A 906,915-nucleotide genomic window follows, 5' to 3' on the forward strand; every position below is an offset into this window, starting at 1 on the left:
TGGGCCCATCCCTTCATCGGGTCGCGCGGATCCTGCCTGTTCCTGAAGGGTGCGGCGCTGGACGACGAATTGACCGCCACCACGCGATATTGGACAATGCGGACCGAGCGAACCGACAGCCGCACCGATCCGACCGGAACCGTCCTGCGCGTGACTGACCTTGAGCGTGTGTGAAGCCCGTGCCTGACACCGTCCTCCCACCCTCGTCCCGCCAACCGGACTCCCGAGAGGCTGCCATGTCTGCCGTTACCCGACCCCTTGCCCGTGTGGTTGCGATTGCCAACCAGAAGGGCGGCGTGGGTAAGACCACGACGACGATCAACCTTGCCACCGCGCTCGCCGTCATCGGCAAGCGGGTGCTGGTGATCGACCTCGACCCGCAGGGCAATGCGTCCACCGGCCTCGGCATTCCGCGTTCCGACCGCCGCGTCGGCATCTATGACGTGCTGTTCGACGACGTGTCGCTGGAGGATGCGGCGACTCCCTCCTCCGTGCCGAACCTGTCGATCATCACCTCGTCGGTCGATCTGTCCGGTGCCGAGATCGAGTTGGTCGGCGCCGAGCGGCGCGAGTTCCGCCTGCGCGAAGCGGTTGCCAACAGTTCGCTCGAATATGACTATGTCCTGATCGACTGTCCGCCGGCGCTGGGTCTGCTGACGCTGAACGCGCTGGTGGCGTCGCATGCGGTCATGGTCCCCTTGCAGTGCGAGTTCTATGCGCTGGAAGGATTGAGCCATCTGGTCCGCACCATCGAACGGGTGAAGCGGGCCTTCAACCCGAACCTGGATATCCATGGCGTCGTGCTGACCATGTTCGACAAGCGCAACAACCTGTCGGACATGGTGGCGGCGGACGTCCGCGGCTTCTTCGGGGAGAAGGTGTACGACACCGTGATCCCGCGCAATGTCAAGGTGTCGGAGGCGCCGTCGCACGGCAAGCCGGTGCTGATCTATGACATGCGCTGCCCCGGATCCCAGGCCTACATCCATCTGGCGGGCGAGGTGCTGCGCCGTGAGAAGAGACTGACTGCATGATCGACGACACCAAGCAAGGCGGCGCCCGGCGCGCCAGCCTGGGCCGCGGCCTTTCCGCCCTGTTCGGCGAGGCGACCGAGGATTATTCGGCGCTCGACAAGGTGCGGCAATCCAAGCAGGTGCCGATCGAGTTCGTCCATCCCGGCCGGTATCAGCCGCGGCGGAAGTTCGACGAGGAGGCAATCAAGGGCCTTGTCGAATCGATCCGCGACAAGGGCATCCTGCAGCCGCTGCTGGTCCGCCGCGATGCCGAGGACGCCAATTCCTACGAGCTGATCGCCGGCGAACGCCGCTGGCGCGCGGCGCAGATCGCCGGCCTGCACGAGGTTCCGGTCATCATCCGCGACCTCAGCGACCGCGAAGCGCTGGAAATCGCGCTGATCGAAAACATCCAGCGCCAGGATCTGACCCCGCTGGAAGAGGCGGAGGGCTATCGCCGCCTGATGGAGGAGTTCGAGCACACGCAGGAGGATCTGGCACGCGCCGTCGGCAAGAGCCGCAGCCATGTCGCCAACATGATGCGCCTGCTGTCCCTGCCGGATCCGGTCAAGACCATGGTGCAGGACGGCGCGCTGACCGCCGGCCATGCCCGCGCCCTGCTGACCGCCCCGGATCCGGCCGCCGCTGCGCGTGAAGTGGTGACGCGCGGCCTGAATGTCCGCCAGACCGAAGACCTGATGCGCGGCGACCAGCCCAAGGCGAAGAAGGGCGGATCCGGCAGCGGTTCCGCGGCTGCACCAGCGGTGAAGGATGTCGACCTGATCAATCTGGAGGAGGAGATCTCCGCCCGCATCGGGCTGAAGGTCGCGATCAATCCCCAGGGCCAGCGGGGCACCATCACCATCCACTACCAGACGCTCGACCAGCTGGACGACGTGCTGCACCGCCTGGGCGGCGAGGAGTGAACCAGGTCCGAAGGACGCCGGTGGTCATTCAGACCCGGGCTTTCTCCAGATCGATGTAGCGGTAGAACAGCCCGTTCTCCTCCATGGGCGCGCTCGACCAGACCTCCACCCATTCGGTGCCGATGGCTGGCATCAGCGTGTCGCCCTCGACCACGCTTTCGATACGGGTCAGGTGCAGACTGTCCGCGATGGGCAGGGTTTCGCGGAACAGCGCTGCCCCGCCGATCACGCACAGTTCGGCCGCGCCACCCTCCTGCGCCCAGGCGATGGCGCCGCCAAGCGTGGCGAACCAGCGGGCACCGTCATGCGCGCCGGGCGGGGACTGGCGGCTGACGACGAGATTGTCGCGGCCCGGCAATGGACGGCGCGGCAGGGACTCCCAGGTCTTGCGGCCCATCAGGATCGGCTTGCCCAGCGTCAGTTCCTTGAAGCGCTTGAGATCGCCGGGAAGATGCCAGGGCAGCCGGCCGTCGCGGCCGATCACGCCGTTCGTCGCGGCTGCCACCAACAGGCTGATGCGCATCCCCTGCCCTCTCCCAAGTCGCAGCAAGCGCAGCTTACGCCAAAAGTGCGGCGAGGACTGCGTTCAGTCGCTGTAGTCCATCCGATGTCGCAGACAGGCGATCGGCGTCGCGGGTCAGGAACCCGCCGTCGATCAGGCGCGACAGCGCCGCCGGATCGACCAGATCGTCGAGCGGACGGCCGGCCTCCTCGACCAGACGGGCGAGCCGTACGCCTTCCGTCAGCCGCAGCCCCATCATCAGCAGCTCGGTGGCGCGGGCGTCGCGGTTGATTGCATTGGGTGCCGCAGCGCCATGGCCGTCGCGCTCGACCCGCTCCAGCCAGATTTCCGGGGCGCGGTGGGCGCGGGTGGCGAACTTGTCGCCATCCAGCGTCAGCCGGCCATGGGCGCCGGGTCCGATCCCGACATAATCGCCATAGCGCCAATAGGTCAGGTTGTGGCGGCTTTCCTCGCCCGGCCGGGCATGGTTGGAAATCTCGTAGGCCGGCAGGCCAGCCGTGCCCAGCTGGCTCTGCGTCGCCTCATAGAGGTCGCCGGCGAGATCCTCGTCGGGCAGCACCAGGTCGCCGCGGGCGTGCAGCGGGTAGAAGGCCGTCCCCTCCTCGATCGTCAGCTGATAGACCGACAGATGGCCGACGGCGTAATCGAGTGCGCGCGCCAGCTCAGCCTGCCAAGCGGCTACCGTCTGGCCGGGCCGGGCATAGATCAGGTCGAAGGAGAAGCGGTCGAAGGTCCGGGCCGCCAGCTCGATGGCGCCGGTCGCCTCCGCCGCATTGTGCTGGCGGCCGAGGAAGCGCAGGCTGGAATCGTCCAGCGCCTGGATGCCGAGCGAGACGCGGTTGATCCCGGCGGTGCGGAAGGCGCGGAACTTGTCGGCCTCGACGGAGGTCGGGTTGGCCTCCAGCGTCACTTCCAGCCGGTCGGCGACCGGCCAGCGTTCGGCGACGCGGTCGATCAGCGCGCCGACGGTGGCCGGCTCCATCAGCGACGGGGTGCCGCCGCCGAAGAAGAGGGAGGTGACGGTGCGGCCGGCGGTCAGATCGGCGTAATGGTCCAGCTCGCGCAGCAGCCCTGCCCGCCAGCGGTCATGATCGACCCGCTCACGGACATGGCTGTTGAAATCGCAGTAGGGGCACTTCGATTTGCAGAAGGGCCAGTGGACGTAGATGGCGAAACCGGGATTGGATGCGCTCACCGGAAGCAGCGCTCCACCAACTGGCGGAAGGCGTCGGCGCGGTGGCTCATCTCGTGCTTCTTCATCGGATCCATCTCGCCGAAGGTCAAGGCCTGGCCGTCCGGCAGGAACATCGGGTCGTAGCCGAAGCCATGGGGCCCTTGCGGCGGCCACACCAACGTGCCGTAGCAGCGGCCCTCCACCGTCTCGACATGGCCGTCGGGCCAGGCGAGCGACAGGGCGCAGACGAAATAGGCGCTGCGGTCCGTCTTGCCGGCAGCCGCCTGGCCGGCAAGGCCGTCCTCGACCTTGCGCATCGCCATGGCGAAATCCTTCTCCGGCCCGGCCCAGCGGGCCGAATAGATGCCGGGATCGCCGTTCAGCGCCGGCACCACCAGCCCGCTGTCGTCGGCGAGCGCGACATGGCCGGCGGCTGCCGCGGCCTTGGCCTTCAGCTCGGCATTGGCGACGAAGGTCGTGCCGGTTTCCTCCGGCTCGGGCAGGCCCAGCTCCCCGGCCGCGGTGAAATTGGCCACAAAGGGGCCGAGCAGGTCGGCGATCTCGCGCACCTTGCCTTTGTTGTGGCTGGCGATGACGAGGGTGTCGCCGGTGAAGCGGCGGGGAGCGGACATGGTCATGACCCCTTACTTGATGCCGAGAACCTGCTTCTGCAACGCCACCAACTCGGTCACGCCCTTGCGGGCGAGGGCCAGCAGCTCCATGAACTGCGGCTCGGAGAAGGGGGTTTCCTCGGCGGTGCCCTGGATTTCGACGATGCCGGCCCTGCCGGTCAGGACGAAGTTCGCGTCGGCCTGCGCCTTGGAATCCTCGTCGTAATCGAGGTCCAGCACCGCGTTGCCCTGATAGAGGCCGCAGGAGACGGCGGCGACCTGATCGCTCAACGGCATGGTCTTCAAGGCACCGATCTGCATCAGGTGCTGGAAGGCCAGATGCAGGGCGACATAGCTGCCGGTGATGGCGGCGGTGCGGGTGCCGCCGTCGGCCTGGATGACGTCGCAGTCGATCTTGATCTGCTTCTCGCCCATCGCCGAACGGTCGGTGACGGCGCGCAGCGCGCGGCCGATCAGGCGCTGGATTTCCTGGGTGCGGCCCGACTGCTTGCCCTTGGCCGCCTCGCGGTCGGTGCGGCTGTGGGTGGAGCGCGGCAGCATGCCGTATTCGGCGGTGACCCAGCCGAGACCGGTGTTCTTCAGGAAGCGCGGCACCGTCTCGTCGACGCTGGCCGTGCACAGCACATGCGTGTTGCCGAAGCGCACCAGGCAGGACCCCTCGGCATAGCGGCTGAAGCCGGGTTCGAGGGAGACGGTGCGCAGTTGGTCGAAGGCGCGGCCGGAGGGGCGCATGGGCATCATTCCGAAGGTCGTTTGCAATCGGGCGGCAAGCTAACGGCTCTGCCCCTCCCCGTCCAGCACGGCGTCCGCAACGGCTGCGACGGCGACATGCAGCGGAAGCGGGGCAGATAGGACGGGCGATGAACGGGATATGTCGTCGATCGTCAAGAAAATGCATGATTCGTTCAAAAACCGGGCGAAGGAGGCTTGGCGAGTTGCGCGCAGGGCGTATACCATCGCGACCCCACCGTCGGCAGCGCACCGCATATAAGGCACCAACGACGACCGACGGGCTTCAGAACTCCGTTGAGGAACACGACATCCATGTCCGACACCAAGCGCGTCACCGACGAAGAGGCCCTGCTGCTGCATTCCAGCGGCCGGCCCGGCAAGCTGGAAATCACCCCGACCAAGCCGCTGACGACCCAGCGCGATCTGGCGCTCGCCTATTCGCCCGGAGTGGCGGTGCCCTGCCTGCGCATCGCCGACGACCCGTCGCTCGCCTACGACTATACGGCCAAGGGCAACATCGTCGCCATCATCTCCAACGGCACCGCGGTGCTCGGGCTGGGCGACCTGGGGGCGCTGGCCAGCAAGCCGGTGATGGAAGGCAAGGCGGTGCTGTTCAAGCGCTTCGCCGACGTCGACGGCATCGACCTGGAGGTCGACACCCGCGACGTGGACGAGTTCGTCAATTGCGTGCGCTTCCTCGGCCCCAGCTTCGGCGGCATCAACCTGGAAGACATCAAGGCGCCCGACTGCTTCATCATCGAGGAGCGGCTGCGCGAACTGCTGGACATCCCGGTCTTCCATGACGACCAGCACGGCACCGCGATCATCGCCGCCGCCGGCCTGGTCAACGCCTGCGACATCACCGGCCGCCGGATCGAAGACGTGAAGATGGTGGTGAACGGTGCCGGCGCGGCGGGCATCGCCTGCGCCGAGCTGTTCTGCACCATGGGTGTTTCACGTGAAAACATCATCCTGTGCGACACCAAGGGCGTGGTCTATCGTGGCCGCACCAGCGGCATGAACCAATGGAAGTCGTCCTTCGCCGTCGACACCGACAAGCGCACGCTGGAAGAGGCGGTGGCCGGATCCGACGTCTTTGTCGGGCTGTCGGCCAAGGGGGCGATGACGCCGGAGATGGTGGCCTCGATGGCGGCCAAGCCGATCATCTTCGCGCTGGCCAACCCCGATCCGGAGATCACGCCGGAGGAGGTTAAGGCGGTGCGCAGCGACGCCATCGTCGCCACCGGCCGGTCCGACTACCCGAACCAGGTCAACAACGTCCTGGGCTTCCCCTACCTGTTCCGCGGCGCGCTGGACGTCCGCGCCACCACCATCAACGAGGCGATGAAGGTCGCCGCCGCCAAGGCGCTGGCGGCGCTGGCGCGCGAGGATGTGCCGGACGAGGTCGATGCCGCCTATTCCGGGCGCCGGCTGCGCTACGGCCCCGACTACATCATCCCGGTGCCGTTCGATCCCAGGCTGATCGTCACCGTTCCGGCCGCCGTCGCCCAGGCCGCGATGGAAAGCGGCGTGGCGCGCAAACCGATCGTCGACCTGTCCGGCTACAAGCACAGCCTGCGCACCCGCCTCGACCCGACCGCCGACAGCCTGGAACTGATCCTGGAGAAGGTGCGGACCAACCCGCGCCGCGTCGTCTTCGCCGAGGGCGAGGAGGAGCGGACGATCCGTGCCGCCATGTCCTTCCGCGCCCATGGCTACGGCACGCCGGTGCTGATCGGGCGCGAGGAGGTGATCAAGGAACAGCTGGCGGCGATGGGCCAGCCCAACATCCAGTTCGAGATCCACAACGCCCGCCTGTCCGACGCCAACCGCCGCTATGCCGACCATCTGTACCGCCGCCTGCAGCGCAAGGGCGCCCTGCTGCGCGACTGCCAGCGGATGGTCAACCAGGACCGCAACGTCTTCGCCGCCTGCATGGTGGCCCAGGGCGACGCCCACGCGATGGTGACCGGCCTCACCCGCAGCTTCGGCGTGGCCTATGAGGAAATCCGCCGGGTCGTCGATCCCAAGGCGGGCGAACCGGTGTTCGGCCTGCACCTGTTCATCACCCGCAACCGCACCGTCTTCATCGCCGACACCACCGTCCATGTCCGTCCCGACGGCAAGACGCTGGCCGACATCGCGATGGGGGCGGCGGCCAAGGCCCGGCAGATGGGGCACGAGCCGCGGGTGGCGATGCTGTCCTTTTCCAACTTCGGCCAGACGCCGCACCCGAACACCGATCCGCTGCGCGAGGCCCTGGCGATCCTCGACAGCCGCCGGGTCGATTTCGAGTATGACGGCGAGATGTCGGCCGACGTCGCGCTGGACTATCAGCTGATGAAGCGGGTCTATCCGTTCTCGCGGCTGTCCGGTCCGGCCAACGTCCTGATCATGCCGGGGCTTCATTCGGCCAACATCTCGGCCAAGCTGCTGAACAAGATGGCGGGCGGCCAGATGATCGGCCCGCTGCTGATCGGCATGGACAAGCCGGCCCAGATCGTCACCATGGGCGCCTCGGTCAACGACATCGTCACCGCCGCGGCGCTGGCGGCGCATGACTCGCTGCCCTGGTGAGATGAGGTTTTCCGGTTGGGGATTTCCCGCTCCCGCGGGAGCCGGGAAATCCCTAGTCGAGGGCCTTGTAGAAATACGTCGTGTCGCAGAAGCCGCCCTCTGGCCACAGGGCGTAGTTCGGGATGACGCCGGCCTTCACCCAGCCGGCGCGGGCATAGAGGCGCTCCGCGTCGGGCGAGGCGGTGTCGAGCACCAGCAGGGTCTTGCCCGCCGCCCGCGCCGCCTCCTCGGCAGCCCGCATCAGGGCGGCACCGACACCAAGACGGCGGGCGCGGCGGTGGACCAGCATCTTGGACAGGTCGGCGCGGTGGGGCTGGTTCGGCGGCTGGCGGACGATCAGCTGGACCGTGCCCAGTGCGCCGGCCCCATCCTCCGCGATCAGCAGGATGCGGTCGCCGCACTCCACCCCGTCCGCCACCTCCCGCCAGAAGCCCTCGGCGGTGGCGCGGTCGAGCGGCGCCATGAAGCTGACGGAGGCGCCGCCCTCCACGCAATCCATCAGCACGTCGGTCAGTCCCGGCACGGCGGCACGCGCCTCGGCCCCCGTCAGTGGACGGAGCGTCACGGTGCCGGACCCATGTGGTCGAGGCTCCAGGCTGGCACTGTCCATCGCATGCTCCTTCAGCGTTTAACGGCGTTTAAGGCGGGGCGCCCGTCGGTGGTCAACGCGACGATGTAGCGGGCCGGCCTGTCTGTCGGGTTGTGGAATCCGGTCGGTCGGTCGAGCCGCATCGCCAGACAATCGCCGCCGGACAGCCGGTGCGTCACCTCGCCCACCGTCAACTCGATGATGCCGTCCAGCAGATAGATCTGCTGCTCGACCACGGCGGCGCGAGCGCCGCTGTCGTAGGACACCCGGGCGCCGGGCGGCAGCTCGACCTCCACCAGCTCGATGGGCGACGGGTAGCCGGAGGGCGAGAGGTTGCGGCGGCGGTAGCCGGTCGCCGGATCCTGCCAGGCGACCTGATCGTCCCGGCGGGCGACCGGGCTGGCATCGGCGCGTTCGGCATCGGCGAACAGGGTTGCCAGCGTCACTCCCAGCCCGGCGGCCACCCGTTCCAGCACATTGGCGGTCGGGCTGCTCTCCCCCCGTTCGATCAGGGAGATCATGGATCGGCTGACACCCGACCGTTCGGCCAGGGCATCGAGCGTCAGGCCACGGTCGGCCCGCAGGGCGCGCAGCCTTGCGGCGAGGCGGCTGTCGATGTCGGTTCCATTCTTTTCCATGAAGGTAGAATAATTATCTACTATCCTGGAGTCAACGGATGTCCGCACAGTCCTTCCCATGAATCTTTTATGACCGACGCGCAGCATCGGCGACGATGGTGTAGAACGGCCCATCATTGCATATGCCGCCCCCCACCCCCCTCCCTCCTCCGACCCGGTGCCGATCCCATGCGCCTGAAGGCGTTGCCGCCCGCCCCGCTGCTGACCGCCATCCTGCTGATGCTGGTGCCGTTGCTGGCCGTGCTGGCGCTGGCGGTCCAGGCCGGTGCGCTGCATGGCGGGCTGGCGGCGGTCGCGGCGGCATCGGCGCTGGCGGGCGCGGTGACGGTCCTGCGCGTCTACCGCCGGGATGCCGATGCCGTGACCGATTACGCCGCCCGGCTGGCCGAGGCCGACGAGCCGCTGGCGCCCGGCGGAACGCCGCCGGCATTGCGGGCGCTGGCCGCCACCATCGGCCGGCTGCACCGGGTCGGGCTGCGGCGGGCGGAGAGCGTGCGGCTGCAACTCGACGCCGACGAGGCGGTGATCGACGCCCTGCCCGCCCCGCTGCTGCTGATGGACGCCGAGCGTCAGGTGGTGCGCGCCAACGCCACCGCGCGGGAGCTGTTCGGCGACAAGGTGGTGGACCGCGACCTCGCCTCCTCCCTGCGCACCCCGGCGGTGCTGGAGGCGGTGGATTCCGTGCTGCGCGGCGGCGCCTCCCGCATCATCGAATTCACGCTGCCGGTTCCGGTCGAGCGCAGCTTCGAAGCGCAGGTGAAACCCTTCCAGCGGCTGGTTCCGGAGCCGGATCCCTCGCTGCTGGACGGCGAGAGCGATGAGGATGAACCGGCGCCCCGCCCGCCCGCGGTTGCCCGCATGGCGATCCTGACCTTGCACGACGTCACCACGGCCCGGCGATCCGAGCAGATGCGTGCCGATTTCATCGCCAATGCCAGCCATGAGCTGCGCACGCCGCTGTCGTCGCTGCTGGGCTTCATCGAGACGCTGCGCGGCCCGGCGCGCGACGATCCCGAGGCGCAGGACCGCTTCCTGTCGATCATGCACGACCAGGCGAGCCGGATGACCCGGCTGGTCAACGACCTGCTGTCGCTGTCCCGCATCGAGCTGGATGAGCATATGCCGCCCGGCGGCCGTGTCGACGTGGTGGAGGAGCTGGAAAACGTCATCGCCGCGCTGGAGCTGAAGGCGGCCCAGCGCCGGATCCGGCTGCGGCTGGAAGCGCCGGAGGATCTGCCGCGCGTCATCGGCGACGAGGACCAGCTGACCCAGGTGTTCCAGAATCTGGTCAGCAACGCGATCAAGTACACGCGCGAGGATACGGACGTGACCGTCACGGTGGCGCTGGCCGACGGCACCGCGGTCGGCTTCGCCGGGCTGCCGGCACCCGGCGGACCGGTCGCTAAGGAGCGGCGCATGGTCCGCGGCGGCACCGCCATGGTGTCGGTGTCGGTGCGCGACCGCGGCGACGGCATCGCCCGCACCCATCTGCCCCGGCTGACCGAACGCTTCTACCGCGTCGACGCCGCGCGGTCGCGCGCCATGGGCGGCACCGGGCTCGGGCTCGCCATCGTCAAGCATATCCTGAACCGCCACCGCGGCCGCCTGACCATCGAGAGCGAGGTCGGGGTGGGAAGCGCCTTCACCGTCTATCTGCCGGCCGTTGGAGAGGTCATGTCCCCCTCGTCCTCCCGGGGAGAGGGGGAGGCACGGCGGGATCCTCGGAACGGCCTTGCGGTGTTTCCCCCTCACCCCAACCCTCTCCCCGGGGGTGAGAGGGGGGCCGGCGGGGTGTGAGGGAAGCGATGCCGCTTCGTGACACCGTCATGAAAGCGTCATAAAAACGTAATCAATCGGTCGCCCTCCGGGTCTATGGTCCGCGCCATTCCGATGGACCATTCAGCCGTTTCGCGAGAGGGGCACCCGTGACCGACCGGACGCATGTCTTCACCATGGCCGTTCTGGCGCTGGCGCTCGCCGTTGCGGCGACCCCGGCGCGGGCGCAGTCGCGCGACCAGATCCGCGCCGTCGGTTCTTCCACCGTCTTCCCCTTCACCACCGCGGTGGCGGAGGCCTTCGGCAAGACCGGCAGGTTCAAGACGCCGGTGGTGGAATCGACCGGCACCGGCGGCGGGCTGAAGCTGTTCTGCGCCGGTGTCGGCCCGGCCCATCCCGACATCGCCAACGCCTCGCGCCGCATCAAGAAGTCGGAAATCGACCAATGCGCCGCCAACGGCGTCACCACGATCACCGAACTGAAGATCGGCTATGACGGCATCGCCCTGGCCTCGTCGAAGAAGGGCGCGCCGGTCTCCTTGACCACGATGGTGCTGTGGAAGGCGCTGGCGAAGGAGGTGCCGGTGAACGGCGCCCTGGTCGCGAACCCCTACCGGCTGTGGTCGGACATCGACCCGTCTCTGCCGAAGGCCGCCATCGAGGTGCTGGGCCCGCCGCCGACCTCCGGAACGCGCGATACCTTCAACGAGCTGGGCATGCTGGAAGGTTGCCGGAAGGTCGCGGAGGTTGCCGCGGTCGTGCCGGACGAGAAGGCGCGCGAGCGCGTCTGCATGACCATCCGCGAGGACGGCGCCTATGTCGAGGCCGGCGAGAACGACAACCTGATCGTCCAGAAGCTGAGCGCCAACCCCGGCGCCTTCGGCGTCTTCGGCTACAGCTATCTCGACCAGAACCGCGACACGCTGCGTGCCGCGAAGATGGACGGGGTGGAGCTGACGGCGGAGACGGTGGCCGCCGGCGGGTACGAGCTGTCGCGTCCGCTCTACATCTACGTCAAGAACGCCCATGCCGGCGTCATCCCGGGCATCCGCGAGTTCGTCGGCGAATACACCTCCGAACGCGCGCTGGGCGAGGAGGGCTATCTGATCGACAAGGGCCTGATCGCGGAGCCGAAGCCGCTGCGCGAGGCGGCCCGCGTCCAGGCGGTCAACCTGACGCCGCTCAAGTTCTGACCGTTTCCCTCCGCGCCGAGCGACCCGCATGCAGCTGACCCTCCTTGCCCTGATCCTGGCCCTGCTCACCGTCATCGGCTTCCTCGCCGGCCGGTCGCGCGCGGCGGCGTCCGTCGGCGGCCGGGTTGCGGAGCTGCATTCGGTCCCCTCCTATCACGGCGTCTATGTCGCGCTGTGGGCCGGGCTGCCGGCGCTGTTGCTGTTCGTGGCCTGGACGGCATCGGAAGGCTGGCTCGTCCTGCAGCTGGTGCTGTCCGGCCTGCCGGAGCGGCTGACTGCCGACGGCGGCCAGTCCGCCGCCCTCCTGAAGGCCGACATCCTCAACCTTGCCCGCGGCATCGCCACCGGGCGCGAGCCCGACCCGGCGGTGGCCGAGGCGGCGCGGCGCTATGCCTCCTTCCGCGATCTCGCCGACTGGAGCCTGCTCGCCATCGGCGCCAGCCTCGCCGTCGCCGGGCTTGCCTGGGGCCGCCATCGCATCGGCCCGGACCTGCGCGCCCGCCCGGCGGTCGAGCGGGTGGTGCGGGTGGCGCTGGTCGTCTGCTCGCTGGTCGCCATCCTGACCACGGTCGGCATCGTCCTGTCGCTGCTGTTCGAGGCGCTGCGCTTCTTCGCCGTGGTTTCGCCGCTCGATTTCCTGTTCGGCACCCATTGGAGCCCGCAGATGGCGATGCGGGCCGATCAGGTCGGGTCCAGCGGCTCCTTCGGTGCGATCCCGCTGTTCGCCGGCACGTTGCTGATCACCGTGGTCGCCATGCTGGTGGCGGTTCCGGTCGGGCTGATGGCGGCGATCTACATGTCCGAATATGCCGGGCGTGGCATGCGCACCTGGCTGAAGCCGGCGCTGGAGATCCTGGCCGGCATCCCGACCGTGGTCTACGGCTTCTTCGCGGCGCTGACCATGGCGCCCTTCGTGCGGTCGGTCGGCGAGGCGCTCGGGCTGGACGTCAGCTCGGAATCGGCGCTGGCCGCCGGGATCGTCATGGGGGTGATGATCATCCCCTTCGTCAGCTCGCTGTCGGACGACGTCATCAATGCAGTGCCGCAGAGCCTGCGCGACGGCTCCTATGGCCTGGGCGCCACCAAGTCGGAGACGATCAAGCAGGTGGTGCTGCCGGCGGCGCTGCCCGGCATCGTCGCCGCGGTGATGCTGGCGATCAGCCGCGCCATCGGCGAGACGATGATCGTCACCATGGCGTCCGGCCTGACCGCCAACCTGACCGCCAACCCGCTGCAGGCGGTGACCACCGTCACCACGCAGATCGCCACGCTGCTGGTCGGCGACCAGGAGTTCGACAGCCCGAAGACGCTGTCGGCCTTCGGCCTCGGCCTCGTGCTGTTCCTCGTCACGCTCTGCCTCAACATGGTCGCCCTGCGGGTGGTCCGGACCTATCGGGAAAAATATGACTGACCTTCTCGAACAGGACATCTCGGCCGCTCCGCCCTCCCCCGCCCCGGCCGCCGCCTCGAAGTCCCGCCACAGGAGCGAGGCCTTCGCCCGCCGGCTGCGCGCCCGCCATGCCGCAGAGCGCCGGTTCCGGCTGGCCGGGGCCGCCGCGGTGGCGCTGGCGGCGCTGGTGCTGGTGCTGCTGCTGGGATCGATCGTCGCCCGCGGCGGCAGTGCCTTCTGGGAGACGCGGATCCGGCTGGAGGTGACGCTGGACCCGGCGGAGGTCGCCGACCGCAACTACACTGTCCTGCTGCGCCGGGCTCTCCATGCCCAGTTCCCTCAGGTTACCGACCGCGCCGGCCGCCGCGTGCTGAACGAGCTGCTGTCGTCCGGTGCGCCCTACGAGCTGGAGGCGATGGTCGCCGGGGACGCGTCGATCGTCGGCACGACGCGGACCGTCTGGGTGCGCGCCGACGATGAGATCGACCAGCTGGTGAAGGGCCGCTATCGCCGAGACCTGCCGGAGAGCGAACGTGGCCTGAGCGACGCCAAGATCGCGGCGGCCGACGCCCTGATGGCCGACGGCGCGCTGGCGCAGGGCTTCAACACCACCCTGTTCACCGCCGGCGACAGCCGCGAAGCCGAACAGGCCGGCATCGGCGGCGCCGTCGTCGGCTCGCTGCTGACCCTGCTGGTGACCATGGCGCTGTCGGTGCCGGTCGGCGTCTCCGCCGCGGTCTATCTGGAGGAGTTCGCGCCGAAGAACCGCTGGACCGACCTGATCGAGGTGAACATCAACAACCTCGCCGCGGTGCCGTCGATCATCTTCGGCCTGCTCGGGCTGGCGGTGTTCCTCGGCTTCTTCGGCATGCCGCGCTCGGCCCCGCTGGTCGGCGGCCTGGTGATGGCGCTGATGACGCTGCCGGTGATCATCATCGCGTCGCGCGTCGCGCTGAAGTCGGTGCCGCCCTCGGTCCGCGAGGCGGCGCTGGGGATCGGCGCCTCGCCGCTGCAGACGGTGCTGCACCATGTGCTGCCGCTGGCGATGCCCGGCATCCTGACCGGCACCATCATCGGCATGGCCCGCGCGCTGGGCGAGACGGCGCCCCTGCTGATGATCGGCATGGTCGCCTTCATCGTCGACGTGCCGCACGGCCTGACCGACAGCGCCACGGTGCTGCCGGTACAGATTTACATGTGGGCCGACAGCCCCGAACGTGCCTTCACCGAGCGCACCTCGGCGGCAATCCTGATCCTGCTCGGCGTCCTGATCCTGCTGAACGGGGCGGCCGTCGTCCTGCGCAAGCTTTTCGAGAGGCGGTGGTGAGCGTCATGAGCATCCAGACCCAACTGAAGCTGCGGCCCCGCGCCGACCGGCGCAGCGGCGGTGCCACCGCCAGCAAGATGACGGCAAGCGGGGTGAAGGTGTTCTACGGCGCCAAGCAGGCGCTGAAGGGCATCGACCTCGACATCCAGGAGAACCGGGTGCTGTCGCTGATCGGCCCGTCCGGCTGCGGCAAGTCGACCTTCCTGCGCTGCCTGAACCGGATGAACGACACCGTCGAGGGCTGCCGGGTCGAGGGGCGGATCGCGCTGGACGGCGAGGACGTCTATGGCAAGGCCGTCGATGCGGTGCAGCTGCGCGCCCGCGTCGGCATGGTGTTCCAGAAGCCCAACCCCTTCCCGAAATCGATCTACGACAACATCGCCTACGGTCCGCGCATCCACGGCCTGGCGTCCGGCCGCGACGAGCTGGACGAGGTGGTGCAGACCTCGCTGAAGCGCGCCGGCCTGTGGGGCGAGGTGAAGGACCGCCTGCGCGAACCCGGCACCAGCCTGTCGGGCGGCCAGCAGCAACGGCTGTGCATCGCCCGCGCCATCGCCGTCAGCCCCGAGGTGATCCTGATGGACGAGCCCTGTTCGGCGCTCGATCCCATCGCGACCGCCCATATCGAGGAGCTGATCGACGAGCTGCGGGCCAACTACACCATCGTCATCGTCACCCACAACATGCAGCAGGCCGCCCGCGTGTCGCAGCGCACCGCCTTCTTCCATCTCGGCGAGATGGTGGAGTGCGACGACACCGAGGAAATCTTCACCAACCCGCGCGACGAGCGCACCCAGGGCTACATCACCGGCCGCTATGGCTGACCCTGCCGACGCCTCCGCCCCATCCCTCCCTGTTGAAAAGGCTGTGCCATGCCGGTTAACGTCGAGACGCGCGCTGTGAACGGAGCCTCCATGAATGCGGCCCTCAAGCCGCTCGTCCTGATCGTCGAGGACGAGGCCGATATCCTGACGCTGCTGAAGTACAACCTGGAAAAGGAAGGCTTCCGCGTCGCCACCGCCAGCGACGGCGAGGAGGCCCTGCTGGCCGCCGGCGAACAGACGCCGCACATCGTGCTGCTGGACTGGATGCTGCCGCTGATGAGCGGGCTGGAGGTCTGCCGCCAGCTGCGCCGCAACGCCAAGACCCGCGACATCCCGATCATCATGCTGACCGCCCGCGGCGAGGAGGGCGACCGGGTGCGCGGCCTGAACTCCGGCGCCGACGACTACATCACCAAGCCCTTCTCGCCGACCGAGCTGGTGGCCCGCATGCGTGCGGTGCTGCGCCGCGCCTCCCCCGGCATGACCGACGAGGTACTGACCTTCGCTGACGTGACCATGGATCTGGCCGCCCACCGCGTCCGCCGGAACAGCCGTGACGTACATCTCGGCCCGACCGAATTCCGCCTGCTGCGCCATTTCATGCAGCATCCCGGCCGCGTCTTCTCACGCGAGCAGCTGCTCGATCTGGTGTGGGGCCACGACGTGTACGTCGAGCCGCGTACGGTCGACGTACACATCCGCCGCCTGCGCAAGGCGATGAACGAAGAGGACGAGCTGGACCTGATCCGCACCGTACGTTCGGCGGGGTACGCGCTGGATACGAAGTCGATGTGAGGAGAGGTTAGACTCCCACCTATCCTCCCCCACTGAGTGGGGGAGGGATTGCCGCCACACACTGACAAAGGTCCAATCCCCTCCCCCGCCCAGCGGGGGAGGTCAGGGTGGGGGCCGATGTCCCCTGACATCTCCCACCGGGCAGCGCTACACTGCCGCTCATGATCCTGCTCTTCACCGACTTCGGCCTCAGCGGCCCCTACACCGGCCAGATGAAAGCGGTGGTGGCGCAGCAGGCACCCGGTGTCCCCGTGATCGACCTGTTCGCCGACGCACCAGCCTTCGACCCGCAGCTGTCCGCCTATCTGCTTGCCGCCTACGCTCCGGCCTTCCCTGCCGGAAGCGTCTTCCTCTGCGTCGTCGATCCCGGCGTCGGGACCGACCGGCGGCCGGTGATGGTGGAGGCCGACGGGCGCTGGTTCGTCGGGCCGGATAACGGACTGTTCGCCCTGCTGGCCCGCCGCGCAACGTCGCTGAACGCCTGGACCATCGACTGGATTCCGGATCGGCTCTCCGCCAGCTTCCACGGCCGCGACCTGTTCGCCCCGGTTTCCGCTGCGCTGGCGACCGGCCGGACGGTGGAGCGCAGCCCGCTGCCGGGCGCGGCCATCGACCGGCCCGGCTGGCCGGACGAGCTGGCGCGCATCGTCTATGTCGATGTCTACGGCAATGGCATGACCGGGATGCGGGCCGGCGCCCTGGCCGCCGATGCGGTGCTGACCGTCGCCGGAACCCGCATCGCCCGTGCCGGCACCTTCGGGGCGGTCGGGCCGGGAGAGGCGCTGTGGTACGAAAACTCGAACGGGCTGGTCGAGATCGCGGTCAATTGCGGGCGTGCCGACCGGGTGCTCGGACTCCAGGTCGGCGATGAAGTGACGGTCGACTCGTGAAGCCGGCGCCCTGAAAACGAAACCGCCCGGAAGCGGTGGCTTCCGGGCGGCGGCTTGTCAGATAGGCTGATGTCCGATGCAGTGACGGTCCGAAGGCAACCCCGGACCCCGAGCGACGGTCCTCGGGGTTAGTCGTTGTTGCGCTGGCCCAGGAACTGCAGCAGGAACTGGAACAGGTTGATGAAGTCCAGGTACAGCGTCAGGGCGCCCATCAGGGCGAGCTTGCCGGTGCTTTCGTGATCGTAGCCCTCGGCGTAGCTTTCCTTGATCGACTGGGTGTCGTAGGCGGTCAGGCCGGTGAAGATCAGCACGCCGATGGCCGAGATCGCGAAATGCAGGGCCGGCGACTGGAAGAAGATGTTCGCCAGGCCGGCGATGACCAGACCGATGACGCCCATCATCAGGAACGAGCCCATCTTCGACAGGTCGGCCTTCGTGGTGTAGCCGTAGAGGCTCATCGCCAGGAAGGTCGCGGCGGTGACGAAGAAGGTCAGCGCGATCGACGCCCCGGTGAAGACCAGGAAGATCGCCGACATCGACAGGCCCATCGCGCCGCAATAGGCCCAGAAGATCATCTGTGCCGATGCGAAGGACAGGCGCTGGATGCCGAAGGACAGCACCATGACGAACGCCAGCGGGGCCAGCATCACCACCCACTTCAGCGGGGTGCCGAAGATCGCCGCCATCATGGCCGGGCTGGACGACACCAGCGCGGCGACCAGGCCCGTCAGGATCAGGCCGGCGCCCATGTAGTTGTACACGCGCAGCATGTGCTGGCGCAGGCCTTCGTCGAAGTATCCCCGATCTGTCGCGCGGCCTGCGGTCGCGAAGCGGTTATAGGTCGGGTCTGCCATGTTGGTTTCCTCGGTGGAATAGGGTGATCCCGTCGCCATGACATATTGGCGAGTCCGCAATGCGGTTCAATAGGAATCGTTCGCGCTTTTCCAAGATGAAAAAGCTTTCACGATTCTTTTTTCCTGCGGCTTTCTGACACGGCAATCACTCGTTCCGAAGCAACGGCGCCGACGGCTGGCCCAGTGCCCGCCAAGTACCATAGAACCCGAAAGCGAGCGTGATCGCGGTGCTCAGCAGCGCTGTGGTCACGACCGCCGACGGCAGGAAGCTCCATTCCCAATGCATCAGGAAGCGCAGCACCGCCCAGGCGGTGAGCGTTCCGATGCCACCGGCGATGATCGCGGTCAGCAGGCCGAGCAGGCCGTATTCCAGCAGGAAGGCGCGCAGCACGTCGCCGCGCGTCGCTCCCAGCACCTTCAGCACCACCGCGTCGTAGACCCGGCGGCGGTGCCCGGCGGCGACCGCGCCGGCCAGCACCAGCATGCCGGCGGCCAGCGTGATGCCGGCGACGATGCGTACCGCGGTGCCGATGTGGCCCAGCATCTCCGCCACCGTGTCCAGCGCGTCCTTCACCCGCACCATCGTGATGTTGGGAAAGCGCTGCAGCACGCCGCGCTGCACCTGCGCCTCGGCCTCCGGCGTGGCGCGCACGGTGGCGATCCAGGTCTGCGGCGCTCCTTCCAGGGTGCCAGGAGCGAAGACCATGGTGAAGTTGATCGCCATGCTGGTGAAATCGGCGGCGCGGACGTTGGCGACCTTCGCCTCGATGCTGCGGCCCAGGATGTTGACGACCAGACTGGCGCCGGGGCCGATGCCGAAGGCGTCGGCGACGCTCTGGTGGATGGAGATCAGCGGCGGCCCGGCATAGTCGGCCGGCCACCAGCTGCCGGCGGTGACGGTCGAATGCTCGGGCAGGGTCGCGGAATAGGTGATGCCGCGATCGCCGGCCAGGATCCAGGCCTGCTCCGGGTTGACCAGCGCCTTTTCGGCCTCCTGCCCGTTCACCGTTTCGATCCGGCCGCGCAGGCTCGGCACCGCCTCGAAGCCGCTGGCCCCGGGGATGCCGGTGACGAGATCGCGCAAGGGATCGAACTGGTCGCGCTGGATGTCGACGAAGAAGAAGCTGGGGGCGTCCTGCGGGATGGTCTCCGACACCCGGCGGGAGAAGTTGCCCTGGATCAGCGCGATGGCGACCAGCACCGTCAGGCCGAGGCCGAGCGACAGCACCACCGCACCGGTCGGGTTGCCCGGCCGGTGCAGGTTGGCGAGCGCCAGCCGCAGCTCAGGACGCCGCACCCGGCCCAATCCTCCCTGGCCGACGCGGGCGGCGCCCCAGGTGACCAGCGTCGCGGCGGCGCGGAAGGCGATGAAGGTGGCGATGGAGCCGCCGACGAACCACAGGGCGAACAGCTTGTTGTGCGCGGTCAGCACCGCCAGCCCGGCGAGCGCCAGGGCTGACAAGACCATCGCCGCCGTGTAGGGCGTGCGCGGCCGTCCGGCCGCCGGGGCGATGACGTCGCGGAACAGGGCGCCCGCCGGCACCTCCCGCGCCCGGCCGAGCGGCCAGAGCGAGAAGGTCAGCGCGGTCAGCACGCCATAGAGCGCCGCGAGCGCCAGGGCGCCGGGATAGACGCCGATCTGCGCCGACACCGGCAGCACGCCGTCGAGCAGCCGGCCCAGCGCCAGCGGCGCCACCGCCCCCAGCGCCAGTCCGATGACGATGCCGAGCAATGCCAAAGCCAGGATCTGCGCCAGATAGAGCTGGAAGACCAGGGCGCCCGGCGCGCCGATGCATTTCATCATGGCGATGGTGCGGGCACGCGAGTCCAGATGGCTGCGCACCGCGTTGCCCACCCCGACCCCGCCGACCAGCAGCGCGGTCAGCCCGACCAGCGTCAGGAACAGCGTCATCCGGTCGATGAAGCGCTCGATCTGCGGCGAGGCGTTGGTGAAATCGCGCATCCGCCACGGCGCGTCGGGGAAGCGGGCGCGCAGGTTGTCCTGCCACGCCTTCAGGTCGGTTGCGGCCGGCAGCGCCACCCTGGCGCTCCACCAGGTGAGACTGCCGGGTTGCAGCAACCCGGTGCCCTCCAGCGACGGCAGCGCCACCAGCAGCCGCGGCCCCAGCGAGAAGGCGTTGGACGAGGCGCGGTCCGGCTCGCGGTCCAGCACCGCGGCGACCCGGTAGACGCCCTCCCCGACATGGATGGTGTCGCCCGGCTTCACGCCCAGCCGGTCGGACAGGCCCGCCTCGATCACCGCGCCCCAGCGGCCGTCCTTCTTCGCCAGCGCATCCCTGAGGTCGCCGCCGCCCTGCAGCGTGACCTTGCCGTAGAGCGGATAGACATCGTCGACCGCCTTCAGCTCGACCAGCGAGGCGCGGACCTCGTCGGTCCCGCGCGCCATCGCCCGCATTTCGGCGGAGGTCGACACCCGGCCGGCGGCGGTGAGCGCCGCCATCTGCTCGTCCGTCGGCGGGCTGTAGAGTTGCCGCAACGCGACGTCGCCGCCCAGGATGGAGCGCCCGTCGTTGGCCAGCCCGTCGAGCAGCCCGCTCGACACCGACTGCACCGCGGCGATTGCGGCGACGCCGAGCGCCAGGCAGGCGAGGAAGACCTGGAAGCCCTTGAGGCCGGTGCGCAGCTCGCGCCGGGCGAGGCGGAGGGCGAGGCGGAGATCGGTCATCCCCCTCATTCCCCCGCCGCCTGGAGGCGCGCACGCCTTGCCGCCTGCCCGTCGTCGGCGATGCGGCCGTCGGCAAGCCGCACCGTGCGGTCGCAGCGGGCGGCGAGGTTCGGATCGTGGGTGATGAGGACCAGCGTGGTGCCGCGGCGCTCGGCCAGATCGAACAGCAGCTTGACGATGGTGGCGCCGGTATCGATATCGAGGTTGCCGGTCGGCTCGTCGGCCAGCAGCAGAGAGGGTTCGGTGACGAAGGCGCGGGCAAGCGCGGTGCGCTGCTGCTCGCCGCCGGAAAGCTGGCCGGGATAATGGTGGACACGGTGGCCCAGCCCGACCGACTCCAGCCCGATGCGGGCGCGGTCGAAGGCGTCGGCCACCCCGGCGAACTCCAGGGGGATGGCGACATTCTCCAGCGCCGTCATCGTCGGCACCAGATGGAAGGCCTGGAAGACGATGCCGACATGCTGGCGGCGGAAACGGGCCAGCCCGTCCTCGTCCAGGTTCCCGAGATCCTGGCCGGCGACGCGGACGATGCCGCCGCTGGGCCGCTCCAGCCCGGCCATCACCATCATCATGGTCGACTTGCCGGACCCGCTGGGACCGACGACGCCGACCCGCTCCCCGGCCTCCACCTGAAGATTAACGCCCCGCAGGATGTTGACGGGTCCGGCACCGCTGTCCAATCTCAAGTGGACGTCGCCGAGATCCACGATGTTCTGGCCGGTGGATCGGGCGATGGATTTGGGCGACGTTGCAGAGGATTGGACTTTGGACATGCGAATCTCGCATAAGCGGAATGGACCATCGCCATATGGCACGACCCGACGCGCTTTCAACACGGCGTCCCTCGGGGCGTCCCTCAAGGCGGCCCTCAGGTCCGCCGCGGTGCTGGCCTTCACCCTTGCCGCAGGGGCATCGATGACCGTTCCGACGAGCGCCGCCGCCGCTCCGGTCAAGCTGCTGGCGCTGGGGGACAGCCTGACCGCGGGCTACGGCTTGGCCGAACCGCAGGGCTTCACCCGCCAGCTGGAAAAGGCGCTCGCCGGCAAGGGCTACAGCGTCACCGTCATCAATGCCGGCGTGTCGGGCGATACCACGGCGGGCGGCCGGGCGCGGCTGGACTGGGCGCTGGCCGACAAGCCCGACGCCGCCATCGTCGAACTCGGCGCCAACGACATGCTGCGCGGGCTCGACCCCGACCAGGCCAAGTCCAACCTCGACGCCATCCTGAAGACCCTGAAGGAGCGGAAGATCCCGACGCTGCTGGCCGGCATGTTCGCTTCGCCCAGCCTGGGCAAACCCTATACCGACAGGTTCAACGCCATCTATCCCGACCTGGCGAAGAGCTACGACCTGCCGCTCTATCCCTTCTTCCTCGACGGGGTGGCGCTGGACCGGACGCTGATCCAGCAGGACGGGCTGCACCCGAACGCCCAGGGCGTGGCGGTGATCGTGGAGCGCATCCTGCCCTCCGTCACCGCCCTGCTCGACGGCCTGCCCCAGATCCAGAAGAACACGGCAAAGACCGGAGGCTGAGACCGATCATGACCGTTACCCTCGACAGCGACATCCGCTTTCACGCCGCCTGCGCCGCCGGGGCGGAGTGGGGACCGACGGTCAAGGCCTGCCTCGACCGGCTGGGGCCGGTCGCCGGCTGCAACCTCGGCTTCCTCTACCTGACCGACGGGCTGGCGGAGCATGCGACCAGCATCGTCACCCTGCTGCGCGGCGTCACCGGCATCCGCAACTGGGTCGGCACCGCCGGTATCGGCGTGATGGCCAATGGGGCCGCCCTGTTTGACGAGCCGGGGCTGGCGATCATGGCCGCCCGCCTGCCGGAGGACGGCTTCCGCCTGTTCCCCACCGTCACCGACGGGCTGGAGCCGCTGCGCCGCAGTGCCGGCGGCTGGCTGGACAAGCATGGCGCGGCGCTGGCGCTGGTCCATGTCGACCCCCACCATCCAGACATGGCCGGGCTGGTGAACCGCCTGTCGGAGGAGGCGGGGGTCTTCCTGGTCGGCGGCCTGACCGCGTCGCGCGGGGAGTTCCCGCAGATCGTCGCCGGGGTCGAGGATGCCGATCCGGTCACCGATGGCGGCGTATCGGGGGTGTTGTTCGCGCCCAATCTTCCGGTTGCCACCGCCCACACCCAGGGCTGCCGCCCGATCGGGCCGACCCACACCGTCACCGCCAGCGACGACAACGTCATCCTGGAGATCGACGGCCGGCCGGCGCTCGACATCTTCAAGGAGGATATCGGGCCGGATCTCGCCGCCGATCTGCGGCAGGTCGCCGGACTGATCTGCGCCGGGTTGCCGATCGCCGGATCCGACACCCAGGATTATCTGGTCCGCGACCTGATCGCCATCGACCCGCGCGCCGGCTGGATTTCCATTGCCGAACGGGTGACGACCGGCCGGCCGGTGATGTTCACCCGCCGCGATCCCGACACCGCCGCCGCCGACATGCGCCGGATGCTGGACAGCCTCAAGAAACGGGTGAAGGCGACGCCGAAGGGGGCGGTGTATGTCAGTTGCATCGCCCGCGGCCCCGGCCTGTTCGGCGCCGCAAACGCCGAGCTGTCGATGATCCGCGAGACCTTCGGCGACATGCCGCTGGCGGGATTCTTCGCTTCGGGTGAGGTGTCCCACAACCGGCTCTATGGCTACACCGGCGTGCTGACGCTCTTCCTCTAAAAGATCATTTCGAATAAGGAACGTTCCGGATGCAGTATCGTCCGCTTGGCCGCACCGGCCTGTCGGTCAGCGCCATCGGCCTCGGCACCATGACCTGGGGCCGCCAGAACACCGAGGCCGAAGGCCATGCCCAGATGGACGCGGCGCTCGACCGCGGCATCACTTTCTGGGACACGGCGGAGATGTACGCCATCCCGCCCACCGCCGACACCTATGGCAAGACGGAGGAGGTGATCGGCAGCTGGTTCCAGGCGCGCGGCAAGCGCGACCAGGTGATCCTGGCCAGCAAGATCATCGGCGCGCCGGCCGGCGGCTTCGGCTGGGTGCGCGACGGCAAGTCGCGGCTGGACCGAGCCAACATCTTCGCCGCGGTCGAGGCCAGCCTGTCGCGGCTGAAGACCGACTATATCGATCTCTACCAGATCCATTGGCCCGACCGCGTGACCAACCGCTTTGGCGTGCGCACCTACCGGCACAAGCCGGAGCTGGACGATGTGCCGATCGAGGAGACGCTGGCGGCGCTGGCCGAGCTGGTCCAGGCCGGCAAGATCCGCCATGTCGGCCTCTCCAACGAATCGCCCTGGGGCGTCATGCGCTACCTGCGGGCCGCCGAGGTCGCCGGCCTGCCGCGCGTCGCCTCGATCCAGAACGCCTATAATCTGCTGAACCGGACCTTCGAGACCGGGCTGTCGGAGGTGGCGTTGCGCGAGGATGTTGGGCTGCTGGCCTATTCGCCGCTGGCCGCGGGCACGCTGACCGGCAAGTACCTGAACGGCGCCACCCCGCCGGGCAGCCGCCGCGCGCTCGACCACCGGCCGTCGCGCTATGCCACCGTCAATGCCGACGCCGCGACGGAGGCCTATCTGGACATCGCCCGCCGCCATGGTCTGGCCCCCAACCAGATGGCTATCGCCTTCACGGTGCAGCAACCCTTCGTCACCTCGTCCCTGATCGGGGCGACGACGATGGAGACGCTGATCTCCAACATCGACTCCATCGACCTGACCCTGTCGCCCGAGGTGCTGGCCGAGATCGATGCCGTGCACAACCGCATGCCGGATCCCTGTCCGTAAAGCGCTGGCAACGGCTTGCCCCGGAGGTGCCCCATGCTCCGCCTGTTCGTCGCCCTCGACCTGACGGAAGAGATCCGCCAGCGGCTCGCCGGACTGGCGGGCGGGGTTCCCGGGGCGCGCTGGACCGAGCCTGAAAACCTGCACCTGACCCTGCGCTTCATCGGCGAGGTGCCGGAGGATCAGGCAATGGACATCGACGCGGCGCTGACGGAGGTCCGGGCGCCGGCCTTCGCGCTGACCCTTGACGGGGTCGGCGTGTTCGGCAGCGGGCGCAGGGCGCGGATATTGTGGGCAGGGGTGGAGCGCGGCGCAGCGCTTGCCCATCTGCAGGCCAAGGTGGAATCGGCGCTGGTGCGCTGCGGCCTGCCGGCGGAGGAACGGAAATTCTCCCCCCACATCACGCTTGCCCGGCTGAAGGACGCGCCGGCCGACCGCATCGGCCGCTTCCTGTCCGACCGCGCCCTATTCCGCGCCGGTCCGATGCCGGTCGGGCATGTCACGCTCTACCGCAGCCATCCCGGCAATGGCGGTGCCGTGTACGAGCCCTTGCGGGAGTATCCGCTGGGCGGCGGCCCGGAGGAGGAGACAGCCGGTTGACGCCGGTCAGGCGACCAGGCCGTCCCGCGCTTCCCCGGAACCGGTTCCGGAACCCGGCTTGGATGCGATCCCCGCCCCGGCCCCGACCACGCGGTTCTTGCCCTCCTGCTTGGCCCGATACATGCGGTGGTCGGCCAGCTCGACCAGGGCCTCCCAGTCGGCGGGGCGGTCGGCGGTCTGCTCGGCGATGCCGATGCTGGCGGTCTGGAAGCTGCCGTCCGGCCGTTTGCCGAAGCCGGCCCGGCGCATCCGCTCCACCGCCATCATCGCGCCGTCCAGCGAGGTGTCGGGCATGATGACCAGGAATTCCTCGCCGCCCCAGCGGATCAGCGCGTCGGACTGGCGCAGCAGGCTGCGGATGGTGTTGGCGGCATGGCGCAGAACGCGGTCGCCCTCCTCATGGCCGAACCGGTCGTTGACCGCCTTGAAATCATCCAGGTCGACGAAGATCGCCGTGAGCGGCTGGGACGCCCGTTCGGCATGGGCGACCTGGAGTTTCAGCAACTCCTCGCCGATGCGGCGGGAGAAGGCGCCGGTCAGCGCGTCGTGCGCCGCCTGCTCCAGCAGCGCGATCATGAAATGCAGCTGGCTGATCGCCGCCAGCGTCGCCACCACCGCGATCAGCGCCAACAGCCACAGCGCGCTGATGTAGGACGGGAACGGCATCACCAGCGAGCCGTAGAAGCCGGCGGCGAGATGCGCGCCCAGCATCGGGGTGGCGAACAGCGCGCCTTCCAGCGCGGTCAGCGGAAAGACGCTGAGCCCCGCCACCATCACGAAGGGCAGGTAGCCGTAACCGGCGCTGACCGCGATGCGCAGGTCATCGACCCCCTGGTTGTACAGCAGCGGGTGCGAGATGGCGAAGAACAGCGTCGGGATCGCCAGCAATGCCGCCAGCCGCCACCAGGCGCAGGCCATGTCGTCGCAGGACCGGCGCTCGAAGGCCAGTGCCAGGAAGGCGGCGCTGGCGGTCAGGCGCAGCAGGATCAGCCAGACGGCGAGCGACCATTCGAAGACGGAAACGTCGATGACGATCCACAAGGGCGTCAGCACGCCGAACACCAGCGCAACCATGCGGACGCGCGACTGGATCATGGCGGCGCGGCGGCGCTGGAGGATCGGCGTGTGGCCGGCCGGCTGGATCAGGGTGGGCAGCTCATCGCCGCGCAGGAAGGCGGCGAGCAGGGCACCGAAAAGGGAGGCGAGAAGCCTGTCAGCCCGCATGCGGTCGCCCGTCCCCGGCACCGGCCGGGCATGTCGCCAAGGAATTAGCCATGATGGGTGATTACACGCGCATGACAGCCCCTTCAACGGCTTTCGCATGAAAAAGGGGGGGCATCCATCGAAAATCGCCCGAAGGCCGGCAGATGCGACAAAAAGTGACGGACGGCGCAACATCGCTACGCCGCCCGCTCCATTTCCGTCGGTGAAGGATCGTCAGTCCTTCAGGTCTTCCCACAGCTCCTTCACCTTGGCGAAGAAGCCTTCCGACTGCGGGTTCGATCCTTCCTTGGCGGCGCCCTCGAACTCGCGCAGCAGTTCCTGCTGGCGCTTGGTCAGGTTCACCGGGGTCTCGACCACCGCCTGGATGTACATGTCGCCGCGCTGGGCGCTGCGCAGCACCGACATGCCCTTGCTCTTGATGCGGAACTGGTGGCCGGACTGGGTGCCCGGCGGCACCGTCACCTTGGTGCGGGTGCCGTCGATGGTCGGCACCTCCACCGCTCCGCCCAGCGCCGCGGTGGTCATCGGGATCGGCACCCGGCAATGGATGTTGGTGCCGTCGCGCTGGAAGATCGGGTGCGGCGCGATGGCCAGGAAGATGTAGAGGTCGCCGGCCGGCGCCCCGCGCAAGCCCGCCTCACCCTCGCCCGCCAGACGGATGCGGGTTCCGTCCTCGACACCGGCGGGGATGTTGACCTGCAGGGTCTTCTCCTTGCGCAGCCGCCCGGAACCGCCGCAATTCTTGCAGGCGTCCTTGATGACCTTGCCGGCGCCATGGCAGCCGGGGCAGGTCCGCTCGATGGTGAAGAAGCCCTGCTGCGCCCGCACCTTGCCGTGCCCCTGGCAGGTCGGGCAGGTGATCGGCTGGGTTCCCGCCGCTGCGCCCGAGCCGTTGCAGCTGTCGCACTGCACGGTGGTGGGAACGCGGATGGTGGTCTGGGTGCCCTTGAAGGCCTCCTCCAGCCCGATCTCCAGATTGTAGCGCAGGTCCTGGCCGCGGCCGGACGCACCGCCGCCGCCGCGCCGGCCGCCCATGAACTCGCCGAACATCTCGTCGAAGATGTCGGCGAAGCCGCCGCCGCCGCCGAAGTCGAAGTTGAAGCCGCCGGCGCCTGCGCCCGCACCGGGACCGCGTCCGTTCTCGAACGCGGCATGGCCGAACCGGTCGTAGGCCGCGCGCTTCTGATCGTCCTTCAGGACCTCGTAGGCTTCGCTGATTTCCTTGAACTTCTGCTCGGCGTCCTTGTCACCCTGGTTGCGGTCCGGGTGGTACTGCATCGCCATCTTGCGATAAGCCTTTTTCAGCTCATCCGCGCTGGCGCTCTTCGCCACACCGAGCAGCTCGTAATAATCCTGTTTCGCCATGGGGGCCGACCGCCTTTGAGTCGTTCTGGTCCAAACTGTCCGCGTCGTGCCGGAACCTGAGCCCAGCATACCGAAGGCCCGCCGCCGGGGAAAGGCGGCGGGCCATCGATGCTCGCGTCAGATCCGTATCAAAAAGAAGCGCTGGCCTCAGGCCGACTTCTTCTTGTCGTCTTGGACCTCTTCGAAGTCGGCGTCGACGACGCCCGGCTCGTTCGGCTGGGCGCCCGGCGCCTCGCCGCCCGCAGCCGGGGCCTCGCCCTGGCCGGCCTTGTACATCGCCTCGCCCAGCTTCATCGACACCTGGGCCAGCGCCTCGGTCTTCGCCTTGATGCCTTCCAGATCCTCGCCGTCCAGCACCGACTTCAGTTCGGTCACGGCGGCTTCCGCGGCGGTCTTGTCGGAGGCCGGGATCTTCTCGCCGTTCTCCTTGATGGTCCGTTCGGTGGTGTGGATCAGGGCATCGGCGTGGTTGCGGGCGTCGACCAGCTCGCGGCGCTTCTTGTCCTCGGCCGAATGGGCCTCGGCGTCCTTGACCATCTTCTGGATGTCGGCGTCCGACAGGCCGCCCGACGCCTGGATGCGGATCTGCTGCTCCTTGCCGGTCGCCTTGTCCTTTGCCGTGACGCTGACGATGCCGTTGGCGTCGATGTCGAAGGTCACCTCGATCTGCGGCACGCCGCGCGGGGCCGGCGGGATGCCGACCAGATCGAACTGGCCCAGCGCCTTGTTGTCCTGCGCCATCTCGCGCTCGCCCTGGAAGACGCGGATGGTGACGGCGTTCTGGTTGTCCTCGGCGGTCGAGAAGGTCTGGCTCTTCTTCGTCGGCACCGTGGTGTTGCGGTCGATCAGGCGGGTGAAGACGCCGCCCAGCGTCTCGATGCCCAGCGACAGCGGGGTGACGTCGAGCAGCAGGACGTCCTTGACCTCGCCCTTCAGCACGCCGCCCTGGATGGCGGCGCCGATGGCGACCACCTCGTCCGGGTTGACGCCGCGGTGCGGCTCACGGCCGAAGAACTGCTTCACCGCGTCGATGACCTTGGGCATGCGGGTCATGCCGCCGACCAGGATCACCTCGTCGATCTCGCTGGCCTTCAGGCCGGCATCCTTCAAGGCCGCCTTGCAGGGCTCGATCGTGCGCTGCACCAGCTCATCCACCAGGGCTTCCAGCTTGGCGCGGGTCAGCTTGATGTTCAGGTGCTTCGGACCGGTCTGGTCGGCGGTGATGAAGGGCAGGTTGACTTCGGTCTGCGTGGTGGACGACAGCTCGATCTTCGCCTTTTCCGCGGCCTCCTTGAGGCGCTGGAGCGCGAGCTTGTCCCGGCGCAGGTCGATGCCCTGCTCCTTGTGGAACTCGTCGGCAAGATACTCGATGATCCGGCTGTCGAAGTCCTCGCCGCCCAGGAAGGTGTCGCCGTTGGTCGACTTCACCTCGAACACGCCGTCGCCGATCTCCAGCACGGAGATGTCGAAGGTGCCGCCGCCCAGATCATAGACCGCGACGGTGCCGGAGCCCTTCTTTTCCATGCCGTAGGCGAGCGCGGCGGCCGTCGGCTCGTTGATGATGCGCAGGACTTCCAGCCCGGCGATCCTGCCGGCGTCCTTGGTGGCCTGGCGCTGGCTGTCGTTGAAATAGGCCGGGACGGTGATGACAGCCTGGGTGACCTTCTCGCCCAGGTAATTCTCGGCCGTCTCCTTCATCTTGGTGAGGATGAAGGCGCTGATCTGGCTCGGGCTGTACTTCTTGGAGTGCGCCTCGACCCAGGCGTCGCCGTTGTCGCCGGAGATGATGCGGTAGGGAACCAGACCCTGGTCCTTCTTGGTCAGCGGATCGTCGAAGCGGCGGCCGATCAGACGCTTGATCGCGAAGAGGGTGTTTTCCGGATTGGTGACCGCCTGACGCTTGGCCGGCTGGCCGATCAGCCGCTCGCCGCCCTGGCTGAAGGCGACCATCGACGGCGTGGTGCGCGCACCTTCCGCATTCTCGATGACCTTGGCGCTGCCGCCTTCCATAACGGCGACGCACGAGTTCGTGGTGCCGAGGTCGATACCGATCACTTTGCTCATGTTCAGCCTCTTTCGTTCGGCAGATGCGTGGCGGCCCGTCTGGTCCGGCACCGCCGCGATCCCCATTGGGTCGGTGAAACGTCGGTGGAGCGCTTGAGGGTCTTGGCCCTAGGGGTCTAATCCATGGGGTCCGGCCCGTGCTGGCGGAGATATAGGCGGAGCCGTTTCGGGCTGCAACAGGGTGGCTGCCCTTTCGACCCGCAAAAGCGGGGAAAAGCTGTGCCGTCCGGTCCGGCGCATCATGCCCGCCCGATGGCAGGTCCGATGCCGGGCCCCTGCACCGGAATGGATGTGGCGAATGTGCTGCCGGTACAAACGAATACCGCCGTATTCAAAAACAGGATGATGAATATCCGGATATTCACCGCTTCTGATTCAACTCGTCACGTGTATTACAAGTCAATAATGGTTCGTGTATGAACTAACCGAGCGCATTAACTTTTCATTAACAAGCAACCGCGTGCAAGGCACTCTCCGGTCAATTCGGAGTTGTTGTAATTGTTCATGATCTGGCGAATCTAATAGTGAAAACCCAAAAGGAATATGCTATCTCCTTTTCGCAATGAGGAGTGACCGCAATGGGTCGGGCCAGCGACGTTTCATGCCGTCGTCGCCTCAGCTTGCGGTTCCGTGCAAAGCCGGCAGCACAGATGTGAAAGGGAAGCGCGATGATGGACGAACGACGCGACGTGGCCATGGCCATCAAGTCTTGCCTGGACAGCCTGTTGAGCGACGCGGCGCGTTGCGATCTGGATGACCTGGCGCGTTTCATCGGCCTCGCCGCGCTTGCCGCGGAAGAGGCGGCGGTCGCCCACGATCCCAAGACGATCCATCTGAAGGCGCTGATGGCCAGCGGCGCCGGTCACTGCTGACCGGCGTTTCCGCTATTTCGAGCGTTACAGTATTTCCGCGTTGCGGATGGCGTCGTCGATCCGGCCCAGCATCTCGGCGCAGGATTCGTCGCCATCCATCAACCCGGGCAACGCGAAGCTGAACATCGCGACCGCGGCTCCATCGGAACGGTTCGCTCCGACCAGCCACAGGTAATGTGTTTCGGCCCGGCCATCCTCCTGCGTGCGCATCATCGCCTGGGCGATCACCGCACCATCGGCCCGGCTTTCCACGGACCGGTCGCCTGCCCGCGGGTCCTGCGGCCGGACGAAACGCACTGCCATTTCCCGCAAGGTGCCGGCCACGCCGCCGGACTCAGGCCGCGGCACCACGCGGTCTGTCACGAGGCGCAGAACCCCGGCGGCCGGCGGGGGCGGACGGAAGGTACCGACGGGCTGGCCCTCATGTTCCTCCACATCCACAGCCCAGCCGGGCGGCAGGCGGAACCGCACCGTGTCGGCCCAGCCGATGTCGGAGCCTGTCCCGTCCGCTCCCCCAGCCGCTCCCCCACCAGCTCCAGGCGTGTCGTGCACCATCGCTCGCTCCCGCGGTTGCCGCGCGCCTCGCAGGGGCGCGCCAGGGCCGGCACCATAGGCGCCGGTACCGGTCCCGCCAATGCCATAGGCAGCATCCGGCGCCGCGATTTCACGCGATCCGCCAGAAACCGCCGCGGGAAACCAGCCGGAAGCCGCGCTTCAGGCCGTCATTCGGGGATCAGGAACTGCACGCCCAACCAGCGCCAGCGCCCGTCCGCGGTCGGCAGGGTGCAGTTGACACGGGCGCGGCCCGGTGGGAAGGCGTCCTTGATGCGGACTTCCACCCGGTCCTCGGCGATGCGCTCCAGTGCGGTGCGGCCCTGACCGGCGGCAAAGCAGGCCAGCTTGGAGCTGTCGCCCACCCCGTCGGCGATGGTGAAGCCCAGCGGCGGCGGGTTGACGGTGACCAGCGGATCGTCGGGCGTCAGGTCCGAAACCGGCAGCGGCAGGGCATTGGCCGCCAACTCGAACCGGTCGGCGCTGCCATAGGTTTCGTTCATGACGAAGCGCGGCAGTCCCCAGGGATCGGCTTGCGGATGCAGCACGCCCGATTGCTGGCCGAAGGCGGCGGCGAAGCCCTGGTCCATCACCAGCTGGCGCACGGCAAGCGAATATTCACCCTGCGGATAGGCGAAGACCGTGGGCCGCCGCCCCAGCTCCGTCTGGAACCGGTCGGACATCCGGCGCAGGTCGGCGGCCGCCTGATCGGGGCTGCGGGCGAGCATCGACTGGGTCGAGGTGCCGAGCGCGCCGATGGTGACGCCGGCCGCCGCCAGCTGCCGGATCTCCGTCCAGGTCATGTGGGCGGGGGAGCCGCGATCCACCGCGTCGGTGGCGACAAAGAGGGTGAAGGGCAGGCCGGCGGCCTTCAGCCGGGGCCATGCCTCGGTGTAGGCGGACCGGCTGGCCTCGTTGATGGTGATCGCGACCGTGCGGTCGGGCAGCGGCTTGCCGGTGCGCAACGCCTCCAGGATCGTCGGCAGCGGCAGGACGCGGTACTCGCCGTCGGTCAGCTCGTCCAGATGTGCCTCGAACTGGTCGATGCGGATGCTGATGGATGGATTCTGGTCCTCGCCGAAGCGATCATAGGCGAAGACGACCGCGCTGGCGCCTGTCGGAGAGGCGGCGGCGGCCCGAGACGCCGGCGCGAGCACGGTCCAGACGGACAGCGCGGCGGCGGCAAGAACCCTGACGGCACGACGGAACGGCATGGCGGCCTGTGGAAACGGCTGGCCGGGGCGACCTCCGTCCCGACGCAAAGGATGTGCCATACTCCCCGCCGCTCGAACAAGCGCGGACCGCCGCTTTCCGGCTAAGGGCTGCGATGCGATGCGCGCGTGCAACAATGGAATGCCGCCACGACAGGAAACGGCCTGCTGTCCGCTGCCCGACGGCCCCTTTCCGGCGAGATCGGGGAGCGGTCCTACATCAGCCGCCCGCCCGCGGCGGCATCGGTCAGCAACGGGTAGCGTTCGGCATCCGGCAGCTGGTAGTGCCACCATTCCGATGGGTAATGCTCCCAGCCGGCGGCGGTCATCACGCCCAGAAGCAGGGCGCGGTTGCGCTGCTGGTCCGCCGTCAGGTCGCTGCGGCCATGGTGGGACCGCTCGGTCATCGCATCGAACCCGGTCCCCATGTCCAGCGGCGTGCCGGCGGCGTCGACCAGCGTCAGGTCGATCGCCACGCCACGGGTGTGGTTGGAGCCCAGCCGCGGGTCGGCGATGTAGGTCGGGTCGGGAAAGGCGTGCCAAAGCCGCCATTGCGCCTCGGCCGGGCGGAAGGCATCGTACACCCGCAGCCGGCAGCCGATGCCGCGCGCCAGCCGGATGGCGTCGGCCAGCCGGCGGGCGGCGTCGGGATGCAGCAGGCACACGGGCGCGCGGTAGATCGGGGCGCCCGACAGGTTGTCGGCGGTGGCGTAAAGCAGCTCCAGATCGATGTCGAATGCCGGAGGCACGATTTCGGTCAGCATGGAATGGGCAGCCGTCGGCGTATTTATCAGGATGGCCGTCGTCTAGCATGGCTGCGGAGCCTTCTGCCACGGTCGCGGGGCTGCCATGCCCGCCGCGGGCTGCGCTGTGGGATTGTGCCCGGTCCGGGATCTGTGATGAAGGGATGCCGCGGTTTGAGCGTTCGGGAAGATGGGGCGATGAAGGTATTGGGTCTGGATACGGCGACGTCCGGCTGTTCGGCCGCTCTGTGGGAGGGGGCTGCCGAGGACGCCGGGCAGGGACGATCCGCGCGGGTGACTGTGCGGCGCAGCGCCCCGATGGCGCGCGGACAGGCGGAGGTGCTGGTGCCGCTGGCGCAGGAGGTGCTGGCGGAGGCCGGCGCCGGCTTCGCCGATCTCGACCGCATCGCCGTCACCGTCGGACCCGGCGCCTTCACCGGGCTGCGCATCGCGCTGGCCGCGGCGCGCGGTATCGCCGTCGCCCGGGACATCCCGGTGGTCGGCATCACCAGCTTCGACGCCATCGCCCATGGCGTGCCGGAAACGGAGCGCGCCGGCCGTCCTCTGCTGGTCGCCGTCGACAGCCGGCGGGCCGAACCCTTCCTGCAGCTCTACGACGGGGCGCTGGCGCCGCTGGGCGACCCGGCGATGCCCGACCCGGCGGCGATCCCCGGCTGGCTCGCCGCGCTCTGCCCGCCCGGACCGCTGCTGCTGGCCGGCGATGCCGCCGCGGCGCTGGCGCCGCTGTTGGCCGGCCGCGCGGAACTGGCGCTGGCCGCCGGCGACGGACTGCCGGATGCCGCCGTGGTGGCCGCGCTGGGAGCCCGCCGCCCGGCAGGGCTTCCGGTCGACCCCTTCTACCTGCGTCCGCCCGACGTCACGCTGCCGAAAGCGGGTGCGCAAGGCGGGAGAGCCGGGGCATGAGCGCCCATTCCGTCCCTGCCCCTGCCCCGCTCCCCTGCCCCGCCGTCGTCCGTCTTCATTGCGCCGGTCCACTGGAGGCCGCGGTGGTGGCGGCCCTGCAGCGGGCCTGCTTTCCGGAAGACCCATGGGACGACGCCTCGGTCGCCACCCTGACCGCCCCACCCACCGGCTTCGCCGTCATCGCGCTTGATGGGCAGGAGCAGCCGGTCGGTTTCGCGATGGCCCGTGTCACGGCGGAGGATGCGGAAATCCTTGCCATCGGCGTGCTGCCGCAGGCCCGGCGGGGCGGCATCGGCCGGCGGCTGGTCGAGGCGGTTGCTGACGGTTCGCGTGGACGGGGAGCGACTGCACTGTTTCTTGAAGTCGCCGAAGACAACCAAGAGGCTTGGACTCTATACAAGGTCTGCGGCTTCTTTTCGGTCGGCCGACGTCCCGGATACTACAGACGGCGCGATGGCCGGGTTGCGGCGCTTGTCCTGCGCCGCAATCTCGACGGGGCATAGGGGTTAATTTTTCCGCACGATCAGGCGGTGGATGCCCTCCGGTTCATCCTTTCGTTCGGGTTGGACAGACAGAATGCTGTGCCCCAATTCCAACAAGGATCGTGGAACATTTTCCAAGGGTTCACCCGCATTCAGCCGGACTTCGAGGGTCTGCCCCGCGTCCATCCGTTCCACCATCAACTTGGTCTTGACGAAGGTTAACGGACAAACCTGCGAGGTGATGTCGAGAAACAAGTCTGTGGAGCTTTTTTCAGCCACCGATTCCTCTTTGTTTCAAAGGATGGATATTGCACGCGGCAGAAAACCTCTTTATATGGAGAGGTACGAATGCCGCGGAGCAAGCTTACATGAGCAACGGGTCCCCTTCCAACGCGCTGTTGTCTCTGACCACGGAGATCGTGGCGGCGCATGTCTCCAACAATACAGTCGCTCTGACCGATCTTCCGACACTGATCGAACAGGTCTACAAGTCGCTGGCCAACGTCGGCACCGAACCGGTGGTGGCGGAAGAGCGGCCGCAGCCGGCCGTGCCGATCAAGAAGTCGGTCACGCCCGACTATATTGTGTGTCTGGAAGACGGCAAGAAGCTGAAGATGCTGAAGCGCCATCTGAAGACGGCGTACAATATGACCCCAGAAGAATATCGCGATCGCTGGGGCCTGCCGGCCGACTACCCGATGGTGGCGCCGAACTATGCCCGCCAGCGCAGCTCGCTGGCCAAGCAGATCGGCCTCGGCACCCGCGCCCGCCGCGGCGCCTGAGCTTCGAAGCCGGCCGCCAGGGGCGGCTGCATGGCGGCCGGGCTCCGGAACGGGTTCCTTGCTCCATGCCCGCTTCCCGCCCGCCGCGACTTCCGGCGGGCTTCCGGCTGTTGAGGCATCCCGTGCGGCAGCATGCCTTGCGTGGCGGCAGGCATGACCGGATCGAGACGCTGCATGATGCCGGTTGACCGGCAACCGGCGGATCGTGTTATGCCTTGCGTTGCGTGCGACGAAGATCGTTCCGACGCGGCCGCCCCGGCCCGGCGGCGGCCGGCGTGGCGCATCGTCCCGAACCATCGCAGCGGACCGTCGACATGGCTGATGCAAGCTTGGACCAGCCGGACCTGACCCGGACGAGCCCTGAGCGTGGCGAGGAGTCCGTACCGGAGGCTCTTGGCGCCAAGGTGACGGACGGCATCCGGCTGGGCACCCTGGAGGTGCGGCTGGCGCAATCCGCTGCTGAGATCGACTGGGCGCAGGCTTTGCGCTATCGCGTCTTCTACGAAGAGATGGCAGCGGTCCCCTCTCCGGCGATGCAGGCTGAGCGCCGGGATTTCGACGATTACGACGGCGTTGCCGACCATCTGCTGGTCATCGACCACGCCCGCGGCAACGGTCCCGACATGGTGGTCGGCACCTACCGCCTGATCCGGCGGCCGGCCGCCGAAAAGGTCGGGCGCTTCTATTCCAGCGACGAGTACGACATCGGCCCGCTGCTCGCCTACCCAGGCGAGATCCTGGAGCTGGGGCGGTCCTGCGTCGATGCCGGCTACCGCTCGCGCGGCAGCATGCAGCTGCTGTGGCAGGGCATCGCCGCCTACGTCTTCCAGCATGACATCGCCCTGATGTTCGGCTGTGCCAGCCTGCCGGGTACCGATCCCGATGCCCTGGCCGAGCCGCTGGCCTACCTGCACCATCATCATCTGGCCCCGCCGGATCTCCGGGCGAGGGCGCTGCCGGAGCGCTATGTGTCGCTCGACCGGATGGAGAAGGACCGCATCGACCCGAAGCGGGCATTGAACGTGTTGCCGCCGTTGATCAAGGGCTATCTGCGCCTGGGCGGCTTCATCGGCGACGGCTCGGTCATCGACCACCAGTTCAACACCACCGATGTCTGCATCGTCGTGAAGACCGATCTGATCACCGACAAGTATTTCAAGCATTACGAACGTCGCAGCCGCGACAGCCAAACCGGCTGAGGGCGTCATGAACCGAACCGCGCGCGCCCTCGGCTCGTCCGGACGCGGGGCCTTGCGCCTGACGCTGTACCTGTTGTGGACGCTGCTGCTGATCCCGCTCCAGGCGTTGGCGGTTGCGCGGGGCTGGCGGCTCTGCCGCACCCTGCCGCCCTTCTATCACCGGATCTGCACCCGGTTGATGGGGCTGGACGTGGTGGTGCGCGGCGAGCGGGCGGCCGGGGGGCCGGTTCTGTTCGTGTCCAACCATTCCTCCTACCTGGACATCACGGTGCTCGGCTCGCTGATCCCGGGGTCCTTCGTCGCGAAGACGGAGGTCGGGAGCTGGCCCTTCTTCGGCCTGCTTGCCAAGTTGCAGCGCACGGTCTTCGTGGAGCGCAAGGCGCGCTCGACGGTCGACAAGCAGCGCGACGACATGGGTGGGCGGCTCGATGCCGGCGACAGCCTGATCCTGTTTCCGGAGGGCACTTCGAGCGACGGCAACCGCACCCTGCCCTTCAAGACCGCCCTGTTCGCCGTCGCCGCCCGGCGCATCGACGGCCGTCCTCTGACGGTGCAGCCGGTCAGCATCGCCCCCACCCGGCTGGACGGCATCCCGATGGGCATTGCCTTCCGCCCCTTCTATGCCTGGTACGGCGACATGGATCTGGTGCCGCACCTGTGGCAGGCCTTCCGCCTGGGCGGCATGACGGTGGAGGTGGAGTTCCATCCGCCGGTGACCATCGACGGCTTTTCCAGCCGCAAGGCGCTGGCCGACCATTGCCAGCGCGTGATCAGCCTGGGTGTGGCCCGCGCCATATCCGGCCGTACCGACGTTCAGCCCCCTGCCAACGGAGCCGCGCCGCCCGCTCCCGCTCCCACTTCCGCTGAGCCCGCCAGGGATCCGGCGCACGGGAGTGCTTGATTCGGCTCTTGTATCCGCCGCGCCGGTCGCCTATAAACAGCGGGCGCGCGGGTGTAGCTCAATGGTAGAGCAGAAGCTTCCCAAGCTTACGACGAGGGTTCGATTCCCTTCACCCGCTCCAAATGCCGCGCTGGCCTGTGGCTTTTCCCTTCTCTTGAAATTTGATGATGAAAAGAGCGGTTTGCGTCGATGGGCGTGAATGGGCGCTCTCTTTTGCGTTGGCGTATCTCCGATGGGGCGGTTGCCGGGGTGGGCAGGATCCCTGAGGCTGAGTGGGGTCGTCCGCCATCCGGAAGGCCGCCATCCGGAAGGGAAACACCCATGCCGCCCATCGAACGAGCCCGACGCCTGAGCCGGTCCCTGCAGGCGCGCTTCCGCATCGACCTGTTCTCGGCCCTGGTGGAACGGGATTTCGAACGGCGGCTGGCGGAAGTCATCCTGGAGGCCGAGCGCGAGGCGTATCGGCGGGGATGCGAGGCGGCCTTGGCCGGAATGGCCGGCTCCGCCGCTGCTGATCCCGGGGAGGATGCGGCGGTCAATCCATCTCCGGCAATGGACAAGGGTGCGCGGGCGGCTGGGACGCCCATGACCATGTGAGGCCGGCCCGTTCGGCGCAGCCGTAATGCCAGGGGCGCTGGTCGCCGTGCCCGGCCCAATGTGGGTCGCCGGCACGGATCGGCCGCCCGCAGCCACAGCAGGGCGGGCCACTCCGCCCGGTCCGTCCGCCTGATGCGCGCACCGCCCCGGTCTTCGCACGCTTTGCTTCCCATCCCAGGGACGCGGGATGCCGTCCATACAGCGCCATTCTTGAATTCCCCGTTTTCGATGATCCCCCGATCTCGACCCGAGCGCATCGATGACAATGCGTTCGTGGCGGAGCGAGAATGCCTACGCTAGGCCATATTGCCAACGGCAAGGATGGGCAGGATCCAACCCGAAATCGCCTATCCGGTTCGGTATCGGGCGGTGTCTTCCTGTGCCCGGATCCGGAACGGGCCGACAGTAAAAGCAATAATCATGGCGTCGTTTGTGCGACCTCCTGCGATCGATCGGTCCGGCTGTCGAAGATCCGGCTTCGGTCGTCTTTCGGTCCTTTTCCGGTCATACAGTTGTCGCCACCCGGTCGACAGCTCCGGTCTTGCGCCCGTCCGGCCCCCTGTCCCGGCCGCTCCCGCCGCGTGGCGAAGGCCGGGCCTGTCCCGATTGCCCCCGGCGGCCGGCGGGAACATTCGGGCCGGCGTCCGGGTTGTGGCAACGACGGGGATGCATGGGAGGACCTGCCGCTATGGAAAAAGACGCGATCGTCGATACGCTCAACGATCTGATCCGCATCGTCGAGGACAGCCACGAAGGCTACCGGCAGGCGGCGGAGTCCGCCGAGGACGATGACCTGAAGGCCTTGTTCAACGATCTTGCCGCACAGCGCGGCTCCATCGTGCGCGAGATCCAACGGCTGGTGGCCGAACAGGGCGGGGCACCCGACATGGGCGGCACCATGATGGGCGGAGCCCACCGCTTCTTCCTCGGGTTGAAGTCGGCTGTTCTCGGCCATGACCGCGCCGCCATCATCGCCGAGGTCGAGCGCGGCGAGACGGAGTGCCTGCGCCGCTATGACGAGGCGATGGCGAGGGAGCTTCCCCTGCCCATTACCGCGGTGATCGCCCAGCATCTCGACCGCATCCGGGTCGACCGTGATCGCATGGCGGCCCTGCGCGGGGTGGTGGCGTGATGGTGCGTCGCAGCATTGCGGGGGGTTCGGAGCGGGCGTAGGCTTTCCCGGTGTGGTCCTGCCACAGCACCACCGCCCATCCGGCTTTGGTGGCCGGATGCCGGTTCCACCTGGACATGGATTGATGAACAGCGACAAACCGAACACAGACCCGGTCGCCAACGAACTGGTCACGAAGGGCGCTTTCGCCCTCTACCACGCCGAAAACGCCCACCGCGTGGCCGAGTTCAAGAAGTCCAAGAATGCCGAAGCGGCGATCGCTGCCGATTTCGACGCCTACCGCTCCCGCTATCTGCGGAAGTTCAGGGATGTCTTCGACAGCCTGTCCGAACAGGGCCTGACCGTCACCCGCGCGGTGTGACCCCGGGGCCGGGCTCGCCGGTCCGGCCTCATTCGTCCCGACCTCAGTCGCCCTGACGTCCCGGCTCCCCGATCCCCGCCGCCGCTCGGCGCCGGTCCGCCGCGGCCAGCACCGCGAGGCGTCCGGCGGGGTCGAGCCCCCTCCAGGCGATGATGTCGTCGAGCTTGCGGTAACAGCCGACGCAGACGTCCGACAGGTCCAGCGTGCAAAGCCGGATGCAGGGGGATGGCACAGGGTCTCCGGGCGGCGTTTCAGGCGGTGCTTGCATCATGGCGCAACTGTGCCAAAGAGCGAGCCGCCGCGGCAAGCCCTCCGCACCCGGTTCGAAATCGAATGGGAAAGCGGCTGGCTGGCCGCTATACTGTGCGGCATGGCCCGCATGCTGTTCCTTCGCGACATCGACGCCGACGTGCAACTGCGCTGTTGCGCCTGCGGGCATGGCGGCGTGCTGCCCCGTGCAATGCTGGAACGGCGTTTCGGCCCCAACTATCCGGTGCTGTCGATCGCGCCGCATTACCGCTGCTCGCGATGCGACTCCCGCGACACCGAAAGCCGGCCGATCGTGGCCGAATCACCGGCCGCGGCGAACGGGGAGCCGTCCTTCGACGCTCCACTGGCGGCGCTGAACGGGCTGCTCGCATCGCTGCGCGGCGGGCCTGGGAATGCCGAACCGGAGGCGCCGCGCGGCAAGCCGGGCCACCCGCTGTCGAACCTTCCACTGTCCGATCTGGTCGCCGACGGTCCGGCCGGGGATGGGGCCGATCCGCTGTGGGAACCCGTCTCGCTGGCCGACATGGCGGCCCGCCTGGGGGATGCCCGGCCCTCCGACGAGGATGCGGCGGGTTGGGACGATCTCCCGGCCGAGGCGCCCGTCCGGCGCATCTCGAAGGCCGCCGCTGCCGCTGCCGCCGACGAGGACGAGGCACTGACGGCGATGCGCCGGTTGCTGGATCAGGCCGATTGGGCGGACGAAGCCCCGGAAGAGAGGGACGCCGGACGCAACGGCCCGCGGATGCCGGACGCCGCTGATGGCCCCTTCGACGATGGGGTATCCGATGGCGAGGATGCCGGTGAGGAACCGCCAGCGGCATTTTCGCACAAGATGCTGGTGCGCAACGATTTCGAGGATGAAGCAGCGGACGAGGACTTCGCTTCCTGGCGGAGCATCGTCGCTGGCGGGGTCCCGGACGAACCGGAAATGGACGATCCGGAGGACGATCCGGAGGACGAACACGGCGACGACGGATACGGCGAGGATGAGCCGTCCGACGACGACATCCTGTCCTTCGCCATCCGCGACCCGGAAAGGCCCGCGCCGCGCCCGGACGGGCCGGTGGGAAGGCCGCCTGCGCAGCGACCCCACGCCAGTGAACCGCTCGACTTCGACCAGCACCGCGCCGAACGTCGCGCGCAGCGCCCGCCCCCGCCACCCGAGGACGAGGGCGGCTTCGACCGGACACTGGCGGCACTGAGGTCGATGATCGAGGATGCGGCGAACGATCCCGACGACGAGGCGCCTCCCATGCCGCGCAAGACGCGTGGTGCCGGGAAGGCGGCCGATAAGACAGCCGGAAAGGCGGCTGGCCGGGGAGAGGCTGATCGGGAGGACGGGGAAAGCCTGCGGCCCGGCCGGGATGCCGCCGAAGATGGCCGGCCGGTGGCGAAGGCCGATCCGGAACCGGAGGAGCCCTCCCCGGAGCCGGCACCGTCCGGCCGCCGTTCCGCCCAGGAACGCGAAATCGAAGAGGCGATGAGGGCTCTGCGCGGGCTGATCGAGGAAGAGATGCCGCTGGAACTGCCGGCACCATCGCCGCCGCCGCCGCCGGCACCGTCGAAAGCCCGGACCGGCAAGCAGCGTCCACCGGCCCTCCCCGAGCCGACGATGACGGAGGACGATGTTCCGCCGCATGACGGCAAGCCGGCCGCCGAACCGACTCCCCTCAGCAAGACCATCGCCGCCCTGCGCGGCATGCTGGAACTGGACGGCCGCCGCAAGCGGTGACGCCGGCCGGCGCCGGCTGCGGTTCCCTGCAAGGTCTGCCGGGCCTGCGGCAGAAGACGGCCGCTTACCTCCGCAGGCGCTTTTCCTGCATGATTTCCAGCTGGAGCTGTTGGATTTCGGTCAGGCGCTGCCATTGGCGCTGGATCAGGTAATCCATCTTCTCGTGCAGGTGCCGGATTTCCAGCTCGGCCTTCAGATTGACGCGGTAGTCGTTTTCGGAGCGCAGGCGGTCCTTCGATTCCTGCCGCTTCTGGCTCATCATGATGACCGGAGCCTGGATGGCGGCCAGGCAGGACAGCACCAGATTCAGCAGGATGAAGGGATAGGGATCGAAGGCCCGTGCCTCGCCTTCGATCATGTTGACGATCATCCATAGGCAGAGGAAGAAGCCGAAGGAGGTCAGGAAGGCCCAACTGCCGCCAAAGCTGGCGAGGCCGTCGGCGAGCCTTTCGCCCAGCGTGCGGTGGTCGTCATATTCCTCTTCCGGGTTCTCGGCCAGGGTGTCATGGCGGGCGAGGCTTTCGGCGACCTCGCGGTCCAGCTCGCTCAGCTCGCCATGCTCGGCCTGCAGCAGTTCGGCGACATAGAGCGAGCGGTAACGCGCCAGCTCCTGCCGGCTGATCTGGGCGTCGGGCTCGAGATGCGGGTGGTCGAGGCGGATGCGGTCGGCCAGGTTGGGGCGCAGGGCGTCCAGCGCGATCAGGTCGCGCTTGGGCCGCCGCTTGCCGCTGACTGCGCAGGACTGTCGCTTGGACAGGGTGTCGGCAGCATCCTCGTGGTCTTCGGCGGCGAGGTTCGGCACGACGGATTCATCGCCGTCCTGCGGTGGATCCTGATGATCGGTCATGATGTCGCCTCCCTGGCATGTGCGATCCGGCGCGGGCGACTTTATGCCCGATCATTTTGACAAGCCGGTTAAATCGCTGAAAGACAGCGGAACCGGGCGAAGGGAAAAACAGATTGGGAAGACTGGGAACTGGCCTCGCCGCTGAAATGGCCGGCCGGCCGGCTGTCGGAAAAAAATGACGGCGCGTTCATCGTCGCCCGCCAAAAGGAAAAAGGGGCCGCCTTGCGGCGGCCCCCTATCCTTACCTGTGTGGCGTTTTCCGGCCGGTCAGCCCGGACCGGTGTCAGCCGATGCGCCAGACATCCGGGCTGTTTTCCAGACGCTTGAGGACGGCCACACGCTGCTGCTCGATCTCCTCGGGCAGGCGGTCGCCGAAGCGGTTGAACAGCTCCTCCTGGTCCTTCGCCTCGGCTTCGGCCTCCTTGCGGTCGATGTCCATGATCTTGGCGAACTTGTCGGCCGGGAAGTTCAGGCCCGACCAGTTCAGATCCTGGTAGCGCGGCGAGTAGCCGAAGGGCGATTCGGCGACGTCGCCGGCCCGGCCGCGGACGCGGTCGACGATCCATTTCAGGACGCGCATGTTGTCGCCGAAGCCCGGCCAGACGAATTTGCCGTTCTCGTCCTTGCGGAACCAGTTGACGCGGTAGATGCGCGGCAGATTCTCCACCTTGTCTTCCATCGACAACCAGTGGTTCCAGTAATCCGCCATGTTGTAGCCGCAGAAGGGCAGCATGGCGAACGGGTCGCGCCGGATGGCGGCTTGGCCGACGGCAGCGGCCGTGGCCTCCGAGCCCATGGTCGCGGCCCAATAGACGCCCTCGCGCCAGTTGTAGGCCTCGAACACAAGCGGGAAGGTCTTCGACAGGCGACCGCCGAAGATGAAGGCGCTGATCGGAACGCCGGCCGGATCCTCCCAGGCCGGGTCGATAGACGGGCACTGCGCCGCCGGAGCGGTGAACCGGGAGTTCGGATGGGCGGCGGGACGGCCGGAACCCGGGGTCCAGTCCTTGCCCTGCCAGTCGATCAGGTGTTCCGGCGCCTCGTCCGTCAGGCCTTCCCACCACACGTCGCCATCGTCGGTCAGCGCGACGTTGGTGAAGATGACGTTGTGGTCGAGCGTCTTCAGCGCGTTCGGGTTCGACTTCACGCTGGTGCCGGGGGCGACGCCGAAGAAGCCGGCCTCCGGATTGATGGCGCGCAGCGTGCCGTCGGGCTGCGGCTTGATCCAGGCGATGTCGTCGCCGATGGTGCGGACCTTCCAGCCCTCGAACTCTTTCGGCGGCACCAGCATCGCGAAGTTGGTCTTGCCGCAGGCCGACGGGAAGGCGGCGCCGACATAGGTCTTCTCGCCGGTCGGGCTTTCCACCCCCAGGATCAGCATGTGCTCGGCCAGCCAGCCCTGCTCGCGGCCCATGGCCGACGCGATGCGCAGCGCGAAGCACTTCTTGCCCAGCAGTGCGTTGCCGCCGTAGCCCGAGCCGTAGGAGACGATGCGGTGCTCTTCGGGGAAATGGACGATGTACTTGTTGTCGGCGTTGCAGGGCCACGGCACGTCGGCCTGGCCGGGCTCCAGCGGGGCGCCGATCGAATGGAGGCAGGGCACGAAGTCGCCGTCGCCCAGGATGTCCAGCACCTTCTGGCCCATGCGGGTCATCAGGCGCATGTTGACCGCGACATAGGGGCTGTCGGAGATCTGCACGCCGATGTGCGCGATGTCCGAGCCGAGCGGACCCATGCTGAACGGCACCACATACAGGGTGCGGCCGCGCATGCAGCCCTCGAACATGGCGTCCAGCTTGGCCTTCATCTCGGCCGGGTCCATCCAGTTGTTGGTCGGACCGGCCTCCTCCCGCGTGCGCGAGCAGATGTAGGTGCTGTCCTCGACACGGGCGACGTCGCCCGGATCGGAGCGGCAGAGGAAGGAGTTTTGGCGCTTGGCCTCGTTCAGGCGGATGAAGGTGCCCGCTTCCACCATCTCGTTGCAGAGACGGTCATATTCCTCCTGCGACCCGTCGCACCAGTGAACGCGCTCCGGTTGGCATTTCAGCGCGATCTCCTCGACCCAGGCCAGGAGCTTCTTGTTCCGCGTCCGCGTATGTCCAGTCATGTCGTCCCTCTCGAAGGCTGGGCCGGTATCGCCGCGCCGGGCGCGCCCTCTGCGGGCTCCCGCAGCCGATCCGGCCGTTCTTTCGTCCGTAGTCGTGTCAGATGGAAAGCAGTCGCCGCGTCAGCGCGGCGCCGGTCCGAACGGGCGGCCGGGCCGGCAGCCCGCCGCGGCCCGCGGCACCGGAAGGGCGCGGTGACGATACGGTGCGAAAGGCGGTCCTGAAGCGACAGGTCTGGGGGCCGATGGCCCGGACGGGAAACGGGTCGATCCGTTATGGTCCACTGAAGTGTTCTCCTGGTTGCGCTGGTCGCACGCCGCTTTCTTGTTTTTGGTGCGGCGTCCGTGAGATGTCGAAGCGACCTCTCGGCTGGTCGTTCGGGCTGACGGTTGGCTGCTCGTCTCTCTCGGTCTTCGGTTCTTTTTTTCGTTGGCCGTTTCTTGTCGGTCACCGGCCCTGGTGGCGGGGGCCGTCAGGTCCCTCCGTCTCCCCGGCTGTTGCGATCCCGGATGTTGCGTCTCCGGTTGGTCCCGATCCGTCCTGCGGCCCGGCCAGCAAGTGCAGCGCCAGTTTAGCCGATTCGGGGTCCTGGATTCTCTGTTCAAAATCGACGCGGGCGACGTACCCCCCGCGTCGCAGGTCGCATCCCTCCGGATCCACGCCGGTCACGCTCCAGCCGTCCGCCGCTCCGTTCGCGGATGGGGCCAGCCGGGAGCCGTACCCCTCGGCATTCAGGCGGCCGATCAGATCGGCCTCCGCCACCGCCAGGGCGGGAGCGGCGCCGGGGAAATCCAGGTCGGCGGCGGACAGCCAGTGGATGCGGCCGAAGCCGGCGACCAGATGGGCGCGTTCCACCGCGACGCGGTAGATCGCGAAGTCTGCGAAGCCGGCATAGAGGGCGGCATCGGGATGGCGTCGCAGATAGCGGGCGCGGTGTGCCGGGTCGTCCGACCGGGTGGCCCGGCCCAGCACCGACAGGCGGGCGCCGGTCAGCGGCCGCTCCAGCCCGGCGGTGCCGTCGAACAGCAGGCCGACCCGGTCGTCGGCCAACAGGTTGCGCGTATGGTCGGCAAGCGTCGACAGCAGAAGCAGCGGGCTGCCGTCCTGGTCGAGAGCCACCAGGACCAGCGAGGGGTAGGGCCAGCCGGCGGCATCGGCCGGGCTGTCCGGATCGGCCGGGCCGTCCGCCGTCCGCTGAGCGGTCGCCAGCGCGGCGCGGTCGCAGGCGCGCATCAGGCGCCGGGCGCGCTCGGCCGGTGACGGGCCGGCAGGCAACGGCGTCGCGCCCTCTCTCCCGTCCGAAGCAGTGCCGGACGGAGATGAGGCAGGAAGGGCGTTCGAAAAACTCATGCCGAAACGAGTGCGTTCTCCCGAGCAGCGCCGTTGTCCGGCGCCGCATTGACGCCATATTGGACCATGCAAATGCTGCGGGAAAAGAGAAAACTGCCGCTGCAGGCCGGACTCTGGCATAAGTATTGGAAAGACCACTCGTCCTATGCCTGATGTTTCCGCTAACATTACTGGCTCCTCCCGCAACCCTCCCTTCCCGCCCGATCAGGAACCCACTACGACCATGGCCCACACCGTCGCCCTGGTGGATGACGACCGCAACATCCTGGCCTCGGTCTCCATCGCCCTGGAGGCCGAGGGATTCGACGTGCGCACCTACACCGACGGCGCCGAGGCGCTGCGCGGCCTGACGCAACGCCCCCCCGACCTCGCCGTGCTCGACATCAAGATGCCGCGCATGGACGGGATGGAGTTGCTGCAACGTCTGCGTCAGACCAGCCAGATGCCCGTCATCTTCCTGACCAGCAAGGACGACGAGCTGGACGAACTGATGGGCCTGCGCATGGGCGCGGACGACTACATCAAGAAGCCCTTCTCGCAGCGCCTGCTGATCGAGCGCATCCGGGCGCTGCTGCGGCGCGAGGCGCTGCGCGGCGAGACCGCAGACGCCGATCCCGGCCAGATCGTCACCCGCGGTCCCCTGCTGCTGGACGGCGCCCGCCATGCCTGCAGCTGGAACGGCCAGCCGATCGACCTGACGGTGACCGAGTTCCTGCTGGTCCGGGCGCTGGCCCAGCGGCCGGGGCATGTGAAGAACCGCGACCAGTTGATGGACGCGGCCTATGGCGAGCATGTCTATGTCGACGACCGCACCATCGACAGCCACATCAAGCGGCTGCGCAAGAAGTTCAAGGCCGTCGACCCCGACTTCGCCCAGATCGAAACGCTCTATGGCGTCGGCTACCGGTACAAGGAATAGCGCGGTGCCCGCGGCCGGCGGCGGCCGGTGGCGGCGCGGCGTGTCGCCGCTGACGCTGCGCATCCTGGCGGTCAACGTCCTGGCTCTGCTGGTGCTGCTGGCCGGCCTTCTCTATCTCGGCCGCTACCAGGACCGGCTGATCCAGGCCGAGACCGAGGCGCTGGCGACCGAGGCGCGCATCTTCGCCTCCGCGCTCGGCGAGGGGGCGGTGAACCGCATCCTGACGGCCCCGTCCCCCACCGGCGACGAGAGCGGCGAACGGTTCGAGCTGGCGCCCGAACTGGCCCGGCCGATGATCCGCCGGCTGGCCGAGGCGACGGCGACCCGGACCCGGCTGTACGACATCGAGGGCCACATGCTGTCCGACAGCCGCGTGCTGGTCGGATCGCAGGGGCGCATCGAGATCCGCGAGCTGCCGGCTCCTCCCGCTGGCGACCCGGTGTCGCGCGCGATCAACGACCTCTACACCCGCCTGATCGACGTGGTGCCGAGCCGCGAGGGGCTGCCCGCCTACCGCGAGGCGCCCGGCCAGCCCAACCCGGACGTCGAGCGGGCGCTGGGCGGCGAGGCCGCAGCCACCGTCTGGCAGGTGGAGCGCGAAGGGGCCGGCGACGGCGTCGGGCCGGAACTGCTGTTGACGGTGGCGGTGCCGGTGCAGCGCTACCGCGAGGTGCTGGGCGCGGTGCTGCTGGCCCGCGGCGGCGGCGAGATCGACCGCGCCATCCGGTCCGTCCGCTTCGACATCCTGCGGGTGTTCGGGGTGGCGCTGCTGGTGACGATCGCGCTGTCCTTCTACCTGGCCGGCACCATCGCCCGGCCGATCCGCAGGCTGGCCCAGGCCGCCGACCGGCTGCGCACCAGCCACGGCCGCCATGCCGGCATCCCCGACCTGACCCGCCGCGGCGACGAGATCGGCGAGCTGTCCGGCGTGCTGCGCGAGATGACCGACGCGCTGTGGACGCGGATGGACGCCATCGAACGCTTCGCCGCCGACGTCGCCCATGAGATCAAGAACCCGCTGACGTCGCTGCGCAGCGCGGTCGAGACAGCCGGCCGGGTCAGCGACCCGCGCCACCGCGACCGGCTGATGGCGATCATCGCCGACGACGTGCAGAGGCTGGACCGGCTGATCAGCGACATTTCCAATGCGTCGCGTCTCGATGCCGAGCTGTCGCGCGCCGAGCCGGAACCGGTGGACATCGGCTTGCTGCTGACCATGCTGGCCGAGATGCGCCAGACGGTGGCGGAAACCGTCGACGATGCGGCGGACGGCGCGGCCTGCCCGTCGCAGGCGCCGCGCGTGGTGGTGGAGGTTCCGGCCGGCGAACGGCTGGTGGTGCCAGGGCTGGAAGGACGGCTGACCCAGGTGTTCCAGAACCTGATCGACAACGCCCTGTCCTTCTCGCCGCCCGAAGGCACCGTGCGGCTGAGCGCAAGGCGCCATGGCCGGACCGTCACGGTCGTGGTGTCGGACCAGGGACCCGGCATCCCGGCGGGGAAGGAAGAAGCGATCTTCGACCGCTTCTATACCGAGCGTCCGGCAGGCGAAAAGTTCGGAACCCACTCCGGTCTCGGGCTCTCGATAGCGAAACAAATAATCAGCGCTCACAATGGTTCGATCTATGTGCGAAATCGTCATGCGAAGGAGGGGCGGATCGATGGCGCCGACTTCGTGGTGAGCCTGCCATTGCTGTAATCCGCATCGCGGAAAGACGGACAACATTGCAACTGGGCAGTGGACAAGCCGGCTATATCCATCGATCATGCCCAAGGTCGTTCTCGCTTGCCGGCTGATGCGGCGACCGGGCCGTGGCGGTCCGGTTGTTCAATCCTCGCTCCATACGGTGACCGACGGGTGTCCATCCCCAGGACTCAAAAGATGTGGGGTTGCCATGCCTGATCCAGTTCCGCCCGAGTCGCCTGAGGCCGTTTTTCCCACATCCGTTCCGTCCATATCCGGTTTTCTCCCCGCCGGCCGCGATCCCTTGCTTTCCTTCCCGGACAAGGCGTCCGGAAACAAGGTGTCCGGAAACGGCGAGGTCGTCGACCTGCGCCGCTACCGGCTGGCCCGGCTGATCCGCGATGCCGGGCGGCAACAGGGGGAACTGGCGCGCCTGATGCGGGAATCCGCACAGGAGCGGACCCAGCTGGCGGAAGCGCTCCAGGGCGCGCAGCGCCATCTCGCCAGCATCGCGGACAACTACAAGATCCTGCTGGTTCGGCTGAAGCGGGAAAAGGACTTCCGCGATGCCTGCCAGGAGGCGACGGAATTGGACGATCTGGACGAGATGATCCGTCGTCGCGACGCGCTGGCCGAGGAGTTGGAGGCCATCCGCCGCACGGCCCGCGGGACGGCCAGCGCCTGAGTATCGGTCTTGGCCGGGTAAGCTGGCGATCCGCGTGCCCGACCGGCGCGTTCGGCGCATGCGTTCCATGGACGTGTCGGCGCAGCCTCCGCCGATGCCGAAAGAACGGTCGGAAGCGGATGGGGGATCCCGGTCAGGTTTCCCCACCTGACCCGCCGGATGACCGTTCCGTTTCCATTGACAGAACCGGCGGCACGTCTCACCTTCGCCAGACTATGGTGACGATTCACGGCACCTGCGTCTTGCTCTCCGATATCGGCGTGCTGCTGCGCGGGGAGTCCGGACGAGGAAAATCCGATTTGGCCTTGCGACTGATCGACGGTGGCGCCCGGCTGGTCGCGGATGACCGGGTCATGCTGTCCGGCGATTCCGGCCGCCTGACCGCTTCCGCCCCGCCGGCCCTCGCCGGACTGCTGGAGGTGCGCGGCGTCGGCATCCTGCCGGTTCCGTCCGCCGCATCGGCCGAGGTCGGGCTGGTCGTCGACCTCGTGCCCCGCGATGCGGTCGACCGCCTGCCGGAGGCGGAGATCGAGACGCTGCTGGGCAGCGCCATACCGCGCCTGGCCCTGCACGCCTTCGACGCTTCCACCCCCGCGAAGATCCGTCTGGCGGTTGCCTGTCTGCGAGACGGGCGGCTCGACCGGGTTCCCGCCAGCCTGCCGGCCCTGTCATGACCCCTGACGCGGCGTCCGATTCCGCTGCCGATGCCGCCAATGCTGGCGATGCCGCGGCCACCGCCCGCGGGCGCGTCGTGCTGGTCACCGGCCTGTCGGGCGCCGGCATGTCGGTGGCGCTGAAGGCGCTGGAGGATCTCGGCTATGAGGCGGTGGACAATCTGCGCCTGTCGCTGGTCCGGGCCCTCATCCGGCAGGCCGACCCCAGGCGCCGGCCGCTGGCCCTGGTGATCGACAGCCGCACCCGCGACTTTTCCGCCCAGAATTTCCTGGATGAACTGGAGGAGCTGCGCCGCCGGGACGACCTGGAGGTCAGTCTGGTCTTCCTGGATTGCGGCGACGAGGTGCTGCAGCGCCGCTTCACCGAGACGCGCCGCCGCCATCCGCTGGCGGAGGACCGCACCGTCCCCGACGGCATCCAGCGCGAGCGTGCCCTGCTGTTCCCGCTGCGGGAAGAATCCGACGTCACCATCGACACGACGCAACTGTCCATTCATGATTTGCGGCGCATCCTGTCCGGGCATTTCAAGCGTGACGCCCAGGCCGCATTGCAGGTGTTCGTGACCTCCTTCTCCTTCCGCCAGGGTCTCCCACGCGAGGCCGACCTGGTCTTCGACGTGCGGTTCCTGGTCAATCCCCACTATGACCCGGATCTGCGGCCGCTGACCGGCCTCAACCCGGCCGTCGCCGCACGGGTTGAGAGCGATCCCGATTTTCCCGCCTTCTTCCGCAACCTGACGGAGCTGCTGCGTCCGCTGCTGCCGCGCTACAACCAGGAAGGCAAGAGCTACCTGACCATTGCCATCGGCTGTACCGGCGGCAAGCACCGCTCGGTCTTCGTCGCCGAACGGCTGGCCGGCTGGCTGAAGGAGCAGGGGCTGCGGGTCAACCTGAGCCACCGCGAGCTCGACAGGCAGGGCCTGCGGACCGGTGCGGGGCCGGCAGGCACGGCGGGCGGCAACCTTGGATGATGCAAATTGCGCCTTGACGACCATACGTCCAACCAACGATCCAGAAGCGATGCGGGTAGCAGCCGCACGGCGCAGGTCTCCGGGGAGGACCCAACCTTGAAGGATGTCCCATGATCGGTATGGTTCTTGTCACCCACGGACGGCTGGCAGAGGAATTCATCGCCGCATTGTTCCATGTGGTGGGCGAACAGCAGCAGGTGCGCGCCGTATGCATCGGTCCGGACGACGACATGGAACAGCGCCGCCAGGACATCCTGAACTCGGTGGCGGAGGTCGACGACGGCTCGGGCGTGGTGGTGCTGACAGACATGTTCGGCGGCACGCCGTCCAACCTCGCCATCTCCATCATGGACAAGGCGAAGGTCGAGGTGATCGCCGGCGTCAACCTGCCGATGCTGATCAAGCTGGCCAGCGTGCGGAAGACCGAACCGCTCGACAAGTCGGTGATCGCCGCCCGCGATGCCGGACAGAAATACATCAACGTCGCCTCCACCCTCCTGTCGGACTGAAGCCGCCCGCAATGAGCCACCCGGACGACACGGCCCCCGCCGATGGCGAACTCCGCCGCACCGCCACCATCACCAACCAGCGCGGCCTGCACGCGCGCGCCTCGGCCAAGTTCGTCAAGCTGGTCGCCACCTTCGACGCCGAGATCTCGGTCCGCCGCGGCGAGTCGGTCGTGTCGGGCGAGTCGATCATGGGGCTGATGATGCTGGCCGCCGGCCCTGGCACGACGGTGGAACTGCGCGCCATGGGCGCACAGGCCGATGCGGCGATGGCCGCCCTCCTTGACCTGATCAACCGCAAGTTCGATGAAGAGTGACCTGCCCCCGGCCGGCCCGGCCAACGGCCCCGTCGCCGGTCCCGACCGCGGCGGCCCCAGCGGTGGACCCATTGGCGGCGCACCCAGCGGCGGACACGCGCCCTCCCCGTCCGGCGAAGGCTTCGGCGGCGGCTCCGCCGCGCGCGCGCTGCGCGGGCTGGGCGTGTCGCCCGGCATCGCCATCGGCCCCGCCCATGTGGTGGAAAGCGGCGCGGTCGCCATCCCGGAATACAGCGTCGAACCCGATGCGGTCGAGGCCGAGGTTGCCCGCTTCAACGAGGCGGCCACCAAGGCGCGGCGCCAGATCAAGAAGCTGAAGAGCAAGGCGCTGGTCCTGCCCGACTCGGCGTCGGAGGAAATCGGATTCCTGCTGGACGCCCACCTGTCGATGGTCACCAACTCGCGCCTGACCCGCGGGGTGGAACAGCGCATCAAGAAGGACCGCATCAACGCCGAGGCGGCAATCCAGGCGGAGATCGCCGCCATCGCCGCGACCTTCGCCGCGATGGATGACGCCTATCTGGCCGGCCGCATCGACGACATCCGCGAGGTCGGGCGGCGGCTGACCCGCAACCTGATGAAGCAGGAATACCGGGCCTTCAGCACCCTGCCCCCCGGCAGCATCATCCTGGCGGAGGAGCTGACCCCCGCCGACACGGCCCTGCTCGACCCCACCGTCGTCAGCGGCTTCGCCGCCGTGCTGGGCGGGGCGGAGGGCCACACGGCCATCCTCGCCCGCTCGCTCGGGCTTCCGGCGGTGCTGGGTGCGCCCGGCCTGCTGGCCGGCGTGCGCAACGGCGTGACGGTGATCGTCGATGGGCTGCAGGGCCGTGTGCTGATCGATCCGCCGGCCGATGTCCTGGCCGATTACAGCGAGCGTCGCGCCGCACGGGAGCGCGAGCGCCAGGGATTGAAGAGTTTGCGCAAGCTTCCCGCCGTCACCCGCGACGGCACCGCCGTGACGCTGATGGCGAACCTGGAGCTGCCCCGCGACCTGGACCAGGCGCTGGAGCACGGCGCCCAGGGCATCGGCCTGCTGCGGACCGAGTTCCTGTTCATGAACCGCGACCATCTTCCCGACGAGGATGAGCAGTACAACGTGCTGCGCACCATGGTCGAAGGGATGGGGGGCCGCACCGTCACCGCCCGGACGATGGATCTGGGCGGCGAGAAGCTGGCCGGCTGGATGGCCGGTCGTTATGGCGAGCCGGCCAATCCGGCGCTTGGCTTGCGGGCCATCCGGCTGGGGCTGCGCGAACCGAAGCTGCTGGAAACCCAGCTCGCCGCCATGCTGCGCGCCGGTGCCCACGGACCGCTGCGCATCCTGCTGCCGATGATCGCGTCGGTCTCCGAGGTGCAGAAGGTGCGCGAGATGATGGGGCAGGCCGCCCGCCGGCTGCGCCGCCGCGGCATCGCCATCGCCGACCCGCTGCCGCCGGTCGGGGTGATGGTGGAGGTGCCGGGGGCGGCCCTGTCGGCCGACGCGCTGGCCTATGCCGCCGACTTCTTCGCCATCGGCACCAACGACCTGACCCAATACACGCTGGCGATCGACCGGGCCGACGAACAGGTCGCTACCCTTTACGATCCGCTCCACCCGGCGGTGTTGCGCCTGATCCAGTTCACCATCGAGGCGGCGCTGCGCGCCCGGATCACCGTGTCGGTCTGCGGCGAGATCGCCGGCGATCCGCGCTATACCGCACTGCTGCTGGGTCTGGGCGTGCGCGAGCTGTCCATGGCCCCGCTGGCGGTTCCAGCGGTGAAGAAGCGCATCCGATCCATGGACCTGATGGAAGCCAGCCGCCGCGCCCATGTCATCATGGACCAGAGCGACAGCGGGCGCATCGCCACCTTGCTGGACGATTTCAACGCCATGGCGTGACGCTCGTCATGCGAGGGGGCGAATGCCCCTTCACATGCTCTTCCGTCCGGCCATATGCCCCAGATAGGCGATGATGCGGTCCAGGTCGGCGTCGCTCAGCATCGTCGGATCGAAGGCTGGCATCTGCTGGCCCGGCCATGTCCGGACGGAGCGCGGGTCGCGGATCAGCCGCTTCAGTCCGGCGGGCGTGAGGTATTCGGTCGGGTTCATCGGCCGGTTCAGGTCCGGGCCCATGGTGGCGCTGCCGGCGCCGTTCAGGGTATGGCAGGCCATGCACTGGGTGAGGAACACCGCCTGCCCGGCCCTTGCGGGCGAGTCGGCGGCCAGTCCCGGCTCGACCGCCAGCTGCGGCCAGCGCCGGAGGGGATCGTCCGAGCCGACGATGCGGGCCAGCTGGTAGGGCCATTGCTCGCTGCGCACCCCCGAGGCCTCCGGCCGCACCCACACCAGATAGAAGGGACCGGCGGATACCTCCTTGCCCGGAAGGTTGGGCCAGGGCTGCCCGGCCGGCTCCACCGCCAGGAAGGCGACGGCGCCGTCGGGACCGGTGCGCAGGCACAGCTCCGGCGGCAACTGCGCAGTGAAACCATCCGACGCCACCCCCTCAAGCACGGCACCCGCCGGAAAATCGGCAGTGCCCAACAGGCTGGCAAGCGGGACGGCACGGTAATGCATCGGCCGGCCGTAGGACACGTCTGCGGGTATGTCGATGCTCACCGAGTCGGGTCGGGCCAGCAGGGTATCGCGGTCGAAGACCCGTTCCGTTCCGGCGACGGCGATCGTCAGCACCGGCCCGCCGGCCAGTGCCGGACATATCCACAAGGCGGCGAGCAGAAGGGACAGGGTGGCGGGCAGGCATCCGGCCACGCGCCCGGCCATGCAACCGATCGACAGCTTCATCATTCAGACTCTTCCTCCGGTTCGTCATCCGCTTCGTCCTCGTCCCACAGCCCGTCGCCGTTGGGCCTTGGCGGGATGGTGGACGGTTGCCCGCGCTCCAGCCTTTCGATCTGCTCGGGATGGGTGATCTCGATCATCGGACCGTTGCGCAGCGTGATCCAGCCCCGGACGCGCACCCGCCGTCCCTCGAAGGAGAGCGGGTCGATGCCGGCGCGGGTGACCTCGCGCATGGCAGCGCGGCCGATATGGACGGTGACGTCGCTGCGCCAGTCGGCGCCGAAGTCCAGATAGGTCTCGCCGCCGCTTTTGGAGACGGCCAGAACGATCCCCTCCACCAGCTGGAAGCCGTCGCGGTCGCGGACCAGGGTTTCCGGATCGGCGGCGTCGCGCACGGCGTAGACCCGGCTGCGCCACATCCCGCGCCCGGCATCGCGCGCCGCCTCCTCCCCCGCCAGCAGTTCGGCGGCGTAGGCGCGGGAGTCCGGGCGGGTGTGGACACGGGCAAGACCGCGTACCAGCAGCGCCGATTGCAGCCACAGCCCGTCGTCCCGCACCAGATGGGCGAGCAGCCGGCCATGCCGGTCGACCGGCGCCGGCCCATGCAGCACGACGCGGCGGCCGAGCGCCAGTTCGGCCAGCGCCGTCGTCGCCGCCTCCGCCAGCGGCCAGCCGCGGGCGTCGCCCGGATCGGTGGCGGACTTGGCGCTGCGTGGCGGCTTGGCCGCCTCGATCCCGGCCAGCCGGACGCGGCGGCCGTCCTCCAGTTCCAGCGTGTCGCCGTCCAGCACCGCGCTGACGCGCAACGGCTCCGCCGTGGCGCCGCCGACCGGCGGAAGCCCGCACATCAGCAGGGCCGTTAGCAGCAGGCGCGGAAGCGGAAGCAGGGCAATTCGCATGGAGAGGCACGGCCCTCGCGGAACATCCGCCGTCGGGCGGGGTTTTGTCCGGTATGCCGACCTATGCCCGCTTCCGCAAGCCGTTCCCGTCCGACCTGGCCCGAACCGCCCTGGCCGTCCTGTGGCTGGCCGTGGCTGCCCCCGCCCTGACCGCTCCCGCCCCGGCTTCGGCCGGGCTGCTGGATACCGTGTTGTCCGGTGGCGACGAGGCGACGCTGGGCGCACAGGAGCATCCCAAGATCCTGGCGCAGTTCGGCGGCGCCGTGAAGGACGCCCGGCTGCAGGGCTATGTCGCGGAGCTCGGCCGCAAGCTGGCATCCACCACCGCACGGGCGCGCGATCCCTGGACCTTCACCGTGCTGGACAGCGACGTGGTCAACGCCTTCGCCCTGCCCGGCGGCTACGTCTATGTCACCCGCGGGCTGCTGGCGCTGGCGAAGGACGAGGCGGAGGTGGCCGGCGTGCTGGCGCACGAGATCGGCCACGTCACCGCCCGCCACTCCGCCCAGCGCCAGACGAGGCAGACCCTCGCCGGGCTGCTTGCCGCCGGGGTGGGAGTGGTTTTCGGCAGCGACACGCTGGCGCAGATCGCCGGGCTGGGCGGCACCGCGGTGGTCGCCGGCTACTCGCGGGAGCAGGAGCTGGAGGCCGACCAGCTTGGCGTCGATACCCTGCGCCGTACTGGCTACGATCCCTTCGCCATGGCGACCTTCCTGGAGACCCTGCGGCGCGACGGCCAGTATCAGGGCCTGCGCGCGGGCGGCAAGGGAGAGGGCGGCTTCGATTTCTTCGCCAGCCATCCGCAGACCGAGGACCGGGTCCGCCGTGCCGCCGATCTGGCCCGCGCCATGCCGCAGGGGGGCGGCCGCCCGCGGGAGCCCTATCTGGCGGCGGTCGACGGCATGATCTATGGCGACAGCCCGGAGAACGGCTATGTCCGCGACCGGACCTTCGCCCACCCGCAATTGGGCATCGCCTTCACCGTGCCGAAGGGCTATGCGCTGCTGAACGGGGCGGAGCAGGTGATCGCCAAGGGGGCGAACGGCACCGCCATGGCCTTTGACGGCGGTTCGGCGGCCGGCGTGTCCGACCCTGCCGCCTTCCTGAGCGATGTCTGGGGCAAGGGCGCCACGCTGGGCAATCTCCAGCGCATCACCATCGGCGGCATGCCCGCCGCGACCGCCACGACCCGCGGCGAAGCCGAGGGCGAAAGCGCCGACATCCGGCTGGTGGCGATCCGCGCGCCGGATGGGCGGATGTACCGCTTCACCTTCCTGGCGCCGGCTGGATCACTGGCTCGTTTCGATGCCGATTTCCAGGCGGCGGCCAACAGCTTCCACCGGCTCACCGCCGAGGAGGCCGCGCGCTACCGCCCTCGCCGGATCCAGGTGGCGACGGTGCGTCCCGGTGACGGCGTGGCGGGCTTCGTCCGCCGCATGCCGCAGGAACCCTATGCCGAGGAATTGTTCCGGATCATCAACGACCTGCCGCCCGGAACGCCATTGGAGCCCGGCCGCCAGGTGAAGGTTATCGTCGGGGAATAGCGGCGGCGGAAGCCCGGGCCGATCGCCATGAAATCCACGTAAGGATACCGCCCGGCGGGTTGCCGCCGGACGGGCGGGCGGGTAGGCTGCCGCGCATGCCCGACGCCCCTTCCGCGCACACACTGACGCTCCCGTCCGCTCATGCGACGGCTGCGAAGCCGGCTGGCGACGCGGGGGCGGGCCCGCCGCCGAAACCGGCGGGTCGTCGCCGGCTGCGGCTGCCGATCGCCGCGGTGCTGGTCGCCGGATTCGGGTCGCTGATGCTGGCGGCGGTCGCCAGCGTGCTGGTCCTGGGACTGGTCAGCGCCGGCACCAACACCTTCGCCCTGCTGAACGACAAGGCCGATCTGGCGCTGGCGGGGGTGGAGGTCCGGGTGCGCCACCAGCTCGACCCGGCGCGGGAGATGGCTCGTTTCGTTGCCGGCCTGATCGAACGCGGTGAACTGCGGGCCGGCGACGCTGCCGCGATGGGCGACACGCTGCGCGGAGCGCTGGCCGGCGCCCCCGACGTCACCGGCCTCGCCTTCATCCGTCCTGATCTGACCGGGGTGCAGGTTGGCCGGCTGAATGGCGGGCTGTCCGTCGTGTCCCTCGATCTTCAGGGCGAGAGCGACGTTCCGCCCGAGGTGCTGGACGGCCCCAACCGCAGCGCGGCCAGCTGGGCCGATCCGCGCTGGCTGAAGGAGGCGCAGAACAGCTTCGTTACCCTCTATCAGCCGGTGCGGCGCGACGGCCGCTATCTCGGGCAGGTGGCGGTCGGCGTCTCGCTGGGAGACCTGTCGCGTTTCCTGTCGGTGCTGTATGTCGAGCAGGGGCTGAACGCCTTCGTGCTGTACGACCAGACCCATGTGCTGGCGCACCCGGCGCTGGTCGGGCGCAGCTTCGATTTCTCCAACAAGCTCGACGGGCCGCCGCTGCCGCGCATCGACCAGGTGGACGACCCGCCGCTGGCGGCATTGTGGACCAGCGGCGTGCCGGTGCAGTCGCTGAAGAAGCGGGTGGAGGCGCGCGGAGTCAGCGTGCTTGGCAGCGATTACATGTTCCTGACCCGCAGCATGTCCGGTTACGGGCAGCAGGATTGGATCATCGGCATTGGCTATCGCGATGGCGAGATGGGCGTCGAGATCCGCCGGCTCTACATCACCGGCGCGGTCGGCTTCGCCATCCTGCTGGTGTCGGTCGGGGTCGCGCTGCTGGTCGGGCGGCGGATCAGCCGGCAGGTGGCGTTGCTGGCCGAGGCCGCCGACCGCGTCCGCGCCTTCGAATTCCGCGCCATCGCCGAATTGCCGGATTCCCGCCTGCGCGAGATGGCGCGCGCCGCCACCGCCTTCAACGCCATGGTCGCCGGCCTGCGCTGGTTCGAAACCTATGTGCCGAAGGCGCTGGTGCTGCGCCTGATGCGCCAACGGGAAACCGAAGGCGGCATCGCGTCGGTGCAGCGCGAAGTGACGGTGATGTTCACCGACATCCGCGGCTTTTCCCGCATGGCCGAGCATATGGCCGCCGCCGACATCGCCACCCTGCTGAACGAGCATTTCACCCTGCTCGCCGCCTGCATCGAGGCGGAAGGCGGAACGGTGGACAAGTTCATCGGCGATTCCCTGATGGCCTTCTGGGGAGCGCCCGAGGCGCAGGAGGACCATGCCGCGCGCGCACTGCGCGCCGCCCATGCCATCCACCACGCCATCCGCGCTGACAACCGCCGCAGGGTGACTGCAGGACAGGCGCCGATCCATGTCGGCGTCGGCCTGCACAGCGGGCCGGTGGTTGTGGGCAACATCGGCTCCGACAGCCGGATCAACTACACCATCGTCGGCGACACCGTGAATGTCGCCGCCCGCATCGAGGAGTTGTCGGCCGCCCTGCAAGGCGATGCGGAGGTGATCGTGCTGACCAGCGGCGTCACCGTCGCCAAGGGCAAGGATGCCGCGCCCCTGGTCCGCCAGGGCGGCCGTTCGCTGCGGGGCCGCACCGGTATGACCGAACTCTGGCGGCTGGTGCCGGAGGACGAACGCAAGGAGGTGGTGAAGGCGGCACCGCCGGTCCTCAAGCCACCGCTTCCGGCGCCCGCCCCATCGGCTGACGCAGACTCCACGGTGTAAAGTCCATAGGTAAGGATAAAGCCGGATTTTGGGGCGGGTTTACCGATAAGTCATTGATAAATATAGGGAGTAATCCGCCCGTATCCTTACCTCAACGCCGGCCGCGCCGGCCACCGCGGCGGTCATCCTCGTCGAACAGCTCGGCCAGCTTGTTCATCATGGTGCCGCCAAGCTGCTCGGCATCGACGATGGTGACGGCGCGGCGGTAATAGCGGGTGACGTCGTGGCCGATGCCGATCGCCACCAGCTCGACCGGCGAGCGGGTCTCGATCTGCTCGATGGTCTGGCGCAGGTGACGTTCCAGATAGTTGCCGGCATTCACCGACAGGGTCGAATCATCGACCGGCGCACCGTCGGAGATCACCATCAGGATGCGGCGCTGTTCCGGCCGGCCGAGAAGGCGGTTGTGCGCCCATTGCAGCGCCTCGCCGTCGATGTTCTCCTTCAGGATTCCTTCGCGCAGCATCAGGCCCAGATTCTTGCGGGCCCGGCGCCAGGGCATGTCGGCCGCCTTGTAGACGATATGGCGCAGGTCGTTCAGGCGGCCGGGATGCGGCGGCTTGCCGGCGGCGACCCAGGCCTCGCGCGCCTGGCCGCCCTTCCAGGCGCGGGTGGTGAAGCCCAGCACCTCCACCTTCACCGCGCAGCGTTCCAGCGTGCGGGCGAGGATGTCGGCGCTCATCGCCGCAATGGAGATCGGCCGGCCGCGCATGGAGCCGGAATTGTCGATCAGCAGGGACACCACCGTATCGCGGAAGTCGGTTTCCTTCTCCGCCTTGAAGGAGAGCGGCAGGACCGGGTTGGCGACGACGCGGGCCAGCCGGGCGGCGTCGAGGATGCCTTCCTCCAGGTCGAAGCTCCAGGAACGCTGCTGCTTGGCCATCAGCCGGCGCTGCAGCCGGTTGGCCAGCTTGGAGATCACGCCCTGCACATGCTGCAGTTGCTGGTCCAGCAGGTGGCGCAGCCGTTCCAGCTCCGCCGGGTCGCAGAGCTCGGCGGCGTCCACCACCTCGTCATACTGGGTGGTATAGGCCTTGTAGGCGTTGGGGTCGGGCTCGTTGCGGCGGTTGAGGTCGTTGCGCCAGGGCTGGCCGGGACCGGCGGGCTCCTCCGCCCCCTCGCCCTCGCCCATCTCCATGTCGCCTTCCTCGCCGGCGCCCTCCTCGGCGCTCTCGCCGGCCTCGGACGAGTCCTGCATCTCCGACGAGGCCATGGATTCCGAGTCGGACCGGTCCTCGTCCTGGCCGCGGGTCTGGCCGTTCTCGGGCGAATTCTCGTCCTCGGAGGACTGGGTCTGCTGGTCCTCCTCCTCTTCCTGGTCGGCCTCTTGGCCGACTTCCATGTCGAGGTCGGCCAGCAGCCGGCGGGTGGCCTTGGCGTAGGCGTCCTGGTCGCCGGCGAAGGCAGCCAGCCCCTTCATGTCCTTGCCCAGCCGTTCCTCGATCCAGGGACGCCACAGCTCGACCGCATGGGCTGCGGCGGGCGGTGGCGTGGCACCGGTCATCGCCTCGCGCGCCATCAGCCGCAACGCTTCGGCCAGCGGCACCTGCCCGCGGTCCTCGAACCGGTCGAAACCCTGCCGGGTGTAGCGGTCCTCCAGCGAGGCTTCCAGATTGTGGGCGATGCCGGTCATGTCGCGGCTACCCAGCGCCTCGCACCGGGCCTGTTCCAGCGCATCGAAGGCCTGGCGCGCGGCATCGCCCAGCGGCATGCGGTGGGCATGGACGGTCGCGTCATGGTGGCGCAACCGCAGCGCCACGGCGTCGGCCGCCCCGCGCAGCTTCGCGACATCGACGGGATTGAGGTCGCGCGCCGGCAGCGGCACCCGAACCCGCTGGCCCGACAGCCCCGGCGGATCGGACGAGAATCCCACCTGCACCTCCGCCCGCCGGGACAGGGCGCGAACCGTGGCGGTGGTGGACCGCTTGAAGGCCTCGACGGGGGTGTCGTTCTGGGTGGTCATCGCGGGGCGTCTTTGTTCTTGGGAAGGTTACGGCGCGGTGGGCGGGATGGGCACGGCGCAAGGCATGGCTCTCATGGGCATGCCGGGACTTGCACCGCGCCTGTAAGCCCTGCCCGCAAAAGCCGCCCCGATCCGTGTGACTCCTTGTGTTCCGCGCCCCGACCCCAGGAGAAGAGCGGGGCGCGGGACAGGTCACACGAGGTTCGCCTGGACCCCCGTCTCCGGCAGTTCCACGCCGAAGCAACGCTGGTAGTATTCGGCGACCGTCGGCCGCTCCACCTCGTCGCACTTGTTGAGGAAGGTGATGCGGAAGGCGAAGGCGACGTCGTTGAAGATGCGCGCGTTCTCTGCCCAGGTGATGACCGTGCGCGGACTCATCACGGTGGAGATGTCGCCGTTGATGAAGCCGGCGCGGGTCAGGTCGGCCAGACGCACCATCGAGGCGACGGTGTCGCGGCCCTTGGCGTCGTCATAGGACGGAACCTTGGCCTGGACGATCTGCACCTCGGCGTCGACCGGTAGGTAATTCAGCGTCGCCACGATGTTCCAGCGGTCCATCTGGCCCTGGTTGATCTGCTGGGTCCCGTGATACAGGCCGGTGGTGTCGCCCAGGCCGACGGTGTTCGCGGTGGCGAACAGGCGGAAGGCCGGGTGCGGGCGGATGACGCGGTTCTGGTCGAGCAGGGTCAGCTTGCCTTCCACCTCCAGCACGCGCTGGATCACGAACATCACGTCGGGACGGCCGGCATCATATTCGTCGAACACCAGGGCGCAGGCATGCTGCAGGGCCCAGGGCAGGATGCCCTCGCGGTATTCGGTGACCTGCACGCCGTCGCGCAGGACGATGGCGTCCTTGCCCATCAGGTCGATGCGGCTGATGTGGCTGTCCAGGTTGACGCGGATGCAGGGCCAGTTCAGGCGCGCCGCCACCTGCTCGATGTGGGTCGACTTGCCGGTGCCGTGATAGCCCTGGACCATGACGCGGCGGTTGTAGGCGAAGCCGGCTAGGATGGCCAGCGTCGTGTCCCGGTCGAACCGGTAGGCGCTGTCGAGGTCGGGCACATGCTCCGAGCGCTGGCTGAAGGCCGGCACCTGCATGTCGCTGTCGATGCCGAAGACCTTGCGCACCGAGACCGTCGTGTCGGGCTTGTGGTCGAACAGGGCCGAGCTGGCCTGGGTCGCTCCTTGGGAAGCCATGGGTGGTTTCTTACGTTCCAGCGAGTGTCGGTTGTCCGGCGGCCGCGGGTATGACCCGGCCCGCCAACGGGGGTTCAGGCAGCATAACAGGCTTTCAGCGTATTGTAGGCCTGATTGATTTCTTTCAGGCGTTCTTCCGCAGCCTTGTCGCCGCCGTTGGCATCGGGATGGTGCATTTTCGCCAGTTCCCGATAGCGTGCCTTGATGCGCGTGAAGTCCACGGGCGGCGTCAATTCCAGAACCGCCAGCGCCTTTTCCTCCTCGGTGCGGGCGTGGTTGCGCCGGTGCGCCTTTTCCTCGTTCTTCGTCTTGCCGTTGTCGTGGCCGAATTCGAAGCTGAAGCCGTTGACCACGCGCTCGCGGATGAAGCGTTCCTGCGTGGCCCATTTGCCGAGCGGCCAGCTCGGCCGCTGCCAGGTGGTGTCACGCCGCACCTCCTGCTCGATCTGGTCGGTGGACATGCCGGCGTAATAGTCCCAGGCACGGTTGTATTCCCGCACATGGTCCAGGCAGAACCACCAGTATTCATTGAGGCTGCTGCGGCTTTTCGGCGCACGGTACTCACCCGCGGCGACACACTCCGGGTGGTCGCAGACACGGGTCGCCGCGCGCGGGCCGGCATAGCTGTCGTAACTGGAGCGGGTGCGGTTCCTGGTCATCGCGCAAGTATGGGAAGAGCCGAAGCCTCTGGCAAGCGTGCCGAACCGGGCTTCCGTCATCCGCAATCCGCGGGTCGCGGCGCTTGACAGACGGGGGTCTGCCATCCTCTCCTTTCCGGGGCGGACCGTTCGGGGGAAAGGCGGCGTCCCAGCCGCCTCGCCGTCCCCGAATGCCCCCAATCGCCCTTACAGACATCGGACATCGCCATGGAATACGCCACCCGCATCCGCGAAAAGCTGACCGCCGGATTGGCTCCGGTGCGGCTGGAGATCGCCGACGAGTCGGCCCGCCATGCCGGCCATGCCGGGGCGGACGCCGCGGGGGAAACCCATTTCCATGTCACCGTCGTGTCAGCCGCCTTCGCCGGCAAGTCCCGGGTGGAGCGCCAGCGCCTGGTCTATACCCTGTTGGCCGACGAACTGCGCGAACGGGTACACGCCCTGGGCCTTACCACCCATGCCCCTGGCGAAGCAGGCGCCTGACGATCTTCAGCCGTCGGACGATATCCGGCAATCAAGCGTTCGAAATTACATACATACGAATGCAATCAATGGTAGTTTTTCCTCTTTCCTACAACATTGAAGAACGCGAGCGTGGTTGCATTTCTCGGCACGTTTAGTAAAGTGCCGTATATGCAACCATTTATCGCGCCGGGGCGGACACAAACTTCGCATGTCTGCCGGCGGCTTCGTGGAAGGGGCTGCGGATGGCGAAGCGTGGGCCGAAGAAAAAGCGGGTGAACACTCCCCAGGCGGGGGTGGAACCGTTGAAGAGCCAGAACATCATGATCGGCGGGCACCGCACGAGCATGCGGCTGGAACCGTCGATGTGGGACGCTCTGGAGGACATCGGCCGTCGGGAATGCCTGACCGTCAACCGCCTCTGCACCCAGATCAAGGAACGGATCGAGGAACAGGCACGCCGCCGCGGCATCATGCCGGAGGAGACGGACGTCACGCTGACCTCTGCCGTCCGTGTCTTTATCGCCGCCTATTACCGCCGGGCCTGCACCGAAGACGGTCACATGCGCGCCGGACATGGCGGCAGCGACCCGTTCGTCGGCACACCCTTCGAATTGCCGGCGAGATCGGACGATGCCGATACGGTGCAGTCGACCCTTCAGTCCCCGGGCGTCGCCGGCAGCGCCTTCCCTTCCGCCGGGCTGTCCGGCTCGCCGGACCCCCGTCCGGAGGTTTGATCCCCGCCTCCTGATCCCACCGATGGCAGCCGGTCCCGTCCGGTTGCCGCAGTCTCACTCGGCCGCTTCTTCGCGGGCAGTTCCCTCATGGAGCGCGTCGCGCTCACCGGTGTAGTGGGCGGGCCAGGTTTTCCGCACCACATCGCCGCTGCTGTCGAAGATGTGGCACATGTTCAGCAGCACCGGTCGCTTGCCGTCGCCGGCGGCCGGTCTGCCGGCAGCCTTGGCCCGCTCGGCCGCCTCGCGGGCCAGGATCGGGTAGATCGTCTGGAAGGCGGTGGTCGCCAACGGCCCCAGCAGCTCGACCAGATGGGTGCAGCCCTTCGGTCCGCCCAGCCGGTCCTTCACCGCGCGGGTCCAGCCCGGACCGATGCGAAGCCCGACCAACTGCTGGTAGCGCGGCGTGATGGTGCCGCAGGCACGGTAGGGACTGTGCTGGGTCACCGCCTCGACCGCCTTGACGGTCAACTGGTCGTCGACGGTCAGGCGCATCCACATCTGATGGATCGGCGTTCCGGGTTCAAGCTGCCCGCGCTCCTCGGTGTGGAAGCCGTAGCTTTTCACGTCGGTCAGGTGGCCTTCGATGTCCCACAGTCCGTCGGCACGCCGGAAGCCCTGGCAGGTGACGCGACGGGTATGGATCGGCTCGCGCGCGGCGGGGGCGGACAGCGAGGTCGCGGACATTGGGCTTTCCAGTTCAGCAGGTCAGGATGGCTCACCCTGAACTATCGGTGGGGCCGGGCGCCCGGTCAACCCGACCCCGCCGCAACGCAGCGTTACCTATGGGTCAACCATCGGCGGCCGGCCGCCACCCGGCGGCTCATCCCGCTGTCGCTTCCGCGGAATAGCCGCTGCCGAACATGTAGGCCTCGCGGCTGCGGATCTCGTCCTCCAGATGGGTGCGGACCACGGCGAACAGATCGCGGATCGACACCATGCCGACCGCTTCGCCATCCACGGCAACCGGCAGATGGCGGTAATGGTGGCGCTCCATCAGGTCGAGTGCGGCGAGTGCCGAGGCCGAGGGTTCCAGCGTGTCGGGGGCGGCCGTCATCACGGCCGACAGCGGCGTCACGTCGGGGTCGAGCCCGGCGGCCACCACGCGGACGGTCATGTCGCGTTCGGTGACGATCCCCCTCAGCGTCCGCCCTTCGGTGACCAGCACGGCGGCAATGCGCCGTTCGGCCATCAGAAGGGCGGCGTTCCGAACGGTGGCGTCCGGTGGCAGGCAGGACAGGTCCTGGTTCTTGATGACGTCCGGTATCAGTCGGCGTGTCGGCATGTGTCCCATCTCCCTCGTGATTGCAGGTTTTGTGGACGAACGATGCACTCGCCCGCGATGTGGCACCGCGGCATACCGATCCTGTCAGCTTGCTACGCCAATCGTCAATATAACTGATCGTCAGTGATTTCTTCCGTATGCAGCTCCTCCCGATTCTTCCTGCAATTCTACCGAGCGGTATCCAGCCGCTTGCGCAGCCCGTCGAATCCACTGGTATAGATGCCGGCGATGGCCTTGCGCGCCTCGGTGTCCGACGCGCCGCTGGCCTCGAAGCGCGAAGACCAGGTGATGCGGGTGGTATGGGCATCCACGGCGCTCAGCCGGATGGTGGAATCGTAGTTCTTTACCGGCAGCGGCCCACTCAGCAGCGTGTAGCGCAGGCGATGTTTGGCGGCGGAGACGGACATCAGCCGTTCCTGGATGTCGCCGCCGCCTTTCAGGGCGATGTCGCGCTCCTGCATGCCTGCGGAGTTGCGCAGGGTGCAGCCCTCGACCGCCGGGTGCCAGTCGGCGATGGCGCAGAATGGAGCGATCTGTTTCCACACCTGTTCGACCGGCGCCTTGATCGTCGCCTGCTCGCGGACCTCCAGCGCCAGGGCCGGCGCTGCCGCCAGCAGGACCGCGCCCATCGCCGCCACTCCCGATATCGCCTTCATCGTCACCTCCCCGTTGCGCCGCGGCGGAAGGGCCGCGGTTCTGGGGAGCGAGTATGGGCCGGCAGGCGCCACGGCGGCTATCGTGCGATAGGCTGATTGTCAGTGGTGTTCGGAGTCAGGCAGGAGTTACCGCTTCCTCCAGCACCGCACGGACGGCGGCGGCGTCGACGTCGCGGCGGGTGAAGGCGTTGCCGATGCGGTCGGCCAGGATGAAGGTGATGCGACCGTCCTGGACCTTCTTGTCCTTGGCCATCGACCGCACCAGCCCGTCGACGTCCCATGCAACGCCGGGGATGTCGGCCGGGCGCACTGGCAGGCCGACGCCGGCCAGATGGGCGCGGGCACGGGCGGCATCCGCCGCCGGGCACAGTCCGAGCCGGACCGACAGATCGAAGGCCAGCACCATGCCGATCGCCACCCCTTCGCCATGCAGCAGGGTCTGGCCGAAGCCGGTCGCCGCCTCCAGCGCATGGCCGAAGGTGTGGCCCAGGTTCAGCAGGGCGCGGTCGCCGCTCTCGCGCTCGTCGACGCCGACGATGTCGGCCTTGGCGCGGCAACTGACGGTCACGGCATGGCGTCGCGCGTCGCCGTCGCCGTCGACCACGCGCCGTCCGTTCCGTTCCAGCCACGCGAAGAAGTCGGGCTGGCGGATCAGGCCGTACTTCACCACCTCGGCATAGCCGGCCAGCACCTCGCGCCGGGGAAGGGTGTCGAGCGTCGCGGTGTCGGCGATGACCAGCCGCGGCTGGTGGAAGGCGCCGACCAGGTTCTTGCCGTGCCGGCTGTTGATGCCGGTCTTGCCGCCGACCGAGCTGTCGACTTGGCTCAGCAGTGTGGTCGGCACCTGGATGAAGTCGATGCCGCGCAACGCCGACGCCGCGGCGAAGCCGGTGATGTCGCCGATCACCCCGCCGCCCAGCGCCAGCAGAACGGTGGACCGCTCGATGCCGCGGCCCAGGATGTCGTCCATCAGCTGCTGGAAATAGGCGAAGTCCTTGGTCTTCTCGCCGGCCGGCAGGACGATGGCGGGCTGGGGAGCGATCCCCGCCTCCAGCATCGCGGCATTGAGCGTGTCCAGGTGCAGCGGTGCCACGTTGGCGTCGGTCACCACGATCGGCGCCCGGCCGCGGGTGACGGCGGCGATGCGCTCGCCGGCATCCGCCAGCACGCCGTCGCCGACCAGGATGTCGTAGCTGCGGGCGCCGAGCTCCAGGCGGACGGTGTCGATGGGGGCCGGAATGGCGTCGGAGACGGAGGTCATCGGAGGATTCCGCGAAGCTGGCGTTGCAGGGCTAGGGGATGGACAGGCGGATCAGGGCGTTTCGGCCTTGGCCTGCCGTCCTCCGCGATGGGGAAGCTGGATACCGAAATGCGCCTCGAGCGCGTCGATCACCAGTTCGACCGTCCCGTCGGGCGGCCGCTCGTCGCTGACCACCTCCAGATCGGCCTCGGCATAGACGGGATAGCGCTGCTCTATCAGCCGGCCCAGGATGGTGCGCGGGTCGCCCTGGTTCAGGATCGGGCGGTGGGTGCGCCGGGCGGTGCGGGCGACCAGCACGTCGAGCTCGGCGCGCAGCCATACCGACAGGCCATGTTCGCGGATCGCGGCGCGGGTTTCCGGATCCATGAAGGCGCCGCCGCCGGTCGCCAGGATATGCACCGGCTCGTCCTTGACCAGCCGGGTGATGATGCGGCGCTCGACCGAGCGGAAGACCGGCTCGCCGTCGCGGGCGAAGATCTCGGCGATGGTGCAGCCGGCCGCGGCCTCGATTTCGGTGTCGGCATCGCGGAAGGGCAGATGCAGGCGCGCCGCCAGCCGGCGCCCAATGGCGCTCTTGCCGGCGCCCATCAGCCCGACCAGCACCACGGTGCACGGCAGCAGCGGCTGTGCAGTCTCCGCCGTCCGTGCGCCCGGACCCTGGGTCGTCATCGTTTTGCGCAATCCCATCGCATCCATCCGATCCGCCACCCGACCCTTCGTCCCTGTCCACCCGCGCCCCGCCGTCCGCGGGGAGCGGCCGTCATGCCGCTGCAACAGACAACACTCATACCCGGCGGAGCCAAGCCGGCACAAGCGCGCCGGGCGTTGCCGGCACCCGATCGCCTTGCCGGGCGGTTCCAGGAAAGCCCGGAGGGCGGGTTGCGTGGCGGTCCAACCTGTGGCTACACTGCGCCACCGCCCGGCGGTGTCCCAAATCGGGCGATGTCCCAGATTGCCGGTCGCCGCCTGCGCGGCCGGGGTGCGGATGCTTTAGCAGAAAAGCCTTTGCTTGTCCCAAGCCCTGCGGTCGCCGGGCGTGGTAGCTCCGCCCCGATCCGCTGCTTTTCCGACACAACGCGTCCTTGGTGCCATGAGCCGGTTTCTTTCCATCATCGTCGTCCTGCTGTTGCTGGTGATCGCCGGCGGCATGGTCTTCCTTGCATCGTGGGACCTGCCGGCTCCATCGAAGACGGTGGAGAAGGTTCTGCCCGATGAGCGCTTCCCGCGCTGAACCGGGGGCACCGCCCGCCGCCGGGCTGCCGGCCGGGTCGCCGGCGGTGGGCCGACCGGCGGCCGCTTGGCTGGCGGCAGGCTGGATTGCCGGCGGTTCGGCCATGCTCTGCTGGTCTGTCGCCGCCGGAGCCCAGGCCCTGGGTCCGCCTGTCCGGCTGACCCCCGATCCCGTCAGGCCGGAGATGACGGCGCCTGTGCCGCCGATTCCCGCACCGGCACGCGTGGCAGTTCCCCCAGCCGCGTCATCCGTCCCACCAGTTGCTCCGTCATCGGTCGTTTCTCCGGTGGTGGCACGGCCGGTGCCGGTCGCGCGTGAGCCGCTGGGGGCGCCCGATCCGGACGGGGCCGGTCTGCTGAGCGGCATGCAGGGGCTGGGGGCGGAGCCGTGGCGCGGCCTCGGCCGGGCTGAACTTCTGCCGCTGATCGCCGCCCTGCCGGTCGATACTCCATCGCCGGCCGCCAAGGCGCTGGAACGCCGCCTGCTGCTGAGTGCCGGCTCGCCCGCCATCGCGACCGGCGAAGCGCCGCCGCTCCGCGGTTTCGGCGCCCTGCGCATCGAGAAGCTCTCACGGATCGGCGACCCGGCCGGGGCGGCTGGTCTGGCGGCCCTGTTGCCGGCGGCGCTGGCGGCGGACGAGCCGGCGGCGCGGGCGTTGACCGATGCGGAACTGGCGCGCGGCGGCCTCGATTGCGCGCGCGCTCTCGCCCGCGGCAAGGAATTCGCCTCCGACTACTGGACCAGGCTTGCCCTGTTCTGCCACGCCCGCGTCGGCAACCGTGCCGGCACCGACGAGGCGCTGGCGGCCCTGCGCAGCAGTGGTGTCCGCCGCTCCGACCCGTTCCTGATGGTGGCCGACGCGCTGGCCGGGGCCGCCCCGCCGCCCGCGCGGGCCCTGGCCCTGCAAGGCGGCGGCGACGGTCTGGCGCTGACGCTCGCCGCCATGCGGACGGCGCGGATCGCCGTGCCCCCCGACCGCCTGCCGCTGGACAATCCGCAGGCGCTGGCCGCAGTTGCAACCAACCCCTCCACCGATCCCACCACCCGCGCCGCCGCCGGGGAGCGGTCGGCGGCGGCCCTGTTCCTCGACGGCCGGCAGCTCATCGACCTCTATGTCCAGGTGCAGCCGCGCGGCGACGAGCTGTTGCGGGTGAAGGACATCGCGCAACGCGACCGCACCGCCCGCAGCCGTGCGCTGGTCCATCAGGCGATGGCGGCGGCGATGGACGGGCAGCGTCGCGTCGGGCTGGCATCCCTGGCGGTGGAACTGGTCGACCCGCGCCTGCGCGCCGGGCCGGTGGGCGCCGCCGCGGCCGGGCTGCTCGACACCGTGTCGCCCACAGGCGATGCTGCGGCGCTGGCTCCGGCAGCGGCATGGCTCTATTACGCGCTCGGCCGGCTCGACCAGGGGCGGCGCTGGCACGATCTGGCTCTGCGCAGCGGACGGAGCGCCGACACCGCTTGGCTGTGGCCTCTGGCCGTGGTGGCGACCGGGCGCGGCGGCGACGATCCCCGCGGGCTGGCCGCGTGGCTGGACGAGGCGTTGCGCGGTGCCGACACTCCCGCCCGTGCCCGCATCGCCGGCCAGTTGGCGCTGCTCCAGGCGCTGGCCGTCGCCGTGCCGGACGAGGCGTGGCTGACGGTGACGGACGGCGCCGGGCCACCCACCGGCAGCGATGCGGGGGTCGATCCGGCGCTATGGCAGCGCCTGGGCGACGCCGCCGCCGGCGGACGCATCGGCGAGACGGTGGTCGCCGCCCTGCTGCTGCTGGGGGAGGCCGGCCCTGCCGGGGTGCCGCCCGTGGTGACGGCGCGGGTGGCCGCCAACCTGAAGGCGGTCGGGCTAGAGGCGGACGGCCGCGCGCTCGCCCGCGAGGCGATGGCGGCGCTGGCTGGCCCTGCCGTCGCCTCCGCTCCGGCGGCAAGCCCGCCATGAAGCCCGCCAACAAGCTTGGCATGAACTCAGCTCCAGGGAGCCTGTCGACATCATGAGCGGATCGGGCATGGCCGTAAAACGCGCCGCCAAGCGCCGGGGCCGGCCGTGCAAGCCACGACCGGTCGCCATCTCGCCGCATCTCGATGCCTTCCTCGACATGCTGACGGCGGAGCGCGGGGCGGCGGTCAACACGCGGCTGGCCTATGAGCGCGACCTCGCCGATCTCGGCCGCTGGCTGGCGCAGCGCGGCGTGCCGCTGGAGGCGGCGGGGACCGAGGATCTGCGGGCCTATCTGGCGGTGCAGAGCACAGACGGCGCCCCCCGCACCGTGGCGCGGCGGCTGTCGGCGATGCGGCAGTTCTACCGCTTCCTGCTGTCGGAGGGCCGGCGGGCCGACGATCCGGCCTCCCCCCTCGACAGCCCCAAGCAGGGCCGGCCGCTGCCCAAGATCCTGACGGAGGGGGAGGTTGGCGCCATGCTGGCCACCGCCGAGGAGCGCGGCGGGCCGGAGGGGCTGCGGCTGGTCGCGCTGCTGGAGGTGCTGTACGCCACCGGTCTGCGCGTGTCGGAACTGGTCGGCCTGCCGATGACCGCCATCATGCGCGACGGCCGCGGCCTGCTGGTGCGCGGCAAGGGCGGCAAGGATCGGATGGTGCCGCTGTCCGACCCGGCGCTGGCGGCGCTTGCCGCCTATATTCCGTTTCGCAGCCACTTCATCCCGCCTGTTGCGGGGGCGGATGCCGGGCACAGCCCTTTCCTGTTCCCGTCACGCATCTCCGCCGAAGGGCACCTGACGCGCCAGCGCTTCGCGCAATTGCTGAAGCAGCTCGCCATCGACGCCGGCATCGACCCGGAGAAAGTCAGCCCCCACGTCCTGCGTCATGCCTTCGCCACCCATCTGCTGGATCATGGCGCCGATCTGCGCTCCGTCCAGATGATGCTGGGGCATGCCGACATCGCGACGACGCAGATCTACACGCATGTGGTCACGGAACGGCTGAAGCGGGTCATGCACGACCACCACCCGCTCGCCCGCCGCAAGCTGGAGGAGCCATCGTCGGACGATTGAGGACGCTGAGGTAAGGACGATAGGGAGAACGGGGTCGAATGGACCTGTCAGACCTCTCCCATCCGGTGAAGAGTATGATAAATTATATTTATATATCAATGTATTAGAAAAATACTTGTGCGATCATGGATGGGGTGAGGGATGGGGTGACGCCATCTATCCTTACCTCTTCTCCAGCATCAGCGTGCCCTGGCGGGTCACCTTGTTCCTGATCTTTTCGGCCAGCAGGGCCAGCGCCCAGGGAAGCTGGACCTCCATCTCGACGCTGTTGTCCAGCACGTCGATATGGCCGGCGATGGTCTGGGCCAGCGCCACGACGCGGAAATCCAGACGGTCGCCGGCCCAACTGTCGTCGATGCTGGTTGCGACGGCACCGAGGCGGGCCCGGACCTCGCCCATGCCGTCGACCAGCCGGCGCCTTGCCTCCGCCCGGCCGAGCGAGTGGGGGATCGACAGGGTCAGGGGCTTCGTCATCGTCGGCGGCTCCGCGGGGCAAGGGGGCGGGTGGGACAGGGATAACGCGGGCGGTGGGAATTGGGTTCCGCCGGCGCCCGCCCCTAAACGATCATCCCTGAATGCTGGCCCCGCCCTGCCCGCTCAGGCCCGCACCCCGTTGACCGGCGCGCGCACAGGCATGACGCAGCGGACATGGGCGCCGCGATAGATGCCGGGTCCGCCGGTCTCGTCCAGCTCCAGCCGGCCGCCATGCAACTCCATCACGTTGCGGGCCAGCGAGATGCCCAGGGCTGCCGCGCCATGCGGGTCGGCATCCGGGGCGGCGGCACCGCTGACAGACAGGGTGACGCTGCCGTTCAGCCTTTCGCCGGCCAGGCGGATGCGTCGGTCCGGCGGCGGATTGCGGATGGCGCCGACCACCAGCGTGAACAGCGCCTGTTTCAGCCGCTTGCCGTCGCCCTCGATCTCGCCCAGCGCCGCGGGAGCCACGACCTCCATGCGCAACCCTTCGCGCCGCGCCCATTCGCGGGTCAGCCCGGCAACCGAGTCGAGCAGGTCGGGCAGGCTGACCGGCCCGCGGTCCAGCGTGGTCACGCCGGCGCCCAGGCTGGTCAGGTCGACCACGTCGTCGATCAGCTCCAGCAGGCGCTGTCCGGCCGCCAGCATGCTGCGGACATACTCCATCTGCCGCGGGTTCAATTCGCCGAAATACTGGTTCGCCAGCACCTCGGCGAAGCCGATGATGCCGTTCAGCGGCGTGCGCAGATGGTGGGAGACATTGGCGATGAACTCGCTCTTCAACTGGTCGGCGGCCTCCAGCGCGGCGTTGGAGGCGCGCAGTGCCGTCTCCAGCCGGGCGCCGTCGGTGACGTCCAGATAGCTGTTCAGCACCGCCCCGTCCGGGAGCGGCAGGGTGGAGAATTCCACCACCGACCCGTCGCTGCGCTCCACCCGGCCGGAACGGACGCTGCGTTCCAGCGTGGCGCCGATCAGTTCCTCCTTCAGCGCATCCCAGATGGAGGCGGAGTTCGCGGCACCGGCTGCCGGGGCGCCGGCCGTTTCGCCCGACCGCTCGGGCGGCGGGTTCTCCAGCAGCGGGCGCATGCGTTCGATCACGTCGGCGATGTGCGGCTCGCCGTACAGGTCGCCGTCGGCCAGATCCCAGATGCGGGCGAAGGCCGGGTTGGACAGCTTTAGCCGGCCGTCGCCGCCGAACACCGCGATGCCCTCCGCCAGATTGTCCAGCGTCTCCTGCTGCACCGCCATCAGTGTGTTGTAGGAGGATTCCAGCGCAAGCGTGTTGGTGACGTCCTCCAGGATGGTGATCAGTCCGCCCTGCGGATGGGGGGCGGCCAGATGGCGCAGGGTGGTGCCGTCGGGCAGATGCAGCATCTCCTCCACCGGTTCCACCAGATGGGTGTAGCGGGTCAGCCGCTCACGCTTGAAGGTCTGGTAGTCGGCATATTCCGGCAGGCGGCGGCGGGCGCGCAGTTCCTCCAGCAGCTCGGCGTTGGTCGGTTCGCCGCGCAGCCATGCCTCGTCCAGATCCCACAGGCGGGCGTAGGCCTGGTTGAAAAAGGTCAGCCGGGTATCGGGGCCGAAGATGGCGATGGCGGTGCCCAGCCGTTCCAGCACCTCGGCATGGGCGGTCAGATGGCGGTCCAGCTCGCCGCGCAACTCCTCCAGCGGGGTGAGGTCCATGGCATAGCCGACCACCAGCGTGCCGCCGCCGTCGGTCAGCGGCAGCGGCGCCTCGGTCACCTCCAGCATGCGACGTTCGGTGCCGATCACCACCGGGGTGCGGTCGGACTGGGCGAAGCCGCCGCTGCGCGCCCGTTCGGCCAGCGACGGGCCGGCGGCGGTCAGCTCCCGTCCCTCCGCCACCACGCCGTCGGGATCGCCGTCGACGGCGCGGGCATAGGCGCGGTTGCACCAGGACAGGCGTAAGGACCGGTCACGCATCCATACCGGGATCGGCAGGGCGTCGGCCGCTGCCTGCAACTCTGCGAGGCGGGAGCGGGCGACGCCCGTCTCCGTCTCCTGCCGGCGGGTGGCGCTGCGGGCGGCGTCGTGCGCGGCGGTGACGTCCTCGATCCAGACGACGTCGCAGCGCTCGGCCCCGGCGGAGCCGCGCCGGCCGGTCAGGACGAGTCGCCGCCCGTCGCACGCCGATGCCTCGCACCGGAAGGGCTCGCCATCGCGGCGCAGGCGGGCAAGGGCGGAGGCGAATTCGGGTGTCGGCAGGGCGGTCGCCAGTTCGTCGGCCGTGGCGATGCCGAGCAGGGATGCCGCCTGGTCCGACAGCAGGGCCTCGCCCGAGCCGTTCCAGGCGCACCAGGGATGGGGTGCGGCGGCCAGAAGCGCCCGCCAGCGGTCGCGGTCTGCGGCTGCATGATCGGCCTCGCGCCGGGTTTCCTTGTTCCAAAAGAAGCCAGCGAAACCGACCACGCTTTCCACCCCCCGGGGCCGGGACCAGCGCTATGCGGATGGCCCGGCCGAAGCTATCGAAATGAGTCAAGAGGCGCAGAGTAGTTCACCCGTCCTCCACCGACAAGCAACACCCGCCTGCCGTGCGCCTTTTCGGGAAAGCCTTCCCGCCCAGGTAGATTTCGCTCCGACATGGCCGGTTACGCCATGGTCTCTTCCGGACGGTGCATCGTCTCTTTCGTGTGGCGCAACGTGCTTATCGCCTTTTCGACTTCCGGAAAGGCTGCGGCCATTGCGCCGGCATGGCGTTCCAGCTCCGTCTCGCATCCGTCGACGATGGCGCGTTCCAGGCCTGTGCAGGCGGCGGCCAGTGCCTGCGCCCCGGCGGTCCGCGCCGCCCCGGCCGCCGAATGGGCGGCGGCCCGCGCCTCCTCCATGTCTCCGGCCGCCAGCGCCTCCAGCGCCCGGTCGAGCGTGGGCCGCGTCGTCTCGATGAAGAAATCCATCATGTCGAGCGTAGCGCCGTCGAGGCCGCCATCCTCCATGCCGCCGAAGATCTCCCGCACATGGTCGAGGTCCAGCACGGGCAGCGCCTTTTCCGGTGGGGGCGGGGCGACGGCTTGCGGCGGGGCGGCGTCGAGCCAGTGGGCCAGGACCCGGGCGAGCTGTTCCAGCGTCACCGGCTTGGCGAGATAATCGTCCATGCCGGCGGCCAGGCAGCGCTCCATCTCGCCGGACAGGGCATTGGCGGTCATGGCGACGATGGGCGTGCGCTCCCTTGCGGTTCCTTCCTCGGCGCGGATGCGGCGCGCCAGCTCGTAGCCGTCCATAACCGGCATATGGCAGTCGGTGACGACCAGCCGGTGACGGCCGCTGCGCCAGGCCGCCAGCGCCTGTGCTCCGTCGACCGCCAGTTCCGCCGCATAGCCGAGCCGGTGCAGTTGGCGCAGGATCACCTGCTGGTTGGTCGGATGGTCCTCCGCCACCAGGATGGGGCCTAGGGCGGCAGCGGGCGGATCGGGGAAGTGACCTTCCTCCATCGCCGGGGTGGGAGCTGAGTCCTGCGCGGCGCGGCCGGTCAGGACGGCAGCGGCACGAACCAGAGCGGCGCGGTGGACCGGCTGCGCCAGCCACGCCAGCGGATGGGTGCCGGCGGCGTTCGTGAAGGCATGGGGCGAAGCGGCCTGATGGCTGTTTTCCCGTCCATCGCCCACCAACAGCCGCGGCAATCCGGGGCTGCAGGCGTCGGACAGCGGTTGCAGCCGGTGGGCCAGCGCCGCGGTGGTCACCAGCAGGCCCAGTCCGCCGCGCCCCAATCGCGTCGCCGCGTCGGGTACCGTGGCGGCAACCGTCACCGTGGCACCGCCCTGTTCCAGGTAACGGGCCAGCACGGCGCGTTGCACCTCGTCCTCGTCGGCCAGCAGAATGCACAGGCCGGCGAGCGGCGCCGGATCGGGCGGCAAGGGTTCGTCGGTGCACGGCAGATCGACCGTGAACCAGAAGGTGGAGCCGATGCCCGGTACGGACTCGACACCGATGCGCCCGTCCATGCGTTCGATCAGCCGGGTACAGATCGCCAGCCCCAGGCCGGTGCCGCCGAAGCGTCGGGTGGTGGAGCTGTCGGCCTGGCTGAAGGGCTGGAACAGACGGGCCTGTCCTTCCGGACCGATGCCGATTCCTGTGTCCTCCACCGCCACATGCAGGCGGACATGGCCGGGCCGGGCCGGGCCGGTGGCATGGACGCGCAGCACCACCCGGCCATGGTCGGTGAACTTGATGGCATTGCCGGTAAGGTTGAACAGGATCTGGCGCAGCCGGCCCGAGTCGCCGCGCAGCCGCGCCGGCACCGACGGGTCTATGTCGCAGATCAGGGCCAGGTCCTTCTGGTGGGCTTGGGGTGCCAGCAGGTCGGCCACGCCCTCCACCAGTTCGACCGGGCGAAGGTCGAGCTCCTCCAGTTCCAGCTTGCCGGCCTCGATCTTCGAGAGGTCCAGGATGTCGTCGATGATCCGCAGCAGCGCCGCGCCGCTCTCGCGCATGGTGGCGACCAGCGTGCGCTGTTCCTCGTCCAGCGGGGTCAGGGCCATCAGCTCCAGCATGCCCAGCACGCCATTCATCGGGGTGCGGATCTCGTGGCTCATGGTGGCGAGGAACTCCGCCTTGGAGCGGGCGGCTATCTCCGCCTGTTCCTTCGCGGTGCGCAGCGCCTCCTCCGCCCGCTTGCGGGCGGTGATGTCGTAGCTCCAGGCCAGCACAGCCGGCTCGCCTTCGAAACTGGTGCGCTGGAGCGTTTGCAGGGCCCAGACCCGGCTGCCGTCGGGGCGGTCGACCGCCACCTCCGCGTCGCGGATCACCACGCCGCCGGTCTCAGGCCCCCCTTCCAGTCCGGTCCCTTGGCCCTGCCCGGCACCGCGCCCGCGGATGGTGGCGCCGGCCAGAGCCAGGGCATGGCTGCTGCCGACGAAGGCGTCCAGGGGCCGGCCTGCCAATTCGGCGGCGCGGGCGTTGGCGAAGGCGACGGTGCCATCGGCACGGCCGATCGACACGCCGACCGGGCTCTGCTCCAGGATGGTGCGCAGCCGGCGCTCGCCGTCGGCCAGGGCGGTTTCGCGGGCGCGGATGGTGGTGACGAAATAGGCCAGCGCGCGCGCCATCTCGCCGATCTCGTCCCGGCTGCCGGCGGCGCCGGAGCCGGGCGGGTCCAGTTCCGGTATCTCGGCCGGGCCGCCGGTTTCCACCGCCTGCATGGCGCTGCGCAGCCGGCGCAGCCGTGCCACCACGTTGCGGTGGATGTAGGCGAAGATCGCGGCGGCCCCCAGGATCGACAGCAGCGCCATGGCGATCACCGCACGCTCGCCGTCGCGGATCACCCGCTCGAACTCGGTGGAGCGGCGGGCGACATCCTGCTCGACCGCCAGGAAATAGTCCGACACGATGGCGACGAGCCGGTCCGAAACCGCCTGGTTGCGGACGGCCGAGCGCTTGATCGCCCGCTGCAGCGAAAGCTCGGCCTCGCGCAGGGCGAACAGGGGCGAACGCCCGAAGGCAGCCTCCTCCAGTTCGCGCTGCAGCGGCTCCAGCCGGGCGGCGCGGTCCGACGGCAGGGCGGCCAGCGCCATGGCCGCGGCGTCGAGCGAGGCGCGGGCATCGGCCCGGAGCCGGTCAAGCCGGTCGTCACCGTCGGCCCGCAGCGCCGCCAGCAGCGTCGTGGCGGCTCCGGTCAGGTCATTGTGCCAGCGCGTCAGCGTCGCACGGTCGCGGTCGGCCGATCCGGCGCCGGGGAGGCCGGAACCCGTCTCCGCTGGCCGGACCGGATCCATCTCCTGTCCGTCCTCCTCCCGCCCCTGCGCGGTGCCGAGGCGGACGGTCAGGGCTGCCAGGGCCTGGGCGCGGGCATTGGTGTCGGCGATCAGGGAAAGCTGCTGCTGCACCTGGGCGTTCAGCGTCAGCAGGGTGCCGACCAGCTCGTTCTTGCGGCGGTCCAGTTCGCCCAGGTCGCCGCCGCTGTCGGTGCGGCCGCCGCCGCGGGCGCTCCCGTTGACGCTCCGGATGCCGCCATGGGCGATCAGCCGGGCCATCAATTGTTCCAGAAGGACGATCTGGTCCCCCATCCGCGCCATCACGGCCTCGCGCGCGGCCTGGTCCTGGGCGGCGATCAGGGCGGGGGCGATGGCGGCGACGGCGCCGCTCTGCTGCACCAGCTGCGCGGCGGCGACCAGTCCCGGCACCTTGGCGGTGGCGATCTGCTCGTAGCTCCGGTGGAAGCGGGAGAACAGCGAGACGGCGACCACGCTGGTCGCCGCGGCCAGCCCGCCGATGACCGTCAACCCCGCCAGGATGCGGAACGCCACGCTCCGCCGGGGACACCGCATGACCACCCCCTGTCCACCATTCCCGTCGGAACGGGTATCCCCGCGATCATGCCACGGATCGGCGGGCGCGGGGGCGCCGTTGCGCGCGGCGGAGTCGGGTGCGGCGGAGTCGGGCGCCACCGGCCCTCAGGCGATACCGGTCATCAGGCGATGCCGGTGGACCCGAAGCCGCCTGCCCCGCGCGCCGTGTCGTCCAGCGAGTCGACCTCGACCAGCGCCGCCCGGGGGGCCGGGGCGATCACCGCCTGGGCGATGCGGTCGCCGCGGGCGATGGCGAAGGGCTCGTCCCCCAGATTGACAAGACAGACGCCGACCGGTCCGCGATAGTCGCAATCGACCGTGCCCGGCGTGTTCAGCACCGTCACCCCATGCTTCACCGCCAGCCCGGAGCGCGGCCGGACCTGCATTTCCCACCCTGCCGGCAATCCGACGGCGAAGCCGGTCTGCACCAGCATCCGCCTGCCCGGTGCCAGCATTGCCGGCTCGCCGGGCGGCACGGCGGCGCGCAGATCGAAGCCGGCCGCTCCTTCGGTGGCGTAGGACGGCAGCGGCAGGTCGTCGTTGCCGGGCAGGCGGAGAAAGGCGACGGTGGGGGTGGTCGGCATGGATGTTTCTTTCCTGTGTCCGGGTGCCTGTTGGCGGCCGCAATCGGTCAAATGCGCTCGAAATAACCCGCGACCGCCTCCGCCAGCCGGGTGGCGACGGCCTCCTTGGTCATGGTCGGCCAGGATTCGACGGTGTCGGCGCGGATCAGATGGACGGTGTTGTCGCGGCCGCCGAAGGTGCCGGTCCCGGGCGAGACGTCGTTGGCGACGATCCAGTCGCAGCCCTTGCGGGCGCGCTTGGCGGTGGCGTAGGTCAGCACGTCGCCGGTCTCCGCAGCGAAGCCGACCACCAGCGCCGGCCGCCGGCTGCCAGAGGCGGACAGGGTGGCGAGGATGTCCGGATTCTCGGCGAGCTCCAGCGCGGGCGGACCGCCACCGTCCTTCTTCAGCTTGCGGTCGGAGGGGCCGGCGACGTGCCAGTCGGCGACCGCGGCGGCGCAGACGGCGATGTCGGCGGGCAGGGCCGCCTCGCAGGCGGCCAGCATCTCGCGGGCGGTCTCGATATGGCGGACGGTGCAGCCGGGCGGATCGGGCAGCCGGGTCGGGCCGCTGACCAGCGTCACCTCGGCGCCGAACTGCGCCAGGGCCGCGGCGATGGCGTGGCCCTGCCTGCCGGACGACCGGTTGGCGATGTAGCGCACCGGGTCGATCGGCTCGTGGGTCGGGCCGCTGGTGACGATGGCGCGTCTGCCGGCCAGCGGCTTGCGCAACTCTCCGGCCAGGATCTCGGCGATGGCGTCGACGATCTCCATCGGCTCGGCCATGCGGCCGGGACCGTACTCGTTGCAGGCCATCGCGCCCTCGTTGGGGCCGACGCGCCGCACGCCGCGGCTTTCCAGCAGGGCCAAATTGGCCTGGGTCGCGGCGTGCTGCCACATGCGGACATTCATGGCGGGGGCGACCAGCACCGGCTTGTCGGTGGCCAGCAGCACGGTCGCGGGCAGGTCGTCGGCCATGCCGGCCGCCATGCGGGCCAGCAGATCGGCGGTGGCCGGCGCCACGACCAGCAGGTCGGCCTCGCGCGACAGGCGGATATGGCCCATCTCCGACTCGTCGGTCAGCGACCACATGTCCTGATAGACGGTATCCTCGGTCAACGCCTGCACCGACAGTGGCGTGACGAAGCGGGCGGCTGCGGCGGTCATCACCGCGCGCACCGACGCCCCGCGCTCGCGCAGGCGGCGGATCAGTTCCAGGCACTTGTAGGCGGCGATGCCGCCGGCAATGACCAGCAGCACGCGCTTGCCGGCCAGAATGGCATGATCGGCCATGCGGCCTCCCTCTTCCGCGCTCCCGTTCCTGCTGCTGATAGTTCATCGCGGTGCCTCCGGCAAGCGGCGGCGCGGCAAATCGGGGCCTCCGAGCGGCGACCTTCCCTGCGACATATCCGGTCCGGCCGGGATTTCGATGCGTTCGTGTCGCCGACATATGCGCAGGGGGTGGGATTCCCGGAATTATCTGTTAGACAATAGGACGAACCCTGCCCCTACCTCTCATGTGTCGCACACAGCATGCCGCCCGGTTCCATTCCCGTCCTGCTGATCGAAGACACCCCGTCCCTGGCCCGTGTCTACGCGGAATACCTGAAAAAGGAATCCCACACCGTCATCGCCGTCGAAACGGGGGCGGAGGCGTTGGTGCAGTTGAACGACGGCGCGCCGAAGGTGGTGCTGCTCGATCTCCAGCTGCCGGATATGAACGGGATGGAGGTGCTGAAACGCATCGACGCCCAGGCCCTGCCCTGCGCCGTCATCGTCATCACCGCGCATGGGTCGGTGAAGGCGGCTGTGGAGGCGATGCGCTACGGCGCCTATGATTTCCTGGTCAAGCCCTTCTCCGCCGACCGGCTGGTGGTGACCGTCCGCAACGCCATGGAGCGGCTGCGGCTGGCCCAACTGGTCGACACCTTCGAGAAGGACCTGAACCGCGCCCGCTACCACGGCTTCATCGGCTCGTCGCTGGCGATGCAGGCGGTCTACCGAATCGTCGACAGCGCCGCCTCGTCGCGTGCCACCGTCTTCATCACCGGCGAGTCCGGCACCGGCAAGGAGGTCTGCGCCGAGGCGATCCACCGCCAGAGCCAGCGGGCGGCCCGCCCCTTCATCGCCATCAACTGCGGCGCCATCCCGAAGGATCTCATGGAAAGCGAGATCTTCGGCCATGTGAAGGGCAGCTTCACCGGGGCGGTGTCCGATCGCGAAGGGGCCGCGGCGCGGGCCGACGGCGGCACCCTGTTCCTGGACGAGATCTGCGAACTGGCGCCGGACCTGCAGACTAAGTTGCTGCGCTTCATCCAGACCGGCACCTTCACCCCCGTCGGCGGATCCAAGCTGGAGAAGGTCGACCTGCGCATCGTTTGCGCCACCAACCGCGATCCCCTGCGCGAGGTGGAGGAGGGGCGGTTCCGCGAGGATCTCTATTACCGTCTGCATGTCATCCCCATCCATCTGCCCCCGCTGCGCGAGCGCGAGGACGACCTGCTGGAGATCGCCCGTCACTATCTGGCCGAATTCGCGCAGGAGGAGAAGAAGGGATTCAAACGCTTCTCCCCGGAGGCGGAGCAGGCGCTGCGCCACTATCATTGGCCGGGCAATGTCCGGCAGTTGCAGAACGTGGTGCGCATCGTCGCGGTGCTGCAGGATGGCGACACGGTGACGGCTGAGATGCTGCCGTCACCGCTCGGCACGCCGCCGCACGCCGCATCGGCATCCCCGCCGGCGTCTCCGCCGGCCGCTGCGGCACCCGTTCCGCGTCCGCATGCGCCGCCCTCGCCGGACTCTATCAAGCCGCTGTGGGAGGTCGAGAAGGACGCCATAGAGGATGCCATCGCCGCCTGCGACGGCAACATCCCCCGCGCCGCGGCGTTGCTGCAGATCAGCGCCTCGACGATCTACCGCAAGCGCCTCGCCTGGCAGGCGGAAGGCAAGCTCTAAGCCTTTATTGCGACGTGGTTTCTCGGTCTTCCGAGAGAATTTCTCAAGAAAAGGGCTAATACCCTTCGACGAAGGGCCGTCGCCTTCGTCGTACTTCCTCTCCAGTCTTCGGCATCGTTGGTCCTATGCCGTGAGACGGAATTGCCCGCAACCACAGCATGCGGCTAGCCTCCCCGCACAATGTCTTGGTTCCGCTTGCCCGGCAGACCTCATGGCGCGGCCGATGCCGGCGTTTCCGGACCCATCCGTTTCGCAATATCCAGGGGGAGGCCCATGACCAACGGTACCGTCAAATGGTTCAACACGACCAAGGGATACGGCTTCATCGCGCCGGAAGCCGGTTCGAAGGACGTGTTCGTGCATATCACCGCGGTGCAGCGATCCGGCCTGCATGCCCTGTCGGAAGGCCAACGGGTCCAGTTCGAGGTCGCCCGCGGCACCAACGGCAAGGATTCGGCGGTGAACATCAGCGTCGTCGAGTGACGCGCGTCCGCCAGCGGTCCCGGCCGGTCGGGATGGGGCGGTCAGGTCAGGTCAGGCCAGGTATCCCGCGGCGCGGTAGGCCGTGATGGCGTCTCCGGCCAGACGGGGAATGTCTCTGCGCAGCCGTTCCACCGGGTCCGCCCCATCCTCTCCCGCCCCGCTCTCCGCCGCCGGCGAAGCGCGGCAGGCCATCTCCAGGGCCCGAGCGGCGTTGCACAGGGAACGGGCGCCGAAAGTGCCGGCAGTGCTCTTCAGCGTGTGCGCTTCGCGTGTCAGGATGGCACGGTCGGTTTCGGCCACGATGCGGTCGACCCGCTCCCGCGTCTCGTCCACGAACTGCCGCAGCACGTCGGCCAGCAGATCCGCATCCAGATCCTGGGCCAACTGGTCCAGCACCTCGCGGTCCAGCACCTCGTCCGCCGTGCCACAGGTGGACGAGGTGCTGGAGTGGAAGCCGGCCGACAGGCCGGATGCATCGGACGCGCGCAGCCATTTTTCCACCGTTCCCAGCAGCTGGGCACGGTCTACCGGCTTGGCGACATGGTCGTTCATTCCGGCGTCCCGGCAGCGGACGCGGTCGGCTTCGTCGGTGTCGGCGGTCATGGCGATCACCGGAATCCGGCCGGCCGCTCCCGGCAGATCGCGCAACAGGCGGGTGGCGGTCAGCCCGTCCATCTCCGGCATCGACAAATCCATCAGGATCAGGTCGTAGCCGCCGGCCTGGGCCGCCATCAGCGCTTCCAGCCCGTTGTCGGCGGTGTCGGCCCGGTGGCCGGCCTGGGCCAGGATGGCGGTGACCAGCATCCGGTTCAGCGGACTGTCCTCTACCACCAGCACGCGGCGGGGTGCGGGCTGAACATCCGTGGGGAGAGGCGACGGCGGCATCCGCGGCGGCATCGGAAAGGCTCCGGAAAGGGGTAGCGGCAGTGTAGGGGCGTTGCCTTGCCGCTGCAAAGCTTCGCTCCATCTTTCGGGGGCGGGCGGAATTCACGGAATTCCATGGCCGGCGCTTCAAATCGGCGCGTCGCACCGGTATGGTGGCGCGCTTGGCCGGCATCCGGATCGGAATGCCGCCCGCAAGACCGAGCCCCCTCGACCCCGGGCCCCCCTCGACTCTAGGCAGTGTCGCAGACGATGACCAAACTGAACACCTATCGCTCCGGTCCCGACGAGCGCGGGCATTTCGGCATTTTCGGCGGGCGCTTCGTCGCCGAGACGTTGATGCCCCTGATCCTGGAGGTCGAGAAGGCCTATCGCGAGGCGCGCGCCGATCCCGCCTTCGAGGGCGAGATGCGCCAGCAGCTCAAGCAGTATGTCGGCCGCCCCAACCCGCTCTACTACGCCCAGCGCCTGACCGAGCAGCTGGGCGGGGCCAAGATCTACTTCAAGCGCGAAGAGCTGAACCACACCGGCGCGCACAAGATCAACAACTGCATCGGCCAGATCCTGCTGGCCCGGCGCATGGGCAAGACCCGCATCATCGCCGAGACGGGCGCCGGCCAGCACGGCGTGGCGACCGCGACGGTCTGCGCGCTCTACGACATGCCCTGCGTCATCTACATGGGCGAAACCGACATCGCCCGCCAGCAGCCCAACGTCTTCCGCATGAAGCTGCTGGGGGCGGAGGTGCGCGCCGTCACCTCGGGCGGGCGGACGCTGAAGGACGCAATGAACGAGGCGCTGCGCGACTGGGTCACCAACGTCGCAGATACCTTCTACATCATCGGCACCGCCGCCGGCCCGCACCCCTACCCCGCCATGGTCCGCGACTTCCAGTCGGTGATCGGCGACGAGGTGCGCACCCAGATGCAGGAACTTGAGGGCCGCCTGCCCGACAGCCTGGTCGCCTGCGTCGGAGGCGGGTCGAACGCCATCGGCATGTTCCACCCCTTCCTCGACGATCCGTCGGTGCAGATGATCGGCGTCGAGGCCGCCGGCCGCGGCATCGAGAAGGGGCCGCTCGACCATGCCGCCTCGATCAACGGCGGCCGTCCCGGCGTGCTGCACGGCAACCGCACCTATCTGCTGCAGGACGAGGACGGCCAGATCCTGGAGGGCCACTCGATCTCCGCCGGCCTCGACTATCCCGGTATCGGGCCGGAACACAGCTGGCTGCACGATGTCGGCCGCGTCGAATATGCCTATGCCACGGACCAGGAGGCGCTGGACGCCTTCCAGCTCTGCGCCCGCACCGAGGGAATCATCCCGGCGCTTGAATCCGCCCACGGCTTGGCCGAGGTGATCAAGCGCGCACCGAAACTGCCCAAGGACCACCTGATGGTGCTGTGCCTGTCGGGCCGCGGCGACAAGGACATCTTCTCCGTCGCGAAGCATCTGGGAGTCGAGCTGTGAGTGCCGATCTGAAGCCCGCCGCCGCGAAGGCCGCGGATGTCCTGGCCGATGGCCGCATCGCCCGCCGCTTCGCCATCCTGAAGGCGGAGGGGCGTGCCGGCCTGGTCACCTTCGTCACTGCCGGCGACCCCGATCCCGCCACGTCGCAAGAACTGTTGAACGGCCTGCCGGCGGCGGGCGCCGACCTGATCGAACTCGGCATGCCCTTCACCGACCCGATGGCGGACGGACCGGCGATCCAGGCCTCCTCGCTGCGTGCGTTGAAGGCCGGCATGACGGTGAGCAGGACGCTGGAGATGGTGCGCGGCTTCCGCAAGCTGGATGCCGACACGCCGATCATCCTGATGGGCTATTTCAACCCGATCCATGCCTATGGGGTGGAGCCGTTCCTGGCCGCTGCGCGCGAAGCCGGGGTCGACGGGCTGATCGTCGTCGACCTGCCGCCGGAAGAGGACGAGGAGCTTTGCCTGCCGGCGCTGGAGGCCGGCGTCAGCTTCGTCCGCCTGACCACGCCGACCACCGACGAGGCGCGCATGCCGACCGTGATGCGCAACACCTCGGGCTTCGTCTATTACGTGTCGATCGCCGGCATCACCGGAACCGCCAGCGCGTCGAACACCGCCATCGACGCGGCGGTCGCCCGGCTGAAGCGCCACACCGGCCTGCCGGTCGCCGTCGGCTTCGGCATCAAGACGCCGGCCCAGGCCGCCGAGGTCGCCCGCGTCGCCGACGCCGCCGTTGTCGGCTCCGCCATCGTCACCCGTCTTGCCGACGGTCTGGACGATGCCGGTGCCGCGAAGACGGGAGCGGTCGAGGACGTGCTGGGCTTCGTCGCCGAACTCGCCGCCGGGGTGCGCGCGGCACGGGGGTGAGGGACGGACGGTTTACAACGGCGGCAAACCGCTTTACGACACCCGCAACACGATCGCTCATGGCGACAGACGGCTGAACCGACCCGGCGCCGGGTCGGTTCAGCGCATCGCCGTGTCGTTGAAAGGCGTTCCATGAACTGGCTCACCAACTACGTCCGTCCCAAGATCCGCGCGCTCTATGCCCGCAAGGAAGTGCCCGACAACCTCTGGCACAAATGCCCGAGCTGCGAGTCGATGCTGTTCCACCGCGAGCTGGAAGAGAACCTGCACGTGTGCCAACATTGCGGCTTCCATATGCGGCTCGACCCGATCAAGCGGCTGGGGTCGATGTTCGACGACGGCGCCTATGAGGGCGTCGAGTTGCCGAAGTCGGTCGCAGATCCGCTGAAGTTCCGCGATCAGAAGCGCTACACCGACCGCCTCAAGGAGGCCCAGACCAAGACCGGCCGCACCGACGCCGTCGTGGTGGGCGAGGGGCGGATCGGCGGCCATGCCGCCGTGGTCGCCGCCTTCGACTTCGGCTTCATGGGCGGGTCGATGGGGATTGCCGTCGGCGAAGGGCTGTTGACCGCCGCCCGTTTGGCGGTGGCGAAGAACGCGCCGCTGATCGTCGTCCCGGCCTCGGGCGGCGCGCGCATGCAGGAAGGCATCCTGTCGCTGATGCAGATGCCGCGCACCACCATCGCGGTGGAGATGGTCAAGGAAGCCGGTCTGCCCTACATCGTCGTGCTGACCGACCCCACCACCGGGGGCGTCACCGCCAGCTTTGCGATGCTGGGCGACATCCACATCGCCGAGAAGGGCGCGCAGATCGGCTTTGCCGGTGCCCGGGTGATCGAGAGCACGATCCGCGAAACCCTGCCGGAGGGCTTCCAGCGTTCCGAGTATCTGCTGGAGCACGGCATGGTCGACATGGTCGTCCACCGCCGCGACTTGCGCCCGACGCTGGTCCGCACCATCGGCCTGCTGATGACGCCGCGCATCGATGCGGTGGAACCGGAGGATGTCGACCTCACGGCCGCTCCGTCGGTCGAGGGCGAGACGGTGCAGCCGGCTGTCCAGCAGCCGGCCGCCCAACCCCCCGCGCCGGCGGCATCGTTCCAGGCCGGCGCCGACTGACCGGCGCTCCTTCCGAACGGCCACATCCGACCCGAGACGACCATGACCGACGCCCTCCGTTTGCCGGTACGCCCGGCCGCCAGCCGTTCCGACCCGGTGCTGGATCGGTTGAAGGGGCTTCATCCCAAAGTCATCGATCTGTCGCTGGAGCGGATGCACCGGCTGCTGGCGGCTCTGGGCCATCCGGAGGCCAAACTGCCGCCGGTGGTCCATGTCGCCGGCACCAACGGCAAGGGATCGACGGTCGCCTTCCTGCGGGCGATGCTGGAGGCGGCGGGCTATCGCGTTCATGTCTATACCTCGCCGCATCTCGTGCGTTTCCACGAGCGTATTCGGCTGGCCGGCAGGCTGATCGACGACGACCACCTGGCTGCGCTGCTCGAGGAATGCGAGGTCGCCAACGCCGGTAACCCGATCACCTTCTTCGAGGTGACGACGGTCGCCGCCTTCCTGGCCTTCTCCCGCGTGCCGGCCGACGTGGTGCTGCTGGAAACCGGGCTGGGTGGACGGCTCGACGCCACCAACGTGGTGGACAGGCCGGCGGTGACGGCGGTCACCCGCATCTCCTACGACCACCGCCAGTTCCTGGGCGACTCGCTGCTGGAGATCGCCTGCGAAAAGGCCGGGATCTTCAAGCCGGGCGTGCCGGTGGTGCTGGCCCCGCAGCCGGAAGCCGCTGCGCTGAAGGCGTTGAAGCTGCGCGCCAACGCCATTGCTGCGCCGATCCAGCCCTGGTCGGTGGAGGAGCGCCCCGGCGGTTTCCGTTTCGAGAGTGCGAAGCGGCAGGTCGATCTGCCGCAGCCGGGGTTGGCCGGTGCCCACCAGATCACCAATGCCGGCGTCGCCATCGCCTGTCTGGACCATCTGCCGCTGGTGGTGGATGACGAGGCGGTGCGCCGAGGTCTGGCTGCCGTCGAATGGCCAGCCCGGCTGCAGCGCTTGACCCGCGGTCCGCTGGCTGAAAGCCTGCCGCTGGGTTGGGAGCTGTGGTTGGACGGCGGCCACAATGATTCGGCGGGCGAGGTGCTGGCCCGGCAGGCGGTCGATTGGTCGCGCGGCCAGCCCGACGGTGGCCTCGCCCTGCCCCTGCTGCTGATCTACGGCATGCTGTCCAGCAAGGATCCCTTCGAGTTCCTGGGCCCGCTCGCCCCCTTCACCCATGCCCTGCGCGCGGTGGCGATCCCCGGCGAAGAGGCCAGCTTCACCGCCGAGGAATCCTGCGAGACAGCCAAGCTCTGCGGCATTCGCGACCATGGCGCAGCCGATGGGGTTGACACTGCCCTTGCCGACCTGACGGGTAGCCGTCAGGGGCCGGCACGCGTGCTGATCTGCGGTTCGCTCTATCTCGCCGGCTCGGTGCTGGCGGAGAACGGCTGAGGCTTCGGGGCTGGGGCTGCTGGTCCGGGCCTGCAGATCTTGCCCCGGTTCGGTGGTTCTGAAGTTCTTTCAGAGCGTGCCGCCTTGCCTGGTCGGAATATCAAGCCGTACGTGAAGCCGGGCGAGACCGACGCGGCCGATGCCGAGGCGATCTGCGAAGCGGTCACGCGGCCGACCATGCGCTTTGTGGTGGTCGAGAGTGTGAACCAGCAGGCCGCGCTGATGCTGCACAAGACCCGCGACTTGCTGGTGCGGCAGCCGAATGAACCGCGCCGGGATTGTCGGCGGCCATTGTTCGTGAGTCACGCTGCTATGGGCATGGCCTCCCGGTCAGCATAATAACGTCGCTCGGCCTCGGCTGGCGGAATATTTCCGATGGGTTCGAGCAGGCGCCTGTTGTTGAACCAATCGACCCATTCGAGGGTGGCGTATTCGACGGCCTCGAAGGATTTCCAAGGTCCGCGCCTGTGGATGAGCTCGGCCTTGTAGAGACCGTTGACGGTTTCGGCCAAGGCGTTGTCATAGGAATCGCCGACACTGCCAACGGAGGGTTCGATGCCAGCCTGGAGCAGGCGCTCGGTGTACTTGATGGACACATATTGACTGCGCCTGTCCGAGTGGTGAACCAGCCCGGATTTGCCGACCGGCCGGCGCTGATGCAGGGCCTGTTCCAGGGCATCCAGGACGAAAACCGGCATCGGGCGTCCGGGAAACCCGCCAGCCAACGATCCGGCGCGCGAAGGCGGCGATGATGAAGGCCACATAGACAAAGCCGTTCCAGGTGGGGACGTAAGTGAAATCCGAAAGCCACAGCATGTCCGGCCGTTGGGCTCGGAATTGCCGGTTCACATGATCCAGAGGACAGGGCAAGCCCTTGTCCTGGATGCTCGTTTTCACCGGCTTGCCACGAATGACACCCCGCAGGTTCATCCCGCGCATCAGCCGTCCGACCGTGCAACGGGCCACCTTCCGACCCTCCCGTTGCAATTGCCGCCACACTTTACGGACCCCATAAACCTGGAAATTCTCGTCAAACACCCGCCGGATATCGGCTCTCAACCCGGCATCCCGACGGACCCGTTCCGGTGCCTTGGCCGGATCGGCCTGACGGGCGATATGCCGGCGCACCGTGGACGGGGCGATCGGCAAAACCTTGCAGATCGGCTCGACCCCATAGTCCTGGCGGTGGGTCTCGATGAAACCCAGCATCATTTCGGGCGGCGGTCGAGCTCCGCCATCGCGAAATAGGCCGACGCCTTGCGCAGAATCTCGTTCGCCTGACGCAGTTCCCGGATCTCCCGATCCTGCGCCTTCAGCTTCTCCTGAACATCCGTCGGGATGCCCGCCCGACTGCCGGTGTCCACCTCGGCCTTCTTCACCCACTCGTTCAGCGTCTGCGCCGAGCAGCCGATCTTCGTCGCAACCGACGAGACCGCCGCCCAGCGGGACGGGTGATCCTTCTCATCGTCCAGAACCAGGCGAACCGCCCGTGACCGGACTTCCGCGGAAAATTTGTTCGTTGTCTTGCTCATCGTCGCTCCACCTTCTCAGGAGTTGGAGCCGCCGACAATCCCGGCGCGGTTCAATCCGCCCCGATCCGCAACAGAATGTGGGGAGAAGTGTGGGGCGCACGCGCTCCGGAAACGAAAAAGCCCAAGCAAATTAATTGCTTGGGCTGAATTCGTGGCGGAGGGAGAGGGATTCGAACCCTCGATACGCTTTTGACGTATACACACTTTCCAGGCGTGCGCCTTCAACCACTCGGCCACCCCTCCGCAGAGGCCCGGGTTATAGCCAGAGGCTCGCGGCGACGCAAGCCCCCGATTTAACCCGATGATATTTTTTTGCGTCCCCGGATACCGTGCCGATCTCGTCCGCCAGGGTGCCGACGGTGCGGCACAGAAGATCCAGATCCTGGGGTCGGGACAGCCGGTGGTCTCCGTCCTTGATCAGGGTGACGCGGACATCGTTGCCGGTCAGCCTTTCGGCGATGCGCAGGCTGAGTTGCCAGGGCACGTCGGGATCGCGCTGGCCGTGCAGCAGGCGGACGGGACCGTCGAAGGCGATGGGGCTGCCCCCGCGCAGCAGCAGGTGGTGGCGGCCCTCCTCGATCAGGGCGCGGGTAATTGGCTGCTGTTCGGGCCCATATTCCGACGGGCGGTTCCACACGCCGATCTCCATGATCCGGCGGCGGATGTCGGGCTCGAAGATGTCCCACATCAGCTCTTCGGTGAAATCCGGGGCCGGCGCGATGCCGACCAGCCCGGCCACCCGTTCCGGACGACGAAGCGCGGTCAGCAGCATAATCCAGCCGCCCATTGATGAACCGACGAGGATCTGCGGCCCTGCCGTCACCCGGTCCAGCACCGCCAGCGCATCGTCGGCCCACAGGCCGATGGTGCCGTCGGAAAAGCGACCGCTGGAGGCGCCGTGTCCCTGATAGTCGAAGCGGGTGAAGGAAAGCCCCCGGCCGACCGCCCAGCGTTCCAGCGTGGTCGCCTTGCCGCCGGTCATATCGGACATGAAGCCACCGAGGAACATGATGCCCGGCCTGCCCTGTCCGGCGGGACCGGCAGGGGTGTGGTGATAGGCTATGGTCGCCGCACCGCGCGTTAGGCTATGGTGCGCGCCGCCCGGATGGGCTGCGGTTTCGGTCATACGGTCACCTTCGGCAACGGATACCGGCACACGGTCGGACACCGGTTTCGATGGCGGCCGGTGGGCAGGAGCCCGCGACCGCCCCGGGCCGCCCCTTCCGAGCAGCCGGCATCATGGATTTCGACCCCCACCTTACCACCGACCCGTTCCCGCGCAACGATGACGGCTCCGCCACCCAAAGCACCCATTGGCCCGGTATCCGCTGGCAAGGCGGAAAGGCGCCGACCGTGCTGCAGGTGGTGCCGACGCTGGTCACCGGCGGGGCGGAGCGCGGCTGCATCGACATGGCGCTCGCCCTGCAGGCGGCCGGCGGCACGCCCTTGGTGGCATCGGAGGGCGGGCCGATGGTGCGCGAACTCGACCGTGCACGCATCCCGCATCTGACCCTGCCGCTGGCATCGAAGAACCCGCTGACCATCCGGCGCAATGCCCGCCGGCTCGCCGCCATCATCCGAGAGCACAAGGTGGACATTGTCCACGCCCGCTCCCGTGCCCCGGCTTGGAGCGCGTGGCTCGCCTGCAGGGCCACCGGCACGCGCTACATGACCACGTTCCATGCCCCCTATAATTTCGGCTCCGGTCCGGTCGGCGGCAGGCTGAAGCGCTGGTACAATTCGGTGATGGCACGCGGCGAGCGGGTGATCGCGATCTCCGGTTTCATCCGCGACCATGTGCTGGGCAATTATCCGGTCGATCCGGAGCGGGTGCGCCTCATCCACCGCGGCATCGACCGCGGCGTCTTCGCCCCCGACCGGGTCAGCCCGGCGCGGCTGGTCACGCTCGCCAAACAATGGAACCTGCCCGACGACCGGCCGGTCATCCTGCTGCCCGGCCGGCTGACCCGCTGGAAAGGCCAGACCGTGCTGATCGATGCGTTGGCCAAGCTGGGACGCAAGGACGTGCTGGCCCTGCTGGTGGGGTCCGACCAGGGCCGGACCGGCTACCGGGAGGAACTGGAGAACCGCATCGCAGCGGCCGGCCTGCGCGGCGCGGTGCGGATGACCGACCATTGCAGCGACATGGCTGCGGCCTACCTGTTGTCGACGGTCGTCGTCTCCGCCTCCCGCGAGCCGGAGGCCTTCGGGCGGGTGATCGTCGAGGCACAGGCGATGGGCAAGCCGGTGATCGTGTCGGCCATCGGCGCCTTCCAGGAAACCGTCATCCCCGGAGAGACCGCCTGGGTGGTGCCGCCGGACGATCCGGACGCGCTGGCCCATGCGCTGGACGAAGCCTTGTCGCTGACCGCCGACCAGCGCGAGGCCATCGGGGCCCGCGCCATGGCTTTCGTCGCCGACCGCTACACCAAGGACCGCATGTGCGCCGAAACACTGGCGGTCTATGCCGAGTTGCTGCAACCACGCTGAGCCTGGACCGTTGACGCAACACGATCTTCCTCCTCAATCGAAACGACCGGACACCATGGCCGACATCCGACAGATTTCCGGCATCGCCGAGGTCATCGACCGCTATGACGGGTTCATCCTCGACCTGTGGGGCGTGCTGCACGACGGCGAAAGGCCCTACCCCGGCGTTCCCGACTGCCTCGACCGCATGCGCGCCGCCGGCAAGACCCTGTGCCTGCTATCCAATGCGCCGCGCCGTACCCCCGGCGTGATCGAGAAGCTGGATGGCATGGGGCTGGGGCGCGAGCGCTACCACCATGTTATGACGTCCGGCGAAGCGACCTACGAGGCGCTGCGCGACCGTGACGATCCCTGGCATGCGGCGTTGGGCCGGCGCCTCTACCATATCGGACCGGAGCGTGACACCGACGTCTATGCCGGGCTCGGCTACGAGGTTGCAGCGACGCCGGACGAGGCCGACTTCATCGTCAACACCGGTATCGTCACCTTCGGCGAAACGGTGGCCGACTATCAGCCGCAACTGGATGCCTGCCTCGCCGCGGGCCTTCCGATGATCTGCGCCAATCCCGATCTGGTGGTGATGGTCGGGCCGATGATGGTGATCTGTGCCGGCACGCTGGCCGCCCGCTATGAGGAGATGGGCGGCGACGTGCGCCAGCACGGCAAGCCCTATGCCCCCGTCTACGAGCGCTGCTTCAAGCTGCTGGGACTCGAGGACAGGAGCCGTATCCTGGCCGTGGGTGACAGCCTGCGCACCGACGTCGCTGGCGCCAACGCCGCCGGCATCGACGTGGCGCTGGTCACCGCCGGCATCCACCAGGAGGAGCTGGGCGGCGCGGCGTGGGGTGAAGCGGTCAGCCCGGTCAACCTGCGCGTTCTGGCCGATGCGACAGGCCACATGCCGACCTATGCGGTGCCCAGCCTGCGGTGGTGAGTCCCCAGGGGCGGTTTCGCCCCTTTTTCCTCACTCCAGCGGAACGGCGTCGTCCAGCGCCCTGCGCAGCAGGGGCGATGGACCGTCTTCGGAAAATCCGCGACTGCCGATCGCCGTGCGGTAGTAGCTGACGATGAAGACGCGGATGGAGGCGGTCAGGTTCGCCTCCCCCCGGCGTTCGTCGATCTGGGAACAGATCTCATTCAGGGTGAGCCGCTCGCGCTCGCAGATTTCCTTCAGCGAGTCCCAGATATACGGTTCCATCCTCAGGCTGGTCCGACGGCCGCTCACCTTCACGTTGCGGCAGAGCAGTCCCGGCCCGTCCTTACCTCCGCCCGTGCCCTCCATCGGAAACCCCGTTCCCCATCCGTTGCGTGTTCCACCCACCCGCGGGCAATACATCCATTTGTGTGACGATATTGCAAGCGGCGTGTGCCATCCAAGTCAATTTCGACCCACGGTCGCGATGGAGAGCGACAATCGGGCGCAGGCGGGTATTGCACAGGCGCTCTGATCGGCAGGTTGCCGGTAAAAGCTGCTTCCCTTGGCTTCCCCTTCGCTATACCAGTGCCGAATCACCTCTCGGGACGGGAGCCGGTATCGGCGGAGCGGCTTGGCGGCGAAACCTGACGGGTAGGGGGCCGGACGGTGGAAGAGAGGAAGGATCGGCGATGATGCAACCGGGGAACGGGCGATTCGCGGCTCGCGTCGCATCCCGCATCACGGCAGGTGTTCTGGCCGGTTGGATCGCGGCCGCCCTGCCGTCCGGACCGGCAGAGGCCGCCGAGCCGGCCGCGGCCTCTGCCGAATCGATTCCCGAAACCGTCCTGCGCGCCCGGATCGAATCGCTGCTGCCCACCCCCTGGCGTATCGAGGCGCTGACGGTCGAACCGTTGCCGGCCGCCACGCCACCGTCGGCCGACCCGCGTGCGGCGGCGCGGGTGACGGCACGGGTGGTGCTGGGAGCGCCGACCTATCTGGTCGACAGCCGCGAGGGGCCGGTGACCTTCCTGCGCCCGGCGGCGGAGGCCGGGCTGGCCAAAAGCTGGGTCGCGACGGCGCTCGCCACCCGCGACGCCTCCGGCTGGACCATCGCGCTGACCCCGCAGTCTCCCGGCCTGCTCGACGGGGTCGGCAAGCCGGCCGCCGAACTGCCCGGCCGGACCGTGGTGCTGGGCACGCCGGAAGCGAGGACCCTGCGCGAGCAGCTGGACCGCGATGCTGCCCGCCGGCTGGCCGAAGAAACCGAACGCCGCAGGCGCGAGGACGAGAGGCTTGCCCAGCAGACCGCCGCCGCCCGGGCCGAGGCGGCCCGCACCGAAAGCGAGCGCCAGGCCGTCGAGGCGCGCATCGCCCAGCTCGCCGACCTGCACGGCAAGCTGACCGGGCAGGATCGCGCGGCGCGGCTGGCCGCCTTCGAAGCGGCGTTGGGCGGCAACGACCCGGCGCTGCGCCAGACGGCGATGGAGGCGGCTCTGCAAAGCCGCGATCCGGTCGTGGCCAATCTGGCGCTGAAGGACTGGATCGCGCGGCGCCGTGCCGTGCCGGTCCAGCTCTATGCCACCCGGGAAGATCCCAGTTCCGAGACGGTGGTGCAGAATCTGGGGCCGATGACGCTGGAGATCGACGGCTTCAACCCGGTCAACGGGGCGCTGGCCGGCAAGCTGGGCGCTCCGGGCTACAGCATCGCGCGGCCGTCCAGCATCGTCGGCGCGCTGGCGCAGACCGAACTGGCCGTGAACGCATTCGGCTGCGCCCTGACGCTGCGGCTGACCGAGCACCGGACCATGGACGGGCTGCTGCACTGCCAGACCTTGCCGACGCTGATCGCCCGCATCACGCTCGACTGACGGGGCGGACAGGCGATGGACAGGATGCGGCGGGGAACATTTATGCGGATCGCCGGGATCGCCGGGCTGGCGCTGCTGCCGGCAGCGGCGGCGGCCGAGCACTTCACCCCATCCGCGGCCCCCATCGTCGCGCTGCCCCGCCTGACCCCGGCACAAACCGTCTCTCCCCCGTTGACTCCCGGCGTGGTGTGGGAGCATCCGCCAGTGGCCCCGGCCCCGCTGTCGCCCATCGGCCTCCCCGCATCCACGCCATCCCGCATCGCGGCAACCCCGGCCAAGGCCCCCGTGCCGGCCTCCTCGCCGCCTCCCGTGCCGCCGGCAAAGCCCCAGCCCGCAGGCACTGAGATCGCCAGGGAGAGCGCCAGGGAGACCGCCAAGGAGGCGGCCAAGGCCGCCGTTCCCGCGCGGCGGACCCTGGTCGCCACGGCCGGCATCTATCTGCGCGCCGCGCCGGATGCCAAGGGCCGGGAGCTGGACACGCTGGAGAAAGGCGACCGGGTCATGGCCTTCGGTGCGCCGGTGAACGGCTGGCAGCGGGTCGGCCGCGCCGGCAAGCCGCTGGGCTATGCCTCCAGCGCCTATCTGGCGGAGGTGGCGCCGGAACGGGTCGCCTCTGCCCCTGCCCCTGCCCCTGCCTCTGCCTCTGCCTCTGCCCCTGCCCCCGCCTCCTCCGCAACCGCTCCGAAGCCCGGCCGCTACGCCAAGGCCGCACCCGAAGACCGCGGCTGCGCCCTGCCCGACGACCTGCCGGAGCGGGCAGGGCGCCCGCGCCTGGGCGCCGGGACCGTCGCCCGGCTGCGTGCCGCCGGCAACCTGCGCGTCGCCCCGGTCTGCGACGCCAAGGTGCTGGACGTGCTGGATACGGGCGAGCGCGTCACCGTGCTGGAGGCGGCCGGCGGCTGGTATCGCGTCGGGCGGAAGGGCAAGGCGCTGGGCTATGTCGGCGCCGCCCTGCTCGCCCCGGTCAAACGCTGAGCCAAACGCCGAGCGCGGCCCCGAGCCGGACGCCGGAGGCTCCATCCCGCAGCGGTACGGAGCAACCCGGAAGCTCGTCCGGCGGCCCCCCGCGAAGGGGCTTGTTAGGCTGCGAAAAAGGATTCTACAACAAGGGGGAGGCCGAACCGCCGCGACCGAACGGAGCCCCCGACGCGCCCGTTCCGTCCGCCGGTTCGTCCACCCCCGCCGGCCATGCGGCGCCGGTCCGGCCGGGCGGGGGCGCGAAGCCACGACCGGAACAAGGATCCACCACGATGTCGACACAACACAAGCAAGCCATGGACGCGGTCCTGCAGGCCGCCGCGCACGACATCGTCGCCACCCTTCAGGAGCGGGAGATCAACGACCGCCACGGCGAGGAAGCGGATCTCGCCGTTCTCGACGTCGCCATCCTGCACGCCTACCGCGTCTTCATGCGCATCTGCGAGGAAAACGGCCTGGAAGTCGACGCCGGCTATTTCGCCGACCTCGCCGCCGATCTGGCGGAAGAGGTGGCGCAGGACCAGGATTACGAGGACTGAGGGCAGGCCCTCCCGGTTCGCGTTCCCGTCCCCGTTCTTGCCCCGCCCCCACCTCGACCATGCCCGCCATGGACGGGGTGGGGGCATTTTCATCGTGAAAGCCAGCCCCCTTGCCCCATCGCACCCCTGACGTGGCCATCGTCGGCGCCGGCCCCGCCGGGCTGATGGCGGCGGAGATCGCTGCCGGCGCCGGCCTGCGGGTCGCCCTGTTCGACTACACGCCGACCCCGGCGCGCAAGCTGCTGCTGGCCGGGCGGGGCGGGCTGAACCTGACCCATTCGGAGCCGCTCGACCGCTTCCTGCCCCGCTACGGCGCAGCGGAGCCGCTGTTCCGCCGCCTGCTGGCGGAGTTCCCGCCCGACGCCCTGCGCGCCTGGGCGGCCGGGCTTGGGATCGAGACCTTCGTCGGCAGCAGCGGCCGGGTCTTCCCGGTGCAGATGAAGGCGTCGACCCTGGTGCGGGCCTGGCTGCGGCGGCTGGACGGGCTGGGCGTCACGCTGCACAGTCGCCATCGCTGGACCGGCTGGGGCAAGGACGGCGCCCTGACCTTCCGTTATGGCGAGGAAACGGTCACCGCCGCCCCGCGCGCCACGCTGCTGGCGCTGGGCGGAGCGAGCTGGCCGCGCACCGGGTCGGACGGCGGCTGGCTGCCGCTGCTGGAGGCCCAGGGGGTGGAGATCGCCCCGCTGGTGCCGTCCAACATGGGCTTCGAGGTGCCCTGGTCCGACCATCTGCGCAGCCGCTTCGCCGGCCAGCCGGTCAAGAGCGTCGGCCTGTCCGCCGTCGACCGCTCCGGCACCGTCCGCCGCCTGAAGGGCGAGTTCGTCATCACCGAGACCGGCATCGAAGGCGGTGCCGTCTATGCGCTGAGCGCCCCCCTGCGCGACGCCGTCGCGGCCGACGGCTGGGCGACCCTGACGCTGGACCTGCTGCCCGACATGGACGGGGCCGAACTGGTCAGGCGCCTGCGCCGTCGCGGTGCGGAATCGCTGTCCACCTTCCTGAAGAAGTCGCTGTCGCTGACCGGCCCGCGCGCCGCCCTGCTGCGCGAATTCGCCCCCGCCGCCGACCTGTCCGATCCGGTGGCGCTGGCCCGCCAGATCAAGGGGCTGGCGGTGGTGCTGACCGGCATCCGCCCGATCGACCGCGCCATCTCCTCTGCCGGCGGCGTCCGTTTGTCCGAGCTGGACGACCGGCTGATGCTGGCCCGCCGCCCCGGCCTGTTCCTGGCCGGCGAGATGCTGGACTGGGAAGCCCCCACCGGCGGCTATCTGCTGCAGGGCTGTTTCGCCATGGGCGTCGCGGCCGGCAAGGGGATGGCGGAGTGGCTGGGGCGGCTGGTTCCCTCTCCCGCCCCGGGAGAGGGAAGGGACCCAAGCGAAGCTTGGGAAGGGTGAGGGGTGATCCAAGGATTGATGATCCATGTCCGGAATGCCCCTCACCCTCCCCACTTCGTGGGTCCCCTCCCTCTCCCGGGGCGGGAGAGGGAAATATACGTGCCGCAAAGAAGAAGGGCCGCCCCACCGGGACGGCCCTTCTTTTCCAACCCTACGCCCGCTCAGTAGCGGTAGTGGTCCGGCTTGTAGGGGCCGGCGGCCGGCACGCTGATGTAGGCGGCCTGCTTTTCGGTCAGGGTGGTCAGCTTGGCGCCGATCTTGTCGAGATGCAGGCGGGCGACCTTCTCGTCCAGGTGCTTGGGCAGGACGTAGACCTTGTTCTCGTAGTTGGCGGCGTTGGTCCACAGCTCGATCTGGGCCAGCACCTGGTTGGTGAAGCTGGCGCTCATCACGAAGCTGGGGTGGCCGGTGGCGCAGCCCAGGTTGACCAGACGGCCCTGGGCCAGCACGATCAGGCGCTTGCCGTCGGGGAACACCACCTCGTCGACCTGCGGCTTGACCTCTTCCCAGACCAGGTTGCGCAGGGCGTCGATCTGGATCTCGCTGTCGAAGTGGCCGATGTTGCAGACGATGGCGCGGTCCTTCATGGCGCGCATGTGGTCGATCGTGATGACGTCGACGTTGCCGGTCGCCGTGACGAAGATGTCGCCCAGCGGCGCCGCCTCGTCCATGGTGATGACCTGATAGCCTTCCATCGCGGCCTGGAGCGCGTTGATCGGGTCGATCTCCGTCACCATGACGCGGGCGCCCTGCGAGCGCAGGCTGGCGGCCGAGCCCTTGCCGACGTCGCCATAGCCGGCGACCACGGCGACCTTGCCGGCGACCATGACGTCGGTGGCGCGCTTGATGCCGTCGACCAGCGATTCACGGCAGCCATAGAGGTTGTCGAACTTCGACTTGGTGACGCTGTCGTTCACGTTGATGGCCGGAACCTTCAGCGTGCCCTTCTTCATCATCTCATAGAGGCGGTGGACGCCGGTGGTGGTCTCCTCCGACAGGCCGCGGACGTCGTCCAGCATCTCCGGATACTTGTCGTGCATGATCTGGGTGACGTCGCCGCCATCGTCCAGGATCATGTTCGGGGTCCAGCCATCGGGGCCGCGCAGCGTCTGCTCGATGCACCACCAGAACTCCTCCTCCGTCTCGCCCTTCCAGGCGAAGACCGGGATGCCGGCGGCGGCGATGGCGGCGGCGGCCTGGTCCTGGGTGGAGAAGATGTTGCAGGACGACCAGCGCACGGTCGCGCCGAGCGCGGTCAGCGTCTCGATCAGGACGGCGGTCTGGATGGTCATGTGCAGGCAGCCGACGATGCGGGCGCCGGCCAGCGGCTTGGAGGCGCCGAATTCCGACCGCAGGGCCATCAGGCCCGGCATCTCGGTCTCGGCGATGGTGATCTCCTTACGGCCCCAGTTCGCGAGGCTGATGTCCTTGACCTTGTAGTCCGTGAATTCGGCGGCCATGAGGGGATGACTCCTGGAGGGCGGTGGTGGTTCGGGAAGCGGCGGTTCGGGAGCCGGTGATCCGGGTTTGCCGGATCCCCGGCCTTGCCGCTGCGATTGGCCAAGGGTGTATCAGCGGTCCACCTCCCATGCAAGCATAAAGATATCTTTATGTATGTTCGGTATGTTGCGGCCGGGTTCTTTCCCCGTCCCGCCGGCCGCAGGGCGTTTGTTCGCTTTACGTTCTTTTCCGGCGCGGTTAATCTGCGGTCATGGACGACATGTGGGACGAGATACCGGGCGACATACCGGACGAGATCCGCCGGCCGCCGGTCAAGGGGCGCGGCGCGGTCAGCAACGCCACCGGCCGCTATGAGCGCGAAACCCGCGTCCTGACCGACGACGGCTGGACCGGCTACGAGGAGGGCGGCAACGGGGCGCTGTCCGATCCGGTGCGCACCATCGTCTCCCCGGCCTCGGCCCGCTCGATCATCGCCCGCAACGAGTCGCCCGACGTCGCCTTCGACCAGTCGGTCAACCCCTACCAGGGCTGCGAGCACGCCTGTATCTACTGCTTCGCCCGGCCGACCCATGCCTATCTCGGCCTGTCGCCGGGGCTGGATTTCGAGACGAGGCTGTTCGCCAAGCGCAACGCGGCGGAGCTGCTGGCCCGGGAGCTGCGGGCGAAATCCTATGCCTGCCGGCCGCTGGCGCTGGGCGCCAACACCGATCCCTACCAGCCGGTCGAGCGGACGGAGGGCATCACCCGGCGCGTGCTGGAGGTCTGCCGCGACTTCAACCAGCCGGTCAGCATCATCACCAAGTCGGCGCTGGTGCTGCGCGACCTCGACATCCTGGCGCCGATGGCCGCAGGCGGGCTGGCGTCGGTCTCGCTGTCGGTGACGACGCTCGACCGCGACCTTGCCCGGGTGATGGAGCCGCGGGCCAGCACCCCGCCGCGCCGGCTGGAGGCCATCCGCGCCCTGGCCGGGGCCGGCGTCCCGGTGTCGGTCCTGGCCAGCCCGATGATCCCGGCGCTCAACGACCATGAGCTGGACGCCATCCTGGAGGCGGCGGCCGGCGCCGGGGCGACCGCGGCCAGCTATATCCTGCTGCGGCTGCCGCTGGAGATCGCCGGGCTGTTCGAGGAATGGCTGCGCGTCCACGTCCCCGACCGCGCCGAGCGGGTGCTGAGCCTGATGCGGCAGAGCCGGGACGGCGCGCTCTACCGCTCCGGCTTCGGCACGCGGATGACCGGCAGCGGCCCGCATGCCGAGCTGCTGCGCCAGCGTTTCCGGCTGGCCTGCAGGAAGCTCGGGCTGGGCGAGCGGAACTGGCGGCTCGACTGCACGCGCTTCCGGCCGCCGCCGGCACCGGGGGACCAGCTGTCGCTGCTGTGAGGGTGGGGCGGGGGCGGTGGCGGTGGCGGGGCGGTGGAACATGGTGGAACGGTCTTCCGGCCGCTGTTCCATCTGGGCCGCCTCGCCTTACCGGATGCGGGCGAAGGCGCCGGCGCCGCGGCGGCGGACCGGGCCGGGGGCGAGGTTGGGGAACGGGTCTTCCGGGGTGAGCGTCCAGGGATAGACGCCCTTCGGGCCGTCCGCTTCCGGCCGGGCAAGGATGGCGGCGACGAGGGCGGGGTCGGGCGGGGTGCGCTCGCGCAGCAGGCCGGGGCCGTCATCGTCGAGTTCGGGCACGATTATCGAGGGGGGCGGGACGGGTTCGGGCTGGCGGGCCTGATGCTGGCTGAGGCCGGCGGCGTCGTCGAGGCCGGCGAACAGGCCGAGCCGCTCGGCCAGCCAGCGCACCGTCGCCGGATCGCCGGAGGACACCAGCCGCTCGATCTGCTCGGCGACCAGGGCGCGCAGCGAGGACAGGCGCAGCTCGGCCTCGCGGTTCAGCGCCTCGCGCTCCCACCACACGCGGACGCGGAAATCCTTCGAGCCGTAATAGGCCCGCCACAGGGTGGTGCGGCTGCATCCCATGGCGCGGGCGACCTGGAGGAAGGAATTCCCGCGCGCCAGCATGCCGGCGGCCATGATCCACTGCTCCTCATGGAACTGCGAGCTGGGGACCAGCGAGCCGCCGGCCGGAACCGGCGGCTCCTCCGCCCAGCTGGGGAGACGGTCGTGGGTGAGGGTGCTGGCGTCGATCGGCATGGCGGGACTCCGCAGGTGAGAAAACTTGCGGGGGAGTTTATAGGATTATTTTCCGAATTTGGGGATTTTGTTCAAGGGCGGCACGGCGCCTTGCCGAGGGTCCATCCCCGCATGTGCGAGGGAACCATGGTGTTCCCAGTATGGGAAGATAGCGTTTGTTCCCAAAATGGGAATAGCCTATGATGTGGGTATGAACATCATCAAGCGTTCAACCTTGATCGACTATTGGGAGCGGCATCCGGAAACGGAGCAGCCATTGAAGGAGTGGTTCCGCATGGCCCGCACTGCCGGGTGGTCATGCATGAATGATGTGATGAAAAGCTACCCAAAAGCAAAAGTACTGAATTCCGAAAGGGTACGCTTCGAGATTTGCGGCGGTAACTATAGGTTGATCGCAGCATTTAAGTTCACATCCAAAATCGCATTCGTAAAATTCATCGGAACGCACGCGGAGTACGACAGGATTAGCGCCTTGATCGTTGATCTGTACTAGATAACTATAAATCCCCTCACTAGAGGTGTTGAATGTACGAGATGAAGCCGATTCGCACGGATGCGGATCACGAAGCGGCGGTCGACGAAATCGAGCGGCTTTGGGATGCCGAGCCCGGTACGCCGGATCATGACCGCCTGGAGATTTTGGGGACGCTGGTCAGCGCCTATGAGGATGCGCGCTGGCCCATCGATGCGCCCGATCCCGTCGCAGCGATCAAGGCTCGGATGGATGCGGCCGGCTATACGCAGTCCGACCTCGGCCGGTTGCTCGGCTCCCGCCCACGCGCTTCGGAGATCCTGAACCGGCGCCGTCCGCTGACGATGGATCAGGCCTGGACGCTGCACCGGGAGTGGCGCATCCCGGCCGACATCCTGCTTCGCCCCTACGATCTCCGGCAGGGCGCCTGACGGCTGCCTTACGGCCTCCTCCAAACGCCGCCGCGCTAAGTCCGGGCGATGGTTCCGGGCGTGCGCCAGCCCCCCGCCGATGGAATCTATCCCCGCCTGTGCGGGGGAACCACATCCGTCCTCTCCAAGCTCTGTCGCATGTGGGGTCTATCCCCGCATGTGCGGGGGAACTTTCCTTGATCCGCGCCCCCTCCCGGCCGCGCAGCCCGTCGATGTCGCGGGTGCGGACGATCTCGCCGAAGCGGATCGCGTACATCGCACGCGCCACCTCCATCCGGGTGGCGGGGTCGGCCCACAGCGTCACCTGCGCCCGCGCCGCGGCGGAACTGTCCGGCATCAGGGGCGGCGCGGTATAGAAGCGCATCGCCCCCTCGTCGATCGCCGCAAGGCCGCAGCCATGGCGGGCGAGCAGCCGCAGCGCGTCGTGGGTGACGCTGGAGCCGGGGCCGAGCAGGATCATCGACACGCCCTGGTGCGGGATCTGGTAGTCGCCCGCCGCCAGGTCGCCGCCCCCGGCGGTCACGAAGCGCAGGCAGCCGCTCTCCACCTCCAGCCGCCCGCGGTCGAGCCAGACGAGACCATGCCGGTCGGAATGGGGGATCCGGGCCTTGTCCAGCCCAAGCCGCCCGGTCAGCATCCCCCACGCTCTCCAGCCCGGTCCGCCGGCCGCTCCGCCGCCCGGTCCGGCGAAACCGGGCGCAGCAGCAGCATGCCGAAGCCGTAGGCCCGGTGCCGGCCCACCCCCTTTTCCAGCGCCAGCCGGAAGGCGTCGGGATCGCCGACCTCCAACTCGCCCTGGAGCAGCGCGTCCGGCCCGTCCAGCGTCACCGCCCCCCGCCGGTTCCCCTTGCGGCTGGCGGCATGGCGCCGGAAGGAGGCGAGCCGCACCGCCGTCAGCGTCGCCGCACCCGCCAGCCGCTCGGCCAGCCAGCCGGCATAGACCGACTCCCGGCTGAGGGCGGTTCCGCCGTCGGCGTCCGGGAGCCGGCGCAGGGCGGCGACCAGGAAGGCGTCGACCTCGTCGCCCTTGGCGAAGGGGCGACCGCCGGTCCCAGCCGCCGGCCCATTCCCCGGCCCATTCCCCGGCCCGGCGGCCAGCGGCGCCAGCAGGCGCCGCACCGGGCGGGCGCGGATCTCGAAGCCGAGCCGGCGGCCGGCCCGCCAGTCGCCGGGCATCGGCTTGTCCGCCAGCGCCGGCAGATCGACCACATTCAGATGCTCGGGCGGGGCGACGGCGAGGGCCTCCTCGCGCAGGGCTGCGGCGTCGGTCCGGCAATAGGCGTACAGGCTGCCCCGGCCGCCCCGTCCGGGAGGGACCAGCAGCCGGAAGGGCTGGAGCCGGCCCTTGCCGAACGTCTCCGACAGCAGATGGTGCAGCGCCCGGCCGTCGTCGAAGCCGCCGCCGTCGGTCAGGCCGAGACGGCGCTCGCCGGCCCAGCGCGACAGCGCCCCGACATCGACGGGCAGGCGGATCAGGTGCAGGGCCGCCGTCATGGCGTCCCTCCTGCGGCGGCGGGCGATATCTGGGCGGGCGATATCTGGGCGGGCGATGCCGGGGCGGGGCCGATCCGCCCCTCCACCACCAGACGGGTGCCGCCATGCAGGCCGGTGCGCCAGTTGCGCAAATCGGCCAGCGCGGTGACGCGGTCGACCCCGGCGCCGGTCTCCGGCCCCTCGCCCACCGGCCACAGGGCGGACCAGGGCGGGGCGGCGGTCCCGGCATCCTCCAACGGATCCAGCGGGGGCAGCGGGAGCAGCAGGGCCAGCGCCGCATGGACCGTCGGCGCCGTCACCTCCGCCCCCGGCGTCCAGATCGGATGGCTGGGCAGGCAGGGCTTGCGGCCGATGAACAGCGGCCGGGCCGGACGCTCCAGCGCCGCCGCCAGCCCGTCGAGGTCGGGCGTCTCGAGGCCGGGCGCCTGCCCCGCGGGGGCGAGCCGGACCACCAGCCGGACGCAGGCGTCGGGGTGATAGTCGCGGCGGCGCCGGTGGATGCCCTGTCCGCCGCCGCCGCGCTCCTCCGGCCGGCCGCGGGTGGTCCAGCCGCGTTCCCGCGGTTCGAGCTGCGCGTTCTGGCTGTCGGTCAGGATGCCGCCCGGGTCGGCCCGCTCGCGGCGCGCGCCGAAGACCAGACGGTCCTGGAGCGCCTGATGCGCCGCCGCCTGGGTGCGCGACCAGCCGAGCGCATTGGCGAACAGGCCGGTCAGCATCGAGGCGGCGGGAAAGTCGCGCGTCACCCCGACCGCGTCGATGGTCACGCCGCCGAAGGCGACCAGCGGCGCCTCCAGCCGCAGGACCAGCCAGCGATGATCCGGGAGATGGTCCGGGCGACGGTCCGTGCCTGCCGCATCGACGCTCATCGCGCCGCCCCGGCGGCCCGGTCCTGCGCCCAGAGGGCGAGGTCGGCCAGCGACCCGCGCTCCGACGCCGGCGGGGCGGTGTCGGCCAGCGACAGGTGGCGCCTCGCCTCGCCGGTGGCATAGGTGTCGTCCATCCGTCCGAGATGGCCGGAGAGGCTGGCCGCCGCCGCCTCCAGGTCATGGGGGACCGCCTTGCGGAAGGCGGCGGCGAGGCTGCGCGGCTGGCGGTCGCCGGCCTCCAGCAGCATCAGCTCGGCCCGGCCATAGGGGGCGGTGGAGCCGAGCTTGGCCCCCGGCGACACCTCGGCGATCAGGTACACGAGGTTGTGGACGACCCGCCCGGCCAGCCCGGCATCGCCGCCGCAATTGGCGATCAGGCCCGGCAGGTCGATCACCGCATAGCCGTAATAGAGGCCGGAGGTCAGTTCGGTTTCCTGGATGGTGTCGGCGCCGGCCTCGTCCTCGTCGCGCTTGAGGTCGTCGACCGCGGTGAAATAGTCGATCTCGCTTTCCTCGGCATGGACGGTGAAGGAATGGGCGACATGGATGGGGGCGTCGATGTTGGCCGCCGGGTCGGACGTCACCATCCGGCCGAACAGCGCCGCGGCCAGACCGCCGGGCAGCGCCGTCGCCTCGCGCAATGCCTTGATGTTGTCCTTGAAGCCCTTCAGCCAGTCGGCGGCGGAGGCCTTCGCCGCCTTGGCGTCGCCGCCGGCCGCGGCGGCCAGCCCTTCGGCCTCGCGCGCCAGCCATGCCAGCTCGGGGGCGCCGAGCAGCAGGGTCTGGCGGCTCTGCTTGCCCTTGTCGGCCTTGTCGCCATAGACCGCCTTCTGGAATTCCGGTTCCAGCGCGTCGGCGATGGCGTCGGAGAAGGGCGCGCGCAGCGGGTCGATCACCAGCTTGGTCACCAACTCGCGCGAGCGGAAGGACTCCTCCGCCCCGTCGATGTTGGACAGGGCGTGGACGTCCTCGGCCATCCGCCAGTGCCGCTTCAGGCATTGCGAGGAAATCCGCGTGCGCAGCGTGCCGCCATAGGGAAGCTGCTTGGCCTGCCCGGTGTCGTCGCGGTTCAGCAGGGCGGCGGTGTAGCTGTGCAGCGTGTGGATTTGCAGGAAGCGGGGGTTGGGCATCAGGCGGCTCCTTCCTCGTTCTTGTCGTTGTCGTTTCTGTCGGGTTCGCCGTCGGTTCCGCCGTCGGTTCCGCCGTCGTCCGCGGCGCGGCGCCGGACGCCGTCGAGACGGTTGTAATAGGCGCGGGCGAGCTTGCGGATCGGCCCCGGATCGTCGGGGTCCAGCAGCAGGGCGGCGATGTCGCGGCAGTCCAGCCCGTGGCCGGAGCGGCGGTTGGCGGCCAGCGCGCGGGCGATCCGTTCCAGCGCCTCCGCCCGCCGGCCGGCCGGCAGGGCGAGGAAGCGGGTCAGGCGCGCTTCCGACAGCACCGGATAGGGCTCATCGCCGGGCGGCGGCTTCCACTCGCGGTCGCCGCCGTCGGCCAGCGCGGCGCCGAGCGGACGCCGCCGGTCGTGCAGGGTCTTGCGCGTTCCCGGCGCCCCCTTGTCCGACAGGATCGCCATGATGCGGACGATCCGCATCCAGGTGCCGGCCCTCTCCTGCGGCAGGTCGAGGTCGGCGGCGAGGCGCCAGAACTCGGGCGTGCCGGCGCCGCCGTCGGGATCCATCCGCCGCAGCGCGGCCAGCGGGCCGGGCTTCAGCGCCAGCAGGCGGGCGGCGATCGTCGCCACGGACTCGTCAAGCGTCGGCATGGTCGAGATCGGCGTCGGCGTGGTTCGCATCGGCATGGTTTGCATCGGGGGGCCTCGTTTCGGCCGGCGTCGCGAACAGGGTGGGGAAATGGGCGCGCAGGTCGCCGTCGCCCCACAGCCGGCGGCGTGCCCGCGCCTCGGCCCGCGGCCGGAAGCGCGCATGGCAGGGAATGGCGGGCAGCGCCGCCTCGAACTGCGTCCGCACCGCCGCCCACAATGCGCGGGCGAAGGCGGCGCGGCAGGCGGCCTCGCGGTCGGTCCCCTGCGCCTCGAACCAGTCCCACAGATGGCGGAAGAACAGCCCGTCGGCGGCGCGGTCGAACCGAAGGGCGGCGGGCTTGGCGTGGGCGTAATGCTCCTTCCCGACGCGGTCCCGGTCGCCGCCGGCCGCGGCCAGCGCCAGCGCGGCGCGCAGCGCCTTGTCGAACATCCGGATCTCCTCGATCTGCCGCCGGGCGAGATCGGCCAGCCTGAGCCGCCCCTGCGCATCGGCCATCGCCTGGGCGATGCGGCCGTTCAGCGGCAGGTCGCGGCGCTTGAACCCCTCCGTCTTGCTGTTGCCGCGCGCCAGCGCCGCCGCGACCAGCAGGAGGGGCGTGCCGGCCGGCTCCTGCGGGGTGGGGCGGGCGAGCAGCGGCAGGGTCCACTCGCCGGAAAACAGCAGATCGCTCAGCAGGCCATAGCTGAAATCGCGCTCCGACAGGGTCAGGCTCTTGTTCTGGGTCTTGTGGACCGGCGCCCAGGGATCGCCGACCACGCCGTTGCGGTCCTTGGCGGCGACCCGCGCCGCCTTGGAGGTGCCCTTGCGGGCGACGATGCGGCCCCCGGCCTCCTCCAGCCGGATGCGGCGGCAGATTTCGACATACCAGGGGTCGAGCTGCGACAGGCGGAGCTGCTCGCCCTCCGGCCAGGGCGGCAGCCACAGCAGCGCAAGCCCGTCCTCCTCGGCGAACAGCGGCGGATCGACGCCGTCCAGCCCGTCGGCGCGCGCCGCCAGCAGCGCCAGGACGTCGCGCCGGAACCAGGGGCCGGGGCGCGGGGTCGTCAGCCGGCCCGGACCGGCCGGGGCCAGCCCCAGCAACGGCCGCGACGACGAGCCGCCGTTCATCCGCGAGATGCCGTAATTGCCGGAACCGTTGTAGCCGTCGCCGGTCTGGCCGGAGACCAGCGCGAACACCCAATCCTCCGCCCCGGCGTCCTGTGCCACCGCCTGTTTCAGGTCGTGGTTCCTGGCGGTGATCAGCAGGTCGATGGCGTCGGGCGTCTCCACCAGATTGCCCAGCGTCACGCCCGGCGGCAGCGGCGGCTGGAGGAAGGCCGGCTGGCCGGGATCCGCCACCACCAGCCGCCAGGGCTCGTCATCGGGGAAATCCGGGGTCAGGCCGCGCAGGAGATCCCGCCAGGACTCCTCGTCCGCCGGCAGGGCGCCTTGCGGCAGGTCGGGCTGCTCCGCCCGGTGCAGCGCGATGGCGGCGATCTGCACCAGGGCCATATGCCAGGCCGGCTCCTGGAAGGGGCGCAGCGCCGGAAAGCCGTCCACCGCGTCGGCGCTCAGCGCGGCCAGCACGCCCGGCAGGGTGGCTTGGCCGGCTGGGGGCAGGGTGAAGATCGGCTGGGTCAGGAGGTTGGGCATCGCTCATGTTCCTGCGAAAACAGTCGGCGAGGAATGCCCTCTCCCGCCCCGGGAGAGGGAGGGGACCCGCCGAAGGCGGGGAGGGTGAGGGGTGGCCCAAGGACCATGCGCTTCTGGTTCCTTGGCTCACCCCTCACCCTTCCCATGCTCCGCATGGGCCCCTTCCCTCTCCCCGGGGGGGAGAGGGGGCGACAGGCTTCGTCACGCCCCGGCGGTCGTAGACGAAGCGGCGCCCGTCGACGCTCACCCGCAGGGCGTCGCCGTCGCGCTCCACCGTCGCCGGGGCGGTGGGGTCGAGGCCGCGCGACCAGTGGGCGGGCAGGGTCAGCGCGGAAACCGCGGGACCGAACGGGCCGGCGACCGGCGCTGCGAAGACCAGACGGGCCCCCTCCGCCCCCAGCCGGGTGCGGATCGCCGCCTCGTCGCCGGGAAAGCGCTCCTCGCCGAACGGCAGCCGCACCGGCAGAACCACCCCGTGCGCCGCCTGGGCCTCGGCGTCGGTCTTGCCGAGAAGCCGGTCGCGGTAGCCGCTCCAGCCGCCGCCGGGTTCGGCGTGCAGTTCCTCGATGCGGTCCTCGTGCAGGGCGCTTTCGACCAGCAGGCGGTTCTCGTCGGGAATGGTCCAGCCGGGCCGGCCGGCCACCAGCCGCCGGGTCAGCTCCAGCACCGACAGATCCATGTAGACCCCCGACAGCGACCGGTCCGCCGCGAAGGCGCCGAGGCCGTTGTCGAAGCGCGGCGCCAGCAGCGGCTCCAGCCCGTCGCGCGGCGCCAGCACGGTGCAGGACGGCGCGGCGAAGCCCGGCGCGCGATCCACCCCGGCATGGCGGTGCAGCCGGCCCAGCCGTTGCAGCAACACGTCGACCGGGCAAAGGTCGGTGATCAGATGGTCGGCGTCGATGTCCAGCGACTGTTCGAGCGTCTGCGTCCCGATGACGATCAGGCCGCCGCCAGGGCGGCAAGCGGGCCGGTCGGGGCCGGGGGACAGCGCCGCCTCGACCGCGCGGTCCAGCGCCGCCCGGTCCTCGGCGGCGAAGCGGCCATGGTGCAGCGCCGGGCCGCCGGACAGCTGCAGCAACAGCCCGTCGCCGCCGGCCGCGCGCACCGCCTCCCAGGTCGCAATGGCGGTGGTGACGGTGTTGCGGATGACCAGCACCTTCGCCCCCGACCGGGCGGCGGCCAACGCCCGCTCCGCCGCCTCCGCCGCCGACCAGCCGGGCGCAAGCGTCATCGCCACCGTCTTGCGGCGCGCCCGCGGGCCGTCGCCGGGGATGGCGGCGGCGGCGGCGGCACCGGACCTTCCCCCGGCCATATCGCGGGCCGACCACACCGCCGGATAGGGGGCGGCGACCGCGGCGGCGAAGTCCGGCGCCCGCCGGCCGCCGAGCCAGCGCGTCCGCGCCCGGGATCCCACCGTCGCCGACATCAGCAGCGCGTGCCCGCCGGCACCGAGATGGAGGTCCAGCAGCTTGGCCAGGATCTCGCCCATGTAGCGGTCGCTGGCATGCACCTCGTCGACCACCAGCAGGCAGCGCGACAGGCAGGCGCCGCGCAGATGGGCATGCTTGACCTGGAGGGCGGCCAGCATCGCCTGATCGACCGTTCCCACCGCGACGGGGGCGGCGAGGAAGCGCCGGGCGCTCTCGGCGGCCCAGCGGGCGGCAAGCTCGTCCTCGGCGCGTTCGCCCTCGTCGTCCCAGCGCACCCGCCAGTGGGGCAGCGCCTCGCCCACCGCGTCGCCGACCTTGAGATATCCCGGAACCGCCAGCACCGCCTTCAGCCCGTCCGGCCCGGTCAGCCGGTCCAGCAGGCGGTTGACCCGGCCATGGATCTGGAGGGCGGCCGAGCGGGTCGGCAGGGCGAAATAGAGGCCGTCGACCGCGCCCGCCGCGAACAGCCGGGCGAAGCGCCAGACTGCGGCCTCGGTCTTGCCCGCCCCGGTCTCCGCCTCCAGGATGACGAGGCGCCGGTCGGCCGGCACCTCGGCCGCCGCCCGCTGGTGCGGGGCCGGGGCGGCGAAGCCGGTGAGCGCGGTGAAGCCGGCCGGCACCCGGGCGGCGGAGGCGGCCGGACCGCGCGCCGCCTCGACGTCGAGCCGGATCGCCGCCACCGCCGCCGCGGCCCGGGCACGGGCGGCGCGGATGTAGTCGGCGCGGAACGCCGGCTCGAACGGGAAGAAGCGCCGGTCCGATCCCAGCCAGTCCGACAGCGCCACGAGGCCGGCGAACAGGTGCTGGAGCCGGGGGGCGGGGGGCGGGCTGCCGCCGCTCGCGGCATCGGTGCCGTCCGCGGCGCTTTCGGCGAAGGCGTCGGGAAACCAGGAGCGCATCGCGCCGCCCATGTCGCGGGCGCCGTCGGCAGGGTCGTAGGCGAGGCCGCCGGGCGCCGTGACGGCCTCCCAGCCGGCGGCCATCGCCGGGGCGCCCAGCGGCCGGCCGTGATGGGCGAGGGCGGCCAGGATGAAGGGGTGGAGGTCGTCCCACCAGTCCAGCTCCGACAGGCCGAGCGGCCGCCACACCCGGCTCGCGTCGCCGTCGCGTCCCGGCGACGCCCGCAGCAGCAGCGCCAGCCCTTCGGCGAGATGGCCGCGCAACGGCACCGGCCGCCGGTCGGGCGGCCAGCCCTTGGCCTGGAAGCCGGGATGCAGCTTGCCGGCATCGTGGAGGAAGGCGACGACGGTCAGCCGCGCGAGGCCGGACGGCGACAGCGCGGCTCCCGCCGCCGCCTCCATCCGCGCCCGGACGGTGGGAAGCGCCGCGATGGCCTCGAAACAGGCGGCGACGTCGGCGCAGTGATGCGCCAGATGATGGGTTTCCTCCGGCCGCTCGCCGAGCTTTCCCCAGGGGTCGAGCCGCTTCCCGTCCATTGAAGCCCGTGCCATCGCCAGCCAACCGCAAGACGATCCAGGGATAGCATGTCTCAACCGGCAGGCAAGGGGGATTCTCCTGCGGGGTGGGGAACGGAGCGCAGCTTGCGTGCGATGTCGAACGAGGCGGGCCTATCCCCGCATGTGCGGGGGAACCGAACCACTCGCGGCCATCCTTGCTCGCAACCTGGGTCTATCCCCGCATGTGCGGGGGAACCGGCAACACCGACCCGAGCCAGAGGCTGCAGAAGGGTCTATCCCCGCATGTGCGGGGGAACCTCAAACACCCCACCAAGAAAGGCCGCGTCACCGGGTCTATCCCCGCATGTGCGGGGGAACCGTGACCACCGAAGAAAGCGCTGTCCATGCCGCGGGTCTATCCCCGCATGTGCGGGGGAACCGCTGTCCAGCATCGACGTGGGCGATATCCCGAGGGTCTATCCCCGCATGTGCGGGGGAACCCACGGGCGGAAACGGGCATCGGGTAAGCCATGGGGTCTATCCCCGCATGTGCGGGGGAACCTTGTGAATTGCGTATCGGCAGGGTCGGCACTGGGGTCTATCCCCGCATGTGCGGGGGAACCTATTCAACCGGAGCCTTCAGCTGCTCCAGGTACGGTCTATCCCCGCATGTGCGGGGGAACCATGGCGGCGACCGCCCGGCGCCCCTGCACGTCGGGTCTATCCCCGCATGTGCGGGGGAACCTCGTACACACGCTTACCTTCGCCCATGACCTTGGGTCTATCCCCGCATGTGCGGGGGAACCCGAAGTAGTCCCGCCCTATCGCCGTCCGGACGGGGTCTATCCCCGCATGTGCGGGGGAACCAGATAAAGCTGATTTACAAGGCGAGCCAATTAGGGTCTATCCCCGCATGTGCGGGGGAACCCGCACCGGCCGGAGGTCGACCACGCCGTCGGCGGGTCTATCCCCGCATGTGCGGGGGAACCCGGGATCGGGCGCACCACCGTACAGCGCATTCGGGTCTATCCCCGCATGTGCGGGGGAACCACCGTCATCGGCTCCCGCGTTGCTCGGGTGTGGGGTCTATCCCCGCATGTGCGGGGGAACCGATGCATCCGGGCAATCCCACGGATCCCTCTGGGGTCTATCCCCGCATGTGCGGGGGAACCCGGCACATCAACAATCCCGACTTCGCGTCGGTGGGTCTATCCCCGCATGTGCGGGGGAACCATGCCGGAGAGGCCGAGCAGCCGGGCATCGTCGGGTCTATCCCCGCATGTGCGGGGGAACCTCGAAGGACGCGCCGCATCCGCCGGCCTACGAGGGTCTATCCCCGCATGTGCGGGGGAACCGCCAGATGCGGACTCCTGTGACGGGACTCGGGGGGTCTATCCCCGCATGTGCGGGGGAACCGTCGAGCTGGTCCTCGGCCGAGGCGCCGAGCTGGGTCTATCCCCGCATGTGCGGGGGAACCTCTGCCTCGTAAGATACTGGCTTTGTTCACTTTGTCAAAGAACCAGCCGTCGCTGCCCGAAGGGGCGGTCGGCACGGGGGCTCCGGTGACGGGGGAAGGGAGCGCCGACGGCCTTGCAGTCGGCCAGGATCATGCCCCGGAATGGCGATCGGCGCCAGACACACGCCCGCTTTCGCCGAACCTGTCGGCGGAAAAACCACCTCACGGTGAAGGTCCCGCCGGAGAATCCCGCCAAGGCAGCGAAGGGGGCTTTACGCAAGCCCGGCGGCATGGCAGCAGCCTGTCAGCATGATGGCAGCAGGCTGGCCCGGCGGCGCTCAGGGCCGGCGGAACAGCCGGCTCCAGGGGGCCGGCATCTCCGGCCTGGCCGGGGCGGCGCTGTCCGGGGCGGCGGTCTTCGACAGGGCCGATAGCGGCAGGCGGCCGGTCGCCAGCATCGCCAGCACCAGCGCCGGATGCGCCGGGCCGCCGCCGCCGGCAGCCTCGTCAGGGCCGGCAGAGTCCGTCCCGCCGGCCTCGGTCCCGTTTTCGTTCAAGGCTTCGTTGATGCGGGCGAACGCCTCGATGTCCTTGATGTGCAGCATGGTCCGTGCCCCTCGGCTTCGACATTTGTGCGTCGCAGCAAAAACGAAGGTAACAGGTCTGCCCTCGAATGGTGTCATGTGCGGCGCTTTGACGCGGCCCTTCTTCTAGCGGGCCGGTTCGCGGACCGCCAGCATAAGCCCGAAGCCGATGACGAAGAAAGCCAGAACCGTCGCCATGCCGGCGCGCTGGCTGGCGAAGGCCTGGGTCGCCAGACCGAACAGCAGCGGCCCGAAGAAGCCGACGAAGCGCCCGGTCAGGCCGTAGAGCCCGAACATCTCCCCCGCCATGCCCGGCGGGGCCAGCCGCGCCATCATCGACCGCCCGGCCGCCTGCGCCGGCCCGAAGAACAGCCCGAGCCCGAGCGCGAAGACCCAGAACCACAGCCGCTCGGTCGCCAGCAGCAGCGGCACGCCGCAGGCGGTCATGCCGGCCAGCGCGATAAGGATCACCGGCTTGGCGCCCGCCCGGTCGTCCATCCAGGCGAAGCCGATGGCGCCGGCCCCCGCCACCACGTTCAGCGCGATGGCGAAGACCAGGATCTCCTCGAAGCTCATGCCGAAGCTGCCGGCGGCGAACAGGCCGCCGAAGGCGGTGATGGTGTTGATGCCGTCGCGGTAGAAGGCGCTGGCGACCAGGAAACGCACCACCTGCCGGTAGCGCCGAACCCCGCGCAGCGTGGCGGCCAGCGTCGCCACCCCCTCGCGCGCCGCCCGCAGCAGGCCGTGGCCGGTCGGCGGCTCGTCCGGCACCCACAGGAAATAGGGCAGGGCGAACAGACCGTACCAGGCGGCGGCCAACAGCGCGGTGGCGCGGACGTTGGCCTGCGGCCCCCAGTCCGCCCACTCCATCCCGAACAGGCCGAACAGCGGCGCCGGGGCCTGGACGAAGCCGACCAGCGCCAGCACCAGGCAGGCCAGCCCGCCGAAATAGCCGATGCCCCAGCCCCAGCCCGACACCCGGCCGAGCAGCCGGGCCGGCACCAGCCCCGGCAGGCTGGCATTGTAGAAGACGTTGGCCAGCTCGAACGACACGGTGGCGATCACCACGCAGGCCAGCGCGAAGGCGGCGTCGGCCGGGTCGGGCCTGACCCACCACAGCGCGGCGGTGAACAGCACCGTGACCAGGGTGAACAGCGCCATCCACGGCTTGCGCCGCCCGGCCCGGTCGGCGATGGCGCCGAGGATCGGGCCGAGCACCGCGATGGCGACCCCGGCAACGGTCATCGCCGCACTCCACCGCGCGGTGCCCTCGACCGGATCGCCGATCACGCCGCGGGCGAAATAGACCGCGAAGACGAAGGTGGTGACGATGGTGTTGTAGGCCGAGTTCGCCCAGTCGTAGAGGCACCAGGAGACGATGGCCCGGCGGGAGGGGGCGTCGCGGGAGGGAACGGGTGCGCTCACCCGCCAATCCCGCTGGCGTCGATCCCGGCGGCGCCGATCCCGCTGGCGGCGCCCTCGAAGCCGTCGATGCCGAAGGAGATCTGGTTGTTGTCGTAGCGGGCGACGATGCGCAGCCGGTCGCCGGCCAGAAGGCCGATCGGCTTTTCCAGGAAGGTCATCGCCTGCTTCCAATGGTTGGTGCGCGACCGGCTTTCCGACTTGTAGACAACCTCCTCGTCCATGAAGAGGTCGAACCAGAAGGCGACGCCGTGGCAGGTGCCGGCGGTGACGACGGTCACGTCGATCACCCGCTCGCCCTCCTCCGGCATGTTGCGGGTGAAGTCGAAGTCGAGCGCGGTGAAGGGCCGCGACAGCGGCGTGTGGGCGTCGGCGCCGAGGTCGATCTGCTGGTAGCCCGGCGAGCGGAAGACGTCGAAGCTGCCCATGTCGAAGCCGTCGACCGTCTCCACCGGGTTGATGCGGGCCAGCTCCGGCGTCTCGACCAGCATGGCGTAGACGGTGGAGGCGCGCGGGATGATGGCGCCGCCCGGCTTCACCAGATGGGTGCGGGCATGCTGCAGCACCGACAGCATGCGCGGGGCCAGCATGCCGATGTTGATGAGTTCGGACACGAAGACGTCGGCCTTCTCCGGCAGGTCGCCGCCCTCGCCGACCGTCAATTGGGTCGACAGGCGCGGCACCACGTCGATGCGGCCGGCATAGCCGTTGCGCGCCACCGTCTCCTTGGCGACGCGGGCCAGGATCGGGTTGACCTCGCAGGTCACGACCTTCTTCGCACCCGCCCGTGCCGCCATCATGGCGACGATGCCGGAGCCGGTGCCGATCTCCAGCACCAGCGACTCCGGCGTCACCGCCCGTTCCAGCGAGTGGCGGTAGGCGTCGTTGCGCTCGAAATCGTTGATCATCGGCAGGTGCCAGCCGGGCACCGCGTTGGAATAGATCAGCCGCCGGGTGAACTTCACCATCGGGTGGTCGGGCGCCTGCTCGCGCGCCGACTCGATCACCTCGATCGCCTCGCCGGCACGGTCCAGGCTCTGCAGCACATGGGCGAGCCCGACCTGGGCCGGGACGAAGCGCGGCGCGGCGGCGAGAACGATGCGGAACTCCGCCTCCGCCTCCTCCAGCCGGCCGCCGGTGGAGAGCAGCTCGGCCAGGCTGTAATGGACGTCGAGATAGTCGGGCGCCTGGTCCAGCGCGATGCGGAAATGGCGCTCCGCCGCCTCCAGCTCGCCCAGCTCGCGCAGGGTGGCGGCGAGGAAATGATGCATCTCCGGCGCCTCGGGCCGCAGGTCGAGCGCGGTGCGGAAACTCTCCGCCGCCTCCTCCGGCCGGCCCAGCGCCTTCAGCGCGTTGCCGAGATTGCCGTGCAGCTCCGGCAGGCGCGGGTTGATGGCGAGGCCGGCGCGGAACGCCTCCTCCGCCTCCGCCGGGCGGGCCTGCTGGAAGAGCAGGCTGCCGCGGCTGTTGTGGAAGGACGGGTCGTTCCGGTTCTCGGCGATGGCCTGGGCGAACAGCTCCAGCGCGGTGTCGGGATGGCCGCTGTGGGCGGCGACCAGCCCCAGCAGGTGCAGCGCGCCCGCATTGTGCGGATCGGCCGCCAGCACTCCGCGGCAGATCTCCTCCGCCCCGGCCAGATCGTTGCCGCGGAAACGCCGGGCCGCGTCGATCAGGGTGGGGGGCGGGGTGTCGGTCATCGCTGCGGCTCCAGGTCGGCGGGAAAGGATCGGCGGGAAAGGATCGGCGGGAACACGAAAGGTTGCCGCACCATACCGGGATTTTCCGGGGCGCTACAGCCTTTCGATCCGCTGCGCGGCCATTGCGCGCACGCGATTATCACGGCATCCATACCCGCAAAAGGAGAAGAAGGAGTCGGGTGCATGACGGGTGGACGAATCACGGGCGGGGCCGCGCGCCTGCTGGCGGCGACGCTGCTGCTGGCCGGCTGCGCCACGGCGGAGATGGGGAGCGGCAGCGCGGGGCAGGCGGCCGGTGGCGCCGACTCGGCAGCGAACTCGGCGGCGGCCCGCCGGTTCGAGGCGGTGCGGCACAGCCCGCCGGAGCTGCGCGCGTTCCTCTACCGCATGCCGAAGGGGGCCGACCTGCACAGCCACCTGACCGGCGCGGTCTATGCCGAGACCTACCTGCGGCTGGCGGCCGGCGCCGGGCTGTGCTTCGACGTCAAGGCCAAGGCGCTGGCGGCGCCGACCGCGCAGGCGCCCTGCGGCGATGCCGGGTCGGCGCGGCCCGCCGCCGCGGCGGTGGTCGCCGACGGCACGCTCTACCCGATGGCGCTGGACGCGCTGTCGACGCGCGACGCGCTGCCGGTTTCGGGCTACAGCCTGCACGACCAGTTCTTCGCCACCTTCGGCCGCTTCCGCGCCGCGACGGCGGCCACCCCGGCCACCGGCGGCGACCTGCTGGCCGAGGTGGTCGACCGCGCCGGCCGGCAGGGCGTGCGGCATGTCGAGCTGATGGTGTCCTTCGGCACCGGCCCGGTTGCCGGCATCGGCAAGGCGCTGCCCTGGACCCCGCAGGCCGCCGCCGACCTGTCCGGCACCGCCGACCGGCTGGTCGCCGCCGGCCTGCCCGCCCTGGTCCCGGCCGCCCGGCAGGAGATCGACGCCGCCGAGGCGCGGATGCGCAGCGTGCTGGGCTGCGGCACCCCGGCGGCGCGGCCGGGCTGCGCGGTGTCGGTGCGCTACCTCCAGCAGGTTTCGCGCACGCAAGGACCGGGGCCGGTCTTCGCCACCACCCTGTTCAACGCCCTGCTGCAGGCGCAGGAGCCGCGGGTGGTCGGGCTGAACTTCGTGGCGCCGGAGGACAACCCGGTGGCGCTCGACGATTACGACCTGCACATGCGCATGGTGGCGGAGGCGAAGCGGCGGCTGCCCGGCACCAACGTCGCGCTGCATGCCGGCGAGCTGACGCTCGGCCTCGTCCCGCCGGAGCGGCTGCGCGACCACATCCGCAAGGCGGTGGAGATCGCCGGCGCCCAGCGCATCGGCCACGGCGTCGACCTGATGTACGAGGACGACCCCGAGGGGCTGCTGCGGTCGATGGCGGGGCGGAAGGTGGCAGTCGAGATCAACCTGACCAGCAACGACAAGATCCTGGGCGTCGCCGGCCGCAACCACCCGTTCCCGCTCTACCGCGCCGCCGGGGTGCCGACGGTGCTGTCGACCGACGACGAGGGGGTCAGCCGCATCGACCTGACCAACGAGCTGCAACGCGCGGTGCAGGAGTTCGGGCTGGGCTACGCCGACCTCGCCGGGCTGGCCCGCGCCAGCCTGGAGCACAGCTTCCTGCCCGGCGCCAGCCTGTGGTCGGCCCCCGGCTGCATCCCGGCCGGCCTTGGGGGGAGCCGGGAGGAGCCCTGCCGCGCAATCGTCGGGCGCAGCGAGAAGGCACGGGTCCAATGGGCGCTGGAGGAGGCGCTGGCCCGTTTCGACCGCGAGATGGCGGCGGGGATGCAGTCGAACACCGATGGAAACCAGTAAGCTGTCCCCGCCGCGTGAACGGGCCGGCAGTGGCGGCCGATCGGCCGCCACTGCCTTGACGCTTCCCGTTGTCAGGCCGGAATCCCGATGCTTCGGAGAAGGAGAGCTTCCCTTTGACCGGCGGGCCTGCGCATACAACCGGCAGGCCGCCTGCCTCCGCGGAATGCTCCCCTTGGGGGGTAGCCCCGCTTCGCCGACTTCTCCCTGGTCATTGATTTCCAGATACGGCATTCTTTGAAAGAATAGATTGCGGCAGATTCTCCATCAGTTTAATGAATTTATATTCTCATACCATTCTATAGGTGAACGATGCCTCAAATGGACATCTCCCATAATGGTCCTATTAAAATCCAACTCGCATTGCAAGGAGGTGGCGCAAAGCTCTGTGACCTCCTGGCTGCTGCAGAAGCTGTCCAGACGTTGATAAACGAGGAAAAGATCACCGTCACACGCGTATCAGGCACATCCGCCGGCGCCATTGTTGCCTGTCTGCTTGCAACGGGAGAACCAATCGGCCGGATCCGCGAACGTCTGTTAGACACCGGTCAAAAGCATCTCGCCAAAATCAAGCCAAGGCGCAGCAAATTAAAACTCTTTTTCCGGGCATTGACCGGAAATCCCCTGTACGAACCGGAGCCTCTGAGGCAATTCCTGGCAGATATTTTCAAAATCAATGGGAAGAGATACGAAAAATTTGATGATTTGAAAGCAATCAAAGAAATCATAATTACAGCATCTGATTTGCTCAATGGCTCTAGAGTAACTTACCGTCGTTACGACAAGGACGGCGGGAACGATACGAACATCGTGAGCGCTCTGTTCGATTCATGCGCTCTGCCGTTCGTCTTCAAGTCCGCGAAGTTCGGGGGCACCATCGTGGATGGCGGCATCTGCGAAAATCTGCCTGCGAAGGAATTGCTGGAGAGTAAGGAAACCTATGGAGAGGTCTTTGCTTTTTCCTTCATGAGGGATCCTGCGCCCAAACACCCTACCAATTTCTTTTCATATGGGACCGCAATCCTAAATACGGCTATATCGAATTCCGTTGACCGAGCCGTCTCGGAGATCGGTCACGGCCAGGTCTTCAAGATCGATACCGACATTTCCACATTCGATTTTGAAGGGGCGCTCTCCCGCGGTCTCCAGGAGGACCATTATGGGAGAGTTCGGATGCAGTCCTATGAGTGGCTGAAAGACGTGACGAACCTGATGAGGATCAACCCCGAACCCACGGCGGTCGACGATCCCGAGGATTCAGCGTCCACCCACAAGCTCATGGAGAGCATTCACAAGATATATTTGTCGCATCACCATACGGCTCCGGTTCGCTACGAGCGTTCTCAGATAGAGGTGACCGCTTGGCCGTTGCTTACGGATCATCGGTATAACCGGACATACCATATTCTTCACAGGGTGACGTTCCGTCCGCAATTCGAGAGAGTCCATTGTGTTAGGCTTGGGCTCTTTTCGGATGGCGTCAATATGGTCAAGGGGCTCGTCACTGGAAATGTGAAGGATGCTCATGGTAATAAAATAAATACAACGATTGTACCTGTGAACGTTCCAGAGGAATTGCAAAAAGATCCGTTGCAACTCAGAAGGTATTTGCTTTTTTTCTTTGATGGGCCAATTCTTCCTCAGGATTCAGACAGATTTCCATACACTCTTGAGCTTCATGATTATGTTGAAGGGTGCCTGGATGGAATAAAAAGAGGAGAAAACGAGTGGGTGTCGATGATATCCGACAGAACCTGTATCGAAGAGGTCGATATCGTTGTCTATCTCCCGGAATCGTATAAAAATGTAAGTACATATTCTTACATGCCTCAAAACGAAGCTGAACACTGCATCTCTGGGCGGCGTATTTCCGAACAGGAAATGGTGCAATCCCATTACGATCCCGCGCCCGGTTTCGTCGCCCTCGGATGGAGGGGAAATAACCTTCAATTGGGTCAAACTTTCGGATTGATGCTTGTACCCGGACGATAATGAGGTAAGGAGGAACCGGTCTTGTAGAAGACGCGTTGTGCGCGTATGTTCATCATTTGAAATAAGGAAAGTCCAGCTCATGATGCCGATCAAACGCGTTACCATGTCCTCAATGCCCATCGAACGCGTCACCATATCCGCAATGCCCATCGAACGCGTGACCTGACAGCCCGTTGCGCTGGCCGGCCTCCCTACTCTGGCGGAGGCACTGGCAACACCCCCTCCTTATCCCCCTCGTTCGTCTCCATCCTGCCAGCCCCAGCGGTCCCAGGCGCCGTCTAGGAAGGCGGCGAGGCGGGGGCCGGCGGGCAGGCCCGGGCAGGACAGCAGCGAGGGCGCGACCCGGCCGCCGCCACGGGTCCACCACAGGCTGAAATGCGGCGGCAGCGGCCCGGACAGCCGGCCGATCAGGGCGCGGGTCGCGGCGGACACCCGCTCCGGCTCGGGACGGCCGAGGATCGCCAGCCGGGCCGGCAGCCCCTCGACGTCGGCACCGGCGCGGCAGGCGTCGGCAGCGAGCGCCTCGGCACGGGCGAGCCAGCCGGCGCAGGCGGCGGGAGCGTCGGCAAGCTCGAAGCCGGCCGGCAGCCCGGCGGCGATGGTGAAGGGATAGAGCCGGCCGACCCGGTCGGCGCTCGGCATCAAGACGCCGATCAGGGGGGTGCTGCCGCACAGGCCGGCGGACAGGGCGAAGCGCCAGACCGGCGCCTGCCCGAACAGGCTCTCCCACTCGCCGCCCAGCCGCCGCCCGGCCTCGCCGAGCGCAGCCGACAGCCAACGATCCCAGGGCGACAGCACCGACGCCGGCAGGCCGTGCCCGACGAAATCGCCGCGCGCCGGCAGCTTGCCATGGAATCCGACCACCGGATCGGCGCCCGGCGCCGTGCCGCCGCGTCCCCCCTGCGCCCGCAGCGCGGCGGCGGCCAATCCGCGATAGCTGGCCAAGGCTCCGATCATGGCAGGGAGGCCCGGTCGGATTGGGAGGCGGAGGGCTGGGGGAACTGTTCCAGCACCTCGGTCACGCGGGCGACCAGCGCCTCGTCGGGCGGGACCGGGGCGAAGCCGGCGGCGAAGAGGGCAGCCAGATGGTCGCCCAGCGCCCGCCGCCGCGCCTCGTTGGCCGGGCCGGGCAGCGTGCGCTGCCAGTCGAGCGCCAGCCATTCCGCCAGCGCGCCGGGGTCCATCGGCAGGGTGCCGCCGGCCATGCGGTAGATGCGCAGGGTCTGGCGCAGCTGGTCGGGCAAGGCCCAGTCGGCGCGCAGCCGCTCCTCCAGCCGCAGGGCGATGCGGGCGAGGAACTGGGTGCGCAGGGCGCGGCGGTAGGTCTCCTGCGCCGGGCCGGCGATGCGCCCGCCCTGGTACAGCCCGCCGGCCAGCAGCGGGTCGGCCAAGGCCGGCGCCTCGTCGCCATAGCCGGAGGGCGGGCCGGGAGGCAGGCCGCGCAGCGCGTCGAGCGCCGGCAGGATCAGGGCCGGGTCGGCGTCGTCCACCCGCGCCAGCGACCGCGGCGGCGTGTCGAGCGGGCGCAGCGCCGCCTCCACCGCCGCGGCGCCGGCATCGGCGCGCTCCAGCAGGGCGGCGTTGCCGCGGGCGCTGACCAGCCACCAGCTCCCCACCAGCAGCCCGACCGCCAGGGCGGCGGCGGCCGACAGCGCGGTGCGGCGGCGCCGCGCGCGCTCGACCTTGCGGTCGACCTGGGCGAGATGGGCCTCGGGGAACACCAGATCGGGCAGCAGCCGGTCGAGGAACTGGGTCGGCGGCGGCGCGTCCGCGTCGGGCTCGGCCAGGCCGAGCGGGCCGTCGGTCCGGGTGGCACTGGTCAGGTAGAGGCCGCGCAGCCGCGGCGTCTCCTCGCCCCGCTCGGGGCAGAAGACGGTGTCGACGATGTCGGCCAGCGCCGGCTCCAGCCCGGCGACCTGCAGGGGCAGGGCGAAGGCGGCGGCGCGGCGGCGGATGTCGGGCTCCTGGTGCAGCCGGTCGAGCAACCGCTCGTCCAGCCGGCGCACCAGCCCGGCGTAACGCTCGCGAAAAGCCGGCAGCGGTCCGCCATCCGCCTCCTCCGCCGGCAGGGTCAGGCCCCAGACCTGGGAGCGCGCCTCGCGGTCGAGCGGGTCGAAGAAGGTGTCGAAGCCCTCCAGCAGGTCGGCCTTGGTCAGCAGGACATAGACCGGCAGGCGCAGGCCGAGATGGACGCGCAGCTCGTTCAGGCGCTGGCGGATCAGGATGGCATGGTTGCGCCGCTCGGCATCGCTCCACAGGGCGAGGTCGGGCAGGCTCAGCGTCAGCAGCACGCCGTTGGCCGGCTGGCGCGGCCGGTGCTCCTTCAGCAAATCGAGCAGGCCGGACCACACCCGGCCGTCGACCGCGCGGCGGCTGTCCTGGGTGGTGTAGCGCCCGGCGGTGTCGATCAGCACCGCCCGGTCGGTGAACCACCAGTCGCAGTTGCGGGTGCCGCCCAACCCGGTCATCGGTCCGGTCACCGGGCGGCCAACCGGCTCCGCCGTCCCGCCGCCGGGAGCCGAGGGGGTCAGCCGGGCGTTGGCCAGCGCCGTGGTCTTGCCCGATCCCGGCGCGCCGATCACCAGATACCACGGCAATTGGTAGAGATGGCGCCCGCCCCATCGCCGGCGCAGCCGCGCCAGCACGCTGTCGAGCCGCGCCCGCACCGCGCCGATCTCCTCCAGCGAGGCCTTCAGGTCGGGATCGTGCCGGGCGGCCAGCGCCTCGACCAGCCGGGCATCGGCGGCACGCTCGCGGGCGTCGATGCGGCGGTTGAGGACCAGCCAGCCGGCCAGCGCCAGCAGCAGCGGCAGCAGCCGGACGCTCCAGTCGGCCTGGAGGGTGGGGACGAGATGGGGGACGAGATGGGAAGCGAGCGCCCCGGCCAGACGCGGCAGCAGCAGCCAGCCGGCCAGACCGAGCGCCAGCGCGCCGCCCAGCGACAGCGCCCAGCGGGCGCGGGCCGACCGGGGCGGCGACGGGGCGGGCGCGGCCTTGCGGCGGCGCCCCGCCGCCTTGGCGGTCTTGATGGAGGGCGCCTTGGCGGCGGTCCTGTTCGGGCGGGGGTCGGCCATCGCGGGCGCCCTATTGCGGGTAGAGGCGGATGTCGACCCGCCGGTTGGAGTCGCGGCCGGCGGGCGCGTCGTTCAGCGCCACCGGCTCCTGGTCGCCGCGGCCCTCGGCCGTCAGCCGGGCGGGCGCGACGCTGCGCTCCAGCAGCCGGCGAACCGCCTCGGCCCGCGCCTCGGTCAGGGCCTGCGCGGTGGGGAGCCGGCCGGACGGCGGGGTCTGGTCGTCGGTGTGGGCGACGACGACGACGCTGCCGGGCTCCGCCGCCAGGGTCTGGCCGACCCGCTCGACGATGGCGCGATGGCGGGCCTTCACCGCGTCGGCGCCGGTGGCGAACATCGCGGCGGCGGGGATGCGGATCACCAGGGCGCCGTCCTCCCCGGCCAGCACCTCGACCGCGCCGGTGCGGATCTCGGGCGCCAGCCGGCCGGTGACGCGGGCGATCAGAGCCGGGCCGGCGGTGGGCGGCGGCGGCGGAACGAGGCGGGCGATCTCGATGGGACGGTCGGGCAGCAGGGCTGCGATGCGGGCGGCCACCGGCTCCGCCTGCCGGTCGAGCGTGCCGGCCAGATGGACGTACAGGCCCGACAGGCCGAGCGCCACCGCCGCCCAGACGATCCAGGCCGGCAGCGTGCCGCCCAGCGGCCGGAACCGCCCGCCCGCCCCGGCCCAGGCCGGCGACAGCTCCGCCGCCACCTCGCCGCGGGCGCGGCGCAGGATGCGGTACAGCTCGTCGCGCAGATGGGCGAGGTCGTGGGCGCCGCCGGGCCGGTCGCGGAACCGCCCCTCGAAGCCGAGCGACAGGCAGGCGTAATACAGCTCCAGCGCATGGCGGTGGCGGCGCGGGTCGCCCAGCATGCCGTCCAGCAGGTCGAAGAAGCGGACATCGGCCCCCGGCTCGCCCACCGACGCCCCGCCATGGCCGGCGGCGCGGGCGACGTCGTCCAGCGTGGCGGCGAGCGCGATGCGGGCGGCGCGGAGGTCGGCGGGGTCGATTGGGGCGAGGGTGGCGGGGGCGGGGGCGGTTTCTTCCAGCCCGGCGGCCTCGGCGTCGAACCGCTCCAGCGCCTCGGCGGCGGCGGCGCGGGCGGACCCGGCGGAGGTGGCACCGTCGCGCAGGCCGGCGGCCAGCGCCAGCACCGGGGCGGCGATGCTCAGCAGCGGGTTGAGGGCGTCGCGGTGGCGCGGCTCCAGGGTGGGCCGGGGCTGGTCGGCGGCCGGCAGGGTGTCGGGGGCCAGCGCGGCGGCGAGGCTGGCGGCGAGCGGACGCCGGTCCGATGCCGCCATGTCCGATGCCGCCATCTCCGCTCCGTCCAGTCGCTCGTCGGCCTGCATGTGCTGTCCGCTGTGGGGGAAATCCGGGAGAGGTATAGCAGTGTCGGTGCGGTGGGGGGAACGGGGTGGGCGTGGTCGCTGCGGGTGCCCCCTCCCTAACCCTCCCCCTCTTCGAGGGAGAGGGAACTCCGCCGCTCCGCTGTCCAGCTCCCTCTCCCGCTGATAAGCGGGGGAGGGTTGGGGAGGGGGCCATCGCCAGCCGACGCGCGTCCCCCCCTACCGCCCCCCGGTGTGGTTGTAATCGTACTGCACGCGCGGCGCGCTGCCGATGCCGCCGGAGATCTTCTCGATCAGCGAGCCGATCCCGCCGGCCGGGCGGGCGGCGTCGGCCGAGGCCATCGGAACGCCGGCCGGCATCGCGCCTCCCGGCACCGTAGCTCCCGGCGGCGGGGTCCAGGCCGGGGCGCCGTCCAGGCCGGGCAGCGGACGGGCGGGACGGCCGGCATGGGCGTCGGTCATGAACTCGCGCCACAGCTTCGCCGGCAGGGTGCCGCCGGTGACCTTCCTCATCGCGTCGTTGTTGTCGTTGCCGAGCCAGACCCCGGCGACGAGGTCGGCGGTGAAGCCGACGAACCAGGCGTCGTGATAGTCCTGGGTGGTGCCCGACTTGGCCGCCGCCGGGCGGTTCAGCTTCGCGCCGCGGCCGGTGCCGTAGTCGAGCACCCCGGTCATCATCCGGGAAAGCTGCACCGCATGGGCCGGGTCGACCACCGCGCCGCCGCCGCCGCCCTGGCGCCGGTAGAGCAGGGTGCCGTCGCGGCTCCTGATCTCGGTGATGGCATAGGCCCAGACGGGGGCGCCGCGGTTGGCGATGCCGGCATAGGCGCGCACCAGCTCCAGCGGCGTCACCTCGCTGGTGCCGAGCGCCAGCGACAGATCGCGGGTCATGGGCGAGGAGATGCCGAGGTTCGACGCGATGCGCCGCACCCGGTCGGTGCCGACCCGGTCGATCAGCCGCGCCGTCGCGGTGTTGGAGGAATGGGCCAGCGCCGCGGCCAGCGTGATGCTGCCGCGGTACTTGCCGTCGTAATTGCCGGGGCTCCAGGTGCCGAGCTGGACCGGCGCATCCTCGATCAGGCTGTCGGGGCTCCAGCCGGCCTCCAGCGCCGCCAGATAGACGAAGGGCTTGAAGGCGGAGCCCGGCTGGCGCAGCGCCTGGGTGGCGCGGTTGAACTCGCTGCCGTCATAGTCGCGGCCGCCGACCAGCGCCCGGACCGCGCCGTCCGGGCTCATGGCGACCAGCGCGCCCTGATGGACGTTGGCGGCGGCGCCGGGACCGGCCAGCAGCGCCTCCAGCCTTTGTTCGGCGGCGCGCTGCATCTTCAGGTCCAGCGTGGTGCGGACGATGACGTCGCCATGGTCGGGACCGGCGAAGCCCGGCACCAGGTCGGTGACCCAATCGGCGAAATAGCGGCCGTCGCCGCCCGGCTTGCGCTTGGGCGACGGCTTGGCGTTGCGCGCGGCGTCATGCTGCGCCTGGGTGAGGTAGCCGGCATCCAGCATCGCCGCCATCACCACCCGCGCCCGCTCCGCCGATTCGTCGGGGTTGGAGCTGGGGGCGTAGCGCGACGGCGCCTTCAGCAGGCCGGCCAGCACCGCCGATTCGCGGATGTCGACCTCGGTCGCCGGCTTGCCGAAATAGGTGCGGGCGGCGGCGTCCACCCCGAAGGTGCCGGCGCCGAGATAGACGCGGTTCAGGTAGGCGGTGAGGATCTGGTCCTTGGTGAAGCGGCTCTCCAGCCACAGCGACAGCATCGCCTCCTGGATCTTGCGCTTGAGCGACTTCTCGGACGTCAGGAACAGGTTCTTGGCGAGCTGCTGGGTGATGGTCGAGCCGCCCTGCACCGCGCGGCCCGACCGCCAGTTGACATAGACGGCGCGGGCAAGACCCAGCGGGTCGATGCCGAAATGGCTATAGAAGCGGCGGTCCTCGATCGCCAGCACGGCGTCGACCAGATGCGGCGGCAGGTCGCGCACGCTGAGCGTCGTGCCGTGCAGGTCGCCGAAGCGGGCGAACTCGCTGCCGTCGGCGGCCAGCACGGTGATGGAGGCCCGCCGCTCGAACTGCGCCACCTTGGAGATGTCCGGCAGGTCGAGCGCGAACCAGGCCAGCACCGTCCCCAGCCCGATCCCGCACCAGATCGCCGCGACCAGCCCCCACTGCACCAGGCGGTTGAGCCGGCCGGCGCCCTTGCGGGGCGGCGGGGCGGATTTGGAGGGCTGTGCCGGGGTGGATCTGGTTGGGGCGGATTTGGAGACGGCGGCTTTGGACGCGCTAGCTTTGGGCAAGGAGATCCTTGGAAGGGTGAAGGAGGGCAGCGGGAAGGACGGCAGCCAGCGGCGGCGCGGGCGGCGGGGCGGCTTGTAGGGAGTCGGCGGCGGGGCGGCGGAGGGAGGCTGCTGCCGGCGGGGCGGCGTGCCGCGGCCGAGCACCCTGGCGGCAAGCGCCCTGACGATCGGGGCGACCGACAGGGCGTCGAGCGGCGACGGGTCGTCGCGGGTGCGGATCGGGCGCGGGCCGGCATGGAGCTGGCCCGTCCTGGGATCCGTCTGGTGATCCGGTCGGTGTGCGGTCACGGCGCGCTCGCGAAGCCCTGTCAGGTTCGATGTCACGGGACGGAGGACCATCCCCGCAACGGACCTAATACGCTGGCGCCGCCCTCTCCGAAAGACCGGCGGCGGCCCGGCGAAGATTTGTCCCGCGACCGTGGCGAAAGAATGACTCTCTCCACACTTGCGGGGGAGGCGGTTTCCCCCCTCTCCCCCCGGGGAGAGGGGATCTGTCCTCGAGGGGGCGCGCGTTACAGCGGCAGCGTCGCGGTGGCGCGCAGGCCGCCGCCGCTGCGGTTGGACAGGGTCACGTCGCCGCCATGGCCGCGGACGACGCTGCGCGCGGTGGACAGCCCGAGCCCGACCCCGCCGGTGTCGCGCGAGCGCGAGCGCTCCAGCCGGTAGAAGGGGGCGAAGACCTTCTCGAACTCCGCCTCCGGGATGCCGGGGCCGTCGTCGTCGATGTGGATCAGGGCTTGGCGGGCCTGGCCGGCAGCGGAACCGGCCCCCTCGGTCCCGCCCTCCAGCCGGACGGTGAAGCCGCCGCCATACTTGATGGCATTGTCCATCAGGTTGGCCAGCGCCCGGCGCAGCGCCACCGGGCGGCCCTCCGCAACCATGTGGGCGGGGCCGTCATAGACGGCGCGGTGGCCGGCATCCACGCGGTCGTCGCACAGGCTCTGCAGCAGGTCGGCGAGGTCGAAGCGGCCGCGCGGCTCGCGCTGGGCGTCGTCGCGGGCGAAGGCCAGCGTGGCCGAGATCATCGCCTCCATCTCGTCCAGGTCGGCCAGCATCCGCCGCTGCATCTCCGGATCGTCGACCAGCTCGGCGCGCAGCCGCAGCCGGGTGATCGGCGTGCGCAGGTCGTGGCCGATCGCCGCCAGCATCTGGGTGCGGTCGGCGACGAAACGGGTCAGCCGCGCCTGCATCCGGTTGAAGGCGCGGGTGGCGGCGCGCAGCTCCGACGGGCCCTCCTCCGGCAGCGGGTCGGCCTCGCCGGCGACGCTGAGCCGCTCGGCGGCGGCGGCGAAGCCGGCGAGCGGCGCCGTCACCCGGCGGGCGGCGAGCAGCGACACCAGCAGGATCACCGCCAGGATCGCCCCCATCCACAGGATGAAGCGGACGATGCCGAAGGGACCGGCCAGCGGGTCGCCGCCGGTGAAGCTGAGCCACGACCCGTCGTCGAGCCGCACCGACAGCCGGACATGCGGCCCCCAGCGCCGGTTGTCGTCGCCGGCGAAGGGCGGGTGCGGCGGCCGGTCGTCGTCGTCGCGGGGCGGGCGCTGGATCTCCACCAGGATGTCGCGGCCGGGGCTGTCCAGCTGGTCGCGCAGCCGGCGCTTCAGCCCGTCGAACCGGCCGCCGGCAAGGCTCTGCCGCGCCAGCGGCGGCGGCTGGTCTGGGCGCCATTCGACGCGCAGCACCGGATCGTCGATGGCGCGCACCACCCGGCCGCGGCCGGCGGGCGGCGTGCTCTCCACCAGCTGGACGATGGCGGTGATGCGCTGGATAAGCACGTTCGGACCGTGGATCGGCGGCCCTTCGCTGCGGTCGGTCAGATAGACCAGCGCGCTGATCGCCTGGGTCAGCAGCAGCGCCAGCACGACCGTCAGCGCGATCCGCGTGGCGAGGCTGTCGGGAAAGCGGAAGCGCAGGCGGCGGAAGGCGCGGTGGAAGGCGCGGCGCCGGGCCGTCCTGGATGTGGCGGCGGCCGGGGCGGCGCTCTCCTGCGGCACGGTCCCCTGTGGCGCTGTCATGGCGCCGGCCCGCCGCCGGACACCGACGGGGTGAAGAGGTAGCCGCCGCCGCGCACCGTCTTGATCAGGGTCGGTTCCGCCGGGTCGGGCTCGATCTTGCGGCGCAGCCGGCTGACCTGCACGTCGATGGAGCGGTCGAACGGCACCGCCGAGCGGCCGCGCGCCAGGTCGAGCAGCTGGTCGCGGGTCAGCACCCGCTGCGGATGCTCGACGAAGGCGACCAGCAGGTCGTATTCGCCGGCCGACAGCTGGACCAGCACCCCGTCGGACGAGCGCAGCTCGCGCCGGGTGACGTCGAGCGACCAGCCCTCGAAGCGCAGCACCGTGCCGGCGGCGGCAGGCGCGCCGGCGACCGGCGGGGCGGAAACCCGGCGCAGCACCGCCTTGATCCGGGCCAGCAGCTCGCGCGGGCTGAAGGGCTTCGCCAGATAATCGTCGGCGCCCATCTCCAGCCCGACGATGCGGTCGGTCTCCTCCCCCATGGCGGTCAGCATGATGACCGGGGTCTGGGCGGTCTGCGGCGCGGCGCGCAGGCGGCGGCACAGCGACAGCCCGTCCTCCCCCGGCAGCATGAGGTCGAGCACGATCAGGTCGACGCGGGCGCCGTCGAGCGTGCGCATCATCTCCGCCCCGTCCCTGACCCCGGTGACACGGAAGCCGTGCCGGGTCAGGAACTGGGCGACGAGGGAGCGGATTTCGCGGTCGTCGTCGACGACGAGGAGGTGGGGCGTGCGGTCCATGGCACCCATGATCGGGCGGAGCGGCCCGGGGGTGAAGGGGAAATGTGTAACGCCCGGTTACGGAGGGCCGGGCGGTTACACTCTGTTACCAAATCACCGGTTTGCGGACATTCGACCGCAACGTCCGGCGCCCATTGTCTGGTCATCGAACAACGGCGGGACAACGACGGGGCAACGCCCTCCGGGAAGTCCCAACGGAATAAGCCCCCTCCATCCGGGGTTTAGAGATCATCAACACACCGAGGAGTCGATACCATGAAACGCGCCCTTCTGACGTCCGCCCTGCTGGTCGCCGGCCTCGGCGTGGCCGTTCCGGTCTTCGCCCAGGGTGGCCCGGCCGGTGGTCCGGCCGGTGGTCCGCCTCCGGGCGGCCCCGGCGGTCCCGATCGCCACTTCGCCCGCATGTGCGAGGACCAGGAGGCCCGTCTGGCCGGCAAGCTGGCCTATGCGGAGAAGAAGCTGAACATCACCGAGCAGCAGCGCGCCGCCTGGACCAAGTTCGCCGACGCCTCCCGCTCCAGCCTGAAGCCGACGCAGGATCTGTGCGTGAAGTTCAAGGATCTGCCGCGTCCGGCGGCCCTGCCCCAGCGGCTTGAGCGCGCCGAGCAGATGATGCAGGCCCACCTGCAGCAGCTCCAGACCGTCCGCCCGGCCCTGACCGACCTCTACGCCCAGCTGACGCCCGACCAGCAGAAGCAGGCCGACCGCATGCTGAACCAGGGGCCGGGCGGCCATATGGGTAAGCATATGGGCGGCCACCATGGCGGCCCCGGCGGCTGGGACAACGACGGCCCGGGCAGGGGGCCGGGGATGGGTCCGGGGATGGGGCCGAAGGGTCCGGCGCCGGCACCGCAGGAGCAGCCCAAGGGCTGACGTAGAAGACAGGCTCACCGGCGGCCGTTCCAAGCCCCCCAACGCTAGGCCGCTGTGAGACCAGGGCCGCCGAACCCCCATTCGGCGGCCCTGGCCGTTTTCGGGATGCGGCACCGACAAGCCACCGCTTGCATTGCGGCCCGGCGCACCCCAAAGCTTAGCCCCATGATTTCGTCTGCGGCTTCGGCCTCTCACGCTTCGGCGGGCGGCGGTCTCGGGCGCGGGGGCCGTGTGGTCGCCGTGCTGGGTCCGACCAACACCGGCAAGACCTATCTGGCGATCGAGCGCATGCTCGGCCACCGGTCCGGCATGATCGGCTTTCCCCTGCGCCTGCTGGCGCGGGAGAATTACGACCGCATCGTCAGGATCAAGGGACGGAACGCGGTCGCGCTGGTGACGGGGGAGGAGAAGATCCTGCCCCCCAACCCCTCATATTGGGTCTGCACCGTCGAATCGATGCCGCTGGACCGCGCAGTCGATTTCCTGGCGGTCGACGAGATCCAGCTCTGCGCCGATCCCGAGCGCGGCCACATCTTCACCGACCGGCTGCTGAACGCCCGCGGCATGGTCGAGACCATGGTGCTGGGATCCGATTCGATGCAGCCGATGATCCGCCGGCTGGTGCCGAAGGCGGAGTTCGTCAGCCGGCCGCGCTTCTCCCAGCTGACCTATGCCGGCTACAAGAAATTGACGCGGCTGCCGCCGCGCTCGGCGGTGATCGCCTTCTCCGCCACCGACGTCTATGCCATCGCCGAGATGCTGCGCCGCCAGTGCGGCGGCACCGCGGTGGTGCTGGGCGCGCTCAGCCCGCGCACGCGCAACGCCCAGGTCGGGCTCTACCAGGCGGGCGAGGTCGATTACCTGGTGGCGACCGACGCCATCGGCATGGGGCTGAACATGGACGTCGACCATGTCGCCTTCGCCCGCATCGTCAAGTTCGACGGCTTCGCCCCGCGCCGGCTTCGCCCCGCCGAGGTGGCGCAGATCGCCGGCCGCGCCGGCCGCCACATGCGCGACGGCACCTTCGGCACCACCGACGAGGTGGGGGAGCTGGATGCCGAGCTGGTCAGCCGCGTCGAGAACCACGAGTTCGAGACGGTCAAGGCGCTGTCCTGGCGCAACAGCAACCTGCGTTTCGACACGCCGGGCTTCCTGCTGAAGTCGCTGGAGGAGCGGGCGCCGATCCAGGAGCTGAGCCGGGTGCGCGAGGCCGACGACCATCTGGCGCTGCAGGCGCTGGTGCGCGACGCCGAGATCCTCGATCTGGCCAAGGGCCGCGACGCCGTGCGGCTGCTGTGGGAGGTCTGCCAGGTCCCCGACTTCCGCAAGGTGCTGTCCGACGCCCACACCCGGCTGCTCGGGCAGATCTTCCGCAGCCTGCGCGGCCCCACGCGCCGGCTGGACGACGATTGGGTCGCCAGGCAGATCGCCCGGCTCGACCGGACCGAGGGCGACATCGACGCGCTGGTTGCCCGCATCGCCCATATCCGCACCTGGACCTACATCTCCAACCGGCCGAGCTGGCTGAAGGACCCGCTGCACTGGCAGGAGCGCACCCGCGCCATCGAGGACCGGCTGTCCGACGCCCTGCACGAGCGGCTGACCCAGCGCTTCATCGACCGCCGCTCGGCGACGCTGGCCCGCACGCTGAAGGACGGGCGCTCGCTGCTGGGCGGCGTGCGCGCCGACGGCGAGGTGGTGGTGGAGGGCCATGTCGTCGGCCGGCTGGAGGGCTTCCGCTTCGTCCCCGACGCCCCCGACCGCTCCGACGAGGCGAAGTCGCTGCTGACCGCCGCCCGCCGGGCGCTGCGCGACGAGCTGGCCAAGCGGCTGCGCGCCTTCGAGGCGGAACCGGACGACGCGTTCACGCTGGGGCCGGACGGGGTGCTGAGCGTGGCCGGCGAGGCGGGCGGCTTGCCAATGGCGCGGCTGGCCGCCGGCCCGTCGGTGCTGGCGCCGCTGGTGGTGCCCTTCGACGACGGCATGCTGGATCAGGCCCAGCGCGAGCGGGTGCGGGCGCGGCTCGACCGCTGGCTGAAGGGCCACATCGCCGGGCGGCTGAAACCGCTGTTCGCGCTGTCCGGCGTGGAGGGGTTGTCGGGGGCCGGGCGCGGGCTGGCCTTCCAGCTGGTCGAGGGGCTGGGGGTGCTGCCGCGCGGGCCCGTCGCCGCGATGGTCGAGCGGCTGGAGCGCGAGGACCGCAAGGCGCTGACCGGGCTGGGCGTCCGGCTCGGCGTGTCGCATCTGTATCTGACGGCGCTGGCCAAGCCGGCGGCGGTGAGCCTGCGCGCCCTGCTGTGGGCGGTGGCCAAGGGCCATCCGCTGCCGGTCCCGGTGCCGCCGCCCGGCCGGGTGTCGGTCGAGGCGGCCCCGGTGAAGGAGGGCGGCGCGCCGCCGGCCTTCTGGGAGGCGATCGGCTATCCGCTGGCGGGCGGGCGGGCGCTGCGCGTCGACATGCTCGACCGGCTGGAAACCGAGCTGCTGACCGCGGCCAAGGCGAATGCGCCGGTCCGCGAGGTGGCCCTCGGCCAGCGCGTCGGCCTGTCGGCGGAGGAGCTGGGGGCGGTGCTGGGCGGGCTCGGCTATGTCCGGATGGTGGCGGAGGACGGCGCGGTGAGCTGGAAGCGCAAACGGCCGCCGGGACCGCGGACCAGGCGCGAGACGCCGACCAACGAGGACCACCCCTTCGCCAAGCTGCGGCAGCTGTCAGGGATGTGAGGGGGCTGGGGCCGGTTGCCCCCTCCCCAACCCTCCCCCGCAATCGGACGGACCTCCGGTCCGCCGAGAGCGGGAGAGGGAGCAAGTGCCGGAGTGGCGGCAGTTCCCTCTCCCACCGCAGGTGGGGGAGGGGTAGGGAGGGGGCATGACGACCTCGCACATCATGAACGCAACCAACGGACGGAAACGCCCATGAGCAACACCGGCAGCAACACCGACGACAGCGACGACAGCACCCCCGGCCGGCTGCGGATCGACAAGTGGCTGTGGTACGCGCGGTTCTTCAAGACGCGCAGCCTCGCGGCCAAGCTGTGCAACGGCGGCGGCCTGCGGCTGTCGGGCACGCCGGTGACCAAGGCCCATGCGGCGGTGAAGCCCGGCGACGTGCTGACCTTCGCCCAGGGGCGGCACATCCGGATCATAAAAGTCGTGGCGCTGGGCAGCCGGCGCGGGCCGGCGCCGGAAGCCCAGGCGTTGTACAAGGATCTCGCCCCGCCGGTGGCGGAGGAGCGCTTGCAGGATCCCTACCGCGCGCCGTTCCAGCAGCCGGGCGCCGGCCGTCCGACCAAGCGCGACCGCCGGGCGATCGACGCGCTGCAGGGCGACGGGATGATGCAAAGTGAGACCGATTAGGCCGTGATGCGGATAATCGCTCGAAAAAAGTGAGACCGCCTCTTAAACGGAGGCCGGACCACCCCCACTTGGAAAGGCTGGAAAAACCGACCAGATGCGACGAGCGAGCACGATCATGAGCGAGAAGACCCGACCTTCGAGCCTTTCCGCCACCTCCAAGACGAAACGAGGCGCCCGGGCGGCGACCGCCGTGGCGGTAGCGCTGGTGATGGCGCTGGCCGCCGGCACCGCCGACGCCCGCGCCGGCAAGAGCAGCTCTTCCGGCAGCCGCGGCAGCCGCACCACCGAGGCTCCGGCCGCCACCAGCACCGCCCCCAACGCGGTGTCGCCGATGGAGCGCTCCGCCGCCCCGGCGGCTGCGCCCGGCGTGCAGCGTCCCGGCGCCGCGGCCAATGCCCCGGCGGCGGCCCCGTCGCGCGGCTTCTTCGGCGGCGGCTTCATGGGCGGCGTGATGGGCGGCCTGATCGGCGCCGGCATCGGTGCGATGCTGTTCGGCGGCGGCTTCTTCGAGGGGCTGGGCAGCTTCGCCGGCATCCTGGGCTTCATCCTCCAGATCCTGCTGGTCGTCTTCCTGGTCCGGCTGGCCATGCGCTTCTTCCGCAACCGCTCGCAGACCGCGAACACCGCGCCGGCCGGCGGCCCGCTGGGCGGCAACCCGCTCGGCGGCAACCAGCCGGCCTATGCCGGCGGCCCGCTGAACCGCGATGCGGCCGACGTCCGTCACAACCCGATGGGCAATGGCCCGCTTGGCGGTGGCATGGGCGGCGGCATGGGCGGCGGTTCGGCCGGTCCGGCCCAGCGCCGTCAGGCGTCGGACGAGATCGGCATCCAGCCGGCCGACTTCGAGGCGTTCGAGCGGCTGCTCGTCACCGTCCAGACCGCCTACGGGCGTGAGGATGTCGATGCGCTGCGCGCCGCCACGACGCCGGAGATGCTGTCCTACTTCACCGACGACCTGACCGAGAACCGCAACCGCGGCGTGGTCAACAAGATCGGCGACGTCCGCCTGCTCCAGGGCGACCTCGCCGAGGGCTGGCGCGAGGGGGTGCAGGAATACGCCACCGTCGCCATCCGCTTCTCGCTGATCGACAGCACGGTCGAGCGCGCCAGCGGCCGGGTGGTCGACGGCAACCCGACCCAGCCGGTCGAGGCGACCGAGCTGTGGACCTTCGTCCGCCCGCGCGGCGGCCAGTGGCAGCTGTCGGCGATCCAGCAGGCGAACTGACCGTCTCCTCCGCCCTGAAACGCGAAACGCCCCGGCCGGTCGGCCGGGGCGTTTTCGTTTGCGCGGAAGGCGGGGAGGGAAGGGGGGAGAGGGGTCAGCCGGCCGGCAGGGCGACCGCGTCGGCGGCGCGGAAGCCGAGGGTGACGGTCTCGCCGGGGACGAAGGCCGGCTCCTGGCCCAGATGCGGCATCTGCACCGTCAACCCGCCATCGAGGAAGGCGTTGACGAAGGCGCCCTCGAAGTCGCTGTGGCTGACACGGGCGATCAGGCTGTTGTCGTTGCCGCCCGCCCCCGGACGTTCCGGGGCCAGCCGTTCCGGCCGGACGAACAGGGTGGCGCGGTCGCCCGCCGCCAGCCCGCGCGGGTTGCGCCCGCGCAGGCGGCCGAATTCGGTGTCGACCACCGCCCAGCCCTCCGCCGCCTCCGCCACCGGGCCGGCGAAGCGGTTCGATTCGCCGACGAAGGACGCGACGAAGGCGGTTTCCGGATGGTCGTAGATGGTCTTGCCGTCGCCGACCTGTTCCAGCACGCCGCGCGACATCACGCCGATCCGGTCGGACATGGTCAGCGCCTCGCCCTGGTCGTGGGTGATGTAGATGAAGGTGACGCCGGTGCGCTTCTGCAGCTCGCGCAGCTCGGCCCGCATGTGCTGGCGCAGCTTGAGGTCGAGCGCCGACAGCGGCTCGTCCAGCAGCAGCACCGCCGGCTCCACCGCCAGCGCGCGGGCGATGGCGATGCGCTGGCGCTGGCCGCCGGACAGGTCGGTCACCCGCTTGTTCGCCGCATCGGGCAGCGCCACCAGCTCCAGCAGTTCGGCGACGCGGCGCTTTCGGTCGGCAGACGGCACGCCGCGCACCTCCAGCCCGAAGCCGATGTTGTCCGCCACCGTCATCAGCGGGAACAGGGCGAGGTTCTGGAAGATCAGCGCGGTCGGGCGTTTGTTCGGCCCGATCCCGCGCATGTCGGCGCCGCCGATGCGGACGGCGCCCGAGGTCGGCTCCATGAAGCCGGAAACCATGCGCAGGATGGTGGTCTTGCCGCAGCCCGACGGCCCGAGGAAGCTGAAGAACTCCCCGGCCCGGATGGTCAGCGACACGTCGCGCACGGCCACCGTGTCGCCGAAGCGCATGGTGACATGGTCGAGTTGGACGTCTTGGCTCATGGGGCCTGCCGGAATGGGGATTATCCCCCTCTCCCGCCCCGGGAGAGGGAGGGGCCCGCCGCAGGCGGGAGGGTGAGGGGTGATCCAGGAAACCCGAACCGCATGGCTCCGTGCCTCACCCCTCACCCTTCCCATGCTCCGCATGGGCCCCTTCCCTCTCCCGGGGCGGGAGAGGGAGCCTCAGGTTACGCCGCCAGGAAGCGGTCCTGGTACTCGTTGCGGATGGAGACGTACCATGCCTCCTGGATCGGCCACCACCACAGCTTCTGCAGCGCGTCGCCCGGATAGGCCTCGGCGAAGAACTGCTTGTTCAGGTCGGTCAGGTGCGCCTCGGCGCCGACCGCGGTGCTGGAGATGCCGGAATGGTTGGTGTACAGCGCGCCGGCCTGCGGCGTGTAGAACCAGTTGATCCAGGCGTAGGCGTTCTCCAGATTCTCGGCCTTCTTCGGGATGGCGAAGCCTTCCATCCAGGCGAGCGCGCCTTCCTTGGGCGCGACGAAGCGGACCGGCAGCCCTTCCTTGCGCAGCGCCACGGCGGTCGAGTCCCAGGTCTGGCCGATGACGCAGCCGTTGGCGCGGAAGGCGCCCTGGGCCTCGTTCTCGTTGGTCCAGAACTGGGCGACCGACTTCTTGTTGGCCGCCGCCACCTTCAGGATGGCGTCGAAGTTGGCCCGCGCCTTGGCCTCGTCCTTGAACTGGTCGCGCACCGGGTGCGGCAGCTTGCCCTGGCTTTCCAGCCACAGCGCGATGCCGATCAGCGAGGAATGGCCGCGCACCGTCACCTTGCCGGCATTGGCCGGCGCCCACAGATCGCCGTAGCCGGCGGTGCCGTAGGCGAGCGGCGCCTTCTTCATGTCGTAGGCCAGCGCCTCGGTCCCCCAGTCGGCCGGGGCGAAATAGCGCTTGGCCCCGACGACGCCGCCCATCCCGGCCGAGCCCTCGACCGAGGATTTCAGGCAGCCGTCCCACTTGACCTTCGATTCGTCGATCGGCTGCACCAGCTCGAACTCGACATAGTTCGGCACGCGGTCGACGGTGGGGTGGATGATGTCGAAGCCGGCGCCGCCGGTCGCCTTCAGCTGGTTCAGCAGCTCGTCGTTGGTGCCGTATTCGGTCAGGGTCGCCTTGACCCCGGTCTTCTTCTCGAAATCGGCCAGCATGTCCGGGCTGATGTAGCCGGCCCAGGAGAAGATCTTGACCGAGCCCGACGCGGCGCGGCCCTCGCGCAGGATGAAGGGACCGACCGAGGCGACGCCGGCCGCGGCAGCGGCGCTCTGCAGCAGCAGGCGGCGGCTGAAGCTCTTGGCGGCGCGCTGGGTCTCGGCGCTGGAGCGCTGCGACTCGGTCCTGACGTGATCGGTCTTGGACATGATGTCCGGTCTCCCTGGCTCTTGGATGGCGTTCAGGCTGATGGCGTTCAGGCGGGCAGGCGCGGCGGCGGCCGGCATGCGGCCCCGCTCGCAGTCCCGCTCAAGGCGCGAAGTGTGCCTGAGGCGAAAGCGGTCCGTCCACGGCCGAAGCGGCGCACAGGCCAAACTTCATAGAGCCGTCACATCGGCCGGGGAAAAGGCGGAGGGAGAGGGAACCGGGGCGGCGGATCAGCTTTCCAGCATCCGCCGCAGCAGCTCGACATCCTCGGCGAAGGAGGGGTCGGTGGCGCGCAGCTCGTCGACCTTCTTGACGGCGTGCATGACCGTGGTGTGGTCGCGGCCGCCGAACTTGCGGCCGATCTCCGGCAGCGAGCGGGCGGTCAGCTGCTTGGCCAGATACATGGCGATCTGGCGCGGGCGGGCCACCGCGCGGGCGCGGCGGGCCGAATGCATGTCGGCGACGCGGATGTTGTAATGCTCGGCGACGCGCTTCTGGATCTCGTCGATGGTGACGCGGCGGTCGTTGGCGCGCAGCAGGTCGTGCAGCACCTCCTGCGTCGTCTCCAGCGAGATGGAACGGCCGACCAGCTCGGCATGGGCGACGATGCGGTTCAGCGCCCCTTCCAGCTCGCGCACGTTCGACGTGATCTTGTGGGCGAGGAACTCCAGCACCTTCAGCGGGATGGTCGCCTGGAGCGCGTCGGCCTTGGCCTGGAGGATGCCGAGCCGCAGCTCGTAGGTGGTCGGGTGGATGTCGGCGACCAGCCCCCAGCCGAGCCGCGAGCGCAGCCGCTCCTCCATCCCTTCCAGGTCGGATGGGCTCTTGTCGGCGGAGATGATGACCTGCCGGTTCTGGTCGACCAGCGCGTTGAAGGTGTGGAAGAACTCCTCCTGCGTCGAGTCCTTGCCGCTGATGAACTGCACGTCGTCGATCATCAGCACGTCGACCGAGCGGAACTGCTGCTTGAAGGCCATCGTGTCCTTGAAGCGCAGCGCCCGGATGAACTGGTACATGAACTTCTCGGCCGACAGGTAGAGCACCTTGCGGTTCGGGTCGTTCTTGCGGATCTGCCAGGCGAGCGCATGCATCAGGTGGGTCTTGCCCAGCCCGACGCCGCCATAGAGGAACAGCGGGTTGAAGGTCACGGCGGTCGCGTCGGCGACGCGCCTTGCCGCTGCATGGGCCAGCTCGTTCGGCTTGCCGACGACGAAATTCTCGAAGGTGAAGCGCGGGTCGAGCGCGGCCGACAGGTCGGAGCGGTCCTCAAGGATCGCCGGCAGCGCGTTCGGCGACTCGTCCGACGCCCCGCCATAGGAGGACGAGGTGTAGACGGTGGAGGGCGCCGACGAGTGCGCCTGGGCCCCGTTGCCGTAGAAGCCGCCGCCGGAGTCCGAGGGCTGGCGCGACGGCGCCTGCCGGGAGTCGGAGGAGCGCTGATCGGAAGAGCGGGGGTCGGGGAAGCGCGAGTCCGACGAGCGGGACTCGAAGGACCGGGAGTCGGGGGACCGGGACTCGAAGGACCGGGGTTGCGGCGGATCGCGGTCGTCGTCGCGGTCGTCATTGTCGGCGACCAGCGCCGGCGGCGGGTTGGTCGACGCGACGATGACGTCGATCGACTGGACTTCCGGATTCTCGCCGGACCACAGCGCGCGGATTCGGTCGGCATAATGGGTCAGCACCCAGTCGCGCATGAAGCGCGTGGGCACGACGATGCACACCTCGCCGCCGACAAGGCTGGCGACGGACAGCGGCTGAAGCCAGCTCCGGAAGGCGATCTCGCCCACCTCTTCCTTCAGGCGTCCGCGAATGCGCGCCCACTGCTGATCCAACGACACGCCGACCGACATGCTCCCTTACTCCCGCTCCTACCCCCCGGCCGGATCCCCTGCCGGGACGGCGCGGGATCCTCCCGCGACCGGAACCGCCGCGCACCGCAGAGCGGCCGCAAGGGGGCCTTGTCCGCCCGGCACAGGATGTCCTGGCCGCCCGTCCGATCCTATCCGGATCAGCCCGGACAGGAACGCCCCCAACGGAACATCATATCTGAAAAGCACGCGCATCAGGCGGCGGGACCATAAATCCCTGCCCGGACGCGACAGCTTGTAAGTAAAAGAAGATCGTGCGATCGACCGGGACTCAACAAGCCCTGATCCGGCGTAAGACCTTCAGTAATTCACTGCTGTGTTCAGCCGGACACAGAGTGTTGCATCACCCCTAATCGTACGGCCGAATGGAGCAAAAGTCTAACGATACGTCCGAAATCTGGCAATGGGACAGATGGCGAACGGGCCAAAAAGATAAAAACACTCGTACCGACCATAAGACCGATCCCGAATCTCATAAGAAAGCCTGAGAACAATCTAAGACAATTGTTGAGCATCCACATATTTACTTTAAACGCAAAAAGCCGCGCCCCGAGTCACGGGCGCGGCTTTTTGAAACCGGCAGATGAAGACTCTATCAGAGAGCCTTGATGGCAGCCGACAGACGCGACAGCTTGCGCGACACGGTGTTCTTGTGCAGCACACCCTTGGACACGCCGCGCATCAGTTCCGGCTGGGCGGACTTGAAGGCCTCGGCGGCGGCGGACTTGTCGCCGCTCGAGATCGCGCCCTCGACCTTCTTGATGAAGGACCGGATGCGGCTGACGCGGGCACGGTTGACTTCCGTGCGACGCTCGGTCTGACGAATGCGCTTTTCAGCGGACTTATGATTGGCCATGAGAAACCCTACTCCGAACGACACGGCTGTCGTGATGCGAGCGCGCCTTATACGCGGCAGCGAAGGCCGAGTCAAGGCGTGGACGCCCGATGATTTCGACTAATCGTACGGTGACGATATCTTGATGGGATCTGGTCCGCCCCCCGCAAGATGCGGGGGACGGCAGGGACGGCGGGGTCGGACGACTCAGCGATTCTTCCAGGCGGCCTGACGCTTCTCGGCGAAGGCGGCCATGCCTTCCTTCTGGTCTTCGGTGGCGAAGGTCGAATGGAACAGGCGGCGCTCGAAGCGGACGCCCTCGGCCAGCGTGGTCTCGTAGGCGGCGTTGACCGCCTCCTTGGCCATGGCGATCACCGGCTGCGACAGCGAGGCGATCTTGGTGGCGACCTTCACCGCCTCCTCGACCAGCTCGGCGGCCGGGACGACGCGGCTGACGAGGCCCGAGCGCTCGGCCTCGGCGGCGTCGATCATGCGGCCGGTCAGCACCATCTCCATCGCCTTGGACTTGCCGACGAAGCGGGTCAGGCGCTGGGTGCCGCCGGCGCCGGGGATCGTGCCGATGGTGACCTCGGGCTGGCCGAACTTGGCGGTGTCGGCGGCCAGGATGAAGTCGGCCATCATCGCCAGCTCGCAGCCGCCGCCCAGCGCGAAGCCGGCCACCGCGGCGATGGTCGGCTTGCGGCACTTGGCCAGCCGCTCCCACTTCGCGGTGATGAAGTTGCCGTTGTAGACGTCCATGTAGGAGAAGCCGGCCATCTCCTTGATGTCGGCACCGGCGGCAAAGGCGCGCTCGGAGCCGGTGACGACGATGGCGCCGATGGCGGCGTCGGCCTCGAAGGCGTCGAGCGCCGCGCCCAGCTCGGTCACCAGCTGGTCGCACAGCGCGTTCAGCGCCTTCGGACGGTTGAGAGTGATCAGGCCGACCGGGCCGCGGGTTTCGACGAGGATGGTTTCATACGACATGGTTGCAGCACTCTCCCGATGGGGCGAGCCCGGTTGCGTCCGGGGCTCGTGGTTGTCCGATGGATGGGGGTCCGGCGAAGGAGCCTCGCGAGTATGGCGGGTGCTCCCGCCGTCAGCGCGGCGTCAAAGTGAAGCGGACGGCCGTGCCGGACGCCGGCCTGGCGGTGGTTTGGGCGGTTTGGGCGGGGGTGGCCTGGACGGTTTGGGCCGCCCGCGGGAATTCCAGCCGCAGCTCCTCGCCGTCGCGGACGAAGACGCGGTCGGCGGTGCGGCGCCAGCCCAGCTGCGGCAGGGTCTGGTCGTAGAAGGCCAGCACCGCCTGACGCGGCACCGCCCCCGACAGCACCGCCTGGACGATCCGCCCGCCCGGCTTGTCGAAGACCAGAGGTTCCGATTCGGCCGCAGCCAGCCCCGGCATCACCGGCACGTCGGCGAATCCGGGGACGAAAGGCCCGGACCCGGCGGGTGCGGCCTCGGCGGCTTCGGCCAGGGAAATGGGAACGAGGAAGCTCCCCAGGCCCGCGACCGCGGGGCCGGCAAGGAGGAAAGCGGCGGATGCCGCCCGGAGCATGGCCGGTAGAGCCGTCATGCCTCCAGCTATATCACCGTTGGCGCGCCGCACAAAAGAAAGTCGAGCGGCCCGACTGTACAATCCGCTGAACGCCCCCGGTCCGGGCGCGGTCGCAGTCGCAGCCGGGGCAGCCCTCGCCCTCGCGGTCGTAGACGGCGAACTGGTGCTGGAAATAACCCAGCTCCCCCGATGCCTGCCGGTAGTCGCGCAGCGAGGAGCCGCCGGCGGCGATGGCGCGCTCCAGCACCTCGCGCACCGCGACGGCGAGACGGTCGGCCTCGGCGGCGGTCAGGCTGGCGGCGCTGCGGGTCGGCAGGATGCCGGCCCGGTACAGCGCCTCCGCCACGTAGATGTTGCCCAGCCCGGCGACGACGCCCTGGTCGAGCAGCGCCGCCTTGACCGGCGTCGCCTTGCCGGCCAGCCGGCGGGCGAGCTCGGGGCCGGAGAATTCGTTGCCCAGCGGCTCCGGCCCCAGGCTGCGCAGCATCGGGTGGTCGTCGAGCGCATCGGCGACCGTCAGGTCCATCAGGCCGAAGCGCCGCGCGTCGTTGAAGGTGACGATGGTGCCGGCGTCGGTCTCGAACACCACGTGATCGTGCTTGCCGAAGCTTTCCGGCCGTTCCGGCGCGATGATCATCCGGCCCGACATGCCGAGATGGGCGATCAGCACGGTGCCGTCGTCCATCTCCATCAGGATGTATTTGGCCCGGCGCCGCACCGAGCGCACGAGGCGCCCGGTCAGCCGCTCGCAGAAGCGCGGCGGGAAGGGGGTGCGCAGGTTCGGCCGGCGCTGCTCCACATGGACCAGCCGCCGGCCTTCGAGATGCGGGGCGAGGCCCCGGCACACCGTCTCGACCTCGGGGAGTTCAGGCATCGGCAGAGTGTGGGGTGGGTGGGGGACGGGTACAAGGGCGAGTGTCACAGCCCTCTCCCGCCCCGGGAGAGGGAGGGGACCCGCGCCGCAAGGCGTGGGGAGGGTGAGGGGGAGTCCAAGAAACCATGCGCTTCTGGATTCTTGCACTGCCCCTCACCCTTCCCATGCTTCGCATGGGCCCCTTCCCTCTCCCGGGACGGGAGAGGGAGGATCTCACCGGTATTCCTTGAAGCGCTCGGTCGCCTGGATCAGCGCGGCGCGGATGCCGGGCTCCATGGCGGAATGGCCGGCGTCGGGGATGATGCGGTAGTCGGCCTCCGGCCAGGCGCGGTGCAGCTCGTCGGCGGAGATCACCGGGCAGACGACGTCGTAGCGGCCCTGGACGATCACCGCCGGCAGGTGGCGGATGCGCTGCACGTCCCGCAGCAGCTTGTCTTCTGGCGTGAAGCGGTTGGAGCGGAAGTAATGCGCCTCGATCCGCGCCAGCCCCAGGGCGTGGCGGTCCTCGCCGCTGGCGGCGATCAGGTCCGGCGACGGCAGCAGGGCCGAGCAGCTGCCCTCATAGACGCTCCACACCCGCGCCGCAGCCATGCGTACCGCCGGATCGGACGAATCGAGCCGCTTCCAGTAGGCCTCCAGCAGGTCGCCGCGCTCGGCCTCCGGGATGTGGGCGGCGAAGGCCGCCCAGGCTTCCGGGAACAGCACGCGCATCGAATAGAGGAACCAGTCGATCTCGCTCTTCCGCATCAGGAAGATGCCGCGCAGGATCAGGCCCAGGCAGCGCTCCGGATGGGTCTGGGCATAGGCCAGCGCCAGGGTCGAGCCCCAGGAGCCGCCGAACAGGTGCCAGCGCTCGATCCCCAGATGGGTGCGCAGCGCCTCGATGTCCTCCACCAGCGCCTCGGTGGTGTTGGCGCGCGTCTCGCCGAGCGGCGTGGAGCGGCCGGCGCCGCGCTGGTCCATCACGACGATGCGGTAATGGGACGGATCGAAGAAGCGCCGGTGGGTGGGCGAGGCGCCGGCGCCCGGCCCGCCATGCAGGAACATCACCGGCACGCCGCGCGGGTTGCCCGCCTGCTCCCAATAGACCGTATGAATCCCGTCGACGGCGAGCGTGCCGGTCTGGAACGGGTCGATGGGCGGATAGAAGTCGCTGCGGGGCATGGGCGTCGGTCCGATGATGGGACCGTGAGTGTAGAGGAGCCGCCGGGGCTTGCGCCAGCCTGGAAACGGGCAGCCCCCCTGCGGCGGCGCGATCCGGCGGGATGGCAGGGCCGCAAAGAAGAAGGGCGCCCCCGTCGGGAGCGCCCTTCTTCTTTGCGAATGCAGCGGATCGGCGTGGCCGCGATCAGCGGCGCACGACCATCAGCTTCTTGATCTCGGCGATGGCCTTGGCCGGGTTCAGGCCCTTCGGGCACGCCTTGGTGCAGTTCATGATGGTGTGGCAGCGGTAGAGACGGAACGGATCCTCGAGGTTGTCGAGGCGCTCGCCCGTCATCTCGTCGCGGCTGTCGACGATCCAGCGATAGGCCTGGAGCAGGATCGACGGGCCGAGATAGCGGTCGCCGTTCCACCAGTAGCTCGGGCAGGAGGTCGAGCAGCAGAAGCACAGGATGCACTCGTAGAGGCCGTCCAGCTTGGCGCGGTCCTCCGGCGACTGCAGCCGCTCGCGGCTCGGGGCCGGCGACTGCGACTGCAGCCACGGCTTGATCGAGGCGAGCTGGGCGTAGACGTGGTTCAGGTCGGGGACGAGATCCTTCACCACCGGCATGTGCGGCAGCGGGTAGATCTTGACGTCGCCCGGCACGTCCTCGATCGCCTTCAGGCAGGCCAGCGTGTTCGTGCCGTCGATGTTCATCGCGCACGAGCCGCAGATGCCCTCGCGGCAGGAACGCCGGAAGGTCAGCGTGCTGTCGACCTGGTTCTTGATGTAGATGATCGCGTCCAGGATCATCGGCCCGAACTTGTCCAGGTCGACGACATAGGTGTCGACATGCGGGTTCTGGCCGTCGTCCGGGTTCCAGCGGTAGATCTTGAAGGTCTTGGACCGCTTGGCGCCGCTGGCGACGTTGACGGTCTTGCCGACGCCGACCTTGGAGTTGGCTGGCAGGTTGAATTCAACCATGGCTGTTATCCTTTATCCGGCGGGCCTTAGTAGACGCGGGCCTTCGGCGGGAAGACGTCGACCTCGTCGGTCAGGGTGTACATGTGGACCGGGCGGTAATCGATCTTGGTCGCCCCGTCGTCGCCGACCCAGATGACGGTGTGCTTCATCCAGCTCTCGTCGTCGCGGTTCGGATAATCCTCGCGGGCGTGGGCGCCGCGGCTCTCCGGACGGTTCTGGGCCGAATGCAGGGTGGCGACCGCCTGGCCCAGCAGGTTGTCCAGCTCCAGCGCCTCGACCAGGTCGGAGTTCCAGACCAGCGAGCGGTCGGAGATCGCCATCTCGCCCTTCTTGGCATAGACGGCGTCGATCTTCTTCACGCCCTCGTCAAGGACCTCGCCGGTGCGGAAGACGGCGCAGTTGTTCTGCATCGTCCGCTGCATCTCCAGCCTGAGGTCGGCCGACTTGATCGAGCCCTTGGCGTTGCGGATGCGGTCGAACCGCTCCAGCGCCTTGTCGGTGCTGCTGTCCTTGACCGACGGGGCCTTGCCCGGCTCGACGATCTCGGCGGCGCGGATGGCGGCCGAGCGGCCGAACACCACGAGGTCGAGCAGCGAGTTGGAGCCCAGGCGGTTGGCGCCGTGGACCGACACGCAGGCCGCCTCGCCGATCGCCATCAGGCCGGGAACGACCTGGTCGGGGTTCTCGGCGGTCGGCGACACCACTTCGCAGCGGAAGTTGGTCGGGATGCCGCCCATGTTGTAGTGGACGGTCGGCAGGACCGGGATCGGCTCCTTGGTGACGTCCACGTTGGCGAAGATCTTGGCCGTCTCGGCGATGCCGGGCAGGCGCTGGTGGATGATCTCCGGCGGCAGATGCTCCAGGTGCAGGTGGATGTGGTCCTTGTGCTCACCCACGCCGCGGCCCTCGCGGATCTCGATGGTCATCGAGCGGGACACGACGTCGCGGCTCGCCAGATCCTTGGCCGACGGGGCGTAGCGCTCCATGAAGCGCTCGCCGTTGGAGTTGGTCAGGTAGCCGCCCTCGCCGCGCACGCCCTCGGTGATGAGGCAGCCGGAGCCGTAGATGCCGGTCGGGTGGAACTGCACGAACTCCATGTCCTGCAGCGGCAGGCCGGCGCGCAGCACCATCCCGCCGCCGTCGCCGGTGCAGGTGTGGGCCGAGGTCGCCGAGAAGTAGGCGCGGCCGTAGCCGCCGGTCGCCAGCACGACCAGCTGGCCGCGGAAGCGGTGCAGCGTGCCGTCGTCCAGGTTCCAGGCCAGCACGCCCTTGCAGACGCCGTCCTCCATGATGAGGTCGAGCGCGAAGTATTCGACGAAGAACTCCGCCTCGTGCTTCAGCGACTGCTGGTAGAGGGTGTGCAGGATGGCGTGGCCGGTGCGGTCGGCGGCGGCGCAGGTGCGGTAGGCCTGGGTCTTGCCGTACTGCGCGGTCATGCCGCCGAAGGCGCGCTGGTAGATCTTGCCTTCCGGCGTGCGCGAGAAGGGCACGCCGTAATGCTCCAGCTCGATGATCGCCGGGATGGCCTCGCGGCACATGTACTCGATGGCGTCCTGGTCGCCCAGCCAGTCCGACCCCTTGACGGTGTCGTACATGTGGTAGCGCCAGTCGTCCTCGCCCATGTTGCCGAGCGCGGCCGAGATGCCGCCCTGCGCCGCCACGGTGTGGGAGCGGGTCGGGAACACCTTGGTGATGCAGGCGGTCTTCAGGCCCTTTTCGGCCATGCCGAAGGTGGCGCGCAGCCCGGCGCCGCCGGCGCCGACGACGACGACGTCATAGGTGTGGTCGATGATGGTGTAGGCGGTCGCCATGGTCGTCAGGCTCCGATGAAGATCTTCACGACGGCGAGCACGCAGGCCGCCGCCAGGGCGAAGGACAGGAACTTGACGGCGACGATCAGCGCCAGTTTCTGCCATTCGGCATGCACGTAGTCCTCGATGACCACCTGGAGCCCGGACTGGGCGTGGTGGAAGATGACCACGGCGGTCAGGATCATCATCACGGCCGAGAAGGGCGACTTCATCCAGGCGATGAACGCGGCGTGGTCGGCACCCAGGTGACGGATGACACCGAAGACGAACCAGACGGTCAGCGGGACCAGCGCGATCGCGGTCAGGCGCTGGTGCCACCAATGTTCGGTGCCGTGCTTGGCGGAACCCAGGCCGCGCGCGATCTGCAGCGGCGAGCGGAGGGTCTTGCTATTGGACGCCATGTCTATCTCCTCACCACGCGGCCAGGCCGACGATCCAGGTCAGCACGGTCAGCGCGGCCGTCGCGATCAGCACGATCCGGTTGGCGCGTTCGGCATCGGGCAGCTCGAACGACTTGCCGGCGTCCCACACCAGATGGCGCATGCCGTTGCACAGGTGGTAGTACAGCGCCGCGGACCAGCCGAACATCAGCAGCAGGCCGAAGAAGGACCCGATGAAGCCCTGCGCGCGTGCGAAGGCGTCGGGACCGACGGCGGCGGCGACCAGCCACCAGGTCAGCAGGAGGGTGCCCACAGCCAGCCCGACGCCCGTGATGCGGTGCGTGATGGACATGACTGCGGTCAACGGGAGTTTGTAGACTTGGAGATGCGGGGAGAGCGGCCGACCGCTGCCGTTTGCCATTGCGTCGTCCTCTGTTCGCGGCCGGTCGCGGCGCAACATGACGATTGCCGCGGCGGCTGGGTGGTGCGTGCCCTTTTGGGACGGTTCTCCGTCCTATTGGTTGGCGCAATGAATTACGCTCACGCAGCAGCCGAGTCAACGGCGGGGGGCCGTCGGAAGGTCGGGTGTGACGATTTTGGCGCAATGCGGGAAGTGGCTGAAAAGAAACGGCCTTCCGGTCCTGTGGTATTACCAGCGAAAGCCGCCAGTTGGAGACGCCCCCGCTTGCGGTTCCGCTACTTGTCGAAGCGGCGCACGTTCTCGACCATCATCGAGTACATCTGCGTAATCAGTTCCGCCGGACGCAGGCGGCCGAACGGAATGTTGTCCTTCGCCCACTCGACCAGTCCCGGCGGCGGCTTGACCGGCGCCACCTCGTAGCCGGCCTTCTTCAGCGCCGAGGTCACCGATTTCGCCTGCTTGACGTAATCCTCGTTGAAGAAGGACTTGTCGGCGTCCTTGATCGCCTTGGCGATGATGTCCTCGATGGGGGCGGGCATGCCGGTGCTCAAGGCCATGTCTGGTTGGCGGAAGTGGCGACACCCTGTCACAGACAGCCGGGAGGGTGCAATCCGGTCGCGCCGCCGGCCGGCGGTCCGCCGATCCGCCGGTCAGGCAGGCACGTCGCCCGCCTGGATCCGGGCGAGAATGTCCTGATGGTCGCGCAGGGCGTGGCGGAAGGGAGAGCGCATATGGTCCGACATCCGCTCCATCGCCTTGGCGTGCAGCCGGCCGGGATCGCCCAGCAATGCGGCCAGCGCATGGATTTCCGCCATTCCGTAGGCGCAGCGCCGCGGTTTGGCCCGCAGCAGGAAATGCATCGATCCGGCGGTTATCAGGCCGCGCCCGTGCCGGCGCGCGATCAGTTCCAATCCCTTGCGGCTGTAGAAGAAGACATGCTGGCCGTTGCCCTCGCCGAAATAATACCAGCTCCGGTCCTGCCCGCTGTAAAGCTCGGTCGTGACGATCAGGATGTCCGGATCGAAGGCGAACAACGCCTCGGTATCGCGTGCCGGATCGGGCAGATGCTCCAGCACCTCGAACGCGGTGACCACGTCCGCCCGCTCCACGCCGGCCTGTTCGGCGGAATGGAAGGGCACATAGAAGTTCGGCGTGTAGGGCTCGTGCAGGAAGACGTTCCAGCCGCGGTCCCGCATCATCCTTGCGAACAGGCCGTTGCCGCCGGCCCAGTCGAGACAGACGGCGCCCGCGCCGACGCCGAGCATCGACAGGATCAGGTCAACCCGCATCGACAGGTCGAGGCTGCGGGCGACGATGCCGACATCGGTCAGCGGACGCGGGTCGGCATAGGCGTCGGCCAGCCAATACGGCTTTTCCGTCTGCATCGATCCGCAGCCCGTGCATTCGAAGAAGCCGGCCGGGTGACGCCCCATCAACAGCATTTCGAACACAGGCGTGCTGTCGGCTCCGCACAGGCGGCAGGGCACCGGCGCCGGGACTCCTTGTCCGCTTCCCATCGCCCTGCCTTCCGCGACCATGGCCCGGCGCCCCCTCACAATGCCCTGCAGACCGCCGGCCCCCTCGTCACGAGGCCAGCGCCGCGTCCTTCTCCGCGATGACGGCGGCGATGGCGGCGCGCTCGGCGGCGGTCATGCGCAGGCTGGCGCTCTTCAGCTGGCCGCAGGCCGCCATGATGTCCTCGCCGCGCGGGGTGCGGACCGGGCTGGCATAGCCGGCGTTGTTCACGATGTCGCCGAAGACCTGGATCGCCCGCGCGGTCGAGCGCTCGTAGGGGGCGCCCGGCCATTCGTTGAAGGGGATCAGGTTGATCTTGGCCGGGACGCCTTCCAGCAGCTTCACCAGCGCGCGGGCATCGGCCGGGCTGTCGTTCACCCCCTTCAGCATCACATATTCGAAGGTGATGCGCCGGGCGTTGGACAGGCCGGGATAATTGCGGCAGGCGTCCATCAGCTGCCGCAGCGGGTATTTGCGGTTGATCGGCATGATGAGGTTGCGCAGCTCGTCGGTCACGGCATGCAGGCTGACCGCGAGGTTGACGTTCAGCTCCTGCCCGCAGCGCTCCATCATCGGCACGACGCCGGAGGTCGACAGCGTGATCCGCCGCTTGGAGATCGAGATGCCGTCGCCGTCCATCACGATCTTCAGCGCCTTGGCGACGTTGTCGTAATTGAACAGCGGCTCGCCCATGCCCATCATGACGACGTTGGACAGCATGCGCCCGTCGGGCGGCGCCGGCCATTCGCCCAGCATGTCGCGCGCCAGCATCACCTGGGCGACGATCTCCGCCGCGCTCAGGTTGCGGACCAGCAGCTGGGTGCCGGTGTGGCAGAAGCGGCAGGTCAGGGTGCAGCCGACCTGCGAGGAGACGCAGAGCGTGCCGCGGTCCTCCTCGGGGATGTGGACGCTCTCCACATCCTGGCCGTCCGGCATGCGCAGCAGCCATTTGCGGGTGCCGTCCGCCGATTTCAGGTCCGTCACCACCGTCGGCCGCGCCACGACGTGCGTTTCCGCCAGCTTCTCCCGCACCGGCTTGGCCAGCGTGGTCATCTCGGCGAAATCGGTGGATCCGCGATGGTAGATCCAGTGCCAGAGCTGGCGGGCCCGGAATTTCTCCAGGCCGATCGACAGCATCTCGGCTTCCAGCTCTTCGCGGGACAGGCCGACAAGGTTCTTGCGTCCGTCGGCAGCGGTCGCCGGCAGAACGAAGGCGGAGGCATGATTGGAGGCGCTCATGGCCCCACTACATAGGGCCATGCGCGCATGGAGTCAAAAGACCAAGTGAAAAAAGACCCAGCGGGCAGCTATGCCGATCGGGGGGCCGATATGGGGCCGACCGGCCCCATAAACCGGTGGGCGCCGCTCAGCGCTTCACGCCGCAGGCCTCGTTGATCGCGTCATAGGCCTGGGACACGCCGTCCAGGCTGTAGGTGTCGGTGGTCCTGGTGCCGCGGCCGGACACCCCCTTGACCACCATCTGCCTGCCGCCGCGCAGCGCGGTGGTCACCGCGCGGTCGGACTCGGCGTCGCGGGCCCAGGCGGTCTCGCCGTCGGTGAACAGCGTGAAGCTCTTGCCGTCGATGGCGACGTCGCCGTCGCTGCCCTTCTTGAACGGATAGCCGACGATGATGCTGACGACGTCGAAGGTCTTCTCCGCCGGGCGATGGGTGACCAGCGCATAGATGTCGCCGCGCTTGGCCTTCGCCGGCTCCGTCTTCTTGGGCTGGCTGGAGATGTAGCAGACCTTGCGGCCGTTCTCCTCGAACGCGAAGGCGTTCCAGTCCTTGAAGGTGCCGAGATGGCGCGGGTCGGCCGCGGCGGCGGACCCGGCGCCCAGGCCGGCAAGGAGAAGGGCGGCGGAGAAGACAGAACCGGCAAGGGCGGCCCCGGCAATTCGGCGGACGGCGTTGGGAAGCAACATCGGTCTTGCGTCTGCTCGTTGTTGATCCGTGGGGTGCGCGCGGACACTACCCCAAACGAACGGCCCATTCCAAGGCCGGCGGGCCGCGGCCGGCCTGTTTCTCACAGGCCCCCGCATGGGTCCCGGCCGGTGTCCGGCCCGCGCGCCGCGTGGCATTTCGACGCGCAATTGTGGCAATTTCGCAGTACAAGCTGGATCCTGGCGACACAGACTGGCGAAACAGAAGGGACCGGCCGCAGCCTCGGCCGGTACGAAGGCGGCGGGGCGCGGCATGGCCAAGTTGCTGGTGGTGGACGACGATCCGGTCACGCGCACCCTGGTCCGCGCGATCCTCGGCCGCGAGGGGCACGAGCTGACGCTGTGCGCCAGCGCCCCGGAGGCCATCGGCATCCTGTATGTGGAGCGCTTCGACCTCGTCCTGACCGACATCATCATGCCCGGCCATGACGGGTTCGAGGTGATCAAGGCCGCCCGGTCCCTGCGCCCGGAGATGCCCGTCCTCATCCTGTCGGCCATCGACGACAAGGTCCCGCCGGAACTGACCGCCGCCGCCTTCGCCCGGCTGGGCGTCGCCCGCGTCATCGCCAAGCCGGTCAACCCGTCCCTGCTCGCGATGGAGGTGGCGGACGCGCTGGCGGCACGCTGACCGGCGGGCCCGGCTCCGGCCGCCCGGTTCTCATGGTTGAATGAATATGAGGATCGGATTACTTTGGCGGACGCGCATCGCGCAGGCGCAACCGCTGGGAATGACATGCTCCACGACGATGCACGGCCGGAGACGGCCGGCCCGGCCGCAAAGCCGCCCTTCAGGGTTCTGGTCGTCGATTCCGACCCGTCGCTCCCGGCGACGGTGCAGGCCGCGCTCGACGGGCTGTCCATCGACGGCGCCGGTGTGGCGCTGCAGGGCGCCACCTCCGCCGCCGCCGCGCGCGAGGCGTTGCGGCAGCATCCCGACACCGCCCTGATCCTGCTGGACATCGCGCTGGAAAGCGAACGGGCGGGGCTGGAGCTGGTGGCCTATCTGCGGCGCGAGCTGGGCAACCAGCGCACCCGCATCGTCGTCTGCACCGGCGACGCCGGCCCTGCCTCCGCCCCTGCCTCCGCCCCTGCCTCCGATGGCGAGGACGAGGCGATCGCCGCCTACGACATCGGCGACTGGCGCACCAAGGCGGAGCTGACGCCGCGGGCGCTGCGCGCCGCCGTCGCCGGCCAGCTGCGCACCTTCGCCAGCCTCCAGGCGCTGGCCGCGGGGCGCAAGGGGCTGGCCCGCATGCTGGTCGCCACCACCGGCCTCCTGGAGATGCGCACCCCCGACGTGCTGTTCCCCAACATCCTGCCGCGGGTGGTCGGGCTGCTCGGCATCGGCCACCATGCGCTGCTGTGCATCCAGGGCGACACGCTGCCGCGCGACCGCAAGATCCGCGTGCGCGCCTCCACCGGCCGCTTCGCCGGATGGAAGGACGTGGAGGTCGCTGAGCTCGGCGAACCGCGGGTGGAGGCGGCGCTGGAGCGGCTGTCGCCCGGCAGCGAGACGATCATCGAGCCGGATTTCTGCGCGCTGCGCCTGCGCGCCAACGGCGGCATCACCGGCATGATCTATGTCGAGGGCCGCAACGACGGCACCGCGCGGGAATGGCAGCTGCTGGAGCTGTTCCGCAACAAATGCTCGATCGCCTTCGAGAACGCCCTGCTGATCGAGGAGCTGAACACCTCGCAGAAGGCCACCGTGCTGGCGATGGGCGCGCTCGCCGAATACAAGGACAATGCCGCGACCGGCCATCTCCAGCGCATCGAGAAGCTGGTCGGCGCGCTCGCCCGCGAACTGCACGGGCGCGGGAAGTTCCGCGGCGAGCTGGACGCCGACTTCGTCGAGAAGGTCGGGCTGGCGGCCCTGCTGCACGATGTCGGCATGCTGAGCGTGTCGGACGAGACGCTCGGCATGCCGGGGGAGCTGACCGGCATCGACATGCAGATGATCCAGCGCCACACCGAGATCGGCCACCGCATCCTGTCCGAGGCGGCGGTGCCGCTGCGCGGCCGCTCGCTGCTGTCCATCGCGGCCGAGATTGCGCGCTACCACCATGAGCGCTTCGACGGCTCGGGCTATCTGGAGGGGCTGAAGGGCGACGCCATCCCGGTCAGCGCCCGCATCATGGCGGTGGCCGACGTGTTCGACGCGCTGATCACCAGCCGCCAGTACCGCGGCGCCTGGCCGGTGGAGGACGCGATCTCCTGGATCGTCGAACGGGCGGGCCGCGATTTCGACCCCGACGTGGTCGACGCCTTCGTCCATGTCGTCCGCCGCTTCCAGACCGACGATCCCGGCTGGTTCCCCAAGGCCGGCGGCGGCCACGGCATGCTGGGCGGCGTCATCGGCCGCAAGCTGCGCGCCCTGTTCGGCCGCCGCGCCGAGGCGATGTAGGCGGCCCGCCGGTCCGGAGGGCGGGAGCGGGACGGGAGAGGGGCGGGGGGGATGCGGTTTGGCAGGATCTTCACGCCCATCGGCAGTCGCGCCACTCTCCGCCCGCCGCGTTCTCCGCTATCCTCGGCGCCTTCCACAACCCCTTGGCCGAGTGACCGTCATGCTGGACCTGCGCCCCAACTGCGAATGCTGCGACCGCGACCTGCCGCCGGAGTCGATGGACGCCTACATCTGTTCCTTCGAATGCACCTTCTGCGCCGACTGCCGCGCCCGGCTGCCGGGGGAGCGCTGCCCGAACTGCGGCGGGGAGCTGGTGCGGCGGCCGATCCGCCCGGCGGGGAAGCTGGCGGCCAACCCGCCGTCGGCGCTGCGGGTGGTGAAGCCGCAGGGCTGCGCGGCGGAGTGAGCTCCCCCGGAATTGCGCGCGCTGCCGCTGGCGTTCGCCGGGCAAATCGGCCAGAGTGGTGGCGCCGCTCCCGAAAACCGTCCCCGAAAACGGCTTGGAGCGCAGGGACAGTCGCCGCATGCTCACGCTCTACAGTTTTCCCACGCCCAATGGGCACAAGGCCTCGATCCTGCTGGAGGAGCTGGGGCTGACCTATGCCGTCCACCGGGTCGACCTGGCCGCCGGCGAGAACAAGCGCCCCGATTTCCTGGCGATCAGCCCGATCACCAAGATCCCGGCGCTGGTCGAGCAGCTGCCGGGCGGCCGCGTGCGGCGGCTGTTCGGCTCCGGCGCCATCCTGCTGCAGTTTGCCGAGCGCACCGGCCGCCTGCTGCCGGAGGACGAGGACGAGCGCGCCGAGGCGATGAGCTGGTTCATGCTCGGCGTCAGCGACCTCGGCCCCACCGCCATCGACATGCAGCGCTTCGCCGCCCGCGCCCCCGACCGGCTGCCCCACGCCATCGACCTGTACAAGGGCGACCTGATGCGCTGCTATTCGGCGCTGGACGAGCGTCTGGGCGCGGCGGAATATCTGGCCGGCGCCTCCTATTCCATCGCCGACATCGCCTGCTTCCCCTTCATCGCCGTGGCGGCGGCGGGCGGCGGCGGGCTGCTCGACCGGTTCGCCAACCTCAAGCGCTGGCACGATGCCGTCGCCGACCGGCCGGCGGTGCGGCGCGGCATGGCCGTCCCGGAGATGGCCATTCCCGAGACGGCCATTCCCGAGACGGCCGCTCCCGATTAGGCTTCCTCCTTTCCCGGCAGAGCATTCCCAACCCTCCCCGAACCGTGCCCGCCGTTCCGACCAGCGGCCGTTCCAACCAAGCGTCAGAGACATGCCGATCAACACCCGCATCGCCGCCTTCCAGGACGACATGACCGCGTGGCGGCGCGACATCCACGCCCATCCGGAGCTGGGGTTCGAGGAGGACCGCACCGCCGGCATCGTCGCGGCGAAGCTCGCCGAGTTCGGCATCCCGGTGCATCGCGGGCTGGGCAAGACCGGCGTGGTCGGCACGCTGAAGGGGCTGGACAGCGGCAGCGGGCGGGCCATCGGCCTGCGCGCCGACATGGACGCGCTGCCGATGCCGGAGGCCAACGATTTCGAGCATGCCTCGCGCCATGCCGGCAAGATGCACGCCTGCGGCCATGACGGGCACACGGCGATGCTGCTGGGCGCCGCCCGCTATCTGGCGGAAACCCGCAATTTCGACGGCACCGTCCATCTGATCTTCCAGCCGGCCGAGGAAGGGCTGGGCGGCGCGAAGCGGATGATCGAGGACGGGCTGCTGCAGAAGTTCGATTGCGAGCAGATCTATGGCCTGCACAATTGGCCGGAGCTGCCGGCCGGGCAGATCGCCGTCCATCCCGGCCCGGTGATGGCCGCGGCCAACCAGTTCGAGATCCATGTGACCGGCCATGGCGCCCATGCCGCCATGCCGCACCGCGGCATCGACCCGGTGCTGGTGGCGGCCCACATCATCACCGCGGCGCAGAGCCTGGTCAGCCGCGGCACCAACCCGGCGGAGAGCGCCGTGGTGTCGATCACGGTGGTGGAGGCCGGCACCGCCGCCAACGTCATCCCCGACAGCGCCCGGCTGCTGGGCACCATGCGCACCTTCTCGGAAGAGAACCACCGCCGCATCCAGGAACAGTTCGCCCGGCTGGTCTCCAGCATCGCCGAGGGGCTGGGCGCCAAGGCCGAGCTGCGCTTCCGCCCCGGCTATCCCGCCACGGTGAACAGCGAGCCCGAGGCGCGCATCGCAGCAAGCGCGGCGGCCAGGGTGGTGGGCGAGGACAATGTGGTCTGGGCGCCCGACCCGACCATGGCGGCGGAGGATTTCGGCTATATGCTGAAGGAGCGGCCGGGCGCCTACATCTGGCTCGGCCATGGCGGCCACCGCGGCCCGTCCTGCCGCCTGCACAACCCGCATTACGACTTCAACGACGACATCCTCGCGGTCGGCGCCAGCTATTGGGCGTCGCTGGTCGAGACCATCCTGCCGCGGAGCGCCTGACCTCGCCATGACGGTTCCGCCGATGCGCCGCCCGATCCCGCTGCTGCTCGCCTCCCTGCTGCTGCTGGCCGCCTGCCAGGGCGGCGACCGTGCCGACGGCAACCTGCTGCCGTCCCAGGCGGAGGCCGGCACCGTCTGGCAGGGCGACCGCAGCGCCGCCGCGGAACGCGCCTATGTCGTCGCCCGCGACGCCGCCGAATGGACGGCCCTTTGGGCGCGGGTGGGCGAGCCGGCGCCGGCCGCGCTGCCCGGCGGCCGGATGGCGGTGGCGGTGTTCCTCGGGCCGCGCGACACGGCGGGATATGGCGTCGCCATCGACCGCGTCCAGCAGGCGGGCGCCGAACTGGTCGTCGGCTATCGCGAGACGGTCCCCGGCCCGGCCCAGGCGGTGGCGCAGAGCCGCACCAGCCCCTATGCCGTCCGCCTGCTGCCCAGCGTGGCGGGAACGCCGAAGTTCGTCCGGGGGAAGTGAGGGCGGGGGAAGTGGGGCGGTCGCGTGATGCCCCCTCCCCATCCCTCCCTCTCTTCGAGGGAGAGGGGGCAGGATGCTTGGCGGCCTTATGTGGATGGTGGATGCCGGAGCGGCGGCAGTCCCCTCTCCCGCGGTAGCGGGGGAGGGTTAGGGAGGGGGCAATACGCAACCGCCCTGACGACCGCCCCTACCGCCGACCGCCCCTACCGCGGCATCTGCCAGGGCAGGTCGCCGCCCACCAGCCTGGCGGCATCGTCCGGCGACAGCGGGCGGGCGAAATGGTAGCCCTGGCCGTAGTCGCAGGCCAGCGCGCGCAGCAGGTTGGCGTCGGCGCTGGTTTCGATGCCCTCGGCGATGACGTCGAAGCCGAGCAGGCGCGCCAGATCCATGATGATGCGGACGATGGCACGGTTCTCCTCCGACTGGTGCATCGCCGAGACGAAGGAGCGGTCGACCTTCAGGCTGTCGATCGGCAGCTTGTGCAGGTAGGACAGCGACGAATAGCCGGTGCCGAAATCGTCGATCGACAGCTTGATGCCCAGCGCCCGCAGCTCGCGCAGCAGGCGGATCGACTGTTCCGCCTTGTCCATCACCGCGCTTTCCGTCAGCTCCAGCTTGATCCAGGACGGCTCCACCCCGGTTTCGCGCAGGACGTCGCGCACGACCTGGACGAAATTGGGATCGGACAGCTGGTGCGAGGAGAGATTGACGCTCATGAACAGCGGGGCGGAGCCCGGCTCGCGCTGTTCCTGCCATTCGGCGATCTGCAGGCAGGCCCGGCGCAGGACCCAGGTGCCGAGCGACACCACGAGGCCGGTGCTCTCGGCGATGGGGATGAAGACGCCGGGCGGGATGTTGCCGCGTTCGGGATGGGTCCAGCGCATCAGCGCCTCGAACCCGGCCAGCCCGCCGGTCACCATCTCGACGATCGGCTGGTAGGCGACCCATAAATCGCGGTCGCCGGCCAGCGCGCCGCGCAGGTCATGCTCCATCCGCACCTGCTCGACCACCTGGGAATGCATCGCCGGGTCGAACCAGGCCTGCCGCCCGCCGCCCTGCTCGCGGGCACGGGCGGTGGCGATCTCGGCGTCGCGCAGCACGTCGTCGGGCCGCTCGTGGCTGGGCATCGCCACCGCCACGCCGATGCTGGCCGACAGGAACACGGTGCCGCCCGAGCTGGAGCGGGCCGAGCGCACCACCCCCGCCAGCGCGTCGACGGCGGCCTCCAGGGCGGGACGGTCGCAGGCGCCGCCGGCCAGCAGGGCGAAGGCATGGTCGCTGACCCGCGCGATCAGGTCGAAGGCCGCGGCCTGCGCCCCCATCCGCTGCGCCAGATCGTCCAGCAGCTCGTTGGCGAAGCCCTGGCCCATGCTGCTGCGGATTTCGGCGAAGCGGTCGATGTCGAGGATGACCAGGGTGAACGGCTCGCCCATGTTGCGGTAGTCCGCCATGTGCTTCAGCAGCATCAGGCGGTTGGCCAGCCCGGTCACCGGATCGTAGTAGGCGAGGCGGAAAAGGTCGTCCTGCACCTGCCGGCGCTCGGTCATGTCCTGCAGGATGACGAAATAGCCGGTGACGGCGCCGTCGGCCGTCCTGTGCGGGGAATGCATCCGCATCAGGTAGCGCTGCTGGCCGTCGGCCTGGGTGATCCAGCCTTCGGTCTGCACCGTCTCGCCGGACAGCGCGCGTTCGGCCATCGCCGTCGTGCTGCGCAGCAGCTCGGGCCCGAGATGCTCGCCGATGGTGGTGCCGACCGCCTTGTCCAGCGTCGTCCCCATCATCTCCAGATAGGCGCGGTTGGCGTAGATGTGCCGCCGCTCCGGGTCGAGCAGCGCCACCTTCACCGTCATGGCGTCAAGAATCTGACGCAGGGCGTCGAGCCCCGGAGCGCCGGAAGCGGCACCCGACAACACGTCGGCCAGCGCGGAGATGCGGGGATCAATACTCATGGCGAGGAAAGACGGGATTACCCAACAGGAAATCGATATCCAACACTTACGCGAAATGTCGGGCATGCGTCAAAACCAAAGCCGCGTCCGGGCAACAGAGCTTGGTCGTTTCTACAGGCGGCGTGTCGAGGACGCATTGACATAATATAGTATTCACGCAAGTCCGGGTTGCATTTTCGTGCGGGCGCCGATCAAAAATTTCGTCTCGTCGTCCATGCAGGAGCGGATTGTTCACGTTTCCCGTCACCGCATTGCATGCAGATGCAGCGTCCTGGGATTGTATGCTTTGGCAATTGTCCGCCACCGGGGCGGTGGTGTGCAGTGCAGGACCGCGATGGCGGCATGGCTGTACCCTGTATTCAAAGGGAATGCGCAACCGCAAGAGGATTTATACTGCCAAGGAAAGTGGGGATGTCGCTCCGTCAGGCGCCGTCCCGCCCATCGTCGCCCGCTGCCGTCCTGGTGCAGCCATCGCGCGCGGCAATGGAAGCAATCACAACCCTGGGCAGGATGCACGCCATGGCACTCAAGGACTTTCTGGTGGTCGTCGACGATATGCCGGCTTCTGCGGCCCGTCTCGACCTCGCGGCCCGGCTCGCGGTACGGACGGATGCCCACCTGACCGCGCTCTATGCCTTCACCGACATCGCCTTTCCCGGATATATCGAGGCGGAATTCCCGCAGGAGTTGCGTGAGAGCCGCCGGCAGGCCCGCAAGGACCAGACCGCCCTCATGGCGGCCGCCTTCGACGACGCCATGCGCCGCCACGGCCTGACCGACCGGTCGGAATGGCTGGAGGTGGAGGGGGATCCGACCATCGCCGCCGCCGTGCGCGGCCGCTATGCCGACCTGATCGTGGTCGGCCAGCCCGATCCCGACCGCGACCGCGACCAGCCCGTCGCCCAGCCGGCCGACCTGCTGTTCGAGAGCGGCCGCCCGCTGCTGGTGGTTCCCTATGCCGGCCGCTTCGCCACCATCGGCGAACGGGTCCTGGTGGGCTGGAACGGCAGCCGCGAGGCGGCGCGGGCCATCGGCGACGCCATGCCGCTGCTGGCCGCGGCCAAGCGCGTCGTGGTGATGGCGGCCAATCCGAAGCCCGGCCCCAACGGCCTGGGCGACGAGCCCTGCGCCGACATCGCCCGCCACCTGTCCCGCCACGGCTGCCGCGTCGAGGCGACCCACGTCGCCACCGACGTCGTGGAGCCCGGCGACACCCTGCTGAACATGGCCGCGGACGAAAGCTGCGACCTGCTGGTGATGGGCGCCTATGGCCGCTCCCGCTTCCGCGAGCTGGTGCTGGGCGGGATGACCCGCTTCATGATGCAGCACATGACGGTTCCGGTGCTGATGAGCCATTGAGGCGCCCGGCGGGACCCGGTCCGGGGGGAGCGTGGGGTTAGGCGACCGCATGCCCCCCCGCTTCCGCGGAAATGCCGCCGAGTCGCCCCGTCCGGGCCCTTGGGGAAAAGCGACCGCGGCCCGTCATCCACCGCCGCCCCCTTGGGGACAAGCGGCGGATCCGTGGGGACAAGCGGCGCGACTCGGGCTTTCCCCATGGGGACAAGCGGCGACTCTACTAATAAGCCTGACAACTAAGCGTCGACTAGCCCGGTCGCCTAACCCCACATTGACTCCGCCGCCCGCCGGTCACCAGGATGCCCCAACATCCGGGTGGGAGGCGGCGATGGGCGACATCCACAGGCTGGTGATCGAACATGGGCGGGACAAGGCGCGCGCCCTGGTCCGTCCCGAGGAGCGGACGCTGGTCGACATCGCCGCCGACATCCTGGCGGACGAGAAGCAGCATCTCGGCATCACCTACAGCGGCTTCTGCCTGACCAGCCTGCCGCATAAGAAGCTGGCCGACGACGCCCCCTGGGAAAAGCGCGGCCATCAGGTGACGCTGCTGGTCGAACCCGGCCGGCTGAAGGTGAACGGCAAGGTCAAGCTGTTCGGCGTGCCCTATGGCGCGCGGGCGCGGATGATCCTGATCTATCTGCAGACCCAGGCGGTGCGCACCGGCCGGCGCGAGGTCGAGCTCGGCCGCTCGATGCGCGACTGGCTGACCCGCATGGGCATCAGCGTCGGCGGCGAAACCTTCCGCGGCTTTCGCGAACAGTCGCTGCGCATCTCCGCCTGCACGCTGAAATTCTTCTGGGACGGCGAGAACGCCGACGTGTTCGAGAAGGGCGGCATCGTCAAGCGCGGCCTGATCTTCCACGACGATCTCGGCGACGACCGCCAGGGCACGCTGTGGAACGACGTGGTCCAGCTCGACGAAACCTTCTTCCAGGCCCTGCGCGACCATCCGGTCCCGCTGCTGGAGGAGGCGGTGCGGCAGTTGAAGGACCGCTCGCTCAGCCTCGACCTCTATGTCTGGCTGGCCTACCGGCTGCATTCGCTGAGCCGGCCGCAGCCGATCTCCTGGCCGTCGCTCTACGCCCAGTTCGGCGCCGGCTACGACCAGATGAAGCATTTCAAGCCGCGCTTCGTCCAGGCCCTGCAATATGCGCTGGCGGCCTATCCCGACGCCAAGGTCGAGCCGGCCGACGACGGCGTCGTCCTCCACCCCAGCCGCCCGCCGATCGCCCGCCTGCTGGCGTGAGGGGCGTGGGGTTAAGCGACCACGGTGGGGAAGCAAAGGCTTCGATTGCCCCCTCCCTAACCCTCCCCCGCTCACGCGGGAGAGGGAACTCCGCCGCTTCGTCGCATAGCCTCACACCGACAAGCATCCTACCCCCTCCACCGCAAAGCGGGGGAGGGTTGGGGAGGGGGCATCCGTCAGCCGGCACGTTTCCGCCACGGTCGCTTTTCCCCACACCGCAGCCCGCGTGCCCCCGCCATTGACGCACGTCATGGGACGCCACCGCGATCCGCCGCTAGGATCGGCCAGCCACCGAATCGGAGAGGCCCGCCTTGGACGCCCTGTCGCTGCTGGATGCCGGACTGAACCAGTGTGCCGTGGTCATCGACCGCGACGGCGGGCTGCTGCTGGCGCTGCTGACCGCCGGGCTGGTCGGCGGCACCACCCATTGCGCCGGCATGTGCGGCCCCTTCGTGCTGGCCCAGGTGTCGGCGCGGCTGGAGCGGGTGCCGCTGTCGGCGATGTCGGAATTCCGCCGGCTGACCGGCGCCGCCGTGCTGCCCTACCATGCCGGCCGGGCGACGAGCTATGCGCTGATCGGCGCGCTGTCGGCCTCGGTCGCCGGCCATGTCGGGGCGCTGCCGGGGCTGCGCTGGCTGTCGGTGGCGCTGCTGGCGCTGGCGGCGCTGTTCTTCCTCGGCTATGCCGCGCGCAGCCTGACCTCCTGGTTGCCGAAACTGCCCGTCTTCGGCCGGGACCGGCCGCGGTCGGCGGGCTGGTGGGGGGAGCGGGTGTCGCGGCTCGCCCGGCCGCTGTTCGGCAATCCGACCGGCTGGCGCGGCTATGGGCTGGGGATGGCGCTGGGCTTCATTCCCTGCGGGATGCTCTATGGCGCCGTCGCGGTGGCGGCGGCGAGCGGCAGCGCGCTGACCGGGGCGCTCGGCATGGCGGCCTTCGCGCTGGGCACGGTGCCGAGCCTGCTGGCGGTGGGGCTCGCCGGCCATGTCGCCGGGCGTACCTGGCGGACCACGGTCGCCCGCGCCGCCCCGGCGGTCATGCTGGTGAACGCCGGGGTGCTGGGCTGGATGGCCTGGAAGCTGGTTGCGTAAACCAGGCACTCATACCCACTCAGTGGATACCGCCGCCCTTCAGCGCGTCGCCGAGCGGAACCTGCCCGCTGCCGGGCTTCAGCGGCTGCTGCTGGCTTTCGTGCGGCGACCAGCCGGCCAGATACAGCACCTCGAAGGTCACCGGGATCCGGCCGTCCGGCTCGGCATAGAGCTCGGCATAGCGCCGGGCGGCGTCGAACAGCAGCCCGCGGGTGGCCGGCACCTTGCGCCGCGCCAGCACGGCATTCGTCTCGCCCATGCCGCGCAGCTCGCGCATCAGGGCGAAGGCGTCGGAATAGGTGACGGTGATGGTGTCGCTGTCGACCACCGGCAGGGCGAAGCCGGCCCGTTGCAGCAACCCGCCGGCATCCTTGATCTCGGCGAAGGGCGACACCCGCGGGGAGATGCCGCCGGCGACCTCCATCTCCGCCTCGTAGAGGCAGCGGCGCAGCTCGATCAGCGTCTGGCCGCCCAGCATCGCCGCGCAGAAGAAGCCGTCCGGCTTCAGCGCCTGCCGGATCTGCACCAGCGCGCCCGGCAGGTCGTTGACCCAGTGCAGGCTGAGATTGCTGACCGCCAGATCGAAGCTGCCGGGGGCGAAGGGCAGGAACTCCTCGTCCGCCGCGACGGCCGGGCCGCCCGGACCATGGGCGGCGCGGGCGAAGGCCGGCGACAGGTCGCAGGCGACCAGCCGCTCGATGCCCTTGCGGCCCGTGAGCGCCCGGCCCATCGCCCCGTCGTGGCAGCCGACGTCCAGCGCCAGCGGGAAGGGACGGAGCACGTCCTCCAGCCGGTCGGCCAGCCGGTCGGCGATCTCCTCGAACAGGAAGGAATGGTCGGTGAATTCGGCGACGGCGCGGTCGCGGCGGCGGCGGACCAGCGCGCGGTCGAAGACGGTCATGCTGTCGGAGCTTGTCATGGCCGCACTATACCCCAGCCCGGCCGGGCGGCAACCGTGCTACAGTAAGCAGGTTTCTCCAGATCGGGACCGCGACCGCATGGGCATCGACGAGGCCGTCGCCGTCAGCCATGAAGCGCTGATGGTCATCCTGAAGATATCGCTGCCGCCGCTTGGCATCACCGCCCTGCTGTCGGCGGTGCTGATGCTGTTCCAGAGCGCCACCAACATCAACGAATCCTCGCTGCAGCAGGACACCAAGTTCTTCGCCACGCTGCTGATCCTGTTCGTCACCGGCCCGGCGATCTATCTGGCCCTGCGCGACTACACCGGCATCATCTTCGAACGCATCGCCATGCTGCAGTGACGCCAGCCGGACGCGAGCCGCCGCCATGCCGATCCCGACCGCCTTCGCCGCCCCGCTGGCCGGGCTGGGCCGCTCCGCCGCCGGTGCGGCCAGCCTGCTGCTGAACGCGCTGCTGCCGCCGCGCTGTCTCAGTTGCGGCGAGGGGGTGGACCGGCAGGGCGGCCTGTGCGCGCGCTGCTGGACCGGCCTGACCTTCATCGCCGCGCCGCTGTGCGCCTGCTGCGGCCTGCCCTTCGAGTATGAGGCGGAGCAGGGCAGCCTGTGCGCCTCCTGCCTCGCCGATCCGCCACCCTTCGCCCGCGCCCGCGCCGTGCTGGCCTATGACGACGGCAGCCGGCCGCTGATGCTGGGCTTCAAGCATGGCGACCGCATCCATGCCGCCAAATCCTACGGCGTCTGGCTCGCCCGCACCGGGCGGGAGCTGCTGGAGGACGCCGACCGGCTGGCGCCGGTGCCGCTGCACCGCGGCCGGCTGTTCCGCCGCCGCTACAACCAGGCGGCGCTGCTGGCCCAGGCCCTGTCGCGGCACTGCGGCGTTCCCGCCCTGCCGGACCTGCTGCAACGCCACCGTGCCACCCCGACCCAGGGCGGGCTGGACCGGCAGGACCGCCACCGCAACGTCAGGGGCGCCTTCCGCCTGCGTCCCGGCCTGTCGGTGGCCGGGCAGCGGCTGGTCCTGGTCGACGACGTGCTGACCACCGGGGCCACCCTGGCGGAGTGCGCGCGGGTGCTGCTGCGCGCCGGGGCGGCACGGGTCGACGTGCTGACGCTGGCCCGCGTGGTGCGCCGCTGACGGCTGGAAAGGCCGGCCTGGGGAAAGGCTGACCGGTGCCGGGTGCAGGGTGCAACGTCTGGCGCGTCCGGTGGGTTGACCCTATAGTTCTTCCATCTCCAACGGGAGCCCACAGGCATGGCCGACGTCGTCATCTACACCACGCCCTTCTGCCCCTACTGCATGCGGGCCAAGAGCCTGCTCGACGGCAAGGGCGTGACATACGAGGAAATCGACCTCTACGCCCAGCCGGGCCGCCGCAGCGAGATGATCGAGCGGTCGGAGGGCCGGACCACCGTCCCGCAGATCTTCATCGACGGCCGGCCCTATGGCGGCAGCGACGACATCCACGCGCTGGACCGCGCCGGCAAGCTCGACCCGCTGCTCGGCATCGCGGCATGAGGGGCGCCGCATGACGGGAACCGGCATCGTGAAGGCCGCCTGCGTCCAGGTGAACGCGGGCACCGAGCTGGAGCCGAACCTGCGGGCGGCGGGCGACCTCGTCCGCCGCGCCCGCGATGCCGGGGCGGAGTTCATCGCCCTGCCGGAGAATGTCGGCTGGATCGTCCAGGGCCGCGACAGGACCATGGAACGCATCCGGACCGAGGCCGAGCATCCCGGCGTGCCCTTCTTCGCCGATCTGGCGCGGGAAACCGGGGCCTGGATCCTGGGCGGCACCCTGCATGTGCTGCTGGAGGACGGGCGGGCGGCCAACCGCAGCTACCTGTTCGGCGCCGACGGCCGGATCGCCGCGTCCTACGACAAGATCCACATGTTCGACGTCACGCTGAAGGACGGCGAATCCTACCGCGAATCGGCGACCTTCCGGCCGGGCGAGCGGGCGGTGGTGGCGGCCAGCCCGTGGGGCGGCATCGGCATGACCGTCTGCTACGACGTGCGCTTCGCCTATCTGTACCGGGCGCTGGCCCAGGCCGGGGCGTCGATCCTGACGGTGCCGGCCGCCTTCACCGTGCCGACCGGCCGCGCCCACTGGCACACGCTGCTGCGCGCCCGCGCCATCGAGACCGGCTGTTTCGTCGTCGCCCCGGCCCAGACCGGAAGCCACGACAAGGGCCGACAGACCTACGGCCACTCGCTGCTGATCGCGCCGTGGGGCGAGGTGCTGGCCGATGCCGGCACCGAGGTCGGATTCATCGCCGCCGAGCTCGACCTCGCCCGCGTGGCCGAGGCGCGCGCCATGGTGCCGTCCCTCACCCACGACCGCGCCGTCGGGGTGGAGCGGCTGGGCTTCTGAGGTTTTACTTCCCCTCCTGCGTCAGCCGCAGCCATGCCATCGCCGCGGCCAGCGCGATGCCGAAGGCGCCGTCGGGCTGGACCGGCAGGTCGAGGTCGCGGACCATGCTGTCCAGCCGCAAATCGACCGCCTGTTTCGACAGGCTGCGGATCTTGCGGTCGTAATAGAGGCCGGACACCTCGACCCGCTCGTCGGGCAGCGGGCGGCCGGTCAGCCGTTCCGCCATGGCGATGGAGAAATCCAGGTAATAGCCGATCAGCGGCCGGTCGCCGATGAAGGCGTGCAGGCGGTCGCCGGCCTCCGCCATGCCGGTGTCGCTGCCGGGATAGAGCCGCAGCGCGCTGCCGGCCAGGATGCGCGGGCCGCGGATGCGGATGGCGGCGAAGGTCAGCGGCCGGGCCGTCTCCGGGTCGAAGCCGGTGGCCTCGCAATGGATCGCCACCCGCTCGCGGCGGTCGGTGTAGGGGGAGTCTGACTGAGCCATGTCCGCCTCAATGGTTCAGGCGGAAATGGTGGGCGATCAGTTCCTTGAAGCTCTTCACCAGGGCCAGGCAGTCGTTGAACTGGTCGCGGTCGAGCTTGCCCAGCCGGTCCGGGTGGACGAGGTTGTCGATCGCAAGCTCGGTCCCCTCGGCATCGGGCGCCTCCCTGTCCGGCAGGTCGACACGCGCCTTGAGGCGGATGGTCGACAGGATGGCGAAGGCCTCGATCAGGTCGGCGGCCATCTTGCGGTCGAGCGCCCCCAGCTCGGCCAGCACCTGGATGCGCTCCACCGTGTTGGTCTCCGCCCGGTGCTTCTCCAGCGCCAGCGCGCGGACGCCGTGGACGATGGGGAAGATGCCGGCCTTCTTGATGTCCACCGGCTCCGCCCGGCGCCGGTCGAACAAGGCGGCGAACAGGCCGCTCGGCGTGTCGAAGGACAGGGTCGGCCGGGCGAACTGGGTGAAGAACATCTGGTTGTCTTGCAGCCGGCCCAGCAGATAGGCCTTGGCGTCGGCCAGCAGCGCGGGATCGCCGGCCACCGGGGCGGCGTCGTAGAAGATGGCGAGGTTCATCTGCGCCGCCTCGTCCGGGCGGTGGATCCAGCCGAAGATCGCATCCTTGTAGCCGGCGAGCGGCCGGGTCCAGTCCGGGTTCGACAGCATGATGTTGCCGGGGCAGGGCGGATAGCCGAACCCGACCAGATGGCTGGTGAAGGCGGCGGCGATGGCGGGCAGGCCGGGACAGTCGAAGCCGTCGCGCAGGATCAGGCCGTTGTCCTGGTCGGTCTTCAGCAGCTGTTCGCCGCGCCCCTCGCTGCCCATCACGATCAGGCAGGAATTGGCCAGCAGCTCGGGCGGGGCCAGCAGCTCGAACAGCTTGCGGAAGATGCGGCGGTTCAGCTCGGTCACGAGGTCGGCGATGAAGGCGACCTTGACCCCGGTGGCGTGCAGCGTGCGGATCAGCTCGACGATGGAGCGGCTGGCCCGGCCGAGGTCGGCCGGGTCGGTCGCATGCTCCACCTGCACGCCGATGACCTGGGAATGGTTGGACAGCACCGCCAGCAGGTCGCTCTGCCCCAGCAGCCCGGCGATGGCCCCGTTCTCCGTCACCACGACGCGGCGCACCCCATGGCGGGTCATCAGCACCAGCGCGTTGAACAGCAGGTCGTCGCGGTCCAGCGTCAGCAGCCCGTAGCGGGCGAGCGGCCCGACCGGATCGCTCACCGGCCGGCCGTCCAGCACCACCAGGTCGCGCAGGTCGGTGCCGGTCAGGATGCCGGTGCGCCCGTCGCCGCCGCGCACCAGCACGCTGCTGGCGCGGTTGCGCTTCATCGCCTCGGCCGCCTCGCGCAGGCTGGCCGAGGCATCGACGAACAGCGGCGGGTGCAGGTGGGCCTGCCGGATGCGGGCCATGGTCAGCGCCGCCATCTCGCGGTTGGAGCGCTCCACCGCCAGATCGCGCATGCGCTGCGCGAACCCGCCCAGGATCGCGGCGCCGAACTCCGGATTGTCGGCGGCCAGCGCCTCCAGCGCCGCGCGCGGGATCAGGTGGCAGACGCACTCCTCCGCCGCGACGAAGCGGCGGGCGGCGGTGCCCTCGGCATCGGCATCGCCTCCCGCCCTGCCGCCGGCGCCGCCGTAGAGCGCCTGCAGGCCGAAGCGGTCGCCCGGCCCATGCACCGCCGCCACCTCGCCGCCGCGGCGCTCCTGCACCGATCCGCGAAGCACGACGAACAGCGAGTCGACCGGCTCCTCCCGGCACAGGACGACGGCATCGCGCGGGTAGAGCGCGATGTCGAGCGCGCCGGCCAGCATCGCCCGCTGGTCCGCCGTCAGGCGGTCGAAGGGAGGCCGGCCGAAATCGAAGGTGCCCGGTCCTGAAGAGCCTGGCCCTGAAGAGTCCGGCCCTGAAGACCCCTGGCCGGAAGGGGCGGTCGGCATCGCATGCTGCACGGGGCGGGCTCCGTCGTCCAAAAGGCGGGGCATGAAAAAAAGCGCCCCGGGACTGCTCCCGAGGCGCTTTCCAGGATACACCCGCCGGGCAGGCTGCCGGAAGCGGGTGCGACAATCGGCGATGCGGACCATTCGCCGCATGGCCTGCGGCAGGGCTGCGAAGGGGGGAGGGGCGCGGTGCGAGACGCAAACCCCTCCCTTCCTCCTCGCGTTCCCCGCCACCCGCCTTCGATCAGTGGGCGGACGCCCCCTCGGCACCCAGGCCGGTCTGCGACCGGATGTACTGGGCCTCGAAGTCGCGGCGCTCCTTCTGTGCCTGCTCGCTGTTGTCGGTGATCGAGAAGAACCAGATGCCGGCGAAGGAGAGCAGGATCGAGAACAGGCCCGGGTTGTCGTACGGGAAGATCGCGGTCGGGTTGCCCAGCACGGCCTTCCACACGGTCGGACCCAGCACCAGCAGGACGATCGCCGAAACCAGCCCCAGGCCGCCGCCCAGCACCGCGCCGCGGGTGGTCATCTTGCCCCAGAACATCGACATCAGCAGGATCGGGAAGTTGGCCGAGGCGGCGATGACGAAGGCCAGGCCGACCATGAAGGCGACGTTCTGGTTCTCGAAGGCGACGCCCAGCACGATCGAGACGATGCCGATGACGACGGTGGTGATCTTCGACACGCGGATTTCGTCGGCCTCGTTGGCGCGGCCCTTGGCGAAGACCGAGGCGTAGAGGTCATGGGAAACCGCCGAGGCGCCGGCCAGCGTCAGGCCGGCGACCACCGCCAGGATGGTGGCGAAGGCGACAGCCGAGATGAAGCCGTAGAACAGGTCGCCGCCGACCGCATGGGCGGTGTGGATGGCCGCCATGTTGGTGCCGCCGATGACGTTGGCGATCACCGCCTTGGCACCGGCCAGCGGGGCCGCGGTCAGGAACGGATAGGCGCCGGTGGCGTCCGGGGCCAGGATCATCAGGATGGCGCCGAAGCCGATGATGAAGGTCAGGATGTAGAAGTAGCCGATGAAGCCGGTGGCGTAGAAGACCGACTTGCGGGCTTCCTTGGCGTCCGACACCGTGAAGAAGCGCATCAGGATGTGCGGCAGGCCGGCGGTGCCGAACATGAGCGCCATGCCGAGCGAGATCGCCGAGATCGGGTCGGTGACCAGCGTGCCGGGCGACATGATCGCCAGGCCCTTCGGGTGCAGCTCGACCGCGGCCTTGAACATCGCCTCGGGGCTGAAGCCGAACTTGGCGAGGATCATGAAGGCCATGAAGGAGGCGCCGGACAGCAGCATCACCGCCTTGATGATCTGCACCCAGGTCGTCGCCAGCATGCCGCCGAAGGTGACGTAGCCGATCATCAGCACGCCGACGAGGATGACGGCGACCAGATAGTCGAGGCCGAACAGCAGCTGGATCAGCTTGCCGGCGCCGACCATCTGGGCGATCAGGTAGAAGGTGACGGTCGCCAGCGAGCCGCAGGCCGACAGGGTGCGGATCGGGGTCTGCTGGAAGCGGTAGGAGGCGACGTCGGCGAAGGTGTATTTGCCGAGGTTGCGCAGCCGCTCCGCGATCAGGAACAGCACGATCGGCCAGCCGACCAGCCAGCCCACCGAATAGATCAGCCCGTCGAAGCCCGACGCGTAGACGAGGCCGGCGATGCCGAGGAAGGAGGCCGCCGACATGTAGTCGCCGGCGATGGCCAGGCCGTTCTGGAAGCCGGTGATGCCGCCGCCGGCGGCGTAGAAGTCCTTGGCCGACTTGGTGCGGCGGGCGGCCCAGAAGGTGATGCCCAGCGTGAGCAGCACGAAGATCAGGAACATGACGATGGCGGACCAGTTCGTCGCCTGCTTCTGCACGGCGCCGCCGATGGCGTCGGCATAGCCGCAGGCGGGAACCAGCACGCCGGCCGCGGCTGCTGCTGCGGTGAGACGGATGGTGGCGCGCATCACTTCGATTCCTCCAGGATCTGGCGGTTCAGCTCGTCGAATTCGCCGTTCGCCCGGTTGACGTAGATGCCGGTCAGGATGAAGGCGGAGACGATGGTGAAGACGCCCACGGGAATGCCCCAGGTCGTGACGCCGGAGCCGATCGGCGTGCCAAGGAAGCCCTTCCCGAACGCCACCAGCAGAATGAAACCGAAATAGATGACGAGCATGGCGATCGACAAAGTCCAGGCGAAGGCGGACCGTTTCGCCACCAGCTCCTGGAATTTTGGATTGTTCACAATCCGTTGTGCATTTTGACTCATGTGCGTCCCCCTCATCGAGTGCCGGCGATTGTGCGACGGTCTTTGAGACACTCGGGAATTTGCCGTCCGGGCGATCGCGTCCGGGTTTTCACCTGGATATTCGTACGCCCTTGACCTGCCCAATTGTTTGATACAGATCATTGTTTGGCGCACCCCCTACCTTGGTCGGTGGGGCGGGGCGGCGGCAGGGCCGGGGAGCGTGAAAAGCCAAGCGCCGGCAAGGCCGTAGCCGGAGACGCGAAAGGCGCCCCCGTTTCCGGGCGCGCCTTGCAAACCGTCAGCTTTTCAAATGGTTTCTTTGGGAATCGTTGCCGCCGCCATCCGGATCCGTCCGGTGCGGGACGGCCACCGCCCCCTAGGAATCGCTGCGCGGAATCCAGGGGATGCGGTGAAATGTCACACCCTCTTCGTGGAGTTCGGCGACGTCCTCGTCCGACGCCTCGCCATAGATGCCGCGCGGATCGGTCTCGCCGTAATGGATGCGCCGCGCCTCCTCGGCGAAGCGGTCGCCGACATAGTCGCAGTTCTTCTCGACGCTGCGCCGCACCTCGGTCAGCTGCCGCATCACCTCGGCCACCGCCTCGCGCTGGGCGTCGTTCAGGCTGGGCGGCAGCGCCGCCACCATGTCCGCCGCGCTGGGCAGCGGGATGGGCGCCGGAATCGGCACCGGCAGGGTGGCGGGGACGGCGGATGGCGCGGCTGCGGGACCGGCTGGCGCCGGGGCGTCGGCCGAGGCCGCTTCGGCCTGCTCGCGGGCGCGGTCGGCCGCCCGGGCGACGCCCTTGGCGATGCGGGGGGCCATCGGCGCCTTGCCGACGACGGTGTCGCCGCAGATCGGGCAGGCGATCTGGTGGGCCGCCGCCTGCTCGTCATAGGCGGCGCCGTTGCGGAACCACGCCTCGAACCGGTGGTCGGCCGAGCATCTCAACGCGAAGAGGATCATATCCCCACAAGCCCCAACTTATCCGCAGCAGGAAAACCAGCCCCGGCACGCCGATCCGGGTTGCGGCACGACTCGGGGGAACCACCTAATTCAGCACGGCGGGGCCGCGCCGTCAAACGCCGCAAGATCGCCGGTCGCGGCGACGCCTGTGATATCGTCCCCCGGCCGCCACCGGAAAGCCCCGAACGGGAAGCCCGACCATGCCGACTCCGCATCCCCTGTCGCCGCCCTCGCCCTGGGTGGAGCGATTCGCCCCGCTGGTCCGCGCCGGCGGCGGCGTGCTCGACCTCGCCTGCGGCGGCGGCCGGCATCTGCGGCTGTTCCGGTCGCGCGGCCATCCCGTCACCGGCATCGACCGCGACCTCGGCGGCGTCGCCGACCTGGAAGGGAGCGCGGGCGTCGCCCTGCTCGAGGCCGACCTGGAGGAGGGCGGGCCGCTGGACAGCCTGCCGGGCGGCGGCGGCTTCGCCGGGATCGTCGTCACCAACTACCTGCACCGGCCGCTCTTCCCCGCCATCCTGGCGGCGCTGGAGCCGGGCGGGCTGCTGATCTACGAAACCTTCGCCGACGGCAACGCCCGCTTCGGCCGGCCGTCCTCCCCCGATTTCCTGCTGCGGCCGGGCGAGCTGCTGGAGGCGGTGCGCGGCACCCTCCAGGTGGTGGCCTTCGAGCAGGGGGAGGTGGCGGTGCCCAAGCCGGCCGTGGTGCAGCGCCTCTGCGCCGTCGCCGGACAGGAGCCCCTGCGGATCTGAACCGCTTACTCGTCGCTGTCGTCTCCGGCCGGCTTCTGTTCGCCGCGGATGCGGCGGCGGCGCTCGGCCTTGCGCATGATCTGCTTGCCGTGCTTGTGCAGGGCCGGCGGCTCCAGCGGGCCGCCGGGACGGACCGGCCGCTCGGCGAAGCGGCCCATCGAGATCATCCGGTCATACATCACCAGCGCCCCGGCGACGCCGACATTGATGCAGAAGGACATCGGGATCTTCACCACATGGTCGCAGCGCGCCAGCAGGGCGGGCGACAGGCTGTCGCGCTCCGGACCCAGCACATAGGCGGCGCGCGACGGGTGGCGGAAGCTGGGAAGCTCGACCGCGTCGTCGGTCAGCTCGACCCCGACCAGCGCGCAGTCCTTGGGCAGGGTGAAGTCGGCGACCCGGTCATGGATGTAGAGCGGCAGGTGCAGCGTCGCGCCGGAGGTGTCGACCAGCTTCGTCTCGCGCAGGTCCGGTTCCGGATCGATGGCGAAGAAGAAGGAGGCGCCGAAGGCATGGGCGGTGCGCATCAGGTTGCCGACATTGCCGGGCTTGCTGATCCGCTCCACCCCGATTCCGAAATAACCGCGCATGAAGAACCCGCAACTTTGAAGGTGAGGATGAAGATCGTCGAATGACCGGGCGGGAGCTTGCCGCCGCCGCCCGTCCGAGGCAAGCTCGCCGCCATGAGCACAGACCATACCCATGACCATTCGTCCTGCGGCGGCGGTGGGGACCACCACCGTCACGGCGATGCCCACGGCCACTCCCACGGCCATTCCCATGCCCATGGGGCGGAAGGGCGCGCCGACCTGTCCGGCCCGGCGGAAAGCCCGATCACGGTGGAGGTGACGCGCGGCAGCCTGGTGGAATCGCTCCACCGCGCCCGCGCCTGCATCGTCGATGCCGGCGGCCATGTGCTGGCCAGCTGGGGCGACATCGACGCGCCGGTCTACCCGCGCTCCGCCATCAAGTCGCTGCAGGCGATCCCGCTGGTCGAAAGCGGCGCGCTCGACGCCTTCGGGCTGGGCGACGAGGAGCTGGCGCTGGCCTGCGCCTCCCACAACGGCGAGGCGCGGCATACGGAGCTGGTGCGCGCCTGGGCCGAGCGGGTCGGGCTGACGGCGGACGATTACGAATGCGGGGCGCAGATCCCCTACGATGCCGCCACCGCCGCGGATCTGGTCCGCCGCGGCGAGGCGCCGACCGTCTTCCACAACAATTGCTCCGGCAAGCACAGCGGCTTCCTGACCACGGCGAAGCACCGGCGCGAGCGGCTGAAGGGCTATGTCCGCTACGAGCATCCGGTGCAGCAGCGCATCCTCGGCGTGATGGAGCAGATGACCGGCCAGGACCTGTTCGGCGCGCCCTGGGGCGTCGACGGCTGTTCGATCCCGACCGTCGGCATCCCGCTGGGCGCCATCGCCTATGCCATGGCCCGCATCGCCGACCCGGTCGACCTGCCGGACGCGCGGGCGCAGGCCGTCACCCGCATCGCCGCTGCCTGGGGCCGGCATCCCTTCCTGATCGGCGGCAGCGGAACCTTCGACACCGCGCTGATGGAGGCGGCCGGCGGCGCCGTGCTGGTCAAGGCCGGGGCCGAGGGGGTCGGCTGCGCCGTGATCCCGGAACAGGGCATCGGCATCGCGCTGAAGATCGAGGACGGTGCCGCCCGTGCCCGCGAGGTGGCGCTGGCCGCCCTGATCCGCTCGACCGGGGCGCTGAGCGAGGCGCAGTGGGCGCGGGTGCCGGAGCTGCTGGCCGCGCCGCTGCTGAACCGCGCCGGCGCCAGGGTGGGCGAGGTGCGGCCGGCGGCGGGCTGGCCGGGCTGAGGCGCCGGCAGGACCGCCATCGGGCAAGTCCGCCATCGCATGGGTGCAGGCGGGACGGGCGCGGTGCTATGGTCGCCGCGCCCGTTCCTTATGAGCAGCCGACCGTGAGCAGCCGACCATGAGCATCGACGCCCTGCGCGCCCAGTACGAAGCCTATCCCTACCCGGCGCGCAACCCGGCCGACGAGGGCAAGCGCCTGATCAGCGGCTCGCCCAGCCATCTGGACGAGCTGGTCCAGCATGTCTTCGGCGGCCGGATCGACCATTCAAGGCCGCTGCGCGTGCTGGTGGCCGGCGGCGGCACGGGGGACGGCACCGTCATGCTGGCCCAGCAGATGGCCGATGCCGGCAATCCGGGGCGCATCGCCTATATCGACCTGTCCGACGCCAGCCGCGCCGTCGCCGAGGCGCGGGCCGGGGCGCGCGGGCTGACCAACATCGACTTCCACCGCGGGTCGCTGCTGGAGCTGGACGGGCTGGCGGCCGCGGCCGGGCCGTTCGACTACATCGACTGCTGCGGCGTGCTGCACCATCTGGACGACCCGGCGGCCGGCCTGCGCTCGCTGGCCGGCGCGCTGGCGCCCGGCGGCGGCATCGGCATCATGGTCTACGCCCCCTATGGCCGCACCGGCGTCTATCCGATGCAGGAGGCGCTGCGCGGCATGACCGAAGGCTTGCCGCCGGCCGAGAAGGTGGCGCTGGCCCGCCGGCTGATCCAGGCGCTGCCGCCGACCAACTGGCTGCTGAACAACCCGCACATCGGCGACCACCGGCTGGCCGACGCCAACCTCTACGACCTGCTGCTGCACAGCTGCGACCGGCCCTACAGCGTGCCGCAGCTGGCGGAGCTGGCGGAGAGCGCCGGCCTCGCCATCGCGACGCTGATCGACCCGCTGCGCTACGAGCCGTCGCTGTGGATCAAGGACGCCCGCGTCCTGAAGCGGCTGGAGGGGATGGGCCCGCTGGAGCGCGCCGCCTGGACCGAGCGCATCACCGGCGCCTTCACCAAGCACATCGCCTATCTGCTGCGCCCGGCCGATCTGGCGGGCGCCCGCATCGTGCCGGACGGGCCGGAGGTCGTGCCGGTGCTGCGCGACCTCGACGGGGCGGCGGTGGCGAAGAGCGTGCCGCCGGGCGGCAGCCTGGAATTCGACCTGATGGGCAGCGTGGTCGCCTTGCCGCTGCCCCGGCTGGCCGGCCCGATCCTGGCGCGGATCGACGGGAAGACCAGCCTCGGCACCCTGCACGCCGCCATCGAGCCGACGGCGAAGATCGGCTGGGACCAGTTCCTCGCCCAGTTCCGCCAGCTGTTCGACGCGCTGGGCGGGCTGGGCAAGATGCATCTGCGGCGGGGGTGAATCCCTTCCCCCCGCCCATCCCCCTCTCCCGTCCCGGGAGAGGGGATCTCAAGGGGGGAGAGGGGATACTAGCCGCGCAGCACCGGAACCGCGGCGTCGAGCGCCTTGGTCAGGCGGTCGAAGGTCTCGTGGACTTCCGCCTCGGTGATGACCAGCGGCGGGCACAGCGCGATGGAATCGCCCATGGCGCGGACGATCAGGCCGTTGTCCTGGGTCAGGCCATTGACCACCGCACCGGCGCGGCCGACCGGGTCGAACGGGGTCCTAGTCGCCTTGTCGGCCACCAGCTCCACCGCGCCGATCAGGCCGATGCCGCGGGCCTCGCCGACCAGCGGATGGTCGGCCAGCGCCTTCAGCCGGCCCTGGAAGGCCGGGGCGATCGAGCGGACATGGCCGACGATGTCGCGCTCCTCGTAGATCTTCAGCGTCTCCAGCGCCACCGCCGCCGCCACCGGATGGGCGGAGTAGGTGTAGCCGTGGCCGAAGGTGCCGATCTTCTTGCTCTCCTCGACGCAGGCGCGATAGACGGCGTCCGACACCATGACGGCGGAGATCGGCAGATAGCCGGACGACAGCTGCTTGGCGCAGGTCAGGATGTCCGGCTGCATGCCCATGGTCTGGCTGCCCCAGAAATTCCCGGTGCGGCCGAAACCGCAGATCACCTCGTCGGCGACCAGCAGGATGTCGTATTTCTTCAACACCGGCTGGATCTTGGCGAAGTAGGTCGCGGGCGGGACCACGACGCCGCCGGCGCCCATCACCGGCTCGGCGAACATGGCGGCGATGGTGTCCGGCCCCTCGGCCAGGATCAGCGCCTCCAGCTGCTCGGCAAGGCGGGTGGCGAAGGCCTCCTCGCTCTCGCCCTCATGGGCGTTGCGGTAATGGTGCGGGCAGTCGCCATGGATGATCCGGGCGATCGGCAGGTCGAAGTCGCGGTGGTTGTTGGGCAGGCCGGTCAGGCTGGCGGTCGCCACCGTCACGCCATGGTAGGCGCGCTGGCGCGAGAGGATCTTCTTCTTCTCGGGCCGGCCGAGCGCATTGCTGTAGTACCAGATCAGCTTGATCGCGGTGTCGTTGGCTTCCGACCCGGAATTGGCGAAGAACACCTTGGACATCGGCACCGGCGCCAGCCCGATCAGCTTCTCCGCCAGGTCGATGCCCGGCTCGTGCGACTTGTGGCCGAAGATGTGATAGCTGGACAGCTGCCGCATCTGCTTGGCCGCCGCCTGCACCAGCCGCTCCTCGCCCCAGCCGAGCGAGACGCACCACAGGCTGGCCATGCCCTCGATGTAGTCCTTGCCGCCATCGTCGAAGACATGCACGCCCTCGCCGCGCTCGATGATCAGCGGACCCTGCGTCTCATGGGCGTGCAGGTTGGTGTAGGGATGGAGGACGAAGGCCTTGTCGCGGCTGGCGGCGGAGTTGCCGACGGTGCTGCCCGGAGCGGTCATGGAGAGGGTCTTCCTGTTCGGTCTTGTCGGGTTCGCACCCCCCGGCCGCCCCTCGGGGTCCGCCGGGAGGTGTTCGATTTGTTAAACACCGAGGCCGATCATACGCACAGTTCGGCGGCCCGACAAACCCGTATCTAACTCATCAGAGCCATGCGCCGGTGGGCACCGTCCGCCCTCTTCCGCCGGAACGCAAAAGGCCCTCCCCCGCGGCGGGGGAGGGCCTTCCGGCGTCAAAGCCGTCCCGTCGGAGTCTTCTCAGCCCTTGCGGACCAGCCCGCCCACCGGCTGGCCGTCGATGGTCAGCGATCCGCCTTCCGCCCCGACCGTCACCGTCTGGCCGTCCTTGATCCGGCCCTCCAGGATCAGGGTCGCCATCGGGTTCTGCAGCTCGCGCTGGATCACCCGCTTCAGCGGGCGGGCGCCGTAGACCGGGTCGTAGCCGGCCTCCGCCAGCCATTGGGTCGCCGCCTCGTCCACCGTCAGCGCGATCTCGCGGTCGGCCAGCATCTTCGTCAGGCGGGCGAGCTGGATCCTGACGATGCCGCCCATGTGCCGGCGGTCGAGCCGGTGGAACAGCAGGATCTCGTCCAGCCGGTTGAGGAATTCCGGCCGGAAATGGGCGCGGACGGCCTCCATCACCTCCTCGCGGACGGCGCCGCTGTCCTCGCCTTCCGGCTGTTCGGCCAGCGCCTGCGAGCCGAGGTTGGAGGTCATGATGATGACGACGTTGCGGAAGTCGACCGTGCGGCCCTGGCCGTCGGTCAGCCGGCCGTCGTCCAGCACCTGGAGCAGCACGTTGAAGACGTCGGGATGCGCCTTCTCCACCTCGTCGAACAGGACGACCTGATAGGGCCGGCGGCGCACCGCCTCGGTCAGCGCCCCGCCCTCCTCATAGCCGACATAGCCTGGAGGCGCGCCGATCATGCGGGCGACCGAGTGCTTCTCCATATATTCCGACATGTCGAGCCGGACCATCGCCGTCTCGTCGTCGAACAGGAACTCGGCCAGCGCCTTGGTCAGCTCGGTCTTGCCGACGCCGGTCGGCCCCAGGAACAGGAAGGAGCCGATCGGGCGGTTCGGATCCTGCAAGCCGGCGCGCGCCCGGCGCACGGCGTTCGACACCGCGACGATGGCCTCGTCCTGGCCGATGACCCGGCCGCGCAGCTTGTCCTCCATCGCCAGCAGCTTCTCGCGCTCGCCGGCCAGCATCTTGTCGACCGGCACGCCGGTCCAGCGGCTGACCACCGCGGCGATGTCGCTGTCGCGCACCTCCTCGTTCAGCATGCGGCTGCTGGCATGCTCCTCGGCATCTTTCAGCGCCTTCTCCAGGCCGGGGATGACGCCGTAGGCCAGCTCGCCCGCCCGGCCCCAGTTGCCGTCGCGCTGCGCCGTCTCCAGCTCGGTGCGGGCCTTCTCCAGATCCTCCTTGATCTTCTGCGCGCCCTGGAGCTGGTCCTTCTCGGCCTGCCACTTGGCGGTCAGCTCGGCCGACTCCTGCTCCAGGTCGGACAGCTCGCGTTCCAGGGCGACCAGGCGGTCGCGCGACGCCTGGTCGGACTCGCGCTTCAGCGCCTCGCGCTCGATCTTCAGCTGGATGATGCGGCGGTCGAGCTCGTCGATGGCCTCCGGCTTGCTGTCCACCGCCATGCGCAGGCGGCTCGCCGCCTCGTCGATCAGGTCGATGGCCTTGTCGGGCAGGAAGCGGTCGGTGATGTAGCGGTTGGACAGGGTCGCGGCCGAGACGATGGCGCTGTCGGTGATGCGCACGCCGTGGTGGACCTCGTAGCGCTCCTTCAGGCCGCGCAGGATCGAGATGGTGTCCTCCACCGTCGGCTCCGACACGAAGACCGGCTGGAAGCGCCGGGCCAGCGCCGCGTCCTTCTCGATGTATTTGCGGAACTCGTCCAGCGTGGTGGCGCCGACGCAATGCAGCTCGCCGCGCGCCAGGGCGGGCTTGAGCATGTTGGAGGCGTCCATCGCGCCGTCGGACTTGCCGGCGCCGACCAGCGTGTGCAGCTCGTCGATGAAGACGACGATCTCGCCGGCCGCGGCCTGGATTTCCGACAGGACGGCCTTCAGCCGCTCCTCGAACTCGCCGCGGTACTTGGCGCCCGCGACCATGGCCGAGAGGTCGAGCGACAGCAGCCGCTTGTTCTTCAGCCCTTCCGGCACGTCGCCCTTGACGATGCGCTGGGCCAGCCCCTCGACGATGGCGGTCTTGCCGACGCCGGGCTCGCCGATCAGCACGGGGTTGTTCTTGGTGCGCCGCGCCAGCACCTGGATGGTGCGGCGGATCTCCTCGTCGCGGCCGATCACGGGGTCGAGCTTGCCGTCGCGCGCCGCGGCGGTCAGGTCGCGGGCGTATTTCTTCAGCGCGTCATAGCCCTGCTCGGCGCTGGCGCTGTCGGCGGTGCGGCCCTTGCGGATGTCGTTGATCGCGGTGTTGAGAGCCTGCGGCGTCAGGCCGGCGGACTTGAGCGCGCGTGCCGACGGGCTGCCGTCGGCCATGGCGAGCGCCAGCAGGATGCGCTCGGCGGTGACGAAGCTGTCGCCGGCCTTTTCGGACACCTTCTCCGCCTGTTCGAACACGCGCGAGAGTTCGGGCGTCAGGTAGAGCTGGCCGGCGCCGCTGCCCTCGACCTTCGGCAGCTTGTCCAGCTCGGCGTCGACCGCCGACAGCGCCGCCTGCGGGTCGCCGCCCGCCGCCCGGATCAGGTTGGCGGCGAGGCCCTCCTTGTCGTCCAGCAGGGTCTTCAGCAGATGTTCCGGCGTCAGGCGCTGGTGCCCCCGGCGCACGGCCAGGGTCTGCGCCGCCTGCACGAATCCGCGGCTGCGCTCGGTGTATTTCTCGAAATCCATGATGCTTCCCCCATCTCCGCCGACCGTCCGCGAGGCAGCCCGGTCAACCAGATCCACATGACAGTGCGATCCTCAAGGATGCTGCCGGAGATGTAGGCAGGGCGTGAGGCCATGCAAGACCATCGGGCAAGAGCGATGGACAAGACCATCGGCGCGGAAAGGCTATCGGAGCGGAAAGGCCGGACTCACGCGACCAGCGGGACCGCCTCCTGCGTCGCTGCGAACGCCGCCTCGGACAGCAGGGGGGCCAGTTCCTCCGCGTGCGCGCCCAGCGTGTCGGCAAGCGGACGGGCGGAATCCCTCATCCAGTCCGTCAGGCGGTGCCAGACGAACAGGGCCATCGGATCGGATTTGAGATCGTTCTCGCCATGGTCGGCGAGCCAGTCGGCGACCGCGTGGATGTCCTGCGCATCGCCGGTGCCGGATTGCCAGCGGGCCAGCCGCGTCACCGCCGCCCGCCGGGGGAAATCGTCCAACAGGGCGGCCATCGCCTCGCGGTCCGCCAACCGGCGGGCAAGATCGAGGCGGAAGCCGTAGTCATGGGGAAAGGCGGCGCCCAGCGGCGCCCAGCGCGCCGCCCGGTCCTCGGCCGCCGCCCGGTCCTGCCGCAGCGACAGCAGCGCGGCTCCGGCATGATCGGGGCGCCGCTCCAGCATGGCGGACAGGTCGGCCGCCGCCGCCGCCCGCAGCCGGATACGCTCGGCCTCGGCCAGAGGCGCCAGGGCCGGGCCGAGACGGAAGCCGATCCGCATCACCCGCCCGTCATCGCCGGCCTGCTCGGCCGCGTCGTCGGCCGCCACCGCCCCGCGAAGGGGGGCCGCGGTTTCGTGCTCGGGAAACGGATCCTCGCCCCGACGGGCACGGGCCAGGGCGGCGGCCAAGGCGTTGGCACTCTTGCGATCCAGCCGCGCAACGTCGGGGATCGCCCGCTCCGCGTCGTCGGGCCGGCCCCGCCGGATCAACAGACGGACGAGAGCATCGCGGCTCACCACGTTGTCGGGGAAGCGCGCCATCGTCGCGCGATACAGCGCCTCCGCTTCCGCCTCCCGTCCCGTCCGCCCCAGCAAGTCCGCCAGCGCGGCGCGGCTCACCACGTTGTCGGGGAAGCGCGCCATCGTCGCGCGGTACAGCGCTTCCGCCTCGCCCTCCCGGCCCGTCCGTCCCAGCAAGTCCGCCAGCGCATCGCGGCTCACCACGTCGTCGGGGAAGCGCGCCATCGTCGCGCGGTACAGCGCCTCCGCCTCGCCCTCCCGTCCCGTCCGTCCCAGCAATTCCGCCAGCGCGGCGCGGCTCACATCGTTGTCGGGGAAACGGCGGATGCAGTCCCACAGCAGAAGTTCGGCCAGATCATCCTGGCCGAGCGCCAGCAGCGCCTTGCTCCACAGGGTCCAGCCAAAGGGGTTTTCCGGTTCCCAGCGGACCGCGATGTGCGCCAGACGGAGCGTCAGGTCGGGCGCCTCCGCCAACACGCGGTCGCCGATGTTGCAGGCGGTGCGCACCACGAAATGGGATATGCCGGTCGCTTCGGCGTACTGCAACCGATGCGCGATCAGCCGTTCGATGTCGGGCCGCAGCTTTTCGACCGGCTCCACGCCGATCCGATTCAGAACATCGTGCACCTCGTTCAGAGGCGGCGTTTGCAGCGCTCGTCCTCCCCCGCCCGTCTTCGGCAGCGTCAGCCCCTCGCGCCACCAGTCGGCGAAGGGTTCCTGGTGGCCTTTCAGCAATGGCGGGACATGCTCCGCCCAGAAGGCAGGACCGCGCGGGTACAGGGCACGGAAGGCCAGCCACTGGCGGCGGAAGCGTCCGGCGTCCTGGGCGCCCAGCAGCGCCCCCCAGCGGGCCAGACCGGCCAGCGCGGCGTCGAGCGCCGCCGGCTCCTCCCCGTCGTCCGGCAGGCGGCGCAGACCGAGCAGAGCGGTGGCGATGTCGCTCTTGCCGAACCCGCGGCGGGAGCGGTCCCGCCCGGCCTCGTCGCACAGCCGATACCAGCGCGACAGGAAACGGCGGTCGGTCTGGTTGCGGGCCAGCACGGTCCAGAACTCGCCCAGCGGGTCGCGCGCGCCATTCAGCCGCAAGGGGCGCAGCCAGACCAGATAGTCGAAATAATGCGCGGCCAGCCGCCGTGCCGTTCCACCCAGTTCGAGCCGGTAGACGAGATGCAGCGCGTCCGACAGCTCCTGCACGTAGCGGTCGATGCCGTACGCCACCCGGAAGGCCGGCTTGTCCAGGCGCCGGGCATCGATCCAGGCGCCGACGCTGCGGTCGAGCAGGCCGCGCAGCGGATCGCGCTCCGCCAGCCCGCCGAACAGCAGGGCCAGCGCCTCGCGCGGTTCGCCGCGGCTGTAGGGAAAGGGCACCGCGACGCCGCGAATCACCGCGTCGAAGCTCTCGGCCGGGGCCGCTTCGAAGTCCGCCAGCCAGGGATGGTCCGGGCGGGGCGCCGTGGTGTCAATCGACGACATGCGCGGGGATGTCCTGTCCGAAATCGTGACGGCCGCTGTGATAGCGTAGGCAAAAAAGATGTTCGTTGCGCCGGGCTTTCAAGGAGTAGCCCGCTATCGTCGCTCCGCTTGGCCGGGCCTGCCGGATCGCCCCCAGCCGGTCGATGTGGCTGACACGATAATCTATACGCTGATGCAGGATCTCGGCAACGTGCCGTGCGCATCCGCTGTCCGATTGCAGGTCGAGCGTCCGGCCGAACGGCAATTCCCCCGGCGCCGGAAAGAAGCAGTCGTTGAGCGGCCCGTCCAGCACGGTCGGGCGGGCGAACGGCGCGGCCGACGGATCGACGGCGTGACGGCGGACGAAGGACACCGGATAGCGCATCAGCAGCACCGTGATCGGCCTGCCGCCCGCCGGATCATGGTGCCCCAGCCCCCAGCGGTCGCGCAAGCGGTCGGCCCAGTCCGTGGCCGCCAGTTCGCCGCCCACCTCGTCGGCGAAGCCGGCGAAGATCGGGCGGTTGTCGCGCGCGCCGTTCCAATCCTCGACGAAATCCTCCAACGCCTCACGCGCCTCTTCGACCTCGTAAGGCGGTGCGGCGGCGATGCCCTTGGCGACTTCCCACCAGCGCTGGAAGTCGGCGCGAGCGATCCCCTTCCTCGCCAGCCTCCAATCGATCTCTTCCAGACGGATGATCGTCTGGTTGTCCTCGACCGCGTCCAGATGCGCCGGGGCGTTGACCGGCGCAAAGGTTTCCGGCAACGCCATGCCGGACCGGTTGATCCATGCGCCGACATAGGCCCGGTGGTGTTCGCCCCATTCCGGCGTCAAGGCCGGATGCGCGCCGTAGGCCGAAAGGCGGGCGGGGGAGATCCGCTCCTCGAAGGCCAGATTGTCGGCCATAGCATGAAAGTCCGTCTTGCCGCTGGCGCGGAATTTCTCGATAGCGGAGTCGATGTCGAACATGGGAAGCGGCGGCCACATCGCGAAAGGGGCAACCCAACCGTCATGACACAGGAAACCTCAGCCCTACAACCGGAAAGATTGAAAAGCTCGGGCGGCTCGCTCAGCCCCGGCGGCCCGTTCGTCGGTCGCCTGCTGCGGCTCGCCTGGCATCTGCGCGGGGCCTGGCACCGGCTGGCGCGGCCGCTGACCATGGGGGTGCGGGCGATTGTCGTCGACCGGTCCGACCCGGCCGGACCGCGCGTCCTGCTGATCCGGCACAGCTATGTCGATGGCTGGCACCTGCCGGGCGGCGGCGTCGGGCGGGGGGAGACGCTGGCCGACGCGGCGATGCGCGAACTGCGGGAGGAGGCCGGGCTGGTCGCCGACCGTCCCGCCCAGCCGCTGGGCATCTATGCCCGCTTCCGCAACGGCGCCAGCGACCATGTGGCGGTCTTCGTCATGCCCGGCTGGCACGGGACCGTGAAGCCCGACGGGGTGGAGATCCTGGAGGCGCGCTTCTTCCCGCTCGACCGGCTGCCGGCAGGGCTGTCGCCGGCCACCGGGCGGCGGCTGGAGGAATTTCTCGGGCGGCGCCCCATCGCCGAACGCTGGTAGCGGCACCAGATCGATCGGCGGAGCGGAGCCTGCCTTTCCGAAGCCGCAGCGTGAAAAACAGGCACCGCATCGGTTGACAGGGATGCTCCGCCCCTCTCATTGTGCAGTGCAATGGAAACCACACTCGCCGCCATCCGCCGCTATCCCGTCAAGGGCATGAGCGGCCAGGACCTTCCCGCCACCGATCTGACCGCGGGGCAGGCCATCCCGCTCGACCGCCGCTACGGGCTGCTGCACGGCCCGGCCGCGCTGGATGCCGAGACGGAGGGCTGGCGCCTGCCGTCGGACTTCTTCACGCTCGACCGCAGCGAGAGGCTGGCGGCCCTGCAGACCGAGTTCGACGAGGAGACGCGGGCGCTGGTGGTGCGGCGCGGCGGCCGGCAGGTGTCGCGCGGACGGCTCGACCAGCCGATGGGGCGCACACTGCTGGAGCAGTTCTTCGCCGCCTATCTGGCCGGGATCGTCCCCGGCATGCCCCGGCTGGTCGAGGCGAGGCATGGCGCCTTCGGCGATTGCGAGGAGCCGTCGGTGACCCTGCTGAATCTCGCCAGCCTGCGCGACGTGGAGGAGCGGATCGCCAAGCAGCCGGTCGACCCGCGCCGCCTGCGCGCCAACCTGCTGCTGGACGGCGTCGACCCGTGGGCGGAACGCGGCTGGATCGGCCGCAAGCTGAGTGTGGGCGGTGCGGTGCTGGAGGTGGTTGAGGCGCTGGACTGCACGCCCGGCAACGATGTCAACCCGGACAGCGGCGTCGCCGACCTCAGCCTGCCGACGATCATGGACCGCGGCTATGGCCACAGCCAGATCCTGCTGCGCGCCCGTGTCACCGGCGGCGGCCGGATCGCGGTGGGCGACCCGGTCACGCCGTTGGACTGACCCCGTTGGACTGACCGGCGGAGCGGCGGGGGTCCGAACTCAGGCGTTGACGGCCGCCCGTTCCTCGCCGTCGGTCTCGTCCTCGGACTCGTCGTCGTCGCCGGACAGCGACGAGCCTTGCGGCTGGTGGCCGTGGCCGTTGACCGGCAGGCCGCCGCGCTGGCGGTTTTCCGATTCCTGGATCTGGTTGATGATGCGGAGGTAATGTTCCGCATGCTGCAGGTAGTTTTCCGCCTGCACCCGGTCGCCGGACGACATCGCATCGCGGGCCAGCGCCTGATACTTTTCCTGCACCTGCCACGCGTTGCCGCGGATGCGGACGTCGGGGCCGTTGCTGTCGAAGGTCTGGTGACGCAGCGGAACGTTCTGGCGCCGGCCGGCACCGCCGCCCCCACCGCCACCGCCGCCGCCACTGCTCCCGCCGCCGCTGCTGCTGCCACGACCACGCGAACGCCTGGAGTTCGGTCCCTGTCTCATTCGGCTCTTAAGGCCCCATGCAAGAGAAGCGCAACCCCCGGAACGCTCCGGCGGCCATCCGGCCAACCGGCCCGGCCACCGAGCCTGCCATGGACGGTTTCCATGGGTCGCTCACGGGGTTCAAACGACGCGTCCGCAACGCGTGCGGCGGGCCATGGCGGTCAGCGCTCGGCAGAAAACCATCCGAGAATCATGCTCCGCAGGCCGTAGGTTCGCGGTCGTGTACCGCACACTACCCGGCAAAGCCCGCCGATCCAACCGTTTTTTTGGCCGGCCGCCGGCTTAGAGGCCGTTTCGTGCCCGGACACAGCGTTTTATCCCCCCCAGGTCACACAGGATCGCGGTTTCCGCCAGACCCTGCGCCTCGACCAGCGCCGCCACCTGCTCCGCCTGTCCCTGCCCGACCTCGAAGGCGGCCAGCCCGCCGGGGACCAGCAGGCGCGGCAGTTCGGCGGCGATGATGCGGTAGGGCTCCAGCCCGTCCGGCCCGCCGTCCAGCGCGCGGAGCGGGTCGTGGTCCCGCACCTCCGGCTCCAGCGCGGCGATGTCGGCGCTGGGGATGTAGGGGGGATTCGAGACGACGATGTCGAACCGGTCGGCGATGCCGTTGGCCCAGTCGCCGGTCTGGAAGCGGGCGCGCCCGGCCAGCCCATTGCGGGCGGCGTTGCCGGCCGCCGCCTCGACCGCCAGCGGGCTGAGATCGACGCCGATACCGTGGGCGTTCGGCAGTTCCGACAGCAGCGCCAGCAGGATGCAGCCCGTTCCGGTGCCGAGGTCGAGCAGGCGCAGCGCCGCCTTCCGGTCGGGAATGGCGGCCAGCACCGCCTCGACCACCGTCTCGGTGTCGGGCCGCGGCTCCAGCGTGTCGGGGTTGAGGGCGAGGTCGATGGTCCAGAACTCGCGATGGCCGAGGATGCGCCCCACCGGTTCCCGCGCGGCGCGGCGCTCGACCAGCGCCAGCGCGCGGGCGGCGTCGTCGTCCGGGATCGGTTGTTCCGCCTTCGTAATGAAGTCGGTGCGGGTGAGGGTCAGCGCATGTTCCAGCAGATAGCGGGCGTCGAGCTCCGGCGTGTCGATGCCGGCCTCGCGCAGCCGCGCCTCGGCCTGTGCGCGCAGGGTGCGGAGAGTCATGGATGCGACCATTCTTCATCTTCCTCAACCACACATATGTGGTCAAACTTGCGCTAGATCCCCTCTCCCGCGAAGCTCTCGCACAAAGCTGTGCTTTGTGCTGACGCGACAGGCGGACCGTAGGTCCGCTGAGAGCGGGGGAGGGTTAGGGAGGGGGCGAACGTCGACAAACCAATGCCACGTGCCAAGAAAACCGCGCTCACCCAAGCCCGCGGCATGCGCCGCATTCCCACCGATGCCGAACGCAAACTCTGGAGCCTGTTGCGCCGCCGCCAGATCGGCGGGTGGTACTTCCGGCGCCAGCATCCCATTCCGCCCTATATCGCCGATTTCGCATGCATCGAAGCGAAGCTGGTCGTCGAAGCGGATGGCGGACAGCACGCGGAGTCCCTGTACGATGCCGCACGCGATCGGCGGATGATGGGTGCCGGCTGGCGAGTGCTGCGATTTTGGAACACCGATGTGCTGAACAATCCCGACGGAGTGGCGCGCATGATCTGGGAAGTGCTCGGCCCCCTCCCCGACCCTCCCCCGCCTTTGGCGGGAGAGGGAGATTGAAGCGTCCAAATATGGAGGCTCACGCCAGTTCGGCCAGCCTTGCCGCCTCGTCCTCGGACACCAGCGCGTCGATCAGTTCGTCCAGCGCCTCGCCCGCCATCACCTTGTCGATCTTGTAGAGCGTCAAGTTGATGCGGTGGTCGGTGACGCGGCCCTGCGGGAAATTGTAGGTGCGGATGCGTTCCGAGCGGTCGCCGCTGCCGACCTGGTTCTTGCGGTCGGCGGCGCGGACCGCGTCCTTCTCGGCACGCTCGCGGTCGTACAGCCGGGCGCGCAGCACCTTCAGCGCCTTGGCCTTGTTCTTGTGCTGCGACTTCTCGTCCTGCTGGCTCACCACCAGCCCCGTCGGCAGGTGGGTGATGCGCACCGCGCTGTCGGTGGTGTTGACCGACTGGCCGCCCGGCCCGGACGAGCGGAAGACGTCGATGCGCAGATCCTTCTCGTCGATGTGGATGTCGACCTCCTCCGCCTCGGGCAGAACGGCGACGGTGGCGGCCGAGGTGTGGATGCGCCCCTGCGCCTCGGTCGCCGGCACGCGCTGGACACGGTGGACGCCGGATTCGAACTTCAGCCGGGCGAAGACGCCGCGGCCGGTGATGTTGGCGGTCGCCTCCTTGTAGCCGCCGATGCCGGTCTCGCTGACGTCCATCGCCTCGAACCGCCAGCCATGCAGCCCGGCATAGCGCCGGTACATCTCGAACAGCTCGGCGGCGAACAGCGCCGCCTCGTCGCCGCCGGTGCCGGCGCGTACCTCCAGGATGGCGTTCTTCTCGTCCGCCTCGTCCTTGGGCAGCAGCGAGATCTGCACCTTGCGCTCCAGTTCCGGGATGCGCTTGGTCAGGTCGCGGAACTCCTCCTCGGCCATCGCCTTCATCTCGGCGTCGGCGGCGGGATCCCCCATCATGTCCGCGATCATCCCGGCGAGGTCGGCCGCCTCGGCCCGGCCCTTCTTCAGCTCGGCGATGGCCCCGGCGATCGGGGTGAGGTCGGCATATTCCTTGGACAGCCGGGCGAAGGCGCCCGAGTCGGCAAGGCCGGCCGCAAGCGTGTCGCGCAGCTCGTCATACCGGGCCATCACCTTATCGAACTTCTCGTCCAGGCTCACGTCGCTCGTCCTTATCCCGTTCACTCAGTTCCAGGCCGGTGCCGCCGGTGGGCCTGTCCAGGCCGAACAGGCGGAACATCAGCCGTTCGGCCGCGGCCCGCTCGGCCAGCCCCTCGCCGCTGCGGTCGGCGGCAAGCGCCCGCAGCGCCTCCGACGGGGCGTGCAGCAGCCGGTTGACCAGCAGCCGCGTCGCCGACGCCGCGTCGAGATCGCCATGCCCGGCCAGCAACCGCCGCCGCTCCGTCTCGAAATGGCTGCGCAGCGCCGCCACCGCCGGCACCGCCGCCCGTTCGGCGCGGTCGCGGGCGAAGGCGCCGACCGCCTCGTCCACGATCATCCAGGCCGCCTGGGTCGCCGCCTCGCGCCCGACGCGGCCCTGCAGCGCCACCCGCTCCAGATCGGCCAGATCGTAGACGAAGGCGCCGTCCATGCCGGCCACATCCGGATCGACGTCGGACGGGATGGCGGCATCGACCACGAAGACCGGCCGGCGGCGGCGGCGCTTCAGCACCGCCTCCATCATCGGAGCCGTCAGGATATAGCGCCCCAGCCCGGCCGCGGTCACCAGGATATCGGCGCCGGTCATCGCCGCTTCCAGGTCGGCCCAGGGGGCAAAATGCCCGTTCAGCCGCCGCGCCGCCGCCTCCGCCCGCCGGTCGACCGGCGCCGCGACCGTCAGCCGCGGCAGCCCGGCCTCGCGCAGGCCCTCCAGCACCAGGGCGCCCATGTCGCCCATGCCGACCAGCAGGGCGCCGCAGCGCCCGAGGTCGCCGTGCAGGTCGCGCGCCACCTGGATGGCGGCGGCGGCCAGCGAGGTCGCCCCTTCGGCGATCGGCGTCTCGCTGCGCACCCGCTTGGCGGCGGCATAGGCGGCCTGCAGCACCGCCTCCAGTTCCGGCCCGGTCAGCCCGGCGGCGGCGGCGCTGCGGTGGGCGGCCTTGACCTGGCCCAGGATGTGCGGCTCGCCGACGATCTGGCTGTCGAGCGAGCAGGCGACCGCGAACAGGTGGCGCACCGCGTCGATCCCGGTGCGGGTGTAGAGCTGCGGCGCCAGGTCGGCGGTCGCCAGCCCGGCCCGCTCGGCCATCGCCTCGGCAACCGCCAGCGCCGCTTCGTTCGGGCGCTCATGGACCGCCTGCACCTCGACCCGGTCGCAGGTGCTGAGCCACATCGCCTGACCCACGCCGGCGGCGCGCAGCCGGTCCAGCATGCCCGCGACCTCCGCCTCGTCGGTGGACAGGCGGTCGCGGACGACTCCGGAACAGGTCCGGTGGCTGGCGCCGATGACGAGGTAGGAGGTGGTGGTCACGCCGCTGGTCGCTGTTCCTGCCCAATTCCGGTGCAGCTTACTCCGCGGCCGGCGCCACGTCTCGCTCGCTCTCCCGCGCGCTCTCCGCCGCCGCCTCGGCTTCGGCAGCCGCCTTCGCCGCCTCGATCTCGGCGGCCTTCTTCTCGACCAGCCCGACCAGATGCTGGACGATGTCCTGGTCCTTCAGCCGGTGGTCGGTGACGCCCGACAGATAGACCTGATGGGTGTTGTTGCCGCCGCCGGTCAGGCCGATGTCGGTCTCCCGCGCCTCGCCGGGGCCGTTCACCACGCAGCCGATCACCGACAGGGTCAGCGGCGTGGTGATGTGGGACAGCTTCTGCTCCAGCAGCTCGACCGTCTTGATGACGTTGAAGTTCTGGCGGGCGCAGCTGGGGCAGGAGATCACGGTGACGCCGCGGCGGCGCAGCCCCAGCGACTTCAGGATGTCGTAGCCGACCAGGACCTCTTCCGCCGGGTCGGCCGACAGCGAGACGCGCAGCGTGTCGCCGATGCCCGACCACAGCAGCATGCCAAGCCCGATGGAGGATTTCACCGTGCCGGCGCGCAGGCCGCCCGCCTCGGTGATGCCGATGTGCAGCGGGTAGTCGCAGGCGTCGGCCAGCCCCTGGTAGGCGGCAACGGCCAGGAAGGCGTCTGACGCCTTCACCGAGATCTTGAACTCGCGGAAATCGTTGTCTTCCAGGATCTTGGCGTGGGTCAGCGCGCTCTCGACCATGGCCTCCGGGCAGGGCTCGCCGTATTTCTCCAGCAGATCCTGCTCCAGCGAGCCGGCATTGACGCCGATGCGCATCGAGCAGCCATGGTCCTTGGCCGCCTTCACCACCTCGCGCACCCGCTCGGCCGAGCCGATGTTGCCGGGATTGATGCGCAGGCAGGCCGCGCCGCTCTCCGCCGCCTCGATGGCGCGCTTGTAGTGGAAATGGATGTCGGCGACGACCGGCACCTTGACCTGACGCACGATGTCCTTCAGCGCCAGCGCCGACTCGCGGTCGGGGCAGGAGACGCGGACGATGTCCACCCCGACCCGCTCGGCCGCCTGGATCTGCTCGACCGTCGCCTTCACGTCGGTGGTCGGCGTGTTGGTCATGGTCTGGACCGAGATCGGCGCATCGCCGCCGACGAGCACGTTGCCGACGCGGATTTGGCGCGATTTGCGGCGAAGGATCTGGCGATAGGCGCGCACGGACATGTCGGGAAGCCTCAAGACAGCGGAACGGTGCCGGACTCGGCGCATCCTAGCGCAGCCGGCCCCAGGCCAGAAGTGCGGACGGCCGGCCGGGATTCAAGTCGTCCGGGGGATGCGGATCGGAGGGGCGCCGCCATTGCATGGCTGGCGCCTTTCCCGGATCGCGCCCCGCCTAGCGGCGGACCACGCCGTGGGAATCGATGCCGACGTCGCGCAGCACCTGCCCGACGGACCCCAGCGGCGGGCTTTCCCCGCCCTCGGCCATCACCACGATGCCGCCGGCATTGCCGGTGCGGATCTTCACGTTCGGCTTGTCGGGCACACGGAAGGTGTCGCCCGGCTTCAGCACCCGGGTGAAGACGATCTCGTTGCCGTCGCGGACCTGCAGCCAGCTTTCCTGCGTCGCCTTCAGGATCAGCTTCGCGTTGGTGTTGAGCGTGCCGTAGACCTTGCCGTTGGCCGGCCCCGCCGCCGCCGCCGTGGCCGCCGGAGCGGCCGGAGCCGCCGGCGGGGCGGTCGCGGCGCTCAGCGGGGTCGGATCCTGCGGGGACGCGTCCTCGTCGTCCTCGGCCGGCGGGGGCGGGACGTTGATAATCCCCGCGACGGTCCCCGGCGCGGCGGCCGGCGGCACGGCAGCCGAAGGGGCGTTGGCGGGCGGCACGGCCGCGGGGGGGATGGGGGACGGAGTGGCGGCGACCTGCGGCGGCTTGCCGGTCGCGGCGTTGGGCGCCGCCGCCGGCTGGGGCGGCTTGGCCAGGGTGGTCGAGGTTGCCGGAGCGGTCGAAGCCGGGGCGGGGCTCGCCGGGGCAGGGGAGGCGGCCGGCGGACCGGAAGCCGGCGAACCGGAAAGCGGCGGAGTGGGCGCGGTGGAGGCGATCACGGGCGCCGGTTCGGCTCCCGGCTGGACCGCACCGGTTTGGTCTGCCGTCTGGCCCGCCGGCTTGGCCGGCACGCCGTCGAGCAGCGAGACCAGCCGGTCCGGCAGCGTCGGCACCAGATCGGCGACCGAGCGGTCGGTGGCCGACAGATAGTACCAGCCGCCATAGACCATACCGGCCAGCACCAGCGTGCCCAGCAGCAGCGTTCCGCCCGAAGCGCGCCCTTCGGCGGCCGGGGTCGGCAGGTAGAGCTCCTGGCGGCGGACTGTGCCGGCGGCCTCCTCCTTGTAGCGGGCGGCGATGGCGTCCGGATCGAGCCCGAGGCATTCCGCGTAGGAGCGCAGGAAGCCGATGGCATAGGTGCTGCCCGGCAGCTCGTCGAACCGCCCTTCCTCGATGGCCAGCAGATACGGGTAGCGGATGCGCAGCATCGCCGCGACGTCGCGCAGGTCGTACCCGTGCGCCATGCGCGTCGTGCGCAGGGTATCGGAGACGGAGGGGCCGGGCGGGGCCGGATCGAAATCGTCGAAAAGCTTGCGCTTGGCCATGGGCTCGCCATCTGCTCGCAACTTGCGCATACGCCGAAAGGTCGTGCGCGCCTGGGGCATCCGCACGGATGCGGCAAGCGGAATGGGTACGACATGCCGCCCCTGCGGTGCAACCGCAATGACCGCGGGGCAGGGGATGCGGGGCGTGACAAGTGGGCGGAGGGCGCGGGGGAGGGGGATGCCCTCCTCAGATGATGACGCCGTGGTCCTTGGCGAAGCTTCTCAGCTTGTCGCGCAGGCTGTGGTCGGCGCCGGTGTAGAGCCCGCTCATGTATTGCCGCAGCGCCCCGACATCCATCGAGCGCAGCATGGTCTTCACCGGCCCGACCGACGGCGGCGACATCGACAGGGTGCGGAAGCCGACGCCGATCAGCGCCATCGCGTCGAGCGGCCGCCCGGCCATCTCGCCGCAGATGCTGAGCGATACCTTGTGCCTGGCGCACTCGTCCACCAGCCGGCGCAGCACGCACAGCATCGACGGCGACAGCGGGTCGTAGCGGGTCGAGGTGCGCGGGTTGCCGCGGTCGGCGGCGAACAGATACTGGGTCAGGTCGTTGGAGCCGACCGACAGGAAGTCCAGCCGCGGCAGCAGCGCCGGCAGTTGCCACAACAGCGACGGCACCTCCAGCATGGTGCCGACGCGCAGGCCGCTGGGCGGGGCGATGCCCTGGACGGCCAGCCGCTTCAGCTCCAGATCCAGCAGGCGGCGGGCGGCGACGAACTCGGCCACCTCGGCGATCATCGGGAACATCACCGACAGCGGCCGGCCGGCGGCGGCCAGCAGCAGCGCCCGCAGCTGCTGGCGCAGCAGCGACGGGTGGTCCAGCCCGATGCGGACGGCCCGCCAGCCCAGCGCCGGGTTCTCCTCCTCGCCGCCGGTCATGTAGGGCAGCATCTTGTCGCCGCCGACATCCAGCGTGCGGAAGATGACCGGCCGGTCGCCGACCTCGTCCATGATGCGGGAATAGAGGTCGGTCTGCGCCTTCACGTCGGGGTAGGAGGCGCGGACCATGAAGGGGATCTCGGTGCGGTAGAGCCCGACCCCCTCGGCGCCGCTGGCGGTCAGGTGCGGCAGGTCGATCAGCAGGCCGCAGTTCAGCTGGATGGAGATCGGCACCCCGTCGCGCGTCACCGACGGGAACTTGCGGATCTCCGCGTACATCTGCTCCTTGCGGTGCTGCAGCGCCACCGCTTCGGCGAAGGTCATCTGGATGTCTTCGGCCGGGCGGATGAAGACCTGGCCGTGGTCGCCGTCGACGATCAGCTGGTCGAGCGGCTCGATCCGGTTCATCGCGTCGGCGGCCTGCACCACCGGGATGTTCAGCGCGCGGGCGACGATGCAGACATGGCTGGCCGGCGATCCCTCCTCCAGCAGCAGGCCGCGCAGACGGGAGCGGTCGTAGTCCAGCAGCTCCGCCGGCCCCATCGAGCGGGCGACCAGGATCATGTCGTCGGGCAGGGTGCCGGCATCGGCGCCGTTGGTCTTGCCGGCCAGATGTTGCAGCAACCGGTTGGTCAGATCCTCCAGATCCATCAGCCGTTCCCGGATGTAGGGATCGGTCAGGTGGCTCATGCGGGCGCGGGTGTCGTTCTGCACCTGCTGCACCGCGGCCTCCGCGGTCAGGCCGACGCGGATCGCCTCGCGGATGCGCGACAGCCAGCCGCGGTCCTCGGCGAACATCCGGTAGGTTTCCAGGATGTCGCGCGGCTCGCTGAGGCCGGCCAGCGACGCCGCCTCCAGCAGGTCGTCGATGGCGCTGTGCATGGTCGACAGCGCCGCGTTGAAGCGCTCCAGCTCGGCGTCGGCATCCTCCGCCACCATCTGGCGGACGGTCAGCTGCGGCCGGTGGATGACGGCGAGGCCAATGGCCAGCCCGGCGCTCATCGCCGTGCCCGACAGGCGGGCCGGCAGCAGCACGGGATCGCCGGTGGTGGTGACCTCCACCGGGTTGACCAGCTCGCTCTGGGCCACCAGCTCGGCGACGACCATGGCGATGGTCTGGAGGGTTTCGACCTCCTCCTCGACATAGCGGCGGCGGTCCTTGTGCTGGATCACCAGCACGCCGCGCACCTTGCTGCCGCGCAGGATCGGCACGCCGGCCAGCGACTGGAACGGATCCTCGCCGGTTTCCGGCCGGTAGGCGAAGCTGGGGTGCGACGGCGCGTTGTCCATCGCCACCGGGCGGGCATGGCCGGCGATGTAGCCGACGATGCCCTCGCCCACCCGGAGGCGGGTGTTGTGGACCGCGGTCTTGTTCAGGCCCTCGGTGGAGAACAGCTCCAGCACCTCGCCGGCGCGCATGATGTAGCAGGAGCAGACGTCCGCCTTCATCTCCGCCGCGATCAGGGTGACGATCTTGTCCAGCCGTTCCTGACCCGACCCCGACCCGGCCATGATGTCGCGCAGCCGCGCGAGCAGCCGGCGCGACGAGGTGCCGTCGAACCGGTGGTGCCCCCCATCCCCGGCTCCCCCATCCCCGGCTCCCGTGTCGCCGGCTCCCGTGTCGAGGGTGTCGGTCATCGCTACAGCGCTCCCACCGGCGGCTCCGTCATCGTCCCTGCCTTCGCTTCGAACGATGCCTCATCGGCCGCCCGCCGCACCAGCGCCGATTCGGCCTGGGCGATCAATTCGGCGATGATGTCGGCCACCGGCTGCTCGCGGGTGACCAGCCCGACGCTCTGCCCGGCCATCAGCGAGCCGTTCTCGACGTCGCCCTCGATGACCGCGCGGCGCAGCGCGCCGGACCAGAAATGCTCGATCTCCAGCATGCCCTCGTCGCGGCTCATGGCGCCGGAATCGACCTTGCCGATGACCTCGCGCTGGAATTCCATGAAGCGCTTGGACGCCTCGTTCGCGAGCGCGCGCACCGGGATGACCGGAAAGCGCGGGTCGATCTGGACCGAAGGCTGGGCGTCGCGGGCCGAGGCCCGGATGAAGGCCTGCTTGAAATTGGGATGCGCCACGCTCTCGGTGGCGCAGACGAAGCGGGTGCCGACCTGGACGCCGGATGCCCCCAGCTCCAGGCAGGAGAGGATCGCCTCGCCCCGGCCGATGCCGCCGGCGAGGAACACCGGCACGTCGCGCAGCTCGGGCAGGATCTCCTGCGCCAGGACGGTGGTGGAAACCGGGCCGATGTGGCCGCCGGCCTCCGTCCCCTCGATCACCAGCGCGTCGGCGCCCTGCTTGACCAGCCGCCGGCCGGCGCCCAGCGTGGGGGCGAAGGCCATCGCCTTGGCGCCGCCGTCCTTGATGCGGCGCAGGGTGGCGCCCGTCGGCAGGCCGCCGGCGATCACCACATGGCCGACCGCCTGCTCGCGGCAGACGTCGAGCAGCTGGTCCAGCGCCGGATGCATGTTGATCAGGTTGACGCCGAACGGCCTGGCCGTCAGCGCCCGCGTGCCGGCGATCTCGCGCGCCAGCTGGTCCGGGGCCATCGAGCCGCAGGCCAGCACGCCGAAGCCGCCGGCGTTGGAGATGGCGGAAACCAGATGCCGTTCCGACACCCAGCTCATGGCGCCGCCCATCACGGCGGTGCGGGTGCCGAGGAACGCCCGTCCCCGCTGCCAGAGCCGGTCGAGCCGGGCCCGGGCCGCGGAGGCCGCCCCGGTGGCTGTCCCCAGGGGCGACTCCGTGACCGCCGCATATGATATGGCGTCGGTCATGGCCGGCCCTTCCCTGCTGTCGCCGTCCCCGGCACCGGGGCCTCCACCCGCGCTCAGGCGGCGTCCAGGCCGTAGGCGGTGTGCAGCGCGCGCAGCGCCAGCTCCGCATACTCCTCGGCGATCAGGACCGAAATCTTGATCTCCGAGGTGGAAATGACCTGGATGTTGATGCCCTTGTCGGCCAGCGCCTTGAACATGCGCTGGGCGACGCCGGCATGGCTGCGCATGCCGACGCCGATGACCGACACCTTGACCACGTTGGCGTCGGAGGCGATGCGCTTGTAGTTCAGGGAGGACTGCGCGTCCTCCAGCACCTTGACGGCGCGGGCGATGTCCGCCTTGCCGACGGTGAAGGTCATGTCGGTCGACTTGCCGTCTTCCGACACGTTCTGGACGATCATGTCGACGTTGACGGCGTTGTCGGTCAGCGGGCCGAAAATGGCGGCGGCGACACCCGGGCGGTCGGCGACGCCGACCAGGGTGATCTTCGCCTCGTCGCGGCTGTAGGCGATGCCGCTCACAATTTCCTTTTCCACGATCTCGTCCTCGTCAACAACCAGGGTTCCGGGAAGCGAACTGCCCGCCGCCGCTTCGAAGCTCGACAGCACCTGCACGCGCACGCGGTGGTTCATCGCCATCTCGACCGAGCGGGTCTGAAGCACCTTGGCCCCCTGCGAGGCCAGCTCGAGCATCTCCTCGTAGGTGATCTTGTCGAGCTTGCGCGCCTTGGAGACGATGCGCGGGTCGGTGGTGTAGACGCCGTCGACGTCGGTGTAGATGTCGCAGCGGTCGGCCTTCACCGCCGCCGCCAGCGCCACCGCCGAGGTGTCGGAGCCGCCGCGGCCCAGCGTGGCGATGCGCCCCTCGCCCGACACGCCCTGGAAGCCCGCGACCACGGCGACTTCGCCGGTCTGCAGGGACTTTTCCATCTCGGTGGTGTCGATGGAGACGATGCGCGCCTTGCCGTGGGTCTCGTCGGTGCGGATCGGAATCTGCCAGCCGGCCCAGGAGCGGGCGGGGATGCCCAGCGACTGCAGGGCGATGGCCAGCAGACCGGAGGTCACCTGTTCGCCGCTGGCGACGACCGCGTCATATTCGCGCGCATCGTGCAGCTTGTCGATCTCGTTGCAGTATTTGACGAGCTGGTTGGTCACGCCGGACATCGCCGACACGACGACGGCGACCTGATGCCCCGCCTTGACTTCCTGCTCGACCTTCCGGGCCACGTTCTTGATCCGGTCGATGTCGCCGACCGACGTGCCTCCGAATTTCAGGACGATCCGCGCCATACCCCACACCATGTCTGGCCGCCCGGTCATGATGTCTGGGTCATGCGGGTCGGCTGTGCGCACCCCCGCTCCACCGTTGCCGGCGCGGGGCGGCGTATCCATACTCCGTCGCTGGAAGCGAGGCAAGTTGCCCGCACCCGTCCCACCACCCCGTTTATGGATTTTCAGCCATGCCCGCCTCGTCCTCCGCCTTCCCGCACGCGTCCGCAACCGCTTCAGGCGGGACGGCACCCGCCGCAGGCGGGACGGTGGATCCGGAGGATGTCGCCCGCTTCTCCGCCATCGCCGCCGAATGGTGGGACCCGGCCGGCAAGTTCAAGCCGCTGCACCGGCTGAACCCGCTGCGCCTGGCCTATATCCGCGACAGCATCTGCAAGCGGCTGGGCCGCGACCCGCTGGCGCCGAACCCGTTGGCCGGTTTGCGGGTGGTCGACATCGGCTGCGGCGGCGGCCTGCTGGCCGAACCGATGGCGCGGATGGGGGCGAGCGTGGTCGGCGTCGATGCGTCGGAGAGGAACGTACACACCGCAGCCGCCCACGCCGCCGGGACCGGCACCGAAGTCGACTACCGCGCCACCACCGCCGAGGCGTTGGCCGCCAGCGGCGAAAAATTCGACGTGGTGCTGGCGATGGAGGTGATCGAGCATGTCGCCGACGTGACGCTGTTCGTGAAGTCGCTGTCCGAGCTGTTGGCGCCGGGCGGCGTGCTGTTCCTGGCGACGCTGAACCGCACGCCGAAATCCTTCGCGCTCGCCATCGTCGGGGCGGAGTATATCCTGCGCTGGCTGCCGCGCGGCACCCACAACTGGCGCCAGTTCCTGCGCCCGTCCGAGCTGAACGCCGCCGTACGCGCGTACGGGCTGGGCGTACGCGACCTCACCGGCATCACGTACAACCCGCTGAGCGACGAGTTCCGCCTGAACGCACGGGATCTGGACGTCAATTACATGGGCTGGGCCGAGCGGGTGTGAGCATGGACCTCCTCCCCCGCCCGGCATTGTGTCCGGCGGGGGGAGGGGGCTTCAATCCTCGTACACCGCCTCCAGCGGGACGGTCAGGTCGAGCGAGGCCAGCATGACCGGGCCGTCGCGCACCATGTCGGCAGGCCAGTCGGTGCCGTCGCGGCGGTAGACCTCGACCAGACGCTCGGTCTGGGAAACCAGGACGATCTCGCGCAGGGACGGAACCTTCTGGTAGTTGGTCCGCTTCTCGCGGCGGTCGATGGACTCGGTGCTGTCGGACAGAACCTCCACCACCAGCACCGGATCCTTGACCACATAGGGGTCGTCGTCGGCCTGCGAGCAGGTGGCGACGAGGTCGGGATAATAGAAGGCGTTGGCCGCCTCGACCCGGACCTTCACGTCGTTGGCGTAGGCTTGGCATCCGCGGGCGCGGGCGGCCTGCCGCAGGGCGACGAGCAGGTTGCCGACGATGGTCGCGTGCCGGCGGTCCGCCCCGACCATGGCGAAGATCTCGCCATCGACATACTCGTGGCGCACCTCGGCGCTCCGTTCGGCGGCGAGATAGTCCTGCGGCGAAATCCAGGGCTTGCGCTTCGCGTTTCCCATGGCCTTGGCCCCCCGTCGATCTGGTCGGCGTGGCGCAAGTGTAGCAGCCGAGCCGGCCTCACACCAACCGGCGCGCCCGCCGGCAAAGAAAAAGGGCCGCGCACGTCCCCGTGCGGCGGCCCTTCCGGCATGCTGTCCCCGAACCGGTAGCCCGTCAGTTGGACGGGGTCGGCTCGTGCTGGGTCAGAAGCGCGTACATCGCGTCGCCGGATTCGGCTCCGCGCAATTTCTCGCACATGGACTGGTCGCGCAGCAGGCGCGACACCCGGGCGAGCGCCTTCAGATGGTCGGCTCCCGCCTGTTCCGGGGCGAGGAGGAGGAAGATCAGGTCGACCGGCTGCTCATCGATCGCGTCGAAATCGATGGGCCGCTCCAGGCGGGCGAAGACGCCGTGGACGCGGGTCAGGCTGGACAGCTTGCCGTGCGGGATGGCGATGCCATGGCCCACGCCGGTCGTGCCCAGCCGTTCCCGCTCCAGCAGGACGTCGAAGATCGCCCGCTCGTGCTGACCGGTCAGCTCGGACGCTTTGCGCGCCATCTCCTGCAGGGCCTGCTTCTTGTTGCCGGCCTTCAGGTTCGGGAGGATGGCGTGCGGGGAGATGAGGTCGAGCATGACGCTTCTTGACCGGGGGGAGGGGGTCGGCGCCGTCAGGCGCCGGCCTTCTCCGCCGGATCGACCCAGCCGATGTTCCCGTCGGCGCGGCGGTAGACCATGTTCAGCCGTCCATGCGCACCGTTGTGGAACATCAGGGCGGGAGCCTGCGCCAGCTCCAGCCGCATCACCGCTTCGCTGACCGACAGGGTGGCGATGCTGGTCTCCATCTCGGCAACGACCATCGGCTGGTGGGCGCCGTCGACCGGGGCCTCAACCTCGTCGTGATGGTCCTCGGCCTCGGCCTCCAGGATCTGGTAGCGGGCCGGGATGGCGGCGCCGTTCTCGATCGCGTGGTGATCGCGCAGGCGGCGCTTGTAGCGGCGCAGGCGCTTGGCCAGCTTGTCGCAGGCGATGTCGAAGGCGGGGTAGGGTTCGGTGGCCTCGCCGGCGCTCTGCAGGACGATCCCCCGGCTCACATGGACCTGGATGTCGGCCTTGTAGAGATGCGCGTCCTTGGTCAGGACGACGTTCGCTTCGATCGGCTTGTCGAAGTACTTGCCGACCACGGCGGTCAGGCTGTCGGCCACATGGGTGCGCAGAGCGTCACCCACGTCGAGCTGCTTGCCTTTGACGGTGAGTTGCATGGTGGAACGTTTCCAAAAATTGGTCCGCTGGGGACGGTGTAGAGACGGCGTGTGTGGATGCTGGTCCGCCGCTTGCGGCCCGGGACGATAGGCAAGGGTAGACAGGCTGTCAATCGAGCCCACCTTTGCCCGGCCCGGCTACATGCGTGACATCTTGGCACGTCGTCGCTGCACCGATGACGGTATTTTCATCGCTTCACGATACTTCGCGACCGTCCTTCGTGCAATGTCGATCCCCTCCGCCCGGAGGATCTCCACCAGTTTATCGTCGGACAGCACATCCTCGGGCTTTTCGGCGTCGATCATCGTCTTGATGCGGTGCCGGACCGCCTCGGCGGAATGGGAGGCCTGGCCGTCCGCCCCCTGGATGGCCGAGGTGAAGAAGTACTTCAGCTCGAAGACGCCGCGCTGGGTCGCCATGAACTTGTTGGTGGTGACCCGGCTGACCGTGCTCTCATGCATGCCGATGGCCTCGGCGATGTCGCGCAGGATCAGCGGCCGCAGATGCGAGACGCCATGGATGAAGAAGGCGTCCTGCTGGCGGATGATCTCGCTCGCCACCTTCAGGATGGTGGTGGCGCGCTGGTGCAGCGACTTGACCAGCCAGTTCGCCGACTGGAACCGCTCGGAGATGTATTCCTTGTCGGCCTTGTTCCTGGCCCCGTCGGAGATGCGGGCGAAATAGCGGTGGTTGACCAGCACCCGCGGCAGGGTGTCGGGGTTGAGGTCGATCAGCCAGCCGCCGCCGGGGTTGGGGCGCATCAGGATGTCGGGGGTGACCAGCTGGGCCGGGGTGTGGTCGAAGGCCAGCGCCGGCTTCGGGTTCAGCTTGCGGATGTCGGCGACCATGTCGGCGACGTCCTCGGCATCGACGCCGCAGACCTTCATGATGGCCGGCAGGTTGCGGGCGGCCAGAAGCTCCAGATTGTCGAGCAGCGCCGCCATCGCCGGATCGAGCCGGTTCTTCTCGCGCAGCTGGATGGCCAGGCATTCCTTCAGCGAGCGGGCGAAGATGCCGGGCGGGTCGAAGCGCTGGCAGGCGGCCAGCACCCGTTCCACCCTGCCGGCATCGCAGCCGAGCTGCTCGGCCAGCGCCTGCGCGTCGAAGCCGACCAGCCAGCCGGCCTCGTCCAGCATGTCGATCAGGGCCAGCCCGATCAGCTGGTCGCCCAGGTCGGTCAGGTCGATCTTCAGCTGTTCGGTCAGATGGTCGCGAAGATTCTTTTCGCTGGTCAGCGTCGCTTCGAGGTTGCTGTCGTCGTCCTCGAAGCCGCTGCGGCCGCCGCGCTCGCCATAGGAGCCGTAGACCTCGCTGCCGCCGTCCGACCCGTCGGAAAACCGGTCGTCGCCGTAGACATTCTCGAAATCGGTGTCGAGAGGCGATTCCGACGAGGAAACCATGGTGTCCGACGAGGTCATCTCCACGGTGTCGCGGGTGCGTCCGTCGGATGGCGGCAGCGCCGGCCCGTCGTCGCGGCCGTTCAGCCCGTCGATGCTGAGGCCGTTGGCCTCCATGCCGCCGGGGCCGTCCAGCCCGCCCGGCACATCGCCGCCGTCCGCCGGCCCCGCCGGGTCGCTGCCGCCGTCGCCGGGGCCGCTGTCGCGTTCCAGCAGCGGGTTCTGCTCGATCTCGCGGTCCACGAAGTCCGACAGCTCGATGTTCGACAGCTGCAGCAGCTTGATCGCCTGCTGCAGCTGCGGCGTCATCACCAGTGTCTGGGCCTGTCGGAGGTCGAGACGTTGAGCAAGCGCCATGGCTGTTGAACCGGGACCAGTGGGAACGGAGGGCTACAGACTGAACCGGTCGCCGAGATAGACCCGGCGCACGCCCTCGTGCGCCACGATCTCGTCCGGCCGTCCCTCCATTAGTACCACACCATCGTGCAAAATGTATGCCCGATCGACGAGGTCGAGCGTTTCCCGCACATTGTGGTCGGTGATCAGCACGCCGATGCCGCGGTCGCGCAGGTGCCCGACCAGCTCGCGGATGTCGTTAACCGCGATCGGGTCGATGCCGGCCAGCGGCTCGTCGAGCAGGATGAAGTGGGGCTGGCCGGCCAGCGCGCGGGCGATCTCCACCCGTCGGCGCTCGCCGCCCGACAGCGCCAGGGCGGGCGCGCGGCGCAGATGGGTGACCGAGAATTCGGCCAGCAGCTCGTCCAGCATCGCCTCGCGCGCGTCGCGGTCGCTCTCCACCACCTCCAGCACCGAGCGGATGTTGTTCTCCACCGTCATGCCGCGGAAGATCGAGGCCTCCTGCGGCAGATAGCCGATGCCGAGCCGGGCGCGGCGGTACATCGGCAGCGCGGTGATGTCCTGCCCGTCCAGCGTGATCGTGCCTGAATCGGCGGCGATCAGCCCGGTGATCATGTAGAAGCAGGTGGTCTTGCCGGCGCCGTTGGGGCCGAGCAGCCCGACCGCCTCGCCGCGCTGGACGCTGATCGAGACGTCGCGCACCACCGGCCGCTTCTTGAAGGATTTGCCGAGATGCTGCGCCACCAGCCCCTCGGTCGGCGTGGCGGCCGGCGGGTGGGCCGGGGATGGGCCGGTTGCGGGCCCGGATGCGGGGGTTCCGGCGGGAGCGGCGCCGGGTCCGTTGGCGGTCAGCACGCTCACGGCTTCTTGCCTGCCGCGGCACCCGGCCGGTCGCCGGGGATCAGCAGGCCGCTGACCCGGCCGCCGGCATCGCGGCCGGCGATCACGCGGTTGATCTTGGTCGTCATGTTCATCTCGGCGGCTTCGCCGTTCAGCTGGTTGTCGCCGCGGGTGATCTTCACGTTGCCGATCAGCACCGCCACATTGTCGGCCACCGAATAGACCAGCTTGTCGGACAGCGCCACGTCGGTCGGGGTCGTCACCACCACGCTGCCGGCGCCGTCGATCCGCTCCATCTGGGTGCTGCCGTCGGGCAGCTTCTTCAGCTGGCCGACCAGAACGTCGGCGCGCAGCCGGTCGGTGCCGCGCACCGCCACCGCGTCGCCGCGGGCCACCGTCAGCTCGCGCGCCTCGTAATATTCCAGGCTGTCGCGGGCGGTGACCACGTCCTTGGTGGTGACCAGCTTCAGATCCTTGCCAGTGACCACCGCCACCTGCTTGTCGACGTCGTAGACGCCATGGTCGCCGAACACCTGCTGGGTCGGGCTGACGACGCGGACATTGCCGTCGGCGACCAGCTGGAACACCTCGTTCCCCTTGCCGGGCACCTCGCGGTAATAGGCGGTCAGCACGTCGGCGAAGACCGTCGAGTCGTTGCGCTTGGCCGAGGCGTTGCCGCGCGCCACATAGGCGCGCACGTCCTGGTGCCATTCGATCGCCTGGTCGGCGTTGATCTCCACCGGCTGCTTGCCGCCCATGCCGGGCAGCCCCTGGGCGAAGGCCGGCGAGACGGCCGGGGCGAGGAGGGCCGGGGCGAGGAGGGCGGGAACCGCCAGGGCCAGGCCGGCGGCCAGCGCCGCGGCCGGCAGGCGGGGGACGGTGCGGAATGGCGACCGTTGGGACGTCACGGCTTCTTGCTCCCGGGGCGTTCGGCGGCCTGGACCTCGGCCTTCGACTGGTTGAGGAAGACGACGGTCTTGCCGCGGTCCGTCATGCGGAAACCGATGGCGTTGATCTCGCCCTGCGGCCCCTGGCCGGCCACCGCCTTGTCACCCCAGGCGTTGCCCTTGCGGATGTCGGCCTCGGCCTCGCTGGTGGTGAACTCGTTGCCGTCGTCGCGCAGGACATGGACGTTGCCGCGCATCAGGAGGATGCCGGTGACCTGGTTGTACCAGCCCTTGTCGGACCGCATGGTCACCCAGGTTCCGGCGGTCTCGGTCATCTCCGCCTGCGGGTCGTCGAGCAGGACGATGTCCGGCTGGTCGGTCGACTTGTCGGCCTTGGCCGCCACCAGCGAGAAGGGCTGGTTGTGTTCGTCCAGGCTGAAATAGCGCGGCTTCAGCATCTCGCTCTGTCCGGCGTCGGCGGCGATGCGCGGGGCCTGCGGGCTGTTCAGCGACGGCCAGGCGGCGAGCAACGCCATCATCGCCAGCGCCGCCGCCGGCAGGACGAACTTCATGGCCGAGACGAAGCGGCTGTAGACGCGGCTGACCGGCCGGGTGTCGCGCCGCCGGTGCGCGCGCAGCACGGCTGCCGGCTCCGCAGCGGCGGTCCGGTCGCGTCCGGCGCTATCCGCAGCCTTGAGGCCGGCTGCGGTGCGGTCGGGGATGCGCAGGTCGTCCAGGCTCAAATCTCGGTCCCTCCGGCTCGGCGCTTGGCTACCATCATGGACGTTTCCATCATGGACATGTCCATCATGGACGGGGCGGCGTCAGGCGGCCCCTGCCCGCAGGCAATCGTGGATGTGCACGATGCCCAGCGGCCGGTCGGCCTCGATCACGAACAAGGTGGTGATCTTCTTCTCGTTCATCTCGCGCAGCGCCTCGACGATCAGCGCCTTGGGGCGGATGGTCTTGGGCCGCGGCGACATGATGCTGTCGGCGCGCTCCGCCAGAAGCTCCGGCGTCAGATGACGGCGCACGTCGCCGTCGGTGATGATCCCGACCAGCGCCCCCGCCTCGTCGGTCACCCCGACGCAGCCGAGCCGCTTGGCCGTCATCTCGAAGATGACGTCGGACAGCGGCGAGTCAAGACGGCACAGGGGCAAATCGGCGCCCGCATGCATGATGTCCGTCACCTTCAGCAGGGCGCGGCCGAGCTGGCCGCCGGGGTGGAACTCGCGGAAATCGGCGGCGGAGAAGCCGCGCCGTTCCAGGAGCGCCACCGCCATGGCGTCGCCCAGCGCCAGCATCATGGTGGTGGAGGTGGTCGGCGCCAGCCCAAGCGGGCAGGCCTCCGGCACCGGCGGCAGGATCAGCGCCACGTCCGACTGCTCGGCCAGAGACGACGCCGCCTTGCGGGTCATGCCGATCAGCGGGATGCCGAAGCGGCGGGTGTAGGCGACGATGTCGGCCAGCTCGTGCGTCTCGCCGGAGTTGGACAGGGCGATCACCGCGTCGATCTTGGCGATCATGCCGAGGTCGCCGTGGCTCGCCTCGCCCGGATGGACGAAGAAGGCCGGCGTTCCGGTCGACGCCATGGTCGCGGCGATCTTGCGGGCGACATGGCCGGACTTGCCCATGCCGGTGACGACCACCCGGCCCTCGATGCCGTGCAGCAGGTCGAGCGCCCGGATGAAGGCGCCGTCTAGGCTGTCGGCCAGCGTCACCAACGCCTCCGCCTCGGTCCGCAGGACGCGGACGGCGCAGGCGATGTCGCGGTTCTCCGCGCTGCTCGATTCATCCGGAGCGGCGGAGCCGCCGGTCGGTCTGGACGTCATCACACTGGTCAAGGCGGTCGATGCCTTCCGTTCAAAGGCCCGCGAAGGAGCCGGTCACACAGCGCCGGCCGGCACCGCCGGCACGCCAAAGACGGCGGCCGCCACACCCCACGCGGGCGGGCGGCCGCCGCGGCCAGTATGCCCACCGGCGGGCGCGGGGTCAAATCCACGGCCCTTCGGTCGGGGCCGGCCCCGATGCGCCGGGGGTCAGTGCGCCAATATGTCCGGGGTTTCCCAGCCGCCGAGGTCGAGCTCGCCACGCGCCGGCAGGAAGTCGAAGCAGGCCCGGGCCAGATGGGTGCGGCCCTCGCGCGCCAGCATGACGTCCAGCTTCGCCTTCAGGTCGTGCAGGTGCAGCACGTCGGAGGCGGCGTACTTCATCTGGTCGGTGGTGAGGTCGGCGGCGCCCCAGTCGGAGGATTGCTGCTGCTTGGACAGCTCAACCCCCAGCAGATCCTTGCACAGATCCTTCAGGCCGTGGCGGTCGGTGAAGGTGCGGACCAGCTTGGACGCGACCTTGGTGCAATAGACCGGCTGGCAGCTCACGCCGAGATAGGCCTTCATCACCGCCACGTCGAAGCGGGCGAAATGGAACAGCTTGGTGACGTCGGGGCTGGCCAGCAGGCGCTTCAGGTTCGGCGCCTCGTAGCGGCCGGGGCGGAACTGGACCAGATGGACGGCGCCGTCGCCGGCCGACAGCTGCACGAGGCACAGACGGTCGCGGTGGGGGTTGAGCCCCATCGTCTCGGTGTCGATGGCGACGCAATTGTCGCGGGCGCCGGCGGCGAGGTCGAGGCCGTCGGGGAGGTCGCCGTCATGAAGGTCGATGGGCATGGTCGCATCCCGGGTGGGTAAGGCCCCCGGCCACGGACCCTAGAAACGACGAACGCCGCTCTGCACGGCCTCCCTCTCGATCGAAGGAGCTGTGCATGCGGCGCAGCCGGGTAGAAAGAAATGGTGCCCAGGAGAAGACTCGAACTTCCACGACATTTCTGCCACAGGTACCTGAAACCTGCGCGTCTACCAATTCCGCCACCTGGGCTCGGTGCTCGGTGTGTGGGCGGTTGTTTAATGATCCGGCCGGGGAGCGTCAACAGCTTTTTTCCGGCCCCGTCATTTTTTTGCCGCATCGCGGGTTTCCCTCCCGATTGCCCCGTCCGCGGCGATGCAGTCCCTAGCCTGCCGCCGGGGCTTTGGTTATAAGCATCCCCTCAGTTTCATGGTGACACACAGTCGGACGACGCGCGGGGGCGCGCGGCAGCGCGAAAGCCCCCTTCCGGCGCGCAACGGCACGGGAGACGGTCGATGTCCTATCGCACTCAGGTAATCACGGTGTTCGGCGGTTCGGGCTTCATCGGCCGCCACCTGATCCGGCGCCTCGCCAAGTCGGGCGCGGTCGTCCGCATCGCCACCCGCAACCCGGCCAAGGCGGCCTTCCTGAAGACGGCCGGCGCCGTCGGCCAGATCGTGCCCTTCGCCACCGATTGCGGCAAGGACGAGTCGGTGGCCCGCGCGCTGCAGGGGGCGGACATCGCCATCAACCTGCTGGGCGTGCTGTACGAGCGGGGAAGCCAGAGCTTCCAGGGCGTGCATGTCGACGCGGCCGCCCGCATCGCCCGGCTGGCCAAGGCCGCCGGCGTCGGCCGGCTGGTCCATCTCTCCGCCATCGGTGCCGACGCCGCCTCGCCCGCGGCCTATGCCCGGTCCAAGGCGGCCGGCGAGCAGGCGGTGCTGGCCGCCTTCCCGACGGCGACGATCCTGCGCCCGAGCATCGTCTTCGGGCCGGAGGACAATTTCTTCAACAAGTTCGCGGCGATGGCGCAGAAGGCCCCGGTCCTGCCGCTGATCGGCGGCGGCAAGACCCGCTTCCAGCCGGTCTATGTCGGCGACCTCGCCGATGCGGTCGTCGCCGCGCTGGACCTCGACAGCGCCAAGGGCAGGACCTTCGAGCTGGGCGGCCCGCGGATCTACAGCTTCAAGGAGCTGCTGGAGCTGATGCAGAAGGACATCCAGCGCCATCGCCCGCTGGTGACGCTGCCCTGGAACGTCGCCGAATCGCTGGCCGGCTTCCTGGAGAAGATCCCGGTGCTGGCCCCGGCGCTGACCCGCGACCAGGTGGCGATGCTGAAGCGCGACACCGTCGTCGCGCCGGACGCCCTGGGCTTCAAGGATCTCGGGATCACCGCACTCGCCAGCTGCGAGGTGATCCTGCCGACCTACCTGTCGCGCTTCATCGTCGGCGGCAAATACAACGGCCAGACCGGCAACGCGCACTGAGCGTGTCCTGAGCGCCGGGCCCCACGGCCGGAAACCGAAAGCCCCGGCCCGCGTGCCGGGGCTTTCGCATTTCCGGCGCATTTCCGGCGCATCGCCGGCAAGGATCGCGTCGCCGGGCATGGCACGCCCGATCCATCGGCGCTTGTATTCCCCGGCCGCCGCGGTCATCTGGGCGTTTCCACAGGCGATGGGATCGGGAATGACAGGCGCAGAGGAAATCCGGGACGCCGAGGGCCGGGATGCCGCGGGCCGGGTGGCGGAGCAGGCCGCCGCCGCGCGCCGGGCGACCGTCGCCGCCTTCTTCCTGAACGGCACCGTCTTCGGCGTCTGGGCGACCCAGATCCCGCTGGTGAAGAGCCGGCTCGACCTCAGCGCCGCGGTGCTGGGGGTGGCGCTGCTCTGCCTGGCGGCCGGCGCCCTGACGGCGATGATCGCCAGCGGTCCGCTGCTGGGACGGCTGGGCAGCGCGCCGGTGACGCGGGCGACGGCGCTGCTGTTCGCCGGGCTGCTGCCGCTGCCGGCGCTGGTGCCGGACGTGGTGACGCTGTGCATCGTGCTGGCGCTGTTCGGCGCGTCGGGCGGCACCATGGACGTCGCCATGAACGCCCAGGGCGCGCTGGTCGAGCGGCGGCTCGGCCGGCCCATCATGTCGTCGCTGCACGGGATGTGGAGCCTCGGCGGGCTGGCCGGGGCCGGCCTGGGCGGGCTGCTGCTGCCGCTGATGCCGGCGGCGGCCCAGGCCGGGCTGGTGTCGGCCGGCCTGCTCGCCCTGTTCATGGCGGTGCAGGGGCGCTTCCTGCCCGACCGCAACGCCGCGGGCGGCGGGCTGGTGCTGCCCGACCGCAAGACCCTGCTGCTCGGGCTGCTGGCCGCCCTGTCCTTCATGAGCGAGGGCGCCATCCTGGACTGGAGCGCCATCCATCTGCGCGACGACCTGGGCGCGCCGGCCTCGCTGGCCGGCATGGGCTTCGGCGTGTTCTGCGCCGCCATGGCGGCCGGGCGCTTCAGCGGCGACCGGCTGCGCCACCGTTTCGGCGGCGACGCGCTGATGCGGGTCGGCGGGGTGCTGGCGGCGGCCGGGCTCGGGCTGGTGCTGGCGGCGGGGCTTTGGACGGGCCTCCCGGACGATCTGGCGCCGCTGCTGGCGGTGGCCGGCTTCGGGCTGACCGGGATCGGCCTGTCGAACATCGTCCCGGTGCTGTTCAGTGCCGCCGGGGCGGTGGAGCGCGGGCGGGCCGACCATGCCGTCGCCGCGGTCTCCACCATGGGCTATACCGGGGTGCTGGTCGGACCGCCGCTGGTCGGCTTCATCGCCGAAGGCACCAGCCTCGCCACCGCCTTCGGCCTGATCGCCGTCCTCGCCCTGTTCGTCGCCGCGGCCGCGGCGCGCGCGGTGCCGCGGGGGCACGGCTGACCGGTCACAGATACAGGAACGCCAGCATGCCGGTGCCGATGGCGATGCGATACCAGCCGAAGGGGGCGAAGCCGTAGCGGCCGACGAAGTCGACCAGCGTCTTGACCACCAGCGCTGCGGCGATGAAGGCGGTGACGAAGCCGACAAGGATCAGCAGGCCGCTGTCCAGGCTCATCGCCGACCAGTTCTTGTAGAGGTCGTAGGCGGTGGCCCCGGCCATCGTCGGCACCGCCAGGAAGAAGGAGAACTCGGCCGCCGCCTTGCGGTCGACCCCCATCAGCAGGGCGCCCAGGATGCTGGCGCCCGAGCGCGACACCCCCGGCACCAGCGCCAGGCACTGGCAGAAGCCGATCTTGAGCGCCAGCGGGGCGGAGAAATTCTCGATCCGGTGATAGCGCGCGGTCGGGACCAGCCGTTCCACCACCAGGATGGCGATGCCGCCCAGGATCAGGGCGATGCTGACCACGGTCGGGTTGAACAGCAGCGTCTTGATGACGCCGTGCAGCCCGGCGCCCAGCACCATCGCCGGCAGGAAGGCGATCAGCACCGCCATCACGAAGCGCCGGGCGCCGGGATCGTCCTTCAGCCCCGTGGCGACATGCCACAGCCTCTGGAAATAGACGACGCAGATCGCCAGAATGGCGCCGAGCTGGATCACCACCTCGAACACCTTGCCGGGCGGACCCTGGAATCCCAGCAGCTCGTCCAGCATGATGAGATGTCCGGTCGAGGAAACCGGCAGGAACTCGGTCAGTCCCTCGACCAGACCCATCAGGGTGGCGTCCAGATATTGATCGATCATCATCGCGGGCCCGCAGCCTTCGGCACAATTGACATGCGGGCGCTTATAGCAGGCCAGGGCCAGGCTTGGCGACGGCGAGGGATCGGTACCCCTCTTTGCGCGATAGGCCCGTTTCGGGACTAATTTTCTGTCTCACTTTTGTGTCGCACCATGGCCAAGCCCATGCATTGCAGGTCTGCCGGAAAAAAGGTCAACAAACAGTACCTATCGGTTCTTTTGTGCTTTCGCAGGCGCGGTACATGCGTTATATGACGAGCGTCCGCCACTTCGCGGACATTCGGTTTCAACCCAGCCGGTCGGTGCAGGCCCCTGCCGCAGCCCCCGGTCAGGCGACGTCCCCGCGACAGCCCGCGGGGCGGCGAAGCGAAGGAGCAAAGGTCATGGCGAACCAGAAGATGTTGGGCTTCGTGCACACCGCGCAGAAGATGCCCGACAAGCGGTCCGCCGCCGACCGCCGCCAGGACTTCGCGGAAATCTACGCCCGCTTCAGCGACGAGCGCGCCAACGAGCAGGCCAACCGCTGCTCGCAGTGCGGCGTTCCCTTCTGCCAGGTGCATTGCCCGGTTTCCAACAACATCCCCGACTGGCTGAAGCTGACGGCGGAAGGCCGGCTGGAGGAGGCCTACGAGGTCTCCCAGGCCACCAACAACTTCCCGGAAATCTGCGGCCGCATCTGCCCGCAGGACCGGCTGTGCGAGGGCAACTGCGTCATCGAGCAGTCGACCCACGGCGCCGTCACCATCGGCTCGGTCGAGAAGTACATCAACGACACCGCCTGGGAGAACGGCTGGGTCAAGCCGCGCACCCCCGCCCGCGAGCTCGGCCTGTCGGTCGGCGTGATCGGCGCCGGCCCCGGCGGGCTGGCCGCCGCGGAGGAGCTGCGCGCCAAGGGCTACGAGGTCCATGTCTACGACCGCTACGACCGCATGGGCGGCCTGCTGGTCTACGGCATCCCCGGCTTCAAGCTGGAGAAGGACGTCGTCGCCCGCCGGGTCCAGCGGCTGGCCGATGCCGGCGTGATCTTCCACCCGAATTTCGAGGTCGGCCGCGACGCCACCCTGGCCGAGCTGCGCGAGCGCCATGTGACGGTCCTGATCGCCACCGGCGTCTACAAGGCCCGCGACATCGAGGCCCCCGGCGCGGGGCTGAAGAACATCGTGCCGGCGCTGGATTACCTCACCGCCTCCAACAAGGTCGGGCTGGGCGACTCGGTTCCGGCTTATGAGGATGGCTCGCTGAACGCCGCCGGCAAGAAGGTGGTGGTGCTGGGCGGCGGCGACACCGCGATGGACTGCGTGCGCACGGCGATCCGCCAGGGCGCCACCTCGGTCAAGTGCCTGTACCGCCGCGACCGCAAGAACATGCCGGGCTCGCAGCGCGAGGTGGCGCATGCCGAGGAGGAGGGCGTCGAGTTCGTCTGGCAGGCCGCGCCTGAGGCCTTCACCGGCGACGACGTCGTGACCGGCGTGCGCGCGGTCCGCATCCATCTGGGCGTCGCCGACGCCACCGGCCGCCAGACCCCGCAGGTGATCGAGGGCTCCGAATTCACCGAGCCGGCCGATCTGGTCATCAAGGCGCTGGGCTTCGAGCCGGAGGATCTGCCGGGCATGTTCGGTTCGCCGGACCTGACCGTCACCCGCTGGGGCACGCTGCTGGTCGACCACCGCACCAAGATGACCGGGCTGGACGGCGTGTTCGCCGCCGGCGACATCGTGCGCGGTGCTTCGCTGGTGGTGTGGGCCATCCGCGACGGCCGCGACGCCGCCGAGGCGATGCACGCCTACGCCCAGACCGTCGGCATGCCCAAGCTGGCGGTCGCGGCGGAGTAAGGCGATCCCGTCGCAAGGCCGCCTGCCCCCTCCCCGACCCTCCCCCGCTTCGCGGGAGAGTGTGCCTTACGGGAAGGCGGCGGCAGTCCCCTCTCCCACCGAAGGTGGGGGAGGGTTAGGGAGGGGCCGTTCGCTCTCTCCTACAAGAACCACCGTCTACCCCAGGGGGCCTTCCCTTCGGTCCCCCAGGTCAACGTCCAGACTGTGAAAGGGTCGTTCCATGACCACCGAGTTGAACCAGGGTGAGCAGTTCGTCGCCGATTTCCGCGCCAACGCCGCGGCGCTGACCACTGCCCACGCCTACAATCCGGCCGACGAGCACGACGCCTGCGGCGTCGGCTTCATCGCCGCGATCGACGGCAAGCCCCGCCGTTCGGTGGTCGAGAAAGGCATCGAAGCCCTGAAGGCGGTCTGGCACCGCGGCGCGGTCGACGCCGACGGCAAGACCGGCGACGGTGCCGGCATCCATGTCCAGGTGCCGCAGAAGTTCTTCAAGGACCACGTCAAGATCATCGGCCACCTGCCGCCGGAGAACAACCTGGCGGTCGGCCAGGTCTTCCTGCCGCGCATCAGCCTGGACGCGCAGGAAGCCTGCCGCTGCATCGTCGAAACCGAGATCCTGGCCTTCGGCTATTACATCTATGGCTGGCGCCAGGTGCCGATCAACGTCGACATCATCGGCGAGAAGGCCAACGCCACCCGGCCCGAGATCGAGCAGATCATCGTCGGCAATTCCAAGGGCGTGTCCGACGAGCAGTTCGAGCTCGACCTCTACATCATCCGCCGCCGGATCGAGAAGGCGGTCCATGCCGAGCAGATCACCGACTTCTACATCTGCTCGCTGTCGGCCCGCTCGATCATCTACAAGGGCATGTTCCTGGCCGAACAGCTCTCCACCTTCTATCCGGACCTGACCGACGACCGCTTCGAGTCGGCCTTCGCCATCTACCACCAGCGCTATTCGACCAACACCTTCCCGACCTGGCCGCTGGCCCAGCCCTTCCGCATGCTCGCCCACAACGGCGAGATCAACACGCTGAAGGGCAACGTCAACTGGATGAAGGCGCACGAAACCCGGATGGAGCATCCGGTGTTCGGCGGCAACATGGGCGACCTGAAGCCGGTGATCGGCGTCGGCCTGTCGGATTCGGGCGCGCTCGACACCGTGTTCGAGGTGATGGTCCGCGCCGGCCGCAGCGCGCCGATGGTCAAGATGATGCTGGTGCCGCAGGCGCTGACCAGCTCGCAGACCACGCCGGACAACCACAAGGCCCTGATCGCCTACTGCAACTCGGTGATGGAGCCGTGGGACGGCCCGGCCGCGCTCGCCATGACCGACGGCCGCTGGGTCGTCGGCGGCATGGACCGCAACGGCCTGCGCCCGATGCGCTACACCATCACCAGCGACGGGCTGATCATCGGCGGGTCCGAGACCGGCATGGTCAAGATCGAGGAGAACCAGGTGGTCGAGAAGGGCCGCCTCGGCCCGGGCGAGATGATCGCCGTCGATCTCCAGGCCGGCAAGCTGTTCAACGACCGTGAGCTGAAGGACCATCTGGCCGGGCAGAAGCCGTGGAACCAGTGGGTCAAGAACACCACGCACCTGGACGAGCTGGTCAAGACCGCCGCGCTGAAGGGCGAGGCGTCGGAGATGGAGAAGGCGGAGCTGCGCCGCCGCCAGATGGCCTTCGGCCTCGCCATGGAGGACATGGAGCTGATCCTCCACCCGATGGCGGAGGACGGCAAGGAGGCCATCGGCTCGATGGGCGACGACAGCCCGATCGCCGTGCTGTCGGACAAGTACCGCGGCCTGCATCATTTCTTCCGCCAGAACTTCTCCCAGGTCACCAACCCGCCCATCGACAGCTTGCGCGAGCGCCGGGTGATGAGCCTGAAGACGCGGCTCGGCAATCTCGGCAACATCCTGGACGAGGATGAGAGCCAGACCCGGTTGCTGCAACTCGACAGCCCGGTGCTGACCACCGCCGAATTCCGCGCCATGCGCGAGTATATGGGCGAGACGGCGGCCGAGATCGACGCGACCTTCCCGGTGGAGGGCGGCCCCGACGCGCTGCGCGACGCGCTGCGCCGCATCCGCCAGGAGACCGAGGACGCGGTGCGCGGCGGTGCCAACCACGTCATCCTGACCGACGAGGCGATGGGGCCGGAGCGCGCCGCCATCCCGGCGATCCTGGCGACCGGCGCGGTCCACACCCACCTGATCCGCTCCAACCTGCGCACCTTCACCTCGTTGAACCTGCGCACAGCGGAATGCCTGGACACCCATTACTTCGCGGTGCTGATCGGCGTCGGCGCCACCACCGTCAACGCCTATCTGGCGCAGGAAGCGGTGGCCGAGCGCCAGCGCCGCGGCCTCCTGGGCTCGCTGTCGCTGGAAAAGGCGATGACGAACTACAAGAAGGCGATCGACGACGGCCTGCTGAAGATCATGTCCAAGATGGGCATCTCGGTCATCAGCAGCTACCGCGGCGGCGGCAACTTCGAGGCCATCGGCCTCAGCCGCGCGCTGGTCGCCGAGCATTTCCCGGCGATGGTCAGCCGCATCTCCGGCATCGGCCTGAACGGCATCCAGAAGAAGGTGCTGGAGCAGCATTCGCTGGCCTATGCCGGCGAGGCGCTGCCGCTGCCGGTCGGCGGCTTCTACCGCTTCCGCAAGTCGGGCGACCGCCATGGCTGGGAGGGCGGCATCATCCACACCCTCCAGCAGGCCGTCACCAACGACAGCTACACCACCTTCAAGAAGTATTCCGAGCAGGTGAACAAGCGGCCGCCGATGCAGCTGCGCGACCTGCTGGAGTTCCGCACCACCAAGGCCGCCGTGCCGGTGGACGAGGTCGAGAGCATCACCTCGATCCGCAAGCGCTTCATCACGCCGGGCATGTCGATGGGCGCGCTGTCGCCCGAGGCGCACGGCACGCTGAACGTCGCCATGAACCGCATCGGCGCCAAGTCCGACTCGGGCGAGGGCGGCGAGGATCCGGCGCGCTTCCGCCCGGACAAGAACGGCGACAACTGGAACTCCGCCATCAAGCAGGTGGCGTCGGGCCGCTTCGGCGTCACCGCCGAGTACCTGAACCAGTGCCGCGAGCTGGAGATCAAGGTCGCCCAGGGCGCCAAGCCCGGCGAGGGCGGCCAGCTGCCCGGCTTCAAGGTGACGGAGATGATCGCGCGGCTGCGCCACGCCACGCCGGGCGTGACCCTGATCAGCCCGCCGCCGCACCACGACATCTACTCGATCGAGGATCTGGCCCAGCTCATCTATGACCTGAAGCAGATCAACCCGGACGCCAAGGTCACGGTGAAGCTGGTCAGCCGGTCGGGCATCGGCACCATCGCCGCCGGCGTGGCGAAGGCGAACGCCGACATCATCCTGATCTCCGGCAACTCCGGCGGCACCGGCGCCAGCCCGCAGACCTCGATCAAGTTCGCCGGCCTGCCCTGGGAGATGGGGCTGTCGGAGGTGCATCAGGTCCTGACGCTGAACAAGCTGCGCCACCGCGTGCGGCTGCGCACCGACGGCGGCCTGAAGACCGGCCGCGACATCGTCATCGCCGCCATGCTGGGCGCGGAAGAGTTCGGCATCGGCACCGCCAGCCTGATCGCCATGGGCTGCATCATGGTCCGGCAGTGCCATTCCAACACCTGCCCGGTCGGCGTCTGCGTCCAGGACGAGACGCTGCGCGAGAAGTTCGTCGGCACGCCTGAGAAGGTGGTCAACCTCTTCACCTTCCTGGCCGAGGAGGTCCGCGAGATCCTGGCCCGGCTCGGCGTCCGCTCGCTGACCGAGGTGATCGGCCGCACCGACCTGCTGCATCAGGTCAGCCGCGGCGGCGCCCATCTGGACGACCTCGACCTCAACCCGCTGCTGGCCCAGGTCGATCCGGGCGAGAACGCGCGCTATTGCACGCTCCAGGGCCGCAACGAGGTGCCTGACACGCTGGACGCCCGCATCGTCGCCGATGCCCGCCCGCTGTTCGAGGAAGGCGAGAAGATGCAGCTCGCCTACAACGCGCGGAACACGCAGCGTGCCATCGGTACGCGGCTGTCCTCGATGGTCACGCGGAAGTTCGGGATGTTCGGGCTGCAGCCCGGCCACATCACGGTGCGGCTGCGCGGCACCGCCGGCCAGTCGCTGGGCGCCTTCGCGGTCCAGGGCATCAAGCTGGAGGTGATGGGCGACGCCAACGACTATGTCGGCAAGGGCCTGTCGGGCGGCACCATCGTCGTCCGTCCGGCGACCAGCAGCCCGCTGCTGTCGAACGAGAACACCATCATCGGCAACACGGTGCTGTACGGCGCCACCGCCGGCAAGCTGTTCGCCGCCGGCCAGGCCGGCGAGCGGTTCGCGGTGCGCAACTCCGGCGCCACCGTGGTGGTGGAGGGCTGCGGCTCCAACGGCTGCGAGTACATGACCGGCGGCACGGCGGTCATCCTGGGCAAGGTCGGCGACAATTTCGCCGCCGGCATGACCGGGGGCATGGCCTACCTCTACGACCCGGAGGACTCGCTGCCGCTGCACATCAACGAGGAAAGCGTCATCTTCCAGCGGATCGAGGTGTCGCATTACGAGGCCCAGCTCCGCGCCCTGATCGAGGAGCATGTGGCGGAGACGCAGAGCCGTTTCGCCGCCGAGATCCTCAATGACTGGCAGCGCGAGCTCGGCCATTTCTGGCAGGTGGTTCCGAAGGAGATGCTGCACCGTCTGGCCGTGCCGGTGACCCTGCCGCGCGCCATCCCGGCGGAGTGACGAAGACTGCTCCCTGCCCCGCCTTCACCGGCGGGGCGGTGGACGGATATGAAAACGGCGCGCCATCCGGCAGGGTGGCGCGCCGTTTTCCGTTTCCGTTGGAACCGGACCGCCGGCGCCGGATCAGCGCCGCTCCGCCAGAAAGCCGCCCGCCATCAGCCTGAACGCTGCGACCGCCTTCGGCAGAACGGATTGCGGGTCGTCACTGGACGCGACCCACAGCGCGGCATTCAAGGCCGCTCCGCTCAGCAGGCGCGCGGCGGCCTCGACGTCGACCGGCTTCATGACGCCGTCGGACACCAGCTCCGCCACCGCCTGCTTCGTGACGGCCAGGCAGGCGTTCTGGCTGGGCCAGCGGGACGGATCGCCCAGGAATGCGGGACCGTCCAGCAGCACGACCCGCCTGACCTCGGGGTTCAACGCCATCTCGATGTAGGCGGCCCCCTCCGCGAGCAGCCCCTCCCAGCCGTCGCCGGCCAAGGCCCCGGCCTGCTTCGCACGCTCGGCCATCTCGCCGTCGATCTCCGCCACGACGGCGCCGAGCAAGCCGGTCTTGTCGCCGAAATTGTGATAGAGCGCGCCGCGCGTGAGCCCGGCATCCGCGGTCAGCTCATCCATCGACGACGCTGCGAAGCCCTTCGATGCAAAGGCCTTGCGCGCCGCCGCCAGCAGCTTCCTGCGGTTCTCCTCCATCGTGTCGATGCGACGCTTCGCAGCCACTGCGATCCTTTCCAGTCAGATGCGTCGCGCAATCCGCTTGACATACGCGACGTATGTCAGTCTTCTACATACGTCGCGTATGTGAAATGCGCGACCAGCGACCCATTCCCGCATGGCGATTCCGCCCATGCCGGACCAAGGCTCGAAAGGAGACCGATATGACCCGACGTGACGCGGTATTTCCCGAGAACCGCCATGCGCTCTACGAGGCGCATGGCTATTCTGCCGCCATCCGGTCCGACACGCTACTGTTCGTGTCGGGCCAGGTCGGCAGCCGCGCCGACGGCTCGCCGGAACCGGATTTCGGGGCGCAGGTGCGGCTGGCCTTCGCCAACCTGGAGGCAACCCTGCGGGCAGCGGGTTGCGGCTTCGACGACATCGTCGACGTGACGACCTTCCATACCGATCCCAAAAACCAGTTCCCGACGATCATGGCGGTGAAGAGCGAGATCTTCCCCCAGGCTCCCTACCCGAACTGGACGGCGGTCGGGGTGACCTGGCTTTCCGGCTTCGATTTCGAGATCAAGGTGATCGCCCGCATTCCAAGCTGACCGGGGGCGCCTCCCTCCCCATCGGGGGAGGGACCGCCGAGGGCGGTCAGAGCGGCAGCTCCCACGGCTCCGCCTTGGCCGCGGCGATCCACTCGCGCATCGCCGGCAGGGCCAGCACGGCGTCCATGTAGGCGCGCGACACCGGCGACACCGCGACGCCGTAGGTCTCCAGCCGAGTCACCACCGGGGCGAACATGGCGTCGGCGATGGTGAAGGCGCCGAACAGGAAGGGCCCGCCCGCCGGCCCGCCGAAGCGGGTGCGGGCATCGGCCCACAGCGCCTCGATGCGGGCGATGTCGGCGGCGGTCGCCTCCGTCATGCCCTCGCCCTTGCGGTCGCGCCTGAGATCCATCGACATGGTGGTGCGCAGCGAGACGAAGCCGGAATGCATCTCCGCCGACACCGCGCGGGCCACCGCGCGGGCGGCGCGGTCCGCCGGCCACAGCCCGGCCCCGGGCGCCAACTCCGCCACATACTCGCAGATCGCCAGCGAATCCCAGAGGACGAGGTCGCCATCGAGCAGGCAGGGCACCCGGCCGGACGGCGAGTGCGCGGCGATCCGCGCGGCGGTGTCGGGCTGGCGCAGGGGGATGACGGTCTCGGCGAACGGCAGCCCGGCCTGTTTCAGCGCCAGCCAGGGGCGCAGCGACCAGGACGAATAGGCCTTGTTCCCCATCACCAGGGTCGGATCGGACATCGGTACCTCGCGGGCAGGCGCAGGATCGCGCAAAATCGGAGGCCGAGCATGCCGCCCCCTCCGCATCTCCGCAAGCTCCGGTCAAGGACGGCCGACGCGTGGCCGGAGAGCCGTCGGGCGCCTCCGCCATGCCTGTCCGGCGCATCCTCCCCCTTTCCAGCCGCCGCTTCGCACGCCATCCTTGGGGGTGGGCATCCGCACCGGATGCGTGACGTGATTTCGTGAGAAGGATTACCCGTCTTGCTCGCCACCCTGCTTGCCGTCGGCGGTCCCGATACCGTCGCCCTCACCCCCGTGACCAAGGCCGGACTGGCCGACTGGCTGGCCGCGCAGACGCCGGCCGTCGCTTCCTGGGTCAAGGCGGTGGGCTTCACCGGCGAGGCCGGATCGACCGTCTTCCTGCCGGGGCCGGACGGCGCCGTCGCCCGCGTGCTGACCGGCGTGTCCGCCCTCGATGACCTGTGGGCCTTCGCCGGGCTGCCGGCCTCGCTGCCGGCCGGCTCCTACCGGATCGACAGCAAAATCGAGGGGGGGCTGGACGCGCGGGCGGCGACGCGGGCGGCGCTGGGCTGGGCGCTCGGCAGCTACCGCTTCACCCGCTACAAGAAGCCGCCCGAGAAGGGCTTCGCCTGCCTCGTCTGGCCGGCGGAGGCCGACCATGGCGAGGTCGAGCGGGCGGCGACCGCCACCTGGCTGGTGCGCGACCTGGTGAACACCCCCGCCTGCGACCTCGGCCCGGCCGAGCTCGCCCAGGCGGCGCAGGATCTGGCGGCGGAGTTCGACGCGGCGGTCGAGGTGATCGTCGGCCAGGATCTGCTCGACCGCGACTATCCGGCGATCCATGCGGTCGGCCGTGCCAGCCCGCGCGACCCCCGGCTGATCGACCTGCGCTGGGGCAACCCGGAGCATCCGAAGGTCACCATCGTCGGCAAGGGCGTCTGCTTCGACACCGGCGGGCTCGACCTGAAGCCGTCGTCGGGCATGCTGATGATGAAGAAGGACATGGGCGGGGCGGCGCATGCGCTGGCGCTCGGCCGCATGATCATGATGGCCGGCCTGCCGGTGCGGCTGCGCGTGCTGGTTCCCGCCGTCGAGAATGTGGTGTCGGGCAACGCCTTCAAGCCGCTGGACGTGCTGAAGACCCGCAAGGGCCTGACGGTGGAGGTCGGCAACACCGACGCCGAGGGCCGGCTGATCCTGTGCGACGCGCTGGCCGAGGCGGATTCGGAAAAGCCGGCCCTGCTGATCGACTTCGCCACCCTGACCGGCGCCGCCCGCGTCGCCCTCGGTCCCGACCTGCCGGCGCTGATGAGCAACGACGACGCGCTGGCCAATGAGTTGACCGAGGCCGGGAGCGCGGTCGACGACCCGATGTGGCGGCTGCCGCTGTGGGCGCCCTACCGCAAGGGGCTGGACAGCAAGGTGGCCGACATCAACAACGTCACCACCAACGGCTTCGCCGGTGCCATCACCGCCGGGCTGTTCCTGCAGGAGTTCGTGTCGAAGGGCACGCCCTGGGCCCATCTCGACACCTATGCCTGGAACGGATCGGCCCGGCCCGGCCGTCCGGAGGGCGGCGAGGCGCTCGGCCTGCGCGCGGCCTATGCGGCGATCGCCAAGCGCTTCGGCTGAGGCCACGGCCCCATAGGGGGCAAAGAGGGGATTTGACTAAATTTGTCCCTTCTTTGCTCCCCCCTTGGGGATGGAACCCCCAACTGGATCGTATTACAACGGACGATCAGGATCGTACCGACGGGAACGGCCGGCCGCGCATCGCGGCCCCTTACCCCCGTGCATGAATGCGGATTGGTGGAGACAGGCATATGGCGTTGAAGGTTCGCGAGGATTACCGGACCCTCACCGGCCCCGAAAAGGCCGCCATCATGATGCTGGCGCTGGGCGAGGAGCATTCGTCCAAGCTGTTCTCCCTGATGGACGACGAGGAGATCAAGGAGCTGTCCCAGGTGATGGCCAACCTGGGCACCGTGTCGGCCAACCTGATCGAACGCCTGTTCGTCGAGTTCGCGGAACAGATGTCGGCCACCGGCTCGCTCGTCGGCTCCTTCGATTCGACCGAGCGCCTCCTGCTGAAGACCCTGCCCAAGGACAAGGTCGACCAGATCATGGAGGAAATCCGCGGTCCGGCCGGCCGGACCATGTGGGACAAGCTGGCCAACGTCAACGAATCGGTCCTGTCCAACTATCTGAAGAACGAATATCCGCAGACCGTCGCGGTGGTGCTGTCGAAGATCCGGCCCGAACATGCCGGCCGGGTGCTGACCCAGCTGCCGGAAAGCTTCGCGATGGAGGTCATCATGCGCATGCTGCGCATGGAGGCGGTGCAGAAGGAGGTTCTGGACGACGTCGAGCGCACCCTGCGCACCGAGTTCATGACCAACCTCGCCCGCACCAGCCGCCGCGACAGCCACGAGATGCTGGCGGAAATCTTCAACGGCCTCGACCGCACCACCGAGCACCGCTTCATGGCGGCCCTGGAGGAGCGCAACCGCGACAGCGCCGAGCGCATCAAGTCGCTGATGTTCACCTTCGAGGATCTGTCGAAGCTCGACCCCAGCGGCGTCCAGACCCTGATGCGCACCGTCGACAAGCAGAAGCTCGGCACCGCCCTGAAGGGCGCGTCGGAGACGCTGAAGGATCTGTTCTTCTCCAACATGTCCGAACGCGCCGCCAAGATCCTGCGCGAGGACATGGCGGCCATGGGCCCGGTCCGCGTCCGCGAGGTGGACGAGGCGCAGATGTACATGGTCCAGCTGGCCAAGGATCTCGCCGCCCGCGGCGAGCTGGTCATCTCCGAGGGCAGCGGCGAGAACGAACTGATCTACTGACCGGACGCCCGCCGGGGCTTCCGGTGGAGCGATCCGGCGGCGGAGGGGCCGTATGGGCGTGTCGGCTGACCGGGGCAGGGACTGGATGGCGGTGCGCCGCGATGCGGAGACCGGCGTCGAGACCATCCGCGCCCATTTCCACGGCCATGCCTACGACCTGCACGACCATGACGAGCTGCTGGTCGGCGTCACCGAACAGGGGGTGCAGGCCTTCCGCTGCCGCCGCCGGCTGCACACCAGCACCCCCGGCCGCGTCATCCTGATCGAACCCGGCGAGGCCCATGACGGCCACAGCCCGGGCGAGGACGGCTTCACCTACGCCATGCTCTATATGCCGGTGCCGCTGCTGGCGGCCTCCGGCCAGGCCCTGGGCCTTCCGGCTGGCTTTCCGTTCGGCTTCCGCGACACGCTGGCCGACGATCCCGGCCTCGCCGCGGCGATCCGCTCCGCCTTCCTGGCGCTGCATGGCGGCGAGGGGCGGCTCGCCCGCGACCTGTCGGTGGACCGTCTGGCCGCGCGGCTGGCCGGCCATCTCGCCCCGCCGCCGGAACGCAAGCCGCTGCGGCCCGACCGCGCCGCGGCGCTGGCCCGCGAGCTTCTCCATGCCCGGATGGCCGAGGATGTCGGGCTGGAGGCGCTGGCCGCCGCCGCGGGCGTCGACCGCTTCCGCCTGAACCGCGCCTTCCGCGCCGCCTTCGGCCTGTCGCCCCATGCCTATCTGGTGCGGCTGCGCCTGCGGGCGGCCCGGCGGCGGCTGGCGGCCGGCGAGGCGCCGGCACCGGTCGCGGCGGCGGTCGGGTTCGCCGACCAGAGCCATCTCGGCCGCTGGTTCCGTCGTGCCTACGGTCTGACCCCGGCGGCCTACCGCGATCTGTGCACGAACGTTCCAGACTGACGCGCCGTCATCGGGCATCAGGGACGGCGAAGGAGACACCGCCATGCCCGACAGCCAGATGACCGACAGCCAGATGCCTGAAACCCTGATGACCGGCGCCGCTTCGCCGGATGCTTCGCCGGATGCCCCCATCCGCTTCGACACCAAGGTGGCGCTGATCGTCCGCGCCGACCTGCCGGTGTGGCAGAAGCTGAACGTCGCCGCCTTCCTCGCCACCGGCATCGCCGCCGCGGCGCCCGAGGCGCTCGGCGAGCCCTATGTCGATGCGGCGGAGCGCCGCTACGGCCGCATGCTCGGCCAGCCGATCCTGATCTTCGCCGCCGAGCGCGACCAGCTGCGCGCCGTGCGCGACGCCGCGCTGGAGCGCGGGTTGACGCTGGTCCCCTATGTCGCCGCGATGTTCGCCACCGGCCATGACGCCGCCAACCGCGCCGTCTTCCGGGCGGAGGATGCGGACGCCCCCGATCTGGTCGGGCTGGCACTGCGCGGCCCGAAGAAGGCGGTCGACAAGACGGTGAAGGGGCTGGCGCTGCACGGGTAGGGGGAGGCCTTTCGAGCGCCCATCAAAACTGTCCCAAGAATGCGGCCTGTAGGCGCAGAGCATCCGTCTTTCCAAGGGGGCGCTAACCAGGACATAGAGTCTGATGCCGCAGCATCCACTTCCTGTTAGAATGCTCTCTATCAATTAGGAAGAGTGATGCGGCAGAGTCGTTACAGGAAATTGCTGGGGCCTTATGATGTCTTCCATGAAGATTTCCAGATATCTTGATCTGAATGCATTCCGGGACGAAGCCAATAAGCTCAAGGTCGTTTCTGGCCAACTGAGTACGAATGTATTGGAGCGCTTGGAGAGGCAACGCTCACTCATTCCCCGCCTGCGTCTACATTATCCTGATGAGATCGAGCGTCGCTGGTACGCTGAAGATCATCCCGAAATGAATGTTCCAGGTTTGCAGGAGCCAGATGGTTTTCGTTGGCAGAATGCATGCGAACTTGAAAGTGAGCGGCAGAGATACCATTCCTGGGATGAGGATCCAACGATAATCCCGCACATACTCGATATTCCTGATGTGCGTTTTTTGCCTTTTATTGAGAATCCGAGTGAAAAACCATTTGTTCCATGGAGAGAATATCGTGTGGAAATAGGTGTTTATGACGATGAGACATTCTATAAATCGGATACAGTTGTTACTTATTATTCATCTTGGCAAATTCTGCAATTTGCTGAAGTCGTCAATATGGGTATCACAACCTACATAAATTTATTCGAATTGGAAGACTGGCCGACCGCAGATCAGATTGCAACCGCTCCACGTTTGATGTCGTTTCTGCCGCTGCATGCGATGCGCGGCTTTACCCAGCATGGGACTGTACTCGATGCAATAGTTTGGTTTGCCGAAGAAGCAAGCAGAGGGTACGTCTTCGCCACCCATAAGGATCGCCGCCGTCGTCTTCCAACCGATGACGAGCGGAACGAGATTGTGCGGACACGGCTTTGGGCAGCCCAGAGGGCAATGGCTTTTCATAATGTCAGTGAATCGGACCTTTTGGAGGCTATCCGCTTCCTTTGCGAACAGTGGTATCGATGGGAAGAAGACGGCCGCCCTTTGGTCGCGGGTGCTTACAAAAGCATCGCGGCGCAAGGTGTAAAACTTGCCCGCGTGATTACAGGTACGACGATTGATGAATACAGTGATATCGTCGGTCGTATAGATGGTCTCTTCAAACCGATAATTGATGTGATGTGGCCTGACTGGGGCCGTGAGCAGCGTGCAAATGCGCAACGCATTTTAGCAGGTTATCGCCGAGATAGTGCAATTCTACGAGCTGATTTCAGTGATGAGCTAATTGAGCAATTTCTTGATTTTATAGAAGAAAATGGGCTGCATGGATTCTATTGGCGGATGGAATCATTCCATCGCCATGCCTTCAAGGGTAATGAGTATTCTCTCGAAGGATTGAAGGGTGACGTGCAGGGCATGAGTGTTGTGCTCGAACATATTGCATCAGCTTTGGGCAGCTACAAAGAACAACTCCGCGACAAATTCAAGGAGCTCTGGAAGAATGATCCGGATTTCGTAAAATTGTTGAAGAGCAATTCTGTAATGAAAGTCGGTAATGGGAAAACGATTGATCTGAACTGGTTTAAAGACCGGAATATTCGTGGTGGTTCAGAGCAGATGGCGGCCGACCTCGCTATCTGCTACGCCATTCGCGGAGGAGTGCATCGCGAAATTGAAGAGGAAAATTCTCTGAATCTCGAACTCATGATGCTGATTATGCTCCGGGCAGCGGTGAGAACGTTCGCTGCTGTGAGGAAGTAATCATTTTCAGCCCAACTCCAGTTTGTCACCTCCGTCACAGCTCCTGCGGCACGGTGATGCCGACGATGGTGCCGGCCCCCGGCGTGCTGTCGATGGCGATCCGGCCGCCGAGCGGCCCGGTCACCGTGTTGAAGACCACAGCCAAACCCAACCCCTTGTGCCCGCGCCCGCGGGCGGTGGTGAAGAAGGCGTCGGTCAGGGCGGGCAGATGCCGGGCCGGGATGCCGGTGCCCCAGTCGCGGACGGTCAGGCACCAGGCGGGCACGGCGTCCAGCGTCGCCGGTGCCATCGTCACCTCGACGCGGCCGGGACCGCCGCCATAGCCGTGGGCCGCCGCGTTGGCGAGCAGATTGTGCAGCACCCGCTCCAGATGCGGGACATAGCCGAGCCAGGGGCAGGGCGGACCCGGCGCCACCTCGATCTCCAGCGGCAGGTCGGGGTGCTGGACGGCGAACAGCGCGGCGGCATCGGCCGCCGCCTGCCGCAGGTCCATCGCCTCCAGCGGCTCGGCGGTCTGGCAGGCGGCGATGGCGGCGAAGGCCTCCACCAGCTCCACCGCGCGGGTGAGGTTGGCGTCCAGCAGGGCCGCCGGCTCCTGCAGCTCCTCGGTGGCGAGCGGGCCGCTGCCGGACCGTGACAGCTCCTTCAGGTGGCTGGCGGCGGTCACGCAGACGCCGAGCGGCGTGTTCAGCTCATGGGCCAGCCCGGTCACCGCCTGGGTGATGGCGCGCTGGCGGGCCAGCTCCGATTCGGCGATGCGGGTGCGGCGCTCCAGATCCTCGCGGACCACCCGCTCCGACACGTCGCGGATCATCCGGCTGAGCTCGCGCAGCAGCTTGGCCAGCAGGGCCGGCGAGGGGGAGATCAGCGACAGGAACAGGTCGCGCTCCAGCTCGAACACCCGGACCGGCGTGGCGGCGATCACCGAGGCGGAGCGCGAGCCGCCGTCGATCAGCGCCATCTCGCCGAAGCAGTCGCCGACCCGGCGGAACCCGACCTCGACCTGACCGCCGAACTTGTCGCTGCGCACCACCCGCACCGTGCCGTCGAGCAGGACATAGAGCGAGCTGGCGGTGTCGCCCTCCCGCATCAGCATCGTGCCCGCCGGGGCGTCGAACACCCGGCCGCGCGAGGCAACCGCGGCGCGCTCCTCCGGCGTGAAGGCCTCGAACAGGACGATGCCGTCGAGGATCCCGCCGGGGGTGGCGGTGCCGGTGGGTGCGCTGGTGACTGCGCTGGTCATGGCGAGGGGTTGCTCCGAAAGGGCTCTCTCCCGCCAGCATAAACCAAGCCACCGGGGCTCTGCGAGACGTTAACCGCAAGAGGTTAACCGATGTGTTCGCGACGTGGAAACTTGCTTTCTCGCGCCAGACGGTCGAGCAGGCCGCGCGCCCCGGCCTCGCACAGGTCGAGCACCTCCTCGAATCCGTCGGCGCCGCCGTAATAGGGATCGGGCACCTCGCGGCCGGCCAGGCCCGGCGCATCGTCGAGGAACAGGCGGAGCGCCGCGGTGGCGCCCGGCGGGGCGAGGCGCTGCATCTGGGCCAGATGGCCATGGTCCATCGCCAGGATATGGTCGAAGCGGGTGAAGTCGGCAGCCGCCAGTCTGCGGGCGCGCTGGGACGACAGGTCGACACCGCGGGCAAGCGCCGCGCGCAGCGTGCGCGGGTCGGGCGGCTCGCCGACATGGTAGCCGTGGGTGCCGGCGGACGCGGCGGTCACCCGGCCATCCAGCCCGGCGCGTCCGGCCAGATGGCGGAACACCCCCTCGGCGGTCGGCGAGCGGCAGATGTTGCCGGTGCAGACGAACAGGACCTTGACCACCGCGGATACTCCTTTTCGTCAATTTCAGCGTCTTTACTTCGCGGCGCGACAAGCGTACGCCGCAGCAGTTTTCCACATGACCGGTTTCCGAACCGCTAAGGGGATGTCATGCCCTCACCCGCGCTGACCAACCGACTGCGCCCGACCGATTCCATCGTCATCCTGACCGGGGCCGGGATCTCCAAGGAATCGGGGCTCGACACCTTCCGCTGCGAAGGCGGCATCTGGAGCCAGGTCGATCTGGAGGACGTGGCGACGCCGGAGGGTTTCGCCCGCGACCCCGGCCTCGTCCACCGCTTCTACAACGACCGTCGCCGCGGCCTCGCCGACCCGGCGGTGCAGCCCAACGACGCGCACCGGGCGCTGGCCGAGCTGGAGCGGCGCTGGAAAGGCGAGCTGCTGCTGGTGACGCAGAACATCGACGATCTGCACGAGCGCGGCGGGTCGACCGCGCCGCTGCACATGCATGGCGAACTGCTGAAGGCCGTCTGCCTGCATTGCCGCAGCGTGGTCGAGGTGCAGGGCGACCTGTCGGTGCACGACCATTGCCTGACCTGCGGGCGCAAGGGCGGCATGCGGCCGGACGTGGTGTGGTTCGGCGAGATGCCCTACCGGATGGACCGCATCCAACGGGCGCTGGAGGAATGCGACCTGTTCGTGTCGATCGGCACCTCGGGCCATGTCTATCCGGCCGCCGGCTTCGTCGCCGAGGCCCGGTCGGCCGGCGCCTATACGGTCGAGCTGAACCTGGAACCGTCGGAGGGGGCGTCTTATTTCCACAGCTCCATCCACGGCCCGGCCACCCGGGTGGTGCCGGCCTTCGTCCAGGATCTGCTGACGCTTGTCTGAAATTAATGGTGAAACCGGTTCCGAACGCGAATCCGATCTGGGCCGCCTGTTCGCGGGCGCCCGTGCCTGCACGCTGTGCGCGGGCGTGCTGCCGCATGGCTGCCGGCCGGTGCTGCGCGGCAGCCCGACCGCCCGCCTGCTGATCGTCGGGCAGGCGCCGGGGGCGCGGGTGCATGCCAGCGGCATCCCCTGGGACGACGCCTCCGGCGACCGGCTGCGCCGGTGGCTGGACATGGACCGCGCCGCCTTCTACGACGAAACCCGCATCGCCGTGGTGCCGATGGGGCTGTGCTATCCCGGCACCATGGCGAAGGGCGGCGATCATCCGCCGCGGCCGGAATGCGCGCCGCTGTGGCACCCGCCCTTGCTGGCGGCGCTGTCGGGCGTCCGGCTGACCCTGCTGGTCGGGCAGTATGCCCAGGCCCGCTATCTGGGCGACCGGCGCCGGGCGACGATGACGGAGACGGTGGCGGACTGGCGTGCCTACGGCCCGGCCTTCCTGCCGCTGCCGCACCCGAGCTGGCGCAACACCGGCTGGCTGAACCGCAATCCCTGGTTCGACGCCGAGCTGGTGCCGGCGCTCCGCCGCCGGGTGGGCGAGGCGCTGGCAGGCTGAGCCTTTGGAGCGTCCCTACTCCATCGCCTCGATCCGCTCCATGTCGTCGTCGGAGAAGCCGAAATGATGGCCGATCTCATGGATCAGGACATGGCGGACGATGGAGGGCAGATCCTCCCCCGTCTCGCACCAGTAATCCAGGATCGGGCGGCGGTAGAGGAAGATCATGTCGGGGCCGCCGCGCAGGTCGGCGACGCTTTGCCGCGTCAGATCCACCCCCCGGTAGAGGCCGAGGAGGTCGAAGGGGCTTTCCAGCTCCATCTCCCGCTCGGTATCCTCATCTGGAAAATCCTCGACATGGATGACGAGGTTCCCGACCGGGGCGAGCAGCTCCGCCGGGATGGTGCCGAGCGCCTCTTCGGCCATGCGCTCCAGGTCTTCGACCGTGGGCGGAACCGTATGGGGACCTGATGGTTTCCTTATCATGCCGGAGAAGGTAGCGAACCGCCGCCCGTTCGCCAAGGAGGCGCAGGCGGCAAAAGAGAAAGGGAGGTCATCATGTCCGATCGCCTGGTCGGCGCGCATCGCCAGACGGCACTGAAGGATCTGCACGGCTGGTCGGAGGTGCTGGAACGCGACGCCATCCGCAAGACCTACCATTTCGCCGATTTCCCCACCGCCTGGGGCTTCATGGCCCAGGTCGCCCTGCTGGCCGAGAAGTGCGGCCACCATCCCGAATGGTTCAACGACCTGGGCCGGGTCGAGGTGATCCTCTACACCCGCAGCGTCGACGGCGTGACCCAGGCCGACGTCGACTTCGCCCACCGGCTGGACCAGATGGCGCCGCTGCATGATCGGTGAACAGATCGGGTGAGCGGGGCCGCCGTCACTCCACCCACCAGGTCTCGATCATCGGCCCGTAGAGCGGCGTGACGTCCGGGCGGTGGAGGCGCGACCAGCGGGCGATGCGGTCGACCGGGCTGTGGAACAGCGGCACCATGTAGTGCCCCCACAGCAGCACCCGGTCGAGCGCCCGCACCCGGCCGACCAGCTCGGCCCGCGTGGTTGCCGCGGCGATGGAACGGGCGAGCGCGTCGACCACCGGGTCACGGATGCCGGCAAGGTTCCGGCTGCCCTCCTGGCCGGCCGCTTCGGACCCGTAATAATAGAGCTGCTCATTGCCGGGCGACAGGGTGGACGCCCACCAGCGCATGATCATATCGAAATCGAAACGGTCCTGCCGGGCCTGGAATTGGGCGCTGTCGACGGTGCGGACGCGCGCCGCGATCCCCAGCGGCTCCAGCGAGCGGGCGAACTCCAGCGCCACCCGTTCCTGCGACGGATCGGACAGGAGGATTTCGAAGGCGAAACGAGTTCCGGCGGCGTCGGTCAGCCGGCCGTCGCGCACCCGCCAGCCGGCCTCCTCCAGCAGCCGCAAGGCGTCGCGCCGGTTGGCGCGCAGGCCGGCCGGGCCGCCGCCGCTGTTGCCGCCGCCGGTGTCCGGCAGGGCGAAGGGATGGGTGAACAGGTCGGGCGGCAGCCGGTCGCGGAAGGGCTCGAGCGCCCGCAGCTCCTCCCCCTCCGGCAGGCCGCGGGCGGCGAGTTCGGAGTTGGGGTAATAGCTGGCGGTGCGGGTCAGCAGGCCGTGGAACAGGCTGCGGCCGATCCAGTCGAAATCCGCCGCCATCCCCAGCGCCCGCCTGACCCGGACGTCGGCGAACAGCGGCCGGCGGGTGTTGGCGATCAGGCCGCGGGCCGGCTCGGGCCGGCGGTTGGGCAGCTCCTCGCGGACGATGCGGCCATCGCGCAGCGCCGGACCGTCGTAGCCGGTGGCCCATTTGGCCGGATCGCTTTCGTAACGAACGTCGCCCTGTCCCGCCTTGAAGGCTTCCAGCGCCACCGAATCGTCGCGGTAATAGTCGAACTCCAGCCGGTCGGCGTTGAACTGCCCGACCCGTGTCGGCAGGTCGCGGCCCCAATAGCCGGGCACCCGCTCGTAGACGATGCGCCGGCCGGGATCGACCGCCGCCACCCGGTAGGGGCCGCTGCCCAGGATCGGCTCCAGCGTGGTGCGGCCGAAGTCGCGCCCGGTCCAGAAGGCCTTGGAATGGATCGGCATCAGCCCCATCAGCAGCGGCATCTCGCGGTCGATCCCGCCCTCCGGGCCATCCTTTGGGGCCGCGGCGAAGGCAAAGCGGACGGTCTGCGGATCGGGGGCCGTGGCCTCGGCGACCTTGGCGTAGAACAGGCGGCGGTTGGGCGTGCCGTGCTGCCGCTGCACCTCCAGCGAGAACAGCACGTCGTCGGCGGTCACCGGCGTCCCGTCATGCCAGCGCGCCCGGCCGTCGATGTGGAAGGTGACGGACGACCGGTCGTCGGCGACCTCGACCCGGTCGGCCAGCAGGCCGTAGAGCGAGAAGGGCTCGTCCCACGAGCGCGCCAGCAGGGTCTCGAAGACATAGCCCGACCCCAGCGCCGGGACGCCCTTGACGATGTGCGGGTGCAGGCTGTCGAAGCTGCCGGTCACCGCCTGCCGGATGGTGCCGCCCTTCGGCGCGGCCGGGTTCACGTAGGGCAGGGCGGTGAAATCCGGCGGCAGGGCAAGGTCGCCATGCATGGCGATGCCGTGGACGGGCTGCCCGGCCGGCAGCGGAAGGGGCGCCAGCAGGGCCAGGAGGGTGAGGAGGGCGGGGATCGGGCGGGCCATCCCCGGCAGGGTTGCTCCTTATGCCGCACCTGCGCAAGAGCCCGCGCAAGTTCCTTGGCCTCGATCCGCGTTCCGCCTAAACTCCGGCCCCGCGTGGCGCCGGACCGGGCACCGGTGCCAAAACAAAGAAATTGCCCTGAATACGCCAGTCGAAGGAACGCGATACATGGATCTGAGCAAGCTCGCCGCGGGCAAGAATACCCCCTGGGACGTGAACGTCGTCATCGAGATCCCGATCGGCGGCCAGCCGGTGAAGTATGAGGTCGACAAGGAATCGGGCGCGGTGTTCGTCGACCGTTTCCTGCACACCGCGATGTTCTATCCCTGCAACTACGGCTTCATCCCGCACACCCTGTCGGGCGACGGCGACCCGGTCGACGTCTGCGTCGTCGGCCAGCATGGCGTCGTCCCGGGCGCGGTGCTGCGCTCGCGTCCCATCGGCGTCCTCTACATGGAGGACGAGGCCGGCGAGGACGAGAAGCTGCTGGCCGTGCCGGTCGACAAGCTGCATCCGTTCTACACCGACGTGAAGAACTACACCGACCTGCCGTCCATCGTGATCGAGCAGATCGCCCACTTCTTCGAGCACTACAAGGATCTCGAGAAGAACAAGTGGGTGAAGGTGCGCGGCTGGGGCAACGCCGAAGAGGCCGCGAAGAAGATCGAAGAGGGCCTGGCCCGCGCGCTGGAAGCCAACAAGGGCAACCCGGGCCCGGTGGTCTGAAGTCAGTGGTCTGATGCCGGCGGCTCAAACCGTGCCGGACTCAGCCCGAGCGGCTTGAGTTCGCGTGGTTCGGCACGCCTCTCCCCGCCTCCGGCAGGTCCGCCGGCTGCGCGGGGAGAGGCTCCGGCTCGAGGCACCCCAGCCCGGCGAGCGTCCGGCGCACCGCGAGGTCGAGCGGCGTGTGCGGCTCCTCGCCCAGGAAGGCCAGCAGGCGGCGGTTGTCCAGCCGCACCGGCCGTTCCCACAGGTAACGCATCTCATTCAGTTCGCGGAACAGCGGCACCAGCGGCGAGGCCAGGCGCAGCAGCCCCCAGGGCATCCGCCGCACCGGCAGGCCGGGCTTGCCGAGCGCGTGGGCGATGGCCGCGATCATCCGCTGGCCGTCATCGTCCCAATGCCCGTCCATGTGGAACTGCGCGTCGTCGCCCAGCTCCGACTCGCGGTCGAGCAGCCGCATCGCCGTCTCCGCCACGTCGGGCAGGTAGGCCCATTGATGGCCGACCCCCGGCCGTCCCGGCTGGGTGATCCGGACCGGCGGCCGGCCGGGTGTCAGCAGCCCCTGGCTGAACCAGCTGTTGGCGGCGCGCGGCCCGAAGAAGTCGCCGCAGCGCAGGATCAGCAGCCTTGCCCCGTCCCCCACCGCGCGGTGCAGGCGGCGCTCCATCTCCACCCGGATCGCGCCCTTGCGGGTGACAGGGTTTTGCGGCGCCGTCTCGCCGATCGGCGGAAAGACGTCCGGGCCGTAATTGTAGACGGTGCCCGGCAGCAGGATGCGGGCATCGTTGGCTGAGGCCGCGGCGATGGAGTTGTCCAGCATCGGCAGCACCAGCCGGTTCCAATGCCGGTAGGCCGGCGGGTTCACCGCGTGGACGATCAGCGAGGCGCCCTCGGCGGCGGCCCGCACGTCGGCCGCGTTCATCGCGTCGCCGACCACCCACTCCATGGCCGGGGCGTCGCCGCCGGCCTCCGCCGGTTTGCGGCGCAGGCCGCGCACCGACCAGCCGCGCGCCGCCAGCGCCCGCGCCATCTCGCCGCCGACCCCGCCGGTCGCTCCCAGCACCAGCGCGAGCTTGCCGTTGGTGGATTTCCGGCCGTCCATCGTCTTCTCCATCGCCGTGACGTTCCTTGCCGGAGCGAGGATGGCCGTGGTCACGCCTGAACGGAATTGTCGAACTGCGGCGGGTCGCTATACTGAATTCGATGAACCACCCTCCACCCAGCTGGGATCTGTACCGCAGCTTCCTGGCCGTGCTCCGCGAAGGGTCGCTGTCGGCGGCGGCGCGCAGCCTCGGCCTGACGCAGCCGACCCTGGCCCGCCATGTCGCGGCGCTGGAGGAGGCGGTCGGCGGCTCCCTGTTCCTGCGCTCGCCGCGCGGGCTCGACCCGACCGACGCGGCGCTGGCGCTGAAGCCGCAGGCGGAGGCGCTCGACGCGGCGGCGGCCGGCCTGTGGCGCACGGCGTCGGGCTTGGGTGCCGAAACCCGCGGAACGGTGCGGATCACCGCCAGCGAGGTGGTGGGCGGCCGCATCCTGCCGGCGATCCTGGCCGGCCTGCGGGCCCGCCATCCGGCGCTGGAAATAGAGCTGGTGCTGTCCAACGGCGTCGACGACCTGCTGCAACGCGACGCCGACGTCGCGGTCCGCATGGTCGAGCCGGCGCAGCAGGCGCTGGTGGTGCGGCGGATCGGCGTCATCGCGCTCGGCATGCACGCCCACCGCGACTATCTCGACCGCCACGGCGTTCCGCGGGGTCCGGAGGATCTCGGCCGCCACAGCCTGATCGGCTTCGACCGCGAGACGCCCGACATCCGCGCCATGATGCGGCGGGCGCCGGCCATCGCCCTGCCACGCTTCGCCCTGCGGTCCGACAGCCATCTGGCGCAGCTGGCGGCGATCGAGGCCGGCTTCGGCATCGGCATCTGCCAGGTTCCGCTGGCGCGGCGCAATCCCGCCCTGCGGCGGGTGCTGGCCGACGCCTTCGACATGCCGATGGGCGTGTGGGTCGCCATGCACGAGGATCTGCGCTCCACCCCCCGCTGCCGCGCCGTTTTCGACGGGCTGGCGGCGGGGCTGGCGGAGTATGTCGACCCCGCCTAGCCGGTCCAGCCCATCCGGCGTTCCACCCCGTCGGCGGCCTCCTTCAGGATCTCCGCGCTGCGGCGGAGCGCCGCTTCCTCCTCCGCCGACAGGTTGGGCAGGATGGTGTCGTGCACGCCGCCGGCCCCGATCACCCGCGGCAGCGACAGCACCACCTGCGGCACCCCGGCGACCTCGTCGTTCAGCATGGCGCAGGTCGCCACCAGCCGTTCGTCGGCGCCGATGGCGGCGACCAGCCGGGCCAGCCCGCCGCCGATGCCGAAGGCGGTGTGGCCCTTGCCGTTGATGATGCGGTAGGCCGCGCGGCGCACGCCCTCGTCGATGGCGGCGCGGTCCTCCGCGGTCAGGCTGCGCTGGAGCTGGTCGGCGGCCTGCGGCACCGGCAGCCCGGCGACCGTGGCGCTCGACCACAGCAGGACCTCGGAATCGCCATGCTCACCGACGACATGGGCATGGACGGAGCGTGGCGTCACCCCCAGCCGGTCGGCCAGCAGGGCGCGGAAGCGCGCGGTGTCCAGAACGGTGCCCGACCCGATGACCCGGTTGCGGGAGAGGCCGCTGATGCGGGTGGCGATCTGGGTCATCACGTCCACCGGGTTGCTGGCGACCAGCAGCACGGCGTCGGGCGCCGCCTTCAGCACCTCCGGGATGATGGCGGCGAACACCTTGGCGTTGCGCTCCAGCAGGTCCAGCCGGGTTTCGCCCGGCTTCTGGGCGACGCCGGCCGACAGCACGACCACGCCCGCCCCCTCCAGCGCGGCATAGGAGCCGGCGCGCACGGTGACGGCGTGGGTGAAGGGCACGGCATGGGCGATGTCCTGGGCCTGGGCCTGGGCCAGCGCCTCGTTCATATCGACCAGCACGACCTCGCTCGCGGCCCCGGTGGTCACCATGGCGAAGGCGGCGGTGCTGCCGACGAAGCCGGCCCCGACGATTCCAACCTTCATGAACACGCTCCTTGATCAAGTGCCGGTAACAGGTGCCGACAGCTTGGCGACGGTCGGCCCCCCACCGCAAGGGCGCCGTGCGGCACCCGACCGGTTTTGCACGGGCGCGACGAAACGCCCCTTGCCCAATGGTCATACCAACCCGTAATGTTGCGCCGCAGCAAATGGTGGGGATGAAAGTCCCGCCCAGTGCTGTTCGTCATCAAAACCGTCATAAAAACCGTTGGCGACCCGTGGCAGACTGGGGCCGGCGGCTTCCCCACCACCGGATCCGGTCATGACCGTTCGCAATCTCGACAAGCTGTTCAAACCGGCGTCCATCGCCCTGATCGGCGCCAGCCGCAAGCCGGGCACGGTCGGTGCGGTGGTGGCCCGCAATCTGTTCCAGGCCGGATTCGACGGCCCGGTGATGCCGGTCAACGCCACCGAACGCGCGGTCGAAGGGGTGCTGACCTACAAGACGGTGGACAGCCTGCCGATCGCCCCGGACCTGGGCGTCATCTGCACCGCTCCCGACACGGTGGCGGCGACGATCGACGCGCTGGGCAAGCGCGGGACCAAGGCCGCCATCGTCATGACCAATGGCATGACGGCCGACCAGACCCAGGCGATGCTGGACACGGCCAAGCCCTACCTGATGCGGGTGCTGGGTCCGAACAGCCTGGGCGCCATGGTGCCGTCCCGCGGCATGAACGCCAGCTTCGCGCCGGTGGCGCCGCGCAAGGGCGACGTGGCGCTGGTGGCGCAGAGTTCGATGGTGCTGACTTCCATCGCCGACTGGGCGACCTCGCGCGGCATCGGCTTCTCGCACCTGGTGTCGCTGGGCGACCGCGGCGACGTCGATTTCGGCGACCTGCTGGACTATCTGGCCAGCGACGTCACGGTGCGCGCCATCCTGCTCTATATCGAGAGCATCACGCACGCCCGCAAATTCATGTCGGCCGCCCGCTCCGCCTCGCGGCAGAAGCCGGTGATCGTCATCAAGGCCGGCCGCTCCGACGAGGCGCAGGAGGCGGCGGCGTCGCACACCGGCGCGCTGGCGGTGTCGGACGCCGTCTATGACGCGGTGTTCCGCCGCGCCGGCGTGCTGCGGGTGAACGATCTGGCCGAGCTGTTCGACGCCGCCGGCACGCTGGGCACCGGGGTGCCGATCACCGGCGACCGGCTGGCGATCCTGACCAACGGCGGCGGCATGGGGGTGATGGCCACCGACAAGCTGATCCAGGCCGGCGGCCGGCTCGCCGTCCTGGCGCCTGAGACGCAGGACGCGTTGGCCAAGGCGCTCGGTCCCCAGCCGGGCGGGGGGCAGCCGGGCGGCGCGCCCTTCCGCAACCCGCTGCGCATCGGCGCCGACGCCACGCCCAAGCGCTATGCCGAGGCGCTGAACGCGCTGATGCAGGATAGCGGCAATGACGCGGTGCTGGTCCTGCACTGCCCGTCGGCGCTGACCGACAGCGCCGCCATCGCCCAGGCGGTGGCCGAGACGGTGCAGGCCAACAAGGCGCGCCGCCACCCGGTGCTGACCAGCTGGATCGGCGACCAGTCGGCGATGGAGGCCCGCAAGCTGTTCGCCGCCGGCCGCATCCCGACCTACAACGGCCCGTCGGACGCGGTGCGCGCCTTCATGCATCTGGTGCGCTACCGCCGCAGCCAGCAGCTGCTGATGGAGACCCCGCCGTCGGTGGCCGAGGATTTCCAGCCCGACGAGATCGCCGTGAAGAAGGTGGTTTCCCGCGCCATGGCCGAGAAGCGCGAGTGGCTCAGCGAATATGAGGCCAAGCGCGTGCTGGCCGCCTACGGCATCCCGGCGGTGGACACCCGCGTCGCCGAGACGCCGGAGGAGGCGGCGAATGCCGCCCGCGTCATCGGCGGGCCGATCGCGCTGAAGATCCTGTCGCACGACATCACCCACAAATCCGACGTCGGCGGCGTGGCGCTCGGCCTGTCCGGGCCGGACGAGGTGAAGGCGGAGGCCGAGGCGATGCTGGCCCGCGTCGCCGAGCTGGCGCCCGAGGCGAAGATCGAAGGCTTCACCGTGCAGGAGATGGCGGTCCGCCCCGACGCCTACGAGCTGATCGTCGGCATGACCGAGAACGAGATGTTCGGCCCGGTCCTGCTGTTCGGCGAGGGCGGCATCGGCGTCGAGGTGGTGGAGGATTACGCGCTGGCCCTGCCGCCGCTGAACATGAAGCTGGCGGCCGAGCAGATGGGCCGGACCCGCATCCACCGGCAGCTCCAGGGCTACCGCTCGCGCGCGGCGGTCGATCTGGACGCGGTGGCGCTGACGCTGAACAAGGTCAGCCAGCTGGTCGTCGATTTCCCCGAGATCGCCGAGCTGGACATCAACCCGCTGCTGGCCGACGCCGACGGCGTGCTGGCGCTGGACGCCCGCATCAAGGTCGGGGTGCCGACGCTGGCCGGCGCGGCGCGGCTGGCGATCCGCCCCTATCCCAAGGCGCTGGAGGACCGCATCACCATCAAGGACGGCCGCCAGTTCCTGGTCCGCCCGATCCTGCCGGAGGACGAGCCGCTGGTGCATCACCTGGTGGAGAACCAGACGGCGGAAGACCTGCGCCTGCGCTTCTTCGCACCCCTGAAGCGGCTGTCGCACCAGGCGGCGGCGCGGTTGACCCAGATCGACTATGACCGCGAGATGGGGTTGATCGCCGTCGGCCCCGACCCGCAGACCGGCGACACCATCATGTACGGCGTCGTGCGCATCACCGCCGACCCGGACAACCGCCGCGCCGAATATGCGGTGATGGTGCGGTCCGACATGAAGGGGCAGGGGCTGGGCTTCATCCTGATGAACAAGATCCTGGACTATGCCCGCTCGCGCGGCATCAAGGAGGTCTATGGCGAGGTTCTGCGCGAGAACACCAACATGCTGAACATGTGCCGCGCCCTGGGATTCGTCCGCAAGGAGAACCTGGACGAGCCCGGCGTGGTCGAGGTCCGCATCGAGCTGGGCGGCGGTCTGGCGGCCTGAGCGGTCCTCTCCCGGCGGTTGACTAAGGGCGTGGATGAGGCAATATCAGGCTTGGCGGGCAGGGGCCATCATCCCCTGCCCGCCGGCCCGATCCTTACCGGCAGAGGTCAAGCAGACGCTTGACGATCTCCAGTACGAGGATCAGGAGCTTGAGGATTTGCGACATCCTCTTCACTCCTCGTAAGCGGCGGGGATGGCGGCCAGTCCGCCATCCCGTCCGCGCCGCCACTGTGGCGCACGCATAGGTATTGCGGAAGCGCTTTCGCTCGCAAATTCAGGAATTCCAGCGGCTGCATTCAGTGGCCGCGGCCTGCCGTCACGCGGGCAGCAGGGTCACCTTGACGTCGGCCGGCTGGCCGAAGAAGGGGGCCGAGGTGACCAGCAAACGGCAGCCGGCCGCGGCATAGGCGGCTGCATTGGCTTCGGTGACGCCGCCGGCCGGCGCCACCACCGGCGGCGGAGCGAGGTCACGGGTCGCCTCGATCACCGCGCGGGCGGCGGCGGGCGGAAGCTTTTCCAGCTGGATCACGTCGGCACCGGCCCGGGCGAAGGCGACCGCCTCCTCCACCGACCCGACCTCCACCACGATCTTCTTTTCCGGGGCCTTGCGGCGCAGCGCGGCGATCCATTCCGAAGGCGCCCCGGTCAGGAAGGCGCGGTGCTCGGGGAAGACCAGCAGCGTTTCCGACAGGCCGAGCCGGTGCATCACCGCGCCGCCCGCCTGCACCGCCTTGACGCTGAGATCCTTGGATCCTGGAAAGTTCTTGCGGGTGCAGGCGACGGTGACGCCGGGGGCCGCCTCGACGATCCGCCGGGCGCGGGTGGCGATGCCGGAGGCGTATTCGACCAGCGTCTGCGCCACCTTCCACGCGCGGTGCAGCGATCCGGCGGTGCCGGCGGCCTCCAGGAAGACCGCCCCGGCCTCCGCCGCCGCGCCGCTGGGCTCGACGCGCAGGATGTGGCCGCCGGCCTTCTCCACCAGCCGCGCCGCCTCCTCCGTCCCGGCCAGCACCATGGCGCCGCGGGCGGCGAACAGCATGCGGGCGGGCCGGCCGGCGATGGCGAGCGACTCGGTGGTCAGGTCGCCGTAGGGGACATCCTGCGCCAGCAGCGCGTCGAGGGCGGCGTCGGGCAGGATGGTCGGCATCGGCGTGTTTTCCCTGCTTAGAGCCAGCCGCGCCGGCGGAAGTACCAGAGGGGAACCACCGCCGACAATACCATCAGCAGGATGGCCATGGGATAGCCGAAGTCCCAGTCCAGTTCCGGCATGTGCCTGAAATTCATGCCGTAGGCCGACGCGATCAGGGTGGGCGGCATCAGCGCCACCGACACCACCGAGAAGATCTTGATGATGGCGTTCTGTTCGATGTTGATCAGGCCCAGCGTCGCGTCGAGCAGGAAGTTCGCCTCGTGCGCCAGGAAGCCGGCATGTTCGGTCAGCGAGCGCAGGTCGCGCGTCATCGTCTTCAGCGCGGTCTTCTGGTCCTTGCTCAGCCGGCCGCCGCTGGCCGAGGTCAGGAACACCACCAGCCGGTCGAGGCCGGCCAGGCTGTCGCGCACCTTGTGGGTGAGATCGCCGGCCCGGCCGATGCCGCGCAGCACGTCCTGCAACTCGTCCGGCTTCTTCGCCGCCTTGCCGAAACCGCCGCCGTCGAGCGAATCGTCGAAGATGCGGGCCGACAGCTCGTCGATGCGGCCGCCGACCAGCTCCAGCACGTCGGCGACCCGGTCGATCACCGCGTCGAGCAGGCCGAACAGCGCGCTCTCCCCGGTCGCCAGCAGCTCGGGCTGGCGGACGCTGCGGGCGGCGAAGGTGATGACGGGCAGCGGTTCGGTGTAGCGCAGCGTGATCAGGTGGCGCGGCGTCAGCACGAAGGTCAGCTCGCCCTGTTCGGGATGGGGCGAGGTGGCGCGCGAGATGATGGAGGAGGTCATGTAGAGCGCCTCGCCCTCGACATAGAGCTGACTGGAGGCCTCGATCTCCTTCATCTCCTCGCGCGTCGGCAGGTCGCAGCCGGTGAGCGCGCCGACATGGCCGCGCTCCGCTTCCGTCGGGCGCAGAAGATCGATCCAGACGGCGCCGGCCGGCAGTTCCTCGCCCAGCTCCAGCGGCTGGCGCACCACCCGCCCGTCTTCGGCGCGGGCGTGGACCGTGATCACCGCGCCATCCCCTGGGCGTTCAGTTGGGCGTTCCCTTGGGCATTACCCATGGCGGCCGCCTCTTCCGGTACCGGCGCGCCGGCGGCGCGGCAGGCGGCGGCCAGCGTGTTCAGCATCAGGCAGGCGATGGTCATCGGGCCGACGCCGCCCGGAACCGGCGTGATGGCGCCCGCCACCTTGACCGCCTCGTCGAAGGCGACGTCGCCGACCAGCCGGGTCTTGCCCGGCTCGGCCGCCGGCACGCGGTTGATGCCGACGTCGATCACGGTGGCGCCGGGCTTGATCCAGTCGCCGCGCACCATCTCCGGCCGGCCGACCGCCGCGACCAGGATGTCGGCACGGCGGCATTCGCCGGGAAGGTCGGCGGTGCGGGAATGGGCCATCGTCACCGTGCAGTCGGCCTGCAGCAGCAGCTGGGCCATCGGCTTGCCGACGATGTTGGAGCGGCCCAGCACCAGCGCGCGCTTGCCCTTCAGGTCGCGGCCCAGCGTGTCGCGGATCAGCAGCAGGCTGCCCAGCGGGGTGCAGGGCACGATGGCGCCCGGCTGGCCGGTGGCGAGCAGGCCGGCATTGACGATGTGGAAGCCGTCGGCGTCCTTCTCCGGCACGATGCGGGCCAGCACCTTCTGGCTGTCGATGTGGCGCGGCAGCGGCAGCTGGACCAGGATGCCATGCACCGCCGGATCGGCGTTCAGCCGGTCGATCAGGGCCAGCAGGTCGGATTCGGCCATGTCGGCCGGCTCGTGGTGGTCGAAGCTGTTCATGCCGAGCTCGACCAGCGCCCGCTCCTTGGAGCGGACATAGACCTGGCTCGCCGGATCCTCGCCGACCAGCACGACGGCCAGACCGGGGGTGACGCCGTGGCTTGCCTTCAGCGCCGCCACCCCGTCCGCCACCCGCGCACGCAGGCCGGCCGCGAAGGCCTTGCCGTCGATGATCCTTGCGTCCGCCATGCTACTCTCCACCCTCGCTGCCCACATCGTCGATCAGGGCCGACAGCCGCGGCAGCAGAGCCGCCGGGTCGCCGGCCACATGCAGTATCTTGTTCCGATCGGTGGCGCCGGCCACCACCGTCAGGCTGGTCTTCGGCACTTTCCACGCTTTCGACAACAGTTTTATGACGGCCTCGTTGGCCTTGCCGTTTTCCGGCACGGTCGTGACCGCCACCTTCAGGACCCTGCCGCCTCCTGCCGTCTCCGCCAGCCCGGTGACCGCGTTGCGCGACGCCTTGGGCGTCACCCGCAGCGTCACCCGCAGGCCGTCGGCGACGGCCTCGAACGGGGACGGCATCGCCATCACATGCGCGGCCAGTACTGGGCCAGCAGGTTCTGGATGAAGGAGATCGCCAGCAGCACCACGATCGGCGACAGGTCGAGCCCGCCCATGTTGGGCAGGACACGGCGGATCGGGCGCAGCACCGGCTCGGTCACCCGGTACAGGAAATCGCCGATCAGATAGACCGCGCGGTTGCGCGTGTTCACCACGTTGAAGGCGACCAGCCAGCTGAGGATGGCCGACAGGATGAGGATCCAAAAGAACAGATCCAGGATGGTGTTGATGAGCAAATACAGCGCGATCATGCCGGGCCAGCTCCATGGCGGTTCTTTGCGACGGCCGCGCGCAGCGCACTGCGAAGCGGGCGCCAGCCTTTTCCGGGCACCCTAAGCATAAGCGGCGAGGGCTGTCCAGTACGGCGGGTCATGAGCCGGCCGGCCGGCGCCCCCGATCACCCGTTGCATTTTTTCCGAACAGAGCGCTTGACAGCCCCCCCCGTCATGGACAATAACCGCGCCACGCCGGAGCGACGAAGACGCGACGGTGTTTGTGTGGGGCCGTAGCTCAGCTGGGAGAGCGACGCGTTCGCAATGCGTAGGTCGGGAGTTCGATCCTCCTCGGCTCCACCAATTTCCCCTTCCACGGAGGGGTGTAACAGTTTTGTAGAGTGGTGGCGGGCGTGGCCGGGAACGGCTTTCGGCCCGCTTTTTGTTTTGGGTTCGATGCGTTTGTCATGAAACGCAGGAACCTCCCGCTCCTTTGTCCGGCAATCGGATTCGCGCTTCAAATCGATACCGATTTTACTCGATCCGATCCAAGCCGTGGGCCGAAGCGACGGCCCGGCGGACCGGATGGCCCGCCGGCGGCTCCGCAGCCCCTGCTACTCGAAGAAATCCTCGTCCACCCGCTTGATGTGCAGGGTCTCCTCGATCCTGCACCCGACCTCGTGCCGGATCATCAGCCTGGCCAGTTGGATGCCGTCGATCAGCACGATGCGGGTGCCGAGCCGGTCCGCCGTCTCCCTGGCCGAGGCGGTGAAGGCGGAGGTGGTGACGAACAGCCCCTTGGTCGCCTTGAACAGGTTCAGGCTGCCGAAGAAGTCGCGGATCGCCCCCGCCCCGACGGTGTTGCCGTCGGCGTAGCGCTTGGCCTGGACATAGACCCGGTCCAGTCCGAGCGGGTCCTGGTCGATGATGCCGTCCACACCGTCGTCGCCCGATTTGCCGACCAGGGCCTTGTCGAGTTCCGTGACCGACCCGCCATAGCCCATGGTGATCAGCAGGCGGACCACGGTCTTCTCGAAGAAGGCGGGCGTGCCGGACCGGACACGCAGGAGGATCTCGTCGGCCAGCGACGCCTCGATTCGGGCATGGGCCTGACGCATCACCTCATCGGGGGTGAGCGGGTTGTCGGCGATTGGAAGCACGGTTTCGGCGATTCCGGCAGCCTCGGCCGTTCCGGCCTCGCCGTCGCGGAAACCTTTGAAGCTCGGGAATTGCTCCAGGAATCGGATGGTGATCTTCTCCGGCGGCGACTTCAGCACGCTCCGGCCCTCCGGAGTGATGCGGAAGTGAGCCCGCCGGGCCATTTCGACCAACCCGGCCTTGTTGAGGTAGCTCTTCGCCCAATGGACCCGGTTGGCGAAGGTCGTCTGCCGGCCCGACGGCAGAAGCTGGGCCCGCTCCTCGTCGGTCAAGGTGAACGCGTCGGCAAGCAGGTCCACCACATCGCCGATGCGGACCTCGCCACCCCCGGATGCGGTCTTCAGGACGGGGAGCATCAGGGTCTGGAAATCTGGAATGGCCATCGCGAGCCCAACGCCCCTTCAAAGCTGTGCAAGGCGGCGGCACTCTATCAGACCGGGTGCGGCAGGCAACGGCGTTGACCGGGGGCGGAGCTGCGGCCCGCCGCGGTCGGTCCACCACATCGCCTCAATGCGTGTGGACGTGGTGGGCGTCGGGGAAATGGGCGTGCCGGTGCCGCAGGCGGCCGTGGCGATGCTTGTGGGTGTGCGGCTCGGTCACCGGGCCGTCGTGATGGTGCCGGTGGTGCTCGTCATGCATGTGCGGGTGATCGTGCTCGACCTCCTCGTGAACATGCTCATGGTCGTGGTCCTCGGTCAGGTGCAGCCAGACACCGAGTCCCATCAGGACCGCCGCGGCGGCCAGCCCGGCCGTCAGCGGTTCCCCGAACATCAAGAGGGAGGCGATGCCGCCGACGAAGGGGGCCGTCGAGAAATACGCCCCGGTCCTGGCGGTGCCGAGATGCCGCAGGGCGACCACGAACAGCACGAGGCTGATGCCGTAGCCCAGCAGCCCGACCAGCATGGCCGCCGCCGCGGTCGGCACGGCGGGCAGGCCGTCGCCAAGCGCCAGGGCGATCCCGACATTGACGCCGCCGGCGACCAGCCCCTTGATCGTGGCGATGTCCACGGGGTCGGCCAGCGACACCTTGCGGGTCAGGTTGTTGTCCACCGCCCACATCAGGCAGGCGGCGGCAACCGCGGCCGGCCCCCAACCGCCGGCGATGTCCACCGCCCCGTTCCAGGAGAGCACGACCGCCCCCGCCACGATGGCGACCATGCCGGCGACGAGACGCCGGTCGACGCCTTCCCGGAAGACGAACCACGCCAGCAGGGCGGTAAACACCCCCTCCAGATTGAGCAGCAGCGAGGCGGCCGATGCCGATGTCGCCGTCAGGCCGAACATCAGCAGCACCGGTCCGGCGATCCCCCCGGCGAAGACGGCGGCCAGCAGCCAGGGCCACTCGGCGCCATGGAGGCTCCGTTCGCTCCGCCCGTGCCGCGGAGCCGCCAGCCCACGGGCCAGCCGAACCAGCCCCAGCCCGATCCCGGAGCCGAGATACAGCAGCCCCGCCAGCATCCAGGGCGACAGGTCGTGGACCAGCAGCTTCGCCAGCGGCGTGCTGACGCCGAAGAGGACTGCCGCCAGAATGGCGGTTGCCGAGCCTGTTCGACCCATGGGGTTCGTCCGACCGGGGGGTGAAAAGTTCTCCCGGCCGACCCTGATGGAGGTGCCGGACATTGTCCAGCCGATTGGTCGCCCGTCATACCGGGGGCGGACGCCGGGACGCTCCGTCCCCGGTATCCGGGTATCGGGCCTACAGGCCGCCGGCCACGTCGATCACGCCGCCGGTCATGTAGCCGGCGTTCGGCCCCGCCAGGAAGCAGACGAGGGCCGACACCTCCTCGAGCGTCGCGATCCGGCGGATGGGGTGCAGGTCCATGATCGCGTCGGGCAGATTGTCGCGAACCGCCGCCGCCATGTCCGTCGGCATGATGCCGGGCTGGACGACGTTGACCGTGATGTTGCGTCCGCCGAGGTCGCGGGCGACGCCCCTCGCATATCCGGCGATGGCCGCCTTGGTTCCCGAATAGTCGGCGACGCCGGCGAACGGGACGCGGCTGCCCAGGAGGGAGCCGATGAAGACGATCCGGCCGCCGTCCGGCAGCACCGCCGCCGCCGCGCGCGTGGTCGCCACCGTGCCCATCACGTTGATCTGCCACTGGCGGTCGAGATTGACCGTGTCGAGGTCGGGGTCGTCGACCGTCCTGCCCTGCACCGCGATCGCCGCATTGGCGACGAGGATGTCGAGCGTGCCGAAATGCGCGACCACCGCGTCGACCAGCGGCCTGGCCGCCGCCATGTCGGCCTGGTCGCTCCGGATCGCAAGGGCGCGCACGCCCTTCGCCTTCAGCGCCTCGACCACCGCTTCCGCCTTTTCGGCCGACGCCACGTAGCTGATCGCGACATCCGCCCCCTGGTCGGCAAGCGCAAGCGCGGCGGCGGCGCCGAGCCCGCGCGAGCCGCCGGTGACGAGCGCGACCTTGCCCTTCAAAATGGTCGACATGGATGATCCTTCCTTTGTGCCAGGCCTTTGAGCGTCGGGCCTCCGCGCCTTCGGGTCTTTGAGCCTTTGGGGCGCCGCCCGATCGCCTTGGGTGGCGGTGATTTCGTAACGTACGTTACGATAACGGTCGTTATGAAATCTGGACAGGAGGCTGTCAACCGGTTTATTAACGGTCATTATGAAAAACGCTGGGCCGGGCTGATGGGACGCCATCGCGAATTCGACGTGGAGAAGGCGCTGGACGCCGCCCTGTGCGTCTTCTGGCGCAAGGGCTACGAGGGGGCGTCCTACGCCGACCTGACGGAGGCGACCGGTGTCGAGCGGCCGGCGCTCTATTCCGCGTTCGGCAACAAGGAAACGCTGTTCCGCCGGGCCCTGGATCGCTATTGCGAGCGCTATCTGGACTTCATCCCGCAGGCGATGAAGCTTCCCACCGCAAGGCACGTCGCGGCGCACATCCTGTACGGTGCGGCCGATCTCAACACCCGCTATCCGAGCCACACCGGATGTCTCGGGATCAATGGCGCCGTGGCGGGGTCGGACGAGGCGGAAGCCGTGCGGCAAGCGCTGATCGAATTTCGCGCGACCGGCGAGGCGCAGCTGCGCGAGCGCTTCGAGCGGGCGAAGGCGGAGGGCGACCTGCCGGCAACCGCCAAGGCCGATGCCCTCGCGGCCTTCGTGATGGCCGTCTCCCACGGCATGGCGGTGCAGGCCAAGGCCGGCTTCAGCCGCGACCAGTTGGAGGCGGTTGCCGAGCAGGCGCTTTCCACCTGGCCCACCGGCGGCTCTGCACCGTCGGGATCCTCGCCCTGACATTTGCGTTCCGACTCTCCGGTCCGGACGCTGCAATACCGGGCGCTGCAATAGAAAAGCCCGCCCCGCATCCGGCATGTGCCGGTGCGGGGCGGGCTGTCAGTCGTCCGCGGAGCCTGGAGCCTGGAGCCTGGCGGTAAGGCCGGGCCTTACTTCGCCCGCGACACCCGGCGCAGGAAGTCGATGAACTGGACCTGCTCCTCCGGAGACAGATCCTTGACCATGCCCTGGTCGTGGGCCTGGACGCGCGGGATCAGGTCGTCCATCAGCGACTGGCCTTCCGGCGACAGCCGCAGCGCATAGGACCGGCGGTCGTTCGGCGAGGGCGCGCGGACGACGAGGCCGCGCGACTCGAGCCGGTCGATCACCGCGACCATGGTCGACCGGTCGATGCCGACCGCCGTGCCGAGGTCGGACTGGGACAGCCCCTCGTTCTCCCGGATCATGATCAGCACGCCGAACTGGCCGGGCGTGATGTCGTGCGGAGCGACCGCAGTCTGGAAGCTCTGGAACACCGCGACCTGAGCCTTGCGCAGGTTGTAACCCACGAGTTCAGGAAGAGGGCCGAGAGCAAGCTTGCCGTTCTTCCCGGGCCGCAGACGCGACCGCCGGTCGGCGGGGGTGGAACGCTCGTTGTCAGTCACCGTGGATGCCACATTTTGGATGAATTATAGGATGAACGGATAAAATGCGGGCAAGCCATTCGTTTGTCAGCAAGAACCGCACATGCAATAGGCTGCGCATACCAGATATGCGTCAAACGTATTGGTTGGAGGCCATACAAATTCCATCTTGAAGAGTCAAGAAGTGGTCGACGCCGATTTGACGCCGATCGCCCGCCGAGCGGTTTCCCCTGCCGCACGCGGGTTCCCGAATCGGAGCTTCCGACGCCCGGTCCCCCCCAGACCGGGCGTCTTCGTGTCCGGGCCCTGCCGCGGACCTGTGCCGGATTTATGCCGGCTTCGGGCCGTGCTCATGCCGGGCCTGCGACTCGCCGGCCGTCCGGCCGGGACGGCCGGGCGCCTTGCAGGGCAGGGCGGATGGTTGGGCGCTTGGTCGGTCGCCCGCTTTCGGGTTAGCTGTTCGGGACGTCTCAAGCCCAACCAGAAAGCCGATGCCATGGCCTTCGCCATTCCCCTGTGGTCCCAGCCGGCCGTCCCCGTCGCGGGCGGCGATCCGTTCCCGGTGCGCCGCATCTATTGCGTCGGCCGCAATTATGCCGCCCACGCGCGCGAGATGGGCGCCGATCCCGACCGCGAGCCGCCGTTCTTCTTCATGAAGCCGGCCGACGCCATCGTTGCCGACGGCGCCACCGTCCCCTATCCGCCCAGGACCGCCAATCTCCACCATGAGATCGAGCTGGTCGTGGCCATCGGCACCGGCGGGCGCGACATCCCGGTCGAGAGCGCGCTCGACCATGTGTTCGGCTATGCCGTCGGCCTCGACATGACCCGGCGCGACCTGCAGAACGCCGCCAAGAAGGAAGGCAAGCCCTGGGACATGGGCAAGGGCTTCGACCAGTCGGCCCCGTGCAGCGCCATCCGCACCGTCGCCGACCTCGGCCACCCGGCCAAGGGGGCGGTCACGCTGCAGGTGAACGGCGAGCCGCGGCAGAAGGGCGACCTGTCGGACCTGATCTGGTCGGTGGCTGAGACGATCTCCTACCTGTCCGGGCTGGTCGAGCTGCAGCCGGGCGACCTGATCTACACCGGCACGCCGGAAGGCGTCGGCCCGGTGGTGTCCGGCGACGTGCTGACCGGCGCGGTCGAGGGCGTCGGCACCATCACCCTGACCATCGCCTGAGCCGCCGGCATGCGCATCGCGACCTGGAACATCAATTCGGTCCGCATGCGTCTGGACCTCCTCCTCCGCCTGATGGAGGAGGAGCGGCCGGACGTGATCTGCCTGCAGGAAACCAAGGTGGTCGACGCCGACTTCCCGCTGGCGCCGCTGGCGGAGCGCGGCTATGTCCACGCCCACATCCACGGGATGAAGAGCTACAACGGCGTCGCCATCCTGTCGCGCCTGCCCTTCACGTCGCACGACGTGCAGCACTGGTGCGGCAAGCAGGACTGCCGCCACGCGCTCGCCCATCTGCCGGGCGGGATCGAGCTGCATTGCGTCTACATCCCGGCCGGCGGCGACATCCCCGACCCGGCGGTGAACGACAAGTTCGCCCACAAGCTCCAGTTCCTCGACGAGATGACCCGCTGGCTGGGCACCGAGCGGTCGCCCGACCGTCCCATGGTGCTGGTCGGCGACCTGAACATCGCGCCTCTGGAACAGGATGTGTGGAGCCACAAGGAGCTGCTGTCGGTCGTCTCCCACACGCCGGTCGAGGTGGAACGGCTGGCGGCGATGCAGGCCTCCGCCGGCTGGGTCGACGCCATGCGCCGCTTCGTCCCGCCCGAGGAGAAGCTCTATACGTGGTGGAGCTACCGCGCGAAGGACTGGGCCGCCTCCAACCGCGGCCGGCGCCTGGACCATGTCTGGGTCACGCCGCCGTTGGCCGGGGCGTTGCAGGGCGTCAAGGTGCTGCGCGACGCCCGCGGCTGGGAGCCCAAGCCGTCGGACCATGTGCCGGTGATCGTCGACCTGGACGTCTGACGGGGGAGGGGGCGCAACGCCCCCTGTTCCCGTGCCCTTTGGTCCGGCCCCCCTATTCCAGCAGGCCGATGTTCATCCGCACCACCGCCGGCGTGCCGTCGGCGGACAGCCGGAACAGGTGGGCGCAGCCGTTGACCGGTTCTTCGCCCGGGGCGGCGCGCATGTCCCAGCCGGTGGCCAGCGCATAGAGCGCGCGCAGGATGCCGTTGTGGGCGACGGCGCCGGCCGGGCGGCCGTCGAGGGCGACATCGGTCAGCCAGGAGCGCAGGCGGGCCTGCACCTCGCGCGGGCTCTCGCCGCCGGGGGCCTTGAAGTCGAGGCCGAGCCGGTCGTGCCGGTCGGGCATGCGGCCGTCGGCCCGCAGATCCTCGACGCGCAGTCCCTCCCACTCGCCCCAGTCCATCTCGACGATCCGCGGTTCCGCCACCGGGGCGAGGCCGAGCAGGGCCGCGGTTTCCCATGCCCGGCGCTTCGGGCTGGCGAACCAGCGCAGATCGGCCGACCCGGGCGGCAGGCGGTAGCGGGCGACCCGGGCGCGGCCGGCGTCGGACAGCGGCTCGTCGATGCTGCCCTGGATGCGCCCTTCGGCGTTCCAGGCGGTCGGTCCGTGGCGGAGGATCAGCAGGGTGGTCATGCGGGGCGGCTGCCTCAGCGCTTCGCCGGCTTCTGGGCGGGCGTGTCCTTCAGCTGGGCCAGCACCACCCGGACGCGCGACAGGTCCGGCGGCGGTGCCTTGGCCGGCGCCTTCACCGGCGCCTTGCCCGGCTTCGCCGCCGCGTCGGCGACCTGGACCGGCGCCTTCGCCGTGGGTTTCGCCCCCGTACTCGCCACGGCCTTCCCCTGGTCCTTGGCCTGGGCCTTCTCCTGGGCCTTCTCCTGGGCCTGGGCGAGCATCCGCTCCCGGGCGCGGGCACGGGCCTGCGCCTCCAGGATCTGCGGGGCGCGCGGCTCGCCGGTCTTCGGCGTCCAGGTCCGGAAGGGGCCGGTGTCGACATGGACATGGCCGGTGTGGGCGTACATCGCGTAGCCGCCGCGCTGCATCGCCGCCGCCTCCTCCGCCAGACGGGCGGGCGGGACGCCGGCGATGGAGAAGTCCGCGGCCTGCCCGCGCATGTGGTAGGAGTTCTCGGCCACGTTCGGGTTGCTGCGGGCGAGGCTGGCGTTGGTGGCGCCCGACCGGTAGCCCGAGGTGATGCGGATCGGCGACTCGGGCGGCGCGCCGACGCGGCGGCGCAGCTCCACCAGCATGTCGACCAGGGCCGGATCGACCGGGATCGTCTCGTCGCTGCGGCGGTCGCGGAACAGCACGGCGATCTCGCGCATCGCCGCCGGATCGTAACCGCCATCCGGGCCGCCGCCGGGGCGCCAGTAGGTGACGGACGCGGTCTCGCCGCTGGCGGGGTGGTGCAGCACCACCGAGCGCGGTTCGCCGTCCAGCCCGGCGCTGTCCAGCGGCCCGGTGGTGGCGCAGCCGGCCAGCTGCGTGGCGAGGGTCAGCACGGCGAGACTCCACACGGCACGACCGGTCATGCGCATCGCTTTTCCCCCCAAGCTTCGCACGCCAACGGGACCCCGCCCGCCCCAATCGAGACGGGGTTGCACGCGGATCTAATACCAAGATTGTCACACGAGGCCAGTGTGACAAAGCAACCTGTGGCGCAATCGACACGCGCAAGCGCTTTTGGCTGGGGGAAGTTCGATTTCGGATTCAACCGCCGGGACGGGTAGGGGGCGGGGCGCCTACAGGGACAGCTCCATCCCTTCGCGGGCGACCAGCGATCCGGGGCGCATCGCCTCGGCCTCGGCGGCGATGACGTCCAGCTCCCCGTCGGTGCGGGCCGGGTCGTGGTGGAAGATCACCGCGCGGCCGACGGCGGCGGCGTCCGCCAGCCGCAGGCATTCCTGCCAGGTCGAATGGCCCCAGCCGACGCGCGACGGGTATTCGGCGTCGGTGTAGGTGCTGTCATACACCATCGCGTCGGCGCCGCGCAGCAGCTCCAGGATCGCGGGGTCGCGGCCCTCGGCCGGATGCTCGGTGTCGGTCAGGACGCACAGGCTGCGGCCGCCATGCTCCACCCGGTAGCCGGTGGCGCCGTCGGGATGGTTCAGGCGGCAGGTGCGCACCGTCACCCCCGGCGCCGGCTCCAGCGTCTGGCCGGCCTGGAAGTCGCGGTACTGGCAGTCGGCCCGGAAGATCTCCACCGGGACCGGGAACAGCGGCGCCGTCATCATGTCTGACAGCACGGTGCGGAAGGGCCGCTCCGGCGGCAGATGCCCGGCCCACAGCCGCAGCCGGCTGGCCGGGTCGAAGGCCGGCGCGAAGAAGGGCAGGCCGCAGATGTGGTCCAGATGGCTGTGGGTCAGCAGCAGGTCGATGTCCACCGGCCCGCCGTTCCGCACCAGCGCCTCGCCCAGCGGGCGGATGCCGGTGCCGCAGTCGAAGACGATGTGGGCGCCGCCGCAGCGCACCTCGATGCAGGCGGTGTTGCCGCCATAGCGGATGGTCGACGGCCCCGGCGAGGCGATGCTGCCGCGCACGCCCCAGAAGCGGACGGTGAAGGGCGACGCGCCGCCGGCCTCTTTCCGGGCGGGCGGGGGGGCGGCATTGTTCGAAGGGGGAACGGTCATGACGGCGCCATCGTGGCGGCCCCGCCTGCCCAAGTCTAGGCAAAACAAAATCCCGCCCAGCCGTACCGGGCGAATCCCTTCGGGCAGGTCGCCGCCGTCCGGTCCCCGCCGTCCGGTCCCCGCCGTCCGGTCCCCGCCGTCCGATCCCCGCCGTCCGATCAGGGTGCGTCCCGACCGGCCGGCCCATGAAGGGCATCTGTCCAAACCCATAAGATGTGGTAGGTTGGGGCTTGTCGCGCAGTGCGCGGCATGACCTGCAGCCGCGCGGTGCGCGGCATGACCTGCAATGGTTCCCGCGCCGGTGGGGACCGGCTCCGGCGGAACCCGACGCGGATGGATCCTGACAAGCTCGCCAAAGTCCTCGCCATGGCCGAGTCGGAGCATCAGGGCGAGGCGCTGTCCGCGTTGCGCGCCGCCCGAATCATGCTGTCCCGCGCCGGCCTGTCCTTCCGCGACCTGGCGGAGCGCGCCCGCGCCCCCGTCTTCCCGGCGCCGGAGCAGCCGGCCGCCGAACCGCCCGGCGCCCCCGCCCCGCCGCCGCCGCCCGACGAGCTGGTCCGCGGCCTGCGCCGGCAGGTGAGGGATCTGGAACTCGAACTCGCCACCCTGCGCCGCCAGCTCGACAAGGCGGCGGGCGACGCCGACCGCCAGCGCGAGGAGGCCGACCGCTGGCGCACCCTGGCGCGCGAGACGGCGGAAAAGCTGTGGGACATGGGCAAGGCGCTGGAGCGCAAGCACTCCCGCCATGCCGACACCGACAAGCGGCGCACCGTGCTGGAGCTGTTGCAGGATCCGGGCAGCGCGCTGCTGTCCGACCGCGAGATCGCGCGCCGCGTCGGCGTCTCGGCCCATGACGTGACCCATTGGCGCCGGCGGCTGGCGATCGTCGGGCGCAAGCTGCGGCTGCTGCCGGTGGTGTCGCGCGGGCGCGGGCTCTGGATCGGGCCTTCAGCCACCGGTCTGGGGACGGGCGGCGCCGGCGCCGGGACCGCGAGGGGCCGGGCAGCCGCCGGGCAGCCGCCGGGCGGGCGCCGCCGCTGGCTGGGTTTCACTGGCGAGGTGACAATCGCCGAACGCGGAAGCCGGCGGGAGCTGGCCCCCTGCGGCAGGCGCTGACCGGCAGGCGCCGATCAGGGCACCAGCCGGTAGCCGCCGGGCTCGGTCACCAGGATGCGGGCGTTGGACGGGTCGGCCTCGATCTTCTGGCGCAGGCGGTAGACGTGGGTTTCCAGCGTGTGGGTGGTGACGGCGGCGTTGTAGCCCCAGACCTCCCCCAGCAGGGTTTCGCGCCCGACCACCAGATCGCCGGCCCGGTAGAGATATTTCAGGATCGCCGTTTCCTTCTCGGTCAGGCGGATCCTGCGGTTGGCGGCCTCGTCCAGCAGCAGCTTGGCGCCGGGGCGGAAGCTGTAGGGGCCGATGGCGAAGACGGCGTCCTCGCTCTGCTCGAACTGGCGCAGCTGGGCGCGCAGCCGGGCGATCAGCACCCCCAGCCGGAAGGGCTTGGCCACATAGTCGTTGGCGCCGGATTCCAGCCCCAGGATGGTGTCGGCGTCGCTGGCCGATGCGGTCAGCATGACGACGGGGCAGCGCACGCCCTCGCGCCGCAGCAGCTTGCAGACGTCGCGCCCGTCCATGTCCGGCAGCCCGACGTCCAGCAGGATGGCGGAAAAGCCGGTCCCGGCCGCGGCGGCAGCCCGCGCCGCCGCCAGCGCCGCGGCGCCGTCCCCGGCCTCCTCCGTCTCATACTCCTCCAGCAGCCGGAGCTGCTCCGCCAGGGACTGGCGCAGGGCGGTGTCGTCATCGACCAGGAGGATGCGCTTTGCGGAGGTCATGGGTCGTGCGGCACGGAACGGGAAGCGGGGGGCCCCGGCGGCGGGGCCGCGCCTTAGTAGCATGGCGCCGCCGGATTGTCGTGATGGCTTGTGGCCGCCCGCCCATCCGCCCGCCCGTTGCCGCCACCGGCGGTGCGGCCGCTATTCCATCGACAGCGCGGCCAGCAGCGCCGCCGCGCCCTCGCCGTCCGCCGCGGCGAGCACCAGCCGGTCGGGCCGCACCCCCAGCGCCCGCACCGCCTCGGCGACGGCGCCCTCCGGCACGACGATGCGGCGCATCAGGGACAGCGCCCCCTGCTCCAGGTTGCGGCGCACCGCCGCCTCGTCGGCAGCCAGCGCCGGATCGCTCCAATGCAGCCGCTCCACCAGGGCCGACAGGCGCAGGCGGCGGTGGTCGGCGGGCAGGCTGGCGGCCAGGTTGAACAGCGCGTTGCCGTCCAGCAGCACCGTCGCGCCGTCGGGCAGCCGGGCCAGCGCGATGTCGGCAGCCAGGATCGCCGACGGGTCGACCTGCGGATGCGGGCCGGGCAGGGCGTGGACGGTCATGCCGGTCCCGGCGGCGCGCAGCGCCTCGACCATGCGGCGGCCATAGGAGTCGGCGGGAAGATCCGCCGGCATCGCCACATGAAGGCCGGGCTGGGGCAGGCCGGGCCCGGGCAGGCCGGGCCCGGGTTGGGTCTTCATGGCGTCGGTCGTCACGGGTGGAACTCTCCCGAATGATTGGGGGGGTGTTGTCGGGCGGCATCCTGACATGGCCGCGCTTTCTCCGGAACAGGCCGGCCGGCGGGATCGTTGCGCTGCCGGCAACGGTGTGGCGCGCGGGAATCGCTGGACAGGGGCGCGCCACCTGCGCTTTGCTTCGCCCGCCGACCGCACCATGTCCCGTTCCTGCGCCGGATGAGGCGCTCCCGCTACGTAAAGCCGCTGACGATGCACGCCGAACGCCCTTCCTCCGCTGCCGCCACCGCCATTCCGTCCGCGCCTGCGGCGTCTTCAGCAGCCACTGCCGCATCCGGTACGGCCGCCGCCACGACGGGCGCCATCGACGAGGCGGCCGTGCGCGCCGTCGACCGGGCGCTGGCCGCGTTGCGCCGGGGCGAGGTGGTGGCGATCGAAACCGCCGACGGCACCGTCGGCGCCGCGGTTTCGGTGGAGTCGGTGGCGCTCGACGCGGTGGAACGGCTGAAGGCGCTGACCGGCGGTTCGCCGCGGCTGGTCGTCACCCGCCGCCGTGCGATGGTGCTGGGGCTGGCCGATGCACGCCCGGCCCCGGCGTCCGGCGACGGCTCCCTGGGCGAAGACTCCCTGGGCGAAGGCTTCGGCGCGACGGCGCTCGACCGGCCCGGCGGGCTGAGCGCCGACGAGGCCCACGCGCTGGCCGATCCCGAACAGCATCCGCTGGCGCAGGGCAGGCTCCCCGCCGGCCTGACCGCGGCGGACGCCTGCCCCGGCAGCCGCGAGGCCACCGCGGTCGATCTCGCCCGGCTGGCCCGCCTGCTGCCCGCCGCCATCACCGCCGACCTGCCGCCCGCCGTGGACGCCGGTGCCGCCAGTGCCGCCGACTGGGCGGCCGAGCACGACCTGCTGCTGGTGCGGGCCGCCGACGTCGCCGACTACCGTGTCCATGTCGTGCGCACCCTGCGCCTGGTCGCCGACGCGCGGGTGCCGCTGGTGGGATCGGAGAACACGCGCATCTACGCCTTCCGCCCGGCCGATGGCGGGCCGGAGCATCTGGCCATCGTCATCGGCGACCCCGATCCGGAGCAGCCGGTGCTGACCCGCCTGCATTCCGAATGCTTCACCGGCGACCTGCTGGGATCCCTGCGCTGCGATTGCGGCGACCAGCTGCGCGGGGCGATCGCCGAGATCGCCCGCCACGGCAGCGGCGTGCTGCTGTATCTGGCGCAGGAGGGGCGCGGCATCGGGCTGGTCAACAAGCTGCGCGCCTACCGCATCCAGGACAATGGCTTCGACACCGTCGACGCCAACGAGATCCTGGGCTTCGAGGCGGACGAGCGGGTCTATCTGCCGGCGGCGGAAATGCTGCGGCAGCTCGGCTTCCCGGCCGTGCGGCTGATGACCAACAACCCGGAGAAGCTGCGCCAGCTCGCCCGCTGCGGCATCGCCGTGGTCGAGCGGGTCGCCCATGTCTTCCCGGCCAACGGCCACAACGAAGCCTATCTCCGCACCAAGGCGGAACGCAGCGGCCACATGTTCTGAGCTGCAAGGCCGCAAGGGGAGGGCGGGGCAGGAAGCGCCGGGCCGACCCGGCAGTTCTTGCCCGGTGCCACCACCGGACCCCGCCCGGGAAACCATGGGGGGGAATCGGATTCCGGGTGCGGCGGCCCTGCCGTCCGGAATCGGCCCCTGAACCGCCGGATTCCGGTCCGAACAGGGAGCGGGCGCTGGCACGGAGCTTGCTTTCCCTTCTCTCCGACCACCGAGCCGGGAGACCGCCCATGGCCATCGACGCCACCACCATCGACAGCAGCGCCGTCCAGCGTACGGCGCCGCGCGAAAAGGCGTCGCCGGTCATCAACGACGGCCACAACGGCGGCCCGGTGGAAATCCGCGGCGAGATGTCCTTCTGGGACTTTCTCGACGTCATCAATCCGCTGCAGCACATCCCGATCGTCAGCACCGTCTATCGCGAGATCACCGGCGACACCATCCAGCCATCCATGCGGGTCATGGGCGACATGCTCTATGGCGGCGTGGTGGGCGGCATGGCCTCCCTCGCCAATGCGGTGATCGAGGAGGGGACCGGCTCGGACATCGGGGACAAGGTCATGGCCTCGCTCGGCTTCGGGGGCGGCGACCGGCCCGCCGATTCCATCGACGTGGCGGACGCCCCGGGAGGGCCGGCCCCGTCCGCTGCGACGCCCGCTGCGGCGTCCGGCCAGGCCCCTGCCGGACCTCCGCCCGCAGGCGGGCTCGCCGCGGCGCTGGCCGCCGCGAGGCCGACCAGCCTCCAGCCGCCTGCGCCCGCGACCGGCCAGCCGGTCCGGCTCGCCGCCGCGCAGGAGCCGCCGGCGCTGGCCGCGCAGCTGGCCGCCGGCGGGACGGGAGCGCCGCACCCCGGCAAGATGCCGGCGCGCGACACGCCGCTCGCCAGTTCCGCACTTGCCAAGCACAGCGTGCCGCGCCAGGTCGCGCCGACGACCGGGACGGTGATGGCCGCCGCGCGGGCCGCCGGTGCGGCGCCCGCCGATGGCATCCCGGGCGGCACACAGGGTACTCCCCCGGGCACTCCCCCGGACTCTGCGGCGGCCGCAGCAGCCAAGGCACCGCCCGGCGAGGCCGGTCCGCAGCCGGTCGCGCCGGCCATGCTGTCGGAGACGATGATGCGCAATCTGGCGAAGTACGAGCAGTCGCGCAAAGCGGCGCAGGCCGCCAGCACCACGCGGCTGTCGGGATGAGCATCGAGATCACGGTGACCGCGGATGGCGGAACCGCAGCCGTCACCGGCCGCCTGCGCTGGCCGGGAGGCGAGGCGCCCTGCGTGCTGGGCCGCGGCGGCGTGCGTGCCGACAAGCGCGAGGGCGACGGCGCGACCCCCGTCGGCCGCTTCCCGCTGCGCCGCGTGATGTGGCGGGCCGACCGGCTGCCGGCGCCGGAAACCGGCCTGCCGGTGCAGGCGATCGCCGAGGATGACGGCTGGTGCGACGAACCGAGGGATCCCGCCTACAACCGTCCGGTGACAAGGCCCTATCCCGCCAGCCACGAGGAGATGTGGCGGGACGACCATGTCTACGACATCGTGGTGGCGATGGGGCACAACGACGATCCGGTCGTGCCGGGGCTGGGCAGCGCGGTGTTCCTCCACCTCGTCCGTCCCGACCGCGCGCCGACCGCCGGCTGCATCGCGCTCGCGCCCGGCGACATGCTGCGCCTGCTGAAGGATTGCGGGCCTGGCAGCGTGTTGAGCGTCGCCGGTCCGGCCGCCGGGTGATGCCGCCCGTCAGAGGCCGTTCGTCAGGGAGCGGGGTAGGGGCGGGCGCCGAAGATCGCCGTGCCGACCCGCACATGGGTGGCGCCGAAGCGCACCGCGGTTTCGTAATCGCCGCTCATGCCCATGCTGACCTCGGCCAGCCCGAGCCGGCGTGCCATCTCCGCCAGCAAGGCGAAATGCATCGCCGGCTCCTCGTCCACCGGCGGAATGCACATCAGGCCGGTGACGGGCAGCCCGAGCCGGTCGCGGCAGTCAGCCAGGAAGGCCTCGACTTCCGCCGGGGCGATGCCGGCCTTCTGCGGCTCCTCGCCGGTGTTGACCTCGATCAGGCAGCGCGGGCGGCGGCCGGTCCTGGCCATCTCCTCGGCCAGCGCCTCGGCCAGCTTGGGGCGGTCCAGCGTCTGGATCGCGTCGAACAGGGCGACCGCGTCCTTGACCTTGTTGGTCTGCAGCGGCCCGATCAGATGCAGTTCCAGGTCGGGGAACCGCTCCTTCAGGGCCGGGAACTTGCCCTTGGCCTCCTGCACGCGGTTCTCGCCGAACACGCGCTGGCCGGCGGCCAGGGCCTCCTCCACCGCGTCTGCCGGGTGGGTCTTCGACACCGCCACCAGCGTCACCGCGCCTGCGCCGCGCCCGCAGGCCGCCGCGGAGCCGGCAATGGCGCTGCGCACCGAGTCGAGCCGGCCCGTCACCGTGTCCGCGACCCCCGAACCGCCTGATTCGCTGCCGGTTCGCGTATCCTTGCCAGTGCCCTGCGTCGTCGTCATGGCGGCCCCCAATCCGGTCGCTGCGGGTGTACAGCGCTTCCGCGGCGTGTTAGCCGACGATCCGCGGAAACGCAAGCGCCCCAAGCGACCGGCCGCAGGCAACCGGCCATCGGTTCGGCGGGCGCCGGCATCGTCACCGTTTGCAAATCGAGGAGACCTCCGCATGCGGAGTCCGTTTCGTTCCCTGCTCTCCGCCCTGACCCAGGCGGCTCCCGCCGGCCTGCTCGGAGTTGGCCTGCTCTCTGCCGGCCTGGTTGCCGTGGCGTCGGTCGCCCTTCCCGCCCACGCCGAAGAGCATGCGAAACCCGCGCCCAAGGCCGCGGCACCGGCGCCGGCAAAGCCCGGGGCCAAGTCCGCCAAGGCCAAGCTCATGGTCGGGTCGCCGATGACCAAGGTGCGTTTCAGCGAGCCGGCCTTTCCGCTGACCGACGACGGCACCTATCGCGGCTATATGGACAGGATCCTGGACGAATACGGCCGCCGTTGCGTGCGGCAGGAACAGTTCGGCTGGGAGATCGCGAAGGACGACCAGGAGCGGCTGGACTATATCTTCCAGGGGACGATGACCAATTACGGCCGCATCGGCTATCTGCTGGGTGAGATCCATCCCAAGGCGGTCACCGACCCTGAAACCATCGCCTTCCTCGCCGACCGCGAGAAGAACCGCTTCCTGCTGGTGTGGACGCCGCTGGAGACGTCGGTGCTGTTCATGATGTGCGAAACCGCCGACAAGGCCGCCAAGACCGAAGCCCCGCCCAAGACCGTCCAGAAGAAGTGAGCGTCCGGAAGAAGTGACCGGAATAAAAAGAGGCGGCGGATCGCTCCGCCGCCTTCGCGTTCGCTGCCAGGAAGCCGTCGCTTAGAAAGCGAAGCGGGTATCCCACAGAACGATGTTGGCGTCGTTGCTCACGCCGCCGACCTTGTTGTCGAGGTAGCTGTATTCCAGGCCGGTGGTCAGGCCGGGGGCGACGGTGTAGGTCACGCCGGCCTGCCAGACATGGGCGCGGGAGTTCAGGCCGGCGAAGTTGCTGTCGATGCCCTGGGCGTCGGTGTAGGTGGCGGCCAGGATGACCGGACCCATCGTGTAGTTCGCGCCGACGATCCAGATCTGCTGGTCGTCCACGCCACTGGTGCCGGTGGCATAGCCGCTGTCGCCGCTGAAGGCGTAGCTGCCGCCGACCTTGAAGTTGGCGTAGGACACGTTGGCGCCGACATGGACCGACGACAGATCCTCGAGCCCGCTGGCCGCCTTGGCGAACTGGTAGGCCGCGCTGGCCTCCACGCCGACGCCGCCGAACTCGGCCTTGTAGGTGGCCTGGACTTCGCCCATGTCGCGATAGGCGGTGCTGTTCTTGCGACGGTTCACGTCGGTGTTGCTGCTGCCGTAGGTCGGGGTGTAGGCGGCACCGACCTGGAAGCCGGCGAAGCTCGGCGTCAGGTAGATGATCTTGCTGCTGGCATCGCCCGACTCAAGCGTGCGCAGGCTGCCCAGCACGTACGGAGCGCCGGCGGCGTTGACGTAGTAGTTGATGTACTGCGCGTCCGGCGACGCCTCGATGCCTTCGACGTTCGGGCCGATGATGCCGTATTCGTCGGACAGGCCGTTGATGGTGCCTGCCTGGACAGTGCCGAAGGTGCCGTTCACGAAGATGAACGCGCGGTCGTTGTCGGTGGTGCGGCTGCCGCCCGCGCCGGTGACGGAGCGCAGGCGCAGGCGGGCACCGTATTCCAGCCCGTTGTCGGCCTTGGCCGTCGGGGTGATGTTCAGGCGGAAGCGGTTCGCGAACTCGGTCGTGCGCAGGCCGCTGTCGTTGTCCTGGTCGACGTAGGCGCCCTGGAAGTACGCGTCGCCGCCCAGGAGGATGTCGAACTTCGACTGGGCCGAGGCGGTGCCGCAGCCGGCAGCGAGGGCAACGGCGGCACCGCCGATGACGAGGGAACGCTTCATGGAGTGTCCATCCTTATGCCTGCGCCCCAGAAGTCGAAGGGGGGCGGAATTGTGTCTTTGCTTGCGTCGTTTTTAATCCTGCCGGGTATCGGGCAGCAAGTGGCAAACAGACGGCCAATCGCCACTGCCGGATGGGCGTGACGCGAAAAACACGGCTTTTCGGATGGTTTCGCTTCGGGTGTGAAGCAACTGGGGGCTTTTGGAGGATTTGCCGGGTCATTCGTGCCGCGCACCCCGATCGAACGGCTTATCCATTTGGATGGATGCGCAGGAGGGGGCCGGGCACCGATGTTCATCTTGGCAGAGTGGGTGCCAGGGGGCCAATCCAGACGGCCGATCCCGGCGGCAGATCGACCGGGGGTGGTGGTTCATCGGGCGATGACGGTGCCGGTTGTGTTCCCCGACGGTCGTCCGGCAAAAAAAGAGGCGGCGGAATTGCTCCGCCGCCTTCACGTTTGCTGCCAGGAAGCCGCCCCTTAGAAGGAGAAGCGGGTATCCCACAGGAAGATGTTGGCGTCGTTGTCCACGCCGCCCGACTTGTTGTCGACATAGCTGTATTCGAGGCCGGTGGTCAGGCCGGGGGCGACGGTGTAGGTCACGCCGCCCTGATAGATGCGGGCACGGGCATAATCGGCGGCGGTGGCGGCACCGGTGCCGACATTGGCACCCTTGGCATCGGTGTAGGTGGCGGCCAGGATGACCGGACCCACGGTGTACTGGGCGCCGATGAGCCAGACCTGGTTGTCGTCGACGCCGGTATGGCCCTTGGCGTAGCCGCTGTCGCCGCTGAAGGCATAGCTGCCGCCGATGGCGAAGGCGCCGTAGGTGACGGTTGCGCCGGCGTGGACCGACGACAGATCCTCGAAGCCCGTCGGAGCCTGGGCGAACTGGTAGGCGGCGCTCGCCTCCAGGCCGAGGCTGCCGAAGGCACCCTTATAGTAGGCCTGGACTTCACCCATGTCGTTGTAGGTGACGTTCTTGCGGCGGTTGATGTCGGTGTTGCTGCTGCCGTAGGTCGGGGTGTAGGCGGCGGACAGCTTGAGGCCGGCGAAGCTCGGGGTCGAGTAGACGATCTTGGTGCTGGCGTCGCCCGACTCCAGCGTGCGCAGCGCGCCGGTCACGTACGGCAGCGTGGTGACGCCGTAGTAGGACGCGTAGAAGCCGTCCGGGCTGCCCGAGATGCCGTCGATGTTCGGGCCGATGACGCCCGTGTCGTCCGACGGGCCGTTGGTCACGCCGGCCTGCACCGAACCGAAGGTGCCGTTCGCGAAGATGTACGCGCGGTCGTTGTCGGTGGTGCGGCTGCCGTTCGCGGCGGTGACCGAGCGCAGGCGCAGGCGGGCGCCGTATTCCAGACCGTTGTCGGCCTTGGCCGTCGGGGTGATGTTCAGGCGGAAGCGGTTGGCGAACTCGGTCGTGCGCAGGCTGTTGTCGTTGTCCTGGTCGACATAGGCGCCCTGGAAGAAGACGTCGCCGCCCAGCAGGACGTCGAACTTGGATTGGGCCGAGGCGGTACCGCAGCCGGCGGTAAGAGCGACGGCGGCGCAGCCGATGATCAGGGAACGCTTCATGGAGTGTCCATCCTTTTGCGTGCGCCCCGTCTTACCGGGGTGCGAACGGTTGTCTTTGTGACTTTGACTTAACCGCGCGCGGTTCCGGCCGGCAAGAGGCAAACTGTGATGATTCCACTCATCCGCCACATAGTTGCAACAAAAGCACAGGCTTAAGTGTTTGAAATAAAACAAAAAAACCAAAGTGCTGCTTTTCTGGCACTCTCCTTGTGCGAAAAATCAGCACATGGATCAAAATTTGGGCACAAAAAGAAAGGGCGGTGACCGAAGCCACCGCCCTTTCCATCCGTTGCCGGACGTCTTATCGGAAGACCGATTAGAACGCCAGGACCGAACGGAGGATCACGACGTTGCCCTTGTCGTCGCGGTCCGACGTAGCGGTCGTCAGATCGCTGTCGGCCTCGAAGTAGTCGTACTGGGCCTGCAGGGTGAAGCCGGGGGCGACGGTGTAGCCGACACCGATTTCGTAGACCTGCAGCTCACGCTCGCCACGCGACAGCAGCGAACCGGCGTCCTTGCCGTTCTTGTAGTTGGCGCCGACAACGATCGGGCCGGTGGTGTACTGGACACCGACAACCCAGTTGCGGCTGTTCTCGGTGAAGTAGCCGGCGCGCTCGTTCTGGCCCGACTTGCCGAAATCGACGTAGCTGCCGCCGACGCTGAAGCCGGCGTAGCCGACCTGCGCACCGACCTGCCAGGCGTTCAGGTCCTTGTAGTTCGACGAGACACCGCCGGCGGTGACGTCATCGACGGCCTGACCCCAGAAGTAGCCGGCGCTCGCCTTCAGAGCAACGCCACCGAAGGTGTTGCTGTAGTTGGCGCCGACTTCGACCATGTCGGTGAAGGTGGTGGCGAACTGACCAGCGACGGTGCCGACCGGATCGGTGCGGTTCACGTCGGTGTTCGAGCTGTCGTTGCGCGGGGTGTAGCTGGCGCCAACCTGCAGGCCGGCGAAGCGCGGCGAGAAGTAGACGATCTTCGACGAGTTGCCATCGGGAACCAGCGACTGCACGAGCATGCTGCCGCCGTTCAGGCTGGCGAAGCCGCCCGAGATGTCGGTGTTGGAGCCGAGGAACGCGGTCACGCCGTCATAGATGCCGAGCGGCAGGTAATCCTGCGGGGCCGTGACGTAGGTCTCGTCGCTGAAGGTGTTCTGCGTGCCCATGCGGACCTGACCGAACGAACCCTGCGCGAAGATATAGGCGCGGTCGTTGTCGGTGGTGCGGGCGTTGTTGGCGCCGCCAACCGAGCGCATGCGCAGACGGGCACCGTACTCCAGGCCGTTGTCGGCCTTGGCGGTCGGGATGATGTTGATGCGCATGCGGTTACGGAATTCCGTCGAACGGAGGCCCGAGTCGAGATCCTGGTCGACGTAACCACCCTCGAAGTAGGCGTCGCCGCCGACCTTCACATCGAACTTGGCTTGGGCGTTGGCAGCGCCAGCACCGAGAGCGAGAGCAATGGCGGCGGAGCCGGCCAGCAGATAACGGTTCATAATAGGTGCCTCCATCCTGGCAGCAGATGTTTCAGCCTGGTTGACGTCCTGGCTGAGACTTTCGTACGCACCCCCGCCCTTGCCAGCAAGCGGCAAATCTCCGTGATTGCTGCATTGGGGGGACAGTGTGTCGAACGGAGCACACTAAGAAGGGGCCCCATCCGGCGCCGCCACAGTCGAACCCGGCAGGGCGGAGCCGGTGTCGCGAGGCGGGGCAAAGATGCTTCCGCTGTTGCGTGGGGCCGTCCACTTATGGTCTGTTCAGCGGCATTCCGCGCGTGACTCGCGCGCGGCAACCCCTTTTCTGAACCGGGTTCCCGACCATGCGCCGTTCGACCGCCCTTCGCCTTGTCCCTGTACTGCTCGCGGCCTCCGTCTCGATCGCCGGCTGTGCAAGCTGGGGCGGCAAGACCGAAACCGTCGAGGAGCAGATGAAGAACAAGGATTACAAGTTCGGCAGCCTGCTCGGCACGGACGGCGGCATGAACCTGTTCGGCAAGAACAAGCGCGGCGGCGACCAGGACGCTTCCAGCGGCATCGGCGTCAACAGCTTCCTGTGGCGCGCCTCGCTCGACACGCTCTCCTTCATGCCGATCGCCTCGGCCGACCCGTTCGGCGGCGTGATCCTGACCGACTGGTACACCCCGCCCGACTCGGCCAACGAGCGGTTCAAGGTCAACCTCTACATCATGGACCGCCAGCTCCGCGCCGACGGCATCCGGGTGTCGGTGTTCAAGCAGCAGCGCACCGGCGCCGACTGGCGCGAGGTTCCGGTCGGGCCGGAGACCGCCGGCACGCTTGAGGACGCGGTGCTGACCCGCGCCCGCCAGCTCCGCGTCGCGCAGAGCGCCCAGAACGCGGCCACCCGCTGACGGCAGGGCGCCCGGCCTCCGGCCGGGCAGGCATCCAGACCCGGCCTCCGGCCGGGCAAGCATCCAGACCCGGCCTCCGGCCGGGCAGGCATCCAGCATCTGGCACAACGGAAACGGCGTCGCGCTCATGTCGCGTTACAATGTCAAGGAAACCGAGGCGAAGTGGCAGGGCGTGTGGGACGGCAACGGCTGTTTCACCGCTCGCGAGGACGCCTCCCGGCCCAAATACTATGTGTTGGAGATGTTCCCCTATCCGTCGGGGCGCATCCACATGGGCCATGTCCGCAACTACACCATCGGCGACGTGATCGCGCGCTTCAAGCGCGCCAAGGGCTTCAACGTCCTGCATCCGATGGGCTGGGACGCCTTCGGCCTGCCGGCGGAGAACGCCGCGCTGGAGAAGAAGGTGCATCCCGCCGCCTGGACGCGCGAGAACATCGCGACCATGCGCGGCCAGCTGAAGACGATGGGCCTGTCCATCGACTGGGACCGCGAGATCGCCACCTGCGACGTGGACTATTACCGCCACGAGCAGAAGATGTTCGTGGATTTCCTGAAGGCGGGCCTGGCCTACCGCAAGGAATCCTGGGTGAACTGGGACCCGGTGGACAACACCGTGCTGGCCAACGAGCAGGTGATCGACGGCCGCGGCTGGCGCACCGGCGCGCTGGTGGAGAAGCGCAAGCTGTCGCAGTGGTTCCTGAAGATCACCGCCTATGCCGAAGACCTGCTGAAGGGGCTGGAGACGCTGGACCGCTGGCCCGAGCGCGTCCGCATCATGCAGGAGAACTGGATCGGCAAGTCCACCGGCGTCCGCTTCCGCTTCGGCATCAAGGGGCGCGGGGACGAGCTGGAGGTCTTCACCACCCGGCCCGACACGCTGTTCGGCGCCTCCTTCGCCGCGATCTCCCCGAACCACCCGCTGGCCGCCGAACTGGCCGCCGGCAACCCGGACCTTGCGGAGTTCATCGCCGAGTGCAACCGGCTGGGCACCAGCGAGGAGGCGATCGAGACGGCGGAGAAGCGCGGCTTCGACACCGGCCTCAAGGTCGTGCATCCCTTCGACCCGTCGTGGGAGCTGCCGGTCTATGTCGCCAACTTCGTGCTGATGGAATACGGCACGGGCGCGATCTTCGCCTGCCCGGCCCATGACCAGCGCGACCTGGACTTCGCCCGCAAATACGGCCTGCCGGTCCGCCCGGTGGTGATCCCGGCCGATGCCGATCCGGCGGCCTTCGAGGTCGGGACCGAGGCCTACACCGGTCCCGGCGTGCTGCGGAACTCCGCCTTCCTCGACGGACTCGACACCGAGTCGGCGAAGGAGGAGGCCGGCAAGCGGCTGGAGGCGGCGGAGCGGGGCGAGCGCACCACCCAGTACCGCCTGCGCGACTGGGGCGTGTCGCGCCAGCGCTATTGGGGCTGCCCGATCCCGGTCGTCCATTGCGAGTCGTGTGGCATCGTCCCGGTTCCGGACGACCAGCTGCCGGTCGTGCTGCCGGAGGACGTGACCTTCGACAAGCCCGGCAACCCGCTGGCCCACCATCCGACCTGGAAGCACACCGACTGCCCGGCCTGCGGCAAGCCGGCGCTGCGCGAGACGGACACCTTCGACACCTTCATCGAGTCGTCCTGGTATTTCGCCCGCTTCTGCTCGCCGAAGACCGGGGATGCGGCCTTCACCCGCGGGGCGGTCGATTACTGGCTGGGGGTCGACCAGTATATCGGTGGCATCGAGCATGCGGTCCTGCACCTGCTCTACAGCCGTTTCTGGACCCGCGCGCTGAAGACCTGCGGCTACCTGAACCTGGACGAGCCGTTCACCGGCCTGTTCACCCAGGGCATGGTCAACCACGAGACCTACAAGGATGCCGGCACCGGCGCCTGGCTGGCCCCGACGGACCTGACCAAGACCGACACGGGCGAGTGGGTCCGGGCAGACTCCGGCGCACCGGTCACTGTCGGCCGCGTCGAGAAGATGTCGAAGTCCAAGAAGAACGTGGTGGACCCGGCACACATCATCGGCACCTACGGCGCCGACGCCGCCCGCCTGTTCATGCTGTCCGACAGCCCGCCGGAACGCGACCTGGAATGGACCGAGGCCGGCATCGACGGCGCCTGGCGCTACATCAACCGCCTGTGGCGGATGGTGACCGAGGCGCCGGTGGAGCTGCCCGCCGCCGGCACGCCGAAACCCGAGTCGTTCGGCCCGAAGGCCGAGGCCGCCCGCCGCCTGGTCCACAAGACCATTGCCGGCGTGTCGGAGGATCTCGACAAGTTCCGCTTCAACAAGGCGGTCGCCCGCGTCCGCGAGCTGTCCAACGCGCTCGGCGAGCTGGACGGCAGGGGCGAGGGCGAGGCCTGGGTGCTGCGCGAGGGCTTCGAGTCGCTGGTCCGCCTGCTCGGCCCGATGATGCCGCACCTGGGCGAGGAGCTGTGGGCGCAGCTGGGGCACGCCACCCTGCTGGCCGACCAGCCCTGGCCGGACGCCGACCCCGCCCTGGTGGTGGAGGACAGCGTCAAGGTCGCGGTCCAGGTCAACGGCAAGCTGCGCGCCACGCTGGAGCTGCCGCGCGACATGGACAAGGACGCGGCGGAGCAGGCGGCGCTTGCCGATGCCAACGTCCTGCGCGCCATGGACGGCAAGCCTGCGCGCAAGGTCATCGTCGTCCCGAACCGGGTGATCAATGTCGTCATCTGAACCCAGACCGGTCCGCCGGACCGTAGTTCAGCGCACCCTGGCGCGGGGGCTGTTCGCCCTCGCGCTCGGCCTGTCGGCCGCATCCCTGTCGGGCTGCGGCTTCCAGCCGCTCTACGGCGGCAGCGGGGTCGGGGCCGCGGCGTCGGACCGGCTGATGGAGGTCGACATCGCGTCGATCCCCAACCGGGAGGGGCAGAAGCTCCGCAACCTGCTGATCGACAATTTCTACCCGTCGCAGCGGCCGGGCAATCCGCGCTACCGGCTGGATGTCGCGCTGTCGGCGTCGGAGCAGAAGCTGGCCCTGCAGAAGGACGCCACCGCGGTCCGCGCGCAGCTGCTGGTCAACGCGCCGTACCGCCTGACCGACACCCAGACCGGCAAGGTGGTGTTCCAGTCCAACTCGCGCTCGATGATCAGCTACAACACGCTGGAGCAGCATTACGCCGCCATCGTGACGGTGCAGAGCGCCTATGACCGGGCGTTGGAGGACATCTCCAACGACATCACCACCCGCGTCGCCATGTTCCTCGGCCGGGAAAGCTGAACCAGCCGGGGAACGCTGAACCAGAAGGACGGCGCCGGTGAAACTCCAGGCCAAGGCGATCGACGGCTTCCTGCGCAGCCCGGACCCCAAGGTCCGGGCGGTGCTGCTTTATGGCCCCGATTCGGGGCTGGTGCGCGACCGGGCCCAGACCCTGGGCAAGACGGTCGTCGCCGACCTGTCCGATCCCTTCCGCGTCGCCGAGTTCCTGGGCCGGGCGCTGGCCGACGACCCGGCGCGGCTGGCCGACGAGGCCGCGGCGCTCTCCTTCACCGGCGGCCGACGGCTGATCCGGGTCCGCGACGCCGAGGACAACGCCACCGCCGCCTTCACCGCCTTCCTCGACGATCCGCCGCCGGGCGACAGCCTGGTGGTGGTCGAGTCGGGCGACCTGTCGGCCCGGTCGAAGCTGCGCCTGCTGTTCGAGGGCGCGGACGGCGCCGCCGCCATTCCCTGCTATGTCGAGGAGGAAGCCTCGCTCGGCCGGGTCATCGCCGATATCCTGCACGGCCATGGGCTGACCGCCGATCCCGATGCGCTCGCCTTCCTGTCGGCCAACCTCGTCGGCGACCGCATGGTCGCCCGCGGCGAGGCGGAGAAGCTGGCGCTCTATATGGGAAGCGGGACGCGGGTGCGGCTGGAGGATGCCCAGGCCTGCATCGGCGACAGCGCCGCCCTGTCGATGGATGAGCCGGTGTGGGCGGCGGCCGAGGGCGACTTCGCCACGCTCGACCGCTCGCTGGCCCGGCTGTTCGCCGAGGGCACCTCGCCGGTGCCGATCCTGCGTGGCGCCCAGCGCCATTTCCAGCGCCTGCAGCTGCTGTGCGCCCAGGTCGCCGCCGGCAAGGCGCCGGAGGCCGCCGTCGAGTCGCTGCGCCCGCCGGTCTTCTTCAAGCTGAAGACCCGGCTGGTCAAGCAGGCCCGCCGTTGGTCGCCGGCCCAGGTCCGCCAGGCGCTGGAACGGCTGGTCGATGCCGAGGCCGACTGCAAGCGCACCAACATGCCGGATCAGACGCTGTGCGCCCGGGTGCTGTTCCAGCTCGCCTCGCTGGGTGCCCGGCGCTGACTTGACCGCACTGCCGGGCGCGCTATGTCGCCGGAGATGAGCGATGCGTCCTTCTCCCCGCCACGGCCCGCCCCCTTCCGGGTGCGCTGGTGGCAACCCCTGCTGTTCTGGCTGATCGTCAACGGCTGGGGCTTCGTCGAACGCGGGGCGCAACCCTTCGCCGGCCACCAGCCGTCACCGCTGCAGCCGCCCGGCTGGGTCTTCCCGGCGATGTGGTTCACGCTGAACGTCTTCCAGATCTGGGGCGGCATCCGGCTGCTGGACCCGGCGCGGCCCATCCGCGACCGCGGCCTGCTGATCGGGCTCCAGGCGCTGACCTGGGCGATCTACGCCAGCTTCAGCCTCGTCTATTTCACGCTGGGCAGCTCGATCCTCGCCGCGGCCTGGACGGTCGCCTTCTTCGTGGTCACGTCGGCCTGCATCGCTTTGGTGGCCCGCGACGACCGCGGCATCGCGCTGATCTGGACGCCGCTGATCCTGTGGACCGGCTTTGCCTCGGTCGTCGGCGTCCACAACGCGCTGATCAACCCCGACCCGCTGTTCGGCACGCCGGCTTTGTGGTGAGGCGGGAGGCGCCGTCAGCCCCGGTAGTCGTGGACCCGTCCGGTGAAGTCGGTCGCCCGGTAGCGCCCATCGCCTTCGTCTTCGACCCATGACGCGGCGGCGGGGGCCTTGCCGTGGCCGCCGGGGATGTCGAGGACGTAGGTCGGCTGGCAGAGGCCGGACAGCCGGCCGCGCAGCCCGCTCACCAGCGCCCGCCCTTCGGCCAGGGAGGGGCGGAAGTGGCTGGTGCCGGCGGCGAGGTCGGGATGATGCAGGTAGTAGGGCTTCACCCGGTTGCGCACCAGCCCGCGGAACAGCGCCTCCAGCGCCGCATGGCTGTCGTTGATGCCCTTCAGCAGCACGGTCTGGCCGACCAGCGGGATGCCGGCATCCACCAGCCGCGCCAGCGCCGAGCGCACCGGCGGCGTCAGCTCGTCGGCATGGTTGATGTGGACGGCGACCCAGCTGGCGAGGTCGGGGGCGGTCAGCGCCTCCACCAACTCCGGCGTGACGCGGTCCGGGTCGGCGGCCGGGATGCGGCTGTGCAGGCGCACCACCCCGACATGGGGCATCGCCGACAGCGCCTGGACGATGCCGCGCAGCCGGCGGGGCGACAGCAGCAGCGGATCGCCGCCGGTGATCACCACCTCCCACACCTCCTCATGCTCGCGGACATAGGCGAGCGCGGCGTCCAGCTCCTCGGCGGTCAGCGCCTCGCCGCCCGGACCGACCATCTCGCGGCGGAAGCAGAAGCGGCAATAGACGGCGCAGGCGTGCAGCGGCTTCAGCAGGACACGGTCGGGATAACGGTGGACGATGCCCTTGACCGGGCTGCGCACGACGTCGCCGATCGGATCCTCGCGCTCCTCCGGCGCGGTGTACGCCTCGGCGGGAGAGGGGACATACTGCGCATACAGCGGATCTTGAGGATCCTGGGGGGCCGTACGTCCGGCCAGCGTCTCGCGCAGGTACGGCGTCAGCGCCACGGCATAGCGGTCGGCGACCGTGCGTACGGCGTCGCCGGCCTCGGGCGTCATCAGCCCGGCGGCCACCAGATCGGAAACGCTGTGCAGGGCCTTCATCGCTCTTTCCCGCCTCGACGGAATGGGTCATGTAGGAAAGCGACCGCTCTTACTCCCGCGAGCCCCATGCTGTCGACTCTTCCCCGCCTGATCGGCCATCGCGGCGCCAAGGAAAACGCGCCGGAAAACACCCTCGCCTCGATCCGCGAGGCCGCCCGCCAGGGCGCCCGCTGGGTGGAGGTGGATGTCATGCTGACCCGCGACCGCCGGCCGGTGCTGATCCATGACGACACGCTGGACCGCACGACCACCGGCAGCGGCCCCGTCCCGCTGCTGGATCTGGCGGAGCTGCGGCAGCTCGACGCCGGCCGCTGGTTCGATGCCGGCTTCGTCGGCGAACGGGTGCCGACGCTGGAGGAGGCGGTGGCGCTGGTCCGCGAACTCGGCCTCGGCCTCAACCTGGAGATCAAGCCCTATCCCGGCCAGGAGGAGGCAACGGCGGAGGTCGCGCTGGACACGCTGCGTCCGCTGTGGCCCGCCGGCCTGCCGCTCCTGCTGTCCAGCTTCGAGGTGCCCTGCCTGGAGGTGGCGCAAAGGTTGTGGCCTGAGATCCCGCGCGGCTACCTGCTGTGGGATCCGCCGGCCGACTGGGCCGCCATCGCCGACCGCATCGGCGCGGCGACGCTGAACGTCCACCAGGACCGCCAGACCGCCGGCAGCGTGGCGGAGTATCGCGCCACCGGCCGCCCGGTGCTGGCCTACACCGTCAACGACGCCGCCCGCGCCCGCGCGCTGTTCGGCTGGGGCGTGTCGGCGGTCTTCACCGATGCACCCGGCCGGCTGGCCCGCGACCTCGGGCCGGAGGGCCTGGGTGGATGAGGGAACGGCGGTCCGCACGCCGGCGCTTCCGTTCGCGACTGCGGCAATTCGTGAACGTTTTTTGCGCGGGGGGCTGAATCCGCTCGTCGGGCGGGCCAATTCCTCATATATAGAACCGCAATGGCGATCCCGCCGGAATCCATGCGGATTCCGGCGGAGCCTTTCGTCGTCTGGTTGTCCGCCGCTTTTGGTCCGGCGCCCCCGCGGCGCCACGTTCGGTCTTTGGAGGGTTCGTTGAAGGCGTTGAAGCCGTTGCCGATGTCCGGCCGGGAGGTTTTGCCGCTCGTCGAGGGTGGCAAGGGTATTGCCGTGTCCAACGGCGAAAGCTCCGGCGCCTGGGCGGCTGCCGGCGGGATTGGGACCTTTTCGGGTGTCAACGCCGACAGCTACGATGAGAACGGCAACCTTCTGCCGCAAATCTACAAGGGTCGGACCCGGCGCGAGCGCCACGACGAGCTGATCGCCTTCGGCATCCAGGGCGGCATCGCCCAGGCGCGCATCGCGCACGAGGCGTCGAACGGCCAGGGCCGCATCCACATGAACGTCCTGTGGGAGATGGGCGGGGCCGAGCACATCCTGCATGGCGTGCTGGAAGGCTCCCAGGGCCTGATCCACGGCGTCACCTGCGGTGCCGGCATGCCCTACAAGGTGGCCGAGATCGCGGTGCGCTACGGCGTCCACTACTACCCGATCGTGTCGTCGGCCCGCGCCTTCCGCGCGCTGTGGCTGCGCGCCTACCACAAGTTCCGCGACAATCTGGGCGGCGTGGTCTACGAGGATCCGTGGCTGGCCGGCGGCCACAACGGCCTGTCCAATTCCGAGGATCCGCAGAAGCCGGAGGATCCGTTCCCCCGCGTCCTGGCCCTGCGCCAGATGATGAACAGCTTCGGCCTGACCGACACCCCCATCGTGATGGCGGGCGGCGTCTGGTGGCTGTCCGAGTGGGAGGACTGGATCGACAACCCCGATCTGGGCCCGATCGCCTTCCAGTACGGCACCCGGCCGCTGCTGACCCAGGAAAGCCCGATCTCGATGGCGTGGAAGCGCAAGCTCGTCGCGCTGCAGCCGGGCGACGTCTTCCTGAACCGCTTCTCGCCGACCGGCTTCTATTCGTCGGCGGTGAAGAACCCCTTCCTGCTGGACCTGATGGCCCGGTCGGAGCGCCAGGTCGCCTATCTGTCCAAGCCGGTGGGCGAGCATTCGGCCGAATTCCCGGTCGGTCCGCGCGGCCGCCCGGTCTATGTCACCGAAAGCGACAAGCAGCGCGCCGAGGGCTGGCTGTCCCAGGGCTTCACCACCGCCCTGAAGACGCCGGACAGCACGCTGGTCTTCGTCACCCCCCAGCAGTCGGAGCGCATCCTGCACGATCAGGTCGATTGCATGGGCTGCCTGTCGGCCTGCGGCTTCTCCAACTGGATGGAGAACGAGGAGGGGACGACGGGCAAGCGCGCCGATCCGCGCTCCTTCTGCATCCAGAAGACGCTGCAGGCGGTGAGCCACACCGACGACTGCGAAAACCAGCTGATGTTCGCCGGCCACAACGCCTATCGGTTCGCCAGCGATCCCTATTACAACGACGGCTTCATCCCGACGGTGAAGCAGCTGGTCGAGCGCATCGCCACCGGCTACTGACGCCCCGGAACGGAAGAACGGCCGGCAGGTTCGGCCTGCCGCTCTTCCGTCCGGTGCGACAATGGCTTGCACCGCCTTTGCGAATGGTTTTACAGTTCAGCGACCTGCGGCCTTGTGCCGCGGTTCGCCAGCGGCTTCGCGTCGCCGGCCCGATCCCGGACAGCATGTCCGATTCTTTGCCGACTGTACGGGGGCCGCGCCCATGATGACCGCCGAACGTCCCTTCAAGCGAGCCCTCGACCGGCTGAACGGTGCCGGCCTGCGCCCGACCCGCCAGCGCCTCGGGCTCGCCCGCCTGCTGTTCGAAGGCTGCGACCGGCACATCACCGCCGAACAGCTGCATGGCGAGGCGCTGGCCGCCGACCTGCCGGTGTCGCTGGCGACCGTCTACAACACGCTGAACCAGTTCACCGACGCCGGCCTGCTGCGTGAAGTCGTTGTCGAGGCCGGAAAATCCTATTTCGACACCAACACCAGCGACCACCATCATTTCTTCGTCGAATCCACCGGCCGGCTCGAGGACATTCCCGCCGACCGCCTGATCGTGCAGAACCTGCCCAATCCCCCCGCCGGCACCCGCGTCGCCCGTGTCGACGTGATCGTCCGCCTGGTCGAAACCAGCGAGGGCTAAGGGCGAGGCCGGTACGGGCGCCTGGCGCCGCGGCCCCTGGATCGAGCCGGCATCCTGCTTGCGAGCGGCTCGCAAAACCGGTTGAGGCGCCGTCTGTTGGGGCGGTGTTTAGAAGCGGTCCAGACTGTTGACCTCACGAACGGTTGGTGACAAGATCCATTCCACGCCGGCGCACATCAGTCACAGGCGTGGGACGCCCGGCGCAACCGTCCGGAGGAACCCGTCATGTCGTTGAAGGGCAGCAAGACCGAAGAGAACCTGAAGGCCGCCTTCGCCGGCGAGAGCCAGGCGAACCGCCGCTATCTGTACTTCGCGCAGAAAGCCGACATCGAAGGTTACAACGACGTCGCCGCCGTCTTCCGCTCCACCGCGGAGGGGGAGACCGGCCATGCCCACGGCCATCTCGAATTCCTGGAGGAGGTCGGCGATCCGGCCACCGGCCTGCCGATCGGCGAAACCGGCAGCAACCTGAAGGCCGCCATCGCCGGCGAGACCCACGAATACACCGACATGTATCCGGGCATGGCCAGGACCGCCCGTGACGAAGGCTTCGACGAGATCGCCGACTGGTTCGAAACCCTGGCCAAGGCCGAAAAGAGCCATGCCGGCCGTTTCCAGAAAGCGCTGGAAGCGCTGTAAGGGCGCCGTCCGCCACTCCCCCTGACCGTCTCCTTCTCCCGCGCGAGCGGGGGAGGGGGCGGTAAGGCCCCCGCCAGGATCGCCGGAAAACACACACCGGGAAGGACCGCCCATGCGCGAAGGCAGCCTGGAGGCGCCCGTCCGCCATCCGCTCGACTGGACGGATCCCGCCTTCCACGACGAGGCGGCGCTCGATGCCGAGATGCGGCGGGTCTTCGAGATCTGCCACGGCTGCCGGCGCTGCTTCAACCTGTGCGACAGCTTTCCCCGGCTGTTCGACCTGATCGACGCGGCGGGGGATGCCGAGCTGCACGGCGTGCCGTCCGCCTCCTTCAAGGGGGTCGTCGACGCCTGCACCCTGTGCGACATGTGCTTCATGACCAAATGCCCCTATGTGCCGCCGCACGACTGGGCGTTGGATTTCCCGCACCTGATGGTGCGCTACCGGGCGGTGGAGGCGAAGCGGGACGGCGTTCCCTTCGCGCTGAAGCAGCTGACCCAGACCGACCGCAACGGCGAGCTGGCGCGTCCGGTCGCGGCGGTGGCCAACTGGGCCTCGGCGGAAACCAACAGCATCACCCGGCCCATCCTGCAGAAGGTCGCCGGCGTCCATGCCGAGGCGCATCTGCCGAAATTCACCGGCAAGACCCTGGTGATGCGCGCCAAGGCGGACCGGCCGGAGCTGAACCGGGAAGCGCCCGCCTTCGGCAAGCGCAAGGCGGTGCTCTACGCCACCTGCTTCGCCAACTACAACAACCCGGCCATCGGCATGGCCGCCCGCGCCATCCTGGCCCGCAACGGGGTGGAGACCGAGGTGGTCTATCCGTCCTGCTGCGGCATGCCGCAGCTGGAGCAGGGCGACCTCGCCAGCGTCGACGCCAAGGCGGCCAAGGTGGCGCAGGCGCTCGGCCCCTGGATCGACAAGGGCTACGACGTGGTGGCGCTGGTGCCGAGCTGCGCCCTGATGCTGAAGATGGAATGGCCGCTGATCGTGCCGCGGGACGCGCCGCACCGGGCGGCGGTGGAGCGGCTGGCGCAGGCGACCTTCGACGTCAGCGAATACATCGTGGACATCGCCCGGCGCGACGGGCTGGCCGAGGGGCTGCGGCCGTTGCCGGGCGGCGTGGCGCTGCACATCGCCTGCCATGCCCGCGCCCAGAACATGGGGCAGAAGGCGGCGGAGATGCTGCGGCTGATCCCCCAGGCCGACCTGAAGGTGATTGAGCGCTGCTCCGGCCATGGCGGCTCCTGGGGGGTGCTGACCGGAAATTTCCCGGTGGCGCTGAAGGTGGGCAAGCCGGTCGCCACCCAGGCGCTGAAATCGGAAAAGCGGTTCGTCGCGTCGGAATGCCCGATCGCCGGCCCGCACATCATGCAGGGGATCGAGCGGCTGAAGGGCGAGGATGCTGGCTCCGGTCCCGAGCAGCTGCATCCGGTGGAGCTGTTCGCCCGGGCCTATGGGATCGTCCTGTAGACGGCCTTTCGGGAGATGCCGGCTTTTGGGAGATGCCCGTTTTTTGGAGACGAAAGCCATGACGATCAGGACGGAGATCACGCGGGCCGACATCCTGCCGATGGACCGCTATGCCCGCGAGCGGGCGGAGCGCCGCAAGGCGGTGGTGGCGCTCAAGCGGGGCCGCCGCATCGCCGTCGGCCCCTACGCCACCTTCCATTTCGAGAGTTACGAGACGATGCTGCAGCAGATCCACGAGATGCTGCACATCGAGAAGGGTGGGGAGGAGCAGATCGCCGACGAGCTGGGCGCCTACAACCCGCTGGTGCCCAAGGGGCGGGAGCTGGTCGCCACCGTGATGTTCGAGATCGACGACCCGGAGCGCCGCCAGCGCGTCCTCGGCAGCCTGGGCGGGGTCGAGGATCGCATGAGGATCCAGCTCGACGGCCAGAGCATCGCCGGACGGCCGGAAGGCGACCTGGAGAGGACGAACGAGGCGGGCAAGACCTCGTCGGTCCATTTCATCCATTTCGACTTCACCGACGCCCAGGTCGAGGCGTTCCGCCGGCCGGGAGCGCAGGTGCTGGTCGGCATCGACCACCCCGATTACGGCCACCTCGCGGTGATGCCGGAGGCGGTGCGGGCGGCGCTGGCGGCCGATTTCGCCTGAGGGAGTCCGGCCGCGGTCAGGCCTCGTCCGCGGGGGGCGCCGGCCGCCCGGCCGGGCGGTCGACGAAGGGCCAGCGCATATAGGCGAAGACCCAGATGGCGAGGATGTTCACATAGGGGAACAGCAGCAGCAGGATCCACAAGGGGCTGCGTCCGGCCTTGGCCAGCACCCAACCGCCGGCGACCATGGTGTAGGTCAGCACCAGCGAGACGATCAGGTAATATTGCCAGGGCTCCAGCCCGTTGACGAACGCGCTCATGCCGTCCTCCGCGCCTTGGTCCTGCGGGGCTGCCGCACCGGCAGGACCGGCCAGCGGCTGTGCGCCAGCACGCCGATCACCGGGACCAGCCCGAAGGGCACGAGCGCCAGCAGCGCCCACCAGGGCGTCAGCCCGGCCCGGCGCAGGATGCGCCACAGCGGCCAGACGATGGCGACGTTGAACAGCACGAGCCCGAACAGGGGGCTTTCGATGAAATCCTGCAGCATGTCCGGCCCGAACCCTCCTCGATACCGCCGGGCAGAGAAGCGCGGGCGGCCGGCTTTGTCGAGCCAAAGTTTCCTGCATTCCGCATCCGGGGCCGCATCCAGGGCGGTGACGGCGTGAATTCGGGCGGGCGGGCATGCTACAGTCGGCCGTGTCCGGCCCCATCGGCCCGGCGGTTTCATCGACAGCAGCGGCGGCGGACCATCTCCCTTGACGGATCTTTCCGAACCGGACCGCGGCGGGCTCCAGGGGCGCCGGCGCTTCCCGCTGCCGTCGCCGGTCGCCGGATTGCGCATCGGCCTGCTCATGGCGGTGATCGCCGGCTTCTGGCTGGTCGCCTACGCCGACCTGGAACGCGCGCGCGACCGTGCCGTGCAGGACGGGCTGCGGCAGACCGGCAACCTGTCGCGCCTGCTGGAGGAGGATGCCCGCCGCGTCATGTCGGTGACCACGCGCACCCTGTACGCGCTGGCGGAGGGTGGCCGGATTCCCGCCCATCTCATGACGGAGGCGGCGAAGCCGGACGCCGGACCCAGCTCCGGACCCAGCCCCGGCCCCGGTCCGGCGCTGCGGACCTTGCTGATCGTGGCCCCCGACGGGCGGGTGCGGCAGGCCGCCGGGCTCGATTCGCCCGAGTCCGTGGCCGGAACGGTGCCGTTCGAGACCGCGCGCACCGGAGCGGCGTTCGTGGGGCCCTACCGCGACCCGGACGGCGGCTGGCGTGCCGCCGTGGTCCGGCCGCTCGCGGACGGCAGCGGCCTGGCGATGGCGGTGCTCGATCTCGACCGCTTCGCCCGGCTCTATGCCGGCCAGGACATCGGCCCGCGCAGCATCATCCTGCTCTATGGCGAGGATGGCGTGGTGCTTGCCTATTCGCGCGCAGGCACGCGGCTGGACGCCGACCGCGCCGTCTTCGCATCGATCGTGCCGCGCCTGGAGCCGGGCGAGACGGCGCGGACGCTCTCCGGCTTCGACCCGTCGGAGGGGCGCGAGCGGATCGGCACCGTCCGCCGGGTGGCCGGCTGGCCGCTGTACGTCTATGTCCGCGTCGGCACCGACGACGTGCTGTCCGGCTGGTACGACGACCGCTGGAAGCGCATCCTGGAAACCGCCGCGGTGTCTGTGGTGCTCGGCCTGCTGGCTCTGCTGGCCTTGCGGCAGCTCGGGCGGCTGGAGACGACGACCCTGGCGCTGCGGGCCAGCGAACGGCGGTCGCAGGCGCTGTTCGACAGCAGTTTCCAGATCATGGGGCTGCTGTCGCCCGACGGCCGGGTGCTGGCGCTGAACCGGCCTGCCTGCGCGCTGGCCGGCCTGCCGCCCGAGGCGCTGGTCGGTCATCCCGCCTGGGAGTTCCGCGGCTGGGCGCGAACGGACGAGCTGGCGAAGGCCTTCCGCAATTCGATCGACAAGGCGGCATCGGGCCGCTTCGTCCGCTACGAGACCGATGTGGTCGCCGACGGCCTCACCCGGGTGATGGACGTGTCGATCAAGCCGGTGCATGACGATGCCGGCGCGGTGACGCTGCTGGTGGTCGAGGCGCGCGACATCACCGAACGGGTCGAGGCGGCCGAACGGCTCGCCGCCGCCCGGGATCAGGCGGAGGCCGCCAACCGCGCCAAGAGCGCCTTCCTGGCGACCATGAGCCATGAGCTGCGCACGCCGCTGAACGCGATCATCGGCTTTTCGGAGATCATGCTGCACGAGCTGTTCGGCCCGTTGGGCAGCCCGCGCTATCACGACTATGCCCGCCACGTGCAGGGCAGCGGGCGCCATCTGCTCGACCTGATCAACGACGTGCTGGACATGTCGAAGCTGGAGGCCGGGCGCTATACGCTGGACGAAGGCTGGCTGGCGCCGGCTGCGGCCATCGACGATTGCCGGGCGCTGTCGGCGGTGCCGGCCGAGTCCGGCGGGGTTGCGCTGACGGTCGACTGCGCGCCCGGCCTGCCCGACCTGCTGGCCGACGAACGCGCCCTTCGGCAGGTGCTGCTGAACCTGCTGTCCAACGCGGTGAAGTTCACCCCGCGCGGCGGCCGGGTGGCGGTGACGGCCGGGATGGACCCGGAAGGCGGGCTGGCCATCGCCGTGCGCGACACCGGCATCGGCATTCCCGCCGATGCGCTGGCCCGCATCGTCGAGCCGTTCCAGCAGGCCGACAGCAGCATTCCCGGCCGGTTCGGCGGCACCGGGCTGGGGCTGTCGATCTGCCGGGATCTGGTCGCCCTGCATGACGGCAGCCTGTCCATCGACAGCGAACCCGGGCGCGGCACCACCGTGACCATCCGCTTCCCGGCCGCCCGAGTCCGCCAGCCGGTTGCGGCGGAGGATGGGCGGGCGTAAGCCTGTCCATCGGGAAACCACATAGGGAAACGCAGAGCCGATGATCGGGAACGACGGAAAGCCGGTGTCCAAGGAGGACCTGCGCACGCACATCGCCGCCTACAACAGCCAGTCGCGCGGGTCCAGGGAGTTCGCGGCGATCCCGCGCGCGCTGGTGACGATCCTCGACGGGTTGAAGCCGGGCAAGACCGGCTACGTCAAATGCCTGGACGGCCAGGTCCAGCTGTCCCGCCGCAAGGACAACAGCGTCCAGGCGGGGTGAAACGGAAAACGCCCTTCCCCGGGAGGCCGGGGAAGGGCGCGGGACGTCGGAGACTCAGTGCTTCGCCGCCGCGGCGGCGCCGATGCCGGTCTGGGAGCGGACGAACTGGTCGGCGAAGGCGGCCTGCTCGGCGCGGGCCGACGCGCTGCGGTCGAGCTTCGACACGACGATGGTCACGAGGAAGGCCAGCGTCATCGAGAACAGGGCCGGCTGCTCGTAGGGGAAGATCGGCGCCGGGTTGTTCAGCACCACGACCCACACCGCGTTCGACAGGATCACCAGCGTGACCGCGGAGATCAGGCCGGCGATGCCGCCCGCCAGCGCGCCGCGGGTGGTCAACCCCTTCCAGTACATCGACAGGATCAGCACCGGGAAATTCACCGACGCCGCGACGCCGAAGGTCAGCCCGACCAGGAAGGCGACGTTCTGCTTCTCGAAGGCGATGCCCAGCACCACGGCCAGCACGCCCAGCACCAGCGAGGCGATCTTGGACACGCGCATCTCCTCGCGCTCCGTCGCCCCGCCCTTGCGGATGACGCGGGCATAGAGGTCGTGGGCGATGGCCGACGCGCCGGCCAGCGCCAGCCCCGACACCACCGCCAGGATGGTGGCGAAGGCGACCGCCGACAGGAAGCCCAGGAACAGGTCGCCGCCCAGCGCCTTGGCCAGATGCATCACCGGCATGTTGCCGCCGCCGATCAGCTTGCCGCCGACCTTGCCGCCTTCGAAGAATTGCGGGTCGGTGCCGACGATGGTGATCGCCGCCATGCCGAGGATGCAGACGAGCAGGAAGAAGAAGCCGATGAAGCCCGAGGCGTAGAACACCGACTTGCGGGCCTCGCGCGCGTTGGGGACGGTGAAGAAGCGCATCATGATGTGCGGCAGCGCCGCGGTGCCGAACAGCAGCCCCAGCGACAGCGACACCGCCGACACCGGGTCGGCCAGCAGCGTGCCCGGCCCCATGATCTTCACGCCGTCCTTGTGGGACGCGATGGCGCTCTTGGCGATGGCCTCCAGGCTGAAGCCGAAGTGCGACAGGGCGAGGAAGGTCAGCACGACGCCGCCGCCCAGCAGCAGCACCGCCTTGATGATCTGCACCCAGGTGGTGGCGATCATGCCGCCGAAGGTGACGTAGACCACCATCAGCACGCCGACCACGATCACCGCGACATTGTAGTCCAGCCCGAACAGCAGCTTGATCAGCTGGCCGGCGCCGACCATCTGGACGATCAGGTAGAAGCACACCACCGTCAGCGAGCCGATGGCGGCGAAGGTGCGGATCTTGCCCTGGTCGAGCCGGTACGAGGCGATGTCGGCGAAGGTGAAGTGGCCGAGGTTGCGCAGCCGCTCCGCCAGCAGGAACAGGATGATCGGCCAGCCGACGAAGAAGCTGATGGTGTAGACGAAGCCGTCATAGCCCTTGGCGAACACCAGGCTCGACAATCCCAGCAGCGTCGCGGCCGACATGTAGTCGCCGGCGATGGCGAGGCCGTTCTGGAAGCCGGTGATGCCGCCGCCCGCGGTGTAGAAGTCGGAGGTCGAGCGGGTGCGGCTGGCCGCCCAGTAGGTGATGCCGAGCGTCATGACGACGAAGGCCAGGAACATCGCGATGGCCGACAGGTTGACCGGCTGCTTGTCCACCGCGCCCAGGTCGCCGCCCGCGGCCAGCGCCGGCAGGGCGGTCAGGCAGGCCGCGCCCGCCGCGGCCGCCGCAAGGAGGATACGCCGGGCGGTCATTGCAGGGTCTCCCGGGTGATCTCGTCGGTCAGGTCCTGGAAGCTGCCGTTGGCGAAGTGGGAATAGACGCCGGTCAACAGCCAGGACAGGATGATGATCGCCGCCCCGATGGGGAAGCCGACGCTGAGCGACGAGTCGTCGGACAGCGGCGTCTGCAGCAGGTCCGGCGCGAAGGCCACCACCATCATGAAGCCGTAGTAGCCGACCAGCACGACGGCCGACAGCAGCAGCGCCAGCCGGCTGCGCCGGCGCACCAGTTCGTGGAATTTGGGGTTTCTGCGGACCCGCTCGTAGACGGAGGCGAGCGGTGCCGGATCGGCGGAGTGCATGTTTCCTCCAGACGCTGAACGTCCTTGTGATGCCCTGCGCGATGAAACGGGCGGGCTTATGGTCTTCCGCCTACCAAAACACTGTTTCGCAAATTTCCCGGAAATATGACGAATTGTTTCAGCGCAATTTCGGCAACAATCGCACCGATAGGCGTTGAGTGGCCGCGGCGAAGCTGGAATGATGGCGGCCATTCCGCCGATGCCGCCCCCCGGCCGGCCCCCTGATGCCCCCGTTCGCAAGATGATCCGCTCGCCCCTGTTCCTCCGGCTGTTCTCGGCGATCCTGGTCACGCTCGGGCTGTTCTCGGCGGCGGCCTACGTCCTCTCGGTCCCCTTCATCGAGGAGAAGGCCTACGAGATCGAGCGCGACGCCAGCCGCACCATCCTCGACAACGTGTTCGAACTGGTCGGCCGGATCCGCGGCGGGCTGGAGGAGCAGCGGGCCGGCACGGTGGAATCCTACAAGACCCGCCTGCGCGACGTGCTGGATCTGGCGGTCGGCTACATCGAGCATGTCCAGGCCCGCGCCGACCGCGGCGAGATCGGCGCGGAGGAGGCGCGGCGCGAGGCGATGGAGGGCTTGCGCGCCTTCCGCTACGGCAACGGCGATTATGTCTGGGCGATCGGCTACGATTCGGTGATCCTGTCCCACCCGTCGCCCGACTATCAGGGCCGCAAGGCGGACGACCTGCGCGACAATCTGGGCCGCCACATCCTGCCCACCATCGTCGCTACCGCGAGGCGGCAGGGCGAGGGGTTCCAGACCTATCCGTGGTGGCGGCCCAACGGCGACGAGCGCGCGCCGAAGCTCAGCTTCTTCAAGGATCTGCCCAGGCTGGGGCTCATCGTCGGCACCGGCGCCTATCTGGCCGACGTCGACGCCGAGGTCGAGCGCCGCAAGGCCGAGGCCATCGAGGATCTGCGCCAGGCCCTGCGCAAGCTGCGCATCGCCCGCACCGGCTATCTCTACATCTTCGATTCGGCGAACCGGATGATCATCCACCCGAACGCCAACATCGAGGGCACCGCCTTCGGCGACCGCCCCAACCCGGCGACCGGCCGGTCCATCGCCGAGGATCTGAAGGTCGCGGCGGCGAAGGGGGAGCCGCTGACCTACCTGTGGGACAAGCCCGACGATCCCGGCAACTACGCCTACGAGAAGATCAGCTGGGTCCGCCATTTCGAGGGGTTCGACTGGTACATCGCCTCGTCGGTCTATGTGGAGGAGCTGCGGCGGTCGTCGGTGGTGCTGGGCAACCGCATCCTCGCCATCGGCATGGCGCTGATGGCCGCCGGCAGCCTGCTCGGCTACATCGCGGTCGGCCGGCTGGTCGGGCCGCTGCGGCGGCTGGCCGACACCGCGGCGCAAGTGCGTGCCGGCGATCTCGACGCCCAGAGCGGCATCCGCCGCGGCGACGAGATCGGGCTGCTGGCCTCCGCCTTCGACGGCATGGTCCGGCAGCTGCGCGGCACCGTCGCCACGCTGGACAGCCGGGTCCGCGACCGCACCGCGGCGCTGGCCGAGGCGGAGACGCGCCAGCGCGTCATCCTGGACGCGATTCCCGCCTGCATCGCCGGATTGGACCGCGACGGGCGGCTGACCTTCGCCAACCTGCGCTGGGGCGAGCTGGTCGGGCGCGACAAGGCCGAGGTGATCGGCCGCGACCTCGCCGCGGTGGTCGGCCGGCGGGCGATGGCGGTGCTGCGCCCGCAGATCGACCGCTGCCTGGCGGGGGAGGCGGCGACCTTCGAATACGCCTTCCCGCGCGACGGCCGCAGCCTGGTGACCAAGACGACGCTGATCCCGCATCGTACGGAAGACGGCGCCGTCGCCGGGCTGTTCGTGCTGACGCTCGACATCACCGACGAGAAGCAGACCGAACGCCAACTGGTGGAGGCGCAGCGGCTGAAGGCGGTCGGCCAGCTGTCCGGCGGGCTGGCGCACGACTTCAACAACCTGCTGTCGATCATCATCGGCAACCTGTCGGCGGCGCGCGAGCGCTATGCCGGGGTCGAGGGGCTGGACGCCTATCTGGAGCCGGCCCAGCGCGCCGGCCGCCGCGGTGCCGACATCACCGCCCGGCTGCTCGCCTTCTCGCGCCAGCAGCCGCTGAAGCCGCAGCCGATCGAGCTGTGCGGCCTGCTGCGCGACATGGCGGTGCTGCTGCGCCGCTCCTTTCCCAGCTCCATCGCCATCGGCGTGCCGGAGGAGGGGCGGGAATGCTGGACCATCGCCGACCAGACCCAGCTGGAGAACGCGCTGGTCAACCTCGCGATCAACGCGCGCGACGCCATGCCGGACGGCGGCCGGCTGGAGATCTCCGTCGCCGTCCGCAAGGTCGAGGAGGGGCTTTCGTTCGACGGGCCGGCCTTCGACGAGCCGGTCCGCCCCGACGATTATCTGGAAATCCGCGTCACCGACACCGGCACCGGCTTCACGCCGGAGGCGCTGGCCCGCGCGGTCGAGCCCTTCTTCACCACCAAGGCGCTGGGGTCTGGGCTCGGGCTGTCGATGGTCTACGGCTTCGTCAAGCAGTCCTGCGGCTATCTGCGCATCGACAGCGGGCCGGGGGGCCGGCACGGGCGGGGGACCGCCGTCACCCTGCTGCTGCCGCGGGCCGAACCGGTGGCCCGCCTGCCGGGGGACGACCCGGCGGCGGCGGAGCTGCAGGGTGGCGGCGGCTCCGGCGGCGGCTGGAGCGGCCAACTGGCGCTGGTGGCGGAGGACAATGACGATGTCCGGCAGGTGATGCGCCAGCAGCTGGTCGATCTCGGCTTCTCGGTGGTGGAGGCAGCGAGCGGCGACGAGGCGGCGGAGCTGGTCGAGCAGATCGACGGCCTGTCGCTGCTGGTCAGCGACATCGTCATGCCGGGCCTGTCCGGGGTCGAGCTGGCACGGCGCGCCCGGCTGCTGCGGCCGGCCATGCGGGTGGTGCTGGTCAGCGGATTCGCCGTCGAGTATGGCGATGTCCCCGCCGATGCCGTCATACTGCGCAAGCCATGGGACAAGCGGGACCTGGTGGCGGCCATCGGCCATGCCGCCGAACCCGCGCCCGCCTGATATATTCGGGCCAATACGGCGCCCCGGAAAAACCGGGCGAAAAGCGCAAGGGGGAAACGCGCGTGGGACAGAGGAAGCGCATCTACCTGATCGAGGACGAGGCCGACATCCGCCGGCTGGTCGCCGGCGTGCTGGAGGGCTACGGCTACGAGGTGTCCTGCTGGGCCAGCGGGCGCGAGGCGCGGGCGGCGATCCTGCGCCAGGCTCCCGACCTCTGCCTGGTGGATCTCGGCCTGCCCGACATGGACGGGCTGACCCTGGTGCGCGAGCTGTGGGAGGATGTGCGGTTCGGCGTCATCATCCTGTCCGGGCGCGGCGGCACCTCCGACCGGGTGCTCGGGCTGGAGCTGGGCGCCGACGATTATGTCGTGAAGCCGTTCGAGCCGCGCGAGCTGGTCGCCCGCGTCAACAGCGCCATCCGCCGCCGCGAGCAGCTGGCCGCCGCGGCGCCATCCGCCGCCGGCACCGCGCGGGCGCGCTTCGGCCCCTGGGTCTTCGACCTCGGCAACCTGACGCTGACCGCCGACGACGGCCGCCAGGAAAGCCTGACCGCGGCGGAGGCCTCGCTGCTGCTGACCCTGCTGAAGGCGCCCAAGCGCGTGCTGTCGCGCGACCATCTGCAGGGCCCCGACCAGGAGCGCGACGATTTCCCCTACGACCGCAGCATCGACGTCCGCGTCTCGCGCATCCGCAAGAAGATCGAGGAGGATCCCCGCGCGCCGCGGCTGATCAAGACGGTCTACGGCGCCGGCTACCTGTTCGCGGGCGACGTGACGTGGCTGCGATGAGGGGGATGCACCGCGCCTGCGACATCCCCAATAACAATTGGTCATAATCCAGAGAAAGTTGCGCAAAGCTGATCTGGTAGAGGCTGTTTCCAACACCGCCGCATCCAATGTCGGCGCGCAAACAAGAACCCCTAGGGAGAAGTGTCCGATGAGTGACGTCACCGCCGGCAATCCGCAAGCCAACCCGTACGAGCGCGACCTCGACCGCAACGCCGCGAACTTCGTCGCGCTGACGCCGCTGACCTTCCTGGAGCGCGCGGCGTCGGTCTGGCCCGACCGGCTCGCCGTCATCCATGGCCCGGTCCGCCGGACCTGGGCGGAAACCTTCGGCCGCGTGCGCCGTCTGGCCGCGGCGCTGGCGGCTGCCGGCATCGGCGGCGGCGACACCGTCGCCATGCTGGCCGCCAACACGCCCGAACTGTTCGAGGCGCATTTCGGCGTGCCGCTGGCCGGCGCCGTGCTGAACGCCATCAACACCCGCCTGGACGCCGAGGCCATCGCCTTCATCCTGAAGCATGGCGAGGCGAAGATCCTGATCGTCGACCGCGAATTCTCCGGCGTGGCGAAGAAGGCGCTGGCGCTGCTCGACGCGCCGATCCCGGTGGTGGACATCGACGACCCGGCCTACAAGGGCGGCGAGCTGATCGGCGGCCGCGACTATGAAGCCTTCATCGGCGGCGCGGGAGCCGAACACCCGTGGATCCTGCCGGCCGACGAATGGCAGGCCATCGCGCTCAATTACACGTCGGGCACCACCGGCAACCCGAAGGGCGTCGTCTACCACCATCGCGGCGCCTATCTGAACGCGGTGTCGAACGCGCTGTCCTGGAACATGGGCGACGCGCCGGTCTATCTGTGGACGCTGCCGATGTTCCACTGCAACGGCTGGTGCTTCCCCTGGACCATCGCGGTCACCGCCGGCACCGCCGTCTGCCTGCGCCAGGTCCGCCCCGACGCCGTGCTGTCGCTGATCCGCGACGAGAGGGTGACCAACTTCTGCGGCGCGCCCATCGTGCTGAACATGCTCAACAACGCGCCGGCCGAGCTGAAGCAGGGCATCGAGCACAAGGTCAAGGTGATGGTCGCCGGCGCCGCCCCGCCCGCCGCCGTCATCGCCGGCATGGAGCGGATGGGCTGGGAGGTCACCCATGTCTATGGCCTGACCGAATGCTACGGCCCGACGGTGGTCTGCGTCTGGCACGACCGCTGGGACGGGCTGTCGCTGGACGAGAAGGCTGCGATCAAGGCCCGCCAGGGTGTCCGCGGCCCGATGCTGGAGGCGGTGATCGTCGCCGATCCCTTCACGCTGGAGCCGGTGCCGAAGGACGGCCGCAGCATGGGCGAGATCATGATGCGCGGCAACAACGTGATGAAGGGCTATCTGAAGAACCCGAAGGCGACCGAGGAGGCCTTCGCCGGCGGCTGGTTCCACACCGGGGATCTCGCCGTCTGGCATGAGGACGGCTATGTCGAGATCAAGGACCGGTCGAAGGACATCATCATCTCCGGCGGCGAGAACATCTCCTCCATCGAGGTCGAGGACGTGCTCTACAAGCATCCCGAGGTGCTGGAGGCCGCGGTCGTCGCCCGCCATGACGAGAAGTGGGGCGAGACGCCCTGCGCCTTCGTCACGCTGAAGGACGGCGCCACCGCGACCGAGGCCGACATCATCGCCTTCTGCCGGTCGCACATGGCCCATTTCAAGAGCCCGCGCACGGTGGTGTTCGGCCCGCTGCCGAAGACCTCGACCGGCAAGATCCAGAAATACGTCCTGCGCAAGCAGACCGAGACGCTGTAGGGGCACGCCCGGCCGTCTCCTCCTCCCCCTCCCCCGTCCACGGGGAGGGGGCAACGCCCCCGCATGCCTGCAAGCCGCCCAGTCCCGAAGGGAACCCGCGCCATGAAGATCCTCTGCGCCGTGAAGCGCGTCGTCGACTACAACGTCAAGATCCGGGTGAAGACCGACCAGTCCGGCGTCGAGACGTCCAACGTGAAGTTCTCGATGAACCCCTTCGACGAGATCGCCGTCGAAGAGTCGGTTCGCCTGAAGGAGGCCGGCGCGGCGAGCGAGATCGTCGTGGTGTCGGTCGGCCCGGCCCAGGCCCAGGAAACCCTGCGCACCGCGCTCGCCATGGGCGCCGACCGTGCCATCCTGGTGCAGACCGACGGGACGACCGAACCGCTGGCGGTCGCCAAGGTTCTGAAGGCGCTGGTGGAGAAGGAAGCGCCGGGGCTGGTGATCCTCGGCAAGCAGGCCATCGACGACGACTGCAACCAGACCGGCCAGATGCTGGCGGCGCTGCTCGGCTGGGGCCAGGGCACCTTCGCCTCCAAGGTGGTTCCCGGTGAGGGCACGGTCGCGGTGACGCGTGAGATCGACGGCGGGCTGGAGGTCGTGTCGCTCGCGCTGCCGGCGGTGGTGACCGCCGATCTGCGGCTGAACGAGCCGCGCTATGCCTCGCTGCCCAACATCATGAAGGCCAAGAAGAAGCCGCTGGAGACGGTCACGCCCGACGCGCTCGGCGTCGACGTCACGCCGCGGCTGACGGTGCTGAAGGTGGTCGAGCCGCCCAAGCGCAAGGCCGGCATCAAGGTCGCCGACGTCGCCGCGCTGGTCGACAAGCTGAAGACCGAGGCGCGGGTGATCTGAGGGGAGTGGTCGCTCCATTGCCCCCTCCCCATCCCTCCCCCGCTCACGCGGGAGAGGGGGTAGGACGCTTGCCGGCGTGAATTGTTCGCGCAGCGGCGGCAGTCCCCTCTCCCGTGAAACGGGGGAGGGTTAGGGAGGGGGCATCCGCAGCCGACACTCCTCCACACCATCCGCCAAGCCCCGCCACCAAAGGACCCGCCCCATGCCCATCCTGATCCTCGCCGACCACGACAACGCGACCCTCAAGCCCGCCACCGCCCATGCGGTGACCGCCGCCGCCGAGATCGCCAAGGGGCTCGGTTCCGACATCCATGTCCTGGTCGCCGGCCGCAACGCCGCGTCCGCCGCGGACGCCGCCTCCAGGCTGGACGGCGTCGCCAAGGTGCTGCTGGCCGACGATGCCGCCTACGGGCATGCCCTGGCCGAACCGCTGGCGGCGCTGCTGGTGTCGCTCGCCCCCGGCTACGGCCATATCCTTGCCGCCGCCACCTCGACCGGCAAGAACGTGCTGCCGCGGGTCGCGGCGCTGCTCGACGTGGCGATGATCTCCGACATCACCGCGGTTGTGGCGGCCGACAGCTTCGAGCGGCCGATCTATGCCGGCAACGCCATCGCCACCGTGCGATCCGCCGATCCGGTGAGGATCCTCACCGTCCGCACCACCGCCTTCGAGGCCGCCGCTTCCACCGGCACCGCCGCCCCGGTCGAGCCGGTCGCCGCGGTGACCGACCCCGGCCTGTCGGGCTTCGTCTCGGCCGAGCTGTCGAAGTCGGAGCGGCCGGAACTGACCAGCGCGCGCATCGTCGTGTCGGGCGGGCGCGGCATGCAGTCGGGCGAGAATTTCCCGCTGCTGGAGGCGCTGGCCGACAAGCTGGGCGCTGCCGTCGGTGCGAGCCGTGCCGCCGTCGATGCCGGCTTCGTGCCGAACGACTATCAGGTCGGGCAGACCGGCAAGATCGTGGCACCCGACCTCTACATCGCCGTCGGCATCTCGGGCGCGATCCAGCATCTGGCCGGCATGAAGGACAGCAAGGTCATCGTCGCCATCAACAAGGACGAGGAGGCGCCGATCTTCCAGGTCGCCGATTACGGCCTCGTCGCCGACCTGTTCAAGGCCGTGCCGGAACTGCGGCAGGCGCTGTAAGGCGCTCCCCGTTCCCGTTGTCCCCACCCGTCTATCCGAAAGGTCCCCGCCATGACCGCCGCCGCGATCCCCTACACCCCGCCGCTGAAAGAGATCCGCTTCGTCCTCGACCATCTCGCCGGCATGGCCGACGTGGCGGCGCTGCCGGGTTTCGAGGATGCCAGCCCCGACATGGTGGACAGCATCCTGGGCGAGGCGGCGAAGATCGCCCAGAACATCCTGGCGCCGCTGAACCGGATCGGCGACGTGCAGGGGGCAAGGCTCGACGCCGATGGCGTCGCCCGCACGGCGGAGGGCTGGGGGGCGGCGTGGCAGGCACTGGTGGAGGGCGGCTGGAACGGGCTGCCCTTCGATCCGGCGCGCGGCGGTATGGGGCTGCCCAACCTGCTGAACACCGCGGTGCAGGAGATGTGGCATTCGGCCAACATGGCCTTCGCGCTCTGCCCGATGCTGACGCAGGGGGCGGTGAACGCGGTGCAGCTCTACGGCTCCGCCGCGCTGAAGGACCTCTATCTGCCGAAGATGATCTCCGGCGAGTGGACCGGCACCATGAACATCACCGAGCCGCAGGCGGGATCCGACCTCGCCGCCACCCGGTCGCGCGCGGTGCCGAACGGCGACCATTACCTCGTCAGCGGCCAGAAGATCTTCATCACCTACGGCGACCATGACCTGACGGAGAACATCGTCCATCTGGTGCTGGCCCGCCTGCCCGACGCACCTCCGGGCGTGAAGGGCATCAGCCTGTTCGTCGTGCCGAAATTCCTGGTCGATGCCGACGGCAGCCTGGGCGCCCGCAATCAGGTGAAGTGCGTGTCGCTGGAGCACAAGTTGGGCATCCACGGCAGCCCGACCGCCGTGCTGTCCTTCGGCGACGAGGGCGGGGCGACCGGCTTCCTGGTGGGCGAGCCGAACCGCGGCCTGGAATACATGTTCGCCATGATGAACCACGCCCGGCTGAACGTCGCCATGCAGGGCCTGTCGATTGCCGAGCGGGCCTACCAGCAGGCGCTGGCCTATGCCGGCGACCGGGTGCAGGGCAAGCCGCTGGGCTGGACCGAGGGCCGGTCGAAGGGCATCGTCAACCATCCCGACGTCCGCCGCCTGCTGATGGGCATGAAGAGCCGCATCGAGGCGATGCGCGGCATCCTCTACACCGCCGCCGCCGCGGTCGACGTGGCGCACCACCATGCCGACGGGGATACCCGCGGCCGGGCCGCCCTGCTGGTCGACCTGCTGACCCCCATCGCCAAGGGCTGGTGCACCGAGACCGGCCAGCAGTTGGCGTCCGACGGCGTGCAGATCCATGGCGGCATGGGCTTCATCGAGGAGACCGGCGCCGCCCAGCATCTGCGCGACGCCCGCATCACCACGATCTACGAGGGCACGACCGCCATCCAGGCCAACGACCTGATCAACCGCAAGATCCTGCGCGACGGCGGTTCGGCGGCGAACGCGCTGCTCGACGAGATCGCGGCGCTCGGCGCCGAGCTGTCCGGCCATGCGGATCAGGCGCTGCGCGTCACCGGGGCGGAGCTGTCCGCCGCCGCGCAGGAGGCGAAGCAGGCGGTCGCCTGGGTGCTGGGCGCGGCGAAGGAGGATGCGGCGTTGCCGGCCGCCGCGTCGGTGACGCTGCTGGAGCTGATGGGCGTGGTCGCCGGCGGCTGGCAGCTGGCCCGCGCCGCCAAGATCGCGGCGGAACGGCTGGCGGAGGGCGATGCCGACACCGCCTTCCTGTCCGCCAAGCCGCTGACCGCCCGCTTTTTCGCCACTCATGTGCTGCCGAAGGCGGCGGCGCTGCGGGCGACCGTCGTCAACGGCTCCGCGAGCGTGATGGCGCTGAGCGAGGAGCAACTGTTCGGCGCGGCTTGACCGGACCGCGCTTGCCAGCTGGTGCCGGGGTCTTTGCCCCAGTCGAGGGAGTCGCGGGCGGTTGGGGGACCTCCCGCCACTGCCCCGGCGCCAGCCCGTCCAGCGTCCAGTCGCCGATGGCCCAGCGGATCAGCCGCAGGGTGGGGAAGCCGACCGCAGCGGTCATGCGGCGGACCTGCCGGTTGCGGCCCTCGCGGATGGTGAGCGCAATCCAGCCGGTCGGGATGGCGGCGCGGTAGCGCACCGGCGGATCGCGCGGCCACAGCGACTCGGGCTCGTCCATCCGCCGCACCTCCGCCGGCAGGGTGGGGCCGTCCTTCAGCGTGACGCCGCGGCGCAGCGCCTCCAGCGCCTCGTCGGTCGGCACGCCTTCGACCTGCACCCAATAGGTCTTGGGCATCTTGTTGGCGGGCGAGGCGATGCGGGCGATCAGCGGGCCGTCGTCGCTGAGCGCCAGCAGCCCCTCGCTGTCGCGGTCGAGCCGGCCGGCGGCATAGACGCCCTTCACCGGCACCAGCTCCGCCAGGGTCGGGCGGCCCTGGTCGTCGGTGAATTGCGGCAGCACGCCATAGGGCTTGTTCAGCAGGATCAGGCGCGGCACGGCTTTGCTTTCTTGCGGAGTTCGGGAAAGGCGCTATCGTTCGCACCCCAACACAGACCTAGATAGCAGGGGTTCGGCCGTGACGCTTCTGTTCTGCTCCGCCAGCGACAGCGCCGAGGACTGGCGCCGGGAAATCGCCCGCCATCTTCCCGATCAGGAGATGCGTGTCTGGCCCGAGACCGGCGACGTCGCCGACATCGAGGTGGCGGTGGTGTGGAAGCCGCCGGCCGGCATGCTGGCGACCCTGCCCAACCTGCGGCTGATCGTGTCGCTGGGCGCCGGGGTGGAGCCGATCCTGCAGGATCCGACCCTGCCCGACGTGCCGCTGGTGCGCATGGTGGCGGACGGGCTGACGGTCGACATGGCCGGCTATGTTGTCTTCCAGATTCTGTATTGGCACCGGCTGATGGACGCCTATGCCGCGCTCCAGGCCGAGGCGCGCTGGGAGCAGCTGGACCATCGCCCCGCCTCCGGGGTGACGGTCGGCTTTCTGGGGATGGGCGAGCTGGGGGTGGCGTCGGCCCGCACGCTGCGGACCCTGGATTACCGCCTGGTGGGCTGGAGCCGCAGCCCCAAGAGCATCGAGGGGGTGGAGAGCTTCTCCGGTCCCGAGGGGCTGGCGGCGATGCTGCCGCAGTGCGATGTCCTGGTCTGCCTGCTGCCGCTGACCGACGAGACCCGCGGCATCCTGAATGCCGGGCTGTTCGCCGCATTGCCCAAGGGGGCGGTGGTGATCAATGCCGCGCGTGGCGGGCATCTGGTCGAATCGGACCTGCTCGACGCGCTGGAGAGCGGGCATCTGCACGGCGCCAGCCTGGACGTCTTCGCGACGGAGCCGCTGCCGGCCGACCATCCGCTCTGGCACCATCCGCGGGTCCGCGTCACCCCCCATGTCGCCGGGGTCACCCACCCGTCGCTCTGCGCCGGGCAGGTGGCCGACGCGGTGAAGGCCCTGCGCGAGGGCCGGCCGCTGCCCAATCCGGTGGACCGCAGCCGGGGCTATTGAGAGTCTTTTCATCGAGTATGAAGCCTGACAGATCAGGCTTCATACTCTTTGCCCTCAATCGGAGGCAAGCAGCCGGACGGCTGCTTGCCTCCGCAGGCATGGGCCTGCGGGGCCGCAGTCGCGGCCCTTACAGCATCTGCACCGCGATCACCGCGAGCAAGGCCGCGATCACCCACAGGGCGGCGCGGTCGGAGCGGCGGCGGCGGTCCCAGCCGGTCAGCATCTGGCGGACCGTCTGCGGGTGCAGCCGCACGCCGCCCTCCGCCATGTCGCGGGTGACGCGTTCGGCCTCGCTGACCAGGGCGGGGATGCGGCGGATCGTCGACAGCATCGCGCCGGCATCGTCGATGAACTGCGCCTCCGGCCCGCGATTCTCGCGCATCCACTCCTCGATGAGCGGACGCGCCAGCTCCCACATGTTGATGTTGGGGTTCAGCAGGCGGCCGACGCCCTCGGCGGTCAGCATGCTCTTCTGCAGCAGCAGCAGCTGCGGCTGGGTCTCCATCTCGAACTGTTCGGTGACGGCGAACAGCTGGGCCAGCAGCCGGCCGACCGAGATGTCGGCCAGCGGCTTGTTCTGCAGCGGCTCGCCGATGGCGCGGCAGGCCTGGGTGAAGATCTCGATCGACTGGTGGCGCGGCACGTAGCCGGCCTCGAAATGCACCATGGCGACCCGGCGGTAGTCGCCGGTCAGGAAGCCGATCAGCATGTCGGCGAGGTAATAGCGCGTCTCGCGGTCGAGCCGGCCCATGATGCCGAAATCGACCGCGGTGATGGTGCCCTGTTCGTTGATGAACAGGTTGCCGGGATGCAGGTCGGCGTGGAAGAAGCCGTCGCGGAAGACCTGGTTGAAGAAGCTGGCCGACGCCATCGCCAGGATCTCGTCGCGGTCGAAGCCGGCGGCGGAGATGCGGGCCGGCTCGTCCACCTTGAAGCCGCGGATGCGCTCCAGCGTCAGCACCCGGCCGCCGGTGCGCTCCCAATCGACCTTCGGCACGTTGAAGGTCGGATCCTCCTTGAAGTTGTCCGACAGCTCCGACGCCGCCGCGGCCTCCATCCGCAGATCCATCTCCAGCCGCGAGGTGCGGGCGAAGGTATCGACCACCTCCAGCAGCCGCAGCCGCTTCAGCCTGGGCAGCACCCATTGGGCGAGCGCCGCCAGCCGGTAGAACAGGTCGATGTCGCGCTCGAACGCCGCCTCGATGCCGGGGCGCAGCACCTTGACCGCCACCTCCTGCCCGTCGGCGGTGACGGCGAAATGCACCTGGGCGATGGAGGCGGCGGCGACCGGCTTGTCGTCGAAGCTCTGGAACAGGGCGTGGACCGGCTGGCCGAATTCCGCCTCGACGATGGCGCGGGCCTGATGGGCGGGGAAGGGCGGCAGCTTGTCCTGCAACTCCGCCAGATCGACGGCCATCCGCTCGCCGACCAGATCGGAGCGGGTGGAGAGAAGCTGCCCGAGCTTGATGTAGGTGGGGCCGAGCTCGGCCAGCGCGCGGGCCAGCCGCTCGCCCTCGCGGCCGGGGACGTCCTTGCGGGCGACGCGGCGCCACAGCCAGAGCAGGCCGGGGGCGGTGCCGAGCAGGCTGACGGGCAGGGCGTCGTGGCGGGCGACCGTCCGGCCGATCACGGCCATCCGGACCAGGTTGCGCAGGATGCGGAACACGGGGTCTTAGATCCGCCAGCCGGAATGGATGGCGGCGATCCCGCCCGACAGGTTGCGCACCCGCACCGCACCGAAGCCGGCCGCCTCGATCCGTCTGGCCAGATCGGCCTGGGGCGGGAAACGGCGGATGCTCTCGGCCAGATAGCGGTAGCTCGCCTCGTCCTTCGCCACCATGCGCCCCATGAAGGGCAGCACCTGGAAGGAGTAGACGTCGTAGAGCTCGCGCAGCACCGGCAGCACGACGTGGCTGAACTCCAGGCAGTAGAACTTGCCGCCCGGCTTCAGGACGCGGTGGGCCTCCCTGATCGCCTCGTCGATGCGGGTGACGTTGCGCAGGCCGAAGGCGATGGTGTAGGCGTCGACCGAGCGTGGGGCGATGGGCAGCTTTTCCGCGTCGCCGACCGTCCATTGCACGCCGGACAGGATGTTGCGGTCGACGGCGCGGTCGCGCCCGACCCGGACCATCGCCTCGGTGATGTCGCAGACCACCGCCGCCCCGCCGCCCTTCTTCAGGAAGCGGAAGGCGATGTCGCCGGTGCCGCCGGCCACGTCGAGCAGGGTCATGTCCGGCCTGGGCGCCACCATCTCCATCAGCGTGTCCTTCCACAGCCGATGGATGCCGCCCGACATCAGGTCGTTCATCAGGTCGTAGTTGGTCGCCACGCTGTCGAAGACGGCGCGGACCAGCCCGGACTTGGCGGACGGATCGACGGGGGTGAAGCCGAACCAGTTGCCTTCGGCACCTGAGGGGGCGGCACCGGACACGGGCTTTTGCGGATCGGCGGAGGATGGGGGGGGCTGGTCGCTCATGGCCCGGAACATAGCGCGGGCGGGGGCCATGCGCCAGCGGGGGCGTGGGGGTAACCGGCCGGGCGGGTGCCCCTGCGGCGTTTCGCATCCGTGTCCCGAAGCTTGGCCTACTCCTGAGGAATCCCTTGCGTCGCCTGCAAGTCGCGCGTATAAGCGCAGCCTTCCACGGGCGGCGAGGCTGGGCCGTATGGCTCAGGGCATGCCCAACCGTCCGATGGAATTCCGCCTCATTTCCACCCAGGAAACGAAAATGCCCAAGCTGAAGACGAAGAGCGGCGCCAAGAAGCGCTTCAAGGTGACCGCCACGGGTAAGGTCCGCGCTCAGGCCGCCTACAAGCGCCACTGCCTGGAACAGAAGTCCCCGAACATGAAGCGCAACGCGCGCGGCATGATGACCCTGTGCGATTCCAACGCCCGCACGGTGCTGAAGAACTGGCTGCGCAACGCCTGATCTCGGCACACTGACAAATTCGGAAGGACTGAACCATGGCTCGTGTTAAGCGCGGCGTCACGACGCACGCCCGTCACCGCAAGATCCTGAAGCTCGCCAAGGGCTACCGGGGTCGCAATTCCAAGAATTTCCGCATTGCGATCGAGAAGGTCGAGAAGGCGCTTCGTTACGCCTACCGCGACCGCCGCAATAAGAAGCGCGATTTCCGCGGCCTGTGGATCCAGCGCATCAACGCCGGCGTCCGCCAGTACGGCCTGACCTACTCGCGCTTCATCAACGGCATCAAGATGGCCGGCATCGAGATCGACCGCAAGGTCTTGTCCGATCTGGCCGCGCGCGAGCCGGAGGCCTTCAAGACCCTGGTGGACAAGGCCCAGGCCGCGCTCGCCTCCAAGGCCGCCGCGTAACGCGCCTCGCGCTTCCCCACACCAGGGAACGCTTGCCGTCACGGCGTCAGTTGTAAGAGAAGGGAGCCGGGCCGCTGGGCCGGCTCCCTTTTTCTGTTTGCACCGATTTTTCCCCACGCTTGCCGGGAACCGCCATGCTCGACGCGCTGAAAGACGAACTTCTGTCGCAGGTCAACGCCGCCGCCGACCTCCCGGCGCTGGACGAGGTGCGGGTTTCCGCGCTCGGCAAGAAGGGGCGCATCACCGGCTTCATGAAGGAGCTGGGCAATCTCACGCCCGAGGAGCGCAAGGAGCGCGGCCAGGCGCTGAACGCGCTGAAGGACGAGATCGCCGCCGCCATCGACGCGCGCAAGGCCGACCTCGCCGCCGCCCACCTGAAGGCGCGGCTGGAGGCCGAGCGGGTCGACGTCACCCTGCCGGTCCGCCCCCAGACGGAGGGGCGCATCCACCCGATCAGCCAGACGATGGACGAGATGGTCGCCATCTTCGCCGAGATGGGATTCTCGGTCGCCGAAGGGCCGGACATCGAGGACGATTTCCACAACTTCACCGCCCTGAACTTCCCGCCCGGCCACCCGGCGCGCGACATGCACGACACCTTCTATCTGCCCGATGCGGATGAGAAGAAGATGCTGCTGCGCACCCACACCAGCCCGGTGCAGGTCCGCACCATGCTGAACAGCAAGCCGCCGATCCGCATCATCGCGCCGGGGCGCACATACCGCTCCGACTACGACATGACCCACACCCCGATGTTCCACCAGATCGAGGGGCTGGTCATCGACGAGGCGACCAACATGGGGCACCTGAAGGGCTGCCTCGTGGAGTTCTGCCGCGCCTTCTTCGACGTGGACGACCTGCCGCTGCGCTTCCGCCCCAGCTTCTTCCCCTTCACCGAACCGTCGGCGGAGGTCGATATCGGCTGCTCGCGCAAGGGCGGCGAGCTGAAGCTGGGCAATTACGGCGACTGGCTGGAGATCCTCGGCTGCGGCATGGTCCATCCCAACGTGCTGGAAGCCTGCGGCATCGACAGCACCAGGTACCAGGGCTTCGCCTTCGGCATGGGGGTGGAGCGCGTCGCCATGCTGAAATACGGCATCCCCGACCTGCGCACCTTCTTCGACGCCGACCTGCGCTGGCTGAAGCATTACGGCTTCGTCCCCCTCGACATTCCCAACATCGCCCACGGCCTGACGCGCTAAGGAGCCGGACCCATGAAGTTCACGCTGTCCTGGCTGAAGGACCATCTGGAAACCGACGCCTCGCTCGACCAGATCACGGAAAAGCTGACCGCCCTCGGGCTGGAGGTGGAAGGCGTCCTCGACCGGTCGAAGGAGCTGGCGCCCTTCCGCGTCGCCCATGTCGTCTCCGCCGAAAAGCACCCGGACGCCGACAAGCTGCGCGTGCTGACGGTCGATACCGGCGCCGGCACCCTGCAGGTGGTCTGCGGCGCGCCGAACGCCCGCGCCGGCATGAAGGGCGTCTTCGCGCCGGAGGGCACCTATGTCCCCGGTTCGGACATCACGCTGAAGAAGGGCGTCATCCGCGGCGTCGAGTCGAACGGCATGATGTGCTCGAAGCGCGAGCTGAAGCTGTCGGACGAGCATGAAGGCATCATCGAGCTGCCGGACGACGCTCCCGTGGGCGCCGGCTTCGCCGACTATGCCGGGCTGAACGATCCGGTCATCGACATCAACCTGACGCCCGACCGCGCCGACTGCGCCGGGGTGCGCGGCATCGCCCGCGACCTCGCCGCGGCCGGCATGGGGACGCTGAAGCCGCTGGCCGAAGGCCGCCTGGACGCCACGCCGGTGGAGGGCCGCTTCGCCAGCCCGATCGGCGTGACGATCGAGGCGCCCGACGCCTGCCCGATGTATGTCGGCCGCACCATCCGCGGCGTGAGGAACGGCCCGTCGCCGCAATGGCTGCAGGACAAGTTGCAGGCCATCGGCCTGCGCCCGATCTCGGCACTGGTGGACATCACCAACTACATCACCTTCGACGTCGCCCGTCCGCTGCACGCCTTCGATGCCGACAAGGTGCGGGGCGGCATCGTCGTCCGGATGGCGCGCGAGGGGGAGAGCCTGAAGGCGCTGAACGGCAAGGACTACACCCTCGATCCGTCGATGGTGGTCATCGCCGACCATGAACGCGCCGAAGCGCTGGGCGGCATCATCGGCGGCGAGGAGTCGGGCTGCACCGAAACCACCACCACCCTGTTCCTGGAAGCGGCCATCTTCGACACCGTGCGCATCGCCCAGGCCGGGCGCCGTCTGGGCGTCGAATCGGATGCGCGGTATCGGCTCGAGCGCGGCGTCGATCCGGCGGCCGTGGTCGAGGGGGTGGAGCGCGCCACCCGCCTGATCCTGGATCTCTGCGGCGGCGAGCCGTCGGAGCTGGTGGTCGCCGGGGCCGAGCCAAACTGGAAGCGCAGCCTGACCCTGCGTCCGGGCCGGGTCGCGGCGTTGGGCGGCGTCGAGCTGCCGCGCGAGCGTCAGGAGCGGATCCTGACCGATCTCGGCTTCACCCTGGAGGGTGAGGACGAGGAGGGCCGGCTGGTCGTCGGCGTTCCGTCCTGGCGGGCCGACGTCCATGGCGAGGCCGATCTGGTCGAGGAGGTGCTGCGCGTCCACGGCTTCGATGCCATCCCGGCGACGCCGCTGCCGCGCGAGACGGTGCTGACCCGCCCGGCCCTGACGCTGAAGCAGCGCCGCGTGGCGCTGGCCAAGCGCACGCTGGCCGGCCGCGGCCTGTCGGAAGCCGTCACCTGGTCCTTCCTGGCCGGCCCGGTCGCAGTACTGTTCGGCGGAATCGTGCCCGGCCTGCAGCTGGTCAACCCGATCAGCAGCGACCTGGACGTCATGCGCCCGTCCATCCTGCCGAACCTGATCCAGGCCGCCGGCCGCAACGCCGACCGCGGCTATGCCGATGTCGGCCTGTTCGAGGTCGGGGCTGCCTTCCGCACGCCGGCCCCCGACGGGCAGGATACGGTCGCCGCCGGCATCCGCGCCGGTGCCGCGGTGCCGCGCCATTGGGCGGAGAAGGCCCGCGCCGTCGACGTGTTCGACGCCAAGGCCGACGCGCTGGCGGTGCTGGAGGCGGCCGGCGCCCCGACCGCCAACCTGCAGGTCACCGCCGACGCGCCGGGCTGGTACCATCCCGGCCGGTCCGGGGTGCTGCGGCTCGGCCCCACCGTGATGGCCCGCTTCGGCGAAATCCACCCGTCGGTGCTGGAGGCGCTGGGCGTCAAGGGCCCCGTCGTCGGGTTCGAGGCGATGCTGGACGCCGTGCCGCTGCCCAAGAAGAAGGGCGGCACCGCCAAGCCGATGGTCCAGTTGTCGGCCTTCCAGCCGGTGGAGCGCGATTTCGCCTTCGTCGTCGACCGCAAGGTGGAGGCCGACCGGATTCTCCGGGCCGCGAAAGGTGCCGACAAGGCACTGATCAAGGATGTCGCGGTTTTCGATATCTATGAAGGGCCGGGCGTCGGCGAGGGGCGCAAGTCGATCGCCGTGTCCGTCACCTATCAGCCGACAACTGCAACCTTGACCGAAGAGGCGATCGAGGCCGTCGGGCAAAAAATCGTCGCATCGGTGCTCAAGGCGACCGGTGGAGCGCTTCGTTCGTAAGCCCAGCCTCCCAGGGTTGAAAAAATACTGTTTCCTGGAACGAAAGGCCCTTGCCAGCGCAAGGGCCTTTTGTTTGTGGCTTGAGTTTGGAAAAGCTGTTTTGCTCCGGCGATGGAAATTTGCAATCATATGATGAATCGCTGATTGAAGAGACTGGAGTGCATCCGGTAAGGGAAAGTCCTGGTACTCTTCGGTGCAGCTCAATGTTCGTCGGCTTTGTGACATTCAGTGGAGAGATTCCGTATCGGCTTCGTCTATTTTCGGTAAGCCCATGATATTGTTGATATCACCGTTATCGCACAGGCTAGGCTTGCATTGCCTTGGTGTGTTTGGTGGCAATCAGGATGTCGAGGATGGAGTGGGACAAATCAATGGCTGAGCCAACAAACGATAAAGCAACCGGATCTGCAACGCATAAGCCACTTATCATTGTGGTGGACGACGACCGTTCAATCGTGGAAGGGTTGGGAATCCTTCTGGATGGCTGGGGGTACGAGGTGATGACCGCGCTGAGCGCCGCCGCCTTGGAACAGCAGTTGGGCGGCCTGACCCGGGCGCCGAACCTGATCATCGCCGATCATTATCTGCCGGGCGGCCGGACCGGCCGCGACGTGGTGGAACTGGTGCGCGCGGCGACCGGGCAGGCGGTCCCGGCCATCATCCTGACCGGCGACAGCACTCCGGAACGGCGGGACGAGGCTGAACTGCTGGGCTGCCAGCTGCTGTTGAAGCCGGTCCAGGTCGGCCCGCTGCGCGATGCGGTCGAAGCCCTGAGCAGCCGTTGACCGCAGCCGCTCACCGCAGCCGCTGACGGCGATTTCCGATCGGGCTTTCCGATCCCCGTTCCCGCGTCAGGCTGCGCTCGCCCCCGAGTCCGGGCCGACCGCGCCGATCCCCGGCGCCACCGCCAGGAAGGCGTCGACCACCGCCGGGTCGAAGCGCAAGCCGGCCAGCCGCCGGATTTCCGCCACCGCCTCCTCATGCCGCATCGCCGCCCGATAGGGGCGGTCGCGCGTCATGGCGTCGTAGGCGTCGGCGACCGCGACGATGCGGGCGCACAGAGGGATCGCCGCGCCGGTGCGGCCGTCGGGATAGCCGGTTCCGTCCCAATTCTCATGATGCCAGCGTGCCACCGCGGCCCCCAGGTGCAGGTGGGTCGGTCCGTCGGTCAGATGGCTTGCCTGATCCAGCAGGGCGGCCCCGGCGACCGTGTGGGCCTGCATGGCGCGGCGCTCCGCCGGATCGAGCGGGCCGGGTTTGGCCAGGATGTCCGGGTTGATCGCGGCGTTGCCGATATCGTGCAGGATGGCGGCCAGACCGATGATCTCAAGCGTGGACTCGTCGAGCGACTCGGGGAAGCGCCCATCGGCGTGCAACCGGCGCGCGATGCGTTCCGTCAGGGCGGCGATGCGCAGCGACCGGCTGAACCGGCCGCCGGCGGGATCGCCCGCCGCCGCCCCGCTGTCCGCCGGATCCGCCTGCCCATCCGCCCCCCCATCCGCCCCCCCATCCGCCAGGATATCCGCCGTCAGGGCGCCACGGCCGCGCTCGGCCAGATCGGCCAGCGCCGCCAGCGTGCCCTGCTGTGCCCGGTAGAGCTGCTCATAATGATGAAGGTTTTCGAAGCCGACGGAGATCTTGCCGCAGAACACCTCGATCAGCCGGCGGTCCAGGTCTGACAGCGGCCGGCCGGAGCGAAGATAGACCACCGTCTCGCGGTCGTTCGGCGTGCGGATGTAGAGCGTGCAATGGTCGCGGGCATAATGATGCGCCTGCTTTTCCAGGCAGGCGCTCACCGCGTCCAGCACCGCCGGGTCGACATGGCCGGCCGCAGGTTCGTTGATCAGCGCCTCGAACCGGCCGGACCCGGCCAGCACATACAGCCCGTCACGGCTGCCGGCCGTGCCGGTCCGGGGATGCGGGCCGCGCTGCACGCACAGGATCGCATCCGGCCCGACCCCCAGCAGCCCCGACAGCTGGGTCAGGACTCCGGCGGCGAACAGCTTCATCGACCGGGTGCGGAACAGCGACGACGACGCCTCGATGATCTTTTCCAGCCCGCGCCGGTTGGCGTCGATCGCCACGATGTCCTCGTAGGACCGCAGCGCCGCGACGGTGGTGGTGAAGAGCTGCTGCGCGGTCAGCTGGGTCTTCGCCTTGTAGTCGTTGATGTCGTAGTCGAGGATCACCGCCCGTTCCGGCGCCTGTCCCGGCTGGCCGGTGCGCAGGATGATCCGGACATTGCGGTTCTGCAGCTCTTCCCGGATGTGGTGGACCAGCCGCAGGCCGGCATCCTCGGTCTCCATCACCACGTCCAGCAGGATCAGTGCGATGTCGCTCTCCCGCGCCAGAATCCGCCTCGCCTCCGCCGCGGAATGGGCGGACAGGAAGCGCGCCTTGCGCCCCTTGTAGGTGAAGTCCGACAGGACGAGCTTGGTGATGGAATGCACCTCCGGCTCGTCGTCGACGATCAGCATGGTCCAGCGGTTGCCGGGCGGCCCGTTCCCGCTTCCGCCACAGCCGCCGGCTTCGCCGTCCCCGGGACCGGTGCCCCCCGGATCGCCATCGTCGAGGAAAACGAGATTTTCGTCCCCGTCACCCTCGCCGGGCGAAGGGGGGGCGGCCTGCGGCTCGGTCGGGTCGGCGTTTGTCATGCACTTCGATCAGGAAGGGGTCATGAGGATGGGCACAGCCGGCCCGCATGGTGGGAACCATCAAAACGTATCCAGCTCGATGACTGTACAATCGAGTCCGCGTTGTGCCAACGTGCCGCAGGCGGTGTCGACCTGCAAGCGCGTGAACGGCGCCACCCCGACCCCGTAGAGCAGCCGGGCCTTCTGGAACACCGGCCAGACCATCGGCGGCAGGTCGCGATAGGCGCTGCCCGGCCCGGCGGTGAACTCCCTCCAGGCGCGCAGCCCCTCGGCATAGCTGACATAGTCGCCCAGCTTGATGCCGTACAGCATGCCCGGCTCGACCGGCGGCATGCCCGGCAGCGGATAGGGCGCCACCACCCCGACCAGCCCCTGGACCGGGGCCAGCGCGCGGGTGCCGGCGGGCAGGGCCAGCGTCGCCTCGCCGTTCGCGGCGCCGATCAGCGCGACCACGTCGCCCTTGCGCAGGGTGAAGCCTCGCCGCTTGCGGTTCGCCAGGATCTCGGTCGCGGCGATGGGGGATGCTGCGACGACATAGCCCTCCGCCGGGGTCTGGGCCGCCTTGTCCCAGGCCGCGCGCGGGACGACGGCGGCGCTGCGGTGGGGCGGCGGAGCGTCTGCAGGCTGGGAGGCGGGCTTGGGCGGCCGCGGCCCCTCTCCGCCGACGGCCGGGCGGCCGGTTACCATCAGCGCCGGGTCCAGCGAATCGGCCGGGACATAGCCGATGGGCTGGCCGCCGATGGCGACCTCCGTCCAATAGGTGCCGCGCGGGGTGCCCAGCGCGTTCAGCGCCTTGCCCTGCTTCATCGTCATGACGATGCGCGCATCTTCGCTTGGGCCGATCCGCACCTCGATGTCGCGGTTCAGCACCACTTCGCCGGTCAGCGGGGCGCCGATGGCGACAGGACTCTGCGCCCGTGCCGGTGGGGCGGCGGTCACGGCCCCGGCAAGCGCGCCACCGGCAAGGGCAAGCGCCGCCGGCAGGGAGCGGAGGGCGGTTGTCCGGATTCCACTCATGCGGCGGTCTCCCCCACAGGCTCCGCCGGCTTCCGGCCCAGCAGCTGGCGGCCGACCAGGTCATGAATGGCGTCTGCCAGCAGCCGCACCGGCTTGGGCGCCACGCCGCGCGCCCGGTGCAGGGCGATGTCGATGTCCGGCAGGTCGGGAAAGCCCTCCGCCGCGCCGATCCGGCGCAGGCTGGGCGGTACGGTGCAGCGTTCCATCGCCGTCACCCCCAGCCCGCCCATCACCGCGCCATGGACGGCGACGACGCTCTTGCTGGTGAAGGCGACGCGCCAGTCGCGGCCGATCCCGTCCAGCGCGGCGACCGCGAGGTCGCGCACGACGCACCCCTTGGGGAACAGCGCCAGCGGCAGCGGATTCAGGCTGTCGACCGGCCGGTATCCCGCCTGCGGCACCGGGTCGAGCGGCGGGGCGACCCAGGCCACCGGCTCCTGCCGCACCAGCTCGCCGCCGCTGTCGCCGGCCTTGCGGGTGACCAGCGCCAGGTCGTAGCGGCCCTTGTCGATCTCGGCCACCAGATCGGGGCTGTTGTCGCACACCACCTCCACCATCACCTCGGGATAGGCGGCGTTGAAGCGGGCCAGAACGTCGGGCAGCAGCATGGTGGCGTAGTCGTCGGGCGTGCCGATGCGCACGCTCGCCACCGTCGGGCTGCGGTGCATCAGCGCCATCACCTCGTCGTTCAGCGTCAGCATGCGCCGCGCATAGGCCAGCAGCATCTCGCCGTCGCGGGTCATGCGGACCCCGTGGGTGTCGCGTTCGAACACGCGCTTGCCGACAATGCCTTCCAGCCGGCGGACCTGCTGGCTGACCGCCGCCTGGGTGCGGCCGAGCCGTTCGCCGGCCCGGGTGAAGCTGGCGCTGTCGGCCACGGCGACGAAGGCGCGCAGCAGGTCGGTGTCGAGATTGGCGGGCATGGATGGTGAACCGGAAGTTGCCGCCCATTCAAACAGAGCGCCGGCCGCTCCGCAATGGCACGGTCATCACGGATCGTGATGACGGCATAATGCCTATTCGTTTCCAAGGGAATGACGGGCGCCCCATTGTCGGCCTCCAATCCTTCAAGGAGTGTCCGATCATGTCGCTGTTCGCCGCCTGGACCAGCGTGACCCTCGGGGCCGCCCGGATCGAGCCGGCCGCCGTGCCGCCTCAGACGCCGATGCCGGCGGAGCCGGAGCCGCGGCGCTTCCGCCTCGCCCACAATCCGCTTGCCGGTCCTGCCGGGCATCCCCGGTTCCGGCCGGTGGCGGAGCCGGCCCCGTCCTCCACCCGGACTGCGCTGCCGGTGCCGGCGGGCCGGCTCTGCCTTGAGAAGTAGGCGGCCGGCAGCCTATCCTGCGGCCGGAACCAAAAAAGGGAGGGGGCAGGCGATGGCGCGGGTCTATGTGCTGTACACCGGTGGCACCATCGGGTGCGTCGCCAACGAGGACGGGGCGCTGGCCCCGGTGCCGGGTGCGGCGTTCGAGACGCTGGTCCTGACGATGCCCGGCCTGTCCGGCCATGGGGTGCGGGGCTATGACGGGCTGAGCTGGACGATGGGCTGGTTCGACCGCACGCTCGACAGCTCCAACATGACGCCGGCGGACTGGCTGGCCATCGCCCGGCGGCTGCTGTCGGTCTATGACGAGTATGACGGCTTCGTCGTGCTGCACGGCACCGACAGCATGGCCTACAGCGCGTCGGCGCTGTCCTTCCTGCTGCCCGGCCTGTCGAAGCCGGTGGTGTTCGGCGGCTCGCAGGTGCCGCTGTCCTTCACGCTGAGCGACGCCCCGGCCAATCTGGTCGGCGCCATCGTCGCGGCGGGCACCCTGCCGGTGCCGGAGGTCTGCGTCTATTTCGACACCAGGCTGCTGCGCGGCAACCGCTCGTCCAAGGTCGACGCCAACCGCTTCGCCGGCTTCGATTCGCCGAACTTCCCGCCGCTCGCCACCATCGGCAGCGTGGTCGCCCGCAACGAGCTCTATTGGCTGCCGATGCCGGGCGAGGACGTCTCGCTGGCCGGGGCGGAGAACCGGACCCGGCGGCTGGCGGCGCTGGAGGCCCAGGCGGCGGCGCTGGCCGGGTTCTCCGTGGTCATGCTGTGGCTCTATCCCGGCATCCGCGCCAGCACGGTGTCGGCGATGCTGACCGGCACCGACCCGGCGGCGAAGGGGGCGGTGCTGCTGGCCTTCGGCGAGGGCAACGGCCCGACCGACCCGGAGTTCCTCGACGCCCTGTCGGCCGCGGTGAAGGCCGGGGTCGTGCTGATGGACAACACACAGGTCCAGCGCGGCGCGGTGCTGCCCGGCGCCTACGCCACCGGGCTGGGCGCCATCGGCGCCATCGGCGCCTATGACATGACGCCCGAGGCCAGCTACGCCAAGCTGGTCTGCCTGCTGGCCGCCGGGCTGGACGCCGACGCCGTCAAGGCGGAGATGCCGAAGCCGCTGGCCGGCGAGCTGACGGCGATCGAGGGCTGACGCCCATCGGGCGGCGGGAGGCCGGAAGCGGCCTCCCCCGTCCGGTGTCCTTACTGGCCCATCGGGGGCTGGGTCGGCGTCATCATGCGGTCCGGCGTGCCGTTCATCGGGGTGCCCATGGAGCCGCCCATCGAACCGCCCATCGAACCGCCGATCGAACCATTGCCCATGGAACCGCTTCCCATGCCGCTGCCCGTCTGGCCGCCCATGGCTCCGCCCGTCGAGCTGCCATAGCCGGTGGTGGCCTGGCTGCTGTACTGGGCGAGTTGCTGCAACTCGGTCCGGTCATGCATGATGACGACCTGTCTGCCGCGCCGTTCGAAGGACGCCGGGGTCAGCATCATCGTCTGGCCCGTCCCCGCCAGCTTCAGCTCGACCATGGTCTGGCCGTCGGCGCCGGTGGTCACGTTCTGGATGGTGCCGGCGACCGGCCCGCCATGGCGGTGGACCACCCGCTTGCCGATCATGTCGCGGCTGGCCTGGACGTCGCGGGCACCGCTGTCCATCGTGCTGTTGGCGGCGTTGGCCCTGCCGGAACTGGTTTGGGCATGGCCCGGCGCGGCGGCGGCCATCAGCAGCAGGGCCGGAACCGCGGCGGCGAGAAACTTGCGCATGTCATCCTCCCGGAGTGAATCACAGGTGAGGGACGCCCCGCGCCGTCGCGCGCCCGCGCCCCTGCTTGATGACACGCCAGACGCCGGTTTGTTTCGTGTCCGCCGGCGATTTTCCAGCGCAGAGGCCGAATTAAGGCAAAGTTACAACCTGAACATCATCGTTCGTTTGGAGTTCAAACGAAAACGCATGGATACTGTTGTCCCGTATCGGAAACCGATGGACTGACTCCATGGCCTCTCTTTCTCCGGCATACCGTTCTGGCGACATCATCATCAGCGACGGGACCATTTCCCATTGCGCCCTGGTGATCGGAGAGAAGGTCGTCTATCTGCGGAACAAGGTGCGGACCGACTGGGCCACCCTTCACGCCACCGGGTTCGGCAGCGACCAGCCGCGCAACGGCATCAAGAAGGGCGAACTGACCAATATGGGCCGGGGACGCCTGTTCAGGTCGCGCGTCATGACCGATCAGCAGGCCGAGGCCGTGCAGGCCACCGCCCTGCGCTTGCAGTTGGCCTCATCCTCCTACGGCACGTCCAGGGCGGTCTTCGCCTGGGCCGGCTCGACCAGTTTCGGCGAGGGGGCGTTCGGGCGGCTGCAGAAATACAAGGAGCGCCTGTCCCATACCGAACATCAGGGCGTGGTGAAGAACGTCTTCTGTTCGGAATTCGTGATCCTGTGCTACCAGCTGAGCTTCCTGGACGACGCGCAGAAGACCAGGCAGACCAATCCGCTGTTCATCAATCTCGACGCCAAGCACAGCTATCCCAAGCACCTGCGCGAGTATCTGCGGAAGAACCCGACCCATTGGGAGGAAGGCGACTTCCCGCCCTGACCGGCGGTCGGGATTTCCGGCAAGAAAAAGGCGGGCCGAAGCCCGCCTTTTTCACGATCTTTATTCGTCGCCCATCTTGAGCGCGGCGATGAAGGCGCTTTGCGGGATTTCGACCTGGCCGAACTGGCGCATGCGCTTCTTGCCTTCCTTCTGCTTGTCCAGCAGCTTGCGCTTGCGGCTGATGTCGCCGCCATAGCATTTGGCGGTCACGTCCTTGCGCATGGCGCTGATGCTCTCGCGGGCGATGACCTTGCCGCCGATGGCAGCCTGCACGGCGATCTTGAACAGCTGGCGCGGGATCAGCTCCTTCAGGCGCTCGCACAGCTGGCGGCCGCGGCGTTCGGACTGGCTGCGGTGGACGATCATCGACAGGGCGTCGACCGGCTCGGCATTCACCAGGATCGACAGCTTGACGAGGTCGCCTTCCTCATAGCTGTCCATCTGGTAGTCGAAGCTGGCATAGCCGCGGCTGATCGACTTCAGCCGGTCGTAGAAGTCGAACACCACCTCGTTCAGCGGCAGGCGGTAGACCAGCATGGCGCGGGCGCCGGCGTAGGTCAGCTCGATCTGCTGGCCGCGCCGCTCGGTGCAGAGCTGGAGGACGCCGCCGAGATACTCGTCAGGCAGCATGATGGTGGCCTTGATCCACGGCTCGTCGATGTGGTCGATCCGCATCACGTCGGGCATGTCGGCCGGGTTGTGCAGGTCCCGCACCGTCCCGTCGGTCATCGTCAGCTTGTAGACCACCGAGGGGGCGGTGGTGATCAGGTCCAGGTTGAACTCGCGCTCCAGCCGCTCCTGGATGATCTCCAGATGCAGGAGGCCGAGGAAGCCGCAGCGGAAGCCGAAGCCCAGCGCCGCCGACGTCTCCGCCTCGTAATGGAAGCTGGCGTCGTTCAGCTTGAGCTTGCCCAGGCTGTCGCGCAGCCGCTCGAAATCGGCGGCGTCGACCGGGAACAGGCCGCACCACACCACGGGAATCGACGGCTTGAAGCCCTCCAGCGCCTGGGCCGCCGGCTTGCGCTCGTCGGTGATGGTGTCGCCGACCTTGGTCTGGGTGATGTCCTTGATCGCGGCGGTGATGAAGCCCATCTCGCCCGGCCGCAGCTCGCCGGTCAGCAGCGCCTTGGGCGTGAACACGCCGACGCGGTCGACGTCGTGGGCGCTGCCGGCGGCCATGAAGCGGACCTTCTGGTTCACCTTCAGCACGCCGTCGACGACGCGCACCAGGATGACGACGCCGAGATAGGGATCGTACCAGCTGTCGACCAGCAGCGCCTTCAGCGGCGCGTCGGCATCGCCCTTGGGCGGCGGCAGCCGCTTGACCACCGCCTCCAGCACCGCGCCGATGTTGAGGCCGGACTTGGCCGAGATCTCGACCGCGTCGGAGGCGTCGAGCCCGATCACGTCCTCGATCTGCTGCTTGATCCGTTCCGGCTCGGCGGCGGGCAGGTCGATCTTGTTGAGGACCGGGATGATCTCGTGGTTGTTGTCGATCGCCTGATAGACGTTGGCGAGCGTCTGCGCCTCGACCCCCTGGGAGGCGTCGACCACCAGGATCGAGCCCTCGCAGGCGGCCAAGGACCGGCTGACCTCATAGGCGAAGTCGACGTGGCCGGGGGTGTCCATCAGGTTCAGCGTGTACTGCTTGCCGTCCTCGGCCTTGTAGAGCAGGCGGACGGTCTGGGCCTTGATGGTGATGCCGCGCTCACGCTCGATGTCCATGCTGTCGAGCACCTGCTCGCGCATCTCGCGCGCGTCGAGGCCGCCGCACTGCTGGATCAACCGGTCGGCAAGGGTCGACTTGCCATGGTCGATGTGGGCGATGATCGAGAAATTGCGGATGTGCGAGAGGTCAGTCATCGGAAAGCGCGCGTCCCAAGGTTTCCCGCGGAACATAAGGCGGACGCATGGCGCGCGCAACGGCGATGGGTGAGGGAGGTGCAGGTCGGCGGTGGGCGGGCCCATTGGCGGACGGGGCTGTGGCCGCACCGGTCGGTTTACCCTGGTTGCATTCCCACCCAATCGCTATATTTTAGAAAATCTTCCGACCGGATATCGCCATGGACGCATCTCTTGTTTCCTCAATCGCAGCGGTTGTCAGTGTGATCGTGAGTCTCGGGGCCATGCTTCTGGTATTGAAGCAAACGATTCTCAATGCCGAGCAGATCAGGATAATGCGCGACGCCTATCTTGCCGATCACGAGCGTCGGAAAAAGCAGTCGACCATCGAGTACGTCAACAGCATCAGAGATAAATACCGGCCAATTGTAGAAAGGCTCGAAGATAAATTCGGGAAGGATCTTGTCATAAATCTTCCCGATATCGATCAAGGAGAGCGGCGTAATATAAAGGAACTTCTTTCAATAATCGAGCATATGGCTGTCGGTGTCGAAACGGAAGTGTACGATATCGATATTATAGACAGGATGTCCGGATCCTATTTTCTCCGGATCAGGCGTATACTCGACCCTTATATCAGCGATGCGCAAAAACGGAATGCCAACAACTATATAGAATTCGATCGGATGTGCGACCGCATCCGTGCGAAGCGGAAGCCCCTCAACAACAAAGGGAAGCTGGAACTGCCGGCGGAACGGGGGAGGGTGCCGGCATAACGGCCGGCTGGGCCGTTACCCGCGCCCCCCCAACCCCCGGTACAGCTCCATATACTCCTCCGCCGGGCCGTGCCAGCCGAAGTCCCGCGTCATGGCGCGGCGCTGCATCGCCTGCCAGCGCTCCGGCTTGCGGTAGATCCCAAGCGCCCGGCGCAGCGACCACAGCAGCTCCTGGGCGCTGGCCTCGACGAACTGGAACCCCGTCGCGCTGCCATCGGCGCTGGCGGCCGGGTTGGCGTCGACCACCGTGTCGGCAAGGCCACCGGTGCGGCGGACCAGCGGCAGCGTGCCGTATTTCAAAGCGTAGAGCTGGGTCAGGCCGCAGGGCTCCGACCGTGACGGCACCAGGAACAGGTCGGCTCCCGCCTGGATGCGGTGGGACAGCGGCTCGTCATAGCCGATGCGGACGCCAACCGATTGCGGATGCCACTGGGCGAGGTGGCGGAAGCCGGCCTCGCTCGCCGCCTCGCCGCTGCCCAGAACCACCAGCTGCCCACCCCAGGCGATCCATTGCGCCGCCGCCTCCAGCACCAGGTCGAGGCCCTTGTGCCAGGTCAGCCGGCTGACCACCGCGGCCAGCGGCGCGTCGGGGCGGCGGTCGAGGCCGAAGGCCGATTGCAGGTCGGCCTTGCAGGCGTCCTTGCCGCCGAGGTCGTCGGGGGTGTAGCGGGCGGGAAGATGCGGGTCGGTCGCCGGATTCCACACGGCATAGTCGACGCCGTTCAGGATGCCGGTCAGCACGTCGGCGCGGCTGGCGAGCAGCCCCTGCAGGCCGGTGCCGTGCTCCGCCGTCTGGATTTCGTTGGCGTAGGTCGGGCTGACCGTGGTCAGGCGGTCGGCGTAATAGCAGCCGGACTTGAGGAAGCTGACATTGCCGTAATACTCCACCCCGTCGACCCGGAAGCTGGAGGAGGGCAGGCCGAGGTCGCCCATCATCCAGGGGCCGAACAGGCCCTGATAGGCGATGTTGTGGATGGTCAGCACGGTGCCCGGCCGGAACGGGCCGGAAAAACGGTCGGGACGCAGCGCCAGATAGGCCGGGATCAGCCCGGCCTGCCAGTCATGGCCGTGCAGGATGTCGGGCCGCCACCAGGGATCGTAGGACGGCTCGGCGGCGAAGCCGGCGGCGACCCAGGCGAGCGCGGCGAAGCGCTGGGCATTGTCCGGCCAGTCCTTGCCGTCCGGCCCGAGATAGGGGTTGCCGGGGCGGTCGTAGAGCGACGGCGCGTCCAGCACATAGGCCAGCACCCCGTCCGCCGTCCGGCCCATGCGCAGCCGGGCGCGGTCGCAGCCGGGCAGGTCGGTGATCAGCTCCCCGACCTCGTGCAGGTTCTGCAGGCTGCCCAGCACCGCCGGATAGCCCGGCAGCAGCAGGCGGACATCGGCCCCGGCGGCGTTCAGGGCCGGCGGCAGGGCGGCGGACACGTCCGCCAGCCCCCCGGTCTTGACCATCGGGTAGCATTCGGACGTGACGTAGAGGACGCGCATCGGGAAGGCACTCGGGTAAAAAAGGCGGGAAAGGCGGAGACGGACGGCCCTGCCGCCCGCAGGGGGAGGCGGGCGGCAGGCAGGCCGTCGCCTACGCCTTCGGCAGCTTCTCGATCATCTCGCGGGTGATCAGGACGACGCCGCCCTCGCTGCGGTGGAAGCGGCTGGCGTCCAGCTCCGGATCCTCGCCGACGACGAGGCCGTTGGGGATGGTGACGCCGCGGTCGATCACCACCTTCTTCAGCCGGCAATGGCGGCCGATGTCGCATTCCGGCAGCACCACCGCCTCGTGCAGCTCGCTGTAGGAGTTGACGCGGACCGAGCTGAACAGCAGCGAGCGCCGCACGGTGGATCCGGAGATGATGCAGCCGCCCGACACCAGGCTGTCCACCGCCATGCCGCGCCGGTTCTCGTCGTCGAAGACGAACTTGGCCGGCGGCAGCTGTTCCTGGTAGGTGAAGATCGGCCAGTCGCGGTTGTACATGTTCAACTGCGGCGTGACGTGGCAGAGGTCGAGGTTGGCCTCCCAATAGGCGTCGATGGTGCCGACGTCGCGCCAGTAGGGGGCATCGTCCGGCGCGTCGATGATCGCGCTGTCGGCATAGTCGTGGGCGACGATCCGCGCGCCCGCCTTGACCAGATGCGGGATGATGTCCTTGCCGAAGTCGCGGCTGGAGCCGGGGGTGGCGACGTCGCGCTCCAGCTGCTCGTACAGGAACTGGGCGTTGAAGACGTAGATGCCCATGCTGGCCAGCGCCATGTCGGGGCGGCCCGGCATCGGCGGCGGGTCGGCCGGCTTCTCGACGAAATCGATGATGCGGCGCTCGTCGTCGATGTGCATCACGCCGAATCCGGTCGCCTGTTCGCGCGGGACCGCGATGCAGGGGACGGTGACGTCGGCCTTGCGGTCGATGTGGTCGAGCAGCAGCGCGCCGTAATCCATCTTGTAGATGTGGTCGCCGGCCAGGATCAGGACATATTCCGGCTCGTGGTCGCGCAGGATGTCCAGGTTCTGGAACACGGCGTCGGCGGTGCCCTGGTACCATTCCGTCTCGCTGATGCGCTGCTGGGCCGGCAGCAGGTCGCAGAACTCGTTCATCTCGCCGCGGAAGACGTTCCAGCCGCGCTGGAGGTGGCGCAGAAGGCTGTGCGACTTGTACTGGGTCAGCACGCCGATGCGGCGGAAGCCGGAATTGACGCAGTTGGACAGCGCGAAGTCGATGATGCGGTACTTGCCGCCGAAATATGTCGCCGGCTTGGCCCGCCGGTCTGTCAGCTGCTTCAGACGGCTTCCGCGTCCGCCGGCCAGCACCAGCGCCACCGCCCGCCGCGGTGCGAGGCGCAGATCCCGTTTGTCGAGCATGGCCGTTACCCCCTTTGCCTTATTCTTGCAGCCGCGCGCGAGCGGCCTACCTGTGTGGAGGCGTTGACGGTGCCACAACTCGTCGCCATGTCCAATAGGCCCGGCGGGGGGAGCGCCTCGGCCGACCGGCCGCCGGTATCGGGGCCGGCATAGGCCGGACGTCCGGCGGCAGTCCGGCAGACGGGCACCCATTGCAGGACGGGATAAGAGGTGTGTCCCTCGTGCCGCGCCGCTGACCGCCACGCGCCCAGTGTATGCACAAAATTTCATCATTTGCCGGAAAGGCAGCCAAGTTGCTGCGCCGGCCCCAGGCAGTCCGTCCTATCCGATGCCCGTGAACCGTCCGGGGATCGCTAGAAAGCCTGAAAATTGCGGGCCAATGTCAGCGCCGACATCTGCCCATTTTCTGGGCGATCGGGGGGCGCGACTCGTAAGGGGCTGCCCGTTCGGGGGTCCCGGCCGGGGACAACCCTGACGATTCCAAGCCGTTTTCGGTTGGCACGCTTCTTGTAACGCTGGAGGCGTCCTTGGTCCCGTCCGCCGCCCCGTCTTTGCCGGGGACGGGGCGACCGGGACGGGGTCGTCCCGGGGGCGGCGCCCGCGCGGAACACCTCCGGTGCCGTGCCGGCCGCCTCGGGGCGGGAGCGATTTTGGAGAAAGAGGAGCCTCGATGAACCGTCTCTTCCTTATGGCCGCACCGATGATCGCGGTTGCTCTTGGCGCGGCCGGCCTGCCGGTCGCTGCCTTTGCCCAGGACGCGGCGGCGGCAGCCACCCCGGCGCCGACGCTCAGCGCGGGCGATACCGCCTGGATGCTGACGGCGACGGCCCTGGTCCTGTTCATGACCATTCCGGGCCTGGCGCTGTTCTACGGCGGCATGGTGCGCAAGAAGAATGTCCTGGCCACGGTCATGCAGAGCTTCGCGATCTGCTGCCTCGTGTCGATCCTGTGGATCGTGATCGGCTACAGCCTTGCCTTCAGCGAAGGCAGCCCCTATGTCGGCGGCCTGTCCAAGGCGCTGCTGAACGGCCTGACCAAGGACAGCCTGTCCGGCGTGATTCCGGAATCGGTCTTCATCGTCTTCCAGATGACCTTCGCGATCATCACCCCGGCCCTGATCACCGGCGCCTTCGCCGACCGCATGAAGTTCTCCTCCATGCTGGTGTTCACCGCGCTGTGGTCGGTCGTCATCTATGCCCCGATCACCCACTGGGTCTGGGGTCCGGGCGGCTATCTGATGGGTGACGGCGTGCTCGACTATGCCGGCGGCACCGTCGTCCACATCAATGCGGGCGTGGCCGGCCTGGTCGCGGCGCTGGTCCTCGGCAAGCGCAAGGGCTACCCGAACGAGAATTTCGCCCCGCACAACCTGGTGCTGAGCCTCGTCGGCGCCGCCATGCTGTGGGTCGGCTGGTTCGGCTTCAACGCCGGTTCGGCGGTCGCCGCCGACGGCCGTGCGGGCATGGCCATGCTGGTCACGCAGATCGCCGCCGCCGCCGCCGCTCTCGCCTGGATGTTCGCGGAGTGGGTCCTCAAGGGCAAGCCGTCGGTTCTCGGCATCATCTCCGGCGCGGTCGGCGGCCTGGTCGCCATCACCCCGGCCTCGGGCTTCGTCGGCCCGATGGGCGCGCTGGTCATCGGCGTGGTCGCCGGCGTGGTCTGCTACTGGGGCGCCACCGGCCTGAAGCATGCGCTCGGCTATGACGACAGCCTGGACGCCTTCGGCGTGCACGGCATCGGCGGCATCGTCGGCGCCGTCCTGACCGGCGTCTTCGCCCAGGAAGCCATCGGCGGCACCGCCGGCCTGCTGGAAGGCAATGCCGGACAGGTCGTCACCCAGCTCTACGGCATCGTCGCCACCATCGTCTATTCGGGCATCGGTTCCTTCATCCTGCTCAAGGTCATCGACGTGGTGATGGGCCTGCGCGTGGAAGAGGATGTGGAGCGCGACGGTCTCGACCTCGCCCTGCACGGCGAGAGCATCCACTAAGACAAACCCTTTCCCACAGGGTCTCTCGCGAGAAGGCCGCCGGATTTCCGGCGGCCTTTTCATTTGCCGCCTTTTCCGTCGGTTGGCGGCGATTGTTGCGCGGGCGGAAACGCAGTGGCGCGGCATGGCGGGCTTCACGCCGGGGCCGGGGCGGATTACCTGTGGTCCATCGCCACAGCGTTTTTTCGGGAGTCCCCGCCATGTCCGTCCAATCCGCCACCTCCGGCGCCCGTCCGGTGCTTGCCGCCATCGAGGGCATGGCCACTTCCGACGGTGCCGGCGTCAGCATGACCCGCATGCTGGGCACCCCGCGCCTGCGCACGCTCGATCCCTTCCTGATGCTCGACCTGTTCGGGTCGGACGAGCCGACCGACTATCTGGCCGGCTTCCCCGACCATCCCCACCGCGGGTTCGAGACGGTGACCTACATGCTGGCCGGCCGCATGCGCCATGCCGACAACCACGGGCATGAGGGGGTGATCGAGACCGGCGGCGTGCAATGGATGACCGCCGGCCGCGGCCTGGTCCATTCCGAGATGCCGGAGCAGACCGAAGGGCTGATGCGGGGCTTCCAGCTGTGGATCAACCTGCCGGCCCGGCTGAAGATGACCGAGCCGCGCTATCAGGAGTTCCCGGCCGCCTCCATCCCGGTGGAGCGGCGCGAGGACGGGGCGACCGTCACCGTGATCGCCGGCGACACCGCGCGGGGCACCGCGGGCCCGGTGCGGGCGGAGGCGACCGACGCCCGCTATTTCGACGTGGCGCTGCCGCCGTCGGTGTCCTTCGCCGAACCGCTGCCCGCCGGCCACACCGCCTTCCTGGTGCTGTTCGAAGGCACGCTGACGGTGGGGGACCAGGGGGAGGAGCTGGCGGGGCCGCGGGTGATCGTGCTGGGCGACGGCGGGCGGGTCGAGGCGGTCGCGGGCTCCGGCGGCGCCCGCTTCCTGCTGCTGGCCGGCGAGCCGATCGGCGAGCCGATCGCCTGGGGCGGCCCCTTCGTCATGAACACCCGCGAAGAGGTGATGCAGGCCTTCCGCGACTTCGAGGAAGGGCGCATCTGACCGCCCGGTTTCGCGCCGCCGCCTCCCGCCGCCTCCCGCCGCCATCCGCATGCCGCGCCTGCGCACCGGCCCGCCCGCCGATGCGGAAGCGCGGCATCTCGTGCCTTGCACCCCCGCCGTCCCCGGTTATCATGGCGCCTTGCGTCTTAATACGAACGATGGCGGGGAGCCGGGGCGATGCGTGCAAAGGGTCTGATGGGTGGCTTCAGGGCGGCTGCCGCCGGGGGACTGGCCGCGGGGCTGCTGGCCCTGACGCTCGCCGGGGGCCTGTTCGCCGCCCGGCCGGCCGCCGCGGTGGATTTCTCCAAGGCCGCGGCCGATTTCGGGCCGGAAGGCGCCTGGAGCAACCAGTGCGACATCGACCGGATGACCGACAGCAAGACCTGCCGGCTGATGATCTACCGCCTGTTCGACGACGGCAAGGATGTCGGCTTCATCGCGCTCAGCGTCATCCCGACCGGCAACGACTTCCACCTGTTCCTGACCACCAGCCAGGGGCTGGTCGACCGCTGCGCCATCCGCGTCGACCGCCAGCCGCGCATCGAATCGCATGTCGCCACGCTGAACATGTGCATGTTCCCGAACTTCGTGTCGGGCCGGGTGGCCGACCAGTTCCGCAACGGCTCGACCATCCTGGTCCGCGTCAGCTCCCCCCGCCTGGGCAAGCGTGACATCGACTTTCCGCTGAACGGCTTCTCCCGCACCTTCGAGGAGATGCAGCGCAGCCTGCAGTGATAGTGATACCGGCGGCACCGGTCACCGACCTGTGCCGCCGGAGGGGCTGACTCCGGTCAGCGCCTCCGGTCAAAGCCACCGGTCCGGGCGAGACCGGGACGACCGACCGTTTGGCGACATCGTCGCCATGGCGCGGCGCCGCCTGGCTGTGGAAGGTCTCGCCCAACATGTGCGTCGCCGGACGGCCGCCGAGCGTCTTCAGCATCGCGCTCTTGCCGTCGAAGGCCTTCATCACCCGTTCGGCCGCCCGCAGCGTCGCCGACAGCCGCGGGATCGCCGGATAGCTCTCCGCCCGTGCGAACGGGCCCTGGGCCAACTCCGCCGGCAGGCCGTCCAGCCCGTCCAGCCCGTGGACCGCCGTCCTCCCAGGTCCTGGCACCGATCGACAGCATCGTCCCGTCCAGCTCGGCGAAGAGTTGCTCCCCGTCCGGGCCGGGGGGCGACCGGCGATGTGCCGGGCAGGGCGCAGCCGGGACGACAGCCGGGGCGGCGACTGTTCCGCGGCGATGTATGGGAGCGATGGGAGAGCGGTTGCAGCATTCTCATAATGCAATGCAAAAAAAGAAAAGGAGATTCTTCAATAAATATCGGAGCCTTGTACGGGAGCAAGATGTATTCGCTCCAATCGGGCGTGGAAATTAACCATAAATCTGGGGGATGTCCTTAGCGAAAACATGTGGCGCCGGAGCGATGGCTTTGTTTATCGTCCTCTAATGGACAAGCTGCTCCCATCGGAGGGTGCGGCTGGGGGACGCCATCAGGGGATGCGACATGACCGATTGGCCCTTCAGATGGACTGCCACATGGCTGCGCGGCTGTGCGTTGCTGGCGGTGCTGATCTCGACGATGGCCCTGTCCCTGCCGGCGGGGGGGCGTGCGACCGCACCGCACCGTACCGTTCTGGTGCTGCATTCCTACCATCAGGGCTATGAGTGGACCGATGGCCAGGCCGCAGGCATTGTCCAGGCGCTGGCGATGGCACACGACACGCTGCCCGTCGTCCATTACCTGGACTGGAAGCGCTTTCCGAATCCCGCCGGGCTCGACCGGCTGCGGGCACTGATCGCCTATCGCCATCCGAAGGGCACTGTCGACGCCATCCTCACCACCGACGACGCCGCGCTGGCCTTCGCGCTCGATTTGCGGCGGGAGATCTACGGCCCGGTGCCGCTGGTCCATGGCGGGGTGATCGGCTCGACGGCGCGCCGGCTGACCGAAGGCGAGGCCGCGGCGGCCGGGGTCGATGAGGCGAAGGACATCGAAGGCACGCTGCGCATGGCGCAGGCGGCCAACCCGAATCTCCGCCGCCTGTACATACTGCGCGACCATACCGAATCGGGGCTGGCGCTCGACGTCGAGATCGAGAAGCTGGCCGCCGCCGGCCGGATCCCCGCCGGACTGACGCGCCAGTTCCTGCCCGACCTGCCCTTTGCCCAGTTGGAGGAGCATCTGGCGACCCTGCCGGTCGACAGTGCGGTGCTGCTGGGAACCTACGCCACCGACCGCGACGGGCTGGTCCTGCCGCCCGAGCAGTTCCTGGAACTGCTGAGCGAGAAGAGCAGCGTGCCGATCTATGGCCTCCAGGATTATCTGCTGGGCCATGGCCTGGCCGGCGGAAGCCTGCTGAGCGGGCAGGAGCATGGCCGTGCGCTGGGCGAACTGGCCGCGACGTTGCTGAACGGCGCCCCTGCGGCGGATCGGTCGGTCGATCTGCCGGCGGAGCGGCGTTCGTCCGTCATCAAGGCGATGGATCACCGGCAGGTGGAGCGCTTCGGTCTCGACCTGTCGCGGGTCGGTCCGCTCGACCTGATGGTGAACAAGCCCTTTTCCTTCCTGGAAAGCTACCGCTGGCTGGTTGTCACGGTCGGCATCGTCATCGTGATGCTGGCCTGCATGGTGCTGGTCCTGGCCTTCGCGCTGCGCCAGCGCCGTGCCGCGGAAGCGGCGTTGCAGCGGAGCAATCTTGCGCTCGGCGACTCGCGCCGCGAATTGCAGTGCAGGCTCGACGAGCTGACCGCCAGCCAGCAGGCGCTGCGCGAGCGCGAGCGGCGGATGCGGCTGGTGGCCGAGGCGTCGCGTGACATCATCTGGACCTGGGAAATGACGGCCGACCGCCGCGTCCTGTCCGGCCGGGTGGAGGAACTGCTGGGCGTCGACGCCGCCAGCATCGATTCGCGCGCAGCCTGGTTCGACCGTCTTCATCCGGAGGACCGCGAACGGGCGGAGGAGGAGTTGCGCCGCCATCTGGCCGGCGAGGTGCCGGAATACCGGGTGGAATACCGGGTGCGCCATCGCGACGGCGACTATCTGTGGATTTTCGCCACCGGCAAGGCGCTGTTCGACGAGGAGGGGCGGCCGACGATCATGGCCGGATCCTACACCGACATCACGGCCGACAAGCGGCAGCAGGCCTGGCTCGACCATATGGCCCATTTCGACCCGTTGACCGGCCTGCCCAACCGGCTGATGCTGGAGAAGCATGTCGATGGGCTGATCGCCGCCGACAAGGCAGCCGGCAATTCCCGGCCGCTGGCCCTGCTGTTCCTCGACATGGACAATTTCAAGGTCATCAACGACAGCTTCGGCCACAAGGCGGGAGACGAGCTGCTGATGGCGGTCGCGATGCGCGCCCGCAGCGCGGCGGGCGACGGGGTGTTCATCGCCCGGCTGGGCGGCGACGAATTCGTCATCGTCGTCCATGGCGCCGCCTCCGGCGACCCGGCGGCGGTGACCGAGCGGCTGGAACTGGGGTTCGTCGCCCCCTTCCTGGTCGAGGGCCAGCATTTCTTCGTGACCTGCAGCGTCGGCGTCGCCCGTTATCCCTGGGACGGCCGCTGCTTCGACGACCTGCTGCAGAATGCCGACACCGCCATGTACCGGGCCAAGGACAGCGGCCGCGGCCGCACCTGCACCTTCACCCCCGACATGAACCGCAAGGTGGTGGAGCGGATGCGGCTGCTCAGCCGGGCGCGGCTGGCCTTCGAGTGCCGGGACTTCGTCCTGCATTACCAGCCGCAGGTCGCGACCGCCGACGGCCGCGTCCGCGGGTTCGAGGCGCTGGCGCGCTGGACCGACAGCGAACTGGGGCCGGTGTCGCCCGACCGCTTCATCCCGGCCTGCGAGGATTGCGGCCTGATCGTTCCGCTCGGGCTGTGGGTGTTGGAGACCGCCTGCACCGAAGCGATGGCGATGGCCGCCCGGGGGCTCGGCGACATGACGATGAGCGTCAACATGTCCGTCGTCCAGCTTGCCCAGCATGATTTCGTATCGCAGGTGCTGGACATCCTGGCGCGCACCGGCCTGCCGCCCCACCGGCTCGAACTGGAGATCACCGAGTCGCAGATGATCGGCTCGCTCGACGCCGCCATCGAGAAGCTGAAGGAGCTGCGCCATGCCGGAATCCACATCGCGCTGGACGATTTCGGCACCGGCTATTCGTCGCTGACCTATCTGCGGACCTTGCCGATCAACACGCTGAAGCTGGACAAGGCCTTCATCGACGATGTCCACCGCCGCCCCGATGCGCGCAACCTGGTGGCGTCGATCGCCCGCATCGCACGGGATCTGTCCCGCACCGTCGTGGCGGAAGGGGTGGAGGACGAGGGGCAGTGGGACGCGCTGTCGCAGATGGGCTGCGAGCTGATCCAGGGCTATTTCATCAGCCGTCCGCTGCCAGCCGGCCGGATCGACTGCTTCATGGCGGCCTGGGAGGGGCGGCGTGCCAGCCTGCCCAGCGTCGCCCGCGCCGACGTGGTGGTCGGCCTGCCCGGCCGGACCGACCGGTCGGGCAGGCCGGACATGTGAAGAACGCCCCGCAGGCGGCCTGCGGGGCGTTCGTCTTCAGACAGGAGCCGGATGGCGGGTTCATCAGGGAGGAGCCGGAATGGCACCGGGCTCGATGGCGCCGCGTTGGACGGGGAGGCGTCCGGGGTCAGTGAGGCGGTCAGTGACGGGTGCGGGCCGGGGTGACGTAGACGCCGTCCCAGTCGACGCCGAACAGGGCGTCGTCGCCGGCCTCCTCGACCAGATCGTCATATTCATGCGCCTCGATCAGCCCGAAGATCGAGGCGGTGCCCGAGGCGTCGAGGTCGCAGGTGACCACATGGCCGCCCACCTCGACCGAGGTGAAGAACACCTCCGGCAGCTCCATGCCGTCCAGGTCGGCGGTGACCGCGCTCTCGATCTCGTGGACGAGACGGGACGACAGCGACACCCGCAATTTGGCGGCCTGCGAGGCCCAGACGATGCGCTTCACGTGGGCGGGCGCCTTCATCTCGCTCGCACCCGGCGCCTCGTCGCCTTGGCCGGCCATCGCGATCATCCGGGAAACCAGGGTCGAGGTGCTGCTCGGTGCGCGCATGAAAGCCTCCGCTCGTGTGATGGCGACAGGTTTGCGCGCAGGCGGTTAACGTGGTCTTAAGCCGCGACCGGGGCTTAAGCCTTACCTCCCATGAGGTATGGCCTATCCCTTCGGACCTATGAGTTCGACAGGGCGGTGGCGACCCCCGCCGCGACCCGCGCATTGTTGCGGATCAGTGCGATGTTGGCGGTCAGGCTGCGCCCGCCGGTGAGGCGCTCCAGCGCCGCCAGCAGATGCGGCGTGATGTCCTTGCCCTTGATTCCCTTGGCTTCCGCATCGGCCAGCGCCTGGGCGACGGCCGTCTCCATGGCGTCGGCGTCGAGTTCGTCGCCGGCCGGGATCGGGTTGGCCAGCAGCACGCCGCCCTCCAGCCCAAGCCGCCATTTCGTCCGCAGGATGTCCGCCACCTCGGTCACATTGTCACAGCGATGATCGACCGGCAGGCCGCTGCGCCGGCTGTAGAAAGCGGGAAACTCGGCGGTGCCGAATCCCAGCACCGGGACGCCGCGGGTTTCCAGCACCTCCAGCGTCTTGGGCAGGTCGAGAATCGACTTGGCGCCGGCGCAGACCACGCAGACCGAGGTGCGCGCCAGCTCCTCCAGGTCGGCCGACACGTCGAAGCTGGTCTCCGCCCCGCGATGGACGCCGCCGATGCCGCCGGTGGCGAAGACGGCGATGCCGGCCAGCCGCGCCGCGATCATCGTCGCCGCCACCGTGGTCGCTCCCAACGCCCCGGCCGCCAGCGCGATGGGCAGGTCGCGGCGGCTCAGCTTGCGCACCGCGTGGCCGCCGGTCGCCAGCCGGTCCAGCGCCCCGTCGTCCAGCCCGATGCGGATGCGCCCGTCCAGCACGGCGATGGTGGCGGGGACGGCGCCGGCGGCCCGCACCTCCGCCTCCAGCGCGCGGGCGGTCTCCAGGTTGCGGGGATAGGGCATGCCGTGGGAGATCACCGTCGATTCGAGCGCCACCACCGGGCGATTGCCGGCCAGCGCGTCGGCGACCTCGGGGGTCGGCAGCAGGAAGGAATGCATGCCCTGTCTCTCCGGTTGGGACGCCCTACATTAGGACGCATGTCCGCTTCATTCCATCCCAATCCCGACCGCCCCCATCCCGACCGGTGGATCAAGGTCCGTCCCGAAGGCCTCTATGTCGAGCCGGGCGGCTTCCACATCGACCCGGTGCGGCCGGTGGAGCGCGCAATCGTCACCCACGGCCATTCCGACCATGCCCGGCCCGGAAACCGCCATGTGCTGGCGACTCCGGCCACGCTCGCCATCATGCGCCAGCGGATCGGCGAGGCGGCCGGCGGGTCGTTGCAGCCGCTGGAGTATGGCGAGGGGTTGACCGTCGGCGATGTCGCGGTGCGGCTGGTGCCGGCCGGCCATGTGCTGGGCAGCGCCCAGGTGGTGCTGGAGCATGCCGGCTCGCGCGTCGTGGTGTCGGGCGACTACAAGCGCCGGCCCGACCGCACCTGCCTGCCCTTCGAGCCGGTGCCCTGCGACGTCTTCGTCACCGAGGCGACCTTCGGCCTGCCGGTCTTCCGCCATCCGCCCGACCTGGGCGAGGTGGGCCGGCTGCTGCATTCGATGAGCCTGTTCCCGGAGCGCAGCCATGTCGTCGGCGTCTATGCGCTCGGCAAGTGCCAGCGGCTGATCACGCTGCTGCGGGCCTCTGGCTACGACCGGCCGATCTGGCTGCATGGCGCGCTGGAGCCGATGTGCCGGCTCTACCGCGAGCATGGGGTGGAGCTGGGCGAGCTGCGCCCGGCGACCGCCGCCGCCAAGGAGGAGCTGAAGGGCGCGCTGGTGCTGGCGCCGCCGTCGGCGGTGGCCGACCGCTGGGCGCGGCGGCTGGCCGATCCGGTGGTGGCGATGGCGTCGGGCTGGATGCGGGTGCGCCAGCGCGCCCGCCAGCGCGGGGTCGAGCTGCCGCTGGTCATCTCCGACCATGCCGACTGGGACGAGCTGTGCCGGACGCTGGAGGATGTCGGCGCGCCGGAGGTCTGGGTCACCCATGGCCGCGAGGAGGCGCTGGTCCATTACGCCACCCGCCGCGGCATCCGCGCCCGGGCGCTGGCGCTGATCGGCTTCGAGGATGAGGATTCGGAAGAGGGGGTGTCGTGAACCGCTTCGCCGCGTTGATCGATGCGCTGGTCTTCATGCCGTCGCGCACCGGCAAGATCCGCCTGCTGGTCGAGCATTTCGCCACCGCGCCGGACCCGGACCGCGGCTGGGCGCTGGCGGCGCTGACCGGGGCGCTGAGCTTCCGCGAGGCCAAGCCCGCCGCCATCCGCGAGCTGGCGGCGACGCGGGTCGATCCGGAGCTGCTGGCCCTGTCCTACGACTATGTCGGCGATCTGGCGGAGACGGTGGCGCTGATCTGGCCCGAGCGGCCGGCATCCTGGGCGGAGCGGGCCAACAGCCTGCCGCCCAGCCTGGACGAGGTGGTGGACGCGCTGCGGAGCGCCAGGCGCGGGCAGGCGATCGGGCTGGTGGAAGGCTGGCTCGACACGCTCGATTCGTCGGGGCGCTTCGCCTTGCTGAAGCTGATCACCGGGGCGCTGCGCATCGGCGTGTCGGCCCGGCTGGCCAAGACCGCCCTGGCGGAATGGGGCAGGGCGGCCCGGCCGGAGGTCGGCGTCGACGATGAAATCGGCGTCGACGATGAAATCGGCGTCGACGATGTCGAGGAGGTCTGGCACGGGCTGAGCCCGCCCTATGTCGAGCTGTTCGCCTGGCTGGAGGGGCGGGCGGAGCGGCCGGCCGCCGGCCATGGCGCCGGCTTCCGCCCGATGATGCTGTCCCACCCGCTGGAGGAGGAGGAGCGGGCGGCGCTCGACCCCGCCGCCTATGCCGCCGAATGGAAGTGGGACGGCATCCGCGTCCAGCTGGCGGCGCGCGACGGCCAGCGCCGGCTCTACAGCCGCACCGGCGACGACGTGTCCGGCGCCTTTCCCGACATCACCGACCATATGGGCTTCGACGCGGTGCTGGACGGCGAGCTGCTGGTGGCGCGCGACGGGGTGGTGGCGCCCTTCAACGACCTGCAGCAGCGGCTGAACCGCAAGACGGTGACGGCGCAGATGCTGCGCGACGGTCCGGCCTGGGTCCGGCTCTACGACATCCTGTTCGACGGCGCCGAGGATCTGCGCGGGCTGCCCTTCGTCGAGCGCCGCGCCCGGCTGGAGCGCTGGTACGACGCGGTGCGGCCGCGCCGGATGGACCTGTCGCCGCTGGTGCCCTTCGCCGCCTGGGACGAGCTGGCGGCGCTGCGCGAGGGCGCGCGGGAGAACGGCATCGAGGGGCTGATGCTGAAGCGGCGCGACAGCGCCTATCTCGCCGGGCGGCCGAAAGGGCCGTGGTTCAAGTGGAAGCGCGGGGCGCTGACGCTCGACACCGTGATGATGTACGCCCAGCGCGGCCACGGCAAACGGTCGAGCTATTATTCCGACTACACCTTCGGCGTCTGGCGCGGCGAGGAGCTGGTGCCGGTCGGCAAGGCCTATTCCGGCTTCACCGACGCCGAACTGGTGGAACTGGACCGCTGGGTCCGCACCCACACCACCAAGCGCTACGGGCCGGTGCGCGAGGTGGCGGCCGGGCTGGTGCTGGAGGTCGCCTTCGACAGCGTCCACCCGTCGACACGGCACAAGAGCGGGCTGGCGATGCGCTTCCCCCGCATCCACCGCATCCGCTGGGACAAGCCGGCGCATGAGGCCGACCGGCTGGAGACGCTGGCGGCGATGGTGGCGGGGTGAGGGGGGAGAGGGGGGGACCCCCACCTAACCTCCCCCGCTGGGCGGGGGAGGGGCTGCCCCCCTCAATACCCCTTCGGCTGGCCGCCGAAGACGCCCTTCGCCCAGGCACCGACGCGGTGGCGCCATTGTTCGTGCCAGATATAGACACTGCCCTTGACCCAGTTCATCTGGATCGCGCGGCGCTGGCCCTCGAACGGGTAATGGCCGTGCCAGGAGCTGTCGCTGCGGCGGAAGCACATCAGGGTGCCTTCCTCCGGCGGGACCTCGGCGGCATAATCCTCCAGGTTCTGGGAGCGCAGGATGCGCAGGCGGCCGCCGGTGGCCTCCCAGGGCGGGTTCATGTAGATCAGGACGGTGACGATCTTGCTGGCCGAATCCGGGTGGATCTTGCCGTCGGTCGCCCGGCACATGCCCCGCGCGGTGAACATGGTCGGATAGTGCGACAGGTCCAGCCCGAACTTCTCGGAGAAGGCCCGGCAGACCTCCGGCCCCTTCAGCTCGGCGATCAGCCGGTCGAAGCTCGGCCCCTGCGGGAAGACGCCGAGTGGAATCGAGCCGGGCTTGTCGACCTTGGGATAGTCACGGTGAAGCTCTTCGAGATATTCCCGCTTCACGAAACCCGGAACGCAGAGAAAATCGAAGGGGTCGCGCTGAAGTTCCACAGCACGGAATTTGTCCAGATCGAGCATGGACATGGATCAGAAACTCCGAAAGGGCGTGCCGGCGCTGGTCTGGCCCCCCGACCGACGTCACTTAAACATGCAAGAAATTTTATGCAACAGCTTTGTCAGGGAAGCAGAGTTCATGCCGCGCCCGCCATTCGGGGCCGACATAATTGACGATGATCGATTTGCGCACGCCGTCGATCGGACGTTTCGCGAAGCCGTGCCAGGTGTTTCCGGCGGGGATGAAGATCAGCCCTTCATTGAAGGCATAGGGCGCCCGGGCGACGATGGTCCGGGTTTCGTCCAGCACGTCGGTCCCCCAATGGGCGCAGTTCGGCCCCTTCGAGAGATAGACCAGCATCGTGTATTTCTTGACGCCGATGTCGGTGTGCGGCTCCAGCCAGAAGCCGTCGGTGTCCTGGCAATATTCGATGCGCAGGCTGGTGCCGGTCAGGTCGACCTTGCAGGTCCGCTGGATCGCCTCCACCACCGGGCGGCTCTGGAAGGCCCGGGCCACCGTCTCGCACACCGGATGGGTTGCACGGTTCTCCACCCCGAAATAGGTGCGCGAGGCGTTGTTGGTGTCGCGCTTGCCAGAGCTGCCGGATACCGGCGCCGGCCCCCAGGGCAGGGCGGCGATGGCGTCGGCGGCATCGGTCGGCAGCGCCTCGGACAGGAGCCAATGAGCGTAGGGGGTGCCGGACTTCCGGCTGCGCTCCAGGCAACGCAGGAACGAGGCGGAGACGGCGTCGGGGGTGGTCATGGCTGGTCGATTCCGAATCGGGGGCGGACCGGTCGGGGCGGTCGTTTTTCCGGCTTATGGCATGGTCCGCGGCGGGATGCCGCCGGCAAACCGGTGCTGCCGGCGGGGTGCGCGCATCGGTCGCGCGAGGCGGTTGCGAGAGGCGTCCCCCGTCCCCCGGTTCTACGTCAGGCCATGCCGTTTCCTGTGCGCCGGCAGGCGCCGCATCACCTCGGCGGCCACCGTCCCGCGGTCGTCCAGCGGCGGATAATCCCAATGGTCGAGCGTGCCGTCGAAGCGGCGGGTGATGCCGTCCCGGTACAGCCCGTCATGGAAGGCGCGGAACTTGGGCGACCCGCCCTCCATCTCGATCACATAGACCGGCTTGCCGGTCGAGCAGGCCTCCGAGGTCATCGACACGCTGTCGCAGGTCACAACCACCGCGTCGGCCAGCCCGAGATAGGCGAAATAGGGATTCTCGCCGCTGCCGTCCCACACCTCCGCCGGCAGGCCGGACAGGCGGGCGCGCAGGATCGCCTCGTTGTCGGCGCCGGTGCGGCGCGACGGCGTGACCATCAGCCCGGCGCCATGGCTGTGCGTCAGGTTGGCCAGCCGTTCCGCCACGTCGCCCATGATGGTCGGCGTCAGGCGGTAGACGCCGTTGTCGCCGCCGATCAGCACCGCGATGCGCGGATGCGGCAGATGGGCGAGCCGCGGGGCGAAGCGCGCCGCCGCGTCGGCCAGGACGGCGGGCGTCACCCGGTGCAGCGCGCCGCGCGTCACCAGCACATTGTCGCCGCGCAGCTTGTCGTGGCGCGGCACCACCACCAGGTCGAACCTGTGCGGGTTCATCACCGGATCCTGGGTCTGGATGGTGAAGGTGCGGCCGCCCGACAGGCTGCGCACCGCCAGCGAGACGGGGATGCTCTGCCGGCCGGTGCCGATCAGGATGTCGGGCCAGGGGGGGGCCACCGGATCGCCCTCGGGGCTGGGGGCGAAGCGGTTGCCGATGCGCAGGTACGGGGTCAGCTGGCGCCAGGGCGTGCGCAGGCGCACGCGCTTGATCACCGGCGTCAGGCCCAGCGCCTCGGCCAGGCCGATGCACTGGTTTTCCATGCCGGCCTTGCCGTCGGACACAACCCAGCAGGTCAGGGATTGCATGAGCGCTCGGATCGTTGGGGCTGCGGAGGGGTTGGCGGCCGCGGCGGCGGAAAGGCCGGCATCCGGGTCGCTCGCCCTTGTAAGGGTTTCGGTCTTGGCGTAGACACCATGCCCGTGTAATATCCTTTCTCCAAATCACCCCCGGAGCGACCGAGTAAAACCATGCGGCGGGTAAAACTCGACCGAATTGACCGTCGGATCCTGCGCGATCTGCAGAACGACGGCCGGATGACCAACGTGGAGCTTGCCCGGCGTGCCGGCATCTCCGCCCCGCCCTGCCTGCGCCGCGTCCGCGCGCTGGAGGAGGCGGGATTCATCCGCGGCTACCACGCCGACGTCAACCCCGATGCACTGGGGTTCGGCGTCACGGTGTTCGCCCAGGTCGGCCTCAGCAGCCAGGCCGAAGCGGACCTAAAGAAATTCGAGGAGCTCGTCAACAGCTGGCCGCTCGTGCGTGAGTGCAACATGCTGGCCGGTGAATATGATTTCGTCCTGAAGATCGTGGCGGAGGACTGGGACGACTACCAGCGCTTCCTGACGACCAAGCTGACGTCGGCACCCAACGTCGCCCATGTCAAGTCCGCCCTGTCGATCCGCACCTCCAAGCACACCCCCGGCGTTCCCATCGACGTCGATTCGCCCGACATCCCGGAAGGGACGGAGGACGACGAGGACGAGGAGTTCGCCGAGGACGAGACGCCCACCCGCGCCACCCGGCGCTGAGCGGGGCTCCGTTACCGGGCTCCGTTACCGGAACGATGCGGCGGGCGCCCGGAAGGGGCCCGCCGCATCGCTTTCCACGTCCGCGATGGCATTGGCGACGGTCGCGGCGAGGCCCGGCCGGGAACAATTGCGGGGCACCCATGGCCTTCCGCAACGCACAGGTTTGGAGTTTTGTGTGTTTCATATGAAACACACAAAACTCCAGCCCTATCTTTGGCGATCGGATTCACGCTTCAAATCGATCCCGATTTTACGCGATCCGATCTAGTATTGCGTCCGCGAGCGCCGCCGTCGTGGCCGGCGCCGGGAGTCGGGGACGCTTCAGAATGAAGGCTTCCGCCCGCGGTCTTGCGGCTGTGCTGGGTGCGGTTCTGTGCAGCGGTGCCGGGACGATGGGCGGCGCGGGACTGCCCATGTCGGCGATGGCATCGGCGATGGCATCGGCGATGCTGTGGACCGGGACGGCCCAGGCCGCCGCCGGCGTCCATGCCGAAGAGATCGTGCGCTTTCCCTCCGCCGACGTCGACCTGACCGGCGGGGCGCCGACGATGCTGTCCGGCCGTCTGCTGCGCCCGTCCGGCAGCGGCCAGCATCCGGCAATTGTCATGCTGCACGGCTGCGGCGGCCTCTATGCCCGCAGCGGCCGGGTGTCGCAGCGTCATGTCTGGTGGGCGACCCACCTGCAGCGGCAGGGCTACGCGGTGCTGATGGTCGACAGCTTCGGCCCGCGCGACGTGGATGAGGTCTGCACCACTGCATTGAAGGACCGCACCGTCCGCGCGACGGTGGAGCGCAAGCGCGATGCCTGGGGGGCGCTGGCCTTCCTGCGCCGCCGGCCCGAAATCGACCATGGCCGCATCGGCCTGATCGGCTGGTCGCAGGGGGCCGGCACCGTGCTGGCCGCCTATGGCGCCGGGGAGGACGGGCCGGCCGGGTCGGGGGAGGGCGGCTTCCGGGCCGCCGTGGCCTTCTATCCCGGTTGCCGCGCGTCGCTGAGCGACGAGGACTGGCAGCCCGACGGCCCGCTGCTGCTGCTGGTCGGCGACAAGGACGATTGGACGCCGCCTGAACACTGCAAGGAGCTGGCCGGCCGCGACGGGGTGAAGGACAAGCTGGCCCTGGTGGTCTATCCCGATGCCTATCACGGCTTCGATTCGCCCGACGCCCCGGTGCGCAAGCGCAAGGATCTGGCCACCGCGCCGGGCGGCACCGCCCATGTCGGCACCAACGAAGACGCCCGCTCGGACGCGATCCGGCGGGTGATGGAATTCTTCCAGGAGAAATTGGGGGGATGAAGCCGGTTCCCCCCTCTCCCCAGGGGGGAAAGGGGGGAACCGGGAGGGAAAACCTCAGCGGAATTCGACCGACACGATCTCGTACAGCTTGGAACCGCCCGGGGTCGAAACCTCGACGCTGTCGCCGACCGACTTGTTGATCAGGGCGCGGGCCAGCGGCGCCTGGATCGACAGCAGCCTCAACTTGATGTCGCTCTCGTCCTGGCCGACGATCTGGTAGGTCGTCTCCTCGTCCGTGTCCTGGTCGGCCAGGGTCACGGTCGCACCGAACTTCACGGTATCGCCCGTCAGCTTGGCCGGGTCGATGACCTCCGCCCGGCTGATCTTGTCCTCAAGCTCCAGCACGCGGCCTTCGATGAAGCTCTGACGTTCGCGCGCCGCGTGGTACTCGGCGTTTTCCGAAAGGTCGCCATGTTCGCGGGCTTCCGCGATGGCTTTGATGACCGCCGGGCGTTCGGTGATCTTAAGGTGCTTCAATTCCTCCTGGAGGCGGTTGAAGCCCGCCGCTGTCATCGGAACTTTTTCCATGTTCGGTCCATCACCGCTAGCAGTCGTTCGACCTGTCCAAAGCGACATCAAGGACGAAGACGGCGCGGAGGAGGTCCGCCGCGCCGTCGTCCGTCCTTAATACGATCCGCTAAGGTACGACTGCAATGGAGCGACTTCAAGGCTGCCGTTCCGGAGTGCGTCAATCGCTTCCACCGCGGCGCGGGCACCCGCTACGGTGGTGTAGTAGGGAACGTTGTAGGTCAGGGCGGTGCGGCGCAGGCTGAAGCTGTCGGCCAGCGCCTGGGCGCCTTCGGTGGTGTTGATGACCAGATGGACGTCGCCGTTGATCATGGCGTCGACGATGTGCGGCTGGCCCTCGACCACCTTGTTGATGGTCTCGGCCTCGACGCCGGCCTCCTTCAGCACCTTGGCGGTGCCCGACGTCGCGAGGATGCGGAAGCCCATGTCGTGCAGCTTCTTGGAGATCACCGCCAGCGCCGGCTTGTCGCGGTCCTTGACCGAGACGAAGACGCTGCCCTTGACCGGCAGGGTGACGCCGGCGCCGAGCTGCGCCTTGGCGAAGGCCAGCGCGAAATTGTGGTCGAGGCCCATCACCTCGCCGGTCGACTTCATCTCCGGACCCAGCACGATGTCGACGCCGGGGAAGCGGGCGAAGGGGAAGACCGCTTCCTTGACCGCGGTGTGCGGCGGGGTCGGGCCGTTCAGGGTGAAGGAGGACAGCTTCTCCCCCGCCATGACGCGGGCCGCGATCTTGGCGATGGCGGTGCCGGTGGCCTTGGCGACGAAGGGCACCGTGCGCGAGGCGCGCGGGTTGACCTCCAGGATGTAGACGGTGCCGTCCTTGACCGCGAACTGGACGTTCATCAGCCCGACCACCTTCAGCGCGCGGGCGAGCGCGTCCGACTGGCGGTTGATCTCGGCGATGATGTCGGCCGGCAGCGTGTAGGGCGGCAGGGCGCAGGCGCTGTCGCCGGAATGGATGCCGGCCTCCTCGATATGCTCCATCACGCCGGCGACATAGACGTCGGTGCCGTCGCACACGACGTCGACGTCGACCTCGATGGCGTCCTGGAGATAGCTGTCGATCAGCACCGGGTTCTTGCCCGACACCTGCACCGCGGTGCCCATGTAGCGCTGGAGCCCGGCCATGTCGTGGACGATCTCCATCGCCCGGCCGCCCAGCACGTAGGACGGGCGGATGACGACCGGGAAGCCGATGCGGGCGGCGACCGCCTCCGCCTCCTCCAGCGAGCGGGCCAGCCCATTGGCCGGCTGCTTCAGGTCGAGGGCGTGCAGCAGCTTCTGGAAGCGCTCGCGGTCCTCGGCCAGGTCGATGGCGTCGGGCGAGGTGCCGAGGATCGGGATGCCGGCGGCCTCCAGCGCGGCGGCGAGCTTCAGCGGGGTCTGGCCGCCGAACTGCACGATGCAGCCGAGCACGGTGCCATTGCGTTGCTCGACCCGCACCAACTCCACCACGTCCTCGGCGGTCAGCGGCTCGAAATACAGGCGGTCGGCGGTGTCGTAGTCGGTGGAGACCGTCTCCGGGTTGCAGTTGACCATGATGGTCTCGATGCCGGCCTCCTGCAGGGCGTAGACGGCATGGACGCAGCAATAGTCGAACTCGATGCCCTGGCCGATGCGGTTCGGGCCGCCGCCGAGGATGACGACCTTGCGCTTGTCGGTCGGGTCGGACTCGCACTCCGCCTCGCCGGTCCCGTCGGTCTCGTAGGTCGAGTACATGTAGGGGGTGGCGGACGCGAACTCGGCGGCGCAGGTGTCGATCCGCTTGTAGACCGGGGTGACGCCGGCCATGCGGCGGGCCGCGGCGACCGCGGCCTCGCTGGACCTGGCCAGCTCGGCGAGGCGGGCGTCGGAGAAGCCCATCTGCTTCAGCTTCAGCCAGCCGGCCTTGGCGGTGGGCAGGCCATCGGCGCGGATCGCCGCCTCACGGTCGACGATCTCCTTGATCTGCTCCAGGAACCAGGGGTCGTACTTGGAGACGGCCTGCACCTCCTCCACGGTGAAGCCGTGGCGGAAGGCCTGGGCGATCACCAGCAGGCGGTCGGGCGTCGGGGTGGCGAGAGCGCCGCGGATGGCGGTGCGGTCGGGCGTGTCGTCCGGACCGATCTTCACCTCGTTGAAGCCGGTCAGGCCGGTCTCCATCGAGCGCAGCGCCTTCTGCACCGATTCCTGGAAGGTGCGGCCGATCGACATCGCCTCGCCCACCGACTTCATCGAGGTGGTCAGCAGCGCCTCGGCGCCCTTGAACTTCTCGAAGGTGAAGCGCGGCATCTTGGTGACGACATAGTCGATCGTCGGCTCGAAGCTGGCCGGCGTGGTGCCGGTGATGTCGTTGGTCAGCTCGTCCAGCCGGTAGCCGACCGCCAGCTTGGCGGCGATCTTGGCGATCGGGAAGCCGGTGGCCTTCGACGCCAGCGCCGAGGAGCGCGAGACGCGCGGGTTCATCTCGATGACGATCAGGCGGCCGTTGGCCGGGTTGACGGCGAACTGGACGTTCGAGCCGCCGGTGTCCACCCCGATCTCGCGCAGCACCGCGATCGAGGCGTTGCGCATGATCTGGTATTCCTTGTCCGTCAGCGTCAGCGCCGGCGCGACCGTGATCGAGTCGCCGGTGTGGACGCCCATCGGATCGATGTTCTCGATGGCGCAGATGATGATGCAGTTGTCGGCGCCGTCGCGCACGACCTCCATCTCGTATTCCTTCCAGCCCAGCACCGATTCCTCGATCAGCACCTCGCCGACCGGGCTGGCGCGCAGGCCGCCGCGCACGATGTCCTCGAACTGCGCCCGGTTGTAGGCGATGCCGCCGCCGGTGCCGGCCAGGGTGAAGCTGGGGCGGATGATGGCGGGCAGCCCGACCAGCTCCAGCGCCTCCATCGCCTCCTCCAGCGTGCGGACCATGCGCGAGCGCGGGCTCTCCAGCCCTAGCTTGTCCATGGCGTCGCGGAACAGGATGCGGTCCTCGGCCTTGGCGATGACGTCGCGCTTGGCGCCGATCATCTCAACGCCGAGCCGCTCCAGCGTGCCGTCGTCGGACAGCGCCATCGCCGTGTTCAGCGCGGTCTGGCCGCCCATGGTCGGCAGGAGCGCGTCGGGACGCTCCTTCTCCAGGATCTTGGCGACGACGGCCGGGGTGATCGGCTCGATGTAGGTGGCGTCGGCCAGACCCGGATCGGTCATGATGGTGGCCGGGTTGGAGTTGACGAGGATGACGCGGTAGCCTTCCTCGCGCAGGGCCTTGCACGCCTGGACGCCGGAATAGTCGAACTCGCATGCCTGTCCGATGACGATCGGACCCGCGCCGATGATGCAGATGGATTTGATGTCGGTGCGTTTGGGCATGGGTCCGCTTCTCTGAGATGTGGTCAGCCGAAAGCCCCCCGGCGCCGGGGGACCGGAGACGGAGAGCGGGCGAGGTCTATCGTGCAAGGCCCCCTTATAGGGGGTTCGGGTCCGGGGGGGAAGGGGTGGCATGGATGTCACCCTCGCATGACTGTATCTCGGGCGGGGCGGTGCCCCCGACGGCGCCCCTTGAACCGGGGGGGAAAGCCCGGCATCAATTCCCACGCACATTCTTTGGAGATACGCCCCGATGAGCCACGCCTTCGCCAAGGACAGCCGCGCCTGCGCCGCCTGCGTCTCCTGGGGCGGGGAGCGCGCGCTGTCGGAGGACAACACGCTGGTCCATGTCGCCCGCCACGGGGTGGAGGGGGAATGCCGCACCGCCAGCAGCCAGGACTACCGCCGCGTCACCAAGGGCTATCACACCTGCACCGCCTGGGCGCCGCTGCCGATGCTGAAGAAGCATGGCGGCCGGATCGGCCGCACCCCGGCTGACCTGCACCTGCCAGTGACGGCGGCGGCCTCGCGGCCGATTCAGCCCGCCTCCCAGCCGGTGCCGGCCGCCGCCGCCTTCGCCGCCGCGCCGGTCGCGGTCGCGGTGCTCGACGTGCCGCCGCCTCCCTGCCGGGCCGACCCCATCGACGTGGAGCAGTCGCCGCAGGTCAGCGTCCTCTACACCCACTGGCTCCGGCTGAAGCGCAAGCGCCGCATGCCGCTGGCCGTCGAGATCGACACCTCGCAGGTGCGCGAAAGCGTGCCGCGCATCGCCCTGATGGAGCCGACCGCCGACGGCGCCGATTTCGTCTACAAATCCTGCGGCCGCGCCCTGCAGCGCCGGCTGGCCGAGCGGCCGACGACAAGGCGGGTGACCGAGTGCCATCCCGAACAGGCAGCGCAGCGCTGGCTGTCCGACCTGCGCCTCTGCCTGGAGAGCGGCGAGCCGCGCTGCCTGCTGGTGCGCGACGACCCGATGCTGCCGGGGGCGAAGTTCGTGGAGTTGCTGCTGCCGCTGGCGGATGTCGAGGGCGGACCGGCGACGCGCGTGCTGGCCTACCGCCATGTGCCGGGCGGCTGAGGGAGGCGGCGACATATGACTCCCTCTCCCGTCCCGGGAGAGGGAAGGGGCCCGCCGCGCAGCGGTGGGAAGGGTGAGGGGTCGGGCACGAAGCCATGCGGTTCGGGATTCTTGCGCTCCCCCTCACCCTCCCCACTTCGTGGGTCCCCTCCCTCTCCCGGGGCGGGAGAGGGCGATTATCGCCATATGCGATAGCCGGGGAAGGGGGGCGGGGATGAACGAGGGGCAAAAGGATGGGGCGGGCAGGATCGATCCGGGGCCGGAGATCGTCGGCGTCTGGCCGGCGGCGGTGTGGATCCTCGTCGGCACCGGCCATTACCTGACCGATCCCGACCAGTTCGCCGGCTGGAAGGGCGCGCTCTATTTCGTGCTGGGCACCGGGCTGGTGGCGCTGGTCGGCGGCATCGCCGGCCTGTCGACGCGGCGCACCGTCGCCGGCATCCAGGACCGCCTGCTGAAGGAGATCCGCCATCGCCGCGACCTCGCCACCTGGGTCGTCGCGCTGGCACTGCGCGGGCTGGTCGGGCTGGGCGAGGCGGTGCTGGTGACGCTGCTGGCGCTGTGGGTGCTGGCGCTGCTGGAGTGAGCAGGCTTCATGCGTTCCAAATTGAACGCATGAAACCCCAGCCTTTATGTTTGGCGATTGAACTCACGCTCCAAATCGATTCCGATTTTGCGTGATCCGATCCAGGCGGAAAGCCTTTTCACCTCGGCGGGGGCGTTCTTTTGCAATCTTACGCCCAAAAAGCGACGGTCGCCTAGACAATATCTCTGCTGAATCCTGCCGTTCTCCTAGAGCGAACCCTAAGGTGCGCCGCTTAGTAGTGCGCGATACAAATGGATTTGTCATTTCCCGGCAAAAAGACGGGCTTCCGGCTAAATCAGGCTCGTGGTCGCTCGGATCGGTTCGCTCGGTTTCGCAGCCGCCCAGCGAAAAAGGAGAGCGCATTGCTTCAGCTTCATTCCATTGCCGCAAGGCTCGTGGCGGCGATTTCCGTCGTCGCGGCCGGTACGGCCGCCATCCTCGGCGGTGTGGCCACCCATCAGCAGACCGCGTCCACCGAGCTCGCCCTGCAACGGGAGATGACGCTGCAATACGAGAGCGTCATCGCCGCCTTCGACTATGACGGGCGGACGATGTCGGCGATATCGGCCATCGTCGCCGCCATTCCGCCGGTGCAGGACGCCTTCCAGCGTGGCGACCGCGATGCGTTGGGCGCGCTTCTCGGCCCGGCCATGGGCGCGGCCAAGGCGCAAGGCGTGGATGTCTGGGTGTTCAACAAACCACCGGGCGTGGCGATCTACCGGGTGAACGCCCCCAAGGTGTTCGGCGACGACGTGTCCGGCCGCCGCCGGATGATCAAGGAGATTCACCAGAAGCACGAGCCGCTGATGGGGATCGAGCAGGGCCGCGAGACCCTGAACATCTTCGGCACCAACCCGATGACCATCGGGACCCAGTATGTCGGCTCGGTCGATGTCGGCACCGCCTTCGGCCCGGAGTCCATCAAGCGGATCACGAGCCGCTTCGCGGTCGATCTGGCCGTCCACCGCCGCGAGGGCGAAGGTTTTGCAACCATTGGCGCCAGCTTCGCGGAAAAGACGCTGGCGAGTCCCGATGAACTGGCCTTGGCCCTGTCCGGCGGAACGGTCATCCGCCGGGCGGACAAGGCGGGCCGCCCGGTGGCGATCTATCTCGGGCAGTTGAAGAACTTCGCGGGCGAGCCGGTCGCCGTCATCGAACTGGTCAAGGACATCTCGTCCTTCGTGGCGGCGGAGACCGGCGCGCGCTGGGTCCTGCTGGGCAGCATCGCCGGGGTGCTGGTCGCCGGAGCGATCGTGGCGTTGGTCCTGGGCCGTGGCCTGTCGCGCCCGATCGACCGGCTGTGCGCGGCGATGGGGCGGTTGTCGGCGGGTGACACCGGCGCGGCGATCCCGGGGGATACCCGCCGGGACGAGATCGGCGCCATGGCCAGGGCGGTCGCCGTGTTCAAGGACAGCATGATCGAGACGGAACGCCTGCGCACCCGAAGCGACAGCGACCGCAGGAACGCCGAGGCGGAGCGCAAGGTCATGATGGCGTCGCTTGCCGACAGTTTCGAAGCCAGCATGCGCGGCGTGGTGGATGCGGTCTCCAATTCCGCCGTGGAGATGCGGGGAGCGGCGCGGACCATGGTCACCACCGCCGACGACACCCGGCGCCAGTCGATGGCGGTCAGCCTGGCGTCCGACCAGACCTCTGCCAACGTGCAGACGGTGGCGACCGCGACCGAGGAGCTGTCGGCCTCCATCGGTGAAATTTCCCGCCAGACCGCCGAGGCCGCGCGGGTTGCCGGCGACGTCGCTGCCGACGGCCGCCGCACCGACGCCATCGTGTCCGGCCTCGCCACCGCCGCCCACCGGATCGGCGAGGTGGTGGCGATGATCAACAGCATCGCCTCGCAGACCAATCTGCTGGCGCTGAACGCGACCATCGAGGCCGCGCGCGCCGGGGAGGCCGGCAAGGGCTTCGCGGTGGTGGCGTCGGAGGTGAAGCTGCTGGCGACCCAGACCGGCAAGGCGACCGAGGACATCCAGGAGCAGGTGACCGCGATCCAGCAGGAGACCGAACGGGCGGTCTCCGCCATCCGAAGCATCTCGTCCCGCGTCGAGGATCTCACCGGCATCACCGCCGGCGTGTCCAGCGCGGTCGAGGAACAGGGGGCCGCGACGCGGGAAATCGCCCGCAGCGTCCAGCAGGCCGCCCAAGGCACGCAGGAGGTGTCCAGCACCATCGCCTCGGTGACCGAGGCGACCGATCAGGCCGGCGGCGCGGCGTCGCGGCTGCTGACCTCGGCGGACGAGGTTGCCCGGCAGTCCGACTGCCTGCGCGACGAGGCCGACCGCTTCCTTGCCAACATCCGGCGGGCGTGACGGGGCGCTCCGTCTCCGGGCGGGCATGAAAAATGAAAAAGGCCGCCTTTCGATGAAAGGCGGCCTTTTTCGTCATGGGGATGGCTTGGCTCCCGGCCCGCTTATTGCGCGCTGGTCTTCATGCTCCAGCCCGGTTCGACGCCATGCATGTCGGGCAGGCGGTGGGCGATGCCCTTGTGGCAGTCGATGCAGGTGTTCTCGCCGGTGAACAGGTAGGTCTCGTGCATCTTCGCCGCGCGCGGGTTCTGCTTGGTGATGTCCATCGACTCGGCGCTGTGGCAGTTGCGGCATTCCAGCGAGTTGTTCGACTTCAGCCGCGCCCATTCGTGCTCGGCCAACTCGCGGCGCTTGTCCAGGAACTTCTCGCGGGTGTCGATGGTGCCGAACAGCTTGCCCCAGACCTCCTTCGACGCCTGCATCTTGCGGGCGATCTTGTCGGTCCACTCGTGCGGGACGTGGCAGTCCGGGCAGCTGGCGCGCACGCCCGAGCGGTTGGTGAAATGGATGGTCTGCTTCAGCTCCTCATAGGGATTGTCGCGCATCTCGTGGCAGCTGATGCAGAAGGCTTCCTTGTTGGTGGCCTCCAGCGCGGTGTTGAAGCCGCCCCAGAAGACGACGCCGGCGATGAAGCCGCCCAGCGTCAGGAAACCCAGGCCGAAATGGACGCTGGGGCGGGCGAACAGCCGCCACAGGCCCAGGAATGCGGTGCGCATCGTCATTTCGCGCCGCCTTGGCCCTGGCTTTGGCCTTGGCTATGCCCCAGGACCGCGTCGAAGTCGCGGAAGCTGTTGGGGACGATCTGCTGGGCGTCGGTCTGCGGCACATGGCACTGGGTGCAGAAATAGCGCCGCGCCGCCACCGTGCCCAGCGTCTGGCCGTCGCGGTCCTGGAAATGGGTGACCGACAGCATCGGCGCCTGCGACCCCTCGGTGTTCCGGCGGTCGTGGCAGGTCAGGCACTTGTTGATGTTCAGGTCGATCTGGTAGTCGCGGATCGCATGCGGGATCAGCGGCGGCTGGTCGGCGTAGTTGCGGGCGCGCTTCTGGTCGTCGGCGATCTCGCGGTGGGTCGCCTCGGCCGGAACGTCCAGCGTGATCGGGTGGTTGGCGGAGGGAATTTTGATCCCCCCCACGGTGCCGGTGCCGGGCAGCCCGGCCGGCGCGTCGGCCGCGACGCCGCGGCTGGCGATGCCGGTGGCGCCGATGGTGGCGCCGATGGTCAGGGCCGGGACGCCGGCCAGAAGGGCCAGCGCGGCAATCAGGAAACGGGTCTTCATGCCGGCTCTCCTCAGGCGTTCGCGACGGGCGTGATCTTGACCGCGCATTTCTTGTAGTCGGTCTGCTTGCTGATGGGGTCGGTGGCGTCGAGCGTCACCTTGTTGATGAGGACCGTGTGGTCGAAGAAGGGGACGAAGACGAGGCCGCGCGGCGGCTTGTTGCGTCCGCGCGTCTCGACCCGCACCCGCACCTCGCCGCGGCGCGAGGTGACGCGCACCTCCTGGCCGCGGCGGACGTTCAGCTGCCTGGCGTCGTCGGGGTGCATGAAGACCACGGCGTTCGGGAAGGATTTGCGCAGCTCCGGCACCCGCAACGTCATCGAGCCGCTGTGCCAGTGTTCGAGCACCCGGCCGGTCGACAGCCAGAACGGATAGTCGGCGTCGGGCGATTCGGCCGGCGGCTCGTAGGGCAGGGCGAAGACATTCGCCTTGCCGTCCTTGTTGCCGTAGAAGCGCATGCCCTCGCCCGCCTTCACGTAAGGGTCGGAGCCCTCGCGGTAGCGCCACTTGGTCTCCTTGCCGTCGACCACCGGCCAGCGCAGGCCGCGCTCCACGTGATACTGCTCGAAATCCGCCAGATCGTGGCCGTGGCCGCGGCCGAAGGCGGCATATTCCTCGAACAGGCCCTTCTGGACGTAGAAGCCGGCCGCCTTGGCCTCGACATTGTTGTAGTTCGGATCGAGGTCGGACAGCGGGAAGCGGTCCACCTGGCCGTTGCGGAACAGCACGTCGTAGAGGCTCTTGCCGCGCAGTTCCGGCTTCTTGTTCAGGAGATCCTCCGGCCACACCTCCTCGATGCGGAAGCGCTTGGAGAATTCCATGATCTGCCACAGGTCGGACTTGGCGCCGTCCGGCGCATCGACCAGCTGGCGCCACAGCTGGGTGCGGCGCTCGGCATTGCCGTAGCCGCCCTCCTTCTCGACCCACATGGCGGTGGGCAGGATCAGGTCGGCGGCCAGAGCGGTGACGGTGGGGTAGGGATCGGAGACGACGATGAAATTCTCAGGGTTGCGGTAGCCGGGGAAGGTCTCCTTCGCCGTGTTCGGGGCCGTCTGCATGTTGTTGTTGCACATGACCCAGTAGGCGTTGAGCTTGCCGTCCCTCAGCATGCGGTCCTGCTGGACGGCGTGGTAGCCGACCTTGTCGGGGATCGTCCCCTCCGGCAGCTTCCAGATCTCCTCGGCGTGCTTGCGGTGCTCGGGGTTGGTCACCACCATGTCGGCGGGCAGCCGGTGCGAGAAGGTGCCGACCTCGCGCGCGGTGCCGCAGGCCGACGGCTGGCCGGTCAGCGAGAAGGGGCCGTTGCCCGGCTGCGAGATCTTGCCGGTCAGCAGGTGGATGTTGTAGACGAGGTTGTTGGCCCAGACGCCGCGGACATGCTGGTTGAAGCCCATGGTCCAGAAGGACACGACCTTCACCTTGGGATCGGCGTAGAGCTCGGCCAGCGCCTCCAGCCGGTTCTTCGGCACGCCCGACAGCTCGTGCGCCTTGTCCAGCGTGTAGGGCTCGACGAACTTCGCGAACTCGTCGAAGCCGATCGGATCGGAGTCGTTGGCCTTGGCGGCGTTCTTCGCCTTCGCCTCCAGCGGGTTGTCGGGGCGCAGGCCGTAACCGATGTCGTCGCGGCCGCGCTTGAAGTTGCAGTGCTTCTCGACGAACTCCCTGTTCACCCGGCCGGTCTTGATGATGTGGTTGGCGATGTAGTTCAGGATCGCCAGATCGGAGCCGGGGGTGAAGACCAGCCCGATGTCGGCGAGGTCGAAGCTGCGGTGCTCGAAGGTGGAGAGGACGGCGACCTTGCAGCCGGGATGGCTGAGCCGGCGGTCGGTGACGCGGGTCCACAGGATGGGGTGCATCTCCGCCATGTTGGAGCCCCACAGCACGAAGGCGTCGGCCTGCTCCATGTCGTCGTAGCAGCCCATCGGCTCGTCCATGCCGAAGGTGCGCATGAAGCCGGCCACCGCCGACGCCATGCAGTGGCGGGCGTTGGGGTCGAGGTTGTTGGAGCGCAGGCCGGCCTTCATCAGCTTGGACGCGGCATAGCCCTCGTAGATGGTCCACTGGCCGGAGCCGAACATGCCGACCGCGGTCGGACCCTTCTTCCTCAGGGTCTCCTTCCACTTCTCGGCCATGATGTCGAAGGCGGCGTCCCAGCCGATCGGCGTGAACTCGCCCTCCTTGTCGTATTTGCCGTCCTTCATGCGCAGCAGCGGCTGGTTCAGCCGGTCCTCGCCATACATGATCTTGGAGAGGAAATAGCCCTTCACGCAGTTCAGGCCGCGGTTGACCTCGGCCTTCACGTCGCCGTGGGTGGCGACGACCCGGCCGTCCTTGACGCCGACCATCACGCCGCAGCCGGTGCCGCAGAAACGGCAGGGCGCCTTGGACCAGGTGAGCTTGGCGCCTTCGCCGGTGAGGATGTTGGCGGCCGAGGCAGGCAGGCTGATTCCGGCCGCCGCGGCGGCGGCAGCGGCGGCTTGCGCCTTCAGGTAATCGCGGCGGGACAGGAACATGACAGGAAGACTCCAGGGTCGGAGAAGGTCGGGGGGACGGAGACGCGCCGGTCAGGCAGCGTCGATCGCGTCCGCGGGTTCGTAATGGTGGTAGACCATGGTGGTGCTGTGGACGCCGGGGACGGCGTTCAGCAGGGCGATGCGGTCCACCACCTCGGCGGCGCTGGCGGTGACCAGCGTCACCACCGCCTTGCCGTTCTCCGCCGCGCACCAGTCCAGCCCGGCGACGGTCGCCGCCGCCGCGCGCACCGCGTCGGTGCGGTCGGGGCTGTGCTGGATGACGAGGCTGGAGATGTGGATCTCGGGGGCGCGGGGCATGGCGGGGGACCTCGGGGGGGGGCTCAGTGCATGGGGAGGCTGGCGCCTCAGTGCGTGAGGAGCTGGTACATCCAGATCGAGAAGCCGTAGGCGGAGACGGTGCCGACGGCGATCAGCGGCCAGACCAGCACGGCCAGCCACAGGAACATCAGCCCTTCGGCCCGGCGGGTCGGGGCCGGCGCGGAATCCTCCGCCTTGCGGTCGGACGGCTGGGACAGGGAGGGGGCGGTCGGCCTCATGGCGGCACTCTCGGTCGGAGCGGGAACGATTGAGCCGGCACCAAGGAATGATACCTAGGTACCGGTTATCGGCCCTTAGTATCGATACTTTCCGGTGGTCTGGAATTGACCCACGTCAAGTGGGGGCGTTGCCTGCCTGTGACCGAATGGCGCCTCGCGCCGAACGGGCGTCGGGTGCCGGGACGCGGCAAGCTGGAGCCCGGCCTTGCCGCGCCCGGCGATCGGGGCCAGGATCGACGCCGCGAATGAGGCTGGGAACGGATCCCGGTCCGGAACGGGATATGCCATGGACGTGCTGCTCTCCTACTGGTCGCCGGCCGCGCTGGCGACCAACGGCCTGATCCTGCTGCATCTGCTGGGGGCGCTGGCGGTCGGGCTGCTGCTGGGCTACGAGCGCAGCTTCCATGGGCGGGCGGCGGGAATGCGGACCTATGGGCTGGTCTGCCTGGCATCGGCCGCGCTGACCGTGGTCAACGCCTATCCAACCATGTGGTTCGGCGGCATGGGACCGGCCGGTCATGCCGCTGCCGGGTTCGGCGATCCGACCCGGGTGATCCAGGGCATCGTGACCGGCATCGGCTTCCTCGGCGCCGGGGTGATCATGCGCGAGGGGCTGTCGATCCGCGGCCTGTCCACCGCCGCCTCGATCTGGGCGACGTCGGCCATCGGCATCGTCATCGGGCTCGGCTTCTACGCCGTCGCCATCGCCGCCGCCCTCCTGACCATCCTGGTGATGAGCCTGCTGCGGCCGATCGAGCGGCTGCTGCCCCACCGGTCGGTGATGCATCTGACGCTGGTCTTCACCCGCGACAAGGCGCCGTCGCCGGAGGATTTGCGGGTGGAGGCCGGGAAGCAGGGATTCGAGGTGGTCGACTGGGCCTTCCACCTCGCCAACGGCAGCGGCCTGTTCGAATGCCAGCTGGTCCTGCAGGGCAAGGGCGATCCCGATCCGATGGAGCTGGTCCGGGCGCTTGGAACCGCCGATACCGTGGTGGGGTTCAAGCTGTCGCCGTCGCGCATCTGATGCGGCGGCGGGGCCGGGAGGAGCGGTCCGCATACCTGTTTAATCATTTCCTAAAACTTTAACCTTATCGACCGCTGACGATGACGAAGGACGCGATCATCGGCCGGCAGGGCGGCCAGCCGGCCGGACATGGTGCCGGCGGCGGTGGGCGGCGGAAGCCGGTGCCCGCGGCAGCGCTGTATTCCGGCGTCCATTGCTATTCCGGGCGCCATTCCGGGCGCGCGCTCCGGCGCCTGTGCACCCTCGTTTTCCTGCTCTGCGCGCTGCTGCCATGGCTTGCCGGTGCGGGCAATGCATCGGCGGGTGGGGCGGCCGACGGGCAGGTCGAGCCGCTGCGGCTGGAGGCGGCCACGGCCGGCGCGAGCCTTGCCGGCCATTTCGCCCGGCTGGTCGATCCGGAGCGCAAGCTGGGCTTCGCCGACGTCCTGCAGGCCGACGCCGCCGGATTGCTGGAGCCCCGGGCCGATTTCCGCGGCGTCGGACAGACGCGCGACATCCACTGGTACCGCTTCGACCTGCTGCGCCCGCCCGGCGTGCCGGCCGACTGGATCCTGGAGATGGGCGAGGCCTACATCGACCATCTCGACCTGTTCATTCCGAAGCCGACGCCGTCGGGGCGCCCGCCGGAGGGGGCGGAGGGCTACCGGCTGGTCCGGCTTGGCGATTTCGTGCCGTTCAGCCAGCGGCCGCTGAAGACCCGGCTGCATGCCCTGGCGCTGACCCTGCCGGAAGGGCGGCCGGTCTCGCTCTATCTGCGGGTCGATTCGATCAGCGCCATCCGCCTGTCGGCGCGGGTCTGGACGCCCGCCGCCTACATCGCGCACCAGGGCGCCGACCTGCTGTTCCAGGGGCTGTTCCTCGGCGTGCTGGGCATCCTGGCGCTGGGCTATGTCGCGCTTGGCCTGCTGCTGCGCGACGAGGCGCTGCTGGCCTATACCGGCTATGTGGCGACGGTCTTCGTCTATTACCTGTTCGCCAACGGCACCGCCGCCCTCCTGCTGCCCGACCTGCCGGGCTGGGCGTTCAACCTGGCGGTCGGGGCCAGCGGCTTTCTCGGCTTTTCCGCCGCGCTGGTCATGTGGGTCCATATCCTCGACCTGAAGGCCCATGCGCCGCTGCTGGGCCGCTGCTACCGGGGGCTGGCCCTGCTGGTGCTGCTGGCGGTGCCGACGACGGTCACCCCGCTCTATGCCCTGACCAACCCGGCGGTGACGCTGTCGGCGCTGGCGGTCGTGGCGATCGCGCTGGCGCTGACCGCGCGGCTGGCCTGGCTCACCCCCGGCGACCTCAGCCTGCGCTTCTATCTGGCCAGCACGCTGGTGTCGCTGAGCGGGCTGACGGTGGCGCAGCTGATGCTGCGCGGCGTGCTGCCGGCCGATTTCGCGGTCGCCGATCCCTATCAGGTCGCCTCGATGCTGGCGGTGCTGGTGCTGGGCGTCGGGCTGGCCCTGCGCATCGGCCGGCTGCAGGCCGAACGGCTGCGGGCGCGCGAGGAGTCCGCCTTCGCCACCAAGCGGGCGGAGGAGCAGCGCACCTTCGTCGCCATGCTGTCGCACGAGTTCCGTACCCCGCTCGCCAACATCGACAGCGCGGCGCAGATGATCGAGCTGTCGGGCGCCGTCGCGGTCCCGTCGGCGCTGAACCGCCTGGAGCGCATCCGCCTCACCACCCGCAAGATGGCCGAGCTGGTGGACCTGTTCCTATCGGCCGACGCGCTCGACCAGGGCGCGCTGGCGCTGAAGCCGGAGCCGGTGCGGCTCGGCCAGCTGATGGAGGAGGCGCTGGGCGGGCTGGAGGAACCGGAGGAGGAAAGCCGGCTGGCCGTGGCGGTGGATGCGCCGGACCTGCCGCTGCGGGTCGATGCGCCCTTCTTGGGGGTGGCGATCGGCAACCTTGCGCAGAATGCGCTGCGCTACTCCCCGCCGGAGTCGCCGGTGCGGGTGACGGCCGGGGAGGACGGCGAGGGCTGGATGGTCGTCCGCGTCGCCGACCGTGGTCGCGGCATGAGCGCGGAGGAGGTGGGGCAGATCGGGTCGATCTATTTCCGCGCCGCCTCCTCGCGCGGGACCAAGGGGGCCGGGCTGGGCCTCTACATGACGCAGAAGATCGTCGCCGCCCATGGCGGGACCCTGACCGTCGAGAGCGTGCGCGGCGAGGGGTCGGTCTTCACCATCCGGTTGCCGCCGGTCGGCGGGAAGGGCGGGGCCGGTTCTCCCGGCCCTGCCGGCACCATGTCCGGGTAAACCCATCCCTTTCGGCCGATGTGCTCTTGGCGTAAGCTCCGCCGCGTTTGGCGGGGAGCACGATCATCAGCCGGGACGGCCGACGAAGGATGCCGCATGCGATTTCGGGATCGGGCCGGGGACCGGGCGCGCATGGCCATGCGCGCCCGGTCCACTGGGCGTCCGTCCCGATCCTGTGGCTGCTGTTGTGGATGGCGGCATGTTCGGCGGCATGGCCGGCGGCGGCGCAAGCCTCCGGCACCCCGGCGGCCGAACCGCTGCGGCTGGAGGCGGCCACCGGCCGGACATCGCTGGCCGGTCATTTCGCCCGGCTGGTCGACCCAGACCACGCGCTGACCTTCGCCGACGTGCTGCGGGCCGATGCCGAGGGGCGGTTCGAACCGCAGACGCTGTTCCGCGGCGCCGGGCAGACCCCCGATGTCCATTGGTACCGTTTCGACCTGCTGCGGGAGACCGGCGCGCCGGCCGACTGGATCCTGGAACTGGGCGAGGCCTACATCGACCATCTCGACCTCCATGTTCCCGCCTCCCTTGTGCCCGGCCCCGTCGCGTCCGGCGGGGCGGCGGGCTACCGGGTCATCCGCATGGGCGATTTCGTGCCGTTCAGCCAGCGGCCGATGCGGTCCCGGCTGCACGCCACGGCGTTGACCCTGCCCGAAGGCCAACCGGTCTCGCTCTACCTGCGCGTCGAGTCGGTCAGTTCGATCACCCTGCGCGCGGCGGTCTACGCGGTGCCGGCCTTCGCCGGATACCAGATGACCAACCTGCTGTTCCTTGGCCTGTTCTTCGGCGTCCTGGCGATCCTGATGGTGGGCTATGTGGCGCTTGGCCTGCTGCTGCGCGACGGGGCGCTGCTGGCCTATACCGCCTATGTCGCCAGCGTCTTCACCTTCTACCTGTTCTCCAGCGGAATCGGGGCGCTGCTGCTTCCCGACATGCCGGGCGAACTGACCAACCTGCTGGTCGGCGGCAGCGCCTTCCTCGGCGTCGCCGCGGCCGCCGGCATGTGGGACCGCATCCTCTCGCTGCGGGTGCAGTTCCCGATCCTGCACCGCATCTATGCCGGAATCCGCTGGATGGGAATCCTGGCCGTGCCGACGGCGATGTCGCCGGCCTATTCCATCACCAACCCGGTGGTGCTCACGGTCGCCAGCCTGTCGACCCTGATCGGGGCCGCACTGTCGGTCCGGCTGGCGGTGAAGAACCCGGCCGATACGAGCGCGCGCTTCTACACCGCCGCCGCGCTCGCCGCCGTGGCCGGCCTGACGGTGACGCAGTTCACCGTGCGCGGGACCCTGCCGGTGGACCTGATGTTCGCCGATCCCTATCAGATCGCCGTGCTGGTGTCGGTGCTCTGCCTCGGCTCCGGCCTGGCGCTGCGCATCCGCCGCCTGCAGGTGGAGCGGGTGCGGGCGCAGGAGGAATCGGCCTTCGCCACCAAGCGCGCGGAGGAGCAGCGCACCTTCGTCGCCATGCTGTCGCACGAGTTCCGCACCCCGCTCGCCTCGATCCAGGGGGCGGCGCAGATGATCGAGCTGTCGGGCGAGGTGGGGACGCCGTCGATGCGGTCGCGCGTCCGCCGCATCGTCGAGACGACCCGGCGGATGTCCGACCTCGTGGAGCTGTTCCTGTCGGCCGACGCGCTGGACCAGGGGGCGCTGGCGCTGAAGCCGGAAAGCGTGCCGCTAGAGCTCGTCATCGACGAGGCGCTGGAGGGGCTGGCCGGTGCCGACGGCGAGCCGCGGCTGGCGGTGACGGTCGGGACGCCGGAGCGGCCGGTGCGGGTCGACGTCCCGTTCCTGGGGGTGGCGGTCGGCAATCTGGTGCGCAACGCGCTGCGCTACTCCCCGCCCGACACGCCGGTGCGGGTGGCGGCCGGGGTGGCGGCCGGGGTGGCGCCCGGGGCGGTGTCTGGAGCGGCGGGGGGCGAACTGGTCATCCGCGTTGCAGACCAGGGCCGCGGCATGAGCCCGGAGGAGGTGGAGCGGATCGGCTCCATCTATTTCCGCGCCGCGTCCTCGCAGGGGACCAAGGGGTCGGGGCTGGGGCTGTACATGACGCAGCGGATCGTCGCCGCCCATGGCGGAACCCTGACGGTGGAGAGCGCCGTCGGCGCCGGATCGGTCTTCACCATCCGGCTGCCCGGCGTCGGCGGGGAGGAGGCCGGCGCGGCGACCGGCCTGCCGGCAGAGCGCCTGCCCGTTCAGTAGAGGGTCTTGGGAATCCGCTCGGCCAGCGACCGCTCATAGGCCTCGCCGCCCTCGCGCCCGGCGCTGGCCTCGGCCAGCAGCGTCCCCACCGACGGCAAGGCGGCGCGCGGCACCTGTGCCGCCGGATCCCACAGGCGGGAGCGCAGCAGGGCGCGGGCGCATTGGAAGAACACGGTTTCGACGGCGACCACCAGCACCGATCTCGGCGCCTTGCCGTCGACGGCGAAGCTGTCGCACAGATCCCGGTCGGCGTCGATCGTCGCCCGGCCGTTGACGCGCAGCGTCTCGTTCATCCCCGGCACCAGGAACAGCAGCCCGACCCGCGGGTCGGCCAGGATGTTGCGCAGGCTGTCGATGCGGTTGTTGCCGCGGCGGTCCGGGATCAGCAGCGTGCGCTCGTCCGCCACCCGGACGAAGCCCGGCCCGTCGCCGCGCGGCGAGGCGTCGAGGCCGCCCGGCCCGCTGGTGGCGAGGATCAGGAAGGGCGACGCCTCGATCAGCGCACGGTAGCCGGGGGTCAGCGCCGGCACCTCCTTGGCGAGGGAGGGGGCCGCCGGCTGGCCATAGAGCGCCTCCAGCGCGGCAAGGTCGGCGACCGGCCGGCTCATCGGGACGCCCTCATCGCAAGTCGAGCAGGAAATAGACGAAGTCGAGCACCGGGGTCTTCAGCCCGAACTGGCTCAGCAGCGAGTGCGCCTGTCCGCGATGGTGGGTCTGGTGGTTGAAGATGTGCGTCACCACCTGGGCGAAGGGCAGTTCGAAGGGGACGCCGGCGGTGTTGCGGTAGGCGAGGATCGTCTCGAACCGCTCCGCCGGGGTATCGGCGACCACGCGCAGGATGCGCTCGTCCTCCGCCTCGCGGGCGGCGCGCAGGCCGGCGAAATCGCCGTGGAGGATTTCGTCGAGCGAGGACGGCTTGGGTCCGCATCCCTCGATCCGCTCCAGCCACAGCCGGTCGGCGACCAGGATATGGTTCAGCGTGCCGCACAGCGAGCCGAAGAAGGCGCCGCGGTCCTCGACGAACTGCGCTCCGGTCAGCGCCGCCGCGGCCTCGTAGAGCCGCCGGTTGGCCCAGCGGTTGTAGCGGGCGAGGGTCTCGAAATGGGGCTTGGGATCCATCGCTCCCTCACACTCCTGCGCGCTTGGCCGACAGGCCGGCGTGGGACAGCAGAACCTCGCGCTTGCCCTGGTGGTTGGCCGGGCCGACCACCCGCTCGGTCTCCATCCGCTCGACCAGCCGGGCGGCGCGGTTGTAGCCGATCTGGAGCTGGCGCTGGATGAAGCTGACCGACACCTTGCCCTCGCGCACCACGAGGTTGACCGCCTGCATGTAGAGGTCGTCGCCGGTGGCGCCCGAACCGCCCTCCTCGTCCTCCACCGTGGCGGCTTCCTCCTCCTCCTCGGTGATGGCGGTGACGTAGTTGGGGGCACCCTGGGCCTTGACGTACTGGACGATCTCCTCGACCTCCGAATCGGAGACGAAGGGGCCGTGGACGCGGGTGATGCGGCCGCCGCCCTGCATGTAGAGCATGTCGCCCTGGCCGAGCAGCTGCTCCGCCCCCGCCTCGCCCAGGATGGTGCGGCTGTCGATCTTGCTGGTGACCTGGAAGCTGATGCGGGTCGGGAAATTGGCCTTGATGGTGCCGGTGATGACGTCGACCGAGGGACGCTGCGTCGCCATGATCAGGTGGATGCCGGCGGCGCGCGCCATCTGGGCCAGACGCTGGATCGCCGCCTCGATTTCCTTGCCGGCGACCAGCATCAGGTCGGCCATCTCGTCGACGATGACGACGATGTAGGGCAGCGGCGTCGGCTCCGACGGGGTCAGGTCGAAGACGTTCTCCGGCTCGCCGGGCGGGGTGGCGCGGCGCGGCATCTTCTCGCCGGCGGCGATCATCTCGGCCATGCGGGCGTTGTAGCCCTCGATGTTGCGCACGCCGAGCTTGGACATCGCCTCGTAGCGGCTTTCCATCTCGCGCACGGCCCAGCGCAGGGCCACCACCGCCTTCTTGGGATCGGTGACGACGGGGGTCAGCAGGTGCGGGATGCCGTCATAGACCGACAGCTCCAGCATCTTGGGATCGACCATGATGAAGCGGCAGCGCTCCGGCGGCAGCCGGTAGAGCAGCGACAGGATCATGGTGTTGATCGCCACCGACTTGCCCGAGCCGGTGGTGCCGGCGACCAGCAGGTGCGGCATGCGGGCGAGGTCGGCCACCACCGGCTCGCCGCTGATGTCCTTGCCGAGCGCGATGGCGAGCTGGGCGCCGGTGTTGCGGAAGGCGTCGTGGTCGAAGCTCTCGCGCAGATAGACCATCTCGCGCACCGGGTTCGGCAGCTCGACGCCGATCACGCTGCGGCCGGGGACGATGGCGATGCGGGCGGTGACCACGCTCATCGAGCGGGCGATGTCGTCGGTCAGGTTGATGACGGTGGCCGACTTGGTGCCGGGAGCCGGCTCGAACTCGTAGAGGGTGACGACCGGGCCGGGCCGCACGTCCATGATCTCGCCGCGGACGCGGAAGTTCTTCAGGACGGTTTCCAGCATTCGCGCGTTGCGGGCCAGCACCGCCTCGTCATGCTGCTGCACCGGGCGCGGCGGCGGGGTCTGCAGCAGGGAGACCGTCGGCAGCGAATAGGTCGCCGGATAGTCGGCCGGGTCCGAGGCAGCGGCGGGCGTGGAGACGGCGGGCGTGGATACGGGGGCGGGCGCGGCGGCTTGAGCCGTTTCGGGGGCTGGAGCGGGGCCCGGGGCGGGAGCCGGCACCGGGTCGGGGGCAGGCGCCGCCTCGCACGGGGCGGCGGCCTCGGGCTCGGCCGGTTCGCGCGCCTCGTAGGCCCATTCGACGCCCGACAGGAAGGCGAAGCCGGCGACCACCGCCAGCGCCTCGTCCGACAGGTTGGTGGAATAGACGGTGCCGGCGCGCGGCGTGCCGGGCAGAACCTCGACATCCCACAGCGCGCGGCCGTCGGACCGCGGGTTGGGGACCAGATTGAAGGGGCGGCCGTTCAGCGCGCACCACAGGTTGAACTCGTCGGCGGTCACCACGCCCGCCTGGGTGGGCGGGGCGGCGAGATGCGGCATACGCGGGGTCATGCCGAGGCTCCCGGCTTCTGAACGGTGAGGGGGACCGGACCTGAGGAGGCGCCGGGCGCCGGGGAGTGCCCTGGGGAGTGCCCCTGGGAGGGAACCGGCGGACGGGCCGCCAGTTCGCGCGGCGTCATCTCGTAGGCGGCGACCAGCAGCTTGTCGATGCTGGTGCCGTCGCTGGACATCGGCAGCACCAGCCGTTCGAAGCTGCGGGTGCGCCCGCCGAAGACGGCGGTGTGGACACGGGCGACGGGCAGCCGTTCGCGGCGCACCGTCTCGTATTCGGGCTGGAGCACGGCGCGCTGTTCCGGCGGCAGGTCGTCCAGCGTGGCGCCCAGGCGCGATTGCCCGAAGGCGGCGACCAGCGCCCGGCCATAATAGGAATAGACGAAGGTGCCGGATTCCTCTCCGATCACCTCGAACACGACGATGTTGTCCTTCCACGGCCGCAGGTCGGCCGGGGCGATGCTGCTGGGGACCGGCGGACGGCCGGCGACGGACTTGGTGAGCCAGAATTCGAGCAGGCCGCTGAGATACGGCGTCGCCAGCTCGGTTCTTTCCTTGGTCATGACAATCGCAGCTGGACGGGCGGCGCCCCTGCGGTCGGGTGCCGCCGGAGCTTTCAAGAGCCGCCCGAACCATACCCGCAAGGGCCGGTGCGGCGCAACCGCAAGGGCTTAGCCCGAACGGTCGCCGGCCGGCGTGGCGTTGCCCGGGTCGACCGGGCCTTCCTCATGCGGCGCAGGTGACGCCGGTGCCGCCGAGGCCGCAATAGCCGTTGGGGTTCTTGGCCAGATACTGCTGATGATAGCCCTCGGCGAAATAGAAGGGCGGCGCGTCGCGGATCTCGGTGGTGACCGGGCCGTAGCCGGCCTCGGCCAGCCGCTCCTGGTAGGCGGCGAGGCTCGCCTCCGCCGCCGCCCGCTGGGCCGGCGTGTGGGTGTAGACGGCGGAACGGTACTGGGTGCCGACGTCGTTGCCCTGGCGCATGCCCTGGGTCGGGTCGTGCGATTCCCAGAAGACGCGCAGCAGATCGGCTGCCGTCACCATCGCCGGGTCGTAGACGACGCGCACCGCCTCGGTATGGCCGGTGCGGCCGGAGCAGACCTCCTCGTAGGTCGGGTTCGGGGTATGGCCGCCCTGGTAGCCGACGGCGGTCACCCAGATGCCGGGAACCTGCCAGAACTTGCGCTCAGCCCCCCAGAAGCAGCCGAGTCCGAGATCGAGCACCTCCAGCCCCGGCGGATAGGGCGGGGTCAGGCGGTGGCCGTTGACGTGATGCTGCCCGGGCACCGGAATCGCTTCGCTGCGGCCGGGCAGTGCCTCTTCCGGGGTCGGCAGCGTCGCCGGCTTGCGAAGATAATGCCCCAGCATGGTCGGGTCTCCCATCGATGACTGTTCTTCGGATCGCTGACGATCCTTCGGAGGGACCCCTTATGTCGGGTCGCGGCGGGGCTGCGGCAAGGTGGCGCAGGCGGCGGCGCCGGAAGAACGCCCGCGGAATGGACCTTTGCGCGGCCTTGCGCGTTTGACGTCACAACCCCGTGAGGATCTTTGGATAAGGAGACCGCCATCATGGCCAGCGCTGCCCCCGGCACCACCGCCGCCGCCACCGCCGCCGACACCCGTCTCGTCGAGTCCCTGATCGACCAGGGCCGCCGCACAGGCAACCGCCTGAGCGCCGAGGCGCTGGGCGCCATCCTGCCGGTGGACAGCATGACGCCGGAGGAGACCGCCGCGGTGATCGAGCGGGTCGAGGCCGCCGGCATCGAGGTCGAGCTGGACGATTCCCGCCTGATGCATGGCCGCCCCAACCCGGCGCTGGCGCGTCCGGCCGGCGACTATCGCCGCGGCGACGGCGTGGTCGACATGGCCAGCCCGGCGGCGCCCGCGGTGTCGGCCCCCGGTGCTGCACCCTCCCGCCATGGCTGGGCCGATGACATCGCCGACGGCCATGCCGGCGGCCATGGCAGGGCGCCGACCTGGCAGCGCAACGGGGTGGAGATGCTGCCGCTCGCCTCGGTCGCGCTGGTCGCGGTCGTGCTGATCGCCCTGCTCGGGTAAGGAAACGGCCTACCCGGCCGCCAGGGCGTGGATGAGGATGGCGGCGGTGGCGGCGACGTTCAGCGACTGGACGCGCCCGCTGCCGGGGATGGTCAGCACCGCGTCGCAGGCGGCGAGCGTGGCCGGCGGGATGCCGTCCTCCTCGTTGCCGAGCACGATTGCCGGCGGTTTTGCGGCGTGCGGCTTGGCGCTGCCTTGGCCGGTTCCGCCGCTCCGCCAGCCGGCGAGCGCGCCGGTGTCGACCGTCGGCCGGCTCTGGTCCAGTGCGGTGCCGAACACCCGGTGGCTGGCGCGCAGCCGCTTCAGCAGGGCCGACAGGGCGGGCGCCCGTTCCAGCGCCACCCACTCGAACCCGCCCTCGGCGACGCGGTAGGCGGCTTCCGACGGCAGCGCCTGGCCGGGATGGTCGGAGACGAGAACGCGGGGCAGGCCGAAGAAGGCCGCGGTGCGCAGGATGGCGCCCAGATTGTGCGGATTGCCGATCCCGTCCAGGATCAGCAGCGGTTCGGGAGCCCGCCGCGCGGCCTCCGCATCGAACAGCGGCAGCGTCCGCGGCGCCATCAGCGCCACCACCCCGCCATGCAGCACGGTGCCGGCGACCTTGGCCAGCTCCTCGGCCTCCACCATGCGGTAGGGCTTGCGGGCCGCCGCCATCGCCTTGCAATAGGCTCCGACCGCCGGCTTCAGCCGTTCGTCGAAGAACAGGCGTTCGACACGCTCCGGCTCATGGGCGAACAGGGACGAGACGGCGGCCAGCCCGGCGACTCGGAACAGCTTGCGCGTTTCGGCCTGGGCCTGAACTTGGGCGGCCTGGGCGGAGTCGCGGTCGGCCGCGCCGGGAGCGGACGGGCCGCGCCGGGAGCCGGGTCTGGGGCCTGGAGGCTGGCCGTGCTGCGGGCCGGCTTGCGGGCGGGCGCGGTCGGAATGGGGCGGGCGCCCGCGGGGAGGCATGGATATCCTGTCCTGTCGGCCTGCGATGGCGGTTTGCGGTGGTGGGTTACAGCAGCTTCACCACCAGGAAACCGCCGATCAGCGTCACCGCGAACACGCTGGTGACCAGGGTCAGCCGCTTTTCGATGAAGGCGCGGATCGGCGGGCCGAAGAAATACAGCAGGGCGGCGACCAGATAGAAGCGGATCGCCCGTGAGACGATCGAGGCGCCGATGAACACCCACAGCGGCAGATGGGCCACGCCGGCTGTGATGGTCAGCAGCTTGTAGGGGATGGGCGTCATGCCCTTGATGATCAGGATCTCGGCCCCGTACTCGACGAAGGTCAGCCGCAGCTGCTCGAACTTGTCGGTCAGGTGGTAGAAGTCGATGACCCAGCGGCCGATCGTCTCGTAGAGGAAATAGCCGATCATGTAGCCGGCGATGCCGCCGACGACCGAGGCCAGCGTACAGATCGTCGCCAGCCTCCAGGCCGCCTGCCGGTTGGCGATGATCATCGGCACCAGCAGCAGATCCGGCGGCAGCGGGAAGAAGGAGCTTTCGGCGAAGGAGACGCCGGCCAGCCATTTGGTCGAATCCTTCGACGCCGCCTTGGCCATGGTCCAGTCGTAGAGACGCTTCAGCATGGATGGGCCGCCCTTCGTCGCTGCCGTTGCGGTGCACGCGCTTCTTTTAGGCGGGACGGTGCCGGTGCGCCAGTGCCCAATTCGATCGCCCCCGGACTGGGCGGACCCATCCGGAGGCGGTAGCCCCTTCCGGTTCGCCCGGCCGTCCGGCCTCGGGTCAGGCGGCGGCCAGCCCGCCGGACGTCGCATTGGCATTGGCGGCGGGCGCGGCCGCCGCCGCCGCCGCCGGCAGGGCGGCCTTGCGCCGCTCGCTGCGCAGGCGCAGCAGGTTGGCGGCGGCGGCGAAGGCGTCCGACGCCATGGCGAAGGGCGACATCACCAGCGCGTTGTGGCTGACCCAGAAGGCACCGGCGACCAGCAGCAGCAGGCGCATGCGCAGCGCGTCCGACTGCCAGCGCGCCAGCGTCGAGAAGGTGATGCCCAGGCTGGACAGCGCCGACGGCAGGCCCGACCAGGTCAGGGCGGCGATGCCTGCGATGGCCGGCACCGTGGCGGCGAAGACCGCGGTCTGCCAGCGGTTCCGCCCCTCCGGCATGGCTGCCAGGGCCTGCACCACCACCAGCAGGCACAGCGCCGCGGCGGTGTGGGCGCCCAGCAGCACATAGTGGGTGATGAACATCAGGTTGGTCGCGGCCTGCCCGGCCAGCAGGGAACGGCGCTTCTTCATCAGCGGCCACAGGCACGAACCGGCGAAGGCGGCGGCGCCGAAGGCATCGGCGGCGGTGAAGGGCAGGGGAAGGGACAGCATGGCGGGGCGGGGTGCTCGGGTGGTGAGGGGCAGGGCATGCCGGTGCGGCGCCGCGGCTGCGGCCCGTTTGGGGATCGGATGGCCGGATGAGGGCTGGTCGGGAAAGGCGTCTGTTGCCGATCGGTCACGCTGGCGCCGGGCTGCAACAGAGCCATATGTACGGCGCCGCGCCGCCCCGCGCCACCGGACTTCCCGTTGCCCAGGGCTGCATCGCATGCATGGAAGAAAAAGCGGACGGCAGTGCTTCGGTTGGTTTTGCCGATACTTCGCGGACTGCCCTGTCCCGTCGATCAGGCGGCGACGGCCGGGGATGGCCGTGCCGCGTCGAGCATGTAGGTCTTCCGCATCTTCATGAACGGCTGTTCGATCGCGTGGAAGGTCAGCGCCGACAGGGCGATGGAGGCCGGCAGCACGACGGCGGTGCAGACCAGCAGCGCATTGACATGCGGGTTGGGCACCAGCGTCAGGGCGCCCATGTGCTTGGCGACCTGGGTGATGACGATGAAGTTGGTCAGGTAGATGGAGTAGGAGATCGAGCCGACATAGGCCGCGGCCATCGACAGGATGCGGGAGCCGGGGATGCGGACCGACAGGCAGGTCACGACGACCAGCGCCCAGCCGCAGGCCTCGACGGTGGGCCAGGCGGTCTTCCAGGTGGCGATCACCGGATAGCCGCCGGCCCGATGGAAGATGGTGACGACGGCCAGCATCAGCAGGCATGAGGGAAGGAAGGCGCGGCCGAGCCATGGGCCGATCCGCGGATCGTTTCCATGGCGGCGCAGGGCGACGGCCGCGATCATGCCGATCAGGAACTGGTCGATGCGTCCGACGATCGTCCAGTAGGCCACCGCGCGGGAGTTGGCGCCGAACTGGTCGGCGATGAGGCGATAGGCCAGGGCGCACAGCACCATCAGCATCAGCTGGGGGCATCCCTGCCGGTTCAGGATCGACAGCAGGAACGGAAAGATCAGGTAGAACTGGAACTCGATCGCGACCGTCCAGAACAGGCTGGTCGCCACGCCGTAGGTCGCCTTGTTCCCGGCATTGAGGAAGGGGATCGCCATCTCGACGATCCTGCCGGGATCGACGGCGTCCGGGTGCATGGCGATGCCGACAAGAAGAAGCCAGGCATAGAGCGGGTAGATCCGCAGCAGGCGGTTTCTCAGGAAGCCGGAATAGGCGACCTCGCGGCCGTTCGCGCCCCATGTGAAGATGAAGCCCGACAGGACCATGAAAAGCGCGACGCCGGTGTGCCCCTCGACCACCATCGCCAGAAACGGGTTCTTCGTGTGGATCCAGCCCTCGACCTGGCCCCCGCCGGGCGACTGGGGAAGCAGCTGGAGCGAGTGGTAATACAGGACGATGAGCGCCGCAAAGGCACGGAGATGGTCGAGCCGTGGAAGATAGGCGATGTTGACGGATTTGGTCATTGCGGCGCACTGCAACTTCTTATTGTTAACGCAAGGCGTGTCTTACGCGGAGCCGCGTGCGGGGCGCTCCCTGACCGGTCCTGCCGGTATCGGCACGCCGCGTCAGGTTGTTCTTCGAGATGGCCGGGAGTGTCAAGCCGTCGCTTGCGCGGCCTTGCCGGGCAGGCGCGGGCGAAGCGGGCAGGGAGGCGTCAGGACGGGTCGCCGTCCCGCTCCGCCACCGCGGCCGCATCCGCCTCCGCTTCCGTCTCCGCCTTCAGCGTTTCGTCGAGCCAGCGCAGATGGGGTTCGGCCGCCTTGCGGGCCTCTTCCTGCACCTGGCGGTAACGGGCGACGACCTCCTGGCCGAGCGGGGTCAGGCCGGCGCCGCCGCCCTCGCGGCCGCCGACGCTGGTGCGGATCACCGGCTCGCGGAAGGCGGTGTTCATCGTCTCCACCAGGAACCAGGCGCGGCGGAAGGTCATGCCCAGCGACCGCGCCGCGGCGGAGATCGAGCCGGTGCGGTCGATGGCCTCCAGCAGCGCGATCTTGCCGGGGCCGATGGCGCCCGACGGGTGCAGGAAGCGGACACGAAGGTCGGTGGCCATGGCGTTCCGTTGCGATCCGATGGAGGGACGGCAACAACCATGTGGGGCCGGCCCCGCCGGTTCAAGCCTCAAACCTGCCTAGTCCGCCCCGGCCGCCTCCGCCAGCCCGAGGAAGGCGGGCAGCTCGTGGGTGACGACATAGGTCGGGACGGGGGCCAGGAAGTCCCGCATCCGGCCCTTCTCGGTGAAGCGCTTGCGGAAGCGGGAATGGGTGAAGAAGGTCCCCAGCTTCGGCACCACGCCGCCGGCGATGTAGACGCCGCCGCGCGCACCCAGTGTGAGGGCCAGGTTGCCGGCGACGGTGCCCAGCATGGCGCAGAACATCTCCACCGCCTCGACGCAATGGGGATCGCCGCCGGCCAGCGCGGCGTCGGCGATCCGGGCCGGGTCGAGGGCGGCCGGCTCGCGGCCGTCGAGGATCGACAGCGCCTCGTACAGGTTGACGATGCCCGGGCCGGACAGCACCCGCTCGGCGGAGACATGCTCGAAGCGCTTGCGCAACTGGCCGAGCACGGCGCTCTCGCGGTCGCTGACCGGCGCCATGGTGACATGGCCGCCCTCGCCCGACAGCGCGGTCCAGCGGCCGGCGGCGCCGGGCACCAGCCCCGACACGCCGAGCCCGCTGCCCGGCCCCAGCACCGCGACCACCGCGCCCGGCTGCGGGGTGCCGTCGCCGATCTGGCGCCGGTCCTCCTCGGCCAGCCGCGGCACCGACAGGGCGACGGCGGTGAAGTCGTTGATCACCGCCAGCCGGTCGAGCCCCAGCGCGTCGCGCACCCGGCCGGTCGAGAATTCCCAGACCAGATTGGTCATGGCGACATGGTCGCCGGTGACCGGCCCGGCCACCGCGAAGGCGCCGCGCCGCGGCCGGCCGGGGGTGCCGGGCGCAGCCAGACCGACCGCCGACAGGTAGGCGGTGGCCGCGTCGTCGATCGAGGCGTAGTCGGCGCAGCGCAGCACCCGGGTGTCGCGCACCTGCCGCCCGTCGATCAGGCCGAAGCGGGCATTGGTGCCGCCGATGTCGGCGACCAGGATGGGGGAGCCGGCGGGAGCGGCGAAACCGGTGGCGGTGGGGGCGAGATCGGTGTCCATGGATCCGGGTCTGCGGTTGGGGCCTGCGACGAAGGCGGGATGGGCGGATGCTCAGGTGACCGGAAAGTCATACGGTGCGCGGGTCAGCGCGTCCACATAGCTTTCCCGCCACCAGCCGATGTCGTGCTGCCGCAGGGTCCGCATCAGGGCGGCGTGGCGCTCCTTGCGCTCGCCCAGCGGCATGGTCAGCGCCCGCTGCAGGGCGTCGCCGACGCCTTCGATGTCGAACGGGTTGACGATCAGCGCCTCCCCCATCTCCTGCGCCGCCCCGGCGAACTGCGACAGCACCAGCACGCCCGGATTGTCGGCATCCTGGCAGGCGACATATTCCTTGGCGACCAGATTCATGCCGTCGCGCAGCGGCGTCACCAGCCCGACATTGGCCAGCCGGTAGAAGCCGGCCAGCACGCGCTGGCCGAAGCTGCGGTTCAGGTAGCGGATCGGCTGCCAGTCGAATTCGGCGAAGCGGCCGTTGATTCGGCCGGCCATCTCCGACAGCTCGCGGCGGATGGCGATGTATTCCGGCACGTCCTCGCGGCTCGGCGGGGCGACCTGCAGGAAGGAGACGCGGTTGCAATGCTCCGGGTAGCTTTCCAGCAGCTGCTCGAAGGCGGCGAAGCGCTGGGGCAGGCCCTTGGAATAGTCCAGCCGGTCGACGCCGATGATCAGCCGGCGCCCGACCAGGCTCTCGCGCAGCCGTTCGGCCTGGCGCGAGCGGCCGGCGGTGCGGGCCAGGCTCTCCAGCGCCGGGGTGTCGATGCTGATGGGGAAGACCTTGGCCATCAGGGTGCGTCCGAAGGCGCGGATCGTGGCGCTGCCGTAGGCGCCGCGCTGTTCGACGGTGCCGTCGGTTTCGGTACGGATGTAGTCGCAGAAGCCGCGCATGTCGGTGGCGGTGTGGAAGCCGACCAGATCGTAGGCGCACAGCTCGCGGATCAGGTCGCGGTGGTTGGGCAGGGCGGTCAGCAGTTCCGGCGGGGGAAAGGGCGTGTGCAGGAAGAAGCCCATGCGCTGCGAACAGCCGCGGCGGCGCAGCTCGTCGCCGAAGGGGATCAGGTGATAGTCGTGGACCCAGACCATGTCGTCGGGGCGCAGCAGCGGCTCCAGCTTGTCGGCGAAATAGGCGTTGACCCGTTCGTACCCTTCGCGCGTCCGCCGGTTCACCGAGATCAGGCCAAGCCGGTAATGGAACAGCGGCCATAAGGTCTGGTTGGCGAATCCGTTGTAATATTCCTCATGGTCGCGGCGGCCGAGATCCAGCGTGGCGTAGGTCAGCTTGCCCACCTCCGTCCTGGTCGGTTCCGCCTGGGACTCGCCGTCGACGACGTTTCCGCTCCACCCGAACCAGATGCCTCCGGTCTTCTTCAGGGCCGCCAGGATGGCGACGGCGAGACCGCCGGCCGCCTGCTTGCCCTCTTCCATCAGGGCCACCCGGTTGGATACGGCCACGAGCCTGCTCACGATGTTCTTCTCCTTATTGGCCGCCGGCAGGGCGTTTGCGCGGTCCCGAGGGGCCTGGAGGCCATGGCGGTGGTCCATGGCGCAGACCCGGTTCGGGACAGCTCTGAAACGACCGTCGGCGGGCTTGGTTCCGAAGACCGGACACCGGACCGGTGCGTCGGGCCGGAAACTCGGTCCGAAGTGCCGGCCATCCCTGCCCATTCGGTCAGGCCACTCCGCCTTCGGTCATTGTGCGGTGCAGCGAAACTGCTGTGGCACTATCCGGTTCGCACTACCTCCACTTCGAGTAAGGTTATGAAATGAAAAAGAAATTCATTTTCATCTTGAAGCCGGGCGGGGGCGCGTTCATATTGTGCAGTGCGGCAACGGTCGCGCCTCGGCGTGGGTGTTGGCGTAACGCACTTCTTGGGCGTTTCCTCCCTAGACTGAGGCCGCGGGTTCGCCCGCGGCCCTTTTTTTGTGCCCATGGCAGGGGTGCAAGGGCGCAAGCCGCCCGCAAGCCGAGGCCTGGCCGCAAGACCGATAAGCGCGAACTGTGGCGTGGAGAGGGCGGTTCAGGCGGATCCGCCGGTATTGCCGGGACTTTAGCGCGGTCCCAGCCCGTCCGGCGGCAGCAGCCCCAGCGTGTCGACAAGTTCGGTCATGTGGCGGGCCAGCACGTCCAGATAAGGCAGGCGGCTCAGCGCCGTCTCGTCCATGTAGAGGTCGCGGGCGATCTCGATCTGCAGCGCGTGGATGCCCTGGCGCGGCCGGCCGTAATGTCGGGTGGTGTAGCCGCCGGCATAGGGATTGTTGCGGCTGACGGCATAGCCCAGCCCGCGCAGGAAATCCTCCGCCGCGTCGATCACCGCGGCGGCACAGGCGTTGCCGTAGCAGTCGCCCAGCACGATGTCGGGCTGGCTGGCGCCGCGCCCGCCGCTGCGTCCCCCACCCTGCCCGGCACCCCGTCCATTGGCCGCGGCGCCGGCCGACGGCATGGAATGGCAATCGACCAGCAGGGCATGGCCGAAGGCGTCGCGGGTCGCGTCCACCAGGTCGCGCAGCGCGGTGTGATAGGGGGTGTAGCAGCGGCCGACCCGGTCCAGCGCCTCGGCGAAGCGCAGCTTTCCCTTGTAGATGTCCTCGCCGTTGGCCACCACGCGGGCGATGGTGCCCAGCCCTGCCGCGACCCGCGGCGAGCGGGTGTTGACGTAGGCCGGCAGCGGGTCGGCGAACATCTCCGGATCCAGTTCGTAGGCCTCGCGGTTGACATCCAGATAGGCGCGCGGGAACAGGGCGCGGATCAGCGGCACGCCGAAGCCGGGGGCGAAGGCGAAGATCTCGTCGACGAAGCAGTCCTCCGACTTGCGCAGAGCGCGGGCATCCAGGCGGGAGGAGGCGAGGAAGGCGGCGGAATAGATGTTACCGCTGTGCGGCGAGGCGAGCACGAGCGGCAGCCTCTGGCTCTGCGGGGCCAGAATCTCGAAGGCCGGGGCGTTTGCGGCCGGGCCGGGGGTGGGATCCGGGGCCGCATCGGGGCCGGCGTCGGCGTCGCGTTGCGCGTCGAAGGAGGCATCCATGGTCGAATGATGTAATGGACGCCGGCCGCCGTGTCACGGGAGCGCCCGTGCGGGCGCGGCCATCGGATAAAAAAAGCATATGGCGCGATGAAAGGGCTTGCACGCCCATGCCGGGGCCGGTATACACCCGCCCACGCCGGACGGAACGACGCCAAGCGCGCCGCAGCCGCCACCGGATGCCATAGTGGGCGGTTAGCTCAGCGGGAGAGCACTACGTTGACATCGTAGGGGTCACTGGTTCAATCCCAGTACCGCCCACCATCTTGAAGGCCGCGAACCTGAACGGGTTCGCGGCCTTCGCCATTTCCGGTCCCTTTTCCGGAGCCGCTCCGTGCCGGGGCCGTATGCCGGGGTGACGGCTGCCTTCTTGTCCGCCTCGTCAGTGCGCATTACCATACACATGGCATGGTGGAGGATGGCATGAGTCACATCCAGCGGACCGAGGCGGGCTATGATGTCGGAGCCTCGAAGAAGCGCGTCAACCTCACCCTGAACGAGGATCTCGTTCGAGTCGCCCAAGGCTACACCGACAACCTCTCCGGCACCATCGAGACGCTCCTCGCGACCTGGGCGCAGACCGAACGGCGGAAGCGGGAGGACGATCAGGAACACCGCCGGAAGGTCGCCGCGGCGTGGAACGCGTTCGACGAACGGCATGGCCGTTTCGCCGACGAGTGGAACCGTGACTTCATGCCGGACGACGAGAGCCGCTGATGCCGCAGTTCGACGTCCACCGCAACCCGGGGCGAACCAGGGCCGCGATTCCGTTCGTCCTTGTCGTCCAGGGCGACCGCTGGAAGGACCGCGCCGACCGGGTCGTCGTGCCGCTGGTCCTGGCGAGCGAGGTCGGATACCGCGACCCGATCCTCAACCCGGATTTCACCATCGACGGCACGGCGGTCATCCTGAACCCGCTCCAACTGGCGACCATCCCCACCCGCGTGCTCGGCCCCGCCGTAGGAAGCCTCGACGGCGCGCGCATCCGGGTCATCGCGGCGCTTGATGCGACGATCGCCCAGGGAGCGTAAACGCCGCGTCGCCTGCCGTTACTTTTTTTCGCTCGCGGTTTTGGGCGGCCTGGGCGGAGTCAACCAGATCAAAGGCAAGCCTTCGTCCTTACCCCGACGATCGTCTCCATTGTCGATTTCCGTTCGAGACTTGAGTTGATCGATGCGCTTCGTGAACTCCTCGGCCTTGAGATCGACCAACAACCAATCGGTTAGAGCCGGTGCAGCCCAGGCCTCCGGCATCCCGCCGTGATATTTCTCGAACTCCTTCCTCCGGGATTTCAAAGCGGGAGATTCCGGGAGAATGGATTCCAGTTTCTTTAGAACCTTGATGACGGCAGCGCCATAAATCCTGTGTTCATTGTGGCGCAGCTGGTTGGTGGATTTGAGGGTTGCCTTCTCCTTCTCCATGAAGGACGCCGGATTCGTCACGAGCGTGCACTCCGGGCTTGGATCGGTCCCGGTGTCGCTTTTCAGTGAGCCGATGTAACGAGTCAGCTTCTCCCAGTTCTCGTGCTGGCTCTTCCACTTGCCAAGGCCGTGGCGCGAGATTTCCAGGACCGGCAGGTGCGCTACCAAGCGCACCGGCTCAGGGATAGCTTGCGGCCTCGGGCTTGGCAGGGCGGAATGGAGCGGGTCGATGTCGACGATCACCAAAGCGCGTTCCTGCGGGCCGAGCGGCTTGATCCCGTCCCCATCGCTGGGGACGTAGAGTCCGGGCAGAACGCCATGATAGGGGCCCACCTTGCTCTTGTTCGGCTTTTCGTCCCATGACCGGAAACCGATCACACAGCTTCCGCCATTGCCAAGACCCGTCAGGCTGGAGTTGCAGAAGACGATGTTCGAGGATGCCGCAAGGTGAAGATTCGTGCCGAATATGTGGTAATCCTTCGCGCGCGTTGTGATGCAGGGAAGGAAAATTACTGTCCGTCTTGGCCAAAAACCCCGAGGTGAATTGAAAGATGTATGTTGTGCAAAAACGTCATTGTTCCTGTGGATTCCGTTTAGTATTTCATCGTCTTTTACGTTATATCCTCCAACGGAATTGTGCAATCGCTCCACCGAATGCGCTATGCTGCGCAAGCTGCTCGCTCCATTGAAGGCAAAGATTTCAGAACAGATCAGCTCGGTAATGTAGGACTCTGCCCGAGTAAGAAAATGGGTTCCGGCAAGAATCGGCCCGTGCTCCGACATGGGATCTTTCGGACGAAATATTTCACCATACGCCATCGCCGGGTACTTTTTCCTACGCATCCGAATCTGGAATTGGCCACCCTCATCGGCAGTGCCTTTGCTTTCCGGCAAACCTTCCTTCTGCACGATGACGGGCAGCACCGCTTCGAGTGATTGCCAACGTCCTTCGCCGGTGCCCTGGCCGTCCTCTGCGATTTCCGCCGACGGTGAAACGAAACGGCCGGTGGCTTTCCGTTGATCAACCAGAACGTCAATATTGCTGGGCACCCGGAACGTACCGGCCCAGATCGACAAGTCGCTCCCCTGTTCTTTGACATAGGCGGCGAGCCACAGCACAGTTTCCGCCCGCATGGAATATTCGGGCAGCAGTAGTGCGTTCACCCCGAAGGACACGCAGGTCTCGATAACCTTCATCAGGACGCGCCGCCGCCGCCATTCGTCGGGACAGTATTTCACCCGGCTGTGGTTTTCGTACTTATCGCCGGCGGGCTTCTCCCTGTCGGGGCTAGCAAACGTCAATGTCTCGGGCCAATGCAGGCGCAAAGCGGGAATCATCCCGTCCGGACTGTCTGTCCACAGCGACTTATCGACCGACAACGGCGCCGCGTGATCCGTCGGGTCTTCGTAACCCTCGGCGAAATCGGTCTGGAGAAAGGCGAATCGGAAATAGCTGCTGTCGAGCGCTTTTGTCGGATTCAGCTTTCTCCGATCCCACTCATTGCCTTGGAATTTTTCCCATGCCCTGAGCACGTCATCGACGGAGATGCTGTCCGGCTCCTGCTTCTTCCCGGGGGCGTCGTCAGCGTTTGCCGGGGGAGATGGCGGCGCGCCTGCCGCTGCCTGGGGCTGTTCCTCCGTGACATCGGCGGGCGAATCCTCCCGCTCCTCCTCCGCAGAGGCGATTGCCGTATCGGGTGCGGCCTCCTCCCTCTCGGGCGGCGGTTCCTGCGGTGCGTCCGCCGGTTTGGGGATTGGCGGAGAGGGTGGTTGAGCCGTCGTCGAGGGTTGGGGAAGGCCGCTGCGCTGAATCAGGGCCTCACCCGCAACGCTGATGACCAGAGGGCTTGCGGATCCAGACTCGCGGACCTCGGTCAAAACCTGAAGCCGGACGTTGCCCGGCCCCAAAATCTGTTCCTGCTTGTCCTTGAGTGTTCCGCTCAACATCGAAAAGACCAGTTGCCAATGACCGGGCGCATAGTCGGTCTCGGGTTGGTCGTATTTGAACTGCCCCTCCTGAGAGTCCAGGTCGGTCAACGCCTTGCTGCGCGGCTTCGGGTGATGCCATTCGATGCCGGCGAGCCGGGCCACGCGCGTCAGCACATCCTCCGCCTGTCGCTGCGGGGTCTTTTCCGCCACGGTCCGGAAAATGTCCCACGGCCATTCCGCGGCCTCGGCGGGCGGAGCGGATGACGGCAGCGTCGCCAGACTGTTGGCCAACTCCATCAGAATGGCCGCAACGGTCCCGGCATCGGCCCCGAGCGGGCTGGAGATCGCCGGGCGTCGATGCCCTTCGGCCTCCTGCATCGGGACCACGGCCAACGCCATGCCGGCGACGACCACCCAACCCAGCAGCGTGATGGCGTCCAGCATGACGCGGGCATCGTTCATCCGCTTGGCAGCCAGCGCTCTCGACAAGGTGCCCGCGAGTTCGTCGAGCTGGCTGGCGACGGCGAAGGAGGCGCTGTCCGCATCGGCAAGCCCGAACCGGGGATCCACCAGATAGACCGATTCCCCCAGCCCCCAATCGGTCAGCACTGGGCGCAGGTCGAGCAGCGATTGCCGTTCGTCGTTGGTTTTCCGGGCGAGAAGCGCGAGAGAGAATTCGCGCCACGCGATCGAAACGGCCCAAAGTCCGGCGCCGACGGCGGCGGTGTCCAGGCCGGGCCGGACATCGGCTTCGGCCTGTTCGGCCAACTGTTCCAATGCATCGGCGACCCGGACATAGGCGGCGGTCGCGCGTCCGAAGGTCGCGACCGCGTCGGAGGGCGCTGCCTGGAAGAACTCGTCCCTTTCCTTGATGGTTTCATGGCCGATACGGGCGAGCGTGCCTGCGGCCCCGCCGGGAACGCTTTCCAGAACCGGCGGCATCCGGCGTTTGCGGATCACCATCGCGCGGCCTTCGAGGAAATGCTGCACGATGCGGGGCAGTCCGGCATCGCCTCCCGTGTCGGACGCCGCGATGAGCGCATCCAGCGAGCGCCGGATGTGGCGCGGCACGATCCCGTCATCGAGGTCGGTCGAGGAAACGGTGGGCGGCAGATGATTGCCCTGGAGCCGGGCGAACAGCTTCCGCCGCAGAATCTGCTCCAGGCGCTCCCGATCCTGGTGAGGCAGTGCGTAGCTTTCCTCGTCGTCTGTCGCGGAGCCGGCGGTGAACCGGATCGGACTGAGAGCGTCGGAAACGGCGACACCGGCCCGCCAGAGCCAATCGCCGGAGGACAGCGGTGTGCGCTGCCCGACCAGCGCCGCGCCTTCCCGGCGAAAGGCTTGTCCCTGCGCGTTGCCCGCGGGAGCGCTGTAGGCGGCGAGCTTGATCTCGATGGCGGGCTCAGCCTTCTCCTTGGGGACGCGGTACAGAATCGCGTAGGCGGTGATCAGCGAGGCAAGCGATGACTGTCGTTGGTGGTCGCCGCTGGCGCGACTGACCAGCGCATCGACGAGTTGCGCGGTTCGCGACGGCGGGAAACCGGAGGAGCCGCCCTTCGGGGGGAGCAGGAACTCGAATCCGCCTTCGATCGGGGCGCAGTACCGGACGAATAAGGAATCTTGATGGCTGTCGCGCTTCGTCCAAATGAAATCCGCTGGCGGACCGATCTTCAGGCTATCCGTCTCGGAGGATTGACGGTCCTCCGCAAGTCGGACCCAGATCAGCTCATTGTCTTTGAAAAACAAAAAGCCGGCATCGCTGGAAATCGGCGGCGGCGGAAGCAGATCGGCCCCCGTTTCACCGCAGATGGCTGGCGCCAGATGCTTGCGCGCGGCCAAGATTGACGACAACCCATCGCAACCTTTGAGAAGGATGCACAGCGCATAGGCTGCTTTCTGATGAATGACTTCGTCCTGCGGCTTCTTTTCTCCAAACCACGTTTGCAGAATCGCGAGGATTCCCCCGGCTGTCGGGTCCTCCGGGAGATTGGGCGGCAGCAGCAGGTCTGCCATAACATCGCCCTTGCCTGGGCTGGCGTTATGGCTCCCGGCACCAATCAAAGCCAGGCCTTGGGCTTCGAGCAGACAGATGCCGACATGGATCGCCGCGAACGGAACCTCGCGCTGCCAATTCGCAGCGGAAGATCCGAGGACGTTTTGCATGCTGACACGACAGCTTTCCAAAGCGTCCGGCGGATCCGAAACTTTGAAATGACGTGTCCAACTGGCCGACAGGCGCCAGAAGGCTTCTTGGGGCGGATTCGAGGGAACCGGGGAATCGGCTCTCTTAACGCGAAGCTCCTTTTCAAAACCGCTCCGGAAATTGGCGCGTCGCCAAGCGCTTTCCGCCCGTTCTTCCAGAATGATCTGATATTGCGCAAGTTGGGCGCCCAGAACCGGAAGGTTTCCATCGGCAGACTGGAACAGGGCTTCCCGAATGTGCGACAGCAGACCATGCCGCACCGCCTGCATGAAGCCCTCGCAGGCCTGCGCAAGTTCTTTCTTCACCTGATCGCTATAGGCCGGATTCATCTCCGGCCGACTGACCAGAACGCGCTCCACCCCATCGAACAGAGCCAGCAGGGCGCCGCTGTTGACCAGGGCGCGGTGCGCCTTCTGCTCCTCTGGCCCGTCGCCGAGATCGGGTTCAAAAGGCAGGCGGCGGAAATTCAGCGACCGCCACGCATCCACCATCTTTTCGGCGACGACAGAAAGAGCCGTGTCGCGGGAGGCGCCGTTTTCCGTCCCCCACACCTCGTGGGCGCAGCGCATGAGAATCCGGCGAGCAAAGAAGCCGTGGTCGCTCTCGCGCAATTCCTCCCCGGCGTCGGCGGCGAGCCGCAAACGCTCCAAGACGGCGTCGAAGCTGTACTCACCGGGATCGTCCAGGGACTGATCCAGCACCACCGCCAACAAATGACGGCGGTCGAGACCGGGAATGTCGGCCCAACTCGACACCGCTTCGTGAACGGGTGCCGGCATTTCCTCGACCGCGCCGCCGCCATAGCTGAACCCGTCGGCGCGCCGTTCGACCAGCCATTCCCGTGCCTCCGCGATGGTTTTGGGAACCATCACTTCGGTCTTGTCATTGATCCGCAGCCCTGCCTTTTCGACCTCCTCCTCGACGCAGTTCATCAGATGCCGAAGATCGGCTTCCGAGGACGCGATCAGGATGAGATCGTCTACGTACCTGGCATAGGTTGCGCCATGACGCGTACGGTCGGTCTCGCCCAGCCCCTCGGCGATCCGCGCCTGCCGGTCGAGATGCGCCACCTCCTTGACCATGCGCCGGTCGAGGTCGAACAAGGCGATGGTGGCCAGATAGGCCGACAGCGGCGGCCCCTGGGGCAGGCCGCGCCCACGATGACCCCAGGTCCGAACCGAGCCGGCGAGCGGATCGATGTAGCTGTAGCCCTCCTGTTCGTCGCCGAAACTGTGTGTCAGGATCCAATCGCGGATCCGGGTCAACTTTTCCTCATGTTTGCCCTCTCCGACGAGTTCAGGGCAGAGTTGCGGCTGATCCTGCTCGTTTTGCTGGTCGTCCAGCAGTTTGCCGAGCATCTGGTCGAGCTTGCGCCGGATGAGACGCCGCGGGATCTCGTCGTAGAAGCGCCGGACATCGAGCCGGGCGACATGAACCGGGCCCCGCATCCGGGACAGCCGGCCGCCGACATAGGCGATATAGGAATTCCAGCAATCGATGAACGGCCGGAACATGTCCCGCCGTCCGTTTCGCCGGTCCGGCCGTCCCTCCAGCGCCGACATGTCGATCTGGTAGCCGAAGCTCACCGTCTCCGGGTCGCGGTCTCCGCGCCCCGTCGTGATGGTCTTCCTGCTGCTGGGCCACCAGCGGACGGCGGGCACCGCCTCCATCCGCTTCCGGTCGCCGTCGAAGCGCAGCAACTCCGCCAGGACATGCTGCTGGAGGATGGCGTCCTCGGGGCAGGGACCGCATTTCAGGCGCGGCTTGCCGGTCGCTCTCGGAACGTAATGGGCCGTGTAGGGGCGGATCGGCGCATCGGCCTGCTTCAGCCGCGCTTCCAGGAGCGGGATGAAGATCAGCGCCGTCTTGCGAATCCGTTCCCAGGATCCCACGTCGACGGGATACTCGCGGCTGCTGGACGCTTCATAGGCAAGTTCAACGGCGTCCAACAGGCGTGTGGACAGGGGCCGGAGGGGGAGGAGCGATCCTTGCGCCGCCATCTCCACCCCTGCCGCTTGCTTCGAGGGCTTCTCCTTCGGTTCGCCGATCACCGATTCGAATTCGAGGGCCAAGACGGTGGCCGGCTGACCGGCCGTGGCTGACGCGGAGGCCAAGCTGGTCAGGTCAGGCCGGACGCGCGCCTTGATCGCGTCATAGTCGATGTTCCTGAGCCGCCGCCCGATCCGCTGCCCGATCGAGAATTTCTCGGGCCAGCTCAGGCCGTTCCAATAGCTCTCGACATTCTCGATGGCCACCTTGTCGTCCAGGTAATTGACGATCAGGGCGTGAAGCGCTGGATGGGTGATCGCGGCGAAATCGACCGGATTCCCGTCGATCTGCCGCTTGCGAATCCAGCTGTCCGGGTCATCCTTGCCGGTGGCGGGGTCCGCTGCCGGTCTCACGACATCGACGAGATAGCCGGCTTCGGCCGCGCTTCCCAAAAGCCGGGCCAGGGCGCGGGCGGTGCCTTCCCGCCCCGCCGGGTCCATGTCGAAGAACAGATGCAGGCGAAGCGTGCGATCCACGCCCTGTGCGATTGCCGACAGCGATTCGACGATCTTCACCTGGGTCTGGGTGATGGAGGAACCGAAACTTGCCACCGCCTGCTGGCCGACGCCGACCAGCCGCAAGGCGTCGAACACGCCTTCCACCAGATACAGGTCGAAGAACGGAGATCCGTCCGAACGACCGCCGCGTAGCGCCATAGCCGCTTCGTATGCGCCGAACAGATGTTTTCCACGTTCGAATCCGGCTGGAAACTTGTATTTCGGCTCCTGTCCTTCCCGGACAGCGCGTGCCATCGCTCCCACATGCAGCCCGTCCATGTTCCGGATCGGGATGACGATGCGCGGACCGGACACGAAAGGTGCGTAGGTCACCCCGCCGGTGTCGCGGCCGAGAAAGGTCTGGTCGGTCCGGCGAATGAGGCCAAGCTGGGTAAGGCGGCGGGTTTCCTCGGCGTTGGGATCCGTACCGCGCACGACACCGTCGAGATCGACCGCCAGAAGGCCGGCCTTCGTGAGAGCCTCCGGGTCGAAACGGCGGCTTTCGGCGAAGCTTCGCAGCAGTGTCGGATCGGCTTTGGCCCTGGCTGCGGCCAGCAGGCTCTGGATGGCATCGGAGTCGGTGAGCGATCGTTTTCTGGCGCTACTATGCGTCCGATCCGGAACCGAAAAATGGTGATCGCGCAGCCAATCGAACGCACCCGGATAATCGGTGGCCTGTCCCTTCGCAACAATCAGGTCCAGAATGCCGCCGTTGGCTTGACATCCAAAACAATGATAACGGCCGTCCTTCGGAAACAGGGTGAAGGAGGGCGTGTTCTCCTGATGGAATGGGCACAAGGCCAGAACGCGATTGCCTTGCCGTCGCTTCTCCGCCTGAATGCCGAGCTTTTTGGCCACCTCCAGGATGTCAACATCAGCGAGCGAAGAGGAGGTGGCCATGGACGATCCGGAGATGGGTTTTTGCGTCCGAATTCGATATTAAATTTTTCAACATCCATCAACATCAACCGTGAGATGGGAATTTCCCTGCAGTGCGGCTTTTGCGGTCTGACGAAGAAAAATCATCCCGTTAAGGCAGGGGCTGTATTTCGGCCTGTGCGGCTTCGTGCTCGAAACGACATCGGGTTCCACATGCCGAGGCGGGTATTGCCCGAAGGAGTTGCGGAAGCTGCATGATCCTGGCTTGTTGCCGTAATTTTCTGGCTTCAAGGCGGTTGGGCGGGTGCACTCCGACCAGTACAGGCGGCCGAATCCGGCCGGTCATCCTCGATGCCTAGCCGCTCGGCGGCTTCGTCCGCGATGTGATCCAGACACCGATGGCGTTACGCCTCGCCGGCGCCTGGGTCGAGAAAGCGGGAGAGTGGGGCCGGCCGTGATGTGCGGACGGCGCCGCATCGATCCGGTCGGACGCCGTCCCATCCCTCGGGAGCGCTTGCGAAAGTTGTCTGGAAACAGAATTGATCAGAGCAATAAAAAAGCCGGCAACCCGTTGAGGTTGCCTGCTTTTTATTGGTGGAGCCAAGCGGGATCGAACCGCTGACCTCTACAATGCCATTGTAGCGCTCTCCCAGCTGAGCTATGGCCCCTTTGTCCCTGGGGGCCAGTCGTTTCCGTCCGGCCTTGGTGGAGCGGGATAATAGTCAGGCGGTGGAGTGATGCAAGCGGAAAATTCACCCTTTTCCGCTTTTTCCCATCGGCTCCGCCGCCGCTCCCCCGCTCCGCCCGGGAAGGGCGGTGTTACCGCTCCTCCTCGTCCTCGCCCTCGACGACGACCTCGTCCATGTCGTCCTCGCCAAGCTCGGAGGTGTCCTCGATCAGGACATCGTCCTCGTCCTCGGTGGCGTCGTCGGCCTCCTCGATGTCCTCGACGGACATGCCGTCCTCGACATCCTCCAGCTCCGGCGTCTCGGCCTCGGCCTCGACCTCCTCCTCATCCTCGGCGACCGCCACCACCTTCTTGGTGTCGTCGACCGGGGCCGGGCGGGCCTTGCGGGACTTCAGCAGAGCCTCGGGGTCGAACTGCGCGCCACAGCTCGGGCAGACCGGCGGGTCCTTGCGCATGTCATAGTAACGAGCGCCACAGCTCGGGCAGATGCGCTTGACGCCCCATTCGGGTTTGGCCACGCCACGTCCTCCGTCACAAAAATCAGGGGGTTCTCAAGAGGCGCCCTTTGCCACGCCCCGAGGCGCTTGTCAAAAAAAAGATGAGGCGGCCGGACGCCCGCAGCGCCGCAGGGGCCGCGGGAAAGAGGTATCCCGCCCGGACAGGGGTTGCCTTTACAGTGCGTTAACCATAGTTCGCTACAACGGACCTGCACATCGTGCACTGCCTCCATTTGGGCCTCCATTTGGTTTCCTCCTTGAACTCGGGGCCGCTGTCGTGCGGCCTCTTTTCATGTGCGGGGCGGGCCACGCCCCGATCCTCTGCAAGGGCTCCTTGCCCGGTCCTGCCGCCCGGCCCCCTCGCATCGGGGCTGGGGCTGTGATAGGAACGCGGCCACAACCGCTTCACGTTCCGATCCGAAGGACCCGTCCCATGTCGCAGGCCCCCCTGACCCATGCAAGGCCGCTGCGCTCCACCGTCACCGGCGCGATCCGGGGTGCCATCCGGGTGCCCGGCGACAAGTCGATCTCGCACCGGTCGCTGATGCTGGGCGCCATCGCCGTGGGCGAGACGGCGATCCATGGCCTGCTGGAGGGCGAGGACGTCCTGCACACCGCCGCCGCCATGCGCCTGCTGGGCGCGTGGGCTGAGCGCGATGAGGCCGGCGTCTGGCGCGTGCGCGGCGTCGGGCTGGGCGCATTGCAGGAGCCTGCCCAGGTGCTGGACATGGGCAACAGCGGCACCGCTGCCCGCCTGCTGATGGGGCTGGTCGCCGCCCATCCGATCACCTGCGTCTTCACCGGCGACGCCTCGCTGAACAAGCGGCCGATGGCCCGCGTCACCAAGCCGCTGGAGGAGATGGGCGCCCGCTTCGTCGGCCGGTCCGGCGGGCGGCTGCCGCTGACCGTGGTCGGAAGCGACCAGCTGGTCCCGGTCACCTACCGCCTGCCGGTCGCCTCGGCCCAGGTGAAGTCGGCGATCATCCTGGCCGGGCTGAACACCGCCGGCGCCACCACGGTGATCGAGACCGAGCCGACGCGCGACCACACCGAGCTGATGCTGCGCCATTTCGGCGCCACCGTGACGACCGAGCGGCTGGAGGACGGCGCGCTCGCCGTCACCGTCACCGGCCAGCCCGAGCTGACCGGCCGGACCATCCATGTGCCGGCCGATCCCAGCAGCGCCGCCTTCCCGGCGGTCGCCGCCCTGCTGCGTCCGGGCTCGGAACTGGTCCTGAACGACGTCGGCATGAACCCGCGCCGCACCGGCCTCTACGACACGCTGGTCGAGATGGGCGCCGACATCGCCTTCGAGAACCGCCGCGACCAGGCGGGCGAGCCGGTGGCCGACCTGCGGGTGAGGCACAGCCGCCTGAAGGGCGTGGTGGTGCCGGCCGACCGCGCGCCCAGCATGATCGACGAGTACCCCGTCCTGGCCGCCGCCGCCGCCTGCGCCGAGGGCGACACGGTGATGCTGGGCCTGAAGGAACTGCGGGTGAAGGAAAGCGACCGCCTTGCCATGGTGGCGGAAGGGCTGACCCGCTGCGGCGTGTCGGTCGAGGTCGGCGCCGACGACAGCCTGACCGTGCACGGCACCGGCAAGCCGCCGAAGGGCGGCGCCACCGTCGCCACCGCCATGGACCACCGCATCGCCATGAGCTTCCTGGTGCTGGGCATGGCGACGGAGGAGCCGGTGTCGGTCGACGACGGCGCCTTCATCGAAACCAGCTTCCCCGGTTTCGTCGGGCTGATGAACGGGCTGGGCGCCGCGATCGTGGAGGCGTGAGGCGATGACGCAGCCGCTCTCCAACCAGAACGAGCCGGGCCAGAACGAGCCGGGCCAGGACGAACCGGTCGTGTCGATCGTCGTCGCCATCGACGGCCCGGCCGCCAGCGGCAAGGGCACCTTGTCGCAGCGCATCGCCGACGCCTTCGGCTTCGCCCATCTCGATACCGGCGTGCTGTACCGTGCGGTCGGCGTCTCGGTCCTGCGCGCCGGCGGCGATCCCGCCGACAACGCGGCGGCGGCCCGCGCGGCCTATGAGCTGCACCCGGAGCATCCCATCCTGCAGGAGGTGGCGCTGCGCACCGACGAGGCGGCGCAGGCGGCCAGCAAGGTGGCGGCGGTGCCGGAGGTGCGGGCGGCGCTGCTCGACTTCCAGCGGCGCTTTGCCAGCCATCCGCCGGGCGGGGCGCCGGGGGCCGTGCTGGACGGGCGCGACATCGGCACGGTGGTCTGCCCCGACGCCCAGGCCAAGCTGTTCGTTACCGCTTCGGTGGAGGTCCGGGCCGAACGCCGACTCAGGGAGTTGCAGCGGCGGGGGATTCCGGCTATATCCTCCGATGTCCTGGAGGACATGAAGGCTCGTGATGCGCGTGACAGCCAGAGAGCGGTAGCCCCGCTCCGTCCGGCTGTCGACGCTTTTGTGCTTGATACTTCCGCTCTCGATGCCGATCAGGTGTTCTCGATGGCGGTCGCTCACATCGGCTCGAAGACCGGTCTGAAGCCGGCGGCGTGATGCCGCGGTTGCGGCGGTCGGGAGCGGCGCGGGCGGGTCGGACGCCCTCCACGGAAAACCATCAACCAAGTCGCCGGGCGTGGTGCCCGGCGCGGCGGTTCGGTCGAGGTCCCACCCGTTTTGCCGCGGGAGGGACCGGAACGGGGCCGCTTTCGCGCCACCTTTAGGAGTTTCAATGGCACAGTCACTGGCCCGCACGGTCGAAAAGGAAAGCTTCGCGTCTCTGTTGGAAGAGTCGCTGGGCGCGGCCGAGTCGCTCGAAGGCACGGTCGTCAAGGGACGCGTCGTCGCCGTAGAGAACGACATGGTCACCATCGACGTCGGTCTGAAGTCGGAAGGCCGCGTCGCGCTGAAGGAATTCGCCGTTGCCGGCCAGCCGCCCGAGCTGAAGGCGGGCGACACCGTCGAGGTCTACCTCGAGCGGATGGAAGACAAGAACGGCGAGGCGATGCTGAGCCGTGAGAAGGCGAAGCGCGAAGAAGCCTGGGCCCTGCTGGAGAAGTCGTTCAACGACCAGACCCGCGTCACCGGCGTCATCTTCGGCCGCGTCAAGGGCGGCTTCACGGTCGACCTGTCGGGCGCCGTGGCCTTCCTGCCGGGCAGCCAGGTCGACATCCGTCCGGTCCGCGACATCTCCCCGCTGCTGGGCACCCCGCAGCCCTTCCAGATCCTGAAGATGGACCGCTCGCGCGGCAACATCGTCGTGTCGCGCCGCGCCGTGCTCGAAGAGAGCCGTGCGGAGGCCCGCTCGGAGCTGGTGGCCAACCTCAAGGAAGGCCAGATCCTCCAGGGCGTCGTCAAGAACATCACCGACTACGGTGCGTTCGTCGACCTGGGCGGCGTCGATGGCCTGCTGCACGTCACCGACATCGCGTGGCGCCGCATCAACCATCCGTCGGAAGCCCTGCAGATCGGCCAGACCGTCACGGTCCAGGTCATCCGCTTCAACCCGGAGACCCAGCGCATCAGCCTCGGCATGAAGCAGCTGGAAGCCGATCCGTGGGAAGGCGTCGAGGCCAAGTACCCGGTCAGCGCCAAGTTCAAGGGCCGCGTCACCAACATCACCGACTACGGCGCCTTCGTGGAGCTGGAGCCGGGGATCGAGGGCCTGGTCCACGTCTCGGAAATGTCCTGGACCAAGAAGAACGTCCATCCGGGCAAGATCGTGTCGACTTCGCAGGAAGTCGAGGTCATGGTCCTGGACGTCGATCCGCAGAAGCGCCGCATCAGCCTCGGCCTGAAGCAGTGCCTGGACAACCCGTGGGAGACCTTCACCGACAAGTTCGGTCCGGGTACCGAGCTGGAAGGCGAAGTCAAGAACATCACCGAGTTCGGTCTGTTCGTCGGCCTGCCGGGCGACATCGACGGCATGGTCCACATGTCCGATCTCGACTGGAACAAGTCGGGTGAAGAGGCGATCGCCGAGTTCAAGAAGGGCGACCGCGTCAAGGTCAAGGTTCTCGACGTTGACGTCGAGAAGGAGCGCATCAGCCTCGGCATCAAGCAGCTGGCCAGCGATCCCTTCGAGTCGGCCACCGCCGGCCTGAAGAAGAACGAGGTCGTGACCTGCACCGTGACGCAGGTGACGGACGGCGGCATCGAAGTGACCGTCGGCGAGGGCTACACCGGCTTCATCCGCAAGTCGGACCTGTCCCGCGACCGTTCCGAACAGCGCCCCGACCGTTTTGCCGTCGGCGAGAAGGTCGATGCCAAGGTCACCCAGATCGACCGCGCGTCCCGCCGCATCTCGCTGTCCATCAAGGCCCGCGAGATGGAGGAAGAGAAGCAGGCGATGGCCGAGTTCGGTTCGTCCGACTCGGGCGCCTCGCTGGGCGACATCCTGGGCGCCGCTCTGAAGCGCAAGCAGCAGAACGACGAGTGATCGCCTGACGCCATCCTCCCCCGCGGCATCGGACGGACCTCCGGTCCGCCGAGGGTGGAGGGGGCTCGCGATCTCCCGGTAGGGTAGGAGAAAGGCCGCGTCCCGGTTGGGGCGCGGCCTTTCTCGTTGGTCCATCCGGTTGTTACCGCCGCGACTCCGGGCTGCGGGTCAGCGAGGTGATGCTGTCGTCGTAACGGAACTCCGGCATGTCGCGGACGCTGGCCGCGGTCACGTCGCGGAGCTGGATCGCTTCGCTGCCGGCGCGGAGGTCGGCCAGGGTCAGATCGGCCGCGATGTCCTTGCCGCCGAAGCCGAACAGGCCGCCGGAATGGATGACGATGTACCGGGCTTCGCCCCTGTCGTTGAGGATCACGTCGGTGACGGTCCCGATCCTCGTCCCATCGGCACCGACGACGCTGCGGTTCATCAACTGGTCGACGCTGGGACCGGTCTTGCGCTCCACCGCGGCGCCGACCACCGGAGTCGGGCTGTCAACGAGGATGGTTCGGGCCGCCGACTCCGGCGGGGCCGCGATGCCGACCAGCAGCGTCAGCGCGGGCATTGTGGGCCACATCTTGTGCATCGGCGTCTCCATGGGCGTTTCCCCTCCCTTGAATCCACCGCTTCCCAACCGTGGGCACAGGAAAAAGTTGCGGGTCCGCGGTTTCCGCTCCCGTCCCGGCCATCTTCCCCAACCGTCTTTCCTGCCCATCTTCCCCCGCCATCCGCGGCCGGGCCGGCGGCGACTCGGGAGGCGGGAGGACCGGGTTTTTCGAGTCGCTCCTTGGAGTCCGCCAATTCCGCCCGAGTCGCCCCGCGGAGAATCGGTGGTGGGTGCAACGGGGCGTAGGCAACAAGATGTTGATTTTCTCCGCAAGGAAGCTCTGGCGGACCGGCGCGTTTTGCGCTCTAATCGGGAACGCCGCCGCTTGGCCCGGCATTGGCGGCCATTCGAGTGCCTTGACGTGCCTCGCAGCCGTGCCGCGGCCCTGCCGCCGCCTCCCGAAAAAATTGCTTGGCGGGCGGGAACAGGATCCCCGGCGACGGGTTGAACACCAAAGACTCAAGAGTTTGAGGGGGTCGGTGATGTCAACCACAATATCTAGCAGAGTGGGGCTTGCTTGCCCCGGCCGTGCTGGCTAGGATGCCGCCCACGTGACCCGGCCGTCGACGCGGCGGCCCCGGTCCCGGCTAGGAGAGCGGCGACGGCGTGCAGTCGGGCATGAGGCCCCTGCCGTACGGCGCCGTGTCCATTGGCGGAACCGGGACGGGTCGCACATATTTCCATTCGAGTCCGCCACGGCGGGCTCCAGCAGGGGACAGTGTCATCATGCGGATCGAGCGTCGTTTCACGCACGAAGGTCAGGACGCCTACGCCAGCCTCGGTTTCCGTCAGGCGACGAGCGAGATCCGCAACCCGGATGGCACCATCGTCTTCCAGCAGACCGGCATCGAGGTGCCGGACAACTTCTCGCAGGTCGCCAGCGACATCCTGGCCCAGAAGTATTTCCGCAAGGCTGGCGTCCCCGCCGCGCTCCGCGCCGTGGAGGAGAACACCGTTCCCTCCTGGCTGTGGCGCAAGGAGGCCGATACCGAGAAGCTGGCCGCCCTGCCCAAGGAGAAGCGCTTCGTCGGTGAGAGCTCGGCCCGCCAGGTCTTCGACCGCCTGGCCGGCACCTGGACCTATTGGGGCTGGAAGGGCGGCTATTTCGACGGCGAGGCCGACGCCCGCGCCTTCTTCGACGAGATGCGCTTCATGCTGGCCGCCCAGATGGCGGCCCCGAACAGCCCGCAATGGTTCAACACCGGCCTGCACTGGGCCTACGGCATCGACGGCCCGAGCCAGGGCCATTTCTACGTCGATTTCAAGACCGGCCTGCTGACCTCCTCGGCCTCGGCCTATGAGCATCCGCAGCCGCACGCCTGCTTCATCCAGTCGGTCGCCGACGACCTCGTCAACGAGGGCGGCATCATGGATCTGTGGGTGCGCGAGGCGCGCCTGTTCAAGTACGGCTCGGGCACCGGCTCCAATTTCTCCAAGCTGCGCGGCGAGGGCGAGAAGCTGGCCGGTGGCGGAAAGTCGTCGGGCCTGATGAGCTTCCTGAAGATCGGCGACCGCGCTGCCGGCGCCATCAAGTCGGGCGGCACCACGCGGCGCGCGGCCAAGATGGTCACGGTGGACATGGACCATCCGGACATCGAGGGCTACATCGACTGGAAGGTCAACGAGGAGCAGAAGGTCGCTGCACTGGTGACCGGCTCCCGGATCTGCCAGAAGCACCTGATCGAGGTGATGGCCGCCGCCCAGAAGGGCCTCGATCCGAAGGAGAACAAGGAGCTCAAGAAGGCGATCCTCGCCGCCCGCAAGGATCAGGTGTCGGAGAACTACATCCAGCGCGTGATCCAGTTCGCCGGCCAGGGCTTCACCTCGATCGAGTTCAAGACCTACAACACCGACTGGGATTCGGAAGCCTACCTGACGGTTTCCGGCCAGAACTCCAACAACTCGGTGCGCGTCTCCAACGAGTTCGTGCAGGCGGTGCTGGACGATGCCGACTGGAACCTGATCGGCCGCACCAGCGGCAAGGTGATGAAGACCATCCGAGCCCGCGACCTGTGGGACAAGGTCGGCTACGCCGCCTGGGCCTGCGCCGATCCGGGCGTGCAGTTCGACAGCACCATCAACGAGTGGCACACCTGCCCGGCCTCGGGGCGCATCAACGCCTCGAATCCGTGCTCGGAATACATGTTCCTCGACGACACCGCCTGCAACCTGGCGTCGCTGAACCTGATGTCCTTCCGGCTGAAGGACGGCTCCTTCGACGTCGAGGCGTTCGAGCACGCCTGCCGGCTGTGGACCGTCGTGCTGGAAATCTCCGTGCTGATGGCGCAGTTCCCGTCCAAGGAAATCGCCCAGCTCTCCTACGAGTTCCGCACGCTTGGCCTGGGCTTCGCCAATCTCGGCGGCCTGCTGATGGCGTCGGGCCTGTCCTACGACAGTGACGAGGGCCGCGCCTATTGCGCCGGCATCTCCGCGGTGATGACCGGCGTCGCCTATGCCACCTCGGCCGAGATGGCGCAGGAGCTGGGCACCTTCCCGGGCTTCGAGGCCAACCGCGACCACATGCTGCGGGTCATCCGCAACCACCGCCGCGCCGCCAACGGCGAGATGAACGGCTATGAGGGGCTGGCGGTCGAGCCGGTGCCCTTCGTCGCCGACCTCTGCCCGGACCAGGATCTGGCGCTCGCCGCCGTCCGCGTCTGGGACGAGGCGCTGGAACTGGGCGAGGCCCACGGCTTCCGCAACGCCCAGGCCACGGTGGTTGCCCCGACCGGCACCATCGGCCTGGTGATGGACTGCGACACCACCGGCATCGAGCCCGACTTCGCGCTGGTGAAGTTCAAGAAGCTGGCCGGCGGCGGCTATTTCAAGATCGTCAACCGGCTGGTGCCGGAGGCGCTGAAGACGCTCGGCTACACGCCCTCGCAGATCGAGCAGATCGCCCTCTACGCCGTCGGCCACGGCACGCTGAAGGACGCCCCCGGCGTCAACCACGAGTCGCTGAAGGCCAAGGGCTTCACCGACGCGCTGCTGGAGCGGCTGGAAGGCAACCTCGCCACCGCCTTCGACATCAAGTTCGTCTTCAACCGCTGGACCATCGGCGCCGATTTCTGCACCCAGACGCTGGGCATCCCGGCCGAGACGCTGGACGCCCCGGGCTTCGACCTGCTGAGCCACATCGGCTTCACCAAGTCGCAGATCGAGCTGGCCAACACCTTCTGCTGCGGCGCCATGACGCTGGAGGGCGCGCCCTTCCTGAAGGACGAGCATCTGCCGGTGTTCGACTGCGCCAACCCCTGCGGCCGCATCGGCAAGCGCTTCCTGTCCTGGGAATCGCACATCACGATGATGGCGGCGGCGCAGCCCTTCATCTCCGGCGCCATCTCCAAGACCATCAACATGCCGAACTCGGCGACGGTGGAGGAGTGCAAGGACGCCTACCTGATGTCCTGGCGCCTGGGCCTGAAGGCGAACGCGCTGTACCGCGACGGCTCCAAGCTGAGCCAGCCGCTGCAGGCCGCCCTGCTCGACGACGAGGAGGACGGCGAGGCGGTCGAGGCGATGATCGAGGCGCCGGCCGCGGTCCGCGCCCAGATGGTCACCGAGCGCATCGTCGAGAAGGTGATCGAGCGGGTGGTGGAGCGCAAGAGCTCCGCCCGCGAGCGCCTGCCGCACCGCCGCAAGGGCTACACCCAGAAGGCCAATGTCGGCGGCCACAAGGTCTATCTGCGCACCGGCGAGTATGAGGACGGCCGGCTGGGCGAGATCTTCATCGACATGCACAAGGAAGGCGCCGCCTTCCGCTCGCTGATGAACAACTTCGCCATCGCGGTGTCGATCGGCCTGCAGTACGGCGTGCCGCTCGAGGAGTTCGTGGAGGCCTTCACCTTCACCCGCTTCGAGCCGTCGGGCATGGTGACCGGCAACGACACCATCAAGATGGCGACCTCGGTCATCGACTACATCTTCCGCGAGATCGCCATCTCCTACCTGAACCGGACCGACCTGGCGCACGCCACGCCGGAGGACCTGGTTCCCTTCACCGTCGGCAACGGCGACAAGCAGGGCGACCTGCCGGATACCCAGGTGCAGCCGGCCGACATCGTCCGCCGCATCGCCTCGACCGGCTATGTCCGCAACAACCTGCGCGTCCTGCATGGCGGGCAGACCCAGCGTGCCAGCGCCGCCGCGGCCTTCGCCGCCACCGGCACCGAAACCGCGGCGGTGAGCGCCACCGCGTCGGCCGGGATGCAGGCGTCCGCCCAGGCCGCGATGGCGGCCAGCCCGGCGGTCGCCGCCGCCACCGCCCAGGGCCATGTCGCATCCAGCGCCGCCACCGGCACCGCCTATGGCGGCAGCACCAGCGACCAGCGCTTCGACCGCATCCGCGAGGCCCGCGCCCGCGGCTATGAGGGCGATCCCTGCGGCGAGTGCGGCAACATGACCCTGGTGCGCAACGGCACCTGCCTGAAGTGCGACAGCTGCGGATCGACCACCGGCTGCAGCTGAGGTCCCGGCCGGCGTGCCATCCGGCCGCCGCAAGGAGATCGAAGACGAGAGGGGAGGGAGCGGGGAGCCGCTCCCTCCCTTTTCCTTATGTTTGTCTTGCCGGTCCGGACGCGGTTCGAAAGCCGTCTTTTGCGGTTGCAATAACCTCGTCGCGGCCATGACGAGCCTTGACCGCGCCGCGTGTATCCGTGTTAGCTGATTCCCCTGGGACGCCGCCGCGGCGCTTCCCGAAGGATGTCCGGTGTGGGGAGATCAGGGTTCATGGAATCGGCCGGGGCCGCGCTGGACGACCGTCTTCCCTCCGACCGCCTGCTGCGGGTGACCGCCGCGCAATGGAGCGCGGCCCTGGTCTGGGTTTCGGCCGACGGAACGATCGCCGGTGCCAATCCCGGATTTTCCCGGATGGCCGGCCGCCCGCTCGACACGCTGATCGGGCGCTCCCTGCCGGCGCTGCTCGATCTGGGCGGATGCGACTGGCGGGCGGTGTGGGACGGGATGCGGGAGGATTGTGCCCCGCCCGGCAACGGGGCGCTGTGCGTCCCGCGCTGCGACCCCGTTCCGGTCGACCTGCACTGGCAATTGCTGACCGACGGTGACGAGACGCTGCTGCTGTGCGAGATGCGCGGCTTCGAGGAGCGAGAGCGGGCCGAGGCGGTCGCCCGTCTGCAGCAGAATGTGCTGGAACTGGTGGCCGGCGGCCGGTCGCTGCGGCTGGTGCTGGACTTCCTCTGCCGGCAGGTGGAGGCCTGCGCGCCGGAGGTGACCTGTTCGGTGATGCTGCGCGACGACGATGGCCGGATGCGCGTGGCCGCGGCGCCGTCGCTGCCCTCCGCCTACACCGCCGCCATCGATGGGCTGCCCATCGAGCCGAATGTCGGCTGCTGCGGCAGTGCGATGAGCGCGGGCGAGGCGGTGATGTCGACCGACATCGCCAGCGATCCGCGCTGGGCCAAGCGCCGGCAACTCGCGCTGGCGCAGGGGCTGGCCGCCTGCTGGTCCAACCCGATCAAGGGCCGCGACGCCCGCGTGCTGGGCAGCTTCGCCTTCTATTACCGCGAGTCGCGCACCGCTGTCGCCCCGTTCCACCGGCGGCTTGTCGATGCCTGCGTCCATCTCTGCGTGCTCGCCATCGAGCATGACCGGGCGCGGGCGGAAATCAACCGGCTCGCGTATTTCGACATGCTGACCGGGCTGCCCAACCGCCAGCTTCTGGCCGACCGCGCCACCGCGGCGCTGGCGCTGGCCGGGCGCACGCGCCAGCCGGTGACGCTGATGTTCCTGGACATCGACCGCTTCAAGACCGTCAACGACTCGCTGGGCCATGCGGTTGGCGACGAGCTGCTGCTGGAGGTGGCCGGCCGCCTGCGGCGCCTGTTCATCGAGGGCGACACGCTGGCCCGGCTGGGCGGCGACGAGTTCGTGGCCCTGCTGCCGGGCTGCGATGCCGCGCATGCCGCGTTGCTGGCCGAGCGGGTGCTGGCGACGCTGGCGGTGCCGCTGACCGTGGCCGAGCTGACGCTGACGCCGACCGCGAGCATCGGCATCGCCGTGCATCCCGACGACGGGATGGATTTCGACACGCTGCTGCGGCAGGCCGATGCGGCGATGTACCGGGCCAAGCAGGCCGGCCGCAACCGCTGCCACTTCTTCCGCCGCGACATGAACGAGCAGGCGGTGCGCCGGCTGGAGATGGAGGCGGCCCTGCGCGAGGCGCTGGACCGCCAGGAGGCCGGGATCACGGACGGCATCTCGCCGTTCGAGCTGCATTACCAGCCTCAGGTCCGGCTGAAGCCGCACGGCCTGCACCGGGTGGAGGCGCTGATCCGCTGGACCCACCCGCGTTGGGGTGCGGTGTCGCCGATGGAGTTCGTGCCGCTGGCCGAGGAGTGCGGCCTGATCGACCGGCTCGATTCGTGGGTGTTGGAGAGCGCGGTGGCGCAGCTTGGCCGCTGGCGGGCCGCCGGCCTGCCGGTGCCGGGGCTGGCGGTCAACATCTCGGCCGTCCGCTTCGCCCGCGGCGACCTGCCCGACCAGGTTGCCGGCATCCTGGCCGCCAACGGCATCCCTGCCCAAGACCTGACGCTGGAGATCACCGAGCGGCTGATGATGACCGAGGAGATCGGCGCCCACGACGCGCTCGACGCCCTGCATGCACAGGGGGTGACGCTGTCGATCGACGATTTCGGCACCGGCTATTCCAGCCTCAGCTATCTCAAGCGCTTTCCCGTCGGTGAGCTGAAGATCGACCGCAGCTTCGTCAAGGAGCTGGACATCGACGCCGCCAACCGGCCGCTGGTCCGCGCCATCATCCAGATCGGCGAGGCGCTGGGGCTGACGGTGGTGGCGGAAGGGGTGGAGCGCGAGGCCCAGCAGCGCATGCTGGAGGCGGAGGGCTGCGCCATCGGCCAGGGATACCTGTTCGCCCGGCCGATGCCGGCGGCGGCGCTGGCCGACTGGCTGGCCGGCGCGGGCAGGCAGTGGGTGGAGTGTCCGGACGAGGCCCTGGCCGGCGACTGAAGCATCCGCCGGGGTACTTCGACCGCATGTCGCCATCCGGACCGGTGCCTATGCGGTTTGCCCGGGCAATGCGAAACCGGCCAATCCGATATAGCCGCAATGCTCCTTTGCCGGCCAAGCGCAGGTCATCCCGATCTAGACCACGCGACCGTCTTGTATCCCAACGTTTGGGACGATAGAAGGTCCATTCAGCGGCATGTGCGGTCAAGCAAACTGACCACGGCGTTTCGCTGAGCGGAAAACACCCGCCCGGCGGACGGTCGATGGAGCACAAGGGGAGCACCCGCATGCCGGACGACCATGGGGCGAGAGGAAATCCGCGATGGCGAGCCAGGGTGAATCCAAGTGGGTCTACAGCTTCGGGGCCGGTGCCACCGAAGGACGGGCCGATATGAAGAACCTGCTGGGCGGCAAGGGCGCCAATCTGGCCGAGATGGCCAATCTTGGTCTGCCCGTTCCGCCGGGCTTCACGATCACCACCGAGCTGTGCACCTATTTCTACGCCAACGGCCGCTCCTATCCGCCGGAGCTGACCACGCAGGTCGAGGCTGCGGTCGGGCGGCTGGAAACGGCGATGGACGCCAAGTTCGGCGACCCGGTCAACCCGCTGCTGGTGTCGGTGCGCTCCGGCGCCCGCGCCTCGATGCCGGGCATGATGGACACCGTCCTGAACCTCGGCCTGAACGACGCGACCGCCGCCGGCCTCGCCAAGCGGTCGGGCGACGCCCGCTTCGCCTATGACAGCTACCGCCGCTTCATCCAGATGTATTCGAACGTCGTCCTCGACGTCGAGCATCACCATTTCGAGGACATCCTCGACAACCACAAGCGCGACAAGTCCTACAGCCTCGACACCGACCTGTCGGCCGAGGATTGGCAGGCGGTGATCGAGGATTACAAGAAGGCGGTCGAGCGCGAGCTTGGCCGGCCCTTCCCGCAGGATGTGCAGGAGCAGCTGTGGGGCGCCATCGGCGCCGTCTTCGATTCGTGGATGAACGCCCGCGCCATCACCTACCGCAAGCTGCACGACATCCCGGCCGCCTGGGGCACCGCGGTCAACGTGCAGTGCATGGTCTTCGGCAACATGGGCAACGACTGTGCCACCGGCGTCGCCTTCACCCGCAACCCGTCGACCGGCGAGAACGCCTTCTACGGCGAGTATCTGGTCAACGCCCAGGGCGAGGACGTGGTCGCCGGCATCCGCACGCCGCAGCACCTGACCGTCGCCGGCAAGATCGCCAACAAGTCCGACCTCCCCGCCATGGAGGAGGTGATGCCGGAGGTGTTCAACCAGCTGAACGAGGTCCGCCTCAGGCTGGAGGGCCACTACCGCGACATGCAGGACATCGAGTTCACGGTCCAGCAGAACAAGCTGTTCATGCTGCAGACCCGCAACGGCAAGCGCACCGCGCCGGCGGCGCTGAAGATCGCGGTCGATCTGGCCAACGAGGGCGTCATCGACCAGAACGAGGCGGTGCGCCGCATCGATCCGGCCTCGCTCGACCAGCTGCTGCACCCGACGCTCGACCCCAAGGCCGACCGCAAGGTCATCGCCAAGGGCCTGCCGGCCTCCCCCGGCGCCGCGTCGGGCAAGGTGGTGTTCACCGCCGACGAGGCCGAGCTGATGGCCGGCAAGGGCGAGGCGGTGATCCTCTGCCGCATCGAGACCTCGCCCGAGGACATCCACGGCATGCACGCCGCCCGCGGCATCCTGACCAGCCGCGGCGGCATGACCAGCCACGCGGCGGTGGTTGCCCGCGGCATGGGCCGCGCCTGCGTGTCGGGCGCCGGCGACCTGCGCATCGACTACAAGACGAAGCAGATGTCGGTCCGCGGCGTCGCGGTGAAGGAAGGCGACATCCTGACCATCGACGGCTCGACCGGCGAGGTGATGCTGGGCGAGGTGCCGACGATCCAGCCGGAGCTGTCGGGCGACTTCGCCACCCTGATGGGCTGGGCCGACAAGATCCGCCGGATGAAGGTCCGCGCCAACGCCGAGACCCCGCTCGACGCCCGCACCGCGCGCAAGTTCGGCGCCGAGGGCATCGGCCTGTCGCGCACCGAGCACATGTTCTTCGACCCGGAGCGCATCCTGGCCGTCCGCGAGATGATCCTGGCGGAGGACGAGGAGGGCCGCCGCAAGGCGCTCGCCAAGCTGGAGCCCTTCCAGAAGAAGGACTTCGTCGAGCTGTTCACGATCATGGCCGGCCTGCCGGTGACGATCCGCCTGCTCGACCCGCCGCTTCACGAGTTCCTGCCCAACACCGAGGAGGACATGGCCGAGGTCGCGGCGGCGACCGGCACCGACCCGCTGCGGGTGCGCCACCGCACCATCCAGCTGCATGAAGCGAACCCGATGCTGGGCCATCGCGGCTGCCGCCTGGGCATCTCGTACCCCGAGATCTACGAGATGCAGGCCCGCGCCATCTTCGCCGCCGCCGCCGAGGTCGCCAAGACCACCGGCGAGGCCGTCATTCCCGAAGTGATGATCCCGCTGATCATCACCAAGAAGGAGTTCGACATCCTGAAGGCGGTGATCGACCGGGCGGCCGAGCAGGTGAAGGCCGAGACCGGCGTGACGGTGGAGTATCTGACCGGCACGATGATCGAGATCCCGCGCGCGGCCCTGAAGGCCGGCGAGATCGCCGAGTCGGCGGAGTTCTTCAGCTACGGCACCAACGACCTGACCCAGACGACGCTGGGCCTGTCGCGCGACGACGCCGGCAGCTTCCTGCCGGAGTACCAGCGCCAGGGCATCCTGGAGCAGGACCCGTTCCAGTCGCTGGACGTCACCGGCGTCGGCGAGCTGGTGGAGATCGCCACCGAGCGCGGCCGCAAGGTCCGCCCGGACATTAAGCTCGGCATCTGCGGCGAGCATGGCGGCGACCCGGCCTCGATCTCCTTCTGCGAGAAGATCGGGCTGACCTATGTGTCGTGCTCGCCCTACCGCGTGCCGATCGCCCGCCTCGCCGCCGCCCAGGCCGCGCTGCACAGCGACACGGTCAAGCGCGACTGAGCCGCTTCGGATAGCTGAAACGATGTCGGCCCTCTTCCCGCAAGGGAAGGGGGCCGTTTCGTTTTGGCGGCGGAGTTGGGCGGGTGGAACAGCGTGGAACAGATTGCGGCGGACTGTTCACTGTTCCATCCGGAGCGCCCGCCCCGGCCTGCGGCGGTCGGATGGAACGTTTGAAACGGTTTGGAACGGTTTTCCGGGGGCTGTTCACTGTTCCATCCGGCGGGGCCGGTGCGCGGGAGGACGGGCGCAAGGGGGCGTGGCGCCATTGGCGCTGCATGCAGGACACTCCTCGGGTGGTTGAGGCTTATAGTCCTATCATGGATGGCGGTCCGCGGTAAGGGAGGCGTGGAAAAGGCGTGGCCGATGTGTGGGCTACCGCGGCGACGGGGCCGGGCGTTCGTCGGGTGTGCCCCAGCTGTCGAGCCAGTCAGCGACATCGCGCAGGGGGATCGTTTGGCCGGCCGCAGCCTGTGAGCGCGCTTCGGCGATGGCGCGGGTCAATGCGTCGTCATCGGTCGGCTCGAAAGCAATCTCAGGCCCGGCCATAGAACACTCCTTCCTGTGTGAGCGCCGAACCTGCATTGGCCCGGCCGAGCCCTTGTTTCGACGGCTCATCGCTGGGAACCGGAGGTCAACTCGCCGATGCCCGTCAGCTTGAACGCCCCTTTTCCCGGCAGGGAAACCCGCAACTCCAACTCCCCGCCCGCGGCTTCCACGAAGCGCCGCAGGGTGGACAGATACAGGTCGGTCCGCTTCTCGATCTGGTGGATTGTCGGCTGCTTCACGTTCAGGGTTTCGGCCACCTGACTCTGGGTCAGCTCCGCCAGCCGGCGCAGTTCCGCCAAACCGTCGATCTCGGCCAGGAACCCGGCGGCCCGTGCATCCACGGCGGCGCGCTCGTCGTCGGTCATCTCGGAGAGGATCTGGTCGAACGGGATCGTCGCCGTCATGGCTTGGCTCCTTTCAGGTCGGAGAGATGGTCGTCATAGCGGCTGTCGGCGGTGGCGATCAGCGAGGCGTAGAACCGCTTTTCCGACACCCCGCTCTTGTCGCCGGCCACCAGCACGACGGCGTTGCGCTTCGGGTCGAAGGCAAAGGCGACGCGCCACACGCCGCCATTCGACGTGAACCGCAGTTCCTTCATGTTCGCATGCCTGGAACCGTTCAACGTATCGACATGGGGCCGGCCGAGCATCGGGCCACGCTCCCCAAGCACCTTGGCCGCGGCGGCGAGGTCGATCCGCACCGCTTGCGGCAGAGCCCGGAATTCGGCCGCGAACGCGGTGTGGAAAAGAACGGTGCGCATCGGGAGAAATATAGGCTTCAGGCTATTTTTGGCAATAGCGATATAGTTCAGAACCTATTGTTTGAAGGCTGGCGAGCGGCGTCGGCGAACTGGTGGAGATCTCCTTCTGCGAGAAGGTCGGGCTGACCTATGTCTCCTGCTCGCCCTACCGCGTGCCGCCCGCCCGCCTCGCCGCCGCCCAGGCCGCGCTGAACAGAGACACGGTCAAGCGCGATTAAGCCGGTTCGTTTCGGGGGCGGAGTTGGGCGGGTGGAACATCGTGGAACAGGGTTCGGCGGACTGTTCACTGTTCCATCCGGGGCGTTCGACCCGGCCTGCGGCGGTCGGATGGAACGTTTGGAACAGGTTGGAACGGTTTTCCGGGGACTGTTCACTGTTCCATCCGGCGGGGCGGGTGCGCGGGAGGAAGGGCGCGAGGGGGCGTGACACCAGTGGCGATGCAAGTAGGACACTTTTCGGGCGGTTGGGGCTTATAGTCCTATCATGGATGGCGGTCGGCGGTAAGGGAGGCGTGGAAAAGGCGTGGCTGATGTGTGGTTTACTGCGGTGATGGGGCTCGTCGTTCGTCGGGGGTGCCCCAACTGTCGAGCCAGTCGGCGACATCGCACAGGGGGATCGTTTGTCCGGCGGCAGTTTGGGAGCACGCTTCGGCTATAGCTTGAGCTATCGCAATTTCTATATCCTACTCTATAATGAACATCCTATCGGACAATAATCACTTTCATTCGTGCTTTGGGGATCTTATGTGCGCTGGTTCGTTTGAGAGTGTGGATCAGAGTGGATTTTTTCATCAAAGCAATAAATCCGGTTTTCTATTAAGTAATGATTCACTGGATACAAATCGATCGGCGTGGCAAATGGGCAAATTAATTATCCATTCTCAGAAAAGTACAAATAAAATACGCTCTCAGAAAATAACGAACAAACTGTATTCAATATATTTATTAATAGTAAAGAAAAATCATTGATATTCTGACGAGGACAACAGGATTTATAGGAGATTTACTAAAATGACCTCCGTTCTTAATGATGATACTGAAAGTGTTGTGAGAGTTTGTCGTGCGCTCCATTTTAATAGAAAGAAGTTAAGAAGACTGTTATCTATAACGGATAGCGAAAGTTTTTTTGTAATGACGTGGGCTATATCTGCCTTGCAATCAGGCAGGCATGAGCTATCTAGAAAATATATTTTATTTCCTTCTGAGGCTGTAACAGAACAAATCGATTCAAGATATTTTGTTCACCCGTGGAAAATGGAGACTCTTCTTAATGAATGTCTTTCTACACGCAAGGTCATTCATCTTCCTAATCATCCTAATCGGCGCTTAAACTGTCAGAGCTTCCAGGCAATGGCATATTTATGCAATGTGCTTACAGCGTTAGAGGATGCAGAAGTTGGAATAATGCTCAGGAAAAATAGTGTATTCTTAGAGCTTCATAGAGTTGCGCAGCGTCAGTTTGAGTGGCAAAGAGGATTTCTTTCCATACCTCAGTTGTACAGGTCAATTTTTCTATACGGTGGAAAATTGTGCAGAGAGTTTTTTCTAGAAGACAATGGGGTTGGCCTTGATGAATTCTCGCGTGCTTGCATTGCTTTGCAGGCATTATTTAGAAATTCCCCATTCATAAAAAATAATATTTCTTTGGATGATGTTGGGGTGTCGTCTAAAGTATTTCAGAAATCTCTAGGAATTATAGCTGTTGGCCTCGAAGGAGCGATAAAAAAATCCGAGCACATCCGTTCTGGTATTGGCCATGTTGCGTATAAGCCCAGTGTTTTTAGAGAATATCCCTGTATTTTATCGAGTACTGTAAGCGGTCTTGTTTTTTCTCCATTACCTGATTTAATTGCTTTAAGGGCAACTTCAGGATTATTTTATGATTTTGCCAAAGCTGACGGAAACGTCCGTAATGAGATCGCTAGTAGATTTGAAATGTACAGTTCTGATCTTATTAGAAAGATGCTTCCTTCCTATCAGGTTAAGGAAAGCTATAGGTATGGATCAAAAAAGACACAATTTGAATCTCCAGACATGATATTAAGGCGGGGTGAAGACGACTTAATTATATTCGAGTGTAAAGCTACGAGGATGAGTTACCAAGCTAAATTCTCAGAAAACCCGATGTCTGCAGCACATAAAAGTTATAGTGAAATAGCAAAAGGCGTGTTCCAGATATGGCGGTTTGTATCGCACCATAGACGGAAAGTTGGTGTGTCAGGAAAGCTGGGAATTGACGTTAGAGGAGTTTTGCTTACATTGGACGCATGGCTATCAATGGCGAATGGTATCCAAGAAGAAGTAATTAATCTTGCCAAGAAAATATCAGAAAATCATGACCCAGATGTAATAGATGAGGATCAGATACCAATTGTATTCTGTACTATCAGTGATCTTGAGCAAACGCTTATGGCTGCAACTGAGGTTTCTTTTGTCCAAACAGTTCAGCGTGCAACTAGTGAGGAATTCCGCGGCTGGCAACTCTGGAATGTGCACAACCAGCTGTTCAGTGGTGCTAATGCTAGTCGAGACTACCCTTTTCAGGATTCTCTTGAAGAAATACTGCCATGGTGGAAAGAGTTCAAGAGAAGGAAGGCGGCTTCTCCACCAAAATAACGCGACTGGATAGAAGGTCTGGCTGTAGAAATAGGCTTTTATCTGAACGGTGATAATGAGCCATTATAGAAATGGCTGCATTCCCGTGCCATCAAGTTCAAAAGGCGCCAAATCGCACTTTGCCGAGTCTCGCGAGGCGCGCAAGATATCAGGTTGGGCGAGACGGGAGACCGTCTCCGGGTGTTCGGTGGCGATCAGGTGCATCAGCGCCCGGTTGGCTGGGGTCAACACACCGAGAAGGCCGGAAACCGACTCGCCATCAGTCACGGAGTGTAGCGGGGGAACCGGGCGGGTGCCCTGGACGACCGCCAGCATCTCGTCGCGCAAATCATGCAAGGTCCGCATGGTCGGGCTCCCTGGTGTCTTTGGTGCCTGCAACGTGATGGCCAGCGAGGCGGCTCCAGTATGCGCTGGGCGAGGGAATGCGGCTACTGCGTTTGCGCCCGGCTTTGGCTGGAGATGTGCGGCGGCCATGCGGTTCGGGAGTCTTGGGGGCACCCTCACCCTTCCCATGCTTCGCGGCGGGTCCAAAGTCGCTCGCAAGTCTCGCGACTGCGCTCCGCCTACGATCACCTTCGGTGCTCGTCCGGCCTGCGGCCGTCGGCTCCGCGCCCTCTCCCGGGGCGGGAGAGGGTGGTCGGGCGCGCTTTCGCGCGCCGCCAAGGGGCATGCTGCCCCTTCGCAATCCCCTGGCAAAGGCTGGCGCCTTTGCTGCCCCCTCACCCTGACCCTCTCCCCAGGGGGGAGAGGGAAAGTTTGCGGAGGGGCGGAGGCGGGGGCGGGCCGTTACCGCCCCCGCGGCTTCGCCCTGGCGGTCGGTTCGGCCTCCAGCGGGTTGTCGGGCCAGTAATGTTTCGGGTACTGGCCCTTCAAATCCGCCTTCACCGCCTTGTAGGCATTCGCCCAGAAGCTCGCCAGATCGCGCGTCACCTGCACCGGGCGGCGGGCCGGGGACAGCAGGTGCAGCAGCAGCGGAACCCGGCCGCCGGCAATCCGTGGGGTCTCGGCCAAGCCGAACATCTCCTGCAACCGAACCGCCAGCACCGGCTCCTCGCCGTCATAGTCGATGGGGATGCGCGAGCCGCTCGGCACCTCGACATGGGTCGGGGCCTCGGCGTCCAGCCGGGTCCGCAACTCCCAGGGCAGCAACGCGCGCAAGGCGCTCGACAGGTCGATGCGCTCCAGATGGGCGCGGCGCGACACCCCGTCGAGGAAGGGGGCCAGCCACGCTTCCAGTCCGTCCATCAGCGCCGTGTCGGACAGGTCAGGCCAGTCGTAGGCGTCGCCCTCGCGGGTGCGCAGGAACATCACGCGGGTCCGCCATTTGCGCAGCTCGTCGGTCCAGGGCAGGCAGGCGGGGCCGAGGGCGCGGATGCCCTCGATCAGTGCCGCGGTCATCGCGTCCGCCGGCGGCTTGGCCAGCTTCTCGTCCTTCAGGATCACCGCGAACAGCATGCGGCGCCGCCGCGCCAGAACCGCCTGCTCGCGCGCGTCCCAGGCGACGATGGTCTCGGTGCGGATGTCGGCGGCGAAGCTCTCCTCCAGGTCGGCCAGCGTCACCGGGGCGGCCAGGAAGATGCGCGACTCGCGGGCGGTGCCGTCGAGGTCGGCGATGGCGAGCCACTCCTCGGCCGACAGCGGCTCGGCATCCTGGAAATAGGCGCCGCGCCCGCCCGACAGCCGATACTGCGCCGCCACCCCGCCGGGCTGGCCGCTCCCCTGACTGCCCGGCCGCCGCTGGCCGATGCGATCGGGATAGGCCAGCGCCAGCAGGATGCCGACGGCGTTCGAGTCCATCGCGTCGTCGTCGCGGACGCCGAGCTGGCGCCGCCACTGCCGCGCCTGCTTCACCGCCTGCTGCGCCCCGCCGCGGTCGACGGCGAGGCCGCGCGCCGCGCCCTGGCCGCCGCGCTCCTCGCCGCGCAGCAAATCGACGCGCAGCCGCAAATCGGCGTCGCGGAAACCGGGCTGGGCACGCACGATGTCGCGCTCGCCCAGCAAGGCGGCGACCAGACAGGCGAGCGCGCCCTGGCCCATCGCCTTGCCGGCCAGCATCATATGCGCCAGCCGCGGATGCACGCCGAAGCCGGCCATGCGGCGGCCATGCGCGGTGATGGCGCCTGACTTGTCGAGCGCGCCCAGCCCCGTCAGCAGCTCGCGCGCCTGAGCCAGCGCCGCAGGCGGCGGCGGGTCGAGCCAGGCCAGCGCCGCCGGATCGGACACCCCCCACATCGCCAGCTCCAGCGCCAGCGGGGCGAGGTCGGCGTCCTGGATCTCCGGCGTGGTGAAGGGGGCGAGCGCCTTGTGCGTCGCCTCCGGCCACAGGCGGTAGCAGACGCCCGGCTCCAGGCGGCCGGCACGGCCGCGGCGCTGCTCGGCCGAGGCCTGGCTGACCTTCACCGTCGCCAGCCGGGTCATGCCGCCGCGCGGGTCGAAGCGCGGCACCCGCATCAGGCCGCTGTCCACCACGATGCGGATGCCCTCGATGGTCAGGCTGGTCTCGGCGATCGAGGTCGCCAGCACGATCTTGCGCAGGCCGGGCGGAGTCGGGCCGATGGCGCGGTCCTGCGCGTCGGCCGACAGGTCGCCATAGAGCGGCGCGATGGTGACGGTGGGTCCGAGGTCGGACTGTTCGAGAAGGGACTGGACGCGGCGGATCTCGCCGACGCCGGGCAGGAAGACCAGGGCGTTGCCCGGCTCCTCGCGCAGGGCGCGGCGGACGGCGGCGGCCACCGCATCCTCGATGCGGCCGCCGCCCGGCCGGCCGGTCGGGGGCGGGGCGTCGAGATGGCGGGTCTCGACCGGATGGGCGCGGCCCTCGCTGGTCACCATCGCGGCGGGGCCGTCGGCGTCGGCGAGAAGGGCGGCGACCGGGGCGGCGTCCAGCGTCGCCGACATCACCACCAGCCGCAGGTCGTCGCGCAGCGCCCCGCGCGCCTCCTGCACCAGGGCAAGGGCAAGGTCGCTGTCGATGCCGCGCTCGTGGAACTCGTCGAACAGCACCGCGCCGACGGCCGGAAGCTCGGCATCCTCCTGAAGCTGGCGCAGGAACAGGCCGTCGGTCACCACCTCGATCCGCGTCCGCGGGCCGACCTTGGTGTCGAGGCGGACACGGTAGCCCACCGTCTCGCCGACGCTCTCGCCCAGCATCGCCGCCATCCGGCGGGCAGCGGCGCGGGCGGCGAGGCGCCGCGGCTCCAGCACCAGGATCTTGCGGCCCTTCAGCCAGTCGGCACCCAGCAGGGCCAGCGGCACCCGCGTCGTCTTGCCGGCGCCGGGCGGGGCCTGCAGAACGGCGGTGCCGCGCGCCGCCAGCGCCTCCAGCAGGGCGGGCAGCACGGGATCGATCGGAAGGGGCGGCAGCGTGGGGAGTGTGGGAAGGGCGGGCTTGGTCATGAGGGGGAGTCTGCTGCCGCGAACCGGCGCGAAAGGCAATGATTTTCCAGGGCGGCGGCGGTGGGCGCGCGCCAAAAGGTCGCACCCTTGGGCCCCGCGGCGGTGAGGCGCGACCCATGTCCGCAAAAGCGCTATGGTTTTAGCGTCGTCGGGCTTATTCGCTTATCGCAGGGATCCATGACCGATATCCACGACGCCGCCCTGTTCCTCGCCCACGCCTGCGCGCTGGAAGAGGACGCCGCCAACCGCTTCTCCGACCTGTCGGAGGGGATGAAGACCTATGGCAACCAGGAGGTCGCGGCCTTCTTCGCCCAGATGGCGAAATTCTCGCGGATGCATCTGGCCGAGGCGCGGGAACGGTCGGGCTTCCGCAAGATCCCCGATCTGGCGCCGGAAGACTTCCAGTGGCCGGACGGGGAAAGCCCGGAATCGACCTCGATGGAAGGCTCGCACTATCTGATGACGGTGGAATATGCGCTGGAGCTGGCGCTGGACAGCGAGCGCCGCGGCCAGGCCTTCTATGCCGAGGTGGCGAAGACCACCACCGATGCGGAAGTGCGCATGATGGCCGAGGAGTTCGCCGCCGAAGAGGCCGAGCACGTCGCCCAGCTGGAGGTTTGGGCCAAGCGCTACCCGGCGCTGCAGGCGTAGGGGGGCAGGTGTAGAGGCTGGGTGAGGAAGGGGGCGCTGGCTGCCCCCTTCCCTGATCACTTTGACAGGGCGGACCAGTCGATCTCGTACACCTTGTCGACCGGCTTGTAGGTCTTGAAGGCGGCGATCACGTCGTCGACGCTGACGCCGCTCGGAACATTCTGCACCTCGTAAACGACCGAGCTGCCGCTGGTCGGGCCGACGTCGGCGTTGCGGTGGGCCTGCGAGACCAGCCCTTCGCCGGCCTTCTTGATCATGATGGAAGCCATGCATCCGTCTCCTGTTGCAACTCGCCCGACCGGAAAACCATAAACAAAAAATGGTTTCACCGGAAGGTGGAATGAACGGGTTTGGGTGCAATGCGGCATCAGGGGAGCGACGCGGCCTCGGCGATGTGGGCGGCGGCCCGGGCGGTAAGGTTGGGCGCACGGCCGGGCATGCGTTCGGGCTGGGCTCCGGCGACCGCCCCGGCGATGCCGCCGGTCAGCCAGGCGGAGAAGGCGGTCCGCCCGTCGACCCGCAAGGGAGCATCGGCGCAGGCCTGCGGCGGCTGCCCGGCGCTCCCGTCATCCTCCTCCCCATACTCCTGCTCCTGCTCCGGGTCGCCGCCGCCCAGCACCGCGCGGTTCCACAGCGGCAGGTTGGCGGCGGCCGAGGCGGTGGAGATCGGGCCGGCGGGGCGCGGGGCCGGACGGTCGCGCACCTCGATCAGCGCGACGCGGATGCCGGCCGCCCAGGCACGGTCGATGAAAGCGCGCACGCGCTGGGCGGCGGCACCGGAGCCGGCGAGCGCGTCGGGCGTCCCGCCGGTCAGCCACGCCGCCGGGGTCGGGCCGCAGCCGCGCCGGTATTGCAGCGCCACCTGATCCTGGACATAAGCCTGCCCGCGGGAGAGCCGCAGCAGGCCCCGGCCGTAGCGCTCCAACTCCTCCACCGTGCCGCGGCTGGCGGTCAGCAGGGTGCGGTCGATCAGGATCAGCGACGGCTTCAGCGCGACCAGCCGGTCGAGCAGCGGCTCGAAATCGGCGAACTGGGCCTGCCGGTGGACGATGCGCAGGAATTCCAGGTTGGGGACGCCGCGGCTGGCCGCCAGCGCGGCCATGCCGCCCTCGTCCAGCGTGGCGTCGCGCAGGGCGGTGTCGCCCAACGCCACCACCGTCACCGAATCGGGAGTGCGGGCCGCCCGCTCCGCCATCGCCTCGATGCGGTTCAGGTTGTACCGGGCGAAGGGCTGGTCATGGAGGTGGGAGCCGGCCCACAGCACCGCCGGCACGCCCAGGGTCGCCACCGCCAGCGGCGCCAGCAGCAGCGCCAGCCCCAGCCTCAGCCCCAGCCCCAGCCCCAGCCCCAGCCCCAGCCTGCGCCGGTGGCCGGATGCCGCGGCGGCGGGCGCGGGACTCGGGCCGGTCGGGGCGGGCGCGGCGGTCTGGGGCTCCGGAGTCTGCATCGGGGGTCTCCATGACGGTCACGGCGTGGGGTGTCAGGACATGAACAGGGGAGCGGGACGGGGCAGGGTGGCCGGCCGCGCCCCTGTTTCCCTCCCACAACGCGCGGGGAGGGCGAATTGCCCTTTGGAAATCGGGGGTATCCCCAAGGGGCCGGAACACCCCCGCCGCAGGGTCGTGGTTTGCCGAACGCGCCGATTGTGTGTAGGCTCCTTCCCTCTGGGTGGGCCTTCAGCAGGTTGGGCGATGAGCACCGAAATCCGTACCTTCAGCATTCCCGATGCCGCCGCCGAGGAGGCGCAGGTACAGCTGTCCGCCTTCCTGCGGACGGTCGAGGTCCAGCGCATAGAGACCGCCTACGCCGATGGCGCGTGGCGCGTGCTGGTGCTGTTCACCGACCTCCGCCGCAAGGAGGAGTCGCAGCAGATCGAAGCGGCCATCGCCGCCGCGCTGAACGGCTGGCGCGACCGGACCGCCGCCCAGGCCGGCCTGGGCCGCGAGGCCGTGCTGCCGGACGATCTGGTCTCGGAAATCGCCCGATTCGCCCCGACGACGGAGCATGAGCTGTCGATCATCATCAACGCCCGCGGTCAGGCCGCCTCGCCCTACGGCGGGGAAATCGTGCAGGTGGTGCGCTCGACGCTGGATCTGCTGATCGACTGAGCGGGCTATGCCGGTGCGGTTCCCGGGGCCGGCGTCCTATCCGCTTCGAAGAAACGGACCGCACCCGAAAGCCGTGCCGGGTCTGCCGTAAGCGCCGATTGGCCCTCGCACCGTGCCGTGTCAGGATCGCAGCCTGAGATGGCAATATTGTGCGAGGCGGTTGTGGCTCCGAAGATCATGCCGGGCAGGCTTGTGGTCGGAAACGCCGCGGTTGCGGACGCGGAATGGACCGTGCACCGGACCTGTCCGCCGGATTACCGGAAAATCGCGCAGGAACTAGCCCAGCTGGGCGCGGAGGCGGCACGCCACGCCCGCACCACCGGAGACCGGCATTACGACCGCCTGGCCCGCACCCTGACCAGCCGGGCGGGCGCGATCCTGGCCGATCTCGACCGCGGCAGGAAGCCGTAGCGCACGGCGCAGCGGACCGGACAAGAAGGCCGGAGTCCGACAAGGACTGCACAAAAATAACTGCACAAAAAGGGACTGCGGCGCCGGTGAAGGTGCCGCAGTCCCTTTTTCATGGAAAGCAAGCCGGGTTGGGCCGGTCCGCCGGCCCCCCGCTCCCGCGGACGGAGAGGGAGGGCGGCGGCCGGCCCCGGCCGGGCTCAGACCACCTTGGCGTCGTGCATGGCGGCGATCTGGTCCTTGCTGTAGCCGAGCTGCGCCAGCACCTCGTCGGTGTGCTCGCCCAGCAGCGGCGAGCCGGTGACCTCGACCGACATGTCGGAGAACTTGATCGGGCTGCCGACGGTCAGGTACTTGCCGCGCTGCTTGTGGTCGACCTCGACGACCGTGCCGCTGGCACGCAGCGACGGGTCGTTGGCGATCTCCTTCATCGACAGAACCGGCGCGCAGGGGATGTCGTACTTGCGCAGGATGTCGACGGCCTCGAACTTGGTCTTCTCCTTCAGCCACTCCTCGATGATCGCGAAGATGTCGAAGATCTTGTCCTGACGGGCCAGCGCCGTGTTGTAGGCCGGGTCGTCGATCCACTCCTCGCGGCCCAGCGCCTTGCAGATCGGCGCCCAGGCATGGCCCTGGATGGTGAAGTAGATGTAGGCGTTGGGATCGGTCTCCCAGCCCTTGCACTTCAGCACCCAGCCCGGCTGGCCGCCGCCGCCGGCATTGCCGCCGCGCGGAACCACGTCGGAGAAGGTGCCGTGCGGGTACTGCGGGTATTCCTCCAGGTAGCCGATGCGATCGAGGCGCTGCTGGTCGCGCAGCTTGACGCGGCAGAGGTTCAGCACGCTGTCCTGCATCGACACCGCGACCTTCTGGCCCTTGCCGCTCTTGGTGCGGGCCATCAGGGCGGTCAGGATGCCGATGGCGAGGTGCATGCCGGTGTTGCTGTCGCCGAGCGCTGCGGCCGACACGGTCGGCGGGCCGTCCCAGAAGCCGGTGGTGGAGGCGGCGCCGCCGGCGCACTGCGCCACATTCTCATAGACCTTCAGGTCCTGGTAATGGTGGCCGTCGCTGAAGCCCTTGACCGAGGCGACGATCATGCCCGGGTTCAACTCCTTGATCTTCTCCCACGAGAAGCCCATGCGGTCGAGCGCGCCGGGGCCGAAATTCTCGACCAGCACGTCCGATTCCTTGATCAGGCGGGTCAGGACTTCCTTGCCCTCGGCGGTCTTGGTGTCCAGCGTCAGGGAGCGCTTGTTGCTGTTCAGCATGGTGAAATAGAGCGCGTCGGCATCCGGGATGTCGCGCAGCTGGCTGCGGGTGACGTCGCCGGCGCCCGGACGTTCGACCTTGATGACGTCCGCGCCGTACCAGGCCAGAAGCTGGGTGCAGGCGGGGCCGGCTTGCACATGGGTGAAGTCGATGATCTTGATGCCTTCGAGCGGCTTGCTCATGACTGCAACACTCCCTTTTTCGCGTTGTTTCAATTTGTCCCGTGGACGTGCTCTTGGATTTGCCGTCAGGCCGGCGCCGCGCGCCGGCTGCCTCAGCCGGCCGCCGTCGCCTCGAGTTCGGCAAGGCGGCGCTTCAGTTTCCGCTCTTCGGTCCAGCGGGCGGTTTCGTCCCGCACCACGGCGACGATTCCGGTCACCGCACCGTCGGTCCCGCGCAACAGCGCGACGGTGAAGGCGATCGACAGGCTGTGCCCGTCCTTGTGGACCGCCGGAACCCGCAGCAGCTCGTGCCCATAGCGGGTCTGGCCGGTGGCCATGGTCTGTTCATAGCCGTCCCAGTGGCGCTGCCGCTGGCGTTCCGGAATGATGATGTCCAGCGACTGGCCCATCGCCTCGGCCGCGGTGAAGCCGAACATCCGCTCCGCCGCCGCGTTCCACAGGGTGATGGCACCCGCCGGGTCCGACACGATGACGGCATCGCCGATCACCGCCACCAGCTGTTCGCAATCGACAACCGCGGGCGAACCCGCTGCTGCTGCCTGTTCCATGTCGATCTCCTTGGCGCTCGCCCCCTCTTGGATTGGGCGCCGGGGGAGCCGGTGCGGCGGATGCGTGTAACGCCGGCCGCACTGACATTATCGATACGGTATACCAGATACCATCTACCTGGCAAGAGGATTTGAGAGCCGTGCGAATTGTCGTGATCGCGAACAGATGCGGCGGCGGGGCCGAGCCGGCCTTGGGCAGTCCCGGGGCGAAGCGGTGCGGGCGGAAGGAGGTGAATTGTATGCGTATGATTATCCGCCGTAGGATCCGGGAAACGGATCGGTCCGGGCGGCGTTGGCTCGCCTGATCAGCGCAACTGAAGGGGATATATATGGCCGCGTTCGACAGCTATTGCGTGGCGCCGTTCAAGCAGCGCCTGCCGATCCAGCGGCTGTTTCCCGCGGACCACGAGGTGAACAGCGGGATTTGTTTCGGCCTCAGCCTGGAATGGATTGCGCGCCACCGCTCGCACAAGGGCGAGACGTCGAAGGCGCGCATCGCCTACATCGACCTCGACAACACGATCCTGCATGCCAGCATCAAGCAGCGCCTGTACGGCGCGGAGTTGAGCAACGACCTGGACCTGTCGTCGGTGCAGCTCGGCTCACGCAACCAGGCGATGGCGCAGGCCGGGTTCAAGATCGGGTCGACCAAGACGGAATGGGTGAGCGCGACCAACCCGGACAGCGTCAAGGAGGTGATGAAGGCGATCACCACCGCCACCGCCAGCCCCCACACCTACCACGTCGTCACCATGATCTTCGAACAGCGGGGAATGGCGCACGCGACCTGCTGCTACAAGTCCGGCGGCAAGGCCTTCGGGCTGGGATCGCACCTGTATTTCTTCGATCCCAACTTCGGCGAATACAAGGCATCCAGCGGCAGCGTCGGCGACCTGTTCAGCGGATTGGTCGACCAATACCGCAACTTCAAGAAGCGGGATGGGTCGGTCGTCGACTACAAGGTCAAGGAGTTCGTGATCCAGAGCATCTCGTTCAACTGATCGGGCAACTGATCGGGCACCTGACCGGCACCCGACGCGGCAAGGCCGGCCGGCGACACACCGGCCGGCGACCGGTCCCGGTCAGCCGACCAGATCGAAGAAGGGCATAGACGCGTATTTGCTCGACTTGATGTTGGCGACCACCTTGTCCTGCGAATGGCCGCCGGTGGCCAGGGTGGCCGGCAGCTTGATCACCTTGCCCACCGCCTTCGACGATTTGCTGATCGGATCCCATTGCAGGTTGAAGTTGACGATCTGCTTCTCGATCGCCGACAGGTCTTCGTTGGCCACCCGGACATAGGGGCCGTGGATGATGCCGCCGCGCACCATCTTCGACACGGTCGGCGCGTTGAAGGCGCAGCAGGGCAGCGCGGCCTCGACCGCGACGATGGTGGCGATGGCGCCGCCCAGCGAATGGCCGCACAGGATCGGGCGGGCGCCGCCCAGCAGCATCTTTGCCTGTTCGAGCAGCAGATGGGCGGCACGGATGCCGGCGGGCAGGCTTTCGATGGTGTAGAGGGCGATGTCTGTCTTCAGGTTCTTCCCGCCGGCCATCTGGCCGGAGTTGCTGCTGCCGACCGCGGTGCCGCGATAGGCGATGATGTATTCGCTGGAATGCTTTTCCTGGTAGACGGCGCCGAAGAAGCCGACGTCGATATCCTCGTGGGTGAAGATCACCTGGAAACCGGGCGGCGACCGCCTTGCCCCTTCGGCCTTCTTGAAGGCGGCTTCGTCGTTGCCCCGACCCTTCTGGAAATTATAGACGGTGTTCGCGGCAACGGCCAGATCGAGAATGTTGACCGGCATGATGGCGTCCTTCGTCGTACACGGGAGGCCGAGACAATACCAGCACCCCAGGGCTGTCAACGCACCGGAACGATTGTTATCGCGAGGCGTGTCCTTGCTTCGGTTGTGCCTTCGGTCCTGCGGTGACGGCAAAAGAAAAGGGCGCCGCAAGGCGCCCTTCCAGGGAGCCGGGAACCATCGGTCCCCGGCGGGTGGGTCGAGGGGCGGCTGGCGCCGCTCCTCGCCTCCTTAAAGCTCAGACGTCCAGCAGCAGGCGGCGCGGATCCTCGATCAGCTCCTTGATGCGGACGAGGAAGGTGACCGCCTCCTTGCCGTCGATGATGCGGTGGTCGTAGGACAGCGCCAGATACATCATCGGGCGGACCTCGATCTTGCCGCCGATGACGACCGCGCGGTCCATCGTCTTGTGCATGCCGAGGATGGCGGACTGCGGCGGGTTGATGATCGGGGTCGACATCAGCGAGCCGTAGACGCCGCCGTTGGAGATGGTGAAGGTGCCGCCGGTCAGCTCGTCCATCGACAGCTTGCCGTCGCGGCCCTTCTTGCCGAGCGCGGCGATGGTGCCCTCGACGCCGGCGAAGTCCAGCTTGTCGGCGTCGCGGACGACCGGAACCACCAGACCCTGTGGCGTGCCGACGGCGACGCCGATGTCATAGTAGTTCTTGTAGACGATGTCGGTGCCGTCGATCTCGGCGTTGACGGCCGGGATCTCCTTCAGCGCCTGGACGGCGGCCTTGACGAAGAAGGACATGAAGCCGAGCCGCACCTTGTGGCGCTTCTCGAAATAGTCCTTGTACTCGGCGCGCAGAGCCATCGCGGCCGACATGTCCACCTCGTTGAAGGTGGTCAGCATGGCGGCCGAATTCTGCGCCTCCTTCAGACGCTCGGCGATGCGCTGGCGCAGGCGGGTCATGCGCACGCGCTCTTCCTGCGCGGCCCGCGGACGGTCGCCCTGGGTGCCGGCGGCCCACACCATCTTCGGAGCCGGAGCGGCGGCGGGAGCGGCCGGCTTGGCGGCCGGGGCGGCCGGGGCGGCGAGCACGTCGCCCTTGGTGATGCGGCCGTCCTTGCCCGACCCGGCGATGGTCGAGGCGTCGACGCCCTTCTCGTCGGCCAGCTTGCGCGCGGCCGGGCCGGAGGCGGCGATGTTGCCCGGAGCGGCGGCGGGGGCGGCGGGGGCCGGGGCGGCAGCCGGGGCCGGGGCAGCGGCCGGAGCGGCAGCGGCCGGAGCCGGGGCGGCAGCGGCGGCGCCACCCTCGGTGAGGACGCCCAGCAGGGCGCCGACCTCGACGTTCGCGCCTTCCGGAGCGACGATTTCCGCCAGCACGCCGGCAGCCGACGCGTTCACCTCGAGCGTGACCTTGTCGGTTTCCAGCTCGACCAGCGCCTCGTCCATGGCGACGGCGTCGCCGGCCTTCTTCAGCCAGCGGGCGACCGTCGCCTCGGAGACGGACTCACCCAGCGTGGGAACCTTGATGTCGATAGCCATTTCTTATTCCTCGTTCGTCTTTTTTCGTTCGCTCGGGTGAGGGTCAGCGGACCGTCAGGGCCTCGTCCAGAAGCTTGGCCTGCTCCTGGTTGTGGCGCTTCAGCAGGCCGGTCGCCGGCGAGGCGGTGGCCGGGCGGCCGACATAGGACGGGCGGCCGGCCTTGTGGCCGACATCCTTCAGCACGCTTTCCAGACGGCGGTCGGCGAAGAACCAGGAGCCCTGGTTCTCCGGCTCCTCCTGGCACCACACCAGCTCGGCGTTCGGATATTTGGCGAACTCGGCCGCCAGCGCGTCCTTCGGGAACGGGTAGAGCTGCTCCAGGCGCAGGATGACCACGTCCTTGATGCCGCGGCTCATGCGCTCCTGCAGCAGGTCGTAATAGACCTTGCCGGAGCACACGACGATGCGGCGGATCTTGTCGTTGGCGGCCAGATCGTTGGCGGTCTCGCCCAGCACGCGGTGGAAGGTGCTGCCCGGGCCCATCTCCGACAGGTCGGAGATGCACAGCTTGTGGCGCAGCAGCGACTTCGGCGTGAACAGGACCAGCGGCTTGCGGAAGCTGCGGCGGATCTGGCGGCGGAAGACGTGGAACAGGTTGGCCGGCGTCGTCACGTTGCAGATCTGCCAGTTGTCCTCGGCGCACATCTGCAGGAAGCGTTCCGGACGGGCCGACGAGTGTTCCGGACCCTGGCCCTCGTAGCCGTGCGGCAGCAGCAGCACCAGGCCGGACATGCGCAGCCACTTGGACTCGCCCGACGAGATGAACTGGTCGATGATGGTCTGGGCGGTGTTGGCGAAATCGCCGAACTGCGCCTCCCACAGCACCAGATTGTGCGGCTCGGCCAGCGAATAGCCATACTCGTAGCCGACCACCGCGGCTTCCGACAGCGGGCTGTCATGGACCTCGAAGGTCGCCTGGTCGGCGCCCAGATGGCAGAGCGGGATGTACTTCTCTTCGGTGTTCTGGTCGTACATCACCGCATGGCGGTGCGAGAAGGTGCCGCGGCCGGAATCCTGGCCCGACAGGCGGACGCCGGTGCCCTCGGCCACCAGCGTGGCGTAGGCCAGCGCCTCGGCGGTCGCCCAGTCGATGCCTTCGCCCGATTCGAGCGTCTTGCGCTTGGCTTCCAGCTGGCGCGCGATCTTGGAGTTGATCGCGAAATCCTTCGGGTACTCGCACAGCTTGAAGCCGATTTCCTTCAGCTTGTCGAGGTCGACCCCGGTTTCGCCGCGGTGGGCGGTGTCGGCGCCCTGCGCCTGCAGGCCGGCCCACTTGCCTTCCAGCCAGTCGGCCTTGTTCGGCTTGTAGGTGCTCGACGCCTCGAACTCGCCCTCCAGCTTCTTCATGAAGTCCTGGGTGATCTGATCGCCCTCGGCCTGGGTGATCACGTTCTCGTCGACCAGCTGCTTGGCGTACAGCTCGCGCGTCGTCGCGTGGGCGCGGATCTTCTTGTACATCAGCGGCTGGGTGAAGCCCGGCTCGTCGCCCTCGTTGTGGCCGTGGCGGCGGTAGCACACCATGTCGATGACGACGTCCCGCTTGAACTTCTGGCGGAACTCGATGGCGATGCGGCTGACATGGACGACGGCTTCGGGATCGTCGCCGTTCACGTGGAAGATCGGCGCCTGCACCATCTTGGCCATGTCGGAGCAGTACACGCCCGACCGCGAATAGGTCGGGTTGGTGGTGAAGCCGATCTGGTTGTTGATGATGAAGTGCATGGTGCCGCCGGTGCGGTAGCCGCGCAGCTCCGACAGGCCCAGCGTCTCGGCGACGATGCCCTGGCCGGCGAAGGCGGCATCGCCGTGGATCAGCACGCCCATCACCTGCTCGCGATCCAGGTCGCGGCGCTGCTGCTGCTTGGCGCGCACCTTGCCCAGCACGACCGGGTTGACCCATTCCAGGTGGGACGGGTTGGCGGTCAGCGACAGGTGGACGATGTTGCCGTTGAAGTCGCGGTCCGACGAGGTGCCGAGATGGTACTTCACGTCGCCCGAACCCTGGACGTCCTGCGGGCTCGACGGGTTGCCCTGGAACTCCGAGAAGACGGCGGAGAAGGGCTTGCCCATGAAGTTGGTCAGCACGTTCAGCCGGCCGCGGTGGGCCATGCCGACGACGACCTCCTTCAAGCCGAGCTGGCCGCCGCGCTTCAGGATCTGCTCCAGCGCGGGGATCATCGACTCGCCGCCTTCAAGGCCGAAGCGCTTGGTGCCGGTGTATTTCAGCTGCAGGAACTTCTCGAAGCCCTCGGCAGCGGTCAGCCGCTCCAGGATGGCGCGTTTGCCGTTCACCGTGAAGTCGGTGTGGTTGCGCCCGCCCTCGATGCGCTCCTGGATCCAGGCCTTCTCTTCCGGGTCCTGGATGTGCATGAACTCGACGCCGATCGTCCCGCAATAGGTCTTGTGCAGGATGTCGAGGATCTGGCGCAGCGTCGCCGTTTCCAGGCCGAGCGAATAGTTCAGGAAGATCGGGCGGTCGAGGTCGCCCGGGCCGAAGCCGTAGGTCGCCGGATCGAGTTCCGGGTGCGGCTCGCGCTTTTCCAGGCCCAGCGGGTCGAAATGCGCGTTCATGTGGCCGCGGACGCGGAAGACGCGGATCAGCATCAGGGCGCGGATGCTGTCCAGCGTGGCGGCGCGCAGCTGCTGGTGGCTGATGCCGCCATAGACCTGCTGGGCGTGGGCCAGCATGGCGCCGTTGCCGGGGCCGTTCAGCGCCGCGGCGGCACCGTTGGCCCCGCCGTTCGGCACGGCGACGATGAAGCTCTCGGCGACCGGGTCGCGCTTGGCCTTGGGGTCCTCCAGATCGGACAGGGTCCAGGACGCGCCGCGCAGCTCGTCCAGGACGGCGCGCGAATCCTCGTCCAGATCCTGGAAGAAGCTGTTCCAGCTCGGATCGACGGCGGCCGGATCGGAGAGGAAGCTGGCATAGAGTTCGGCGACGTAACCGGCGTTCGAGCCGAAGAGGAACGAGGTCTGTTCCAGATTTGCCGACATGGTTTCACCTCGGGCGTGGACCCGGGTCCCTGTGGGAGAATTTCGTGTTGATGAAGGGGACGGGGATCGATGGATACCCATGTGCAGGAACCGGCAGGGGCGGCCGGCGGGGGCGCGGATCGCGCCGCCGATGCCTGCATATGGGTTCCCAGGACCGTCCGTCCAGAGGGGGCGTTCCCGAGAGGCGGCGGGCGGGTCGCCATGGCGGCCCGCCCGTCGTCTCCGGTGACGCGGATCGGGTGCGGCGTGCCGGCAGCGCGAACGCCGCCGGCACGCCGCGGCCCGGTCAGCCCTTGAACACCTTCAGCATGGTGGAGCCCAGCGAGGCGGGGCTGTCGGCGACGGCGATGCCGACCGACTTCATGAAGTCGATCTTGAAGTCGGCGGTGTCGTTGCCGCCCGAGATCACCGCGCCGGCATGGCCCATGCGGCGACCCGGAGGAGCCGTGCGGCCGGCGATGAAGCCGACGACCGGCTTCTTCGTGCCCGACGCCTTGATGAACTCGGCGCCGCGGACTTCGGCGTCGCCGCCGATCTCGCCGATCATGATGATGCCCTCGGTCTCCGGGTCCTTCACGAACAGCTCCAGGCTGTCGACGAAGTTGGTGCCGTTGACCGGGTCGCCGCCGATGCCGATGCAGGTGGTCTGGCCGAGGCCGGCCGCCGTGGTCTGCGCGACGGCCTCATAGGTCAGCGTGCCCGAACGGGACACGATGCCGATCTTGCCGCGCTTGTGGATGTGGCCCGGCATGATGCCGATCTTGCACTCGTCCGGCGTGATGATGCCGGGGCAGTTCGGCCCGATCAGGCGCGTGGCGGAGCCGCTGAGCGCGCGCTTGACGCGGACCATGTCCAGCACCGGGATGCCCTCGGTGATGCAGACCACCAGCGGGATCTCGGCGTCGATGGCTTCCAGGATCGCGTCGGCCGCAAACGGCGGCGGCACGTAGATCACGGACGCGTTGGCGCCGGTCTTCTCGACCGCCTCGGCGACGGTGTCGAAGATCGGCAGGTCGAGGTGCTTGGCCCCGCCCTTGCCGGGGGTCACGCCGCCGACCATCTTGGTGCCGTAGGCGATGGCCTGCTCGGAGTGGAAGGTGCCCTGGGCTCCGGTGAAGCCCTGGCAGATCACCTTCGTGTTCTTATCGACGAGAACAGCCATTTCACGCGGCCTCCTTCACGGCCTTGACCACCTTTTCGGCGGCATCGGCGAGGTTGTCGGCCGAGAGGATCGGCAGGCCGGATTCGGCCAGGATCTTCTTGCCCAGATCGACGTTGGTGCCTTCCAGGCGGACCACCAGCGGAACGTGCAGGTGCACTTCGCGCGCCGCGGCGACCACGCCCTCGGCGATCACGTCGCAGCGCATGATGCCGCCGAAGATGTTGACCAGGATGCCTTCGACGTTGCTGTCGGACAGGATCAGCTTGAAGGCCGCGGTGACGCGCTCCTTCGTGGCGCCGCCGCCGACGTCGAGGAAGTTGGCCGGCTCGCCGCCATACAGCTTGATGATGTCCATGGTGGCCATCGCCAGACCGGCGCCGTTCACCATGCAGCCGATGTTGCCGTCGAGCTTGACGTAGTTGAGGCTGTGCTTGGCCGCCTCGATCTCCGACGGATCCTCTTCGGCCTCGTCGCGCAGCTCTTCCACGTCCTTGTGGCGGAACAGCGCGTTGTCGTCGAAGTTCATCTTGGCGTCGAGCGCCAGGATGTCGCCCGAGCCGGTGACGATCAGCGGGTTGATCTCGACGATGGCGCAGTCCAGGTCCACGAAGGCCTTGTAGGCGGCCATGATGAACTTGGCGGCGGCACCGACCTGCTTGCCTTCCAGGCCGAGCGCGAAGGCGACCTTGCGGGTGTGGTAGCCCTGGATGCCGGTGGCCGGGTCGACCGCGACCTTGATGATCTTCTCGGGCGTGTTGTGGGCGACCTCCTCGATCTCCATCCCGCCTTCGGTCGAGGCCATGATGGTGACGCGGCCGGTGGCCCGGTCGATCAGCATGCCGAGATACAGCTCGCGCTTGATGTCGGCGCCTTCCTCGACATAGAGGCGCTTGACCTCGCGGCCTTCCGCGCCGGTCTGCTTGGTCACGAGAACGTGGTTCAGCATCTCGGCGGCGTTCTTGCCGACATCCTCGATCGACTTGACGACGCGGACGCCGCCCTTGCCCTCGGGGTTGTCCTTGAAGCGCCCGGCGCCGCGGCCGCCGGCATGGATCTGGGACTTCACCACCCAGACCGGACCGCCCAGCTCGCGGGCGACCGTCTCGGCCTCCTGCGGGGTGTAGGCAACGCCGCCGCGGGGAACCGCGACGCCGTACTTCTTCAGCAGGCTTTTCGCCTGGTACTCATGGATGTTCATCGGGCGTCCATCTGTTTTTTGGTTCGGCTGACGAAACGGGTCGACTGAAAGACGAGACGGGCGCACCACCGGCGCCTGCCCGGCCCTGGAAATGGGCCGGGGAGACGCCGGAGACCGCGCGGTTCGTCCTTTAGGAAGCGGACTTCTCGGCGTCCAGCTTCTTGACGACGTCGACCAGCGTCTTCACCGCGTCGACGGAGTTCTGGAACATCGCCTTCTCTTCGTCGTTCAGCTCGATCTCGATGATCTTCTCGACGCCGCCGGCGCCGATGATCGTCGGGACGCCGACGTAGAGGTCGTCCTGGCCGTACTGGCCGCTCAGGTGGGCGGCGACCGGAAGGACGCGCTTCTGGTCCTTCAGGTAGGACTCGGCCATCTGGATGGCGGAGGCGGCCGGGGCGTAGAAGGCCGAGCCGTTGCCCAGCAGCTTGACGATCTCGGCGCCGCCGTCACGGGTGCGCTGGACGATGGCGTCCAGCTTCTCCTGCGTGGTCCAGCCCATCTTGACCAGATCGGGCAGCGGGATGCCGGCGACGGTGGAGTAGCGCACCAGCGGGACCATGGTGTCGCCGTGGCCGCCCAGCACGAAGGCGGTGACGTCCTCGACCGAGACGTTGAACTCTTCGGCCAGGAAATAGCGGAAGCGGGCCGAGTCGAGCACGCCGGCCATGCCGACCACGCGCTCCGGCGGCAGGCCGGAGGCCTGCTGCAGCACCCACACCATCACGTCGAGCGGGTTGGTGACGACGATGACGAAGGCGTTCGGGGCATACTTGCCGATGGCTTCGCCGACGGTCTTGCAGACGCCGCTGTTGATGCCGATCAGGTCGTCGCGGCTCATGCCCGGCTTGCGCGGGATGCCGGCGGTGACGATGACGACGTCGGCGCCCTCGATGGCCGAATAATCGTTGCCGCCGGTCAGGCTGGCGTTGTAGCCCTCGACCGGGCCGGCCTCGGCGAGGTCGAGAGCCTTGCCGGCGGGGGTGCCTGCGACGATGTCGAACAGGACGACGTCGCCCAGTTCCTTCTGGGCAGCGAGCAGAGCCAGCGTGCCGCCGATCTGGCCGGCACCGACGAGCGCAATCTTCTTGCGAGCCATGGAGCGTTCCCTAAAACGTTTGAGCGTCCCCCATTCAGCGGGAGACTAGAACCGTTGGTCATTCTAACGTCTTAGGGATCCAGCGCCCCGAGATTTCGGAAGCGTAGGTAGCGCGTTTTGTCGCGGAGGGCAAGCCCGACCGCAAGCGGGGCATTGCAGCTTTGCGTCGCACCCCCGATGATCCTTTCCAACGGCGGGACCGTTCGGCTTTATACGTATGTTTCAGGTCCGGTCACCAACTTGTAGCAAGTCAATCGAAGGAGAGCGTTGATGGCCAAATTCCTGGCGCGCGGCATGTCCGGTCTGACCCTGTCGCTGGCGCTTGCGGCCGGCCTCGCCGCCGGTTCCGCCACCGGCAGCGCCCAGGCGCAGACGGTCGGCGACTTCACCGCCGCCATCGCCGCCGCGCCGATCACCGACGCCGTGGCGGAAACCAGCGTCGCCTATTGCCAGACGCTGACCAACTACGTCTTCACCTCCATCCCGGAAAACCAGAAGGCGAACTGGGTGCTGCCGCTGGTGACGCTCGACGGGTCGCTGACGGCCGAGATGGCGGCCAAGCGCGAGGCCTGCATGAAGGTGCGCCAGCAGCCGCTGATCGCCTTCGATGCCGGCACCGGCGAGCAGATCGTCACCCCGGCCGAGGCGATGGAAGGCCCGACCGACCGCGGCCCCTATTACAAGGAGGTTTCGCCCGACACCCCGGTCCCGCACACCGGCCGCGCCACCCCGCGCCAGCCGATGCAGCGCGGCGGCGTGCAGTAAGGCGGGATCCGGGGGGGCGCGCGCCGTTGCCCCCTCCCTCCCACGGCTGCGCCGCGGGTCCCTCCCTCCCCCGCGTTGCGGGAGAGGGGTGATGCGCACAGAGGCGGCAGTCCCCTCTCCCGCAACGCGGGGGAGGGTTAGGGAGGGGGCAAAGGACTTGTTACGGCCCGATGCCGTAGCGTTCCAGGTGGCGGGCCATCTCGGCGGCGGACAGCGGGAAGCCGCTGCCCTGCCGGGCGTTCAGCATGGCGCGCGGGTGGATGCCCGCCGCCCGCGCCTGCACCTGCATGGCACAGCGCATCGACAGGCCGGCCCGCCATACCAGCGCCGTCACCGCCTGCGGGTCGTGGGCGTCGAGGATCAGGTCCACCACCTCCGGCGCGACGCGGGCGCGCAGGGTCAGCGCCGCCCGCACGAAACCGGCCTCGTTCCACGACATCGCGTCGCCCAGCGCCGTCTCGTCCAGCTTGCCCAGCCGGTGCAGCCGGACCGCGCGTCGCTCCGGCGACTCGGCGGAGTCGGGCGCCTCGGCCCAATCGATGCGGCGGCGGGTGGTCGCCGCGATCTCCGCCACCGTGGCGTCGTCGAGGTCCGGGCCGCGGCGCAGGGCCTCCACCACCGCCAGATCGACGAAATCGGCCAGCCGCAGCGCCAGCCGGCGGGGCAGGGCCGGGCGACGGGCCAGCTTCTCCCGCCAGCCGGGGTGGTCGGCTGCCCGCTCCACCAGCGATTCGAGCGTCGGTTCGGCGATCACCGCCCCGTTGTTGTCGAGCAGGATGCCGGTCGCCTCGGCATGGCCTCTGCCGGCGATGGCGTCGGACAGGGCGGCCCCGATGCTGTGGCGCCGGGCGATGGCCGACAGCGCCCAACCGGCGGGCGCGGCGGCGACGATGTCCATCAGATCCTCGTCGGCGAGGGCGGCGCAGCAGCGCAGCACCGGCTCCGCCACCGACCGCTCGACGTCGCGCGCCAGGGTCGTCACCACCGACGGCGGGGCGCAGGCGATGTCCTTGATCGCGGTGGCCAGCGCCTCGCGCACCCGGACGATGTGGTCGCGGGCCAGCTGCTCCAGCGCGCGCACCGCCACGGTGCTGACGGTGTCGGCGCCGCCCGGCGGGAGATCCGGCAGCAGCCGGCACAGCTTGCGGGCAAGGTGGGAGCGGACGTCGGCATCGCCCATGCCGGCCAGCCGCGATTCGATCAGCGCGTCACCGACCTGCCGGGCAACGCCGCGGTCCGCCTCGGGCGGGGGCGCCGCCGGGGGCACAGGGTCCGGGGAGGGTGGATCGGCGAACAGATAGTCCATCAGCTCGGGCGCGACTCCGCAGTCCGTCTCCGGCGGGAGAGCGGTCGGGGGGCGGGACGGGGAGCGCCGGGCTGTCACCGGACTGCGAGCCTTGCGATTGGCACCGGTCCCCCTTTGGGGCGGCGGTGGGGACATGGACATCATGCGCCTCTTCGAAGCGCCACCGCCATCAAAGCGCCGCCCGGGTTAACGGGGTCCTAATACGCCTACGGCGGCCCCGGTGATTTCCTGCGCGCCGTTTCGCTCAGCGCCGCTTCGCCGCCGGGGTGGCGCCCAGCATGTTGCGCTGCGCCAGCATCGGCCGCGGCGTCCGCCGGCCGCCCGGCACGCGGATGGCGGCGGCCTGTTCCATCCGGTGCCTGTCGAACTGGTCGAAGATGCGCATCAGGGCTTCCGCCGTGCCCTCGCCGTAATGGATATCGATGCGGGCGCGGTCCTGTTCGGTGCGCACCCCCTCGCGCAGGCGGCCGAACAGGGCGTCGAACAGCGTCTCGAAATGCTGGTCGGCGAAGATGAAGCGGCTGTCGCGCAGCCGGTCGGTCATCCGCCGGATGAAGGTCTGGCGCTGCTGGTGGAACTGGCGGAAGCGCAGCATCGCCCGCACGAAGGGCATGTCGGCCAGCACCGCCAGCGTATCCTCATGCGCCAGACGCCGCCAGACCTCCGCATCCCGGTCGGTGCCGAGCCGGTTGAAGACCGACAGCGCGCTGGCGTTCAGGGCCGTCCATTCCTTCTCGTAGAACAGGGCGGACAGGCTGGCCTGCAGGCCGGGGACGACGATCTGGGGAAAGACAGCGCCGGTGACCGGGTCCATGCTGTCGGGCAGCCGCGTCCGCAGCGCCGACACCATCAGCCGGGTCACGAAGTCGCGGCGGCGCCCGTCGGCCTGGAAGAGCGGCGGCGCCTCTCCCGCCGGGCCGCAGCCGCCGCAGGCCGAGGCGGTGCAGCTCTGGCAGATGGTGGCGAACAGCGGCAGCACCGACGGCCAGTGCGCCATCATCAGCCCCACGGCGCGGGTGAAATCCTCGCGCGACAGGGCGCCCTTGGCGGTGAATTGCGGCTCCAGCGCCTCCTGGAAGGTGCTGACCAGCGCCTGGGCGGTGCGGTGATGGCGTTCGAACGGCGGCGGATCGGTCGACATTCCACGCCCTCCCTTGCGATTGGTCCCGGATGTCCGGATGGCCGGTTCGATGCGGCCGGCCATGGCTGTCTCTGGAATTTATCTCGTATTTTATGGAATTAGGGTGTGATGGCCGTCACAGGCTGGGCGGTCCGGGGGGCGCAGGAGCAAAAAAAAGGCCGCTGCCCGGAAGGGCGCGGCCTTTAGTCTAGGGAGGAAACGCACTGCAAAATGCAGTAACGAAGCGGAGTATACGGATATGGCCGTGTTAGCGGTATCACGCTTTTCGAATTGGTGCGGTGCGATGTCCGCATAGCGCGGTATGGAATAAGGTTTGCTCCGCCCAACGGATAGGCTGAAGAGCAGTGTTCTGCATATTTTTCAGCCAATTTCCAGATCGCGGGTCAGACGAACGATCGAAATGGAAAATGATCGCGCATTTTATCGTTCGTAAACGAAAAAGGGGATGCCCATCGGCATCCCCCTTTCCTGCTGCCATGTCGCCAATCGGGCCGCCAATCAGGCCGCCAGCTTCTCGCGGATCAGCGCCTTGGTCTCGTCGATGCCGTAGAGCTGGATGAAGGACCCCATGCGCGGGCCGGTGGTCTGGCCAAGCAGCACCTCGTAAAGCGCCTGGAACCAGGCCCGCAGTTCGGTGAAGCCGTGGGCCTTGCCCACCTCGAAGACCTCGTTCTGGATGGCGTCGGCGCGGACGTCGGCCGGCAGGCCGTCCAGCTTGGCCAGCAGGTCGGTCAGGGCGGCGCGCTCGGCGTCGGTGGGGGCGCGGAAGCGCTTGGTCGGCTTCACCTGATCCTGATAGTAGCGCACGGCATAGCCGACCATGCTGTCCAGGAAGGGGCTGTTCTCCGGCGTGGCGTCGGGCGCATAGCGGCGGATGAAGCCCCACATGCTGTCCTTGGTCTCGGCATTCGCCGCCCCCGCCAGATTGAGCAGCAGGTTGAAGGACACGTCGGAACGCACCGCCGGCGGCTTGCCGTTGTGGATGTGCCAGGCCGGGTTCTCCAGCTTCTTCGCCGGCTCCTCGCCGTGGACCTTGTCGACGAAGGTCAGATACTCGTCCACCGCGCGCGGAATGACGTCGAAATACAGCCGCTTGGCCGATTTCGGCTTCTGGAACATGTAGAGCGCCAGGCTCTCCGGCGGGGCGTAGGCCAGCCATTCCTCCATGGTCAGGCCGTTGCCCTTCGACTTGGAGATCTTCTGGCCCTTGTCGTCGAGGAAAAGCTCGTAGTTGAAGCCTTCCGGCGGGGTGCCGCCCAGGATCCTGCAGATCTTGCCGGCCAGCTCGGCCGACGGGATCAGATCCTTGCCGTACATCTCGTAATCGACGCCGAGGCCGAACCAGCGCATGCCCCAGTCCGGCTTCCATTGCAGCTTCACATGGCCGCCGGTGACCGGCAGTTCGACCTTCTTGCCGTCCTCGTCCTCGAAGACGATGGTGCCGGCATCGGCATTGCGCTCCAGCATCGGCACCTGGAGCACGCGGCCGGTCGAGGGCGAGACCGGCAGGAAGGGGCTGTAGGTGGCCTGCCGCTCGGCGCCGAGCGTGGGCAGCATCACCGCCATCACCTCGTCGTAATGGCGCAGGATGCCGAGCAGCGCCTCGTCGAAGCGGCCGGACTTGTACCAGTCGGTCGAGGACTGGAACTCGTACTCGAAGCCGAAGCCGTCGAGGAAGGCGCGCAGCCGGGCGTTGTTGTGGGCGCCGAAGCTGTCATGGGTGCCGAACGGATCGGGCACCCGGGTCAGAGGCTTGCCCAGGCTGGCCGCCACCATCTCCTTGTTGGGGATGTTGTCGGGCACCTTGCGCAGCCCGTCCATGTCGTCCGAGAAGCAGAACAGCCGGGTCGGAATGTCGCTCATGGTCTGGAAGGCGTGGCGGACCATGCTGGTGCGCGCCACCTCGCCGAAGGTGCCGAGATGCGGCAGGCCCGACGGACCGTAGCCGGTCTCGAACAGGACATAGCCTTTGGCGGGCGGCGCTTTCGCGAAGCGCGCGACCAGTTTGCGCGCCTCCTCGAACGGCCATGCCTTCGCCTGCAACGCCAGATCCCGTTCGCCGGTCATCGTCGGACCCTTTCGACACCAGATAGACAAAGTCCAGGCCGGAGAGAACAGGCCTGGGAATGAGGGCAAAGACCGTAGGGCCGGTGGAGCGCGGCGTCAACAGCGGCACTTGCCGCGCCGGTGCGCGGGGTCCATCCTGCGCCGTTTCTCGGGGCAGGACCGTTGGAATCGGCTGCCGGAATTGTGGGGGCTTGGTGTCGATGAGCTGGCTGTATCTGGCGGTCGCGATCCTGTTCGAGATCGTCGGCACCTCGGCGATGAAGATGTCGGACGGGATGACGCGGGCCGGGCCGGCGGCGGTCGTGGTGCTGTGCTATGGCGTCGCCTTCGTCCTGCTGGCGCAGGCGCTGCGGACCATCGAGGTCGGCATCGCCTATGCCATCTGGTCGGCGGCCGGAACCGCCGCCATCGCCGCCATCGGCGTGGTGGTGTTCGGGGAATCGCTCAGCCTGCTGAAGGTCGCCGGCATCGCCCTGATCGTCGCCGGGGTGGCCAGCCTGCATGCGGCCAACGGCGCGGCCTGACCCCGAGGCCGGATGCGCACTGCAACAGTTAGGCGTTGACCTAACTATTGATCGCCGATAGGGTGAGGCCATGGATGCGGCTCTCGACAGGACGTTCCGCGCGTTGGCCGATCCGACGCGCCGGGCGGTGGTTCAGGCGCTGGCGCGCGGGCCGGCTTCGGTCGGCGACCTCGCGAAGCCGTTCGAAATGGCGTTGCCGAGCTTTCTCCAGCATCTCCGGCTGCTGGAGGACAGCGGCCTCGTCGAGACGCGCAAGATCGGCCGGGTCCGCACCTGCACGCTCAGGCCCGAGGCGCTGGCGGCCGTGGAAGGCTGGCTGGACGCCCAGCGCAGCCTGTGGAGCAAGCGGCTCGACCAGCTCGACAATCTGGTGCTCGACCTGAAGGAAAGGGAGGAAGGAACCCCATGAGCGTCACGCCCATCGTCTTCGACCCGCGCCTCGATCTCGAACTGAAGCGCGAGGTCGCGGTCCCGCCAAGGCTCGTCTGGCGCGCCTGGACCGAGCCGGAGCTGCTCATGAAATGGTTCACGCCGGCGCCCTGGCGGACCACGGCCTGCGAGATCGACCTCAGGCCGGGCGGCAGGTTCCGCACGGTGATGGAGGGGCCGAACGGCGAGCGGAACGACAGCACCGGCTGCTTCCTCGCCGTGGAGCATGAGAGGCTGCTGGTCTTCACCGATGCGCTGGGCCCCGGCTACCGTCCCTCCGGCGACGGCTTCATGACCGCGACGGTCACGCTGGAGGCGACGGAAACCGGCACGCTCTATACCGCCGTCGCCTGTCACAAGGACGAGGCGGCGAAGACGCAGCACGAGGAGATGGGCTTCCATCTGGGCTGGGGCACGGCGCTCGACCAGCTGGTCGCGCTGGCGAAGGGGCTCTGACGGCGCCTGCCGTTCCGTGCCGCCCTACACCCTCGCCTTGAACGGGTTCACCTGCCGGGCGGCGCGCTCGACCGCCTCGGCCGGGCCGGGGCGGCCGAGGAAATAGCCCTGGGCGACGTCGCAGCGCAGCAGGCGCAGGGCCTCCAGCGTTTCGGCATCCTCCACCCCCTCGGCGACGGCGGTCAGGTTCAGGCTGTGCGCCATCTGGATGACCGCGGCGGTGATCTTGGCGCTGTCATGGTTGCGGGTGAGGTCGGCGACGAAGCTGCGGTCGATCTTCAGCTTGTCCACCGCCAGACGGCCGATGTAGGACAGGTTGGAATAGCCGGTGCCGAAATCGTCGATCGACACCTGGATGCCCATCGCCTTGATGCGGCGCAGGTTGTCGATCACCAGCTCGGTGTTCTGGATCAGCATCGATTCGGTCAGCTCCAGCTCCAGCAGCAGCGGATCCAGGCCGCTGTCGGCCAGCGCCTGCGTCACCGTGCGGACCAGGTCGTTGCGCTGGAGTTGCAGCGCCGAGAGATTGACCGCGACCGACAGCGACAGCCCCTGGCTGCGCCAGCGCGCCGCCTGCCGGCAGGCCTCCGCCAGCACCCAGGCGCCGATGGGGACGATCAGGCCGCTGTCCTCGGCGATCGGGATGAAGGCGCCGGGCGGGATCATGCCCTTGTCCGGATGGTTCCAGCGCAGGAGCGCCTCGGCCCCGATCACGGCGCCGGTCTCCAGGCTGACCTGCGGCTGGTAGTGGACCAGGAACTCCTGCCGTTCCAGCGCCCGGCGCAGGCTGCTGCGGGTCGACAGGTGGGCCACCGCCTCCGCGTTCATCGCCTCGGCATAGAAGCGGTGGGTGTCGCGGCCGGACACCTTGGCATGGTGCAGGGCGGTGTCGGCGTTCTTCAGCAGGGTGGCGAAATCGCTGCCGTCGGCGGGCGCCAGCGCCACGCCGGAGGACAGGGTGACGGTCAGCTCCTGTCCCGCCACCTGGAAGGGCTCGGCCATCGCCTCGTGCAGGGAGGCGACCGCCTCCACCACCGCGTCGGCGTCGGGCAGCCCGGACAGCAGCAGGATGAATTCGTCGCCGCCGCCGCGGCTGACGGTGTCGGTGTCGCGCACCGCGGCCTTCAGCCGGTCCGCCACCGCGCGCAACAGCGCGTCGCCGACGGCGTGGCCCAGACTGTCGTTCACCGTCTTGAAGCGGTCCAGCCCGCAGGCGACCAGCGCCACCAGCCGGCCGTTGCGCTCGGCCCGCGCCAGAGCCTGCCCGGCGCGGTCCTGCACCAGCAGCCGGTTCGGCAGCAGGGTCAGCGCGTCGTGGTAGGACAGGAACTCCATCCGCTCCTGCGCGGCCTTGCGTTCGGTGATGTCGCGCACCACCACCAGCAGCCGGCGGTCGTTGCCGTCCACCGCGGCGCGCCGCATGCTGACCTCGACCCAGAACAGCGTCCCGTCCAGCTTGCGGGCATGCCATTCGAACAGCTGGGGGGTGCCGGCGGATGCCTTGCGGATCCAGGCCGCGGCGTCGTTGCGGGTATAGGGCGGCACGCCGGAACTGATCATGTCGATTTTGATGGCGGGCAGCGGCGTGTCGCCGATGCCGTACATCTCCACCATCCGGCGGTTGACCTCCTGGATGTTGCCGCTGTCCAGGTCGTGGATGAAGATGGCGTCGGTGACATTGTCGAAGATGGTGCGGACCCGCTCCTCGCTGGCGGTCAGCGCGGCGACGGCGGTGCGCAGGCTCTCGGTCTTGCTTTCCACCTGGCGGCGCAGCAGCAGCCCCCACACCAGCGCGCCGATGCCGAGCACCAGCAGCCCGGCCAGCAGCTTGACCAGCAGGTCGATCAGCTGGGGACTGACCGCACCGGCGATGCTGCGGCCGAGCCAGCGATCCTCGATCTCCTTGCGCTCCGCCGGGGTGATGCGGGCGAAGCCGTCGGCGACCAGCCGGTAGAGCGCGGCGTCGCCCTTGCGCACCGCCCAATGCAGTTCGCCGGTATAGAGCGGGTCGGTGTAGCGGAAGCGCCCCTGCACCCCGCGCTTGGTCATGTAGTAGTTGGCCGACGGGTCGTCCATGCAGAAGACCCGCGTTTCCTGCCGCGCCGCCGCCTCGATCATCGTCTCGAAGCCGGAATAATGCTGGAAGGCGGTGATGCCCTGTTCGGTCAGCCATTCGACGCAGAAGTCACGGTCCTTCACCCCGACGGTGAAGGCGCGCAGCGAATCGACCCCGGTGATCCCGCTGAGGTCTGCGCTGAACCAGATCGGCACGTCGACCTTGGCGTAGGGCTGCGAGAAGTCGTAGAGCAGCTCGCGCGCGGCATTGCGGAAGATCGTCTCGATGACGTCGGCGTCGCCCTTGTCCATCGCCTGCCGGGCGAGGCCCCAGTCGGTCGCCAGCATGTGGACCGGGACGCCGGTCTTCTGCGACCACAATGCCCACAGATCCTTGACGATCCCGACATGGGCGCCGTAGCCGTCGCGGAAGCTGTAGGGCGGGTAATTGTCGTCGAGCGCCACCCGGATCAGCGCCGGGCGCGGGGCGGCGTCCTGTGCGGCGGCGGGCGCGGGGAAAGCCGGCTGCGTGGGGCCGATCGCCGCCGCCGGGCCACCGGCCAGCATCGCCAGCAGGAGCACGGCCAGCATCCGCAGCGCGGCGGGCCATCCGCCTCCCCGGCCACCCCCCCGTCCGAAATGGCCGACGCGCGCGGCGGAGCGCGTCGTCGGATCCCGGCACGGACGGTTGGCGGACATGGGCATGGCCTTTGCCGAGGGCAGGGGACTTGTGGGGAGCCGGTGCGATGGCGGTCCCGCCGGGGGACCGGTACCGACCCTAAGAGCGTACCCCGTCCGTCCCGGCTCGGCAACGAGGGGTTCTTGCGGTCCCGGCACGATTGCCCGCCTCGGTGGAGGTGGGGCGGCCCTGGGAAAACCTGCATTCGCAGGATCCGCCGCTTTCCCGGTCCATGGCGGCAAATCCGTCGACAGCGGGCGGTGCGTCCGGTACTGACTGAAGCAACAGGGATTTCGACGAGATCGCCCGGACCAGCGGAGCGTGCCATGGACAGGACACAAGCGGCGGTTTTCGGGCTGCGTGTCGGACACGCGACGGTCGGGGATGTGTGGAAGGCCGCCTGCGAGGACATCGTGGAGCGCACCGCGGTGTCGCGCGCCAGCGTCTGGGCCTTCGCGGACGGGCGGGAAAAGCTGGTCTGCCTGAACCTGTTCGATGCGGCCCGGCGCGAGCATGGCGGCGGCATGGTGCTGCTGCGCGCCGACCATCCCGACTATTTCCGCGCCATCACCAACAATTCCCGCGTCGTGGCGAGCGATGCGCTGACCCACCCGGCGACCCGCTGTTTCGCCGGGACCTATTTCAAGGGAAACGACATCCGCAGCCTGCTCGACTACATCGTCCTGTACGAGAACGTGGCGGTCGGCGTGCTGTGCTGCGAGCAATCGGGGGCGATGCGGGAGTGGACGCCGGCCGACAGCGCCTGCCTGCAATCGGTGGCGATGCTGATCGGGACGGTGTTCCTGGCGGTGGACGGCAGCTGAGGACCGGTCAGGACGGGCGGTCGGGCGGCGCCTTCGCCGTCGCCTGGACGCCGGTTCCTGCCTTGTGACCGGCCCGGTCGTCCGTTCGGGCGCGCAGGGCGTCGCGGATTTCCTCCAGCAGCTGTTCCTGCCGCGGCGGGGTCTTCGGCGTTTCCTTGTGCAGGACATGCAGGCGGTTGACCTGCCGGACGATCAGGAACAGCGCGCCGGACACGATCAGGAAATTGATGCAGGCGTTGATGAAGCGGCCGTAATTCACAGTGGCCGCCCCCGCGGCCTCCGCGGCCTGGAGCGAATCGTAGCCGCCGCCCGACAGGCTGAAGAAATAGTTCGAGAAGTCGATGCCGCCCATCACCCAGCCGATGGGCGGCATCAGGATGTCCTTGACCAGGGAATTGACGATCCCGGTGAAGGCGGCACCGATGATGATGCCGACCGCCAGCTCGACGACATTGCCGCGGCTGATGAATTTCTTGAACTCTTCGAGCATGGCGTCCCGTCTTCCATGGTTGCTGGAGGGGAAACGGGGTGGGGAGGGGTTGGTTGCAATGGAGGCTCCTGCTCCCTCCCTGGCCCTCCCCCGCCAATGCGGGAGAGGGAAGGGACACCGCAGCCCCCCTGCAATCTTCCCTTACGCCATGCGCCCGTGGCAGTGCTTGAACTTCTTGCCCGACCCGCAGGGGCAGGAGGCGTTGCGCGGGGTGTTGGCCATCACATCGTCCGGCAGCGGCTGGTCTTCCGGCGTGCCGGCCAGCGACGAGGCGCGGACCATGCCGTCCGGCAGGGCTTCGCCGGCCCCGGCCCCGGCCATCTCCAGCGCCGGGTCGGTGCGGCCCTCGTGCATCTCCTGCATCTGGCGGGCGAACAGCTCCTCCGGCGTCGGGGCCATGCGGATCTCGACATGCATCAGGATGCTGGTGACCTGCTCGCGCAGCGCCATCAGCATGGTGTCGAACAGCTCGAAGGCCTCGCGCTTGTACTCGTTCAGCGGATCCTTCTGGGCGTAGGCGCGCAGGTTGATGCCCTGGCGCAGATGGTCGAGCTGGAGGAGATGGTCCTTCCATTCCTGGTCCAGGACCTGGAGCAGGATGCTCTTCTCGACATGCCGCATCGTCTCGGCGCTGTAGGCCTCCTCCTTCTCCGCATATTTGCGGTCGGCGGCCTCGCGCACGCGCTCCTCGATTTCCGGCTCGGCGATGCCCTCTTCCTTGGCCCAGTCCTGCACCGGCAGATCCATGCCCAGCACGCGGTTGACCGCCTCGTGCAGGCCGTCGATGTCCCACTGTTCGGAGTAGCTGTTCGCCGGGATGGCGGTCGACACCATGTTGGCGATCAGCTGATGGCGCATCTCGCGGATTTCCTCCGCGATGTCCTCGCTCTCCATCACCTCGTGGCGCTGCTCGTAGACGACCTTGCGCTGGTCGTTCATGACGTTGTCGAACTTCAGCAGGTTCTTGCGCACCTCGAAATGGTGCGCCTCGACCTTCTGCTGCGCCTTTTCCAACGCCTTGTTGATCCAGGGATGGATGATCGCCTCGCCCTCCTTCAGGCCGAGGCGCTGGAGCATGCTGTCCATCCGCTCCGACCCGAAGATGCGCATCAAATCGTCTTCCAGCGACAGGAAGAACTTCGAGGTGCCGGGGTCGCCCTGGCGGCCGGAGCGGCCGCGCAGCTGGTTGTCGATGCGGCGGCTCTCGTGCCGCTCGGTGCCGATGACATACAGGCCGCCGGCCTGCTTGACCGCCTCGCGCGCCTCGACGATCTCGGCCTCGATCTGCTTGATGCGGGCGTCGCGCTCGGGGCCTTCGGGCAGGTCGGCCAGCTCGACCTCGATGCGCATCTGGAGATTGCCGCCGAGCTGGATGTCGGTGCCGCGGCCGGCCATGTTGGTGGCGACCGTCACCGCCCCGGCGCGGCCGGCCTGCCCGACGATGTAGGCCTCCTGCTCGTGGTGGCGGGCGTTCAGGACGTTGTGCGGGATGCCGCGCTTGGTCAGCAGCTCCGCCAGCAGCTCGGACTTCTCGATCGAGGTGGTGCCGACCAGCACCGGCTGGCCGCGTTTGCGCGCGTCCTCGATCAGGTCGGTCATCGCGTGGTACTTCTCGGTCGCGGTGCGATAGACCTCGTCGTCGTGGTCGATACGCTTGACCGGGACGTTGGTCGGGATGTCCACCACTTCGAGACCGTAGATCTCGCCGAACTCCGCCGCCTCGGTCAGCGCGGTGCCGGTCATGCCGGCCAGCTTCGGGTAGATGCGGAAATAGTTCTGGAAGGTGATGGAGGCCAGCGTCTGGTTCTCGCGCTGGATCGTCACCTTCTCCTTGGCTTCCAGCGCCTGGTGCAGCCCTTCGGAGAAGCGGCGGCCTTCCATCATGCGGCCGGTGAACTCGTCGATGATGACGACCTTGTCGTCCTTGACGATATAGTCCTTGTCGCGCTGGAACAGCATGTGGGCGCGCAGCGCCTGCTGCGAATGGTGGACCAGCGCCACGTTCTGGATGTCGTAGAGCCCGCCGGTCTTCAGCAGCCCGGCCTGGCCCAGCAGCTGTTCCATATGCTCCTGGCCGGCCTCGGTGAAGCTGACGGTGCGGTGCTTCTCGTCCTTCTCGAAATCCTCTGCCACCAGCATCGGGATCAGCCGGTCGACCTGGACATACATCTCCGACGAGTCTGTCGAGGGACCGGAGATGATCAGCGGCGTGCGCGCCTCGTCGATCAGGATCGAGTCGACCTCGTCGACGATGGCGTAGTTGAAGGGCCGCTGGACCAGCTCCTCCAGCCGGAACTTCATGTTGTCGCGCAGATAGTCGAAGCCGAACTCGTTGTTCGTGCCGTAGGTGATGTCGGCGGCATAGGCGGCGCGCCGCTCGTCGTCGTCCAGCCCGTGGACGATGCAGCCGGTGGACAGCCCGAGGAAGCCGTAGACCCGCGCCATCCAGCCGCTGTCGCGCGAGGCGAGATAGTCGTTCACGGTGACGACGTGGACGCCCTTGCCTTCCAGCGCGTTCAGGTAGACGGCGAGCGTGGCGACCAGCGTCTTGCCCTCGCCGGTGCGCATCTCGGCGATCTTGCCGCTGTGCAGCACCATGCCGCCCATCAGCTGGACGTCGAAATGGCGCTGGCCCAGCACGCGCCTGGCCGCCTCGCGCACGGTGGCGAAGGCGTCGGGCAGGATGTCGTCCAGCGTCTCGCCCTTGGCCAGCCGGTCGCGCAGCCAGTCGGTGCGGCCCTTCAGCTGGTCGTCCGACAGCGCGGCGACCGACGGCTCCAGCGCGTTGATCTGAGCCACGGTCTTGTGCAGCGCCTTGACCGCGCGCGTGTTGGCGGTGCCGAAAATCTTGCGGGCGAGAGCGCCGAACATGAAAACCTCGGGAGTAAAGCGGAGTGTGGGCCAGCCTATCGACGGGTCTCACATAGGACTATGGAGAGGCCCTGTCAACGAGACCGGGCGAGACCGGTCCCGCGGCGCCCCGCCGCCGCATGACGGGACGATGAATTCGCGTCCAGCAAGCCGGGAGCCGTCTGGATGCGGCGGCCGGGGGCTGGTATAGGCCGGTCCGGCGCCACAGTTCCTGTGACGGGACGATGGCGACCCTTGCCCACGGCAGGCGAGCCATGCTTAATCCCCTGCGGAATCGGGCGCGGAGCGGCGGATGGCTCCGATGCCGCGGGCCCCTGCGAAACGGACGGCGTCTTCGATGTTGCCCCCCTTCAATCCTGCCCCCTTCAATCTCGTCCCTCGTGTTGCGAAGCATCCGCCGGAAGGAAAAAGACACGCCATGGTTCATCGAGTGTTCCGCACCGCGCTCCTGTCGGTCGCCGCCTGCGGCATCGCGCTGGCCGCCCATGCCCAGACGCCGGCTCCGGCCACCCCCGCGCCGGCGGCGGCCGCCGCGCCGGCCGCCGCCGCCCCTGCCGATCCGGTCGTCGCCCGCGTCAACGGCGAGGAGCTGCACAAGTCGGACGTCACCCGCATGGTCTCGCAGCTGCCGCCCCAGGTGCAGCAGATGCCGATCGAGATGATCTATCCGGCGGTGATCGACCAGCTGGTCAGCGGCAAGCTGGTCGCGTCGGCCGGCTACAAGGCCGGTCTGGCCGATTCGGCCGATGTGAAGGACGAGATCAAGCGCGCCGAGGAGCGCGCGGTCCAGCGCGCCTACATCCAGAAGGAGATCAAGGCCCGCGTCACCCCCGAGGCGATGCAGAAGGCCTATCAGGATTACCTGAAGGAGAACCCGGCGCTGGAGGAGGTCAAGGCCGCCCACATCCTGGTCGAGAAGGAGGACGAGGCCAAGGCCATCATCGCCCAGCTGAAGAAGGGCGGCGATTTCGCCAAGCTGGCCAAGGAAAAGTCCAAGGACGCCGCCGCCGCGGCCCAGGGCGGCGATCTCGGCTATTTCACCAAGGACGCGATGGTCGAGCCCTTCGCCAACGCCGCCTTCGCCATGAAGCCGGGCGAGGTCAGCAAGGAGCCGGTGAAGACCCAGTTCGGCTATCACATCATCAAGGTCGAGGACAAGCGCACCCAGCCGCAGCCGACCCTGGACGAGGTGAAGCCGCAGCTGGAGCAGACGCTGTCGAAGGACATCGTCACCGCGCTGGTCGAGGAGCTGCGCGGAGCCGCGAAGGTCGAGACCTTCCAGCTCGACGGCTCGCCGATGCCGAAGGAAGAGCCGGCCGCCGCCCCGGCTCCGGCCCCGGCTGCTCCGGCGGAGCCGGCGAAGAAGTAAGGGGACGGGGGGCGTACCATGCCCCCACCCCAACCCTCCCCCGCTGGGCGGGGGAGGGGGTAAGCGCTTTTGCAGGAGAGCGGCGGCAGTCCCCTCCCCTGCGAAGCGGGGGAGGGTTAGGGTGGGGGCAATACGCCAGCACCTCAAACCCTCCACGCCCACGCCACCACCACTCCCCCACCACGGGAATTCCACCATGGCCACGACCCTCTCCCCCTTGGCTCCCGCCAGCTTCCCGACGCTGCCGCCCATCGCGGGCGTGCGCATCGCCACGGCGAACAGCGGCATCCGATACAAGGGCCGCGACGATCTGCTGCTGGCCGTGCTGGATCCCGGCACCAGCGTGGCGGGCGTGCTGACCCGGTCGCTGACCTGCTCGGCCCCGGTGATCTGGTGCCGCGACAGCCTGCCCAAGGGCCAGGCCCGCGCCGTGGTGGTGAATGCCGGCAACGCCAACGCCTTCACCGGCAAGGCGGGCGACGCCACCGTCCAGGCGACCGTCGCGGCCGCCGCCGAACTGGCGGGCTGCGCCCCGGACGAGGTCTATATCGCCTCGACCGGCGTGATCGGCATCCCGCTGGCCGCCGACGCCATCGGCAAGTGCCTGGCGCCGATGGCGCCGACCCTCAAGGCCGATTCCGCCGCGTGGGAGAAGGCCGCCCGCGCCATCATGACCACCGACACCTTCCCGAAGGGCGCGGTGCGCACCGCCAGCATCGGCGGCACGACGGTGACGATCGCCGGCTTCGCCAAGGGCTCCGGCATGATCGCGCCGGACATGGCGACGATGCTGGGCTTCGTCTTCACCGACGCCGCCATCGCCGCCACCGCGCTGCAGGACATGCTGTCGGAATTCACCGAGCGCACCTTCAACGCCATCACGGTCGACGGCGACACCTCGACCAGCGACACGCTGCTGCTGTTCGCGACCGGCAAAGCCGGCAACGCCACGGTGTCGAGCGCCGATGCCGGCGAGCTGGCGGAGTTCCGTGCCGCTCTGGAGGATCTGCTGCTCGATCTGGCGCTGCAGGTGGTGCGCGACGGCGAGGGGGCGACCAAGTTCGTCGCCGTCACCGTGCGTGGCGCCGACAGCGACGCCGCGGCCAAGCGCATCGGCATGACCGTGGCGAACTCGCCGCTGGTCAAGACCGCGGTCGCCGGCGAGGACGCCAACTGGGGCCGCATCGTCGCCGCCATCGGCCGCGCCGGCGAGCGCGCCGACCGCGACCTGATCAGGATCACCGTCGGCGGCACGCTGATCTGCGCCGACGGGATGGAGGTTCCCGGCTATGACGAGACGCCGGTCGCCGCCCACATGAAGGGCAAGGAGATCGACATCGACATCGATCTCGGCCTCGGCAAGGGAACGGCGAAGGTGTGGACCTGCGACCTGACCCACGGCTACATCGACATCAACGGCAGCTACCGGAGCTGACCGCCACCGGAGCCGCGTGATGACCGCCTGTTTCGATCCCAGCTCGACCCCGGCACCCGGCTCGCTGCCGGTGCTGCTCGTCGTCGCGGTGGCGCTCGTCGATGCCGACGGGCGCGTGCTGCTGGCCCAGCGTCCGCCCGGCAAGTCGCTCGCCGGCCTGTGGGAATTCCCCGGCGGCAAGGTGGACGAGGGCGAAACCCCGGAGGCCGCCCTGGTGCGCGAGCTGAAGGAGGAGCTGGGCATCGACACGGCGGCCAGCTGCCTCGCCCCCTTCACCTTCGCCTCGCACAGCTACGAGCGCTTCCATCTCCTGATGCCGCTCTATGTCTGCCGGGTGTGGGAGGGCGACATCATGCCGCAGGAGGGCCAGACGCTCGCCTGGGTCTATCCGAACCGGATGGGCGACTATCCGATGCCGCCGGCCGATGTGCCGCTGGTGGCGATGCTGCGCGACTTGCTGTAGGGCACGATACCGTGCGTTGAAAAAGCACCAGGAAGAAGGGCATCTTCTTCATGCCGCCTTCCTCCTTCCGAAACGGCGGATGGACCACCCATCCGCCGTTTTCACTTTACACGCGGACGGTGAGCGGGCGCCATCTTTTCACACCAATGCGTGGTGGTGGCCGCGGTGGTCCGAGCTTTGTTCCCGGACGTGACCCTTTGCGGCTTTGCCATGGGGCCGATCTGTGCCACATGATGGGTCGTTGAGACGACAAGCCGGATCTCCGGCACCACTTTCCTGAACCGCATCGGCGTGGATTCGTTGTTTTCCTACAGCAACCGGGGTGCGTCGGACGACGGCTTCGGAGACCGGCCGGCCGCGGCGCTCGACGCGCTGCGGACAGTGTTCGGCTACGATTCCTTCCGTGGCCAGCAGGCCGACATCATCGACCATGTGGTGCGCGGCGGCGACGCGCTGGTCCTGATGCCGACCGGCGGCGGCAAGTCGCTGTGCTACCAGATCCCGGCACTGGTGCGCGACGGGGTGACGGTCGTCGTCTCGCCGCTGATCGCCCTGATGCGCGACCAGGTGACGGCGCTGCGGGAGCTGGGCGTGCGCGCCGCCTTCCTCAACTCCTCCCTCGGACCGGCCGAGGCGCGGGATGTCGAGCGGGCGATGGTGCAGGGCGAGATCGACCTCGTCTATGTCGCGCCGGAACGGCTGGTGACGCCGCGCTTCCTCGATCTGCTCGACCGCACCCGGCTGGCGCTGTTCGCGCTGGACGAGGCGCATTGCGTGTCGCAGTGGGGGCATGATTTCCGCCCCGAATATCTCCAGCTGTCGATCCTGCACGAGCGCCACCCGATGGTGCCGCGCATCGCGCTGACCGCCACCGCCGATGTGCAGACCCGGGCCGAGATCAAGGAAAAGCTTGGGCTGACCGACGCCCGCGTCTTCCTGTCCAGCTTCGACCGGCCCAACATCACCTACCGCGTGGTGCCGAAGAAGAGCGAGCGCCAGCAGATGCTGGCCTTCCTGCGCGAAAACCATCCGGAAGACGCCGGCATCGTCTATTGCATGTCGCGCAACAAGGTGGAGGAGGTCGCCGCCTGGCTGAATGGCCAGGGCCTCGAGGCTCTGCCCTACCATGCCGGGCTGCCGGCCGACGTGCGGGAGTCCAACCAGGATCGCTTCATCAAGAGCGAGGGTCTGGTGATGGTCGCGACCGTCGCCTTCGGCATGGGCATCGACAAGCCGAATGTCCGCTTCGTCTGCCACCTCGACCCGCCCAAGAGCCTGGAGGCCTATTACCAGGAGACCGGCCGCGCCGGCCGCGACGGGCTGCCGGCCAACGCCTGGATGGCCTATGGCATGGCCGACGTGGTGATGCTGCGCCAGATGCTTGAGCAGTCGGAGGCCGGCGACAGCCACCGCCGGGTCGAGCGCGGCAAGCTGGAGGCGCTGCTGGGCTTCTGCGAGACGCCGGACTGCCGCCGGCAGGTTCTGCTGAACTATTTCAACGAGACGCTGCCGGAGCCTTGCGGCAACTGCGACACCTGCCTGGATCCGATCGAGACCTGGGACGGCACCGTCGCGGCGCAGAAGGCGCTGTCGGCGGTCTACCGCACCGGCCAGCGCTATGGCGCCGGCCATTTGATCGACGTGCTTGTCGGCAATGCGACCGAGAAGGTGATCCAGCAGCAGCATGACCGTCTGAAGACCTTCGCGGTCGGCAAGGATCTGTCCAAGGTCGAATGGCAGTCGGTCTATCGCCAGCTGGTGGCGACCGGCCTGCTGACCGTCGACCTGGAGGGCTATGGCGGTTTCCGCCTGACCGATGCCGGTGTCGCGGTGATCAAGGGGCAGCGGGTGGTGAAGCTGCGCAAGGATCCGGTTCTGGAACGCCGCCGCGGCGTCCACGACGCGCTGCGCCGCCACACCGCGCGGGGTGGCGGCGTCGGCGGCGGGGAGGGTGTATCCAGGAGCGGCGCCCGTGGCGCGCTGTCGGCGGCCGACGACGTGCTGTGGCACGCGTTGAAGGACTGCCGCACGGCGCTGGCCAAGGCCCAGGGCGTGCCGCCCTATGTGATCTTCCATGACAGCACGCTGCTGGAAATGGTGGCCCAGCGTCCGCAGGACCACGCGAGCTTCGCCCATCTGCCGGGGGTGGGTGGCCGCAAGCTGGAGCGCTACGCCGACGCCTTCCTGGAGGTGATCCGCCAGCACGGATGAGGGCGGCGGATGGGGGTGCGCAAGCATGGCAGGCTTGAGAATGGGCGGCTGATTTTTCCGAAATTCACCGCTTGCATCCCGTGGAGCACCTCGCTATGTTCCGCGCCACGACGACGCCGCAGTAGCTCAGGGGTAGAGCAACTGATTCGTAATCAGTAGGTCCGGGGTTCAAATCCCTGTTGCGGCACCACTCTAAGGCCCTGAAAGGTAACGCCTTTCGGGGCCTTTCCATGTCCGGGGGCCGCAGCGTTTCCCACCGGCCGAAATCGTGATCTCCCACTTGACTGTTTTCGGCGTACCGGCCGCGCTCCGGAATGTTCCGCCCATGGTTGTTCCTCCCGGATTGTCGCCCGGCGCTTCGTTGCCGAAGCCCGGCGCCTTGACGGGCGAAGTGTTGCGCCAGTACCAGCGCCCAGCCACCCGCGATGAGCATCCTCTGCGTTATCGCCACCTTGCCGGATAAGGCTGGCTGGGAAACCTCGAAGCCGCCGGCCCGGTTGCCGGGGGCTCCCGATGCGCCCGGTACGGTGCGGCATGTGGTGAAGTTGTATAGTCAAGCGCCTGGCCAACGGGTTGCGGCCGGAAATGCCGGCAGCAAAAGAGCAATGCGCGAAAATCTTTGAAACATATCGCGTTCAAGGATATAAATTTTATCGCGACGCGCATAGTATCCAAGGAGATACGAATGGCCCAAGATGTCGATGCCCAGGAATTTCTGGCGCAGATACGAAACAATCCGGATATATTTTTCCGCCAGAACACAGTTTATTGGTTGTGTGGACCATCGGGGGCCGGCGGGCCGAGCCTGTCCAACTTCAAAGTAACAAGGCATGACACGCGGGTAGAGTACTCCTCCGGTCTATCCGGCCTTTTCGGCGGTTGGACCACCGGCGGTTATTCCTACGAGATCGTGAAGGATGGCGCAGGGTCGGCCCAGGGCTATTTCCTGCCCTGGAATGAGGATTCCGGCTATTCGACCGTCCTTGACGGGCATGCGGAATTCTTCGTCAACGCCCTGATGGACGGCTGTTCCTTCGGTTGCGTCGCAGGCCCCAACCATTCGGTCAGGGTTGCCCATCACAACATCCAGGGCGCCGATGGCGGCACCGATCATCAGGCGATGACCGGCACGCTGTCCGCCATGGGCTATCGCCAGACCTTCAAGCGGAACGACTATCGCACCTTGGGCAACGGGCAGGGCAGCGGCTTCGTCACCGGATTGCGCGTCGGTGGGGCGTGGCGCATCTACGCCCAGGGGGTTTACACGGCCCAGCGCCGCGACCGCATCGCGTCCTTCCGCCGCCTGATGTGATGGGTCCGTCACCCGGTCCATGCCGGGCACTCGGCCAACGATGTGCGGGCATATCGGCCATCGGAAGCTCCGATCCGGGAACTGCCGGGGTTTCAGGGGGGTGACGGATCAGGGTGTCTTCCGCAGCGCCTCGAGCATGGCCGTGCGAAGCATGTCGGGCGAGCAGGGCATCTCCAGCAGGATGCCGCCGGATGCCCCGGCCTTCCAGCGCTGGAGCAGGTTGGGATCGGCGGTGATGCCGATCCATGGCAGCGGATGGCCCATTTCGGCTTCGAAGCGGTCGCCCAATCGGTCGCCCAATCGGTCGCCGATGTCCAGGCCATCGGTCGGAGGCAGCAGCAGCAGGGTCGGGCGCAAACCCTCGTCCCGAATGATCGCTATGATGTCGTCGACGCAGTCACCGGCGATGACCCGGCACCCCCATGATTCGAGCAGGGCTTCGACGCCCAGCCGCAGGATGGCATTCTGTTCCAGGACAACGACGGTGTTCCCTGTGATTGCTGACACGGCGTGATCCCATCCAGACGTTGGGCGGCTTGGAGACTGTCCAAGATCGAAAACCCATCGGAGGGCGGGATGGTATCTGCCGTCTCTTTTTTGTCATTAACCTGTGATGGGTTCAACTCAAGGTGCGTGGGGCTCTGCCATGTCCACCAACCCATGATGATCTGACGGCTCGGCCACCGGGCGGGGGCAGGCCGCCGCCGGTCATCCCCCCGACCTCACCTGGAGATGAAGCCGGACGAATGGGAACCTTTCACAACGTGACCGCATGGAATCCACGCTATCGGGGCCGCAAGCCTGGGCGTGCGGGAGTATCCGCCCACCCCACAAGCGCATTCCGCCTCACTCCACCGGGTAGGGCGGCTTCGTGTAGCCCGCCGGCGACAGGGTGAAGATCTCCGCCCCGTCGGCGGTCACGCCGATGGAATGCTCGAACTGGGCGGACAGCGACTTGTCCTTGGTCACCGCGGTCCAGCCGTCGCCCAGGATCTTCACGTCGGCGCGGCCGGTGTTGATCATCGGCTCGATGGTGAAGATCATGCCTTCCTTCAGCACCAGACCCTCGCCGGGCCTGCCATAATGCAGGACCGACGGCGGCTCGTGGAAGACGCGGCCGACGCCATGGCCGCAGAAATCGCGCACCACCGAGAAACGATGGGATTCGGCGAAACTCTGGATGGCATGGCCGATGTCGCCCAGGGTGGCGCCGGGCTTCACCACGTCGATGCCGATCATCAGCGCGTCATAGGTGACGTCCACCAGCTTGCGCGCCTTCACCCCGACGTCGCCGCACAGATACATGCGGCTGCTGTCGCCGTACCAGCCGTCGACGATCGGCGTCACGTCGATGTTCAGGATGTCGCCGTCGACCAACCGCTTGTCGCCGGGGATGCCGTGGCAGACGACATGGTTGACCGAGATGCAGTTGGCGCGCGGGAAGCCGCGGTAACCCAGCGGGGCGGGGATGCCGCCATGGTCGCGGATGAACTGTTCCAGCAGGCGGTCGAGTTCGCCCGTGGTGACGCCCGGCTGCACATAGGGGGCGATGTAGTCCAGCGTCAGCGCGGCCAGCCGGCCTGCCTTGCGCATGCCCTCGAACCCCTCCGGGCCATGCAGACGGACGCGGTTGGAGTCGACGTGATCCTGTTCCAAGACGAATGCCCCTATGCCAAAAAAACCGAAATCCGGACATGCCGCGGCGCTACAGACGGATCGGCAGCGGCCGGTCCAATTCAATCGATTCGGGCGTGATCGCGCAAGCCCAACACAGCGCCTCGACCCCCGAATCCAGCGCGCGGCGCAGGCCGGCGTCATAGGCCGGGTCGAGATCGGCCGCCGTGCGGAAATAAGTGCAGTCGGTGCGCTGGACAAGATAGAGCATGACCGCCCGGCAACCCTGCGCCACCATCGCCGCCATCTCCTCCAGATGCTTGGCGCCGCGGGCGGTGACGCAATCCGGGAACTCGGCGGCGTCTCCCTGCGGGCCGTCCGGGCGGCGGAGATGGACGTTCTTCACCTCGACATAGACGGGCGGCCGGGGGGACGGCTGCGCCGGATCGTCCTCCAGCAGAATGTCGATCCGGCTGTTGCGGCCGTACTTCACCTCGCGCCGCAGCCGGCCGTAGCCGGCCAGTTCCGGGATGGTGCCGGCGGCGATCGCGGCGGCGGCCAGGGCGTTGGGGTGGCCGGTGTTGACGCCGACCAGCCCCTCGCCCCAGGGGGCGGCGGCCTCCACCAGCTCCAGCGTGTGGGCGAGCTTGCGCTTCGGGTTGGCGGAGCGCGACAGCCACACCGCCGATCCCGGCAGGGCCAGCCCGATCATGCTGCCGGAATTCGGGACATGCACGGTGATCTCCGCCCCGTCCAGCTCGACGTCGGCGAGGAACCGCTTGTAGCGGCGGATCAGGCGGCCTTGAAGAAGGGGGGTGGGAAAGCGCATCTTGGCGGCGACGCTACCCTTGGCCTTCCCGCTCGACAAGAGCGTTCCGACGGAGACCCGCACCGCCATGACGTCCGAGACAGCCGTCCCCCCGGCCGCAGACAATCCGACCGCCGCCGTCCTGGTGATCGGCAACGAGATCCTGTCGGGCCGCACCAAGGACGCCAACCTGGGGCACATCGCCGAAAAACTGACGGAGATCGGCGTGCGGCTGCGCGAGGCGCGGGTGGTGCCGGACGTGGAGGAGGAGGTCGTCGCCGCGGTCAACGCGCTGCGTGCGCGCTACACCTACGTCTTCACCACCGGCGGCATCGGCCCGACCCACGACGACATCACCGCGGCCTGCGTCGCCAAGGCCTTCGGCGTCGCGCTGGAGCGCAACGGGGAAGCGGTCGCCCGGCTGGAGCGCCATTACGCCGCCGGCCAGCTGAACGAGGCGCGGCTGCGCATGGCCAACGTCCCGGCCGGCGGCATCCTGATCGACAATCCGATCAGCCAGGCGCCGGGGTTCCAGATCGGCAACGTCTTCGTCATGGCCGGCGTGCCCAACATCATGCGGGCGATGCTGGACGGGGTGCTGCCGCGTCTGGCCGGCGGGCCGGCGCTGCATGCCCGCACGGTGGCCTGCGAGTTGGCCGAGGGCGTGATCGCCGCCGAGCTGTCGGCCTTGCAGGACCGCCATCCGGAACTCGAGATCGGCAGCTATCCCTATTTCCGCAACGGCTTCTTCGGCGTCAGCCTGGTGCTGCGCGGCACCGGCGAGGGCGAGGTGGAGGCGGCGGCCGGCGAATTGGCCGACATCGTCCGGCGGCTGGGCGGCACGCCGACCGTGACCGTCGGAACCAAAGGGTAGGGTGACGCTATGACCGCGGCTATGCCGGGGGATCGATTGCCGCGGACCGATTCGGGTCTACATGGAGTATCCGGCGCCAGGCCATCCGACATCAGGCCGTTTGGCGCCGGGACCGAGTCTGCCGGGAGAGCCCCGCCATGAAGACCTTCGAGAAAGCGGCGCTGCTGTTCCTGCTGCGCCATCTGTTCGCCGGCATCGTCGGTGCGGTGGTGCTGGCCAGCGGGCTTTTGTGGTTCGACGTCGCCCGGCTGGCCACCTTGATCGGCAGCAGCGAATACGGCATCACCGCCACCGTCATGCTCTATGCCGGCCTGATGCTGACCTTCGGCAGCGTGTCGATGGGAATCGGCATCATGACGCTGAACGAGGACAACCGGCCGTAGGATCAGGGGGGGAAACGCTCCCGGTCAGAAGCGGGTGCCGAACGGTCCGAAGCGGTCGTAAATCCAGACCAGCGCGACGATCGCCGCCAGCCACAGCGCCGCGTTGCGCACCGCCACGCCGCGGTTGCGGCGAAGGGCGGCAGGAACCACCAGAACCGCCACCATCAGAAGCGCCACCAGCGACAGCCAGTTCGTCTCGCTCACGCCAAGCCCTCCCGTTTCCTGAGCCCATTCCCCGGGTCATGCATCAATCGATATGGGCCTTCGATATGGGACGGTCGCCGGTTTTGCGAAGGGGTCTTGACCGAAAGCCCGGCGATTGTCTAAGTCATGAACACGGAACGGTGCGTTGCATATCCATGTATGCAATCTCTGCGGGTATCCCGGTGCCGCTCCGTCGGCATGTGCTTTGGCATCGAGGCTCCGGTCGTCAGACCGGGACTCCGGTGGCGAAGCCGGGGCGCGGGCGTGGCGAAACCGGTAGACGCAAGGGACTTAAAATCCCTCACCCTTAGGTATGCGGGTTCGAGTCCCGCCGCCCGCACCATCATCCATCCGATGAATGCCGTCCGGCGGTTCAGCCGGCCGCTTTGGCGGTGAACTGGTCGAACGCCTCGACTGCCTGGGCCGCATACATCACCGACGGGCCGGCGCCCATATAAACCGCCATGCCCATCGTCTCCATCACCTCGTCGCGAGTCGCGCCCTGCTTCATCGCCGCTTCCGCATGGAAGGCGACGCAGCCGTCGCAGCGGATCGCCACGGCGATGCCCAGCGCGATCAGTTCCTTCGTCCTGGTGTCGAGCGCATCCGCCTTCAGCGCCGCCTGGGCCATTCCGGAAAATGCCTTCATCACCTCAGGCGCGCCGCCCCGCAGCTCACGGATGGCGCCGGACAGCTCGCCGGTCATCTGCGGCCAATCCTTGTGCATGGTCGTCTCCCTTGTAAAAGATCGAAGAAATGGATCAGCGGAACGCCGGGCCGGTGGCGGCGCCGGCCCGCTTCAGCAGGATCGCCAACGGGCAGAAGCCGGTGAAGGACGATTGCAGCAGGTTGGCCCCGGCAAAGGCGGTCAGCCACAGCCAGCCCGGGCCGTGCAGTTGCGACAGCGCGAGACTGGCAAGGATTACCGTGCCGGCGAAGGCCATGACGATGCGGTCGATGCTCATGGTGTTTCTCCTGACGTGGAAGGGCCGCCGCAGGGGCCATCGGCTGTTACGGCCCCCCGGTCGGGGCGGCAATACAGCTCGGCCAGTACGGCGATGACCGCTGTCACCTCCCGGCTGGCAAGCGAATAGAGGATCGTCTGCGACCGCCGCCGGGTGCGGACCAGCCCATCGGCACGCAGCCGGGCCAGATGCTGCGACAGGGCCGACTGGCTGAGCCCGGCCACCTCGCACAATTGGCCGACGCTGCGCTCGCCCTGGCCCAGTTCGCACAGGATCAGCAGGCGTGCCTCGTGCGACAGAGCCTTCATCAGCGTCACGGCGGGGCGCAGCCCCGGGGTCATGTCGAAAGCATTCATTGACACTAATTTAGTAAATACTTAAATATTGGTCAAGAGCTTTCCGCAAGCGCTCTCCGGGGCCGCGGTTCCGGCCCCCCGGCCCGCCCCCGATCCGATCCATCGACGATGCCAACCGAGAGGTGCCCCCACCATGTGGCTCTGCTCCCTGATCCGCCGCCTGATCCCCGCCGCCCCGTCCGACAGGCCGGCCGGCACCTCTGCCGGCTCCCCTGCCGGCCGCATTGCCCAGGCCGATCCGCGGACCGTGATGCAGTGGCAGGGGGCCGGCGAAACCGTCATCGTCGACGTCCGCGAACCCCACGAACATGCCGCCGGGCATATCCCGGGCGCCATCCTGAACCCGCTGTCGCGGTTCGACCCGTCGCGGGTTCCCACCGATGCGGCCAAGCATCTGGTCTTCCACTGCCAGGGTGGCATGCGTTGCGGCCCGGCCGCCGAACGCATGATGGCGTCCGGCTTCACCGGCACCGTCAACCGCCTGCGCGGCGGCTTCGCCGGCTGGGTCCAGGCCGGCGGCCCGGTGGAGCGCTGACCTCGAAGGCATGACGATCCCGCAGCGGCCGCGCCCGTGCATGCTCCCGGCAGCCGACCATGCGCGGTGGAAAGGCCCGGCCCGGCCCATCGGGGCGGGGTGCCCGGTTGCATTCGGACCGGCCTTGCGGAAAAATACCGGGGTCATGACAGAAATCACCATCTCCCCGGATCGATGCCGGCGCCCCCAAACCAGCGGGGCCGCCGCATGAAACCCGCCCCCTCCTCCATCCTGGTCGACGAAGCCGGGCCGCAGAATTTCACCCTCGCCGTGACGTTCGACGGCCGGCGCTTCGAGTGCGGCAGCTACATCAGCCGCGCCGCGGCAATGCAGGCCGGCCGGCTGTTCATCCAGCGCAAGGAGGGCGAGGCCGCCGGCGGCCGGACCAAACGGAAGCCCGGCAAGGGCTGACGGCCGCCGCGGTCCCGGAACGGCTCTGCCGAACCGTCCCGGCCGGGCACAACAGAAGGGCGAACCGATGCCGTTGCGTCAGGAGATGGAGACCGCCCGGTTCGAGGCCAGGGCAGAAGACGGCACCGTTCATGTGGTCGTCGAATTCACCGTGTTCATCCAGATGGTGACATTCAGAGGCCCTGCCGGATGGGTGCCGGAGGGGAAAGCCCATCGCCTGGAGACTGGCGGAGCGGTGGAGGCATTGGCCGACGGCAGCTTCCGGATTTCCGCGACGGACCTGGCGATCCGGCGCAGCGAGAGCCCCGGGCCATGAACCGCCAGCCCTCGCCGTTCATCGGGCAGGGCAAGGAAAACAGGGGGCGGCACCGGACGGAGCCCGTTCGGCGGTGGCGCCCCATCGAAGGCGGCGGGCAGCAGACTGTGCGGTGTCCGGGCTGTCGGGCGCGTGCCATCGCGCGCAGCGGTCCGGGGGCCGAGCGGGGGGGGCGCTTGAAGGCTGGGGAGGGGGGCCGGCTGCTCCGGTGCGCCCGGCTCGACGGCGCAACAGGGAGACGCATCATGCCGAGAGAAGATGGTGCGGGCGGTCGGACTCGAACCGACACTCCTTGCGGAACCGGATTTTGAGTCCGGCGCGTCTACCAATTTCACCACGCCCGCAGCGACGCCTCTTCTAACGCAACCGTTCGGAAACGGAAAGTGCAAAAGAACGGGGCGACGCCGCCGCCGTGCCGCTTATTCCCCGCTGCCGCCGCCGCCCCTGTCATGCCGTCGCAGGGGCCGGGCGGGCGGAGCTGCCGGCTGGCCGAACGGCTCCGCACGCGCTACCTTGTCGGGCATGACGACCAAGATCCCGATCTCCCCCCTGTTCTGCCGCGTCCTCGACGATCCCCGCGTGGCCTCCCTGCTGCTGGCGCTGGCCAGCGCCGGGGTGCTGCTGTCGGCGCTGTTCTTCCAGTTCGTGCTGGATTACCAACCCTGCGTCCTCTGCATCATGCAGCGCTGGCCCTATGTGGCGGTGATGGTGTTCGGGCTGGTGACCTGGCTGTTCCGCCGCTGGAAGGGGCTGGGCGACGCGCTGCTGGTGGCGAGCGGGTTCGCCCTGCTGGCCGGCGCCGGCATCGCCGCCTACCATGTCGGGGTGGAGCAGCATTGGTGGGCCGGCACCTCCTCCTGCGGCGGCTCGGTTCCGGCCAATTCGCTGGAGGCGCTGCGCGCCCAGGTGATGGCCGCCCCGGTCACCCGCTGCGACGAGGTGGCATGGTCGCTGTTCGGCATCTCCATGGCGGGCTACAATGTGGCGATCTCGCTGGCGCTGGCGGCCTATGCCTTCGTCGCCGCGCGCATCGCCTACACCCGCACCCCGGTGTCGAGGACCGCATTGTGAGCGAAACGACCTTTCCGAACGCCGGCCCGAACGCCAGCCGAGCCCGTCACCCGTCCGCGTCGCGGGGGGCGATGCCCGGCGACCTGCCGCGGCGCGACCGGCTGGCCCGCATCGTCCGCGTCGACCATGCCGGCGAATATGGCGCGAAGCGCATCTACGAGGGCCAGATCGCCGTGATCGGCAAGGGCCGCCACGGCAAGACCCTGCGCCACATGGCCGAGCAGGAGTTGGAGCATCTGGAGTATTTCGAGAAGCAGCTGACCCGGCGCCGCGTGCGCCCGACCCTGCTGCAGCCGCTGTGGCACGTCACCGGTTTCCTGCTTGGCGCCGGCACGGCGCTGCTGGGCGAGCGGGCGGCGATGGCCTGCACCGTCGCGGTGGAAGAGGTGATCGAGCGGCATTACGAGGCGCAGCTGAAGGAACTCGGTCCCGACGAGCAGGAGCTGGCCGACAGCATCCGCAAGTTCCAGGCGGAGGAGGTCGAGCATCGCGACATCGGTCTCGTCAACGAGGCGGAGCTCGCGGCGGGCTATCCGGTGCTGACCGCCGCGATCAAGGCCGGAACGCGGGCGGTGATCTGGGTGGCGGAGCGGGTGTAGGGGAGCACCCCCCCCTACATCGGATCCAGTTCCGAGTCCCAATAAAGAAAATCCCGCCAACTTTCGTGAAGGAAGTTTGGCGGGAAGGCACGTCCATTCTCTTGCAGTTCGTAGGCGCTTGGCTGGAAGGGCGGACTGAGGGGGATCATGCCGCAGACATGCGGCAGCCGGTCGCCCTTCGCCAGGTTGCAGGCGGAACAGGAGGTGATGACGTTTTCCCACGTCGTCCGGCCGCCGCGCGACCGCGGGACCACATGATCGAAGGTCAGGTCGTGGGTGGGGAAGGGGCGGCCGCAATACTGGCAGGTGAATCGGTCGCGCAGGAAGACGTTGAAGCGGGTGAAGGCCGGGCGGCGGGTGGCCGGGATGAATTCTTTCAGCGAGATGACGCTGGGCAATCGGACTTCGAAGCTTGGGGATCTGACGACCCGGTCATAGTGCGATACGATGTTGACCCGTTCGAGAAAGACCGCCTTGACCGCTTCCTGCCAGGACCATAGCGACAAGGGGAAGTAACTGAGCGGGCGGAAATCCGCGTTCAGCACCAGAGCCGGACAGTGATCGGGTGGTGGAGCCAATGGCCACTCCCTTGTCTGAAACCGTTTCTGTAACCGTGTCCCGAACCCGGCGCGCGGTGTTGCGGCTGGTGCGCGGGCTGCTGTCTTATTGCCGTCTTATCAGCCCCGGCAGCCGGATCGCCGATCCGGGACAACCAGATACATAGAGGATCGGCGGCCGGGACTCAACATCTTGACCCGGCGGGACCCAATTTCTTCACCGATGTGTAACCTTTTTCGCGCTGTGGGCATCGGTTCCGGGGCGGGACAGGGCAGGGCGGGGGAGGACGGCCCAGGCGGGCGGGCACTCGCGCAGCGGCTGTGACATCCCGAAAAAGATGCGTGCCCGCGCTTGTGCGGTTACCCCTCGTTAACCATGACGGCGGCATCGTGGATCTCGTTGATCCTAGACGATCCCGCCGGTTGCGCCGGCCGGACGCGACCCCGAGGAAAGCCCTGCCATGACCGCCGTCATCATCGACCTCGCCCAGAAGCGCCGCGAACGCGAGGAGCGTGACCGCCAGATCCGCATCGACGCCTTCGACCGCGAACTGCGCCGTCGGCTGGCGCTGTATCTGGAGGGCGAGGACATCCCGGTCGAGCCGATCCGCGACAACCCCTATTTCTGAGCCCCGTCCCCCTCGCACATCGCGCGCCCGATCCGGCCGGCGATGCGCTGGCCTTATGTTCGGCGATCGGATTCACGCTTCAAATCGATGCCGATTTTACGCGATCCGATCTATAAGGCGGGAATGAGCGACCTCGTCACCCGCTTCGCCCCCAGCCCGACCGGGCATCTGCATCTGGGCCATGCCCATTCCGCCCTGTTCGGCTGGACGATGGCCCGCGGCGCGACGGCCCGCAGCAGCGGCGGGCGCTTCCTGTTGCGGATCGAGGACATCGACCCCAACCGCTGCCGCCCCGACTATGAACGCGGCCTGATCGAGGATCTGGCCTGGCTCGGACTCGACTGGGACGGTCCGGTCCGGCGCCAGTCCGACCATTTCGACGATTACCGCGCCGCCCTGGCCCGGCTCGAGGCGCTGGGCGTGCTCTATCCCTGCTTCTGCACCCGCAAGGACATCGCCGCCGAGATCGCCGGGGCCGGCGCCGCGCCGCACGGTCCCGACGGGCCGCTCTATCCCGGTACCTGCCGCCACCGCCCGGCAGCGGAGCGGACGGAGCGGATCGCCGGAGGCGCGGCCTGGGCGTTGCGACTCGACGTTGCCGCCGCATCCCGGCTGACCGGCCCCCTGCGCTGGCACGACCGCGCCCGGGGATGGCAGGAGGCGGTGCCGGAGTTGCTGGGCGACGTGGTGCTGGCGCGCAAGGACACGCCGACCAGCTATCATCTCAGCGTCACCGTCGACGACCATCTCCAGGGCGTGACGCTGGTCACCCGCGGCGAGGATCTGTTCTTCGCCACCCATCTGCACCGGCTGTTGCAGGAGTTGCTGGGCTACGATCCGCCCGATTACCACCACCACGGCCTGCTGCGGAACGCGGCGGGCGAGCGGCTGGCCAAGCGCGACCGCGCACAGACGCTGCGCTCGCTCCGCGACGAGGGGCGCAGCCCGGCCGAGGTCCGGGAGATGGCCGGATTCCCCGGCTGAGTTGAAGCCGCGGCGGCGTTGCCGATAGGGCCGGCGGGTGTCCAGGTTGCCGGTACTTCGGCATCGGTGCCAAGTTGCTGCAACTTGGCGGTCATCGCCATATCTCTACAGCGGCCGCCGCGCCTTCAGCGCCGCGGTCAGCGTGCCGTCGTCGAGATAGTCGAGCTCGCCGCCGACCGGCACGCCATGGGCAAGGCGGGAAACCGAGACGTCGGCATCGCTCAGCCGGTCCGTCACCACATGGGCGGTGGTCTGGCCGTCGACGGTGGCGTTCAGGGCGAGGATGACCTCGTGCACCGCCGGATCCTTCGCCCGTTCGGCAAGGCCGGAGATGTTCAGGTCGTCCGGGCCGACGCCCTGCAAGGCGGACAAAAGGCCGCCCAGCACATGGTAGGTGCCATGGAAGGCGCGGGTGCGTTCCAGCGCCCACAGGTCGCCGGCATCCTCGACCACGCAGATGACCGAGCGGTCGCGGGTGCGGTCGGCGCAGACGGTGCAGGGGTCGCGGCTGTCCAGGTTGCCGCAGACGGAACAGGCGCGGATCGACTCGCCGGCCGCCGCCATCGCTTCCGACAGGGGAACCAGCAGGCTGTCCCGCCGCTTCATCAGATGCAGTGCTGCCCGCCGTGCCGACCGGGGACCGAGTCCCGGCAGCTTGGACAGCAACTGGATCAGGCGTTCGATTTCAGGTCCGATCATGGGGTGGGGTGCCGACACATATCTCCCTCTCCCGCCCCGGGAGAGTGAAGGGGCCCAAGCGGAGCTTGGGATGGGTGAGGGGCGATACGAGGATAAGGGGGTCCATGTCCGGATCGCCCCTCACCCTCCCCGCCTGCGGCGGGTCCAAGGCCGCTCGCAAGTCTCGCGACCGCGCTCCGCCTACGATCACCTTCGGTGCTCGTCCGGCCTATGGCCGGCGGCTCCGCGCCCTCTCCCGGGGCGGGAGAGGGCAAGAAGGATCAGAAGGGCAGCTTCATGCCCGGCGGCAGCTTCAGCCCGCCCATCATCTTCGAGGTCTCCTCGGCGACATGCTGCTCCACCTTCTTCTTGGCGTCGTTGAAGGCGGCGACGATCAGATCCTCCAGAACCTCGACGTCCTCGGGATCGACCACTGACTTGTCGAGCTTGACCTTCTTCATCTCGCTCTTGCCGTTGACGGTCACGACGACCATGCCGGCCGCGCTCTGGCCGGTCACTTCGACCTGCTCCAGGCTCGCCTGCATTTCCTGCATCTTGGCCTGCATCTGCTGGGCCTGCTTCATCATGTTGCCGATATTCTTCATCGGTCAGTACTCTCCTTCGTCGTCGAGGGGGTAATAGACCCCGTCGTCCTGCTGCTGAACAATGAAATCGGGTGTCTCGCCGTCATCCGCAACCGCTGCACTTTCCGCCGCGGCGACTTCGGCCAGATCGCGGACCTCGACGATCTTCGCGCCGGCGAAGGCCTCGATCACCGCGCGCACCACCGGGTTGGCCTCCGCCTCCGACCAGGCGCGGCGCTTCTCCGCCTTCTCCTGCTCGGCCAGCGTCGGCTGGGCCTGCCCTTCGGACAGGGCGACGATCCAGCGCTGGCCGGTCCATTCGGTCAGGAACTGCCCGACCTTGGCCGGCAGGGTCGGCGGCGCGGCGGGACGCAGCTTGAGTTCGAGCCGGCCCGGCTCCATCCGCACCAGCTGGACCGTCTCCATCAGATAGCCGTAGAGCGCGCCCTCGCGCCGGTCGGAGAACAGCTGCACCAGCGTGCGGAAGTCCGGCGGCATCGGCGACAGCTCCTCGCCCGCCGCGACGGCGGCCGGGGCGGGCGCCGCCGCCATGACGGCCTGCGGCTGGGCCGAGCCGCTGGAGCGCGCCACCGCATGGGTGGCGACCGCGACCGGGCCGCCGCCTGGACCGCCGCCTTGGCCGCGGCCCATCGCCCCGCCGCCATTCGCCTGCTGGGCCTGGAACTGGCGGATCAGCTCGCCCGGGGTCGGCAGGTCGGCGGCATAGGACAGGCGGACGATCACCATCTCCAGCGCCTGCTGCGGCACCGGCGCCGCCTGCACCTCGCCCAGCCCCTTCAGCAGAAGCTGCCAGGCGCGGGTCAGCGCCGGCATGCCGAGCTTGCCCGACAGCACCGCTCCGCGCGTGCGCTCGGCCTCCGGCAGGGACGGGTCGTTGGCGCTGTCGGGCACCACCTTCAGCCGGGTCAGATTGTGGACGAGATCGAGCAGATCCTGCAGGATCACCACCGGATCCGCGCCGACGCGGTGCAGGTCGGACAGGATGTCCATCGCCTCGGCAGGGCGGGCGGAGACGGCGGACTCGAACAGGTCGATCACGCGGGTGCGGTCGGCCAGCCCCAGCATGTCGCGCACCTGCTGCGCGGTGACGGTGCCGGCGGCGAGCGCGATGGCCTGGTCCAGCAGCGACAGCCCGTCGCGCACTGACCCGTCGGCGGCGCGCGCCACCAGGGCGGCGGCGTCCCCCTCGATCTCCGCCCCTTCCAGCGCGGTGATGCGGGTGAAATGCTCCTTCAGCACCTGGGCGTCGACCCGGCGCAGGTCGAAACGCTGGCAGCGCGACAGCACCGTCACCGGCACCTTGCGGATCTCGGTGGTGGCGAAGACGAACTTCACATGGCTCGGCGGTTCCTCCAGCGTCTTCAGGAGCGCGTTGAACGCGCTCTTGGACAGCATGTGGACCTCGTCGATGATGTAGAGCTTGTAGCGGGCCGAGACGGGAGAATAGCGCACGCCGTCGATGATCTCGCGGATGTCGTCGACGCCGGTGTGGCTGGCGGCGTCCATCTCCATCACATCGACATGCCGGTCCTCGGCGATGGCGCGGCAATTGTCGCAGACGCCGCAGGGGCTGACCGTCGGCCCGCCGGTGCCGTCGGGGCCGGTGCAGTTCAGCGCGCGGGCGATGATGCGGGCGGTGGTGGTCTTGCCGACGCCGCGCACCCCGGTCAGCATGAAGGCCTGGGCGATGCGGCCGGACTGGATGGCGTTGCTCAGGGTGCGGACCAGCGCGTCCTGGCCGATCAGCTCGTCGAAGGTCTTCGGCCGGTATTTGCGCGCGAGCACCCGGTAGGCCAGCCCGGTGGCGGGAGCCGGGGCGGGGGCGGAAAGGGCGGTGCTGTCGGCGGTGGTGTCGGTCACGCGGCTGGCCTGTCGAAACGACGGGAGGGAAGGGGTTCGTTCGGGCCGCAGGATAGCGTCCCGGCGCCGCGCTGTCGCCGTCTGTTTCGTGCTGGCAATCTGAGGGAAGGGTGGGAGACTGGACGAACGACCCGAGCCGTAACTCGTTGCGGCTGCTTCCTTCCGGACCTGACCGGGTTGGCGAGGGACTCGTCCGACGCCAGCCTCCCGCCGCTGTTATGGCGATGGAGCCGCCGGGATGCAAGGGGAAACGGTTCGTGTGCGGGGGAGCCGACAGTGTCCGCGCGGACTATTGACGATTATATTTCGGACTATAAATTATGGTTTGTTCCATAATTGGTCCTAGTGAGGCCGCCCGTGCCGTCCCCCCTTGCACAGAAATTCCTGTTCCACCGGCCGAAGCTGGCGGCATCCCTGGCCGACATCGTGACGGGGGATGCACCGATCGGGGCCGAGCCGACGCTGTGTCTGGCGGCGCCGCGGCGGACAGGGAAAAGCACCTTCCTGCGTCATGACCTGGGGCCGGAGTTGGAGAATCGCGGCATCCTGTTGGTCTATGTCGATCTGTGGTCGGACATGGCGGCCGATCCCGCCCATCTGATCGCGGAGTCGCTGAAGGCCGCGCTTCGCCGGGCCGACAGCCTTCCGGTGAAGGCGGCGCGGGCGGTCGGGCTGGCCAGGCTGGGGGTCGGTGGCGTCTCGGTCGACATCGACCGGATCGGGCAGGCGCAAGGGACCACGTTGGCCGACGCGCTGGAAGCCCTGCTGGAGCGGACGCACAAGCGCATCGCCCTGCTGGTGGACGAGGCGCAGCATGCGCTGACGACCGAGGCCGGGTTGAACGCGATGTTCGCGCTGAAGGCGGCGCGCGACCGGCTGAACACCAGGGACGACGCCCGCGACGGCCCGAACCTGATGATCGTGCTGACGGGATCCCACCGGGACAAGCTGAGCCGGCTGGTGCTGAACCGCGACCAGCCCTTCTTCGGCACAGGTGCGCGCAGCTTCCCGCTGCTGGACCGTGCCTATACCGATGCCTACACGGCCTGGATCAACGCCCGGCTGGCGGAGGGGAACCGGTTCGACGCCGAAGACGTCTTCGCGGCCTTCGACGCCGTTGGACGCCAGCCGGAAACCCTGATGCGGATCCTGTCGGATGCGGCGCTGCTGGTCGGCGATGCCGGCGAATTGAAGCGGGCGCTGGCGGATGGGGCGACCGGGCTTCGTCAGCGGGTGTGGGACGATTACGAGGCGGCATGGTCGGGGCTGTCGCCGTTGCAGCGGGCGGTGGTCGAACGGCTGACCGTGGAGGGTCCGCAATCCGCCCCCTTCTCCGCTCCGGCCCTGCAAGCCTACGCCGACGCCATCGGGGAGGCGGTGGAACCGCCGGCCGTGCAGGCGGCCATCGAGGCGCTGCGGCAGAAGAACATCCTGTGGCGGTCGGCGCGCGGGCAATATGCGCTCGACGACCAGGGGATGGCGGAGTGGCTGAAGGCACGGGCAGACGGGGCTGTGCAGGGGTAGCCAAAACAAAAAGGCTCCGGGCCGAAGCCCGGAGCCTTTCGCTGTGCGGTCCCTTGGAGCCGCTTACTTCTTCAGCGCCGCGACGCCCGGCAGTTCCTTGCCTTCCAGCCATTCCAGGAAGGCGCCGCCGGCGGCCGAGACGTAGGTGAACTTGTCCTCGACCCCGGCATGGGCCATCGCCGCCACGGTGTCGCCGCCGCCGGCCACCGACAGCAGGCCGCCGGCCTCGGTGCGGGCGGCGACCAGGCCGGCAACCGCGTTGGTGCCGGCGTCGAAGGGCTGGATCTCGAAGGCGCCGAGCGGGCCGTTCCACACGATGGTCTTGGCGCCCTGAAGCTTCACGCCCAGGTACTCGACGGTCGCCGGGCCGACGTCCAGCGCCATCTCGTCCGCGCCGATGGCGTCGAAGGCCACCACGCGGTTGGCGGCGCCGGCCTTGAACTCCTTGGCGACGACGAAATCCTTCGGCAGCAGGATCTCGCAGTTCGACTCCTCGGCGGTCGCCATGATGGCGCGGGCCTGGTCGGCCATGTCCTTCTCGCACAGCGAGGCGCCGACGTCCGTGCCCTTCGCGAACAGGAAGGTGTTGGCCATGCCGCCGCCCAGCACCAGCAGGTCGACCTTGCGGACCATGTTGCCGAGCAGCTCCAGCTTGGTCGAGATCTTGGCACCGCCGACGACGGCGGCCACCGGACGCTCCGGCTTCTCAAGCGCGAGCGTCAGCGCCTTCAGTTCGGCTTCCATCAGGCGGCCGGCGGCGTTCGGCAGCAGGCGGGCGACGCCCTCGGTCGAGGCATGGGCGCGGTGCGCGGCGGAGAAGGCGTCGTTGACGTAGAGGTCGCCCAGCTCGGCCATCTGCCTGGCGAAATCCTGGTCGTTCTTTTCCTCCTCGGCGTGGAAGCGGGTGTTCTCCAAGAGGACGATGGCGCCCTCATGCACCTTGGCGATGGCCTCCTTGGCCTTGTCGCCGACGCAATCCTCGGCGAAGGCGACCTTCTGGCCGACGGCGGCGCTGAGCGCGTCCAGCACGTTGCGCAGCGAGTTCTTGGCGTCGGGGCCGTTCTTCGGCCGGCCGAAATGCGACAGGACCACGACCTTGGCGCCCTTGGACGACAGCTCCGTCAGGGTGGGGGCGAGGCGGTCGATGCGGGTGGTGTCGGAAACCTTGCCCTCCTGCATCGGAACATTCAGGTCGGCGCGCACCAGCACCGTCTTGCCGCTCACCTCGAGGTCGTCGATCGTGTTGAAATCGGTCATCGTCGCACTTCCCGTATGTATGGCCGTCTTTATGGCCGCATTTATGGCCGTCCCGCGATGGATGCGGCCCCAGAGTCGATTCGGCGGAACCCAATCACAGCCCTGCCCGCTTTGCAACGGCCCAGGGGTGGGGCGAAATGGGGCATAATGACCCTGCAAGCGCTTGACCGGAAGGGCGGATGCAGCACCCGGCATCGCCGCAACCGCAGGCTTCTGCAACATTTCCGTAACTTGACCCTGTGCATGGGCTGTGCAAACACCCAACTGTAGGCCCATGGGCCGCAAAACGGGGGTTGAAGCGCAGGCGATGGCTGAGGCGGACATCAACCGCGAGACGGAATTGAAGCTGGCTGCGCAGCCGGAGGATTTCGACAGGCTGCGCGCCGCTCCCGCCATCGCAGACCGGGCGGCCGGCCCGGCGGCGACGCGAACCCTGGAAAGCACCTATTACGACACCGAGGACCGCCGGCTCGCCGCGCGCAAGGTGACGCTGCGGGTGCGCAAGACCGGCGACGGCTTTGTCCAGACGGTCAAGTCGGCCCCGGACGAGGACGGGATCGGGCGCGGCGAGTGGGAATGCGCGGTCACCTCCGCCACCCCCGACCTGACGCTGATCGCCGACGGTGCCGCCATCGACCTGCTGGGACCGCTCGGCGAGTCGGAGTTGCAGCCGGTCTTCACCTCCATCGTCGAGCGCACGACCCAGGACGTGACGCTGGGCGAGGGGGACGGGGCCGCCCGCATCGAGATCGCCTTCGACCGCGGCCGCATCCTGCTGCCCGACGGCCGGTCGCGCGAGCTGTGCGAGGTCGAGCTTGAACTGAAGGAGGGCACGCCCGCCGCCCTCTATGAGCTGGCGCAGGATCTCGCGAAGGCCGCCCCGCTGCGGCTGGAGATGCGCAGCAAGGCCGAACGCGGCCATGCGCTGGCCAACGGCGAAACCGACAAGGCGGTGAAGGCGGAGAAGCTGCTGCTCGATGCCGAGACCACGGTGGAAGGGGCGGTCGCCCGCATCGTGCGCGCCTGCCTTGCCCACATGATCGCCAACGAGGCGGTGACGCTGGCCGGCGAGGATCCGGAGGGCGTCCACCAGATGCGCGTCGCCCTGCGCCGGCTGCGCTCGGCCACCGCGCTGTTCCGGCCCTTCATTCCCACCGTGCAGTATCTCTGGCTGGTCGGCGAGATCAAATGGCTGGCCGGCAGCCTGGGGCCGGCGCGCGACTGGGACGTGTTCGGCGAGGAGCTGCTGGCCCCGGTGCGCGACGCCTTCCACCGCGCCGACGGGCATGGCCGCTCGGCGGTCGAGGATCTCGACACGCTGGCCGCCGCCGCCGAGGCCAAGCGCCTGCGGGCCTATGAGGGCGTGCGCGAGGCGATCCGCTCGGACCGCTACACCGCCTTCCTGCTGGGCGTCGGCAGCTGGGTGGAGAAGCGCGGCTGGCGCGACCAGCCGGTCAGCGAGGAGTCGGTGCGGCTGTTCCAGCCGGTGATCGGGCTGGCCGACCATCTGCTGAACAAGCGCCACAGGAAAGCCAAGCGGGCCGGCCACGGCTTCGCCCATCTGCCGGTGGCCCAGCGCCACCAGCTGCGCATCGCGCTGAAGAAGCTGCGCTATGCGGTCGAGTTCTTCCGCAGCCTGTACGACGACAAGCCGGTGCGCCGCTACATCCAGCAGCTCGCCGCCTTCCAGGACGCGCTGGGCCATCTGAACGACGTGGCGACGGCGACGCGGCTGCTGCACGAGCTGCATGACGACGGCAGCCGGTCGGCCCCCGGCGAGCCGCGGGCCGCCGGCATCGTCATCGGCTGGCACGCCCGCGGGGTGGCCGACACCGAGGCGGCGCTGGTCGCCCTGTGGCATGACTTCATCGACACCAAGCATTTCTGGTCGAAGCCGGACCCTGCGGTGTAGAGTCCGAGAGACATGCTCACGATCCTCGTCGCCAACATCAAGGGCGGCTGCGGCAAGACGACCGTCGCCACCCATCTCGCAGCCGCGTCCGCCGCGGCGGGCCTGCCCACCGTGCTGGCCGACGTCGACCGCCAGCGCTCCTCGCTCGGCTGGCTGGAGCGCCGGCCGGACAAGGCGCCGGTGCTGGTCGGGCTGGACTGGGGGAAGGATTTCACCGACACGCCGCGCGGCACCAAGCGGCTGGTGATCGACGCCCCCGCCGCGCTGAAGACCAAGCAGATCGAGGATCTGGTCAAGATGGCCGACGTCGTCGTGCTGCCGGTGCTGCCCGGCGCCTTCGACGAGCAGGCGACCCAGCGTTTCCTGTCCAAGCTGGACGAGCTGAAGCGCATCGCCAGGAAGAAGACCATGGTGGCGGTGGTCGGCAACCGCATGCGCGCCCGCACCAAGGCGGCCGACCGGCTCGACGTCTTCCTGGGCGGCATCGGGCATCGGGTGGTGACCCGCCTGCGCGACAGCCAGATCTATGCCGATGCGGCGGCGACCGGCCTCAGCCTGTTCGACATGCCGGGCAAGCGCGCCGCCGAGCACCGCGGCGATTGGCAGCCGCTGTTGAGCTACATCGACGGTGTTTGACGGGCCGTCGCCGTGTTGCGCGCCCGGGCCACGATGAACAGCCAGCCGGTCGGGATCAGCATGCTGCCGTTGGCGTGCCGGGGATAGGCCTCCTCCAGCCGGCGGCGGTAGGCGGCAAGAAAGCCGTCGAGCTCCGCACCGGACAGCCGCTCCATCACCGGGGCCAGCGCCGCCTGGTGCAGCCATTGCAGCAAGGGCACGTCGCCGTCGACGCTGTGGAAATACCCGGTCTCCCACAGCTCGACGGACGCCGCCTGCGGAGCGAGCCAGTCGTAATAATCCTTGGCGGCATGCCATGGCATCGCGGTCCAGGCTCCGGCCAGCCGGTCGGCCCAGGGACCGTCCAACGCGGTTTCCAGCAGCAGGCTGTGGGTGGGCTGGTCCTGCGGGCGGGGCATGGCGATGGCGAGCACGCCGCCGCCGGCCAGCGACTGAAGCAGTTCGGGGAACAGGCGGTCATGGTCGGCCACGCGGTGCAGCCCGCCGGCTGAGATCACCAGATCGGCCGGCCAGTGCGGCCGCCAGCCGGCAAGGTCGGCCTGGAGATAGCGCACGCGCGACGGCGTTTCCGCGGCCCAGCGCAGCATCGCCGCCGAATTGTCGACCGCCAGCACGTCGGCCTGCGGCCAATGCGCCGCCAGCATCCGCGACAATTGTCCGGAACCACAGCCGAGATCGACGATGGCGGTTGGCGTCAGGGAGGGGGGAAGTGCCGCCGTCAGGTCGATGACCGGCCGGCGGCGCAAGGCGTCGATCATCGCGAGGGCGTTGGGATCCCACGTCGATGGGCATGTCGTTGTGCATGTCATACGGCACCCGCTTTCGATGGGGCCGTGCCCCGGGCGGATCCGCCCGGCCGTCGCGTTACCGTTCGCCTGTCAGGGGATGGTCAGTGGGCCGAGCCCAAACGGTCGAAATGCCGGCCGATGGCCGAGAAGATGAAGAGCACGCAAGCGATGAAGACGATCAGGCCGCCGACCGCGAAGGCGTCGTCCGCCGCGCGCGAGGAGGCGAGCAGCCCGACGAAAGCCATGATGCCGGCGAGGATGGAATTGATCCAGTAGGAGAGGGCTTTCACGTCCCGGAGTCCTTTCAGAGCGGGGAGGGGGCAGAGGCGAAGCGCCCGCCTCCCGCCCCGCCGGGCGCACCGCGAACGCTTCCGAGTTGAAGGAATTCTGCGGGACGGAGCCCGCGGAATCAATGCGACACAAACGACTTGTGCCCTGCAACATCTACATGGCCGGAACCGGCCTTTCCTTGCGGTATGTCAAGCGCGAAGACCGTCCCGGCCGCGCCGCTCTCCACCAGCCGCAGCTCGCCGCCATGGGCGCGCACCACCTCGCGCGCGATGGCGAGGCCGAGGCCGATCCCGCCGGCGCGGGCCGATCCGGCGAAGGGCTGGAACAGGTTCTCGCGCGCCCGCGGCGCCAGGCCGGGGCCGTCGTCGGCGACGGTCAGGGTCAGCCGGCCGGCCGGACCCGTCCCGGTTTCGGCCTGCACCGCGACCCGCACCCGGCCGGCGCCCGCCTGCACGGCGTTGCGGCCGAGATTGACCAGCGCGCGGCCGAGCTGGGCGGCATCCACCGTCGCCCGCATGCCGGCCGGGATGTCGTTGACCCAGTCCGCCGCGACCCGGTCGCCGTCGGGACGGACGGTGGCCAGCACCTCCGCGCCCACCTCGTCCACCAGGGCGCGCAGGTCGGCGGGGGCGGGCGACAGCGGCAGCGCGCCGTCGCGGGTGAAGGACAGGGTCTGGCTGCACAGCTCGACCGCACGGTCGAGCGAGGCGACCAGCCGGGGCGTCACCCGCCGCACCTCCGGGTCGGCGCTCTCGCTCAGCCGTTCCGACAGCAGCGACGCGGTGGACAGGATGCCGCGCAGGTCGTGGTTGATCTTGGCGACCGCGGTGCCCAGCGCGGCCAGCCTCTCGCGCTGGCGCAGCGCGGTGCGGACCGTGCCCTGCATGGCGGCCAGCTCGCGCTCGGCCACGCCGATCTCGTCGGCTCGGCCGCCGGGCCGCAGCGGCGGGGCGCCGTCGGGATCGCGGCGGAAGGCGACGACCCCGGCGGTCAGCCGCCGCATCGGCCGAACCAGCAGCCAATGCAGCGTGACATAGACCAGGACCGCGGCGATCAGCGAGATGGCGATCGACACCGCCAGGATCCGGCGGGAGAAATCGAGCATCGCCTCGATCAGCGGCCGCTCGTCCATCGTCACCTCGACGCGCTGGGCCGGGTCGTTGGGCGAGCGGTCGATCACCCGGATCACCCGGTCGCGCTGACTGCCGAAGGCCGCGCGCAGGGCAAGCGACAGCGCGTGGCCGGCATCGACGATCTGCATGCCCATGCCGGTGTTGCGCAGGTCGTACACCGCGTCGGCCACCGGCGGCATCGGCCGGGACAGCATGTAGACCCGCGCCCCCGGCTGGATCAGGTCGATGACATGGGCGCCGGTATAGGCCAGCAGCTTGGCCTGCAGCTCCTTCGTCACCATCAGGTCGGGGGCGGCCTCCACCGACAGGGCGGCGATGTGGGCGGCGGCCAGCCGCTCCTCCAGGTAGCTCATGCGGAAGCGCGCGATGGAGGGGGTGTAGATCAGCACCTCCGCCAGCAGGACGAACAGGATGGTGAGCATCAGCAGCTTGGCCGACAGGCTGGCGGCGATGGCGGGGCGGGGCATGGCGGTCCGCATGGGGCAGGGGTGGGGGCGCTTTCGCGCCGGCTGGAAAAGCTTAGGCGGGGACAAGCCCGTCTTCTACACTATGCCTGCTTTCCGCGGTGCGGAGGGGCAGCGGACGGAGATGCGGCGATGCGGGCGTTCCTGAGATACGAGGCGGCGGTGGCGATGGACCGCAATGCGGCGCTGACCGCGGTTGCCGATGCGCTGGCGGCCGGCGGCGGCTGGATCGTCGATCACACGCTGTTTTCCGACGTCATGGCGACCATCCGTTTCGCGCTGCCCGCCGACCGGGTCGGGGCGTTCGAGCGGGCGCTGGCCGGTGCCGGCCTGCCGGTTGGAGTTGGGCCGGTTGGGACTGGGCCGGTTGCGACTGGGCCGGTCGGCGATGCGTCCGCGGACGAGCTGAACGGGGTCATCGCCCTGACCTTCACCAGCGGGTCGGGCGACCTGCGCCGCGACGTTCCCGCCTTTTCCTGACGGCCCGTTGCCGGGACGCCACGCGGCGTCGCCGCGTCCTCTTTGTCCACTGGCGTTACCGCCTGCGGGTTGGTAAGACAAACGCCATGAGCGACCTTGCCCGTCACATCGACACCCTGTCGCGCGCCAAAGTGCTGTGCCTTGGCGACGTGATGCTCGACCGTTTCGTCTATGGTTCGGTGGACCGTGTGTCGCCGGAGGCGCCGATCCCCGTCCTGCGCATCGAGCGCGAATTGCCCAAGCTGGGCGGCGCCGGCAATGTCGCGGCCAACCTCGTGGCGCTGGAGGCGGATTGCCGCTTCGTGTCGGTGGTGGGACGCGATGGGGTGGGCACAGACCTGCTGGCGCTGCTGCGGCGCGAGGGCGTCGGCGACGGCGCCATCGTGATGGAGGACGGGCGCCAGACCACGGTCAAGACCCGCTTCATCGCCGGACAGCAGCAGTTGCTGCGCACCGACATCGAGACGGTGGTGCCGATCACCGTCGCCGACGGCGTGCTCGACCGGGTGCGCGGCATCCTGCCGGAGGTCGGCGGGGTCATCCTGTCCGACTACGGCAAGGGCGTGCTGACCGACGGGCTGGTGGTGGCGGTGATCGCCGCGGCGCGGGCGGCGGGACGGACGGTGGTGGTTGACCCGAAGGGCCGCGACTACCGCCGCTACCGCGGCGCCAACATCGTCACGCCCAACCGCAAGGAACTGATGGAGGCCACCGGCCTGCCTGCCCGCTCGGACGAGGAGGTGGTCACCGCCGCCCGCCAGCTGATCGACAGCTGCGGCATCGGCGCCGTCGTCGCCACCCGCAGCGAACAGGGCATGTCGGTGGTGACCGCCGACGGGGCGGTGCATCTGCCGGCCGAGGCGCGCGAGGTGTTCGACGTGTCGGGTGCCGGCGACACGGTGGTGGCGACGCTGACCGCGGCGCTGTCGGTCGGGATCGATCTGGTCGACGCCGCCCGGCTGGCCAACCTGGCCGCCGGCATCGTCGTCGGCAAGGTCGGCACCGCGGTCGTCCGCTCGGCCGAGCTGCTGTCCGGCCTGCACGAGCAGCAATGGCGCCACGGCGAGGAAAAGGTGCTGACCCGCGACGCCGCGGCGGAGCGGGCGGAGCGCTGGCGGCTGCGCGGCAAGCGCGTCGGCTTCACCAACGGTTGCTTCGACCTGCTGCATCCCGGGCATATCTCGCTGCTGAAGCAGGCGCGGGCCGCCTGCGACGTGCTGGTGGTCGGGCTGAACAGCGACCAGTCGGTGAAGCGCCTGAAGGGCGAGAGCCGGCCGGTGCAGAACGAGACGGCGCGCGCCACCGTGCTGGCGTCGCTGGGCTGCGTCGATCTGGTGGTGATCTTCGACGAGGACACGCCGGAGATGCTGATCCGCGCGCTGCGCCCCGACGTGCTGGTCAAGGGGGCCGACTACACCATCGCGACCGTGGTCGGTGCCGATTTCGTCCAGGGCTATGGCGGCAAGGTCGTGCTGGCCGAGCTGGTGCAGGGCCAGAGCACGACCAACACGATCAAGCGGATGAAGGCATAAGGCTGGCGATTCCGCGTGTCGCCGCGGGACCGCAAACGCGTTGCATGGTTTCAGGTGAAACGATATGGTTGGCCCAACCGATCAATCTTAGCGGCGCCCCCTGACCTCGGGGATGCGTCCGCGCCTGGGAGCCAGCCGATGTCCAAGAATTTCGCCTCGCATGCCGACCTGGAGGAAAAGACCGTCAGCTTCGACCGGCTGTCGGACAACGCCTATGCCTATACGGCGGAGGGCGATCCCAACACCGGCATCGTCATCGGCGACGACGCGGTGATGGTGATCGACACCCAGGCGACGCCGGTGATGGCGCAGGACGTCATCCGCCGCATCCGCGAGGTCACCGACAAGCCGATCCGCCATGTCGTGCTGTCGCACTACCATGCGGTGCGCGTGCTCGGCGCCTCGGGCTATGCGCCGGAGCAGATCGTCGCCAGCGAGGACACCCGCGACCTGATCGTGGAGCGCGGCGAGGCCGACATGGCGAGCGAGATCGGCCGTTTCCCCCGCCTGTTCCGCGCCGTCGAATCGGTGCCCGGCCTCACCTGGCCGACCATCACCTTCCGCGGCCACATGACGATGTGGCTTGGCTCGCTGGAGGTGCAGTTGCTGCAACTCGGCCGTGGCCACAGCAAGGGCGACACCGTGGTGTGGCTGCCGCAGCAGAAGATCCTGTTCTCCGGCGACCTCGTGGAATATGGCGCCACCCCCTATTGCGGCGACGCCTATTTCACCCACTGGCCGGCGACGCTCGACGCGCTGGCGGCGCTGGAGCCGGAAAAGCTGGTGCCCGGCCGCGGCGCCGCCCTGACCAGCAGGGACCAGGTGCAGGAGGGGCTGCGCGGCACCCGCGCCTTCACCAGTGACCTGTTCGAACTGGTCAAGCAAGGGGTTGCCGAGGGCAAGGATCTGCGGGCGATCTACAAGGACACCTATGCCGCGCTGAAGCCGAAGTTCGGCCATTGGGTGATCTTCGACCATTGCATGCCCTTCAACGTCACCCGCGCCTATGACGAGGCGACGCAGTATCCCGATCCCCGCATCTGGACCGCCGAGCGCGACCTGGAGATGTGGCGCCAGCTCGAAGGCTGACGCCACCTCCCCCCACTGTCAGGGCGCCAGGATCAGGCGGACATGGCGCTTGCGACCGGCCGACAGCACGGCGGGGCCGGTGAGCACCGCCGCCTCGTCGGTCACCGGCTCGCCGTCCAGCCGGGCGCCGCCCTCGCGGATCAGGCGGCGGGCGGCGCCCTTCGAGGCGGACAGGCCGGATGCCACCAGGGCATCGACCAATGGCACGCCGGCCGCGGCCTCATCGCGCCGCAGGGTGATTTCCGGCAGGCCGTCGCCACCGGCCGCCAGGGGAGTTCCGGCCGCCGCCGCCGCCCGTTCGGCCTCCGCGCCGCCGTGGCACAGGCGGGTCGCCTCGGTCGCCAGCAGGATCTTCGCCTCGTTGATCTCGGCCCCTTGCAGGCGTTCCAGCCGGGCGATCTCGTCCAGCGGCAGTTCGGTGAACAGGCGCAGGAAGCGGCCGACGTCGGCATCCTCGGTGTTGCGCCAGAACTGCCAGAAGTCGAAGGGGCTGCGCGCATCGGCGTTCAGCCACACCGCGCCGCCCGCGGTCTTGCCCATCTTGGTGCCCGACGCGGTGGTCAGCAGCGGCGTGGTCAGGCCGAACAGCTCCCGCCGCTCCGCCCGGCGGGCCAGCTCGATCCCGTTGACGATGTTGCCCCACTGGTCCGATCCGCCCATCTGCAGCAGGCAGCCGTGGCGCCGCGACAGCTCAAGGAAATCATAGGCCTGGAGGATCATGTAGTTGAATTCCAGGAAGGTCAGCGGCTGTTCGCGCTCCATCCGCTGGCGCACCGACTCGAAGCTCAGCATGCGGTTGATGGTGAAATGGCGGCCGACGTCGCGCAGGAAGGGCACGTAGTCCAGCCCGTCCAGCCAGTCGGCATTGTCGACCATGACGGCATCGGCCGGGCCGTCCCCGAAGGTCAGGTACTGGCCGAAGACGCCGCGCAGCCCGGCGGCGTTGGCGGCGATCCGCGCATCGTCCAGCATCGGGCGGCTGGTGTCGCGGAAGCTGGGGTCGCCGATCCGGGTGGTGCCGCCGCCGATCAGCACGATGGGGCGGTTGCCGGTGCGCTGCAGCCAGCGCAGGGCCATGATCGACAGCAGATGCCCGACATGCAGGCTGTCCGCCGTGGCGTCGAAGCCGACATAGGCGGTCAGCACGCCGCCGGGCGCGGCGGCGGCAAGGCCCGACAGGTCGCCGGCCGGGTCGCTGCATTGGTGAAGGAATCCGCGCTCGCGCAGGATGCGGAGGAACTCGGCGGCGCTGGAACGGGTCGGCATGGTGACGTCTCTTGCGGAAGGGCCGGGCCGTCCGGAGACTGTCTCTGTGCGAAGAGGACCATGGCCGCCGGACTTGCGACGGCATGGTTTCGGGTATGACCGATCGACGCCGCGCTATGTGAGCGGCGGATAATACGTCGTGGCCACAGGCGTGGCGGGGAGGACGATGCGGTCGGTCATGGCGCCTCGATACACCGGCGGGCGGGAAAACGCCACTCCCCCGAACGGCAGGGGAGGGATGCAACTGGGAGCGATGCGCTCAGCGCCGTCCCAGCATCTGGCGGCGGGCCAGCGCGCGATGCAGTTGCAGGCGCTGGGACACGGTGCGCGGACGGGCACCCCTGACGCCGGGGGCGAACAGCCCGTCCAGATTCTGGCCGAACATCTCCCAATTGCGCAGCGGGCCGGTGTCGATGTGCAGGAAATGCGAGCGCGGATACCAGCCGACCCCGCCGCGCTTGAGGTCCAGCGCGCTGCGGTGGGCGTCGGGCAGGCGCGACGGGAAGGTCACGTCGAGCGCGCGGCCCAGCAGATGCTGGCTGTGCTCCGCCACGCCCAGGCTGCGGGCGGCCAGCATGGCGTTGGTTTCCGGCGTGCGGAAGGCGGAGAGGATGGTGGCCTTCGGCTGCCCGACCGCCTCCATGATGTCGGCCAGGAAATCGAGCGTGCCGACGTCGATCGGGCCGACCTTGTTGGCGCGGTGGTCGCGCAGCAGCTTGGCGAGGTCGGCCATCGCGTCGGGCAGCGGGCCGGAGGCGTCGCGGTAGGGACCGTCGAAGGTCTCGCCCGTATGCTGGTTCCTGAGGCTGAGGCGGCGCGGCGCGGCCGGGGCGGCCAGGGCGCGGCCGGACATCAGCACCAGGGCTCCGCAACCGATCAGCAGGCCGCGGCGCTTCATGGACAGGGGCGGGGAGGACATGGAGTCGATGGTTCTTTCCGCGGGGGGCAGCCTCACGTCATCAAAATGGTGTCCGATTCGCAATTGCAAAGTGGCGGAGCATGGCGCCGCTGCGTGGGCTGCAGGGGACGGCGCAGGCGTCGGCGCCTGTCCGTCACAGCAGGCGCTGCGACTTGAAGCTTGTGTGCCGGCCGCCCTTGCCGATCACCAGATGGTCATGGACGATCAGGCCGACGGCGTTGGCGGCGCGCACGATCTCCTTGGTCATCTCGATGTCGGCGCGGCTGGGGGTAGGGTCGCCCGACGGGTGGTTGTGCACCAGGATCACCGCGGCGGCCGACAGTTCCAGCGCCCGCTTCACCACCTCGCGCGGGTAGACCGGGGTGTGGTCGATGGTGCCGCGCTGCTGCACCTCGTCGGCGATCAGGGTGTTCTTGCGGTCGAGGAACAGCAGGCGGAACTGTTCGGTCGGCTCGTGCGCCATCGCTGCGGAGCAATAGTCGAGCAAGGCCTGCCAGGAGGCCAGCACCGGCCGGTCGATCACCCGCTGCTGCAGGGCGCGCAGCGCCGCCGCCCCGACGATGCGCACGGTGGCGACGGCGTTGTCGGTGCCGAGCGACACCCCTTCCGCCTTCAGGCCGCGCAGCCGCTCCGGCGGCGCGTTGACCACGCCCCAGAGGTCGCCGAAGGTCCGGATCAGCAGCTTGGCGAGCGGCTTCACGTCGCGCCGCGGGCTGGTGGCGAACAGCACCATCTCCAGCAGCTCGTAATCCTCCAGCGCATCGGCGCCGCGGTCGAGGAAGCGGCGGCGGAGCCGCTCGCGGTGGTCGACATAATGGGGATCCTCGCCGGGATCCTCACCGCCGCCGTTTCCGCTGACGCTATCGGCGGCCACCCGCTCCGCGTCTTCGGAGCTCCGCGTGCTGGCGACGGCACCGGCATCCGGGACCGGAGTCGCCGGAAAAGGCAGGAGCCCGGCGGCCAGCCCGGCATCCTCCATCTCGGTTCCACCCGCCCTGCCGCCGGTTTCCTTGCCGCCGATTCCCCGGCCGCGGCCTGTCGTCCTGCGTCCCGCCATCGCCCATCGCCATGCATCTGTATGATGGGAACTATAGCGGCTGAAAGCGCGAGCGCACAGGGCAAGCACCCGCTTGGCGCGAGAAAAGGGAATGGCCGACCGTTCAGTCGGCGAGGCCGGGCCGTTCGTCATCGTGCCGCCTGGGCAGCATGCGGGCCAGGACGCCGTCGCGGCGGATGAGATGGTGCCACAGCGCCGCCGCCGCATGCAGGGCGGCCAGGGCGAGGATCAGGTTGGCGCCGAGCTCGTGGATGTCCTTCACCGAGCGGCCGAGCGTGCGGTCGGCCTCGACCGGCGACGGGATGGTGAACAGGCCGAAGAAGGACAGCGTGTCGCCGCGCAGCCAGGTCAGCCCCACCCCGACCAGCGGGATCGCCAGCATCAGCGCATAGAGCCCGAGATGGACGGCGTGGGAGGCGCCGCGCTCCACCGGCGTCATCGAGGACGGCAGGTCGGGGACGCCGCGGGCGAGGCGCAGACCCAGCCGCGCCAGGACCAACCCCAGCAGCAGCAGGCCGAAGGAGATGTGCAGCCACCAGATGGTGGCCCGCATCGGGTGTCCGCGCTCGTAGAACTCCTCGCCGAAACTCAGCAGATAGACGCCGACGATGAGAAGGGCGATCAGCCAGTGCAGGGCCTTCTGGGCCGGGCTGTAGGTGGTGGTCATCGGGGAAACTCCGGAAAGGCTGACGGGTCGCCCACGGACTAGCCTGCCAGGCTTACGGGCGGCTTACGGGGTGCCGATGACCGCCGCAGCAGGCGTCGCCGCGGCGGTTTGCCGCAGCGTGGCGGGGAAGCGCAGGCTGAAGGTGGCGCCGCCGCCCGGCGTGTCGCCGATGGCGACGCTGCCGCCATGGGCGGCCATCGTGCGCGCGACGATGGACAGCCCCAGGCCGGCCCCGCCGCTTCCGCCGCCGCTGCTCCTGCTGTCGCCGCCACCCTGCCAGAACCGGTCGAAGACGCGGGTGCGCAGCGCCGCCGGGATGCCGGGGCCGCGGTCGATCACCCGCAGCAGCGGCTCGCCCGTCGCGGAAACCGCCAGCTCGACGCTGACGGTGCTGCCGGCCGGCGCATGCGACACGGCGTTCTCCACCAGATTGCGCAGGGCGCGGAACAGCGGATCGTGGGCGCCACGCACCGGCAGCGGCCGCTCCTGCCCGATCACCTCGATCCAGCGGCCACGGCCGAGCGCCAGCGGGGCGAGATGGGCCGCCACCTCCACCGCGAGCGGGGCGAGATCGACCGACTCGTCCGGCGCGATCCGCAGGGCGTCCAGCCGGGCGAGGTCGAGCAGCTGGTCGACCAGCCGGGCCATGCCGGCGACATCCTCGCGAATCGGGGCGCCGGGGGCGCCGATCAGCGCCAGATGGGCGTCCAGCACCGCCAGCGGCGTGCGCAGCTCGTGGGCGGCGTCGGCGATGAAGCCGCGCTGCGCCCGGTAGCCCGTCTCCAGCCGGTCGAGCGCCTGGTTGACCGCGCGGACCAGCGGCAGCACCTCGCGCGGCATGTCCTCTTCCGGCAGGCGTTCCGACACGCTGTCCGGCCCGATCGCGGCGGCCCGGGCCGAGGCGCGGCGCAGGGGCCGCAGCCCGCGGTGGATGATCACGAGATTGACCAGGATCAGCACCAGGGCGAAGGGCAGCCAGATCCAGCCGAAATGCTCGATGAACTCCTCCAGCAGCCATTCGATGTGCAGCTCCTCCTCGCCGGAGGCCACCTGGATCCACAACGGGCGGTCGCCGACGGCGATGCGGCGGCTCAGCCCGTAGAGCGCCGGTTCGCCGTCGCGCGCCGGCACCCGGAAGACACCGTGCGACCGCTCCGATCCGGTCGGGTCGAGCGGGCCGGACACCCCGTCGGAGCCCAGCAGCAGCCGGCCGCCGCCATCGACCAGGGCGAAGGACGCGCCGTTCGTCCGCAGCATCGCCCGCACCGGGTCGGGCAGGGCGGTCGCCAGCCGGTCGTCCGGCCCGCGCACCGATTTCTCGATCATGCGGGCGACGCCCGACAGCGTGCGCTGGCGCATGCGGTCGTGGGTGCCCTTGAACTCGACATAGAGCAGCAGCGCGGTGACCGCGACCGCCAGCAGCGTCACCAGGACGAGCCAGCGTGCGATGGCGGCCAGCAGGGATGGTGGCCGGGATGGAGGCCGGGCCCCGGTCATCCGCCGTCTTTCCCGCCGGTCCCGGCATCGCCGCCGGCCGGACTCTCGATCAGGATATAGCCGATGCCGCGCAGGGTCTGGACGCCGGCGCTGGCGCCCGCCGCCAGCAGCCGCTTGCGCAGCCGGTGGATCAGCACCTCCACCGCGTTGGAGCCGACCTCCTCGCCGAAGCCGTAGAGACCGTTTTCCAGCGCCGATTTCGGCACCACCCGGCCGGCGCGGCGCAGCAGCAGCTCCAGCGCGTCCAGCTCCCGCCGGCTGAGGTCGAGCGGCCGTCCGTCGACCGTCGCCAGCCGCCCGGCCGAATCGAAGGCGACATTCCCCAGCTGCAGCACCACGCCCAGCGCCGCCCCCGGCCGGCGCAGCAGGGCGCGGATTCGGGCCACCAGCTCCTCCAGCGCGAAGGGCTTCAGCAGATAGTCGTCGGCGCCCAGGTTGAGGCCCCGGACCCGGTCGTCCACCCGGTCGCGGGCGGTCAGGATCAGCACCGGCGTCGCGTCGGCCCGGTCGCGCAGGCCCGACAGCAGGGTCAGCCCGTCGGCATCGGGAAGGCCGAGGTCGAGCAGCACGGCGTCGAATCCGGCGACAGCCAGCGCCGCCGACGCCTCCTCCGCGCTGTGGACGAGGTCGACGGCGAAGCCGGCCTTGCGCAGGCCCTCGGCGGTCAGGGAGGCCAGCCGGACATTGTCTTCGATCAGCAGCAGCCGCAAGGCGGGGAACCCGGAGCCGGTGGGATGGGGGGCGGTGCCGCGACTGTCCGCCTTTTCCCCACCGGCCGCAAGCCGGGCGCCCGCTCAGACGATCGCGGTGTCCGGGATGCTGCCGGTCAGCACGGCGCGGACGCCGTCGGCGGTCATGTGGCCGGTGCGGGCGCGCGCCTCCTCGGTGGTGGCGCCGATGTGCGGGGTCAGGATCAGGTTCGGCACGCCGTGGAACGGGTTGTCGGCCGGCACCGGCTCCGTCGCGTAGACGTCGAGCAGGGCGCCGCCCAGCCGGCCGTCGGTCAGCGCCGCGGCCAGCGCCGCGTCGTCGACGATGCCGCCGCGGGCGACGTTGACCAGGATGGTGCCCGGCTTGAAGCGGGCGATCACCCCGGCGCTGACCAGATTGCGGGTGTCCGGCGTCAGCGGCAGATGCAGGCTGATGGCGTCGGCATTGTCCCAGACATGGTCGAACGACACCTTCCGAACCCCGGTGCGGGCCCAGACCGGATCGTCGTCCGCCACATGGGGGTCGGCTGCGATCACCGTCATATCCAGCCCCTGGGCGCGGCGGGCGACATGGCGGCCGATGCGGCCGAAGCCGACGATGCCGAGCGTCCTGCCCGACACCTCGCGCCCGATCAGCCGGCCGCGCGGCCATTGCCCGGCCACCACCTGCGGCGTGGCGAAATAGGTGGCGCCTCGGACCAGCATCATCAGGCCGGCGATGGTGAGTTCGGCCACCGACACCTCGTTGGCGCCGGTCGCCGGCAGCACCGCGATGCCGCGCTGGCGGCAGCCGGGCACGTCGATGTTGTCCAGCCCGACGCCCAGCCGGCCGACCGCCTTCAGGTTGGGGAAGGCGTCGAAGAAGGCGCCGCGGATCTGGGTCTCGTCGCGGATGCAGATGGCGCGGGCGTCGCGGCCCAGCGCGTACAGCTCGTCGAGCCGCTTGTGGAGCGTCTCGTCATACAGGACGTCGAAGTCGCGGCGCAGGTCGTCGACCGCGCTGGGCTGCATGAATTCGGAGATGATGATGTCGGGCATGGCGGCTGCTTCGGTCGGAGGGGCGTTGGGGCAGGGGGCGGGGCGATGGTGCGGAAGCGCGGCGTTACAGCGTGATGCCGGCGGCGTCGAGATAGGGCTTCAGGTTCAGAAGCTCGATCGTCGTCTCGCCGGCCTGCAGCTTGTGGCGGTAGGACTCTTCCGCGGCCTCGCGCGCCGCCGCCTTCTCCAGCGTGTCGGCGGCCAACCCCTGGGGCACCACCACCACGCCGTCGTCGTCGGCCACCACGATGTCGCCGGCCGACACGATCACGCCGCCGCAGACGATGGCCGTGTTGATGTCGCCCTTGGCGTCGGTCTTGTTGGTGCCCTTCATGTTGGTGCCGCGGCAGAACACCGGGAAGCCCATGTCGCGGATGGCGATGGCGTCGCGCACGCAGCCGTCGATGACCAGCCCGCCCAGGCCGCGGGCGATGGCCGAGGCGGTCAGGATGTCGCCCCAGGGGCCGGCATCGGTCATGCCCTTGAAGTCGACGACCAGGATGTCGCCCGGCTTGGCCAGCGCGACGGCGATGTGGATCATCAGGTTGTCGGTCGGCCCGCAGGACACGGTCAGCGCCGGCCCGCACAGCCGCATTCCCGGGAACAGCGGCTTGATCGGGTGGCCCATGGCGCCCTTCTTGCCCATCGCCTCGTGCAGGGTGGCGGGGGATTGGGCACGCATCGCCTCCACCGTGGCGGCGTCGGGGCGGATGAAGTCCTTGTGAACGGTCATTTCGGGAAAAGCCTTTCAACTATGAGCGGTATTCGGTCTCGATTTCGCCGGATGCGGCGCGATGCGCGAAATCCCGGTGGAATGAACAAGTATTAGAACATTTTGGTGGACGCTGAAAACATCCAAACGAAGGTTGATCGCACGAAAATCGCGTTTACGATGGTGTGGCCGCAAGAACGCGCCGGAACCGTGTCTGGCGATCGATAAAAAGCAATTGAAGGATGCCGCATCCGTGTCGGCGGCGGCTCCGGCTGTTTCAGCGGATGCGAACCGAAGGAGGCGATGTATGGATACGAACGCGCGTTCCGCCCGGTGCGGTGGATCGACAGGACCGGCCGCCGCGGCGGCCGGGAGCCGCCGGTTCAGCGGTCCGATACCGGGCGGCCTGATCCCGCGCGGCCTGATCCCCCACCGGGTGGCACGGCTGGCCGCCGCCGCCGGGCTGGCGGTCTGCGGACTGGCCGCCGCCGCCGGACTGGCGGTCTGTGGACTGGCGGGATCCGCACAGGCGGCCTATCCGGAAAAACCGATCAGCCTGATCGTCGGCTATGCGGCGGGCGGCGGGTCGGACTTCATCGTCCGCTCGCTCGCCCCGTTCATCGAGAAGGAACTGGGCGGCGGTGCCCGAGTCATCGTGATGAACCGGCCGGGTGCCGGCGGCGAGATCGGCTTCGCCGCCATCGCCGACGCCGCCCCCGACGGCTACACGCTGGGCCTGATCAACTCGCCCAACGTCGTGACCATCCCGATCGAGCGCCACGCCCGCTTTTCGCTGGACCGGCTCGACCCGCTCTTCAATCTGGTCGACGATCCCGGTTCCTTCGTCGTCCACAAGGACAGCCCCTTCCAGTCGCTGGCCGACGTCGCCGCCTATGCCAAGGCCAACCCGAACAACGTGACGGTCGGCACCACCGGCATCGGCTCCGACGACCATCTGGCCATGCTGATGTTCCAGCGCCTGACCCAGACCCAGCTGACCCATGTCCCCTTCCCCGGCAGTGCCGACGCCCACCGCGCGCTGCTCGGCCGGCACATCCAGCTGACCTCCATGAACATCGGCGAATCGGCGCGGGCGCGCGAAGGCGACCCGATCCGCATCCTGGGGGTGATGACCGACCAGCGCTCGGTCCAGGCGTCGGACGTGCCGACCTTCAAGGAGCTTGGCTTCGACGTGAAGATGTCGTCGCTGCGCGGGCTGGCCGCCCCGGTCGGCCTGCCGCCGGACGTCCGCGCCAGGCTGGTCGAGGCCATCGGCAAGGCGGTCGAGCATCCGGAATTCCAGGAGATCGCCCGCAAGGCCTACCAGCCGCTGCGCCTGCTGCCCTCCGAGCCGTACGCGGTGGAGCTGAAGGCCCAGGAGGCCACCTTCCGCGCCATCTGGAAGGAGACGCCCTGGCTGAAGTGACCGCCCCGGTATGATGCGGGGCATGAGGCGGACATGAAAAGGGCGCCGGCGGTCTGCCGGCGCCCCTTCTTTTTCATTCAATCCCGGAGTCGGCTCACTTCAGCCAGGGGTTCGTCGCCCACAGCGCGCGCAGCTCCTTGGTCGAATCGGCCAGCTCGGCGGAATATTTCTCCGGCGGCAGCAGGCGGATCGGCTGGTACAGCTCCTTCGCCTTGGCCTGGAAGCCCGGGTCGTTGGCCGCCTTGTCCAGCGCGTCGACCAGCTTGGTGCGGACCTCCGCCGGCAGTCCCTTCGGTGCGGCGATGCCGCGCAGCGACGACATCAGCGCGTTGAAGCCCTGCTCCTTGAAGGTGGCGGCCTCGGGGGCCTGGGCCACCTTCGACTCGGCCATCACGCCCAGGACGGTGATCGGATCCTTCTGCTTGTACTGCATCGCCTCGCCGATGTTCACCGAGCTCAGCATGATCTTCTTGTTGGCCAGAGCCGCCTCGGCGGCGGCCGATCCCTGGAAGGGCACATGGGTGAAGGTCACGCCGGCCTGGCGCTGGAACACCAGCATGGCCAGATGGTCGTCGGAGCCGATGCCGGTGGTGCCGACGGTGACGCCGTTGGGGTTCGCCTTGGCGAAGGTGACGACATCGGTCAGCGTCTTGAACTGGCCGTCGCTGTGGACCGCGAAGGAGCTGGGATCGTCGACCAGGTTGTAGAGCGGGTCGAGCCGGTCCAGCGAATAGCGGGCCTGGCGTTCGATCGGGATGGCGTTGACGTTGGGCGAGTTGATGGCGCCGATGGTGTAGCCGTCCGGCGCGGCGTCGGCGATGGCGGCGAAGCCGATCTCGCCGCCGGCGCCGGGCTTGTTCACCACCTCGACCCGGCTGCCGTCACCCAGCTGCTTTTCCAGGAAGGGCGCCAGCGCGCGAATCAGCAGGTCGGTGCCGCCGCCGGCGCCGAACGCCACGATCATCGTGACCGGCTTCTCCGGATAGGCCGCCTCGGCATTCGTCGCCGAAGCCAGCAGCGCACCGGCCGCAGCCGCCAGAGTCAGAGCTTTCCAGAACTTCATGATCCCCCCTTGGATGATGCGCCAGGCACGGCTGCCCCGGGGCATGCCGTACGCACGGTACCGGGCTGCGCCGGGGTCGGCTCCGGGCGAATTGCCGAAATTCCTGACGAATTTGGCTGTAATCGCACGGATCGACGGTTCCGGTGCCGCTGAATATCTGAGGATGTTCCTACATCAGCAAGAACATCCCTTCAACGCCGCAGCATACGATTTTGTGGCATCGCGTCAATACACCGCAGAATATTATGATGGATTGGAGAAAGTCGCGGCTTCATTCAAATAAGTACTGTGTATTGGCTTGCACTCCGCTGGTTTCCTGCCGCTCGTCATTGAATGGCGGGAAGTCTAACCGGCGATCGGCGGAAGTCGTCCCTGGGCGGTGTCGCAGTGGCTACGGCAGATGCCAAGTTGTATATCTTCTGAACATATGGTCCGGATCGGCGGCGGATTTCTCTTTATTGGCGAGAATGGCGCGGGTGGACGATCCGGATTGTTTGTGGTCCGTGCATGGTCTCGCGCCGGCGGGTCTGCGGCGTGGCCATCTTGCGGCCGGTGCCGGCCGGCCTCCGCACCCGCGTTTCGGGGCGAACCGCAGGCGTTGACAGCCGGTAGGCACCGCACTATGGTGCGCGCCTTCAATCGAGCCGCCGAGCGTTCAGGAATAGCATCATGAAAATCGTCAACTCCCTGAAGTCGATGAAGACGCGCCACAAGGCTTGCCGCGTGATCCGCCGCAAGGGCCGTGTCTATGTCATCAACAAGCAGAACCCCCGTTTCAAGGCCCGCCAGGGCTGATCGGTCCCGTCAGGGTCGATCGACTGCGAGGCCGGGCATTGCGCCCTGCCTCTCCGTCATCGGGTGTTTACGCAAGAGCCGCGCCTTCGGGTGCGGCTCTTGCGTTTTGGGCATCCCGCATCCCGCATTCCGGACATCGGCTTTGTGCATCGGCCTGAGCATCGGCTTGTGCATCTGCCGGGGCGAATGATACGTGTGGCTGACGAGTTCGCCGCAACGGAATGCAACGGGATAAGGATCGCCCGCGATGAGGATGCCGGTGCCGGATGGCGGTGTGATCGCCCGCCGCCGTGAGATCGTCGAGGCGCTGCGCGCCATCGTTCCGGGCGAGGGCGTGATCGTCGACGAGAACGAGCTGCGCGCCTACGAATGCGACGGGCTGACCGCCTACCGCCAGCTGCCGATGGTCGCCGTGCTGCCGTCCACGGTGGAGCAGGTCAGCCAAATCCTGAAGGCCTGCAAGGCGATGGGGGTGAAGGTGGTGCCGCGCGGCGCCGGCACCTCGCTGTCGGGCGGGGCCTTGCCGCTGGCCGACGGCGTGCTGCTGGGCATGGGCAAGTTCAAGCGCATCCTCGACATCGACTATGCCAACCGCTGCGTCACCGTGCAGCCGGGGGTGACCAACCTCGGCATCTCCAACGCGGTCGCGCAGGAGGGCTTCTATTACGCCCCCGACCCGTCGAGCCAGATCGCCTGCACCATCGGCGGCAACATCGCCGAGAATTCCGGCGGCGTGCATTGCCTGAAATACGGGCTGACCACCAACAACGTGCTGGGGCTGGAGCTGGTGCTGATGGACGGCACCGTCATCCGGCTGGGCGGCAAGCATCTGGATGCCGGCGGCTACGACCTGATGGGCATCGTCACCGGGTCGGAGGGGCTGCTGGGCGTGGTGACCGAGGTCACGGTGCGCATATTGAAGAAGCCGGCCACCGCGCGGGCGGTGCTGCTGGGCTTCCCCAGCAGCGAGCAGGGCGGCGACTGCGTGGCCGCCATCATCGCCGCCGGCATCATTCCCGGCGGCATGGAGATGATGGACCGCCCGGCCATCCATGCGGCCGAGGCCTTCGTCCATGCCGGCTACCCGCTGGACGTCGAGGCGCTGCTGATCGTCGAGCTGGACGGGCCGGCGGCGGAGGTCGACCACCTGATCGACCGGGTGGAGGCCATCGCCCGAACCAAGGGCGCCTGCTATGCCCGCGTGTCCAACAGCGAGGAGGAACGGCTGGCCTTCTGGGCCGGGCGCAAGGCCGCCTTCCCGGCGGTGGGGCGGATCAGTCCCGATTACTACTGCATGGACGGCACCATCCCGCGCAAGGCGCTGCCGCTGGTGCTGCAGCGGATGCAGGAGATGTCGGACCGCTGCGGCCTGCGGGTCGCCAACGTCTTCCATGCCGGTGACGGCAACCTGCATCCGCTGATCCTCTACGACGCCAACAAGCCGGGCGAGCTGGAGGCGGCGGAGGAGTTCGGCAACGACATCCTGCGGCTGTGCGTCGAGGTCGGCGGCGTGCTGACCGGCGAGCATGGAGTCGGGGTGGAGAAGCGCGACCTGATGACCGACCAGTTCGACGAGGCCGACCTGCAGCAGCAGCAGCGGCTGAAATGCGCCTTCGACCCCGACGGGCTGCTGAATCCCGGCAAGGTCTTCCCCACGCTGCACCGCTGCGCCGAGCTTGGCCGGTTGCACGTCCACCAGGGGGAACTGCGCTTCCCCGACATCCCGCGCTTCTGAAGGGCCGGCCCGCCATGACCATCACCACCCTGAAGCCGGAGACCGCCGCCCAGGCCGCCGACGCGGTGCGCTGGGCCCTGTCGGCCGGCGAGCCGCTGGAGATCCTGGGCAGCGGCAGCCGCCGCGGGCTCGGCCGCCCGGTGCAGGCCGGCCACGCGCTCGACCTGTCGGGCCTGTCGGGCGTCGTCGCCTACGAGCCGGAGGAGCTGGTGCTGACCGCGCTGGCCGGCACGCCGATGGCGACGATCCGGGACATGCTGGCCGACCGCGGACAGCATCTCGCTTTCGAGCCCCCGGCCATCGACGGCGATGGGTGCGGTGAGGGTGGGGGAACGCTCGGCGGGCTGGTCGCCAGCGGGCTGGCCGGGCCGCGGCGGATCTCGGCGGGATCCGCCCGCGACCACACGCTGGGCATTGCCGGGGTCAGCGGGCGGGGCGAGGCCTACAAGGGCGGCGGCAAGGTGGTGAAGAACGTCACCGGCTATGACATGCCCAAGCTGATGGCCGGATCCTTCGGCACCCTGACCGCGCTGACCGAGATCACCGTAAAGGTGCTGCCGGCGCCGGAGGACACCGCGACCCTGCTGCTGTTCGGTCTGGACGATGCCGCGGCGGTGGGGCTGCTCGACCGGGCCTTGCGCAGCCCCTACGAGGTGTCGGGGGCGGCGCATCTGCCGGCGGGCATCGCTGCGCGGTCGGGCGTGGCCGGCGTGGCGGGGGCGGGCGGGGCGGTGACGCTGGTGCGGGTCGAGGGCTTCGGCCCGTCGGTCGCCGCGCGCGTGGCCATGCTGCGCGAGGAGCTGCGGGCCGACGCGGTGCTGGATCGCGGCTGCTCGCTGGCGATCTGGCGCGAGGTTCGGGACGCGGTGTGGTTCGGGGGAGTGGCCTCCGCGGACCCCCACCCTAACCCTCCCCCGCCTTCGGCGGGAGAGGGGGCCTTGCCGATGACGCACCGATCCCCCTCCACCGCGCCAGCGGGGGAGGGCCGGGGAGGGGGCACCGGCGACTCGCACCTGTGGAAACTCTCGGTCCCGCCGTCGGCCGGGCCGGCGACCGTCGCCGCCATCCGACGGACGCTCGACGTCGAGGTCTTCTACGACTGGGGCGGCGGGCTGGTCTGGCTGGAGGCGCCGCCCGAGTCGGCAACCGCAATCCGCGGCGCGCTGTCTGCTGGCGGCCATGCCACGCTGGTGCGGGCGCCGGATGCGGTGCGCGCCGCGACCGACGTGTTCCAGCCGCTGCCCGGACCGCTGATGGCGCTGAGCCGCCGGGTCAAGGACGGCTTCGACCCCAAGGGCATCCTCAACCCCGGCCGCATGTACGCGGGGCTGTAACGGGACGACCGACCAGATGCAAACCAACTTCTCGCTGGCCCAGCTGGCCGACGCCGCGATCCGCGACTCCGAGCAGATCCTGCGCAAATGCGTGCATTGCGGCTTCTGCACCGCGACCTGCCCGACCTACACCATCCTGGGCGACGAGCTGGACAGCCCGCGCGGCCGCATCTACCAGATCAAGGACATGCTGGAGAAGGGCGGCCCGCCGCCCGAAACCACGGTCAAGCACATCGACCGCTGCCTGTCCTGCCTGTCCTGCATGACGACCTGCCCGTCGGGCGTCCATTACATGCATCTGGTCGATCACGCCCGCGCCCACATCGAGTCGACCCATGTCCGCCCGCCGGCCGACCGGGCGGTGCGCGACCTGATCGCGCGGGTGCTGCCGAACCCGCGGCTGTTCCGGCTGGCCCTGCTGGGCGCCTCGCTGGGGCGGCCGTTCCGCGGCCTGCTGCCGAAGCGGCTGGCCGCCATGCTGGAACTGACCCCGGCCAGCGTCCCAGCGCCGAGCCACAGCGACCGGCCGGGCGTCCATCCGGCCGAGGGGCCGCGGAGGAAGCGGGTGGCGCTGCTGATCGGCTGCGCCCAGCAGGTGCTGGCGCCGCAGATCAACGAGGCGACGATCCGCCTGCTGACCCGCCACGGGGTCGAGGTCGTGGTGTCCAGGGGGGCCGACTGCTGCGGCGCCCTGACCCACCATATGGGCAAGGAGGAACTCGCCCACGCCGCCGCGAGGAAGACCATCGACGCCTGGACGGCGGAGATCGAGGGCGCGGGGCTGGACGCCATCGTCATCAACGCGTCCGGCTGCGGCACCAGCGTGAAGGATTACGGCCACATGTTCCGCGAGGATGCGGCCTATGCCGCCAAGGCGGCGCGGGTGGCGGCTCTCGCCAGGGACGTCACCGAGCTGATGGACGAGATCGGGCTGGCCCGGCCGGTGGTGGAGACCGGGCAGGCGGTCGCCTACCATTCCGCCTGCTCGATGCAGCACGGCCAGCGGATCAAGGAGCCGCCGCGCGCCCTGCTGCGCGCCGCGGGGTTCCTGGTGAAGGAGATCCCGGACGCGCATCTCTGCTGCGGGTCGGCCGGCACCTACAACCTGCTGCAGCCGGAGCTGGCGGGGGAACTGCGCGCCCGCAAGGTCGCCGCCATCGAAAGCACCCAGCCTCAGGCGGTCGCCGCCGGCAACCTCGGCTGCATCACCCAGATCGCTTCCGGTATCGGGGGCGGGGACGGCCTGCCGGTGCTCCATACGGTCGAGCTGCTGGACTGGGCGACCGGCGGCCCGATGCCGGACGCGCTGGCCGGGCGGGCCGCCTTCCGCCAGCCGGCGGCGCGGGGGGCCTGAGACCGGGGTGCAACGGTGGCCGGCGCGTATCAGCGTGGGCGGAGCCGGGGGTTTCGTACCCCCACAATTCTGTGTTTATCTGCGCTCATCTGTGTCAGAAAATCCGCCCGCTCCGACCCCTTGCCGTCCCTCCCGTCCCAGCCACCCACGGAAACTGTCCGCATGAGCGCCGCCTACGGAATCACCCATCGCCTGTCGGCCTGGGGCGTTCACATCTTCACGGCCAGCGGCGCCGTGCTCGGCCTGCTCGGCCTGCTGGCGGCGGCGGCGGGCGATGCCAAGCTGTGCCTGATGTGGCTGGGCATCGCGCTGGTGGTCGACGGCGTCGACGGCACGCTGGCCCGCCGGGTCTCGGTCAAGCAGGTGCTGCCGGGAATCGACGGCTCGGCGCTCGACCTCGTCATCGACTACCTGACCTATGTCGTGGTGCCGGCGGTGTTCATCCACCGGTTCGGCCTGCTGCCGGAGGGGCTGGTCAGCGTCGCGCTGGCCGCCTGGATCCTGCTGACCGCGCTCTACTGCTTCGCCAATGTCGGGATGAAGAGCGGCGACAATTATTTCGTCGGCTTCCCGGCCATCTGGAACGTCGTCGCCCTCTATCTGTGGCTGCTCGACCTCGGGCCCTGGGTGAATGCCGGGGTGATCGTGCTGCTGGGGCTGTTGACCTTCACCACCGCCAAGTTCCTCCATCCCTTCCGGGTCAAGGCGCTGATGCCGCTGAACATCGCGGTGACCAGCGTCTGGCTGCTCTGCTGCATCGCCCTGGTGGTGCTGGAGCCGGCCCGTCCGGGCTGGCTGTTCGGCCTGTGGCTGGCGACCTCGGTCTATTACGCCGCCGTCTGCGCCTGGCGGACCCTGCGCGGTCCCTGATCCCTCAAGGGAACCTGGACGGACGGCGGGACGTTGCCTTCGGGCAGTCCGCCAACCGCTCCGGAGGGGATCCGCCTTGGCCGAAGACGCCTCCGGGCAAGACCCGTTCAAGGATCGGTCCGGCAGGGCCGCGCTCCACCCGATCCGGGTCGGCACGGCCGGCTGGGGCATTCCCAAACTGTCGGCGCCGGCCTTTCCCGCCGATGGCACGCATCTGGAGCGCACCGCCCGCGTGCTGCCGATGACCGAGGTCAACAGCAGCTTCTACCGCCCGCACAAGCCGGAGACCTGGGCGCGCTGGGCGGCCTCCACCCCGGCCGGGTTCCGCTTCGCGGTGAAGCTTCCCAAGGCGATCAGCCACGAGGCCCGGCTGGCCGGCGCCGAGGCCGCGCTTGACCGCTTCCTGGCGGAGGCGGGGAGGCTGGGCGACCGCTTCGGGCCGCTGCTGGTGCAACTGCCGCCCAGCCTGCGCCTGGACGCCGCGGTCGCCGGGGCCTTCTTCGCAGGCTTGCGCGCCCGGTTCGGCGGCGACGTGGTGTGCGAGCCGCGCCATGCCTCCTGGTTCACCGCGGAGGCCGGGGCGCTGCTGGCCGCCAACCGCGTGGCGCGCGTCGCCGCCGACCCCGCCCCGGTGCCCGTTGCCGGGAGCCGGGGGGCCGGGGAGCCGGGCGGCTGGGACGGGCTGCGCTATTGGCGGCTGCACGGCTCGCCGGTCATGTACCGCTCGGCCTATGGTCCGGCGGTGCTGGATGCGCTGGCCGCGCGCTTGCTGGCCGAAGCGGCGGAGCGGCCGGTCTGGTGCGTCTTCGACAACACCGCCGACTTCCATGCCGTCGACGATGCGCTGGCGCTGACGGCGAGGCTGGGCGATGCCGCGGCCCGGCCGTGAGGACGATCCGGTCGGGAAGAGTGCTCCGGAGTCCCGCCCGATCGCCCATCGGATGAGCTCCAGCGTGACCGAGACAGGCCATTGTTGCATGGCTATCCTGCCGTCGACTGTCCCCGGAGACGGGGGCGGGGCATCAACGGCGTGCAGGCGGTGCGGTCATGGAGTTCCTCGTCCTACTGCTGATCTTCGGCTTCCTGACCCACCGGCTGGACCGCCGGCTGAAGGCGCAGGAGACGGAGATCGCCGCCCTGCGCAGCCGGCTGGACAAGGCGCTGGCCGGTGCCGTTCCCCTGTCGGCGGCGGTGTCGGCGGCGGATGAGGCGGCTCCGGTCCAGGCCCCCGCTCCTCTTGCGGAGCCGCCGCTGGAGGAGAGCGCCGAGCCGGTTTTCGCCGCGGAAACGGCTGTCGACACGCCGCCCGGCCCTCCGCCCGAACCCGCCGGCCCTCCGCCGCCGCGGCCGGGCTGGCGCGAGCTGGAGGAGTCGCTGGCCTCGCGCTGGCTGATCTGGCTCGGCGGCGGCACCATGGCGCTGGCCGCCGCCTTCTTCATCAAGCTGTCGGTCGAACATGGCTGGCTCGGGCCCGGCGTGCGGGTGGCGCTCGGGCTGCTGGCCGGGGTCGGGCTGATGGTGGGGGGCGAGTGGCTGCGCCGCCAGCCCATGCAGCGCGCCGTCGCGGCGCTGCGGCCGGACCATGTGCCGCCGGCCTTGACCGCCGCCGGGCTGTTCACCGCCTTTGCCAGCGTCTATGGCGGCTTCGCCCTGTTCGCCCTGTTCCAGCCGCTGGTCGCCTTCGCGCTGCTGGCGGCGCTGTCGCTGGCCGGCATCGGCCTGTCGCTGCTGCAGGGGCCGTTTCTCGCGGCGCTGGGGCTGCTGGCCGGCTATGTCACGCCGCTGCTGGTGCCGTCCGACCATCCCGATGCCTGGGGCCTGTTCGCCTATCTGCTGGCGCTGAACGGCGCCGGGATGGCGGTGGTGCTGTACCGTGGCTGGCGCTGGCTCGGCTGGGGAGCGCTGGCCGGTGCGGCGCTCTGGCCGCTGGTATGGATGATCGACCCCTGGAGCAGCGGCGACGCGCTGCCGACCGGGCTGTACCTGTTGCTGACCTCGGCGCTGTTCCTGGTTCCCGCCATGCTGGGGGTGCTCGACCAGGGCTTGCCGGAGCCGGAACCGGCAACCGGCTGGCGCGCGGCCCTGCCCGGCTGGATCCGGCGCAAGCGGCGCCATCCCGCCGACCGGCTGGCGATGACGGCGATGTGGCTGCTCGGCCTGCTGGTCGCCGCGGTCGGCTGGTCCGATTCGCATGGCCCGGTGTCGCTCGTCGTGCTGGCGCTGTTCGCGCTGCTGGCGCTGGCCGCCGGCCGGCGGACGGAGCGGATCGCCGGAGTCGCCTGGATCGCGGCGCTGGCCGTCCTGCTGGCTCTTGCACCCTGGAGCCTGCCCTATGTCCCGGCCGGCCCGCCGCCGCTGAATGCAGACGGGCAGCCGCTGATCGTCGCCGATCCCGCCGGCTATCCGGGGGAGGTCGCGCATTTCCTGTGGGTGTCGGCCGGGTTCGCCGCGCTGTTCGGCATCGGCGGCTTCGCGCTGCTGTGGGGCGCGCGACGGGCGGCGCTGTGGTCCTCGCTGTCGGCGCTGGTGCCGCTGGCCCTGCTGACGCTGGCCTATGCCCTGGTCGAGCCGCCGGAGACCGCCGTCGGCTGGCCGGCGGCGGCGCTGGCACTGGCGGCCCTGCTGGTCGGCGCCACCACGCCGCTGGCCCGCCACCGCCACCGGCCGGGCGCCTCGCTCGGGCTTGCCGCCTTCGCCGCCGGGGCGACCGGCGCCATCGCGCTCGGCGCGACCATGACCTTGCAGGAAGCCTGGCTGACGGTGGCGCTGGCGATGCAGGTGCCGGTGCTGGCCTGGCTGGAGCGGCAGATGGCCCTGCGCGAGCTGCGCGGCGTCGCCCTGCTGGTGGCCGTCGCCGTGCTGGTGCGGCTGGCGGTCAACCCCTGGGTGCTGGACTATGAGGGGTATGGCTGGATCGCCTATGGCTACGGACTGCCGGCGCTGGGCTTCCTGGTGGCGGCGCGCTGGATGCGGACCTCGTCCGACGGCCGGGAGAATGGCAGGTCCGGAGACGATCTGGTGGTGATGGTTCTGGAGGCCGGCGCCCTGATCTTCACCACCCTGATGCTGTCGCTGGGCATCCATCGCTGGATAGCCGGCAGCCTGGAGGCCGCGCCCTCCACCCTGGCCGAGGTGGCGCTGCATACCCTGTCCTGGCTCGGCCTCGCCCTGCTGCTGGCCGCCGACCGGCGGTGGAGCGCGCGGGCCGTGGCGGTGTGGGGCCGGCGCCTGCTGGCGGCGCTGGCGGCGGCGAGCGCCGTCTTCCTGCATCTGCTGGCGCTGAATCCGCTGTGGAACTTCGAATGGGTGGGCGAGTGGCCGGTGGTCAACCGGCTGCTGCTGGCCTACGGCGCGCCGGCCCTGCTGGGGCTGGCCTATCTGTGGTACGACCCGCCGCCGACGAAGCCGGTCCGGCAGGCGGCGCCGGTGCTGGCGCTGCTGCTGGTCGCGACCAATCTGGCGCTGGAGATCCGCCGGACCTTCCAGGGGCCGGTGCTGTCCGGCTACGGGGTGTCGGACGCCGAATGGTACGCCTATTCCGTCGGCTTCCTGCTGTTCGCCGTGCTGATGCTGGTGGCTGGCATCCGCTTCGGCTGGGGCTGGATGCGCCATGCCGGGCTGGCGCTGGTGCTGGCGGTGGTCGCCAAGGTCTTCCTCAGCGACATGTCAGACCTGGAGGGGATGTACCGCGTCGCCTCCTTCCTCGGGCTCGGCGTCAGTCTGGTCGGCATCGGTTGGCTCTACCAGCGGCTGCTGCGGCCGCCCGCCGCGGGAACGCCGGCCGTGCCACCGGCTCCGGCGGCTCCGGCGGCTCCGGCAGATGATCTGTTGGACCAACGGACTCATTGACAGGCTGCGTGGCGGTGCGTTCCCATACGGTGAAGGATGTGCCGGGACGAACCCGGTCGCCACCAGAGCCCATTGCCACCAGAGCCCATTGCCACCAGAGCCCATCGCCAGCGGAGGAACGACGCCCATGGACCGCGACATGCACGGCAACGCCTACCCCATCCTGCCCGACGGCGAGGAGGGCTTCACCGTCGAGGCGGCACGGATGAAGTTCGGCCCCGGCATGCTGGCGGAGCTGGGCGGCGACGCGCTGTCGCTGGGCATGACGCGGGTGGCGCTGTTCACCGATCCGCGGGTTGCGGCGGCGGCGCCCTTCGGCATGGCGCTGGAGTCGCTGAAGCGGTCCGGCATCGAGGTCGTGGTCTTCGACCGCTGCCGGGTCGAGCCGACCAGCGCCTCCTTCCTCGACGCCGCGGATTTCGCGCGGGACGGCGGCTTCGACGGCTATGTCTCGATCGGCGGCGGGTCGGTGATCGACACCGCCAAGGCGGCGAACCTCTACGCCACACACCCGGCCGACTTCCTCGCCTACGTCAACAAGCCGCTGGGGGAGGGCATCCCGGTGCCCGGCCCGGTCAAGCCGCACATCGCCTGCCCGACCACCTGCGGCACCGGCAGCGAGACCACCGGCGTCGCCATCTTCGACCATGTGGAAAAGCAGGTGAAGACCGGCATCTCGTCGCGCTATCTGCGGCCGAGCCTCGCCGTCGTCGATCCGCGCACCATCGACAGCCTGCCGCCCGGCGCCATCGCCGCCACCGGCTTCGACGTGCTGACCCACGCCATCGAGAGCCACACCGCGCGGCCCTTCCGCTCGCGCCCGAAACCTGAGTCGCCGACGGCCCGCCCGCCCTACCAGGGCGCCAACCCCTGGTCGGACATCGGCAGCCTGCAGGCGATCCGGCTCGGCGGGCAATGGCTGGAGCGGGCGGTCAACGACCCCGACTGCCTGGAGGCGCGCGACGCGCTGATGTTCGCGGCGACGCTGGCCGGTCTGGCCTTCGGCAATGCCGGGGTGCACATCCCGCACGCCATGTCCTATTCGGTGGCGGGGATGAACCACAGCTTCACCGCGACGGGCTACGAGGCGGTGGAGCCGATGGTGCCGCACGGCATCTCGGTGGTGCTGAACGCGCCGGCGGCCTTCCGCTTCACCGGCCCGGCGGCGCCCGAGGCGCATCTGCGCGCCGCCGAGGCGCTGGGGGCGGACGTGCGGGGCGCCGCTCCGGCGGACGGCGGCGAGCTGCTGGCGACCCGGCTGATTTCGATGATGCGGGCGACCGGCCTGCCGAACGGGCTGTCGGCGCTGGGCTATGGCGAGGCCGACATTCCGGGGCTGGTCAGGGGCGCCGCCGCCCAGCAGCGCCTGCTGACCATCGCCCCGCGCCCGGTGTCGGAGGACGATTTGCGCGGGCTGTACGCGGATGCGATGCGCTACTGGTGATCTGGGGTGGAAGCGGGCGGGGCTTCGGTGTTCCGCCCCTCCCTATGCCCCTCCCTATTCCGGCACCGTTTCGCCGGAACCGCCGAATTCCGCCGGGAAATCCTTCAGTTTCGGCAGGCCGTCGCGCATAGGCAGCACGGTTTCGGCGTAGTTGACGTGAACGGCCGGGGTGAAGGTCAGGGTCGGCAGGGTCGCGGCGAAAACGTCCACCAAGCCGAGCGGCGGGTGGTTGGTCATCAGATGCCCGCCGCATTTCGCGCAGTACTGACGTTGGCTGAGCGGCGTCTTCTGGAAGGTCGCGAGGTGTTCGGCGCCCGCGGTCACCCGTACCGCGTCCGGCTTCCACAGGCTGAAGGCATTGACCGGGCCGCCGGACCATGAGCGGCAGGAGCGGCAATGGCAGTAGCCCATGGCCTCCGGCGAGCCCGTGACCTCAAGTTCGACCGCGCCGCAAAAACAGCTTCCCGTGTGAGTCATGGCTTTCACATCATCTTCGTTTGCGTCACCAACAATAGAAAAATGACGCCGGCAATGGTGAGGCTCAACCAATCATTGGGCTCTCATCCCTTCGATAGAGGACGGAAAGCCTCTCCGAACGTTCGGAAGTCGTCGAGGTGGAAACCGGAGGACGGGCGCGATGCCGAGGATACCCCCTCCCGTGAGGGGAGGGGGGCCGAAAGCGATCCTCAGAACTGGTCCTCGCTCAGCGCCATCACCGTGTTGCGGGCGCTGGCGATGGTGGGCAGCAGGGCGGGGGCGGTCGCCAGAACCTGCTCGGCGTAGAAGCGCGCGACGATCAGCTTGGTCTCCAGGAAGGACGCATTGGCGCCCGGCTGGCGCAGGCCCTCCATCGCCTTGACGGCCGACCGCGCCAGCATCCAGCCGCCGGCCACACTGCCCCACAGCTTCAGATACGCCACCGCACCGGCCGCGGCGCCGCGCAGGTCGCCTTCCGCCTGGGTCGCCACCATCCAGTCGATGGCCTTGTCCAGCGCGTCCAGCCCGGCCGCCAGCTCGGTCCGGATCACCGCGAGGTCGTCGCCGGGGGCGGACTCCAGCGCATGGACCGTCGCCCGCATGTCGGCGACGAAGGCACGGGCCGCAGCCCCCTTGTCGCGGCCGGTCTTGCGGAAGGTCAGGTCGTTGGCGTGGATGCCGTTGGTGCCCTCGTAGATCGGGGTGATGCGGGCGTCGCGGTAATGCTGGGCGGCGCCGGTCTCCTCGATGAAGCCCATGCCGCCATGGATCTGAACCCCGGTCGAGGCGACCTCGCAGCCGATGTCGGTCGACCATGCCTTGACGATGGGGGTCAGCACGTCGACCCGCGCGGTCGCTGCGGCGCGCACCGCCGGATCGGCATGGTGGCGGGAAATGTCCAGCTGCGTGCCGGCATAGAGAGCCAGGGCACGGGCCGCCTCGGTCTTGGCGCGCATGTCCAGCAGCATGCGGCGCACGTCCGGATGCCTGACGATGGCGACGCCGGAGCCCTTGGGGTCGGCCAGATCCTTGCTCTGCACCCGGCTCTTCGCGTAGTCGCGGGCCTGCTGGTAGGCGCGCTCGGCAATCGCCACGCCCTGGATGCCGACGCCGAGCCGGGCATTGTTCATCATGGTGAACATGTATTCGATGCCGCGGTTCTCCTCGCCGACGAGATGGCCGACCGCCCCCCCGTCGTCGCCGAAGGCCATCACCGCGGTCGGGCTGGCCATGATGCCCAGCTTGTGCTCCAGGCTGGCGCAGCGCAGGTCGTTGCGCTCGCCCGGCGTGCCATCGGGCTTGGGCAGGAATTTCGGCACGATGAACAGGCTGATGCCCTTGATGCCGGCCGGGGCGTCGGGCAGGCGGGCCAGCACCAGATGGACGATGTTCTCCGTCAGGTCATGCTCGCCATAGGTGATGAAGATCTTCTGCCCGGTGATGCGGTAGCTGCCGTCCTCGGCCCGCACCGCCCGGGTGCGCACCGCGGCGAGGTCGCTGCCCGCCTGCGGCTCGGTCAGGTTCATCGTCCCGGTCCATTCGCCGGAGATCATCTTCGACAGATAGACCGCCTTCTGCTCGTCGCTCGCATGCTCGGTCAGCAGATCCACCGCGCCCTGGGTCAGCAGCGGGCACAGGCCGAAGGACAGGTTGGCGGCCTGCCACATCTCGTTCACCGCGAAGGCGACGGTCCAGGGCAGACCCTGCCCGCCATGGTCCGGCTCGAAGGGCAGGCTGTTCCAGCCGGCTTCAGTGAACTGGCCGTAGGCCTCCTTCCAGCCGGTGGCGGTGCGGACGACGCCGTTCTCCAGCGTCGCCCCCTCCTTGTCGCCCACCCGGTTCAGCGGGGCGAGCACGCCGGAGGCGAATTTGCCGGCCTCCTCCAGGATGGCGTCGACCAGATCGGGAGCGGCGCCGTCGCAATCGGGCAGGGCGGCGATGGCGTCGAGGCCGACCACCTCGTTCAGGACAAAGCGCAGATCGTCGACCGGAGCGGTGTAGGTCATGGCAGGGCGATTCTCCCAGGGCAGGATTGTTTGCTTTACCTATAGGTTAACATACAGCATCGGATGGTGTTTGGCGAGTGGAGCTGTTGCTGTGCACCATGTGCCGCGCGTCAGGGTAAGGCTATGCCTGCGGCGGGACCGCATCAAGGGTGCGTCAGATTGGCACGCGATCTGCATGGATCGGGAAGCCTCCCATCGGGGCCTTTATACGGGGATCGACCCATGACCTACGCTTCCGCCCTCGGCAACCCCAGCGACACCGCCGCCCGGCAGGCCCGCGCCTCCCAGGGGCCGGCCAACGTGGAAGCCGCCGTGCGCAATGCCAGCGCGAAGACGGGGGTCGATTTTTCCTACCTCATGGAAAAAGCTGCCGTGGAGAGCGGGTACCGCACGGACATAAAGTCCTCCTCCTCCTCGGCGACCGGGCTCTACCAGTTCATCGACAGCACCTGGCTGCAGACGATGAAGGAGCATGGCGCCGACCACGGCTATGGCAAATATGCCAGCGCCATCCAGACCCGCGGCGACGGCCGCCCCTATGTCGCCGACCCGGAGATGAAGAAGGAGATCCTGGAGCTGCGCAAGGATCCCACCGCATCCGCCCTGATGGCCGCGGAATACACCCGCGACAACAAGGAGTATCTGGAGGAGACGGTGGACGGCAAGATCGGCTCGACCGAGCTGTACATGGCGCATTTCCTGGGGGCCGGCGGCGCGTCCAAGTTCCTGAACGCGATGCAGGACAATCCGGGCCGCAGCGCCCGCGACGTCTTCCCCGACGCGGCGGCGGCCAACAAGAACGTCTTCTACGACAAGGCCACCGGCAAGGCGAAGTCGCTGAAGGAGATCTACGACCGCTTCGCCACGAAATTCTCCGAGAACCCGCTGGCGAGTTTCGCCCCGTCCCAGGTCGCCACCGATGCGGTGCGCAGGCAGGACATGCCGGACGGCTTCACCACCCAGGTGCCGATGGCCCCGGCCAAGGCGCTGAACGGCACGCCGCTGTCGATCTATCAGGTGCTGGCGCTGAACGCGCTGGAGACACCGGACGAGGTCGACAGCGTCAGCGGCCGCCCGGCCCGCCAGCGCGACAAGGAGCATCGCCGCATGCGCGACGAGCCGGTGCGCACCGACCAGTCTGACACCGGCGTCGCCATGGGCTTCGGCCTGGGGCTGGGACGGATCATCGGGCTGGAATCGGCGACGCCGGTGGCCACAGCGACCGCCGGAGCGGCCGGGACGGCCGCGGTCGGCAAGGCGGCTTGAGCCAGGGCGGAGAGCGGGCCGGAACGGGCGATACCGGACGCGGAAGGGTCAAAATGCCCTACGCTGCCGCTTTGACTTGAGGGGCGGATGGGTGCAAGGTCGCGCCGTTTTTGGCGCTCACCCCTCAGGACCGATCATGAGCAACCAGCAGCCCGCCGTCACCTTCGAGGAAATCCGCGCGCTCGTGCGCAACCTGCCCGGCCCTGATCTGGAGGCCGGCACCGCGGCCCTCCAGCGCGAACGGCAGCTGACCAAGCCGCCGGGCTCGCTCGGCCGGCTGGAGGAGATCGCGCAGTGGATGGCGACCTGGCAGGGCGAGCATCCGGCCGACCTGCGCCGTCCGCGCGTCGCCGTGTTCGCCGGCAACCACGGCGTCGCTGCCCGCGGCGTCTCGGCCTTCCCGGCCGAGGTGACGGCGCAGATGGTCGCCAACTTCCAGAATGGCGGCGCCGCGGTCAACCGGCTGTGCGAGGTGGCCGACGCCGACCTGCGCGTCTATGAGCTGGACCTGGAGAACCCGACCGCCGACTTCACCCAGGGCCCGGCCATGGGCGAGGAAGAGTGCTGCCGCACCATGGCCTACGGCATGATGGCGGTGGAGATGGGCGTGCAGCTGCTGGCGCTGGGCGAGATGGGCATCGCCAACTCGACCTCGGCGGCGGCGATGTGCCTCGCGCTGTTCGGCGGCGAGGCGGCCGACTGGACCGGCCGCGGCACCGGCATCGACGACGCCGGCCTGGCCCGCAAGATCGCCGCGGTGGAGGCCGGCGTCGCCGCCAACCCGCAGGCCAAGGACGACCCGTTCGAGACGCTGCGCTGCCTGGGGGGCTACGAGTTCGCCGCCATCGCCGGCGCCATCCTGGCCGCCCGCGTCGCCCGCGTGCCGGTGCTGCTCGACGGTTTCGCCTGCACCGCGGCGGCCGCGGTTCTGTTCAAGGCCGACCGCCGCGCGCTCGACCATTGCATGGTCGCCCACCGCTCGGTCGAGCCGGGCCACACCCGCCTGATGCAGGCGATCGGCAAGGAGCCGCTGCTGGATCTCGGCATGCGGCTGGGCGAAGGCTCCGGTGCGGCGCTGGCGATCAACATCGTCAAGTCGGCCGTCGCCTGCCACGCCGGCATGGCGACCTTCGCCGAGGCGGGCGTCAGCACGCAGGGGTGATGGGGGGGTGGGGCTGGTTGCCCCCTCCCTAACCCTCCCCCGCTTTGCGGGAGAGGGAACTCCGCTGCACTCTCGCAAAGCTCCTACCCCCTCTCCCGCGGAACGCGGGGGAGGGATGGGGAGGGGGCCGACAGAGCCTCACAGCATCCCGTCGGCCAGGTCGCTGATGCTCGCCGACAGGAACAGGTCGAGCAGCACCAGCGCCGCGGCGACCAGCCCGGACAGCGACAGGGCGGTGCGCAGCACGAACCATTGATAGGTCAGCATCGCCATCATCACGCCGAACACCATCGCCTCGGACAGCATCGGCGGCAGCAGGCCGCTGACCGACAGCAGGATGGTCGGCAGATAGATCGCCATCTGCACCACCGCCGACCAGTTGTAGGCGGCGAGCGCGCCGGGATAGAGCTGGTCCTTGCCCATCAGCGCGGAAATGCGGAACAGGGCCAGCGGGAAGGCGGTCCAGCTGACGACGTAGGCGATGGCCTCCACCGTCACCAGCTGCAGGACCGGTGTGTCGGCCAGCTGGTCCCACAGCCGGACCGCCAGCAGCAGCGCATAGGCCGGCAGCACCACCAGCGCCGCGTAGAAGGACTGCAGCGCTCCGTCCGGCGTGCGGTCGAAGAACTCCATCCCCGTCCGGTCGAAGCGGGCCAGCCGGTAGGCGCCGGTCAGCGCCGACAGGATCGCAGGCGTGGTCAACGGCATCGTCCGGCCTCGGTTTGCGGTCTCACCCGGTCCTTACCCGCCCAGCCGGGTGAACACGTCCTTCAGGATGGACTCGTAGACGGCGGTCAGCTTGCGGATGTCGTCCACCCCGGCATATTCGTCGACCTTGTGCATGGTCTGGCCGACCAGCCCGAATTCGACCACCGGGCAGACATTCTTGATGAAGCGGGCGTCGGACGTGCCGCCGGTGGTCGAATAGTCCGGCCGGCGCCCGGTCACCCGCTCCACAGCATCGGCCACCAGCTCGGTCAGCGGGCCGGGCGGCGTGACGAAGCTGTCGCCGGAGCGGTAGATCTCCAGCTCATAGGCGCCGCCGACGGCATCGAAGGTCCGGCGCAGCCACGCCTCGATGCTTTCGGGGGTGTGGGCGTCGTTGAAGCGGATGTTGAAGGTCGCCTTGCCCTGGGCCGGGATGACGTTCGTGGCCTTGTTGCCGACGTCGATGGTGGTCAGCGCCAGGGTGGAGGGCTGGAAATGCGCCGTGCCCTCGTCCATCGGCTGCTCGGTGACGGCGGCCAGCATGCGGACCAGCCGCGGCAGCGGGTTGTCGGCCAGATGCGGGTAGGCGACGTGGCCCTGGGCGCCGAACACGGTGAGGAAGCCGCTCAGGCTGCCGCGCCGGCCGATCTTGATCATGTCGCCCAGCGCCTTGGGGTTGGTCGGCTCGCCGACGATGCAGGCGTCGATCCGCTCGCCCCGCTCGGCCATCCACTCCAGCACCTTGCGGGTGCCGTTGATCGCCACCCCCTCCTCGTCGCCGGTGATCAGCAGGCTGATCGAGCCGGCCGGCGGCCCGTCCTCCAGCCGGCGGGACACGGCGGCGACGAAGGCGGCGACCGCCCCCTTCATGTCGACCGCACCCCGGCCGTAGAGCCGGTCGCCCATCACCGCGCCGGCGAAGGGATCCACCGTCCAGCCCTTGCGCTCGCCCGGCGGCACCACGTCGGTATGGCCGGCGAAGCAGAAATTGGGCCCCGCGGTGCCGAGGCGGGCGTAGAGATTCTCCACCGGCTCCGTCCCCTCCTGCTGGAAGCGCAGGCGGTGGCAGGTGAAGCCCATCGGCGCCAGCGCCGCCTCCAGCACGCCGAGCGCGCCGTCGTCGCGCGGCGTGACGCTGGGGCAGCGGATCAGGTCCTGGGCGAGGGCGACGGGGTCGATGGTCATGGGGGGTGTCCGGGTTCGCAAATGCTGGCCCCTCTCCCGCCTCCTGCACGGACATCATGCGTGAGGCGGGAGAGGGCTTCTAGGCAGGTCAGTCCCGCAGCAGGTCGTTGATCGCGGTCTTCGAGCGGGTCTTCTCGTCGACGCGCTTGATGATGACGCAGCAGTACAGGCTCGGTCCCGGGGTGCCGTCGGGCAGCGGCTTGCCGGGGAGCGAGCCGGGGACGACGACCGAATAGGCCGGGACGCGGCCGGTGAAGACCTCGCCGGTGTGGCGGTCGATGATCTTGGTCGAGGCGCCGATGTAGCAGCCCATCGACACGACGGCGCCCTCCTCGACGATCACGCCCTCGACGATCTCGGAGCGGGCGCCGATGAAGCAGTTGTCCTCGATGATGACCGGGTCGGCCTGCAGCGGCTCCAGCACGCCGCCGATGCCGACGCCGCCCGACAGGTGGACGTTCCGGCCGATCTGGGCGCAGGAGCCGACGGTGACCCAGGTGTCGACCATGGTGCCGCTGTCGACATAGGCGCCGACATTGACGAAGCTCGGCATCAGGATGACGCCGGGGGCGACGTAGGACGACTTGCGGGCGATGGCGCCGGGCAGGGCGCGGAAGCCGGCGTTCTGGAACTGGGCCTCGCTCCAGCCCTCGAACTTCGGCGGCACCTTGTCGTACCAGGAGGAGCCGCCGGGGCCGCCGGGGATCATCTCGTTGGCGTTCAGGCGGAAGGACAGCAGCACCGCCTTCTTCAGCCACTGGTTGACCTTCCAGCCGTCCGCGGTCTTCTCCGCGACGCGCAGGTCGCCGGCGTCGAGGGCGTCGAGCGCCGCGTTCACGGCGTCGCGGACGGGGCCGGTGGTGGCGGTGTTGAGGCCGTCCCGGTCGTCCCAGGCGGCGTCGATGGTTGCTTGCAGGCTGGCGTGGCTCATGTCGCGGTCGTTCGGCTGTCGATGGTCCAGGGGACGGCACCATGGAGCCGGGCCGCACCCCTGTCAACCGCGCCGGGTTTGCGGGAAAGCGCTATGCCGCCGCCCCCGCTCCCGCCCCGGTTCCCGCCACCGCTCCCGCCACCGCCGCCAGCCAGGACGGCAGGTCGTCCACGGTATGGTCGATGTGGATGCCGGCGCCGACGCCCGCCTTCTCGTACTCCTGCTCGCCGCGCACCCAGACGGTGGTCATGCCCAGCGCATGGGCGGGGGCGAGGTTGCGGGCGATGTCCTCCACCATGCAGGCGTCCGCCGGGTCGATTCCGTGGCGCTCCACCAGCGTGGCATAGGGGCGGGGATCGGGCTTCGGCACGAAGCCGGCGGCGGCGATGTCGAACACCGCCTCGAACCGGTCGAGGATGCCCAGCCGGCCGGCGACATTCTCGGCATGGCGGACCGAGCCGTTGGTGTAGATGATCTTGCGGCCCGGCAGCCGGTCGAGCGCGCCGGCCAGCAGGGCCGAGGGCTGGACGCCGGCGACGTCGATGTCGTGGACATAGTCCATGTAGGCGACGGGATCGACGTCGTGCTCCACCATCAGGCCGCGCAGCGTGGTGCCGTAGTCGCGGAAGAACCGCTTCTGCCGCACCCGCGCCTCGTCCAGGCCGAGGCCGAAATGCCCGGCGATGAACTCGTTGATCCGGCGGTCGACCTGGGCGAACAGGTTGCAGGACGCCGGATAGAGCGTGTTGTCGAGGTCGAAGATCCACACGGCGCGGTCGCGCAGCGCGGTGGCGGGGGCCGCGGATTCGGCAGCCGGAACGGCGGGGGAGGTCGGGACGGTCATGCCCCAGAGAATGGGGCCGACGCGAACCGGCCGCAAGACGCTTCACATGGTCGCGGGCGCGGTTGGGGCCGGGCGGGGACCGGCGGCTGCCGCTATGGTAAAGACTCCGATCAATCTTCCCAGGGGCCGTCCCTCATCGTTGGTTGATTGAAGATTAATCCCCGAAGGGGTAGCATAGACCAGACCATATGAAGGTTTGCAGCCTAAGGTTTTCCACCGGCCTGCTCCTCGCCGGACGCGGTCGCCCGGTCGGGATCGCGCATTGGATCAGCCCTTTGGATTGGATCAGCCCTTTAGATCGTCCCCGAGACCGTCCTTGAGTTTGCCGTGGACCTGCTTCTGACCTCCGGTTCCTCCACGCCCGCCGCCGATTCGGCCGGCTCCGCGACGCTGGTTGCGCTGTATCCCGGCCCGGCCCTGCGGCTGGATCCGGCGCTTGCCGTCGTCGAAGCCAATGCCGAGGCGGAGGACATGATGGACAGCGACCCGCGCTGGCTGCCGGACCTGCGCACATGGCTGTCGGCGTTCAGCGTCGCGCCGGGCCTGCGCTCGGTGCCGGTGGAGTCGCTGCGCGGGATCATGATCGTCGAATGGGCCGGCGTGCCGCTGCCCGACGGCGGCTTCCTGCTGCTGGGCCGCGACGACACGCTGGAGCGGCAGCTGCGCCACACGCTGACCGAGTCGCGGCGGCGTTACAAGGATCTGGTCGAGGTCTCCTCCGATTTCGCATGGGAAACGGGGCCGGACGGCGCCTTCGTCTTCGTCAGCCACAAGGGGGCGCTGGGCTATCCGGCCGATGCGCTGATCGGACGCGACCCGCGCGACCTGGCGCTGGACGAGGCCGATGCCCTGCCGATGCCCTTCGACTGCCGGCGCCCGGTCGACCAGGTCGAGCTGTGGCTGAAGGCCGCCGACGGCCGGCCGGCCTGCGTCGTCGCCTCCGCCCTGCCGCTGTTCGGGGTCCAGGGGAATTGGATGGGCGCGCGCGGCGTCTGCCGCGAGGTGACGGAACAGGTGCTGCGCTCCAACGAGCTGGCGCGCATCCGCAACCGCGAGCGGCTGTTGGGCCATATCGTCCACACCCTGCGCGACCGGCTCGACGCGGCGGAGGCGCTGGCCGTGGCCGCCACCGAGACGGCGCGGGCGCTCAGCGCCGACGGCTGCCGCATCTACCGCGCGGACGAAGGGAGCGGCGGCACCGGCGGCGGGCGTGTCTCCCTGTCGCTGGTCGCGGCGTTCGGGGCGGAGCAGCCGGAGCTCGGCGGCGCGCTGCTCGACCGCATCGCCGGGAGCGGGGATCTGCTGGTCGACCGGCTGGGCAGCGTGCAGCTGATCGGCGAGCGCACCGAATACCGGCAGGTGGTGAACGGCGCCCTGCTGGTCTGGCGCGCCGCCGATTCGGAGCCGTGGGACGACGACGACCGCCATGTGCTGTCTGGCGTGGCCGACCATATCGGCATCGCCCATGCCCATCTCGCCTACCAGGAGCGGCTGCGCCGCCTGTCGGAGCGCGACGGGCTGACCGGCCTGTTCAACCGCCGCACCTTCTTCGAACGGCTGGAGGAATCGATCTCCCGGCCGGACAGCGGGCCGTCCGCCCTGCTCTATGTCGACCTCGACAACTTCAAGGCGGTCAACGACCTGCACGGCCACCAGCAGGGCGACAGGGTGCTGAAGGCGGTCGGCACGCTGCTGACCACCGGGGTGCGGCCGGGCGACCTGCCGGGCCGGCTGGGTGGCGACGAGTTCGTCCTGTGGCTCGGCCGTGCCGACCAGTCGAAGGCCCGCGTCGTCGCCGAGCGGCTGCTCAATGGCATGCGCGACCTGCTCCATCTGTCGGCCGGCCCGGAAAAGCCGCTGGGACTGTCGATCGGCATCGCCATCCACGTCCCCGGCCGCGGCGAGACGGTGCGGGAACTGACCGACCGTGCCGACGCCGCCATGTACGACGCCAAGAAGAGCGGCAAGGGGCATTACGCGCTGGCTCCCGACCATCCGCCAGACAGCCATCCGCCAGACGGCCATCCGCCAGACGACCATCTGCCGGTCCCGGCGCCCGTCCAGTCCACCGACATCCCTGTTGCGGAGTCCGCCCCGTGACCGCGCGTCCCGACACGCTCGACCCCGCCGACTATGAATCCGCCAAGCGGATGGTGCAGAGCGAGGATCCGGCGGTTCGCCGGAAGGTCGCCGAACACCCAAAGACCCGGCCGGAGCTGCTGTATTTCCTCGCCGCCGACGCGGCGGCCGAGGTGCGGCGCGCCATCGCCACCAATGCCGGCACCCCGCGGCAGGCCGACCTGCTGCTGGCCAAGGACCGCGAGGTCATGGTGCGCCGGGCGGTGGCGCGGAAGATCGCCCGCCTGTTGCCGGAACTGACGGCCGACCAGGCGACGCAGATCGAGCGGCTGACGGTGGAGTGCCTGGAAACCCTGGCCCGCGACCAGGCGTCGGAGGTGCGCGGCATCCTGGCGGAGGCGCTGAAGGACCTGCCCAACGCCCCGCACGGCCTCATCAACCGGCTGGCCCGCGACGTCGAGCTGTCGGTCTGCGCGCCTGTCCTGCAGCATTCGCAGATCCTCACCGAAGAGGATCTGACCGACATCATCCTGCGGGGGCCGGTGCGCGGTGCGATGACCGCCATCGCCAGCCGGCAGAACGTCACCGCGTCGGTCGCGGACGCCATCGCGCGTTCGGACGACGAGGCGGCGGTGACGACGCTGCTCGGCAACCCGTCGGCCCAGATCCGCGAGGAGACGCTGGACCGCATCCTCGATCAGGCGCCGCAGCACGAGCCGTGGCATTCGCCCCTGGTGCGGCGTCCGCGCCTGCCGGCCCGCGCGGTGGCCCGGCTTGCCAGCTTCGTCGCCGACAGCCTGCTGAAGGTCCTGCAGGATCGCGACGACCTCGAGCCCGGGGCGGCGCGCGGGCTGGTGGAGGCGGTGCGCCAGCGGGTGGGGCAGGCGGCCGGGGCGACGACCGGCCTGCCGCAAGGCCCGGTCGATTTCGGCGAGACGGCGGCGGTGGCCGCCGGGCCGGAAAAGCCGGTGGAGCGGCCCAGCGACAAGGCGGCGCGCCTGAACAAGGAAGGCAAGCTGACCGAGAAACTGATCGAGGGCTCGATGATCGAAGGCGACCGTGGCTTCGTCCTGGCCGCGTTCGCGGAGCTGGCGCAGATCCCGCTGCCGGTGGTTGACCGGATCGTCGCCACCCATGCGCCCCGCGCCGTGACCGCGCTGGTGTGGCGTGCCGGGCTCACCATGCGCTTCGCCCGGCAGGTCCAGTTGCGGCTCGCCCAGATTCCGCCAAAAACCGCGCTTAATGCTCGGGACGGCACGCACTATCCGATGACCGACGAAGAGATGCGTTGGCAGCTCGAATTCTTCGGCGTCGAGGCGAAGGCGTGACGTTCCTCACCCTATTCGGGTTATTGCCGGCATGCGTGTCGCCTTCCTCGCCTTCTTCGTCATCCTGATCGCAGCATCCACCGGCTTCGCCGCCCCGCCGCGCGAAACGCCGGAGGAGCGCGACGTCGCCGCGACCTTCGACGCCGCGCGAACGGCACTGGCCGAAAGGCGGGGATCGGCGGTGATCCCGCTGCTCACCCGCAACTCGGTCAAGACGCTGGAAACGGTGCGCGACGCCGCCCGCCAGCCCGGCGACGCGCCGTTGCAGCGGCTGGAACCGGCGGAACGCTTTGCCGCCATGGGGCTGCGCCGTCATCTCGGCCCGTCCGAGCTGCGCCGCATGTCGGTCGGCGACATCGCCAACCACGCGCTGAAGGCCGGCTGGCTCGGCCCCAACGTCGTTGCCCGCAGCGCGCTCGGGCCGGTGCGGGTGAGGGGCGACCGCGCTTCCGGCCTGCTGATGGTCGACAACCGGCCGGCGCTGGTCCCCGCCGACTTCGTGCGCGAGGGCGGAACCTGGCGCATCGACCTCACCGGTGTCTTCACCTTCGGCAGCCAGATGCTGAAGGGCTTCGCCGCCATGTCCGGCAAGGACGAGAGCGCCTACATCGCCGAGCTGCTCGACAAGCTGCCGGCCAAGGCGGGCGCGGCGAAGGCACGCTGAGATCGCCCAGCCCATCCGGGCGGTTGCGGCGATTCCGGCGATTGCGTAGACTCGCTCCCGCTTCCACCAAGCGTTGGCGCCGACCATGACCGCACCGGAAGAGTCCCGTCCCGCCGCCACGGCCGGCCGAAGCGTCCCCTGCGGCGCCGCGTTCCATGCCGCGGTGCTGGAACTCGCCGCGGTGCGCCGGGTCGGCGTGCCGGATCTCGCCGCCGCCGCGCTGCTGCTGGCGCCCGCCGCCGCCGACGATCCGGGGGTGCGCGATGCCGGTGGCGAAGCGCTGCTGGAGGTCGGCGCGACGGCCGTTCCCGATGGGGCTTCCGACCAGACGATCCGCAAGGCGCTGGCCGCCGCGCTGGCGCTGGCCGATCCCGGCGCCCGCATCCTGGCTGGCGACGACGTCCGCCGGCTGGAGGCGGCGGTGGAGACGTTGGGCTACCGCAACAAGACCCTGGCCCATGCGCTGCAACGGCTGTCCTTCCAGCCGCTGGACGGCCGCATCACCGAGGTGCGCGACGCCGCCCAGCTGTTCGGCTTCGTCAATCAATGGTGCTTCGACGAGGAGCAGGTGCGGCGGCGGTTCCGCGAGCTGGCGCCGGTCTATCATCCCGACACCGGCATCGTCGCCTGCCGGGAGCGGATGGGGCAGTTGATCGATGCCCGCAACCTGCTGGTCCACCATGTCCGCACCGTCTACAGCTCCGGCGACTGGGTGGCGAAGCGGGGCGGGCCGCCGAGCTGAGGCGCTCCGGCCTGAAGCGCTCCGGCCTGAAGCGCGGGGTCAGAACTCCAGCCCGATCGCCTCCTCGACGATCGCCTGATCGAACATGGCGCCTTCCAGCATCGCCCCGGTCAGGTCGGCCCCGGTCAAATCCGCCTCGGCCAGATTGGCGCCGGTCAGGTCGGCGCCCGCCAGATTGGCGCCGGCCAGATTGGCCTTGCGCAGGTCGGCCTTGCACAGCAGCGCCATGCCGAGCCGGGCGCGCTGGAGGTTGGCGCGCCAGACATGGCCGCTCATGGTCTGGATATGGACCGGGCCGAGCTGGGCGCCGGTCAGGTTGGCCCCGGTCAGGGTGGCGCGTTCGAAATTCACCCCGCGCAGATCGGCGTTCGACAGGTCGGCCTTGCGCAGGTCGGCCAGCGACAGGTCGGCGATCGCCATCGACGCACCGGCCAGCGTGGCCCCCCGCAGGGCGACGCATTGCAGGATCGCCGCCGACAGGTTGATGCCGTCCAGCTTGCGCCCGCACAGGTCGAGCGCCGACAGGTCGGCGCGCTTGCCCGCCTTGCCGCCGCTTTCGATCCAGGCCAGATGCTCCATCAGGATGTCGCGCAGGTCGTCTTCCGGATTCTCCAGCGTCTTGGCCAGGACCGCCGCCTGGATGTTGGGCGAGCGCAGCTGCGCCGCGTCCAGGATCGCGCCGATCAGGGTGGCGCCGGAGAAGTTGGTCCGGTTGATGGCGCAGCCGGTCATCACCGCCCCCGACAGCTTGGCGCCCGACAGGTTCGCCTCCGTCAGGTCGGCATCCGTCAGGTCGCAGCCGGTCAGGTTCGATCCGGTCAGGTTGGCGCGCATGAACTTGGTGCCGCGCAGAATGGCGTCGGTCAGGTCTGTCTGCATGACGAAGGCGTTGGCGACCTTCGCCCGCGACAGGTCGGCGCCGCGGATCGTCGCCGCCGTCAGCTCCGACGTCAGCACCGAGTCCTCGTATTGGTGGGAGAACATCTCGCCGCTGGCGTCGTAATGCAGCAGCGTGCCGTCGCGCAGGTCGACCTCCACCAGGATGGCCTCGCTCAGCACGGCGCCGCGCAGGCAGGCGCCGCGCAGGTCGGCCCGGCGCAGGTCGGCCTTCTCCAGGTTGGCCAGCCGCAGGTCGGCGGCATAGAGGTTGGCGTTGACGAGGTTGGCGCCGGTCAGCCGCGCACTGAACAGCTTGGCGCCCGACAGATCGGCGTCCGACAGGTCGATGCCCGACAGGTCGAGATGCGACAGGTCGCGCATCTTCAGGTTGGCGCGCACGCCGCCGGGCTGGCTCTTGCGGAAGGCCTGATGCCGCAACAGGATCGCGTTGAGCTGGCTCTGGTTCAGCTTGGTTCGCGGGCTGTTGGAGCCGAAGCCCTGGGCGGACGACATCGCCGGCATACCTTATTCGAGTGGGTTATCCATGATGGCAACAAGTCGACAAAATTTCATTAAGAGCCGGGAACATGTGACAAGTGTGGGAGCGATAACCGCAACCCGGCAAGACAGACCTTGGGCCAGACCTTGGGATAGCCTCAAGACCGGACATTGCGGCGGTTGACTCAGGGCATCGCTTTCCCTATGTTCCGCCGACCTGTCTTCCGCCAAGCCGATAGACCGGGTACCCCGGCCCCATGCCGGGTATCTCCGCCAGTCCGCGAGTGTCGCGCACTGGCGCTTTCGTGCTTGTGCGGATGGCGGCCATGAAACCTGTTCCGTAACCTGGGAATCGACAACCGCATGTTCGAAGGCCTGACCGGACGCCTGGGCGACATCTTCGACAAGCTGCGCCGCCGCGGCGCGCTGAGCGAGGAGGACGTCTCCGCCGCGCTGCGCGAGGTTCGCGTGGCGCTGCTGGAGGCCGACGTCGCGCTGCCCGTCGTCAAGCAGTTCGTCGCCCAGGTGAAGGAACGCGCCGTCGGGCAGGAGGTGCTGAAGTCCGTCACCCCCGGCCAGCAGGTCATCAAGATCGTCCACGACAACCTCGTGGAGATGCTGGGCGAGGGCGCCGACATCAACCTGAACGCCGCCGCCCCGGTGCCGGTCCTGATGGTCGGCCTGCAGGGCTCCGGCAAGACCACCAGCACCGCCAAGATCGCGCTCCGCCTGAAGACCAAGGAGCGCAAGAAGGTCCTGATGGCCTCGCTGGACGTCCGCCGTCCGGCCGCCCAGGAGCAGTTGAAGGTTCTCGGCGAGCAGACCGGCATCGCCACGCTGTCCATCGTCCCGGGCCAGGATCCGGTCGCCATCGCCAGGCGCGCCATGGAGACCGGCCGTCTCGAAGGCTACGACGTGGTGATGCTCGACACCGCCGGCCGGCTCTCGATCGACGAGGAGCTGATGGCGGAGGTCGCGGCGGTCCGCGACGCGACGAAGCCGGCGGAAACGCTGCTGGTCGCCGACGCGATGACCGGCCAGGACGCCGTCACCGTCGCCACCAACTTCAACGACAAGGTCGGCATCACCGGCATCGTGCTGACCCGCATCGACGGCGACGCCCGCGGCGGCGCCGCCCTGTCGATGCGCCAGATCACCGGCAAGCCGATCAAGCTGCTCGGCACCGGCGAGAAGATCGACGCGCTGGAGCCCTTCCACCCCGACCGCATCGCCGGCCGCATCCTCGGCATGGGCGACGTGGTGTCGCTGGTGGAGAAGGCCGTCGAGACCATCGACAAGGACGAGGCCGAGAAGCTCGCCCGCAAGATGGAGAAGGGCCAGGGCTTCGACCTTGACGACATGGCGATGCAGCTGAAGCAGCTTCGCAAGATGGGCGGCATGTCCGGCCTGATGGGGATGTTGCCGGGCATCGGCAAGATCAAGGACCAGATGAAGGACGCCAACATCGACGACGGGATGATCAAGCGCCAGGAGGCGATCATCTCCTCGATGACCAAGGCGGAGCGCAAGACCCCCGACATCATCAAGGCTTCGCGCCGCAAGCGCATCGCCGCCGGTTCCGGCACCTCGGTGCAGGAGGTCAACAAGCTGCTGAAGCAGTTCGAGACCATGCGCGGAATGATGAAGCAGGTGCAGAAGCTGGGCAAGAAGGGGATGCTGCGCGGCGGCCTCGGCAACCTGTTGCCGAAAGGCTTGGGCGGCTTCGGCGGGAAGGGCCCCTTCGGGTGATCCTCCCGCCCTGAATAATCACCTGTGATCGAACTCACCTGTAATCGTTTGACTTGAGAAGAGAAAGTTTCGACCAATGGCTCTGAAGATTCGTCTGGCTCGCGGTGGTGCGAAGAAGCGTCCGTTCTACTCGATCGTCGTCGCGGACGCCCGCAGCCCGCGTGACGGCCGCTTCGTCGAGAAGATCGGCACCTACAACCCGATGCTGCCGCGCGAGCATGAGCAGCGCATCATCCTGAACGCCGAGCGCGCCAAGCATTGGCTGTCGGTCGGCGCCCAGCCGACGGACCGCGTCGTCCTGTTCCTGGCCAACGCCGGCCTGATCGAGAAGCCCGCCTTCCGCGAGACCCCGAAGCAGTCGGCTCCGAAGGCCAAGGCGCAGGAGCGTCTGAAGGCCGAGGCCGCCGCCGCCGCGGCTGCCGCCGAAGGCTGACAAGGGTGAGGGTGGGCCTGATGGCCCGCAGGGTTGAGGTCGTGACGACGTGCCGGGTGTTCCTTCGATGACCGCCAAAATCTGTGTCGGCCAGTTCGCGGGATCGCACGGCGTGCGGGGGCTGGTGAAGCTGCGCAGCTTCACCGCCGAGCCCGCCGACGTGATGGCCTACGGCCCGCTGACGGACGAAGCCGGCGCCCGCCGCTTCACGGTGACGCTCCAGGGCATGGTCAAGGATAATTTCCTGGCCAAGGTCGACGGGGTGACGAGCCGGGAGCAGGCGCAGGCGCTGGCGGGGGTGCGGCTCTACGTCGACCGCGCCGCCCTGCCGGAGACGGAGGACGGGGACGAGTTCTACCATGCCGACCTGATCGGCCTGCGTGCGGAACTCGCCGACGGAACCCTCTACGGCACGGTGAAGGCGGTCTACGATTTCGGCGCCGGCGACATGCTGGAGATCCGCATCGCGAGCGGTGCCCTGGAGATGCTTCCCTTCTCCAAGGCCTGCGTGCCGGTGGTGGATGTCCGGGCCGGCCGCGTCGTCGTCGATCTTCCGGCGGTGATCGAAGCCCGCGAGGGCTCCGGTGACGGGACGGAGGAGGGGGAAGGCGACAGCGGGGAGGAGGGGCCGTGAACCACGGCGCCGACGGCCCGCGCGTCTGGACGGTCAAGGTTCTGACGCTGTTCCCGGAAATGTTTCCGGGGCCGCTCGGCCAGTCGCTGGCCGGCAAGGCGTTGGAAAATGGAGTCTGGGCGCTGGAATCGGTGGACATTCGCTCGTTCGCGCGCGATAAACACCGCTCCGTCGACGACACCCCCTTCGGCGGAGGGGCCGGCATGGTCATGCGGCCCGATGTGCTGGACGCGGCTTTGACTGCGACGGCGGGGCCTGTGGGGGCACCGGAACGCGGCCGGGCGATTTATCTGTCGCCTCGCGGACGGGTGCTGAACCAGGAACTGGTCAAGGAGCTGGCCGCCACCCCGGTGGTGACGCTGCTCTGCGGCCGGTACGAAGGGGTGGACCAGCGGGTCCTCGATGCGCACGGCCTCGAAGAGGTCAGCCTCGGGGATTTCGTGCTGTCCGGCGGAGAACCCGCTGCGCTGAGCCTGATCGATGCCGTGGTGCGCTTGCTCCCCGGCGTCATGGGCAACGTGGAGACGGCGGGGGAAGAGAGTTTCGAACGGGGGTTGCTCGAATACCCCCACTACACCCGGCCGGCGGTCTGGACCGACGGGCAGGGTGTGGAGCGTGCGGTGCCGGAGGTTCTGCTTTCCGGCCACCACGGAAAGGTCAAGGCCTGGCGGCTTGCCGAGGCGGAGGCGATCACGGAGGCCCGACGGCCGGACCTGTGGTCGCTCTACCAGGCGGGGCGTCCGGCGAAAAACGTTACGAACAAGGGTCGGCGGCAGGCTCGCCGGCGCGACCCGAAACCGGAGTGACGGTCCGCCGCGAGGCGCACCGATAGAAAAGGGGTAGTGCTATGAACCTGTTGCAGCAGCTCGAGCAGGAGCATATCGAGAAGGTCCTGGGCGACAAGAAGATCCCGGTCTTCTCCTCGGGCGACACCGTGCGCGTCAACGTCAAGGTCGTGGAAGGCACGCGCGAGCGCGTCCAGGCCTATGAGGGCGTCGTGATCGCCCGCAAGAACGCCGGCCTGAACAGCTCCTTCACCGTCCGCAAGATCAGCTACGGCGAGGGCGTGGAGCGCGTGTTCCCGCTGTACTCCCCGCGCATCGACTCGATCGAGCTGGTCCGCAAGGGCGCCGTCCGCCGCGCCAAGCTGTACTATCTGCGCGATCTGCGCGGCAAGGCCGCCCGAATCGCCGAGCGCACCACCGGCCGTGGCATGGTCAACGGCCGCCGGGCTGCCGAGTAAGGCGCCTTCGCGTTCGTTCCAGGTTCATAGATTCGGCGCCCGGCCTTCCGGCCGGGCGTCTTCTTCCCGTCACCACCAGCAAAGCTTAAGGAGTAGGCGCCATGAAGCGCACGTTCCAGCCCTCCAAAATCGTGCGTAAGCGCCGCCATGGCTTCCGCGCCCGCATGGCCACCGTCGGCGGCCGCAAGGTGATCGCCCGCCGCCGCGCCCGCGGCCGCAAGGTTCTGAGCGCCTGATTCCCGCGATGGCGCCGCCGGACCAACGGGTCGGGCGCCTGATGCGGCGGCCGGAATTTCTGGCCGTGGCCGGGACCCGCCGCAAGCATGTGGCGCCCGGCCTGATCCTCCAGGTGCGCCGGCACGACGACAGGCAGCGGCCCGCCGATGGCGAGCAGCGCATCCGTCTCGGTCTGACGGCGAGCCGCAAGGTCGGCAACGCGGTGGTGCGCAATCGCGCCCGCCGCCGTTTGCGTGAGGCGGCGCGGCAGATCCTGTCCGTCCATGCCGCGCCCGGCCATGATTTCGTGCTGGTCGCCCGCGGCGACACGGCCGAGCGGCCATGGCCCGACCTGATCGGCGACCTGACCGCCGCGCTGAAACGCCTCGGCCTGTGGCGTGAGGCGGAGGGGCCGGTGGAGAGGTAGGGAGGCCGCGACGTCATGTTTCGCATCGCGGGCCTCAGCCCTCTCGCGCATCTGCTCCGCGCGCTCGTCTATCTCTATCGCTGGACCTTGTCGCCCTTCGTGGGCTGGCATTGCCGTTTCCAGCCGACCTGCTCCTGCTACGCCATCGACGCGCTGGAAAAGCACGGAGCCATCCGGGGGGGATGGCTGACGCTGCGCCGGCTCGGGCGTTGCCATCCCTGGGGCGGGTCGGGCTGGGATCCCGTGCCCGATCCCGTGGCGGCGCAGGCTGCGGCGACGCCGCATCGCTGCGGCGCTCCGGAAAAAGGGCATGCGGCGGTTGCCCAGCCCGGCGAAAAGCCGTAACAAGGCCGCGCACACGCCGCCCTTCTTCCAAAGGCCCCACGGCAACCGGGACGCCATGACCGACCAACGCAACCTCATCATCGCGATTGCCCTGTCGATCGCCATCCTTCTGGGCTTCCAGTATTTCTACGAGAAGCCTCGGGTGGAGCAGCAGAAGCAACTCGCCGCCCAGCAGGCCGCCCAGACGGAGCAGTCGGTGCCGGTGCCGGCCCCCGGCGTCCCTGCCCAGCAGCCCCCCGGCATGGCCCCCCAGGGCATGGCCGAGGTCGCGAAGGAGCGTCCCGTCCTGCTCGCCGAGCAGCTTGCGGCCGGCACGCGCGTGAAGATCGACACCCCGGCCCTGCACGGCTCGGTCAACCTTGTCGGCGGCCGCATCGACGACCTGACGCTCGCCCAGTATCACGAGACGCCGGAGCCGGGCAGCCCGGAGATCGTGCTGCTGGCCCCGGCCGGCACGCCCGCCGCCTATTACGCCGAGTTCGGCTGGGTGCCGCAGGGCGCCGGCATCGCCACCCCGACCGCGACCACCCGCTGGACCGCCGACGGCGCCGAGCTGACCCCGGCCAAGCCGCTGACCCTGAGCTGGGACAACGGCCAGGGTCTGGTGTTCGAGCGCAAGTTCGCCGTCGACCCCGACTTCATGTTCACGGTGACGCAGACGGTGCGCAACACCGGCGCGGCCCCGGTCACCCTGCTGCCCTACAGCCTGGTGTCGCGCAGCGGCACGCCGCACACGTCGGGCTATTACATCCTGCATGAGGGCCCGCTCGGCGTCTTCAACGGCTCGCTGACCGAGGAGAATTACGACAACGTCCGCAAGGCCGGCTCGATCTCCAAGGAGACGACCGGCGGCTGGGTCGGCATCACCGACAAGTACTGGCTGGTCTCGCTGGTGCCCGACCCGAACGAGAAGGTCACCGCGCGCTTCCTCTACAACCAGGTCGCCAACACCGACCGCTACCAGACCGACACGATGGGTGCTCCCGTCACGATCGCCCCCGGCGCGTCGGCCGAGAACACCGGGCGCCTGTTCGCCGGCGCCAAGCAGGTGAAGCTGCTCGACGCCTATTCCGAAAAGCTGAACATCAAGAACTTCGACCTCGCCATCGATTTCGGCTGGTTCTACTTCCTGACCAAGCCCTTCTTCTACGCGCTCGATTTCTTCGGCCAGGTGCTCGGCAACTTCGGCCTCGCCATCCTGCTGCTGACCGTCTGCGTCAAGGCCGTCTTCTTCCCGCTCGCCAACAAGTCCTATCAGGCGATGAGCAAGATGAAGGCGCTGCAGCCGAAGATGCAGGAGCTGCGCGAGAAGTTCAGCGACGATCAGGCGCGCATGAACCAGGAGCTGATGGCGCTGTACAAGCGCGAGAAGGTTTCGCCGGTGTCCGGCTGCCTGCCGATCCTGATCCAGATCCCGGTCTTCTTCGCGCTCTACAAGGTGCTGTTCGTGACCATCGAGATGCGGCATGCGCCGTTCTTCGGCTGGATCCACGACCTGTCCTCGCCCGATCCGACGAACCTGTTCACGGCATTCGGCCTGATCCCGTGGAGCCCGCCGACCATGCTGCATCTCGGCCTGTGGCCGTTGATCATGGGCGTGACCATGTGGTTCCAGCAGAAGATGAACCCGGCACCGCCGGACCCGGTCCAGCAGAAGGTGTTCCAGTTCCTGCCCATCATCTTCACCTTCATGCTCGCCGGCTTCCCGGCCGGTCTGGTGATCTACTGGGCCTGGAACAACACCCTGTCGGTCCTGCAGCAATGGACCATCATGAAGCGCATGGGCGTGAAGGTCTGAGCCTCCGGTTCCGATCCGCCTCCCAGGGCCTGCATTCCCAGGCCCGCTTTTCCAGGCCCGCTTTTCCAGACCTGCCGCCGGCAAAGACCCTTGACGGGCCCTTGCCGGCGGTATGTTTTTTCAGCCCATCCAAACGCGAGCGCCCGCCATGACCACCTCCGACAAGCCGACCGCCGTCACCCCCAGCATCGTCTCCGGCTTCGACGAGGCCGCGCTGGAGGCCGGGCGACTGCTGTTCGCCAAGGAGTGCGACTTCGTCTGGGGCGCCAACGCGCTGAACCAGCTGCCGGAAGCCGACCTGCCGGAGGTCGCCTTCGCCGGCCGCTCGAATGTCGGAAAATCCAGCCTCGTCAACGCCCTGACCGGGCGCAAGACGCTGGCCCGCACCTCCAACACGCCGGGCCGCACCCAGCAGCTCAACTTCTTCAACCTTGGCGACCGGCTGAAGCTGGTGGACATGCCCGGTTACGGCTATGCCAAGGAATCGAAGGAGAAGGTGGAGGCGTGGAACGACATGGTCCGCCGCTTCCTGCGCGGCCGCGTCACCCTGCGCCGGGCGCTGGTGCTGATCGATGCGCGCCATGGGCTGAAGCCCAACGACGACGAGATCATGGCCATGCTGGACCGCACCGCCGTGCCCTATGTCGTCGTGCTGACCAAGGCCGACAAGGTGAAGCCGGTGGAGCTGGACAAGGTGCGCAAGGCGACGGAGCTGGGGTTGAAGAAGCATCCGGCCGCCTTCCCCGACATCCATGTCACCAGTTCGGAAAAGGGCACCGGCATCGCGGAGCTGCGCGCCAGCCTGGCGGCGCTCGCACTCGCCGTCGACTGAGCGGAAGAAGGCGGCGATGGCCGGACCGTCACCCGCGCTGCTGTTCCTCCTGCAGTCGCTGCTGCTGATCGGCGGGCCGTTCCTGCTGTGGCGTCTCGGCGGCGGGCGGCATGTCGCCCCCATGGTGGTGATCCAGATCCTGTTCGGGGTGGCGCTCGGCCCGTCGCTGCTCGGCCGGCTGGCGCCCGACCTGTGGGGGGTGCTGTTCGCTCCGGCGGCCCTGGCGCCGCTGTCCGGGCTGGCGCTGATGGCGGTGGTGTTCTTCGCCTTCCTGACCGGCCTGCATCTCGATCCGGCGGAGTTCCGTGGCCGGGGCGGCGCCTTCGCCGCCGTGGCGCTGTCCAGCATGCTGGTGCCCACGCTGCTGGGCGGCGCACTGGGCTGGTGGCTGGCCGGCGCCTTTCCGGCCATGACCGGGCCGCGCGCCACGCCGGGCCTGTTCGCCGCCGGCTTCGGCATCTGCGTCGGGGTCACGGCGCTGCCGGTGCTGGGCGCCATCCTGCGCGAGATGGGCCTGCTCGGCGATCGGGTGGGCCGGCTGGCGCTGGGCTATGCCGCCGTGAACGATGCGCTGCTCTGGCTGCTGATCACCGCCGTGCTGGCCTGGACGGCCGGAGATGGGGGCGCCGGGGGCGGGGCCGGTGGAGATGGCGGCAAGGGCTGGGCGGTCGCCACCGTGGCGCTGCTGGGCTTCGCCTATGTCGGGGTGACGGTGCTGGCGGTCCGCCCGTTGCTCGACCGGCTGCTGGAACGGGTGGCGCCGGACGGGCGGATGGGCGACACCGCGGTGGTCGTCACCTGTGCGGCGCTGTTGGCCTCGGCCGCGGTGACCGAACTGATCGGGCTGCATTACATCCTGGGCGCCTTCATCGCCGGCACCGCGATGCCGCGCCGCTTCGCCGCGGCGATCCTGGACCGGCTGGAGCATTTCTCCACCCTGATCCTGCTGCCCTTCTTCTTCACCCTGACCGGGCTGAAGGTGACGCTGACGCTGGACGACCCGGCGCAATGGGCGGTGTTCGGGCTGGCCAGCCTCGTCACGCTGGCCGGCAAGATGGCGGGGACCGCCTGGCCCGCCCGGTTGACCGGGGAGAGCTGGCCCGACGCGCTCCGGCTCGGCACGCTGATGCCCTGCAAGGGGCTGATGGAGGTCATCGTGCTGACCGTCCTGCTGGAGGCGGGGGTGCTGTCCGGTTCCTGTTTCTCGGCGATGGTGCTGATGGCGGTGACGGTGACCGCCCTGACCCAGCCGATGACCCGGCTGGCCGGACGATGGCGGCCGGCGAAGACGGAGGGGGTGGCGCTGGGCGGGTCCGGCCGTTAAATTGCCCCCTAGGCAACCGGCCGGCCTTTCCGTTAAAGAAGCCCAACCGTCCACCCCGACAAAGGGCATCCTCCCGTGCAGACTCCCACCCGTGACGAGTGGCTCGCCAAGGCCCGTACCCTGTCCGAAGCGCTGCCCTACATGCGCCGCTATGCCGGGAGCACCTTCGTCATCAAGTACGGCGGCCATGCCATGGGCGACGCCGGGCTGGCGGAGCTGTTCGCGCGCGACATCGTGCTGCTGAAGCAGGTCGGCATCAACCCGGTGGTCGTCCATGGCGGCGGCCCGCAGATCGGCCAGATGCTGGAGCGGCTGAAGATCAAGTCGAGCTTCATCGACGGCCTGCGCGTCACCGACAAGGAGACGGTCGAGGTGGTCGAGATGGTGCTGGCCGGCTCGATCAACAAGCAGATCGTCGCCGCCATCAACAGCGCCGGCGGCCGGGCCGTCGGCCTGTCGGGCAAGGACAGCAACCTGATCATCGCCCGCCGGCTGGAGCGCGTGCAGCGCGACCCCGACAGCAACATCGAGAGGGTGCTGGACCTCGGCTTCGTCGGCGAGCCCTACAAGGTGAACCCGCAGATCCTGCATGCGCTCGCCCAGTCGGACATCATCCCGGTGATCGCGCCGGTCGGCTTCGACGTGAACGGCGACACCTACAACATCAATGCCGATACGGCGGCCGGCGCCGTCGCGGCGGCGGTGAAGGCGGCGCGCTTCTTCCTGCTGACCGACGTTGCCGGCGTGCTGGACAAGAACAAGATCCTGATCGAGAAGATGTCGCTGGAGGATGCCCACAAGGCCATCGCCGACGGCACCGCGTCCGGCGGCATGATCCCGAAGATCGAGACCTGCATCGGCGCGGTCGAACAGGGCGTCGACGCCGCGGTCATCCTGGACGGCCGCGTTCCGCACGCGCTGTTGCTGGAAATCTTCACCGAGGGCGGTGCCGGCACCCTGATCGGCAAGGCCTGACGGCCCATATAGGGGGGAAACCGGCCAACCGCAGGAGGCCGGCCGTAGGGGAGGAAGCCGATGAGCGACCTGCGCAAGGAACTGCTCCGCCAGATGAAGGCCATCCGCGACCGGATGGACCCCAAGCTGGTGGAGCGTGCCAAGCTGGCGGTGTTCGGCAAGGTCCCTTACGACAGCGACGCGGCCAAGGAAGCGGTCGGCCATTTCCTCGATGCCCGGGATGACGGCGGCGCCTTCCGCCGCAAGCTGGAACAGGCGCTGAAGGCGGAAGGCGCGGCGCTGGATCTGGACGGCGAGCCGGCATCACCCGAGCCCACCCCCACCCCCACCCCCACCCCTGCCAAGCCGCGGCGGGGCGGCCGGGTGACCTGACCGCCCTTTCCCGGTGACGAGGGGGCAGGCCCCGTCCGTCCGGAGCCCCGTTTCCTGCCAAGTCCTGCCGAGTCCTGCCAATTTCGCAAGGAGCGCACCCTTGCTGCATATCTTCGTCAATGACGGCGGTCTGCTGCGCTGGGCGCGGGAGGCCACCGACGAGGCGGCACCGCTGCCCGAGGCCGCGGTCTGGCTCGACCTGATCAACCCGACGGCCAACGAGCTGGCGCGGGCGGAGGCGCTGATCGGCGCCAGCCTGCCGACCCGGGAGCAGATGGCCGAGATCGAGGAGTCGAGCCGGCTGCGCGTCACCGGCGGAGTGCTGACCATGACCGTCACCGCGCTGGTCTGGGCCGATACCGACGAGCCGCGCATCGCGACCGTCAGCTTCGTGCTGGCCGGGCGGCGGCTGGTCACCATCCATGACATCGACCCGCAGGCCCTGCTCGCCTTCCGCCGCCGCGCCACCCATGGGCAGGTCGCCGCGTCGCGCGGGGAGCTGGTGCTGGCGGCGCTGGTCGACGGCATGGTCGACCGCACCTCCGCCGTGCTGCGGCGGACGGGGGTGGAGCTGGACGTGCTGAACCGCCGCTTCTTCCGTGGCCGCAAGCTGCGCTCGCGCGGCGAGACGCTGGACGATTCGCAGACGCTGAAGCGAATCGGCCATGCCGGGCATCTGATCGGCAAGGCGCGGGTCAGCCTGGCCAGCCTCACCCGCATGACCGATTTCCTGGCGCGCGGCGACGGCTGGAACTCCGGCAAGGCGACGCGGCGCTGGGCCAAGACCGCGCTGCAGGATCTGCGCGGGCTCGACCAGTATGCCCGCTTCCTGGCCGGCAAGGTGGCCCTGGCGCTGGACACCGCGCTGGGCCAGATCAATGTCGAGCAGAACGAGATCGTCAAGATCGTGTCGGTCCTGACCGTGCTGCTGTTTCCGCCGACCCTGGTCGCCAGCATCGGCGGCATGAATTTCAGTGACATGCCGGGGTCGGACTCGCCGTTCGGCTATCCCTCGGCCCTGCTGCTGATGGTTCTGTCGGCGCTGCTGCCGATGATCTATGTGCGGCTGAAGCGCTGGATGTAGCCGGCGATTTCCACAATATGGCAGGCGGATCGTCTGCGGTTCTTTCCTTTTGACAGGCCGCGCCCGGCCCGGCAGGATGGGCGCATTCCAGGGGGGTCCCGACAGGGGGCTGAGATACCAACGGCCGGACGGCGCGACAGGCGCCCGGCGGCAGCGTGGTGACCCTTTGAACCTGATCCGGGTCATACCGGCGAAGGGAGGGACCTCGTGACGGGCCGCATCCGGCCCCGGCCTGCCGCATCCATCCCCTCATCGGGGAAGGGCCAGCACGAAGACACCGCACCTCCGTCCGCAGTCCCGGGTTTGTCCGCCCACCTCCGACGGAGAAACCCAATGCCCAAGGACTTCAACGAATCCGCTGTCCGCATCTCGACCGGCCCGCTGCCGTCGTCGCGGAAAATCCATGTGCCCGGCACCCGCTTTCCCGAATTGCGCGTCGCCCTGCGCGAGATCGCGCTGTCCGGCGGCGAGCCGCCGCTGGCCGTCTATGACCCCTCCGGCCCCTACACCGACGATCAGGTCGCCATCGACGTGCGGGCCGGGCTGGCCAGGCACCGCCGCGACTGGATCCTGGCGCGCGGCGATGTCGAGGCGACCGCGGGCAAGATGGCGGCCGGCGACGTGTTGCGTGCCCGGGGTGGCGTCGCGGTCACCCAGATGGCCTACGCCCGCGCCGGCATCGTCACGGCCGAGATGGAATACATCGCAATCCGCGAGAATCTCGGCCGTGCCGCGGCGCTTGAGGCGGCGAGGGACGGCGAGGATTTCGGTGCCGACATTCCCGATTTCATCACGCCTGAGTTCGTGCGCGACGAGGTGGCGCGCGGGCGGGCGATCATCCCGTCCAACGTCAACCACCCCGAATCGGAGCCGATGATCATCGGCCGCAACTTCCTGACCAAGATCAATGCCAACATCGGCAACTCCGCCGTGACCTCCTCGATCGAGGAGGAGGTGGAGAAGATGGTGTGGGCGATCCGCTGGGGCGCCGACACGGTGATGGATCTGTCCACCGGTGCCGACATCCACCAGACCCGCGAATGGATCCTGCGCAATTCGCCGGTTCCCATCGGCACGGTGCCGATCTACCAGGCGCTGGAGAAGGTCAAGGGCAAGGCCGAGGATCTGACCTGGGAGCTGTTCCGCGACACGCTGATCGAGCAGGCGGAGCAGGGCGTCGACTATTTCACCATCCATGCCGGGCTGCGGCTGGCCCACATCCCGCTGACGGCCAAGCGGGTGACCGGCATCGTGTCGCGCGGCGGCTCGATCATCGCCAAATGGTGCCTGGCCCATCACCGCGAGAATTTCCTCTACGATCATTTCGCCGACATCGTCGAGATCTGCCGCACCTATGACGTGGCGCTGTCGATGGGCGACGGGCTGCGGCCGGGCAGCCAGGCCGACGCCAACGACGCCGCCCAGTTCGCCGAGCTGGAGACGCTGGGCGAGCTGACCAAGCTGGCCTGGGCCCGCGATGTCCAGGTGATGATCGAGGGGCCGGGCCATGTGCCCATGCACAAGATCAAGCACAATGTCGAAAAGCAGCTGGCGCTGTGCGGCGAGGCGCCCTTCTACACGCTGGGGCCTTTGGTCACCGACATCGCGCCCGGCTATGACCACATCACCAGCGCCATCGGCGCGGCGATGATCGGCTGGTTCGGCACGGCGATGCTCTGCTACGTCACGCCGAAGGAGCATCTGGGATTGCCCGACCGCGACGACGTGAAGGCCGGCGTCATCGCCTACAAGATCGCCGCCCATGCCGCCGACCTCGCCAAGGGCCACCCGGCGGCCCGGCTACGCGACGACGCCATGTCGCGGGCCCGCTTCTCGTTCCGCTGGCGCGACCAGTTCGCCCTGTCGCTCGACCCCGACACGGCGATGGCCTACCACGACGAGACGCTGCCGGCGGAAGGCGCCAAGACCGCGCATTTCTGTTCGATGTGCGGGCCGAAATTCTGCTCCATGAAGATCACCCAGGAAATCCGCGAGGCCGCGGAGTCGGGCATGGCGGAGATGTCGTCGAAGTTCCGCGAATCCGGCGGGGAGATCTACCAGCCGGCGGCGGAGTGAAGTGGCGGGGAGGGGTTTGCCCCCTCCTAACCTCCCCCGCTCTCGCGGGGGAGGGACTGCCGCCGCCTTTCCCAACAAGGGCTTATTTCCCTCCCCTGCTCAGCGGGGGAGGGTTAGGGTGGGGGCCGGCCGCGCTTCCATTCACTCCGCGTAGCCGATCTCCAGCACCTCGATCTGCTCCATCCCGGCCGGCGTGCGCACATCGACTACATCGCCCACGCGGGCCTTCAGCAGGGCGCGGGCGATGGGGGAAATCCAGCTGATGTGGCCGCGGTCGGGATCGACCTCGTCGGCACCGACGATGGTGACGGTGTTCTCGCTGTCATCGTCGCGCGCATAGGTGACGGTGGCGCCGAAGAAGACCTGTTCGCGGTTCTTCTGGTCCTGCGGATTGACCACCACCGCCGATTCCAGCCGCTTGTTCAGGAAACGGATGCGGCGGTCGATCTCGCGCAGCCGCTTCTTGCCGTACAGGTAATCGCCGTTCTCCGAACGGTCGCCGTTGCCGGCCGCCCAGGACACCACCTCGACCACCTTCGGCCGCTCCACCCGCAGCAGGTGGCGCAGCTCCTCCTGCAGGCGCTGGAAGCCGGGCGGGGTCATGTAGTTCTTGAACCCCTGGGGAAGCGGTGCCGGATCGTCGAGCTCGTCGTCGTCGGGCGTGTCGTTCTCGCGGGTGAAGGCCTTGCTCATGGTCCGACCTGTCCAAGTGGCAGGGAGAATAACGCCCGGGAAAAGGAAAAGGCGCCCTGCGGCGCCTTTTCCGTTCCTCAGGTCCCGAAAGGGCCGTTCGGCTTACCGCTTCCACCAGCCGCGGCGCGGCTTGGCGGAGGAGTCGGCGTCGTCGCCGGCACTCGCCGGTTCGGATGCCACCGGCTCGGGAGCGGCAGCCGGTGCCTCGACCGTCGGGGCAGCCGCCGGAGCAGCTTCCACCGAGGTTTCTGCCGGCGCCTCGGCAGCGGCCTTGCGCTTGCGGGCCGCCTTCTTGGCCGGAGCCTTGTCGGTGGCGACCTCCGCCGGGGCTTCGGCGGCAGCGGCGGCCTTGCGCTTGCGGCCCTTGGCCGGCGCTTCGGCAACCGCCGGGGCCACCGGGGCAACCGCCGGGGCGACGACCGGAGCAGCCACCGGAGCGGCTTCCACCGGCGCTTCGGCAGCGGCCTTGCGCTTGCGGGCCGCCTTCTTGGCCGGAACCGCTTCGGCGGCGGCTTCCGCCGGCACCTCGACCGGGATGGCCGGAGCGGCAGCAGCCGGCGCTTCGACAGCGGCGGCGGCCTTGCGCTTGCGGCCCTTGGCCGGCGCTTCGGCAGCCACCGGGGCGACGGCCGGAGCAGCCACCGGAGCGGCTTCCACCGGCGCTTCGGCCGCGGCCTTGCGCTTGCGGGACGCCTTCTTTGCCGGCGTCACCACCGGTGCCGGGGCTGCATCCTCGACCACCGGTTCCGGTGCCGGAGCGGTTTCGCCCGCCAGGATCCAGTCGAGGTCGGGAGCTTCGGCCGGGACCGGGGCGTGGGCCGCAGCGGCCTCGGCCGCGACCGGCAGGTCGGCGGCGGTTTCCTCGCCACCCTCCAGGCCTTCCGCACCCTCGCGGCGCGACCGGCGGCGACCGCCGCGCTTGCCGCGGCGACGCTTCTTGCGGCCATCGCCATTGCGGTCGCCGGCATCGGCGCCGGTTTCGTCCTCGCCTTCGCCCTCACCCTCTTCCTCGTCGGCTTCGTCGCCTTCGAGGTCGGCGGGTTCGGAGATCGCGGCTTCCGGGATCGCATCGGCCGGGGCGGCGGCGAGCGGGGCGGCCTCGTCGGCCTCCTGGCTCACCTCGTCGCCGGCCTCGTCCGTCTCGTCGCCGGCCTCGGCGTCGCCCGAACCCTCCGGACGGCCGTCCTCGCGGTCACGGCCACGGCCGCGGCGGCGGCGGCGGCGGCGGCGGCGATCCTCGCCATTGGCGTCGCCGTTGGCCTCGGCACGCTCGCCGGTTTCCTCGGCCTGGGCGGATTGGGCGGCCTGGACGGTTTCGGTTTCGACCTCCGGCTCCTCGACGGTCTCGACCGGCTCGGCGGCGAGCGCGCGGTCGGTCTCGGCCATCACGCGGTCGGCGCTGACCAGCGGCGCGTCCTCGTCGGCCAGGCGGGCCTTGTTGCGCTCCAGGCGATGGTCCGGGGCGATCAGGGTGTCGTCGGCCTGGACCATGACGCTGAACGCATGGCGATCCTCGATCTTGGCCAGCTCGCCGCGCTTCTGGTTGAGGATGTAGAGCGCGATGGAGGTCGGGACGTAGATGGTGATCTCGGCCGACCGCTTGCGGATGCCCTCCTCCTCGATGGCGCGCAGGACGTGCAGCGAGGCCGATTCGACCGAGCGGACGACGCCGGTGCCCGAGCAGTGCGGGCAGCGCTCGAAGTTCGTCTCCAGCAGCGAGGGGCGCAGACGCTGGCGCGACAGCTCCAGCAGGCCGAAGGCGGAGATGCGGCCGAGCTGGATGCGCGCCCGGTCGTTCTTCATCGCCTCCTTCATGCGGCGCTCGACGGCGGCGTTGTTCCGCGGCTCCTCCATGTCGATGAAGTCGATGACGATCAGGCCGGCCAGGTCGCGCAGACGCAGCTGGCGTGCCACCTCGTCGGCGGCCTCCAGGTTGGTCTTGTAGGCGGTTTCCTCGATGTTGCGCTCGCGGGTCGACTTGCCGGAGTTGACGTCGATGGAAACCAGCGCCTCGGTCGGGTTGATGACGATGTAGCCGCCGGAGCGCAGCTGCACCACCGGGCTGTGGATGGCGTCGATCTGGGTTTCCACCTGATAGCGGTGGAACAGCGGGATCTGGCTGTCGCGGTACAGCTGGACGCGCTGGGAATGGCCCGGCATCAGCATGTCCATGAATTCGCGCGCCGTGCGGAAGCCGGCATCGCCCTCGACCCAGATCTCGTCGATGTCGTTGGCGTAGAGGTCGCGGATCGACCGCTTGATCAGGTTCGCCTCTTCATAGATGAGGCAGGGCGCCGACGACTTCAGCGTCTGCTCGCGGATGTCGTCCCACAGGCGCAGCAGATATTCCAGGTCGCGCTTGATCTCGGGCTTGGAGCGCTCCAGCCCGGCGGTGCGCAGGATGACCGCCATGCCGTCCGGAATGTCGAGGTCCGACAGGATTTCCTTCAGGCGCTTGCGGTCGGCCGGGTTGGTGATCTTGCGGGAAATCCCGCCGCCGCGCCCGGTGTTGGGCATCAGCACGCAATAGCGGCCGGGCAGCGACAGGTAGGTGGTCAGCGCCGCACCCTTGTTGCCGCGCTCCTCCTTCGTCACCTGCACCAGCATCACCTGCCGGCGCTTCACCACTTCCTGGATCTTGTAGGAGCGCAGCGGACGCGAGCGGCGGCGCTGGGTCTCGACCTCCTCGTCCTCGTCGCCGCCGAGCATGTCGGGGGTCGGGACGGAGCCTTCGGACGGGGCGCCGCGGTCCTCGGCGGCGTTCTCGGAGCCGTTTGCGGCACCGTTCTCATCCTCGTCGGAGCCGCCTTCGGACTCCTCGTCGTCGCCCTCCTCGTCGGAAGCCTCCGGCGCGATGGGCGAGGGCATCGGCGACCATTCCTCGACGATCTGCTCCGGGCGGATCGGCTCGGCCATCACGGCGCCGTCGGCGGCGGCCTCGGCCCGGGCTTCCGCCTGCTCCTCCAGCCGGCGCTCCTCGGCCAGCAGGGCCTCGCGGTCGGCCATCGGGATGCGGTAATAGTCGGGATGGATTTCGGAGAAGGCGAGGAAGCCGTGGCGGTTGCCGCCATATTCCACGAAGGCCGCCTGGAGCGAGGGCTCGACCCGCGTCACCTTCGCCAGGTAGATGTTGCCCTTCAGCTGCTTGCGGCTGGCGATCTCGAAGTCGAGTTCCTCCAGCCGGTTCCCATTGACCACGGCGACCCGGGTTTCTTCCGGGTGCGTGGCGTCCACCAGCATGCGCTTGGCCATATACGTTCCTCAACGGCGCGACCCAGGGAACCCGCGCGACCGGTCGGGCCGCCTGGACGCAGCGTCTGTTGTGGGCGAAGCATACGGCGCGACGGACCGGAACCGCCGAACGGCGCTGACGAGAGCAGCCAGGACGGACCGGTGGACACGCGCCGGGCTGCCGCCTTGCGGCCACAGCCAGCTTCGAGGTTTCGTCCTCTCACCGCCAATCCGATCGCGCCACCCCGCGACGTCCCTCCGGCGCGGATGGCCGGACGGGCGGGGTCGGGGGCGACGCCGCAGCCCCGATGGACGGCCCCGTGACCGGCGATCGGCTGATCCGGGGATCAGCGAGATCGGCGCCCACCTTGGGATTCCGGCCCGAATCTGGCGAATTGCGGTCTGTCGCAAAGATACCATAGACAAGCGATCCCTCTTGTACAACGCGGAAATGCGCCGATTCGGCGAACAGTTTCGCCGCACGGAAACGTGGGGGTGGTCGGGGCGCGGCCTTCCGCCGGCCGGACCAGTGTTGCAGGAACGGCACCCCCGCCGGCAATTGACACGGGATCCGGCGATCCGCGTTGAGAGCGTTGAATTGGCTGGGCTATAGCTGGATCGATTCCGCAGTGTCCGCACCGCGTTCCCGATCGCCGTTCCCGTCTGCCGCCGAGGAGAGTCGATGCCACGGCCGCCCAGCCTGCCGACCGCCGCCACGCCGGCCCGCCCGTCCGCATTCCTCCGGCGGCCGGGCCGGCCGTTGGGAAAGACGGCCCGCCAGTTCGCCGCGGCGCTGCCGGTTCTGCTGGTGCAGGGTCTGTTGGTGTTGCTGCTGCTCGGTGTCCCCGGCCCCTCGGCGGCGCAGACCACGGCCGCCCTGCCGGCCCCGCCCCAGCGGACCGCAGTGGTCGACGCCCGGCTCGGCCTGCATCCGGACATGACGCGCTTCGTGCTGGAGCTGAGCGACGCCGTTCCCTTCTCGGTATCGCTTGCCGCCGATCCCTACAGGGTCATCGTCGAGCTGCCCGATCTGGCCTGGCCCGGCGGGTCGCTGCCGGTGGAGGGCAAGGGGGTGGTGGCGCGTTATCACCATGCGGCCGGGCAGAGTGCGGGCGGCCAGCGCGGCACGCGCCTGACCTTCGAGACCGTCGGGCCGGCCCGCCTGCGCGACGGCTTCATGATCCCGGCGCGCGACGGCCGCCAGCCCCGCCTCGTCCTCGACCTGGAGCGGACCACGCCGGCGGAGTTCCGCCAGCTCGCTGCGGCATCCGCAGGCAGGGATGGCGGCAGGGCCGCCGGTGGCGGGAGCACGCTGACCATGGCGTCGGTGGTGGCGTCGGCGATGGCGGTGCCGCTTCCCCAGCAGACGCTGTCGACCGAGTCCGGCGGCTCCAGCGCCACCGCGTCGAGCGCCGTCGCCGCTCCGCCGCCTTTCGCCCCGCTGCCGCCGATCCCGCCGGCGCAGCTGATGCCCGCCGCGCTGCCCATCGCCCCGCCGCCGCCGGAGAACAAGCCGCCGGCCGTTGCGGAACGGCCGCTGATCGTGCTGGACCCCGGCCATGGCGGGCAGGATCCCGGCGCCATCGGCGTCGGCGGCGTCTATGAGAAGGACATCACGCTCGCCGCCGCCAGGGAGGTGAAGCGCCAGCTGGAGGCGACCGGCCGCTACCGGGTGAAGCTGACCCGCGACAGCGACGTGTTCATCCGCCTGCGCGACCGCGTCGCCATCGGACGCGATGCCGGGGCGGACCTGTTCATCTCGCTGCACGCCGACAGCATCAGCAGCGGCGACATGCGCGGCCTGTCGATCTACACCCTGTCGGACAAGGCGTCGGACCGCGAGGCGGAGATGCTGGCCGCCAAGGAGAACCGGTCGGACGCGCTGGTCGGGCTCGACCTGTCGGGGGAGAACCGGCTGGTCGCCAACATCCTGATCGACCTGGCCCAGCGCGACACCATGAACCATTCCAAGCGCTTCGCGACGCTGGCCTTGCAGACGCTGGGGCGGGACGTCCCGTTGATCCCGAACAAGCCGCACCGGCAGGCCGGCTTCGCCGTGCTGACCGCCCCCGACGTGCCGTCGGCGCTGATCGAGATGGGCTATCTGTCCAACCGGAAGGATGTCGGGCTGCTGTCCTCCTCCACCCATCGTGAACGGCTGGGCAGGGGGCTGGCGCGCACCATCGACGCCTATTTCCGCTGGCTGCACGGGTCGCAGCGCAGCTGAAACGCCGCCGGGGACGCCCTTCTACCTCCTTTGCGCCGGCGCTTTCCCGCCGGCGCCCTCTGCGCGTCACATTTTCCTGACATGACGGGAACGGGGGCGGCGCTTCACGCCGCGGCGGTGTAGGATGCGCCGCCTTGCCAGGCGTGCCGTCCGTCCGGGACCGATGGGTCCGGGGCCGCGGCGCGTCCTTCGTCGTTTCTTGCGGGATCGGTCATGCGCCTTCTTCTGTCCTTGCTGATGGCCTTCGTGATGCTGGCGCTTGCCGGCGCCGGGGGGCTGGTCTTCCTGTTCGAGCACTATGACAACGACCTGCCCGACTACACCAAGTTGGCGAACTACGAACCGCCGGTGACGACGCGCATCTATGCCGGCGACGGGCGGCTGATGGCCGAATTCGCCTCGGAACGCCGCGTCTTCGTGCCGATCGACGCCATGCCGCGCCGGGTCATCAACGCCTTCATGGCCGCCGAGGACAAGAATTTCTATGGGCACCAGGGCGTCGACCCGATCGGCATCCTGCGCGCGATCCTGACCAACATCGAGAATTTCGGCCGCGACCGCCGGCCGGTGGGCGCCAGCACGATCACGCAGCAGGTCGCCAAGAACATGCTGCTGACCAACGAGGTGTCCTTCGCCCGCAAGATCAAGGAGGCGATCCTGGCGGTCCGCATCGAGCGGGCCTTCACCAAGGACCGCATCATGGAGCTGTACCTCAACGAGATCTTCCTGGGGAACCGGTCCTACGGCGTGGCCGCGGCGGCGATGAACTATTTCAACAAGGCGCTGGACGAGCTGAGCATCGAGGAGGTCGCCTTCCTGGCCGCCCTTCCCAAGGCCCCGTCCAACTACAACCCGGAACGCCAGCATGACGCCGCCATCGCCCGCCGCAACTGGGTGATCGGCCGCATGTCGGAGGACGGCTACATCACCCCGGACGAGGCCAAGGCGGCTCAGGGCCGGCCGCTGCAGACCCGCAAGCGCGACGAGCAGGAGGTGGTGACCTCCGAATATTTCGCCGAGGAGATCCGGCGCGAGCTGGTGAAGCTCTATGGCGAGCAGGCGCTGTACGAGGGCGGCCTGTCGGTCCGCGCCTCGATGGACCCGAAGCTGCAGACGGCGGCGACCAAGGCGCTGCGCGACGGGCTGATCGCCTACGACCGCCGCCATGGCTGGCGCGGGCCGGTCGGCCGGATGGAGAATTTCGACAACTGGCCGAAGAAGCTGGCCGCCATGCCGCCGCCCGCCGGGTCGGAGGGCTGGAAGCTGGCCGTCGTGCTGAAGGACGATCAGGCCGACGGGCTCGACATCGGGCTGACCGACGGCAGCCGCGGCCGCATCCCCCTGTCGGAACTGCGCTGGGCCCGCGCCTGGAAGGAGGGCGAAACCCTCGGCCCGGCGGTCCGCAAGCCGTCCGACGTCGCCAAGCTGGGCGACCTGCTGCTGGTCGAGGCGGTGAGCGGCCCGGCCGCCAGGGACGAGGACGAGAAGCCGGCCAAAAAGGGCGACAAGGCCGCGGCGAAGGAGCTGCCGCCCGGCAGCTACGGCCTGCGCCAGATCCCGACTGTGCAGGGCGGCCTGGTCGCGCTCGATCCGCACACCGGCCGCGTGCTGGCAATGGTCGGCGGCTTCTCGCCGGCCATGAGCGTGTTCAACCGCGCCACCCAGGCGCTGCGCCAGCCCGGATCCTCCTTCAAGCCCTTCGTCTATCTGACCGCGCTGAACCAGGGCTTCACCCCGTCGTCGCTGGTGATGGACGCGCCCTTCTCCTTCGATCCGGGCGGCGGCCAGCCGGTCTGGCGGCCGGAGAACTACAGCCACGAGTTCTACGGCCCGACCCCGCTGCGCGTCGGCATCGAGAAGTCGCGCAACGTCATGACCGTCCGCCTCGCCCAGCAGATCGGCATGGACAAGGTCAAGGCGCTGGCCGAGAAGTTCGGCATCGTCGACAACCTCCAGCCCTACCTGCCGATGTCGCTGGGGGCCGGCGAGACGACGGTGCTGCGGCTCTCCACCGCCTACGCCATGCTCGACAACGGTGGCAAGCGGGTGGTGCCGACCTTCATCGACCGCGTCCAGGACCGCAACGGCAAGACCATCTTCCGCCACGACAACCGCGCCTGCGAGAACTGCACCGCCGTGGCCTGGAAGGACGGGATGGCGGTGCCGGCGGTGCCCGACACCCGCGAGCAGGTCAACGACCCGCGCACCACCTACCAGATCGTCTCGATCCTCGAAGGCGTGGTCCAGCGCGGCACCGCGGCGGCCCTGAAGTCGCTGGGCAAGCCGCTGGCCGGCAAGACCGGCACCACCAACGACAGCCATGATGCCTGGTTCATGGGCTTCTCGCCCGATCTTGTCGTCGGCACCTACATCGGCTTCGACCAGCCTCGCTCGCTGGGCGGGCACGAAACCGGTGGCTCGGCCGCGGTGCCGGTGTTCAAGGAAGTCATGCAGGTGGCGCTGAAGGACAAGCCGGCCACCCCGTTCCGCGTTCCGCCGGGGCTGCGTCTGGTCCGCGTCAACCCGGCGAACGGCCAGCTGGCCCAGCCCGGCGACGGCCGCGCGATCTGGGAGGCCTTCCTGCCCGGCACCGAGCCCAACCCCGACCAGCCGCAGATCGTGCTGGACGGCTCCTCCCAGGGGAGTTTCGGCGATCCCAACGCTGCCATGGGCTTCGGCGCGACCCAGCCGGGCGTCCCGGCCCCGCCGGCCGCGGCGACGCTGGGGACCGGCGGGCTGTACTGAGCGGAAATTGAAAGGGGCGCCTTCGCGGGCGCCCCTTTCTTCATGGTGCCGGTCGTTTCAATGCGCCGCTTCTGTCAATGCGCCACCGGTGCCGACAGCGAGGCGATGGCGTCCTCCGGTGCGGCCGGGCAGGTGCCGAGCGGGCGCAGGTCGGGCTCGAGCGCCGCGAACATGGCGCGCACGCCGTCCTCGTTGACATGCAGGGCGTCCATGAACAGCTCGTCCTTCTGCACGGCGCGGCGGGCGTCGATCATGGTGACGCCGGCGGGCAGCCGGCTCCTCAGCTCGGCGAAGAAGGCGTCGAAATTCCTCAGCTTGCCGGCATAGGTCGGGAAATAGGGGGTGACGACCACCGCGACCTGCGTGCCATGGTCGCGGGCGCTGCGGACGATGCGGTCCAGCGCCCGCCAGTTGGCCTCGTCGGCGGTCATCAGCTCCTCGGGGGCGGCGGCGAGCTGGGCCTTCAGCGGGGCGGGGATGGCGCCGACCAGCGTGCGGTCGGCGGCCGGCTTCAGCAGCCCGGCGGCCAGCCGCATGGTCTGGTTGTTGTTGAAGGTCATCAGGTGGAAGGCATGGTTGGCCAGCCACAGCTGCTCGTTCTCCTGCCGGACGAAGGCGTCGATGCGCGGCGAGTAATGGGCCAGCATCGGCAGGTCGGCGAGGTCGTGCGGGTTGTCGACCAGCCCGGTCGGCTCCAGCACCAGCAGGCGCGGGGCGCCGTGCCGCTCGACATAATCCTCCCACAGCAGCGCCGACAGCACGGTCGGGGCGCCGCCCATGCCCAGGTTCAGCGCCTCGCCGCAGGCCGTCCCGCGCAGTGCGGAGACGGGGAAATGGTTGTCCGCCCGCGAGTTGCCGAGCACGATCACATCGGCCGGCCGGGCATCCGGGTCCGGCTGGCGGTAGATCGCCATGAAGCGGTCGCTGGAGCGCAGCAGCAGGTCGCCAAGCGCCGAGGCGAGAACCCGGTCCATCGCCGTGACGGTGGCGAGGATCAGCACGATGCAGGCCAGAAGGCGGTACATGGGGGTGGTCTCCGTCCGGTCGGGTCAGAACTGGAAATAGATGAAGGCGTGGTTGGCGAAGCTGCCGAACAGCAGCATCACCAGGATCAGGGCGGAGCAGGCCATGGAACGGGCCACGACGTTGGTTCCGGCATAGCGGCGGCCGGCGCCGCGCTCGACCAGCGCGTCGACCAGCAGCACGATCAGGCCGGTGACGGCGACGCGCAGCAGCGAGCTGGCCTGCTGGTTGCCCTGCTGGAGGCCGAAATCGCCATTGGCGATGATGCCCAGGATGGTCCAGACCGTCTGGAGATTGTCGGCGCGGAAGGGCAGCCAGGTCAGCGTCACCACGGCGAAGACCAGCCCGACCATCGCCAGCCGGCCGGCGGCCAGCGCCGGGCCGCTCAGCCGTAGCGGGCTGACGGCGGCCAGCCGGCGCAGGCCGTCCTCCACCAGCATCAGGCCGCCATGCAGGGCGCCCCACAGCACGAAGGTCCAGTTGGCGCCGTGCCACAGGCCGGAGATCAGCATGGTGATGACGACGTTGCGGATGCGCAGCCAGCGCGTCCGGCTGCCGCCCATCGGCACATAGACATAGTCGCGGAACCAGGTGGACAGCGAGATGTGCCAGCGCCGCCAGAAATCGCGCATGCCGGTGGCGAAATAGGGGCGGGCGAAGTTGTCGCACATGGTGTAGCCGAAGATCTGCGCCAGCCCGATGGCGATCAGCGAATAGCCGGCGAAGTCGCCGTAGATCTGGAGCGAGAAGCAGACCAGCCCGATGAGGTGCTGGAGGGCGTTGAAGAATTCCGGCTGGTGGAAGCGGGCATCGACCACCACCGCGGCGTTGTCGGCCAGCCCGATCTTCAGGAAATAGCCCCAGATCACCTTTTCCAGCCCGGCGAACCGCTCCGCGAACGGGATGTCGCGCGGGCGCTGCTGGATTTGCGGCAGCAGGTCGCGCGCCCGCACGATCGGGCCGGCCACCAGCTGCGGGAAGAAGGCGACGAAGGTGGCGTAGCGCATCAGCGACCGCTCCGGCTGCTTCACCTCGCCGGTGTAGAGATCGATGCCGTAGCTGAGATTCTGGAAGGTGTAGAAGGAGATGCCGACCGGCAGCAGGATGTCCAGCGTCCGCCGCCCGATCTCGATCCCCAGCGAGGCCAGCGCGATCTCGGCGCTGTCGGCGAAGAAGTTATAGTATTTGAAGAAGAACAGCATGCCCAGGTTGGCGCCCAGGCTGATGAACAGGTACAGCTTCTTGGTCTGGCGGTCCGTCGAATCGGCGATCTTCAGCCCGCAATAGAAGTCGATGAAGGTGCTGAGCGCCAGCAGCCCGCAGAACCGGTAATCCCAATAGCCGTAGAAGAGGTAGCTGGCCGCCAGCAGGAAGGGCGTGAAGGCGCGCGTGCGCGCCAGCGCCATGAAGCCGGCGCTGAACACCGTGATGAACAGCAGGAAATTCAGGCTGGTGAAGCTCATCATGCCCCCGGCAGAGATGCGCATGCCTCTGCGCGACCGCGCAAGAAAGGCGAAGTTCGGAGGCGAAGATAACCACGATTTCGGCGATTTCCCGCAGCCGCGGTAGGGTTGTGCCGCCGGCTATGGGGCGTACTCTGAAATCAACTCGGCGGATGATTCCAAACGGTTAGGCCGCCCAAGCCGGGGCTGGGCCATACACGAAAGTGGCAAGCCGTCCCAGAGGCGCGCACATCGCGCGTCCCACGGCAGGTCATTAAGTGGGTGCAAGCCGGAGACCGAGCCGCTACATATGCACCCGACATATCTTTCAACTCTGGCTGACGAGGAGGCACCGCCATGCGGGCCGAGATCGAAGCGGCCGCCGGCGAGATCAGAGAATCGCTGGCGCTGCTGAGGAGGCATCTTTGACTGGGACAATGCACTGCGGCGTCTCGACGAACTGAACAACCTCGCCGAGGATCCCAAGCTTTGGGACGATCCCTCGCGCGCCCAGACCATCATGCGCGAGCGCACCCAGCTCGACACCTCCGTCGCCGGCTACCGCGCGCTGGAGCGTGACCTGTCCGACAGCCTGGAACTGATCGAGATGGGCGAGCTGGAGGGTGACGCGACCGTCGTCGCCGATGCCGAGGCCCAGCTCTACGGCCTGCGCAAGCGGGCCAACCAGCTCCAGATCGAAAGCCTGCTGTCGGGCGAAGCCGACGCCAACGACTGCTTCGTCGAGGTGAATGCGGGCGCCGGCGGCACGGAGGCCCAGGATTGGGCGCTGATGCTGATGCGCATGTACACCCGTTGGGCCGAGCAGCACGGCTACAAGGCCGACTGGCTGGACGAGACGCCGGGCGAAGAGGCCGGCATCAAGTCCGCCACCGTCCAGATCAAGGGCCACAACGCCTATGGCTGGCTGAAGACCGAGGCCGGGGTGCACCGTCTGGTGCGCATCAGCCCGTTCGACAGCCAGGCGCGGCGCCAGACCAGCTTCGCCGCCGTCTCGGTGTCTCCGGTGATCGACGACAAGATCGACATCGAGATCAACGAGAAGGACTGCCGCATCGACACCTACCGGGCGTCGGGCGCAGGCGGCCAGCACATCAACAAGACCGACTCGGCGGTGCGCATCACGCACATCCCGACGAACATCGTGGTGAGCTGCCAGCAGGAGCGGTCGCAGCACAAGAACCGCGCCAAGGCGTGGGACATGCTGCGCGCCCGCCTGTACGAGCGGGAGCTGAAGATCCGCGAGGATGCCGCCGCCGCGCTGGAAGCCACCAAGACCGACATCGGCTGGGGTCACCAGATCCGCTCCTATGTCCTGCACCCCTACCAGATGGTGAAGGATCTGCGGACGGAGGTGGAAACCTCGCAGAGCCAGGCGGTGCTGGACGGGGCGCTCGATCCCTTCCTGGAGGCGGCGCTGGCCTCCCGGATCAAGGGGCAGAGCGACGACGCCCACGCCGCTGGCGGCTGATGGGTCAGGAATGGGGAGGGGCGGCCGCTTGCGGCCGCCCTTTTCGATTCGGGCCGGTTGGAATGAAAAAGCCGGCATGGCTGTTTCAGGAACCTGTGCGTCCAACGAACCGGAGTATTCGCCCAATGAACCGTTACCTGCTTCCGGCCCTGTGCGGCGCCCTGCTGATGGCGTCGCCGGCCTTTGCCGCCTGTGAGGCGTCGGACAACCTGCCGCAGGAAATGTACCAGGCCTTCGTCTCCGGGACCCAGGAGGCGTTGAACGAACATGGATTCAAGGCCGGCGCGGTCGACGGCAAGATGGGCTCGCGCACCCGCACGGCGATCCGCTCCTACCAGCGTGCGGCCAAGCTGCCGGTCGACGGCTGCGTCAGCCAGGGGCTGCTCGACCATCTGAACTTCAGCCAGCCGAAAATCTACGCGCCCGGCAGGCGCTGACGGCCAAGCGGCGATAGAGGCCTCAGGCCAGCATGTCGAGCAGCCGGCGGCTGTTTTCCTGCGTGGCCTGCAACACCTTGGCATTCGCCGCGAAATCGACCTGGGCCGAGGTCAGGTCGAGGACCACCGCCGGGTCCAGGTTGCCCGACGCGATCTGTTCCGATGCCGCCGCGACCCGCGCCTGGGCGTCCTGCATTCCGTCGGCCGCACTGCTTTGCGGCCGGTAGGGTGCGGCGGCGGTGGCCGATCCGATGTCCATGGGCGGGGTCTGTCCGGCTGGTTGAGCGGCCAGGATAGCGGCAGGCGGGTTTAGGCTTGGTGAATGAGCCGGGTTTATCCCGCGGCAAGCCAGTCCGCCAGCCGTCCGAGAAACGCCGCGGCCTCGTCCGGGTCGTGCAGGCTCCAGCCGGCCGCGGTCGGCGCGGGGGTTTCCATCACCCGGATGCCGATGCCCGCCGCCGGCCCAGATCCGGCCAGTGCGCGGAAGGCGTCCTCGTCGGTTTCGTCGTCGCCGAGATAGACCGGCACGGTTCCCTCACCGTCCAGCCCCAGCGCCTCCAGCAGGGCGAGAACGGCACGGCCCTTGTCCCAGGGCAGGTTCGGGCGCAGCTCGAACAACTCCTTGCCGCCGGTCATGCGCAGGCGCGGCCGGGTTTCCACTGCCTCGCGGACCGCGTCGGCGACCGCCGGCTTGTCGGGCGGGGCGACCTGACGGGTGTGGATGGCGATGGCGAAGCGCTTGCGCTCGACCAGCGTGCCGGCGATGCCGTCCAGATGGCCGCGCAGATGCCGTTCGGCGTCGTCCAGGTCGGGAAGATACTCGACCCCGACCTGACGGCGCAGGTCCGGGCCGCGCAGGTCGAAGCCATGGCTGCCGGCATAGACCAGCCCGTCGACCGCAACCATCCCGGCGAGGTCGTCGAGGTCGCGGCCGCTGACGAACGCCACCGGGCACAGTGCCGACAGCCGCCGCACCACCGCGCGGGCCTGCTCCGGCATCACGGCGAGTTCCGGCCGCGGGGCGATGGCGGCCAGCGTGCCGTCGTAATCGAGGAACAGGGCAGGGTTGCGGCCGGCGAGAGCCGCGGTGAAAGCATCGAAGTCCGCGAAGGCGGATGGGGTGGAGAAGGTCACGGAGAATCCTCGCGCCGTTGCCTGAACTGGCGGCGACCGGTCGGCACGCCGCAGGATGGAAACGGCCGGAACCCTGGAACCGCCCGTGGAACCGCCCGGATCGGACGCGGGGAACGGCCATGCTGTGGCCGATCGGCAACATTTTCCCCTAAAAGCTTCGGCCCCACGCAGGGGCCGGCTTTGGAGGTTGCAGCACCTCCCGCTTCTGGTACTGTTGCAGTGCAGCAAGCGATTGCTGCTTCGCCCTTCTTGGGCGTTTCCTCCCTAAACTCAAGGCCGCTGTATTCAGCGGCCTTTTTTCTGCCAGAAAGCCCCTAGGGAAGGCAACCCCTGACAAAAGTCATAGCGCTGCGATCCGAAGGCATCGAGCGCTGCGATCGGCCGGCCGGATGAGGCACTTACGGCCCGTCGGCGGTCCGGCGGGCGGTCGTGCAGGGACCCTGCACAGGGCTCTGGTTTTGCCGGAAAACCATTCTAAGACAATGGGTTCAGGCGGAACGGGCGGGTCGTTTCGCGTTGCGGGGGAGGTAGGGTCGGCGGGCAGTGCCCCTGCCCGGCGACCGGGCGCCGTTGGGGCCGCAGCCGTTGCGGCAGCTTATTTATTTTTTTACGAACGCAGGCTTTTCGGGAGTGGGGGGGCGAAAAACCGCCGCAGGCGAACGGAGGGGCTGCCCCCGGCAGGCGAACTGTCGTATAGAACCTGTCGAACACGCATACCAGCCGCCATCCACAGGAGCCGTTCCCATGGACATCGCAATCATGGTTCTCGCCGTCGCGTTCTTCTTCTGGCAGACCATCACCGATTGATCCGGTGCAATCGGGCCGGCTCCTGCCGGCCGCTGCACGCAAAAAGGGCGGTCCCGGCGGACCGCCTTTTTTCATGCCCGTGTTCGCGCCGCCGCGTTTGGGAAATGGGGGCGAGCGGGCCGGCGTGAATGGTCAATCCGCGGCGATGGGCGGCTCCAGCCGGGCATGGGCCGACGCGATCAGCTGCAGCGTCTCCATGATCGATCCGATGGCCTCATGGAGGTCGGCCTGTTCGTCGCCGGGCAGTCGTGCCAGCACCGTTTCCAACTCCACCGCCGCATCCTGCAAACGGGCGCAGGCATGTTCCAGATGGCGGCCGGTGCCCAGGTCGTTTGCAAAATGCAAATGGGCCGACGATTTCCCCGGCCGTGTCGCGTTCCGGTTTGCAAAATGCAAATGAACGCCGTTGCCCGTGGCCCGCGTCCCCAACTTCTTCCGCATCATGGGCATACCCCCGTTCGGTCCGACCCGGGGATGCGCAAGTCCCGTGCCAGCGCGTGACCGTTGGTTGCGATTGGGTTGAGGATGCCGGCCGGGGAGGTCCGCGTCACGCCGGCCACAGGCGCGCGGCGCCGCGCATGCCGCTCTCGCCGCCATGGCGGGCGACGGCCATCCGGGTGCGCGGCGTGGCGGCCAGGGTCCAGGCGCCCCAGCGCTCCGTCACCGCCCCGCACAGGCCGGGCAGGGCGGACAGGCCGCCGCCGACCACGACGATGTCGGGATCCAGCAGATTGAGCACCGGGGCGAGGGCGCGGGCCAGCGCATCGGCGTGGCGGGCGAGCGTTCCCGCCGCCGCCGCATCGCCGGCCGTGGCACGGGCGGCGATCTCAGGCGGGTCGAGGAACAGGCCGGTGCGGTGGCGGTGCAGCCGGGACAGGCCGGCTCCGCACAGCACCGTTTCCAGGCAGCCGGTCTTGCCGCAGCCGCAGGCGACCGCGGGGCCGTCGGCGTCGTCGCGCCAGGGAAGCGGCGCATGGCCCCATTCGCCGGCCAGCCCGTTGGCGCCGGGCAGGATGCGACCATCCACCACGATCCCGCCGCCGACGCCGGTGCCGAGGATGATGCCGAGCACGACGCCGCCGCCGGCCGCGGCGCCATCCGCCGCCTCCGACAGGGTGAAGCAGTTGGCGTCGTTGGCGATCCGCACCGGCCGGCCGATCCGCCTCGCCGCGTCCTCGGCGAAGGGGCGGCCGTCCAGCCAGGGCAGGTTGACCGCGCGCACCCGGCCGGCGGCGGCATCGACCACGCCGGGCAGGCTGATGCCGACGCCGACCGTTTCGCAGGGCCCGGTTTCGCCGCCGCATCGGCCGTCCAGCGCGGCCACGGTTTCCGCCAGCGCGTCGAGCGTGGCGTCGTAGCCGCGGGGGGTGGGTCGGCGGTGGCGGGCGCATTCCGCCCCATCCGCGTCGAGCGCCACGGCCGCGATCTTGGTGCCGCCCAAATCGATTCCGAGTCGCATGCTGTCGCCGTCCGGATGGGAGGGGGAGGGGTGCCTTCGGGGGCAACCCTATACCGCCGCCCTTTGTGGCGGGCCAGCGCCGCGTTCACGCCGGAAGGGTCAATCCACCCACCCCGGAAGAGAGGGGGCGACCGCCCTTTGCCCTGTCGGGGCTTGGGGGACGCATCACTAGAGTCTCAGCAGCGCTTCCTTCACTGATCGGCGTCTCGAGATGTCCATGGACCGTTCTGCCCCGAAACATTCCCCGCGCGCCCGGCGCGCCGCTCCGGGCCACCACGATCCCGTCGGCACCGCCGCGGCCACGTCCGCCGAAATCCGCGATGGACTCGTCCTTGCCTTCCTGGCGCGCAAGCGGCTGCTGGTGCTGCTGGGCGACGCAGGCTCCGGGCGGCCCGCGCTGTTCCGGCAGTTGGTGGAGCATGTCGACGCCGACGGCGCCATGGCGCTGCCGGTGATGGCGTCGGTCGGTGCCCAGCTGGAGGATCTGGTCGCCGCGGCCGGCAACGGGGCGCTGCCCGATCTGGCGGCAGCGGACGAGGAGGGCGGCGGCGATTTCGATGCGCTCATCGGCGCGCTGGAGGAGCGGCTGGACCTGGCCGGCGCCGGGCTGCTGGCGGTCGACAACGCCGCCGTGCTCGCCCCGCCGGTGCTGGCCGATCTGGTCGAGCTGACCCGGGCGGAGACGCCGGCCGGCCGCTTCCTCCAGGTGCTGCTCTGCGGCACGCCCGAGCTGGAGGCGACGCTGGCGCGCGCCGGGCTGGCCGGTGACCTGCGCGAACTGGGAGTGGTCTACCGCCTGATGCCCGGCAGCGGCAGCGCGGGCGGCGGGATTGCCGACGATGCGTCGGCCCCTCCGGCTTCCGCCGCACCCATCCCCGCACCGGTACAGCGTTCGGTGCCGATCCTGCCGTCTCCGTCTCCGGCAGCTCAGCCCTCCGCCGCCGTTCCGCCGGCCAACGACTGGTCCGCCGAGCAAGGGTTGGCCGGGCAAGGGTTGGCCGGGCATCCGATGGCCGGGCAGGGAGCGGGCGATTACGATTGGAGCGACCGCGGCGCCGAAGCTGCGGCAGGTACCGGCGCTGCGGTGCCTCCCGGTGCGATGCCCGCCGGTCGGATGGCCGGGCAGCCACCGCGCCGGACTGCCCTGTATGCCGGTGCGGCGCTGACCACGCTCATCCTGCTGGGGGCCGCCGGTGCGGCCATCGCCACGGCGGTGCCCGGCGCCTCTCCCGGCCGGGCGCTGGCGATGATCGAAGAGGGTTGGACCCGCGCGCGCGCCGCGGTCGAGCGGACCGTGCAGGGGCTGGGCGGCGGCGACGCCGCACCGGCGGGCCCGCAGGCCGCTGCCGGCATGCCGGCGCCAACCGTTCAACCCGTGACGCCTGCGGCGACGTCCGCCGTTCCGCCAACCGCGACGGCCGAGGGGCCGGCGGCCGGCACCCTGACGGTGACGAAGCCGGCGGTTTCGGTCTCCGTGGCTCCGGCGGCGACCGTCCAGACCCAGACAGCGATGGTCCAACCGGCCCAGCCGACCGTCGCGGCCCCGGCACCGGGCTCCAGGCCTGCCGCTTCCCTTGCGGGCGGGACTGGATCCGGCGGAAGTGCGGAGGCGGCGCCGGGCAGCGCCTCGCTGCCGCCGCTGGAGGAGCCGTCGGCCACCCCGGCGATCCCGGCGGTGCCGCAGCCGGCCGTGCCGGACGCCGAGGCCGCGCAGCGGGTGCGCGCGATGGTCGACCAGGCCCGCCGCCAGATCGCCGGCAAGCGCCTGACCACCCCGCCCGGCGACAATGCCTATGAGACGATCCAGCGGCTGCGCCAGGTCGCGCCGGCAGCGCCCGAGGCGGCGGAGCTGCTGACCGGCATGGAGGACACCTATCGGCGCTGGGCGATGATGGCGGAACGCGACGGCGACTGGTCAGAAGCCAGGCGTTTCTACGAGCGGGCGCAGATGGTCTCCCCGGGCAGCCCCGATCTGGCCGACCGCATCCGCGCGGCGTCGGAACAGCGCGCCTATACCGGACCTGCGGCGGGAACCGGCACGGGGACCGCCGGTGCCGGCTCCACCGCGCCGGCGAAGGCCATCCCCGGCTTGCAGGACCGCGAATCGGTGCTGGCCCTGCTGCGCAACCCGGCGGAGCTGTCGCGCACGCTCCAGGGCGGCGCCAGCCCTGACACCCGGCTGGACAGCGGCAAGACCCTGCTGATGATCGCCGCCGAACAGGGGCTGACCGACGCGGTGCGCGTCCTGCTGGAGCGCCGCGCCCGCACCGACCTGCGGACCTCCGACGGCGCGACCGCGGTGATGTATGCCGCCTGGGGCGGGCATGACGCCGCGGTCCGGGCGCTGGCCGACGGCGGGGCGGAGCTGGACGCCACCAACAGCGACGGCAAGACCGCGCTGATGGCCGCCGCCGCCCGCGGGCACGAGGAGGTGGCGCGCACGCTGCTCCAGCGCGGGATCATGGTCGACCGCACCACCGCCTATGGCTGGTCGGCGCTGATGTATGCCGCCAACAACGGGCACGAGGCGGTGGCCCGGCTGCTGCTCGACCATGGCGCCAACCCCTACCGCATGGACGCCAACGGCAACTCCGCCCTGACTCTGGGCGCGCTGCAGGGGCATGTCCAGGTGGTGGAGGCGCTGAAGCCGCGCTGACCTATTGGTCGAGGCGGACGGAGCCGCGCCATTGGCCGGCGCTCTGTCCGCCGTTCGAATAGTGGAAGATGCCCGGCCCGTCCGGCTGGCCGTTGCTGAAGCGCCCGGCGAAGCGGCTGCCGTCCGTGAAGGTCATCACGCCATAGCCCGACATCAGGTCGCCCGACCATTCCCCCTCGTAGGTCTGGCCGTTGGCGAAGCGGTAGACGCCCACCCCCTGGCGGACCGGCCGGCCCAGCCCCGGATTTGCTCCCGAAGTGGAGGATGGCTGCGCCCAGGCCCCTTCATAGCGGTCGCCTGCCGGGAAGCCGTAGGTCCAATAGCGGCTGTCGGGACGGCTGCGGGCCCGGTCCGCCGCGGTGCGGGCGTCGCCCAGCGCACGCATCGCCTGCTGCTCCGCACCGATGGCGGGACCGTCGGGACCGGCCGGCCCGGCACCGGGCGGCGGGGTGGGGAAGCTGCGCGCGGACTCCGGCTGGACCGGGTCGGAGGCGCCGGTGGCCGGCGGCTCCAGGGCGGGTTCGCCGAAGGACGGGCCGGCCCCGACTTCGGCCTCCACCGTGCCGCGCGGGCGGGCGGCCTGCGGCGACGGATCGGCCCAGCGGGCGGCGAGGGCGCCGGCGGTGACATAGCCGATCCGTCCGGACGAGGGCCCGGACGCGGCGCGCACCCGCAGCCAGCTTCCCTCCGGCACAGCCTCCAGCACCGTCACCATCGTGCCGGCCGGCAGCTGCGCCAATCCCTGGGCGCCGACGGCGGGCCGGTCGAACAGCACGCCGGACTTCGCCATCTCGTACGCGCCGGGCGGAAGGCTGGGGGCCGTCACCACCGGGGGGGCCATGGCCGGCGGTTCCTTGGCCGGGGCGGCCTTGCGGCTCTGCTGGGCCTGGGGGTGTCCGGACCGGTCGGCCGGCTGGCCGTCGTCCGGTGAGGCATTCGGGGGTTTGGCCGCCGCGGCGACCGCCGGAACCAGCACCAGCGGGTCGCCCAGCCGGTCCTGCAGCCAGGGCAGTTGGCGCCCGTCGCTGCGCTCGGCCACCACGCGCGCCACCTCGGCCAGCGACTCGCGGAGGGGAATGCCGGGCCTGACCATCTCGCGGGCCAGCGCGGCGGCGAAGGTGCCCGGCCCTTTTTCCGCCCCTTTCTCCGGCCGTGCCGGCACCGGCGGCACGCCGGGACGGTGGGCGTAGACGACGAACAGGCCGTCCGCCTCCATCGGCGTGCCCAGCGCCCCGCCACCGACCCGCCGGGCCAGCGCATCGCCGTCGGTCGGGTCGATCACCACCACCGCCTTGCGTCCGCCATCCCTCAGGTCGCCTAGCAGCATGTCGAGGTCCAGGGCGGCGCGCGGCAGATCCCCGGCTCCCGCAGGCGCGACGTCGGCCGGCAGCAGGAATTCCCGCTCCCCCAGGCCGACCGCGAGCCCGGTATAATAGACGAAGCCGAGATCGGCGCCCGCCAGCGCCTCGCGGAACCGCTCCAGCGCCGATTCCATGGCGACCCGCCCGACATCGTCCGCCCGCGTCACCGAAAACCCGGCACGGCGCAGGGCCGACGCCATGGCGGAGGCATTGGCGCCCGCCCGGTCGGAGCGGCTGTCGAGCCCGGCATAGCGGCCGTTGTCGATGACCAGCGCCACACGCTTCCCGGTGTCGGCCCGGGCCGGCCGGTCGATGGGAGCGGCGGCCAGCAGCGCGAGCGCAAGCGCCGTGCCGGCCAGCAGGCCTTTCCACCGCCTGCTGACGGGCCTGCCGGCGGACAGGGTGCGAAATGGCGTGCGGGTGCGGAACTGGGCATTCGTCGTCAAGGCGTTCGGTCCCTCGTCATTCGGGCCGTCTTTCCGGCCGTCTTTCCGGCGGCATCCTTGCCGCCGCCCGGCCGGGCTGGCGTACCGCCGTCGGGAGCATAGCCTTTTCCGCCGTTGCACAGCCCCGCTCTTTCGGGTCCGGCCGCCGTGGCGGCGTTACCCCGCGTGGACGGGGCGGGGGGTGCGGCACACGGTACGGATGTCGCGAGGTATCGCTTTCCCTTCGCGGCGAAGCCGCCTATATGAACGGTCCTTCGCAGACAACGAGGTTCGCCATGCCGCCCGCCAAGCCGTCCGTCGTCCGGATGTCCGACACCGAAATCGCCCGCGTGCAGATGTATCTGCGCAAGACGCTGGGCAACCCCAAGATCGTGATCGAGCCGCCGGCCAAGGCCGGCCAGTCGGCCGAGGTGACGGTGGATGGCGAGTTCTTCGGCACGCTGAACCGCGACGAGGACGAGGGCGAGGTGTCGTACGCCCTGAACGTCGTCATCCTGGAAGAGGATCTGCCGGAGCCGCCGGCCATTCCGCGCCGCTGACCCTGCTCCAGGTTCGATCCCAGGCTGTTCCGGACTCCCTAGGTCGGATCGCGTAAAATCGGCATCGATCTGAAGCGTGAATCCGATCGCCAAACATAAAGCTAGAGTTTCGTGTGTTTCATATTAAACGCACGAAACTCTAGCGGCTGCGGGCGCGAAGCTCCGCCGCCAGGGACGCCAGCAGGGTCTGTCCGGCCGGAAGCGTCAGGCCGCGAACCAGCACGATGGCGTTGTGCCCGCCGCGCCGGTGCATGACCAGCCGCACGTTGCGGCTGCCGGCGGCCTTCAGTTCGGCCTTCACCGCGTCGTTCGGCGCCACGTTGCCGGCGACCAGCGCCATCTCCGCCCGGTGGCCGTAATCGTGCGACGGATCGATCCAGGCCACGAACAGCGGCTTGCCGCCGACCATCGGGTACAGCGCCAGGTCGCGGATCGTCTCGTGCGGGTGGATGCGCGCGCCGTCCACCGTCAGGCCGCGGTCGGTCACGCCCAGCCGGACGGCGCGGCGCTGCACCGTCTCCGTCAGCGTCACCACCCACAGCAGCAGCACCGGCACCGCGCAGAAGACGGCCAGCCATTGCAGCATGCCGCCGATCTCCTCCGGCGCCAGCCCGGCCCCGGCGATGAAGCCGGTCGCCAGCAGGCCGGCGATCAGCAGATAGCGCGTGCGGATCATCGGCGTCAGCACCGGCGTGGCGACGAACACGGTTCCGCCCGCGCTGTCGTCGCGCTTGATCTCGAGGCTTGGCGGCGTCCTGGGCGGCGGCTTGGCGGCGGGCATGTCGGCGTGAACTGGGGCGGGGGCGGGGCGAGGGCGGGGCGGTGATCCTGGTCCGGCGGGTTGCGGGCCGTCCAGTCCTTTCTGCTCGTTTCCCCAAGTCCGGCTCCCGGCCGCGGAGTTGCCGCAACCCTGGTGCCGCAACCGGGGCGGTGATAGCGTGCCGTTGCTTTCCTCCCGACCGACCCGCCGTGAAGGACCGTCACCCGTGACCGCCCCCAATCCGTTCGATGCCAGGGAGGCGACCGCTCCCCGATCCGGCACGGAACAGCCCGCTTCGCCGTCAAGCTCCTCCGCAGCCGCCCCTGCCGTGGTGGAGGCGCGCAAGCTCTCCCTGGTCTATCCCACCGCGGACAAGCCGGTGACGGCGCTGAGCGAGGTCGACCTGACCATCTTCCGCGGCGATTTCGTCTCGCTGATCGGCCCCAGCGGCTGCGGCAAGACCACCCTGCTGCGCGTCATCGCCGACCTGGAGCGCGCCACCTCCGGCCATATCGCCATCGAGGGCATGACGCCGGAGCAGGCGCGGCTGAAGCGGCTCTACGGCTATGTGTTCCAGGCGCCGGCGCTCTATCCCTGGCGCACAGTGGAACGCAACGTCATGCTGCCGCTGGAGATCATGGGCGTCGCCCGTGCCGAGCGGCAGGCCCGCGCCCGCGAGCAGCTGGAGCGCGTCGGACTGTCGGGTTTCGAGCGCAAATTCCCCTGGCAGCTGTCGGGCGGCATGCAGCAGCGCGTGTCCATCGCCCGGGCGCTGGCGTTGCAGCCGGACCTGCTGCTGATGGACGAGCCGTTCGGTGCGCTCGACGAGATCACCCGCGACCATCTGAACCTGCACCTGACCCAGCTGTGGCGGGCGACCGGCAAGACCTGCGTCTTCGTCACCCATTCCATCGCCGAGGCGGTGTTCCTGTCGACCCGCATCGTGGTGATGAGCCCGCGCCCCGGCCGCATCCTCGACGTCATCGACTGCAACTCCCTGCCCCGCGAACGCACGCTGGACATCCGCGAATCGCCGGAATTCGCCGCCATCGCCCACCGCGTCCGCGAGGGGCTGAAGGAGGGGCACAGCTACGATGATTAAGCGTGCACTTCCCGTGACCGTGATGACGCTTCTGCTGCTGGCGGCCTGGTATGCCGGGGCGGCGTGGCTGAACTGGCCCCAGGCGGCGGAGACTCTGACCCGCGCCGGCAAGCCGGCCGGCTTCGGCCCCGCCGGATTTTGGGACGTGCTGGCCCAGGCCTATGCCATGAAGCGGCCGATCCTGCCCACCCCCGACCAGGTGGCGGTCGAGCTGTGGTCCTCGCTGACCGGCTATGCCCCGTCGAGCCCGCGCAACCTGCTGTTCCACGCCTGGGTGACGGCGGAAGCGGCGCTGACCGGGCTGGCGATGGGGCTGGTGCTGGGCATCCTGCTGGCCGCCGGCATCGTCTACACCCGCACGCTGGAGGCCAGCCTGCTGCCCTGGGTCATCGCGTCCCAGACCATCCCGATCCTGGCGATCGCGCCGATGATCGTCGTCATCCTCGGCAACATCGGCCTGACCGGGCTGCTGCCGAAGGCGGTGATCTGCATGTATCTGTGCTTCTTCCCGATCACCGTCGGCATGGTGAAGGGGCTGCGCTCCGCCGATCCGTTGTGGCTCGACCTGATGCGGACCTATTCGGCGGGCGGGATCCGCGCCTTCTGGTCGCTGCGGCTGCCGGCCTCGATGCCGTTCCTGTTCGCCAGCCTCAAGGTGTCGGTCGCCATCAGCGTCGTCGGCGCCATCGTCGGCGAGCTGCCGACCGGCGGGCAGGCCGGTCTTGGCGCGCGGCTGCTGTCGGGCTCCTATTATGGGCAGACGGTGCAGATTTGGGCGGCGCTGATCATGGCCTCGCTGCTGTCGGTGGCGCTGATCGCCGTGGTGCGCGGAATGGAGCTGGTCCTGCTGGGCCGGGCGGGTGCGCGATGAGCGATGCAACGACGACTCCCTACCGCACCAGCCTGCGCACGGCCGTCGACTGGGGGCTGGTCGCCGTCGGCCTGCCGATCCTGGCCGCGCTGGCATTTCCCATCGCCGACCGGAGCGGCGAGCCCGTCGGCTGGTTCGACGGGACGAAGGCGCCGTTCTTCCTGACCGGCGTCGTGCTGGCCCTGCTCGCCGGCTCCTTCGCGCCGAAGCGTGTCTGGGGCGCCTGGGTGGAGTTGGCCGGCGTCGCCTTCGCCTGGCTTCTGCCGGTCCACCTGATGAACGGCGGGCTGATGCTGACGGGTGGCTGGGGGCTCTGGCTGTTCCTGCTGGGGACGACGATCCTGCTGTGGCGGGTGATGGCGGTGTTCGCTCAGCAGCCCGGCTGGACCCGTTCGGTGCTGGTGCCCGGTCTGTTCGGTCTCGGCCTGCTGGCCGGATGGGAGGTTCTGGTCACGGGCTTTGCGGTGCCGGCCATCCTGCTGCCGGCGCCGTCGCGGATTCTCGTCGCGATCATCCACCACGCGCCGGTGCTGTGGGACGATTTCCGCCAGACGGTGCTGACCTCGGTGCTGCGCGGCTATGTCATGGGCTGCGGCGCCGGCTTCCTGGTGGCGATTCTTGCCGACCGGGTGCCCTTTCTTGCCCGCGGACTTCTGCCGCTCGGCAATCTCGCCAGCGCCATTCCGGTGGTCGGCATCGCGCCGATCATGGTGATGTGGTTCGGCTTCGACTGGCAGTCGAAGGCGGCGGTGATCGTCGTCATGACCTTCTTCCCGATGCTGATCAACACGCTGGCCGGGCTCGACAACTCCGAGCGCATCCAGCTCGACCTGATGCGCTCCTATGCAGCCGGCCACGCGCGCACGCTGGTCAAGCTGCGGCTGCCGAACGCGCTGCCCTTCCTGTTCAACGGGTTGAAGATCAATTCGACGCTGGCGCTGATCGGCGCCATCGTCGCCGAGTTCTTCGGCACGCCGGTGGTCGGCATGGGCTTCCGCATCTCCACCGAGGTGGCGCGGATGAACCTGGACATCGTGTGGGCGACCATCGCGGTGGCGGCGCTGACCGGCTCCGGCCTCTATGGCGGCCTGGCGCTGGTGGAGCGGCTGACCACCTCCTGGCATCCGTCGATGCGGCAGCGCTGAGCCCCGGCTCTGGCACGCCGGTTGCTTCTGCCCGGCCGTTCCAGCCGGGAGGGGAGGTGGGCATGGCCGACATCGTCGTACTGAAGCATGTCCGCCTGACGCGGGCGTTGCAGGCCATCGAACTGGCGGCGGCCTCGCTGGAGGGGGAGCTGGTCGCCCTGCGCTCCGCGGGCCAGGCCGGGCTGCTCGGCAACCATGCCGAGGAAGCGACGCTTCTGCGCACCTATGTCCGCACCCTGCGCGTCCTGTTGCAGGCGATGACCCCCGACGAGATCGACGACGCCGGGCTGGGGGAGCGCCATGCCCAGGCGGAGGAGGCGGTCGGCCGCTGCGCCGCCGCGTTGCGCGTGCTCGACGGCAGGCCGGGCGGCGCCGGCGCGATGAGCGGGATCGCCTGACCGGCTGTCGCGAAGGCGACAGGACGGAATGCGCGGCCTTTGTCCGAAAGTGACGCGTTTTCACCATGGCCATACGGCCGTATGGCTGGAATGCGGACCTCCTTTCCGCTGCGTGCCGCCGGATCGCCGCGCTATAGTGGCAAGCCCAACGAACAGTCGGTTTTCCCAGCCGGCAGGACGTGCCGAGCCATACCGGCAAGCCATAAAAAGGGCGCGATGAGGCTTCTCGTTTCCAACCTGACCCACCGCTATGACGATCTGACCGTGCTCGACGGCATCGACCTGGCATTGGCGGAGGGCGAAATCCTGGCCGTGATCGGCCCCAGCGGCTGCGGGAAATCGACGCTGCTCGGCATCGCCGGCGGCATCGTCGCCCCGACCTCCGGCACGGTCCGGGTGGAAGGCGACCTGCCCGACGGCTGCCTCAACCCGATCACCTTCATCTTCCAGGACTTCGCCCTGCTGCCCTGGCGCAGCGTGGAGGACAATGTCGCCCTGGTGCTGGAGCATCACCCGCTGTCGGCAGCCGAACGGCGCGAGCGCATCGACAGCGGGCTGCGCCGCATGGGGCTGTGGGAGTTCCGCAAGGCGTTGCCCAAGCAGCTGTCCGGCGGCATGCGCCAGCGGGTCGGCATCGCCCGCGCGCTGGCGGTGCGTCCGGCCATGCTCCTGCTCGACGAGCCGTTGTCGGCGCTGGACGCCCAGACGCGCGAATTGCTGATGGACGATTTCCTGGAGCTGTGGCGGCGGGAGAGGACCACCGCCCTCTACGTCACCCACAATCTGGACGAGGCGCTGCGGCTGGCCGACCGTGTCTGCGTGCTGAGCCGCCGCCCCGGCCGCGTCCGCGAACTGGTCGCCATCGAGGAGCCGCGGGACCGCCGGCAGGAGCCGTCGGCCCAGGCCCATCTGGCGCAGGTGCGCGAGCGCCTGTGGCACCTGATGAAGGCCGAAGCCCAGATGGCCGACCGGGAGATCGCCCGTGCCTGACAGCCTGAACCCCTCGGCGGCCGCGCCGGTCGCCGCTCCGGCCCCCGCCCCCGTCATTTCAGGAACGGCGCAGCCCGTCCGCTTCCGCGGCGGCGGCTTCACCGTGAAGCGCCATCCCTGGGCGGCGCTGGCGGCCTTCGCCGTCCTGATCGCGCTGTGGGAGGGGGCGAGCCGCCTCGGCCTCGCCAGCCCGCTGTTCCTGCCGCCGCCGAGCGCGGTCGGCCATGCGCTCGCCGGCATGGTGACGGACGGCTCGCTGTGGCTGAACCTGAAGGCGTCGCTGGGGCGGATCGCCGTCGGCTGGGTGCTGGGCACGCTGGGCGGCATGACGGTCGGCTTCGCCATGGGCATCTTCTCCACCGCCCGCGCGGTGGGGGTGCCGCTGGTGTCGGCCTTCTTCCCGATCCCGAAGATCGCGCTCTTGCCGCTGTTCATCCTGTGGTTCGGCATCGGCGAACCGTCGAAATTCGCCACCATCGGCTTCGGCGTCTTCTTCCCCACCGTCATCGCCACCTACAGCGCCATCGATTCCGTGCCGCGCAACCTGATCCGCATGGCGCAGAGCTTCGGCCTGCCCTGGCGGTCGATCCTGCGCTCCATCGTGCTGCCGGGCGCGCTGCCGGGCATCCTGGCCGGTTTCCGCATCACCGCCTCGATCGCGCTGATCCTGGTGGTCGCCGCCGAGATGATCGGCGCCGAATACGGCATCGGCGCCTTCGTGCTGATGGCCGGCAACCTGATGCAGACCGACACCCTGCTGGCCGGCGTGCTGGTGCTGTCGCTGATGGGGCTCGCCATCGGCACCGTGCTGTCGCAGCTCGAACGGCGCCTGCTGAACTGGCGCTGACCGCGCCTCTTTTCCCCAAGAAACCTGAACCAAGCTGCACTGGGAGGACATCGTCCATGACCCTCGCCCGCCTCACCCGGCGCGTCCTGATCGCCACCGCCGGAGCCGTGCTGGCCGCCGGCGGTTTCATGTCCGCCGCTACGTCCGCCGCGCTGGCGCAGCCGCTGGACAAGGCGACGGTCGGCGTGCTGGCGCTGTCCTCCTCCGGCCCGATCTTCATCGCCAAGGCCAAGGGCTATTTCGAGAAGGAAGGGCTGGACGTCGAGCTGAAGATGTTCACCTCGGCCCAGCAGGTGCCGGTCGCGGTGACCTCGGGCGATGCCGATTTCGGCGTCACCGGGCTGACCGCCGGCTTCTACAACCTCGCCTCCAAGGGGGCCGTCACCATCATCGCCGCGCAGAGCCGCGACGAGCCGGGCTTCCCCTTGAGCGCCTATCTCGCGACCAACGCCGCCTTCGAGGCCGGGCTGAAGGCGCCGGCCGACCTGAAGGGCAAGCGGATCGCCATCACCACCGTCGGCTCGACCTTCCATTACATGATCGGGCTCCTGGCGCAGAAGCACGGCTTCACGGTCAAGGACGTGACCATGGTTCCGTTGCAGGACGTGCCGAAGATAGTCGCCGCCTTCAAGGGCGGGCAGGTCGACGCCATCATCGCGCCGTCGACCGTGTCGCGCCAGCTGGTGGCCGACGGCGCCGGCAAGATGCTCGGCTGGGTCGGCGACGAGACGCCGTGGCAGCTCGGCGCCCTGTTCACCGCGCCGAAGACGATGAAGGACCGGCGGCCGCTGGTCGAGAAGTTCGTCCGCGCCTACAAGACGGCGCTGGCCGAATACCACGCCGCCTTCAACGGCAAGGACGCCTCGGGCGCCCTGGTGAAGGGCCCCGGCTATGACGAGCTGCTGGCGATCATCGCCGACGCCACCAAGCAGAAGCCGGACATCGTCGCCGCCGGCCTGCCCTATGTCGACCCGCAGGCCCGCCTGCTGGTGGACGACGTGGTCAACCAAGTGAAGTTCTGGCAGTCGGAAGGCCAGGTCGACAAGGCGCTGGACCCGAAATCGGTGATGGATCTCAGCCTCGCCGGGCAGTGAGGAGCGGGGGAGGGGGCGGTCATACCGCCAGATAGGCCGCCCTCACCCCGTCATCCGCCATCAGCTCCGCCATCGTGCCGGTCCAGCGCAGGCGCCCGGTCTCGATGACGCAGGCGCGGTCGGCGACGGCGGCGGCGAAGGACAGGCTCTGTTCGGACAGCAGGACCGACAGCCCCTCCGCCTTCAGGCGCCGCACCGCGTCGGCCATCTGCTTCACGATCAGCGGCGCCAGCCCTTCCGACGGCTCGTCCAGCAGCAGCAGCGACGGGTTGCCCATCAGGGTGCGGGCCAGGGTCAGCATCTGCTGTTCGCCGCCGCTCATCCGGGTGCCGCGGCGGCCGCGCATCTCGGCGAGGTTGGGAAACAGGGCGAACAGCGTTTCCGGCGTCCAGGCCGGGGCGCCGGGGCGGGGCGGCTGGCGGCCGACCTCCAGATTCTCCTCCACCGTCAGGTCGGCGAAGATGCGGCGGTCCTCCGGCACATAGCCGACGCCGAGCCGGGCGATGCGGTGGGCGGGCAAGCCCGCAAGGTCGCGCCCCTCGAAGCGCAGCAGCGCGGCACGCCGCTCCACCAGCCCCATGATCGCCTTCAGCGTGGTGGTCTTGCCGGCACCGTTGCGGCCCATCAGCGCCACCACCTCGCCCCGGCCGACGGTCAGCGCCACGCCGTCGAGGATGTGGGCGCGGCCGTACCAGCCATGCAGATCATCGACCGCCAGAAGAGGGTCGCTCATGCCTCGCCTCCCAGATAGACCGACTGGACGCGGGCGTCGGCGCGGACCTCGTCCGGCGGGCCTTCCGCGATCAGCCGGCCGCGGTCGAGCACCAGCACGCGGGTCGCATGGCCGAAGACGACGTCCATGTCATGCTCGGTGAACAGCACGGCGAGGCCGCGCTCGCGCACCAGCTCCGCCGTCAGGGCCATCAGGGCGAGCCGTTCGGCCGGGGCCATGCCGGCGGTCGGCTCGTCCATCAGCAGCACCGCCGGCTCGCTGGCCAGCGCCATCGCCAGTTCCACCCGCTTCAGGTCGCCATAGGCGAGCACGCCGCAGGGGCGGGCGGCCTGGGCAGCCATGCCGACCCGCTCCAGCAGGGCGAGCGCCGGCTCGCGGAACTGCTCCGCCGCCGGCCGCCACAGGCCGAACAGCCGGCGGGCGCGCGACAGCAGCACCATCTGCACATTCTCCGCCACCGTCATCGAGGCGAAGGTCGCGGTGATCTGGAAGGTCCGCCCGACCCCCAGCGCCCAGATGCGCCGCGGCGGCAATCCGATCAGCTCGGCCCCATCCAGTTTCACCGACCCCCGGTCGGGGCGGAGCTGGCCGTTCAGCAGGTTGAAGCAGGTGCTCTTGCCGGCGCCGTTCGGCCCGATCAGCGCCAGCAGGTCGCCCGAGCGCAGGGTGAAGGACACGCCGGCCACCGCCTGGACGCCGCCGAAGGACCGCTGCAGGTCGCGCACCGCCAGCTCGCTCATGCCCGCCGCCCCTTCAGGGTGGAGAGGAAACCGACGATGCCCTTGGGGAACACCAGCACCAGGGCGACGATGACGAGGCCCAGCGCCAGCCGCCACCAGTCGGTCAGGCTCATCACCTCCGACTCCAGCAGATGGAACACCGCCGCGCCGGCCAGCGGCCCGGCGACGGTCTGGATGCCGCCCATCAGCACCATCACCAGCGCGTCGACCGATTGCGGCACCGCCAGCAGGGTGGGGAAGACGCTGCCCTTGGCGAAGGCGTAGAGCCCGCCCGCCAGTCCGGCCGCCGATCCGGCCAGCACGAAGGCCATCCACTGGAAGCGCCGCACGTCGATGCCCACCGACTCGGCGCGCAAGGCCGAATCGCGGCCGGCGCGCAGGGCGTAGCCGAAGGGGGCGAAGGCCGCCCGGCGCAACAGCCACAGCGTCCCGCCGCACAGGCCCAGCGTGAGCCAGTAATAGGCGGCCTTGCCGGACGCCCAGCCCGGCGGCCAGACGCCGAGGATGCCGTTGTCGCCGCCGGTCACCGCATACCATTGGAAGGCGATCGACCAGGCGATCTGGGCGAAGGCCAGCGTCAGCATGGCGAAATAGAGGCCCGAGCGCCGGACGCAGAACCAGCCCGCGACCAGCGCCCCCAGCCCGGCCAGCAGCGGCGCCCCGGCCAGCGCCAGCGGCATCGGCGCGTCCATATGCTTGACCAGCAGCGCCGAGCCGTAGGCGCCGAGCCCGAACCACGCCGCATGGCCGAAGGACACCAGCCCGCCCAGCCCGATCAGCAGATGGAGGCTGGCGGCGAACAAAGCGAGGATGACCACCTCGGTCAGCAGGATCAGCGCATAGTCGCCGGCGGCCAGCGGTGCGGCAGCCATTGCCGCCAGCAGGGCCAGCGCCCACAGGCCGGCATGGCGTCCGGCGGACAGCGGCACCGTCACCGCGGCCGGGGCGGTCGGCGGGATCTCCTCGGCCCGGCCGAGCAGGCCGTGCGGGCGCAGCACCAGCACCACCGCCATGAACAGGAAGACCAGCACCAGCGTGATCTGCGGGAAGACCAGGATGCCGAAGGCCTGCAGCTGCCCGATCAGCAGCGAGGCGAGGAAGGCGCCGGTCAGGCTGCCCATGCCGCCGACCACGACGACGACGAAGGCCTCGACCACGATGGCCATGTCCATCTGCAGGGTCACCGCCTCGCGCGGGACCTGCAGCGCGCCGCCGAGCCCGGCCAGCGCGCAGCCCAGGAACAGCACCCCGGTGAACAGCCGCGCCGGATCGACGCCGAGGGCGCTCGTCATCTCGCGGTCCTGCGTCGCGGCGCGGACCAGCGTGCCCCAGCGGGTGCGGTTGAACAGCAGCCACAACAGCCCGAGCACCAGCGGCCCGAGCCCGATCAGCACCAGATCGTAGAGCGGGAAGGGCTGGTCCAGGATGTCGACCGATCCCTTCAGCCCCGGCGCCCGCCGGCCCAGCAGATCCTCCGGCCCCCAGACCCAGGCGGCCAGATCCTGCACCACCAGCACGATGCCGAAGGTGCCCAGCAGCTGGAACAGCTCCGGCGAGCGGTAGAGCCGGCGCAGCAGCCCGGCCTCCATCGCCGCCCCCAGCACGCCCATCGCCAGCGCGGCGGCGGCGACCGAGCCCCAGAAACCGGCCGGCGTGGTGCCGAACCGCTCGATCAGCGACCAGCCGACATAGGCGCCGACCATGTAGAAGGAGCCGTGCGCGAAATTCACGATCCGCGTCACGCCGAACACGATGGTCAGCCCCGACGACACCAGGAACAGCGTCGCCGCGGTCGCGAGCCCGCTGAGGGCCTGGACGAGGAGGAAGGACATGGGGCGGGGGTGTTCCGCGGGGGGATCATGGGGTGGAGAGGTGCTGTGCCCCCTCCCTAACCCTCCCCCGCTAAGGCGGGAGAGGGGACTGCCGCCGCTCTGTGCCTCCCTCCCTCTCCCACCGAAGGTGGGGGAGGGGCGGGGAGGGGGCAATCGGAGCCCGGCGCTATTCCGCTGGCCGCAGCTTGCGGACCGCCTCGTCCGACGGCAGATAGTTGGCGCCGTCGGCATAGCGCCAGTCCTTCATCGTGCCGCGGCCGTCCTTGACGGTGGTGGTGCCGACATAGGCGCCCATGGTCGCCTGATGGTCGGACGCGCGGAAGGTCACCGGGCCGACCGGGGTGTCGATGGTCAGTCCGGCCAGCGCGTCGACGATCGGCTCGGCATTGGCGGATTTGGCCTTGGTGACCGCGGCGGCCACCGCCTTCATGGTGATGTAGCCGACCAGCGAGCCCTGCTTGGGCGTGTCCTTGAAGCGGGCGGTGTAGGCGGCGACGAAGGCCTTGTGGGCCGGCGTGTCGATCTGCTCCCAGGGATAGCCGGTGACGATCCAGCCTTCCGGCGCCTCGTCCTTCATCGGCTCCAGATATTCCGGCTCGCCGGTCAGCAGGCTGACGACCTTGCGGCCGCGGAACAGGCCGCGGCCCTCGCCCTCGCGCACGAATTTGGCGAGGTCGGCGCCGAAGGTGACGTTGAAGATCGCGTCGGGCCTGGCGGCGGCCAGCGCCTGCACGGTGGGGCCGGCCTCCAGCTTGCCCTGCGCCGGCCATTGCTCGGCGACGAACTCGACGTCCGGGCGCTTTTCCTTCAGCAGCTGCTTGAACCACGCGACCGCCGACTGGCCGTATTCGTAGTTGGGGGCGACGGTGGCCCAGCGCTTGGCCGGCAGCTTGGCCGCCTCCTCCACCAGCATCGCCGCCTGCATGTAGGTGCTGGGGCGCAGGCGGAAGGTGTAGCGGTTGCCCTTGGACCAGGTGATGGCGTCGGTCAGCGGCTCGGCGGCGACGAAGGGCATCTTGTTGCGCGCGGCGAAATCGGCGACGGCCAGCCCGATGTGGGAGAAATAGGTGCCGGCCAGAACGTCCACCGCCTCGTTCGTCACCAGCTCCTGCGCGACGCGCACCGCGTCGTCGGGCTTGCCGGCATCGTCGCGCGAGACGACCTGCAGCTCGCAGCAGCCGATCACGCCGCCCTGGGCGTTGATCTCCTCCAGCGCCAGCTGCCAGCCCTGGCGGTAGGGGATGGTGAAGGCGGGCAGGCCGGTGTAGCTGTTGATCTCGCCCACCCGCACCGGCGCGCCGCTGAATTTCGCCGTTTGGGCGGCGGCGGGTCCGGGCGCCGCGGCGAGCGCGGCGGCGAACAGGGCGGCCGAAAGAAGGGATTTCGCCAGCGGTGCGGCGGTCGGACGGCGGTGCTTCATCCTGCGGGGACCCCGGTTCGAGAGTGACCAGCGGCGTGTCCGCGCCGCGACGCGGCACAGCACCCGGCGTTCATAGCAAACCCCACGCAAAAGTCACCGCATTACGTCGCCGTTTCCGCCGCCGCGACCAGGGGCCGGCCCCTCACATCAGCCGGGCCAGCAGGGCCATGAACTGCACGCGCTCCTCCTCCGTCAGCGGTTCCAGCGTCCGGTCATGGACGGCGGCGGCGTTGGCGGTCAGGTCGGTCACCAGGGCGTAGCCGATCCGGGTCAGGCTGACGCTGGTGCGGCGGCGATCCTGCGGGTCGGGGTGGCGTTCGACCAGATTGCGCTCGACCAGCCGCAGGATGACGCCCTGCGTCGTCGCCGGATCCATGTAGGTCAGCCGGCCCAGCTGGTTCTGCGATAACGCCCCCTCGCTGTGCAGGGTGGCCAGCGCCGACCATTGGGTCGGGGTCAGCATCGAATCGCCGATGAGGTCGATGAAGATCGCCGAGGCGCGCTGATGAGCCCGCCGCAGGCGGTGATGAACCTGGCCGGCCAACTGATAATCGTCGGGAGGCGGTCGTCCGAAGTCGTCCATGATGGCTACGGGCCCGTGGTTCGCGCCCGCCTTCGGTCCGGGACGAAGGCTGGGGCGGGCATGGACCGCCGCTCCCGGCTGCGTGGGCAAGGGTCGCGGGGCATTGGCCGCCCAATCGCCACCCTGTGCATCCATTATGCGTTCCTGATGGAAAGCCTAGGGAAGACAACGACCATGGGGCAACCTTCACCGATGCGGCATAGAGCCACAGCGATGCGGACGTCCGGGACAGGAACGGAAAAGAAAGTGCTCCCGGCTGGAAAGCAAGCGGCTTGGCGGCTGCGCGAAAATTTCGCGCTTTCATTCTTTCGATTCATGGAGGCGACCATAGCCGGACCGGGTTTTGGCACACGTTCGTCGGCACTTCTTCCTGGTCAGGGCTTCTTCTTCGGCGGATAGCTGTGGGGCGGTGCCGTCTTCTCCGCCGGGCTGGCCGGACCGTCGCCGGTGGGCGGCGGCACGCCGCCCGGCGTGTAGGGGGGCATGGCGTCGTCGGGCGGGCGCATGGGCGAGCGCGGCGGGGGCGGCGTGTCGAGTCGGCGGGTCATGCGGCATCTTGCCTTTTACAGGAAACGTCATGAACAACGCGCCAGTGCCGGGCCGGTTCCAAACAGGGGGCCGTGCCGTCCCCAGTTCTTATGGAGGCGATATATGACTTTTATCTTAGGACTGTCTAAAAAGGCGCGGGAATCAAGCGCGTCATTGCCGCAGGCGGTCTTTCTCACACTGTGAGCTTTTGTTGCGGCCACACCACAGGACGCTGCAAAATTGGAGCGGGGCGGGCTTCACTGTTGCGCGGGAACCACGCCTTGTTGTGTCTTTGCCGAGGATGCATCCCTGCCGGGTCCGCTCAGGATCGGGCGGGCGAGGGCGTCCCACCAAGGAGCCGGCTCCCCGGCCCAGTGAGCCGACCGAATCCAGCCAAGCGCGGTGACTCCATGAAAACCAGCACCCTTTCCCTTTTCGCCCTCGCTCTCGCCTCGACCGGGCTGACGTCGCTTCCAGCCGCCGCCCAGGACGACCTGCAGCGGGGCGAAACCGTGCTGGAGCGTCGCCGGCCGGAACTGGAGCAGCTTGGCGTCCGCGCCGGCTCCTTCCTGTTCCTGCCGCGGGTCGAGGCCGGGACCACCTATGACACCAACGTCTACGCCACCCGCGACAACCACGAGGACGATTTCATCTGGACCGTCCGGCCGCGGGTGGACATCAAGTCCGACTTCTCGGCCCATGCGCTGAATTTCTCGGCCTCGGCCGATGCCGGCCGCTACAGCGACCATTCCGGCGAGAACTACACCGATTACGCCGTGCAGGCAGACGGCCGCTTCGACGTGAACAAGGGCGGTGCGCTGGACGGCCAGCTGTTCCACCGCCGCAACCACGAAGGGCGTGGCGACATCAACAGCTTCTCCGGCTATATCGAGCCGGTGATCTACCGCACCAGCGGGGGCGAGGCCGGCTACACCCAGCGCTTCAACCGTCTGCGCGCCCGCGTTTCCGGATCGGCCCAATATTCGGAATATGACGATGTCGGGCTGATCGGCGGCGGCGTCGCCCGTCAGGGCGACCGCGACCGCTGGGAATATGCGACGGTCGGCCGGGTCGGCTACGAGTTCATCGACGGGTACGAGACCTTCGTCCAGGGCACCTATTCCTGGACCCGCCACAAGAACGACCGCGACGCCTTCGGCGTCGACCGCAATTCGGACGGCTACGAGGTGGTGGGCGGTCTCGCCACCGACCTGACCGGGCTGATCACCGGCGAGGTCTTCGCCGGCTACCTCACCCGCAACTACAAGGATTCGCGGCTGGAGGACTTCAACGGCCTGTCCTTCGGCGGCCGCCTGAACTGGGCGGTGACGCAGCTGACGTCCGTCACCGGCACCGCCAGCCGGCAGGTGCGCGAGAACAGCGCCAGCCCGGGCCTGGGCTCGGCGTCGAGCTACACCCGCACCCTGGTCGCGCTTGGCATCGACCATGAACTGCTGCGCACGCTGGTGCTGAACGGGCGCCTGCAATACCGCCAGGACGATTTCAACGGCGACGACCGCAACGACAAGGTCTACACGGCCGGCGTCGGCGGCACCTATTCGATGAGCCGTTACCTGTATCTGACCGGCGGCTACACCTATGAAAAGCGCAATTCCAATCTGAATGCCGCCGACTACACCGACAACCTGATCTACCTGCGTCTCGGCGCCCAGATGTAGTCAGGCGGTGCCTGCCCGGTCATCGGGCAAGCACTCGGCCGAACGGCCTAAAAATTCCTGCTGAACATACAGAGCGTCCGTCCTATGACGGGCGCTCTTTTCTTATGGCCGTATTTCACTGCCAAGAGGCATGTACTGGAGGGATCCGAAGGCGGTAATTCCTCTCCACTTTTTCCCAAGCGCTTGCGAGTTGCTAGTCTCCACCCGAATTCAGGTGCGTGACCAGGGAGCGCCGCCGCAATCCGGCTCGATCGGGCGTTGCGGCAGGCCTCCGCCAGCCAGGGAAGGGGTTTAGGGATGAATCGACGGCATGTGATCCGTGCGCTGGGCCAGGGGATCGGATTGGCCGCGCTCGCCGTTGCCATGGTCGGCTGTGCCGGCAACGACGCACCGATGGAAACCGCCAGCGTCAACCAGCTCAGCGAGTATCGTCTGGGATCGGGCGACGCATTGCGCGTCATCGTCTTCGGTGAAGAGCAGTTGTCCGGCGAGTTCCGGGTGGACGGCGCCGGCAAGGTCGCGATGCCGCTGATCGGCGAGGTGTCGGCCAAGGATCGCAGCACCCGCGACCTGGAAAAGGAAATCTCGACCCGCCTCGCCGCGGGTTACGTCAAGGATCCGAAGGTCAGCGTCGAGGTGCTGAACCATCGGCCCTTCTTCATCCTGGGCGAGGTTCGGAATCCCGGCCAGTACCAGTATGTCAACGGCATGACCGCCCTGTCGGCGGTGGCGATGGCCGGCGGCTACACCTACCGCGCCAAGGAGGACTATGTCCTGATCACCCGCGGCAGCGATCCCAAGAAGGAGCTGCGCAAGGCGCCGATCACCACGACGGTGATGCCCGACGACGTTCTGCGTGTGCCGGAGCGCTATTTCTGAGCCCGGAGGACCGGATCGGGGAATGGATCGGTGACAGCGAGAAGCCCGGCCGGGTCGACCCCGGCCGGGCTTTCTCTATCCGGCGGCCGAAGCCGCCCGGTGCGGAGGATTGGATTCGATGGCGGTCAGGTATCCAGCGTGTCGCCACCCTTCTTCTGGCCCGACGGCATGCGCTGGTCCGGAGCGGCGATGGGATCGCGCGAGGGTCCGTGAGGCGGGGTGGTGCCGGCGGCCTCGTCGTCGGTGCCGAGCGGCGCGGCTGCCGGATCGGTCGCCGGGACCTTGTCGCCGGTCCGCCCCTGTTCGATGTCGCGGCGCATCCGATGGGCGTCGGCACTGGGCGAGAAGGGCATGTCGCGGTCCGACTCGGGACGCTGGGGCTTGGTCATGGCCTGTCTTTCGTGGAAGCTGACGGGAAGGCGCCGCGACTCGCTGCGGGGCCAACGGCGGGGCAGGGTGCGTCAGGCCATGCCCACACCCTCAAACCGCCGCCGCTTGCCGAGGTTCCTTCCGAATGTCCATGGAGGCTTTCCCGGCGCTTCCCCGGAGACGTCTCCAAGGGCATGATCCGCGGCGGGTGGACCAGCATCCCAGGAGCGACCGATGCCCGACACCGGCCTCACCCTCTTCGCTCTGGCCATGCCGGTTCTGGCGGTGATCCTGCTGCTGACGGCAGCGGTGCTTGCGGTGCGGACCCGCGGCGTGCGGCGGTTCGGATGGGGGTTCTGTGCGGTTCTGATCGCGGGCAGCATGCTGGCGACGGCCGGCGTCCTGTGCTGCATGCCAGCGATGGTCGACCAGGACGGTGCGGTGATCGGCGAAATGCCGCCAGCCTTCGGGCTGTCGCTGATGGGGATCGCGCTGGGTTGCGGCGGCGTACTACTGGGGCTGCTGCGCCGCACGCTCGGCGCGGCAATCGGCCGCCGCCGCTGACACGCCGCCACTGACAGGGAGCACCGAAAACGGAGGCTGCCTGCAAGCGAAAGCCTGCAGGATGGTGCCGGATACAGGAATCGAACCCGTGACCTTCTGATTACAAATCAGCTGCTCTACCAGCTGAGCTAATCCGGCGCACCCGCCGCTTGCGGGGACGCATACCTTAGCGTCCCTTTTCCGCGCAAACAAGCATTCGCCCATCGAGAAATCGCAACGGCCCGTCAACCGCGCAGGCGGGCGACCTCGTAGAGCGCGACGGCGGCGGCGTTGGAGACGTTCAGGCTGCCGACCGGGCCGCCGGTTGGCAACCTGGCGATGGCGTCGCAGCGCTCCATGGTCAGGCGGCGCAGGCCGCTGCCTTCCGCTCCCATCACCAGCACCGTCTTGCCGGTCAGGTCGAGCTTCGCCAGCGTCGAGGCGCCCGATTCGGCCAGCCCGACCGCCCAGAAGCCGTTCTGCTGCAATTCGGTGAGCGCACGCGCCAGATTGGTCACGCGGACCAGCGGCACCGCTTCCAGCCCGCCCGACGCGCTCTTGGCCAGCACGCCGGTGGTTTCCGGCGCGTGACGCTCGGTCACCACCACGGCACGGGCGCCGAAGGCAGCGGCGGAGCGCAGGATGGCGCCGACATTGTGCGGGTCGGTCACCTGGTCCAGTGCAACGACCACCGCCGCCGATTCGCCGGCCAGCTCGTTGCAGAGATCGTCGATGCCCAGCTCCGGCAGCGGCGAGGCGTCGATGACGAGGCCCTGGTGTACCGCGCCGGCCGGCAGCATCCGGTCCAGCTCCGTCCGGTCGACCGGGGACGCCTCGGGCCGTTGCAGCCCCTGGGCGCGGGCCGCGGCAATCGCCGGCTCAAGCGCCGCGCGGCCCGACTCGGTGACCAGCAGCCGGTGGATGCGCCGTTCCGGATTGACCCAGGCCGCCGCCACCGGGTGAAGGCCGTAGAGCAGGACGCCGCGCGCAGCGGGCGGGCGGTTGCCCTTGGCCGGGCCGCGGCCGCCGCGCGGACCGCCCTTCCCGTGGTCGTCGGTGTGCTCCTGCCGGGGGTCTGCATGCTGCGGCTTGGCGTTGGGGCGGTCGGAGCGGGGGCCGGAGCCGGGATGTCTGGAACGCGTCATGATACCCACGAAGAAGGGGAGGGAGGCCGCAGGGGGCTCCGCCGAATTTTTTCTGGTGTGAACCGCTTAACCCGTGTTGACAAGGCCTGAAAAATTCGCATATTGCCGAACTCCGCGGCGGGCACTGCCATGCCGCGGAATGGAAGGGTGGCCGAGTGGTTAAAGGCAGCAGACTGTAAATCTGCCCGCGTTAGCGTACGCTGGTTCGAATCCAGCCCCTTCCACCATCTACTTTCCACGGCTTGTCCGTGATCGCGTTTGCCTCGGACGGTCGCGCCGGCGGGATGGTCAAGGCGGGTGTAGCTCAATGGTAGAGCAGAAGCCTTCCAAGCTTACGACGGGGGTTCGATTCCCCTCACCCGCTCCAGCCCGCGCGCGCCTCAGGAAAACGGATCCCGGCCGGGCCATTGTGTGCGTCCGGAACGTCGGGAACGAAAGACCAAAGCGATGGCGAAGGCAAAGTTTGAGCGGAACAAGCCGCACTGCAACGTTGGCACGATCGGCCACGTCGACCACGGCAAGACGTCGCTGACGGCAGCGATCACGAAGGTGCTGGCGGAGTCCGGCGGCGCGACCTTCACCGCTTACGACCAGATCGACAAGGCGCCGGAAGAGAAGGCGCGCGGCATCACGATCTCGACGGCTCACGTCGAGTACGAGACGCAGAACCGCCACTACGCGCACGTCGACTGCCCGGGCCACGCCGACTATGTGAAGAACATGATCACGGGCGCGGCGCAGATGGACGGCGCGATCCTGGTCGTGTCGGCCGCCGACGGCCCGATGCCGCAGACCCGCGAGCACATCCTGCTGGCCCGCCAGGTCGGCGTTCCGGCGCTGGTCGTGTTCATGAACAAGGTCGACATGGTCGACGACGAAGAGCTGCTTGAGCTGGTCGAGCTGGAAGTGCGCGAGCTTCTGTCGTCCTACCAGTTCCCGGGCGACGACATTCCGATCACGAAGGGTTCGGCGCTGTGCGCGCTGGAAGACCGTTCGCCGGAGATCGGCCGCGACGCCGTCCTGGCGCTGATGAAGACGGTCGACGAGTACATCCCGCAGCCGGAGCGTCCGGTCGACCGTCCGTTCCTGATGCCGATCGAGGACGTGTTCTCGATTTCGGGTCGTGGCACGGTCGTGACCGGCCGCGTCGAGCGTGGCATCGTGAAGGTCGGTGAGGAAGTCGAGATCGTCGGCCTGAAGGCGACGGTGAAGACGACCGTGACCGGCGTCGAGATGTTCCGCAAGCTGCTCGACTCCGGGCAAGCCGGCGACAACATCGGCGCGCTGCTGCGCGGCACCAAGCGCGAGGACGTCGAGCGCGGCCAGGTTCTGGCCAAGCCGGGTTCGATCACCCCGCACACCAAGTTCAAGGCCGAAGCCTACATCCTGACGAAGGAAGAGGGCGGCCGCCACACCCCGTTCTTCACGAACTACCGTCCGCAGTTCTACTTCCGGACGACCGACGTGACGGGCATGGTGTCGCTGCCGGAAGGCGTCGAGATGGTGATGCCGGGCGACAATGTCGCCATGGACGTCGCGCTGATCGCTCCGATCGCCATGGACGAGGGCCTGCGCTTCGCCATCCGCGAGGGTGGCCGCACCGTCGGCGCCGGCGTCGTTGCCAAGATCATCGAGTGATGCTATAAGCCTGCCTCCCCCGCCGGACCCGGTCCGGCGGGGGTTGTCTTCCAAGGCAGGTCGTCACGGTAAGGCTTCCGGAAAAAGCCCGTCAAATAGCTCTTGACATGGTTGCTTGAACAATGCTTTAAGCGGCCTCCCACATCGAACGGTGTGGTCGGACGGAGATAGGAGTGTAGCTCAATTGGTAGAGCACCGGTCTCCAAAACCGGGGGTTGGGGGTTCGATCCCCTCCACTCCTGCCATCCCGTCCCAAGAATGATTAGGGTAGAAGCGGCGCCCCCACAGTCGCTCCGGAGCTCGCACGGTTCGCACGATGGCTAAAGTCAATCCCGCAGAATTCGCGCGCGAGGTCCGCCGCGAGGTTGCCAGGGTCACCTGGCCGACCCGCAAGGAAACCGGCATCACCACCGCCATGGTGTTCGTCATGGTCGTGCTGGCCGCCCTGTTCTTCCTCGTCGTCGATCAGGTGCTGGCGGTTGCCGTCCGCTTGATCCTTGGGCTGGGAGGCTAAGACATGGCAGCGCGCTGGTACGTTGTTCACGTTTATTCGGGTTTCGAGAAGAAGGTTGCCCAGGCCATCCGCGAGAAGGCGGCTCAGAAGGGTCTGGAAGACAAGTTCGAGGAAATCCTGGTGCCGACCGAGGAAGTGGTCGAGGTTCGCCGGGGTGCCAAGATCAACACCGAGCGCAAGTTCTTCCCTGGCTACGTCCTCGTCAAGATGGACCTGACCGACGAATCCTGGTCGCTGGTGAAGAATACGCCGAAGGTTACGGACTTCCTGGGCGGTGGCGGCAAGCCGCAGCCGATTTCCCAGCGTGAGGCCGAGCGGATCATCCATCAGGTGCAGGAAGGCTTCGAGCGCCCCAAGCCGTCGATCACCTTCGAGGTGGGCGAGCAGGTTCGAGTGAGCGACGGTCCCTTCACCTCGTTCAATGGTGTCGTCGAGGAAGTCGACGAAGAGAAGTCCCGCCTGAAGGTGGCGGTGTCGATCTTCGGCCGTTCCACGCCGGTCGAGTTGGAATACACGCAGGTCGAGAAGATCTGAAAGCTGGGTTCCAGTGCTTTTCGAGTCGGAGCTGCCGGTGCTTTGCACCGGTGGCTCCATTCTGTTGCGGGAGGCTCGCCATGGCCGAACCGCGAAGCCCCGCGACGCGAGGCCCGGCCGATCCGGCCGCAAGCGTAGCGCGTCGTCACAGGAGGTTGTGAGATGGCGAAGAAAATCGTCGGTTACATCAAGCTGCAGGTTCCGGCCGGCAAGGCCAACCCGTCGCCGCCCATCGGCCCGGCGCTCGGTCAGCGCGGCCTGAACATCATGGAGTTCTGCAAGGCGTTCAACGCCAAGACGGCGGACCTGGAAGTCGGCATGCCGATTCCGGTGGTCATCACCGCCTTCGGCGACCGCACCTTCACCTTCGTGACCAAGACCCCGCCGGTCAGCTACTTCCTCAAGAAGGCGTCGGGCAAGGACAAGGGTTCGACGACCCCCGGCAAGGGCGGTTTCGTCGGCCAGGTCACGACCTCGCAGATCCGCGAGATCGCCCAGAAGAAGATGGTCGACCTGAACGCGCACGACGTCGAAGCCGCCGCGACCATGATCGCCGGTTCCGCCCGCTCGATGGGCCTCGAAGTGGTGGAGGGCTGATCCTATGGCGAAGCTGGGCAAGCGTCTGACCGACGCCTACAAGACCGTCAACCGCGACTCGTTCTACCAGCTGGAGGCTGCCGTCTCCATGCTGAAGGGCGGCGCGAAGGCCAAGTTCGACGAGACCATCGAAATCGCGATGAATCTCGGCATCGACCCGCGCCACGCCGACCAGATGGTCCGCGGCGTCGTCAACCTGCCGAACGGCACCGGCAAGACCGTCCGCGTCGCGGTGTTCGCCCGTGGCGCGAAGGTCGACGAGGCGCTGGCCGCCGGTGCCGACATCGTCGGTGGCGACGACCTGGCCGAGAAGATCCTGGCCGGCAACATCGATTTCGACCGCTGCATCGCCTCGCCCGACATGATGGGCGTGGTCGGCAAGCTGGGTAAGGTGCTGGGCCCGCGCGGCCTGATGCCGAACCCGAAGCTGGGCACCGTCACCCCCGACGTCGCCGGCGCCGTCAAGGCCGCCAAGGCCGGCGCGGTGGAGTTCCGTGCGGAGAAGACCGGCATCGTGCATGCCGGCGTGGGCAAGGCCAGCTTCTCGGAAGAGGCTCTGGTCCAGAACATCCGCGCCTTCGTCGATGCCATCACCCGTGCCAAGCCGTCGGGCGCCAAGGGCCAGTACCTGCTGAAGGTCTCGCTCTCCTCGACGATGGGCCCGGGCGTCAAGCTCGACCTCGCCAGCGTGTCGGCTCCGGCCTCCGCCTGACGAACGCCTTTTCGCCGCAGCTTCCCTTGGGCATGTCCCGGGGGATGCGGCGGCGACCGGACGGATTGCCGGAGGGGTCTTCCCCGAGGGCGCCCGCCCACCCCTGTCCGAGACCGCTGGTGTCCGAGCCGTCCTCCGGGATGGCAAGGGCTTAAAACCCGCCGGCGCAGACGGGAGTCGAACCGTTGACCCTCCGCCCCGGCCGCTCACGCGTCCGGTGCGGTCAAGGAACGGCTTGTACTTCTGGGACAGGTTCGCCGGACCTCCGGCCCTTCGGGGACGGGGGTTCATGTACACCTCTGTGCAAGGAGGCGATCCGTGGATCGTACACAAAAAGAAGCGACGATCGCGGCTCTGCAATCGAAGCTCCAGGACACGGGCCTGGTGGTGGTCACCCACCATCTGGGCCTGACGGTGAAGGAAGTCACCGACCTGCGTGCGAAGGTTCGGGCTGCTGGCGCCAGCTTCAAAGTGACGAAGAACCGGCTCGCCCGTCGTTCCCTTCAGGGGACGCAGTTCGAAGGTCTGGACGGTCTCTTCAAGGGACCGACGGCGATCGCCTTCTCGAAGGATCCCGTTGCGGCCGCCAAGGTGGTGGCCGATTACGCGAAGACCAACGAGAAGCTCAAGATCGTCGGCGCCAGCCTCGGCACCCAGATTCTGGACGCGGAGGGGGTCAAGGCCCTCGCCGCGCTCCCGTCGCTGGACGAACTGCGTGGCCGTCTCGTGGGCATGATCCAGACCCCGGCGACCCGTATCGCCGGTGTCCTCCAGGCTCCGGGCGGCCAGGTCGCCCGCGTGCTTGCTGCCTACGCGAAGAAGGACGACGAGGCGGCTGCCTAACCAGGCCTAGTCACTCGTTTTTTCCATCCCCAGAACTCAAGTCGTTTGGAGTAGTAACATGGCTGATCTGCAGAAGCTCGTCGACGATCTGTCGGCCCTGACCGTCCTGGAAGCCGCCGAGCTGTCGAAGCTCCTGGAAGAGAAGTGGGGCGTCTCCGCCGCCGCTCCGGTTGCCGTCGCCGCCGCCGGCCCGGTTGCCGCCGCCGCCCCGGTGGAAGAGCAGACCGAGTTCACGGTGATCCTCGCCGATGCCGGCGAGAAGAAGATCAACGTGATTAAGGAAGTCCGCGCCATCACCGGCCTGGGCCTGAAGGAAGCCAAGGACCTGGTCGAGGGTGCTCCGAAGCCGGTCAAGGAAGGCGCCACGAAGGACGAGGCCGCCAAGATCAAGAAGCAGCTTGAAGAGGCCGGCGCCAAGGTCGATATTAAGTAAGACCTTGTTGCGTTACGGATCATACAGTTCCACGCCGGACGGCGGCCGGTCCCCAAGGGGGCCTGCCGCCGCACGGCGTTTTCTGCCTTCCGCCGGACCGGGCTTGCCCGGCCCGGCTCTTTCCGTCCCCATATGGGGGGCGGCCCGCGCGGGCGCCCACGGGATCGGCCGATCGTCTCGGTCGGCTCCTCTGGTCGGTTGAACGGTCGGTATAACGCGCATCACGTACAGACGTTTGGGGACATCCATGGCCAAATCCTTTACGGGTCGTAAACGTGTTCGGAAGAGCTTCGGGCGCATCCCGGAAGTCACCCAGATGCCCAACCTCATCGAGGTGCAGCGCAGCTCCTACGATCACTTCCTGCAAATGGACGTCGCCCCGGAGAAGCGGGCGAACCTGGGCCTGCAGGAAGTCTTCAAGTCGGTGTTCCCGATCAAGGACTTCTCCGACCGCGCGGTGCTCGATTTCGTCAAGTACGAGCTGGAGCAGCCGAAATACGACGTCGAGGAATGCCAGCAGCGTGGCATGACCTTCGCGGCTCCGCTGAAGGTGACCCTGCGTCTGTCCGTCTTCGACGTGGAGGAGGACACCGGCCTCCGTTCGATCCGCGATATCAAGGAGCAGGACGTCTACATGGGCGACATGCCCCTGATGACGGCCAACGGCACCTTCGTGATCAACGGCACCGAGCGCGTCATCGTGTCGCAGATGCACCGGTCGCCGGGCGTCTTCTTCGACCATGACAAGGGCAAGACCCACGCGTCTGGCAAGTATCTGTTCGCCGCCCGCGTCATCCCGTACCGCGGCTCCTGGCTCGATTTCGAGTTCGACGCCAAGGATCTCGTCTACGTCCGCATCGACCGCCGCCGCAAGCTGCCGGCCACCACGCTGCTGTTCGCCCTGGACGGCGCGGAAACCGAGGCGCTGCGCGCAGAGCGCAAGGCCAACCGCAAGGACCTGCTGCCCTACGAGGCGCAGGGCATGGCCAAGGAAGAGATCCTCAACTATTTCTACGACACCATCACCTACACCCGTTCGGCCGGCGGTTGGAAGACCCCGTTCAACGTCGACCGGATGAAGGGCGTCAAGCTGATCTCGGACCTCGTGGACGCCGCCACCGGCGCCATCGTCGCCGAGGCCGGCACCAAGATGACCCCGCGCGTCATCAAGAAGCTGGTCGAGGCCGGCCTGACCGAGCAGCAGGTTTCCACCGAGGAGCTGACCGGCCGCTATCTGGCCGTCGACATCATCAACGAGCGCACCGGCGAGGTGCTGTTCGAGGCGGGTGACGAGCTGTCGGCGAGCGATCTCGACAAGCTGGAGAAGACCGGCGTCGACGAGCTGCCGGTGCTGGCGATCGACCACCTGAATGTGGGCGCCTACATCCGCAATACGATGAACGCCGACCGCAACGCCAGCCGCGAAGACGCGCTGATCGACATCTACCGCGTCATGCGTCCGGGCGAGCCGCCGACCCTGGAATCGGCCGAGGCGCTGTTCTCGGGCCTGTTCTTCGACAGCGAGCGCTACGACCTGTCGGCCGTCGGCCGCGTCAAGATGAACGCGCGCCTGAACTTCCAGACCGACGACCAGATGCGTGTGCTCCGCAAGGAGGACATCCTGGAGATCCTGAAGGTTCTGGTGAACCTGAAGGACGGCCGCGGCGAGATCGACGACATCGACCATCTCGGCAACCGCCGCGTCCGCTCGGTCGGCGAGCTGATGGAGAACCAGTACCGCGTCGGCCTGCTGCGCATGGAGCGTGCGATCCGCGAGCGCATGAGCTCGGTCGAGATCGACACGGTGATGCCGCACGACCTGATCAACGCCAAGCCGGCCGCCGCCGCGGTGCGCGAGTTCTTCGGCTCGTCGCAGCTGTCGCAGTTCATGGACCAGACCAACCCGCTGTCCGAGATCACGCACAAGCGTCGTCTCTCGGCCCTCGGGCCGGGCGGTCTGACCCGCGAGCGCGCCGGCTTCGAGGTGCGCGACGTGCACCCGACCCATTATGGCCGCATCTGCCCGATTGAGACGCCGGAAGGCCCGAACATCGGTCTGATCAACTCGCTGGCGACCTATGCCCGCGTGAACCAGTACGGCTTCATCGAGAGCCCCTACCGCAAGGTCATCGACAGCAAGGTCACCGACGAGGTGGTCTATCTGTCGGCGATGGAGGAGGGCCGCTACGTCGTCGCCCAGGCGAACGCCGAGCTGACCGCCGACAACAGCTTCGCCAACGATCTGGTGTCCTGCCGCCAGGGCGGCGAATACCTGATGTTCCGGCCGGAGGCGATCGACCTGATCGACGTGTCGCCGAAGCAGCTGGTGTCGGTCGCCGCGGCGCTGATCCCGTTCCTCGAGAACGACGACGCCAACCGCGCGCTGATGGGCTCGAACATGCAGCGCCAGGCGGTGCCGCTGGTGAAGGCGGACGCGCCGCTGGTCGGCACCGGCATGGAGGCGACCGTCGCCCGCGACAGCGGCGTGACCATCGTCGCCAAGCGGGCCGGCATCGTCGATCAGGTCGACGCGACCCGCATCGTCGTGCGCGCCACCGACAGCTCCGACAGCACGGCGCCGGGCGTCGACATCTACAACCTGCTGAAGTTCCAGCGTTCCAACCAGAACACCTGCATCACCCAGCGTCCGCTGGTGAAGGTCGGCGACCGGGTGAACGCCGGCGACATCGTCGCCGACGGCCCGTCGACGGACCTGGGCGAGCTGGCGCTCGGCCGGAACGTGCTCGTCGCGTTCATGCCGTGGAACGGCTACAACTTCGAGGATTCGATCCTCATCAACGAGCGCATCGTCAAGGACGACGTCTTCACCTCGATCCACATCGAGGAGTTCGAGGTCATGGCCCGCGACACCAAGCTGGGCCAGGAGGAAATCACCCGCGACATTCCGAACGTGGGTGAGGAAGCCCTCAAGAACCTCGACGAGGCCGGCATCGTCTATATCGGCGCCGAAGTCCGTCCGGGCGACATCCTGGTCGGCAAGGTGACGCCGAAGGGCGAAAGCCCGATGACGCCGGAAGAGAAGCTGCTTCGCGCCATCTTCGGCGAGAAGGCCTCGGACGTCCGCGACACCTCGCTGCGCCTGCCGCCGGGCGTCGTCGGAACCATCGTCGAGGTCCGCGTGTTCAGCCGCCGCGGCGTCGACAAGGACGAGCGCGCGCTCGCCATCGAGCGGGCCGAGATCGAGAAGCTGGCCAAGGACCGCGACGACGAGCGCGGCATCCTGGAGCGCAGCTTCTACACCCGCCTGAAGGAAGTGCTGGTCGGCCAGACCGCCCAGTCGGGTCCGAAGGGCATGAAGGGCGGCACGGTCCTGACCGACGACGTGCTGGCCGGCCTGTCGAAAGGCCTGTGGCGCCAGATCGCCATCGCCGACGAGCAGGTGATGGAGACTGTCGAGAACCTTGCCAAGGTGTTCGACGACTCGATCAAGGCCCTGCAGGACCGCTTCGAGAACAAGGTCGACAAGCTCCAGCGCGGCGACGAGCTGCCGCCGGGCGTGATGAAGATGGTCAAGGTCTTCGTCGCGGTGAAGCGCAAGCTGCAGCCGGGCGACAAGATGGCCGGCCGTCACGGCAACAAGGGCGTCGTCTCGCGCATCATCCCGCAGGAGGACATGCCCTACCTTGAGGACGGCACCCCGGTCGACCTGGTGCTGAACCCGCTGGGCGTGCCGTCGCGCATGAATGTCGGTCAGATCCTGGAGACGCATCTGGGCTGGGCCGCGTCGGGCCTCGGCAAGCAGATCGGCCGCGCGGTCGATCAGTACCGTCTGGCGATCCGCAACAAGGCCGGCGGCGCTCCCCAGCTGGAGGCTCTGCGCGGCACGCTGAAGACCTCCTACGGCGAGGCCACCTACGCCGAGGACATCGCCGACATGACCGACGGCGAGATCCTGGAGCTGTCCGGCAACCTGCGCAAGGGCGTGCCCTTCGCGACGCCGGTCTTCGACGGCGCCCGCGAGGAGGACATCTGCGTCCATCTGGAGCGTGCCGGTTTCGACCGGTCGGGCCAGTCGACGCTGGTCGACGGCCGTACCGGCGAGACCTTCGACCGCAAGGTCACCGTCGGCTACATCTACATGCTGAAGCTGCACCACCTCGTGGACGACAAGATCCACGCCCGGTCGATCGGCCCCTACTCGCTGGTCACGCAGCAGCCGCTGGGCGGCAAGGCCCAGTTCGGCGGTCAGCGCTTCGGTGAGATGGAGGTCTGGGCGCTGGAAGCCTACGGCGCCGCCTACACGCTGCAGGAAATGCTGACGGTGAAGTCGGACGACGTGTCCGGCCGCACCAAGGTCTACGAGGCCATCGTCCGCGGCGACGACAACTTCGAGGCCGGCATTCCGGAGTCGTTCAACGTGCTGGTCAAGGAGCTGCGCTCGCTCGGCCTGAACGTCGAACTGAACCAGCGGGACTACTGAGCCGGTCTGACGTGACCCAGGCCCCGGATCGGCGCGCGCGCGCCGTTCCGGGGCATTGCACTGCCTTTAACCGACAACGCGGCGATGCCAGCGGGAGACGGTCATGAATGAGTTGATGAACATTTTCGGCCAGGTTCAGGGGCCGCAGAGCTTCGATCAGATCCGCATCCAGATCGCGAGCCCCGAGCGGATCCGGTCCTGGTCCTACGGCGAGATCAAGAAGCCGGAAACCATCAACTACCGCACCTTCAAGCCGGAGCGCGATGGCCTGTTCTGCGCCCGCATCTTCGGCCCGATCAAGGACTACGAGTGCTTGTGCGGCAAGTACAAGCGCATGAAGTATCGCGGCATCATCTGCGAGAAGTGCGGCGTCGAGGTCACGCTGTCGAAGGTCCGGCGCGAGCGCATGGGCCATATCGAGCTGGCGTCCCCCGTCGCGCACATCTGGTTCCTGAAGTCGCTGCCGAGCCGCATCGGCCTGCTGCTCGACATGACGCTCAAGGATCTGGAGCGCATCCTCTATTTCGAGAACTACGTCGTCATCGAGCCGGGCCTCACCCCGCTGAAGCTGCATTCGCTGCTGAACGAGGAAGAGTTCCTGAACGCCCAGGACGAGTATGGCGAGGATTCCTTCACCGCGTCGATCGGTGCCGAAGCGCTGCGCATCATGCTGTCGGCGCTCGACCTCGACGAGGAGAAGAAGCGCTGCCGTGAGGACCTGCGCGACACCAACTCGGAGGCCAAGCGCAAGAAGCTGGTCAAGCGCCTGAAGCTGATCGACGCCTTCCTGGCCTCGCAGTCGCGTCCGGAGTGGATGATCCTGGAAGTCATTCCGGTGATCCCGCCCGAGCTGCGTCCGCTGGTGCCGCTGGATGGCGGCCGCTTCGCCACGTCCGACCTGAACGACCTGTACCGCCGCGTCATCAACCGCAACAACCGCCTGAAGCGGCTGATCGAGCTGAAGGCGCCGGACATCATCGTCCGCAACGAGAAGCGCATGCTGCAGGAGGCCGTCGACGCGCTGTTCGACAACGGCCGCCGCGGCCGCGTCATCACCGGCGCCAACAAGCGTCCGCTGAAGTCGCTGTCGGACATGCTGAAGGGCAAGCAGGGCCGCTTCCGTCAGAACCTGCTCGGCAAGCGCGTCGATTACTCGGGCCGTTCGGTCATCGTCGTCGGTCCGGAGCTGAAGCTGCACCAGTGCGGCCTGCCGAAGAAGATGGCGCTGGAGCTGTTCAAGCCCTTCATCTACGCCAAGCTCGAGCTGTACGGCCTCGCCTCCACCATCAAGGCCGCCAAGCGGATGGTGGAGAAGGAGCGTCCCGAGGTGTGGGACATCCTGGAGGAGGTCATCCGCGAGCATCCGGTGATGCTGAACCGGGCGCCGACGCTGCACCGTCTCGGCATCCAGGCGTTCGAGCCGACGCTGATCGAAGGCAAGGCGATCCAGCTGCACCCGCTGGTCTGCACCGCCTTCAACGCCGACTTCGACGGCGACCAGATGGCCGTCCACGTCCCGCTGTCGCTGGAAGCGCAGTTGGAAGCGCGCGTCCTGATGATGTCGACCAACAACATCCTGTCGCCCGCCAACGGCAAGCCGATCATCGTGCCGAGCCAGGACATCGTGCTCGGCATCTACTACATCTCGATGGACCGCCCGAGCGAGAAGGGCGAGGGCATGGTGTTCTCCAACGTCTCGGAGATCGAGCAGGCCCTGAACGCCAAGGTCCTGTCGATCCACGCCAAGATCAAGGCGCGCTATGTCGGCGTCGATGACGAGGGCGAGGAGAAGATCTCCATCGTCGAGACGACGCCGGGCCGCATGCTGCTGTCCGAGCTGCTGCCGCGCCATCCGAAGGTGCCCTTCTCGCTGATCAACCGCGTCCTGACCAAGAAGGACGTCGGCAACGTCATCGACGCCGTCTACCGCCATTGCGGCCAGAAGGAGACGGTGATCTTCGCCGACCGGCTGATGAAGCTGGGCTTCGGCCACGCCTGCCGCGCCGGCATCTCGTTCGGCAAGGACGACATGGTGATCCCGGAGGCCAAGGGCCGCCTGGTCAACGAGTCGAAGGAGCGGGTGAAGGAGTTCGAGCAGCAGTATCTCGACGGCCTGATCACCCAGGGCGAGAAGTACAACAAGGTCGTCGACGTCTGGTCGGAATGCACCGAGAAGGTCGCTTCCGAGATGATGAAGGCGATCTCGACCACCGAAGCCGGCAAGCAGGTCAACTCGGTGTACATGATGGCCCACTCCGGTGCGCGCGGTTCCGCCGCGCAGATCCGTCAGCTGGCCGGCATGCGCGGCCTGATGGCCAAGCCGTCGGGCGAGATCATCGAGACGCCGATCATCTCGAACTTCAAGGAAGGCCTGACCGTGCTGGAGTACTTCAACTCCACCCACGGCGCCCGCAAGGGTCTGGCCGACACCGCCTTGAAGACGGCGAACTCCGGTTACCTCACCCGCCGCCTGGTCGACGTGGCGCAGGACGCCATCATCGTCGAACATGATTGCGGCACCGAGCGCGGCATCACCGTCAAGGCGGTGATCGACGGCGGCGAGGTCATCTCGCCGCTGGGCGACCGCATCCTCGGCCGCACGGTGGTCGGCGACGTGATCGATCCGCTGAACGGCGAGCTGCTGATCGAGGACGGTGGCCTGATCGACGAGCCGACGGTCGACCGCATCGAGCGGTCGGGCATCGACTCGGTCAAGATCCGCTCGGTCCTGACCTGCGAGACCCGCGACGGCGTGTGCGCCAAGTGCTACGGCCGCGATCTGGCCCGCGGCACGCTGGTGAACACCGGCGAGGCGGTCGGCGTCATCGCGGCGCAGTCGATCGGCGAGCCGGGCACCCAGCTGACCATGCGCACCTTCCACATCGGCGGTGCGGCGCAGCGCGGTGCCGAGCAGAGCCAGATCGAAGCGGCGTTCGACGGCGTGGTGCGGATCAACAACCGCAACATCGTCATGAACTCCTCGGGCATCCCGGTCGTCATGGGCCGCAGCACCGAAGTGATCCTGCTCGACGATCAGGGCCGCGAGCGGGCGCGTCACCGCGTGCCGTACGGTGCCAAGCTGCTGGCGGACGAGGGCGTGAAGGTCGAGCGCGGCGCCAAGCTGGCCGAGTGGGACCCCTACACCCTGCCGATCATCACCGAGCGCGCCGGTACCGCCCGCTACATCGACCTCGTGGAAGGCATCTCCATGCGCGAGGTGATGGACGAGGCGACGGGCATCAGCTCCAAGGTGGTGGTCGACTGGCGCCAGCAGCCGCGTGGTGCGGACCTCAAGCCGCGCATCGCGCTGGTGGATGACCGGGGCGACCTGATCACCCTGCCGAACGGCCTGGAAGCCCGCTACTTCATGTCGGTGGACGCCATCCTGTCGGTCGAGAACGGCGCCGAGGTCCGGGCCGGCGACGTGCTGGCCCGTATCCCGCGCGAATCGTCCAAGACCCGCGACATCACGGGCGGTCTGCCGCGCGTGGCCGAGCTGTTCGAGGCGCGTCGTCCGAAGGACTTCGCGATCATCTCGGAGATGAGCGGCCGCGTCGAGTTCGGGAAGGACTACAAGACCAAGCGCCGCATCGTCGTCCGCAACGAGGAGAGCGGCGACGAGAAGGAGTATCTGATCCCGAAGGGCAAGCACATCTCTGTGCAGGAAGGCGATTACGTCGAGCGCGGCGACCTGCTGATGGACGGCAACCCGGTGCCGCACGACATCCTGGCGGTGATGGGCGTCGAGGCCCTGGCCGATTACCTGATCAACGAGATCCAGGACGTCTACCGGCTGCAGGGCGTGAAGATCAACGACAAGCACATCGAGGTGATCGTCCGCCAGATGCTGCAGAAGGTCGAGATCACCGACGCCGGCGAGACCACCTTCCTGGTGGGCGAGCAGGTCGACCGCCAGGAGTTCGACGAGGAGAACGAGAAGACCGTCGGCGAGGGCCTGCAGCCCGCGTCGGGTCATCCGGTGCTCCAGGGCATCACCAAGGCCAGCCTGCAGACGCGGTCCTTCATCTCGGCCGCGTCGTTCCAGGAAACCACCCGCGTCCTGACGGAAGCGGCCGTCGGCGGCAAGGTCGACAACCTGGAAGGCCTGAAGGAGAACGTCATCGTCGGCCGCCTGATCCCGGCCGGCACCGGCTCGGTGGTGAACCGCCTGAAGCTGATCGCCGCCGAGCGTGACCGCGAAGCGGCCCTGGAGGCCGGCGCGCCGGAGGAAACTCCGGCCCTGCCGACCCCGGGCGAGGAGAGCACCGCGGCCTGATCCATCGGGTCGTTTGAGTAGGCGAGGGGGCGCGTTCCATGAGGGACGCGCCCCTTTTCTTTGAGGATCGGGGATTCGCCGGATCGAGGAAACGGAGCGAAGACCATCCTTGACTCTCCCGAACCCTTTCCCTAAAGTCCGCGAACTTCAAAGGACCCCCGGGCTCTCCGTGTGTCCGCTTGAATCCACCGATCCCGCCGATCGGAGTTGTCCGATCGGCTTTCGCTCATTCAGCCCGCTCGGAACGGCAACGTTTCGCAGGCGGGCTTTTGCTTCGTCCGGCTCCGCCGGCCGAGTGATCTTGAAGGGATGAAGGGCAGATATGCCGACGATCAACCAGTTGATCCGTAAGCCGCGCGAGCCGTTGGCCGCGCGCAACAAGGTTCCCGCGATGGAGGCCTGCCCGCAGAAGCGTGGCGTCTGCACTCGCGTCTACACCACCACCCCGAAGAAGCCGAACTCGGCGCTCCGTAAGGTCGCCCGCGTTCGCCTGACCAACGGCTTCGAGGTGACGAGCTACATCCCTGGCGAGGGTCACAACCTCCAGGAACACTCGGTGGTCATGATCCGCGGCGGCCGTGTGAAGGATCTTCCCGGCGTGCGCTATCACATCATTCGCGGCACGCTGGATACCCAGGGCGTCAAGGATCGTAAGCAGCGCCGGTCGAAGTACGGCGCGAAGCGTCCGAAGTAAGGAGAACTCACGATGTCCCGTCGTCATCGCGCCGAGAAGCGTGAAGTCCTGCCGGACGCCAAGTATGGCGACCGCGTCCTGACGAAGTTCATGAACTGCCTGATGTTTGACGGCAAGAAGTCGTCGGCTGAAAGCATCGTCTATGGGGCCCTCGGCCGCATCGAGGTCAAGACCAAGAACGACCCGGTTCAGGTCTTCCACGATGCGCTCGCCAACGTGAAGCCGCATCTGGAAGTGCGCTCGCGCCGCGTCGGCGGTGCGACCTATCAGGTCCCGGTCGAGGTCCGTTCGGACCGCGCCCAGGCCCTGGCCATCCGTTGGCTGATCGGCGCCGCCCGCGCCCGTTCGGAAAACACGATGACCGAGCGTCTGTCGGGCGAACTGCTCGACGCCGCCAGCCAGCGCGGCACTGCCGTGAAGAAGCGCGAAGACACGCACCGCATGGCGGAAGCCAACAAGGCGTTCTCGCACTACCGCTGGTAAGGTTAACGCCTCTCCTGGTGATTTTGCATGCCCCGTTCGCACGCCCTCGACCGTTACCGCAACATCGGCATCATGGCCCACATCGATGCCGGCAAGACGACGACGACCGAGCGCATCCTGTTCTATACCGGCAAGTCCTATCGCATGGGCGAGGTCAATGACGGCACCGCCGTCATGGACTGGATGGAGCAGGAGCAGGAACGGGGCATCACCATCACCTCGGCGGCGACGACCTGTTTCTGGCGCGACCACCGCATCAACATCATCGACACGCCCGGCCACGTCGACTTCACCATCGAGGTCGAACGGTCGCTGCGGGTCCTGGATGGCGCAGTCGCCATCTTCGATGCGGTCGCGGGGGTCGAGCCACAGACGGAAACCGTGTGGCGGCAGGCCGACAAGTACGGCGTGCCGCGCATGGCCTTCGTCAACAAGATGGACCGCGTCGGGGCGGATTTCGCGGCTTGCGTCGCGATGATGGCCGACCGGCTCGGTGTCGCACCGCTGGTGCTGCAACTCCCCATCGGCGTCGAATCCGGCTTTTCCGGCATCGTCGATCTGGTCGAGATGCGGGCGACGGTCTGGAAGGCCGAAACGCTCGGCGCCGAATTCGAACACACCGATATTCCCGAGGATCTGGCCGGACCGGCCGCGGAAGCCCGCCAGGCTCTGCTGGAGGCCGTGCTCGACCTCGACGAGGCGGCCATGACCGCCTATCTGGACCGCGGCGAGGAGCCGTCGCCCGCCGCCCTGCGCGCCCTGATCCGCAAGGGCACGATTTCCGGCGCGCTGGTCCCGGTGCTCTGCGGCTCGGCCTTCCGCAACAAGGGCATCCAGCCGATGCTGGACGCCGTCGTCGATTACCTGCCGGCACCGAACGACATCGGCTCGATCAAGGGCCACGCCATGACCGGCGGGCAGGCGGAGGAGCGGCCGGCCAACGACAGCGCTCCCTTCGCCGGCCTGGCCTTCAAGGCGATGAACGACCCCTATGTCGGGACGCTCACCTTCTGCCGCATCTATTCCGGCACCGCCAGCGTCGGCGACTGGCTGCTCAACCCGGTCAAGGGCGAGCGCGAGAAGATCGGCCGCATGCTGCTGATGCATGCCAACAGCCGCGAGGACATCGAGCGCGCCCACACCGGCGACATCGTTGCCTTCGCCGGGCTGGAGCACACCGCCACCGGCGACACGCTGTGCGATCCGGCCCGGCCGATCGTGCTGGAGCGGCTTGACGTTCCCGAGCCCGTCATCGAGATCGTGGTCGAACCGCGGACGGATGCCGACCATGACCGGATGGCGGCGGCGCTCAACCGGTTGGGCCATGAGGATCCGTCGATGCGGGTCTCGGTCGACCGCGAGAGCGGCCAGACCCTGATCCGTGGCATGGGCGAGCTGCATCTCGACGTCATCGTCGACCGGATGAAGCGCGAGTTCCGCGTCGATGCCGCGGTCGGGGCACCCAAGGTCGCCTATCGCGAAACCGTGCAGCGCTCGGCCGACATCGACCATGTCCACGCCCGCCAGTCCGGCGACCGCGCCCAGTTCGCCCGGGTGGTGCTTTCGGTCGAAGCCCTCGGCCGCGGCGCCGGCTTCGTCTTCGAGAACCGCGCTTCGGCGCTGCCCCGCGAGTTCGCCGCCGGCGTGCAGCGTGGGCTGGAGGCAGCGAAGGATGCCGGCGTGGTCGCGGGCTACCCGGTCGTCGACCTCAAGGTGACGCTGACCGGCGGCGAGACGCACGACGTCGATTCGTCGCCGCTGGCCTTCGAGCTGGCGGCGCGGGCCGCCTTCCGGGAGGCGATGACAAAAGCCGCTCCGACGTTGCTCGAACCGCTGATGCGGGTCGAAATCATCACGCCGGACGACTATATGGGCGACGTCATCGGCGACCTGAACGGTCGCCGCGGACAGATCACCGGCATGGACCAGCGCGGCAACGCGCGCATCGTCACGGGACTGGTTCCCTTGGCGGCCATGTTCGGTTATGTGAATTCCCTGCGCTCCATGAGTCAGGGCCGCGCGCAGTACAGCATGCAGTTCGACCATTACGAGCCGGTGCCACAGGCCATCGCGGACGGGGTCCGCGCCAAGGTGGCCTGAAGACCGCTGGAACGATTGAGAAACGGAGAGACCAACCCATGGCCAAGGCAAAGTTCGAGCGGAACAAGCCGCACTGCAACGTCGGCACGATCGGCCACGTCGACCACGGCAAGACGTCGCTGACGGCGGCGATCACGAAGGTGCTGGCGGAGTCCGGCGGCGCGACCTTCACCGCTTACGACCAGATCGACAAGGCGCCGGAAGAGAAGGCGCGCGGCATCACGATCTCGACGGCTCACGTCGAGTACGAGACGCAGAACCGCCACTACGCGCACGTCGACTGCCCGGGCCACGCCGACTATGTGAAGAACATGATCACGGGCGCGGCGCAGATGGACGGCGCGATCCTGGTCGTGTCGGCCGCCGACGGCCCGATGCCGCAGACCCGCGAGCACATCCTGCTGGCCCGCCAGGTCGGCGTTCCGGCGCTGGTCGTGTTCATGAACAAGGTCGACATGGTCGACGATCCGGAACTGCTTGAGCTGGTCGAGCTGGAAGTGCGCGAGCTTCTGTCGTCCTACCAGTTCCCGGGCGACGACATTCCGATCACGAAGGGTTCGGCGCTGTGCGCGCTGGAAGACCGTTCGCCGGAGATCGGCCGCGACGCCGTCCTGGCGCTGATGAAGACGGTCGACGAGTACATCCCGCAGCCGGAGCGTCCGAAGGACCGTCCGTTCCTGATGCCGATCGAGGACGTGTTCTCGATTTCGGGCCGTGGCACGGTCGTGACCGGCCGCGTCGAGCGTGGCATCGTGAAGGTCGGTGACGAAGTCGAGATCGTCGGCCTGAAGGCGACGGTGAAGACGACCGTGACCGGCGTCGAGATGTTCCGCAAGCTGCTCGATTCGGGTGAGGCCGGCGACAACATCGGCGCGCTGCTGCGCGGCACCAAGCGCGAGGACGTCGAGCGCGGCCAGGTTCTGGCCAAGCCGGGTTCGATCACCCCGCACACCAAGTTCAAGGCCGAAGCCTACATCCTGACGAAGGAAGAGGGCGGCCGCCACACCCCGTTCTTCACGAATTACCGTCCGCAGTTCTACTTCCGGACGACCGACGTGACGGGCATGGTGTCGCTGCCGGAAGGCGTCGAGATGGTGATGCCGGGCGACAACGTCGCCATGGAAGTGGCGCTGATCGCCCCGATCGCCATGGACGAGGGCCTGCGCTTCGCCATCCGCGAGGGTGGCCGCACCGTCGGCGCCGGCGTCGTCGCCAAGATCGTCGAGTGATGACCGACGCTGCCGCCGTCCCGTGACGGCGGTGGCGTCCGGTGGGGTAGGGTGGCCGGCCGGTCCGGCCACCGGTTGATTGAGACGGGCCGTCCGCACAGCGCAAGCAGGGCGGGCGGCCCGCCCCGGTTCTAGCCATCGGGCGTCGGCGTTCAATGGCCGCCCGCCTGTCGATCCGGCTTCCTCCGTCCGGGGGGAGATTCAGGATTGACAGGCGGGCGCTGAACGCCTAGAGATTACGCCCTCTGGATTTTGGGTTGGTGGTAGGCAGCTTCGGCCTAGACGCAGCCCGAGACGAACGGCAAAGGCGCGCCCCTTCGGGAGGCGCGCCGTCTGCTGAACGGAACATCCCCTTTGCGCCGCCCGCGCAGGGGATGTTCTTTTTCGTATCGGATCGTCGCATCGGTCACAGTGTCGCCCGTCGGCCCCGCTTCGGTGGACCGGCGCGCGGCCTTGCGCTGTCGACGGTGTGCCCGAAGCAAGCTCGTGGAGTTCCGGTGACGCGTCCGCGTCATCGCTAAAAGGTGCAAGGGACGTTTGGACATGGACAGCCAGAACATCCGCATCCGCCTGAAGGCGTTCGATCATCGCGTGCTCGACCAGTCGACCAGCGAGATCGTCAACACCGCCAAGCGGACCGGCGCGCGCGTGCGGGGGCCGATCCCGCTGCCGACGCACATCGAGAAGTTCACCGTGAACCGCTCGCCGCACATCGACAAGAAGTCGCGCGAACAGTTCGAGATCCGCACCCACAAGCGCCTGCTCGACATCGTCGATCCGACGCCGCAGACCGTGGATGCACTGATGAAGCTCGACCTCGCCGCCGGCGTCGACGTCGAGATCAAGCTCTGATTTTTGGTTGGTAAGGGACCTCTCCATTCGCGGACGTCCCTGGTCAGGAGATAAAGAACAATGCGATCCGGTTTGATCGCGCAGAAGGTCGGCATGACCCGCGTCTTTACGGACGACGGCCAGCATGTTCCGGTCACTGTGCTGAAAGTCGACAGCTGCCAGGTCGTCGCCGTTCGTACCGAGGACAAGGATGGCTACACCGCCGTCCAGCTCGGCGCGGGCGCCATCAAGGTCAAGAACGTCAACAAGCCTGAGCGCGGGCATTTCGCCAAGGCGCGCGTGGAGCCCAAGCGCAAGCTGGTCGAGTTCCGCGTCGATGCCGATGCCCTGATCGAGGTTGGCGCCGAGCTGTCGGCCGCCCACTTCGTCGCCGGCCAGTTCGTCGACGTCACCGGCACCTCCATCGGCAAGGGCTTTGCCGGTGCGATGAAGCGGTGGAACTTCGGTGGTCTGCGCGCCACGCACGGCGTGTCGGTGTCGCACCGCTCGCACGGTTCGACGGGCAACCGTCAGGATCCCGGCAAGGTCTTCAAGAACAAGAAGATGGCCGGCCATCTCGGTGACGAGAAGGTCACGGTCCTGAACCTCCAGGTCGTGTCGGTCGATGAAGAGCGCGGCCTGATCCTGCTCAAGGGCGCCGTCCCGGGCGCCGAGGGCGGCTGGCTGCGCATCCGTGATGCCGTCAAGAAGAAGGCTCCGGAAGGCCTGCCCTTCCCGGCCGGCATCAAGTCTGCTCCGGCGGCGGAAGCCCCGGCCGAGACGCAGGAGTGAGCGCCATGAAGGCCACGATCAAGAATCTGAACAACGAGGCCGTCGGCGAGATCGAGCTGTCGGATGCCGTGTTCGGTCTGCCGACCCGCACCGACCTGCTGGCCCGCATGGTGAACTGGCAGCTGGCCAAGCGCCGCTCCGGCAACCACAAGACCAAGGGCATCAGCGAGATCAGCGGCACGACCAAGAAGCCCTACTCGCAGAAGGGCACCGGTCGCGCTCGCCAGGGCTCCATCCGTTCGCCGCAGTTCCGCGGCGGTGCGACCATCTTCGGTCCGGTCGTGCGCTCGCACGCCCATGACCTGACCAAGAAGGTCCGCAAGCTGGCGCTCAAGACCGCCCTGTCGGCCAAGGCCGCCGAGGGCAAGCTGATCGTCCTGGAGGCTGCCGCCACCGAGACGCACAAGACCAAGGATCTGGCGGCTCGTCTCGCCACCCTCGGCCTGACTTCGGCGCTGATCATCGACGGCTCGAACCTGGACGACAACTTCGCCAAGGCTTCGCGCAACATCCCGCTGATCGACGTGCTGCCGGAGCAGGGCGCGAACGTCTACGACATTCTCCGCCGCGATACGCTGGTCCTGACCCGCAACGCGGTCGAGCAACTGGAGGCTCGCCTGAAATGAGCAAGCAGTCGAAACCTGCGGTGAGCCAGGAGCGGATGTACGACCTGATCCTCGCTCCCGTCATCACCGAGAAGTCGACGTTGGTGTCGGAGCACAACCAGGTCACGTTCCGCGTGCCGCTCACGGCCTCCAAGCCGGAGATCAAGGCCGCCGTTGAAGGTCTCTTCAACGTCAAGGTGACCGCGGTCAACACCCTGGTTTCCAAGGGCAAGACCAAGCGGTTCCGCGGCACCATCGGCCGTCGCTCGGACTTCAAGAAGGCCGTCGTCACCCTCGCCGAGGGTAACAAGATCGACGTGACCACGGGCATCTGAGCGGGAGTGTGATCCGATGGCTCTGAAGCAATACCGCCCGATTACTCCGTCGCTCCGCCAGCTGGTCATCGTCGACCGCTCGGAGCTGTGGAAGGGCAAGCCGGTCAAGACCCTCACCGAGGGCCTGACCAAGTCCGGCGGCCGCAACAACACCGGCCGCATCACCGCGCGCCGGATGGGTGGCGGTCACAAGCGCGTCTACCGTCTGGTGGACTTCAAGCGTCGCAAGTTCGACGTTCCGGCCGTCGTCGAGCGGCTGGAATACGATCCGAACCGCACCGCCTTCATCGCGCTGATCAAGTACCAGGACGGGACGCTGTCCTACATCCTGGCGCCGCAGCGCCTGAAGGTCGGCGACACCGTCGTGTCGGGCGAGAAGGTCGATGTGAAGCCCGGCAACGCCATGCCGCTGCGGAACATTCCGGTCGGCTCGATCGTGCACAACGTCGAGCTGAAGGCGGGCAAGGGTGGCCAGGTCGCGCGCTCCGCGGGCACCTACCTCCAGCTCGTCGGCCGCGATGGCGGCTACGCCCAGCTGAAGCTGCCCTCGGGCGAGCTTCGCGTGGTGCGCGGCGAGTGCATGGCGACCCTGGGCGCGGTGTCGAACCCCGACCAGATGAACACCAACCTTGGCAAGGCCGGTCGCAACCGCTGGCTGGGCAAGCGTCCTTCGGTCCGTGGCGTCGCCATGAACCCGATCGACCACCCGCACGGCGGTGGTGAGGGTCGCACCTCGGGCGGCCGTCATCCGGTCACCCCGTGGGGCAAGCCGACCAAGGGCAAGAAGACGCGTCACAACAAGAAGACGGACGGCCTGATCCTGCGCCGCCGTCATTCGAAGTAAGGAGGTCGAACGATGGCACGCTCCGTTTGGAAGGGCCCGTTCGTCGACGGCTATCTGCTGAAGAAGGCGGACAAGAGCCGGGCTTCGGGCCGCAACGAGATCATCAAGATCTGGTCGCGTCGTTCGACCATCCTGCCGCAGTTCGTCGGTCTGACGTTCGGCGTCTACAACGGCCACAAGTTCCTGCCGGTTCTCGTCACCGAACACATGATCGGTCACAAGTTCGGCGAGTTCGCTCCGACGCGGACCTTCTATGGCCACGCGGCGGACAAGAAGGCGAAGAGGAAGTAAGCCATGGGCAAGTCTGCCAACCCCAGCCGGGTCGCGGAGAACGAGGCTCTGGCCCGCAATCCGATGATCCGCACCAGCCCGCGGAAGCTCAACCTCGTCGCCCAGCTGATCCGGAACATGGATGCCAGCCGCGCCGTGGCCGAGTTGACCTTCTCCAAGCGCCGCATCGCCGGCGAGGTGAAGAAGGTTCTGCAGGCCGCGATCGCGAACGCCGAGAACAACCATCAGCTCGACGTCGACCGTCTCTACGTGTCGTCGGCGACCGTTGGCCGCGCTCTGGTGATGAAGCGCTTCCATGCCCGTGCCCGCGGTCGCGGCGCCCGGGTCGAGAAGCTGTTCAGCAACCTGACGATCATCGTTCGCGAGCGTGACGCCGCCGTTGCCGAAGGGGCCGAGTAATGGGTCAGAAAATCAATCCGATTGGGCTGCGCCTCGGCATCAACCGGACCTGGGACAGCCGTTGGTTCGCCAAGCGCGACTACGCCAACCTGCTGCACCAGGACCTGAAGCTGCGCGGCTATCTGCAGGGTCGCCTGCAGCAGGCCGGCGTGTCCCGCGTCGTCATCGAGCGTCCGGCCAAGAAGGCCCGCATCACCATCCACTCGGCCCGTCCGGGCGTGGTGATCGGCAAGAAGGGCGCGGACATCGAGAAGCTGCGCCTCGAGCTGTCGAAGATGACCGGCAGCGAGGTGAGCCTGAACATCGTCGAGATCCGCAAGCCGGAAATCGACGCCAGGCTCATCGCCGAGAACATCGCCAGCCAGCTGGAGCGCCGCGTGGCGTTCCGCCGTGCCATGAAGCGCGCCGTGCAGTCCGCCATGCGCCTGGGCGCCCAGGGCATCCGGATCAACTGCTCCGGCCGTCTGGGCGGGGCTGAGATCGCCCGCATGGAGTGGTACCGCGAGGGCCGCGTTCCGTTGCACACCCTGCGCGCCGACATCGATTACGGTGTGGGCACCGCCAAGACCACCTACGGCACCTGCGGTGTCAAGGTGTGGGTGTTCAAGGGCGAGGTCATGGCTCACGACCCGATGGCGCAGGACAAGCGCATGGGTTCCGAGCCGGTGTCGACCGACGGCGAGCCGCGCCGCGATCGTCACGATCGCCGCGACCGTCGCGAGCGCTCCGAGCGCTCCGAACGCGAGTAAAGGGGCCGAGCGATGCTTTCTCCCAAGCGCACGAAATACCGCAAGGCCCACAAGGGCCGCATCCACGGCAACGCCAAGGGCGGTACCGATCTGAACTTCGGCTCCTTCGGCCTCAAGGCCCTGGAGCCGGAGCGCATCACCGCCCGGCAGATCGAGGCGGCCCGCCGCGCGATCACCCGCGCGATGAAGCGTCAGGGCCGCGTCTGGATCCGCGTTTTCCCGGATCTCCCCGTCTCCACCAAGCCTGCCGAAGTCCGCATGGGCTCCGGTAAGGGTTCGCCGGAGTACTGGGCGGCCCGCGTCAAGCCGGGTCGCATCCTGTTTGAGCTGGACGGCGTACCCGCCGATGTGGCAAAAACCGCCTTCGCTCTGGCGGCCGCGAAGCTGCCGATCAAGGTGAAGCTGGTGACCCGCCTGGGCGGGGTCGAGGAGACCGCGGCATGAAGGCCGTAGACATTCGTACGAAGAGCGCGGACGAGCTGAACGATCAGCTCCTCCAGCTCAAGAAGGAACAGTTCAACCTGCGTTTCCAGAAGGCCTCCGGTCAGCTGGAGAACACCGCACGGGTGAACGTGGTGCGCCGCGATATCGCCCGCATCAAGACCATCATCGGCGAGCGCGCCCGCTCCGCCGACGCCGGCAAGTAAGGGGGATCATCCATGCCTCGCCGCGTTCTGCAGGGCACGGTGGTCAGCGACAAGTGCGACAAGACCGTTACGGTTCTTGTCGAGCGCCGTGTCATGCACCCCGTGTACAAGAAGTTCATTCGTCAGTCGAAGAAGTACGCCGCCCACGATGAGGGCAACCTCTTCAAGATCGGCGACAGCGTTTCGATCATCGAATGCCGTCCGATCTCCAAGTCCAAGCGCTGGACGGTCGTGACGGAGTCCGCCGCCGACAGCGGCGCCGCGTGATAACGAAAGGTCATAAACCATGATCCAGATGCAAACCAACCTGGAAGTCGCCGATAACAGCGGGGCGCGCCGGGTGCAGTGCATCAAGGTGCTTGGCGGGTCCAAGCGGAAGGTCGCGACCGTGGGCGATGTCATCGTCGTCTCGGTCAAGGAGGCCATTCCGAAGGGCCGCGTCAAGAAGGGCGACGTGCATCGTGCCGTCATCGTCCGCACCGCGAAGGAACTGCGTCGGGAGGACGGGTCTGCGATCCGTTTCGACCGGAACGCCGCCGTGCTCATCAACAAGCAGGGTGAGCCGATCGGCACCCGTATCTTCGGGCCGGTCACTCGTGAGCTTCGCGGCAAGAAGTTCATGAAGATCATCTCGCTGGCGCCGGAGGTGCTGTGATGGCCGCCAAGATCAAGACCAAGGACAAGGTCGTCGTCCTGACCGGCAAGGACAAGGGCAAGACCGGCGAGGTGCTTCGCGTCATCCCCAAGGAGAACCGCGCGGTTGTCCAGGGCGTGAACGTGGTGAAGAAGCACCAGCGCGCCAGCGCCCGCTCGCAGGGTGGCATCATCGAGATGGAGGCGCCGATCAACGTCTCGAATCTCGCTCACGTCGACCCCAAGGATGGCAAGCCGACCCGCGTCGGTTTCAAGATCCTTGAGGATGGCCGCAAGGTGCGTGTCGCCAAGCGGTCCGGCGAAGTCATTGACCTGTGAGGGCCCGGGCATGACCGCACGTCTGAAAGAAGTTTACGCCTCCAAGATCCGCGCCGCTCTGAAGTCGGAATTCGGCTACAAGAACGACCTGGAAGTTCCGCGGCTCGAGAAGATCGTGGTCAACATGGGTGTCGGCGAGGCTGTCGCCGACTCCAAGAAGATCCAGCTCGCCGTGGCCGAGATGGCCGCCATCACCGGTCAGAAGCCGGTGGTGACCAAGTCGCGCAAGTCGATCGCCCAGTTCAAGCTGCGCGAAGGCATGGCGATCGGCTGCAAGGTCACGCTGCGCAGCGACCGCATGTACGAGTTCCTGGACCGCCTGGTGACGATCGCGTTGCCGCGCGTCCGTGACTTCCGCGGTATCCCGGGGAACAGCTTCGACGGCCGTGGCAACTACGCCATGGGTGTCAAGGAGCAGATCATTTTCCCGGAGATCGATTACGACAAGATCGATCAGATCCGCGGCATGGACATCATCATCGTCACCTCGGCGAAGACCGATCAGGAAGCCAAGGCTCTCCTGAAGGGCTTCGACATGCCGTTCGTGAGCTGAGGCTGGAGCACGACCATGGCTAAGACCAGTGCCATCGAAAAGAACAAGCGTCGCGCCAAGCTGGCCAAGCAGTACGCGAACAAGCGTGCGAAGCTGAAGGCTATCGCGAACGACAAGACCCTCCCGCCGGAAGAGCAATTCGCTGCCCGCCTCAAGCTGGCCGAACTGCCGCGCAACTCCTCGAAGGTGCGCGTCCGGAACCGCTGCGAGTTGACCGGGCGTCCGCGCGCGTTCTATCGCAAGTTCAAGCTGTCCCGCGTCACCCTCCGCGAACTGGCCTCGACCGGCCAGATCCCGGGGATGACGAAGTCGAGCTGGTAAGGAGGGTCCGAGAATGTCTTTGAGCGATCCGCTCGGCGATATGCTGACCCGCATCCGCAACGGTCAGCACGCCCGCATGTCCGTTGTGGTTTCCCCGGCGTCAAAGCTGCGCGTCAACGTCCTGGACGTGCTGAAGCGCGAAGGCTTCATCCGCGGCTGGTCCGAGGAAGAGCTGCGTCCCGGCGTCAAGAACCTGAAGATCGAGCTGAAGTACCACGAAGGCGAGCCTGTCATTAAGCAGATCGCCCGTGTGTCGAAGCCCGGCCGTCGCGTCTATTCGAAGATCGCCGACCTGCCCCGTGTCTACAACGGGCTCGGTCTGTCGATCCTGTCGACCCCGCGCGGCGTGATGTCGGACAACGAGGCCCGCGCCGCCAATGTCGGCGGTGAAGTCCTCTGCCGCGTGTTCTAAGGGGGATTGGCAGATGTCGCGCATTGGCAAGCATCCCGTGCCGGTCCCGGCTGGCGTCGACGTGAAGGTCGACGGCCAGCTGGTGACGGCGAAGGGCAAGCTGGGGCAACTCAGCCTGACCCTGGTCGACGACATCAACGCCTCGCTGGAAGACGGCAAGGTGGTGGTGAAGCCGGCAAACGACAGCAAGCGCGCCCGCACCATGTGGGCAACCTCGCGCACCCTGATCAACAACATGGTCACCGGTGTCAACCAGGGCTACACGATCAACCTCGAGATCAACGGCGTCGGTTACCGCGCGGCCGTGCAGGGGAAGGAGCTGGTCATGCAGCTCGGCTTCTCGCACGACGTGAAGTACCCGATCCCGGACGGCATCACGATCAAGTGCGACAAGCCGACGGCCATCTCGGTCACCGGCTACGACAAGCACAAGGTCGGCCAGGTCGCCGCCGAGATCCGCGGTTGGAAGAAGCCGGAGCCGTACAAGGGCAAGGGTATCAAGTACGATACCGAAACCGTCCTGCGCAAGGAAGGTAAGAAGAAGTAACCGCCATGCTGAAGCCAAAGCAACTCCACGAGCGCCGCAAGCAGCGCGTGCGCGCGCAGATTGCCAAGAAGGCCGGCGGGCGTGTTCGCCTCTCGGTCTTCCGGTCGAATCTGCATATCTACGCCCAGATCATCGACGACGAAAACGGCAAGACGCTCGCGTCTGCCTCGTCGCTGGAGAAGGAGCTGCGCGAGCAGCTCAAGCACGGCGGCAACGTCGAGGCGGCCAAGCGCATCGGCGTGCTGATCGCCGAGCGTGCCAAGGCCGCGGGCGTCACCGAGGTCGTGTTCGACCGCGGTGGTTATATTTTCCATGGCCGGGTCAAGGCCCTGGCCGACGCCGCCCGTGAGGGCGGGCTGTCGTTCTAAGGAGGCCCGGATATGGCACGTGAACGTGGGGAGCGGGACAACCGCGACCGGCAGCCGCGCGAGCGGGAAGAAAGCGAGCTGATCGAAAAGCTCGTCGGCATCAACCGCGTTGCCAAGGTGGTCAAGGGTGGTCGTCGCTTCGGCTTCGCCGCTCTGGTCGTCGTCGGTGACGGCAAGGGCCGCGTCGGGGTCGGATCGGGCAAGGCCCGTGAAGTTCCCGAGGCGATCCGCAAGGCGACCGATCAGGCCAAGCGCGGCATGATCCGGGTTCCGCTGCGCGAAGGCCGGACGCTGCATCACGACACCAACGGTCACTTCGGTGCCGGCAAGGTCGTGCTGCGGGCCGCCCCGGCCGGTACCGGCATCATCGCCGGTGGTCCGATGCGCGCGATCTTCGAGGCCCTCGGCGTCGCCGACGTCGTGACCAAGTCGATCGGCACCTCGAACCCGCATAACATGATCAAGGCGACGTTCGACGCCCTGACCCAGGTCACCAGCCCGCGTTCCGTCGCGGCGCGTCGCGGTCGTCGCGTGAGCGACATCCTCGGCCGTCGCGAGGCCGGCGCCGGACAGGAGGCCTGATCATGGCGGAGAAGAAGACCGTCGTCGTGACCCAGATCGGCAGCCCGATCGGCCGCAAGCACGACCAGCGCGAGACGCTGGTCGGTCTGGGTCTCAACAAGCTGCACCGGACCCGCGAGCTGGAGGATACTCCGGCCGTGCGGGGCATGATCGCCAAGGTCGCGCACCTGGTCCGCGTCGAGAACGAGGGCTGAGATCATGACCAAGCTGAATGACCTGCGTGACAACGCCGGTGCCCGCAAGGCGCGTATGCGCGTCGGTCGCGGTATCGGTTCGGGCAAGGGCAAGACCGCCGGCCGTGGCGTGAAGGGTCAGACCTCGCGCACCGGTGTGGCGATCAACGGCTTCGAAGGCGGGCAGATGCCTCTGCACCGCCGCCTGCCGAAGCGCGGTTTCCGGAACATCTTCGCCAAGGAATACTCGGTGGTCAATCTGGGCATGGTCCAGAAGGCGATCGACCTCGGCAAGCTGAACGCTGCCGAGACCATCGATGCCGCGGCGCTCCACGCCGCCGGCGTCACCGGCCGGGTGAAGAAGGACGGTGTCCGTCTGCTGGGCAAGGGCGAGCTGACCGCGAAGGTTTCCTTCACGGTCGCCGGCGCGTCCAAGTCGGCAGTCGAGGCCGTCGAGAAGGCGGGTGGCAGCGTCACGCTGACCGCGCCCGCCGCCGAAGCCGCCGAGTAAAGTTCCGCGACAAGCCCGGGCTTGCGCACGGGCTGGCGTGGCACTACAAAAAGCGAAGTCGCGAGGGGCGGCCTGCGTCATGCAGTGCCGCCCCGTTCGCGCTTACGGGACAGGGATTGGACCATGGCATCAGCGGCCGAGCAGCTTGCCGCCAACATCAATTTCGGGGCTTTCTCCAAGGCGACCGAGCTGAAAAAGCGGATTTGGTTCACCTTGGCGGCCCTGATCGTCTACCGGCTGGGCACCTATATCCCGCTGCCGGGCATCGACCCGCACATCCTGCAGGACGTCTTCAAGCAGCAGGGCGGCGGTATTCTCGGCATGTTCGACATGCTGGCGGGCGGCGCGCTCAGCCGCATGACCATCTTCGCGCTCAACATCATGCCGTACATCTCGGCGTCCATCATCGTGCAGCTGCTGACCGCCGTGTCGCCGCAGATGGAGGCCATGAAGAAGGAAGGCGAGTCGGGGCGCAAGAAGCTGAACCAGTACACCCGGTTCGGCACGGTCGCGCTCGCCACGGTGCAGGCCTACGGCCTTGCCGTCGGCATCGAATCGATGCGCGGCTCGACCGGGGCGGCGGTGATCGATCCGGGGCTGTTCTTCCGCATTGCCACCGTCATCACGCTGGTCGGCGGCACCATGTTCCTGATGTGGCTGGGTGAGCAGATCACCGCGCGCGGCATCGGCAACGGCATCTCGCTGATCATCTTCGCCGGCATCGTCGCCGAGTTGCCGCGGGCGCTGGTGAACACGCTCGAACTCGGCCGTCAGGGTGCCCTGTCCACCATCTTCATCATCGTGATGCTGTTGATGGCGGTCGGCGTCGTCTTCTTCATCGTCTTCATGGAACGTGCCCAGCGCCGCCTGCTGGTCCAGTACCCGAAACGCCAGGTCGGCAACCGGGTGTTCGGCGGCGAAGCGTCGCACCTGCCGCTGAAGATGAACACCGCCGGCGTCATTCCGCCGATCTTCGCATCGTCGCTGCTGCTGCTACCGCTGACCGCGGTCGGTTTCGCCGGCGGCGAAGGGCCCGAGTGGCTGCAGGCGGTGTCGCGCTACGTCGCGCACGGCACGCCGCTGTACATGCTGCTCTACGCCTCGCTGATCGTGTTCTTCTGCTTCTTCTACACCGCCATCGTCTTCAACCCGACCGAGACGGCCGACAACCTGCGCAAGTATGGCGGCTTCATCCCGGGCATCCGTCCGGGCAAGAACACCGCCGACCACATCGATTATGTGCTGACGCGGCTGACGGTCATCGGTTCCGCGTACCTTGTGGCGGTTTGTCTCCTCCCCGAAATCCTGATATCCCAGCACTCGGTTCCGTTTTATTTTGGCGGCACCAGCCTGCTGATCGTGGTCACCGTCACGATGGACACGGTTGCGCAGATTCATTCCCACCTGCTGGCCCACCAGTATGAGGGATTGATCAAGAAATCGAAGCTTCGGGGGAGAAGGTAATGAACCTCATACTGCTCGGTCCGCCGGGCGCCGGGAAGGGGACCCAGGCGCGCCGTCTTGAAGACACGCGCGGTCTGGTGCAACTGTCGACGGGCGACATGCTCCGCGCCATGGTGGCCGAAGGCGGGCCGCTCGGGCAGCAGGCGAAGGAGATCATGGCCGCCGGCAAGCTGATGCCGGATGAGCTGATGGTCAGCATGATCGCCGAGCGCATTTCCAAGCCCGACGTCAAGAACGGCTTCATCCTCGACGGGTTCCCGCGCACCGTGGCCCAGGCCGAGGCGCTGGACGCGATGCTGGACGAGAAGGGCCTGAAGCTCGACCATGTGATCGAGATGCGGGTCGTCGACGACGTGCTGGTCGAGCGCATCACCGGCCGCTACACCTGCGCCAAGTGCGGCAAGGGCTATCACGACAGCTTCGAGAAGCCGAAGGTGGCCGGGGTCTGCGACGTCTGCGGCAGCACCGAGTTCAAGCGTCGCGCCGACGACAATGCCGAGACGGTGACCACCCGCCTGGCCCAGTACCACCAGCAGACCGCGCCGATCCTGCCCTATTACCAGGGCCGCGGCGTGCTGAAGGCGGTGGACGGCATGGCCGACATCGATGAGGTGACCAAGGAGATCGAGGCGGTTCTCGCAGGCTGAGGCCAGCCACCGGCTCGATACAGGAAAGGCCGCGCTCTCCGTCCGGAGGGCGCGGCCTTCTTCATGTCTGGGTGGGCAGCCCGGCCGGGTCAGGCGGGCGGCACGGCCGGTCCCTCGGCCGCTGGGCCGGGCGTCGTGGTTTCCCCGGTCATCGTGCGGTAGCGGGCGAGGATCCAGCCGAGATGGGCGGTGACGGCATTGGCGGCGGCGTCCGGGTCGCGGCGGGCGATGGCCTGGTGGATGGCGCGGTGATGCTCGATCATCAGCGCCTCATGATTCTCCATGAAGGGCTCGGTGTGCTTCATCTCGACCATGTTGCCGAGGATGTCCCGGATGGTCGACAGCAGATGCAGATACACCGGGCTGCCGGAGGCCTGGGCGACGGCGACATGGAAGTCCATGTCGTCGGCGGCCCGCCCGCCGTCGCGGTTGGTCTGGCTCATGGCAGCCAGGATGCGGCCGATGGTGTCGATCTGTTCCTGCGTGGCGCGCTCGGCGGCACGGCGCGCGGCCCAGCTTTCCAGGGCCATGCGGATCTCGACCAGATCGCAGAGGTTCTGGTGGGTGCTGCGCACCATCGCGGTGAGGGCGCCGTCCATCATTCCGGCGGAGGACACGACCCGCGTGCCGCCGCCCTGGACGGCGGTCAGGAAGCCCTGGGTCTTCAGCTTCTGCAGGGCGGCGCGAACCGACACCCGGCTGACATGGAGCTGTTCGGCCAGCTGCCGCTCGCCCGGCAGACGCTCTCCCGGGACCAGCTCTCCGCGTGCGATCCGGTCGAGCAGCTGTTGGGCCACCCATTCGGAAATGCGCTGCGAGGAGGAGGGGACATGAGCGCTGTCGTCGGTGCCGGGCACGGATTGGTCCCCTTGGGTCGGAAACGGATCATAAGCGGTTCATCATACCGGTAGCGGTCCCCACCGGCCGGGTCAATGGCCGACCGCCGATCTGCGGCGCCATGCCCGCAGGGTGGAAAGCCCGGCCAGCTCCTGTCCGGAGTCCCACCGGTCGCGCGGTCAGCGGCTGCCGCGGCGGGCCAGCAGGATTCCCATCAGAATCACAGCGGCGCCGACCGCTTGCAAGGTCCCCAACGGCTCGTCGAGCAGGATCCAGGCGAGAATCGCCGCCGCCGCCGGTTGGAGAAGCAGGCTGACCGACGAGAAGGAGGCCGGCAGATGGGCCAGCGCGTAGGCGATCAGGCTCTGGCCACCGGCATGGCTGAACAGGGCAAGCCCGCAGAGGACCAGCCAGCCGGCAACGGTCGCCGGCAGCATCGCCTCGCCATCCAGGAGGCCGAGAGGCAGCAGGACCAAAGCGGTGATGACGCCGCTCCAGGTCATGATGGTGGCGGTGGAGAATTCGGCGCGCAGATGGCCGACCGACAGGATGTAGCCGGCATAGAAAACCGCGGTCAGCAGACCCAGCGCGTCGCCGAACAGATGGTCCGGGCTGAGCTGGAAGCTCTGTCCCATCAGAACCACCGCACCGGCCAGCGCCATCAGCATGCCGACGACGAAGCGGCCGGTGATCCGCTCCTTGAACAGGAACCAGGCGGCCGGCGCCACGAACAGCGGCGCGAAGTTGGCAAGCAGCGTCGCGTTGGCGACCGAGGTATAGCGGATCGAGGTGTGCCAGACCGCGAGGTCGCCGGCAAAGCACAGGCCGGCCAGCGACAGGCGGGCATAATCGGCGAGCGAGGAGGGGGACCGGCGCCCTTGCCTGGGTTCGGAGCCCATCCACAGCGCCAGCACCGGGGCGGCCAGCGCAACGCGCCAGAATCCGGTGGCGACCGGTCCAACCTCGGACAGGCGGACGAAGATCGGAGCGAAGGCGATGCCGAGCGCGCCGGCCAGCAGCGCAATCAGGGCGATGCGCTGCGTCCGGGACGCATCGTCGGCGGGGATGGCACTGGCGTCGGGCATGGTGCCGCTTATAGCGGCAGGCCATCGGCCCGGCCAGCCGGACGCGCGTCATGGCTGCCGTGCGCGTCCGCTGGTCCTGCAAAAGTAGCGAAGGCTGCGATGGCGCAATGCCCTGCGGATCAGCGCGGACGGATGCGGCGCAGCGCCACCGACTCGTCGTCCTCGGCACCGAAATCGTCATAGTGGATCGGGCAGCGGCCGTCCTTGCGCGGCTTGTCCTTGACCGTGGCAGGGTACCACTCGCCTTTCCATTCGACCTCGACCCGCATGCCGGGCTGGCACAGCGATCCGCCGGCCGGGTAGCTGGAGGCCGTGGGCGCCGGGGCGGACATCGCCGGGCCGGCGGGCGGCATCGGGCTGAGCATCGGTGCCGCCGCAGCGGCGCCCGGAGCCGGCTTCCCCTCGTCGCAGAAGGCGGTGCACACGGTTTTGGCGAGGACCTGACCGCCGCAGCTTCCGCCGAAGCAGTCGCGATAGTCGGCCTCGCACCGCGCCTCGCAGCTGCTGTTGCCGCAGGAATAGGAACGGTCGAAGTCGCTGACCGATTTCTTGATCGGCTGCTTTTCGGCGTTCCGACGGTTCACATAGGCCTGATATTCGTAAAGCGCGCGCGACCGCGCCTCGTTCACGCAGGCCTGCTGCGACATCCCGCAGTTCTGGCGGCAGAAGTTGCGGTTCTGCTGGCATTGGTTGACGCACAGCCGCCCTTCCGCCGAGGTCGGCGGAACCAGGCTGTATTGCGTTTCATAGACGGGGCCGCAGGCGCTGAGCAGCGCCATCACGGCAAGGCAGAGAGTCAGCAGGCGGAGCATGCGTGGTGTCTTCCGGGTGGGTTCGCACGGGAGAGGGAGGGAAAGGGTATCATCTTGCCGTTCGGGCTACCACCATCGGCCGCGCTTCCGCCCGGCCCGGAGGTTGCGTTAGTGTGGCGCATGGTTGCCTCATCCCCCGATCATCACGCCCATCCCGGCACCTCGCCCGGCACCTCGCCCGACACCGGGCCCGACACCGCGTCCGGGGAGGGGCCGGCCGAGCACCGGCGGCCCGTCACCGCTCCCGCACCGGCGCCGCGCATCGTCGTCCCCCTGCTGGGACCGGACGATCCGCCGCCGGCCACCACGCTGAACCCGGAGGCCGGCGGACCGCTGCTGCTGGTGTGCGATCACGCGTCGCGCGCGATCCCCAGGCGGCTGGGCGACCTCGGCCTGCCGGAAGAGCAGCTGTGCCGGCACATCGCCTATGACATCGGCGCGGCCGAGCTGACGCGGCGGCTGGCGGCCCGCTTCGGCGCGACGGCGGTGCTGTCCGGCTTCTCCCGGCTGGTGATCGACCCGAACCGGGCGCTGGACGACCCGACCGCGATCCCGGTGGTCAGCGACGACGTGGTCATCCCGGGCAACCGCGCGCTCGATGCCGAGGCGCAGGCCCTGCGCGTCGAGGCGCTCTTCCACCCCTATCACGCGGCGGTGGCCGCGGCGGTGGCGGCGATCGTCGCGCGCGGGCAGGTTCCGGTGATGGTGTCGGTCCACAGCTTCACGCCGGCCATGCGCGGCATCGCCCGGCCTTGGCACATCGGCATCCTGTGGGACAACGACCCGCGCCTGCCGGTGCCGCTGATCGAGGCGCTGGAGGCCGACGGGCGCTGGTGCGTCGGCGACAACCAACCCTATTCCGGGCGCGGCACGTCGGGCGGCACGGTGGAAACCCATGCGACGCCGGCCGGCTATCCAAACGTCCTGCTGGAGGTCCGGCAGGACCTGATCGCCACGCCGGAGGGCGCCGGCCTGTGGGCGCAGGTGATCGGCGATGCGCTGGAACCCCTGCTCGGCCTGCCGTCGCTGGCGACCGTCCACCATTATCCGCGGGCCTGACCACGCATGCGACACGCCGTCATCGAACCGTCCTTCACCCTGGGGCTGGAAGAGGAATATCTGCTGGTCGACCGCGGCACGCGCGACATCGTGACCAGCCCGCCCGACGAGATGCTGGAGGCCTGCCAGCAGCAGGCGCCCGGCCGCATCCACCCGGAATTCCTGCGCTGCCAGATCGAGGTGGGAACGCCGGTCTGCCGGACGCTGGCCGAGGCGCGGGACGAGCTGGCGGCGCTGCGCGGCACGGTGGCCGGGGTGGCGGAGCGCCATGGGCTGGCGCCGATCGCCGCCTCGACCCATCCCTTCGCCGCCTGGGAGCCGCAGAAGCACACCAACCGCGACCGCTACAACATGCTTGCCCGCGACCTGGGGGCGCCGGCCCGCCGCCTGATGATCTGCGGCATGCATGTCCATATCGGCATCGAGGACGACGACCTGCGCATCGACCTGATGAACCAGGTCCGCTATTTCCTGCCGCATCTGCTGGCGCTGTCGACCTCGTCGCCCTTCTGGCGCGGGCGCGACATGGAGCGCCGGTCCTACCGGCTGAGCGTGTGGCACGAGCTGCCGCGCACCGGCATGCCCGCCGGTTTCCAGAGCTATGGCGAGTATCAGAGCCATGTCGCGGTGTTGGTGAATGCCGGGGTGATCGAGGATGCGAGCAAGCTGTGGTGGGACATCCGCCCCTCCTCGCGCTTTCCGACGCTGGAGATGCGCATCACCGACATCTGCACCCGGCTCGACGATGCGGTGACGGTGGCGGCGCTCTACCGCTGCCTGCTGCGCATGCTGTGGCGGCTGAAGCTGCGCAATGTGACGTGGCGGCCCTACAAGAACATGCTGATCGAGGAGAATCGCTGGCGGGCCCAGCGCTACGGCCTGGACAGCGGGCTGGTCGATTTCGGCCAGGGCCGCATCGTGCCCTATGCCGACCTGCTGGACGAGATCATCGACCTGACCCGCGAGGATGCCGCGCATTTCGGCTGCACCGCCGAAGTGGAGCGGGCGCGCGAGATCGTGGAGCGCGGGACCAGCGCGCACCGGCAGATCGCGATCTTCCAGGCGGCGCTCGCCGAGGGGGCCGGCGAGGAGGAGGCCTTGAAGCGGGTGGTCGACTGGCTGGTCGGGGAGACGATGACGGGGGTGCGGCAGGAGCCGGCACGAAGCGTGCCGTAAAAGCCGGCCGTAACCTGCAAGCCGGCGGCGTATCGCGGCAAGCCGATGCGCGCCAACCGTCTTGACGCGCGCGTCAGGGCTCCATACGCTCCCGCACCGTCGATACCGCTGGATCGCGGGTTGAACAGGGCTGGCAAAGCAAAAGGCCGACAAAAGTCGGCGTTCGACGAACGGGGGCCGCTCCTTGCCAGGCGGCCCTCTTCCGTCCTCGGGGCGGGAACAACCACCAACCGGGAGGGGGGAGCATGGCCGGCGCCAAGTTCCTGAAGTTCGATACGCAGAGCCTGCATGCGGGACAGAAGCCCGACCCGGCGACGGGCGCGCGGGCGGTTCCCATCCACCTCACCTCTTCCTACGTCTTCTCGGATGTCGATCAGGCAGCGGCGCTGTTCAACCTGGAACGGCCGGGCCACATCTATTCGCGCATCTCCAACCCCACCGTCGCGGTGCTGGAAGAGCGGCTTGCGACCCTGGAAGGCGGGGTTGGCGCGGTCTGCACCGCCAGCGGGCAGGCGGCGCTGTCGCTGGCGATCATGACGCTGATGGGGGCGGGCGGGCACATCGTCGCCTCCTCCTCCATCTATGGCGGCAGCCGCAACCTGCTGGCCTATACCCTGCCGCGCTTCGGCATCACCACCAGCTTCGTGCATCCGCGCGACCTCGACGGCATCCGCGCGGCGATCCGACCCGAGACCCGCCTGGTCTTCGGCGAGGTGCTGGGCAATCCGGGGCTCGAGGTGCTCGATGTCCCGAAGGTGGCCGCCATCGCGCATGAGGCCGGCATCCCGCTGCTGATCGATTCGACCTTCACCACCCCTTATCTCTGCCGGCCGTTCGAGCATGGCGCCGACCTGATCATGCATTCCTGCACCAAGTGGCTGGGCGGGCATGGCACCGCCATCGGCGGCGTGGTGATCGACGGCGGCCGGTTCGACTGGGAGGCGTCGGGCAAGTTCCCGACCCTGACCGAGCCCTACGCCGGCTATCACGGCATCGACTTCGCCGAGGAATACGGCCCCGCCGCCTTCATCGCCCGCGCCCGCGCCGAGGGGCTGCGCGATTTCGGCGCCTGCATGAGCCCGATGAACGCCTTCCAGATCCTGCAGGGGGTGGAGACGCTGCCGCTGCGGATGAAGGGCCACATCCACAACGCCCGCAAGATCGTCGGCTTCCTGGAAGGGGAGCTGTATTCGGAAACGGGCGCCGGCAAGGCTGGGGGCAACGGTGGAGGCAAGGGCGGCAGCACCGGCGCCGTCGCCTGGGTGTCCTATCCCGAGCTGGTCGACCACCCCGACCATGCGCTGGCCGCCCGGCTGCTGCCGCAGGGCGCCGGCTCGATCGTCTCCTTCGGCATCCGCGGCACCGGCGAGGGCGGCAGCCGCGAGGCCGGGCGCCGCTTCATCGAGTCCCTGACCCTCTTCTCGCACCTTGCCAATGTCGGCGACGCCAAGTCGCTGGTCATCCATCCCGCCAGCACCACCCATGCCCAGCTCGACGCCGAGGCGCTCGCCGCCGCCGGGGTGGGGGAGGACATGATCCGGCTGTCCATCGGGCTGGAGGATTGCGAAGACCTGATCGACGATCTGAAGCAGGCGCTGCGCGCCGCCACCAAGGGCTGAGGGCCGCGCCATGCAGCTGACCGTCAACGGCACCCCCGTCTTCGTCCACACCGGTGGCCGGGACATCGACCCGGCGCGTCCCGCCATCGTCCTGATCCACGGCGCCGGCATGGATCACAGCGTCTGGAGCCTGCAGAGCCGCTATCTCGCCCATCATGGCCGTTCGGTCCTGGCGGTCGACATGCCCGGCCATGGCCGCTCCGGCGGCGAGCCGTTGGGCAGCATCGCCGGGATCGCCGATTGGGTGGTCGCCCTGCTGGACGCCGCCGGGCTGGAGCGCGCGGCGCTGGCCGGCCACTCCATGGGGGCGTTGGTCGCGCTCGACGCCGCCGCCCGCCATGGTTCGCGGGTGGAGGCGGTCGCGCTGCTCGGCGTGGCGGAACGGATGCCGGTCCATCCCGACCTGCTGGCCACCGCGCATGCCGGCGACCCGTCCGCCATCGAGATGGTGATCGGCTGGGGTCATGGGCCGCGCGGCCACGGCGGCAGCCAGGGGGGCGGCTGCCCGGCTCCGGGGCTGGCGCTGATCCCCGGCGGCCGGCGGCTGATGGCGTCGGTCCGCCCCGGCGTGCTGGGCGTCGATCTGGCCGCCTGCAACGACTATGGGCAGGGTGCGGACGCCGCCGCGATGGTCGCCTGTCCGGCGTTGTTCCTGCTGGGCGCGCTGGACAAGATGACACCCGCAAAGGCCGGGCGGTCGCTGGCGGCGCGCGTCAAATCCGCGCAGGTCGTCATCCTGCCGCAGACCGGTCATATGGTGATGACCGAAGCGCCCGACGCCGTTCTGGATGCCCTGACCTCGTTCCTGTCCCTGCGGCGGGGCTGACGGGGCGTTTGCGGAGGCCATGGGGAAGAGCCGGGGCGTCGCCGCCATAAACCCTTAATCTTTCCCTGGCTATGCTGAATCGCGGGACGGGGTCGGCCGCGGCATCGCGGGTGAACGGCCGGATCGGCCCGACCATCCGTTGCCGGTCCGGGGGCTGTCTTGCAGGTCAATGAAAGACTGTCCGACGCGCTGTTCCGCGATGTCCGCGAGGTGGCCGCGGTGCTGGCGCCCGACGGTCGCGTGCTCCATGTCCGCGAGACGGGGGCGGATATCCTGGGCGGCCCGGCCCAGGCGCTGGTCGGTGCGCCGTTCGACCGCCACATCCACCCCGACGATCTGGAAGAGGTCCGGTGCCGGCTCCGGGCGCGTGCCGCGGCCCCGGCGGGGAGCAGCGGCCGTGCCGTGTTCCGATTCCGCCACGATGCCGGCAGCGATGGCGAGGATGGCGGCTGGCGCTGGCTGGAGGCGACCGCGCGCAACGAGCTGGCCGACCCGGACATCGGCGGGCTGGTGCTGAACATCCGCGACGTCAGCGACCGGATCGCCCTGTCGGAGCGGCTGCGCGCCAGCGAGGCGCGTTACCGCAAGCTGGCCGACTCGGTGCCGGTCGGCATCCTGCAGGCCGACGCCGCGGGGCAGGTCCAGTTCGCCAACGCCCGCGTCGGCGCCATCACCGGGCTGGAGCCGGACCGCCTGCTCGGCGACGGCTGGCTCGACGCCGTCCACCCCGAGGACCGGCCACGGGTCGAGGCGGATTGGCGTCTGGGGGCGGGCGGCGATTCGGCGCCGACCGACTTCCGCTTCCACGATCCCCAGCCGGCGGGAGGGACCGGCATCGCCCGGCGGGTGATGTGCCAGCGCATCGCGCTGGAGGATGGCGGCAGCATCGCCACCGTCACCGACGTCAGCGAATATGTCCACACCGCCAATGCCCTGAGGCATTCTGAGGCGCTGAACAAAGCGATCCTGGACACCGCCGCCGATGCGGTCCTCACCATCGACGAGGCGGGCGTGACGGTCGGCTTCAACCGTGCGGCGGAGGCGATGTTCGGGGTGTCGGCGGCGGACCTGCTGTGGCGTCCGTTCGACCGCTTGCTGCCGGTGGAGACCCTGCGCGAAGAGGGCGGCGTCCGGCTGGAGTTCGCGACCGGCCAGACCACTGCGCTGGTCGCCCGCGACCGCAGCGCCGGGGCGGAGCGCGCCGACGGCACCCGCTTCCCGGTGGAACTGTCGGTCAGTGCCAGCGAGGTGGAGGGGCGGCGGCTCTACACCGCCATCGTCCGCGACGTCACTGCCCGCCGCCGGGCCGAGGCCGACCTGCTGGCGGCCAAGGAGGCGGCGGAGGCGGCCGACCATGCCAAATCGGCCTTCCTCGCCACCATGAGCCATGAACTGCGCACCCCGCTGAACGCGGTGATCGGTTTTTCCCAGCTGCTGGACACGCGGATCGGCGAACCCGGCGGGCAGGAGCGGCTGCGCGACGGCGTCGCCGCCATCCGCAATGCCGGCGAGCGGCTGCTGGCCATGATCGACGACATCCTGGACATGGCCCGCGTCGAGGCCGGCGGGCTGTCGCTGGTCGAGGGAGTGGTCGACCTGCCGGCGCTCGCCGCCCAGACGGTGGCGCAGCTCGAATTCCAGGCGGCCCGCCAGACGGTGACGGTCGAGCTGGTCACCGACGGCGACCTGCCGCCGCTGCGCGGCGACGAGCGGCGCCTGCGCCAGGCGCTGGAAAACCTGCTGTCCAACGCCGTCAAGTTCAGCCATCCGCAAGGCACCGTCACCCTGTCGGTGATGCCGGCCGCCGACGGCTGGATCGAGTTGGCGGTGCGCGACCGCGGCATCGGCATGAATCCGGAGGACATCGCGACCGCCCTGACCCCCTTCGCCCAGGTCGATCAGGCCGCCAACCGCCGCTATGAAGGCATCGGACTGGGCTTGCCGCTTGCCCTGCGGCTGGTGGAGGCGCATGGCGGCAGCCTGACGCTGGACAGTGCCCCGGGACAGGGCTGCACCGCCACCATCCGGCTGCCGCCCTGGCGGATCATGACCATCGAGGAGTTGCTTGCGTCGATGCCGTGATCCGCTTTCCGGCCACTGGCACCGGGCGCCGGGATGTGCCAGAAGCTGGCGGCGGAGGTCCCGGCCGGGGCCGGCGGCTTGGCAAAGGCGGGTGTGCGATGATGGAACGGGATGGACGGAAGGATGCCGTTGTGCTGGTCAGCGGCGGGCTCGATTCGACGACGGTGCTCGCCATCGCCAAGGCCGAGGGCTATCGGGTCAATGCCCTGAGCTTCCGCTACGGCCAGCGCCATGCGGTGGAGCTGGAGGCGGCGCGGCGCGTCGTCGCGGCGATGGGGGTGGAACGGCATGTGGTGGCCGACATCGACCTGCGCGCCTTCGGCGGCTCGGCGCTGACCGACGCCATCGCCGTGCCGAAGCACGGCAGCGCCGCCGAACTGGGGGAGGGGATCCCCGTCACCTACGTTCCGGCGCGCAACACCGTCTTCCTGTCCTTCGCGCTGGCCTGGGCCGAGACGCTGGGGGCGTCGGACCTGTTCATCGGCGTCAACGCGCTGGATTATTCCGGCTATCCCGACTGCCGGCCGGAATATATCGCCGCCTTCGAAACGCTGGCCAACCTCGCCACCAAGGCCGGGGTGGAGGGAACCAGCCGGTTCCGCATCCATGCGCCGCTGATGACCCTGGACAAGGCCGGCATCATCCGCCGCGGGCAGGAACTGGGCGTGGACTACAGCCTCACCCATTCCTGCTACGACCCGACGCCCGATGGGCTGTCCTGCGGCACTTGCGACAGCTGCCTGTTGCGATTGAAGGGCTTTTCCGAAGCCGGAACGATCGACCCAATCCGTTATGACTCCGGAACGAATATCTGATCGCCTGTATCGTTTCGATGCCGGTCAGTTCTTCCAGGGCATATCCGCCCACAGGGTGCGGAACTCGCCGTCGAGCTGCATCAGTTCGGCGGTGAAGGCCTCGGGGCCGACGATGCGCAGCGGCTGGAAGGTTTCCCTCGCCTTGGCCTGGAAGTCCGGATCCAGGGCGGCTTTGGTGATCGCCTCCACCAGCATGCGGCGGATGTCGGCGGGCAGGCCCTTGGGCGCGCCGATGCCGCGCATCGACACCATGTCGATGGCATAGCCCTGCTCGCGGAAGGTGGGCAGGTCCGGGGCCATGTCCCAGCGCGTGCGGCTCATCACCCCCAGCATCCGCACCGGATCGCCGCCGGCCACACCGCGCAATCCCTCGCCCAGATTCTGGTCGGAGATCTGGATATGGCCGCCGACCATCGCGCGATAATTCTCCGCGCTGCCGGGGAAGGGCACATGCGTCAGCTTCACCCCGGCCTGCCGCTCCAGCAGGAGCATGGCCAGATGGTCGTCCGACCCGATGCCGGTCGAGCCCACGGTCAGCGAGTGCGGCTTCTCACCGGCGGCGCGCACGACGTCGGCGACGCTCCTGAACGGGCTGTCGGCATGGACCGTCATCACCCCGGGATCGTCGACGACGTTCACCAGCGGATCCAGCCGGTCGAGCCGGTAGCGCGCCTGGCGTTCGATCGGGATGGTGATCAGGTTCGGGGTGTTGATGAAGCCGATGGTGTAGCCGTCGGGCGCTGCGTCGGCGATGGCCGCGAAGCCGATCTCGCCGCCGGCGCCGGGCCGGTTCAGGACGACGATGCGCCCGCCGCCCAGGTGGCGTTCGATGTAGGGAGCCAGCATCCGCGCCGTCACGTCGGTCGAGCCGCCGGCGCCATAGGCCACGATCAGGGTGATCGGCTTCTCCGGATAGGCAGCCTGCACCGCCGCCGGCAGGCCGGCGAGGCACAGGGTCAGGGTTGCCAGCATCAGGCTTGCCAGGATCCTGCCCAGGAAGGGCGCTGCCCGGCCCCCGGACATGCACGGGAAAGAGGTCGCTGCTGTCATCGTTTCCATCCGATCGCTCCGGTGCCGGTGTTGTCCATGCCCACGCGCCCTGTGCCCAGGGGTGTATAAATCAGAATGAAATACGGATTTTAGAGCAATATAAGGCAAAAATCCCGCCAAACCGTTCAATTTTCCTGATCAAAACATCCTATGCGGCGCAATGTCGCCAAATCGCGCTCGACGGCGATGTGGTGCTGGGCAATAATACAACTGGCGGATCTGGATATGCCGGTTGTCCGATGACGGCCCGTTTCCGTCTCCATCCCCCCGATGCCGGGAGCGTGGCACCCGGTTGTCGCGCCGTCGCGTGCGAGAGAGAGCGGATAGACCCATCCAATGACACATACCCTGAGATCGTCCCGGCCGGCCGCGTCCCGGTTGAGATCGCCCCGGGATCTCGCGGCCGGTCTGTTGCTGAGCGCCATCGCGCTCGGCGGGCTGTGGCTGGCCCGCGATTGGCAGGCCGGAACCCTTGCCATGATGCAGGCCGGCTTCTTCCCGCGGCTGATCTGCGGCTTCCTGCTGGCGATGGGGCTGGCGACGCTGCTGCGCGGGCTGACCGCCGCCGGTCCGGCGACGCTGGGCTGGGCGTGGCGCCCGTCCGTCGCCATCACCGGGGCCGTGGTCGCCTTCGCGGCGCTGCTCGACAGGCTCGGGCTGGTGCTCGCCATCCTGGCGCTGATCGGCATCGGCGGACTGGCCGGCCGGCCGCTGCGCCCCGGTCCCTTCACGGCCCTGTGGGCCACGCTGGCCACCGGCTGCATCGCCATCTTCTCCTGGGGACTGGGCTTGCCGCTCCAGATCTGGCCATGATCGACATCTTCGCCAATCTCTGGCTCGGGCTGGGCGTCTCGCTCGAGCCGATGAACCTCGTCTACTGCTTCCTGGGCGTCCTGATCGGCACGCTGATCGGCGTGCTGCCGGGGCTGGGGCCGACGGCGACGGTGGCGCTGCTGCTGCCGATCACCTTCTACCTGCCGCCGGTCGGTGCGCTGATCATGCTGGCGGGCATCTTCTACGGTGCCCAATATGGCGGGTCGACCACGGCGATCCTGGTGAAGCTGCCGGGCGAGTCCTCCTCCGTCATGACCTGCCTGGACGGCAACGCCATGGCCCGCCAGGGCCGCGGCGGCGTGGCGCTGGCGACCGCGGCGCTCGCCTCGCTGTTCGCGGGCATCGTCACCACGCTGGTCATCGCGGTTGCCGGTCCGCCGCTCGCCGGGGTGGCGCTGGCCTTCGGCCCGTCGGAATATGTGGCGCTGATGCTGGTCGGGCTGATCGGGGCGGTGATCCTCGCCCATGGGTCGGTGGTGAAGGCGGTGGCGATGATCCTGCTCGGATTGCTGCTGTCGATGGTCGGGACCGACGTCAATTCCGGCCAGATGCGCTTCACCTTCGACATTCCGCAGCTCTATGACGGGCTCGATTTCGTGCCGCTGGCCATGGGGCTGTTCGGACTGGCCGACATCATCGTCAATCTGGAGGAGACGGAGGGCCGCGGCATCGAGCCCTCGCCGATCCGCCGGCTGTGGCCGTCCCTGCAGGATTTCAAGGAGGCATGGCCGGCCGCGGTGCGCGGTACCGCGCTGGGCGCCTTCCTCGGCATCCTGCCGGGCGGCGGCGCCACGCTCAGCGCCTTTTCCTCCTATGCGCTGGAAAAGAAGATGGCGCGCGATCCCTCGGCCTTCGGCAAGGGAGCCATCCAGGGCGTGGCCGGGCCGGAAGCGGCGAACAATGCCGGCGCCCAGGCCAGCTTCATCCCCATGCTCAGCCTCGGCATCCCGTCCAACGCGGTGATGGCGCTGATGGTGGGCGCGATGATGATCCACGGCATCACGCCGGGGCCGCAGATCATGACCAAGCAGCCGGACCTGTTCTGGGGCATGATCGCCAGCATGCTGGTCGGCAATGTCATGCTGGTGGTTCTGAACCTGCCGCTGATCGGCCTGTGGGTGCGGCTGCTGCGCGTGCCCTACGCCTATCTGTTCCCGGCGATCCTGGTCTTCTGCTGCATCGGCACCTACAGCCTGAAGAACGACGTGTTCGACGTGGTGCTGATGGCCGGTTTCGGCGTGTTCGGCTATGTCCTGAAGAAGCTGGACTGCGAGCCGGCGCCGCTGCTGCTTGGCTTCGTCCTCGGTCCGCTGCTGGAGGAGAATCTGAGCCGGGCCATGCTGTTGGCGCAGGGCGATCTGAGCGTCTTCGTCACCCGTCCGATCAGCGCCGGGCTGATGGCGGTCGCCGCCGGGCTGCTCGCCCTGATCCTGCTGCCGGCCTTCCGCCGCCAGCGCGAGGTGGCATTCAAGGAATAGGGGAGCCGCCGTGCCGGATCCTGTGGCAGCCCGCCGCAGGATTCCAGCCTTGCCGGACAAGATAAAATTTTATATAAAAGCATGTGGAAATGCATGGGACAGCAGGGGAGCGCGTCATGGCCGCCACCTCTTGGATGGGACGTCGACTGACCGGCCGCGCCAACCGTGCGGTGATGCTCGCACATCGGCGCGCCAATGCGCGCAAGCGCGCCTGGACCCGCGACATCGCGCGCGTGATGCTGGTCGCTTCGGTCCTGGTGCTGGGCGTGCTGGCGGTCGAGATCGGCCGCAAGGCGGTCACCATCCACAGCCACAGCGCCGCCCAGAACTCGGTCGAGATCGCCGGCTGATCCGCTGCGGCGGCCCGTCAGGGCAGCACCACCACATAGCGCTTGGTCGTGGTGGCGACCACCGTCCAGCTGCCCCGGAAACCCGGTTCGATGACGAACCGGTCGCCGGCCCTCAAGGTCCAGGAGCGGCCGTCGTCATGGGCGACGATGCTCTCGCCCTCCAGGATCTCGCAATACTCCCACTCGTCGTAGAGAATCCGCCAAGCCCCCGGCGTCGAACGCCAGACACCGGCGAACCGCTTGCCGTCGGCGGACTCATAGCCGTTCCAGGTGGTGAAGACCGGGGCACCCGACAGGATTCGGTCGGCAGCCGGCGCGCCGGCTTCCGGTTCGATGCCGTCCAGGTCGGGCAATAGCGTCAGGGCGGGGATCAGGGACATGCTCGGGTTTCCTCACCAGGCGGCCAGCAGGGGCGGCAGTTCGCGGATCGAGTCGATGCGGCGGTAATGCTCGTCGGGCACGTCGGCTTCCTCATGGGCCCAGGTGATGGCATAGGGGATGTGGACGGCGTGGGCACCGGTCGCCAGCACCGGCAGGATATCGGAGCGCACCGAATTGCCGACCATCAGGAAGCGCGCCGGGTCGATGCCATGGCGCTCCATCACCCGCCGGTAGGTCGCCGGATCCTTCTCGCTGACGATCTCCACTGCGTGGAAGCGTTCGGACAGGCCGGAGCGGGCGATCTTGCTTTCCTGGTCGAACAGGTCGCCCTTGGTGATCAGGACCAGACGGTGGCGGGCGGCCAATTCCTCCACCACATCCGCCACGCCGGGAAGCAGTTCCACCGGATGCTCCAGCATCGCCTTGCCGAAATCGATCAGGCTTTGCAGGTCGCGGGCCGGAACCTGGCCGTCGGTGACGTCGATTGCCGTTTCGATCATCGACAGGACGAAGCCCTTGATGCCGTAGCCGTAGACGCGGAGGTTCGCGCGCTCCGCCTCCAGCAGCCGGCGGTCGAGGTCGGTCGGGTCGGCGGTGTGGGCCAGCAGGGCGCGGAAGCGGTCCTGCGTCATCGAGAAGAGCGATTCATTGTGCCAGAGCGTGTCGTCGCCGTCGAAGCCGATGGCGTCGAAGCTCTGCTGGACCCCCGGGTTTCCGGGATCGATGGTGCCGGTCATGGATGTGCCCGCAGCTCCGGGTGATTGGTTCGTAAGTAAAACAATACATGGCTCAAGTCAGGCCGACTTGTCCAGAGGATGACAAGATGGAGTGCCGGCATTGTCCGTCTGGCGAACCGTAAGTATCCGCAATGACGCTTTTGCCACACATCGATGACATTGCATGGTGAGTTCTTCGCTGCCTGCAAAGCGGGCATGTTGCCGCTGGGGGTGGCAACATGGCGAGAAGAGGCGTAATTATATTTCCACACAAGGAGAGAGCGATCGCCGACCGGCGGCCCCTCCAAAAACAAGACATCTCAGGAATCACCATCATGGCCACTCTTCTGCACTCGGCCGATGCCGGCCGCACCACCTCCACCGTCGCCCATATCGTCGAAGTCGCGTCGAACATGCTGGGCCTGTGGCGCCAGCGCATCGTGACCCGCCGCGAACTGGGCTATCTCGACGACCGCATGCTCCAGGACATCGGCTTCAACCGCCTGGACGCCGAGCGTGAGATGTCGAAGCCGTTCTGGCGCGAATGAGCGCCTGTACGCCGGCCGGCGAACGCACAGGAAAAAGGCCGCTTCCGTCCATCGGAAGCGGCCTTTTTATTTGTCCGCACCGTCCTGTTGCCTAAAAAACAGGCTGCACAGAAAAGCGCCGCTCGCAAAAGAAAAGCCCGCCGGCCGGGATGGACGGCGGGCGGGCTGTGGAGGTGGCAGTTCCGATGACCGGCCCCGATGACCGGCCCCCGGCAATCGGCGGAGCGGGCCGGGACCGCGCTCCGCCGGCGGGCGGTCAGATGCAGTAGTGCTTGAGCGGCTCGAAGCCGTTGAAGCAGACCGCCGAGTAGGTCGTGGTGTAGGCGCCGGTGGCGTGGATGCGCACGCGGTCCCCGGCCTTCAGCCCCATCGGCATCTTGTAGTCGGCGCGCTCATACATCACGTCGGCGCTGTCGCAGGTCGGGCCGGCCAGGATCACCGCCTCGCGGTCGCTCTCCTGGTCATCGCCCAGCACCTCGATCGGGTACTGGATCGCCTCGTCCATCGTCTCGGCCAGGCCGCTGAACTTGCCGATGTCGAGATAGACCCAGCGCTTGGCATCCTCGGCCGACTTGCGCGACACCAGAACCACTTCGCTCTCGATGATGCCGGCGCTGCCGACCATGCCGCGGCCTGGCTCGACAATCGTCTCCGGCAGGTGGTTGCCGAAATGGGTGCGCAGCGAGTCGAAGATCGCCTGGCCGTAGGCGGTGGATTCCGGCACGTCGGTGCGGTAGCGGGTGGGGAAACCGCCGCCCAGGTTGATCATGCCCAGATCGACGCCCAGCACCTCGAGCTCGCGGAACAGCTGCGCCACCTGGAAGATGGCATGGTCCCACTGCATCAGGTCCTTCTGCTGCGAGCCGACATGGAACGATACGCCATAGGGCTGCACGTCCATGTCGCGGGCCTTCAGCAGCAGCTCGCGCGCCATCGGCAGGTCGCAGCCGAACTTGCGCGACAGCGGCCATTCGGCGCCCTCGCCCGAGGTCAGGATGCGGCAGAAGACACGGGCGCCGGGGGCGGCGCGCTCGATCTTCTCCAGTTCCGGCTCGCTGTCGAAGGCGAACAGGCGCACGCCCAGTTCGAAGGCGCGGCGGATGTCGCCTTCCTTCTTGATGGTGTTGCCGAAGGAGATGCGGTCCGGGGTGGCGCCGGCAGCCAGCGCCATCTGGATTTCCGGGACCGAGGCGCAGTCGAAGGCGGAGCCGAGACGGGCCAGCAGCGACAGGATCTCGGCGGCCGGATTCGCCTTCACCGCATAGAAGATGCGGGCGTCGGGCAGGGCGTCGTGCAGATCGTTGTAGTTCTGCTCGACCACGTCCAGATCGACGACGAGGCAAGGGGTCTGCGGGCGCTGCTCTTCGAAAAAGCGCGCAATCTTCTGGGTCATCTCAGTCTCCTGGGACGCAAGATGATGGAACGGAACGGGTGATGTCGGGGGGGACGGAGCGGCCGGGCGGGCCGATCGGCAAAGGAAAAAGCCGATCAGGCGCTCAGGCCGCCAATACTGGATTGCCCCGCACAGAAACCTGTTCTGTCCGTATGGTCCAGGAGCGAGGGAGTTCGGAGACGGGTGAGCGCGCGCCCACCCACAACAACATCAACCATCGTAACCTCCAAGTCGCCGCCTTGTTTAAGGGACGGTCGGGGATCACGCGTTACGTCGTTGCATAACCACATCTCGGAGACGCCGAGGGGCGGGCCAGCGGCACGTGCGCTTGCGAGTTCGCGTTACATAGATCCAACGCGATCGATTGGAAAGTGAAAAATGCCGCAGGTCCCAAAAAAGTGGCAGGTTCGGGAAGGATGCAAAAAACCGGAGCGATTTCATGGGCTTGACGATGGTTCTGACGGTCGAGGAGATGGGGCTGCGCCTGCTGGCGGCCGCGCTCTGCGGCGCGATGCTGGGGCTCGACCGCGAGATGCGCGGCAAGGCGGCAGGCCTGCGCACCCATACGCTGATTTCGATCAGTTGCGCCCTGACCACACTGGTCGCGTTCGAAATCTATGCCGGTCTGCACGCCGCCGGCGACGAGCGGCCGGGCGATCCGGTGCGCGTCATCCAGGGGGTGGCGCAGGCCGTCGGCTTCATCAGCGCCGGGGTGATGTTCCGCTCGGGCGACAGCGTGCGCGGGGCGACGACCGCAGCGGTCATCTGGGTGGCCGGGGCATTGGGCATCGCCTGCGGCGCCGGCTATTTCATGCTGGCGGGGATGACGCTGGGCCTGTGCCTGATGGTGACCATCGTCTTCTCCTTCCTGATGGACCGCTTTCCGCAGATCGGCAAGGACGGCGACTCGGGCGAGGAGCCGGGCGACGACCGCAAGGCACGGGAACGCCGGCGTGCGGCGCGGTCCGGCCGGGTCAGGCGGATCGCGCGTCCCGCCCCGCGGGGATGACCAGCAGCCGGTGCGCCAGCAGCGCGCCCAGCGCCACCAGCCCGATGGCCCCCATCATCGCCAGCGCGCTGCCGTCGCTCAGATGGCCGACGACGATGCCGATGGCGGCGGCAATCGTCATCTGCGCGAATCCCAGCAGGGAGGAGGCGAGCCCGGCCATGGTGGGGTAGGGGCCGACCGCATTGGCGGTGGCGTTGGGCAGGGTCAGCCCGCTGCCGAGGATGAACAGGAAGACCGGCACCACGATGGTGGCCAGATGCAGCACCCCGGCCAGCGCCAGGCCGCCGCCCAGCGCCCCGCCGCCGAGCGACAGCAGCGTGCCGATCCGGATCATCCGCGCGCCTCCCAGCTTCGGAGTCAGCCGCCCGGCCAGGAAGGTGCCCAGCATGTAGCCCAGCACCACCGCGCCGAAGCTGGCGCCATATTGCGCCGGCGTCAGGTGCAGCTGCTCGATCAGGACGAAGGAGGAGCCGGAGATGAAGGAGAAGATGCCGCTGTAGGAAAAGGCGACCACCAGCACATAGCCGAGGAAGCCGCGGTTGCGCAGCAGGAGCAGGTAATTGGTGGCCAGCCGCCCGGGCCGCAGGGCCTCCTCGTCGCGGTGGCTGTTGGTTTCGCCCAGCAGCGACCACACCGCCGCCAGGATCAGGCAGGCGAAGACGGTCAGCAGCATGAAGTTGGCTCGCCAGCCGAACCACTCGGTCAGGACGCCGCCCAGCATCGGACCCACCGCCGGGGCCAGCGCCATCGCCATCGACATGTAGGCCAGCACCGTCGCCGACCGCTCGCGCCCGAAGACGTCGCGCACCACCGCGCGCGCCACCACCGGACCGCAGCAGGCGCCGAGAGCCTGGAAGAAGCGGGCGGCGATCAGCGCGTCGATGCTGGTGGTCATGGCGCAGACGGCGCTGGCGACCAGATAGATCGCCACCCCGACCAGCAGGGTCGGGCGCCGGCCGAAACGGTCGGACATCGGGCCGTAGACCAGCTGCGACACCGCGAAGCCGACCAGGAAGATCGACAGCGTCAGCTGCACCGTGGCGACATCGGTCCCGAACACCCGGACCAGGGTCGGCAGCGACGGCAGGTAGAGATCGGTGGAGAGCGGGCCGAAGGCGACCAGTGCGGTCAGCAGGACGCGGATCGTCAGGGAATCGGGGCGTGGCATGGGCTGCTGCAGTGCAAGCGGAGACGGGGGCGCACTGTATCAGATGAAACAACCGCCGCCAGCGTCGAACGCGGCGGGCAGCCCTGCCGCCTCACTTTGCCGGCAGCACCATGCGGATGCAGCGGGACAGGACGGTATTGCCGGTCATCTCGCGATAATTCTGGATGATGACCGGCTCGGCCGCCTTGCATTGCTCCAGGCTGGCGAACTCCAGCGTGGTGGGGCCACCCTGGTTCAGTATGAACAGCAGCATCAGGACCCGTTCCATTCCCTGCGAACTCCCTTCGGCCGAACCCCGTCAACTGGCCTGCCACCCGGCCCATCAGCCTGCAGCGGCCAGCACCGCGCGGGCGGCGGCGGCATCCTGGACGATCTGGTCCTTCAGCGCGTCGAAGCTGGGGAACTTCATCTCGGGCCGCAGGAAATCGATCATCTGTACCCGCAGATGCAGGTCGTAGAGATCGAGGTCGACGTCGAACAGGTGGGCCTCCAGCCGCGCCACCGTGCCGTCGACGGTCGGCCGGGCGCCGAGATTGGCGACGCCCGGCAGCCAGACGGTCCGGTCGCCGCGGTCGACCCCGGCCCGCACCGCATAGACGCCGAAGGCCGGTCGCAGATAGTCGCCCAGCTCGATGTTGGCGGTGGGAAAGCCGATGGTCCGGCCGCGCCGGTCGCCATGGACGACGCGGCCCTCGATCTCCCAGGGGTGGCCCAGCACATGGGCGGCTTCGCGCGGGTTGCCGGCGGTCAGCGCGTCGCGCACGCGGGTCGAGGAATAGACCCCGCCCTCGCTGTCGGACACCGGCCCGACCTCGGTCACGCCGAAGCCCTGGGCGCGTCCGGCCCGCGACAGGAAGGCCGGGTCGCCCGACCGCTTGTGCCCGAACAGGAAATCGTAGCCGCAGACGACGTGCCGCACCCCCAGCCCGGCGAGCAGCACCTCGTCGACGAAGGCCTGCGCGGTCTTGTGGCGGAGCCCCTCGTCGAAATGGCAGACGATCAGCTGGTCGACGCCCAACGCCTCGACATGGCGGGTCTTGACGCGGAAGGGAGTCAGCCGGAAGGGCGGGTCGTCGGGCCGGAAGACGCTGCGCGGATGCGGTTCGAAGGTGACGACGGCCGATGGAGCGCCGAGCTCCGCCGCGATGCGCTGGGCGGTGCCGATGACCGTCTGATGTCCGCGGTGCACGCCGTCGAAATTGCCGAGCGCCACGACGGCGCCCCGTTCTTCGGCCGGCAGGTCGGCGGTGTGTCTGTACAGTCGCATGCGCGCCCCGATGCTGTGGGCGGACCCCGGCGGATCCGCTTGCCCGGGCGTCTATATAGACCGACGCCGACGCGGGGTAAACGCGCCGGCGGTGTTTTGCGGTCCGAAGGCTGCCCGGTCAGCCGCGGGACGGGACCATCAGCAGCGCCTCGCCCTCGACCACCACGGTCTCGCCGACGGTGCAGACGGTCTTGATGACGCAGCGGCGCTTTTCCGGGATCAGCTCGGTGATGGTGGCGCGGGCGGTGACGGTGTCGCCGGCGCGGACCGGCGCCTTGAACTTCAGCGTCTGGCTCATGTAGATGCAGCCCGGCCCCGGCAGCTTGGTGCCCAGCACGGCCGAGATGAAGCCGACCGTCAGCATGCCGTGGGCGATGCGGCCCTGGAACATGGTGGTGGCGGCATATTCCTGGTTGATGTGGACCGGGTTGGTGTCGCCGGAAATGCCCGCGAACAGGACGATGTCGGCTTCCGTCACCGTCTTGGCGAAGCTGGCCGTCATGCCGACGGCGAGGTCCTCGATACAGTAGCCTTCGGTGTCCTTGCGGACCTGACGCACGTCGTCCATCGCAGCGATTCCTCTTTCTCTCGGTGCCTGTTCCGGCATCTGGCGCCCCGGCGCCGTGCCGTTCGCCGCAATGCGTCATGTGCACCGCAGCGAGGGGAATGGCATCACGTCTCCTCCAAAAAAGCAAAAAAAACTCTAACGCCCCGCATAGGGTCGCAGCCAAGACGGCCGGCCGGTGCGGCAATGATGCCGGCAATGGAGGAGGGTGCCGAGGCGACTCATTACTGAACAGGAGAGGTAATGTGTCGGAACTGATGCGAGATCAACCACTTACCGGAAAGGACCGCTTTGGCTGACATCGAGTGCCGGGGTTGAAGGACTGCCCATCTGGCAATTCCGCTTCCGGTGACAAAGTCAATTCCTTTTCAAGCGCTTGACTGTTCTCTGACTGTTGGTTCGGCGGCGCAGCGGGTCCCGCTGTGCCAGTGCGGCGAATCGGGAGCCGTCTTCGCCGCGCTGCAGCATTACTTGCCGGACCCCGACTGCGACACCTTGTCGCTACCTCCTTTGTCGCTACCGCTGCTTCCGGCCCGCCGCTCGTCGCGTTCGGCGACCTGCCTGTCCGAGGGCCGGTCTGGCGTCAGCTGGTCGACCTTTGCCTCGACCTTGTCGCGGGCGGCGTCGGTCGGCTGCTCCGACGGCTTGACCTCCACCGTCACCGGGGCGGTGCCGTCCTCGATCATGTCGAGCTTCCTGGCGGCCGAGCGCGACAGGTCGATCACGCGGCCATCGACATAGGGGCCGCGGTCGTTGACGATGACGTCGACGCTTCTGCCGTTGTCCTCGTTGGTCACCGTGGCCTTGGCGCCGAGCGGCAGGGCGCGCGAGGCGGCGGTGGGCTTGTTCTGGTTCATCGCCTCGCCGCTGGCGGTGGTGCGGCCGTGGAATTTCTGGCTGTAGAAGGATGCCTCCCCCTTGTGAACCAGGACCTGTTCGCCATCCTCATGCTCGACATGGACGGGCGGGACCTTGGCCTTTCCGCTGGCCAGCGCCGGGGCGGAAATCCCGCCCAGGGTTGCGCCCAGGGTCGTGGCGCCGAGCGCCAGGACGATGATGCGTATTGTCTTCATCTGTACACCTCCAACGGCGCACCAACGCCCTGCAAGGAAAAGAGTTCCCGAGCGGAGCCGGATGAAGACCTCGTTTCTATTTCCGGTTTCGGTCGTCTTGGGAAATTCGGGGTTGATGTCCGCATGGATCGCTGCCCCGATCCGCGATACAACGGACAGGGGAATGAAAGGGAAACGGAATGGCCGACGATGCCTCGTGGACTGCCGTGATGGAGAATGCCGGGCCGGCGATGCGGACGGCGATGCCGCAGGGCGCTGCGGAGCAGGCGGAGATCCGGACGGTGACGATGGCAGACGGGGTGCGGCTGCGGGTCGCCGTCTGGCGGGCGCCGGAAGGAGTGCGCGGCACGGCGCTGGTGCTGACCGGCCGGGCCGAGTTCATCGAGAAATATGCCGAGACCGCGGCGGCGCTGGCCGCCCGCGGCTTTCGCGTGGTGGCGGTCGATTGGCGCAACCAGGGCCTGTCCGACCGGCCGCTGCCCAACCGGCAGATCCACCATCTGACCGATTTCGCGACGCTGGTCGACGATCTCGACGCCGTGCATGGGCAGGTGGTGGCGCCGGTCGTCGCCGAGACCGGCGGGCCGCTGATCCTGCTGGCGCATTCCATGGGCGCCCTGGTGGCGACGCTGGCGCTGGCCCGTCATGCGGACGCGCGCCCGGGCCGCTATGCCGCCGTGCTGCTGTCGGCGCCGATGTACGCCATCCACACCGCACCGCTGCCGCGCTGGCTGGTGCGCGGGCTGGCCACGCTGGGAACCGCCTGCGGGTTGGGGGCGCGCTATGCGCCGGGGCAGGGCGATTACGACCCGGCCGAGGCGCGGTTCCGTCCCGACAACAAGATCACCGCCGACCCGCACCGCTACGCCGCCTTCCACGGCCCCTATGCCGAGCGGCCGGAGCTGCGGGTCGGCGGCGTCAGCTTCGCCTGGATCGCCGCCGCGTTGGATGCGGAGGATGCGCTGCGCCGGTCCCTGCCGCTGGAGCGGGTGCGCACCCCGGTCCTGCTGCTGAGCGCGCCGGAGGACCGGGTGGTGCGGGCCGAGGCGCACCGGATGGCGGCCGCCCGGCTCGGCAATGCCCGCCTCATCGACTATCCGGCGGCGAAGCACGAGCTGCTGATGGAATGCGACGCCATCCGCGACCGGGTGTGGGCGGACATCGACGCCTTCCTCGACAAGACGCTTGCGCCGGCGGGCGGCTCTGTCGTCGGATAGGCGCCTTCAGGACCAGAGGTTCCCAGCAGCATGACCGATTTCTGGACGGCGTCCGGCTTCCACCTGTTGACCCGCGATGCCGACAACCATCTGGCGGTGACGCCGGACTTCCTGCGCGCCTATCTGCTCCGGCCGGAGATGCGCCCGCCGGAGGAGGCCTGCGCCGCCGAGCGCACGCTGCACGCCGCGTTGCTCGACGATCCGGCGCGGCCGGTGCCCGCCCCGCTGCTCGATGCCATCGCCGATGCGGACGCGCGCGAGAATTTCCAGGTCTGGCTGGCCTTCCGCGACCGCCTGCTGGCCGCCGGCACCCTGGAGGGCTGCTACATCCGCCTGTTCCGCGAGGGTGCGCGCGGCGTGCCGGGGCTGTTCATCGACCAGCTGGTCCATGCCATCCTGCGCGGCATCCTGGACGAAACCCCGTCCGGCCTGCGGGCGCGGGCCGGCGAGCTGTTCTTCCGCGAACAGACCGTCTCGGTCGATGACGGGCGCGTCCGCGTCGCCGATGCCGAAACCGTCGAGACGATGGCGGCGTCCGGCGGCTTCGGCTCCCTCGGCCGTCTGGTGGTGGAGGCGGGAACCGCCCCCCGCAGCGTCGAGCTGGACATACTGGACGAGACCAACCACCCGCTCTATTGGGGGCGCGACGCCCGGCACGACACCGTGCTGGACATCACCTTCGCCGCGCCGGGCCTCGATGCGCTGGCCCGCGTGCTGGAGGCCTGGGTCGGCCATTTCCTGGGCACGGCGGTCGCCATCCAGCCGGTGCAGTCCATCCGCGACGACCGATGGGTCTGGCATGTCGGGCTGGACGGCGCTGCATCCGCGATCCTCAACGACCTCTACAATGGCGTGGAGGTGGAGGAGGAGCGGCTGGCCCGCATCCTGGCCCTGTTCCGCCTGGACTTCGCCGACCCCGCCGCCATGCGCCCCGACCTCGCCGGCCGGCCGGTCTATCTGGGGATGGCGATGACCGAGGGGCGGCGGCTGAAGCTGAAGCCGCAGAACCTGCTGGTCAACCTGCCGCTCGCCCCGATGGCATGAGGGGCGCAGGCGTGCGGGCGGGGAGCGCCGCCGGGGGTCATCCTCCCAGCAGCGCGCCCACCGGCTTCATCGGCTCGTGCGCGTCGAACAGGATCTTGAGGATGGCGAGGATCGGCACCGCCAGCAGTGCGCCGGGAATGCCCCACAGCCAGCCCCAGAACAGGATCGACACGAACACCGCGATCGGGTTCAGCGACAGCCGCCGGCCGACGATCATCGGGGTGAGGACGTTGCCCTCGACCGTCGTCAGCGCCACGAAGGACAGGGGCGGCAGGAGGATGGCGCCGATGCCCTCGAAGGTCAGCACCGACACCAGGAAGAGGACGCCGGTCATCACCGCCGGGCCGATGAAGGGGATGTAGTTGGCCAGCGCCACCAGCACGCCCCACAGCGCCGGGTTGGGCAGTCCCCACATCCACATCATCAGGCCGGTCGCCGTTCCCAGCACCACGTTGATCGCCGTGATGGTCAGCAGATAGACGGCGATGTTCTGCTGCAGCGTCGCCGCGACCATCGCGTAATGCACGCGGTCGTCGACGTTGCGCATGGTGCCGATCAGCGCCTCCAGCGTGTGGCGGCCGCGGGCGAGAAAGAAATAGAGCAGGACCTGCAGGATCACGACGTTGGCGATCACCGACTCGACCTGGCTGACCGCCTGTTCCATCAGCGTCGGGCCGCGCACCACCACCTCGCGCACCGGTGCGGCGCCGTTGCCGGTCTCCTTGGTCAGCTGCTCGATCTGCCGCGAGGCCTCGCGGGCGCGCTCGATGCCGGCGCGCAGGTCGCCCAGCTTGAATTCCAGCTCGTGCAGCACCCGCGGCATGCGGTTGACCCATTCCGCCGCCGGGGCCGACAGGGTGTAGATCGCCAGCAGCACCCCGCCGAACAGCGTGATCACCATGATGGCGGCGCCGATCCCCTCCGGCACGCCGACGCGGTAGAGCGCGCGGACCAGCGGGCGCAGCAGGAAGCTCAGGATCAGCGCCAGCATGATCGGCAGCAGCACGTCGCGGCCGAAATACAGGGCGAACAGCAGGGCGATCACGAACAGGCCGACGGCGGCGATGGCCAGCGGGTCGCGGCGATGGCCGGGCGGGGGCAGCGGCTCGGTCGCCGGCTCCGGCGTTCCGGGGAGCGGGGCCGCGGGGGCGGGAGGGAGCGAGGCGAACTGGCGGTCTGTCATCGCGGCGGCGGACCTCCGGAGGACGGCGCTTGACGGTGGCGCCCGATCTTCCGATCTAGGGAGTGTCTTGCCGGACCGCGCAGCTTGCGGTCCCCACCCGTCCTTGCCGGAGACCAAGTCGCGATGCGCAGCCCGTTTCCCCTGTTGAACGTTTCCGCCGGCCTTTTGGTTCTGGGGGTAGCCCTGGGGGGCGGAGCGGCCGGGCTTACGCTCCGCTCCGCCGCGGCGGACGAGGTGGTCGGCCGCTTCTCCAACGACTGGACCGGCAACGGCCTGCAGATCCAGGCGATCGAGGATCCCAAGGTGAAGGGCGTCACCTGCCATCTGGTCGATTTCGACCGCAGCCTGATCGACCGGCTGAGCAAGGGCAACTGGTTCGAGGATCCGTCCAACGCCTCCATCGCCTGCCGCCAGACCGGGCCGGTGAGCGTCGGCGACATCGACGTGTCGCAGAAGGGGGAGGAGGTCTTCTCCGAACGGAAGAGCCTGATCTTCAAGTCGATCGCCATCCGCCGCATCTATGACCGGCCGAACGACACGCTGATCTATGTGGTCTACAGCCGGCAGGTGAAGGAGGCCTCGGCCAAGATGTCGATCTCGACCGTGCCGTTGTTCGCCGCCGAAGCCGCCTGGACCAAGGGCAAGCCGCCGTTGAAGTGAGGCGGCCGAACCCGGGGCGGCGCCTTACCCGACGATCCGCCCCAGCCGCACCGCGGTCTGCCCGGCCTTCACGCGGCGGGCGGGCATGATCAGCACGCAGTCGTCATAGGGGGTCTGGATGGCACGGCCGTCGTCCCAGCCGATGACGGTGCCGGCGCGGCCGATCACCTCCATGCCGACGAAGGGGGCGGTGAAGCGGAAGCGTTCGCCGGCAGCGGTGACGGCGTCGGTGACCTCCACCACCCGCTGCGGATCGGTGCGCGGGCGCAGGCTCGGGCCGTTGGCCGGCGGATCGATCATCTCCAGCCCGATCAGCAGGCGCAGGCAGCTTTCCAGCGCCACCACCGCGGTCTCGGCCCGCCAATGCTGGCCGCATTCGACCAGGATGGCGGTCCGTGCCCCTTCCGGCTCGGCGAAGCCGCCATAATCGATCAGCCGCCGTCCGCCGGCATGGCCGCCATCCGCCACCACCCAGGCCGGATGGCGCAGCCCTAGCGCCAGGTCGCGCCCGCGCGTGGTCTGGCCGCACAGGGTCAGCGGCGCGGTGTCGGCGGTCATGGAATGGAGGTCGAGCAGCAGGTCGGCCGTCTCGTAGACCGGCCGCAGGGCGCGGGCACGCCGCAGCTCGACGCTGTCGCGCCGGCCGTCGAGATGCTCGGGCGACCACAGCCGGTTGAAATCCTCGTCCAGGTAGCGCGAGGCGTAGGGGTTCTGGCGGTCGAAGCTGGCATAGGCGGCGGTGTTGGCGAAGACGAGGCTCAGCCGTCCGCGTTTCGGCCGCAGCCCCATCCGCAGCAGCGCGTCGAGCGCGATGGCGCCGCACAGCTCGTTCCCATGCACCAGCGCATTCAGCACGACATGGGGCCCCGGCTCGCCCGACGGCAGGCTGGTGACATGGTCGATGCCGGTGTTGCCGCGCCGGTAGGGCGCGATGTCCGGCGGAGAAAGTTCGACGGGAGCGAAGAGAGGATCGGTCAAGCGGCAGGCTCGCCAGCGGAGGGACGCTTCTTCCAGTATGGCGAAGCGGGAGACCCCGCGCCAGTCCGGCGGGGGGATTTTTTGGCTGATGCCGCGGTGCAATGTTGCAGGAGCATGGCAGGGCCATGACGATTTGCCGTCGACGCCCGCTCGGCGTCCGGGGTATAGGATCCGGCTGGTCCACCGGTTCGACGATCCGGCGGATCCCTGTCGGCGTCGAGGGTTGGGTCCATCTTGCGTTCTGCGATGTCGGGTCGTCTGGTCGGGGCTGATCGATGAGCTTCGTGATCGATGACGTGCTGGTCCGCAACGACCCGGCCGGGCTCCGCCTGCCGGTCCTTTTCGATTCGCCGCACAGCGGCAGCGTCTATCCCGCCGACTTCAAGGTGGTCTGCCCGCACGCCCTGCTGCGCCAGGGCGAGGACACCCATGTCGGGGAGCTGTTCGCCGGTGCGCCCGACCATGGCGCCACCCTGCTGTGCGCGCTGTTTCCCCGCACCTGCATCGACGTGAACCGCGCGGTCGACGACATCGATCCGGCGCTGATCGACGGCGACTGGCCGACGCCGCTGCGCCCGACCCCGCGCAGCACGCTGGGCATGGGGCTGATCCGCAACATGCTGCGGCCGGGGGTGCCGCTCTATGACGGGACGCTGCCGGCTTCGGTGGTGGCCGACCGCATCGATCGCTATTACCGCCCCTACCATGCGCAGATGCGGGCGACGCTGGACGGGCTGGCCGACCGGTTCGGCGCGGTCTGGCATGTCAACTGCCATTCCATGCCGTCGTCGCTGCGGCCGGACGGCCGCGATCCGCTGGCGGTGGATTTCGTCATCGGCGATCGCGACGGCACCACCAGCGAGCCGGGATTCGTCCGGCTGGTGGCCGACACGCTGCGCGGCTTCGGCCGCCGGGTGGCGATCAACGACCCCTACAAGGGGGTGGAGCTGGTGGCGCGCTACGGCGATCCGGCGCGCGGCCGCCATTCGATCCAGCTGGAGATCAACCGGCGGCTCTACATGGACGAGGAGACGCTGGAGCCCCATGCCGGCTTCGCCCGGCTGAAGGGCGAAATCGACATGCTGATCCGCCGCATCGCCGACCATGCCGGCCAACGGGTCCTGCGCCGGGCAGCGGAGTAGGCGGCCCGCCGCCGGAGCGGCGGGCCAAGCCGCAGCAAGCCGGGCCGGCTTACGCCTTGTGGATCTGGTCGCGCGCGATCTCCAGGAAACGGGCCATCTGCTTCTCGACCCGGTGGTCGGAGATGTCGACCCCCCGGGCATGCAGGTCGGCGGCCAGCTTGTCCCGGATGTCGTGCGGACCGGGTGTGCCGATGTCGGTGTCCACGATCTGGCGGGCATACGCCTCCGCCTCGGCTCCGGACAGTCCCATCAGGTCGGCGGCCCATTCCCCGGCAAGCCGGTCGCGCCGGGCCCGGATGCGGAAGAGCAGGTCCTCGTCGTGCTGGAACTTGTTCTCGAAGGCCTTTTCGCGGTCGTCGAAGGTCGTCATGGGGACCATGGCTCCTTTATTGGTTTCGCTCCCGGATACATGGATTATATAGCCCGGAGGCGGTTGCCGTCACCGTCCCGCCGCGTTACCGCCGCGGATATTATGCAGTGTTTCCTCGGGCGGCGGGATACCCTTGGACACCACAAAACACAAGGCATCGCATGTGCAGCGTGATCCTCCTGCGGCGACCGGACGCAACATGGCCGCTGGTCGTCGCCGGGAACCGCGACGAAATGGCCGGGCGCCCCTGGCGGCCTCCGGCCCGCCACTGGCCCGACCGGCCGAACGTGGTCGCCGGGCTGGACGAGCTGGCGGGCGGCTCCTGGATGGGGCTGAACGACGAGGGGGTGGTGGCGGTCGTCCTCAACCGCTTCGGCACGCTGGGGCCGGAGGACGGCAAGCGGTCGCGCGGCGAGCTGGTGCTGGACGCGCTGGACCATGCCGACGCGGCCGATGCGGCGCGCAGCTTCGCCGACCTCGACATCCGCGCCTACCGCCCGTTCAACCTGGTGATCGCCGACAACCGCGACGCCTTCCTGGTCGTCCATCGCGGCGCCAACCCGCGCCACCGGCCGGAGGTGTCGTCGATCCCGGCCGGCGTCCACATGCTGACCGCCTTCGAGCTGGACGACCCGCAGGATCCGCGCACCGCCTTCTACCGCCCGCTGTTCGAGCATGCCGCCCCGCCGGCCATCGACGCCCCCGACGCCGGCTCCTTCGGCTGGGGCGGCTGGCCGGAGCTGATGGGCAGCCGCATCTGGGAGGGCACGCCGGACGAGCGCGGCGCCATGGATTTCCGGCTCGCCAGCGGTTTCGGCACCTCGTCGAGCTCGCTGCTCGCCCTGCCGCGGGTCGAGCGGCCGGACCTGAAGCCGATCTGGCACTTCGCGCCGGGCCGGCCGCATGCGGTGCCCTATGAGCCTGTCGGTTTGTGAGGCATGCCGGGCCGTCCGGGTCCGGCACCCCCCGTCGCAACCCCCGTCGTTGTGTTCGTGCACCCGGCTTGCTATATCACTCAGGCACTTTCCTGGGCCGGCAAGCTCGCTTGACCGGTCCTTACGTATTTGGACGAAGACGCGATGACACGACGCCGGCGCATCTACGAAGGCAAGGCGAAGGTACTCTTCGAAGGGCCGGAACCGGGCACCCTGGTGCAGTACTTCAAGGACGATGCCACCGCCTTCAACAACCAGAAGAAGGGCGTCATCACCGGCAAGGGGGTGCTGAACAACCGCATCTCCGAGTATCTGATGAGCCGTCTGTCCGAGATCGGCGTGCCGACGCACTTCATGCGCCGCCTGAACATGCGCGAGCAGCTGGTGCGCGAGGTGGAGATCATCCCGATCGAGGTGGTGGTGCGCAACGTCGCCGCCGGGTCGCTGTCGCAACGCTTCGGCATCCCGGAAGGCACGCCGCTGCCGCGCTCGATCATCGAGTACTATTACAAGTCGGACGAGCTGAACGACCCGATGGTCTCGGAGGAGCACATCACCGCCTTCGGCTGGGCGGCTCCGCAGGATCTCGACGACATGGTCGCGCTGTCCTTGCGCGTGAACGACTATCTGTCCGGCCTCTTCCTCGGCATCGGCCTGCGGCTGGTGGACTTCAAGCTGGAGTTCGGCCGGCTGTGGGAGAACGAGGAGATGCGGATCGTCCTGGCCGACGAGATCAGCCCGGACAATTGCCGGCTGTGGGACGTCAAGACCAACGAGAAGCTGGACAAGGACCGGTTCCGCCAGGATCTCGGCCGTGTCGAGGAAGCCTACCAGGAGGTCGCGCGGCGCCTCGGCATTCTGCCGGAAGGCGGGCCGAGCGACGTCAAGGGCCCCAAAACCCTCCAGTAACCACCCCTTACCAACCCATCAAAGCGAGCGGACATCCGATGAAGGCCAAGGTTCACGTCACCCTCAAGCGCGGCGTTCTCGACCCCCAGGGCAAGGCCATCGCGCACGCGCTGCACACGCTGGGCTTCGACGGCGTCGAGGACGTCCGCGCCGGCAAGGTGATCGAGCTGCAGCTCAAGAGCACCGACGAGGCCGCCGCCCGCAGCGAGGTCGAGGCGATGTGCACCAAGCTGCTCGCCAACACCGTGATCGAGGACTACGCCATCGAGCTGGTGGCCTGATCCACCCGGTCACAGCCATGCGGGATGTGGCCATGCGGGACATGGAGCGCGGTCGATGAGCGTCGAGCATCTGACCGCGCTCGATCCCATCTTTTCCGAATGCCTGCGGGTCGGCGGCCCGGCGATCCGCGATTTCTCGCGGCCGTCCGGTTTCGTCGGCCTGCTGCGCATGGTGATGGAGCAGCAGCTTTCCACCAGGGTCGCGCTGGCGCTGTGGGCCAAGCTGCAGCAGCGCATGGGCGGCGCCGTCACCCCCGAGGCGATCCTGGCGCTCGACGACGAGAGCCTGCGCGCCTGCGGCTTCTCCCGCCAGAAGATCGGCTATGCCCGCGGACTGGCGGACGCGGTGGCGAGCGGCCGGCTCGACTTCGACGTCATCCACACCCTGTCCGACGAGGAGGCGATCTCCCGGCTCGTCGCGTTGAAGGGCATCGGCCGCTGGAGCGCCGAGGTCTATCTGATGAGCACGCTCGACCGGCCGGACATCTGGCCGATCGGCGATCTGGCGATCCAGCTCGGCGTCCAGCGCCTGAAGGGCTGGGCCGACAAGCCGACACCCAGGCAGCTGATCGAGGTCGCCGAGCCCTGGCGGCCCTACCGCAGCTTTGCCGCAAGGCTGGTCTGGCACCATTACGTGGCGTTGCAGGAGCAGGCGCGGGCGGCGAGAGCTGGCAAGGGATCGCCCCCTCCCTAGCCCTCCCCCGCTATCGCGGGAGAGGGAACTCCGCCGCTCCTGCACTTACTCCCTCTCCCACCGCAGGTGGGGGAGGGTCGGGGAGGGGGCAATCGCTGCCGAAACCTCACCCCGCCAGCACCGGCAGGGTCCAGCCCGCCAGCGCGATCTCCACCGGCAACCGGGCCAGCACGTCGCCGTCGCCCTGCACCGCGTCGGCGAACAACCCGTCCCCGGCCGGCACCTCGATCCGCACGCGCCTGGCCGTCACCACCCGATAGTCGGGGAAATGCGCCAGCCGCCCGGCGGTGACGCCCCAGACATAGCGCAGCGCGTTCAGCCGGCCGCCGCGCGGGAACAGGCAGACATGCAGCTCCGGCGCGGTCAGCCGGGCATCGGGGGCGCAGATGAAGCGGCCGCCGTAGAAATGCCCCTTGGCGACGATCACCGACGCCACCTCCTGCGGTTCGCCGTCGTCCAGGGTGACGCGGTAGCGGCGGTCGGGCCGGACCGCCAGCTGCACCAGCGTTTCCGCCACATAGGCGCCCTTGCCGATCAGCCGCTTCACCCGCGGGTCGACCCGCTCCACCACCCGCGCATCCAACCCGACCCCGGCCATCATCGAGAAGACCCGGCCGTTCGCCAGCGCCGGCCAGATCGCCGTCCGCCGCCCGCCGGCGATCGCAGCGGCGATGCGCTCCGCATCCAGCGCCAGCCCGAGCTCGGCGGCCAGCACATTGGCGGTGCCCATCGGCACGATGCCCAGCGCCGGCGCCCTCCCGGCCGCGGCGTGCGGCGCCAGCCCGTTGATGACCTCGTTGATGGTGCCGTCGCCGCCGGCCGCCACCACGGCATCGACGCTGGCGGGATCGACCGCGCGGGCGAACTCCTCCGCATCGCCGCGCCGGCCGGTCGGCTTGACGTCGACGGTCAGGCCGCGCGCCTCCAGCCGGCCGACCACCGCGCGCAGCCGCCGTGCCCGCCGCCCGCCGGCCGTCGGGTTGTGGATGACCAGCAGCCGCCGCACCGCTCCGTCGGCCGGCCTGTCTGTCGGTCCATCCGCCATGGCGTCAAGTCCGGCCCCGCCGGCCGCCGCATCCCCGATCAACACCGTGTCGCGCACCGATTCGCTCTCCCTGTCCGGCGCGGGGGGCGCCTTGTGTTGCAGAACCATGAAGGGGATGCGGCGATTCCATTGCAGTAAAACTGCGGGAAGATGACCATTTCCCAAAATGGTGTGGCGAATAGGTGCGGGCGTTCCAAAACATTGTCAAGATGCCTCTCTTTCATTTATACCGCGTTTGTCTTGGTGGCCTCCGGTCACGGCGACGATGGAGCGGAAGATGGACGCCGTCCCAGCGGTCAAGCGCTACCGCAGTATCTGGATATCCGACGTTCATCTGGGAACGCGCGGCTGTCAGGCGGAGCTGCTGCTCGATTTCCTCAAGCACACCGAATCGGATCACCTGTTCCTGGTCGGCGACATCGTCGACGGCTGGCGGCTGAAGAAGACCTGGTATTGGCCGCAGGCCCACAACGACGTGGTGCAGAAGATCATGCGCCGCGCCCGCAAGGGGGTGGAGGTCTATTACATCCCCGGCAACCATGACGAGGCGGCGCGCGATTATGTCGGGCTGCAATTCGGCGGGGTGCATGTGGTGGACGAATGGATCCACACCACCGCCGACGGCCGCCGGCTGCTGATCACCCATGGCGACCGCTTCGACGCGGTGGTGCGCTATGCCAAGTGGCTGGCCCTGCTGGGCGACCATGCCTATGTCGCGCTGCTGCAGGTCAACACCCTGTTCAACTGGGCGCGGCGCAAGCTTGGGTTCCGCTACTGGTCGCTGTCGGCCTACCTGAAGCACAAGGCCAAGACCGCGGTCGAATTCATCGGCAAGTACGAAGAGGCGCTGGGCGAGGAAGCCCGCCGCCGCAAGGTCGACGGCGTCGTCTGCGGCCATATCCACACCGCCGAGATGCGGGACATCGAAGGAATCCTCTATTGCAACGACGGCGATTGGGTCGAGTCCTGCACAGCCTTGGTCGAGCACGACAGCGGTTTGCTGGAGATCATCCACTGGGCAGAGGTCATGGCCCGGCGCACGCCCGTCCATGGGCCCAGCCCTGCGAAGAGCCCAGCGAAGATCGGGGCGAAGGAACGGGAAGCGGCGTGAACATCCTGATCGTCAGCGACGCCTGGCACCCGCAGGTGAACGGCGTCGTGCGCACCATCGGCACCGTCCGGCGCGAGTTGGAGGCGATGGGCCAGAGGGTCGAGGTGATCGGCCCCGACCGTTTCCGCACCCTGCCCATGCCGACATATCCGGAAATCCGTCTGGCGCTGGGCGCCAGGCGCCGGCTGTGGGCGATGATCGAGGCGATGCGGCCGGACTGCATCCACATCGCCACCGAAGGGCCGCTCGGCTTCGCCGCCCGCGCCTATTGCCTGAAGCACGGCAAGCCCTTCACCACCGCCTACCACACCCGCTTTCCCGAATATGTCCGCGACCGCGCGCCGATCCCGCTGGCGCTGTCCTATGCGGTGGTCCGCCGTTTCCACAAGCCGTCCTCGGCGGTGATGGTGGCGACCCAGACCATCGAGGATGCGCTGACCTCGCGCGGGTTCGCCAACATCCGGCGCTGGACCCGCGGTGTCGACACCGATCTGTTCCATCCCCGCGACAAGGGCTTTCTTGACCTGCCGCGCCCGGTGTCGATGTATGTCGGCCGCGTCGCGGTGGAGAAGAACCTGGAGGATTTCCTGCGCCTCGACCTGCCCGGCAGCAAGGTGGTGGTCGGCGACGGCCCGGCGCGGGAGGAATTGCAGCGCAAATATCCCGGCGTCCATTGGGTCGGGGCCAAGCATGGCGAGGAGCTGGCGCAATATTACGCCGCCGCCGACGTCTTCGTCTTCCCGTCGCGCACCGACACCTTCGGGCTGGTCCTGCTGGAGGCGCTGGCATCCGGCGTTCCGGTGGCAGCCTATCCGGTGCCGGGACCGCTGGACGTGGTCGACGGCTCCGGCGCCGGCTGCCTGGACGAGGATCTGAAGCGCGCGGTCGAAGGGGCGCTGGCGATCCCGGCGGAAAAATGCCGCGACTATGCGCTGGGCTATTCCTGGCGCCGCTCGGCCGAGCAGTTCCTGTCCAACCTGCGCCCCTTCAACTGAGGGGCGGCTGTCCGGTCCGGGTGCGGCCATGGACGCGGCCATGGATCCGGTAGCGGAGGAACAGCCGCGTCCGCGTCCGGGCGTCGTCCATCAGCGGGACGATGGCGAGCAGGACCAGGAAGGCGGCCAGCGGCAGCGTGGTGACGTAGCCGGCATTGTGGAAGCCGACCGCCCCGGCGGTGCCGCCCAGGCAGAAGGCCGCCAGCAACGACAGCAGCAGGCCGAGCCGGCGCCAATCGGTGCGCACCGGCCGGTAGCGCGCCGATTCGCGGCCGAGATTGATGTAGACCAGCTTGCCCAGCTCGATGCCGATGTCGGTGACGATCCCGGTCATGTGGGTCGTGCGGATCTCGGCGTTCGAGATCTTGGTGATGATGGCGTTCTGCAACCCCATGATGAAGCACAGCAGCAGGACGGTCAGCGGCGTGAACAGCGCCCGGTGGTCCTCCAGGCTGTTGCCCAGCAGCCCGAAGGCCAGCAGCAGCAGGGCCTCCCAGAACAGCGGGTAGGCATAGGCGCTGTGCATCCGGTGGTGGCGCCCCCAGTTGATGAGGATGGTCGAATAGGCGGCGCCCGAGACGAAGGCGGCCACCGACGCCACCCCGGCGGCCAGCGCCGTCAGGTTGCCCAGCACCAGATTGTCGGCCACCGACGAGACGATGCCGGACATGTGCGAGGTGTATTGCAGCACGGCGAGGAAGCCGCCGGCATTGATCGCCCCGGCGACGAAGGCGAGCGAGACGCCGAGATGGATGTTGGCCCGTCTCGTCCGCTTGCTCTCCGAAAGCGCCCGAAGGTAGGACACCGGCATGCTGCACCGCGCAAGGCAGAAGGTTCGCGGTGCAGGATAGCCGATGCGGGGTGCCGCCGACACTGCGGCGGGGGAGGGGCTGGGGTGCGGTGCGGGGGTGGAATGGGAAAAGGCCGCCGGCCGTTCATGCTCCTTGGCGCCATCCCCGCTCCATGCTTTCCTTTTCCCGTAAGGTCGCCATCCGCCCGAGGTCTCCGTCCATGACCCCTGAATTCCTCGTCACCTCCCTCATCGTCGTCGCCTCGCCCGGGACGGGCGTGCTGCTGACGCTGGCCGCCGGGCTGTCGCGGGGCGCGCGGGCCAGCACGGTCACGGCGTTCGGCTGCACGCTGGGGATCGTGCCGCACATGGCGGCGGCGATGCTCGGGCTGGCGGCGCTGCTGCACACCAGCGCCGTCGCCTTCCAGGGGCTGAAGATTCTGGGCGTGCTCTATCTGCTCTACATGGCCTGGGCGACGCTGAGGGAGCAGGGGGCGCTGAGCGTCGCGGCGGATGGTGCAGAGGGGGCGCCGCCGCTGTCGGCCGGGCGGACGATCCTGCGGGCGGTGCTGGTCAATGTGCTGAACCCGAAGCTGTCGATCTTCTTCCTGGCCTTCCTGCCGCAGTTCGTCAGCGATGCCGATCCGCAGCCGCTCGCCCGCATGCTGGAACTCGGCGGCGTGTTCATGGCGCTGACCTTCGCGGTGTTCGCCGTCTACGGCCTGTTCGCCGCGGCGGTGCGCGACCGGGTGGTGTCGCGTCCGCGGGTGATGGCCTGGATGCGCCGCGGCTTCGCCGCCGCCTTCGCTGCGCTGGGCGCCAAGCTGGCGCTGGCCGAGCGGTGAGGCTGGGCGGCGCTTCCGTCCATGTTCCGGTGAGGATTTTCAGCCTGTGCTTAGCGGCTCCCATGCCCCCGTGATAGGAGGGAATGTCCGGTCTCCTGCTGCGTGGGGTGCCGAATGTCGCGGTGGTGGCGAGCCGGCGAATGGAACGGTGAACAGGGATGGGGAAAATGTTTCACCCGGTTTCAAATGTTCCATTGCTGCCTCCCTTGCCGCATCACCGCATCCCCATCGCACCGGCCATCTCCGCGTGCTAAGGTGCCGCCGGGCGCGCGGCCGGTGTTCCGTAACAGGGGGACCGGCAACGCGCCCGTTGTCGTACGTCTCCAGTTCCGGGCCTCGATGCTGCAATCCCTCTACCGTGGCCTGACGACCGTCGCCGGACCGGCGGTGCGCCTCTATCTCGACCGCCGCCGCGCCGCCGGCAAGGAAGACCCCGCGCGCCAGGCCGAGCGGTTCGGCATGCCCTCGCACCCGCGGCCGGCCGGCCCGCTGGTATGGATCCATGCCGCCAGCGTGGGCGAGGCGAACTCGGTCCTGGTGCTGGTCGGCCGGCTGCTCGAGGCGGCGCCCGAGCTCAGCGTGCTGATGACCACCGGCACCGTCACCTCGGCCGAGCTGATGGGGCGGCGGCTGCCGGCGCGCGCCATCCACCAATATATCCCGGTCGACCTGCCCGACGCGGTGGACCGCTTCCTCGACCATTGGCGGCCCGATGCCGTGCTGTGGACGGAATCGGAGATCTGGCCGAACCTGCTGGCCGGCATCCGCTCCCGTGCCGTTCCGGCAGCCCTGGTCAATGCCCGCATGTCCGAGCGCAGCTTCGGGCGCTGGCGCAACGCGCCGGGCCTGATCGGCGGGCTGCTGTCCACCTTCCAGGTCACGCTTGCCCAGACGGAGGGCGATGCGGAGCGGCTGCGCCGGCTGGGGGCGGCCGGCGTCGCCAGCGTCGGCAACCTGAAATTCTCCGCCGAGCCGCCGCCCGCTGCGGACGGGGCGATGGAGCCGCTGCGCGCCGCCCTGGACGGCCGGCTGGTCTGGCTGCTCGCCAGCTCCCACCCGGGGGAGGACGAGATCGCCGCGGCGGTGCATGCCTCGCTGGCGCCGGCATTGCCCGGCCTGCTGACCGTCATCGTTCCCCGCCATGCCCACCGGGGGGAGGCCGTCGCCGAACTGATGCGGGCGCGCGGGCTGTCGGTGCTGCAGCGGACCGGGGAACTGCTGCTGCCGCGGCCGGACCATGCCGTCTATGTCGCCGACACGATGGGGGAACTGGGCCTGTTCTACCGCGCCGCGCCGGTGGTGTGCATGGGCGGTTCCTTCATTCCCCATGGCGGGCAGAACCCGGTGGAGCCGGCGCAGCTCGGCTGCGCGGTGCTCTATGGCCCGCACATGTTCAATTTCGGCGAGATCACCCACAAGCTGGAGGCGGCCGGCGGCGCCCTGCCGGTGGCGGACGGCGACGCCCTGACCCGCGAGACCCGCCGGCTGCTGACCGACGACCGGGCGCGCGAACGCATCGTCGCGGGCGCGGCACGGGTGACGGCGGACAACCGGCGGATCATCGACCGGGCGCTGGGGGCGCTGTCGCCGGTGCTGGGCGCCGCCGGCATCCGGACGGCCGCCTGAGGGAAGCCTTGCCTGTGAAGACTTTGCCGTGAAGACGTCGCCGTGAAGACCCCAGCCTTCTGGTATCGGCCGCCCGGCCTCGTCTCGGCCCTGCTCGCGCCGTTGGGGGCTCTGTATGGGCTGGCGGGCCGGCGGCGGATCGCCGGAACGGTGCCGCGCCGGGTCGGGGCGCCGGTCGTCTGCGTCGGCAATCTGGTGGCGGGCGGCGCCGGCAAGACGCCGGTTGGGCTGGCGCTGATCGCCGCATTGCGGGAGCGCGGCGTCCGCGTCCATGCCCTGACCCGCGGCCATGGCGGGCGGCAGGCCGGCCCCCTGCCGGTCGATCCGGCCCGCCACACCCCGGCGGATGTCGGTGACGAGGCGCTGCTGCTGGCCGAGGCCGCCCCCTGCTGGGTGGCGCGCGACCGCGTTGCGGGTGCCGGGCGGGCGGTGGCCGCCGGGGCCGGGATCATCGTGATGGACGATGGCTTCCAGAACCCGGCCCTGCACAAGGATCTGGCGCTGATCGTCGCCGACGGCGCCGTCGGCTTCGGCAACGGCCGGTTGGTCCCGGCGGGCCCCCTGCGCGAACGGGTGGCCGACGGGCTGGCCCGTGCCGACGCGCTGGTGATCCTGGGCGAGGACCGGCATGGACTGGCGGCGCTGGCCGGTGGGCGGCCGGTGCTGCATGGCTGGCTGGAGCCCGATCCGCAGGCCGCCGCCGGGCTGGCCGGCCGCGAGCTGCTGGCCTTCGCCGGCATCGGCAGGCCGGAGAAGTTCTTCGCCACGCTTGAGGCGCTCGGCGCCCGCGTGGCGGAGCGGGTGGCCTTCGCCGACCATCATCCCTACCGCCCGGCCGAGGTCGCGGCCCTGATCGACCGTGCCGCCGCGCTGGGGGCTCTGCCCGTCACCACCGCCAAGGACGCCGTGCGGCTGCCGCCGGACCTGCGGGGACAGGTGCGCGTGCTGCCGGTGTCGGTGCGCTGGGCACCGGACGGGGCGGAGGCGTTGGCCGCCCTGCTGGACCCGTTGCTGCTGAAAGGAAAGCCCGATGGCGAAGCCGCGTAGCCCGTTCCGGCAATGGCTGACCCGCCATGTCGGCTATCCGCTGGAAGGGATGCTGGTCCATGGCGTCAATGCTCTGTTCGGTGCGCTGCCGCTCGACCGCGCGTCGGCGCTGGGCGGACGGATCGCGCGGACGGTGGGGCCGTGGCTGCCAGGGGACGCCCGCGCCCGCCGCAACCTGACCCGTGCCTTTCCCGAGAAGCCGAAGGCGGAGATCGACGCGATCCTGCAGGACATGTGGGACAATCTCGGCCGTACCGTCGCCGAATATCCGCATCTGGAGCAGATCGGCCGCGAACGGGTGGAGTTGGTCGGCATCGAGCATGTCGACGCGTTGCGCGAGGATGGGCGTGCCGGCATCGTGGTTTCCGGCCATCTCGCCAACTGGGAGGTGCAGTCCGTCATCGCCCGCCTGAATGGGCTGGAGGTGGGGGTGGTCTACCGGGCGCCCAACAACCCGATCGTCGGCAAATTGCTGGTGAAGCTGCGCGGGGCCGCGACCGACACCCATATCCCGAAGGGGCCGGACGGTGCCCGCCTCCTGTTGCGATACCTTTCGAAGGGCGGCCATGTCGGCATGCTGATCGACCAGAAGATGAACGACGGCATCCCGATCCCCTTCTTCGGCCGCGATGCGATGACCGCGCCGGCAGCCGCCCTTCTTGGCATGAAGCTGAAGCTGCCACTGTGCGCAGCCCGGACCGAGCGGTTGGAGGGCGCCCGTTTCCGCTACACCATCCTGCCGCCGGAGGCATACCCGACCAGCGGCGACCGCAACGCCGATGCGCGGATTGTGATGGAACGGCTGAGCCGCCTGCTGGAGGATTGGATTCGCGAAAGGCCGGCGCAATGGCTGTGGATCCATCGCCGCTGGCCCGACTGACGCCCGACTGTCCGTTTCACCGTTCATCCGAAGGTCCGCCTGCGATGCCGCTGCCGCTCGACCCCCATCTGCTGCAACTCTATCTGGTCGCCGTCTGCGTGCTGGTCCTGGCGCCGGGACCGGATTCGCTGCTGGTGCTGACCCGCAGCATCGCCGACGGGCGGCAGGCCGGGGTGGTTGCGACCCTGGGCATCTGCGTCGGCAACACCGTCCATTCGCTGCTGGCCGCCGCCGGCATCTCCGCCCTGATCGCGGCGTCGTCCGCCCTGTTCGACCTGCTGCGCTATGCCGGCGGCGCCTATCTGGCCTGGATCGGCCTGCGGTCGCTGTGGAGCGTCTGGGCCAGCCGCGGCCGGCCGGCGGATGCCGTGGCGGCGGTTCCGGCCCCGGCCCCGGCCGGGCGGGTGTTCGTCCAGGCGCTGGCCACCAACCTGCTGAACCCGAAGGTCATCCTGTTCCAGCTGGCCTTCGTGCCGCAATTCATCGCCCCGGCGCTGGGCCATGTCGCCTTGCAGACCTTCATCCTCGGCAACATCATCTCGGTGGCCGGAGGCGTCTATCTGGTCGGCATCGCCGCCCTCAGTGCCGGGGCCGCCCGCCGCGTGCTCGCCAGTCCGCGGGTGCGCACTGCGCTCGACGCCGTTGCCGGGGTGCTGTTCCTCGGCTTCGCGTTGCGGCTGCTGCTGACGGACCGCAAGTTCGCATAAGGGACCGGCATAGGGGATTGGGCGAGGGGGATTGGGCGAGGGGGCTCACCACAGATCCTCCTCGTCCTCCGCCCCGGTGTCGACGTCGAAGGTGACGGCCTGGCGGACCACCGGGTGGCTGTCCTTCCATTCCTCGAAATCCGATACCAGCGCCGGACGGATGCCCAGCGCCAGCACCGGGCAGCCGCCGCCGCGGCCGGCATCCAGCCGGTACAGCAGCTTCTTCATCCAGGTGGTGCTGGCGCCGTACTTGTTCTGGAAATTCTTCATCTCCACCCGCCGCGCCACCTCGGTGAAGAGCGGGATCAGCTCGGCGCTGCGGGTCAGCAGGACGCCGGCGCTGACGATGCCGCACTCGTAGAAGGTGCGGGCGGCGTAGAGGTCGCGGTCGAAGGTCTGGTCCTTGCTGTTCCATTCCAGGTCGAAGGACACGCGCCCCTTCACGAAGTCGATCTTGTGCCCGTCGATGAAGCCGTTGACCTTGTAAAGCTCCTCGCGCTGGCGCTGCTCGGTCACCGTCTGGCCGCGGTTCTTGCCGGCGACGCGGCGCTTTTCCTCGTGCGTCACGATCATCTTGGTGATGAACAGGTCGCCGCGGATGCGCGTCTCGTTCCAGCCCAGCGGATTCAGCATCCGCTCCATCGTCTTGGCGATCTGCGACTTGTTCCCGCCCGACGCGACGATGTCCTCGGTGCGGATGCGGAACTCCATCAGCCTTTCGGTGATCTCGCGGAATTCGGCGGTGCAGGCATGGGCCAGGATGCGGGCGGCGTTGCGGTAGCTGTGCACCTCGTACAGGTCGAGGAAGCCCGGCGGGAACAGGTCGCCCAGGTCGGGATCCCGCGCCTCGATCAGCGGGGCCTTGTCATGGATGCAGGCAAGCAGGTTCATCGGGACACGGGCGCCGGGGTGGAAAACGGCGCCACCATGGCGGTTGCGGCCGCGCAAATCCACCCTTTCCGCAAGATCGGAGGTGCCGTCACGAACTGGCGGGCATTCCGGCACCTATGGTAAGGTCGACGCTCGCCGGGGTGGAAAGACGCGCGTCGAACGCGCCAAGGGACCGTGATGAGCGACGAATTCCTGTTCGCGGAGGAGGAGCCTGCGGCCGAAGCGGTGGCGGAGGCTGCCGAACCGGCCGAGCCCTGGCTGATCCTGATCGTCGACGACGACCCGGCCATCCACGCCACAACCAAGATGGTGCTGCGCGGCTTCGCCTTCGAAGGCCGGCCGGCGCAGTTCCTCTCGGCCGCCACCGCGGCGGAGGCCCGCGGGGTGCTGCGCGACAACCCGGCCATCGCGGTGATCCTGCTCGACGTCGTGATGGAATCGGACGATGCCGGCTTGCGGCTGGTCCGCTACATCCGCAGCGAGCTGGACAACCGCCGCGTCCGCATCATCCTGCGCACCGGCCAGCCGGGGCAGGCGCCGGAACGCGATGTCATCCTCAGCTACGACATCAACGACTACAAGTCGAAGACCGAGCTGACGGCGCAAAAGCTGTTCACCTCCGTCGTCGCGGCGCTGCGCGGCTACCAGGACATCACCGCGATCGAGGACCACCGCGAGGGGCTGGAGCGCATCCTGGACGCCTCCTCCGCCCTGCTCGGCAAGCGGACGATGGCGGAGTTCATGCGCCATGCCGTGGCGCAGATCGTCGGCGTCTGTCCGCCGGGCGACGGGGTGGCGCTGGTCGGCCGGCTGTGCGACGGACTGCAGCCGGGCGAGCCGCTGGTGCTGGGCGGCGCCGGCCGCCATGCCGGGATGGAGGGGACGCCGCTGGTCCTGGCCCTGCCGGCCGAGGCGGTGCAGGCGGTGACGGCGGCGCTTGCCGATGGCCGCAACCGCTACGAGCGCGGGTACAGCGTGCTGGTCTTCCGCTCCGCCACCCGGCGTCACGACACCGTGGTCTATCTGGGCCATGGCCGCGCGCCGACCGCCGACGAGCGCCGGCTGCTTGAGGTGTTCTGCGCCAAGGTCGCCATCGGCTTCGACAATGCGCATCTCTACGAGGAGCTGACCGAACTGAACCGCAGCCTGGAGCGCCAGGTCGCCGACCGGACCCACGATCTGGTGGCGGCACGCGAGGCGGCGGAGGCGGCGCGGCGGGAGGCGGAAGCGGCCAACCAGGCGAAATCGCTGTTCCTGGCGACCATGAGCCACGAGATCCGCACGCCCATGAACGGTATCCAGGGCATGCTGGAGCTGCTGGAGCACACCAGCCTGACCGGCGACCAGCGCGAACTGGTCGGCGTTGTGCGGGACTCGGCTGGTGCGCTGCTGACCATCATCAACGACATCCTCGATTTTTCGAAGATCGAGGCCGGACGGCTGGATCTGGAGCGGGTTCCGGTTTCGCTGGCGGCCGTGGTGGAGGGGGTGGCCGACACGCTGGCTCCGGCTGCGCGGGACAAGGGGCTGTCGCTGGTCACCTATGTCGATCCCGACCTGCCGGCGGCGGTTCTTGGCGACCCGGTGCGCATCCGGCAGGTCCTGGTCAATCTGGTCGGCAACGCGGTGAAGTTCACCCAGTCGGGTTCGGTGACCGTGCGGGTGGGACTGGCGCGCTTCGACGTCGACCGTGTCACCATCCGGATGGCGGTGACGGACACCGGAATCGGCATCTCGGCGGAAAACCAGATCCGCCTGTTCCGCCCCTTCACCCAGGCCGAGGCATCGACCACCCGGCGTTTCGGCGGCACTGGGCTGGGGCTGTCGATCTGCCGGCGGCTGGCCGAGCTGATGGGTGGCGACATCGGCGTCACCAGCGAGCTGGATGCCGGCTCCACCTTCTGGTTCACCTTCGCCGCCGATCTGGTCCCGGTCGAGGCGGAGTCCGCCGGGGCGGCATGGGCGCCGCTGCAGGGCGTGACCGTCCTGCTGCTGGCGGCGGACGCGGAGGAGCGCGGCTTCCTTGCCCGGTACCTCAACAGCGACGGTGCCCAGGTTGTCGAGGCGGCGGACGGCGGCGCGGCGCTCCGCATCCTGCTGCCGAACGCCGCCTGCGACGTGCTGGTTTCCACCATGGGCACCGATGTCGCGGATCTGGACGGCGACCCGCGCGGGCGGGTGCGCGGGCGCGTGCTGATCGGCAGCGCGATGAATGGCGGCGATGCGGCGGCGGATGCGAGGACGGTGTCCCTCAGCCGGCCGGTGCGGCGTGCCGGGCTGGCGCGCGCCGTTCTGACTGCCGCCGGGCGGGCGGGGGAGGGCGGCCGCATCGATCCCGCTCCGGCCCCCGAACCGGCAGCCCCCGCCGCCGGCCGGCGCCGCCGGCCGTCCGTGGAGGAGGCGCGGGCCAGGGGCCGCCTGATCCTGGTGGCGGAGGACCATCCGACCAACCGGCAGGTCATCCAGCGTCAGTTGACCCTGCTCGGCCATGCGATGGAGACGGCGGAGGATGGTGTCCAGGCGCTGGCGCTGTGGCGGGCCGGCGGACACGGCCTGCTGCTGACCGACTGCCAGATGCCGGAGATGGACGGTATGGAGCTGGCCCACAGCATCCGGGCAGCGGAGGCGGCAGCCGGTGGCGGCACGCGGCTGCCGATCGTCGCGATCACCGCCAACGCGACGGAGAACGAGGCGCAGCAGTGCCTGTCCGCAGGGATGGACGGCACGCTGGCGAAGCCGGTCAGCCTCGCCGACCTGCGCCGGGTGCTCGACCGTTACCTGCCGGCGCCTGACTGTAGCGAAGACGACTGTAGCGAAGATGGCTGCGGCGAAGATGGCTGGGGGGAAGGTTTGCCCGACGATGCGGCGCCCGGCGATACCCCCCTTGCGGCCGATCCGCAGTTGGATGATGGATCGATGGCCGCCGCTCATGAGAACGCCATCCCGAGGGCTAGCCTGCCGCCGCTCGACATCGGGGCGCTGACCGCGCTGTTCGACGGCGATGCGGAGTTCGTTCGGCATCTGCTGGGCGAGTTCGTCACCTCCAACCGCGCCTCCCATCGCTGGCTGGCCGATGCCTTGGCCGGGGAGATCTGGGACGAGGTGCGGCAGGCGTCGCACAAGCTGGCAGGGTCCTCGCGCACCGTCGGCGCCCGCGACCTTGCCGACGCCGCCGCCGAGGTCGAACTGGCGGTGATCGACCGCCGGCTGGACGGCATCGCCACCCTGGTCGCCCGTGTCGGCACCGAGCTGGACCACGTCGTCGCCCATATCGAAGCCGGTTGATCCCGCCCGCCGGACAGCTGTAGCGAAACCGACACGACCGCCGGCTTGTCGCCTTTGCGACAAGGTCACGGTGCATCGCATCTCCTGAAAATCCCGTTTGATTCCAGACTGTTGGGTGTCGCCGTGCCGACTGGCACGGCGCTTGCTGTTCTGGGGTGTCCGCCGGCTCCGGGCCGGTGCCCCACCCAAACGCGTCCACCCAAACACGCACAGCCCAGCGGCAGTCAAGGAGAACGGGATGCACATCGTCGTCTGTATCAAGCAGGTGCCCGACAGCGCCCAGATCCGCATCCATCCCGTGACCAACACGATCATGCGGCAGGGCGTCCCGGCCATCATCAACCCGTTCGACCTGTTCTCGCTGGAAGAGGCGTTGCGGCTGAAGGACAAGGTGGGCGCGCGCGTCACGGTGCTGACCATGGGTCCGCCGATGGCGGAGGCCTCGCTGCGCAAGGCACTGTCGCTGGGCGCCGACGACGCCGTGCTGCTGACCGACCGCAAGTTCGCCGGTTCCGACACGCTGGCGACCTCCTACGCGCTGACCTCCGCCATCCAGAAGCTGGCGGAGGAGGAGCCGGTCGACATCGTCTTCTGCGGCAAGCAGACGGTCGACGGCGACACCGCGCAGGTCGGCCCCGGCATCGCCACCCGGCTGGGCTTCGAACAGCTGACCTACATCACGAAGATCGAGGATCTGGACATCGCCTCCAAGGAGATCGTGGTGCAGCGCCGGTCCGAAGGCGGCGTGCAGGTGCTGAAGACCCGGCTGCCCTGCATGATCACTATGCTGGAAGGCACCAACACCATCCGCTTCGGCAAGATGGACGATCTGTTCCGTGCCGCCCGCTACGACCTGAAGACCTGGAGCCGCGATTTCACCGGTGCCGAGGAGGGCCGCGTCGGCCTGAAGGGCTCGCCGACCGTGGTGTCGAAGGTCTTCGTACCGAAGCCGCGCGCCGAGAAGGCCAGGATGATCGTGGCCGACACCGACACCCCCGATGCGCAGGCCGCCGCCGCCATCGACGCCATCTTCGGCGCCCAGCCGAAGCTGGCCGACGATTTGCTCGCCCGCGCCGCGGCCGGGCTTTGACGATCCATCCGCGGGAGACCCGACGATGAGCGAACCGAGCAAGCCCCAGGGCCGCAAGTTCCAGCTTCCCGAACACCTGAAGGTTTACCAGAACGTCTGGGTGATCGTGGAGCAGGAGCGCGGCATCGTCCACTCCGTGTCGCTGGAACTGCTGGGCGAGGCCCGCAAGCTGGCCGACAAGCTGGGCGTGGAGGTCGGCGCCGTGGTTCTGGGCGCCGAGAGTCCCGACCTGAACCGCATCTGCGGCGACGCCATCGGCTATGGCGCCGACATCGTCTACAAGGTGACCGACCCGGCGCTGGCCGACTACCGCACCGATCCCTATTGCCGGGTCATGACCGACGTCGTGAACACCCACAAGCCGGAGATCGTGCTGCTGGGCGCCACCACGCTGGGCCGCGACCTCGCCGGCGCCATTGCCACCACGCTGGCAACCGGCCTGACCGCCGATTGTACGGAACTGGACATCTACGCCGACAACCGCTCGCTGGCCGCCACCCGGCCGACCTTCGGCGGCACGCTGCTCTGCACCATCCAGACGCTGGCCTACCGGCCGCAGATGGCGACGGTGCGCCCGCGGGTCATGGCGATGCCGGCGCGCGACGACGCCCGCACCGGCCGCGTCATCGAGATCCAGCCCGACCTGCGCGAAGAGGACATCGTCACCAAGGTCCTGAACTTCATCGCCGACCGCGAACAGAACGAGGCGCAGCTCGCCTTCGCCGACATCATCGTGTCGGCCGGCAAGGGGCTGGGCAAGGTCGAGAACATGAAGCTGGTGTTCGATCTGGCCAAGGTGCTGGGGGCCGAGGTCGGCGTGACCCGGCCGCTGGTGCAGGCCGGCTGGGCCACCAACGACCGTCAGGTCGGGCAGACCGGCAAGACGGTGCGTCCGAAGCTCTACATCGCCGCCGGCATTTCCGGCGCCATCCAGCATCGCGTCGGCATGGAGAAGTCCGACCTGATCCTGGCGATCAACACCGATCCCAACGCGACGATCTTCGACTTCGCCCATCTCGGGCTGGTCGGCGACGCGCTGAAGATCCTGCCGGCGCTGACCGATGCCTTCGGCCGCCGCCTGTCCGTCAACCGCATGGCCGGCTGACCGCCGGACGCGATAAGGAGCCTGTCGACATGGTCGAAAAGTTCGACGCCATCGTCATCGGTGCCGGTCCGTCCGGCAACGCCGCCACCTACACGCTGGCCAAGCAGGGATTGAAGGTCCTGCAGCTCGAGCGCGGCGAATATCCCGGCGCCAAGAACGTCCAGGGCGGCATCATGTACTCGCATGAGCTGGAGAAGATCATCCCGGACTTCCGGGAGGATTGCCCGACGGAACGCCACATCATCGAACAGCGGGTCTGGCTGCTGGGCGACGACAGCTATGTCGGCACCAACTACCGGTCGGAAGCCTTCAACACCGACAAGCCGAACCGCTACACCATCATCCGCGCCAACATCGACAAATGGTGGGGCGAGCAGATCCGCAAGGTCGGCGGCCTGCAGATTTGCGAGACCACGGTGACCGAGCTGATCCGCGACGCGTCCGGCAAGGTGACCGGCGTGCGCACCGACCGTGAGGGCGGCGAGATCCACGCCGATGTCGTCATCATGGCCGATGGCGTCAACGCCCTGCTGGCCAAGCGTGCCGGCCTCCAGACCGAAGCGGCGCCGGAAAACGTGGCGCTGGCGGTCAAGGAAATCCTCTTCATCGATCCGGAGCTGATCCAGCAGCGCTTCGGCGTCAAGGAGGACGAAGGCGTCGTCATCGAGATCATGGGCAAGGTGACCAAGGGGATGGTCGGCACCGCCTTCCTCTACACCAACAAGGAATCGCTGACGATCGGCATCGGCTGCCTGATCTCCGACTTCAAGAACGGCGATTGCCCGCCCTACAAGATGCTGGAGGATCTGAAGAAGCATCCGGTCATCAAGCCGCTGATCGAAGGCGCCGAGATGAAGGAATATGCCGCCCACATGATCCCGGAAGGCGGCTACAAGGCGGTTCCGCAGCTCTACGGCGACGGCTGGATGGTGGTCGGCGACGCCGCCCACTTCAACAACGCCGCCCACCGCGAGGGCTCCAACCTCGCCATGGCCTCGGGCCGGATGGCGGCGGAGACGGTGCTCGAGCTGAAGGCGGCCGGCAAGTCCTTCTCCGCGGCCAATCTGGCGACCTACAAGAAGAAGCTCGACGACAGCTTCATCATGAAGGATCTGAAGAAGTATCGCGAGCTGCCCGGCATCATGCACGGCAACAAGCAGTTCTTCGGCGCCTATCCCGACGAAATCACCGCGGCGGCCCACAACTGGTTCACCGTGGACAGCGTCGACAAGAAGTCGAAGGAAAAGCAGATCATGAAGTCCTTCGTCAAGCGCCGCTCGGTGATGGGACTGGTCGGTGACGCAATCAAGCTGGTGAGGGCCGTGCGATGAGCATCATGGTGAAGGTCGAAGAGAAGCTCTATCAGAACCGCTACATCGTCGATGAAAGCCGGCCGCACATCCAGATCAAGAGCGAGGAGACCTGCAAGAGCTGCGACAAGCAGGCCTGCACCTTCTGCTGCCCGGCCGCCTGCTACAGCAAGAACGAAGCCGGTTCGGTGACGCTCGTCACCGACGGCTGCCTGGAATGCGGAACCTGCCGGGTCGTTTGCCAGGACAAGGGCAACATCGCCTGGGACTATCCGCGCGGCGGCTACGGCATCAGCTACAAGTTCGGCTGACCGTCCCGGCTTCCGGGTCCCCAGCCTCGAACGGCCTCCGCGCGGCGACGCGCGGGGGCCTTTTCGTCTGCGTCTTGTTTGGATCTTGTTTGGAGGCAGGGAGGAGACGAAGGCCGTCCGCTATGCCCGGCGCCCGAGTTGCAGCGCCGCCTGGTTCAGTGCCCGCTGGAGCTCAGCGGGGAAATAGGGCTTGCGGACGAAGCCGAAGGGTTCGCAATCGGCGGCCCGGTGCCGCGTTTCGGCATCGGCGAAGGCCGAGGTGAAGATGCAGCGCGTGCCGGCATGCGCACGGATGGCTGCGGCTGCCTCGATCCCGTCGCGGGTGCCGCGCAGGCGGATGTCCATCATCACGACATCGGGATGCAACCGTTCCGCAGCCTCGACCGCGTCCTCGGCGTTGTCCTCGATGCCGACGACGGCGAAGCCGAGCATCCCGAGGATCTCCTCCAATGCCATGGCGGCGAGGCTTTCATCTTCGACGATGAGGATCCGCAGGGGAGGGTCGGTGTCGGATGTGGGATCGTTCATATTGATTGCGTGCATGCTGTCACAGCGATTCTACAGAAGCATCGCAGGGCGCGAACCCAAAAACGCAGGGTTATGACCAATGGTGCAGTCTGCGCCGAACGCATGGGTCGCACCGGCACAGGGCTTGTTTTTGAGCGGCCTCGCGCACCATCTTTGGTCCATGGCTGTTTTCGCAATCGAATCCTGCCGTTCCGCACCGTTTCCCGGCCCCTGTTTTCTGGGCCGGCCGGCGGAGCGGCACCCTTGGCCATGAGGAGACCGGCGATGGACCTGCGTGTCTGTTTTGAAAACATGGAAAGCGTCAACGTCAACGACGCGACGATGATGAAGCATTACGCCAAGAGCTATCTGGCGGATTTCGACCCGGAATGGGCTGGGTTCATCATGCTTCCCCATGACGAGACGATGCGTGCGACGATGGAGCCCGCCTGGCAGGTGCTGATCCGCGACGCCACGCCGCGCAAGGAACAGGATCTGCTGCGCTACATCGACGACAACCCGATGGCGGCGTATCACGTCCACGTCTACCGCCGCGACACCGGTCCGAACGAGGTCAAGATCCACTGACGGCGAAAGGGGGGCGCCCGGCGCCCCCCTTCGCTGGCGGGAAATCGGTGAGGATCGGTGCCGGCGGCTCAGCCGACCGGCGAACCCAGCAGGCTGTCCAGCGGCACGAAGCGGTCGGCCATCTTGCGCGCCTCCTCCTTGTGGACCTTGAAGGTCTTCTCGGCGATGGCGTTGGAGACGACGAAGTCCAGGTAGGCGCGCTCCAGATGGACGCGGTAGCGGGACGACATGCCGTCATCGTCCAGGCCTTCCATGCCGCCATCGGCCGACAGGTAGTCGTGGAACCGCTGCAGGATGTGCAGCCGGTTCACATTCACCACGCGTTGGTCGTAGGTGACGTGGAAATAGCGCAGGAAGTCTTCCGCGGTTTCCAGATCGTCGAGGTCGTCGGTGAACTCGCTCATCGTCGAAGGCTCCTCACGCGTTCTGCTGGGTGGAAGGGGAGGGGCTGCACCCCTCCTGGTCGCAGATGTTGCCGCAGGAACTGCAGGCGACACCGTCCAAACGTATATCGCTCAGCCGAATTTCCGAAAGACGGACATTCGTATCACCGATCCGTGACAATCCCGTTGCGGTCTCGGCCGCGGCATGGGCTTCCAGCCGGGCTTCGATGCGGTTGATGTGGTCGATCAGGCAGGCGATCGCCCGGCCGACCGGGTCGGGCATCAGGTGGTGTTCCAGGTCGATGCCGTGGTCGGACAGCTGGCGCTGGGTTTCCGGCCGGACCACCCGGCCGGGAATGCCGACCACGGTCATGCCGGGCGGCACCGGCTTGGTCACCACGGAATTGGCGCCGACCCGCGCGTTGGCGCCCACCGTGATCGGCCCCAGGATCTTGGCCCCGGCCCCGACCAGCACGCCGTCCATCAGCGTCGGATGGCGCTTGCCCTTGTTCCAGGACGTGCCGCCCAGCGTCACCCCATGATAGAGCGTGACGTCGTCGCCGACCTCCGCAGTCTCGCCGACCACGACGCCGGCGCCATGGTCGATGAAGAAGCGGCGGCCGATGGTGGCGCCGGGATGGATGTCGATGTTGGTCAGCGCCCGGGCCAGATAGGACAGGAAGCGGGCCGGCCAGCGCAATCCCCGACGCCAGGCGGCGTTGGCGAAGCGGTACATCACCAGCGCATGGATGCCGGGATAGCAGGTCAGCACGTCGAAGAGGTTGCGCGCCGCCGGATCGCGGTCGAACACGCAGGCGACGTCCTCGCGCAGCAGGGCGACGATGCCGGGGGCGGTCATCGCGTCCCTCCCCGCCGGGCCAGTGGCCGGCGCGGTGGCCGGATCGGCGTCGATTGCTGACATGCCTCAGCCCTCCCGATGTGGGTTGCCGGTATGCGGGTCGATGTGTTCATGCCGTGACCGGCACCGGAGTCGCGGCCTCCAGGAAGGCGCGCAACTCGTCCGGCGTCGGCGGACGCTTGGCGCGGGTGGCGAGCGCCCGGACCTGCGGCAGCACCAGCTGCGCCGCGACGTCGTCGCAGGCGATGCCGAGCCGCTCGTAGGCGAGCTTCACCGCCGCGGTGCCGGAATGCTTGCCCAGCACGATGCGGTGCTCGCGCCCGACCTCGGCCGGATCGAAATTCTGGTAGGTGGCACGGTCGCGCAGCAGGCCGTCGACATGGATGCCGGCCTCGTGCGTGAAGACGGCATCGCCGACGATCGACTTGTTGACCGCCACCGGCCGGTTGGATGCCCGCTCCACCAGATCGGAGATGGTGCCGAGCGACCGCGTCTCGACGCCGGTGTCGATGTGGTAGAGGTGCTTCAGCGACACCACCACCTCTTCCAGCGGCGCGTTGCCGGCGCGCTCGCCCAAGCCGTTCACCGTGGTGTTGACATGGGTGGCGCCGCCCAGAACAGCGGCCAGCGAATTGGCGTTGGCGAGGCCCAGGTCGTCATGGGCGTGGATCTCGATCTCCAGGTCGGTGGCCCGGCGCAGCCGTTCGATGCAGGCGCGCGTCTGGAACGGGTCGAGCACGCCCAGCGTGTCGGCGAAGCGGAAGCGGCGGGCGCCGGCGGCCTGGGCGACGGTGGCGGCTGCGATCAGGAAATCCATGTCGGCGCGGGAGGAATCCTCGCCGCCAACGCTGACCTCCAGCCCATGGTCGCGCGCCTGCTTGACCTTGCGTTCGATTTCCGCCAGCGCCCAGGCACGGCTGCGCTTCAGCTTCTTCGTGATGTGGATGTCGGACACCGGCATCGACAGGTTGACGAAGCCGACACCGCAGGACAGCGCCGCCTTCAGGTCGGCGTCGTGCATGCGGCACCACACCATCAGCCGGCCCTTCAGCCCCAGCGAGGCGACGGCGCGGATGCCCTCGCGCTCCTCCTCGCCCATGGCGGGGATGCCGATCTCCTGCTCCGGCACGCCGGCCGCGTCGAGCGCACGGGCGATGGCGATCTTCTCGTCGAGCGTGAAGGCGACACCGGCCGTCTGCTCGCCGTCGCGCAGCGTGGTGTCGTTGATGGTGGCGAAGGTGATGGGCATGGGGGCACCTTCTGGGAACGTTGTTGCCGCGGATGCCCCCTCCCCATCCCTCCCCCTCTTCGAGGGAGAGGGGGTAGGAACTTTGTGGGGAAATTTGCAAAGGAGCGGCGGCAGTCCCCTCTCCCGCGAAGCTCTCGCACAAAGCTGCGCTTTGTGCTGACGCGGCAGGCGGACCATAGGTCCGCTGGGAGCGGGGGAGGGCTAGGGAGGGGGCAAAGCGCTGCCCCCATCAGAAGTGTCGCAGACCGGGCCGGGAACCCGCCCCGACGGGGTGTCGTCGGGCGGGGTGCCGGGACGAACCCCCGGCCCGGCCTGCGATTCCGGTGTTACGAATAGACGGGTGCGAATTCCTTCGGCTTGCCAGCTTCCTGCTGCCAGTAGGGCGACAGACTGCGCAGCTTGGCGATGATGCCCGGCACCACGGCGATGACCCGGTCGATCTCCTCTTCCGTCGTCTCGCGCGACAGGGAGAAGCGGGTCGCCCCGTGCGCTGCCGTGTAGGGCACGCCCATGGCGCGCATGACGTGGCTGGGCTCCAGCGAGCCCGAGGTGCAGGCCGAACCGGACGACGCGGCGATGCCGGCCTCGTTCAGCAGCAGCAGGATCGCCTCGCCCTCGATGTACTCGAAGGCGATGTTGCAGGTGTTGGGCAGGCGATGGTCCGGGTTGCCGGTGACGAAGCAGCTCGGGACCGCCGCCAGGATCGCCTTTTCCAGCTTGTCGCGCAGCGCCTTCACCCGCGTGTTCTCGTCGCCCATATGGACCAGCGCCAGCTGGGCGGCGGCGCCCAGCCCGACGATGCCCGGCGCGTTCTCGGTGCCGGCGCGGCGCGAGCGCTCCTGGTGGCCGCCGCGCAGCATCGGGCGGAAGCGCAGGCCGCGCTTGACGTAGAGCGCGCCGATCCCCTTGGGGGCGTGCAGTTTGTGGCCGGACAGCGACAGCATGTCGATGGCGCTGTCGGCCAGCTTCATCGGGATCTTGCCGACCGACTGGACCGCATCGGTGTGGAAGATTGCGCCGACCTCCTTGGCCATGCGCGCCAGTTCCTCGACCGGGAAGATCGTCCCGGTCTCGTTGTTGGCCCACATGATCGAGACGATGGCGACCTGATCGGACAGGGCTGCGCGGTAGGCCTCCATGTCGAGGTCGCCCTTGCCGTCGACCGGGATGCGGTGGACCTTGTAGCCGCGCTTCTTCTCCAGATACTCGCACAGCGACAGCACGCCGGGATGCTCGACCACGCTGGTGACGATCTCGCGCTTCTTCGGGTAGGCCTCCAGCGCCGACAGGATGGCGGTGTTGTCGCTTTCCGTCCCGCCGGAGGTGAAGACGATCTCGCTGTCGTGGGCCGCGCCCAGCACTGCCTGGACCTGCTTGCGCGCCCATTCGATCTTGCCGCCCACCGCGGCGCCGAAGCCGTGCATCGACGACGGGTTGCCGAAATGCTCGGTGAAGAGCGGCAGCATCTCCTGGAGGATTTCCGGGTCGACGCGGGTGGTGGCGTTGTTGTCGAGATAGATGCCCTGGCTCATGGTCAGGCTTCCTTTCAACCGGCGTGGGCGGGCAGGAGGGAGGCCGGCTTGACGCGCACGAACTCGCCCAGCTTCTCGACCAGCTTCATCTGCACGCCCATCATCGTGCCTGCCGACTGCGAACAGCCGGAGCAGGCGCCGGTCAGGCGGACGTAGATATCCTTGCCGTCGATGTCGACCAGTTCCACGTCGCCGCCGTCACGCTGGATCTGCGGCCGCATCTCCTCGATCGCGCCCATGATGACCTGCATGCGCTGGACGTTGGTCAGCTTGGGCGCGGCGGCCGGCTCGGCCTTCGGCTCCAGCGGCTTGATCGCGTCCAGCCCGACGGTGCCCGGCGTGTGCTTCCTGGCGGGCTTCAGGGCGCCGGTCTTGGCCATCACCTCCTCCAGCACCTCCTCGATCTTCTCGTGGCAGGTCTGGCAGGAGCCGCCGGCCTTGGTGTAGTGGGTGACCTCCTCCAGCGTGGTCAGGCCGTTGACGGTCACCGCGCGCTCGATCATGGCGGCGTCGATGCCGAAGCACTTGCAGACCAGCTCGCCTTCCTCATGGTCGTCTTCCCACGCCTCGCCCTTGTAGTTGGCGATGGCGGCGCGCAGGGCCTCGGCACCCATGACCGAGCAGTGCATCTTCTCCGGCGGCAGGCCGCCCAGATACTCGGCGATGTCGCGGTTGGTCAGGACCAGCGCCTCGTCCACCGTCTTGCCGATGATCATCTCGGTCAGCGCCGACGAGGAGGCGATGGCCGAACCGCAGCCGAAGGTCTGGAACTTGGCGTCCTCGATGATCTGGGTGTCGGGATCGACCTTCAGCATCAGACGCAGGGCGTCGCCGCAGGTGATGGAGCCGACCTCGCCAACCGCGTTGGCGGTATCCAGGACACCGGAGTTCTTCGGGTTGAAGAAGTGTTCCTTGACCTTGTCGGTGTAGTTCCACATGTCGCTGCTGCCTTTCCGTGGGGTGCGCGCCTTGGGGAAGAAATCCGGGGGGAAGAAATCCGTTGCCGGTGATCAGTGCGTCGAATAGGGCGCCGACGAGCCGCAGCCCGACGAGGTGGTCGAGCAGGAGCCGCCGCTCTCGCCACCGGCGGAGAAGGACTTGCCGCAGCCGCAGCTGCTGGTGGCGTTCGGGTTGTCGAACTTGAAGCCCGACCCCTCGATCCCCTCGACGAAATCGACCACCACGCCATCCAGGAAGGGCTGGCTGTTGGCGTCGACGAAGATGGTGACCGGGCCGAAGCTGAACACCGCGTCCTCGTCGGTGGCCGCCGCCTCCAGCCCCATCTGGTATTTCAGGCCGGCGCAGCCGCCGTCGGTCACCGCGATGCGCAAGCCGGCGGCGCCGCCGCCCGACTTCGCCAGGACCTGTTCCAGGGTGGAAACCGCCGCATCCGTCAGCGTCACCATGTCCCGCCTCCTCAAAACGCGTTGCCGGGGTGCCGGCCGATCTGACGAGGAGAAAAGCAAAGGGTGTGCCAACTGATCAAACCATTGATTTTCAACGATTGTCAGGTTGCCGGAGGCTGGCGCGATTCCGACAAAGTTTCGCAGGCGTATGAATTTGTCGGGTTTGGCGCGTGTCGCCTTTGCGACAGCAGCGACACTTTGCCGCACAAAGAGATTGTGGTCTTTCCCTCTCCCCGCGCGCCTACCATCTACCGTCGTCGGTGCGTCGGATGGTTGAACGAGACAGCGGAAGGGTGAGGGGAGATGGACCAGCCGATCGAGCTCAGGATGTCGAACGGCCGCATGGCCTTCGGCGACGTGCCCGAACACATCGACGACTTGCTGCAGGAGGCGGTGAAGGCGCGGGATGTGCCGGAGGCCTGCGAGGCGCTGTTGTGGGAGGCCCACCGCCAGGGACCGCGCGTGCTGCCGGTCTTCTATGCGCTCTACAAATTCTACTTCAACCGCAAGAAGCTGGCCGAGGCCGAGCGGGTGGCCCGCATCGGGCTGGACTCGGCGGCCCAGCAGGGCGGCTTCCCCGCCGACTGGTCGCAACTGACCGTGGGGACCACCGACTGGTCGGCGGCCGGGCCGGCGCGCTTCTTCCTGTTCACCATGAAGGCGCTGGCCTTCATCGAACTGCGCCGCCACAACCGCGACAAGGCGCTGGCCATCCTCGCCAAGATGGCGGAGATCGATCCGGTGGACCAGGTCGGCTACGGCACCATCGCCGCGCTGGCCCGCGGACTGGACGGCGAGCCCGGGGCAGGACCGGCGTAGCGCACGTCAAAAAAATCCCCCGGCCGGGCGGACCCGGGCCGGGGGCAGGGGGAATATGCGTCTCACGACGCGGTCACGACGCGCTCTCACGTCGAGGGCGTGCGGCGGTGGCGTGCGGCGCGTCAGGCCGCGACGGACTCCAGCGCCGGATAGTCGGTGTAACCCTTGGCGGTGCCACCGTAATAGGCGTTGCGGTCGGCCTCGGCCAACGGCGCGTCGGTGCGGAAGCGCAGCGGCAGGTCCGGGTTGGAGATGAAGGCCTCGCCGAAGCTGACCGCGTCGGCCTCTCCCTTCGCCAGCGCCGCGTCGGCGTCGGTCCGGCTGTAGCCGCCATTGAGGATGAACGGTCCCTTGAAGGCCGCGCGCAGGGCCGCGGCGACATGGGGAGCGCCCTCCGGCGGTGCCATATGGTGGCCGGGGCGCCCTTCGATCACATGCAGATAGGCGAGGCTGAACGGGTTCAGCGCCTGGGTGATCGACAGGAAATGCGGCAGCGGATCGCTGTCGCCCATGTCGTTGAACACGCCGGTCGGCGACAGGCGGACACCGATGCGGTCGGCGCCGACGGCATGGGCGGTGGCCTCCAGGATTTCCAGCAGGAACCGGCACCGGTTCTCCACGCTGCCGCCATAGCGGTCGGTGCGTGCGTTGGTACGGTCGCGCAGGAACTGGTCGACCAGATAGCCGTTGGCCGCATGGATTTCGACGCCGTCCAGGCCGGCGTCGAAGACGGCGCGCTTGGCCGCATCGGCGAAATGGCGGACCAGCGCCGGGATCTCGTCGGTTTCCAGCGCGCGGGGCACCGGGAACGGCTCCATGCCGGCGCCGGTGTAGAGCTGGCCCTTGGCGGCGATGGCCGACGGGGCGAGCGGGGCCGCGCCGTTCGGCTGGAACAGCGGGTGGGAGATGCGGCCGACATGCCAGAGCTGCGTCACGATGCGGCCGCCGGCCGTGTGGACCGCTTCGGCCACCGCGCGCCAGGCGTGGGTCTGGGCGTCGGTGTGGATGCCCGGGGTGTTGGGATAGCCCTGGGCGGTGTCGCAGACCTGCGTCGCTTCGGTGATGATCAGGCCGGCCGATGCGCGCTGCGCATAATATTCGGCGGTGAGTTCGGTCGGGCAGTTGCCCGCACCGGCGCGGCTGCGCGTCATCGGCGCCATGATGACGCGGTTCGGCAGTTCGATGGCGCCGAGGCGCAGCGGCGTGAACAGATCCGGCGTGTCGGTGCTTTGCGGCATGGCGGGAATACCCCCTGTTGGGCAATCGGCTTGTATGTATGTGAGTACATACTTGAACCGCAGCGCGCCGCTTGTCAAGTATGTAGCTGCATACTTATTATCGAGCCGAACGGGGCCCCGCTTTTCCGGCTGTGCCCCTGCGGTGGTCGGGCTGAGAGGGTCGTGGTTTGGACGCGAACAAGGAAACGGACGGCTGTTGCCCGGGCATGGACGGGGCAGAGGGTGGTGCCGAGGGCGGTTGCGAGGGTGGCGGGCGCAAGCGTGACCGTGCCGCGACCGAAGGCGCGCTGCTCGACGCCGCCAAGGCGGTGTTCGCCGAACGCGGCTTCGACGCGGCGACGACGCGCGAGATCGCCGGCCGGGCCGGGGTCAACGAACAGCTGATCCAGCGTTACTTCTCCGGCAAGAGCGGACTGCTGCTGGCGGTGGTGGAGCGCTACTGGCGCGAGGAAGCGGGCGGCTGCGACCTGCCGCCCCTGCATGAGGATCTGGAAACCGACCTCGCCCGCTTCCTGCACGCCCAGTTGAAGCACAGCTGGAAATGCCGCGACTTCACCCGCGTGGTGCTGGCGCGCGCGCTGGTCGATCCGGCCATCGCCGACGAGATGGCGCGCACCCTGTCGCAAAGCCGCATTCCCTGCCTGCTGAAGCGGCTGGAAGGCCATCGCGACCGCGGCGCCATCGCTGCCGACGCCGACCTCGCCAATGTGGCGGCCGGCATCGCGACGCTCAGCTTCGGGCTGGGCTTCCTCGATCAGGTGGTGTTCGGCCGCGAGGACGCAGGCATCTGCGCCATGGTCGGGACGCTGGCCCACACCATCGCCCACGGCCTGACGCCGCGGACATAACTACTTCGCCGTTGCCGCCGCCCGTGTCCGGTGGCTGTGGACCGCATCGGCGGTGAAGACCGCGAGCGCCAGCCAGATGCAGGCGAAGGCCGTGGCATGGCTGGCGGTGAAGGCCTCGCCATAGACCAGCACGCCCAGCAGCAATTGCCCGATCGGCCCGACATATTGCAGCAGACCCATGGTGGTCAGCGTCAGGCGCGACGCGCCGATCATGAACAGCACCAGCGGCACCGCGGTCATCGGCCCGGCCAGGACCAGCAGGATGCTCTCGCCCCAGGCATGGCCGAACGCCCCGCCGCCGCCCAGCCACAGCAGATAGCCCAGCGCCGCCGGCAGCAGCAGCGCGGTTTCCACCAGCAGCCCGATCACCGGGTCCACCGCCGCCTTCTTGCGCACCAGCGCATAGAAGCCGAAGGACAGGGCCAGCGACAGCGCAACCCAGGGCACCGCGCCATAGCTGACGACCAGGCTGCCGACGCCGGCACTGGCGATCGCCACGGCGAGCATCTGGCCGCGGCTCAGCCGTTCGTTCAGGAACAGCACGCCCAGCAGCACATTGACCAGCGGGTTGATGAAATAGCCCAGGCTGGCCTCGACCAGCCGGCTGTTCACCACCGCCCAGATGAAGACCGTCCAGTTGGTGGTCACCAGCAGGGTGGTGACCAGGAACACGCCCAGCCGGCGCCAACTGCCGACCGCATTGACGATGGCCGCCGGGCCGCGGGTGGCCAGCACGGCGACGCCGACCAGAACCACCGTCCACACCACGCGGTGGGCGACGATTTCGACCGCGCCGACATCGCCCAGCGACTTGAAGAAGACCGGGTTGACCAGCCCCCAGATCAAGTACGAGGACAACGCCGCGGCAAACGCCGCGGTCGTGGAGGTCGGAGCCTTGGCGGCGGTCGGGGTCTGAGCCATGCCGTCCGTTTAGCATATAATTTGAGCAGCGCGGCAGCCGGGCACCGGGCATGGCCGAACTGCGTGCGCGGCATGCTGGAGCGGCATGCCGCCCGGACATGCTAGGGGTTGAGCAGCCGCTCGCTCGCCATCATCCGGTCGGTCCAGTGGGCGTGCGGCTCGAACCGCCGTTCGAACAGACGCCACATGCCGGGCTGGCCGCTGGCGGTTTCGATCACCGCCACCGCATCGCCGCCATGCCGTGCCGCCACCCGCTCGGCCCCTTCGGCATAGGCGCCCATCAGCCAGCCGCGCCGGTCGTAAGGCGGCCTCACCCAGCCGACCGGGAAGAACCAGCGCGCCGCCGCCGGCTGTTGGACGCACAGCGCCCAGCCGACGATTTCGTCGGCCGCATCGCCGATCACCAGCGACAGGTCGGGGTCGAGCGCGTTGCGCCAGTGCCTGGGCTGTGCCCAGCTGGGCGCCTCGCCGCGCTCGATCAGCGTCTGCGCCAGCGCCTCGCCTCCGGTCCCGCGTTCCCGCCAGGACCACAGCCGGAACCCCTCCGCCTGCATCCGCGCCATCAGCGAATCGCGGTCGCGGAACACCGCCACCGTGTCGCGGACCGCGCCGCAGATGCGCAGGCGCGCCGGCTCCGGTTCCGGCCAGCCGGCGGCACGCAGCGTCGCGGCGAAGGCTGCGGCCCCCGGCAGCCGGTCGGAATAGTCGACGGTCAGCCGCCGCACGCCCAGCGCAAGCAGATGGTCCTCCAGGGCCGTCAGCAGCCGCAGGGCGAGGCCCCGCCTGCGGTGGCTGCGGGCCACCATCAGCGACAGCAGGGCCTGTCTCCCGTCTTCCAGCGGCCAGCCGGGTGCGACGCCGCTCAGGGCCAGGCCGGCCGGCCGGCCGCCGTCCCAGGCCGCCACCGCGCAAGGCCGGCACAGCCGCCGCTCCCCAGGATCGGCCAGCGACATCAGCGAGCGATAGGAGGGCCAGGTCAGCGGGGCCAGCGCCTCCGCCTCGCAAATGGCGACGGGCCGGATGACTTCGGGGTGAGGAGACATCGATCATTTTCCCGCATCGGCGTCGCGATCAAGGGCGGTATGGAAATACCATTTCTACTTGTCGGGTCGATGATTGCCGGTATATAGCGGGCTTATGGCCATGTCTATGCTTGCCATATGGCAGATCGACACGGTTTCAAATTTTAAACAATTGCAAGAAGGTGTCCTATGACTTCGCAAGCCGGTGTCGATCCGCTCCTGCAACTCCGCCGTCAGGCCGAAGCGGCCCTGGTGGACCGTGCGCAGTCGGACGCGGCATTCCGTGCCCTGCTGGTGAAGGACCCGCACGCGGCCTTGAAGACGCTGTTCGGCACCGATCCGATCCCCGGCATCGTTCTGAAGGTGGTCGAGGAGCAGCCGGGCGAGATGACCCTGGTCCTGCCCGCCGCCGACCAGAGCGAGCTGCCGGACGATCTGCTGGATCTCGCGTCGGGCGGAACCAGCTTTTCGGCCTTCATCCTGTACGGTCCCAACGACGCGCCGCCGAAGCAGAAGAAGTAAGGCGCGCCGCGCATACGGATAAAAGTGCGCCCAAGCAAAAAGCCCCGCCGGAGCGGGGCTTTTTCCATTCCGGCACCGGACCGGCCGGCACCGGACCGGAGCGCGACGTCAGGCAGCGGCACCGGTGGCGACGCCCTTGTCGGCCATCAGGCTCTGCAGCTCGCCGCTCTCGTACATCTCGCGGACGATGTCGCAGCCGCCGACCAGCTCGCCCTTGACGTAGAGCTGCGGGAAGGTCGGCCAGTTCGAATATTCCTTCAGGCCCTGGCGCAGGCCCGGCTCCTCCAGGATGTTGACGCCCTTGAACTTGACGCCGACATGGCTCAGCACCTGGACGACGGCGGCAGAGAAGCCGCACTGCGGGAACACCGGGGTTCCCTTCATGTAGAGCACGACATCGTTGCCCTTGAGGTCCTGTTCGATGCGCTCGACGACGTTCTGATCGACCATGACTTGGATGATCCTTCCGATGGGGCCCGGCGGAGCCGGAGCCCGGTCCTTTTGGGATGTCTTTCGACGTGTGGTGACGCGCCTTGTGCTCAGGCGCCTTCCGGCACTGCTGTTCTCAGGCGCCTTCCGGCACCGCGGTGGTCAGCGCCAGGGCGTGCAGTTCGCCGCCCATCTTGCCCTGAAGGGCGGCGTAGACCATCTGGTGCTGCTGCACCCGGCTCTTGCCCTTGAAGGCGGTTGAGGTGACGAGCGCGGCATAATGGTCGCCGTCGCCTCGCAGATCCGCGATCTCGACGACCGCGTCCGGGATGCCCTCCTTGATGAGCTTTTCGATCGTGGCGGCTTCCATCGCCATGGGTCCAGTCCTCGCTCTGTTCAGGATTGCCCCGCCCGGGCACATGCTTCTCGAGATAGAGTAGGTGCGGCCGGGCCGTTTGTCATCCACCCGCGAAGATTTGCCGATCTGCGGAAGACGCCGTGACGGCCCGGCAGGATCAGGATGTCACTCGCCGAACACGCGCTTGAACACGGTGTCGACATGCTTGGTGTGGTAGGTCATGTCGAACATCGGCTCCAGCCGGTCGCGGCCGATATGCTTGGCGATGTCCGGGTCGTTCGAGAGCATGTCGAGGTAGTTGCCGCCCTTCTCCCACACGTGCATGGCGTTGCGCTGCACCGCCTTGTAGCTGTCCTCGCGGCTCATGCCGGCCTGGGTCAGCGCCAGCAGGACGCGCTGCGAGAACACCAGCCCGCCCAGATCGTCCAGGTTCTTCTGCATGCGCTCGGGATAGACCACCAGCTTTTCCATCATGCCGGTCAGCCGCGCCAGCGCGAAGTCCAGCGTGACGGTGGCGTCGGGGCCGATCATGCGCTCGACCGAGCTGTGGGAGATGTCGCGCTCGTGCCACAGCGCGACGTTCTCCAGCGCCGGGACCACGGCGGCGCGCACGATGCGGGCAAGGCCGGTCAGGTTCTCCGACAGCACCGGGTTGCGCTTGTGCGGCATCGCCGACGAACCCTTCTGGCCGGGGTGGAAATACTCCTCCGCCTCGCGCACCTCGGTGCGCTGGAGATGGCGGATTTCCGTGGCCAGATTCTCGATGCTCGACGCGATCACGCCCAGCACGGAGAAGAAGAAGGCGTGGCGGTCGCGCGGGATGACCTGGGTCGACACCGGCTCCACCGCCAGCCCCAGCTTGGCGGCGACATGCTCCTCCACCCGCGGGTCGATGTTGGCGAAGGTGCCGACCGCGCCGGAGATGGCGCAGGTGGCGATGTCCCGGCGTGCCTGCACCAGACGCTCGCGCCCGCGGACGAAGGCGGCGTAATGGCCTGCCAGCTTCAGGCCGAAGGTGGTCGGCTCGGCGTGGATCCCGTGGCTGCGGCCGATGGTGACGGTGTCCTTGTGCTCGTACGCCCGGCGCTTCAGCGCGGCGAGCAGAGCGTCCATGTCGGCGAGCAGCAGGTCGGCGGCCTGGGTCATCTGCACCGACAGGCAGGTGTCCAGCACGTCCGACGAGGTCATGCCCTGGTGGACGAAGCGGGCCTCGGGGCCGACATATTCGGCGAGGTTGGTGAGGAAGGCGATGACGTCATGGCGGGTTTCGCGCTCGATCTCGTCGATGCGGTCGATCTCCCACTTGCCGCGCTCCCACACGGCCTTGGCGGCCTCCTTCGGGATCACGCCCAGCTCGGCCTGCGCGTCGCAGGCGTGCGCCTCGATCTCGAACCAGATGCGGAAGCGGTTTTCCGGCTCCCAGATGCGGGCCATTTCGGGGCGGGTGTAGCGGGGGATCATCGGCACTCTCCGGAGGATGCGGGCGCTTGTTCGAAGGACGGCTGCGGGTCTCAGTAGCACGCGCGCGCGACCATAGCGGCGGCGGCGCGCGTTTTAAAGCCTCGCGATGGCGACCGGCTCCCGGGCATGGCGGGAGGGACGCTGCGCCCGTGTTAATCTTCATGGCCGAACCGTTGCCGGGCTAAGGGAATCCGCGCCTAAGGGAAAAGCCGGGCGCCGGTGGCCGGCCATGGCAGGATTTGCGGCTCTTTTTCCCTGCCGTCGATGTTCGGTGCGTCATCAATCCATCAGGGGGCGAGGAAAACAGTCAAAGAGTCGCGCCCTGGTGTGTTCCATTCGCTTGCGGTTGAATCCATGCGAGTATTAAGCAACACTTGTGAAGCGCCGGGGGGTTGCCCCTGACCGCTCTTCGTCATGTCTGTTCTCAGGGAGCCCTTCTTGTCCGACCCAGTCGCCGAGCTGGTCCGCGTGCCGTCGCGCTCGTCCGACGAGGCCCGGCTCTACCGCCTGCAATTCCTGGCATCGATGGCGCTGGTGTCGGCGCTCGTCATGGGGCTCGGCCTTTATTTCGTCTGGCAGCACTGGGCCGACCTGGAGCACGACCTGCAGCAGAGCGAGGCGCGCTATGTCCAGGAGCAGCATCAGGCGCTGGTGCAGGAGGTGGAGAATGCGCAATCCTACCTCGCCTACATGCGCTCGCGGGTCGAGCCGCTGCTGAAGGAGCAGCTGCGCTCCCAGGTCGACGAGGCCTATGCAATCGCCCGCAGCGTGTATGAGCGGCAAAAGGACATCCTTCCCGAGCAGGCGGTCAAGGAATCGATCAAGGAGACTCTGCGGCCGCTGCGCTTCTCGGCCGGGCGCGGCTACTATTTCATCAACGATCTGAACGGCGGATCGGTGCTGATGCCGGTCGACCCGTCGCGCGAGGGGACCTTTTCCGCCGCCGGGTCCGACCCGCAATGGACTGCGGTGGTGCGCGAACTGATGCGGGCGGCCCAGGACCCCGCCCTGCGCAACTTCGCCCGCTACCGCTGGCGCATGCCGGGCGACCCGTCGCAGACGGTCGACAAGCTGGCCTTCGTCCGCCGCTTCGAGCCCTATGACTGGCTGCTCGGCGCCGGCGACTCGCTGGGCGCGGTGGAGGCGCGGCTGCAGCACGAATCGCTGGAGCGGCTGCGCGCCTTCCGGTTCGGCGAGACCGGCTATATCGGCGTGCTTCGCGAGGATGGGCAGGTGCTGCTGTCGCCGACCGCCCCGGCATCGGAAGGGATGAATGCCAGCGACCTGCCCTGGCAGACCGAACGCGACCTGATCGCCCGTCTGCTCGAACAGGGACGCCAGGGCGGCGGGGAGGTGCGCTACGACTGGATCCACCCGGTCACCGCGCAGCCGACGCCGAAGATGGCCTATGTCTCCGCCCCCACGGTGTGGGGCTGGATGCTGGTCGCCGGCTTCTATATCGACGACGTCGGCAAGGAGATGGAACAGCGCCGGGCGGAGATCAGCCGCGGCGTCAACCAGCGCGTCTGGACCACCGTCGCGGTGCTGGCGGTGGCGCTGGCCGCGTCGGTCTGCGTCTCCTGGCTGGTCACCGGCTGGATCCGGCGCATCGTCGGCAGCTACCAGCTGCGGGCCCGGCGCAGCGACAGCATGCTGCGGGAAAGGGCCCGCCAGCTCTACCTCGCCAACTTCTTCGTGGACCATGTCTCCGAAATCGTCGTTCTGGCCGACGCGCAGCTGCGCCTCGCCTATGTCAATCCCTTCGGTCTTCGGGCGCTGGGCGGGTCGCCGGAGGATCTGGCGATGGGGCCGGCCGACCTGCTGGAGCATTTCGCCGCCGAGGGCGAGGACGCGGCCAGCCATTACGAAACCCTCTATCACACCCCCGACGGCCGGGTGCTGGAGCTGGAGGTCACCGCCAGCCGGATCACCTATGAGGGCGAGGTCTATTATTCCGCCATCGCCCGCGACATTTCCGAGCGCAAGCGGGCGGAATGGCAGCTGAGGCTGTCGGCCAAGGTGTTCGACAACGCGGCCGAGGGCATGTTCGTTGCCAACGACCACCTGCAGATCGTCGCCGCCAACGACGCCTTCGTCCGCATCACCGGCTTCGATCGGGAGGAGGTGCTGGGGCGCGGTCCGGAGTTCCTGCGCTCCGACCGCAACCCGCCCGGCTTCTACGAGGATCTCTGGGTTCAGCTGGCCGCCAGCGGCCATTGGGCCGGCGAGATCTGGAGCACCCGCAAGAACGGCGAGATGTTCCCGGAATGGCTGAGCATCAAGCTGGTTCGGAACGAGGACGGAGCGGCGGTCAACTATATCGCCGCATTCACCGACATCACCGAAACCCGTGCGCAGGAGGAGCGGATCCGCCATCTGGCGCAGTTCGACTTCCTGACCGACCTGCCCAACCGCTTCCTGCTGCGCGACCGGCTGGAGCGGGCGATGCTGGCCGCCGGCCGGCACGGCAGCAAGGTGGGGCTGCTGTTCGTCGATCTCGACCGTTTCAAGACCATCAACGACAGCCTGGGCCATCAGGTCGGCGACATCCTGCTGCGCGAGGTGGCGACCCGGCTTCTCGACACCGTGCGGGCCAGCGACACGGTCAGCCGCCAGGGCGGCGACGAGTTCATCATCCTGATCGGCGACATGAGCAGCCCTGATTCGGCCGGCATCGTGGCGCGCAAGGTGCTCCGCGCGCTGTCCGACCCCTACCTGATCGACGGGCACGAACTGCTGGTCACGCCGTCCATCGGCGTCGCCGTCTATCCCGACGATGGCACCGGCATCGACGCGCTGCTGAAGAGCGCCGACATGGCGATGTATGCCGCCAAGGAGGCCGGGCGCGCCACCTACCGCTTCTTCACGCCGGAACTGAACCGCCGCGCGTCGGACCGGATGTGGACGGAGAACAACCTGCGCCGCGCGCTGGCCAACAACGAGCTGGAACTGCATTTCCAGCCGCAATTCTCGCTGGACGGCCGCCGGCTGATCGGGGCGGAGGCGCTGGTGCGCTGGCGCCAGCCCGACGGCACGCTGATCATGCCGGGCCAGTTCATCCCGATCGCCGAGGACACCGGGCTGATCCTGCCGCTGGGCGACTGGGTGCTGGGCGAGGCCTGCCGTCGTGCGGCGGACCTGCTGCGCCACCGGGATCTGCAGATCGCCATCAACCTGTCGGCGGTGCAGGTCCGCCGCCCCGGCCTGGCGGAGCGGGTGGCGGGCTGGCTGTCGGCCTACGGCATCCCGCCGTCGGCGCTGGAGCTGGAGGTGACGGAAAGCGTCCTGATGGACGAATCCGACGTGGTGACGGAAACCTTCTCGCAGCTGCGCGAGATGGGGGTTTCGCTCGCCATCGACGATTTCGGGACCGGTTATTCGTCGCTGGCCTATCTGAAGCGCTTCCGCGTCGACAAGCTGAAGATCGACCGCAGCTTCGTCAGCGGCCTGCGCGCCGGCAACCCGGACAGCGGCGCCATCGCCGAGGCGATCATCGGCATGGCCCGGTCCTTGCGCATGCAGACGCTGGCGGAAGGGGTCGAAACCGAGGAGCAGTATGGCTGCCTCGTCGCGATGGGCTGCGACCAGTGCCAGGGCTATCTGCTGGGCCGGCCGATGCCGTACGACGATTTCCTCGCCTTCGTCCGGCGAGACGGCCGCCCGGCGGAAAACCGGGTGGCGGAGGCTGTGGAGTAGGGGGCGGGGATCGCCCACCGGTCAGCCGTAGCGCAGCAACCGGGTTCCGTTCGCCTTCAGCCAGGCTCGTGGCAACTGGACGTCCAGGCCGGCGGTCAGGCTGGCGCACAGCGCCCAGAAGCGCGCGGAATGGTTCATCTCGCGCAGGTGCGCCACCTCATGCCCGACGACATAGTCCAGCACCGGTTCCGGCGTCAGGATCAGGCGCCAGGAGAAGGACAGCCGGCCGGTCGACGAACAGCTTCCCCACCGGCTCTTGGTGTCGCGGATGGTGACGGCGGCGACGCGCGCGCCGATCGCCTCCGCCTTGGCGCGGGCCCGGGCGGACAGTTCGCGTCTGGCCTCGGCGACCAGGAAGTCGCGGACGCGGCGGGCGACATGCTCCGGCTGGCCGCCGACCAGCAGGGCGCCCTCCTCGATGCGGGTGGGGCCGCGCAGGGCAGGGTCGTGGCGGATGACATGCTCGACCCCCAGATAGGGCACGCCGGCCCCGTCGGCGAAGGGCAGCGAGGGCGGCATCGCCGCCAGACGCGCCCGCAGCCAGCCGTCATGCCGGCCGACGAACTGGCGGGCATCGCTTTCCGACACGCCGACCGGCACCACCACCTGGACCAGTCCGCGGCCGGCGTCGACCCGCAGGGTCATCCGGGTGGCGCGCGCACTCTCGCGCAGTTCCAGCGGCATCGGCAGGCCGGAGATCTCCAGCGCCCGCGGCGGCTGGGGCGGCCGGGCGGCGGACCGCTTGCGGCGGCGAAGGGGGGAGGGACGGCGCTGCACCATGGCGTCTTATAGCGCGGGGGCCGCCGGATGCGAAAGCGTCCTCCGCCCCGGATGCGAAAGCATCCTTCCCCTGATGCGGAAACATCCATAGACCTTTGTCGAAGCGCCGCCTCGGCTTTAAGAAATAGGGCCTTCGAACGAAGTGGGGCTATAGGGTCGACTGAGGTCACATTTGACACGTTCGATGGGAGCACAAGATAAAGCAGTGGTAACGCGGCAGTCTCCGCCTACCCGTTCCGATAGTCTTCCCGCAGTCTTGCCGAGTGCACGCCCATGCCCCCCATCCAAGAACAAATGCCGACACGCGAGGATTGGTTGGATGCCCTGCTGTCGGCGAATGGCGCTCCACATGCGTTGCTGGGTGGCGACGGGCGGGTGCTTGCGGCCAACCGGGCCTTCGCGGCTGGTTTGGGCCTTGCGCCCGAGACCGTGGAGGGACGCACGCTCGCCGAAGCCGGACTGCCTGCCGATGCCGCGCGGGAGATCGACCGGCTGCGGCACCGGGTGATGGAGACCGCGGTGACGGCCACCATCGATGGCCTGGGCTTGGATGGCCTTGCCGGCGCTGCGACGCTGACTCCGGTGCGTGACGCCGACGGCCGGGTCTGCGCGGTGGCGCTGGTCGGCGATGCAGGTGCCGCCGCCGCTGCCCTGGCCCAGGCCCGGGCCGAGGTGGCACAGGCGCGCGCCGATGCCGAGCGCGCCCGCACCGCCAAGGGCAAGTTCCTGTCGGCCGCCAGCCACGATCTGCGCCAGCCCTTCCAGGCGATGCACCTGTTCCACCATCTGCTGATCGGCCGGCTGACCGACCCGACCGACATCGAACTGGCGAACAAGCTGGAGCAGGCCATCGTCGGCGGCGAGACGCTGCTGCGTGCCCTGCTGGAGGTGTCGGCGCTGGAGGCCGGTCTGGTGACCGCCACCCCGCAGACCTTTCCGGTCGATGAACTCCTCGCCAGGATGCTGGAGGAATTCGGGCAGGAGGCGGAGGCCAAGGGCCTGCGCTTCAACGTCCATCCGCTCGATGCCGAGGTCACCAGCGATCCCGCGCTGATGGAACGGCTGCTGCGGCCGATCCTGTCCAATGCCCTGCGCTATACGCTTCAGGGCGGCATCCTGCTGGCGGCGCGGCGGCGCGGCGGCACTCTGCGGATCGAGGTGCGGGACACCGGCGTCGGCATCGATCCGTCCCAGCATGCGGCGATCTTCGAGGACTTCCACCAGCTCGGCAATCCCGGGCGCGACCGCAAGCACGGGCTGGGGCTGGGGCTCGCCATCGTGCGGCGGCTGGCGCAGGTGCTGGGGCATCCGGTGACGGTGCGGTCGGCGCTTGGCAAAGGCTCCGTCTTCGCGGTGGAGCTGCCATTGGCCGACCGTGCCGGAGACGGGCCGGGCGACGGGGATGAGGACCGGGAGTGCGGGGCGGCCGGCGGCGGCATGTCGGCGTCCTCCGCTCCGGCCCGGGCCGGAACCGTGCTGGTGATCGAGGATGACGCCATGCAGCTGGAGGGGATCGGCCTGCTGCTCCGCGGCTGGGGCTATGCGGTCATTCCCGCCCGCGGTATCGACGAGGCCTGCGCCGGGCTCGACAGCGCCGCGACGGCCCCCGACCTCGTGCTGTCCGACCTGCGGCTTTCGGGGCCGGAAACCGGGATCGACGCCATCCAGTCCGTGCGGGCGCGGTGCGGCCGGCGGGTGCCCGGCATCATCGTCACCGGCGATACCGATCCTGACCGGCTGCGCAGCGTCGGCCGCAGCGGCTTCCCCCTGATCCACAAGCCATGCGACCCCGACGCCCTGCGCAGCCTGTTGAGCCGCAGCCTGGGCGGCGAGCTGCTGGCCGGATGCCAGCCGGACGCCGTCTGCCTGCGATAAGTTTTTCACACCGCGAAAGCGCGGAACCGCGCCTTGACAGACGGACCTATGCGCGCCCAGTGTGACGCTTAGAGCAACCAAACAATTTCTTAAGATACCATCCGGACATTCCGCGTTTTTGCGCATGTCCGCAGGGCGCCTTTTGCGCGTGCCACCAAATCTTCACGAAAGCGTCGCGGGACGGCAACCCGTTGCCCTCATGACAACCGCGCACCATACCGGGACAGGGAGACCCACCGCATGTTGAGCCGCCGCAAGCTTGCCCTTCTGACGGGCGCCGCCACCGCCACCGCGCTGCTGTTCGCCGCCGCCCTGCCGGGCACGGCTTCGGCCCAGCAGAAGACGGTGGTCGAGTTCTGGCACGGGCTGCCGCAGCCGCTGGGCGGCCAGCTGGAGCAGATCGTCAAGGACTTCAACGACAGCCAGTCGGCGGTCCAGGTCAACCCCTCCTACAAGGGCAGCTATCCGGAGACGATGCAGGCGGCCATCGCCGCCTTCCGCGCCGGCAACGCGCCGCACATCGTGCAGATGTTCGAGGTCGGCACCGCCACCATGATGGCCGCCGGCCCGGCGGTGAAGCCGGTCTACCAGCTGATGCAGGAGACGGGTGCGTCCTTCGACCCTGCCGCCTACATTCCGGCGGTCAAGGGCTACTATTCGTCCAAGGACGGCAAGATGATGGCGCTGCCGTTCAACAGCTCCACCGCGATCATGTTCTACAACAAGGACGCTTTCCAGAAGGCCGGCCTCGACCCCAACACGCCGCCGGCGACCTGGCCGGACCTGATCGAGGCGGCGAAGAAGCTGAAGGCGTCGGGGTCCAGCTGCCCGTTCACCACCGCTTGGCCGACCTGGGTGCAGCTCGAACAGCTGGGCGCCATCCACGACACGCCCTTCGCCACCCAGGCCAACGGCTATGGCGGGCTGAACGCCGAGCTGAAGATCGACGCGCCGCTGTATGTCAAGCATGTGCAGACGCTGATCGACATGCAGAAGGACGGGCTGTTCAAGTATGGCGGCCGCGACAACAAGGCGGACGCCCTGTTCCCGTCGGGCGAATGCGCGATGATCCAGGGGTCGTCCTCCCTGCGCAGCCGCATCCTGAAGGAGGGGACCTTCGCCTGGGGTGCCGCGCCGCTGCCCTACTGGCCGGAATTCGCCAAGGGCGACCCGAAGAACGGCATCATCGGCGGCGCCGCCTTCTGGGTGATGACCTCGCCCAAGCGCAACGAGGCCGAATACAAGGCTGTGTCGCAGTTCTTCACCTACCTCGCCAAGCCGGAGGTGGATGCCAAGTGGCACATGGACACCGGCTATGTCCCGGTGACGCTCAAGGGCATCGAGATCGCCAAGGCGCAGGGCTATTACGGGAAGAATCCGGGTGCCGACGTGCCCGCCGCCCAGCTGACCCGCACCCCGACCACCGAGAACAGCATGGGCCTGCGGCTGGGCAACCTGCCGGAAATCCGCAACATCATCCAGGAGGAGCTCGAGAAGGCCTTCCAGGGCCAGCAGGACGCCCGCCAGGCCTTGGATGTCTCGATCAAGCGCGGCAACACGGTGCTGCGCAACTTCGAGCGGGCCAACAAGGGCTGATCGGCTGAACCGCCTTCGGGGCTCCCCTCTCCCCAACTGGGGAGGGGAGCCCCGAACGTCACGCATATCCGGCGAAAGACCTTCCCTTGCAGCGTCGCGTGACCTTCGACAACCGGCTGTTGCCCTACCTGCTGCTGGCGCCGCAGGTGGCGGTGACGCTGGTGTTCTTCATCTGGCCGGCGGCCCAGGCCGTCTGGCAGTCGGTGCATCTGCAGGACGCCTTCGGCATCCGCAGCGAATTCGTCTGGTTCGAGAATTTCGAACATGTGCTGGGCGATCCCAACTACATCGACACCCTCAAGGTCACGGTGATCTTCAGCGTCGCGGTGACGGTGCTGTCGATGGGCACGGCGCTTCTGCTGGCGGTGCTTGCCGATTCGAAGATCAAGGGGGCGGGGGCCTACAAGACGCTGCTGATCTGGCCCTACGCGCTGGCGCCCGCGGTGGCCGCCGTGCTGTGGATGTTCATCTTCAATCCCGACATCGGATCCTTCGGCCGCGGGCTGCGGGCGCTCGGATTCGACTGGGACTACCGGCTGAACGGCGGGCAGGCGCTGTCCATGGTCATTCTGGCCGCCAGCTGGAAGCAGGTGTCCTACAACTTCATCTTCTTCCTGGCCGGGCTGCAGGCGATCCCGCGCTCGGTGATGGAGGCGGCCAGCATCGACGGTGCCGGGCCGCTGCGGCGCTTCCTCACCATCACCTTTCCGTTGCTGTCGCCGACCACCTTCTTCCTGCTGGTGGTCGACATGGTCTACGCCTTCTTCGAAACCTTCGGCACCATCCACGCCCTGACCCAGGGCGGGCCGGGCAAGGCGACCGAGACGCTGATCTTCCGCGTCTACCAGGACGGCGTCGTCAACAACGACCTCGGCGGCTCCTCGGCCCAATCGGTGATCCTGATGGTGATCGTCATCGCGCTCACCGCGGTGCAGTTCCGCTTCGTCGAGCGCAAGGTCCATTACGCATGAAGCAGACCCGGTTGATCGACCTCGTGCCGCACGCCGTGCTGGTCCTCGGCGTGCTGGTCTTCGCCTATCCGATCTATGTGACGCTGATCGGCTCGACCTGGGATTCCGGCACCATCGGCCGCGGCGGCCTGCCGCTGTGGCCGGGCGGCGAGGCGGCGGCCAACTACGCCCAGGCCTGGGCGGGGGAGGCGGGCGAGCGCGCCATGTACACGCCGGTGCGCACCATGATGCTGAACAGCCTGGTGATGGCGCTGTGCATCGCGCTGGGGAAGATCGCCATCTCCATCCTGTCGGCCTATGCGGTGGCCTTCTTCCGCTTTCCGCTGCGCATGGCCTTCTTCTGGCTGATCTTCATCACGCTGATGTTGCCCGTGGAGGTGCGGATCATCCCGACCTACAAGGTCGTCGCCGACCTCGGCCTGATCGACACCTATGCGGGGCTGACCATCCCGTTGATCGCCTCGGCCACCGCGACCCTGCTGTTCCGCCAGTTCTTCCTCACCATCCCCGACGAGCTGCTGGAGGCGGCGAAGATCGACGGCGCCGGGCCGGTGCGCTTCTTCATCGACGTGGTGCTGCCGCTGTCGCGCACCAACATCGCGGCGCTGTTCGTCATCCTCTTCATCTATGGCTGGAATCAATATCTCTGGCCGCTCCTGGTCACCGGCAGCCGCGACATGGAAACCATCGTGACCGGCATCACCAAGATGATCGGCACCGGCGAATCGGCCAACGACTGGCACATCATCATGGCGACCACCGTGCTGGCGATGCTGCCGCCGGTGGCGGTGGTGGTGCTGATGCAGCGCTGGTTCGTCAAGGGGCTGGTCGACAGCGAAAAATGACGGGCAGCGAACAGTAAGACGCGGACGAAAGAAGACAGACAATGGCAACCGTAGACATCCGCAACGTCCGCAAATCCTATGGTCCGGTCGAGGCGATCAAGGGCATCGGCATCTCGATCCGGGACGGGGAGTTCCTGGTCCTGCTCGGCCCGTCGGGCTGCGGAAAATCCACCCTGCTGCGCATGGTCGCCGGGCTGGAGGGCATCACCGGCGGCGAGATCGCCATCGGCGGGCGCGTGGTCAACCATCTGGACCCCAAGGACCGCGACATCGCGATGGTGTTCCAGAACTACGCGCTCTACCCGCACATGACGGTCTTCGACAACATGGCCTACGGCCTGAAGATCCGCGGGCTGCCGAAGGCGGAGATCCGGGCGCGGGTCGACAAGGCGGCGGAGATCCTGGAGCTTGGCCGCTTCCTCGACCGCCGGCCGAGCCAGCTGTCGGGCGGCCAGCGCCAGCGCGTCGCCATGGGCCGCGCCATCGTGCGCGAACCCGCCGCCTTCCTGTTCGACGAGCCTCTTTCCAACCTGGACGCCAAGCTGCGCACGCAGATGCGGGTCGAGATCAAGCGGCTGCAGGACCGGCTGGGCATCACCAGCCTCTACGTCACCCACGATCAGGTCGAGGCGATGACCCTGGCCGACCGCATCCTGGTGATGAACAACGGCGTCGCCGAACAGGTCGGCACGCCGCTGGAGGTCTACCAGCGCCCGGCCAGCCTGTTCGTCGCCGGCTTCATCGGCTCGCCGCCGATGAACGTGCTGGACGGCCGCATCGACGACCGCGGCGAGGCGGTGCTGCTGCCCGGCGGCCAGCGCCTGCCCCTGCCGCATGCGCGCCCGACCGAGGCCGGCCGGCCGGTGAAGCTGGGCATCCGGCCGGAGCATCTGGCCGCGGCGGCGGAAGGCTTCGCCATCGAGGTGGAACTGGTGGAGGCGCTGGGCGCCGACACGGTGGTCTACGGCCGGCTGGCCGGTGGCGGGACGCTGCTGGTCCGCATGGCCGGCCTGCCGAGCTGCCGGACCGGCGACCGCCTGACCGTCGCCCCGCCGGCCGATGCCCTGCATCTGTTCGATGCGGTGAGCGGCCGGCGGCTTGAGTGAGGGAGCGAAGCGCCTTTTAGAAATCCGAACAGCGGCCCTTGAACTCCCAGTCGCCGTAGCGGGTCGGCTCCGGCCCCTTGGGGCCGCCGATCTCGCCGGGCTTCTGCTCGGGCCCTTTCGCCTCCGTGGCGTCGGGGGCGGCGGTCGCTTCGGTCTTTTCGGTCACGTCCTTCGCCGCGGCAGCGGGGACGGTCGGATCGGGTCTGGTCTGGTCGGTCATGCGGTCCATCGCAACGGCAGGCATCTTGAACGGGGGCTCGGAACACGCCCATATCTTGGACGAAGCGGGAAAGTCCCGCCGGACCATCCTGAACCGATATGGCAACCATGACCAGCTATCTGAAGACCACCATCCTGCTTGCCGGCCTGACGGCCCTGTTCATGGCGGTCGGCTTCCTGCTGGGCGGCAAGACCGGCCTGATCGTCGCCTTCGTCGTGGCCTTGGGCATGAATCTGTTCAGCTATTGGAATTCCGGCGACATGGTGCTGTCGATGTATGGCGCCCGCGAGGTCGACGCCTACACGGCGCCGGAATTCCACGGCATCGTCGCCCGGCTGGCCGAGCGCGCCGGCCTGCCGATGCCGCGGGTCTACATCATCGAGAACGACCAGCCCAACGCCTTCGCCACCGGCCGCGACCCGGAGCATGCGGCGGTCGCCGCCACAACCGGCCTGCTGCAGCGCCTGACCCCGGAGGAGATCGCCGGCGTGATGGCGCATGAGCTGGCCCACGTGAAGAACCGCGACACGCTGATCATGACCATCACCGCGACCATCGCCGGCGCGGTGTCGATGCTGGCGAATTTCGGCCTGTTCTTCGGCGGCTCCAGCAACGACGGGCGCGGCGGCAATCCGCTGGGCATGGTCGGCACGGTCCTGGCAGCCATCCTGGCGCCGATCGCCGCGACGCTGGTGCAGATGGCGATCAGCCGCACCCGCGAGTTCGAGGCCGACCGCATCGGCGCCGAGATCTGCGGACGCCCCACCTGGCTGGCCGACGCGCTGACCAACATCCACAACGCCGCCACCCATATTCCCAACCATCAGGCGGAGGCGCACCCGGCGACCGCCCATCTGTTCATCGCCAACCCGCTGAGCGGCGCCAATTTCGCCAGCCTGTTCTCCACCCATCCCGACATGGGCGAGCGGGTCGCCCGGCTGCGGGCGATGGCGGCCCCGGCCGGCGGCTTCGGGGGTGGCGGTTCCGGCAGCGGTTCCGGGGGCGGCTTCACCCGGCCGCGCGACGGCCGGTCGCCCTGGGGCGCCCCGCCGCAATCGCAGGGCGGCGGCTTCATGCCGCAGAACCGCCGCGGCCCCTGGGGCTGATGCAGCCGACGGGCCTCTGGTATTAGGATTGCGCGCCGGAGGGCTGGGCGATTACCTTGCCGGCATGCGTTCAACCGCCATGGCAGCATGGCCGCCAGGGGAATTCTGCATGTCCGACGCCGTGAAGTACCGTCTTGTCACCCGATCCGATTTCGACGGGCTCGTCTGCGCCGTCCTGCTGAAGGATCTGGGCATCCTCGACGAGATCAAGTTCGTCCATCCCAAGGACATGCAGGACGGCAAGGTTGAGATCACCAACCGCGACATCACCACCAACCTGCCCTATGTCGACGGCGCCCATCTGGTCTTCGACCATCATCTGTCGGAGACGATGCGCGTCGGCACCAAGCCGAACCACATCATCGACCCCAAGGCGCCATCGGCCGCCCGCGTCGTCTATGACTATTATGGCGGGAAGGAACGCTTCCCGACCATTTCCGACGAGATGATGACGGCGGTCGACCAGGCCGACTCGGCGCGCTACGAGCGCGAGGACATCCTCAACCCCACCGGCTGGACCCTGTTGAACTTCATCATGGATGCGCGCACCGGGCTCGGCCGCTTCCGTGAGTTCCGGGTGTCGAACTACCAGCTGATGATGGACCTGATCGATTATTGCCGGAACCACAGCATCGCCCAGATCCTGGATCTGCCCGACGTGAAGGAGCGGGTGGAGCTCTACACCCAGCATGCCGAACTGTTCGTCGACCAGCTGAAGCGCTGCTCGACCGTCCGCGGCAACGTCGTCGTGCTCGACCTCCGCAAGGAGGAGACGATCTATGCCGGCAACCGCTTCATGATCTATGCGCTGTTCCCGGATACCAACGTGTCGATCCACGTGCTGTGGGGGCTGAAGCAGCAGAACACCGTGCTGGCCTGCGGCAAGTCGATCCTGAACCGCAGCTCGAAGACCGACATCGGCCCGCTGATGCTGGACTATGGCGGCGGCGGGCATCAGGCGGCGGGCACCTGCCAGGTTGCCAACGATCAGGCGGAAGCGGCGCTGGAGGCCATCGTCGCCCGCATGCAGGCGGATGGCTGAGCGCGGAAGCACTGGGCATGATCGGGTGAGGGCCTCCGTTCCGTTTGCCTACAGCGCTTTGTTCACCGCCGAGTGGCTGGCCGCCCTGGCGGACGAGGCCCCCCGGGCGGAGGCGTTCGACCGCGCCCGCCCGGTGGTGGAGGATGCCGTTGCCCGCGTCGACGCGGCCGGTGCCGATGCCTTGGCACGGATCGACGGGCTGGTTTCCGGGGCGGCCCTCGGTGCCATCCCCGCCCTGCTGGCGGCGGAGACCGTCGGGTTGCCGGAGGCCGCCGCTGCGGCGGAGCGCGCGATTCATGAGCTGATGAGCCGCGTCGCCTACAAGCGGCGCGAATTGATGCCGCTGTTCCCGCCGCTGATCGAGCGGGTTGCCGCCGTCCATGCCGCTGCGATCCTGGCCAGCGGCTCGGCACGCTGGCGCCTGATGGCGGCGCGTGCGCGGCTGCAGCCGGGCCGGCCCTCCAGCCCGATGCAGGGCGCCGGCACCCGCTATGTGAAGAGCGACCGCTTCGACGCCCGCGCCGCGGAAAGCCTTCCAGCCATCGACCGCACCCGCGCCGACCGCATCCTGAAGCGGCTGGGCGAGGTGCCGGTTCCTGACGAGCTGGAACTGCGACCGTTCGATGACGGTGACGATCTGTGGACGATCAAGGCCGGCGGGGCGAACCGTTTCATCCTGCGCGTCGGCTGCGATCGGCGCGGGCCGTTCTACATGATCGAGGATATCGGGCCGGGGGCCGGCCGACACAGCTGAAGGCAGCGGTTGTCGGCCTGTGTTCGCGATAAGCGAGTGGGAAGACGCCCGTTCTGGCGATTGATGAAGCGGCTTCTGATGGGATGTCATCAAAAGCCGCCGGTATACAAAATGCCGTTCGCCTTCGTGCGGTGGGGAACTTCCCTTGGCAGGTAAAACGAATGGCCGCAGCAGAGCTTTACAATGGATCGCCATAAAGGGATTTTCTGCTTCAATGCTCTTCTTCTTCGTTCCTCCTTCTTGAAAACTTATTCAAGTCAGAAAGTTGCGGCATATGGCTTGATGCGGAATGAGAAAGAAGGTTCTGAAATCCAGAAATGTTCCGGATGATTTCCAAGAATCCATTGAAAGCAAATACGAGCAAACTCAGCGCCCTATTTAGCGATGTATTTCTCCTTTGGTGGATAGCGATTTCAAGTTTCGAATGGTTTTCCATTATTGATCTTATCATGCCGATGTATTGTGTGATATCTATTCCATTGTAGTGGGTATACTGTGTCATGTCCTTTATGTTGTTGGAAAATTGTATCAATTTTTCTTCGAGAACTCGAACTGGGAGAGCATGTGATGATTTGACAACTTCAGAGAGATTCGATTCCAATCCCAGCAACAGTATAACGAATGCGCCGTTATTCATTTTAAACCTCTTGGTTGCGTCGAGATTTTTAAAAAAACCTTTGGTGGATTCTCTTTCTCGCACAGTGAGCATGGAAATTTACCGGAAAACATTCAACCAAAAGAATCGGCCCTCTCTTGTGATTTGCCGTTTTGAGAAAAATCTTGCCGGCGATGCAACGCTATGGAGTGGCAAGGGTAGGGGCTTGTCGCGCAACCCGGCAAAGGTCAGGCGGCGTGCGCCGATGTCGCTGCAACCGAGATTCGACCTTGTCGCCTGGAAGGGGACTTTGCTTACCCTCCCGTCACGCCCCACAGCAGCAGCGCCACCAGCCCGACCAGTTGCAAGGCGGCAACCGCGGTCAGGGCCAGCGCCCGGCCGATGTCGGCGGGGGTGGCGCGGGCGCGGCCGTCACCGATCCAGCTTTCGGTGATGACGACGCCGCCGTCGCGGTGCGGGCCGCCCAATGCAAGGCCAAGCGCGCCGGCCATGGCGGCGATGGGCCAGCCCATGTTCAGCGACGGATGCTTGCGCGCGTCGCGGCGCAGCGTGCGGAAGGCGCCCGCCGCCTTGGCGGTGCCGATGAAGGGGGCGGCCAGCGCCAGCAGCAGCCCGGCCAGCCGGGCCGGCAGGGCGTTCAGCGCGTCGTCCAGCGTCGCCGCCGTCAGGCCGAAGCGGCCATGGCGGACCCCCGGGCTGCCGAGCGCCGCGTCGGCGCCGTCCATCGCGGTCCAGACGAGCAGACCCGGCACGCCGAGCAGGGCATAGCCGAAGACCGGCGCCACCAGCTTGCGGTCGAAGGCACGGGCCGCGGCCTCCACCGCAGCGCGGGCGATGCCGTGCTCGTCCAGGCCATAGACGTGGCGGCGGGTCAGCGACTGGATCGCCGCCTGTCCGGCGACCGCCCCGCCGCTTTCCAGGGCGCGGCGCACCGCCCGCACCCGTGTCCAGGCCGCCCGCCCGCGCAGGCCGCAGAGCAGGGCCAGCAACTCGACCATCCAGCCGCGGCCGATCGAGCCGGCCCACTCGATCGCCAGACCGGTGGCCACCGCGATCGCCAGCAGCGCCAGCACGACCAGCGTGCCGCGCAGCAGCCGGGCCGAGTCGCCGCGTTCCGCCCGGTTCAGCCGGGCATCGGCGGCGTTGCAGAACCGCCGCGCCAGCGCCGCCGGGTCGGGCAGCACCCGGTCCAGCCAGTCGCCGAACAGCGCGTCGATCCCCAGCGCCAGCAGCAGGAGCAGCAGCGGGCCGGGACCGCCGAAGGCCGAACCGAACATGACGACTCCGGGGGCGGTGGGCTGGGATCAGGGAGCGGGCGTCAGCAGGCGCCGATGTCAGCGCGCGCCGGCCTGGCGGAGCAGGGTGCCGACGCGGGCGTTGCGGCTCTCCTGTGCCCAGTTCAGCGCGGTGCGCCCGGTGAAGTCGGAGCGGTCGACCTTGGCGCCGGCCTTCAGCAGCCGTTCCACCACGTCGGCGCGGCCGCTGCGGGCGGCGACCATCAGCGCGGTCATGCCCTCGCGGTTCTCCTGGTCGACCTTGGCGCCCTTCTTCAGCAGCAGGTCGATGATGTCGGGATTGCCGTTCTCGGCCGCGGCCAGCAGCGGGGTATTGCCGGCCTTGTCGGCGCGGTTGACGTTGGCGCCGCTGTCCAGCAGCAGCGAGGCCATCGCCGGGCTGGAGCGGTCCACCGCGGCGAGCAGCGCGGTCTTGCCGTGGAGGTCGGCCTGGTTGGGATTCTCCCCCCTCAACAGGGCGCCCTTCACCTTGGCGACGTCGCCATCGTTGACCGCCTGCATCAGCCCGGTGTCCTGGAACAGGCTGATCTGGGCGGAGGCCGGGGTGATGCAGCCGGCGGCCAGGCCGGTGGCGACGAGAGTGGCGAGCAGGAGCCGCTTCATGGCGGGTGTCCTTCCTTGACAGCGGGGGTGCCGGATACTAGCCAGAATGGAACCGCTTTTGCCAGACCGGCCTTGCCGCACCGATGCGTGGAACTGCCATGCCCCGCAACCCGCTTGCCCGCCACATCGCCCTGTTCCTGCTGGTGAAGGCCGTGCTGATCGGGCTCGGCCTCTGGTGGTTCATGAGCGGGTTCCCGGGCGGCATGCCGGAACCGCGCGGCGTGGTTGCTCCGCCGGCCGCGGCCCGCTCCTGATCCGACGCATTCTCCGGCTGCCGGACGGAACCTCGACCGCCGTTTCCGGTTGGATCCGCAGTGTTCGGACTTCCAGCGAAGCGAAGGGGTGGAGGCATGATCGAGAGCCGCGACCAGAACCCGACCGCGATCGATTCCAGCGCCTGGACGGGGGGAACCGACGGGTCGGAATCCCACGGCATGGTGCGCGAGGCGGTGGCGGTCTTCGACAGCCGCGACGCCCTGCAATCGGCGGTGGACGACCTGACGATGGCGGGCTTCCAGCGCCATGAGCTGAGCGTGCTGGCCAACGACGAGACGATCCGCGACCGGCTGGGGCAGGTCCCGGGCGACGTCGGCGATCTCGCCCACGACCCCGAGGCACCCCGGCAGTCGTACCTGTCGCCGGAGGATGTCGGCAGCGGCCAGGGCGCCGCCGTTGGGTTTCCGGCCTATGTGGGCGCGATCATCGCGACCGGCGCCGTGCTGGCGACCGGCGGCACCGCGCTTGCCGCTGCCGCCGCTGCGGCAGCGGCCGGGGTCGGCAGCGGGGCGGCAGGCTCCTTCCTGTCGCAATGGATCACCGACAAGCGCAACGAGCCGATGCTCCAGCATCTCGACAAGGGCGGCATCCTGCTCTGGGTCAGCGTCGGCGACGCGGCGCGCGAGCGCATGGCGCTGGAGATCCTGAACCGCCACGCCGTCCGCTCCGCCGAAGTCCACGAGGTGCGGCAGACCGGGTCGGAGTGAGGATCACCCCCGCCGGCCGCGGCGGACGAGCGCTTCCGCGGTGAAGTCCTCCGGCCTGACCGGCGCGTCGAACACCGGCGGCGGCAGGCCGTATTCCAGGCCACGGGCGGCATAGCGGTCCGCGGTCAGGTCGAAGGCGAACTCGATCGCCGGGAACAGCACCGGGACCTGCCAATGGGCGACGGGGTGCGCCTCGGCGTAGCGCAGGAGCGCGCCCTTGCCGTCGTAATGCTCCGACGCCAGGATCTGCCAGCTGTCTTCGTCGAGGTAATAGGTACGGTCGGGCAGGGCGTGCTGGAAGTTCGGCTTCAGCCGGGCGTCGACCACCCAGACCCGGTGCAGTTCGTACCGCAGGAATTGCGGGTTGGGATGGCCCGGCCACAGGATGTCCCTTGCCGTCAGGCTGGGGTTGGTCAGCCGGTTGGCGTTGTAGGGCATGTACATCTCGCGCCGCGTCACCAGCGTGAAGTCGAAACGGTCGAGCGCGCCGCTGAACATGTCCAGCATGTCGGCGGTGCAGACGCCGCCGGTCGCCGGGTCGGGCGTGTCATAGGCGAAGTCGGGCGCCGGCACCACCCGGCCGCGTTCGCCCTCGCGCGCCCAGGCGCGGGTGCGCGAGGCGATGGGATCCAGCGTCGACTGGATCACCAGGCTGTTGCCGGCCTGTTCCCTCGGCTCCAGGACGGTGCGGCGGTACAGCAGCGGCGGAGAGGCCGCATCCCCCGCGGCATAGGGGGAGGCGAATTCCTCGCGCAGCTTGGTCGCCGACCGCGAGCCGTCCGCCGATTGCACCATGGTCACGCTGGTCCGCGACAGGCCGGTGCCGCGCCAGCGCAGCTTGTGGTTCCACATCGCCTGCACCCCGTTGGCCGGGATGGGGAAGGGGATGCCGACCGTGGCATCGCGCAGGGCCAGACCGTTCTCGCCCAGCGCGGCGCGGCCGGCGTTGGCCAGCGACGCGTCATAGACGCCTTGGGGAGCGGCGGCGCTGCGGCGGGTGTAGAACAGCGCCAGTTCGTAGCTTTCCGGAAACTTCGCCAGCAGCGCCTGTTGTCCGGCGGTGAGCCTGACCTTGTAGCGCTCCACGTCGACGGCCCCGACGGTGAACCAGCGGACATCCTCGACGTAAGGGTCGGGCGACGGCCGGTCGGGGACATAGCCGCGCGGTGCCGTGGTCAGCCCGCCGGTCCAGGGTGGGATTGCCCGCGTGCGGTTGCCGGCGCGTACCGCCCCGAAGGGCGTCAGCTCTTCGCCCAGCCGCGGCACTCCCGGTTGCGGCGTACCCGGCCCGGGAGCGGCGGCGGCCGGCGCCGGTGCCGGTGCCTGTGCCCGGGCCGGCAGGGCGGCGGACAGCACGGTCGCCGCGGTGGCCGCGCCCAGCAGGCCCAGCGCTTCCCGGCGGTCGGGGCGCGATTGGCCCGGACGGCTCATGGCTCGGCCCGATTCGGGGCGGCCCGCTCGGCGGCGATGGCTGCCGCGATGGCGGGACAGGTGGCGGCGAAGACGTCGCGCAGCCGGTTCGCGGCCTCGGCCAGCAGGGCGGGCGGCGCACCGTCGGCAGCGGCATGCTCCAGGGCGCGGGCGGCTTCGGCCAGCGGCCTTGCGCCGGCATTCAGCGAGGAACCCTTCAAATTGTGGGCGCAGGCCCGCATCAGGCCGCGGTCGCCGTTGTTCAGCGCCTTGTCCAGATCGGCGACGACCTCGCGGCCGATGGCGATGAAATCGTCCAGCAGTTCCGCCACCATCGCCGAATCGCCGTCGCACAGCATGCGCAGGTTGCCGAGGTCGATGGCAGGCCCGTCCATGCGAGGGGCGGGTGACGGGGGAACCGGAGGGGAGGGCGGCGGAACCGCCGCGCCCCCTTCCGGCGGCGGCATCCAGCGGGCGAGCGCAACTGCCAGTTGCGACAGTTCCAGCGGCTTGCTCAGCACGTCGTCCATGCCTGCGGCGCGGTAGCTCTCGATATCGGCCGGAGCGGCATTGGCGGTGATGGCGACGATCGGCATATGCCGGCCGGCTCCGTTCGGCTCGCCGCCCCGATCCCTGACGCGCTCCGTGGCACGCTCTGCGGCGCGGATGCGGCGGGTCAGCTCGAAACCGTCGATTTCGGGCATCTGGACATCGGTCAGCAGCAGGGCGTAGCGGCGGTCGCTGCGCCGCATGGCCTTCAGCGCCTCCGCTCCGCCGGGAGCCATCTCCGCGGCATAACCCAGGGCCTGCAACTGCATCTGCAGCACCTTGCGGTTCACCGGGTTGTCTTCCGCGACCAGGATCAGGCGGCCCTTGGCCGTCGCCTCCTCCACGCCGGTCGTGGCGGCAGCCGGTCCGGACGCGCCCCCGGACGCGCTCCAGGCTCTGGAACCGGCGGGAGTACCGGCAGCAGGGGATGCCGGATGCGGGGGGACTGGCTGGGCCGGCCGTCCGGCCGCCGCCGCCACCGCGCGCAGCAGCACCAACCGGCGGAACGGGCGGGCCAGCACCATCGTGCCCGGCTCCGATCCGCGGGCGCCGGGCCGGGAGGCGGCGCCGGCCTCTCCAGCCGTCTCATGGCAGAGCAGGACCACCGGCGGCCGGGCCTCGCCGCGGCGTCGGCCCAGCTCCTCCGGTGCGAAGGCGGCGGCTGGAACGTACAGCGCCTCGTCGATGGTCAGCACGTCGGCCGTGCGGCCGCCCTCGCGTGCGGTGCGGGCCTGTGTCGCCAGCTCCGACGGGGAGGCGGCGGGCAGCACGCGGGCGCCGGCATATTCCAGATAGCGGGCGAGGAAGCCGCGCTCGGTGTCGTCCGACACGCCGAGCAGCACGGTCAGCCCGGTCAGGTCGATGCCGCCGCCTGTGTCGTCCGGCATCGCTGCCGCCATGGCCGCGCGGGGCATGGGCAGGCGCAGCCAGAAGGTGGAGCCGACGCCGGACCTGCTTTCCACGCCGATCTCACCGTCCATCAGCGCCGCCAGCCGCCGGCTGATCGACAGTCCCAGCCCGGTGCCGCCGAAGCGGCGGGTGGTGGAGCTTTCGGCCTGGGTGAAGGGCTGGAACAGGCGCTGGCGGGTGGTTTCGCCGATGCCGATGCCGGTGTCGCACACGTCGATCCGCAACAGCGGTTCCGCCTGCTCCTCCGCCTGTTCCAGTTCGGCGCGCAGGACGACGCGGCCGGACTCGGTGAACTTGATGGCATTGCCGGCCAGATTGAACAGGATCTGGCGCAGCCGCACCGGGTCGCCCAGCAGGGCGGGCGGGATCGCCGGGTCGACATAGGTCAGCAGGGTCAGCCCCTTCGCCCCGGCGGCCGGTGCCAGCGTTTCGGCCACCCCCTCGACCAGGGCGGGGACCGACAGCGGCACCCGCTCCAGATCCATCTTGCCGGCCTCGATCTTCGAGAAATCCAGGATGTCGTCGATGATCCGCAGCAGGGCATCGGCCGATTCGCGCATGGTGCCGACGGTGTCGCGCTGGCAATCGTCCAGCTCGGTGCGTTCCAGCAGGCCCAGCATGCCCAGCACCCCGTTCATCGGGGTGCGGATTTCGTGGCTCATGGTGGCGAGGAAGGCCGACTTGGCCTTGGTCGCCTCCTCCGCCTGTTCCTTGGCGGCCTCCATTTGGCGTTCGGCCAGCTTGCGGCGGGTGATGTCGTAGATCCAGGACAGATAGACCGGCTTGCCGTCCACCACCGCCGGCTCCACCGAGATCAGCGCCCAGAAGGTGGAGCCGTCGGCACGGCGCAGCTTCACCTCGGCGTCCCGCACCGGGCGGCGGTAATGGAGCCAGCACGGTTCGTCCTGTCCGTTCCCTCCACCGTCGGCCGGATCGGCGGTGCCGTCGAACAGCGCGCCGACGCCGAAGCCCTCCAGCCGCTCCCTGGAGGTGCCGAGCAGCGAGACCAGCCGGTGGTTGGTCAGCACGATGACGCCGTTCTCGTCATAGGCGCAGACGCCGACCGGGCTGGCCTGCAGCACGGCGTTGATCTGTTCGCGGCTTTCGCGCAGCTCGCGGGTGCGTTCCGCGACGCGGGTCTCGATCGACTGGATCTGGTCGAAGGCGCGCAGCGCCGCGATCACCGCGGTCAGCAGGCTTTCCGCCGACAGGTCCGCCTTGGGCTTGTAGTCGTTGATGTCGTAGTCGACGATCACGTCGCGTTGCGGCGCCTGGCCCGGCTGGCCGGTGCGCAGGACAATGCGGACGTCGCGGTTGCCCAGCTCGTCGCGGATCCAGCGCACCAGCTTCAGGCCGGAATCATCCTCCTCCATCACCACGTCCAGCAGGACCACGGCGATGTCGCGGCGGTGCTCCAGCACCCTGCGGGCATCCGCAGCGGTGAAGCTGCTGACCAGCTCCAGCCGCCGCCGCTGGAAGGTTACGTCGGCCAGCAGCAGCCCGGTCATGGAATGGACGTCGGATTCGTCGTCGACCACCAGGATGGTCCAGGGCGGGGCCGCCGGGTCGGCCGCCGCTGCCGTCGCTCCGCGCCCGTCCGCGCCTCCCTGGGCCTTGCCGCCTTGCGCTTCTTCGTCGGCGAACAGGATCTCGTCGTCGTCGTAGGCGGCGCCGGTGCTCATATGGGTTCGGTCTCCAGCGGGACGGGCGCCGGCACTTGCGGGGTGGCGGCCGTCTTGGGAATGCGCAGCGTGAAGGTAGTTCCATCGCCGGGAACGCTGTCAACCGAGATCCGCCCGCCCAGGGACTGGGTGACGAGGTTGAAGACGATGTGCAGCCCCAGCCCGCTGCCGCCCGTTCCGCGGCGGGTGGTGAAGAAGGGTTCGAACACCTTGGGCAGGTTTTCCGCCGCGATGCCGGCACCGTCGTCGGCGAAGCGGATCTCGACATCGCCGTCCGGCGTCTCGTCGACGTCGATCACCATGTGGCCCTTGCCGTCGGCCGGGAAGGCGTGGGTCAGCGCGTTCATCACCAGATTGGTCACCACCTGGCTCAGCGCGCCGGGGAAACTGTCCATGACGATGCCGGGCGAACAGGCGATGGCGACGCGGTGGCGGCTCTTTCGCAAGGTCGGGCCCAGCGAGGTCACCACCTCCTCCAGATAGGCCAGCATGTCGAAGCGCCGCCGCTCCTCGCTGGTCTGGTCGACGGCGACCCGCTTGAAGCTCTGGATCAGGTCGGCGGCACGGGTCAGGTTCTGTTCGATCAGGCGGGAGGCCTCGCTGGCGGTGGCGACATAGGCGGCGAGGTCGGACTTCCTCATCGTCCCGCGCTCGAACGCCTCGGCGAGCGCGCCGGTCCGGCCGGTCAGGTGGGTGGCGCAGCCGAAGGCGATGCCGATGGGGGTGTTGATCTCGTGCGCGACGCCGGCGACCAGCAGGGCGAGCGAGGCCATCTTCTCCGCCTGGACGAGGCTGGCCTGGGTCTCCTTCAGGTCGGCGTAGGCGCGCTCAAGCTCCTGCATGGCATGGAAAATCTCCTCGGCCGAGCGGGCCTCCACCGTCACGTCGGTCAGGGTGCGGACGAATCCGCCCTCCGGCAGCGGGTTGGTGCGCACCTCGACGATGCGGCCGTCGGGCCGCCGGCGCTTGAAGGTGAAGGGCTGGTCGATGGTGCCGGCCGGCTCGTCCGGCGGATCCCCGAACATGTCGGGGAAACCGCCATCGCCATTCCCATCGCCGCCGGCCGGGGGCCTGCCGCTGACGCCGTAGGTCAGGTACAGGTCGGGATCGTCGCCCATCTCGCCGAACTCGCCCTGCCGGCGCTGCAGCGCCACCATGTCGGCGAATTGCGGGGTGCCGGCCAGGATTTCCGCCGGGATGTTCAGCAGTTCCGCGGCCCGGCTGTTGGCCATCACCACCCGGCCGTCGCGGTCGACCTTGATGATGCCCTGGTCGGTGTTGTCCAGCGTCACCTGCAGCACGTTGCGCTCATGCGCGAGGTCCAGCTCCGCCCGCACGCGCTCGGTGACGTCGGACATGGTGCCGGTCAGGCGCCGGGCGCGGCCGTCGGGGTCGCGCTGGGCGGTGGCGCGATCCTCGATCCAGGCCCATCGGCCGTCCTGCCGTCGCATCCGGTAGACCGCGCTGTAGGCCATGGCGCGGTCGCGCAGCCGCCGCCGCGACTCGGCCATCACCTGCTCCGCCTCGTCCGGATGCAGCAGCGAGGCCCAGGTTTCCGCCGTCATCGTCAGGTCCGCCGCGCCGTAGCCGAGCAGGGCGGGAAACTCCTTCGACCACCAATATTGGCCGGTCCGCAGGTCATAGTCCCAGACCGAGGAACGGGTGGCGGTGATGGCCAGCGCCAGCCGCTGCTCGCTCTTGCGCAGCGCGGCCTCCTCCCGCCCAAGCCGGGAGAGCATTGCGTTGTGGGCCTGGATCACCCGTCCCAATTCATCGGCGGCGCGCCAGTCCACCGGCCGGTGTCCGCCGCCGCGCTCGGATTCCAGGATCGAGGCGATCAGCCGCCGCAGCGGCCTCCCGACCGTCAGCCGCAGCGCCGCCAGCGCCGCTGCGACGGTTCCGGCCAGCATCAGCAGCAGCAGGGCTGCCGTGTTCACCACCTCCTGCCGCAGCTGCTCGCGCACGGAGGCGTGGCTGTAATGCAGGGCGATGGTGCCGACCTGAAGGCCCTGGGCGCGGATCGGCCGGCGTTCGATGCCGGCGTCGCCGTTCGGCGGGCAGCCCGGTTCCGGCCAGGAGAAAAGCTCGCCGGCCAGATCGTCGGACACCTCGATGCAGACCAGCTCGCGATTGGCGCCGATGGCCTGGATGACGTTGCGGACCGCCTGGACGTCGAAGGTCCACAGGGTGTTGGACAGGGCCGCCGCGTTGACGTCGGCGATGGTCGCCACCTTCTCGCGCAGGGCGGTCTGCAGATCCTTGTGGCGGTCGTAGAAGAACAGGGCGGAGAACAGCGAGACGGTCACCACCAGGCTCGGCACCAGGATCAACAGGAACTTGGCCGACACCGTCGGCACACGCCGCCACGCCTCAGCGATCCTGGTCATGCATTGCCGTTCCGGACGATGGCGGGGATTTGGGCGGCACGCGGCGCGCGTGCACCTGCCAGGAGGTTCTACCCCGTTGCGGACGGTCCGTCCATCGGGGCGAACCCGGGGCGAACCGGGGGGCCGCCCGCCCGGACCCGGTTCGCCGGTGGCAAAAGTCCGGCCACGGCCGGATCGGGCCTTGAGCGGCGGCGCCACCTTGCACTACTGTGCATATGCAAATAGGACCGCTTCCGCACGCTTGCGTATGAGGGGTGGGTGGTCCCGGCCTGAAAGGTCGCATGGATGGGACGTTCGGTGACGAACGGGTGAGGGAATGATGGATTTCAGCAAGATCAGCACAGGCGAAGAGACCGAGGTCCGGCTGACGGGCCGCCTGGAGTTCACCGATCATGACCGGCTGCGCGATATCGTGGAACTGCTGGATCATCCTGGGACGCGGCGTTTCATCGTCGCGTTGTCGGAGCTTGAGTTCATCGATTCCGCGGGGCTCGGCATGCTGCTGATCCTCCAGGAGGAGGCGGAGCAGCGCAACGTCAAGATGATCGTGCGGGGAGCCAGGGGCGACGTGAAGCGCTCCATCGACCTCGCGCGTCTGGACGAGATCATCACCATCGAACCCTGACGGATCCTGAACCGCCGCCCCTGAAACTCTGGCCTTATGTTTGGCGATCGGATTCACGCTTCAAATCGATGCCGATCTTGCGCGATCCGATCCAAGCCCGGTCAAGCCTGCGACGACCGGTCCGTGCCGGGCCGGGATGTTTCGCGCCCATCCCTACCCAGGGGACTGCCGCCATGGACGCCATCCTGCCCGACTGCCCGGCCGAGCTGACGCTGCGGGCCTTCAGCCTGTTGCGTGACCGGATCCCTGCCGATATGGCCACCCGGGTCGTCGCACGCTTCGGCGGAGCGGCGGATGGCGGGACGGCAGACGGCCGGCCGGAGGACGACACCCCGGCGGAACCGCCCGGCCGGGCGGTCGAAACCCTGCTGGTGGAGCGGGCCGACCGTGACCGGCTGCGCGCCGCCTTCGACCGCAACCCTTTCCTGACGGTGGAACTGGGCGATGGGGACGACGAGCCGGCGGCCCTGCTGGAGGACTGGTCGGGGGCCCCGGCGGCGGCGCATCCGCGCTGGCCGGGATTCTACCTGTCGCTGACCACCGGCAGTGCCTATGGCCTGCAATGCGCGGTCCTGGTCTGCGACGAGCTGATCCGGCGCGACGCGCTCGATCCGCAGCGGCGCTCCAATGTCGAGCTGTGCCTGCACGAGGCCATCGCCAATGCCATCGTCCATGGCAATCTGGGGCTGTCCAGCGCCGTCAAGGGCGAACCCGGCGGCTACCGGCGGTTCAGCGAGATGATGCGCGACCGGCTGGGCGATCCGGCGGCGGTGCGGCGGCGGCTGGACATCTTCTGCCGCTGGAGCGACCGCGCCATCGCCATCGCCGTGGTCGACCAGGGTGGTGGCTTCGACACGGAGCTGGCCCCGGCGATTACGGGGAACAGGGCGCGGTCGGGCCGCGGCTTCGTCTTCATGCGGTCGCTCGCCACCCGCGTGACGGTGACCGATGGCGGACGCTGCACCGTCCTGCAGTTCGACCGTTGACGGAGCCTTCATGGCCGCCCCCGCCCTGTCGCTGTCGGACTGCCGCGTCCTGATCGTCGACGACAACGAATTCAACCGAAAATCGCTCGCCCTGGTGATCCGCCGCGCCGGCATCACCGACATCGCCTTCGCCGAGAACGGGCGGGAAGGGCTGGCGGCGGTCGACCGCTTCCGCCCCGACCTCGTCCTGCTCGATGTCGACATGCCGGTGATGAATGGCTGGGAGATGTGCGAGGCGCTCCGCCGCAATGCGACGCACGAGGAATTGCCGGTGCTGTTCCAGACCGCGCTGGACAGCGACGAGGAGCAGGTCCGCTGCTTCGAGGCCGGCGGCAGCGACTTCATCTCCAAGCCGATCAAGCCCGGCGAATGCGTCGCCCGGGTCCGCCACCAGCTGGAAAAGCGCAAGCTGTTCACCGATCTGGCCAATTTCCGCGAGCGGGTGCAGCGCGAGCTGTCGCATGCCCGTGCCATGCAGACGTCGCTGCTGCCGGAAAAGCGCCGGCTGGCCGAGGTGGCGGACCGCTATGGCCTGACGCTGGACGCCCATTTCGAAACCTCGTCGGAGCTGGGCGGCGATTTCTGGGGGCTCTATCCGCTGGGCGACCGCCGGCTGGGCCTGCTGCTGGTCGATTTCGCCGGGCATGGCATCACCGCGGCGATCAACACCTTCCGCCTGCACACGCTGATCGACCGCTTCCCCATGCAGCATGCGGCGCCGTCGCAATGGCTGGCGCAGCTGAACGCCGCGTTGAAGGACGTGCTGCCGACGGGGCAGTTCGCCACCGCCTTCTTCGGCATCCTCGACCTTGCCACCGACACGCTGACCTTCGCCGCCGCGGGATCGCCGAACCCGGTGCTGGGGATCCCTACGGGCGCCGGCGGCAACGGACCGGAGATCCGGCTGCTCGATTCGGCCGGCCTGGTGCTCGGCGCCTCGCGCCGGGCGCAGTATGTCGACCAGACGTTCCGGCTGCCGCGCGGCGGCTTCCTGTTCCTCTACAGCGATGCCCTGATCGAATGCGGCGGCGAGGAGTGCGGGCCGCTGGGGCAGGACGCCGTGCCGGACTTTGTCCGCGACGGGCTGGCCCGGGACCGCGTGCACCCGCTGCATCCGATGATGGAGACCTTCTACGCCCGGACCAGCCTGCCGCTGCGCGATGACCTGACCGCGGTGTGGATCGCCAGAAAGGCGTAGCGTGGGGGCGGGGCGCTTACGGTGCGAACTGCTCCTTCAGGATGCGTTCCTCGAAATTCAGTTCGGGATCGAACAGCAGGGTCAGACCGACCTCGCGGCATTCCTGCACCTCGACCCGCAGCACCTCCCGCACTTCCGTGAAGTCGGCGACGGCGCTGACCGGGCGCTTCGACTCCTCCATCACGTCGAAGGTGATGCGGGCGGCATGGGGCAGCAGGGCGCCGCGCCAGCGCCGCGGGCGGAAGGCGCTGATCGGGGTAAGGGCGAGGACGCCGGCGTTCAGCGGCACGATCGGACCATGGGCCGATAAATTATAGGCGGTGCTGCCGGCCGGCGTCGCCACCAGCGCGCCGTCGCAGATCAGCTCCGGCAGCCGGACCACGCCGTCGATGGTGATGCGCAGCTTGGCCGCCTGCCGGGTCTCGCGCAGCAGGGAGACCTCGTTGATGCCCAGCGCTTCGACCCGCTCGCCGTTGACCCGCGTCGCCAGCATGCGCAGCGGGTGCAGGCGGACATGCTGGGCCGCGACGATGCGCTCCGCCAGATCCTCCTCGCGGTAGGCATTCAGCAGGAAGCCGACCGACCCGCGGTTCATGCCATAGACCGGCGTCGGCCGGATGCGGTCGCGGCCCAGCGCCCGGTGCAGCGTTTCCAGCAGGAAGCCGTCGCCGCCCAGCGCCACGATGACGTCTGCCTCGCCCGCGGGCGCATTGCCATAGCGATGGACCAGCCGGGTACGGGCGGCACGCGCCTCCTCGGTGTCGGCGCAGGCGAAGGTGATGCGCAACGCGTCGGGAGAGGGCAGCGAGGGCGCCTCGCTGTCGTCGGCATGCGGCATGGTGGCTGGCTGTGGCGCTGACTGCGCTGACGGCGGGGCGGCGGGATCGGTCATGGCGCGACCATACTCCACTCCGGCTGTGGCGCAAAAGCGTGACCCTGGCGGTGTGCCAGAAAAAAGGAGGCCGCGGGGCCTCCTTTTTCATCATGCGGCAGGGATGGGCCGACGTTACTCGGCCATCTCCGTCACCATCTCCTCGTCGTCGTCACCGGCGGTGCGCTTGGGCCGGTTGCCCTCGGTGTAGTCGAAGGCCGGCTTGTCGTCCTTGACGGTGACCTTGACCAGGCCGCCCTTGCTGAGCTTGCCGAACAGCAGCTCCTCCGCCAGCGGCTTCTTGATGTACTCCTGGATCACGCGGCCGAGCGGGCGGGCACCGTAGAGCGGGTCGTAGCCCTTCTTGCCCAGCCACTCGCGCGCCGCCTCGTTCAGCTCGATGGACACGCCGCGGTCTTCCAACTGGGCTTCCATCTGCATGATGAACTTGTCGACGACGCGGTTGATGACCTCCTGCGACAAGGGCGCGAAGGGGATGATCGCGTCCAGGCGGTTGCGGAACTCCGGCGTGAACATCTTCTCGACCGCTTCGATATCCTCGCCGACCCGGCGGTCACGCTCGAAACCGATGGCGGGCTTGGCCATGTCGGCGGCCCCGGCGTTCGAGGTCATGATCAGGATGACGTTGCGGAAATCGACGATCTTGCCGTTGTGGTCGGTCAGCTTGCCGTGATCCATGATCTGCAACAGGATGTTGAACAGATCCGGATGGGCCTTCTCGATCTCGTCCAGCAGCAGGACGCAGTGCGGGTGCTGGTCGATGGCGTCGGTCAGCATGCCGCCCTGGTCGAAGCCGACATAGCCCGGAGGGGCGCCGATCAGCCGCGACACCGTGTGCCGCTCCATATACTCCGACATGTCGAAGCGGGTCAGCTCGATGCCCAGCGTCATGGCGAGCTGGCGGGCCACCTCGGTCTTGCCGACGCCGGTCGGGCCGGTGAACAGGTAGTTGCCGATGGGCTTCTCCGGCTCGCGCAGGCCGGCACGGGCCAGCTTGATCGCGGAGACCAGCGCGTCGATCGCCTTGTTCTGGCCGAAGACCATGGTCTTCAGGTCGCGCTCCAGGTTCAGCAGCGTTTCCTTGTCGTCGCGGCTGACCGACTTCGGCGGGATGCGGGCGATCTTGGCGACCACCGCCTCCACGTCCTTCACGCCGATCTTCTTGCGGCGCTTGTTCTCCGGCAGGAGCATCTGCGCGGCGCCGACCTCGTCGATGATGTCGATCGCCTTGTCGGGCAGCTTGCGGTCGCCGATGTACTTGGCCGACAGCTCCACCGCGACGCGGATGGCGTCGTTGGTGTAGGTGACCTTGTGGTGCTTCTCGTAGTAGGGCTTCAGGCCCTGGAGGATCTTGATCGCATCCTCGACCGACGGCTCGTTGACGTCGATCTTCTGGAAGCGGCGGACCAGCGCCCGGTCCTTCTCGAAATAGCTGCGGTATTCCTTGTAGGTGGTCGAACCGATGCAGCGCAGCGCGCCGGAGGCGAGCGCAGGCTTCAGCAGGTTCGACGCATCCATGGCCCCGCCCGAGGTGGCGCCGGCACCGATCACCGTATGGATCTCGTCGATGAAGAGGATGGCCCCTTCGGTCGCCTCGAGTTCCGACACGACGGCCTTCAGCCGTTCCTCGAAATCGCCGCGATAGCGGGTGCCGGCCAGCAGCGAGCCCATGTCGAGCGCGAAGATGGTGGCGTTGCGCAGAACCTCCGGCACTTCCTGCTGGACGATCCGGCGGGCGAGGCCCTCGGCGATGGCGGTCTTGCCGACACCGGGGTCGCCGACGTAGAGCGGGTTGTTCTTCGACCGCCGGCACAGGATCTGGATGGTCCGTTCGACCTCCTGCTCCCGGCCGATCAGCGGATCGATCTTCCCGCCCGACGCCTTCTTGTTCAGGTTGACACAATAAGCCTCGAGCGCTTCGCTGCCTTTTTTCACGACCTTCTCCGCCGCCGCCTCGTCGTCGGCGCCCGAGACCCGCTTGGTATCCGAGCGGCCCGGAGCCTTCGCGATTCCGTGAGAGATGTAGTTGACCGCGTCGAACCTGGTCATCTCCTGCTCCTGCAGGAAATAGACCGCGTGGCTCTCGCGTTCAGAGAACAAGGCGACGAGCACATTTGCTCCCGTCACCTCCTCACGTCCCGACGACTGGACGTGGATGGCCGCACGCTGCAGAACCCGTTGGAAACCAGCCGTCGGCTTGGCGTCATCGGGCCTGTTCGTGATAAGGTTCGCAAGTTCGTTGTCGAGGTAATCCGACAGTTCCGCGCGCAAGCGGTCGAGATCGATCCCGCAGGCACGCAAGACGGCAGTGGCATCCGAGTCTTCGGTCAACGCGAGAAGCAGGTGTTCGAGCGTCGCGTATTCATGCCTGCGCTCGTTCGCGTGGGCCAGGGCTCGGTGCAGCGTCTGTTCCAGGTTACGCGACAGCATGTGTGGGTCTAATCCTTTTCTAACGTGCATTGCAGCGGGTGCTGGTTCTGGCGCGCAAAGTCCATCACCTGCGTGACTTTCGTCTCCGCCACCTCGTAGGTGAACACGCCGCACAACCCCACACCCCGCCGGTGCACATGCAGCATGATCTGGGTCGCTTCCTCCCGCGATTTGCTGAAGAAGCGTTCGAGTACCAGAACGACGAACTCCATCGGAGTGTAGTCGTCGTTCAGCATCAGGACTTTATACATCGACGGCTTCTTGGTCTTCGGTTTGGCCTTGACGACCACCCCGCTGTTCGTGCCGTCGTTGCCCCGCTTGTCAGAGTCGGCCATGGTCCCAGTCGAATGTCGTCACGATGCACTGTCTATGGGAATGATATGGTCATTTCGGGCGCGGTGGGAAGGGGCCGTTTTCGGTCTCCCTCCATTTGGCAGACCCTCCTTTGGTCCCGGGTAGGCCCCACCACTCCGAAATAGGAGACATCGCTTCCCGACGGAGCGCAATCGGCGGGAAACCCTACGTCTTTCCCGAAGGCGGCACCGCTCGGCCGTCCGGGTATCCCGCCGGAAACAAAAAAGGCCCGGCACCCCTGTTGCGGGGTGCCGGGCCTTCTTTCGCGACACTTGGCCGGGATGCGGGCGCTCAGGCGGCCAGCGGCTTCTTCGACAGCGCTTCGACCGCGACGTTCATGCGCGCGCTCAGCGGGACCATCGCCTCGTTGGCGATCTTGACGGTCAGCTCCTGCAGCTTCGTGCTCTCCGACACGAGCGCATCGAGGCTGGCCTTGGCGAAGGCGTTCTGCAGCTCGAACAGTTCCTGGATCGTCTTCACCGCCAGCAGGGCCTTGGCGTTCGACACGCCCTTCTCCATCGAGGACTGGGTGAAGGCGGCGACCTGCTTGCCGGCCTCTTCCGCGCCCTTGGCGACGATGCTGCCGGACTTCACGACGGCGTCGACGTTGCCCTTGGTCAGGACGGACAGCTCGTCGTAGCTCTTCAGGATCTGGGCGGAGGCCTTCTCGACCTGCTCCTGCTGGGCCTTCACCAGCCCTTCCATGTTTTGCTTGGCGGTGGCGACGGCGTCTTCGATCGACTTGGCGGCGGTGGTGAACTTGTCGGACATGGCTATGCTCCTCGCGCTCTCTCAGGGGTCAACCGCGCGGCCCCGACGATGCGGCGACCGGGTGCGGAGTGGGTTGAGTCCCTCGGACCCCGATGAGGCGGGCGCCCGAGATATGCTGCACTGCAACATAAGACATATTTAAGGGAAGGCAGGGAGCCAGTCAACCGCTTATTGTGCACTGCACAAAAAACTTTGTCCGGTCGACGGTCAACGCTCACTGCTGCCGGGTCGGCCGCTTGAAAGCGTACGGCCCGGCGACCGGTAGCGGTCGTCGGGCCGTGTGGGTTCCTCAGGATGTCCGCCGTTCCGGCATGGCCATGGGGCGCCGGGACAGCGGACGGGTACAGTCTGGCAGCGACGGTGTCAGGCGGCGAGCGGCTTGGAGAAGGTCTCGACCGTCGCGGTGACGCGGGCGTTCAGCGGGGCGAACGCGTCGCTGGTGAACTTGGTGGTCAGCTCCTGCAGGCGGCCGGTCTCGGCCAGCAGCGAGTCGAAGCTGGACTTCAGGAAGGCGTTCTGCAGTTCCACGACCTCCTGCAGGCTCTTGGCGCCCAGCAGCGCCTTGCCGGTGGTGATCGACTTGTCCAGCGTCGACTGGCCATAGGCGACGACCTCGCGGCCCAGATCCTCGGCGCCCTTGGCGGCGATGGTGCTGCTGGCGATCAGGGCCTCGACGTTGGCCTTGCCGGCGGCCTGCAGATCCTCGTAGCTCTTCAGGAGCTGGGCGGCCGTCTTCTCGAACTGTTCCTTGGCGACCGTCGCGGTCTGCTCGAACTGCTTGACCGTCTGCTCCTGCCCGGCCTTCACGAAGCCCTCATACTGCTCCTTGGCCTGGGTGGCGACCGTTTCGAGCGACTTGGGCGTGAACTGGGTCATGACGCGCGTTCCTTCCTGGCTGATGCCGGCCTCGCAGTGCCGACGATTTGGGGTGTGGCCCCGGCCGCCGCTTGACGGGTCGCGAAGCCTGTCGACAGCATTGTGCGTTGCGCTTGCACAGCGCGGAGCCGGTGCCCCCGTCCGTCCGGACCATGGCATGGCTCCATGCGTATGCTGCGCTGCAACATAAGGAATTTATGGGGTAAGCGGGGGCGGTGTCAACAGTCCGTTCGGCAGGTATCCGGCCTATACTGTTGCGCCGCACCATGCCACGGATGCGTGAAGATCCCATGACAGGCCGCCAATCGCGCATTGCGGCAGAGCCTTCGGCCCACGCATTCGGCCAGCTGCCTTAACGAAGGATTTACCGGCCATGGGAGAAGTGTAGCGTGGCCGTGGGCGGGATTCGCTTCGGCCAAAGGTCAGCTGCTGCGCGTCGAAGCGCCGCATCGGGCCGACCGCCCCTCAGGCCGCATCTTCGGGATTCTTTCGATCATGACCTATTGCCTTGGAATCAAGACCCGCGACGGCCTGATCGGTCTGTCGGACGGTCGCATCACCAGCGGCTCGCAACTGTCGTCGGCCCGCAAGGTGACGATGATGGGCAGCGGCGGCGACCGCTTCTTCATCATGAACTCCGGCCTGCGCAGCGTGCGCGACAAGGCGCTGGCCTATCTGCGCCGCGACATGCAGAAGCGCCGGGGCGAGTCCTACACCACCATGCTGGACGCCCTGTCGGCCTTCACCGCCTGCCTGCGGCAGGTTGCCGCGGAGGACAAGGAGGCGCTGGAGGCGTCCAAGCTGCACTTCAACCTGCATGCCATCATCGGCGGCCAGCTGGCCGAGGATCGGGAACCCTACATGTTCCTGGTCTATCCGGAAGGCAACTGGATCGAAGTGGACGAGCGGACGCCGTACCTGTCGATCGGCGCCACCGCCTACGGCAAGCCGATCCTCGACCGTGCCCTGACCTACGGCACCGACATGCAGACGGCGCTGAAGCTGGCCTACCTGTCCTTCGACAGCACCCGCTTCTCCACCAATGACGTCGGCTTCCCCATCGACATGGTGTCCTACCATGCCGAATCGCGCAGCTGGCGCCAGTCGAACTACGATTACGACGATCTGGGCGAACAGCGCCAATGGTGGAACCGCAACCTGACGGAGCTGGCCCGCCGCATGCCGGACGGCCCGTGGGTCGAGACTCTCATGCCCGAGAGCCTGCGTCCGCGCCAGCCGGCCGACGAAACCGCCTGATCAGGCGGCGCGGTCGGCGGTCACTCGCCGGCAAGGGCGCTCAGGAGCGCCCCGAAGGGTGCGGTCGGCCCGACGAGCCCGTTGCGGCCGACCTGCAGCTCGAAGAAGACGCCGCCGTCCGCCAGCTGTCCGGAACCGGGCAGGGTGCGCGGCGCGTCGTCCGGCGCGGGCAGCCCGGGGAAGGCGACGCCGGTCGGGTCGATGCGGCCAAGCGCCTCCGGGAAGCCCGCCTCGGTGAAGCGGCGGGACGGATAGGGATAGGCGGTGAAGAACCACTGCCCGGACCGGCAGCCGTTGATCAGCCAGTAGAAGCCGTTGGACGGCAGCCGCAGGCCGTTCGGCGGCGTGTCGAACGCCCCGTCCTCGCGAAGGCGGCTGACGAAGCTGGCGAACTGGGCCGGAGTCAGCCGGGTGGTCGCGCCGCTGCCGCGCGCCGCCGACAGCGGATCGGCCGGGGTGATGCGGGCGAGGTCGGTCGCCTCGATCACATGCGCCTCCATCACGGCGCCGCCCTGGCCGCCATCGCCGACGATGTCGTAGGTGCGGACATGCCGGTTGTAGTCGGCGTTGAAGATCAGGCGGAAACGGTCGGTCCCGTCCTTGCCGCAGCCCGACCGCAGGTCGTCGCCGTTCAGGTAGCTGAACCAGGTCAGCTTGCGGGAGACCGGATTGTCGGTGGGGCCGACCGAGCTGCAGCCGGCCAGGGCCAGCAGGACGGCGGTCAGAACGGTTCTTCGGAGACCACGGCTCATTGTCGCTTGCCTCGCGTCGGCGGCCCCTGGTAGGTGGAGGGCAAGGGGTGCGTCGACAAGGCCGGTTCGCCGGGGCTCGTCCGATCGGAGGCATCCGGTACCCCGTCTGCCTCGCGGCCTTGCTCCCCCGCCCTCGGCTTTCCGATCCCCACCGCCCGTTTCCACAGGACCCGCCATTTTGGTCACAGACACTGCCAAAAGCCAAAGCAAGAAATTAACGAATTCCTGCTAGACACTGATTTGGCACGAATTTACCATTGAACCAAGCACCAGAATCTAGCGGTTGGCGGGGCCATCATGAGTGTAACGCGCAACACCGTTCGTAACGGACTGTTTCCGTTCGCCTTTCGCGCGGAGGAGACGGCCGGCGGGCGGAGTGCGGCGGGTTTGGGGCGCCGTCTGTTCGCGGCCGCCGCGCTGTTGGGCATGGTGGCGGTCGGCTCCGGCCTGTCCGCGGCCGAGGCTCTGGCGGCGAAGGCTGCGGCCATCGTCATGGACGCCCGCACCGGACAGGTGCTGATCGACCAGGATGCCGACTCCATCGTCCATCCGGCGTCGTTGACCAAGATGATGACGCTGTACCTGACCTTCGACGCGCTGGACGACGGTCGTCTCAGCCTCGACCAGCAGTTGCCGGTTTCCTCCTGGGCGGAGAGCATGTCGCCGACCAAGCTCGGCCTGCGCGCCGGGTCGACGCTGAAGGTGGAGACGGCGATCCTCGGCCTCGTCACCAAGTCGGCCAACGACGCCGCCGTCGTCCTGGCGGAGGCGCTGGGCGGCACCGAGTCGCGCTTCGCCGAGATGATGACCCGCAAGGGGCGCGAGATCGGCATGCGCCACACCCTCTACCGCAATGCCTCCGGCCTGCCGAACATGGAGCAGGTGACGACCGCGCGCGACTACGCGATGCTGTCGCGCGCCCTGATGCGTGACCATGCCAAGTATTATCCCTATTTCAGCCGCCGGAACTTCGTCTATGGCGGCCGCACGCTGCCCAACCACAACCGTTTGATGTCCCGGTACGAGGGCATGGACGGCATCAAGACCGGTTACACCGTAGCATCCGGCTTCAACCTCGCCGCCTCGGCGGTGCGGGACGGGCGCCGGCTGGTCGGGGTGGTGATGGGCGGCAAGTCGGCGGTGTCGCGCGACAACAGGATGGCCGCGCTGCTCGACCAGGCGTTCGGCCGGGCGAGCCCGGGCCGCGACGACGGTCCGGTGATGGCCAGCCTCGACACCAGCCGGTCGGATGCCATCGACGGCGAGGGCGACGATGACGACGAAGAGCCGGTGGTGAAGGCCAAGCCGACCCGGGCCGCGCTGCAGGTGGCCGCGGTTCCGGCCGCGCCCGCCCGTGATGTCAAGCCCACCCATGACGCCAAGTCCACCCGTGGCGGACCGTCGCATTGGGCCGTGCAGGTCGGTGCCTTTTCCAGCCGCGCCGCCGGCAACAAGGCGGTTAGCCAGGCGGTCAAGCAGGCACCTGTCCTTCTGCGCACGGCCAAGGCCAGCGTGGTGGAGGCGAAGGCCGGCAAGGACACCGTCTATCGCGCGCGCCTGACCGGTATGGACGAGCAGGATGCCCGCAAGGCCTGTGCCTTCCTGACCAAGCACGGTCACCATTGCGTGGCGGTGTCGCCGAACGAGCGGAGCTGACGGGGGGCCCTCTCCGGGCCGGGGGCCGTTCAGCCCCGCGCCGCGGCGGCGCAGCGTTCCAGGAACTCCAGGGCCGGCGCCAGCGCGGCGCTCGATGCACCGATCCGTTGCGGCAGGTCGGCACAGGCACCGTCCTCGAGACCGGCTTCCAGGGCGCGCGCCGTCCGCCGCAGGGCGAGGCAGCCATATTGTCCCGACACTCCGGCGATCCTGTGCGCCATCGTGGCGGCGGTCCGGCGGTTTCCGGTCCGCAAGGCTTCCTCCAGCGCATCGCCATGTTGGCGCAGCGCCGCTGCCGTCTTGTCGATCAGTTCTGCGACCCGGGCGGCGGGCAGCATCTCCCGCATCGTGGCGATGGCTGCTTCTTCGAAGGCCGGTCCGGCTGACGGCGGTTCCGCCGGGGACGGAGCGGCTTGCGGACCGCTTCCAAGCGCCGCTGCCAGGGACTCCAGCCGCAAGGGCTTGGTCAGGACGCCGTCGGCGCCGCAGCCGACGCAACGCATCTGCCCGTCGGCGGTGGCGCTGGCGGTGAGCATCAGGATGCGCGGCGCGCGGCCGTTCGGCTGAAGGCGGATGGCGCGAACCGCCTCGTCACCCGGCAGGCCGGGCAGCTCCAGATCCATCAGGATCAGATCGAAGGCATCGAAGGCGGCGGCGGCGGCGGAAACCGCGGCGGGACCGTCCTCCGCCGTCACCACCCGATGACCCGCCCGTTCCAGCAGGGCACGGGCGGCGAGGCGGGTGACGGCCTCGTCCTCCGCCAGCAGAATGCGCAAGGGGGGCATCATGCCCGTCTGGTCCGCCGGCATACCGGTCCGCTCTCCCAGGTCGACAAGGATTCCGCAGTTTAGCCGCTTCCGGTGCGGCGCGCACCCATACCGGTCGGGCTCCATGTCATCAGACGGTGGGCGACGCCTGGGTGAACATCGGGTCCTCGATCCTGTGAAGGCGGCCGGCTCCGGTCAAGGCGGCGCGCAGCAGCAGGGTCTTGCGCCGGGCGGGGGCCAGCTTGTGGGCGGGGGCCTCGCGCAGCACCTCGGCGCCATAGGCGTCCGCGACCATCAGCCCGCAATCCTCCGGGATCAGTTCGGTCGGAAAGCCGTCGTCGACCGCGAAATAGAAGGCGTCGCACCAGTCCCGGTATTCCTGCCATTTCTGGTCGGAGCGGAAGTCCGGCACGCCGCTCTTCACCTCGACGATCAGGATTCCACCGGCGTCGTCCATGGCGAGAACGTCGGCCCGCCGGCCACTCGCCAGACGGAACTCGGTCAGGCTGGCGTAACCGCGCGTCGCCAATGCCCGCCGCACCCCGCGGAAGATCGGCGGCGCCCCGCCGGCGGACGGCAGGGGATCGGCAGCGGAGAGGAGGGCAAGATCGTCGCTCATGGCACGGGGCACCGCCGGAAAAAGGAACGGTTCAGGAACGCAGCGGACACAATGCCGCGTCCGCCTTTCCACGCCAAGGGGCAAAAGCGTGACCGCCCCCCCGGTCCGGCTCAAACGGGCGGAAGGGGAAGCGGGCGCCCGCGGTCGCGCGGCAGGCTGCGCGCGGCTGGGAAGACCAGAACCGCCGCGGTGCCGACATCCGGCTCGCTGGTCAGCTCCAGCCGGCCGCCATGCATCTCCACCAACTGCTTGACCACCGGCAGCCCCAGTCCGCTTCCACGGGAGTGTCGGGCGATGGAGGAGTCCGGCGCCTCGAACGGATGCAGGATATGGGGCAGATCGGCGCTCGGGATGCCGATGCCGGTGTCGGCCACCATCATCGCGATGCCGCCGTCCGGCATCAGCTGGGCGGTCAGCATCACGAGGCCGCCGGGCCGGGTGTGGGCCACGGCGTTGGACAGCAGGTTGGTCAGCATGCGGGTCAGCGCCTGGACGTCGCCCCGCAGCAGCGGCAGGTCGGGCGGGACGTCGCGGCGCAGGGTCACCCCGCCTTCCCGGGCCGCCTCTTGCAGTGCGGTGACGACATGCCGCGACAGGGCATCCAGATCCACCCCGTCCTCCACCAGCGGCGTCAACCCGCCATCGAGGCGAGACAGTTCCAGGATGTCGTCGATCAGGGCGAGCAGATGGGTGCCGGCATCGCGGATGTCACCGGCATAGCTGCGGTAGCGCGGGTTGCCGAGCGGGCCGAAGGGCTCCGACAGCAGCATCTCCGAAAAGCCGAGGACTGCGTTCAGCGGCGTGCGCAACTCGTGGCTCATCTGCGCCAGGAAGGCTGCCTTGGCCCGCTTTGCGCTGTCGGCCTCGCCGCGGGCGGCCTGGGCCTCGGTCTCGCGCAGACGCAGACGGTCCTCGGTCCGCTTCAGCGCGGTGACATCGGTGTAGTGGACCAGCACGCCCCCGGGCACGGCATGTTCGCGGCTGAGCAGCCAGCGTCCGTCATGGAGGGGCACGACGACCGGCGTGTCCATCCGCCGGTGACGCTCCAGCCGCGCATGCATCCACGCTGCGCGGTCCTGTGCCGTGGTCAGGCGCGGGTCGGTCTCGGCGAAGCGGCGGGCCAGCTCCTCGAAGGGGACGCCCGGCACCAGCCTGTCGACCAGAGTGGGCAAGTCGGTGCCCAGACGGCCGTTGGCATGGACCAGCCTGTCCTCCCGGTCGAACAGGGCGAAGCTCTCGGCGCTGTGCTCCAACGCCCCGGCAAGCGTTTCTGCCAGCGTATCAGCCACCGCTCGGGCCTGGGTTTCCGGCTGGGCTTCGGCTGGCGAGAGGGCCACCGGACCCAGGTCGGACAGGGTCGCGCACAGCCCGCCGGGGGCCGGGGCCGCCGCCACGCGCCAGCGGACCGGCGTGGAGCCACGCCGTGCGGCGACCGTGCGCTCCACCGGGCCGTGCAGGGCGTCGGCCAGCGTGGCGAACAGGGCGGGGCAGGCGGTGTCGGTGGCGTCCGCGCGCAGCCGCCGGCCGGGCAGCGGTCCGGCGCCCAACAGCAGTTCGGCCGCCGGGTTGGCCGACCGCCATTCCAGGTCGGTCAGCGTGCTGGCAGGTTCATGACAAGCGGCGAAGACGGCGACTGCAACCGGCAGCGAAGCCAGGGCCGCGATCGACGGTTCGCCGGTCCTGTCGCAGCGGTCGTTGGGTGCCGTGGCGGTGTCGGGAGTATCCTCACCCGAGGCGGCACTATCGCGCCCATTACGGCCGCAAGTCTGCGTGTGGCGATTCATTGCGCCATTTTTACCGACCATCCCTAAGAAACGCTGAAGGCCCAGTCCAAACTGAAGACGGATATTTGTCGAATTGTAACAGAATCGACCGATCCCTTGCGAAGTGCATGGGGTTTTCAGCAAAGGCGGTAAATGGTTTGATTGCGCAGTCCGCCGTGTACTTCGCGTGTGCTCTGCCTATCGGCAGGCTTTGCAACGAGCGGCAGTTTTCATAGTGTAGGATCTGATCGCGGAAGATGGTTGGAATTCAGGTGTGACCGTGAACGGCAGCCACGACGATTCCGGCGGTGCGGTACCGCCCGTTCTGGTGTTCGGTGCCGATGGACGGCTGACCGACTGGACCCCCGCTGCCGGAACCCTGCCGGGATTGTCTGGCCGTCTTGCCGTCGGAGCGACTGCTGCCGAATTGAGCCGCCACGCCGGGGCTGGACGCACCGTGCTCCCGCTGACCGCGGGGGGCATGGTGTGGCGGCTGGACGGTGAGCCGTGCGTTCCCCCCGCGGCATCCATCGGCCCGATGCCGGCCGCGATGGGGATGCCGGATCCGGCCGGTCGCCTTTTTGCGGCGGCCAGCCACGATCTGCGCCAGCCGCTGGCAGCGCTGTCGCTGCTGATCGGCACGCTGGAGGCGCGCGCGATGGAAGGGGCGGCGGGCGGTACCGACCGGTCCGGACGCGACCTGCTGCATTCGATGGCCCAGGCGGTGGACTCCATGCGCAGCATGGTCGACGGCCATTTCGACCTCGTCCGGCTGGAAAGCGGCCTGCTGGAGCCGGACATCCGCACCCACGCCGTCAACGGCGTCCTGATGCGGCTGGCGCTGGAAGTTGCGCCGCGCTTTGCCGACCGCGGGCTGCGCTTCAGCGTGATGCCCTGCTCGGCGATGGTGCGCACGGACTCCGCGCTGCTGGAGCGGTTGCTGCACGGTCTGGTCATCAATGCCCTGCGCAGCACGGCGGGCGGCCGGGTCCTGGTCGGTTGCCGCAACCGGGGCCGCAGCCTGCGCATCGAAGTGTGGGACAGCGGGCGCGGCCTGCCGCCGGAGCGGCTGGCGGCCTTGCGGAGCGAGCTGGCGCGCTCCGCCGGGGAGGGCGCCGGTACGCTTGGGCTGGACCTGACGCTGGTCCGCGGGCTTGCGCGGAAGCTCGGCCTCGGGCTGGAGTTGCAGACGACCGAAGGACGGGGAACCGTCTTCGCGGTCGTCCTGCCGCGCTCGATCGAGGTGGCGGCCGCAGCCGCCGGGGAAGCGGCATCGCCCCCCGCCGTCGCATCGGCTGGCGCCGCCGACATAAGCCGTGCCCGTATCCTGGTGATCGAGGACGACCCGATGGTGCTGGCCGCGCTCGAAGCCCTGCTGGAGCAATGGGGCTGCACCGTGCTGGGAGCCGAATCCTACGATGCGGCGGTCCGGCGGGTCGGGCCGGCACCGGAGCCAATCGACCTGGTCATCTCCGATCTTCGGCTGAAAGGCGCAGCCAATGGCATCGTCGCCATCCGGCAGATCGCCAAGCTGCTCGACCGGCCGGTGCCCGGGATGATCCTGACCGGCGACACCGATCCCAGAAGGCTGCGCGAGGCCCGGCTGTCCGGCTACCCGCTTCTGCACAAGCCCGTGGCGCCGCTGGCCCTGCGCGCCGCGGTCGTCCGGCTGCTTGGACCGGCCGGCCGGGGCGGCTGCCTGGGCAACCCACCTCTTTGATAATAAAGACTCTAAACGGAATGAGGTCGATATATGAAGGCGTCGAATGATGAAGACTCTTGAAGTTAGGCTTACGCTGCACTGCAATGACAATGCTGAAACAGAGCCGGCAAGATTTCTGCGAATTGCGACAGACTCTTTCCAATGATTGCAGTGCGTGAGCCATAGCTCTCCCCCAATTGGCAGATCCTTATCCTCCTTTCGGTGGAATTGGATCTTTTACATACCCTTTTATGCTCCCCCTTCGATATGATCGTGTCTGGCTTCGCTGTTCGGACAGTTCGGGGGAGGGCGGTCGGATGAACCGGAAGCATCGGGGGGTAGGGAAAGCGACGGCGGTGCCGATGATCGTCTTTGCCGGCCTGTTCCTGTCCCTTTCCGCCTTCCTGCTGATCCGCAGCGTCACCCGCGACGCAGAGCATATCCTGGCCGATCGGCAGGCGATCCAACTCCATGACGAACTGAAGACGCGCTTCGACCATCAGAGCGTCCTGCTGCGCGCCCTCAGCGGTCCGCTGGCCGGGCCGGCACCGGTCACGGAGGCGAGCTTCTCGTCGGCCGCGGAACCCTTGCTGCCGCTTTACCCCAACCTGCATGCCGTCGCCTGGGCACGCCGGATCGCGGAGCGGGACGTGCCGTTGCTGGAACGGGCGATGCGGTCGTCCGGCCACACCTCCTTCGCGGTGCGCGGTGCCGTCGATGCGCCGCGCCGCCCGCCCGGCACCGACCTGTTCGTGAATGTGCTGGCCGAACCGAAGGCAGCGGCCGGCCTGATCGGGCTCGACATGGCCAGCCTGCCCGGGCAGAGCGAGGTGTTGACCCGCTCATGCGCCGCCAACCGCGTCGTCGTGGCGGAGGAGATGCCGCTTCAGGCCGAGCTTGGGCGGGATTCGGTGCTGATCTATCTGCCGGTCTATTCCCGTGAGATCGACCCCGACGAGGCGCGTTTCGGCGGGCGTATCGTCTGCGACGTCCTGACCGGCTTCCTGTGGACCAGCTTCGATGTCGGCCAGCTGCTCAGGGACGCGGTTCTGCGGGTCGGGCTGACCGTGGGCGACGCCTATCTGCTGAAACCGGATGCCGGGGCGCCGCTGCTGCTCGCCGCCGAAGGCGGGCTGACCCGCCCGGGCGAGCTTCCCCACCCGCCGTCCCGGCCGCTGACGGCGGAACGATTGGCCGGCGATGGGGCTCCGCGTGCCATCGTCCGGGACATCGCCTTCGGAGGGCGGGTGTGGCGGCTGTTCGTGGTGCCCGATCCGTCGCCGCTGTTCAGCCTCGACGACCGGCTGGCCTGGACCATGCTGATCGGCGGACTGATGCTGACCGCCGGCGCCGTCGCCTATGTCCTGCGCGAGGCGCGGGCCAAGCGCCTGCTGCGGACCGAGGCGCGTGCCCGTGCCGCCATGGCCCGTGCGCTGCGCGAGAGCGAGGAGCGGTTCCGGCTGGCGTTGCGCCATTCCAAGGTGTCGCTGTTCAGCCAGGACCGCGACCTGCGCCATCTGTGGGTCTATTGCCCGCGGGCCGACCTGCGGCCGGAGCGGATGATCGGCCGGACCGATGTCGAACTGTTTTCGGTGGAGGACGCCGAGCGGCTCGTGCCGGTCAAGCGGGCGGTGATGGAGCAGGGGGTCGGTGCCCGCTGCGAGGTGGAGTTGACCTACAACGGCTGCCGGCGGGTGCTGGACCTGTCGGTTGAGCCGATGCGCGACGAGACCGGATCCATCGCGGGCATCATCTGCGCCGCCATCGACATGACCGAGGCGGTGGAGATCCGCGACGCCCTTGCCCGCGCCCATTCCGAGGCGGAACGCGCCAACCAGGCCAAGAGCCGCTTCCTGGCCGCCGCCAGCCACGATCTGCGCCAGCCCTTCCAGGCGATGAGCCTGTTCCACCACATCCTGATGAGCAAGCTGGACGATCCCCAGCAGGTGGAGGTGGCGAACAAGCTGGGCGAGGCGCTGGTGGCCGGAAACTCGCTGCTGTCGACGCTGCTCGACACCTCCGCGCTGGAGGTCGGCAACGTCAAGCCGCGGATCGTCGATTTCGATGTCCAGGACATCGTCGGCCGGCTGGCGATGGAGATCGGCGACCAGGCGGCCGATCGCGGGCTGGAACTGCGCATGGTGCCCTGTTCCGCCCGCGTGCGTAGCGACCCGATCCTGCTGGAGCGGATGGTGCGCAACCTGCTGGTCAACGCCCTGCGCTACACCACCCAGGGCCGCATCCTGCTGGGCTGCCGGCGCAAGGGCGACGAGGAGGGCGGCCGGCTGTCCATCGAGGTATGGGATACCGGTCCCGGCATCCCCGAGGACGAGATGACGGCCATCTTCGAGGATTTCTATCGGTGCGGCACCGACCAGCGCGACAGTGGCCGCGGCCTGGGCCTGGGGCTGTCCATCGTCCGCCGCATGGCGCAGATGCTGGATCACCCCGTCACCGTGCGGTCGCGGGTCGGACATGGAACCGTCTTCTCCATCAGCGTTCCGGTGGCCGAGGAGCTTTGCTCCTGCGTGGCGGCAGCGGACTGAGACAGCTGATTGGGACAGCGGATCGGGCGTCCGCCGGGTTTTCCGGCCTTTGCCGCAGCGCGCAATCGGGGCAGTCCCGCCGCAAGCTCCGCTTTTCCTGGATGCAGGCACGCAAGTTTCGGTTATGCTGCGGCTGCTAACTGCTCCGAAACGATCCCAGTAACCCAGCCGTAACAATAGCTTGGCGACTTATTGATGTAGGTCATTGGGCCGCCTTCGCCACAAGGGCTATTGCTTTCGCACAAGCACACTCCTTGGAAACTCCTCGGGTGGCGAAGGTTCCGCTTCGAAGGAACCCAACAAGACGGGTTCCGGCCCGACGCCATGGCTCTGCCCGCAAGGGCGCGTCCCGGCGCGGGAACCGGGATCGGGAGGATACGGCCCGCCGTCGCGACGGATGCCCGTCGGTCGGGCGCCGCGATCCTTTTGAGGAGCTTTGAGATGGATACCGTCACCGCCGCCCTCCCCGCCGCCCCGGCGGGCCGCAGCGGCATCGTTCCGACCGGCAAGAACGGCAGCCCCATGATCGAAAACGTCACGTTCGAGGAAATCCGCATCGGCCAGCAGGCCAGCCTGTCGCGCCGGCTGACCATGTCCGACATCGAGCTGTTCGCCACGGTGTCCGGCGACCTCAACCCGTCCCATGTGGACGAGGATTATGCCGTCGACCACAAGGTGGTCGGGCACGGCATGTGGTCCGGTTCGCTGATCTCCGCCGTGCTGGGCACGCTGCTGCCCGGTCCCGGCACCGTCTATGTCGGCCAGGATCTGCGGTTCGAACGGCCGGTCCTGCTGGGCGACATCGTCACCGTCACCGTCACCGCCAGGTCGAAGGACCCGGAGCGCAAGACGGTCGTCTTCGACTGCCTCGCCGCCAACCAGGACGGCAAGACGGTGGCGACCGGCGTCGCCGAGGTGATCGCCCCGACCGAGAAGTTCCGCCGCGCCGTGACCGAACTGCCGCAGGTGCAGGTGATCCGCCACGACGGCCACGAGCTGATGCTGAAGAAGTGCGAGTCGCTCCCGCCGGTGCCGACCGCCGTCGTCCATCCCTGCGACGAGAGTTCGCTGCGCGGTGCCGTCGAGGCGGCCGAGGCCAACCTGATCGACCCGGTGCTGGTCGGGCCGGAAGCCAAGATCCGGTCCGTCGCCGACGCCTGCGGCCTCGACATCTCGCCCTACCGCATCGTCGACGTCGCGCACAGCCATGCCTCGGCCGAAACCGGCGTCCGTCTGGCCCGCGCCGGCGAGTGCGAGGCGGTGATGAAGGGCAGCCTGCACACCGACGAGCTGATGGGCGAGGTCGTCCGCAAGGAGACCGGCCTGCGCACCGGCCGCCGTCTCAGCCACGTCTTCGTGATGAATGTGCCGACTTATCCGCGGCCGCTGCTGATCACCGACGCGGCGATCAACATCTATCCGACGCTGGAAGACAAGGTCAGCATCGTGCAGAACGCCATCGACCTTGCCAAGGTGCTGGGCGTCGAGGTTCCGCGCGTCGCCATCCTCTCGGCGGTCGAGACCATCAACACCAAGATCCCCTCGACCCTGGAAGCGGCGGCGCTGTGCAAGATGGCCGACCGCGGCCAGATCACCGGCGGCATCCTCGACGGCCCGCTGGCCTTCGACAACGCCATCAGCCGCGAGGCCGCCATCACCAAGGGCATCAATTCCCCGGTCGCCGGCCAGGCCGACATCCTGCTGGTTCCGGACCTGGAGGCCGGCAACATGCTGGCCAAGCAGCTGTCCTTCCTGGCCCATGCCGACGCCGCCGGCATCGTGCTGGGCGCGCGGGTTCCGATCATCCTGACCAGCCGTGCCGACAATGTCCGCACCCGCCTGGCGTCCTGCGCGGTCGCCGTCCTGGTGGCCGCCGCCCGCCGCCGCGGCGCCGCCTCCGCGGCCGAATAAGGAGGGCGCCGCCATGTCCAACGCGATCCTCGTCATCAATGCCGGCTCCTCCAGCCTGAAATTCTCGGTGTTCCGGGATCATGGCGGCGGGGATCCGGCGGTCGCCGTCAACGGCCAGATCTCCGGCATCGGCACCCAGCCGGTTTTCGAGGCCAAGGATGCCGAGCGCCGCCCGCTGGCCGGGAAGAGCTGGGGGGTCGGGGAACGCAGCGACCGCAAGGCGCTGCTGTCCTACCTGCTCGACTGGATCGAGGAGCGGCTGGACGGGGCGACGCTGATCGCCGCCGGCCACCGGGTGGTGCATGGCGGCGTGCGCCATGCCGCTCCGGTGCTGCTGACCCCGGCCGTGATGGATGAGCTGGATGGGCTGGTGCCGCTGGCCCCGCTGCACCAGCCGCACAACCTCGCCGCCATCCGCGCGCTGGCCGAGGCGCATCCGGAGCTGCCGCAGGTCGCCTGTTTCGACACCGCCTTCCACCGCAACCAGCCCTGGCAGGCGCAGACTTTCGCCATCCCGCGGGAACTGACGGACGAGGGCGTCCGCCGTTACGGCTTCCACGGCCTGTCCTACGAGTACATCGCCCGCCGCCTGCCGGAGATCGCGCCGGAGCTGGGCGATTCGCGCGTCGTCGTCGCCCATCTCGGCAGCGGCGCCAGCATGTGCGCCATCCATGGCGGGCGGAGCGTCGACAGCACCATGGGCTTCACCGCGCTGGACGGCCTGCCGATGGGCACCCGCTGCGGCACCATCGATCCCGGCGTGCTGATCTACCTGATGCGCAAGGGCATGGACGCCGACGGCATCGAGAAGATGCTCTACAACAAGTCGGGCCTGCTCGGCGTGTCGGGCATTTCCAACGACATGCGCGCCCTGCTGGAAAGCACCGATCCGCATGCGCAGGAGGCGGTGGAGCTGTTCTGCTTCCGCATCGCCAAGGAAACCGGGGCGCTCGCCGCCTCGATGGGCGGGGTCGACGCGCTGGTCTTCACCGCCGGCATCGGCGAACGCTCCGCCCCGGTGCGGGCGCGGGTCGGCGACAAGCTGGCCTGGATGGGCGTTGAACTGGACGACTCCGCCAACGAGGCCAATGCGGCGAAGATCTCCACTCCCGGCAGCCGCCTGCCGGTCTATGTCATCCCGACCGACGAGGAACGGATGATCGCGCTGCACACGCGGCGGGTGCTGACGGGGCGGTGAACGCGGTTGGGGAGGGGGCATCCGAAGCCGACACCCTCCCCAACACATCCCCCTGGAGCCCACCCCCCAATCGGTGCTAGCTCACTCCCGGAACTCAGTTTCGTCCGGGGAAGCCGTGGTCCGCCCCTATCTGCCGCTCAACGCGTTGCGCGCCTTCGAGGCGTCGGCGCGGCATCTCAGCTTCACCCGCGCCGCCATCGAGCTGTGCGTGACCCAGGCCGCCGTCAGCCAACAGGTGAAGCTGCTGGAGGAACGGCTGGGCGCCAGCCTGTTCCACCGCCTGCCGCGCGGGCTGGCATTGACCGACGAGGGGCGGGCGCTGCTGCCGACGCTGGCCGATGCCTTCGACCGCATCGGTGGCTTGCTCGACCAGTTCGAGGGTGGACGCTTTCGCGAGGTGCTGACGGTCGGCGCGGTCGGCACCTTCGCCGTCGGCTGGCTGCTGCCGCGGCTGACGCGCTTTCGCGAGGCGCATCCCTTCGTCGACCTGCGCCTGTCCACCAACAACAACCGCGTCGACATCGCGGCGGAGGGGCTGGACTACGCCATCCGCTTCGGCGATGGCGCCTGGCACGGCACCGACGCGGTCCGGCTGTTCGATGCGCCGCTGTCGGTGCTCTGCGCGCCGGAGATCGCCCGGCGCCTGCGCGAGCCTGCCGATGTCGGCCGCGAGACGCTGTTGCGCTCCTACCGCGCCGATGAATGGCCGGGCTGGTTCGCCGCCGCCGGGCTGGAGCCGCCGGCCATGCCCTCGGTCAAGGGGGGGCCGGTGTTCGACTCGTCGTCGCTGATGGTGGAGGCGGCGATCCAGGGTGCCGGCGTCGCCCTCGCTCCACCGTCGATGTTCCGCCGGCCGCTGGCGCTGGGCCAGATCGAGCAACCCTTCGGCGTCACCGTGTCGAAGGGTGCCTATTGGCTGACGGCCCTGAAGTCGCGGCCGGAAACCCCGACCATGCGTATCTTCCGCGACTGGCTGTCCGCCAGGGTCGCGGAAGACGGACCGGTCGCGGCCTGAGCTTTCAGGAAACGGGGACGCGGCGCGGCGCCCGCTGCTCCTCCTCCCGCCGGCGCCAGAAGCGCAGGCGCAGGCGCGGCGCCATGAACCAGGCGATGGGGGCGGCAAGGATGACGCTGAGGATCACCACGGTCGGCATCAGCGTCATCGCTTGCTCGGAAAAGCTGGGGACCGACAGCACCAGGACGGTGCCGATGCCGAAGACGACGCCCTGGATCATGCCGTAGATCAGGACGGCGAGGCGCAAACGGGTGGACATGAGGCTGCTCCGGTGAGTGGGGGCGGTGCAAAGACCGTTTCCCTGTTCAACCGGCGCGCAGCCACAATGTTCCGAACGCCATCGGCCGGGATCTCTCCGGCCGATGGCGTTCGTATACGTATAATTACAGCCGGCGGCCCGAACCGTTCCCTACCGGTTGGCCCGCCACCATGCCATCAGCCCGGTGGTCGAGCTGTCATGGGCACCCTCCGCCGGACCGCTTTCCATCTCCGGCAGGATGGTGCTGGCCAGCTGCTTGCCCAGCTCCACGCCCCATTGGTCGAAGCTGTTGATGTCCCAGACGATGCCCTGGACGAAGACCTTGTGCTCGTACAGCGCGATCAGGGCGCCGAGCGTCGCCGGGGTCAGGCTCTGCATCAGGATGGTGTTGGACGGGCGGTTGCCGGGGAAGACGCGGTGGGGGACCAGCGCCTCGACCTCTTCTGCCGGCTTGCCGGACCTGGTCATCTCCGCCCGCACCTCGTCGGCGGTCTTGCCGCGCATCAGCGCCTCGGCCTGGGCTAAGACGTTCGACAGCAGGATGCGGTGATGGGCGCCGGCCTCCGCCCCGATCGGGTTGTGGGTGGTCGCCGCCGCCACGAAGTCGCAGGGGATCAGCGATGTGCCCTGGTGGATCAGCTGGTAGAAGGCATGCTGGCCGTTGGTGCCGGGCTCGCCGAACAGCGCCGGCCCGGTCTGGTAGTCCACCGGCTCGCCGCCGCGGGTCACCGACTTGCCGTTGCTCTCCATGTCCAGCTGCTGGAGATAGGCGGGGAAGCGGTGCAGATACTGGTCGTAGGGCAGCACCGCGTAGGACGAGGCGTCCCAGAAATTGCGGTACCAGACGCCCAGCAGGCCCAGCAGCACCGGCATGTTGCGGTCGAGCGGCGCGGTGCGGAAATGCTCGTCCATCGCATGGGCGCCGGCCAGCAGCTCGGCGAAGCGCACCGGGCCGATGGCGATCATGATCGGCAGGCCGATGGCCGACCACAGCGAATAGCGGCCGCCGACCCAGTCCCAGAAGCCGAACATGTTGGCGGGATCGATGCCGAACTTGCGCACCTCCGCCTCGTTGGTGGAGACGGCGACGAAGTGCCTGGCGACATGCGCCTCGTCCTGGGCGGTCTCCAGGAACCAGCGGCGGGCGGAATGGGCGTTGGTCAGCGTCTCCTGCGTCGTGAAGGTCTTGGAGGCGATGACGAACAGCGTCGTCTCCGGATCCAGCCACTTCAGTTGCTCGGCCAGATGGGTGCCGTCGACGTTGGAGACGAAATGCAGGGCGACATGGGCATGGGCGAAGGGCTTCAGCGCCTCCGTCGCCATCACCGGGCCGAGGTCGGAGCCGCCGATGCCGATGTTGACCACGTCGGTGATCGGCTGGCCGGTATAGCCGCGCCAGTCGCCGTCGCGCACCGAATTGGCGAAGGCGTCCATCCGCTCCAGCACCGCACGCACGGCCGGCATCACGTCGCGGCCGTCCACGGTGACCGGATGGTCGGACCGGTTGCGCAGGGCGGTGTGCAGGACGGCCCGCTTTTCGGTCAGGTTGATCGGCTCGCCGCCGAACATGCGGGCGCGGGCACCTTCGACATCCTGCTGGCGGGCGAGGTCGAGCAGCAGCCCGACCGTATCCTGCGTGATGCGGTTCTTCGAATAGTCGAGAAACAGACCCGCGGCCTCCAGCGAGAAGGCGCCGAACCGGCCTGGATCGGCGGCGAACAGGTCGCGCATGTGCGTGTCGGCCATGTCCAGGCGGTGTTGGACGAGAGCGGCCCAGGCGGATGAATGGGAGAGCGCGGTCATGATGCTTTGGACTCCTTGACGTCAGCGGTCCTTTGACGCGGCCCATCGGCGGGGCGAAGGGAGCCTAGCACCGACCGGCGGTGGCGGCCACGACCCAAAATGCGGCGGTCGGCGCAGCTTATCGGCCTATGCGTGCCGGCCGAAGCATGCAACCGACCGCGGGTCGCGCTGTTGTGGGATCCGAGGATTTGCCAAAGGAGGACAAGCCATGTCGGACAAACCCCTCGCCCCGCCGTTGGAAGAGCGTGAGGAGCAGCGCGACCGCGACGATCCGGCAAGGCCGGATCAGGTCGGCATCATCCCGGGCAAGGTGCCGGGACATCCGGTCGATCCCAGCGATCCGCGCTTTCCGGGGAGCCAGCCGGATTTGGCGTGAGGGACAGTTTCGACAACCGATGCCTCCTCGACCGATGCCCCCTCCCTAACCCTCCCCCGCTAACGCGGGAGAGGGGATTGGTGCTGTGCGGGAGGGTGGCGGCAGTCCCTCCCCCGCACAGCGGGGGAGGTTAGGAGGGGGCTAGGGCTGGAGGACGCCTCAGCTCCCCCCGTCGACCGTCCGCGTCGGCGACACGCCTTCCGGCTTGCCGACCAGAACCGTCAGCAGCTTCGCCGGGTCGAGCAGGCGCTGGGCGACGCGCCTGATGTCGGCCTGGGTCACGGCGTTGATGTAGCGGTCGCGCTGGTTGAGGTAGTCGATGCCCAGCTCGTCGCGCTTCACCTGCAGCAGGATGCGCGCAATCGACTGGGTCGAGCCAAGCTGCAGCGGGAAGGAGCCGGTCAGGTAGGTCTTGGCGTCGGCCAACTCCTGGTCGGTCAGGCCGTCCTTCGCCATCCGCGCCCATTCCTGGCGGATGATGTCCAGCGCCTGGCCCGCCTTTGCGTTGACGGTGGAGCCGCCGGCCATCACCACCGCGGCATGGTCCATCGGGATCAAATAGCTGTAGACGCCATAGCTCAGCCCGCGCTTCTCGCGCACCTCCTCCATCAGGCGCGACCCGAAGCCGCCGCCGCCCAGCACATAGTTCATGACGCTGGCGGCGTACCAGTCGGGATCGTCGCGCTTCACCCCCGGCTGTCCCATCAGCATGACGGTCTGGGCGGTCGGGCGCGGCAGCAGGATGGTCTGGCCCAGCCCGGCCATCGTCGCGTCGGGGATCGCCGGTGCGTCGGTCCTGGCCGGCAGCCCGCCGAACACGATGTCCAACGCCTTGCCCAGTTCCTCCGGCGAGATGTCGCCGGTGGCGGCGACCACCAGCCGGTCACGGCCGAACTGACCCTTCACGAAGGCGCGCAGATCGTCCGGCGCGATGGCGGGCAGGCTGTCCAGCGTGCCGCGGATCTCGCCGCCATAGGGGTGGTCGGGGAAGGCGGTGGCGTAGAACTGGCGGCGGGCGACGTAGTTGGGATCGCCAAGGTCCCGCTTCAGGCTGGCCATGATCGAGGCCCGCATGCGGTCCAGCGCCTCCTGGGCGAAATGCGGCTCGGTCAGCGCCAGCCGGGTCAGCTCCAGCGCCTCGCCGCGACGCTCGGTCAGGGTGCGCAAGGACCCGGTGAAGCCGTCCCGTCCGGCGTCGAAGCCGAGCGCGATGGCGTTGTCCTGCAGCCGGGCCTGGAAGGCCTGGGAGTCGTAAGGCCCGGCGCCCTCGTCGAGCATGGTGGTGACCAGATTGGCCAGCCCTTCCTTGCCCTTGGGATCGCTGCCGCCGGCGCCCTCGAAGGCCCATTCCAGCGCCAGCACGGGGACCTTGTGGTCCTCGACCAGCCACGCCTCGATCCCGCCGGGGCTGACCACGCGCTTGATGTCCATGGCGTGGGCAGGCAGGGGCGCGGTCAGGGCGATGGCGACGATGGCGAGGAAGAAGGCCGCGATGCCGGACCGCATGGAAGTGTGACGCGCGCTCATCCTCAACTGTCCTTTCCGGTCGGGGGCAGCAGCAGGCCGGTGACGTGGTTGGTCTGGCTCAGCACGGCGCGGGCCGCGGCGTTGACCTGCTCGGCGGTCACCGAGTCGATCCGAACCGGCCAGCTTTCCACGTCGTCCAGGCTCTGGCCGGTGGCGAGCGCCGCGCCCAGCGTCTGGGCCGGGCCGGTCAGGCTGTCGCGGGCATAGGCGGCGGCGGCCAGCATGCGCTTGCGCGCGGTGGCGACCTCCTCCTCGGTCACGCCGGTCTTCAGCAGCCGGTCGACCTCGCCCCACAGGGCGGCCTCCAGCTTGTCCATGCTCACGCCGGCGGCCGGGCTGGCGCCGACGCTGAGCGTCGCCATGTCCCAGGAGGTCGGTCCGTAGCCGAGCCAGGCGGAGGTGGCGACCTTCTGGTCTATCACCAGGCTGCGGTAGAGGCGCGAGGTCGAGCCGCCGCTCATGATCTCCGCCAGCACCTGCAGCGCGTAGGCCTGGCGGTCGGGGTCGACCCGGTAGGACGGCGCGATCCAGGTCCGGCGCACCGACGGCTGCCGCACCTCGGCGTCGCGCAGTTCGACCTGGCGGGAGGCGCTGATCGGCGGCTCGGCCACGCGCTTGCGCTCCGGTACCGGACGGGCCGGGATGGCGCCGTAATAGCGCTCGGCCAGCGGCTTCAGCTCCGCTGCCGTGACGTCGCCGGACACGACCAGGATGGCGTTGTTGGGCGTGTACCAGGTCTTGTAGAAGCGCTCCGCCATCTCCCGCGTCAGCGTCGACATCTCCTGCGGCCAGCCGATCACCGGGGTGCCATAGGGGTGGTGGACGAACATGGTGGCGTTGATCTGCTCGCTGATGCGGTCGGCCGGCTCGTTCTCGACGCGCTGGCGGCGCTCCTCGATGATGACGTCGCGCTCGGGATAGACCACGGCATCGGTCAGCTTCAGGTTGGCCATGCGGTCGGCCTCCATCCGCATCACCATCTCCAGCCGGTCGCGGGCGACGTTCTGGTAATAGGCGGTGTAGTCGTAGCTGGTGAAGGCGTTGTCGCGTCCGCCATTCTTGGCGACGATCCGGCTGAATTCGCCGGGCGGGATCACGTCCGTTCCCTTGAACATCAGATGTTCGAGGAAATGGGCGATGCCGGACTGGCCGCGGTCCTCGTCGGCTGCACCCACCTTGTACCAGACCATGTGGGTGACGACCGGCACGCGATGGTTGGGGATCACCACCACCTGCATGCCGTTCGCCAGGGTGAAGCTCTCGGGGAAGAACACCCCCTTTTCCGCCGCCAGCGCAGGCAGGGCGCCGAAAGGCACCGGAGCCGTAGGGGCCGCGACGGTCAGGGTCAGGGCGAGCAGGCCGGCCGCGGCAAGGCGGCGGGCTGGGAAGAGGGCAGGCATGAAGGCTCCCGGATCAGGAGGTCCGAATCGAAAGGGCGCCCCCCGCTGGGAAGGGCGCCCCCGGAAACTGGTGTGACGTCGTGCCTGGAACAAGGCTCCAGGCGCCGCGGCTCAGAACAGACCTTCCAGCGGAGCCTTGCGCTTGCGCTCGATGACCGGGGTGGCGGCGCCGTCCAGCGACTTGCCCTGGGCCTGGGCCTCGCGCAGGCGCTGCTGCTCCTTGGCGGGATCGACGAGGGAATAGGGCTGTTCCTGCTTCTGCCAGAACAGCAGCGTGTCGATCCAGCTCTTGTCGGCGATGATCAGCTGGGTGGTTTCCTGATCGACCTTGGCGCGGATGTTGGGGTCGATGCCGTCGCGCGATCCCGCCTGGGCGATCAGCGACTTCTCGCCGGCCGATGCGCTCGCCGCCGCGCCGCGCGAGCTGCCGCCGAACACGGCGCCGGCGGCGACGCGGGTCGGGGTGCTGTCCTGCGGGCGTGCCGCGCCGGGGCGCGGGCGCGGCAGATCCTGCATGCTGGGCGGCAGGGTCAGCGGGGCGCGGGACACCACGGAGAATTCGTCGGGGCTCTGGCGTTCGAGACCGATCGACCGGCGCACGTCCGAGCAGCCGGCGAGCGCCAACGCCGCAAGCGCCAGCCCAAGGAGCGGAAGCTTGGTCCGGGAGGAGGAGAGGGCGGAGGAGATGCTGGTCACGTTCGGAGGATCCCGTCGTCTGTCACGTCGTAGCAACCGGGCCCGCTGGTCGAGGCCGCGTGGTGAGCGCTCGCCGGTGGTTATAGCGCCACCGGCGACGGAACTCTTACGACTTTTCGCGGCCGGCGAACAGCCCGTCTATAAGCAGCACGACGACGCCGACGCTGATTCCGCTGTCGGCGACGTTGAAGGCCCAGAAATGCCAGCCGCCGACGTGGAAATCGAGGAAGTCGACCACCGCCCCGTGGAGCAGCCGGTCGATCACGTTGCCCACTGCCCCGCCGATGATGAAGCCCAGCGCCAGCGCGATCGGCCACCGGTCCGCCTGCCGCAGCCAGAAGACCAGGCAGATGGCGATGACCGCGGCGAGCGCGCTCAGCACATAGGGCATCAGCGCGCCGCCGCTGGCGAAGGTGCCGAAGCTGACGCCGTAGTTCCACACCAGCACGAGGTTGAAGAAGGAGGTCACCTCGATGACGTGCGGAATCGGCTGCATCACCCGGTCGAGGATCCACCATTTGCTGAGCTGGTCGAGCACGACGACGGCCGCGGCGACGATCAGCCCGAACAGCAAGTAGGAACGGGATCGGTTGGCGACGAAGGCGTTCATGGGGCCGCGCATCCTCCCTCTCCCCCCCGGGGAGAGGGTCGGGGTGAGGGGGAGGTGCGGCGACGGGCGTCCGGCAGGCGGACCCCCCTCACCCTAACCCTCTCCCCGGGGGGGAGAGGGAATAGGGCCGCGGTTGTGGCGGATGGCCTCATGCCACCGCGTCGGCGCAGCGGATGCAGAGCGTCGGGTGGTCGTGGACCGTGCCGACCTCCTCCAGGACCTTCCAGCAGCGCTCGCACTTCCCGCCTTCGGCCAGTGCCGGGGCGACGGCGATGCCGGGGACGTCGGGCAGGGTGAAGGCCCCGTCCGGCGCCGCCGCGTCGGTCACCTCGATGGATGAGGTGATGCAGACGTCCTGGAAGTCGACATCGGCCAGCAGGGTCTTGGTCGCGGCATCCACATACACGGTCGGGTCGGCCTGCAGCGACGAGCCGATGGTCTTGTTGGCCCGCTCCAGTTCCAGCGCGCCGGTGACGACGCGGCGGACGTTGCGCACCGTCTCCCACTTGGCGGCCAGCGCATCGTCGCGCCAGGCGGCCGGCACCTCCGGGAAGGCCCGCAGATGCACGCTCTCCTCGGTCCAGCCGGCACCTTCGGTCAGGCCGGCCGGCCGGGCCAGCCACGCCTCTTCCGCGGTGAAGCAGAGGATCGGGGCGAGCCAGGAGGTCAGGGTGGAGAACAGATGCTCCATCACCGTCCGCACCGACCGGCGGCGCACCGAATCGACGGGATCGCAATAGAGGCTGTCCTTGCGGACGTCGAAATAGAAGGCAGACAGCTCCACCGCGCAGAAATTGTGCAGGGCGACGAACAGGGCGTGGAAGTCGTAGGCCTCGACCTTCTCGCGGACCAGCGTGTCCAGCTCCGACAGGCGGTGCAGGACCCAGCGCTCCAGCTCCGGCATTTCAGCGGCGTCGATCCGCTCGGCCGGCGTGTAGTCGGCGAGCGCGCCCAGCAGGTAGCGCAGCGTGTTGCGCAGGCGGCGGTACAGGTCGGCCTGGGTCTTGATGATCTCCTTGCCGATGCGCAGATCCTCCGAATAGTCGGAGTTGATGATCCACAGGCGCAGGATGTCGGCGCCATACTGGTCGCAGACCTCCTGCGGGGCCACCACGTTGCCCAGCGACTTGGACATCTTGCGGCCCTGCTCGTCGAGCACGAAGCCGTGGGTCAGCACCGCGTTGTAGGGCGCCCGGCCGCGCGTGCCGCAGCTTTCCAGCAGCGAGGAGTGGAACCAGCCGCGATGCTGGTCGGAGCCTTCCAGATAGAGGTCGGCCGGCCAGGCCAGCTCCTCCAGCCGCTGCTCCAGCACGAAGGCATGGGAGGAGCCCGACTCGAACCAGACGTCGACGATGTCCCTGACCTGCTCGAACTCGTCGGCGGCATAGCCGTTGCCGAGGAAGTCCTGCGGGTCGCGGGCGAACCAGGCGTCGGCGCCCTCCTGCGTGAAGATGTCGGCGATTCGGGCGAACACGTCCGGATCGCGCAGGATCTCGCCGGTCGCCTTGCGGACGAACAGGGCGATCGGCACGCCCCAGGCGCGCTGGCGGCTGATGCACCAGTCGGGCCGGCTCTCGATCATCGAGCGGATGCGGTTCTCGCCCTGCGGCGGGACCCAGCGGGTGTCGGAGATCGCCTGCAACGCCACGCCGCGCAGGTCGTTCGTCTCCATCGAGATGAACCATTGCGGCGTGGTGCGGAAGATCAGCGGCGCCTTGGATCGCCAGCTGTGCGGATAGCTGTGCTTGATGCGGTTGCTGGCCAGCAGCGACCCGCACTGCTCGAACGCCTCCAGCACCGCCTTGTTGGCCGGGCCGGGCTTGCCCTGGTCGGTGTAGACGGCCAGACCGGCGAACAGCGGCACATGGGCGTAATAGCGCCCGTCCTCGCCCACCGTCTGCGGCACCTCGATGCCGTTGGCCTGGCCCAGGCGGAAGTCGTCCTCGCCATGGCCCGGCGCGATGTGGACGAAGCCGGAACCGGCGTCGGTCGTCACGAAATCGCCGGCCAGCAGCGGCACCTTGAAGTCGTAGCCCTGGCGGGTCAGCGGGTGGTGGCAGAAGCCGCCGGCCAGACGCGAGCCGGGGAAGCGGTGCAACTGCCGCCATTCGGTGATGCCGGCCTCCTTGAACACCTGCTCGGCCAGCGCGGTGGCCAGCACCAGCCGCTCGCCGACCTCGGCCTTGCTGCCCTCGGCGACCGCGAGCACCTTGAAGGTGGCGTACTCGATGTCGTCGCCATAGGCGATGGCGCGGTTGCCTGGCAGGGTCCAGGGGGTGGTCGTCCAGATGACGATGCTGGCATCGTCGATCTCCGGCGCCGACGAGCCCCAGACCGCGAAGCGGGCGAAGACGGTGGTCGAGGTGTGGTCGTGGTATTCGACCTCCGCATCGGCGAGCGCGGTCTTCTCCACCACCGACCACATGACCGGCTTGGAGCCCTTGTAGAGGCCGCCGTTCAGCGCGAACTTGTGGATTTCGCGGACGATCTGCGCCTCGGCCGGGAAGGTCATGGTGGCGTAGGGCTGCTTCCAGTCGCCTTCCACGCCGAGCCGGCGGAACTCGTCGGCCTGGATGCCGACCCATTCCTCGGCGAACTGGCGGCATTCGGCGCGGAACTGGATGATCGGCACGTCATCCTTGTTCTTGCCGGCCTTGCGGTACTTCTCCTCGATCTTCCATTCGATGGGCAGGCCGTGGCAGTCCCAGCCGGGGACATAGTCGGCGTCGAAGCCCTGCATCTGGCGGAAGCGGACGATGACGTCCTTCAGGATCTTGTTGACGGCATGCCCGATGTGGATGTTGCCGTTGGCATAGGGCGGGCCGTCATGCAGCACGAACTTCTTCCGGCCCTTGGCGCCGGCGCGCAGCTTGCCGAACAGGTCCATCTCGGCCCAGCGCTTCAGCAGCTCGGGCTCCTTGGCCGGCAGGCCGCCGCGCATGGGGAAGTCGGTGCGGGGCAGGAAGACGGTCGATTTGTAATCGCGGGTCATATCGGATCCCTGGGGAAAGCATCACCGCCGGGCGGCCATACCGCCACCCGACGCACAATAGGTCTCGTTCCCGGCCCTCCTCAGAGAGCCGGGCCGGTAATTCGCGCCCGGTTGTGCGCAAGGATCCGCAAAGAGACATCCATGGCGCGGGATATTAGCGGCGTGTGCGGTGCGGTCAAGGACGGCTCATGCCCCTGGGGGGCGCGGCAGGGTCCGAAAATTCCACTGGTCACGGGATGGCGGCACTTCTACGGTAATGCCGCCGGGTTGACCGGGGCGGGGGCGGTTCCCGGCGGACGGGGCCGGCACACAGCAGGCGCAAGGGCATCGCCGGGTATGATCGATCCACGGACAAGCGACTTCCTGGCCGAATTTCTTGCGTCAGCCAACAGGGATCCGGCAGTTCTCGACCGCTTCCTCCTGCACGGTCCGGAGCGGGGCGGCCGCGGTGCGCGGCCGCGGCTCAAGATCGCCTTCTTCGATTTCTGGCCGGAGTTCGACCCGTCGGCGAATTTCTTCGTCGAGATCCTGTCGAGCCGCTTCGACGTGTCGGTCGTCGACAACGACTGCGACCTCGCCATCGTGTCGGTTTTCGGCACCCGCCATCGCGAGGCGCGGACCGCCCGCGGGCTGTTCTTCACCGGCGAGAATGTGCGTCCCCCGCTGGACGGGGTCGACATGTCGGTGTCGTTCGACCGCATCGACGATCCCCGCCATTATCGCCTGCCGCTCTATGTCATGCATGCCTGGGACCACAGGCGCGAGGGGGCGACCCCGCATTTCTGCCACCCCGTCCTGCCGCCTGTGCCGCCGGCGCGGGAGGAGGCGGCGAAGCGGAAATTCTGCGCCTTCCTCTACAAGAATCCCAACTGCGCACGCCGCAACGACTTCTTCCAGATGCTCAGCGCCCGGCGCCATGTCGAATCGGTCGGCTGGCTGCTGAACAACACCGGCAGCGTGGTGAAGATGGGCTGGCTGCCGAAGATCCGGGTCTTCTCGCGCTATCGCTTCGCCTTCGCCTTCGAGAATGCCTCGTACCCCGGCTATCTGACCGAGAAGATCCTCGACGCCTTCCAGGCCGGCGCCGTGCCGCTCTATTGGGGCGACAGCGGCGTGCTGCGCGATGTCGCCGCCGGCAGCTTCATCGACGTGTCGCGCTACGCCTCGGACGAGGAGGCCATCGACGCCATCCTGGCCATCGACGACGATTACGATGCCTATCGCCGTTACCGCAGCACCGCGCCCTTCCTCGGCACCGAGGATTTCTACTTCGACGCCTACCGTCTGGCCGAATGGATCGAAAGCCGCCTGTGAGCGGCGGCAGTAAGAAAACCCCAGGAAAAGCCGAAGCAAAAAAGCCGAAGCAAAAAGCCGCCTTGCGGCGGGAGGACGAGCGATGAAGCGGGTGCTGCTGAACTATGCCGACGGCGCCTTCACGACGGCGCAGAAATACAACGGCAAGACCGGGCTGGGCGTCGGCGGGTTCGACGGGGTGGCGATGATGGGGCGCCGTCACATCGATGCCGGCTTCGCCGGCCGCAACCGGCACATCCTGGACCGGCCGCGCGGTGCCGGCTATTGGCTGTGGAAGCCCTATTTCATCGACCTGCTGCTGCGCCAGCATCTGCAGGACGGCGACATCCTGTTCTACAGCGACAGCGGCGCCCATTTCGTCCACAGCGCCGATCCGGTCATCGAGATCTGCCGCGAGCGGCGCGACCTGCCGGTCCTGCTGTTCACGCTGGAGGACCATCACCGCAACAGGGTCTGGACCAAGCGGGACTGCTTCCATTTCCTCGGGCTGGACCGGCCGGCCTTCACCGATGCCCCGCAGATCCTCGCCAGCTTCATCGTGTGCGAACGTGGGCCGGCGGCCATGGCGTTCGTCGCGGACTGGCTGCGGCATGCCCAGGACGCCCGGCTGATCACCGACGACCCCAACGCATGCGGCCTGCCGAACTATCCCGAGTTCCGCGACCATCGCCATGACCAGAGCCTTCTGAGCCTGCTCGGCCGCCGCGATGGCGTGACCGCGATTCCCGACATCTCGCAATGGGGCGACGGCCGCCGGCCCGCCGGGATTCCCCGCATCGTGGAACACACGCGCTGGCGCGACTAGGGCCGGTTATGGCAGACAGGACACTGCTTCACCCCCGTCAACCGTCAGCACCGATCGGCAGCGCATGACCAGTTTCGCCCGCGCCGCGGCGGCGGAAAACGCCGGCAACCTGGAGGAGGCGAGAACCCGCTATCTCGACATCCTGCGGACCGAGCCGCAGAACCCGGCTGCGCTGCACCGGCTGGGCGCGGTCGAACTGCGGCTGGGCCGGCCGAGGGAAGCGGTGATCCTGTTCCAGAAGTCGCTGGCCATCGCCAAGGATCTGGAGGTCTATCTCGATTTCGGCGCCGCCATGGCCGCGATGGCGCGCTGGGATGCGGCGGCGACCGTCTATGCGGCGGCGCTGCGGGTCGCTGCAGACTCGGCCGATGCCCAATACGGTCTGGCTCTGGCCTTGCACCGGCAGGGGCGTCCGCAGGATGCCGAACCCCATTACCGCAAGGTGCTGGCGACCCATTCCCATCTGGGGGAGGTCCACAACAATCTCGGCGTCGCGCTGCAGGATCTCGGCCGTGTCGCCGAGGCCGCCGCCGCCCACTGCGAGGCCGCGCGGCTCGATCCCGCGGACGCGGTGGCCTGGTCCCGGCTGGGCGTGGCGCTCCACCGCCTGGGCCGGAATGCGGAGGCCGAAGCGGCCTTCCGCAAGGCGACCGGCTTCGCCCCCCTGGATGCGGAGAACTGGCACAACCTGACCGCCCTGCTCGATGCGGCCGGCCGCCCGGCCGCGGCGCTCGCCGCCGGCCGGCGCGCAGTGGCGCTCGATCCCGCGGGTGCGCGGAACTGGCTGGCCTTGGGCAACGCGGCCCATGCGGCGGAGCGGCGGGAGGAGGCATGGCGCGCCGCATCGGCCGCCGTCCGGCTGGCGCCATCCGATCCGGCGGCGCGCAACAATCTGGCCAACGCCCTACGCGCGCTCGGCCGTTCGCAGGATGCCGTGGCCGAGTACCGCGCCGCGCTGGACCTGCAGCCCGATTTCGCGGTGGTGGAAACCAATCTCGCCCTGCTTCTGTCGAGCCAGCGCGATGCGGAGGGTGCCCTGGCGGCGCTGCGCGCCCTGCTGGCCCGTCAGCCGGAGAATGGCGAGGCATGGCGTCGGCTGGGCGGCGTGCTGGCGGAGGCCTTCCGTCCCGATGCAGCGGTCGCCGTTCTGCGCAATGCCGTCGCCATCGCCCCCGGCGAGCCCGACGGCCATACCGATCTGGCGATGGCCGCCGCGATGGCCGGCTGGAGCAGGGTATCGGCGGATGCCTGCCGGCGGGTGCTGCGGCTGGTTCCGGACCATGCGGCGGCCTTGGGGCAGCTCGTCCACCAGCAGAGGCTTCTGTGCGACTGGCGCGATCTGGACGGGCTGGAGGCGCTGCTTCTCCATCGGGTGCGTGCGGGGGCGGAGGGCGTATCGCCCTTCGACGTCCTGTCCTGCGCGTCGACCCCGGCCGACCAGAAGTCGGCGGCGTCCCGCTGGGCGGCGGCGAAGGCCCGCGGCGCCGCTCCTGTCGTCCGGACTGCCGCGGCCGCGCGCGACGGGCGCCTGCGGATCGGCTACCTGTCGGCGGATTTCCGCGAGCATGCGATGGGCCATCTGATGGTCGATGCCCTGGAGACGCATGATCGCTCCCGCTTCGCCGTCACCGCCTATTCGACCGGCATCGACGACGGCAGCGCGCTGCGCCGGCGGTTCCAACGGGGAATCGAGCGCTTCGTCGACCTGCGCCGCCACACCGACGCCGATGCGGCGGGGGCCATCGCGGCGGACGGCATCGACATCCTGGTCGATCTGACCGGCTTCACCACCTTCTCGCGCACCTCCATCCTGGCCGCCCGCCCGGCTCCGCTACAGGTCAACTGGCTGGGCTATCCGGGCACGCTGGGGGCGGATTATGTCGATTACATCGTGGCCGATCCCACGGTGATCGCGCCGGGCGAGGAGGGGTTTTTCGCCGAGCGGGTGGTGCGGCTGCCGGATTGCTACCAGCCCAACGACCGCCGGCGCGCCATTGCCGAGGCCACGCCGACCCGGGCGGAGTGCGGGTTGCCGGACGAAGGCTTCGTATTCTGCTGCTTCAACAGCGCCCATAAGCTGACGCCCGTCCAATTCGACAGCTGGTCGCGCATCCTTGCGGCAGTCCCCGGCAGCGTGCTGTGGCTCTATGCCGGGCTCCCCCAGGTTGCGGCCAACCTGTGCCGCGAGGGCGAGGCCCGAGGCCTGGATCCCGGCCGGCTCGTCTTCGCCAGGCCCGTGCCCCATGCCGAGCATCTGGCGCGGCACCGTTTGGCGGACCTGTTTCTCGACACGCTTCCCTACAACGCCCACACGACCGCCAGCGACGCGCTGTGGGCGGGGCTGCCGGTGCTGACGCTGCAGGGCACGACCTTCGCCGGGCGTGTCGCCGCCAGCCTGCTGCGGGCTGCAGGGCTGCCCGAACTGATCGCGGACGGGCAGGAGGCCTACGAGGCGGCGGCGGCGGGACTTGCCCGCTCGCCCGACCGGCTCCGCGAGCTGCGGCAGCGGCTGGTGCGCAACCGGTCGGTCTGCCCGCTGTTCGACACGCCGCGCTTCACCCGGAATCTGGAGGCGGCCTACCGGGCGATGTGGGAGATCCACCGCACCGGCGGGGCGCCGCGCCCGATCGCCATCTCCGCCGACGACGGTCCGGACACCGCCACACAGGAAGAAGGAAAGGTCCCATGACGACCGGCGACAGCGCAGGCGCACGGCTCCATATCGTCGTCCCCTACCGGGATCGCGAAAGCCATCTCCGGCAGTTCGTTCCGTGGGTGAGCGCCTATTTCGACCGTCTCATCCCGCGGATCGAGTATCGCGTCACCATCGTGGAGCAGGAGGCCGGGCTTCCCTTCAACCGGGGGGCTCTGATGAATGCAGGCTTCCTGCTGGGTGAGGGGCAGAGCGATCACACCTGCCTGCACGACATCGATTACCTGCCGGTCGATGCCGACTATTCCTGGGCCGACTGTCCCACCCCCATCCTATGGTATGGGGCGGAGCAGCGGCCTGTGGCGCCGGGACGGTCGGACCGCACGGTGACGACCAATCTCGAAAGCTCGATGGGCGGCGTACTGCTGATGCCGAACACGGTCATGCGGCAGGTCGACGGCTATTCCAACGCCTTCTGGGGCTGGGGCTATGAGGATTTCGACTTCTCGCTGCGGATCCGGGCGCGCCGTATTCCCACCGGCCGTCGCAAGGGGCGCTTCCAACCGCTCGACCATGACAATGACGGCTTCACGCCGGATGCGGCGCCGTCCCCAATCTCCCTGGTCAACCGCCGCGTCTTTCAGGAGCTTTGGTCCGGCGGCAAGATCCCGGCCGGCGACGGGCTGTCCACCTTGTCCTTCGACGTGCTGGACCGCCGCCCCTGCGACGGCGCCGCCGCAGGGGCACAGGAGCGGTGGGAAATCGTCCATGTGCGACTCAATCACGCCCCGAGGCCCGATCAGGCGGCGGCCGACCGGACCAATGCGGCTTCGCGCCCCGCATAGCGTGTTTGTGCGCCCGCCCGACCCGCTCTCCATCCGCCGCCATTCGTTGGCCCACCTCTGGCCATGGCCCTGATTCCGGTCATCGTAAAGCTGTGGTAAGGACTTCGGACCGGGCGTGATGCCGGGCGTGATGTATGAAGCGCGTCGATGATGGGCGTGTTGGGAACCTTGCAGAAATGGAACGGTTATGAGCAGCGAACAGGAAAATTCCATTCCCTCCTGGAAAGTCGCGGTCACGTATCAGAACGATAAGATGACCGATGGCGTCGGTGCCCAGTTGCAGCGGGTGTATGGCATTTACGCTCTTTCGCGGCTTTTGAAGATTCCCTACATCCATTCTCCCCTTGCCAAGGTTGATTACCAGGGCTTGAAGTCTCTTGAAGAAAATAGTGGAAATCAGGGTTTCGTCGACGCTTTCAATCGCCGATTCGCGATCAAATCCGATGTGGCCGTCCCTCAATCTTACTATGTCATCGACGTTCACAGCATTACGACTGAGGCGATGGATGCCATCACGGCACAAGCCCAGTCGCTCGACCGACCGGTCATCGTCAGGATAACGCTACCCTATGGCATCACGGATGCCCATCCTGCATCGTATGAATGCTGCAAGGAGATTTCTCCCTTTTCCCACCTGCCTCCCAACAAGGAGAGGTTGCGGGTGGCGGTCCATGTCCGCCGTGGCGAAATGATGGTGGTTGCCGCGGACCGCATGCTGCCGAACGATTATTACATCGAGGTGTCACTGCGTGTTTCGCGGTTGCTGGAGGAAATGGGCGTTCCCTACAGCTTCGAAATTCACACGGAGATACCGACCAGGGAAATCGAGTTGAAGCCCGGCGAGAACGGGATTCAAAAGTCCATCGGGGCGCCGAGGCGGCTTGGTCCCGAAGCGTCGAAAATCGACGAGTTCGCCGTCATTCCGAACGCGACGGTGATGGCGAATGCCGAGGCCATCGACTGCCTGTCGTTGCTATCCACCGCAGACGTGCTGATCACCAGCCGGTCCTCCTTCAGCTATCTGGGTGGAGTGCTGGGCAGAAGGAATTCGGTGACTCTCTACAACCCGTTCTGGCACCCTGCCTTGCCGGGTTGGATTTCGACCGCCAATGACGGCACTTTCGACGAGGCGGCATTCCGGGAACGGATCCGGACGCTGATGGCCTGACGGGCTGCAGGCACGAAGCCAGGGGCGGGAAACGTTTTCCCCGCCCCGGCACGGATCACATGCTCGACTTGCCGCCATGGGCCGACGACCAGCCCACCGGGTCGTTCAGGAACTTCTCGACCTCGGACAGGGTGTTCTCGTCGAAATAGCTGTTGTCGCGGGCGACCTTCAGAACGTCCCACCAGGTGCACAGCGCGTGCAGGCGCACGCCGATGGCGTCCATGTTGACCTTCGACTGCGGGAAGATGCCGTAGTGGAAGATCACGAAGGTATCCGTCACCTGGGCGCCGCCGTTGCGCAGCGCGGTGACGAAGTTCTCCTTGCTCTTGCCGTCGGTCGCCAGATCCTCGACCAGCAGGACGCGCTGCCCCTCGGTCAGCAGGCCTTCGATCTGGGCGTTGCGGCCGAAACCCTTGGGCTTCTTGCGCACATACTGCATCGGCAGTTCCAGCCGGTCGGCGATCCAGGCGGCGAAAGGAATGCCGGCGGTCTCGCCGCCCGCCACCGCGTCGATGGCCTCGTATCCGATCTCGCGCTCGATCGTGGCGACGGCGAAATCCATCAGCGCCTTGCGGGCGCGCGGGAAGGACACGATTCGGCGGCAGTCGGTGTAGACCGGGCTCGCCCAGCCGGACGTGAAGATGAAGGGCGTCTCGGCGTTGAAGTGCAGCGCCTTGATCTCCAGCAGGATCTTGGCCGCGGTGGCGGCGATGGTTGCCTGATCGGGCAGGGTCGACATGGGAAAGGCTCCGGGAAAACGGCGACTGGCGCCCTGTGTAGCGGGGGAGGGCGCGAATCGCAATTGCCGAGGCCGGCCCGGCAGCCTTGTGCCTCTGCCGGACCGCGGCGTCATCAGGTCTTGCGGACGGTCCCGGTGTAGGATGCGACCTCGCCCTGCAACCGATCCGTCTCCCGGCGCAGTTCGGTGGCGGCGGCGGCCAGATCGGCGGCAGCGCGGTCGGTTTCGGAAATGGTCCGGTGCACATCGCCCAGCATGCCGGTCATCGCGGTGACCGCGCCCGCCCCGTCGTTCATCGCCTGCAGGATGCCGTTGGCCGCATCGGACTGCCGACCCACCGCGTCGGCGATGGCGGCGCCGCTGCCGCGCACAGCCTCCACCGTGCTGGACACGCCGTCCATGCCGCGCACCGTCTGGTCGACGATGGCCTGGATGTTGGCGATCTGCGCCTGGATGTCGTCGGTCGCCTGGGCGGTCTGGCCGGCGAGGTTCTTCACCTCGTTGGCGACGACGGCGAATCCGCGCCCGGCCTCTCCCGCTCTTGCCGCTTCGATGGTGGCGTTCAGCGCCAGCAGGTTGGTCTGGCTGGCGATGGAGTTGATCAGGCTGACCACCTCGCCGATCCGCTGCGAGGCCATCGACAGGTCGTGGATGTTGCGGGCGGCGGCATCGGTGCGGCTGACGGCGTCGGCGGTCATCCGGGTGGCCTCGCCGCTGTGGTGGCCGACCTCGCCGATCATGGTGCCCAGCCCGTCGGCTGCCGCCGCCGCGTCGCGCACGGTCCGGGCGGCGGTCTCGGCATGGTCTCGCAGGTCGCCGATCTCCCGGCTGGCGCGGGCGGCACCGTCGGACATCGTCGCGGCGGTCGATTGCAACTGTACGCCGGTGGTGCCGAGCGAGCGGACGATGGCCTCGGTCTGCCGGGTGAAACGGTCGGTCGCCTCGGACAGGGCTGCGAACTTGCGCTGTTCGGCATCCCGCCGCACCGCCTCTTCCGCCGTGCTGCGGTCCAGATCGGCGGCTTGGCGTTGCATCAGCATCACCGCGCCGATGACCCGGCCGATCACGTCGTCGACCGGGTGATGGAGAGACAGGTCGCGCCGGCCCTGGCCGATGGCGGCGATTCCCAGCGCCGCCTGATCGAGCGGCCGGACGATCGAGCGGGCGATCGTCGCGGCCAGGACGATCGATCCCAGAACCGCCAGCACCGTCACGATTCCGATCACCGCGTAGGCATAGACCGCGAGTATGGTCGACCGTTCGTTGCGTGCGCGGTTCTCACCGAGGATCAGGTCGGACAGGGCCTCGTTCCGCTCCTCCAGGTCATGGAACAGCTCCATGAAGCGGGTCATGCCTGCCCGTGCCTGCGCCGGATCGCGCAAGGCCAGCCCGGCCAGCCGCTCTGCGGCCTGGACATAGTCCTCCAGCGCGCCGCGCAGGCCGGTCAGCCCGTCCGCGATGGCGGGGGGAAGGGAAAGCCGGCGGTTGGCGTCCAATGCCTTCCTGAAGGTGGCCGCGTGGTCGGCCGTGTCCTTGGTCAGTTCCTCGCGCTCGTCTGCCGCCGAGGCTGGACCGGCCAGCAGCGCCGCCAGCACATCCGCCCGCAGCGCGTCGTGCATCATGTCGCCCAACTGGTGGTTCGACAGCGCCTCGGCGGTTGTCAGCACCTCCTGGTTGGCCCGGTCGACGATGCCCAGTCCCGCTATTGCGACACCACCCACCACAAGCAGGGCGACGACGAAGGACAGCGGCAGAATGGACATTTTCTGGCGCAACGTCAGAACTGGCATGGTTCTTCGGGCCTCTACGCGTCAGGGTGGATTTCGTTTTCCAAAAATTCATCCTAAAGCGGATTGACCCGCATGTGAATCGGGGTATTCCCGAGGGCGGGCGGAATTGCGATCCCGGATTTGGGCCGGTGAAGAAGGCTGGCCCGCATATACAAGGCGTTTTCCGCCGATCGCCGTGTCGAGCGGGTTCTGGTTTCCACGCCGCTGCCCGAAACCTGCCGGATCCCTGGAGCGCCCTTCGCGCCGCCATCAGCGCCGCAATACCAATTGATTGTCGAACCGGCCTCGATGCAGCCGGCTATGAGGCAGATTGCCCGGGGTCCGTTCGCGCATCGGAGGCAGCAATCCCGTCGGGAGGCGTGCCGATGCTCGTCGGCACGCCTCCCGCAGGGGCCAGCGGATCGGCCAGCGGATCAGCCCTGGCCCGACCGCACGCTGCCCAGGAAGCGGTCGACCTGGGTGCGCAGCAGATCCGCCTGCTTGGACAGCTCGCCGGAGGAGGAGAGCAGCCGCGTGGCGCCGCTTCCGGTTTCCGAGGCCGCCTGCAGCACGCCGCCAATCGACGACGACACCTCGTTGGTGCCGGCAGCCGCCTGCTGGACGTTGCGGGCGATTTCCATGGTCGCGGCATTCTGGCCGTCGACCGCCTGGGCGATGGTGCCGACGATGCTGTTCACCTCGCCGATGGTGGCGGCGATGCTCTGGATCGCCTGCACCGCTTCGGCGGTCGCAGTCTGGATCTCCGCGATCTGCTGCGAGATGTCGCCGGTTGCCTTGGCGGTCTGGTTGGCGAGGCTCTTCACCTCGCTCGCCACCACGGCGAAGCCCTTGCCGGCCTCGCCGGCCCGCGCGGCCTCGATGGTCGCGTTCAATGCCAGCAGGTTGGTCTGGCCGGCGATCGAACTGATCAGGTTCACCACGTCGCCGATCTGGTTCGCCTTCGACGACAGGCCGTCGACGATGCGGTTGGTGCCGTCGGCCTGGTCGGATGCCTGGCGGGCCTTGCGGCTGCTCTCGCCGATCTGGCGCCCGATCTCGGCGATGGAGGCGGCCAGTTCCTCGGCGGCGGCGGCGACGGTCTGGACATTCACCGACGCCTGTTCCGACGCGGCTGCGACGGTGGTCGCCTGGGACTCGGTATGGTCGGCGGTGGCGGCCAGCGCCGTGGCCAGCGTCCGCACCTCGGAGGAGGAGGAGGAGACGCTGTCGACCACGCCCTTCACCTCGCTCTCGAACCGGTCGGCCAGGGCCGCCATCTCGGTCCGCTTGCGCGCTTCGGCGGCATGCTCGGCATCTGCCTGGCGGCGGCGGAAGGCATCGGCCTCGACCGCGTTGGCCTTGAACACCTCGACGGCGCCGGTGATCTTCCCGATTTCGTCCTTGGCTTCGGACGGCGGCACGCAGACGGACAGGTCGCCGCGGGCCAGCGTCAGCATCGCGTCGGTCAGCCGGCGCAGCGGCCGCAGCGCTCCCACCGTCCACATGCCGAACGCGGCGGCCAGCAGCAGGGCGGCACCGCACAGCGACAGCATCAGCGTCTGGAAGCCGCTGGCGACCTCGCGCGCCCTTGCGGCGACCTGCTGGTTCTTGTGCTCCTGCAGGTCGATGAAGGCGTTGATGCGCTTCAGCCATTCGGTGAGGGCGGGGCGGGCGTCCTGCATCAGCGCCTTCTGGGCGCCGGCGCTGTCGTTGGCCTTGCGGGCGGCGACGGTCGCCTTGATCGCCGGCAGGCTCTTCGCCTCGATCTCCTTGATGCCGGCGAGCAGTGTCCTCTCCTCCGGCTCGATATCGGGCATGCGGGCGAACATGGCGTCCAGCGGCCGGGCGGATTCGTCGTAGAAGGCGGCCAGCCGGTCGATGTCGGCCAGCACGGCCGACAGGGTCGCCGCGTCGGTCGCCAGCACCACGTCGCGGAGCGCGATGGCGCGGTCATGGACGCTGCCGCGGAAGTTGATCGCGTAGCGCTGCTTGACGCTGTTCACCTCGTTGATTCGGTTGAGGTCGGCGTCGATCTTCCGCACCTCCCGCACGCCGATGACGGTCAGGCTGACCAGAAGCAGGAGGACTGCACCATATCCGAGAAACAGACGCGTACGAATCGTGGCATGCCGGAAAAGGAACATGGAGGTGCGTCCTGTAAGAAGTTGCCCTGACGGTACCTGAGAGCATCATAGCCCAAAAGTGTTGACACTTTCGGTGCGTGAAGAAATGTACCACATCGCCCGTCCGGCAAGTCCGGCGCTGCGGTCCCTGCCGGGCGACGGGTTGCGGATCCGTGCCGGGGCGGCAATATGCGGCGGGCCAGCAACCGATTGGGATCCGCCGATGCTCCCCCGCTCCACGACCGCGCGACCACGCCAGCGTTCCGGACCCCTGTCCCGCATCCTCGCCCTTGCCTTGCTGCCGGCCCTGCTGATGCCGCCGCTGGTGGTGACGCTGGAGCCGGGGGCCGCCCGGGCGGAGGACCGCAAGGGGGCCGAAAAGGCGCCGGGTGAAAAGACCCCGGGCGAAAAGACCGATGACGAGAAGGCGAATGGCGAGAGGACGGGCGGCGAGCGCCGGGCCGACGACGTCCAGGGCTTCGATCCGCAGCGCAGCGTGACCAGGCACAGCCTGCCGCTGTCCGGCGGGCCATTGGCCTACACCGCGACGGCCGAGTTCCTGCCGTTGCGCGATGGGGCCAGGGAGGAACTGGCGGCGCGAATCTTCACCGTCACCTACACGGCCGATCCGGCAGGGCCGGGCGGTGGCGAGGAACGGGCGCGGCGCCCGGTCACCTTCGTCTTCAACGGCGGGCCGGGGGCGGCGTCGGCCTACATGCATCTGGGGGCGGCCGGACCGGTGGCGGTCGCCTTCGGGCCGAACGGGACCCTGCCGCCGCCGCCGGCACGGCTGGTCGACAACCCCGACAGCTGGCTGGCATTCACCGATCTTGTCTTCATCGATCCTGTCGGCACCGGCTTCAGCCGGGCGGTGAAACCGGACGAGACGGAAAGGCGCTTCTGGTCGGTGGACGGCGACACCCGGTCGATGGCCGAGATCGTTAGGCTTTGGCTGACGCGAAATGGCCGCTGGTCGTCGCCGACCTTCCTGGCCGGCGAGAGCTATGGCGGCTTCCGCATCGCCAAGATGGCCGAGGAGCTGATCGATCAGGTCGGGCTCGCGGTGAACGGGCTGATCCTGGTCTCGCCGGTCGTCGATTTCGCCGCCATCGACGAGGACGGCATCCTCGGCCCCGCCTGGAAGCTGCCGGCCATGGCCGCCGCGGCCGCTGCTCTCGGCCGTGCGCCCGGCACCCCGGGGCAGGCGGCCGAGGCCGCGGAGAGTTTCGCCCTCGGTCCTTACCTGACCGGGCTGGCCGGACTGGATTACGGACGGCTCGACTCGGGGCAGGATGTCTTCGCCGCGGTGGCACGCCTCACCGGCCTGCCGGTCGAAATCGTGCGGCGCCAGCGCGGGCGCGTGCCGATGGGGGTCTTCACGCGTGAGCTGCTGCGCGACCAGGGGCGGATCCTCAGCATCTATGACGGCACCTTCACCGCGCCCGACCCCGATCCGGGAGCGGCCCGCATCCCCTTCGACCCCTTCCTGAAGGGAACGGTGCCGACCTATACGACGGCCTTTGCCGCCTACGTCCACGACGCGCTGGGCTTGCGGACCGACACGCCCTACCGGCTGCTCAGCGACCGGGTGAACCGCGGCTGGGAATGGCCGCGCATGTCGGTGCCGAGCGCCGTCGACGCGCTGCAGACGGCGCTGACCCTGCAGCCGGCGCTGCGGGTGCTGATCGCCCATGGGCGGACCGATCTCATCACCCCCTACATGGCCTCGCGCTGGGTCGTGTCGAGGCTGGAGCTGCCGCCGGGCGAGCGCGGCCGGGTGGCGGTGACGGTGCATCCCGGCGGCCACATGATGTACACGCGGGCCGAGGGCCGGGCCGGGCTGGCCGCCGATGCCCGGGCCCTGATCGAGGCGGCCCTGGCGGGGCGCTGAACCGGAATGCAGACATGAAAAGGGGCGCCCCAATCGGGGCGCCCCTTTTCCGTTGGCGAGTCCCTGTTCCCGATCAGAACAGACGCAGGATCGACTGCTGCGACTGGTTGGCCAGCGAGAGGGCGATGGTGCCGAGCTGCTGACGGGTCTGCAGCATCAGCAGGCTTGCGCCTTCCTCGTTCTGGTCGGCCAGCGTCAGCTTGCTGGCGCCTTCGGTCAGCACGTCGCTGAACTCCTTGGTGAAGCTCTCGCGGGTCGTGATGATGTTCAGGTTCGTCGACAGCTGCTGCGAGGCGGAGCGGATCGTCGCCTTGGCGTTGTCGAGGCCGGCAACCGCCTTGTCGATGTCGGCGCGGTCCATCCAGCTGTTCTGCGCGCCGTCCAGCTTCAGGCCCTGGCCGCTGGTCGAGAGGTTGACTGCGCTCACGGTGATCGCGTTGGTGTTGCGCTCGTTCAACTGGACGGTGATGTCGTTCGACGTGTTGGCGTCGGAGATCTGCTTGGTGACGATGTTCGCCGAGCAGTTCGCCGAAGCCGCCTGCTTGATCGTGTCCTCGTCGATGTTCAGGCGCACCGTGCCGCTGTCGAAGGTGAAGGATTGTTCGCCGCCGCTCAGCTTGCCGTCGCCGCGGGCGTTCATGGCGTCGCGGGTGACCTGGGCGCCGTTGGAGTTGGTGACCTGGATTTGCAGGTCGACCTTCTTCTCGATGACCGAGATGCCGTTGCCCTGGTTGTTCGCCGATTCCAGCAACCGGCGGTCGACGGTGAAGGAGACGATCGTGCCCGACGCGAAGCTCTCCGAGATCTTCTTGGTCAGCGCGTTGGTGGCGCTGGTCGTCACCGTCATCTCGCGGACGACGCCGGGCGTGGTGTTGCCGGTCAGGGTGATGGTGCCGTTGGTCTGCACCGAGGCCGTCGCGACGTCCTTGCCCTGCAGGCGGCCGCTGCTGATGGCGGTGCTGATCGACGTCTGCAGGTTGGTCGCGATGTTCACGGCGGCGTTCTGGCCGATGGCGACGTCGCCCTTGGTCGCGGTGTAGCTGAAGGCCTGGCCTTCCACCGTGATGGTGAAGATGTCGCCTTCCTCGATCGTCCCGCTGACATTCACCGTCGAGACCTGCGCGCTGCCCGATTTGGCCGGGGTCGCCAGCTTGGCTTCGATGGTCTGGGTGTTGTCGAAGTAGGTGATCGTGCGGCTTTCATCGCCGTCCTGGACGATGAAGTCGCGCGAGCGGCCGTTGGCGCCGCGGACCTCGATCTGGACGTCGGAGAAGCTGCCGAGCGTGGACGACATCGTGCCCGACAGCTTCAGGCCGACAAGACCGTGCGCACGCTCCGCCTTGGTGATGTCCTCGGTCTTGCCCTCGACCGAGCCGTCGCCCTTGATGCGGATCGAATAGGTGTCGGAGGAGATGACGTTGGTGACGCGGGCGTTGTCGACGCCGGTGATGGTGTTGACGGCGGCACGGGATGCGCTGGTGCTGTCCATGCTCATGCCGTTGCCGTTGATCAGGTTCTTGCCCTGATAACCGCTGTCGGCGGCCAGCTTGTCGATCTGGTCCTTCAGCGTGTTGAACTGAGAGGCGAGCGACTTGCGGGTGGCGATCGAGGCGGCGTCGTTGCCGAGCGCCGCATAGGCGGCGGTGGTCAGGCCCTTGGCCTGGTCGACCAGCGAGTCGATCGAGGTCAGGCCCTTGTCGGCGGCCTGGATCGTGCTGATCGACTGGCCCATCGCGTCCTTCAGCGACGTCAGGTCGCCGGCGCGCTGGTTCAGGCCCTTGGAGGCGAAGAAGGATGTCGGACCATCGAGAGCCGAATTGATCTTGTTGCCCGTCGACAGGATGTTCTGCTTCTTGTCGATTTGCGACTGCGTGCTCTGCAGCTGCAGCAGGTTCGTACGCATCGAGGCGGTCAGGGTCACATTTCCGGCCATGGTCCTAGTCTCCTTCTGAGGCTGTCCCCGCCCCTGGTCATTTGACCGGCGAGGCAACGTGCGTTTTCCTGACATCACTCTTTCAAGCGCCGTGCCAACTGCAAAAATCCCAATTAAGTAATTGATTTCACTGAAAGATAAAAATCGGTGGGCAAAAAGCGCAGGGTCGGTGCGGCCCCGGGTGGAGGTGTGTCCGAAAAAGAGTCCCGGAATCTTTTGCCGGTGACGGACGGAACTGCCGATGCGTCCGGCGGAACGAATCTTCCCACCGACACCGGCACGGCCTTCCCAGCGGCGGACCGGCGCGGCTATGGTCGGGCTCCAAACCATGTCCTTTAAGGATCGCGCGCGTGGCCCCGGCGGGCCGCGGCAGGGAAGGGAGAAGCATCATGACCGGTCGGATCGACGTACGCCTGGCGGAACTGGGCATCGAGTTGCCGCAGGCCGCGGCCCCGGTGGCCGCCTATGTGCCCTATACCCGTTCGGGCAACACCCTCTACATCTCGGGACAGGTCACGGTCTGGAACGGCGAGCGCAAGTTCGTCGGCAAGGTCGGCCAGGACTTCACGGTGGAGCAGGGCAAGGAAGCGGCTCGCCTGTGCGCGCTGAACATCCTGGCCCAGGCCAGGGCGGCGCTGGGCGGCGACCTGGACCGTGTGACCCGGGTGCTGCGTCTGGGTGGCTTTGTCAATTCCGGTCCCGACTTCCATGACCATCCGCTGGTGATCAACGGCGCGTCGGAACTGATGCGCGATGTCTTCGGCGAGGCCGGCCAGCATGCCCGCGCCGCGGTCGGCGCCCCGTCGCTGCCCGGCAACGTCGCGGTCGAGGTCGACGCGATCCTGGAAGTGGCCTGACGGTCACAGTGGTGGTCGCGGCCGCTTGCCGCGCCGCGGCATCCGGCTTACCTCCTTGCCATCGGTTCGCCTTCGGTTCAGGGAGACGCATGCATGCCTGACGGCAACGACGCGATCACCGTCAAGGTTCTGAGTGGGATTGGCGAGGCGGACCGGCAGGGCTGGGATGCCTGCGCCGGTCCCGGCAACCCGTTCCTGTCCCACGACTTCCTGCTGGCATTGGAGGAGTCGGGGTCGGCGACCGGCACGTCGGGCTGGCAGCCCAGCCATCTTGCCGCCTATGACGGCGGCGGACGGATGGTCGGTGCGGTGCCCGCCTATCTGAAGAGCCATTCCTACGGCGAATATGTCTTCGACCATGCCTGGGCCAACGCCTTTGAGCGGGCGGGCGGCGACTATTACCCCAAGCTGCAGGTCGCGGTGCCCTTCACCCCGGTGCCGGGGCCGCGGCTGCTGGTGGCGCCGGCCGCAAATGCCGGTGCGGTCGCCGATGCGCTGGTCGGCGCGCTGGAGCAGGTGGCGGAGCGCTACGGCGTCTCCTCCGCCCATGTCACCTTTCCCCACCGGGAGGATTGGGACCGGCTGGGCGATGCCGGCTGGCTGCAGCGGCTCGGCGTGCAGTATCATTGGCACAACCGTGGCTATGGCAGCTTCGACGAGTTCCTGGAGGCGCTGAACTCCCGCAAGCGCAAGGCGATCCGCAAGGAGCGACGCGAGGTGGCCGACAGTTCGGTCCGGCTGCACACGCTGACCGGCGACGATCTGAAGCCGGAGCATTGGGACGCCTTCCACCGCTTCTATCTGGAGACCGCCGACCGCAAATGGGGGGGCGGCTATCTCAACCGCCGCTTCTTCGAGCTGCTGGGGCGGACGATGGCCGACCGGGTGGTGCTGGTGATGTGCGAGGATGGCGGGGAATGGGTGGCGGGGGCGTTGAACCTGCTGGGCGACGACGCGCTCTACGGCCGCAACTGGGGTTCCGACGGGCGTTACCGCTTCCTGCATTTCGAGGCCTGCTACTACCGCGCGCTGGATTTCGCCATCGAACGCGGGCTGGCGCGGGTCGAGGCCGGTGCCCAGGGCGAGCACAAGATCCAGCGCGGCTATCTTCCGGTGCCGACCTACAGCGCCCACTGGATCGCCGACCCCGGCTTCCGCCGCGCCGTCGACCGCTATCTGGCGCAGGAGCGCCCGGCGATGGAGGCCGAGATCGCCGGGCTGGGTGAAGAGCTGTCGCCCTATCGGCGGGAGGGTTAGATCGGATCGCGTAAAATCGGAATCGATTTGAAGCGTGAATCCGATCGCCAAACATAAGGCTAGCGTTTCGTGCGTTTCATATTAAACGCGCGAAACGCTAGCGGCTCAGCTCCAGCCGGCCAGAACCGCGGCGGCGTCGCTCTCGCGCAACGGCGCCCGTTCCGGCGGCCGGCCGCCGTCGACGCGCAGGCCCATCAGCGTCTCCACCAGCGGTTCCGGTCCCCCGGTGACGCGGAGTTGGCCGCGGGCGGCGACATGCGGATGGTCCGCCACCTCGGTTAGCGTCGGCAGCGCCTCGAAACAGCAATCCACCGGGTCGAGCAGCGCCTTCCAGTCCGCCAGCGTCCGGCTGGCGAACAGCGATTCCAGTTCGGCGGTCAGGGCGGTCTGGGGCAGTGGGTCTTCCTGGCGGGCGATCCAGTCCGGACGGCCCACCGCTTCGCAGAAGCCGCGCCAGAACTTGGCCTCCAGCGCCGACAGGGTGGCGAAACGGCCGTCCTGCGTCCGGTAGATGCGGTAGCAGGCGGCCCCGCCCGACAGCAGCGCCTCGCCGCGGCCCGGCATGGCGCCGCGAGCCGCCGCGGTCAGGCTCAGCCCCTGCCAGCCCAGCACCGATTCCATGATCGACAGGTCGAGGAAGCAGCCCTGTCCGCTCCGCTCGCGTCCGAACAGCGCACCCGCCACCGCCAGCGCCGTCTGCTGGGCCGAGGCGAAATCGGCCACCGGCAGATAGGCGATGACCGGCCGGTCCGGCAGCCCGGACGCGTCCAGCCCGCCGCCGACCGCCATGTAGTTCAGGTCATGACCGGCCCGCGTCGCATAGGGTCCGTCATAGCCCCAGCCCGACAGGCTCGCATGCACCAGCCGCGGGTTGAGCTGCCGCAGCCGCTCGCGGCCCAGCCCCAGCTTGTCCATCGCGCCCGGCCGGTAGCTCTCGATCAGCGCGTCGGCCCTGGCCAGCAGCCCTTCCAGCGCGGTTCGCCCGTCGGCCGATTTCAGGTCGAGGCGGACGATGGTCTTGCCGGCGTTCAGCAGCTTGTAGGCGGCGGTCATGCCGTCGCTGTCGGTCGGGCCGAGGCGGCGCAGCGGGTCGCCGTCCGGCGGCTCCACCTTCACCACCGTGGCGCCCAGATCGCCCAGCAGCTGCGCCGCATGGGGCCCGGGCAGATACTGGCCGAGGTCGACGACGCGCAGTCCGTTGAGGAAGGGCAGGGGCATGGCGGGCGTCACCCCCCCGTCACGCTCATGTGCCGTCCGACCGCCGGGCCCTGGTGGCGGCGGTCGATGATGAAGTCGTGGCCCTTGGGCTTGCGGGTGATCGCCTCGCGCACCGCGTCGATCAGCGGACCGTCCTCGTCGCTGACGCGCATCGGGGTGCGCAGGTCGGCGGCATCCTCCTGGCCCAGGCACATGTAGAGGGTGCCGGTGCAGGTCAGGCGGACGCGGTTGCAGCTTTCGCAGAAATTATGGGTCAGCGGCGTGATGAAGCCGATGCGCTGGCCGGTTTCCGACACCCGCATGTAGCGGGCCGGGCCGCCGGTGCGGTGGTCGCTCTCCTCCAGGGTCCAGCGCTTCTGCAACTCGGCCTTCAGCATGCTGAGCGGCCAGTATTGGCCGATCCGGGCGCCCTCGCCGATGTCGCCCATCGGCATCACCTCGATGAAGGTCAGGTCGAAGCCCTGCTCGCCGCACCACGCCACCATGCGGTGGATCTCGTCGTCGTTGACGCCCTTCAGCGCGACGGTGTTGATCTTGATCTTCAGCCCGGCCTCTTTCGCCGCCTGGATGCCGCCCAGGATCTTGTCCAGCTTGCCCCAGCGGGTGATGGCCTGGAACTTGTGCGGGTCGAGCGTGTCGAGCGACACGTTGATCCGCCGCACCCCGGCCTCGTAAAGGCCGGCGGCATGCTTGAACAGCATGGTGCCGTTGGTGGTCAGCGTCAGCTCGTCCAGGTCGCCCGCCTTGATGTGGCGGCCCAGCGCGTGGATCAGCCGCATCACGTCGCGCCGGACCAGCGGCTCGCCGCCGGTCAGCCGCAGCCTGCGCGTGCCGAGCTTCACGAAGGTGCTGCACAGCCGGTCCAGCTCCTCCAGCGTCAGCACCTCCGCCTTGGGCAGGAAGCTCATGTCCTCCGCCATGCAATAGACGCAGCGCAGGTCGCACCGGTCGGTCACCGACACGCGCAGATATTCCACCTTGCGGCCGAACGGATCGACCAATGGGGCCGGCAGCGGGGCCGGATTGGCGGGCGACGGGGCTTCAGGCACGAGGTCGATCATCGGCGGACTCCACGGATGGCCGCTGGCGGGCCACCCCAGTATATGTTCGCAACGCGGACGGTATGCAACGATCGCGGGAGCGTATTCCACATCACGGTATGCCGACTTTGACGGCGATCAAGGGGGCGACGCGTCACATCAGCTTTTGTCGCACTGTCGCCGGTTGAGTTTCCCTTGCAGCTTCCTCGCGCTCGCGCAGGTCGTCGTCTGTGGTGCGGGGAACCGGCGGGCGGCCCAGGGCGAAGGGGGCGCCGCCCCGCTCGAACTGGTCGCGGACGCGGCAATCCTCGCACATGCGGATGCGGTCGGCGGCCTCCGGCGTCGTGAACATCCAGTGCTTGCCGGCCAGCGTCGCCACGATCTTCTCGATCGACGATTTGGTGGCGAAGGGCTTGCCGCAGGACACGCAACAGAAGGGCTCCTCCTCCTTCACCACCGCGGCGCCACGCGCCCGGTCGCGGAAATCGATCTCCGGCACCAGCGAGATGACCTTTTCCGGACAGGTCGACTTGCACAGGCCGCACTGGACGCAGGCATCCTGCGCGAAGGACAGCATCGGCTTGTCGGCATTGTCCAGCAGCGCGCCGGTCGGGCAGGCGCCGACGCAGGACAGGCAGAGCGTGCAGCCCTCCACATCGACCGACACCCGGCCGAACGGGGCACCCGGCGGCAGCGGCAGGATCTCCACCGGCGCGGGGGCGACCTTGTGCAGGTGGCGCAGCGCCAGCATGGTCACCGTGCGCTTCGGTCCCATCGGCAGGAACATCCCCGCCTCGACCGGATCGGCGGGCAGGGCCCACAACTCTGCGGCCACCGCGTCGGGGTCCGCGGCGTCGATCACCGCCACGCGGCCCGATCCGTAGCCGAGCCCGCTGAAGGCGGCCTCCGCCAGCCCGATCTGCGTGGCCAGCCCGGCGGTTTCGCCCTCGTTCTCCGGCCCGGTCAGGATGCGGACATGGGTGCAGCCATAGGCCAGGGCCAGCGCGAACAGGTCGAAGCCGACCTGCGTCACCTCGTTCAGCGCGAAGGGCAGCATGCGGGCCGGCAGGCCGCGGCCGTGCCGCGCCATCATGCCGACCAGCGCGTCGCCGTGGCGCGGATCGTGGATCAGCAGGGCGGGCGCCTTGCCGCCGGCCTTGTGGTAGGTCGACAGCAGCGTGCGCAGCCGCTCGTACACGGTGGCGGCCGGCGGCAGGGCGTAGGTCGCGGCCCCGGTCGGGCAGACCGCGGCGCAGGAGCCGCAGCCGGCGCAGACATGCGGGTCGATGGCGACATGGTCGCCGTTCGGCGTGACCGCCCCGGTCGGACAGACGTCCAGGCAGCGGGTGCAGCCGGTCTTGCGGCTGCGCGAATGGGCGCAGAGGTCGGCCTTGAAATCGACGAAGCGCGGCTTCTCGAACTCGCCGACCATGTCAGCGATCTCCAGCACCGCCTTGGCCACCTGGACCGGGCTGTTCGGATCGGGGCGGAGATAGCCGTCGCGGCGCTTGTGGTCGGGGAACAGCGGCGTGCCGCCGGTCAGGTCGAGGATCAGGTCGCAGCGTGCCGACGCCCCCTGCCGCACCGGCTCGAATCCCAGCGTCCCGCGCGAGGAGGGCAATGCGGGGGCGTAATCGTCCACCACGATCTCGAAGGCACCGATCCAGCCGCGGCCGCTGCGGATGCGGCCGCGGAATACCGCGACGTCCATCACCGGCGGCGGCACGATGTCCTTCGGGCTGGTCAGCAGGACGGTGACGTCGAGGTGCTTCGCCAGGTCCCGGCCGGCGTCGATGGCGCGCTCGTCGGTGCCGTAGACCAGGCAGGTGCCCTGCGAGGCCAGGGTCAGCGCGCCGGTCGGCGGGATCGGCAGTGCCGCTTCGGCCAGCAATGCGGCGATCTTCGGCAGGGCTTGTCCGCCCTCGTCCGACCAGCCGGCACGCTCGCGGATGTTGGTGAAGGTCAGCACGGCGTCCGGAGCCACCTCCGCCGCGACCTCGCCGAACAGCGGGGCCTCCTGGGTGCAGGCGACCAGCAAAGGCCGGCCCATCGCCGCCCCTTCGGTCACTGCCGCCTCGAAGCGGTCGAGCTGCGCCCGGCACAGCTGGGTATGCACGGTGACGGCGCTTCCGTCGCCGCAGGCCTTGCCCAGCGCCGCCCCGTCCAGCGCGATGCTGTGCGCGCAGTCGCAGACGAGCACCGTCCGATCGCCGATCTTCATCGTCCCGATAACTCCCGTCGCTTGGGGCAGGCGCCCCTGGCTGTCGACAGTCATATGGGGGAACGGGGCGCGATGGGAACGGGAATTTTGCCCGGACCGATCGGGGCAGGTGCCGGCAGAACGGTTCCCGCGCTCCTTCCGGCGCGGGTGACCGCGGGAACCGTCGCCGGAATTTACGCCCCCGGCTCGCTGGCGTTGGGGAAGAACAACTGCTCGCCGTTGATGGTGTAGTCGGCGATGGCCTTCTGGCCCTCGGTCGAGACCAGCCAGTCGACGAAGGCCTGACCGTCGACGGCCTTGACGTGGCCGAACTTCGCCGGGTTGACCGGCATCACCCCATACTGGTTGAACAGGCGCCTGTCGCCTTCCACCAGCACCGTCAGCGGGCCGCGGTTCTTGAAGTTCAGCCAGGTGCCGCGGTCGGTCAGGGTATAGCCGTTCATGGCGGCGGCGGTGTTCAGCGTCGGACCCATGCCCTGGCCGATGGACCGGTACCAGCCGCCTTCCGTCCTGGCCGGTTCGAGGCTGGCGGTCTTCCACAGGGCGAGCTCGGCCTTGTGGGTGCCGCTGTCGTCGCCGCGCGACACGAACGGGGCCTTGGTCTGGGCGATCTTGGCCAGCGAGGCGGCAACGTCCTTGCCGCCCTTGATGCCGGCGGGGTCGGACGCCGGGCCTACGATGACGAAATCGTTGTACATCACCGGCTTGCGGACGGTGGAAAAGCCCTCGGCGACGAATTTCTCCTCCGATGGCTTGTGGTGGACGAACAGCACGTCGGCGTCGCCGCGCTTGGCGAGGTCGATGGCCTGGCCGGTGCCCTTGGCGACGACCCGCACCTCGATTCCGGTCTTGGCGGTGAATTTCGGCAGGATGGAGCCGAACAGGCCGGAATCCTCGGTCGAGGTGGTGGATGCCACCGTGATGAAGCGGTCGGCGGCAAGTGCACCCGACGGAACGGCGGCCTGGAACAGGGCGGCCATGGCCGCCGCGGCGGCGCAACCCAGCATGAACGAACGGCGCAGCATCACTCCGGATCCTCCCATATGCGTTGTTGCCTGCATGACATAGCGCAGACGGGGCGGCCCGGCAAAGCCTTCCCATGGTCCGGACGGTTCCGCTCCGGCGTCAGGCCCTTGCCCCGGTTTCCTTCAACAGGGCGGCGGCGAGGTTGACCGTCAGCGACAGGGTCATCAGCACCATGCCCAGGCCCAGCGCCATCGGCAGGTCGCCCTTGCTGGTCTCCAGCGCGATGGCGGTGGTCATGACCCGGGTCACATGCTCGATATTGCCGCCGACGATCATCACCGCGCCGACCTCCGCCGACGCGCGGCCGAAGCCGGCCAGCACGGTGGTGACCAGGCTCCAGCGCGCCTCCGACAGCAGGGTGACCAGCCGGCGCAGCGGCCCGGCGCCGGTGACGCGCAGCAGGTCGTCATACTCGACCAGCAGATCCTCGACCGTCTGCCGGGCCAGCGAGGCGACGATCGGCACGATCATCACGGTCTGGGCGACGATCATCGCCGTCGGCGTGAACAGCAGCCCCAGCACGCCGAAGGGACCGGACCGCGACAGCAGCAGGTAGACGACCAGCCCGACCACCACCGGCGGCAGTCCCATCATCGTGTTCAGCCCGATGGAAAGGGCGCGGCGGCCGGGAAAGCGGAGTGCCGCGACGGCGGCGCCCAGCGGCAGGCCGATCAGCGTCGCGGCGGCGACGGCGGTCAGGCTGACCCGCAGCGACAGGCCGATGATCCGCATCAGCCCCTCGTCCAGCGAGGCGATCATGGTGACGGCGACCGCCAGTGCCTGCGAAAAATCGTGCATCGGATCCAAATCGGAATCTAAATCGTCGGGGCAGGGCGGGGCGGGGGCTTGTCCGGAAGGCGGCGCTCGCCCACACTCCCGCACATGAGCCTCAAGACCTTCACCATAGCGCCGGATCCGGCGAACCCCAAGCTGACCGAGCGCGTCGGCGGCCTGGACCAGGATGGCCGCGCCATCGAGACCGCCGTGACGGTCGAACGGCCGCTGACCCTGTATCTGAACGGGCAGGAGATCGTCACCATGATGACGATCGGCGACTATCCGGACTGTCTGGCCGTCGGCTATCTGCTGAACCAGAACATGCTGCGGCGCGACGACCGCATCACCGGCATCGACGTCGACGAGGAGACCGACACCGTCGTCGTCCGCACCGAACGCGCCACCGATTACGAGGCCAAGCTGAAGAAGAAGACGCTGACGTCGGGCTGTGCCCAGGGCACCGCCTTCGGCGACGTGATGGAGACCTTCGAATCCATCAGCCTTCCGGCCGAGGTCAGGCTGCGCACCTCCTGGATCTATGCGCTGTCGAAGCAGATCAACCTGCAGCCCAGCCTGTACCTGGAGGCCGGGGCCATCCATGGCTGCGTGCTGTGCGCCGAGGACCGGCCGCTGGTCTACATGGAGGATGTCGGCCGCCACAACGCGGTGGACAAGGTGGCCGGCTACATGCACCTGAACGGCATTCCGGCCGGGGACAAGATTTTCTACACCACCGGGCGCCTGACCTCGGAGATGGTGATCAAGACGGTGCAGATGGGCATTCCGATCCTGGTTTCGCGCTCCGGCTTCACCGCCTGGGGGGTGCAGCTGGCGCGGCAGGCCAACCTGACGCTGGTCGGCCGGGCCAAGGGCAGGCGCTTCATCGCGCTGGCCGGCACCGACCGGCTGGTGTTCGACGCCGATGCCGCCGGGGCCGCGGACGAGGACATCCGGCATGGACGCAAGGGAAGCCGCGATGACGACTGACACGGCACATCCGGATATTGCCGGCGTCCTGCTGGCCGGCGGCCTGTCGCGCCGGATGGGCGGCGGCGACAAATGCCTGCGCACGCTCGGCGGCCAAAGCATCCTGGAGCGGATCGTCGCCACCGTCCGGCCGCAGGTCGGTCCGCTGGTGCTCAACGCCAACGGCGATCCGGCCCGCTTCGCCCATCTCCATCTGCCGGTCGCCCCGGACGTGGTGGAGGGTTATGCCGGCCCGCTGGCCGGCGTGCTGACCGGCATCGAATGGGTGCGCGGCACCGCTCCCGGCATCGCCTGGGTCGCCAGCTTCGCCACCGACGCCCCCTTCATCCCGCGCGACCTCGTCGCCCGCATGGCCGCGGCGCTGGAGCGCGACGGGGCCGATCTCGCCTGCGCCCGCTCCGCCGGACAGGACCATCCCGTCTTCGGGCTGTGGCCGGTGCGGCTGGCCGGCGAGTTGCGCCGCGCCATGGTGGAGGAGGGCATCCGCCGGGTCGATGCCTGGACCTCCCGCTACCGGCTGGCGGTCGCCGATTTCGCTGTCGAGCCCGTCGACCCCTTCTTCAACGCCAACCGGCCGGAGGATCTGGCCGAAGCGGAACGCCTGCTGGATGTGGGACTCGTGTCATGACGGAACAGCCGGATAACGCACAGCCCGGAACGGAGCCGCCCGGCACCGGATCGCTGGGCCGCATCGAGACGATGGCGCTGGGCATCGTGGTGGAGCGCCGCCGCGGCGTCACCGCCTGGGCCGACTGGAGCTGGCGCCCGGTGTCGGTCATCCCCGGTGCCGGCCCGGTCGATCCGCCTGGCACGGTGCTGATGCAGGGGGACGGCTGGACCCACAGCCATGCCGCCACGCTGGCGATGGAGCTGTTCCGCACCGACACCGAAGGCTATCGCCTGAACCTGTCGCAGGATCCGCCGCGCCTGTGGGTGGTGATGCGGCCCGGCCCGGACGGCGAGGAACTGGTGCCTTTCGCCGTCACCGCGTCGGCCCATGAGGGCGAGGGCTATCAGATCGGTTCCGACGTGGTGGAGACGGTGCCGATGCCGGCCGAGGTGATCGCGCTGGTCCGCGACTTCGTCGAGCAGCACCATGTCGACGTGCCCTTCCACAAGCGCGAGCGCAAGCGCCACTTCGAGAAGGAGGGTCCGCGGCGGTGAGCGGCGAAGCCTTCCTCTCGCGCTGGTCGCGCCTGAAACGCACCGCGGTCAAGCCCGAGCCGGCGCCGGAGGACATGCCGCCGGCCGATCGGGCCGTCATGCCGCCCGCCAGCGTCGCTGCCGAGGCCGCCGATGAGGCCGCCGGCGAGTTCGCCAAACGGACGCCTGCCGATTCCGTGCAGGCGGAGGGTGACGCGGACCCGGCTGTCGCGACCGACGACCCGCTGGCCGACCTGCCGCCGGTCGAGGAGTTGACGGCCGACTCCGATTTCACCCCGTTCCTGCGCGCCGAGGTGCCGGAAGACCTCCACCGTCAGGCCCTGCGCAAGCTGTGGACCTCCGACCCGATCTACGCCAACGACGACGGGCTGAAGGACTACGCCGACGATTATGCCAGCCTGTTCACCGGCGAGGTGCCGGTGAAGACCCTCTACCGGGTCGGCAAGGGATTCCTCGACACGCTGGACGAGGTGGCCGACGAGGTGGCCGAGGCGGCGGATCCCGCTCCCGTCCCGGCCGAAGGGGGGGAGCCGGACCCGGAATGCGGGGAGGCCGAGGACCGGTCCAAGGGCCCCGAACCCGTCTGATCCCCGCGCCGCCTCTTCCCCTTCCCGGCGGGCCGCCGCCCGTTCTTGTCCCTTGCAAAATCGCTCCCAAAATGCGGCGGTTCGCCGCATCGGGCTGGAACCATTCAAAACAGCGGGGCGCTCTGCCGGTGCCGGCATAGCGGCACGATAAAGTTTCATTTGCGCCCTCTTCCGGGCGCGTCCTTGGTTGACAAATGGATAGGTTCAGTCCTTCTATTATCTGTTCCTGCAATGCTAAGTCACTGTAAGCCAACGGCTTTTCGCAGGTGCATCAAAAGGGGCGCGGGACCGGGATCCAGGCACGGCGCGCGGAGCGACCGCAGACGCCGACGCTTCCGTCCTGTCCTTCGCCCTCCAATGTCCGGGAGGAGTTTGCGGCTCGTGTCCAACGCCGTCGATCACACCGTTTCCCCCGCGGTCGCGGAGGAGGAGTTGCTGCGCGCCCAGGTCTACGGCCTGCTGGCTCGCCTTCTCTCGCGCCCTCCCGATGCGGCGTTCCTGACCGCGCTGGGCGAGATGGTGGGAGAGGGCGGCGAGTTCGGCGAGGCGCTCGACCGGTTGGCCGAAGCGGCGCTGACCAGCGACCCGGCGGCGGTCGAGGAGGAGTTCACCACCCTCTTCATCGGCGTCGGCGGCAGCGAGCGCACCCCCTACGGCTCCTTCTACCTCACCGGTTTCCTGAACGAGAAGCCGCTGGCCGAGCTGCGCGGCGACATGGCGCGGCTGGGCATCGCGCGCGCCGACGGCGTGTCGGAGCCCGAGGACCACATCGCCGCACTGTTCGAGATGATGGCCGGCCTGATCGGCGGCGACTTCGCGCCGGAGGATGGCGGAACGGTCGGTCTCGACGGGCAGCGGATTTTCTACGACCGCCACATCGGCTCCTGGGCCGGGCGGTTCTTTGCGGATTTGGAGGCCTCGCCGTCGGCCCGCTTCTACAGGGCGGTCGGTGCGGTCGGACGAAGTTTCCTGGCGGTCGAGGCGCGTGCCTTCGACCTTGCGGCGTAAAGGTGAGGAGCGGAGCCATGACGCGGAATGCGGTCAAAGCCAACGAAGAAGCAGCAAACGGCAAGGAAGCGAAAGGCAACGACAAGGCGCTCGCCCGTCGCGACCTGTTCCGCGTCGCCGGCCTGGGGGTCGGTGCGCTGGGCGCCGTCGTCGCCGGCGTGACCGCCACCGGCGGTACGGCGGAGGCCGCCCCGGCAGGGAGCAAGCCCACGGGTTACCAAGAGACCGACCATGTCCGGAAGGTCTACGAAGTCAGCCGCTTCTAAGAGGAACGCCCCGATGCTCATCAAGAAAAGCTCGGCCACCTCGGGCGGCCGCCACCTTGCCCGCACCCTGTCCCGGACGCTGGCATCCGCCACCGGCGTCACCGTCGACCGCCGCGCCTTCCTGCGCAGCTCCGGCCTTGCCGCCGGCGGCGCCGCGCTGGCCTCCGCCATGCCGTTCGGCATGGTGAAGAAGGCCGATGCCGCGACTCCGGCCGCTGCCGCCGGGGCGCCCCTCAAGCAGGTCAAGTCGGTCTGCACCCATTGCTCGGTCGGCTGCACCGTGGTGGCCGAGGTGCAGAACGGCGTCTGGATCGGGCAGGAGCCCGCCTTCGACAGCCCGATCAATCTCGGCTCGCACTGCGCCAAGGGTGCGTCGGTGCGCGAGCACGCCCATGGCGAGCGCCGCCTGCGCTATCCGATGAAGATGGTCGACGGCAAATGGACCCGGATCGGCTGGGACCAGGCCATCGAGGAGGTCGGGTCCAAGCTGCTGGCGATCCGCGAGCAGTCCGGCCCCGATTCCGTGTTCTGGCTCGGTTCCGCCAAGCACAGCAACGAGCAGGCTTACCTGTTCCGCAAGTTCGCGGCGCTGTGGGGCACCAACAACGTCGACCATCAGGCGCGCATCTGCCACTCCACCACGGTGGCCGGCGTGGCGAACGTCTGGGGCTACGGCGCCATGACGAACAGCTACAACGACATCCAGAAGTCGCGCGCGCTGTTCTTCATCGGCTCCAACGCCGCCGAGGCGCATCCCGTCGCCATGCTTCACATCCTGAAGGCGAAGGAGCAGAACAACGCGCCGCTGATCGTCGCCGATCCGCGCTTCACCCGCACCGCCGCCAAGGCCGACGAGTATATCCGCTTCCGTCCCGGCACCGACGTGGCGCTGGTCTGGGGCATCCTCTGGCATGTCCTGCAGAACGGCTGGGAGGACAAGGACTACATCGCCAAGCGCGTCTACGGCTTCGACGACATCCGCGCCGAGGTCGCCAAATGGACGCCCGAGGAGGTGGAGCGCGTCGCCGGCGTTCCGGGCTCGCAGCTGAAGCGCGTCGCCCGCACGCTGGCCTCCAACCGTCCGGGTACGCTGGTCTGGTGCATGGGCGGCACCCAGCACCACATCGGAAACAACAACACCCGTGCCTACTGCGTGCTGCAGCTGGCGCTGGGCAATGTCGGCGTGGCCGGCGGCGGCACCAACATCTTCCGCGGCCACGACAACGTGCAGGGTGCGACCGACTTCGGCGTCACCTCCGACAGCCTGCCCGGTTACTACGGCCTGGCCGAGGGCGCGTGGCGCCACTGGGCGCGCGTCTGGGACGTGCCGTACGAGGACGTGCTGGCCCGCTTCAAGGACAAGAAGCTGATGGAGGCCACCGGCATCCCGGTGTCCCGTTGGTTCGACGGTGTCCTGGAGGCCAAGGAGAACCTGGACCAGCCGAACCCGGTCAAGGGCATGGTCTTCTGGGGCCACGCGCCGAACAGCCAGGTCCGTCTGCCCGACATGAAGAAGGCGATGGAAAAGCTGGAGCTGCTGGTCGTCGTCGATCCGTTCCCGACGATGACCGCCGTGCTGCCCGACCGCAAGGACAACTTCTACCTGCTGCCGGCCGCCACCCAGTTCGAGACGGTCGGGTCGCGCACCGCGTCCAACCGGTCCGTCCAGTGGTCCGACAAGATCATGGAGCCGCTCTTCGAATCGAAGGTGGACCATGAGATCATGTACCTGTTCGCGAAGAAGTTCGGCATAGCCGGGCCGCTGTTCAAGAACATCAAGGTCGAGGGCTCCGTCCCGGTGATCGAGGACATCACCCGCGAGTGGAACCGCGGCATGTGGTCGGTCGGCTACACCGGACAGTCGCCGGAGCGTCTGAAGCTGCACATGCAGCATCAGGCCACCTTCGACAAGACGACCCTGCGCGCCGTCGGCGGCCCGTGCGACGGCGAATTTTTCGGCCTGCCGTGGCCCTGCTGGGGCACGCCGGAGATGAAGCATCCGGGCACGGCCAACCTCTACGACACCTCGCTGCCGGTGGCCGAGGGCGGCGGTGCCTTCCGTGCCCGCTTCGGCGTCGAGCGCAACGGCGTGACGCTGCTGGCCGAAGGGTCATATCCGGAAGGGTCGGAGATCAAGGACGGCTATCCGGAAGTCACCATGGCGATGCTCCAGAAGCTGGGCTTCGACGCGGATCTGACGCCGGAGGAGATGGCGGTCATCCAGAAGATCGGCGGCGACAAGATCGGCTCCGTGTCGTGGACCACCGACCTGTCCGGCGGCATCCAGCGCGTGGCGATCAAGCACGGCCTGAACCCGCCGGGCAACGCGAAGGCCCGCTGCGTCGCCTGGAACTTCCCGGACCCGGTTCCGATCCACCGCGAGCCGCTCTATACCCCGCGCCGCGATCTGGTCGCCAGCTACCCGACCTACAAGGACACCAAGTCCTGGCGCGTGCCGACGCTCTACAAGTCCATCCAGGATCGCGACGTGTCGAAGGAGTATCCGATCATCCTCACCTCCGGCCGTCTGGTCGAGTATGAGGGCGGCGGCGACGAGACTCGCTCCAACCCCTGGCTGGCCGAGCTGCAGCAGGACATGTTCGTCGAGCTCAACCCGTTCGACGCCAACAATGCCGGCGTCAAGGACGGGCAGATGGTGTGGGTGGAGGGCCCGGAGAAGGGCAAGGTGAAGGTCAAGGCCATGGTGACCGAGCGGGTCGGCCGCGGCGTCGCCTTCATGCCCTTCCATTTCGGCGGCGTGTATCAGGGGCAGGACCTGCGCTCCAAATACCCGGCCGGGGCCGACCCGATCGTGCTGGGCGAGGCCGCCAACACGGCGACCACCTACGGCTACGATTCGGTGACCCAGATGCAGGAAACCAAGACCACCCTTTGCCGTATCCAGTCGGCCTGACGCGCGGGAGTTTGAACCATGGCCCGGATGAAATTCCTGTGCGACGCCGAGCGCTGCATCGAGTGCAACGCCTGCGTCACCGCCTGCAAGAACGAGAATGAGGTGCCCTGGGGCGTCAACCGCCGCCGCGTCGTGACCATCAACGACGGCAAGCCGGGGGAACGGACGATCTCGGTCGCCTGCATGCATTGCTCCGATGCGCCCTGCATGGCGGTTTGCCCGGTCGACTGCTTCTATCAGACCGACGAAGGCGTGGTGCTGCACAACAAGGATCTGTGCATCGGCTGCGGCTATTGCTTCTACGCCTGTCCGTTCGGCGCGCCGCAATATCCGCAGGCCGGCAATTTCGGCACCCGCGGCAAGATGGACAAGTGCACCTTCTGCTCCGGCGGCCCGGAGGCCGACAATTCGGACGCCGAGTTCAAGAAGTACGGCCGCAACCGTCTGGCCGAGGGCAAGCTGCCGCTCTGTGCCGAGATGTGCTCGACCAAGGCGCTGCTGGCCGGCGATGCCGACAAGGTGTCGGACATCTACCGCGAGCGCGTGACCGCCCGTGGCTTCGGCTCCGGCGCCTGGGGCTGGGGCACCGCCTACCAGACCAAGGCGGGCCAGGAGCGCGGCCAGCCCGGCGGCTCAGTGTTCCAAGGCACCGGCGGTCCCGGCGGCGCGGCCGGCGGTCTGCCCATGCAGAAGCAGGGGCTGTGACGGTGGCGGCGCCACGGACGCTCCTGCTGGCGTTCGGCGCCGCGCTCCTGCTGGCCGGCTGCCAGGAGGACGCGACGCCGCGCCCGGTCCATCTGGACAAGGGCGTCTACCAGGGCGCGGCCGACACGCCGCTGACCGCCGAGCGGGTGCGGGCGCTGCAGCAGCGCACCGCCTATCAGGCTGTGCGATAGGGAGCGTCCGATGGAAGGTCATCGCATGAAGCAGGCCAGCATGAAATCGGCCCTGGCCGCTCTGCTGCTGGGGATCGGGTTTGCCGGCGGCCTGGCGCTTCCGGCCGCCGCCCAGTCCAGCGTCCGTGTCGGCGGCCCCGTGGATCAGGCGGTCGACCGCGATGCTCCGCCGGTGCCGACCGAGATCCTGGGGCAGAGCCGGGCCGAAACCTGGCACGGCATCCGGCTGGGCGAGCAGGGCACCGTTTCCATTCCCAACAAGCAGGCCGGGGTGCTGATCCAGTCCGAAGGCGAGGCGTGGCGTGCCGTGCGCAACGGGCCGCTCAGCCAATACGGCTCCTGGGTGCTGGGCGGCATCCTGGCACTGCTGGCCCTGTTCTTCCTGGTCCGCGGCCGCATCCGCATCGACGGGCCGAAGACCGGCCGGACCATCCAGCGCTTCAACGCCTTCGAGCGTGGCGTCCACTGGTTGACCGCCGGCAGCTTCGTCGTCCTCGCTTTTTCCGGCCTGAACCTGCTGTACGGCCGTCATACGCTGCTGCCGCTGATCGGGCCTGAACCCTTCGCCGTCCTCAGCCATTACGGCAAGCTGGCGCACAACTTCCTGGGCTTCGCCTTCATCCTGGGGGTGGCGCTGATCTTCGTGATGTGGGTCGGGCACAACATCCCGTCGCGCCATGACCTGACCTGGTTCCTGAAGGCGGGGGGGCTGTTCTCCAAGGGCGTCCATCCGCCCGCCCACAAGTTCAACGGCGGCCAGAAGGTCATCTTCTGGTCGACCGTTGCCGGCGGTGCCGCGCTCGGCTTCACCGGCGTGCAGCTGATCTTCCCCTTCAGCTTCGCCACGCTGGAGGAACTGCAGCTCTTTCAACTGGCCCATGCCGCCATCGCGGTGGTGATGATCGCCATCATCCTGGCGCACATCTATATCGGCTCCATCGGCATGGAGGGCGCCTTCGACGCCATGGGTGACGGGCAGGTCGAACTGCAATGGGCGCGCGAGCACCACTCTCTGTGGGTCGAGGAGGTCACCGGCGAGAAGATCCGCCACGGCCACCACGGCACCCCGGCGGAGTAGGGGGGGCAGGCGTCGCATGCCCCACCCCCCTCCCCCGCTTCGCGGGAGAGGGAGACGATCGCGAAACGGCGGAGTTCCCTCTCCCACCGAAAATGGGGGAGGGGTAGGGAGGGGGCAATCGGTGCGGGAGTCACCGTGGAAACTCCCCTTGACCCCGCTCGCCGCTCCGTGTCCCCCTTCGCGCTCCCGCCATTCCGGACGCGCCCGCCATGACCACCCACCTCGCAGAACGACAGGCCGTGATCGACGGCTGCCTCGCCATGAACCGGCTGGGCGTCAATCAGGGCATGTCGGGCAACCTGTCGCACAGGATCGAAGGCGGCTTCCTGGTCACGCCGACCAGCATGGCCTATGACGCCATGGGGCCGGACGACATCGTCGAGATGGGGTTCGACGGCACCTATCTCGGCGACCGCCGGCCCTCGTCGGAATGGCGCATCCACCGCGACATATTGCGCGCCCGGCCGGACGTGTCGGTCGTGCTGCATGCACACCCGACCTTCGCCACCGCGCTGGCCGTGCATGGGCGCGGCATCCCGGCCTTTCATTACATGGTCGCGCTGGCCGGCGGCGATTCGATCCGTTGCGCTCCCTACGCCACCTTCGGCACGCAGGCACTCTCCGATCACGCGCTGGCGGCGCTGGAGGGTCGGCTGGCCTGCCTGCTGGGCAACCATGGCATGATCGTGCTGGGGAGCGGCGTCGCGGCGGCTCTGGCCCTGGCGGTGGAGGTCGAGACGCTGGCCCGCCAGTATCTGCACGCCCAGCAGTTCGGCGAGCCGGCGATCCTTCCGCCGGACGAGATCGCGCGGGTGGCAGAGAAGATGCGGCGCATGAAGTACGGCCGGCCGGTCGATGACGGCGATGCGCCGGAGGATACCGCCCGGCCGCGTGGCTGAGCCGGCCTTCTACGGGCCGATCTGTGTCATCGGCGCGGTGCCGGCAAGCTGCCCGGCGGGCCTCAGCGCGGCGACGCGCAGCAGCGGCTTGGCGTTGCCGACCGCCTCGACCTGCAGGGCACGCTCCTCGGCCGGCGGTTCGTAGACGGCGGGCAGGGCGATGGTGATGCGGGTGCCGTGGCCGGGCTCGCTCGCGACCTCGATGTCGCCGCCCAGCATCGCGGTATAATGACCGACCAGCGTCAGACCCAGCCCGGCACCGCGCGGCTTGCCCCGGCCGCGGGTGGCGACGGCTCCGCTGCCGGCACCCTGGACGAAGGGTTGGAACAGCCGGCCGGCCTGCGCATTGGGGAAGCCGCGGCCGGTGTCGCTGACGGTGAAGCGATACCAGCGGGCGCCGTCGCGCTCCAGCCGTTCTGCCGACAGGGTGACGGTCCCCTCCTGGGTGAATTTGCAGGCATTGTCCAGCAGGTTCAGCAGGGCCTGCCGCACCTTGGTGAAATCCGAATGCATCTGGCCCAGCCCGGCGGGGGCCGAAAGCTCCAGGCTGTTGCCATAGAGGTCGGCTGCGGGCATCGACCGTTCGCGCGCTTCGGTCAGCAAACGGTTGATGTCGAAATCCTGCAGGCAGACGTCCATCGCCCCGGCCTCGACCTTCGCGTAATCCAGCAGGGCGTCGACCAGGGTGGTCAGCTGCTCCCCGGTCCACTGGATATGCTCGACGTCGGTCGCCAGCTCATCGACGCCCAGCCGGTGCAGATCGGTCATCAGCGACTGGCTGGCGTTGACGATCTCGGTCAGCGGGCCGTGCAGTTCCTGGCCCATGTTGACCAGGAAATCGCTCTTGGCCCGGCTGGCGGCCTCGGCCACCGCCTTTTCGCGCAGCAGGCGGCTGTGTTCCACCTCGGCCTCGCGGCGTTCGCGTTCGGTGTCCTCCGCGGTGGTGCGCAGCGATTCGACCGCAAGGGCCATGGCGGCGATCTCGTCACGGCCACCCAGCGCAGGCACGGTCACGTCGGTCCGGCCGGCGGCCAGTGCCGTCACCGCCTTCGTCATGGCCTTTACCGGCACCGCGACGCTGCGCTGGACCAGCCACAGCGCCAGCAGCCCGGCCAGCAGCACCGCCCCGCCGATCCACAGGGCGACGCGGGTGTAGCCGGACAGCCCGTCGGCGAGCGTGCCGCGCAGCGCCTGGGTCCCGGCCTCGGCCCGTCGGCGGATCTCGCCCAGATTGGCGGCGATGCCGGCGGCGTTCGCGGCCATCGCCTCGGCGCGCAGATTGTCCTCCTCGGCCACCGCCGCCTCGATGGCGGTCAGCACGCCGCCCGCCTTGGACAGCAGCGCGGCCACCTCGTCGATGGCCTGTCTGGTGCCGGGAACCCACAGGTAGCGGTTCATCTCGGCCAGCCGGTCGCGGGCGGCGGCGAGCTGCGCGCGCATCGCCTCGGCGTCCTGCGGGTCGCGGCGGTCGATGAAGCGGGTCAGATGCTCCTGCATCAGCAGCACGGCGATGGCGGCATCGCCGGCAAGGGCCGTCGAGTCGACGCCGCCGGCGCTCTTGAGATGGCCGAGCTTGCCGCGGGTCTGGCTGATCAGCGGTTCCAGAACCCCGGTCATCTGGCTGTTGCGGTCGCTGCGCAGCGCGATGACCTTCTGCACCGCCGCCCAATAATCCTCCAGCGAGCTGCGGGCCTTGTCGACGCCCTGGCGGTCGGCGGTCTCGACCGCGCCCTTGGACAGGATGTCGAGCCGTTCCAGCAGCGTGTCGTGCCGCCACGAGGCGTCGAGCAGGCTCTGGTCGTCGCCATAGGTCAGGTGGTCGCGCACCGCGACCTCCAGGTCGCGCAGGCTGACATCGGCGTCGGCTGCCGCCTGGGACAGGTCGGCGCGGCCGGAGAAGGCGCCGATGTCACGCGATACCGTATGGAACCAGCCGAGCCCGACCAGGGCCAGCAGGATCACGAGCCCGAAGGCGATGCCGAATCCCGCGCTGATCCGGGCCGACACGGTCATGTCGCGGAATCGGGTCCGGCGGCCGCTCCGGGACAGAATGCCGTTCCGCTTCACACCGACTCCCGATCACGCTGTGCCTGACGATCCGCGCGGACAGCCGGTCACAACCGAGAGGACGGACGCCGCGCGGCGCGGATTGTAGCTTGGCGATCCCCCCAGGCAAACAGACAAGTGTGCGACGGAGTACCGCCAAAGGTCAGGAGGCATCTCCTCCGGTGAAGGAATAGGCATGCATCCCCAGGCTGCCATGTTCGAAGCCGGCATGCAGCCGTTCGGCCTTGGGAGCGGGACCGGCTGCGCCCAAGGCCACCGGCAGGGGCAGGAAATGCTCGTCGCTCGGGTGGGCGCGGCGGGCGTCGGGGCAGGCGTTCAGCCAATCGCCCAGCGATTCGGTATCGCCGGCGGCCAGCGTCGCATCGAGCCAGTCGGCGAAGCCGGTCGCCCAGGGCGCGGCACCGGTGCCGCCGAAGCGGAATTCCCGCAGATTGTGGACCGCGCCGCCGCTGGCGAGGATCAACACGCCGTCCCGTCGCAGCGACTCCAGCTGCCTGCCGAGCGCGATATGGTCGGCAGCGCTGCGGTGGGGCATGACCGACAGCTGTGCGACCGGGATGTCGGCTTCCGGATACATCAGCATCAATGGCACCCAGGCGCCATGGTCCAGCCCCTGCGACGGGTCGATGGTGGCGCCGGTCAGCGCGGCGACCCGCTGTGCAAGCGCCGGCGCGCCGGGGGCCGCATAGCGCATGCGGTAGAGTGCTTCTGGAAAGCCGTAGAAATCATGGATGGTTTCCGGTGCCGCCGCTCCGCCGACCGCCGGCCCGGGGGTGGTCCAATGGGCCGAAACCGCCAGGATCGCGCTCGGCCGGCCCAGCCGACGGCCGAGCCCCGCCAGGAAATCGCGGCCGGCACTCGTCTCAAGCACCAGCGTGGGGGCGCCGTGCGAGACGAAGACTGAGGGGAACTGTGTGGTCGAAGAGGGCATGGACGAACGGAACTCCGGCCGGGCGATGGGAGAGGACGGCGACGGTTCCATTCCAGCAAAGAAAAACCCCGGCGCATAGGCCGGGGTTCTCGAAACTCCGTTGCTCACACTGCAACAATCGTTGCGGCGAAGCTAGGCTCATCCGATCGGCGGGAAGCCGATCAGTGCAGGTGCTTCGGCAGCTCGCTGATCGACTGGTCAATCAGCGTGTCGGCCTGGGCCGGGGACAGGCCGCCGGCCAGGACGCGCTTGCTGGCGCCGATGGCGACGTCGACCGTCAGGTTGCGGACCTCGGCCAGCGCCGCGGCTTCCGCCTGGGCGATGCGGTCCACGGCCTGGGCCTCGCGGCGCTTCAGCGACGCCTCGAGGTCGGTCCCGGCCTGGGCGCGCAGGCGGGCGGCTTCCTCGCGGGCATGGGCCAGGACGGCCTCCGCTTCCTTCTGCGCATCGGCCAGACGGCGCTGGTAGCCGTTCAGCAGGGCCTGGGCGTCCTTGTGCAGACGCTCGGCTTCGTCCAGTTCGGCGCGGATCTTCTCGGCGCGGCCGTCGAGCAGGGAGCCGATCGCTGCCGACGCCTTCTTCCAGACCAGGGCCACGAAGATGACGAAGGCTACGAGGACCCAGAATTCAGGTGCGTTCATCCCCGGCGCTCCTCAAGCACGGCCGCGACAGCGGCGTCCGCCTGGGCCTGAACGACGTCGACGCCGGCCAGACGGCCGGTGATGTCGCGGACGATATCGCTCGACGCGGTGCGGATGTTGGCCAGAGCCTCGTCCTTCGCGGCTGCGATGGAGGCCTCGGCGCTGCGCAGGCGTTCGGCGATGTCGGCGTTCAGCTGGGCCTGACGGGCCTGGTTGTTCGCCTCGATGTCGGCGCTGGCCTGGGCGATGACGCCCTGGGCCTCGGCACGGGCGCCGGCGAGGGACTTCTCGACCTGGGCCATGATGGCCTCGGCCTCTTCCTTCAGCTGGGCGGCCTTGGCGAGGTCGCGCGAAATGCGCTCCTGCCGCGCCTCCAGCACCTCGGCCACGCGCGGGAGCGCCTTCTTGGACATGAGGTGGTAGAGAACGCCGAAGGTCAGAGCCAGCCAGAAGATCTGGGTCGGGAAATTGGCGGGATTGAGCTGCGGCAGGCCGCCGGAAGCGTGCTCGCCGCCGTGCGCCGCGTCCGGAGCGTGCTCCGCCGCGGCCGCCAGGACGGTGCCGGCCATCGTGGTGAGGGTGACGAGCGATGCGCCCGCCACACCCGACCAGCGGGCCAGCCGGCCTTTGGCCAACAGGTTCGGCATGATCGGTCCCCCTAGGCAAAGGAGCGGCGCCGAAACTTCGCTTAAGAAGCCCGGCGCCGCATCAGAGCTGTTTTTTTTGAAAGCCGCTCTGGCCTTAGGCGAACAGGATCAGGAAGGCGATCAGCAGGGCGAACAGCGCGACGGCTTCCGTCAGCGCGAAGCCCAGAATGCCGATCGGGAAGACCTTCGGCTGGACGGCCGGGTTGCGGGCGATCGAGCCGATGAGCGTCGAGAAGATGTTGCCGATACCCAGGCCGACGCCGGCGAGGGCGATAACGGCCAGACCGGCACCGATGAACTTGGCGGCTTCAGCTTCCATGGTACTCATTCCTCTAGGTAAGTGTGAACTGTTGGTTGAGGCGATGACTTTTTGATCCGGGTCGGCCCTGGAGCGCCGCTTGCGGCGCTGCCGGGTGCAGTGCTCAGTGAAGCTCGAGGGCGTCGCGGATGTACAGGCAGGTCAGGATCGAGAAGACGTAGGCTTGCAGGAACGCGACCAGGAACTCGAAGCCGGTCAACGCGACGTTGATGGCCAGCGGGACGAGGCCGGTGACGAAACCCAGCGCGCCGAGACCGCTGATCATCATGACCGTAAAGCCGGCAAACACCTTCAGCATCGTGTGACCGGCCATCATGTTGGCGAACAGTCGGATCGAGAGGCTGACGGGGCGCATCACGTAGGAGATCACCTCGATCGGGATGAGGATCGGGGCGAGCGCGATCGGAGCGCCGTGCGGCATGAAGAAGGAGAAGAAGTGCAGGCCGTGCTTCATCAGGGCCAGGATGGTGACGAACACGAACACCGTCGCCGCCAGCGCGAAGGTCACGATGATGTGGCTGGTGAAGGTGAAGGTGTAGGGGATCATGCCGATCATGTTGCCGATCAGGACGAACATGAAGATCGAGAACACGAACGGGAAATAGGGCTTGGCGTCGTGGCCGGCGTTGTCGCGCACCAGGTTCGCGACGAACTCGTAGAACATCTCGGCCAGCGCCTGAAGGCGGCCGGGAACCATCGACTTGTTCGCCATGCCCATCACCAGCAGGGCGTAGATCGCCGCCACGGCCACGACCATGAAGAAGGCCGAGTTCGTGAACGACACGTCGTAACCGCCGAGCACGATCTGGAACAACGGGTTGATTTGGAACTGGTGCAGCGGATCCAAGGTCGTCCTCGCTCAGTGTGCGTCGCCGTCTCGGCGCTCGTTGTCGTCCCCAGTGGGCCGGCGGTAGCCGGCGGCGATGCCGAGACCGGTGACGGCCCGGTAGACGTTCAGGACTCCCGCCGCGGCCCCCAGGAAGAACATGACGATCAGTCCCCAGGGCGCGGTGCCGAGCCAGCGGTCGAGCAGGAGCCCGCCGCCGACGCCGACGATCATGGCCGCGACCAGTTCCGTCCCGATCCGCAAGGCGGTGGCGAGGGCGCCCTGGGGCGGACGGTGGTATTTGCTACCGGGTCCGCCAGACCAGCCGCGCTGTCCCTCACGCGCCTTCCGCAACCGGGCCTCGAGGTCCTCCAGGGGATCGTGGGGCGATTTGTCGTCCATTTCGCCTCTCAATCTCTCCTGGCTCGCAGCCATGCGAAAGCGGCGAGACCATACGGTTGGGGCGTTACCCTGTCAAGTCGCAAAACCTGCGGTGTAAGTCGTTGAAAGGATTGATAAAGATAGGAAATGTCACGGTTTTTGCCGCGGTGCGGCGGGTTGTCCCGCTCCAGTCTGCGAAAAAACCCGGTGGTATGACCGCTTTTCAGCGCTTTTCCGGGTCTTTTCTCTCCCGCCGCGCGGGTCAGCCGGCGATCCGGCCCGACAGATCCTGCGCGATCTTGTCTGCACCGGTGCCGCCGGGATACACCCCGACGAATCCGCCGTCCGGCCCCATAAGATAGATGAAGCTGGAGTGGTCCATGAGGTATTCGTCGGGTTTCGCGTCCTTCTGCGGTGCCTTGGCGTAATAGACGCGGTAGGCGCGCGCGGCATTGCGGACCTGATCGGGCGTACCGGTCAGCCCGACCATCCGGGGGTGGAACAGCCCGACGTAATCGTTCATGTGCGCCACGTTGTCGCGGTCCGGATCGATGGTGATGAAGACCGGCTGTACCTTGTCGGCCTTCGCCCCGAGCTGGTCGAGCGCCTGGGCCATCACCCCGAGTTCGGTCGGGCAGACGTCCGGGCAATAGGTGTAGCCGAAATAGATCAGCATGTATTTGCCGCGGAAGTCGGCCTCGGTGACCGTTTTGCCGTGGTTGTCGGTGAGGGTGAAGGGGCCGCCGATGGCCACGGCGGTCTTCGTGCCGCTCTCCACGGTGGTGGTGGCGCTGCGTACCTGCCACCAGGCGATCCCGGCGGACGCGGCGACGGCGAGGACGGAGGCGGCGGCGATGCGGATGAGTCTTGCCTTCATGGTCCGTCAGGAATGGGCCCGCTTGCGGCCGAGGTCAAGGGGGGAGCCGTTTCGCGCCCGGGATCCCCGTCATTTCGCAGCCTCCCTTGCAGCCTATGCGGCGCGATCCTCCGCCGTCCGGCGGGCCGCCGCCATGTGCGCCCCGATGCGCTTGTCGGCCCGCTGGATATGCTCGAAGAGCCATTCGCGCACCAGGGCGAGCAACTCGTCGGCGACGGTCTCGCCCGCGGCCAGACGCCGTCCCAACGCATCGGCGCGGGCCCGCAGGGCCTCATGCTGGGCTTTGTGGGCGACGCGGTCGGGATAGCCGCACTGCTCCATCAGCCGCTCCTCCTCCTCGAAATGCAGGGCGGTGTAGGTCAGCAGCCTGCCGACCGCCTCGCCGAGCGCCTGATGGCCGCCGGCCTCCCTGCGGCCCTCCTTGGCCTGTCGGGCCAGCGATGCGGCCTCGTTCATCAGGGCGATCAGGATCATGTGGTCGGTGTCGATTCCCTCCTCCCCCACCGCGAGGCTGTCGGTCCAGGGCATGAAGGTTTCCGTTCCGTCGGGCGGCGCGTCGTGGAGCGCGGCCAGCGGCGCGGCGTTGATCGCCTCGACATTGACCAGGAAGCTATCGACCATGCCGCGCAATCCCTTGGCTTGCCTCGACAGGCCGCCGGCCGCATCCAGCAGGGCGCCCGCCGACCGTTCGGTTTCCAGCGCCGCGTCGGACACGGCGTCGATGCTGGTCGACACCTGGCGGGTTCCCTCCGCCGCCTCGCCGGCACTGCGGGCGATCTCGCCGGTGGCGGCCCCCTGCTGCTGGACCGCGGCGGCGATCGAGGTGGCGATCTCGTCGCTGCGGGCGACGACGGCGCCGATCTCGCGGATCGCGGCGACGGCCGCGCGGGTCGCGTCCTGCACCTCGGCGATGTGCTGGGCGATCTCCTCCGTCGCCCTGGCGGTCTGGCCGGCCAGATTCTTCACCTCGCCCGCCACCACGGCGAACCCCTTGCCCATCTCGCCGGCCCTCGCCGCCTCGATGGTTGCGTTCAATGCCAGAAGATTGGTCTGGCTGGCGATCCCGGCGATCAGCCCGGCCACCTCGCCGATCTTCTGCGCCGCCTGGCCCAGCCCGTCGATCCGCTCGCCCGCCATGTGCGACGCCTCCACCGCCTGGTTGGAGATGGCGGACGAAGTCACCACCTGTTCGCCGATGGCGGCGATCGAGCCGGTCAGCTGCTCCGTCGCCGCCGCCACCGTCTGCACGCTGCTCGAAGCCTGCTGCGAGGCGCCGGCCACCGAGGTCGCCTCGCTCCGGTTGCGGTCGGCGGTGGCGGACAGGGCGCGGGCGGTGGTTTCCAGCGTGCCGACGGCGGTGCCGACGGTGCGGATCGTCTCGGCGATGGTGGCGTCGAAACGGTCGGTCAGCCGCTTCAGCGCCTGGGCGCGCTGCTCGGCGACGCGGTGTTCGATCTTCTGCCGCTCCCAATGGTGGGCGAGGTCGATCTGCTGGACGCGGAAAATCTCGACGGTGCGGGCCATGGCGCCGATCTCGTCGCCGCGGCCGGTGCCGGGCACGCTCACCCCGCTGTTGCCGCCGGCAAGATCCTGCATGACCCGGCCGAGCCCGTCGAGCGGCCGGACGATGGCCCGGCTGACCAGAAGGGCCAGCAGGACGGCGGCGAGCGCGATCAGCAGCCCGGTGCCGGCCAGCCGCAGCGCGGCCTGACGGAACGCGACGCCGACGTCGTCGATGTAGATGCCCGATCCGATCAACCAGCCCCAGGGAGCGAAGCCCTTGACGTAGGACAGCTTCGCGACCGGCTCGGCCGATCCCGGCCTGGGCCAGAGATAATCGACGAAGCCGGCGCCGTCGGCCTTCACCACCCGGACGAACTCCTGGAACAGCAGCTTGCCGTTGGGATCGGCATTGCCCGAGACGTCGGTGCCCTCCAGCTCCGGCTTGATCGGGTGCATGATCATGCGCGGGCCGAGGTCGGTGACGAAGAAATACTCGTCGCCGTCATGGCGCAACGTCTTCAACGCGGCCTTGGCCTGGGCTTGTGCCGTCGCACGCGGCAGGGCGCCGGCCCGTTCCTGCGCCTCGTAATGGGCGATCAGGCTGTGCGCGACCTCCACCACGCTGCGGGTCTTGTCCTGGCGGTCGGCCATCATCTCGGCACGCAGGCCCATCAGGCTGACCACGGCGATCAGCACCAGCCCGATGCCGGCCGCCGCCAGGATCAGTCCGATCTTGGCCTTGATGCTGATGCGTTCGAACACGGCGACGGTCACGGCTGCTGCTCCCTTCGGCAACGGAACGGCGATGTCCCTCAATTTTTTGGGACTTTTGCCGGAGGGCGGCGGCGCGTCAAGCCGATTTGTTCGTATATCTTACGTTTTGTTCAACTGAATGTCATAAACGCAACCATAAGGGAGTGTGCCCGCCCAATCGACCGGCCGGAATCAACCGGCCAAGGGTGGGGGGAGGTGCCGGTGCGGCGCCTCCCCCTGCAATGCTGGCGGAAAGGGCAGCGGAAGGGCGGCGCGGTCAGAGCACCGTCAGCATGCTCGCGACCAGCGGGTGGCGGACGATGTCCTTTTCGGTCAGGCGGGCCACGGCGATTCCCTCCACGGCCTCCAGCCGGCGGGCGATGTCGGCCAGGCCCGACAGGTTTTCCAGCAGGTCGGTCTGGTCGGGATCGCCGGTCAGCACCATGGTCGAATGCCAGCCCAGCCGGGTCAGCAGCATCTTGATCTGGGAATAGGTACAGTTCTGCGCCTCGTCGATCACCACGAAGGCGTTGTTCAGGGTGCGGCCGCGCATGAAGCCGACCGGTGCGATCTCGATGGTGCCGTCGGCCATCATGGCGCGCAGCCGCTTGGACCCCAGCCGGTCGGTCAGCGCGTCATAGAGCGGACGCAGGAATGGCGCCATCTTCTCGTGCATGTCGCCCGGCAGATAGCCGATGCTCTCGCCGGCTTCGAGGGCCGGGCGGGACAGCACGATGCGGTCGACGCTGCCGTCCTCCAGCGCCTCCACCGCCGAGGAAATGGCGATGTAGGTCTTGCCGGTGCCGGCCGGCCCCAGGGCGACCACCAGGTTGTGCGTCCTGATGGCGTCCATCAGCAGTTTCTGGTTGGCATTCTGCGGCTTGACCTTGCGGACATAGCTCTGGTCGCGGCGGTCGTCGTTCCCACCCTGTGTTCCCAGCGGATCCCAGCCGCTGCCGGCCGGGCGGCCGATGCCGGGGAAGAGCGGGTGAACGATGGTTTCGCCCGCTGCGGCGATGCCTTTGCTCGAACGCTTGGCCATGTCGCATCTCCTCGAAAGGTGGGGTTTGCGCCGATTCCGGGCATAAAAAAACCTCCCGCAGGGGGGAGGCTCGGTCGGTCGCATGGATGTGCGTGGTTGGACTGTGCGCGGTCGGTTCGTGCGCTGTCGGGTGCTTCGACCGGGCGCCGTGCCGGCGGACCCGGGCGTGCCGGTGCGGGGCGTGCCGGTGCGGGTCGACGGATCAGGCGTTCGATGGGCGAAGCAAGGTGCAAGAGAACCTCGTCGTCATTGGAAGCCACGCAACCCGACTGTACCGGTATCGATGCGTGACGTCAGGAGAAATTGCGGTCGACGCAAAATATTCATACCAGATGTGGTGTGGGTGCCGCAGGAAAGCCGGAGGGCGGCATTGGTAACCCTTTCCGCCGAGGCGCATCGGCCGACGGTTCGCCGACGGGTGGCCTTCCGGCGGAGGAACCCGAAAGGCTTTGCCGCTGTCCTGCGCTTTCACTACTATGGCGGCCTTGGGGGAATTCGGACGACATGCTGCAACCATGGCCTGCCCGCGGCTGCCGGGAAACCGGGCAGGCGGTGGGGCGGGGTTTCGCGGCTGGCTTTGCGGCTGGCTTCGGCGGCGCGGCATTCGATTATCACCCGTGCGGACGGGGAAACTCTTGTATCGGACCGGTGCGGACAGCTAGAAGGCGCTGATTGGCTGGCTCGCTGCCGGCGCCGGGACCGGGTGGAGCGCCATCGGGGTCCGGGGCGTGTCCGGGGCCGCGCAAGCGGTGCCTCTGGTCGCGGACGCATGGTTACGGGCGGCAGGAACGAACGGGAAGGCTACGGTGAGCAGCGCCAGTCAGGTCGCCGAACGGGATGCGCCGTTCCAGTTGCGTGGCAACTCCTTCACCATGATGGTGCTGAAGGTCTTCGCCCCGACATCGCCCGATTTCTTCACCCAGTTGAACGTCAAGGTGCGCCAGGCACCCAACTTCTTCCGCAACGCGCCGGTCGTGCTGGATTTCGACGATCTGCCGGACTCCGCGGTCTTCGACCTGGGCGCCTTCGTGGCGCAGGTGCGGGCCCAGCATCTGCTGCCGGTCGGCTTCCAGGGCGGGCCGCAGGCGGTGCGCGAGGCGGCGATGACTGTCGGGCTGACGCCGATGCCGTCGGGCCGCGCGGCCAAGCTGGAAGAGGTGGTCAAGGCGCCCGATCCGCGTCTGCACGACCAGCAGGCGCCGGTCACCGGCCCCCAGGTGCTGATCGAGGTGGTTCACCGGCCGGCGGTGGTGGTGACCGACCCGGTGCGCTCGGGCATGCGGGTCTATGCGGAGAAGACCGACCTGATCGTCGCCAGTTCCGTCTCCCCCGGGGCGGAGTTGCTGGCCGACGGCAACATCCATGTGTATGGCGCCCTGCGCGGCCGTGCGCTCGCCGGCTTCTCCGGCGATACCGGCGCCCGGATCTTCTGCCACAGCCTTGAGGCCGAGGTGCTATCGGTCGCAGGCAATTATCGCGTCAGCGAAGACATCGGCAGTGACTTTTACAAGAAAGCCGTGCAGGTTTTCCTGCGCGACGGTGTGCTCAGCATGGATTTTCTGAAGACAGGCTGAGGGCTTTCGTGTGGCTGAAACTTGTCCGGGGTCGCAAAACTCCGGATACTCTACGGTACCCGGTGACGGCAACTTTGGGATTATGGGAGAGGCTCCGTTGAGCAAGATCATCGTCATGACCTCCGGCAAGGGCGGTGTCGGCAAGACGACCTCGTCCGCGGCCTTTGCGACCGGGCTGGCGCTTCGCGGCTTCAAGACGGTCGTCATCGACTTCGACGTGGGCCTGCGCAACCTGGATCTGGTGATGGGCTGCGAGCGCCGGGTGGTCTTCGACTTCATCAACGTGATCAATGGCGAAGCCAAGCTGAACCAGGCGCTGATCAAGGACAAGCGGATCGAGAACCTCTACATCCTCCCGACCTCGCAGACGCGCGACAAGGACGCGCTGACCCGCGAGGGGGTGGAGAAGGTGCTGAACGAGCTGTCGAAGGACTTCGACTACATCCTGTGCGACAGCCCGGCCGGCATCGAGCGCGGGGCCCTGATGTCGCTCTATTTCGCCGACCACGCCATCATCGTCACCAACCCGGAAGTCTCGTCGGTGCGCGACAGCGACCGTATCCTGGGCGTGCTGAACTCGCGGTCCCGCCGGGCGGAACAGGGGCTGGAGCCGGTGACCCAGCAGCTCCTGCTGACCCGCTACGATCCCGAGCGGGTCGAGAAGGGCGAGATGCTGAAGGTCGACGACGTGCTGGAGATCCTGGCGATCCCGCTGCTCGGCGTCATCCCGGAAAGCCAGGCGGTGCTGCGCGCCTCCAACGTCGGCATGCCGGTGATCCTCGACGAATCGTCCAACGCCGGCCAGGCCTATCTGGACTCGGTCGGCCGCTTCCTGGGCGAGGACATCGACCACCGCTTCGTCACCCCCCAGAAGAAGGGCCTGTTCAGCCGGCTCCTGCGGAGGAGCGCATGAGCATCTTCAGCTTCTTCCGCTCGGCCCCGCGGCCGTCGGCGGTCCAGGCGAAGGAACGGCTGCAGATCGTCATGGCGCACGAACGCGCCGGACGCAGCGGCCCCGACTATCTGCCGATGCTCCAGCAGGAGCTGCTGGCGGTCATCGCCAAATACGTCAACATCGACGAGAACAAGGTCGAGGTGAAGCTCGACCGCGGCGGCGACTGCTCGACGCTGGAGGTCAACATCGAACTGCCGGCCCGCGAACAGGCGAAGGCTGCTGCTGCGCGGCCGGGCGACAAGCCGGCCGGCAACGACGACGCGGCGGCCAAGCGGCCGGCCAACGGCGGGGCGTCCGGCGGCGGCGGCGCCAAGAAGCGCATCTGATACCGGGAACCGTCGGTCTGCGGAGGGTGCGGCCCGGCCCGCGGCGGTCATTCCCGCCGTTCGGGCGCTCGGCATCGGACATAGGCCGACCCTGATCATCCGTCCGGGTTTACGCCCGGGCGGGGACGGGGTATCAACGGAGATACACCGCACGAAAGCCCAACGGCTCCAAAGGCCTGCCGCGGCGGCCGGCGGTTGACCGACCACGGGACAAGAGGGTGCCGATGTTCCTCGACTGCTCGTCGCTGATCCCCGAGAACCCGCCGCGGCCATCGAACGGGATCGCGGTCACGGACATCGACGGCGACGGCGCCTTCGAGCTGGTGGTGGCCGGCTACCGCGCCGCCAACCTCGTCCTGAAATGGGTGGATGGCCGGCTGGTCGACATCGCCAACCCGCTGCTCGCCGATCCCGCCGGCCCTGCGATGGGCTTGGCTGCCGCCGACGTCGACGGCGACGGGCGCGAAGAGCTGTACATCGTCAACAGCGACCGCTCGACCGGAGCCAAGGACATGGCCGACCGGCTGTTCGCCTGCTTCGGCAAACATTGGCTCGACCTGTTCGCGCAGGCGGAGAATGCCGGGGCCGCCAACCACACCGCCGCCGGCGCGGTGGCAGCGCTCGACCGCTGGGGCCATGGGCGCTATGGGTTCCTGGTGGCGACCGATGGCGGTCCGCTGCGGCTTTACGAGCTGACCCGCCGCGGCCGGCTGGAGGATGCGGCGGAAGAGGCCGGGCTCGATTCCATCGGTGCGGCGCGCGGCGTCACCGTGCTGTCCATCGCCTCCGACCATTTGGATGTGGTGACGGTCAACGACGGCGGCCCCAACCAGCTGTTCCGCAATCTGGGCGACGGCAATTTCGAGGAGATCGCCGAGGAGCGCGGGATCACCGATTCGCGGCCGTCCGGCCGCGCGGTCGTCGCGCTGGATGCCGATGGCGACGGCCTGTTCGATCTGGCGGTCGGTACCTGGGATGGGGCGCAGCGCCTGTTCCACCAGCGGATGGGGGGCGGCTTCGTCGAGTCGGCGCCTGCCGACCTGTCTATGCCCGGCCGCATCTTCACCGTCGTCGCCGCCGATTTCGACAATGATGGCTACGAGGAACTGTTCTTCCATGGCCACGGCGAGCCCAACCGCCTGTTCGGCTGGCGCAACGACCAATGGCAGGAACTGGAGCTCGGTGACGCGGCCGAGCCGAAGGGGCTGGGCACCGGTGCGGTGGCGGCCGACATCGATGGCGACGGCCGGCTGGAACTGGTGCTGGCGCATGGCGGCGAGGGAGCCGGGCAGGGGCAGCCGCAGGGGCAGCCGTTGTCGCTCTACCGCCCGGTTGCGACAAACCACGGCTGGCTGCGGGTCCAGCCGCTGACCCCCTTCGGTGCGCCGGCCCGCGGCGCGGTGGTCAGCCTGACAGCCGGCGGGCGCCGCCAGCGCCGGACGGTCTGCGCCGGCTCCGGCTATCTCTGCCAGGGCGAACCGGTGGCCCATTTCGGGTTGGGACCGCTCCACGCGGTCGAGCAGGTCGAGGTGCGCTGGCCCGACGGCACCGTGGTGACGGTGGACGATCCGCCGGCCGACCGGCTGCTGACCATTCCCTATCCGCCGGAATAGGGTGGGTCGCCTTTCGAACCGTCCGCTCCCAAATATTTCAGCATCGCAATAGGTAGGGTCTTTCCCGAAAGCATCCGCCTCTCTACAGTGGCGTTCGTTGCGGCGCCTGCCTGGCAGGCCACCGTGCGGTGCGTCGATCCGGACATGTTCGCTCCGTCACCGCCGCCGGCTTTCGCCGCAGGGGGCCGTCCAAGACCGGGCGGGTCAGGGAAGCGGGAGACCGGAAGGCACATGGCACGACGCGACGTTCCCCTGACGGGGGTGGAACGCTTCTTCGACCCGGATGAAGTCATCGTTTCCAAGACCGACCTGAAAGGCCGCATCACCTACGCCAATCGGGTGTTCCAGCGCGTCGCCGGATATGGCGAGGCGGATCTGATGGGGGCGCCCCATTCGATCGTGCGCCATCCGGACATGCCGCGCTGCGTCTTCAAGCTGCTGTGGGACACGCTGGCGGCGGGGAAGGAAATCTTCGCCTATGTCGTCAACCGCGCCCGCAACGGCGACCATTACTGGGTCTTCGCCCATGTGACGCCCAGTTTCGACGCCGAAGGGCGGGTGATCGGCTACCACTCCTCCCGCCGCGTGCCGGAACGGTCGGCGCTCGACAAGGTCATCCCGCTCTACCGCCAGCTGCTCGAGATCGAGAATGGCCACGCCGACCGCAAGCAGGGGATGGAGGCCGGATTCGCCGCCGTCGTCGCCCTCCTGACCGAGAAGGGGATCGGGTATGACGAATTCGTCTTCTCACTCTAGTTCGTCGTCTCCGACCCATTCGTCGTCCCTGAGCCGGGCCGTCGCTTCGGTCGTCCTGGCCGGGGTGGCGCTGGCGGCCCTGCTGGCCGTGGAGACTTTCGAAATCGGCGGCGTCTCGGCGCGGGTTGGGCTGGCGCTGGCCGGGCTGGCGGCGCTGGGCGGGGCCTGGCTGTTCCTGCGCCGGGCCGGGGCGGTGGTGAACCGGCTGACCGAGGTGAACCGGGCGATCGCCGCCGGCGATTTCGAGGCGCGGGTGATCGGCATCCGCGAGGGCGGGGCGCTGGGCGAACTGATGCACGCCACCAACGACGCCATCGACCGCACCGATGCCTTCGTCCGGGAAGCGACGGCCTCGATGCATGCGGTGTCCGAACACAAATATTTCCGGCGCATCGTGCTGCGCGGCATGCAGGGCGGTTTCCTGCACGCCAGCCGGACCATCAATGCCGCGACCGAAAGCATCTCCGGCAAGGTGACCGGCTTCGCTGGCGTGACCCGGCGGTTCGAAACCCAGATCCAGAGCGTCTGTACCGAAGTCGCCGCCACCGCCCACCGGCTGGAGGTCTCCGCCCGCACGATGGAGACCGATGCGACGCAGGCCACCGGCAAGGCGTCGTCGGTCGCGGCGTCCGCCGCGCAGACCGGCAGCAATGTCGGCAGCGTCGCCGCGGCAACGGAGGAATTGTCGGCCTCCATCACGGAGATCGCCCGCCAGATCGGCGACGTCGCCCGGGTGGCGGAAACCGCGGCGGGCGAAGCCGAGCGGTCGAATGCCCTGGTCGGCACCCTGTCGGGGGCCGCGCGCACGGTGGGCGACGTCATCACCCTGATCAATGACATCGCCAGCCAGACCAACCTGTTGGCGTTGAACGCCACCATCGAGGCCGCCCGCGCCGGGGAGGCGGGGAAGGGCTTCGCCGTCGTGGCGCAGGAGGTCAAGCGGCTGGCCGACCAGACCGCCAAGGCCACCGGCGACATCGCCGGCCAGATCGCCGGCATCCAATCCTCCACGGACGAGGCGGTGGGCGCCATCGTCGGCATCGGCCGCACCATCCATTCGATCAACCAGATCGCCGCCGGCATCAGCGCCGGGATCGAGCAGCAGGGCTCCGCCGTGCGTGAGATCGTCGTCAACATGGAGCAGGCCGCCGCCGGCACCCGCGCGGTGTCCGACGACATCAAGGACGTCACCGACGCCGCCTGCCGCACCAGCGGCACAGCGCATGAGGTCTTCGCCGCATCCGAACGCATGACGGCGGAGGCCGACCGGCTGACCCGCGAGGTCCAGCAATTCCTCGACGAGATGCATCGGGTGGCATGACCGCAGCCGGTTGGGCCCAGCGGCGCGGCGATTGCCTTGCGAATGTGCATGGCACATGCACGGTTTTTGCGAAGCGGAATTGTTCTGGCGTATTGCCGGGTTATATGGATTTTTTGTTGCGAATTTGACAAGAAATCGTGTTACGTGTCGGCAATATGAATGCCAGGTTCACAAACCGTTGAGCATCCGGACGCCAGCCTGCCCTTTGTTTCAGCATCTTAACCGGATGATAATCCTGAAAAATCAGGCATGTCCCATCGTCCGCGGCGAAACGCCACGGAAACGGGGGGGCGGGGCGGCGGCTTGGGCATCTGTGGCCGTTGGCATGGCTTTTGATTGGGGAAGGCACAGAGACGGTCATGACGGGGGACAAGACGATGAGCATGGCGGGCACCGATCTCTTCGAACTGTCGCGGGGCGTGCTGGATGTCGCGTCCAAGAAGGTGTCCCTGATCGAGGACATCACCCGGCGCACCAAGATGCTGGCGATGAATGCCCTGATCGAGGCGGCGCGGGCCGGTGACGCCGGGCGTGGTTTCGCCGTCGTCGCCAACGAGGTTTCGGAGATCTCCACCCAGGTCAACAGCATCACCAAGGAGCTGCGGTCGGAGATCGTCGCCCGCGTCGATCACCTGACCACCACCGGCAGCGCCATGGTGCAGGAGATGCATGGCAAGCGGCTGGCCGACCTGTCGCTCAACATGATCGAGATCATCGACCGCAACCTGTACGAACGCTCCTGCGACGTGCGCTGGTGGGCGACCGACAGCGCCGTGGTCGATTGCGCCGCCGACCCGGGCGAGGAGGCGCGTCGTCATGCGTCGCGCCGGCTGGGCGTGATCCTGGAATCCTATACCGTCTATCTCGACCTGTGGATCGCCGACCGCAACGGCAACGTGATCGCCAACGGCCGGCCCGACCGTTATCCCGGTGCGCGTGGCGCCAACGTGTCGGACGAGCTGTGGTTCCGCCAGGCATTGGCCACCCGCAACGGCGGCGAGTTCACGGTGGGCGACGTCGCCCGCAACCGCAGCCTGGACGACCGCGTCGTCGCCACCTATGCCACAGCCATCCGCCGCAACGGCGATACCGACGGCGATCCCATCGGCGTGCTCGGCATCTTCTTCGACTGGGAACCGCAGGCCGCCGCGGTGGTCGAGGGCGTGCGTCTGGAGGCGGGCGAGCGCGAGAAGTCGCGTTGCCTGCTGCTCGATGCCCGTCACCGGGTCATCGCATCGTCCGACGGCCGCGGCATGCTGACCGAGACGGTGCCGCTGAAGCGCAACGCCGGCACCATGGGGCATTATATCGACGAGAAGGGGCGTCTGGTCGGCTACGCCCTGACCCCCGGCTACGAAACCTACAAGGGGCTCGGCTGGTACGGTGTGATCCTTCAGGAACGCTGAGTTCGGACGCAGCAAGCCTGTCGCCATGACGGACGGGGCCGGGATACACTCCCGGCCCTGTTCCGTTCCGGGGTCCGCGATCATGCCCATCCATAGCTTTCCGGCCCAAAGCCTCCCTGGTCAACGCCTGAGCGTCCGGCGCGAGACCTTCCCGATCCGCGGGGCTTTCCGCATTTCACGCGGGTCCAAGACCGAAGCCGCGGTGGTGGTGGCGGAGGTGAGCGACGGTCCGCACCGCGGCCGTGGCGAATGCGTGCCCTACGCCCGCTACGGCGAGAGCGTCGACGGCGTCGTTGCGGCGCTGGAGGCGATGGCCGGGGCGGTCGCCGATGGGCTGGACCGCGCGGCGCTGGCCGGCCTGATGCAGCCGGGTGCCGCCCGTAACGCGCTGGACTGCGCCCTGTGGGACCTGGAGGCCAAGCGCGGCGGCGTTCCGGCCTGGCGCCTCGCCGGTCTGGATGGGCCGCCCGGGCCGCTGGTCACCTGCTACACGCTCGGCGTCGACGAGCCGGAGGCGATGGCCGCCGCGGCGCGAGAGCGGGCGCCGCGGCATCCGCTGCTGAAGATGAAGCTGACCGGGGACGGCGATCTCGACCGGGTCCGCGCCGTCCGTGCGGCGGCGCCGTCCGTCCGTCTGGTGGTCGACGCCAACGAGGGCTGGACGCTCGACCAGTTGTACCGTTTTGCGCCGGTCCTCGCCGGGCTCGGCGTCGAGATGATCGAGCAACCGCTGCCCGCCGGCCAGGACGAGGCGCTGCGCGGCGTCGACTGCCCGGTGCCGCTGGGCGCCGACGAATCCTGCCATGGGCTGGAGTCGCTGGACCGGCTCCGCGGTCTCTACCGGGTGGTGAACGTCAAGCTCGACAAGACCGGCGGCCTGACCGAGGCGCTGGCGATGGCCCGCGCCGCCCGGTCCATGGGCTTCGAGGTGATGGTGGGATGCATGGTCGCCACCTCGCTCGCCATGGCCCCGGCGATCCTGGTCGGGCAGGGGGCACGCTACGTCGACCTCGACGGCCCGCTGCTGCTGGCGCGGGACCGCGAGCCCGGGTTGGCCTATGACGGTGCCGTGGTGCAGCCGCCGGCGCCGGAGCTGTGGGGATAGGGGAGGGGGTGTCGGTCCGTCGCCGCCTTACGCCTCCTGGACATAGGGCGGCGGCTCCGTCCCCACCGATGCCGGAGCATAGGGGGCATCGGCCATCCCGTTGACCTTGGCCGCCATCACGAAGTCGTTCTCGTGCAGCCCGTTGATCTTGTGGGTCCAGAAGGCGACGCTGCAATGGCCCCAGCCATGGCGGATCTCGGCATGATGGCCTTCCGCCTCGCACAGATTGCCGACCTGCATGGCGAAGGCCTGGGCCTGGACGAAGTCGGGGAAGCGGAAGTCGCGTTCGATGCGGTCGGGATCCTGCTTCAGGACCCAGCCCGGGACCTGGACCAGGTAGGAACCGGCCATCGCCCGGTCCATCGGCGGTATGCCGCCACGGCAGGGTTCGCAGGTCTTGGCGGCGAGATCCCGTGCCGCCGGGGGGTGATCTGTCATTCCGGTCTCTCCCTTGTTGGTTGGGGGTAGGAGCTGGAGCGGAGCGGATCGGGCAGGATCGGACTCGATTTGACGCGTGAATCCGCTCGCCGAACACAGGTATAGAGTGCCATTGCGACGTGAATCCTGGGGCCGGGCGGGCGATTCGGCAAGCCCGGCACCCCGCCTGCCCCGACCCGTCGCCCGATAGATTTCTGGGAACCATCCATGACCGATCTGCGCAGCGATCTTCCCTTTGCCGACTATCAGTTTCCGACAAGGCCGACGGACGGGCCGCGGCTCGCCATCGTCGGCGAGGCGCCGGGGGCGGAGGAGGCGCGGCAGGGCACGCCCTTCGTCGGGCGCAGCGGCAAGCTTCTCGACGAGTCGCTGGCCGCGGTGGGGATCGAGCGGGCGCAATGCCTGGTCGCCAACGTCTTCCGCTACCAGCCGCCCGGCAACAAGGTTGGGCATTTCTTCTCGTCGCGCGCTCGCGCCCGCAAGGAAGGGCGGGCAATCGACGAGAGCTGGGGCGCCTTCGGCACCTCCGACCGCCTGCTCGCCGGGTTCGCCGGAGAGATCGACCATCTGCGCGCCACGCTCGCCGAGTGGCGCCCGTCGGTGATCGTGGCGCTCGGCCGCACGCCGACCTGGGCGCTGACCGGCGAGAACGGCATTCTGCAGCTGCGCGGCAAGCTGCTGCCCTGCCGCCTGCTGGAAGGGGTGGAGGTGGTGCCCACCTTCCATCCCAGCTATCTGCTGCGCGGCCAACTGGTGGAGCAGCCGACCTTCCTGGCCGACCTCCGGCTGGCCGTGTCGCGCCTCGGCCACTGAGGATGGGCCGCTGAGATTGGGCCGCTGAAGTCGGCCCGCGATTCCCGGCGTCAGGCTTCGGGAAGCAGGCGCCAGACGACGGTTTCGCGCGTCTCCCTGTCCTCCAGCTCCAGCGAGGTCGGGACGGTGTAGCTCGCCACCTTCTCGATCCCGCTGCGCGGGACATAGGCGCGGCCCGGATCGCCCAGCAGCACCAGCGTGCCGGTGGCGGCGATGCCGCGCAGCCAGCCGGTCACCCGGTCGGCCATCGGCTTCTCGTAGCAGACGTCCCCGGCCAGCACGACGTCGATGCCCGGCAGGCCGCGGCCGACCAGATCGGCGCTGACCGCCTTCACCTCCACCCCGTTGGCGTCCGCGTTCAGCGCGATGGCGGTCAGTGCGAAGCGGTCGATGTCGCAGGACTGCGCCCGCGCCGCGCCGGCCTTCATCGCGGCGATGCCGACCAACCCGGTGCCTGCGGCAAAATCGAGCACCGACTTGCCGGCCACCAGCTCCGGCCGGTCGAGCAGCAGGCGCGCCACCGCCTGCCCGCCGGGCCAAGCGAAAGCCCAGTATGGCGGTGGCAAATTCGTGGCGGCCAAGGTCTCTTCGGTCGCCTGCCAGAGCGGCGTGACTTCGGTGGCAAGATGAAGCTTGACTTCCGGCAGCAGCGGAGTGGTCGTCAGCGTTGTGTTGTCGCGGACGAAATCTTGCGGGGATGCGTTGTTCATACGAGGATTCCCAAGGGACACCGCTGTTGGCTGGGGGAGGATCGGCAGCTTATCATTGTTACACAATTCAAACGGTGTAGACACAGCTCGAAACCCGTGTTACCCGTTTCGACCAGGGGAAAAACAGAGGGATTGGGGGAGTCATGCGGCAGAGGGGAATCGCCATCGGCCTTTCGCTTGCGGCTTTGATCGCGCTCAGCCCCCTTACCGTGTCGACGGCTGCCGCACAAGACGGCGATTGCGTCCGCACAGTCCGTTCCATCTCCGATTTCACCATCCGCGGCGACGCCTGGACCTGGTGGGGCCATGCCGCCGGCCAGTATGACCGTGACCAGCATCCGGCCGTGGGTTCCGTCCTCGTCTTCAAGCGCACCGGCCACATGCGCCGGGGCCATGTCTCGCTGGTCAGCGCGGTGATCGACCGCCGCACCATCGAGGTCGACCACAGCTGGATCGACGGCGACGGACTGCGCCGCGGCATGAAGGTGGTCGACGTCTCCCGGAACAACGACTGGTCGGCCGTGCGGGTCTGGCACGAGCCGACCGAGCAGCTCGGCCTGCGCGTCTATGCCGCCTATGGCTTCATCATGCCGGACGGCGAGTCCGGATCCCGCCGTGGCGGCCGGATGCTCGATGCCGGCGACCGTGGCATGGACCAGAATTTCAGCAGCACTCCGCGCGGCCGCGGCAAGCCCGACGGCGGTCCCCGCATCGTTTCCGCTTCGCTGTCCAGGCAGAAGGGGCTCAGCGTTTCGGTCCCCGGCCGCAAGCCGCAGGCCCTGGCGTCCACCGCCGTTGCTGCCCATGCCCCGCAGAAGCCGCAGCGCATCGACGTCGCCGTGTTGCCGCCCCGCAAGCCCGGAGCGGCTTCCGCGCACTCCGCTCCGATCGTTACCGTTGCCGACGCCGGCGGACCTGCCGGCCATCGCACTGTCGCTCCCAGCCGCAAGCCCGGCGCAGGCAATTCCGTTGCCTTGCTGGCCGACCCGAACGAGCGCTGAGCGTTCGGCAGAATCCTCGAAGCCGGGCAGGGAGTTCAAGGGGACGGGGCATCGCTCCGTCCTTTTTCGTTGTGGGCCTTTCCCGGCGGCTGGGGTGCGGGGCGGCGGTTCCGCGCCCTACAGTTTTCCCGCCAGGATCGCCGCCAGGACCAGCCAGCCGAACCAGCGGTTGGACTTGAACTTGTCCAGGCAGTCGGTCTGATCGTCCGGCCGCCAGGTGGCGACCTGCCAGGCCAATTGCAATGCCGCCAGCGACAGCACCGGCAGGAACAGGCCGCCGAGCCCGGCCAGCCGGCCGCTGATGCCGATGCCGACATAAGTCAGGGTATAGAAGCCGTAGATCCAGATCTTGCTCTGGTCGCCCAACCGCAGCGCGGTGGACTTCACGCCGATGCGGGCGTCGTCCTCCTTGTCCTGATGGGCGTAGATGGTGTCGTAGCCCAGTGTCCAGGCGATGCCCGTCACATAGAGCGCCACGGCCGGCCAGCCGAGATCGTCCTGCACCGCCGCCCAACCCATCAGGGCGCCCCAATTGAAGGTGAGCCCCAGGAAAGCCTGCGGCCACCAGGTGATCCGCTTCATCAGCGGATAGGTGAAGACCAACGCCAGCGACAGCACGCCCAGCCCGATGGCCGTCATTCCCAATTGCAGCAGGATCACCAGCGACAGCAGAAGCTGAAAGGCCAGGAAGGCGAGCGCCTGGCGGACCGAGACCTGGCCCGACGGGATCGGTCGCGAGCGCGTGCGCTCGACCATCGCATCGAACTTGCGGTCCAGGATGTCGTTGACGGTACAGCCGGCCCCGCGCATCAGAACGGCGCCGACGCCGAACAGCGCCATCATTCCAAGCAGCGACGGCCAGTCCCGGAACGGCTGCGGCATGGCCAGCGCCAGACTCCACCAGCAGGGGAACAGCAGCAGCCAGGTTCCGATCGGACGATCCAGTCGCGCCAGCGTGACGTAAGGGCGCCAGCGGGCCGGCACCCGGCGGGCGACCCAGCCGTCCTGGCGGATATCGGTGAAGCCGGGGTCCGGGAGAGTGGGGCCGGTGGATGCAGTGGGCATGACGGCGGCGTTTCCGCTGTGCTATGGAAATGTCTGGACGGTAATCCGGGTGAAGGTATCGGGCTGCCGCCCGGGCGGCAAGCGCGGCACTTTGTCCGGTGTCGGTGACGGCGCTGGCGTGAAATTGCTCCTTCGGGGCTTGTACGCGCCAAGCACGCACCAATACTGTTTCATTGGCACAACCTCATTGGCTCGCAATCTTAAATGGACATGAGCGCAAAACCGGACCGGTTCGCCGTCGTCATCGACGACGAGTCGATCATCTTGGCCGGAATGGAGATCATGCTGGATACCTGGGGGTATCAGGTGCTCGCGGCCGAGGATGTGGAAACCGTCCTGGCGTGCCTGCCCGGCAGGCCGGTGCCGGACGTGATCCTGTCAGATTATCGCCTGCGGGACGGCTGGTCCGGCATCACTGCCGTCCGCGCTGTCCGCGAGGCCTGCGGCGCCGCCGTCCCTGCCATCATCCTGACCGGCGACACCGGTCCGGAGCTGATCGTGGCAGCGAAGGCGGAACAGGTGCGTATTCTGCACAAGCCCGTGCAACCCAGCGACCTGCGCCGGCACATCGACGCCCTCATCGATTCCGGCGGCTGAGCGGCCAAGGCAGCATCCGGCGTCCGAGCATGGTGTCTGCGCGCATTCCTCCTGCGTCCGTCCGGGGGCGTTGATCTGCTGACTTGCACACCCGCGCCCGGTTATAGTCGGCGCCGCCCCGCGGAGACGACAGCCATGGCCGACCCGATCAAGACCCGCCTTTATGTGGACAGCCCGCTGGCCGACGGCCAGTCGGTCGGGCTGGACCATGAACGCGCCCATTTCCTTCGCCATGTCCTGCGGCTGGACCGCGGCGACCCGGTCGCCGTGTTCAACGGCCGCGACGGCGAATGGCGGGCGGTGATCGACGGCTTCGGCAAGGGTTGGTGTTCGCTGACAGTGGCCGACCGGCGGCGCGGACAGGACACGACTCCCGACCTCTGGCTGCTCTTCGCGCCGCTGAAGAAGGGGCGCATCGATTTCGTCGCCGAAAAGGCGACCGAAATGGGGGTGTCGCGGCTATGGCCGGTCTTCACCCGCCGCACCGACCCCAACCGCGTCAATCTCGACCGCCTGCGCGCCAATGCCGTTGAGGCGGCCGAGCAATGCGAGCGCCTGAGCGTGCCGGAGATGGGCGAGCCGATGCCGCTGGAGCGTGCGCTGGCCGGTTGGCCGGACGGACGCCCGCTTTACCTCTGCGCCGAGGCCGGCTCCGCCCGCCCCATCGCCGAGGTGCTGCGCGACGCATACCAGGGCGGCGCGGCCGGACCGGCCGCCCTGCTGGTCGGGCCGGAGGGGGGCTTCGACCAGTCGGAACTTGACGAACTCGTCAAACTCCCCTTTGTTGTACCGGTGGGATTGGGTCCGCGCATCCTGCGGGCCGATACGGCGGTGGTGGCGGCGCTGGCTTGCTGGCAGTCCTTGGCCGGGGACTGGACTGCCGGGGGAAACGACCGGCGTCCGCCTTTCCGTGCGCCGACCTTTCCATCGGCCGGGCAGTCGCCTGCTGGCGAACCAGCGCTCGATTGACCGGCAGCCATCCGTCCACTTCCCGCGAGAGACTTCATGTCCGCACCCCCGACCACGCGCGGCGAACCCATCACCGACCGCCGCCAGCTGGTGGCCTATCTCGAATCCGGCTCCAAACCGGCGCCGGACTGGCGAATCGGGACCGAGCACGAGAAATTCGCCTACCGCACCTCCGACCTGCGGCCGCTGCCCTATGACGGGCCGGACGGCATCCGGGAACTGCTGACCCGCATGACCCGCTTCGGCTGGCAGCCGGTGGAGGAGAAGGGCAACATCATCGCCCTCGTCCAGGACATGGCCAACATCACGCTGGAGCCGGGCGGGCAGGTCGAGCTGTCGGGTGCTCCGCTGGAAACCCTGCACCAGACCTGCGCCGAGGTGCACCGCCACCTGCGCCAGGTGAAGGAGGTCGGGGCCGAGCTGGGGATCGCCATGATGGGGCTGGGCTTCCAGCCGAAATGGCGGCGCGACGACATCCCCTGGATGCCCAAGGGCCGCTACAAGATCATGCGCGACTATATGCCGAAGGTCGGCTCGCTCGGCCTCGACATGATGACGCGGACCTGCACCGTGCAGGTGAACCTGGACTTCGCGTCCGAAGCCGATATGGTGCAGAAGTTCCGCGTCTCGCTTGCCCTCCAGCCGATCGCGACCGCGCTGTTCGCCATGTCCCCCTTCACCGAGGGCAAGCCGAACGGGTTCCAGAGCTTCCGCAGCCACATCTGGACCGACACCGACCCCGACCGCACCGGCGACATCCCGTTCGTCTTCGAGGACGGCTTCGGTTTCGAGCGCTATGTCGACTATCTGCTCGACACCCCGATGTACTTCGTCTACCGCGACGGCACCTACATCGACGCCGCCGGCCAGTCCTTCCGCGCCTATATGGACGGCAAGCTGCCGGTCCTGCCGGGCGAGGTGCCGCTGATCACCGACTGGGCCGACCACACCACCACTGCCTTCCCGGAAGTGCGGCTGAAGAAGTACCTGGAGATGCGGGGCGCCGACGGCGGCCCGTGGCGCAGCCTGTGCGCCCTGCCGGCCCTGTGGGTCGGGCTGCTCTACGATCAGGTGGCGCTTGATGCGGCCTGGGATCTGGTGAAGGACTGGACCACGGAGGAACGCGCGCATCTGCGCGCCGAGGTGCCGCGCACCGGCCTGCACACCGCCTTCCGCGGCCGGACGGTGCGCGACGTGGCGCTGGAGGTGGTGGCGATCGCCCGCGACGGTCTGGTACGCCGCGCCCGCAACGACAATTGGGGCGACGACGAGAGCCACTTCCTCGACACCCTGCAGGTCATCGCCGAGAGCAACCGCAGCCCGGCCGACGAGCTGCTGGAGAAGTATCACGGGCCCTGGGGCGGCAGCGTCGATCCGGTGTTCAAGGAATACGCGTACTGAGGGGAGCGGTTGGTTTGACCCCCACCTTAATCCTCCCCCGCTGGGCGGGGGAGGAGACTGCCGCTGAACGCTGACAAAGGTCCAGTTCCCTCCCCCGCTCGGCGGGGGAGGGTCAGGGTGGGGGGCTAATCCTTACAACTCACGCCGCAACCGGCATGTGGCTGATGCAGCTCTTGGAACACACCTTGGAGCAGCTTTCGCAGCCGATGCAGTTGGCTGCGTTCTCGACCGTCATCACCTTCTTTTCGGCTTCGTCGTCGAAGGCGTCGACGATGTCGCCATCCTCGGTCAGGCCGATCATGTTGAGCACGCCGCGGCCGCAGACCTTGAAGCAGCGGCCGCAGCCGATGCATTGCTTCTGATCGATGGCCTCGACGAATTTCGGGGTCCAGCTCTGACCACCGCGGGTGGTGCCGGTCAGGAAATCAGCCATGGGAATGCTCCTCTCGGGAAAGGGTGCGCCTAAGCTATTGGTTGGGAAACGGGTGTTATGCCTGTTCCAGCGCCTTCAGCGCCGCCCGCTTTTCCGTCAGGGTCTTGAAGGCGTCGTAGGTCTCCTGCGCCACCGTCAGGATGGTCTGCCAGTTCTGCGGAAGCTCTTCCGACAAATCGTGCAGATCCATCTTCTTCTGGGTGGCGCGGGCGTTCAGCTTCTTGATTTCGTCCTTCAGGGCGTCGATCTCGCTCATGGTCGCGGTCCCCCGGCTCAGAGGTTCGCGACGTCGGGATATTCCCGGATCAGGGCCACCGCCTCGTCGACCAGCTTGGCGCCATCGGCGGCCAGCTTCTCCAGGCTGGGGAAGCCGAAACGGTGGACGTCGCGCAGCGATTTCGACACCACGACCAGCCGGCCGGTTGTGAGGATCATGCGGCCGAAGCCCTCGTGGCTCATCTTCATCATCGGCGACGCCATCATGCCGGTCTGCTTCTCGACCGTCACGCCGACCGCCTTGTAGAACAGCTCCAGCCGCCACAGCGTGTCCGGGTCCGGATCGCCGATGATCGGGATGGCGGCACGCGCCTCCCTGTCGAGGATGAAGGGGGCGAGCAGAGCCTCGTCGGGCTTGCCTTCCCAGGCGCCATAGCTGTCCTCGGCCCGGAACAGCAGGACCAGCGTCTTGATGAACTGGTCGGCGACCGACGGCCCTGCGGTTTCGGCGACGGCATTTTCTGCGGCCATGACTTTACTCCTCCTCATCGAAATGGAATTCGGGCGTTTCGCCCATCGCCTTGCGCAGCCAGGGTGGCGGGCTGCCGTTCAGCGTTTCGACCAGCCGGTCGAGCAAGGCGGGAATGGCTTCGGTCGCCTCGACCTTCACCGGGTGGATCTTCTTGGCCACCACGCGGGCGGCTGCCGACGCGCCGATGGCCGACAGATAGAGGATGGAGACGTCGGACAGGGCATTCAGCTTGGGGATCAGCTTGTCCTCGTTGCCGTCCTCGAACATCGAGCCGCCGAACTGGAAGGTCTCCAGGAAGGCATGGCCCTGCCGGTCGACCCGATAGACGGCGATGTTCTTGGCCCAGCCGAAATGCGCATCGACGTGCTGCATGTCCTGGGTGCAGAAAGCGACCTTCATCGATCCTCCTTTGGTCTGGCGTGGGGCTTGCACCACGCTCAGACGGCGTTGCATCCGCATGATCCGCCTCCGCAGCCGTGCGAGTCCGTATCCCCTTGTACCGGGTGATGGGGTGCCGGGTGATGGTCGTGGTCCATTTCGCGGGCGAGGAACAGGTTGCCGATCTCGCACAGCAGCTCGCGCGTGCCGCGATAGCCGACCTGGACACGCAAGCCCGCCCCCAGCCGGTCGAACATCGGCAGGCCCATCCGGTGCAGCGGCACCCCGATCCGTGCCGAGCCCTGCCGTCCGTGCGAGTTGGAGACGATCAGGTCGGCATCGCGGGCCAGCGTCTCGACGTCGGAATGGTCGCCGACCAGGATGGTCGCGGCCTTCAGCCTCTCCAGCACCGGGCTCTGCGTCGGCGACACCGCGGCGACCACCTCCGCCCCCATGTCGGCGAGGAAGCCGGTGACGGCATAGAGCAGGTCCGGTTCCAGCGCGACGGCGATGCGCTTGCGGCTGTAGAAGAAATGCCCGTCCAGCATGGCGTCGACCAGGCTTTCGCGCTGGCGGCGGATGCGGGCCGGGGCCGGCCGGCCCGAGAGGTCGGTCAGCAGGCGGATCAGCTTGTCCGACGCCTCCAGCCCGGTCAGCCGGCTCAGGAAATGGCTGGGGACGTCGGTCTTCAGTTCCAGCGCGTTGCCGGCGACCCGCATATGCTCGCCGACCACGATCGTCGCGATCGAGGCGCCCATCGAGCGGATCTGCTCCACCGACACGCCGCCCAGCGAGGTGGCGGTGAAGTCGGCCGGCTGGCGGCCGGCCATCGACAGCGACAGGTCGGGCAGGAAGATCGGCGACAGGCCGAAGCCCTCGATGATGTCGCGCAGCTCCTCGACGTCGCCGGGCGACAGGTGGCTGCCGGCCAGCACGTTGATCTGGGTCCTGACCGTCACCGGCGACGGCTCGACCAGCCGCTCCACCATGGCGGTGACCGCGGCGGCGAAGCCGTCCTCGAAGCCGCCGAGGAAGTCGGGGGTGTTGGCGAAGACCAGGGCGGTGTCGGCGATGTCGGGATTGCGCTGGCGGAACAGCGTGTACTGGCCGCCCATGTCCTCGCCCTTGGTTTCGGTGACGCCGGTGGTGGCGACGCCGATCATGGCGGGCTTGTTGCGCTCGACGATGGTGCGGATCGCCTGTTCCAGATTGTCGTAGCCGCCGAGGATGGTGGAAACCTGATCCATCGCCGTGGTCTGCAGCGGGATCGCCTCGCGGAAATGGCGCACCAGCAGGACGAGCCCGAAGGCGGTGCAGCCTTGCGAGCCGTGGAACAGCGGCAGGCAGCGGTCGACGCCCAGATAGGCCAGCGCCGCGCCCAGCGGCTGGCTCATCTTCAGGGGATTGGTCAAGGCCGCCTTGGCGGCGGAGGGGAAGCGCTGGATATGGGACATCGCGCTCACTCCGCCGCCATCAGGGTGGAGGACGGGCCGGACTCCCACGGCGCAGGCTGGCGGACCTGGCGCCAGATCGGGTTGGACAGCGTCTTGTCGATTTCCTCGCAGAGGTTGACGATGCCGTCATAGCCGGCATAGGCGTGGTGACGCTCCTGGTTGATGTCGAGCCAGGGAACCTTGGCCTTCAGCGAGATGAACTGCGACCGGCCGCCGGACATCATGATGTCGGCCTTGTCCTCGGCCAGCATCTTGTAGATTTCGCGCGGCTTGAGATCGTCCCACTGGTGGAACTCGTCGCCCTTCATCTTCTTGATGCGCTCCTTGTCCTCCTTGGTCGACTTCTTGGTCGAGGTGCCGAGGATGGTCAGGCCGGCGCCTTCCAGCGCGCTGACCATCGACCAGCTCTTGACGCCGCCGGTGAACAGGAGGACGCGCTTGCCTTCGAAACGCGGCTTGTAGGGTTCCAGCCGGCGCCAGACCCGGCTCTCCTCCCGCGCGATCACGCCCTCCGCCCGGTCGATCAGCGACTTGTCGGCACCGCGCTCCACCAGCATGCGGGTCATGGTGCGCAGGGTGTCCGACATGTCGGAGACGCCGTAGAAGGAGCCCTCGAAATAGGGGATGCCGTAGCGCTCCTCCATCTTGCGGCCGACATTCACCAGCGCCTGGCTGCACACCATCATGGTGACGCGGGCGCGGTGGGCCTGCGCGACCTCCTTGTAGCGGCCGTCGCCGGAGATGCAGGACAAGAGGCGGATGCCGATCTCGTCGAGCAGCGGCTTGACCAGCCACAGCTCACCGGCGAGGTTGTACTCGCCGATGATGCAGACGTCGGTCGGGGTGGTGTAATCCGGCTCGACCGTGCCGATGACATGATCGAGCAGAGCCTCGCCGGCCAGCTTGTTGCCGAGATTCTTGGAGCCGACGAAGCCGGGGGCGTCGACCGGGATCACCGGCCGGCCCAGCTTCTGCGCCGCGAACTTGCACACCGCGGCGATGTCGTCGCCGGTCATGGCGGGCACGCAGGTCTGATAGACGAAGACGGCTGGCGGGTCGTACTGCTGCACGATCTCCTTGATCGCGCGGTAGAGCTTCTTCTCGCCGCCACCGATGACGTCCAGTTCCGACAGGTCGGTGGTGAAGCCGGTGCGGTAGAGCTGCGATCCCGACGATCTGGTGCCGCGGTTGTCCCAGGCGTTGCCCAGGCAGGCGATCGGGCCGTGCACCAGATGGGCGGCGTCGGCGATCGGCTGCAGCACGATCATCGCGCCGTCATAGGCGCAGCCGCCGGCCGCGGCTCCCGGCTTCAGGGATTTGGTGCAGCCCTTCTTCTTTTCCTTGGCCGACTTGGTCTGATTGGTCGCGCAGCCCGGTTCGTTGAAGACGTCCTGGATCTTGTCCTGGAGCATGCCCGCTCTCCCATCCTGGCGCCGGAAATGGCTCTGCGACCATGTGATGCAGGGGACGTGCCAGATGGTAAGGCATTGATACGAAATGATTGTCCGGTTTTTAGAGCCTGTCCGATACCTGACAATCGCCTCCCAGTGCCAACGGCGTGTCGGGTGTCGCACATCTCCATGATGCAGGAGCCGGCGCGCCGGCCCGTATCACCACAGGGTCTGGGCGATGGATGGCGATGGGGCGGATGCGTGGCTTTGTGACGGCACTGGCCGGTGGACTGGTTCTCGCGGCATTGGCGGCCGATGCAGCACATGCCGCGGGCGGAGCCAGCCTGCAACTCTCAGGGCAAGCCGGTTCGCAGGTCGGCATGCTCTGCCAGTTTCTCGATCCAGAACGAAATCCGCCGCCGCCGGAGGCCGGAGACCTGTGCGAGGCTGCCGCGGAATGGCTCGAGCATCGTACGGCGGCGGCCGGCAAGACGGTGGTTCGCCTGGGGCTGCGCGATGCGACCGGTACGGACGGGCAGGCGCCGGAAGGGCCATCGGTGGACGGACCGATCCTGCTGCTGGTGATCGAGGGGCGGCCCGGCTGGAACGGCGCGGGGACAGGCAGGCTGACGCTGCGCGCACGCCCGGTTTACGGCAACGCATCGGCTGCCGTCGTCGGGTTGCCGGCGCGGCCGGTGTCGCTCGGACGACCCGACTGGCTGGGGCCGGCGCGGGACGTTCTCGCGGGGGTGCTGGATTTCGCCGTGCGTGACTGACCGGCGCCCGGCACCGGTCAGCGGGCGAGCACCCGGGCTGCATCCTTGGTTTCCGCGATGGCGAAACCGACCTGGGCGAAGGCGGTGGCGATCGCGCCGATGTTCCGGTCAACCACCTCGACGGAGGTCGAAGCCTCCTGCATGTTGGCGGACATGCTGGAGGTGACGGTGGTCTGTTCCTCCACCGCTCCGGCCGACATGACCACGAATTCGCGCAGATTGTTCATTGCGGAGCGGATGGTGCCGAGCGACGACACGACATCGTGGGACACCGACTGCATCCCGTCGATCTCGCGGGAAATCTGCGCCGTGGCGTTCGCCGACTGGTTGGCGAGATTCTTGACCTCGTTGGCGACGACGGCGAACCCGCGGCCCGCCTCCCCGGCGCGCGCCGCCTCGATCGTCGCGTTCAAGGCCAGCATGTTGATCTGGCCGGCGATTGAGCGGATCAACTCGACGATGCCGCCCATCGCTTTCGCCACCTCGGTCAGGCGGGCGGCCGCCCGGTCGGCGTTTTCGGCCTCGTTCATGGCGATGTCGGCGGCCTGCTGCGACCGCGTCATGCTGTTGGCAATCTCCTGGGCGGAGGATGCCATCTCCTCGGCGCCGGCGGCGATGGTCTGGACCGTCGCCCGTGTCTCGGTCGATGCCACGGCGGCGGCGTCCGCCCGTTGATGGGCACTGCCCATCGCCCTTTCGATCTCGCCGAAATTGGTGTCGATCAGAAGCTTCAAGCGTTCGAGGAGGCGAACCTGCTCGGTGATGTCCGTCGCGAATTTCACGATCTTGCACAGGCGGCCGGCGTCGTCGAAGACCGGGTTGTAGCTGGCCTGGATCCAGGCCACCCTGCCACCCTTGCCGATGCGTCGGTATTGGGCGGCTTCGAACTGGCCTTTGTTCAGCGTGCGCCAGAATTCGCGATAGGCTGCACCGTCGCGTTCGCCGGGATCGACGAACATGCTGTGGTGACGCCCGCGCACCTCGTCCAGGCTGTAGCCGAGCACCTTCAGGAAATTCTCGTTGGCGGTGATGACGGTGCCGTCGGGATTGAATTCGATCACCGCCTGCGAGCGTGAAAGGGCCTCGACCTTGCCGCGGAGGTCGGCGTTGATCTTCTGCCGTTCGGTGACGTCGGTGGCGATCTTGATGACCTTGCAGGGACGCCCGCCGCTGTCGAGGATGGGATTGTAGGTGGCCTCGATCCAGACTTCCCGGCCGTTCTTGCCGATGCGTTTGTAGAGCGCCCTCTGGAATTCGCCGCGCTTCAGCCGATCCCAGAATTCGCGATAGGCGGTGCTGTTCTGTTCGGCCTGGTCGATGAACATCCTGTGATGGTGTCCGACGATTTCCGGCAGGGTATAGCCCATCACCGTCAGGAAATTGGGATTGGCGTCTAGGATCGTGCCATCCATGGCGAATTCGATCACCGCCTGCGAGTGATTCAGCGCGGACAGGATCGCTTGGTTGTCTGAACCCTTTCCCTTTATCGCCCGCATGAAGCCGATCATCGCCACCCCCGTGATGCGCCTGCCCGATTGCAGGGTGTAGCATCATAGATATCTGACCGAGGTGGTCGGTCAATAAGTAGTGACACTGAATGATCGATAAAATATCTGGTAAATACAAGACATGAGGGGCCTCTAATGAATAAAACTCAAAGCTCAATTCCCGTAATCAAAATATAGAGTGTCTATATAATTTTGAGTATGACGAGTTATTATTTACAACCCCGAATGGCAAATATAATTTCTTATTATAAGAAATTATATTTCCAATATTGATTGGAATTCCGTCCAAGTCGTCCAGCGGTGACCTTGGATTCAATTGGAATCGCCGGAATCCCCTTCGAACAAAAAAAGCCGGAGAGCGCCGTTTCGGGTGCTCTCCGGCTCAGGGAGGTTGCCGTCGGCCGGGGGGATGGACTCCCCGGCCGCCGGGTGGGCTGGAACCGATGCCTGGGTGTTGCCGATCCTTGGCGGATCAGCGGATCAGGTCGAACGAGTAGTCGGTCTGGCCGACGATGTTGGTGTTGGCGTCGATGTCCTCGAAGATGCGGTCGAGGATGCGCACCAGCACGTTCAGCGCGCCCTGGTAGCCCCAGGTCGGGTAGCGGTGGTGATGGTGGCGGTCGAAGATCGGGTAGGTCAGGCGGATCAGCGGGATCTTGGTATCGCGCTCCAGATACTTGCCGTAGCTGTTGCCGATGATGTAGTCGACCTTGTCGGTGAAGATCAGCGAGCGCAGGTGCCACAGATCCTTGCCGCCATAGGCCTTGCCCGAGGCGCCGAAGGGCGAGCCGTCCAGAACCTTCTGGACCTGCTTCTCCCACTTCTTCGAGCCCGACGTCGACAGGATGTGCACCGGCTCGGCACCCAGTTCCAGCAGGAAGCGCGACATGCCCAGGCAGAAGTCCGGGTCGCCGTAGACCGCGAAACGCTTGCCGTGCATGTGGGTGTGGCTGTCGGCGATGGCGTCGACCAGACGGCCGCGTTCCAGCTTCAGGCTGGCCGGGACCGGCTTGCCAGACAGTTCCGCCAGCTTCAGCAGCAGCTCGTCGGTGGCGGTCACGCCCATCGGGTAGTTGAACTTGGCGACGTCCTGGCCCTTCTCCTTGCAGAACTGCAGGGTCTGGGTCGTGTTGTACTCCTGCATGGAGATGGTGGCCTTGGCGTGGAGGGCCGCCTTGGTCTCCTCCACCGTGGTGCCGCCGTCATACATGCGGTACTCGCCGTCCATCGGCGTGTCGAAATTGTCGGACACGTCGGACAGGAGCTGGAGCTTCAGGCCGAACTCGCCGGCGATGCGCTTCAGTTCGCGGTTGTTGCCGACCGCGAAGCCGTCGAAGCCCGGGATCAGGTTGATCTGCTCGGTCTTGGGCGTGTCGAAATTCTCCGACGTGCCCCAGAAGTTGGTCAGGATCCCCTTGATCATGTTGTCGTAGCCGACGATGTGGCTGCCGACGAAGGCCGGGGTGTGGGCGTAGGGCACCGGGAAATCGGCCGGGACGCTGTCCTTGGTCTTGGCGTTGGCGATGAAGCCCTGCAAGTCGTCGCCGATGACCTCGGCCATGCAGGTGGTCATCACCGCGATCATCTTCGGCTTGTAGAGCGCATAGGCGTTCGCCAGGCCGTCGATCATGTTGTTCAGGCCGCCGAACACCGCCGCATCCTCGGTCATCGACGAGGAGACCGCGCTGTTCGGCTCCTTGAAGTGACGGGTCAGGTGGGTGCGGTAATAGGCGACGCAGCCCTGAGAGCCATGGACGAAGGGCAGGGTGCCCTCGAAGCCCTGGGCGGCGAACATCGCGCCGATCGGCTGGCAGGCCTTGGTCGGGTTGATGACGACCGCTTCACGGGCGAAGTTCTTCGCCTTGTATTCCTCGGACTTGGTCCATTCGGAAACGCGGGCGACTTCCTCGTCCGAATGGCCGTATTCGAACTCGGCCTTCTTCTTCTCGAACATCGCCGCGTATTCGGGCTGACGGAAGAGCGTGTAGTGGTCGAGGACCTTGTCGGCGCTCTGCGAAAGCTTGTCGGTCATTCTCAAATTCTCCTGTTCCAGAGGCCGATGGTCAGAACGGCGCCTTCATCACGCCCCAGACGGGGTTGTTGATGGCGAGGTCCATGTCGCGGGCGAAGATCGCGAAGCCGTCGTAGCCGTGATAGGGGCCCGAATAGTCCCAGCTGTGCATCTGGCGGAACGGCAGCCCCATCTTCTGGAACACGTATTTTTCCTTGATGCCCGACGCGACGAGGTCGGGACGGATCGCCTCGACGAACTTCTCCAGTTCGAACGCGGTGACGTCGTCGTAGATCAGCGTGCCTTCCTTCACATAGTGGGGCGTGCGCTGATAATCGTCGTTGTGGGCGAACTCGTAACCGGTGCCGATGATCTCCATGCCCAGGTCATGGTAGGCATCGACGACGTGGCGGGGACGCAGGCCGCCGACATAGATCATGACCTTCTTGCCTTCGAGCCGCGTCCGGTACTTGGCGATGACCGCATCGACCATCGGCTGGTAGCGGGCGATGACCTTCTCGGCGTTCTCCTTGATCTTGTCGTCGAAGAGAGCGGCGATCTTGCGCAGGGACTCGGCGATCTGGCTCGGGCCGAAGAAGTTGTATTCCATCCAAGGAATATTGTACTTCTCTTCCATGTGGCGCGCGATGTAGTTCATCGAGCGGTAGCAGTGGATCAGGTTGACCTTGGCCTTCGGCGTGTTCTCCAGCTCGGCCAGCGTCCCGTCGCCCGACCACTGGGCGATCACGCGCAGGCCGATCTCCTCCAGGAGGATGCGGGAGGACCAGGCGTCGCCACCGATGTTGTAGTCGCCGATGATGGTGACGTCATAGGGGGTGGAGACGAAGTCGGGCTTGGGCGAGGTCTTTTCGAACACCCAGTCGCGGATGGTGTCGTTGGCGATGTGGTGGCCCAGCGACTGGGACACGCCGCGGAAGCCTTCGCAGCGCACGGGGATGACCGGCTTGCCGATTTCCGCCGACTTGGCGCGGGCGACCGCCTCGATGTCGTCGCCGATCAGGCCGATCGGGCATTCCGACTGGATCGAGATGCCGTTCACCAGCGGGAACAGCTCGTTGATTTCCTCGATGACCTTGTGCAGCTTCTTGTCGCCGCCGAAGACGATGTCCTTCTCCTGGAAGTCGGAGGTGAAGTGCATCGTGCCCCAGCTGTCCACACCGGTGTCGCCGATGTAGTAGTTGCGGCGGCCGGACCAGGAATAATAGCCGCAGCCCACGGGGCCGTGGGAGATGTGGATCATGTCCTTGATCGGACCCCACACCACGCCCTTGGAACCGGCGTAGGCGCACCCGCGGATCGTCATGACGCCGGGGATGGACTTGACGTTCGACTTGACGCCGCAATCCTTCGCCTCGGCTTCCAGCACGTTCAGGTGCTTGGCGCGGCGCTTGCGGGCCTTCTCGGGATAGGCTTCGAGGACTTCGTTGACGAGGTTCTTGACGTCGACCGTGGTGTTCTCGGACAGGCTCATAGCCGGCCTCCTGCTTGAATATTCGCGCCACTGCAGCGCGTGACCGAGCCCCTCCCTCCCACGCCGACGTCCCTATGGTCGTTGGGTCGACGTTGTGCGGGGCTGGGGAAAAGGGCCAGTGTTCAGGCGGTCCCCCCCGCCCGGAGGCAGGGGGGCCGGTAGGCAACCGTCGCTACGCCCGAGATCAGGCGCCGGCCTTCGCCGCTTCCTTGGCAGCCAGCTCGGCGAGCTGCTGCTCCTCGGTCTTCATGATGCCGAAGTCCATCAGCATCTCTTCCAGCTCTTCCATGGTGATCGGGGTCGGGATGCAACCCTGGCCCGAGTTCGCATGGATCTTGTTGGCGAGCGCGCGGTATTCGCCGGCCTGCTTGCTTTCCGGCGCATACTCGATGACCGTCATGCGGCGCAGCTCGGCGTGCTGCACGATGTTGTCGCGCGGCACGAAGTGGATCAGCTTGGAGCCCAGGCGCTTGGCCAGCGCGTCGGCCAGATCCCATTCCTTGTCCGTCTGGCGCTCGTTGCAGATCAGGCCGCCGAGGCGGACGCCGCCGCTGTGCGCGTACTTCAGGATGCCCTTGGCGATGTTGTTGGCGGCGTAGAGCGCCATCATCTCGCCCGACATGACGATGTAGATTTCCTGGGCCTTGTTCTCGCGGATCGGCATCGCGAAGCCGCCGCAGACCACGTCGCCCAGCACGTCGTAGGACACATAGTCCACGTCGTCGTAGGCGCCGTTCTCTTCCAGGAAGTTGATCGAGGTGATGACGCCGCGGCCGGCGCAGCCGACCCCCGGCTCCGGACCACCCGACTCGACGCACTTGATGTTCTTGTAGCCGACCTTGAGAACGTCCTCGAGCTCCAGATCCTCGACCGAACCGGCCTCGGCGGCCAGATGCAGGACGGTGTCCTGGGCCTTTGCGTGCAGGATCAGGCGGGTCGAGTCGGCCTTCGGGTCGCAGCCGACGATCAGGATCTTCTGATCCAGCTCGACCAGCGCAGCCAGCGTGTTCTGAGAGGTGGTGGACTTGCCGATACCGCCCTTGCCGTAAAAGGCGATCTGACGCAGAGGCGCTTTGGCCATGTGGGTCGCTCCTGTGCTTGGGTCGTGGAAGGTTGCTTCGATCCGGTGCGGCCGGTTCGTGGCCGCTTCGGATTTCATGGATTGCACGACCCGTGCCAGAGCTGATAAAAATCGTAAACTATTGAAATGTAAGAATATTTATTTGTATCGAGGGCGCAGACGCCTTTGTCGGGGTCCCGACACATGCGACAAAGCCCGACATTTTGTCGGGTCTTTCGCGGCGGGGGGCGGCAAGGCGACGCGAAGCCGGTTTCGCTACCGCGCCTCGCCCAGCGCCTCGGCCGCGACGACGATGCGGAGCGCCAGTTCCTCCACCGCCTCGTCACGGTCCATGTCGTAGAGGAGTTGCGCCAGCAGCCGGCCGCGGGCGACCAGCCGGCGGGCCAGCGCCCGATCGGCGGGTTTCGCCAGCAGCACCTCCACCAGCCGGTCGCCGGTCAGCCGCGCCAGCGCGTCGGCGCGTTCGATCAGCCGTTGCTTCAGCGTGTCGACCGCAGCCGGTCGGCCGGCGTGGCTCAGGTCGGCGCAGAAATAATGCAGGCTGCGCAGCTGTCGCAGCAGGGCCGCGAACAGCAGGTCGTCCAGCCCGCCGCCGGCAGCGGCCTTTCCGACGAGATCGAACAAAGTGTCGGAAAGCCGCCATGCCGCCGACAGCCAGTCGTTCATCGCCTTGCGGTCGGCCGGCTCGACGAAGGGGCCGGATTCCTCCTTCGTCTCCTCCTGGTCGTCCAGGTTGCGGAGCGCGATGACGATCAGCCCGTCGGCCTGGGCCAGGGTTGCGAGGCTGGCGTGCAGCGCCTTCAGCCCGCGGTCGGCGACGAAGCCCTCGATCGCCTCGGTGGCGCGGTGCAGGGAATAGCGGGCCAGCCGCCGCGACTGGTAGACGACATCCTGCACCGCGCTTCCGCTGCCCAGCACCTCCAGCACCATCCGCCGCACCTCGAAGCGCAGCAGGGCGCGCGCCAGCCGGTCGATGCCGCCGACATCCACCGGGCGGCGCTCCCGGGTCAGCGTATCGGCGGTCGTGCGGGCGTCGGCCTCGATCGCCGCAACCACCGACTGGAGATGGGCCTTGCCGCCGCCGCGCATCCGGCCGACCAGCGCCCGCATCGCCTCGGCCAGATCGACGGCATTCGGCAGGGTTTCGTCATGGTCGGTGCGGCCGGTCACCAGCCGGTCGATCAGGTGGTCCCGCACGCCCGGCAGCAGCACGTCGGTGACGATCTGCCCGATCGGCCGCAGCAGCGCGTCGAGCATCCGGCCCTGCGGCTGTCCGACCAGGGCCGGCAGCGGGTTGACCGGCTTGGGCACCAGCCGTGGACGGTGAGGCTCCAGCAATTCCAGCACGGTGTCGCCGCGCAGCGGCGTGATTGTGCCGCGCAGCAGCTGCGCCAGCCGCAGGGCGGTGCGCGCCTCGTCGCTGCCGCGCGGCGGGCTGCTGTCGGGCGTCGCCGGCTGGAGCGGCGGAGGGGAGGGGGGAGGGGAAGGAGTCTGACCGAGCGCGGGGGTGGCGCGTCGGCGCTGGCTGTCGTCGTACTTGGTCGGCCAGAAGGCCATGCGTGTGCCGCCGGATCTTGAGCGTCGCTTTACTGAGTATGGGGGCCGGATCGTTCGGCTTCAAACGGACAATCGTGCGACATGCGGCGACGCGCCTCTGCCGGGTCGCGCAGCAGGAGGCTTGGCGTGCGCGCGCTTCCGCATTATCCATATAAAAAATGATGATATTTGGACGGAGCGGACGGGCGTGGCGGATGGGGCGGTGATGCGGGATGCGAAAGGTCGGCCGGTCGATCCGGACTCGCCGCTGGCGCTGCGCGCCCATCGCACCAACCTCGTCAATGTGCCGGCCGCCGCGCTGTGCGGCGAGGCCTACAACGACGAACCGCGGCGGCTGCGCATCGGCGCCACCCGCAGCGAGCATGCGGCCCTGTTCGAGGCGCTGGACGAAAGCCGCGACGCGCTGTCCGCGTCGGACGTCTTCCAGCGCTACATGGCGGGCATCTTCGGGGTGAATCCGGATTTCTCCGGGTCGGAGGGGCCGGACGGCAAGCGGCGCTTCCGCGCCAGCTACCTGCGCCTGCTGAAGGGCTGGATGTTCGACAGCAACCGGGCGGAAGGGGCGGTGCTGAAGGGCTGGGTCGAGAGCCGGTTCGGCCTGCTTCCCACCTTCCACCGCGAGCCGATCCGCCGCTTCGCCTCCGACGCCTGGGCCGCCTATGGCGAGGAGAAGCAGTCGACCCGCTTCCACAACAACAACATCCACCTGCAGCTCGACCTGCTGTACGAGTTCTGCCAGTGGACGATCCGCCGCGGCTGGCCGGAGGCGCCGATGCCCAACTGGGCCTCGCACATCCGGCTGTACCGCGGCGTCAACGATTTCGAGGAACACCACATCGTCGCCCGGCCGGACAAGCGGACGGCGGTGCTGCGGCTGAACAACCTGTGTTCCTTCTCCATAAACCGCGACATCGCCGGCCAGTTCGGCGACTACATCCTCGACGCCTGGGTGCCTTTGCCCAAGGTGGTGTTCTTCCGCGACATTCTGCCGCGCTATCCTTTCCAGGGCGAAGGGGAGTATCTGGTGATTGGCGGGGATTACCGGGTGGGTGTGTCGCTTCTCTGACAACTCACGTCCGGCTGCGGTCGCATGGCCGCGTGCAGGGCGCACCAGGAAAGGGCGGGCTTATCGCCCCATGGCATGACCGATCCGACCAGTTTCTCGCCCCAAATCCCGCCGGACATCCGGTCCAGGGCCTTGGGTGCCTATCTCGGCCTGGCCTGCGGCGACGCGCTGGGCGCCACCGTGGAATTCCTGACCAAGGGAGAGATCGCCCACCAGTACGGCGTCCACAAGCACATCAAGGGCGGCGGCTGGCTGAAGCTGCCCGCCGGCCAGGTGACCGACGACACCGAGATGTCGCTGCATCTCGGCCGCGCCATCCTGTCCGGGCCGGACTGGGACGCCCGCCGCGCCGCCGAGGAGTTTGCCATCTGGCTGAAATCGGTGCCGGTCGATGTCGGCGACACGACGCGCCGCGGCATCCGCCGCTTCATCATGCATGGCACGCTGGAGGAACCGGAGTCGGAATACCATGCCGGCAACGGGGCGGCGATGCGCAACCTGCCGGTGGCGCTGGCGACGCTGGGCGACGATGCGGCGTTCGAGCGCTGGTCGGTCGAACAGTCGCGCATCACCCATTGCAACCAGCTGTCGGATTCCGCGGTGATCGCTCTTGGGCGGATGGTGCAGCGGCTGGTGCGGGGCGGCGGCATCGTCGCGGCGCGGGAGGAGGCGAACGCGCTGATCGCCCGGCATCGCCAGTTCAAGTTCGAGCCCTACCGCGGCCTGTCCACCGCCTTCGTCGTCGATACGGTGCAGACGGTCTTCCACTATTACTTCCAGACCGATTCGGTCGAATCCTGCGTGGTGGAGACGGTGAACCAGGGGGGCGACGCCGACACCACCGGCGCCATCGCCGGCATGCTGGCCGGCGCCACCTATGGCGTGGAGTCGATCCCGTCGCGCTGGCTGCGCAAGCTGGACCGCAAGGTGCACGACGAGATTTGTCAGCAAACCGACGCGCTGCTGGCCCGCGCGCCGCTGTTTGGAAAGGAATGACCGATGGCCGACGTGACCTTCTTCGAGAAACCCGGCTGCGGCGGCAACGCGCGGCAGAAGGCGATGCTGGAACAGGCCGGACACCGGGTGATCGTCCGCGACCTGCTGAGCGAGCCATGGAGCGTGGCGACGCTGCGTCCCTTCTTCGGCGACCGCCCGGTGGCGGACTGGTTCAACCGCGCCGCACCGGCGGTGAAGAGCGGTGAGGTGGTGCCGGAGGCGCTGGACGAGGCCGCGGCGCTGGCCGCCATGCTGGCCCAGCCGCTGCTGATCCGCCGTCCGCTGATGCAGGTCGGCGACCGCCGCGACTGCGGCTTCGAGACCGGGCGGGTGGATGCCTGGATCGGGTTGGGCGGTGCGGCGCCAGCGGAGGGGAAGATGGAGGGCTGCCTGCGGCCGAACATGCCGCCCTGTCCCCTTCCGGAAACCGGCGGCAATTGAGCCGCCCCGTTCCCAAGGCGCCGGGGTGCGGCGCCTTGGGTGTGACCGTGCGGCAGAGGCGGGCCCGGCAGGCCGGCCTGCGTCCGAACCGTGCGTGTCAGGCGACCTTCGTCGCCGTCATGTAGGTGTAGGTGCTGCCACCCATCAGGCTGAGCGTCCCGCCCGACGCCTGAGCGGTGTAGAATTCCAAGTAATCACTGGTTCCGTTCAGATAGATCAGATCGGAAACGGCGACCGCCTGCATGGAATTGGCGCCGGGACCGTATTCGGCCCGGCTGACCACCGAACCGTTCTTGTAGATCGCCGCGTTGAGCTGGACATTGCCGGCGGACAACGTGAAGGCGCACTGGTGGAAGAGGTTGTAATAGCCGGCGATCGTCGGCTTGAACCAGTTGTTGATGGTGTCGAAGCCACCCCCGACATTGATCGGGGCGTCGTTGAACAGCACCTTCTGCAGCGACCCGTTGACAATGCCGGTCTGATCGGTGGTGCGGCCTGCGCGGCAGGCGACCGGGGTGGTGGCGATGGCGGCCGCATCCGCCAGCACGCGCTCATCGAAGATTGCGTCGGTCGTGATCGCGGGCATGGTCGAGGTCAGGAAGACTCGGGCACAGGGGAAGCTGTTGGCCGGAATGGCAGGCGGAGCCATGCTGCCGTCGGTGCCGGAAACCACCGAAATCAGGCCGGTGCCGCGATCGATCACGATCCGGTCCACCCGGACGCTGGCGGGGCGGACGAGGGTGGACGTGGACTGGGGGCCGGTCTCCACCAGCACGCCGCTCTTCAGCAGGGCGCCGGGATCGACGGTGACCGTCATGGTCGGAGGGTTTTGCGGATGGGGGGCGAAGGGAGCCGCCATGCGCTGGGCGACCTGCCAGTTGGCGCTCTGCCAAGCGTCGCCGGCAAGGGTGAAAGTCTGCGTCATCCTGCTTCTCCATACGTTGCATCGGCTTCCAGTGTTTGGAGGCGAGGTTTAAATGCCTAAATGCAGGATGAAAGTCGTTGAAGTGTTATTTGGAAAACTCAGATGTTTCAATGGTTTACTGAAGTCCGACCCATCGTTCGACGTCGTCCGCCAATGGAGCTTGCCAATCCGGTCCCTTCATCGCCGTCAAAGCGTGACCTTGCGCAGCACCTGTCGTAGCTTGTCGCTCGCAAAGGGCGACGATAAGCGGCAGGCGAGGACACCATGTGCGAACTCCTGGGCATGAGTGCCAACGTGCCCACGGATATCTGCTTCAGCTTCGCCGGGCTGATGCGGCGGGGCGGGGCGACCGGCCCGCACCGCGACGGCTGGGGCATCGCCTTTTACGAGGGCAAGGGCTGCCGTACCTTCCACGACCCGTCCCCCAGCAGCGAATCGGAGATCGCCCGGCTGGTCAGCCAGTATTCGATCAAGTCCTGTACGGTGATCTCGCACATCCGCCGCGCCAACCGCGGCCGGGTATCGCTGGAGAACACCCACCCATTCACCCGTGAATTGTGGGGGCGGATCTGGACCTTCGCCCACAATGGCCAGTTGAAGGGCGTCAAGGACCGCATGCTCACCTTCTACGAGCCGGTCGGCACCACAGACAGCGAGCATGCCTTCTGCTGGCTGCTCGACCAGATCCGCATGCAGTATCCGGAGCCGCCGAAGACGAGCGCCGGGCTGATGAAGCTGATCCGTCATCTCGCCGCCGACCTGGGGTCTCTCGGCGTGTTCAACATGCTGCTCAGCGACGGGCGCACTCTGTGGTGCCACTGCGCCACCAACCTCGCCTGGCTGACCCGCAAGGCGCCCTTCGGTGCCGCCACCCTGGTCGATGCCGACATGAGCGTCGATTTCTCCAAGGAGACGACGCCGAACGACGTCGTCACCGTCATCGCCACCCGCCCGCTGACCCGCGACGAGGCGTGGACGGTGATGCAGCCCGGGCAGATGGCGGTCTTCCGCGCCGGCCATCTGGTCACGCGCTGATCCGGGCCGGCGATTGTTGCGTCGTGTGAGACGATCTTTCGCGCACAGCCCGGCTTAACCGCCGGGAAACATTGGAGCATCTTGGGCGTCAGAAACCGGCCGGGACCGACGGCCGCAACAACCAAGAGGCTCCTTCCGCCATGACCACGATCCTGCATGTCGACTCCAGCCCGCTCGGCACCGCCTCCGTCACCCGCCAGCTGACCGCTTCCATCGTCGAAGCGCTGGTGAAGGCCGATCCGGCGGCCACCGTGGTCGCCCGCGACGTCGCCGCCAATCCGCCGGCCCATCTCGACGGCGAGCTGCTTCAGGTCGTCAAGCTCGGCAGCCGCGATGGGTTGAGCGACCGCCAGCGCGCCGAACTGGCCCTGAGCGACGCGCTGGTCGAGGAGTTCCTGGCCGCCGACGTCGTGGTGGTCGGTGCACCGATGTACAATTTCTCCATCCCGACCCAACTGAAGGCCTGGATCGACCGGCTCGCCCAGGCTGGCCGCACCTTCCGCTACACTGAGAAGGGCCCCGAGGGCCTGGCCGGCGGCAAGCGCGTGATCGTGGCGTCGGGCCGCGGCGGCGTCTATTCGACCAACCCGGCGCTGGCCGGTCTGGACCACCAGGAAGCCTACCTGCGCACCGTGTTCGGCTTCTTCGGCATCACCGACGTGACCTTCATCCGCGCCGAGGGCATCGGCATGGGTCCGGAGGCCAAGGACAAGGCGCTGGCCGGCGCCGCCAAGGAGATCGAGGGTCTGCTCGCGGCCGCTTGAGCGGTTGAGGGGCGGCGGCCGCCGCCTCCCTAACCTCTTCAGCAAAGCTCCTGCCCCCTCTCCCACCGAAGGTGGGGGAGGGATGGGGAGGGGGCAGCCGAAGCCGACACTCCTCCCCCTACTGGAACGCCACCTCCGCCAGGCTGCGCAGCTTGCGGGAATGCAGCGTCTCCATCCCGTGCTCGCGAAGCAGCTCCATCGCCAGCACGCCGATCTTCAGATGCTGGTCGACCCGCTCGCGGTAGAAGCGGTCGGCCATGCCCGGCAGCTTCAACTGCCCATGCATCGGCTTGTCCGATACGCATAGCAACGTCCCGTACGGCACGCGGAAGCGGAAGCCGTTCGCGGCGATCGTCGCGCTTTCCATGTCCAGCGCGATGGCGCGGCTCTGGCTGAACCGCATCAGTGGCTCGCGGTGGTCGCGCAGTTCCCAGTTCCGGTTGTCGATGGTGGCGACGGTGCCGGTGCGCATGATTCCCTTCAGGTCGAACCCCGACAGGCCGGTCACCCGCTCCACCGCGGTCTCCAAGGCGCGCTGAACTTCGGCCAGCGCCGGCACCGGGACCCACAGCGGCAGGTCGGCGTCCAGCACATGGTCCTCGCGGACATAGCCGTGGGCCAGCACATAGTCGCCCAGCCGCTGGGTGTGGCGCAGGCCGGCGCAGTGGCCCAGCATCAGCCACGCATGCGGCCGCAGCACCGCGATGTGGTCGGTGATGGTCTTGGCGTTGGACGGGCCGACGCCGATGTTGACCAGGGTGATGCCGTTGCCGTCCGGCCGTTTCAGGTGGTAGGCCGGCATCTGCGGCATGCGCGTCAGCTTGGCGGACGCGACGTCCGCGATAGCGCCGAGGTTCCGGTTGGCGGTGACGATGTCGCCCGGCTCGACGAAGCTGTCATATTGGGCGCGGTAGGCGGCCAGTTCGGCGTCGCCGGTCGGCTCCATGATCTCGCGCGACAGGCGGATGAACTCGTCGACATAGAACTGGTAGTTGGTGAACAGGACGAAGTTCTGGAAATGCTCAGGCGCCGTCGCCGTGTAGTGGCGCAACCGGTGCAGCGAGAAATCCACCCGCGGCGCGGTGAACAGCGCCAGCGGCTTCACCGCGTCCAGCCCGGTGTCGCAGGTGCCGTTGACGATGGTGTCGTCCATCCGCGCCAGATCGGGCAGGTCGAACAGGTCGGGCAGCTTGGTCAGCCGGTCCGGCGGCAGGTCGCCTTCCACATACATGCCCTGGGGGAAGGCGAAATGGATCGGGATCGGCTCCTCGCTGACGCCGACCTCCAGCGGAACGTCGTGGTTGCGCAGCAGCAGCGTGAACTGTTCCAGCAGATAGCGCCCGTACAGGTCGGGCCGCGTCACCGTGGTCGAATGGACGCCGACCCCCTCGACGAAGCCATAGGACAGCCGGGTATCGACCGCGGCGCCGGAGATCGCCGTCAGCCGGACATACGGATAGCAGGCCCGGTTCCGTCCGCCCTCCTCCTCGCCCTGTGTGTAGGCGGCGAAGCGGTCGCGCAGGAAGACGGTGTTGCGTTCATAGATGTCGCGCACGCAGGCCAGTGCTGCTTTGGCATCGGTGAAGCGCCCGGCAGACCCGGGCTGGAGCGGGGCTTTTTCAGTCATGCCTACGAAGATGGAGTACGAACGACCGGCTGCAAAGGCCGAATTTCGACCGACCTATCGACCGACCCGCCGCCGGTGTCGCGATCCTTCCCCATAGGGCGACGGCGGTTTACTCCGCGTTCAGACCCATCAGCGATTTGGCGAAGGCGTCGGCGTCGAAGGGGCGCAGGTCGTAGACGCCCTCGCCGACGCCGATGGCGTGGACCGGGATCTTGAACTTCTCCGCCAGCGAGACCAGCACGCCGCCGCGGGCCGATCCGTCGAGCTTGGTCAGGATCAGGCCGTTGACGTTGACCATGTCGCGGAAGATTTCCACCTGGCTGTGCGCGTTCTGGCCGGTGGTGGCGTCCAGCGTCAGCAGGGTGGTGTGCGGCGCCGTCTCGTCCAGCTTCTTGATGACGCGGACGATCTTGCGCAGCTCCTCCATCAGGCCGGTCTTGTTCTGCAGGCGGCCGGCGGTGTCGATCAGCAGCACGTCGACCTTCTCCGCCCGCGCCCGTTCCAGCGCGTCATAGGCCAGCCCGGCGGCGTCGGCCCCGGTGTCGCGGGCGACGACCGGGCAGCCGGTGCGCTCGCCCCAGATCTTCAACTGGCTGACGGCGGCGGCGCGGAAGGTGTCGCCGGCCGCCAGCATCACGCTCTTGCCCTCCGCCTTGAACTGGCGGGCCAGCTTGCCGATGGTGGTGGTCTTGCCGGTGCCGTTGACGCCGACGACCAGGATGACATGCGGCTTCAGCGCCGTGTCGAGCACCAGCGGCCGGGCGACCGGGCCGACGATCCTCGCCACCTCGGCGGCGAGCGTCGACTTGACCTCCTCCGGCGAGACCTCCTTGCCGAAGCGGGTGCGCGCCAGCTCCGCCGTCACCTTCGCCGCGGTGGCGGGTCCGAGGTCGGCGGTGATCAGCAGCTCCTCCAGCTCCTCCAGCGCCTCGTCGTCCAGCTTGCGCTTGGTGAAGATGCTGGTGATGCCGTCGGTCAGCTTGGAGGAGGACTTCGACAGCCCTTCCTTCAGCTTGGCGAACCAGCCCTTCCTGCTCGGCGGCGCTTCTTCGGTGGCCGGGGCCTGGATAGCGGCCGGCGCGGGAGCGGGCGGCAGTTCGGGCGCCGGGGGCGTTGCCGGCAGAGCGGGATCGGCCGGCGGTTCGACCGCGGTGGGGGCCGCCGGCGTGTCCGGGGGCTGTGCGGCCGGCATCGCCGGATCAGAGATGGGTGCCGGGGCTTCCACGCGGGGCGGAGCGGGCGCCACCTCAGGCACCGGCTCCACCTCCGGCTCCGGTGCGGTCGTGGCGGACTCGAGCCTTGCCGATTCGTCCTGCGCCGCCTCGTCCTTGGGAGCGGTCTCTTCGGGCTTCTTGCGGCCGAACCAGCGGAAAATCATGGAGTGTCCACTATGAGAGAGGTCAGAGCGGTGTGCCGGTCAGCACGCCGTCCTTGACGCCGGTGATGGCGATGGGCACCAGCGAGCCGGGCGGGAAGGGCCGGCCGAGGCGGATCGCGGCGAAATGCTCCGTGCGGCCCAGGTCGTCCTTCTCCACCAGCACCGTCGCGTTGCGGCCGACGAGGCTCGCCAGCTTGCCGGCCTCCGCCGCTTCGCCGGCGGCGCGCAGGCGGGCGGCGCGCTCCTTGCGGACGGCGCCGTCGACCTGCGGCATCCGGGCGGCCGGTGTGCCGGGGCGCGGGCTGTAGGGGAAGACATGCAGCCAGGTCAGGCCGCATTCCTCCACCAGCCGCAGGGTGTTCTGGAACATCTCCTCGGTTTCGGTCGGGAAACCGGCGATGAAGTCGGCGCCGAACACCACGTCGGGACGGATGCGGCGCACCCGCTCGCAGAAGGCGATGGCGTCGGCGCGGCCGTGGCGGCGCTTCATCCGCTTCAGCACCATGTCGTCGCCGGCCTGCAGCGACAGGTGCAGGTGCGGCATCAGGCGCGGCTCGGCCTCGATCAGGCGCCAGAGGTCGTCGTCCATCTCGATGCAGTCGAGCGAGGACAGGCGCAGCCGCGGCAGCTCCGGCACGCAGGCCAGCAGCCGGCGTACCATCTGCCCGAGCGAGGGTGACCCGGGCAGGTCGGGGCCGTAGCTGGTGATGTCGACGCCGGACAGCACGACCTCGTTGTAGCCGGCCTTCACCAGCGCCTGCACCTGCTCGACGATGCCGCCGATGGGGACGGAGCGCGAGGGCCCCCGGCCATAGGGGATGATGCAGAAGGTGCAGCGGTGGTCGCAGCCCTGCTGGACCTGGACGAAGGCGCGGGCGCGGTCCTCGAACCCGCCGATCAGGTGGCCGGCGGTCTCCTTCACCGACATGATGTCGTTGACCAGCACCTTCTCGGCTGGCGGCAGGCCCCAGCTTTCCGGCTGCAGCTTTTCCTGGTTGCCCAGGACCTGATCGACCTCCGGCATCGCGGCGAAACGCTGCGGGTCGATCTGGGCGGCGCAGCCGGTGACGACGATGCGCGCGTCGGGCCGCTCGCGGCGGAGCTTGCGGATGGTCTGCCGCGCCTGCCGCTCCGCTTCCGAGGTCACGGCGCAGGTGTTGACGATCACCACGTCGTCCAGCCCGGCGCTGCGCACATGGTTGCGCATCACCTCGGATTCGTAGGTGTTCAGGCGGCAGCCGAAGGTGACGATCTCGGGGCCGGCCTGCGTCGTGCTGTCGGTGCCGTCGCTCATACTGCGACCGGTTCGGCTGCAACCGGATCGGCCGAAACCGGATCGGCCGACAGGCGGCCGCTGAAGGCCAGGGCCACAGGGCCGGTCATCAGCACGCGGTCATCCGCGGTCCATTCGATGGTCAGCGTGCCGCCGTCCAGGATGATGTCGGCCTTGCGGCTGGTCAGGCCGCGGCGGACCGCCGCGACCAGCGTGGCGCAGGATCCCGAGCCGCAGGCCTGGGTGATGCCGGCCCCGCGCTCCCACACCCGCATGCGGATGGCGGTCGGGGACAGCACCTGTGCGAATTCGATGTTGGCGCGTTCGGGGAAGGCGGGATGGTTCTCGAACACCGGCCCGACCTCGTCCAGCGGCACCGCTTCGGCATCCTCGACGAAGAAGACGGCGTGCGGGTTGCCCATATTCACCGCGACCGGGGCGGCGAAGCCGCCATGCTCGACCGTCTCGACCCGCAGCGTGTCGGCGGGGGCGGCAAGCGGAATTGCGGCCCAGTCCAGCCGCGGGGGGCCCATGTCCACGGTGATCCGGCCATTGTCGGCACGGGAGGCGTGCAGCAGACCCGCGGCGGTCTGGAAGCTGGCGCGGTCGCGTCCGCTCTCGGTCATCAGCAGCCAGCCGACGCAGCGCGATGCGTTCCCGCAGGCCGCCGCCTCGCTGCCGTCGGCGTTGCGGATGCGCATGAAGGCATCGGCACCCGGCGCGTCGGTTTTCTCCAGCACGATGAACTGGTCGCAGCCGACGCCCATCCGGCGGTCGGCGATGGCGCGCACCTCCGCACCCGACGGGTGGTAGGGTTCGGAACGGGCGTCGATCACGACGAAGTCGTTGCCGAGGCCGTGCATCTTCAGGAATTCGCGGGTCATGGCCGCCGTTATATGGCGAGCGGCGGGGATAAGTCCATAAGGCGCCGCGCAAGGCAGAATCGCAGGCTCCTACCCCCTCGGAGGAGCGACGGTCACGCCCCCTTGAACACCAGATGCTTCGACGCCGCGAAGTTGAAGAACATGCCGGCGATCGACCCGGCGGCCACCGCCAGGAACGGATGCTCGGCGACCAGCTGCACGCCGGATTCCAGCCCGACCGACACGCCGTAATTGATCGCGCCGCCGATGGCGTTGGCGGCGATGAACTTGGCCCACTGGCGGTGCAGCGGCTCAACGGCCGCCCCGCGGAAGGTGAAGGCGCGGTTCAGCGCCCAGGTCGCCGTCGCCGCCGCGAAGAAGGAGGGAATGCGGGCGGCGAAGAACTCCAGCCCCAGCGCCAGCCCGGCGTAGAGCACCGCCGTGTCGACCGCCAGCCCGACGATGCCGACCGCGCCGAACTTGGCGAACTGCACGGCGAGCCGGCCGAGCCGGCTGTCCAGCAGCCCGGCCACCGAGCCGCTCAACCTGCCGCTCAACGCCGCGTGTCCGGCTGGGCGAGCGGCGGGTGGTTGCCCGGCGCGCGCTGCGACAGATAGTGCATGCGCTTGGCCTCGCGGCGGCCATGGGTGACGGTGTCGAGGATCAGGCCGCAGGTCAGGCTGAGGAAGCCCAGCAGCATCAGCCCGGTGGCGAGCAGGGCCGTGGGGAAGCGCGGGACCAGACCGGTTTCGAAATAAGTGGCGATGACCGGCACGCCCAGCACCATCGACAGCAGCGCCAGCAGGCCGAACAGGGCGGAGAAGAAGGGCAGGGGCCGTTCCTCCTTCACCAGCATGACGATGGCGCGCAGGATGCGGATGCCGTCGCGGATGGTGTTGAGCTTGCTGTGCGACCCGGGCGGGCGGTCCTTGTAGGGGGTCTTCACCTCGGCGATCGGCATGCGCAGCTCCAGCGCATGGACGGTCAGTTCCGTTTCGGTCTCGAAACCACTGGCCAGCGCCGGGAAGGACTTGACGAAGCGGCGGGAGAAGACCCGGTAGCCCGACAGCATGTCGCCGATGCGGCTGCCGAAGATCCTGGCGACCATGCCGGTCAGCACCAGATTGCCGAAGCGGTGGCCGGGGCGATAGGCGGCAACGATCTCGGTCACCCGCGCGCCGTTGACCATGTCCAGCTGCTCGTCCCACAGGCGCTTCACCAGCAACGGGGCGCTGGCCGCATGGTAGGTGTCGTCGCCGTCGACCAGTACATACACGTCCGCCTCGATGTCGGCGAACATGCGGCGCATGACGTTGCCCTTGCCCTGCAGCGGCTCGCTGCGGACCACCGCGCCCGCGGCCCGCGCGACCTCCACCGTCCTGTCCTTGGAGTTGTTGTCGTAGACATAGACGATGGCGTCCGGCAGCGCGGCGCGGAAGTCGCGCACCACCGAGCCGATGGCGGCCTCCTCGTTGTAGCAGGGGATCAACACCGCGATGGTCGGACCCGGCCCCGCTTCGGCGGCGGCCATCGGCGTTTCCGATCCGGTGCTGCCCGGGTCGCTGCCGGCGATGGGGGCGGGGCGGCCGATGGTCGATACGGTCATGGTGCGGACTTCGGGCTCGAAAGGGGGGCTGCGGGGCTGGCGCGGCGATCACGGGTGATAAACAGCACAAACCGGGCGATTATTCCATTGTCTCCCGGTTGCCGGCCATCCGGTCGACCGCACAGAGATTCAGCGGTTCCCCCAGATTGTTGGCGATGGCCCGGCAGCGCTGCGGGTCGAGCCGCAGGCCTAGCAGGGCGGCCGCCTTGGCGGCTCCAGCCGTGTCCGGGATCGTGCTCAGCATCAGGAAGGGGCCGCGATGGGCCGATACCTTGTCCTTCATGATGGCGAGATAGCCGTTGCCCACCGAATCCGGCTGCAGGAAGTTGGACTGGATGCGCACGAAGGTGACGCGCGACGGGAAGGACGGGATGACGTGCGAAATGGCCCAATAGCCGGCCATCAGCACCATGGTGTCGTCGGGATCGTCGATGGGCGGCACGTCCGCTTGCACCCAGCGCCGGTCCGCGCCCTCCGGCCAGGGAATACGCCCCCAGTCGGCCGGCTGCACCGTCAGCTGAACCAGCGCCAGCAGTGCCACCGCCAGCCCGATGCGCAGCCGCCGCGCCAGCGGCAGCAGCCCCACCGCCATCGCCAGCGCCAGCGGCGCCAGCATCTCCAGCGGCACGAGGTAGCGGTAGATGCAGAACATCGCCACCCACAGCGCATAGGTGATGCTCAGCGCCACCAGCAGGAAGCGGGTTGCGGGCTTGTCGGTCAGCCAATCGTTGCGCTTACCCATCGATCGCCCGGCGAGCATGGCGGCGAAGCCGGCCGGCACCAGGACGAACAGGGCCAGAACCCGCAGGTCGAACCACGGCACCTCGCCCACCGTCAGGGGGAAAAAGGTGAAGACGATGGGGAAGAACAGCCGCTCCCACAGGGTCGGCGGGAAGAAGGCGACATTGACATAGTCGGAAATCGCGGCGAAGGGCGACCTGAAGATGTGGTTCATGTGCGGGAAGACCGGGTTCCCGTAATCGTGCCACAGATGCGCCATCCACAGGCCGCCGCCCAGCGCCAGTCCCGTCAGCACGCCGATGCCGAAGAAGAAGGCCAGCCATAACCGCCGCCAGGGGCGGGCGGGCAATGCCAGGAAGGCCAGGCACAGCCCGACCGCATAGATCACCGTCGGGTTCTTCAGCCCCATTGCCGCCCCGGCCAGCAGCCCGGCCGCAGCGACCCGCGCGAAGCTCGGCAGCGGCCGGCCGTCCAGGATGCCGGGCAGGCCGTGGGCGACGACCGCAAGCGCCCCCAGCACGCCCAGGCTGACGACATTGTCCTGGAAGCTGGTGCCGATCAGCCCCAGCGTGCCGCCACCCAGCCCGCCCATCAGCGCCAGCACCATAGCGGCCAGTGTTCGTTGCCGAATCGGAATGTTCCGCATGCAGGACGATGCCAGCAGGAACAGCAGCGACAGGTTCACGCCCTGCAACGTTCCCCACAGGAAGCCGGCCGCCCGTGCCGGCAGATGGGTCGCCAGCCAGTAGAAGGGTGCGTCGAGGAAGGGGTTGTAGAAGGTCGGCATCTGCGCGGCCAGAAGGTCGCGCCCGATTCGCCCGGTCAGCAGCGCATAGCCGTTGTACCAGTGGTAGTTCCGCAGATCCCAGTTGGCGTCCATGCCGAAGGCCAGGGTCAGCAGGCCGTAGGCGGCGGGCGCCAGCAGCAGGAAGATGCGACCGGTCAGGCGGGCGCGGCGGTCGTCGTCGAAGGGCGGCATCGGGTCGGGTGGACCTTCGTTCGTGAGGGGCGCGGCACTTTGGTAAGCGGCCACCCGACGCTCTGCAAGCGACGAACTGCGCGGAGGCCGGATGTCCCGAATTCCCGTCCTTCGCGATTTTCACAGGGCACACCGCGGAACAAGTCGTTTGCCCGGCTGCTGCCGGCGGCTACCGTGGCGCCTTTCGGCGGACGCGAGGGGGCGTGGAGGGGCGTGGATCCAACGAGGGGGCCGGCGATACCGGCGCGGCTGGTGTGGGCGCTGGGCATGTCGCAGCTCATCTGCTGGGGCGTTTCCTACTATGTGATCGGCCTGTTCGGCGAGGCGATGGCGGCCGACCTCGGTCAAGGGCTGCCGACGATCCATGGCGGCTTCACCGCGGCGCTGGTGGTCATGGGGCTGGTGTCGCCCGGCGTCGGGCGCGCCATCGACCGGCATGGCGGACGGCCGGTGATGGTCACCGGCTCCCTGCTGATGGCGGCGGGCTGTCTCGGGCTTTCACTGGCGCATGGGCTGGCCGCCTATTACGGGGCCTGGGTCCTGCTGGGGCTCGCGATGCGGATGGCGCTGTACGATGCGGCCTTCGCCGCGCTGGCCCGGATCGGCGGACGGGCGGCGCGCACGCCGATCTCGCAGATCACGCTGCTGGGCGGGCTGGCCTCCACCGTGCTGTGGCCGGTGGGGCAGGGGCTGGCGGATCTGCTGGGCTGGCGCGGTGCGCTGGGCGTCTATGCGGTTCTGGCGCTGGCGACGGTGCCGCTGCATCTGCTGATTCCGCCGGATCGCCACGCGCCGGATCGCCAGGTTTCCGACGGCCGGGCGCGGGAAAGCGGTGACGATGCCGTGCCGCCGATGCCCGTCCCGCCCGCCCCGCCCGTTCCATCCTCGCTGCTGGCCTCGGTGCTCTATGCGCTGATCGTGGCGCTGACGGGCATGCTGAACTCGGGGCTGTCCGCCCACATGATCGGGATGCTGGCCGGGCTCGGCATGGCACCGGCCCTGGCGGTCTGGGTGTCCACCCTGCGCGGTGTCGGGCAGTCGGCTGCCCGGCTGGCGGAAATCCGGTTCGGCAGGCGGCTGTCGGCCTTCGGTCTCGGCATCCTCGCGACCGGTCTGATCGTGCCCTGCTTTCCGCTGCCGGTGGCCTTCGGGGCGGCGCCCGCGGCCGGGATCGCCTTCGCCCTGCTGTTCGGGGCGGGCAACGGGCTGGTCACCATCGTGCGCGGCGCCCTGCCGCTGGCCCTGTTCGACCCGGCCCGCTACGGTCAGACCGTCGGGCGCCTGATCACCCCGGGCTTCTTCGTCTCCGCGCTCGCGCCGCTGCTCTATGCGCTGGTCATCGAGCGCTTCGGCGACGCCGCGGCGCTGTGGCTGTCCTTCCTGCTGGCCGTCGGGGCATTCGTGGCCGCGCTGGTGCTCGCGCTGCGTTTCGGGCCGCGGAATCGGGCCTGACCGGGCCGATCCCGCGGGTTCTGCGCAACAATCATGCGTAGCGGCGCATTCGCGCATGCCTGTTCGCTCGCCGCGCGCAGGGAAAAGGGCAAGCTTCCTCTGGCAATGGCTTGTTCGGTCTGCTATTCACCACGCTCTGCATGCGCGCGTTTGCGCCTTCTTGCGCGACAGGATTTCTGGCGATGGATAAGTTCACGGTTCTCACCGGCGTTGCGGCGCCGCTGCCGATGATCAACGTCGACACCGACATGATCATCCCCAAGCAGTTCCTGAAGACCATCAAGCGGACGGGGCTCGGCAAGCATCTGTTCGACGAGATGCGCTATACCCCCGAGGGGCAGGAGATCCCGGACTTCGTCCTGAACAAGGCGGCCTACCGCAAGGCCAGCATCCTGGTGTCGGGCGACAATTTCGGCTGCGGCTCCTCGCGCGAGCATGCGCCGTGGGCGCTGGCCGACTTCGGCATCCGTTGCATCATCGCCCCCAGCTTCGCCGACATCTTCTACAACAACTGTTTCAAGAACGGCATCCTGCCGATCAAGTTGCCGAAGGAGCAGGTGGACCTGCTGCTCGACGACGCGTCGCGCGGGTCGAACGCCGTCATCACGGTCGACCTCGAGAAGCAGACCATCACCGGCCCGGACGGCGGCTCCATCTCCTTCGAACTCGACCCGTTCCGCAAGCATTGCCTGCTGAACGGCCTGGACGACATCGGCCTGACGCTGCAGCAGTCGGCCCACATCGACGGGTACGAGGGCAAGCAGCGCGCCGGACAGCCGTGGATGTGGGGCTGACCGCCCCCATCCTCCCCCGATTTCCGCAACTCTGTCTTCTTGACGTCTGACTTTTGGGAGTGCGCCCGCCATGGCCGCCAATAAGAAGCTTCTGTTCCTCCCCGGTGACGGCATCGGCCCGGAGGTGATGCGCCAGGTTCGCCGGGTCGTCGACTGGATGGACCGCAAGCGCAAGATCACCTTCGACGTGTCCGAAGGCCTGGTCGGCGGCGCGGCCATCGACGCCCACGGCGTTCCGCTGTCCGACGCCACGCTGGCCGAGGCGCTGGCGGTGGACGCGGTGATGCTGGGCGCCGTCGGCGGCCCGAAGTGGGACAACCCCACCGACTACACCAAGCGCCCGGAAGCCGGCCTGCTCGCCCTGCGCAAGGAACTTGGCCTGTTCGCCAACCTGCGTCCGGCGGTGGTGTTCGACGCGCTGGTCGACGCCTCGACCCTGAAGGCCGACGTCATCCGCGGCCTGGACATCCTGATCGTCCGCGAGCTGACCGGCGGCGTCTATTTCGGTGAGCCGCGCGGCATCACCGACATCGGCAACGGCGAACGCCGCGGCGTCAACACCCAGGTCTACACCACCGGCGAGATCCGCCGCGTTGCCCGCGTCGCCTTCGAGCTGGCGCGCAAGCGCGGCAACAAGCTGTGCTCGATGGAGAAGGCCAACGTCATGGAATCCGGCCTGCTGTGGCGGCAGGAGGTGACGAAGCTCCACCAGGAGGAGTTCCAGGACGTCGAGCTGAGCCACATGTATGCCGACAACGGCGCCATGCAGCTGCTGAAGAACCCGCGGCAGTTCGACGTGATCGTCACCGACAACCTGTTCGGCGACATCCTGTCGGACGAGGCGGCGATGATGACCGGCTCGCTCGGCATGCTGCCGTCGGCCTCGCTCGGCGCTCCGGATGCAGCCGGCAACCGCAAGGCGCTGTACGAGCCGGTGCACGGCTCCGCCCCGGACATCGCCGGCCGCGACCTTGCCAATCCCTGCGCGACCCTGCTGTCCTTCGCGATGTGCCTGCGCTACTCGTTCAACCTGGACGAGGACGCCAAGCTGATCGAGCGCTCGATCCAGAACGTGTTGGGCGGCGGCATGCGCACGGCCGACATCATGGCTCCGGGCATGGCGCGCTGCTCCACGACCGTCATGGGCGATTCGATCCTGCGCGAACTGGACAAGCTGGCGTCCTGATCGATGCGTTGAAGGTTTCCCAAAGAAAAGGCCCCCGTCCGGAAGGACGGGGGCCTTTTCGTCTGCACGCTTTTTCGTCTGCATGGTAGCCGCGTTTCAATCGCCCCCGGCCGGACGGTCGGCCGTGCGGCCGCCGTGACTCGCCTGTCCGCCCTTGCGTCCGGCTTCCGCCGCAAGCGAGGGGTTCTTGGAGAAGCTGCGCGAGGATGCGGGCACGCTACGCCCGCCCTTGCGCCCGGCTTCCGCCGCAAGCTCCGGGTTCTTTGAAAAGCTGCGCTTGTCGGCCGGCACGCTTTCACCGCCTTTGCTGGCGATCTGGCGTTGCCGATCGGGGTCCATCGACGCGAAACCGCGGCCCGACGTGCGATTGCTCTCTTTCGAGGCCATAACCAACCTCCGACTGTGCCTTGTTGATCTGACAACCGACAGGGCACGGGAGTGGTTCCCGCTTTACCCCGTTAAATCATCCATGCGGTCGTGCCAGGCGCCGACGTCGAGCTTCGGCAAGCCATGTCGCCGTCTTCATTTCGCCAGCCCCCCTCGGTCGATGATCCAGGACTGAAAACCGGAATCCCTTTGGGGTCTGCGCGCTTCCCCAGTCGTGGGAATGACGGCCGGCAGGGCATCCTTGCGGCATCGATCGTATCGGCCTTCGGAGGCGAAAGAGCTATTCTAAGTGGAAAAATGACGAGCGCCGTTCGCGATGGATTGCTTTCCCAGCGACGGATAAGTTGTGTTTCCTGGCATCCCTAGTAACGATGCGGGGCAAGGCGGGGGATTCCATATTGCGTTCGTCATCGATCCAGGAATTGCTGTGAACACAATCGATCAGGGCGTTAAGATGTGTAAACAAAATAAGACACCAATATTTCGAAATAATTATAGCATATCAAGAGATCTGCGTGGGTTCAATTAAGTTACTATTGCATGATATCATGCAATCATGGATGAAATTTTGCCAAATTTGAAGAATAATATCCTTCCGGAATTTGGTATTTTTGGAAAATGGTAAGATTTTATCAGTTTTTGCCATGGAATCTCTTAAGACATTGGCAAGATTTTCCGGAGCCTCATTGATGGATAGCCGATGCCGCTCCGGATGCGTGCGGGCAGGGGGTTCCGATGCCGACCGTGCTTGTGGTGGACGATGATCCTGCGCTTCGCCTGACGCTCCGCCGTCTTCTCGAAAAAGCGGGTGTGGAGGTCGAGGAGGCGGCGGACGGAGACGAAGCCATGCGGCTGTTCCGGGCGCGCAGGCCGGATTTGGTGATCTGCGACGTGGTGATGCCCTATGTCGACGGCCTGCGGACGATCATGACCATGCGGCGTCTGGCCCCGGCGGCAAAGATCATCGCCATATCCGGCGGCGGCCGCAGCAAGGCGATGGACCTCTTGGCGGCCGCCCGGCAAATGGGAGCCGATCATGCGCTGGTGAAGCCGATCGAAAAGAGCCAGATCGCCCTGATCGTCGATTTCTGCGGTCGTGACCCCGGTCCTTCTCCGTCACCGTGCCTGCCCTGAGGCGGCGAGAGCATGGTGCCGTGATGTCGATCAAGTCCATACGGCGCCGATTGCGTCAGTGGTTCAGGCAAGTGGAGGCTAAGGGCGCTCCCCGGCCGCAGGCCGCCACCTCCCTTTCCGCCGGGGATGGAGGGCCACCGGCCGTCGGACAGGAACTGCGCGGTCTCGAGCAGCGCCTGTGGCGGCTGCTGATGCAGCCTGCGGTCGCGTCGACCGGCCGTGTCCACCTGCTCGATCTCGGCATGATGCGGGAGTGTCTCGGGCCGAACTGGCCGGACCTGCGCTGGCGGGTTTTCTCCGCGGCCGACGCACTGATCGAACGCTCCCTGACCCGCAACGACATCCGCTTCAGGACCTCCAGCGACGATTACATCATCGTGTTCGCATCGCTCGAACGCCATGCCGCTGCCCTGGTGTGTGCCAGGATCGCCCAGGAACTGCTGCAGCTTTTCCTGGGGGACGACAGGACGGCCGACATCCGCGTATCGACTGCCGTCGGGGTGGTGGATGGACACATCCAATTCGACCATGCCTTCGCCAAGACGCTGCTGGCCGGTGCGCTGCCGCAAGCGGAGCGCCGGACCGGCGGCGGGCCTGTCTTTTCAACATCCGGGGCCGCGATCGGGGGAGCAGCGGGGGGGGGCGCGGGAGGAGCCGCGGGGGGAGCCGTGGATGGATCCCCGGCGATGTCCGGCGTCCTGTCCCATGCGGATGAAGCCACCGGCAGGGCCCAGATCGCCCTGCGTCAGTTGAGGCTTTCGCCCGACGATGCCGGCCAGTTCGGCATCAGATACCGGCCGGTCTGGGACATCGGTCAAATGGTGATCTCGACCTATATGGGAACCCCGGTTCGCATCTTTCCGGACGGCTCCTTCCTGGAGGGGCCCGCAGCCTTGACGTCCGTCACCGATGTCATGGAAATTTTGAGGCTCGACGCCGAAGCGCTGGTCGGATCGGTCGAAATCCTGAACGGACTGTTCCGCAGCAAATCCCGCCTGTTGATGTCGGTGCCGGTCTGCTTCGAGACCTTGGCCGCCCGCCGCACCCGGCAGCCCTTTCTCGAAATCTGCCAGTCGATCCCCGACTATCTGCGCCGTTTCCTCATCTTCGAGCTTCTGCGTTTCCCGCCGGGGGTGCCCACCGGCCGTCTGAACGAACTGCTGCACGAGGTCAGGCCCTATTGCCGCTGGTCCTTCATGCAGGTCGACTTCAAGCCGCAGAGCTTTTCCGGGATCGCCGGCACGGGTTTGAGCGGCGTCACCATGGCGATGCCGGCCGACCGGTCCGCGGAGGCCCGGCTGATGGAGGAGATGAACAGCATCGTCCTGTCGGCGGAGCGGGCCGGCCTGATGATCTGCGTCACCGGCCTGTCGACGACCAGCATGGTGGTGGCGGCGAGGGCGGCGGGGGTCAGGCTGGTCGCAGGCAACCGCATCGGTCCGCCGCGGGACCGCCCGAGGGCGATGAACCGCTTCGACTGGCCCGACCTGTACCGGGAGGAGGATGTAGGCTGACGGGCGGCCTCGTTCAGATCGCCGCAATCGCGTCGGCCAGCGCCACCAGCCGGCGGGCGTTCTCGACATGCAGGGTTTCCACCAGCTTGCCGTCTACCAGCACCACGCCCCGGCCGGCCGCGGCGGCTTCGGCATGAGCGGCGATGATGCGGTGGGCCTGGGCGATTTCCTCGGCGTCGGGGGCGAAGGCGTCGTTGCAGGCGGCGATGGTCTTGGGATGGATCAGCGTCTTGCCGTCGAAGCCCAGCTCGCGGCCCTGGCGGCAGGAGGCGGCGAAGCCCTCGTCGTCGTTCAGGTCCAGATGCACCCCGTCCAGCACAACCAGCCCATAGGCCCGCGCCGCCAGCAGGCACAGGCCCAGGCTGGTGATCATCGGCAGCCGCTGCGCCGTGTGGGCGGCGTGCAGGTCCTTGGCGAGGTCGGACGTGCCGAGCACCAGCGCGCCGACGGAGGGGGAGGCGCCCGCGATCTCTCTGGCGTTCAGGATGCCGAGCGGGGTTTCCATCATGCACCAGACGGTCTGGCGGGCAGGCGCCCCGGCCAGGCGCAGCACCGCCTCCGCCTGCCGCACCGCGTCGGCACTCTCCACCTTCGGCAGCAGCACGGCGTCGGCACCGCTGGCCGCCGCCATGCGCAGGTCGTCATAGCCCCAGGGCGTGTTCAACCCGTTGGTGCGGACGATCAACTCCCGCCTGCCATAGCCGCCGGTCGCCAGCGCGTTTGCGATGGTGTCGCGCGCCGCGGCCTTGGCATCCGGTGCGACCGCATCCTCCAGATCCAGGATCAGCCCGTCGGCGGGCAGGCTGCGCCCCTTCTCCAGGGCGCGGGCGTTCGAGCCCGGCATATAGAGCACGCTGCGGCGGGGGCGGACGGTCGTGGCCATGGCGATGTTCCGGCGATGGGGTGGCGGATGCGGATGGTTGGCGAAGGCAGCTTTAGCCTCGCGTCCCTGTCCTGTCCATGGGCCATGCCGTCACGGCTTCCCGCAACGTCCGATCAGGGTGCCCCCCGCATACCCGGCCTGTCCATGCATGGCAGCCATGCCGCGCCCCCAGCACAGCGCGATGGAGTCGGCGGCTTTACGCATGGCGGGGCGTCGCATACGCTCCATGCCCATGAAGACCGTCCTCACCATCCAATCGCATGTCGCCTACGGCTATGTCGGCAACCGGGCCGCGGTGTTTCCGCTGCAGCGGCTGGGGATCGACGCCACGGCTGTCAACACCGTCCAGTTCTCCAACCACACCGGCTACGGTGCCTGGACCGGCCAGGTCTTCACCGCGGAGCATATCGCCGACATCGTCGACGGCATCGCCGCGCGCGGCGTGCTGCCGGCCCAGGATGCGGTGCTGTCCGGCTACATGGGCGACGTCAGCCTCGGGCAGGTCATCGTCGAGACCGCGGCGCGGGTGAAGGCGGCCAACCCCAAGGCCATCTATTGCTGCGACCCGGTGATGGGCGATGTCGGGCGCGGCTTCTTCGTGCGGCCCGGCCTGCCGGAATTCATCCGCGACCATGCGGTGCCCGCCGCCGACCTGATGACGCCCAACCAGTTCGAACTGGAATATCTGACCGACCGCAAGGTGGCGACGATGGACGACGCGCTGGCCGCCACGGCCGCGTTGCGCGCACGCGGGCCCCGTCTGGTCCTGGTCACCAGCCTGACCCGCAGCGATGCCGATCCCGACAGCATCGAGATGCTGGTGGACGGCACCGACGGGGCATGGCTGGTGGCGACGCCGCGCCTGACCTTCGACCCGCCGCCCAACGGGTCCGGCGATGCGGTGGCGGCGCTGTTCCTCGCCCATTACCTGTCGGCCTTCGACCCGGCCGATGCGCTGGAGAAGGCGGCTGCGGCGATCTTCGCCATCTTCGAGGCGACGGAACGGATGGGCACGCGTGAGCTGCAGCTGATCGCCGCGCAGGACGGGTTCGTCAATCCATCCCGCCGCTTCTCCGCCACCCGCCTGCGCTGACCGTTTCCACCGCCCTCGCTCCCCGCCCCGCCTCCACTACGGTCAGGCCGCCCCTCCGGCTGTTCGGCCGGCGAATTGGCTTCCGGTTCGGGCCGGATGGTCGATCACGCGGGATGCCGGCAGCCGCACCGTCATGGTGGTGCCGACACCGGTCGTGCTCCGGCAGGTCAGCGTCCCGCCATGCAGGTCGACGAAGTTCTTCGAGATCGACAGGCCCAGACCGGTGCCCTCGAACCGCCGGTTTGCCGAGTTCTCAGCCTGGCGGAAGGGCTGGAACAGGTCGGCCATGAAGTCGGGCGGGATGCCGATGCCGGTGTCCGTCACCTCCAGGCGGAAACCGCCGTCGTCCTCGAAATCGGCGGCGAGGGTGACGCTGCCGCCGGCCGGCGTGAATTTCACGGCGTTCGACAACAGGTTGAGGATGACCTGTTTGAAGGCGCGGCGGTCGACCCACAGCATGGCGACGACCGCCGCGATCCCGTTGTTCAGGGCGACCCCGCCGGATGCGGCGCGGTCGCGCACCATCATCAGGCATTGGGCCACGGCCTCGTGCGCTTCCACCGCCTCCTCGCACAGCTCGAACCGGCCGGCCTCCAGCTTCGACATGTCCAGCACGGCGTTGACGATGTCCAGCAGATGCTGGCCGCTGTCGTGGACGTCGGCGACACAGGATTTCTGCCGGTCGTTCATGGGACCGAAGAACTCGCTGTCCAGCACCTCGGCGAAGCCGATGATGGCGTTCAGCGGGGTGCGCAGCTCGTGGCTCATGTTGGCCAGGAACTCGCTCTTCGCCCGGTTCGCCAACTCCGCCTGGGTCTTGGAGGCGATCAGCTCGGCTTCCTGCTGCTTGCGGCGGGTCATGTCGCGGATGACGCCGACATAGATGCGCGGCTCGTCCGGCTCCAGGGCACCGAAGGAGGCGGGGCGCACCGCCGGGGCGCCGGGGCTGCCGTCCAGCCTCAGGTCGCTGACCGTGAAGCCGACCGGAAAGGCATGGCCGTCACGGCGCAGCGCGGTCAGGTCCCGGTCGTTGGCACCGCCGCGGGCGTCGGGGATCAGCGTCTCGATCGGCTGGCCGACCATCTCGCGCTCGGGAATGCCGAACATCGATTCCGCCGCGCGGTTGAAGGTGACGATTCGTCCGGCGGTATCGAAGGTGACCACCGCGTCCAGCATGGAATCGAGTATGCCGCGGATGCGGCGCGATGCACGCCCCAGCCGCGCCTGGTCCTCCTCCCGCCGGGCGTGCTGGCGGACGACGAAGGCGGTCAGCAGGGCGATGGCGATGGTCATCACCGCGCCGATGGCAGTCCAGGCGGCGGCGTCCCGCTGCCAGTCCGCCAGCACGGCGGCCACCGGCAGGGTGGCGACGATCACGAAGGGATAGCCCTGCACCCGCCGTACGCTGATCAGGCTGTCGACCCCGGACGCTGTGCCGGCCGCCATCGCCGGTGCGCCCGGCGCAGCGGCGCGGATCGTCAGCTCGTCACGCTCCGCCAGCATCCGCCACACTGCCGGCCAGTCGGCCAGTTGCGCGATCCTGTGCCGGCCCTGCGGCCGTTCCAGCAACAGGGTGCCATCCTCCAGCGCCAGGATCACGCTGCCCTTGCGGTCGATGCCCTGCGATTCGAGCGTCGCCGCCAGCCGTGTCGTGTCGACCATCGCCACCACCACGCCGCGGAAGCCGTCACCGCCGTTCTTCCCGCCTCCCTCCTTTGCGGCCTCCTCCTTGCCGCTTTCCCAGCGCCGGCTGAACGGAATGACGCGGGTGCCGGGGGCCACCCGGCTGGCGATCGGGGCGCCGACGAACAGCTGCCGGTCGGGGTGGTCGCGCGGCTCGGTGAAATAGGATCGGTCGGACAGCAGGGCGGGCGGCAGGGGGGTGTCGGCGGAATGGTGTAGGGCGAAGCCGTCAGGGCCGACGACCAGCAGCCCGGACACGTCGGCGAAGGCCGTGCGGCGCTGGCGCAGATGATCCTGGATCAGCGGATTGCCGCGACGTCCGCCGTCGGGAAGGATGTCGAGTGCGAAGGTCAGGTCGCGCAGCAGCTGGTCCACCGCGAATGCGGTGCGCATGGTCTGGGATTCCAGCATGCGGGCCAGGTCTCTGGTGGCGCGCTCACCGGCGTCCAGCGCTTCGTGCCGGCCCTGGATCAGGCCATAGCCGATTAGCGCGTCCACCACCAGGATGAAGGCGAGGCCGGAAGCCGTGATCAGGAAGCGGATCGATCCCAACCGGCCGCGCAGCGCCCGCGCCAGACCGGCGAGGGATTGGGACGGCAAGGCATCGGACCCGGGAACGGCCATCGGCGTTACGGTTTCCTGTCGGTCGGAGGGCTGGACGGAGCGTCTTCATTAAACGAGCCCAGCGGGTAAGGAAAGTGTAACCTTACTACTTTCGAGGGCTTCCCGCTGCGCCCATGTGCCGCGGTTCCGGCAACCGGTGCGCCTTTTTCAGGCCCCCAGCCATCCCGCGACGGCGGTTGCCGGCAGCAGCGCCATCCGTTAGGTAGGGGGGTATCTTGGCAGCCGGATCGCGCATAGTTCCATGACCGACGGACCGCTTTCGCTCTACCGCGCCCGCCGCGGCAGCGGCACCCTTCGCCCCGATCCCGACCAGGAGCTGGCGGCGGAGAAGTTCCAGAGCCTGTATCAGGCATTGAAGGGCTACCAGCCGCAGCCGTCCGGCGACGGCCGTCCGTCCGGCGGCGGCTGGTTGGAGCGCTTCGGGCTCGGCCGCCGCCGCGCCGCGCCGCCTCCGCCCGACATCGCCGCCACCGCGCCGCAGGGTCTTTACATCTACGGCAGCGTCGGGCGCGGCAAGTCGATGCTGATGGACCTGTTCTATGAGACCGCCCCGGTCGGGAAGAAGCGGCGCGTCCATTTCCATGAATTCATGCTGGAGATCCACCAGCGCATCCACGACCACCGCCAGTCGGGCAGGGGAAAAGGTGACGGCCCGGACGAGGCGCTGCCCGAGTTGGCCCGCGCGCTGGCCGACGAGGCGTGGCTTCTGTGCTTCGACGAGTTCCATGTCACCAACATCGTCGACGCGATGATCCTGGGCCGGCTGTTCACCAACCTGTTCGACCTGGGCGTGGTGGTGGTCGCGACCTCCAACTGGCCGCCGGACATGCTGTACAAGGACGGGCTCCAGCGCGAGCTGTTCCTGCCCTTCATCGCGCTGCTCAAGGACAAGCTGGACGTGCTGTCGCTGGACGGTCCGACCGACTACCGGCTGGACCGGCTGAAGGGCGTGCCGATCTACCATGACCCGCTGGGGGCCGCTTCGACCGCCGCCCTTGCCAAGGCCTTCTCCGACCTGACCGGCGGCGCTGCCGGCGAGCCGACCAGCCTCATGGTGCAGGGCCGCCGGGTCGAGATCGCGCGCGCCGCCAAATGCGTGGCCTGGGTCGATTTCTGGGATTTGTGCGGCAAGCCGCTGGGCGCCGCCGACTATCTGGGTATCGCCACCCACTTCCACACCGTGCTGATCGACCGCGTGCCCACCATGAAGGACGAGCTGCGCAACGAGGCCAAACGCTTCATGACGCTGATCGACGCGCTGTACGAGCACAAGGTCAACGTCGTCATCGCCGCCGAGGGTCCGCCGGAGCGGCTCTATCCCGAAGGCACCCACGCCTTCGAGTTCGAGCGCACCGTCAGCCGCCTGATGGAGATGCAGAGCGAGGACTACCTGCAAAGGCAGCATTTGACTTAGGTCCGAGGAGCCCGGGCGCGGGCGGTGTCACTGCCGTGTCACGGTACAGGGAGGGTGTCCCTTGCTGTGGCCGCGCCTTGTGGCCGCGCCTTCGCCGCCGACGCGCCGACCGTTCCGGTGCCGACACGACCCAACCGCAGGTCGGCGCCGCAAGGTGACAGGGTCCGCCACGACGTGTAAGCTCAGGCGCTTGCATGAGGTGAACGGTGAGCCGGTCAGCCAACTTCAGCTTCCTCGCGAAACACAGTGTCCAGCTTGAACGGCTTGGTGCGCTCGGCGAGCGCTTCTTCGCCGAAGACGCCAACACCGCGATCCTCAAGATGCGGCAGTTCGCCGAGCTGCTGGCCCAGCTGACGGCTGCCAAGCTCGGCATGTGGACCTCGCCCGAGGAGACGCAGGACCAGCTGCTCCGTCGCCTGCGCGACCGTGGCGCGCTGCCGCGCGAGGTCGGCGACCTGTTCCACTACATCCGCAAGACCGGCAACGCCGCCAACCACGATCTTGCCGGCGATCAGGCGACGGCGCTGTCCTGCCTGAAGCATGGCCGCACGCTGGGCGTCTGGTTCCATCGCACCGTGACCGGCGACCGGGCCTTCACCCCCGGCCTCTTCGTGCCGCCGCGCGATCCACGGGCCGAAAGCGCCGCGATGAAGGCGGAGCTGGACCGGCTGCGCGGCGAACTCCAGGCGCAGCAGTCGGCCCATGAGCGCATGGCCGCCGAGGCGCAGGCCGAGGCCGAGCGCCGCCTGACCGCGGAGGAGCGCGCCGCCAAGGCCGAAGCGGACCGGCTGGAGTGGGAGCGGCTGGCCCAGCAGGTCGAGGCCGACCGTGCCCGGCTGGAAGCCGAACTGCTGACCAGCGTCCAGGCGCAGGCCGCCGCAATGCCGTCGCTCGCCATCCAGCAGACCGTCGAGCTGGCGCAGCAGGTCGGGCAGGGCATCGACCTGGACGAGCGCGAAACCCGCCGCCTGATCGACGCCCAGCTGCGCGAAGCCGAATGGGAAGCCGACAGCGAAACGCTGAGCTACGCCGCCGGCACCCGTCCGCAGAAAGGTCGCAATCTCGCCATCGCCGAATGGCCCACGGCGGACGGCCGGGCCGATTACGCCCTGTTCGTCGGCCTGACCATCGTCGGCATGGTCGAGGCGAAGCGCCGCAACACCAATGCCTCCGAATATATCGAGCGGGCGGCCCGCTACAGCCGCGGCTATGTCCGCCGCGCCGACGAGGCGCCGCCGGCCGAAGGGCCGTGGGGGGAGGACCATTCCGGGACGGATGGGGCGCGCTATCCGGTGCCCTTCCTGTTCTCGACCAACGGCCGCCCCTTCCTGCGCCAGTTCGAGGAACTGTCGGGCGTCTGGTTCCGCGACGCCCGCCATCCGCACAACCATGCCAAGGCGCTCGACGGCTGGTACACTCCGGCCGGGCTGCTGGAGGCGCTGCGCAACGATCCGCAGGCGGCGCAGGCCCGGCTTGCCCGCGACCCCTTCGGCTACAATTTCCCGCTCCGCGACTATCAGGAGCGGGCGATCCGCGCCGTCGAGGCCGCCATCGGCGCCGGCCGGCGCGACATCCTGGTCGCCATGGCGACCGGTACCGGCAAGACCAAGACCTGCATCGCGCTGGTCTATCGCCTGCTGAAGGCGCAGCGCTTCCGCCGCATCCTGTTCCTGGTCGACCGCACCGCGCTGGGCGAACAGGCCGGCAACGCGTTCAAGGAAACGCGGATGGAGCAGCAGCAGGTCTTCGCCGACATCTTCCAGGTCATGGAGTTGGGCGGCAGCGTCCCGGACGCGGAAACCAAGCTGCACATCGCCACCGTCCAATCGCTGGTCAACCGCATCCTGGGCAGCGACACCCCGCCGCCGGTCGACGAATACGACTGCATCGTCGTCGACGAGTGCCACCGCGGCTATCTCCTCGACCGCGAGATGGGGGACGAGGAGCTGAGCTTCCGCGACCAGGGCGACTATATTTCCAAGTACCGGCGCGTGCTCGACCGCTTCGACGCCGTGAGGATCGGCCTGACCGCCACCCCGGCCCTGCACACCGTCGACATCTTCGGCGAGCCGGTGATCCATTACACCTACCAGGAGGCCGTCATCGACGGCTGGCTGGTCGACCACGAGCCGCCCATCCGTGCCCACACCGCGCTGAGCCAGGAGGGCATCCATTGGGACGCCGGGGCGGCGGTGGACGTGCTGGACACCCGCACCGGCCAACTCGACCTGATCCATCTGCCGGACGAGGTCCGCTATGACGTCCAGGACTTCAACCGCCGCGTCCTGACGCGCGACTTCAACCGGGTCATCGCCGAATGGCTCGCCGGCCACATCGACCCCGGCCTTCCGGGCAAGACGCTGGTCTTCTGCGCCACCGACCTGCATGCCGAAACCGTGGTTGCCGCCTTGCGGACCGCCTTCGCCGACCGCTATGGCGGCATCGACAACGACGCCGTCGCCAAGATCACCGGCCGGTCGGACGACCCGATGCGGCAAATCCGCCGTTTCAAGAACGAGGAGCTGCCGAAGGTCGCCGTCACCGTCGACCTGCTGACCACCGGCATCGACGTGCCGGAAATCGTCAACCTCGTCTTCATCCGCCGGGTCAGCAGCCGCATCCTGTACGAGCAGATGATCGGCCGCGGCACCCGCCTGTGCGAGGATCTGTTCGGCCCCGGCCGCCACAAGACCGCCTTCCGCATCTTCGACGCCGTCGGCATCTATGCGGCGATGGAAAGCCTGTCGCAGATGAAGCCGGTGGTGACGAACCCCAACATCACCTTCGCCACCCTCATGGAGGAACTGGCCGAGGCGACCGGCACGCCCCTGCCGGTTCCGCCGGCCGGCTTCGCCGAGGAGCGGCAGGCCCCATTCCCCGGCCCGGAGGACCAGCCCGCGCCGGAAGACCCGCAGGCGGCCGAGCGGCGCCGGCAGCAGGCGCGCTGGCTGGTCGGCCAGATCGTCGCCAAGCTGCACCGCAAGCGCCGCCGTCTGACCGAGGCGGGCGAGCGTCGCTTCCGCGACCTTGCCGGCACCGATTCCGAAACCTTCGTCCGCCGCCTGCGCGACGCCGCACCGGAGGAGGCCGCCCGCATCCTGATCGGCCACCGGGCGCTGATGGAACTGCTGGACACCTGCATCGGCGACGACCCGATCCATGTCCCGCTCTATGACGGCACCGACGAGTTCCGGCACGAGGAAACCGGCTATGGCGCCACCATCACCCGGCCGGAAGACTATATCGCCAGCTTCCGCCGCTATCTGGCCGAGAACATGAACCGGGTGCCGGCGCTGAACGCCGTCGCCAACGCCCCGCGCGAGCTGACCCGCGCCCAACTGCGCGAGGTCCGCCTGCTGCTGGAGCGTGACGGCTTCGGCGAGGCGGAGTTGCGCGCGGCCTTCCGCGACATGGACAATGCCGACATTGCCGCGTCGGTGATCGGCTACATCCGCCGGGCGGCGCTGGGTGACGCGCTGGTGCCCTATGACGAGCGGGTGGACCGGGCGATGCGCCGGGTGCTATCCAACCGGCCCTGGACGAAGGCGCAACGTGACTGGCTGGAGCGGATCGCCCGGCACCTGAAGAAGGAAATCGTCATCGACCGCGAGACGCTCGACCAAGGCGAATTCCGCCAGCAGGGCGGCGGCTTCGCGCGGCTGGATCGGGTGTTCGAGGGGGTACTCGATTCAATTATAGAAGAGATAGCCAGCCAAATTTGGAGCGAGGTAGCGTAGCTATGGCGAACTGGGAAGTAATTTATTACCCATCCATGTCCGTACCAGAAGATGACTGGTTCGGACAATTTGTCCTGTATTTCAATAGTTGCGGGATAATTGTGCCATGGCGTGGATTCGATGAGGAGCAATCTGAGACGACAAAAGAACTGTCTCAAACGAATTTCATAAAGCCAATATGCCCTATGGAACATTTTAATTGGAATGAAGATTCTGACAGGAGGCTGATTGAACTATTAAAGACAGTAAAGAGATCGAGGGAAGAAGAAAAGATCCATCTCGGTAAATTAAATTACGGACAAATTATATATGAAATGGAAATAATGAAAATTGCAAGAAAAGATCCAAAGAGTCAATGGTACTTTGTTTCTAAACCTCATGCAAACATTGTGATGACTTACCTTGCTATGCAGCTTGGGAGGCAGGAGTCTGTTTGCATGACGCCTGCTACTGGATCTTTGAGTGCGGCGCGCCTTTTAGCCGATTTGCCGCCATCAGCGATGAAGTCAAATGGTGGTGAAGTTGGGGATTTGCTTAGAAAGCTATTTGTCTGCCCTATTGGCGTTGATTTGCGAGATCTTATGGATTTCAAGGAAAATCATAGCCTTGCTCTAAAAAACTATCAAGAAGAAATAGATAGAATAATGAGTCTTGATGGGGCTCTTATCCCAGGAGAGTTGCGCCGTATGGTGGAAGTAAGAGATGAGATATTGGGGTTGATGAATAGAAAGTTCTTTAATGGTTTCTGCTTTTCTGACTTTGCATACGTCTCTCTCGGTGGAATTGCTTCGTTTTACGAAGAATCCCCCATCGGAGGAGCCATTTCTCTTATGACTCCAGTTGTAAAGCAATTGGTGATCGAAGGAAGGTCTTGGAATAAGAGAAATAGACTAATGGATAATCCGGCGGCCTATGCTGCTTTATCGCATCAGTTCTCAAGGACATGACGATAATATATCTCTCTAATCAGCGAGTGATTGCCCCCTATGAACGCCACCAACGACATCGTCTCCAAGCTCTGGGGGCTGTGCCATATCCTGCGGGATGACGGCATCACCTATCACCAGTATGTGACCGAGCTGACCTACCTGATCTTTCTGAAGATGGCGGAGGAGACGGGGGCGGAGGAGCAGTTGCCGCCTGCCTACCGCTGGGGCGATGTCCGGGCCAGGCAGGGCGTCGAGCAGCTGACCTTCTACAAGGAGATGCTGATCCATCTCGGCACCTATGGCTCGGCGCAGGTCCAGTCGATCTTCCAGAACGCCCAGACCAGCCTGCGCCAGCCGCGCATCCTCAAGGCGCTGGTCGAGGCGATCGAGGGGCTGGACTGGTATTCGGCCCGCCAGGAAGGGCTGGGCGACATGTATGAGGGCCTGCTGGAGCGCAACGCGACGGAGAAGAAGTCGGGCGCCGGCCAGTACTTCACCCCGCGCCCGCTGATCGACAGCATGGTGGCGCTGGTCAAGCCGCAGCCGGGCGAATATGTGCAGGATCCGGCGGCCGGCACCGGCGGCTTCCTGATCGCCGCCGACCGCTGGGTCAAGGCACACACCAACAACCTGTGGGATCTGACCGAGGCCGAGCAGTATTTCCAGCGCCACAACGCCTTCTGCGGCATGGAGCTGGTGCCGGACGCCCACCGGCTCGGCCTGATGAACCTGATGCTGCACGATGTCACCGGCGACCTCCAACTGGGCGACGCCCTGTCGGAGCAGGGGGCGCGGCTGCCCAAGGTCAACGTCATGCTGACCAACCCGCCCTTCGGCACCAAGAAGGGCGGCGGCCTGCCGAGCCGCGACGACTTCACCTACCCGACCTCGAACAAGCAGCTGGCCTTCCTCCAGCACATCTACCGCGGCCTGAAGCCCGGCGGGCGGGCCGCCGTGGTGCTGCCCGACAATGTGCTGTTCGAGGACAATGCCGGCCGCGACGTCCGCCGCGACCTGATGGACAAATGCGACCTGCACACCATCCTGCGCCTGCCGACCGGCATCTTCTACAGCCAGGGGGTCAAGACCAACGTCCTGTTCTTCACCCGCGGCCGCGGCGACAAGGGCAACACCGGCGAGGTCTGGGTCTATGACATGCGGTCCAACATGCCGCAGTTCGGCAAGACCCGCCCTCTGACCCGCGACCATTTCGCCGCCTTCGAGGCCGCCTACGGCGCCGACCTGCGGGGCAAGGCGCCGCGCGTGGACGAAGGCGAGCAGGGCCGCTTCCGCCGCTTCACCCGCGAGCAGATCGCCGCGCGTGGCGACAACCTGGACCTCACTTGGCTGCGCGACGAGAGCGCGGAAACCGAGTTGCCAGAACCGGACGTGCTCGCCGCCGAGATCATCGACACCCTGCGCGTGGCGCTGGAGGAGATGGAGGCGCTTGCCGATCTGCTGGGGGGCGATGAGGTGGCGGAGAGCGCCGTGGCGGAGGCTGCGGAATGAGCGGGCGGGAGTTGCCGGCGGGGTGGGTAAATACGGTCATCAGGGAGGCTATTGCCCCGTATGAATCGATAGATCCCACCCGTATGCCGGATCAGCCTTTTTCGTATATCGATATTGGGGCAATCGATAATAAGAATCATAATATTGGCGAGGCAAAGAAATTTCTTGGAAAAGATGCGCCGTCACGAGCGCGGCGGATCGTTGCGAGCGGCGATGTTCTTTACTCGACAGTCAGGCCATACCTGAAGAATATTGCTCCGGTTGGGGCCGAATTTGACGGGTTCCTGACCTCGACCGGTATTGCTATTCTGAGGGCGTCTTCTGCGGTTCTGCCAGAGTATTTGAAGAATTGGGTCGTCTCTGACAATTTCGCGCGGATCGTTGGTCGTTCCATGGACGGCTCTCTTTACCCCGCGGTTAGGGATGCCGACGTCGAGTCTGCGCCACTTCCACTTGCGCCGCTTCCCGAACAGCGCCGCATCGTCGAGAAGATCGAGGCGCTGACGGCCCGGTCGCGCCTGGCGCGTGAGGCGCTGAACGCGCTGCCGGCCCTGATCGACCGCTACCGCCAATCCATCCTCGCCGCTGCTTTCCGTGGCGATCTTTCGTGTGACGGAGACGACGAACGGCGATCAATGACAGTAGGAGAATTGGTCGCAGAGCCAACGTGCAACGGAATTTCAATCCGAGGCACCGATGCACCTCCTGGTGTTCCAGCTCTGAGATTGAATGCTCTTACCGATCAAGGCATCGACTTTGATGCTCGCCGCTATATTCCTCTTGGGGAAGATAGAGCGAAACGAATCTATGTGCGCGAGAATGACTTCTTTGTATCGCGGGGCAACGGCAGCCTTGACTTGGTCGGGCGGGGTGCTTTGGCATCGAACCCGCCTGAGCCAATCGTGTTCCCCGATACGATGATTCGTATTCGCCTCGATCAAACCGTAGTTTTGCCCGAGTGGTTCGCATTCATTTGGGGAGCGCCCCAAATACGCGATCAAATACGAGCGCGCGTGAAGACGACGGCGGGGATTTGGAAGATTTCGCAGCGCGACCTTTCTTCAATTACGGTAGACGTACCGAACGTTCATGTACAGGTTGGGGAGCTTCGGAAAATCCGTCAAGCGTTGGGCGCCATTGAAAAGTGCCGGGTCCAGTTCGACACGGCCACCTCCCGTCTCGCCACCCTCGACCAGTCCATCCTCGCCAAGGCGTTCCGGGGCGAGCTGGTGCCGCAGGATCCGAACGATGAACCGGCCTCCGTCCTGCTGGAGCGCATCCGGGCCGAGCGCGCGGCGGCCGGTCCCGCTCCCCGGCGCGGGCGGCGTCCGAAAGCGGTGGACGCCGGCTGACCGGACGCGGAGCGGCGGCCCAGGCCGGCGCTCCGCCAAATCGCCCGCCAGATCGCGCGCCAAATCCCCTGCATCTCTCCACCCTGTCCGGGCCGGTGCCGCGCCCGGCCGGCCTCGCAGCCCGTTTTCCCGGCAGGCTCGGAACCCAGGTTGACAGCCGATGTGGATTGCCCTCTCTCCTCCGCTCACGCGCAAAGCAAGTTCACGCTGACGCGGCAGGCGGACCTCTGGTTCGCCGAGTGCGGGGAGAGGGGGGAACCCCTGCCGTGGGCGTGTGGGGATGACGGTCCGCCTGCACTCCCCGAGCGCCCTCCCCAGGGGGAGCCGGCTTGCAAGCGGTCTTGTCACCCTGACTTCGTTGCTCTCGCTTCCCCGGTGTCCGGCAGGGAACCGTTGGGTATGGGCGTCCGATCCCATCGAATATCGGCAAGGCGCAACGATGAAACCAAGTGCGGGTTTCAGCCAAACCCGTATCTATCGCATTTCTTTCAGAAAAAATAGCTGAGCCGGGAAATGGAGGTGAGTCATTCTGCTACAATTACAAAATTTAAATATTGAAAGGACTATCCATAGCGGTTTGAAACATTCTGTTCCAATTCGATACAATTGCTCCGGGTTTCCCCTTAGTTGGATTGCGTTAAGGATAGGATAAGTCTTTATCGCATGTGACTGATTTCCAGCGCTTGCGATGTTATGAAAAAAGGGGGCGTGTATGCTTGGCTGGTTCGGCAATCAAAAGATGATCGTCAAGGTCCTGACGCCTGTCTTCCTGCTCCTGATGATCATGGGGGTGATCGCTACGGTATCGTTGCAGCGGCTGGCGCTGCTACAGGAGGTTGCGGACACGGCGCTGACCGTCGAGGCGTCGCGGCGGGTGACGATCCTGGAGATCGGCCGCCATATGAATGCGGCGACGATTGCCGAGAAGAACGCCATTCTCGAAAAGGACAACGGGGAAATGCGGCGCTTCATCGCCATCTTCAACGAGGAGATGGCGATGGTCGACAAGGAAATCTCCAACCTCGCGCTCACCGCCACCACCGATCTGCGCCGCGAGACCGGCGTGAGGATCAAGCAACTGGTGGAGGCCTATCGCCAGACCGCCGCCAAGGTTCTCGACCTGACCCTCCAGGCCAAGGATGACGAGGCTTTCGCCCTCAGTGCCGGCGAGGGTGCCAAGATGCGCGTCGCCGCCTCGAAGCTGATCGAGGAGCGGGTCGAGGTCAATCGCCAGGGCATGGAAAAGGCCATCCGGGAAACCACGACGGTCGCGGACGAAACCCACCGGGTCGTGCTGCTGCTGACCGCTGCCGGTGCCGCGCTCGGGCTGTCGCTGTCGCTGGCCATCGTCATCTATCTGATCGTCCGTCCCCTGCGCGCCGTGACCGATACGATGAACCGGGTTTCGCAGGGTGATCTCGATGTCGAGGTCGCCGGGGCGGAGCGGCGCGACGAGGTCGGCCTGCTGGCCCGCACCCTGGACATCTTCAAGACCAACGCGCGGGAGGCCCGCCGCCTGACCGCCGAGCAGGAGGAACAGAAGGCCCGTGCCGCGGCGGCGCTCAAGGATGAGATGCGCAAGCTCGCCGACCGCTTCGAAGGCAGCGTCAGCGCCATCGTCCAGCATGTCGCCTCGTCCGCCCAGCAGATGCGGGGGGCGGCCGGTTCCCTGTCGGCGAGCGCCACCCAGGCCTCGGCCCAGTCGGTCGCCGTCGCCGCCGCGTCCGAGCAGTCGAGCGCCAATGTCCAGACCGTCGCTGCGGCGACCGAGGAACTGGCAGCCTCCATCCAGGAGATCGGGCGGCAGGTGACGAACCAGACCGCCATTTCGGCGACCGCGGTGCAGGAGGCCGACCGGACCAACGCCACCATGCAGATCCTGGTGGAAACGGCGAGCCAGATCGGTGCGGTGGTCGACCTGATCAACTCCATCGCCGGCCAGACCAACCTGTTGGCGCTGAATGCCACCATCGAGGCGGCCCGCGCCGGGGAAGCCGGCAAGGGCTTCGCCGTCGTCGCCAGCGAGGTGAAGAGCCTGGCGACCCAGACCGCCCGCGCCACCGAGGGAATTCAGGCCAAGGTGAAGGAGATTCAAAGCGCCACCGCCGAAGCGCAGGGGGCCGTTTCCGGTATCGCCGGGATCATCGGCCGGATGAGCGAGATCTCGTCGGCCATCGCCGCGGCCATCGAGGAGCAGAATGCGGCCACCGCGGAGATTTCCGCCAATGTCGCCCAGGCGGCCCGCGGCAGCGAGCAGGTGTCCACCAACATCGTCGGGGTGACGCAGGCGGCCAATGAAACCGGCTCCGCCGCCAATCAGGTGTTGAGCACCGCGGACGGGCTCGCCTCCGAGGCCGAGCGCCTGAAGACGGAAGTGACCGGCTTCATCGCCACCGTCCGCGCCGCCTGACCGCATGTTTCCTCACCGGCCCGCCGAACCGGTCCCGCCGATGCGCCGGACCGGTTCGGCGGGCCGCGTTGTTTCGCTTCCCGGTTGCCATTCGTTTCGACCGGCTGCCGCACCGGCGAAATATGCGCCGCCCCTGGATTAATTCGCTTCGCCGCGCTGTTCGTGTCGATTGAAAGCAATACACGGCGGGGCATCCACTATGATGACGCGTTTCATTGTGCTCGGCTGCCTGCTGGCGGCCGGATTGGCCGGTTGTACCCCAAGGCCATATTTCGAGACGACGACGACCTATGTCTCGCCGGCCAGCGAGGCTGGAAGACTCTGCGTCGCCCAGTGCCGGCAGGCGCAGTCCATCTGCGAATCCGCCAAGGAACTGGCCATTCAGACCTGCCGGGCCGAGAGCCTGACCCGCGCACATGCGGACTACCAGGCCTATCTCAAGTCCTTGCCCAAGGATTTCAATCGGAAGAAGATGAAGTCGATCGGCGATTTCGATAGAGGAAGCAGTTGTTCCAGCAACCTTTATTGCTCTTATGACTACAAGGAATGCTTCAAGTCCTGCGGTGGCCGGATCGAACAGCAGACCTATTGCGTCAAAGACTGCAAGCTGATGAAGCCACCGCAGCCGGACGGCGCCGCGGTCGGGCCGAAGACCGCGCTCTGATGCGGGCGGTCCCCGTCGATGACCGCCCGCATCGGACCGGCGCTCAGCCCTTCGCCGCCCGCCGCCGCAACTCCGCGAAGTCGCGGCCGGCATGGTGGGAGGAGCGGGTCAGCGGCGTCGCCGACACCATCAGGAAGCCCCTGGCCCGCGCCACCGTCGCGTAACGCTCGAACTCGTCGGGCGTGACGTGGCGGGCGACCGGGTGATGGCGGGGGGTGGGGCGGAGATACTGGCCGATGGTCAGGAAATCGACGCCCGCCGCCCGCAGGTCGTCCATCGCCTGAAGCACCTCCGCCGGCTCCTCGCCCAGCCCGACCATGAGGCCGGACTTGGTGAAGATCGACGGGTCGCGTTCCTTCACCCGGTCGAGCAGGCGCAGCGAGCCGTAATAGCGGGCTCCCGGCCGGACATCGGCATAGAGCCGCGGCACGGTTTCCAGATTGTGGTTGTAGACGTCTGGCCGGGCGTCGGCCACCGTCTCCACCGCCCCCGGCTTGTTGCGGAAATCGGGGGTCAGAACCTCGACCGTGGTGGCGGGGGCGGTTTCGCGCAGGCGGCGGATGCAGCGGGCGAAATGGGCGGCGCCGCCGTCGGGCAGGTCGTCGCGGTCGACCGAGGTGATGACGACATGGGCGAGGCCCAGTTCGCCCACCGCCTCGGCCAGCCGGTCCGGCTCGTGGGGGTCGGGCGCGTCCGGCCGGCCGGTGGCGACGTTGCAGAAGGCGCAGGCCCGCGTGCACACGCTGCCCAGGATCATCACCGTGGCGTGCCGCTTGCTCCAGCACTCGCCGATGTTGGGGCAGGCGGCCTCCTCGCAGACCGTGTTCAGCCGGTGGCGGCGGACGAGGGATTGCGTGTCCTCGAACGCCGCGCCGGCGGGGGCGCGGGCGCGCAGCCAGTCCGGCCGGTCGGCCCGATGCTCCGGCCGATGCTCCGGACGGGCGGCTTTCGCATGCAGCGCGGGCAGGGCCATCAGTGGACGAGCTCCGGCTCCGCGGCGAGCGCGGCGACCCGGCCGGGCTGGACAATGATCTTGACGTTGCGGTCCTTGTGGGCCACCAGCTCCTCGAAGCCGCCCGAGACGATGTCGTCCAGCACGATGCGGCCGGTGATCAGCGGCTGCACGTCGATCCGGCCGTCGGCGATGAAGCGGATGACGTCGGCGAACTCGCCATTGTAGGCCAGCGAGCCGATGACCTGCTTCTCGGTGGCGACGATCTCGAAGAAGTTGAAGGAGCTCGGCTCCTCGAAGATGCCGACCAGCACCGCCTTGCCGGCCTTGCGGATGACGTCGATGGCGAGCTTCGCGGTGTCGCGGTGGCCGATGCATTCGAACGACACGTCGGCGCCGTAGCCGCCGGTCAGCGCCTTGACCTCCGCCACCGCGTCGCACTCCTTGGGATCGAGCACGACCGTCGCGCCGACCTCCATCGCCTTGGCCTTGCGGGCGGCCGACATCTCCAGCACGATGATCCGCCCGGCTCCCGCCGCTTTCGCGCACATGATGGTGCAGAGGCCGATGGTGCCGGCGCCGACCACCACCACCGTCTCGCCGACGATGCTGCCGGCCTTCTTCACCGCATGCATGCCGACCGCCAGCGGCTCGATCAGGGCGCCGGCCTCGGTCGGGAAGCCGTCGGGCAGCCTGTAGAGCAGTTCCGCCGGGACATTGACCAGGCTGGCGAAGGCGCCGTTGTTCATCAGGCCGGTGAAGGCCAGCTTCTCGCAGATGTTGTACATGCCGTGCTTGCAATAATAGCACTCGCCGCAATGCTGGCAGGCGTCGGCCGCCACCCGGTCGCCGACGGTGAAGCCGGTCACGCCGTCGCCGAGTTCGGCGATCTCGCCGCTGAACTCGTGGCCGAGGATGCATTGGCCCTTCAGGCCGGTCAGCGGGTGGGGCTTGTCGACCGGGATGAAGACCGGGCCGGCGACATATTCATGCAGGTCGGATCCGCAGATGCCGCACCAGTGCACCTTGATCTGAACCCAGCCGGCGGGCGGCGCGCCGGGCAGCGGCACGTCCTCGACCCGGATGTCCTTGCGGCCGTGCCAGACGGCGGCCTTCATCGTGGTGTTGTCGGTCATGGTTTTTCCTCCGGTTTTATCGTTATGGGTGGGCAGGGCAGCGGCTTCAGGCGAAGACCATCCCGCCGTCGACCAGCAGCGACTGGCCGGTCATGAAGTCGCTGTCGGACGAGGCCAGGAAGCGGGCGACGCCGACCAAATCCTCCGGGCGCGACGGCCGGCCCAGCACGGCGCCGGCGGCGAACATGTCGAAGGCCTCGTTCTCGGTCTTGGTGATGCCGGTGTCGCGGAAGCCCTGGTCGATGATCTTCCACATCTCGGTCGCGACCACGCCGGGGCAGATGGCGTTGGCGGTGATGCCCTCCTTGCCGAAGCCGCGGGCGGCGGCCTGGGTCAAGGCGACGACGGCGAACTTGCTGGCCGAGTAATGGGCGAGCGGCTCGTAGCCCTGCTTGCCGGCGATGGAGGCGGTGTTGACGATCTTGCCGCCGCCACCCTGTTTGCGGAAGGTCTTGATCGCCTCCTGCATGCCGATCAGCACGCCGAGCGCGTTGACGTCGTTGACCGTGTGCCAGTCGTCCTCGGTGATGTCGAGGAACGGCTTGGTCTGGGCGATGCCGGCATTGTTGAAGAGGACGTCGAGCCGGCCATGGGCCGTCACCGCCTCGTCGATCATGCGGCGGACGACGGCGCGGTCGCGGACATCGACGGTGACGGCGATGGCGGTGCCGCCGGCGGCACGGATGTCCTCGGCCACCTGTTGGGCGTCGGCCTCGGTGCGGTCGGCGATGGTCAGGCGGGCGCCGTCGGCGGCCAGCGCCTTGGCGATGGTGGCGCCGATGCCGCGGCCGGCGCCGGTGACGATGATGCTCTTGTCCTTGAGGTCGGGCATGAACGGTCTCCTTCCGGCGCGCGGGGGAGTTGGCCGCGCGCCGGTTGCGAGAGGATCGGGGAAACGGGACGGGCGGATTCTGACGGACAGACTGTAACGGGCAGGGGGGAGGCCGGCCCCCCATTCTTCGATTCCGGTCTCAGCCAGCCTTGCCGATATGCTCCTTCAGCAGCGCGTTCACCTTGCCGGCGGCCTCCATCTGCACCATGTGGCCGGCGCCGGGGAGCACGGCGACCTGTGCCGTGCCAGCCAGCGTCTGGGCGTGGGCGGCGGGGATGACGCGGTCCTCCTCGCCCCACACGACCAGTGTAGGCGGCTTGGCGTTGGCGATGGGGCCGGCCAGGATTCCGGCCTGCTTCCCCTCGGCGAACAGCGACGCGGAGAGCGCCCGCAGCGCCTCGTCCACGCCGTCCAGCCGCTTGTACTTCAAGAGGTCGTCAACCAGCTTGCGGCTGACAAGGCCGCGGTCGGCGAACAGCGTCTCCAGGACCGGTTTCAGGTCGCGGCGCGATGTCGCACCGACGAAGCCCTGGATGTAGCCGTGGTCGATCTCCTCGCCCAGCCCGGCCGAGGCGATCAGCGACAGCGACGCCACCCGGCCCGGCGCGTCGAGCGCGGTGCGCATCGACACCGCGCCCCCCATCGAATGGCCGACGAAATGGGCGCGCTCGACGCCGACGCTGTCGAGGAAGCCCAGCACCGTCTTCGACAGGCCGGACAGGCTCGGGTCGGCGACCTGCTTGGTCGACTGGCCGTGGCCCGGCAGGTCGAGCGCGTAGACGGTGGCGGTCTCCGCCAGCGCGTCGATGGTGAACAGCCAGTTGTCGAGGTCGCCGCCGAAGCCGTGGACCAGCAGCACCGCCGGCCCGCCGTCACCGCGCTTGGCATAGCGAAGGGTGCCGGCGGCGGTTTCGGCGGTGTGGTATTGCGGGCCGGCCTCGGCCTCGCCATCCTCGGCGTCGCCGGCCGGGACGGCATAGGCACCGATGAAGGCGTCGATCTCGTCGTCGGGCACGTCCGCGTCGGCCAGCACCGCGATCAACGCCTTGACCGGATAGACGGTGCCGGGCTCGCCCAGCACGCGGCGCAGGATGCCGGCCTCGCCCGCCTCGACCACGTTGGTGATCTTGTCGGTCTCGACCTCCAGCAGCTCATCGCCGAGGGAGACGGTGGATCCCGGCCGCTTCAGCCAGCCGGTGACCTTGCCTTCCGACATGGACAGGCCCCATTTCGGCATGACGATGGGCTTGATGCGCTCGTTGAGCATGTGGTTCAGGCTCCTGGGGAATTTATTGCTTTGCAAAGGGTGCCCCCTCCCTAACCCTCCCCCGCTTCGCGGGAGAGGGAACTCCGCCGCTCTGCCGCTTATCTCCCTCTCCCGCGAAGCGGGGGAGGGTCGGGGAGGGGGCAATCAGGCCGGCGCCTACCTCACGCCGCGATGCTCCGTGACGCCCCCTTGGGCGACAGCGTGCGCCGCACGGCGGCGGCGATGCTGTCCGCGCTGGGGACGTAGAGGTCCTCCAGCGAGGGCGCGAAGGGCACCGGGGTGTGCGGCGCCGTCACCATCTGCACCCCGGCCTTCAGCGCACCGAAGGCGTTCTGGCCGACGAAGGCGGCGATGTCGGTGGCGAGGTTGCAGCGCGGATGCGCCTCGTCCACCACCACCAGCCGGCCGGTGCGCTCGACGCTCTCGACGATGGTGTCCCAGTCGATGGGCGACAGGGTGCGCAGGTCGATCACCTCGGTCTCGGTGCCGTCCTTGGCCAGGGTCGCCGCCGCCTCCATCGCCCGGTGGACGGTCAGGCCGTAGCTGACGATGGTCACGTCGTCGCCGTCGCGCAGCACGTTCGCCTCGCCGAAGGGAATGGCGTAGCTTTCGGCCGGAACTTCGCATTCCAGGCCGTAGAGGTTCTTGTGCTCGCAGAAGATGACGGGGTCGTTGTCGCGGATCGACTGGATCAGCAGCCCCTTGGCGTCGTAGGCGTTGCTGGGGCAGACCACCTTCAGGCCGGGAATGTGGGTGAACAGGGGGGTGAGCATCTGCGAATGCTGGGCGGCGGCGCGGAATCCCGCCCCGACCATGCCGCGGATCACCACCGGCGTCTCGGCCTTGCCGCCGAACATGTAGCGGAACTTGGCGGCCTGGTTGAAGATCTGGTCGAAGCAGACGCCCATGAAGTCCATGAACATCAGCTCCGCCACCGGCCGCAGGCCGCAGGCGGCGGCACCGACCGCCGCGCCGATATAGGCGGATTCCGAAAGGGGCGTGTCCATCAGCCGGTCGCCATGCTTGGCATACAGACCCTTGGTGACGCCCAGCACGCCGCCCCAGGCGTCGTCCTCGCCATGGGCGCCGGTGCCGCCGACGATGTCCTCGCCCATGAGGATGACGGTCGGGTCGCGGCGCATCTCCAGGTCCAGGGCCTCGTTGATCGCCTGTTTCATGCTGATCTTGCGGGACATGTGTTTCCTCCGCGCGTTTGGCGTTTCTTGAATTGGCTCAGTAGGCGACGTAGACGTCGGTCAGCAGGTCGTCCGCCGTGGGCAGCGGCGCGGCCTTGGCGGCGCGCACCGCGTCCTCGATCAGCGCGTTCACCTCGCCGTCGATGGCCTGCAACTCGGCGCGCGCGACCACCCCGGCCTCGATCAGCCGTTCCGACAGGATGGTCAGGCAGTCGCGCGACGCGCGGATGGCCTCCAACTCGCCCTTGGCGCGGTAGGTCTGGGCGTCGCCTTCGAAATGGCCGTAGAAGCGGACCATGTTGCATTCCAGCAGGGCCGGGCCGCCGCCGTCGCGGGCGCGGCGGATGATCTCGCCCGCCGCCTCGTACACCGCGAAGAAGTCGGTGCCGTCCACCGTGACGCCCGGCATGCCGAAGCCGGTGGCGCGGTCCACATAGCTGTCGCAGGACACCGCCCATTCCATCGCGGTGGATTCGGCATAGCCGTTGTTCTCCACCACGAAGACCACCGGCAGGTTCCACACCGCGGCGAGGTTCAGGCTCTCCAGGAAGGTGCCCTGGTTCGACGCGCCGTCGCCGACGAAGGTGATGCCGACGCCGCGGTCGCCGCGCACCTTGGCCGCCAGCGCCGCCCCGCAGATCAGCGGCGCGCCGGCCCCCAGGATGCCGTTGGCGCCCATCATGCCCTTGGACAGGTCGGCGATGTGCATCGACCCGCCCTTGCCCCGGCAGGCGCCGGTGGAGCGGCCGTAGATCTCCGCCATCATGGCGTGGACGTTGACGCCCTTGGCGATGCAGTGACCGTGGCCGCGGTGGGTGGAGGCGATGCGGTCATTGTCGTTCAGGTGCATCATGATACCGGTGGCGCAGGCCTCCTCGCCGGCATAGAGGTGGACGAAACCGGGAATGTCGCCCTTGGCGAAATCGACATGCAGCCTCTCCTCGAACTCGCGGATCGTCCGCATGGTGCGGTAGGCGGTCAGCAGATCGTCCTTGCCGAGGGGGAAGGGATTCTGGGCCATGAGGTGTTTTCTCCCTGATGTGTGTTTGATGGTTAGAAAGCGGCGTCGGCGGGCACGGGCGTGCCGGTCAGCAGCCGGTTGCGGCCGGCGTGCCGCATGACCGCAGCGACATCGACCGTGCGGAAGGCGTTGTCCCGCAGCGTCAGCGACAGCCGGTCGCGTTCGCTGAAGGACAGTTCGCGCTCGCCATCCAGCGCGATGGAGCCGGCGGCGACCTCAGGCACGAAGGGCACGCCGGCCGGCATGCGGCGCCAGTCGGTCACGCCGACCGTCGCCATCATCCCCGGCGCGATGGGGGCATGGAGCGTGGTGGTGCCATGGTGGCGGTCCGTATCGGCGCAGGCATCGGGCGAGAGCCGCACCATCAGGCCGCCGCTCTCCTCCCTGCCGACCGGTTCCAGCAGGCCGGCGATGGCCGACATGCCGATCGCCTCGGGGTCGGCGAAGGTGACGTAGAGCTCGCGGAAATTCTCGGTCCGCCACAGGGCGCGGGCGCCGATGTAGCGTTCGGTCACCAATGCCACGTCGACCAGCGCCAGTTCGGTGACGGTGCCGCCGTTCGCCCCGCGGTTGAGGGACACGTCGATGCGCTTGTTGCCGGCGAAGGCGATGTGCGGCGGGATCCGGCCCGTGACCGCCAGCCCGGTGGCCAGCCCGGTGATGGTCGGCTCGCGATGCTCGGGGAAGGCGTTGTTGGTGCCGGTGGAGATGCCGGCGATGGGCACCGTTCCGCATTCGGCCGCCACCGCCCGGTGGGTGCCGTCGCCGCCCAGCACCACCAGCGCCGCCACCCCGGCCCGCCTCATCTCGGCGGTGGCGCGGTGGGTGTCGGCGACGGTACCGGTGACCGGCATGGAAATGGGGTGAAGGGCTGGGTAGAGATCCTCGCCGCGCGACTTCGCCCGCATCATGCCGCGTTCGACATGGGCGCGGATGCCGCCATTCTCCGGCATCATCAGCACGTCCCGCACCCCGCAGGCATGCAGCGCCGCCAGCACCCGCAGCAGGATGTTCGCCCGGTCGGCGATCTGCAGGCTGGTGGCGTTGGCGACGACCCGGCGGATGTCGCGGGCGGAAACCGGATTGGCGACGATGCCGACGACCGGAGCCAAGATTGCGCCTCCCCCTCGTTGCAGCGCGCCGTTGATCGACGCGCGGTTCGAGGGGGATAGAGCAACCGCCGTGCCAGACCGTCCGTTCAGCGGATCTTCTTTGTTTTCAATGGTCGCGCATTGTGTGGCGGGGTGGGGCGCTGCAACAGCTGTTGCACGGACTGTGGCGCCGTCGGTGCAACAGGTGTGGCGGGCTGCGGCGGGACATGGACTGCGGCGATGCACATGCGGCGCCCCGGCATTCCACCCCTGCGCAGCCGTCATCTTGCCAAGCGCTCGTCCGCCGCTTTAGCTTCGTTTGGTCATACCAATGAACCATCCCAATGAATCTTGGAGCGGGGAGGACAACACCCATGACCGTCATCGCCACCACCCAGCCGCGCGCGGCCCTGACCGAGGAGGCCCGGGCCGAGCTGACGGCTCTGCTGGGCGACCGGTTCACCACCTCCCTGCCGGTGCGCGAGCATCACGGCAAGGACGAGTCCTATCACACGCCCTTCCCGCCGGACGGCGTCGCCTTCGCCAACTCGACCGACGAGGTCAGCGCGATCGTGAAGATCTGCGCGACGCACAAGCTGCCGATCATCCCCTTCGGCACCGGCACCTCGTTGGAGGGCGGCATCGCGGCGCTGGCCGGCGGCATCACCATCGACCTGTCGGGCATGCAACAGATCCTGCGCGTCAGCCCGGAGGATCTGGACGTCACCGTCCAGGCCGGCGTCACCCGCAAGCAGCTGAACGAGCATCTGCGCGACACCGGCCTGTTCTTCCCCATCGACCCCGGCGCCAACGCCTCGCTCGGCGGCATGACGGCGACCAGGGCCAGCGGCACCAATGCGGTGCGCTACGGCACCATGCGCGAGAATGTCCTCGGGCTGACCGTGGTGCTGGCCGACGGCCGCGTGATCAAGACCGGCGGGCGGGCGCGCAAGTCGGCCGCCGGCTACGACCTGACCCGGCTGTTCGTCGGCTCCGAAGGCACGCTCGGCATCATCACCGAGGTGACGCTGAAGCTCTACGGCATCCCGGAGGCGATCTCGTCGGCGGTCTGCGCCTTCCAGTCGATCAAGGGCGCGGTCGACACCGTGATCCAGACCATCCAGGTCGGCGTTCCGGTCGCCCGCATCGAGCTGCTGGACGAGGTCCAGATCGACGCCGTCAACAAATACTCCAAGCTCGACTATGCAGTCGCGCCCACCCTGTTCTTCGAGTTCCACGGCACCGAGGCCGGGGTGAAGGAGCAGGCGGAGATGGTCGCGGCCATCGCCGAGGAGCATGGCGGGATGGAATTCGCCTGGGCTACCCGGCCGGAGGACCGCTCGAAGCTGTGGCAGGCCCGGCACGACGCTTATTACGCCGCGCTGGCCCTGCGTCCGGGATCGAAGGGCTGGCCGACCGACGTCTGCGTGCCGATCTCGCGGCTTGCCGACTGCATCTTGGAGACCAAGCAGGATCTGGCGGACTCCGACATGCTGGCCCCGATGGTCGGCCATGTCGGCGACGGCAATTTCCACCTCGTCTATGTGCTCGACCCCGACAATCCGGCCGAGCTGGCGGAGGCCCAGCGGCTTGCCGGCAAGATGGTCGGCCGCGCCCTGGCGATGGGCGGCACCTGCACCGGCGAGCATGGCATCGGCTATGGCAAGATGGCCTTCCTGGAGCAGGAGGCCGGCGAGGCCTACAACGTGATGGGCGACCTCAAGCGGGCGTTCGATCCGGGCAACCTGCTGAATCCGGGCAAGGTGGTGCGGGTGTAAGGGGCCTCGGCCCCCTCCCTGACCCTCCCCCACCTGCGGTGGGAGAGGGAACTTCCCCGCTATGCGTCCGGTTCACGCTGGCAAGCGTCCTACCCCCTCTCCCACCGCAGGTGGGGGAGGGATGGGGAGGGGGCAACGGCACCCCACCCCTCACCGGAACTTCGGCCGCCGCCCCGCCTTCAGCGCCTGCACCGCGTGGTCCAGTGTCTGCAGGAACTGCGACTTGTCGCGCTGGCTCATCGGCGCGTTGCCGCCGCCGACCACGCCCATGTCGCGCAGGTCCTGCATCAGCGCCCGCGTCGCCAGTGCCGAGCCGACGCTGTCGGCGGTGAAGGGGCGCCCGGTCGGGCCGATCACCACGGCGTCGCGCTTGACGCAGCGGTCGGCCAGCTGGATGTCGGCGGTCACCACGATGTCGGTGGGGCCGGCCCGCTCGGCGATCCAGTCGTCGGCGGCGTCGAAACCGGCGCCGACCACCACCAGCTCGGCCATGCATTCCGTTGGCAGGCGCAGCGGTGCGTTGGCGACCAGCCAGACCTTGCAGCCGGTGCGGCCGGCGACCTTGTAGATCTCCGCCTTGACCGGACAGGCGTCGGCATCGACGTAAATCTCGACTTTGGGGCTGGCCAATCCTTTTCCTCCGGCTGTCCTGTGGCTCAACAAGGTTTCATGCAGGGCCCTTATGCGCTAAAACCGGTTCCAAGCGACAGGGTGCCGTAGAACCGCAAGGGTGGGGCGGCGCCAATTCTCACATCTTTTCGGAAGGTCGGAGCGGCGCATGGCGTCCTACCAGTATGTCTATGTCATGAAGGGCCTGACCAAGGTCTATCCTGGCGGCAAGAAGGTTCTCGACAACGTCTGGCTCTCGTTCCTGCCGGGTGTGAAGATCGGCGTGCTCGGCGTCAACGGCTCCGGCAAGTCGACCCTGATGAAGATCATGGCCGGGCTGGACAAGGACTTCTCGGGCGAGGCCTGGTCGGCGGACGGCGCGCGCGTCGGCTACCTGCCGCAGGAACCGCAGCTCGACCCGACCAAGAACGTCCATGAGAACGTCATGGAGGCGCTGAAGGAAACCAAGGCGCTGCTCGACCGCTTCAACGAAGTGTCGAACATGATGGCCGATCCGGACGCCGACTTCGACGCGCTGCTGACCGAACAGGGCGAGTTGCAGGAGAAGATCGACGCCGCCGACGCCTGGGACATCGACCGCACGGTCGAGATCGCCATGGACGCACTGCGCTGCCCGCCGGGCGACGCCGACGTGACCAAGCTGTCGGGCGGTGAGAAGCGCCGCATCGCGCTGTGCAAGCTGCTGCTGGAAAAGCCCGACCTGCTGCTGCTCGACGAGCCGACCAACCATCTCGACGCCGAATCGGTCGCCTGGCTGCAGAAGCACCTGGAGGACTACAAGGGCACCGTCGTCCTGGTCACCCACGACCGCTATTTCCTCGACAGCGTCACCGGCTGGATCCTCGAACTCGACCGCGGGTCGGGGATTCCGTGGGAAGGCAACTACTCGTCCTGGCTGGAGCAGAAGCAGAAGCGCCTGGAGCAGGAAGGCCGCCAGGAGGAATCGCGCCAGAAGCAGCTGGCCACCGAGCTGGAGTGGATCCGCCAGAGCCCGCGCGCCCGTCAGGCCAAGAGCAAGGCCCGCATCACCGCCTACGAGACGTTGCTGGCCGAAAGCGGCAAGGAACAGTCCGGCGAGACCCGGATCGTCATTCCGGTGCCGCCGCGCCTCGGCAACGTCGTCATCGAGGCTGAGAGCATCGCCAAGGGCTTCGGCGACCGCCTGCTGATCGACGGGCTGTCCTTCCGCCTGCCGCCGGGCGGCATCGTCGGCGTCATCGGCCCGAACGGTGCCGGCAAGACCACGCTGTTCCGCATGATCACCGGGCAGGACGGGCCGGATGCCGGCACCTTCCGCGTCGGCGACACGGTGAAGCTCGGCTATGTCGACCAGAGCCGCGACAGCCTGGACGCCAAGAAGACGGTGTGGGAGGAGATCTCCGACGGGCTGGACCTGGTGGAGCTCGGCAAGAAGACCATGCCGAGCCGCGCCTATGTCTCCAGCTTCAACTTCCGCGGTCCCGACCAGCAGAAGAAGGTCGGCCAGCTGTCGGGCGGTGAGCGCAACCGCGTCCATCTCGCCAAGATGCTGAAGTCCGGCGCGAACGTCCTGCTGCTCGACGAACCGACCAACGACCTGGACGTCGACACGCTGCGGGCTCTGGAAGACGCGTTGCAGAGCTTTGCCGGCTGCGCCGTGGTCATCAGCCACGATCGCTGGTTCCTCGACCGCATCGCCACCCACATCCTGGCCTTCGAGGGCGAAAGCCACGTCGAATGGTTCGAAGGCAACTTCCAGGACTATGAAGCCGACAAGAAGCGCCGCCTGGGCGCCGACGCCGACCAGCCGCACCGCATCAAGTACAAGCCGCTCGTGCGCGGCTGACCGCCTGAGCCGGTTCGCAAAAGGGAACGGAGGCGACCGCAGGGTCGCCTCCGTTTTTCTTTGTAGCGGACGATGGCCGGGCGTTAGCGGTCGAGGTCGCTGCGGCGGTCCGTGGCCTTGCCCCGCGTGTCGTCGATCTCCACCTCGGTGCGGCGCACGGTGTCGTGGACGGTCTCGGCGCGCTCCTCGACGTCCTTGCGCACCACGACCGTTTCGCGGACATGGGCGGTCTTGTTGACCACCGCCTCCTCATCCGTCTCCGTCACCTCGATGGTGCGTTCACGGAAGGCGTCGGCCGGGACCGTCGTGCCGCTTTCGGCCAGACCGCCGGGTCGGCGTTCGACGGTGACGGTCTCGTCGCGCAGGCGGACCTGCTCCTCGACCGGGGTCTCGACGACATAGCTGCGGACGCGGACGCTGCCGCGCTCGACGCTGCGCTTGCCGATGTCGACCTGCTCCTCCATCAGCGGGATTTGCTCTTCCCGTTCGGCGGAGCCGGTGCGCAGGCCTTCCGTGTTGACGTCGCGCATCGCCGCGGCGGCACCGGTCAGGCCCTCGCCGGCGGGCTTGCGGCCCGGGGAGTAGCGCATGCGCTCCTCATTCGCCTTGAGCTCGTCGTAATAGCCGGCGCTCTCGTCGAAGCCGGCCCAGCCGGACTCGCGGTACGCGGCGCCGCGTTCCTCGACATCCACGATGTTGCCGCGCTCCAGCACGTCCATGGCGCGGTCGACATCCTCTTCATCCAGCCGGACCCTCAGCAGCGAGCCGCCGCGGCGCACGCCCTCGGCATAGAGCTGTGCGTCCTGGTCCGGGACGCCCCAGCCGGTCAGGCGGGTCAGGATGCCGCCGGCGCTGGCGCCGGTGCCCGTGCCCGTGGTGGTGCCGGTGGGGGAGCCGCCCAATCCGCTGCCGATTCCGCCGGCGACATAGCCGGAGGCAAGGCCGGGACGGGCCATGCCCTCGACCATGCCGATGGATGGGGTCGTGGTTTCGGTGGCGGCGATGTCGATCGCACCCGGACTGCCGGCGCCCGGACCGCTGGCGGTCATCTCGGCATGGGACAGGACGTCGATCGCGCTGGATTCGAAGCCTGCGGCATGCAGGTCGCGCATCGCGGTTTCGGCATCGGAGCGGTGATCGTAGAGGGCGACGATGGTCTTGGTCATCGGCTTTACTCCTCGGGCGTGGAAACAGGCGTGGAATTCGGGGGAGAACCGGGAGCGGCGGAAGGCGCAGCCGTGGCGACGCGTTCCACTGCGGCCTGTTCGGAGCGCAGGATGACAGGCTGTTCGACCTCGACGGTCCGGTGGGTCTTGCGGATATGCAGCTCTTCGCGGAGCATCAGGCGGCGTTCAACCACCAGCACCTCCTCGACCAGCGGGATCACCGTGACGTCGCCCTCCTGGCGAATATCGGGATGGACGTCGATTTCCCGGTCGATGGGCACACGGGTCACCGTCGCCTCTTCATGGTCCAGCCGTTCCCGGACCAGCGTTTCGCGTTCGGACACGCGGGTTGTCACCCGGACGCGGCTGCGTTCGACCCGCTGTTTCCCGATGGTCACCGACTCATCGTGCAGGGGAATGGCTACGCCGTCCCCGCCGGGGGAGGCATCGTCGGAGACGGTCATGGCGGCGCGGGCCGCCGGTCAACGGAACAGGAGATAGAGGACGATCGCCACCACGATCAGCCCGAGGATGATCCACATCCAGTTCATTCCGAAACCGCCGATTCCGGAACCGTCATACACACCGACTTTTCTGGGTTTCTGTTCGTCTGCCATGGGAGCTTCCTTTTGGAAATGGATCGGCGGGCAAGCCCCCAATCCGGCGCGTCCACAGCAAACAGAAAATCCCCCGGATCGTTCCGGGGATTCAACGATCTTTCAAAATCAGAAGATCTGGGCGCCGACGCCGACCAGCCGCACCGCATCGAGTCCAAGCCGCCGGTGCGCGGGTAACGGGCCTTCCGGACCGGCTCGATGGGGCCGCCGCCCGGATGGAACGGCGGCCCTTTTCTTTGGCGGGTTCAGTTCCCCCGCTTGACCGACAGCGGTGTGCCGACCTCGCCGGGGTAGACGGCCAGCAGGCGCACCGGCTCGCTGCCTTCGTTGATGCCCTCGTGCCAGTCGGTGCGCTCCATATAGGCGTCGCCTTCCTTGTAGACGATGCTTTCGCCCGCTTCGCCTCGGATCGTCAACCTGCCGCCCAGGATATAGACGAACAGCGGGATCTGGTGCGTGTGCACGCCGGTCCGCGCGCCGGGCGGGATTTCGGTGATGCGCGCGGTGATCTGTGGCGCCCCTTTCGGATAGACGATCGGCGTGCCGTTGGAATTGGTCTCCGTCTGCAGGAGCGGGAAGGAGCGCGGGGCCGGGGCCGGTTGCCCGGGAGCGGTCTGCGCCTGTGCGGAGGACAGCAGGCACAAGGCGGTCAGCGTGCCGGTGAACAGGCTGGCGGCTGCCGGACGGCGGCCGGAACGGCAAAGGGGCGGTGACATGATGGCCGGACTCTCCGGTGCTGTGGCGATGCGGACCGCCAGAGGTAGCGACCCGTTGCAAAAGCACGATAAAGGAGTGCGGCGCTGGAAATGCCGGCTTTTTCGGTGGTCCGGCTGCGACAAAATACAACCGTGTCAGGCTGGCGGCTCAGCCGGCCATCTTCTGGTGCTCCAGGAATGCCGTCTTCAGCAACGCCTTCAAATCGTCGCCATACTGGTGGAAGCAGACGGACAGCTGGCCCCGTTCCTCGTCGCGATGCAGCACGACCAGATTGGCGACCGCCGCCACCTCCTGCCGGTCCGCCATCACCACGCGGGCCTGGAAGGTCTGGCCGCGCTGGTAGGGCTGGTTGACCGCCAGCAGGCACAGGCCGCCCACCGACCAGTTGCGGGCCGGGAAGCTGCCGTGCTCGGTATGGACCACCAGCCCCGGGTGGACGAAGCGCTTCTGCCGCCGCCGCTCTTCCGGCGGGGGAGGGGGGAAGGCGCCGGCGGCGCCGGACACGTCGATGCCCGACCGGTCGGTCAGCGCGTTGGTGAACACCGCACCACGCACCACCGCCGGCCCCATCGTCGAATCGCGCAGGTCGGCGTCGGAGAAATCGGCGCCCTCGAAATTGGCAGGCCAGTCGCGGCCGCCGGCCAGCGCCACCGGGCGGGCATCGACCCCGTTCATCAGCGTGTGCGCCAGATAGGCGCGGCGCAGCGTCGTGCCGCGCAGCACGGCGTCGCGCAGGTCGGCCTCGTCCAGGTCGACATAGGACAGCTCGGCCATCTCAAGGCTGGCCTTGGTCAGGCGGGCGCCGGGCAGCCGGCAGCGGCGCAGGCGGGCTGCCGCCAGCGTGCGCCCATGCAGGTCGGCCCCGGCCACCGACACGAGGTCGAGGTCGAGCCGCGCGCCGTCCGCCCCGCCGCTGTCGACCCAGCGCTCATGCCGCTCCACCAGTTCCAGGAACTCGGCGACCGGCATCGCCGTGTAGTTGGGCTGGACGATGGCGTCGGGCGGCAGGGTGAAGGGGATGAAGGTGCGGGTCAGGGTGGCGTGGTCCATCACCGTGTTGCCGAACACCGCCCCGTCCAGGGTGGCGCCGCAGAAATCGGTGCCCATCAGCACGGCCGAGGTCAGCTCCGCCCCGGTCAGGTCGGCGTCGTTCAGGTCGGCGCCGGTCAGGTCGCAGCCGGTGAAGTTGGCGCCGGCCAGGATCGACCGCTCCATCTTCGCTTCGGTCAGCCGAGTGGTGCCGGTGCCGCGGGTCGCCTTCTGGTTCCCGTCCGGTCCGCTGCTCTCCATCAACTCGCCCGCGCGGAAATCGGCGCCGCGCAGGTTGGCGTCGGTCAACTGGGCGCGGTGCAGGTTGGCGCCGCGCAGGTCCGCCCCGGTCAGGGTGGCGCCGGACAGGTTCACCGCCTCCATGTCGGCACCGAACAGGTCGGCCTGGGTCAGGTCGGACTTCACCATCCTGGTGTTGCTGAGGTCCGCTCCGGCCAGCTTGGCGCCGGCCAGCGAGACCCGCTCCAGGTTCAGCCGCGACAGGTCACGGAAGCTCAGGTCGGCGCGCCGGCCGCTGGATGGCCGTTTCAGCCACGCCTGATGCGCCTGGATGATCGTCCGCAGTTCGTCGATCTCTTTCGGATCGCGTTCGGCCATGGCGTCGGGTTCCCGGGGTCCACCGTATGACGAAAGACAGCAGTGTCAACGCAACGATATCCCTTCCGGCGTGTCGCGTCACGGGTTCTGAACGGCTCGGCAATGCCGGAGGGCGGGCATCGCATCCATGCCATGGAAAAGGCCGCCTTCCCAGGGGAGGCGGCCTTTTCCATTCAGGATGGCTCGGTGTGTGCCGTCGGGTCAGCCGGCGCGGCCGACCTTCTGGCGCAGGGCCTGGATCAGGCCGTCGATGCGGCCGCCATTCTGCTCGACGACGGAGGCGAATTCCTGCCGCTGGGTCACGCCCATGCTGACATTCTCCACCACCACGTCGATGATCTTGTAGTCGGCCGGCGTCTTGCGGACTCGCCAGCTGACATTGATCGGCGGGCCGCTCGGCCGGACGATCTGCGTCGTCACCAGGGTGTCCGATTCGCCGGCCGGGCTGGTGCCGGCGATCTTGAAGGTCTCACCGGAATACTCGATGAAGCGCTCGGCATAGGTGTTGACGATCAGCTGCTCGAACAGCTTCTGATATTCAGCCCGCTGCGCCTCGTTGGCCGAATTCCAGTAGCGGCCCAGCACCCAACGGCCGATGTACGGCACGTCGAAGCCGGCATACAGAAGCGTCCGGAAACGCTGGAGGGCCTGGTCGCGAGACAGGCTCTTGTCCGAGAAGGTTGCGATGGCGTCGTTCCCCAGCTTCTGGATGAACGCGCTTGCCCCCTGGTCCGCGCTCTGCGCGGCGGCGGGAGTGACGAGGGTGTGGCCGGCCCAACCGCTAACCGCGAGCAGGGCAGCGCACGCGACAAACTGGCGGCGTGTCAACATGATGGGGCGAAAGGTGGCGGTTGGCGCGGCTTTGTCAACGGTCATTTGACCTTTGGCCTTGTGCTTGGGCCGAAGTGGGCGGGCCGAAAGGGGGGACGGGCCGTTGCGGCGGGCGAGCGCACGCGGGATGGCGGCCTCGTCCGCTGCAACCCCCATATCCGGTCAGGGCTTCGGCGCGCTGCTGTAGTCGGGGAAGTCCGGCGTGGCCGCCCCCTTGTTGTTGGCGATCTCCGCCTGACGCTGCTGCTGATGCAGGCTGCGCACGGTGGCGTAGAAGTCCAGCGAGTTGCGGCGCAGGTCGTCGACCGACTTCAGCACCTCGGAGCGGCGGTCGACGGCGCTGACACCGGCGCGGGTCAGCATCAGCCCCTCGCCGTCCTTGGCATAGGCCCAGATGCGCACCGGGTCGCCGACGGTGTCGACGGCATAGCCGGCTGTGTCGCGCAGGTTCGACGGACCTAGCAGCGGCAGCACCAGATACGGGCCGTCGCCGACGCCCCAGACCGCCAGGGTCTGGCCGAAATCCTCCGGCGCGTGCGGGATGCCGGCCTGGGTCGCCACGTCGGCGATGCCGCCGACGCCCAGGATGGTGTTGGTCAGGAAGCGGCCGGTCGCGTTGGATGCCCCCTCGACATTGCCCTGCAGCAGGTTGTTGGCGATGTAGAGCGGCGCCATCAGGTTGTCGATGAAGTTGTGGATGGCGTCGCGCACCGGATCGGGAACCAGCCCGACATAGACCTCCGCAGCCGGGCGCAGCGCCAGCACGTCCACCGCCTCGTTCGCGGCGAAGACGAAACGATTCGGGATCTCCAGCGGATCGCTGACCTGATAGGCGGCGTCCTTCGCGCCCGGGTCGGCCTGGTTGGTCGCGCAGGCCGTGGCCGTCAGGGCGAAGGCCAGGACGGCGGCCGTGCGGAGGAGGGGGCGGGAAAGGCTGGCCAGCTTCATGTGCGACGGCTCTTTATCAGTGGGCGCAACTCGGTGCGGGTCGCCGCATCTCCTGTCCACAACCGAAGATCCCGATGGCGGGACTCCTCAACCCTGGCAAGGTGGCTACGCGGTCGAAATGAAGATTGGGCGAGGTATCGCACAATTTCCACCGTTTCGTGACCTAACACAGGCTTGGCCTTTTGACCAGCATGCGCCGGCAAGCGCCACTGCACGGCGCCGAGACTGTGATTGCTTTGCCGCACCGCCGGAAAACGCCCGGCCCGCCGCAGGATTCTGCCACGGAATCGGGGCATTCCGGAGATCGGTGCGGAGGATGCGAAAAGCGGTTTACGACGCATAAAGATATCTTTATATCTGTATCCGGATCGGCGGGGCATGGGGCTTCGCACGGTCGCGCCCCATCCCGGCCCGAATCGGACGTGACTCGATGGACGACCTGCTTGCGACGCTGAAGGCGGCTGCCGAGACGACGCGGCTTCGGCTGCTCGCGCTCTGCGCGCATGGCGAGCTGACGGTGACCGAGCTGACCCAGATCCTGGGCCAGAGCCAGCCGCGCGTCTCGCGCCACCTGAAGCTGCTGTGCGACGCCGGCCTGCTCGACCGCTTCCGCGAGGGCACCTTCGCCTTCTACCGGCTGGCGGAGAGGGGGGCGTCGGCCGAGCTGGCGCGCGTTCTGGTCGACGCCATTCCCGGCGACGATGCCACCATGACGCTGGACCTGGAGCGGCTGGAGGCGATCAAGCGCAGCCGTTCGGAAACCGCCGCCGCCTATTTCCGCGAGAATGCCGCGCGCTGGCACGAGATCCGCTCCCTTCACGTTGCGGAAGGCGAGGTCGAGGCCGCTCTGCTGCGCCTGTTCCCGGAAGGGGGGGTGGAGGAGCTGCTCGACATCGGCACCGGCACCGGACGGATGCTGGAGGTGCTGGCCGGGCGCGTCCATCGCGCGATCGGGGTAGACCAGTCGCGCGAGATGCTGGCCGTCGCCCGCACCAGGCTGGAGGAGGCGGGCCTGCGCCATTGCCATGTCCGGCAGGCCGACATGTACCAGCTGCCCTTTCCCTCCGGCTCCTTCGACGCCGCTGTGATCCATCAGGTGCTGCACTACATCGAATCGCCGGCCGACGTGCTGGCCGAGGCGGCGCGCGTCCTGCGTCCCGGCGGCCGCCTGCTGGTCGTCGATTTCGCTCCCCACCATCTGGAGGCGCTGCGCGAGGAACATGCGCACCGCCGCCTCGGCTTCGCCGATGCCGAGGTCGCCGGCTGGTGCCGCCAGTCGGGCCTCGATTGCGGCGCGGTGGTCCATCTGCCGGGCGACCCGCTCACCGTCTCCATCTGGCCGGCCACCCGCCTTGCGGCCGGCGCCCAAGCGCCTTCCCCGAAAACCGCCCTCTCGCTCAGCGGAGTCCCGTCATGACCGCGCCCCTTTCCGCGCCGCCGTCCGTCAGCTTCGAGTTCTTTCCGCCCAAGTCGGAGAAGATGGAGCAGAGCCTGTGGCAGTCGATCCGGCGGCTGGCCCCGCTGGCGCCCAGCTTCGTGTCGGTGACTTACGGCGCCGGCGGCTCGACCCGCGAGCGCACCCACGCCACCGTCTGCCGCATCCAGGCGGAGACCGGCATCCCGGCCGCCGCCCACTTCACCTGCGTCGGCGCCACCCGTGAGGAGATCGACGCAATCGCCCGCACCTATTGGGATGCCGGCATCCGCCATCTGGTGGCGCTGCGCGGCGATCCGCCGGAGACGGCGGGCGGTGTCGGTGGGCGGTACGAGCCGTTTCCCGGCGGCTACGCCTATGCCGCCGACCTGGTGGCAGGGATGAAGCGCATCGCCGATTTCGAGATCTCGGTGGCGGCCTATCCGGAGGCCCACCCGGAGGCGCCCAGCGCCCAATTCGACCTCGAAAACCTGAAGCGCAAGGTCGATGCCGGCGCCACCCGCGCCATCACCCAGTTCTTCTTCGACAACGACGCCTATTTCCGCTTCCTCGACCGTTGCGGCGCGGCCGGCATCCATGTGCCGGTGGTCCCCGGCATCCTGCCGATCACCAACTTCGCCCGCGCGGTGGAGTTCGCCGGCAAGTGCGGCGCCTCGATGCCGGCGAAGCTGGCCGAGACCTTCGAGGGGCTGGACGCCGACCCGGAGACCCGGCAGCTCGTCGCCGCGACGGTGGCGGCCGAGCAGTGCCAGGCATTGCAGGCGCAGGGCGTGAACGACTTCCATTTCTACACCCTGAACCGGTCGGACCTGACCATCGCCATCTGCCGCATGCTGGGCGTGAAGGCGAAGGCGGTGCCGGCCGCCGCCGTGGTCCCGGCGGTGGCGGGGTAGGGGGTGGGACAGGAAGCGGCCGGCACAGCTTTGTGCTAGAGTCGCCTGCACATCGTGGAGGGCGTCGCGCCATGGACAGCCGGATCGGATACGACACGGATTTCCTCGCCTGGACCGAGGAGCAGGGCCGCCTGCTGCGCGAGGCGGCGCGCGAGCGCATCAACACGCCCATCGACTGGGAGAATCTCGCCGAGGAGATCGAGGGCATGGGCCGGTCGGAGTTGCGCGCGGTCGAAAGCGCGCTGGTCCGTGTGATCGAACATCTGCTGAAGCTGGAAAATTCGCCGGCAGCCGATCCGCGTGGCGGCTGGCGCCGCACCGTCCGCGAACAGCGCGACCGTGCGAACGACGGTCTGCAAGACAGCCCCAGCCTTTACGGCAAGATCGACCTCGCCAGGGCTTACCGTCGTGGAAGCGATTATGCCACGGAAGGTCTCGAGCAGGACCGGTTGCCGGTCGGCCTGCTTCCCACCTCCTGCCCCTACACGTTGGAACAGCTCCTGGACGTCGGATGGTGGCCGGTGAACCGGCATGGGCTGGAGGGCTGACGCCATGGACGGCCGGGCCGGCTACGACACCGACTTCCATGCCTGGACCCGGGAGCAGGCCCAGCTGCTGCGCGACGCGGCGCAGGCGCGGCCGGGCGCTCCCATCGACTGGGATCACATCGCCGGGGAACTCGACATCATGGGCAGACAGGTCAAGGACAGGATCCGGAGCCATCTCGCCGCCGTGATCGAGGCCCTGCTCAAGCTGGAATACTCGCCCGATCCCCTCCCGCGGCGCAGATGGTGGGTCGCGGCGACCAAGGCCCGCCGGCACCTGGAGGAAACGCTGGAGGAGAATCCAAGCCTGAATCGCCTTCCCGCCGAGATTCTGGAGAAGGCCTGGCTGGACGGCGATTCCGACGCCTGCCTGGACGACAGCATCGACATCGACGCGCTGCCGAAGGAGTGTCCCTACGCTCTGGAGGATTTGCGCAATCCCGACTGGTGGCCGCCGAACCGCCACGGCCTCGCCTGACCCGACACTCCATCGAATTTTCCATCGAACCCGCCCAAATAACGGACAAGACGCATCCCCATGCCCCACATCCTCGACACCCTGCGTGACCGCGTTCTGCTTTGCGACGGCGGGTTCGGCAGCCGCATCCAGGCGCTCGACCTCGACGTCGAGAAGGATTACTGGGGGCACGAGAACTGCACCGACATCCTGCCGCTGTCGCGCCCCGACATCGTCCGCGACATCCACCGCGGCTATTTCGAGGCCGGCGCCGACATGGTGGAGACCGACACCTTCGGCGCCTCGCCGGTGACGCTGGGCGAGTTCGGCATCTCCGAGAAGGCGTTCGAGATCAACCAGCGCGCGGTCGAGCTGGCGCGCGAGGCGGCCGAGAGCTTCACCGACGGACAGCCGCGCTTCGTCATCGGCTCCATCGGGCCGGGCACCAAGCTGCCGAGCCTGGGCCACATCGCCTACCAGCCGGCGGAGGACAGCTTCTATGTCCAGGCGGCCGGGCTGATCGCCGGCGGGGCCGACGCCATCCTGGTCGAGACCTGCCAGGACCCGCTGCAGATCAAGGCCGCGGTCAACGGCATCAAGCGCGCCCGCCTTGAGGCCGGCAGCGACACCCCCGTCTTCGTCCAGGTGACGGTCGAGACCACCGGCACGCTGCTGGTCGGCACCGACATCGCCGCGGCGGCCACCGTCATCCAGGCGCTCGACGTGCCGCTGATGGGGCTGAACTGCGCCACCGGCCCGCTGGAGATGAGCGAGCATGTGCGCTGGCTGTCGCAGAACTGGCCGGGCCTGATCTCGGTCCAGCCGAATGCCGGCCTGCCGGAGCTGGTCGACGGCAAGACCCATTACCCCTTGCTGGCCAACGACTTCGCCCATTGGCTGGAGCGCTTCGTGTCCGAGGACGGGGTGAACCTCGTCGGCGGCTGCTGCGGCACCAACGTGCCGCACATCGCGGCGGCGAACCAGATGCTGCGCAAGCTGGCCCCGGCCGGCTCGCACCGGCCGAACCCGAAGGGCCGCACGGTCCATTGGGTGCCGGCGGTGGCCTCGCTCTATTCCCAGGTCACGCTGCGCCAGGAGAACGCCTTCTTCGCCATCGGCGAGCGCTGCAACGCCAACGGCTCCAAGAAGTGGCGCGAGCTGCAGGAGCGCCAGGACTGGGACGGCTGCGTCGAGATGGCGCGCGAGCAGGTCAAGGAGGGCTCCCACTCGCTGGACGTCTGCACCGCCTTCGTCGGCCGCGACGAGGTGGCGGAGATGAACGCGGTGATCTCGCGCTTCGTCGGCTCGGTCACGGCGCCGCTGGTGGTCGATTCCACCGAATACGGCGTGCTGGAGCAGGCGCTGGCGCTCTATGGCGGCAAGGCGATCCTGAACTCGATCAACTTCGAGGACGGCGAGGAGCCGGCGCGCAAGCGTCTGGCGCTGGCCAAGAAGTTCGGCGCCGCCGTCATCGCGCTGACCATCGACGAAGAGGGCATGGCGAAGACGCCGGACCGTAAGCTGGCCATTGCCAAGCGGCTCTACGATCTGGCGGTGAACGAGTATGGGCTGGCGCCGTCCGACCTGCTGTTCGACCCGCTGACCTTCACCATCGCCACCGGCAACGAGGACGACCGCAAGCTCGCCATCTGGACGCTGGAGGGCATCGAAGCGATCTCCCGCGAGATGCCGGGCTGCCAGATCATCCTCGGCCTGTCCAATGTCTCCTTCGGCCTGAATGCGGCGGCACGCCATGTGCTGAACTCGGTCTTCCTCGACCATGCGGTCAAGAAGGGCATGACCGGGGCCATCGTCCATGTCTCCAAGATCCTGCCGCTGCACCAGATCCCGGAGAACGAAGTCAAGACCGCGGAGGATCTGATCTTCGACCGCCGGACGGAAGGGTATGACCCGCTGCACGCCTTCATCGCGCTGTTCGAGGGCCGCAAGGCGGCGGACGCCAAGAGGAAGGCGCGGGCGGAAAATGTGGAGGACCGGCTGAAGGAGCGCATCGTCGACGGCGACCGCACCGGGCTGGAGGACGATCTGGCGGAAGCCATGAAGACCCATCCGCCGCTGGAGATCATCAACACCTACCTGCTCGACGGCATGAAGGTGGTGGGTGAACTGTTCGGCGCCGGCAAGATGCAGCTTCCCTTCGTGCTGCAGTCGGCCGAGACGATGAAGGCCGCGGTCGCGTGGCTGGAACCCCACATGGAGAAGATCGACGGCCAGCAGAAGGGCACGCTGGTCCTCGCCACCGTGAAGGGCGACGTCCATGACATCGGCAAGAACCTCGTCGACATCATCCTGACCAACAACGGCTACAAGGTGATCAATCTCGGCATCAAGCAGCCGGTCACCGCCATCATCCAGGCCGCCAAGGAGCACAAGGCGACCGCGGTCGGCATGTCCGGCCTGCTGGTGAAATCGACCGTGGTGATGCGCGAGAACCTGGAGGAGATGACGCGCGAGGGGCTCGACGTGCCGGTGCTGCTGGGCGGCGCCGCGCTGACCCGCGCCTATGTCGAGGGCGACTGCGTGGCCTCATACGGCTCCGGCCGCGTCGCCTATGCCGGCGACGCCTTCGACGGGCTGACCCTGATGGACAAGGTGGTGGAGGGCAGCTTCGACCAGCAGCTGGCCATCCAGCAGGCCAAGCGCGCCGGCAAGGCGACCAACCGCCGCCGCGTGCTGGGGCAGGCGACCAGCGCCGCCACCGGCCCGGTGGACAAGGACGCGGTCCGCGCCCGCCGTCACCGGCTGGCCGAGGGCGTGCCGGTGCCGACCCCGCCCTTCTGGGGGCCGAAGCTGATCGACCATGTGCCGCTGAAGACGCTGGTGACCTACCTGAACGAGCGGATGCTCTATCAGCTGCAATGGGGCTACCGGAAGGACGGCAAGTCGTTCGAGGAGTTCAAGGAGTGGGCGAAGAAGGAGCTGCGGCCGGTGCTCGACCGCATCCTGCGCATCGCCGCGACAGAGAACATCCTGCGCCCGACCGCGGTCTACGGCTATTGGAAGGCGGCGGCCGACGGCAACGACGTCATCCTGTTCGAGGAGGACGGCACGACCGAGGCCGCCCGCTTCTCGCTGCCGCGGCAGGGCAAGGAGGATGGCGAGTGCATCGCCGACTTCCTGCGCGACGTGACCGATCCCGAGCGTGACGTGCTCGGCCTCCAGGTCGTCACCATGGGCCAGCATTGCGCCGAGGTGGCGCGGAGCTGGTTCGCCGAGAACCGCTACCAGGATTATCTCTACCTGCACGGCCTGTCGGTGGAGATGACCGAGGCGATGGCGGAATATGTCCATGCCCGCATCCGTGCCGAACTCGGCTATGGCGCCGAGGACAGCCGCGACAAGGAGAAGCTGCTGCAGCAGTCCTACCGCGGCAGCCGCTACAGCTTCGGCTATCCGGCCTGCCCGAACCTGAAGGACCAGGAGCAACTGCTGAAGCTGCTGGACGCCGGCCGCATCGGGATCGAGATGTCGGACGAGGACCAACTGCATCCGGAGCAGAGCACCTCGGCCATCGTCCTGCACCATCCGCGGGCCAAGTACTTCTCGGTCTGACCCTCGCGGTTCCTTGCGGATCCTCCGCCGCCCGTTCCATGTTAGGATGGGCGGCGGAGGACACCCGATGGCCGTTGTCGAAACGAAGCATGACGAGAAGCTGCAACTCCTGCTGGACCGGATCGTCCCGGCCCTGGAGCCTGAGGCCGTCTATCTGTTCGGCAGCCGGGCGCGCGGCGACTTCGACGAGGACAGCGACTACGACCTGCTGGTGATCGTCCCGGACGATGCGCCGAAGGAACGGCGGTCGGCGGTGTTCGCCCATACTGCCAAGGCGGGGACGGGCATCCCGGCGGATATCGTGCCGTGTCGGCGCTCCTTTTTCGAGGCGAACAAGGATCAGGTCGGCACATTGAGCTACAGGGCCACGCATGAAGGGGTGCGGGTCTATGGGGCTTAGGGTCGGCGCCGATGCATGGCTGGCGACGGCATCCGTCGATTTGCGGGCCGGCCGGGCGTGCCTTTCCGTTTCCGAGCCGATCGTCGCCGCAGCCACCTATCATTGCCAGCAGGCTGCGGAAAAGCTGGTCAAGGCGGTTCTGGTCTGGCTCGACCGCGACGTACCCCGCTCGCATGACATCGACTCGCTCGTGATGCGTATTCCTCATGATCTGCCGGTACGGGAATGTTTGCTGCCACTTGGGCGTTTCACCGCCTACGCCACCCTGTACCGGTATCCGGGCGAATCGGGCGATGTCACCGACGAACCGACCGCGGAGGAGGTGTCCGGCTGGCTAAACGAGATCGAAGCCGTGCGCGATAGCATCGGATCGTTCATCTCTGCCGCAAATGGACACCGCCCATGACAGCCGCCCCCCTCGACCTCCACCGCGAGACCGTCCGGCCGGAGTGGATCGACTACAACGGCCACATGAACGTCGCCTATTACCTGCTGGCCTTCGACCATGCGACGGACGCGGTGCTCGATCGTTTCGGGATCGGCAAGGCCTATGTGGCGGCCGAGAACCGGTCGGTGTTCGTGGTCGATGCGCATCTGACCTATGCCCGCGAGGTGACGGAGGGGGCGCCGTTGCGCTTCGCCTCGCGGCTGCTCGGCGCCGATGCCAAGCGGCTGCACCTGTTCCATGAGATGCGGCATGCGGAGGATGGTTGGCTGGCGGCGACGGCGGAATTCATGCTTCTGCATGTCGATCTCGCCAGCCGCAAGACCAACCCGTTTCCACCTGCGGTCGCGGAGGCGCTGGCCCGGCAGGCCGCCGCCCATGGTGCCGAACCCTGGCCGCCGCAGGCGGGGAGGGCGGTGGCCCGGCTGGGTGGCTGAGCCGGTCGCGCGTCTCTCCATTCGTCATGTCGCTGCTATGGCGGGATGTGTAATACCAGCGGCACTGGTCATTGACCTGTGCCGCTGGAGGGCCGCGACGGCGGCCCCGCGGGCACATGCCCGCGATAGCCAAGCGGGCGGACGCCCGCGCCGGCGATTGAGGAAACGGCTTTTGATGGGTCACCATCAAAAGCCGTTGGTATAAGGTCGCGTCCGTGGAAGCAACGGCGAGTGGCTGGGAACGCGCGCAATGTCCGAACTGAAGCTCAACCTCGGCTGCGGTGACACACGGCTGCCCGGCTACGTCAATGTGGACAAGTACGGCACCTTCGGGCCGGACATGGTGGCCGACCTGGAGGTCGTGCCCTGGCCGTTCGAGACGGACAGCGTTGCCGATGTCCAGCTCATCCATTCGCTGGAGCATATGGGCCAGACGACCGAGCAGTTCCTGAACATCATGAAGGAGCTGTACCGCGTCTGCCGCCATGGCGCGCGGATCACCATCAAGGTGCCGCATCCGCGCAGCGACGGCTATCTCGGCGACCCGACCCACGTCCGCCCGATCACGCCCGCCGTGCTGAGCCTGTTCTCGATGGAGGAGAACCGGAATTTCATCGAGCGCGGCTGGCCGAACACCCGGCTGGCGATGCATCTGACCGTCGATTTCCGCATCCGGTCGATCGGCTACACGCCGACGGTGCGCTGGAAAAGCAAGCTGGCGGCCGGAGAGGTCACGAAGCGGGATGTGATGGACGCGATGGAAAGCCAGAACAACGTCATCGACGAGATCGCCATGGTTCTCGACGTGGTGAAGGACGCCTCCTGACGTGGTGCGTCCGGCGCTTCCCTCCGGACGATCAGGGCGTCGAGGTTGAGTCGGCCGCCGATGCCCCCATTTATCGGAGCATGAGACACGCATCCGCCCGGCCGCCCCGCTTCAGTCCCCTCCTGTCCGCCCTTGCCGTCCTGGTCACCCTGGCCGCAGGGGTTGCAGCCGGGCCGGCGCTGGCCGACTGCACCGACGCGGCCGAGCCGAAGGTGAACTGGCGGCGCTGTTCGCTGCAAGGGCAGACGCTGACCGGCGTCGATCTCAGCGGGGCGATGCTGCGCGATGCGACTTTCCAGCGTGCCGCGTTGGGTCAGGCGAAGCTGACCGAGGCCGATGGCTATCGGGCGAAATTCATCAGTGCGACCGCCCCCGGCGCGGTCTTCGACGGGGCGCGGCTGATCGAGGCCGACTTCACCCGTGCCGACCTGACCGGCGCCAGTTTCCGCGATGCCGACCTGCGCAATGCCAAGATGGTCGGGGCCTCGCTGGTGCGCGCCGATTTCACCGGAGCCAGGATATCGGGCACCGATCTGCGTCAGGCCGACCTGTCGGGCGCTCGCTGGACCGATGGCACACATATCTGTGCGGAAAGCTCGGTCGGTCAATGCAACTAACGCAGGCATAACCACCCGGCACACACCATAAAACCTTCTTGCCGTGGGGGCTTCGGCCGCGTACCGTTCGAAACCGAATGAATTTTGACGGACGGCGGACGTGACGATCATCGAGGACTTCGAACGTTCCAGCGGCCTCGCCGCGAAGGCCATGGAGCGGATGCTGTCCGAACGGTTGCCGCCCACTCCGGAGAACTTTACGCTCTGGTTCGTCTATTTCAGCGGCCGCAACCCGGACCTGACGCGGGCCATCGATCTGGCCTGCCGCGATGGGCTGGCCACCTCTCAGACCCTGTGCGAGGAGCTGTACAAGCGCTTCTTCGCCCTCGACGCCGAGGCGCAGGCGATCCGCGAAACCTCCGACAAGGCGCGCTACGCGCTGGGCCGCATCCTGGAGCAGCTGGGCAATGTCGGGTCGGAGACCGAGCGCTACGGCAACACCCTGACCGGCTTCCGCGACGAGCTCGACCAGCCGCTCAGCCTGCCGGAGTTGCGGGCGATGATCGCGGCCGTCGCGGCGGAGACCAAGGAGATCGTCGACCGCCAGACCGCCTTGCAGTTCCAGCTCCAGGAATCGAGCCAGCAGCTGGCGGAGATGCGGGTCAGCCTGGACAGCGCGCGGCGCGAGGCGCTGACCGACGGGCTGACCGGCATCGGCAACCGCAAGGCCTTCGACCTGCTGTTGCAGGAGGCGATGGAGGAATCGGCGCGGGAGGCGTTGCCGCTGTCGCTGATGATGGTCGACATCGACCATTTCAAGGCGTTCAACGACACCCATGGCCATCTGGTCGGCGACCATGTGCTGAAGCTGGTGGCCCGCATGCTGACCGAATGCATCAAGGGCCGCGACACCGCCGCCCGTTACGGCGGGGAGGAGTTCGCCATCATCCTGCCGCGCACCAGCCTGGACAATGCGCTGAAGCTGGCGGAGCAGGTGCGCGCCTTCGTCGGTGCCCGGCAGATCGTCAACAAGGCGCGCAACGCCAATTACGGCACGGTTGCCCTGTCGGTCGGCGTCGCCCAGTTCCGCCCCGGCGAGCCGGCATCGGCCCTGGTCCGCCGCGCCGACGAGGCGCTCTATGCCGCCAAGCGCAGCGGCCGCAACCGGGTGGCGGTGGAGGCCTGACCCGGCCTTCCGCCAGTTCTCCGCTCAGCCCGCCAGCCCGCGCCGCGCCGCCTCCGTCCCGCGCAGCAACTCCGCCACCAGTTCGCCCGCCGGCAGCCGCCGGGCCATCCGCAGCCCCTGGCCGGCCCACAGCGACAGGAACTCCGACCGCCCGGCCTTGCCGGCGGCGGTGCGCAGCGGCCGGGTCAGCGTGTTCTGCAAGGGGAAGGGCAGCACCGCGCCCGGCGCCTGCGGATCCTCCACCATGTCCATGAAGCGGTTGACGATGCCGCGCGCCGGCCGGCCGGAGAAGGCGCGGGTCACGCGGGTCTGCTCCCCGTCCACCGCTGCTTGGCCCGCCGCCGCTTCGCCTGCGGCCAGGATGGCGGCCTTGTGGGCTTCGGGGATGCCGGCCTCGCCGGTGGTCAGGAAGACGGTTCCCATCTGCACCGCGGCGGCGCCCAGGGCCAGCGCCGCGGCGATGCCGCGCCCGTCCATGATGCCGCCCGACGCGATCACCGGCACGCCGACCGCGTCGGCCACCAGCGGCACCAGCGCCATCGTGCCGACGAGGTTGGCCGCCGGATCGCCGATGAAGCTGCCGCGATGCCCGCCGGCCTCGCTGCCCTGGGCGACCACCGCGTCGACGCCGGCCCGCTCCAGCGCCACCGCCTCCGCAACCGTGGTCGCGGTGCCCAGCACCCGCATGCCGCGCGCCTTGGCGGCGGCCACGCTGTCGGCCGGCGGCAGTCCGAAGGTGACGCTGTAGAAGGCGGCCCCGCTGTCGAGCAGCGCCGCGAACTGCCGGCCGAACCCGTCCCCGGCATAGGCGGGCGCCTCCGGTTCCGGCAGCCCGAGTTCCGCATGGAAGGGGGCGACGCGGGCCAGCGCCTCCGCCAGCATGGCGGCGGGAACCGGCGGCGGTTCCGGGGTCGGGGCGAACAGGTTGATGCCGAAGGGCAGGGCGGTGCGGCTGCGGATGTCGCGCGCCCGCTCCAGGATCTGCGCGTCGGTCAGATAGGCGGCGCCGACGAAGCCCAGCCCGCCGGCCTCGTTGACCGCAGCGACCAGAGCCGCCGTATCGCCGCCGCCCGCCATCGGCGCCTGGATCACCGGCGACCGCAGCCCGAGCCGCGACACTGATTCGCTGTGAGAGGGCATGTCCGCCTCCGTCGCTTCCACGATGGGGCCGATGCTACGCCCCGGCGTTCTTCTCGACCAATGACTTGTTCTGAAGGGAGCGTTCACTTGCGGTGAAGGGAGGCGGCCCGGCGGCGCGCCTGCCGGCTGCGATAGGGGCAGTCCAGTGCTTCCACCAGTTCCAGCAGGCGCAGCATGTCTTTGATCGCCGGTGCGACTGGATAGAATTTTTCATTTATTTTCTTATGCTGTACCTGCATTGGCATGACGGATGACGCCATCGCATTATCTCTCCGCCTGAAAAAGTCCGACTGGCTGCGCCTGCACGCCCTGGAGACAGAGCTGAGGGCGGCCGACGCTGCCGCCCCGTCGCTGCAAGGCGTCATCATTGCCGCCCTGAACGACTATTTGGCGAAGCGCGGCAAGGCCCCGCATGAAAGGCGGGGCCAGGAGAAGGCGTCACCCTGACACTGCGTCGCTGTGGAAGCGGACGACGCCCGTTCCGCAATGTCGCGACAGGGGGCCGCAGGATCGGCGGACCCATGCCGATCCTGCCGCCGCCCGTCCTCACCCCCGCAGCCCCGGCGCCTCCTGGCCGGTGCGGGCCACATACTCGGTATAGCCGCCGCCATACTGGTGGATCCCCTCCGGCGTCAGTTCCAGCACCCGGTTCGACAGCGCCGCCAGGAAATGGCGGTCGTGCGACACGAACAGCATGGTGCCCTCATAGGCCCCCAGCGCCGCGATCAGCATCTGCTTGGTGTCGAGGTCCAGGTGGTTGGTCGGCTCGTCCAGCACCAGGAAGTTCGGCGGGTTGAACAGCATGGTCGCCATCACCATCCGCGCCTTCTCGCCGCCCGACAGCACGCGGCACTTCTTCTCCACGTCGTCGCCGGAAAAGCCGAAACAGCCGGCCAGCGCCCGCAGCGAGCCCTGGCTCGCCTGCGGGAAATGCGCCTCCAGCGACTCGAAGATGGTCTGGTCGCCGTCCAGAAGCTCCATGGCGTGCTGGGAGAAATAGCCCATGCGCACGCTGCCGCCGACGGTGACGCTGCCGCTGTCCGGCTCGGTCGTCCCCGCCACCAGCTTCAGCAGCGTCGACTTGCCGGCGCCGTTGACGCCCATCACGCACCAGCGCTCTTTGCGGCGGATGGTCAGGTCCAACCCCTCGTAGATGGCGCGGCTGCCATAGCCCTTGTGGACGTTCTTCAGCACCGCGACGTCGTCGCCCGAGCGCGGGGCCGGCGGGAAGTCGAAGGTCACGACCTGCCGGCGCTTGGGCGGCTCGAAGCGCTCGATCTTGTCCAGCTTCTTCACCCGGCTCTGCACTTGGCTGGCGTGCGAGGCGCGGGCCTTGAAGCGCTCGATGAACTTCAGCTCCTTCGCCAGCATCGCCTGCTGGCGCTCGAATTGGGCCTCCTGCTGCTTCTCCTTCAGCGCCCGCTGCTTTTCATAGAAGCCGTAGTCGCCGGAATAGCTGGTCAGCGATCCGCCGTCGATCTCGATGATCTTGGTGACGATGCGGTTCATGAACTCGCGGTCGTGCGAGGTCATCAGCAGGGCGCCGTCATAGCCCTTCAGGAAGCCTTCCAGCCAGATCAGGCTCTCGATGTCCAGATGGTTGCTCGGCTCGTCGAGCAGCATGGCGTCGGGCCGCATCAGCAGGATGCGGGCGAGCGCGACGCGCATCTTCCAGCCTCCCGACAGGCCGCCGACGTCGCCGTCCATCATCTCCTGGCTGAAGCTGAGGCCGGCCAGCACCTCGCGCGCCTTGCCCTCCAACTCGTAGCCGCCCAGCTCGTCGAAGCGGGCCTGCACCTCGCCATAGCGCTCGATGATGGCGTCCATCTCGTCGGCACGGTCAGGGTCGGCCATGGCGGTTTCCAGCTCGGCCAGTTCGGCCGCGACGGCGCTGACCGGCCCGGCGCCGTCCATCACCTCGGCCACCGCGGAGCGGCCGGACATCTCGCCGACATCCTGGTTGAAATAGCCGACGCTGACCTGCTTCTCGATGGCGACCTGCCCGCCGTCCGGCTGCTCCTCGCCGGTGATCATGCGGAACAGCGTGGTCTTGCCGGCACCGTTGGGACCGACCAGCCCGATCTTTTCACCCCGGTTGAGCGCCGCGGAGGCCTCCAGGAACAGGATGCGGTGACCGTTCTGCTTGCTGACGTTATCGAAGCGGATCATGGGCGGCAGGGGTCCTTACGGCGTGATGCTTGGGTGCGTGATGGCGGCCCCTTATGCCACAGGATCGGGGAGACGATGGAGTCCTGATCGGGCGCGGCAACGGCCGAAAAGGCTTCGGGCGCGGTCTTTCCCCCGCGCCCGTCGTCTCACGCTATAAAGCCGACCCTCAGATCACGTAGGTCAGCTCCTTCCCCGACTTCAGGCTGTTCTTGCCCAGGGTCTCGTCGACATAGTCGAGCAGGCGGGCCAGCGCCTCGCTGCGGCTCAGCGCGTCGGTGTCGATCACCAGTTCGGGCTGGTCCGGCGCCTCGTAGGGGGCGGAGATGCCGGTGAACTCGGCGATCTCGCCGGCCCGCGCCCTCTTGTACAGGCCCTTGGGGTCGCGGTCCTCGCAGGTGGCGAGATCGGCGGCGACATGCACCTCGTGGAAGCGCTCGCCGCCGATCACCCGCGCCCGTGCCCGGTCGGCCTTCAGCGGCGAGATCAGCGAGGCGATCACCACCATGCCGGCGTCGGCGAACAGCTTCGCCGTCTCGGCCACCCGGCGGATGTTCTCCGCCCGGTCGTCGGCCGAGAAGCCCAGGCCCGCATTCAGCCCGTTGCGCACATTGTCGCCGTCCAGCACGAAGGTCTGCCAGCCGCGGTCGAACAGCGCGCGTTCCAGCGCCATCGCCAGCGTCGACTTGCCGGCACCGGACAGGCCGGTCAGCCAGACGATGCCGCCCTTGTGGCCGTTGGCCTGGGACCGTTCCTCCAGCGAGACGGTGTGCGACACCTCGGTGATGTTGGCCGCCGCGGCATCCTCGATCTCCACCACCAGGCAGCCGCCGACCACGTCGTTGCCGTCGATCAGGGCGCCGCGGCCGGTGCGCGGCAGGTCCGACGCCAGATCGAGCGCGATGGGCGAGCGGGAGCGCAGGACGACCTCCGCCACCTCGTTGCGGCGGACCGCCTTGCCGGGGGTGCTGGACAGATCCTCGACATCGATGACCGCCGTCACCTGCTCCACCGTCACCCGGTGCTCGGCGGAGGCGATCTTCAGCGTGTAGGTCTTCCCCACCACCAGCGGCTCCGACACCAGCCAGAACAGCCGCACGCTCAGCCGGTGGGCCAGGATCGGCGCGTCGGCCTCGTGGTGGGCGATGTGGCCGCGTTCGGCGAAGATGCGCTTGTCCAGCGTGATGCCGATGCTCTGGCCGGCCTGGGCCGACAGCACGGTCTCGGGATGGTTCCACGCCTCGATGCTGACCACCGTGGCGCTCGCTCCCGTCGGGGAGAAGCGCAGGGTGTCGCCGACGCGCAGCCGCCCGCTTTCGATGCGGCCGGCCAGGATGCGGCGGTCGTCCGGCTTGTAGACATCCTGCAGGGGCAGGCGCAGCGGCTGGTCAGGCGAAACCTGCTGCGGCCGGAAGGCGTCGAGCTGCTCGATCACCGTCGGTCCCAGGTACCAGTCGGCCTGCTCGCTGCGGCTGACGATGTTGTCGCCGTTGCGGGCGGACACCGGGATCACCGCCTTGGGCTGCAGCCCCAGCTCGGCCAGATACTCCTTGATCTCCTGCGCCACGACTTCATAGCGGCGGCTGGAGAACTCGACCTTGTCCATCTTGTTGACGACCACCGCCACCTGACGCACGCCCAGCAGGTGCAGCAGGAAGGCGTGGCGGCGCGACTGCTCCAGCGCGCCCTCGTCGGCGTCGATCACCAGCAGGGCGGCGTCGGCCTGGGAGGCGCCGGTCACCATGTTCTTCAGGAACTCGGTATGGCCCGGCGCGTCGATGATGACGTAGGGGCGCTGCCTGGTCTTGAAGTGGATCTGCGTGGTGTCGATGGTGATGCCCTGGTCACGCTCGGCCTGGAGCGCGTCCATGACGAAGGCCCACTCGAAGGGCATGCCGCGCTTGCGGCTCATCTCGCGGACCTGTTCGACCTTGCCGTCGGGCAGGCTGCCGGTGTCGTTCAGCAGGCGGCCGATCAGCGTGGACTTGCCATGGTCGACATGGCCGACGATGACGATGCGGAGTTGGGAATGCGGCATCTTACATGTACCCCACGCTGCGCAGGCGTTCGAAGCTGTCTTCGGATTCATTGTCCATCGCCCGGCCGGCGCGTTCCGGCACGCGGGTCACCTGGAGCTCCGCGATGATCTCGTCGATGGTCGAGGCATTGCTGTCGACCGGGAAGGTGATGTTCTTCTCGCCCAGCGAGCGATAGCGCTTGCCGTCGCGGGCGAAGTACAGCGGGACGATGGGAATCCCCTCGCGCTGGGAATAACGCCAGATGTCCAGCTCGGTCCAGGCCAGCAGCGGATGGATGCGGACATGGACGCCTTCGGGGAAGCGGGTCTTGTAATGATCCCAGAATTCCGCCGGCTGGTCCTTGACGTCCCAGTCGCCCTCCAGAGAGCGCGGGGAGAACACGCGCTCCTTGGCGCGGGTCGCCTGCTCGTCGCGGCGGATGCCGACCATCACGCCCTGGTACGCATGGTCGCGCAGCAGGTTCTTCAGCCCTTCCGTCTTGCGCGCGGCGGCGCGGGTCAGGGGGGGGAGGGTCTGGTCCATCTCCTCCTCGGGCGGGCATTGCTCGACCTTAAGGTCGAGGCCCCATTCCTTGGTGATGCGGTCGCGGAACTCGTAGACCTCCGGCAGCTCCATCGCGGTGTCGAGCTGGACGACGGGGAAGGGGATGCGGCCGAAGAACGCCTTGCGGCAGAGCCAGAGCAGCGCGTTGCTGTCCTTGCCGATCGACCAGAGCATCGCCAGCTTGTCGATGCGGTTGTAGGCCTCGCGCAGAATATAGATGCTCTGGTTTTCGAGCTGGTCGAGATCGGCGCTCATCGGGCGGTTCCAATCATGGTGTGTATGCCGCATTCGGTCTTGGCGCTGCCGGCCCAGCGGCCGGAACGCGGGTCGGCACCGGGCGCCACTCGCTCGGTGCAGGTGTAACAGCCGATCGACAGGAACCCGTCGGCCTCAAGCGGGTGGCGCGGCAGGTCGCGCCGGATGAACTCCTCCTCCAGCCGGTCCTTGTCCCAGTTGGCCAGTGGGTTGACCTTGATGCGGCCGGCCTCCGCCTCGAACAGGGGCAGGGCGGCGCGGGTGGCGGCCTGGAAGCGCTTGCGTCCCGTCACCCAGGCATCGAGCCCGGCCGCGGCCAGCGCGCGGTCCAGCGGCACCGTCTTGCGCAGGCGGCAGCAGGCATCGTAATCGCGCTTGAACAGCATGCCATCCTTGTCGCCGTTGGCGAGATCGTCGGCGGTCGGCCCGATCTCCCGCACATCACGCAGGCCGAGCCGCCTCACCAGCTGGTCGCGGTAGCGCAGCGTCTCGCCGAACAGCTTGCCGGTATTCACGAACAGGACCGGGAAATCCGGCGTCGCTTCCGCCGCCAGCGCCAGCAGCACCGCGGATTCCGCGCCGAAGGACGACAGCAGCGCGATGCGCCCGCCGAACACCCCATGCATGGCGGCCAGCAGCGGCGCCCCTTCGAGCGTGCCGTAGCGGTCGGTCAGATCCCTCACCCGTGTCGCGGCGTCCATCCTCAGCTGCCTTTCGCGGTGGCTGGTAAAGTCTACTAAATAACTAGTGTTTATGTTTGTGTTTGCACATTAACACCGCAGGAAAACCCGTGCAACGTAAATACATTCTCTACTTGTTTAATAGGTTTGTTGTGCGTTGCAATGCGTGGTGTGAAATATGTTGATTGTGGCGGAGGGGCGGGCTAAATACCCTCCATGAACATGATGCCCGTCATACGCGCCGCGATCCGCCGGCCCGCTTCGCCTGTTACGACAATGCAGCCAGGGGCAATGCGGCCATGATTCCGCTGGCGCTCGACCCGTCGCGGGTGGTGATCGCGCTGGCCGGTACCGGTCCGCTGGCGGTGCGACGGCTGACCCAGCTGCGTGAGGGCGGGGCCGACCCGATGGTGTATTCACCGGAGCCGGATGGGGAATTGGCGGCTCTGGCCGGTGGCCGTCTGGCCAGGACCCTGCCGGATGCCGCCGCATTGGACGGGATCGGCCTGTTGTATGTCATGGGGCTGGGACCGGAGACCGAACGGACGCTGGCGGAGCTGGCGCGTTCGCGCCGCGTGCTGGTGAATGTCGAGGACGTGATTCCGCTCTGCGATTTCCATTCCCCCTCGGTGGTGCGGCGCGGCGATCTGGTGATGACGGTGTCGACCGGCGGGCGCAGCCCGACGCTCGCCAGCCTGCTGCGCCAGAGGCTGGAAGCCCTGTTCCCGGAGGAGTGGGCGGACCGGCTGCGCACCATCGCCGCCTTTCGCGACAGCCGCCGGGCGGAGGGGGCGTCGATGTCCGAGGTCGCCCGGGAAACCCGCGACCTGATCGCCCGCGAAAGATGGCTGCCATGAGGCCGCCGACCACCAGGCCACGGAATTCACTGCCGGACCGCCGCCGGTTCGGGTAAGACGACACCACCCGCGTTCGAGAACGACCAGCCAGGAGAGCCAGATGTCGGCCAAGGATCGATCGAAGGAAGGATCGATGAAAGCCATCACCGCCAACCGTCTGCGCGACGGGGAGGTCGTGTTCCTGGGGGATGGCGGCCGGTGGGTCGAGTCCTTCGCCGAGGCCGCGCTGTTCGCGCGTGCCGAGGCCGACGGGGTGCTGGCCGCCGCCAAGGAGACGGCGGAGCGCGAGCGGTTCGGCGTCGACATCTACGCCTTCGAGGTGGTGGAGCAGGACGGCGTTCCGGTCCCGGCGACGATGCGCGAACGCATCCGCACCGCCGGCCCGACCGTGCGCACCGATCTTGGAAAACAGGCGGCCTGACCGAGTTCGACCGCCTACCGTGACGGGCGGCCTTAGGGATTGATCGACATGAACCACATCGCGCCCGGCGCCCGTGCCGGCATCTATCATTACGACGAGATCGACCGGCAGTTCGTCGCCGAACGGGTCGAGCAGTTCCGCAAACAGGTCGAGCGCCGCCTGGCGGGCGAGCTGACGGAGGAGGAGTTCAAGCCGGTCCGGCTGATGAACGGCCTCTATCTCCAGCTCCACGCCTACATGCTGCGCATCGCCGTGCCCTATGGCGTGATGAGCGCCGTCCAGCTGCGCAAGCTGTCGGACATCGGCCGCAAATACGACAAGGGCTACGGCCACTTCACCACCCGCCAGAACCTGCAATACAACTGGATCAGGCTGGAGGACACCCCGGCCATCCTGCATGAGCTGGCCGAGGTGGACATGCACGCGCTGCAGACCAGCGGCAACTGCGTGCGCAACGTCACGACCGACCCCTTCGTCGGCGCCGCCAAGGATGAAGTCGTTGACGGCCGCGTCTATGCCGAGATCCTGCGGCAGTGGACGACGATGCACCCCGAATTCACCTATCTCCCGCGCAAGTTCAAGATCGCCATTTCCGGCGCCGAGAGCGACCGCGCGGCGGTGCGCATCCACGACGTGGGCTTGCTGGCGCGGCGCAACGACAAGGGCGAGCCGGGCTTCTCCTTCTATGTCGGCGGCGGTCTCGGCCGCTCGCCCTTCGTCGGCAAGCTGGTGCGCGAGTGGGTGGCGCAGGAGGATTTCGTCGCCTACCTGGAAGCGATCCTGCGCGTCTACAACCAGTATGGCCGGCGCGACAACATCTACAAGGCGCGCATCAAGATCCTGGTGCATGAGCTGGGTCTGGAGAAGTTCACCCAGGAGGTCGAGGAGGAGTTTGCGCGGTTGCGCGGGCCCAAATACCGCCTGGACCCGGAGATCGTCGAAGGGATCCGCGGGCATTTCGCCCCGCCGCCCTTCGAGGAACTGCCCGACCATTCCGACGCTCTGGAGCGCGCCAAGGCCGCCGACCCGGCCTTCGCCAACTGGCTGGCGGTGAATGTCGCCGAGCACAAGGTGCCGGGCTACGCCATCGCCACCGTCTCGCTGAAGCCGGCCGGCGGCATCCCCGGCGACGCCACCTGCGAGCAGATGGACCTCGTCGCCGACCTGGCCGAGCTCTACAGCTTCGGCGAGCTGCGCGTCACCCATGTCCAGAACCTCGTCCTCGCCCATGTGCGCAAGGACGACCTCTACGACCTGTGGAAGCGGCTCGACGCGGCGGAACTGGGCAGCGCCAATGCTGGGCTGATCGGCGACATCATCGCCTGTCCGGGGCTGGACTATTGCGCGCTGGCCAATGCCCGCTCGATCCCGCTGGCCCAGGCCATTTCGGCCCGCTTCGCCGATCCGGTCCGCCAGCGCACCATCGGCGAGCTGGGCATCAAGATCAGCGGCTGCATCAACGCCTGCGGCCATCACCATGTCGGCGCCATCGGCATCCTGGGCGTCGACAAGAAGGGCACCGAATATTACCAGATCACCGTGGGCGGCGATCCGACGCTGACCACGGCGATCGGCGACATCCTGGGGCCGGCGGTGACCGAGACCGAAACGGTGGACGCCATCGAGGCGATCGTCGACGTCTATCTCGCCAACCGTGCAGGCGAGGGGGAGCGCTTCGTCGACACCCTCGCCCGTGTCGGCCATGCCCCGTTCAAGGAGAGAATCTATGCCGCTGATTGAGAATGGGCGCATCGGCGAGGATGCCTGGAGCTTCATCCCCGACGGGGAGCCGGTGCCGAACGACCGCCCGGTCATCATCAGCTTCGAGCGCTGGCAGGCGGAGCGCGACAGCTTCGACGGCCGCAACGCCAAGCTGGGCGTGCGTCTGAAGAGCGGCACGCTGGCGGGTGCCGTGGCCGCCGACCTCGACCGTTTCGCCCTGGTGGCGGTCGAGTTCCCGAAGTTCCGTGACGGCCGCGGCTTCTCCACCGCGCGCGAGCTGCGGGAGCGCTATGGCTACACCGGCGAGATCCGCGCGGTCGGCCATGTCATCCCCGACCAGTATCTCTATCTGGTCCGTACCGGCTTCAGCTCGGTCGAGGCGCCGGAAGGCACCAACCCGGACAGTTGGGCCAATGCGCTGACCGAGATCACCGTCGCCTTCCAGCCGAGCCTGGACGACACCTCCCCGCTGTCGCTGCTGCGCCGCAAGCTGAAGGCGGGGTAAGGCGGTCTTCATCCGCTCGGGACAGATGGAAAAGGCGCCGTCTCTGTCGGGACGGCGCCTTCCTGTTTTCAGATGGTGGTGAACCAGGAGCTCGACACGTCCTGGGCCATCACGCCGGAGAGGGTGGCCGTCGAAGCGCTGCCAAAGCCGGAAATGCTGAGAACGGCCTCACCCTGGGCGTTGGCGCTCACCGTGTAGCTCTGGTACGTGAGCAGTCCGATTCTGTCGCCATCCGTGGCATTGAAATCGCCCACGAGGTCGTTGCCGTTGCTGCTGCCGAAGCTGGCCGAGAAATCGAACAGGTCGGCGCCGGCTCCGCCTTGCAGCACGTCGTCACCGTCGCCGCCCTGCAGCCTGTCGTCGCCGTTCCCCCCGGACAGCGTGTCGTTGCCGGAACCGCCGGTCAGCAGATCGCTGCCGTCCTCGCCGGCCATCGTTACTGCCGAGTACGAGTTGGCCGCCGTCACGGTGTCGTTGCCAACGCCGCCGACGAAATGCTCGATCGAGTTGGAGATATCCAGATCGACGCCGCCGGCGTAGCGGGCATGGACCGTGTCGTCGCCGTCGCCGCCAAAGAGACGGGCCGCTGTCGCGGTGTCGACATAAAAGCTGTCGTTCCCGGCATCGCCGAACAGCACATTGTCGCCGGCCCCGCCGATCAGAACATCGTCCCCGTCGCCGCCGAACAGGGTGTCGTTGCCGGCCCCGCCGACAAGGACGTCGTCCCCCCCACGGCCGAACAGATTGTCGTTGCCGTCGCCACCATTGAACGTGTCGTTGCCGTCGCCACCCATGAGGTCATCGTTGCCGGCCCCGGCGTCGACCTCGACCGCGGTGGCGCCCGCAAAGAACCTGTCGTTGCCGCCGCCGCTGAACACCCGTTCGATGCTCGCATAGGAGAGATCGAGGGACAGGTCGCCGTCTCCCTGGACATGGACGGTATCGAACCCGTTGCCGCCCTCGACCCGGTCGGCCGCGTCGATATGGAACACATCGTCGCCGTCGCCGCCGGTCAGCGTGTCGGTGCCGGCGCCGCCGGTCAGCGTGTCGTTGAACGCGCCGCCGACGATGCTGTCGTTGCCGTCTCCCCCGTCGATGACGAGGCCGGCGCCGGCTCCCGTGCCGGTCAGCGTGTCGTCTCCCGACCCGCCATAGGCGCGTTCGATGCTGCAAGCGCCCAGGTCGATCGAGGTTCCGTCGCTGGTCAGGATGACGGCCGTGTCGAAGCCGTCTCCGCCCTGCAGCGACGCCATATAGAACATGCCGTAATAGCCGGCGGTCTCGATGTGGAGGACGTCGTCTCCGTCGCCGCCGATCAGCACATCGGAACCGCCCCCGCCGGTGAGGGTATCGTTGCCCGCCCCGCCGACGATCACGTTGTTCTGCGCATTGCCGGTGCCCTGGAAGTCACCGGTTCCAATGAAGGTCAGCCGTTCCAGATTGTCGCCAAGGGTCATGGCGTTCAGAGTGGTGCGGACCTCGTCGTCGCCCTGGTAGGACTGTTCCTGGATAACGTCGGCCGAACTGTCCACGATGTAGACATCGTCGCCGCTGCCGCCGATCATCGAATCGTCGCCGGTGCCGCCATCGAGAGTGTCGTTGCGATTGCCGCCGGTCAGCGTATCGGTACCGGCGCCGCCGTTCAGGGCATTGTCGTTCCACCAGGAACCGACGATCACGTTGTCCAACCCATTGCCGGTGCCCTGGAAGGCATCGCTTCCGGTGTATGTCAGCTTTTCGAGATTGTCGCCGAGCGTCAGGGAGTTCAGCGAGGTGCGGACCTCGTCGTTGCCTTCATCGGCCAATTCCAGGACGACGTCGGCCAGACTGTCCACGAGATAGACGTCATTGCCCTTGCCGCCGATCATGGAATCATTGCCGGGCCCGCCATCGATCGTGTCGTTCCCGTCGCTCCCGATCAGAAGGTCGTTGCCGCTCCCGCCGGTGTAGAAGGTGTTCTGCCAATTTCCAAAACCGCCGAAGGGGTCCGTGCCGCCCATGCCCGGCGGAACCTGCGGAGGATAATTGTTCCAGGGGTCCGCTGACAGGTCAAAATCCGACTTTCCAGCCAGGGCTTCCATAGGCGTATCTCCCTACTCGTTCGAAGGGCAAAAGATTATCGATGATTGTGCAATCGAGGCGTTATCCGCCTTTTTCGATATCTAGCATATAGAATACAACCCGAAGATGCGGCAATAAGCCACAACCTTCGTTGTTCGCTTGTTGCCGGCAGCCCGCCTGGAAGGGATTGACGCTGACGGCGTGACAGGGGTCTGAGCCGATCCGCCCGATCCATCGCGCGGCATGGGCGATTGACCGCAAAGGGGGAAGTCGGGCCCTGCGGCGTCTCATGGGCTGAAAACGACTGTGGCGCCGAAGCCCGTCTGGACTTGGCGCCACATCGTACCGGAACGTCTGAAGGATGGGCTTTGCCGGACCACGCTGTATCCGTGGTCCACCCATTCACCAGTGGCGCAGCGGCCCCACGTCGACATGGACGAAGTTGCTGTCGGGGTAATAGCCGACGCCGCCGCCGCGCAGGCCCAGCGCAGCGCGCTGGAGCTGGCGGGTGGACATGTTCGGCACCCGCAGGTCGATGGCCATGCCGCGCATGTGATAGCTGTTCTGGGCGACGCCGCTGTGGTCGGCCTCGCGCAGCATCGCATTGCTCTCCGGCGAGCGGTAGCCGGACACGATCTCGATCGGGCCGCGGCGGCCGATCTTGCGGCTCAGCGAATGCACCAGATCCAGCAGCTTCGGGTCGATCGGGTGGACCGTGTTGCTGCGGTGGTCGCGCAGCAGGTGGTTGATCGCCCGCATGGCGTCGCGCACGTAGCGGCCCTTGGACCAGTATTCGGCGCTGACCTTCTCCCCGGTGTGCAGGTTCACCAGGGACAGCACCCGCGGCGGGGCACGCAGGGTGGCGGCCTCCGCCTCCTCCGTGGCGAACAGGGTGCCGCCGGCGGAGGCGGTCGCCGCCGCCAGGCCCAGCCCGGCGCGCAGAAGATGGCGGCGGTCGAGATGACGGCGTTCGGTGGCGTGGCTCTCGCCAGCGCCCGGGCGAGCGGTCGTGGATGACCGGGCGTCCGCATCCTTCATCATGCTTCCTTCATATCCCGTTGCTCCGGCCCGGCAGGTCCACACTGTCGTTCGGACCCCGTGGACCGGCTGAGCCCAACATCGCACCCCGGCGAAGGTCGAGGTGCGTTGCGGTGCGTTAATCCGAAAGTGAGACAGTTTTAGGATGTCCGTGGTCTTTTCTGTCAAGAAACCATTGGTTAACCGATGAGGGTTTTTGCCGCGGTCCAGGGATTCCGCCGGCCGGCGTCACGGGCAGGGTGGATGCCGAACCGGAGCCGTTCGCGACCCGTTCGCAACCGGTTCGATTACAGAACGGTAACCGGCGCGACTCGGGGGCTGTCCGGGCAGGGCAGGGTGGAACGGCGGGTCTGCGCAGGCGCGGTCAAGGCCGTCCGGCCGGCCAAGCTCCTGTTTCCCATGCACCAACGGGTGACCGTTCCGGCCGCTCCGGCGAAAGCGATAGACAGGCCATGCCGAAACGCATTCTCCAAAAGAGGATGCGCAAAAGGAGTTTCCTTCAGCCTTCGGTAAGGAATGAATCGCATGATTGGCGCGATGTAACCATTTCCACGGCGTCAACCTGCCCGTGCCTACAACCTCAACCCCATCCGCTTCGACCGTGTCCTTCTTTCGGCCCGATCAACTGGCCGAGGTGCTGGACAGGCATGCCCGCTGGATCAAGGGTCAGCCGGGCGGCGTGCGGGCCAACCTCGCCATGGCCGACCTGGAGGGGGCGGACCTGTCGCAGCGCGATCTGCGCGGCGCCCGGCTGGTCGGCGCGCGGCTCGCCCGCGGGCGGTTGAACGGCACCAACCTGGCCGGCGCCGACCTGTTCGGGGTCGACCTGCGCGACGCCGACATCAGCCGCGCCAACCTGATGCAAACCGATCTGCGCGGCGCCCGCCTGCGTGCGGCGGACTTCTCCAACGCCAACCTGAAGGGCGCCGACCTGCGTGCCGGCACGCTGGAGCCGGGTGGCCCCGCCCGGCGCGGCGGCCCCGACGCCCAGGACGCCGACGGCACCCGCCAGATCCACAAGGCGGTGCTGGCCCGCCTGCAGAACGGCACGACGGCGGAGGGCGGCATCCCGACCGACCTGACCGGCGCGGTGCTGCGCGGCGCCAACCTGTCGGACGCCGACCTGACCGGCGCGATGCTGCAGAACGCCGACCTGTCGGGGGCGGTGCTGACCGGGGCGGACCTGTCGGGGGCGCGGCTGAACGGTGCCAACCTGTCGGGGGCGGCGCTGGACGGCACCCGTTTCGACCATGCCGACATGGTCGGCACCCGCATGGCCGATTGCGACCTGTCCGGGACCCGCATCGCCACCGCGCAGATGACCCGGCCGATCGACAGCATGGGATCGGAGATCCAGCGCGCCATCTTCGACCATGAGCGCTGGATCGACAGCATCGGCCAGCGCGGCCAGCGCGCCGACCTGGACGGCGCCGACCTCAGCCGGGCCGACCTGCGCAACGTCAACCTCAGCGCCGCCTCGCTGCGCGGGGCGAACCTGTCGGCGGCAGCGCTCACCGGCGCGCGGCTGATGATGACCGACCTGTCGGGCGCCAACCTGGAGGGCGCCAACCTGATGGGCGCCGACCTGTCGGGCGCCAACCTCAGCTATGCCGTGCTGGCCGGTGCAGACCTGACGCGGGTGCGGCTGGGACCGGCGGCGATCAAGGATCCGTCGGGCCGGCCGACAGGCCGCTCCTGGGCGGCCAACCTGATGGGCGCCGACCTGCGCTGCAGCCTGCTGGTGGGGACCTGTCTGGTGCAGGCCAACCTGTCCGACGCCAATCTCGACAGTGCCGACATGGATGGTGCCGACCTTGCCGGCGCCAAGCTGCAGCGCGCCACGCTTCCCGGGCGCCCGCCGCGGCGGGGGTAGCGGGCGCACCCTCGGGCAGTTGCCGAGAGCATCCGTCGCGAAACACCGGTCCTCACGGCAGCCGGATCGTCACCGTCGTGCCGACGCCGGGGCTGCTGTCGAGGCTCAGGCTGCCGCCATGGGCCTCGACGAAGCGACGGGCGAGCGGCAGGCCCAACCCGGTTCCGGCCTCCGCCTTGGTCAGGTAATTGTGGACCTGGCGGAACGGCTCCATGGCGATCACCATCTCGTCCGCGGTCATGCCGACGCCGGTATCGGCAATGACGATGACGGCTCCCTTGCCGTCCGGCCCGGCGGCGGCCTCCACCCGCACCGCGCCGCCGGCGGGCGTGAACTTGATGGCGTTGGACAGGACGTTCAGCACGGCCTGACGCATGCGGACCCCGTCCGCCATGACCATCGGGGACGGGACGACGGCACCGCCGGTCAGCGTCACGCCCTTGCGCAGGGCCAGCGCCTCCACCAGCCCCACGCAATCGTTCAGCAGGTCCGCCACCGCCATGCGGGTGGGGAACAGCTCCAGCCGGCCGGCCTCGATCTTCGCCATGTCCAGCAGTTCGTTGACGAGGTCGAGAAGGTGGCGTCCGGACTGGTGGATCGCGGCGATGTATTCGACATGCTTGGGTGGGGAGGCGCCGAAAATGCCGGACATCAGCGCTTCGGCGAAGCCGATGATCGCGTTCAGCGGCGTGCGCAGCTCGTGGCTCATGTTGGCGAGGAACTCTCCCTTGGCGCGGTTGGCTGCTTCGGCATGTTCCTTTTCCGATTCCAGCCGGCGGCGCTGTTCGATCAGCACCGCCTCCCGGGCGCGCCGCACCTCCTCCTCGGCGCTTTGGCGGCGGCGGTAGGAGCGCGATACCAGCAGCGCCAACACCAGCGTCGCGCCACAGGCGCCGGCGGCACCGCCGACCACCGTCAGGCGCAGGGTGTTCAGCCGCTTTTCCACAAGGTCTACCGGCACGCCCAGAGCCACCGTCCAGCCCGTTTCGGGCGAGCGGTGGAAGACGGCATAGACCGAGTCGCCGTCCTTGGTGCGGGCGGTGAAAGGGCCGGCGGTCATGGATGTCAGATGCGCTTCCAGCGAGGGGGTGATGCGATGGCCGAGAAAGGCGGAGGCGTCGTGGGAGCGGGCAGCGATCAGCATGGTCGGATCGATGACCGCCACCGTCCATTCCGGCGGAATCCTGCGGGTTTGCAGCGCGCCGGCCAAGCCCTCGAGCCCCAGTGCCAGCGACACCACATAGCGCACCCTCTCGGTCTGGCTGGCCGGGTCGTAGCGGATGATGGGAGCGCGCAGGATCAGGGACGACCGCCCCGGTGGGCCGCCCGGCGGCAGCACGCCGCCGATCACCGGGCGCGCGCTTTCGATCACTTGGCGGGTGACGTCGTCCAGCCGTGGCGGAGGCAGCGGCTGGACGCCCAGGGGGTAATGGGTGTGGAAGACGAAGCGGCCGGTGTCGGCGTCGATCAGTCCCATCGCCAGCCAGCCGGTCTGGCTGTGGGCGGCGGCGGTCGCTCCCTCATACATCAGGCGCGGATCGCCGGCGTTGGGCTGGAGCAGGGAAGCCAGCAACTCCAGCGGGCGCAGCTGGCTGGCCAGTTCGCGGTCGACCGCCAGCGAGAGCGAACTGGCGATCGATTGCAGTTCATCCTCGGTTTCTGCCTGCTCGCGGACAACGAGCTGCCAGACCAGGACGGCGCCGAACAGCAGCAGGGGCGCGGTCACCGCCAGGCCGACGGCAAGCAGGGAGCTGGTGAAGGTAAGACGCAACCTCTGATACTCCAACCGCGAGAGGGTGCCGGAGTGTTCCGGCCAGGGCGGTATGGGGCGCCGGTTCCAGGTGCCGCGGGCCTCGGCCCGGTCCTCCCGCGGTCAGGCGGCGCCGGTCAGCAGCCGGGTCAGCTCCACCGCCGTCTTCACCCGCATCTTCTCGAACACATGGCTGCGGTGGACCTCCACCGTGCGCATGCTGATGCCGAGTTCGTCGGCGATCACCTTGTTCAGGCGGCCGGCGACGACCAGCTCCATCACCTGCCGTTCGCGCTGGGTCAGTGTGGCGAGCCGGGCCGTCAGCCCGGCCTGTCCGGCCTCGCGCTCGCGCTGTTCGGCGTCGAAGGCCAGCGCGGCGATCACCCGGTCGACCAGCTCGTTGTCGTTGAAGGGTTTCTCCACGAAATCGCGGGCGCCCTTCTTCAGCGCGTTGACCGCGATGGGGACCTCGCCATGGCCGGTCAGGAAGATCACCGGCATGCGGCAGCCCCTGGACAGCAGCCGGTCGAACAGCTCCAGCCCGCTCATTCCATCCATGCGGATGTCCAGCAGCAGGCAGCCGGCGGTTTCCGGACGCCACGCCTCCAGGAAGGCTTCGGCCGAGGGCCAACCGGCCACCGGCACGTTGCGCGACTGGAACAGCCAGCCGAGAGCGTCGCGGATCGCCTCGTCGTCGTCGACGATGTGGAGCGTGGTCATTCGGCAGCCTCCGCGGCGTGCTGGATATGGACGGGCAGGGTGAACAGGAAGCGGGTGCCCTCCGGGATTCCCTCGGGCATTCCCTCCGTTCCGTCGGCGTCCGCCGCCACCGGCTCGAACCACAGCCGGCCGCGGTGGTGCTCGACGATGGACCGGCAGATGTTCAGGCCCATTCCCATACCCTCGCGCTTGGTGGTGAAGAAAGGGGAAAACAGCCGCTCGGCGATGTCGGGGGCGATGCCGCAGCCATGGTCGCGGATCTCGGTCAGCAGCACGCCGTCCCCGGCGCGGACGGTGACGGTCAGCCGGCGATGGGGGCGCGGGGTGCGGGCCATCGCCTCGATGCCGTTGCGCATCAGGTTCAGCACCACCTGCTGCAACAGGATGCGGTCGCCGGTGACCGGCGGCAGGTCGGCCGGAGCGTCCAGCTCGACCCGCACGCCCAGCCGGGCGGCGTCGCCGCCGGTCAGCCCGACGCAATCCTCCAGCACGCGGGCGAGCGAGCAGGGAACGACGTTCGGGTCGCGCTTGCGGACGAAATCATGGATGCGGCGCACGACCAGCCCGGCGCGCTTGGCCTGCGCCGCGAGCTTCTCCAGCGCCGCCGCCACCTCGTCGGTGTCGAACCGGCCGGAGCGCAGCCGGTTGAGGCTGCCGGTGCAGTAGCTGGCGATGGCCGACAAGGGCTGGTTCAACTCGTGCGCCAGGGTGGAGGCCATCTCGCCCATGGTGATCAGGCGCGAGGTCTGCTGCAGCCGTTCCTGCTGCTGGCGGGCCAGCTCCTCGGCATGCTTGCGCTCGGTGATGTCGAGGACCGAGCCCATCCAGCCTGTCTGCCGGCCGTTGGCGTCGATCAGCGGCGCCTCGTAGATCAGCGCGTCGAACCGTTCGCCGTTGGCACGGCGGAAGCGCAGCTCCAACCCGGCTTCCGGGGCGCGGCCGGCCAGCACGTCCAGGAAGGCGGCCTCGGCCTGGTCGATCTCCTCCGGCAGCCAATAGGGCATCGGCGGACCGCGCCCGACCAGGGCGTCGGCCTCCAGCCCGACCATCCGGCAGAAGGCCGGGTTGACATAGGTGATGCGCCCGTCCAGGTCGCGGGCGCGCATGCCGACCGTCAGGCTGTCTTCCATCGCCTTGCGGAAGGCGTGCTCCTCGCGCAGGGCCTCCTCCGCCCGCAGGCGGCCGGCGATGTGGCGGCGCAGCGACCACAGGCTCCACAGGGCCGAACCGGTCAGTGCGAAGATCGCCGCCACCAGCACGGTGCGGGTGACGTTCGAATCGCTGGGATAGGCGGTGGCGACCAGTGCCAGCCCGTGGCCGGGCGGGTCGAAGGGGATGACGTGGCTGCGCGACGGATCGGGCGCCGGGCCGTTCCCCGCCTCCGCCGCTGCCCCCGGCACCACCATGCGCGATTTCGCCCCCAGCACCGCGCCGGTGGCGTCGATCACCTCCAGCTGATAACGCTGGGCGAACCACCACGGCACATGGTGGGTCAGCATCGCTTCGAACGAGAAGACGCCGACCAGCGCCCCGGCGAAGACCCCGTCGCGGAAGATCGGGAAGGCGACATCGAAGCCGCGGTCGGTGGCGTCGATCCGGTAGGGGGCGCCATAGGCCCGCAGGCCGGAGAAGCGCGCGATGCGCACCGCGTCGGCGCGGGTCAGCCCGTCGGGCGTTGGGCCGGACGCCCCGTCCGCCGCGACGCCGTCCGCCGGCCGATCGCCGGAACCGGGCAGCGGCGGCTCGGACAGCGCGGCCCGCCCCTGGGCGTCCAGCCACAGCACCCGTTCGATGGCCGGGTTGGTGTTGACCACCAGCCGGGCCATCGCGGCGAACTGTCGCAGGTCGACCCCGGTCCGGCCCAGCGCTTCCGCCAGCCGTTCCAGCTTGTCCTCGTCGGAGGCGAGCTGGAAATGCAGGTTCTGCTCCACCCACAGCGAATCCTTGATCAGGGCCAGCGACTCCTCGTCGCGCTCGTTGCGTTGCAGCAACCACAGGAAGGCGCCCAGCAGGACGACGACCAGCACCATCGCCACGATCGGCATGGCGTGCGGCACCGCCCACCCGGTCCGTGCGGCGGGTGGGGCGGCGGACAGGGTCTTGCGGTCGGGGCCGCTCTTGGGGCCGCTCTTGGGGCCGGGCGTGAGGTCGGGCATGGGGCCGGGCATGGGGCTGGAACGAAAGTGGTGGCGGCAGCGATGGCTGTATCGGGCGAAAGTGGGATATGCCGACTCTGCGGATATCCACAATAGCCGCAAACCCTCCGATCATGAACAATGCGGAACAAGTTCAGGGCGGAACATTCCGTCCAACCGATAAACAACACCAGAGGGGGACGCACCTAATGAAACTCGTCAAGCTCCTGTGCGCCGCGGCGGTCGGCTGCATGATGTCGGCGCCGCTGGCCCTGTCCACGGCCTGGGCCCAGGACCAGATCGTCATCAAGTTCAGCCACGTCGTCGCGCCGGAGACTCCGAAGGGCAAGGGTGCCGAGAAGTTCAAGGAACTGGCCGAGAAGCTGACCGCCGGCAGGGTCAAGGTCGAGGTCTATCCGAACAGCCAGCTCTACAAGGACAAGGAAGAGCTGGAGGCGCTGCAGCTGGGCGCCGTGCAGATGCTGGCCCCGTCGCTGGCCAAGTTCGGCCCGCTGGGCGCCAAGGAATTCGAGGTCTTCGACCTTCCCTACATCTTCCCGAACAAGGACGTCCTGCAGCGCGTCACCAAGGGCGAGATCGGCAAGAAGCTGTTCCAGAAGCTGGAAAGCAAGGGCATCATCGGCCTGGCCTATTGGGACAACGGCTTCAAGATCATGAGCGCGAACAAGCCGCTCATCAAGCCGGAGGACGTGAAGGGCCTGAAGTTGCGCATCCAGTCGTCCAAGGTGCTCGACGCCCAGATGCGCGCTCTCGGCGCCCTGCCGCAGGTGATGGCCTTCTCGGAAGTGTACCAGGCGCTGCAGACCGGCGTCGTCGACGGTACGGAGAACCCGCCGTCCAACATGTTCACCCAGAAGATGCACGAGGTGCAGAAGAACGCCACCCTGACCGAGCACGGCTATCTCGGCTATGCGGTCATCGTGAACAAGAAGTTCTGGGACGGCCTGCCCGGCGACGTCCGCACCAGCCTGGAAGGTGCGATGAAGGAGGCGACCGACTACGCCAACGACATCGCCCAGCATGAGAACGACGTCTCGCTGGCCCAGATGAAGGCGTCCGGCAAGACCGAGTTCCACACCCAGACCAAGGAAGAGCGCGAGGCCTGGATGAAGGCGCTGAAGCCGGTCCACAAGGATGCCGAATCCCGCGTCGGCAAGGACCTGATCGAAGCGATCTACAAGGAAGCCGCCGCCGCCGGCTTCAAGATGTAAGGACCGCAGGTGAGGGGGCGGCGTCTTCCGACCGGAAGGCGCCGCCCGGCCCACCGCCGGCACCATGCCCGTCATCCCCGCGAAGGCGGGGATCCGGATGCTTTCCACCATGGATCATGAGTGTGCAGGCCTGGATCCCCGCCGTCGCGGGGATGACGATCAGGACGTCTCCACCGCTTGCCTCATGCGCGGCGGCGACGCTCCGATGGACCCGACCATCTCCGCCGACCGGGAGATTTCCCCGACATGTTCATGAAAATCCTCGACCGCCTTGAGGAGACGCTGATCGCGTCGCTCATGGCGGGGGCGACGCTCGTCATCTTCGCGGCCGTCGTCCACCGCTATCTCTCCGGCATTCCCGTCATCCAGGACTATGTGCTGCACTGGAACCTCGCCTGGGCGCAGGAGCTGTGCATCTACATGTTCGTGTGGATGGCCAAGTTCGGCGCCGCCTATGGCGTGCGCACCGGCATCCATGTCGGCGTCGACGTCGTCATCAACCGGATGGAGCCCAAGCTGTACGGCAAGTTCGTGCTGTTCGGGCTCGGGGCCGGCGCGCTCTTCACCTTCATCGTCGGGTCGCTGGGCAGCCGGTTCGTCTACCACATCTCGCAGACCGAGCAGGTGTCGGCCGACCTGGAATGGCCGATGTGGATCATCTATCTGGCGGTGCCGCTCGGCTCCTACCTGATGTGCTTCCGCTTCCTCCAGGTCGCCTGGGGCTTCATCCGCAACGGTGAGCTTCCCCGTCACGACCATGCCCATGTCGACGGCATCGACCCGGTCGAAGCCGCCAAGGAAGGAGGCCCGGCATGAACGCCGCCATCATCTTCGGGCTTCTTCTGGCCCTCATGCTCACCGGCATGCCGATCTCGATCTCGCTCGGCCTGACCGTCCTGTCCTTCCTGTTCTTCATGACCACCGTCCCGATCGACGCGGTGGCGCTGAAGCTGTTCACCGGCATCGAGAAGTTCGAGATCATGGCGATCCCGTTCTTCATCCTGGCCGGCAATTTCCTGACCCATGGCGGCGTCGCCCGCCGCATGATCAACTTCGCCACCGCGATGGTCGGCCACTGGCACGGCGGCCTCGGCCTTGCCGGCGTCATGGCCTGCGCCCTGTTCGCGGCGGTGTCGGGCTCCAGCCCGGCGACGGTGGTCGCCATCGGCTCGATCATCCTGCCGGCGATGGTGGCGCAGGGCTTCCCGCGCAACTTCGGTGCCGGCGTCGTCACCACCTCCGGCGCGCTGGGCATCCTGATCCCGCCGTCGATCGTGATGGTGATGTACTGCGTCGCCACCACCGGGCACCCGCAGGCGCCCTCCATCGGCCAGATGTTCATCGCCGGCGTGGTGCCGGGCCTGCTGCTGGCCCTGTTCCTGGGCTTCACCACCTGGAACCGGGCGCGCCGCTTCGGCTATCCGCGCCTGCCCAAGGCAAGCCTCGGCCAGCGCCTGCATGCCCTGCGCGAAAGCTTCTGGGGCCTGCTGCTGATCGTCGTGGTGATGGGCGGCATCTACAGCGGCATCTTCACCCCGACCGAGGCGGCGGCGATGGCCGCGGTCTACGCCTTCGTCGTCGCCGTCTTCGTCTACAAGGACATGCCGCTCAGCCGGGTGCCGAAGGTGCTGCTGGACAGCGCCAGCATGTCGGCGATGCTGCTCTACATCATCACCAACGCGGTTCTGTTCTCGTTCCTGATGACGTCGGAACAGATCCCGCAGAACATGGCGGCCTGGATCCTCGACCAGAACATGGGCGTCTGGGTCTTCCTGCTGGTGGTGAACATCATCCTGCTGATGGCCGGCAACTTCATGGAGCCGTCGTCCATCGTCCTGATCATGGCGCCGATCCTGTTCCCGGTCGCCATGAAGCTGGGCATCGACCCGGTGCATTTCGGCATCCTGATCATCGTGAACATGGAAGTCGGCATGTGCCACCCGCCGGTGGGCCTCAACCTGTACGTGGCGTCGGGCATCACCAAGATGGGCATCACCGAGCTGACGGTCGCGGTGTGGCCGTGGCTGCTGACGATGCTGATCTTCCTCGGCCTCATCACCTATGTGCCGGCGATCACCCTGTGGTTCCCGCGTCTGCTCGGCTTCATGTAAAGCCGTAAGTCTGGAAGGGATTTTTCCCGTCGGCGACTGGGGCCGCGGCGTCCGGATACCGGGACGCCGCGGCCCTTTGCATGTCCGGCACCCCATTCTTGTGGATTGAAGCCGATGCGCGGCACGGCCTACACTTCGGCCTTCCCGCCGCCAGCCAGACCAGAGGTTAGCCTTGCCGGCCCAGTTCCAGCCCACCGCCTGTCCGCACGACTGTCCCAGCACCTGCGCCCTGGAGGTGGAGCGTCTCGCCCCCGACCGCATCGGCAAGGTGCGCGGTGCGGCGGAGAACAGCTACACCGCCGGCGTCATCTGCGCGAAGGTCAGCCGCTATGCCGAGCGCGTGCATTCTCCCGACCGGCTGAAGACGCCGCTGCTGCGCACCGGCCCCAAGGGATCCGGCCAGTGGGCGGAGATCGGCTGGGACGAGGCGCTGGACCGCATCGCCGACAACTTCCTCGCCGCCGAGCGCACCCACGGTCCCGAAGCGGTCTGGCCCTATTTCTATGCCGGCACCATGGGGCTGGTGCAGCGCGGCGCCATCCAGCGCCTGCGCCATGCCAAGGGCTACTCGCGCCAGACCAGCACGGTCTGCGATACGCCGGCCAACATGGGCTGGCTCGCCGGCTATGGCGACATCCGCGGCGCCGACCCGCGCGAGATGGCGGACAGCGACCTGATCGTCAACTGGGGCGGCAACCCGGTGGCGACCCAGGTCAACGTGATGACCCATGTCAGCCGGGCCCGCAAGGGCCGTGGCGCCAAGCTGGTCACCATCGACCCCTACCGCACCGGCACCGCCGAAGTCTCCGACATGCACCTGATGCTGCGGCCGGGCACCGACGGGGCGCTGGCCTGCGCGGTGATGCATGTGCTGTTCCGCGACGGCCACGCCGACCGCGCCTATCTCGCCCGCATGGCCGGCGACACCGCGGCGCTGGAGGCGCATCTCGCGACCCGCACGCCCGAATGGGCGGCCGGCATCACCGGCCTGACCGTCGCGGAGATCGAGGAATTCGCCCGCCTCTACGGCACAACCGAGCGGTCCTACCTGCGCGTCGGCTACGGCCTGTCGCGCGCCCACAACGGCGCGGCCCAGGTCCATGCCGTGTCCTGCCTGCCGGTGGTCACCGGCGCGTGGCAGCACAAGGGGGGCGGGGCGCTCTACTGCTCGTCGGGCATCTACAAGCTCGACAAGACCCTGTCGGAGGGGCTCGACCGCCTCGACACGTCGGTCCGCAGCTTCGACCAGTCGCGCATCGGCGCGGTGCTGACCGGCGACCCGCGCGACCTGACCGGCGGCCCGCCGGTGACGGCGATGCTGATCCAGAACACCAACCCGGTGACGATCTGCCCGGACTCGACCCGCGTCCGCCAGGGCTTCCTGCGCGAGGACCTGTTCGTCGCCGTGCATGAGCAGTTCATGACCGACACGGCCAAGCTGGCCGATCTGGTGATCCCTGCCACCACCTTCCTGGAGCATGACGACATCTACCGCGGCGGCGGCCAGATGCACATCCTGATCGGCCGCAAGGTGATCGAGCCGCAGTTCGAGGCGCGCGAGAATCACTGGGTGATCTCCGAGATCGCACGGCGCGTCGGCGCCGAGCATCCGGGCTTCGGCATGACCGCGCTGGAGATCGTCGACGCCATGCTGAAGGCGTCGAATCTCGGCGACGCGGCGACGCTGACGGAACAGCGCTGGATCGACGCCCAGCCCGATTTCGAAACCTCGCATTTCCTCAACGGTTTCGCCCACCCCGGCGGCAAGTTCCGATTCGCCCCCGACTGGGCGGCGCTCGGTCCCTATGGCGGCATGCCGGAGATGCCGGACCACATGGCCCCCGGCCGCGATGCCGATGCGGACCACCCGTTCCGCCTCGTCACTGCTCCGGCCCGCCAGTTCCTCAACACCTCCTTCACCGAGACCCTGACCGCCCAGCGGCGCGAGGGCCGGCCGACCGCGCTGATCCATCCCGACGACGCGGCGGAGCTGGATCTGGCCGACGGTGCGCCGGTGCGCCTCGGCAACCTGCAGGGCAGCGTGGTGGTCCATGCGAAGCCCTTCGCCGGTGTGCCGCGCGGCGTGGTGATCGTCGAGGGCATCTGGCCCAACAGCGCCTTCGTCGAGGGCATGGGCATCAACAGCCTGACCTCGCCGGAGCCGGTGCCGCCGGCCGGCGGCGCGGCGTTCCATGATACCGCGGTGTGGATGCGGGCGGCGTAGGTTCGGCTGCGGTCGCCCCCTCCCTAACCCTCCCCCCCTTGCGCGGGAGAGGGAACTCCGCCACGCTCCGACAAAGCTCCTACCCCCTCTCCCGCGAAGCGGGGGAGGGATGGGGAGGGGGCATTCGTAGCCGCAACCTGACCGCAAACATCCCACCCCTGCCCACGCCCGCCGTGCAGGGCACGCCCATCTCTGCTATGGCTGTGCCCCGTCCCCGACACTGTGCAGCACCGCCATGACCGAGCCCGCCGCCTTCCTCAACGTCGCCAACTCCCTGTCCGGCAAGCGCTGGCAGGCGCGGCCCTGCGACGAGCGGCAGGCGCAGGCCCTCACCCAGGGGCGCGGACTGCCCGAGATCGTCGGCCGGGTGCTGGCCGCCCGCGGCGTCACCGAGGAGAGCTGCGAGACCTTCCTCAACCCGACGCTTAAGGCGCTGCTGCCCGACCCCTCGCGCTTCCGCGACATGGATCCTGCGGCCGAGCGCATCGCGCGGGCGATCCGCGACGGCGAGGCGGTCGCGGTGTTCGGTGACTACGACGTCGACGGCGCCACCTCCGCCGCACTGCTGCGCCGCTTCTTCCGCGCGCTCGGCGCCGACATCCGCGTCTATGTCCCCGACCGCATCAAGGAGGGCTACGGCCCGAATGCCGCGGCGCTGCTGCGGCTGAAGGGGGAGGGGGTGCGGCTGGTGGTGACGGTCGATTGCGGCGTCTCCGCCTTCGCGGCGCTGGAGGCGGCGGCCGATGCCGGGCTGGAGGTGGTGGTGCTCGACCACCATGCCGCCGAGCCGCGCCTGCCGCCGGCCGTGGCGCTGGTCAACCCCAACCGGCTGGACGAGGACGGCGCCTACCGCACGCTCTGCGCCGTCGGCGTCACCTTCCTCACCATCGTCGCCGTCAACCGCACCCTGCGCCGGTCCGGCTTCTACCGCGACCGGGCCGAGCCGAACCTGATGGAGTGGCTCGACCTCGTGGCGCTCGGCACGGTGTGCGATGTGGTGCCGCTGACCGGGCTGAACCGCGCGCTGGTGGCGCAGGGGCTGAAGGTGATGGCGCGCCGCGCCAACCCCGGCCTTGCCGCCCTGTCCGACGTGGCGGGGGTGAAGGAGAAGCCCGACGCCTACCATGCCGGCTATGTCCTCGGCCCGCGGGTGAATGCCGGCGGCCGGGTCGGGGCGTCCGACCTCGGCGCCCGCCTGCTGTCGACCGACGACCCGATCGAGGCGATGGAGCTTGCCCAGCGGCTGGAGGCCCACAATGCCGAGCGCCGCACCGTCGAGCAGGTGGTGCTGGACGAGGCGCTGGAGCGCGTCGCCGCCGACGCCGGGCGCGACACCGATCTGGTCTTCGTCGCCGGCGAGGGCTGGCATCCCGGCGTCATCGGCATCGTCGCCGCCCGCCTGAAGGAGCGCTACAGCCGCCCGGCCTGCGTGGTGGCGCTGGAGCAGGCGGCAGACGGCAGCGTCATCGGCAAGGCGTCGGGCCGGTCGGTGCGCGGCGTCGATCTCGGCGCCGCGGTGATCGCCGCCCGGCAGGAGGGGCTGCTGCTGGCCGGCGGCGGCCACCGCATGGCGGCCGGCTTCACCGTGGCCGGGGACAAGCTCGACGCGCTGCGCGACTTCCTGCACGGCCGCATCTCCGAACAGGTCGCCGCCGTGCCGCTGGTGCCGACGCTGGAACTGGACGGCGCGCTGTCGGTCGGCGGCGCCAGCGTCGGGCTGGTGACGATGCTGGACAAGCTCGGCCCCTACGGCACCGGCAATTCCGAACCGCGCTTCGCCATCGCCGACGCCCGGGTGGTGCGGGCCGACGTGGTGGGCGCCAACCATGTGCGCTGCATCCTCCAGGGCAACGACGGCGCCCGGCTGAAGGCCATCGCCTTCCGCGCGCTGGACAACGACATGGGCCAGGCCCTGCTGAACGGCCGCGGCGCTCCCTTCCACCTGGCCGGCGTGCTGCGCATCGACCGCTGGAACGGCGCGGAGGGCGTGCAGTTGCTGATCGACGATGCCGCCCCGGCGCGGTCCGTCTAGGGTTTTTTCCGAGGACTCCCAAGGGCTTGGGCTGGACGCCGGCGAAAAATATCGGGGCATGCAAAAAAGCGCTTGCGCTCCCCGGCTCCGATCTTTAGAAAGCGCGTCACCGCGAACGACGTCCCCGTCGTCTAGAGGCCTAGGACACCGCCCTTTCACGGCGGCGACACGGGTTCGACTCCCGTCGGGGACGCCACCTTCTCCAAGGTGCGCGACAAGCTTAGAGGCCCGGCTGCAAAGCCGGGCCTTTTGCATTTCGACCAGTTTGCTCTCTCCGGCCGCAGCGGAGCTGACCGCCATGACCGCCTCCGATCCCGCCATCCCGCTCAGCGTCGCCCCGATGATGGACTGGACCGACCGGCATTGCCGGTACTTCCACCGTCTGCTGTCGCGCTCGACCCTGCTCTACACCGAGATGGTGACCACCGGCGCCGTGCTGCATGGCGACCGCGAGCGGCTGCTGGGATTCGATGCGGCGGAACATCCGGTGGCGCTCCAGCTCGGCGGCTCCGACCCGGCCGACCTCGCCGCCTGCGCCCGCATCGCCGAGGAGTGGGGGTACGGCGAGGTGAACCTCAATGTCGGCTGCCCCAGCGACCGGGTGCAGTCCGGCCGGTTCGGCGCCTGCCTGATGGCGGAGCCCGATCTGGTGGCGCGGCTGGTCGGCGCGATGCGGGAGGCGGTGTCGATCCCCGTCACCGTCAAGTCGCGCATCGCCATCGACGAGATGGAGGAGTGGCCGACGCTCGACCGTTTCATCCGCACCGTCTCGGCCGCCGGCTGCACCCATTTCATCGTGCATGCGCGCAAGGCGTGGCTGAAGGGGCTCAGCCCCAAGGAGAACCGCGACATTCCGCCGCTGCGCTACGATCTCGTCCACCGGCTGAAGGCCGAGCACCCGCACCTGAGCATCGCCATCAATGGCGGCATCCGGACGCTTGACGAGGCGGCGGAGCATCTGGCCACGCTCGACAGCGTGATGATCGGCCGCGCCGCCTACGAGACGCCCTATATCCTGGCCGATGCCGACCGCCGCCTGATGGGCGGGGAGGCCGGTCCCGACCGCCATGCGGTGATCGGCGCCATGCTGCCCTACATCGAGGCGCGCAGGACGCTGGGCACGCCGCTGTCGTCCATCACCCGACACATGCTGGGCCTGTTCCAGGGATTGCCCGGCGCCCGTGCCTACCGCCGCCACATCGCCGAGAACGCCCATCGGCCGGGTGCCGGCCCGGAGGTGCTGGAACATGCCGCGTCCCTGGTGCGGCGGCGCGGGGCCGGCGAGGCGGTGGAGGAGGCCGCCTGACGCTGCCCGACGCGGGCTTGCACCCGGATGGAACAGTGAACAGGGGTCGGAAAACCGTTTCACGGCGTTCCAAACGTTCCATCCCTGTCCCTATCGGCCGCCGCCATTCCCTGGCCGTCCGACGGGGAGGGGCGGCCAGGGAGGGCGTGCGCGATGTGGCGGGTCGGGTCGTCGCGGGTCGTCCCGGAGGCTTCTTGCCCACCCCCGCGTTACCGCTTGCGGCGCCCTCACCCCGGCGTGCTATACAGGGGCAACTTCGAAAGCGCCCAAGACGACGATGCTTCCTCGCCCGTACCGCCTGCCGCTGACGGCCATCCTCCTGTCCGCCGCCCTGTCCGCCTGCTCCTCCACCAAGGAGGACGCATATGTCGAACGCCCGGCCGACCAGCTTCTGTCGGAAGCCGACGCGGCGATGCGCGAGGAGGCCTTCAAGAGGGCGGCCAAGCTCTACGACGAGGTGGAGCGCCAGCACCCCTATTCGGAGTCGGCCAGCAAGGCGCAGCTGCTCGCCGCCTATGCCCATTATCAGGATTTGAAGTACGACGACGCCATCCTGGCGCTCGACCGCTTCATCCAGCTTCATCCGGGCAGCCCGGATGTCGACTACGCCTACTACATGCGGGCGCTGTGCTATTACGAGCAGATCACCGACGTGCGCCGCGACCAGCGGATGACCCGGCTATCGCTCGACGCGCTGTCGGAGGTGGTCCGCCGCTTCCCCGAAAGCCAGTATGCCCGCGACGCGAAGCTGAAGATCGACCTGACCAACGATCACCTTGCCGGCAAGGAGATGGAGGTCGGGCGCTTCTACCTGCGTCAGAAACAATATACCGCCGCGATCAACCGCTTCCGCGTCGTCGTTGAAAATTACCAGACCACGTCCCATGTGGCGGAGGCGCTTCACCGCCTGGTGGAGTGCTATCTGGCGCTGGGCGTGGCCGACGAGGCGAAGGCCGCCGCGGCAGTGCTCGGCCACAACTTCCCCGGCAGCGAATGGTACACGGACAGCTACGCACTGCTGGTGGACGCCAACCTGCGTCCCGAGCGAAACGAGAAGTCGTGGATCAGCAAAGCCTGGAACTCCCTGTTCTAGGCCGTTCCATGCTGGTGTCGCTGACGATCCGGGACGTCGTCCTGATCGAGCGGCTCAGCCTGTCCTTCCGCAAGGGCCTGTGCGCCCTGACCGGCGAGACCGGTGCCGGCAAGTCGATCCTGCTCGACGCGCTCGGGCTGGCGCTCGGCGCCCGCGCCGATTCCGGACTGGTGCGCCACGGCGCCGATCAGGCGTCCGTCACCGCGGAATTCGAGCTGTCCGGCGACCATCCGGCCTTTGCCATCCTGAAGGAACAGGGGCTGGCCTCCGACAGCGGGGGCGGCTCGGGTGACGGGACGCTGGTGATCCGCCGCACCGTCAACACCGATGGCCGCAGCCGCGCCTGGGTCAACGACCAGCCGGTCGGCGTCGGCCTGCTGAAGACGCTGGGCGCCGAACTGGTCGAGGTGCATGGCCAGTTCGACACCCATGGCCTGCTGAACCCGCAGACCCACCGCGGCGTGCTCGATGCCTATGCCGGGCTGTCGGCCCGGGCGGCGCAGGTCGCCGCCGCCCACCGGGCCTGGCGGCAGGTCGAGGATGCGCGCCACTCCGCCGCCGCCGACATCGCCCGCGCCCGCTCGGAGGAGGAATATCTCCGCCATGCGGTGGCCGAGTTGGATGCGCTCGCCCCCAAGGCCGGCGAGGAGGAGGAGCTGTCGGAAACCCGCGCGGTGCTGATGCACCGGGAAAAGCTGGTCGACGGCATGAACGCCGCCTATGCCGAGCTGTCGGGCGACCGTGGCGTCGAACGCGCGCTGTCGTCGGCCATCCGCACGCTGAGCCGCATCGCCGACAAGGCCGGCGGCACGCTGGATCCGGTGATCGCCGCGCTCGACCGTGCCGCGACCGAGGCGGCGGAGGCAATCGCCGCCCTGCAATCGGCATCCAGCGGCGTGGACATGGACCCGCGCGCCCTGGAAAAGCTGGAAGAGCGCCTGTTCGCCCTGCGTGCCGCCGCCCGCAAGCATGGCGTGGCCGTCGATGCGCTGGCGCGTCTGCGCGACGAGATGGCCGGTCGCCTGCTGCTGATCGAGGATCAGGGCGACCTGCTGGCAAAGCTGGCGAAGGAGGCCGAACTGGCCCGCGCCGCCTTCCACAAGGCCGCCGAGGCGCTGGGGGCATCCCGCCGCGAGGCCGCCGGCCGGCTCGACATCTCGGTGGCGGCCGAGCTGGCGCCGCTGAAGATGGAAAAGGCCAAGTTCCGCACCCTGGTCGAACCGCTCGACGAATCGGAGTGGAGCGCGGCTGGCATCGACCGCGTCGCCTTCCAGGTGGCGACCAATCCCGGTTCGCCGGCCGGCGCCTTGAACAAGATCGCATCCGGCGGCGAGCTGGCCCGATTCATGCTGGCCCTGAAGGTGGTGCTGGCCCAGACCTCCACCGTCGGCACGCTGGTGTTCGACGAGGTCGATACCGGCATCGGCGGCGCCGTCGCCGCTGCGGTGGGCGAGCGTCTGGAGACGCTCGGCCACGGCCTGCAGGTGCTGGTCGTCACCCACAGCCCGCAGGTCGCGGCGCGCGGTGCCGTGCATCTGAAGGTGCAGAAGTCGCAGACGGGTGAGCAGGTCACAACCGGCGTCACCGAGCTGGACGGCGACGAGCGGCGCGAGGAGATCGCCCGCATGCTTTCCGGCGCCACCGTCACGGCGGAAGCCCGCGCCGCTGCCGACAGCCTGATCGCCGGCCGCGGCTGACCGTCAACCTGCGTGCCGGCCTGCGTGCCGGCGTCCCGCTTCGCGTGCAGGGCAGGGGCAATGCCTCGCGAAAACTCGGTTTCCGAGCCGGTCCGCCAACCGGAATGCGCCATCACGCCTCCGTGGGACGATCCCATCGGCACCGCTTGCCGGTTGTGGCAAGCCTGCCGAAATTCCACGCGCATACTGTTCGGATCCGGCCCGATCGGTCCAAATGATCGGACAAAAAGGCAGAAATCTTATCCTATGTTAAGTTAACGGGCCTTTATTGGATCATAGGAATAGTCTGTTTGGCAATGTTGCGGTGCTGCATTGCCTTGCCTAGATTGTCATGGGTTCCCTTTGGCAGGTCCTGGCAAGGGATACGGTCCAGCTTCCGCTTGAGGTCGCGTTTGTCCGAAGTCTTCGTTCGATGAGCGGTTCGGTACCCAAGGGGTCCGTCGACCTCACCGATTGCGACCGCGAGCCCATCCATCAGCTGGGCCTGATCCAGCCGACGGGCTTCCTGATCGCCGTTTCGGCCGATTGGATCGTCCTGCATGTCTCCGCCAACATCGGCAGCTGGCTGGGAGTGGAGCCCGAGGATCTGCTCGGCACGCCCTTGGCCAGCGTGATCGGTGGGGAGGCGCTGCATACCATCCGGGGCCGGCTCCAGGTCGCCCATATCAACGGCAGCGTCGAGCGGGCCTTTGGCGTCCGGCTGACGGATACGGTCCCGGTCTGCGACGTCGCCGTCCATCTGTCCGGTTCTGCCATCGTGATCGAGGCGGAACCGAGCGAGGGCGAGGGGCCGCAGGATTCCGGGTCGCTGCTGCGCTCGATGATCGCGCGGGTCCAGAACACCCGTGGTTTCGAGGCTTTCTGCCGCGAGACCGCCCGGCAGATGCGGGCGCTGACCGGCTTCGACCGGGTGATGGTCTACCGTTTCGCCGAAGACGGGTCGGGCGAGGTGATCGCGGAATCGGCGGTGCATGGCATCGGCAGCTTCCTCGGCCAGCGCTACCCCGCCTCCGACATTCCGCAGCAGGCCCGGCGCCTGTACGAGCGCAACTGGCTGCGCTGCATCGCCGACGTCAATGCCCAGCCGGTGCCGGTGGTGCCGGCCTTCGACCCGACCGGCCAGCCGCTCGACCTGACGCTCAGCCTGCTGCGCAGCGTGTCGCTGGTCCATGTCGAATATCTCCGCAACATGGGCGTCGGCGCCTCCCTGTCGGTCTCGATCCTGCGCCATGGCAAGCTGTGGGGCCTGTTCGCCTGCCACCATCGCCGCGCCCGTTCGCTGTCCTTCGAACGGCGCACGACGGCCGAACTGTTCGGCCAGATGGTTTCGCTGCTGCTGGAAGGGCGGGAGCGCGAGCAGGAGAGCCAGCACGAGGCCCAGGCCCGCCGCGCCCATGTCCGCATCATGTCGATGCTCGCCGACAGCGAATCGCCGCTGGAAAGCCTGATCACCTTTGCCGGGGAGTTGAGGGGGCTGATCCAGTGCGACGGCTTCGCCTGTTGCATCGACGGCGAACTGCATCTGGAGGGCGAGACCCCGACGCGTGAGGAGACGCTTGGCGTCATGCGTTTCCTGCACCGGGCGCCGCCCAGCATGGTCTATGTCAGCGACCATCTGGGAGCGGTCCATCCGCCGGCACGCGATTTCACCGAACGCGCCTGCGGTCTGCTGGCGATCCCGGTGTCGCGCACGCCGCGCGATTATCTGGTCTTCTTCCGCAGGGAACTGGTGCGCACCGTCACCTGGGGCGGCGACCCGTCGAAGCCGGCGCAGTACGGACCCAACGGCCCGCGCCTGACCCCGCGCAAGAGCTTCGAGGCATGGAAGGAGACGGTGATCGGCCGGTCCCGGCCGTGGAGCGACGTCGACCTGCGCACAGCCGAATCGCTGCGGGTGACCCTGCTGGAGGTGGTGCTGCGGCTGGCCGACGTCGCCGGCCGCGCCCGCCGTCAGGCCAGCGAGCGGCAGGAACTGCTGATCGCCGAACTGAACCACCGGGTCCGCAACATCCTCAGCCTCGTCCGCGCGCTGGTGCGCCAGAGCGAAAGCGGGGCCGAGACGGTGCAGCAGTTCGCCGCCATCGTCGCCGGTCGGATCGAGGCGCTGGCCCGTGCCCACGACCAGATCACCGCCGACAATTGGGGGCCGGCCTCGCTGCGTGCCCTGATCGTGGCGGAGACCGGCGCCTATCTGTCCGCGAAGGCCGAGCGGGTCCGGTTGTCCGGGCCGGAGGTGCTTCTTGCACCGCAGGCTTTCTCGGTCTTCGCGCTGGTGGTGCATGAACTGACGACAAACTCGGCAAAATACGGCGCGCTCAGCGACAGCGGCGGCTGGGTCGAAGCGTGCTGGTCGATCGACGGGGGCGGATGCCTCCATATCGACTGGCAGGAAAATGGCGGCCCGCCGGTTCGGGCGCCGTCGCGCACCGGCTTCGGCACGACGGTGATCGAACGCTCCGTCCCACACGACATCGGGGGACAGGCGGAGGTCACCTATGTACTGTCGGGTCTGCGGGCGCGTTTCATGATCCCGGCGGTCTACGTCACGGTTGCCTCGGCCGTGCCATCGGCCGGACGGGCTGGCCAGCCCGTTCCGTCGGTGGATTTTTCCATCGGCGGTCCGGTGCTGCTGCTGGAAGACAACATGATCATCGCCATGGCGACGGAAGACGTGCTGATGAGCTTCGGTGCCAGCCGCGTCAACACCGCCGCCGGCGTCCGCCATGCCCTGTCGCTGATCGACGACGATCCGCCGGTGGTCGGCGTGCTTGATGTGAATTTGGGCAGTGAAACGTCCGTCGCCGTCGCCGACCGGCTGCGGGAACTCGGCATCCCGTTCATCTTCGCCACCGGCTACGGCGAGTCCGCCACCATGCCGGAACGCTTTGCCGCGGTGCCGGTGCTGAAGAAGCCCTATGGATCCGAACAGGTCGTGCAGGTTCTGGCGTCGGTGATGGGGTAGGAATCGCCGATCGAGCTATTCCTTCGTCGCCGCAAACCGTGCGAACAGGGCCACGCTGACCGCCACCGTGGCGTTCAGCGATTCCACCGCCCCGGTCGTCGGCACCGACAGCCGTCCCGCCGGGCAGTCGGCAGGCACGCCCTGGCCTTCCTCGCCCAGGATCAGCCTCATGTCGGCCGGCCAGTCGAACCGTGTCAGATCCTCGCCGCCGCCGTCGAGGGCATAGAGCGGCCCGGCCGCATCGTTCACCGCAGCCCAGCGCGGACCGCGCAGCAAGGTCAGCGTGAATTGCGCGTTGGACGCCGCGCGCAGGCATTTTGGATGGAAGGGATGGGCCGCCCCCTCCAGCAGAACGATCCGCGACACGCCGAAGGCAGCGGCGCTGCGCAGCAGGGCGCCGAGGTTGCTGGGATCGCCCAACGCGCACAGCAACTCAAGGCCTTGCGGCGGTGCGCTCAGGTCGATGGCCGGCATCTTCGGCACGCTGCCGACCAGCAGTGGAAAACCGGTGCCCGATATATCGAGCGCCCGGAACAGGGCGGGGGCGAGCTGCACCGGCTCCACCCCTGGCGGCAGGCGCCAGCCGGCGACCGGGGCGGGGTCGGCGAACAGCAGCCGTTCGAACCGCTCCGGATGATGACGCAAAGCCTCTGGCACGGTCTTCAGCCCGGCGAGCAGGAACTTGCCGTTCTTCTTCAGCCCGCGGCTTTCCAGCGCCGATTCCCACAGCTTGAACTGCGGGTTCTGCGGGCTTTCGATCAACAGGGGCGGGCGGGTCATGACGTAACGCTTTCCAGCAGGGGGATGCCCCCTGCCTAGCACAGCAGCGCGGTCGAAGTCAGTGCCTCAAGGCCAAGTCCCAGGCGGCGTCCCAGGAACAGCAGCGGACCGCGCTGACAGGCGTCGGTGAAGCCCGCGCGTTGGTAGAACCCGACATTGCGGGCGAAGACGGCGGTGACCAGATGCACGCCCGGCAGGCCGTCGGCGGCGCAGTCCTCGGCGAAGCGGTCGACCAGCAGGCGCCCCAGCCCGTGGTCCCGCCAGCCAGGCCGGACATTGATATGGAAATGGGCCGGGTAGGCGGCGAAATGGTCGGCGAAGACCTCGTATTTCGGGATGCGGCGGGCCAGTACGGTCGAACCGGCGCTGTCCTTGCAACCGGTGAGATAGCCGAGGATCAGACCGTTTCCGGACACCGCCAGCCAGACGTCCCGCGGTGCCTCCGTCACGAACCAGCCGGTCCAGACATCGAGGAAGGCCGCCCGCTCGGCCTCCGACCCGAACTCGGTCCGGGTGGTGGAGGCGAAGAAGATCTCCTCGAACTCCTTGAGCGCCGCCCCACGGTCGGGCAGTGCGGTCAGCCGTTCCAGCCTTATGCCGCCGTTCCCCGATCCCTCCGGCGTTTGTTCCGGTATCCCCCGTGACATGTGTGCTGGGCTTTACTTTCGCTGGGCGGTCTCGACCGACAGGTTGCGCGGGGCGAGCATGGTGTAATGGCCGCGCGCCTTCATGACCCCGGCCCCTTCCTCCGCCTGGAGGCCATGGCCCCAGAACAGGTCGCCACGCACCGGACCCTTGATGGCGCCGCCGGTATCCTGGGCCACCACCAGCCGGTTGATGGCACCGCCCGGCACCGGAGCATCGCGCACCTCCAGCCACAGCGGCACGCCCAGCGGGATATGTTCGGCATCGACGGCAAGGCTGCGGCCGGGCGTCAGCTCCATGTTGCGGGCACCGCGGGCGCCGACCTCGGGCTTGACCTTGAAGAAGACGTAGGAAGGGTTGAGGTTCATCACCCGTTGAGCCTCGGCCGGACGGTCCTTCAGCCAGCGGCGGATCAGCTGCAGCGACATCTGCTCCGGCGTGGCGTCGCCGCGGTCGATGATATGGCGGCCGATCGGATAATAGCTGTGACCGTTCTGGCCGGAGTAATGGATGCCGACCACCGATCCGTCGGCCATCACGGCCCGGCCGGAGCCCTGGATTTCCAGGAAGAAGGCGTCGACCGGGTCGTCCACCCACATCAGCTCCAGTCCCTTGCCCTTCAAGGCGCCGGCCTCGATCCGGGCACGGCTGGGAAGGCCGTGCTTGCCGCGCGGCGGCATGCGGTAGATCGGCACGTTGTAGCGCTCCGTCCGCGTCCAGCTTCCGCGCAGTTCGATCTCGTAATAGCCGGTGAACAGGCCCTTCTCGCCGTTGCTGACGTCGCGCGGGGTGAAGAAGGTCTCGAAGAAGAGCCGCGCGGCCTCGCTGTCGCCCGGGGGCAGGTCGCGGGCGGCGGCGCAGATGGCGCGCCAGTCGTCGGTGGTGCCCGCGATGCGCAACGACCCCAGCGCCTTGCCCGGCGGCTGGTTCCTTACCCAGCCGCAGGTGCGCTGCACGGCCGGCACCGCCTGGGCATGATCGTCGTCGATCCAGCCTGCAAGGTGGCGGAAGTCGGGGGCGACCTGATCCAGTGTCGGCCGTTGCGCCGTCGGGCGCTGGCCGTCCACCATGGGGGCGGTGCCGGCGCAGGCCGACAGCGTTGCCACAATCCCGCCTGCCAGGGTGAGTCGGATGGCCCGCATCAAGCCAACACGCGCACACGCCACTCCAGCCGCAGCCGCCATTGCGCACCCCGTTCCATGCATCCGATTTCCGCCGAAGACCCTCTCGTCCATCCGGCGGTCACCACGCCGTTCCGGTCACGATAAGGTCACATCACCCGTCCGTTTGTGCCGGGGGTTACCCCGAGTCGTCAATCCCCTACCTGAACTTTCGGACAGGTCGCGGCCGCTTGTCACGGGGGCGCGATATGCTGGCGACCTGCGCCGTCTTCACCCGAGTCGGCGGCCGGAGCGTGACAGCGCGCGGCAAACGCTGTATCGACAGGCCATAGGCAAGGGATCGGCCGGAGACCGGAACGCGCCGGCTCCCGATCCTGTTCGCCGCCTTGAGAGATTCCCAAAGGGACCAGACGCCATGACACCCGCCGCCCGCCTCCAGGCGGTCATCGATCTGCTGACCGAGATCGACGAGACCCCTCGCCCCGCCGACGCGGTGATGAGCGCCTATTTCCGCAACCGCCGCTACATCGGGTCGAAGGACCGCACCGCGGTCGCCCAGATGGCCTACGCGATCCTGCGCCGCCACGCGCGGCTCGGCTGGTGGATCGAGCGCGGCGGCTACGAGCGCGCCACCCCGCGTGCCCGCGTGCTGGCCTACATGCTGCTGGAAGAGAGCCGCAACGCCGGCGTGGTGCTGGAGATGTTCAGCGGCGGCAAGTTCGCCCCCGCCCGCCTGACCGACGACGAGTTGGCGATGGTCCGTGAGCTGGAAAGCCACACCATGGACCACCCCGACATGCCGGAGACGGTGCGTGTCGAATGCCCCGACTGGGCGGAAGCGCCGATGCGCGCCTCGTTGGGCGACCGCTTCGCGGTGGAGATGGAGAAGCTGCTTGAGGCCGCCCCGCTCGACCTGCGCATCAACCCGCTGAAGGCCAACCAGCAGAGCGCGATCAAGGCGCTGGCCAAGGCGCAGATCACCGCGGAAACCACGCGCTGGTCGCCGCTGGGTCTGCGGGTGAAGGGCCGGCCGCCATTGGGCAGCGTTGACGCCTTCAAGGACGGGCTGGTCGAGATCCAGGACGAGGGGTCGCAGCTGGTTGCGCTGGCGGTGGCGCCCAAGCCGGGCCATCAGGTGGTGGATTTCTGTGCCGGTGCCGGGGGCAAGACCCTGGCGGTCGCCGCGCTGATGAAGAACAAGGGCCGCGTGGTGGCCTGCGACGTGCTGGAAAAGCGCCTGAAGCGCGCCGCCGAGCGCTTCCGCCGCGCCGGTCTGCACAACATCGAAGCCCATCCGCTGACCAGCGAGCGCGACCCCTGGGTGAAGCGCCACAAGCGCAAGTTCGACCGCGTGCTGGTCGACGCCCCCTGTTCCGGCACCGGCACCTGGCGCCGCAACCCGGATGCCCGCTGGCGCCAGCTCGGCCCCGGCCTGGAACAATTGCTGCCGTTGCAGGCCAACATCCTGGACAGTGCCGCACGTCTGGTGAAGCCGGGCGGGCGTCTGGTCTACGCCACCTGCTCCATGCTGCATGACGAGAACGAGGCGCAGGTCGAAGCCTTCCTGCAGACCCACCACGATTTCGTCGTCAAGCCGGTCGCCGAGGTCTGGGCGGAGGAGGAGGCCGGCGCCCCGCCGACCGAGGGGCCGTACCTGCGCCTGACGCCCGCCCGCCACGACACCGACGGCTTCTTCGCCGCCGTGCTGGAGCGCCGCGTCGAAGAGAGCGTGTCCGAGGACAGCGTGCCTGAGGTTGGGCTGGAACAGGGCGAGGTCGATCCGGTCGAACTGGGCAAGGCCATCGACGCCTGATATGCGGGAGGCAGGGGCGTCGCCAGCCGGCGCTTCCGGCCTCGACAGGCGGGGTGGCGCGCTCCTTGCCGGTGGAGTAGGCTTCCCGCCGCTGAATTCGTCCGGGCGCATCCGCCCATTCCCAGTGGACTCCCCAAGAGGACCCGATGAAGTTCTCCTTCGCCAAGCCGTCCCTGCCCACGTCCGGCGTGCTCGCCGTGACCGTTGCCGCCGACCGCAGCCTCGGCCCGATCGGGCGCGGACTCGATGAGAAGACCGGCGGTGCGCTGGCCCGCGCCATGGCCGCCGCCCGTTTCAACGGCAAGAAGGACGAGACGCTGACGCTGCTCGCCCCGGCCGGGACCGAACTGGACCGCCTCCTGCTGGTCGGCATCGGCAAGGCGGAGGAACTGAGCGAGCTGATCCTCCAGGCGGCCGGCGGCGCCGTCGCCGTGGCGCTGGACAAGGCGACCGACGAGGCCGCGCTGCTGGTCGAACTGCCCGAGGGCGCCAAGCCGTCCGCCGCCGCCGCGGCTGCCGAGATCGCCTTCGGCGCGCAGCTGCGCGCATACAAGTTCGACAAGTACCGCACCAACGACAGGAAGTCCGACAAGAAGGAGCCCAAGCCGAGCCTGCGCAAGCTGACGCTCCTGGTCGAGGATGACGGCGCCGCCAAGTCGACCTTCAAGAAGCTCGACACATTGGCCGACGCCATCCGCTTCACCCGTGACCTGGTGTCTGAACCGGCCAACGTCATCTATCCGGAAAGCCTGGCCGACAAGACCAGGGAACTGGAGCAGTTCGGCGTCGAGGTCGAAATTCTCGACCAGAAGAAGCTGAAGAAGATCGGCATGGGCGCGCTGCTGGGCGTGGCGCAGGGCAGCGCCCATGAGGCGCGCGTCGTCGTCATGCGCTGGAACGGCAACCCGGACGCCGAAGACAAGCGCCCGGTCGCCTTCATCGGCAAGGGCGTGACCTTCGACACCGGCGGCATCTCGATCAAGGGTGCGGCCGGCATGGAGGACATGAAGTGGGACATGGGCGGCTCCGCCACCGTGATCGGCACCATGTACGCGCTGGCTGCCCGCAAGGCGAAGGTCAACGCCGTCGGCATCGTCGGTCTGGTGGAGAACATGCCGTCGGGCACCGCGCAGCGGCCGGGCGACATCGTCACCTCGCTGTCGGGCCAGACCATCGAGGTCATCAACACCGACGCCGAGGGGCGGCTGGTGCTGGCCGACTGCCTGTGGTACGCGCAGGACGTCTACAAGCCCAAGCTGATGATCGACCTCGCCACCCTGACCGGTGCCATCATCACCGCGCTGGGGCATGAGCATGCCGGCCTGTTCGCCAACGACGACGACCTCGCCATGAACCTGACGGCCGCCGGCCTGAAGGTGGGACAGCCGGTGTGGCGCCTGCCGCTCGGCGACGCCTACGACAAGGAGATCGAGACGCCGGCCGCCGACATGAAGAATGTCGGATCGGGCGGTGGCGCCGGCAGCATCGTCGGCGCTCAGTTCCTGAAGCGCTTCGTCAACGATCTGCCCTGGGCCCATATCGACATCGCCGGTGTCGCCTGGGCGAAGAAGGACAGCGCCACGGTTCCGAAGGGCGCCTCGGGATTCGGCGTGCGTCTTCTCGACCGCTTCGTGGCGGAATACCACGAGGGGTGAGGATAAGCCTTTTCCCGGGGCTCGCGGTGGATCGAGCATCCATTGTGGGCCTCGGGAAGGGGACCGTTTCCGTGATGTGAGCGCATGACCGAAGTCCGCTTCTACCACCTGCAACGGCGCACGATGGAACAGGCGCTGCCCAAGATCCTGGAGAAGGTTCTTGAGCGGGACTGGCGCGCCGTCGTGCTGGCCGGTTCGCCGGAGCGGGTGGACATGCTGAACCAGCATCTGTGGACCTACGACGCCGGCTCCTTCCTGCCGCATGGCGCCGCGCGCGACGGCTTCGCCGAACGGCAGCCGGTGTGGCTCACCGACACCGACGAGAACCCGAACGGCGCCACCGTTCTGGTGACGGTGGACGGCTGCGTCAGCGACAGGATGGAGAGTTTCGACCTCGTCTGCGACCTGTTCGACGGCAATGACGATGAGGCGGTGCTGGCAGCCCGCCAACGCTGGAAAGCCTGCAAGGCGGCCGGTCACGCGCTGACCTACTGGCAGCAGACCGACCGCGGCGGCTGGGAGAAGCGGGCCTGACCGGGAGGCGTGCATTTCTGTTGCATTCATACAGCCCTGCGGCAAAGCTGAATGCCCATGCGGACGGTTGGAAGGTGCACGCTCCCCGATGAACAGGAGCCAGATCGATCCGGCGCTCGCCCGGCAGGTCAAGGACGCCAGCATCCTGATCGTGGACGACAATCCGTCCAACGTCGATCTCCTGCGCGAAATCCTGGGCCATGACGGCTACACGCGCGTCCTCGGCGAAACCGACCCGCGCAAGGTGCCGGACCTTTGTGCGGCCGGATCATTCGACCTGCTGCTGATCGACATCCGCATGCCGCATATGAGCGGCTTCGAGCTGATGGAGCGGCTGAAGCCGATCTTCGGCGACGATTACGTGCCGATTCTGGTGCTGACCGCCCAGACCGACCAGGAGACGCGGCGGAAGTCGCTGGAATTCGGTGCCGACGATTTCCTCACCAAGCCCTTCATCGCCTGGGAACTGCTGCACCGTGTCCGCAACATGGTCGAGATCCGCAAGCTTTACCGCCGTGCCGCCGAGCAGAATCGCGAACTCGAGCATCGGGTGAGCGAGCGGACCGCCGAACTGTCGGACGCGCTGGAGGCGGTGCGCAAGGCCGACCGCGCCAAGCTGGATTTCCTGGCGGTGATGAGCCACGAACTGCGGACGCCGCTGAACTCCATCATCGGCTTCGCCGATGTGCTGGCGGGGGAGGGGATGGGCAAGCTTGGCCACCCCGACTATCTGGAATATGTGAAGCTGATCGAGGACAGCGGCCGTTCACTGCTGACCATGGTCAACAACATCCTGGACTATACCCGCGGCTCGACCGGAGCCATCGAGATCCAGGAAAGCGACGTCGATATTCCGCAACTGTTGGCTGGCTGCGCCGATCTGCTGGCGCCGAAGGCGGGGTTGAAGCGGCTGTCGGTGACGGTGCGGCCCTGCCCGCCCTTCCGCATGCGTCTGGACCGCCGCCGCCTGCGCGAGATGGTGCTCAATCTGCTGGACAATGCGGTGAAGTTCACCCAGCCCGACGGCCATGTCGCGCTGGCGGTGGAGGACCGCGACAACTTCGTCGGCCTGACCGTGCGCGACGATGGTCCCGGAATTCCAGCCGATCTGATCGGCCGCATCTTCAGCCCCTTCACCCAGGCCGAACGCTCGCTGGTCCGTCAGCATGAAGGCGTGGGGCTGGGGTTGCCCATCGTGCGGCGTTTCGCCGAACTGCATGGGGGCGGGGTGGAATTGGACAGCGTGCCCGGCAGGGGGACGGCGGTGACGATCCTGCTGCCGAAGGAGCGTTTGCTGGACGCCTGAGGGAAACGGCGTCGCCCCTCGCCTCAATGGAACGTGAACATTTCCGGCGCGGCGCCGATCCGGGCCACCAGCCCGCCGCCGGGCGGGACCGGGCGCCATTGGTCGCGTTGGGCGTCGACCGGTTCCGACACCACGATCAGGCCATTGTCGCCGCGCCGCCAATAGAGGCTGGGAGGCTTGCCGTCGGATGCCCAGCGGACCGCCCAGACATGGACGCCGTCGGTCCAGGTTGCGGTGAAGCGCAGCGGGGCGGTGATGTCCAGCGCCCGCATCTCGTCGTGGACGGCATGCAGCACGCGCCGGAAGGCGCCGATCGAATCCCGCTCCAACCCCTGGCCCAGGGCGGCCAGGAAGATCGCCTCGCTGTCGGTGGTGCCGGTGCGGGTGCCGTACAGCTCGTCCGGGATCATCGCCTCGACCTTGCGGCGCAGGCGGGGCCAGTCGCCGACCTGGCCGTTGTGCATGAACAGGAAGCGCCCGGCCTTGAAGGGGTGGCAGTTGGCCCGGCTGACCGCGGTGCCGGTGGCTGCCCGCACATGGGCGAAGAACAGGTGGGAGCGGATGTGGCTGCACAGCGATTGCAGGTTCTCGTCCGACCAAGCGGGGCGGATCTCGCAATAGCGGCCCGGCTCCGTCCGCTCGCTGTACCAGCCGACGCCGAATCCGTCGCCGTTGGTTTCGGTCTTCGCCTCTGCGGCGTGCATCGACTGTTCGATCAGGGAATGGCAGGGCGTGCAGACCAGCGTTTCAAGGAACACCGGCTCGCCGCAATAGGCAAGGAACCGACACATCGACCGACGCACCATGGCAGCCGCGACAAGGACTGCGTCAATTTGACCGGATGCGCGATGTGAAACAAGGGGGCGAAGTCACGGAACCGTCATGCCGCCGGGCCGGTGTTGCATTTCCGCCCCCCTGAGTCCGGTCACCAGACGATTTTGGGCAGGGCGGCGACGCGAAGCGGGCCGACGAACAGGGCACGATCCTGCACGGTGACCGGGGCCGTGACCACCGGTTCGCCGTTGGGGCCGGTCGGGCGGGCCAGCATTGCCAGGATCGTTCGGGCAATGGCGGCCTCGTTCGGGCGCATCAGCGGCTTGAACGCGTCCAGGACGGCCGGCGCTCCGCGAATCTCCGCGGTCAGAGCCGCCTGCGGCTGCAATTGCGCGTCGAGCGCCAGCGTGCCGGACAGCACCGCGCCCAGCGGCCCCCAGTCCAACGCCAGCCGGTCGACCTCCACCGTGCCGCCGTCGCGGCTCCAGGCCGACAGGCTGGCCGGCTCCGGTCTCGGCGGCGTTCCCATCACGCGCAGGGTCAGTTCCGTCCGCCGCACCTCGCGGCCCAGATTCGGCAGGACGCCATCGGGCAGGGTCAGGCCGTCCGCGGTCAGTGTCAGGGTCAGTCCGGCGACGCCGCGCTCGGCCGGCGGGCTGTCGGGTTGGGCGGCACCGACATCCAGGGACGCGACCGGCACCCGCTGCCCTGCGATTTGGGCGGTCAGGTCGGTGAAGCGCAGGGCGAGCCGTTCCAGCGTGCCCGACATCCGCATCGTCACCTCGCCGTTTCCGCCGCGCGGGGCCAGCAGGTCGAGTGGCGGCTGTCCGGCCTGGACGACCGTCAGCCTGTGTTCGCCGGGGAAGGTCAGGGCGATGCGGGTTGGGTTCCAGGGCGGCGCCTCCGCCGTCAGCCGAGCGCCCTGCCAGTCGGCGCCGCGGGTCGCCAGATGCGGCCGCTCCAACTCTGCCCGCAGGGTGAAGGGGAAGCCGCCGACCGTCAGCCCGCCATGCTCCACCACAGCGCCATTGGCGCGCTGCTCCGCGACCCAGGTTTCCAGCCCGCCGCGCACCGTGCGGGCGGCCTGCCACCACCACAGCGAATAGGCCGCGGCCGGCAGCAGCAGGACCATCAGCCCCAGGAGGGTGGCGATCCGCCGGCCGGTCAGAAGGCGGCGGGGGGCGGAAGAATTGAGGGGGGATGGCATCAGCGGCATGTCCGTTCCATGTCCGTACCGTTATAGCGACGCCGGAAGCCCCATGCTAGGCTTGGGCATCGCCGATTCGCTTCCGGTCGTCATGGCTCCCGATTCGCACCTGCCGCTTCCCGCCTGGTCCACGGACATCCGCGTCGATCCCGATGCCGACCTGTGGGTCTTCGGTTACGGCTCGCTGATGTGGAACCCCGGTTTTTCCTTTGCCGAGCGTCATGCCGCGACGCTGCCGGGATATCACCGCGCCTTCTGCGTCGCCTCCCACCGTTACCGCGGCACGCCGGAACGGCCGGGTCTGGTGCTGGGCCTGGATCGCGGCGGGTCGTGCCGCGGCATCGCCTTCCGGGTCGCCGTTCCCGACGTGCCGTCCACGCTCGACTATCTGTGGGAGCGCGAGATGGACAACCGTGTCTATCTGCCGAGGATGCTGCGGGTGCGCCTGCGCGACGGCCGTTCGGCGGAGGGGCTGGAGGCGGTGACGGCCTGCTGCTTCGTCGTCGACCGCGATCACCCGCAATATTGCCGCGGCATGGACGATGCGGCGGTGGTCTGCCGGATCGCCGATTGTTGCGGCCAGCGCGGTCCGAACATCGACTATCTGGCGAACACGGTTTCACATCTCGAGGACCTCGGCATCCGCGACGAGCGGCTGTCGAAACTGTATGACCGGGTGCGCCGACATCCGGGCCGCGATCCGGACTGACCGAGCCACGCGGCCCCAAGCGACGTCCCGATGCTGGCGCCATCGCGTGGCCGGGTCCATCTTGAGGGCATGACCACCCTACGCATCCGGGCCCTGGCCCTGGCGGGGGCGGCGCTGGTCCTGGGCGCGATCGCCCCGGCCTTCGCCGCACCGCCGCATCACGACATCGACCTGACGCTCGATCCCGCCGCGGGCCGGCTGGAGGCGGTGGACCGGCTGACGCTGCCGGCCGGGGCGCAGTCGCTGCATCTGGACGCCGCCCTGGCGCTGCATGAGGTGCGGGCCGGCGACCGGTCGATCCCGACCATCCGGCAGGGCGACCGGCTGCGGCTGACAGTGCCGGAAGGGGCGGGGGCGGTGACCATCCGCTATGGCGGGCGGCTGCCCGGCTTCACCACGGGAACCGGGCTGGCGCTGGACGGGGAGGGCGCCTTCCTGCCGGGGGCCGGCGGCTGGTTGCCCGAGCCGTCGCGAGCGGGGACTGAGCCGCCGACCTGGCGCCTTTCGGTGCGGGTGCCGGCGCCCTACGTCGCGGTCGCCACCGGCCGGTTGGTGGAAGAGGGGCGCGACGCCGCCGGCTACCGCGCGGTGTTCGAGGAGACCCGCAGCGTCGAGGAACCCTCCGTCTTCGCCGGCCCCTGGACGGTGGAGGAGCGGCTGGCCGACGGCCTGCGCCTGCGGCTCTACCGCCATATGGAGCAGGCCGGGCTGGGGGACGGCTACCTCGACCTGTCGCGGCAGGTCATCGCCGCCGCAGCCGCGCGCATCGGCCCCTATCCCTTCGACGGCTTCAGCATCGTCTCCGTCCCGCCGCCGGTCGGGTTGGGCTTTCCGGGGCTGACCGCCATCGGCCGTTCGGTCCTGCCGCTGCCCTTCATCCGCAGCCAGTCGCTGACCCACGAGATCCTGCACAACTGGTGGGGAAACGGCGTGCGGGTCGGCGATGGCGGCAATTGGGCGGAGGGGCTGACCACCTACATGGCCGATTACGCCGCTGCCCGTGACCGCGGCGCCGATGCGGCGCGTGGGATGCGGCTCGACTGGCTGCGCGATTACGCCGCCCTGCCGGCCGAGCGCGACCGGCCCTTGACCGGGTTCCGCGCCAAGGTCCATGACGCCGCGCAGATCGTCGGCTATGGCAAGGCGGCGATGCTTTTCCACATGCTGGAGGCGGAGATCGGCAGCGCCGCTTTCGACGCCGGGATTCGCAGCTTCTGGAGCGGGCATGCCTTCCGGGAGGCCGGTTGGTCCGATCTGCGGCTGGCCTTCGAGGCGGCATCCGGCCGCGACCTCGGCGGGCTGTTCGCCCAATGGCTGGAGCGGCGCGGTGCGCCGATGCTGACGCTGGCCGATGCAAGGTCCGATGTCCGGGCCGATGGCGAGGGATTGGTGCTGGCCCTGCGGCAGGATGCCGACCCGCCCTATGCCCTGACGGTGCAGGTGCGGGTGGAGACGGCGGCAGGGGTGGAGAGCCACGCGGTGAGGCTCGACGGACGGGAGGTCACGGTGCGCCTGCCGGTGGCGGCGTCCCCCCGGGCGGTTGCCGTCGATCCGGGATTCGACCTGTTTCGCCGGCTGTCGCCCGGCGAGGCGCCGCCGATCCTGCGCGACGTCACCCTGCGTCCCGGTGCCGAGCGGGCGGTCGCTGCCGACGGCGAGGCGGCGGAGGCGGCGCGGGAGCTGGCAGGGCGGTTGATGGATGCGGCCCCGCGGGAAGCCGACGGCGGCGGGACCATCGCGCCGCTGCTGCTGGTCGGCACCGATGCGGCGGTGGGACGGGAGCTCGAGCGGCGCGGCCTGCCGCCGGTGCCGGAGGATCTGGCCGGGCGCGGCAGTGCGCGGGTGTGGGTGACGCGGACGGCGGACGGGCGGACGGCGCTGGTGGTGTCGGGGGCCGATGCCGACGCGCTTCGTGCCCTGCTGCGGCCCCTGCCGCATTATGGGCGGCAGAGCTGGCTGGTGTTCGAGGGCACGAAGGCGACCGGACGCGGGGTCTGGGAGATGGGCGACAGCCCGTTGCGGCGGGCGGTCGGGCGCTGAGGAGGGAGGGCGCGGAGCGCGGGCCTATTCCGCCGCCTTGCCCTCGCCCCAGACCAACCCGTCGAACAGCGGCTCGATCACCGACTGGCCGACGTCGCGGGTGATGAAGACCAGCTTGGTGCGGTGGTCGTCGCTCGGCCAGTCCTCCAGCCGGACCGGCGGGTGGAACATGTGCTGGACGCCGTGGACCACCACCGGCAGCTCGCTTTCCTGGACGTTCAGCAGCCCCTTCACCCGCAGCAGGTTCTCGCCGGCCTGGGCGATCAGCGCCTCCATGAAGTCGACGAAGCCGTTCCAGGGAATCGGCCGGTCGATCACCATGCAGAAGGCCCGGATGTGGTCGTCGTGGCGGTTGGCGTCATGGTGGTGGTGAGCATGGTCATGCCCGTGATCGTGGCCGCAGTCCGGGCCGCAATGGTCGCCATGATCGTGATGGTCGTGGTCGTGGCCATGATCGTGGTGAGCATGGTCATGATCGTGGTGATGGTCGTGCGCCTTGGCCTGTTCGTCGCGGTAGGCCTCCTCGCGCAGCCAGCGGGCGACGTCGGGGCTCTTGGTCTCGGGATTGTAGAGGCCGGCGTCGAACAGCCGCTTCGGGTCGATCTCGCCATGGGCGGCGGGGATGACGGGGGCGGCCGGGTTGATCGCGGCCAGCCGCTGCATCAGCGCGACGGTGGCGGCGGGGGTGGCGACGTCGGACTTGGTCAGCACGATGCGGTCGGCGACGGCGGCCTGCTTCACGCTTTCCGGCTGGCGGTCGAGCTGGAGCGAGCCGTGCGCCGCGTCGACCGTGGCGATGACGCCGTCCAGCCGGAAGCGGGCGGCCAGCAGCGGATCCGACATCAGGGTGTGGATGATCGGGGCGGGATCGGCCAGCCCGGTCGTCTCGACCACCACCCGGTCGAAATCGGGGATCTCGCCCTTCACCCGCTTCAGGAACAGGTCGCGCAGCGTGTCGACCAGATCGCCGCGGATGGTGCAGCACAGGCAGCCGCTGTCCATCAGCACCATGTTCTCCGACGCCTTGGCGACCAGCAGATGGTCGAGCCCGACCTCGCCGAATTCATTGATCACGATGGCGGTGCGTGCCATGCCGGGATTGCGCAGCAGCGCCTGGAGCAGCGTGGTCTTGCCGCTGCCGAGGAAGCCGGTCAACACCGAAACCGGAAGACGGGCGGGAGAGGAGGCGGCGGGAGCGCTCAACGGGGTTTCTCCTGACAGGATTTGCACAGGCCGCGCACCTCGACGGTGGGGCGCTGGACACGGAAGCCGCGTTCGGCCGCCGCCGCGGCGATGGCGGAGCCGACCTGCGGGTCGTCGATCTCGGCGGCGTCGCCGCAGCCATCGCACACCAGGAACTGCCCGGCATGGACGGCCCCCGGCGCGGCGCAGCCGACATAGGCGTTCAGCGATTCGATGCGGTGGACCAGCCCCTGCTCGACCAGGAATTCCAGCGCGCGGTAGACGGTCAGCGGCGCCGCCGCCTTGCCGTCCTGCTGGCTCAGATCCTCCAGGATCGCGTAGGCGCCGCGCGGCCGGTGGCTGGACCACACCAGTTCCAGCACGCGCCGGCGCAACGTCGTCAGCCGCGCTCCCCGCTCCGCGCACAGGGCGTCGGCACGGGTGAGGGCATCGGCGATGCAATGGGTATGGTCGTGCAGGGCGGACATGACGTTACTTTATAACATATTCGTCGACGATGCAACGCGGGCCAGGTGCCGGATGGAACGTTTGAAACCGGATGAAACACTTTTGCCGGCCCTGTTCACTGTTCCATCCATCCATGGCGCCATCCTCCCGCATCCCGTCCGCTTTTTCCTATCACGGACGGCGGGCGTCGATAAGGGCGGGTGCGAAATCCGCCCTTGCCGCCCATCGGGAAGGATCGGCGATGCGCGTCAATGGGCGTCCGGCCCGGCGCCGACCCCTTCCTTGAGCGCCTTGTAGAGCGCCAGCGCCCGTTCACGGGCGGCGCCATGGTCGAGGATCGGGCGGGGATAGCCGCCACCGAGCTGGACGCCGGCCTGCCGCAGCACGTCGGCGGGGGCAGCCCAGGGCTGATGGATCCAGCGCGCCGGCAGCCGGGCCAACTCGGGGACGTAGCGGCGGACATAGTCGCCTTCGGGGTCGAACTTCTCGCCCTGCAGCACCGGATTGAAGACGCGGAAGAAGGGGGCGGCATCGGCACCGCAGCCGGCCACCCACTGCCAGTTGCCGGCATTCTGGGCAAGGTCGGCATCGACCAGCGTGTCCCAGAACCAGCGCTCTCCTTCCTGCCAGGGCAGCAGCAGATCCTTGACCAGGAAGGAGGCGACGATCATCCGCACCCGGTTGTGCATCCATCCGGTCTCCCACAGCTGGCGCATGCCGGCATCGACGATGGGATAGCCGGTATGCCCGTGCTGCCACGCCCGCAGGCCGGCCGGATCGTCGTGCCAGGGAAAGCCGGCGAAGCGGCGGTCGAGCGGCCGGTCGGGCAGGTCCGGCGCATGGTGCAGCAGATGGTACTGGAACTCGCGCCAGCCGACCTCGCGCAGGAACGCCTCGATGCCGGCGGCCAGTTCCGGCCGGGCGTCGGCGGCATGGCGGGCGGCGTGCCAGATCTGCCGCGGCCCGATCTCGCCGAACGCCAGATAGGGGGAGAGGGCGGAGGTGCCGGCGCGGTCGGGCCGGTCGCGCTCGGTCGCATAGGCGCCGACCGGCCCGTCGAGGAACTCGGCGAGATGGGACAGGGCCGCCGTTTCGCCCGGAACCCAGCGCCTGCGCAGGCCGGCGGCCCAGTCCGGCCGGGTCGGCAGCAGGCCCCAGTCGGCCAGCCTGTCGCCGGCCGGCGCGGTCTGCGGCGCCTTCAGGGTGGCAGGGGCGCGGGTCGGCAGGGGCGGGTTCAGGGTGGAGGAGACATGCCGCCAGAAGGGGGTGAAGACCTTGAAGGAGCCGCCGCTCTTGTTGCGGACGGTCCAGGGCTCGGCCAGCAGCGCGGCGTTGAAGCTGCGGGCGTCGATGCCGCGCGCCTTCAGCCCTTGCTTGATCGCCGCGTCGCGGGCGGTCCCGGCCGGGCTGTAGCGGCGGTTCCACAGCACGCAGCCGGCCCCGGTTTCCGCAATCAACGCGTCGAGCACCGCTCCCGGCTCCCCCCGCCGCAGCAGCAGGGGCGAGCCGTGGCGGGCGCAGCAGGTGCCCAGCCGTTCCAGGCTGCCATGCAGCCACCAGCGCTGCGCGCCGCCGAGCGGCCATGTGGAGGTGTCGGCGGGTGAGGTACCGGCCGCACCGCCGGTCTCCTCCTCCAGGATGTAGAGCGGGATGACGGCGGCGCCGGTGTCGGCCGATGCCTGGGCGGCGGCGGTCAGCGCCGGGTTGTCGGCGAGGCGCAGGTCGGTGCGGAACCACACGATGATGGGAGCGGGGTCGGGCATTCTGACGGCTCGGTTGGTCGCCTCCGGGGCACTGGATATAGGCCGCGCTCCCGCTTCCGCCAGCGCCTCAGCGCGCCCGGTCCGGCGACAAACGGGCGCAGGGGAAGCGGTAGACCCGGCTGCGCACGGTCATCAGCACCTCGAAGCCGGGCGCCAGCAGGCCGTCGAAGGCCCGGTCCAGCACGTTCAGCCCGCCGGTGAAGCTGCCGAAGGCCGGCAGGATCAGCCTGCTCCCGTCATGGACGAAGCAGCGGTCGCGCACCCGCCGCCCGCCCAGCGCCAGCGCCGCGGCGGGATGCAGGTGTCCCGACAGCTCGCCCACCGCGCCCGGCTTCGCCTCGTGCCGGAAGGTGAGGGGGCCGATGGACAGCTCTGCCGCCGCCCGGCCGCCGAGGCCCTGTGGCGGTTCCGGATCATGGTTGCCGCTGATCCACACCCAGTCGGCGACCGCGGCGGTCAGGCCGCGCAGCCGCTCGACATCGGCCGGGTCCATCCGCTCGGCCGCGCGGCGGTCGTGGAAACTGTCGCCCAGGCACAGCACGCGCGCCGGCCGCTCCCGCGCGATCAGTGCGGCCAGCCGCTCCAGCGTCGCCCGCGTGTCGTAGGGCGGCAGCATCCGCCCGCGGGCGGCGAAGGCCGAGCCCTTTTCCAGATGCAGGTCGGCGACCGCCAGCACGCCGTTCGCCGGCCACAGCAGCGCACCGGAGGCATCGGCCAGCAGCGCCGCGCCGTGCAGCGCCAGCGCCGACCGGCTGTCGTCGCCCCGACAGGCGGGGAGGCCGGGTTGGGAGGAAGCCGACAAACTTCGTTTACCTCCGATCATGGGAAACGGCTCTTATCCACATTTCTTCTATGGGCATGGCGCTTGCAACCCATCGCCGGCCGCCGTGGAGGCATGGCGGATCATAACCATACCCGGAGGATACCCATGGCCACAGTGACGTTCGCAGGCGTTAATATGGAAAAGGACGTGACCGTCTATGCGGTTGCCGGCGACACCGGCACCCTGCTGGCGCTGGCGAAGAAGCACGACATCCCGATCCCCTTCCAATGCCAGGACGGCGAATGCGGATCCTGCCTCGTCAAGGTGACGTATCTGGACGCCAAGACGCCGATGGCGATCGACCTGACCGAGAAGGAGAAGGTCACCCTGTCGATCAACGGCAAGCTGACCAAGGAGCTGGTCGACGCGGCCGAGAACGCCCACCGCCCGCCGCCCTACCGTCTGGCCTGCCAGTTCATCGTCCGTGACGAGACGATCCGCGTCCAGTTCAGCGGCGAGCCGGGGGTGGAGCCCGAACTGCGCAAGTAACCCGTATCGGGCAGGGGGCGGCGTCACAGCGACAGCCGCCCCTGTTCCGGTCCGGAGCGCTTCGGCTGGGTCAGTTCCGGCATGGCTTCCGCCAGCAGCTCGGCCTCGGCGGCGGCGAGCAACTCGTCGGTGGCGCTGCCGTCGACGCGCTCGCGCCCGATCTCCAGGATCACCGGGACCGCCAGCGGCGAGATGCGGTCGAGATCCTTGTGGGCGATGCGGCCACGCACCCGCGCCAGGAAATCGGACAGGCGGCGGATGTCGGTCAGCCCGCCCGCCGCGTCGGCCCGCGTTGCCCGCAGCAGCACATGGCCGGGGTCGTGCTTGCGCAGCACGTCATAGATCAGGTCGGACGAGAAGGTGACCTGCCGCCCGGTCTTCTCCTGGCCGGGATGGCGGCGGTCGATCACCCCGGCGATCAGCGCGACGTTGCGGAAGGTCCGCCGCAGCATCGAGGACTCGTCCATCCAGGCTTCCAGGTCGTCGCCCAGCATGTCCTGGTCGAACAGCGAATCCATGTCTGCCCCCATCTCCTGGGGCGAGCGCAGCGACCACACCGCCAGCACATAGTCGGTGGCGACGAAGCCCAGCGGCCCCAGGCCGAAGCGCTCCATCCGCCGGGTCAGCAGCATGCCGAGCGTCTGGTGGGCGTTGCGCCCCTCGAAGGCATAGGCGACCAGGAAGCGCTTGCCGGCCTTGGGGAAGGTCTCCACCAGCAGCCCGTCGCGCGCCGGCAGGACCGAGCGGCAGCGCTGCAGCCGCAGCCATTCCTGGACATCCTCCGGCAGCCCGTCCCACTGGCGCGGGTCGGCCAGCATGGCGCGCACCCGCTCGGCCAGATGGGTGGTCAGTGGCAGCCGGCCGCCGGCATAGGCGGGCACCTTCGGGTCGCCGCTGCCGCCCTTGGCGACCTGCGCCTCCATCTCGCGCACGCCGAGGAACTTCAGCAGCTGGCCGGCGAACAGGAAGGTATCGCCCTGGGTCAGCCCCTGGATGAAATACTCCTCCACCTCGCCCAGCACCGGGCCGCGGTTCAGCCGGACGCGCAGCAGCGCCTCCTGGGTGATGGTGCCGACATTCATCCGGTACTGCCGCGCCACCGCCGGGCCGGACACCGCTATCCGCCCGTCCTCGCGCAGTCTCAGCCGCTGGAAACGGTCGTAGGCGCCGAGCGCGTAGCCGCCGGTGGCGACGAAATCCAGCACGTCGTCGAACTCGTCGCGCGTCATCGCGGCGTAGGGGGCGGCGCAGACGATCTCCTCATAGAGCGCGTCGGGCACGAAGGGGGCGGCGCAGGCCATGCCGAGCAGATGCTGCGCCAGCACGTCCAGCCCGCCCGGCCGCGGCGCCTCGCCGTCCAGCGTGCGGTCGTTGACCGCCTCCAGCGCGGCGCGGCATTCCAGCACCTCGAAGCGGTTGGCGGGGACCAGCAGGGCTCGGCTCGGCTCGTCCAGCCGGTGGTTGGCGCGGCCGATGCGCTGGACCAGCCGGCTCGATCCCTTGGGCGCGCCGATCTGCACCACCAGATCGACCGCCGCCCAGTCGATGCCGAGATCGAGCGAGGAGGTCGCGACCACCGCCCGCAATTCGCCGCGCGCCATCGCCGCCTCGACCTTGCGGCGCTGCTCCACCGCGAGCGAGCCGTGATGGAGCGCGATCGGCAGCGTATCGTCGTTGACGCGCCACAGCGCCTGGAACACCAGCTCCGCCTGGGCGCGGGTGTTGACGAACAGCAGGGTGGTGCGCCGGCGGCGGATGCGCTCGTAGATCTCCGTCATCGCGTGCAGCGCCATGTGGCCGGCCCAGGGCACGCGCTGTTTCGAGGCCAGGATCTCCACCTCGGCGCGGGCGCCGGAGCGGCCGAGCACGAGGCGGACGTCGTGCGCGTTTGGGGCGTCCGGAGCGCTGTCGTAACGGCCGCGGCGCGACAGCCAGGCCAGCAGCCGGTCCGGCTCCGCCACCGTGGCGGACAGGCCGACCCGCCGGGCGGCGGGGGCGAGCCGCGCCAGCCGCGCCAGCCCCAGCGCCAGCAGGTCGCCGCGCTTGGTGCCGGCCAGTGCGTGCAGCTCGTCGACGATGACGCAACGCACCCCGCGGAACAGCCGGTCGGCATCGGTGTAGGACAGCAGCAGCGCCAGGCTTTCCGGCGTCGTCATCAGCATGTGCGGCGGGTGGCTGCGCTGGCGCCGGCGCTTGGCCTCCGGCGTGTCTCCGGTGCGCGTCTCCGCCCGGATCGGCAGCCGCATCTCGGCGATCGGCTGTTCCAGGTTGCGCTGGATGTCGACCGCCAACGCCTTCAGCGGCGAGATGTAGAGGGTGTGCAGGCCGTCGCGCGGCCGTTCGGCCAGCTCGATCAGCGAGGGCAGGAAACCCGCCAGCGTCTTGCCGCCGCCGGTCGGCGCGATCAGCAGCGCGCTCTCCCCCCGCTCCGCCGCCTCGACCATCGCGACCTGATGCGGATGCGGCGCCCAGCCGCGCGACCGGAACCAAGCGGCGACGTTGGGCGGGATCAGGTCGGGTGAGGGGGCATCCATGACGGCCGCGACTCTAGCGGATCGCCCGGAACGGAGGAAGAACGAAATTCCGCGAAGCCTCCCCCTCCCCGGAGGGAGAGGGGGATATCCCTCACACCGTCGCCGTTTTCTTCACGCCGAAGCAATGTTCCGGGCCCGGAAAGGCGCGGGTCCGCACCTCGGCGGCGTAGGCGGATGCCGCCTGGCTCACCGTCTGGCCCAACTCGGCGTAGCGCTTGACGAATTTCGGCTGGAAGGCGCCGAACAGGCCGAGCATGTCGTCGGTGACCAGAACCTGTCCGTCGCAGGCCGGCGAGCCGCCGATGCCGATTGTGGGGATCGCCAGCTCTTCGGTGATGCGGCGGGCCAGCGGCTCCATGGTGCCTTCGATGACCAGCGAGAAGGCGCCGGCCTCGGCGATGGCGCGGGCGTCGGCGGCGATGCGCTCCGCCGCCTCGGCGTCGCGGCCGACCGCCTTGTAGCCGCCCAGCGTGTTCACCGACTGCGGCGTCAGCCCGACATGGCCCATCACCGGGATGCCGCGGGCGGTCAGGAAGGCCACCGTCTCCGCCATCTCCTGCCCGCCTTCCAGCTTGACCGCCTGGGCGCCGGTTTCCGCCATCACCCGGGCGGAGGCGCGGAAGGCGGCCTCACGGCTCTCCTGGTAGCTGCCGAAGGGCAGGTCGACCACCACGCAGGCCCGTTCGGAGGCCCGCACGACGGCGGCGCCATGGGCGATCATCATGTCCAGCGTCACCGTCAGCGTGCTGTCCAGCCCATAGACCACCATGCCCAGCGAGTCGCCGACCAGCAGCAGGTCGACATGCGGGTCGAGCAGGCGGGCGACCGGGGCGGTGTAGGCGGTCAGGCAGACGATGGGCTCGCCGCCCTTGCGGGCGCGCAGCGCCGGGACCGATTGGCGGGCAGTGAGGTTGGAAGCGCTCATGAACGGGCCTTTCCGGAACAGGTCGCTGGAGCGGACCGCAGCCTGCCGCGCGCGGCGGGCATGCCGGTCCGCTCGCTGAACGGTCAATACGCGTGGCCTACGGACAATCGCAGCGAAGGCGGCGCCGCAGACACACCAAAACCGCCCTCGCGATGGTCGCGGGACGGTCGGGGTGCAAGACACAAGGGGTCTTGGGCGCGCATCACACGCGCCCTTCGCAGTCGCTCGAAGGCGACCGTCGATTAATAGCCCTCGCGTTCCATCCGCTTGCGCAGCAGCTTGCGGGTGCGGCGCACGGCCTCAGCCTTCTCACGGGCGCGCTTCTCCGAGGGCTTCTCGTAGTTGCGGCGCAGCTTCATTTCACGGAAAATGCCCTCGCGCTGCATCTTCTTCTTGAGCGCGCGGAGGGCCTGATCGACGTTGTTGTCTCGGACCAGAACTTGCACGTTTACCGTCACCCTTCCAAGTGAGACGCGTTGCACGAAGGCAACAAACAGGCATGCGCGGCAGGCGCACCCCTTGTGTGAGGGCAGTGTGTAGCATGGCCGGTCGGCTTTGTGAAGGGGAGTCTTAGGCCGCGAAGCACGAGCCCGGCAGGAATCGGTTGCCGCGGGCGCTCCGGCGCTCCAGATATGGGGCATGCCAGTGCTTCCAATCGCCCGAATGGGCAATCCCGTGCTCCGCGAGATCGCGGCCCGGATCGCCGACCCGACCGATCCGGCCGTCGCCCGGCTGGCGGCCGACATGATCGCCACCATGCTGGACGCTCCCGGAGTCGGTCTGGCCGCCCCGCAGGTGTCGGAGTCGCGGCGCCTGATCGTCTTCCGCGTGCCAGCCGACCGCAGCGGCGGTGAGGAGGTGGCGAACACCGTGCTGGTCAACCCGGCGATCGAGCCGCTGTCGGACGAGATGGCGCTCGGCTGGGAAGGCTGCCTGTCGATCCCCGGCCTGCGCGGGCTGGTGCCGCGCCATACCCGCATCCGCTACCGCGGCTACGGGCTGGACGGCGCCCGGATCGAGCGCGAGGCGACCGGGTTCCATGCCCGTGTGGTCCAGCACGAGGTCGACCACCTGGACGGCGTGCTCTATCTTGATCGGATGGACGATCTGCGGCTCCTCGTCTGCACCGAGGAGATGCATCACCTCAACGCCGCGCTGAGCGCGGCTGTCACCTCAACGCCGCGCTGAACGCGGCAAAGGACGCGCCGACCGAGGCGCCGGGAGACCAACCATGAGCATCGAGCAGCTTCGCGACGACATTCTGGTGGCGACCCTGCCCAACGTCGTCTTCGACGGCTGGAGCCTGCAGGCGCTGCGTGACGGCACCCAGATGGCGGGCCAGGAGCCGTCGGCCCTGTTGCGCGCCTTCCCCGGCGGCGTGAGCGACGCGGTCGAACATTTCGCCGACTGGACCGACCGCCAGATGCTCGACCGGCTGGAAGCCCTGCCGCTGGCCGAGATGAAGGTGCGCGAGCGCGTCGCGTTGGCTGTCCGCACCTATTTCGAGGTGCTGGAGCCCTACCGCGAGGCCAAGCGCCGCCAGATCTCCTATCTGGCGATGCCGCAGAACATGGCGCTCGGCCTGCGGCTGCTCTACCGCTCGGTCGACGCGATGTGGTTCGCCGCCGGCGACATCTCGACCGACTACAACCACTACACCAAGCGGGCGCTGCTCGCCGCGGTGGTCAGTTCCTCCACCTTCTATTGGCTGGACGACAAGTCGGACGACCATGCGGAAACCCGCGCCTTCATCGACCGCCGGCTGGCCGAGGTGATGGCGGTGGGCAAGGCGACCTCGTCGGTCGGCAAGCTCGGCTCGATGCTGAACCTCTTCCCCAACCCGCTGCGCTTCGCCCGCCAGATGCGCCAGCGCGCCGCCGGGACGCAGGCGAGCAACGCGACGATCCACATGGCCGAGAATATCTGAGGGGATGGGGCTTACGTGTATCTCCCTCTCCCCCGGGGAGAGGGAATATCCCGTTTCCGCCCCGGCTTTGCGGCCTTCGCCGCCTTCTTCGCGGCGGCGCGCAGGGCAGCCTCGAAGCCCGAGCGTGCCCAGGGCAGCAACTCGTCGCGGTCGTCCAGGGCCTGGTCGGGCGGGGGATAGTAGGAGAGGGTGACGGGCTTGTCCGGCATCGGCCGGAAGGGCGCCAGTCCCAGCGCGGCGAACGACTCGCGGTTGACCTCGTCCGCCTTGAGATAGAGCGTCTCGTCGGCGACCAGCGCGAAGGTCAGCCCGTCGATCGACAGGCCGTAGCCGCCGAACATGCGGCGTGCCCGCACGTCACCCAGCGGCGCCATCATCTCGCAGAGCGTGACGACATACTCGCTGGGCGGGCGGGGCGGCATCCGTCCTCGGGAAGGTTACTTCTTGCGGAAGGCGTCCAGCGCCACGACCTCGCCGCGTTTCGGCTCCTCGGCCGGAACGCTTTCCTCCGCCTTCTCTTCCACGCGGTCGGTGGCGGGGCGGGGCGGCATGGTCGAGACATCCGCCGATTCGGCGGCGGCCAGCGGCTGGAACTGGAGCGCGAAATTCACCGATGGGTCGGCGAAGGTGGTGATGGCGGCGAAGGGAACGACCAACCGCTCATGCACGTTGTTGAAGCTCAGCGTGACCTCGAAATGATCCTCCACCACGTCCAGCCCGTAATATTGGAACTGGAGGACGATGGTCATCTCGTTCGGATACTGGGCGGCCAGATAGTCCGGGATCTCCACGCCGGGGAGGCCGGTGCGGAAGGTCAGGTAGAAATGGTGATTGCCCGGCAAGCCGCGCTCGGCCACCTCGGTCAGCGCGTCGCGGACGACGCCGCGCAACGCGGTCTCGACCATGCGGTCATAGCGGAGCTGCTCTTTCGGCATGCTTGGGCGGATCCCTGGAAAACGCTTCGATCTGCGCATCGTCGGCAAAATGCCGGTTCGAGACGCCGGGAAGAGAGGTGTGGGCCTTCTGTTGCTAGGCGGCCCACGGCCCCACCCTTAGGCGCTAACCCTCGGGGATTAGGTTTAGGCTACCAGCCGCCGTTAGGCAGCGAGGCGAGCCTGAGCAACGTTGTCGTTGGCAACTATTGCAACGGCCCGATAACGGCGGAACCATGCCGAGCGAAAACCATGCCTTTACTACGCGTGTCGATCCTGTTTCGCCCCCAACGACCCCGGCCAACGAGTACCGGTGTATGGTTGGTGGAGGCGCCGGGTACCGCCCCCGGGTCCACAACGCTTATTCCACAAGGCGTTTATCGCCATAGTCGGCGAACCGACGAGGCGAATATAGGCACTCCCGTCCGGCAAGGGAAGGGGGTCTGTGACATGATCGTCGAATGCGTTGCGGTGACGCGGGGCTGGCCCGTCGTTCGCCGTTCCCGATTTGCGTGCGGTCTGTTAAGACAGCCGGCACCGTAACCCCGGAGTCACCATGCCGATCACGCCCGAGCAGCGCGACGAAATCGATCGCCTGCGCGCCGTCACCGCCACCACCCGCCGCGCCACCGTCCCGGCGCTCGAGGAGATCCTCTATCAGCCGCTGGAGGTGCTGGACCACGGCTTCGTCCGCGTCATCGACTATATGGGCGACGATGCGGCGGTCGTGCAGGCGGCGCGCGTGTCCTACGGCAAGGGCACCAAGAAGGTCAGCGAGGATGCCGGGCTGATCAGGTACCTGATGCGCCACCGCCACTCGACCCCGTTCGAGATGTGCGAGATCAAGTTCCACGTCAAGCTGCCGATCTTCGTCGCCCGCCAGTGGATCCGCCACCGCACCGCCAACGTGAACGAATATTCGGCGCGCTACTCCATCCTCGACCGCGAGTTCTACGTGCCGGCGCCCGAGCAGCTGGGAGCCCAGGCCGTCGTCAACCGCCAGGGCCGCGGCGACGTGCTGGAGGGCGAGGAGGCCGCGTCGGTCATGCGGCTGCTGCGCGAGGAGTCCGAGCGCGCCTACGGCAGCTATGAAGAGATGCTGAACCAGCGCGAGGACGGCACGGTCATCGACCCATCCCGCCAGGGGCTGGCGCGCGAGCTGGCGCGGATGAACCTGTCGCTGAACTACTACACGCAGTGGTATTGGAAGGTCGATCTCCACAACCTTCTGCATTTCCTGTCGCTGCGCGCCGACAGCCATGCCCAGTACGAGATCCGCGTCTATGCCGACGCCATGCTCGACATGGTGAAGCGCTGGGTTCCGGCGGTCTACGAGTCCTTCACCGAATACCGCATGGGCGGCACCCACCTGTCGCGCACCGGGCTGGACGTGGTGAAGCGCCTGCTGGCCGGCGAGCCGGTGACCCAGGAGGCGAGCGGCCTGTCCAAGCGCGAATGGCGCGAACTGATGGACCAGCTCGGCCGTTCCGGCGAGTGAGGAGCTGACAGATGGGGCCGGATCAGGCTGAAAGCGTCTACCGCCGGGGTCTGATCGCCGCCCAGGCCGGCCGTTGGGACGAGGCGCAGGATCTGATCGCGCAGGCGATCTCCGTCCGTCCCGGCGTTGCCGTCTGGTGGGCCAATTACGGCCTGGTCCTGGAAAGCAAGGGCGACGCGCTGGGGGCCGTGCAGGCCTATGCCGGTGCGCTGAACCTCGACGGCGGGCTGGCCACGGCGGCTGACGGCCTGCTGGCGGTCGCCGGGGGGCTGGCCCAGGTGGGGCGCGCCGATCTGGCGGAGGCCTGTTACCGCCGTACGCTGGCCCTGATCCCCGACGGGCTGGCGGCGCTGGTCAATGCCGGCAACCTGCTGCGGGCGCAGGCCCGGCGGGCGGACTCGGTGCGGCTTCACCGTCGCGCCGCAGCAGTGGCGCCGGAGAATTGGATTCCCCCCTACAACATCGGCAACGCGCTGGCCGAGATGAATTTGCCGGCGGAGGCCGACCGTGCCTACCGCACCGGCCTGTGCCTCGATCCGGCGCGGGTCGAGCTGTGGGCCAACCGGGCCAGCCGTGCGCTTGCGCCCCAGGCGCGGCTGGGCGAGGCCCTGGCATCCCTCGACCGTGCCTTGCGGCTTGAGCCCGGCGCCGATCCGCTGCATGGCGCGCGTCTGTTCCTGATGCAGTACGACCCCGCCCGGACCATGCAGCAGATCGCCCAGGCCCATGCCGATTGGGGCGTACGCCATCCCGACCGTCCGGCCGCCGCCGTCCCGCCGCCGGCACCGCGGCTGCGTGTCGGCTATGTCTCCGCCGACCTGCGCGCCCATCCTGTCGGGTATTTCCTGGAACCGGTGCTGGCCGCCCACGACCGCGGCGCGATCGAGGCGATCTGTTATTCCAACACAGCCAATCCCGATGCGCTGACCGCAAGGCTGCGCGGGCTGGCCGACGGCTGGGTCGACAGCGCGGCGATGGACGACGAGGCATTGCTGGAGCGCATCCGCGCCGACGGCATCCATATCCTGGTCGATCTGGCCGGCCATACGCTGGGCAACCGGCTGGGCGTCTTCGCCCGGCGGGCGGCGCCGGTGCAGGTTACCTGGGCCGGCTATGTCGGGACCACCGGGCTGCCGGCGATGGATTATCTGATCTCCGATCCGCGGCAGAGCCCGGAGGGGGCCGATGGCTGGGCCATCGAGGGCATCGTCCGCATGCCCGATGCCTATGTTCCCTGGTCGCCGCCCGCCGCCGCCCCGCCGGTGGGACCGTTGCCGATGGTCGCAAGCGGCGCGCCGACCTTCGGATCGCTGAATGCCCTGCCCAAGCTGAACGCGCAGGTCGCCGCCCTGTGGGCGCGGCTGCTGGCCGCGGTGCCGGACGCCCGGCTGCTGCTGCGCACGCCCGGGCTGGACGATCCCGACCTGCGGGCGCGCACGCTGGCGCTGTTCGCGGCGGCCGGCGCCGATCCGGCGCGCATCGAGCTGCGCGGCGCGGCACCGCACGCCGAATTCCTGGCGACCTATGGCGAGATCGACGTCGCGCTCGACCCCTTCCCTTATTCGGGCGGGCTGACCACGCTGGAGGCGCTGTGGATGGGGGTGCCGGTGGTGACGCTGGGCGGCGACCGTTTCTGCGCCCGCCATGCGGTGACGCACCTCGCTTCGGCCGGCCTGCCGGCGCTCGCCGTCGAGGGGGAGGACGCCTATGTCGCCATGGCCGCCGCCCTGGTTTCCGACCCGGACGGGCTGGCCAGCATCCGCGGCCGCCTGCGCGACCGGCTGGCCGCGTCGCCCGCCCTGGATGGCGTTCGCTTCACCCGCGCGCTGGAGGCCGCCTTCGGTGCCATGTGGCAACGGGCCGCGGCCGGGCAGGGGCGGGCGTCCTTCGCGTTGAACTTCGACTGAGTCAGCCCTCGTCGGCCCCGTCCTGCCGTGCGTCGTCCTCCGCCGCCTCGGCGGCGAGGCGGCGCTGGTTGGCCAGCATGTCGAGCGCGCCCTGGAGGATGTAGGCGGCGGCCATCTTGTCGACCACCTCGTCCCGCCGCTTGCGGGTCATGTCGGCCTCGCCGATCATGAAACGCTCCACCGCGGAGGTCGACAGCCGCTCGTCCCAGAAGGCGATCTCCGCATCCCAGCCCAGCAGGTCGGAGCGTTCCAGCAGGTTGTTGGCGAAGGCACGCACCGACTCGGCGCGCGGCCCTTCGGTGCCGTCCATGTTCAGCGGCAGCCCGACCACCAGCCCGCCGATGCCGTAATCGCGGACGGTCTTGCCGAGTTCGCGGGCGTCCTGGGTGAATTTGGTGCGCTTCAGCGTGCCGATCGGCGATGCGACGATCAGTCCCGGATCGGCCACGGCCAGCCCGACGGTCTTGGTGCCGACGTCAAGCCCAAGCAAACGCTGGTTCTTGCCCAGCCGGGCCGCGAGTTCGGAGAGTGTATGGATCATGCCCCGACCATAGGGCCGCCGGGGCGCCGCCGCAAGAACGCTTGAGTTGTTGTCGAAGATACTTACTCTTCTAAGTATGTTGCGCCCCCCGCCCATGGACACCCTGTCGCACCGGCCGCTCGCCGGTGCCGACATCCCGGCCGTCTGCGGTTTCCCGCGCACGGCGGAGGAGCTGTATTTCCTGTTTCCCCGCGCGGTGTGGCCGCTGACGCCCGACCAGATCCGGGCGTCCCTGGACAGCCGCCGCGACCCCACCGTTGCGACCGTGACCGCGGACGGGCGGGAGCGTGTCGTCGGCTATGCCAATTACGCGACGTTCGAGGATGGGCGGACCGCCAGCATCGGCAATGTCAGCGTCGACCCGGCGCTGCGCCGCCGCGGCATCGCCGAGTATCTGGTGCGGACGATGATCGGCCGCGCCTTCGATCATTATCGCCTGCCGGAACTGACGCTCTATTGCTTCAACACCAACACCCCGGCGCTGCTGCTCTATGCCAAGCTGGGCATGACCCCGGTCGCGCTGGAGACGCGGGTGACGCCGCAGGGCGACCCCATCGCGCTGTTCAAGCTGCGGCTGGAGCGGGCCGGCTAAGCAGGTTTTCCGAACTCCGCCCACGAATGGGCGGGCTCGGAAAACCTGCAAAACCATAGAGTCCGCAGGTTTCTCCAGGCCGGGCCTGTGGCCCGATCTGGAGAAACCTGCTTAGGCGGCAACGCGCATCGCCGCCCGAGGAAACGCCCTAACCGCTGGCGATCCGGCGGTTAGGGCGTATAGTCGCTGCATATGCAGGTCGAGCGACGGAGGGAACGGATGAGCGGGACTGTGGCGGATGCGAACCGGCGGACGGTCCTGGCCGGGCTGGCCGCCGGCGGCGCCTGCCTTTTCGTGGCGGGTGGTGCGCAGGCGATCACCGCGCAGCCGCGGTCGGATTATGGCGCCATGCTCGATGCCGCCTGCGGTGCGACGGCCGACCACAAGAGGCAGATCGCGGCGGTCGAAAGCGCGCTTGGCGTCACGCTGCCGGACGAGCGGGTCGCGGAGGTGCTGCGGCGGACCCAATGTCCGTCCTGCGGCTGCCCGCTGGCCTTGGCTGCGGTGGGGCCGAATGGCGGCATGGGCGCCTTCTGATTTTCCCTGCGGCCGGAGGGACGGTCGGCAATCGTTGCGGCGCGCGACTGCGGGTGATAGCTTCGCGGCCGATTTCCAATGTTTTGGAAGAGAGTAGAGGCATGTCGCTCGACAAGGCCACGGTGGCCAAGATCGCGCATCTGGCCCGCATCAAGGTGCCGGACGAGGAACTGGAATCCCTGGCTGGGGAACTGAGCCAGATTCTGACCTTCGTGGAACAACTGAACGAGGTCGACACGAAGGACGTGCCGCCGATGACCAGCGTCGCCGCGCAAAAGCTGCGCCGCCGCAAGGACGAGGTCACCGACGGCGGCTATGCCGCGCAGGTCCTGTCGAACGGGCCGGAGACGGCCGAAGGGTTCTTCGTCGTGCCGAAGGTGGTCGAGTGATGACGGCGCTTACGCATCTCACCATGGCCGGGGCCCTCGACGGTCTCGCCAAGAAGGAGTTCACCGCGGTCGAACTGGCCGAGGCGCATGTGCGCGCGGTCGAGGCGGTGCGCCCCTTCAACATCTTCATCACCGAGACGCCGGACGCCGCCCTGTCGATGGCCAAGGCCAGCGACGAGCGCCGGGCGAAGGGCGAGGCCGGTCCGATGGACGGCCTGCCCATCGCGGTGAAGGACCTGTTCTGCACCAAGGGCGTCGCCACCACCGCCGGCAGCCACATCCTCGACGGCTTCAAGCCCGAGTATGAGTCGACGGTGACGTCCCAGCTGTGGCGCGACGGCGCCGTCATGCTGGGCAAGGTGAATTTGGACGAGTTCGCCATGGGCTCGGCCACCATCACCGCCCACCAGGGCGAGACGGTCAGCCCGTGGAGCCCCGGCGCGCCGGGGGCGTGGGAACGGAAGATCGTCGCCGGCGGTTCGTCCGGCGGTTCGGCCGCGGTCATCGCGGCGCGTGCCGCGCTGGGCGCCACCGGCACCGACACCGGCGGCTCGATCCGCCAGCCGGCCGGCTACACCGGCACCGTCGGCATCAAGCCGACCTACGGCCGCTGCTCGCGCTGGGGCATCGTCGCCTACGCCTCCTCGCTGGACCAGGCCGGGCCGATGACCCGCACCGTCGAGGATGCGGCGATCATGCTGCGCTCGATGTGCGGCTTCGACCCCAAGGACTCGACCTCGGTCGACATGGCGGTGCCGGATTTCCGCGCCGCGCTGACCGGCGACATCCGCGGCCTGCGCGTCGGCATTCCGAAGGAATACCGGGTCGAGGGGCTGTCGCCCGAGATCGACGCGCTGTGGGACCAGGGCATCGCCTGGCTGAAGGAGGCCGGCGCCGAGCCGGTCGAGATCAGCCTGCCGCACACCAAATACGCGCTGGCCGCCTATTACATCATCGCGCCGGCCGAGGCGTCGTCCAACCTCGCGCGCTATGACGGCGTGCGCTACGGCCTGCGGGTCGAGGGCGGCAGCCTCAGCGAGATGTACGAGAACACCCGCGGCGCCGGCTTCGGCAAGGAAGTGCAGCGCCGCATCCTGATCGGCACCTATGTGCTGTCGGCCGGCTATTACGACGCCTATTACAACAAGGCCCGTCAGGTGCGCACCCGCATCAAGTGGGACTTCGACGAGGCGTTCAAGAGCTGCGACGTCATCCTGACGCCGACCGCCCCCAGCACGCCGTTCGCCATCGGCGAGAAGATGGACGATCCGGTGCAGATGTACCTGAACGACGTCTTCACCGTTCCGATCAACCTCGCCGGGCTTCCGGCCATGTCGGTTCCGGCCGGCCTGGGCGCCGACGGCCTGCCGCTCGGCCTCCAGCTGATCGGCCGCCCCTTCGACGAGGAGACGCTGCTGCGCGTCGGCCAGGTCGTCGAGAAGGCCGCCGGCTTCACCGCGGTTCCGCCCTTCGTGGCGTGACGCGGACGTTGTGACCGGGAAAAGGGCCGGCTCGCGTGAGCCGGCCCTTTTCGTTTGGGGCAATACCCTTGGCGAGAATGGATGAGTTCGCAAAGCGACGATAATCCCCTCTCCCGCCCAGCGGGGGAGGGTTAGGGAGGGGGCATCGTCAGCCGACGCCTATCCGTCACGCCCCGCCGATGCCCTGCACATAGGTCTCGCCGGTCTTGGGGTCGATATTTTCGCCCGTCCCCGGCGTGCCCGGCGGGGCTTCGTCCCTGTCGCTCATCGGCTCCACCGCCGGCTTCACCGGGACCGGCTTGGTCGCCGGGCGGTCGCTGCCCGGATGGTCGGTGCCGGACCGGTCGCTCTGCGGCGGATCGGATGTCCTGTCCTCGGCCATGGCGGCATTCTCCCTCTGATGGACGCGTCTCCCCCACCAACAGGCCGGCTGCCGCTTCGTCACTCCGTCCCCTACTATTCGGCGGCCTCCAGCGCGACGCGGGCCAGCTCCAGCAGCTTCTTGTCCACCTCCTCCTCGTCATAGCCGGGGTTGTCGGCCAGGGAATCGCGCAGGCGCATGGAGATCAGCTCGCCGGTGTGGTGCTTGTCGTAGAGGCGGACGTCGCCCAATGCCTTGGCGACGCGGTGCAGCCGGTCACGGTCCATCATGGTCTCCCCTCTTGGTCGGTGACGCGGAAACAGGCTGGAGGGCGCATCATTCCCGGCCTGCCCATAGCCCTTGCGCCGTACTGCGCCTGGATGCCGGAACAGGGACCGGCCGTTCCGCGTCCCTTCTGTGCAGCGATCACCGCGATTGGGGGCGAAGGCATGGATCCGGGACGCGATTCGGGACGCGATCAACGGCGCGAACTGCTCACCCGCGTGCGCCTCGTCGTCGAACATTACGAGCGTCACAGCACCGCCGGGCCGACGATCATGCGCGGGGTGCGCTACGACCTCGCGGTGCGGGCGACCGATCTGAACGGCGACGGCTGCCTGTTCCCCGCCTGCACCTGCGCGAAAGCGGATTGTGCGGAGCGCAAGGGATGTGTCCCGCCGGATATCGGTGTGTGGATCGACCAGGCCAAAAAAGAAAACCGCCCCCGGCGCGAACCGGGAGCGGCTTTCGAATGATGCAGGACCCGAAGCGGCGCCCGTTGCCGGACGCCGCAAGGCAACATCAGACCGAGTAGTACATCTTGTACTCGATCGGGTGCGGCATGGTCTCGAAGGCCATCATCTCTTCCGTGCGGAGGTCGATGTAGCCCTCGATCATGTCGGCCGAGAACACGTCGCCCTTCTTCAGGTACTCGTTGTCCTCGCGCAGCGCGGTGAGCGCCTCGCGCAGCGAGCCGCAAACCGTCGGAACCTTGGCCAGCTCGTCCGGCGGCAGGTCGTACAGGTTCTTGTCCATCGCGTCGCCGGGGTGGATCTTGTTCTGGATGCCGTCCAGGCCGGCCATCAGCATGGCGGCGAAGGCCAGGTACGGGTTGGCCGACGGATCCGGGAAGCGGACCTCGACGCGCTTGCCCTTCGGCGAGGCGACGTACGGGATGCGGCAGGACGCCGAACGGTTGCGGGCCGAGTAGGCCAGCAGGACCGGGGCCTCATAGCCCGGGACCAGGCGCTTGTAGCTGTTGGTCGACGGGTTGGTGAAGGCGTTCAGCGACTTGGCGTGCTTGATGATGCCGCCGATGTAGTACAGCGCCAGCTCCGACAGGTCGGCATACTGGTTGCCGGCGAACAGCGGCTGGCCGTCCTTCCAGATCGACTGGTGGCAGTGCATGCCCGAGCCGTTGTCGCCGAACACCGGCTTCGGCATGAAGGTGGCCGACTTGCCGTAGGCGTGGGCGACGTTGTGCACCACGTACTTGTAGTACTGCATGTTGTCGCCGGTGCGGACCAGCGTGTCGAACTTGATGCCCAGCTCGTGCTGGGCGGCAGCCACCTCGTGGTGGTGCTTCTCGACCGGGACGCCCATCTCGGCCAGCACGCTCAGCATCTCGGCGCGCAGGTCGTTGGCGCTGTCGATCGGCGCAACCGGGAAATAGCCGCCCTTGGTGCCCGGGCGGTGGCCCAGGTTGCCGTCCTCATAGTCCTTGCCCGACGAGTAGGAACCCTCGTCCGAGGCGAACTCGTAGGAAACCTTGTTCATGTCGACCGAGTACTTGACGTCGTCGAACACGAAGAACTCGGCTTCCGGGCCGAAGAAGACGGTGTCGCCGATGCCGGCCGACGCGGTGTACTTCTCGGCGGCCTTGGCGATGCCGCGCGGGCAGCGGGCGTAGGAGCCGCCGGTGCCCGGATCATAGACGTCGCAGAGGATGTTCAGCGTCGGCTGGGCGGCGAACGGATCCATCACGGCCGTCGTCGGGTCCAGCTTCAGGATCATGTCCGACTCTTCGATGCCCTTCCAGCCGGCGATCGAGGAACCGTCGAACATGATGCCGTCCTCGAACACGTCCTCGTCGATGGTCGAGACGTGCTGGGCGGTGTGGTGCAGCTTGCCGCGCGGGTCGGTGAAGCGCAGGTCCACGTACTTGACGTCGTGTTCCTTGATCAGGTCGAAGACCTTGCTGATGTCGGACATGTCTCTTTTTCCACGCTTTAAGAGGGTTGGGTCCCGCTGCGTCAAACCGCTGACGGGGTCCGATGGAGACCCCGGTTGCGGAGGGCGGCGCTTGCGGCGGACGTTATCTCACGCCTTTCTTCCCCGCACAACGCGCCAACCCAAAAAGTCGCACGTCCGCCATAGGCGGCCATCGGCCGTTCGGCGGAGGGTGCGGCCGGGGCCGGCGGGAAGGGGAAGGGAAAACGGCGCATGTTGGCGGGTGCTGGTCGGTTGGAGGGGATCAGGGCCGCACGCGATCAGATCGCGTCGGCACCCTTCTCGCCGGTGCGGATGCGGACCACTTCCTCCACGGGCGTGACGAAGATCTTGCCGTCGCCGATGCGGCCGGTGTGAGCGGCCTGCTGGATCGCCTCGATCGCCCGTTCCACCAGGGAATCTTCCATCACCACTTCGATCTTCACCTTCGGCAGGAAATCCACGACGTATTCCGCGCCCCGGTAAAGCTCCGTGTGGCCCTTCTGGCGGCCGAAGCCCTTGGCTTCGGTGACGGTGATCCCCTTGATCCCGACCTCGTGAAGGGCTTCCTTCACCTCGTCGAGTTTGAACGGCTTGATGATGGCTTCGATCTTCTTCATGGGTCTCTCGTGTACGAGGTGCCAACGCCGGCAGGCACCGTCCACGGCACTGCCGACAACGACGACGGTAAGCATGGAGCGTGCCACATTCGGCCGATCCGGTCCGGCGGCACCGACGCTGGTCATAAGACGGTTGGATGCCGTCCGATGGGGCAGGGTGCTGCCGAAGGATGCGGCGGAGTGAACAATATTTGTGCAAATGGCGCAAGCGATCCGCGCATTCGCACCGCCGCGGAGGGCCCCGCGGTCGGGGAATTGGGAGCGGAACGGTGTCCGGGAACTTTTTTCGATGGCGTGAAAAAAGCCGCTTGACCGGACATCCGCTCTTGGAGCATAACGCGGCTCCCGACGGCGGCGACGCTGACGGCGGCGGTGGTAGCTCAGTTGGTAGAGCCCTCGGTTGTGGTCCGAGTGGTCGTGGGTTCGAGTCCCATCCATCGCCCCATTCCCTCTTCAAATCATACGCAAAACCCGATTTCTCGACGTCCGCACGGCTGGCCCGCCGTTTTGCGGGCGTTTATGCTTGTCCGCATCGTCCGATCCGGGTGAAGAGCTTGCCAACGGGTAGAGTGGGCGTGCATATGCTCGCCCTCGTGAAGGCCAGGGCCGGGGGAGTGGGGGATGGATGAGCTTCTGTCCGTCGCGGAGATGTATCGGGCCGACCAGCTGGCCATCGCCGCCGGAGTGCCAGGCCCGGCCCTGATGGAGGCCGCCGGCGCCGCGGTGGTCCGCGCGGTGTGCGAGCGCTGGGCGCCGCACCCGACCGCCGTGCTCTGCGGTCCCGGCAACAATGGCGGCGACGGTTTCGTCATCGCCCGCCTGCTGCTGGAGGCCGGCTGGCCGGTGCGGCTGGCGCTGCTCGGCACCCGGTCGGCGCTGAGCGGCGACGCCGCGGTGGCGGCCGAGCGCTGGCCCGGCCCGATCGAGGCCGCCGACCCCTACATCCTCAAGGGCAACCCGCTGGTCATCGACGCCCTGTTCGGCGCCGGGCTGTCGCGTCCGCTCGACGGCCTCGCCCGCGCCGTCGTCGAGGCGATGGAGGGGCGCACGGTGGTCGCGGTCGACGTGCCGAGCGGCCTGCACGGCGACAGCGGCCGCGTGCTCGGCGCCGCGCCCCAGGCGGCGCTGACCGTCACCTTCTTCCGCCGCAAGCCCGGCCATGTGCTGCTGCCCGGCCGCACCCTGTGCGGCGAGGTGGTGGTCGCCGACATCGGAATTCCCGACCGGGTGCTGGACGGCATCGCGCCGCAGACCGCGGTGAACGACCCGTCGCTGTGGCGCCACCGCTTTCCCTGGCCGGCGCTGGACGGCCACAAATATGGGCGCGGCCATGCGGTGGTGCTGGGCGGAGCGCGGATGACCGGCGCGGCGCGGCTGGCATCGGTCGCGGCGCTGCGGGCCGGGGCCGGGCTGGTCACCGTCGCCTGTCCGCCCGATGCCTTTCCCATCTATGCGGCCGGCTGCCCCAGCGTGATCGTCGAGCCGCTGGAGGATGCCGGAGCCTTCGGCCGGCTGCTGCAGGATACGCGGAAGAATGCCGTGCTGCTCGGGCCGGGAGCCGGCCGCGGCGCCCACACCCGCGCCGCGGTGCTGGAGGCGCTGGAGGCCCACCGGGCCTGCGTGCTCGACGCCGACGCGCTGACCAGCTTCGCCGATTCGACGGACGACCTGCTCGACCGGCTCGACAAGCGCTGCGTCCTCACCCCGCATGAAGGGGAGTTCGCCCGGCTGTTCGGCGATTCGGTCGGGATGGACGGCGACAAGCTGTCTCGGGTGCGTGCCGCCGCGGCGCGGTCGGGCGCCGTTGTCGTGCTGAAGGGGGCCGACAGCGTGGTCGCTGCGCCCGATGGCCGCGCCGTGGTCAACGTCAACGCACCGCCCGACCTGGCGACCGCCGGCACCGGCGACGTGCTGGCCGGCATCGTTCTGGGGCTGCTGGCGCAGGGCATGGACGCGTTCGAGGCTGCCTGCACCGCGGTCTGGCTGCATGGCGAGGCCGGGTGCATGCTCGGCCCCGGCATGATCTCCGACGATCTGGCCGGCGCCCTGCCGGGCGTGCTGAGGGCGTTGAAGGCGCAGGGTTAGGTCGGGGCGGGGCACTTCCGACGGCCGAGTTCGCGCGCCCACTTGCAGCGCAGCCGCGGCGGGGCCAGACTCAGGGGTATGAGCGACGTACCCGACACCTCCGCCTCTCATCCTGGCGCCACTCATCCTCCTGCCGGCCCGAACCCCGCGCCGCCGGATGCCGTGCCGCCGGCCCAGCCCGGATTCCTCGACCGTGCGCTGGACAATCTGCGCACCCGCTGGCGCGAGGTCGCCGCCTCGGCCCGCGGCGCCGTCGGCGCCCCGCCGCGCACCCATCTGCCCAAGGAGGATGCCGAGCGGCTGAAGGAGCGGATCGAGGCCTGCCTCGAATCGCGCGGCGGCGAGGTTTCGGCCCGCGCCCGCGCCGCGCAGCTCGGCCGCACCTATCTGGCGCTCGACCCCCAGGGCCGGCGCAATTTCCTGCTGATGCTGGCGCGCGACTTCGACGTCGACCGCGACGCGGTGACGGAGGCGATGGCGACCTTCCAGGCGGCGGCCGACCCGGTGGCCCGCGGCCATGCCGAACGGGCGCTTCGCCGCGCGCTGGAGCCGCCGCGCCTCCGGTTGCTGACCCAGTTCAACGCTTTGCCGGAAGGGGTGAAGTTCCTGGTCGACCTGCGGGCCGAGTTGATGGGGATGGCGCGCGGCGAACCGCTGCTGCAGGCGCTGGAAGACGACCTGAAGAACCTGCTGCGCGCTTGGTTCGACGTCGGTTTCCTGGAGATGCACCGCATCACCTGGGACAGCCCGGCGTCGCTGCTGGAGAAGCTGATCAAGTACGAGGCGGTGCACGAGATCAGCGGCTGGCAGGATTTGAAGGACCGGCTCGATTCGGATCGCCGCTGCTTCGCCTTCTTCCATCCGCGCATGCCGCACGAGCCGCTGATCTTCGTCGAGGTGGCGCTGGTCCAGGGCATGTCGGACAACGTCCAGGCGCTGCTCGACCCAACCGCCCCGGTCTGCGACCCGAAGAGCGCCGACAGCGCCATCTTCTATTCGATCTCCAACGCGCAGGTCGGGCTGGCCGGCATCAGCTTCGGCAATTTCCTGATCAAGCGCGTGGTCGACGGGCTGGCCGCGGAGTTCCCCAACATCAAGTGCTATGCCACCCTGTCGCCGATCCCGGGGTTCCGCCGCTGGTTCGACGCCGCGCTCGACCGCGATGGCGACGCCGTGCTGACCAACGCGGAGGCCGAGCGCATCGCCGGGCGGCTGACCGAGTTGGAGCTGGCCGACGACGGTGCCGAGGTGCCGGTGGAAGACGGGGATGAGGTCGCGATCGACGAGACGCCGCTGCTTGCGCGCGTGCTGGCCCGTCCGGGATGGGCCGGGGACGAGGAATTGCAGCGGCACCTGCGCGGCCCGCTGATGCGCATGTGCGTCCATTACCTGACGGCGGTCCAGGAGGCGAGGGGCGGCGGCCGCGCCCGGGCGCTGGATCCGGTGGCACATTTCCACCTGACCAACGGCGCCCGGATGGAGCGGCTCAACTGGCTTGCCGACCGGTCGCCCAAGGGGCTGGCCCAGTCGCTCGGCCTGATGATCAACTACCGCTACCGGCTGGGCGAGATCGACGCCAACCACGAGGCCTACACCGGCGAGGGGCGCATCATCGCCTCCTCCTCCGTACGGTCGCTGGGCAAGGCCGGCGGCTGAGGGAATCGGCGGCGCGCGGCGATGAGGGAGGACAGGCCATTTTGCCTGTTTGCTTCCCGCAGGCTGTGCTATAGACCGGACTTCGCCGGCGGTCCGACGGGTGTCACGGCACCCGTCGCGGCTGCCTTTTGCCATGAACGCGGGCGTGGCGGAATTGGTAGACGCGCTGGATTTAGGTTCCAGTGACTTCGGTCGTATGGGTTCAAGTCCCTTCGCCCGCACCATGGCAACACCTTGGACCGCATGAACAACACGGATTCGGGCCGCCTGGACGGGCGCCGCCGGGCCGGAACAACGAGATAGGCTTTCGTTCCGATGAACATCACCGAGACCAGCACCGACGGCCTCAAGCGCGAATTTCAGGTCGTCATTTCCGCCAAGGACATCGAAGAGAAGGTGAACGGCAAGCTGGAAGAGCTGCGCCGTACGGTGCAGCTGCCGGGCTTCCGTCCGGGCAAGGTGCCGGTCACCGTGATCAAGCAGCGCTATTTCGGCGGCGTGCTGTCCGAGGTGCTGGAGGACGCCATCTCCGACAGCTCGCGCCAGGTGCTGAGCGAGCGCGGCCTGCGCGTCGCGCTCCAGCCGAAGATCGAGGTCGAGAAGTACGAGGAGAACGGCGACCTCTCCTACAAGATGGCCGTCGAGCTGCTGCCGGACGTCGAGCCGGGCGACTTCTCGGGCATCGAGCTGGAGAAGCCGGTCGCCGAGGTCACCGACGAGTCGGTCGAGGAGGCGCTGGCCCGCCTGGCGTCGGCCCAGTCGACCCAGGCCCCGGTCACCGACGACCGCGCCGCCGAGATGGGCGACATCGCCGTCATCGACTTCGCGGGCACCGTCGACGGCGAGGCCCTGCCGGGCATGGACGGCAAGGACTACCCGCTGGAGCTGGGCGCCGGCCGCTTCGTGCCGGGCTTCGAGGAGCAGGTGGTCGGCGCCAAGGCCGGCGAGCACCGCACCGTCACCGTCACCTTCCCGGAAGACTACCCGCACGAGCGCCTGAAGGGCGCGGCGACCGTCTTCGAAGTCGACGTGAAGGAGCTGCGCAAGAACGTCCCGGCCGAGGTCAATGACGAACTCGCCAAGGAGTTCGGCATGGAGAGCCTGGAGAAGATGCGCGAAGCCATCCGCGACCGCATCAAGGGCGAGTATGCCGGCCTGTCGCGCCTGCGCGTGAAGCGCCAGCTGCTCGACAAGCTGGCCGAGGCCCATTCGTTCGAGGTGCCGGCCGGCATGGTCGACATCGAGTTCGAGGGCATCTGGGCCCGCCTGCAGGAAGAGCTGAAGAACGGCACCGCCGGCGAGGATGCCGACAAGTCCGAGGACGAGCTGAAGGCCGAGTACCGCTCGATCGCCGAGCGCCGCGTCCGCCTGGGGCTGCTGCTGTCGGAAGTCGGCCGCCGCAACAACATCCAGGTCACCCAGGACGAGGTGAACCGCGCCCTGATCAACGAGGCCCGCCGCTTCCCCGGCCAGGAGCGTCAGGTGTTCGAGTTCTTCAAGCAGAACCAGCAGGCGCTGGAAAACCTGCGCGCCCCGATCTTCGAGGACAAGGTGGTCGATCACATCCTGGATCAGGCCAAGGTGACCGAGAAGACCGTCAGCGTCGAGGAGCTGAGCAAGGACGAGGACGAGACCGGCGGCGAGGCCGCCGCGGCCTAAACTCCCAAAAGGAGTGGGGGCGGGCTACCATCCGCCCCCATAGGTTCCTATATGTGGTTCCGTACCGGCAACGATCACCGGTTCAGCCAACTGCGGGGGCAGGGAAGAACACATGTACGACTTCGAGCCGAAGATGAATGCTCTGGTCCCGATGGTCATCGAACAGACCAACCGGGGCGAGCGCGCGTACGACATCTATTCGCGCCTGCTGAAGGAACGGATCATCTTCCTGATCGGCGGAGTGAACGACGCCGTCGCCAGCCTGATCTGCTCGCAGCTGCTGTTCCTTGAGTCGGAGAACCCGAACAAGGACATCGCTCTCTACATCAATTCGCCGGGCGGCTACGTGTCCGCCGGCCTCGCCATCTACGACACCATGCAGTACATCCGTCCGCAGGTGTCGACGGTGTGCATGGGGCAGGCGGCGTCGATGGGATCGCTGCTGCTGACCGCCGGCGCGCCGGGCAAGCGTTTCTCGCTGCCGAACAGCCGCATCATGATCCACCAGCCGTCGGGCGGCGCCCAGGGCCAGGCCTCGGACATCGAGATCCAGGCGCAGGAGATCCTGAAGCTGCGCTCGCGCCTGAACGACATCTACGTCAAGCATACCGGGCAGGATCTCGACACCATCGAGACCGCCATGGAGCGCGACAAGTTCATGTCTCCGGAAGAGGCGAAGGCCTTCGGCCTGATCGACGAGGTGGTCGAGAAGCGCCCCGGCGTGGACCACCATTCCTGAGCCCTTCCAACAAAGGGTTGATCGGGTCGTGACGCTGTTGTTGAATGGCAGTGACACGATCCGGTCATCAGGGCGAAACCTGGTGTGCGGATCGTGATGCGTCGCAAAACCGGCGCATGACCTTGTCGCGGGCGTCGTCCGCGATAACCTGAGTAGGACCGGCGTCGGGGGGCGCCGCGAACGGGCATGGTCCTCGAGGATCACGCCTCCCGCGAGATGACGGAGTACCGATGAGCAAGTCCAGCAGCGGCGATTCGAAGAATACGCTCTACTGCTCCTTTTGCGGCAAGAGCCAGCACGAGGTCCGCAAGCTGATTGCCGGTCCGACGGTGTTCATCTGCGATGAATGCGTCGAGCTGTGCATGGACATCATTCGCGAGGAGAACAAGACGACCCTCGTGAAGTCCCGCGACGGGGTCCCGACTCCGCGCGACATTCATGCGGTACTCGACGATTACGTGATCGGACAGTCCTACGCCAAGCGTGTGCTGTCGGTGGCGGTCCATAACCATTACAAGCGACTCGCCCACGGGACGAAGCACAACGACGTCGAGCTGGCGAAGTCGAACATCCTGCTGATCGGCCCGACCGGCTGCGGCAAGACGCTGCTGGCCCAGACGCTGGCCCGCATCATCGACGTTCCCTTCACCATGGCCGACGCGACGACGCTGACCGAGGCCGGCTATGTCGGCGAGGATGTCGAGAACATCATCCTCAAGCTGCTGCAGGCCGCCGACTACAACGTCGAGCGCGCCCAGCGCGGCATCGTCTACATCGACGAGGTCGATAAGATCAGCCGCAAGTCCGACAACCCGTCGATCACGCGCGACGTGTCGGGCGAGGGCGTGCAGCAGGCCCTGCTGAAGATCATGGAGGGCACCGTCGCCTCGGTGCCGCCGCAGGGCGGGCGCAAGCATCCGCAGCAGGAGTTCCTGCAGGTCGACACCAGCAACATCCTGTTCATCTGCGGCGGCGCCTTCGCCGGGCTGGACAAGATCATCGCCCAGCGCGGCAAGGGCACCAGCATCGGCTTCGGCGCCGACGTGCGGTCGGCCGACGAGCGCGCCACCGGCGAGATCCTGCATGAGGTCGAGCCCGAGGATCTGCTGAAGTTCGGCCTGATCCCCGAGTTCATCGGGCGCCTGCCGGTGCTGGCCACCCTGTCCGACCTGGACGAGGGCGCGCTGGTCGAGATCCTGAGCAAGCCGAAGAACGCCCTGGTCAAGCAGTACCAGCGCCTGTTCGAGATGGAGGACGTCCATCTGGAGTTCTCCGAGGACGCGATGAGGGCCATCGCCCACAAGGCGATCGCCCGCAAGACCGGTGCGCGCGGCCTTCGCTCGATCATGGAAGCCATCCTGCTCGACCCGATGTTCGACCTGCCCGGCCTTACCGGCATCGAAAGCATCCTGGTCAACAAGGAAGTGGTCGAAGGACGGGCCAAGCCGCTCTACGTCCATGCCGAGCGGCGCAGCGAGGCGCCCGGCGCATAAGCTCCCGGCACATAAGCTCGTTGACGACGGTTCGGGTACAACGAAAAGGGGCGCTTCGGCGCCCCTTTTTTCGTTCAGGAGAATGGCGGCGCCTGGAAGAATGATTCGGGGATGCAAAAAGATTCTCGATATTCAACTGCGTCAGGGATGTTCCACTGAGCGGCAAATTTAAGAAATCTAAAGGTTGATGCCGTTATGATCGGCGAATGATTGGACTGGCTGGACCAGCCACCTTGTTCATTTGGCTCGTCTTCTGTGGCTTCCGGCTATTCGCGTAAGAATGTTTTGGTGGGCGGGCAATGAAAATACGGAATTTCCTTTATGTTTGTCTGGCCTGCGTCGGGGTGGTTTCTGCCGTCCCCGCGACGTGGCTGGCGGTCCAGGAAACCGCATCGGCCGGCCGGGCCTCCGGCGCACGGAGCATCGTGGATGTGCTGGGTGCGGCCACGGCATTGAACGAAGCCCTGGCGCTTGAACGCGGCGTCGTCAACCTGCCGCTGACGGCCGGCACGGTCATCGAGGCCGCGGGCCGCGAGTCCCTGGCGAAGGCGCGGGCGCAGTCGGACAAGGCGCTTGCCGGTTATGTCGCCGCGGCGCGGGCGCTCGACGACCCGAAGGCCGAGCGCGAGGTCGGCGGGCTGGCGGGCAGCCTGTCGGATGTCCGCAGCCAGGCCGACGGCTGGTTGGCCAAGGATCGCGCCGGCCGGCCGGCGGATGCATCGGCGCAGTTCTTCGCCGGCATGGTCAAGGTGACCGGGCAGGTCGGCGTGACGGTGAACCGTCTCGGTCACCGGTTGAACGAGCTCGACGCGGCCGTCGGCGACCGGGCCGACATCGCGATTCGTGCGGCCGGCCTGCGCGAGCAGGGCGGCCAGCAGTCCGTCCTGTATCTCCGGGCGCTGGGTACCGGAAAGCCGATGACTCCGGAGGCGGAGGCCGAGGCCATGATGCTGGAAGGGCGGATCATGGCGACTTGGGCATCCGTCGAGGACGACATCGTCGGCGGCGAGATGGAGTCGGCGCTCCATACCGCCCTGGAGGGCGCGCGCAAGGGCTATATCCAGGGCTTCGGCGCCTACAAGGCCCGTGTCCTTGCCGCCTCGCGTGCAGGCAAGCCCTATGACCTGGACGGTACGGAATGGCGGCGGTCCGCCTCTCCGCTGTTGCAGGATCTGCTGCTCATCCGCGACGCGGGATTCGCCGTCGGGCGGGACATGGCGGATGCCCATCGGGCCGCGGCCCTGCGATACCTGATGCTGGCGATCGGGGCGATCGCCGTCGGCTTCGCCGCGTTGATCGGCGTGGCGGTCGCCATCACCCGGCGGGCGTCCCGGCCGGTGGTCGAACTGGCCGAGGTCGTTGGGGCGATTGCCGGCGGGCAGCGCGACGTCGTCGTGCCGCATCGGCAACGGGCCGACGAGATCGGCGAGATGGCCGCGGCGATCGACGTGCTGCAGTCCCGTGCCCGCGAGGCCGACGACGCCGAGTCCCGGCGCCGGTCCGACCAGGAGGAGCGCGACCGCCACCGTCGCGAGATGGAACGGGCGACGCAGGACTTCGTGGCGCAGCTGGAATCGGTGGTCGGCCACCTGTCCACCACCGCGGAATCGGTGCGCGGAAATTCCGAACGGCTGTCGGCTGCTGCGGAAAGCGCCTCGTCGCTGTCGTCGTCGGTGGCGTCGGCATCGGAACTGGCAAACGGCAACATCCAGACGGTGGCGGCGGCGGCCGACCAGCTTCAATCCTCCATCGGCGAGATCAGCCGGCGAATCGACGATGCCTCGCGCATCGCCCAGGACGCGGTGCGTGAAGCCGGCAGCACCGCTGGAATCGTCGCGACGCTGGCCGACCGGGCGGCCGGGATCGGCTCGGTGGTCGATATGATCAGTTCGATCGCGTCGCAGACCAACCTGCTGGCGCTGAACGCCACCATCGAGGCGGCCCGCGCGGGCGAGGCCGGCAAGGGCTTTGCCGTGGTCGCCAACGAGGTGAAGAATCTTGCCGGCCAGACGGCGAAGGCGACCGACGACATCCAGCTCCGCGTCGGCGAAATCCGCGACGTCAGCGGCAGCGCGGTTACCGCCATCGGCGCGATCAGCCGCACCGTCACCGCGATCAGCGAGGCTGCGTCCGCGGTTGCGGCGGCGGTGGAGGAACAGAACGCCGCCACCCGCGAGATCGCCCGCAACATCCAGGCCGCCGCCCAGGGCACGGTCGAGGTGTCCGGCAGCATCGGGCAGGTCGCATCCACCGCGGAAAGCACGCGCGCCGCGTCGGGAGAGCTGTTGACGGCGTCGCGTGGCCTGACGCAGGAGGCCGGAACCCTGCGTACGACCGTCGATGGCTATGTAAGCCGCCTCAAAAGCGCCTGATCCGACGAAAACGTGGAAGGAAGCGGCGGTTTACGGTCGCGTTGCGGCTTGGAAACCGCCGGTGGGGCTCCTCACCCCCTTGAAGGGGGCTGGAGCGTGTGCCACGTTAGTCGGGTGCCGTAGGCAATCCCCGCGCTTATCCCGAGGCGGGTGGCCGTGTCAGGCCCATTCCGGGCTGGCGGCGATCCATTCATTGAGGCCCTGCCGATGATCGAACTCTCCCGTGGTGCCCTCTACCCGGTCCTGCCGCTGCGCGACATCGTGGTCTTCCCCCACATGATCGTGCCGCTGTTCGTCGGGCGCGAGAAGTCCGTGCGCGCGCTGGAAGACGTGATGAAGGATGACAAGCAGATCCTGCTGGTCACCCAGAAGAACGCCGCGCAGGACGATCCGACTCCGGCCGACATCTACAGCGTCGGCACCGTCGGCACCGTGTTGCAGTTGCTGAAGCTGCCGGACGGGACCGTCAAGGTGCTGGTGGAAGGCGGCCAGCGTGCTGCCATCACCAAGTTCGCCGACAATGAGGAGTTCTTCCAGGCCCAGGCCGAACTGGTCGAGGAGAAGACCGGCGAGAACCAGGAGCTGGAGGCGCTGAGCCGCGCCGTGGTCTCGCAGTTCGAACAGTACATCAAGCTGAACAAGAAGATTCCGCCCGAGGTTCTGGTTTCGATCAACCAGATCGAGGAATCGGGCAAGCTGGCCGACACCGTCGCCTCGCATCTGGCGCTGAAGATTCCGGAAAAGCAGCAGCTGCTGGAATGCGCCACCGTGTCGGAGCGTCTGGAACGCGTCTATGCCTTCATGGAAGGCGAGATCGGCGTGCTGCAGGTGGAAAAGCGCATCCGCAACCGCGTCAAGCGGCAGATGGAGAAGACCCAGCGCGAATACTACCTGAACGAGCAGCTGAAGGCGATCCAGAAGGAGCTCGGCGAGACCGAGGACGGCCGTGACGAATCGGCTGAACTGGAAGAGAAGATCAACAAGACCCGCTTCTCCAAGGAAGCCCGCGACAAGGCGCTTGCCGAGCTGAAGAAGCTGCGGTCGATGAGCCCGATGTCGGCGGAAGCGACCGTGGTGCGCAACTATCTGGATTGGATGCTGTCCATTCCGTGGAAGAAGCGCACCAAGGTGAAGCGCGACCTGAAGCTGGCCCAGAAGGTGCTGGACGCCGACCATTACGGTCTGGAGAAGGTCAAGGAACGCATCCTCGAGTATCTCGCCGTCCAGAACCGGATGAACAAGGTCAAGGGCCCGATCCTCTGCCTCGTCGGTCCGCCCGGCGTCGGCAAGACCTCGCTCGGCAAGTCGATCGCCAAGTCGACGGGACGCAACTTCGTCCGCATGTCGCTGGGCGGCGTCCGTGACGAGGCCGAGGTGCGCGGCCACCGCCGCACCTACATCGGCTCGATGCCCGGCAAGGTCATCCAGGGCATGAAGAAGGCCAAATCCTCCAACCCGCTCTTCCTGCTGGACGAGATCGACAAGCTCGGCGCCGATTGGCGCGGCGATCCGTCGTCCGCCCTGCTGGAGGTTCTGGATCCGGAGCAGAACGGCACCTTCAACGACCATTACCTCGAGGTCGACTACGACCTGTCCGACGTGATGTTCGTCTGCACCGCCAACACGATGCGCATGCCGCAGCCGCTGCTGGACCGCATGGAGATCATCCGCGTCGCCGGTTACACCGAGGACGAGAAGGTCGAGATCTCCAAGCGCCACCTGATCGAGAAGCAGATCGAGGCGAACGGCCTGAAGAAGGGCGAGTTCACCATTTCCGACGACGCGCTGCGCGATCTGGTCCGCTACTACACGCGGGAAGCCGGCGTCCGCTCGCTGGAGCGCGAGATCGCGAACCTGTGCCGCAAGGCGGTCAAGGAAATCCTGCTGAAGAGCACCAGCGGTGCCAAGGTTGCGGTCACCCGCCGGAACCTCGACAAATATGCCGGCGTCCGCCGCTTCCATTATGGCGAGGCGGAACTGGAGGATCTGGTCGGCGTGACCACCGGTCTGGCCTGGACGGAAGTCGGCGGCGAGTTGCTGTCGATCGAGGCGGTGGGCCTGCCCGGCAAGGGCCGCGTCACCACCACCGGCAAGCTGGGCGACGTGATGAAGGAAT

Annotated in this window: 815 protein-coding genes, 16 tRNA genes, 2 other RNA genes, 3 pseudogenes, 1 CRISPR repeat array, 1 riboswitch and 1 other annotated feature (2 of these 839 only partly in view); of the genes and pseudogenes, 443 read left to right on the top strand and 393 right to left on the bottom strand. The window is 68.6% G+C overall.

The features are described 5' to 3' along the window. The 3 genes from rsmG to ABMY26_RS14035 all read left to right on the top strand — a co-directional run. Positions 1–174 carry the final stretch of a 16S rRNA (guanine(527)-N(7))-methyltransferase RsmG gene (gene rsmG / locus ABMY26_RS14025; RefSeq protein ID WP_372397883.1) on the top strand. It extends 441 nt beyond the left edge of the window, so 174 of the gene's 615 nt are visible here — the last part of the coding sequence; its start codon lies beyond the left edge, outside the window; it ends in the stop codon at positions 172–174. A gap of 62 nt (positions 175–236) precedes the next feature. Next, complete coding sequence (locus ABMY26_RS14030) at positions 237–1,034, top strand: ParA family protein (RefSeq protein ID WP_045581343.1); 798 nt, start codon at positions 237–239, stop codon at positions 1,032–1,034. Further along, positions 1,031–1,939, top strand: coding sequence for a ParB/RepB/Spo0J family partition protein (locus ABMY26_RS14035; protein ID WP_045581344.1), 909 nt, complete (start codon positions 1,031–1,033; stop codon positions 1,937–1,939). Before ABMY26_RS14030 ends, ABMY26_RS14035 begins: the two co-directional genes overlap by 4 nt. Before the next feature lie 28 nt (positions 1,940–1,967). On the opposite strand, the gene ABMY26_RS14040 is transcribed toward ABMY26_RS14035, so the two are convergent. Genes ABMY26_RS14040 through rph form a run of 4 tightly spaced genes read right to left on the bottom strand, consistent with a single transcriptional unit; the run spans position 1,968 to position 5,000 of the window. Beyond that, entirely contained in the window at positions 1,968–2,462 is a 495-nt protein-coding gene (locus ABMY26_RS14040; protein WP_372397885.1) for a dihydrofolate reductase, read from the bottom strand. A gap of 34 nt (positions 2,463–2,496) precedes the next feature. Further along, positions 2,497–3,666, bottom strand: a complete 1,170-nt coding sequence (gene hemW / locus ABMY26_RS14045) for a radical SAM family heme chaperone HemW (protein WP_372399014.1) — start codon at positions 3,664–3,666, stop codon at positions 2,497–2,499. Continuing rightward, on the bottom strand, positions 3,654–4,268 hold the full coding sequence (rdgB, locus tag ABMY26_RS14050; RefSeq protein WP_372397886.1) for an RdgB/HAM1 family non-canonical purine NTP pyrophosphatase: 615 nt from the start codon (positions 4,266–4,268) through the stop codon (positions 3,654–3,656). Before rdgB ends, hemW begins: the two co-directional genes overlap by 13 nt. 12 nt (positions 4,269–4,280) lie before the next feature. Then, complete coding sequence (gene rph / locus ABMY26_RS14055; RefSeq protein ID WP_372399015.1) at positions 4,281–5,000, bottom strand: ribonuclease PH; 720 nt, start codon at positions 4,998–5,000, stop codon at positions 4,281–4,283. A gap of 312 nt (positions 5,001–5,312) precedes the next feature. On the opposite strand from rph, the gene ABMY26_RS14060 reads away from it, so the two are divergent. After that, positions 5,313–7,577 carry an NADP-dependent malic enzyme gene (locus ABMY26_RS14060; RefSeq protein WP_372397887.1) on the top strand — a complete coding sequence of 755 codons (2,265 nt, stop codon included), beginning with the start codon at positions 5,313–5,315 and terminating at the stop codon, positions 7,575–7,577. A gap of 52 nt (positions 7,578–7,629) precedes the next feature. On the opposite strand, the gene ABMY26_RS14065 is transcribed toward ABMY26_RS14060, so the two are convergent. Together ABMY26_RS14065 and ABMY26_RS14070 are read right to left on the bottom strand one after the other, a co-directional pair. Next, positions 7,630–8,187, bottom strand: a complete 558-nt coding sequence (locus ABMY26_RS14065) for an N-acetyltransferase family protein (protein WP_372397888.1) — start codon at positions 8,185–8,187, stop codon at positions 7,630–7,632. An 11-nt stretch (positions 8,188–8,198) separates the two neighbouring features. Beyond that, positions 8,199–8,804, bottom strand: a complete 606-nt coding sequence (locus ABMY26_RS14070) for a helix-turn-helix domain-containing protein (RefSeq protein ID WP_372397889.1) — start codon at positions 8,802–8,804, stop codon at positions 8,199–8,201. Between the two features lie 168 nt (positions 8,805–8,972). Between ABMY26_RS14070 and ABMY26_RS14075 the strand changes: the two genes are divergently transcribed. The 7 genes from ABMY26_RS14075 (at position 8,973) to ABMY26_RS14105 (ending at position 16,999) form a co-directional block, all read left to right on the top strand. Then, positions 8,973–10,601: an ATP-binding protein gene (locus ABMY26_RS14075; RefSeq protein ID WP_372397890.1), complete on the top strand. Its 1,629-nt coding sequence runs from the start codon at positions 8,973–8,975 to the stop codon at positions 10,599–10,601. Positions 10,602–10,729: 128 nt separating this feature from the next. Continuing rightward, positions 10,730–11,773, top strand: a complete 1,044-nt coding sequence (locus tag ABMY26_RS14080; protein ID WP_372397891.1) for a PstS family phosphate ABC transporter substrate-binding protein — start codon at positions 10,730–10,732, stop codon at positions 11,771–11,773. A gap of 28 nt (positions 11,774–11,801) precedes the next feature. Further along, the gene (pstC, locus tag ABMY26_RS14085; RefSeq protein ID WP_372397892.1) at positions 11,802–13,184 is read left to right on the top strand and encodes a phosphate ABC transporter permease subunit PstC; all 1,383 of its coding nucleotides are present in this window, start codon (positions 11,802–11,804) and stop codon (positions 13,182–13,184) included. After that, positions 13,177–14,490 (top strand): phosphate ABC transporter permease PstA, encoded by a 1,314-nt coding sequence (gene pstA / locus ABMY26_RS14090; RefSeq protein WP_372397893.1) that lies wholly within the window; start codon positions 13,177–13,179, stop codon positions 14,488–14,490. The genes pstC and pstA overlap by 8 nt, the downstream gene beginning before the upstream one ends. Positions 14,491–14,495: 5 nt before the next feature. Further along, on the top strand, positions 14,496–15,314 hold the full coding sequence (pstB, locus tag ABMY26_RS14095; RefSeq protein ID WP_372397894.1) for a phosphate ABC transporter ATP-binding protein PstB: 819 nt from the start codon (positions 14,496–14,498) through the stop codon (positions 15,312–15,314). Between the two features lie 90 nt (positions 15,315–15,404). Next, a complete protein-coding gene (phoB, locus tag ABMY26_RS14100; RefSeq protein WP_045582504.1) occupies positions 15,405–16,109 on the top strand; it encodes a phosphate regulon transcriptional regulator PhoB in 705 nt (234 codons plus the stop codon). A gap of 161 nt (positions 16,110–16,270) precedes the next feature. After that, a complete protein-coding gene (locus tag ABMY26_RS14105; RefSeq protein ID WP_372397895.1) occupies positions 16,271–16,999 on the top strand; it encodes an S-adenosyl-l-methionine hydroxide adenosyltransferase family protein in 729 nt (242 codons plus the stop codon). A gap of 128 nt (positions 17,000–17,127) precedes the next feature. Here the strand turns inward: ABMY26_RS14105 and ABMY26_RS14110 are convergent, their stop codons facing one another. The 3 genes from ABMY26_RS14110 to ABMY26_RS14120 form a co-directional block, all read right to left on the bottom strand. Continuing rightward, a complete protein-coding gene (locus tag ABMY26_RS14110) occupies positions 17,128–17,853 on the bottom strand; it encodes a Bax inhibitor-1/YccA family protein (protein ID WP_310110889.1) in 726 nt (241 codons plus the stop codon). 145 nt (positions 17,854–17,998) lie between these two features. Continuing rightward, positions 17,999–20,539 carry an ABC transporter permease gene (locus tag ABMY26_RS14115; RefSeq protein WP_372397896.1) on the bottom strand — a complete coding sequence of 847 codons (2,541 nt, stop codon included), beginning with the start codon at positions 20,537–20,539 and terminating at the stop codon, positions 17,999–18,001. 5 nt (positions 20,540–20,544) lie between these two features. Continuing rightward, the gene (locus ABMY26_RS14120; protein ID WP_372397897.1) at positions 20,545–21,312 is read right to left on the bottom strand and encodes an ABC transporter ATP-binding protein; all 768 of its coding nucleotides are present in this window, start codon (positions 21,310–21,312) and stop codon (positions 20,545–20,547) included. A gap of 142 nt (positions 21,313–21,454) precedes the next feature. Here ABMY26_RS14120 and ABMY26_RS14125 point away from each other — a divergent pair, with 142 nt between their 5' ends. The 4 genes from ABMY26_RS14125 to thpR are packed head-to-tail and all read left to right on the top strand — an operon-like array spanning position 21,455 to position 24,902. After that, on the top strand, positions 21,455–22,072 hold the full coding sequence (locus ABMY26_RS14125) for an arylesterase (protein WP_372397898.1): 618 nt from the start codon (positions 21,455–21,457) through the stop codon (positions 22,070–22,072). An 8-nt stretch (positions 22,073–22,080) separates the two neighbouring features. Continuing rightward, entirely contained in the window at positions 22,081–23,232 is a 1,152-nt protein-coding gene (locus ABMY26_RS14130) for an FIST N-terminal domain-containing protein (RefSeq protein WP_372397899.1), read from the top strand. 29 nt (positions 23,233–23,261) lie between these two features. Beyond that, on the top strand, positions 23,262–24,305 hold the full coding sequence (locus ABMY26_RS14135) for an NADP(H)-dependent aldo-keto reductase (RefSeq protein ID WP_372397900.1): 1,044 nt from the start codon (positions 23,262–23,264) through the stop codon (positions 24,303–24,305). A 33-nt stretch (positions 24,306–24,338) separates the two neighbouring features. Beyond that, entirely contained in the window at positions 24,339–24,902 is a 564-nt protein-coding gene (thpR, locus tag ABMY26_RS14140; RefSeq protein WP_372397901.1) for an RNA 2',3'-cyclic phosphodiesterase, read from the top strand. 6 nt (positions 24,903–24,908) lie between these two features. On the opposite strand, the gene ABMY26_RS14145 is transcribed toward thpR, so the two are convergent. From ABMY26_RS14145 to dnaK, 3 genes are all read right to left on the bottom strand, one after another. After that, complete coding sequence (locus ABMY26_RS14145) at positions 24,909–26,126, bottom strand: diguanylate cyclase (protein WP_372397902.1); 1,218 nt, start codon at positions 26,124–26,126, stop codon at positions 24,909–24,911. 213 nt (positions 26,127–26,339) lie between these two features. After that, positions 26,340–27,491, bottom strand: a complete 1,152-nt coding sequence (dnaJ, locus tag ABMY26_RS14150; RefSeq protein WP_045581360.1) for a molecular chaperone DnaJ — start codon at positions 27,489–27,491, stop codon at positions 26,340–26,342. Between the two features lie 147 nt (positions 27,492–27,638). Next, complete coding sequence (gene dnaK, locus ABMY26_RS14155; protein WP_372397903.1) at positions 27,639–29,555, bottom strand: molecular chaperone DnaK; 1,917 nt, start codon at positions 29,553–29,555, stop codon at positions 27,639–27,641. Positions 29,556–30,223: 668 nt separating this feature from the next. On the opposite strand from dnaK, the gene ABMY26_RS14160 reads away from it, so the two are divergent. Then, on the top strand, positions 30,224–30,427 hold the full coding sequence (locus ABMY26_RS14160) for a hypothetical protein (protein WP_372397904.1): 204 nt from the start codon (positions 30,224–30,226) through the stop codon (positions 30,425–30,427). A 24-nt stretch (positions 30,428–30,451) separates the two neighbouring features. Here the strand turns inward: ABMY26_RS14160 and ABMY26_RS14165 are convergent, their stop codons facing one another. The 3 genes from ABMY26_RS14165 to ddpX all read right to left on the bottom strand — a co-directional run bounded on the left by ABMY26_RS14165 (position 30,452) and on the right by ddpX (position 32,954). Continuing rightward, the gene (locus tag ABMY26_RS14165; RefSeq protein ID WP_372397905.1) at positions 30,452–30,982 is read right to left on the bottom strand and encodes a hypothetical protein; all 531 of its coding nucleotides are present in this window, start codon (positions 30,980–30,982) and stop codon (positions 30,452–30,454) included. Positions 30,983–31,149: 167 nt separating this feature from the next. After that, positions 31,150–32,193 carry a polysaccharide deacetylase family protein gene (locus ABMY26_RS14170; protein ID WP_372397906.1) on the bottom strand — a complete coding sequence of 348 codons (1,044 nt, stop codon included), beginning with the start codon at positions 32,191–32,193 and terminating at the stop codon, positions 31,150–31,152. Positions 32,194–32,405: 212 nt separating this feature from the next. Then, complete coding sequence (gene ddpX, locus ABMY26_RS14175; RefSeq protein ID WP_045581365.1) at positions 32,406–32,954, bottom strand: D-alanyl-D-alanine dipeptidase; 549 nt, start codon at positions 32,952–32,954, stop codon at positions 32,406–32,408. A 177-nt stretch (positions 32,955–33,131) separates the two neighbouring features. Between ddpX and tsaB the strand changes: the two genes are divergently transcribed. Further along, entirely contained in the window at positions 33,132–33,857 is a 726-nt protein-coding gene (gene tsaB, locus ABMY26_RS14180; RefSeq protein WP_372397907.1) for a tRNA (adenosine(37)-N6)-threonylcarbamoyltransferase complex dimerization subunit type 1 TsaB, read from the top strand. Then, positions 33,854–34,360, top strand: coding sequence for a GNAT family N-acetyltransferase (locus tag ABMY26_RS14185; protein WP_372397908.1), 507 nt, complete (start codon positions 33,854–33,856; stop codon positions 34,358–34,360). The genes tsaB and ABMY26_RS14185 overlap by 4 nt, the downstream gene beginning before the upstream one ends. A 3-nt stretch (positions 34,361–34,363) precedes the next feature. Here the strand turns inward: ABMY26_RS14185 and ABMY26_RS14190 are convergent, their stop codons facing one another. Beyond that, on the bottom strand, positions 34,364–34,618 hold the full coding sequence (locus tag ABMY26_RS14190; RefSeq protein ID WP_372397909.1) for a sulfurtransferase TusA family protein: 255 nt from the start codon (positions 34,616–34,618) through the stop codon (positions 34,364–34,366). An 89-nt stretch (positions 34,619–34,707) separates the two neighbouring features. On the opposite strand from ABMY26_RS14190, the gene ABMY26_RS14195 reads away from it, so the two are divergent. The 7 genes from ABMY26_RS14195 to ABMY26_RS14225 all read left to right on the top strand — a co-directional run bounded on the left by ABMY26_RS14195 (position 34,708) and on the right by ABMY26_RS14225 (position 39,311). Then, positions 34,708–35,121: a MucR family transcriptional regulator gene (locus ABMY26_RS14195; RefSeq protein ID WP_014249126.1), complete on the top strand. Its 414-nt coding sequence runs from the start codon at positions 34,708–34,710 to the stop codon at positions 35,119–35,121. A gap of 314 nt (positions 35,122–35,435) precedes the next feature. Further along, positions 35,436–36,320, top strand: a complete 885-nt coding sequence (locus ABMY26_RS14200; protein ID WP_372397910.1) for a GNAT family N-acetyltransferase — start codon at positions 35,436–35,438, stop codon at positions 36,318–36,320. Positions 36,321–36,327: 7 nt separating this feature from the next. Next, on the top strand, positions 36,328–37,221 hold the full coding sequence (locus ABMY26_RS14205; RefSeq protein WP_372397911.1) for a lysophospholipid acyltransferase family protein: 894 nt from the start codon (positions 36,328–36,330) through the stop codon (positions 37,219–37,221). A gap of 47 nt (positions 37,222–37,268) precedes the next feature. After that, positions 37,269–37,342, top strand: a tRNA-Gly gene (locus tag ABMY26_RS14210). 200 nt (positions 37,343–37,542) lie between these two features. Continuing rightward, the gene (locus ABMY26_RS14215) at positions 37,543–37,818 is read left to right on the top strand and encodes a hypothetical protein (RefSeq protein ID WP_372397912.1); all 276 of its coding nucleotides are present in this window, start codon (positions 37,543–37,545) and stop codon (positions 37,816–37,818) included. 688 nt (positions 37,819–38,506) lie between these two features. Continuing rightward, on the top strand, positions 38,507–38,950 hold the full coding sequence (locus ABMY26_RS14220; RefSeq protein ID WP_372397913.1) for a PA2169 family four-helix-bundle protein: 444 nt from the start codon (positions 38,507–38,509) through the stop codon (positions 38,948–38,950). A gap of 124 nt (positions 38,951–39,074) precedes the next feature. Further along, entirely contained in the window at positions 39,075–39,311 is a 237-nt protein-coding gene (locus ABMY26_RS14225) for a hypothetical protein (protein ID WP_372397914.1), read from the top strand. A gap of 43 nt (positions 39,312–39,354) precedes the next feature. Here ABMY26_RS14225 and ABMY26_RS14230 read toward each other — a convergent pair whose 3' ends face one another. Next, positions 39,355–39,543 carry a DUF1289 domain-containing protein gene (locus ABMY26_RS14230; RefSeq protein WP_372397915.1) on the bottom strand — a complete coding sequence of 63 codons (189 nt, stop codon included), beginning with the start codon at positions 39,541–39,543 and terminating at the stop codon, positions 39,355–39,357. Positions 39,544–39,690: 147 nt separating this feature from the next. Between ABMY26_RS14230 and ABMY26_RS14235 the strand changes: the two genes are divergently transcribed. Next, complete coding sequence (locus tag ABMY26_RS14235; protein WP_372397916.1) at positions 39,691–41,313, top strand: hypothetical protein; 1,623 nt, start codon at positions 39,691–39,693, stop codon at positions 41,311–41,313. Between the two features lie 64 nt (positions 41,314–41,377). Here ABMY26_RS14235 and ABMY26_RS14240 read toward each other — a convergent pair whose 3' ends face one another. The 3 genes from ABMY26_RS14240 to ABMY26_RS14250 form a co-directional block, all read right to left on the bottom strand. Continuing rightward, a complete protein-coding gene (locus ABMY26_RS14240; protein WP_372397917.1) occupies positions 41,378–42,160 on the bottom strand; it encodes a DUF1003 domain-containing protein in 783 nt (260 codons plus the stop codon). Positions 42,161–42,443: 283 nt separating this feature from the next. After that, positions 42,444–44,267, bottom strand: a complete 1,824-nt coding sequence (locus ABMY26_RS14245; protein ID WP_372397918.1) for a phosphoenolpyruvate carboxykinase (GTP) — start codon at positions 44,265–44,267, stop codon at positions 42,444–42,446. Positions 44,268–44,712: 445 nt separating this feature from the next. Further along, positions 44,713–45,540, bottom strand: a complete 828-nt coding sequence (locus tag ABMY26_RS14250; RefSeq protein ID WP_372397919.1) for a HugZ family protein — start codon at positions 45,538–45,540, stop codon at positions 44,713–44,715. Positions 45,541–45,838: 298 nt separating this feature from the next. On the opposite strand from ABMY26_RS14250, the gene ABMY26_RS14255 reads away from it, so the two are divergent. The 8 genes from ABMY26_RS14255 (at position 45,839) to ptsP (ABMY26_RS14290) (ending at position 53,250) form a co-directional block, all read left to right on the top strand. Beyond that, a complete protein-coding gene (locus ABMY26_RS14255) occupies positions 45,839–46,534 on the top strand; it encodes a response regulator transcription factor (protein ID WP_045581377.1) in 696 nt (231 codons plus the stop codon). Next, complete coding sequence (locus tag ABMY26_RS14260; RefSeq protein WP_372397920.1) at positions 46,506–48,230, top strand: stimulus-sensing domain-containing protein; 1,725 nt, start codon at positions 46,506–46,508, stop codon at positions 48,228–48,230. The genes ABMY26_RS14255 and ABMY26_RS14260 overlap by 29 nt, the downstream gene beginning before the upstream one ends. A 325-nt stretch (positions 48,231–48,555) precedes the next feature. Then, positions 48,556–48,900, top strand: a complete 345-nt coding sequence (locus ABMY26_RS14265; protein ID WP_372397921.1) for a hypothetical protein — start codon at positions 48,556–48,558, stop codon at positions 48,898–48,900. A gap of 215 nt (positions 48,901–49,115) precedes the next feature. Then, positions 49,116–49,574, top strand: a complete 459-nt coding sequence (locus ABMY26_RS14270; RefSeq protein WP_372397922.1) for an HPr kinase/phosphorylase — start codon at positions 49,116–49,118, stop codon at positions 49,572–49,574. Next, positions 49,571–50,545, top strand: coding sequence for an RNase adapter RapZ (gene rapZ, locus ABMY26_RS14275; protein WP_372397923.1), 975 nt, complete (start codon positions 49,571–49,573; stop codon positions 50,543–50,545). The genes ABMY26_RS14270 and rapZ overlap by 4 nt, the downstream gene beginning before the upstream one ends. A 110-nt stretch (positions 50,546–50,655) precedes the next feature. Beyond that, positions 50,656–51,054, top strand: a complete 399-nt coding sequence (locus ABMY26_RS14280; protein ID WP_042690507.1) for a PTS sugar transporter subunit IIA — start codon at positions 50,656–50,658, stop codon at positions 51,052–51,054. Between the two features lie 11 nt (positions 51,055–51,065). After that, complete coding sequence (locus tag ABMY26_RS14285; protein WP_372397924.1) at positions 51,066–51,368, top strand: HPr family phosphocarrier protein; 303 nt, start codon at positions 51,066–51,068, stop codon at positions 51,366–51,368. After that, positions 51,358–53,250, top strand: coding sequence for a phosphoenolpyruvate--protein phosphotransferase (ptsP, locus tag ABMY26_RS14290; protein WP_372397925.1), 1,893 nt, complete (start codon positions 51,358–51,360; stop codon positions 53,248–53,250). Before ABMY26_RS14285 ends, ptsP (ABMY26_RS14290) begins: the two co-directional genes overlap by 11 nt. 30 nt (positions 53,251–53,280) lie before the next feature. On the opposite strand, the gene ABMY26_RS14295 is transcribed toward ptsP (ABMY26_RS14290), so the two are convergent. Further along, a complete protein-coding gene (locus tag ABMY26_RS14295; RefSeq protein ID WP_372397926.1) occupies positions 53,281–54,153 on the bottom strand; it encodes a cytochrome c in 873 nt (290 codons plus the stop codon). Further along, complete coding sequence (locus tag ABMY26_RS14300; protein WP_372397927.1) at positions 54,150–55,046, bottom strand: thermonuclease family protein; 897 nt, start codon at positions 55,044–55,046, stop codon at positions 54,150–54,152. Before ABMY26_RS14300 ends, ABMY26_RS14295 begins: the two co-directional genes overlap by 4 nt. Positions 55,047–55,099: 53 nt before the next feature. Here ABMY26_RS14300 and ABMY26_RS14305 point away from each other — a divergent pair, with 53 nt between their 5' ends. Both ABMY26_RS14305 and ABMY26_RS14310 read left to right on the top strand, forming a co-directional pair. Then, on the top strand, positions 55,100–56,590 hold the full coding sequence (locus ABMY26_RS14305; RefSeq protein WP_372397928.1) for a M48 family metalloprotease: 1,491 nt from the start codon (positions 55,100–55,102) through the stop codon (positions 56,588–56,590). A gap of 95 nt (positions 56,591–56,685) precedes the next feature. Further along, the gene (locus tag ABMY26_RS14310; RefSeq protein ID WP_372397929.1) at positions 56,686–58,692 is read left to right on the top strand and encodes an adenylate/guanylate cyclase domain-containing protein; all 2,007 of its coding nucleotides are present in this window, start codon (positions 56,686–56,688) and stop codon (positions 58,690–58,692) included. A 91-nt stretch (positions 58,693–58,783) separates the two neighbouring features. Here the strand turns inward: ABMY26_RS14310 and cobT (ABMY26_RS14315) are convergent, their stop codons facing one another. From cobT (ABMY26_RS14315) to ABMY26_RS14325, 3 genes are all read right to left on the bottom strand, one after another. Next, on the bottom strand, positions 58,784–60,655 hold the full coding sequence (gene cobT / locus ABMY26_RS14315; protein ID WP_372397930.1) for a cobaltochelatase subunit CobT: 1,872 nt from the start codon (positions 60,653–60,655) through the stop codon (positions 58,784–58,786). A 192-nt stretch (positions 60,656–60,847) separates the two neighbouring features. Further along, the gene (gene cobS, locus ABMY26_RS14320; RefSeq protein ID WP_372397931.1) at positions 60,848–61,852 is read right to left on the bottom strand and encodes a cobaltochelatase subunit CobS; all 1,005 of its coding nucleotides are present in this window, start codon (positions 61,850–61,852) and stop codon (positions 60,848–60,850) included. A 74-nt stretch (positions 61,853–61,926) separates the two neighbouring features. After that, positions 61,927–62,511 carry a J domain-containing protein gene (locus ABMY26_RS14325; RefSeq protein ID WP_372399016.1) on the bottom strand — a complete coding sequence of 195 codons (585 nt, stop codon included), beginning with the start codon at positions 62,509–62,511 and terminating at the stop codon, positions 61,927–61,929. A 207-nt stretch (positions 62,512–62,718) separates the two neighbouring features. On the opposite strand from ABMY26_RS14325, the gene ABMY26_RS14330 reads away from it, so the two are divergent. After that, entirely contained in the window at positions 62,719–62,994 is a 276-nt protein-coding gene (locus ABMY26_RS14330; RefSeq protein WP_372397932.1) for a BolA family protein, read from the top strand. 254 nt (positions 62,995–63,248) lie between these two features. Then, on the top strand, positions 63,249–63,710 hold the full coding sequence (locus ABMY26_RS14335) for a ribbon-helix-helix domain-containing protein (RefSeq protein ID WP_372397933.1): 462 nt from the start codon (positions 63,249–63,251) through the stop codon (positions 63,708–63,710). A gap of 54 nt (positions 63,711–63,764) precedes the next feature. Here ABMY26_RS14335 and ABMY26_RS14340 read toward each other — a convergent pair whose 3' ends face one another. The 5 genes from ABMY26_RS14340 to ABMY26_RS14360 all read right to left on the bottom strand — a co-directional run bounded on the left by ABMY26_RS14340 (position 63,765) and on the right by ABMY26_RS14360 (position 67,578). Further along, positions 63,765–64,394, bottom strand: coding sequence for a DUF2889 domain-containing protein (locus ABMY26_RS14340; RefSeq protein ID WP_372397935.1), 630 nt, complete (start codon positions 64,392–64,394; stop codon positions 63,765–63,767). A gap of 136 nt (positions 64,395–64,530) precedes the next feature. Next, entirely contained in the window at positions 64,531–64,992 is a 462-nt protein-coding gene (locus tag ABMY26_RS14345; RefSeq protein WP_372397936.1) for a CBS domain-containing protein, read from the bottom strand. A 167-nt stretch (positions 64,993–65,159) separates the two neighbouring features. After that, positions 65,160–65,648 (bottom strand): SRPBCC family protein, encoded by a 489-nt coding sequence (locus tag ABMY26_RS14350; RefSeq protein ID WP_372397937.1) that lies wholly within the window; start codon positions 65,646–65,648, stop codon positions 65,160–65,162. Positions 65,649–65,763: 115 nt separating this feature from the next. Next, positions 65,764–66,909, bottom strand: a complete 1,146-nt coding sequence (gene aroB / locus ABMY26_RS14355) for a 3-dehydroquinate synthase (protein WP_372397938.1) — start codon at positions 66,907–66,909, stop codon at positions 65,764–65,766. Positions 66,910–66,960: 51 nt separating this feature from the next. Beyond that, entirely contained in the window at positions 66,961–67,578 is a 618-nt protein-coding gene (locus tag ABMY26_RS14360) for a shikimate kinase (protein ID WP_372397939.1), read from the bottom strand. 421 nt (positions 67,579–67,999) lie between these two features. On the opposite strand from ABMY26_RS14360, the gene ABMY26_RS14365 reads away from it, so the two are divergent. From ABMY26_RS14365 to ABMY26_RS14375, 3 genes are all read left to right on the top strand, one after another. Further along, positions 68,000–68,140, top strand: coding sequence for a hypothetical protein (locus ABMY26_RS14365; protein ID WP_372397940.1), 141 nt, complete (start codon positions 68,000–68,002; stop codon positions 68,138–68,140). Between the two features lie 301 nt (positions 68,141–68,441). Beyond that, complete coding sequence (locus ABMY26_RS14370) at positions 68,442–70,076, top strand: hypothetical protein (RefSeq protein ID WP_372397941.1); 1,635 nt, start codon at positions 68,442–68,444, stop codon at positions 70,074–70,076. Positions 70,077–70,143: 67 nt separating this feature from the next. Beyond that, entirely contained in the window at positions 70,144–71,145 is a 1,002-nt protein-coding gene (locus tag ABMY26_RS14375) for a site-specific tyrosine recombinase XerD (protein WP_372397942.1), read from the top strand. A gap of 162 nt (positions 71,146–71,307) precedes the next feature. Here the strand turns inward: ABMY26_RS14375 and ABMY26_RS14380 are convergent, their stop codons facing one another. The 5 genes from ABMY26_RS14380 to coaBC form a co-directional block, all read right to left on the bottom strand. Beyond that, complete coding sequence (locus ABMY26_RS14380; RefSeq protein WP_372397943.1) at positions 71,308–71,619, bottom strand: polyhydroxyalkanoic acid system family protein; 312 nt, start codon at positions 71,617–71,619, stop codon at positions 71,308–71,310. Between the two features lie 123 nt (positions 71,620–71,742). Then, positions 71,743–74,049 (bottom strand): PAS-domain containing protein, encoded by a 2,307-nt coding sequence (locus tag ABMY26_RS14385; protein WP_372397944.1) that lies wholly within the window; start codon positions 74,047–74,049, stop codon positions 71,743–71,745. Between the two features lie 179 nt (positions 74,050–74,228). After that, complete coding sequence (locus tag ABMY26_RS14390; RefSeq protein WP_372397945.1) at positions 74,229–77,879, bottom strand: ATP-binding protein; 3,651 nt, start codon at positions 77,877–77,879, stop codon at positions 74,229–74,231. A 164-nt stretch (positions 77,880–78,043) separates the two neighbouring features. Then, positions 78,044–78,505 (bottom strand): dUTP diphosphatase, encoded by a 462-nt coding sequence (gene dut, locus ABMY26_RS14395; RefSeq protein ID WP_372397946.1) that lies wholly within the window; start codon positions 78,503–78,505, stop codon positions 78,044–78,046. A gap of 47 nt (positions 78,506–78,552) precedes the next feature. Continuing rightward, complete coding sequence (gene coaBC, locus ABMY26_RS14400) at positions 78,553–79,776, bottom strand: bifunctional phosphopantothenoylcysteine decarboxylase/phosphopantothenate--cysteine ligase CoaBC (RefSeq protein WP_372397947.1); 1,224 nt, start codon at positions 79,774–79,776, stop codon at positions 78,553–78,555. Positions 79,777–80,016: 240 nt separating this feature from the next. On the opposite strand from coaBC, the gene ABMY26_RS14405 reads away from it, so the two are divergent. Together ABMY26_RS14405 and ABMY26_RS14410 are read left to right on the top strand one after the other, a co-directional pair. Beyond that, entirely contained in the window at positions 80,017–81,438 is a 1,422-nt protein-coding gene (locus tag ABMY26_RS14405; protein ID WP_372397948.1) for a sigma-54-dependent transcriptional regulator, read from the top strand. A 273-nt stretch (positions 81,439–81,711) separates the two neighbouring features. Further along, positions 81,712–81,921: a cold-shock protein gene (locus tag ABMY26_RS14410; RefSeq protein WP_014249082.1), complete on the top strand. Its 210-nt coding sequence runs from the start codon at positions 81,712–81,714 to the stop codon at positions 81,919–81,921. A gap of 51 nt (positions 81,922–81,972) precedes the next feature. On the opposite strand, the gene ABMY26_RS14415 is transcribed toward ABMY26_RS14410, so the two are convergent. Continuing rightward, positions 81,973–82,818 (bottom strand): response regulator, encoded by an 846-nt coding sequence (locus ABMY26_RS14415; protein ID WP_372397949.1) that lies wholly within the window; start codon positions 82,816–82,818, stop codon positions 81,973–81,975. Positions 82,819–83,055: 237 nt separating this feature from the next. Between ABMY26_RS14415 and trpB the strand changes: the two genes are divergently transcribed. The 5 genes and pseudogenes from trpB to ABMY26_RS14440 all read left to right on the top strand — a co-directional run. Then, positions 83,056–84,273: a tryptophan synthase subunit beta gene (trpB, locus tag ABMY26_RS14420; protein ID WP_372397950.1), complete on the top strand. Its 1,218-nt coding sequence runs from the start codon at positions 83,056–83,058 to the stop codon at positions 84,271–84,273. Continuing rightward, the gene (gene trpA / locus ABMY26_RS14425; RefSeq protein ID WP_372397951.1) at positions 84,270–85,145 is read left to right on the top strand and encodes a tryptophan synthase subunit alpha; all 876 of its coding nucleotides are present in this window, start codon (positions 84,270–84,272) and stop codon (positions 85,143–85,145) included. The genes trpB and trpA overlap by 4 nt, the downstream gene beginning before the upstream one ends. A gap of 132 nt (positions 85,146–85,277) precedes the next feature. After that, positions 85,278–86,264 carry an acetyl-CoA carboxylase, carboxyltransferase subunit beta gene (accD, locus tag ABMY26_RS14430; RefSeq protein ID WP_372397952.1) on the top strand — a complete coding sequence of 329 codons (987 nt, stop codon included), beginning with the start codon at positions 85,278–85,280 and terminating at the stop codon, positions 86,262–86,264. Positions 86,265–86,306: 42 nt separating this feature from the next. After that, positions 86,307–87,641, top strand: a complete 1,335-nt coding sequence (locus ABMY26_RS14435) for a folylpolyglutamate synthase/dihydrofolate synthase family protein (protein WP_372397953.1) — start codon at positions 86,307–86,309, stop codon at positions 87,639–87,641. A 96-nt stretch (positions 87,642–87,737) separates the two neighbouring features. Next, a pseudogene (locus tag ABMY26_RS14440) lies at positions 87,738–87,899 on the top strand (IS110 family transposase); the annotation flags it as partial. A 44-nt stretch (positions 87,900–87,943) separates the two neighbouring features. Here the strand turns inward: ABMY26_RS14440 and ABMY26_RS14445 are convergent. The 3 genes and pseudogenes from ABMY26_RS14445 to ABMY26_RS14455 form a co-directional block, all read right to left on the bottom strand. Further along, a pseudogene (locus ABMY26_RS14445) lies at positions 87,944–89,173 on the bottom strand (IS3 family transposase). Beyond that, positions 88,776–88,892: a sequence feature (AL1L pseudoknot), on the bottom strand. (Overlaps the previous pseudogene by 117 nt.) Before the next feature lie 152 nt (positions 89,174–89,325). After that, positions 89,326–89,416: transfer RNA gene (locus tag ABMY26_RS14450), tRNA-Ser, on the bottom strand. A 13-nt stretch (positions 89,417–89,429) separates the two neighbouring features. Next, positions 89,430–90,299 (bottom strand): alpha/beta hydrolase, encoded by an 870-nt coding sequence (locus ABMY26_RS14455; RefSeq protein WP_372397954.1) that lies wholly within the window; start codon positions 90,297–90,299, stop codon positions 89,430–89,432. A gap of 113 nt (positions 90,300–90,412) precedes the next feature. Here ABMY26_RS14455 and ABMY26_RS14460 point away from each other — a divergent pair, with 113 nt between their 5' ends. Further along, complete coding sequence (locus ABMY26_RS14460) at positions 90,413–91,663, top strand: glycosyltransferase family 4 protein (RefSeq protein WP_372397955.1); 1,251 nt, start codon at positions 90,413–90,415, stop codon at positions 91,661–91,663. 55 nt (positions 91,664–91,718) lie between these two features. Further along, the gene (locus ABMY26_RS14465; protein ID WP_372397956.1) at positions 91,719–92,597 is read left to right on the top strand and encodes a TIGR01459 family HAD-type hydrolase; all 879 of its coding nucleotides are present in this window, start codon (positions 91,719–91,721) and stop codon (positions 92,595–92,597) included. A 30-nt stretch (positions 92,598–92,627) separates the two neighbouring features. On the opposite strand, the gene ABMY26_RS14470 is transcribed toward ABMY26_RS14465, so the two are convergent. Then, positions 92,628–92,999, bottom strand: coding sequence for a ribbon-helix-helix domain-containing protein (locus ABMY26_RS14470; RefSeq protein WP_372397957.1), 372 nt, complete (start codon positions 92,997–92,999; stop codon positions 92,628–92,630). A gap of 269 nt (positions 93,000–93,268) precedes the next feature. Between ABMY26_RS14470 and ABMY26_RS14475 the strand changes: the two genes are divergently transcribed. The 4 genes from ABMY26_RS14475 (at position 93,269) to ABMY26_RS14490 (ending at position 97,361) form a co-directional block, all read left to right on the top strand. After that, positions 93,269–94,447, top strand: coding sequence for a hypothetical protein (locus ABMY26_RS14475; protein ID WP_372397958.1), 1,179 nt, complete (start codon positions 93,269–93,271; stop codon positions 94,445–94,447). Positions 94,448–94,489: 42 nt separating this feature from the next. Then, on the top strand, positions 94,490–95,422 hold the full coding sequence (locus ABMY26_RS14480) for an SH3 domain-containing protein (protein ID WP_372397959.1): 933 nt from the start codon (positions 94,490–94,492) through the stop codon (positions 95,420–95,422). Positions 95,423–95,697: 275 nt separating this feature from the next. Continuing rightward, complete coding sequence (locus tag ABMY26_RS14485) at positions 95,698–95,964, top strand: hypothetical protein (RefSeq protein WP_045581411.1); 267 nt, start codon at positions 95,698–95,700, stop codon at positions 95,962–95,964. Positions 95,965–96,074: 110 nt separating this feature from the next. Then, entirely contained in the window at positions 96,075–97,361 is a 1,287-nt protein-coding gene (locus ABMY26_RS14490; RefSeq protein WP_372397960.1) for an NAD(P)/FAD-dependent oxidoreductase, read from the top strand. A 161-nt stretch (positions 97,362–97,522) separates the two neighbouring features. Here the strand turns inward: ABMY26_RS14490 and ahcY are convergent, their stop codons facing one another. After that, positions 97,523–98,821: an adenosylhomocysteinase gene (gene ahcY, locus ABMY26_RS14495; RefSeq protein ID WP_372397961.1), complete on the bottom strand. Its 1,299-nt coding sequence runs from the start codon at positions 98,819–98,821 to the stop codon at positions 97,523–97,525. A 260-nt stretch (positions 98,822–99,081) separates the two neighbouring features. Here ahcY and ABMY26_RS14500 point away from each other — a divergent pair, with 260 nt between their 5' ends. After that, entirely contained in the window at positions 99,082–100,200 is a 1,119-nt protein-coding gene (locus tag ABMY26_RS14500; RefSeq protein WP_372399017.1) for a PA0069 family radical SAM protein, read from the top strand. A gap of 87 nt (positions 100,201–100,287) precedes the next feature. Here ABMY26_RS14500 and ABMY26_RS14505 read toward each other — a convergent pair whose 3' ends face one another. Next, positions 100,288–100,959 carry a hypothetical protein gene (locus ABMY26_RS14505; protein ID WP_372397962.1) on the bottom strand — a complete coding sequence of 224 codons (672 nt, stop codon included), beginning with the start codon at positions 100,957–100,959 and terminating at the stop codon, positions 100,288–100,290. 190 nt (positions 100,960–101,149) lie between these two features. Here ABMY26_RS14505 and ABMY26_RS14510 point away from each other — a divergent pair, with 190 nt between their 5' ends. The 3 genes from ABMY26_RS14510 to ABMY26_RS14520 all read left to right on the top strand — a co-directional run bounded on the left by ABMY26_RS14510 (position 101,150) and on the right by ABMY26_RS14520 (position 102,218). Then, positions 101,150–101,452 carry a type II toxin-antitoxin system HigB family toxin gene (locus tag ABMY26_RS14510; RefSeq protein ID WP_372397963.1) on the top strand — a complete coding sequence of 101 codons (303 nt, stop codon included), beginning with the start codon at positions 101,150–101,152 and terminating at the stop codon, positions 101,450–101,452. A gap of 32 nt (positions 101,453–101,484) precedes the next feature. Further along, the gene (locus tag ABMY26_RS14515; protein WP_372397964.1) at positions 101,485–101,862 is read left to right on the top strand and encodes a type II toxin-antitoxin system HigA family antitoxin; all 378 of its coding nucleotides are present in this window, start codon (positions 101,485–101,487) and stop codon (positions 101,860–101,862) included. A gap of 176 nt (positions 101,863–102,038) precedes the next feature. Then, positions 102,039–102,218 carry a hypothetical protein gene (locus ABMY26_RS14520; protein WP_372397965.1) on the top strand — a complete coding sequence of 60 codons (180 nt, stop codon included), beginning with the start codon at positions 102,039–102,041 and terminating at the stop codon, positions 102,216–102,218. A 274-nt stretch (positions 102,219–102,492) separates the two neighbouring features. On the opposite strand, the gene ABMY26_RS14525 is transcribed toward ABMY26_RS14520, so the two are convergent. From ABMY26_RS14525 to ABMY26_RS14565, 9 genes are all read right to left on the bottom strand, one after another. After that, on the bottom strand, positions 102,493–103,356 hold the full coding sequence (locus ABMY26_RS14525) for a type I-E CRISPR-associated protein Cas6/Cse3/CasE (protein ID WP_372397966.1): 864 nt from the start codon (positions 103,354–103,356) through the stop codon (positions 102,493–102,495). Further along, entirely contained in the window at positions 103,353–104,222 is an 870-nt protein-coding gene (gene cas5e / locus ABMY26_RS14530) for a type I-E CRISPR-associated protein Cas5/CasD (RefSeq protein ID WP_372397967.1), read from the bottom strand. Before cas5e ends, ABMY26_RS14525 begins: the two co-directional genes overlap by 4 nt. Beyond that, positions 104,219–105,352 carry a type I-E CRISPR-associated protein Cas7/Cse4/CasC gene (gene cas7e, locus ABMY26_RS14535; RefSeq protein ID WP_372397968.1) on the bottom strand — a complete coding sequence of 378 codons (1,134 nt, stop codon included), beginning with the start codon at positions 105,350–105,352 and terminating at the stop codon, positions 104,219–104,221. The genes cas5e and cas7e overlap by 4 nt, the downstream gene beginning before the upstream one ends. Further along, positions 105,352–106,020, bottom strand: a complete 669-nt coding sequence (locus ABMY26_RS14540; RefSeq protein WP_372397969.1) for a hypothetical protein — start codon at positions 106,018–106,020, stop codon at positions 105,352–105,354. Before ABMY26_RS14540 ends, cas7e begins: the two co-directional genes overlap by 1 nt. Then, positions 105,971–107,617, bottom strand: coding sequence for a CRISPR-associated protein Cse1 (locus ABMY26_RS14545; protein ID WP_372397970.1), 1,647 nt, complete (start codon positions 107,615–107,617; stop codon positions 105,971–105,973). The genes ABMY26_RS14540 and ABMY26_RS14545 overlap by 50 nt, the downstream gene beginning before the upstream one ends. Before the next feature lie 133 nt (positions 107,618–107,750). Continuing rightward, positions 107,751–110,498 (bottom strand): CRISPR-associated helicase Cas3', encoded by a 2,748-nt coding sequence (gene cas3, locus ABMY26_RS14550; RefSeq protein ID WP_372397971.1) that lies wholly within the window; start codon positions 110,496–110,498, stop codon positions 107,751–107,753. A gap of 113 nt (positions 110,499–110,611) precedes the next feature. Further along, a CRISPR array of direct repeats spans positions 110,612–111,921; the repeat unit is 29 nt; unit sequence GGGTCTATCCCCGCATGTGCGGGGGAACC. A 317-nt stretch (positions 111,922–112,238) separates the two neighbouring features. Next, positions 112,239–112,505 (bottom strand): hypothetical protein, encoded by a 267-nt coding sequence (locus ABMY26_RS14555; RefSeq protein ID WP_372397972.1) that lies wholly within the window; start codon positions 112,503–112,505, stop codon positions 112,239–112,241. A 105-nt stretch (positions 112,506–112,610) separates the two neighbouring features. Beyond that, the gene (locus ABMY26_RS14560; protein WP_372397973.1) at positions 112,611–113,909 is read right to left on the bottom strand and encodes an MFS transporter; all 1,299 of its coding nucleotides are present in this window, start codon (positions 113,907–113,909) and stop codon (positions 112,611–112,613) included. Beyond that, positions 113,906–115,603 carry a tetratricopeptide repeat protein gene (locus ABMY26_RS14565; RefSeq protein WP_372397974.1) on the bottom strand — a complete coding sequence of 566 codons (1,698 nt, stop codon included), beginning with the start codon at positions 115,601–115,603 and terminating at the stop codon, positions 113,906–113,908. Before ABMY26_RS14565 ends, ABMY26_RS14560 begins: the two co-directional genes overlap by 4 nt. A gap of 183 nt (positions 115,604–115,786) precedes the next feature. Between ABMY26_RS14565 and ABMY26_RS14570 the strand changes: the two genes are divergently transcribed. Then, positions 115,787–117,406, top strand: a complete 1,620-nt coding sequence (locus ABMY26_RS14570) for an adenosine deaminase (protein WP_372397975.1) — start codon at positions 115,787–115,789, stop codon at positions 117,404–117,406. Positions 117,407–117,724: 318 nt separating this feature from the next. Next, on the top strand, positions 117,725–119,395 hold the full coding sequence (locus ABMY26_RS14575; protein ID WP_372397976.1) for a patatin-like phospholipase family protein: 1,671 nt from the start codon (positions 117,725–117,727) through the stop codon (positions 119,393–119,395). Between the two features lie 225 nt (positions 119,396–119,620). Here ABMY26_RS14575 and tagF read toward each other — a convergent pair whose 3' ends face one another. From tagF to ABMY26_RS14605, 6 genes are all read right to left on the bottom strand, one after another. After that, positions 119,621–120,352, bottom strand: coding sequence for a type VI secretion system-associated protein TagF (gene tagF, locus ABMY26_RS14580; protein ID WP_372397977.1), 732 nt, complete (start codon positions 120,350–120,352; stop codon positions 119,621–119,623). Further along, positions 120,349–122,469 carry a type VI secretion system membrane subunit TssM gene (tssM, locus tag ABMY26_RS14585; RefSeq protein ID WP_372397978.1) on the bottom strand — a complete coding sequence of 707 codons (2,121 nt, stop codon included), beginning with the start codon at positions 122,467–122,469 and terminating at the stop codon, positions 120,349–120,351. The genes tagF and tssM overlap by 4 nt, the downstream gene beginning before the upstream one ends. Positions 122,470–122,479: 10 nt before the next feature. After that, positions 122,480–123,799 (bottom strand): type IVB secretion system protein IcmH/DotU, encoded by a 1,320-nt coding sequence (gene icmH / locus ABMY26_RS14590; RefSeq protein ID WP_372397979.1) that lies wholly within the window; start codon positions 123,797–123,799, stop codon positions 122,480–122,482. A 216-nt stretch (positions 123,800–124,015) separates the two neighbouring features. After that, positions 124,016–126,376 carry a transglycosylase domain-containing protein gene (locus ABMY26_RS14595; protein WP_372397980.1) on the bottom strand — a complete coding sequence of 787 codons (2,361 nt, stop codon included), beginning with the start codon at positions 126,374–126,376 and terminating at the stop codon, positions 124,016–124,018. Between the two features lie 224 nt (positions 126,377–126,600). Then, on the bottom strand, positions 126,601–128,106 hold the full coding sequence (locus tag ABMY26_RS14600) for an ATP-binding protein (protein ID WP_372397981.1): 1,506 nt from the start codon (positions 128,104–128,106) through the stop codon (positions 126,601–126,603). After that, positions 128,103–128,846 (bottom strand): response regulator, encoded by a 744-nt coding sequence (locus ABMY26_RS14605; protein ID WP_045581421.1) that lies wholly within the window; start codon positions 128,844–128,846, stop codon positions 128,103–128,105. The genes ABMY26_RS14600 and ABMY26_RS14605 overlap by 4 nt, the downstream gene beginning before the upstream one ends. Before the next feature lie 255 nt (positions 128,847–129,101). On the opposite strand from ABMY26_RS14605, the gene ABMY26_RS14610 reads away from it, so the two are divergent. From ABMY26_RS14610 to ABMY26_RS14625, 4 genes are all read left to right on the top strand, one after another. After that, entirely contained in the window at positions 129,102–129,719 is a 618-nt protein-coding gene (locus ABMY26_RS14610; protein ID WP_372397982.1) for a Spy/CpxP family protein refolding chaperone, read from the top strand. Between the two features lie 231 nt (positions 129,720–129,950). After that, positions 129,951–132,437 (top strand): helicase-related protein, encoded by a 2,487-nt coding sequence (locus ABMY26_RS14615; RefSeq protein WP_372397983.1) that lies wholly within the window; start codon positions 129,951–129,953, stop codon positions 132,435–132,437. A 192-nt stretch (positions 132,438–132,629) separates the two neighbouring features. Beyond that, positions 132,630–133,070: an RNA-binding S4 domain-containing protein gene (locus ABMY26_RS14620; protein ID WP_372397984.1), complete on the top strand. Its 441-nt coding sequence runs from the start codon at positions 132,630–132,632 to the stop codon at positions 133,068–133,070. A 115-nt stretch (positions 133,071–133,185) separates the two neighbouring features. Then, positions 133,186–134,295 carry a Tim44 domain-containing protein gene (locus ABMY26_RS14625; RefSeq protein WP_372397985.1) on the top strand — a complete coding sequence of 370 codons (1,110 nt, stop codon included), beginning with the start codon at positions 133,186–133,188 and terminating at the stop codon, positions 134,293–134,295. A gap of 94 nt (positions 134,296–134,389) precedes the next feature. Here ABMY26_RS14625 and ABMY26_RS14630 read toward each other — a convergent pair whose 3' ends face one another. From ABMY26_RS14630 to ABMY26_RS14705, 16 genes are all read right to left on the bottom strand, one after another. Then, positions 134,390–135,457, bottom strand: coding sequence for an ABC transporter ATP-binding protein (locus tag ABMY26_RS14630; RefSeq protein ID WP_372397986.1), 1,068 nt, complete (start codon positions 135,455–135,457; stop codon positions 134,390–134,392). Positions 135,458–135,642: 185 nt separating this feature from the next. Next, positions 135,643–136,827 (bottom strand): extracellular solute-binding protein, encoded by a 1,185-nt coding sequence (locus ABMY26_RS14635; protein ID WP_372397987.1) that lies wholly within the window; start codon positions 136,825–136,827, stop codon positions 135,643–135,645. Positions 136,828–137,055: 228 nt separating this feature from the next. Further along, the gene (gene dnaA / locus ABMY26_RS14640) at positions 137,056–138,675 is read right to left on the bottom strand and encodes a chromosomal replication initiator protein DnaA (protein ID WP_372397988.1); all 1,620 of its coding nucleotides are present in this window, start codon (positions 138,673–138,675) and stop codon (positions 137,056–137,058) included. Positions 138,676–139,288: 613 nt separating this feature from the next. Next, positions 139,289–139,549, bottom strand: a complete 261-nt coding sequence (gene rpsT, locus ABMY26_RS14645; RefSeq protein ID WP_045581428.1) for a 30S ribosomal protein S20 — start codon at positions 139,547–139,549, stop codon at positions 139,289–139,291. A gap of 186 nt (positions 139,550–139,735) precedes the next feature. After that, positions 139,736–140,512, bottom strand: coding sequence for an enoyl-CoA hydratase (locus ABMY26_RS14650; protein ID WP_045581429.1), 777 nt, complete (start codon positions 140,510–140,512; stop codon positions 139,736–139,738). A 112-nt stretch (positions 140,513–140,624) separates the two neighbouring features. Further along, complete coding sequence (locus ABMY26_RS14655; protein ID WP_372397989.1) at positions 140,625–141,101, bottom strand: hypothetical protein; 477 nt, start codon at positions 141,099–141,101, stop codon at positions 140,625–140,627. Between the two features lie 13 nt (positions 141,102–141,114). Continuing rightward, positions 141,115–141,957, bottom strand: a complete 843-nt coding sequence (mutM, locus tag ABMY26_RS14660) for a bifunctional DNA-formamidopyrimidine glycosylase/DNA-(apurinic or apyrimidinic site) lyase (RefSeq protein WP_372397990.1) — start codon at positions 141,955–141,957, stop codon at positions 141,115–141,117. Between the two features lie 213 nt (positions 141,958–142,170). Beyond that, positions 142,171–143,121 carry a prolyl aminopeptidase gene (gene pip, locus ABMY26_RS14665; protein ID WP_372397991.1) on the bottom strand — a complete coding sequence of 317 codons (951 nt, stop codon included), beginning with the start codon at positions 143,119–143,121 and terminating at the stop codon, positions 142,171–142,173. Positions 143,122–143,305: 184 nt separating this feature from the next. Further along, complete coding sequence (locus tag ABMY26_RS14670; RefSeq protein WP_372397992.1) at positions 143,306–144,082, bottom strand: succinate dehydrogenase iron-sulfur subunit; 777 nt, start codon at positions 144,080–144,082, stop codon at positions 143,306–143,308. Between the two features lie 26 nt (positions 144,083–144,108). Next, positions 144,109–145,893 (bottom strand): succinate dehydrogenase flavoprotein subunit, encoded by a 1,785-nt coding sequence (sdhA, locus tag ABMY26_RS14675; RefSeq protein WP_372397993.1) that lies wholly within the window; start codon positions 145,891–145,893, stop codon positions 144,109–144,111. Between the two features lie 5 nt (positions 145,894–145,898). After that, positions 145,899–146,294, bottom strand: a complete 396-nt coding sequence (gene sdhD / locus ABMY26_RS14680; RefSeq protein WP_045581434.1) for a succinate dehydrogenase, hydrophobic membrane anchor protein — start codon at positions 146,292–146,294, stop codon at positions 145,899–145,901. Between the two features lie 10 nt (positions 146,295–146,304). Further along, positions 146,305–146,694 carry a succinate dehydrogenase, cytochrome b556 subunit gene (gene sdhC, locus ABMY26_RS14685; RefSeq protein ID WP_045581435.1) on the bottom strand — a complete coding sequence of 130 codons (390 nt, stop codon included), beginning with the start codon at positions 146,692–146,694 and terminating at the stop codon, positions 146,305–146,307. Between the two features lie 275 nt (positions 146,695–146,969). Next, positions 146,970–147,233, bottom strand: coding sequence for a hypothetical protein (locus ABMY26_RS14690; RefSeq protein WP_045581436.1), 264 nt, complete (start codon positions 147,231–147,233; stop codon positions 146,970–146,972). Between the two features lie 111 nt (positions 147,234–147,344). Next, complete coding sequence (locus ABMY26_RS14695) at positions 147,345–148,181, bottom strand: class I SAM-dependent methyltransferase (RefSeq protein WP_372397996.1); 837 nt, start codon at positions 148,179–148,181, stop codon at positions 147,345–147,347. Between the two features lie 97 nt (positions 148,182–148,278). Next, positions 148,279–149,448, bottom strand: coding sequence for a 23S rRNA (adenine(2503)-C(2))-methyltransferase RlmN (rlmN, locus tag ABMY26_RS14700; protein ID WP_372397997.1), 1,170 nt, complete (start codon positions 149,446–149,448; stop codon positions 148,279–148,281). A 127-nt stretch (positions 149,449–149,575) separates the two neighbouring features. Continuing rightward, on the bottom strand, positions 149,576–150,133 hold the full coding sequence (locus ABMY26_RS14705) for an invasion associated locus B family protein (protein WP_372397998.1): 558 nt from the start codon (positions 150,131–150,133) through the stop codon (positions 149,576–149,578). 271 nt (positions 150,134–150,404) lie between these two features. Here ABMY26_RS14705 and ABMY26_RS14710 point away from each other — a divergent pair, with 271 nt between their 5' ends. The 6 genes from ABMY26_RS14710 to ABMY26_RS14735 all read left to right on the top strand — a co-directional run bounded on the left by ABMY26_RS14710 (position 150,405) and on the right by ABMY26_RS14735 (position 155,490). After that, the gene (locus ABMY26_RS14710) at positions 150,405–150,779 is read left to right on the top strand and encodes a response regulator (protein ID WP_372397999.1); all 375 of its coding nucleotides are present in this window, start codon (positions 150,405–150,407) and stop codon (positions 150,777–150,779) included. A gap of 105 nt (positions 150,780–150,884) precedes the next feature. Beyond that, a complete protein-coding gene (locus tag ABMY26_RS14715) occupies positions 150,885–152,555 on the top strand; it encodes an HD domain-containing phosphohydrolase (protein ID WP_372398000.1) in 1,671 nt (556 codons plus the stop codon). A 160-nt stretch (positions 152,556–152,715) separates the two neighbouring features. Beyond that, positions 152,716–152,961 (top strand): DUF1272 domain-containing protein, encoded by a 246-nt coding sequence (locus ABMY26_RS14720; RefSeq protein WP_372398001.1) that lies wholly within the window; start codon positions 152,716–152,718, stop codon positions 152,959–152,961. A gap of 118 nt (positions 152,962–153,079) precedes the next feature. Then, the gene (locus ABMY26_RS14725) at positions 153,080–153,745 is read left to right on the top strand and encodes a glutathione S-transferase family protein (RefSeq protein ID WP_372398002.1); all 666 of its coding nucleotides are present in this window, start codon (positions 153,080–153,082) and stop codon (positions 153,743–153,745) included. Positions 153,746–153,836: 91 nt separating this feature from the next. After that, positions 153,837–155,018, top strand: coding sequence for a M20 aminoacylase family protein (locus tag ABMY26_RS14730; protein WP_372398003.1), 1,182 nt, complete (start codon positions 153,837–153,839; stop codon positions 155,016–155,018). A 7-nt stretch (positions 155,019–155,025) separates the two neighbouring features. Next, positions 155,026–155,490, top strand: a complete 465-nt coding sequence (locus ABMY26_RS14735; protein WP_372398005.1) for a protease complex subunit PrcB family protein — start codon at positions 155,026–155,028, stop codon at positions 155,488–155,490. Positions 155,491–155,693: 203 nt separating this feature from the next. Here ABMY26_RS14735 and ABMY26_RS14740 read toward each other — a convergent pair whose 3' ends face one another. Next, positions 155,694–157,439: a putative bifunctional diguanylate cyclase/phosphodiesterase gene (locus tag ABMY26_RS14740; RefSeq protein ID WP_372398006.1), complete on the bottom strand. Its 1,746-nt coding sequence runs from the start codon at positions 157,437–157,439 to the stop codon at positions 155,694–155,696. Between the two features lie 519 nt (positions 157,440–157,958). Here ABMY26_RS14740 and ABMY26_RS14745 point away from each other — a divergent pair. The 3 genes from ABMY26_RS14745 to ABMY26_RS14755 all read left to right on the top strand — a co-directional run bounded on the left by ABMY26_RS14745 (position 157,959) and on the right by ABMY26_RS14755 (position 161,132). Then, positions 157,959–158,798, top strand: a complete 840-nt coding sequence (locus tag ABMY26_RS14745; RefSeq protein WP_372398007.1) for a universal stress protein — start codon at positions 157,959–157,961, stop codon at positions 158,796–158,798. Between the two features lie 325 nt (positions 158,799–159,123). Beyond that, positions 159,124–160,044: a replication protein RepA gene (locus ABMY26_RS14750; RefSeq protein ID WP_045581446.1), complete on the top strand. Its 921-nt coding sequence runs from the start codon at positions 159,124–159,126 to the stop codon at positions 160,042–160,044. Positions 160,045–160,355: 311 nt separating this feature from the next. Continuing rightward, the gene (locus ABMY26_RS14755; RefSeq protein WP_372398009.1) at positions 160,356–161,132 is read left to right on the top strand and encodes a sulfite exporter TauE/SafE family protein; all 777 of its coding nucleotides are present in this window, start codon (positions 160,356–160,358) and stop codon (positions 161,130–161,132) included. A gap of 19 nt (positions 161,133–161,151) precedes the next feature. Here the strand turns inward: ABMY26_RS14755 and ABMY26_RS14760 are convergent, their stop codons facing one another. After that, on the bottom strand, positions 161,152–162,051 hold the full coding sequence (locus ABMY26_RS14760) for a methyltransferase domain-containing protein (protein WP_372398010.1): 900 nt from the start codon (positions 162,049–162,051) through the stop codon (positions 161,152–161,154). Positions 162,052–162,130: 79 nt separating this feature from the next. Between ABMY26_RS14760 and ABMY26_RS14765 the strand changes: the two genes are divergently transcribed. The 4 genes from ABMY26_RS14765 to ABMY26_RS14780 all read left to right on the top strand — a co-directional run bounded on the left by ABMY26_RS14765 (position 162,131) and on the right by ABMY26_RS14780 (position 164,424). Further along, positions 162,131–162,397, top strand: coding sequence for a flagellar biosynthetic protein FliQ (locus ABMY26_RS14765; RefSeq protein WP_372398011.1), 267 nt, complete (start codon positions 162,131–162,133; stop codon positions 162,395–162,397). Positions 162,398–162,422: 25 nt separating this feature from the next. Beyond that, positions 162,423–163,190 carry a ComF family protein gene (locus ABMY26_RS14770; protein WP_372398012.1) on the top strand — a complete coding sequence of 256 codons (768 nt, stop codon included), beginning with the start codon at positions 162,423–162,425 and terminating at the stop codon, positions 163,188–163,190. Positions 163,191–163,307: 117 nt separating this feature from the next. Further along, positions 163,308–163,571, top strand: coding sequence for a glutaredoxin 3 (gene grxC, locus ABMY26_RS14775; protein ID WP_045581450.1), 264 nt, complete (start codon positions 163,308–163,310; stop codon positions 163,569–163,571). A gap of 10 nt (positions 163,572–163,581) precedes the next feature. Next, entirely contained in the window at positions 163,582–164,424 is an 843-nt protein-coding gene (locus tag ABMY26_RS14780; RefSeq protein ID WP_372398013.1) for a carbon-nitrogen hydrolase family protein, read from the top strand. 4 nt (positions 164,425–164,428) lie between these two features. Here the strand turns inward: ABMY26_RS14780 and ABMY26_RS14785 are convergent, their stop codons facing one another. The 5 genes from ABMY26_RS14785 to ABMY26_RS14805 all read right to left on the bottom strand — a co-directional run bounded on the left by ABMY26_RS14785 (position 164,429) and on the right by ABMY26_RS14805 (position 170,046). Further along, complete coding sequence (locus ABMY26_RS14785; protein ID WP_372398014.1) at positions 164,429–164,908, bottom strand: DNA polymerase III; 480 nt, start codon at positions 164,906–164,908, stop codon at positions 164,429–164,431. Positions 164,909–164,915: 7 nt separating this feature from the next. Next, positions 164,916–166,859 carry a DUF294 nucleotidyltransferase-like domain-containing protein gene (locus ABMY26_RS14790; RefSeq protein WP_372398015.1) on the bottom strand — a complete coding sequence of 648 codons (1,944 nt, stop codon included), beginning with the start codon at positions 166,857–166,859 and terminating at the stop codon, positions 164,916–164,918. A 232-nt stretch (positions 166,860–167,091) separates the two neighbouring features. Next, the gene (locus tag ABMY26_RS14795) at positions 167,092–168,801 is read right to left on the bottom strand and encodes a cation acetate symporter (RefSeq protein ID WP_372398016.1); all 1,710 of its coding nucleotides are present in this window, start codon (positions 168,799–168,801) and stop codon (positions 167,092–167,094) included. Then, positions 168,801–169,103 carry a DUF485 domain-containing protein gene (locus tag ABMY26_RS14800; RefSeq protein ID WP_045581453.1) on the bottom strand — a complete coding sequence of 101 codons (303 nt, stop codon included), beginning with the start codon at positions 169,101–169,103 and terminating at the stop codon, positions 168,801–168,803. Before ABMY26_RS14800 ends, ABMY26_RS14795 begins: the two co-directional genes overlap by 1 nt. Before the next feature lie 355 nt (positions 169,104–169,458). Continuing rightward, positions 169,459–170,046 (bottom strand): DUF1178 family protein, encoded by a 588-nt coding sequence (locus tag ABMY26_RS14805; RefSeq protein ID WP_372398017.1) that lies wholly within the window; start codon positions 170,044–170,046, stop codon positions 169,459–169,461. A gap of 200 nt (positions 170,047–170,246) precedes the next feature. Between ABMY26_RS14805 and ABMY26_RS14810 the strand changes: the two genes are divergently transcribed. Beyond that, positions 170,247–170,798 (top strand): class I SAM-dependent methyltransferase, encoded by a 552-nt coding sequence (locus ABMY26_RS14810; RefSeq protein ID WP_372398018.1) that lies wholly within the window; start codon positions 170,247–170,249, stop codon positions 170,796–170,798. Between the two features lie 5 nt (positions 170,799–170,803). On the opposite strand, the gene ABMY26_RS14815 is transcribed toward ABMY26_RS14810, so the two are convergent. Then, positions 170,804–171,388, bottom strand: a complete 585-nt coding sequence (locus ABMY26_RS14815; protein WP_372398019.1) for an RNA methyltransferase — start codon at positions 171,386–171,388, stop codon at positions 170,804–170,806. Between the two features lie 93 nt (positions 171,389–171,481). Between ABMY26_RS14815 and ABMY26_RS14820 the strand changes: the two genes are divergently transcribed. Together ABMY26_RS14820 and ABMY26_RS14825 are read left to right on the top strand one after the other, a co-directional pair. Continuing rightward, complete coding sequence (locus tag ABMY26_RS14820; RefSeq protein WP_372398020.1) at positions 171,482–172,627, top strand: asparaginase; 1,146 nt, start codon at positions 171,482–171,484, stop codon at positions 172,625–172,627. A 118-nt stretch (positions 172,628–172,745) separates the two neighbouring features. Then, entirely contained in the window at positions 172,746–173,984 is a 1,239-nt protein-coding gene (locus ABMY26_RS14825; protein ID WP_372398021.1) for a class I SAM-dependent methyltransferase, read from the top strand. Positions 173,985–174,052: 68 nt separating this feature from the next. On the opposite strand, the gene ABMY26_RS14830 is transcribed toward ABMY26_RS14825, so the two are convergent. From ABMY26_RS14830 to ABMY26_RS14845, 4 genes are all read right to left on the bottom strand, one after another. Continuing rightward, a complete protein-coding gene (locus ABMY26_RS14830; protein WP_372398022.1) occupies positions 174,053–175,435 on the bottom strand; it encodes an aspartate aminotransferase family protein in 1,383 nt (460 codons plus the stop codon). Between the two features lie 255 nt (positions 175,436–175,690). Further along, positions 175,691–178,294 (bottom strand): ATP-dependent chaperone ClpB, encoded by a 2,604-nt coding sequence (gene clpB / locus ABMY26_RS14835; protein ID WP_372398023.1) that lies wholly within the window; start codon positions 178,292–178,294, stop codon positions 175,691–175,693. Between the two features lie 185 nt (positions 178,295–178,479). Beyond that, positions 178,480–180,759, bottom strand: coding sequence for a hypothetical protein (locus tag ABMY26_RS14840; RefSeq protein ID WP_372398024.1), 2,280 nt, complete (start codon positions 180,757–180,759; stop codon positions 178,480–178,482). Next, positions 180,746–181,642 carry a hypothetical protein gene (locus ABMY26_RS14845; protein WP_372398025.1) on the bottom strand — a complete coding sequence of 299 codons (897 nt, stop codon included), beginning with the start codon at positions 181,640–181,642 and terminating at the stop codon, positions 180,746–180,748. The genes ABMY26_RS14840 and ABMY26_RS14845 overlap by 14 nt, the downstream gene beginning before the upstream one ends. A gap of 141 nt (positions 181,643–181,783) precedes the next feature. On the opposite strand from ABMY26_RS14845, the gene ABMY26_RS14850 reads away from it, so the two are divergent. Next, positions 181,784–182,299, top strand: coding sequence for an NUDIX domain-containing protein (locus tag ABMY26_RS14850; protein ID WP_372398026.1), 516 nt, complete (start codon positions 181,784–181,786; stop codon positions 182,297–182,299). Positions 182,300–182,410: 111 nt separating this feature from the next. Then, the gene (locus tag ABMY26_RS14855) at positions 182,411–183,175 is read left to right on the top strand and encodes an MOSC domain-containing protein (RefSeq protein WP_372398027.1); all 765 of its coding nucleotides are present in this window, start codon (positions 182,411–182,413) and stop codon (positions 183,173–183,175) included. A 39-nt stretch (positions 183,176–183,214) separates the two neighbouring features. Here ABMY26_RS14855 and ABMY26_RS14860 read toward each other — a convergent pair whose 3' ends face one another. Further along, positions 183,215–183,652, bottom strand: a complete 438-nt coding sequence (locus tag ABMY26_RS14860; RefSeq protein ID WP_372398028.1) for a DUF4167 domain-containing protein — start codon at positions 183,650–183,652, stop codon at positions 183,215–183,217. A gap of 282 nt (positions 183,653–183,934) precedes the next feature. Then, positions 183,935–184,783, bottom strand: coding sequence for a peptide chain release factor N(5)-glutamine methyltransferase (gene prmC / locus ABMY26_RS14865; RefSeq protein ID WP_372398029.1), 849 nt, complete (start codon positions 184,781–184,783; stop codon positions 183,935–183,937). Between the two features lie 174 nt (positions 184,784–184,957). Here prmC and ABMY26_RS14870 point away from each other — a divergent pair, with 174 nt between their 5' ends. Continuing rightward, a complete protein-coding gene (locus tag ABMY26_RS14870) occupies positions 184,958–185,341 on the top strand; it encodes an endonuclease domain-containing protein (RefSeq protein WP_372398030.1) in 384 nt (127 codons plus the stop codon). Between the two features lie 19 nt (positions 185,342–185,360). Here the strand turns inward: ABMY26_RS14870 and prfA are convergent, their stop codons facing one another. From prfA to ABMY26_RS14905, 7 genes are all read right to left on the bottom strand, one after another. Further along, positions 185,361–186,446, bottom strand: coding sequence for a peptide chain release factor 1 (gene prfA / locus ABMY26_RS14875; RefSeq protein ID WP_045581463.1), 1,086 nt, complete (start codon positions 186,444–186,446; stop codon positions 185,361–185,363). Continuing rightward, a complete protein-coding gene (hemA, locus tag ABMY26_RS14880; RefSeq protein ID WP_372398031.1) occupies positions 186,421–187,755 on the bottom strand; it encodes a glutamyl-tRNA reductase in 1,335 nt (444 codons plus the stop codon). Before hemA ends, prfA begins: the two co-directional genes overlap by 26 nt. A 37-nt stretch (positions 187,756–187,792) precedes the next feature. After that, positions 187,793–188,965 carry a flavodoxin-dependent (E)-4-hydroxy-3-methylbut-2-enyl-diphosphate synthase gene (gene ispG / locus ABMY26_RS14885; protein WP_372398032.1) on the bottom strand — a complete coding sequence of 391 codons (1,173 nt, stop codon included), beginning with the start codon at positions 188,963–188,965 and terminating at the stop codon, positions 187,793–187,795. 169 nt (positions 188,966–189,134) lie between these two features. Continuing rightward, positions 189,135–190,388 carry a helix-turn-helix domain-containing protein gene (locus ABMY26_RS14890; RefSeq protein ID WP_372398033.1) on the bottom strand — a complete coding sequence of 418 codons (1,254 nt, stop codon included), beginning with the start codon at positions 190,386–190,388 and terminating at the stop codon, positions 189,135–189,137. Positions 190,389–190,575: 187 nt separating this feature from the next. Next, complete coding sequence (ptsP, locus tag ABMY26_RS14895) at positions 190,576–192,909, bottom strand: phosphoenolpyruvate--protein phosphotransferase (RefSeq protein ID WP_372398034.1); 2,334 nt, start codon at positions 192,907–192,909, stop codon at positions 190,576–190,578. Positions 192,910–192,911: 2 nt separating this feature from the next. Beyond that, complete coding sequence (locus ABMY26_RS14900) at positions 192,912–194,051, bottom strand: NAD(P)H-dependent flavin oxidoreductase (RefSeq protein WP_372398035.1); 1,140 nt, start codon at positions 194,049–194,051, stop codon at positions 192,912–192,914. 53 nt (positions 194,052–194,104) lie between these two features. Beyond that, the gene (locus tag ABMY26_RS14905) at positions 194,105–195,340 is read right to left on the bottom strand and encodes an aspartate kinase (protein WP_372399018.1); all 1,236 of its coding nucleotides are present in this window, start codon (positions 195,338–195,340) and stop codon (positions 194,105–194,107) included. A 170-nt stretch (positions 195,341–195,510) separates the two neighbouring features. Here ABMY26_RS14905 and ubiG point away from each other — a divergent pair, with 170 nt between their 5' ends. Further along, positions 195,511–196,311 (top strand): bifunctional 2-polyprenyl-6-hydroxyphenol methylase/3-demethylubiquinol 3-O-methyltransferase UbiG, encoded by an 801-nt coding sequence (gene ubiG, locus ABMY26_RS14910; RefSeq protein WP_372398036.1) that lies wholly within the window; start codon positions 195,511–195,513, stop codon positions 196,309–196,311. Between the two features lie 51 nt (positions 196,312–196,362). On the opposite strand, the gene ABMY26_RS14915 is transcribed toward ubiG, so the two are convergent. The 10 genes from ABMY26_RS14915 to ABMY26_RS14960 form a co-directional block, all read right to left on the bottom strand. Continuing rightward, a complete protein-coding gene (locus ABMY26_RS14915) occupies positions 196,363–196,908 on the bottom strand; it encodes a Uma2 family endonuclease (protein WP_372398037.1) in 546 nt (181 codons plus the stop codon). A 154-nt stretch (positions 196,909–197,062) separates the two neighbouring features. Next, positions 197,063–197,521, bottom strand: coding sequence for a PTS IIA-like nitrogen regulatory protein PtsN (gene ptsN / locus ABMY26_RS14920; protein WP_045581472.1), 459 nt, complete (start codon positions 197,519–197,521; stop codon positions 197,063–197,065). Between the two features lie 35 nt (positions 197,522–197,556). Beyond that, positions 197,557–198,147: a ribosome hibernation-promoting factor, HPF/YfiA family gene (gene hpf / locus ABMY26_RS14925; RefSeq protein ID WP_372398038.1), complete on the bottom strand. Its 591-nt coding sequence runs from the start codon at positions 198,145–198,147 to the stop codon at positions 197,557–197,559. Positions 198,148–198,285: 138 nt separating this feature from the next. Continuing rightward, positions 198,286–199,902: an RNA polymerase factor sigma-54 gene (gene rpoN, locus ABMY26_RS14930; RefSeq protein ID WP_372398039.1), complete on the bottom strand. Its 1,617-nt coding sequence runs from the start codon at positions 199,900–199,902 to the stop codon at positions 198,286–198,288. Positions 199,903–199,935: 33 nt separating this feature from the next. Then, entirely contained in the window at positions 199,936–200,763 is an 828-nt protein-coding gene (lptB, locus tag ABMY26_RS14935; RefSeq protein WP_372398040.1) for an LPS export ABC transporter ATP-binding protein, read from the bottom strand. Continuing rightward, the gene (locus ABMY26_RS14940) at positions 200,760–201,650 is read right to left on the bottom strand and encodes an LptA/OstA family protein (RefSeq protein WP_372398041.1); all 891 of its coding nucleotides are present in this window, start codon (positions 201,648–201,650) and stop codon (positions 200,760–200,762) included. The genes lptB and ABMY26_RS14940 overlap by 4 nt, the downstream gene beginning before the upstream one ends. Further along, positions 201,647–202,372 carry an LPS export ABC transporter periplasmic protein LptC gene (gene lptC / locus ABMY26_RS14945; protein ID WP_372398042.1) on the bottom strand — a complete coding sequence of 242 codons (726 nt, stop codon included), beginning with the start codon at positions 202,370–202,372 and terminating at the stop codon, positions 201,647–201,649. The genes ABMY26_RS14940 and lptC overlap by 4 nt, the downstream gene beginning before the upstream one ends. An 81-nt stretch (positions 202,373–202,453) precedes the next feature. Next, entirely contained in the window at positions 202,454–203,461 is a 1,008-nt protein-coding gene (locus ABMY26_RS14950; protein ID WP_372398043.1) for an SIS domain-containing protein, read from the bottom strand. 207 nt (positions 203,462–203,668) lie between these two features. Continuing rightward, entirely contained in the window at positions 203,669–204,295 is a 627-nt protein-coding gene (locus tag ABMY26_RS14955) for a ribonuclease D (RefSeq protein ID WP_372398044.1), read from the bottom strand. A 121-nt stretch (positions 204,296–204,416) separates the two neighbouring features. Then, positions 204,417–204,503 (bottom strand) — tRNA-Leu (locus tag ABMY26_RS14960). Positions 204,504–204,766: 263 nt separating this feature from the next. Between ABMY26_RS14960 and ABMY26_RS14965 the strand changes: the two genes are divergently transcribed. Together ABMY26_RS14965 and ABMY26_RS14970 are read left to right on the top strand one after the other, a co-directional pair. Continuing rightward, positions 204,767–205,738, top strand: a complete 972-nt coding sequence (locus tag ABMY26_RS14965; protein ID WP_372398045.1) for a complex I NDUFA9 subunit family protein — start codon at positions 204,767–204,769, stop codon at positions 205,736–205,738. Positions 205,739–205,937: 199 nt separating this feature from the next. Then, complete coding sequence (locus ABMY26_RS14970) at positions 205,938–207,152, top strand: MFS transporter (protein WP_372398046.1); 1,215 nt, start codon at positions 205,938–205,940, stop codon at positions 207,150–207,152. Positions 207,153–207,156: 4 nt separating this feature from the next. Here ABMY26_RS14970 and ABMY26_RS14975 read toward each other — a convergent pair whose 3' ends face one another. Further along, positions 207,157–207,957, bottom strand: a complete 801-nt coding sequence (locus ABMY26_RS14975; protein WP_372398047.1) for an undecaprenyl-diphosphate phosphatase — start codon at positions 207,955–207,957, stop codon at positions 207,157–207,159. A 377-nt stretch (positions 207,958–208,334) separates the two neighbouring features. On the opposite strand from ABMY26_RS14975, the gene ABMY26_RS14980 reads away from it, so the two are divergent. Continuing rightward, the gene (locus tag ABMY26_RS14980) at positions 208,335–209,783 is read left to right on the top strand and encodes an NAD(P)-dependent oxidoreductase (RefSeq protein WP_372398048.1); all 1,449 of its coding nucleotides are present in this window, start codon (positions 208,335–208,337) and stop codon (positions 209,781–209,783) included. 220 nt (positions 209,784–210,003) lie between these two features. Further along, a complete protein-coding gene (gltB, locus tag ABMY26_RS14985) occupies positions 210,004–214,551 on the top strand; it encodes a glutamate synthase large subunit (protein WP_372398049.1) in 4,548 nt (1,515 codons plus the stop codon). A gap of 123 nt (positions 214,552–214,674) precedes the next feature. On the opposite strand, the gene ABMY26_RS14990 is transcribed toward gltB, so the two are convergent. Further along, positions 214,675–215,271, bottom strand: coding sequence for a TetR/AcrR family transcriptional regulator (locus ABMY26_RS14990; protein ID WP_372398050.1), 597 nt, complete (start codon positions 215,269–215,271; stop codon positions 214,675–214,677). Positions 215,272–215,429: 158 nt separating this feature from the next. On the opposite strand from ABMY26_RS14990, the gene ABMY26_RS14995 reads away from it, so the two are divergent. After that, entirely contained in the window at positions 215,430–215,822 is a 393-nt protein-coding gene (locus ABMY26_RS14995; RefSeq protein WP_372398051.1) for a RidA family protein, read from the top strand. A gap of 46 nt (positions 215,823–215,868) precedes the next feature. Here the strand turns inward: ABMY26_RS14995 and ABMY26_RS15000 are convergent, their stop codons facing one another. Next, entirely contained in the window at positions 215,869–216,519 is a 651-nt protein-coding gene (locus tag ABMY26_RS15000) for a glutathione S-transferase family protein (protein WP_372398052.1), read from the bottom strand. Positions 216,520–216,759: 240 nt separating this feature from the next. Here ABMY26_RS15000 and ABMY26_RS15005 point away from each other — a divergent pair, with 240 nt between their 5' ends. The 5 genes from ABMY26_RS15005 (at position 216,760) to ABMY26_RS15025 (ending at position 222,584) form a co-directional block, all read left to right on the top strand. Next, positions 216,760–218,151, top strand: coding sequence for a M17 family metallopeptidase (locus ABMY26_RS15005; RefSeq protein WP_372398053.1), 1,392 nt, complete (start codon positions 216,760–216,762; stop codon positions 218,149–218,151). A gap of 191 nt (positions 218,152–218,342) precedes the next feature. Further along, positions 218,343–219,365, top strand: coding sequence for a flagellar motor switch protein FliG (fliG, locus tag ABMY26_RS15010; RefSeq protein WP_045581486.1), 1,023 nt, complete (start codon positions 218,343–218,345; stop codon positions 219,363–219,365). A gap of 52 nt (positions 219,366–219,417) precedes the next feature. Next, positions 219,418–220,260, top strand: coding sequence for an AraC family ligand binding domain-containing protein (locus tag ABMY26_RS15015; RefSeq protein WP_372398054.1), 843 nt, complete (start codon positions 219,418–219,420; stop codon positions 220,258–220,260). A gap of 43 nt (positions 220,261–220,303) precedes the next feature. Further along, positions 220,304–220,801 carry a DUF2000 family protein gene (locus tag ABMY26_RS15020; protein ID WP_372398055.1) on the top strand — a complete coding sequence of 166 codons (498 nt, stop codon included), beginning with the start codon at positions 220,304–220,306 and terminating at the stop codon, positions 220,799–220,801. Positions 220,802–221,006: 205 nt separating this feature from the next. After that, positions 221,007–222,584 (top strand): hypothetical protein, encoded by a 1,578-nt coding sequence (locus tag ABMY26_RS15025; protein ID WP_372398056.1) that lies wholly within the window; start codon positions 221,007–221,009, stop codon positions 222,582–222,584. 34 nt (positions 222,585–222,618) lie between these two features. Here the strand turns inward: ABMY26_RS15025 and ABMY26_RS15030 are convergent, their stop codons facing one another. Both ABMY26_RS15030 and ABMY26_RS15035 read right to left on the bottom strand, forming a co-directional pair. Beyond that, on the bottom strand, positions 222,619–223,827 hold the full coding sequence (locus ABMY26_RS15030) for a sensor histidine kinase (RefSeq protein ID WP_372398057.1): 1,209 nt from the start codon (positions 223,825–223,827) through the stop codon (positions 222,619–222,621). Positions 223,828–223,910: 83 nt separating this feature from the next. Further along, positions 223,911–224,408, bottom strand: coding sequence for a low molecular weight protein-tyrosine-phosphatase (locus ABMY26_RS15035; protein ID WP_372398058.1), 498 nt, complete (start codon positions 224,406–224,408; stop codon positions 223,911–223,913). Positions 224,409–224,516: 108 nt separating this feature from the next. Here ABMY26_RS15035 and cobB point away from each other — a divergent pair, with 108 nt between their 5' ends. Beyond that, complete coding sequence (gene cobB, locus ABMY26_RS15040; protein WP_372398059.1) at positions 224,517–225,257, top strand: Sir2 family NAD+-dependent deacetylase; 741 nt, start codon at positions 224,517–224,519, stop codon at positions 225,255–225,257. Between the two features lies 1 nt (position 225,258). Further along, complete coding sequence (locus ABMY26_RS15045) at positions 225,259–225,873, top strand: uracil-DNA glycosylase family protein (RefSeq protein ID WP_372399019.1); 615 nt, start codon at positions 225,259–225,261, stop codon at positions 225,871–225,873. A 15-nt stretch (positions 225,874–225,888) separates the two neighbouring features. Here ABMY26_RS15045 and ABMY26_RS15050 read toward each other — a convergent pair whose 3' ends face one another. Next, complete coding sequence (locus ABMY26_RS15050) at positions 225,889–226,239, bottom strand: metallopeptidase family protein (protein WP_082108869.1); 351 nt, start codon at positions 226,237–226,239, stop codon at positions 225,889–225,891. A gap of 132 nt (positions 226,240–226,371) precedes the next feature. Between ABMY26_RS15050 and ABMY26_RS15055 the strand changes: the two genes are divergently transcribed. Next, a complete protein-coding gene (locus ABMY26_RS15055) occupies positions 226,372–226,674 on the top strand; it encodes a 4a-hydroxytetrahydrobiopterin dehydratase (protein ID WP_372398060.1) in 303 nt (100 codons plus the stop codon). Positions 226,675–226,699: 25 nt separating this feature from the next. Here ABMY26_RS15055 and ABMY26_RS15060 read toward each other — a convergent pair whose 3' ends face one another. Beyond that, positions 226,700–228,520, bottom strand: a complete 1,821-nt coding sequence (locus tag ABMY26_RS15060) for an extracellular solute-binding protein (protein ID WP_372398061.1) — start codon at positions 228,518–228,520, stop codon at positions 226,700–226,702. 166 nt (positions 228,521–228,686) lie between these two features. On the opposite strand from ABMY26_RS15060, the gene ppa reads away from it, so the two are divergent. Next, positions 228,687–229,244, top strand: a complete 558-nt coding sequence (gene ppa, locus ABMY26_RS15065) for an inorganic diphosphatase (RefSeq protein WP_372398062.1) — start codon at positions 228,687–228,689, stop codon at positions 229,242–229,244. Positions 229,245–229,284: 40 nt separating this feature from the next. Here ppa and ABMY26_RS15070 read toward each other — a convergent pair whose 3' ends face one another. Then, the gene (locus ABMY26_RS15070; RefSeq protein ID WP_372398063.1) at positions 229,285–230,397 is read right to left on the bottom strand and encodes an NAD(P)H-binding protein; all 1,113 of its coding nucleotides are present in this window, start codon (positions 230,395–230,397) and stop codon (positions 229,285–229,287) included. A 47-nt stretch (positions 230,398–230,444) separates the two neighbouring features. On the opposite strand from ABMY26_RS15070, the gene ABMY26_RS15075 reads away from it, so the two are divergent. Further along, positions 230,445–231,341, top strand: a complete 897-nt coding sequence (locus ABMY26_RS15075; protein ID WP_372398064.1) for a LysR family transcriptional regulator — start codon at positions 230,445–230,447, stop codon at positions 231,339–231,341. Here ABMY26_RS15075 and ABMY26_RS15080 read toward each other — a convergent pair. Next, the gene (locus ABMY26_RS15080; protein ID WP_372398065.1) at positions 231,338–232,288 is read right to left on the bottom strand and encodes an L-lactate dehydrogenase; all 951 of its coding nucleotides are present in this window, start codon (positions 232,286–232,288) and stop codon (positions 231,338–231,340) included. The two genes, ABMY26_RS15075 and ABMY26_RS15080, sit on opposite strands and share 4 nt — an antisense overlap. A gap of 277 nt (positions 232,289–232,565) precedes the next feature. On the opposite strand from ABMY26_RS15080, the gene ABMY26_RS15085 reads away from it, so the two are divergent. Then, positions 232,566–235,277, top strand: a complete 2,712-nt coding sequence (locus ABMY26_RS15085) for a GNAT family N-acetyltransferase (RefSeq protein ID WP_372398066.1) — start codon at positions 232,566–232,568, stop codon at positions 235,275–235,277. A gap of 316 nt (positions 235,278–235,593) precedes the next feature. Here ABMY26_RS15085 and modD read toward each other — a convergent pair whose 3' ends face one another. Genes modD through ABMY26_RS15110 form a run of 5 tightly spaced genes read right to left on the bottom strand, consistent with a single transcriptional unit; the run spans position 235,594 to position 239,017 of the window. After that, positions 235,594–236,424: a ModD protein gene (gene modD, locus ABMY26_RS15090; protein WP_372398067.1), complete on the bottom strand. Its 831-nt coding sequence runs from the start codon at positions 236,422–236,424 to the stop codon at positions 235,594–235,596. Positions 236,425–236,441: 17 nt separating this feature from the next. Beyond that, positions 236,442–237,437: a magnesium transporter CorA family protein gene (locus tag ABMY26_RS15095; RefSeq protein ID WP_045581500.1), complete on the bottom strand. Its 996-nt coding sequence runs from the start codon at positions 237,435–237,437 to the stop codon at positions 236,442–236,444. Next, on the bottom strand, positions 237,434–238,390 hold the full coding sequence (gene folD / locus ABMY26_RS15100) for a bifunctional methylenetetrahydrofolate dehydrogenase/methenyltetrahydrofolate cyclohydrolase FolD (protein ID WP_372398068.1): 957 nt from the start codon (positions 238,388–238,390) through the stop codon (positions 237,434–237,436). Before folD ends, ABMY26_RS15095 begins: the two co-directional genes overlap by 4 nt. Position 238,391: 1 nt before the next feature. Next, positions 238,392–238,733 carry a DUF167 family protein gene (locus ABMY26_RS15105; protein ID WP_372398069.1) on the bottom strand — a complete coding sequence of 114 codons (342 nt, stop codon included), beginning with the start codon at positions 238,731–238,733 and terminating at the stop codon, positions 238,392–238,394. Beyond that, a complete protein-coding gene (locus ABMY26_RS15110) occupies positions 238,733–239,017 on the bottom strand; it encodes a YggT family protein (RefSeq protein WP_045581503.1) in 285 nt (94 codons plus the stop codon). Before ABMY26_RS15110 ends, ABMY26_RS15105 begins: the two co-directional genes overlap by 1 nt. A gap of 248 nt (positions 239,018–239,265) precedes the next feature. Between ABMY26_RS15110 and ABMY26_RS15115 the strand changes: the two genes are divergently transcribed. Then, positions 239,266–239,341: transfer RNA gene (locus ABMY26_RS15115), tRNA-Ala, on the top strand. 251 nt (positions 239,342–239,592) lie between these two features. Here ABMY26_RS15115 and ABMY26_RS15120 read toward each other — a convergent pair. The 3 genes from ABMY26_RS15120 to ABMY26_RS15130 form a co-directional block, all read right to left on the bottom strand. Next, positions 239,593–240,519 carry a restriction endonuclease gene (locus tag ABMY26_RS15120; protein ID WP_372398070.1) on the bottom strand — a complete coding sequence of 309 codons (927 nt, stop codon included), beginning with the start codon at positions 240,517–240,519 and terminating at the stop codon, positions 239,593–239,595. A 124-nt stretch (positions 240,520–240,643) separates the two neighbouring features. After that, positions 240,644–241,693: a DMT family transporter gene (locus ABMY26_RS15125; protein WP_372398071.1), complete on the bottom strand. Its 1,050-nt coding sequence runs from the start codon at positions 241,691–241,693 to the stop codon at positions 240,644–240,646. A gap of 139 nt (positions 241,694–241,832) precedes the next feature. Then, on the bottom strand, positions 241,833–242,582 hold the full coding sequence (locus ABMY26_RS15130; protein ID WP_045581542.1) for an SDR family NAD(P)-dependent oxidoreductase: 750 nt from the start codon (positions 242,580–242,582) through the stop codon (positions 241,833–241,835). Between the two features lie 201 nt (positions 242,583–242,783). On the opposite strand from ABMY26_RS15130, the gene ABMY26_RS15135 reads away from it, so the two are divergent. Beyond that, entirely contained in the window at positions 242,784–243,395 is a 612-nt protein-coding gene (locus tag ABMY26_RS15135) for a TetR/AcrR family transcriptional regulator (RefSeq protein WP_372398073.1), read from the top strand. A gap of 149 nt (positions 243,396–243,544) precedes the next feature. Here ABMY26_RS15135 and ABMY26_RS15140 read toward each other — a convergent pair whose 3' ends face one another. Further along, positions 243,545–244,039, bottom strand: coding sequence for a MarR family winged helix-turn-helix transcriptional regulator (locus tag ABMY26_RS15140; RefSeq protein WP_372398075.1), 495 nt, complete (start codon positions 244,037–244,039; stop codon positions 243,545–243,547). A 475-nt stretch (positions 244,040–244,514) separates the two neighbouring features. Here ABMY26_RS15140 and ABMY26_RS15145 point away from each other — a divergent pair, with 475 nt between their 5' ends. Beyond that, positions 244,515–245,198, top strand: a complete 684-nt coding sequence (locus ABMY26_RS15145; protein WP_372398076.1) for a fumarylacetoacetate hydrolase family protein — start codon at positions 244,515–244,517, stop codon at positions 245,196–245,198. Positions 245,199–245,207: 9 nt separating this feature from the next. Beyond that, entirely contained in the window at positions 245,208–246,002 is a 795-nt protein-coding gene (gene xth / locus ABMY26_RS15150) for an exodeoxyribonuclease III (protein ID WP_372398077.1), read from the top strand. Between the two features lie 52 nt (positions 246,003–246,054). Here xth and ABMY26_RS15155 read toward each other — a convergent pair whose 3' ends face one another. The 3 genes from ABMY26_RS15155 to ABMY26_RS15165 all read right to left on the bottom strand — a co-directional run bounded on the left by ABMY26_RS15155 (position 246,055) and on the right by ABMY26_RS15165 (position 248,630). Then, the gene (locus ABMY26_RS15155; protein ID WP_372398078.1) at positions 246,055–246,636 is read right to left on the bottom strand and encodes a histidine phosphatase family protein; all 582 of its coding nucleotides are present in this window, start codon (positions 246,634–246,636) and stop codon (positions 246,055–246,057) included. 14 nt (positions 246,637–246,650) lie between these two features. After that, positions 246,651–247,532 (bottom strand): DUF882 domain-containing protein, encoded by an 882-nt coding sequence (locus ABMY26_RS15160; protein WP_372398079.1) that lies wholly within the window; start codon positions 247,530–247,532, stop codon positions 246,651–246,653. A 210-nt stretch (positions 247,533–247,742) separates the two neighbouring features. Continuing rightward, a complete protein-coding gene (locus ABMY26_RS15165; RefSeq protein ID WP_372398080.1) occupies positions 247,743–248,630 on the bottom strand; it encodes an MBL fold metallo-hydrolase in 888 nt (295 codons plus the stop codon). 333 nt (positions 248,631–248,963) lie between these two features. On the opposite strand from ABMY26_RS15165, the gene ABMY26_RS15170 reads away from it, so the two are divergent. After that, a complete protein-coding gene (locus ABMY26_RS15170) occupies positions 248,964–249,746 on the top strand; it encodes a hypothetical protein (RefSeq protein ID WP_372398081.1) in 783 nt (260 codons plus the stop codon). 14 nt (positions 249,747–249,760) lie between these two features. Here the strand turns inward: ABMY26_RS15170 and ABMY26_RS15175 are convergent, their stop codons facing one another. Further along, the gene (locus ABMY26_RS15175; protein ID WP_045581550.1) at positions 249,761–250,465 is read right to left on the bottom strand and encodes a response regulator transcription factor; all 705 of its coding nucleotides are present in this window, start codon (positions 250,463–250,465) and stop codon (positions 249,761–249,763) included. Positions 250,466–250,606: 141 nt separating this feature from the next. Further along, entirely contained in the window at positions 250,607–251,149 is a 543-nt protein-coding gene (locus ABMY26_RS15180) for a glycosyl transferase (RefSeq protein ID WP_372398082.1), read from the bottom strand. 246 nt (positions 251,150–251,395) lie between these two features. On the opposite strand from ABMY26_RS15180, the gene ribA reads away from it, so the two are divergent. From ribA to ABMY26_RS15195, 3 genes are all read left to right on the top strand, one after another. Then, positions 251,396–252,685 (top strand): GTP cyclohydrolase II, encoded by a 1,290-nt coding sequence (gene ribA, locus ABMY26_RS15185; RefSeq protein ID WP_372398083.1) that lies wholly within the window; start codon positions 251,396–251,398, stop codon positions 252,683–252,685. Positions 252,686–252,924: 239 nt separating this feature from the next. Next, a complete protein-coding gene (locus ABMY26_RS15190) occupies positions 252,925–253,884 on the top strand; it encodes a hypothetical protein (protein ID WP_372398085.1) in 960 nt (319 codons plus the stop codon). Continuing rightward, entirely contained in the window at positions 253,881–254,417 is a 537-nt protein-coding gene (locus ABMY26_RS15195; protein WP_372398086.1) for a L,D-transpeptidase, read from the top strand. The genes ABMY26_RS15190 and ABMY26_RS15195 overlap by 4 nt, the downstream gene beginning before the upstream one ends. A 23-nt stretch (positions 254,418–254,440) precedes the next feature. Here the strand turns inward: ABMY26_RS15195 and ABMY26_RS15200 are convergent, their stop codons facing one another. Then, a complete protein-coding gene (locus ABMY26_RS15200) occupies positions 254,441–255,184 on the bottom strand; it encodes a YggS family pyridoxal phosphate-dependent enzyme (protein WP_372398087.1) in 744 nt (247 codons plus the stop codon). A 163-nt stretch (positions 255,185–255,347) separates the two neighbouring features. Here ABMY26_RS15200 and ABMY26_RS15205 point away from each other — a divergent pair, with 163 nt between their 5' ends. Continuing rightward, positions 255,348–255,962 (top strand): hypothetical protein, encoded by a 615-nt coding sequence (locus ABMY26_RS15205; RefSeq protein WP_372398088.1) that lies wholly within the window; start codon positions 255,348–255,350, stop codon positions 255,960–255,962. Positions 255,963–256,043: 81 nt separating this feature from the next. On the opposite strand, the gene ABMY26_RS15210 is transcribed toward ABMY26_RS15205, so the two are convergent. The 4 genes from ABMY26_RS15210 to ABMY26_RS15225 form a co-directional block, all read right to left on the bottom strand. Beyond that, the gene (locus tag ABMY26_RS15210) at positions 256,044–257,132 is read right to left on the bottom strand and encodes a porin (RefSeq protein ID WP_372398089.1); all 1,089 of its coding nucleotides are present in this window, start codon (positions 257,130–257,132) and stop codon (positions 256,044–256,046) included. A gap of 476 nt (positions 257,133–257,608) precedes the next feature. Next, positions 257,609–258,703, bottom strand: a complete 1,095-nt coding sequence (locus ABMY26_RS15215; protein WP_372398090.1) for a porin — start codon at positions 258,701–258,703, stop codon at positions 257,609–257,611. A 118-nt stretch (positions 258,704–258,821) separates the two neighbouring features. Further along, the gene (locus ABMY26_RS15220; protein ID WP_372398091.1) at positions 258,822–258,977 is read right to left on the bottom strand and encodes a hypothetical protein; all 156 of its coding nucleotides are present in this window, start codon (positions 258,975–258,977) and stop codon (positions 258,822–258,824) included. A 42-nt stretch (positions 258,978–259,019) separates the two neighbouring features. Beyond that, entirely contained in the window at positions 259,020–260,198 is a 1,179-nt protein-coding gene (locus tag ABMY26_RS15225; protein WP_372399020.1) for a porin, read from the bottom strand. 323 nt (positions 260,199–260,521) lie between these two features. On the opposite strand from ABMY26_RS15225, the gene ABMY26_RS15230 reads away from it, so the two are divergent. From ABMY26_RS15230 to ABMY26_RS15250, 5 genes are all read left to right on the top strand, one after another. Further along, complete coding sequence (locus ABMY26_RS15230) at positions 260,522–261,070, top strand: DUF3576 domain-containing protein (protein ID WP_372398092.1); 549 nt, start codon at positions 260,522–260,524, stop codon at positions 261,068–261,070. Between the two features lie 127 nt (positions 261,071–261,197). Continuing rightward, positions 261,198–263,768: a leucine--tRNA ligase gene (leuS, locus tag ABMY26_RS15235; RefSeq protein ID WP_372398093.1), complete on the top strand. Its 2,571-nt coding sequence runs from the start codon at positions 261,198–261,200 to the stop codon at positions 263,766–263,768. Further along, positions 263,755–264,312 (top strand): hypothetical protein, encoded by a 558-nt coding sequence (locus ABMY26_RS15240; protein WP_372398095.1) that lies wholly within the window; start codon positions 263,755–263,757, stop codon positions 264,310–264,312. The genes leuS and ABMY26_RS15240 overlap by 14 nt, the downstream gene beginning before the upstream one ends. 37 nt (positions 264,313–264,349) lie before the next feature. After that, entirely contained in the window at positions 264,350–265,375 is a 1,026-nt protein-coding gene (gene holA / locus ABMY26_RS15245; protein ID WP_372398096.1) for a DNA polymerase III subunit delta, read from the top strand. Positions 265,376–265,411: 36 nt separating this feature from the next. Beyond that, entirely contained in the window at positions 265,412–265,939 is a 528-nt protein-coding gene (locus tag ABMY26_RS15250; protein WP_372398097.1) for a tryptophan-rich sensory protein, read from the top strand. Between the two features lie 14 nt (positions 265,940–265,953). On the opposite strand, the gene ABMY26_RS15255 is transcribed toward ABMY26_RS15250, so the two are convergent. Continuing rightward, the gene (locus ABMY26_RS15255) at positions 265,954–267,000 is read right to left on the bottom strand and encodes a lysine-2,3-aminomutase-like protein (RefSeq protein WP_372398099.1); all 1,047 of its coding nucleotides are present in this window, start codon (positions 266,998–267,000) and stop codon (positions 265,954–265,956) included. Positions 267,001–267,066: 66 nt separating this feature from the next. Between ABMY26_RS15255 and ABMY26_RS15260 the strand changes: the two genes are divergently transcribed. From ABMY26_RS15260 to ABMY26_RS15285, 6 genes are all read left to right on the top strand, one after another. Then, a complete protein-coding gene (locus tag ABMY26_RS15260) occupies positions 267,067–267,819 on the top strand; it encodes a glycerophosphoryl diester phosphodiesterase (RefSeq protein WP_372398100.1) in 753 nt (250 codons plus the stop codon). Between the two features lie 234 nt (positions 267,820–268,053). Continuing rightward, positions 268,054–269,451, top strand: a complete 1,398-nt coding sequence (locus ABMY26_RS15265) for an NAD(P)H-dependent flavin oxidoreductase (protein WP_372398101.1) — start codon at positions 268,054–268,056, stop codon at positions 269,449–269,451. Positions 269,452–269,653: 202 nt separating this feature from the next. After that, positions 269,654–270,082, top strand: a complete 429-nt coding sequence (gene irrA, locus ABMY26_RS15270) for an iron response transcriptional regulator IrrA (RefSeq protein WP_372398102.1) — start codon at positions 269,654–269,656, stop codon at positions 270,080–270,082. A 225-nt stretch (positions 270,083–270,307) separates the two neighbouring features. Then, positions 270,308–270,721: a rubrerythrin family protein gene (locus ABMY26_RS15275; RefSeq protein WP_045581563.1), complete on the top strand. Its 414-nt coding sequence runs from the start codon at positions 270,308–270,310 to the stop codon at positions 270,719–270,721. 112 nt (positions 270,722–270,833) lie between these two features. Next, on the top strand, positions 270,834–272,195 hold the full coding sequence (locus ABMY26_RS15280; protein ID WP_372398103.1) for a (Fe-S)-binding protein: 1,362 nt from the start codon (positions 270,834–270,836) through the stop codon (positions 272,193–272,195). 58 nt (positions 272,196–272,253) lie between these two features. Beyond that, positions 272,254–272,844 (top strand): DUF3501 family protein, encoded by a 591-nt coding sequence (locus tag ABMY26_RS15285; RefSeq protein ID WP_372398104.1) that lies wholly within the window; start codon positions 272,254–272,256, stop codon positions 272,842–272,844. 16 nt (positions 272,845–272,860) lie between these two features. Here the strand turns inward: ABMY26_RS15285 and ABMY26_RS15290 are convergent, their stop codons facing one another. Both ABMY26_RS15290 and ABMY26_RS15295 read right to left on the bottom strand, forming a co-directional pair. Further along, complete coding sequence (locus ABMY26_RS15290; RefSeq protein ID WP_372398105.1) at positions 272,861–273,103, bottom strand: hypothetical protein; 243 nt, start codon at positions 273,101–273,103, stop codon at positions 272,861–272,863. Beyond that, positions 273,100–273,330, bottom strand: a complete 231-nt coding sequence (locus ABMY26_RS15295; RefSeq protein WP_372398106.1) for a hypothetical protein — start codon at positions 273,328–273,330, stop codon at positions 273,100–273,102. Before ABMY26_RS15295 ends, ABMY26_RS15290 begins: the two co-directional genes overlap by 4 nt. A 208-nt stretch (positions 273,331–273,538) precedes the next feature. Between ABMY26_RS15295 and ABMY26_RS15300 the strand changes: the two genes are divergently transcribed. Both ABMY26_RS15300 and ABMY26_RS15305 read left to right on the top strand, forming a co-directional pair. Further along, positions 273,539–275,668, top strand: a complete 2,130-nt coding sequence (locus ABMY26_RS15300) for an ATP-binding protein (protein WP_372398107.1) — start codon at positions 273,539–273,541, stop codon at positions 275,666–275,668. Positions 275,669–275,708: 40 nt separating this feature from the next. Further along, positions 275,709–275,930, top strand: a complete 222-nt coding sequence (locus ABMY26_RS15305) for a hypothetical protein (protein WP_372398108.1) — start codon at positions 275,709–275,711, stop codon at positions 275,928–275,930. 54 nt (positions 275,931–275,984) lie between these two features. Here ABMY26_RS15305 and ABMY26_RS15310 read toward each other — a convergent pair whose 3' ends face one another. Continuing rightward, positions 275,985–277,667, bottom strand: a complete 1,683-nt coding sequence (locus tag ABMY26_RS15310; RefSeq protein ID WP_372398109.1) for a cation acetate symporter — start codon at positions 277,665–277,667, stop codon at positions 275,985–275,987. Next, a complete protein-coding gene (locus tag ABMY26_RS15315) occupies positions 277,664–277,996 on the bottom strand; it encodes a DUF485 domain-containing protein (protein ID WP_372398110.1) in 333 nt (110 codons plus the stop codon). Before ABMY26_RS15315 ends, ABMY26_RS15310 begins: the two co-directional genes overlap by 4 nt. Positions 277,997–278,237: 241 nt before the next feature. Here ABMY26_RS15315 and ABMY26_RS15320 point away from each other — a divergent pair, with 241 nt between their 5' ends. The 6 genes from ABMY26_RS15320 (at position 278,238) to ABMY26_RS15345 (ending at position 287,511) form a co-directional block, all read left to right on the top strand. Continuing rightward, on the top strand, positions 278,238–281,057 hold the full coding sequence (locus tag ABMY26_RS15320) for a cache domain-containing protein (protein ID WP_372398111.1): 2,820 nt from the start codon (positions 278,238–278,240) through the stop codon (positions 281,055–281,057). A gap of 62 nt (positions 281,058–281,119) precedes the next feature. Then, the gene (locus ABMY26_RS15325; protein WP_045581572.1) at positions 281,120–281,845 is read left to right on the top strand and encodes a response regulator transcription factor; all 726 of its coding nucleotides are present in this window, start codon (positions 281,120–281,122) and stop codon (positions 281,843–281,845) included. 148 nt (positions 281,846–281,993) lie between these two features. Then, positions 281,994–283,643 carry an acyl-CoA synthetase gene (locus ABMY26_RS15330; protein WP_372398112.1) on the top strand — a complete coding sequence of 550 codons (1,650 nt, stop codon included), beginning with the start codon at positions 281,994–281,996 and terminating at the stop codon, positions 283,641–283,643. 102 nt (positions 283,644–283,745) lie between these two features. Then, positions 283,746–284,495, top strand: a complete 750-nt coding sequence (locus ABMY26_RS15335; RefSeq protein ID WP_372398113.1) for an electron transfer flavoprotein subunit beta/FixA family protein — start codon at positions 283,746–283,748, stop codon at positions 284,493–284,495. Positions 284,496–284,697: 202 nt separating this feature from the next. Then, entirely contained in the window at positions 284,698–285,639 is a 942-nt protein-coding gene (locus tag ABMY26_RS15340) for an electron transfer flavoprotein subunit alpha/FixB family protein (RefSeq protein WP_372398114.1), read from the top strand. Positions 285,640–285,690: 51 nt separating this feature from the next. After that, positions 285,691–287,511 carry an acyl-CoA dehydrogenase C-terminal domain-containing protein gene (locus tag ABMY26_RS15345; protein WP_372398115.1) on the top strand — a complete coding sequence of 607 codons (1,821 nt, stop codon included), beginning with the start codon at positions 285,691–285,693 and terminating at the stop codon, positions 287,509–287,511. On the opposite strand, the gene ABMY26_RS15350 is transcribed toward ABMY26_RS15345, so the two are convergent. Further along, positions 287,453–288,112 (bottom strand): pseudouridine synthase, encoded by a 660-nt coding sequence (locus ABMY26_RS15350; protein ID WP_372398116.1) that lies wholly within the window; start codon positions 288,110–288,112, stop codon positions 287,453–287,455. The genes ABMY26_RS15345 and ABMY26_RS15350 overlap by 59 nt on opposite strands. Before the next feature lie 79 nt (positions 288,113–288,191). Between ABMY26_RS15350 and ABMY26_RS15355 the strand changes: the two genes are divergently transcribed. Then, positions 288,192–289,118 carry a 2-hydroxyacid dehydrogenase gene (locus tag ABMY26_RS15355; protein WP_372398117.1) on the top strand — a complete coding sequence of 309 codons (927 nt, stop codon included), beginning with the start codon at positions 288,192–288,194 and terminating at the stop codon, positions 289,116–289,118. 127 nt (positions 289,119–289,245) lie between these two features. Here the strand turns inward: ABMY26_RS15355 and ubiB are convergent, their stop codons facing one another. Further along, positions 289,246–290,784, bottom strand: coding sequence for a 2-polyprenylphenol 6-hydroxylase (ubiB, locus tag ABMY26_RS15360; RefSeq protein WP_372398118.1), 1,539 nt, complete (start codon positions 290,782–290,784; stop codon positions 289,246–289,248). A 6-nt stretch (positions 290,785–290,790) separates the two neighbouring features. Further along, entirely contained in the window at positions 290,791–291,594 is an 804-nt protein-coding gene (locus ABMY26_RS15365) for a class I SAM-dependent methyltransferase (RefSeq protein ID WP_372398119.1), read from the bottom strand. 250 nt (positions 291,595–291,844) lie between these two features. Between ABMY26_RS15365 and rpmI the strand changes: the two genes are divergently transcribed. The 5 genes from rpmI (at position 291,845) to ABMY26_RS15390 (ending at position 296,863) form a co-directional block, all read left to right on the top strand. Continuing rightward, positions 291,845–292,045 (top strand): 50S ribosomal protein L35, encoded by a 201-nt coding sequence (gene rpmI / locus ABMY26_RS15370; protein ID WP_012975158.1) that lies wholly within the window; start codon positions 291,845–291,847, stop codon positions 292,043–292,045. Between the two features lie 35 nt (positions 292,046–292,080). Beyond that, positions 292,081–292,452 carry a 50S ribosomal protein L20 gene (gene rplT / locus ABMY26_RS15375; RefSeq protein ID WP_045581580.1) on the top strand — a complete coding sequence of 124 codons (372 nt, stop codon included), beginning with the start codon at positions 292,081–292,083 and terminating at the stop codon, positions 292,450–292,452. A 134-nt stretch (positions 292,453–292,586) separates the two neighbouring features. Beyond that, positions 292,587–293,654, top strand: coding sequence for a phenylalanine--tRNA ligase subunit alpha (pheS, locus tag ABMY26_RS15380; RefSeq protein WP_372398120.1), 1,068 nt, complete (start codon positions 292,587–292,589; stop codon positions 293,652–293,654). Between the two features lie 12 nt (positions 293,655–293,666). Continuing rightward, complete coding sequence (gene pheT, locus ABMY26_RS15385; RefSeq protein WP_372398121.1) at positions 293,667–296,078, top strand: phenylalanine--tRNA ligase subunit beta; 2,412 nt, start codon at positions 293,667–293,669, stop codon at positions 296,076–296,078. A gap of 371 nt (positions 296,079–296,449) precedes the next feature. Continuing rightward, on the top strand, positions 296,450–296,863 hold the full coding sequence (locus ABMY26_RS15390) for a response regulator (RefSeq protein WP_372399021.1): 414 nt from the start codon (positions 296,450–296,452) through the stop codon (positions 296,861–296,863). 66 nt (positions 296,864–296,929) lie between these two features. Here the strand turns inward: ABMY26_RS15390 and ABMY26_RS15395 are convergent, their stop codons facing one another. Genes ABMY26_RS15395 through ABMY26_RS15405 form a run of 3 tightly spaced genes read right to left on the bottom strand, consistent with a single transcriptional unit; the run spans position 296,930 to position 300,672 of the window. Beyond that, positions 296,930–298,732, bottom strand: coding sequence for a DUF3369 domain-containing protein (locus ABMY26_RS15395; RefSeq protein ID WP_372398122.1), 1,803 nt, complete (start codon positions 298,730–298,732; stop codon positions 296,930–296,932). Positions 298,733–298,792: 60 nt separating this feature from the next. Continuing rightward, the gene (locus ABMY26_RS15400) at positions 298,793–299,749 is read right to left on the bottom strand and encodes an SH3 domain-containing protein (RefSeq protein WP_372398123.1); all 957 of its coding nucleotides are present in this window, start codon (positions 299,747–299,749) and stop codon (positions 298,793–298,795) included. Further along, complete coding sequence (locus tag ABMY26_RS15405) at positions 299,746–300,672, bottom strand: LysR substrate-binding domain-containing protein (RefSeq protein WP_372398124.1); 927 nt, start codon at positions 300,670–300,672, stop codon at positions 299,746–299,748. Before ABMY26_RS15405 ends, ABMY26_RS15400 begins: the two co-directional genes overlap by 4 nt. Before the next feature lie 161 nt (positions 300,673–300,833). Here ABMY26_RS15405 and ABMY26_RS15410 point away from each other — a divergent pair, with 161 nt between their 5' ends. Together ABMY26_RS15410 and ABMY26_RS15415 are read left to right on the top strand one after the other, a co-directional pair. Beyond that, on the top strand, positions 300,834–301,073 hold the full coding sequence (locus tag ABMY26_RS15410) for a hypothetical protein (protein WP_372398125.1): 240 nt from the start codon (positions 300,834–300,836) through the stop codon (positions 301,071–301,073). 52 nt (positions 301,074–301,125) lie between these two features. Beyond that, positions 301,126–302,214 (top strand): asparaginase, encoded by a 1,089-nt coding sequence (locus tag ABMY26_RS15415; RefSeq protein WP_372398126.1) that lies wholly within the window; start codon positions 301,126–301,128, stop codon positions 302,212–302,214. Positions 302,215–302,264: 50 nt separating this feature from the next. Here ABMY26_RS15415 and ABMY26_RS15420 read toward each other — a convergent pair whose 3' ends face one another. Further along, positions 302,265–302,828, bottom strand: coding sequence for a hypothetical protein (locus tag ABMY26_RS15420; protein WP_372398127.1), 564 nt, complete (start codon positions 302,826–302,828; stop codon positions 302,265–302,267). Between the two features lie 230 nt (positions 302,829–303,058). Here ABMY26_RS15420 and ABMY26_RS15425 point away from each other — a divergent pair, with 230 nt between their 5' ends. Next, positions 303,059–303,664: a hypothetical protein gene (locus ABMY26_RS15425; protein WP_372398128.1), complete on the top strand. Its 606-nt coding sequence runs from the start codon at positions 303,059–303,061 to the stop codon at positions 303,662–303,664. Between the two features lie 60 nt (positions 303,665–303,724). Here ABMY26_RS15425 and lepA read toward each other — a convergent pair whose 3' ends face one another. Next, positions 303,725–305,527 (bottom strand): translation elongation factor 4, encoded by a 1,803-nt coding sequence (gene lepA / locus ABMY26_RS15430; protein WP_045581590.1) that lies wholly within the window; start codon positions 305,525–305,527, stop codon positions 303,725–303,727. Positions 305,528–305,727: 200 nt separating this feature from the next. Here lepA and ABMY26_RS15435 point away from each other — a divergent pair, with 200 nt between their 5' ends. After that, positions 305,728–306,282, top strand: a complete 555-nt coding sequence (locus ABMY26_RS15435) for a DUF4760 domain-containing protein (RefSeq protein WP_372398129.1) — start codon at positions 305,728–305,730, stop codon at positions 306,280–306,282. Between the two features lie 15 nt (positions 306,283–306,297). Here the strand turns inward: ABMY26_RS15435 and glgA are convergent, their stop codons facing one another. Continuing rightward, the gene (gene glgA / locus ABMY26_RS15440; RefSeq protein ID WP_372398130.1) at positions 306,298–307,770 is read right to left on the bottom strand and encodes a glycogen synthase GlgA; all 1,473 of its coding nucleotides are present in this window, start codon (positions 307,768–307,770) and stop codon (positions 306,298–306,300) included. A gap of 91 nt (positions 307,771–307,861) precedes the next feature. Then, positions 307,862–309,133 (bottom strand): glucose-1-phosphate adenylyltransferase, encoded by a 1,272-nt coding sequence (gene glgC, locus ABMY26_RS15445; protein ID WP_372398131.1) that lies wholly within the window; start codon positions 309,131–309,133, stop codon positions 307,862–307,864. Positions 309,134–309,803: 670 nt separating this feature from the next. On the opposite strand from glgC, the gene ABMY26_RS15450 reads away from it, so the two are divergent. From ABMY26_RS15450 to ABMY26_RS15470, 5 genes are all read left to right on the top strand, one after another. Then, positions 309,804–311,123, top strand: coding sequence for an ammonium transporter (locus tag ABMY26_RS15450; RefSeq protein ID WP_372398132.1), 1,320 nt, complete (start codon positions 309,804–309,806; stop codon positions 311,121–311,123). 200 nt (positions 311,124–311,323) lie between these two features. Next, entirely contained in the window at positions 311,324–312,184 is an 861-nt protein-coding gene (locus tag ABMY26_RS15455; protein ID WP_372398133.1) for a pirin family protein, read from the top strand. 177 nt (positions 312,185–312,361) lie between these two features. After that, positions 312,362–312,919 carry a hypothetical protein gene (locus ABMY26_RS15460; protein ID WP_372398134.1) on the top strand — a complete coding sequence of 186 codons (558 nt, stop codon included), beginning with the start codon at positions 312,362–312,364 and terminating at the stop codon, positions 312,917–312,919. 110 nt (positions 312,920–313,029) lie between these two features. After that, on the top strand, positions 313,030–313,203 hold the full coding sequence (locus tag ABMY26_RS15465) for a hypothetical protein (protein WP_372398135.1): 174 nt from the start codon (positions 313,030–313,032) through the stop codon (positions 313,201–313,203). A 487-nt stretch (positions 313,204–313,690) separates the two neighbouring features. Continuing rightward, complete coding sequence (locus ABMY26_RS15470; RefSeq protein WP_372398136.1) at positions 313,691–316,723, top strand: EAL domain-containing protein; 3,033 nt, start codon at positions 313,691–313,693, stop codon at positions 316,721–316,723. 139 nt (positions 316,724–316,862) lie between these two features. On the opposite strand, the gene ABMY26_RS15475 is transcribed toward ABMY26_RS15470, so the two are convergent. Together ABMY26_RS15475 and ABMY26_RS15480 are read right to left on the bottom strand one after the other, a co-directional pair. Continuing rightward, positions 316,863–317,279 (bottom strand): hypothetical protein, encoded by a 417-nt coding sequence (locus tag ABMY26_RS15475; protein ID WP_372398137.1) that lies wholly within the window; start codon positions 317,277–317,279, stop codon positions 316,863–316,865. Positions 317,280–317,395: 116 nt separating this feature from the next. Then, positions 317,396–318,310: a pseudouridine-5'-phosphate glycosidase gene (locus ABMY26_RS15480; RefSeq protein ID WP_372398138.1), complete on the bottom strand. Its 915-nt coding sequence runs from the start codon at positions 318,308–318,310 to the stop codon at positions 317,396–317,398. A 39-nt stretch (positions 318,311–318,349) separates the two neighbouring features. Between ABMY26_RS15480 and ABMY26_RS15485 the strand changes: the two genes are divergently transcribed. Continuing rightward, positions 318,350–319,402: a ligase-associated DNA damage response exonuclease gene (locus ABMY26_RS15485; RefSeq protein WP_372398139.1), complete on the top strand. Its 1,053-nt coding sequence runs from the start codon at positions 318,350–318,352 to the stop codon at positions 319,400–319,402. Next, positions 319,399–321,036, top strand: a complete 1,638-nt coding sequence (locus ABMY26_RS15490) for a cisplatin damage response ATP-dependent DNA ligase (RefSeq protein ID WP_372398140.1) — start codon at positions 319,399–319,401, stop codon at positions 321,034–321,036. The genes ABMY26_RS15485 and ABMY26_RS15490 overlap by 4 nt, the downstream gene beginning before the upstream one ends. Positions 321,037–321,098: 62 nt before the next feature. Here the strand turns inward: ABMY26_RS15490 and ABMY26_RS15495 are convergent, their stop codons facing one another. From ABMY26_RS15495 to ABMY26_RS15505, 3 genes are all read right to left on the bottom strand, one after another. Continuing rightward, entirely contained in the window at positions 321,099–321,731 is a 633-nt protein-coding gene (locus ABMY26_RS15495) for a 2OG-Fe(II) oxygenase (protein ID WP_372398141.1), read from the bottom strand. A 76-nt stretch (positions 321,732–321,807) separates the two neighbouring features. Beyond that, a complete protein-coding gene (locus ABMY26_RS15500) occupies positions 321,808–322,464 on the bottom strand; it encodes a 2OG-Fe(II) oxygenase (RefSeq protein WP_372398142.1) in 657 nt (218 codons plus the stop codon). A 162-nt stretch (positions 322,465–322,626) separates the two neighbouring features. Next, complete coding sequence (locus ABMY26_RS15505; protein WP_372398143.1) at positions 322,627–323,604, bottom strand: mitochondrial fission ELM1 family protein; 978 nt, start codon at positions 323,602–323,604, stop codon at positions 322,627–322,629. Positions 323,605–323,766: 162 nt separating this feature from the next. Here ABMY26_RS15505 and ABMY26_RS15510 point away from each other — a divergent pair, with 162 nt between their 5' ends. Together ABMY26_RS15510 and ABMY26_RS15515 are read left to right on the top strand one after the other, a co-directional pair. Further along, a complete protein-coding gene (locus ABMY26_RS15510) occupies positions 323,767–324,327 on the top strand; it encodes an Lrp/AsnC family transcriptional regulator (protein ID WP_045581602.1) in 561 nt (186 codons plus the stop codon). Positions 324,328–324,653: 326 nt separating this feature from the next. Beyond that, positions 324,654–325,622 (top strand): dienelactone hydrolase family protein, encoded by a 969-nt coding sequence (locus ABMY26_RS15515; RefSeq protein ID WP_372398144.1) that lies wholly within the window; start codon positions 324,654–324,656, stop codon positions 325,620–325,622. A 54-nt stretch (positions 325,623–325,676) separates the two neighbouring features. Here ABMY26_RS15515 and greA read toward each other — a convergent pair whose 3' ends face one another. Continuing rightward, positions 325,677–326,150 carry a transcription elongation factor GreA gene (gene greA / locus ABMY26_RS15520; RefSeq protein ID WP_082108886.1) on the bottom strand — a complete coding sequence of 158 codons (474 nt, stop codon included), beginning with the start codon at positions 326,148–326,150 and terminating at the stop codon, positions 325,677–325,679. A gap of 96 nt (positions 326,151–326,246) precedes the next feature. Next, positions 326,247–329,495 carry a carbamoyl-phosphate synthase large subunit gene (gene carB, locus ABMY26_RS15525; protein WP_372398145.1) on the bottom strand — a complete coding sequence of 1,083 codons (3,249 nt, stop codon included), beginning with the start codon at positions 329,493–329,495 and terminating at the stop codon, positions 326,247–326,249. A gap of 250 nt (positions 329,496–329,745) precedes the next feature. On the opposite strand from carB, the gene ABMY26_RS15530 reads away from it, so the two are divergent. From ABMY26_RS15530 to ABMY26_RS15540, 3 genes are all read left to right on the top strand, one after another. Next, the gene (locus ABMY26_RS15530) at positions 329,746–330,570 is read left to right on the top strand and encodes a hypothetical protein (RefSeq protein ID WP_372398147.1); all 825 of its coding nucleotides are present in this window, start codon (positions 329,746–329,748) and stop codon (positions 330,568–330,570) included. Between the two features lie 214 nt (positions 330,571–330,784). Continuing rightward, a complete protein-coding gene (locus ABMY26_RS15535; RefSeq protein ID WP_372398148.1) occupies positions 330,785–331,156 on the top strand; it encodes a hypothetical protein in 372 nt (123 codons plus the stop codon). 362 nt (positions 331,157–331,518) lie between these two features. After that, on the top strand, positions 331,519–333,483 hold the full coding sequence (locus ABMY26_RS15540) for a methyl-accepting chemotaxis protein (RefSeq protein ID WP_372398149.1): 1,965 nt from the start codon (positions 331,519–331,521) through the stop codon (positions 333,481–333,483). Between the two features lie 101 nt (positions 333,484–333,584). Here ABMY26_RS15540 and ABMY26_RS15545 read toward each other — a convergent pair whose 3' ends face one another. The 5 genes from ABMY26_RS15545 to ABMY26_RS15565 are packed head-to-tail and all read right to left on the bottom strand — an operon-like array spanning position 333,585 to position 337,829. Next, positions 333,585–334,202, bottom strand: coding sequence for a cytochrome c3 family protein (locus tag ABMY26_RS15545; protein WP_372398150.1), 618 nt, complete (start codon positions 334,200–334,202; stop codon positions 333,585–333,587). After that, positions 334,199–334,759 carry a nitrate reductase cytochrome c-type subunit gene (locus tag ABMY26_RS15550; RefSeq protein ID WP_372398151.1) on the bottom strand — a complete coding sequence of 187 codons (561 nt, stop codon included), beginning with the start codon at positions 334,757–334,759 and terminating at the stop codon, positions 334,199–334,201. The genes ABMY26_RS15545 and ABMY26_RS15550 overlap by 4 nt, the downstream gene beginning before the upstream one ends. A gap of 11 nt (positions 334,760–334,770) precedes the next feature. Further along, positions 334,771–337,272: a nitrate reductase catalytic subunit NapA gene (gene napA, locus ABMY26_RS15555; protein ID WP_372398152.1), complete on the bottom strand. Its 2,502-nt coding sequence runs from the start codon at positions 337,270–337,272 to the stop codon at positions 334,771–334,773. 51 nt (positions 337,273–337,323) lie between these two features. After that, positions 337,324–337,590 carry a chaperone NapD gene (locus ABMY26_RS15560; protein WP_045581611.1) on the bottom strand — a complete coding sequence of 89 codons (267 nt, stop codon included), beginning with the start codon at positions 337,588–337,590 and terminating at the stop codon, positions 337,324–337,326. Between the two features lie 47 nt (positions 337,591–337,637). Beyond that, entirely contained in the window at positions 337,638–337,829 is a 192-nt protein-coding gene (locus ABMY26_RS15565; RefSeq protein ID WP_372398153.1) for a periplasmic nitrate reductase, NapE protein, read from the bottom strand. Between the two features lie 286 nt (positions 337,830–338,115). On the opposite strand from ABMY26_RS15565, the gene ABMY26_RS15570 reads away from it, so the two are divergent. From ABMY26_RS15570 to ABMY26_RS15580, 3 genes are all read left to right on the top strand, one after another. Then, positions 338,116–338,853: an MgtC/SapB family protein gene (locus tag ABMY26_RS15570; RefSeq protein ID WP_372398154.1), complete on the top strand. Its 738-nt coding sequence runs from the start codon at positions 338,116–338,118 to the stop codon at positions 338,851–338,853. Positions 338,854–338,933: 80 nt separating this feature from the next. Beyond that, positions 338,934–341,096, top strand: a complete 2,163-nt coding sequence (locus ABMY26_RS15575; protein ID WP_372398155.1) for a 7TM-DISM domain-containing protein — start codon at positions 338,934–338,936, stop codon at positions 341,094–341,096. Positions 341,097–341,185: 89 nt separating this feature from the next. Continuing rightward, positions 341,186–343,306 carry a 7TM-DISM domain-containing protein gene (locus ABMY26_RS15580; RefSeq protein ID WP_372398156.1) on the top strand — a complete coding sequence of 707 codons (2,121 nt, stop codon included), beginning with the start codon at positions 341,186–341,188 and terminating at the stop codon, positions 343,304–343,306. Here the strand turns inward: ABMY26_RS15580 and ABMY26_RS15585 are convergent. The 5 genes from ABMY26_RS15585 to msrA all read right to left on the bottom strand — a co-directional run bounded on the left by ABMY26_RS15585 (position 343,300) and on the right by msrA (position 347,771). Beyond that, positions 343,300–343,914 (bottom strand): pyridoxamine 5'-phosphate oxidase family protein, encoded by a 615-nt coding sequence (locus ABMY26_RS15585; protein ID WP_372398157.1) that lies wholly within the window; start codon positions 343,912–343,914, stop codon positions 343,300–343,302. The genes ABMY26_RS15580 and ABMY26_RS15585 overlap by 7 nt on opposite strands. A gap of 10 nt (positions 343,915–343,924) precedes the next feature. Next, entirely contained in the window at positions 343,925–344,425 is a 501-nt protein-coding gene (locus tag ABMY26_RS15590; protein WP_372398158.1) for a DinB family protein, read from the bottom strand. A gap of 7 nt (positions 344,426–344,432) precedes the next feature. Further along, positions 344,433–346,403 (bottom strand): DNA translocase FtsK, encoded by a 1,971-nt coding sequence (locus ABMY26_RS15595; RefSeq protein WP_372398159.1) that lies wholly within the window; start codon positions 346,401–346,403, stop codon positions 344,433–344,435. Continuing rightward, positions 346,400–346,966: a PAS domain-containing protein gene (locus tag ABMY26_RS15600; RefSeq protein WP_372398160.1), complete on the bottom strand. Its 567-nt coding sequence runs from the start codon at positions 346,964–346,966 to the stop codon at positions 346,400–346,402. Before ABMY26_RS15600 ends, ABMY26_RS15595 begins: the two co-directional genes overlap by 4 nt. 163 nt (positions 346,967–347,129) lie before the next feature. Then, entirely contained in the window at positions 347,130–347,771 is a 642-nt protein-coding gene (gene msrA, locus ABMY26_RS15605; RefSeq protein WP_372399022.1) for a peptide-methionine (S)-S-oxide reductase MsrA, read from the bottom strand. 201 nt (positions 347,772–347,972) lie between these two features. Between msrA and ABMY26_RS15610 the strand changes: the two genes are divergently transcribed. After that, complete coding sequence (locus ABMY26_RS15610) at positions 347,973–348,461, top strand: hypothetical protein (protein WP_372398161.1); 489 nt, start codon at positions 347,973–347,975, stop codon at positions 348,459–348,461. Positions 348,462–348,470: 9 nt separating this feature from the next. On the opposite strand, the gene ABMY26_RS15615 is transcribed toward ABMY26_RS15610, so the two are convergent. The 8 genes from ABMY26_RS15615 to ABMY26_RS15650 all read right to left on the bottom strand — a co-directional run bounded on the left by ABMY26_RS15615 (position 348,471) and on the right by ABMY26_RS15650 (position 356,914). Beyond that, the gene (locus ABMY26_RS15615; protein ID WP_372398162.1) at positions 348,471–349,412 is read right to left on the bottom strand and encodes a TrmH family RNA methyltransferase; all 942 of its coding nucleotides are present in this window, start codon (positions 349,410–349,412) and stop codon (positions 348,471–348,473) included. A 46-nt stretch (positions 349,413–349,458) separates the two neighbouring features. Continuing rightward, complete coding sequence (locus ABMY26_RS15620) at positions 349,459–350,037, bottom strand: YqaA family protein (protein WP_372398163.1); 579 nt, start codon at positions 350,035–350,037, stop codon at positions 349,459–349,461. A gap of 157 nt (positions 350,038–350,194) precedes the next feature. Continuing rightward, on the bottom strand, positions 350,195–350,785 hold the full coding sequence (locus ABMY26_RS15625) for a YgjV family protein (protein WP_372398164.1): 591 nt from the start codon (positions 350,783–350,785) through the stop codon (positions 350,195–350,197). Between the two features lie 290 nt (positions 350,786–351,075). After that, positions 351,076–352,215, bottom strand: coding sequence for an acyltransferase family protein (locus ABMY26_RS15630; protein WP_372398165.1), 1,140 nt, complete (start codon positions 352,213–352,215; stop codon positions 351,076–351,078). A 191-nt stretch (positions 352,216–352,406) separates the two neighbouring features. Continuing rightward, entirely contained in the window at positions 352,407–352,802 is a 396-nt protein-coding gene (locus ABMY26_RS15635) for a winged helix-turn-helix domain-containing protein (protein WP_372398166.1), read from the bottom strand. A gap of 78 nt (positions 352,803–352,880) precedes the next feature. After that, entirely contained in the window at positions 352,881–353,894 is a 1,014-nt protein-coding gene (locus ABMY26_RS15640; RefSeq protein WP_372398167.1) for a glucokinase, read from the bottom strand. 51 nt (positions 353,895–353,945) lie between these two features. Beyond that, positions 353,946–355,355, bottom strand: a complete 1,410-nt coding sequence (gene otsA / locus ABMY26_RS15645; RefSeq protein ID WP_372398168.1) for an alpha,alpha-trehalose-phosphate synthase (UDP-forming) — start codon at positions 355,353–355,355, stop codon at positions 353,946–353,948. 584 nt (positions 355,356–355,939) lie between these two features. Further along, positions 355,940–356,914, bottom strand: a complete 975-nt coding sequence (locus ABMY26_RS15650; protein ID WP_372398169.1) for an N-formylglutamate amidohydrolase — start codon at positions 356,912–356,914, stop codon at positions 355,940–355,942. A gap of 186 nt (positions 356,915–357,100) precedes the next feature. Between ABMY26_RS15650 and ABMY26_RS15655 the strand changes: the two genes are divergently transcribed. From ABMY26_RS15655 to ABMY26_RS15665, 3 genes are all read left to right on the top strand, one after another. Further along, positions 357,101–357,175 (top strand) — tRNA-Val (locus ABMY26_RS15655). A gap of 159 nt (positions 357,176–357,334) precedes the next feature. Continuing rightward, on the top strand, positions 357,335–357,628 hold the full coding sequence (locus tag ABMY26_RS15660) for a type II toxin-antitoxin system CcdA family antitoxin (RefSeq protein ID WP_372398170.1): 294 nt from the start codon (positions 357,335–357,337) through the stop codon (positions 357,626–357,628). Beyond that, entirely contained in the window at positions 357,628–357,942 is a 315-nt protein-coding gene (locus ABMY26_RS15665) for a CcdB family protein (protein ID WP_372398171.1), read from the top strand. Before ABMY26_RS15660 ends, ABMY26_RS15665 begins: the two co-directional genes overlap by 1 nt. 18 nt (positions 357,943–357,960) lie before the next feature. Here ABMY26_RS15665 and ABMY26_RS15670 read toward each other — a convergent pair whose 3' ends face one another. From ABMY26_RS15670 to ABMY26_RS15680, 3 genes are all read right to left on the bottom strand, one after another. Next, entirely contained in the window at positions 357,961–365,910 is a 7,950-nt protein-coding gene (locus ABMY26_RS15670) for a CHC2 zinc finger domain-containing protein (protein WP_372398172.1), read from the bottom strand. A 571-nt stretch (positions 365,911–366,481) separates the two neighbouring features. After that, a tRNA-Ala gene (locus tag ABMY26_RS15675) sits at positions 366,482–366,557 on the bottom strand. Between the two features lie 151 nt (positions 366,558–366,708). Next, positions 366,709–367,095 (bottom strand): TIGR02300 family protein, encoded by a 387-nt coding sequence (locus tag ABMY26_RS15680; protein WP_372398173.1) that lies wholly within the window; start codon positions 367,093–367,095, stop codon positions 366,709–366,711. 412 nt (positions 367,096–367,507) lie between these two features. On the opposite strand from ABMY26_RS15680, the gene aroA reads away from it, so the two are divergent. From aroA to rpsA, 3 genes are all read left to right on the top strand, one after another. Next, positions 367,508–368,860 carry a 3-phosphoshikimate 1-carboxyvinyltransferase gene (gene aroA, locus ABMY26_RS15685; protein WP_372398174.1) on the top strand — a complete coding sequence of 451 codons (1,353 nt, stop codon included), beginning with the start codon at positions 367,508–367,510 and terminating at the stop codon, positions 368,858–368,860. A gap of 76 nt (positions 368,861–368,936) precedes the next feature. After that, entirely contained in the window at positions 368,937–369,593 is a 657-nt protein-coding gene (cmk, locus tag ABMY26_RS15690) for a (d)CMP kinase (RefSeq protein ID WP_045582574.1), read from the top strand. A gap of 175 nt (positions 369,594–369,768) precedes the next feature. Then, positions 369,769–371,475, top strand: coding sequence for a 30S ribosomal protein S1 (gene rpsA / locus ABMY26_RS15695; protein WP_045581666.1), 1,707 nt, complete (start codon positions 369,769–369,771; stop codon positions 371,473–371,475). A gap of 142 nt (positions 371,476–371,617) precedes the next feature. Here the strand turns inward: rpsA and ABMY26_RS15700 are convergent, their stop codons facing one another. Then, positions 371,618–372,058 carry a PRC-barrel domain-containing protein gene (locus ABMY26_RS15700; RefSeq protein WP_372398175.1) on the bottom strand — a complete coding sequence of 147 codons (441 nt, stop codon included), beginning with the start codon at positions 372,056–372,058 and terminating at the stop codon, positions 371,618–371,620. A gap of 747 nt (positions 372,059–372,805) precedes the next feature. Here ABMY26_RS15700 and ABMY26_RS15705 point away from each other — a divergent pair. The 3 genes from ABMY26_RS15705 to ppdK all read left to right on the top strand — a co-directional run bounded on the left by ABMY26_RS15705 (position 372,806) and on the right by ppdK (position 382,079). Continuing rightward, positions 372,806–376,546 (top strand): vitamin B12-dependent ribonucleotide reductase, encoded by a 3,741-nt coding sequence (locus ABMY26_RS15705; RefSeq protein WP_372398176.1) that lies wholly within the window; start codon positions 372,806–372,808, stop codon positions 376,544–376,546. A gap of 261 nt (positions 376,547–376,807) precedes the next feature. Next, a complete protein-coding gene (locus ABMY26_RS15710; RefSeq protein ID WP_372398177.1) occupies positions 376,808–379,063 on the top strand; it encodes a putative bifunctional diguanylate cyclase/phosphodiesterase in 2,256 nt (751 codons plus the stop codon). A 322-nt stretch (positions 379,064–379,385) separates the two neighbouring features. After that, positions 379,386–382,079: a pyruvate, phosphate dikinase gene (gene ppdK, locus ABMY26_RS15715; protein ID WP_372398178.1), complete on the top strand. Its 2,694-nt coding sequence runs from the start codon at positions 379,386–379,388 to the stop codon at positions 382,077–382,079. A gap of 372 nt (positions 382,080–382,451) precedes the next feature. On the opposite strand, the gene ABMY26_RS15720 is transcribed toward ppdK, so the two are convergent. The 3 genes from ABMY26_RS15720 to ABMY26_RS15730 all read right to left on the bottom strand — a co-directional run bounded on the left by ABMY26_RS15720 (position 382,452) and on the right by ABMY26_RS15730 (position 383,385). Next, complete coding sequence (locus ABMY26_RS15720) at positions 382,452–382,625, bottom strand: CopG family transcriptional regulator (RefSeq protein WP_372398179.1); 174 nt, start codon at positions 382,623–382,625, stop codon at positions 382,452–382,454. Positions 382,626–382,690: 65 nt separating this feature from the next. Beyond that, positions 382,691–383,029, bottom strand: a complete 339-nt coding sequence (locus ABMY26_RS15725) for an XRE family transcriptional regulator (protein WP_372398180.1) — start codon at positions 383,027–383,029, stop codon at positions 382,691–382,693. Further along, positions 383,026–383,385: a type II toxin-antitoxin system RelE/ParE family toxin gene (locus ABMY26_RS15730; RefSeq protein ID WP_372398181.1), complete on the bottom strand. Its 360-nt coding sequence runs from the start codon at positions 383,383–383,385 to the stop codon at positions 383,026–383,028. Before ABMY26_RS15730 ends, ABMY26_RS15725 begins: the two co-directional genes overlap by 4 nt. A gap of 92 nt (positions 383,386–383,477) precedes the next feature. On the opposite strand from ABMY26_RS15730, the gene ABMY26_RS15735 reads away from it, so the two are divergent. Both ABMY26_RS15735 and ABMY26_RS15740 read left to right on the top strand, forming a co-directional pair. Further along, entirely contained in the window at positions 383,478–383,603 is a 126-nt protein-coding gene (locus ABMY26_RS15735) for a hypothetical protein (RefSeq protein WP_372399072.1), read from the top strand. Positions 383,604–384,395: 792 nt separating this feature from the next. Further along, positions 384,396–386,000 (top strand): hypothetical protein, encoded by a 1,605-nt coding sequence (locus ABMY26_RS15740; protein ID WP_372398182.1) that lies wholly within the window; start codon positions 384,396–384,398, stop codon positions 385,998–386,000. Between the two features lie 63 nt (positions 386,001–386,063). Here ABMY26_RS15740 and ABMY26_RS15745 read toward each other — a convergent pair whose 3' ends face one another. Then, positions 386,064–386,345, bottom strand: coding sequence for a MarR family transcriptional regulator (locus ABMY26_RS15745; RefSeq protein ID WP_372398183.1), 282 nt, complete (start codon positions 386,343–386,345; stop codon positions 386,064–386,066). Positions 386,346–386,786: 441 nt separating this feature from the next. Continuing rightward, positions 386,787–389,396 carry an ATP-dependent helicase HrpB gene (gene hrpB / locus ABMY26_RS15750; protein WP_372398184.1) on the bottom strand — a complete coding sequence of 870 codons (2,610 nt, stop codon included), beginning with the start codon at positions 389,394–389,396 and terminating at the stop codon, positions 386,787–386,789. A gap of 177 nt (positions 389,397–389,573) precedes the next feature. On the opposite strand from hrpB, the gene ABMY26_RS15755 reads away from it, so the two are divergent. Further along, positions 389,574–390,047: a ferritin family protein gene (locus ABMY26_RS15755; protein WP_372398185.1), complete on the top strand. Its 474-nt coding sequence runs from the start codon at positions 389,574–389,576 to the stop codon at positions 390,045–390,047. A 56-nt stretch (positions 390,048–390,103) separates the two neighbouring features. Here ABMY26_RS15755 and ABMY26_RS15760 read toward each other — a convergent pair whose 3' ends face one another. Both ABMY26_RS15760 and ABMY26_RS15765 read right to left on the bottom strand, forming a co-directional pair. Next, entirely contained in the window at positions 390,104–390,316 is a 213-nt protein-coding gene (locus ABMY26_RS15760; protein ID WP_372398186.1) for a hypothetical protein, read from the bottom strand. 98 nt (positions 390,317–390,414) lie between these two features. Then, positions 390,415–391,494 (bottom strand): hypothetical protein, encoded by a 1,080-nt coding sequence (locus ABMY26_RS15765; RefSeq protein ID WP_372398187.1) that lies wholly within the window; start codon positions 391,492–391,494, stop codon positions 390,415–390,417. A gap of 244 nt (positions 391,495–391,738) precedes the next feature. Between ABMY26_RS15765 and ABMY26_RS15770 the strand changes: the two genes are divergently transcribed. Both ABMY26_RS15770 and ABMY26_RS15775 read left to right on the top strand, forming a co-directional pair. Continuing rightward, positions 391,739–392,155 carry an HRDC domain-containing protein gene (locus ABMY26_RS15770; RefSeq protein ID WP_372398188.1) on the top strand — a complete coding sequence of 139 codons (417 nt, stop codon included), beginning with the start codon at positions 391,739–391,741 and terminating at the stop codon, positions 392,153–392,155. Positions 392,156–392,293: 138 nt separating this feature from the next. Beyond that, on the top strand, positions 392,294–392,566 hold the full coding sequence (locus ABMY26_RS15775; RefSeq protein ID WP_372398189.1) for a hypothetical protein: 273 nt from the start codon (positions 392,294–392,296) through the stop codon (positions 392,564–392,566). Between the two features lie 197 nt (positions 392,567–392,763). Here ABMY26_RS15775 and frc read toward each other — a convergent pair whose 3' ends face one another. Then, positions 392,764–394,014 (bottom strand): formyl-CoA transferase, encoded by a 1,251-nt coding sequence (gene frc / locus ABMY26_RS15780; RefSeq protein WP_045581676.1) that lies wholly within the window; start codon positions 394,012–394,014, stop codon positions 392,764–392,766. Between the two features lie 92 nt (positions 394,015–394,106). Then, the gene (locus ABMY26_RS15785) at positions 394,107–394,562 is read right to left on the bottom strand and encodes a PAS domain-containing protein (protein ID WP_372398190.1); all 456 of its coding nucleotides are present in this window, start codon (positions 394,560–394,562) and stop codon (positions 394,107–394,109) included. A gap of 329 nt (positions 394,563–394,891) precedes the next feature. Here ABMY26_RS15785 and ABMY26_RS15790 point away from each other — a divergent pair, with 329 nt between their 5' ends. Further along, positions 394,892–395,563, top strand: coding sequence for a YopT-type cysteine protease domain-containing protein (locus ABMY26_RS15790; RefSeq protein WP_372398191.1), 672 nt, complete (start codon positions 394,892–394,894; stop codon positions 395,561–395,563). An 81-nt stretch (positions 395,564–395,644) separates the two neighbouring features. Here ABMY26_RS15790 and ABMY26_RS15795 read toward each other — a convergent pair whose 3' ends face one another. The 6 genes from ABMY26_RS15795 to mdh form a co-directional block, all read right to left on the bottom strand. Beyond that, on the bottom strand, positions 395,645–396,370 hold the full coding sequence (locus ABMY26_RS15795) for a hypothetical protein (protein ID WP_372398192.1): 726 nt from the start codon (positions 396,368–396,370) through the stop codon (positions 395,645–395,647). 235 nt (positions 396,371–396,605) lie between these two features. Beyond that, positions 396,606–397,859, bottom strand: coding sequence for a 2-oxoglutarate dehydrogenase complex dihydrolipoyllysine-residue succinyltransferase (gene odhB / locus ABMY26_RS15800; protein WP_372398193.1), 1,254 nt, complete (start codon positions 397,857–397,859; stop codon positions 396,606–396,608). Positions 397,860–397,902: 43 nt separating this feature from the next. Next, complete coding sequence (locus ABMY26_RS15805) at positions 397,903–400,854, bottom strand: 2-oxoglutarate dehydrogenase E1 component (RefSeq protein WP_372398194.1); 2,952 nt, start codon at positions 400,852–400,854, stop codon at positions 397,903–397,905. Positions 400,855–401,140: 286 nt separating this feature from the next. Further along, entirely contained in the window at positions 401,141–402,016 is an 876-nt protein-coding gene (sucD, locus tag ABMY26_RS15810) for a succinate--CoA ligase subunit alpha (protein ID WP_372398196.1), read from the bottom strand. Between the two features lies 1 nt (position 402,017). Beyond that, positions 402,018–403,214, bottom strand: coding sequence for an ADP-forming succinate--CoA ligase subunit beta (gene sucC / locus ABMY26_RS15815; protein WP_372398197.1), 1,197 nt, complete (start codon positions 403,212–403,214; stop codon positions 402,018–402,020). 130 nt (positions 403,215–403,344) lie between these two features. After that, on the bottom strand, positions 403,345–404,313 hold the full coding sequence (gene mdh / locus ABMY26_RS15820) for a malate dehydrogenase (protein WP_372398198.1): 969 nt from the start codon (positions 404,311–404,313) through the stop codon (positions 403,345–403,347). 270 nt (positions 404,314–404,583) lie between these two features. Between mdh and ABMY26_RS15825 the strand changes: the two genes are divergently transcribed. Then, positions 404,584–405,078, top strand: a complete 495-nt coding sequence (locus tag ABMY26_RS15825) for a hypothetical protein (protein ID WP_372398199.1) — start codon at positions 404,584–404,586, stop codon at positions 405,076–405,078. Positions 405,079–405,238: 160 nt separating this feature from the next. On the opposite strand, the gene ABMY26_RS15830 is transcribed toward ABMY26_RS15825, so the two are convergent. The 3 genes from ABMY26_RS15830 to ABMY26_RS15840 form a co-directional block, all read right to left on the bottom strand. Continuing rightward, positions 405,239–406,384, bottom strand: coding sequence for a DUF2336 domain-containing protein (locus ABMY26_RS15830; RefSeq protein WP_372398200.1), 1,146 nt, complete (start codon positions 406,382–406,384; stop codon positions 405,239–405,241). Positions 406,385–406,628: 244 nt separating this feature from the next. Further along, positions 406,629–407,525, bottom strand: a complete 897-nt coding sequence (locus ABMY26_RS15835; RefSeq protein WP_372398201.1) for a hypothetical protein — start codon at positions 407,523–407,525, stop codon at positions 406,629–406,631. A 498-nt stretch (positions 407,526–408,023) separates the two neighbouring features. Next, entirely contained in the window at positions 408,024–409,592 is a 1,569-nt protein-coding gene (locus tag ABMY26_RS15840; protein ID WP_372398202.1) for a lysine--tRNA ligase, read from the bottom strand. Between the two features lie 200 nt (positions 409,593–409,792). Between ABMY26_RS15840 and ABMY26_RS15845 the strand changes: the two genes are divergently transcribed. The 3 genes from ABMY26_RS15845 (at position 409,793) to ABMY26_RS15855 (ending at position 411,001) form a co-directional block, all read left to right on the top strand. Further along, entirely contained in the window at positions 409,793–410,116 is a 324-nt protein-coding gene (locus ABMY26_RS15845; RefSeq protein WP_372398203.1) for a multidrug efflux SMR transporter, read from the top strand. 70 nt (positions 410,117–410,186) lie between these two features. Beyond that, positions 410,187–410,525: a helix-turn-helix transcriptional regulator gene (locus ABMY26_RS15850; protein WP_045581689.1), complete on the top strand. Its 339-nt coding sequence runs from the start codon at positions 410,187–410,189 to the stop codon at positions 410,523–410,525. Beyond that, a complete protein-coding gene (locus ABMY26_RS15855; RefSeq protein ID WP_372398204.1) occupies positions 410,522–411,001 on the top strand; it encodes an SRPBCC family protein in 480 nt (159 codons plus the stop codon). The genes ABMY26_RS15850 and ABMY26_RS15855 overlap by 4 nt, the downstream gene beginning before the upstream one ends. 24 nt (positions 411,002–411,025) lie before the next feature. On the opposite strand, the gene ABMY26_RS15860 is transcribed toward ABMY26_RS15855, so the two are convergent. After that, positions 411,026–413,647 (bottom strand): EAL domain-containing protein, encoded by a 2,622-nt coding sequence (locus ABMY26_RS15860; RefSeq protein WP_372398205.1) that lies wholly within the window; start codon positions 413,645–413,647, stop codon positions 411,026–411,028. Positions 413,648–414,061: 414 nt separating this feature from the next. Here ABMY26_RS15860 and ABMY26_RS15865 point away from each other — a divergent pair, with 414 nt between their 5' ends. Continuing rightward, positions 414,062–414,559, top strand: a complete 498-nt coding sequence (locus ABMY26_RS15865; protein WP_372398206.1) for a GAF domain-containing protein — start codon at positions 414,062–414,064, stop codon at positions 414,557–414,559. A gap of 7 nt (positions 414,560–414,566) precedes the next feature. On the opposite strand, the gene mscL is transcribed toward ABMY26_RS15865, so the two are convergent. Together mscL and secA are read right to left on the bottom strand one after the other, a co-directional pair. After that, entirely contained in the window at positions 414,567–415,049 is a 483-nt protein-coding gene (gene mscL / locus ABMY26_RS15870) for a large conductance mechanosensitive channel protein MscL (protein WP_372398207.1), read from the bottom strand. A gap of 141 nt (positions 415,050–415,190) precedes the next feature. Then, the gene (secA, locus tag ABMY26_RS15875; RefSeq protein ID WP_372398208.1) at positions 415,191–417,920 is read right to left on the bottom strand and encodes a preprotein translocase subunit SecA; all 2,730 of its coding nucleotides are present in this window, start codon (positions 417,918–417,920) and stop codon (positions 415,191–415,193) included. Between the two features lie 418 nt (positions 417,921–418,338). On the opposite strand from secA, the gene ABMY26_RS15880 reads away from it, so the two are divergent. The 6 genes from ABMY26_RS15880 (at position 418,339) to ABMY26_RS15905 (ending at position 424,710) form a co-directional block, all read left to right on the top strand. Beyond that, positions 418,339–419,289: a peptidylprolyl isomerase gene (locus ABMY26_RS15880; protein ID WP_372398209.1), complete on the top strand. Its 951-nt coding sequence runs from the start codon at positions 418,339–418,341 to the stop codon at positions 419,287–419,289. Between the two features lie 196 nt (positions 419,290–419,485). Next, entirely contained in the window at positions 419,486–420,724 is a 1,239-nt protein-coding gene (gene argJ / locus ABMY26_RS15885) for a bifunctional glutamate N-acetyltransferase/amino-acid acetyltransferase ArgJ (RefSeq protein WP_372398210.1), read from the top strand. Positions 420,725–420,743: 19 nt separating this feature from the next. Next, the gene (locus ABMY26_RS15890) at positions 420,744–421,187 is read left to right on the top strand and encodes a (deoxy)nucleoside triphosphate pyrophosphohydrolase (protein ID WP_372398211.1); all 444 of its coding nucleotides are present in this window, start codon (positions 420,744–420,746) and stop codon (positions 421,185–421,187) included. Positions 421,188–421,478: 291 nt separating this feature from the next. Next, positions 421,479–423,398: a DNA helicase RecQ gene (recQ, locus tag ABMY26_RS15895; RefSeq protein WP_372398212.1), complete on the top strand. Its 1,920-nt coding sequence runs from the start codon at positions 421,479–421,481 to the stop codon at positions 423,396–423,398. Positions 423,399–423,513: 115 nt separating this feature from the next. After that, positions 423,514–423,588, top strand: a tRNA-Thr gene (locus ABMY26_RS15900). 720 nt (positions 423,589–424,308) lie between these two features. Further along, positions 424,309–424,710 carry a hypothetical protein gene (locus ABMY26_RS15905; RefSeq protein ID WP_372398213.1) on the top strand — a complete coding sequence of 134 codons (402 nt, stop codon included), beginning with the start codon at positions 424,309–424,311 and terminating at the stop codon, positions 424,708–424,710. Between the two features lie 108 nt (positions 424,711–424,818). Here the strand turns inward: ABMY26_RS15905 and ABMY26_RS15910 are convergent, their stop codons facing one another. The 3 genes from ABMY26_RS15910 to sfsA all read right to left on the bottom strand — a co-directional run bounded on the left by ABMY26_RS15910 (position 424,819) and on the right by sfsA (position 427,153). Beyond that, entirely contained in the window at positions 424,819–425,217 is a 399-nt protein-coding gene (locus ABMY26_RS15910) for a hypothetical protein (RefSeq protein WP_372398214.1), read from the bottom strand. Positions 425,218–425,556: 339 nt separating this feature from the next. Then, positions 425,557–426,366 carry a type I methionyl aminopeptidase gene (map, locus tag ABMY26_RS15915; RefSeq protein WP_372398215.1) on the bottom strand — a complete coding sequence of 270 codons (810 nt, stop codon included), beginning with the start codon at positions 426,364–426,366 and terminating at the stop codon, positions 425,557–425,559. 49 nt (positions 426,367–426,415) lie between these two features. Beyond that, positions 426,416–427,153: a DNA/RNA nuclease SfsA gene (gene sfsA / locus ABMY26_RS15920; RefSeq protein ID WP_372399023.1), complete on the bottom strand. Its 738-nt coding sequence runs from the start codon at positions 427,151–427,153 to the stop codon at positions 426,416–426,418. A gap of 67 nt (positions 427,154–427,220) precedes the next feature. Between sfsA and ABMY26_RS15925 the strand changes: the two genes are divergently transcribed. Together ABMY26_RS15925 and ABMY26_RS15930 are read left to right on the top strand one after the other, a co-directional pair. Then, positions 427,221–428,006: a competence/damage-inducible protein A gene (locus tag ABMY26_RS15925; RefSeq protein WP_372398216.1), complete on the top strand. Its 786-nt coding sequence runs from the start codon at positions 427,221–427,223 to the stop codon at positions 428,004–428,006. A 137-nt stretch (positions 428,007–428,143) separates the two neighbouring features. Continuing rightward, positions 428,144–428,389 (top strand): hypothetical protein, encoded by a 246-nt coding sequence (locus tag ABMY26_RS15930; protein ID WP_045581700.1) that lies wholly within the window; start codon positions 428,144–428,146, stop codon positions 428,387–428,389. 24 nt (positions 428,390–428,413) lie between these two features. Here ABMY26_RS15930 and ABMY26_RS15935 read toward each other — a convergent pair whose 3' ends face one another. Continuing rightward, positions 428,414–428,593 carry a hypothetical protein gene (locus tag ABMY26_RS15935; protein WP_372398217.1) on the bottom strand — a complete coding sequence of 60 codons (180 nt, stop codon included), beginning with the start codon at positions 428,591–428,593 and terminating at the stop codon, positions 428,414–428,416. 258 nt (positions 428,594–428,851) lie between these two features. Here ABMY26_RS15935 and ABMY26_RS15940 point away from each other — a divergent pair. Next, a tRNA-Leu gene (locus tag ABMY26_RS15940) sits at positions 428,852–428,936 on the top strand. A 30-nt stretch (positions 428,937–428,966) separates the two neighbouring features. Here the strand turns inward: ABMY26_RS15940 and ABMY26_RS15945 are convergent. From ABMY26_RS15945 to ABMY26_RS15955, 3 genes are read right to left on the bottom strand one after another with little or no spacing between them, the layout of a single operon-like run. Continuing rightward, positions 428,967–429,320: a carboxymuconolactone decarboxylase family protein gene (locus ABMY26_RS15945; RefSeq protein ID WP_372398218.1), complete on the bottom strand. Its 354-nt coding sequence runs from the start codon at positions 429,318–429,320 to the stop codon at positions 428,967–428,969. Between the two features lie 34 nt (positions 429,321–429,354). Continuing rightward, complete coding sequence (locus tag ABMY26_RS15950) at positions 429,355–429,558, bottom strand: DUF2892 domain-containing protein (protein ID WP_372398219.1); 204 nt, start codon at positions 429,556–429,558, stop codon at positions 429,355–429,357. Beyond that, positions 429,555–429,899, bottom strand: coding sequence for an ArsR/SmtB family transcription factor (locus ABMY26_RS15955; protein ID WP_372398220.1), 345 nt, complete (start codon positions 429,897–429,899; stop codon positions 429,555–429,557). Before ABMY26_RS15955 ends, ABMY26_RS15950 begins: the two co-directional genes overlap by 4 nt. A 148-nt stretch (positions 429,900–430,047) precedes the next feature. Between ABMY26_RS15955 and ABMY26_RS15960 the strand changes: the two genes are divergently transcribed. The 3 genes from ABMY26_RS15960 (at position 430,048) to ABMY26_RS15970 (ending at position 431,176) form a co-directional block, all read left to right on the top strand. Beyond that, on the top strand, positions 430,048–430,449 hold the full coding sequence (locus ABMY26_RS15960; protein WP_372398221.1) for a rhodanese-like domain-containing protein: 402 nt from the start codon (positions 430,048–430,050) through the stop codon (positions 430,447–430,449). 207 nt (positions 430,450–430,656) lie between these two features. Then, positions 430,657–430,860, top strand: a complete 204-nt coding sequence (locus tag ABMY26_RS15965; RefSeq protein WP_372398222.1) for a hypothetical protein — start codon at positions 430,657–430,659, stop codon at positions 430,858–430,860. A gap of 67 nt (positions 430,861–430,927) precedes the next feature. Next, on the top strand, positions 430,928–431,176 hold the full coding sequence (locus tag ABMY26_RS15970; RefSeq protein ID WP_372398223.1) for a hypothetical protein: 249 nt from the start codon (positions 430,928–430,930) through the stop codon (positions 431,174–431,176). A gap of 259 nt (positions 431,177–431,435) precedes the next feature. Here the strand turns inward: ABMY26_RS15970 and ABMY26_RS15975 are convergent. Continuing rightward, positions 431,436–431,520 (bottom strand) — tRNA-Leu (locus ABMY26_RS15975). A 178-nt stretch (positions 431,521–431,698) separates the two neighbouring features. Between ABMY26_RS15975 and ABMY26_RS15980 the strand changes: the two genes are divergently transcribed. Together ABMY26_RS15980 and ABMY26_RS15985 are read left to right on the top strand one after the other, a co-directional pair. Beyond that, the gene (locus tag ABMY26_RS15980; protein ID WP_372398224.1) at positions 431,699–432,247 is read left to right on the top strand and encodes a disulfide bond formation protein B; all 549 of its coding nucleotides are present in this window, start codon (positions 431,699–431,701) and stop codon (positions 432,245–432,247) included. Beyond that, a complete protein-coding gene (locus ABMY26_RS15985) occupies positions 432,244–432,846 on the top strand; it encodes a demethoxyubiquinone hydroxylase family protein (protein ID WP_372398225.1) in 603 nt (200 codons plus the stop codon). The genes ABMY26_RS15980 and ABMY26_RS15985 overlap by 4 nt, the downstream gene beginning before the upstream one ends. A gap of 14 nt (positions 432,847–432,860) precedes the next feature. On the opposite strand, the gene ABMY26_RS15990 is transcribed toward ABMY26_RS15985, so the two are convergent. Beyond that, positions 432,861–433,424 (bottom strand): HNH endonuclease, encoded by a 564-nt coding sequence (locus tag ABMY26_RS15990; RefSeq protein ID WP_372398226.1) that lies wholly within the window; start codon positions 433,422–433,424, stop codon positions 432,861–432,863. Positions 433,425–433,864: 440 nt separating this feature from the next. Between ABMY26_RS15990 and ABMY26_RS15995 the strand changes: the two genes are divergently transcribed. After that, positions 433,865–434,032 carry a hypothetical protein gene (locus ABMY26_RS15995; RefSeq protein WP_167543362.1) on the top strand — a complete coding sequence of 56 codons (168 nt, stop codon included), beginning with the start codon at positions 433,865–433,867 and terminating at the stop codon, positions 434,030–434,032. Between the two features lie 123 nt (positions 434,033–434,155). Beyond that, positions 434,156–435,016, top strand: coding sequence for a tRNA glutamyl-Q(34) synthetase GluQRS (gene gluQRS / locus ABMY26_RS16000; RefSeq protein WP_372398227.1), 861 nt, complete (start codon positions 434,156–434,158; stop codon positions 435,014–435,016). A gap of 105 nt (positions 435,017–435,121) precedes the next feature. Here the strand turns inward: gluQRS and recR are convergent, their stop codons facing one another. From recR to ffs, 4 genes are all read right to left on the bottom strand, one after another. After that, a complete protein-coding gene (gene recR / locus ABMY26_RS16005) occupies positions 435,122–435,715 on the bottom strand; it encodes a recombination mediator RecR (RefSeq protein ID WP_372398228.1) in 594 nt (197 codons plus the stop codon). A 260-nt stretch (positions 435,716–435,975) separates the two neighbouring features. Beyond that, positions 435,976–436,299 carry a YbaB/EbfC family nucleoid-associated protein gene (locus tag ABMY26_RS16010; protein WP_085090301.1) on the bottom strand — a complete coding sequence of 108 codons (324 nt, stop codon included), beginning with the start codon at positions 436,297–436,299 and terminating at the stop codon, positions 435,976–435,978. 3 nt (positions 436,300–436,302) lie between these two features. Beyond that, entirely contained in the window at positions 436,303–438,159 is a 1,857-nt protein-coding gene (locus tag ABMY26_RS16015) for a DNA polymerase III subunit gamma/tau (RefSeq protein ID WP_372398229.1), read from the bottom strand. A 110-nt stretch (positions 438,160–438,269) separates the two neighbouring features. Continuing rightward, positions 438,270–438,367: signal recognition particle sRNA small type (ffs, locus tag ABMY26_RS16020), an RNA gene on the bottom strand. Positions 438,368–438,516: 149 nt separating this feature from the next. Here ffs and ABMY26_RS16025 point away from each other — a divergent pair. Then, entirely contained in the window at positions 438,517–439,683 is a 1,167-nt protein-coding gene (locus ABMY26_RS16025) for an AAA family ATPase (protein ID WP_372398230.1), read from the top strand. 63 nt (positions 439,684–439,746) lie between these two features. Here the strand turns inward: ABMY26_RS16025 and pgk are convergent, their stop codons facing one another. After that, entirely contained in the window at positions 439,747–440,940 is a 1,194-nt protein-coding gene (gene pgk, locus ABMY26_RS16030; protein WP_372398231.1) for a phosphoglycerate kinase, read from the bottom strand. Positions 440,941–441,247: 307 nt separating this feature from the next. Here pgk and ABMY26_RS16035 point away from each other — a divergent pair, with 307 nt between their 5' ends. Both ABMY26_RS16035 and ABMY26_RS16040 read left to right on the top strand, forming a co-directional pair. Continuing rightward, complete coding sequence (locus ABMY26_RS16035; RefSeq protein ID WP_372398232.1) at positions 441,248–442,852, top strand: CHAD domain-containing protein; 1,605 nt, start codon at positions 441,248–441,250, stop codon at positions 442,850–442,852. 12 nt (positions 442,853–442,864) lie between these two features. Continuing rightward, positions 442,865–443,488: a division plane positioning ATPase MipZ gene (locus ABMY26_RS16040; RefSeq protein WP_372398233.1), complete on the top strand. Its 624-nt coding sequence runs from the start codon at positions 442,865–442,867 to the stop codon at positions 443,486–443,488. Here ABMY26_RS16040 and ABMY26_RS16045 read toward each other — a convergent pair. The 3 genes from ABMY26_RS16045 to ABMY26_RS16055 form a co-directional block, all read right to left on the bottom strand. Then, complete coding sequence (locus ABMY26_RS16045; RefSeq protein ID WP_372398234.1) at positions 443,470–444,246, bottom strand: methyltransferase domain-containing protein; 777 nt, start codon at positions 444,244–444,246, stop codon at positions 443,470–443,472. The two genes, ABMY26_RS16040 and ABMY26_RS16045, sit on opposite strands and share 19 nt — an antisense overlap. A 131-nt stretch (positions 444,247–444,377) precedes the next feature. Then, positions 444,378–444,566: a hypothetical protein gene (locus tag ABMY26_RS16050; RefSeq protein WP_372398235.1), complete on the bottom strand. Its 189-nt coding sequence runs from the start codon at positions 444,564–444,566 to the stop codon at positions 444,378–444,380. Positions 444,567–444,685: 119 nt separating this feature from the next. Continuing rightward, a complete protein-coding gene (locus tag ABMY26_RS16055; protein WP_372398236.1) occupies positions 444,686–446,167 on the bottom strand; it encodes a sensor histidine kinase in 1,482 nt (493 codons plus the stop codon). A 129-nt stretch (positions 446,168–446,296) separates the two neighbouring features. Between ABMY26_RS16055 and ABMY26_RS16060 the strand changes: the two genes are divergently transcribed. The 3 genes from ABMY26_RS16060 to ABMY26_RS16070 all read left to right on the top strand — a co-directional run bounded on the left by ABMY26_RS16060 (position 446,297) and on the right by ABMY26_RS16070 (position 449,265). Next, positions 446,297–446,644: a hypothetical protein gene (locus tag ABMY26_RS16060; RefSeq protein ID WP_372398237.1), complete on the top strand. Its 348-nt coding sequence runs from the start codon at positions 446,297–446,299 to the stop codon at positions 446,642–446,644. Positions 446,645–446,730: 86 nt separating this feature from the next. Next, complete coding sequence (gene rfaE1 / locus ABMY26_RS16065; protein ID WP_372398238.1) at positions 446,731–448,176, top strand: D-glycero-beta-D-manno-heptose-7-phosphate kinase; 1,446 nt, start codon at positions 446,731–446,733, stop codon at positions 448,174–448,176. A gap of 138 nt (positions 448,177–448,314) precedes the next feature. Continuing rightward, positions 448,315–449,265, top strand: a complete 951-nt coding sequence (locus tag ABMY26_RS16070) for an MBL fold metallo-hydrolase (RefSeq protein WP_372398239.1) — start codon at positions 448,315–448,317, stop codon at positions 449,263–449,265. Positions 449,266–449,283: 18 nt separating this feature from the next. Here ABMY26_RS16070 and tyrS read toward each other — a convergent pair whose 3' ends face one another. From tyrS to ABMY26_RS16110, 8 genes are all read right to left on the bottom strand, one after another. Next, positions 449,284–450,531: a tyrosine--tRNA ligase gene (tyrS, locus tag ABMY26_RS16075; RefSeq protein WP_372398240.1), complete on the bottom strand. Its 1,248-nt coding sequence runs from the start codon at positions 450,529–450,531 to the stop codon at positions 449,284–449,286. A gap of 259 nt (positions 450,532–450,790) precedes the next feature. After that, a complete protein-coding gene (locus ABMY26_RS16080) occupies positions 450,791–451,450 on the bottom strand; it encodes a YcbK family protein (protein ID WP_372398241.1) in 660 nt (219 codons plus the stop codon). A 133-nt stretch (positions 451,451–451,583) separates the two neighbouring features. Continuing rightward, positions 451,584–452,507: a DNA repair protein RadC gene (gene radC, locus ABMY26_RS16085; protein WP_372398242.1), complete on the bottom strand. Its 924-nt coding sequence runs from the start codon at positions 452,505–452,507 to the stop codon at positions 451,584–451,586. A 103-nt stretch (positions 452,508–452,610) separates the two neighbouring features. Then, positions 452,611–453,174, bottom strand: a complete 564-nt coding sequence (locus ABMY26_RS16090; protein ID WP_372398243.1) for a cytochrome b — start codon at positions 453,172–453,174, stop codon at positions 452,611–452,613. A gap of 63 nt (positions 453,175–453,237) precedes the next feature. Continuing rightward, on the bottom strand, positions 453,238–454,671 hold the full coding sequence (locus tag ABMY26_RS16095; RefSeq protein WP_372398244.1) for an ATP-binding protein: 1,434 nt from the start codon (positions 454,669–454,671) through the stop codon (positions 453,238–453,240). Further along, positions 454,668–455,381 carry a response regulator transcription factor gene (locus ABMY26_RS16100; protein WP_372398245.1) on the bottom strand — a complete coding sequence of 238 codons (714 nt, stop codon included), beginning with the start codon at positions 455,379–455,381 and terminating at the stop codon, positions 454,668–454,670. The genes ABMY26_RS16095 and ABMY26_RS16100 overlap by 4 nt, the downstream gene beginning before the upstream one ends. A gap of 84 nt (positions 455,382–455,465) precedes the next feature. Next, on the bottom strand, positions 455,466–456,419 hold the full coding sequence (locus ABMY26_RS16105; RefSeq protein ID WP_372398246.1) for a hydroxyacid dehydrogenase: 954 nt from the start codon (positions 456,417–456,419) through the stop codon (positions 455,466–455,468). Between the two features lie 64 nt (positions 456,420–456,483). Continuing rightward, positions 456,484–457,152, bottom strand: coding sequence for a 4-carboxy-4-hydroxy-2-oxoadipate aldolase/oxaloacetate decarboxylase (locus tag ABMY26_RS16110; protein ID WP_372398247.1), 669 nt, complete (start codon positions 457,150–457,152; stop codon positions 456,484–456,486). Between the two features lie 286 nt (positions 457,153–457,438). Between ABMY26_RS16110 and ABMY26_RS16115 the strand changes: the two genes are divergently transcribed. Continuing rightward, the gene (locus ABMY26_RS16115) at positions 457,439–458,557 is read left to right on the top strand and encodes a tripartite tricarboxylate transporter substrate binding protein (RefSeq protein WP_372398248.1); all 1,119 of its coding nucleotides are present in this window, start codon (positions 457,439–457,441) and stop codon (positions 458,555–458,557) included. Between the two features lie 94 nt (positions 458,558–458,651). On the opposite strand, the gene ABMY26_RS16120 is transcribed toward ABMY26_RS16115, so the two are convergent. After that, positions 458,652–459,620 carry a tripartite tricarboxylate transporter substrate binding protein gene (locus tag ABMY26_RS16120; RefSeq protein WP_372398249.1) on the bottom strand — a complete coding sequence of 323 codons (969 nt, stop codon included), beginning with the start codon at positions 459,618–459,620 and terminating at the stop codon, positions 458,652–458,654. Between the two features lie 669 nt (positions 459,621–460,289). Here ABMY26_RS16120 and ykgO point away from each other — a divergent pair. The 8 genes from ykgO (at position 460,290) to ABMY26_RS16160 (ending at position 471,001) form a co-directional block, all read left to right on the top strand. Beyond that, a complete protein-coding gene (ykgO, locus tag ABMY26_RS16125; RefSeq protein ID WP_012973122.1) occupies positions 460,290–460,415 on the top strand; it encodes a type B 50S ribosomal protein L36 in 126 nt (41 codons plus the stop codon). A 247-nt stretch (positions 460,416–460,662) separates the two neighbouring features. Further along, positions 460,663–462,150, top strand: coding sequence for an FAD-linked oxidase C-terminal domain-containing protein (locus ABMY26_RS16130; protein ID WP_372398250.1), 1,488 nt, complete (start codon positions 460,663–460,665; stop codon positions 462,148–462,150). A 14-nt stretch (positions 462,151–462,164) separates the two neighbouring features. Further along, positions 462,165–463,484: an FAD-binding protein gene (locus ABMY26_RS16135; protein ID WP_372398251.1), complete on the top strand. Its 1,320-nt coding sequence runs from the start codon at positions 462,165–462,167 to the stop codon at positions 463,482–463,484. A 16-nt stretch (positions 463,485–463,500) separates the two neighbouring features. After that, positions 463,501–464,838 carry a glycolate oxidase subunit GlcF gene (gene glcF, locus ABMY26_RS16140; RefSeq protein WP_372398252.1) on the top strand — a complete coding sequence of 446 codons (1,338 nt, stop codon included), beginning with the start codon at positions 463,501–463,503 and terminating at the stop codon, positions 464,836–464,838. Between the two features lie 162 nt (positions 464,839–465,000). Then, a complete protein-coding gene (pcsA, locus tag ABMY26_RS16145; RefSeq protein WP_372398253.1) occupies positions 465,001–465,708 on the top strand; it encodes a phosphatidylcholine synthase in 708 nt (235 codons plus the stop codon). A 76-nt stretch (positions 465,709–465,784) separates the two neighbouring features. Continuing rightward, positions 465,785–466,597, top strand: a complete 813-nt coding sequence (locus tag ABMY26_RS16150) for a DUF72 domain-containing protein (RefSeq protein WP_372398254.1) — start codon at positions 465,785–465,787, stop codon at positions 466,595–466,597. Positions 466,598–466,755: 158 nt separating this feature from the next. Beyond that, positions 466,756–469,557: a DUF2339 domain-containing protein gene (locus tag ABMY26_RS16155; RefSeq protein ID WP_372398255.1), complete on the top strand. Its 2,802-nt coding sequence runs from the start codon at positions 466,756–466,758 to the stop codon at positions 469,555–469,557. Positions 469,558–469,684: 127 nt separating this feature from the next. After that, the gene (locus ABMY26_RS16160; RefSeq protein ID WP_372398256.1) at positions 469,685–471,001 is read left to right on the top strand and encodes a hydroxyacid-oxoacid transhydrogenase; all 1,317 of its coding nucleotides are present in this window, start codon (positions 469,685–469,687) and stop codon (positions 470,999–471,001) included. A gap of 54 nt (positions 471,002–471,055) precedes the next feature. Here the strand turns inward: ABMY26_RS16160 and ABMY26_RS16165 are convergent, their stop codons facing one another. Together ABMY26_RS16165 and ABMY26_RS16170 are read right to left on the bottom strand one after the other, a co-directional pair. Further along, positions 471,056–471,550 (bottom strand): GFA family protein, encoded by a 495-nt coding sequence (locus ABMY26_RS16165; protein ID WP_372398257.1) that lies wholly within the window; start codon positions 471,548–471,550, stop codon positions 471,056–471,058. Positions 471,551–471,687: 137 nt separating this feature from the next. Beyond that, the gene (locus ABMY26_RS16170) at positions 471,688–473,484 is read right to left on the bottom strand and encodes an acyl-CoA dehydrogenase (RefSeq protein ID WP_372398258.1); all 1,797 of its coding nucleotides are present in this window, start codon (positions 473,482–473,484) and stop codon (positions 471,688–471,690) included. Between the two features lie 222 nt (positions 473,485–473,706). On the opposite strand from ABMY26_RS16170, the gene ABMY26_RS16175 reads away from it, so the two are divergent. Then, entirely contained in the window at positions 473,707–474,750 is a 1,044-nt protein-coding gene (locus tag ABMY26_RS16175; RefSeq protein ID WP_372398259.1) for a hypothetical protein, read from the top strand. A 136-nt stretch (positions 474,751–474,886) separates the two neighbouring features. Next, positions 474,887–475,912, top strand: a complete 1,026-nt coding sequence (cobT, locus tag ABMY26_RS16180; RefSeq protein ID WP_372398260.1) for a nicotinate-nucleotide--dimethylbenzimidazole phosphoribosyltransferase — start codon at positions 474,887–474,889, stop codon at positions 475,910–475,912. A 138-nt stretch (positions 475,913–476,050) separates the two neighbouring features. On the opposite strand, the gene ABMY26_RS16185 is transcribed toward cobT (ABMY26_RS16180), so the two are convergent. From ABMY26_RS16185 to ABMY26_RS16200, 4 genes are all read right to left on the bottom strand, one after another. Continuing rightward, the gene (locus ABMY26_RS16185) at positions 476,051–476,620 is read right to left on the bottom strand and encodes a hypothetical protein (protein ID WP_372398261.1); all 570 of its coding nucleotides are present in this window, start codon (positions 476,618–476,620) and stop codon (positions 476,051–476,053) included. A 33-nt stretch (positions 476,621–476,653) separates the two neighbouring features. After that, positions 476,654–477,805, bottom strand: a complete 1,152-nt coding sequence (gene dapE / locus ABMY26_RS16190) for a succinyl-diaminopimelate desuccinylase (RefSeq protein WP_372398262.1) — start codon at positions 477,803–477,805, stop codon at positions 476,654–476,656. Positions 477,806–477,893: 88 nt separating this feature from the next. After that, positions 477,894–478,736 (bottom strand): 2,3,4,5-tetrahydropyridine-2,6-dicarboxylate N-succinyltransferase, encoded by an 843-nt coding sequence (gene dapD, locus ABMY26_RS16195; RefSeq protein WP_045581753.1) that lies wholly within the window; start codon positions 478,734–478,736, stop codon positions 477,894–477,896. Between the two features lie 91 nt (positions 478,737–478,827). Next, positions 478,828–479,580 carry a pyrimidine 5'-nucleotidase gene (locus ABMY26_RS16200; RefSeq protein WP_372398263.1) on the bottom strand — a complete coding sequence of 251 codons (753 nt, stop codon included), beginning with the start codon at positions 479,578–479,580 and terminating at the stop codon, positions 478,828–478,830. A 327-nt stretch (positions 479,581–479,907) separates the two neighbouring features. Between ABMY26_RS16200 and ABMY26_RS16205 the strand changes: the two genes are divergently transcribed. The 4 genes from ABMY26_RS16205 to ABMY26_RS16220 all read left to right on the top strand — a co-directional run bounded on the left by ABMY26_RS16205 (position 479,908) and on the right by ABMY26_RS16220 (position 484,393). Then, positions 479,908–481,680: a diguanylate cyclase domain-containing protein gene (locus ABMY26_RS16205; RefSeq protein WP_372398264.1), complete on the top strand. Its 1,773-nt coding sequence runs from the start codon at positions 479,908–479,910 to the stop codon at positions 481,678–481,680. After that, entirely contained in the window at positions 481,677–482,987 is a 1,311-nt protein-coding gene (locus ABMY26_RS16210; protein ID WP_372398265.1) for a DUF2336 domain-containing protein, read from the top strand. Before ABMY26_RS16205 ends, ABMY26_RS16210 begins: the two co-directional genes overlap by 4 nt. Before the next feature lie 31 nt (positions 482,988–483,018). Further along, positions 483,019–483,651: a hypothetical protein gene (locus tag ABMY26_RS16215; protein WP_372398266.1), complete on the top strand. Its 633-nt coding sequence runs from the start codon at positions 483,019–483,021 to the stop codon at positions 483,649–483,651. An 85-nt stretch (positions 483,652–483,736) separates the two neighbouring features. Next, positions 483,737–484,393 (top strand): hypothetical protein, encoded by a 657-nt coding sequence (locus ABMY26_RS16220; RefSeq protein ID WP_372398267.1) that lies wholly within the window; start codon positions 483,737–483,739, stop codon positions 484,391–484,393. A gap of 39 nt (positions 484,394–484,432) precedes the next feature. Here ABMY26_RS16220 and ABMY26_RS16225 read toward each other — a convergent pair whose 3' ends face one another. After that, positions 484,433–485,785 carry a pentapeptide repeat-containing protein gene (locus ABMY26_RS16225; protein WP_372398268.1) on the bottom strand — a complete coding sequence of 451 codons (1,353 nt, stop codon included), beginning with the start codon at positions 485,783–485,785 and terminating at the stop codon, positions 484,433–484,435. A gap of 348 nt (positions 485,786–486,133) precedes the next feature. Between ABMY26_RS16225 and ffh the strand changes: the two genes are divergently transcribed. The 15 genes from ffh (at position 486,134) to thiC (ending at position 499,278) form a co-directional block, all read left to right on the top strand. Further along, a complete protein-coding gene (gene ffh, locus ABMY26_RS16230; RefSeq protein WP_372398269.1) occupies positions 486,134–487,519 on the top strand; it encodes a signal recognition particle protein in 1,386 nt (461 codons plus the stop codon). Positions 487,520–487,595: 76 nt separating this feature from the next. Then, complete coding sequence (gene rpsP, locus ABMY26_RS16235) at positions 487,596–487,952, top strand: 30S ribosomal protein S16 (RefSeq protein ID WP_372398270.1); 357 nt, start codon at positions 487,596–487,598, stop codon at positions 487,950–487,952. A 67-nt stretch (positions 487,953–488,019) separates the two neighbouring features. After that, the gene (gene rimM / locus ABMY26_RS16240) at positions 488,020–488,586 is read left to right on the top strand and encodes a ribosome maturation factor RimM (protein WP_372398271.1); all 567 of its coding nucleotides are present in this window, start codon (positions 488,020–488,022) and stop codon (positions 488,584–488,586) included. 59 nt (positions 488,587–488,645) lie between these two features. After that, complete coding sequence (gene trmD / locus ABMY26_RS16245) at positions 488,646–489,392, top strand: tRNA (guanosine(37)-N1)-methyltransferase TrmD (RefSeq protein WP_372399024.1); 747 nt, start codon at positions 488,646–488,648, stop codon at positions 489,390–489,392. A 41-nt stretch (positions 489,393–489,433) separates the two neighbouring features. Then, positions 489,434–489,829, top strand: coding sequence for a 50S ribosomal protein L19 (rplS, locus tag ABMY26_RS16250; protein WP_372398273.1), 396 nt, complete (start codon positions 489,434–489,436; stop codon positions 489,827–489,829). Between the two features lie 101 nt (positions 489,830–489,930). Continuing rightward, positions 489,931–490,065 carry a 50S ribosomal protein L34 gene (gene rpmH, locus ABMY26_RS16255; protein ID WP_012973146.1) on the top strand — a complete coding sequence of 45 codons (135 nt, stop codon included), beginning with the start codon at positions 489,931–489,933 and terminating at the stop codon, positions 490,063–490,065. A gap of 8 nt (positions 490,066–490,073) precedes the next feature. Next, positions 490,074–490,472 carry a ribonuclease P protein component gene (gene rnpA / locus ABMY26_RS16260; RefSeq protein ID WP_372398274.1) on the top strand — a complete coding sequence of 133 codons (399 nt, stop codon included), beginning with the start codon at positions 490,074–490,076 and terminating at the stop codon, positions 490,470–490,472. Positions 490,473–490,487: 15 nt separating this feature from the next. Then, positions 490,488–490,817 (top strand): membrane protein insertion efficiency factor YidD, encoded by a 330-nt coding sequence (gene yidD / locus ABMY26_RS16265; RefSeq protein ID WP_045581764.1) that lies wholly within the window; start codon positions 490,488–490,490, stop codon positions 490,815–490,817. Positions 490,818–490,872: 55 nt separating this feature from the next. Further along, positions 490,873–492,615 carry a membrane protein insertase YidC gene (yidC, locus tag ABMY26_RS16270; RefSeq protein ID WP_372398275.1) on the top strand — a complete coding sequence of 581 codons (1,743 nt, stop codon included), beginning with the start codon at positions 490,873–490,875 and terminating at the stop codon, positions 492,613–492,615. Between the two features lie 148 nt (positions 492,616–492,763). Beyond that, on the top strand, positions 492,764–493,447 hold the full coding sequence (gene yihA / locus ABMY26_RS16275; protein ID WP_372398276.1) for a ribosome biogenesis GTP-binding protein YihA/YsxC: 684 nt from the start codon (positions 492,764–492,766) through the stop codon (positions 493,445–493,447). Between the two features lie 16 nt (positions 493,448–493,463). Continuing rightward, on the top strand, positions 493,464–494,771 hold the full coding sequence (locus tag ABMY26_RS16280; RefSeq protein ID WP_372398277.1) for a cation:proton antiporter: 1,308 nt from the start codon (positions 493,464–493,466) through the stop codon (positions 494,769–494,771). A 75-nt stretch (positions 494,772–494,846) separates the two neighbouring features. Next, complete coding sequence (gene argB / locus ABMY26_RS16285; protein WP_372398278.1) at positions 494,847–495,746, top strand: acetylglutamate kinase; 900 nt, start codon at positions 494,847–494,849, stop codon at positions 495,744–495,746. A gap of 60 nt (positions 495,747–495,806) precedes the next feature. After that, positions 495,807–496,118 (top strand): hypothetical protein, encoded by a 312-nt coding sequence (locus tag ABMY26_RS16290; protein ID WP_372398279.1) that lies wholly within the window; start codon positions 495,807–495,809, stop codon positions 496,116–496,118. 100 nt (positions 496,119–496,218) lie between these two features. Then, on the top strand, positions 496,219–497,202 hold the full coding sequence (locus ABMY26_RS16295; RefSeq protein WP_372398280.1) for a magnesium transporter CorA family protein: 984 nt from the start codon (positions 496,219–496,221) through the stop codon (positions 497,200–497,202). Positions 497,203–497,287: 85 nt separating this feature from the next. Beyond that, positions 497,288–497,405, top strand: a riboswitch (TPP riboswitch). A gap of 130 nt (positions 497,406–497,535) precedes the next feature. After that, positions 497,536–499,278, top strand: a complete 1,743-nt coding sequence (gene thiC / locus ABMY26_RS16300; RefSeq protein ID WP_372398281.1) for a phosphomethylpyrimidine synthase ThiC — start codon at positions 497,536–497,538, stop codon at positions 499,276–499,278. A 141-nt stretch (positions 499,279–499,419) separates the two neighbouring features. Here thiC and greB read toward each other — a convergent pair whose 3' ends face one another. Both greB and ABMY26_RS16310 read right to left on the bottom strand, forming a co-directional pair. Further along, entirely contained in the window at positions 499,420–499,971 is a 552-nt protein-coding gene (gene greB / locus ABMY26_RS16305) for a transcription elongation factor GreB (protein WP_372398282.1), read from the bottom strand. Positions 499,972–500,073: 102 nt separating this feature from the next. Continuing rightward, positions 500,074–503,223 (bottom strand): ribonuclease E/G, encoded by a 3,150-nt coding sequence (locus tag ABMY26_RS16310; protein WP_372398283.1) that lies wholly within the window; start codon positions 503,221–503,223, stop codon positions 500,074–500,076. A 661-nt stretch (positions 503,224–503,884) separates the two neighbouring features. Between ABMY26_RS16310 and ABMY26_RS16315 the strand changes: the two genes are divergently transcribed. Both ABMY26_RS16315 and ABMY26_RS16320 read left to right on the top strand, forming a co-directional pair. Next, on the top strand, positions 503,885–505,429 hold the full coding sequence (locus ABMY26_RS16315; protein ID WP_372398284.1) for an N-acetylmuramoyl-L-alanine amidase: 1,545 nt from the start codon (positions 503,885–503,887) through the stop codon (positions 505,427–505,429). Between the two features lie 213 nt (positions 505,430–505,642). Next, positions 505,643–508,174: a penicillin-binding protein 1A gene (locus tag ABMY26_RS16320; RefSeq protein WP_372398285.1), complete on the top strand. Its 2,532-nt coding sequence runs from the start codon at positions 505,643–505,645 to the stop codon at positions 508,172–508,174. Positions 508,175–508,248: 74 nt separating this feature from the next. Here the strand turns inward: ABMY26_RS16320 and ABMY26_RS16325 are convergent, their stop codons facing one another. Continuing rightward, positions 508,249–509,199 carry a hypothetical protein gene (locus ABMY26_RS16325; RefSeq protein ID WP_372398286.1) on the bottom strand — a complete coding sequence of 317 codons (951 nt, stop codon included), beginning with the start codon at positions 509,197–509,199 and terminating at the stop codon, positions 508,249–508,251. Positions 509,200–509,223: 24 nt separating this feature from the next. Continuing rightward, on the bottom strand, positions 509,224–510,684 hold the full coding sequence (locus ABMY26_RS16330) for an MBOAT family protein (protein WP_372398287.1): 1,461 nt from the start codon (positions 510,682–510,684) through the stop codon (positions 509,224–509,226). Positions 510,685–510,996: 312 nt separating this feature from the next. Here ABMY26_RS16330 and prfB point away from each other — a divergent pair. Beyond that, positions 510,997–512,128, top strand: a protein-coding gene (gene prfB, locus ABMY26_RS16335) for a peptide chain release factor 2 (RefSeq protein ID WP_144428105.1) whose coding sequence is annotated in 2 segments (ribosomal slippage) — positions 510,997–511,065 and positions 511,067–512,128 — 1,131 coding nt in all. Because the reading frame shifts where the segments join, the coding sequence is not laid out codon by codon here. 125 nt (positions 512,129–512,253) lie between these two features. Further along, positions 512,254–512,565: a peptidoglycan-binding protein gene (locus tag ABMY26_RS16340; RefSeq protein WP_372398288.1), complete on the top strand. Its 312-nt coding sequence runs from the start codon at positions 512,254–512,256 to the stop codon at positions 512,563–512,565. A 22-nt stretch (positions 512,566–512,587) separates the two neighbouring features. Here the strand turns inward: ABMY26_RS16340 and ABMY26_RS16345 are convergent, their stop codons facing one another. The 4 genes from ABMY26_RS16345 to ABMY26_RS16360 form a co-directional block, all read right to left on the bottom strand. Beyond that, positions 512,588–512,824 carry a hypothetical protein gene (locus ABMY26_RS16345; RefSeq protein WP_372398289.1) on the bottom strand — a complete coding sequence of 79 codons (237 nt, stop codon included), beginning with the start codon at positions 512,822–512,824 and terminating at the stop codon, positions 512,588–512,590. Positions 512,825–512,898: 74 nt separating this feature from the next. Then, positions 512,899–513,699 (bottom strand): trehalose-phosphatase, encoded by an 801-nt coding sequence (otsB, locus tag ABMY26_RS16350; protein ID WP_372398290.1) that lies wholly within the window; start codon positions 513,697–513,699, stop codon positions 512,899–512,901. Between the two features lie 939 nt (positions 513,700–514,638). After that, on the bottom strand, positions 514,639–514,851 hold the full coding sequence (locus ABMY26_RS16355) for a hypothetical protein (protein WP_372398292.1): 213 nt from the start codon (positions 514,849–514,851) through the stop codon (positions 514,639–514,641). A gap of 202 nt (positions 514,852–515,053) precedes the next feature. Then, entirely contained in the window at positions 515,054–515,965 is a 912-nt protein-coding gene (locus ABMY26_RS16360) for an ROK family protein (protein ID WP_372398293.1), read from the bottom strand. A gap of 217 nt (positions 515,966–516,182) precedes the next feature. Here ABMY26_RS16360 and ABMY26_RS16365 point away from each other — a divergent pair, with 217 nt between their 5' ends. After that, entirely contained in the window at positions 516,183–518,621 is a 2,439-nt protein-coding gene (locus ABMY26_RS16365) for an ankyrin repeat domain-containing protein (protein WP_372398294.1), read from the top strand. A 1-nt stretch (position 518,622) separates the two neighbouring features. Here the strand turns inward: ABMY26_RS16365 and ABMY26_RS16370 are convergent, their stop codons facing one another. Further along, a complete protein-coding gene (locus ABMY26_RS16370; protein ID WP_372398295.1) occupies positions 518,623–520,428 on the bottom strand; it encodes a caspase family protein in 1,806 nt (601 codons plus the stop codon). Positions 520,429–520,703: 275 nt separating this feature from the next. Between ABMY26_RS16370 and ABMY26_RS16375 the strand changes: the two genes are divergently transcribed. Beyond that, positions 520,704–520,967, top strand: a complete 264-nt coding sequence (locus tag ABMY26_RS16375; RefSeq protein ID WP_085088058.1) for a DUF3126 family protein — start codon at positions 520,704–520,706, stop codon at positions 520,965–520,967. A 139-nt stretch (positions 520,968–521,106) separates the two neighbouring features. Here ABMY26_RS16375 and ABMY26_RS16380 read toward each other — a convergent pair whose 3' ends face one another. Further along, positions 521,107–521,748, bottom strand: a complete 642-nt coding sequence (locus ABMY26_RS16380) for a hypothetical protein (RefSeq protein ID WP_045581782.1) — start codon at positions 521,746–521,748, stop codon at positions 521,107–521,109. A gap of 307 nt (positions 521,749–522,055) precedes the next feature. Here ABMY26_RS16380 and ABMY26_RS16385 point away from each other — a divergent pair, with 307 nt between their 5' ends. The 7 genes from ABMY26_RS16385 to ABMY26_RS16415 all read left to right on the top strand — a co-directional run bounded on the left by ABMY26_RS16385 (position 522,056) and on the right by ABMY26_RS16415 (position 528,174). Beyond that, positions 522,056–522,829 (top strand): ABC transporter ATP-binding protein, encoded by a 774-nt coding sequence (locus ABMY26_RS16385; RefSeq protein WP_045582604.1) that lies wholly within the window; start codon positions 522,056–522,058, stop codon positions 522,827–522,829. Beyond that, the gene (locus tag ABMY26_RS16390; protein ID WP_372398296.1) at positions 522,822–523,700 is read left to right on the top strand and encodes an ABC transporter permease; all 879 of its coding nucleotides are present in this window, start codon (positions 522,822–522,824) and stop codon (positions 523,698–523,700) included. The genes ABMY26_RS16385 and ABMY26_RS16390 overlap by 8 nt, the downstream gene beginning before the upstream one ends. Continuing rightward, the gene (locus ABMY26_RS16395; protein ID WP_372398297.1) at positions 523,697–524,845 is read left to right on the top strand and encodes an ABC transporter permease; all 1,149 of its coding nucleotides are present in this window, start codon (positions 523,697–523,699) and stop codon (positions 524,843–524,845) included. The genes ABMY26_RS16390 and ABMY26_RS16395 overlap by 4 nt, the downstream gene beginning before the upstream one ends. A 62-nt stretch (positions 524,846–524,907) precedes the next feature. After that, positions 524,908–525,243, top strand: coding sequence for a hypothetical protein (locus tag ABMY26_RS16400; protein WP_372398298.1), 336 nt, complete (start codon positions 524,908–524,910; stop codon positions 525,241–525,243). 216 nt (positions 525,244–525,459) lie between these two features. After that, positions 525,460–526,233, top strand: coding sequence for an ABC transporter ATP-binding protein (locus ABMY26_RS16405; RefSeq protein WP_372398299.1), 774 nt, complete (start codon positions 525,460–525,462; stop codon positions 526,231–526,233). Continuing rightward, the gene (locus ABMY26_RS16410; protein ID WP_372398300.1) at positions 526,226–527,080 is read left to right on the top strand and encodes an ABC transporter permease; all 855 of its coding nucleotides are present in this window, start codon (positions 526,226–526,228) and stop codon (positions 527,078–527,080) included. The genes ABMY26_RS16405 and ABMY26_RS16410 overlap by 8 nt, the downstream gene beginning before the upstream one ends. 56 nt (positions 527,081–527,136) lie before the next feature. After that, the gene (locus ABMY26_RS16415) at positions 527,137–528,174 is read left to right on the top strand and encodes an ABC transporter substrate-binding protein (protein ID WP_372398301.1); all 1,038 of its coding nucleotides are present in this window, start codon (positions 527,137–527,139) and stop codon (positions 528,172–528,174) included. 19 nt (positions 528,175–528,193) lie between these two features. Here the strand turns inward: ABMY26_RS16415 and ABMY26_RS16420 are convergent, their stop codons facing one another. From ABMY26_RS16420 to ABMY26_RS16445, 6 genes are all read right to left on the bottom strand, one after another. Next, positions 528,194–528,907, bottom strand: coding sequence for an ABC transporter ATP-binding protein (locus tag ABMY26_RS16420; protein ID WP_372398302.1), 714 nt, complete (start codon positions 528,905–528,907; stop codon positions 528,194–528,196). Then, positions 528,904–529,647, bottom strand: coding sequence for an ABC transporter ATP-binding protein (locus ABMY26_RS16425; protein WP_372398303.1), 744 nt, complete (start codon positions 529,645–529,647; stop codon positions 528,904–528,906). The genes ABMY26_RS16420 and ABMY26_RS16425 overlap by 4 nt, the downstream gene beginning before the upstream one ends. After that, a complete protein-coding gene (locus ABMY26_RS16430) occupies positions 529,644–531,479 on the bottom strand; it encodes an ABC transporter permease (RefSeq protein WP_372398304.1) in 1,836 nt (611 codons plus the stop codon). Before ABMY26_RS16430 ends, ABMY26_RS16425 begins: the two co-directional genes overlap by 4 nt. 166 nt (positions 531,480–531,645) lie before the next feature. Next, entirely contained in the window at positions 531,646–532,899 is a 1,254-nt protein-coding gene (locus ABMY26_RS16435; RefSeq protein WP_372398305.1) for an ABC transporter substrate-binding protein, read from the bottom strand. 142 nt (positions 532,900–533,041) lie between these two features. Further along, positions 533,042–533,482, bottom strand: a complete 441-nt coding sequence (locus ABMY26_RS16440; RefSeq protein ID WP_372398306.1) for a MarR family winged helix-turn-helix transcriptional regulator — start codon at positions 533,480–533,482, stop codon at positions 533,042–533,044. 374 nt (positions 533,483–533,856) lie between these two features. After that, positions 533,857–534,030 carry a hypothetical protein gene (locus tag ABMY26_RS16445; protein WP_372398307.1) on the bottom strand — a complete coding sequence of 58 codons (174 nt, stop codon included), beginning with the start codon at positions 534,028–534,030 and terminating at the stop codon, positions 533,857–533,859. Between the two features lie 390 nt (positions 534,031–534,420). On the opposite strand from ABMY26_RS16445, the gene ABMY26_RS16450 reads away from it, so the two are divergent. Continuing rightward, positions 534,421–535,689: an outer membrane beta-barrel protein gene (locus ABMY26_RS16450; protein WP_372398308.1), complete on the top strand. Its 1,269-nt coding sequence runs from the start codon at positions 534,421–534,423 to the stop codon at positions 535,687–535,689. A 297-nt stretch (positions 535,690–535,986) separates the two neighbouring features. Further along, a complete protein-coding gene (locus ABMY26_RS16455) occupies positions 535,987–536,568 on the top strand; it encodes a polysaccharide biosynthesis/export family protein (RefSeq protein WP_045581793.1) in 582 nt (193 codons plus the stop codon). Positions 536,569–536,693: 125 nt separating this feature from the next. Here ABMY26_RS16455 and ABMY26_RS16460 read toward each other — a convergent pair whose 3' ends face one another. Further along, positions 536,694–536,957 carry a hypothetical protein gene (locus tag ABMY26_RS16460; RefSeq protein ID WP_372398309.1) on the bottom strand — a complete coding sequence of 88 codons (264 nt, stop codon included), beginning with the start codon at positions 536,955–536,957 and terminating at the stop codon, positions 536,694–536,696. Positions 536,958–537,171: 214 nt separating this feature from the next. On the opposite strand from ABMY26_RS16460, the gene ABMY26_RS16465 reads away from it, so the two are divergent. After that, positions 537,172–537,501, top strand: coding sequence for a hypothetical protein (locus ABMY26_RS16465; protein WP_372398310.1), 330 nt, complete (start codon positions 537,172–537,174; stop codon positions 537,499–537,501). 62 nt (positions 537,502–537,563) lie between these two features. Here the strand turns inward: ABMY26_RS16465 and ABMY26_RS16470 are convergent. Together ABMY26_RS16470 and rlmB are read right to left on the bottom strand one after the other, a co-directional pair. Next, positions 537,564–537,639: transfer RNA gene (locus tag ABMY26_RS16470), tRNA-Thr, on the bottom strand. Between the two features lie 86 nt (positions 537,640–537,725). Further along, entirely contained in the window at positions 537,726–538,625 is a 900-nt protein-coding gene (gene rlmB / locus ABMY26_RS16475) for a 23S rRNA (guanosine(2251)-2'-O)-methyltransferase RlmB (protein ID WP_372398311.1), read from the bottom strand. 141 nt (positions 538,626–538,766) lie between these two features. On the opposite strand from rlmB, the gene ABMY26_RS16480 reads away from it, so the two are divergent. From ABMY26_RS16480 to ABMY26_RS16670, 39 genes are all read left to right on the top strand, one after another. After that, positions 538,767–538,852, top strand: a tRNA-Tyr gene (locus ABMY26_RS16480). Between the two features lie 66 nt (positions 538,853–538,918). Beyond that, positions 538,919–538,992, top strand: a tRNA-Gly gene (locus ABMY26_RS16485). An 80-nt stretch (positions 538,993–539,072) separates the two neighbouring features. Then, positions 539,073–540,263, top strand: a complete 1,191-nt coding sequence (gene tuf / locus ABMY26_RS16490; protein ID WP_372398312.1) for an elongation factor Tu — start codon at positions 539,073–539,075, stop codon at positions 540,261–540,263. A gap of 169 nt (positions 540,264–540,432) precedes the next feature. Beyond that, positions 540,433–540,508 (top strand) — tRNA-Trp (locus ABMY26_RS16495). A 71-nt stretch (positions 540,509–540,579) separates the two neighbouring features. Next, positions 540,580–540,777, top strand: a complete 198-nt coding sequence (gene secE / locus ABMY26_RS16500; RefSeq protein WP_014246876.1) for a preprotein translocase subunit SecE — start codon at positions 540,580–540,582, stop codon at positions 540,775–540,777. Positions 540,778–540,780: 3 nt separating this feature from the next. Next, on the top strand, positions 540,781–541,311 hold the full coding sequence (gene nusG, locus ABMY26_RS16505) for a transcription termination/antitermination protein NusG (protein WP_045581798.1): 531 nt from the start codon (positions 540,781–540,783) through the stop codon (positions 541,309–541,311). A 162-nt stretch (positions 541,312–541,473) separates the two neighbouring features. Beyond that, positions 541,474–541,908 (top strand): 50S ribosomal protein L11, encoded by a 435-nt coding sequence (gene rplK, locus ABMY26_RS16510; protein WP_045581799.1) that lies wholly within the window; start codon positions 541,474–541,476, stop codon positions 541,906–541,908. 4 nt (positions 541,909–541,912) lie between these two features. Continuing rightward, positions 541,913–542,620, top strand: a complete 708-nt coding sequence (gene rplA, locus ABMY26_RS16515; protein ID WP_372398313.1) for a 50S ribosomal protein L1 — start codon at positions 541,913–541,915, stop codon at positions 542,618–542,620. 318 nt (positions 542,621–542,938) lie between these two features. Continuing rightward, on the top strand, positions 542,939–543,463 hold the full coding sequence (gene rplJ, locus ABMY26_RS16520) for a 50S ribosomal protein L10 (RefSeq protein WP_045581801.1): 525 nt from the start codon (positions 542,939–542,941) through the stop codon (positions 543,461–543,463). A 58-nt stretch (positions 543,464–543,521) separates the two neighbouring features. Further along, a complete protein-coding gene (gene rplL, locus ABMY26_RS16525) occupies positions 543,522–543,896 on the top strand; it encodes a 50S ribosomal protein L7/L12 (protein ID WP_045581802.1) in 375 nt (124 codons plus the stop codon). A 247-nt stretch (positions 543,897–544,143) separates the two neighbouring features. After that, positions 544,144–548,337, top strand: coding sequence for a DNA-directed RNA polymerase subunit beta (gene rpoB, locus ABMY26_RS16530; RefSeq protein ID WP_372398314.1), 4,194 nt, complete (start codon positions 544,144–544,146; stop codon positions 548,335–548,337). Positions 548,338–548,440: 103 nt separating this feature from the next. Further along, a complete protein-coding gene (gene rpoC / locus ABMY26_RS16535; RefSeq protein ID WP_372398315.1) occupies positions 548,441–552,613 on the top strand; it encodes a DNA-directed RNA polymerase subunit beta' in 4,173 nt (1,390 codons plus the stop codon). A 322-nt stretch (positions 552,614–552,935) separates the two neighbouring features. Next, entirely contained in the window at positions 552,936–553,307 is a 372-nt protein-coding gene (rpsL, locus tag ABMY26_RS16540; protein WP_012973201.1) for a 30S ribosomal protein S12, read from the top strand. Positions 553,308–553,319: 12 nt separating this feature from the next. Beyond that, entirely contained in the window at positions 553,320–553,790 is a 471-nt protein-coding gene (gene rpsG, locus ABMY26_RS16545; protein ID WP_045581805.1) for a 30S ribosomal protein S7, read from the top strand. Between the two features lie 27 nt (positions 553,791–553,817). Further along, positions 553,818–555,890 carry an elongation factor G gene (fusA, locus tag ABMY26_RS16550; protein WP_372398316.1) on the top strand — a complete coding sequence of 691 codons (2,073 nt, stop codon included), beginning with the start codon at positions 553,818–553,820 and terminating at the stop codon, positions 555,888–555,890. A 38-nt stretch (positions 555,891–555,928) separates the two neighbouring features. Continuing rightward, a complete protein-coding gene (tuf, locus tag ABMY26_RS16555) occupies positions 555,929–557,119 on the top strand; it encodes an elongation factor Tu (protein WP_372398317.1) in 1,191 nt (396 codons plus the stop codon). 543 nt (positions 557,120–557,662) lie between these two features. After that, a complete protein-coding gene (gene rpsJ / locus ABMY26_RS16560) occupies positions 557,663–557,971 on the top strand; it encodes a 30S ribosomal protein S10 (protein WP_012973204.1) in 309 nt (102 codons plus the stop codon). A 60-nt stretch (positions 557,972–558,031) separates the two neighbouring features. Beyond that, entirely contained in the window at positions 558,032–558,742 is a 711-nt protein-coding gene (rplC, locus tag ABMY26_RS16565; RefSeq protein WP_372398318.1) for a 50S ribosomal protein L3, read from the top strand. A 5-nt stretch (positions 558,743–558,747) separates the two neighbouring features. Further along, positions 558,748–559,368 carry a 50S ribosomal protein L4 gene (rplD, locus tag ABMY26_RS16570; RefSeq protein WP_372398319.1) on the top strand — a complete coding sequence of 207 codons (621 nt, stop codon included), beginning with the start codon at positions 558,748–558,750 and terminating at the stop codon, positions 559,366–559,368. Further along, the gene (locus ABMY26_RS16575) at positions 559,365–559,682 is read left to right on the top strand and encodes a 50S ribosomal protein L23 (RefSeq protein WP_012973207.1); all 318 of its coding nucleotides are present in this window, start codon (positions 559,365–559,367) and stop codon (positions 559,680–559,682) included. The genes rplD and ABMY26_RS16575 overlap by 4 nt, the downstream gene beginning before the upstream one ends. Before the next feature lie 16 nt (positions 559,683–559,698). Then, complete coding sequence (gene rplB / locus ABMY26_RS16580) at positions 559,699–560,526, top strand: 50S ribosomal protein L2 (RefSeq protein WP_372398320.1); 828 nt, start codon at positions 559,699–559,701, stop codon at positions 560,524–560,526. A gap of 12 nt (positions 560,527–560,538) precedes the next feature. Further along, positions 560,539–560,817, top strand: coding sequence for a 30S ribosomal protein S19 (gene rpsS, locus ABMY26_RS16585; RefSeq protein WP_012973209.1), 279 nt, complete (start codon positions 560,539–560,541; stop codon positions 560,815–560,817). Between the two features lie 3 nt (positions 560,818–560,820). Further along, a complete protein-coding gene (rplV, locus tag ABMY26_RS16590) occupies positions 560,821–561,216 on the top strand; it encodes a 50S ribosomal protein L22 (protein ID WP_012973210.1) in 396 nt (131 codons plus the stop codon). Continuing rightward, positions 561,216–561,965 carry a 30S ribosomal protein S3 gene (rpsC, locus tag ABMY26_RS16595; RefSeq protein ID WP_372398321.1) on the top strand — a complete coding sequence of 250 codons (750 nt, stop codon included), beginning with the start codon at positions 561,216–561,218 and terminating at the stop codon, positions 561,963–561,965. Before rplV ends, rpsC begins: the two co-directional genes overlap by 1 nt. Positions 561,966–561,977: 12 nt before the next feature. Further along, positions 561,978–562,409, top strand: coding sequence for a 50S ribosomal protein L16 (gene rplP, locus ABMY26_RS16600; RefSeq protein ID WP_045581811.1), 432 nt, complete (start codon positions 561,978–561,980; stop codon positions 562,407–562,409). Further along, a complete protein-coding gene (gene rpmC, locus ABMY26_RS16605) occupies positions 562,406–562,612 on the top strand; it encodes a 50S ribosomal protein L29 (protein WP_045581812.1) in 207 nt (68 codons plus the stop codon). The genes rplP and rpmC overlap by 4 nt, the downstream gene beginning before the upstream one ends. Positions 562,613–562,624: 12 nt before the next feature. Beyond that, complete coding sequence (gene rpsQ / locus ABMY26_RS16610; RefSeq protein ID WP_045581813.1) at positions 562,625–562,879, top strand: 30S ribosomal protein S17; 255 nt, start codon at positions 562,625–562,627, stop codon at positions 562,877–562,879. Positions 562,880–562,898: 19 nt separating this feature from the next. Further along, positions 562,899–563,267: a 50S ribosomal protein L14 gene (gene rplN, locus ABMY26_RS16615; protein ID WP_012973215.1), complete on the top strand. Its 369-nt coding sequence runs from the start codon at positions 562,899–562,901 to the stop codon at positions 563,265–563,267. Beyond that, entirely contained in the window at positions 563,267–563,584 is a 318-nt protein-coding gene (rplX, locus tag ABMY26_RS16620) for a 50S ribosomal protein L24 (protein ID WP_045581814.1), read from the top strand. The genes rplN and rplX overlap by 1 nt, the downstream gene beginning before the upstream one ends. Positions 563,585–563,594: 10 nt before the next feature. Next, positions 563,595–564,137 carry a 50S ribosomal protein L5 gene (gene rplE, locus ABMY26_RS16625; protein WP_372398322.1) on the top strand — a complete coding sequence of 181 codons (543 nt, stop codon included), beginning with the start codon at positions 563,595–563,597 and terminating at the stop codon, positions 564,135–564,137. Positions 564,138–564,152: 15 nt separating this feature from the next. After that, positions 564,153–564,458, top strand: coding sequence for a 30S ribosomal protein S14 (rpsN, locus tag ABMY26_RS16630; RefSeq protein ID WP_045581816.1), 306 nt, complete (start codon positions 564,153–564,155; stop codon positions 564,456–564,458). A gap of 13 nt (positions 564,459–564,471) precedes the next feature. Further along, positions 564,472–564,870 (top strand): 30S ribosomal protein S8, encoded by a 399-nt coding sequence (gene rpsH / locus ABMY26_RS16635; protein WP_045581817.1) that lies wholly within the window; start codon positions 564,472–564,474, stop codon positions 564,868–564,870. Between the two features lie 13 nt (positions 564,871–564,883). Then, positions 564,884–565,417, top strand: a complete 534-nt coding sequence (gene rplF / locus ABMY26_RS16640; protein WP_372398323.1) for a 50S ribosomal protein L6 — start codon at positions 564,884–564,886, stop codon at positions 565,415–565,417. Positions 565,418–565,422: 5 nt separating this feature from the next. Further along, complete coding sequence (gene rplR, locus ABMY26_RS16645) at positions 565,423–565,785, top strand: 50S ribosomal protein L18 (protein ID WP_045581819.1); 363 nt, start codon at positions 565,423–565,425, stop codon at positions 565,783–565,785. 12 nt (positions 565,786–565,797) lie between these two features. Then, positions 565,798–566,367: a 30S ribosomal protein S5 gene (gene rpsE / locus ABMY26_RS16650; RefSeq protein WP_014246902.1), complete on the top strand. Its 570-nt coding sequence runs from the start codon at positions 565,798–565,800 to the stop codon at positions 566,365–566,367. A gap of 2 nt (positions 566,368–566,369) precedes the next feature. Continuing rightward, entirely contained in the window at positions 566,370–566,561 is a 192-nt protein-coding gene (gene rpmD / locus ABMY26_RS16655; protein WP_014246903.1) for a 50S ribosomal protein L30, read from the top strand. A 4-nt stretch (positions 566,562–566,565) separates the two neighbouring features. Further along, positions 566,566–567,051 carry a 50S ribosomal protein L15 gene (rplO, locus tag ABMY26_RS16660; RefSeq protein WP_372398324.1) on the top strand — a complete coding sequence of 162 codons (486 nt, stop codon included), beginning with the start codon at positions 566,566–566,568 and terminating at the stop codon, positions 567,049–567,051. Positions 567,052–567,174: 123 nt separating this feature from the next. Continuing rightward, complete coding sequence (gene secY / locus ABMY26_RS16665; protein WP_372398325.1) at positions 567,175–568,515, top strand: preprotein translocase subunit SecY; 1,341 nt, start codon at positions 567,175–567,177, stop codon at positions 568,513–568,515. Then, positions 568,515–569,162, top strand: coding sequence for an adenylate kinase (locus tag ABMY26_RS16670; RefSeq protein WP_372398326.1), 648 nt, complete (start codon positions 568,515–568,517; stop codon positions 569,160–569,162). Before secY ends, ABMY26_RS16670 begins: the two co-directional genes overlap by 1 nt. Before the next feature lie 89 nt (positions 569,163–569,251). Here the strand turns inward: ABMY26_RS16670 and ABMY26_RS16675 are convergent, their stop codons facing one another. The 3 genes from ABMY26_RS16675 to ABMY26_RS16685 all read right to left on the bottom strand — a co-directional run bounded on the left by ABMY26_RS16675 (position 569,252) and on the right by ABMY26_RS16685 (position 571,896). Continuing rightward, positions 569,252–570,019 carry a FadR/GntR family transcriptional regulator gene (locus ABMY26_RS16675; RefSeq protein ID WP_372398327.1) on the bottom strand — a complete coding sequence of 256 codons (768 nt, stop codon included), beginning with the start codon at positions 570,017–570,019 and terminating at the stop codon, positions 569,252–569,254. A gap of 159 nt (positions 570,020–570,178) precedes the next feature. Continuing rightward, complete coding sequence (locus tag ABMY26_RS16680) at positions 570,179–571,084, bottom strand: DMT family transporter (protein WP_372398328.1); 906 nt, start codon at positions 571,082–571,084, stop codon at positions 570,179–570,181. A gap of 119 nt (positions 571,085–571,203) precedes the next feature. Continuing rightward, positions 571,204–571,896 (bottom strand): hypothetical protein, encoded by a 693-nt coding sequence (locus ABMY26_RS16685; protein WP_372398329.1) that lies wholly within the window; start codon positions 571,894–571,896, stop codon positions 571,204–571,206. A gap of 120 nt (positions 571,897–572,016) precedes the next feature. On the opposite strand from ABMY26_RS16685, the gene ABMY26_RS16690 reads away from it, so the two are divergent. The 6 genes from ABMY26_RS16690 to queC all read left to right on the top strand — a co-directional run bounded on the left by ABMY26_RS16690 (position 572,017) and on the right by queC (position 579,473). Next, positions 572,017–572,955, top strand: coding sequence for an N-formylglutamate amidohydrolase (locus ABMY26_RS16690; protein ID WP_372398330.1), 939 nt, complete (start codon positions 572,017–572,019; stop codon positions 572,953–572,955). A 6-nt stretch (positions 572,956–572,961) separates the two neighbouring features. Further along, positions 572,962–574,131, top strand: coding sequence for a carboxylate-amine ligase (locus ABMY26_RS16695; protein ID WP_372398331.1), 1,170 nt, complete (start codon positions 572,962–572,964; stop codon positions 574,129–574,131). A gap of 245 nt (positions 574,132–574,376) precedes the next feature. Continuing rightward, positions 574,377–575,750, top strand: a complete 1,374-nt coding sequence (locus ABMY26_RS16700; RefSeq protein WP_372398332.1) for an O-acetylhomoserine aminocarboxypropyltransferase — start codon at positions 574,377–574,379, stop codon at positions 575,748–575,750. Positions 575,751–575,760: 10 nt separating this feature from the next. Continuing rightward, the gene (locus ABMY26_RS16705; RefSeq protein ID WP_372398333.1) at positions 575,761–576,576 is read left to right on the top strand and encodes an alpha/beta fold hydrolase; all 816 of its coding nucleotides are present in this window, start codon (positions 575,761–575,763) and stop codon (positions 576,574–576,576) included. Between the two features lie 159 nt (positions 576,577–576,735). Continuing rightward, positions 576,736–578,658: a PAS domain S-box protein gene (locus ABMY26_RS16710; RefSeq protein WP_372398334.1), complete on the top strand. Its 1,923-nt coding sequence runs from the start codon at positions 576,736–576,738 to the stop codon at positions 578,656–578,658. Positions 578,659–578,756: 98 nt separating this feature from the next. Then, entirely contained in the window at positions 578,757–579,473 is a 717-nt protein-coding gene (queC, locus tag ABMY26_RS16715) for a 7-cyano-7-deazaguanine synthase QueC (RefSeq protein ID WP_372398335.1), read from the top strand. A 24-nt stretch (positions 579,474–579,497) separates the two neighbouring features. On the opposite strand, the gene ABMY26_RS16720 is transcribed toward queC, so the two are convergent. After that, positions 579,498–580,445 (bottom strand): tripartite tricarboxylate transporter substrate binding protein, encoded by a 948-nt coding sequence (locus tag ABMY26_RS16720; protein ID WP_372398336.1) that lies wholly within the window; start codon positions 580,443–580,445, stop codon positions 579,498–579,500. A 489-nt stretch (positions 580,446–580,934) separates the two neighbouring features. Here ABMY26_RS16720 and ABMY26_RS16725 point away from each other — a divergent pair, with 489 nt between their 5' ends. From ABMY26_RS16725 to ABMY26_RS16735, 3 genes are all read left to right on the top strand, one after another. Beyond that, on the top strand, positions 580,935–581,336 hold the full coding sequence (locus tag ABMY26_RS16725) for a tripartite tricarboxylate transporter TctB family protein (RefSeq protein WP_372398337.1): 402 nt from the start codon (positions 580,935–580,937) through the stop codon (positions 581,334–581,336). Beyond that, the gene (locus ABMY26_RS16730; RefSeq protein WP_372398338.1) at positions 581,333–582,835 is read left to right on the top strand and encodes a tripartite tricarboxylate transporter permease; all 1,503 of its coding nucleotides are present in this window, start codon (positions 581,333–581,335) and stop codon (positions 582,833–582,835) included. The genes ABMY26_RS16725 and ABMY26_RS16730 overlap by 4 nt, the downstream gene beginning before the upstream one ends. A gap of 116 nt (positions 582,836–582,951) precedes the next feature. Beyond that, positions 582,952–583,185, top strand: a complete 234-nt coding sequence (locus ABMY26_RS16735) for a hypothetical protein (protein ID WP_045581834.1) — start codon at positions 582,952–582,954, stop codon at positions 583,183–583,185. Positions 583,186–583,202: 17 nt separating this feature from the next. Here ABMY26_RS16735 and ABMY26_RS16740 read toward each other — a convergent pair whose 3' ends face one another. Together ABMY26_RS16740 and ABMY26_RS16745 are read right to left on the bottom strand one after the other, a co-directional pair. Beyond that, complete coding sequence (locus tag ABMY26_RS16740) at positions 583,203–583,565, bottom strand: cupin domain-containing protein (RefSeq protein WP_372398339.1); 363 nt, start codon at positions 583,563–583,565, stop codon at positions 583,203–583,205. A gap of 12 nt (positions 583,566–583,577) precedes the next feature. Beyond that, a complete protein-coding gene (locus tag ABMY26_RS16745; RefSeq protein ID WP_372398340.1) occupies positions 583,578–584,303 on the bottom strand; it encodes an HAD family hydrolase in 726 nt (241 codons plus the stop codon). A gap of 314 nt (positions 584,304–584,617) precedes the next feature. Here ABMY26_RS16745 and ABMY26_RS16750 point away from each other — a divergent pair, with 314 nt between their 5' ends. After that, positions 584,618–584,830 (top strand): DUF1127 domain-containing protein, encoded by a 213-nt coding sequence (locus ABMY26_RS16750; RefSeq protein WP_045581838.1) that lies wholly within the window; start codon positions 584,618–584,620, stop codon positions 584,828–584,830. A 256-nt stretch (positions 584,831–585,086) separates the two neighbouring features. On the opposite strand, the gene ABMY26_RS16755 is transcribed toward ABMY26_RS16750, so the two are convergent. Next, positions 585,087–586,223 carry a type III PLP-dependent enzyme gene (locus ABMY26_RS16755; protein WP_372398341.1) on the bottom strand — a complete coding sequence of 379 codons (1,137 nt, stop codon included), beginning with the start codon at positions 586,221–586,223 and terminating at the stop codon, positions 585,087–585,089. A gap of 439 nt (positions 586,224–586,662) precedes the next feature. Between ABMY26_RS16755 and ABMY26_RS16760 the strand changes: the two genes are divergently transcribed. Beyond that, on the top strand, positions 586,663–587,232 hold the full coding sequence (locus ABMY26_RS16760; RefSeq protein ID WP_372398342.1) for an MgtC/SapB family protein: 570 nt from the start codon (positions 586,663–586,665) through the stop codon (positions 587,230–587,232). Here the strand turns inward: ABMY26_RS16760 and ABMY26_RS16765 are convergent. From ABMY26_RS16765 to ABMY26_RS16785, 5 genes are all read right to left on the bottom strand, one after another. Then, the gene (locus ABMY26_RS16765; RefSeq protein WP_372398343.1) at positions 587,198–588,400 is read right to left on the bottom strand and encodes a multidrug effflux MFS transporter; all 1,203 of its coding nucleotides are present in this window, start codon (positions 588,398–588,400) and stop codon (positions 587,198–587,200) included. The two genes, ABMY26_RS16760 and ABMY26_RS16765, sit on opposite strands and share 35 nt — an antisense overlap. 91 nt (positions 588,401–588,491) lie before the next feature. After that, a complete protein-coding gene (locus ABMY26_RS16770) occupies positions 588,492–588,668 on the bottom strand; it encodes a hypothetical protein (protein WP_167543361.1) in 177 nt (58 codons plus the stop codon). A 54-nt stretch (positions 588,669–588,722) separates the two neighbouring features. Continuing rightward, positions 588,723–589,667: a bifunctional riboflavin kinase/FAD synthetase gene (locus tag ABMY26_RS16775; RefSeq protein WP_372398344.1), complete on the bottom strand. Its 945-nt coding sequence runs from the start codon at positions 589,665–589,667 to the stop codon at positions 588,723–588,725. A 118-nt stretch (positions 589,668–589,785) separates the two neighbouring features. Then, entirely contained in the window at positions 589,786–590,235 is a 450-nt protein-coding gene (locus tag ABMY26_RS16780) for a MaoC family dehydratase (RefSeq protein ID WP_372398345.1), read from the bottom strand. Positions 590,236–590,699: 464 nt separating this feature from the next. Continuing rightward, the gene (locus ABMY26_RS16785; RefSeq protein WP_372398346.1) at positions 590,700–591,305 is read right to left on the bottom strand and encodes a septal ring lytic transglycosylase RlpA family protein; all 606 of its coding nucleotides are present in this window, start codon (positions 591,303–591,305) and stop codon (positions 590,700–590,702) included. Between the two features lie 179 nt (positions 591,306–591,484). Between ABMY26_RS16785 and ABMY26_RS16790 the strand changes: the two genes are divergently transcribed. Then, positions 591,485–592,522, top strand: a complete 1,038-nt coding sequence (locus ABMY26_RS16790) for an alpha/beta hydrolase (protein WP_372398347.1) — start codon at positions 591,485–591,487, stop codon at positions 592,520–592,522. A 30-nt stretch (positions 592,523–592,552) separates the two neighbouring features. Beyond that, entirely contained in the window at positions 592,553–593,566 is a 1,014-nt protein-coding gene (locus ABMY26_RS16795; protein WP_372398348.1) for a DUF6352 family protein, read from the top strand. A gap of 37 nt (positions 593,567–593,603) precedes the next feature. Here the strand turns inward: ABMY26_RS16795 and ABMY26_RS16800 are convergent, their stop codons facing one another. Next, on the bottom strand, positions 593,604–594,749 hold the full coding sequence (locus ABMY26_RS16800) for an AI-2E family transporter (protein ID WP_372398350.1): 1,146 nt from the start codon (positions 594,747–594,749) through the stop codon (positions 593,604–593,606). Between the two features lie 123 nt (positions 594,750–594,872). Between ABMY26_RS16800 and ABMY26_RS16805 the strand changes: the two genes are divergently transcribed. Further along, entirely contained in the window at positions 594,873–595,409 is a 537-nt protein-coding gene (locus ABMY26_RS16805; protein ID WP_372398351.1) for a CreA family protein, read from the top strand. A gap of 24 nt (positions 595,410–595,433) precedes the next feature. Here the strand turns inward: ABMY26_RS16805 and ABMY26_RS16810 are convergent, their stop codons facing one another. Continuing rightward, positions 595,434–596,387: a succinylglutamate desuccinylase/aspartoacylase family protein gene (locus tag ABMY26_RS16810; protein ID WP_372398352.1), complete on the bottom strand. Its 954-nt coding sequence runs from the start codon at positions 596,385–596,387 to the stop codon at positions 595,434–595,436. Positions 596,388–596,662: 275 nt separating this feature from the next. On the opposite strand from ABMY26_RS16810, the gene ABMY26_RS16815 reads away from it, so the two are divergent. Beyond that, on the top strand, positions 596,663–597,529 hold the full coding sequence (locus ABMY26_RS16815; protein WP_372398353.1) for an N-formylglutamate amidohydrolase: 867 nt from the start codon (positions 596,663–596,665) through the stop codon (positions 597,527–597,529). A 49-nt stretch (positions 597,530–597,578) separates the two neighbouring features. On the opposite strand, the gene ABMY26_RS16820 is transcribed toward ABMY26_RS16815, so the two are convergent. Next, positions 597,579–597,899, bottom strand: a complete 321-nt coding sequence (locus ABMY26_RS16820; RefSeq protein ID WP_372398355.1) for a DUF1476 domain-containing protein — start codon at positions 597,897–597,899, stop codon at positions 597,579–597,581. A 161-nt stretch (positions 597,900–598,060) separates the two neighbouring features. Here ABMY26_RS16820 and ABMY26_RS16825 point away from each other — a divergent pair, with 161 nt between their 5' ends. The 4 genes from ABMY26_RS16825 (at position 598,061) to ABMY26_RS16840 (ending at position 600,718) form a co-directional block, all read left to right on the top strand. After that, entirely contained in the window at positions 598,061–598,834 is a 774-nt protein-coding gene (locus tag ABMY26_RS16825; RefSeq protein WP_372398356.1) for an NRDE family protein, read from the top strand. 144 nt (positions 598,835–598,978) lie between these two features. Next, a complete protein-coding gene (purC, locus tag ABMY26_RS16830) occupies positions 598,979–599,743 on the top strand; it encodes a phosphoribosylaminoimidazolesuccinocarboxamide synthase (RefSeq protein WP_045581850.1) in 765 nt (254 codons plus the stop codon). Positions 599,744–599,781: 38 nt separating this feature from the next. After that, the gene (gene purS / locus ABMY26_RS16835) at positions 599,782–600,024 is read left to right on the top strand and encodes a phosphoribosylformylglycinamidine synthase subunit PurS (protein ID WP_045581851.1); all 243 of its coding nucleotides are present in this window, start codon (positions 599,782–599,784) and stop codon (positions 600,022–600,024) included. A 55-nt stretch (positions 600,025–600,079) separates the two neighbouring features. Further along, entirely contained in the window at positions 600,080–600,718 is a 639-nt protein-coding gene (locus ABMY26_RS16840; protein ID WP_372398357.1) for a DNA-3-methyladenine glycosylase, read from the top strand. Positions 600,719–600,824: 106 nt separating this feature from the next. On the opposite strand, the gene ABMY26_RS16845 is transcribed toward ABMY26_RS16840, so the two are convergent. Continuing rightward, the gene (locus ABMY26_RS16845; protein ID WP_372398358.1) at positions 600,825–601,871 is read right to left on the bottom strand and encodes a diacylglycerol kinase family protein; all 1,047 of its coding nucleotides are present in this window, start codon (positions 601,869–601,871) and stop codon (positions 600,825–600,827) included. Positions 601,872–602,040: 169 nt separating this feature from the next. Here ABMY26_RS16845 and ABMY26_RS16850 point away from each other — a divergent pair, with 169 nt between their 5' ends. Together ABMY26_RS16850 and ABMY26_RS16855 are read left to right on the top strand one after the other, a co-directional pair. Next, positions 602,041–602,874, top strand: a complete 834-nt coding sequence (locus tag ABMY26_RS16850) for a UDP-2,3-diacylglucosamine diphosphatase (RefSeq protein WP_372398359.1) — start codon at positions 602,041–602,043, stop codon at positions 602,872–602,874. Beyond that, entirely contained in the window at positions 602,871–603,869 is a 999-nt protein-coding gene (locus ABMY26_RS16855; protein WP_045581854.1) for a glycosyltransferase family 1 protein, read from the top strand. Before ABMY26_RS16850 ends, ABMY26_RS16855 begins: the two co-directional genes overlap by 4 nt. Here ABMY26_RS16855 and ABMY26_RS16860 read toward each other — a convergent pair. Then, positions 603,862–604,680 (bottom strand): YoaK family protein, encoded by an 819-nt coding sequence (locus ABMY26_RS16860; RefSeq protein ID WP_372398360.1) that lies wholly within the window; start codon positions 604,678–604,680, stop codon positions 603,862–603,864. The two genes, ABMY26_RS16855 and ABMY26_RS16860, sit on opposite strands and share 8 nt — an antisense overlap. A gap of 200 nt (positions 604,681–604,880) precedes the next feature. Here ABMY26_RS16860 and ABMY26_RS16865 point away from each other — a divergent pair, with 200 nt between their 5' ends. The 5 genes from ABMY26_RS16865 to ABMY26_RS16885 all read left to right on the top strand — a co-directional run bounded on the left by ABMY26_RS16865 (position 604,881) and on the right by ABMY26_RS16885 (position 609,764). Continuing rightward, complete coding sequence (locus ABMY26_RS16865) at positions 604,881–605,504, top strand: LysE family translocator (protein WP_372398361.1); 624 nt, start codon at positions 604,881–604,883, stop codon at positions 605,502–605,504. Positions 605,505–605,843: 339 nt separating this feature from the next. Beyond that, positions 605,844–607,130 (top strand): 3-deoxy-D-manno-octulosonic acid transferase, encoded by a 1,287-nt coding sequence (locus tag ABMY26_RS16870; protein ID WP_372398363.1) that lies wholly within the window; start codon positions 605,844–605,846, stop codon positions 607,128–607,130. Between the two features lie 42 nt (positions 607,131–607,172). Beyond that, complete coding sequence (gene lpxK, locus ABMY26_RS16875; protein WP_372398364.1) at positions 607,173–608,177, top strand: tetraacyldisaccharide 4'-kinase; 1,005 nt, start codon at positions 607,173–607,175, stop codon at positions 608,175–608,177. Then, complete coding sequence (locus ABMY26_RS16880) at positions 608,161–609,057, top strand: lauroyl acyltransferase (RefSeq protein WP_372398365.1); 897 nt, start codon at positions 608,161–608,163, stop codon at positions 609,055–609,057. The genes lpxK and ABMY26_RS16880 overlap by 17 nt, the downstream gene beginning before the upstream one ends. 44 nt (positions 609,058–609,101) lie before the next feature. Next, a complete protein-coding gene (locus tag ABMY26_RS16885) occupies positions 609,102–609,764 on the top strand; it encodes a LysE family translocator (protein ID WP_372398366.1) in 663 nt (220 codons plus the stop codon). A gap of 45 nt (positions 609,765–609,809) precedes the next feature. On the opposite strand, the gene ABMY26_RS16890 is transcribed toward ABMY26_RS16885, so the two are convergent. Beyond that, positions 609,810–610,712 carry a BglII/BstYI family type II restriction endonuclease gene (locus tag ABMY26_RS16890; protein ID WP_372398367.1) on the bottom strand — a complete coding sequence of 301 codons (903 nt, stop codon included), beginning with the start codon at positions 610,710–610,712 and terminating at the stop codon, positions 609,810–609,812. Between the two features lie 120 nt (positions 610,713–610,832). On the opposite strand from ABMY26_RS16890, the gene ABMY26_RS16895 reads away from it, so the two are divergent. The 5 genes from ABMY26_RS16895 (at position 610,833) to ABMY26_RS16915 (ending at position 617,756) form a co-directional block, all read left to right on the top strand. Further along, complete coding sequence (locus ABMY26_RS16895) at positions 610,833–613,940, top strand: response regulator (RefSeq protein WP_372398368.1); 3,108 nt, start codon at positions 610,833–610,835, stop codon at positions 613,938–613,940. Positions 613,941–614,178: 238 nt separating this feature from the next. Beyond that, positions 614,179–615,030, top strand: a complete 852-nt coding sequence (locus tag ABMY26_RS16900) for a nitrogen fixation protein FixA (RefSeq protein WP_372398369.1) — start codon at positions 614,179–614,181, stop codon at positions 615,028–615,030. Between the two features lie 25 nt (positions 615,031–615,055). Next, positions 615,056–616,135 (top strand): electron transfer flavoprotein subunit alpha/FixB family protein, encoded by a 1,080-nt coding sequence (locus ABMY26_RS16905; RefSeq protein WP_372398370.1) that lies wholly within the window; start codon positions 615,056–615,058, stop codon positions 616,133–616,135. 29 nt (positions 616,136–616,164) lie between these two features. Next, positions 616,165–617,466, top strand: a complete 1,302-nt coding sequence (locus ABMY26_RS16910) for an FAD-dependent monooxygenase (RefSeq protein WP_372398371.1) — start codon at positions 616,165–616,167, stop codon at positions 617,464–617,466. Continuing rightward, on the top strand, positions 617,463–617,756 hold the full coding sequence (locus ABMY26_RS16915) for a ferredoxin family protein (RefSeq protein ID WP_372398372.1): 294 nt from the start codon (positions 617,463–617,465) through the stop codon (positions 617,754–617,756). The genes ABMY26_RS16910 and ABMY26_RS16915 overlap by 4 nt, the downstream gene beginning before the upstream one ends. Before the next feature lie 120 nt (positions 617,757–617,876). Here ABMY26_RS16915 and ABMY26_RS16920 read toward each other — a convergent pair whose 3' ends face one another. Continuing rightward, positions 617,877–618,284, bottom strand: a complete 408-nt coding sequence (locus tag ABMY26_RS16920) for a response regulator (protein ID WP_372398373.1) — start codon at positions 618,282–618,284, stop codon at positions 617,877–617,879. Positions 618,285–618,548: 264 nt separating this feature from the next. Between ABMY26_RS16920 and ABMY26_RS16925 the strand changes: the two genes are divergently transcribed. Continuing rightward, positions 618,549–618,851 carry a hypothetical protein gene (locus tag ABMY26_RS16925; RefSeq protein ID WP_372398374.1) on the top strand — a complete coding sequence of 101 codons (303 nt, stop codon included), beginning with the start codon at positions 618,549–618,551 and terminating at the stop codon, positions 618,849–618,851. 68 nt (positions 618,852–618,919) lie between these two features. Here ABMY26_RS16925 and nifW read toward each other — a convergent pair whose 3' ends face one another. From nifW to ABMY26_RS16955, 6 genes are all read right to left on the bottom strand, one after another. After that, positions 618,920–619,255: a nitrogenase-stabilizing/protective protein NifW gene (nifW, locus tag ABMY26_RS16930; protein WP_045581869.1), complete on the bottom strand. Its 336-nt coding sequence runs from the start codon at positions 619,253–619,255 to the stop codon at positions 618,920–618,922. A 13-nt stretch (positions 619,256–619,268) separates the two neighbouring features. Then, on the bottom strand, positions 619,269–620,078 hold the full coding sequence (gene cysE / locus ABMY26_RS16935) for a serine O-acetyltransferase (RefSeq protein WP_372399025.1): 810 nt from the start codon (positions 620,076–620,078) through the stop codon (positions 619,269–619,271). Positions 620,079–620,202: 124 nt separating this feature from the next. Beyond that, complete coding sequence (gene nifV / locus ABMY26_RS16940; protein WP_372398375.1) at positions 620,203–621,342, bottom strand: homocitrate synthase; 1,140 nt, start codon at positions 621,340–621,342, stop codon at positions 620,203–620,205. A 326-nt stretch (positions 621,343–621,668) separates the two neighbouring features. Then, positions 621,669–622,874, bottom strand: coding sequence for a cysteine desulfurase NifS (gene nifS / locus ABMY26_RS16945; RefSeq protein ID WP_372398376.1), 1,206 nt, complete (start codon positions 622,872–622,874; stop codon positions 621,669–621,671). 14 nt (positions 622,875–622,888) lie between these two features. Then, positions 622,889–623,812 carry a Fe-S cluster assembly protein NifU gene (gene nifU, locus ABMY26_RS16950; RefSeq protein ID WP_045581871.1) on the bottom strand — a complete coding sequence of 308 codons (924 nt, stop codon included), beginning with the start codon at positions 623,810–623,812 and terminating at the stop codon, positions 622,889–622,891. Between the two features lie 72 nt (positions 623,813–623,884). Then, positions 623,885–624,280 (bottom strand): HesB/IscA family protein, encoded by a 396-nt coding sequence (locus tag ABMY26_RS16955; protein ID WP_372398377.1) that lies wholly within the window; start codon positions 624,278–624,280, stop codon positions 623,885–623,887. Between the two features lie 303 nt (positions 624,281–624,583). On the opposite strand from ABMY26_RS16955, the gene ABMY26_RS16960 reads away from it, so the two are divergent. Then, complete coding sequence (locus ABMY26_RS16960; protein WP_372398378.1) at positions 624,584–625,099, top strand: hypothetical protein; 516 nt, start codon at positions 624,584–624,586, stop codon at positions 625,097–625,099. Positions 625,100–625,221: 122 nt separating this feature from the next. Here the strand turns inward: ABMY26_RS16960 and ABMY26_RS16965 are convergent, their stop codons facing one another. Beyond that, a complete protein-coding gene (locus ABMY26_RS16965; protein WP_372398379.1) occupies positions 625,222–626,337 on the bottom strand; it encodes an alkene reductase in 1,116 nt (371 codons plus the stop codon). A gap of 206 nt (positions 626,338–626,543) precedes the next feature. Between ABMY26_RS16965 and ABMY26_RS16970 the strand changes: the two genes are divergently transcribed. After that, positions 626,544–627,185 carry a TetR/AcrR family transcriptional regulator gene (locus ABMY26_RS16970; protein WP_372398380.1) on the top strand — a complete coding sequence of 214 codons (642 nt, stop codon included), beginning with the start codon at positions 626,544–626,546 and terminating at the stop codon, positions 627,183–627,185. On the opposite strand, the gene rarD is transcribed toward ABMY26_RS16970, so the two are convergent. Together rarD and ABMY26_RS16980 are read right to left on the bottom strand one after the other, a co-directional pair. Further along, positions 627,186–628,106, bottom strand: coding sequence for an EamA family transporter RarD (rarD, locus tag ABMY26_RS16975; protein WP_372398381.1), 921 nt, complete (start codon positions 628,104–628,106; stop codon positions 627,186–627,188). Between the two features lie 101 nt (positions 628,107–628,207). Continuing rightward, on the bottom strand, positions 628,208–629,149 hold the full coding sequence (locus ABMY26_RS16980) for a GNAT family N-acetyltransferase (protein ID WP_372398382.1): 942 nt from the start codon (positions 629,147–629,149) through the stop codon (positions 628,208–628,210). A 168-nt stretch (positions 629,150–629,317) separates the two neighbouring features. Here ABMY26_RS16980 and ABMY26_RS16985 point away from each other — a divergent pair, with 168 nt between their 5' ends. Further along, positions 629,318–629,650: an NHLP leader peptide family RiPP precursor gene (locus ABMY26_RS16985; RefSeq protein ID WP_372398383.1), complete on the top strand. Its 333-nt coding sequence runs from the start codon at positions 629,318–629,320 to the stop codon at positions 629,648–629,650. 108 nt (positions 629,651–629,758) lie between these two features. Here ABMY26_RS16985 and grxD read toward each other — a convergent pair whose 3' ends face one another. The 3 genes from grxD to purB all read right to left on the bottom strand — a co-directional run bounded on the left by grxD (position 629,759) and on the right by purB (position 631,898). Continuing rightward, the gene (gene grxD, locus ABMY26_RS16990) at positions 629,759–630,100 is read right to left on the bottom strand and encodes a Grx4 family monothiol glutaredoxin (protein ID WP_045581878.1); all 342 of its coding nucleotides are present in this window, start codon (positions 630,098–630,100) and stop codon (positions 629,759–629,761) included. A gap of 115 nt (positions 630,101–630,215) precedes the next feature. Next, on the bottom strand, positions 630,216–630,455 hold the full coding sequence (locus ABMY26_RS16995; protein ID WP_045581879.1) for a BolA family protein: 240 nt from the start codon (positions 630,453–630,455) through the stop codon (positions 630,216–630,218). Positions 630,456–630,602: 147 nt separating this feature from the next. Then, positions 630,603–631,898, bottom strand: coding sequence for an adenylosuccinate lyase (gene purB, locus ABMY26_RS17000; protein WP_045581880.1), 1,296 nt, complete (start codon positions 631,896–631,898; stop codon positions 630,603–630,605). Positions 631,899–632,336: 438 nt separating this feature from the next. On the opposite strand from purB, the gene ABMY26_RS17005 reads away from it, so the two are divergent. After that, positions 632,337–635,594, top strand: coding sequence for an EAL domain-containing protein (locus ABMY26_RS17005; RefSeq protein WP_372398384.1), 3,258 nt, complete (start codon positions 632,337–632,339; stop codon positions 635,592–635,594). Between the two features lie 21 nt (positions 635,595–635,615). Here the strand turns inward: ABMY26_RS17005 and ABMY26_RS17010 are convergent, their stop codons facing one another. Continuing rightward, entirely contained in the window at positions 635,616–636,374 is a 759-nt protein-coding gene (locus ABMY26_RS17010) for a M48 family metallopeptidase (protein WP_372398385.1), read from the bottom strand. Between the two features lie 273 nt (positions 636,375–636,647). On the opposite strand from ABMY26_RS17010, the gene ABMY26_RS17015 reads away from it, so the two are divergent. The 5 genes from ABMY26_RS17015 to ABMY26_RS17035 all read left to right on the top strand — a co-directional run bounded on the left by ABMY26_RS17015 (position 636,648) and on the right by ABMY26_RS17035 (position 642,767). Next, positions 636,648–638,249 (top strand): ATP-binding protein, encoded by a 1,602-nt coding sequence (locus ABMY26_RS17015; protein ID WP_372398386.1) that lies wholly within the window; start codon positions 636,648–636,650, stop codon positions 638,247–638,249. A gap of 240 nt (positions 638,250–638,489) precedes the next feature. Next, positions 638,490–639,845, top strand: coding sequence for a sn-glycerol-3-phosphate ABC transporter substrate-binding protein UgpB (gene ugpB / locus ABMY26_RS17020; RefSeq protein ID WP_372398387.1), 1,356 nt, complete (start codon positions 638,490–638,492; stop codon positions 639,843–639,845). 86 nt (positions 639,846–639,931) lie between these two features. Then, positions 639,932–640,816 (top strand): sn-glycerol-3-phosphate ABC transporter permease UgpA, encoded by an 885-nt coding sequence (ugpA, locus tag ABMY26_RS17025; protein ID WP_372398388.1) that lies wholly within the window; start codon positions 639,932–639,934, stop codon positions 640,814–640,816. Beyond that, a complete protein-coding gene (gene ugpE / locus ABMY26_RS17030; RefSeq protein ID WP_372398389.1) occupies positions 640,813–641,661 on the top strand; it encodes a sn-glycerol-3-phosphate ABC transporter permease UgpE in 849 nt (282 codons plus the stop codon). Before ugpA ends, ugpE begins: the two co-directional genes overlap by 4 nt. 41 nt (positions 641,662–641,702) lie before the next feature. Then, on the top strand, positions 641,703–642,767 hold the full coding sequence (locus ABMY26_RS17035; RefSeq protein ID WP_372398390.1) for a sn-glycerol-3-phosphate import ATP-binding protein UgpC: 1,065 nt from the start codon (positions 641,703–641,705) through the stop codon (positions 642,765–642,767). A 16-nt stretch (positions 642,768–642,783) separates the two neighbouring features. Here the strand turns inward: ABMY26_RS17035 and ABMY26_RS17040 are convergent, their stop codons facing one another. Continuing rightward, a complete protein-coding gene (locus ABMY26_RS17040; protein ID WP_372398391.1) occupies positions 642,784–642,996 on the bottom strand; it encodes a DUF1674 domain-containing protein in 213 nt (70 codons plus the stop codon). 98 nt (positions 642,997–643,094) lie between these two features. On the opposite strand from ABMY26_RS17040, the gene htpX reads away from it, so the two are divergent. The 3 genes from htpX (at position 643,095) to ABMY26_RS17055 (ending at position 645,889) form a co-directional block, all read left to right on the top strand. Then, entirely contained in the window at positions 643,095–644,093 is a 999-nt protein-coding gene (gene htpX, locus ABMY26_RS17045) for a zinc metalloprotease HtpX (protein ID WP_372398392.1), read from the top strand. Positions 644,094–644,202: 109 nt separating this feature from the next. Continuing rightward, positions 644,203–645,135 carry an exopolyphosphatase gene (locus ABMY26_RS17050; RefSeq protein ID WP_372398393.1) on the top strand — a complete coding sequence of 311 codons (933 nt, stop codon included), beginning with the start codon at positions 644,203–644,205 and terminating at the stop codon, positions 645,133–645,135. Positions 645,136–645,160: 25 nt separating this feature from the next. Then, positions 645,161–645,889, top strand: a complete 729-nt coding sequence (locus ABMY26_RS17055; protein WP_372398394.1) for a hypothetical protein — start codon at positions 645,161–645,163, stop codon at positions 645,887–645,889. A 909-nt stretch (positions 645,890–646,798) separates the two neighbouring features. On the opposite strand, the gene ABMY26_RS17060 is transcribed toward ABMY26_RS17055, so the two are convergent. Together ABMY26_RS17060 and ABMY26_RS17065 are read right to left on the bottom strand one after the other, a co-directional pair. Beyond that, the gene (locus ABMY26_RS17060; RefSeq protein ID WP_372398395.1) at positions 646,799–647,782 is read right to left on the bottom strand and encodes a CobD/CbiB family cobalamin biosynthesis protein; all 984 of its coding nucleotides are present in this window, start codon (positions 647,780–647,782) and stop codon (positions 646,799–646,801) included. A gap of 57 nt (positions 647,783–647,839) precedes the next feature. After that, on the bottom strand, positions 647,840–648,403 hold the full coding sequence (locus ABMY26_RS17065) for an ankyrin repeat domain-containing protein (RefSeq protein WP_372398396.1): 564 nt from the start codon (positions 648,401–648,403) through the stop codon (positions 647,840–647,842). Positions 648,404–648,501: 98 nt separating this feature from the next. Between ABMY26_RS17065 and ABMY26_RS17070 the strand changes: the two genes are divergently transcribed. Both ABMY26_RS17070 and ABMY26_RS17075 read left to right on the top strand, forming a co-directional pair. Next, complete coding sequence (locus tag ABMY26_RS17070) at positions 648,502–648,657, top strand: hypothetical protein (protein ID WP_372398397.1); 156 nt, start codon at positions 648,502–648,504, stop codon at positions 648,655–648,657. A gap of 96 nt (positions 648,658–648,753) precedes the next feature. Next, the gene (locus tag ABMY26_RS17075) at positions 648,754–649,386 is read left to right on the top strand and encodes a hypothetical protein (protein WP_372398398.1); all 633 of its coding nucleotides are present in this window, start codon (positions 648,754–648,756) and stop codon (positions 649,384–649,386) included. 3 nt (positions 649,387–649,389) lie between these two features. On the opposite strand, the gene ABMY26_RS17080 is transcribed toward ABMY26_RS17075, so the two are convergent. From ABMY26_RS17080 to ABMY26_RS17090, 3 genes are read right to left on the bottom strand one after another with little or no spacing between them, the layout of a single operon-like run. Continuing rightward, on the bottom strand, positions 649,390–650,817 hold the full coding sequence (locus ABMY26_RS17080) for a DUF1329 domain-containing protein (RefSeq protein ID WP_372398399.1): 1,428 nt from the start codon (positions 650,815–650,817) through the stop codon (positions 649,390–649,392). Beyond that, on the bottom strand, positions 650,814–653,936 hold the full coding sequence (locus ABMY26_RS17085; protein ID WP_372398400.1) for a response regulator: 3,123 nt from the start codon (positions 653,934–653,936) through the stop codon (positions 650,814–650,816). The genes ABMY26_RS17080 and ABMY26_RS17085 overlap by 4 nt, the downstream gene beginning before the upstream one ends. Continuing rightward, complete coding sequence (locus ABMY26_RS17090) at positions 653,933–656,323, bottom strand: ATP-binding protein (protein ID WP_372398401.1); 2,391 nt, start codon at positions 656,321–656,323, stop codon at positions 653,933–653,935. The genes ABMY26_RS17085 and ABMY26_RS17090 overlap by 4 nt, the downstream gene beginning before the upstream one ends. Positions 656,324–656,639: 316 nt before the next feature. On the opposite strand from ABMY26_RS17090, the gene ABMY26_RS17095 reads away from it, so the two are divergent. The 3 genes from ABMY26_RS17095 (at position 656,640) to ABMY26_RS17105 (ending at position 659,132) form a co-directional block, all read left to right on the top strand. After that, positions 656,640–656,948, top strand: coding sequence for an STAS domain-containing protein (locus ABMY26_RS17095; protein WP_372398402.1), 309 nt, complete (start codon positions 656,640–656,642; stop codon positions 656,946–656,948). A gap of 173 nt (positions 656,949–657,121) precedes the next feature. Continuing rightward, positions 657,122–657,934 (top strand): ATP-binding protein, encoded by an 813-nt coding sequence (locus tag ABMY26_RS17100; RefSeq protein ID WP_372398403.1) that lies wholly within the window; start codon positions 657,122–657,124, stop codon positions 657,932–657,934. Positions 657,935–657,944: 10 nt separating this feature from the next. Then, positions 657,945–659,132, top strand: a complete 1,188-nt coding sequence (locus tag ABMY26_RS17105; protein ID WP_372398404.1) for a PP2C family protein-serine/threonine phosphatase — start codon at positions 657,945–657,947, stop codon at positions 659,130–659,132. Between the two features lie 16 nt (positions 659,133–659,148). Here the strand turns inward: ABMY26_RS17105 and ABMY26_RS17110 are convergent, their stop codons facing one another. The 5 genes from ABMY26_RS17110 to ABMY26_RS17130 all read right to left on the bottom strand — a co-directional run bounded on the left by ABMY26_RS17110 (position 659,149) and on the right by ABMY26_RS17130 (position 664,455). Continuing rightward, entirely contained in the window at positions 659,149–659,970 is an 822-nt protein-coding gene (locus ABMY26_RS17110) for an NAD kinase (protein WP_372399026.1), read from the bottom strand. A 168-nt stretch (positions 659,971–660,138) separates the two neighbouring features. After that, a complete protein-coding gene (gene clpA / locus ABMY26_RS17115) occupies positions 660,139–662,454 on the bottom strand; it encodes an ATP-dependent Clp protease ATP-binding subunit ClpA (RefSeq protein WP_045581897.1) in 2,316 nt (771 codons plus the stop codon). 8 nt (positions 662,455–662,462) lie between these two features. Further along, entirely contained in the window at positions 662,463–662,789 is a 327-nt protein-coding gene (gene clpS / locus ABMY26_RS17120; protein WP_045581898.1) for an ATP-dependent Clp protease adapter ClpS, read from the bottom strand. Positions 662,790–663,099: 310 nt separating this feature from the next. After that, complete coding sequence (locus tag ABMY26_RS17125) at positions 663,100–663,579, bottom strand: phasin family protein (RefSeq protein WP_372398405.1); 480 nt, start codon at positions 663,577–663,579, stop codon at positions 663,100–663,102. Positions 663,580–663,942: 363 nt separating this feature from the next. Continuing rightward, positions 663,943–664,455: a phasin family protein gene (locus tag ABMY26_RS17130; RefSeq protein ID WP_372398406.1), complete on the bottom strand. Its 513-nt coding sequence runs from the start codon at positions 664,453–664,455 to the stop codon at positions 663,943–663,945. A gap of 495 nt (positions 664,456–664,950) precedes the next feature. On the opposite strand from ABMY26_RS17130, the gene ABMY26_RS17135 reads away from it, so the two are divergent. After that, positions 664,951–665,712, top strand: a complete 762-nt coding sequence (locus tag ABMY26_RS17135; protein ID WP_372398407.1) for a peptidase — start codon at positions 664,951–664,953, stop codon at positions 665,710–665,712. Positions 665,713–665,732: 20 nt separating this feature from the next. On the opposite strand, the gene ABMY26_RS17140 is transcribed toward ABMY26_RS17135, so the two are convergent. Continuing rightward, complete coding sequence (locus ABMY26_RS17140) at positions 665,733–666,464, bottom strand: hypothetical protein (protein ID WP_372398408.1); 732 nt, start codon at positions 666,462–666,464, stop codon at positions 665,733–665,735. A 387-nt stretch (positions 666,465–666,851) separates the two neighbouring features. Between ABMY26_RS17140 and ABMY26_RS17145 the strand changes: the two genes are divergently transcribed. Further along, positions 666,852–668,120: a serine hydrolase gene (locus tag ABMY26_RS17145; RefSeq protein WP_372398409.1), complete on the top strand. Its 1,269-nt coding sequence runs from the start codon at positions 666,852–666,854 to the stop codon at positions 668,118–668,120. Between the two features lie 29 nt (positions 668,121–668,149). Here ABMY26_RS17145 and ABMY26_RS17150 read toward each other — a convergent pair whose 3' ends face one another. The 3 genes from ABMY26_RS17150 to ABMY26_RS17160 all read right to left on the bottom strand — a co-directional run bounded on the left by ABMY26_RS17150 (position 668,150) and on the right by ABMY26_RS17160 (position 671,290). Beyond that, positions 668,150–668,908, bottom strand: a complete 759-nt coding sequence (locus ABMY26_RS17150) for a response regulator (protein WP_372398410.1) — start codon at positions 668,906–668,908, stop codon at positions 668,150–668,152. Between the two features lie 109 nt (positions 668,909–669,017). Then, a complete protein-coding gene (locus ABMY26_RS17155) occupies positions 669,018–669,506 on the bottom strand; it encodes an MmcB family DNA repair protein (protein WP_372398411.1) in 489 nt (162 codons plus the stop codon). A gap of 110 nt (positions 669,507–669,616) precedes the next feature. Further along, positions 669,617–671,290, bottom strand: coding sequence for an ATP-binding protein (locus ABMY26_RS17160; protein WP_372398412.1), 1,674 nt, complete (start codon positions 671,288–671,290; stop codon positions 669,617–669,619). Between the two features lie 253 nt (positions 671,291–671,543). Between ABMY26_RS17160 and ABMY26_RS17165 the strand changes: the two genes are divergently transcribed. The 5 genes from ABMY26_RS17165 (at position 671,544) to ABMY26_RS17185 (ending at position 679,641) form a co-directional block, all read left to right on the top strand. Next, positions 671,544–672,989, top strand: coding sequence for an ATP-binding protein (locus tag ABMY26_RS17165; protein WP_372398413.1), 1,446 nt, complete (start codon positions 671,544–671,546; stop codon positions 672,987–672,989). 299 nt (positions 672,990–673,288) lie between these two features. After that, entirely contained in the window at positions 673,289–675,517 is a 2,229-nt protein-coding gene (locus tag ABMY26_RS17170) for an ATP-binding protein (protein WP_372398414.1), read from the top strand. 522 nt (positions 675,518–676,039) lie between these two features. Beyond that, the gene (locus ABMY26_RS17175) at positions 676,040–677,428 is read left to right on the top strand and encodes a bifunctional enoyl-CoA hydratase/phosphate acetyltransferase (RefSeq protein WP_372399027.1); all 1,389 of its coding nucleotides are present in this window, start codon (positions 676,040–676,042) and stop codon (positions 677,426–677,428) included. A 13-nt stretch (positions 677,429–677,441) separates the two neighbouring features. Then, complete coding sequence (locus tag ABMY26_RS17180) at positions 677,442–678,626, top strand: acetate/propionate family kinase (RefSeq protein ID WP_372398415.1); 1,185 nt, start codon at positions 677,442–677,444, stop codon at positions 678,624–678,626. A 115-nt stretch (positions 678,627–678,741) separates the two neighbouring features. After that, positions 678,742–679,641: a LysR substrate-binding domain-containing protein gene (locus ABMY26_RS17185; protein WP_372398416.1), complete on the top strand. Its 900-nt coding sequence runs from the start codon at positions 678,742–678,744 to the stop codon at positions 679,639–679,641. Positions 679,642–679,645: 4 nt separating this feature from the next. On the opposite strand, the gene ABMY26_RS17190 is transcribed toward ABMY26_RS17185, so the two are convergent. Together ABMY26_RS17190 and pgi are read right to left on the bottom strand one after the other, a co-directional pair. Continuing rightward, complete coding sequence (locus ABMY26_RS17190) at positions 679,646–679,900, bottom strand: hypothetical protein (RefSeq protein WP_045581908.1); 255 nt, start codon at positions 679,898–679,900, stop codon at positions 679,646–679,648. A gap of 150 nt (positions 679,901–680,050) precedes the next feature. Beyond that, positions 680,051–681,703: a glucose-6-phosphate isomerase gene (pgi, locus tag ABMY26_RS17195; protein WP_372398417.1), complete on the bottom strand. Its 1,653-nt coding sequence runs from the start codon at positions 681,701–681,703 to the stop codon at positions 680,051–680,053. 208 nt (positions 681,704–681,911) lie between these two features. Between pgi and ABMY26_RS17200 the strand changes: the two genes are divergently transcribed. Then, positions 681,912–682,079: a hypothetical protein gene (locus ABMY26_RS17200; protein ID WP_372398418.1), complete on the top strand. Its 168-nt coding sequence runs from the start codon at positions 681,912–681,914 to the stop codon at positions 682,077–682,079. A gap of 159 nt (positions 682,080–682,238) precedes the next feature. Here the strand turns inward: ABMY26_RS17200 and ABMY26_RS17205 are convergent, their stop codons facing one another. From ABMY26_RS17205 to ileS, 5 genes are all read right to left on the bottom strand, one after another. Then, entirely contained in the window at positions 682,239–683,606 is a 1,368-nt protein-coding gene (locus tag ABMY26_RS17205; protein ID WP_372398419.1) for a M16 family metallopeptidase, read from the bottom strand. Positions 683,607–683,608: 2 nt separating this feature from the next. Next, on the bottom strand, positions 683,609–685,006 hold the full coding sequence (locus ABMY26_RS17210; RefSeq protein ID WP_372398420.1) for a M16 family metallopeptidase: 1,398 nt from the start codon (positions 685,004–685,006) through the stop codon (positions 683,609–683,611). A 111-nt stretch (positions 685,007–685,117) separates the two neighbouring features. Then, on the bottom strand, positions 685,118–685,702 hold the full coding sequence (locus tag ABMY26_RS17215) for a DUF3035 domain-containing protein (protein ID WP_372398421.1): 585 nt from the start codon (positions 685,700–685,702) through the stop codon (positions 685,118–685,120). Positions 685,703–685,808: 106 nt separating this feature from the next. After that, positions 685,809–686,324, bottom strand: a complete 516-nt coding sequence (gene lspA / locus ABMY26_RS17220) for a signal peptidase II (protein ID WP_372398422.1) — start codon at positions 686,322–686,324, stop codon at positions 685,809–685,811. A 136-nt stretch (positions 686,325–686,460) separates the two neighbouring features. Continuing rightward, a complete protein-coding gene (gene ileS / locus ABMY26_RS17225) occupies positions 686,461–689,304 on the bottom strand; it encodes an isoleucine--tRNA ligase (protein ID WP_372398423.1) in 2,844 nt (947 codons plus the stop codon). 336 nt (positions 689,305–689,640) lie between these two features. Between ileS and ABMY26_RS17230 the strand changes: the two genes are divergently transcribed. From ABMY26_RS17230 to ABMY26_RS17250, 5 genes are all read left to right on the top strand, one after another. Further along, positions 689,641–690,618, top strand: a complete 978-nt coding sequence (locus ABMY26_RS17230) for a glycosyltransferase family 10 domain-containing protein (RefSeq protein ID WP_372398424.1) — start codon at positions 689,641–689,643, stop codon at positions 690,616–690,618. A gap of 82 nt (positions 690,619–690,700) precedes the next feature. Further along, positions 690,701–691,423 (top strand): hypothetical protein, encoded by a 723-nt coding sequence (locus tag ABMY26_RS17235; RefSeq protein WP_372398425.1) that lies wholly within the window; start codon positions 690,701–690,703, stop codon positions 691,421–691,423. Positions 691,424–691,487: 64 nt separating this feature from the next. Further along, positions 691,488–694,112 carry a tetratricopeptide repeat protein gene (locus ABMY26_RS17240; protein ID WP_372398426.1) on the top strand — a complete coding sequence of 875 codons (2,625 nt, stop codon included), beginning with the start codon at positions 691,488–691,490 and terminating at the stop codon, positions 694,110–694,112. Beyond that, positions 694,109–694,921, top strand: coding sequence for a galactosyltransferase-related protein (locus tag ABMY26_RS17245; RefSeq protein WP_372398427.1), 813 nt, complete (start codon positions 694,109–694,111; stop codon positions 694,919–694,921). The genes ABMY26_RS17240 and ABMY26_RS17245 overlap by 4 nt, the downstream gene beginning before the upstream one ends. A 187-nt stretch (positions 694,922–695,108) precedes the next feature. Next, the gene (locus tag ABMY26_RS17250; RefSeq protein WP_372398428.1) at positions 695,109–696,089 is read left to right on the top strand and encodes a hypothetical protein; all 981 of its coding nucleotides are present in this window, start codon (positions 695,109–695,111) and stop codon (positions 696,087–696,089) included. A gap of 55 nt (positions 696,090–696,144) precedes the next feature. Here ABMY26_RS17250 and ABMY26_RS17255 read toward each other — a convergent pair whose 3' ends face one another. From ABMY26_RS17255 to ABMY26_RS17265, 3 genes are all read right to left on the bottom strand, one after another. Then, the gene (locus ABMY26_RS17255; RefSeq protein ID WP_372398429.1) at positions 696,145–696,828 is read right to left on the bottom strand and encodes an orotate phosphoribosyltransferase; all 684 of its coding nucleotides are present in this window, start codon (positions 696,826–696,828) and stop codon (positions 696,145–696,147) included. Between the two features lie 113 nt (positions 696,829–696,941). Continuing rightward, a complete protein-coding gene (locus ABMY26_RS17260) occupies positions 696,942–698,591 on the bottom strand; it encodes a methyl-accepting chemotaxis protein (protein WP_372398430.1) in 1,650 nt (549 codons plus the stop codon). A 440-nt stretch (positions 698,592–699,031) separates the two neighbouring features. Continuing rightward, positions 699,032–700,741, bottom strand: a complete 1,710-nt coding sequence (locus ABMY26_RS17265; protein WP_372398431.1) for a methyl-accepting chemotaxis protein — start codon at positions 700,739–700,741, stop codon at positions 699,032–699,034. A gap of 202 nt (positions 700,742–700,943) precedes the next feature. Here ABMY26_RS17265 and ABMY26_RS17270 point away from each other — a divergent pair, with 202 nt between their 5' ends. Then, positions 700,944–702,611: a S10 family peptidase gene (locus ABMY26_RS17270; protein WP_372398432.1), complete on the top strand. Its 1,668-nt coding sequence runs from the start codon at positions 700,944–700,946 to the stop codon at positions 702,609–702,611. Positions 702,612–702,684: 73 nt separating this feature from the next. Here ABMY26_RS17270 and ABMY26_RS17275 read toward each other — a convergent pair whose 3' ends face one another. Next, entirely contained in the window at positions 702,685–704,544 is a 1,860-nt protein-coding gene (locus ABMY26_RS17275) for a flagellin (protein WP_372398433.1), read from the bottom strand. Positions 704,545–704,933: 389 nt separating this feature from the next. On the opposite strand from ABMY26_RS17275, the gene ABMY26_RS17280 reads away from it, so the two are divergent. Further along, positions 704,934–705,401 carry a RidA family protein gene (locus ABMY26_RS17280; protein ID WP_372398434.1) on the top strand — a complete coding sequence of 156 codons (468 nt, stop codon included), beginning with the start codon at positions 704,934–704,936 and terminating at the stop codon, positions 705,399–705,401. A gap of 93 nt (positions 705,402–705,494) precedes the next feature. Next, positions 705,495–706,658: a GNAT family N-acetyltransferase gene (locus ABMY26_RS17285; RefSeq protein WP_372398435.1), complete on the top strand. Its 1,164-nt coding sequence runs from the start codon at positions 705,495–705,497 to the stop codon at positions 706,656–706,658. 105 nt (positions 706,659–706,763) lie between these two features. On the opposite strand, the gene ABMY26_RS17290 is transcribed toward ABMY26_RS17285, so the two are convergent. From ABMY26_RS17290 to ABMY26_RS17310, 5 genes are all read right to left on the bottom strand, one after another. Beyond that, positions 706,764–707,876, bottom strand: a complete 1,113-nt coding sequence (locus ABMY26_RS17290) for a CaiB/BaiF CoA transferase family protein (RefSeq protein ID WP_372398436.1) — start codon at positions 707,874–707,876, stop codon at positions 706,764–706,766. Between the two features lie 8 nt (positions 707,877–707,884). Next, complete coding sequence (gene moaA / locus ABMY26_RS17295; protein ID WP_372398437.1) at positions 707,885–708,937, bottom strand: GTP 3',8-cyclase MoaA; 1,053 nt, start codon at positions 708,935–708,937, stop codon at positions 707,885–707,887. 133 nt (positions 708,938–709,070) lie between these two features. Then, positions 709,071–711,137, bottom strand: coding sequence for a 4Fe-4S dicluster domain-containing protein (locus ABMY26_RS17300; RefSeq protein WP_372398438.1), 2,067 nt, complete (start codon positions 711,135–711,137; stop codon positions 709,071–709,073). A 173-nt stretch (positions 711,138–711,310) separates the two neighbouring features. Continuing rightward, on the bottom strand, positions 711,311–712,162 hold the full coding sequence (locus ABMY26_RS17305; RefSeq protein WP_372398439.1) for a substrate-binding domain-containing protein: 852 nt from the start codon (positions 712,160–712,162) through the stop codon (positions 711,311–711,313). 100 nt (positions 712,163–712,262) lie between these two features. Next, positions 712,263–712,961, bottom strand: coding sequence for an ABC transporter permease (locus ABMY26_RS17310; protein ID WP_372398440.1), 699 nt, complete (start codon positions 712,959–712,961; stop codon positions 712,263–712,265). 84 nt (positions 712,962–713,045) lie between these two features. On the opposite strand from ABMY26_RS17310, the gene fdhD reads away from it, so the two are divergent. The 11 genes from fdhD to ABMY26_RS17365 all read left to right on the top strand — a co-directional run bounded on the left by fdhD (position 713,046) and on the right by ABMY26_RS17365 (position 722,739). Further along, positions 713,046–713,927: a formate dehydrogenase accessory sulfurtransferase FdhD gene (gene fdhD / locus ABMY26_RS17315; RefSeq protein ID WP_372398441.1), complete on the top strand. Its 882-nt coding sequence runs from the start codon at positions 713,046–713,048 to the stop codon at positions 713,925–713,927. Then, positions 713,917–714,555: a molybdenum cofactor guanylyltransferase MobA gene (gene mobA / locus ABMY26_RS17320; protein ID WP_045581927.1), complete on the top strand. Its 639-nt coding sequence runs from the start codon at positions 713,917–713,919 to the stop codon at positions 714,553–714,555. Before fdhD ends, mobA begins: the two co-directional genes overlap by 11 nt. Next, positions 714,552–715,091, top strand: coding sequence for a DUF3305 domain-containing protein (locus tag ABMY26_RS17325; RefSeq protein ID WP_372398442.1), 540 nt, complete (start codon positions 714,552–714,554; stop codon positions 715,089–715,091). Before mobA ends, ABMY26_RS17325 begins: the two co-directional genes overlap by 4 nt. Beyond that, complete coding sequence (locus tag ABMY26_RS17330) at positions 715,088–715,678, top strand: DUF3306 domain-containing protein (RefSeq protein ID WP_372398443.1); 591 nt, start codon at positions 715,088–715,090, stop codon at positions 715,676–715,678. Before ABMY26_RS17325 ends, ABMY26_RS17330 begins: the two co-directional genes overlap by 4 nt. 381 nt (positions 715,679–716,059) lie before the next feature. After that, entirely contained in the window at positions 716,060–716,686 is a 627-nt protein-coding gene (locus ABMY26_RS17335; protein ID WP_372398444.1) for a molecular chaperone, read from the top strand. A 17-nt stretch (positions 716,687–716,703) separates the two neighbouring features. Then, positions 716,704–716,952, top strand: a complete 249-nt coding sequence (locus ABMY26_RS17340) for a formate dehydrogenase (RefSeq protein ID WP_245636712.1) — start codon at positions 716,704–716,706, stop codon at positions 716,950–716,952. A gap of 13 nt (positions 716,953–716,965) precedes the next feature. Further along, positions 716,966–719,866: a formate dehydrogenase subunit alpha gene (locus ABMY26_RS17345; RefSeq protein ID WP_372398445.1), complete on the top strand. Its 2,901-nt coding sequence runs from the start codon at positions 716,966–716,968 to the stop codon at positions 719,864–719,866. 18 nt (positions 719,867–719,884) lie between these two features. Continuing rightward, positions 719,885–720,571: a formate dehydrogenase FDH3 subunit beta gene (fdh3B, locus tag ABMY26_RS17350; RefSeq protein WP_045581930.1), complete on the top strand. Its 687-nt coding sequence runs from the start codon at positions 719,885–719,887 to the stop codon at positions 720,569–720,571. 2 nt (positions 720,572–720,573) lie between these two features. Continuing rightward, positions 720,574–720,762: a hypothetical protein gene (locus tag ABMY26_RS17355; RefSeq protein ID WP_144428096.1), complete on the top strand. Its 189-nt coding sequence runs from the start codon at positions 720,574–720,576 to the stop codon at positions 720,760–720,762. Positions 720,763–720,787: 25 nt separating this feature from the next. Then, on the top strand, positions 720,788–721,840 hold the full coding sequence (locus tag ABMY26_RS17360) for a formate dehydrogenase subunit gamma (protein ID WP_372398446.1): 1,053 nt from the start codon (positions 720,788–720,790) through the stop codon (positions 721,838–721,840). Positions 721,841–722,049: 209 nt separating this feature from the next. Beyond that, a complete protein-coding gene (locus ABMY26_RS17365) occupies positions 722,050–722,739 on the top strand; it encodes a class II aldolase/adducin family protein (protein ID WP_372398447.1) in 690 nt (229 codons plus the stop codon). Positions 722,740–722,748: 9 nt separating this feature from the next. Here ABMY26_RS17365 and ABMY26_RS17370 read toward each other — a convergent pair whose 3' ends face one another. The 10 genes from ABMY26_RS17370 to ABMY26_RS17415 form a co-directional block, all read right to left on the bottom strand. After that, positions 722,749–724,752 (bottom strand): ATP-binding protein, encoded by a 2,004-nt coding sequence (locus ABMY26_RS17370; protein WP_372398448.1) that lies wholly within the window; start codon positions 724,750–724,752, stop codon positions 722,749–722,751. 196 nt (positions 724,753–724,948) lie between these two features. Then, positions 724,949–725,737, bottom strand: coding sequence for a class III extradiol ring-cleavage dioxygenase (locus ABMY26_RS17375; RefSeq protein WP_372398449.1), 789 nt, complete (start codon positions 725,735–725,737; stop codon positions 724,949–724,951). A gap of 161 nt (positions 725,738–725,898) precedes the next feature. Continuing rightward, complete coding sequence (locus ABMY26_RS17380; RefSeq protein ID WP_372398450.1) at positions 725,899–726,378, bottom strand: F0F1 ATP synthase subunit B; 480 nt, start codon at positions 726,376–726,378, stop codon at positions 725,899–725,901. Beyond that, entirely contained in the window at positions 726,375–727,025 is a 651-nt protein-coding gene (locus ABMY26_RS17385) for an ATPase (RefSeq protein WP_372398451.1), read from the bottom strand. Before ABMY26_RS17385 ends, ABMY26_RS17380 begins: the two co-directional genes overlap by 4 nt. A 94-nt stretch (positions 727,026–727,119) precedes the next feature. Continuing rightward, a complete protein-coding gene (locus tag ABMY26_RS17390) occupies positions 727,120–727,344 on the bottom strand; it encodes an ATP synthase subunit C family protein (RefSeq protein WP_045581937.1) in 225 nt (74 codons plus the stop codon). A gap of 103 nt (positions 727,345–727,447) precedes the next feature. Further along, positions 727,448–728,191 carry a F0F1 ATP synthase subunit A gene (locus tag ABMY26_RS17395; protein ID WP_045581938.1) on the bottom strand — a complete coding sequence of 248 codons (744 nt, stop codon included), beginning with the start codon at positions 728,189–728,191 and terminating at the stop codon, positions 727,448–727,450. A gap of 12 nt (positions 728,192–728,203) precedes the next feature. Then, positions 728,204–728,572: an AtpZ/AtpI family protein gene (locus ABMY26_RS17400; protein ID WP_372398452.1), complete on the bottom strand. Its 369-nt coding sequence runs from the start codon at positions 728,570–728,572 to the stop codon at positions 728,204–728,206. A 241-nt stretch (positions 728,573–728,813) separates the two neighbouring features. Further along, entirely contained in the window at positions 728,814–729,428 is a 615-nt protein-coding gene (locus ABMY26_RS17405) for an SCO family protein (RefSeq protein ID WP_372398453.1), read from the bottom strand. 93 nt (positions 729,429–729,521) lie between these two features. Further along, a complete protein-coding gene (locus tag ABMY26_RS17410) occupies positions 729,522–731,705 on the bottom strand; it encodes a bacteriohemerythrin (protein ID WP_372398454.1) in 2,184 nt (727 codons plus the stop codon). A gap of 256 nt (positions 731,706–731,961) precedes the next feature. Continuing rightward, the gene (locus tag ABMY26_RS17415) at positions 731,962–732,726 is read right to left on the bottom strand and encodes a PhoH family protein (RefSeq protein ID WP_372398455.1); all 765 of its coding nucleotides are present in this window, start codon (positions 732,724–732,726) and stop codon (positions 731,962–731,964) included. Positions 732,727–733,532: 806 nt separating this feature from the next. On the opposite strand from ABMY26_RS17415, the gene minC reads away from it, so the two are divergent. From minC to dgcA, 8 genes and pseudogenes are all read left to right on the top strand, one after another. Next, positions 733,533–734,300: a septum site-determining protein MinC gene (minC, locus tag ABMY26_RS17420; protein WP_372398456.1), complete on the top strand. Its 768-nt coding sequence runs from the start codon at positions 733,533–733,535 to the stop codon at positions 734,298–734,300. Positions 734,301–734,397: 97 nt separating this feature from the next. Further along, on the top strand, positions 734,398–735,213 hold the full coding sequence (minD, locus tag ABMY26_RS17425) for a septum site-determining protein MinD (RefSeq protein ID WP_045581944.1): 816 nt from the start codon (positions 734,398–734,400) through the stop codon (positions 735,211–735,213). Continuing rightward, positions 735,210–735,458: pseudogene (minE, locus tag ABMY26_RS17430) on the top strand (cell division topological specificity factor MinE); the annotation flags it as partial. The gene minD and the pseudogene minE, both read left to right, overlap by 4 nt. Positions 735,459–735,805: 347 nt before the next feature. Next, the gene (locus ABMY26_RS17435) at positions 735,806–737,194 is read left to right on the top strand and encodes a CRTAC1 family protein (protein ID WP_372398457.1); all 1,389 of its coding nucleotides are present in this window, start codon (positions 735,806–735,808) and stop codon (positions 737,192–737,194) included. Between the two features lie 231 nt (positions 737,195–737,425). Then, entirely contained in the window at positions 737,426–737,950 is a 525-nt protein-coding gene (locus ABMY26_RS17440; RefSeq protein WP_045581947.1) for a PAS domain-containing protein, read from the top strand. Beyond that, a complete protein-coding gene (locus ABMY26_RS17445) occupies positions 737,925–739,271 on the top strand; it encodes a methyl-accepting chemotaxis protein (RefSeq protein WP_372398458.1) in 1,347 nt (448 codons plus the stop codon). Before ABMY26_RS17440 ends, ABMY26_RS17445 begins: the two co-directional genes overlap by 26 nt. A gap of 359 nt (positions 739,272–739,630) precedes the next feature. Beyond that, positions 739,631–740,677: a methyl-accepting chemotaxis protein gene (locus tag ABMY26_RS17450; RefSeq protein WP_245636709.1), complete on the top strand. Its 1,047-nt coding sequence runs from the start codon at positions 739,631–739,633 to the stop codon at positions 740,675–740,677. 82 nt (positions 740,678–740,759) lie between these two features. Next, a complete protein-coding gene (gene dgcA, locus ABMY26_RS17455; protein WP_372398459.1) occupies positions 740,760–741,782 on the top strand; it encodes an N-acetyl-D-Glu racemase DgcA in 1,023 nt (340 codons plus the stop codon). Positions 741,783–741,809: 27 nt separating this feature from the next. Here dgcA and ABMY26_RS17460 read toward each other — a convergent pair whose 3' ends face one another. Next, positions 741,810–742,220 carry a 4a-hydroxytetrahydrobiopterin dehydratase gene (locus ABMY26_RS17460; RefSeq protein ID WP_372398460.1) on the bottom strand — a complete coding sequence of 137 codons (411 nt, stop codon included), beginning with the start codon at positions 742,218–742,220 and terminating at the stop codon, positions 741,810–741,812. Positions 742,221–742,427: 207 nt separating this feature from the next. Here ABMY26_RS17460 and ABMY26_RS17465 point away from each other — a divergent pair, with 207 nt between their 5' ends. Next, positions 742,428–743,033 carry a uracil-DNA glycosylase gene (locus ABMY26_RS17465; protein ID WP_372398461.1) on the top strand — a complete coding sequence of 202 codons (606 nt, stop codon included), beginning with the start codon at positions 742,428–742,430 and terminating at the stop codon, positions 743,031–743,033. A 50-nt stretch (positions 743,034–743,083) separates the two neighbouring features. On the opposite strand, the gene ABMY26_RS17470 is transcribed toward ABMY26_RS17465, so the two are convergent. Further along, on the bottom strand, positions 743,084–743,743 hold the full coding sequence (locus ABMY26_RS17470; protein ID WP_372398462.1) for a methyltransferase: 660 nt from the start codon (positions 743,741–743,743) through the stop codon (positions 743,084–743,086). A gap of 143 nt (positions 743,744–743,886) precedes the next feature. Between ABMY26_RS17470 and ABMY26_RS17475 the strand changes: the two genes are divergently transcribed. Further along, positions 743,887–744,744 carry a CHAP domain-containing protein gene (locus tag ABMY26_RS17475; RefSeq protein ID WP_372398463.1) on the top strand — a complete coding sequence of 286 codons (858 nt, stop codon included), beginning with the start codon at positions 743,887–743,889 and terminating at the stop codon, positions 744,742–744,744. A gap of 117 nt (positions 744,745–744,861) precedes the next feature. Here ABMY26_RS17475 and ubiA read toward each other — a convergent pair whose 3' ends face one another. Next, the gene (ubiA, locus tag ABMY26_RS17480; RefSeq protein WP_372398464.1) at positions 744,862–745,809 is read right to left on the bottom strand and encodes a 4-hydroxybenzoate octaprenyltransferase; all 948 of its coding nucleotides are present in this window, start codon (positions 745,807–745,809) and stop codon (positions 744,862–744,864) included. 204 nt (positions 745,810–746,013) lie between these two features. Between ubiA and ABMY26_RS17485 the strand changes: the two genes are divergently transcribed. The 3 genes from ABMY26_RS17485 to ABMY26_RS17495 all read left to right on the top strand — a co-directional run bounded on the left by ABMY26_RS17485 (position 746,014) and on the right by ABMY26_RS17495 (position 748,776). Further along, positions 746,014–746,406, top strand: a complete 393-nt coding sequence (locus tag ABMY26_RS17485) for a response regulator (protein WP_372398465.1) — start codon at positions 746,014–746,016, stop codon at positions 746,404–746,406. Between the two features lie 135 nt (positions 746,407–746,541). Next, positions 746,542–747,375 carry a 16S rRNA (uracil(1498)-N(3))-methyltransferase gene (locus ABMY26_RS17490; RefSeq protein ID WP_372398466.1) on the top strand — a complete coding sequence of 278 codons (834 nt, stop codon included), beginning with the start codon at positions 746,542–746,544 and terminating at the stop codon, positions 747,373–747,375. A gap of 36 nt (positions 747,376–747,411) precedes the next feature. Next, the gene (locus tag ABMY26_RS17495; protein ID WP_372398467.1) at positions 747,412–748,776 is read left to right on the top strand and encodes a glutamate--cysteine ligase; all 1,365 of its coding nucleotides are present in this window, start codon (positions 747,412–747,414) and stop codon (positions 748,774–748,776) included. Between the two features lie 139 nt (positions 748,777–748,915). Here the strand turns inward: ABMY26_RS17495 and fdxB are convergent, their stop codons facing one another. Genes fdxB through nifE form a run of 6 tightly spaced genes read right to left on the bottom strand, consistent with a single transcriptional unit; the run spans position 748,916 to position 753,201 of the window. Continuing rightward, positions 748,916–749,209 carry a ferredoxin III, nif-specific gene (gene fdxB, locus ABMY26_RS17500; protein WP_372398468.1) on the bottom strand — a complete coding sequence of 98 codons (294 nt, stop codon included), beginning with the start codon at positions 749,207–749,209 and terminating at the stop codon, positions 748,916–748,918. 55 nt (positions 749,210–749,264) lie between these two features. Then, positions 749,265–749,465, bottom strand: a complete 201-nt coding sequence (locus ABMY26_RS17505) for a CCE_0567 family metalloprotein (RefSeq protein WP_045581956.1) — start codon at positions 749,463–749,465, stop codon at positions 749,265–749,267. Positions 749,466–749,482: 17 nt separating this feature from the next. Continuing rightward, positions 749,483–749,956, bottom strand: coding sequence for a NifX-associated nitrogen fixation protein (locus ABMY26_RS17510; protein WP_372398469.1), 474 nt, complete (start codon positions 749,954–749,956; stop codon positions 749,483–749,485). A 4-nt stretch (positions 749,957–749,960) separates the two neighbouring features. After that, positions 749,961–750,356: a nitrogen fixation protein NifX gene (gene nifX / locus ABMY26_RS17515; RefSeq protein ID WP_372398470.1), complete on the bottom strand. Its 396-nt coding sequence runs from the start codon at positions 750,354–750,356 to the stop codon at positions 749,961–749,963. 38 nt (positions 750,357–750,394) lie between these two features. Further along, positions 750,395–751,789 carry a nitrogenase iron-molybdenum cofactor biosynthesis protein NifN gene (gene nifN / locus ABMY26_RS17520; RefSeq protein ID WP_372398471.1) on the bottom strand — a complete coding sequence of 465 codons (1,395 nt, stop codon included), beginning with the start codon at positions 751,787–751,789 and terminating at the stop codon, positions 750,395–750,397. A 5-nt stretch (positions 751,790–751,794) separates the two neighbouring features. Continuing rightward, a complete protein-coding gene (gene nifE / locus ABMY26_RS17525; RefSeq protein WP_372398472.1) occupies positions 751,795–753,201 on the bottom strand; it encodes a nitrogenase iron-molybdenum cofactor biosynthesis protein NifE in 1,407 nt (468 codons plus the stop codon). 248 nt (positions 753,202–753,449) lie between these two features. On the opposite strand from nifE, the gene ABMY26_RS17530 reads away from it, so the two are divergent. Beyond that, positions 753,450–753,956, top strand: coding sequence for a hypothetical protein (locus ABMY26_RS17530; RefSeq protein WP_372398473.1), 507 nt, complete (start codon positions 753,450–753,452; stop codon positions 753,954–753,956). Between the two features lie 17 nt (positions 753,957–753,973). Here the strand turns inward: ABMY26_RS17530 and ABMY26_RS17535 are convergent, their stop codons facing one another. From ABMY26_RS17535 to ABMY26_RS17555, 5 genes are all read right to left on the bottom strand, one after another. After that, a complete protein-coding gene (locus tag ABMY26_RS17535) occupies positions 753,974–755,464 on the bottom strand; it encodes a PAS domain S-box protein (protein ID WP_372398474.1) in 1,491 nt (496 codons plus the stop codon). Between the two features lie 472 nt (positions 755,465–755,936). Continuing rightward, entirely contained in the window at positions 755,937–757,496 is a 1,560-nt protein-coding gene (gene nifK, locus ABMY26_RS17540) for a nitrogenase molybdenum-iron protein subunit beta (RefSeq protein ID WP_372398475.1), read from the bottom strand. 31 nt (positions 757,497–757,527) lie between these two features. Further along, on the bottom strand, positions 757,528–758,967 hold the full coding sequence (gene nifD / locus ABMY26_RS17545; protein WP_372398476.1) for a nitrogenase molybdenum-iron protein alpha chain: 1,440 nt from the start codon (positions 758,965–758,967) through the stop codon (positions 757,528–757,530). A gap of 184 nt (positions 758,968–759,151) precedes the next feature. Further along, the gene (gene nifH, locus ABMY26_RS17550) at positions 759,152–760,048 is read right to left on the bottom strand and encodes a nitrogenase iron protein (protein WP_045581965.1); all 897 of its coding nucleotides are present in this window, start codon (positions 760,046–760,048) and stop codon (positions 759,152–759,154) included. 255 nt (positions 760,049–760,303) lie between these two features. Further along, entirely contained in the window at positions 760,304–761,605 is a 1,302-nt protein-coding gene (locus ABMY26_RS17555) for a hypothetical protein (protein WP_372398477.1), read from the bottom strand. Positions 761,606–761,792: 187 nt separating this feature from the next. Here ABMY26_RS17555 and ABMY26_RS17560 point away from each other — a divergent pair, with 187 nt between their 5' ends. From ABMY26_RS17560 to ABMY26_RS17570, 3 genes are all read left to right on the top strand, one after another. After that, positions 761,793–762,671, top strand: a complete 879-nt coding sequence (locus ABMY26_RS17560; protein ID WP_372398478.1) for an NAD(+)--dinitrogen-reductase ADP-D-ribosyltransferase — start codon at positions 761,793–761,795, stop codon at positions 762,669–762,671. Positions 762,672–762,746: 75 nt separating this feature from the next. Beyond that, a complete protein-coding gene (draG, locus tag ABMY26_RS17565; RefSeq protein ID WP_372398479.1) occupies positions 762,747–763,667 on the top strand; it encodes an ADP-ribosyl-[dinitrogen reductase] hydrolase in 921 nt (306 codons plus the stop codon). A 3-nt stretch (positions 763,668–763,670) separates the two neighbouring features. Further along, a complete protein-coding gene (locus ABMY26_RS17570) occupies positions 763,671–764,108 on the top strand; it encodes an ArsC/Spx/MgsR family protein (protein ID WP_372398480.1) in 438 nt (145 codons plus the stop codon). Between the two features lie 97 nt (positions 764,109–764,205). On the opposite strand, the gene ABMY26_RS17575 is transcribed toward ABMY26_RS17570, so the two are convergent. After that, positions 764,206–765,033, bottom strand: a complete 828-nt coding sequence (locus ABMY26_RS17575) for a hypothetical protein (RefSeq protein WP_372398481.1) — start codon at positions 765,031–765,033, stop codon at positions 764,206–764,208. 264 nt (positions 765,034–765,297) lie between these two features. Here ABMY26_RS17575 and ABMY26_RS17580 point away from each other — a divergent pair, with 264 nt between their 5' ends. Next, a complete protein-coding gene (locus tag ABMY26_RS17580) occupies positions 765,298–766,068 on the top strand; it encodes a class II glutamine amidotransferase (RefSeq protein ID WP_372398482.1) in 771 nt (256 codons plus the stop codon). 140 nt (positions 766,069–766,208) lie between these two features. Then, positions 766,209–766,832 carry an FMN-dependent NADH-azoreductase gene (locus tag ABMY26_RS17585; protein ID WP_372398483.1) on the top strand — a complete coding sequence of 208 codons (624 nt, stop codon included), beginning with the start codon at positions 766,209–766,211 and terminating at the stop codon, positions 766,830–766,832. Between the two features lie 118 nt (positions 766,833–766,950). Here the strand turns inward: ABMY26_RS17585 and ABMY26_RS17590 are convergent, their stop codons facing one another. The 7 genes from ABMY26_RS17590 to ABMY26_RS17620 form a co-directional block, all read right to left on the bottom strand. Beyond that, positions 766,951–768,459: an AMP nucleosidase gene (locus ABMY26_RS17590; protein ID WP_372398484.1), complete on the bottom strand. Its 1,509-nt coding sequence runs from the start codon at positions 768,457–768,459 to the stop codon at positions 766,951–766,953. Positions 768,460–768,568: 109 nt separating this feature from the next. Continuing rightward, on the bottom strand, positions 768,569–769,837 hold the full coding sequence (gene ftsY, locus ABMY26_RS17595) for a signal recognition particle-docking protein FtsY (protein ID WP_372398485.1): 1,269 nt from the start codon (positions 769,835–769,837) through the stop codon (positions 768,569–768,571). A 22-nt stretch (positions 769,838–769,859) separates the two neighbouring features. Continuing rightward, on the bottom strand, positions 769,860–771,131 hold the full coding sequence (mtaB, locus tag ABMY26_RS17600; protein ID WP_372398486.1) for a tRNA (N(6)-L-threonylcarbamoyladenosine(37)-C(2))-methylthiotransferase MtaB: 1,272 nt from the start codon (positions 771,129–771,131) through the stop codon (positions 769,860–769,862). Further along, positions 771,128–771,994 (bottom strand): diaminopimelate epimerase, encoded by an 867-nt coding sequence (gene dapF / locus ABMY26_RS17605; protein ID WP_372398487.1) that lies wholly within the window; start codon positions 771,992–771,994, stop codon positions 771,128–771,130. The genes mtaB and dapF overlap by 4 nt, the downstream gene beginning before the upstream one ends. 92 nt (positions 771,995–772,086) lie before the next feature. Beyond that, on the bottom strand, positions 772,087–772,530 hold the full coding sequence (locus tag ABMY26_RS17610; protein ID WP_372398488.1) for a GtrA family protein: 444 nt from the start codon (positions 772,528–772,530) through the stop codon (positions 772,087–772,089). Continuing rightward, positions 772,527–773,504, bottom strand: a complete 978-nt coding sequence (locus ABMY26_RS17615; protein WP_372399028.1) for a glycosyltransferase family 2 protein — start codon at positions 773,502–773,504, stop codon at positions 772,527–772,529. Before ABMY26_RS17615 ends, ABMY26_RS17610 begins: the two co-directional genes overlap by 4 nt. Positions 773,505–773,658: 154 nt before the next feature. Next, positions 773,659–775,299, bottom strand: a complete 1,641-nt coding sequence (locus ABMY26_RS17620; RefSeq protein WP_372398489.1) for a hypothetical protein — start codon at positions 775,297–775,299, stop codon at positions 773,659–773,661. A gap of 267 nt (positions 775,300–775,566) precedes the next feature. Between ABMY26_RS17620 and ABMY26_RS17625 the strand changes: the two genes are divergently transcribed. The 3 genes from ABMY26_RS17625 to leuB all read left to right on the top strand — a co-directional run bounded on the left by ABMY26_RS17625 (position 775,567) and on the right by leuB (position 778,731). Then, positions 775,567–776,751: an MFS transporter gene (locus ABMY26_RS17625; RefSeq protein WP_372398490.1), complete on the top strand. Its 1,185-nt coding sequence runs from the start codon at positions 775,567–775,569 to the stop codon at positions 776,749–776,751. 182 nt (positions 776,752–776,933) lie between these two features. Beyond that, a complete protein-coding gene (gene leuD, locus ABMY26_RS17630) occupies positions 776,934–777,545 on the top strand; it encodes a 3-isopropylmalate dehydratase small subunit (RefSeq protein WP_045581976.1) in 612 nt (203 codons plus the stop codon). A 70-nt stretch (positions 777,546–777,615) separates the two neighbouring features. Then, complete coding sequence (leuB, locus tag ABMY26_RS17635) at positions 777,616–778,731, top strand: 3-isopropylmalate dehydrogenase (RefSeq protein WP_372398491.1); 1,116 nt, start codon at positions 777,616–777,618, stop codon at positions 778,729–778,731. Between the two features lie 96 nt (positions 778,732–778,827). Here the strand turns inward: leuB and ABMY26_RS17640 are convergent, their stop codons facing one another. Beyond that, positions 778,828–779,118 (bottom strand): general stress protein, encoded by a 291-nt coding sequence (locus ABMY26_RS17640; protein ID WP_109050568.1) that lies wholly within the window; start codon positions 779,116–779,118, stop codon positions 778,828–778,830. A 735-nt stretch (positions 779,119–779,853) separates the two neighbouring features. On the opposite strand from ABMY26_RS17640, the gene ABMY26_RS17645 reads away from it, so the two are divergent. Together ABMY26_RS17645 and ABMY26_RS17650 are read left to right on the top strand one after the other, a co-directional pair. Beyond that, the gene (locus tag ABMY26_RS17645) at positions 779,854–780,252 is read left to right on the top strand and encodes a response regulator (protein WP_372398492.1); all 399 of its coding nucleotides are present in this window, start codon (positions 779,854–779,856) and stop codon (positions 780,250–780,252) included. A gap of 71 nt (positions 780,253–780,323) precedes the next feature. Continuing rightward, entirely contained in the window at positions 780,324–781,766 is a 1,443-nt protein-coding gene (locus tag ABMY26_RS17650; RefSeq protein ID WP_372398493.1) for a hypothetical protein, read from the top strand. A 13-nt stretch (positions 781,767–781,779) separates the two neighbouring features. Here the strand turns inward: ABMY26_RS17650 and ABMY26_RS17655 are convergent, their stop codons facing one another. Beyond that, positions 781,780–782,649, bottom strand: coding sequence for a CoA ester lyase (locus tag ABMY26_RS17655; RefSeq protein ID WP_372398494.1), 870 nt, complete (start codon positions 782,647–782,649; stop codon positions 781,780–781,782). Positions 782,650–782,881: 232 nt separating this feature from the next. Between ABMY26_RS17655 and pdxY the strand changes: the two genes are divergently transcribed. Next, positions 782,882–783,742, top strand: a complete 861-nt coding sequence (gene pdxY / locus ABMY26_RS17660) for a pyridoxal kinase PdxY (protein WP_372399029.1) — start codon at positions 782,882–782,884, stop codon at positions 783,740–783,742. A gap of 42 nt (positions 783,743–783,784) precedes the next feature. Here pdxY and ABMY26_RS17665 read toward each other — a convergent pair whose 3' ends face one another. Then, positions 783,785–786,049, bottom strand: a complete 2,265-nt coding sequence (locus tag ABMY26_RS17665; protein ID WP_372398495.1) for an ATP-binding protein — start codon at positions 786,047–786,049, stop codon at positions 783,785–783,787. Positions 786,050–786,290: 241 nt separating this feature from the next. Here ABMY26_RS17665 and zapE point away from each other — a divergent pair, with 241 nt between their 5' ends. The 7 genes from zapE to ABMY26_RS17700 all read left to right on the top strand — a co-directional run bounded on the left by zapE (position 786,291) and on the right by ABMY26_RS17700 (position 798,064). Then, positions 786,291–787,463: a cell division protein ZapE gene (gene zapE / locus ABMY26_RS17670; RefSeq protein WP_372398496.1), complete on the top strand. Its 1,173-nt coding sequence runs from the start codon at positions 786,291–786,293 to the stop codon at positions 787,461–787,463. Between the two features lie 206 nt (positions 787,464–787,669). Further along, complete coding sequence (gene hsdR, locus ABMY26_RS17675) at positions 787,670–791,200, top strand: type I restriction-modification system endonuclease (RefSeq protein WP_372398497.1); 3,531 nt, start codon at positions 787,670–787,672, stop codon at positions 791,198–791,200. Positions 791,201–791,202: 2 nt separating this feature from the next. After that, on the top strand, positions 791,203–792,147 hold the full coding sequence (locus tag ABMY26_RS17680; protein WP_372398498.1) for a hypothetical protein: 945 nt from the start codon (positions 791,203–791,205) through the stop codon (positions 792,145–792,147). 39 nt (positions 792,148–792,186) lie between these two features. Continuing rightward, positions 792,187–793,638 carry an N-6 DNA methylase gene (locus ABMY26_RS17685; RefSeq protein WP_372398499.1) on the top strand — a complete coding sequence of 484 codons (1,452 nt, stop codon included), beginning with the start codon at positions 792,187–792,189 and terminating at the stop codon, positions 793,636–793,638. Continuing rightward, positions 793,635–794,990, top strand: a complete 1,356-nt coding sequence (locus ABMY26_RS17690) for a hypothetical protein (RefSeq protein ID WP_372398501.1) — start codon at positions 793,635–793,637, stop codon at positions 794,988–794,990. The genes ABMY26_RS17685 and ABMY26_RS17690 overlap by 4 nt, the downstream gene beginning before the upstream one ends. 739 nt (positions 794,991–795,729) lie before the next feature. After that, entirely contained in the window at positions 795,730–797,400 is a 1,671-nt protein-coding gene (locus ABMY26_RS17695) for a methyl-accepting chemotaxis protein (RefSeq protein WP_372398502.1), read from the top strand. A 199-nt stretch (positions 797,401–797,599) separates the two neighbouring features. Further along, positions 797,600–798,064, top strand: a complete 465-nt coding sequence (locus ABMY26_RS17700; RefSeq protein ID WP_372398503.1) for a hypothetical protein — start codon at positions 797,600–797,602, stop codon at positions 798,062–798,064. Positions 798,065–798,107: 43 nt separating this feature from the next. Here ABMY26_RS17700 and lipA read toward each other — a convergent pair whose 3' ends face one another. From lipA to ABMY26_RS17735, 7 genes are all read right to left on the bottom strand, one after another. Further along, positions 798,108–799,037, bottom strand: a complete 930-nt coding sequence (gene lipA, locus ABMY26_RS17705) for a lipoyl synthase (protein WP_372398504.1) — start codon at positions 799,035–799,037, stop codon at positions 798,108–798,110. Then, positions 799,037–800,152 (bottom strand): 2,3-butanediol dehydrogenase, encoded by a 1,116-nt coding sequence (locus ABMY26_RS17710; RefSeq protein ID WP_372398505.1) that lies wholly within the window; start codon positions 800,150–800,152, stop codon positions 799,037–799,039. Before ABMY26_RS17710 ends, lipA begins: the two co-directional genes overlap by 1 nt. Positions 800,153–800,198: 46 nt before the next feature. Further along, the gene (locus ABMY26_RS17715) at positions 800,199–800,984 is read right to left on the bottom strand and encodes an SDR family NAD(P)-dependent oxidoreductase (RefSeq protein WP_372398506.1); all 786 of its coding nucleotides are present in this window, start codon (positions 800,982–800,984) and stop codon (positions 800,199–800,201) included. A gap of 139 nt (positions 800,985–801,123) precedes the next feature. Continuing rightward, a complete protein-coding gene (locus ABMY26_RS17720; RefSeq protein WP_372398507.1) occupies positions 801,124–802,251 on the bottom strand; it encodes an acetoin dehydrogenase dihydrolipoyllysine-residue acetyltransferase subunit in 1,128 nt (375 codons plus the stop codon). A gap of 161 nt (positions 802,252–802,412) precedes the next feature. Beyond that, entirely contained in the window at positions 802,413–803,447 is a 1,035-nt protein-coding gene (locus ABMY26_RS17725; protein ID WP_372398508.1) for an alpha-ketoacid dehydrogenase subunit beta, read from the bottom strand. A gap of 37 nt (positions 803,448–803,484) precedes the next feature. Further along, positions 803,485–804,468 carry a thiamine pyrophosphate-dependent dehydrogenase E1 component subunit alpha gene (locus ABMY26_RS17730; RefSeq protein WP_372398509.1) on the bottom strand — a complete coding sequence of 328 codons (984 nt, stop codon included), beginning with the start codon at positions 804,466–804,468 and terminating at the stop codon, positions 803,485–803,487. Positions 804,469–804,500: 32 nt separating this feature from the next. Then, entirely contained in the window at positions 804,501–805,580 is a 1,080-nt protein-coding gene (locus ABMY26_RS17735; RefSeq protein ID WP_372398510.1) for an ATP-NAD kinase family protein, read from the bottom strand. 353 nt (positions 805,581–805,933) lie between these two features. Here ABMY26_RS17735 and ABMY26_RS17740 point away from each other — a divergent pair, with 353 nt between their 5' ends. Continuing rightward, positions 805,934–807,337, top strand: coding sequence for an FAD-binding oxidoreductase (locus tag ABMY26_RS17740; protein WP_372398511.1), 1,404 nt, complete (start codon positions 805,934–805,936; stop codon positions 807,335–807,337). 150 nt (positions 807,338–807,487) lie between these two features. Here the strand turns inward: ABMY26_RS17740 and ABMY26_RS17745 are convergent, their stop codons facing one another. Beyond that, complete coding sequence (locus tag ABMY26_RS17745; protein WP_045581993.1) at positions 807,488–807,967, bottom strand: YaiI/YqxD family protein; 480 nt, start codon at positions 807,965–807,967, stop codon at positions 807,488–807,490. Positions 807,968–808,115: 148 nt separating this feature from the next. Between ABMY26_RS17745 and ettA the strand changes: the two genes are divergently transcribed. Next, the gene (gene ettA / locus ABMY26_RS17750) at positions 808,116–809,792 is read left to right on the top strand and encodes an energy-dependent translational throttle protein EttA (protein ID WP_372398512.1); all 1,677 of its coding nucleotides are present in this window, start codon (positions 808,116–808,118) and stop codon (positions 809,790–809,792) included. Between the two features lie 83 nt (positions 809,793–809,875). Here ettA and ABMY26_RS17755 read toward each other — a convergent pair whose 3' ends face one another. The 7 genes from ABMY26_RS17755 to ABMY26_RS17785 all read right to left on the bottom strand — a co-directional run bounded on the left by ABMY26_RS17755 (position 809,876) and on the right by ABMY26_RS17785 (position 815,718). Further along, positions 809,876–810,958, bottom strand: coding sequence for a YsnF/AvaK domain-containing protein (locus ABMY26_RS17755; RefSeq protein WP_372398513.1), 1,083 nt, complete (start codon positions 810,956–810,958; stop codon positions 809,876–809,878). A gap of 5 nt (positions 810,959–810,963) precedes the next feature. Continuing rightward, positions 810,964–811,422: a YsnF/AvaK domain-containing protein gene (locus ABMY26_RS17760; RefSeq protein WP_372398514.1), complete on the bottom strand. Its 459-nt coding sequence runs from the start codon at positions 811,420–811,422 to the stop codon at positions 810,964–810,966. Between the two features lie 18 nt (positions 811,423–811,440). Then, a complete protein-coding gene (locus ABMY26_RS17765) occupies positions 811,441–811,575 on the bottom strand; it encodes a hypothetical protein (protein WP_281178646.1) in 135 nt (44 codons plus the stop codon). 245 nt (positions 811,576–811,820) lie between these two features. Further along, on the bottom strand, positions 811,821–812,291 hold the full coding sequence (locus tag ABMY26_RS17770; protein WP_372398515.1) for a cupin domain-containing protein: 471 nt from the start codon (positions 812,289–812,291) through the stop codon (positions 811,821–811,823). A 148-nt stretch (positions 812,292–812,439) separates the two neighbouring features. After that, a complete protein-coding gene (locus tag ABMY26_RS17775; protein ID WP_372398516.1) occupies positions 812,440–813,939 on the bottom strand; it encodes a pentapeptide repeat-containing protein in 1,500 nt (499 codons plus the stop codon). A gap of 201 nt (positions 813,940–814,140) precedes the next feature. Further along, positions 814,141–814,926, bottom strand: a complete 786-nt coding sequence (locus tag ABMY26_RS17780; protein ID WP_372398517.1) for a phospholipid-binding protein MlaC — start codon at positions 814,924–814,926, stop codon at positions 814,141–814,143. 6 nt (positions 814,927–814,932) lie between these two features. Beyond that, on the bottom strand, positions 814,933–815,718 hold the full coding sequence (locus tag ABMY26_RS17785) for a VacJ family lipoprotein (protein ID WP_372398518.1): 786 nt from the start codon (positions 815,716–815,718) through the stop codon (positions 814,933–814,935). Positions 815,719–816,148: 430 nt separating this feature from the next. Here ABMY26_RS17785 and ABMY26_RS17790 point away from each other — a divergent pair, with 430 nt between their 5' ends. The 11 genes from ABMY26_RS17790 (at position 816,149) to ABMY26_RS17840 (ending at position 826,472) form a co-directional block, all read left to right on the top strand. Beyond that, the gene (locus ABMY26_RS17790; protein WP_372398519.1) at positions 816,149–817,135 is read left to right on the top strand and encodes an ArsR/SmtB family transcription factor; all 987 of its coding nucleotides are present in this window, start codon (positions 816,149–816,151) and stop codon (positions 817,133–817,135) included. Next, on the top strand, positions 817,132–818,046 hold the full coding sequence (gene metF / locus ABMY26_RS17795; protein WP_372398520.1) for a methylenetetrahydrofolate reductase [NAD(P)H]: 915 nt from the start codon (positions 817,132–817,134) through the stop codon (positions 818,044–818,046). The genes ABMY26_RS17790 and metF overlap by 4 nt, the downstream gene beginning before the upstream one ends. A 71-nt stretch (positions 818,047–818,117) precedes the next feature. Next, entirely contained in the window at positions 818,118–818,594 is a 477-nt protein-coding gene (locus ABMY26_RS17800) for a DUF29 domain-containing protein (RefSeq protein ID WP_372398521.1), read from the top strand. Positions 818,595–818,598: 4 nt separating this feature from the next. Next, positions 818,599–819,069, top strand: coding sequence for a DUF29 domain-containing protein (locus ABMY26_RS17805; protein WP_372398522.1), 471 nt, complete (start codon positions 818,599–818,601; stop codon positions 819,067–819,069). 60 nt (positions 819,070–819,129) lie between these two features. Then, on the top strand, positions 819,130–822,621 hold the full coding sequence (gene metH, locus ABMY26_RS17810) for a methionine synthase (RefSeq protein WP_372398523.1): 3,492 nt from the start codon (positions 819,130–819,132) through the stop codon (positions 822,619–822,621). Between the two features lie 67 nt (positions 822,622–822,688). Beyond that, complete coding sequence (locus tag ABMY26_RS17815; RefSeq protein ID WP_372398524.1) at positions 822,689–823,021, top strand: nucleotidyltransferase domain-containing protein; 333 nt, start codon at positions 822,689–822,691, stop codon at positions 823,019–823,021. Next, positions 823,011–823,427 carry a HEPN domain-containing protein gene (locus ABMY26_RS17820; RefSeq protein ID WP_372398525.1) on the top strand — a complete coding sequence of 139 codons (417 nt, stop codon included), beginning with the start codon at positions 823,011–823,013 and terminating at the stop codon, positions 823,425–823,427. Before ABMY26_RS17815 ends, ABMY26_RS17820 begins: the two co-directional genes overlap by 11 nt. Next, entirely contained in the window at positions 823,424–823,903 is a 480-nt protein-coding gene (locus tag ABMY26_RS17825; protein ID WP_372398526.1) for a thioesterase family protein, read from the top strand. The genes ABMY26_RS17820 and ABMY26_RS17825 overlap by 4 nt, the downstream gene beginning before the upstream one ends. A gap of 250 nt (positions 823,904–824,153) precedes the next feature. Further along, on the top strand, positions 824,154–824,729 hold the full coding sequence (locus ABMY26_RS17830) for a hypothetical protein (protein WP_372398527.1): 576 nt from the start codon (positions 824,154–824,156) through the stop codon (positions 824,727–824,729). Positions 824,730–824,809: 80 nt separating this feature from the next. Further along, positions 824,810–825,346: a pentapeptide repeat-containing protein gene (locus ABMY26_RS17835; RefSeq protein ID WP_372398528.1), complete on the top strand. Its 537-nt coding sequence runs from the start codon at positions 824,810–824,812 to the stop codon at positions 825,344–825,346. A 100-nt stretch (positions 825,347–825,446) separates the two neighbouring features. After that, a complete protein-coding gene (locus tag ABMY26_RS17840) occupies positions 825,447–826,472 on the top strand; it encodes a GGDEF domain-containing protein (protein WP_372398529.1) in 1,026 nt (341 codons plus the stop codon). 24 nt (positions 826,473–826,496) lie between these two features. Here the strand turns inward: ABMY26_RS17840 and ABMY26_RS17845 are convergent, their stop codons facing one another. Both ABMY26_RS17845 and ABMY26_RS17850 read right to left on the bottom strand, forming a co-directional pair. Then, positions 826,497–827,612 (bottom strand): NAD(P)H-dependent flavin oxidoreductase, encoded by a 1,116-nt coding sequence (locus tag ABMY26_RS17845; protein WP_372398530.1) that lies wholly within the window; start codon positions 827,610–827,612, stop codon positions 826,497–826,499. An 83-nt stretch (positions 827,613–827,695) separates the two neighbouring features. After that, positions 827,696–827,872 carry a hypothetical protein gene (locus ABMY26_RS17850; protein ID WP_372398531.1) on the bottom strand — a complete coding sequence of 59 codons (177 nt, stop codon included), beginning with the start codon at positions 827,870–827,872 and terminating at the stop codon, positions 827,696–827,698. On the opposite strand from ABMY26_RS17850, the gene ABMY26_RS17855 reads away from it, so the two are divergent. Then, complete coding sequence (locus tag ABMY26_RS17855) at positions 827,856–828,059, top strand: hypothetical protein (protein ID WP_372398532.1); 204 nt, start codon at positions 827,856–827,858, stop codon at positions 828,057–828,059. The two genes, ABMY26_RS17850 and ABMY26_RS17855, sit on opposite strands and share 17 nt — an antisense overlap. 99 nt (positions 828,060–828,158) lie before the next feature. On the opposite strand, the gene ABMY26_RS17860 is transcribed toward ABMY26_RS17855, so the two are convergent. The 4 genes from ABMY26_RS17860 to ABMY26_RS17875 form a co-directional block, all read right to left on the bottom strand. Beyond that, entirely contained in the window at positions 828,159–829,781 is a 1,623-nt protein-coding gene (locus ABMY26_RS17860; RefSeq protein WP_372398533.1) for an ABC-F family ATP-binding cassette domain-containing protein, read from the bottom strand. 166 nt (positions 829,782–829,947) lie between these two features. Beyond that, positions 829,948–831,816 carry an adenylyl-sulfate kinase gene (gene cysC / locus ABMY26_RS17865; RefSeq protein WP_372398534.1) on the bottom strand — a complete coding sequence of 623 codons (1,869 nt, stop codon included), beginning with the start codon at positions 831,814–831,816 and terminating at the stop codon, positions 829,948–829,950. A gap of 1 nt (position 831,817) precedes the next feature. Then, positions 831,818–832,615: a sulfate adenylyltransferase subunit CysD gene (gene cysD, locus ABMY26_RS17870; protein WP_372398535.1), complete on the bottom strand. Its 798-nt coding sequence runs from the start codon at positions 832,613–832,615 to the stop codon at positions 831,818–831,820. Further along, a complete protein-coding gene (locus tag ABMY26_RS17875; protein WP_372398536.1) occupies positions 832,612–833,316 on the bottom strand; it encodes a phosphoadenylyl-sulfate reductase in 705 nt (234 codons plus the stop codon). Before ABMY26_RS17875 ends, cysD begins: the two co-directional genes overlap by 4 nt. 278 nt (positions 833,317–833,594) lie before the next feature. Between ABMY26_RS17875 and ABMY26_RS17880 the strand changes: the two genes are divergently transcribed. The 4 genes from ABMY26_RS17880 to ABMY26_RS17895 all read left to right on the top strand — a co-directional run bounded on the left by ABMY26_RS17880 (position 833,595) and on the right by ABMY26_RS17895 (position 836,800). Continuing rightward, a complete protein-coding gene (locus ABMY26_RS17880) occupies positions 833,595–834,152 on the top strand; it encodes a bifunctional precorrin-2 dehydrogenase/sirohydrochlorin ferrochelatase (RefSeq protein ID WP_372398537.1) in 558 nt (185 codons plus the stop codon). Positions 834,153–834,285: 133 nt separating this feature from the next. Further along, entirely contained in the window at positions 834,286–834,573 is a 288-nt protein-coding gene (locus ABMY26_RS17885; RefSeq protein WP_372398538.1) for a DUF2849 domain-containing protein, read from the top strand. 48 nt (positions 834,574–834,621) lie between these two features. Beyond that, complete coding sequence (locus tag ABMY26_RS17890; protein WP_372398539.1) at positions 834,622–836,313, top strand: nitrite/sulfite reductase; 1,692 nt, start codon at positions 834,622–834,624, stop codon at positions 836,311–836,313. After that, positions 836,300–836,800 carry a DUF934 domain-containing protein gene (locus ABMY26_RS17895; RefSeq protein WP_372398540.1) on the top strand — a complete coding sequence of 167 codons (501 nt, stop codon included), beginning with the start codon at positions 836,300–836,302 and terminating at the stop codon, positions 836,798–836,800. The genes ABMY26_RS17890 and ABMY26_RS17895 overlap by 14 nt, the downstream gene beginning before the upstream one ends. Before the next feature lie 68 nt (positions 836,801–836,868). Here ABMY26_RS17895 and ABMY26_RS17900 read toward each other — a convergent pair whose 3' ends face one another. Then, positions 836,869–838,800, bottom strand: a complete 1,932-nt coding sequence (locus ABMY26_RS17900) for a hypothetical protein (protein WP_372398541.1) — start codon at positions 838,798–838,800, stop codon at positions 836,869–836,871. 463 nt (positions 838,801–839,263) lie between these two features. Further along, positions 839,264–839,902 (bottom strand): DUF882 domain-containing protein, encoded by a 639-nt coding sequence (locus ABMY26_RS17905; protein WP_372398542.1) that lies wholly within the window; start codon positions 839,900–839,902, stop codon positions 839,264–839,266. Positions 839,903–840,500: 598 nt separating this feature from the next. Between ABMY26_RS17905 and ABMY26_RS17910 the strand changes: the two genes are divergently transcribed. Next, positions 840,501–841,772 carry a pentapeptide repeat-containing protein gene (locus ABMY26_RS17910; protein ID WP_372398543.1) on the top strand — a complete coding sequence of 424 codons (1,272 nt, stop codon included), beginning with the start codon at positions 840,501–840,503 and terminating at the stop codon, positions 841,770–841,772. A gap of 52 nt (positions 841,773–841,824) precedes the next feature. On the opposite strand, the gene ABMY26_RS17915 is transcribed toward ABMY26_RS17910, so the two are convergent. The 3 genes from ABMY26_RS17915 to ABMY26_RS17925 all read right to left on the bottom strand — a co-directional run bounded on the left by ABMY26_RS17915 (position 841,825) and on the right by ABMY26_RS17925 (position 846,398). Further along, entirely contained in the window at positions 841,825–843,543 is a 1,719-nt protein-coding gene (locus ABMY26_RS17915; protein ID WP_372398545.1) for a sensor histidine kinase, read from the bottom strand. 102 nt (positions 843,544–843,645) lie between these two features. Next, positions 843,646–844,242: a response regulator transcription factor gene (locus ABMY26_RS17920; protein ID WP_372398546.1), complete on the bottom strand. Its 597-nt coding sequence runs from the start codon at positions 844,240–844,242 to the stop codon at positions 843,646–843,648. After that, positions 844,239–846,398 (bottom strand): PAS domain S-box protein, encoded by a 2,160-nt coding sequence (locus tag ABMY26_RS17925; RefSeq protein ID WP_372398547.1) that lies wholly within the window; start codon positions 846,396–846,398, stop codon positions 844,239–844,241. Before ABMY26_RS17925 ends, ABMY26_RS17920 begins: the two co-directional genes overlap by 4 nt. A 188-nt stretch (positions 846,399–846,586) precedes the next feature. On the opposite strand from ABMY26_RS17925, the gene ABMY26_RS17930 reads away from it, so the two are divergent. The 10 genes from ABMY26_RS17930 to ABMY26_RS17975 all read left to right on the top strand — a co-directional run bounded on the left by ABMY26_RS17930 (position 846,587) and on the right by ABMY26_RS17975 (position 861,034). After that, entirely contained in the window at positions 846,587–847,609 is a 1,023-nt protein-coding gene (locus ABMY26_RS17930; protein ID WP_372398548.1) for a TRAP transporter substrate-binding protein, read from the top strand. A gap of 246 nt (positions 847,610–847,855) precedes the next feature. Then, entirely contained in the window at positions 847,856–848,425 is a 570-nt protein-coding gene (locus ABMY26_RS17935) for a TRAP transporter small permease (RefSeq protein WP_372398549.1), read from the top strand. Then, entirely contained in the window at positions 848,422–849,720 is a 1,299-nt protein-coding gene (locus ABMY26_RS17940) for a TRAP transporter large permease (RefSeq protein ID WP_372398550.1), read from the top strand. Before ABMY26_RS17935 ends, ABMY26_RS17940 begins: the two co-directional genes overlap by 4 nt. A 172-nt stretch (positions 849,721–849,892) precedes the next feature. Continuing rightward, entirely contained in the window at positions 849,893–851,944 is a 2,052-nt protein-coding gene (locus tag ABMY26_RS17945) for a molybdopterin oxidoreductase family protein (RefSeq protein WP_372398551.1), read from the top strand. Positions 851,945–852,179: 235 nt separating this feature from the next. Continuing rightward, positions 852,180–853,976 carry a single-stranded-DNA-specific exonuclease RecJ gene (gene recJ / locus ABMY26_RS17950; protein ID WP_372398552.1) on the top strand — a complete coding sequence of 599 codons (1,797 nt, stop codon included), beginning with the start codon at positions 852,180–852,182 and terminating at the stop codon, positions 853,974–853,976. 120 nt (positions 853,977–854,096) lie between these two features. Next, positions 854,097–854,172: transfer RNA gene (locus ABMY26_RS17955), tRNA-Glu, on the top strand. Positions 854,173–854,274: 102 nt separating this feature from the next. Next, entirely contained in the window at positions 854,275–855,282 is a 1,008-nt protein-coding gene (dusA, locus tag ABMY26_RS17960) for a tRNA dihydrouridine(20/20a) synthase DusA (protein ID WP_372398553.1), read from the top strand. Between the two features lie 277 nt (positions 855,283–855,559). Continuing rightward, the gene (locus tag ABMY26_RS17965; protein ID WP_372398554.1) at positions 855,560–856,375 is read left to right on the top strand and encodes an outer membrane protein assembly factor BamD; all 816 of its coding nucleotides are present in this window, start codon (positions 855,560–855,562) and stop codon (positions 856,373–856,375) included. A gap of 8 nt (positions 856,376–856,383) precedes the next feature. Next, positions 856,384–858,072 (top strand): DNA repair protein RecN, encoded by a 1,689-nt coding sequence (gene recN, locus ABMY26_RS17970; protein ID WP_372399030.1) that lies wholly within the window; start codon positions 856,384–856,386, stop codon positions 858,070–858,072. Between the two features lie 412 nt (positions 858,073–858,484). After that, on the top strand, positions 858,485–861,034 hold the full coding sequence (locus ABMY26_RS17975) for an HWE histidine kinase domain-containing protein (RefSeq protein WP_372398555.1): 2,550 nt from the start codon (positions 858,485–858,487) through the stop codon (positions 861,032–861,034). 15 nt (positions 861,035–861,049) lie between these two features. Here ABMY26_RS17975 and ABMY26_RS17980 read toward each other — a convergent pair whose 3' ends face one another. Genes ABMY26_RS17980 through ABMY26_RS17990 form a run of 3 tightly spaced genes read right to left on the bottom strand, consistent with a single transcriptional unit; the run spans position 861,050 to position 863,565 of the window. Further along, positions 861,050–861,814: a TrmH family RNA methyltransferase gene (locus ABMY26_RS17980; protein ID WP_372398556.1), complete on the bottom strand. Its 765-nt coding sequence runs from the start codon at positions 861,812–861,814 to the stop codon at positions 861,050–861,052. A gap of 35 nt (positions 861,815–861,849) precedes the next feature. Beyond that, a complete protein-coding gene (locus ABMY26_RS17985) occupies positions 861,850–862,461 on the bottom strand; it encodes a GNAT family N-acetyltransferase (protein WP_372398557.1) in 612 nt (203 codons plus the stop codon). Positions 862,462–862,473: 12 nt separating this feature from the next. Continuing rightward, complete coding sequence (locus tag ABMY26_RS17990; RefSeq protein WP_372398558.1) at positions 862,474–863,565, bottom strand: murein transglycosylase A; 1,092 nt, start codon at positions 863,563–863,565, stop codon at positions 862,474–862,476. Positions 863,566–863,995: 430 nt separating this feature from the next. On the opposite strand from ABMY26_RS17990, the gene ABMY26_RS17995 reads away from it, so the two are divergent. The 4 genes from ABMY26_RS17995 (at position 863,996) to ABMY26_RS18010 (ending at position 868,888) form a co-directional block, all read left to right on the top strand. Next, the gene (locus ABMY26_RS17995) at positions 863,996–865,393 is read left to right on the top strand and encodes an RsmB/NOP family class I SAM-dependent RNA methyltransferase (protein WP_372398559.1); all 1,398 of its coding nucleotides are present in this window, start codon (positions 863,996–863,998) and stop codon (positions 865,391–865,393) included. Positions 865,394–865,539: 146 nt separating this feature from the next. Beyond that, entirely contained in the window at positions 865,540–867,048 is a 1,509-nt protein-coding gene (locus ABMY26_RS18000; RefSeq protein ID WP_372398560.1) for a leucyl aminopeptidase, read from the top strand. An 84-nt stretch (positions 867,049–867,132) separates the two neighbouring features. Continuing rightward, positions 867,133–867,582 (top strand): DNA polymerase III subunit chi, encoded by a 450-nt coding sequence (locus ABMY26_RS18005; protein ID WP_372398561.1) that lies wholly within the window; start codon positions 867,133–867,135, stop codon positions 867,580–867,582. Between the two features lie 88 nt (positions 867,583–867,670). Further along, positions 867,671–868,888 carry an ATP-binding protein gene (locus tag ABMY26_RS18010; protein ID WP_372398562.1) on the top strand — a complete coding sequence of 406 codons (1,218 nt, stop codon included), beginning with the start codon at positions 867,671–867,673 and terminating at the stop codon, positions 868,886–868,888. Positions 868,889–868,911: 23 nt separating this feature from the next. On the opposite strand, the gene ABMY26_RS18015 is transcribed toward ABMY26_RS18010, so the two are convergent. After that, the gene (locus tag ABMY26_RS18015; RefSeq protein ID WP_372398563.1) at positions 868,912–869,679 is read right to left on the bottom strand and encodes a class II glutamine amidotransferase; all 768 of its coding nucleotides are present in this window, start codon (positions 869,677–869,679) and stop codon (positions 868,912–868,914) included. Between the two features lie 134 nt (positions 869,680–869,813). After that, positions 869,814–870,869, bottom strand: a complete 1,056-nt coding sequence (locus ABMY26_RS18020; RefSeq protein WP_372398564.1) for a DUF2125 domain-containing protein — start codon at positions 870,867–870,869, stop codon at positions 869,814–869,816. A 52-nt stretch (positions 870,870–870,921) separates the two neighbouring features. Here ABMY26_RS18020 and ABMY26_RS18025 point away from each other — a divergent pair, with 52 nt between their 5' ends. Next, entirely contained in the window at positions 870,922–871,578 is a 657-nt protein-coding gene (locus tag ABMY26_RS18025; protein ID WP_372398565.1) for a gamma-glutamylcyclotransferase, read from the top strand. 30 nt (positions 871,579–871,608) lie between these two features. Further along, the gene (locus tag ABMY26_RS18030; protein ID WP_372398566.1) at positions 871,609–873,618 is read left to right on the top strand and encodes a M1 family metallopeptidase; all 2,010 of its coding nucleotides are present in this window, start codon (positions 871,609–871,611) and stop codon (positions 873,616–873,618) included. 24 nt (positions 873,619–873,642) lie between these two features. On the opposite strand, the gene ABMY26_RS18035 is transcribed toward ABMY26_RS18030, so the two are convergent. The 4 genes from ABMY26_RS18035 to pdeM all read right to left on the bottom strand — a co-directional run bounded on the left by ABMY26_RS18035 (position 873,643) and on the right by pdeM (position 877,833). After that, on the bottom strand, positions 873,643–874,848 hold the full coding sequence (locus tag ABMY26_RS18035; RefSeq protein WP_372398567.1) for a GTP-binding protein: 1,206 nt from the start codon (positions 874,846–874,848) through the stop codon (positions 873,643–873,645). Next, positions 874,818–875,288, bottom strand: a complete 471-nt coding sequence (locus ABMY26_RS18040) for a Fur family transcriptional regulator (protein WP_045582036.1) — start codon at positions 875,286–875,288, stop codon at positions 874,818–874,820. Before ABMY26_RS18040 ends, ABMY26_RS18035 begins: the two co-directional genes overlap by 31 nt. 228 nt (positions 875,289–875,516) lie before the next feature. After that, the gene (locus ABMY26_RS18045; RefSeq protein WP_372398568.1) at positions 875,517–877,031 is read right to left on the bottom strand and encodes a deoxyribodipyrimidine photo-lyase; all 1,515 of its coding nucleotides are present in this window, start codon (positions 877,029–877,031) and stop codon (positions 875,517–875,519) included. A 67-nt stretch (positions 877,032–877,098) separates the two neighbouring features. After that, positions 877,099–877,833: a ligase-associated DNA damage response endonuclease PdeM gene (gene pdeM / locus ABMY26_RS18050; RefSeq protein ID WP_372398569.1), complete on the bottom strand. Its 735-nt coding sequence runs from the start codon at positions 877,831–877,833 to the stop codon at positions 877,099–877,101. A gap of 126 nt (positions 877,834–877,959) precedes the next feature. On the opposite strand from pdeM, the gene ABMY26_RS18055 reads away from it, so the two are divergent. Then, positions 877,960–878,343: a 2Fe-2S iron-sulfur cluster-binding protein gene (locus ABMY26_RS18055; protein WP_372398571.1), complete on the top strand. Its 384-nt coding sequence runs from the start codon at positions 877,960–877,962 to the stop codon at positions 878,341–878,343. Between the two features lie 23 nt (positions 878,344–878,366). Here the strand turns inward: ABMY26_RS18055 and ABMY26_RS18060 are convergent, their stop codons facing one another. The 3 genes from ABMY26_RS18060 to rpsU form a co-directional block, all read right to left on the bottom strand. Then, entirely contained in the window at positions 878,367–880,877 is a 2,511-nt protein-coding gene (locus tag ABMY26_RS18060; RefSeq protein WP_372398572.1) for a ligase-associated DNA damage response DEXH box helicase, read from the bottom strand. A 91-nt stretch (positions 880,878–880,968) separates the two neighbouring features. Then, complete coding sequence (gene panB, locus ABMY26_RS18065) at positions 880,969–881,802, bottom strand: 3-methyl-2-oxobutanoate hydroxymethyltransferase (protein WP_372398573.1); 834 nt, start codon at positions 881,800–881,802, stop codon at positions 880,969–880,971. 242 nt (positions 881,803–882,044) lie between these two features. Beyond that, entirely contained in the window at positions 882,045–882,248 is a 204-nt protein-coding gene (gene rpsU / locus ABMY26_RS18070) for a 30S ribosomal protein S21 (RefSeq protein ID WP_012974546.1), read from the bottom strand. A gap of 193 nt (positions 882,249–882,441) precedes the next feature. Here rpsU and def point away from each other — a divergent pair, with 193 nt between their 5' ends. Together def and ABMY26_RS18080 are read left to right on the top strand one after the other, a co-directional pair. Then, complete coding sequence (gene def, locus ABMY26_RS18075; protein WP_372398574.1) at positions 882,442–882,990, top strand: peptide deformylase; 549 nt, start codon at positions 882,442–882,444, stop codon at positions 882,988–882,990. A gap of 43 nt (positions 882,991–883,033) precedes the next feature. Then, on the top strand, positions 883,034–883,729 hold the full coding sequence (locus ABMY26_RS18080) for a COQ9 family protein (RefSeq protein WP_372398575.1): 696 nt from the start codon (positions 883,034–883,036) through the stop codon (positions 883,727–883,729). Between the two features lie 11 nt (positions 883,730–883,740). Here ABMY26_RS18080 and ABMY26_RS18085 read toward each other — a convergent pair whose 3' ends face one another. The 3 genes from ABMY26_RS18085 to ssrA all read right to left on the bottom strand — a co-directional run bounded on the left by ABMY26_RS18085 (position 883,741) and on the right by ssrA (position 885,102). Next, the gene (locus ABMY26_RS18085; protein ID WP_372398576.1) at positions 883,741–884,151 is read right to left on the bottom strand and encodes a TfoX/Sxy family protein; all 411 of its coding nucleotides are present in this window, start codon (positions 884,149–884,151) and stop codon (positions 883,741–883,743) included. A 15-nt stretch (positions 884,152–884,166) separates the two neighbouring features. Further along, positions 884,167–884,664, bottom strand: a complete 498-nt coding sequence (locus tag ABMY26_RS18090; RefSeq protein ID WP_372398578.1) for an SspB family protein — start codon at positions 884,662–884,664, stop codon at positions 884,167–884,169. 76 nt (positions 884,665–884,740) lie between these two features. Then, positions 884,741–885,102: a transfer-messenger RNA gene (gene ssrA / locus ABMY26_RS18095) on the bottom strand. Positions 885,103–885,217: 115 nt separating this feature from the next. Between ssrA and thyX the strand changes: the two genes are divergently transcribed. Further along, on the top strand, positions 885,218–886,159 hold the full coding sequence (gene thyX, locus ABMY26_RS18100) for an FAD-dependent thymidylate synthase (protein WP_372398579.1): 942 nt from the start codon (positions 885,218–885,220) through the stop codon (positions 886,157–886,159). Positions 886,160–886,170: 11 nt separating this feature from the next. Next, complete coding sequence (locus tag ABMY26_RS18105; RefSeq protein ID WP_372398580.1) at positions 886,171–888,066, top strand: hypothetical protein; 1,896 nt, start codon at positions 886,171–886,173, stop codon at positions 888,064–888,066. Position 888,067: 1 nt separating this feature from the next. On the opposite strand, the gene ruvX is transcribed toward ABMY26_RS18105, so the two are convergent. Next, positions 888,068–888,607 carry a Holliday junction resolvase RuvX gene (gene ruvX, locus ABMY26_RS18110; protein ID WP_372398581.1) on the bottom strand — a complete coding sequence of 180 codons (540 nt, stop codon included), beginning with the start codon at positions 888,605–888,607 and terminating at the stop codon, positions 888,068–888,070. 94 nt (positions 888,608–888,701) lie between these two features. Between ruvX and ABMY26_RS18115 the strand changes: the two genes are divergently transcribed. From ABMY26_RS18115 to gatA, 4 genes are all read left to right on the top strand, one after another. After that, the gene (locus tag ABMY26_RS18115) at positions 888,702–889,199 is read left to right on the top strand and encodes a GNAT family N-acetyltransferase (RefSeq protein WP_372398582.1); all 498 of its coding nucleotides are present in this window, start codon (positions 888,702–888,704) and stop codon (positions 889,197–889,199) included. Between the two features lie 219 nt (positions 889,200–889,418). Next, entirely contained in the window at positions 889,419–889,736 is a 318-nt protein-coding gene (locus tag ABMY26_RS18120) for a hypothetical protein (protein ID WP_045582049.1), read from the top strand. Between the two features lie 101 nt (positions 889,737–889,837). Then, a complete protein-coding gene (gene gatC, locus ABMY26_RS18125; protein ID WP_042691134.1) occupies positions 889,838–890,125 on the top strand; it encodes an Asp-tRNA(Asn)/Glu-tRNA(Gln) amidotransferase subunit GatC in 288 nt (95 codons plus the stop codon). Continuing rightward, positions 890,125–891,606: an Asp-tRNA(Asn)/Glu-tRNA(Gln) amidotransferase subunit GatA gene (gatA, locus tag ABMY26_RS18130; protein ID WP_372398583.1), complete on the top strand. Its 1,482-nt coding sequence runs from the start codon at positions 890,125–890,127 to the stop codon at positions 891,604–891,606. The genes gatC and gatA overlap by 1 nt, the downstream gene beginning before the upstream one ends. A gap of 166 nt (positions 891,607–891,772) precedes the next feature. Here the strand turns inward: gatA and ABMY26_RS18135 are convergent, their stop codons facing one another. After that, positions 891,773–891,988 carry a hypothetical protein gene (locus ABMY26_RS18135; RefSeq protein WP_372398584.1) on the bottom strand — a complete coding sequence of 72 codons (216 nt, stop codon included), beginning with the start codon at positions 891,986–891,988 and terminating at the stop codon, positions 891,773–891,775. A 74-nt stretch (positions 891,989–892,062) separates the two neighbouring features. Continuing rightward, the gene (locus ABMY26_RS18140; RefSeq protein WP_372398585.1) at positions 892,063–892,257 is read right to left on the bottom strand and encodes a hypothetical protein; all 195 of its coding nucleotides are present in this window, start codon (positions 892,255–892,257) and stop codon (positions 892,063–892,065) included. A gap of 159 nt (positions 892,258–892,416) precedes the next feature. Here ABMY26_RS18140 and ABMY26_RS18145 point away from each other — a divergent pair, with 159 nt between their 5' ends. After that, the gene (locus ABMY26_RS18145; protein ID WP_372398586.1) at positions 892,417–892,722 is read left to right on the top strand and encodes a hypothetical protein; all 306 of its coding nucleotides are present in this window, start codon (positions 892,417–892,419) and stop codon (positions 892,720–892,722) included. 46 nt (positions 892,723–892,768) lie between these two features. Here ABMY26_RS18145 and glnA read toward each other — a convergent pair whose 3' ends face one another. Together glnA and ABMY26_RS18155 are read right to left on the bottom strand one after the other, a co-directional pair. Then, on the bottom strand, positions 892,769–894,178 hold the full coding sequence (glnA, locus tag ABMY26_RS18150; RefSeq protein ID WP_045582060.1) for a type I glutamate--ammonia ligase: 1,410 nt from the start codon (positions 894,176–894,178) through the stop codon (positions 892,769–892,771). 278 nt (positions 894,179–894,456) lie between these two features. Then, positions 894,457–894,795: a P-II family nitrogen regulator gene (locus ABMY26_RS18155; protein ID WP_012974531.1), complete on the bottom strand. Its 339-nt coding sequence runs from the start codon at positions 894,793–894,795 to the stop codon at positions 894,457–894,459. Positions 894,796–895,164: 369 nt separating this feature from the next. On the opposite strand from ABMY26_RS18155, the gene ABMY26_RS18160 reads away from it, so the two are divergent. The 9 genes from ABMY26_RS18160 to lon all read left to right on the top strand — a co-directional run. Then, positions 895,165–895,240, top strand: a tRNA-His gene (locus ABMY26_RS18160). A 176-nt stretch (positions 895,241–895,416) separates the two neighbouring features. Beyond that, on the top strand, positions 895,417–896,880 hold the full coding sequence (locus ABMY26_RS18165; protein WP_372398587.1) for an NAD(P)H-hydrate dehydratase: 1,464 nt from the start codon (positions 895,417–895,419) through the stop codon (positions 896,878–896,880). Between the two features lie 78 nt (positions 896,881–896,958). Then, the gene (locus ABMY26_RS18170) at positions 896,959–898,536 is read left to right on the top strand and encodes a malonyl-CoA decarboxylase (RefSeq protein ID WP_372398588.1); all 1,578 of its coding nucleotides are present in this window, start codon (positions 896,959–896,961) and stop codon (positions 898,534–898,536) included. Positions 898,537–898,675: 139 nt separating this feature from the next. Further along, a tRNA-Leu gene (locus ABMY26_RS18175) sits at positions 898,676–898,760 on the top strand. Between the two features lie 91 nt (positions 898,761–898,851). Beyond that, on the top strand, positions 898,852–900,195 hold the full coding sequence (tig, locus tag ABMY26_RS18180) for a trigger factor (RefSeq protein ID WP_372398589.1): 1,344 nt from the start codon (positions 898,852–898,854) through the stop codon (positions 900,193–900,195). 112 nt (positions 900,196–900,307) lie between these two features. Further along, a complete protein-coding gene (gene clpP, locus ABMY26_RS18185) occupies positions 900,308–900,934 on the top strand; it encodes an ATP-dependent Clp endopeptidase proteolytic subunit ClpP (protein WP_045582064.1) in 627 nt (208 codons plus the stop codon). A gap of 230 nt (positions 900,935–901,164) precedes the next feature. Further along, positions 901,165–902,427, top strand: a complete 1,263-nt coding sequence (clpX, locus tag ABMY26_RS18190; RefSeq protein ID WP_149198333.1) for an ATP-dependent Clp protease ATP-binding subunit ClpX — start codon at positions 901,165–901,167, stop codon at positions 902,425–902,427. A 425-nt stretch (positions 902,428–902,852) separates the two neighbouring features. Continuing rightward, positions 902,853–904,799 carry a methyl-accepting chemotaxis protein gene (locus tag ABMY26_RS18195; RefSeq protein ID WP_372398590.1) on the top strand — a complete coding sequence of 649 codons (1,947 nt, stop codon included), beginning with the start codon at positions 902,853–902,855 and terminating at the stop codon, positions 904,797–904,799. Between the two features lie 207 nt (positions 904,800–905,006). Next, positions 905,007–906,915 carry the 5' portion of an endopeptidase La gene (gene lon / locus ABMY26_RS18200; protein WP_372398591.1) on the top strand. Its footprint extends 506 nt past the window's final position, so 1,909 of the gene's 2,415 nt are visible here — the first part of the coding sequence; the start codon lies at positions 905,007–905,009; the stop codon falls past the right edge of the window.

Origin of the sequence: Azospirillum sp. HJ39 (genome assembly GCF_041507355.1) — a bacterium.
Taxonomy (GTDB): Bacteria; Pseudomonadota; Alphaproteobacteria; order Azospirillales; family Azospirillaceae; genus Azospirillum; species Azospirillum thiophilum.

Coding starts and splice junctions, on each gene's coding strand:
- ABMY26_RS14030 (WP_045581343.1), top strand. CDS start 237: ATGTCTGCCGTTACCCGACCCCTTGCCCGTGTGGTTGCGATTGCCAAC.
- ABMY26_RS14035 (WP_045581344.1), top strand. CDS start 1,031: ATGATCGACGACACCAAGCAAGGCGGCGCCCGGCGCGCCAGCCTGGGC.
- ABMY26_RS14040 (WP_372397885.1), bottom strand. CDS start 2,462: ATGCGCATCAGCCTGTTGGTGGCAGCCGCGACGAACGGCGTGATCGGC.
- rdgB (WP_372397886.1), bottom strand. CDS start 4,268: ATGTCCGCTCCCCGCCGCTTCACCGGCGACACCCTCGTCATCGCCAGC.
- rph (WP_372399015.1), bottom strand. CDS start 5,000: ATGCGCCCCTCCGGCCGCGCCTTCGACCAACTGCGCACCGTCTCCCTC.
- ABMY26_RS14060 (WP_372397887.1), top strand. CDS start 5,313: ATGTCCGACACCAAGCGCGTCACCGACGAAGAGGCCCTGCTGCTGCAT.
- ABMY26_RS14065 (WP_372397888.1), bottom strand. CDS start 8,187: ATGGACAGTGCCAGCCTGGAGCCTCGACCACATGGGTCCGGCACCGTG.
- ABMY26_RS14070 (WP_372397889.1), bottom strand. CDS start 8,804: ATGGAAAAGAATGGAACCGACATCGACAGCCGCCTCGCCGCAAGGCTG.
- ABMY26_RS14075 (WP_372397890.1), top strand. CDS start 8,973: ATGCGCCTGAAGGCGTTGCCGCCCGCCCCGCTGCTGACCGCCATCCTG.
- pstC (WP_372397892.1), top strand. CDS start 11,802: ATGCAGCTGACCCTCCTTGCCCTGATCCTGGCCCTGCTCACCGTCATC.
- pstA (WP_372397893.1), top strand. CDS start 13,177: ATGACTGACCTTCTCGAACAGGACATCTCGGCCGCTCCGCCCTCCCCC.
- pstB (WP_372397894.1), top strand. CDS start 14,496: ATGAGCATCCAGACCCAACTGAAGCTGCGGCCCCGCGCCGACCGGCGC.
- phoB (WP_045582504.1), top strand. CDS start 15,405: ATGAATGCGGCCCTCAAGCCGCTCGTCCTGATCGTCGAGGACGAGGCC.
- ABMY26_RS14105 (WP_372397895.1), top strand. CDS start 16,271: ATGATCCTGCTCTTCACCGACTTCGGCCTCAGCGGCCCCTACACCGGC.
- ABMY26_RS14110 (WP_310110889.1), bottom strand. CDS start 17,853: ATGGCAGACCCGACCTATAACCGCTTCGCGACCGCAGGCCGCGCGACA.
- ABMY26_RS14115 (WP_372397896.1), bottom strand. CDS start 20,539: ATGACCGATCTCCGCCTCGCCCTCCGCCTCGCCCGGCGCGAGCTGCGC.
- ABMY26_RS14120 (WP_372397897.1), bottom strand. CDS start 21,312: ATGTCCAAAGTCCAATCCTCTGCAACGTCGCCCAAATCCATCGCCCGA.
- ABMY26_RS14125 (WP_372397898.1), top strand. CDS start 21,455: ATGACCGTTCCGACGAGCGCCGCCGCCGCTCCGGTCAAGCTGCTGGCG.
- ABMY26_RS14130 (WP_372397899.1), top strand. CDS start 22,081: ATGACCGTTACCCTCGACAGCGACATCCGCTTTCACGCCGCCTGCGCC.
- ABMY26_RS14135 (WP_372397900.1), top strand. CDS start 23,262: ATGCAGTATCGTCCGCTTGGCCGCACCGGCCTGTCGGTCAGCGCCATC.
- thpR (WP_372397901.1), top strand. CDS start 24,339: ATGCTCCGCCTGTTCGTCGCCCTCGACCTGACGGAAGAGATCCGCCAG.
- ABMY26_RS14145 (WP_372397902.1), bottom strand. CDS start 26,126: ATGCGGGCTGACAGGCTTCTCGCCTCCCTTTTCGGTGCCCTGCTCGCC.
- dnaJ (WP_045581360.1), bottom strand. CDS start 27,491: ATGGCGAAACAGGATTATTACGAGCTGCTCGGTGTGGCGAAGAGCGCC.
- dnaK (WP_372397903.1), bottom strand. CDS start 29,555: ATGAGCAAAGTGATCGGTATCGACCTCGGCACCACGAACTCGTGCGTC.
- ABMY26_RS14160 (WP_372397904.1), top strand. CDS start 30,224: ATGATGGACGAACGACGCGACGTGGCCATGGCCATCAAGTCTTGCCTG.
- ABMY26_RS14165 (WP_372397905.1), bottom strand. CDS start 30,982: ATGGTGCACGACACGCCTGGAGCTGGTGGGGGAGCGGCTGGGGGAGCG.
- ABMY26_RS14170 (WP_372397906.1), bottom strand. CDS start 32,193: ATGCCGTTCCGTCGTGCCGTCAGGGTTCTTGCCGCCGCCGCGCTGTCC.
- ddpX (WP_045581365.1), bottom strand. CDS start 32,954: ATGCTGACCGAAATCGTGCCTCCGGCATTCGACATCGATCTGGAGCTG.
- tsaB (WP_372397907.1), top strand. CDS start 33,132: ATGAAGGTATTGGGTCTGGATACGGCGACGTCCGGCTGTTCGGCCGCT.
- ABMY26_RS14185 (WP_372397908.1), top strand. CDS start 33,854: ATGAGCGCCCATTCCGTCCCTGCCCCTGCCCCGCTCCCCTGCCCCGCC.
- ABMY26_RS14195 (WP_014249126.1), top strand. CDS start 34,708: ATGAGCAACGGGTCCCCTTCCAACGCGCTGTTGTCTCTGACCACGGAG.
- ABMY26_RS14200 (WP_372397910.1), top strand. CDS start 35,436: ATGGCTGATGCAAGCTTGGACCAGCCGGACCTGACCCGGACGAGCCCT.
- ABMY26_RS14205 (WP_372397911.1), top strand. CDS start 36,328: ATGAACCGAACCGCGCGCGCCCTCGGCTCGTCCGGACGCGGGGCCTTG.
- ABMY26_RS14215 (WP_372397912.1), top strand. CDS start 37,543: ATGCCGCCCATCGAACGAGCCCGACGCCTGAGCCGGTCCCTGCAGGCG.
- ABMY26_RS14220 (WP_372397913.1), top strand. CDS start 38,507: ATGGAAAAAGACGCGATCGTCGATACGCTCAACGATCTGATCCGCATC.
- ABMY26_RS14225 (WP_372397914.1), top strand. CDS start 39,075: ATGAACAGCGACAAACCGAACACAGACCCGGTCGCCAACGAACTGGTC.
- ABMY26_RS14235 (WP_372397916.1), top strand. CDS start 39,691: ATGCTGTTCCTTCGCGACATCGACGCCGACGTGCAACTGCGCTGTTGC.
- ABMY26_RS14240 (WP_372397917.1), bottom strand. CDS start 42,160: ATGACCGATCATCAGGATCCACCGCAGGACGGCGATGAATCCGTCGTG.
- ABMY26_RS14245 (WP_372397918.1), bottom strand. CDS start 44,267: ATGACTGGACATACGCGGACGCGGAACAAGAAGCTCCTGGCCTGGGTC.
- ABMY26_RS14255 (WP_045581377.1), top strand. CDS start 45,839: ATGGCCCACACCGTCGCCCTGGTGGATGACGACCGCAACATCCTGGCC.
- ABMY26_RS14260 (WP_372397920.1), top strand. CDS start 46,506: ATGGCGTCGGCTACCGGTACAAGGAATAGCGCGGTGCCCGCGGCCGGC.
- ABMY26_RS14270 (WP_372397922.1), top strand. CDS start 49,116: ATGGTGACGATTCACGGCACCTGCGTCTTGCTCTCCGATATCGGCGTG.
- rapZ (WP_372397923.1), top strand. CDS start 49,571: ATGACCCCTGACGCGGCGTCCGATTCCGCTGCCGATGCCGCCAATGCT.
- ABMY26_RS14280 (WP_042690507.1), top strand. CDS start 50,656: ATGATCGGTATGGTTCTTGTCACCCACGGACGGCTGGCAGAGGAATTC.
- ABMY26_RS14285 (WP_372397924.1), top strand. CDS start 51,066: ATGAGCCACCCGGACGACACGGCCCCCGCCGATGGCGAACTCCGCCGC.
- ptsP (WP_372397925.1), top strand. CDS start 51,358: ATGAAGAGTGACCTGCCCCCGGCCGGCCCGGCCAACGGCCCCGTCGCC.
- ABMY26_RS14295 (WP_372397926.1), bottom strand. CDS start 54,153: ATGATGAAGCTGTCGATCGGTTGCATGGCCGGGCGCGTGGCCGGATGC.
- ABMY26_RS14300 (WP_372397927.1), bottom strand. CDS start 55,046: ATGCGAATTGCCCTGCTTCCGCTTCCGCGCCTGCTGCTAACGGCCCTG.
- ABMY26_RS14305 (WP_372397928.1), top strand. CDS start 55,100: ATGCCGACCTATGCCCGCTTCCGCAAGCCGTTCCCGTCCGACCTGGCC.
- ABMY26_RS14310 (WP_372397929.1), top strand. CDS start 56,686: ATGCCCGACGCCCCTTCCGCGCACACACTGACGCTCCCGTCCGCTCAT.
- cobT (WP_372397930.1), bottom strand. CDS start 60,655: ATGACCACCCAGAACGACACCCCCGTCGAGGCCTTCAAGCGGTCCACC.
- cobS (WP_372397931.1), bottom strand. CDS start 61,852: ATGGCTTCCCAAGGAGCGACCCAGGCCAGCTCGGCCCTGTTCGACCAC.
- ABMY26_RS14325 (WP_372399016.1), bottom strand. CDS start 62,511: ATGACCAGGAACCGCACCCGCTCCAGTTACGACAGCTATGCCGGCCCG.
- ABMY26_RS14330 (WP_372397932.1), top strand. CDS start 62,719: ATGGAATACGCCACCCGCATCCGCGAAAAGCTGACCGCCGGATTGGCT.
- ABMY26_RS14340 (WP_372397935.1), bottom strand. CDS start 64,394: ATGTCCGCGACCTCGCTGTCCGCCCCCGCCGCGCGCGAGCCGATCCAT.
- ABMY26_RS14345 (WP_372397936.1), bottom strand. CDS start 64,992: ATGCCGACACGCCGACTGATACCGGACGTCATCAAGAACCAGGACCTG.
- ABMY26_RS14350 (WP_372397937.1), bottom strand. CDS start 65,648: ATGAAGGCGATATCGGGAGTGGCGGCGATGGGCGCGGTCCTGCTGGCG.
- aroB (WP_372397938.1), bottom strand. CDS start 66,909: ATGACCTCCGTCTCCGACGCCATTCCGGCCCCCATCGACACCGTCCGC.
- ABMY26_RS14360 (WP_372397939.1), bottom strand. CDS start 67,578: ATGACGACCCAGGGTCCGGGCGCACGGACGGCGGAGACTGCACAGCCG.
- ABMY26_RS14365 (WP_372397940.1), top strand. CDS start 68,000: ATGAGCCGGTTTCTTTCCATCATCGTCGTCCTGCTGTTGCTGGTGATC.
- ABMY26_RS14375 (WP_372397942.1), top strand. CDS start 70,144: ATGGCCGTAAAACGCGCCGCCAAGCGCCGGGGCCGGCCGTGCAAGCCA.
- ABMY26_RS14380 (WP_372397943.1), bottom strand. CDS start 71,619: ATGACGAAGCCCCTGACCCTGTCGATCCCCCACTCGCTCGGCCGGGCG.
- dut (WP_372397946.1), bottom strand. CDS start 78,505: ATGCCGACCACCCCCACCGTCGCCTTTCTCCGCCTGCCCGGCAACGAC.
- coaBC (WP_372397947.1), bottom strand. CDS start 79,776: ATGGCCGATCATGCCATTCTGGCCGGCAAGCGCGTGCTGCTGGTCATT.
- ABMY26_RS14405 (WP_372397948.1), top strand. CDS start 80,017: ATGCCGCCCGGTTCCATTCCCGTCCTGCTGATCGAAGACACCCCGTCC.
- ABMY26_RS14410 (WP_014249082.1), top strand. CDS start 81,712: ATGACCAACGGTACCGTCAAATGGTTCAACACGACCAAGGGATACGGC.
- ABMY26_RS14415 (WP_372397949.1), bottom strand. CDS start 82,818: ATGCCGCCGCGGATGCCGCCGTCGCCTCTCCCCACGGATGTTCAGCCC.
- trpB (WP_372397950.1), top strand. CDS start 83,056: ATGACCAAACTGAACACCTATCGCTCCGGTCCCGACGAGCGCGGGCAT.
- accD (WP_372397952.1), top strand. CDS start 85,278: ATGAACTGGCTCACCAACTACGTCCGTCCCAAGATCCGCGCGCTCTAT.
- ABMY26_RS14435 (WP_372397953.1), top strand. CDS start 86,307: ATGACCGACGCCCTCCGTTTGCCGGTACGCCCGGCCGCCAGCCGTTCC.
- ABMY26_RS14455 (WP_372397954.1), bottom strand. CDS start 90,299: ATGACCGAAACCGCAGCCCATCCGGGCGGCGCGCACCATAGCCTAACG.
- ABMY26_RS14460 (WP_372397955.1), top strand. CDS start 90,413: ATGGATTTCGACCCCCACCTTACCACCGACCCGTTCCCGCGCAACGAT.
- ABMY26_RS14465 (WP_372397956.1), top strand. CDS start 91,719: ATGGCCGACATCCGACAGATTTCCGGCATCGCCGAGGTCATCGACCGC.
- ABMY26_RS14470 (WP_372397957.1), bottom strand. CDS start 92,999: ATGTATTGCCCGCGGGTGGGTGGAACACGCAACGGATGGGGAACGGGG.
- ABMY26_RS14475 (WP_372397958.1), top strand. CDS start 93,269: ATGATGCAACCGGGGAACGGGCGATTCGCGGCTCGCGTCGCATCCCGC.
- ABMY26_RS14480 (WP_372397959.1), top strand. CDS start 94,490: ATGCGGATCGCCGGGATCGCCGGGCTGGCGCTGCTGCCGGCAGCGGCG.
- ABMY26_RS14485 (WP_045581411.1), top strand. CDS start 95,698: ATGTCGACACAACACAAGCAAGCCATGGACGCGGTCCTGCAGGCCGCC.
- ahcY (WP_372397961.1), bottom strand. CDS start 98,821: ATGGCCGCCGAATTCACGGACTACAAGGTCAAGGACATCAGCCTCGCG.
- ABMY26_RS14500 (WP_372399017.1), top strand. CDS start 99,082: ATGTGGGACGAGATACCGGGCGACATACCGGACGAGATCCGCCGGCCG.
- ABMY26_RS14505 (WP_372397962.1), bottom strand. CDS start 100,959: ATGCCGATCGACGCCAGCACCCTCACCCACGACCGTCTCCCCAGCTGG.
- ABMY26_RS14510 (WP_372397963.1), top strand. CDS start 101,150: ATGAACATCATCAAGCGTTCAACCTTGATCGACTATTGGGAGCGGCAT.
- ABMY26_RS14515 (WP_372397964.1), top strand. CDS start 101,485: ATGTACGAGATGAAGCCGATTCGCACGGATGCGGATCACGAAGCGGCG.
- ABMY26_RS14525 (WP_372397966.1), bottom strand. CDS start 103,356: ATGACGGCGGCCCTGCACCTGATCCGCCTGCCCGTCGATGTCGGGGCG.
- cas5e (WP_372397967.1), bottom strand. CDS start 104,222: ATGAGCGTCGATGCGGCAGGCACGGACCGTCGCCCGGACCATCTCCCG.
- cas7e (WP_372397968.1), bottom strand. CDS start 105,352: ATGCCCAACCCCCGCTTCCTGCAAATCCACACGCTGCACAGCTACACC.
- ABMY26_RS14540 (WP_372397969.1), bottom strand. CDS start 106,020: ATGCCGATGCGAACCACGCCGACGCCGATCTCGACCATGCCGACGCTT.
- ABMY26_RS14545 (WP_372397970.1), bottom strand. CDS start 107,617: ATGCCCAACCTCCTGACCCAGCCGATCTTCACCCTGCCCCCAGCCGGC.
- cas3 (WP_372397971.1), bottom strand. CDS start 110,498: ATGGCACGGGCTTCAATGGACGGGAAGCGGCTCGACCCCTGGGGAAAG.
- ABMY26_RS14555 (WP_372397972.1), bottom strand. CDS start 112,505: ATGCTGCACATCAAGGACATCGAGGCGTTCGCCCGCATCAACGAAGCC.
- ABMY26_RS14565 (WP_372397974.1), bottom strand. CDS start 115,603: ATGACCGACACCCCGCCCCCCACCCTGATCGACGCGGCCCGGCGTTTC.
- ABMY26_RS14570 (WP_372397975.1), top strand. CDS start 115,787: ATGACGGGTGGACGAATCACGGGCGGGGCCGCGCGCCTGCTGGCGGCG.
- ABMY26_RS14575 (WP_372397976.1), top strand. CDS start 117,725: ATGGACATCTCCCATAATGGTCCTATTAAAATCCAACTCGCATTGCAA.
- tagF (WP_372397977.1), bottom strand. CDS start 120,352: ATGATCGGAGCCTTGGCCAGCTATCGCGGATTGGCCGCCGCCGCGCTG.
- tssM (WP_372397978.1), bottom strand. CDS start 122,469: ATGGCCGACCCCCGCCCGAACAGGACCGCCGCCAAGGCGCCCTCCATC.
- icmH (WP_372397979.1), bottom strand. CDS start 123,799: ATGCAGGCCGACGAGCGACTGGACGGAGCGGAGATGGCGGCATCGGAC.
- ABMY26_RS14600 (WP_372397981.1), bottom strand. CDS start 128,106: ATGACAGCGCCACAGGGGACCGTGCCGCAGGAGAGCGCCGCCCCGGCC.
- ABMY26_RS14605 (WP_045581421.1), bottom strand. CDS start 128,846: ATGGACCGCACGCCCCACCTCCTCGTCGTCGACGACGACCGCGAAATC.
- ABMY26_RS14610 (WP_372397982.1), top strand. CDS start 129,102: ATGAAACGCGCCCTTCTGACGTCCGCCCTGCTGGTCGCCGGCCTCGGC.
- ABMY26_RS14620 (WP_372397984.1), top strand. CDS start 132,630: ATGAGCAACACCGGCAGCAACACCGACGACAGCGACGACAGCACCCCC.
- ABMY26_RS14625 (WP_372397985.1), top strand. CDS start 133,186: ATGAGCGAGAAGACCCGACCTTCGAGCCTTTCCGCCACCTCCAAGACG.
- ABMY26_RS14630 (WP_372397986.1), bottom strand. CDS start 135,457: ATGAGCCAAGACGTCCAACTCGACCATGTCACCATGCGCTTCGGCGAC.
- ABMY26_RS14635 (WP_372397987.1), bottom strand. CDS start 136,827: ATGTCCAAGACCGATCACGTCAGGACCGAGTCGCAGCGCTCCAGCGCC.
- dnaA (WP_372397988.1), bottom strand. CDS start 138,675: ATGTCGGTCGGCGTGTCGTTGGATCAGCAGTGGGCGCGCATTCGCGGA.
- rpsT (WP_045581428.1), bottom strand. CDS start 139,549: ATGGCCAATCATAAGTCCGCTGAAAAGCGCATTCGTCAGACCGAGCGT.
- ABMY26_RS14650 (WP_045581429.1), bottom strand. CDS start 140,512: ATGTCGTATGAAACCATCCTCGTCGAAACCCGCGGCCCGGTCGGCCTG.
- ABMY26_RS14655 (WP_372397989.1), bottom strand. CDS start 141,101: ATGACGGCTCTACCGGCCATGCTCCGGGCGGCATCCGCCGCTTTCCTC.
- mutM (WP_372397990.1), bottom strand. CDS start 141,957: ATGCCTGAACTCCCCGAGGTCGAGACGGTGTGCCGGGGCCTCGCCCCG.
- pip (WP_372397991.1), bottom strand. CDS start 143,121: ATGCCCCGCAGCGACTTCTATCCGCCCATCGACCCGTTCCAGACCGGC.
- ABMY26_RS14670 (WP_372397992.1), bottom strand. CDS start 144,082: ATGGTTGAATTCAACCTGCCAGCCAACTCCAAGGTCGGCGTCGGCAAG.
- sdhA (WP_372397993.1), bottom strand. CDS start 145,893: ATGGCGACCGCCTACACCATCATCGACCACACCTATGACGTCGTCGTC.
- sdhD (WP_045581434.1), bottom strand. CDS start 146,294: ATGGCGTCCAATAGCAAGACCCTCCGCTCGCCGCTGCAGATCGCGCGC.
- sdhC (WP_045581435.1), bottom strand. CDS start 146,694: ATGGCAAACGGCAGCGGTCGGCCGCTCTCCCCGCATCTCCAAGTCTAC.
- ABMY26_RS14690 (WP_045581436.1), bottom strand. CDS start 147,233: ATGCCCGCCCCCATCGAGGACATCATCGCCAAGGCGATCAAGGACGCC.
- rlmN (WP_372397997.1), bottom strand. CDS start 149,448: ATGAGCGCCTCCAATCATGCCTCCGCCTTCGTTCTGCCGGCGACCGCT.
- ABMY26_RS14705 (WP_372397998.1), bottom strand. CDS start 150,133: ATGTTGCTTCCCAACGCCGTCCGCCGAATTGCCGGGGCCGCCCTTGCC.
- ABMY26_RS14710 (WP_372397999.1), top strand. CDS start 150,405: ATGGCCAAGTTGCTGGTGGTGGACGACGATCCGGTCACGCGCACCCTG.
- ABMY26_RS14715 (WP_372398000.1), top strand. CDS start 150,885: ATGCTCCACGACGATGCACGGCCGGAGACGGCCGGCCCGGCCGCAAAG.
- ABMY26_RS14720 (WP_372398001.1), top strand. CDS start 152,716: ATGCTGGACCTGCGCCCCAACTGCGAATGCTGCGACCGCGACCTGCCG.
- ABMY26_RS14725 (WP_372398002.1), top strand. CDS start 153,080: ATGCTCACGCTCTACAGTTTTCCCACGCCCAATGGGCACAAGGCCTCG.
- ABMY26_RS14730 (WP_372398003.1), top strand. CDS start 153,837: ATGCCGATCAACACCCGCATCGCCGCCTTCCAGGACGACATGACCGCG.
- ABMY26_RS14735 (WP_372398005.1), top strand. CDS start 155,026: ATGACGGTTCCGCCGATGCGCCGCCCGATCCCGCTGCTGCTCGCCTCC.
- ABMY26_RS14740 (WP_372398006.1), bottom strand. CDS start 157,439: ATGAGTATTGATCCCCGCATCTCCGCGCTGGCCGACGTGTTGTCGGGT.
- ABMY26_RS14745 (WP_372398007.1), top strand. CDS start 157,959: ATGGCACTCAAGGACTTTCTGGTGGTCGTCGACGATATGCCGGCTTCT.
- ABMY26_RS14750 (WP_045581446.1), top strand. CDS start 159,124: ATGGGCGACATCCACAGGCTGGTGATCGAACATGGGCGGGACAAGGCG.
- ABMY26_RS14760 (WP_372398010.1), bottom strand. CDS start 162,051: ATGACAAGCTCCGACAGCATGACCGTCTTCGACCGCGCGCTGGTCCGC.
- ABMY26_RS14765 (WP_372398011.1), top strand. CDS start 162,131: ATGGGCATCGACGAGGCCGTCGCCGTCAGCCATGAAGCGCTGATGGTC.
- ABMY26_RS14770 (WP_372398012.1), top strand. CDS start 162,423: ATGCCGATCCCGACCGCCTTCGCCGCCCCGCTGGCCGGGCTGGGCCGC.
- grxC (WP_045581450.1), top strand. CDS start 163,308: ATGGCCGACGTCGTCATCTACACCACGCCCTTCTGCCCCTACTGCATG.
- ABMY26_RS14780 (WP_372398013.1), top strand. CDS start 163,582: ATGACGGGAACCGGCATCGTGAAGGCCGCCTGCGTCCAGGTGAACGCG.
- ABMY26_RS14785 (WP_372398014.1), bottom strand. CDS start 164,908: ATGGCTCAGTCAGACTCCCCCTACACCGACCGCCGCGAGCGGGTGGCG.
- ABMY26_RS14795 (WP_372398016.1), bottom strand. CDS start 168,801: ATGCGCGCCACCATCCGTCTCACCGCAGCAGCAGCCGCGGCCGGCGTG.
- ABMY26_RS14800 (WP_045581453.1), bottom strand. CDS start 169,103: ATGAGTCAAAATGCACAACGGATTGTGAACAATCCAAAATTCCAGGAG.
- ABMY26_RS14805 (WP_372398017.1), bottom strand. CDS start 170,046: ATGATCCTCTTCGCGTTGAGATGCTCGGCCGACCACCGGTTCGAGGCG.
- ABMY26_RS14810 (WP_372398018.1), top strand. CDS start 170,247: ATGCCGACTCCGCATCCCCTGTCGCCGCCCTCGCCCTGGGTGGAGCGA.
- ABMY26_RS14815 (WP_372398019.1), bottom strand. CDS start 171,388: ATGCGCGGTTATTTCGGAATCGGGGTGGAGCGGATCAGCAAGCCCGGC.
- ABMY26_RS14820 (WP_372398020.1), top strand. CDS start 171,482: ATGAGCACAGACCATACCCATGACCATTCGTCCTGCGGCGGCGGTGGG.
- ABMY26_RS14825 (WP_372398021.1), top strand. CDS start 172,746: ATGAGCATCGACGCCCTGCGCGCCCAGTACGAAGCCTATCCCTACCCG.
- ABMY26_RS14830 (WP_372398022.1), bottom strand. CDS start 175,435: ATGACCGCTCCGGGCAGCACCGTCGGCAACTCCGCCGCCAGCCGCGAC.
- clpB (WP_372398023.1), bottom strand. CDS start 178,294: ATGGATTTCGAGAAATACACCGAGCGCAGCCGCGGATTCGTGCAGGCG.
- ABMY26_RS14840 (WP_372398024.1), bottom strand. CDS start 180,759: ATGTCGTCGATTGACACCACGGCGCCCCGCCCGGACCATCCCTGGCTG.
- ABMY26_RS14845 (WP_372398025.1), bottom strand. CDS start 181,642: ATGGCCGACAATCTGGCCTTCGAGGAGCGGATCTCCCCCGCCCGCCTT.
- ABMY26_RS14855 (WP_372398027.1), top strand. CDS start 182,411: ATGGAAACCACACTCGCCGCCATCCGCCGCTATCCCGTCAAGGGCATG.
- ABMY26_RS14860 (WP_372398028.1), bottom strand. CDS start 183,652: ATGAGACAGGGACCGAACTCCAGGCGTTCGCGTGGTCGTGGCAGCAGC.
- prmC (WP_372398029.1), bottom strand. CDS start 184,783: ATGACTCTCCGCACCCTGCGCGCACAGGCCGAGGCGCGGCTGCGCGAG.
- ABMY26_RS14870 (WP_372398030.1), top strand. CDS start 184,958: ATGCCACGTGCCAAGAAAACCGCGCTCACCCAAGCCCGCGGCATGCGC.
- ispG (WP_372398032.1), bottom strand. CDS start 188,965: ATGTCCGTGCGCGCCTATCGCCAGATCCTTCGCCGCAAATCGCGCCAA.
- ABMY26_RS14890 (WP_372398033.1), bottom strand. CDS start 190,388: ATGGCCAAGCGCAAGCTTTTCGACGATTTCGATCCGGCCCCGCCCGGC.
- ptsP (WP_372398034.1), bottom strand. CDS start 192,909: ATGACCGACACCCTCGACACGGGAGCCGGCGACACGGGAGCCGGGGAT.
- ABMY26_RS14900 (WP_372398035.1), bottom strand. CDS start 194,051: ATGACCGACGCCATATCATATGCGGCGGTCACGGAGTCGCCCCTGGGG.
- ABMY26_RS14905 (WP_372399018.1), bottom strand. CDS start 195,340: ATGGCGCGGATCGTCCTGAAATTCGGAGGCACGTCGGTCGGCGACATC.
- ubiG (WP_372398036.1), top strand. CDS start 195,511: ATGCCCGCCTCGTCCTCCGCCTTCCCGCACGCGTCCGCAACCGCTTCA.
- ABMY26_RS14915 (WP_372398037.1), bottom strand. CDS start 196,908: ATGGGAAACGCGAAGCGCAAGCCCTGGATTTCGCCGCAGGACTATCTC.
- ptsN (WP_045581472.1), bottom strand. CDS start 197,521: ATGCTCGACCTCATCTCCCCGCACGCCATCCTCCCGAACCTGAAGGCC.
- hpf (WP_372398038.1), bottom strand. CDS start 198,147: ATGCAACTCACCGTCAAAGGCAAGCAGCTCGACGTGGGTGACGCTCTG.
- rpoN (WP_372398039.1), bottom strand. CDS start 199,902: ATGGCGCTTGCTCAACGTCTCGACCTCCGACAGGCCCAGACACTGGTG.
- ABMY26_RS14950 (WP_372398043.1), bottom strand. CDS start 203,461: ATGACGTCCAGACCGACCGGCGGCTCCGCCGCTCCGGATGAATCGAGC.
- ABMY26_RS14955 (WP_372398044.1), bottom strand. CDS start 204,295: ATGCCCATCGACCTTCATGACGGCGACCTCCCCGACGGCCTCGACCTC.
- ABMY26_RS14965 (WP_372398045.1), top strand. CDS start 204,767: ATGTCCTATCGCACTCAGGTAATCACGGTGTTCGGCGGTTCGGGCTTC.
- ABMY26_RS14970 (WP_372398046.1), top strand. CDS start 205,938: ATGACAGGCGCAGAGGAAATCCGGGACGCCGAGGGCCGGGATGCCGCG.
- ABMY26_RS14975 (WP_372398047.1), bottom strand. CDS start 207,957: ATGATGATCGATCAATATCTGGACGCCACCCTGATGGGTCTGGTCGAG.
- ABMY26_RS14980 (WP_372398048.1), top strand. CDS start 208,335: ATGGCGAACCAGAAGATGTTGGGCTTCGTGCACACCGCGCAGAAGATG.
- gltB (WP_372398049.1), top strand. CDS start 210,004: ATGACCACCGAGTTGAACCAGGGTGAGCAGTTCGTCGCCGATTTCCGC.
- ABMY26_RS14995 (WP_372398051.1), top strand. CDS start 215,430: ATGACCCGACGTGACGCGGTATTTCCCGAGAACCGCCATGCGCTCTAC.
- ABMY26_RS15000 (WP_372398052.1), bottom strand. CDS start 216,519: ATGTCCGATCCGACCCTGGTGATGGGGAACAAGGCCTATTCGTCCTGG.
- fliG (WP_045581486.1), top strand. CDS start 218,343: ATGGCGTTGAAGGTTCGCGAGGATTACCGGACCCTCACCGGCCCCGAA.
- ABMY26_RS15015 (WP_372398054.1), top strand. CDS start 219,418: ATGGGCGTGTCGGCTGACCGGGGCAGGGACTGGATGGCGGTGCGCCGC.
- ABMY26_RS15020 (WP_372398055.1), top strand. CDS start 220,304: ATGCCCGACAGCCAGATGACCGACAGCCAGATGCCTGAAACCCTGATG.
- ABMY26_RS15025 (WP_372398056.1), top strand. CDS start 221,007: ATGAAGATTTCCAGATATCTTGATCTGAATGCATTCCGGGACGAAGCC.
- ABMY26_RS15030 (WP_372398057.1), bottom strand. CDS start 223,827: ATGACCAGCGCAGTCACCAGCGCACCCACCGGCACCGCCACCCCCGGC.
- cobB (WP_372398059.1), top strand. CDS start 224,517: ATGCCCTCACCCGCGCTGACCAACCGACTGCGCCCGACCGATTCCATC.
- ABMY26_RS15050 (WP_082108869.1), bottom strand. CDS start 226,239: ATGGCCGAAGAGGCGCTCGGCACCATCCCGGCGGAGCTGCTCGCCCCG.
- ABMY26_RS15055 (WP_372398060.1), top strand. CDS start 226,372: ATGTCCGATCGCCTGGTCGGCGCGCATCGCCAGACGGCACTGAAGGAT.
- ABMY26_RS15060 (WP_372398061.1), bottom strand. CDS start 228,520: ATGGCCCGCCCGATCCCCGCCCTCCTCACCCTCCTGGCCCTGCTGGCG.
- ppa (WP_372398062.1), top strand. CDS start 228,687: ATGGATCTGAGCAAGCTCGCCGCGGGCAAGAATACCCCCTGGGACGTG.
- ABMY26_RS15075 (WP_372398064.1), top strand. CDS start 230,445: ATGAACCACCCTCCACCCAGCTGGGATCTGTACCGCAGCTTCCTGGCC.
- ABMY26_RS15080 (WP_372398065.1), bottom strand. CDS start 232,288: ATGAAGGTTGGAATCGTCGGGGCCGGCTTCGTCGGCAGCACCGCCGCC.
- ABMY26_RS15085 (WP_372398066.1), top strand. CDS start 232,566: ATGACCGTTCGCAATCTCGACAAGCTGTTCAAACCGGCGTCCATCGCC.
- modD (WP_372398067.1), bottom strand. CDS start 236,424: ATGCCGACCATCCTGCCCGACGCCGCCCTCGACGCGCTGCTGGCGCAG.
- folD (WP_372398068.1), bottom strand. CDS start 238,390: ATGGCGGACGCAAGGATCATCGACGGCAAGGCCTTCGCGGCCGGCCTG.
- ABMY26_RS15105 (WP_372398069.1), bottom strand. CDS start 238,733: ATGGCGATGCCGTCCCCGTTCGAGGCCGTCGCCGACGGCCTGCGGGTG.
- ABMY26_RS15110 (WP_045581503.1), bottom strand. CDS start 239,017: ATGATCGCGCTGTATTTGCTCATCAACACCATCCTGGATCTGTTCTTT.
- ABMY26_RS15120 (WP_372398070.1), bottom strand. CDS start 240,519: ATGGCCATTCCAGATTTCCAGACCCTGATGCTCCCCGTCCTGAAGACC.
- ABMY26_RS15125 (WP_372398071.1), bottom strand. CDS start 241,693: ATGGGTCGAACAGGCTCGGCAACCGCCATTCTGGCGGCAGTCCTCTTC.
- ABMY26_RS15130 (WP_045581542.1), bottom strand. CDS start 242,582: ATGTCGACCATTTTGAAGGGCAAGGTCGCGCTCGTCACCGGCGGCTCG.
- ABMY26_RS15135 (WP_372398073.1), top strand. CDS start 242,784: ATGGGACGCCATCGCGAATTCGACGTGGAGAAGGCGCTGGACGCCGCC.
- ABMY26_RS15145 (WP_372398076.1), top strand. CDS start 244,515: ATGGCCTTCGCCATTCCCCTGTGGTCCCAGCCGGCCGTCCCCGTCGCG.
- xth (WP_372398077.1), top strand. CDS start 245,208: ATGCGCATCGCGACCTGGAACATCAATTCGGTCCGCATGCGTCTGGAC.
- ABMY26_RS15155 (WP_372398078.1), bottom strand. CDS start 246,636: ATGACCACCCTGCTGATCCTCCGCCACGGACCGACCGCCTGGAACGCC.
- ABMY26_RS15160 (WP_372398079.1), bottom strand. CDS start 247,532: ATGACCGGTCGTGCCGTGTGGAGTCTCGCCGTGCTGACCCTCGCCACG.
- ABMY26_RS15165 (WP_372398080.1), bottom strand. CDS start 248,630: ATGACCGTTCCCCCTTCGAACAATGCCGCCCCCCCGCCCGCCCGGAAA.
- ABMY26_RS15170 (WP_372398081.1), top strand. CDS start 248,964: ATGGATCCTGACAAGCTCGCCAAAGTCCTCGCCATGGCCGAGTCGGAG.
- ABMY26_RS15175 (WP_045581550.1), bottom strand. CDS start 250,465: ATGACCTCCGCAAAGCGCATCCTCCTGGTCGATGACGACACCGCCCTG.
- ABMY26_RS15180 (WP_372398082.1), bottom strand. CDS start 251,149: ATGAAGACCCAACCCGGGCCCGGCCTGCCCGGGCCCGGCCTGCCCCAG.
- ribA (WP_372398083.1), top strand. CDS start 251,396: ATGCACGCCGAACGCCCTTCCTCCGCTGCCGCCACCGCCATTCCGTCC.
- ABMY26_RS15190 (WP_372398085.1), top strand. CDS start 252,925: ATGGCCATCGACGCCACCACCATCGACAGCAGCGCCGTCCAGCGTACG.
- ABMY26_RS15195 (WP_372398086.1), top strand. CDS start 253,881: ATGAGCATCGAGATCACGGTGACCGCGGATGGCGGAACCGCAGCCGTC.
- ABMY26_RS15200 (WP_372398087.1), bottom strand. CDS start 255,184: ATGACGACGACGCAGGGCACTGGCAAGGATACGCGAACCGGCAGCGAA.
- ABMY26_RS15205 (WP_372398088.1), top strand. CDS start 255,348: ATGCGGAGTCCGTTTCGTTCCCTGCTCTCCGCCCTGACCCAGGCGGCT.
- ABMY26_RS15210 (WP_372398089.1), bottom strand. CDS start 257,132: ATGAAGCGTTCCCTCGTCATCGGCGGTGCCGCCGTTGCCCTCGCTGCC.
- ABMY26_RS15215 (WP_372398090.1), bottom strand. CDS start 258,703: ATGAAGCGTTCCCTGATCATCGGCTGCGCCGCCGTCGCTCTTACCGCC.
- ABMY26_RS15225 (WP_372399020.1), bottom strand. CDS start 260,198: ATGAACCGTTATCTGCTGGCCGGCTCCGCCGCCATTGCTCTCGCTCTC.
- ABMY26_RS15230 (WP_372398092.1), top strand. CDS start 260,522: ATGCGCCGTTCGACCGCCCTTCGCCTTGTCCCTGTACTGCTCGCGGCC.
- leuS (WP_372398093.1), top strand. CDS start 261,198: ATGTCGCGTTACAATGTCAAGGAAACCGAGGCGAAGTGGCAGGGCGTG.
- ABMY26_RS15240 (WP_372398095.1), top strand. CDS start 263,755: ATGTCGTCATCTGAACCCAGACCGGTCCGCCGGACCGTAGTTCAGCGC.
- ABMY26_RS15250 (WP_372398097.1), top strand. CDS start 265,412: ATGAGCGATGCGTCCTTCTCCCCGCCACGGCCCGCCCCCTTCCGGGTG.
- ABMY26_RS15255 (WP_372398099.1), bottom strand. CDS start 267,000: ATGAAGGCCCTGCACAGCGTTTCCGATCTGGTGGCCGCCGGGCTGATG.
- ABMY26_RS15260 (WP_372398100.1), top strand. CDS start 267,067: ATGCTGTCGACTCTTCCCCGCCTGATCGGCCATCGCGGCGCCAAGGAA.
- irrA (WP_372398102.1), top strand. CDS start 269,654: ATGATGACCGCCGAACGTCCCTTCAAGCGAGCCCTCGACCGGCTGAAC.
- ABMY26_RS15275 (WP_045581563.1), top strand. CDS start 270,308: ATGTCGTTGAAGGGCAGCAAGACCGAAGAGAACCTGAAGGCCGCCTTC.
- ABMY26_RS15280 (WP_372398103.1), top strand. CDS start 270,834: ATGCGCGAAGGCAGCCTGGAGGCGCCCGTCCGCCATCCGCTCGACTGG.
- ABMY26_RS15285 (WP_372398104.1), top strand. CDS start 272,254: ATGACGATCAGGACGGAGATCACGCGGGCCGACATCCTGCCGATGGAC.
- ABMY26_RS15290 (WP_372398105.1), bottom strand. CDS start 273,103: ATGAGCGCGTTCGTCAACGGGCTGGAGCCCTGGCAATATTACCTGATC.
- ABMY26_RS15295 (WP_372398106.1), bottom strand. CDS start 273,330: ATGCTGCAGGATTTCATCGAAAGCCCCCTGTTCGGGCTCGTGCTGTTC.
- ABMY26_RS15305 (WP_372398108.1), top strand. CDS start 275,709: ATGATCGGGAACGACGGAAAGCCGGTGTCCAAGGAGGACCTGCGCACG.
- ABMY26_RS15310 (WP_372398109.1), bottom strand. CDS start 277,667: ATGACCGCCCGGCGTATCCTCCTTGCGGCGGCCGCGGCGGGCGCGGCC.
- ABMY26_RS15315 (WP_372398110.1), bottom strand. CDS start 277,996: ATGCACTCCGCCGATCCGGCACCGCTCGCCTCCGTCTACGAGCGGGTC.
- ABMY26_RS15320 (WP_372398111.1), top strand. CDS start 278,238: ATGATCCGCTCGCCCCTGTTCCTCCGGCTGTTCTCGGCGATCCTGGTC.
- ABMY26_RS15330 (WP_372398112.1), top strand. CDS start 281,994: ATGAGTGACGTCACCGCCGGCAATCCGCAAGCCAACCCGTACGAGCGC.
- ABMY26_RS15335 (WP_372398113.1), top strand. CDS start 283,746: ATGAAGATCCTCTGCGCCGTGAAGCGCGTCGTCGACTACAACGTCAAG.
- ABMY26_RS15340 (WP_372398114.1), top strand. CDS start 284,698: ATGCCCATCCTGATCCTCGCCGACCACGACAACGCGACCCTCAAGCCC.
- ABMY26_RS15345 (WP_372398115.1), top strand. CDS start 285,691: ATGACCGCCGCCGCGATCCCCTACACCCCGCCGCTGAAAGAGATCCGC.
- ABMY26_RS15365 (WP_372398119.1), bottom strand. CDS start 291,594: ATGAGCGACCAGCCCCCCCCATCCTCCGCCGATCCGCAAAAGCCCGTG.
- rpmI (WP_012975158.1), top strand. CDS start 291,845: ATGCCCAAGCTGAAGACGAAGAGCGGCGCCAAGAAGCGCTTCAAGGTG.
- rplT (WP_045581580.1), top strand. CDS start 292,081: ATGGCTCGTGTTAAGCGCGGCGTCACGACGCACGCCCGTCACCGCAAG.
- pheS (WP_372398120.1), top strand. CDS start 292,587: ATGCTCGACGCGCTGAAAGACGAACTTCTGTCGCAGGTCAACGCCGCC.
- pheT (WP_372398121.1), top strand. CDS start 293,667: ATGAAGTTCACGCTGTCCTGGCTGAAGGACCATCTGGAAACCGACGCC.
- ABMY26_RS15390 (WP_372399021.1), top strand. CDS start 296,450: ATGGCTGAGCCAACAAACGATAAAGCAACCGGATCTGCAACGCATAAG.
- ABMY26_RS15395 (WP_372398122.1), bottom strand. CDS start 298,732: ATGACAAACGCCGACCCGACCGAGCCGCAGGCCGCCCCCCCTTCGCCC.
- ABMY26_RS15400 (WP_372398123.1), bottom strand. CDS start 299,749: ATGAGTGGAATCCGGACAACCGCCCTCCGCTCCCTGCCGGCGGCGCTT.
- ABMY26_RS15405 (WP_372398124.1), bottom strand. CDS start 300,672: ATGCCCGCCAATCTCGACACCGACCTGCTGCGCGCCTTCGTCGCCGTG.
- ABMY26_RS15410 (WP_372398125.1), top strand. CDS start 300,834: ATGTCGCTGTTCGCCGCCTGGACCAGCGTGACCCTCGGGGCCGCCCGG.
- ABMY26_RS15415 (WP_372398126.1), top strand. CDS start 301,126: ATGGCGCGGGTCTATGTGCTGTACACCGGTGGCACCATCGGGTGCGTC.
- ABMY26_RS15420 (WP_372398127.1), bottom strand. CDS start 302,828: ATGCGCAAGTTTCTCGCCGCCGCGGTTCCGGCCCTGCTGCTGATGGCC.
- ABMY26_RS15425 (WP_372398128.1), top strand. CDS start 303,059: ATGGCCTCTCTTTCTCCGGCATACCGTTCTGGCGACATCATCATCAGC.
- lepA (WP_045581590.1), bottom strand. CDS start 305,527: ATGACTGACCTCTCGCACATCCGCAATTTCTCGATCATCGCCCACATC.
- ABMY26_RS15435 (WP_372398129.1), top strand. CDS start 305,728: ATGGACGCATCTCTTGTTTCCTCAATCGCAGCGGTTGTCAGTGTGATC.
- glgA (WP_372398130.1), bottom strand. CDS start 307,770: ATGCGCGTCCTCTACGTCACGTCCGAATGCTACCCGATGGTCAAGACC.
- glgC (WP_372398131.1), bottom strand. CDS start 309,133: ATGCTCGACAAACGGGATCTGCGCCTCGCACCGCGGCGGGCGGTGGCG.
- ABMY26_RS15450 (WP_372398132.1), top strand. CDS start 309,804: ATGAACCGTCTCTTCCTTATGGCCGCACCGATGATCGCGGTTGCTCTT.
- ABMY26_RS15455 (WP_372398133.1), top strand. CDS start 311,324: ATGTCCGTCCAATCCGCCACCTCCGGCGCCCGTCCGGTGCTTGCCGCC.
- ABMY26_RS15460 (WP_372398134.1), top strand. CDS start 312,362: ATGCGTGCAAAGGGTCTGATGGGTGGCTTCAGGGCGGCTGCCGCCGGG.
- ABMY26_RS15470 (WP_372398136.1), top strand. CDS start 313,691: ATGACCGATTGGCCCTTCAGATGGACTGCCACATGGCTGCGCGGCTGT.
- ABMY26_RS15475 (WP_372398137.1), bottom strand. CDS start 317,279: ATGCGCGCACCGAGCAGCACCTCGACCCTGGTTTCCCGGATGATCGCG.
- ABMY26_RS15480 (WP_372398138.1), bottom strand. CDS start 318,310: ATGCATTCCTTCCTGCTGCCGACCCCCGAGGTCGCCGACGCGCTGGCC.
- ABMY26_RS15485 (WP_372398139.1), top strand. CDS start 318,350: ATGTCCGCTTCATTCCATCCCAATCCCGACCGCCCCCATCCCGACCGG.
- ABMY26_RS15495 (WP_372398141.1), bottom strand. CDS start 321,731: ATGTCCATGCTCGATCTGGACAAATTCCGTGCTGTGGAACTTCAGCGC.
- ABMY26_RS15500 (WP_372398142.1), bottom strand. CDS start 322,464: ATGACCACCCCCGACGCCGTCTCCGCCTCGTTCCTGCGTTGCCTGGAG.
- ABMY26_RS15505 (WP_372398143.1), bottom strand. CDS start 323,604: ATGCAATCCCTGACCTGCTGGGTTGTGTCCGACGGCAAGGCCGGCATG.
- ABMY26_RS15510 (WP_045581602.1), top strand. CDS start 323,767: ATGCGGCGGGTAAAACTCGACCGAATTGACCGTCGGATCCTGCGCGAT.
- ABMY26_RS15515 (WP_372398144.1), top strand. CDS start 324,654: ATGAAGGCTTCCGCCCGCGGTCTTGCGGCTGTGCTGGGTGCGGTTCTG.
- greA (WP_082108886.1), bottom strand. CDS start 326,150: ATGGAAAAAGTTCCGATGACAGCGGCGGGCTTCAACCGCCTCCAGGAG.
- carB (WP_372398145.1), bottom strand. CDS start 329,495: ATGCCCAAACGCACCGACATCAAATCCATCTGCATCATCGGCGCGGGT.
- ABMY26_RS15530 (WP_372398147.1), top strand. CDS start 329,746: ATGAGCCACGCCTTCGCCAAGGACAGCCGCGCCTGCGCCGCCTGCGTC.
- ABMY26_RS15535 (WP_372398148.1), top strand. CDS start 330,785: ATGAACGAGGGGCAAAAGGATGGGGCGGGCAGGATCGATCCGGGGCCG.
- ABMY26_RS15545 (WP_372398150.1), bottom strand. CDS start 334,202: ATGACGATGCGCACCGCATTCCTGGGCCTGTGGCGGCTGTTCGCCCGC.
- ABMY26_RS15550 (WP_372398151.1), bottom strand. CDS start 334,759: ATGAAGACCCGTTTCCTGATTGCCGCGCTGGCCCTTCTGGCCGGCGTC.
- napA (WP_372398152.1), bottom strand. CDS start 337,272: ATGTTCCTGTCCCGCCGCGATTACCTGAAGGCGCAAGCCGCCGCTGCC.
- ABMY26_RS15560 (WP_045581611.1), bottom strand. CDS start 337,590: ATGCCCCGCGCCCCCGAGATCCACATCTCCAGCCTCGTCATCCAGCAC.
- ABMY26_RS15565 (WP_372398153.1), bottom strand. CDS start 337,829: ATGAGGCCGACCGCCCCCTCCCTGTCCCAGCCGTCCGACCGCAAGGCG.
- ABMY26_RS15570 (WP_372398154.1), top strand. CDS start 338,116: ATGGACGTGCTGCTCTCCTACTGGTCGCCGGCCGCGCTGGCGACCAAC.
- ABMY26_RS15575 (WP_372398155.1), top strand. CDS start 338,934: ATGACGAAGGACGCGATCATCGGCCGGCAGGGCGGCCAGCCGGCCGGA.
- ABMY26_RS15580 (WP_372398156.1), top strand. CDS start 341,186: ATGCCGCATGCGATTTCGGGATCGGGCCGGGGACCGGGCGCGCATGGC.
- ABMY26_RS15585 (WP_372398157.1), bottom strand. CDS start 343,914: ATGAGCCGGCCGGTCGCCGACCTTGCCGCGCTGGAGGCGCTCTATGGC.
- ABMY26_RS15590 (WP_372398158.1), bottom strand. CDS start 344,425: ATGGATCCCAAGCCCCATTTCGAGACCCTCGCCCGCTACAACCGCTGG.
- ABMY26_RS15595 (WP_372398159.1), bottom strand. CDS start 346,403: ATGACCCCGCGTATGCCGCATCTCGCCGCCCCGCCCACCCAGGCGGGC.
- ABMY26_RS15600 (WP_372398160.1), bottom strand. CDS start 346,966: ATGACCAAGGAAAGAACCGAGCTGGCGACGCCGTATCTCAGCGGCCTG.
- msrA (WP_372399022.1), bottom strand. CDS start 347,771: ATGCTGGGGCATTATCTTCGCAAGCCGGCGACGCTGCCGACCCCGGAA.
- ABMY26_RS15610 (WP_372398161.1), top strand. CDS start 347,973: ATGGCCAGCGCTGCCCCCGGCACCACCGCCGCCGCCACCGCCGCCGAC.
- ABMY26_RS15615 (WP_372398162.1), bottom strand. CDS start 349,412: ATGCCTCCCCGCGGGCGCCCGCCCCATTCCGACCGCGCCCGCCCGCAA.
- ABMY26_RS15620 (WP_372398163.1), bottom strand. CDS start 350,037: ATGCTGAAGCGTCTCTACGACTGGACCATGGCCAAGGCGGCGTCGAAG.
- ABMY26_RS15625 (WP_372398164.1), bottom strand. CDS start 350,785: ATGCTGTCCCTTCCCCTGCCCTTCACCGCCGCCGATGCCTTCGGCGCC.
- ABMY26_RS15630 (WP_372398165.1), bottom strand. CDS start 352,215: ATGACCAAATCCGTCAACATCGCCTATCTTCCACGGCTCGACCATCTC.
- ABMY26_RS15635 (WP_372398166.1), bottom strand. CDS start 352,802: ATGGCCACCGACCTTCGTGTCCGCTTCCTGCACCCGTCGGGCGCCATC.
- ABMY26_RS15640 (WP_372398167.1), bottom strand. CDS start 353,894: ATGGACACCGATCTCGCCCCCACCGCCACCGGTTTCGCCGCTCCCGCC.
- ABMY26_RS15650 (WP_372398169.1), bottom strand. CDS start 356,914: ATGGATGCCTCCTTCGACGCGCAACGCGACGCCGACGCCGGCCCCGAT.
- ABMY26_RS15660 (WP_372398170.1), top strand. CDS start 357,335: ATGAGTCACATCCAGCGGACCGAGGCGGGCTATGATGTCGGAGCCTCG.
- ABMY26_RS15665 (WP_372398171.1), top strand. CDS start 357,628: ATGCCGCAGTTCGACGTCCACCGCAACCCGGGGCGAACCAGGGCCGCG.
- ABMY26_RS15670 (WP_372398172.1), bottom strand. CDS start 365,910: ATGGCCACCTCCTCTTCGCTCGCTGATGTTGACATCCTGGAGGTGGCC.
- aroA (WP_372398174.1), top strand. CDS start 367,508: ATGTCGCAGGCCCCCCTGACCCATGCAAGGCCGCTGCGCTCCACCGTC.
- rpsA (WP_045581666.1), top strand. CDS start 369,769: ATGGCACAGTCACTGGCCCGCACGGTCGAAAAGGAAAGCTTCGCGTCT.
- ABMY26_RS15700 (WP_372398175.1), bottom strand. CDS start 372,058: ATGCACAAGATGTGGCCCACAATGCCCGCGCTGACGCTGCTGGTCGGC.
- ABMY26_RS15705 (WP_372398176.1), top strand. CDS start 372,806: ATGCGGATCGAGCGTCGTTTCACGCACGAAGGTCAGGACGCCTACGCC.
- ABMY26_RS15710 (WP_372398177.1), top strand. CDS start 376,808: ATGGAATCGGCCGGGGCCGCGCTGGACGACCGTCTTCCCTCCGACCGC.
- ppdK (WP_372398178.1), top strand. CDS start 379,386: ATGGCGAGCCAGGGTGAATCCAAGTGGGTCTACAGCTTCGGGGCCGGT.
- ABMY26_RS15720 (WP_372398179.1), bottom strand. CDS start 382,625: ATGGCCGGGCCTGAGATTGCTTTCGAGCCGACCGATGACGACGCATTG.
- ABMY26_RS15725 (WP_372398180.1), bottom strand. CDS start 383,029: ATGACGGCGACGATCCCGTTCGACCAGATCCTCTCCGAGATGACCGAC.
- ABMY26_RS15730 (WP_372398181.1), bottom strand. CDS start 383,385: ATGCGCACCGTTCTTTTCCACACCGCGTTCGCGGCCGAATTCCGGGCT.
- ABMY26_RS15740 (WP_372398182.1), top strand. CDS start 384,396: ATGACCTCCGTTCTTAATGATGATACTGAAAGTGTTGTGAGAGTTTGT.
- ABMY26_RS15745 (WP_372398183.1), bottom strand. CDS start 386,345: ATGCGGACCTTGCATGATTTGCGCGACGAGATGCTGGCGGTCGTCCAG.
- hrpB (WP_372398184.1), bottom strand. CDS start 389,396: ATGACCAAGCCCGCCCTTCCCACACTCCCCACGCTGCCGCCCCTTCCG.
- ABMY26_RS15755 (WP_372398185.1), top strand. CDS start 389,574: ATGACCGATATCCACGACGCCGCCCTGTTCCTCGCCCACGCCTGCGCG.
- ABMY26_RS15760 (WP_372398186.1), bottom strand. CDS start 390,316: ATGGCTTCCATCATGATCAAGAAGGCCGGCGAAGGGCTGGTCTCGCAG.
- ABMY26_RS15765 (WP_372398187.1), bottom strand. CDS start 391,494: ATGCAGACTCCGGAGCCCCAGACCGCCGCGCCCGCCCCGACCGGCCCG.
- ABMY26_RS15770 (WP_372398188.1), top strand. CDS start 391,739: ATGAGCACCGAAATCCGTACCTTCAGCATTCCCGATGCCGCCGCCGAG.
- ABMY26_RS15775 (WP_372398189.1), top strand. CDS start 392,294: ATGGCAATATTGTGCGAGGCGGTTGTGGCTCCGAAGATCATGCCGGGC.
- frc (WP_045581676.1), bottom strand. CDS start 394,014: ATGAGCAAGCCGCTCGAAGGCATCAAGATCATCGACTTCACCCATGTG.
- ABMY26_RS15785 (WP_372398190.1), bottom strand. CDS start 394,562: ATGGAACAGGCAGCAGCAGCGGGTTCGCCCGCGGTTGTCGATTGCGAA.
- ABMY26_RS15790 (WP_372398191.1), top strand. CDS start 394,892: ATGGCCGCGTTCGACAGCTATTGCGTGGCGCCGTTCAAGCAGCGCCTG.
- ABMY26_RS15795 (WP_372398192.1), bottom strand. CDS start 396,370: ATGCCGGTCAACATTCTCGATCTGGCCGTTGCCGCGAACACCGTCTAT.
- odhB (WP_372398193.1), bottom strand. CDS start 397,859: ATGGCTATCGACATCAAGGTTCCCACGCTGGGTGAGTCCGTCTCCGAG.
- ABMY26_RS15805 (WP_372398194.1), bottom strand. CDS start 400,854: ATGTCGGCAAATCTGGAACAGACCTCGTTCCTCTTCGGCTCGAACGCC.
- sucD (WP_372398196.1), bottom strand. CDS start 402,016: ATGGCTGTTCTCGTCGATAAGAACACGAAGGTGATCTGCCAGGGCTTC.
- sucC (WP_372398197.1), bottom strand. CDS start 403,214: ATGAACATCCATGAGTACCAGGCGAAAAGCCTGCTGAAGAAGTACGGC.
- mdh (WP_372398198.1), bottom strand. CDS start 404,313: ATGGCTCGCAAGAAGATTGCGCTCGTCGGTGCCGGCCAGATCGGCGGC.
- ABMY26_RS15825 (WP_372398199.1), top strand. CDS start 404,584: ATGGCCAAATTCCTGGCGCGCGGCATGTCCGGTCTGACCCTGTCGCTG.
- ABMY26_RS15830 (WP_372398200.1), bottom strand. CDS start 406,384: ATGGACTATCTGTTCGCCGATCCACCCTCCCCGGACCCTGTGCCCCCG.
- ABMY26_RS15835 (WP_372398201.1), bottom strand. CDS start 407,525: ATGTCGACCGATCCGCCGCCGTTCGAACGCCATCACCGCACCGCCCAG.
- ABMY26_RS15840 (WP_372398202.1), bottom strand. CDS start 409,592: ATGACCGGCGAACGGGATCTGGCGTTGCAGGCGAAGGCATGGCCGTTC.
- ABMY26_RS15845 (WP_372398203.1), top strand. CDS start 409,793: ATGAGCTGGCTGTATCTGGCGGTCGCGATCCTGTTCGAGATCGTCGGC.
- ABMY26_RS15850 (WP_045581689.1), top strand. CDS start 410,187: ATGGATGCGGCTCTCGACAGGACGTTCCGCGCGTTGGCCGATCCGACG.
- ABMY26_RS15855 (WP_372398204.1), top strand. CDS start 410,522: ATGAGCGTCACGCCCATCGTCTTCGACCCGCGCCTCGATCTCGAACTG.
- ABMY26_RS15860 (WP_372398205.1), bottom strand. CDS start 413,647: ATGCTGGCCGTGCTCCTGCTGGCGATGCTGGCCGGTGGCCCGGCGGCG.
- ABMY26_RS15865 (WP_372398206.1), top strand. CDS start 414,062: ATGGACAGGACACAAGCGGCGGTTTTCGGGCTGCGTGTCGGACACGCG.
- mscL (WP_372398207.1), bottom strand. CDS start 415,049: ATGCTCGAAGAGTTCAAGAAATTCATCAGCCGCGGCAATGTCGTCGAG.
- secA (WP_372398208.1), bottom strand. CDS start 417,920: ATGTTCGGCGCTCTCGCCCGCAAGATTTTCGGCACCGCCAACACGCGC.
- ABMY26_RS15880 (WP_372398209.1), top strand. CDS start 418,339: ATGGTTCATCGAGTGTTCCGCACCGCGCTCCTGTCGGTCGCCGCCTGC.
- argJ (WP_372398210.1), top strand. CDS start 419,486: ATGGCCACGACCCTCTCCCCCTTGGCTCCCGCCAGCTTCCCGACGCTG.
- ABMY26_RS15890 (WP_372398211.1), top strand. CDS start 420,744: ATGACCGCCTGTTTCGATCCCAGCTCGACCCCGGCACCCGGCTCGCTG.
- sfsA (WP_372399023.1), bottom strand. CDS start 427,153: ATGCGCTTTCCCACCCCCCTTCTTCAAGGCCGCCTGATCCGCCGCTAC.
- ABMY26_RS15925 (WP_372398216.1), top strand. CDS start 427,221: ATGACGTCCGAGACAGCCGTCCCCCCGGCCGCAGACAATCCGACCGCC.
- ABMY26_RS15930 (WP_045581700.1), top strand. CDS start 428,144: ATGAAGACCTTCGAGAAAGCGGCGCTGCTGTTCCTGCTGCGCCATCTG.
- ABMY26_RS15945 (WP_372398218.1), bottom strand. CDS start 429,320: ATGCACAAGGATTGGCCGCAGATGACCGGCGAGCTGTCCGGCGCCATC.
- ABMY26_RS15950 (WP_372398219.1), bottom strand. CDS start 429,558: ATGAGCATCGACCGCATCGTCATGGCCTTCGCCGGCACGGTAATCCTT.
- ABMY26_RS15955 (WP_372398220.1), bottom strand. CDS start 429,899: ATGACCCCGGGGCTGCGCCCCGCCGTGACGCTGATGAAGGCTCTGTCG.
- ABMY26_RS15960 (WP_372398221.1), top strand. CDS start 430,048: ATGTGGCTCTGCTCCCTGATCCGCCGCCTGATCCCCGCCGCCCCGTCC.
- ABMY26_RS15965 (WP_372398222.1), top strand. CDS start 430,657: ATGAAACCCGCCCCCTCCTCCATCCTGGTCGACGAAGCCGGGCCGCAG.
- ABMY26_RS15970 (WP_372398223.1), top strand. CDS start 430,928: ATGCCGTTGCGTCAGGAGATGGAGACCGCCCGGTTCGAGGCCAGGGCA.
- ABMY26_RS15980 (WP_372398224.1), top strand. CDS start 431,699: ATGACGACCAAGATCCCGATCTCCCCCCTGTTCTGCCGCGTCCTCGAC.
- ABMY26_RS15995 (WP_167543362.1), top strand. CDS start 433,865: ATGACCGCCGTCATCATCGACCTCGCCCAGAAGCGCCGCGAACGCGAG.
- gluQRS (WP_372398227.1), top strand. CDS start 434,156: ATGAGCGACCTCGTCACCCGCTTCGCCCCCAGCCCGACCGGGCATCTG.
- recR (WP_372398228.1), bottom strand. CDS start 435,715: ATGATCGGACCTGAAATCGAACGCCTGATCCAGTTGCTGTCCAAGCTG.
- ABMY26_RS16010 (WP_085090301.1), bottom strand. CDS start 436,299: ATGAAGAATATCGGCAACATGATGAAGCAGGCCCAGCAGATGCAGGCC.
- pgk (WP_372398231.1), bottom strand. CDS start 440,940: ATGACCGATTTCAACACGATCGACGACCTCGAGGTGAGCGGCAAGACG.
- ABMY26_RS16035 (WP_372398232.1), top strand. CDS start 441,248: ATGGCTGAGGCGGACATCAACCGCGAGACGGAATTGAAGCTGGCTGCG.
- ABMY26_RS16040 (WP_372398233.1), top strand. CDS start 442,865: ATGCTCACGATCCTCGTCGCCAACATCAAGGGCGGCTGCGGCAAGACG.
- ABMY26_RS16045 (WP_372398234.1), bottom strand. CDS start 444,246: ATGATCGACGCCTTGCGCCGCCGGCCGGTCATCGACCTGACGGCGGCA.
- ABMY26_RS16055 (WP_372398236.1), bottom strand. CDS start 446,167: ATGCCCCGCCCCGCCATCGCCGCCAGCCTGTCGGCCAAGCTGCTGATG.
- ABMY26_RS16060 (WP_372398237.1), top strand. CDS start 446,297: ATGCGGGCGTTCCTGAGATACGAGGCGGCGGTGGCGATGGACCGCAAT.
- rfaE1 (WP_372398238.1), top strand. CDS start 446,731: ATGAGCGACCTTGCCCGTCACATCGACACCCTGTCGCGCGCCAAAGTG.
- ABMY26_RS16070 (WP_372398239.1), top strand. CDS start 448,315: ATGTCCAAGAATTTCGCCTCGCATGCCGACCTGGAGGAAAAGACCGTC.
- tyrS (WP_372398240.1), bottom strand. CDS start 450,531: ATGCCGACCCGTTCCAGCGCCGCCGAGTTCCTCCGCATCCTGCGCGAG.
- ABMY26_RS16080 (WP_372398241.1), bottom strand. CDS start 451,450: ATGTCCTCCCCGCCCCTGTCCATGAAGCGCCGCGGCCTGCTGATCGGT.
- radC (WP_372398242.1), bottom strand. CDS start 452,507: ATGGCGGGACGCAGGACGACAGGCCGCGGCCGGGGAATCGGCGGCAAG.
- ABMY26_RS16090 (WP_372398243.1), bottom strand. CDS start 453,174: ATGACCACCACCTACAGCCCGGCCCAGAAGGCCCTGCACTGGCTGATC.
- ABMY26_RS16095 (WP_372398244.1), bottom strand. CDS start 454,671: ATGACCGGGGCCCGGCCTCCATCCCGGCCACCATCCCTGCTGGCCGCC.
- ABMY26_RS16105 (WP_372398246.1), bottom strand. CDS start 456,419: ATGCCCGACATCATCATCTCCGAATTCATGCAGCCCAGCGCGGTCGAC.
- ABMY26_RS16110 (WP_372398247.1), bottom strand. CDS start 457,152: ATGACCGTTCACAAGGACTTCATCCGCCCCGACGCCGCCACGGTGGAG.
- ABMY26_RS16115 (WP_372398248.1), top strand. CDS start 457,439: ATGGATACGAACGCGCGTTCCGCCCGGTGCGGTGGATCGACAGGACCG.
- ABMY26_RS16120 (WP_372398249.1), bottom strand. CDS start 459,620: ATGAAGTTCTGGAAAGCTCTGACTCTGGCGGCTGCGGCCGGTGCGCTG.
- ykgO (WP_012973122.1), top strand. CDS start 460,290: ATGAAAATCGTCAACTCCCTGAAGTCGATGAAGACGCGCCACAAGGCT.
- ABMY26_RS16130 (WP_372398250.1), top strand. CDS start 460,663: ATGAGGATGCCGGTGCCGGATGGCGGTGTGATCGCCCGCCGCCGTGAG.
- ABMY26_RS16135 (WP_372398251.1), top strand. CDS start 462,165: ATGACCATCACCACCCTGAAGCCGGAGACCGCCGCCCAGGCCGCCGAC.
- glcF (WP_372398252.1), top strand. CDS start 463,501: ATGCAAACCAACTTCTCGCTGGCCCAGCTGGCCGACGCCGCGATCCGC.
- pcsA (WP_372398253.1), top strand. CDS start 465,001: ATGAGCGCCGCCTACGGAATCACCCATCGCCTGTCGGCCTGGGGCGTT.
- ABMY26_RS16155 (WP_372398255.1), top strand. CDS start 466,756: ATGGAGTTCCTCGTCCTACTGCTGATCTTCGGCTTCCTGACCCACCGG.
- ABMY26_RS16160 (WP_372398256.1), top strand. CDS start 469,685: ATGGACCGCGACATGCACGGCAACGCCTACCCCATCCTGCCCGACGGC.
- ABMY26_RS16170 (WP_372398258.1), bottom strand. CDS start 473,484: ATGACCTACACCGCTCCGGTCGACGATCTGCGCTTTGTCCTGAACGAG.
- ABMY26_RS16175 (WP_372398259.1), top strand. CDS start 473,707: ATGACCTACGCTTCCGCCCTCGGCAACCCCAGCGACACCGCCGCCCGG.
- cobT (WP_372398260.1), top strand. CDS start 474,887: ATGAGCAACCAGCAGCCCGCCGTCACCTTCGAGGAAATCCGCGCGCTC.
- ABMY26_RS16185 (WP_372398261.1), bottom strand. CDS start 476,620: ATGCCGTTGACCACGCCTGCGATCCTGTCGGCGCTGACCGGCGCCTAC.
- dapE (WP_372398262.1), bottom strand. CDS start 477,805: ATGACCATCGACCCCGTCGCCCTCGCCCAGGACCTGATCCGCTGCCCC.
- dapD (WP_045581753.1), bottom strand. CDS start 478,736: ATGAGCCACGCCAGCCTGCAAGCAACCATCGACGCCGCCTGGGACGAC.
- ABMY26_RS16200 (WP_372398263.1), bottom strand. CDS start 479,580: ATGACCGTCCCGACCTCCCCCGCCGTTCCGGCTGCCGAATCCGCGGCC.
- ABMY26_RS16215 (WP_372398266.1), top strand. CDS start 483,019: ATGCGTGTCGCCTTCCTCGCCTTCTTCGTCATCCTGATCGCAGCATCC.
- ABMY26_RS16220 (WP_372398267.1), top strand. CDS start 483,737: ATGACCGCACCGGAAGAGTCCCGTCCCGCCGCCACGGCCGGCCGAAGC.
- ABMY26_RS16225 (WP_372398268.1), bottom strand. CDS start 485,785: ATGTCGTCCGCCCAGGGCTTCGGCTCCAACAGCCCGCGAACCAAGCTG.
- ffh (WP_372398269.1), top strand. CDS start 486,134: ATGTTCGAAGGCCTGACCGGACGCCTGGGCGACATCTTCGACAAGCTG.
- rpsP (WP_372398270.1), top strand. CDS start 487,596: ATGGCTCTGAAGATTCGTCTGGCTCGCGGTGGTGCGAAGAAGCGTCCG.
- rimM (WP_372398271.1), top strand. CDS start 488,020: ATGACCGCCAAAATCTGTGTCGGCCAGTTCGCGGGATCGCACGGCGTG.
- trmD (WP_372399024.1), top strand. CDS start 488,646: ATGTTTCCGGGGCCGCTCGGCCAGTCGCTGGCCGGCAAGGCGTTGGAA.
- rplS (WP_372398273.1), top strand. CDS start 489,434: ATGAACCTGTTGCAGCAGCTCGAGCAGGAGCATATCGAGAAGGTCCTG.
- rpmH (WP_012973146.1), top strand. CDS start 489,931: ATGAAGCGCACGTTCCAGCCCTCCAAAATCGTGCGTAAGCGCCGCCAT.
- rnpA (WP_372398274.1), top strand. CDS start 490,074: ATGGCGCCGCCGGACCAACGGGTCGGGCGCCTGATGCGGCGGCCGGAA.
- yidD (WP_045581764.1), top strand. CDS start 490,488: ATGTTTCGCATCGCGGGCCTCAGCCCTCTCGCGCATCTGCTCCGCGCG.
- yidC (WP_372398275.1), top strand. CDS start 490,873: ATGACCGACCAACGCAACCTCATCATCGCGATTGCCCTGTCGATCGCC.
- yihA (WP_372398276.1), top strand. CDS start 492,764: ATGACCACCTCCGACAAGCCGACCGCCGTCACCCCCAGCATCGTCTCC.
- ABMY26_RS16280 (WP_372398277.1), top strand. CDS start 493,464: ATGGCCGGACCGTCACCCGCGCTGCTGTTCCTCCTGCAGTCGCTGCTG.
- ABMY26_RS16290 (WP_372398279.1), top strand. CDS start 495,807: ATGAGCGACCTGCGCAAGGAACTGCTCCGCCAGATGAAGGCCATCCGC.
- thiC (WP_372398281.1), top strand. CDS start 497,536: ATGCCCAAGGACTTCAACGAATCCGCTGTCCGCATCTCGACCGGCCCG.
- greB (WP_372398282.1), bottom strand. CDS start 499,971: ATGAGCAAGGCCTTCACCCGCGAGAACGACACGCCCGACGACGACGAG.
- ABMY26_RS16310 (WP_372398283.1), bottom strand. CDS start 503,223: ATGGCCAAGCGCATGCTGGTGGACGCCACGCACCCGGAAGAAACCCGG.
- ABMY26_RS16315 (WP_372398284.1), top strand. CDS start 503,885: ATGCCACGGCCGCCCAGCCTGCCGACCGCCGCCACGCCGGCCCGCCCG.
- ABMY26_RS16320 (WP_372398285.1), top strand. CDS start 505,643: ATGCGCCTTCTTCTGTCCTTGCTGATGGCCTTCGTGATGCTGGCGCTT.
- ABMY26_RS16325 (WP_372398286.1), bottom strand. CDS start 509,199: ATGTACCGCCTTCTGGCCTGCATCGTGCTGATCCTCGCCACCGTCACG.
- ABMY26_RS16330 (WP_372398287.1), bottom strand. CDS start 510,684: ATGCGCATCTCTGCCGGGGGCATGATGAGCTTCACCAGCCTGAATTTC.
- ABMY26_RS16340 (WP_372398288.1), top strand. CDS start 512,254: ATGAACCGTTACCTGCTTCCGGCCCTGTGCGGCGCCCTGCTGATGGCG.
- ABMY26_RS16345 (WP_372398289.1), bottom strand. CDS start 512,824: ATGGACATCGGATCGGCCACCGCCGCCGCACCCTACCGGCCGCAAAGC.
- ABMY26_RS16360 (WP_372398293.1), bottom strand. CDS start 515,965: ATGCGACTCGGAATCGATTTGGGCGGCACCAAGATCGCGGCCGTGGCG.
- ABMY26_RS16365 (WP_372398294.1), top strand. CDS start 516,183: ATGGACCGTTCTGCCCCGAAACATTCCCCGCGCGCCCGGCGCGCCGCT.
- ABMY26_RS16375 (WP_085088058.1), top strand. CDS start 520,704: ATGCCGCCCGCCAAGCCGTCCGTCGTCCGGATGTCCGACACCGAAATC.
- ABMY26_RS16380 (WP_045581782.1), bottom strand. CDS start 521,748: ATGCCCGCCGCCAAGCCGCCGCCCAGGACGCCGCCAAGCCTCGAGATC.
- ABMY26_RS16390 (WP_372398296.1), top strand. CDS start 522,822: ATGATTAAGCGTGCACTTCCCGTGACCGTGATGACGCTTCTGCTGCTG.
- ABMY26_RS16395 (WP_372398297.1), top strand. CDS start 523,697: ATGAGCGATGCAACGACGACTCCCTACCGCACCAGCCTGCGCACGGCC.
- ABMY26_RS16400 (WP_372398298.1), top strand. CDS start 524,908: ATGGCCGACATCGTCGTACTGAAGCATGTCCGCCTGACGCGGGCGTTG.
- ABMY26_RS16405 (WP_372398299.1), top strand. CDS start 525,460: ATGAGGCTTCTCGTTTCCAACCTGACCCACCGCTATGACGATCTGACC.
- ABMY26_RS16415 (WP_372398301.1), top strand. CDS start 527,137: ATGACCCTCGCCCGCCTCACCCGGCGCGTCCTGATCGCCACCGCCGGA.
- ABMY26_RS16420 (WP_372398302.1), bottom strand. CDS start 528,907: ATGAGCGACCCTCTTCTGGCGGTCGATGATCTGCATGGCTGGTACGGC.
- ABMY26_RS16425 (WP_372398303.1), bottom strand. CDS start 529,647: ATGAGCGAGCTGGCGGTGCGCGACCTGCAGCGGTCCTTCGGCGGCGTC.
- ABMY26_RS16430 (WP_372398304.1), bottom strand. CDS start 531,479: ATGTCCTTCCTCCTCGTCCAGGCCCTCAGCGGGCTCGCGACCGCGGCG.
- ABMY26_RS16435 (WP_372398305.1), bottom strand. CDS start 532,899: ATGAAGCACCGCCGTCCGACCGCCGCACCGCTGGCGAAATCCCTTCTT.
- ABMY26_RS16440 (WP_372398306.1), bottom strand. CDS start 533,482: ATGGACGACTTCGGACGACCGCCTCCCGACGATTATCAGTTGGCCGGC.
- ABMY26_RS16445 (WP_372398307.1), bottom strand. CDS start 534,030: ATGACCCGCCGACTCGACACGCCGCCCCCGCCGCGCTCGCCCATGCGC.
- ABMY26_RS16450 (WP_372398308.1), top strand. CDS start 534,421: ATGAAAACCAGCACCCTTTCCCTTTTCGCCCTCGCTCTCGCCTCGACC.
- ABMY26_RS16455 (WP_045581793.1), top strand. CDS start 535,987: ATGAATCGACGGCATGTGATCCGTGCGCTGGGCCAGGGGATCGGATTG.
- ABMY26_RS16460 (WP_372398309.1), bottom strand. CDS start 536,957: ATGACCAAGCCCCAGCGTCCCGAGTCGGACCGCGACATGCCCTTCTCG.
- ABMY26_RS16465 (WP_372398310.1), top strand. CDS start 537,172: ATGCCCGACACCGGCCTCACCCTCTTCGCTCTGGCCATGCCGGTTCTG.
- rlmB (WP_372398311.1), bottom strand. CDS start 538,625: ATGACGCGTTCCAGACATCCCGGCTCCGGCCCCCGCTCCGACCGCCCC.
- tuf (WP_372398312.1), top strand. CDS start 539,073: ATGGCGAAGGCAAAGTTTGAGCGGAACAAGCCGCACTGCAACGTTGGC.
- secE (WP_014246876.1), top strand. CDS start 540,580: ATGGCTAAAGTCAATCCCGCAGAATTCGCGCGCGAGGTCCGCCGCGAG.
- nusG (WP_045581798.1), top strand. CDS start 540,781: ATGGCAGCGCGCTGGTACGTTGTTCACGTTTATTCGGGTTTCGAGAAG.
- rplK (WP_045581799.1), top strand. CDS start 541,474: ATGGCGAAGAAAATCGTCGGTTACATCAAGCTGCAGGTTCCGGCCGGC.
- rplA (WP_372398313.1), top strand. CDS start 541,913: ATGGCGAAGCTGGGCAAGCGTCTGACCGACGCCTACAAGACCGTCAAC.
- rplL (WP_045581802.1), top strand. CDS start 543,522: ATGGCTGATCTGCAGAAGCTCGTCGACGATCTGTCGGCCCTGACCGTC.
- rpoB (WP_372398314.1), top strand. CDS start 544,144: ATGGCCAAATCCTTTACGGGTCGTAAACGTGTTCGGAAGAGCTTCGGG.
- rpoC (WP_372398315.1), top strand. CDS start 548,441: ATGAATGAGTTGATGAACATTTTCGGCCAGGTTCAGGGGCCGCAGAGC.
- rpsL (WP_012973201.1), top strand. CDS start 552,936: ATGCCGACGATCAACCAGTTGATCCGTAAGCCGCGCGAGCCGTTGGCC.
- rpsG (WP_045581805.1), top strand. CDS start 553,320: ATGTCCCGTCGTCATCGCGCCGAGAAGCGTGAAGTCCTGCCGGACGCC.
- fusA (WP_372398316.1), top strand. CDS start 553,818: ATGCCCCGTTCGCACGCCCTCGACCGTTACCGCAACATCGGCATCATG.
- tuf (WP_372398317.1), top strand. CDS start 555,929: ATGGCCAAGGCAAAGTTCGAGCGGAACAAGCCGCACTGCAACGTCGGC.
- rpsJ (WP_012973204.1), top strand. CDS start 557,663: ATGGACAGCCAGAACATCCGCATCCGCCTGAAGGCGTTCGATCATCGC.
- rplC (WP_372398318.1), top strand. CDS start 558,032: ATGCGATCCGGTTTGATCGCGCAGAAGGTCGGCATGACCCGCGTCTTT.
- rplD (WP_372398319.1), top strand. CDS start 558,748: ATGAAGGCCACGATCAAGAATCTGAACAACGAGGCCGTCGGCGAGATC.
- ABMY26_RS16575 (WP_012973207.1), top strand. CDS start 559,365: ATGAGCAAGCAGTCGAAACCTGCGGTGAGCCAGGAGCGGATGTACGAC.
- rplB (WP_372398320.1), top strand. CDS start 559,699: ATGGCTCTGAAGCAATACCGCCCGATTACTCCGTCGCTCCGCCAGCTG.
- rpsS (WP_012973209.1), top strand. CDS start 560,539: ATGGCACGCTCCGTTTGGAAGGGCCCGTTCGTCGACGGCTATCTGCTG.
- rplV (WP_012973210.1), top strand. CDS start 560,821: ATGGGCAAGTCTGCCAACCCCAGCCGGGTCGCGGAGAACGAGGCTCTG.
- rpsC (WP_372398321.1), top strand. CDS start 561,216: ATGGGTCAGAAAATCAATCCGATTGGGCTGCGCCTCGGCATCAACCGG.
- rplP (WP_045581811.1), top strand. CDS start 561,978: ATGCTTTCTCCCAAGCGCACGAAATACCGCAAGGCCCACAAGGGCCGC.
- rpmC (WP_045581812.1), top strand. CDS start 562,406: ATGAAGGCCGTAGACATTCGTACGAAGAGCGCGGACGAGCTGAACGAT.
- rpsQ (WP_045581813.1), top strand. CDS start 562,625: ATGCCTCGCCGCGTTCTGCAGGGCACGGTGGTCAGCGACAAGTGCGAC.
- rplN (WP_012973215.1), top strand. CDS start 562,899: ATGATCCAGATGCAAACCAACCTGGAAGTCGCCGATAACAGCGGGGCG.
- rplX (WP_045581814.1), top strand. CDS start 563,267: ATGGCCGCCAAGATCAAGACCAAGGACAAGGTCGTCGTCCTGACCGGC.
- rplE (WP_372398322.1), top strand. CDS start 563,595: ATGACCGCACGTCTGAAAGAAGTTTACGCCTCCAAGATCCGCGCCGCT.
- rpsN (WP_045581816.1), top strand. CDS start 564,153: ATGGCTAAGACCAGTGCCATCGAAAAGAACAAGCGTCGCGCCAAGCTG.
- rpsH (WP_045581817.1), top strand. CDS start 564,472: ATGTCTTTGAGCGATCCGCTCGGCGATATGCTGACCCGCATCCGCAAC.
- rplF (WP_372398323.1), top strand. CDS start 564,884: ATGTCGCGCATTGGCAAGCATCCCGTGCCGGTCCCGGCTGGCGTCGAC.
- rplR (WP_045581819.1), top strand. CDS start 565,423: ATGCTGAAGCCAAAGCAACTCCACGAGCGCCGCAAGCAGCGCGTGCGC.
- rpsE (WP_014246902.1), top strand. CDS start 565,798: ATGGCACGTGAACGTGGGGAGCGGGACAACCGCGACCGGCAGCCGCGC.
- rpmD (WP_014246903.1), top strand. CDS start 566,370: ATGGCGGAGAAGAAGACCGTCGTCGTGACCCAGATCGGCAGCCCGATC.
- rplO (WP_372398324.1), top strand. CDS start 566,566: ATGACCAAGCTGAATGACCTGCGTGACAACGCCGGTGCCCGCAAGGCG.
- secY (WP_372398325.1), top strand. CDS start 567,175: ATGGCATCAGCGGCCGAGCAGCTTGCCGCCAACATCAATTTCGGGGCT.
- ABMY26_RS16670 (WP_372398326.1), top strand. CDS start 568,515: ATGAACCTCATACTGCTCGGTCCGCCGGGCGCCGGGAAGGGGACCCAG.
- ABMY26_RS16680 (WP_372398328.1), bottom strand. CDS start 571,084: ATGCCCGACGCCAGTGCCATCCCCGCCGACGATGCGTCCCGGACGCAG.
- ABMY26_RS16685 (WP_372398329.1), bottom strand. CDS start 571,896: ATGCTCCGCCTGCTGACTCTCTGCCTTGCCGTGATGGCGCTGCTCAGC.
- ABMY26_RS16690 (WP_372398330.1), top strand. CDS start 572,017: ATGGTTGCCTCATCCCCCGATCATCACGCCCATCCCGGCACCTCGCCC.
- ABMY26_RS16695 (WP_372398331.1), top strand. CDS start 572,962: ATGCGACACGCCGTCATCGAACCGTCCTTCACCCTGGGGCTGGAAGAG.
- ABMY26_RS16700 (WP_372398332.1), top strand. CDS start 574,377: ATGGCCGGCGCCAAGTTCCTGAAGTTCGATACGCAGAGCCTGCATGCG.
- ABMY26_RS16705 (WP_372398333.1), top strand. CDS start 575,761: ATGCAGCTGACCGTCAACGGCACCCCCGTCTTCGTCCACACCGGTGGC.
- queC (WP_372398335.1), top strand. CDS start 578,757: ATGATGGAACGGGATGGACGGAAGGATGCCGTTGTGCTGGTCAGCGGC.
- ABMY26_RS16720 (WP_372398336.1), bottom strand. CDS start 580,445: ATGCTGGCAACCCTGACCCTGTGCCTCGCCGGCCTGCCGGCGGCGGTG.
- ABMY26_RS16730 (WP_372398338.1), top strand. CDS start 581,333: ATGATCGACATCTTCGCCAATCTCTGGCTCGGGCTGGGCGTCTCGCTC.
- ABMY26_RS16735 (WP_045581834.1), top strand. CDS start 582,952: ATGGCCGCCACCTCTTGGATGGGACGTCGACTGACCGGCCGCGCCAAC.
- ABMY26_RS16740 (WP_372398339.1), bottom strand. CDS start 583,565: ATGTCCCTGATCCCCGCCCTGACGCTATTGCCCGACCTGGACGGCATC.
- ABMY26_RS16745 (WP_372398340.1), bottom strand. CDS start 584,303: ATGACCGGCACCATCGATCCCGGAAACCCGGGGGTCCAGCAGAGCTTC.
- ABMY26_RS16750 (WP_045581838.1), top strand. CDS start 584,618: ATGGCCACTCTTCTGCACTCGGCCGATGCCGGCCGCACCACCTCCACC.
- ABMY26_RS16755 (WP_372398341.1), bottom strand. CDS start 586,223: ATGACCCAGAAGATTGCGCGCTTTTTCGAAGAGCAGCGCCCGCAGACC.
- ABMY26_RS16760 (WP_372398342.1), top strand. CDS start 586,663: ATGGGCTTGACGATGGTTCTGACGGTCGAGGAGATGGGGCTGCGCCTG.
- ABMY26_RS16765 (WP_372398343.1), bottom strand. CDS start 588,400: ATGCCACGCCCCGATTCCCTGACGATCCGCGTCCTGCTGACCGCACTG.
- ABMY26_RS16770 (WP_167543361.1), bottom strand. CDS start 588,668: ATGGAACGGGTCCTGATGCTGCTGTTCATACTGAACCAGGGTGGCCCC.
- ABMY26_RS16775 (WP_372398344.1), bottom strand. CDS start 589,667: ATGCGACTGTACAGACACACCGCCGACCTGCCGGCCGAAGAACGGGGC.
- ABMY26_RS16780 (WP_372398345.1), bottom strand. CDS start 590,235: ATGGACGACGTGCGTCAGGTCCGCAAGGACACCGAAGGCTACTGTATC.
- ABMY26_RS16785 (WP_372398346.1), bottom strand. CDS start 591,305: ATGAAGACAATACGCATCATCGTCCTGGCGCTCGGCGCCACGACCCTG.
- ABMY26_RS16790 (WP_372398347.1), top strand. CDS start 591,485: ATGGCCGACGATGCCTCGTGGACTGCCGTGATGGAGAATGCCGGGCCG.
- ABMY26_RS16795 (WP_372398348.1), top strand. CDS start 592,553: ATGACCGATTTCTGGACGGCGTCCGGCTTCCACCTGTTGACCCGCGAT.
- ABMY26_RS16800 (WP_372398350.1), bottom strand. CDS start 594,749: ATGACAGACCGCCAGTTCGCCTCGCTCCCTCCCGCCCCCGCGGCCCCG.
- ABMY26_RS16805 (WP_372398351.1), top strand. CDS start 594,873: ATGCGCAGCCCGTTTCCCCTGTTGAACGTTTCCGCCGGCCTTTTGGTT.
- ABMY26_RS16815 (WP_372398353.1), top strand. CDS start 596,663: ATGAGCTTCGTGATCGATGACGTGCTGGTCCGCAACGACCCGGCCGGG.
- ABMY26_RS16820 (WP_372398355.1), bottom strand. CDS start 597,899: ATGACGACCTTCGACGACCGCGAAAAGGCCTTCGAGAACAAGTTCCAG.
- ABMY26_RS16825 (WP_372398356.1), top strand. CDS start 598,061: ATGTGCAGCGTGATCCTCCTGCGGCGACCGGACGCAACATGGCCGCTG.
- purC (WP_045581850.1), top strand. CDS start 598,979: ATGACACGACGCCGGCGCATCTACGAAGGCAAGGCGAAGGTACTCTTC.
- purS (WP_045581851.1), top strand. CDS start 599,782: ATGAAGGCCAAGGTTCACGTCACCCTCAAGCGCGGCGTTCTCGACCCC.
- ABMY26_RS16840 (WP_372398357.1), top strand. CDS start 600,080: ATGAGCGTCGAGCATCTGACCGCGCTCGATCCCATCTTTTCCGAATGC.
- ABMY26_RS16845 (WP_372398358.1), bottom strand. CDS start 601,871: ATGGTTCTGCAACACAAGGCGCCCCCCGCGCCGGACAGGGAGAGCGAA.
- ABMY26_RS16850 (WP_372398359.1), top strand. CDS start 602,041: ATGGACGCCGTCCCAGCGGTCAAGCGCTACCGCAGTATCTGGATATCC.
- ABMY26_RS16860 (WP_372398360.1), bottom strand. CDS start 604,680: ATGCCGGTGTCCTACCTTCGGGCGCTTTCGGAGAGCAAGCGGACGAGA.
- ABMY26_RS16865 (WP_372398361.1), top strand. CDS start 604,881: ATGACCCCTGAATTCCTCGTCACCTCCCTCATCGTCGTCGCCTCGCCC.
- ABMY26_RS16870 (WP_372398363.1), top strand. CDS start 605,844: ATGCTGCAATCCCTCTACCGTGGCCTGACGACCGTCGCCGGACCGGCG.
- ABMY26_RS16880 (WP_372398365.1), top strand. CDS start 608,161: ATGGCGAAGCCGCGTAGCCCGTTCCGGCAATGGCTGACCCGCCATGTC.
- ABMY26_RS16885 (WP_372398366.1), top strand. CDS start 609,102: ATGCCGCTGCCGCTCGACCCCCATCTGCTGCAACTCTATCTGGTCGCC.
- ABMY26_RS16895 (WP_372398368.1), top strand. CDS start 610,833: ATGAGCGACGAATTCCTGTTCGCGGAGGAGGAGCCTGCGGCCGAAGCG.
- ABMY26_RS16900 (WP_372398369.1), top strand. CDS start 614,179: ATGCACATCGTCGTCTGTATCAAGCAGGTGCCCGACAGCGCCCAGATC.
- ABMY26_RS16905 (WP_372398370.1), top strand. CDS start 615,056: ATGAGCGAACCGAGCAAGCCCCAGGGCCGCAAGTTCCAGCTTCCCGAA.
- ABMY26_RS16910 (WP_372398371.1), top strand. CDS start 616,165: ATGGTCGAAAAGTTCGACGCCATCGTCATCGGTGCCGGTCCGTCCGGC.
- ABMY26_RS16915 (WP_372398372.1), top strand. CDS start 617,463: ATGAGCATCATGGTGAAGGTCGAAGAGAAGCTCTATCAGAACCGCTAC.
- ABMY26_RS16920 (WP_372398373.1), bottom strand. CDS start 618,284: ATGAACGATCCCACATCCGACACCGACCCTCCCCTGCGGATCCTCATC.
- ABMY26_RS16925 (WP_372398374.1), top strand. CDS start 618,549: ATGGACCTGCGTGTCTGTTTTGAAAACATGGAAAGCGTCAACGTCAAC.
- nifW (WP_045581869.1), bottom strand. CDS start 619,255: ATGAGCGAGTTCACCGACGACCTCGACGATCTGGAAACCGCGGAAGAC.
- nifV (WP_372398375.1), bottom strand. CDS start 621,342: ATGCCCATCACCTTCGCCACCATCAACGACACCACGCTGCGCGACGGC.
- nifS (WP_372398376.1), bottom strand. CDS start 622,874: ATGAGCCAGGGCATCTATCTCGACAACAACGCCACCACCCGCGTCGAC.
- nifU (WP_045581871.1), bottom strand. CDS start 623,812: ATGTGGAACTACACCGACAAGGTCAAGGAACACTTCTTCAACCCGAAG.
- ABMY26_RS16955 (WP_372398377.1), bottom strand. CDS start 624,280: ATGGTGACGCTGACGGATGCGGCGGTTTCCACCCTGGAACAGGTCCTG.
- ABMY26_RS16960 (WP_372398378.1), top strand. CDS start 624,584: ATGGACCAGCCGATCGAGCTCAGGATGTCGAACGGCCGCATGGCCTTC.
- ABMY26_RS16965 (WP_372398379.1), bottom strand. CDS start 626,337: ATGCCGCAAAGCACCGACACGCCGGATCTGTTCACGCCGCTGCGCCTC.
- ABMY26_RS16970 (WP_372398380.1), top strand. CDS start 626,544: ATGGACGGGGCAGAGGGTGGTGCCGAGGGCGGTTGCGAGGGTGGCGGG.
- rarD (WP_372398381.1), bottom strand. CDS start 628,106: ATGGCTCAGACCCCGACCGCCGCCAAGGCTCCGACCTCCACGACCGCG.
- ABMY26_RS16980 (WP_372398382.1), bottom strand. CDS start 629,149: ATGTCTCCTCACCCCGAAGTCATCCGGCCCGTCGCCATTTGCGAGGCG.
- ABMY26_RS16985 (WP_372398383.1), top strand. CDS start 629,318: ATGACTTCGCAAGCCGGTGTCGATCCGCTCCTGCAACTCCGCCGTCAG.
- grxD (WP_045581878.1), bottom strand. CDS start 630,100: ATGGTCGATCAGAACGTCGTCGAGCGCATCGAACAGGACCTCAAGGGC.
- ABMY26_RS16995 (WP_045581879.1), bottom strand. CDS start 630,455: ATGGCGATGGAAGCCGCCACGATCGAAAAGCTCATCAAGGAGGGCATC.
- purB (WP_045581880.1), bottom strand. CDS start 631,898: ATGATCCCCCGCTACACCCGCCCCGAAATGGCCCGCATCTGGGAGCCG.
- ABMY26_RS17010 (WP_372398385.1), bottom strand. CDS start 636,374: ATGGTGCAGCGCCGTCCCTCCCCCCTTCGCCGCCGCAAGCGGTCCGCC.
- ABMY26_RS17015 (WP_372398386.1), top strand. CDS start 636,648: ATGCCCCCCATCCAAGAACAAATGCCGACACGCGAGGATTGGTTGGAT.
- ugpB (WP_372398387.1), top strand. CDS start 638,490: ATGTTGAGCCGCCGCAAGCTTGCCCTTCTGACGGGCGCCGCCACCGCC.
- ugpE (WP_372398389.1), top strand. CDS start 640,813: ATGAAGCAGACCCGGTTGATCGACCTCGTGCCGCACGCCGTGCTGGTC.
- ABMY26_RS17035 (WP_372398390.1), top strand. CDS start 641,703: ATGGCAACCGTAGACATCCGCAACGTCCGCAAATCCTATGGTCCGGTC.
- ABMY26_RS17040 (WP_372398391.1), bottom strand. CDS start 642,996: ATGGACCGCATGACCGACCAGACCAGACCCGATCCGACCGTCCCCGCT.
- htpX (WP_372398392.1), top strand. CDS start 643,095: ATGACCAGCTATCTGAAGACCACCATCCTGCTTGCCGGCCTGACGGCC.
- ABMY26_RS17050 (WP_372398393.1), top strand. CDS start 644,203: ATGTCCGACGCCGTGAAGTACCGTCTTGTCACCCGATCCGATTTCGAC.
- ABMY26_RS17060 (WP_372398395.1), bottom strand. CDS start 647,782: ATGTTCGGTTCGGCCTTCGGCGGTCCCGGCCCGCTGCTGCTCCTGCTG.
- ABMY26_RS17065 (WP_372398396.1), bottom strand. CDS start 648,403: ATGAAGCGGCTCCTGCTCGCCACTCTCGTCGCCACCGGCCTGGCCGCC.
- ABMY26_RS17070 (WP_372398397.1), top strand. CDS start 648,502: ATGCCCCGCAACCCGCTTGCCCGCCACATCGCCCTGTTCCTGCTGGTG.
- ABMY26_RS17075 (WP_372398398.1), top strand. CDS start 648,754: ATGATCGAGAGCCGCGACCAGAACCCGACCGCGATCGATTCCAGCGCC.
- ABMY26_RS17080 (WP_372398399.1), bottom strand. CDS start 650,817: ATGAGCCGTCCGGGCCAATCGCGCCCCGACCGCCGGGAAGCGCTGGGC.
- ABMY26_RS17085 (WP_372398400.1), bottom strand. CDS start 653,936: ATGAGCACCGGCGCCGCCTACGACGACGACGAGATCCTGTTCGCCGAC.
- ABMY26_RS17090 (WP_372398401.1), bottom strand. CDS start 656,323: ATGACCAGGATCGCTGAGGCGTGGCGGCGTGTGCCGACGGTGTCGGCC.
- ABMY26_RS17095 (WP_372398402.1), top strand. CDS start 656,640: ATGATGGATTTCAGCAAGATCAGCACAGGCGAAGAGACCGAGGTCCGG.
- ABMY26_RS17100 (WP_372398403.1), top strand. CDS start 657,122: ATGGACGCCATCCTGCCCGACTGCCCGGCCGAGCTGACGCTGCGGGCC.
- ABMY26_RS17105 (WP_372398404.1), top strand. CDS start 657,945: ATGGCCGCCCCCGCCCTGTCGCTGTCGGACTGCCGCGTCCTGATCGTC.
- ABMY26_RS17110 (WP_372399026.1), bottom strand. CDS start 659,970: ATGCCGCATGCCGACGACAGCGAGGCGCCCTCGCTGCCCTCTCCCGAC.
- clpA (WP_045581897.1), bottom strand. CDS start 662,454: ATGCTGTCGCGTAACCTGGAACAGACGCTGCACCGAGCCCTGGCCCAC.
- clpS (WP_045581898.1), bottom strand. CDS start 662,789: ATGGCCGACTCTGACAAGCGGGGCAACGACGGCACGAACAGCGGGGTG.
- ABMY26_RS17125 (WP_372398405.1), bottom strand. CDS start 663,579: ATGTCCGACAAGTTCACCACCGCCGCCAAGTCGATCGAAGACGCCGTC.
- ABMY26_RS17130 (WP_372398406.1), bottom strand. CDS start 664,455: ATGACCCAGTTCACGCCCAAGTCGCTCGAAACGGTCGCCACCCAGGCC.
- ABMY26_RS17135 (WP_372398407.1), top strand. CDS start 664,951: ATGACCTATTGCCTTGGAATCAAGACCCGCGACGGCCTGATCGGTCTG.
- ABMY26_RS17140 (WP_372398408.1), bottom strand. CDS start 666,464: ATGAGCCGTGGTCTCCGAAGAACCGTTCTGACCGCCGTCCTGCTGGCC.
- ABMY26_RS17150 (WP_372398410.1), bottom strand. CDS start 668,908: ATGATGCCCCCCTTGCGCATTCTGCTGGCGGAGGACGAGGCCGTCACC.
- ABMY26_RS17155 (WP_372398411.1), bottom strand. CDS start 669,506: ATGAGCGACGATCTTGCCCTCCTCTCCGCTGCCGATCCCCTGCCGTCC.
- ABMY26_RS17160 (WP_372398412.1), bottom strand. CDS start 671,290: ATGAATCGCCACACGCAGACTTGCGGCCGTAATGGGCGCGATAGTGCC.
- ABMY26_RS17170 (WP_372398414.1), top strand. CDS start 673,289: ATGAACCGGAAGCATCGGGGGGTAGGGAAAGCGACGGCGGTGCCGATG.
- ABMY26_RS17175 (WP_372399027.1), top strand. CDS start 676,040: ATGATCGAAAACGTCACGTTCGAGGAAATCCGCATCGGCCAGCAGGCC.
- ABMY26_RS17180 (WP_372398415.1), top strand. CDS start 677,442: ATGTCCAACGCGATCCTCGTCATCAATGCCGGCTCCTCCAGCCTGAAA.
- ABMY26_RS17190 (WP_045581908.1), bottom strand. CDS start 679,900: ATGTCCACCCGTTTGCGCCTCGCCGTCCTGATCTACGGCATGATCCAG.
- pgi (WP_372398417.1), bottom strand. CDS start 681,703: ATGACCGCGCTCTCCCATTCATCCGCCTGGGCCGCTCTCGTCCAACAC.
- ABMY26_RS17200 (WP_372398418.1), top strand. CDS start 681,912: ATGTCGGACAAACCCCTCGCCCCGCCGTTGGAAGAGCGTGAGGAGCAG.
- ABMY26_RS17205 (WP_372398419.1), bottom strand. CDS start 683,606: ATGAGCGCGCGTCACACTTCCATGCGGTCCGGCATCGCGGCCTTCTTC.
- ABMY26_RS17210 (WP_372398420.1), bottom strand. CDS start 685,006: ATGCCTGCCCTCTTCCCAGCCCGCCGCCTTGCCGCGGCCGGCCTGCTC.
- lspA (WP_372398422.1), bottom strand. CDS start 686,324: ATGCGCGGCCCCATGAACGCCTTCGTCGCCAACCGATCCCGTTCCTAC.
- ileS (WP_372398423.1), bottom strand. CDS start 689,304: ATGACCCGCGATTACAAATCGACCGTCTTCCTGCCCCGCACCGACTTC.
- ABMY26_RS17230 (WP_372398424.1), top strand. CDS start 689,641: ATGATCGATCCACGGACAAGCGACTTCCTGGCCGAATTTCTTGCGTCA.
- ABMY26_RS17235 (WP_372398425.1), top strand. CDS start 690,701: ATGAAGCGGGTGCTGCTGAACTATGCCGACGGCGCCTTCACGACGGCG.
- ABMY26_RS17240 (WP_372398426.1), top strand. CDS start 691,488: ATGACCAGTTTCGCCCGCGCCGCGGCGGCGGAAAACGCCGGCAACCTG.
- ABMY26_RS17245 (WP_372398427.1), top strand. CDS start 694,109: ATGACGACCGGCGACAGCGCAGGCGCACGGCTCCATATCGTCGTCCCC.
- ABMY26_RS17250 (WP_372398428.1), top strand. CDS start 695,109: ATGAGCAGCGAACAGGAAAATTCCATTCCCTCCTGGAAAGTCGCGGTC.
- ABMY26_RS17255 (WP_372398429.1), bottom strand. CDS start 696,828: ATGTCGACCCTGCCCGATCAGGCAACCATCGCCGCCACCGCGGCCAAG.
- ABMY26_RS17260 (WP_372398430.1), bottom strand. CDS start 698,591: ATGTCCATTCTGCCGCTGTCCTTCGTCGTCGCCCTGCTTGTGGTGGGT.
- ABMY26_RS17265 (WP_372398431.1), bottom strand. CDS start 700,741: ATGTTCCTTTTCCGGCATGCCACGATTCGTACGCGTCTGTTTCTCGGA.
- ABMY26_RS17270 (WP_372398432.1), top strand. CDS start 700,944: ATGCTCCCCCGCTCCACGACCGCGCGACCACGCCAGCGTTCCGGACCC.
- ABMY26_RS17275 (WP_372398433.1), bottom strand. CDS start 704,544: ATGGCCGGAAATGTGACCCTGACCGCCTCGATGCGTACGAACCTGCTG.
- ABMY26_RS17280 (WP_372398434.1), top strand. CDS start 704,934: ATGACCGGTCGGATCGACGTACGCCTGGCGGAACTGGGCATCGAGTTG.
- ABMY26_RS17285 (WP_372398435.1), top strand. CDS start 705,495: ATGCCTGACGGCAACGACGCGATCACCGTCAAGGTTCTGAGTGGGATT.
- ABMY26_RS17290 (WP_372398436.1), bottom strand. CDS start 707,876: ATGCCCCTGCCCTTCCTCAACGGACTGCGCGTCGTCGACCTCGGCCAG.
- moaA (WP_372398437.1), bottom strand. CDS start 708,937: ATGATCGACCTCGTGCCTGAAGCCCCGTCGCCCGCCAATCCGGCCCCG.
- ABMY26_RS17300 (WP_372398438.1), bottom strand. CDS start 711,137: ATGAAGATCGGCGATCGGACGGTGCTCGTCTGCGACTGCGCGCACAGC.
- ABMY26_RS17305 (WP_372398439.1), bottom strand. CDS start 712,162: ATGCTGCGCCGTTCGTTCATGCTGGGTTGCGCCGCCGCGGCGGCCATG.
- ABMY26_RS17310 (WP_372398440.1), bottom strand. CDS start 712,961: ATGCACGATTTTTCGCAGGCACTGGCGGTCGCCGTCACCATGATCGCC.
- fdhD (WP_372398441.1), top strand. CDS start 713,046: ATGAGCCTCAAGACCTTCACCATAGCGCCGGATCCGGCGAACCCCAAG.
- mobA (WP_045581927.1), top strand. CDS start 713,917: ATGACGACTGACACGGCACATCCGGATATTGCCGGCGTCCTGCTGGCC.
- ABMY26_RS17325 (WP_372398442.1), top strand. CDS start 714,552: ATGACGGAACAGCCGGATAACGCACAGCCCGGAACGGAGCCGCCCGGC.
- ABMY26_RS17340 (WP_245636712.1), top strand. CDS start 716,704: ATGACGCGGAATGCGGTCAAAGCCAACGAAGAAGCAGCAAACGGCAAG.
- ABMY26_RS17345 (WP_372398445.1), top strand. CDS start 716,966: ATGCTCATCAAGAAAAGCTCGGCCACCTCGGGCGGCCGCCACCTTGCC.
- fdh3B (WP_045581930.1), top strand. CDS start 719,885: ATGGCCCGGATGAAATTCCTGTGCGACGCCGAGCGCTGCATCGAGTGC.
- ABMY26_RS17360 (WP_372398446.1), top strand. CDS start 720,788: ATGAAGCAGGCCAGCATGAAATCGGCCCTGGCCGCTCTGCTGCTGGGG.
- ABMY26_RS17365 (WP_372398447.1), top strand. CDS start 722,050: ATGACCACCCACCTCGCAGAACGACAGGCCGTGATCGACGGCTGCCTC.
- ABMY26_RS17370 (WP_372398448.1), bottom strand. CDS start 724,752: ATGACCGTGTCGGCCCGGATCAGCGCGGGATTCGGCATCGCCTTCGGG.
- ABMY26_RS17375 (WP_372398449.1), bottom strand. CDS start 725,737: ATGCCCTCTTCGACCACACAGTTCCCCTCAGTCTTCGTCTCGCACGGC.
- ABMY26_RS17380 (WP_372398450.1), bottom strand. CDS start 726,378: ATGAACGCACCTGAATTCTGGGTCCTCGTAGCCTTCGTCATCTTCGTG.
- ABMY26_RS17385 (WP_372398451.1), bottom strand. CDS start 727,025: ATGCCGAACCTGTTGGCCAAAGGCCGGCTGGCCCGCTGGTCGGGTGTG.
- ABMY26_RS17390 (WP_045581937.1), bottom strand. CDS start 727,344: ATGGAAGCTGAAGCCGCCAAGTTCATCGGTGCCGGTCTGGCCGTTATC.
- ABMY26_RS17400 (WP_372398452.1), bottom strand. CDS start 728,572: ATGGACGACAAATCGCCCCACGATCCCCTGGAGGACCTCGAGGCCCGG.
- ABMY26_RS17405 (WP_372398453.1), bottom strand. CDS start 729,428: ATGAAGGCAAGACTCATCCGCATCGCCGCCGCCTCCGTCCTCGCCGTC.
- ABMY26_RS17415 (WP_372398455.1), bottom strand. CDS start 732,726: ATGGCCAAGCGTTCGAGCAAAGGCATCGCCGCAGCGGGCGAAACCATC.
- ABMY26_RS17435 (WP_372398457.1), top strand. CDS start 735,806: ATGTTCCTCGACTGCTCGTCGCTGATCCCCGAGAACCCGCCGCGGCCA.
- ABMY26_RS17440 (WP_045581947.1), top strand. CDS start 737,426: ATGGCACGACGCGACGTTCCCCTGACGGGGGTGGAACGCTTCTTCGAC.
- ABMY26_RS17445 (WP_372398458.1), top strand. CDS start 737,925: ATGACGAATTCGTCTTCTCACTCTAGTTCGTCGTCTCCGACCCATTCG.
- ABMY26_RS17450 (WP_245636709.1), top strand. CDS start 739,631: ATGACGGGGGACAAGACGATGAGCATGGCGGGCACCGATCTCTTCGAA.
- dgcA (WP_372398459.1), top strand. CDS start 740,760: ATGCCCATCCATAGCTTTCCGGCCCAAAGCCTCCCTGGTCAACGCCTG.
- ABMY26_RS17460 (WP_372398460.1), bottom strand. CDS start 742,220: ATGACAGATCACCCCCCGGCGGCACGGGATCTCGCCGCCAAGACCTGC.
- ABMY26_RS17465 (WP_372398461.1), top strand. CDS start 742,428: ATGACCGATCTGCGCAGCGATCTTCCCTTTGCCGACTATCAGTTTCCG.
- ABMY26_RS17470 (WP_372398462.1), bottom strand. CDS start 743,743: ATGAACAACGCATCCCCGCAAGATTTCGTCCGCGACAACACAACGCTG.
- ABMY26_RS17475 (WP_372398463.1), top strand. CDS start 743,887: ATGCGGCAGAGGGGAATCGCCATCGGCCTTTCGCTTGCGGCTTTGATC.
- ubiA (WP_372398464.1), bottom strand. CDS start 745,809: ATGCCCACTGCATCCACCGGCCCCACTCTCCCGGACCCCGGCTTCACC.
- ABMY26_RS17485 (WP_372398465.1), top strand. CDS start 746,014: ATGGACATGAGCGCAAAACCGGACCGGTTCGCCGTCGTCATCGACGAC.
- ABMY26_RS17490 (WP_372398466.1), top strand. CDS start 746,542: ATGGCCGACCCGATCAAGACCCGCCTTTATGTGGACAGCCCGCTGGCC.
- ABMY26_RS17495 (WP_372398467.1), top strand. CDS start 747,412: ATGTCCGCACCCCCGACCACGCGCGGCGAACCCATCACCGACCGCCGC.
- fdxB (WP_372398468.1), bottom strand. CDS start 749,209: ATGGCTGATTTCCTGACCGGCACCACCCGCGGTGGTCAGAGCTGGACC.
- ABMY26_RS17505 (WP_045581956.1), bottom strand. CDS start 749,465: ATGAGCGAGATCGACGCCCTGAAGGACGAAATCAAGAAGCTGAACGCC.
- ABMY26_RS17510 (WP_372398469.1), bottom strand. CDS start 749,956: ATGGCCGCAGAAAATGCCGTCGCCGAAACCGCAGGGCCGTCGGTCGCC.
- nifX (WP_372398470.1), bottom strand. CDS start 750,356: ATGAAGGTCGCTTTCTGCACCCAGGACATGCAGCACGTCGATGCGCAT.
- nifN (WP_372398471.1), bottom strand. CDS start 751,789: ATGTCCCATATCCAGCGCTTCCCCTCCGCCGCCAAGGCGGCCTTGACC.
- nifE (WP_372398472.1), bottom strand. CDS start 753,201: ATGCTCCAGGACAAGATCCAGGACGTCTTCAACGAACCGGGCTGCGCG.
- ABMY26_RS17535 (WP_372398474.1), bottom strand. CDS start 755,464: ATGATCGGCTTCATGCGGGCGATAAAGGGAAAGGGTTCAGACAACCAA.
- nifK (WP_372398475.1), bottom strand. CDS start 757,496: ATGACCGACAAGCTTTCGCAGAGCGCCGACAAGGTCCTCGACCACTAC.
- nifD (WP_372398476.1), bottom strand. CDS start 758,967: ATGAGCCTGTCCGAGAACACCACGGTCGACGTCAAGAACCTCGTCAAC.
- nifH (WP_045581965.1), bottom strand. CDS start 760,048: ATGGCCAAAGCGCCTCTGCGTCAGATCGCCTTTTACGGCAAGGGCGGT.
- ABMY26_RS17555 (WP_372398477.1), bottom strand. CDS start 761,605: ATGGCCTTCTGGCCGACCAAGTACGACGACAGCCAGCGCCGACGCGCC.
- draG (WP_372398479.1), top strand. CDS start 762,747: ATGACCGATCCGACCAGTTTCTCGCCCCAAATCCCGCCGGACATCCGG.
- ABMY26_RS17570 (WP_372398480.1), top strand. CDS start 763,671: ATGGCCGACGTGACCTTCTTCGAGAAACCCGGCTGCGGCGGCAACGCG.
- ABMY26_RS17575 (WP_372398481.1), bottom strand. CDS start 765,033: ATGACGCAGACTTTCACCCTTGCCGGCGACGCTTGGCAGAGCGCCAAC.
- ABMY26_RS17580 (WP_372398482.1), top strand. CDS start 765,298: ATGTGCGAACTCCTGGGCATGAGTGCCAACGTGCCCACGGATATCTGC.
- ABMY26_RS17585 (WP_372398483.1), top strand. CDS start 766,209: ATGACCACGATCCTGCATGTCGACTCCAGCCCGCTCGGCACCGCCTCC.
- ABMY26_RS17590 (WP_372398484.1), bottom strand. CDS start 768,459: ATGACTGAAAAAGCCCCGCTCCAGCCCGGGTCTGCCGGGCGCTTCACC.
- ftsY (WP_372398485.1), bottom strand. CDS start 769,837: ATGATTTTCCGCTGGTTCGGCCGCAAGAAGCCCGAAGAGACCGCTCCC.
- mtaB (WP_372398486.1), bottom strand. CDS start 771,131: ATGAGCGACGGCACCGACAGCACGACGCAGGCCGGCCCCGAGATCGTC.
- dapF (WP_372398487.1), bottom strand. CDS start 771,994: ATGACCCGCGAATTCCTGAAGATGCACGGCCTCGGCAACGACTTCGTC.
- ABMY26_RS17615 (WP_372399028.1), bottom strand. CDS start 773,504: ATGGCCGCCGCCGAAGCGGGGCCGGGTCCGACCATCGCGGTGTTGATC.
- ABMY26_RS17620 (WP_372398489.1), bottom strand. CDS start 775,299: ATGCCGCCCTTCGACGACGACCGCCGCGCCCGCCTGACCGGTCGCATC.
- ABMY26_RS17625 (WP_372398490.1), top strand. CDS start 775,567: ATGTCGCAGCTCATCTGCTGGGGCGTTTCCTACTATGTGATCGGCCTG.
- leuD (WP_045581976.1), top strand. CDS start 776,934: ATGGATAAGTTCACGGTTCTCACCGGCGTTGCGGCGCCGCTGCCGATG.
- leuB (WP_372398491.1), top strand. CDS start 777,616: ATGGCCGCCAATAAGAAGCTTCTGTTCCTCCCCGGTGACGGCATCGGC.
- ABMY26_RS17640 (WP_109050568.1), bottom strand. CDS start 779,118: ATGGCCTCGAAAGAGAGCAATCGCACGTCGGGCCGCGGTTTCGCGTCG.
- ABMY26_RS17645 (WP_372398492.1), top strand. CDS start 779,854: ATGCCGACCGTGCTTGTGGTGGACGATGATCCTGCGCTTCGCCTGACG.
- ABMY26_RS17655 (WP_372398494.1), bottom strand. CDS start 782,649: ATGGCCACGACCGTCCGCCCCCGCCGCAGCGTGCTCTATATGCCGGGC.
- pdxY (WP_372399029.1), top strand. CDS start 782,882: ATGAAGACCGTCCTCACCATCCAATCGCATGTCGCCTACGGCTATGTC.
- ABMY26_RS17665 (WP_372398495.1), bottom strand. CDS start 786,049: ATGGCCGTTCCCGGGTCCGATGCCTTGCCGTCCCAATCCCTCGCCGGT.
- zapE (WP_372398496.1), top strand. CDS start 786,291: ATGACCGACGGACCGCTTTCGCTCTACCGCGCCCGCCGCGGCAGCGGC.
- ABMY26_RS17680 (WP_372398498.1), top strand. CDS start 791,203: ATGGCGAACTGGGAAGTAATTTATTACCCATCCATGTCCGTACCAGAA.
- ABMY26_RS17685 (WP_372398499.1), top strand. CDS start 792,187: ATGAACGCCACCAACGACATCGTCTCCAAGCTCTGGGGGCTGTGCCAT.
- ABMY26_RS17690 (WP_372398501.1), top strand. CDS start 793,635: ATGAGCGGGCGGGAGTTGCCGGCGGGGTGGGTAAATACGGTCATCAGG.
- ABMY26_RS17695 (WP_372398502.1), top strand. CDS start 795,730: ATGATCGTCAAGGTCCTGACGCCTGTCTTCCTGCTCCTGATGATCATG.
- ABMY26_RS17700 (WP_372398503.1), top strand. CDS start 797,600: ATGATGACGCGTTTCATTGTGCTCGGCTGCCTGCTGGCGGCCGGATTG.
- lipA (WP_372398504.1), bottom strand. CDS start 799,037: ATGGCCCTGCCCGCGCTGCATGCGAAAGCCGCCCGTCCGGAGCATCGG.
- ABMY26_RS17710 (WP_372398505.1), bottom strand. CDS start 800,152: ATGACCGACAACACCACGATGAAGGCCGCCGTCTGGCACGGCCGCAAG.
- ABMY26_RS17715 (WP_372398506.1), bottom strand. CDS start 800,984: ATGCCCGACCTCAAGGACAAGAGCATCATCGTCACCGGCGCCGGCCGC.
- ABMY26_RS17720 (WP_372398507.1), bottom strand. CDS start 802,251: ATGCTCAACGAGCGCATCAAGCCCATCGTCATGCCGAAATGGGGCCTG.
- ABMY26_RS17725 (WP_372398508.1), bottom strand. CDS start 803,447: ATGTCCCGCAAGATCAGCATGAAACAGGCGATCAACGAGGCCCTGGAC.
- ABMY26_RS17730 (WP_372398509.1), bottom strand. CDS start 804,468: ATGGCCCAGAATCCCTTCCCCCTCGGCAAGGACGATCTGCTGACCGCC.
- ABMY26_RS17740 (WP_372398511.1), top strand. CDS start 805,934: ATGACCGTCATCGCCACCACCCAGCCGCGCGCGGCCCTGACCGAGGAG.
- ettA (WP_372398512.1), top strand. CDS start 808,116: ATGGCGTCCTACCAGTATGTCTATGTCATGAAGGGCCTGACCAAGGTC.
- ABMY26_RS17755 (WP_372398513.1), bottom strand. CDS start 810,958: ATGACCAAGACCATCGTCGCCCTCTACGATCACCGCTCCGATGCCGAA.
- ABMY26_RS17760 (WP_372398514.1), bottom strand. CDS start 811,422: ATGACCGTCTCCGACGATGCCTCCCCCGGCGGGGACGGCGTAGCCATT.
- ABMY26_RS17765 (WP_281178646.1), bottom strand. CDS start 811,575: ATGGCAGACGAACAGAAACCCAGAAAAGTCGGTGTGTATGACGGTTCC.
- ABMY26_RS17770 (WP_372398515.1), bottom strand. CDS start 812,291: ATGTCACCGCCCCTTTGCCGTTCCGGCCGCCGTCCGGCAGCCGCCAGC.
- ABMY26_RS17775 (WP_372398516.1), bottom strand. CDS start 813,939: ATGGCCGAACGCGATCCGAAAGAGATCGACGAACTGCGGACGATCATC.
- ABMY26_RS17780 (WP_372398517.1), bottom strand. CDS start 814,926: ATGGGGGTTGCAGCGGACGAGGCCGCCATCCCGCGTGCGCTCGCCCGC.
- ABMY26_RS17785 (WP_372398518.1), bottom strand. CDS start 815,718: ATGAAGCTGGCCAGCCTTTCCCGCCCCCTCCTCCGCACGGCCGCCGTC.
- ABMY26_RS17790 (WP_372398519.1), top strand. CDS start 816,149: ATGGACGACCTGCTTGCGACGCTGAAGGCGGCTGCCGAGACGACGCGG.
- metF (WP_372398520.1), top strand. CDS start 817,132: ATGACCGCGCCCCTTTCCGCGCCGCCGTCCGTCAGCTTCGAGTTCTTT.
- ABMY26_RS17800 (WP_372398521.1), top strand. CDS start 818,118: ATGGACAGCCGGATCGGATACGACACGGATTTCCTCGCCTGGACCGAG.
- ABMY26_RS17805 (WP_372398522.1), top strand. CDS start 818,599: ATGGACGGCCGGGCCGGCTACGACACCGACTTCCATGCCTGGACCCGG.
- metH (WP_372398523.1), top strand. CDS start 819,130: ATGCCCCACATCCTCGACACCCTGCGTGACCGCGTTCTGCTTTGCGAC.
- ABMY26_RS17815 (WP_372398524.1), top strand. CDS start 822,689: ATGGCCGTTGTCGAAACGAAGCATGACGAGAAGCTGCAACTCCTGCTG.
- ABMY26_RS17820 (WP_372398525.1), top strand. CDS start 823,011: ATGGGGCTTAGGGTCGGCGCCGATGCATGGCTGGCGACGGCATCCGTC.
- ABMY26_RS17825 (WP_372398526.1), top strand. CDS start 823,424: ATGACAGCCGCCCCCCTCGACCTCCACCGCGAGACCGTCCGGCCGGAG.
- ABMY26_RS17830 (WP_372398527.1), top strand. CDS start 824,154: ATGTCCGAACTGAAGCTCAACCTCGGCTGCGGTGACACACGGCTGCCC.
- ABMY26_RS17835 (WP_372398528.1), top strand. CDS start 824,810: ATGAGACACGCATCCGCCCGGCCGCCCCGCTTCAGTCCCCTCCTGTCC.
- ABMY26_RS17845 (WP_372398530.1), bottom strand. CDS start 827,612: ATGCCCTCTCACAGCGAATCAGTGTCGCGGCTCGGGCTGCGGTCGCCG.
- ABMY26_RS17855 (WP_372398532.1), top strand. CDS start 827,856: ATGACGGATGACGCCATCGCATTATCTCTCCGCCTGAAAAAGTCCGAC.
- ABMY26_RS17850 (WP_372398531.1), bottom strand. CDS start 827,872: ATGGCGTCATCCGTCATGCCAATGCAGGTACAGCATAAGAAAATAAAT.
- ABMY26_RS17860 (WP_372398533.1), bottom strand. CDS start 829,781: ATGATCCGCTTCGATAACGTCAGCAAGCAGAACGGTCACCGCATCCTG.
- cysC (WP_372398534.1), bottom strand. CDS start 831,816: ATGCCGCATTCCCAACTCCGCATCGTCATCGTCGGCCATGTCGACCAT.
- cysD (WP_372398535.1), bottom strand. CDS start 832,615: ATGAGCGCCGATCTCGACCAGCTCGAAAACCAGAGCATCTATATTCTG.
- ABMY26_RS17875 (WP_372398536.1), bottom strand. CDS start 833,316: ATGGACGCCGCGACACGGGTGAGGGATCTGACCGACCGCTACGGCACG.
- ABMY26_RS17880 (WP_372398537.1), top strand. CDS start 833,595: ATGATTCCGCTGGCGCTCGACCCGTCGCGGGTGGTGATCGCGCTGGCC.
- ABMY26_RS17885 (WP_372398538.1), top strand. CDS start 834,286: ATGAAAGCCATCACCGCCAACCGTCTGCGCGACGGGGAGGTCGTGTTC.
- ABMY26_RS17890 (WP_372398539.1), top strand. CDS start 834,622: ATGAACCACATCGCGCCCGGCGCCCGTGCCGGCATCTATCATTACGAC.
- ABMY26_RS17895 (WP_372398540.1), top strand. CDS start 836,300: ATGCCGCTGATTGAGAATGGGCGCATCGGCGAGGATGCCTGGAGCTTC.
- ABMY26_RS17900 (WP_372398541.1), bottom strand. CDS start 838,800: ATGGGCGGCACGGACCCCTTCGGCGGTTTTGGAAATTGGCAGAACACC.
- ABMY26_RS17905 (WP_372398542.1), bottom strand. CDS start 839,902: ATGATGAAGGATGCGGACGCCCGGTCATCCACGACCGCTCGCCCGGGC.
- ABMY26_RS17920 (WP_372398546.1), bottom strand. CDS start 844,242: ATGACCACGCTCCACATCGTCGACGACGACGAGGCGATCCGCGACGCT.
- ABMY26_RS17925 (WP_372398547.1), bottom strand. CDS start 846,398: ATGCCCGACCTCACGCCCGGCCCCAAGAGCGGCCCCAAGAGCGGCCCC.
- ABMY26_RS17930 (WP_372398548.1), top strand. CDS start 846,587: ATGAAACTCGTCAAGCTCCTGTGCGCCGCGGCGGTCGGCTGCATGATG.
- ABMY26_RS17935 (WP_372398549.1), top strand. CDS start 847,856: ATGTTCATGAAAATCCTCGACCGCCTTGAGGAGACGCTGATCGCGTCG.
- ABMY26_RS17940 (WP_372398550.1), top strand. CDS start 848,422: ATGAACGCCGCCATCATCTTCGGGCTTCTTCTGGCCCTCATGCTCACC.
- recJ (WP_372398552.1), top strand. CDS start 852,180: ATGACCGAGCCCGCCGCCTTCCTCAACGTCGCCAACTCCCTGTCCGGC.
- dusA (WP_372398553.1), top strand. CDS start 854,275: ATGACCGCCTCCGATCCCGCCATCCCGCTCAGCGTCGCCCCGATGATG.
- ABMY26_RS17965 (WP_372398554.1), top strand. CDS start 855,560: ATGCTTCCTCGCCCGTACCGCCTGCCGCTGACGGCCATCCTCCTGTCC.
- recN (WP_372399030.1), top strand. CDS start 856,384: ATGCTGGTGTCGCTGACGATCCGGGACGTCGTCCTGATCGAGCGGCTC.
- ABMY26_RS17975 (WP_372398555.1), top strand. CDS start 858,485: ATGAGCGGTTCGGTACCCAAGGGGTCCGTCGACCTCACCGATTGCGAC.
- ABMY26_RS17980 (WP_372398556.1), bottom strand. CDS start 861,814: ATGACCCGCCCGCCCCTGTTGATCGAAAGCCCGCAGAACCCGCAGTTC.
- ABMY26_RS17985 (WP_372398557.1), bottom strand. CDS start 862,461: ATGTCACGGGGGATACCGGAACAAACGCCGGAGGGATCGGGGAACGGC.
- ABMY26_RS17995 (WP_372398559.1), top strand. CDS start 863,996: ATGACACCCGCCGCCCGCCTCCAGGCGGTCATCGATCTGCTGACCGAG.
- ABMY26_RS18000 (WP_372398560.1), top strand. CDS start 865,540: ATGAAGTTCTCCTTCGCCAAGCCGTCCCTGCCCACGTCCGGCGTGCTC.
- ABMY26_RS18005 (WP_372398561.1), top strand. CDS start 867,133: ATGACCGAAGTCCGCTTCTACCACCTGCAACGGCGCACGATGGAACAG.
- ABMY26_RS18010 (WP_372398562.1), top strand. CDS start 867,671: ATGAACAGGAGCCAGATCGATCCGGCGCTCGCCCGGCAGGTCAAGGAC.
- ABMY26_RS18015 (WP_372398563.1), bottom strand. CDS start 869,679: ATGTGTCGGTTCCTTGCCTATTGCGGCGAGCCGGTGTTCCTTGAAACG.
- ABMY26_RS18020 (WP_372398564.1), bottom strand. CDS start 870,869: ATGCCATCCCCCCTCAATTCTTCCGCCCCCCGCCGCCTTCTGACCGGC.
- ABMY26_RS18025 (WP_372398565.1), top strand. CDS start 870,922: ATGCTAGGCTTGGGCATCGCCGATTCGCTTCCGGTCGTCATGGCTCCC.
- ABMY26_RS18030 (WP_372398566.1), top strand. CDS start 871,609: ATGCTGGCGCCATCGCGTGGCCGGGTCCATCTTGAGGGCATGACCACC.
- ABMY26_RS18040 (WP_045582036.1), bottom strand. CDS start 875,288: ATGTCCGCCCTGCACGACCATACCCATTGCATCGCCGATGCCCTCACC.
- ABMY26_RS18045 (WP_372398568.1), bottom strand. CDS start 877,031: ATGCCCGACCCCGCTCCCATCATCGTGTGGTTCCGCACCGACCTGCGC.
- ABMY26_RS18055 (WP_372398571.1), top strand. CDS start 877,960: ATGGCCACAGTGACGTTCGCAGGCGTTAATATGGAAAAGGACGTGACC.
- ABMY26_RS18060 (WP_372398572.1), bottom strand. CDS start 880,877: ATGGATGCCCCCTCACCCGACCTGATCCCGCCCAACGTCGCCGCTTGG.
- panB (WP_372398573.1), bottom strand. CDS start 881,802: ATGAGCGCTTCCAACCTCACTGCCCGCCAATCGGTCCCGGCGCTGCGC.
- def (WP_372398574.1), top strand. CDS start 882,442: ATGCCAGTGCTTCCAATCGCCCGAATGGGCAATCCCGTGCTCCGCGAG.
- ABMY26_RS18080 (WP_372398575.1), top strand. CDS start 883,034: ATGAGCATCGAGCAGCTTCGCGACGACATTCTGGTGGCGACCCTGCCC.
- ABMY26_RS18085 (WP_372398576.1), bottom strand. CDS start 884,151: ATGCCGCCCCGCCCGCCCAGCGAGTATGTCGTCACGCTCTGCGAGATG.
- ABMY26_RS18090 (WP_372398578.1), bottom strand. CDS start 884,664: ATGCCGAAAGAGCAGCTCCGCTATGACCGCATGGTCGAGACCGCGTTG.
- thyX (WP_372398579.1), top strand. CDS start 885,218: ATGCCGATCACGCCCGAGCAGCGCGACGAAATCGATCGCCTGCGCGCC.
- ABMY26_RS18105 (WP_372398580.1), top strand. CDS start 886,171: ATGGGGCCGGATCAGGCTGAAAGCGTCTACCGCCGGGGTCTGATCGCC.
- ruvX (WP_372398581.1), bottom strand. CDS start 888,607: ATGATCCATACACTCTCCGAACTCGCGGCCCGGCTGGGCAAGAACCAG.
- ABMY26_RS18115 (WP_372398582.1), top strand. CDS start 888,702: ATGGACACCCTGTCGCACCGGCCGCTCGCCGGTGCCGACATCCCGGCC.
- ABMY26_RS18120 (WP_045582049.1), top strand. CDS start 889,419: ATGAGCGGGACTGTGGCGGATGCGAACCGGCGGACGGTCCTGGCCGGG.
- gatC (WP_042691134.1), top strand. CDS start 889,838: ATGTCGCTCGACAAGGCCACGGTGGCCAAGATCGCGCATCTGGCCCGC.
- gatA (WP_372398583.1), top strand. CDS start 890,125: ATGACGGCGCTTACGCATCTCACCATGGCCGGGGCCCTCGACGGTCTC.
- ABMY26_RS18135 (WP_372398584.1), bottom strand. CDS start 891,988: ATGGCCGAGGACAGGACATCCGATCCGCCGCAGAGCGACCGGTCCGGC.
- ABMY26_RS18140 (WP_372398585.1), bottom strand. CDS start 892,257: ATGATGGACCGTGACCGGCTGCACCGCGTCGCCAAGGCATTGGGCGAC.
- ABMY26_RS18145 (WP_372398586.1), top strand. CDS start 892,417: ATGGATCCGGGACGCGATTCGGGACGCGATCAACGGCGCGAACTGCTC.
- glnA (WP_045582060.1), bottom strand. CDS start 894,178: ATGTCCGACATCAGCAAGGTCTTCGACCTGATCAAGGAACACGACGTC.
- ABMY26_RS18155 (WP_012974531.1), bottom strand. CDS start 894,795: ATGAAGAAGATCGAAGCCATCATCAAGCCGTTCAAACTCGACGAGGTG.
- ABMY26_RS18165 (WP_372398587.1), top strand. CDS start 895,417: ATGGATGAGCTTCTGTCCGTCGCGGAGATGTATCGGGCCGACCAGCTG.
- ABMY26_RS18170 (WP_372398588.1), top strand. CDS start 896,959: ATGAGCGACGTACCCGACACCTCCGCCTCTCATCCTGGCGCCACTCAT.
- tig (WP_372398589.1), top strand. CDS start 898,852: ATGAACATCACCGAGACCAGCACCGACGGCCTCAAGCGCGAATTTCAG.
- clpP (WP_045582064.1), top strand. CDS start 900,308: ATGTACGACTTCGAGCCGAAGATGAATGCTCTGGTCCCGATGGTCATC.
- clpX (WP_149198333.1), top strand. CDS start 901,165: ATGAGCAAGTCCAGCAGCGGCGATTCGAAGAATACGCTCTACTGCTCC.